Origin of the sequence: Streptomyces sp. V4I2 (assembly GCF_030817655.1) — a bacterium.
GTDB lineage: Bacteria > Actinomycetota > Actinomycetes > Streptomycetales > Streptomycetaceae > Streptomyces > Streptomyces plumbiresistens.
This window is the reverse complement of sequence record NZ_JAUSZM010000003.1, coordinates 1,250,479-2,166,218: the sequence shown is the minus strand read 5'-3', so window position 1 is coordinate 2,166,218 and position 915,740 is coordinate 1,250,479. Positions and strand designations below refer to the sequence as shown.

The window sequence follows — 915,740 nt, the reverse complement described above, 5'->3', positions numbered from 1 at the left end:
CGCGGGGGAGGACAGCGGCTGGATCGCCGGCCGCGCCCCGGGCACCGCACCGCGCGGCTGGGCGCTGCCCGCCGAGGCGTACGGCGGTGACCTGGGCGAAGGCGAGGGGGAGCTGCTCCGCGCCGCCCAACTCGCCCGGCTCGGACCGCGCGTCGGCGACCTCGTGTGGGACATCGGCTGCGGCAGCGGCGCCTTCGCCACCGAGGCGGCACGTGCCGGGGCGGCCGTCATCGCCGTCGACCGGGACCTTTCGGCGTGCGCCCGCACCGAGGCCACCGCACGCGGCTTCGGGGTGCAGCTGCAGACCGTGCGCGGCAACGCCCCGCACATTCTGGAGAACCTGCCCGAACCGGACGTCGTCCGGGTCGGCGGCGGGGGAGCGGCCGTGGTCTCGGCCGTGGCCGACCGCCGTCCGCAGCGCATCGTGACGCACGCGGCGACCCGTGACGCGGCCGAACTGGTCGGCCGCGACCTGACCGAGCACGGCTACCGGGTCGAGTGCGCCCTTGTTCAGTCCGTCGAACTCGACACCCGGGCCTGGACGGAGACCGAGCGGAGCGTCGCGTTCCTGCTCAGCGGCCTGCTGCCGGACCGTACGGCCTGATTGCCGTTCCGTCCCGGATCCTGTCCCCGTGATCCTGTTGTCGTACTGCGCGCGGTAGGCTGGCAGATCGTTGTACCGCACTCGGACGCCCGGCGCTTCGTTCGTCAATGTCCGGAAAACTCGCCCCTTTTGGGGTGAGTGTGGTACGGCAGAACCGGAGGACGCGCAACGTGGCGCAGTCCACAGCGGGCCGTCGCGGATCAAGCTGTCGCGACGGGGCAACGGCCGCGACAATGCCAGTTAATGGCTTTGTCGTCTTTTGGCGACGGGTCGTTCGTGCCGCTGGGCACGCACGCTCGTTCTTCACTGCGGAGCGGTCGGTGCGCCGTTCCGGGTGAGCCGGCTGAAGAAGCACTAACCGATGGGCGAGGGGTTACGCATGACCGACACCGGCCAGGTCCCGGGCGAGGGACTGCCGGAGAGCGCAGGCATGGTGGAGCAGCCGAGCGCCCCCGCGCACGGTGCGTACACCTACCTCTCCGAGACCACCGCCGAGGACGAAGACCTGTTGCTGCTGCCGGGCGCCCAGGGCGCGTGGGGCAACGAGGTCGCCCCGCCCGCGCCGGAGCCCGTCGTCGAGACCGTGCACGAGCCCGGCCCGCACGAGATGTCCGGCCGCGACAGCGGCTCGGTCGACCTCAACGGCTTCCGCCTCCCCAACCCCGCACCGCAGTCCATGCAGACTCCGCCCCGCCGCCCCCTGCACCTCGGCCCGCCCATTCCCGACACCTCCGCGAGCCCGGTCCGCTCCCTCGCCGACCGCGGCGCCGTCGCAGCGCCGGTACGGCAGTCCGGCCAGCCCGCGACGGGTCCCGAGTACCTCGACGCCCCCCAGCCGCTGCGCGAGATGTCCCCGCAGGGAGCGTCGCCCTGGGGCGCGGCCCCCGTCCACAGCGCGGTCCAGGCGCCGGTGAACCCCGAGGCCGGGGCTGCCGAAACGGTTGTCCCGGCGCCGGCCCAGGATGCCGAACCGGGGGACGCGGTCCAGGCCGCGGTGACCCACCCGGCTCCTCAGGCGGCACACGCTGCCGAGGCGCCGCAGCCTGCCGAGGCGGTCGCTGACGGGTTCGCCGCGGAGGCCGCGGAGGGGGTGAGCGAAGGGATCGCACAGGCACCGGCACACGCTGACGTTCAGGCTCCGGAGAGCCAGAGCGGCGCGGCCGCCCAGGGCCCGGAGGGCCAGGATGCCGGGTTCGGCCAGGTCCCGGACGGCCAGGGCGGTGGGTTCGTTCAGGCTCCGGAGGGCCAGAGCGGCGCGGTGGCTCAGGGTTCTGAGGGTTCTGAGGGTTCTGAGGGGCAGGGTGTCGGATTCGCTCAGGTCCCGGACGGTCAGAGCGGTGGGTTCGTGCAGGCTCCGGAGGGCCAGAGCGGCGCGGTGGCTCAGGGCTCTGAGGGTTCTGAGGGTTCTGAGGGGCAGGGTGTCGGATTCGCTCAGGTCCCGGACGGCCAGGGCAGTGAGCTCGAGCAGTCTCCCGAGGCTCAGGGAGACGTGACCACGCAGGCTCCCCAGAGCCAGGACGAAGGGCTCGCACCGCTGGTTCAGGACGCCGGTGCAGCCGGCGCGCCGACCGCGAAGGTCCACGAGGGCGCGTACGCAGCAGAGGAGGGTGACGCGACCGTGCCCGGCGGTGGCGAGGCCGCGCCGGGCGGTGAGGCCCCGCAGGTCTCCGCGGAGACGCACGCTCCGGATGCCGGGCAGGTTCCGGAGGCCGTACAGGCGCCGGATGCGGTGCAGGTCCCGGTGACCGCGCCCGCTTCGGACGAGAGGCAGGCACTGGCCGCCGTACAGGACGAGGCCGCTGCCACCGTGGAAGCCGAGCAGGCGGCACCGCCTGCCGCAGCGGGCGGACAGACCGAAGCCACCGACCCCGCTGCCCATGCCGTCCACGAGCCGGGCACGGACACCACTGTCGACGCCGGGCAGGAACCGGACACCGACGCCGGGCAGGCACCGGCAGCCGACCTCGTCGCGGACGACGCCGAGCCGGTCCTGGGAGCCGCCCCCGCTCCGGACGTCGTAGAGGTGCCGAAGGCAGCGCACTTCGCCGAGGTCGACCCCGCGTCCATGACCGCAGAGGTGTCCGAGGCCGCCGCCCCCGGGTTCCCGGCGGTGTCCGAGGCCACTGGCCCTGAGTTCCCGCCGGGTTCCGAGCCCATCGCCTCCGAAGTCGCGCCGGGCACGGAGACCGCTCCCGCGGAGACCTCCACAGCGCAGCCCGGGACCACTGGAGCCGACACCCTCCTTGCCGCCCAGGACGCCGTACAGCCCGGCCCGGCCCCGGCCCCGGCGCCCGTCACCGAGCACGCGCAGACGGCCGCCCCGGAAGCCGTACCCTTCCCGGACGCCGCGCAGGCCCCGCAGCCCGCGGACGGCGCCACGGCTCCCGCCGAAGAGCTGCCCGCGGCCGTGACCCCCGAGCCGTCTCCCCAGTACGCGGCACCCGACCAGGCTGCGCCGGAGCAGAGCCAGGCGCCCCTTGCGGACGCGCAGGGCCCGCAACTCGTCCCGGACCCGTCCTTCGCCGCCCCTCAGCCACAGGCAGCCGAACTCCCGGAGGAACAGCCGCAGTTCGCGGCCCCCGACGGCACCGCCCCGGAGTACCACGTCGACCAGTCCCTGGGCCGGTTCGTCCAGGTCGAGGGCTCGGTGCCGTCCACTCCGCACCTCGCGCCGACACCTCCGCACGCCACGACCATCCCCCCGGAGAACCCGCAGACCACGGAACCCGTCGCCGCGGTCCCCGCCCCCCGTGAGGAGGCCCCGGAACTCGTGCAGCACGCGGAGGATCTGGACACCCGGGCCGCCGACCAGGAAGACCGACAGGACCAGCAGGACCAGCAGGACCAGCAGGACCAGGAAGAAATGAGCCCCGCGCCAGTGGAAGACGTACGACAGTCCACCGGCCCGGCCGCGCCCGCCTACAACGACGCCGAGCGCGAGGCCGTCCTGAAGGTGATGCGTGAGCGCCGCGACATCCGCAACGGATTCCGCAGCGACCCGATCCCGCATGAGGTGCTGCTCCGCGTCCTGGAGGCGGCCCACACCGCCCCCTCGGTCGGCCACTCGCAGCCCTGGGACTTCGTCGTCATCCGCTCGGCGGAGACCCGGAGCAGCATGCACGACCTGGCCATGCGCCAGCGGGACGCCTACGCGAAGTCGCTCCCCAAGGGCAGGGCGAAACAGTTCAAGGAACTGAAGATCGAGGCGATCCTCGACACCCCGGTGAACATCGTCGTCACCGCCGACCCGACCCGCGGCGGCCGCCACACCCTCGGCCGGCACACCCAGCCGCAGATGGCCCCGTACTCCGCCGCGCTCGCGGTCGAGAACCTCTGGCTCGCCGCCCGCGCCGAGGGCCTCGGCGTCGGCTGGGTCAGCTTCTTCGACGAGCGCGAGATGGTCCGCGCCCTCGGTCTGCCCGATCACCTCGAGGTCATCGCGTACCTCTGCGTGGGTTACGTCGACGAGTTCCCGGACGAGCCCGAGCTGATGCAGGCCGGCTGGTCCAAGCGCCGCCCGCTGTCGTGGGTGGTCCACGAGGAGACGTACGGCCGTCGCGCGCTGCCCGGCGAGGAGCCGCACGACCTGCTCGGCGAGACCGTCGCGCAGATCCGCCCGCTGGACGCCAAGGCGCTCGGCGAGGCGTGGGAGCGGCAGAAGCGGATGACGAAGCCGCCCGGCTCGCTCGGCATGCTGGAGATCATCTCCGCGCAGCTGTCCGGGCTGTCCCGGCAGTGCCCGCCGCCGATCCCGGAGCCCGCGGCCGTCGCGATCTTCGCCGGCGACCACGGCGTGCACGCACAGGGGGTCACCCCCTGGCCGCAGGAGGTCACCGCCCAGATGGTGGCCAACTTCCTCGGCGGCGGCGCGGTCTGCAACGCCTTCGCGGCCCAGGTGGGCGCCGAGGTCTGCGTCGTCGACGTCGGCGTAGCGGCCGAGCTTCCCGCGACCCCCGGCCTCCTTCCCCGGAAGATCCGCGCGGGCACGTCCGACATGACCACCGGTCCCGCGATGACCCGCGAGGAGGCCAAGCAGGCCATCGAGGTGGGCATCGAGACGGCCCGCGACCTGGTGGCGGCCGGCAACAAGGCCCTGCTCACGGGCGAGATGGGCATCGCCAACACGACCGCCTCGGCGGCCCTGATCTCGGTCTTCACGGACACGGACCCGGCCGACGTGACGGGCCGCGGCACCGGCATCAACGACGAGACCCTCGCCCGCAAGACCGAGGTCGTCCGCCGCGCCATCGAACTCCACCAGCCGGACCCGGCCGACCCCATCGGCGTCCTCGCCGCGATCGGCGGCTTCGAACACGCCGCCATCGTCGGTCTCCTCCTCGGCGGCGCCTCCCTGCGTACGCCGGTGATCCTGGACGGCGTCAGCGCCGGCGCCGCCGCCCTGGTCGCCCGCGCGATCGCCCCCGAGGTCCTCGCGGCCTGCATCGCCGGCCACCGCAGCGCCGAGCCCGGCCACGTGGCCGCGCTGAACAAGCTGGGCCTGCGTCCCCTGGTCGACCTGGACCTCCGCCTGGGCGAGGGCACGGGCGCGCTCCTGGCGCTCCCGCTGGTCCAGAGCACGGCGAGAGCGATGCACGAGGTGGCGACGTTCGACTCCGCAGGGGTAACTGAGAAGTAGGCGTCCGTGGTCCGTGGGCAGTCGTTCCGCACGGTGGAACGGGTGGGCACGGACCACGCAACCGCAGCCGACGACGTGCTCAGCCACCGGACCACCTGAGCCGCCACCCGCCCCTGCCCAGTAAAATCCGCACGTCAGGGCCACCGCACCGCACCGAGGAGCCGCACCCTCATGGCCGAACACCCCGCCTACCCCGTAGGCCTCCGTCTCACCGGCCGCAGGGTCGTCGTCCTCGGCGGCGGCCAGGTCGCCCAGCGCCGCCTCCCGGCACTCATCGCGGCGGGGGCCGACATCCTCCTCGTGTCCCCGGAAGCGACCCCCTCGGTCGAAGCGATGGCGGACGCGGGCGAGATCACCTGGGAGCGACGCCCGTACGCCGACGGCGACCTCGCGAACGCCTGGTACGCCCTGATCGCCACCAGCGACCCCGATGCGAACACCCGGGCCTCCGCCGAGGCAGAGGCGCACCGCGTCTGGTGCGTCCGCTCCGACGACGCCGACGCGGCAACGGCCTGGACCCCGGCCACCGGCACCAGCGAAGGCGTCACCGTGGCCGTCCTCACCACCGACGCGCGCGGCCGCGACCCCCGCCACACCGCCGCCATCCGCGACGCGGTCGTCGAGGGCCTGCGCGACGGCACCCTCGTCGCCCCCCACCACCGCACCCGCGCCACCGGCGTCGCCCTCGTCGGCGGCGGCCCCGGCGACCCGGACCTGATCACGGTCCGCGGCCGCCGCCTCCTCGCCGAGGCCGACGTGGTCATCGCCGACCGCCTCGGCCCGCGCGACCTCCTCGCCGAACTCCCCCCGCATGTCGAGGTGATCGACGCGGCGAAGATCCCGTACGGCCGGTTCATGGCCCAGGAGGCCATCAACAACGCGCTGATCGAACACGCCAAGCAGGGCAAGTCGGTCGTCCGCCTGAAGGGCGGCGACCCGTACGTCTTCGGCCGCGGCATGGAGGAGCTCCAGGCGCTCGCCGAGGCCGGCATCCCCTGCACCGTCGTCCCGGGCATCTCCAGCTCGATCTCGGTCCCGGGCGCGGCCGGCATCCCGGTCACCCACCGGGGGGTCGCCCACGAGTTCACGGTGGTCAGCGGCCATGTCGCCCCTGACGACGAGCGCTCCCTGGTCGACTGGCCGTCGCTGGCCAAGCTGACCGGCACGCTCGTGATCCTCATGGGCGTCGACAAGATCGGCAGGATCGCCGAGACCCTGGTCGCCCACGGCAAGTCCCCGGACACCCCGGTCGCCCTCGTCCAGGAGGGCACGACGGCCGCGCAACGCCGGGTCGACGCGACGCTCGCGACGGTCGCCGAGACGGTCCGTACGCAGGAGGTCAGGCCCCCGGCGGTCATCGTCATCGGCGAAGTGGTGGGCGTGGGTCCGCAGACCTCCGCGTAACCCGGGGTAACACAACCCGTCCCAAGCCGTTGGCACCGCACCCAGGACAAGGCAGTATCACCCTGTGGCCGATCTCATCACCGTCGAGGACCCCGACGACCCGCGCCTGCACGACTACACGGGCCTGACCGACGTCGAGCTGCGCCGCAAGCGCGAGCCGGCCGAGGGCCTCTTCATCGCCGAGGGCGAGAAGGTCATCAGACGGGCCAAGGACACCGGCTACGAGATGCGTTCGATGCTGCTGTCCGCGAAGTGGGTCGACGTCATGCGGGACGTCATAGACGAGCTCCCGGCCCCGGTGTACGCGGTCAGCCCGGAAATCGCCGAGCAGGTCACCGGCTACCACGTGCACCGCGGCGCGCTCGCCTCGATGCAGCGCAAGCCGCTGCCCACGGCGGCCGACCTCCTCCAGACCGCCCGCCGGGTCGTCGTCATGGAGTCGGTCAACGACCACACCAACATCGGCGCGATCTTCCGCTCGGCCGCCGCCCTGGGCATGGACGCGGTCCTGCTCTCCCCGGACTGCGCCGACCCCCTCTACCGCCGCAGCGTGAAGGTCTCCATGGGCGCGGTCTTCTCCGTGCCGTACGCCCGTCTCGACACCTGGCCCAAGGGCCTGGAGTCGGTCCGCGAGGCCGGCTTCACCCTCCTCGCCCTCACTCCGGACCCCAAGGCCAGAACCCTCGACGAAGCCGCCCCGCACAAGATGGACCGGGTGGCGCTGATGCTCGGCGCCGAGGGCGACGGCCTCTCCACCCAGGCCCTGGTGGCCGCCGACGAATGGGTCCGCATCCCCATGGCCCACGGCGTCGACTCCCTCAACGTGGGCGCGGCGGCCGCGGTCGCCTTCTACGCCGTGGCGACGGGCCGCCCCGCACTCTAGGCAGCCGCCCCGCCGATCCCGGCGGAGCGCCTAGTCGGACGCCGTGAGCGTCGACTCGTACCGCTCGGACATCAGCGGCGCGTCCAACGGCTCGTGGCCCGGCCGCCCGTCCCGCACCGGCTGCTCCTGCTGATTCCGTACGACGTTCCCCTCGCCGCCGAGCCCTCGCGAGGGCCCCTGACAGCCCTGCGCCGCGGCGATGCCGAGCGCCACCAGCAGCGTGACCACGACGAACACGAACAGCCGCTGACGCAGCAGCCGCGGATTGGCGGGCCGCCGCCCCGTGCCCGTGCCTCTCTGCGTCGGCCGGCCGCCGCCACCGCGCGACGCCGGACGACTCCCGCCGCCGGAACGCGTCGTGCTCCGCGGCGCCCCCGAGCGCGACGAACCGCCGCTCCGCGAGGCACTGCCACCCCGTGAGGGAGTCCCGCCCCGCACCGGAGCGGGACCGCGGGAGGCGGCACCACTCCGCGGCGGGGGAGTCCCCGGCGTGCCCGGGGTGCCCTGCTGCCCCTGCGGACGCCGCTGCGGCGCCCGCTCCGGGTAGGTGTCGGCGAGCCGCCCGGTGGGCCGGTCCGCCTCACCGGCGCGCGGCGCGGGCGGCCGTACGTCCGCCAGCCCCTGCGACTCCCGGGCGGCGATCTCCTTCAGCCGCAGCGACAGCTGGAGGGTGCTGGGCCGCTCCTGGGGGTCCTTCGCGAGGCACGCCCGGACCAGCGGAGCCAGCGCGTCCGGTACGCCGTGCAGCTGCGCCTCCTCATGCACGACGCGGTACAGCATCACCTCGGAACTGCCGTGCCCGAAGGGCGAGTCGGCCATCGACGCGTACGCCAGGGTCGCGCCGAGGGAGAACACGTCCGTGGCGGGTGTCACCGCGGCGCCGCGCACCTGCTCGGGCGCGAGGAAGCCGGGGGAGCCGACGGCCGTGCCGACATGGGTGAGCGTCGAGGCGCCCGTCGCCCAGGCGATGCCGAAGTCGATGATGCGCGGGCCCTTGGGGGACAGCAGGATGTTGGACGGTTTGAGGTCCCGGTGCACCACCCCGGCCTCGTGCACCGCCACCAGCCCCTCCGACAGGGCGGCCCCGACGGTGGCCACGTCGGCGGCGCCCATCGGTCCCTCGTCGGCGATCTTGTCGTGCAGGGAGGGCCCGGGCACGTACTGCGTGGCGAACCACGGCCGGTCGGCGTCCAGATCGGCGGCTACGAGCCGTGCCGTGCACCCGCCGCGAATGCGCCGCGCCGCCGACACCTCACGCGCGAACCGCGAGCGGAACTCCTGGTCCTCCGCCAGATCCGGCCGGATCACCTTGAGCGCGACCCGCTGGCCCTTGCGGTCGGAGCCCAGATAGACAACGCCCATCCCGCCCGCGCCGAGCCGTCTGTGAAGCCTGAACGAGCCGACGACGCGCGGGTCCTCGCGCCTCAGGCGCATCATCGCCATGTTCATCCCCGCTGCCCGGTCCGTGTGACGTGCCACAGCTTACGTTTCCACGGCCCGCCGCGCGCAGAGGCCGCGCCCTCTCGGCCGGATGGATTGTCAGTGCCGGGTGGGAGAATTGAAGGGTGGTCAGGGAGCTCGCGGGCAGGGCGACTTGGGAGGGTCTGTGACCCCAACCACCCGTCGCAGAAGGGGGATTGAACCCGTGAAGGGTGATCGCGTGGAGATAGTCGTGGACGCCGGGGACACGACGCGTACGTACGAGGTGGTGGCGAGCAGGGCGGGCCGCCGGGTGGAGACAGCGGTGCGCCGAGGCGTCGTTGAAGTGAGCGAAGTCACCCGCAACGGCTCCGTCGTCCGTACGGCCCGTTTCATGGCGAACCGGGTCCTGGCGCTGGTCGAGCAGCCGATTCCGCGAGAGGACAGCTCGGAGAAAGCGGGGCACAGCGGGCGCCCCCTCCGGGAAGACCCCGAGACCTAGGACCCCGTCTCCACCCACGGGAGTACAACGCAGGTCACGGGTCATCCTCCGGGAGGCCCGGCAATCGGTACGAGGGCATGACGTGCGGCGAGCGCCGGACGCCTAGATTTGAGGTCAAGCGGCGGGTGCAGCACTCGTCCCCCGAGGTCAGACACCCGCCGCTGCCAACCACAACAGAACGGTCAGGAGAGGGACCATGGCCTACACGGCACCGCGGACACTGGTCCGCACCCAGGAGCGCATCGCGCTCCGCCCCCGCCGCACGGGCCGTCGCCACCCACTGGTGGCGACACTCATGGCCCTTCCCCTGGCGGCCCTGCTCCTCCTCGTCTTCGACGGCTGGGAGACAGTGGCCACACAAGCGTCGTCCGTGGGAGTGATGCTGGGGCGCTGAGCGGCGACCCCAGGCCCGGAAGAGCGGTCCGGGCGGGGACATCCTGCCATGAAACCCCGTGGGGACGGGGGTGCGGCGGACGGCAAAAATGCCGGCGCAGCTGGGGAGCTGCGCCGGCATTGCTTTGCCCCGAACCGGGGCCGGGTGCGCGTAGCGCCTTGCGTTGGGTGGTGGGTCGGGGCCGCGCCGGGGGGTGTCCGTCCTCGGAACGGAGCGAAATCGGTTCCTCATCGAGGTACTGGCGTTGACGCGCCAACCGCTGCGGGCGGACACCCCCCGACACGTCCCCTTCCCGCCGTACGCGAGTGCAGGTGCGTGCGTCCACCTCTCGACCGACCGAGTCGGGTGGTGGGTGGGCATAGGTCCGGGGGTCTGGGGGCGGAGCCCCCAGCAGGCGACCGCACCGACGCCGGGTGACCGGACAGCCCGCGGCGCGCTCGGCACCGCGTACAACCTTGCGTACCCTCGCGAACGAACCGCCCGCACGCGCCAGGAGCCCAGTGACCCACGCCCTGCTGTCCGACCTCACGACCCGAGCCACGGCCAAGGCCCACTCGGCAGCATCCGCCTGCCCCTGCGGAGCAACCACCACCCTCGCCGACCGCCCCGACGCCACAGTCGTCCGTCACGCCGGCACCGTCGCCAAGGCCCACGCCCCGGACACCACCCGCACCGACCTGATCCCTCGCCTCACCGCAGCCACCCACTTCCCCGGAATCCTCCTCCCGCCACTCAGTCCGACCCCGACCGACCTGCACGGCAGGCTCGTGACGTTCTGGCCGTACGGCACCCCCGTGGACCCGGAAGATCCCGACGCGGCTCCCTGGGAGGACGCCGCCACCCTCCTCGCCCGCCTCCACCGCACCCCCACCACGGCCCTGGCGACACCCCCACGGTCAGCCGACACCCCCCTGCCTCCTATGCGCGGCCCCGCCAAAGCCGCCCTCGCGGTCACCCGCCTCCGCACGACAGCCGCCCAGCATCCCGCCACCACCCCCGTCCTGCATGCCTGGTCCACGCTCCCCGCCTGGGCCCGCGCCGAGACACCCATGCCGGACACCGCCACGCTCTGCCACGGCGATCTCCACCTCGGCCAACTGGTCCGCCACCCCGCCCCCGACGGCCCGTGGCTGCTCATCGACGTCGACGACCTCGGCGTCGGCGTCCCGGCCTGGGACCTCGCGCGCCCCGCGGCCTGGTACGCCTGCGGACTGCTCCCGCCGGACGAGTGGACCCGCTTCCTGACCGCCTACCGCACGGCGGGCGGCCCGGCCGTCCCCGCGGTCGGCGACCCCTGGCCCGCACTGGACGTCCCGGCCCGCACCCTCACCGTGCAGACCGCCGCCCGGTCGATCGCCAAGGCCGTCGCGGCGGACCGTCCCCTGGACGAGGTGGAGGTGGCACTGGTCGACGCCTGTGACCGGATGGGTTCTGCCCCGCCGGAATCGGCGTGAGGTTTCCCCAAGTAGGGTGCAACCGACCGCAGCCGGACAGAGTCTGTCCTGGCGAAGCACTGAGCAGGACCGACCGGCGAGGAGTTGAGCCGACCATGCAGTGTCCGAAGTGTCATGCGCCGATGCACACGTACAACCGCAACGGCGTACAGATCGAGCAGTGCAGTGGCTGCCGCGGCATATTTCTCGACTACGGCGAGCTGGAGTCGCTGACCCGCCTGGAGTCCCAGTGGTCCCAGCCGGCGGTCCCGCCGCCCCCGGCCGCCCCGCAGTACCCGGCCGCTCCCGGCGCTCACTCTGCTCCCGCCTGGGGCGCCCCGCAGGGCGGCCACTACGGCCACCAGGGTCACCACCGCAACAAGGGCTTCGGGCGCATGCTGTTCTCCAGCTGACAGCCGACCGGCACACGAAGAAGCCCCCGGCCGCTGGGCCGGGGGCTTCGGTGTGTGGACGATACTGGGATTGAACCAGTGACCTCTTCCGTGTCAGGGAAGCGCTCTCCCGCTGAGCTAATCGTCCTCGGGACCACGATCACGATGTGCACTCCGAGGAGCGGATCATGGGCTTTGCGTGCGCGATACTGGGATTGAACCAGTGACCTCTTCCGTGTCAGGGAAGCGCTCTCCCGCTGAGCTAATCGCGCGGGTCGGATCTCGCCGTACGTGCTGGAAGATCCAGTGGACGATACTGGGATTGAACCAGTGACCTCTTCCGTGTCAGGGAAGCGCTCTCCCGCTGAGCTAATCGTCCTTGGAGGTGGAGACGGGATTTGAACCCGTGTAGACGGCTTTGCAGGCCGTTGCCTCGCCTCTCGGCCACTCCACCAGGAGTGTAGGGGGCCGGGAAGACCCCTGTTCCTTCGAGCGGACGACGAGGTTCGAACTCGCGACCTCAACCTTGGCAAGGTTGCGCTCTACCAACTGAGCTACGTCCGCCTGTCGTTTCGGTACGCTCCGCGTCCCGGCGACGTCTGAACTCTAGCGGATTCCGGGGCCAGTACAAAAACGCGTTTGCGCAGCGTGCTGCGCTGCGCCTGCTCAGGGACGTGCCCGGGGCCGTGTGAGAGACACGGCCAGGTCACGTGCCGGACACCCACCCCTAGACTCGACAGCGTGCTCGACCTCCCTCCCCTCGCCCGGTTCGGCGACCGCGTGGCCACCGGTCTCCTCGACGTCACCAGCGATCCCGCGGCACTCGACTCCACCGGTTTCTGGGCGGTCTGCGCGGATTTCGAGGGCCGTCTGACCTGCGCCCGCTTCGAGGACGTACGGGAGGAGCCGGTGCCCGCCCCGGTGCCGGGGGAGTGGCGAGGGCCCGCCGCCGGTGACTGGTCGTCCTCCCTCGATCGCGCCGCGTACACGGATGGGGTGCGGCGCATCCGTCAGTACATCGCCGCCGGCGAGGTCTACCAGGCCAATCTCTGCCGGGTGCTGTCCGCGCCCCTCGCGCCGGACGCCGACGTGGACGCCCTCACATCACTGCTGGCGCGCGGCAACCCGGCGCCGTACGCAGGAACGATCCGTCTGCCCAGCCACGGCGTGGAGGTCGCCACCGCCTCTCCCGAGCTGTTCCTGCGGCGCGACGGACGGGGCGTCGAGTCCGGCCCGATCAAGGGCACCGGACGCACCGAGGCGGACCTCCTGGAGAAGGACTACGCCGAGAACGTGATGATCGTGGACCTCGTCCGCAACGACCTCGGGCGCGTCTGCGCCACCGGCAGCGTGACCGTCCCCGACCTGTGTGCCGTCGAGAAGCACCCCGGTCTGGTCCACCTCGTGTCGACCGTCCGCGGCGAGCTGCGCGAGGACGCCGGATGGCCCGAGCTGCTCGCCGCCGCCTTCCCGCCCGGGTCGGTCACTGGCGCGCCCAAGTCGAGCGCGCTGCGGATCATCGAGGAGCTGGAGAGGGGGCCCAGAGGGCCGTACTGCGGCGGCATCGGCTGGGTGGACGCCGACCGCGGCGTCGGTGAGCTGGCCGTGGGCATCCGGACCTTCTGGGCCGACCGTGCGGAGGGCGTACTGCGCTTCGGTACCGGCGCCGGCATCACCTGGGGGTCCGACCCCGAGGCGGAGTGGGCGGAGACCGAGCTGAAGGCGTCCCGGCTGCTCGCGGTAGCGTCGGGTGTGTACGAGGTGAGTGGAGAGGGACTGACGTGAAGCTTTGGCTCGACGGCGGGCTGCAGGACATGGAGTCCGCCCGTGTCTCCGTCTTCGACCACGGGCTGACCGTGGGCGACGGCATCTTCGAGACGGTGAAGGCGGTGCACGGCAGGCCGTTCGCGCTCACCCGGCACCTCGACCGGCTGACCCGCTCCGCGCGCGGCCTCGGCCTGCCCGACCCTGATCTCGACGAGGTCCGCCGCGCCTGCGCCGCCGTCGTCGAGGCCAACCCGATGCCGCTCGGCCGGCTGCGCATCACGTACACCGGCGGCCACGGCCCGCTCGGCTCCGACCGCGGCGACCACGGTGCGACCCTCGTGGTCGCGCTGGGCGAGACGACCCGCCGCCCCGACACCACGGCCGTGATCACGGTCCCCTGGACCCGCAACGAGCGCGGCGCGCTCACCGGCCTCAAGACGACCTCGTACGCCGAGAACGTAGTCGCCCTCGCCCGCGCCCGCGAACAGGGCGCTTCCGAAGCGCTGTTCGGCAACACGGTCGGACAGCTCTGCGAGGGCACCGGCTCGAACGTCTTCGTCGTCCTCGACGGCGAGATCCACACCCCGCCGCTCGCCTCCGGCTGCCTCGCCGGCATCACCCGCGCCTTGACCGTCGAGTGGACGGGTGCCAAGGAGACGGACCTGCCGCTGGACGTCCTCGAGCGGGCCGACGAGGTCTTCCTGACCTCCACCCTGCGGGACGTTCAGGCCGTGCACCGCGTCGACGACCGCGAACTGCCGGGCGCACCGGGTCCGGTGACCGCCAAGGCCATGCGGATCTTCGACGAGCGGTCGGGCGACGACCTCGATCCGTAAGTCCTGCGGATAATCGGCTGACCGACGGCCCGGCGAGGGGTAGAACTCCCCTGATGACCACGACCCTGCGGCCGAGCGAGCCGCTTCAGCGCAACGCCGACGGGACGCGTTCACGCCACTACCAGGTGTGTGTGAACAGCCGTCCCGTCGGCGCGATACACCTGGGCACGTCCCCGTCCTTCGGCGACTCGGTGGCCCGCGTCCACAAGGTGCACATCGAGGAGCCCGACCGCCGGCGCGGCCGGGGCACGGTGGCCATGCTCGCCGCGGAGGAGGTGGCGCGCGGCTGGGGCTGTCGGCAGATCGAGATCAGTGTGCCCGCGGACGCCGAGGCCGCACTGCGGCTCGTCAAGGCGCTCGGCTACGTCCTGCGCAACCGCGGCATGGAGAAGCGGCTCGCCGACGCCCCGCCCGAACTGCCCGCCGGCAGCCGGGCACGCCCGATGACCGAGGCGGAGTTCGAGGCGTGGCAGGAGCACGAGTCGGAGGACTACGCGCGCACCTGGATCGAACGGGGCGTACCGGAGGCCGAGGCATACGCCAAGGCCCGGCGCGACCACGAAGTGCTCCTGCCGCAGGGCCTGGCCACCGAGAACATGCTGTTCAGCATCCTGGAGCACGAGGGCACCCGGGTGGGCGTCCTCTGGCTCGCCCTGCGCGCCGACAGGGCCTTCGTCTTCGACGTCGAGGCCGACGAGGCCCATCGCGGCCGGGGACACGGCCGTACGCTCATGCTGCTGGCGGAGGCCCAGGCGATCGCCGAGGGCAGACGGATCCTGGGCCTCAACGTGTTCGCGGGCAACACCCCGGCCGAGCGGCTCTACGAGTCGCTCGGTTACGAGACGACGCAGTACGCCTTCTACAAGCCGTTGTTGTGAGCCCGGTTGTCGGCCCGGCGGCTCAGGCGTCCTGCCCGGCCAGCAGCCGGTCCGCGATCTCCTCGATGCGCTCGCGCAGCCCTTCCTGGCTCTTGCCGCCGTCGAGGCGCTCGCCGTCGATGACATAGGTGGGGGTGCCGGTCACACCGATCGCCTTGCCTTCGGCCTGGTCGGCGTCCACGATCAGGATGTGCCGGCCGTCGACGAGCGCCGTGTCGAACTCCTCGGCGTCCATCCCGAGTTCCCGGGCGACCTCGACCAGGAAGGGTTCTCCCTTACGGTCCAGCTCCTCGACCCGGCCCAGCACCGCCTCGACGAACGGCCAGCCCTGCCCCTGCTCCACGGCCTCCTCGGCGGCCTGCGCGGCGGCGAAGGCGTGCTTGTGCTTCTCCAGCGGGAAGTGCCGCAACCGCAGTTCCAGCCGGTCGCCGTAGCGGGCGCGCAGGGCACGGAGGTCGTCCAGGGCGCTGCGGCAGTCCGGGCACTGGAGGTCGCACCAGAAGTCGAGAACGGGAGCCGCGGAACGCGCGGGGGAGGAGTCGCTCATGCCCCCAGTCTCCCAGCCCCGACCCGGCCGACCCAACCGGACCTCACCCCGGCACCGCCGCCACCTGCGACGGTGACCTCGACCGGCACCGACGGTGCCGACCGACGAGCACGGTGGTGCCGATCGACTGCCGCCCAAGATGTCGACTGACTGTCGCGGGGGTGAGGCTCGGCTGCTGCGGCGGTGAGACCGGCTGGCGCCCGCGGGGTCCACCGGCTGTCACGGCGGTGAGGACTGACTGCCGCCCGCGGTGAGGACCGGCTGCCGCCGTGGTGTCCAACGACTGCCGCGGCGGTGAGAACGGACCGCCCCCCGCGGGTGACGACCGACCGCCACCCGCAGGGGTACGACGTCGACCGGCACCTGCGGAGGAGGCGACCCGGAGATGTCCCTGATGTCCCGTCGGAGGATGGCCCGGCGGGGTGCCGCGGGTGCAGGATGGAAGGGACGAAGTGCCCTTGCCCGACCGAGCTCTGCCCTGGAGGACCGGATGATTGCCGAGACCGTCTGTTCCGCCGTCGCCGCGGCCGGCCTGGGCATCGCGGCGGTCACGGCGTACCGCAAGCGTTTCCTCTCAGCCGTCCGGATCGCCGCGTACTCCCTCGTGCCCCTCGGCCTGGTCATGACCGGCGTCGTCGAGTGGCTGGCGGACACCGCGTTCAGCCCGACGGCCTGGGCGGGCTTCGTGGTGCTCGGCCTCTCCTGGCTGCTGTTCGCGAGCACGCGTGCGGTGGAGCGCCGTCGAGGCGGCACCCGCAAGGAGCGCAAGGCGGCGGCCAAGGGTGCCGCCCAGCGCGAGGCGGTCGCTCCGGCGGCTTCCGCGCCCTCCCTGGGCCCGGGCACCCGCCCGACGGCCAAGCCCGCGAGCCGGCCCCGTACCGAGACCGCGACGGACGACTTCAGCGACATCGAGGCCATCCTCAAGAAGCACGGCATATGAGGCCTGCGGCGGGCCGGCATATGTCGTCCGCACGCGCACTGAAACGACACAGCGGGTCCCTGCGCGTGCGGAAGTGATCACGACCCGAACCGGAGATCACGGAATCCGGCGAACACCCGCTCACTGCGGGCGTGTTGATCGCGTCATGCGTCCCGACTGCGTCATCATCGCCGCGAGATGCTGGACACGACACAGAGCGACGCCGCGCCGCCGCAGGACGAGCCGCGCGGATGCCTCTTCGCCCTTTCCCAGCCACCGCTGATGATCTTCCTTGCGGTGATCGGGTGTCTGCTCCTCACGGCTGCGCTGCACGACCTGCTGTTGCTGTGAGCCATACCCGTGGTCCCCGGCGTCACCCGCCGGGGCCCACGAAGGCATCGTGTCCGGTCCGGATCTCGTCGTACGGGCCCTCTCGTCCGGGCCTCAGCCCGCCGCCTCCTTGCGCCGCGCCCGGTAGGCGGCCACGTGCAACCGGTTGCCGCAGGTCCGGCTGTCGCAGTAGCGCCGCGAGCGGTTGCGGGAGAGGTCCACGAAGGCGCGCCGGCAGTCGGGCGCCTCGCAGCGACGCAGCCGCTCCTGCTCGCCGGCCACCACGAAGAACGCCAGTGCCATCCCGCAGTCGGCGGCCAGATGATCGGCGACGGAGGCGCCGGGCGCGAAGTAGTGCACGTGCCAGTCGTAGCCGTCGTGGTCCGTGAGCCGGGGTGTGGTGCCCGCGGCGGCGATCAGCTCGTTGATCAGCCCGGCGGCGGCCCGGGCGTCCGGGGCGGCGAACACCGAGGCGAACCGTCCGCGGATCTTTCGCACCGCCGAGAGGTCGAACTCGGAGAGCACTCCGACCTCGCTGACTTCGTGGTTTCGTACGAAATCCTCCAGTGCTGTGACATCCGGCAGCGCGTCCTGAGCCGTGTCGTCCTCCGGCGCGGTGTTCACCAGATCCACCACGGTGTCGAGGGCGCACCGGGTGTCGTGGGTGATCAGCACGTTTCGCTCCCTGGCCTGGGGGTCGGGCGGACGCCCGCCGATGCTGGCCGATGGTAGTGCGTCCGCGCACCCTGAGGTCGGCGGCGGGGCGACGCACACCGGCGCCGCCCCCATGAGGGGACGGCGCCGGTGCCTGCCCTATTCGGTTGTCTGGGCCCGAGCCGTCTCCCCGAGTGGACGGCGCCGGGCGGCTCTGTGCAGCCTCGCCCCTAGCTTTCCGCCAGGATGTGCGAGAGCTCCTGATCGAGATCGAAGTGCCGATGCTCCGTGCCGGGAGGCACAGCCGCATCCGTGCGCTTCAGGAAGGACTCCAGGGCCCGCGCAGGGGCCTCCAACAGGGCCTCGCCCTCCGGCGAGCTCAGGGCGATGCAGACGACGCCCTGACCGTGACTGCGCGACGGCCAGACACGGACGTCGCCGGTGCCCGTGGGTCGGTGGAGGCCCTCCGCGAGCAGGTCTCGGGCGAACACCCACTCGACGGTCTCCTCGGCTCCGGTGTGGAAGGTGGCGTGCACGGCGTAGGGGTCGGCCGTGTCGTACCGCAGGCCTGCGGGGACAGGCAGGGATGACTCGCTCGACACAACGAGGCGCAGGTGCAGCTCGCAGCTGACCGTGGTGTTCATAAGCGCCAGGGCCTTTCGCTCAGTGTGCGCTCGGGGATTCGCACGTCGGCGAAATCGACATGCCACCTACGGTGCCGTTGTAAACCCCTCTGAGTGTTTTGCGTGCCTTTACGTAACTCTTCCGGCCGAGAGCGTGTTCGTACGGTACGGCCATTCCGGTGACTGGTTTCCGTCCGGTAGGGTTTGGCCGTATGAATACGGGGAGTGACGAGCCGGGCGAGGTTGCCGTGGCAGCGGAAAAGACGCAGACCGACGGGGTGCAGGGCGAGCAGCGACTCGGCTCCAGAGCTCCCGCATTCATCCAGGCGCGCCGCATGCTCCACCTGAGCTGGCAGGTCTGTGTCTTCGTCATCGGGCTCGCGGTCGTGGGCGTCGGCATCGTCATGCTGCCGCTGCCCGGACCGGGCTGGGTCGTGATCTTCGGCGGCATGGCGATCTGGGCGACCGAGTTCGTCTGGGCCCAGCTGGTGCTCCGCTGGACCAAGCGCAAGGTCACCGAGGCGGCCCAGCGTGCCCTCGACCCCAAGGTCCGGCGGCGCAACATCATCCTGACGTCGATCGGCCTCGTGATCATCGGCGTCCTCGCCGGCATCTACCTGTGGAAGTTCGGCCTTGTGATGCCCTGGAAGATCAAGGACCAGTGAGCCGCGACGGGGGTGCGAGGGCCGGCCGGCGCCGGTGACCCGCACCCCCTGACATGGGGTAATGTTCTCCCTGCGTCCGGGCGATTAGCTCAGTGGGAGAGCGCTTCGTTCACACCGAAGAGGTCACTGGTTCGAACCCAGTATCGCCCACCCGACACGGCGGCCCGTCTGCGAGAGAGCAGACGGGCCGCCGTCGTGTGTGCGCCTCCGGCCGCCGCGGGGCGCGCGCCCCGCCCTGAGGCGAATTTTCGCCGGGCGGCCTGCGGGCGCCGAGGCCGAGGTCGCGTTCGGCCCGCCGACCACGGGTTCCTCACCTGCGATGTCACCTCCCCGGGAGCGAGGCCGGACCCCGACGCACCGTCAGCTCGCCGAGCGGGCCCCCAAGAAATTCCTGTCCGAATCATTGACGCACCCCGAGGCCCTCCGTAACTTGTGCCAGCAAGCGCTTACTTGAAACGATTCATGCAGGCGGCAACGACGCTGCGGGGAGGGTCCGACTGTGGGAACCAGCAGGAATGTTGAGAGGCGTACGATCCTGAAGGCCGCGGGAGCGACGGCGGCCACACTGGGCCTGGCCGCGACCACGGGGTGCGGGGGAGACGGCGGAACCTCCTCGGACGGGACGGTGACGATCCGTTACGCGTGGTGGGGTGCCGAGGACCGCGCCCAGCGCATCAACAAGACCATCGCGCTCTTCGAGAAGAAGTACCCGAAGATCAAGGTGAAAACGGACTTCCAGCCGTACCCGGACTTCTGGAAGAAGTTCAACACCCAGGCCTCCGGCGGCAATCCGCCCGACGTCTTCCAGAATGCCATTGGATTCCTGCGGAAATACGACGCCAAGAATGTGCTGCTCGACCTGAGCGAGCAGGTCAAGGCGGGCAACCTCTCCATGGACGGCTTCCGGGCCGGCCTCGAGAAGTTCGGCGAGGTCGACGGCAAACTCCTCGGAGTTCCGGTCGGCTCCAACTCGATGTCCCTGGTCATCGACAAGCCCGTCTACACCAGAGCGGGCGTGAAGCCTGAGCAGGGCTGGACCTGGGACGACTTCGACGCGGCGATGAAGAAGATCCGCGACAAGACGGGGCGCGCCGGCGACAGCGGCATGTACGGGGTCATGTACCTCTACGACCTCTACCTGCGCCAGAACGGCAAGGCCTTCTTCACCGAGGACGGACTCGGTTTCACCGAGGCGGACCTGACGGACTGGTGGACCAAGGCGAAGAAGGGCGTCCAGGACGGCGTCTACGCCGACCCCAAGAAGGTCGCCCAGATCAAGCCGAAGTCGGCGGTGACCGCGGAACTCGCCGGCGGTGAGTTCACGTGGGACAACTTCAGCGTCCGCTACAGCGCCGAGGGGAAGAGCGAGTACAGCCTGGCCCCCATCCCGACCACGGACGGCAAGAAGACCGGCCAGTACCTCGGCTCCCTGATGCTCAGCGCCTCCAAGCGCACGCAGCACCCCAAGGAAGTGGCCCAGTTCATCGACTTCATGGTGCACGACCCCGAGGTCGCCAAGATCATGGGCTATGACCGCGGTGTGCCCGCGACGCAGGCCCAGTTCGACGCGTTCAAGCCGACCGACGAGGTCAACAAGTCCATCGCCGCCTACGAGACGTCCCTCGTCGACGCGGGTGTCCTGGAGCCCATCACCCCGCACCCCAACGGCGCCGACATCTGCGAGGCCGCCTTCCTGCGCATCGCCGAGGAACTCGCTCTGGGCACGCGCTCGGTGGACGACGCCGTCAAGCAGTTCTTCACCGAGTCGAAGACGGCTCTCGTCGGCTGATGGGAACCACCGTGACACACGCCCCTGCGATGGAGGGCCTGGCCAAGGACTCCGAGCCGCGGCACGGTCCGGTGAACTCCCCGCGCCCCGCCGCACTCAAGCGGCGGGGCCGCCGGGAGACCCTGGCCGGCTATCTCTTCATGTCCCCCTGGATCGCCGGGTTCCTGCTGCTCACCGCAGGCCCGATGATCGCCTCGCTGTACTTCGCGTTCACCGACTACAACCTGTTCGACACGCCCAAGTGGATCGGCCTCGACAACTTCTCCGAGATGTTCGGCGACCCGCGCTGGCGCCACTCGGTCAAGGTGACGATGTGGTACGTCGTCGTCGGTACGCCGCTCAAGCTGCTGCTGGCTTTGGGGGTGGCGCTGCTGCTCGCCCAGAAGCGGCGCGGACAGGCCTTCTACCGGGCCGCTTTCTACGCGCCGTCGCTGATCGGGGCGAGTGTCTCCGTCGCGATCGTCTGGAAGGCGATCTTCGCGGACGACGCGATCGTCGACCGTACGCAGAAGGTCTTCGGGATCGACGTCGGCGGCTGGACCGGCGACCCGGAAATGATCATCTACAGCCTGGTGGCGCTCACCGTCTGGCAGTTCGGTGCGCCCATGGTCATCTTCCTGGCCGGCCTCAAGCAGGTGCCGCGCGAGCTGTACGAGGCGGCCGAGGTGGACGGGGCCGGCCCGATGCGGCGGTTCTGGAACATCACCCTGCCGATGATCTCCCCGGTGCTCTTCTTCAACGTCCTGCTGGAGACGATCCACTCCTTCCAGATCTTCAGCTCGGCGTACATCGTCGGCGGCGGCGCAGGAAGCAACGCCTGCGGCCCGGCGGACGGCTCGATGGTCTATACCTGCTACCTCTACGTCCAGGGCTTCGAGAACAGCCGGATGGGCCTGGCCTCCGCCATGGCCTGGATGCTGCTCGTCGCGGTCGCCCTGGTGACGGCGGTGCTGTTCTGGTCCCAGAAGCGCTGGGTGCACTACGAGGAGGGCGCCCGATGAGCGCGCAGGCCACCGACATCACGCCGGCCCGGTCCACGAAGGGCGGCAACTTCCGCCGCAGGCTGCCCGGTTCCCTCGCCTGGCACCTCGGGTCCTTCGCGATCCTCGCGGTGATCCTCTATCCGGTGATCTGGGTCATCGGCGGCTCCTTCAAGAAGAGCGAGGAGATCATCGGGAGCCTGGACCTCTTCCCGGGCGATCCCATCGTCTCGAACTACACCGGGCTCGCCGACGGCATCGCGGACATCTCGATCTCCACGTTCTTCGTCAACTCGCTCACTCTCGCGCTCGGTTCGGTGGTCGGGATCCTGGTGTCCTGCTCGCTGACCGCGTACGCCTTCGCGAAGATCAGGTTCGCGGGCCGCAATCTGCTCTTCACGCTGATGATCGGCACGCTGCTGTTGCCGTACCACGTGCTGCTGATCCCGCAGTACGTGCTGTTCCGCAACATGGACATGATCAACTCGTACACCCCGCTCCTGCTGGGGAAGTACCTGGCCACGGAGGCGTTCTTCGTCTTCCTGATGGTGCAGTTCATGCGCAACCTGCCCAAGGAGCTCGACGAGGCGGCCCGTCTCGACGGCTGCGGACACTTCCGCATCTACTGGTCGATCGTGCTCCCGCTGTGCCGGCCGGCCCTGATCACCAGCGCGATCTTCACCTTCATCAACTCCTGGAACGACTTCATGGGCCCGCTGATCTACCTCAACGAGCCCGACAAGTACACGGTCTCGCTCGGTCTGAAGATGTTCGTGGACCAGGAGGGCGTGGCCAACTACGGCGGCATGATCGCGATGTCACTGGTCGCCCTGCTGCCGGTGCTCGCCTTCTTCCTCGCCTTCCAGCGCTATCTGATCGACGGTATGGCGACGTCCGGACTGAAGGGCTGACCCGGCATGGCTGAGGCACGCGTCAAGGCCCGCGCCCCGCGCAAGGAGTCCGTCTTCAGTGAGCGGTTCGCCGTGTTCGCCGAGTGTCTGCTGACCGGGGTGTGGATCGCGGTGGCCTCGCTGGGCGTGGTCACCTACCCGGCCGCCTTCGCGGCCGGGGCGCGGCACCTTCGCCGTCGTACCGGCCATGAGGTCGGCGGCTGGCGGGAGTTCGTCGCCGACTTCCGCGCCGCTGTGCGCGGCGGATGGCTCGCCGGGCTCGCCGGGTGGGCGGCCGCGGTCGCGGTCTGGGTGGACGTCCAGGCCGTGCGGGCCGGGATTCCCGGCGGGCCGCTGGTCGGGGCCGTCGGCGTGTTCGCGCTGATCGGTCTCGCCGTCGCCGGGCTGCGGGCGGCCGCCGTCTGGACCCCGGGCGCCACATGGCGTGCCCTGCTCGCCGAGGCCGGCCGTCGGACCGTGCTCGACCCCGCCGGTTCCTTCCTGGTCGTCGGCGGACTGGCCGTGGTGGCCGTGTCCGCATGGTTCGTCGCACCGCTGGCGGTCCCCGTCCTCGGGGCCGTCGCAGCGGCGGCCGTCGCCGTGGAGGAGCGGTACCGGCACCGCTGACGCGCGGTGTCCTCGTCACAAGGTCGGCGCCCCGGCGTCGCACCTCCCTCTGTCATGCCCCTGACCAGCCGCACGGAAATGCTTCCCGCACGGAACGGAAAGGAAAGGCTGAAACTCTTATGTCTCCCATTCCCCGCAGGTCCCTTCTCAAGGCGGCCGCGGTCGCCGGAGCCGCCGCGCAGTTCAGCTGGGCGCTAGGAGCCAAGGACGCTCAGGCGGCGCCGAGAGCCGCCGAAGCCGACGCCGATCCGGTGACCCTGGACTGGCTGGAGGACGGCGGCCTGGGCGCCGCCCCCGGCTCCACCCTCGGCGTCCCCTGGCCGAAGGGCACTTACCAGAAGGACCAGAAGTTCGCGATCACGGACGCGGACGGCAAGGCCGTGCCCGCGCAGTCGTGGCCGATCGCCTACTGGCCCGACGGCTCGCTCAAGTGGACCGCGCACGCGGTGAGTTCGGGTAACGGCAAGCTCACCCTGACCGCGGGCGAGGCCGCCGCCCCCGCCAAGAAGGTGACCGTCGACAAGAGCGGCGGCACCATCGACGTCTCGACCGGCGTCATCACCGCGAAGATCGGCAAGTCCGGCGCCACGCTGATCAAGTCGGTCACCCGAGGCTCGACCGAGATCGCCAAGAACGGCCGGCTCGTCCTGATCCGCCAGCCCGAGATCGAGGACGAGGACCAGGGCGCGGTCAAGACCGAGCGCTTCGAGGGTGCCATCTCGAAGGTCGAGGTCGAGCAGGACGGCCCGGTCCGCGCGGTCGTCCGCATCGACGGCAAGCACCGCAAGGGCAGCCGGAGCTGGCTGCCGTTCTCCATCCGGCTGTACTTCTACGCGGGCGCCGACTCCTTCCGCATGGTGCACACCATCACCTTCGACGGCACCCAGGAGCCCGGCAAGGCCAGCGGCGACTTCATCCGCGGCCTCGGTGTCCGCTTCACCGTGCCGATGCGCGACCAGTCGTACGACCGCCACATCCGCATCGGCGGGGACGGCACCGGTCTGCTGCGCGAGGCCGTCAAGGGCATCACCGGACTGCGCCGCGACCCGGGCGCGGCCGTCCAGGCGGCCCAGTACGCGGGCCAGAAGCTGCCCGACCCGGCCACCTGGGACCAGCGCGTCACCACGCGGCTCCAGTACATCCCCGAGTGGGGCGACTACACCCTCTCCCAGCTCTCGGCCGACGGCTTCGGCCTGCGCAAGCGCACCAAGAAGGGCCACGGCTGGATCGGCGCCGGCGGCGGCAAGCGGGCCTCCGGGTTCGGGTACGTCGGCGGCGCGAGCGGCGGGTTCTCCTTCGGCCTGCGGGACTTCTGGGAGAAGTTCCCGGCGCAGCTCGACATCCGCGACGCCCAGACCGACGAGGCCGAGGTCACCCTCTGGCTCTGGTCGCCCGAGGCGCAGCCCATGGACCTGCGCTTCTACCACGACGGCATGGGTCAGGACACCTTCGCCGAGCAGCTCGAAGGCCTCAACATCACCTACGAGGACTACGAGCCCGAGTTCGGCACCCCCTACGGCATCGCCCGCACCTCCGAACTCCTCTTCTGGGCCAACGAGTCGACGCCCAGCGCCGAGAAGCTCGCCGAACAGGTCGAGGCCGTACGGGTGCTGCCGCAGCTGGCCGCCCCGCCCAAGCAGCTCATCAAGGCCGGGGTCTTCGGCCCGGGTCTGTACTCCGAGCCGGACCGCTCCACGCCCGCCAAGGCCAAGATCGAGGAGCACCTCGACTTCCTCTTCACCTACTACAAGGACCAGGTGGAGCAGCGCCGTTGGTACGGCTTCTGGGACTACGGCGACATCATGCACACGTACGACACGGTCCGGCACCAGTGGCGATACGACATCGGCGGCTATGCCTGGGACAACTCCGAGCTGTCGCCGGACCTGTGGCTGTGGTTCGCGTACCTGCGCTCCGGTCGGGCGGACATCTTCCGCTTTGCCGAGGCGATGACCCGGCACACCGGCGAGGTCGACGTCTACCACCTGGGCCAGTGGGCCGGCCTCGGCACCCGGCACGGTGTGCAGCACTACGCCGACAGCGCCAAACAGCAGCGCATCGCCAATACGACGTACCGCCGCTACTACTACTTCCTCACGGCCGACGAGCGGGTCGGCGACCTCATGCACGCCAATGTCGACTCCGACGAGACGTTCCTCGTCCTCGACCCGATCCGCAAGATCCGCACCGAGCCGTACACCCCGGACCGGCACGCCCTGTCGGTCGGCTTCGGCACGGACTGGAGCGGTCTGGTGTCCGCCTGGCTGACCGAGTGGGAGCGCAAGGGCCCCAAGTGGGAGAAGGCCAAGGCGCGCGTCCTGTCCACGATGGAGACGATCGCCGCCCAGCCCAACGGGTTCGTGCAGGGGACCGGCCTGTACGACCTGGACACCGGTAAGTTCGCGGTCGCCTCGGCGCCTGCGGTGGGGGTCTCGCACCTCTCCGCGGTCTTCGGGCTCAACGAGCTGTGCGCGGAGCTCATCGACCTCGTCGACATGCCGAAGTTCAACGAGGCGTACTTCGACTACTGCCGCTACTTCAACGCCACCAAGGCCGAGCAGGCGGCGCGCTACGGCTCCAACTTCGGCTCCCTGCTGCTGTTCCAGGGCCACTCGCGCCTGGACGCGTACGCCGCCGTCCAGACCGGGGACGAGAAGCTCGCCAAGCGGGCCTGGGACAAGTTCTACAATTCCGACGGCTACAAGGAGTCGGCGCCCTGGAAGACCGAGAAGCTGAGCGGCCCGGCCACGCTGGTGCCGGGCAGCGAGGCCGCCTGGGTGTCCACGAACGACACCGCGCTCTACGGCCTCGCCGCCATCGAGAACCTGGCGCTGCTGGGGGACAAGATGCCGTAGCCGACGGCTAGTTCATCTTCCCCAGGACCTCCCGCACCCGCCGGACGTCCCGGATGCGCTGCTCGTACGTCGCCCCGAGTGCGAGCAGCAGCAGTCCGGCGAGGGCGGGAGGCACCCAGCGGGGGAGTGCGTCGGTGACCTGGACGAGGTAGGGCGCGAGTTCGTGCAACGCGTCCAGAGCCAGTACCCAGCCGCCGAGCAGGAGCGGGGCCTGGAGGTGGTGCCGGGCGCCCAGCAGGGTGACCAGCAGTGCCGCGACGCCCAGCAGCAGGGGGCGCGTCCAGTGCGCGTCGCCCCAGGCCGCGACCAGGCTCGGCAGCAGGGTGGCGGCGAGGCCGGGGCCGTACGCCGTCCAGGACGACGCCCGCGGGTCGCGGCGCCGGTGCAGGACGCCGAGGAGCAGCGCCGGGACGGTGACCGGGAGCGTGTACGCCTCGGGCGTCTCGATGTCCCAGGCCGCCAGGCGCACCCAGGTGGCCAGTACGAACAGGGCGGCGGCCGCGTAGCCCACGGGGCGGCGGTCCGGGCGGATCGCCGTACCCGCGGCGATCACTCCGCCGAGGGCCAGCACCAGGGCCAGCAGGGGTGGGTCGGCGAGGGCGAGTCCTACGGCGAGCAGCCCGGCGGCGGCCCCGGTCGCTTCGACCGGCACGGTGGCCGGGGCGCTGCCCAGCCGTGCGGCCAGCAGGGCCGCGGCCACGGGGACGGCCAGGACCAGCAGTGCGGTGTGCGACGGCTGCCAGTCCAGGGCGGCGCCGGTCGCGCAGGCGACCGCGGCGGCGTGGGCGAGTGCGGCTGGGGCCGTGACCGGGGCCAGGTGCGAGGGCCACGAGGCCGCCGCGAACAGCGCGGTCAGGACGCAGAGAACGGTGAGCGTCGCGGTCTGCGAGGCGAGGGAGAGGAAGGCGAGGCTGAGAGAGGTGGTGAGGGCGATGACAAGGGCGGTGAGCTGACCGGACGTGAACGGACGGGCCGGCGTTCCGTCCGGCACGGCCGCGCCTCGGCGTGCGTACACCGCCGCCGCGAGCGCCCCGGCTGTCAAGGCCCCATGAGTCACCAGGCTTGTCCAGTACGGGAGTTCGATCACCGCCGGAAGGACCAGCACCCCCGCCCACGTCAGGCCCAGCGCGCCGCGCAGCGCCCGAGGGCGCCAGACCCCGTTCCGGACCGACAGGGCGAGCACGGCCGCGACGACCGCCAGGACGACGGGAACCGTCTGTGCGTGCTGCGGCCACGGCGCGTCGAGCGTCACCGCCGCGCGGGCATCCGACGGTGTGCCGCTCCACACGCGCTCCGCCCATTCGACCGGCGCCACCAGCGCCAGACTGACGACGGGCAGCGTCCACAGCAGGGCCAGCGCCTGTACGGCGCCCGAGGCCCAGGCGAAGCCGTGCCGCACCGCCTCCGGCAGCCGCCCGGCCCGCACCGCGGCCAACAGGGCGATCCCGCAGGCCAGATATACCGGAACCGTCCACACCTCCGACAGCGCAGGACGCGCCACCCCGCCGAACGCGGCGACCACGAGCAGCCCGGCGGCGCCGGCGAGGCCGAGGGCCCGCTTCTCGTCCTGGCTCCGCCACGCCGCGCCCAGCGCGATCGCCGCGCCGAGGAGGAGGAGCGCCGCCGCACGGACGGCGGCGCTCGGGCCGGTCGCTGTCCAGGACAGCAAACCGGCGGTCAGTGCGCCCCAGGTGCCCGCTCCGTACGCGCCGACGGCGGCGAAGACCCGTACGGACCTGGCGGTCGCCCGGAACGCCACAACCGTGTCGAACCCGGCCGTCACCAGGATCGCGGCCGTGACCCCGTAGGGGACGGCATCGGCTGCCAGCGACCAGAGCAGCAGCGGGAGTTGGGCCGAGACCAGGGCGGCGGGGAGGGGCAGACGCAGGTCGCACGTCGCCGGCAGCAGGCCGTACGCGGCCCACAGCACCGCGAGTACGGCCGACGCCACCGCCGCGTACCCCGTGCCGTCCACCCCCGCGAGGGCGGCCTCGTGCAGGGCGTACGCGTCGAGCACCGTCAGCGCGAGCCCGAGGCCCGCCACCGACTCGGCCGTCGAGCGCAGCCCCCGCTTCAGCAGCACCGCCGGCGCCGCGAGCGCGGCCAGCGTGACCGCGCCGAGCACCACGGCCCGCCCGCCGATGCCCAGGTGGCCCCAGCTGACCAGCGTGAACACCATCGCGGCGATGGTGAGCAGGACGCCACCGAGCAGGAGCAGCACGTTCTGGACGCGCGGTGCGGGAGCCTCGGGGCGGGGCGGCGCGACAGGCGCGGGCCACGCCTGCTGCAGGGCCGCGACGAGCCAGGCGCGGCGGGCCAGCAACTGGGCCCGGCGGGCGTCCAGTTGCCACAGCTCGGCATCGAGGAGCCGCAACTCCTCGGCAGGGGGCGGAATGTGCGTCATGCCGACGAGTGTGGTCCGCGTCACGTCGTACGGCATGAGTGCGCGTACTCATGCCGTACTCAAATACGCCTCACCGGGCCCGCACAGGGGCAGACTCCGCTCATGGACTGGACCCGTTACCGCTTCCGCAGCCGGTGGACCCTGCCCGCGTCGCCCGTCGCCGTGTACACGGCGCTGGAGCGAGCCGAGGACTATCCGCGCTGGTGGCGGCAGGTGCGCGAGGTGAACCGGATCGACGCGACGACCGGAGTGATCAGGATCCGTTCCTTCCTGCCGTACGACCTGACCTTCACCGCCCGTGAGGTGCGGCGTGATCCGGCGGCCGGGATCCTGGAGATCGCCATGTCCGGCGACCTGGACGGCTGGGCGCGCTGGACGGTCACCGCGGACGGCACGGGCAGCCTGGCCCGCTACGAGCAGCTGGTCGAGGTGAACAAGCCGCTGCTGCGGCGGTTCGCCGTCCCGGGACGGCCGGTGTTCCGCGCCAACCACTGGCTGATGATGCGGTCCGGGCGGCGCGGTCTCGCCGGCCACCTGGAAGCGGTTTGAAGGAAGGGTGCGGGGACCTGTATTGTTCGGTGCGTTCCCGGGCGATTAGCTCAGTGGGAGAGCGCTTCGTTCACACCGAAGAGGTCACTGGTTCGAACCCAGTATCGCCCACCGGGAAAGCCGGTCCGTCTCAGACGGACCGGTTTTTTTGTTGCCCCTTTTTGTTGCCCCTACGCGGCCGCCGCCGGCAGATCCGGACGCAGTGGCCACGCCGGGTCCACCGCCTCCTCCGTGCCGCTGCGCGCGAACCATGCCTGCAGGCCGCGCGCCTGCGCCGCGTGCCACACCGCCTGCAGGGTGTGCAGTTCGGCCGGGCTCAGGCGCTCCAGCCGGGCCGCGAACCGGCGCCCCACCGCTCGTACGACGTCCATCGCGGCCAGCGCGTCGGCGCCCGCGTCGTGCGCGCCCTCAAGCGAGACGCCGTAGTGCTCACACAGGTCGGTGAGGGTGCGACGGCCCTTGCGGTAGCGGTCCAGATGCTTGTCCAGGACCCGCGGATCGAGCACCAGCAGGGGCGAGGGCTCGAACCAGCGGTCCAGTGACGAGGCACGATGGCGGCGCAACTCCCGGTCCAGGATCGTCAGATCGAACGGCGCGTTCATCACCACCAACGGGCGGCCCACCCTGGCCTGTTCGGCCAGCGCCTCCGCCATCTCGTACATCACCGGAGCCGGCCAGCGGCCGTTGCGCTGCAGATGCTCCTGAGTCAGTCCGTGCACCTCCGTCGCCCCGGCCGGCACCGGCACGCCCGGGTTCACCAGCCACCGCGTCACCCGCGGCCGGGTACCCGGTGCGTCCTGGACGACGACGGCGGCCGACACGATCCGGTCGGACTCGACGTCGACACCCGTGGTTTCCGTGTCGAATGCGGCCAGGGGCCCTTCGTACCAGCACGTCATACCTACACAACCCCTCGTTCACCCACGGCAGCTGACGCCCCGTCGTCTGCCCCCGTTTGGTGATACCCGGGCTGTTTGCGCCGTACGCCGGAAGGACACAACAGGAGTACGGGTCTTTGCAGTTCAGCGGCCCGGCGCGGGATTCACTCTGCCCAGGCGTGGGCATTTCACTTGGCTTGGAAGGCTGTTGGTCATGGCGATAGCCCAGCCCGAGCGGGGCGGGCTGCTGCCCGAACGCACAGGCCCCCAACGCGGCACACTCGCCACCACCGCCTGCATGGAAACCTTGCAGGTGGGCTACTTGCACGCGGTCGCGGCGGCCGCCGGCTGCTCACTGTCCCAGCCCTTTCCGGACAACGGCATCGACTGGCACGTCAGTCACGGCTCACCCGGGCACACCGTCGACGACGAGGTGACCATCAAGGTGCAGCTGAAATGCACGTACCAGGTCCCGCCGAACCCACCCGGCCGCACCTTCTCCTTCACGCTCGACAACGACCACCTGCGCAAGCTCGCCCGCACACCGGTCTCGGTCCACAAGATCCTGGTCGTGATGCTGGTCCCACGGTCACAGGACCAATGGCTGCGCGCCGGCCACGACCGGCTCGACCTCAGGCACTGCTGCTACTGGGTCAACCTCGCCGGCCACGCCATCACCGGCCGGAACCGGACCACCGTGCGCATCCCGACCTCGCGCATCTTCGACGACCGGGCGCTCTGCGAGATCATGACGCGGGTCGGGACGGGAGGCAGACCATGACGCACCGCCCGCTGGAAGAACCACTGCGACCCGTACGACCGCACCCCGTCGACCAGGCCGCCGTCGCCTGGAACCGTTCGCCCGACCCCGCCGAGGTCGACCCCGCCGTGCTCAGCGCCCTGCTGCACCGGCACGGCTGGCGGCGGCGCGGGGGAGCGGCCGGACGCTACGGCCGCTGGACCCCGCCGGGACCGGGCGGCGGCGGCACCAGCCTGCTGGTGCCCGAGAGCCGGGCCTTCCCGGACAGCGAGGACCTGCTGGGCGAGGCGCTCCTCGCGCTGTCCCGGAGCGGAACGCCGTCCGCGCGCGAGGTGCTGGTCTCCCTCGCCGTGCCCAGCGACGAGATCCGCTGGTGGCGCGATGTCCCGACCGGTCCCGCCGGAGCCACCCCCTGGACCGTCGAGGAACAGCTGCGCTCGGCCGCCCGCCAGATGCTGCTCGCCGGATCACTCGCCACGCGCGCGCGTGCGGGCTACTACGGCGCTCGCTACCGGCGCACCGCCGCCGCGTCCCTGGAGAACATCCTCGTCGGCTCCGCATCCGGCGGCCGCCGGCTGACCGCCTTCGTGCCCGTCGGCACCGGCCGCCCGCTCGCCGTACGCCTGCACCAGGCCCTGTACGCCGCCCGCGAGGCCATCGACTACCAGCGGGCCACCGGCGGCATGGACGCCTTCGACGGCGCCGTCGAGGCGGGCGTCAGCCGCGAGCTCACCGAGGCGCTGATCGTCCTCGTGCGCGGTACCGAGGGCGCCCGCATCGGCGTCGAGTGGGCACCGGCGGCCGGGGTCCCCGAAGGGTGCGCGGCACCCGCAGAGGCCGTCGAGTTCTCGCCCGGCGACCTGCCCGTGCTGCGCGAGGCCGGCGCCCGCTATCTGCGCGAGGAACCCTCCGTGCCGGTGCGGATCACCGGCGCGGTGGTCCGGATGCGCAGGTCGGGGCCGCGCGGGGACGGGTCGGTACGGCTGCGGGTGATCGCGGGCGCCGAGATCCCGCACGTGCGGCTGACGCTGGACGAGGAGTCGTACCGGATCGCCGGGCACGCGCACCTCGTCGGACTGCCCGTGCGGGTGCAAGGCCGGCTGGAGAGCCGGGGCGGCTTCCGGCGGCTCACGGGCGCCTCCGGGGTCGTACCCGTGCAGGTCGACGAGGCCGAGCGGGACCGGCTTATGAAGTCGCTCCAGGAGACCGCCGAGATCACGGCCTTCGTCGAGGAGGCCTGCGGCGGGGACTGATTTCGCGGTGGGCGGCCCGGGGTCGGTACGATCGCCTATTGCGCACGCCATAGGTTGTGGGTTGCGCATCCACCTTCAGTCAGGAGAGACCGGTGTCAGACGTCCGTGTGATCATCCAACGCGATTCCGAGCGGGAAGAGCGCACGGTGACGACGGGCACCACGGCCGCCGAGCTCTTCGCCGGCGAGCGCTCGATCATCGCCGCGCGCGTGAGCGGCGAGCTCAAGGACCTCGCGTACGCGCCCGGCGAGGGCGAGGTCGTGGAGCCGGTGGAGATCTCCTCCGAGGACGGCCTGAACATCCTGCGCCACTCCACCGCGCACGTGATGGCGCAGGCTGTGCAGGAGCTCTTCCCCGAGGCCAAGCTGGGCATCGGCCCGCCGGTCAAGGACGGCTTCTACTACGACTTCGACGTCGAGAAGCCGTTCACGCCCGAGGATCTCAAGGCCATCGAGAAGAAGATGCAGGAGATCCAGAAGCGGGGGCAGAGGTTCTCCCGCCGTGTGGTCACCGACGAGGCGGCCCGCGAGGAGCTGGCGTCCGAGCCGTACAAGCTGGAGCTGATCGGCATCAAGGGCTCCGCGTCCACGGACGACGGCGCGGACGTAGAGGTCGGCGCCGGAGAGCTGACGATCTACGACAACCTGGACGCCAAGACCGGTGACCTGTGCTGGAAGGACCTCTGTCGCGGTCCTCACCTGCCCACCACCCGGAACATCCCGGCGTTCAAGCTGATGCGCAACGCCGCCGCCTACTGGCGCGGCAGCGAGAAGAACCCGATGCTCCAGCGGATCTACGGCACCGCCTGGCCGACCAAGGACGAGCTGAAGGCCCACCTCGACTTCCTCGCCGAGGCGGAGAAGCGCGACCACCGCAAGCTGGGCAGCGAGCTCGACCTGTTCTCCATCCCCGAGCAGATCGGCTCCGGCCTCGCCGTCTTCCACCCCAAGGGCGGCATCGTCCGCCGGGTCATGGAGGACTACTCGCGCCGCCGCCACGAGGAGGAGGGCTACGAGTTCGTCTACACCCCGCACGCGACGAAGGGGAAGCTCTTCGAGACCTCGGGCCACCTGGACTGGTACGCCGACGGCATGTACCCGCCCATGCAGCTCGACGAGGGCGTGGACTACTACCTCAAGCCCATGAACTGCCCGATGCACAACCTGATCTTCGACGCGCGCGGTCGTTCGTATCGTGAACTTCCGTTGAGGTTGTTCGAGTTCGGGACCGTGTACCGGTACGAGAAGTCGGGCGTCGTGCACGGCCTGACCCGCGCCCGCGGCTTCACCCAGGACGACGCGCACATCTACTGCACGCGCGAGCAGATGTCCGAGGAGCTCGACAAAACGCTCACCTTCGTCCTCGGCCTGCTGCGGGACTACGGTCTGACCGACTTCTACCTGGAGCTGTCGACCAAGGACCCGGAGAAGTTCGTCGGCTCCGACGAGGTCTGGGAAGAGGCCACTCAGACCCTCCGTGAGGTCGCCGAGAAGCAGGGCCTGCCGCTCGTTCCCGACCCGGGCGGTGCCGCCTTCTACGGGCCGAAGATCTCCGTCCAGACCAAGGACGCGATCGGCCGCACCTGGCAGATGTCGACGATCCAGCTCGACTTCAACCTCCCGGAGCGCTTCGAGCTGGAGTACACGTCCCCCGACGGCTCCAAGCAGCGCCCGGTCATGATCCACCGCGCCCTGTTCGGCTCCATCGAGCGGTTCTTCGCGGTGCTGCTCGAGCACTACGCGGGCGCCTTCCCGGCGTGGCTGGCCCCGGTGCAGGCGGTCGGCATCCCGATCGGGGACGCGCACGTGGAGTACCTGGAGAAGTTCGCCGCCGCGGCGAAGAAGCAGGGGCTGCGGGTCGAGGTCGACTCCTCCTCCGACCGCATGCAGAAGAAGATCCGCAACGCCCAGAAGCAGAAGGTGCCCTTCATGGTCATCGCGGGCGACGAGGACATGTCGGGCGGCTCGGTGTCCTTCCGCTACCGCGACGGCTCGCAGGAGAACGGCATCCCGTTCGACGAGGCCATCGCGAAGATCGCGAAGGTCGTGGAGGAGCGGGCACAGGTCTGATCCCTCGCATGTGAGGCCCCTGGCGAGTTCATCCCGCCGGGGGCCTCTCGTCGTCCTCGTCGGAGAAGACCTGGAGCAGCCAGGAGGCGAAGGTCCCGGTCACGGCGCCGAGCAGGGCCAGCCCGATGGCCATCATCCCGACCGCGATCAGGCGTCCGACCGGGGTGACGGGGACGACGTCGCCGTAGCCGACCGTGGCGAGGGTGGAGCAGGTCCACCACACGGCGTCCCCGAAGGTCCGGATGGTCGCGTCCGGTGCTCCGTGCTCCTGCTGGTAGACGCCGAGGGCACCGGTGAAGCCGAGGAGGAGGGTCGACAGCCCGGCGTAGGCGATGACGCGCGCGTGCAACGCCAGCCGGGGCCGTCCGTGCCGGCGCCGCACCGCCTCGTACACCTTGACGACCCGCAGCGGCCGCAGCAGCGGCAGGATGAGCACCACGGTGTCCAGCAGGTGCGTCCGTACGAAGCGCAGCCGCTGCCGGCTCAGCCGCCAGCGCACCGCGTAGTCGACGGCGAACAGCGCCCAGGCGGCCAGGGTCAGCGCCAGGCAGAGATCGAGCAGGCCTTCGGGCAGATCGCCGGCGAGCACGCGGACCGCGTACGCGGCGAGGAACACCAGCGAGGCCACGGCGAGCGGGACCTCCGCGCGCCGCTCCCAGCGGGCCTTGGGGCTGTCGTCGTCCGGGGCGTCGTCCACCGGCCCAGCTTGGCCCGGGACGCTTTTCCCACAACCCGGCGACACGGCGCGAACGGGCGAAGTCATATGCTGCACTGCATGACGAGTGAGCCGGAGCAGCAGTGGGGCGTGGGGACCCGGGACGCGTTCCAGCGTCTGTGGACGCCCCACCGGATGGCCTACATCCAGGGCGAGAACAAGCCGACCGGCCCCGGTGCCGACGACGGCTGCCCCTTCTGCTCGCTACCGGCCAAGTCCGACGAGGACGGCCTGATCGTCCGGCGCGGTGAGCAGGTCTACGCGGTGCTCAACCTGTACCCGTACAACGGCGGCCACCTGATGGTGGTGCCCTACCGTCACGTGGCCGACTACACGGACCTGACAGACCCGGAGACGGTCGAGCTCGCCGCGCTGACCAAGCAGGCGATGACCGCCCTGCGCACCGCGTCCGGCGCCCACGGCTTCAACATCGGCATGAACCAGGGGTCGGTGGCCGGCGCCGGTATCGCGGCCCACCTCCACCAGCACATCGTTCCGCGCTGGGGCGGGGACACGAACTTCATGCCGGTGGTCGGGCACACGCGGGTGCTGCCGCAGCTGCTCGCGGACACCCGGAAGATGCTGGCGGATGCCTGGCCGACGGTCTGATCGCCGGGCGGGGTGGGGGCTCCTGGGCAGCCCCCACCGCACCTACGCGTCGTAGACGTCCGCCTTCCGCGGTGACGCGTCCTGCACCGCCGTGCTGAGGAACGCCGACCGGTTGCCGAACTTCTCCGTGTTCACGCCGTTCTCCTCCAGGACCCGGATCGCCGCCGCGTGCACGACCCGCAGCACCGGCGTGGCCGCGCGCAGCGCGTCGTCGGCCATGAAGCGGTGCCGCCACGGCCTGTCCGCCCAGGCGTGCCGCAGCCCGAAGGGCTCGGGGAGGGTCAGGGTGCCGCCGAGCCAGTTCAGCAGCGGCGGGTACCAGGTCAGCGGCGCCCGGGCGGCCAGGCGTACCACCTCGTCCGCGTCGACCAGCGGGAGCTTCACCTTCCGGGTCTCCCAGAACTTGAGCGACTTCGCGACTTCCTTCTCCTTGGCCTCCGGCTTCGAGGTGAACAGCGAGTGCACCGGGCCCAGCGCGTGCCCGGTCACCTCGATGCGCAGCGTCTCGTGCAGCACGGTCACCGTGATCATCATGGTGATGACGAGTTGTCCGTCCCACAGCGTCCACTGCACGCCCAGGTAGTGCCGGTCGCCCGCGCCGAACTGCTGCTTGTTGCAGATGTCCTGTATGGCGTGCGTCTTGACCTGGTACGCGTCGACGTCGGTGCCCTCCGGGCGGGACACCGCCTTCGCGTTCTCCCCGACCGGGGTGACGACCCAGTGCCGTACGGACGCTTTCGGGAAGCCGCCGGTGTTCAGCGTGTTCCGCTCCAGCATGCGCAACTGGTCGTGGATGGACCGTATGACGTCCCAGCTGCGGAAGGGATGGATCTCACGGTCCGGATGGCGTGAGACCAGGTCCTCGGCGAGCTGCCAGCTGCCCCAGCGGGTGCCCATGCCGAGGATGCCCTTGGGGCCGGCGTAGAACACGGAGTTGGACTGCTGCTCGGCGCTCAGCTTGGCGAGCGACTGGCGCAGTTGCTCGGCCGCGGTCTCGCGGGGGCTGCTCGGCACCGCCTCGGGGACCTTGGCCCCGACGCTGCTGCCGGACAGCAGGCTGTTCCAGCGGTCCCGGAGGTCCGTCGCGGTGCGTTCGCAGATCTGCTTGGCCCAGAACCAGCCGACCACCGGCATGACGATCGCCGCTCGCGCGTACCAGGCCCAGAAGCCGCCGAACGGCGTGCGCACGAGGAAGATCACTGCGAGGGCGCCGACCCCGACGAGCAGGGCCGTGGCGAGGGCTCCGGCCTGCTTGTTCTCGGTCCTCGCCACGGTGGTGCGGATCTGGAAGACCAGCAGCCAGATGAGGAGCCCGGGCAGGAACAGCAGACCGCACAGCACCATGACGATGGTCAGCAGGTTGTCGCGGTCCCTGCGGATGTTGTTCGCCGCGAGGCAGTGCTCGACCACGACCTGTGGCTCCGCGCCGAAGGACTGGATGAGCGGCTTGCGGCCGGCGCCCAGCATACGGGCGACGACGGCCCCGGAGAAGGCCTCGCCCAGGTTGGGCCGGAAGATCCGCGCCCATTTACGGCCGTCCTTGACAGTCGACTCGTGCCACTCGCTGTTGGCGGCGAGGATGTCCTTGACTTCGTTGTCCCGATAGGCCGCGGAGGCCAGCGCGAACGTCGCCGTCTGGTCTCCGTCACCCGTGCGCGGCACCTGCGGACCGAAGATGTCCGCGTAACCGCTGTCAACGGTCATTCCCGCCCCCGATCGCCGCGACTCCTGCTCATGCGGCCTTCCCGACTTCCTTGCTTCGCACACCTGTTGATCAGGTCATCAGCGTATCCGCAGGCACGGACATCCGTCGGCGGACGCAGAACATCCCATCCCGAAACGCCCAACATGCCGTGGGCGGACGGCCGAAGCCGCCCGCCCACGCGGAGGGGAGCGTTCCGCGAACGTCCAACTACGAAGCGCTGCCCGCCTCTTCACGGACCCTTTCGGCGATCTGCGGAGGCATCGGCTCGTGCCGGACGTACGAGCGGCTGAAGCGGGCCGTGCCGTGGGACAGGGAGCGCAGGTCGACGGCGTACCGCCCGATCTCGATCTCGGGCACCTCCGCGCGCACCAGCGTCCGCCCGCCGCTGGTCTGTTCCGTGCCGAGCACCCGGCCGCGCCGGCCGGACAGGTCGCTCATCACCGCGCCCACGTAGTCGTCGCCGACCAGGACGGTCACCTCGGCCACCGGCTCCAGCAGATGGATCCTGGCGTCGGCCGCCGCCTCCCGCAGTGCCAGCGCGCCGGCCGTCTGGAACGCGGCGTCGGAGGAGTCCACGGAGTGCGCCTTGCCGTCCAGCAGCGTGACCCGGATGTCGAGGAGCGGGTGGCCGGCCGCAACTCCCCTGGCGGCCTGGGCCCTTACGCCCTTCTCGACGGACGGGATGAACTGGCGCGGCACGGCCCCGCCGACGACCTTGTCCACGAACTCGATGCCCGAGCCGCCCGGCAGCGGCTCCACCTCGATCTCGCAGATGGCGTACTGCCCGTGGCCGCCGGACTGCTTCACATGGCGGCCCCGGCCCGCCGACTTCGCCGCGAACGTCTCCCGTAGGGAGACCTTGTGCGGTACGACGTCGACCTGGACGCCGTACCGGTTGCGCAGCCGCTCAAGCGCGACGTCGGCATGTGCTTCGCCCAGGCACCACAGCACCACCTGGTGGGTGTCCTGGTTCTGTTCCAGCCGCATGGTCGGGTCCTCGGCGACCAGCCGGGACAGGCCCTGCGAGAGCTTGTCCTCGTCCGCCTTGCTGTGCGCCTGGATGGCGAGCGGCAGCAGCGGGTCGGGCATCTCCCACGGCTCCATGAGCAGCGGGTCGTTCTTGGCCGAGAGGGTGTCCCCGGTCTCCGCGCGGCCGAGTTTCGCCACGCACGCGAGGTCTCCGGCGATGCAGCGGGTGAGCACCCGCTGCTGTTTGCCGAACGGGGCGGACAGCGCGCCGATCCGCTCGTCGACGTCGTGATCCTCGTGCCCCCGGTCGGCGAGACCGTGGCCGGAGACGTGCACGGTCTCGTCCGGGTGCAGGGTGCCCGAGAAGACCCGCACCAGGGAGACCCGGCCGACGTACGGGTCGGACGACGTCTTCACGACCTCCGCGACCAGCGGCCCGTCCGGGTCGCACAGCTTCAGCTCACGCGGCTTTCCGTCGACCGTGGTGACTCTCGGTGCCTCGCGCTCCAGGGGGGTCGGGAAGCCGCGGGTGATCAGTTCGAGGAGCTCGACCGTGCCGAGCCCCTGCCGGGCGCCCTCGGCCGCGGGAGCGGCGGCCAGGACCGGGAAGAAGACCCCGCGCGCGACGGCCCGCTCCAGGTCCTCGATCAGCGTCTTGACGTCGATCTGCTCGCCGCCGAGATAGCGGTCCATCAGGGTCTCGTCCTCGCTCTCCGAGATGATCCCCTCGATCAGCCGGTTGCGGGCCTCCTCGATCAGCGGCAGCTGGTCCTCGCCCGGCTCCGACTCCTTGCGCTCCCCGGACGAGTAGTCGAACAGCTGCTGCGACAGCAGCCCGATCAACCCGGTCACGGGCGCGTGCCCGTCCGGGGCCGGCGGGCCGTGCAGCGGCAGATACAGGGGCAGAACGGCGTCGGGGTCGTCGCCGCCGAAGGCCTCCGCGCAGATCCGCGTCATGTCCTCGAAGTTCGCCCGGGCGGACTCCAGGTGTGTGACGACGATCGCCCTCGGCATGCCGACGGCCGCGCACTCCTCCCACACCATGCGCGTCGAGCCGTCCACCCCGTCGGAGGCCGAGACGACGAAGAGGGCCGCGTCCGCCGCTCGCAGACCGGCCCTCAGTTCTCCGACGAAGTCGGCGTATCCGGGGGTGTCGAGAAGATTGATCTTGTACCCGTCCCATTCGACGGGGACCAGGGAGAGCTGCACCGAGCGTTGCTGCCGATGCTCGATCTCGTCGTAGTCGGAGACGGTGCCGCCGTCCTCCACGCGGCCCGCCCGGTTCACCGCTCCCGTCGCTAGTGCGAGAGCCTCCACCAATGTCGTCTTGCCCGATCCGGAGTGGCCGACCAGCACCACATTCCGTACGGACGCGGGTTGGTCGGCCGCCGTTGCCCTGCCGGCGGCTCCGGGGTGTGCGTTCGCCTTGTCGCCCATGGCCTTGCCTCCCGTGCACGGTGAGGTCACTGTGGGCGCGGACACGCGGACCCTCCCCCGGACTTCGTCCGGGGGCACCCCCAGCGGTGGCGGCTCCGGCGACGCCCGCGGTGTTCTTCGAGCTTTCCACTCCCGTCACGGTGCGTCCATACGGCGGACGCGATCCCGCCGCTCGGCCATGACACGGGCCACGAGATCCCGCCGTGACCCGGACGTCGTCGGGCCGTGACACGGGCTGACGGTCCCGGACACCGCCCACACGCGCGCGTGGCTACGATGGGCCAGCCGGTGGCCAGCAGGGGCCGCTCGGCCACACCGAACCTCGGGAAGGCCATGCTGAACAAGTACGCGCGTGCATTCTTCACGCGTGTCCTCACACCGTTCGCCGCGTTTCTCATCCGGCGGGGCGTCAGCCCCGACACGGTGACCCTCCTCGGCACCGCCGGTGTGGTCGCGGGCGCGCTGGTCTTCTATCCCATGGGCGAGTTCTTCTGGGGCACGGTCGTGATCACGTTGTTCGTGTTCTCCGACCTCGTCGACGGGAACATGGCCCGCCAGCTGGGCCGCACCAGCCGCTGGGGCGCCTTCCTGGACTCCACGCTCGACCGGGTCGCCGACGGCGCCGTCTTCGGCGGCTTCGCCCTCTGGTACGCCGGACACGGCGACGACAACGTCCTGTGCGCCGTCTCGATCTTCTGCCTGGCCAGCGGCCAGGTGGTGTCGTACACCAAGGCCCGCGGCGAGTCGATCGGCCTCCCGGTCGCCGTCAACGGACTCGTCGAGCGCGCCGAACGCCTGGTGATCGCCCTGGTCCTGGCCGGGCTCGCGGGCCTGCACAAGTTCGGCGTACCCGGTATCCAGTACCTGCTGCCGATCGCCCTGTGGATCGTGGCCGTCGGCAGCCTGGTCACGCTGATCCAGCGGGTGGTCACGGTCCGCCGCGAATCCGCCGAGGCGGAGGCGGCAGCCGCCCAGGAACAGCAGCAGGAGAAGCCGGAGACCCAGGGGAGCGAGGCGGCGAAGTGAGCGCCCAGGAGCGGGTCACCGACGCGCTGTACGGCCTCGGCTGGGGCGTGGTCAAGAAGCTCCCCGAGCCGGTCGCCGTGCGCCTGGGCCGCAGCATCGCCGACCTCGCCTGGAAGCGGCGCGGCAAGGGCGTCCAGCGGCTGGAGAGCAACTACGCGCGCGTGGTGCCCGACGCGAGCCCCGAACGCCTCGCCGAGCTCTCGCGGGCCGGCATGCGCTCGTATCTGCGCTACTGGATGGAGTCCTTCCGGCTCCCCGCCTGGAGCGCCGAGCGCGTCAGGAACGGCTTCGAGGCCAAGGACCTGCACCACCTCACCGACGGCCTCGCGGCCGGCAAGGGCGTCGTCCTCGCGCTGCCGCACATGGCCAACTGGGATCTGGCCGGCGCCTGGGTCACCACCACGCTGAACACGCCGTTCACCACGGTCGCCGAACGCCTCAAGCCGGAGACGCTCTACGACCGTTTCGTCGCCTACCGCGAGGGCCTCGGCATGGAGGTCCTGCCGCACAGCGGCGGCACCGCCTTCGGCACGCTGGCCCGGCGACTGCGCGACGGCGGCCTGGTCTGCCTGGTCGCCGAGCGGGACCTGTCCTCCTCCGGCGTCGAGGTCGAGTTCTTCGGCGAGACCACCCGGATCCCGGCCGGCCCGGCGCTGCTCGCCCAGCAGACCGGCGCGCTGCTGCTGCCGGTCACGCTCTGGTACGACAACTCGCCCGTCATGAAGGGCCGGGTGCATCCCCCGATCGAGGTCCACGAGACAGGTACGCGGGCCGAGAAGACGTCTGTCATGGCACAGGCGCTGGCCGATGCCTTCGCCACCGGGATCGCCGACCATCCGGAGGACTGGCACATGCTGCAGCGTTTGTGGCTCAAGGATCTCGACCCCGCGCGTTCGCCCTCCGGGGGGACCGCGTGAGGATCGGCATCGTCTGCCCGTACTCCTGGGACGTGCCCGGTGGCGTCCAGTTCCACATCCGCGATCTCGCCGAGTACTTCATCCGCCTCGGCCACGAGGTGTCCGTCCTCGCCCCGGCCGACGACGACACCCCGCTGCCGCCGTACGTCGTCTCGGCCGGCCGCGCGGTGCCGGTGCCGTACAACGGCTCGGTGGCCCGGCTGAACTTCGGCTTCCTGTCGGCGGCGCGGGTGCGGCGCTGGCTGCACGACGGCGAGTTCGACGTCATCCACATCCACGAGCCGGCCTCGCCCTCCCTCGGCCTGCTGGCGTGCTGGGCCGCGCAGGGCCCGATCGTCGCCACCTTCCACACCTCGAACCCGCGCTCCCGGGCCATGGTCGCCGCGTACTCGATCCTCCAGGCCGCCCTGGAGAAGATCAGCGCGCGGATCGCCGTGAGCGAGTACGCCCGTCGCACGCTCGTCGAACACCTCGGCGGTGACGCGGTGGTGATCCCGAACGGGGTCGACGTCGACTTCTTCGTCAGGGCCGAGCCCAATCCCGAGTGGCAGGGCGACACGATCGGCTTCATCGGCCGCATCGACGAGCCTCGCAAGGGGCTGCCGGTGCTGATGAAGGCCCTGCCGAAGATCCTCGCCGAGCGCCCGCAGACCCGGCTGCTCGTCGCCGGGCGCGGCGACGAGGAGGAGGCCGTCGAGTCGCTGCCGGCCGAGCTCCGTCCGCGCGTCGAGTTCCTCGGCATGGTCAGCGACGAGGACAAGGCCCGTCTGCTGCGCAGTGTCGACCTGTACGTCGCTCCCAACACCGGCGGCGAGAGCTTCGGGATCATCCTGGTCGAGGCGATGTCGGCTGGGGCCCCGGTGCTCGCCTCGGACCTGGACGCCTTCGCACAGGTGCTGGACCGGGGCGCGGCGGGCGAGTTGTTCGCCAACGAGGACGCGGACGCGCTCGCCACGGCCGCCGTACGACTGCTCGGGGACCCGGCACGGCTGGCGGAGCTGCGTGAGCGCGGCAGCGCGCACGTACGGCGGTTCGACTGGTCCACGGTCGGCGCGGACATCCTGTCCGTGTACGAGACGGTGACGTCCGGCACGGCGGCGGTCGCCGCGGCCTACGACGAGCGGGCGACGGGGTTGCGGGCGCGGTTGGGGCTGGCGCGGGACTGACGCGTCCTTGGAGCGCATCTGTCATCGCCGGTCCAGGCCATCTCAGCCCGTCCGGCGTTTGAGGACGAGGCCCCTTCAGGGCCGAAGCGGGGGTCTGGGGGCGGCAGCCCCCAGCCACGCCGCCACCAACGCCCCGCACGACACCCCGCCAAGCCCAGCGGAGCGCACCGGTAGCCTTGCCGCCCGTGACCGCAACCCTGATCTGGATCCTTGTCGCGCTGGTCGCGATCGGCGCTCTACCTGAGCTGGACGGCCGGACGGCTCGACCGGCTGCACGCCCGCATCGACGCCTCGCGCGCCGGGCTCGACGCCCAGCTGCTGCGCCGCGCCTCGGTGGCCCAGGAACTGGCCACCTCCGGAGTGCTCGACCCGGCCGCCTCGATCGTCCTGTACGAGGCGGCGCACGCCGCCCGGCAGGCCGAGGAGGAGCAGCGGGAGGTCGCCGAGAGCGAGCTGAGTCAGGCGTTGCGAGCCGTGTTCGCCGAGCCGCAGCAGGTGGAGGCGGTTCGGGAGGCGCCCGGGGGAGAGCAGGCCACCCGGGAGCTGACCGAGGCGGTGCGCAGGGTGCCGATGGCCCGGCGCTTCCACAACGACTCCGTACGGGCGGCCCGGGCGCTGCGCCGGCATCGCAAGGTGCGCTGGTTCCGGCTGGCGGGACACGCGCCGTTCCCGCTGGCGTTCGAGATGGACGACGAGCCGCCGGCGGCACTGGCCGATCGCCCGGCGTAAGCCAGTCTCGTCGGCCCGTGGCCGGAAAACGATCCACCGCCTCTGCATTGGCCCTTGCTGTGGACTGTTCCGGTCACGTTTCCTCGGTGCTGCAGATCCCTCTTTCACTTCAGCGAGGTCACCCGTGTCCAGCACGCTCTCCGAGAACCAGACCCCCGAGACCGGCACCGCGCGCGTGAAGCGCGGCATGGCCGAGCAGCTCAAGGGCGGTGTGATCATGGACGTCGTCAACGCCGAGCAGGCGAAGATCGCCGAGGACGCGGGCGCCGTCGCCGTCATGGCCCTGGAGCGCGTGCCCGCCGACATCCGCAAGGACGGCGGCGTGGCCCGGATGTCCGACCCCACCATGATCGAAGAGATCATCGAGGCCGTCTCGATCCCGGTCATGGCCAAGTCCCGCATCGGCCACTTCGTCGAGGCCCAGGTCCTGCAGTCCCTCGGCGTCGACTACATCGACGAGTCCGAGGTCCTCACCCCGGCCGACGAGGTCAACCACTCCGACAAGTGGGCGTTCACCACCCCCTTCGTCTGCGGTGCCACCAACCTGGGCGAGGCCCTGCGCCGCATCGCCGAGGGCGCCGCGATGATCCGCTCCAAGGGCGAGGCCGGCACCGGCAACGTCGTCGAGGCGGTCCGCCACCTGCGCCAGATCAAGAACGAGATCGCCCGCCTGCGCGGCTACGACAACAACGAGCTGTACGCCGCCGCCAAGGAGCTGCGCGCCCCGTACGAGATCGTCAAGGAGGTCGCCGAGCTCGGCAAGCTCCCGGTCGTGCTGTTCTCCGCCGGTGGCGTCGCCACCCCCGCCGACGCCGCGCTCATGCGCCAGCTCGGTGCCGAGGGCGTCTTCGTCGGCTCGGGCATCTTCAAGTCCGGCGACCCGGCCAAGCGCGCCGCCGCCATCGTGAAGGCGACCACCTTCTACGACGACCCGAAGATCATCGCGGACGCGTCCCGCAACCTCGGCGAGGCCATGGTCGGCATCAACTGCGACACCCTCCCCGAGACCGAGCGCTACGCCAACCGCGGCTGGTAAGTCACCCTCTGAGGACAGGACAGGACAGGACTGCACTTACATGACTGACGCATCTGTCATAGGCGTCCTGGCTCTCCAGGGCGACGTACGGGAGCACCTCATCGCCCTGGCCGCGGCCGACGCCGTGGCCAGGCCGGTGCGGCGCCCCGAGGAGCTCGCCGAGGTGGACGGCCTCGTCATTCCCGGCGGCGAGTCCACCACCATCTCCAAGCTGGCCGTCCTGTTCGGCGTGATGGAGCCGCTCCGCGCGCGCGTGCGGGACGGTATGCCGGTGTACGGCAGCTGCGCCGGCATGATCATGCTCGCCGACAAGATCCTCGACCCGCGCTCGGGCCAGGAGACCATCGGCGGCATCGACATGATCGTGCGCCGCAACGCCTTCGGACGTCAGAACGAATCCTTCGAAGCCGCGATAGACGTGCGTGGCATTGCGGGCGATCCTGTGGAGGGCGTCTTCATCCGCGCCCCCTGGGTCGAGTCCGTGGGTGCCGAGACCGAGGTGCTCGCCGAGCACGAGGGCCACATCGTCGCGGTCCGCCAGGGCAACGCACTCGCCACGTCGTTCCACCCGGAACTGACCGGCGACCACCGCGTGCACTCCCTGTTCGTCGACATGGTGCGCGCGAACCGGGCAGCGGAGTCCTTGTAGGATCTCTGGCGTTCGTACGGAGTTGGGTTACGCGAAGGAGACAGGCAGATGTCCGGCCACTCTAAATGGGCTACGACGAAGCACAAGAAGGCCGTGATCGACGCCAAACGCGGCAAGCTCTTCGCGAAGCTGATCAAGAACATCGAGGTCGCGGCCCGGATGGGCGGCGTCGACATCGAGGGCAACCCGACTCTCTACGACGCCATCCAGAAGGCGAAGAAGTCGTCGGTCCCGAACAAGAACATCGACTCCGCGGTCAAGCGCGGCGGCGGTCTCGAGGCCGGTGGCGCCGACTACGAGACGATCATGTACGAGGGTTACGGCCCGAACGGTGTCGCGGTGCTCATCGAGTGCCTCACCGACAACCGCAACCGCGCCGCCTCCGACGTCCGCGTCGCCATGACCCGCAACGGCGGCTCCATGGCCGACCCGGGCTCGGTGTCGTACCTCTTCAACCGCAAGGGCGTCGTCATCGTCCCCAAGGGCGAGCTCGGCGAGGACGACGTGCTCGGCGCCGTCCTGGACGCGGGCGCCGAGGAGGTCAACGACCTCGGTGAGTCCTTCGAGGTCATCAGCGAGGCCACCGACCTGGTCGCGGTCCGCACCTCCCTCCAGGACGCCGGCATCGACTACGACTCCGCCGACGCCAACTTCGTCCCGACCATGCAGGTCGAGCTGGACGAGGAGGGCGCCAAGAAGATCTTCAAGCTGATCGACGCGCTCGAGGACAGCGACGACGTGCAGAACGTCTTCGCCAACTTCGACGTCAGCGACGAGGTCATGGAGAAGGTCGACGCGTAACGCTGCCGCGCGCGGAACGGTCTCAACGGGCCGACGGGACACGCCCCGTCGGCCCGTCGCTTTGCCGGTGTTGCCGGCAGCCGTTGTCGGTGGCACCCGATAGCCTGCACAAACAGGCGATCGAAGGAGGGGGCGCGGGTGCGCGTACTCGGGGTGGACCCCGGACTCACGCGGTGCGGAGTCGGTGTGGTCGAGGGGGTCGCGGGCCGGCCGCTCACCATGCTCGGCGTCGGTGTCGTACGGACACCGGCGGACGCCGAGTTGGGGCAGCGCCTCGTCGCCATCGAGCAGGGCATCGAGCAGTGGCTGGACGAGCACCGGCCCCAATGCGTCGCCGTGGAGCGGGTGTTCAGCCAGCACAACGTCCGTACGGTGATGGGCACCGCCCAGGCCAGCGCCGTCGCCATGCTGTGCGCCACCCGCCGCGGCATCCCCGTCGTCCTGCACACCCCGAGCGAGGTCAAGGCCGCCGTCACGGGCAGCGGACGTGCCGACAAGGCCCAGGTCGGCGCCATGGTCACCCGCCTGCTGCGGCTCGACGCGCCGCCGAAGCCCGCCGACGCCGCCGACGCCCTCGCGCTCGCCATCTGCCACATCTGGCGCGCCCCCGCCCAGAACCGACTCCAGCAGGCCGTCGCCCTGCACGCATCGAAAGGCCGTACGGCATGATCGCCTTCGTCAGCGGTCCGGTCGCCGCCCTCGCCCCCGACTCCGCGGTGGTCGAGGTGGGCGGGATCGGCATCGCCGTCCAGTGCACGCCGAACACGCTCTCCGGGCTGCGCATGGGCCAGCAGACCAAACTGGCCACGTCCCTCGTGGTCCGCGAGGACTCGCTGACCCTGTACGGCTTCGCGGACGACGACGAGCGGCAGACCTTCGAGCTGCTGCAGACCGCGAGCGGCGTCGGCCCGAGACTCGCCCAGGCGATGCTCGCCGTGCACTCCCCGGACACCCTGCGCCGGGCCGTCTCCACCGGCGACGAGAAGACGCTGATCGCCGTCCCCGGCATCGGCAAGAAGGGCGCCCAGAAGCTGCTCCTGGAGCTGAAGGACCGCCTCGGCGAGCCGGTCGGCGCGCCCGCCATCGGTACGGCGGTCACCTCCGGCTGGCGCGACCAGCTGCACGCCGCCCTGATCGGCCTCGGTTACGCGACCCGCGAGGCCGACGAAGCGGTGTCCGCGGTGGCACCCCAGGCCGAGGCCGCCGAGGGCGCGCCGCAGGTCGGTCAGCTCCTCAGGGCGGCCCTGCAGACCCTGAACCGCGCCCGCTGACCGACCTGCGCCACCCAGCTAGGAGATCTCAGTGAACTGGGACGACACGACCGACACCCCCGCCGCCGAGCGGCTGGTGGACTCTGTCGCCGACCGTGAGGACCAGGCCGTCGAGGCCGCCCTGCGTCCCAAGGACCTGGGCGAGTTCATCGGCCAGGAGAAGGTCCGCGAACAGCTCGACCTCGTCCTGCGCGCCGCACGCGCGCGGGGCGCCACCGCCGACCACGTGCTGCTCTCCGGTGCCCCCGGCCTCGGCAAGACCACCCTGTCGATGATCATCGCGGCCGAGATGAACGCCCCGATCCGCATCACCAGCGGCCCCGCGATCCAGCACGCCGGCGATCTCGCCGCGATCCTCTCCTCCCTCCAGGAGGGCGAGGTCCTCTTCCTCGACGAGATCCACCGCATGTCCCGGCCCGCCGAGGAGATGCTCTACATGGCGATGGAGGACTACCGCGTCGACGTCATCGTCGGCAAGGGCCCCGGCGCCACCGCCATCCCCCTCGAACTGCCCCCCTTCACCCTGGTCGGCGCCACCACGCGCGCGGGTCTGCTGCCGCCCCCGCTGCGCGACCGCTTCGGCTTCACCGCGCACATGGAGTTCTACGAGCCCGTGGAGCTGGAGCGCGTCATCCACCGCTCGGCGAACCTGCTCGACGTGGAGATCGAGGCCGACGGCGCCGCCGAGATCGCCGGCCGTTCCCGGGGCACGCCCCGTATCGCCAACCGTCTGCTGCGCCGCGTGCGCGACTACGCCCAGGTCAAGGCCGACGGCCTGATCACGCGCGACATCGCCAAGGCGGCCCTCGCGGTCTACGAGGTCGACGACCGCGGGCTGGACCGTCTCGACCGCGCGGTGCTGGAGGCGCTGCTGAAGCTGTTCGGCGGCGGCCCGGTCGGCCTGTCGACGCTCGCCGTCGCCGTGGGGGAGGAGCGCGAGACCGTGGAGGAGGTCGCCGAACCGTTCCTCGTACGGGAGGGCCTGCTCGCCCGGACCCCGCGCGGACGGGTCGGCACGCCCGCCGCCTGGGCGCATCTGGGCCTCACCCCGCCCCGCTCCACGGCCACCGGAAACGGACAAGGGGACCTGTTCGGGGCGTGACGGCGAAGGTGCTGGCCGGGTCAGGAACCCTGGTGCCATGCTGAGCGTTGTTCCTTGCGCGCGGACTCGCTTAGACTCCGCCGATGCCGCCTTTGTCGGCGGTGTACATACCCCCAACCATCAGGCCGCTCACCATCGCGGTCACGTGAAGGAAGTACCGACCCGTGAGTCTCGTGACCCTCCTCCCGTTCATCGTGCTCATCGGGGCCATGTTCCTGATGACCCGCTCGGCCAAGCGGAAGCAACAGCAGGCCGCGCAGATGCGGAACGACATCCAGCCCGGCAGCGGCGTCCGCACCATCGGGGGCATGTACGCGACGGTCAAGGAAGTCAATGAGGACACGGTCCTCGTCGATGCCGGTCCGGGCGTCGAGCTTCTCTTCGCGAAGAACGCCATCGGCTCCGTCCTCTCGGACGACGAGTACAACCGCATCGTCCACGGCGTCGAGCACGACCTGAAGTCCGACTCCGACGTCGTCCCGGACGACGCCTCCTCCCTCACCGAGACCGACGAGCCCGCCGCCGACGCTTCCGACGACAAGCCCGTCGACCTCGGCAAGAAGGACACGGCCGAGGAGCCCGCCGAGACCCCGGCCGACACCGAGGCCGAGGCCGAGGCCGAGGCCGCCGAGGCGAAGACGGACGAGGAGCCGAAGAAGACCGACGGCGACTCCGAGGCGAAGTAACCGCATTCCGGGGCGCGTGGGCCGCCTCCGCGCGCCCCGGAACGTGCACAGCTCGCACGGGATCCCGACACCATGTCATGGCCGCCCGCCCGCCGATCCGGCGCGAGGCGGCCCGAGAGGGAGTACGAGAAGGTGGCAGCACCTAAGAAGGGCCGGAGCGCGAGTGCCCAGAGCAAGCCATGGCGCTCGCTGGCCCTCATCCTGATCGCCATCGTGGCGCTCACCGGAGGAATGTTCCTCTCCGGGCACACCACTCCGCGTCTCGGCATCGACCTTGCCGGTGGTACGAGCATCACGCTCCGGGCGGTCCCCGAGGCCGGCCAGGAATCCGCGATCAACAAGACCAACATGGACACCGCGGTCGACATCATGAACCGCCGTGTCAACGGTCTTGGCGTCTCGGAGGCCGAGGTTCAGACCCAGGGCGAGCGGAACATCATCGTCAACATCCCCAAGGGTACGAACTCCGAGGAGGCCCAGAAGCAGGTCGGCACCACCGCCAAGCTGTACTTCCGGCCGGTCATCGCCACCGAGGTCTCGGGCGCCGCCGCTACGGCCAGCCCGTCGCCGAGCGCCTCCAGCAGCGCGTCGGGCAGCGACAAGGCCACGGACAAGGCGACCTCGTCGTCCTCTCCCTCCAGCTCCACCACCCCGTCGGCGACGTCCACCTCGCAGGGCCGCGCGCTCACCGACGCCCTGAAGGCCGACCCCACGCCGTCGACGAGCGCCTCGGCCTCCGCGAGTGCCTCCGCCTCCCCGTCCGCGAGCAGCAGCGACTCCAGCGCGGCGGCCACCAAGCTCGAGGCCCAGTACGCCGCCCTCGACTGCACCGACGCGACGGCCCGTGCCAAGGCCGGTGACGGCGCCAAGCCCGCCGACTCCACCGTGGCCTGCGGCCAGAACTCGCAGGGCCAGTGGCAGAAGTACGTCCTGGGCCCGGCCGAGGTCGACGGCACCGACGTGGACGAGGCAAAGGCCGTCCTCAATACGACGACCGGCGCCGGCTGGACCGTCACCATGGACTTCACGGACGGCGGCGCCAAGAAGTTCGGCGACATCACCGGCAAACTGGCCCAGAACCAGTCCCCGCAGAACCAGTTCGCCATCGTCCTCGACGGCGACGTGGTCTCCGACCCGTCCGTCAGCCAGGCGCTGACCGGCGGCAGCGCGGAGATCTCCGGCAACTTCAACCAGGAGTCGGCCCAGAGCCTCGCCAACATGCTGTCGTACGGCGCCCTGCCGCTGACCTTCAAGGAGGACAGCGTCACCACGGTGACCGCCGCGCTCGGTGGCGAGCAGCTGAAGGCCGGTCTGATCGCCGGAGCCATCGGCCTCGCCCTGGTCGTCATCTACCTGGTGGCCTACTACCGCGGCCTGGCACTCATCGCCGTCGCCTCGCTGCTGATCTCCGCGGCCCTCACCTACGTGATCATGGCGCTGCTCGGCCCGGGCATCGGCTTCGCGCTCAACCTCCCGGCCGTGTGTGGTGCCATCGTCGCGATCGGCATCACAGCGGACTCGTTCATCGTGTACTTCGAACGCGTCCGGGACGAGATCCGCGAGGGCCGCACACTGCGCCCCGCCGTCGAGCGGGCCTGGCCGCGCGCCCGGCGCACCATCCTGGTCTCCGACTTCGTGTCGTTCCTCGCCGCGGCGGTGCTCTTCATCGTCACCGTCGGCAAGGTCCAGGGCTTCGCCTTCACGCTCGGCCTGACCACCCTCCTCGACGTGGTGGTGGTCTTCCTGTTCACCAAGCCGCTGCTGACGCTCGTCGCGCGCAGCAAGTTCTTCTCGAGCGGTCACAGCTGGTCCGGCCTCGACCCCAAGCGGCTGGGCGCCAAGCCCCCGCTGCGCCGAACCCGCCGTCCCGTCCAGCCTGCCGCCGGCCCTGTCGACCCGAAGGAGGCGTGAGATGTCGAAGCTCGGCAACCTCGGCGCCCGACTGCACCGTGGCGAGGTCGGCTACGACTTCGTCGGCAACCGCAAGCTCTGGTACGGCCTCTCGATCCTGATCACCATCACGGCCATCGTCGGCCTGGCGGTGCGCGGCCTGAACATGGGCATCGAGTTCGAGGGCGGTGCCGTCTTCACCACCCCGAAGAACACCAGTGTCTCGGTGTCGCAGGCGGAGACGTACGCGGAAGAGGCCTCCGGGCACGACGCGATCGTCCAGAAGCTCGGCGACGGCAGCCTGCGCATCCAGCTCGCGGGCATCGACACGGACACGTCCGGCCAGATCAAGCAGGAGCTCGCCAAGGACCTCAAGGTCGACAGCGAGCAGATCAACGCCGACCTGGTCGGCCCCAGCTGGGGTGATCAGGTCGCCAACAAGGCCTGGCAGGGCCTGGGCATCTTCCTCGTCCTGGTCGTGATCTATCTGGCGATCGCCTTCGAGTGGCGCATGGCGCTCGCCGCGTTCATCGCGCTGATCCACGACATCACCATCACGGTCGGCATCTACGCCCTCGTCGGCTTCGAGGTCACACCGGGCACGGTGATCGGTCTGCTGACCATTCTCGGTTACTCGCTCTACGACACGGTCGTCGTCTTCGACAGCCTCAAGGAGCAGACCAAGGACATCACCAAACAGACCCGCTGGACGTACAGCGACATCGCCAACCGCTCGATCAACAGCACCCTGGTCCGGTCCGTCAACACCACGGTGGTCGCGCTGCTGCCGGTGGCCGCCCTGCTGTTCATCGGTGGCGGTGTCCTCGGCGCCGGCATGCTCAACGACATCTCGCTGTCGCTGTTCGTCGGCCTCGCGGCCGGTGCGTACTCCTCGATCTTCATCGCCACGCCGCTCGTCGCCGACCTCAAGGAGCGCGAGCCGCAGATGAAGGCCCTCAAGAAGCGCGTGCTCGCCAAGCGCGCCCAGGCCGCCGCCAAGGGCGAGCCGCTGGAGAACGAGGCCGCCGACGAGCCGTTCGACGACGAGCCGGAGGACGCGGCGCCGGCGGTCGTCGGCCCGCGCACCCAGCCCGCGTCCCGCAACCGCGGCCGCGGCCGACCCTCCGGGAAGCGCCGATGACCGAGCTCACCGACATCACGGCACTGCTGCTCAGCCGCATCCGTGATGTGCCGGACTACCCGGAGCCGGGCGTGATGTTCAAGGACATCACCCCGCTCCTGGCGGACCCGGCGGCGTTCACCGCACTCACCGACGCCCTCGCCGCTCTCGCCACGGACGCCGGCGCCACGAAGATCGTCGGCCTGGAGGCCCGCGGCTTCATCCTCGGCGCCCCCGTCGCCGTTCGCGCCGGGCTCGGCTTCATCCCCGTGCGCAAGGCGGGCAAGCTCCCCGGAGCCACCCTCAGCCAGGCGTACGACCTGGAGTACGGCTCCGCCGAGATCGAGGTACACGCCGAGGACCTGACCGCGGGCGACCGCGTCCTGGTCGTCGACGACGTCCTCGCCACCGGCGGCACCGCCGAGGCGTCGATCCAGCTCATCCGCCGGGCGGGCGCCGAGGTCGCGGGCCTCGCCGTCCTGATGGAGCTGGGCTTCCTCGGCGGCCGCGCCCGCCTGGAGCCGGCCCTCGCCGGCGCCCCGCTGGAGGCGCTGCTCAAGGTCTGAGCACCGGCACACAAGGCGCGCGTGACGTGCCGGCACCGCGAAGGCGGGCCCGGAGGAATCCGGTGCCCGCCTCTCGTGTTTCTCCGGTTGACGGTCCTCACAGTGGCCTGAAGGCGATCCTCAGGCAAAGGATCGCTACCATGGGGTGTCCGGAGCCTGACCGGGGGACCCGGATCGCGCACGAGGAGCCCTCTTGCCAGACGAGGCCCAGCCACTCACCGCCGCCAAGCCCGAGTCCGCCTCGGACGCCACGGCGAAGCCCGCGCCGCATGCGAACAACGCGAAGAACGACACCCGCGGGCCGGTCGAGCACGCCCAGTCCGCGCCCGTCGACAAGTCGGCCGAGCAGACGCGTCCCAAGCCCGTCCCGCCCGCCCCTCCGGCTCCGGCCCAGCGGCCCACCAACTCGCCGGCGGTCCGCCCCACCGCGGGCCAGCCCGCCCGCACCGGCTCCTCCAACCGCGTCCGCGCCCGCCTCGCCCGTCTCGGTGTGCAGCGCTCCAACCCGTACAACCCGGTCCTCGAGCCGTTGCTGCGGATAGTCCGCAGCAACGACCCCAAGATCGAGACAGCCACGCTCCGGCAGATCGAGCAGGCCTACCAGGTCGCCGAGCGCTGGCACCGCGGCCAGAAGCGCAAGAGCGGCGACCCGTACATCACGCACCCGCTCGCGGTGACCACGATCCTCGCCGAGCTCGGCATGGACCCCGCCACCCTCATGGCCGGCCTCCTGCACGACACCGTCGAGGACACCGAGTACGGCCTCGACCAACTGCGCCGCGACTTCGGTGACTCCGTCGCCCTCCTCGTCGACGGCGTCACCAAGCTGGACAAGGTCAAGTTCGGCGAGGCCGCGCAGGCCGAGACCGTGCGCAAGATGGTCGTGGCGATGGCCAAGGACCCGCGCGTCCTGGTCATCAAGCTCGCCGACCGCCTGCACAACATGCGCACCATGCGCTACCTCAAGCGCGAGAAGCAGGAGAAGAAGGCGCGCGAGACCCTTGAGATCTACGCGCCGCTAGCCCACCGGCTGGGCATGAACACCATCAAGTGGGAGCTGGAGGACCTCGCCTTCGCGATCCTCTACCCCAAGATGTACGACGAGATCGTCCGCCTCGTCGCCGAGCGCGCCCCCAAGCGCGACGAGTACCTCGCCATAGTGACCGACGAGGTGCAGTCCGACCTGCGCGCCGCCCGCATCAAGGCGACCGTCACCGGCCGCCCGAAGCACTACTACAGCGTCTACCAGAAGATGATCGTCCGCGGCCGTGACTTCGCGGAGATCTACGACCTGGTGGGCATCCGCGTCCTGGTGGACACCGTCCGCGACTGCTATGCGGCGCTGGGCACCGTGCACGCCCGCTGGAACCCGGTTCCGGGGCGGTTCAAGGACTACATCGCGATGCCCAAGTTCAACATGTACCAGTCGCTGCACACGACGGTCATCGGACCCAACGGCAAGCCGGTCGAACTCCAGATCCGTACGTTCGACATGCACCGCCGCGCCGAGTACGGCATCGCCGCGCACTGGAAGTACAAGCAGGAGGCCGTCGCCGGCGCCTCCAAGGTGCGTTCGGACCAGCCGAGGACCACCGGCAAGGACGACCACCTCAACGACATGGCGTGGCTGCGGCAGCTCCTCGACTGGCAGAAGGAGACCGAGGACCCCGGCGAGTTCCTCGAGTCCCTGCGCTTCGACCTGTCGCGCAACGAGGTCTTCGTCTTCACCCCCAAGGGCGATGTGATAGCGCTGCCGGCCGGTGCCACGCCCGTGGACTTCTCGTACGCGGTGCACACCGAGGTGGGCCACCGCACCATAGGAGCCCGCGTCAACGGACGCCTCGTACCGCTGGAATCGACCCTGGACAACGGCGACCTGGTGGAGGTCTTCACGTCCAAGGCGGCCGGCGCCGGACCGTCCCGCGACTGGCTGAACTTCGTGAAGTCGCCGCGCGCCCGCAACAAGATCCGGGCCTGGTTCTCCAAGGAGCGGCGCGACGAGGCGATCGAGCAGGGCAAGGACGCCATCGTCCGCGCGATGCGCAAACAGAACCTGCCGATCCAGCGCATCCTGACCGGCGACTCGCTCGTGACGCTGGCCCACGAGATGCGCTACCCGGACATCTCCGCGCTGTACGCGGCGATCGGCGAGGGACACGTCTCCGCACAGAACGTCGTGCAGAAGCTCGTCCAGGCGCTCGGTGGCGAGGAGGCGGCCACCGAGGAGATCGACGAGTCGGTCCCGCCGTCCCGCGGTCGCGGCCGCAAGCGCCGCACCAGCACCGACCCGGGTGTCGTGGTCAAGGGCGTCGACGACGTGTGGGTCAAGCTCGCCCGCTGCTGTACGCCCGTCCCCGGCGACCCGATCATAGGATTCGTCACACGCGGTAGTGGCGTATCGGTTCACCGCAGCGACTGCGTGAACGTGGACTCATTGTCCCGCGAGCCCGAGCGCATCCTCGAGGTCGAGTGGGCGCCCACCCAGTCCTCGGTCTTCCTCGTCGCCATCCAGGTCGAGGCACTGGACCGCTCCCGGCTCCTGTCGGACGTCACGCGCGTCCTGTCCGACCAGCACGTCAACATCCTCTCCGCGGCCGTCCAGACCTCCCGCGACCGCGTCGCCACGTCCCGCTTCACCTTCGAGATGGGCGACCCGAAGCACCTCGGGCACGTTCTGAAGGCGGTCAGGGGAGTCGAGGGCGTGTACGACGTGTACCGGGTGACGTCGGCGCGCAGCAGGTAGCACAAGCGCCGCATACGCAGAGGGGCTCCCGTACCGGCAAGGTACGGGAGCCCCTCTGCGTTTGTCCGTGAAGGCCTACGTCCGTGAAGGCCTACCGTCCGTGAAGGCTTATGTCCGTAAGGCTCAGCCGCCGAACTCCTGGAGCCCCTTCAGAGCCTGCTCCAGCAGAGCCTCGCGGCCCGCCAGCTCCTTCTCGAGCTTGTCGGCCCTGGCGTTGTTGCCCTGGGTCCGGGCCTGCTCGATCTGGCCCCTCAGCTTGTCGACCGCGGCCTGGAGCTGACCGGTCAGACCCTCGGCACGCGCGCGTGCCTCCGGGTTCGTCCGGCGCCACTCGGTCTCCTCGGCCTCCTGCAGGGCCCGCTCGACCGCGTGCATCCGGCCCTCGACCTTCGGCCGTGCGTCACGCGGGACGTGGCCGATGGCCTCCCAGCGCTCGTTGAGCGAGCGGAAGGCGGCGCGGGCGCTCTTCAGGTCGCCGATCGGCAGGAGCTTCTCGGCCTCCTCGGCCAGCTCCTCCTTCAGCTTCAGGTTCTCCGACTGCTCGGCGTCCCGTTCGGCGAAGACCGAGCTGCGGGCGGCGAAGAAGACGTCCTGGGCGCCGCGGAAGCGGTTCCACAGGTCGTCCTCGTGCTCGCGCTGGGCACGGCCCGCGGCCTTCCACTCCGCCATCAGCTCGCGGTAGCGCGCGGCCGTCGGACCCCAGTCCGTCGAACCGGACAGTACCTCGGCCTCGCCGACCAGGCGCTCCTTGGTCCTGCGGGCCTCCTCGCGCTGCGCGTCCAGCGACGCGAAGTGCGCCTTGCGACGCTTGGAGAACGCCGAGCGCGCGTGCGAGAAGCGGTGCCACAGTTCGTCGTCCGACTTGCGGTCCAGGCGCGGCAGGCCCTTCCAGGTGTCCACCAGCGCCCGCAGCCGCTCACCGGCCGCCCGCCACTGGTCCGACTGCGCCAGCTCCTCCGCCTCGGTGACCAGCGCCTCCTTGGCGTGACGCGCCTCGTCGGACTGCTTGGCGCGCTGCTGCTTGCGCTCCTCGCGCCGCTTCTCGACGGTCTCCACGAGCTTGTCCAGCCGGACCCGCAGGGCGTCCAGGTCGCCAACCGCGTGGTGGGCGTCGACCTGCTCCCGAATGTGGTCGATCGCGGCCTGCGCGTCCTTCGCCGACAGGTCGGTGGTCTTCACTCGCTTCTCGAGGAGGCCGATCTCGACAACCAGGCCCTCGTACTTGCGCTCGAAGTAGGCCAGCGCCTCGTCAGGAGAGCCGGCCTGCCAGGAACCGACGACCTGCTCGCCGTCGGCCGTACGCACGTACACGGTCCCCGTCTCGTCGACGCGGCCCCACGGGTCGCTGCTCACAGCGCCTCCTCCACATGATGCCTGCGAGGGCCTCAGCGCCCCCGAGCATCGTCCACAGTTTCGTCACGGCCAACATAGGCGACCGGCGGGTTGCCTGTCCGCATCCCGCGCGACCGAAATTTCGCAGTTGGCGGTCAGGATTTGGTGACAGTTGCCTTGTTGATGACGACCGTTGCATTGGGTGCTCCGTCGCCCGCTCCGGTGCTCTCGCCCGCGCCCGCGATCTTCTTCATCACCTTCATGCCGGCCTCCGAAATCGTGCCGAACGGTGTGTAGCTGGGCGGCAACTGGCTGTCCTGGTAGACCAGGAAGAACTGGCTGCCGCCGGTGTGCGCCTGGCCGGTGTTTGCCATCGCGACCGTGCCCGCCGGGTAGATGTTGTCCTTCAGGCTTTTGTCCTTCAGGTTCTCGTCCGGGATCGTGTAGCCGGGGCCGCCGCTGCCGGAGCCGGTCGGGTCGCCGCACTGCAGCACGTAGATGCCGCTGGTGGTGAGCCGGTGGCACTTGGTGTGGTCGAAGTAGCCCTTGCCGGCGAGGAAGCTGAACGAGTTGACGGTGTGCGGGGCCGCCGACGTCTTCATCGCGATGTCTATCTCACCGCACGTCGTCGCCAGCTTCATCGTGTACTTCGCCGACTTGTCGATGGTGACCGCCGGCTCCTTCTTCCAGGTCGCCGTCTTGACCTTGCCCGCGGCGGCCTTCTCGCACGGGTCCGGCGCCTTGCTGGTCGGCGCCGCGCTCGGGGTCGTCTCGGAGCTCGCGTTGGTCTTGTCGTCGTCCTTGAGGGCGCCGGTCGTGTACAGCGCGACGCTGCCGATCACGACCACGCCGAGCACCGACGCGATCACCGAGTTGCGCATGCGCGCCTTGCGTCGAGCGTCCGTGCGTCGCTGCTGCTGCCGCAAGAACTTCTCCCGCGCGAGCTGCCGCTTCCGCTGTTCCTGGGTGACCACCGAGTTCTCTCCTCATGCGTCTCGTACGCCTGCTGGGACGCGTGCGTCTTGTGAGCCGACCGCCTGCGTGTGCCCCGTACCGTATATGGGTTCGCTGAGGAATCGGCAGCGCCGGTAGGCTCTGACCACAGGCGCAGTCGCCGAACAGCCCACCCGTATCGACACAAACGAAGGACGATCGTGCTCATTGCCGGGTTCCCCGCCGGGGCCTGGGGGACGAACTGTTATCTCGTCGCCCCCGCCGCCGGTGAGGAGTGCGTGATCATCGACCCGGGCCACCAGGCCGCCCAGGGAGTCGAGGAGACGCTGAAGAAGCATCGGCTCAAGCCCGTCGCCGTCGTCCTCACCCACGGCCACATCGATCACGTGGCCTCGGTCGTCCCGGTGTGCGGCGCACACGGCGTACCGGCGTGGATCCACCCCGAGGACCGGTACATGATGACCGACCCGTCGATGGGTCTCGGCCGCTCCATCGGGACGCAGCTGATGGGCGAGCTGACCGTGGGGGAGCCGGACGACGTCCGCGAACTGACCGACGGCGTGAAGCTGGAGCTGGCGGGCATGGAGCTGTCCGTCGCCCACGCGCCCGGCCATACCAAGGGGTCGGTGACCTTCGGGATGCCCGAGACGGCTGACATCCCGTCGGTCTTCTTCTCGGGCGATCTGCTCTTCGCCGGCTCCATCGGACGCACCGACCTGCCCGGCGGTGACATGGCCGAGATGCTCGACTCGCTGGCCCGCGTGTGCCTGCCGCTCGAGGACTCGACCGTGGTGCTGTCGGGCCACGGCCCCCAGACGACCATCGGCCAGGAGCGCGCCACCAACCCGTATCTGCGGCAAGTGGCCGCAGGCCGCCAAGATCGCGGCGCGGCGTCGAATCCCGCTCCCCGACGAGGAATGTGACGAGAGACCTTCCGTGAGCACCTTCAAGGCCCCCAAGGGCACGTACGACCTGATCCCGCCGGACAGCGCCAGGTTCCTGGCCGTCCGCGAGGCGATCGCCGCGCCCCTGCGCACCTCCGGCTACGGCTACATCGAGACGCCCGGCTTCGAGAACGTCGAACTGTTCGCGCGCGGTGTCGGTGAGTCGACCGACATCGTGACGAAGGAGATGTACGCCTTCGAGACCAAGGGCGGCGACCAGCTCGCCCTGCGCCCCGAGGGCACGGCGTCCGTCCTGCGGGCCGCCCTTGAGGCCAACCTCCACAAGACGGGCAACCTCCCCGTCAAGCTCTGGTACTCCGGCTCGTACTACCGCTACGAGCGCCCCCAGAAGGGCCGTTACCGCCACTTCTCCCAGGTCGGTGCCGAGGCGATCGGTGCGGAGGACCCGGCGCTGGACGCCGAGCTGATCATCCTGGCGGACCAGGCGTACCGCTCGCTGGGGCTCAGGAACTTCCGGATCCTGCTGAACAGCCTGGGCGACAAGGAGTGCCGTCCGGTGTACCGGGCCGCCCTGCAGGACTTCCTGCGCGGTCTCGACCTCGACGAGGACACCCTGCGCCGCGCGGACATCAACCCGCTGCGCGTCCTCGACGACAAGCGTCCCGACGTCCAGAAGCAGCTGACCGACGCCCCGCTGCTGCGCGACTACCTCTGCGACGCCTGCAAGGCGTACCACGAGGAGGTGCGCGAGCTGATCACCGCGGCGGGCGTCTCCTTCGAGGACGACCCGAAGCTGGTGCGCGGCCTGGACTACTACACCCGCACCACCTTCGAGTTCGTCCACGACGGTCTGGGTTCCCAGTCCGCCGTGGGCGGCGGCGGCCGCTACGACGGTCTGTCCGAGATGATCGGCGGTCCCGCGCTGCCGTCCGTCGGCTGGGCGCTGGGCGTCGACCGTACGGTGCTGGCGCTGGAGGCGGAGGGCGTCGAGCTCGAACTCCCTTCCGCCACCAGCGTGTTCGCGGTTCCGCTCGGCGAGGATGCCCGACGGGTGCTGTTCGCCAAGGTCACCGAGCTGCGCAAGGTGGGAATCGCGGCCGACTTCTCCTACGGCGCCAAGGGGCTGAAGGGCGCGATGAAGAACGCCAACCGCAGTGGCGCCCGTTACACGATCGTCGCCGGTGAGCGTGACCTCGCCGAGGGTGTCGTCCAGCTCAAGGACATGGAGTCCGGGGAGCAGACGGCGGTCGGGGTCAACGAGATCGTGGCGGAACTGGAGTCGAGGCTGGGCTGAGGGGGGTGAGCGGGGTGTTTCTTTGCCCCCGCCGCCCCTTCCCGTCCCGTCCCTGGGGGCTGCCGCCCCCAGACCCCCGCTTCGGCCCGGAGGGCCTCGTCCTCAAACGCAGGACGGGCTGAGATGTGGCTGACCATTCATCCAAGCGAGTCGGGTGGTGGGTGGACATAGGCCGGGGGTCTGGGGGCGGAGCCCCCAGGGGCCCTCAGTCCAGCAAGCCGTACCGCATCGCACTCGTCACCGCAGCTGTCCTGTCGTCCACCCCGAGCTTCCCGAAAGCCCGCAGCAGGTGGGTCTTGACCGTCGACTCACCGATGAACAGCCGGCGACCGATCTCGGCGTTCGTGCAGCCCTCCGCCACCAGCCGCAGCACCGCCGTCTCCCGTTCCGACAACCGCGGTCGATCCGGCTTGGTCCGCAGCTGGTCCACCAGCCGTGCCGCCACTGACGGCGCCAGGACTGTCTCGCCGCGAGCGGCGGCCCGTACCGACTCCGCGAGTTCTCCCCGTGGCAGATCCTTCAGCAGGTAGCCCGCCGCCCCGGCCTCCACCGCCCGCAGGATGTCCCGGTCCGTCTCGTAGGTCGTCAGGACGATCACCCGGCACCGCAGTCCGGCCTCGCTCATCCGCACGATCGAGTCGACGCCCCCGCCGCCGGGCATCCGCAGGTCCATCAGCACGATGTCGGGCCGCAACTCGGCGGCCAGCGCCTCCGCCTGCGGCCCGCTGGACGCGTCGGCGATGACCTCCAGGTCCGGTTCCGCGCTGAGCATCGCCCGCAGTCCCTCCCGTACGACGGGATGGTCGTCGGCCAGGATGATCCGGATCACGGTGAACTCCTCGGGGACGGTAGGGGCAGGCGGACGGTCACCGTCGTGCCGTCGCCGGGGGCGCTGCGCACCTGGGCCGTTCCGCCGACCTCGGTGGCCCGGGCCCGCAGTCCCGTCAGGCCGTAGCCGCCGGCGGCGGTGTCGACGGCGGTCGGTTCGAAGCCGCAGCCGTCGTCCCGTACGGAGACGGTGAGCGAGTCGTCGGCGTACGTCACCGTCACGGCGACCGCCGCCGAACCCCCCGCGTGCTTGCGGGCGTTGGCCAGGGCTTCCTGGCAGGCGCGCAGGGCGACCACTTCGGGGCCGGCGGGGAGGGCACGTACGGGGCCGCTGACCTCCAGAGTCGCCTCGTGGCGGGCGGCCAGTCTGCGCAGCGCGTCCGGCAGGGAGGCGCCGGCCAGGTCGGCGGGCGCGCCCCCGGCGACCAGGGCACGGGCCTCGGCGAGGTTCAGCCGGGCCGTCTCGTCCATCAGCGCCAGATGCCGGCGGGCCTGGGGCACGTCGTGGTCGAGCTCCGCCTCGACGGCCTGGACCAGCATCAGCAGACTGGTGAAGCCCTGCGCGAGCGTGTCGTGTATCTCCCGCGCCATCCGCTCCCGCTCGGCCAGGGCGCCGTGCGCGGCCGACAGCCGGGAGATCTCGTGACGGCTCGAGTCCAGCTTCGCGATCAGTTCGGCCCGCTCCTGGCTCTGCTCGATGATCCGGATGACCCAGGTGCCGACGGCCAGCGAGAAGACGAGGGTGACCACGGCGAACAGCCCGTTGAAGAAGACGTCCTGGTCACTCGGCCACCACAGCAGGGCCCAGCCGGCGACGGGCGCGAGGTTGATGACGGCCACCGCCACCAGCGCCTGCCGCATCCGCAACGACATGAAGCACTGGGGCACCAGTGCGAAGGTCATCAGCCGGGTCTCGCCCACCAGGATCGCCGACGGCAGGAACAGCGCCATCGCCGCCACGAGGTAGCCGAGGGCCTGCCGCTCCTCGGGCGGATCGCCCCGCAGGATGGGCCGGCCCACCCACACGAACAGGGGGATCAGGGGGACCAGCAGCGCGGCCGCGGTGATGCGGACCGGCCACCCCGGGGTCCCCGCGCCGAGCACGAACACCAGGGTGGCCAGCCAGATGAGCGCGAAGTAGATGTCCCAGATCCGGAACGACCGCGCCCAGGTGTAGGCGCCGACGACCTCGTCGGGAAGGGTCACCCGTCGCGCCGGTTCTTCCACCGGAAGGTCAGCAGACACAGCAGCAATCCTCCGACGCACCACGCCCCCAGCACCAGGGCGATGCGCCCGAACTCCCAGCCTCCGGCCTGCTCCAGAACCTGCGCCGACTCCGGCAGGAACACCCCGCGCAGGCCCTGGCACATCCACTTCAGCGGGAACAGCGCCCCGATGTTCAGCATCCAGTCCGGGATGGTGTCGATCGCGATGTACACCCCGGAGATGAACTGCAACACCAGGAACGGGAGTACGACCACGGAGGTCGCGCTCTTGCCGGTCTTCGGGACCGAGCTGATCGCGATGCCGAGCAGTGCGCACGCCGTCAGCCCGAGCACGAAGATCCAGGCGAAGTCGAACCACCGGCCCGCGTCCGTGGGCAGGTCGATGTCGTAGAAGGCGGTGCCGACGAGCAGCAGGATCGCCGTCTCCAGCAGACCCGTGACCAGAACCAGCCAGACCTTGCCGAGGAAGTACGACGCCGGCGGCATCGGCGTCCCGCGCAGCCGGCGCAGCACCTTCTCGTCCCGTTCGATCGCGATCGAGATGCCGAGGGACTGGAAACTCGTCGACATGATGCCGGCGGCCATCATCGCCGGGACGTACAGCTGGGAGGCGGTGATGCCGGCGTTCCGCACGTCGTCGCGGAAGATCGACGCGAACAGGAACAGGAACACCACCGGGAAGGCGAAGGTGAACACCACCTGGTCGCGCTGCCGGAAGAACTGCCGCAGTTCCAGGGCGCCCCGCTGGAGGCCGATGCCCCAGACGCCGGGCAGCCTCTCGGCCAGGGCGTCCGCCCGCGGTCGTACGGCGGTCGTGGTCATCGCGCGTCCTCCTGTCCGGTCAGGCGGAGGTAGACGTCCTCCAGGGTGGGGCGGCGCACCCGCAGCCCCGGGATCTCGCCGTCGAAGCGGGCCATGAGCGTGCCGACCGTCCTGGTCGGTGTGTCCGTGCGTTCCGCGCGCGGGGTGCCGTCCGGGTCGGTCCACTCGACGGTGGCGCCCGTGCCGTACCGCTCCCGCAGACCGGCCGGTTCGCCCTCGGCGACGACCTGACCCTGGGCGATGATCGCCAGCCGGTCCGCGAGGGCTTCCGCCTCCTCCAGGTAGTGCGTGGTCAGCACGATGGTCGTGCCCTCGGCGGAGAGCTTGCGGATCAGGTCCCAGAACTGGCGGCGGGCCGCCGGGTCGAAGCCGGTCGTCGGCTCGTCCAGAAGCAGCAGCTCGGGACCGCCGATCACCCCGAGGGCCACGTCGAGCCGTCGGCGCTGCCCGCCGGACAGCGCCTTGATCCGGCTGCCCGCCTTGGCCTCCAGACCCACCAGGCCGATGACCTCCTCCGGGTCCCGTGGCCTCGGGTAGTAGCGGGCGAAGTGCCGAACGGTCTCGCGGACCGTCAACTCCGCGGGCGCGGATTCGTCCTGCCAGACGATTCCGACACGTGAGCGCCACGCGCGCGTGCCGTGCGCCGGATCCGACCCGAGGACGGACACCTCGCCCGCGTCCCGGTCACGGTTGCCCTGGAGGATCTCCACCGTCGTGCTCTTGCCCGCCCCGTTGGGCCCCAGCAGGCCGAACACCTCACCCCTGCGGATACCGAGATCGATGCCGTCGACCGCGGTCACGTCGCCGTACTGCTTGCGCAGCCCCCGTACGTCCACCGCGAGTCCGTTCGCGTGTGTTGTCATGCCGCCGAGCCTCGTCCGGAACCGAACGCTCCGGGACGACCGCACGTACTTCCTTATGTCCACCGAACGGTGGACACGCGTCTCGGTACGGCACAATGAGCGCTGTCCGCGGAAGGTCCAACTCTCAGTGACGGAATCGGCGTGATGAGCAAGACGACAGTCAAAAACGTCTCCACCGAACCCGAGCCGGAGCGCGCCGAGGCCGCTCCGCGGTCGGTGGGCGGCAGCCGTGCGTTCGCCCTGCTGCTGGTGATCACCGGCGCTGCGGGTCTGCTCGCGGCGTGGGTCATCACGATCGACAAGTTCAAGCTGCTCGAGGCCAAGGTCGAGGGCAAGTCCTTCACGCCCGGCTGCAGTCTGAACCCCGTCGTCTCCTGCGGCAGCGTCATGGAGAGCGACCAGGCCTCGGCCTTCGGCTTCCCCAACCCGATGCTCGGCCTCGTCGCCTACGGCATCGTCATCGCCGTCGGCATGAGCCTGCTCGGCCGCGCCCGCTTCCCGCGCTGGTACTGGCTCACCTTCAACGCCGGCACCCTCTTCGGCGTCGGCTTCTGCGCCTGGCTGATGTTCCAGTCCCTGTACCGCATCAACGCGCTGTGCCTGTGGTGCTGCCTGGCCTGGGTCGCGACGATCATCATGTTCTGGTACGTGACCTCGTTCAACATCCGCAACGGCTACCTGCCCGCCCCGCGCTGGCTGAAGAGCTTCTTCGGCGAGTTCACCTGGGTCATGCCGGTGCTGCACATCGGCATCATCGGCATGCTGATCCTGACCCGCTGGTGGGACTTCTGGACCAGCTGACCGCCCGGGCACCGGGCCGTTCGACTGCCCCGACGGGATTGTCAGTGCGGTGACATAGGGTTTTGGACGTGGAGCCCGACCTGTTCACCGCCGCAGCGGAAGACCGCCAGGAGAAGGACCCGTCCAGCAGCCCCCTGGCGGTCCGGATGCGCCCGCGCATCCTCGACGAGGTCGTGGGCCAGCAGCACCTGCTGAAGCCGGGCTCGCCCCTGCGCAGACTGGTCGGCGAGGGCGCGGGCGGCCCCGCCGGACCCTCCTCGGTGATCCTCTGGGGCCCGCCCGGCACCGGCAAGACCACCCTGGCGTACGTCGTCTCCAAGGCCACCAACAAGCGCTTCGTGGAGCTGTCCGCGATCACCGCCGGCGTCAAGGAGGTCCGCGCGGTCATCGACGGAGCCCGCCGCGCCACCGGCGGCTACGGCAAGGAGACCGTCCTCTTCCTCGACGAGATCCACCGCTTCAGCAAGGCCCAGCAGGACTCCCTGCTCCCGGCCGTCGAGAACCGCTGGGTGACCCTGATCGCGGCGACCACCGAGAACCCGTACTTCTCGATCATCTCCCCGCTGCTGTCCCGCTCCCTCCTCCTGACCCTCGAACCCCTCACCGACGACGACCTGCGCAGCCTCGTCCGCCGTGCGGTGAGTGACGAGCGCGGACTCAAGGACGCCGTCACCCTCCCCGAGGACACCGAGAACCACCTGTTGCGCATCGCCGGCGGTGACGCGCGCCGCGCCCTGACCGCCCTGGAGGCCGCCGCCGGAGCCGCGCTCGACAAGGGCGAGACGGAGGTCGGCCTCCAGACCCTGGAGGAGACCGTCGACCGGGCCGCCGTGAAGTACGACCGGGACGGCGACCAGCACTACGACGTGGCCAGCGCCCTCATCAAGTCCATCCGCGGTTCCGACGTCGACGCGGCCCTGCACTACCTGGCCCGGATGATCGAGGCCGGCGAGGACCCCCGCTTCATCGCCCGCCGCCTGATGATCTCCGCCAGCGAGGACATCGGCCTCGCCGATCCGAACGCCCTGCCGATCGCCGTCGCCGCCGCCCAGGCCGTCGCCATGATCGGCTTCCCCGAGGCCGCCCTCACCCTCAGCCACGCCACCATCGCCCTCGCCCTGGCCCCCAAGTCCAACGCCGCGACGACGGCGATCGGCGCCGCCCTGGACGACGTACGCAAGGGACTGGCCGGTCCCGTGCCCCCGCATCTGCGCGACGGGCACTACAAGGGCGCCGCCAAGCTCGGCCACGCGCAGGGGTACGTGTATCCGCACGACCGGCCCGAAGGCATCGCCCCCCAGCAGTACGCCCCGGACGCGATCCAGGACCGCGAGTACTACACCCCCACCCGGCACGGCGCCGAGGCCCGCTACGCGGACGCGGTGGAGTGGACCAGGAAGCACCTCGGTCGCAAGCGGCCCTGAGCAGCCTGTAGACTCGTCCGAAGTGCTGCGTCCCGTGTCCGGCTCCGGTCGGCGCCTCAGGCGGGACATCCAGCCGGATCTGTTGATCCAGGAGCGTCGCGCACCGTTGTAGGTGTCGCGGGCAGCCCACCACCACCCGGAGTTCCGGGAGCGGTCGGTGGGCCGTTCGTGTGCTGCACGTATGTGCCCAGCACAGGGGAACGGCTGCCTGACAAGTCCCTCGTGGACCTGTCGGGATTCCCCGGCTGCGGATGCGACCTCCCGTAACCCTGAGGCAGCCGAAAAGGAAAAGGAAAAGAAGTGGCGAACCAGCCCCGCCCCAAGGTCAAGAAGTCGCGTGCCCTCGGCATCGCGCTGACCCCGAAGGCCGTCAAGTACTTCGAGGCCCGTCCCTACCCGCCGGGTGAGCACGGTCGTGGCCGCAAGCAGAACTCGGACTACAAGGTCCGTCTGCTCGAGAAGCAGCGTCTGCGCGCGCAGTACGACGTGTCCGAGCGCCAGCTCGTCCGCGCCTACGAGCGTGCCGCCAAGACCCAGGGCAAGACCGGTGAGGCCCTGGTCATCGAGCTCGAGCGCCGTCTCGACGCGCTGGTCCTACGTTCGGGCATCGCCCGCACGATCTACCAGGCCCGCCAGATGGTCGTCCACGGCCACATCGAGGTCAACGGCCAGAAGGTCGACAAGCCGTCCTTCCGCGTCAAGCCCGACGACGTCGTGATGGTCCGCGAGCGCAGCCGCGAGAAGACCCTGTTCTCGATCGCCCGTGAGGGCGGCTTCGCCCCCGACGGCGAGACCCCGCGCTACCTCCAGGTGAACCTCCGTGCCCTGGCCTTCCGCCTGGACCGCGAGCCGAACCGCAAGGAGATCCCGGTGATCTGCGACGAGCAGCTCGTCGTCGAGTACTACGCCCGCTGATCACCAGCAGGCCGTAGCACCACCGCTCAGCCCGCCGTCTCCCCGCCCTTCCGGGTGGGCGAGGCGGCGGGCTGCTGCATGTCCAGGCCCAGGGTCGCCGTCGCATACCGCACCGGCCCGCGCGGCGTCGGTACCGCGTCCAGCGCTCGATCCCCGCAGCGCCCCAGCGCCCGCACGACGGCCGCGTCCGGCCGAGCCGCGCGCCCCGCCGTACGCACTCCTCGTACCGCACGTCCCCCAGCTGCTCCCGGGCGATCGCCTCGCACAGCTCGTGCGGCGCGTTGTAGTACGCCGAACCGAAGAGCGGCAGCCCCACCGACGGCCCCATCGCGGCGGCGGCGCCCTGCAGCACAGCGGCCTCCGCCGGGTCGCCCTCCGTGGCCGTGACCAGGGCCAGCAGCTCGATCGCCAGGACCGAGCCGAGCAGGTCGCGGAAGGCGTGGGCACCGGACAGGCAGTCCGTCAGCAGTGCGCGGGCGCCCGCCGGGTCGCCCTCGCGCCACGCCGCGTAGGCCAGGACGTACAGCGCGTACGCGCGGGCCCAGCGCTCGCCGTGGTCCTCACAGACCTGGCGGACGTCCTCGCACAGCTCCACCGCCTCCACCAGATCCCCCTGCAACGCCCGCGTCATCGCCGGCTCGACCTGGCACATCAGAGGAATACACAGGGAACACGGAGCGTACTGAACCGTGTTCAGTCCGTACAATCGCTTCGCGCGAACCCGCCCGCGCGCGGGCGGTAATCCGGTTCGGAGCCGGACCCCCGGCGCGATAGGCTCGGCGTACGACTTTTTCGATATGCAGGCACGTTTCAGGGAGCGGGTGCACACAGTGTCCGGTGGAGAGGTGGCCGGGATCCTGGTGGCCGTCTTCTGGGCGATTCTGGTCTCCTTCCTCGCCGTCGCGCTGGCGAGGCTGGCCCAGACGCTCAGGGCGACCACCAAGCTCGTGGCGGACGTGACCGACCAGGCCGTCCCGCTGCTGGCCGACGCCTCCTCGGCGGTGCGCTCCGCACAGACCCAGATCGACCGGGTCGACGCGATCGCGTCGGACGTCCAGGAGGTCACGTCGAACGCGTCCGCGCTGTCGACGACCGTCGCCTCCACCTTCGGCGGCCCCCTCGTGAAGGTCGCCGCCTTCGGCTACGGCGTGCGCCGGGCCCTCGGCGGCCACAAGGACGACGTTCCCGCCAAGGCACCCCGGCGTACCGTGATCGTGGGCCGCACGGTCTCTCGGCGGGACAAGCGAGACCTCCGCAAAAAGAAGGACTGAGAGCCAGCGATGTTCCGCCGCACCTTCTGGTTCACCTCGGGCGTCGCCGCCGGTGTGTGGGCCACCACCAAGGTCAATCGCAAGCTGAAGCAGCTGACCCCCGAGAACCTCGCCGCGACCGCGGCGAACAAGGCGCTCGATGCCGGTCACCGCATCAAGGACCGCGCGGTGGGCTTCGCGCTGGACGTCCGCGACAACATGGCCCAGCGGGAGGCGGAGCTGGGTGACGCCCTCGGGATCAACGAGAACCCCGAGCTTCCCTCCCCCCGGCGGTACGCCGCCATCGAGAACCGCACCAACCCGAAGTCCGTCGAGAGCGACAGGACGACGTACTCGTACAACCGGAATGAGGACCACTGATGGAGTCGGCCGAGATTCGCCGCCGCTGGCTGAGCTTCTACGAGGAGCGCGGGCACACCGTCGTCCCTTCGGCGTCGCTCATCGCGGACGACCCGACTCTGCTCCTGGTCCCCGCCGGCATGGTGCCCTTCAAGCCGTACTTCCTCGGTGAGGTCAAGCCGCCGTGGTCGCGCGCCACCAGCGTGCAGAAGTGCGTGCGCACGCCCGACATCGAAGAGGTCGGCAAGACCACGCGGCACGGCACCTTCTTCCAGATGTGCGGCAACTTCTCCTTCGGCGACTACTTCAAGGAAGGCGCCATCAAGTACGCCTGGGAGCTGCTCACCACGCCCCAGGACAAGGGTGGTTACGGCCTGGAGCCGGAGAAGCTCTGGATCACCGTCTACAAGGACGACGACGAGGCCGAGCGCATCTGGCACGAGATCGTCGGCGTGCCCAAGGAGCGCATCCAGCGCCTGGGCATGAAGGACAACTACTGGTCCATGGGCGTACCCGGCCCGTGCGGCCCCTGTTCCGAGATCAACTACGACCGCGGCCCCGAGTTCGGCGTCGAGGGCGGCCCCGCCGTCAACGACGAGCGGTACGTGGAGATCTGGAACCTCGTCTTCATGCAGTACGAGCGCGGCGAGGGCATCGGCAAGGACAACTTCGAGATCCTGGGCGACCTGCCGAGCAAGAACATCGACACGGGCCTCGGCATGGAGCGGCTCGCCATGATTCTGCAGGGCGTGCAGAACATGTACGAGATCGACACCTCCATGGCCGTCATCAAGAAGGCGACCGAGCTGACCGGTGTCGAGTACGGCGAAGCCCACGACTCCGACGTCTCCCTGCGCGTGGTCACCGACCACATGCGCACGTCCGTGATGCTCATCGGCGACGGCGTGACCCCCGGCAACGAGGGTCGCGGCTACGTCCTGCGCCGCATCATGCGCCGCGCCATCCGCAACATGCGTCTGCTCGGCGCCACCGGCCCGGTCGTCAAGGACCTGATCGACACGGTCATCGAGATGATGGGGCAGCAGTACCCCGAGCTCGTCACCGACCGCGAGCGGATCGAGAAGGTCGCCGTCGCCGAGGAGAACGCCTTCCTCAAGGCCCTCAAGGGCGGCACGAACATCCTCGACACCGCTGTCACCGAGACCAAGCAGGCCGGCGGCACCGTCCTGTCCGGCGACAAGGCCTTCCTGCTCCACGACACCTGGGGCTTCCCGATCGACCTCACCCTGGAGATGGCCGCCGAGCAGGGCCTCTCCGTGGACGAGGACGGCTTCCGCCGTCTGATGAAGGAGCAGCGGGAGCGCGCCAAGGCCGACGCCCAGGCCAAGAAGACCGGCCATGCCGGCGTCGGCGCCTACCGCGAGATCGCCGACAAGGCCGGCGAGACCGACTTCATCGGCTACTCGGACACCGAGGGCGAGTCCACGATCGTCGGGATCCTCGTCGACGGTGCCTCCTCCCCGGCCGCCACCGAGGGCGACGAGGTCGAGATCGTCCTGGACCGCACCCCCTTCTACGCCGAGGGCGGCGGCCAGATCGGCGACACCGGCCGCATCAAGGTGGACACCGGTGCCGTCATCGAGATCCGCGACTGCCAGAAGCCGGTGCCCGGCGTGTACGTCCACAAGGGCGTCGTCCAGGTCGGCGAGGTCACCGTCGGCTCCAAGGCCCACGCCTCGATCGACCATCGCCGCCGCACGGCCATCGCCCGCGCCCACTCGGCCACGCACCTGACCCACCAGGCCCTGCGCGACGCCCTCGGCCCGACGGCCGCCCAGGCCGGTTCCGAGAACCAGCCCGGCCGCTTCCGCTTCGACTTCGGTTCGCCCGCCGCCGTTCCCACGGCCGTGATGACCGACGTGGAGCAGAAGATCAACGAGGTCCTCGCCCGCGACCTGGACGTCCGCGCCGACGTCATGGGCATCGACGAGGCCAAGAAGCAGGGCGCCATCGCCGAGTTCGGCGAGAAGTACGGCGAGCGCGTCCGGGTCGTCACCATCGGCGACTTCTCCAAGGAGCTGTGCGGCGGCACGCACGTCCACAACACCGCCCAGCTGGGCCTGGTGAAGCTGCTCGGCGAGTCGTCGATCGGCTCGGGTGTGCGCCGTATCGAGGCCCTCGTGGGTGTCGACGCCTACAACTTCCTCGCCCGCGAGCACACGGTCGTCGCTCAGCTGCAGGAGCTGATCAAGGGCCGTCCGGAGGAGCTCCCGGAGAAGGTCTCCACCATGCTCGGCAGGCTGAAGGACGCCGAGAAGGAGATCGAGAAGTTCCGCGCCGAGAAGGTCCTCCAGGCCGCCGCCGGTCTCGCCGGATCGGCCAAGGACGTCCAGGGCGTCGCTCTCGTCACCGGTCAGGTCCCGGACGGCACCACCCCCGACGACCTGCGCAAGCTGGTCCTCGACGTGCGCGGCCGCATCCAGGGCGGCCGGGCCGCCGTGGTCGCTCTGTTCGCGGTCAGCAACGGCAAGCCGCTGACCGTCATCGCCACCAACGAGGCCGCCCGCGAGCGCGGTCTCAAGGCCGGCGACCTGGTCCGTACGGCCGCCAAGACCCTCGGCGGCGGCGGTGGCGGCAAGCCGGACCTCGCCCAGGGCGGCGGCCAGAACCCGGCCGCCGTCGGCGAGGCCGTCGAGGCCGTCGAGCGGCTCGTGGCGGAAACGGCCAAGTGAGCGCCGAAGTTCGGGAGAGTGACGACGGCCGGGGCATGCGCCGCGGCCGTCGCCTCGCGATCGACGTCGGGGACGCCCGTATCGGGGTCGCCTCATGTGACCCCGACGGGATCCTCGCCACCCCGGTGGAGACCGTCCCCGGCCGGGACGTCCCCGCAGCTCACCGCAGGTTGAGGCAACTGGTCGAGGAGTACGAACCGATCGAGGTCGTGGTCGGCCTCCCCCGCTCCCTCAAGGGCGGCGAGGGCCCGGCCGCGGTGAAGGTCCGCGGCTTCGCCCAGGAGCTCGCCCGGGGCATCGCCCCCGTCCCGGTCCGGCTCGTGGACGAGCGGATGACCACGGTGACGGCCAGTCAGGGACTGCGCGCCTCGGGCGTGAAGTCGAAAAAGGGCAGATCGGTCATCGACCAGGTAGCGGCCGTGATCATCCTTCAACAGGCCCTGGAATCCGAACGGGTGTCAGGTAAAGCACCCGGCGAGGACGTCGAAGTGGTCATCTGATCGCGATACGGTAACGTTCCGCGCGATGCGGAGGTGTTCGAACAGCCACCGCACAAAGAGAGGCGGAACGGGAGCCGAGCCGAAAGCCGCGCGACCGCCGCCTCGCGGCTCTAGGGGATCGATGACTGAGTATGGCCGGGGCGAAGGCTCCGAACCGTGGCATCCGGAGGACCCGTTGTACGGGGATGACGGATGGGGTGGACAGCAGGCCCAGGCGGGTCAGCAGTCCCCCTACGGCGGCCAGCCGCAGCACCATCCGGAGCAGCCGCAGCAGCCGCAGTACGACAACGGAGGCTGGGGCGACGGCCAGCAGGCCGCATACGGTCAGGCGCAGCAGCACTACCAGCAGCAGTACGGCGAGCAGCAGCAGTACGACCAGCAGCAGTACAACCAGCAGTACGGCGAGCAGCAGCAGTACGACCAGCAGTACGGCGGGCAGCAGTACGACCAGCAGCAGTACGCGCCCCAGCCCCAGCAGCAGTACGACAACAACGGCTGGGCCACCGGCGCGCACGAGCCCGTCCAGTACCCCGATCCGTCGGACCCGTACGGGCAGCAGCAGGGCATGTCGTACGGCGGCCAGCAGCAGCCCGACTTCTACGGCCCCCCGGACGCCTACCCGCCGCCGGAGCCGCCCGCCCGTCGGCGCGCCGAACCCGAACCGCAGCAGCCCGACTGGGATCCCGGTCCCGATCAGGGCGAACACGCGTTCTTCTCGGGCGCTGACGACGACGAGGACGACTCGGACGAACCGAAGGGCGACCGCGGCGACCGCAAGGGACGCGGCGGCAAGCCCAAGAAGCGCCGCAGCGGATGCGCGTGTCTGGTGGTCCTGCTGGTGTTCGGCGGAGGACTGGGCGGAGTCGGATATTTCGGCTACCAGTTCTACAAGGATCGTTTCGGCTCGGCTCCGGACTACGCCGGGGACGGTACGAGCGAGCTGGTGTCCGTCGTCATCCCCAAGGGTGCCTACGGGTCGACGATCGGTCAGAAGCTGAAAGAAGCCGGCGTGGTCAAGAGCGTCGACGCGTTCGTGGCGGCTCAGGACCAGAACGCCAAAGGCAAGACGATCCAGGCCGGCGCCTATCTGCTGAAGAAACAGATGTCCGCCGACAGTGCCATCGAGATGATGCTCGACCCCAAGAGCCAGAACAATGTGCTGGTCAAGCCGGGCGAGCGCAATATCAGCGTCTACAAGACGATCGACGCGAAACTCGAATTGTCGTCCGGCACCACCAGGAAGATCGCCGAGAAGGAGTTCGAGAGCCTCGGCCTGCCTGACTGGGCGAACGACAACAAGGAGATAAAGGATCCGCTGGAAGGATTCCTCTACCCCGGCACCTATCCCGCAGCCAAGGGTATGAAGGCCGAGACGGTCCTGAAGGAGATGGTGACCCAGGCGGCGAAGAAGTACGACGAGTTCGACGTGGAGGCAAAGGCCAAGGCGCTCAAGCTGGACAACCCGTTGCAGGTCGTCACCGTCGCCAGCCTCGTCCAGGCCGAGGGCAAGACCGAGGACGACTTCCGCAAGATGGCGGAGGTGATCTACAACCGCCTCAAGTCCACGAACACCGAGACCAACCGGAAGCTGCAGTTCGACTCGACCTTCAATTACCTGAAGAACGAGAGCAACATCAACATCAGCGAGTCGGAGATCAACAGCAACCAGGACCCGTACAACACGTACACGCAGGAGGGTCTGCCGCCCGGCCCCATCGGTAACCCCGGTGACGAGGCGATGAAGGCGACGGAGAATCCGACCGACGAGGGCTGGCTCTACTTCGTGGCGACCGACGGTGTGAACAAGACCGAATACGCGAAGACCTTCGCGGAATTCGAAAGGCTCAGGGACAAGTTCAATGAGAGCTCGGGCAGCTGACGCCCGCCGGGCCGCCGTGCTCGGCAAGCCCATCGCGCACTCCCTCTCGCCCGTGCTGCACCGCGCCGCGTACGAGGCGCTGGGCCTGACGAACTGGTCGTACGACCGGTTCGAGCTCGACGAGGCCGCCCTGTCGGGGTTCTTCGCGGAACTCGGCCCGGAGTGGGCCGGGCTCTCGGTGACCATGCCGCTCAAGCGGGCCGTCATCCCGCTGCTCGACGACATCACCGAGACCGCTGCCTCGGTCGACGCGGTCAACACGGTCGTGTTCACCGAGGACGGCCGCCGGGTCGGCGACAACACCGACATCCCCGGCATGGTCGCCGCCCTGCGCGAACACGGCATCGAACAGGTCGACTCCGCCGCGATCCTCGGCGCCGGCGCCACCGCCTCCTCCGCGCTCGCCGCCCTGTCCCGGATCTGCACCGGCGAGGTCGTCGCGTACGTGCGCAGCGAGGCCCGTGCCGCCGAGATGCGGCAGTGGGGCGAGCGGCTGGACATCGAGGTCCGTACGGCGGACTGGGCGGACGCCGAGCAGGCGCTGCGCGCACCGCTCGTCGTCGCGACCACCCCGGCCGGTGCGACCGACGCGCTGTCCTCGGCCCTGCCGGAACGCCCCGCCACTCTCTTCGACGTGCTCTACGACCCGTGGCCCACCGAGCTCGCCGCCCGCTGGTCCGCGTACGGCGGGGCAGTCGTCAGCGGACTCGACCTGCTGGTGCACCAGGCGGTCCTGCAGGTGGAGCAGATGACCGGCCGTACCCCTGCCCCGCTGGACGCGATGCGCAAGGCGGGCGAGCACGCGCTCGCCGCCCGCTAGGAGCAGCTCGGTCGCCGTCGGGACAGCCGCGTCCCGTCCGCCCTGTGGACCGGCGGCCGGTTCCCGTGCCCGGACGTGGGAGGATCGGAGGTGGCGGGCCAGGGCCGCGCACCTGGTCGGGCCGTCGCCGTACGCGAGGACGCGCGTACGAAGGGCAGTACCAGGGCGCGAGCACTGAGGAGCACCGTTGAGCAGGTTGCGCTGGCTGACCGCGGGGGAGTCCCACGGTCCCGCACTCGTCGCGACGCTGGAGGGACTTCCCGCCGGCGTGCCGATCACCACGGAGATGGTGGCGGACCACCTGGCCCGGCGCCGGCTCGGTTATGGACGCGGTGCGCGCATGAAGTTCGAGCGTGACGAGGTCACGTTCCTCGGCGGTGTGCGGCACGGCCTCACTCTGGGCTCCCCGGTCGCGGTCATGGTGGGCAACACCGAGTGGCCGAAGTGGGAGCAGGTCATGGCGGCCGACCCCATCGACCCCGAGATCCTGGCGGGCCTGGCCCGCAACGCCCCGCTGACCCGGCCGCGACCCGGCCACGCCGACCTGGCCGGCATGCAGAAGTACGGCTTCGACGAGGCCCGGCCGATCCTGGAGCGCGCCTCCGCCCGGGAGACGGCGGCCCGGGTGGCGCTGGGCGCGGTGGCCCGGTCGTACCTCAAGGAGACGGCCGGCATCGAGATCGTCTCGCACGTCGTCGAGCTGGCCGCGGCGAAGGCGCCCTACGGCGTCTACCCCAAGCCCTCCGACGTCGAGAAGCTGGACGCCGACCCGGTGCGCTGCCTGGACGCGGACGCGTCGAAGGCGATGGTCGCGGAGATCGACCAGGCCCACAAGGACGGCGACACCCTCGGCGGTGTGGTCGAGGTGCTGGCCTACGGCGTGCCCGTGGGCCTCGGCTCGCACGTGCACTGGGACCGCAGGCTGGACGCCCGGCTGGCCGCCGCCCTCATGGGCATCCAGGCCATCAAGGGCGTCGAGGTCGGCGACGGCTTCGACCTGGCGCGGGTGCCCGGCTCGAAGGCGCACGACGAGATCCTCGCCACCGACGAGGGCATCAGGCGGGCCACCGGCCGTTCCGGCGGCACCGAGGGCGGCCTGACCACCGGTGAGCTGCTGCGGGTGCGCGCCGCGATGAAGCCGATCGCGACCGTGCCGCGGGCCCTGAAGACCGTGGATGTCGTCACCGGAGAGGCCACGCAGGCCCACCACCAGCGCTCGGACGTGTGTGCGGTCCCGGCCGCCGGCATCGTCGCGGAGGCGATGGTCGCGCTGGTCCTGGCGGACGCGGTCGCGGAGAAGTTCGGCGGCGACAGCGTGCCCGAGACCCGCCGCAACGTCCGGTCGTACCTCGACAACCTCCCGGTCCGATGAGCGCTGTGCCCCTGGTCGTCCTGGTCGGTCCGATGGGCGTCGGCAAGTCCACCGTCGGGCAGTTGCTCGCCGAGCGGCTCGGCGTCGGTTACCGGGACACCGACGAGGACATCGTCGCCGAGCAGGGCCGGGCCATCGCCGAGATCTTCGTCGACGAGGGCGAGCCGGCCTTCCGCGCGATCGAGAAGCGGGCGGTGCGCCAGGCCCTCGCCGACCACGACGGCGTCCTCGCGCTGGGCGGCGGCGCGATCCTGGACGAGGACACCCGCGCGCTGCTCACCGGGCAGCGCGTCGTCTACCTCTCCATGGACGTCGAGGAAGCCGTCAAGCGCACCGGCCTGAACGCCGCCCGGCCGCTGCTCGCGGTCAACCCGCGCAAGCAGTGGCGCGAACTGATGGAGGCGCGGCGGCACCTGTACGAGTCGATCGCCACGGCGGTCGTGTCCACGGACGGCCGTACGCCCGAAGAGGTCACCCAAGCCGCCCTGGACGCACTGGAGTTGAAAGAAGCATGAGCGAGGCAGTCACCCGGATCCAGGTCGGCGGTACCGCGGGCAGCGAGCCCTACGAGGTACTGGTGGGCCGGCAACTCCTGGGCGAGCTCGCCGGGTTGATCGGCGACAAGGCCAAGCGGGTCGCGATCGTCCACCCCGAGGCGCTGGCCGAGACCGGCGACGCGCTGCGCGGCGACCTGGCCGAGCAGGGCTTCGAGGTCGTCGCCATCCAGGTGCCGAACGCGGAGGAGGCCAAGACCGCCGAGGTCGCCGCCTACTGCTGGAAGGCACTCGGCCAGTCCGGCTTCACCCGCACCGACGTCGTGGTCGGTGTCGGCGGCGGCGCGACCACGGACCTCGCCGGGTTCGTGGCCGCGACCTGGCTGCGCGGGGTGCGCTGGATCGCCGTCCCCACCACCGTGCTGGCCATGGTGGACGCGGCCGTCGGCGGCAAGACCGGCATCAACACCGCCGAGGGCAAGAACCTCGTCGGCGCCTTCCACCCGCCGGCCGGCGTGCTGTGCGACCTGGCCGCGCTCGACTCCCTCTCGGTCAACGACTACGTCTCCGGGCTCGCCGAGATCATCAAGGCCGGCTTCATCGCCGACCCGACGATCCTGGAGCTCATCGAGTCCGACCCCGAGGCCGCCCGCACTCCGGCGGGCCCGCACACCGCGGAGCTCATCGAGCGGTCCATCCGGGTCAAGGCCGAGGTGGTCTCCTCCGACCTCAAGGAGTCGGGCCTCAGGGAGATCCTGAATTACGGCCACACGCTCGCGCACGCCATCGAGAAGAACGAGCGCTACAAGTGGCGGCACGGCGCCGCTGTTTCGGTCGGCATGCACTTCGCGGCCGAACTCGGCCGTCTCGCGGGCCGGTTGGACGACGCCACGGCCGACCGGCACCGCACGGTCCTGGAATCCGTCGGCCTGCCCCTGCACTACCGCTACGACCAGTGGCCCAAGCTGCTGGAGGCCATGAAGGTCGACAAGAAGTCCCGCGGCGACCTGCTGCGCTTCATCGTCCTGGACGGTCTGGCCAAGCCGACCGTTCTGGAGGGCCCCGACCCGGCGGTCCTCCTCGCCGCGTACGGCGAAGTGGGCGAGTAAGTCCCGCGGTACTCCATCCGCCCGATTCACCTTGCGCCACCGGGCACTTCGGACCGCCCCCGGCCGTTTCACCAAACGACGGCCGGGGGCGGTACCGTTCGGTAGCGAAGCGGGAATCCCCCGCGCTGTCAGCGCCCATTGCCTGTACGAGACGGAGTGGCACCGGATGCAGCACGCAGTGGGTTCTCCGCTGCCGCCGCCCCACCAACCGGGGCACGGACCGGTCGCCGGCTGGTCGCCGGCCGCACATCCCCCGGGTCCGCAGCACCCGGGCGCACATCAGGGTTCCGCCCCCGTGCCCCCACCGCCTCCTCCCGCTCCGGGCTTCACCGGCGCACCCTCGGCGCCGGTACCGCCCGCACCGCAGCACGCCCCGGTCCCGCCGGTGCCGGAGACCACCGGCCATGTGCCGCTGCCGCCCGGCGGCCCCGTCGCCATGCCGAGCGCGCCGCCCGCCACGACCGCCGACCCGGCCGCCACGACCCTCGCGGTCCTGCTCATCGGCCCGGCCGGCGCCGGAAAGACGAGCGTCGCCCGTTACTGGGCGGGCCGCCGCCGGGTCCCCACCGCCCACATCAGCCTCGACGACGTGCGCGAATGGGTCCGCTCGGGCTTCGCCGACCCGCAGTCCGGGTGGAACGACCACTCCGAGGCCCAGTACCGCCTCGCCCGCCGCACCTGCGGCTTCGCGGCCCGCAACTTCCTGGCCAACGGCATCTCCTGCATCCTCGACGACGCCGTCTTCCCCGACCGCCCGGTCGTCGGCCTCGGCGGCTGGAAGCGCCACGTGGGCCCGGGCCTGCTGCCGGTGGTTCTGTTGCCGGGCCTCGAGATCGTCCTGGAGCGCAACGCCGAACGCTCGGGAAACCGCCGCCTCACCGACGAAGAGGTCGCCCGCATCCACGGCCGCATGGCCGGCTGGTACGGCTCCGGCCTCCCCATCATCGACAACTCCCAGCTGGACGTACCACAGACGGCCCAGGTCCTGGACGAGGTACTGGCCCGGTCCATTGCCAGCCCTCCTCAGTGGTAGCCGACGTTTAGGGGCGCGGGGCCGTATCGATATGCGGCTTCGCCGCGTGGGCGCGACCAGCCCCCACCGGGCGCGCACCCGGCGACCAACACTCAGTCGCACCGCCATCCCCCAAACGGCACCCTCCCAACCAGCACAATCCGGACACCGCTCCTACGCTCGTGTCATGTCAGAGGTCTACGGTGCCCGCCGAACCCGCCTACGGGAACGCTGCCAAGCCAGCGGCAGCGCCTCCGCGCTGGTGACCCGCCCCGCCAACGTCCGCTATCTCGCAGGCACCGCCCCGCACGGCGCCGTCCTGCTGCTCGGCAGGACCGAGGACCTGCTGCTGTGCCCCGGCCCACCGGACGACCGCCCTGCCGAAGGCCGGCCCGACGAGGCGCTGCGCGTGCAGAGGCTGCCCGGATCCGGTGGCGACCCGGCCGTCGCCGCCGCCGACCTCGCGGCAGGGCAGGGCGGTGAGTCCCTCGCCGTGGAGGAGCATCACCTGACCGTCGCCCGGCACCGCGCCATCCGCTCGGTCGTGCCCCGGCTGCGCCTCGCGGATCTGGGCGGCGCCGTCGAGCAGCTGCGGGTGGTGAAGGACGAGGAGGAGATCTCCTGCCTCAGGATCGGCGCCGAAATCGCCGATCAGGCCCTCGGTGAACTGCTCGAGTCCATCCTCGTCGGCCGTACCGAACGTCACCTGGCCCTGGAACTGGAGCGACGCCTGGTCGACCACGGCGCCGACGGTCCCGCCTTCGCGACCTCCGTCGGTACCGGCCCGAACTCCGGCAGACGCGGCCACCGCCCCACCGACCGACGCGTCGAGGAGGGTGACTTTCTGTCCGTCTGCCTCGGCGCGACCTACCGCGGCTACCGGTGCGAGATCGGCCGTACCTTCGTCATCGGTACGTCCCCGGCGGACTGGCAGATCGAGCTGTACGACCTCGTCTTCGCCGCCCAGCGGGCCGGACGGGAGAGTCTCGTACCCGGCGCCGCCTACCGCGACGTGGACCGCGCCGCACGCCAGGCACTGGACTCCGCGGGGTACGCGGAGGGCCTTCCGGCCCTGACGGGGCACGGTGTGGGACTCGAAATCGACGAGGAGCCGCAGCTTGCCCCCGCGGCCATGGGTAAACTGGACGCTTGCGTGCCGGTCACCGTCGAACCGGGGGTTCACCTCCCGGGCCGGGGCGGCGTCCGGATCGATGACACGCTCGTCGTCCGCCCCGAGGCGGACGGCGGCCCAGAGCTACTCACCATCACGACCAAGGAGCTGCTCGCGCTGTAGGCGTGTGCCCCCGGGGTCGTCCACGTCAGTCCAGGAGATTCCGCAACCGTGGCTTCCACGAACGACCTCAAGAACGGCCTGGTGCTCAAGCTCGACGGAGGCCAGCTGTGGTCCGTCGTCGAGTTCCAGCACGTCAAGCCCGGCAAGGGCCCGGCCTTCGTGCGCACCAAGCTGAAGAACGTGCTTTCCGGCAAGGTCGTCGACAAGACGTTCAACGCCGGCGTCAAGGTCGAGACGGCCACGATCGACAAGCGCGACATGCAGTTCTCCTACATGGACGGCGAGTACTTCGTCTTCATGGACATGGAGACCTACGACCAGCTCATGGTCGACCGCAAGGCTGTCGGCGACGCCGCCAACTTCCTGATCGAGGGCTTCACCGCCACCGTGGCGCAGCACGAGGGCGAGGTGCTCTTCGTGGAGCTGCCGGCCGCCGTCGAGCTCGTCATCCAGGAGACCGAACCGGGCGTCCAGGGCGACCGCTCCACCGGTGGCACCAAGCCCGCCATCCTGGAGACCGGTCACCAGATCAACGTCCCGCTCTTCATCACCACCGGTGAGAAGATCAAGGTCGACACCCGCACGAGCGACTACCTCGGCCGGGTGAACAGCTAACCGTGGCTGCCCGCAACACGGCCCGCAAGCGCGCCTTCCAGATCCTCTTCGAGGGTGACCAGCGCGACGCGGACGTCCTGACGGTCCTCGCGGACTGGATCCGGCTCTCCCGGGGCGACACCCGGCAGCCGCCGGTGAGCGAGTACACGATGCAGCTGGTCGAGGGGTACGCGCAGCACGCGAAGCGCATCGACGAGCTGATCGCCCAGTACTCGGTCGGCTGGACGCTCGACAGGATGCCCGTCGTCGACCGCAACATCCTGCGCCTCGGCGCCTACGAGCTGATCTGGGCGGACGAGACGCCTGACGCCGTCGTCCTCGACGAGATGGTGCAGCTGGCGAAGGAGTTCTCCACGGACGAGTCGCCCTCGTTCGTGAACGGCCTGCTCGGCCGGTTCAAGGAACTCAAGCCCTCGCTGCGCCGCGACGAGGCCTAGCGCCACGACGAGGCACAGGAGCCGCCACGAGGCGCCGGGGGGACCGGCGCGATCGGCACGCATTGCCCAAGGGCCCGCAGCGGTGACGCTGCGGGCCCTTGGGCGTCCCTGTGCCCCGGAGCCCCGTCAGGCCCGCAGAAAGCCGCCGGGGTAGCTGGAACCGTGAAGTTCCGGCCACCCCGGCGGCACGTTTCTGCTCAGGTGAGAAGCGGCTCAGCTGTCCTCGTGGGAGGCCACCGCACGGCGCGCGTCCGCGTCCAGGACGCCCCAGCTGATCAGCTGCTCGGTGAGGACCGAGGGCGACTGGTCGTAGATGACGGCGAGTGTGCGCAGGTCGTCCTGGCGGATCGAGAGCACCTTGCCGTTGTAGTCACCGCGCTGGGACTGGATGGTGGCGGCATACCGCTGGAGGGGACCCGCCTTCTCGGCCGGCACGTGGGCCAGCCGCTCCAGGTCGAGGACCAGCTTCGGCGGCGGCTCGGCGGCACCGCCCGGCGTGGTGCCCGGCAGCAGCTCCTGCACCGGAACCCCGTAGAAATCCGCCAGCTCGGCAAGTCGCTGCACGGTCACGGCGCGGTCGCCGCGCTCGTACGAACCGACCACGACGGCCTTCCAACGACCCTGGGACTTCTCCTCGACACCGTGGAGGGAAAGGCCCTGCTGGGTGCGGATGGCCCGGAGCTTGGCCCCGAGCTGTTTGGCGTATTCGCTGGACATATAGCTCCCCGGACACTGTGTCGACGCGACTGGGTTGTTTCCATGCCGCGCGGCTGGTAACTCACTGTGAGGTTACGCAGCGTTACTCTTCCGCGTCAAGCCGAATGGTCCGCACCGACTCTTCCGTGGTATCGGTGGCCCGTTGGGCCAAGGGGGTGATCAGGGACGTCGTCCCGGCCTGCTACCGTGGATGGCGCAAATCCGACGTCCTTTAAGGTCCGTCCCGTGAGGCGGAGAAGGAGGTCCGTTTCTTATGGACACTCAAGCGTCCGATGCAAGGCCAGTGCTCGAAGGCCCTGACATCGCGCGGGTACTGACCCGCATCGCCCACGAGATCGTCGAGCGCGCCAAGGGCGCCGACGACGTGGTGCTCCTCGGCATTCCCACCCGGGGCGTCTTCCTCGCCCAGCGGCTCGCCGCCAAGCTCGAAGAGATCACCGACCGCAAGATCCCGGTCGGCTCCCTCGACATCACCATGTACCGCGACGACCTGCGCATGCACCCGCCACGTGCGCTGGCCCGCACCGACATCCCCGGTGACGGCATCGACGGCAGGCTGGTCGTCCTCGTCGACGACGTGCTCTTCTCCGGCCGCACCATCCGAGCCGCCCTCGACGCCCTGAACGACATCGGGCGCCCCCGCGCGGTCCAGCTCGCGGTCCTCGTCGACCGGGGCCACCGCGAACTGCCCATCCGCGCCGACTACGTCGGCAAGAACCTCCCCACGTCGCTGCGGGAGACGGTCAAGGTCCAGCTCGCCGAGGAGGACGGTCGCGACACCGTGCTGCTCGGTGTGAAGACCTCCCCGACGCGCGAGCAGTAGCAGCACTCGGCCGTACGTCCCCGAGTGCGCCCCCGCACGCCCGCGCGCGAAATCTCCCGACCTGAACTGCCTTACGGAGCCTGACAGATGCAGCGTCATCTCATCTCGGCCGCCGACCTCACCCGCGACGACGCCGTCCTGATCCTCGACACCGCCGAGGAGATGGCCCGGGTCGCCGACCGGCCGATCAAGAAACTGCCGACCCTGCGCGGCCGAACCGTCGTCAACCTCTTCTTCGAGGACTCCACCCGGACCCGGATCTCCTTCGAGGCCGCCGAGAAGCGCCTGTCCGCGGACGTCATCAACTTCTCCGCCAAGGGGTCGAGCGTGTCCAAGGGCGAGTCCCTGAAGGACACCGCCCAGACCCTCGAAGCCATGGGCGTGGACGCCGTCGTCATCCGGCACGGCGCCTCCGGAGCCCCGTACCGCCTGGCCAACTCCGGCTGGATCGACGCGGCCGTGATCAACGCCGGTGACGGCACCCACCAGCACCCGACGCAGGCCCTGCTGGACGCCTTCACCATGCGCCGCCGGCTCGTCGGGCGGGACGCCGGGATCGGGCAGGACCTCGCCGGCAAGCGGATCACGATCGTCGGCGACATCCTGCACAGCCGGGTGGCCCGCTCCAACGTCGACCTGCTGCACACCCTCGGTGCCGAGGTCACCCTGGTCGCCCCGCCCACCCTGGTGCCGGTCGGCGTCGAGACCTGGCCCTGCGAGGTCTCCTACGAGCTGGACAGCACGCTTTCCAAGTCCGACGCGGTGATGATGCTGCGCGTCCAGCGCGAGCGCATGAACGCGGCGTTCTTCCCGACCGAGCGCGAGTACGCGCGGCGCTACGGCCTCGACGGCGAGCGTATGGCGAAGATGCCCGAGCACGCCATCGTGATGCACCCCGGTCCGATGGTCCGCGGCATGGAGATCACCGCCGAGGTTGCCGATTCCGACCGCTGCACCGTCGTCGAGCAGGTCGCAAACGGAGTCTCCGTCCGGATGGCCGTCCTCTACCTGCTCCTGGGCGGCAACGAACCCGCCGTCAGCCACACCCGCCCGCCCGTCTCCCACCACCACCCTTCCAGCGAGCGCTCCGCGCACACCATTTCTGCGGACGAGGAGAAGTAAGACAGATGAGCAAGATCCTGATCCGTGGTGCGAAGGTGCTCGGCGGCGAGCCGCAGGACGTGCTGATCGACGGCGCGACCATCGCAGAGGTGGGCGCCGGTCTGTCGGCTGAAGGCGCCGAGGTCGTCGAGGCCGGCGGCAAGGTGTTGCTGCCGGGTCTGGTGGACCTGCACACCCACCTGCGCGAGCCCGGCCGCGAGGACTCCGAGACCGTGCTGACCGGCACGCGGGCGGCCGCCTCCGGGGGCTACACCACCGTGTTCGCCATGGCCAACACCTTCCCGGTCGCCGACACCGCCGGTGTGGTCGAGCAGGTCTACCGGCTCGGCCAGGAGCACGGCTACTGCGACGTGCAGCCCATCGGTGCCGTCACCGTCGCCCTGGAGGGCCGCAAGCTCGCCGAGCTGGGCGCGATGCACGAGTCGGCCGCGGGCGTCACCGTCTTCTCCGACGACGGCAAGTGTGTCGACGACGCCGTGATCATGCGCCGGGCGCTGGAGTACGTGAAGGCCTTCGGCGGGGTCGTCGCCCAGCACGCGCAGGAGCCGCGGCTGACCGAGGGCGCCCAGATGAACGAGGGCATCGTCTCCGCCGAGCTGGGTCTCGGCGGCTGGCCGGCGGTGGCCGAAGAATCGATCATCGCCCGGGATGTCCTGCTCGCCGAGCACGTCGGCTCCCGCGTCCACATCTGCCACCTGTCGACCGCGGGCTCGGTGGAGATCGTCCGCTGGGCCAAGTCCCGCGGCATCGACGTCACCGCCGAGGTCACCCCGCACCACCTCCTCCTCACGGATGAGCTGGTGCGTACCTACAACCCGGTCTTCAAGGTCAACCCGCCGCTGCGCACCGAGCGCGACGTGCTCGCCCTGCGTGAGGCCCTCGCGGACGGCACGATCGACATCGTGGCCACCGACCACGCCCCGCACCCGCACGAGGACAAGGACTGCGAGTGGGCCGCGGCCGCCATGGGCATGGTCGGCCTGGAGACCGCGCTGTCGGTGGTCCAGGAGACGATGGTCGACACCGGGCTCCTCGACTGGGCCCAGGTCGCCGACCGCATGTCCGTCAAGCCCGCACAGATCGGACAGGCCAAGGGGCAGGGCCGTCCCGTCTCGGCAGGTGAGCCCGCCAACCTCACGCTCGTCGACACGGAATACCGTGGGTCCGTGGACCCCGCGGGCTTCGCCTCGCGCAGCCGCAACACCCCCTACGAGGGTCGCGAGCTGCCGGGCCGTGTCACGCACACGTGGCTCCGGGGCAAGGCCACGCTCGTCGACGGGAAGCTCACGTGACACCTGTAATGCTGCTGGCCGCCGAGAAGGAATCGGCTCAGGTCACCGACTGGGCCGCCCGCATCGGCTGGCTCGTCGGACTCGCCCTCTTCGTCGCGCTCGTCTACTGGCTGATGCGCGAGGGCTGGAAGTGGCGCGGCACGCTCCAGGGCGACCTGCCCGAGCTGCCCACCGCGCCTTCCGAGCCAGGTGAGGCCACACTGACGATGAGCGGCCGCTACCACGGCTCCACCACCGCCGGGCAGTGGCTCGACCGCATCGTGGCGCACGGCCTGGGCACCCGCAGCCGGGTCGAGCTCACCCTGACGGACGCGGGACTGGACGTCGTACGCCCGGGAGCGACGGATTTCTTCGTCCCTCTCGAGGCACTGCGCGAGGCCCGGCTCGACAAGGGCATCGCCGGCAAGGTGCTGACCGAGGGCGGGCTGCTCGTCGTGACCTGGGCGCACGGCGAGCGGCTGATCGACTCCGGGTTCCGCTCCGAGCGCGCGGCCGAGCACAACGCGTGGGTCGACGCCATCAACTCCATGATCAACAAGACGGAAACGGAAGGCGCACGATGACGACCTCCACAAGGGGAGCCGCCAAAACTCCCGCGGTACTCGTCCTGGAGGACGGCCGGATCTTCCGCGGCCGTGCCTACGGGGCCGTGGGGGTGACCTTCGGCGAAGCGGTGTTCTCCACCGGCATGACCGGCTACCAGGAGACCCTCACCGACCCGTCGTACCACCGCCAGGTCGTGGTGATGACCGCCCCGCACGTCGGCAACACCGGCGTCAACGACGAGGACCCCGAGTCGAAGCGGATCTGGGTCGCCGGATACGTGGTGCGCGACCCCGCGCGCGTGCCGTCCAACTGGCGCTCCCGCCGCACCCTCGACGAGGAACTGGCCGCGCAGGGCGTCGTCGGTATCTCCGGCATCGACACGCGCGCCCTGACCCGCCACCTGCGCGAGCGCGGCGCCATGCGCGTCGGCATCTTCTCCGGCAACGCGCTGCCCGACGACGGCACCATGCTCACCGAGGTGCGCCAGGCCCCCGAGATGAAGGGTGCGAACCTCTCCGCGGAGGTCGCCACCAAGGAGACGTACGTCGTCCCCGCTATCGGCGAGAAGAAGTTCACCGTCGCCGCCGTCGACCTCGGCATCAAGGGCATGACCCCGCACCGCATGGCCGAGCGCGGCATCGAGGTGCACGTGCTGCCCGCCACGGCGAGCGTCGAGGAGGTCTACGCCGTCCGGCCCGACGGCGTGTTCTTCTCCAACGGACCCGGCGACCCGGCCACCGCCGATCATCCGGTCGCCCTGATGCAGGCGGTGCTGGAGCGCGGGACCCCGCTCTTCGGCATCTGCTTCGGCAACCAGATCCTGGGCCGCGCGCTGGGCTTCGGCACCTACAAGCTGAAGTACGGCCACCGCGGCATCAACCAGCCGGTGCAGGACCGTTCCACCGGCAAGGTCGAAGTCACCGCGCACAACCACGGCTTCGCCGTTGACGCCCCGCTCGACAAGGTCTCCGACACCCCGTTCGGCCGCGCCGAGGTGTCCCACGTGTGCCTCAACGACAACGTGGTGGAGGGGCTGCAGCTCCTCGACCGACCGGCCTTCAGCGTCCAGTACCACCCCGAAGCGGCAGCCGGCCCGCACGACGCCGCCTACCTGTTCGACCGCTTCACGTCTTTGATGAGCACAGTCCTGATGGAGGGCCAGCGTGCCTAAGCGCACCGATATCCAGTCCGTCCTGGTCATCGGCTCCGGCCCGATCGTCATCGGCCAGGCCGCCGAGTTCGACTACTCCGGCACCCAGGCGTGCCGCGTGCTCAAGGCCGAGGGCCTGCGCGTCATCCTGGTCAACTCCAACCCGGCGACGATCATGACCGACCCGGAGATCGCCGACGCCACCTACGTCGAGCCGATCACCCCGGAGTTCGTCGAGAAGATCATCGCCAAGGAGCGGCCCGACGCGCTGCTGCCCACCCTGGGCGGTCAGACGGCCCTCAACACCGCGATCTCCATGCACGAGCAGGGTGTGCTGGAGAAGTACGGTGTCGAGCTGATCGGCGCCAACGTCGAAGCCATCAACAAGGGCGAGGACCGCGACCTCTTCAAGGGCGTCGTCGAGGCCGTGCGCGAGAAGATCGGGCACGGCGAGTCCGCCCGGTCCTACATCTGTCACTCGATGGACGACGTACTCAAGGGCGTCGAGCAGCTCGGCGGCTACCCGGTCGTGGTCCGCCCCTCCTTCACCATGGGCGGCGCCGGCTCCGGCTTTGCCCACGACGAGGAGGAGCTGCGCCGGATCGCCGGCCAGGGCCTCACGCTCTCCCCGACCACCGAGGTGCTCCTGGAGGAGTCCATCCTCGGCTGGAAGGAGTACGAGCTGGAGCTGATGCGCGACAAGAACGACAACGTGGTGGTCGTCTGCTCCATCGAGAACTTCGACCCGATGGGCGTCCACACCGGTGACTCGATCACCGTCGCGCCCGCGATGACGCTCACCGACCGTGAGTACCAGCGCCTGCGCGACATCGGCATCGCGATCATCCGCGAGGTCGGTGTCGACACCGGCGGCTGCAACATCCAGTTCGCGGTGAACCCGGTCGACGGCCGCATCATCGTCATCGAGATGAACCCGCGGGTGTCGCGCTCCTCGGCCCTCGCGTCGAAGGCGACCGGCTTCCCGATCGCCAAGATCGCCGCCAAGCTGGCCGTCGGCTACACCCTCGACGAGATCCCGAACGACATCACGGAGAAGACCCCGGCCTCCTTCGAGCCGACCCTCGACTACGTGGTCGTAAAGGCCCCGCGCTTCGCGTTCGAGAAGTTCCCGAGCGCCGACTCCACGCTGACCACGACCATGAAGTCGGTCGGCGAGGCCATGGCGATCGGCCGCAACTTCACCGAGGCCTTCCAGAAGGCGCTGCGCTCGCTGGAGAAGAAGGGCTCGCAGTTCACCTTCGTCGGCGAGACGGGCGACAAGAAGGAGCTCCTGGAGGCTTCGGTCCGCCCGACCGACGGCCGGATCAACACGGTCATGGAGGCGATCCGCGCCGGTGCCACGCAGGAGGAGATCTTCGAGTACACGAAGATCGACCCCTGGTTCGTGGACCAGCTGTTCCTGATCAAGGAGATCGCCGACGAACTCGCCGCCGCCGAGCGTCTGGTCCCCGAGCTGCTCGCCGAGGCCAAGCGGCACGGCTTCTCCGACCAGCAGATCGGCGAGATCCGGGGCCTGCGCGAGGACGTCGTGCGCGAGGTGCGGCACGCGCTGGGCGTGCGCCCGGTGTACAAGACGGTCGACACCTGCGCCGCCGAGTTCGCCGCGAAGACGCCGTACTTCTACTCCTCCTACGACGAGGAGACCGAGGTCGCGCCCCGCGAGAAGGCCGCAGTCATCATCCTGGGCTCCGGCCCCAACCGCATCGGCCAGGGCATCGAGTTCGACTACTCCTGCGTCCACGCCTCCTTCGCGCTGAGCGACGCCGGGTACGAGACCGTGATGGTCAACTGCAACCCGGAGACGGTCTCCACGGACTACGACACCTCCGACCGCCTGTACTTCGAGCCGCTGACGCTGGAAGACGTGCTGGAGATCGTCCACGCGGAGGCGCAGGCCGGCCCGATCGCGGGCGTGATCGTACAGCTCGGCGGCCAGACCCCGCTGGGCCTCGCGCAGGCGCTCAAGGACAACGGCGTACCGGTCGTCGGCACGCCCCCCGAGGCCATCCACGCCGCCGAGGACCGCGGCGCCTTCGGCCAGGTCCTCGCGGAGGCGGGCCTGCCGGCGCCCAAGCACGGCACCGCCACCACCTTCGCGGGCGCCAAGGCCATCGCCGACGAGATCGGCTACCCGGTCCTGGTGCGGCCCTCGTACGTCCTCGGCGGGCGCGGCATGGAGATCGTGTACGACGAGACCCGGCTGGAGTCGTACATCGCCGAGTCGACCGAGATCAGCCCCTCCCGGCCGGTCCTGGTCGACCGCTTCCTCGACGACGCGATCGAGATCGACGTCGACGCCCTGTACGACGGCGAGGAGCTCTACCTCGGCGGTGTCATGGAGCACATCGAGGAGGCCGGCATCCACTCCGGCGACTCGGCGTGCGCCCTGCCCCCGATCACGCTGGGCGGCTTCGACATCAAGCGCCTGCGGGCCTCCACGGAGGCCATCGCCAAGGGCGTCGGCGTCCGAGGCCTGATCAACATCCAGTTCGCGATGGCGGGCGACATCCTGTACGTCCTCGAAGCCAACCCGCGTGCCTCCCGCACCGTCCCCTTCACCTCGAAGGCGACCGCGGTGCCGCTGGCGAAGGCCGCCGCCCGGATCTCGCTGGGCGCGACCATCGCCGAACTGCGCGCGGAGAGGCTGCTTCCGGCGAAGGGCGACGGTGGCGAGCTCCCGTTCGACGCGCCGATCTCCGTCAAGGAGGCCGTCATGCCGTGGTCGCGCTTCCGCGACATCCACGGGCGGGGCGTCGACACGGTCCTCGGCCCCGAGATGCGCTCCACCGGCGAGGTCATGGGTATCGACTCCGTCTTCGGCACGGCGTACGCCAAGTCGCAGGCCGGGGCCTACGGTCCGCTGCCGACCAAGGGCCGCGCCTTCATCTCGGTCGCCAACCGCGACAAGCGGTCGATGATCTTCCCGGCGCGCGAACTGGTCGCCCACGGCTTCGAACTGCTCGCCACCTCCGGCACGGCTGAGGTCCTCAAGCGCAACGGCATCAACGCCAGGGTCGTGCGCAAGCAGTCCGAGGGCACCGGCCCGAACGGCGAGAAGACCATCGTCCAGCTCATCCACGACGGCGAGGTCGACCTCATCGTCAACACCCCGTACGGCACCGGCGGCCGCCTCGACGGCTACGAGATCCGTACGGCGGCCGTGGCGCGGTCCGTGCCGTGTCTGACGACCGTCCAGGCGCTCGCGGCGGCCGTCCAGGGCATCGACGCCCTCAACCACGGAGACGTGGGCGTCCGTTCGCTCCAGGAACACGCGGAACACCTGACCGCGGCCCGCGACTAGCAGCCCTGAGGGGGACACCGGAAGGTGTCCCCCTCTTCATGAGGACCCCAGAGGACTCTCGCGATGTACAAGCTCTTCTTCCGTCTGGTCTTCCAACGGATGGACCCCGAGAAGGCCCATTACCTGGCCTTCCGCTGGATCCGGCTCGCCGTCCGGATCCCCGCGCTGCGGACGTTCGTCGCCGCCGCCCTCGCTCCCCGCCACGAGGAGCTGCGCACGCAGGCCTTCGGGCTGCGGATGCACGGCCCCTTCGGGCTGGCCGCCGGCTTCGACAAGAACGCCGTCGCCATCGACGGCATGACGATGCTCGGCTTCGACCACGTCGAGATCGGCACGGTCACGGGGGAGCCGCAGCCCGGCAACCCCAAGAAGCGGCTGTTCCGTCTCGTGCAGGACCGCGCGCTGATCAACCGCATGGGCTTCAACAACGAGGGCTCCCTGGCCGTAGCCGCCCGCCTGGCCTCCCGTACGCCCGTCTTCAGGACGGTCGTCGGCGTCAACATCGGCAAGACCAAGGTCGTCCCCGAGGAGGAGGCCGTCCTCGACTACGTGAAGTCGACCGAGCGGCTGGCGTCGTACGCCGACTACCTGGTCGTGAACGTGTCGTCGCCGAACACGCCGGGTCTGCGCAGTCTGCAGGCGGTCGACCAGTTGCGCCCCCTGCTGAGCGCCGTCCGCGAGGCCGCCGACCGCACGGTGACCACGCGCCGCGTCCCGCTCCTGGTGAAGATCGCGCCCGACCTGGCCGACGAGGATGTCGACGCGGTGGCCGACCTGGCTGTGGAACTCGGCCTGGACGGGATCATCGCCACCAACACCACCATCGCGCGCGACGGCCTCGGTCTGACGTCGGAGGCCGGCCTGGTGAAGGAGACCGGAGGGCTGTCCGGGGCACCCCTGAAGGCACGCTCCCTGGAAGTACTGCGTCGCCTCTACGCGCGCGTGGGCGACCGGATCACCCTCGTGGGCGTCGGCGGCGTCGAGAACGCTGAGGACGCCTGGCAGCGCATCCTGGCGGGCGCCACCCTCGTGCAGGGATACAGCGCCTTCGTCTACGAGGGCCCCTTCTGGGCCCGAGCCATCCACAAGGGACTCGCCGCACGCCTGCGGACGAGCCCGTACGCCACCCTCGCCGACGCGGTCGGCGCCGACGTGAGGAAGACGGCATGACTCTGGAGCCCTTCGGCGCACGGCTGCGCCGGGCGATGGACGAGCGCGGCCCTCTGTGCGTCGGCATCGACCCGCATGCCGCCCTGCTCACCGAGTGGGGTCTGAACGACGACGTGGCGGGCCTCGAGCGGTTCAGCCGTACGGTCGTCGAGGCGATGGCCGACCGGGTCGCCGTCCTCAAGCCGCAGAGCGCGTTCTTCGAGCGCTTCGGGTCGCGCGGTGTCGCCGTCCTGGAGAAGTCGGTCGCCGAGGCGCGGCAGGCCGGCGCGCTGGTCGTGATGGACGCCAAGCGGGGCGACATCGGCTCGACCATGGCCGCGTACGCCGAGTCCTTCCTCCACAAGGACGCCCCGCTCTTCTCGGACGCGCTGACCGTCTCGCCGTACCTCGGCTACGGGTCGCTCAGGCCGGCCGTGGAGCTGGCGCGGGAGACCGGCACCGGTCTGTTCGTGCTGGCGCTGACCTCCAACCCGGAGGGCGGTGAGGTCCAGCACGCCGTCCGCGCGGACGGTCGCAATGTCGGAGCGACGATGCTGGCCCACCTGGCCGCCGAGAACGCGGGGGAGGGGCCCCTGGGCTCCTTCGGGGCGGTCGTGGGGGCCACGCTCGGCGATCTGTCGTCGTACGACCTCGCCATCAACGGTCCGCTGCTGGCTCCCGGGATCGGTGCGCAGGGAGCCACTCCGGCCGACCTTCCCGGCGTTTTCGGCGCGGCCGTGCGCAACGTCGTGCCGAACGTCAGCCGGGGTGTGCTGCGGCACGGTCCCGACGTGGTCGCTCTGCGTGTCGCCGCGGACCGCTTCGCGGAGGAGATCAGGGCCGCGGTGGCGGCCGCCTGAGGCTCCCTGCTGACTCGCTCGAGTCATCCGATGAGTGGTCCGAGGAAGACTTGAGTCTGAATACATCCTCAAATCCGGGGCAGTATGTCTGAAATGTCCGGCCTGGCGGAGGCTGACCAGGACTTTTCCGCTGTTCTCGCTGACTCTGGCGCACTTGGCCGCTAGTCTCCGACGAGAGTGAACGGGCAAGCGTGTTGCTCGTAGCTCCCCAGGTGTGGGGCGACTAGGTTCCTCACCGGTCCGTATCCGACAGTTCGACATCCGAGGTGACGTAGGCGTGGCTCTTCCGCCCCTTACCCCTGAACAGCGCGCAGCCGCGCTCGAAAAGGCCGCCGCGGCTCGCCGGGAGCGGGCCGAGGTCAAGAATCGACTCAAGCACTCCGGCGCCTCCCTGCACGAGGTCATCAAGCAGGGCCAGGAGAACGACGTCATCGGCAAGATGAAGGTCTCCGCGCTGCTTGAGTCCCTGCCTGGCGTGGGCAAGGTCCGCGCCAAGCAGATCATGGAGCGACTCGGCATCTCCGAGAGCCGCCGTGTGCGCGGCCTCGGTTCCAACCAGATCGCCTCCCTGGAGCGTGAGTTCGGCAGCACCGGCTCCTGATCCCGGGTACTCCGGGCAAGGTAGTCCCGGGCACTCCGGGATTGCTGGAATAATCGCTGCATGAGTGAACGTCCGCGGCTGACCGTGCTCTCCGGCCCCTCCGGGGTCGGCAAGAGCACGGTCGTCGCTCATATGCGCAAGGAACACCCCGAGGTCTGGCTCTCGGTGTCGGCGACGACCCGCAGGCCCCGCCCCGGCGAGAAGCATGGAGTCCAGTATTTCTTCGTCACCGACGAGGAGATGGACAAGCTGATCGCCAACGGCGAGCTGCTGGAGTGGGCCGAGTTCGCCGGCAACCGCTACGGCACGCCGCGTGCGGCCGTGCTGGAGCGCCTTGAGGCGGGCGAGCCCGTGCTCCTGGAGATCGACCTCCAGGGTGCCCGGCAGGTCCGCGAGTCCATGACGGACGCCCAACTGGTGTTCCTGGCTCCCCCCTCCTGGGAGGAGCTCGTGCGCAGGCTCACCGGGCGGGGCACCGAACCGCCCGAGGTGATCGAGCGCCGTCTGGACGCGGCGAAGGTCGAACTGGCGGCCGAGCCGGAGTTCGACGAGACCCTGGTCAACACCTCTGTCGAGGATGTCGCTCGTGAGCTGCTATCTTTGATGGATGTTGTGTGATCACGACTGATGTGATCACGACCGATCTTTTCCCATCCATCGGAAGGTAGAGCGTGTCCTCTTCCATCTCCACGCCCGAGGGCATCATCAACCCGCCGATCGACGAGCTTCTCGAGGCCACGGACTCGAAGTACAGCCTCGTGATCTACGCGGCCAAGCGGGCCCGCCAGATCAACGCGTACTACTCGCAGCTCGGCGAGGGCCTCCTCGAGTACGTCGGTCCGCTCGTGGACACCCATGTCCACGAGAAGCCGCTGTCGATCGCCCTGCGCGAGATCAACGCGGGTCTGCTGACGTCCGAGGCCGTCGAGGGCCCGGCGCAGTAGTATTTTCAGCTTGCGGTTAGCTTTTCCACAGGCCCGGCAGCGCGACTGCCGGGCCTGTGGTGTGTGATGGAGCCGTGTACGGCGGAGCCGCGGCGTACGTTTTCCGAGGTGCGGGGAGAGACGGTGGACAAGCCGAAGGTCGTTCTGGGCGTCAGCGGTGGCATCGCCGCGTACAAGGCCTGTGAGCTGCTGCGCAGACTGACCGAGTCCGGGCACGACGTCCGGGTGGTGCCGACCGCCTCCGCCCTGCACTTCGTCGGCGCCGCCACCTGGTCCGCCCTCTCCGGCCACCCGGTCTCGACCGAGGTGTGGGACGACGTGCACGAGGTCCCGCACGTCCGCATCGGACAGCACGCCGACCTGGTGATCGTCGCCCCGGCCACCGCGGACATGCTCGCCAAGGCCGCCCACGGCCTCGCCGACGACCTCCTCACGAACACCCTCCTCACCGCCCGCTGTCCGGTCGTCTTCGCGCCCGCCATGCACACCGAGATGTGGGAGCACCCGGCCACCCAGGAGAACGTGGCGACGCTGCGTCGCCGGGGTGCCGTGGTCATCGAGCCGGCCGTCGGCCGCCTCACCGGCGTCGACACGGGCAAGGGCCGGCTGCCCGAGCCCGCCGAGATCTTCGAGGTCTGCCGTCGGGTGCTGGCCAGGGGAGTGACGGAACCGGACCTCGTCGGCCGACACGTCGTCGTCAGCGCCGGCGGCACCCGCGAACCCCTCGACCCGGTGCGCTTCCTCGGCAACCGCTCCTCCGGCAAGCAGGGCTACGCCCTCGCCCGCACCGCCGCCGCCCGGGGCGCCCGGGTCACGCTGATCGCCGCGAACACCGGCCTGCCCGACCCGGCGGGCGTGGACGTCGTCCCGGTCGGGACGGCCGTACAGCTGCGCGAAGCGGTACTGAAGGCCGCCGCGGACGCCGACGCGGTCGTCATGGCCGCCGCGGTGGCCGACTTCCGGCCGGAGACGTACGCGGCCGGGAAGATCAAGAAGAAGGACGACCAGGAACCGGAGCCCATCGTCCTCGTACGGAATCCGGACATCCTCGCGGAGATCTCGGCCGACCGGGCCCGCCCCGGTCAAGTGGTCGTCGGATTCGCCGCCGAGACGGACGACGTGCTGGCCAACGGCCGTACGAAGCTGCGCCGCAAGGGGTGCGACCTCCTCGTGGTGAACGAGGTGGGGGAGCGCAAGACGTTCGGCTCGGAGGAGAACGAGGCCGTGGTGCTGGGCGCCGACGGCAGCGAGACCCCGGTCCCGCACGGACCCAAGGAAGCCCTGGCCGAAACCGTGTGGGACTTGGTGGCCGAACGCCTGAGCTGAGTGTTCCCTTCGGCTCGAGGATCGTCGACGCCTCGCAGATTGGGGCGTGGCGCCCCTGGCCAAGCCCGCTCGGAATTGGGCAGAATGCCCGTGCCGCAGGTCACAGCACTCCCGAGAGGCGAGACAGGGGGGCGAGTGGCCGAGTGCGACCGATAAACTGTTCTCGGACGACGCCGGGCGCAGCCCCCGTCCCGTCCGCCAATGATCAGCCAGCAGCCGCTGCAACCCCAGGGAGCGTTGTGTCCCGTCGCTTGTTCACCTCGGAGTCCGTGACCGAGGGCCACCCCGACAAGATCGCTGACCAGATCAGCGACACCATCCTCGACGCGCTCCTGAAGGAGGACCCGACCTCCCGGGTCGCCGTCGAGACGCTGATCACGACCGGCCTGGTGCACGTCGCCGGCGAGGTCACCACCAAGGCCTACGCACCCATCGCGCAGCTGGTGCGCGACAAGATCCTGGAGATCGGCTACGACTCCTCGAAGAAGGGCTTCGACGGCGCCTCCTGCGGCGTGTCGGTGTCCATCGGCGCGCAGTCCCCGGACATCGCGCAGGGCGTCGACACCGCCTACGAGTCCCGGGTCGAGGGGGACGACGACGAACTGGACCGCCAGGGCGCGGGCGACCAGGGCCTGATGTTCGGTTACGCGTGCGACGAGACGCCCACGCTGATGCCGCTGCCGATCTTCCTCGCGCACCGGCTGTCCAGCCGGCTGTCCGAGGTCCGCAAGAACGGCACCATCCCCTACCTGCGCCCCGACGGCAAGACGCAGGTCACCATCGAGTACGACGGCGACAAGGCCGTCCGCCTCGACACGGTCGTGGTCTCCTCGCAGCACGCGTCGGACATCGACCTGGAGTCGCTGCTCGCCCCCGACATCCGCGAGTTCGTCGTGGAGCCGGAGCTGAAGGCGCTGCTCGACGACGGCATCAAGCTGGACACCGAGAACTACCGCCTCCTGGTGAACCCGACCGGCCGCTTCGAGATCGGCGGCCCGATGGGCGACGCCGGCCTGACCGGCCGCAAGATCATCATCGACACGTACGGCGGCATGTCCCGCCACGGCGGCGGCGCCTTCTCCGGCAAGGACCCGTCCAAGGTGGACCGTTCGGCGGCGTACGCCATGCGCTGGGTCGCCAAGAACGTCGTCGCCGCGGGCCTCGCCACCCGCTGTGAGGTCCAGGTCGCGTACGCGATCGGCAAGGCCGAGCCGGTCGGCCTGTTCGTGGAGACCTTCGGCACGGCCAAGGTCGACACCGACCGGATCGAGAAGGCGATCGACGAGGTCTTCGACCTCCGCCCGGCCGCCATCATCCGCGACCTCGACCTGCTCCGCCCGATCTACGCCCAGACGGCGGCGTACGGCCACTTCGGCCGCGAGCTGCCCGAGTTCACCTGGGAGAAGACGGACCGGGTGGACGCGCTGCGCAAGGCTGCGGGGCTCTAGAACCACCTGTTGTTTCGCGCGAGGCCCGGTTCCCCGGCGGGGGGCCGGGCCTCGCGCGCGTTCGGGCAGGGCGGGGCATCCAGTGGGGAGAGCTCGGGCGCCGTCGGATGTCAGTGGCGTTTGGTAAGAATGCAAGGGTGAGCAGCGAGAACGGGTCGGTGGACGGTGGGGCCGAGGGGGCGCCGCCCGAGCAGCTTGCGCTCATTCGGGAGAGTGTGCGGAAGGCGAAGGCGCCGCGGGCCAAGCCGCGGACCTGGCGGGGGGCCGCGGTTGCCAAGGAGCTGCCCGTTGCCCGGGTGCTGGTGGACAAGGGTGTGCTGCACCTTGATCGGTACTTCGACTACGCCGTGCCGGAGGAACTGGATGCCGACGCGCAGCCGGGTGTGCGGGTGCGGGTGCGGTTCGGGGCCGGGCGGCATCGGGTGCGGGACGGGCGGCGCGAGGGCGGCGGGCTGATCGACGGGTTTCTCGTCGAGCGGCTTGCCGAGTCGGACTACTCAGGGCCCCTTGCCGCGCTGGCCCAGGTGGTGTCGCCCGAGCCGGTGCTCAGTGGGGAGCTGCTGGGGCTGGCTCGTGCGGTCGCCGATCGGTACGCCGGGAGTCTTGCCGATGTGCTGCAGCTCGCCGTGCCGCCGCGCAGCGCGCGGGCCGAGCAGCGGCCGTCGCCCGCGCCGCTGCCCCCGCCGAGCACCCCCGAGGCGGGGTCCTGGGGGCGGTACGAGCACGGTGCCGCGTTTGTCGAGGCGCTGGCCTCCGGGGGTGCGCCGCGGGCCGTGTGGAACGCGTTGGCCGGGCCGGAGTGGAGCGAGGAGCTGGCGCGAGCCGTGGCGGCCACGCTGGCCTCCGGGCGCGGTGCGCTGGTCGTACTGCCGGACGGGCGGGCGGTCGCTCGGGTCGACGCCGCGCTGACGGCGTTGCTGGGGGAGGGGCGGCATGCTGTGCTCACCGCCGATGCCGGGCCGGAGAAGCGGTATCGGGAGTGGCTGGCCGTGCGGCGGGGGGCGGTGAAGGCGGTCATCGGGACACGGGCCGCCATGTTCGCGCCCGTTCAGGATCTCGGCCTGGTCGCCGTCTGGGACGACGGCGACGACAGCCACAGCGAGCAGCACGCGCCCCAGCCCCATGCGCGAGAGGTGCTGTTGCTGCGGGCCGCACAGGACAAGTGCGCTTTTCTGCTCGGAAGTTGGAGTTGCACCGTCGAGGCGGCGCAGCTCGTGGAGAGTGGGTGGGCCCGGCCGATCGTCGCCGGGCGGGAGCAGGTGCGGGCCACCGCTCCGCTGGTCCGGACCGTCGGCGACGGCGATCTCGCGCGGGACGAGGCCGCCCGCGCCGCCCGGCTGCCCACCCTCGCCTGGCAGGTCGTCAGAGAGGGACTGCGGCACGGGCCGGTGCTCGTGCAGGTGCCCCGGCGGGGTTACGCACCGCGGATGGCGTGCGCCAACTGCCGGGCGCCCGCGCGCTGTCGGCACTGCGCCGGTCCCCTGGAGGGGCAGGAGTCCGGGGCCGCGCTGCGCTGCGGCTGGTGCGGGCGTGACGAGGGTGGCTGGCACTGTCCGGAGTGCGGTGCGTTCCGGCTGCGGGCGCAGGTCGTGGGCGCGCGGCGGACCGCGGAGGAGCTCGGGCGGGCGTTCCCGGCCGTGCCCGTGCGGACTTCCGGGCGTGAGCAGGTGCTGGACACCGTGGCGTCCGCGCCCGCACTGGTGGTGAGTACGCCGGGGGCCGAGCCCGTTGCCGAGGGCGGGTACGCGGCCGCGCTGCTGCTGGACGGCTGGGCCATGCTCGGGCGGCCCGATCTGCGCGCCGGCGAGGACGCGTTGCGGCGGTGGATCGGGGCGGCGGCGCTGGTACGGCCGCAGGGTGCGGGGGGCACGGTCGTGATCGTCGCCGAGCCCACGTTGCGGCCCGTGCAGGCCCTGGTGCGGTGGGACCCGGTCGGCCATGCGGTGCGGGAGCTCGCCGAGCGGGCCGAGCTGGGATTTCCGCCGGTGTCACGGATGGCGGCCGTGTCGGCACCCGCGGAGGCGCTCGCGGAGTTTCTGGGGGCGGTGGAACTGCCTTCGGAGGCCGAGGTGTTGGGGCCTGTGCCGGTGCCCGTCACGACCGCCGGGCGCCCGCGGCGCGTAGGGGCGCCGCCTCCCGGGGAGCACTGGGAGCGGGCGCTGATCCGGGTGCCGCCGGGGACGGGCGCGGCGCTGGCGTCCGCGTTGAAGGCCGCACAGGCGGCGCGGATGGCGCGTGGGGGCGGGGAGGCGGCGGTTCGGGTGCGGATCGACCCGCCTGACATCGGCTGACCCCGCCTACATCGGCTGACATCGGCTGACCCCGGCTGATGTGGCTGTCCTCGGCTGTCCTCGGCTGATGTGGCTGTCCTCGGCTGTCCTCGGCTGAGGGGGCCACCACGGCCCCGTGACATGCGGCTGCCCTCCCGGATGCGCCGGGAGGGCAGAGATGGGGTGGGGCAGGCGTCAGCCGTTGCGGGGGGCCGGGAACGCCGTCGGCCTGGCCTCGTCGCGGAGGGACGGGCTGCCTGCCGTCGGCTGCGTCGGCATCGAGCGGGCGGCGGGGACCGTGGGCACGGCGGAGATGCCGGTGCCCACGTTGACCGGATGCGGAGCCGCGGGCTCCGTGGTCCGCTCGGGCTCTGTCGCCGTCTGGGCCGTGGCGCGGCGGGCGCCGTAACGGCGGTGCACGGCCTGCTTGGTGACTCCGAGGGCGGAACCCACCGCGTCCCACGAGAAGCCGAGCGAGCGGTCGAAGTCCACGGCGGCCGTGACCAGGGTCTCGACACTGTCCCGCAGTTCCTGGGCGAGACGGACCGTCGGGGCGGGGGCGCGTCCGTACACGACGAAGCCCGTGGAAGGGCCGGAGCGGCGCGGGCGGTAGACGTTGCCCAACTGGGCGGTGAGCGTACGCAGTGCGTCCACCTGCCGGCGGACCCGCTCGATGTCCCGCACCAGCAAGTGCAGGCTGGCCCGAGCCTGGGCGTCGTGGGTTGCGTGGTCGGCCATGAACAAGCCTCTCGAACCGGCGATGAAAAGGATCGGGCCGCGCGCGATGTGCGGCCCGTTGTGGTCAACTCCGTCTTGACCAACGCGTGGGCGCTCCGCTGGTCACGCACGGGGGGCGTATGGGCATATGCGTGCGCCGGGGGTGGGGGGTTTGCGCCTCGGCCTTCGGCCTCGGCATGGTCTCCCACCCTCGCACCACCCGTTTCCAGTTGGATGAAAGGTGGACCTCTCCTGTGGGGGTGCTCGCCGTCGGCGGCTGCTTCTTGCGGTCATAGACTTGGGCGTTGCCCGTGTCCGACCCCGCCCGAGAGGCCCGATCCCACCCATGAAGCTCGTCTTCGCCGGTACCCCCGAGGTCGCCGTTCCCGCTCTGGACGCTCTGCTCGCCTCCGGGCGGCACGAGGTGGCCGCCGTCGTCACGCGGCCCGACGCGCCGGCCGGTCGTGGGCGGAGGCTGGTCGCGTCTCCCGTCGCCGAGCGGGCCGAGGAGGCCGGGATCGAGGTGCTGAAGCCCGTCAGGCCGCGGGATCCGGAGTTTCTGGAGCGGCTGCGCGAGATCGCCCCGGACTGCTGTCCCGTCGTCGCCTACGGCGCGCTCCTGCCCCGCGTCGCCCTCGACATCCCCGCCCACGGCTGGGTCAACCTGCACTTCTCGCTGCTGCCCGCCTGGCGCGGAGCCGCGCCCGTGCAGCACGCCATCATGGCGGGTGACGAGATCACCGGAGCCTCGACCTTCCTGATCGAGGAGGGGCTCGACTCCGGGCCCGTCTACGGGACGGTCACCGAGGAGATCCGGCCCACCGACACCAGCGGGGACCTGCTGACCCGGCTCGCCTTCGCGGGCTCAGGGCTGCTCGCCGCGACCATGGACGGGATCGAGGACGGCACGCTGAAGGCCGTACCGCAGCCTGCCGAGGGCGTCACCCTCGCCCCGAAGATCACCGTTGAGGACGCCCAGGTGGAGTGGGCGACCCCGGCGTTGCGGGTGGACCGGGTGGTGCGCGGGTGCACGCCGGCGCCCGGCGCCTGGACCGTGTTCCGGGGGGAGCGGCTCAAGCTCATCCAGGTCCGGCCCGTGCCCGAGCGGACCGACCTGGCTCCCGCCGCGCTGTCCGTCGGCAAGAACGACGTCCACGTCGGCACGGCGTCGTACGCCGTGGAGCTGCTGTGGGTGCAGGCCCAGGGCAAGCGGCCGATGAAGGCCGCCGACTGGGCGCGCGGAGTGCGCATCGGGGAGGGCGAGACCCTCGGCGCGTGAGGCGGGGGCCCGCGGACTTACGCTGGGTGCGTATCCACCTCTGAACCCGGAGCACCTTTCGTGAGCGACCAACCCCGCCGGCCCCGCCCCGCAGGCAAGCCCTACCGTCGGCCCCAGAAGGACCCCGTCCGCTTCCTCGCCTTCGAGGCGTTGCGGGCCGTGGACGAACGGGACGCGTACGCCAACCTCGTCCTGCCGCCGCTGCTGCGCAAGGCGCGGGAGAAGGGCGGCTTCGAGGCGCGGGACGCGGCGCTCGCGACCGAGCTGGTGTACGGGACGCTGCGGCGGCAGGGGACGTACGACGCCGTCATCAAAGCCTGTATCGACCGGCCGCTGCGCGAGGTCGATCCGCCGGTGCTCGACGTGCTCAGTCTCGGTGTGCACCAGTTGCTCGGGACGCGGATCCCGACGCACGCCGCCGTGTCCGCGTCCGTAGAGCTCGCCCGGGTTGTGCTCGGCGACGGGCGGGCGAAGTTCGTCAACGCGGTGCTGCGGAAGGTCGCACAGGACGACCTCGACGGGTGGATCGCCAAGGTCGCGCCGCCCTACGACGAGGACCCCGAGGACCACCTCGCCGTGGTCCACTCGCACCCCCGCTGGATCGTCTCCGCGCTCTGGGACTCGCTCGGCGGCGGGCGCGCCGGGCTCGAGGAACTGCTGGAGGCCGACAATGAGCGGCCCGAGGTGACCCTCGTCGCCCGGCCGGGCCGGTCCACCACCGACGAGCTGCTCCGGGAGGAGGCCGCGGTGGCGGGGCGCTGGTCGCCGTACGCCGTGCGGCTGGCCGAGGGCGGCGAGCCCGGTGCGATCGAGGCCGTACGGGACGGCCGGGCGGGCGTACAGGACGAGGGCAGTCAGCTCGTCGCGCTGGCCCTGGCCAACGCGCCCCTCGAAGGGCGTGACGAGAAGTGGCTCGACGGGTGTGCCGGACCCGGCGGCAAGGCCGCGCTGCTCGCCGCTCTCGCCGCCGAACGCGGGGCCTTCCTGCTGGCCTCCGAGAAGCTGCCGCACCGGGCCGGGCTCGTCGCCAAGACCCTCGACGGGAACCCCGGGCCCTACCAGGTCATCGCGGCCGACGGGATCCGGCCGCCGTGGCGGCCCGGCTCCTTCGACCGGGTGCTGATGGACGTGCCGTGCACCGGGCTCGGCGCCCTGCGGCGGCGGCCCGAGGCCCGGTGGCGCAGGCGGCCCGAGGACCTCGAGGGGTTCGCGACGCTGCAGCGCGGCCTGCTGCACACCGCGCTCGACTCCGTGCGGGTCGGCGGGGTCGTGGGCTACGCCACCTGCTCGCCGCATCTCGCCGAGACCCGGGCCGTCGTCGACGACGTGCTCAAGCAGCACGGAAACGGGGCCGAACTCGTCGACGCCCGCCCTCTGTTGCCCGGCGTACCGGACCTCGGCGAGGGTCCCGACGTACAGCTGTGGCCGCATCGGCACGGGACTGACGCCATGTATCTGGCGCTGATTCGCAGGACCGGCTGACGACCGGGTGACGGAAAAGGCCGGCTCCGAGCCGGCCTTTTCCGTTCGTAGGCCGGTCAGTCCGTGCCGGACTCCATCGCGGCGCGGTCCAGCATCTGGTCGTCGTCGGAGACCTCGCCGCGGGAGGCGATGGCCTCGGCGCCGCCCTCCGGCATGGTGCCGATCAGGCCGGTCGCGGCCGCCTGGGCGGCACCGATGGCGGTGTTGGCGGTGCCGATCAGGCCGAGCCCGGCGTACTGCTCCAGCTTGGCGCGCGAGTCGGCGATGTCGAGGTTGCGCATGGTGAGCTGGCCGATCCGGTCCACCGGGCCGAACGCCGAGTCCTCGGTGCGCTCCATGGACAGCTTGTCCGGGTGGTAGCTGAACGCGGGGCCGGTGGTGTCGAGGAGCGAGTAGTCCTCACCGCGCCGCAGCCGCAGCGTCACCTCGCCGGTGACGGCCGTGCCAACCCAGCGCTGCAGCGACTCGCGCACCATCAGCGCCTGCGGGTCCAGCCAGCGGCCCTCGTACATCAGCCGGCCCAGGCGCCGTCCCTCGTTGTGGTACTGGGCGAGGGTGTCCTCGTTGTGGATCGCGTTGACCAGGCGTTCGTACGCCGCGTGCAGCAGGGCCATGCCGGGCGCCTCGTAGATGCCGCGGCTCTTGGCCTCGATGATCCGGTTCTCGATCTGGTCCGACATGCCCATGCCGTGGCGGCCGCCGATGGCATTGGCCTCCATCACCAGGTCGACGGGGGAGGCGAACTCCTTGCCGTTGATCGTCACCGGGCGGCCCTGGTCGAAGCCGATCGTCACGTCCTCGGTGACGATCTCGACCTCCGGGTCCCAGAACCGCACGCCCATGATCGGCTGCACGGTCTCCACGCCGGTGTCGAGGTGCTCCAGCGTCTTGGCCTCGTGGGTGGCGCCCCAGATGTTGGCGTCGGTGGAGTAGGCCTTCTCCGTGCTGTCGCGGTAGGGCAGGTCGTGGGCGAGCAGCCACTCCGACATTTCCTTGCGGCCGCCGAGCTCGGTCACGAAGTCCGCGTCCAGCCAGGGCTTGTAGATCCTGAGGTGCGGGTTGGCGAGCAGGCCGTAGCGGTAGAACCGCTCGATGTCGTTGCCCTTGAAGGTCGAGCCGTCGCCCCAGATCTGTACGTCGTCCTCCAGCATCGCCCGGACCAGGAGGGTGCCCGTGACGGCGCGGCCCAGCGGCGTGGTGTTGAAGTAGGCCCGCCCGCCCGAGCGGATGTGAAACGCCCCGCAGGTGAGCGCGGCCAGGCCCTCCTCGACCAGCGCGGCGCGGCAGTCGACCAGGCGCGCGATCTGGGCACCGTAGGTCTTCGCGCGACCCGGCACCGAGGCGATGTCGGGCTCGTCGTACTGGCCGATGTCGGCGGTGTAGGTGCACGGGACGGCACCCTTGTCGCGCATCCACGCGACCGCGACCGAGGTGTCGAGCCCGCCCGAGAAGGCGATGCCGACGCGCTCGCCGGCGGGAAGGGAGGTGAGGACCTTAGACATAGGAAGAGTATGCATAATCGCGCATGATCATGCAAAGGGCGTTCGCATCGCATTCCTCTGCGCGTGCCGAGTCCTAACCCGCCGGGCCGGATTGGCTCACCTTCTCCGCCCCGGTCACCGCGGCCGCGCCCCCGTCCTCCCGCGCCAGCCGGTGCGGCCACCACACCTTCGGGCCGATGTCGAGGAACAGGGACGTCACGAGGACCGACCGCACGATGAATGTGTCGAGCAGCACGCCCAGGGCCACCGCGAAGCCGAGTTCGGCGAAGGCGACCATCGGGAGGGTGGCGAGGGCGGCGAAGGTGCCCGCGAGGACCAGACCCGCGGAGGTGATGACCGCACCGGTTGCGGCCAGGCCGGTCAGCGCGCCCTTGCGGGTGCCCTGACGGCCGGCCTCCTCGCGGATGCGAGTGGTCAGGAAGATGTTGTAGTCGATGCCCAGGGCGACCAGGAACACGAAGACGAACAGCGGGAAGTCCGTCGACTCGCCCGCGTAGTCGAAGGCGTACCGGAACGCGAGCGCGCTGATGCCGAGCGCCGCCGCGAACGACAGGATGACCGTCCCGACCAGCAGCAGTGGGGCGATCAGCGCGCGCAGCAGCCCGCACAGGATCAGCAGGACGACGATCAGCACCAGCGGGATGATCAGGATGTTGTCGTGCGTGGTCGCCTCGTCCATGTCCAGCAGGGCCGCCGTACCGCCGCCCACCTGGGCGTCGGCGTCCGGCACCGCGTGCACGGCGTCCCGGACCCGCTCCACGGTCTGTTTCGCGGCCTCGCTGTCGGACGGGTCGGTCATGGTGGCCTCGAACAGCACCTTGCCCTCGAAGGACGGCTTGGTGCCCGGTGGCAGACCGAGGGACTCGGGGACGACTCCGCGGGTGGCGGCGACGGTCTCGCCGACCTGCCGCGCCTGCGCCTGGTTGCTGACGATGACGAGCGGATCGCCGCTGCCCGCCGGGAAGTAGCGTGCCGAGACCTCCTGGCCGACGATCGAGTCCGGTTTCCCGGTGAACGCGTCCGCGTTGCTGATGCCCTCGGCGCGCAGCTGGATCAGGCCGAGCGAGCAGATCGCCAGCACCGCCGCGGTGACGCCCCAGACCATCCGGGGACGGCGGGCCATACGGCCGCCCATGCGGGCCCAGACGCCCGTGTCGGCCGGGTTCTCCGCACCGAGGTGCGGGATCGCCGGCCAGAAGATCCAGCGGCCGAAGATCACCAGCAGGGCCGGGAACAGCGTCATCATCGCCAGCAGGGCGACCGCGACGCCGATGGCGGCGACCGGGCCGAGCCCTCTCGTCGAGTTCATCTCGGCGGCCAGCAGCACCAGCATGCTCAGCACGACGGTGGCGCCGGAGGCGAGGACCGCCGGGCCCGCGCGGTGCAGGGCCAGCGCCATCGCCTCGTGACGGTCCTCGTGGCGGCGCAGTTCCTCCCGGTAGCGGGCGACCAGCAACAGGGCATAGTCCGTCCCCGCGCCGAACACGAGCACCGTCAGGATGCCCGCGCTCTGGCCGTTGACCGTCAGGCCCGCGTGTTCCGCCAGGAAGTAGATCAGGGCCTGCGCGGTGAACAGCGCGGCGATCACCGAGAGCAGGGGGATCAGGAGGAGGGTGGGGCTGCGGTAGGTGATGAGCAGCATCACGATGACGACGGTCATCGCGGAGATCAGCAGCGTCGAGTCGATGCCCTCGAAGGCCTCGGAGAAGTCGGCGGAGGTGCCGCCCGGGCCCGTGATGTGCACGGCGAGAGCGCCGCCGCCCTCCCCGACGATGTCCCGGATCGAGTCGACGGCGGGGGCGATCTCCTCCCAGCCGTTCTCGTCCATCGTGATCGGCACGAGGACCTGGGCGGCGCGCGGGTCGGTCTGCCGGTCGAAGACCGGGCCCCGGGTCTCGTCGCCGCGGATGCCGTGGGCGGTCAGCTGCTTGATCTCGGCCGTGTCCTCGGCGATCTGCGCCCGGTCCTCGGCGGTCAGGCCGTCCTCGCGGGCGTACACGACGACCGCGGGAATCTGCTCGGGCCTGAAGTCCTCGGAGATCTGCAGGACTTGGGTCGACTCGGCGGAGCCGGGCAGCCAGGAGGCCGCGTCGTTGTCCTGGGCGTCGGTGAGTTTCTGGGCGAACGGTGCCGTCAGGAACAGCACGATCAGCCACAGCACCAGCACCAGCCACTTGGCGCGCCGCCCGCAGACAAGGTGCCCGATGCCCCGTTGCCCCGACCGCCCTTGCCTGTTCTCCTGGATCTCCGTCATGGCCACCCCCGCAGCCCCATCTCGACCAGATCGGCGGCCCAGCATGGCACGCGAGGCCCCGGTGCAACATCCGATGAACGGCTTAGGTATGGACCGGCGCGAACATTCGTGCCCGGACATGGCAGGCTTGGGGCATGGCCGCGCAGATCAACCCCAGCATTCTGTCCGCCGACTTCGCCCGCCTTGCGGACGAGGCGGAGGCGGTGCGAGGAGCCGACTGGCTTCACGTCGACGTCATGGACAACCATTTCGTCCCGAACCTCACCCTCGGTGTGCCGGTCGTAGAGTCTTTGGCCCGTGCGACGGACACGCCGCTGGACTGCCATCTGATGATCGAGGCCCCCGATCGGTGGGCACCCCAGTACGTAGAGGCGGGGGCCGGTTCCGTCACCTTCCACGTCGAGGCGGCCGCCGCTCCCGTCCGGCTCGCCCGGGAGATCCGGGCCAAGGGCGCCCGCGCCTCCATGGCGCTGAAGCCCGCGACGCCCATCGAGCCGTACGAGGATCTGCTCCCCGAGCTCGACATGCTGCTGATCATGACAGTCGAGCCGGGATTCGGGGGACAGGCGTTTCTCGACATCATGCTTCCGAAGATTCGCCGCACCCGCGAGTTGATCAGCAAGCACGGTCTTGAGCTGTGGCTCCAGGTCGACGGGGGAGTCTCGGCCGCCACCATCGAGCGCTGCGCGGACGCGGGCGCCGACGTCTTCGTGGCCGGCTCGGCCGTCTACGGGGCATCGGACCCGGCCGAGGCGGTACGTGCATTGCGCACGCAGGCGGAGGGGGCGACGGCCAAGGCCTCCTGGGCATGCGGCCACTGAACCACGGGAACGTGAACGGCTCTCATCAGGGCTGATCAAGTGCGCCGGATCTGCAAGGATGAACGGCGAATCCAGAATGTGAACAGCAGTGAGGAGATCGCCGTGTCGGGTATGTCGGCGGGCCGGTCAGCCATGCGGATGGGACCCGCTGAGCTGGTGCAGGCGGCGGCCATGGCCCGCCGCTTCTACCTCGAGGGCAAGTCCAAGATCCAGATCGCGGAGGAGTTCGGCGTCAGCCGCTTCAAGGTGGCCCGGGTCCTGGAAACCGCTCTCGAACGGGATCTCGTACGCATCGAGATCCGCGTGCCGGCCGAACTGGACGCCGAGCGCTCTGACGCGCTCCGCGCCCGGTACGGCCTCAGGCACGCCGTGGTGGTCGAGTCCCCGGCCGAGGCCCAGGATTCGCCCGATCCCGAGAACCTGGGGGAAGTGGCCGCCGACCTGCTCGGCGAGCTCGTGAACGAAGGTGATGTGCTGGGACTTGCCTGGGGCCGGTCCACCATCCACATGGCGGCGGCGCTGGACCGGCTGCCGCCCTGCACGGTGGTCCAGTTGACGGGCGTGTACGACGCCGGGACCGCCGAGCGCGGCTCGGTGGAGGCGGTGCGGCGCGCCGCACAGGTGTCGGGCGGCGACGCCCACCCCATCTACGCGCCGATGCTGCTGCCGGACGCGGCGACCGCGGCCGCGCTGCGCAACCAGACCGGGATCGCCCGGGCCTTCGAGTACTTCGACAAGGTCACGGTCGCCTGCGTCTCCATCGGCTCCTGGGAGCCGGGCATCTCGACGGTGCACGACATGCTCAGCGACGAGGAGGTGTCGCACTACGCCTCGCTCGGTGTCGCCGCCGAGATGTCCGCGCACCTCTTCGACGCCGACGGCCGCCGGGTCGGACGGGACCTCGGCGAGCGGTGCATCACCGTCAAGGCCGACCAGCTCCGCCGTATCCCCGAGGTCGTCGCGATCGCGGGCGGACAGCGCAAGGCGGGCGCGATCGACGCGGTGCTGCGGTCCGGGCTCGTCACCAGCCTGGTGACGGACACCTCGGCCGCGGACTACCTGATGACGGCGGGACCGACGCCGAAGCCGGCGCTCAACCGGGCTGATCCTGACGGGATCTGACGGATCGTCTGCAGGGGGCGGCCGTGGCGGTGGGCCGCCATGGCCGCCCCCTTTGCGGTCCCCTTTGCGGTCCCCTTTGCGGTCCCCTTTGCGGTCCCCTTTGCGGTCCCCTTCGTGGTCCCCTTCGTGGTCCACTACACCGACGATCACCACAACTCGTTCAGGGCGGTACGGAGATGACGGAGCACCTGGTCACGGTGGACCTCGACGGGGTCACGGACAAGGCGGGTCTCATGGATTGCTGCGCCCGGGCCCTGGGGCTGCCCGACTGGTTCGGCCGCAACTGGGACGCGCTGGCCGACAGCCTCGGCGACCACACCGTCTGGCCCGAGGGCGCCGTGGAGAGCGGGCTGCTGATCGTCGTACGGAACTGGCAGCCGTACGCGAAGGCCCTCCCGCAGGAGTGGGAGACCGCTCAGGAGGTGTTCGCCGAGGCGGCGGACCGGACGCGGGCGCTGACCGTGGCGCTCGCGCTTGGAGGTTCCTCCTAAGGCCCCTCTGACCTGGCTGTATGTTTCGCCCGTGTATCGCGTTCCGGTCGCCATGGGACAATGAAGTACGTGCTCTTCCCCCTGGCTGACCTGTCCGGGGGCCACCTCTGATCGACTGGGATGTGCAGCACGTGCGTTTCCTCAATGACATCCAGCCCCCGTACGACCTGACGTACGACGACGTGTTCATGGTCCCGAGCCGCAGCGCGGTGGGCTCGCGGCAGGGCGTGGACCTCAGCTCCCCGGACGGCACGGGCACCACCATCCCGCTGGTCGTCGCCAACATGACCGCGATCGCCGGGCGCCGTATGGCCGAGACGATGGCCCGGCGCGGCGGACTGGTGGTCATCCCGCAGGACATCCCGATCGACGTCGTCACCGAGGTCGTCTCCTGGGTGAAGAGCCGCCACCACGTCCTGGACACCCCGATCGTGCTGGCCCCGCACCAGACCGTCGCCGACGCGCTGTCCCTGCTGCCCAAGCGCGCGCACAACGCCGGTGTGGTCGTCGACGAGGAGCAGCGGCCTGTCGGTGTCGTCACCGACCGGGACCTGACCGGGGTCGACCGCTTCACCCAGCTCGAAGTGGTCATGTCCAAGGACCTGCTGCTGCTCGACGCGGACATCGACCCGCGCGAGGCCTTCAACCGGCTGGACCACGCCAACCGGCGCTACGCCCCCGCCGTCGACAAGGACGGCCGCCTCGCCGGCATCCTCACCCGCAAGGGCGCCCTGCGCGCCACGCTGTACACCCCGGCCGTCGACGCGAACGGCAGGCTGCGCATCGCCGCCGCCGTCGGCATCAACGGCGAGGCCGCGGCCAAGGCCAAGCAGCTGCTGGACGCGGGCGTCGACACGATCGTCATCGACACGGCGCACGGCCACCAGGAGTCGATGATCAGCACGATCAGGACGGTGCGCGGCCTCGACCCGCACGTGCCGATCGTCGCGGGCAACATCGTCGCCGCGGAGGGCGTCAGGGACCTGATCGACGCCGGCGCGGACATCATCAAGGTCGGTGTGGGCCCCGGCGCCATGTGCACCACCCGCATGATGACCGGCGTCGGCCGGCCGCAGTTCTCCGCGGTCATGGAGTGCGCGGCGGAGGCGAAGAAGTACGGCAAGCACGTGTGGGCCGACGGCGGTGTCCGCCACCCCCGGGACGTCGCGATGGCGCTGGCCGCCGGTGCGTCCAACGTGATGATCGGGTCCTGGTTCGCCGGCACCTACGAGTCCCCGGGCGACCTCCAGCAGGACGCGAACGGCCGCCTCTACAAGGAGTCGTTCGGCATGGCGTCCGCGCGAGCGGTGGCCAACCGTACGTCGGAGGAGTCGGCGTACGACCGTGCCCGCAAGGCATTGTTCGAGGAGGGCATCTCCACCTCCCGCATGTTCCTCGACCCGGACCGTCCGGGCGTCGAGGACCTGATCGACTCGATCATCGCGGGCGTCCGCTCCTCCTGCACCTACGCCGGAGCCGGCTCCCTGGAGGAGTTCGCCGAGAAGGCCGTCGTCGGCATCCAGAGCGCGGCCGGCTACGCGGAGGGCAAGCCGCTGCACGCCAGCTGGGTCTGAGCAACTCCCGTCCGCACGGCCTTCCGCAACGGTCGAACGTCCCCGCGCAACGAACACCCGCCGGCCCGCGATGAACGCAAGGATCTTGCGGAGATGCGCAAGGTTGCCGCATTACGACCGTGATGCCCTGGCTCATAGGGTCATGCCCTGTACATGGCGTGGCGGGGACCCCGCTCGGTGGGTTCCTGCTCGCGCAGGAGTGCCGCCGGTCCCCGCCGCCCTCAGTGGCAGCGACAAAGGAGTCAGCGCGTGCTCGACCAAGGCGCACCCACGCAACAGCGCAGTCAGAACGGGCCCTCGTCCCCGGGCCTCGGTGCACGCCTCATGCGTCGCAAGCCGGTGGAACGCCTGGTCGCCGAGGGCGGCCAGGGCGAGGGAGGCAGCCTGCGCCGCACCCTCGGGCTGTGGCAGCTGACCATGATCAGCATCGGTGCCACCCTCGGCACCGGCATCTTCGTCGTCCTCGGCGAGGCCGTGCCCAAGGCCGGTCCGGCCGTCACCCTGGCCTTCGTCATCGCCGGCCTGACCGCCCTCTTCTCGGCCCTTTCGTACGCCGAGCTGGCGGGCACCATCCCGGTCTCCGGGTCCTCGTACTCGTACGCCTACGCGACGATGGGCGAGCTCGTCGCCTGGGTCTGCGGATGGTGTCTGGTCCTCGAGTACGGTGTCTCGGTCGCCGCCGTCGCCGTCGGCTGGGGCGAGTACCTGAACGAACTGCTCGACGGGACCCTCGGCGTCACCATTCCGGCCGCGCTGTCCGCCCCGCCCGGTGACGGCGGCGTCTTCAACCTGCCGGCGCTGATCGTCGTCCTCCTCGCGATGGCGTTCCTGCTGGGCGGCGCCCGGGAGTCCGCCCGCGCCAACACCGTCATGGTCGTCGTGAAGATCGCCGCGCTGGTGCTGTTCTGCGCGATCGGCGTCCAGGGCTTCCGCTCCGGCAACTACGAGAACTTCATGCCGCTCGGCATGGCCGGGGTCAGCGCGGCCGGGGCGACGCTGTTCTTCTCGTACATCGGCTTCGACGCGGCCTCCACCGCCGGCGAGGAGGCGAGGAACGCGCAGCGCGACCTGCCCCGCGCGATCATGCTGTCGCTCGTCATCGTGACCGCGCTGTACGTCCTCGTCGCGGCCGTCGCCGTCGGCGCCAAGCCCTGGCAGCGGTTCACCGACTCCGAGGCCGCGCTCGCCCAGATCATGCGCGAGGTCACCGGACAGACCTTCTGGGGCACGCTGCTGGCGTTCTGCGCGGTCATCGCCATCGCGAGCGTCGTCCTGACCGTGCTGTACGGCCAGACCCGCATCCTCTTCGCGATGTCCCGGGACGGGCTCGTGCCCAAGGTGTTCGCCCACGTCCACCCGAAGACCGGGGCGCCCCGCGCCAACACCCTGATCGTGTCCCTGTTCTGCGGGGTCCTGGCCGCCGCCGTCCCGCTGGGACAGCTCGCCGACGCCACCAGCATCGGCACCCTCTTCGCCTTCGGGCTGGTCAACATCGCGGTCGTGGTGCTGCGCCGGACCCGTCCCGACATGCCCCGTACCTTCCGGGTGCCGCTGTCACCGGTTCTGCCCGCCCTGGGCCTCGGGTTCTGCGTCTGGATGATGGGCAGCCTCTCGGCCGTCACCTGGGTGGTCTTCGGGGTCTGGACGGCCGTCGGGCTCGTGTTCTACTTCCTGTACGGCCATCGCCGCTCCCGTCTTGCCACACCTGAAGCGAAGTGAACCACCCGCAGTGCTGAACGATCTCGACGAACGCATCGTGCACGCCCTCGCCGAGGACGCCCGCCGCTCCTACGCGGACATCGGGCAGCTGGTCGGCCTGTCCGCGCCCGCCGTGAAACGGCGCGTGGACCGGCTGCGCGCCACCGGAGCCATCACCGGATTCACCGTCCGGGTCGACCCGTCGGCCCTCGGCTGGGAGACGGAGGGGTTCGTCGAGATCTACTGCCGGCACAACACCTCGCCCGAGACCATCCGGCGGGGCCTGGAGCCCTACCAGGAGGTCGTGGCCGCGTCGACGGTCACGGGCGAGGCGGACGCGGTCGTCCAGGTCTTCGCCTCCGACATGCGGCACTTCGAGCGGGTCCTGGAGCGGATCGCGGGGGAGCCGTTCGTGGAGCGGACGAAGTCCGTGCTGGTGCTGTCGCCGCTGCTGCGCCGGTTCTCGTCGGGGTCCCCGACCTGAGCCGTCCTGGCCGTCCCGAGCCGTCCTGCTCCGTCCTACTCGGCGCGGCGGCGGACGGCCGCGAGCAGCCGCCGAACGGCGATCGCGTGCCCGCCCGTGCCGATGACGCACAGCCGGTAGAGGCCGCCGAAGGGGCCGGGGAACCTGGCCCGGGTCTCGGCCCGCAGCCGGGTGCGGCCCGCGCCCGCCTCGTCGAGGCGGAAGACCAGGGCGTACGTCGAGAAGTAGTGGCGGCCGACGAGGACCAGCTCCCGGCCCCGGTCCGCGGAGGCGACCCGGAAGCCGGGCACCGTCGAGCCTTCGGCCAGGGGCCGGGGTCCGAACGCCGCGCTGTCGGCGCAGCCGACCAGGCGTGCGTAGCCGACCGCGCGGTCGCCGGTGAAGGAGCGGTCCAGGACCTCGCTCAGGCCGCGCCAGACGGCCTCGGGCCCCGCCGTGACCGTGGTGGTGTGTTCGTCGACGTGCGGCAGGGCGGCGATCTCCATGAGGGCCTCCTTCAGTCGGCTGTCTTCCGGGCCAGGGCGTTGTTCCCGATCGAGTTGTGCACGCTGAAGCTCACCGCGTCGGAGCGGTAGCGGTCGTCCGACCACTCCACCGGGCGCCCCTCCCGCGTCGTCGTCACCCGGCGCACGCGCAGCAGCGGACTCGTCCGGCGGACACCGAGAAGCTCGGCGTCCTGGGCGCCCGCCGCCACCGCGTCGATGACGTGTTCACCGTAGGCGAAGACCAGGCCGGTGTCGTCGAGCAGGCGTTGGGTGACCGAGGGGCAGTCCGGCTCGATCGGCTCGACGGCGGGGGCGATCCAGTCGGCGTACACGGTCCGCTCCAGCAGGACCGGGTCGCCGTCCAGACCGCGCACCCGCAGGACATGCAACACCGGGGTCTTCTCGCGCAGTTGGAGGCGTACGGCGTCCTCGGCGGTCGCCGGACGGTACTCCTGGGCGACCACCCGGCCGGTCGCCTCGCGGCCCATCGCGCGGGCCCACTGGGCGAAGCTGCGCAGTTCGGCGAAGCTCTGGCTGCGGCGGCTGGCCAGGACCATGCGGCGGGCGCCCTGGCGTGAGCCGATGAGCCCCTCGGCGGTGAGTGCCGCGACGGCCTGACGGACGGTGCCGCGCGAGACGCCGTAGTGGGCCGCGAGTTCGGTCTCGGCGGGCAGCAGGCTCCCGACGGTGTACTCCTCGCGGTCGATCGCCCGACGCAGTTCGTCGGCGATCTCCTCGTGTCGTGCCGCCATGCTCCCCCCTCCGAGTCGGTCACTGTGCACAGCGTGAGCAGCCTAGTCGAGTTCCCACGGTCACCCCTGTCAGTCGGAGATCTGCAGGAATTCAGCGGTCAGCGTTTCGCCAGTGTTTACGAGCACGACACCAGCGGCGGGCCTACTGAGGCCAACTTGTTCAGACAAGTTCCTCTGTTTGACCGTCGTCCTCTCTGTTTGACCGTCGTTCTCTCTGTTTGGCTCCTGCACCCTCGCGCGTCCCCTGGAGAAGCCGTGACCGTGTCCCTGCCGAGAACCGCCGTCCGCGGCGGCGCACTCGCCGTCGTCGCCGCGCTCGCCCTGAGCGCCTGCGGCGCCGCCCCCGAAGCGTCCACGACCGCCGACGGCAAGAGCGCCGCCACCGCGACCTCCGCGGCCGACCTCGGCGGCATGGCCGCGCTGGTGAAGGCGGCCAAGAAGGAAGGCAAGCTCAATGCGATCGCCCTGCCGCGGGACTGGGCGAACTACGGCGCGCTGATCGACGGCTTCAAGAAGAAGTACGGCATCCAGATCGCGGTGGAGAGCCCGGACGGCACCAGCCAGGACGAGATCAACGCCGTCACCTCGCGCAAGGGCCAGGACCGCGCCCCGGACGTCCTCGACCTGGGCAGCTCCTTCGCGGTCAGCGCCGCCCAGCAGGGGCTGCTCGCGCCGTACAAGGTGACCTCGTACGACGACATTCCCTCGGGCCAGAAGGACGCGCAGGCCCGCTGGTACAACGACTACGGCGGCTACATCTCCATCGGCTGCGACGCCAAGCGCGTCACGACCTGTCCGACGACCTTCGCCGACCTGCTCAAGCCGCAGTACAAGGGCCAGGTCGCGCTCAACGGCAACCCCACCAAGTCGGGTTCGGCGTTCGCCGGAGTGTGGGCGGCCTCCCTCGCGAGCGGCGGTTCGTTCGACGACATCCAGCCCGGCCTCGACTTCTTCGCCAAGCTGAAGAAGAACGGCAACTACACGCCCGTCGAGTCGACCCCGGCCACCGTGGAGAAGGGCGAGACACCGATCAGCATCGACTGGGACTACCTCAACGCGGGGTATGCCGAGGAGTTCAAGTCGAAGGGGCTGGACTGGCAGGTGTCGGTGCCCGGCGACGGCAAGTTCGCCCAGTACTACTCCCAGGCCGTCAACAAGGACGCCCCGCACCCGGCGGCCGCCCGGCTGTGGCAGGAGTACCTCTACAGCGCCGAGGGCCAGAACCTCTGGCTCAAGGGGTTCGCCCGCCCGGCCCTCATGACCGCCATGGAGAAGGCCGGCACCCTCGACAAGACCGCCGCCGCCGCGCTCCCGGACGTCGAGGGGACGCCGTCCTTCCCGGCCGAGGCCCAGCAGAGCAAGGCCAAGACGGTCCTCTCGGCGGGCTGGGCGGAGGCCGTCTCCGGATGACGGTCATCCTCACACGGCCCGACACGGCGACCGCCGCTTCCCCGAAGCGGCGGCGCCGCGCCCCCGGCTGGCTCGCCGTCGTCCCGCTGCTCGTCGTCACCGCGATCGCCTTCGGGATCCCCGCCCTGGCCATGCTGAACGGCGCGTTCACGGTCAAGGACCAGGCCACGGGCGCCACGTCGTACAGCGCTGCGAACCTGACCGGCTCACTGCGGGGCGCCTACCTGACGGCCCTGCTCGGCAGCGTCAAGCTGTCCGCCGTCTCCGCCGCCATCGCGACCCTGCTCGGGCTGTTCCTGGCCCAGGCCGTGGTGACCTCCCGGTTCCGGGCGCTGCGTGAGGCCGTGCTGACCGCGTCCGGTGTGCTCGCCAACTTCGGCGGTGTGCCGCTCGCCTTCGCCTTCGTCGCCACGCTCGGCAACTCCGGCGTCCTCACCGACCAGCTGGGCCTCAGGGACAAGGGCTGGGACCTCTACAGCTTCTCGGGCCTGACCCTCGTCTACCTGTACTTCCTCATCCCGCTGATGGTTCTCACCATCACCCCGGCCCTGGAGGGCCTGCGCACCCAGTGGCGGGAGGCCGCCCAGAACAACGGGGCCACCTCCGCCCAGTACTGGCGGCACGTGGCCCTGCCCGTACTCGCGCCGTCCCTGCTCGGCGGCTTCGTCCTGCTCTTCGGCAGCGCGTTCGCCGCGTACGCCACCGCCGCCGCCATGGTCGGCAGCTCCATCCCGCTGGTCACCCTGCAGATCGCCGACGCCCTCTCCGGGAACGTCCTTGTCGGACAGGAGAACGTGGCGCTGGCCCTCAGCCTCGACATGGTGGTGGTCGCGGGCCTGGTGATGGCGGTGTACCTGCCCCTGCAACGACGGAGTGCGCGATGGCTCGCCTGAACCTGTGGCGGTGGGGCGTGCTGGGCCTCGCCGCGCTGTACTTCCTCGTCCCGCTGGCCGCGTCCGTGGTCTTCTCGGTGGACATGGGTGACCGGATCTCCTTCGACGCCTACAGCCGGATCGCCGGCACCGACGGATTCGTCACCAGCCTGCTGCTCGCCCTCGAACTGGCCGTCGCCACCATCGCCCTCGTGCTGCTGCTCATGGTCCCCGCCATGGTCGCGCTGCGGCTCGGCGCCCCGAAGCTGCGGCCGGTCGTCGAGATCGTCTGCTCACTGCCGCTGGTCGTGCCGCCGATCGCGTTCGTCGCCGGGATCAGCACGGTGCTGAAATGGGGGCCCGAGTACCTCTCGCGCACCCCGCTCTTCCAGACGATGGTGGCGATCCAGAACCCGGACTTCCCCGTGGTCCTCGTCCTCGCCTACGTCGTGATGGCGCTGCCCTTCGTGTACCGGGCCCTGGACGCCGGGCTGCGCGCGATCGACGTGCGCACCCTCGTCGAGGCCGCCCGCAGCTGCGGCGCGAGCTGGCCGCAGGCGCTGCTCCAGGCCGTACTGCCGAACCTGCGCGGGGCACTGCTGAACGCCTCGTTCCTCACCCTCGCGCTGGTGCTCGGCGAGTACACCGTCGCCCACCTGCTGGGTTTCCGGCCCTTCGCCGTGTGGATCGTGGACATCTCCGGCGCCCAGGCGCAGATGTCCGTAGCCGTCTCCGTGCTCAGCCTGCTCGTGACCTGGGTGATGCTGCTCGCCCTCGCCGCCCTCGGCGGGCGCCGGCCCGCCACCCCCACCGCCTCCCAGGGATGACCCATGACCATCAGCACGCTCGTCAAGGCCGCCGCCACCGAGGCCGCGACCGTCGAATTCCGGGGCCTGCGACGGGAGTTCGGGCCGACCGTCGCCCTCGACGGCCTTGACCTGACCGTCCAGCCCGGTGAACTCCTGGCCCTGCTCGGCCCCTCCGGCTGCGGCAAGACCACCGCGCTGCGCATGCTCGCCGGATTCGAGCACCCCGACTCGGGTCAGGTACTGGTCGATGGCGAGGACGTCACGGGCGTTCCGGCCCACCGGCGCGACGCCGGGATGGTCTTCCAGTCGTACAGCCTGTTCCCTCATCTCAACGCGCTGGACAACGTGGCCTTCGGACTGCGGATGCGGAAGGTGCGGGCGGCCGAACGGCGCACGCGCGCCGCCGAGTTGCTGGAGCTGGTCGGTCTCGCCGACAAGGGCGAGCGGTTCCCGCACCAGCTCTCCGGCGGCCAGCAGCAGCGGGTCGCGCTCGCCCGGGCGCTGGCTCTGCGCCCGCGCGTGCTGCTGCTCGACGAACCGCTGTCGGCGCTGGACGCCAAGGTGCGCACCACCCTGCGCGAGGAGATCCGCCGCCTGCAGCAGGAACTCGGCATCACCACCCTGTTCATCACCCACGACCAGGAAGAAGCCCTGTCCATGGCGGACCGGGTCGCCGTGATGCGGGACGGCCGGGTGGAGCAGTGCTCCACGCCCACCGAGCTCTACTCCCGCCCGGCCACCGCCTTCGTCGCCGGGTTCGTGGGGACGATGAGCCGGGTGCCGGGGGTCATGGCGGCGGGGGACACCGTCGAGGTACTGGGGCGCCGGGTACCGGTGACGGGCGACGGCGCCGCCGCGGGCGCGAGCGTCGACGTGCTGCTGCGTCCGGAGGGCGTGGAGGTCGAGCCCGACCCGGAGGCCGGGGGACGGGTGGCCGCCACCGCCTTCCTGGGGGCGACCACCCGCATCACGGTACGGCTGCCGGACGGCTGCGAGGTCAAGGCCGACGTGTCCACCCGGCGAGCCGGCGAGTTTCCCGTCGGCGCGCGCGTGGCGGTCGGACTGCCGGACCAGGCGGTCATGGTGGTCGACCGCGCCGCGCGGTGACGTCCGATTCCCGCTGACTGAAGCTGTCCGCTAACTGAAAATGCCGCAGTACAGCTTGACGGAGGGGGTCTCCCAGCGGGAGCCCGCCTCCCGCAGCCAGATGGTCTGCCAGGTCTTCAGCTTCGCTCCTGAATTCGGGTAGTCGAATTTACACTGGTGCGTGATGCTCCATTTCGCCGACTTCTTCGACTTGAAGACATAGTCCTTCCGCTCGTAGTACTGGCGGCCGAACGCGGGATGGGCGTAGTTGATTTCCGACGTCATATGGAACGTGTGGTTGCTCTTGCACTTCCACGAACCATTGACGGTGATGGTCTGGTCGTCGCGGCTGTAGTAGTGGTGAGCGGGCACTCCGACGTAGAAGTCGCAGCCCTGGAACGTCCAGTGGACGGTCGTCGCACCGGCGTCGGGAGCCTCCAGAACTCCCAGTGCCGTCACGGACGCGAGAGCCACGGCGAGGGCGCCGAGGCGGGAACGAGCAGGCATGAATTATCCCCGTTTCGATGTGATCACTGTCGCGTCAACCTAACATTCGCCGGGAGGCCGGAAATGGAAGATCAATTACTTTACCGATGATTTGCCGATGATTTTCCGAATTTGAAGAAGAGGAGAGAGAAGATTTCCGTGGAAGGGCTTGTAGCTGATATCTCGGACACTTCGCCGGCGGCCGTCCTGTTCGACATGGACGGCACGCTCGTCGACACCGAGCGGCTGTGGTGGGAGGCCGTGGAGCAGGTCGCCGGGAGGCCGCTGACCGAGGCGGACCAGCCGGAGGTGCTCGGCCGGCCCGTCGAGCACACCGCCGACTGGCTGGCCGCCGCCACGGGCACGGCGGCCGGACACCTCGCCGCCGAACTGCACCGGGAGTTCGCGGCCCGCGTCCGTACCGGCATCGTGCCCCGCCCCGGCGCCCTCGACCTGCTCGACGCGCTCGCCGAGGCCGGCGTACCCACCGCCCTGGTGACCGCCTCCCCCCGGGCCGTCGCCGACACCGTCCTCGAAGCGCTCGGCGCCACCCGCTTCGCGGTCTCCGTCACCGCCGACGACACCGAGCACACCAAGCCCGCCCCCGACCCCTACCTCGCCGCCTGCCACGCCCTGGGCGTCACCCCGGCCGCCTGTGTGGCCGTCGAGGACACCGAGACCGGCGTTGCCTCGGCCGAGGCGGCGGGCTGCGCCGTCCTCGCCGTCCCGTCCCTCGCGCCGATCGAGACGGCGCCCGGCCGGACGGTCCTGACCAGCCTGGCCGGGGTCACCGTGGCGCAGCTGAGCGCCCTGGTCACCCACGACCTCCGGGTGATGAGCTGGAACCTCTGGCACGGCGGCACGAGGGTCGCCGACCACCGCGAGAAGCAGCTCAAGGTGATCGCCGAGACGGGCGTCGACGTGGTCGGCCTCCAGGAGACGTACGGCACCGCCGCCCAGGAACTCGCCGACGCCCTCGGCTGGTACCACCACCGGGCAGGCGAGAACCTCGGCATCATCAGCCGCCACCCGATCACGGCCCGCTTCGGCGACCCGGACGTCGGCTTCTACGGGGCGGCGGGAGTCCGGATCCGGGTCGGCGCGGCCACCGAGGTGGACATCTGGACGACCCACCTCGACTACAAGCCGTACGGGCCCTACGAGTCCGCCTTCGACGGGCTCCCGGCGGACGAGCTGATCGCTCACGAGGACGTGCGGCTGGAGCAGCTGCGGGACACCCTCGGCCGGATCGACGACACCGTGCCCGTCGTCCTCGTGGGCGACTTCAACAGCCCCTCCCACCAGGACTGGCCGGACGTCGAGTGGCCGGTGACCAAGGCGGCCGCGGAGGCGGGCTTCAGCGACTCCTACCGTGAGGCCCACCCCGACCCGGTACGCGACCCCGGCCACACCTGGTCCCCGGTCCACACCGAGCACGAGGACGGCAGTGGCCGCCCGGAGCCGCAGGACCGCATCGACTTCGTGCTGCACCGGGGTCTCGGCGTGCTCGACTCCCGGACGTACGTCAGCGGCCGCCCCCGGCCCTGGCCGGACGTCGAGGACAACGAGTGGCCGTCCGACCACGCGGCCGTGATCACCACATTTTCGCTGGGCAGCGGGGCGGAGCCCGTCTAACATCGGTTGCATGACCTGGCGACATTGATCCACCAGCCGTGCCTCCCGAGGGCCGCCTCGGACGCCGTAGCTCCGGCATCCGATCCGTCCCTGCGGGAAGGCCTCATGACACTCTCACCTGCGCGTGTGCCCGACACCACCGGTGTGCGACGGCTCACGGCCACGCTGTACGGCTACGCGTTCCTCGATGAGCTGGTCCTGCTCTACCCGGTGTACGCGCTGCTGTTCGCCGACACCGGTCTGTCCCTGTGGCAGATCTCCTCCCTCTTCGCCCTCTGGTCGATCACCGGCGTGCTCCTGGAGGTCCCCTCCGGCGCCTGGGCCGACGCCGTGTCCCGACGGACGCTGCTGTGGCTCGCCCCGCTGCTCACCGCCACCGGCTTCACCCTGTGGGTGACCGTCCCGTCGTACGGCGCCTTCGCGTTCGGCTTCGTCCTGTGGGGCGCCGGGGGAGCGCTCGGCTCGGGAGCCCTGGAGGCGCTGGTCTACGACGAACTGGACCGGCTCGGCGCCGCCGACCGGTACGCGCGCGTCATGGGCCGGGCCCGGGCGGCGGGGCTGGTGGCGGTGATGGCCGCGATGGGTCTGGCCGGCCCGGTGTTCGCATTGGGCGGCTACCCGGCGGTCGGCGCGGCGAGCGTGCTGGCGTGTCTGCTGGCGGCGGCGACGGCGACCCGGTTCCCGGAGCACCGGGTGCCACGGGTGAGTGAGGGCGAGGGCTGGACGGCGTCCCTGCGGGCCGGACTGGCCGACGCCCGCAAGGACCGGTCCGTGCGCGGCGCCCTGCTGCTCGTGCCGGCCGTCGCCGCGGTGTGGGGCGCTCTGGACGAGTACACGCCCCTCCTGATCCGGGACACCGGCGTGGCGGACTCGACCGTGCCCCACCTCCTCCTGCTGGTCTGGTCGGTCGTCACGGCCGGCAGTCTGCTGTCCGGGGCGGCCGAACGTCTGGGCGCGACCGGACTCGCCGTGCTGCTCGCGGGTGCCGCGCTCGCCCTCGCCGCGGGTGCCGTCATGGGTACCCCGGCCGGCATCGGCCTCGTCGCCCTCGCCTTCGGCGGCTTCCAGGTGGCCGAGATCCTCGCCGACGTCCGGCTCCAGCACCGGATCGACAGCACCGGCCGGGCCACCCTGACCTCGGTCGCGAGCCTGGGCACCGAGCTGGCCACGGTCACCGTGTTCGGCGTGTACGCGACGCTCGGCACGCAGGCTTCGCACGGCACCGTGTTCGCGATGCTCGCGGTGCCGTATCTGGTGACGGCGGCGGCGCTGGCGGTCAGGGGGCGGCCGACCGTGACGTAGCCGTGCCGGCGGGCGGGTGGGGTGGTTCGGCACCGGCAGGCTTCTCGCCCCCGCCGCGGCGCCGGTACGGAGCGGCGCGCGGCGAGCGCAACGAATCACCGCCGCACGCCCGGCGCACGCAACGAATCGCTCACGCACGCGCAACAGCTCCTTCTTGTCCGCCCGAGGCCGCCGCCCGTACCGTCTACATGGCCCCCACAACCACCCTTTCGCCGCCCTTCCGCCACTCTTCAGCCCGGTGAGGAACACGCATGCGCACCGCCCTGCTCCAGAGCTCCGGCCGCCCCGGCTCGAGCGTCGAGAACCTCAAGGTCCTCGACGAGGCCGCGGGCCGCGCCGCCGCCGCGGGCGCCGGGCTGCTCGTGGCGCCGGAGTTGTTCCTCACCGGGTACGCCATCGGCGACGACATCGCCCGCCTCGCCGAGCCCGCCGACGGCGAGTCCGCGGACGCGATCGCCGAGACCGCCGGTCGGCACGGCCTCGCGATCGCCTACGGCTACCCCGAGCGGGCCGGGGACGCGGTGTACAACTCCGCCCAGCTGATCTCCGCCGAGGGCACCCGCCTCGCCGGCTACCGCAAGACCCACCTCTTCGGCTGCTTCGAGCGCGACCACTTCACGCCGGGCGACCAGGCGGTCGTACAGGCCGAGCTCGACGGGCTGCGGGTCGGCCTGATGATCTGCTACGACGTCGAGTTCCCGGAGAACGTCCGCGCCCACGCCCTCGCCGGCACCGACCTCCTCCTCGTGCCGACCGCGCAGATGCACCCGTTCCAGTTCGTCGCCGAGTCGGTCATTCCGGTGCGGGCCTTCGAGAACCAGATGTACGTGGCGTACGTCAACCGGGTCGGCCAGGAAGGGGAGTTCGACTTCGTCGGCCTGTCCACCCTCGCCGGGCCCGACGGGGTCGCCCGCACCCGCGCCGGACGCGGTGCGGAGCTGCTCCTCGCCGACGTCGACCCCGCGTTCCTCGCCGCGTCCCGCGAGGCGAACCCGTACCTGAAGGACCGGCGCCCCGGCCTCTACGGGTCCCTGGCCTGAAACCCCCTCAGCTTCCCCCGAGTTCTTTTCGTGCAAGGAGTCCGTACCCCATGACGTCCACCGTGCCCAACGCCGTCGAGCACGCAGACGAGCAGCAGCCGCCGATCACCATGTTCGGCCCGGACTTCCCCTACGCGTACGACGACTTCCTCGCCCACCCGGCGGGCCTCGGCCAGATACCGGCGACCGAGCACGGCACCGAGGTCGCGGTCATCGGCGGCGGCCTGTCCGGCATCGTGGCCGCGTACGAGCTGATGAAGATGGGCCTCAAGCCGGTCGTCTACGAGGCCGACCGGATCGGCGGCCGGCTGCGCACGGTGGGCTTCGACGGCTGCGACCCGTCCCTCACCGCCGAGATGGGCGCGATGCGTTTCCCGCCCTCCTCCACGGCCCTCCAGCACTACATCGACCTGGTGGGCCTTACGACCCGGCCCTTCCCCAACCCCCTCGCGGAGACGACCCCTTCGACCGTCGTCGACCTCAAGGGCGAGTCCCACTACGCCGAGACGGCCGACGACCTGCCCCAGGTCTACCGCGACGTCGCGGCCGCCTGGAACGCGTGCCTCGAAGAGGGCGCCGACTTCTCCGACATGAACCGGGCGATGCGCGAGCGGGACGTGCCGCGCATCCGCGAGATCTGGGCGAAGCTCGTCGAGAAGCTCGACAACCAGACCTTCTACGGCTTCCTCTGCGACTCCGAGGCCTTCAGGTCCTTCCGGCACCGCGAGATCTTCGGCCAGGTCGGCTTCGGGACGGGAGGCTGGGACACCGACTTCCCCAACTCCATCCTCGAAATCCTCCGGGTCGTCTACACCGAGGCCGACGACCACCACCGCGGCATCGTCGGCGGCTCCCAGCAGCTGCCGCTGCGCCTGTGGGAGCGCGAGCCGGAGAAGATCGTCCACTGGCCGTACGGCATCTCGCTCGCGAGCCTGCACGAGGGCGGCGAACCCCGCCCGGCCGTGACCCGGCTGCACCGCACCGCGGGCAACGGGATCACCGTGACCGACGCGGACGGCGACATCCGCACCTTCCGGGCGGCGGTCTTCACCGCCCAGTCCTGGATGCTGCTGTCGAAGATCGCCTGCGACGACTCGCTCTTCCCGATCGACCACTGGACGGCGATCGAGCGGACGCACTACATGGAGTCGTCGAAGCTCTTCGTGCCCGTGGACCGGCCGTTCTGGCTGGACAAGGACGAGCAGACCGGCCGCGACGTCATGTCGATGACCCTCACCGACCGCATGACCCGCGGGACCTACCTCCTGGACGACGGTCCGGACAAGCCGGCCGTGATCTGTCTGTCGTACACCTGGTGCGACGACAGCCTGAAGTGGCTGCCGCTGTCCGCCAACGAGCGGATGGAGGTCATGCTGAAGTCGCTCCGCGAGATCTATCCGAAGGTCGACATCAGGAAGCACATCATCGGCAACCCGGTGACGGTGTCCTGGGAGAACGAGCCCTACTTCATGGGCGCGTTCAAGGCCAACCTGCCCGGCCACTACCGCTACCAGCGGCGCCTGTTCACCCACTTCATGCAGGACCGGCTGCCCGAGGACAAGCGGGGCATCTTCCTCGCCGGCGACGACATCTCCTGGACGGCCGGCTGGGCCGAGGGCGCCGTGCAGACCGCGCTGAACGCGGTGTGGGGCGTCATGCACCACTTCGGCGGGACGACCGACGCCACGAACCCCGGGCCGGGGGACGTGTACGACGAGATCGCACCCGTCGAACTCCCCGAGGACTAGGTGTTCTGTCCCGGAAGGTTGTGGACGGTGAGGCAGGTCTCAGCTGAGGGATCTTGAACAGGTGAGGACCTTTCGAGTTCGGTGTGGATTGCGACGTCGACACCGACCGAAAGGCCCTCGTGTCCCACCGTAATGCACCCCTGACCGAGACCGGACGACTGCGCCTGGCCCGTTGCGTGGTCGAGGACGGCTGGCCCCTGCGCCGGGCTGCCGAACGCTTCCAGGTCTCGCCGACCACCGCCCAGCGCTGGGCCGACCGCTACCGGACGTTCGGCGAAGCAGGCATGAGCGACCTCTCCAGCCGCCCGCGTACCAGCCCGCGCAGGACACCGACCCGCACCGAGCGGCGCATCATCAAGGTCCGTGTCCTGCGCCGCTGGGGACCGGCCCGCATCGCGCACCTGCTGCACCTGGTGCCCTCGACCGTTCACCGTGTGCTGACCCGCTACGGCCTGGCCCGCCTCACCCACCTGGACCGGGCCACCGGCCGCGTCATACGCCGCTACGAACGTGAACGTCCCGGCGAGCTGGTGCACGTCGACATCAAGAAGCTCGGCAACATCCCCGACGGCGGCGGACACAAAGTGCTGGGCCGCCAAGCAGGACGCAAGAACCGCCCGAACGCCGGCTACAGCTACCTCCACACCGCCGTCGACGACCACTCCCGACTGGCCTACAGCGAGATCCACGCGGATGAGAAGAAGGAGACCGCCACCGGCTTCTGGACCCGTGCCCAGGCGTTCTTCACCCAGGCCGGCATCACGGTCGAACGGGTCCTGACCGACAACGGCTCCTGCTACCGCTCACGAGACTGGCGCGACCTGCTCACCGCAGCCGGGATCACCCACAAGCGCACCCGGCCCTACCGGCCGCAGACCAACGGGAAGGTCGAACGCTTCAACCGCACCCTGCTCGACGAGTGGGCCTACGCCCGCCCCTACCACTCAGAGACCGAACGACGCCAAGCGTTCCCCGACTGGCTGCACACCTACAATCACCACCGCGGACACACCGCGCTGAAAGGCCAACCACCCGCCAGCCGCGTCCCCAACCTCTCAGGGCAATACACCTAGGTCACCGGCCGGGCAAGGATCTCGGTCGGGCAAGGATCACCGGTCGGACAACGGCGTGAGCAGCATGCGTCCCGCCAGGCCCACCGCCGCGTCCAGGCGCTCGGCGAACTCCTCGGCGACGTCGGGCAGCCGGCGCAGCACCCACAGGGCCCGCGCCGCCGTCCACGTCGCCTCCCGGGCGCGCTCCAGGCTCCACGAGCCGAGCAGATGGGTGAGCGGGTCGGCGATCTGGAGGAGGTCGGGGCCCGGCATCAGCTCTTCGCGGATGCGCTCCTCCAGCGAGACGAGGAGATCGCCCACGCGGTCGAACTCGTCCTCCACGTCGACGGGTTCGCAGCCGAGCGTACGACAGGTGTCCACGACGGCCAGCGCCAGGTCGTGCCCGATGTGCGCGTTGATGCCCGCCAGCGCGAACTGCAACGGTCGTACGCCGGGATGGCGGCGCATCTGGAACAGGGGCCGCCAGCAGGCCGGCGGGCGCCGCTCGTCGGCCACCGCCTCGACGGCGTCCAGGTAGCGCTCGGCGAACCGCACGTCCAGCGTGATCGCGGCCCGCGCGTCCCCGAACTGCCCGCTGTCGATACGCCGGTCGACGGCCTCGGTGACGGCGAGGTAGACGCGGTTGAAGACCGCGAGGCCGTCGCGCGCCGGCAGGCTCGCGTCCAGCGCGCGCATCCGGTAGACGACCTCGTCGACGGGGGTGGTGACTCGCTCGACGGGGGTGGTGACTTGTTCGCATTGCACCATGGGGGCAGAGTCGCACCTTTAGGCTGGCCCGGGTACCGGCGGGCCCGACGCTTCCCCAGAACGGGGGAACGCGCCCGCCGTGGGGAGAGCAACAGGGGGGGGAGCTGCACCGTGTCAGGCTCACGTGCGCATCGTCGGGCCACGCGCCGGGCCGAGCGCAGGCGGACCGCGCGGCGTGGCGCCATGGTCGCGGCGGCCTCGGTGGTGGTCGCGATTGGCACCGTGTCCGGGATGCTGTCCGCCCTCGACGGCCGGCAGGACTCCGACACAGCGAGGCCCGAGGTGACCAGTTCGCCGTATCTGGCGCCCCTGCCCGCCGTTCCGACGCCGTCGTCCGCCTCGCCCAGCGCGAGTCCCTCGGCCTCGCCGTCCCCGAAGAAGAAGGCGAGCCCCTCGCCGTCCCCCACGAAGACGGAGAAGAAGCAGTCTCCCGCCGTCTCCACCCGGCTCTACCGCTACCCGGAGTCCCAGGTGCTCGAGTGGGTGCGCGCCAACGACGGCGATCCGCGCCACGCGGTCATAGCGTCCCGGATAGCCGACCAGCCCGCGGCCGTCTGGTTCGCCGACTTCACGCCGTCGACCATCACCTCCCGGGTCCGCGCGGTCACCGCCGGCGGCAGCACCCAGGGCCGGGTGCCCGTCGTCGTGCCGTACGCCATCCCCGGCCGCGACTGCGGAGGCGCCTCGCAGGGCGGTGCGCCCGACCTCGACGCGTACGACGACTGGATCGACGCCTTCGCCGCCGGGCTGGGCTCCGGCGAGGTCATCGTGATCCTGGAGCCCGACTCGGTGGCCCAGACCGAGTGCCTCTCGGCCGGCGAACGCGGGCGCCGATTCGCCTCGTTGGCGCGCGCGGGCCGCGTCCTCAAGGCCGCCAACCCCAAGGCACGGGTCTACTACGACGCCGGCCACTCCGGCTGGAACGCCCCGGCGAAACAGGCGGGCTGGCTGCGGCAGGCCGGCGCCGCCTCGGCCGCCTCCTCCGACGGTGTCTTCAGCAACGTCTCCAACTTCCACCGCACGGACGACGAGATCGCCTACGACCGCCAGGTCCTCGACGCCCTGGGCGGCCCGGCCGGCCTCGGCGCCGTCATCGACACCAGCCGCAACGGCAACGGCGCCCCGGCCGACGGCGAGTGGTGCGACCCGTCCGGCCGCAAGCTCGGCCGCACGCCCACGCTGAGCACGGGGGAGGCGCGGATCGATGGCTATCTGTGGGTGAAGCTGCCGGGGGAGTCGGACGGCTGCAAGGGGGCACCGGGCACGTTCACGCCGTCGTACGCCTACGAGTTGGCGCGCTGACAGCACCCCAGGCGGGTCAGCCGGGCTCCGGCAGCCCGAGCACCCGTGCGCACCAGGGCAGCGCCGTCCTCAGCTGGCTCAGCTGGACGTCCCGGACCCGCGGCGCCGCCGGGATCACCGGCAGCCCGGCGCGGCAGGCGAAGAACCCGGCGACCAGCGCGACGTGTTCGGGCGGGACCGAGGCGACCGATTCCGGCGGCGGCCCTCCTTCGGCGTGCAGGCTCGGCAGCCAGAAGGCGATGTCGTAGCGCGCGTCGCCGACGGCCGCGAGGTTCCAGTCGACCAGAAGCGCCCTGCCGTCCCGGAAGCAGAGGTTGTCGCTGCGCACGTCGAGGTGGAGCACCGCGTCGCCGTCCAGGCACGTGGCGTCGCCCGAGGCGTCCAGGAGTGCCAAAAGCGCCCGGTCGAGCCAGCCGGGCGAGCACAGACCGAGGGCGAGGAAGGGGGCGGGGTCGCGGGCCACCTCCGCCCAGCCGCTCTGCGCGTGCACGGTCCCGGTGACCTTGCCAAGGCCCGGAAAGGGGCGGCACGCGGCGAGTTCCGCGAGCGCGTCGAGGACGGCACCGACCTGTTGGGAGGACCAAGGCGGCGGCCAGTGGCAGGACGACAGGTCCTCCAGGACGAGGAGCGGATGCTCTGCGTCGACCCAGCCGAGCAGCCGGGGCATGAAGGAGCCGCCGAGTTCCGCATAGGCGCGGTGTTCGTCCCGCAACCAGCCGGCCGTCTGCGGGTCGGCCGCCCGCTTCACGAACGCCGAACGCCCGTCGTCCAGGCCCACCAGCAGGCGGTGGACGTTGGAGTAGCCGCGCTCGGTGAGCCGGTGGGCGTGCACGGGCCGCGCGCCGAGCAACTCGTGCAGGCGGCCCGCGTCGTCGTTCGAGAGGTGGGGCAGGGTGGGATTCACACGCGGTCCTGGAGCGACGGTTTCAGGGTCGGGGGTCGGGAACCGGCGCGGCCTGCCGATCGACCTTCGGCCGGTCGCGGTCGCCCGCGCGCAGGACGCCCGCGAAGGCCACGAGCCCGCACGCCAGCACCGTCACCAGGCCGAACGACACGGTCAGGCTGGTCGCCTCGGCGATACCGCCGATCGCGCTCGGCGCGATCAGACCCGACGTGTACGTGATGGTCGCGACGCCGGCGATGGCCAGGCTGGGGTTCGATCCGCTGCGGCCCGCCGCGGCGAAACACAGCGGTACGACGACGGCGATGCCGAGACCCATCAGCGCGAACCCGCCCATCGCCGCGGCCGGATGGTCCGCGACGACGATGAGGAGTCCGCCGAGCACCGCGAGGACTCCGCCGACGCGAACCGTGCGCACGGAGCCGTACCGGTCCACCACCTTGTCGCCCACGATCCGGGCGAGCGCCATGGTGAGCGTGAAGCCCGTGGTGCACGCGGCCGCCAGCCCCGCCGAGGACTCCAGCCGGTCGCGCAGATACACCGCCGACCAGTCCAGGCTCGCGCCTTCCGCGAAGACCGCGCAGAACCCCACCGCGCCGATGAGCAGCGCCGACCGGGGCGGCAGCGCGAACCGGGGCGGCGGCTCCTCGTCCTCGGCGGGCTGAAGGTCCAGCACCCACGCGCAGGAGGCGACACCGACCACGGTCAGGACCCCGGCCGCCAGCGCGTGGTGCAGCCGGGCGTCCGCACCGAGATGCGCGGCGAGGGTGCCTGCCGCCGAACCGATCAGGGCGCCCGCGCTCCACAGTCCGTGCAGGCCGGACATGATCGAGCGGCCCATGCGGTTCTCGACCTCGACGCCGAGCGCGTTCATCGCCACGTCCGCCATGCCGGCCGTCGCGCCGTAGACGAACAGGGCCAGGCAGAGGGTGAGGAGGTTCGGGGCCAGGGACGGCAGGACGAGCGAGAGGGTCCACAGCGCGATCAGCCCGCGCAGGGCGTTCCGGGCGCCGAAGCGGTGGCTGATACTGCCCGCGAGCGGCATCGCCAGGGACGCGCCGAGCGCGGGGAAGGCCAGGGCGAGGCCGAGTTGCCCCGCACTCACCGACGCGTGGTCCTGGATCCACGGCACCCGGGTGGCGAACGAGCCGGTCACGGCTCCGTGCACGGCGAAGACGGCGGCCACGGCGTACCGGGCCCGCCTCACCACGTGTCGGTCCTGGACCACTTCGCTCATTCTCTGACCCCTCCCAGGATTTGGGTGCCTCGCGGCGCCGCCGTAAACTATCAGGAACCCTGCCTGATAGATAACGGGATAATCGGCCCCCGCGGTACGGTCCGCCCGATCTGGAAGGATCCCGGCATGCCCGCATCCCCGAGCACCGCCCGGGCCATCAACGACAGGCTCGCCCTGCGTCTGCTCCAGCACCAGGGTCCGTTGACGGCAGGGCAGTTGAAGCAGCTCACCGGCCTGTCCCGGCCCACCGTCGCCGACCTCGTCGAACGCCTCACCGCCGCCGGCCTGATCGCGGTCGTCGGGGAGTCGGGCGAGCAGCGCCGCGGGCCGAACGCGAAGCTGTACGGGATCGTCGCCGACCGCGCCCATCTGGCCGCCCTGGACATCCGTACCGAGGGCGTCGCCGTCCTCGTCTCCGACCTCCTCGGCCAGGTGCTCGCCGAGGCGTCCGTGCCGATCGGCGACGACACCGGCACCGGCTCCGCGGTCGAGCAGGCGGTCACCCTCGTCGAGCGGGTGGCGAAGGAGGCCGGCGCCGACCGGCTGCACACCCTCGGCATCGGCGCCCCCGGCCTGATCGACCCGGCGAGCGGCGACCTCCGCGACTCCTCTGGCCTGCCCGAATGGCACCGGCAACTGGTGGCGGCGCTCCAGGAACGGTTCCCCCAGGCCCGCGTCAGCGTCGAGAACGAGACCAACCTCGCCGCCCTCGCCGAACAGCGCGACGGCGCCGCCCGCGACCGGGACACCTTCGTGCTCCTCTGGCTCGGCATGGGCATCGGCGCCGCGGTCGTCCTCGACGGGACCCTGCGCCGGGGAGCCTCCGGCGGCGCGGGCGAGATCGGCTTCCTGCCGGTACCGGGCACCACGGGCCTGCCCTCGGCGACCGACTGCGACGGAGGCTTCCACTCCCTCGCGGGTGCGGGCGCCATCGCCGACCTGGCGGCACAACACGGTCTCACCGCGCCGCCCACGGCCCACGAGCCACGGGCGGCGGCGCTTGTGCGGGCGGCGGTGGAGGCGGTGGAGGGACGGGCGGCCATGGTGGACGGGGCGGCGGTGGAGGGCCGGGCGGTCTTGCTGGAGCGGGTGGCAGCAGCAGCGGACACGACGGTGGCCGTGGAGAGGGTGGGGGAGGGCAGGGCGGCCGCGATGGGCAAGGCGGTGGAAGGCCCGGTGGCCGGGGTGGACCGCGCGCACCGCGGAGCCTTCGCGAAGGGCGACCCGCGGGCGGGGGATGGTCGTGTTGCGTCGCATCAAGGACCGGACTCTGACGCCGACCGAAGCCTGGCAGCGTCGGCCGACGGTGGTCGTGCCGTGCCGTGCACAGGACCTGCGGTTGGCGGCTTCCTGGGGGTGCGGGCGGAGGATGGTCGTGCTGGGTCGCGTCCGGGCCCGGCTCCTGACGCCGGCCGCTCCCCGGACGCGCTCGCCGAGGGCGGCGGTGCCGGGCCGCCCACTCATCCCGAGTTTGATTCCGCGTCGCATCAAGGCCCGGACGCTGACGCCGACCGCAGCCCGGCCGCGCCCGCCGAGGGTGACCGCGCCGCGCCGCCCCCCAGCCCCGCCCCCGACCGCTTCCTCGACGCTCTCGCCGACCGCGTGGCCCTCGGCGCCGCCGCTGTCATCGCCGTACTGGACCCTGGCTGTGTGGTGCTGGCCGGCGAGATCGGTCGCGCGGGCGGCGACACCCTGGCACTGCGGGTCCAGGACCGTCTCGCCCGGCTGTCACCCCTGCCCACGGAGGTGCGGCCCAGCGCCCTGGGGGGCGGCGCGGTGCTGCGCGGGGCGCTGCTCACGGCGCGGGAGCAGGCGCAGGACGAGCTGTTCGCGCCCCGGAGGACGAGCTGAGCCAGGGCATCTCGACCGCGGCGCTCGCGCGTCGGCACCCCCATCGCCTCGGCTCATCGGTGTCGTTTCCGGCGTCGACGAGGCGCGCCGACGTTTCCCTCCGGCCCGAGCCGCCGGACAGCCCTCAACCCCGCCGCTTGGCAGCCAGGTAGTCCTCGAACGTCCCCTTGCCCACGGCCCGTTCCGGCGTCAGATGGCCGCCCGCCCGGAACCCCCGGTACGCCTTGCCCGCCAGCGGCACGTTCACGACCGCACGCTTCCGTCCCGTCGCCTTCAGGTAGGCGCGGGCCAGCGACTCGAGCGACCGCACCTCGGGTCCGCCCATGTCGTCGACCCGCCCCGCGGGCGCGCCCGCCGCCAACTCGGCCAGCCGTTCCGCGACTTCGGCCACCTCGATCGGCTGGTCCCGGACACCCGCGGGCAACGGCACGACCGGCCCCTTGGCCAGCACCTGGAACACCTGCACGAGCAGATCGTGGAACTGGGTCGTCCGCAGCACGGTCCAGCCGAGCCCCGACTCCTCGATCTGCTTCTCCACGGCGAGCTTGGTCCGGTAGTAGCCGAACGGCACCCGGTCCACCCCGACGATCGAGATGTAGGCCAGGTGTCCCACCCCCGCCCGTCGCGCCGCCGCGATCAGGTGCGCCGCCGCCCGCTCGTCACCGCCGCGCGGTGTGCTCGCGCAGTGCACGATCGTGTCCACGCCCGCGACCGCGGCGTCCAGTCCGGCGCCGCCCTCCCGCAGATCGACGGCGTACGGCTGCGTGTGCCGGCTGAGCACCCGCACCTCGTGCCCGCCCGCGCGCAGCCGCTCGGTGACGAGTCGGCCGAGCGTTCCGCTGCCGCCGGTGACCAGGATCGTGTTCATGCTCTTCAGCCCCTTCGGGGAACCGGACGCCCCCGGATGGAGCGCCCCTCCCCAGTCAAGAGGCCCGGCGGCGGGCAAGGGCCGTCGTCACCGCCGCCGGGCCCGTCTGTGCGGGTGTCCACGCAAGGCGACCCTAAAAAGGACTAGACCATTGCGTCAAGGGGGTGTGGACCAAGGTCAAGATGCAGACTACGTGCGGGAATTGGTGCGCCACTGCCCGCGCGAGAAGTCCATCGGTGGATCCTGTGAGCCACCCCACACCGTTCGCCCGTATGGACGTCGATCAGGCGTGGCACACTGGCTCTGTACCAGAAGCAGCGCACTCCGGGGTCGGTGAAAGTCCGAACCGGCGGTTACAGTCCGCGACCCGGTCGCTTCCAGCGGCCGGTTGACCAGGTGAAATTCCTGGACCGACGGTTAAAGTCCGGATGGGAGGCAGTGCGCGGCGGGCGGGCATTCGTGCGCGCCGCCGAACCGGTTCGTCCATGGGGCGAGCCCTGTCCGGCGTCGCCCCCGGTGTTCCCGCTCGTACGTTCTGTCGTCATCGACAGCCCCGGAGTCCGTGCCCGAAGAGGCAGGAGGACCCGGGAAGTGTTCACCGGAATCGTCGAAGAGCTGGGTGAGGTCACCGCCGTCGAGAACCTCGGCGACGCCTCCCGCTTCCGGCTGCGTGGCCCCGTCGTCACCGAGGGTGCGAAGCACGGCGACTCCATCGCCGTCAACGGCGTCTGTCTGACCGTCGTCGAGCACGAGGACGACTGGTTCACGGCCGACGTGATGGCCGAGACGCTCAACCGCTCCAGCCTCGGCGCCCTCGCCGTCGGCTCCCGCGTCAACCTCGAACGCCCCATGGCCCTCGGCGCCCGCCTCGGTGGCCACATCGTGCAGGGCCACGTCGACGGCACCGGCACGGTGCTGGAGCGCAAGCCGTCCGAGAACTGGGAGATCGTGAAGATCTCACTCCCCGCGGATCTCACGCGCTATGTCGTCGAGAAGGGCTCCATCACCGTCGACGGCATCAGCCTCACCGTCGTCGACGCGGGCCCCGACTACTTCACCGTCAGCCTCATCCCCACCACCCTCGACCTGACCACGCTCGGCCGCAAGCAGCCCGGCGACCCGGTCAACCTCGAGGTCGACGTCATCGCCAAGTACGTCGAGCGGCTGATGGGCAGTCAGGGGGCCGGTCGGTGAACTGGCTGAACTCCGAGGCGTTCGTCCTCTTCGACCAGCACATCCTGTGGTCGGACATGGTCGGCAACACCCTCGGCCTGGTCGCCCTCGCCCTCGGCTGGCGCCGGTCCATATGGAGCTGGCCCGTCCAGTTCCTGTCCGGCCTCGTCCTCTTCGGAGCCTTCTTCGGCCACCTGACGGGCAGTGCGGGCAAGCAGGCCGTCGTCATGGTCGTCGCCGGGTACGGCTGGTGGCAGTGGAACCGCAACAAGGGACGGGCCGAAGACGGGGGAGACGGCCAGATCACCCCGCGGTTCGCCACCTGGCGCGAGCGCGGGGCGATGGTCGGCGCCGCGGCCGTCGGGACCGTCGCGGTGGCCCTCCTCTTCAAGGCGTACCCGACCCTGTCCTGGGACCCCTGGCCGGACGCCTACATCTTCGTCGGCACCGTCGTCGCCATGTACGCCCAGGCGCGCGGCATGGTCGAGTTCTGGTTCGCCTGGCTGCTGGTCGACCTGGTCGGCGTCCCGCTGAACTTCGCCAACGGCTACGCCTTCTCCGGCTTCGTCTACGTCATCTACGGCGCGCTCGTCCTGTGGGGCATGCGCGACTGGTGGCTGCGCTCCCGCAAGGGCCCGCAGCCCGCCCTGGAAGGAGCGCCCGCATGAGCGCGGCACCGATCCTGTACAGCACCGACGGTCTCGAGGACTTCGCGCTCGACCCGATCGAGCAGGCCATCGCGGACATCGCGGCCGGCCGCCCGATCGTGGTCGTGGACGACGAGGACCGGGAGAACGAGGGCGACCTCGTCATCGCCGCCGAGAAGGCGACCCCCGAGATCGTCGCCTTCATGATGAGCGAGTGCCGCGGCCTGATCTGCGCCCCCATGGAGGGCGACGAGCTGGAGCGGCTCCGGCTTCCGCAGATGGTCGACGACAACACCGAGTCGATGAAAACCGCGTTCACAGTCTCCGTGGACGCCTCCGCCGCTCACGGTGTGACCACCGGCATCTCCGCCTCGGACCGCGCCACCACGCTTCAGCTCCTCGCGAGCGGTACGGCGGAGCCCACGGACCTCGTCCGCCCCGGCCACGTGTTCCCGCTCCGCGCCAAGCCCGGCGGGGTGCTGGTCCGCAACGGCCACACCGAGGCAGCCGTCGACCTCGCCCGCCTCGCGGGCCTGCGCCCGGCCGGCGCGATCGTCGAGATCGCCGGCGAGGACGGCCGCATGCTCCGCCTGCCCGAACTGATCCCGTTCGCCCGCAAGCACGGCCTGACGATCATCTCCATCGAGGACCTGATCGCCTACCGCCGCAGCTCCGAACCCACCGTCCGCCGCGAGGCCGAGACCCGCCTGCCCACCGTCCACGGCACCTTCACGGCATACGGCTACCGCTCCACCGTCGACGGCGTCGAGCACGTCGCCCTGGTGCACGGAGACATCGGCGACGGCGAGGACGTCCTGGTCCGCGTCCACTCCGAGTGCCTCACCGGCGACGTCTTCGGCTCCGCGCGGTGCGACTGTGGCCCGCAGCTCGACGCCTCCCTGGAGCGCATCCAGAGCGAGGGCAGGGGAGTGGTGGTCTATCTTCGCGGCCACGAAGGACGCGGCATCGGCCTGCTGTCCAAGCTGCGCGCGTACGAGCTCCAGGAGCAGGGCCACGACACCCTCGACGCCAACCTGGAGCTCGGCCTGCCCGCCGACGCCCGGGACTACGGCGCCGGCGCGCAGATCCTTCAGGACCTCGGCGTCCACAGCGTGCGTCTGATGACCAACAACCCTGACAAGACCGACGCGCTCGTCCGCCACGGCCTCAAGGTCAACGGCCGCGAGCCGATGCCCGTACAGGCGGGCGAGCACAACCTCCGCTACCTGCGCACCAAGCGGGACCGGATGGGTCACGACCTGCCCTGGCTGGACACGACCCCCGTGTCCACCTGCGGCAACCAGTAAGACAGAACACCAAGGAGCGACGTGAGCGGCAAGGGTGCACCGGAACTGTCCGTACGCAATGTCGGAGACCTGCGGGTCGCCGTCATCGCGGCACAGTGGCACGAGAAGGTGATGGACGGTCTGGTGGACGGCGCGCTGCGCGCCCTGCACGACCTGGGGATCGACGAGCCGACCCTGCTGAGGGTCCCCGGCAGCTGGGAACTCCCGGTCGTCGCCAAGGTCCTCGCGGGCCGCGGCTACGACGCGATCGTCGCCCTCGGTGTCGTCATCCGCGGCGGCACCCCCCACTTCGAGTACGTGTGCCAGGGCGTCACCCTGGGCCTCACCCAGGTCTCCGTGGAAACCGGCGTCCCCATCGGCTTCGGTGTCCTCACCTGCGACACCGAGGAGCAGGCCCTGGACCGGGCCGGCATCGAGGGCTCCAACGAGGACAAGGGCCACGAGGCGGTGACGGCGGCGGTGGCCACGGCGGCCACCCTCCGCTCAGTATCCGAACCGTGGCGTTAGGGCGGGCGGCACTACGCGTAAAGTGGGCGCCACCATGTCCAATAAGACGTTCGAGGAGCTCTTCACCGAGCTCCAGCACAAGGCCGCGCACGGCGACCCCGCCACTTCCCGCACCGCAGAACTGGTCGGCAAGGGCGTCCATGCCATCGGCAAGAAGGTCGTCGAGGAGGCCGCCGAAGTCTGGATGGCCGCCGAGTACGAGGGCAAGGAGGCGGCTGCCGAGGAGATCTCGCAGCTGCTGTACCACGTCCAGGTGATGATGGTCGCCCGCGGGATCTCCCTGGACGACGTCTACGCCCACCTCTGAGCCGCGCCACCCACCCGCACATCACAACCGCACGAACGAAGGAAGCCGACCTCATGCTGCGCATCGCCGTCCCCAACAAGGGTTCCCTGTCAGGACCTGCGGCGGAGATGCTGCATGAGGCCGGCTACCAGCAGCGCCGCGAGTCCAAGGAACTGCGGATCGTCGACCCGGAGAACGAGGTGGAGTTCTTCTACCTCCGCCCCCGCGACATCGCGATCTACGTCTCCTCCGGCAAGCTCGACATCGGCATCACCGGCCGCGACCTGCTGATCGACTCGGGCGCCAGCGCGGAGGCCATCCTCCCGCTCGGCTTCGCCCGCTCCACCTTCCGCTTCGCCGGCAAGCCCGGCACGGCGGCCGGCATCGCGGACCTCGCCGGCAAGACGGTGGCCACCTCCTACGAGGGCATCGTCGCCAAGCACCTCGCCGACAACGGCATCGACGCCTCGGTCGTCCACCTCGACGGCGCCGTCGAGACCGCGATCGAACTGGGCGTCGCCGAAGTCATCGCGGACGTCGTGGAGACCGGCACCTCGCTGCGCAACGCGGGCCTCGAAGTCTTCGGCGACCCGATCATGAAGTCGGAGGCCGTCGTCATCCGCCGCGTCGGAGCCGAGGCCGACGAGCCCAAGGTCCAGCAGTTCCTGCGCCGCCTCCAGGGCGTCCTGGTGGCCCGGACGTACGTGATGATGGACTACGACTGCCGCGTCGAGCAGCTCGAGAAGGCCGTCGCGCTGACGCCGGGCCTCGAGTCCCCGACCGTCTCCCCGCTGCACAACGAGGGCTGGGTCGCCGTCCGTGCGATGGTCCCTTCCAAGGAAGCCCAGCGGATCATGGACGACCTGTACGACATCGGCGCGCGGGCCATCCTGACGACGGCCATCCACGCCTGCCGTCTCTGAGGGGCGCCGTCAGAATGTCCGAACTGCCCGCTCTCCCCGTCACGTTCCGGCCAGGGCGTACCCGCGCCGTGCTGCTGACCGCGGGAGTCGCGATCCTCGTGGTCATCACGACGGTCGCCATGCTGCTGGAACAGCTCAGCCCCGGCGAGCGCCTCAGCTTCGTCTTCACCGGGGCGCTCCTGTTCGGAGTGCTGCTCATGCTGTCGCGGCCGAAGGTCGTCGCCGACGAGACCGGTGTCACCGTCGTCAATATCGCCAGCAAGCGCCGCCTGGCCTGGGCCGAGATCATCCAGGTGAACCTCCGCCCCGGCGACCCCTGGGTCTTCCTCAACCTCAGCGACGGCACCAGCCTGCCCGCGCTCGGCATCCAGCCGGGCATCGCCAAGCAGCACGCCATCGCCGACGCACGCGCCCTGCGGGCGCTCGTCGAAGACCGTTCGACTGGGGATCTGCCGTAACGGGCCATGTCTTGATTAATCTGTTGGCGGAGGCGTTCTCGTTTGCGCCTCCGCCCTGTGTTGTTCCTGCTACCCGAGGAGTGACTCCCTCCAGCGATGGACGGATCGTCCTGTAGTACCTGCGCCGCCCCCTCCCGACATATCGAGGCGGCGGCATCATGACCACCCCCTTGCTGCTCCTCGGAGCGGCATTCCTGCTGATTCTCGCCAACGGATTCTTCGTCGCGGCCGAGTTCGGCCTGGTCACGGTCGAGGCGACGGACGCCGAGAAGGCCGCCGCCGAGGGCGACCGACGGGCCCGTACGGTCGTCGAGTCCCTCAAGGAGCTGTCCTTCCAGCTCTCCGGCACGCAGCTCGGCATCACCATCACCTCCCTCGTCGTCGGCATGCTCGCCGAACCGGCGCTCGCCGAGCTGCTGGACGGCCCCATCTCCGCGACCGGCATCCCCGAGGGAGCGGTCTCCGGGGTCGCCGTGGTCATCGGCATGCTGCTGGCCTCGGCCGTGCAGATGGTGATCGGCGAACTGGTGCCCAAGAACTGGGCGGTGTCCAAGCCGCTGCAGGTCGCGCGCTTCGTCGCCGGCCCGCAGCACGCCTTCGCCCGCCTCTTCCACCCGGTGATCGCAGCCCTGAACGCGGTCGCCAACCGCCTCGTCCGCGCGCTGGGCATCGAGCCCACCGAGGAGCTGGCCTCCGCCCGCACCCCCGGCGAACTCGTCTCCCTGGCCCGGCACTCCGCGCGCGCCGGCGCCCTGGAGCAGGACACCGCGGACCTCTTCGTACGGACGCTGTCGCTGGCCGAGCTGACCGCGCAGCACGTCATGACCCCGCGCGTGAAGGTCAGCGCCCTGCAGTCGTCGGCCACCGCCGAGGACGTGGTCAACCTGACCCGCGCCACCGGCCTGTCCCGCTTCCCCGTCTACCGCGAGAAGATCGACGAGATCGTCGGCATGGTGCACCTCAAGGACGCCCTGGCCGTCCCCGCCCACAACCGCCTGCGCACCCCGGTGGTGCACATCGCCCGTCCGGCGCTGCTCGTACCCGAGACCCTGCCCGTACGGCCCCTGCTCGCACAGCTGCGCAACGAACAGCCCATAGCCGTCGTCGTCGACGAGTACGGCGGCACGGCAGGCGTCGTCACGCTGGAGGACATCGTCGAGGAGATCGTCGGCGAGGTCCGCGACGAGCACGACGGTCAGGACCTGCCGGAACTCGCCGCCGCCGCGCCGGAGGACGGCAGGCCCGCCTGGGAGGCCGACGGCAGCTGCCGCGTCGACATCCTCCGGCGCATCGGCCTGGACGTGCCCGAGGGGCCGTACGAGACCGTCGCCGGCCTGGTCGCCGACCTCCTCGGCCGCATCCCGGCCGTCGGCGACCGGGCCGAACTGCCCGGCTGGCGGCTGTCGGTGCGCCAGGTGGGGCACTACCGCGCCGAGCGCGTCCGCCTGGTGCGGACGGCCCCCGTCGTGGTGGAGGCAGCCCGATGAGCGTGCTCCAACTCCTCTTCGCCGCGCTTCTCGTGCTCCTCAACGGCTTCTTCGTCGGCGCCGAGTTCGCCCTCGTCTCCGTGCGCCGCAGCCAGATCGAACCGCTCGGCACCGCCCGGGCCCGGCAGGTCCTGTACGGCCTGGAACGGCTGCCGCAGATGATGGCGGCCGCCCAGTTCGGCATCACCGTCTGCTCGCTGACCCTGGGCGCGGTCGCCGAACCGACGGTCGCAGGCCTGCTGGAGCCGGTCTTCGAGTGGATCCACCTGCCGCACGGCATGATCCACCCGCTCGGCTACGTCATCGCGCTCGCCGCGGTCGTCTTCTTCCACCTCGTCATCGGCGAGATGCTCCCGAAGAACCTCGCGATGGCGGCCCCGGAGAAGGTCGCGCTGTGGCTCAGCCCCGGCCTGGTCGCCTTCGCCCGCCTCTGCAAGCCGATCACCGCGGGCCTCGGCGCCTGCGCCGGGGCCATCCTGCGGCTCTTCGGCGTCGAGCCCAAGGACGAGGTGGAGGCCGTCTTCACCAGCGAACAGCTCAACCGCCTCGTGGAGGACTCCGGCCAGGCCGGCCTGCTCGACCCCGAGGAACAGGAACGCCTGGAGGACGCCCTGGAGCTGGGTTCCCGCCCGGTCACGGACGTGCTCCTGAAGCGTGAGTCGCTGGTGACGGTCAGCCCCTCGGTCACCCCGGGGCAGATCGTCGAACTCACCGGCCACACCGGTTACTCCCGCTTCCCGGTGGCGGCGGAGAACGGCGCCTTCATGGGCTACCTGCACGTGAAGGACGTACTCGACCTGGAGGACTCCCAGCGGGCGGTGCCGCAGCAGATCTGGCGCCCGATGACGACGCTCCGGTCCGAGCTGCCGCTCGACGACGCGCTCACCGTGATGCGCCGGGCCGCGACACACCTCGCCCAGGTGGCGGACGCGTCCGGCAAGGTGCTGGGGCTCGTCGCCCTGGAGGACGTACTGGAGCTGCTGGTCGGCGAGGTACGCGATCCGGCCCACCGCGAGGTGCCGGAGGTACGGGTCGCGGAGCCGCGGGTGAGCGGGGAGCCGGAGGAGGCGCTGGCGAGCTGACGCGCGCCGCCGCCTGCGGGCCACTGTGCCTCAGCGGCGGCGCCCAGCCGGCATCGTGCGCAGCTGCGGGCAGTCGTGCCATGCGCGACCCCCGCCTGCACCAGCACCAGTACCTGCCCAAGCCCGGTCACATCGTCGACGGATCCTGCGGCCCCCGCCCCGACAGCACCTCTCCGTACGCCTGCATCAGGTCCGGCAACCGAAGCGTCGACAGGTCGTCCCGCGTCAGCACCCCCGGATACGTCGACAACCGCAGATCCCGGTACGCGCAGCTCTTCTCGTACAGCGTCCGTAGGAACCGCCCGTTCCCCAGTTCGTCGATCCACCCCTGGTCGACCACGTGCCCGGCGATGGACCGCAGCTCGTCCAGCGCCTCTTCGTCCCACACGTCACCGTTCTCCGTGGCCAGCACCTCGCCGATCGAGGTGAGTTCAAGCGGCCGGTAGGAGGGAAAGTCGACGCGGGTCGTGAAGCGGGACGACAGCCCGGGGTTGGCGGCCAGCAGACGGTCCATGCCCTCCGGATAGCCGGCCAGGATCACCACGAGGTGGTCACGGTTGTCCTCGGCGCGCTTCAGCAGCACCTGGAGCGCCTCGTCGCCGTACGCGTCGCCCTTGCCGTAACCGGAGTTGGAGAGCGAGTACGCCTCGTCGACGAAGAGCACACCGCCGAGCGCGGAGTCGATCAGCTCGTTGGCCTTCACAGCGGTCTGGCCGAGGTACTCGCCGACCAGGTCGGCCCGCTGGGCCTCGACGAGATGGTCGCCGCCGAGGAGCCCGAGGGCGTAGAAGACCCGGCCGAGGATGCGGGCCACGGTGGTCTTGCCGGTGCCGGAGGGGCCGGAGAACACGAAGTGGCGTTTCGGCGGCTGAACGGGCAGCCCCTGCCCGGCGCGCAGCCGGGCCATGTTCAACTGTGCGGACAACGCCTTCACCTGGCGTTTCACCGGTTCCAGGCCGACCATGCGCTCGAGCTCGGCGAGCGCCTCCTCGAGTAATGCGGGATCCGTGGGCCCGGCGGGCAGCGAGGGCGAGGGCACGGACTTCTCGCGGACCGCGGGGTCGGTCGCCGACGGCAGCGGTCCGGAGAGCGGCAGTTCGGGCTCCGTGAGCTTCAGGTCGCGACCCTCGCCCCCGAAGAGCGGGTCGAGTCCGTCCGGGCCGTCCAGCATGTCCTGCCCCGCCCCGGTGAGCGTGATCGCGGCGAGGTCGGTGGACTCGTCGTACCCGTCGCCCTCGGCGATCGCCGCGAGCCGGGCCGAGGTGTCCATGAAGGCGGGGTCGACGCGGTGCACGGCCCGGTACAGGGGCAGCGCGGCGGCGCTGCGGCCGGTGCCCTCGTGGGCCCGCGCCAGCCAGTAGCGCAGCTCCTTGCGCTGCGGCTGTTCGCTGCGGCAGCGCATCAGGGCCGACGACAGCAGCGGTTCGGCCTGGCCGTACATCTCCAGGCGGACCCGGGCCATACCGCCGAACAGGCCCGCCTCGATGCCCAGCATGGGGTCGTTGATCAGCGGGTCGGTGTGCCGGACGAGCTGTTCCCAGTCCTTGACGAGATAGGCGCGGCACGCGTGCAGGAAGCGGACCTGGTGGTCGGCGTCCACCGGCGGCAGGCCCGCCAGGGCCCGGTCGAGTTCCGGGACGTGCCGGCCGTCCAGCCAGTGCGAGGCGTGGGCGAGGAGCAGGTCGCGCGGGCTCTCCAGCACCGGTTGCACCCACCAGCCCAGCCAGTACCAGGAGTTGATGGTGCGGCGGTGCCGCGCGCGCTGTTCGCCGAAGCGGTCGCGGTGCCGGAACATCCTGAGCAGCGCTGTCGTCGTGTCCACGCGCAGCGCGTGCAGTCCCAGCCAGCCGTCGGCCATCCCGGGATCGATCCGCACCGCGGTGCGGAACTCCTCCTCCGCCTGCGGATAGGCGCCCATCGTGTAGGCGTCCACACCTCGCAGCCAGGCGAGGTCGGCCGGGGCCTCGGGGCCCTGCGTGCCGAAGTCCATCACGTCCCCCACAAACCGTGCCCCCGTTTGGTTGGCCGGCGGGCCGGTGCCCGTCGACCGCCTTGGTCCAACCGCTGTGCCGCGGACCGGAGTTGCAACGGTGCGCAGAGCAGCCGTCCGTAGGTCGCACCGAGGGCATCGTACCTGCGGTGGTGTCGCCCGCCGTAGGGTGCCGCACAGGCCGTTTGACGAGGTGGGAGCACAGGGGCGCACTCGCGCGTGGTGACCGAGGGTGAGCGAATCATGCCCCGGGCGTCCGGAAAACGCGAAGAGGACAGAACGAAGCCCCCGATCACGGGGGAACAACCGGGGGCTTCGCGTCTGAGGGGCGGCTTCGATGTGCCGCACATTCAGAACGTAAGACCTGTACGGCCCGTCGGTCAAGCCGAGTTGAAGCACTCCGGGAAGTTCTCCCGCACGGCTCTTCACAAGTTCAGCACACTGCGGATGGTCCGTCACCCTGTGTGATGTTCTGGTTCGGTCCAATGCTTCCGGCAGGCCCCGACAGCACCTCATATCCCTCTGCGCACTGCCGTACCAGCAGATCGGCGAAGGGCCGGGAGGGGTCCTCGGCGAAGTGCCGTTGTTCCGCCCGGACCCAGCCGTCCCAGAACTCCCGCTGCTCCTTCCCGTCCCGTGCCCGCCCACGCGCCCACGCCTCCTCGCGCGGCAGCTCCATCCACAGCAGGTGCGCCAGATGCGGGCGCAGCGCCCGGCGGCCCGCCCCCACGCCCTCGACGAGAACCACCGGGGCTGGGGGGAGCGGGCGGGGCGGTCCGAAGCGGCGGGTGTGCCAGTCGTACGGCGTGTACCGCGCCGTCTCGCCGCGGCCGAGCGGTTCGATCACCTGGGTCAGCAGCCGCTCGGTCCAGCCGAACAGTTCCGCATGGCTGGCGAGGTCGTCGAGACGCAGCACCGGCGCGCCGTCCAGCTCCCGGGCCAACTGACTGACGAACGTGGATTTCCCGGAGCCGGCGTGTCCGTCGACGCCGATCAGGCGGACCGGTCCGCAGGACGGGGGGAGTCGGCGGAGCCGGGAGGCGAGGTCGCGGATGGCCGTTCCTCGGGAGCAGGGAGCAGGGAGCAGGGAGCAGGTTTTCTCCGTGCAGTCTAAGTCGGCCAGGTCACGCCAGTGGAAGAGACCAATATTGCCGGGCGTGGCATGGGCCGAAGTGCTGGCAGGAGCATGCCGCCTGCTCCATAGTTGGCGCACAACCGTGCATTGGACCTGCCCCGACTCGGACACCTGGGAGTCATTCCGCCCATGAGCAGAGCCGAACAGCCGTCCCGGAGAACCGTCCTGGCCGCCGCGGTCGCCGCCGCCGTGGCCGGCAGCGCGGGCCCGGCGTCCGCCGATACCACGAGCAGCACCGTGACCGACACGAGCGACCTTGCCGCGGCCCGCCCGGTCGACAACCGTTTCTGGACCACGTACGCCCACTGGCGCGGCGGCACCGCCCAGGGCACCCGGGCCGTCGCGGGCGTCCGCCCGGGTGTCGTGATCGGCACCCCCGCGGGCACCGCCGACTACACCGACCCCCACACCGGCAGGACGGCCGCCTGGGAGTACGCGACCTGGACGTCCCCCGTCCACGACCTCGCCGTCCCCGCCACGGAGGCGATCGCCACCTGGAACGCCCACACCCCGGCCGGCACCTGGCTCCAAGTCGAGCTCAAGGGCACGTACTCCGACGGCACGGACACCCCTTGGTACGTGATGGGCCGCTGGGCGGCCGGCGACCAGGACATCAGGCGGACCTCGGTCGACGACCAGAGCGACGACAAGAGCAGCATCTGGACGGACACCTTCGCGATCGACGACCCGGCCACGGGCCTGCGCCTGGTGTCGTACCGCCTCAGGCTCACCCTCTACCGCAAGCCCGGCGCGAAGACCACGCCCACGGTCTGGCGGCTCGGCGCGATGGGCTCCGACATCCCCGACCGCTTCACCGTCCCGGCCTCCGCCCCGGGTCTCGCCCAGGAACTGACCGTCCCGCGCTACTCGCAGGAGATCCACATCGGCCAGTACCCCGAGTACGACAACGGCGGCGAGGCCTGGTGCAGCCCCACCTCCTCACAGATGATCATCGAGTACTGGGGCAGCCGGCTCAGCTCCGAGCAGCTGGCCTGGGTGGACCCGGCGTACGCCGACCCGCAGGTCTGCCACGCGGCCCGGTACACCTACGACTACCAGTACGCGGGCTGCGGCAACTGGCCGTTCAACGCCGCCTACGCGGCCACCTTCAAGGGCCTCCAGGGCGTGGTCACCCGGCTCGGCTCGCTCACCGATCTGGAGACGCTGATCGCCGCCGGCATCCCGGCCATAACGTCCCAGTCCTTCCTCAAGGAGGAGCTCACGGGGGCGGGTTACGGAACCTCCGGCCACCTGATGACCGTGATCGGCTTCACGGCCACCGGTGACGTGATCGCCAACGACCCGAACTCGCCGACCAACGAGGCCGTGCGACGCGTCTACAAGCGGCGCGAGTGGGAAAATATCTGGCTCAGGACCAAGCGGTACAACGCCAGTGGCAAGGTCGTCTCCGGTACCGGCGGCGTCTGCTACCTGTACTTCCCGGCCCACCCGGGCCCGCGCCAGCGCAAGGCGCTCGCGGCGGTCGGCGTGCGCTGAGCCGACGTACGAACGGCCCTCGGCTCCAAGCGAAGCCGGGGGCCGTTCTGTGTGACCAAGCTCTCTGCCGCAAAAGCCGCCCCGAGTGGCAAGGTGGACAGACCGGTGGGGGGAGTCCACCCGTACGTCCGACCTCAGCGAGAAGCCATGACCGCACACTCAGCCGCCGCCGCCCGCGCCCGTACCGGCGGCCCCCGCGAAGACGGCCCGAAGATCGTCGAGCATGTCATGGGCTGGACCCTCGTCGTGGTGATCGCGATGCTCGTCACCCAGCTCGGCCTGCTGTGACCTGACGCATACCCGACCTGACATACTGCGGGTGTCCCGCCGCCCGTTGAGACCAGGGTCGAAATTGAATATCAGTCAACAGAGCGACGCTGCCCGTCCGCGGGCGCGCGGCACTGAGCGTTCGGTGGCACGTCGCGCCGAACTCATCGCCATCGGGCGGAAGTTGTTCGCCGACACGTCGTACGACGCGCTCTCCATGGACGACATCGCCCGGCAGGCCCATGTCGCCAAGGGACTGATCTACTACTACTTCCAGTCCAAGCGCGGCTACTACCTGGCGATCATCCAGGACTCCGTCGCCGACCTGGTCACCTACGCGGCGAGCGGCCTCGAACTGGAGCCGGTGGGCCGGGTCCACCGCACCATCGACAGCTATCTGCGCTACGCCGAGCACAACCAGGCCGCCTACCGCACGATCGTCAGCGGCGGCGTCGGCTTCGACGCCGAGGTGCACGCCATCCGGGACGGGGTGCGCGAGGCGATCGTCGCCACCATCGCCGAAGGGGCGTACGGCCGCAGCGACATCGCGCAGGTGCCGCGGATGGGCCTGCTCGCCTGGGTGTGCAGCGTCGAGGGCGCCGCCCTCGACTGGATCGACCGCCCCAGGCTGTCCCGCGAGACGATGCGCGAACTCCTGGTGAAGACGCTCGGCGGTTCGATGCGGGCCATCGAGGAGATGGACCCCGCCTATCCGGCCCCGGCGCCGGCCCGCCGCGACGACGGCTGACGACACCCGACGGACGGCACCCGGCGGACAGCTCACGACTCGGGGCGGAGGCTCGTGGTCCTCCGCCCCAAGTCGCCCTTTCGGCTCGGTCAGTTGATCGCGTTGATCAGCTCGCCGTCCGCGGTGTCCCCGCTCAGCTCCCAGAAGAACGTGCCGCCAAGGCGCTGCGCGTCCTTGTACTTCATCTTCCCCTTGATCGTCTTCGGGGTGTCGTAACTCCACCAGTCGCTGCCGCACTTGGCATAGGCGGTGCCGCCCACGGTCCCGGTCGGCGGGCACGTGGTCCTGAGCACCTTGTAGTCCTCGAAACCGGCCTCGTACGTCCCCGCCGCCGGGCCGGTGGCCGTGCCGCCCGGCTTCGCCTGGGTGACGCCGGTCCAGCCGCGCCCGTAGAAGCCGATGCCGAGCAGCAGCTTCGAGGGCGGGATGCCCAGACTCCTGAGCTTGGCGATGGTGGCGGCGGTGTTGTAGTCCTCCTCCGGGATTCCCGGGTAGGACGTCAGCGGGGAGTGCGGTGCCGTCGGGCCGGCGGCGGCCCAGGCGCCGAAGTAGTCGTACGTCATGGGGTTGTACCAGTCGACGTACCGGGCCGCGCCCGCGTAGTCCGCGGCGTCGATCTTGCCGCCGGGTGTGGCGTCGGCGGTGATCGCCGCGGTGACCAGCTGCCGCTTGCCGAACTTGGCGCGCAGCGCGGCCATCACGTCCCGGAACGCCTCCCGGCCGCTGGTGTCGCAGGTCAGGCCGCAGTCGTTCGGGTACTCCCAGTCGATGTCGATGCCGTCGAAGACGTCCGCCCACTTCGAGTTCTCGACCAGGTCGTAGCAGGACTGGGCGAAGGCGGCCGGGTCCTTGGCCGCCTCACCGAAGCCGCCCGACCAGCTCCAGCCGCCGAACGACCAGATGACCTTGAGGTCGGGGTGGAGCTTCTTCAGCTTGATCAGCTGGTTGAAGTTGCCGCTCAGTGGCTGGTCCGCGGTGTCGGCGACACCGTCCACGGACTCCTCGGCGGTGAACGGCTTGTCGGTGTCCGCCCAGGGGTCGCCGAGGGCGCACTTGCCGTCGGTGACGTTACCGAAGGCGTAGTTGATGTGGGTGAGCTTGTCGGCGGAGCCGGAGGTCTCGATGTTCTTGACGAAGTACTGGCGGCCGTAGATGCCCCAGTCGGTGAAGTAGCCGACGACCTTTGAACCGGCAGCGTCGGCGGCGCCGGTCGCGGTGGACTCGGCGGGGCCGGGCTCCGTGGCGGTGGCGGTGCCCGCACCGGCGAGCAGGCCGGCGCCGAGGGCGGCGCAGCACGAGGCGGACAGGAGGGCCCGGAACCGGGCGCGGGGGCGGGGCGGGGTGTGCATCGGGTGTCTCCTCGCGGGGGACAGGGAGGGGATCGCACGCCGATTGGCATGAACGCGGGGAAGCGTTGGAGCGAAACAGTAAGAGGACTAGACCAATCGGTCAATGGTTCGTACCAATTTTTGGGAGGGTGGGCGCGTCGGAACTTCTTGAAGTGAGCGGTCGTTAACTGGTGACGGAGTGCCTCCGATCGGGCATACTCACAGCGCACAGCCGCTGGTCAGCAGCTTCCGAGACCCGGAAGTGCGAGCCTCGGCCGCACTCAGTGAGACCTGGCGGAGCCGCCCCCACAACGGGCCGTCCGCCCGTGCCCGACAGGGAGGAGAGCGTCGCCATGCCCGACCGCGCCCCGCAGCCGGTGGACCGGCAACTGCCCACTGACGAGGCCCGGGATCTGATCTCGCTCGTCCGCGACATCGCGCAGCGCGAGATCGTCCCGAAGGCGGCTGAGGAGGAGGACGCCGGACGCTTCCCGCGCGAGGTCTTCACCCTGCTCTCCGAGTCCGGACTGCTCGGCCTGCCGTACGACTCCGAGTACGGCGGCGGTGACCAGCCCTACGAGGTTTACCTCCAGGTCCTCGAAGAGCTCGCCGCGGCCCGCCTCACCGTCGGCCTCGGTGTCAGCGTGCACACCCTGTCCTCCTACGCACTCGCCGCCTACGGCACCAAGGAACAGCAGGTCGAACACCTGCCCGCGATGCTCGGCGGCGGTCTCCTGGGCGCGTACTGCCTCTCGGAACCCTCCTCCGGCTCGGACGCGGCCTCACTGCGCACGAAGGCGGTGCGCGAGGGCGCCGACTGGGTGATCACCGGAACCAAGGCGTGGATCACGCACGGCGGCATCGCCGACTTCTACACGGTCATGGCGCGTACGGGCGAAGCGGGCCCGCGCGGGATCACGGCGTTCCTGGTGCCCGGCGACGCAGCGGGCCTCAGCGGAGCGGCGCCGGAGAAGAAGATGGGCATGAAGGGCTCGCCGACGGCCCTGGTCCACTTCGACGGGGTCCGCGTCCCCGACGACCGGCGCATCGGCGACGAGGGCCAGGGCTTCGCGATCGCCCTGGCCTCCCTCGACTCCGGACGTCTCGGCATCGCGGCCTGTGCCGTCGGCCTGGCCCAGGCGGCGCTCGACGAGGCGGTGGCGTACGCGACCGGGCGGCAGCAGTTCGGGCGGCCGATCGCCGACTTCCAGGGCCTGCGCTTCATGCTCGCCGACATGGCGACCCAGATCGAGGCGGGCAGGGCGCTGTACCTGGCGGCGGCGCGACTGCGCGACGCGGGCCGGCCGTTCGCCAAGCAGGCGGCCATGGCCAAGCTGCACTGCACCGACACCGCGATGAAGGTGACCACCGACGCCGTCCAGGTCCTCGGCGGGTACGGCTACACGGCCGACTTCCCGGCCGAGCGGTACATGCGTGAGGCCAAGGTCCTGCAGATCGTCGAGGGCACCAACCAGATCCAGCGGATGGTCATCGCCCGTCACCTCGCGGGTCCCGAGACCCGCTGAACTGGCCCGGCGTCACCTGAGGTGCCGAGAGCCGCGCCCACTCCGGGTCGTGGCGCCCCGGCAGGGTGCGGCCGCCGTCCGCCCAAGTGCGCATCAGATCACGGTAGATGGGCGGGTCCTGGACCTGCGGCGGCGCGAGCGGAACCGATTGCGTCGATGCGGGGACCGGTGCGGGAACATACACACGGCGCTGACGCCCGGTCGCCGAAGTTGTGGGGGTCATACCGGGGCAACGCAGAGGTCGGCGGACAGGTCACCGGTGCCCGGAATCGGGAGTGAGTTCGCCGAGGTCCGGGTCGGTGTGACTGTCTGACGTACCGCCACTTCCGGTCAGGCCGCACCGAACCGCACCACGGCAGTCTGTGAGCCGTGGCGCGGCTCGGTCACGGGGTCGGAGCGAGGCCGCTCAGGCGGCCTGGCGGCGCATGACGGGCACCCGCATGGGGCGCGAGCCCGGGCCGCCGACGTGCGAGAAGGGCTGCGTCCGCCAGTCGAGTCCCTGAGGGAGCGTCAACAGGAGGGCGGTGTCCTGCTCCTGCGGCTCGGCCGACTCGTCCGCCGACCGGGCGTCGGACGCCTTGCGGCCGGTGCCGGCGCAGACCGTGAGCCCGAACGGGTTCCACGGCGAGGCACACAGCGCGTGCTCAGGCAGGACCTCCTCGTCCGCCAGCAGGGCGATCGGCTGCGCGCAGTCCGGGCACACGACCCGGTACATCTCGAAGGTGTCGTAGTCGTCGAGTTCGTCCTCGAGGGCGTCGGGTTCGACGCCCTCCGGCTCGGGCTCGACAACCGGCTGCGACCGCTTGGGTGCGGTACGACCAGGGCGCTTAAGACTCTGCATAGGATTCTCCCCCTCGGGCTGGGCCGTGACGGCGCTGCGGCCTCGACCACAGCAAGCACTTCCCGCCCCGTCTCGGCGGTAATCACGACACCATCACGGAGCCTGCTTGAGGAGTGTGGTCTTAGTCACATGCCATCCGCAGGTGCCGGACGCGGCCCCTTTGTCCCCGGACGGCGCACCGGCTGCTCTCGGCCACATCACGAACCGGGCATGACCTGCGCCGCTCAGGTATCGCAGGAGATCAGCCGCACTGTAGGTTCTTGCGCCATGGAGGAGCTCGACCGACAAATCGTGCAGCTGCTCGTCAAGGACGGGCGGATGAGCTACACAGACCTGGGCAAGGCCACCGGCCTGTCCACGTCGGCCGTGCACCAGCGGGTGCGCCGGCTGGAACAGCGCGGAGTCATCCGCGGCTACGCGGCGGTGGTCGACCCGGAGTCCGTCGGGCTGCCCCTGACCGCGTTCATCTCGGTGAAGCCGTTCGACCCCAGTGCCCCCGACGACATCGCGGACCGCCTCTCCGGCGTCCCGGAGATCGAGGCCTGCCACAGCGTCGCCGGCGACGAGAACTACATCCTCAAGGTGCGGGTCTCCACCCCGCACGAGCTGGAGGAGCTGCTGGCCCGGCTCAGGTCGTTGGCGGGCGTCTCCACACGGACCACGGTGGTGCTGTCCACGCCCTACGAGGCACGGCCGCCGCGGATCTGACCGACCTGCGTGCCGGACGCCCCGCGCGAGGCGCGAAACTGTCCCTCATGAGTGAACGCACCGCCGAACCGACCACCGTCCTCCTCCGCCGCGGCGAGGTGCACAGCCCCGCCGACCCGTTCGCGACGGCGATGGTCGTGGAGCGCGGCCAAGTCGCCTGGGTCGGCTCCGAGGGCGCGGCCGACGCCTTCGCGGACGGTGTCGACGAGGTGGTCGACCTGGACGGCGCCCTGGTCACCCCCGCATTCACCGACGCGCACGTGCACACCACGTCCACCGGCCTCGCCCTCACCGGCCTCGACCTGTCCGACGCCCCCTCCCTGGACGCGGCCCTCGCCCTGGTACGGGACTTCGCCGCCGCCCGCCCGAACGACCGTGTCCTGCTCGGGCACGGCTGGGACGCCGCCCGCTGGCCCGGCGGCCGCCCCCCGACCCGCGCCGAGCTCGACACGGCCACCGGCGGCCGCCCCCTGTACCTGAGCCGGATCGACGTCCACTCGGCGGTCGTCACGACGGCCCTGCTGGACCTGACCCCCGGCCTCGGCGCCCCGGACGCCCCGCTGACCGCCGACGACCACCACGCCGTACGCGCAGCCGCCCTCGGCGCCGTCACCCCGCAGCAGCGCAGGGAGGCCCAGCGCACCGCCCTCGTGCACGCCGTGTCCCTCGGTATCGGAACCGTTCACGAGTGCGCGGGCCCGGAGATCTCCTCCGAGGACGACTTCACCGGTCTGCTGAACCTCGCTTCCGAGCAGGCGGGCCCGCGCGTGGTCGGCTACTGGGCCGAGCAGGACGTCGAGAAGGCCCGGGAACTGGGCGCGATCGGCGCGGCCGGCGACCTGTTCGTGGACGGCGCCCTCGGCTCGCACACCGCCTGCCTGCACGAGCCGTACACCGACGCCGACCACACCGGCACCGCCTACCTGGACGCCGCCGCCGTCGCCGCGCACGTCACCGCCTGCACCGAGGCGGGCCTCCAGGCGGGCTTCCACGCCATCGGCGACGCCGCCGTGACCTCCGTCGTCGAAGGCGTGCGCGCCGCCGCGGAGAAGCTCGGCCTGGCCCGTATCCGGGCCGCCCGTCACCGCGTCGAACACGCCGAGATGCTCACGCCCGAGACGATCGCGGCCTTCGCCGAGCTCGGCCTGACCGCGTCCGTCCAGCCCGCCTTCGACGCGCTGTGGGGCGGCGAGGACGGCATGTACGCCCAGCGCCTGGGCGCCGCGCGAGCCCGGACTCTGAACCCCTTCGCGGCGTTGCTCCGGGCCGGCGTCCCGCTCGCCTTCGGCTCCGACAGCCCGGTCACGCCCCTCGACCCGTGGGGCGGCGTCCGCGCGGCCGCCTTCCACCGGACCCCCGAGCACCGGGTCTCCGTACGCGCCGCGTTCACCGCGCATACGCGCGGTGGATGGCGGGCCGTCGGACGGGACGACGCGGGTGTCCTGGTGCCGGGAGCGCCCGCGGACTACGCCGTGTGGCGCACCGGCGAACTGGTCGTCCAGGCCCCGGACGACCGAGTGGCCCGCTGGTCGACCGATCCCCGCTCCGGTACCCCGGGGCTGCCCGACCTGACCCCGGGCCGCGACCTCCCCGTCTGCCTGCGCACCGTGGTGGGCGGACGGACCGTGTTCGTACGGCCGGGCGAGTGATCTACCGGGGTGGCGCACCGTCGATCGGTCGTCGCCGCGCCGACGCGCGACCTGCGCATCCTCCGCGCTGACCAGGGCTTCGATGCAAGAGCCGCAGGTGGGGCGGCTGTTGACAGCCGACGGCGGCGGGCCGGTAGGTTCGTCCGAGTCCACCACCGGACGCCCGACCGGGGAACGCCCGCGCACTCGCCGCCGCGCCGCTGGGTCAGGGACGGTGTGCCGCACCGGGGCACCGCCACTGGGAGCCAGGCTCAGCGCCCGTGACACGGCGAGGGAACGTTCCGGACCGGTCGGGGAGGTGTGACCCGGATGGGGCCGGGCGCTCAGTAGACAACGGCTTTCGGTCGACCCGCAGCCGGCGGGTCCCAGGTCGGCCCGAAGGGCGCCGGGCCCCCATCCGCAGAACGCACAGCCCTCGCCGCCGCACGCACAGTCCCCAAAGTGCGCATCCTTACCCGGCTTTTGTGGAAACGACACCACCATACTTACGTCCTGTCACGTCATCGCAGGCCGCGGCCACTATGGTGGACGTCTGCGTACGGACTTGAAGGGGCAGCAGTGAACGACGGCGACGGGACCCTCGCGGCACAGGACCGGGGGAGACAGTTCGGCCCGCTCGGCACGGCGTTGGTGATCATTCCGACCTACAACGAGGCGGAGAACATCAAGGCGATCGTCGGCCGGGTGCGCAAGGCCGTCCCCGAGGCCCACGTGCTGGTGGCCGACGACAACAGCCCCGACGGCACGGGCAAGCTCGCCGACGAACTGGCCGCCACCGACGATCACGTCCAGGTCCTGCACCGCAAGGGCAAGGAGGGCCTCGGCGCCGCGTACCTCGCGGGCTTCCGCTGGGGCATCGAGAAGGACTACGGCGTCCTGATCGAGATGGACGCCGACGGCTCGCACCAGCCCGAGGAACTCCCCCGTCTGCTCACCGCCCTCAAGGGCGCCGATCTGGTCCTCGGCTCCCGCTGGGTGCCCGGCGGCCGGGTCGTCAACTGGCCCAAGTCCCGCGAGGTCATCTCGCGGGGCGGCAGCCTCTACTCCCGCCTCGCCCTGGACCTGCCGCTGCGCGACGTCACCGGCGGCTACCGAGCCTTCCGTCGCGAGACCCTCGAGGGCCTCGGCCTCGACGAGGTCGCCTCCCAGGGCTACTGCTTCCAGGTCGACCTCGCCCGCCGCGCGGTCAAGGCCGGCTACCACGTGGTCGAGGTGCCCATCACCTTCGTCGAGCGCGAGCACGGCGACTCCAAGATGAGCCGGGACATCCTGGTGGAGGCCCTGTGGCGGGTCACGACCTGGGGCGTGGGGGAGCGGGTCGGCAGGATCGTCGGCCGGGGCAAGTCCTGACAGCCGCACCTGGCGGCCGTACTTGGCGGCCCTAGCGGTACGACTTCACAGGCAGGGCTGATCGTCCCCTTATCCCGTGCTGAGCCCGGCCCAGGCACACTGGACGTATGACGACTGGCGCTCCGACTCCCACGTACCCCGCCCGGCCCCGGCGCTCCCGGCTGCGCACCTTCCTGCCGCTGGGCGTCGCCGCCTGGCTGGTGCTGGAGATCTGGCTGCTGACCGTGGTCGCCGGCGCGTCGAGCGGGATCACGGTGTTCCTGCTGCTCCTCGCCGGCTTCGTGCTCGGCTCGGTGGTCATCAAGCGAGCGGGCCGACGCGCCTTCCAGAACCTGAACGAGGCCTTGCAGCGGGGCGGAGCACCGTCCGACTCGTCGAAGGGCGGCGGCAACGGCCTGATGATGCTCGGCGGCCTGCTCCTGATGATCCCCGGCCTGGTCTCCGACGCCGTGGGACTGCTCCTGCTGGTCCCCCCGGTCCAGAAGGCCCTCGGCCGCTACACGGAGCGCACCGTCGACCGCAAGCTCCGCGAGGCCGCCCAGGGCACCCTGGGTGACGCCTTCCAGCAGGCCCGCATGCACCGGCCCGACGGCAAGGTGGTCCAGGGCGAGGTCATCAGGGACGAGGCGGGTGGCGCGCCCGAGGACCCCCGCCCGCCGCTGACGCGCTGAGCTGTTGGCCGTACCGGCACACGAAGCTGAGCTGTTCGGCCGTACCAGCACACAAAACCGCGGGCGCCGTACGTGACATCACGTACGGCGCCCGCGGTTGCTTGCTGTGTTGTTTGTCCGCCCAGACCCCGAAGGGACTACGCCGACTTCCGGCTGTCTCGCGGATGGACCGCGATGTTCATTGCGCCGGAGCGCAGAACAGCCAGGCGCTCCTCGAGGACCTCTTCGAGTTCCTCGCGAGTGCGCCGTTCCATCAACATGTCCCAATGCGTACGCGCGGGCTTGGCCTTTTTCTCTTCAGGGCCGTCGCCGTCAACGAGGAGTGCCTGGGCCCCGCAGACCTTGCACTCCCACTCCGGCGGGATCTCCGCCTCGACCGAGAAGGGCATCTCAAAGCGATGTCCCTTCTCGCATGCGTACTCCACGGCCTGGCGCGGGGCCAGGTCGATGCCGCGGTCCGTCTCGTAGCTGGTCACCACGAGGCGCGTGCCGCGAAGAGCTCGCTCACTCATGAATCGTGCCTCCCGGGCTTGTCGCCCACAGGACAGGTGTCGCTGTCGTCGTCATCCGGTCAACGTCCGGTCGGCGGTAAAGATTCCCGTTCCGGGTCCCGTCCCGGGCAATGCGTCGCCGTCGTAGCCGCCCCTTGTTGTACCCACCAGCGCCCGGTTTGTCACATCTGCTAGCAGATGTCACCCAGCGTTTCGGCTTCTTTGACGCGCAGTAACGGTACGCCTGGCAGGCCAAACGCGTACACTACAGCGCTTTCGCCTTGAACGCTAAATCCTCTCGGGAATCGGATTGCCCGCGTCGCTGATCGCCCGCCGCACCGGAACCCGTGCGAGCAGCACGAATCCGACGACGAAGAAGGCCACCAGCGAGATGATCGCGTCCCGATAACTACCGGTCGCCTGGTAGGTGATCCCGAAGAGCAGCGGGCCCAGCCAGCTCATGCCCCGGTCGCTCATCTCGTACGCCGAGAAGTACTCGGCTTCCTTGCCGGGCGGCACGAGATGGGAGAACAGCGACCGGGACAGCGCCTGGCTGCCGCCGAGGACGAGGCCGATCCCGGAGGCGAGCACGAAGAACCACACGGGCGCGCCGGCGGGCAGGAAGTACCCGGCGGCCAGCGTCACCGTCCAGGCGACCAGCGAGCCCAGGATCGTGCGCTTGGCGCCGTAGATCCGGGCCAGCCGCCCCATGCCCAGCGCTCCCGCCACCGCGAGCACCTGGACCAGCAGCACGGCACCGATGAGCGTCGACTGCCCGAGTCCGAGTTCCTCGGAGCCGTAGATCGAGGCCTGGGAGATCACGGTCTGGATGCCGTCGTTGTAGACGAGGTACGCCAGCAGGAAGGCGAGGGTCAGCGGGTGGCGGCGCATGTCGCGGACGGTCGCGGCGAGCTGGCGGAAGCCGGGAGTTGTCGATCCCGGCGTGGCCTTCGAGGCGGAGCGGCGGTCGCGCAGCCGTCGCAGCGGAATGAGGGCGAAGGCACCCCACCACAGGCCCGCGGAGGCCAGGCAGATACGGACCGCGGCGCTCTCCGAGAGCCCGAAGGACTCGTGGCCGGTGTAGAGGACGAGGTTCACCACCAGGACCAGGGCGCCGGCCGCGTACCCGAAGGCCCAGCCCCGGGCGGAGACGGCGTCGCGCTCCTCGGGCGGGGCGATCTGCGGGAGGTAGGAGTTGTAGAGCATCATCGCCACGGACTGCGCGGCGTTCGCGACGACCAGCAGGGCACCGCCGAGCAGATAGCGGTCGCCGCCGAGGAAGAACATGGCCGTCGTCGCCGCGGCCCCGGTGTAGGCGGCGGCCGCCAGAAGGGGCTTCTTGCGGCCGGTGCGGTCGGCGGCGGCGCCCACCAGGGGCATCACCAGCACGGCCACGATCACCGACAGGGACACCGAGTACGCGAAGAAGGACCCGGCGCGCACCGGGATCCCCAGCGGATGCACGAAGCCGTCCGCGTCCGCCGCAGACTTGGCGACCGACGTCAGATAGGGGCCCAGGAACACGGTGAGCACGCTCGTCGAGTAGACGGAACAGGCCCAGTCGTAGAAGTACCAGCCGCGCTGTTCGCGCCGCCGTTCGGCGGCCTCGTCCGCCGATTCCGCCCGCACGGTGTCGGTGCCCACCCGTGCCCTCGCTTCCCCGTGAAGGTGCCGCGCTCGGGTGTACGGCCCAGGGGGTGCCCGGGGTGTCAGACCCAGACGCCGCGGTCCTCCATGACCTTGCGCAACGTGTCGATGTGATCGGTCATGATGCCATCGACTCCCAGATCCAGGAGCCGGTGCATGCGTTCCGGCTCGTTCACCGTCCACACGTGCACCTGCAGCCCGAGCGCGTGGGCGGTGCGCAGGAAGCGGTGGTCGACCACCTGGATCCCCGACTGCATCTCGGGCACCTGCGCGGCGACCGCGGAACGGCGCACCGCTGCCGGCAGGCCCCAGGAGCGCAGCCGCAGATTGAGGACGCCACGGGTGCCGTACGACGTCGCCAGGCGCGGGCCGGCCAGCCGCTGGGCACGGACCACCCGCGCCTCGGCGAACGAGCCGACGCAGATCCGCTCCCAGGAGTTCGTACGCTCGATCAGATCCAGGAGGGGCAGCAGGGCCGGCTCCGCCTTGACGTCGACGTTCCAGCGCGCCTCGGGGAAGGTCTCCAGGAGCTCCTCGAAGAGGGGCACCGGCTCCTTGCCCGCCACGCGCGCGTGCCGTACGTCCTTCCAGGGCAGGTCCGCGATCCGCCCCGCCCCGTCGGTCACCCGGTCCAGGGTCGCGTCGTGGAAGGCGACGAGTCTGCCGTCCGCGGTGGTGTGGACGTCGGTCTCCAGGTAGCGGTAGCCCGCCTCGACCGCGCGCCGGAACTGCGGCGTCGTGTTCTCCAGGCCGTCGGCCGCTCCGCCGCGGTGGGCGAAGGCGATGGGGCCGGGATGGTCGAGGTAGGGATGGCGTATCCGCGAGGTCACCGTCGAAGTATCGCCTGCTGCGGTTGCCCGCCGGCAACGACCGTGCCGCCGTCGGATGCCGACGGGGCGGCGAACACGCGCAGGAAGAGCTGAGCGAGCGGGCCGATCGACACCGCGTACAGCAGGGTGCCGATTCCGATGGTGCCGCCCAGGGCGAAGCCGGTCGTCACGACCGCCACCTCGACGGCCGTCCGCATCAGGCGGATCGAGCGGCCGGTGCGCCCGTGCAGCCCGGTCATCAGTCCGTCCCTCGGGCCCGCTCCGAAGTTCGCGGCGATGTAGAGACCGGTGGCCGCGCCGTTGAGCACGATGCCGGTGAGCATGAGGGGAATCCGTGCGGCGAGGCCGTGCGCCTCGGGGATCAGAGCCAGGGTGCCGTCCAGGGCGAGGCCGACCACGAAGACGTTGGACACCGTGCCGAGCCCCGGGCGCTGGCGCAGCGGGATCCACAGGAGCAGCACCACCGCGCCGACGACGATCGACACGACGCCGATCGTCAGGCCGGTGAGCTCGGCCAGGCCCTGGTGCAGCACGTTCCAGGGTTCGATCCCCAGCCCCGCCTCGACGAGGAGCGCCGAACTCGCCCCGTACAGCGCGAGACCGACGTACAGCTGGATCAACCGGCGCCCGAGACGGCTCGGCCTCTGCGTGGACAAGAGGTCCCCCATGTGGTCGTAGTGGCCTGACGCATGACACCCTGTGGCTTGGGTGGAAACATCATCCATGGCCAATTCGGGGAAGGTGGACTGATTTCCATGGCGCAGTGGACCTCGGCGATGGGTGCCGCACAGCTCGCCCGGCTGCTCAACTCCCAGCAGGACCGCCCGGCCGGACCGGGCACGCGCCGCCCGCCCGCCTATCGGGCGCTGGCCGACGGCATCCGTCTGCTCGTCCTCGAGGGCCGGGTGCCGGTCGCCGCCCGGCTGCCCGCAGAGCGCGAGCTCGCGCTGGCCGTCTCCGTGAGTCGTACGACGGTCGCGGCGGCGTACGAGGCGCTGCGCGGCGAGGGATTCCTGGAGTCCCGGCGCGGCGCGGGCAGCTGGACTGCGGTACCGGCCGGCAATCCGCTGCCCGCGCGCGGCCTCGAACCCCTGCCTCCCGAGGCCCTCGGCTCGGTGATCGACCTCGGCTGCGCGGCGCTCCCCGCCCCCGAACCGTGGCTGACGCGGGCCGTGCAGGGCGCCCTGGAGGAGCTGCCGCCGTATGCCCACACCCACGGCGACTATCCGGCCGGGCTGCCCGCACTGCGCACGATGATCGCCGAGCGGTACACCGCGCGCGGGATCCCGACGATGCCCGAGCAGATCATGGTCACGACCGGTGCGATGGGCGCGATCGACGCGATCTGTCATCTGTTCGCGGGGCGCGGTGAACGCATCGCCGTGGAGTCGCCCTCGTACGCCAACATCCTCCAGCTGATGCGGGAGGCGGGCGCCCGGCTGGTGCCCGTCGCGATGGCGGAGGGCCTCACCGGTTGGGACATGGACCGCTGGCGGCAGGTCCTGCGGGACGCCGCGCCCCGGATCGCGTATGTCGTCGCCGACTTCCACAACCCGACCGGCGCGCTCGCCGACGAGGACCAGCGGCGGCGGCTGGTGGAGGCGGCGCGGTCGGCCGGGACGGTCCTGGTCGCCGACGAGACGATGAGCGAGCTGTGGCTGGACGAGGACATCAAGGACGCGATGCCGCGTCCCGTGTGCGCCTTCGACCCGGCGGGATCGACGGTCGTCACCGTCGGGTCGGCCAGCAAGGCCTTCTGGGCGGGGATGCGCATCGGGTGGGTGCGGGCGGCACCGGATGTGATCCGCAGCCTGGTCGCCGCGCGGGCGTACGCCGATCTGGGCACGCCGGTGCTGGAGCAGCTGGCCGTGAACTGGCTGTTCAGCACGGGGGGCTGGGCGAAGGCCGTGGATGTACGGCGGGATCAGGCCCGCGACAACCGGGACGCGCTGGTGACCGCCGTACGCAGGGAACTGCCGGACTGGGAGTTCGAGGTGCCCAAGGGCGGGCTCACGCTCTGGGTGCGCACGGGCGGGCTGTCCGGGTCGCGGCTCGCGGAGATGGGGGAGCGGGTGGGCGTGCGGGTGCCGTCCGGGCCGCGGTTCGGGGTCGACGGAGCCTTCGAGGGGTATGTGCGGCTGCCGTTCACCGTGGGAGGTGCGGTGGCGGAGGAGGCCGCGGTGCGGTTGGCCGCGGCGGCACGCTTGGTGGAGAGCGGGGGCTCTGGAGGTGGGGAGGCGCCTCGTACGTTCGTGGCGTGAGCGGAGCGGGGGCCGGGCGGGAGCGGGTGCTGGGCGGGGGCGGGTCGCGCAGCCCGGCGGTTACGGAGCTTCCGCCGCCACGGCCTCCGTCTGTACGGCCTCTGTCTGTACGGCCCCCGTCTGTACGTCCTGTGTCGGTTCGCCCTCTGCCGGTACCGCCTCCGGCACGTGCTCCCCGTCCGCCGGCGTGGTCCGCGGCGGCAGCAGTGCCAGTACCGCCTGGCGGTCCGCCTCGCTCGTCGCCTCGTCGTACGGGTCCGGGGTGGAGGGGACCTGGAGTCGGTGGACCGGGCCCGTGCCGAGGCGGGCGTAGCCGCGGCCGGGCGGGACCTGGGCGACCGGGGTCGTGTGCGGGGGCGCGCCCAGGACCGCTTCCAGCTGGTCGGCCGTGGCCGGGCCGAGGACGACCCGCGCGCGCGTGTGCTGGCGTACGGCGTCGCTGAGGGTTTCGGCGCTGTCGAACTGGTCGGCCACGACCACCGTCACGTTCGCCGCGCGGCCGTGCCGGAGCGGGGCCTGGAGCAGGGACTGCGGGTCCTGGCGGCCGTCCGCGGCGGCCACGTGGGCCAAGGCGCTCGGGCGGTCCAGGAGGATCCACAGGGGGCGTTTGGTGTCGTCCGGCGGTGGGTTGCCCGCCTGGCGGGCACGGTTGACCGCGATCAGCCGGCGCTCCGTCTCCGTGGCCGCCCACTCCAGGCTCGCCAGCGCCCCGGCCAGCCCGCACTCGACCGCGAGGACGCCGTCCCGGCCGGTGAGACAGGCGTACTCGCCGGTGCCGCCGCCCTCGACGATCACGAGGTCGCCGTACTGGAGGGCCTGCAGGGCGATGGAGCGCAGCAGCGTGGAGGTGCCGCTGCCCGGCTGGCCCATGACCAGCAGGTGCGGCTCGGTGGAGCGGATGCCCGTGCGCCAGACGACCGGCGGTACGTCGCGCTGTTCCTCACCGTGGGTGAGGGGGAGCGTCCGCTGGACCTGGGTGGGGTCGGTGAAGCCGAGGACCGTCTCGCCGGGGGACGTGACGAAACGCTGGGCGGCGATGTCGGTGGGCAGGGGCGCGAGGACGGTCACCGTGAGCTGGTTGCCCTCCTCGTCCCAGGAGAAGTGGTACTCGCGGTCGCGGCCCGACTTGGCGTGCAGCAGCTGCTCGATCCGGGTACGGGCCTCGGCCTCGCCGTCGGTGAAGTACGCCGGGTAGTGGATCAGCAGATGCGTGATGCGGCCGGTGCCGTCGAAGTCGTAGGCGGGGAAGGCCTTGTCCCACTCGCCGCCGTGGGCGTAGAGCGGGGCCGGGTCCTCGGCGGTCGAGAAGTACGGCACGAGGGCCTCGTACAGCGACTGGAGGCGCTGCGTCTGGGACTCGTCGGGGCCGTCGGGCTCCGGCTGCGCGCGGTCGCGGCCCTGCCAGGCTGCCGCCGCCATCAGTGTGATGACGGCGAGCAGCGGGCCGTACGGCGCGAGCGCCACGACCAGCACCACCGACGCCACCAGGAAGAGCAGCGGCCCGCGCTTGTCCTTGGGGGTGTCGGCCCACTTGCGCCGCCCGGCCGAGGCCAGCCGGCGCAGACCGCGGGTGATCGTGATCAGTGGGTGGAGGACGTCGGTGGCGCTGTCGGCCGCCGTCCGGGCCAGCTCCCGGCTCCGGGCGATCTGCGCGCTGCCTGTGCTCAGGATGCGGGGAAGGGGGCGCCGGGCCACTGCTGTCTCCTGGTGGTGCGTACGGATGGTGGTGCTTGCCGACGTGGGGGGGCGTCAGAACTTGATTCCGCCGAGGAGGCTCGCCAGGCTCTCGCCGCCGGCCTTGATGCTCGGAGCGATGGCCGTGCTCGCGAGATAGAAGCCGAAGAGTGCGGCCACTAGGGCGTGGGAGGCCTTGAGTCCGTCCTTCTTGAAGAAGAGGAAGACGATGATTCCGAGCAGGACCACGCCTGAGATGGACAGGATCATTTGAGTTCTCCTGGTTCGTGGGGACAGTCACCATGAGTACTTCCAGGATCACAGCATGTATCCATACGATAAAAGGTGCAACTGGGTGAATTTCCGACGATTTCCCCCAGGTGGCGGAGTCGCCTTCGTCCGCTTGAGCTGGCCTCTTGCGTCCGCCCGGGTCTGCGGTGATCTTTACCTCGGGCACAACGGGTCATGTGCCCCGTGAGCCAGTACCCTGGCGATTCACCTGAACGGTTGCACTGAAAGGCGGACCGGCCGATGACCGAAGCCCCCGACCCCGAGGTCGTGGAGCTGGCGACCAAGATCTTCGATCTTGCCCGGCAGGGGCAGACCGAGGCGCTCGTGGCGTACGTCGACGCGGGCGTTCCGGCCAACCTCACCAATGACCGCGGCGACTCCCTGGTGATGCTCGCCGCCTACCACGGACATGCCGACGCCGTGCGTGCCCTCCTCGCCCGGGGTGCCGAGGGCAACCGGATCAACGACCGGGGCCAGACCCCGCTCGCCGGGGCCGTCTTCAAGGGCGAGGAAGAAGTGATCAAGGTGCTTCTCGAGGGTGGTGCCGATCCCGCCGCGGGTACTCCGTCGGCCGTCGACACCGCTCGGATGTTCGGCAAGACGCAGCTGCTCGAACTGTTCGGCGCACACTGACACGTCCGTCTGACCAGGGCGGACACGAAAAACGGGGGAGGCGGTAACGGGCCGCCGAAATTTCGGTCGCGGTGGATGGAACTGCCGAGTCATCATGACGTCGTGATTCACGGACGCGACGGCTGGGCAGGTGATGCCGCACCGCGCGGACCGTGATGCGGTCCGCATGGGCCACCAACGAGAGGCAGAGGAAGATGGCTTACAGCAAGCAGGAAACGGCGGGCGCCCCGACGTGTTGTCACGCGGCCAGGTAATGCAGGATCCCGGTTGCGTCGACGCTTGATGTGAGGCTGTTTCCCATGTTCGATCCGGTCATAGCGCCCAGCGGCACGCTGCTCGGCCTGCTCCAGCGGGGCCGCGGCGACGGCACTCTGCACGCGCTCACCGCACCGCGCGCCGAAGCGCTCGCGGCCCTGAACCACTGTGTGCTGCGCGATCCCCGCCACGACTGGCAGGTGGAGAACCGCTCCCTGTACTACGCCCGTCTCTACCTCGACCTGAACGGCGAACTGGACGAGATCGAGGCGCACCTCTTCGACGTCGAGGACGTCCTCGACACCGAGGAGTCCCGCACCGGGCTCACCCTCGCCGTCCTCGGCCACCTCGCCTCGTACGGCAGGCGGGACGCGCTCGAACTGCTGCGCAGGTACGCCGCCTCGGGCACCAGCTGGGCCTGGGCCCTGGACGAACTGGCGCTGCGCGACGACGACGCCGGACTGCGCGCCCTCGCGGCACCGGTCCTGGCGCGCTTCTCGACCGACGCCGAGGGCGAAGCCGAACTGGCCGTCGCGGTGCGTGACGCGTTCGAGCCGCGGCCCTGGCGGTTGTGGGCCGACGATCCGCGCGAATCCATCGCCACGCGCGTGCGTGCCGCTCAGGAGGCCGGCAGTTTCGACCGCTGGCAACGGCAGATGCGACCTACCGGACCCCGTCCGGGGTGGAGCGTGCAGGCGGTCTTCGACTGGGCCCAGCAGGGTGTCGAACGCGGCGTGGCGCTCCATGTCCCCGCCGCCCGCTGTCTCGCGGCCGTAGCCGGTCCCGAGGACCGGCCGGAGATCCTCCGGGCCGCCGAGGACGGCAGCGACGGAGCCCGCTGCACCGCCCTGCGTTATCTAGCCGACAGCAATGATCCGAGCGCTCCCGATCTGATCGAGGTCGCCGTGGCCACCGGCTCGGCGGCCGTGGTGGAGGCGGCCGTGGACGCCTTCGAACGCATGCGCAGTGTCGCCGCGGTCGACCGGGCACGCGGCTGGGCCCGTCGGCCCGACCCCCTCGGCGCCGCCGCCGGACGCATGCTCGCCTGCCGGGGCGCCTCCCGGGACAGCGACCTCGTCCTAGCGGCGCTCCGGGAGGCCGTACGGGGTGAAGGCCCCGACGCCCCGACACTGTGGACCCTCGTCGACGGCACCGGACGGCTGGGCATCGTCTGTGCGGCACCCGTACTCCGGCACATCTACCGCGAGACCGCCTCGTCGCATCTGCGCGGCCGGGCCGCACGCGCCCTCGCCGCCACCGACCCCTCCTTCGCCACCGGCTTCGCCGTCGAGTGCCTCTGGGACTGCGAGGAGACCACCCGCGAGATCGCCGCCCGGCACGCCGAGACCGGTGACGCCCGGGTCGTGGAGCGACTGCGCCGGCTCGCCGCCGATCCGGCCGAGGAGGCCGAGGTCCAGACGGCCGTACGCAGCCGGATCGGACCGGACGCGGCCGCCATGTGACCGCCGCTATCGATGTGGCCGATCTTGACCGCTTCCGGCTCGGGTGCGCCCTCGGAACGAACCCACCGGGCTCCGGCGCACCCCCGGGTGAACTCGGGGTGACCCGCGGGTCAGACGGGCATGGACACGGTCTGACCTGCTCGGGTGCGCAGCGCAACGCTCACAGGACGTTCCTCGTCCGGAAAGATCCACGTTGACGCGGCCACGTCCAGCACGGCGACAACACGGGTATGCGTGTTGTCATCGTGACCGAATCCTTTCCCCCCGACGTGAACGGCGTGGCCCACTGCGCGCTCCAGACCGCCCGGCACCTCGTGGATCGCGGTCACTCTCCGCTCGTCGTCGCGCCGGCCACCGCCGCCGGTACCGGGCCCGGGGCCGATGCCCTGGCGCCGTGCCCCGTCATCCGTGTCCCCTCCCTCCCGCTCCCCGGCTACCCCCAGGTCCGCGTCGCCCTGCCAAGCCGCCGGGTGGCCGCGGCGATCGTCGAGCACCGTGCCGACGTCGTCCACCTCGCCAGCCCCTTCGTCCTCGGCGTCCGCGGCATGGCCGCCGCCGCCCGGCTCGGTGTCCCCGCCGTGGCCGTCTACCAGACCGACCTGGCCGGATACGCCCGCACCTACATGGGCGCCGGCGAGGCCGCGGCCTGGCGGCGCATCCGCTCCGTCCACTCGGCCGCCGACCTCACCCTCGCCCCGTCCAGCCCGGCCCTGCACGACCTGGAGGCACACGGCGTGCCCCGGGTGCGGCTGTGGCCGCGGGGCGTGGACACCGCCCGCTTCCGCCCCGAACTGCGGGACGAGGCACTGCGCCGCGAACTCGCCCCGAACGGCGAACTGATCGTCGGCTACGTCGGCCGCCTCGCCCCCGAGAAGCAGATCGAGCTGCTGGCCGGCGTCTGCGGGCTGGACGGCGTCCGGGTCGTGGTCGTCGGCGACGGCCCGAGCGGGCCGAGCCTGGAGCAGGCGCTGCCGGGCGCGGTCTTCCTGGGCCGCCGCACCGGCGACGAACTCGCCCGGATCTTCGCCTCCCTGGACGTCTTCGCGCACACCGGCCCTTTCGAGACCTTCTGCCAGACCGTGCAGGAGGCCATGGCCAGCGGCGTGCCCGTCGTCGCGCCCGCCGCCGGCGGCCCGCTGGACCTGGTGGCCCACGGGCGCACCGGGCTCCTGGTCCCGCCGCGCGACCCGGACGCCGTACGGGACGCCGTGTGGTCCCTGGCCGCCGACCCCGGCCTGCGCACCGCGTTCGGCGCCGCCGCGCGCGCGATGGTCGAGGGGCGCACCTGGGCGGCCGTCGGCGACCAGCTGATCGGGCACTACACGAACGTGCTCACGGCGCGCCGGACGGTGGTGGCGGCATGAGCGGCGAGTCACTGCGGATCGTGCGCCTGGCGAACTTCGTGGCCCCGGCCTCCGGCGGTCTGCGCACCGCGCTGCGCGAGCTGGGCAAGGGCTTCAAGGCCGCCGGGCACGAGCCGGTGCTGATCGTGCCCGGTGAGCGGGCGAGCGACCGGGAGACCGGGCAGGGACGGGTGATCACCCTTCCCGGGCCGTTGCTGCCCGGTACCGGCGGCTACCGCGTGCTCACCGACAAGCGGCGGGTGGCGCGACTCCTGGAGGAGCTGGCCCCCGACCGCCTGGAGGTCTCCGACCGTACGACGCTCAGGTGGACCGGCAAGTGGGCGCGGCGCGCCCGGATCCCCGCCGTGATGGTCTCCCACGAGACCGCCGACGGCGTGCTGCGCACCTGGGGCGTGCCGGAGGGCGCCGCCCGGCGTGCCGCCGACGCCCTCAACGTCCGTACGGCACACACGTACGCGCGCGTGGTGTGCACCACGGAGTTCGCCGAGCGGGAGTTCGTGCGGATCGGGGCCCGGAACGTCGTCCGCGCGCCGCTCGGCGTCGATCTCGTGCAGCGGCATCCCGCGCTGCACGACCCCGGCCTGCGCGCCCGGCACGCGCTCGAGGACGAGACGCTGCTGGTGACGTGCACCCGGCTGTCCGTGGAGAAGCGGCCCGGTACCGCGCTGGACGCCCTGGAGGCGCTCGTACGGCGCGGGCGGCGGGCCGTGCTGGTGGTGGCCGGGGACGGGCCGCTGCGGCAGCGGCTCGAACAGCGGGCGCGGGAGCGCGGGTTGCCGGTGACGTTCCTCGGGCACGTCGCCGACCGGGCGCTCCTGGGCGCGTTGCAGGCGTCGGCCGACGTGTGCCTGGCGCCGGGGCCCGCCGAGACGTTCGGGCTGGCCGCGCTGGAGGCGATGGCCTGCGGCACGCCCGTCGTGGTGAGTGCCTCGTCCGCCCTGCCGGAGGTCATCGGCTCCGCCGGGGCCGTCGCGGCCGATCGCGGCGGGGCCTTCGCGGACGCCGTGGACATGCTCCTCGACCGGCCCGTGGAGGAGCGGCGCGAGGCCGCACGCGCGCGTGCGGAGTGCTTCGGGTGGGACACGGCGGTCGCCGCGTTCCTCGACGCACACGACGCGGCGACGTCCGTACGGCCCTCTGTGCCCGGGGGCGTGACATGAGACCGCTGCGGTTCGTGGCCCTCGGCGACTCGCTGACCGAAGGTGTGGGCGATCCCGTCGGCGACGGGTGGCGCGGCTGGGCCGCGCTGCTCGCCGCAGGGCTCGGCGAAGAGCTCGCGGAGCCGGTGGAGGCCGTGGAGTTCACCAACCTCGCGGTGAGCGGGTCGCAGACCCGGGACGTGCTGGAGAGGCAGCTGCCCGCCGCGCCGGCGCTGCGGCCCGACCTCGCATCGGTGGTCATCGGCGTCAACGACACCCTGCGCTGCACCTTCGACATCCAGGCCGCCGCCGCACGCCTCGACACGGTGTACTCGGCCCTCACCGAGCGGGGCGCGGTCCTGCTCACGGCCTGTCTGCCGGACCCCGGGGCGATGCTCGGGCTGCCGGGGGCCCTGGCCCGCCCGCTGGCCCGGCGGCAGCGGGCGGTGAACGCCGTGGTGCACGCGCTGTCCGAGCGGTACGGGGCGGTGCATCTGCACGCCTGCGAGGGCGCGTGGCTCATGGACCGCGCGATGTGGAGCGCGGACCGGCTGCACCCCGGCGAGCGGGGGCACCGGCAGCTGGCCGTGCGGTTCCACGCACTGCTGGCGGAGCGGGGCCTCGCCATGGGGGCCGCCCCTTCGCCCGAGCCCGAGTTCCCGGCGCCCACCAAGTCCGCGAGCCTGTGGTGGCTCGCCACCGCCGGCACCGGCTGGGTGGCCCGACGGTGCACCGACCTGCTGCCGCAGCTCCTGACCCTTGCGGCCGACGAGTTGCGGCACCGCGCGCGGGACGAGCGCCCGGCTCGACCTGCGGGCCTCCGCGGCGGTGTCCGCGGCGCTCGCGACCCTGTCGGTGACGGAGCACCAGCCGGACGCCGCCTAGGAGTTCACCGGCGAGCCGGACACCGCCCGGGGTTCACCGGCGGCGTACGGCCACGAAGCGCACCGGCGTGCCCGGTACCGCCTGGGCGGCGGCCGGAAGGTCGGCGGCGCGGACCACCGCGATCACCGGATAGCCCCCGGTGGTCGGGTGGTCGGCGAGGAAGACCACCGGCCTGCCGTCGGGCGGGACCTGGACGGCCCCCAGCACCATGCCCTCGCTGGGGAGTTCGCCGGACCGGGCCCGCTCCAGGGCGGGTCCCTCGGTGCGCAACCCGATGCGGTTGCTCGCGGACGACACCCGGTAGACGCGGGAAGTGAAGGTCCGTACGGCTTCCGCCGTGAACCAGTCGTCGCGGGGGCCCGCCGTCACGCGCAGGACGAGTTCGGCCGGGGGCGCCGGCTGCGGGGCGACGTCCACGCGCGCGTGAGGTACTTCGGGGCTCCCCAGGGGCAGCACCGTGCCGTCCGTGAGCGGCGGCGGGCCGAGACCCGACAGGAGGTCCGTGGAGCGGCTGCAGAGGACCGGCTCCACGGCGACGCCGCCGGAGACGGCCACATAGCTGCGTACTCCGGAGACGGCCGCTCCGACGTCCAGGAGCGCGCCCGCGGGCACGCGCACCGGCGCGCCCCAGGCGACCGGGCGGCCGTCCACGGTCACCCGGCAGGGCGCGCCCGCCACGGCCACGGTGACCGTCGAACGGGGCCGCACCGCACAGCCGTTGAGCGTGGTCTCCAGGACGGCCGCCTCGGGGCGATTGCCCACCAGCCGGTTGGCGAGCTCGGCCGCCGGGCCGTCCAGCGCGCCGGAGTGAGGGACACCGAGGTGGGCGTGCCCGGGGCGGCCCCGGTCCTGGACGGTGGTGAGCGCTCCGGCGCGTACGACGGACAGCGCGCGGTCCGTCATGGCGCCCCCACCGGTCCCACCGGTCCCACGGGAACGAAGCGCACGCGCGTGCCCGGCGACAGCAGCGCGGCCGGCACGCGCGCGTGGTCCCACAGCACGGCATCCGTGGTGCCGATCAGCTGCCAGCCACCCGGCGACGAGCGCGGGTACACGCCCGTGTACGGGCCCGCCAGTCCCACCGAGCCCGCCGGGACCGCCGTACGCGGGGTGGCCCGGCGCGGGACGTCGTAGCGCGACGGCAGGCCGGCGAGGTAGCCGAAGCCGGGGGCGAACCCGCAGAAGGCGACACGGAACTCGGTGCTCGCGTGGATACGGGCCACCTCCGCCTCACCGACACCCCACAGGGCAGCGACGTCGGCCAGGTCGGGGCCGTCGTAGCGCACCGGGAGCTCGACCACGTCATGCGTGCGCGGGGGTGTGGGCGGGAGCTGGGTGGCGGTCAGTTCCGACGCCAGGCGGGCCGGGTCGGCGAGGCCGTCCAGGAGGACCGTGCGGGCCGCGGGGACGATCTCGCGGACCGACAACGAGCCCTCCGCACGCCGGCGCAGCAACTCCGCGTGCAGGGCCTGGGCCTCCTCGCCCGAGGCCACCTCGACCAGCAGAGCGCCGTCGCCGACGGGCAGCGCCCTCATACGAAGGCCTCCACCCGGACGCCCGACGCCTCCAGCCGCTGCCGGACGCGGTGGGCCAGCTCCACCGCGCCGGGCGTGTCCCCGTGCAGGCACAGGGAACGCGCACGTACCGCGATGCGCGCCCCGGAGTGCGCGGTGACCGTGCCGAGACGGGCCAGGTCCACCGAGCGTGCCACGACGGCCTCCGGGTCGGTGAGCACGGCGCCGTCCCGGCCGCGCGGGACGAGCGTGCCCTCCTCGGTGTACGCGCGGTCCGCGAACGCCTCGGTGACGGTCGGCAGGCCCGCCTTGCCGGCCAGTTCCAGCAGGCGCGAACCCGGCAGCCCCAGGACGGGCAGCGAGTCCTCCGCGAGGAGGACGCCCTCGACGACCGCGGCCGCCTGCTCCTCGTCGTGCACGACGCGGTTGTAGAGCGCGCCGTGCGGCTTGACGTACGACACCCGCGAGCCCGCCGCACGCGCGAACACCTCCAGGGCGCCGATCTGGTAGGCCACCTCGGCCGCCAGTTCGGCGGGCGGCACGTCCATGGCACGCCGCCCGAACCCCGCCAGGTCCCGGTAGGAGACCTGGGCGCCGATCCGTACCCCGCGCGCGGCCGCCAGCTCGCACACCCGCCGCATGGTGGCCGCGTCCCCGGCGTGGAAGCCGCAGGCCACGTTGGCGCTGGTGACGACGGCCAGCAGCTGCTCGTCGTCGGTCAGCCGCCAGCGGCCGAAGCCCTCGCCCAGGTCGGCGTTCAGATCGATGGAGGTCATGGATCCTTCGCTACTCCTTACTCCTTCTCAGGCCACGCGGAACTGTTCGTCGCGGGCGTCGGTGAGGAACATCTGGCCGGGTGCGTGGGTGATGGCGAACGGCGGGCGCGAGGCCATGACCGCGGCCTGCGGGGTCACACCGCAGGCCCAGAAGACCGGGATGTCGTCCGGCTCGGCGTCCACCGGTTCCCCGAAGTCGGGGTTCCCGAGGTCGTCGATGCCCAACGCCGACGGGTCGCCGCAGTGTACGGGGCTGCCGTGCACCGCCGGGAGCAGGCTGCTCTCCCGGATGGCGGCCGGCAGGTGCTCCGGCGGCACCGGGCGCATGGACACCACCAGCGGGCCGTGCAGCCGGCCCGCCGGACGGCACTCGCGGCCGGTCACGTACATCGGGACGTTACGGCCCTGCTCGATGTGCCGGATCGGGACGCCCGCCCCGGACAGCGCCCACTCGAAGGTGAAGCTGCAGCCGATCAGGAACGACACCAGGTCCCCGCGCCAGTACGCGCGCACGTCCGTCGGCTCGTCCGCCAACTCCCCGTCCCGCCACACCCGGTAGCGCGGCAGATCGGTGCGCAGGTCGGCGCCGTCCGCGAGGACGGTGGTCCAGGAGCCGGCGTCCGTGACGTCGAGCACCGGGCAGGGCTTGGGGTTGCGCTGGCAGAACAGCAGCATGTCGTACGCCCAGTCGGCGGGCACCGAGATCAGGTTGACCTGGGTGTGGCCCGCCGCGACCCCCGCGGTGGGGCCCGCGACCCCTGCGCGGAAGCGCGTCCGTGCTTCTGTCGGGCTCCACGCGTGCGCGTGCTCGTCGACGAGAGTGAGCGGCAGGTCGTTGGTCACGGTCAGGGGGCGGTGTTCCGTGCGGTTCACGCGAGCTCCTTTCCACGCGTCTCCGGCAGCCCGAGCAGTGCCAGGGCGGCGATCCCGTAACCGATCGCGCCGAAGACCAGCGCGCCGCCCACACCCCAGCTGTCGGCCAGGAAGCCGACCGTGGTCGGGAAGACGGCGCCGACCGCGCGGCCGGTGTTGTACGTGAAGCCCTGCCCCGTGCCGCGAATCGCCGTCGGGTACAGCTCGCTCAGGAAGGACCCGAAGCCGCTGAAGATCGCCGACATACAGAACCCGAGCGGGAAACCGAGCACCAGGAGCAGGGTGTTGGAGCCGCTCGGGATGTTCGCGTACGCCAGGATGCACAGGGCCGACAGCAGCGCGAAGAGCCAGATGTTGCGACGGCGGCCCAGCCGGTCGGTGAGGTAGCCGCCGGTGAGGTAGCCGAGGAACGCGCCGGAGATCAGGAAGGTCAGGTAGCCGCCGGTGCCGACGACGGACAGGCCGCGCTCGGTCTTCAGGTAGGTCGGCACCCAGGTGGCGAGGGTGTAGTAGCCGCCCTGGACGCCGGTGGAGAGCAGGACGGCGAAGAACGTCGTGCGCAGCATGCCGGGCTTGAAGATCGCGGCGAACGAGCCCTTCTTGGTGCTCCGCTCCCGTACGGCGATCGCCTCCGGCGCGTCCTGCACCCGGCGCCGCATCCAGATGACCAGCAGTGCGGGCAGCGCGCCGGTCCAGAACATGATCCGCCAGGCCAGGTCGTCGCCGACGAACGAGAAGACCAGCGTGTACATGATCGCGGCGAGCGCCCAGCCGACGGCCCAGGAACTCTGGATCGCGCCGAGCGTGCGGCCCCGGTGCTTGGCGCTCGCGTACTCGGCGACCAGGATCGCGCCGACCGCCCACTCGCCGCCGAAGCCGAGGCCCTGGAGGGCGCGGAAGACCAGCAGCGTCTCGTAGTTGGGCGCGAAGCCGCAGGCGACCGTGAAGACCGCGTAGGTGACCACCGTGATCATCAGTGCCTTGACGCGGCCGATCCGGTCGGCCAGCACGCCCGCCAGGGCACCGCCGATCGCGGAGACCACGAGGGTGACGGTGGTGAACAGGCCGGTCTGGCCGCTGTCCAGGCCGAAGTACGCGGCCAGCGCGACCATGCTCAGTGGCAGCGTGAAGTAGTCGTAGGAGTCCAGGGCATAGCCGCCGAACGCGCCCGCGAAGGCGCGTCGGCCACGCGGTCCGAGGGCGCGCAGCCAGGCCAACGCCCCGTCGTCGTCGGGGCGTTCGTCCGTTGCCGGCTGTGCGTCGGGGGTGAGGGCTTGCGGTGGAGGGGTCGTGCTCATGGGCACCTCGCAGAGGGAGGACGGAGGATGCGTGAGAAGTGAGCCGTGTCGTGCGGAAGCCGTGCCGTGCGGAAGCTGAGGCGTGCGGAAGCTGAGGCGTCGTCGAGCGGGGACGGCGCCGTTCGTAGCAAGGTAGAGGATCGTTGAACGATCCTTCAATACCCATGTTGTTTCGTTCTTGTATCTGCGATTGAATTCCGGGCATGGCAGAGCAGCTTGCGGGACTGGCCGACGACCGAGCCCTCCTGGGCCGCACGAGCACGGCCGAACGGGTTTCGGACATCCTCAGGAGCCGTATCGCCGAGGGATTCTTCCCGCCCGGCACCCGGCTGTCGGAGGACAGCATCGGCGGTGCGCTCGGCGTTTCCCGCAACACGCTGCGCGAGGCGTTCCGGCTGCTCACGCACGAACGCCTGCTCGTCCACGAGTTGAACCGGGGCGTCTTCGTCCGCGTGCTGACCGTCGAGGACGTGGAGGACATCTACCGCACCCGCGGCCTCGTTGAGTGTGCTGTCGTACGGGGACTCGGCGAGCCGCCGTACGCCCTGGACCGTCTCGCGGAGGCCGTGGCCGAAGGGCAGCGGGCGGCGCGCGAAGGTGACTGGAAAGTGCTGGGTACGGCCAATATCCACTTTCACCGGGAACTGGTCGCGCTCGCGGAGAGCGACCGTACGAGCGAGCTGATGCGCAGCGTCTTCGCCGAACTGCGCCTCGCCTTCCACGTGGCGGACGACCCGCGCCGGCTGCACGAGCCGTACCTCGCGCGCAACCAACAGATCCTTCGGGCGCTGCAGGCGGGGGACAAGGGCGAGGCCGAGAAACTGCTCGCGGTGTACCTCGGAGACTCGCTGGAGCGAGTGGTCGAGGTCTACCGGCGGCGGGTGGGCGAGGAGGGGACGGGCGGCGGCTGAGGCCGTCGGGCCCGTGTGACGACCGCCGCTTCTGCGTCGTTTGGGTCGTTGTCAGACCGAGGACCTAGTCTGTGCACCGTGACTTCGCCTGCATCGACGGACAGCGTTCCGCCCCAGCTCAGCGCGGGGCCGCGCCCCGCACCGGGCCCGGCCGCCGACGAGGGACTGGCGCGGCGGCTGCGCGCGCTCGCCTGCACCGCGCCGCTGCACGACCTCGACGCACGCAAGGCCAACCTCGCGGGCGAGTACTCGGTGTACGGCATGGCGGAGGTGGCCCTCGCGGCCATCGACCTGGTCACTCTGAACATGGACTTCGACACCGGCGCCGACCACGACCAGATCGTCGCCCGGCTCATCCCGCGCATCGCCGCTCAGGCCCCGCAGCGGCCCGTCGCCGAGCATGAGCGGGTGGCCCGCTGGGTCCTGGAGAACCTCATCAACGTCGGCAGCGTGGACCGCGGCTTCCGGGCCGTATACGGCACCTTCGCGCAGGACGGCACGTATGTGCGCCGCGACTACGACTTCAAGCTGATCGAGGAGGTCCCCGGCCCCGGCGGCTCGGTCTATCTCCGTACGACGGACGAGGCGGTCAACGTCCTCGTGGGCGCCCTGGACACCGATGTCACCAGTGCGCAGATCGCCGCCGAGGTCAAGTTGGAGGTGCTGATCAGCCGGGGCCGCCTCGCCGACGCCCAGCTGGCCGCCGAACAGGCCCGGTACCGCACGGTCCAGTACTCGGAGACCCTGCGCAGGGCGCTGGACGCGACCCGGCGCAACGTCCGGGCGGTGGACTGGCTCACCACCGTGCCCGACATGATCGCCGAGGCCCTCGACCATGTGGCCGACCGCTACCGCCACGAGAACGCGATCCTCACCAACATCCGCAAGGCGCGCGACGAGTCCGAGGACCCGGAGCAGAAACGGCGTGCCGCCGAGCTGGTGGACATCGTGAAGGACTGCATCCGGCGGCACACGCAGTTGCAGTCCCGGCTGCTGGAGGCGGGACCGCTGTTCCGCGCCGAGCAGGACCGGCAGGCGTTCGCCACGCCGATGACGACGTCGGGGACGGATCTGTACGGGCATTTGCTCGCGCCGGTCCTGCCGCTGCCCCTGGAGCAGGCGGTTCGGGTCACCGACGCGTTCTTCGCGAGCGGGACGGGGCTGCGTACGCCGGTGTCGGTGCGGGTGGGTGACCTTGTCGACATATTGCTGACGCCGCCGATGGAGCGGGAGCATCTGGGCGCGGAGATGCCGGAGCCGGATCTCATCGCCACGCCGGACGACAGTCGGTTCAGCGAGGAGCAACTCGCTGCCGCGATGGAGCTGCTGGATCTGCCGGCGGATGCGCCGCGGAGGCTTTCGGGGCTGCTTGCGGAGGCTCGGCGTCGGGATGCCGATCTGCCGTATCTCGTCGCGTTGTTGGCGGTCCATGCGGCCAGTCCGCCGGTCGGTACGGCGTATCGGCAGGGCGAGGAGAAGTTGTTGTTCGCCGTGGATGACGGGGTGGAGTTGGACGATCCCGAGTTCGGTGGGGCCGATCTGATTGTGGGGACCGCCTTGTTGGACGCGGTGGGGATGGCTGCGGGGCGGACGGAGGCGGCTTGATGGTTCTTCCGGTGAGCGTGTGCGGGTCCGTCGTGGCTGGTCGCGCAGTTCCCCGCGCCCCTGAGGGCGTTGCCCTTGCCGTTGTTTTCAAGTTCGAGGAGTTGCAGTCGTGACCGAGCACGTCGAGTGGAGTGACACGGAGGCCCCGGCCCCTTCGGCGACCGCGCCCGTCACGCCCGCCGACGCCGCCGACGCGGCGCGGCTCGTCGCTTTCGGGTTGCAGCCCAAGTTGCAGCCCGCCCGTGATCAGGAGTACGCGGAGCTGCTGCGGCGCTACCGCGAGGACCCGCCGTTCGCGCGGCTCGCCGATGCGGTGGCGGCCGGGCTGGGGCTGGTCGTGCTGGAGGTGTCCCCGCGTGCGGGGATGGCCGTGACGGCCGCCGAGGACTCGGTGTTCGCCGTGCGGATGGGCGACTACGCGCGCCGGACGTCCGCCGACGGCGGGGACCGGTTCCTGCATGGGCTGGCGCATCTCGCCGTCGCCGCCATGGCGTTCCCGCGGCCGGAGGATCTCGCCGACGACGGGTACATCGGGCGCGTCTCGGTCAACGGTGTCGACGCGTTCGTACGGCAGGCGTGCCGGCGTCTGGAGGAGCGTGCCGAGGAGCAGGGCGAGAACACCGACCCGGCGACCGACGCGCCCGGTCTGGAGGCCGCCTGGCGGATCTGGGTCAGACGCAGCGCGACCGGTGCCACCAAGGACGCGCGCCGGCTCGCCGGTTCCACGACCGGCATCGTCGGCAAGGCCGTCGCGTTCCTCACCGACTCCGGGTTCCTGCAGCGGACCGGTGACGACAACGGCGGTACGTACCGGACCACGGCCCGCTACCAGCTCCAGGTGCGGGACATGGCGGGCAGCGCCGCGATGGCCGAGTTGCTGGAGTTGGGCGTCGTGCCGGTGACCGACGGGACGCCGACGCTGCTGCCGCCCGAGGACACCGACGACCTGGACCTGGTGGCCGACGCCGGGTTGCCGTTCCACGCACCCGCACAGTCCTGACCCCCACCTGCCGAAGACTGCCGAAGACTGCCGAAGACTTACGAGAGTCCGCCATGTACGAGCTGTCCCGCGTCCGCCTCTACTCCATCGGGCCCGCCGGTGCGCGCTACGCCGACACCGTGCTCGACCTGCGCGGTGTGGGCGAGCCCGTGCCCGACCCCGCGCCCGCCCAGGCGGAGTTCTTCGAGGAGGAGCCGGTCGGCCCGCCGCGCCGGCCCGCGCCCGCGGGTGTGCTCTTCCTGGAGAACGGCGGCGGCAAGTCCGTCCTCCTGAAGCTGATCTTCTCGGTGATGCTGCCGGGCCACCGCAACACCCTCGGCGGCGCGAGCTCCGGCGTGCTGCGCAAGTTCCTGCTCGCGGACGACTGCGGTCACGTGGCGCTGGAGTGGCAGCACGTGCTGACCGGCGAGTGTGTCGTGGTCGGCAAGGTGAGTGAGTGGCGCGGGCGTCAGGTCTCCAACGACCCGCGGAAGTTCGCCGAGGCCTGGTACTCCTTCCGCCCCGGGCCGGGCCTGAGCCTGGACAACCTGCCCGTCGCCGAGTCCACGGCCGTTCGGCCGTCCGTCGAGGGCCAGTCGGGCGCCCAGGGGCGTCGGCGGACCATGAAGGGCTTCCGGGACGCCCTCACCGAGGCGGGAAAGGCGTACCCGCATCTGGAGGTGCACTGGGAGGAGATCCACGACCGGTGGATCGAGCACCTCGGCGACCTCGGCCTCGACCCGGAACTCTTCCGCTACCAGCGGGAGATGAACGCCGACGAGGGTGAGGCCGCCGGCCTCTTCGCGGTCAAGAAGGACTCCGACTTCACCGACCTGCTGCTGCGTGCGGTGACCGACACCCGCGACACGGACGGCCTCGCCGACCTGGTCAGCGGCTTCGGCAACAAGCTGGGGCGACGTGCCGAGCTGATCGCCGAACGCGAGTTCACCGCCGGGTCGGTCGACCTGCTCGGCCGGATCGTCGAGGCGGCCGAGGCCCGCTCGCGCGCGCGTGACATCCACTCCGGGGCCGAGCGCCGTACGAGGACCCTCGCGCGGCGGCTGTCCGCGCGCGGCGCCCAGGAACGCGTACGGGCCGGCGACCTCGCCCAGCGGGTCACCGCCGCCGCGTACGCCGTCACGCACTCCGAGGCGGCCCGGGAGCGCAGCGCGCTGATCGCCGCCGAGCTCGCCTTCCGGCACGCCTCGTTGGCGCTGGCCGGCGCCGAGAAGTCGGCGGCCGCGCAGAAGCGTGAGCTCGCCGACGCACGCACGCTGCACTCCGCCTGGCAGGCCGCCGAGGCGGTGCTGCGCCACCGCGCCGCCGCCGACCGGGTCGCGCGCGTGGCCGCAGCGATCCAGGAGGCCGAGCGGGACGCGGCGCCCGCACTGGCCGCCCGGGCCAGGGCCGCCGTCGATCTCGTACGGGCTCTGCACGCGGCCGCAGCGGGCGCCGAGACCCTCGCCAACGAGGAGGAGGAGCGCTCCGCGGCCCTCCAGGAGGTCAGCGACTCCGCGTACCGGGACTCCACCTCCGCCGCCACCGAGGCCCAGCGCGCCCGCAGCGAGGCCGGACATCTGCGCCAGCGGTTGACCGAGGTCGAGCAGGAGACCGCCGAGGCGGTGCGCGCGGGCTGGCTCGACGACAGCGCGCCCGACGCCGACCCCGCGCGCGCGGCCCTCGCCGCCAGCGACGCCGAGAAGGCCGCGGTCGCCGCCTGGGACACCGCACGCGAGGCCTCCCACCGGGCCACCGAGCAGGCGCGCGAAGCGGCCGCGGCCGAGTCCCGCGCGGAGCTGACGGCGGCCCGCGCGGAGGACGCGGCCACGGCTGCCGAACGCTCCTACGAGGCCGAGCGCCGCCTCGCGGAGAGCCTGGCGGCCGACGAGCGGCTGGCCGAACTGCTGAGCCTGACCGGCGGCCACACGCGCACCTCAGTGGTACCGCAGTCCCGGCAGGACCCGGACGACGGCAACCCGGGCGCTCTCACCCCCGAGGACCTCGACCGCTTCGCCGACGAGCTGCGCGAACTGCTCGACGACGCCGTCTCCTCCGCCGAGCGGCAGCTCTTCGAGCTCCGTACGGCCGCCGCCGACGACGCCCGCATCCTCGGTGCCCTCGGTGACGGCGGACTGCTGCCGCCCGGCCCGGACGTGCTGGCGACCGTCGAGTACCTCGGCGAGCACGGCATCCCGGCACTGCCCGGCTGGCGCTACCTCGCGCAGGCCGTCGACCCGGCCGACCACGCGCGCGTGCTGGCCGCCCGGCCGGAACTGGTCGACGGCGTGATCATCACCGACCCCGACACGCACGCGCGTGCCCGCGAGGCGCTGAGCGACGCGGCCCTGCTCCCACGCTCCGCCGTGGCCGTCGGCACGGCGGCCGCCCTCCTCGCGCCGACGCCGGCCCCCGACTCCGAGAACGGTGCCGTCTTCCTCGTACCGCCGAACCCGGCCATGCACGACGAGCACGCCGCCGACGAGGAGCGGCGGGCGCTGCGCGCGCGGGCCACCGAGCGGGACGAGGAGATCCGGGCGCTCGCGGCCCGGCTCGGCAAGGACCGGGAGCTGTCGGCGAGGCTCGCCTCCTGGCGCACCGGCTGCCCGGCCGGGCGGCTCGTCGAGCTCGCCCAGGCCGCCCGGGACACGCGGGCGTTCACCGAGGAGGCCGAGGCCGAACTCGCCGAGGCACGGACCGTGCGGGCCGAGGCCGACGAAGCCGCCGCCGAGGCCGCGCAGGTGCGGGACGAGCGGCAGGAGGCGGCCCAGAAGGCGCGGCGCGCCGCCGACGCCCTCGCCGGGCTCGCCTTCCGGCTGCGGGAGCGGGCCGGCTGGCAGGTCAAGCTGCGCGAACTGGCCGACGAGGCCACCGAGTCGGAGGCCCGCGCCCAGTCCTTGCTGGACCGTGCCCGCGCCGCCGACGAGGACCGGCGTGCCGCCCAGCGTGCCGCTGACGACGCCCGCCGCACCGCCCGTGCGCTGCGGGCCGAGCGGTCCGAGATCGCGGGCGCCCCCGACGACGTACCGCAGAGCGACGCGGCGGATCCGACGGCGTCCCTGCCGGCCTTCCGTGAGGCCTATCGGGCCGCTTCCCAGCTGTACGAGAAGGTCGGCGTCGGCGCCGATCTGCGGGCCGAGCAGGCGCGGGCGGAGAGCGACGAGAGCGCGGCGCGCGCCGACCTGGACCGGCTGAGCAACAAGGTCCGCACGCGCGCGGAGCAGCTGCTCCAGTCGCCCGACGGCTCCGACGGCCCGTCCCGGCAGGCCGCCGTCGCCCGGGCCGACGAGCTGGTGCAGCTTCTGGAGACCCGGATGTCCCACGCGAGCGAGCAGCTCGGGCGGCTGCGCGGCGAGGCCGAACGGCACGCGCCCGAGGACGGCGAGGTACACACCGACCTGCCGGAGGACCTGCGGCCGCGTGACGCCGAGCACGCCCAGGCGCTGCTGCGCACGGCCACGGCCGAACTCGCCTCGCGCACCGAGGCGTTGAGCCAGGCCCGGCAGGCGCACGCCGAACTCCTCGACGCGCACCGGGCCGCCGAGGACGCGGCCGGCGGCTTCGACGAGATCGCCGCGATGCTCCGCGACCTGCTGCGCGAGCACACCTCGGAGGAGGAGCAGGAAGGGACCGAGCCGTATCCCGGCAGCCCGGAGGAGGCCCGGCAGGCCGCCGCCGAGGCCCGCCGGTCCCTGCGCGGCTGCGCCGCCGACCTGTCGACCGCCGAGGCCGCCGTGCGCGAGGCGAGCGACATCCTCGTCCGGCACGCCAACTCCACCCGCTACGAGCAGGTCCGCACCCCCGCCCGGCAGCAGATCCGCGAACTGCCCGCCTCCGCGCTGCCCGAGCACGCCCAGAAGTGGGCCGACGCCTTCGCACCCCGACTCCGCGTTCTCACCGACGAGTTGGAGCAACTGGAACGCAACCGGGATTCGATCGTGGACCGCCTGCGAGGGCTCGTCGAGTCGGCGCTTGCGACTCTGCGGTCCGCCCAGCGGCTCTCCCGGCTGCCCGAAGGGCTCGGCGAGTGGTCCGGGCAGGAGTTCCTGCGCATCCGCTTCGAGGAACCCGACCAGGCCACCCTCACCGAGCGGCTCGGCGAGGTCATCGACGAGGCGACCCGGGCCGCCGTCAAGAAGAACTCCGACCTGCGGCGCGACGGCATGACCCTGCTGCTGCGCGGGGTCGGCGCGGCGCTCCGTCCCAAGGGCGTCGCCGTCGAGATCCTCAAGCCGGACGCCGTCCTGCGCGCCGAACGCGTGCCCGTCGGGCAGATGGGCGACGTGTTCTCCGGCGGGCAGCTGCTGACGGCCGCCATCGCCCTGTACTGCACGATGGCCGCGCTTCGGTCCAACGACCGGGGACGCGACAAGCACCGGCACGCCGGCACGCTGTTCCTGGACAACCCGATCGGGCGCGCCAACGCCACCTACCTGCTGGAGCTCCAGCGGGCCGTGTCGGACGCGCTGGGCGTCCAGCTCCTCTACACCACCGGCCTGTTCGACACCACCGCGCTCGCCGAGTTCCCGCTGGTCATCAGGCTGCGCAACGACGCCGACCTGCGCGCCGGGCTGAAGTACATCAGCGTGGAGGAACACCTCCGGCCGGGACTGCCTCAGCAGGCCCCGGCCGGAGAAGGTGAAGCGGTGCACAGTGAGATCACGGCGACGCGGATGTTCAAACGGCCCGCTCCGCAAGGGGCATGACAGCACATCAGGTGCTCAGTCGAACCAGCCCTGCGGAGCGGGGCTGGTGTTGCGCCAGATGTGCTTGGGCTCCCGGTACTCGGCGAGCCCGGCGGGGCCCAGCTCACGGCCCGTACCCGACTGCTTGAAGCCGCCCCACTCCGCCTGCGGGACATAGGGGTGGTAGTCGTTGATCCAGACCGTGCCGAGCCGCAGCCGGGACGCCATCCCCGCGGCCTTGGCCTCGTCGCGGGTCCACACCGCGCCGGCGAGGCCGTAGATCGTGTCGTTGGCGAGCCGCACGGCCTCGTCCTCGTCGGCGAACCGCTCCACGGTCAGCACCGGCCCGAAGGACTCCTCCTGGACCACGGACATCGAGGCGATGCAGTCGTCCAACACGGTCGGCAGGTAGTAGAACCCCTGGTCGAGCCCTTCGGGACGGGCGCCACCGCAGCGCAGCACCGCGCCCTCCGCGAGGCCGCCCGCCACGTACGCCTCCACCTTGGCCAGGTGCGCCGCGGAGATCAGCGGCCCGGTCTGGGCCTGCTCGTCGAACGGACCGCCCAGCCGGATGGCCGACGCGCGGCGGACGACCTCGTCGACGAACCGGTCGTGCAGCGAGTCCTCCACGAGCAGCCGCGCCCCCGCCGAGCAGACCTGCCCCGAGTGCAGGAACACCGCGGTCAGCGCCATGTCGACGGCGGTTTCGAAGTCGGCGTCGGCGAACACGATGTTCGGGTTCTTGCCGCCGAGTTCGAGCGCGACCTTCTTCACCGTGCCGGCCCCGGCGGCCATCAGACGGCGCCCGGTCTGCAGTCCGCCGGTGAACGACACCAGGTCCACGTCCGGATGGTCGCCCAGCGGAGCGCCCGCCTCCGGCCCCGCGCCCAGGATCAGGTTGCCGGCACCCTCCGGCAGACCGGCCTCCTCGAGCAGCCGCATCAGGTGGATCGCGGTGTGCGGGGTCAGCTCGCTCGGCTTCAGGACGAAGGTGTTGCCCGCGGCCAGTGCCGGCGCGACCTTCCAGGCGGTCTGCAGCAGCGGATAGTTCCACGGCGTGATGAGGGCGCACACGCCCACCGGCTCGTACACCACGCGGCTGTCCGCGTTCGGCACGCCGGTGTCGATCACTCGTCCCGTCTCGGTGGCGATCAGCCGTCCGAAGTACCGGAAGCACGCCACGATGTCATCGATGTCGTACTCGCTCTCCACCAGGCGCTTCCCGGTGTCGAGGGACTCGGCGCGGGCGAGCGCGGCCTTGTCGCGCACCAGCAGGTCGGCCACGCGCAGCAGGAGATCGCCGCGCTCGGCGGCGGACGTGTGCGGCCAGGGGCCCTCGTCGAAGGCCCGCCGGGCGGCGGCGATGGCCTCGACGGTGTCCTTGCCGCCCGCCTCGTCGACGACCGCGACCAGACTGCCGTCGGCGGGGCAGCGGATCTCGCGAGTTCGTTCGTCGCGCGGGGCGGCCCATGTGCCGCCGATGAACAGGTCCGGCATTCCGTACCTTCCCTCGTGTTCTTCATTCGGTCGTACGGGTGCTGAGGACGTCGGGAGTGTTGCGGGGGGCCGGCCGGGGCCATGCGAACCCGGCCGGCCGTCCCACGGCTTCGGCTACGCCAGCCAGCCCTTGACGGCGTCCGGGTTGGCCGTGACCCACTTCTTCGCGGCCTCGTCCGCGGACAGCTTGTCCTGGGTGATCATCTTGGCGACCTCATTCTGGTCGTCGGCGGTCCACTTGAAGTTCTTGAGGAACGCGGCCGCCTTGCCGCCGTCCTTGGCGAAGTCGGCGTTGAGCCACTTCTGGAGGGGCGTGTTGGGGTAGGCGCAGGCCACCTTCTTCGGGTCGGCGTCGCAGCCCTCCTTGTACTCGGGGAGCTTCACCTCGACCAGATCCACCTGGGCGTTGAGCCACTGCGGGGTCCACCAGTAGGTGAGGAAGGGCTTCTTGGCCTTGTAGTTCTGCTGGATCTGGGTGATCTGAGCCGCCTCGGAGCCCGCGTAGACCGTCTTCAGGTCCAGGTCGAGGTTGCCGATGATGGCGTCGTCGAAGGTGACGTAGTCGGGCGAACCCTCCAGGAGCTGGCCCTTGCCGCCGCTCTCGGACGTCTTGAGCTGGGCGGCGTACTTGTTGAGGCCCTTGTAGGTGGTGACCTCCGGATTCGCGTCCGCCCAGTACTTGGGGACGAACCAGCCGATGTGCCCGGTGACGCCGAGGTCGCCGCCGGAGACGACGGTCTTCTGCTTGTCGACGTACTGCGCCTCCTGCTTCGGGTGGCCCCAGTCCTCCAGAACGGCGTCGATCGTGCCCTTGCTCAGCGCGTCCCAGGCGATGACCTCGCCCATCTGCTTGGTGTTGACCTTGTAGTCGAGCTCGGTCTCCAGGACGTACTTGGCGACGGCCACGTTGGCCTCGGCACCCACCCAGGAGGGGACGGTGAGCGTGAGGCTGTCGGTGCTGCCCGCGCTGCCGGACTTGCCGGTGTCGGCGGCACCGCAGCCGGTGACGGCGACGGTCAGGCCGAGACCGGCTATGAGGGTGAGCGAGGTGCGCAGGACACGGCGCTGTCTGTTGTGGGTGTGGAGCATATGGGTTTCTTCCTCAACTCTCAGGAACTGCAAGGGCGGGACGGGGGCCGGACGTGCGGGGCCGGGGATCAGTGGTCCGTCTCGCGGACGGTGGGCTGGGTGACCCGGTCGAGGACCAGACCGAGACACACGATGGCCGCGCCCGCGACCAGGCCGACGCCGAGGTCCCCGCGGGACAGGCCGAAGACGACGTCGTAGCCGAGGGCGCCGCCGCCGACGAGACCGCCGACGATGACGACCGCGAGCACCAGCACCACGCCCTGGTTGACGGCGAGCAGCAGCGCGGGCCGGGCGAGCGGCAGCTGCACCTGGCGCAGTTGCTGTGCCCCGGTGGCGCCGAGTGAGCGGGCGGCCTCCAGCGCGGCCGGGTCGGTCTTCTTCAGACCCTGGGTGGTGATGCGGACGACGGCGGGCAGGGCATAGGCGACGGCCGCGGTGATGGCGGCGGCACGGCCCACCCCGAACAGTGCGACGACCGGGATGAGGTAGACGAACTGCGGCAGGGTCTGGAGGACGTCGAGGACCGGCCTGAGCACCCGTTCCACCCAGCCGACGCGGGCGGCGAGGATGCCGACGGCGACGCCGAGGAGCAGCGTCAGGGCCAGGGCGGCCAGCACCTGGGACAGCGTGTCCAGGGTGTTCCCCCAGACGCCGAGCACCCCGGTGGCGGCGAGTGCGGCCGTCGCGCCCAGCGCGTTGCGCCAGTTGCCCACCAGCAGTGCGAGGGCGGCGACGAGCAGCAGCAGCGACCACCAGGGGGCTCCCTGGAGCACGTCCCGCAGCGGGTTGAGGATCCAGACGGTGAAGTTGGACGCCCACACCTCCGTACCGCCGAGGACGGGAACCCCGGCGTGCAGGTTGTCCACCGTCCACTCCTGGAAGGAGTTGACGGACCCCGAGATGTCGACCGTCCAGCCCGCGGGCCACTGGGCCGCGCCCGCGACCTTGCCCACGGCGAACGCGACGGCCGTGCCGACCGCGGCCACCGCCCACGCCGGGCCGCCGCGCAGGAGTCGCGGACCGTCGGCGGCGGGAGGCGCACCGATCCGCTCTCCCGCGGCCTCGGTCGTGCGGTCCAGCCAGACGGCGATCAGCACGATCGGGATGCCCGCGGCGAGCGCCGCTCCGACGTCGACCGTGGACAGCGCCGAGTACACCTCGTCGCCGAGTCCGCCGGCGCCGATCACGGAGGCGATGACGACCATGGACAGGGCCATCATGATCGTCTGGTTGAGGCCCAGGAGGAGTTCCTTGCGGGCCAGCGGCAGCCGTGCCTTCAGCAACTGCTGGCGGGAGCTCGCGCCGAGGGAGGCCGAGGCCTCCAGTACGGACGGGTCCGCGTCGCGCAGTCCCAGGGCGGTGAGCCGGGCCATCGGCGGGGCCGCGTAGATGACGGTGGCGAGGAGGGCGGCCGGCGAGCCGGTGCCGAAGACCAGGACGAAGGGCAGCAGGTAGGCGAAGGCCGGGAGCACCTGCATGGTGTCGAGGACGGGGCGCAGCGCCCGGTCCACGGGACGCGACAGACCGGCGGCGAGGCCGAGCGCGAAGCCCACCACCACGGAGACGGCGACCGCGACGGTCATCAGGGCCAGCGTCAGCATCGCCGGATCCCACATGCCGAGCAGACCGCACCCGGCGAAGGCGCCCAGTGCGACGGCGGCCACCTTCAGCCCGGCACGACTCGCGCCGCCGGCACACCAGGCGAGCAGCACCGCCGCCGCTGTGACGCCGGGCCAGCCGAGGCCGTCCAGTACCGAGTACACGCCGTCGACGGCGTCGACGGACGTGTTGCTGATGTGCAGCAGGAAGTAGAGGAAGACCGGGCTGGTGTCGCGGTTGTCGACGATCCACTGGCTGAGGTCGTCCAGCGGCCCGGACACGTCCACGCCCAGTTCGCCCGGCCACGCCCCGCTGCCCCACAGGACGGCGGCGAACGGCACCAGCACCACGGCGAGCGCGGCCAGTGCGGTGAGCCGGCGGGCGAGCGGCGACATCACCGACAGCCGGCGCAGCAGGAGCGAGCGGGTGGCGGGTCCCTGAGGCCCGCCCGGCGGGGAACCGGTCTTCTCTGGAGCCGGTTTCTCGGGTATGAGGGTGCTCATCGTCAGCTCACCGCCGCCCGTTCGGAGCCGATGCCCGCGACGACCGCCAGCAGGTTCTCGTGGTCCACCACGCCCAGACAGTCGCCGTCCTCCACCACACAGGCGGCCGCTCCGCTGCGGGCGACGATCTCGATGGCGGTGGCGACGATCGTGTCCGGGGCGAGGGCGCCGGGGTGGTCCGGGCCGCTGCAGGCCCCGGCGCGCATGGCGGTGCGCACCGTGATGACCTGCTCGCGGGGCACATCGCGGACGAAGTCGCGTACGTAGTCGTCGGCGGGCTGCGCGACGATCTCCTCGGGGGTGCCGCACTGCACGATCTCGCCGTCACGCATGAGCGCGATGCGGTCGCCGAGCCTCAGCGCCTCGCTCAGGTCGTGCGTGATGAAGATCATCGTGCGGCCCTCCTCGCGGTGCAGGCGGATCACCTCCTCCTGCATGTCGCGCCGGATCAGCGGGTCGAGCGCGCTGAACGGCTCGTCGAAGAGCAGGACTTCGGGATCGACGGCGAGCGCGCGGGCCAGCCCGACGCGCTGCTGCTGACCACCGGAGAGCTGGGCCGGGCGGCGGTGCTCCATGCCCTCGAGGCCGACCTTGGTGACGACCTTCATGGCCAGCGCACGGCGCTCCAGCTTGCCGAGGCCCTGGATCTCCAGGCCATAGGCCACGTTGTCGAGGACCGTGCGGTGCGGGAGCAGGCCGAAGTGCTGGAAGACCATGGCGGCCCGGTGGCGGCGCAGTTCGCGCAGCCGGGACTTGTCCATCGCGCGGACGTCCTCGCCGTCGATCTCCAGCGTGCCGGCGGTCGGTTCGATGAGCCGGGTCAGACAGCGCACGAGTGTGGACTTGCCGGAGCCGGACAGGCCCATCACGACGAAGACCTCGCCCTTGTGCACGTCGAAGGAGACGTCCCGGACGGCGACCGTACAGCCTGTGCTGCGACGGAGCTCGTCGGCCGGGAGGTCGGCGAGCTCGCTGTCGGGCACCCGCTCCGCCTTCGGCCCGAAGACCTTCCAGAGCTTGCGTATGGAGAAGACCGGCGGGGCGCCGGTGGGTTCGGGCGCCGGCTCTCTGGCCGGTTCTTTGGACAGGGTGGTGGACATCAGGCGTCGACTCCCGGGTTCGTCGGCCGAATGAGCAGGTCGGCGCATTTCTCGCCGACCATGAAGACCCCGATCATCGGATTGACGGCGGGGATACTGGGGAAGACGGAGGCGTCGGCGATCCGCACGCCGCGCAGGCCGTGCACACGCAGGTCGGGGCCGACCACGGCCATCGAATCGTCAAAGGCCCCGATCCGGCAGGTGCCGGCCGGGTGGTACACCGTGTGCGCGGCCTTGCGAGCGTACTCGCTGAGCTCCTCGTCGCCGGTGACCTCGGGGCCGGGGCAGACCTCGCGCTTCAGCCAGGAGGCGAGTGGTTCGGTCCTGGCGATCTCGCGGGCGATACGGATGCCGTCCACCAGCGTCCGGGCGTCGTAGTCCTCCTCATCGGTGAAGTACCGGAAGTCCAGCGCGGGCTTCACGGACGGATCGGCGCTGGTGAGGAAGAGGCGGCCGCGGCTGCGGGGCTTGGGGATGTTGGGCGTCATCGAGACGCCGTACGGCGGTTTCTCGTAGCCCAGCCGCTCCGGATTGTCGGTGAAGGGGATCTGGTAGAAGTGGAACATCAGGTCCGGGCCGGGCGATGCGGGATCCCGGCGTACGAACAGGCCGGCGTCGGAGTCCATCGCCGAGTTCTCCGGTATGGGGCCGTGAGTTTCCCACACGATGACCGACTCGGGGTGATCGAGCAGGTTCTCGCCGACGCCCGGCAGATCGTGCACGGCGGGCAGACCGAGCGCTTCCAGATCGTCCTTGGGGCCGATGCCGGAGAGCAACAGCAGCCGCGGGGTGTCCACGGCGCCGGCGCAGACGATCACTTCGCGCGCCGCGACGACGGTCTTCTCCGCGCCGTCGGCGGTGCGCACCCGCACGCCCGTGACGCGGTCCCCGTCCAGGTCCAGGCGGAAGGCCCAGGTCTCCAGCATCAGACGGAGGTTGGGCCGGTCGAGGAAGGGGTGGAGGTAGGCGACCGAGGCGGACGACCTCTTGTTGTCCTCCGGGTGGTAGGCGAGGTCGAAGAAGCCGACGCCGTCGGCGAACGGCTTTTTGTTGAAGCCCTCGACCCTCGGCACGCCGGTGGCCTGCTGGGCGGCCTCGACGAAGTCGCGGGCGATGGCGTTCCGGTCCTTCTCGTCCACCGCGACGATGTTGTTCAGCAGCCGGTCGTAGTACGGATCCATGGAGGCCGCGTCCCAGCCCTCGGCGCCGGCCTCCACCCACTGAGCCCAGTCGGACGGGAGTGGCTTGAAACTGATCAGGGTGTTGTGGGACGAACAGCCGCCGAGCACCCGGGCGCGGCTGTGGCGGATGTGGGAGTTACCGCGCGGCTGCTCGGTGGTCGGGTAGTCGTAGTCGAGTTCGCTGCCGAGCAGGCCGAGCCAGCGGCGCAGCGTCAGCACCTCGGGCCGGTCCACGTCGGACGGGCCGCCCTCGATGACCGCCACGCTCACCAGCGGGTCCTCGGTGAGGCGGGACGCGATGACCGATCCCGCCGTGCCGCCGCCGACGACCACGTAGTCGTACGTCTCCTGCTCGGACATGAAGTCTGTGCTCCTTGTCGTGCGTGCCGGACGTCTGATGCCGGCACCCCTATGACCGGGCAGGCTGTTGACGTGACATGGGTGGGAGCGCCTGCCCAGTTCCTCTGGAGTCATTCAGAAACACTTGCCGATGTGGTGCCGATCACACTGGCGAGGGGTCGCCCTTGTCGAGTCGGCGGATCAGCCAGTCGTGGAAGATCCCGATGTGGTGCTCGTTGGGGACCAGGACACCACCGCGGCGGTACGCCCGGGAGGCCATCGCCGGCTGCGTCCGTTCACAGGCCTCGAAGTCCTGCTCGTTCACCCGGTGGAAGAGCTCCACCGACTTCGACAGGTCCGCCCCGGACTCCACCACCTCCGGCGCGTACAGCCAGTCGCACTCGACGACCGTGCGGTCCTCGGACATCGGGAACATGCGGTGCAGGATCACATGGTCCGGTACGAGGTTGATGAACACCGTCGGCTTCACCGTGATGGCGTAGTAGCGGCGGTCCTGGTCCTCGGAGACCGAGGGCAGCTTGGCGAAGCCCTCGCTGCCGTCGACCGTGAAGCCCTTGACCTCCTCGCCGAACTCGGCGCCGTGGCCCACGTAGTACTGGGCCGCGTAGCCGTCGGCGAACTCCGGGAGCACATCCGTGAGTTCGGGGTGGATGGTCGCGCAGTGGTAGCACTCCATGAAGTTCTCGACGATCAGCTTCCAGTTCGCCTTCACGTCGTACACGATCCGCTTGCCGAGCGCGAGGTTCTCGGTGCCGTAGTGGTCGATGGCCGCCACGTCGCCGAGCCGCTCCACGGCGGCGTGCATGACCGTCTCCTCGAAGGAGGGCGGTTCGTCGGCGAGGCACACCCAGGCGTAGCCGAGCCATTCCCGCAGGGACACCTTGATCAACCCGTACTCGACCCGGTCGACGTCCGGCATCTTGATCAAGTTGGGCGCGGCGATCAACTTGCCGTCGAGGTCGTACGTCCATGCGTGGTACGGGCACTGGAGGTTCCGCCGGACCTCGCCGGACTCCTCCATGCACAGCCGGGCACCGCGGTGACGGCAGACGTTGAGGAAGGCGCGCAGCTCGCCCTTGCGGCCGCGCGTGATGAGCACGCTCTCGCGGCCGATCTGGACGGTGCGGAAGGCGCCCGGCTTGGCGAGGTCGGCGCTGCGCACGGCGCAGAACCACATCGACTCGAACAGGTGCTCCTGCTCCTGCCGGAAGATCTCCGGGTCGGTGTAGTAGTCCCCGGGCAGGGTGGCGATCAGGCTGGGGGAGATCTGGTGGGCCTCGGAGAGCGGGCTCTCGGGGGCGGGGGTCGTCGTCACGGGCGTGCTCCTCAGGCGGGCGCGGCGGCGAGGCGGGAGGGGTCGAACAGGCCGATGGGGTGCTCGGTGGTGCCGGTCAGGGCCAGGTCGGCGAGGATCTCGCCGACGACGGGCACGAACTTGAAGCCGTGCCCGGAGAACCCGCAGGCCACGGTCACCGACTCGGGGTGCGCGGGGTGCCGGGCGATGACGAAGTGCTCGTCCGGGGTGTTGGAGTACATGCAGGTGGCGGCCTTGAGGAAGGTGCCGGGCAGATCCGGGATGCAGCCGGCCATGTGGTCGGCCATCGCCTTGATCTCGTCCTCGTGGACCGTCCGGTCGATGGTCTCCGGGGTGGTGACCTCGCCCTTGCGGAAGAAGGCGACCTTGGCGCCGAGGTCGGGGCCGTCGATGGACGGGAAGCCGTAGACCTGGACGCCGGCCGCGTCCTCCCAGATGTAGATGGGGTGGTTCTCGGGGAGGAACCGCTGGACACCGCCGGTCGGCTGGAACCAGTACATGACCTGCCGCTCGATGGTGAACGGCACCCCGATGTCGGTGAGCAGTTGCGGCGCCCACGCGCCCGGGCAGATCACCAGCTGGGAGGCGGTGTAGGTGTTCTCCGCCGTGTGGACGCGGACACCGTCCTTGTAGGGCTCCCAACGGGTCATCGGCTCTTCGAAGTGCAGGTCGGCGCCCTGCCGGGTGGCGAGCTGGAGGTGCGCGGCGACAGTGTTCTCGGGCCGCACGAGACCGGCCTTCTTCTCGAACAGCGCCACCTCGTCGTCCTTGGGTGCGAGCGTCGGGAAGCGGCGGCGGATCTCCTTCGCGTCCAGCATCTCGTGCGGGAGGTCCCACTGCTGGGCGGAGAGCAGCGAGCCGGAGACGGTCCGGGAGTCGGGGCGGCCGACCATCACGCCGCCCGGGAGGATCGCGATCTCCCGGCCGGTGGCCCGCTCCAGGTCCTCGTACAGCTCGTAGGCGCGCAGCAGAAGCGGAACGTACGCCGGGTCCTCGAAGTACGACTGCCGGGTGATCCGCGAACCGCCGTGACTGGAGCCCCGGTTGTGCACCGGGCCGAACTTCTCCAGGCCCAGCACGCGGGCGCCGCGCGCGGACAGATGGTGGGCGGCGGCGCTGCCCATGCCGCCGAGACCGATGACGATCACGTCGTAAGTGGGGGACACTGCATGCCTCCTGGGGGTGCGTCAGTCATCGACAGCGGTGGTCGGCGGTGGTCAGCGGTCGTCATCGGCGGATGCGGGTCATCTTCGGGTCGAAGAGGGGCTCTTCGGCGACCGTCGCCGGAACCTTCTCGCCGAAGTACTCGATGTGCACGCCGGTGCCGGTCGTGAGTCCGGCCGGCAGCCAGGCGTACGCGATGCAGCGGCCGAGCGTGTAGCCGTACGAGGCGCTCGTCACGTAGCCGGCGGGGGCGCCGTCGACGTAGACCGGCTCCTTGCCGAGGACCACGGCGGCGGGGTCGTCGAGGAGGAGGGGCGTGAGCTTGCGGGTGAGGGGCGCGTCGGTGAGCGCCTCGCGCCCCACGAACTCCTTGTCGGCGCGGACCGCGAAGCCGACGCCCGCCTCGTACGGGGAGTGCTCGTCGGTCATGTCGGTGCCCCAGGCCCGGTACCCCTTCTCCAGGCGCAGGGAGTTGAAGGCCGAGCGGCCGGCGGCGATCACGCCGAGGTCCCGGCCGGCCTCCCACAGCGTGTCCCACAGGCGCAGGCCCAGGTCGGCGGTGGTGTACAGCTCCCAGCCGAGCTCGCCGACGTACGACAGGCGCATCGCCGTCACCGGGACGTGCCCGAGGTACGTCTCCTTCGCGCGGAAGTAGCCGAAGGCCTCGTGCGAGAAGTCGTCGCGGGTCAGCGGCTGGACGAGGTCCCGGGCGAGGGGACCCCAGACGCCGATGCAGCAGGTGCCGGAGGTGATGTCCTTGAGGTGGACCTCGCCCGATGCGTACCGGGCGTACCGGGCGAGCCAGTCGAGGTCGGCCGGGGAGTTGGCGCCGACCTGGAAGCGGTCGGGGGCGAGGCGGGCGACGGTGAGATCGGAGCGGACGCCGCCGGTCTCGTCGAGGAGGAGGGTGTAGGTGACCGCGCCGGGCTTCTTGCGCAGGTTGTTGGTGGTCATGCGGTCCAGGAAGTCGAGTGCTCCGGGGCCGGTGACTTCGAGGCGTCGCAGGGGGGTCATGTCGTAGAGCGCGACCTTTTCGCGGGTTGCCTTCGCTTCGGCGGCCGCGATCGGGGACCAGTACCGGGCCGACCAGGCGTCGCGCTCGGGAAGCTCCAGTCCTTCGGCGTGGGGCGCGTTCGCCTCGTACCAGTGCGGGCGCTCCCAGCCGCCGCCCTCCAGGAAGTACGCGCCGAGCTGCTGCTGACGGGCGTAGAAGGGACTGACGCGCAGGGGACGCGGCTGCTCCATCGGCTGGAGCGGGTGGAGGACGTCGTACACCTCGACGAACTGCTGTGAACCGCGTTCACGGACGTACGACGGTGAACGCTGCACTTCCTCGAAACGCGTGAGGTCGCACTCGTGCAGGTCGAGGGCGGGCCGCCCGTCGACCATCCACTCGGCGACGGCCTTCGCCACACCGGCGGAGTGGGTGACCCACACGGCCTCGGCCAGCCAGAAGCCGCGCAGCTGCCGGGACTCACCGAGGACCGGCATGCCGTCCGGGGTGAAGGAGAAGACGCCGTTGAAGCCGGCCTCGATCTCGGCGTCCCGCAGGGCGGGGACCAGCCAGCGGCAGTCGTCCCAGCTCGGCGCCCAGTCCTCCTCGGTGAAGGGGAAGGAGGAGGGCATGTCCAGGTTCTGAGCCCGGGCCTCGTCGTACGGCAGGACCGCGAACGGGTCGACCGGCAGGGGCTTGTGGGCGTAGGAGCCGATGCCCAAGCGGTCGGTGTGCTCGCGGAAGTAGAGGTCGCGGTCCTGGAAGCGGAGGATCGGCTTCGAGGCTTCCGCCTGGTGGTTCTGGAGTTCGGGCAGCGGCTTGGTCTTCGCGTACTGGTGCGCGAGCGGCTGCAGGGGGATGTCGATACCCGCCATGCGGCCAATGACCGGGCCCCAGAAGCCGGCCGCGGAGACGACGTGGTCGGCGGGGAAGGTGCCCTGGTCGGTGACGACGGCGGTGACCCGGCCGGCTTCCTGCTCGATCCCGGTCACCGTGTGGCGTTCCAGGAAGCGGGCGCCCCTCTCGGTGGCCCGTTCCATCTGGGCGTGGGACGCGAGCAGGGCGCGGGCGAGGCCGTCGTCGGGGGTGTGGAAGCCGCCGAGCACCACCGACTCGTCGAGCAGCGGCCAGAGCTCCTTGCAGCGGGCGGCACTGACGATCTCGCCGCGGATGCCCCAGGCGGCGGCGTAACCGGCCCTGCGGTGCAGTTCGGCGAGGCGCTCCGGGGTGGTGGCGAGCTCCAGGCCGCCGACCTGGTTGAAGCAGGGGAGACCGTCCACTTCGAGGGAGACGAACTTCTCGACGGTGTACTTGGCGAACTCGGCGAGCGTCTTCGACGGGCTGGTCTGGAAGACGAGACCGGGCGCGTGCGAGGTGGAGCCGCCGGGGGCGGGCAGCGGGCCCTGTTCCAGGACGGTGACGTCGGTCCAGCCGCGGGCGGTCAGCTCGTCGGCGAGGGAACAGCCGACGATGCCGGCGCCGACGATGACCACACGGGGGGAGTGAGGGTGGTTTTCGGGCGTGCTGGACATGCCCCTCCTTGCGGTGGCGGGGATGGCAGGGGGACGGGGAAGTCGCTTATACGGCGGGCACGTTGGGCCGCTCGGCGGCGATCGTCGTGTCCTGGCCGTGCCCGGTGTGGACGGCGGTGTCGCCGGGCAGGGTGAGCAGCCGGTTGCGGATGGACGCCTCGATGGTGGGGCGGTCCGAGTAGGAGCGGCCGGTGGCGCCGGGGCCGCCGTGGAAGAGCGTGTCGCCGGTGAACACGGCGTTCAGGAACGGGGCGTACAGCGAGCAACTGCCCCAGGTGTGCCCGGGGTTGTGGATGACATGGACCTCGATGCCGGCGACGGTCAGGATCCGGCCGTCGGTCAGTTCGCCGTCCGTTTTGCGGCCGGGGTGCGTGTGGGACCAGAGCTCGTGGTCGTCGGCGTGGAGCAGGACCGGCGCCCCGGTCAGGACGGAGAGCTCGGCCGCCGCGTCGACGTGGTCGTCGTGGGCGTGGGTGCAGGCGATGGCGGTGACATGCCGGCCCGCGACCGCCTCGTGGATGGCGCGGGCGTCATGGGCGGCGTCGATGATCAGCACCTGCTCGTCGTCGCCGACCAGCCAGACGTTGTTGTCGACGTCGAAGGTCTCGCCGTCCAGGCTGAAGGTGCCCTTCGTGACGACCCGGTCGATGCGTACCGCGTGGTCCTTGTCGCTCACAGGACCACCACCGAGCGCAGCACCTCACCGCGGTGCATCTTGGCGAAGGCCTCCTCGACCTGGTCGAGCGCGATGGTCTCGCTGACGAAGGCGTTGAGGTCCAGCAGCCCGTACAGGTACTGGTCGATCAGGAACGGGAAGTCGCGGCTCGGCAGGCAGTCGCCGTACCAGGACGACTTGATGGCGCCGCCGCGCGAGAAGACGTCGATCAGCGGGAGCTCGACCTTCATCTCGGGGGAGGGCACGCCCACCTGGACCAGCAGGCCCGCGTGGTCGCGCATGTAGAAGGCCTGCTTGAAGGTCTCCGGGCGGCCCACCGCGTCGATCGCGATGTCCACGCCGTGGCCGTCGGTCAGCGCGCGGACCGCCTCGATCGGGTCCGTACCGCGGGAGTTGACGGTGTGCGTGGCACCGAACTTCTCCGCCTGGTCCAGCTTCTTGTCGTCGATGTCGACGGCGATGACCTTCATCGCGCCGTTGAGGCAGGCGCCCGCGATGGCTGCGTTGCCGACGCCGCCGCAGCCGATGACGGCGACCGAGTCGCCGCGGCCGACCTTGCCGGTGTTGACCGCGGCGCCGTACCCCGCCATCACGCCGCAGCCGATGAGACCCGCTGCCTCCGGGCGGGCGGCCGGGTTGATCTTCACCGCCTGGCCCGCCGCGACCAGGGTCTTCTCGGCGAAGGCGCCGATGCCGAGGGCGTTGCTGAGCGGGGTGCCGTCCAGCAGGGTCATCGGCTGGGTGGCGTTGCGGGAGTCGAAGCAGTACCAGGGGCGGCCGCGGCGACAGGAACGGCAGGAACCGCAGGGCGCGCGCCATGCCAGCACCACGTAGTCGCCGGGCTTGAGGTCCGTGACCCCTTCCCCGACCGCCTCGATCGTGCCGGCCGCCTCATGGCCCAGCAGGAACGGGAAGTCGTCGTTGATCGCGCCTTCCCGGTAGTGCAGGTCCGTGTGGCAGACCCCGCAGGCCTGCACGGCGACGAGCACCTCTCCGGGACCCGGGTCGGGGACGATGATCGTCTGCACCTCGACGGGTGCGCCCTTCTTCACAGCGACTACGGCACGGACCTCGTGTGGCACGACCAAGCTCCTCTGCTGTTGCGCAATGCACGATGGGTTGCGCTATGAGGAACATAGTGGGAACGCCGTCGAGGGCCGTCAAGAGGTGCGAGTTAACCCTTGGCAAAAGGAACGGGTCGGGGCGAAACAAGCCGGACACATGACGGCGCGAGACCAGGAGATTCCCGGTCCCGCGCCGCTGGTTTCGCGTTCGCGCGGTGGCTGTTCGGCGGCCGGTCGGACGGTGTGGCCGAGCCGGCTAGAAGCCGTATCCCATCCGCCGCGAGAGCTCGGCTCCGGCCTCCACCGCGCGCTTGGCCAGCTCCGGCAGCAGGTCGCTGGTCAGGCGGTACACCGGCCCCGAGACGCTGATGGCGGCGATGACCTTGCCGTCGTGCGAGCGGATCGGGGCGGCCACGGCGGCCAGGCCCAGCTCCAGTTCCTCGACGGCGATGCCGTAGCCCTGCTCCACAACGGCCTCCAGCTCACTCCGCAGCACGGAGGTGCCGGTGATGGTCCGCTCCGTGAAGCGCGGCAGCGAGCGCGCGAGCAGGCCCTCGCGCAGGGTGGGCGGCAGGTGCGCGAGGAGCACTTTGCCGCTGGAGGTGGCGTGCAGCGGGGTGCGTCTGCCCAGCCAGTTCTGTGCTGTCACGGACGCGGTGCCGCGGGCCTGCATGATGTTGACCGCCGCATCGTCGTCCAGGACCGCGATGTTCACCGTCTCGCCCAGTTCGTCGGCGACTTCCCGGCAGACCGGGACGCCCTCCTGCGAGATGTCCAGCCGTACTGCCGCCGCCCCCGCCAGGCGTAGTACGCCGGCGCCCAGGTAGTACTTGCCGCGGTCCTTGGCCTGGGCCACCAGGCCGCGGTTCTCCAGGACGCCGAGCAGCCGGAACGCGGTGGACTTGTGCACGTCCAGCTCGTCGGCGATCTCGGTGACGCCCGCTTCGCCGTGCCGGGCCAGGATCTCCAGCACGCTCACGGCACGGTCCACCGACTGGACGGCGCTGGCCGCCCCTCTGCCGTTCTTCTCCGGGTTCGCGGTCTTCTCCTCGCTACGGTCGGACTGCTTCTGCGTGCGGGTCATGGCTCAACTCTCAACCACCTGGGGGCCCGGTTCGGGCGCATCTGCGGGAAACCCTTGACGCGACGGTCGTCCCGCCCGGATTCTGTTGCGCATGGCGCTCGCTCATGCGTCATACGAAACATCATGTTACCGAAGCGTCCGGCGCCCGGTAGGGGGCCGGACAGCACGGATCGGCGTGGACCGGGTCGGACCGACGAAGGTTCGACGAAGGTTCGGCAAAGGTCCGGCGCCGACCGAACTCCTCACTCGAGCACAACTCCTTGCTTCCGCACTGCCTGCTGTCGGACCAACGGCGGTCCGCACTCCCTGATCAACCTGGACCACACAGGTCCGGACCGAGCGTCCCGGACCGAGAGGGGGGCCCGTGATTCCCGTCTGCCGCTTCGAAGACCTCCCCGAAGGCGAGTCCGTCCGCGTCGGGACGACACCGCCCATCGCCGTGTTCCGCACCGAGGACGGCGAGTTGTACGCCATCGACGACACCTGCACCCACCAGGACGCCTCCCTCTCCGAGGGCTGGCTGGAGGGCTGTCTGGTCGAATGCCCGCTGCACGCGGCTTCATTCGATCTCCGCACCGGACAGCCGACCTGCCTCCCGGCCCGGCGCCCCGTCCGCACCCATCGCGTCAGCGTCGACGACGGCACGATCCATGTCCATGTCGCCGCGGAGGAAGGTACCGCCGCATGAGGACCGTGACCGTGGTCGGCGCCTCCCTCTCCGGTCTGTACGCGGCCCGGGAACTGCGCTCCCAGGGCTTCGACGGACGCCTGGTGATCGTCGGCGACGAACCCCACCGCCCGTACGACCGGCCTCCCCTCTCCAAGGACTTCCTCACCGGCCGCGCGAGCGAGGACCACCTCGCCCTCACGGACGACGAGGAGACCACCGGGCTCGACGCCGAGTGGCTGCTCGGCAAACGGGCCCGCGGCCTCGACGCCCGCGGCCGGACCGTGCTGCTCGACGACGGCCGTACGGTGTCCACCGACGGCGTCGTCATCGCCACCGGGGCCTCGGCCCGCCGCCTCCCGGGCTCTAGCCTCACCGGGGTGCACACGCTGCGCACCCTCGACGACGCCCGTGCCCTGCGCGACGAACTCGGCGGCGGTCCGCGCCAGGTCGTCGTCATCGGCGGCGGCTTCATCGGTGCCGAGACCGCGTCCTCCTGCGCTGCCCTCGGCCACACCGTCACCGTCGTCGAGGCCGCTCCGCTCCCGCTCGTGCCCCACCTCGGCGCCGAGATGGCCGCCGTGTGCGCCGCGCTCCACCGGCGGGGCGAGGTGGACCTGGTCACGGGCACCGGGGTGGCCGGACTGCGCGGCACCGCCGCCGTCACCGGCGTCGCACTCTCCGACGGCCGGGTCCTGCCCGCCGACACAGTGATCGTCGGCATCGGCGCCACTCCGAACACCGCCTGGCTGGCGGGCTCCACACTCGCCCTGCACGACGGTGTGCTGTGCGACGACGGCTGTGTGACGGCTCTGCCGCAGGTGGTCGCCGTCGGCGATGTGGCCCGCGTCGGCGGCACCCGCGCCGAACACTGGACGTCCGCGACGGAGCAACCCCGGGTCGCCGTGGCCAATCTGCTCGCCGGACGCACGCTTCAGACCGTGGGCTCACTGCCGTACTTCTGGTCGGACCAGTACGGCGCCCGCATCCAGTTCGCCGGCCGTCGACAGGACGGGGACACCGTCCGTATCGCCGAGGGCGAACTCGCCGACGGCGCACCGGCCGAGGGCGGTTTCCTCGCCCTGTACGAACGGGACGGGCGTACCACCGCGGTGCTCTCCGTGGACCGGCCGCGCCCCTTCATGCGGGCGCGACGGGAACTCGTCCGCGGAGGGAGCCGGCCGCAGCCGGCCGCGCTCTGAACGCCACGGGCCCGGAGGAGGTCCGGACGGCGTGAGCCATGAGCCGGACCGCCGGGAGCCGGACCGCCGGGATTCGTTTGCCGGACCGCAGTGAACCGGTCCTCAGGAGTGCGACAGCCGGCCCGCGCCGCCCTGCCGACGTATTCGCTCCTGGGACCGCTCGGCGGCCCGCGCCTGTCGCCGCGCCTTGCGCCGCTCGCGCCGCAGGGCACGCGCGGTGCTGCTGGGCGTGGACACCACGCCATGCCGCTGGTTCCACACCTGGCGGGTCACCCAGACGTCGAGGGCGCCCCAGGTGGCCACCACGGTGCTGACGACGCTGCTGATCACCATGGGGAACGCCAGCCAGGAACCGGCCATGGTGCACAGAAAGGCCACCATCGCCTGGATCAGTGTCAGAGCGATGATCAGCACTGCCCGCACCGCCGACGTCCGCACCGGATCGGGCAACCGGCGCCGCCGCGCGGGCTCCTCGATCCACAACGGTCGGTATTCGGGCTGCTCTTGTGCCGCGCCACGCCCGCGGCGCTCAACGGGTTCGGCCGCATTCCGGTACGCAGCCGTTCCGTCCCTGTCCGTCGGAATGTCGTGATCCGGCGCCTCGAGTTGCCGCCGCGCCGTCGCACGCGCCGCCCCGCCGTCCGGCAGCGTCTCTTGTCGCTCCGCCGTGCCCATCACCGTGTCACTCCCCACCGCCAGCAGACCGCTCGCTCCGCGTCCGAAGACCCGGCTCCCCAGTGGCTGCCCGGCTTGCGCTGATTTACGCCGCCCGGGTGCGGGTTGCGGCTCCTGTGGCCGATTCCGCCCCCAACTCCCAACAAGTACGACGAACGAATCCCCTTCAAGATTCCCAACGAACGCAAAATTCCGGCCAACTGGTCAGTCAGACCGATCACGTCCCTGCCGGCGGCCGCCGGGGAAAGACAGGAGGCAATCTCCTCCAATGAGCGGACAACTCCCCATGTCTCGCCCTCGGCGCGGAAGTTCATCTTCCGGACGGGTCTTCGAGTTGCGTGTGGGTCAGTAGTAGGCTCGCGCCGTTTGTTGACGCACATCTGTACCCCTGCCGGTGGGGGTCGAGCTGGGGGAGGCCATGCGCTTTCGCGGGAAATCGATCCGCCGGAAGATCGTGGCGCTGCTCCTCGTGCCGCTGGTGTCCCTGATCGCGATCTGGGGCTTCGCCACGGTACTCACGGGCCGGGAAGTCGCCCAGCTGTTCCACGTGTCGTCCGTCGTCGAGAAGATCGGCTATCCCACCGAGGACACCGTCCGGGTCCTCCAGCAGGAACGCCGGCAGACCCTCGTCTATCTCGCCGACCCCCGGGCCTCCGACGCGCTGTCCGCGCTGCGCAGCACACGCAGCGCCACCGACGACGCCATCGTCAAGATCCGGGAGAACGCCAAGGACCCCGACGTCCGCGACGGACTGGACGCCGACGAGGACGAACACCTCACCACCATCCTGGACGCGTTGGACGGCATCGACTCCCTGCGCCGCAGCGTCGAGGAGGGCACGGTCGACAGGATCCAGGCCCTCGACCTGTACAACCGTCTCGTCGACCCCTGCTACGCCCTGCTGGCCTCCATGGACGGCGTCGACAGCGTGGAGCTGGACAAGCAGGCCCGGATCCTGGTGAACATCACCCGCGCCCGCGAACTGCTCTCCCGCGAGGACGCCCTGCTGGGCTCCGCCCTGGTGGTCGGAAAACTCACCCGCGAAGAGATCCGCGACGTCTCCGACCTCGCCGCGCAGCGCACCATGATGTACGACATCAGCCTGCCGGTGCTGCCCGCGGCGGAGCGCGAACGCTACGAACGCTTCTGGAAGAACGCCACCACCGCCCCGCTGCGGTCGGCGGAACAGGCGGTCATCTCCTCCGACCCCGGCGCGCCACCCGGCGCGGTGAGCGCCAAGAGCTGGGACGCCGCCGCGGGCAGCGCCCTCGACGAGCTCGCCACCCTCAACGACCAGGCCGGCGACCGCTACCAGGACCGGGTCCGCCCCGACGCGATGGCCGTCATCGTCAAGGCCGCCGTGGCCGGCCTCCTCGGCCTCGCCGCCCTGCTCTTCTCGCTCGTCCTGTCCGTGCGCGTCGGCCGCGGCCTCATCCGCGACCTGCGACAACTGCGCCTGGAGGCGCACGAGGCGTCCGGCGTCCGGCTGCCCAGCGTGATGCGCCGCCTCTCCGTGGGCGAACAGATCGACGTGGAGACCGAGGTCCCGCGCCTGGAGTACGACAAGAACGAGATCGGCGAGGTCGGCCAGGCCCTCAACACCCTGCAACGCGCCGCCGTCGAGGCCGCCGTCAAACAGGCCGAGCTCCGGGCCGGCGTGTCCGAGGTCTTCGTCAACCTCGCCCGCCGCAGCCAGGTCCTCCTGCACAAGCAGCTCACCCTGCTCGACGCCATGGAGCGGCGGACCGAGGACACCGACGAACTCGCCGACCTCTTCCGCCTCGACCACCTGACCACCCGCATGCGCCGGCACGCCGAGGGTCTGGTGATCCTCTCCGGTGCCGCCCCCTCCCGGCAGTGGCGCAAACCCGTCCAGCTCATGGACGTCGTACGCGCCGCCGTCGCCGAGGTCGAGGACTACGAGCGCATCGAGGTCCGCCGACTGCCCCGGGTCGCCGTCACCGGCCCGGCCGTCGCGGACCTCACGCACCTCGTCGCCGAACTCCTGGAGAACGCCACGGTGTTCTCCCCGCCGCACACCGCCGTCCAGGTGTTCGGCGAGCGCGTCGCCAACGGCTTCACCCTGGAGATCCACGACCGCGGCCTCGGCATGGCCGCCGACGCGCTCCTGGACGCCAACCTCCGGCTCGCCGAGACACCGGAGTTCGAACTGTCCGACACCGACCGGCTGGGCCTGTTCGTGGTCAGCCGGCTCGCCCAGCGGCAGCACGTCCGGGTCTCCCTCCAGCCGTCCCCCTACGGGGGCACCACGGCCGTCGTCTTCATCCCTGACACCCTGCTGACGGACGACGTCCCGGACACCAACGGCATCGGCTTCCGCCTCGACCGGCCCCGGCCCTCCAAGGAGGCCGAGCTGGAGGAGGCCCGCCGCGCTCCGCTCTCCCAGGTGCAGGGGAAGCTGCCCAGCCTGCCGGCGGCGCTCCTGGACGGTCCGGTCGAGCTGGAGGCCCCCGTCGACCTCGACGCCCTCGGCGACTTCCCGGGCGCCCTCGACGAGGAGGACAGCGAACGCGGCGGACTGTTCCGCCCGCGCCGCTCCCTGCGCACGGACGACGAGACGGCCACCCGGCACGGCGAGCCGCAGCACCAGGCCCCCGAGCCGGGCGCTACGGACCGGGCCGACGACGACCTCGACGCCCCGGTCCCCATGCCGCGACGCCGGACCCCCAAGCTGGTCAGCTCCCACGGCCGCCCGGTCACCGAGCAGCGAGGCCGGCGCGAGGACCCGGACGAGGAGGCCCCGACGGGCCCGAGCCGGTCGCGCCCCCAGCCGGCCGCACCCCTGGGACCGGCCCCACTGCCCACCCGCCGCCGCGGCGCGAACCCGCTGCGCCGGAGCACCGACGTGGCCGACCGCCTCGACGACCAGAGCAGCGAGCCTCCGACCACCGAACGGCCCGAGGCCCCCGCCCTCCCCAGGCGCAACCGGCACGCCGAGATCACGTCGAGCGGGCCGAGTGAGCCGAGCGCGCCCGCCGGACCCCCCGGCACAGCACCCCAGCCAACCGACTCCGGCACGGCTCCTCTGCCCCGCCGCGTACGCCAGGCGAACCTGGCTCCGCAGCTGAAGCAGAGCACCGGTCGGCGCACCGACGACACGGCGGAGCCGGTCGAGTGGGACGCCGACGAGGTACGCAGCCGTATGGCCTCGCTCCAGCGCGGCTGGCAGCGCGGCCGCGAGGAGAACGCCGCGGGCGACGACGCCCACAGCGGCACAGCACCACAAGGAACGAAGGGGGACGGTCGATGACCGCACCGAAGGCGACCGACCACACCGCGGGCAACAAGAACGGCGAGCTCAACTGGCTCCTCGACGACCTCGTGGAGCGCGTCGCGAGCATCCGCAAGGCCCTCGTGCTCTCCGGCGACGGCCTGCCGACGGGCGTGTCCAGAGACCTGACCCGGGAGGACAGCGAGCACCTGGCCGCCGTCGCCTCCGGTTTCCACAGCCTCGCCAAGGGCGTGGGCGCGGCACTTCGAGGCGGGCAACGTCCGGCAGACGGTCGTCGAGCTCGACGACGCCTTCCTGTTCGTCACGGCCGCCGGCGACGGCAGTTGCCTCGCGGTCCTCTCGGACGCGGATTCCGACGTAGGCCTGGTGGCGTACGAGATGACGCTCCTGGTGAAGCGGGTCGGTGTGCATCTGGGTGCCGCTCCGCGCACCGATCTGCCTCAGGGCGGGTAGTGGGATGACATGAGCTCAGACGGTCAGGGAAGAAGCCACTGGTTCGACGACGAGGCCGGACCGGTCGTCCGTCCGTATGCCATGACGCGCGGCCGCACCACGAGTACGGGCCAGCACCGCCTCGACCTCATCGCGGTGGTCGTCACGGAACCCCAGGCGGACGACGCGGAAGGCGACCACACGCTGTCCCCGGAACACGTGGACATCGTCGACCTGTGCCGTGACACCCCGCAGTCGGTCGCCGAACTCGCCGCCGAACTCAACCTGCCCATCGGCGTGGTGCGCGTGCTGGTGGGCGACCTTGTGGCCGGGGAGTTCGTCCACGTCAACCGGCCTGTTCCCCCTGCCGAACTGCCGGACGAGAGCATTCTGCGGGACGTGATCGACGGCCTCAGGGCGCTGTGATCGAGCGCCCGGCCCATGAAGGAGGCGGTTCCGTCAGCGCCGCGAGGCGCTGACGGACCGCATCGGGGAAGGGGGTCGCCCGGCCCGATGTCCGGTCGACGTGGAGGGCGAACAACTCCGTGGTGGCGACCGGCCCGTCCTCCGCTTCCGGCCCTGCGACGCCTGCGGTGACGTACATCTCGTGCGTGAAGCGCGCCTTCTTCCCGGCCGCGCCGAGCACGCGGGTGCGTACGGCGAGCCGAGCACTCTCCGGTACGTCCCGCAGGTAGCGGATGTGGGACTCGACCGTGTACATCGAGCAGCCGGTGCTCTCGCGGTACCCGGGCCCCATCCCCGTACGCTCCATCAGCGCGTCCGTCGCGTGACCGAAGACCAGGACGTAGAACGCCTCGCTCATGTGCCCGTTGTAGTCGATCCACTCCGGGCGCACGGTCTCGCGGAACAGCGGCAGGCCCGGCAGGTCCTGGAGACCTGACACGCCTGGCGTTTCTGGCCCGTACGGCGGCCCGGGCACGCTCACGTGGCACCGGCCCCGGGAAGGCGGCCGGTGGCGCGCAGGACCGCTATGACTCCCCGGTCGCGTTCGGCGACCAGGTCGGCGATCGTACGGCCGTCCGCCGCGTCGTCGCAGCCGGCGACCACGGCGTCGTAGAGCGCCTTGTCCAGTTCCGGGGCCGCCAGCCGGGTCCACGGGGACTTCAGGGACGGACCGAAGTGGTCGAGCATGTGGGCCATGCCGCCCTCGCCGCCCGCGAGGGCGAAGGTGAGCATCGGACCCATGATCGCCCAGCGCAGTCCCGGGCCCTCGGTGATGGACCGGTCGATGTCGTGGACCGTCGCCTCACCGCTCGCGACCATGTGCAGGGCCTCCCGCCACAGGGCCTCCTGGAGCCGGTTGGCGATGAAGCCGGGGACCTCGCGGTCCAGGGTGATGACGGACTTGCCCGCCGCCTCGTAGAAACGGGCCGCCCATCGGACCGCCTCCGGGTCCGTCCGTTCCCCGCCGACGACCTCGACGAGCGGGATCAGATAGGGCGGGTTGAACGGGTGGCCGACGACCAGCCGGCCGGGCGTGACCGCCTCGGTCTGCATGTCGGTCATCGGATAGCCGGAGGTGGAGGAGGCGATGACGACGCCGGCGGGTGTCGCGGCGTCCAGCTCGGCCAGCAGGTTGCGCTTGAGGTCGAGCTTTTCCGGCGCACTCTCCTGCACGAACTGGGCCTCGGCCACAGCCTCGTCGAGCGTCGCCGTGACCGTGAGGCGGTTGGCGGAGGCGCCGGGGGCGAGACCGAGCTGTTCGAGCGCGGGCCAGGCAGCATCGACGAGGCGGCGCAGCCTTGCCGCGGCGTCGGGGGCCGGGTCCCACGCCCGGACGTCATAGCCGCGGGCGAGGAAGTGGGCGACCCAGCCGCCGCCGATCACTCCGGCGCCCACGCAGGCCACGCGGCGTGCGTCCTCGGGGGAGGGAATGGGGGCGGAAGTCTCCGTCACTGAGGGCTCCTTACTGAGGACTCCTTGAAAAACGGGACGGATGAGCCACTGCTCAACTCCGGGGCTTGAGGCCGAGTGTGAGCCGAGCCTCGTCCGGTGTCGCGACCCGCGCCCCCAACGCCTCGATGATCGTCACGGCCCGCTCCACCAACTCGGCGTTCGTCGCCTTGACCCCCTTGCCCAGGTAGAGGTTGTCCTCCAGACCGACCCGCACATGGCCGCCGAGCAGCATCGACTGAGCGACCCACGGCATCTGCATGCGGCCCAGCGCGAAGCTGGCCCACTGGGCGCCCTCGGGCAGCATGTTCACCATCGACTGGAGAACTCCCGGGTCGGCGGGCGCGCCCCACGGGATGCCCATGCACAGCTGGAACACGGTCGGATCGTCCAGCAGTCCCTCGGCGTGCAACTGCTTGGCGAACCACAGGTGTCCGGTGTCGAAGATCTCCAACTCCGGCCGCACACCCAGCTCCTGGATACGCTTGGCGCCGGTGCGCAGCATGTCGGGCGTGGAGACATAGAGGTTCGACCCGTCACCGAAGTTGAGCGAACCGCAGTCCAGGGTGCAGATGTCGGGCAGCAGGTCCTCGACGTGCGGCAACCGCTCCAGGCCGCCGACCAGGTCGGTGCCCGGGAGTTGCCTGAGCGGTTCTTCCGGGTCGATGACCAGGTCGCCGCCCATGCCCGCGGTGAGGTTGATGACGACGTCGGTCCCGGTCTCCTTGATCCGCTCGACGACCTCGCGGTACAGGCGAGGGTCGCGGGAGGGCGCTCCGGTCTCGGGGTCGCGTACATGGATGTGGACCGCGGCGGCACCGGCCTCCGCGGCCTGCACCGCGGAGACGGCGATCTGCTCGGGGGTGACGGGGACGTGCGGGCTCTTGCGCACGGTGTCGCCGGCGCCGGTGAGGGCGCAGGTGATGATGACGTCCTGGTTCATGGTCGCGTTGGTTCCTCTCTGTGCAGAGGCGTGGGGCGACGGGAGGATTCCGACCCTAGCCGCCGGAAGGCGACGTCCTCAAGAGTCTGTTTCACAATGCGGGCATGCGTCGCACGAAATGAACGCGGGTAGTGCACGCTGCACGTGGCTCCCTCCCGCGTGACCACTCCTCAAAGCGCCTGTGCTCCCTGTGCGGCCTGTGCGATCTCCTCCGCCGCCGCCCGCACGAGCGGCCCGAGCGCCGCGAACCGTGACTCGGGGACCCGGTCATGCGGACCCCAGATGCTGACCACGGCGAACGGTCGACCCCGGCCGCCCAGCACCGGCGCGGAGACCCCGTAGAGGTTCCGCTCCATCTCGCCGACGCAGACGCTGTAACCGCGCTCTCTGGTCCGCTCGAGCTCGGCCCGCAGTCGCGCCCGGCCCGTGATGGTGGTGTCCGTGTACGCGTCGAGCGGCCCGTCGAGCAGTGACTGTGCCTCCTGCTCGGGCAGCCAGGCCAGCAGCGCCTTGCCCGTGGACGTGGCGTGCATCGGCACCTGACGACCCAGCCACTGGGCCGCCAGCACCACCGGCGGCGTCACCTCGTCGATATAGGTCAGCCCGAGCTGCTGCACCACCGCGAGGTTGGCGGTCTCGCCGGTCTGCTCGCTGACCCGGCGCAGAGTGGCGTGCGCGCGGCGGATCAGGCCGTCGAAGCCGGCGGTCGATGCCATCAGGGCGACCGCGAAGCCGATCGTGTAGCGGTTGGTGACCGGGCTGCGCTCGACCAGGCCGTGCTGCTCCAGCGTGGACAGCAGCCGCCAGGCCGTGGCGCGGTTGAGCCCGCACCGCGCGGCCAGGTTCGACGCCGTATCGCCGTCCGGCGCGCTGTCGGCCGTCGCCTGCAACAGGATGATCGCCCGCTCCAGCGACTGGACCTTGCCCGACGCCCCTCCCGGCTCGGTGGCCAAGGGGGACTCGGCGGTGTCGGTGGTGTCGGTGGTGTTGACGGGGCGCTCGGCCTTCGGCATACGCATCTCTTCCTCGGCTCCTGAAGGGGCTACTTGACAGCCTTCTTCATAATCTCACCATCCGCGCAGGAATCGCGTTATGTGAACACTCCTGCCTTCCGGCCAAGGGCGAGGACAAGCCCCACCGAGGCCCTCCGCCACCAGGTGCACCGCGGGCGACGAAACAGCCCTCCCGTTATGATCTGACCCATCGTCGACGACCATCCGCAGCAGGTCCCCCACCAGGCTGTGGACACGGTGCCGAGCAGTGCGATCGGGGAGACGGATGTGACGACGGGCTGGCAGTTCTGGGTCGACCGAGGCGGCACTTTCACCGACATCGTCGCGCGTCGCCCGGACGGCCGTCTGCTCACACACAAACTGCTGTCGGACAATCCGGCGCGGTACTCCGACGCGGCGGTCGCCGGTGTCCGCCATCTGCTGGACGGCTCCCAGGGGGCTGTCGAGGCGGTCCGCATGGGGACGACCGTCGCCACCAACGCCCTCCTGGAACGCAAAGGCGAACGGACCCTGCTGGTCGTCACCCGCGGCTTCCGCGACGCCCTGCGCATCGCCTATCAGAACCGCCCCCACATCTTCGCCCGCCGCATCGAACTCCCCGAGCTGCTGTACGAGCGGGTCGTCGAGGTCGACGAACGGATCGCCGCCGACGGAACCGTCCTGCGCGCCCCCGACCTGGACGCCCTCGCCGGTCCCCTTCAGCAGGCCTATGACGACGGAATCCGGGCCGTCGGCGTGGTCTGCATGCACAGCCACCTCCACCCGGCCCACGAACAGGCCGTCGGGGAACTGGCCGCCCGCACCGGCTTCCCGCAGATCTCGCTCTCCAGTGAGGTCAGTCCGTTGATGAAGCTCGTCCCGCGCGGAGACACCGCGGTCGTCGACGCCTACCTCTCGCCGGTGCTGCGCCGCTACGTCCAGCGCGTCGCCGGTGAACTCGACGGCGTGCGGCTGATGTTCATGCAGTCCAACGGAGGCCTCGCCGAAGCGAGGCAGTTCCGCGGCAAGGACGCCATCCTGTCCGGCCCGGCCGGCGGCATCGTCGGCATGGCCCGCATGTCGCAACTCGCCGGCTTCGACCGGGTCATCGGCTTCGACATGGGCGGCACCTCCACCGACGTCTCGCACTTCGCCGGCGAGTACGAACGCGTCTTCACCACGCAGATCGCCGGCGTCCGGCTGCGCGCTCCGATGCTGGACATCCACACCGTCGCGGCCGGCGGCGGTTCGGTCCTCCACTTCGACGGCTCCCGCTACCGCGTAGGGCCGGACTCGGCGGGCGCGGACCCGGGCCCCGCCTGCTACCGGGGCGGCGGCCCACTCGCCGTCACGGATGCCAACGTCATGCTCGGCCGCATCCAACCCGCCCACTTCCCCAGGGTGTTCGGCCCGAACGGCGACCAGCCCCTCGACGACACACTCGTCCGCGACCGCTTCGCCGCCCTCGCGCGCGAGATCCGCGAGCGGACCGGCGACGACCGCACCCCCGAGCAGGTTGCCGTGGGTTACCTGCAGATCGCCGTCGCCAACATCGCCAACGCGGTGAAGCGAATCTCCGTCCAGAAGGGTCACGACGTCACCCGTTACGCCCTCACGACCTTCGGTGGTGCGGGCGGCCAGCACGCCTGTATGGTCGCCGACTCGCTCGGCATCCGCACCGTCCTCGTGCCGCCCATGGCCGGTGTCCTCTCCGCCCTCGGTATCGGCCTCGCCGACACCACGGCCATGCGCGAACAGTCCGTGGAGGCACCGCTGGAGCCCGCCTCCATGCCCGGCGTCCGTGAGACCGCCGACGACCTGGAGAGCGCCGCCCGCGCCGAACTCCTCGCCGAAGACGTCCAGGAGAGCCGCATCCAGATCACCCGGCGCGCCCAACTGCGCTACGACGGCACCGACACCCCCCTCATCGTCGAGCTCACCGAGCCCGACACGATGAGGCACGCCTTCGAAGAACGTCATCGCGCCACGTACTCCTTCACCCTCGACCGCCCGATCGTCGTCGAAGCCCTCTCCGTCGAAGCCACCGGCATCACCGCACCCCCCGATCTCTCCGCCCTGGCCACCTACCAGGGCCACACCGTCGCTGCGCCCGAAACCGCCCGCCTCCACACGGGCGGCGCCTGGCGCGACGTACCCCTCCACCGCCGCGAGGAACTGCCCCCCGGCGAGACTGTCACCGGCCCCGCGATCATCACCGAGGCGAGTGCGACGACCGTCGTCGACGACGGCTGGCGGGCCGCGACGACCCACGACGGGCATCTGGTCATGGAACGCGCGGCGATTACGCAGAGTTCCGATCTCGACACGAAAGCCGACCCGGTTCTGCTGGAGGTCTTCAACAACCTCTTCATGTCCATCGCCGAACAGATGGGCGCCCGCCTGGAGTCCACCGCCCAGTCCGTCAACATCAAGGAGCGGCTGGACTTCTCCTGCGCGCTCTTCGACCCGGACGGAAACCTGGTGGCCAACGCCCCGCACATCCCCGTCCACCTGGGCTCGATGGGCACCAGCGTCAAGGAGGTCATCCGGCGGCGCGGCTCCGCGATGCGGCCGGGAGACACGTACGCGGTCAACGACCCGTACCACGGCGGCACCCACCTGCCCGACGTCACGGTCATCACCCCCGTGTTCGACACCAAGGATCCGACGGACACGGAGAGTGACCCGGAGATCCTCTTCTATGTCGCCGCCCGCGGCCACCACGCCGAGATCGGCGGCATCGCCCCCGGCTCCATGCCCGCGAACAGCCGCAGCATCGAAGAGGAAGGCATCCTCTTCGACAACTGGCTGCTCGCCGAGCACGGCCGCTTCCGCGAGGAGGAGACGCTCCGCCTGCTCACCGAGGCGCCCTACCCCTCCCGCAACCCCAAGACCAACCTCGCCGACCTCCGCGCCCAGATCGCGGCCAACCAGAAGGGCGTCGACGAGGTCGCCCGCATGATCGAGAACTTCGGCCTGGACGTCGTACAGGCGTACATGAAGCACGTCCAGGACAACGCCGAGGAAGCCGTCCGCCGGGTCATCGACGCTCTCGACGACGGTGAGTACGCCTACGAGACCGACTCCGGCGCCGTCATTCGCGTCAGCGTGCGCGTGGACCGTGAACACCGCTCCGCCACCGTCGACTTCACGGGCACGTCACCGCAGCTGACCACCAACTTCAACGCGCCCTTCGCGGTCGTCAACGCGGCTGTCCTGTACGTCTTCCGCACCCTGGTCGCCGACGACATCCCGCTCAACGACGGCTGTCTGCGCCCCCTCGACATCGTCGTCCCGCCGGGCTCCATGCTCGCGCCCGAGCCGCCCGCGGCGGTCGTCGCCGGCAACGTGGAGACCTCCCAGGCCATCACCGGCGCGCTCTACGCGGCGCTGGGCGTGCAGGCCGAGGGCTCCGGCACCATGAACAACGTCACCTTCGGCAACGACCGCCACCAGTACTACGAGACCGTCGCCTCCGGATCCGGCGCGGGCGAGGGCTTCCCCGGCGCGCCCGTCGTCCAGACCCACATGACCAACTCGCGGCTCACCGACCCCGAGGTCCTGGAGTGGCGACTGCCCGTGCAGCTCGACGAGTTCGCCGTACGGCCCGGCAGCGGCGGAGCCGGACGGTGGCGCGGCGGGGACGGCGCGGTGCGGCGCATCAGGTTCCACGAGCCGATGACGGTCTCCACGCTGTCGCAGCACCGCCGCGTCCCGCCGTACGGTATGGCGGGTGGCGAACCCGGCGCGCTGGGCGCCAACCGCGTGGAACACGCGGACGGTACGGTCACCGAACTCGCCGGAAGCGACGCGGCGGACGTCGGCCCCAACGACGTACTCGTCATCGAAACCCCCGGTGGCGGAGGCTACGGTCCTCCGTCGCCCGCACCCCATCAAGCAGGAGAAGAGATCGATGATCTTCGGGCGTTCTGAGCGTGGCAAGCCCCCGGTCGAGCCCGTCACGCTCAAGATCCTGGTGGCCGGCGGATTCGGCGTGGGCAAGACCACCCTCGTCGGCGCGGTCAGCGAGATCAGGCCGCTGCGCACCGAGGAACTGCTCACCGAGGCAGGACGCCCGGTCGACGACACAAGCGGTGTGGAGGGCAAGCACACCACCACCGTGGCCATGGACTTCGGCCGCATCACCCTGCGCGAGGACCTGGTGCTGTACCTCTTCGGCACCCCCGGCCAGGAGCGGTTCTGGTTCATGTGGGACGAGCTCTCCGAGGGCGCCCTCGGAGCCGTCGTCCTCGCCGACACCCGCCGTCTGGAGGACTGCTTCGCCGCTGTCGATTACTTCGAGCGGCGCGCCATACCCTTCGTCGTCGGCATCAACTGCTTCGAGGGAGCGGCCCGTTATCCGGCCCAGGACGTACGCCAGGCCCTCGACCTCGACGACGGTGTACCGCTGCTGTTGTGCGACGCCCGAGATCGGGAGTCCGTCAAGGAAGTCCTGATCGGCGTGGTCGAGCACGCGATGGCGTACGCGGCGGAACGCCGCCAGGCCGTCACGACGTGACGCGGGCGCGGCCCGTACCCCCGCCGACCGGGGTACGGGCCGCTGTCCATGGGCGCACCGCACGCGCGCGTGGACCCTGCTGTCGTCCACGCGCGCGTGGAGCCTCAGTTCTCGCCGTCCTCCTGCCAGCCGAAGCTCTTCTCCACGGCCTTGTGCCAGTTGTGGTACTCACGGTCGCGCACCGACGCCTCCATGGCGGGCGTCCACTCGACGTCCTTCTGCCAGTGCGCCTTGAGTTCGTCCAGGTCGTTCCACACACCGGTGGCGAGGCCTGCCGCGTAGGCGGCGCCCAGGCAGGTCGTCTCGGACACCTTGGGCCGGATCACCGGCACGTCGAGCACGTCTGCCTGGTGCTGCATGAGGAGGTTGTTCTTCGTCATGCCGCCGTCCACCTTGAGGGTGGTGATCTGCACCCCGGAGTCCTGGAACATGGCGTCCACGACCTCCCGCGTCTGCCAGCTCGTCGCCTCCAGCACCGCGCGCGCGAGGTGCGCCTTGGTGACGTACCGGGTGAGGCCGGTGACGACACCGCGCGCGTCGGAACGCCAGTACGGCGCGAACAGACCGGAGAACGCGGGCACGATGTACGCCCCGCCGTTGTCCTCGACACTCGCCGCCAGGGGCTCGATCTCGTCGGCGGTACGGATGATGCCGAGCTGGTCGCGGAACCACTGAACCAGTGCGCCCGTTATGGCAATCGAACCCTCCAGACAGTAGACCGGCGCCTCACTCCCGATCTTGTAGCCCATCGTCGTCAGCAGCCCGTTCTTCGACGGCACCGGGCGGTTGCCGGTGTTGAGCAGTAGGAAGCTGCCGGTTCCGTACGTGTTCTTCGCCGTGCCCACGTCATAGCAGGCCTGCCCGAACACCGCGGCCTGCTGGTCGCCCAGCGCCGAGGCGACCGGTACGCCCGCGAGCTGGCCGACCGCCGTGCCGTACACCTCGGCGGACGACCTGATCTCGGGCAGCACGGCCTCGGGCACGTTCATCGCGGACAGGATGGACGCGTCCCACTGGAGGCTTTCCAGGTCCATCAGCATGGTCCGCCCGGCGTTGGTCACGTCGGTGACGTGCTGCCCGCCGTCCGTACCGCCGGTGAGGTTCCAGATCAGCCAGGAGTCGATGGTGCCGAAGGCGATCTCGCCGCGCTCGGCGCGCGCCCTGAGGCCGGGCACGTTGTCGAGCAGCCAGGCCGCCTTGGGCCCGGAGAAGTAGCTGGCCAGCGGCAGCCCGGTCTGCTCGCGGAAACGGTCCTGCCCGTCCGAGCCGCCCAGTTGGTTGCACAGCGCGGCCGTACGCGTGTCCTGCCAGACGATCGCGTTGTGCACGGGCTTGCCGGTCGCGCGGTCCCACAGAACCGTCGTCTCGCGCTGGTTGGTGATCCCGAGCGCGCTGAGCTGGTCGGCGCGCAGACCAGCCTTGGCGATCGCTCCGGCGACCACTGCCTGCACCTTGGACCAGATCTCGGTGGCGTCGTGCTCCACCCAGCCGGGCTTCGGGAAGATCTGGCGGTGTTCGCGCTGGTCGACGGCGACGATCGCGCCGTTGTGGTCGAAGACGATGCAGCGGCTGGAGGTGGTGCCCTGGTCGATTGCGGCGACGTACTTGGCGGCGTTGTCCGTCATGGCTACCCCTTGGGCTGGGATTCAGGATGCTGCGCAGAGCTGCTCGGAAGCTGCTCAGAAGGCTGCGTTGTAGATGAGACCCGCGAGCGTTCCGCCGATCAGCGGGCCGACGACCGGTATCCAGGCGTACTTCCAGTCGGAGGTGCCCTTGTTCGGGATCGGCAGGAAGGTGTGCACGATGCGTGGGCCGAGGTCGCGCGCCGGGTTGATGGCATAGCCGGTCGGCCCGCCGAGCGAGAGACCGATACCGACCACCAGCAGCGAGACGATCAGCACGAGGGTCCCGGACTCACCGAGCCCCGTGGTCAGCCCGAAGGCGAGGATCGGCAGGACGAGCGCGACGGTCGCGATGATCTCCGTGACGAGGTTGGCGACCGGGTTCCGGATCTCGGGGATGGTGGAGAAGATACCGAGCGTCGGCAGCGGCTCCTCCGCCGTGCCCTCCGTGGTGCCCGTCTCCCTGACATTGGCCTGGAACTGGGCGAAGTACGTGAGATAGCACAGGACGGCGCCGAGCATGGCGCCGACCATCTGGCCCAGCACATAGAGCCAGACCTTGCTCCATTCACCGGTGTCGACGGCGATGCCGAACGTCACGGCCGGGTTGAGGTGTCCGCCGGAGAGGGGAGCGGCGGTGTACGCACCCGCCAGCACGCCGAATCCCCAACCGAAGGCGATCACGATCCACCCTGAGGCCCTCGCCTTGGAATATCTCAGGGTGACGGCGGCGCATACGCCGGCGCCGAACAAGATCAGGATCGCGGTACCGATGATCTCGCCGACGAGAATGTCTCCGTTGCTCATGGCGGCTCCTAGGCCCTGGGCCCGGGACGATCGGCCCCGGTCCTCCGTGCAGGGTGCGGTTCCCTTGGCGAACTGCCGAGGGCAGGGAGAGTCCCGCGCCCCGCCCGGCGTCCGCGACGAGCGTGCCGTCGCAGCCGAATCGCCCGTGGGGGTACGGGCCTCGGCTCAGGTGGACCCGCGCGGCGCAGTGCCTGAATACGCCGAGAATGTACGGCGATGTCGACTGATACCGGAAGTGTTCACCGGCGTCCAGGGAGCGTCAAGGTCGCCGACGGCAACGTTTGAGGGGCTTGTGGCCGAGCCCGAGCAGTGACCTTTCCTCCGGGCCGGGGCGAGGGGCGGAAAGGGCCGCCGGGAATCCGCCTGGGCCGCAGGGACGGCCACGGGCGGCCCTCAAGGTCCTCTCCGGTCCGGCAAGCGGTGTCGGCCTGTGCCGCCTTGGCGTGTGTGGTTGCTGGGCCTGTGCCTGCTCGCGCCTGCGGTTGCCAGGCCGCCCGGCCAGTGCCTGCCCTCCCGCCTACGCCAGTCCGCCCGCATCGGCAGTGCATGCGCCGCCTCTGGATCGAGCAGGGCGAGAAGCCCCCGACGGCCGAGAACATCGTCCCTGCCCCACAGCGCGCGTGGCCGGCCACCTCGGCCAGTGCTTGGTCCGCGCCTACTGCTGCCTGTCCCACGTCGGCCAGTGCCTGCCCCCGCGTCGACCGGCTCCGGGCCGGCCAACGTCCGCCCCGTGTTTACGGCACCGGCCATGCTGCCCCGTGCTACGGCCGCCCGCGCCCACGCCGGCGACTCCCCGGCCGGTATCCGCCCCGCCTACCCCGCCCGCACAGTCGTCGCCCCCGACCCTCGACGGATCTCGTGCCCGGCCAGCCCGGCGCGGCCCAGCACCCAACTCGCCCCGTCCAGGGACTTCGCGGCCTGCTTCAGCGGAGCCAGACAGGCTGCCGCTTCCCGGTGATCCGTCACGCTGCCCGGCACGCACAGCACCGTCGCCAGGGACAGCGTGACGGGACGCCCGCCCGCCGACCAGGGGACGTCCAGCACCGAGGCGGCGAGCGGTTCCAGCCCCTCCGGATCCGCGAGCACCAGGAAGTCGTCCCCGCCGATGTGGCCCACCCGCGCGCTGCCGGACACCGCGTGCAGCAGCGCCCGCCCCACGGACCGGATCAGCTCGTCACCGGCCGCGAACCCGGCCCCGTCGTTGACCTGCTTGAAGTGGTCCACGTCCAGCCAACTGAGCGCGAAGGTCCGCCCGTTCGCGATCCGCCGGTCCACCTCGGCGGTGATCGCGTCCGAACCGGGCAGCCGTGTCAGCGGATTGAGCCCGGCGGCCTCCTCGACCCGGTTCTCGGCCAGGGCTCGCACGAGGTCCGCGAGCCGTACGACACCCACGCACCGGCCGTACCGGTCGACGACGGCCACGTCGTCCGACGTACGGTCCCGGTCCCCGACGGCCACCACGTCCAGGACCTCCCACGCCGTGGCGTCGACGCCCACCGTCCTGGGCGGGTCGCCGAGCTTGGCGGCGGGCCGATCGGCGTACAGGGCATGCCCGTAGCGGCCCGACATGGACAGCAGGAAGCGGGACCGGTGCACCGACCGCACAGGCGCCCCGTCCCGGTCCACGAGGAGCACCCCGGACACGTCCGGCGACCCCGTCAGCAGCGCCCGCACCTGGCTCGCCGACGCGGTGGCGGGCAGCAGCGCGGCGGGCCGTACGAACTCCCGCACTGTCGGCCCCGAACGCGGCGGCTCGACGACACCGGGGGAGCGGGGCGGAACGTATACGTCCGCGGCCGGCAGCCTCGACGTCGGCGCGAACAGCTCGCCCTGCGCGAGCTGCGCCCCGGCCGACAGCGCCGCGGCGCACTGCAGTTCGGTCTCCACCCCCTCGACGCACAGCAGCGCACCCAGCTCGTCGCACAGGGTCCGCATCGCCCGCACGGCCGCCGGCCGCGCGAGCAGCGACGCGTCGAGTTTCACCAGGTCGGGCGCGATGTCGGTGAGGAGCCGCAGCGGTACGTCCCCGTCGCCGACACCGTCCGCACTGATCCGGAACCCCTGCTCCCGCAGCCCGGCCAGTGCCTCCAACAGCGCTTGTTGCGGTACGTGGGTGTACGGCGGGCCGACGTCGATCGTCACCTCCCACGGCAGCCGCCCCGCCTGGCGCACGGCGTCGTGCAGCGGGGTGAGTCCGCCGAGGTCGGCGAGGGTGCCGGCGAACACGTTGACGTGCAGTGGCAGCAGGGTCTCCCTGCGAACCGCCGAGCGGACCGCCAACACCGCCAGCCGACCGTCGAGTTCGGGGTCACGGCGGGCCTCGGCCAGGATGTCCCCGGTCTCCGGGCGGGCGAGTATCTCCAGCCCCGCGACCCCGCCGGTCGTCAGATTGACCACCGGCTGGAAGGCGAAGCGGAGAGTATCCGTCCAGGAGCGCACGGGAGCATGATGGCGCTGTCGGAGGACGCCCAGGCCCAGTTCATGAGACGTTCACGCAGGATTCCGGGATGGTCACACAGCGTATGGGAAAGCCCTTGCGGCCCTTGGTCCCCTCTGTGGGCCGGCCGGACTCCTCCCGCCCCGCCCTCACCGCACCGCGATCACCGCCGACCCATGCCCGAACAGCCCTTGGTTCGCCGTGATTCCCACCCGCGCGCCCGCGACCTGCCGGTCACCCGCAGCCCCTCTCAACTGCCAGGTCACCTCGCACACCTGGGCGATCGCCTGGGCCGGCACGGCCTCTCCGAACGAGGCGAGCCCACCGCTCGCGTTGACCGGTATGCGTCCGCCCAGGGTCGTCGCGCCTTCCCGCAGCAGCTTCGCCCCCTCGCCCTCCCCGCACAGCCCCAGGTCCTCGTACCACTGCAACTCCAGGGCGGTGGACAGGTCGTACACCTCGGCCAGGGAGAGATCCTCAGGCCCGATGCCCGCCTCCTCGTAGGCCGCCCGCGCGATGGACGACCGGAAAGGCTCGTCGGCCGGCTCGGCCGCCACGGCGGAGTCCGTCGCGATGTCCGGCAGATCCAGCACGGTGTTGGGGTAGCGCGGCGTCACCGTGGACACGGCCCGAATCCGCACCGGATCCGCCACCCCGTGCCGGCGCGCGAACTCCATGCTGGACAGCACCACGGCCGCCCCGCCGTCCGAGGTCGCGCAGATGTCGAGCAACCGCAGCGGATCGGCGACCACCGCCGAGGCGGCGACCTCCTCGGCGGTGACCCGCTTGCGATAGCGGGCGTAGGGATTCAGCGCGCCCAAGGCGGCGTTCTTCACCTTGACCTGTGCGAAGTCCTCCGTCGTGTCACCGTGCACGGCCATCCGCCGACGCGCGTACAGCCCGAAGTAGGCGGGGTTGGTCGCTCCGAGGACCCGGAAGCGCAGCCAGTCCGGATCACCGGGCCGGTCTCCGCCCGCGGGCCGGAAGAACCCCTTCGGCGCGGCGTCGGCGCCGACCACGAGCACCACCTCCGCGAGGCCCGAAAGTATCTGTCCGCGTGCGGTGTTGACCGCCTGCGCCCCCGACGCGCACGCCGCGTACACGCTCGTGACCCGCGCCCCCTGCCAGCCCAGTGCCTTCGCGAACGTGGCCCCGGCCACATATCCCGGATAGCCGCCCCGCACGGTGTTCGCGCCGATGACCGAGCCGACCTCCCGCCAGTCCAGCCCGGCGTCCGCAAGGGCCGCGCGGGCCGCCACCACTCCGTATTCGACAAAGCCACGCCCCCATTTCCCCCATGGGTGCATGCCCGCGCCGAGCACGGCCACCTCACCTGTCACGCCGTCACCCCCGTCGGCCGCCATTTCCAGGTCGTCCAGCTCGTCTCCGCGTCCTCATGGAGCACGCCGGGCACGGCCTCCACCTCCATGCCCACCGCCAGATCGGCGACGGTGATTCCGGGAACCGCCTGTCCCAGCACCACCATCCGCTCTGCCTCCAGCTCCACAGCGATCAACGCGCACGGCTCCCACGGAAGTTCCGGATTGGTCACATAGGGTGACGGAGGCCGATATCGGCTGTCGGTGTACGACCAGATGCGTCCGCGCCGGGAGAGCGGGACCTCCTCCAGATCGCCGCCCTGGCACCCGGGATTGCGGCAGTTGAACTCCTCGCGGGGGAAGAAGACCGAGGCGCAGGCGCGGCAGCGGGTTCCGAGCAGCGTGAAGTCGTCCCCGTCTCCGGCGAACAACCCGGCGACCACAGGTGTAGGCGTAAGCGACACGTTCCCTCCCGGCATCGAATCTGACGGATCGTCAGAAGTGTGCCACGGCGGGCGTCACATGGGCAGGCCCGTCGTCGTGATGCTCACTTCGAGGCGAACTGCATCCGATCGCTTCCCCGGCGGAACACACTCCTGATAGATGCAGGAGACATGACACGACTCACGAGCGCAGTACGCAGGCTGGTCGCCCCGTTCGCCGTCCTACTGGCCGTGACCACCGCCTCCGGCACCGCCCGGGCGAGCGCCGAACCCAAGGCGCCGGAGGACTTCGTGGCCCTGAGAACCGTGGACCCGACGATCATCCAAGAGATGCGCTACTTCACCCCGCACAACTTCGTCGGCGAGCGCATCGACGGCTACCGGCAGCCGGTCTGCATCCTCACCCGTCCCGCCGCCCAAGCGCTCCACCAGGCGCAGGTGGAACTCCTGCGCCAGGGCTACACCCTCAAGGTGTACGACTGCTACCGGCCGCAGCGCGCCGTGGACCACTTCGTGCGCTGGGCGAAGGACCTCGACGACCAGGCCATGAAGAGCGAGTTCTACCCGGACGTCGACAAGACCCGTCTGTTCGAGGACGGTTACATCGCCGAGAAATCCGGCCACAGCCGCGGCTCCACCATGGACCTCACGATCGTGAAGCTCCCAGCGAGGCCGACCAGGCCCTACGTTCCGGGAGAGCCCCTGGTGCCCTGCTACGCCCCCAAGAGCGAGCGTTTCCCCGACAACTCCGTCGACATGGGTACCGGGTTCGACTGCTTCGACACCCTCTCGCACACCCTCGATCCCCGCATCCAGGGTGAACAGCGGGCCAACCGGCTGCTCCTCAAGAGCACCCTGGAGGCTCTCGGCTTCGTGAACCTCGCCGAGGAGTGGTGGCACTACACCTACAAGCCCGAGCCCTATCCGGACACCTACTTCGACTTCCCGGTGTCCGCGAAGTCGCTGACCAACAGCCACTGAACGCTGACCGACAGCAAGAAGGCCACCTCCGGAAGACGCCCTTCCGGTGATCGGATACAGTCCGCCGCGTGTCCGAAACTCAGCACTCCATCACCAACTCCGCGCCCGGCTCCCACTGTTCGGCCTGCGGAGCTCTCTACGGAGAGGGCGTCTCCGACTGGCCCCGCACCTGTCCGGCCTGCAGCACGGTCGCCTACCGCAATCCGCTCCCCGTCGCGGTGGCCCTCCAACCCGTGTACGACACGCAGGGCACCGCCCTGGTGGTCATCACCCGAACCATCACCCCCGCGCGCGGAGGCATAGCGCTGCCCGGCGGCTACATCGACGACCGCGAGGACTGGCGGCAGGCCCTCGTCCGCGAGCTCAAGGAGGAGACGGGCATCGACGCGGCGAGCCGCGACGTACGGCTCGTCGACGCGCTGAGCTCCTCCGACGGGCACCTCCTGCTGTTCGGGGTCCTGCCCGAGCGCTCCGCGGACGGGCTCACGCCGTCCGCGGCCACGGACGAGACGGAGGGCTGGCACCTCCTGCGCAGGCCGGAGGAGCTCGCCTTCCCCCTGCACACGCTGGTCGTGCGGGCATGGTTCGAAGGCCGGTACGTCTGACCTCAGCCCGTCCCCAGCCCCCGCACGCGCACGGGGTGAGGCGGCTCGCTCAGGCCGTCCTCACCCTCCCGCTCGACGACCACCCGTGAGTCCTTCCAGCGGGCGACGTAGCGTTCGACCTCAGGCTCGTCCCAGCCGTCGCCCGCGTCCGGCACCACCAGCCCGCCCCCGACGCGTCCCCGGGCCGGCGCCCAGACCTCCAGTTCCAGCCCGCCGTCCGCACCGCGCACCGGGATGACGGCGCCCGCCCGCGCGAGTACCGGAATCCGCGACAACGGAGCGTCCACGAGGACCTGCCCCGGCCCCTCGTAGGCCTGCCCCGTCGCCGTGTCGTACCAGCGTCCCCGTGGCAACTGCACTGCTCGCCGGTCCGCTCCCGGATCGAGCACCGGTGCCACCAACAGGCAGTCCCCCAGCAGAAACGCGTCCTCGCAGTCACGCAGCGAGCGATCCTCTGGCGCCGACCACCACAGCGGCCGCACATAGGGCGCCCCCGTACGTCGGGCCAGATGCGCCAGGGTCACGAAGTACGGCAACAGCCGTCGACGTTCGACGAGCGCCACGCGCGCGTATTCCAGCACATCGGCACCGAACTCCCACGGCTCCCGGCGCCCGGCCCGATGACTCGCGTGGGTGCGGAAGAGCGGCAGATACGAACCCAGTTGGAACCACCGCAGATACAGCTCGGGCGACGGACTCCCGTCGTAGCCGCCCACGTCCGGCCCGGAATACGGCACCCCGCACAGCCCCAGCCCCATGACCAGCGACAGCGACGCCCGGAGTCCGGGCCAGCCCGTGGCGACGTCGCCCGACCACGTCCCGCCATAACGCTGCATCCCGGCCCAGCCGGAGCGCGAGAAGACGAAGGGGCGCTCCTGGGGGGCCAGTTCGCGCAGCCCCTCGTATGCCGCCCGGGCCATGCACAGCGCGTACACGTTGTGCGCCTCGCGATGGTCCCCGCCCCGCCCCTCCAGCGCGTGTCTGGCCGACCGCGGCAGCGTCGACTCCCCGAAGGCGGCGAACGAGGTGGGTTCGTTCATGTCGTGCCAGAAGCCTGAGAAACCCTGCGCGAGCCGCTCCTCGTAGAGGCGCCCCCACCAATGCCGCACGCGTGCATGCGTGAAGTCCGGATGGACGGCCTCCCCGGGCCACACGACTCCCCGCACGAGCCGCCCGGCCCCGTCCCGTACGAACGCTTCCTCGTCCGTCCCGGCGTCGAACACGGCATTGCCGGGTTCGGCCTTGACCGCGGGATCGACGATCGACACCAGCCGGATCCCGTCCCGACGCAACTCCTCCGCGAGCACCGGCAACTTGGGGAAGCGATCCTGATCGACGGTGAACACCTGGTGCGCGTCATAGTGATCGATGTCGAGGTGGACCGCGTCGAGGAGCAGACCGCGCTGCTGATACCCCGAAACGATCCGTCGCACATCCTGCTCACTGCCGAAGCCCCACCGCCCGTGATGGTGACCGAGCGCCCAGGCCGGCGGCAGCGCCGGTGCCCCGGTGAGCGAGGCCCAGGCGAGCAGCACGCGCGCGGGGGTGCCCACCATCACCCAGCAGCGCAGCGGCCCGCCGTCCATCCTGAGCTCGGACGTGCCGGCCCGGTCGTGTCCGGAACCGGCGCCCTCCTCGCCCTCCCGAAGGGTGACCGTGCCGTCCCACGAGGTGTCGTGGAACGCCAGATGCGTGGCCGCGTCGGCCACCACGAGCTGCACCGGCATCGTGACGTACAGCGGGTCGTCGTCGGGTCCGAAGGGGCGGCCGGGGTCGGTGTTCCACAGCCGGTACGTCCCGTCGCGCAGCCGGGGCCCCGAAGCGCGCCCACCGAGCCCGAAGAACCGCGCGTCGGCAGCCACCTCCGAGCGCTGCATCCAGCGCGCCCGGCCGCCGCCGACCGGCTCCCACCAGCGGGGCGGCAGATCCCGGCGCAGCGTCACCCCTCCGGGCGTCAGCACCTCGACCGAGCCGTGCCGCGAGACGGCGACCGTCGCCCGCTCGGCCACGACCCGCCAGCCGCCGTCCTTGTCCGGCTCCAGCACCGCTCGCGGGTCCGGCTCCGGGCAGCGGCCGGCGAGCGCGTACGACGGCTCGGGACCGGCCCCGTCCCACCCCAAGAACACGGCCCCGTTCACGGCGACGGTGACCCGCAGCTCGGAGCGGCTGAACCGGACGACACCGCCCCCGGGCCCGGGCTGCACCTCTCGCACGGGCCCGGGCACCCGCGCCCGCTCGGCCCCCCGCGGAGGCAGCTCGGAGGCATCGGCACGCCTCCTGCGCCACGCGGCGCGTACGGTACGCAACCCCTGGGCCGATCCCACCGAACCGACCACCTTCATCGAATGCACCAGGTCACGACCGTCCATGCTGCTCAGCCTGCCATTGACTGCCCCACGATTGCGTGTCGTTCAACTGCCGTTCACCCGTGCTGGGACCACATCTTCACGACACGGACTATGTGGGGCACACCCTGGTGCAGGATTTGATCACATGGCATCGTCCATATCAGCCGCGTCACGCGCACACCCCAGCCCGTGCGCGGACGACGCACACGACGCGCACATTCCGGGAGCCGCCCCATGTCGACCGTGAACCCCCAGCCGCTCTGGCAGCCAGATCCGGAACACATCGCCCAGGCACAGGTCACCAGGTTCCAGGCATGGGCCGCCGAACAGCACGGCGCTCCCGCAGAGGGCGGTTACCCCGCACTCCACCGCTGGTCCGTCGACGAGCTGGACACGTTCTGGAAAGCAGTCACGGAGTGGTTCGACGTACGCTTCTCGACCCCCTACGCGCGCGTGCTCGGCGACCGCTCGATGCCCGGCACCCAGTGGTTCCCCGGAGCCGCCCTGAACTACGCCGAGCACGCCCTGCGCGCCGCCGAGACCCGTGGGGACGAACCCGCCCTCCTCCATGTCGACGAGATCCACGATCCGCGCCCGGTGACCTGGTCCGAACTGCGCCGCCAGGTCGGCTCCCTGGCCGACGAACTCCGCGCCCTCGGCGTACGCCCCGGAGACCGCGTCAGCGGCTACCTCCCCAACATCCCGCAGGCGGTGGTCGCCCTCCTGGCCACAGCCGCCGTGGGCGGCGTCTGGACGTCCTGTGCGCCTGACTTCGGCGCCCGCAGCGTCCTGGACCGCTTCCAGCAGGTGGAACCGGTGGTCCTGTTCACCGTCGACGGCTACCGCTACGGGGGCAAGCAGCACGACCGCCGCGACACGGTCGCCGAACTGCGCCGCGAACTGCCCACCCTGCGCGCCGTCGTCCACATCCCCCTCCTCGGCACCGAGGCTCCCGAAGGCGCACTGGAGTGGTCGGCCCTGACGGCCGCCGACACCGAGCCCGTCTTCGAGCAGGTGCCCTTCGACCACCCTCTGTGGGTGCTCTACTCCTCGGGTACGACCGGCCTGCCCAAGGCCATCGTCCAGTCCCAGGGCGGCATCCTCGTCGAGCACCTGAAGCAGCTCGGCCTGCACTGCGACCTCGGCCCCGAGGACCGCTTCTTCTGGTACACCTCCACCGGCTGGATGATGTGGAACTTCCTCGTCTCCGGCCTCCTCACGGGCACCACGATCGTCCTCTACGACGGCAGCCCCGGCTATCCCGACACCGGCGCCCAGTGGCGGGTCGCCGAACGCACCCGAGCCACGCTCTACGGGACCTCGGCCGCGTACGTCATGGCCTGCCGCAAGGCCGGCGTGCACCCAGGCCGCGACCACGACCTCTCCACGGTGCGGTGCGTCGCCACCACCGGCTCACCCCTGCCGCCCGACGGATTCCGCTGGCTGCACGACGAGGTCCGCAACGACCTGTGGATCGCGTCCGTCAGTGGCGGCACGGACGTCTGCTCCTGCTTCGCAGGAGCCGTACCGACCCTCCCCGTGTACATCGGAGAACTCCAGGCGCCAGGGCTGGGCACCGACCTGCAAGCCTGGGACCCGAGCGGCAAGCCCCTGATCGACGAGGTCGGCGAGCTCGTTGTCACCAACCCCATGCCGTCCATGCCGATCCACTTCTGGAACGACCCGGACGGCAGCCGCTATCACGACAGTTACTTCGACACCTATCCCGGAGTGTGGCGCCACGGCGACTGGATCACCGTGACCTCACGCGGCTCGGTCGTCATCCACGGCCGCTCCGACTCGACGCTCAACCGTCAGGGCGTACGCATGGGTTCGGCCGACATCTACGAAGCTGTCGAACGCCTCCCCGAGATCAAGGAATCGCTGGTCATCGGCATCGAACAACCCGACGGCGGCTACTGGATGCCCCTCTTCGTGCACCTGGTCCCGGGAACCGTCCTCGACGAGGCCCTCCTGAACCGCATCAAGCAGACGATCCGCGAACAGCTCTCCCCCCGCCACATCCCCGACGAGGTCATCGAGGTACCCGGCATCCCGCACACCCTCACCGGAAAACGCATCGAGGTGCCCGTGAAGCGACTCCTCCAGGGCACCCCATTGGAGAAAGCGGTCAACGCGGGCTCCATCGACAACCTCGACCTGCTCCACTTCTACGAGGACCTGGCCCGCAAACGCGCCTGACCCCAGCCCCGGTCAACCGCCGTAGGCGGCCTCGGACGCGCCGAGTACGACGCCGAAGTCCGAGGCCGGCCGCACCACGTCGGCCGCCTCGAGCTCGGCGAGGGGGACTCGGAACACTCGCCGTCACGGAGGCCGTCGCCACCGGCTCGATCTGCTGGACCGCCTTCGGCAACACCATCGCCGTGACCTGCATGAACCTCCCTGGATCGTCCGTGACAGTCTCTCCCTGCCGCCACTGTCAGTGCCCCCGGTTACTGTGAGTGAGCATTGATCGACCGCACACAGGGGGAACCATGGCGCACACCGACCACCAGACCATGCGACGCGTCCTGCGCCGCGAAATCGCCGGCACCATCGGTCTGCTGACCGACGAGCACGACTTCCGCGCCATGCGGCGCTACCGAAGCTTCACCTTCAGCGACCACACGGCCTATCTACGACAGGTCGAAGACCTCCTCAAAACCCGCGCCGCCCAGGGCAGTCACACCACGGTCGCCCTGTTCGACCCGCAGGAGTACGCCGAGTACTGCACGGACGCGGGCCTCGACCCGGACATCCAGTCCAGCCGCACACGCTTCACAGCAGAGCTCGCGACAACCGGCCCGACCATCCCCTACGACGGTCAGCCCATGGCCGACCTCGTACCGGCCCTGGTGGACGAAGCCGTCCGGCAGGCCACCTGGGAGTACGCGAGCACCCTGCTGGCCCGCCTCGGCGCCTGTGCCTCCTGCGGCGAGGACATCGGCCGCGCGGCGTTCGTCCGCGCCTCCCACTTCCTCGTCCGCATCCTCGAAACGGCCCAGCAGGGAGATCGACACCTCGTCTGCAGTGTCACCGGCACCCCGGAAGCACTGGTGTCGGTGCTCCACACAGAGGAAGACACCGACGGGGCCACCCACCTTGACGAGGCCGAAGCTCTCGAATTCACCACCGTCCTGGCCCTCGGCCTCGCAACCCAGGGGCCAGGCGGCCTCGTGATGCGCACCAGCACCCCTGGTGCCCCGGACCGTATCTACGGCTGGCGCATGCGCGGAGAAGGCCTCGAACCCCTCACTGCCGGAGAGGTCTTCGACGCCTACTGCACGGACATCGACTCCGGCGACCTGATCTCCCCGGAATCGGACGTCGACTACTGCGTGCCGCCGGACCTCGGCGACACGGGGCCGACGCCGGGACACCACCACTGAACGCGTGAGGGGCGCTCCACCCGCAGGTTGAGCGCCCCTCGACCCAGCCGACGGCCGGTCGGCCCGGCCACTACTCGCCGGACAGCACCGCCTGAGCAGCGTTGCGCGCCTCCTCGGCACTGTCCGCCGCCCGGGCGGCCGCCGCGGCCCGCTCACACTGCGCCAGGGTGTACTTCGCCAGCGAACCCCGGACGTAAGGAATCGACGCCGCACCCATGGAAAGAGAGGTGACACCGAGACCGGTCAGCACACATGCGAGCAGCGGATCGGACGCGGCCTCCCCGCAGACACCACAGCTCTTCCCCTCGGCCCTCGCCGCCTCGGCGGACAGCGCGACCAGGTCGAGCAGCGCGGGCTGCCAGGGATCCTGCAGCCGGGACACCGCACCCACCTGACGGTCCGCGGCGAAGGTGTACTGCGCGAGGTCGTTGGTCCCCAGGGAGAGGAACTCGACTTCCTGAAGAATCGAGCGCGCCCGCAGCGCGGCCGACGGAATCTCCACCATCGCGCCGAACTTTGCCTGCAACCCCGCCTCACGACATGCGTCGGCGAACGCCTTCGCATCAGCACGGTCCGCCACCATCGGAGCCATGACCTCGAGGTAGACCGGCAGCCCTTCGGCAGCCTTGGCCAGCGCGGTCAGCTGCGTGCGCAGCACCTCTGGGTGGTCGAGCAGTGTCCGCAGACCACGCACACCCAACGCCGGGTTCGGCTCGTCGGCCGGCGTCAGGAAGTCCAGCGGCTTGTCCGCACCCGCGTCCAGCACCCGCACCACGACACGCCCCTCGGGGAACGCCTCGAGCACCTGACGGTAGGCGTCGACCTGCTTCTCCTCCGACGGAGCGTTCTTGCTGTCGTCGAGGAACAGGAACTCGGTACGGAACAGACCGACACCCTCGGCCCCGGCCTCGACGGCCGCCGGCACGTCGGACGGACCGCCGACATTGGCCAGCAGCGGCACCTTGTGGCCGTCGGAGGTGACACCCGGTCCCGTCGAGGCGGCCAGCGCGGCCTTGCGCTCGGCGGCCTCGACCGTAAGCCGTGTCTTCCTCGCCTCAGTGGGGTTCACGAAGATCTCGCCGGTGCTCCCGTCCACGGCGATCACCGTGCCCTCGGCCAGCTCGCCCGCACCGGGCAGCGCCACCACGGCCGGCACCCCGAGCGCACGAGCCAGAATCGCGCTGTGGCTGGTCGGCCCGCCCTCCTCGGTGACGAAACCGAGGACCAGCGTCGGGTCCAGCAGAGCGGTGTCGGCCGGCGCAAGGTCCCGAGCAATGAGGACATACGGCTCGTCGCTGTCCGGGACACCCGGCATCGGCACCCCGAGCAAGCGAGCGACGATACGATTCCGCACGTCATCGAGGTCGGCCACCCGACCGGCCAGGTACTCACCGGCCCCGGCGAGCAGGGCGCGGTACGCGGCGAAGGCGTCGTACACCGCACGCTCCGCCGTACTCCCGACGGCGATGCGTCGCTCCACGTCCGACATCAGCTCGGGGTCCAGGGCCATCATGGCCTGCGCCTCGAGCACCGCCTGGGCTTCGCCCCCCGCCAGATTGCCGCGCGCCATAAGGTCGGCCGCCACAGCCTCCACGGCCTTGCGGGCGCGACCCTGTTCGCGCTCCGCGTCCTCCGCCGGGATCTGCTTGGCAGGCGGTTCGAGAACCGCCGTTCCCATGTGCCTAACCTCGCCGATCGCCACACCGTGGCTCACGCCGACGCCTCGCAGCGTTGTCTCCATCTCACCGTCTCCGATAGTGCGGCGGGTCCCGCCGCCGCGGTGGTTGTCCCTACTTGCCGTCGTACGACGGCGCCGACGTCACTTCCAGACGAAGAGAGTGTCGCCCGACTTCACGTCGCCGTCCTCACGGAGCTCGGCGAGTGCTTCGGCCGTGGCCTCAAGCGCCACGACCGGGCAGACCGGAGACTTACCGGCGGCCTCGACAGCGGCCGGGTCCCAGCGCACCACGCTCTGCCCACGGGTGACGGTGTCGCCCTTGTTCACGAGCAGCTCGAACCCCTGACCGTTGAGCTGCACCGTGTCGATGCCGAGGTGGGTGAGTACGCCGTGCCCCGTCTCGTCGACGACGACGAAGGCGTGCGGGTGAAGCGAGACGATGACTCCGTCCACGGGCGCGACAGCCTCGGAAGGCTCACGCACGGGGTCGATGGCCGTGCCGGGGCCGACCATGGCGCCGGAGAAGACCGGATCGGGCACTGCTGCCAGTCCGATGGCACGTCCGGCAAGAGGGGACATCACGGTGGTCATGGGAAGCCTCCCGGGGGTGGAGATCTATATGGACACCGTCACTGTCTGTCCCGGACGGCGCGCTGATCAGCAGGGTATGTCATATGAAGTACCGGTTCCGCACGAAGCTCACGATTAGAGGTCTAGACCACATCTCCAATCGATTTGCACCGGCTCCGCGGGCCCGTGTACAGTCGTACTCCTGCTCGGGGCTGAGCGACGCACCTGGCGTCCTTGCCTGGCAGCACCCAACTTGTCAGATCCTATCTCGGGGTCACCTTCTGCATGCCTGCAGGACGGTGGTCAGAGGGCCGGAAAAACACTGATAGAGTTTGGAACAGCGAAGGGAAGCGCCCGGAGGAAAGCCCGAGAGGGTGAGTACAAAGGAAGCGTCCGTTCCTTGAGAACTCAACAGCGTGCCAAAAGTCAACGCCAGATATGTTGATACCCCGTCCATCGGATTCTTCCGGTGGCGAGGTTCCTTTGAAGAATACACAGCGAGGACGCTGTGAACGGCCGGGCTTATTCCGCCTGGCTGTTCCGCTCTCGTGGTGTCGACCCGATTACGGGTAAACATTCACGGAGAGTTTGATCCTGGCTCAGGACGAACGCTGGCGGCGTGCTTAACACATGCAAGTCGAACGATGAACCACTTCGGTGGGGATTAGTGGCGAACGGGTGAGTAACACGTGGGCAATCTGCCCTTCACTCTGGGACAAGCCCTGGAAACGGGGTCTAATACCGGATAACACTCCCTCCCTCCTGGGTGGGGGTTGAAAGCTCCGGCGGTGAAGGATGAGCCCGCGGCCTATCAGCTTGTTGGTGAGGTAATGGCTCACCAAGGCGACGACGGGTAGCCGGCCTGAGAGGGCGACCGGCCACACTGGGACTGAGACACGGCCCAGACTCCTACGGGAGGCAGCAGTGGGGAATATTGCACAATGGGCGAAAGCCTGATGCAGCGACGCCGCGTGAGGGATGACGGCCTTCGGGTTGTAAACCTCTTTCAGCAGGGAAGAAGCGAAAGTGACGGTACCTGCAGAAGAAGCGCCGGCTAACTACGTGCCAGCAGCCGCGGTAATACGTAGGGCGCAAGCGTTGTCCGGAATTATTGGGCGTAAAGAGCTCGTAGGCGGCTTGTCACGTCGGGTGTGAAAGCCCGGGGCTTAACCCCGGGTCTGCATTCGATACGGGCTAGCTAGAGTGTGGTAGGGGAGATCGGAATTCCTGGTGTAGCGGTGAAATGCGCAGATATCAGGAGGAACACCGGTGGCGAAGGCGGATCTCTGGGCCATTACTGACGCTGAGGAGCGAAAGCGTGGGGAGCGAACAGGATTAGATACCCTGGTAGTCCACGCCGTAAACGGTGGGAACTAGGTGTTGGCGACATTCCACGTCGTCGGTGCCGCAGCTAACGCATTAAGTTCCCCGCCTGGGGAGTACGGCCGCAAGGCTAAAACTCAAAGGAATTGACGGGGGCCCGCACAAGCAGCGGAGCATGTGGCTTAATTCGACGCAACGCGAAGAACCTTACCAAGGCTTGACATACGCCGGAAAGCATCAGAGATGGTGCCCCCCTTGTGGTCGGTGTACAGGTGGTGCATGGCTGTCGTCAGCTCGTGTCGTGAGATGTTGGGTTAAGTCCCGCAACGAGCGCAACCCTTGTTCTGTGTTGCCAGCATGCCCTTCGGGGTGATGGGGACTCACAGGAGACCGCCGGGGTCAACTCGGAGGAAGGTGGGGACGACGTCAAGTCATCATGCCCCTTATGTCTTGGGCTGCACACGTGCTACAATGGCAGGTACAATGAGCTGCGATACCGTGAGGTGGAGCGAATCTCAAAAAGCCTGTCTCAGTTCGGATTGGGGTCTGCAACTCGACCCCATGAAGTCGGAGTTGCTAGTAATCGCAGATCAGCATTGCTGCGGTGAATACGTTCCCGGGCCTTGTACACACCGCCCGTCACGTCACGAAAGTCGGTAACACCCGAAGCCGGTGGCCCAACCCCCTTGTGGGGAGGGAGCTGTCGAAGGTGGGACTGGCGATTGGGACGAAGTCGTAACAAGGTAGCCGTACCGGAAGGTGCGGCTGGATCACCTCCTTTCTAAGGAGCACTTCTTACCGATCCCTTCGGGGTGAGGTCAGAGGCCAGTTCATCGGCGAACGTCCGGTGCTGGTTGCTCAAGGGTGGAACGTTGACTACTCGGCACACTTGACCAGCTTGTCTTCCTAGTACTGCTTCGGCGTGGAATGGAAGGCGAGTGGCGAGGGTGTCGGGCACGCTGTTGGGTGTCTGAGGGTACGGGCTTTCGAGTCTGGACCTTCGGTGCCGGCCCCAGTGAACTCGAACCGGTTGGTTCGGGGTGATGGGTGGCTGGTCGTTGTTTGAGAACTGCACAGTGGACGCGAGCATCTGTGGCCAAGTTTTTAAGGGCGCACGGTGGATGCCTTGGCACCAGGAACCGATGAAGGACGTGGGAGGCCACGATAGTCCCCGGGGAGTCGTCAACCAGGCTTTGATCCGGGGGTTTCCGAATGGGGAAACCCGGCAGTCGTCATGGGCTGTCACCCATACCTGAACACATAGGGTATGTGGAGGGAACGCGGGGAAGTGAAACATCTCAGTACCCGCAGGAAGAGAAAACAACCGTGATTCCGGGAGTAGTGGCGAGCGAAACCGGATGAGGCCAAACCGTATACGTGTGAGACCCGGCAGGGGTTGCGTATGCGGGGTTGTGGGATCTCTCTTTTACGGTCTGCCGGCCGTGAGACGAGTCAGAAACCGTTGATGTAGGCGAAGGACATGCGAAAGGTCCGGCGTAGAGGGTAAGACCCCCGTAGTCGAAACATCAGCGGCTCGTTTGAGAGACACCCAAGTAGCACGGGGCCCGAGAAATCCCGTGTGAATCTGGCGGGACCACCCGCTAAGCCTAAATATTCCCTGGTGACCGATAGCGGATAGTACCGTGAGGGAATGGTGAAAAGTACCGCGGGAGCGGAGTGAAATAGTACCTGAAACCGTGTGCCTACAAGCCGTGGGAGCGTCGCTGTATGTGCTTGCACATGCAGTCGTGACTGCGTGCCTTTTGAAGAATGAGCCTGCGAGTTTGCGGTGTGTTGCGAGGTTAACCCGGGTGGGGTAGCCGTAGCGAAAGCGAGTCCGAATAGGGCGTTTCAGTAGCACGCTCAAGACCCGAAGCGGAGTGATCTAGCCATGGGCAGGTTGAAGCGGAGGTAAGACTTCGTGGAGGACCGAACCCACCAGGGTTGAAAACCTGGGGGATGACCTGTGGTTAGGGGTGAAAGGCCAATCAAACTCCGTGATAGCTGGTTCTCCCCGAAATGCATTTAGGTGCAGCGTCGTGTGTTTCTTGCCGGAGGTAGAGCACTGGATAGGCGATGGGCCCTACCGGGTTACTGACCTTAGCCAAACTCCGAATGCCGGTAAGTGAGAGCGCGGCAGTGAGACTGTGGGGGATAAGCTCCATGGTCGAGAGGGAAACAGCCCAGAGCATCGACTAAGGCCCCTAAGCGTACGCTAAGTGGGAAAGGATGTGGAGTCGCACAGACAACCAGGAGGTTGGCTTAGAAGCAGCCACCCTTGAAAGAGTGCGTAATAGCTCACTGGTCTAGTGATTCCGCGCCGACAATGTAGCGGGGCTCAAGCGTACCGCCGAAGTCGTGTCATTCATACAATAGGGCCAACGCCCGTATGGATGGGTAGGGGAGCGTCGTGTGCCGGGTGAAGCAGCCGCGGAAGCGAGTTGTGGACGGTTCACGAGTGAGAATGCAGGCATGAGTAGCGATACACACGTGAGAAACGTGTGCGCCGATTGACTAAGGGTTCCTGGGTCAAGCTGATCTGCCCAGGGTAAGTCGGGACCTAAGGCGAGGCCGACAGGCGTAGTCGATGGATAACCGGTTGATATTCCGGTACCCGCTGTGAAGCGTCAAACATTGAATCAGGCGATGCTAAGTCCGTGAAGCCGCCCTGGAGCCTTCGGGCAAAGGGGAGTGGTGGAGCCGACGGACCAGACTTGTAGTAGGTGAGTGATGGGGTGACGCAGGAAGGTAGTCCAGCCCGGGCGGTGGTTGTCCCGGGGTAAGGGTGTAGGCCGAGTGGTAGGTAAATCCGCCGCTCATCAAGGCTGAGACCTGATGCCGAGCCGATTGTGGTGAAGTGGATGATCCTATGCTGTCGAGAAAAGCCTCTAGCGAGTTTCATGGCGGCCCGTACCCTAAACCGACTCAGGTGGTCAGGTAGAGAATACCGAGGCGTTCGGGTGAACTATGGTTAAGGAACTCGGCAAAATGCCCCCGTAACTTCGGGAGAAGGGGGGCCATCACTGGTGAGGGGACTTGCTCCTCGAGCTGGGGGTGGCCGCAGAGACCAGCGAGAAGCGACTGTTTACTAAAAACACAGGTCCGTGCGAAGCCGTAAGGCGATGTATACGGACTGACGCCTGCCCGGTGCTGGAACGTTAAGGGGACCGGTTAGTCACTCTTCGGGGTGGCGAAGCTGAGAACTTAAGCGCCAGTAAACGGCGGTGGTAACTATAACCATCCTAAGGTAGCGAAATTCCTTGTCGGGTAAGTTCCGACCTGCACGAATGGCGTAACGACTTCTCGACTGTCTCAACCATAGGCCCGGTGAAATTGCACTACGAGTAAAGATGCTCGTTTCGCGCAGCAGGACGGAAAGACCCCGGGACCTTTACTACAGTTTGATATTGGTGTTCGGTTCGGCTTGTGTAGGATAGCTGGGAGACTGTGAAGCTTGGACGCCAGTTCAGGTGGAGTCGTCGTTGAAATACCAGTCTGGTCGTGCTGGATGTCTAACCTGGGTCCGTGATCCGGATCAGGGACAGTGTCTGATGGGTAGTTTAACTGGGGCGGTTGCCTCCTAAAGAGTAACGGAGGCGCCCAAAGGTTCCCTCAGCCTGGTTGGCAATCAGGTGTTGAGTGTAAGTGCACAAGGGAGCTTGACTGTGAGACCGACGGGTCGAGCAGGGACGAAAGTCGGGACTAGTGATCCGGCGGTGGCTTGTGGAAGCGCCGTCGCTCAACGGATAAAAGGTACCCCGGGGATAACAGGCTGATCTTCCCCAAGAGTCCATATCGACGGGATGGTTTGGCACCTCGATGTCGGCTCGTCGCATCCTGGGGCTGGAGTCGGTCCCAAGGGTTGGGCTGTTCGCCCATTAAAGCGGTACGCGAGCTGGGTTTAGAACGTCGTGAGACAGTTCGGTCCCTATCCGCTGCGCGCGCAGGAATATTGAGAAGGGCTGTCCCTAGTACGAGAGGACCGGGACGGACGAACCTCTGGTGTGCCAGTTGTCCTGCCAAGGGCATGGCTGGTTGGCTACGTTCGGGAGGGATAACCGCTGAAAGCATCTAAGCGGGAAGCCTGCTTCGAGATGAGTATTCCCACCCCCTTTGAGGGGTTAAGGCTCCCAGTAGACGACTGGGTTGATAGGCCGGATCTGGAAGCCCAGTAATGGGTGGAGGTGACCGGTACTAATAGGCCGAGGGCTTGTCCTCAGTTGCTCGCGTCCACTGTGTTGGTTCTGAAACCACGAACAGCCCCATGCCCATGGTCACGGGTGTGGTGCGGCTGAAACAGTTTCATAGTGTTTCGGTGGTTATAGCGTGAGGGAAACGCCCGGTTACATTCCGAACCCGGAAGCTAAGCCTTACAGCGCCGATGGTACTGCAGGGGGGACCCTGTGGGAGAGTAGGACGCCGCCGAACTCCTTTTAGAGCTCTGGCTCTTGGGCACACAGCCCAAGAGCCAGAGCTTTTTTGCGTTGAGGTAAGGTCAGGGGGCATCGTTGGCTCGTTTCCCACAGGAGGCTCCCGGGTGGAGGTCCAGGAGACCCGCGTCCAGACGGACCGGGTGCTCACCATCCCCAACATCCTCAGCATGGCGCGGCTCGCCGGCGTGCCGCTCTTCCTGTGGCTGATCCTCAGGCCTGAGTTCGGCGGTCCCCAAAGTGACGGGTGGGCGCTTCTGGTGCTTGCTCTGAGCGGGGTCAGTGACTACCTGGACGGCAAGCTCGCACGGCGTTGGAACCAGATCAGCAGTCTTGGCCGGTTCCTGGATCCCGCCGCCGACCGGCTCTACATTCTTTCGACTTTGGTCGGTCTGACCTGGCGCGAGATTCTGCCAGTCTGGTTGACCGCTGTACTTCTGGCGCGTGAGCTGCTTCTCCTGGTGATGGTGGGCATCCTCAGGCGCCATGGCTATCCGCCCCCCCAGGTGAACTTCCTGGGTAAGGCCGCCACCTTCAACCTGATGTACGCCTTCCCGCTGCTACTGCTCAGTGACGGAAGTGGATGGACCGCGTCACTCGCTGCTATTTTCGGATGGGCGTTCGCAGGTTGGGGTACAACGCTGTACTGGTGGGCAGGAGTTCTCTACGTGGTACAGGTCCGCCGCCTGGTTCGTGCGGACGCCATGGCCGACTGAACTCGCCGAATACAACGGCTGTATCGGCCCCGATGGCCCGCGGTGGAAAAGTGCGGGACAATCTGGACGGGTGAAGTCGGCTAGACCGTCGTCTCTTAGAGGAGGACGCTTCCGACATGAAGGCCGTCGTGATGGCCGGAGGCGAAGGCACACGCCTTCGCCCCATGACCTCAAGCATGCCCAAACCGCTCCTGCCAGTGGCCAACCGGCCGATCATGGAGCATGTTCTGCGGCTGCTCAAAAGGCATGGGCTCAACGAGACCGTCGTTACTGTCCAGTTCCTGGCCTCATTGGTCAAGAACTACTTCGGTGACGGCGAGGAGCTCGGTATGGAGCTCACCTATGCCAATGAGGAGAAGCCACTCGGTACCGCCGGAAGCGTCAAGAACGCCGAGGAGGCGTTGAAGGACGATGCTTTCCTCGTCATTTCCGGTGATGCCCTGACCGACTTCGATCTCACCGAGCTCATCGCTTTCCACAAGGAAAAAGGCGCGCTGGTCACCGTCTGTCTGACACGCGTGCCCAACCCGCTCGAGTTCGGGATCACGATCGTCGACGAGGAGGGTAAGGTCGAGCGCTTCCTGGAGAAGCCGACCTGGGGCCAGGTCTTCTCGGACACCGTGAACACGGGCATCTACGTGATGGAGCCCGAGGTGTTCGACTATGTCGAGGCTGATGTCTCCGTCGACTGGTCCGGCGATGTCTTCCCGCAGTTGATGAAGGAAGGCAAGCCGATCTACGGCTATATCGCCGAGGGCTACTGGGAGGACGTCGGTACCCACGAGAGCTATGTGAAGGCGCAGGCCGACGTCCTGGAAGGCAAGGTTGACGTCGATCTCGACGGTTTCGAGATCTCCCCCGGCGTGTGGGTGGCGGAAGGCGCCGAGGTCCACCCCGACGCCGTTCTCCGTGGGCCGCTCTACATCGGTGACTACGCCAAGGTGGAGGCCGGCGCCGAAATCCGCGAGCACACCGTCATCGGCTCGAACGTCGTTGTGAAGACCGGGGCGTTTCTGCACAAGGCTGTGGTGCACGACAACGTGTATGTCGGGCAGCACAGCAATCTGCGGGGTTGCGTCGTCGGAAAGAACACCGACATCATGCGCGCGGCTCGGATCGAGGACGGCGCCGTCATCGGGGACGAGTGCCTGATCGGCGAAGAATCGATCGTGCAGGGCAACGTGCGGGTGTACCCGTTCAAGACCATCGAGGCCGGCGCGTTCGTCAACACCTCGGTGATCTGGGAGTCCAGGGGACAGGCGCACCTCTTCGGTGCTCGCGGTGTGTCCGGGATCCTGAACGTGGAGATCACGCCCGAGCTGGCCGTGCGTCTCGCCGGCGCCTACGCGACCACGCTCAAGAAGGGTTCGACCGTCACCACGGCCCGTGACCACTCCCGTGGTGCCCGGGCACTCAAGCGGGCGGTCATTTCCGCGCTGCAGGCCAGCGCCATCGACGTACGCGATCTGGAGAACGTACCGCTGCCTGTGGCGCGGCAGCAGACCGCGCGGGGCAGTGCCGGCGGGATCATGATCCGGACCACACCCGGTGTGCCGGATTCCGTGGACATCATGTTCTTCGACGGAAACGGTGCCGACCTGTCGCAGGGGAGCCAGCGCAAGCTCGACCGGGTGTTCGCTAGGCAGGAGTACCGGCGGGCCTTCCCGGGCGAGATCGGGGACCTGCACTTCCCCGCCAGTGTCTTCGACTCGTACACCGGGTCGTTGCTGCGGAACGTCGACACCACGGGCATTTCCGAGTCGGGGCTCAAGGTCGTCGTCGACGCGTCGAACGGCAGCGCCGGGCTTGTGCTGCCCAGCCTGCTCGGCAAGCTCGGTGTCGACGCGCTGACCATCAACCCGGGTCTGGACGAGTCCAGGCCCACTGAGTCGGCGGACGCGCGGCGGTCGGGGCTGGTGCGGCTGGGAGAGATCGTGGCCTCCGCACGGGCCGCTTTCGGTGTGCGGTTCGACCCCGTCGGGGAGCGGCTGTCGCTGGTCGACGAGAAGGGACGCATCGTCGAGGACGATCGTGCGCTGCTCGTCCTGCTCGACCTGGTGGCTGCGGAGCGGCGCAGTGGTCGAGTCGCGCTGCCGGTGACCACCACCAGGATCGCCGAGCAGGTGGCGGCGTATCACGGGACGCAGGTGGAGTGGACGACCACTTCTCCGGATGACCTGACGCGCGTCGGCCGCGACGAGACGACGATCTTCGGCGGGGACGGCAAGGGCGGGTTCATCGTCCCCGAGTTCAGCAGTGTCTTCGACGGTACGGCGGCCTTCGTACGGTTGATCGGGCTGGTGGCGCGGACGCAGCTCACGCTCAGCCAGATCGACGCGCGGATTCCGCGGGCGCATGTCCTCAAGCGCGATCTGGCGACTCCCTGGGCCGTCAAGGGGCTCGTGATGCGGCGGGTCGTGGAAGCGGCCGGAGACCGCTTCGTGGACACCACGGATGGTGTGCGGGTGGTGGAGACCGACGGGCGCTGGGTGATGGTGCTGCCCGACCCGGCGGAAGCGGTCACCCACCTGTGGGCGGAAGGGCCGGACGACGCCTCCGCCCAGGCCCTGCTCGACGAGTGGTCGGCGGTCGTGGACAGCGCCGGGCGCTAAGCCACTGCACGCGCGCGTGCCGGACAAGTGCCCCTGAGGGGGCCTGTCCGGCACGCCGGTGGGGCCATTCGGAGGTAGCGGTCGCGGCGTGCGACGATGTGCGACATGCCGCAGCAGCCCCCCGTTCGGAGCACTCCTACGCGCCCCTCGCGCCCGGACGCCTCCATGTCGCTGCTGACCAATGTCATGGACCACAGCCTCGACGACGGGTACGCAGAGGCCGCCGCCCGCAAGGAGGCCGCCGGTGAGGGCGGCCTCCCCAAGACGCTGCGGGCGAAGCTGGGTCTGGCCGCTGGTCTGGTGCTCGCCGCGCTGGTCGTGACCGTCGGCGCCGCCCAGGCCCGGGTCGCGGCTCCCGTCGTCGCCAAGGAGCGCGAGGAACTGATCGACCGTATCGACCAGGAGACCGAGGCGGCGGACAAACTCGAGGACTCCGTCGACCAGCTGCGCGACGACGTGAGCGCGCGGCAGCGTGCGGCCCTCAGGGACAGCGGCGGCAGTGACCGGGCGGAACTCGTGGGCATTCTGTCCGGTGCCACGGAAGTGACCGGCCCCGGTGTGAAGCTTGTCGTGGACGACGCCAAGGAAGCCACCACAGGTGGGGACGGCGACCCACGCGAGACTTCCGGATTCTCCGACACCGGGCGGGTGCGCGACCGCGACATGCAGCGGGTGGTCAACGGACTGTGGGCGTCGGGTGCCGAGGCCGTGTCGATCAACGGGCAGAGGCTGACCGCGCTGTCGGCGATCAGGGCCGCGGGTGACGCGATACTGGTCGACAACAAGCCGCTGGTTCCGCCCTATACGGTGCTGGCCGTGGGGGACGGCAAGCGGTTGAGCACCAGGTTCCAGGACAGCGCCGACGGGCTGTATCTGCACGCCCTGCAGGAGAACTACGGCATCCGGACCGCCATTTCCGTGGAGGACGACCTCCGGCTGCCCGCCGCACCGAGTGTGATCGTACGTACAGCACAGCCGAGAACTGAGAAGGGCACATCGTGATCGCCGTACTGGGCCTCGTCGTGGGAGTCGTGGCCGGCCTGTTGGTCCGGCCCGAGGTTCCGGCAGTCGTCGAGCCTTACCTGCCGATCGCCGTGGTGGCGGCACTCGACGCCGTCTTCGGAGGTCTGCGGGCCATGCTCGACGGCATCTTCGACGACAAGGTCTTCGTCGTGTCGTTCCTGTCGAACGTGGTCGTGGCAGCGCTGATCGTGTTCCTGGGCGACAAGTTGGGCGTCGGTGCCCAGCTGTCCACCGGAGTCGTCGTCGTGCTCGGGATCCGGATCTTCTCCAACGCCGCGGCGATTCGCCGACACGTGTTCCGGGCGTGAGGCAGATGAGCAACCAGGACGGGACACCCGAGAACAGGCTGCGCAAGGAGCTGCCTCAGGAAGTGACCGCCGAGGCCTCCGGGCCGGCAGCGGACGCCTCTCCCGAGTCGCCGCAGTTGAGCGGCCGTCAGCGGCTGGTGAACGGGTTGTGGCCGCCGCGTGTCACCCGGGCCCAACTCATCGTCGCGGTGCTGTTGTTCGGCCTGGGCTTCGGTCTGGCCGTGCAGGTGGCGTCGAACAGCGACAGTGACAGCGCCCTGCGGGGCGCGCGTCAGGAAGATCTTGTGCGCATCCTCGATGAACTGGATGACCGTACTCAGCGTCTTGAAGACGAGAAGCAGGGCCTCGAGAAGCAGCGGGACGAGTTGGAGAACAGCTCGGACCAGGCCGAGGAGGCCCGCAAGCAGACGGTCGAGAAGGAGAAGCAGCTCGGCATCCTGGCGGGCACGGTGGCCGCGCAGGGGCCCGGCATCACGATGACGATCGACGACACGAAGGGGGCGGTCGAGGCGGACATGCTGCTCGACACGATCCAGGAGCTGCGCGCGGCCGGCGCGGAGGCGATCCAGGTGAACGGCGTGCGGGTCGTCGCGGGTACCTATCTGACGGACTCCGACAAGAGCGTGAGCGTCGACGGGAACAAGATCAACCCGCCCTATCGTTTCAAGGTCATCGGCAAGCCGCAGGACCTCGAACCGGCGCTCAACATCCCCGGAGGCGTGGTGCAGACTCTTGAGAAGGAGCAGGCCACCGTGACCGTCGAGCGGTCGGACAAGATCGTCGTGGACGCCTTGCGAGCAGCGAAGCGGCCTGACTACGCTCGGTCGTCCTCCCAGTGAACCGGGGGTGCATGGCAGACGTCCGGCGAGGGCATGAGGTTGCGGGGGGTCGGCGCACCGAATGGGTGGTGCGTGGTGGAAACTGTCTGGTGGATACGGACGTTGTGAGGATGTCCGGGTCGACCGGTGTGTTCAATCAGGGTTCGTCCTGCCCCACGGGCGGGTCTGTTTCGGTCAAGGGGAATCGCCCGTGAAGTTGTTTGCGAAGTTGTTCGGCAAGAGCGCGCGAGAGGGCAGCGCCAATGCGACTGCCCGCCATCGCGCACAGCCTGACGCAGAAGGCCAGCGCCCGCTGTTCCGGGATCAGGTCGATGGTCCGGGCGATGACATTTCCGGTGGTCAGGGCGCGCCGTCAGTTGACCCTGCCCAGGCCGGCGGCATAGGTTTCGGACAACCGCCAACCTCAAGTGCGGGTGGAGGGTTTTCCCCTATGTCGGCCCTGGTGTGTACGAGGTGCGGTAACCGCAACGCGGAGAACAGCCGCTTCTGTTCCAACTGCGGTGCTCCGCTGCGGGCCGGGGCAACGCCCGAGCGTCCGTCCGAGACGACGTCCACGATCTCCATCTCCGGGCTCGAGGCCTACGACGCCGAGGTCACGGGCCAGACGCAGATGCCCATGCTCTCCCCGGAGGCGCAGGCGGCCGTCGACGCGCTGCCGCTGGGATCGGCGCTCCTGGTGGTGCGCCGCGGTCCGAACTCGGGCAGCCGCTTCCTGCTGGACGGCGACCTGACCACGGCCGGGCGTCACCCGCAGAGCGACATCTTCCTGGACGACGTGACGGTCTCCCGTCGACACGTGGAGTTCCGCCGCGGTCAGGACGGCTCGTTCACGGTGGCCGACGTGGGCAGTCTGAACGGCACGTACGTCAACCGTGAGCGGATCGACCAGGTCGCTCTGTCGAACGGCGACGAGGTGCAGATCGGCAAGTACCGGCTGGTCTTCTACGCTAGCCAGCGGGGCTACTGACCCGCCCCGGACACCGTCCGGGGGGACCCCCAGGAAGGTCCATGCTTCAAACACCGAGCGGCGGTGCCGGGCACGGTACCGCCGCCACGGACAGTGGACTGATGAGCATCGGCACGGTGCTGAACGTGCTGCGCGACGAGTTCCCCGAAGTCACGATCTCCAAGATCCGTTTCCTGGAGTCGGAGGGGCTCATCGAGCCGCAGCGGACCCCATCGGGGTATCGCAAGTTCAGCGCCGACGACGTCGAGCGCCTCGGCCATGTCCTGAGGATGCAGCGGGACCACTATCTGCCGCTCAAAGTGATCCGTGAGCACCTCGACGCCATGGAGCGCGGTGAGGCGCTACCCCTGCCGACGGTAGGGCGTCAGCGGGACGGCGAGGGTGTCGCGGAGGTCGCCGAGGGGCCGACGGCGGCCAGGATCGGGCGGGACGAGCTGATGGCCGCCGCCGAGATCGGTGAGCAGGAACTTCAGGAGTGGGAGTCGTACGGGCTCATCACTCCACTGCCCGACGGGGCGTACGACGCGGAGGCGGCCACCGTGGCCTCGCTGATCGCCGAGCTGGGGCGGTTCGGCATCGAGCCGCGGCATCTTCGGGTGATGAAGGCGGCGGCCGACCGTGAGGCCGGGCTGGTGGACCAGGTGGTGGCCCCGTTGAAGCGGCATCGCAACCCGCAGACCAGGGCACACGCCGAGGCCCGTACGAAGGAACTGGCCGGGCTCACGGTGAAGCTGCACGCGGCGCTCGTACAGACCGCGCTGGGTGTGCGGCTGCCGTGATACGGGCGGGTTCGCACCGACCGGATCGGCCACCCGTTCTCTGCCCGACTACCCAAACGTCCCGGGCACGGCCTAGGGTTGCTGTGTGAACGAGCTCGATGTCGTAGGTGTCCGGGTCGAAATGCCCTCCAACCAACCGATCGTGCTCCTGCGTGAAGTGGGAGGCGACCGCTACCTCCCCATCTGGATCGGGCCTGGGGAGGCTACGGCGATCGCCTTCGCGCAGCAGGGCATGGCCCCCGCCCGACCGCTGACCCACGACCTGTTCAAGGACGTGCTGGAGGCCGTCGGCCAGGAACTCACCGAAGTGCGCATCACGGACCTGCGTGAAGGCGTCTTCTACGCGGAGCTCGTCTTCGCCAGCGGGGTCGAGGTCAGTGCCCGCCCGTCTGACGCCATAGCGCTTGCCCTGCGCACCGGAACGCCGATCTACGGCAGTGACGGCGTGCTCGACGACGCGGGTATCGCGATCCCGGACGAGCAGGAGGACGAGGTGGAGAAGTTCCGCGAGTTCCTCGACCAGATCTCGCCCGAGGACTTCGGCACCAGCAGCCAGTGAGGCAGGTGTGGCTCGGCGGCGAACGGTCCTGCCGGGCTCGTCCACGTCCGTTGACGCCTCAAATGCCGGCATTTGCCGACGGCGCGTGAGAGAGTCCTGCGAGCCGCCCCGAGCGCATTCGGCTAGCCTTTCCCCGCGGTTGGGTGCGGGAAACCACTCGAAGGGTGATTATCACCCGGCGTGCCGAGTGTGGCGATCGTTGACGCGCCCCTGGTGACTGCCTACCGTCGAGAAGGCAGGTCAAGGACGGAGGTCGGCGTGAGAAGCAGCGGCGACGGTACGGCTGGGGGTGCCCCCGGACGCAGTCTCGGGGCGAGCGGTCCGTACCCGCTTCACAGCAACGCGGCCGATCACGCTCCGCAGCGACCGGCGGCCGTGCCGAGCAGCGGAGGGGCGACGTCCATGGCGTCCGAGCAGATCGGCTACCGCGGTCCGACGGCCTGTGCGGCCGCCGGAATCACTTACCGGCAACTGGACTACTGGGCCCGTACCGGCCTCGTCGAGCCGAGCGTGCGGCCCGCCCATGGGTCGGGGACGCAGCGTCTCTACAGCTTCCGGGACGTTGTCGTCCTGAAGATCGTCAAGCGCTTTCTGGACACCGGTGTGTCACTGCAGAACATCCGCGCCGCCGTTCAGCACCTCAGGGAACGCGGTTTCTGCGACCTGGAGCGGATGACGCTGATGAGTGACGGTGCCACGGTCTACGAGTGCACCTCGCCGGACGAGGTCCATGCGCTGCTCCAGGGCGGTCAGGGCATCTTCGGGATCGCCGTGGGTGTGGTGTGGCGGGACGTGGAAAGCGCGTTCTCCCAGCTGCACGGGGAGCGGATCGACACCGGGGAGACCCTCGTCGGTCACAACCCGGCGGACGAGCTGGCGCGGCGGCGCAACCGGGCGGTCTGACAGTTGGACCGCTCTTCGGGGACGGCATTGTCAGTGGCGTAGGGCAGCATCGGAGATGTGAGAAGCGCGCCCACGATCCTGCATCTCGACATGGATGCCTTCTTCGCCTCGGCGGAGCAGGCGTCCAAGCCGAGCCTGCGCGGGAAGGCGGTCATCGTGGGCGGGCTCGGGCCGCGCGGAGTGGTCGCCACCTGCTCGTACGAGGCGCGTGTGTTCGGAGTGCACTCGGCGATGCCCATGGCCCAGGCGCGTCGGCTCGCTCCCAACGCGGCGTATCTCGTGCCGCGCTTCGCCTTCTACCGGGCGATCAGCGAGCAGGTGATGGGGCTTCTGAAGGAGCTGTCGCCGTTGGTGGAGCCGTTGAGCCTGGATGAGGCGTTCGTGGACCTGGAGGCCGGCGGAGCGGCCTGGGACGACGCGTCGGCGCGGCTGGCCGGGGCCAAACTGCGCGCCGACATCCGGGCCGTCACCGGACTCACGGGATCGGTGGGCCTGGCGGCCTCGAAGATGCTCGCCAAGATCGCCTCCGAGCAGGCCAAGCCCGACGGGCTGGTGGTCATCGAGCCGGGAACCGAGCGGGCCCTGCTCGGGCCGATGCCGGTGCGGACCCTGCCCGGGGTGGGGCCGGCGACGGGCGACCACCTGCGGCGGGTCGGGATCCACACGGTCGAGGAGATTGCCGAGGCGGGCGAGGACGAGCTCGTACGGCTGCTGGGCAAGGCGCACGGACACGCCTTGTACGCCATGGCGCTGGCACACGACGAGCGGCCTGTGGTGGCCGAGCGGGAGACGAAGTCGGTGTCGGTGGAGGACACGTACGACATCGACATCCACGACCGGGTCCGGGTAGGGACGGAGGTGCAGCGGCTGGCCGACCGGTGTGTGCGGCGGCTGCGGAGCGCCGGGTTGTCCGGGCGGACCATCGTGCTGAAGGTGCGGAGGTACGACTTCTCCACGCTGACCCGGTCCGAGACCTTGCGGGGGCCTACGGACGATCCGGCGGTGGTGCGGGAGGCTGCCGCGCGGCTACTGGACTCCGTGGACACGACGGGGGGTGTGCGGCTGCTGGGGGTGGGGGTGAGCGGGTTGGCCGACTACACGCAGGAGGATCTGTTCGCGCAGGCGGCGGGCGAGCAGGAGGACTCCGGAGTGGCGGAGGATGCCGATGACCTTCCTGCGGAGGCGCCGGTGGTGCCGGTCGAGCGGCGGTGGGCCTCGGGGCTCGATGTCACGCATGCCGAGTTCGGGCACGGATGGGTGCAGGGGAGTGGGGTCGGGCGGGTGACTGTGCGGTTCGAGACGCCTGATTCGGAGCCGGGGCGGGTGCGGACGTTTCGGGTCGATGATCCGGAGTTGGAGCCGGCGGAGCCGTTGCCGTTGGTGCGGGGGCCTTTTGCGGAGGCTTGAGGGTGGGATGCGGTGCGGTTTTGGGCGCGGGTGGGTTGTGGGCACCCGGCCTTCGGCCGGGTTTGCGTTCCCGCCCGCACCACCCGTGCGGGGTTCGTTGAAGTTTCCCCGTGATGCTGGACACTCGATGCTTACGCTGCGAGGGCGTGTTCTTGCTCGTGTCGCTGCCGGGTCTCCAGCGGGGTGAGGTAGCCCCAGACTGGATGCCTCCGCAGCCGCTTGCGGTTGTAGAAGGTCTCGATGAAGGTGAAGATCTCCGCGCGGGCGGTAATCCGGTCGGGCCAGCGGCGAGTGCCGATCTCCGCTTTCAGCAGCGCGAAGAAGCTCTCGGCGGCGGCATTGTCGTAGCACGAGCCGGTTCGTCCCATGCTCTGCCGCAGCCCCAACCGGCGTACTTCCCGGCGGAGTTCGTCAGCGGTGTACTCCGCTCCGCGGTCCGAGTGCACGATGCAGCCGGGCTGGAGGTCGCTGCGGCCGGCGGCCATCGTCAGTGCGTCGACCACCAGGGATGCGCGGTGGTGGTCGGCCATCGAGTAGCCGACGATCTCGCGGGTCGCCAGGTCCAGCCAGGTCGCCAGATACAGCCAGCCCTCGTCGGTGGGGATGTAGGTGATGTCACCGACCAGTTTCCGCCCCGGGGCGGCGGCCGTGAAGTCGCGGCCGATCAGGTCGTGAGCGGGCACCGCCTTCTTCGCCGGACGGGTCAGCGACCGGCGCTTGCGCCGGGTGACCCCGGTGATGTCGCGCTCACGCATGATCCGCTCCACTCGCTTGCGGTTGACCCGCCGGTCCAGCCTGCGCAGTTCGGCATGGATGCGCGGCACCCCGGAGGTGCACCGGGAGGCGATGTGCAAGACGGTGATCTCGTGGGCCAGGGCGTCGTCGGCGGCCCGGCGGGCGGCGCGGGCCTGCTCGCCGGCCATCCAGGCGTAGAAGGAGGAGCGGGCCACCTTCAGCAGCCGGCACAACAGAGCGACTGGGTGGGTGGTCTTCTCCGCCTCGATGAACGCATACACGTCGTTCATCGATCGCTCTCCCTCGCGAAGAAGACCGCCGCTTTTCGCAGCACCTCGATCGTCTCGGCCTGCTCACGGTTCTGCCGCCGCAGCCGACGCAGTTCCTCCCGCTCCGCGCTTGTGAGCTCGCCCGGCGTCCCCTGTCCGCGGTCGATCGTGTCCTGTTTGACCCAGTTCCGCAGGCCCTCGGCGCTGACCCCGATCTCCCGGGCCACCTCGGTGACGGTCTTGCCGGAGGAGCGGACCAGCGCGACCGCGTCGCGCTTGAACTCCTCCGAGTACCGCCTGCTGCGGTTGCTCTTGCTTCCCACCTGGCACTACTTCCTCTGGAACCTCACGTCCCAGTCTCCAGGTGTCCAACATCAAGGGGAAGCTTCATCGTTGTCGGGTGCGGGTGGCCCCTGTGGGGGCTGGGCGCCGTCGGCGGGTGCGGGTGCGGGTGCGGGTGCGGGTGCGAGGTCAGGGCTCGTCTGTGCCTGCCAGCTTGCCGAAGTCGTGGTCCGGGAAGGAGGGAGGGGCGGCCACGTCGAGGCCGTAGTGGTGGTAGAGCTGCAGTTCCTGCTCGGGCGAGAGGTGGCGGCCCACGCCGAAGTCGGGGGCGTCCTTGATCAGGGCGCGGTCGAAGGGGACGTGCAGGGTGCCCGCGATCAGTTCGCTGGGTTCCAGGGGGACGAAGGCGTCTCGGGAGAAGAGTCCGGTGCGTATCGCGGCCCACTCCGGTGCGCCGGTCGCGTCGTCGAGGTAGACCTCGTCGATCGTGCCGAGCTTGGTGCCGTTGCGGTCGAACGCCTTGCGGCCGATCAGGTTGCGCGGATCGATGTCGGTCTGCACGGGCCCTCCACTTGCTCGCAACTCATCCGTAAGCACTACAAAAGAGCAGATTGAGGAACGTGGCCACTCGAAGACGCGGGCGTTGACCCCGCTGGTAGTCTGGCAAGCGGCTGCTGACCCCGCGCGGGAGAGTCCTCCGGACACCATCCGGAGGCGCCGAAGGAGCAAATCCTCCCCGGAATCTCTCAGGCCCACGTACCGCACGGACGAGGTCACTCTGGAAAGCAGAGCGGGTGCCGACGGCGTCGACGGCTTCCGCTCTCACCGACGGTGAAAGCCGGCTGCCCCGCGGGCGGCCGGTGAAGCTCTCAGGTTGAGATGACAGAGGGGGAGGCCGTCCGGGTACCCGCGCCGTGGTGACCCTCGAAGGTCGTGTCAGACCAGGAGGCCTCCGTAATGACCGCCCATCGCATTCCGCTCTCCGAGCTCGAGCAGGGAATCCCCTTCGAGCAGCGCCACATCGGGCCCGACCAGGAAGCGCGGGCCAAGATGCTCGCGCAGGTCGGATACGGCTCGCTCGACGAGCTCACCGCCGCCGCGGTCCCGGATGTGATCAAGAACGCCGACGCGCTGGAGCTGCCGGGCGCGCGCACCGAGGCCGAGGTGCTGGCCGAGCTGCGGTCGCTGGCCGACCGGAACCAGGTTCTCGATTCCATGATCGGGCTCGGGTACTACGGGACGTTCACGCCGCCCGTCATCCTGCGCAATGTGATGGAGAATCCGGCCTGGTACACGGCCTACACGCCGTACCAGCCCGAGATCTCCCAGGGGCGGCTCGAGGCCCTGCTGAACTTCCAGACGATGGTCGCCGACCTCACCGGGCTGCCGACCTCGGGTGCCTCGCTGCTCGACGAGGGCACCGCGGCTGCCGAGGCCCTGGCGCTGTCGCGGCGCATGGGCAAGAACAAGAAGGGCCTTTTCCTGGTCGACGCGGACACACTGCCGCAGACCATCGCCGTGATCCAGACCCGCGCCGAGCCGACCGGCGTGGAGGTCGTCGTCGCCGACCTCAGTGACGGCATCCCGGTCGAGATCGCCGGGCGTGAGATCAACGGCGTGCTGCTCCAGTACCCGGGCGCCTCCGGTGCCGTACGCGACATCAAGCCGGTGATCGAGCAGGCGCACGAGCTCGGTGCGCTCGTGACCGTCGCCGCCGATCTGCTCGCGCTCACGCTGCTGAAGTCCCCGGGTGAACTCGGTGCGGACATCGCGGTCGGTACGACGCAGCGCTTCGGTGTGCCGATGGGCTTCGGCGGGCCGCACGCCGGATACATGGCGGTGCGCGAGAAGTTCGCGCGCAGTCTGCCCGGGCGGCTGGTGGGGGTGTCCGTGGACGCCGACGGGAACAAGGCTTACCGGCTCGCCCTGCAGACGCGTGAGCAGCACATTCGCCGGGAGAAGGCGACCAGCAACATCTGCACCGCGCAGGTGCTGCTCGCCGTGATGGCCGGCATGTACGCCGTCTACCACGGGCCCGAGGGCCTGAAGACCATCGCGCGGCGCACCCACCGGTACGCCACGGTCCTCGCCGCCGGGCTGACGGCCGGCGGGGTCGAGGTCGTGCACGGTTCCTACTTCGACACGCTGACCGTCCGGGTGCCGGGGAGGGCCGCCGAGATCGTCGCGGCCGCGCGGGCCAACGGCGTCAACCTGCGGCTCGTGGACGGCGACCACGTGTCCCTCGCGTGCGACGAGACCACGCTGCGGGCCCAACTGGGCGCCGTATGGAACGCGTTCGGGGTCGAGGGTGACATCGAGGCGCTCGACGCCGTGGCCGAGGAGACGCTTCCGGGTGCGCTGCTGCGGTCCGACGACTACCTGACGCACCCCGTGTTCCACCAGCACCGCTCCGAGACCGCGATGCTGCGCTACCTGCGTCGGCTCGCCGACCGTGACTACGCGCTCGACCGCGGGATGATCCCGCTGGGCTCCTGCACCATGAAGCTCAACGCGACCGTCGAGATGGAGCCGGTCACCTGGCCCGAGTTCGGGCAGCTGCACCCCTTCGCGCCCGCCGAGCAGGCGCAGGGCTATCTCACGCTCATCCGTGAGCTGGAGGATCGACTCGCCGAGGTCACCGGCTACGACAACGTGTCGCTGCAGCCCAACGCCGGGTCGCAGGGCGAGCTGGCCGGACTCCTCGCCGTACGCGGGTATCACCGGGCCAACGGTGACGAGCAGCGGACCGTGTGCCTGATTCCGTCGTCGGCGCACGGCACCAACGCCGCCAGCGCCGTCATGGCCGGGATGAAGGTCGTCGTCGTGAAGACCGCCGAGGACGGCGAGATCGACGTCGAGGACCTGCGGGCCAAGATCGAGCAGCACCGGGACGAGCTGTCGGTGCTGATGATCACGTACCCGTCGACGCACGGGGTGTTCGAGGAGCACGTCGCCGACATCTGCGCGCAGGTGCACGAGGCGGGCGGGCAGGTGTACGTCGACGGCGCCAACCTCAACGCGCTGGTGGGGCTGGCCAAGCCGGGGCACTTCGGCGGGGACGTCTCGCACCTCAACCTGCACAAGACCTTCTGCATCCCGCACGGCGGCGGCGGTCCGGGTGTCGGCCCGGTGGGTGTAGGTGCGCACCTGGCGCCGTATCTGCCGAACCACCCGCTGCAGCCCGCGGCCGGTCCGGAAACAGGTGTCGGGCCGATCTCGGCCGCACCCTGGGGCTCCGCGGGGATCCTGCCGATCTCGTGGGCGTACGTCCGGCTCATGGGCGGTGAGGGCCTCAAGCGGGCCACGCAGGTGGCGGTGCTCTCCGCGAACTACATCGCCAAGCGGCTGGAGCCGCACTACCCGGTGCTCTACACCGGTCCCGGCGGGCTGGTCGCGCACGAGTGCATCATCGACCTGCGGCCGCTGACCAAGGCGACCGGCGTGAGTGTCGACGACGTCGCGAAGCGGCTCATCGACTACGGGTTCCACGCGCCGACGATGTCCTTCCCGGTGGCCGGCACGCTGATGATCGAGCCGACCGAGTCCGAGGACCTGACCGAGCTCGACCGGTTCTGCGAGACGATGATCGCCATTCGCGCGGAGATCGAGCAGGTCGGGTCGGGCGAGTGGCCCGCGGACGACAACCCGCTGCGGAACGCGCCGCACACCGCCGGCGCGCTGGGCGGGGAGTGGGAGCACGCCTACACGCGCGAGGAAGCCGTCTTCCCGGCCGGGGTGTCGGTCGCGGACAAGTACTGGCCGCCGGTGCGCCGTATCGACCAGGCCTTCGGTGACCGGAACCTCGTGTGCTCCTGCCCGCCGCTGGACGCGTACGAGGACTGACGGGCGGCAGTACGCATTGGCTCGTAGTACGTGATGAGGGCTCCGTCCGGCTGTTCGTCGGACGGAGCCCTTGTATGTCATGGCGTCATGGCGTCGCGAGGGAGACCTCGGTCGACTTGATCAGGGCGACGACCGAAGCGCCGGGGGCCAGGGCGAGGTCCGTGACGGCGTCCCTGGTGATCACGGCGGTCAGGTCGCCGCCCTCGACGGCGACCTTGACGGAGGCCATGGCGCCGCCGGTCGCGATGTCCCGGACGGTACCGGGGAGCTGGTTGCGGATGGACACGCCGTCGACCCGGGCGGTGGCGAGGGACACCTCCGTCGACTTCACCAGGGCGCGTACGGCGGAACCCGTGGCGAGGCCGAGTTCCTCGGTGGCTTCCCGGGTGATGGCCGCGGTGAGGTCGCTGCCGCCGGTGAGGCGGATCCTGACCGTGGCCATGACTTCGCCGGGGGAGACGGAGGTGACGGTGCCGGGGAGCTGGTTGCGGATGCTCAGGCTCATGGAGAAGGCCTCGCTGGGGGTGGGAACTGTCTGTGGGTGGGGAGTGTCTGTGGATGGGGAGTGTGGGGCTGGGGAAGTCGGGGGTCCCCACCGTAGTCGGCCGCGGGTCTTATGCCGGGTATGCGTGTGTCTGGGTCGCCTTGACCGTTGCCCAGACCGGTGCGCCGGGATGAAGGTCGAGTTCGGCCGCGGCGACCGTCGTGAGGTCGGCGGCCAGGGGGAGTTCGCCGGCGAGGTCGGCGCGGATCTGGTCGCCGTGGGTCTCCAGGCCGGCCACTTCGCAGCGCCAGAGGTTGCGGGCGCTGGAGCCGGTGGGGCGGTCGCGGTAGAGGGTCACGGCGCCCGGGGGGAACGCGACGAAGACCGGTCCCGCGAGGTCCTCCGTGGTGGTGATGGCGGGGCCGGCGTCGAGACGGACCGTGTGGCCCTCGGCTTGGCCCTTGTAGAGGTTCAGGCCGACCAGTTGTGCGATGTAGTCCGTACGGGGGTGGCGGGCGATGTCGGCCGGTGTGCCCTCCTGGACCACCTGGCCGTGCTCGACGACCACCAGCCGGTCGGCCAGCACCATGGCGTCCAGCGGGTCGTGCGTGACCAGGACGGCGACGGCCTCGAACTCGGCCAGGTGGCGGCGGAGTTGGGCGCGTACCTCCAGGCGGGTGCGGGCGTCCAGGGCTGCCAGGGGTTCGTCCAGGAGGAGCAGGCGGGGGCGGGTGGCCAGTGCGCGGGCCAGGGCGACGCGCTGGGCCTGGCCGCCGGAGAGACGGCGGGGCTTGGCGCCGGCGTGGTCGGCGAGGCCCATGCGGTCCAGCCAATCGGCGGCCTGCGCGCGGGCCTCGGTCTTGGTCGCGCCCTGGCAGCGCGGGCCGAAGGCCACGTTGTCGAGGGCGGACAGGTGGGGGAAGAGCAGGTAGTCCTGGAAGACGACGCCTACGGGGCGGGATTCGGGGGGCGTCCGGTCCAACTCGGTGCCGTCCAGGCGCAGGTGGCCGTCGGTGAGCGGGGTGAGGCCGGCGAGTGCGCGCAGGGCGGTGGTCTTGCCGGCGCCGTTCGGGCCGAGGAGGGCGAGGACGTCGCCGGGGGCGGCGGTGAGGGTGATGTCGAGGCGGAAGGTGTCGTGGTCGACGACGAGGTGGGCGTCGAGGCCTTCACCGCGGGTGTTTTCGGCGGTGGCGTCGGGTGGGGTGTCGTCGAGGTCGGTCATGGGGTGTGTGTCCTGTAGGGGGTTGGCTGTGGCGGCCGGGGGGTGTTGTAGTGCGGGGCAGTGAGGGCTGCGGGGGTGGAGCGCGGGGCAGTGGGGGCTGGGGGTTGAGGTGAGGGAAGGGTCTCGTAGGTTCGTTGCGTGAACGGCGTTGGTGTTGGGCGGGGGTGGGTCGCGCAGCCCGGCGCTGACGGGGTGCTGCCTGCGCCCGCCCGTGCCGCCCCAGCGGCTCGACTGCCCGCAGCTTGACGGGGTGGGGTGGTGCGGCTGTGCGCAGGTTGGCGGGGTGGGTGGGGGTGGGATGGCTGTCCGCAGTCTGGCGGGGCTCGGTGGGGAGCGGTCGGCTGTGCGCGGCTTGGCCGGGTGGGTGGGGTGGGTGTGGGACGAGTGCTCGCGGCTTGACGCGGGGTGGGTGGGGGCGTGGGGACGGGGGTCATGATGTTGTCATCCAGCGGTCCCGGAGGCCCGCCAGGACCGCGATCGACACTGCCAGGAGGACCAGGCTGAGGGCGATCGCGGCTGCCGGGTCGTTCTGGAGGGCCAGGTACACCGCGAGCGGCATCGTCTGGGTTCGGCCGGGGAAGTTGCCCGCGAAGGTGATCGTCGCTCCGAACTCGCCCAGGGCTCGGGCCCAGGCCAGGACGGAGCCCGCGGCGATGCCGGGCATGATCAGTGGCAGCGTGACTCGGCGGAACGCGGTGAAGCGGGAGGCGCCGAGGGTGGTGGCCGCCTCCTCGTAGCGCGGGTCGGCGGCGCGCAGGGTGCCCTCGACGCTGATGACGAGGAACGGCATAGCCACGAAGGTCTCCGCCAGGATCACGCCGGCCGTGGTGAAGGGGAGGGTGATTCCGAACCAGGTGTCCAGCCACTGCCCGACCACTCCGTTGCGGCCGAGGGCGAGCAGCAGTGCCACGCCGCCGACCACCGGGGGCAGGACGAGGGGCAGGGTCACCAGGGCGCGGACCAGGCCGCGGCCGGGGAAGTCGGCGCGGGCCAGCAGCCAGGCCAGCGGGACGCCGATGACCAGGCTCAGCGCGGTCGCCGCGGTGGCGCACACCAGGGACAGGCGGAGGGCCTCCCAGACCTGGGCGCTGGTCAGCTGCTCGGGGAGGCTGCGCCATGGAGCTCGTACGAGCAGGGCGAGCAGGGGCAGGAGCAGGAAGGCCAGGCCTGCCAGGGCGGGGAGGAGGAGGGGCAGGGGCACGCCTCGGGCGGATCCTGTCCGAGGACGCCGCCGACGACGCCGCCGTCCGCTGTCCAGGGTGACGGCCGCGGCCTTGTCGGGGCCGGTCATGGCGTGAGGAATCCGGCCCCGGTCAGGACCTTCTGGCCCTGCGCGGACCGCACCAGCTCGATGAAGGCCTTGGCCGCGCCGGGATTGGGGGCGTTCTTGAGGAGGGCGATCGGGTAGTCGTTGATGGCCTTTGCCGACTCGGGGAAGGCCACGCCCTCCACCTTGTCACCCGCCGCCTGCACATCGGTCTTGTAGACGACGGCGGCGTCTGCCTCCTTCAGCTCGACCTTCGTCAGGGCGCTCTTGACGTCCTGCTCGTACGAGACGGGGGTGAGCCGGAGATTGCTGGCCTGGAGGGCCTTCTCGGCGGCCGAGCCGCACGGCACCGTCTTGTCGCACAGGACCACCTTCAGGCCGGACCTGGTGAGGTCCTTGAGGGAAGAGACCTTGTCGGGGTTGCCCGGCAGCGTGGCGATCTCCAGCTGGTTGCGGACGAAGGTGGCGGGGGTGCCGACCGCGTCCTTCTCATCCGTCACGAGCGCCATGGTCGTGGGGCTCGCGGCGGCGAAGACGTCGGCCGGGGCGCCGCCCGTGATGCTCGCGGCGAGGCTGTCGCTGCCGGCGAAGCTGAAGGTGACCTTTGTGCCCGGGTGCTGCTTCTCGAACTCCTTGCCCAGGGTCGTGAAGCTCTCCTGGAGGGAGGCCGCGGCGAAGACGGTCACGGTGCCGGAGGGGTTCGCCGAGGAGCCGGACTTGGCGGCGTCGGAACCCGTGTCGGAGGACGAGCACCCGCTCAGCACCAGCAGCGCGGCGGCTCCCGCGCCGAGCGCCCGCAGGGGAGCCCGCAGGGACAGGAGGCTCCGTCGGGTCCGGAGGCTCCGGCCGGTCCAGCCGGTCCGTCGGATCCGGCGCACGGAACGGGTCATCTCGCGTCCACTCCCTCGGTCTGCCTGGCGAAGAGCCCGACGGACCCTTCCGGTGCGCCGATCATACTTCCGCATGTGCGAGGCATAAGGCAGCTGGCACATTGCATGAGCGGGAGTGGATCGCGTACAGGGTGCGCATGTGCGTTTCTGTGGAAGTCGTGACGCCGAGTGCGTCAGACGCGGTCGATATGTACGTTCGTCGACTTCACGCGGGCCGTCGCCTCCATGCCGACCTCCAGGCCGAGTTCTTCGACGGCTTCGCGGGTCAGCAGGGAGACGAGCCGGTGCGGGCCGGCCTGGATCTCGACCTGGGCGGCGACATCGCCGAGCTTGATCGCGGTGACGATGCCGGGGAAGGCGTTGCGGGCCGAGGTGTACGGCGTGTCCTCGTCGGTGCTGCCGGCTTTGGCCAGCTCCACCGAGAACGCGGCCAGGTCCCGGCCGTCGACGAGTCGCCGCCCGCTGTCGTCGCGGTGGGTCGCCACTCGGCCCGCGTCCGCCCAGCGGCGTGCGGTGTCGGGGCTCACGCCGAGCAGTCTTGCTGCCTGGCCGATCGTGTAGGACTGCATGCGGGTCACGATAGGCCGCGAACACGCAGCCGCAGATGCGGGGTTGGCCCGGAGGTGTAACGCGATATAGCGTTAGTTGTCGCCGTGGATCGGAGTGAGGGTATGTCGAACGAGCTCACGCGTGCCGGTGCGTCGTCGCCCGAGCTGAGGGCCTCGCACGCGGACCGGGACCGGGTGGTGGACGTCCTGCGCATCGCCGCGGGGGACGGCAGGCTGACCGCCGAGGAGCTCGACGGGCGCCTGGAGGCCGCCCTGACGGCGCGCACGATGGGCGAGCTGGCCGTTCTGACGACGGACCTGCCGACAACCCTCGACGGGGGCGCTGTGGGCGGGTCGGCGGTCGAGGCCAAGGAAGTCGTCCGGATCGAGCAGAAGGGCGCCTCCGCGCGGCGTGACGGGGCCTGGGTGGTGCCGCGGCGGATGGAGGTCCACTCCGAGTGGGGCGAGGTGACACTCGACTTCACCGAGGCCCTGATCACGTACGACACCCTGCGCATCGACCTCGACATGCGGGGCGGCGCCCTGCGGATCGTGACCGGGCCGGGCGCCGTGGTGGACACCGACTCCCTGGTGACGCACTACGCCCAGGTCAAGGCACGGCGGGTGGCCGCGTCGGACGCTCCGGTGGTCCTGCGCGTGGAAGTGGCCGGCGAGCTGAGCTTCGGGCAGGTCGTGGTGCGTCCGCCGCGGCGCCTGTTCGGCGGGTAGCCGCGGCCGGAAGCGGTCGCCTCGGAGCTCAGCCGGTGTGGACGCGCGGCCGGCGCGGCCGGTCCGGTTCCGCCTCGCGCAGGACCTCCCGGGTGACCGGGGCGACCTCGCCCTGGCCGAAGAGGAAGAAGCGCAGGAAGTTGGCGAAGGGGCTGCCCTCGGTCCACTCGAAGTAGATGTGCGGGGTGCAGCCGGTCGAGTCGCGGACGTGGAGGAGCAGGGCGGCCAGGGCGTTCGGGATGGAGGAGGACTCCAGGGTCAGGACGCGGTAGCGGTTGTGCAGGACTTCGCCGCGCACGGTCAGACTCGCCTCGAACTCGGAGGGGTCCAGGACCGTGACCTCGACGAAGACGAAGTCCTCCCCGGGGATGTCGTTGTCCTCCCGGATCTGCTCGATCTTGTCCCGGTACTCGGCCTTGTCCCGCTGGTCGGGCTCGTTGGCGATGAACCGGATCTTGCGGCTGGCCATGTCCCGGATGAAACGTTCCGCCATGTCGTCGAGCGTCACGCTGGTCACACGCAGCTCGAAGGCGCGGGCCAGTCGGGACAGCAGGGAGACCAGGATGATGCCGGCGATGAAGCAGGCGCCGATCTTCACACCGTCGGGGCGCTCGATGACGTTCAGGACGGTCGTGTAGAGGAAGACGGCCGAGATGACCGCGAAGGCGATGGTCCAGTTCCGCTGCCCGGCCTTGCGGGCGGCGATCGTCACCGCGATGGCCGCCGAGGAGATGAGGACCAGGACGCCGGTGGCGTAGGCGCCGCCCTGCGCGTCGACGTCGGCGTCGAAGATCCAGGTGACCAGGAAGCCGATCAGGGTGAACACGATGACCATCGGGCGCACCGCGCGGGCCCAGTGCGGGGCCATGCCGTAGCGGGGCAGGTAGCGGGGCATCAGGTTCAGCAGGCCGGCCATGGCGGAGGCTCCGGCGAACCAGAGGATGGCGATGGTCGAGACGTCGTAGACCGTGCCGAAGGTGCTGCCCAGATAGTCGTGTGCCAGGTACGCCAGTGCGCGTCCGTTGGCCTGGCCGCCCGACTCGAACTCCTTCTCCGGGATCAGCAGCGTGGTGATGAAGCTCGTGGCGATCAGGAAGACACTCATGATCAGGGCGGCAGTGGTGAGCAGCTTCTTCGTGTCGCGGATCCGGCCGGTCGGCTGCTCGTCCGTGTCGCCCGGGTCGCCCTGGACGTGCGGCATGACCGCGACGCCGGTCTCGAAGCCGGAGAGGCCGAGGGCCAGCTTGGGGAAGACCAGCAGGGCCACGCCGACCATGGCGAAGAGGTTGCCGTGCTCGGCGGTGAGGGCGCTGGACCAGTCGGTGATCACGTGGCCGGCCGTGATGACGTGCCACAGGCCGACGACCACGACGACGAGGTTCAGGGTGAGGTAGACGCCGACCAGGAGGACCGCGATGCCGATCGCCTCCAGGAAGCCCTTGAGGAACACCGCGCCGAGCAGCGCCACGAGGATCAGAGTGACGATCAGCTGCTTGTCGTGCAGGACGCCGGTGAGATGCGGGTTCTCGATCAGGTGCGTCGAGGCGTCCGCCGCCGACAGGGTGATGGTGATCAGGAAGTCGGTCGCGGCGAAGCCGAGCAGTGTCAGGACGAACAGTTTGCCCTTCCAGAAGGACAGCAGCCGTTCCAGCATCGCGATCGAGCCTTCGCCCCGGGGGCTCTCCTCGGCCACGCGCCGGTACACGGGCAGGGCGCCGGCGAGGGTGACGATCACGAGCACGATGGTTGCCACGGGGGAGAGCAGACCGGCCGCGAGGGCCGCGATGCCCGGCTGGTAGCCGAGGGTCGAGAAGTAGTCGACGCCGGTCAGACACATCACCCGCCACCAGCGTTGCCCCTTGTGCGCGGGTTCCGGTGTGGCGTGCGGGCCTTGCGGGCCGCCGCCCTTGCCCATGTCGGACAGGCCTTCCAGCATCCAGGAGCGCACGCGGCTGGGCGGGGGGTGTTCGGTGGTGGCCATCGGGCGTGCTCCTGAGGTACGGCTCAGCGTGTGGATCCGGCCATCACGCGTACGGCGCGATCAGCGTAAGCGGAGAGTGATGCCGGGGCCCACGGATGCGGGGGGTGAGCGCGTCAAGCTTCCGTTAAGACTGGCCATGGGGAGGTCAGTGACGCATCACGGAGGGGCCGGGGAAGCGTTTCGGGGCGGTTAGTGCCGTATGGGGAGGGGATGGCCCCTCAGCAACGGCGGACACTCAGTATCATCCCGACGCGGTGATCTACCGCCTGCAATGCCGGTTTTTCCGGCCTCGGCGGCAGCTGCGGTAACCCGTGAAGGGCGTGACGACTGCCGTAAGGGACCCGTCAACGGCGGCCGAATCCTGTCGCCGACGCTGTCTCCTTCAGCGGATCCAGGGCGTCATGTGGGTGTCGTACGCAGGCGGGCGGCAAGCTCGTCGCGATGACCGGTGACGGCATCGACGACGCGCCCGCGCCGGCCCAGGCGGACGTCGGCGTGGCGATGAACAGGGGGACGTCGGCCGTCAAGGAGGCCGGTCCTGGCGGGCGCAGAGAGTAGCGGCCGCGACCCCCGCGACCCCGCGACCCCGCGAGCACCGTCAGTGCCCAGTCCGCCTTCCGCCGACCCTCCGTCAGGATCCGTCACCGGACGGTGTGCGCGGCGGACGCCGCCACAACGTCGGTGTGAGCCCTGTGCGCTGCCCGCGTCCGGGGCCGCCGCACGTATCGGGCACTCGCGAGAGGTGCTTTCGCCGCCGCTGGTTCGGCACCGGTCGGTGTGCTCGCCGTCTTGCCCGTCTCGCGGAGTCCACTTACAGTGCAGCTCCGTAACGTTCGCCAGATCATCCGAAAGTTTCGCCCCCACTGCGACGCTCGAAGGGACTGACGCGCATGCGGACGTACGACAATCCAGTGATCGGTGGCTTTCATCCCGATCCCAGTGTGTGCCGGGTCGGCGAGGACTACTACCTCGTGTGCTCGAGCTTCGAGTACTTCCCCGGTGTCCCGCTCTTCCACAGCCGTGACCTCGTGCACTGGCGCCAGATCGGCAACGTCCTCGACCGGCCCGGGCAGTTGGAGCTGCCCGACGACACGGTGGCCTCCGGCGGGATCTACGCCCCGACGCTCCGCCACCACGACGGCCGCTTCTACATGATCACGACGAACGTCTCCGGCGACGGCAACTTCCTTGCCACCGCCGACCGTCCCGAAGGGCCGTGGTCCGACCCTGTGTGGATCGACCTGCCGGGGATCGACCCCGACCTGGCCTGGGACGACGACGGAAACTGCTGGTGCGCGGTCTCCGGTGTCCGGGTCGCGCGCATCGACCCGGGGACGGGCAAGGTGCTGGAGGGGCCGGTGCCGGTCTGGTCCGGGACGGGACTGCAGCATCCCGAGGCGCCGCACCTCTACCGGATCGGCGACTGGTGGTACCTCATGCTGGCCGAGGGCGGCACCGCGCACGGCCACAGTGTCTCGATCGCCCGTGCCCGCGACCCGCGCGGCCCCTACGAGCCGGCGCCGGCCAACCCGGTGCTCTCCCACAGCGGCACCGACCTGCCCGTCCAGTCCACCGGCCACGCCGACCTGGTCCAAGCGCCCGACGGCAGCTGGTGGATGATGCTGCTGGCCACACGCCCCCGCGGCTTCTTCCCGTCCTTCCACGTGCTGGGCCGGGAGACGTTCCTGACCCCGGTGGAGTGGGTGGACGGCTGGCCCCGCGTCGGCCCGGTGCGCGAACGCCATCCGGCGCCGGCCGCCTGGCACCCCCTCGAAGTCGCCCCGGAGCGGGACGACTTCGACGCCGGACACCTGGCGCCGTACTGGATCTCCCCGCGCCGCAGGCCCGAGGGGACCTGGTCGCTGAGCGAGCGGCCGGGATGGCTGACCCTGCACGCGACGGGGGACAGCCTCGACCGGCCGGGCCACACCTTCGTCGGACGCCGCCAGCAGCACCCTCAGTGCCGGGTGACGGCCCGTCTGGACCCCGGAAACGCCCGTGCGGGCCTGTCCGTTCGCCTGGACGAGGCCCACCACTACGACGTCGAGGTCGCCGGGGGAGAGGTGAGCGTCGTCGCCCGGATCGGTCCGGTACGGCAGTGTCTCGCCCGCCGATCCGTGTCGTCGGGGCCGGTCACACTGGTCGTCGAGGTGCGTACGACCTCCCCCGTGCCGCCGACCGTCACGAGCTCCAGGGAACAGGCCCCGGGAGTCAGGGCCGGCGGTCCCGACACGGTCGTCCTCTCGGTCGCAGGCGGTGAACTGCTGGCCGAACTCGACGGCCGCTACCTGTCCACAGAGGTCGCCGGCGGCTTCACCGGCCGAGTGATCGGCATGTACGTCACCGAGGGCAGCGCGTCCTTCGACTGGTTCGCCTACACGCCGTCGGGCTCCTGAAGCAGCGGCTTTCCGGAACAAGTCGAGGGCGACTTCCTTCAACATTCCCCGCGTACAAGGGGTTGCCACCGTTTGGGAGCTGTCTCTAGGGTGCGGCAACAACGAACCTTTCTGGATCAACTCCGAAACTTTCGGTCCAGCGGACAGGCGTGGACGCGCCGTCCCGTACCCAAGGAGCGCAACATGGGTGACCCGGCACTGTCCCGACGCGGCTTCCTGGCGGCGTCCGCCGCGGCCGGGCTGAGCATGACGGCACTGAGCGGCTGCGGCGGCGACTCGGACGGAGGCTCGTCCGGAACGACCACGATCGAGTGGTGGAACATCTCCACCACCGAGCCCACGAAGAGCGTCTGGGCCGCGCTGGCCAAGAAGTTCGAGGCCCAGAACCCCAAGGTCAAGGTGAAGATCGTCCAGCTGGAGAACGACGCCTACAAGTCGAAGATGACGGCGCTGACGGCCTCCGGGAAGCTTCCGGACATCTTCCACACCTGGGGCGGCGGAGTCCTGAAGCAGCAGGTCGACGCGGGGCTCGTCGAGGACCTCACGGACCGCACCAAGCCGTGGGCCGACGGGCTGCTGTCGGTCGCCAAGGAGCCGTACCTGCTCGACGAGAAGGCCTACGGCATCCCGTTCGACATCGGCATGATCGGCTTCTGGTACAACAAGGCGCTGTTCAAGCAGGCCGGCATCAGCACGCCCCCCACCACCTGGAGCGGCTTCCTCGACGCCGTGGGCAAGCTGAAGGCCAAGGGCATCACCCCCCTCGCCCTCGCGGGCAAGGAGAAGTGGCCCGGCATGTACTACTGGGCATACCTCGCGATGCGCACGGCGGGCGCCGACGCCCTGCAGAAGGCCAACGACGACAAGGACTTCACCAGCGCCGAGTTCGTCCAGGCCGGGCAGCACCTCAAGGACCTGGTCGACCTCCAGCCGTTCCAGAAGGGCTTCCTCGGCGCCGCCTACTCCACTCCCACCGGACAGGCAGCCGCGGTCGGCAACGGCAAGGCCGCGATGGAACTCATGGGCCAGTGGGCGCCGGTCGTCGAGGCGGACGCCGGGAAGGGACTCGGGGGCGACCTCGGCTTCTTCCCGTTCCCCGCGGTCGAGGGCGGCAAGGGCGCCATCACCGAGGTGTTCGGCGGGGGCGGCGGACACGCGCTGCGCCAGGGTGCGCCGCAGGCGGCCGTCGACTTCCTGAAGTTCTTCGCCTCCGAGAGCACCGACCTGGAACTCGTCAAGAAGACCGGCGTCCTCCCGGTGGTCCCGAGCGCCGAGAGCGCCATAGCCGACCCCAACATCAAGGCCGTACAGGCGCAGCTGAAGGGGGCCACCGGCTTCCAGCTCTACCTCGACCAGGCGTACGCACCCGCTCTCGGCCAGGAGGTCAACGACAGCGTCGCGGCGCTCATCGCCGGCTCCAAGTCCGCAGAGCAGGTCAGCGAGTCGATCACCAAGGTCGCGAAGGAAGAGCAGTAGCCGGCGATGACCTCCACGTTCCTTCCGGACAAACGAACCGGCCCCGACACCGACGTCCCGCCCCCGGCCGCAGGCAAGGCCCGGGGGCGGGCCCGACGGCGCACGCTCAACTGGTTCACCGCGGTCGGCTTCCAGCTGCCGGCCCTGGTGCTGTTCGGCGTCCTGGTGCTGCTGCCGATCCTGTTCGCCCTGTACGCCGCGTTCTTCCGCTGGGGCGGCTTCGGCATGCCCTCCGACTACATCGGCGTCGACAACTTCACCCGGCTCTTCGACGACCCGGTCTTCCTCGGCGACCTGTGGCGCTGCCTCGTCCTGGTCCTGCTGTCGCTCGCCCTCCAGCTGCCGTTCGCGCTCGCGATGGCCGTCCTGCTCAACCAGAAGGTGCGCGGCCGGGCCGTGTACCGGATGCTGTTCTTCGCGCCGTACGTGCTGTCCGAGGCCATCACCGGTGTGCTGTTCAGCATGATCTTCGCGCCGGACGACGGACTCGCCGACCGGCTGCTGGGCGGGATCGGCCTGGACGGGCTCGGCGGGGAGTGGTTCGCCGATCCCTCCACCGTCATGGCGACCCTCTTCCTGGTCATGACCTGGAAGTACTTCGGCTTCCACATGATGCTCTACCTGGCCGGACTCCAGTCCATCCCCCGTGAGTTGACCGAGGCGGCGCTCATCGACGGCGCCAACGCCTGGCAGCGGTTCCGCAACGTCACCCTGCCGCTGCTCGCGCCGACGCTGCGGATCAGCGTCTTCCTGTCCGTCATCGGCTCCATCCAGCTCTTCGACCTGGTGTGGGTGACCACCGCGGGCGGCCCCGACCACCACTCCGAGACCATGGCCGTGACCATGTTCCAGTACGGCTTCAAGCGCTATCAGGTCGGATACGCCAGCGCGATCAGCGTGGTCATGTTCGGCATCAGCCTCGTCTTCGCCCTCGCCTACCAGCGGTTCGTGCTCCGCCGCGACCTCGAAGGAGCGACCACGACGATGAGAGGAGGCGGGAAGTGACGATCACGGAGAAAACAACGGCTGCTCAGACAGCAAGGGCCGCTCAGAAATCCCGTAGCAGGTCACTGCCGGTGCACGTCGTTCTCGTCGTCGTCGGCGCGGTGATGGTCGTGCCGCTGATCTACGCGATGGTCTCCGGCTTCAAGACCACCGACGAGCTCTCCCGCAACCCCGTCGGGCTGCCCGACTCGTGGGTGATCTCGAACTACACCGACATCCTCGGCTCGGGCGCCTTCTGGCAGTTGCTCGGCAGCAGCACGCTGATCGCGGTGGGGACGACCGTCATCGTCGTCGCGGCCTCGGCGCTCGCCGCGTTCTCCTTCGCCCGGTTCGCCTTCCGCGGGCGGGAAGTGCTGTTCACCCTGTTCACGATGGGGCTGATGTTCCCCTTCGCGGTGGCGGCCCTGCCGCTGTTCCTGCTGCTGCGTTCCATGGGCCTGCTGGACAACCCGCTCGGCGTGATCCTCCCGCAGGCCGCGTTCGGACTGCCGATGACGATCATCATCCTGCGCGGCTTCTTCCGGCAGATCCCGGGGGAGTTGGAGGAGGCGGCCACGCTCGACGGGTGCACCCCGTTCGGGTTCTTCTGGCGGGTGCTGCTCCCCATGGCGCGACCGGCGCTCGGCACCGTGTCGGTCCTCGCCGTCGTCACCAGCTGGAACAACTTCTTCCTGCCGCTGCTGGTGTTCACCGAGTCCACCTGGTGGACGATCCCGATCGGCGTCCAGCAGTTCCAGGGCCAGTACTCCGCGGACACCGCCAAGGTCTTCGCCTATCTGGTGCTCGCCATGGTCCCCGCCCTCGCCTTCTACTCGGTCGCCGAGCGCCAGCTCGTCGGCGGCCTCACCGCCGGCGCGACGAAGGGATGACCCGCGCCGGCGAACGTACGGCTCACCCACACAACCGCACGTGAGGAGTCGCACCATGCGCACCACGACCACCCGCTCCCGTACTCGGCTCAGACTCGCCGGCGCGCTCGCCGCCGTCCTGGTCGGCGCGGGAATCGCCACCGGCCCGACCGCCCAGGCGGAAGGGAAGTCTCCGACCCTGGCCGAGCTCGCCCAGCGCCACGGCCGGTACTACGGGAGCGCCACCGACAATCCCGAGCTCGTCGACGAACCGTACAAGGCGATCCTCGGCAGCGAGTTCGACCAGATCACGCCGGGCAACGGCATGAAGTGGTACGCCACCGAGCCCCAGCAGGGGGTCTTCGACTGGTCCAAGGGCGACGAGATCGTGAACCTCGCCAGGGCCAACCACCAGAAGGTACGCGGCCACACGCTGGTCTGGCACAGCCAGCTGCCCGACTGGCTCACCGGCCGCGACTGGACGGCCACCGAGCTGAGGGCCGTACTGAAGAAGCACATCCAGGCCGAAGTGCGGCACTACAAGGGCAAGATCTACGCCTGGGACGTCGTCAACGAGGCGTTCAACGAGGACGGCACCTACCGCGAGACGATCTTCTACAAGACGCTCGGCCCCGGCTACATCGCCGACGCGCTGCGCTGGGCCCACCAGGCCGACCCGAAGGCCAAGCTCTACCTCAACGACTACAACGTCGAGACCATCGGCTCGAAGAGCGACGCCTACTACAAGCTGGCCAAGGAGCTCAAGGCACAGGGCGTGCCGCTCCACGGCTTCGGCCTCCAGGCCCACCTGGCACTCCAGTACGGCTATCCGACCACGCTGGAGGACAACCTCCGCCGCTTCTCCCGGCTCGGCCTGGACACCGCCCTCACCGAGGTGGACGTCCGCATGTACCTGCCCGCGGACGAGACGAAGCTGGCCACGCAGGCCGAGTGGTACCGGGACCTGACCGAGGCCTGCCTCGCGGTGCGCCGGTGTGTCGGAATCACTCTCTGGGACTACACGGACAAGTACTCCTGGATCCCCGCCTTCTTCGAGGGCGAGGGCGCGGCGCTGCCGTGGGACGAGCAACTGGCCCCGAAGCCCGCCTACTTCGCGATCCGGGAGGCGTTGAAGTAGGCCCCCGTCGCTTCGGCGTCCGCGAGGGGGCGCCGGAGCGACACCCCGTTCCCGGGCACCCGCGAGGGGGGTGCCCGGGAACGCCCGTGCCCAGGGCCTGTGTCGAAAGCGGCGCCTGCCGGGCGACGCCTGGCACGCTCCCCCACTGCCTTAAGGGCGTGGGAGGTGCCCCCACTCGCCGCACCGGGCGAAAGCCCAAGTACCTCCAGTACGAGGGCTTCCGCCCGGCACGCCGAGAGCACGCTCCCCCACCCTCGAACCGAGCTTCGCACGGCTCGGGCGGGAGGTACCCCCACGACGCCGCCCGGCCCGCCCTCCGGGCGGACGACGCCACTTTCGACACAGGACCTAGGCCCGGGCCGGCGGTGCCGTGCTCGCCCTCACCACCAGGTCCGTGCCCAGTTCGACCCGCGGGGAGTCCGGCCGTTCGTTACGGGCCAGGCGCAGGACCGTGCGGACGGCCAGCTTGCCCATCTCGGCGAGGGGCTGGCGGATCGTGGTGAGGGGCGGGGCCGACCAGCGGACTTCCGGAAGGTCGTCGAAACCGACCACGCTCATGTCCTCCGGGACACGCAGGCCGCGCCGGCGCAGTGCCTCGATCGCGCCGAGGGCCATCTGGTCGCTGGCCGCGAACACGGCGGTCGGCGGTTCGGGCAGGTCGAGGAGGGTGTTGCAGCCGGCGAAGCCGGATTCCGGGTGGAAGTCGCCGGGCGCGACGAGGGAGTCGTCCAGCGCGAGGCCGGCGCCCTCCAGGGCCGCGCGGTAGCCGTCGAAGCGGGCCCGGGAGCACAGCAGTCGGGGCGGGCCCGCGATCAGGCCGATTCTGCGGTGGCCCAGCGACAGCAGGTGCTCGGTGGCCGCCATGCCGCCCGCCCAGTTGGCGGCGCCGACCGTGGGGACGTCGAGGGCGGGGGAGCCGGCCGGGTCGACGACCACCAGCGGGACACCGAGGATGCGCAGCTCGTCGTGCAGCACCGGCTCCAGCACCGAGGTGACCAGGATGACGCCGTCGGAGGCGCGCGCCCGCAGGTTCCGCATCCATTCGCGGGCGTCGCCCGTACGTCCGTGGATCGCCGACACGACCGTGCCCACGCCGGCCGCGTGGGCGACCTCCTCCACGCCTCGGATGATCTCCACGGCCCAGGGGCTGTCGAGGTCGTTGAAGACGAGGTCGAGCAGGGCGGCGCGAGTGCCGGGGGCCGCGGGCCGCTTGCGGTAGCCGTGCCGTTGCAGCAGGTCCTCGACCCGGGCCCGGGTCTTCGGCGAGACGTCGGACCGGCCGTTGACGACCCGGGACACGGTCGGCACCGAGACCCCGGCCCGCCGGGCGATCTCCGTGATCGTGACCTTGCCCCCGGGCTCGGGCGCCGTCTCGGCGTCGGCCTCGCGTGCTGGCACTTCCCCACCTCCGTACCCGACTGACCTTTGACCTTCTGACCTTCGAAACTTCCAGGAGTCTTCCGGAAAGCGGGTCGTCGTGGGAAGAGGCCACGCCCGGAAGGTCCGAGGGACCGCATGACATACGAGGGGTCGCATCCGACACGGGGGGCTACAGGGAGTGACGGTCCCCGGACATGCGTCGGGGCCGGTGCGCAGTCGGCGCTGCGAGCCGGCCCCTCAGATACTCCGGGCGGTGTGGCGGGCCGCCCGGTGGCGCCTCAGGCGGCGGTCATCACCTGGGCGGTGGCCAGCGGGCGGTGCGGGGCGATGACCCGTCCGTCCGGCAGGAGCTCACCGGTGTCCTCGAAGAGCAGAACGCCGTTGCACAGCAGGCTCCATCCCTGTTCCGGGTGGTGCGCCACGAGGCGCGCGGATTCCCGGTCGGGGGAGTCGGCTGTCGGACACGGTGTCTGGTGCTGGCACATGGGTGGGATCTTTCGCTCTGTCGTGCTGGGTGGGATGGATGTCGTGTCTGTCCCGCGGCTTGAAGCGTCGTTCATGGCCGGCCCCCGTTGTGATAAGTCGGACGGAACCCAGTGTTGCCCCACGGACGTCAATCCGCAGGTATTTCGCAGCACCGCTTCTCACAGGTTCATGACGCATCACCCGCGCGGACGGTTCATTCCAACTGCACTGTCACTTCGGATGGTTCGCGGTGGTCGGATGGGGCTAGTCCGGACGGGCAGGAGGCCATGTCCGGCTCGTACGAGCCATAAAGTGCTCGTACGAGCGAAACGGTCGGCGGGAATCCGCGCGCGGCGGCGGGAATCTCCGTACGAGCGTAAGGGTGCCGAATACAGCGTCGTACCCCGCCACCCGGAATTCGGGAACGGGGTACGAAGATCGCGCTGCTGAGCGCTGTCGGAGCGCTGCTGAGAACGTCAGGCCGGTGAGCTCAACAGCGGTGCCGGAGTCGCCCGATGGGTGAGCACGGGCAGCAGGTCGGCCACCCGGTGCGGACGGTGCGCGGCGATACCGGGCGGTGCCGGCGCCAGCGGGACGAGCAGGTCGGTGCCGGCGGGCCGGCCGGCGGCGCCGTCCGCGGCGCAGTCGCCGTGCAGCCAGAGGGTGAGCATGTAGAGACGGGGGATCGACAGCAGGCGCGGCTGGCAGGGCTGCGTCATGGTCTCCGCCTGGCGCAGCGCGAGTTCGGTGGAGGCGATGTAGGGACCCTCGAAGAAGTGGGAGAACGCCCAGCCGTCGGGGGTCAGCATGGTCTCCGCCGCGGCCACCGCACGGTCGCCGCAGCGGATCAGGAAGCGCCAGCCGGACAGTCGGGTGACGGGGACGCCCGAGGCGTCGACGCCGTCCAGGACGTGTACCGGCAGGGGGAGTTCGGGCGTGACGGGGCCCTGGGCGCGCAGCAAGGAGGGAGTTCGGGCCTCGCGGACCGCGGTGGGAGAACCGAGCGCGGTGAGGACGGAGCGAAGTGCGGGCGCGGGAGCCGGTGGGACATGCAGCGGCATGGTGGGTCGCCTCTCGTTCGACAGGCACAGTGGCGCGAGGGAGGGCTGGGCGGACGACGCTGTCAGCTCACGTGGTCAGAGAGGCGGGGGCCGTGGTCCGGGTGACCAGGGATGTACGCGAGGCCTGCCGTACGTCACCTGGCGGCTGGATCGAGGGCCGCGGGCGCCAGCCTTCTGCCTTGTTCGCGGAGTTTATACGACTCATGTTCAGACGGTGTTTCGTCTAGCCGTTTCCGGTGAGGAGAACAAGGGTCCATTCGGTCGGCGATTCGCGGGAATCATCCCGATTCCGGGCGGGCCGCACGGCGATGACCTCGGAAAACAGCCGAAGGGCGGACGGCCCATTCTTGTCGGCGTTTTTCACGAGTTCCTTGGGGCACTCGAATCTGCACACTGCACCATGCCCGGCGAATGTGCCGCCGGTCATGTCCGACAGCGTAGCGGCTGCAGGGTCCGGGCGGGACGTTATCGATCGTCCCGGCTGGGCATCATCCCACGTGACCCGGACACCGGCGGCCGGTCCTCGGCCCGCCCATGCGAGGAGGGACGCTTCGATGGGGGAGAAGGTCGTGGCAGGTCAGTTCGACCTCTCCGATCGCCAGCGCTATCGCGACAAGCTCCGGCGGAACCTGACGGGGCTGGAGCGACTCCTGGCCGAGAGGCGGTTCGACCGTCCGAAGAATCTCATGGGGCTGGAGATCGAACTGAATCTCACCGGCGCCGACGGTATGCCGAGAATGCTCAATGCGCAGGTCCTTGAGCGCATCGCAAGCCGAGATTTCCAAACAGAACTCGCCATGTTCAATCTGGAAGTCAACATTGCCCCACATCGGCTGGGCGGGCGCGTATTCGATCGCCTCGCGGAGGAACTCCGCACCTCGCTGGCATATGCCGACCGGAAAGCGGGGGAGCTCGACGCGGGAATCGTGATGATCGGCATTCTGCCGACCCTCGACCGGGACGACCTGGTCTCCTCCAACCTCTCCGACGTCGACCGCTACGCCCTGCTCAACGAACAGATCGTCGCCGCCCGCGGCGAGGACTTCGCGCTCGACATCGACGGTGTGGAGCGTCTGCGCTGCACCTCGAAGTCGATCGCGCCGGAAGCGGCCTGCACCTCGGTGCAGCTCCACCTCCAGGTCACCCCGGGCCGCTTCGCCGACGTGTGGAACGCCGCCCAGGCCGTCGCCGCCGCCCAGATAGCCGTCGGGGCCAACTCGCCGTTCCTGTTCGGCCGCGAGCTGTGGCGCGAGTCCCGGCCGCCGCTGTTCCAGCAGTCCACCGACACCCGCCCGCCCGAACTCCAGGCCCAGGGAGTGCGCCCCCGCACCTGGTTCGGCGAGCGGTGGATCTCCTCCGCGTACGACCTCTTCGAGGAGAACCTGCGCTACTACCCGGCCCTGCTGCCCATCTGCGACGAGGAGGACCCCCTGGAGGTCCTCGACGCGGGCGGCATCCCGAAGCTCGCCGAGCTCGTCCTGCACAACGGCACCGTCTACCGCTGGAACCGCCCGGTCTACGGCATCGCCGACGGCGTCCCGCACCTGCGCGTCGAGAACCGCGTGCTGCCCGCCGGCCCCACCATCACCGACGTCATCGCGAACGCGGCCTTCTACTACGGCGTCGTCCGCGCCCTCGCCGAGGAGTCGCGGCCGGTGTGGAGCCGCCTGCCGTTCGAGGCGGCCGCCGCCAACTTCGACGCCGCATGCCGGTACGGCATCGACGCCCGCCTCGTCTGGCCCCGGCGCGGCCGGTACGGCGGCACCACCGAGGTCGACGCCGTCAGCCTCGTACGCGACGAACTGCTGCCGCTGGCCGAGGCCGGCCTGGACGCGTGGGGCGTCGAACCCGCCGACCGGGACTTCTACCTCGGCGTCATCGAGGAGCGGTGCCGGCGCCGGGTCAACGGCGCGTCCTGGCAGTCCGCGACCTTCCACCGGGCCCTGGAGACCGGCCTGTCCCGGGAGGCCGCGCTGGCCGCGACGACCCGGCGCTACCGCGAACTGATGCACAAGGGCGAGCCGGTGCACACCTGGCCGGTGGGGTTGCCGGAGCCGGTGCTGCTGGGCTGAGCGAGCGGGGCCGTCAGCCGGCGCCCTGCGCCCCCGCCGCCACGATCGCCTTCAGGATCACCGAGTGGATCTGGGACGGGTCGCTGACCTCCTGCCCGGAGCCGCCGGTCACCGCGGCGATCTGCCGGGCCTCCGCGCGGTCGGCGTCGGGCCCGACGGCGATCATGATGAGGGGGACCGGTCGCTCGGGGTTGGTGAGCCTCTCCAGCTGGGTGATGAGCTCGGCGCGCGAGATGCTGCCGGGGTCCTGGTTCACCCCGTCGGTGAGCACGACCAGCGCGTTGAACTTCCCCTTGACGTAGGAGGACGTCGCCGCCTTGTACGCGGCGAGCGTGGTGTCGTACAGGCCGGTGGCGCCGTCCGGCACCGGCGTCAGGCCGCTGAACGCCGCCGAGAGCCGGTCCCGCTGGGTGCCGGTGCCCGCCCGGTCGCCGAGGCGCTCGGTCGGTACGAGGACGCGGTAGTCCCTGTCGCCGTCCAGCTTCGTGGAGAAGTCCCACAGCCCGATCTCGTCCTCGGGCGTGAACGTGGCGAGGGCCTGCAGCAGGGATGCCTTCGTGACGTCCATCCGCGACCGGTCCGTGCCCGGGACGGTGTCCGACATGGAGGAGGAGGCGTCCACGACCGTGGTGAGCCGGGCGCTCTGCACCGTGATCGTCCACGTGCCGAGCGCCTCCTGGAGCGCGACCTGCGAGGCCGGCTCGGCGGCGGGCTCCTCGTACGGCTGCGCGGTGCTGCCGCCGGCTCCCTCGACCAGCTTCTTCGACACCGCTTCGTCCGAGGTCCGGAAGCCGTGCCGCTCCAGCAGCCGCAGCTGCTCCGGCTGCCGCAGGTAAGTCATGAACCGGATCGCGGCACGGCTCTGGTCGGTCGTCAACCCCTGGTCGACCAGCGTGTACGGGTAGTCGAGCCGGGGCGAACCGTCCTCGGGGTGGAAGAAGTCCAGGCCGCCGCCGCTGTCGGCCGACGCGTTGTGGGCGAACGCGGCCTGCTCGGACACGATCAGCGCCTGGTTGCGCTTCGGGTTGCCCTGCTCGGCCCCCGAGGAGTCGCGCGGCAGCGTGTCCAGGACCTGCCCGTCACTGTCGGAGGTGCGCTGCGAGAGCGCCTTCATCATGGCCGCGGCCTGTGTCCGACCGTCCTCGGCCGCGGAGGCGGCGGTGCTCAGCCGGGTGAGCGCGAGCAGGCCGGTCGCACTGCGCGCGGGGTCGGCCGCCCCCAGCTTGAGCGAGTCGTCCTGAAGGGTCGCGCCGGCCAGCTCGATCCAGTCGTACGTCTTCTTCGGCCACCCCAGCGACTTCGCCGCCGTCGGCACCATCGCCACCCCCACCGGCGTGGAGGCGACCTTTCCCACGGGGGACACCTCCGGCGCCCCGCCGTCCGCCTCGAGCCGCTGGACCCACAGGTCCGAGTCCGGCACCCACACCTGTACGTCGGTCCGGTCGCCGGCCAGCAGGGTGTCCGTGACCTTGTACGCGTCACGCGCGGTCACGGTGACGGCGACGCAGCGTCCGTCGGAGGTCAGGTCGTCGTCACGGGCCCGCTTCGCCGCGGCCGTGAGGGCGGGCGCCAGGTCCGGGGAGGCGGCGAGTTTCAGCCGCACCGGGTTCTCCTGGCAGGAGTCGCCGAAGGAGAGCAGGCCGCTCTGGACGGCGGCCGCCGTGCCGCCGGCGACGGTCAGGACGAGGCCCGTGGCCAGGGCGACCGTACGGCGGCGCGCGCGTGGACGGGGGTCGCTGCCGCCCGCCCCATACTGATCGGGCAAGCTGTGACGTCCCATGACGGTGGTGCCCCTCCCTGTTGAGTCCCGTGCCGGAATTCGGCCGTATGGCATGCAAAAGGGGAGGTACGCCCCGTACGGTGTCCGCCCCCCGACGGCCTGTCGCGCACGATCTTCGTAAGTTCTTTCGAGACCCTAGCGGCGCGGCTGTGGGGATGCGGCGCGATTACTCAACTGGAGGCAGGTGTGCAGTCGGAGGCGGGCTCGGTGGCCGATTCTCTTCCTGAGGAGCGGCCGTCGCGACGGATCCTCCGGGACGAGACCCTGCTCGTTCTGGGGCTTTCGCTCGGTGCGAGTGGTGTGTCCGCCCTGATCAGTTTTGTCGGATCGGTCACCAAACCGGGAGGTCTCAAGGACCAGGCGGCCACCCTCAACGCATCGGCCGCGCCCGGCCGGCCCTGGCTGGATCTGGCCTGGCAGCTGTTCGGGATCACCTCGGCGCTCGTGCCCGTCCTGCTCGTCGCGCACTTCCTGCTGCGTGAGGGCCAGGGTCTGCGCACCCTCGGCTTCGACCGCACCCGCCCCTGGCCGGACCTCGGTCGCGGGGCCGCGGTCGCGGCGGTGATCGGCAGCACCGGGATCGCCTTCTACCTGGCCGCGCGTGGTCTCGGCTTCAACCTCACCGTGGTGCCCGAGGCGCTGCCCGAGGTGTGGTGGAAGTACCCGGTGCTGATCATGTCCGCGATGCAGAACGCGATCCTCGAAGAGGTCATCGTCGTGGGGTATCTGCTGCGCCGCCTCGGTCAGTTGGGCTGGACGCCCGGCACCGCGCTGGTGGCCAGTTCCGTACTGCGCGGCTCGTACCACCTCTACCAGGGCATCGGCGGCTTCATCGGCAACATGGTGATGGGCGTGGTGTTCGTGTACCTGTACCGCCGTTGGGGCCGCGTGGGACCCCTGGTGGTGGCGCATTCCCTGCTCGACATCGGGGCGTTCGTGGGCTACGCGCTGCTGGCCGGCAAGGTGGGCTGGCTGCCGACGGCGTGAGCCACCGGCAGCATGCCGTACGCCGCACTGGGCCCGCCTAGGCCAGGAGCTCGCCCTCGATCACCGTCACCGCGCGGCCGGTCAGCAGCGTGCGGTCGCCGCGCAGTTCCGTACGGACGCAGCCGGAGCGCGGGGATGCCTGCAGGCCGGTGAGGTCGGGGCGGCCGAGGCGCTCGGACCAGTAGGGGGCCAGAGCCGTGTGGGCGCTGCCGGTGACGGGGTCCTCGTCGATGCCGATGCGCGGGAAGAAGCAGCGGGAGACGAAGTCGTAGCCGCGGGTGGGGTCCTCGGCGCGGGCGGTGGCGATGATGCCGCGCTCCGAGTGGGCGGCGAGGGCCTTGAGGTCGGGCGTGAGCGTGTGCACCGTCTTCTCGTCCGGGAGCTCGACGAGCAGGTCGCCGACGTTCGGACCGGTGTCGAAGGCGGTGAGCGGCTCGGCGCCGAGCGCCTCGGCCACCCCGTCCGGGAGCTCGACCGCGGTGAGCGGCGCCGTCGGGAAGTCCAGGGTGATCGAGCCGTCCTCGCGGGGCGTCGCGATGAGCACGCCGCTGCGGGTGGCGAAGCGCACCGGGCCCTCGTGGGCGCCGCTGCGGTACAGGACGTGCGCCGTGGCGAGCGTGGCGTGGCCGCACATGTCGACCTCGGCGGCGGGCGTGAACCAGCGCAGCGCCCAGTCGGCCTCGCCGCCCTCGGGCAGCCGGTGGGCGAACGCCGTCTCGGCGTGGTTGACCTCCAGGGCGATGTCCTGGAGCCGGTCGTCGTCCGGGAAGGCGTCGAGGAGCAGGACTCCGGCCGGGTTTCCGGCGAAGGGCCGGTCGGTGAAGGCGTCGACGATTCGTATCCGCATGCCCCGACGCTAGGGGGTGCCCGGAGGCGCGGACCAAGGCCAATTCCGGAGTCTTGGCCCCAGTTGAGAGGGCTCGCGGCGGGCCGTCGGAAGCCAAGGGGTTGTCTTGCGAACTATTCCGATATATCGTTGAGGCATCGCGACAGATCAACGATGGAATGGAGTGATTGCGATGCGTTCCCACGGATTCGAACGTGGACATGGTGGTGCCGGTCGTCAGGGCGGCCGAGGCGGAGACGGTCGGCGGGGTGCCTTCGGGCCCTTCGGGCCGGGCGGCCCCGGCGGCGGTCCCGGCTTCGGCGGACCGGGCTTCGGGCCGGGACCCTGGGGGCCCCGGGGCCGAGGCGGACCGCGGGGGAGGGCGCGGCGCGGTGACGTGCGCGCGTCGATCCTGGCCCTGCTGAAGGACCGGCCCATGCACGGGTACGAGATGATCCAGGAGATCGCCGAGCGCAGTGGCGGGGCTTGGAAGCCCAGTCCCGGCTCGGTGTACCCCACCCTCCAGCTGCTGGAGGACGAGGGGCTGATCGCCAGTGCGACGGAGGGCGGCAAGAAGCTGTTCTCGCTCACCGACGCCGGCCGCACCGCGGCCGAAGAAGGCGCCGAGGCGCCCTGGGAGGAAGCCTCCCGCGGCGTCGACTGGGAAGCCCTCGGTGAGATCCGCCAGGCCGGCTTCGGTCTGATGGAGGCCTTCGGGCAGGTCTGGAAGACCGGCAGCAAGGAGCAGCGCGAGAAGGCGGTCGCCGTCATCAACGACGCCCGCAAGCGGCTGTACCTGATCCTCGCCGATGAGGACTGACGGCCCTACGGCAGTGACGTGGCGCCCCGTGGAGTGATCCGCGGGGCGCCTTCGCGTTGCCGGTCGAGCGGCCGTCAAGCAACCAGTGCGGCCCTCAGCCGACCAGTGCGGCCAGCTTGCGCAGCGACTCGTTCAGCGCGGCCGTAGCCGAGTCCTTCAGCTTGCCCGCCATCAGCGAGACGGCGGCGCCGGTGAACTCGCCGTCGATCCGGACCGTCGTGGCGTCGCCGTCGGGGGTGAGGGTGTAGCGCGTGGCCACGGTCACGGCCATCGGGCCCTTGCCGCGGATCGCGAGCACCCGGGCCGGCTCCAGCTCCTCGATGGTCCACTCGACCTCGGCCGGGAACCCCATCAGCTTCATGTTCTCCTGGAACGTCCCGCCCACCGCGAGGGTTTCCGGGCCGCCCTTGGGGAAGCTCGTGTGCGTCGTGTTCCACTCGCCGTACGCGGACCAGTCGGTCAGCCGGGCCCAGACCTTCTCCGCGGGTGCCTCGATACGTGCCTCCGCGCTGACTTCGGCCATGCGACCACCTCTTCGTGTCGGGCTACGGTGTCGCGGAACGTAGCCGGAGGGCCCGGAACATTCAATACTGATGAACCGTCAGAAAAGCTCGGAGTGCTGCGCGTCCCAGTTCCTCAGCTCACGCGTCGTATCACCGCCGCGTCGAACAGGTCCCACGCGCGCGGGAACGCGCTCTCGTCGTGACAGTGCCACGCCTCCCAGAACAGGTCGGCGAGCAGCGCCTTCTCCGGGGCGTACACCCGGTACACGTACTGCCTGCCGTCGACCGCCGGCAGAGCGACCAGCCAGCACCTGCTCTCCATGTCCGTGTGGGACGAATGACGGCGCGTCCCGGTTGCATTCGGGGTGCACGGCAAGGCGGCGCGCGCCGCTCGGGGCAAAAGGGCGTGATCTCATCCGTAAGGAGGAGATTCCGTCCCCCTGGGTCCGCTTCCTGTGGGACCCGAAGATGCTTCCTTTCGCGGATGACCCAAGGGTGCGGGACTGATGGGGTAGGGGATGTGCAACCCCGTATCCCCCGGCAGTCGGCCCAAGAGCCGGCGGCCGATCCCCGGTCCCCGGTCCCCGCGGACAACGATGCCAGGCTCAGTGCCGAACTGGCAGCGGTGGTCTCCGGTGCCCGGCGGCGGGCGGTCCGGGACGGCGACCGGCAGATCGACACGGCTCATCTGCTGCACTCCCTCCTGGAGGGCGACCCCGAGGTGCGGGACCTCTTCGACGCCGAACCGCAGTTCTCCCGCCTCCTCGGCTACCTCGTGCAGCGCAGCATCGGCTACGGGCTGCGCTGGCAGGGCAGCGTCGAGGACTCCGGTGCCGTGCCGGTGGTGACCGAGACCGAGGGCTTCTCGCCGCTGGCCGCCGGGGCGATGGAGTACGCGTGGGCGCGTGCCGCCCGGCGCGGTGGCGGCCCGGCCCGCGGCATCGACCTCCTCGCGGCGATCGTCGTGGACCCGCAGGCACGGGCCGTCGAGGTGCTCGGCCGGGCCGGGATCGACGCGGGCGAGGTGTTCACCGAGGTCGAGCGCCGCCTGCAGGACACCCGGCGGGCGGGACCTCGGCGGTCCAGCCGCTGAGACAGGTGTCAACTGGGGTGACGCTCATGTCATCGCCTGTCATCATGTGCCGGTGCATACGTCTGAGAGCAGTCAGGACAGCCGTGGAAAGGGCGTCGGGCTCGGCCTCGCGCTCGCGTCCGCGCTCGCCTTCGGCGGATCCGGGGTGGCGGCCAAGCCGCTGATCGAGGCGGGCCTCGACCCGCTCCACGTGGTGTGGCTGCGGGTGGCGGGCGCGGCCCTGGTGATGCTGCCGGTGGCCGTGCGCCACCGCGCACTGCTGCGCCGCCGCCCCGCGCTGCTCGCCGGGTTCGGTCTGCTCGCCGTGGCGGGCGTCCAGGCCTGCTACTTCGCCGCGATCTCCCGGATCCCGGTCGGCGTCGCGCTGCTCGTCGAGTACCTCGCGCCCGCCCTGGTGCTCGGCTGGGTGCGGTTCGTGCAGCGGCGTCCGGTGACCCGTGCCGCCGCGCTCGGTGTGGTCCTCGCGGTCGGCGGACTCGCCTGTGTCGTCGAGGTCTGGTCGGGTCTGAGCTTCGACGCCCTCGGTCTGCTCCTCGCGCTCGGCGCCGCCTGCTGCCAGGTCGGCTACTTCGTCCTGTCCGACCAGGGCAGTGACTCCGGCGACCAGGCACCCGACCCGCTCGGGGTCATCGCTTTCGGCCTCCTCGTCGGCACCGCCGTCCTGTCCGTCGTCGCCCGCCCCTGGACCATGGACTGGTCGCTGCTCGCCCGCAGCGCGGACATGGACGGCACCCCGGTCGCCGCCGGTCTGCTGCTCGGCTGGATCGTGCTCGTCGCCACGGTCGTCGCCTATGTCACCGGCGTGGTCTCGGTGCGCCGCCTCTCCCCGGCGGTCGCGGGTGTCGTGGCCTGCCTCGAAGCCGTCATCGCCACCGTCCTCGCCTGGGTGCTGCTCGGCGAACACCTCTCGGCACCACAGATCATCGGCGGCGCGGTCGTCCTGGCCGGCGCGTTCATCGCGCAGTCGTCGGCGCCCGCCAAGAACTCCCCCGAGCCGGTGGCGAGCGGCGGCACGGAAAGGGAGTTGTCGGCCCGCGGAACCGCCACCTAAGCTCCCGATCATGCATTCCCACCGCATCGTTCTCCCGCCGCCGGCCGCCTGAGGCGGGCCCTCCGAACCTCTCGCCCGGCGCACTGCCTGGCGGAACGGTGCTGCCCGCGGACGAAGTCCGTGGACCCCGCCGAGCGGGCGTCCTTTCCCGAACTTCAGCGCATCTTGCGCATCTGCGGAGAGAACGCATGTCGAATGCTGCCTCCGGCCTGCCCATCGGGCGAGGCCTTCTCTATCTGATCGTCGCCGGTGTCGCCTGGGGCACCGCCGGCGCGGCGGCCTCCCTGGCCTACGGGGCCAGTGACATCGGACCTGTCGCCCTGTCCTTCTGGCGCTGCGCGGCCGGGCTGGTCCTGCTGCTCGCCGCCCGCCTGCTTCGGACGGGCGGTGCGCGGGCCGCCGTACGGGAACCGCTGCATCACAAGGCGCGGCGTGCCGGTGTCACCGGTGTCTGTCTGGCCGTGTTCCAGACGGCCTACTTCGCGTCCGTCGAGGCCACCGGACTCGCCGTGGCCACCGTCGTCACCCTCGGCGCCGGTCCCGTACTCATCGCGCTCGGAGCGCGGCTGGCCCTGGGGGAGCGGCTCGGGCGCGGCGGGGTGCTCGCCGTTGCCGGGGCGCTCGCCGGGCTCGGGGTGCTGATGCTCGGGGGCGAGGAAGCGTCCGTACGGCCGTGGGGTGTGCTGTTCGGGCTGCTTTCGGCGGCCGGGTGTTGTGTGATGACCCTGGTCACGCGAGGGCGGGGCCGTGACGGCGGTGCGGATGCCGCGAGTACGTCCGTGTGGACGTTCGCGGTCACCAGTCTGTGCCTGCTGCCGTTCGCCCTGGCCGAGGGGCTGGTGCCGCACACCGCCGAACCCGGGCTGCTCCTGTGGCTGTTGGCCTACATCGCGGCCGTCCCGACCGCCCTCGCCTATGCCCTCTACTTCGCGGCCGCCGCGGTCGTCCGATCGACCACGGTGTCGGTGATCATGCTGCTGGAGCCGGTGGGTGCCGCGGTGCTCGCCGTGGCGCTGCTCGGTGAGCGGCTCACCGCGACCACGCTGGCCGGGACGCTGCTGATGCTCGGGTCGGTCGCCGGGCTCGCGGCGGGGGAGGCGCGGGGCGCGGCGGACGGGGAAGCGGCGCTCGTGTGACGACGAGGGGCCCTTCCCGGAGGAGGGGCCCCTCGAAGCTCACGTTCCGCGCCTGTCCAGCAGGTGCCCGCGCGCCGCCGCGTCCCGCGGACCGCTCCGGTTCGCGAGGCCGGCCGCGATCCTGTCCTGGACCTCCGCGGGCCGGTGCCCCGCGTACTTGAACTTCGCCCGTACGGCGACCACCTCGAGCCGCAGCCCGCGGATCCCGGACAGCATCCGGCCGTACGGCGCCTCGCCCACCGCCGCGCGTGCGGAGCCGCCCTCCGGCTGGAAGTGGCCGACCTGCCGGTTGAGGAGGGCGGCCTTCGCGGCCGGATCGTCCACGACGTGGGCCGTGCAGCGGAGTTGGACCGCCGCGTACAGGCTGGTGGGCGTGCCGTGCTCGGACGGGGTGTCCGGAGGCGCCTGCCAGGGGCCGGGGACGTACACGTAGTCGTCGACCACGCTCAGCAGAACCTCCGGGTTCGCCTCCAGCGCGTCCCACAGGGGGTTCGGGCGAGCCAGGTGCGTGAGCGCCTCGCCGCGCTCGGCGTCGTAGACGAAGTGCAGGGGCTGGACATACGGCGGCTCGCCCGGAAGGCCGTTGACGGCGAGCTGCCCGAAGTCGTGGACGGCCAGCCAGCGTTGCCATTCGGCGTCGTCGCGGGGCGCGTCCCAGGGATGGATCAGCATCACAGGGCCTTGAGGTAGCCGGGGACCTCGGTGCCGGGGGCCAGGTCGGCGTCGCCGACGGGGGTTTCGTAGCCCTTGCGCAGCGGGACGACGCCGGCCCAGTGCGGGAGGGCGAGGTCCTCGGGCTCGTCGTTGACACCGCCGGTGCGGAGCTTGGCCGAGACCTCGTCGAGGTCGAGGCGGATCACGGCGGTGGCGGCGAACTCCTTCTTGTTGGCCGGCCGCGAGTCGCGGGACCGGCCCGGTACGACGTGGTCGACCAGCGCGTCCAGGGCCAGCCGCTTCTCCTCGGGGTCCGTCACGTCATGGGCGATGCCGTGCACGACGACCGACCGGTAGTTGATCGAGTGATGGAAGGCCGAGCGCGCCAGGATCAGCGCGTCGACGTGCGTGACCGTCAGGCACACCGGGAGGCCGGGGTCGGCCTGTCCGGTCATCCGCAGCGGGCGCGACCCCGTCGAGCCGTGGACGTAGAGCCGCTCGCCGACCCGGCCGTACAGCGTGGGCAGTACGACCGGAGTGCCGTCCCGGACGAAACCCAGGTGGCAGACGTAGGCCTCGTCGAGTATCGCGTGCACCAGCTCCTTGTCGTACGAGGCCTTGTGCGCGGCGCGGGTGGGGACGGTGCGGTCGGTCGGGGCGTAGGCGGCGGGTTGCTTCGTCGTCTGCTGGGTCCCCTGCATTGCGCTCTCCATTGTACTAGTGCATACTTGGCTTTGTGCTAGGAGATTATCGTATCGAAGGTCGGCGTGCAGCGGAGATTTCGGCGAGCATCGAGCAGGCGGTGGGCACCGGCGAGCTGATGCCCGGCCAACTGCTGCCTCCCATGCGGGAGTTGGCCCTCGAACTGGGCGTGAATCCCAACACGGTCGCGGCCGCCTACCGCACCCTGCGCGAGCGCGGGGTCATCGAGACCGCCGGGCGCCGGGGCAGCCGGGTGCGGCCCAAGCCGGCCACCACCGGGCGCGAGCACATCCGGGTGGATGTGCCGGAGGGGGTGCGGGACGTGTCGAACGGCAACCCGGACCCCGCGCTGCTGCCCTCCCTGGCGCAGGCGTTCGCGGCGGCCGCCGAGCAGAGCGACCGGCAGCCGGTCATGTACGGAGAGGCCCCCGTCGAGCCGGAGTTGGCGCGGATCGCGCGCGCCGAGCTGGACGCCGACGGGGTGCCGGACGGGCCGCTCGCCGTGGTGTCCGGCTCGCTGGACGCCATCGAGCGGGTCCTCGCCGTCCACCTCAAACCGGGGGACACGGTCGCCGTGGAGGACCCGGGGTGGGGCAGTCTCCTCGACCTCGTACCGGCGCTCGGGCTGCGCACCGCCCCCGTGGGCGTCGACGACGAGGGGCCGCTCCCGGACCAGGTGCGCGGTGCCCTGGCGGGCGGGGCCCGCGCCCTGATCGTCACCGACCGGGCGCAGAACCCGACCGGTGCCGTGGTGAGCGCCACGCGCGCGCGTGCCCTGCGGTCCGTGCTCCGGGCGCACCCGGAGACCCTGCTGATCGAGGACGACCACGGCCACGGAATCGTCGACCTGCCCCTGCATCCCCTGGCGGGCGTCACCCGCAACTGGGCCTTCGTACGCTCGGTCGCCAAGGCGTACGGCCCCGACCTGAGGCTCGGCGTGCTCACCGGGGACGCCGTCACCGTCGACCGGGTGCGCGGACGGCAGCGGCTCGGGCCCGGCTGGGTCAGCCGGATCACCCAGAGGGCCGTGGTGCGGCTGTGGGCCGACGGCGCGCTGGACACCCCGGCCGTGGCGGCGGCCTACCGGGCGCGCCGGGACCAGCTGATCGAGGCGCTCGCGGCACGCGGCATCGAAGCCCACGGACGGTCCGGCCTGAACGTGTGGATCCCCGTGCCCGACGAGACCGGAGCCGTCGCCCGGCTGCTGCACTCCGGCTGGGCCGTCGCCCCCGGCGCCCGCTTCCGGATGAGCGCACCGCCCGGCATCCGGATCAGCGTCTCGACACTCGACGCCGACGAGACCGGACCGCTGGCGGACGCGGTCGCCGCCGCCCTCGGTTCGGCGCCGGTCCGGAGTTACGTCTAGAGCTTCGGGCTCCGGTCCGGAGTTACGTCCAGGGCTCCGGCTCTGGCCAGGCCTCCGTCTAGAGCTTCGGCCTGGGCCTGACCTGCGTCAGCGCCGCCCCCGCCAGCACGATCGCCGCCCCGACCGGTGTCGACCAGTTCAGCGACTCGCCGAGGATCGCGACGCCGGCGGCGGTGGCGATGACCGGGATGAAGTAGGTGACCATCTGGGCCGTCGTCGGGCCGACCTCGGCGACCAGGCCGTACTGGAGGAGGACCGCGAGGCCCGTGCCGAGGGCTCCAAGAGCCGCGATCGCCAGCAGCGGAGTGATCGCGAAGTGTGTCGGAAGGCTGGTGAACAGCGGGGTGACGACCGCCAGTTGGAAGCGTGGCCAGCAGCAACTGGGCCCCGGTCAGCGACAGGTTCGAGTGGCTGGAGCCGGCCAGGGTGCGACGGACGTAGATCCAGCCGATCGGGTAGCTGAGCGAGGCCAGCAGGGCCATCGCCGTGCCCGAGGCGTCCAGGCCGTGGAAGCCCTGCCAGGCTCCGAGGACCGTCAGGACGCCGAGGAAGCCGAGACCGAGACCCGCGACCCTGACCCGGGTCGGCCGGTCCTCGGACAGGGCGACCAGGGACAGCGCCATGCCCCACAGCGGCGAGGTCGCGTTGCAGATGCCCGCGAGCGTGGAGGGGATCGTCAGCTCGGCGTAGGCGAAGAGCGAGAACGGCAGCGCGTTCAGGAAGAACGCGGCGACCGTCAGATGCGCCCAGGCGCGCGCGCCGCGCGGGAGCCGCTCCCGCCGCACGGCCATCGCGGCGGCGAGCACCGCCGTGCCGAAGACCAGGCGGCCGAGCGTGACCTGGAAGGGGGCGTAGCCCTCGGTGCCCACCTTGATGAGCAGGAAGCTGAAGCCCCAGATCAGTGAGAGGGCGCCGAAGCGCAGACGCCAGTCGAGGGCGGGGCGGGGCCGGGACGCGGTCTTGGCCGCGGTGCGGGTGGCGGTGACGGTGCTCATGGGGACCACGATGGCGCCCACAACCTCGTAGCACAATCGAGATTTCCCGCCCGGTACCTCGTAGTATTGCTTACATGTTGAACCTGGAGCGCCTGCGCACCCTCGACGCCCTCGCCCGGCACGGCTCGGTCAGCGGCGCCGCCGAGGGGCTGCACATCACGACCTCGGCCGTCTCACAGCAGATGTCCAAGCTGGAGCGGGAGGTCGGCCAGCAGCTCCTCGCCAAGAACGGGCGGGGGGTGCGGCTCACGGACGCGGGCCGGCTGCTCGCCGAGCACGCGGCGCGCATCCTGTCGCAGGTCGAACTCGCCCAGTCCGACCTGGAGGCCCAGCGCGGCCAGGTCGTCGGCGAGCTCAGACTGTCGGCGTTCCCGACGGCCGCGCGCGGCCTGTTCCCCGCCGCGCTCGCCGCCCTGCGCGCACAGCACCCGGCCCTGCGGATCCGCTCCTGCGAACTGGAACCCGAGAGCGGCATCGCCGGGGTGATCCGCGGCGACCTCGACCTCGCCGTCGTCCTCGACTGGTACAACAAGCCCATGCCGCTGCCCGACGGCCTGGTCAAGGCGCCGATCCTGGACGACCCCGCCGACGTGGCGATGCCGGCCGGCCACCGGCTCGCGGACCGCGCCGAGGTGGACCTCGCCGAGTTCGCCGAGGACGAGTGGATCACCTGGGGCGAGGGCGAGTTCTGCCACGAGTGGCTGATGTTCACGCTGCGCTCCAAGGGCATCGAGCCGATCGTCGGCCACCGCGCCGCCGAGACGCACACCCAACTCGGGTTGGTCGCCGCGGGATTGGGGGTGTGCATCGCCCCCGTGCTGGGGCGGGAGCCGATGCCCGCCGAGGTCGTCACCATCCCGCTGAAGCAGCGGGTGCGCCGGCATGTGTACGTCGTCTGGCGCGCGGACGCCGACCGCCGCCCGTCGATCCGGGCGGCGGTGCGGGCACTCAAGTCGGCGGCCGAGAAGCTGGGTTGAGTTACAGCGAACTTGGGTTGAGCTACAGCGAACCCAGCTTGCGGAAGTCCCAGGAGACGATCTTCTCCGGGGTCAGCCGTATCCACGCGTGCCGGCCGTCGTGCGGCATCTCGTCCAGGCGGAAGTTCTTGCGCGCGAACAGCGTTTCCGGCAGGTCGAGTTCCGCGCACAGCTCGCCGGTGCGGGGAGCCTCGCCCACGAACTCCACGGCGCCCGACAGCTCGACACCGCGCAGTTCGTCGTACTCCTCGCCCGTGTCCACCACGATCGCGACCCGTGGATCGCGCCGCAGATCGGTCCACCGCTTGCTGCGCACCACCGAGTACAGCCACATCGACGTGCCGTCCCAGGCGAACCAGAGCGTGCTCACGTGCGGGGCGCCGGCGGCGGACACGGTGGCGACCCGGCAGGTGCGCTGGCTGGTGAGGAACTCGTCCAGCTCACCGGGTGTCATCATGATCTTCCGGCCCCGGCGCTGAGTGACGGTCATGCGGCCCCCTCTTTCTCCCACGTCGTGCCAGAGGAGATCCTCTGACATCACGTCAGAAAAAGCATGAGGCGTCTTCCGCCCTCGCGCAATGGTGGCTAGTCTCACCCGCCCCACACCGTCGGCGACAAGAGGAAACCATGCCGTCGTACGACTGCTTTGGCGAGCTGCTCGACCCCGCGACCACCGTCCTGCTCACCGTCGAGTGCCAGCAGGGCGTCGTCGGACCCGACAGCGCCCTGCCCGAACTCGCCAAGGAGGCACGCTCGTCGGGGGCCCTCGCCAACGTCGCCCGGCTGGTCGCCGACGCGCACGAGGGCGGTGTCCAGGTGATCCACGCGATCGCCGAACGCCGCCCCGACGGACGCGGCGCCAGCCGCAACGCCCGCCTCTTCCGCGCCGCCGAACGGCTGCCCGTCCAGCAGCTGTCCGGCACCACCGCGGTGCGCCTGGCGGCGCCGATCGAGGTCGCCGAGGAGGACTTCGTCGTACGACGGCTGCACGGACTGTCTCCCATCCAGGGCACCGAGGTCGACGCACTGCTGCGCAACCTGGGCTGCCGCACGCTGATCGTGACCGGGGTCTCGGCCAACGTGGCGATCCCCAACGCCGTCTTCGACGCCGTGAACCGCGGCTACACCGTCGTCGTACCGACGGACGCCATCGCGGGGGTGCCCTCCGACTACACCCCCGCGATGATCCGCCACACCCTCGCGTTGGTCGCCACGGTCGCGACCACGGACGAGGTGCTGGCCTGCGTCAGCCGACAGCGCCGTACGGTCCGGCGCTGACGGTCACGCGAGGGTGATCGAATCCCCGCTCACGGTTATCTGCATCTCGGGCAGCGGCGTCTTCGCCGGACCGCTCTTCACGCTGCCGTCGGTGATCGAGAAGTTGCTGTTGTGACAGGGGCAGTTGATGACGCCGTCGGCGACGCTCTTCACCGCGCAGCCCTGGTGGGTGCAGGTGGCCGAGAACGCCTTGAACTCGCCCGCCGTCGGCTGCACCACCACCACCTTCTGGTCGGCGAAGACCTTCCCGCCGCCCTCGGGGATGTCGGCGGTCGACGCGAGCGCCGTGCCGCCCCCGGCGTTGCCGCCGGCCGAACCGTCCCCGGTGGGGCTGCTGCTGCCGGACGAGTCGGCGGGGTCGGACGAACTCGACGAGTCGTCGTCCGAGCCGCCGCACGCGGTCAGCGCGACGGCGAGCCCAGCTGCTCCGGCCGCCGCCACGACGGTACGACGGCCCGGCCTCGACGTGGACTTGAACGATGCGCTGGTCATGGTGCGATTCCCTTCGGAAGACTGCGCGATCTGCCGACAGGTACGGTCGGCGTAGATCGCCTGTTCAGACGATGTCGAAATCTTGACCTGCTCTCGTTGTGCCGTGGGTAAAGCGGCGCTATCGGTTCGCTGTCCGGCCTGTCGGTTTCCTGTCGGAGCCGGCGCACCGCCGTCCGGGCCGCCTCCGATGGCCGTCCATACGTCGGTAACCTGGGGCGATGCTCAAGGAAGTCATCGCGACCCGCTACATCACGCCCCTGCGTGAGGGCGGCTCGCTGCCGGGGCTCGTCGAGGCCGACGATCTCGGAACGTACGTCATGAAGTTCACCGGTGCCGGGCAGGGCCGCAAGACACTGGTCGCCGAGGTGGTGTGCGGGGAACTCGCCCGGCGGCTCGGTTTTCGGATGCCGCGCCTGGTGACCATGGGCCTCGACCCGGTGCTGGGGCTCGGCGAACCCGACCAGGAGGTGCAGGAGCTCCTCAGGTCCAGCGGCGGCACCAACCTCGGCATGGACTTCCTCTCCGGCGCGCTCGGCTTCGACCCGCTCGCGTTCACGGTGAGCCCCGCGGAGGCCGGGCGGATCGTCTGGTTCGACGCGCTGGTGAACAACGTCGACCGCTCCTGGCGCAACCCCAACCTCCTGATGTGGCGGGGCGAGCTGTGGCTCATCGACCACGGCGCGACCATGATCTGGCACCACAACTGGCCCGGCGCCGAGGCCTCGGCGGCCCGCCCGTACGACGCCTCCGACCACGTCCTCACGCCCTTCGCGCCCGAGGTCGCCGCGGCCGCCGCCGCGCTCGCGCCGCTGGTCACCGAGGAACTCCTGGCCGAGGTCACCGCCGAGATCCCGGACGTGTGGCTGTCGGACGAGCCCGGTTTCGACACGCCGGACGACCTCCGCCGCGCCTACGCGCGCCCACTGGTCGCGCGCGCCGCCGTCGTCCACGACCGCATCAACGGCATCGAGGGAAGCAAGTGACCGAGCGCCACATCATCAGGGGGAGCGACCGCAACGAGCGGGACGTCTTCGAGTACGCGCTGCTGCGCGTCGTACCCCGCATCGAGCGCGGCGAGTGCATCAACGCCGGGGTGCTGGTGTACTGCCGTGCCCAGTCCTACGTCGGCGTGCGCACCCACCTCGACGAGGCGAAGCTGCTGAGCCTCGACCCGGACGCGGACCCGGCCGGCGTACGGGCCGCCCTGCGTGCCGTCGAGCGGATCTGCGCGGGCGACGAAACGGCGGGTCAGGCCGCGCGCGACGACGCCGGACGACGCTTCCGCTGGCTGATCGCGCCTCGCTCGACGGTCGTCCAGCCGGGGCCCGTGCACACCGGACTGACCACCGACCCGGCCGCGGAGACCGACCGGCTCCTCGGCCTGCTGGTGCGGTGAGGGAGTCGGCGCCGCGGGGTGCCGCCCGTCAGGACCGACGTCGTTTCACCACATAGCCGATCGCGAGGACGCCGCCGGCGACCAGGGTCAGGCCGACTCCGGTGGTCCAGCCGCTCGGCCCGGAGGCCGACGCCCCGCCCAGCCCGCCACGCACACCCTGCGTCGGGGTGACGGCCGCCGTCGGAGTCGCGGTGACTACGGGAGCAGCGGTCATGGCGGGAGCGGTGGTCCTGGCGGGAGCCGCGGTCGAGGAGGTGACGGGGGCGCCGCGCCGGGGCAGTGCCTCGCAGGCGATGCCGTCGTCGGGGCCCTGGTCCTCGTCGAGCCGGTTCGGATCGAACGGGTCCGAGTCGAACACGGCCTGCGCCTCCTCCTGGTAGGTGAAGTTGCTGCAGTCCAGATCCTGGGCGTGAGCGAGGTCGGCCAACGGCACTATCGCGGCGATCGCGATCAGCGTGCCGGCGGCACCGGTACGACGGCGCATGGAGCGCCTCCTTTCCGGCCACGAGTGGCCCGCGCTCCGACGCTATGGGCCAGATGGCGCAGGGGCGCGCAGCGCTGAGCCGATCGGGTGCCGCGGGTGGCCGCCGTTGCGGGACGATGGCGGTGGGCGCGGCCTGCCCGGGCCCGGCGGTACAGGTAATGGATCACACACCCCCGGCCTGCCGTTGACACCGCGTGCCAGGGCTTCTAGCGTCACGTCTGCTGAAGGTACTAAGCGGTCGCTCACCACATGGGCGTCTTTCTCAAGGGCGAGGAGAACCAGCAATGTCCACCACTGAGCAGCGGGTCGCCGTGGTCACCGGCGGAGCGCGCGGCATCGGCGCCGCCACCGCCGTACGACTGGCCGCCGAGGGTCGCGCGGTCGCCGTGATCGACCTCGACGAGGCCGCCTGCAAGGACACCGTGGAGAAGATCACCGCGGCGGGCGGCAAGGCGATCGCGGTCGGCGCGGACGTCTCCGACGAGGCCCAGGTCGAGGCGGCCGTCGCGCGCGTCGTCGCGGAGCTCGGCGCACCGACGATCCTCGTCAACAACGCGGGCGTGCTCCGCGACAACCTGCTGTTCAAGATGAGCGTCTCCGACTGGGACACCGTCCTGAACGTGCACCTGCGCGGCTCGTTCCTGATGACCAAGGCCGTCCAGAAGCACATGGTGGACGCCGGCTTCGGCCGGGTCGTCAACCTCTCCTCGTCCTCCGCGCTCGGCAACCGCGGCCAGGCCAACTACTCCGCCGCCAAGGCCGGTCTGCAGGGCTTCACCAAGACCCTCGCCATCGAGCTCGGCAAGTTCGGCATCACCGCCAACGCCGTCGCCCCCGGCTTCATCGCCACCGACATGACCGCCGCGACCGCCGCCCGGGTCGGCATGGGCTTCGAGGAGTTCAAGGCCGCGGCCGCCACCCAGATCCCGGTGGCGCGCGTCGGCGAGCCCGACGACATCGCCAACGCCATCGCCTTCTTCACGGGCGAGGCGGCCGGTTTCGTCTCCGGCCAGGTGCTGTACGTCGCCGGCGGACCGCTCGACTAGGGACCAGGGACATGACTTCGATGGAACTCCCCGAGCTTTCGGGCAAGGTCGCGCTCGTCACGGGCGCCAGCCGCGGCATCGGCTACGGCATCGCCGAGGCGCTCCTCGCGCGCGGCGACCGCGTGTGCATCACCGGGCGCAACGAGGACGCCCTCAAGGAGGCCGTCGAGCAGCTCGGCGCGGACCGGGTCATCGGCGTCGCGGGCAAGGCCCACGACGTGGCCCACCAGGCCGTCGCCGTCGAGCGCACGATGGAGGCCTTCGGCCGCGTCGACTACCTGGTCAACAACGCCGGTACCAACCCGGTGTTCGGGCCGATCGCCGACCTCGACCTGGACGTCGCCCGCAAGGTGTTCGAGACCAACGTGGTCTCGGCCCTCGGCTTCGCGCAGCGGACCTGGCACGCCTGGCAGAAGGACAACGGCGGCGCGATCGTCAACATCGCCTCCGTCGCGGGCGTCTCCGCCTCGCCCTTCATCGGCGCCTACGGCATCAGCAAGGCCGCGATGATCAACCTGACCATCCAACTGGCGCACGAGTACGCGCCCAAGGTGCGGGTCAACGCGATCGCCCCGGCCGTCGTGAAGACCAAGTTCGCGAAGGCCCTGTACGAGGGCCGGGAAGCGGAGGCGGCCGCTTCCTACCCGCTCGGCCGGCTCGGCATGCCCTCCGACATCGGTGGCGCCACCGCGTTCCTCACCTCGGAACAGTCCGACTGGATCACCGGCCAGACGCTCGTCGTCGACGGCGGCATCTTCCTGAACGCGGGCGTGGGCTGACCTTCCGCACATCGGCACGGGCGCTCGTCCACGAGGGGCGGCGCCCGTGTCGCATTCCGGACCTTCTGCCCTCGATGACAACGTCGTCATACCTCATTCGATCAAGAGATCGATTCGAAGGTAGGTTCAGCGGCCGAATCGCTGCGGTATGGTCTGCCGACCCTTGGTACGGCATTTCGAGGAGCAAGCGCGTGTTCATCCGGAACCGATACCTGCCGCCACTCGCGGCCCTCGCGTCCATATCCCTGGTGGCCGGATGTGGTGTGTTCTCCTCGGACGCCTCCGGAGACGAGGCGCCGCTCGTCGTGGGAACCACCAGTGCTCCGGCCACGCTGGACCCCGCGGCGTCCTGGGACAACTCCTGGGAGCTGTTCCGCAATGTGTACCAAACCCTCCTGAACTACTCCCCCGGTGCGGCCGAGCCCGAGCCCGACGCCGCCGAGAGCTGCAGATTCACGGACGATTCGAGCAGGGTGTACAGCTGCACGCTGCGCAAGGACCTGAAGTTCTCCGACGGGCACACGCTGGACGCCAAGGCCGTCAAGCACTCGTTCGACCGGATCAAGGAGATCAACGTCAATGGCGGACCCGCGGGTCTGCTGGGGACTCTCTCCCGGGTGCAGGTGAAGGGTGACCGTGAGGTCGTCTTCCATCTCAGCCAGCCCGACGCCACCTTCCCCCTGGTGCTGACCACGCCCGCCATGTCGATCGTGGATCCCGAGGAGTACCCCGCGGACGCGCTCCGCAAGGACGGAAAGATCAGCGGCTCGGGGCCCTACAGCCTTGCTTCCTTCGAGGAGGGCAAGAAGGCCGAGCTCGTCCGCAACGACAACTACCACGGCATAGCGGACCGCAAGAACAGCGCCGTCACCATCCGCTACTTCCAGCAGTCGGACGAGATGGTCAAGGCTCTCAAGGACAAGCAGATCGCGGTCATCTATCGCGGGCTCGGCGCCTCGGACACCGTGGACCTCGACGTCAACCAGAAGGCGGAGAAGCTCCAGCTCGTCGCGAACCCCACCACCGAGATCAGTTACCTGGTCTTCAACCCCAGCGACCCGTGGGCCGCGAAGCCCGCGGTCCGCAAGGCTGTCGCCCAGGTCATCGACCGCCCGGCGCTCGCGCACAACGTCTACAAGGACACCGTCGAGCCGCTGTACTCCATGGTCCCCAGGGGCCTGGTGGGCCACACCACGAGCTTCTTCGACGACTACGGGTCCCCCAGCGTGTCCAAGGCCGAGCAGATCCTCACGGAAGCGGGCATCACCGAGCGCGTGCCGCTGACGCTCTGGTACACGAGCGACCGCTACGGCTCGACGACCAAGCCCGCGTTCGAGGAGCTGAAGCGGCAACTCGAGGCCTCCGACCTGTTCAAGGTGACCCTCAAGAGCCGCCCCTGGAAGAACTACGTGGAGGGGGTACCAGAAGGGCGAGTACCCGGTGTTCGGGCGCGGCTGGTTCCCCGACTTCAACGACGCCGACAACTTCATCGCGCCCTTCGTGGGCGAGCAGAACGCGCTCGGTACCCCGTACGAGGCACCCGAGATCACCGGCAAGCTGCTGCCGGAGTCGCGTGCGGTGAGCGACCGCGCGGCCGTGGGCAAGCAGATCGAGGAGGCCCAGCAGATCCTCGTGGACGACGCGCGGCTGCTGCCGCTGTGGCAGGGCAAGCAGTACGTGGCCGCGAACGAGGAGATCGCCGGTCTGGAGAAGGTCATCGACCCGGCGACGATGATGGTCATGTGGGAGCTGTACTGGAAGACCAGCTGGTAGCGGGGCCGGTTGTGCGGTGCGCGGGGCCGGCTGTCAGTGGTCGCCTGTAGGTTCTGTGGCCTGGACGTGAGCGCACGTCCCAGTGACCGCACACCGTAAGGAAGTTGACGTGACCGACATCGCCATGCTGCCCGAGTCCTGGCGCGGGGTCCTGGGCGACGAGCTGCAGCAGCCCTACTTCAAGGAGCTGACGGAGTTCGTCGAGGAGGAGCGAGCGAAGGGTCCGGTCCACCCTCCGCGCGAAGAGGTCTTCGCCGCGCTGGACGCGACGCCGTACGAGCGGGTGAAGGTCCTCGTCCTCGGCCAGGACCCGTACCACGGCGAGGGGCAGGGACACGGCCTGTGCTTCTCGGTCCGTCCCGGTGTGCGGACCCCGCCCTCGCTGCGCAACATCTACAAGGAGATGAAGGACGAGCTCGGGCTGGCGATCCCGGACAACGGCTATCTGATGCCGTGGGCCCAGCAGGGCGTCCTGCTGCTCAACGCGGTCCTCACGGTCCGGGGCGGCGAGGCCAACTCGCACAAGGGCCGGGGCTGGGAGAGGTTCACGGACGCGGTGATCCGCGCGGTGGCCGACCGGCCCGACCCGGCGGTGTTCGTGCTGTGGGGCAACTACGCGCAGAAGAAGCTCCCGCTGATCGACGAGACCCGGCACGTGGTGGTCAAGGGCGCCCATCCCTCCCCGCTGTCCGCCAAGAAGTTCTTCGGCTCCCGCCCGTTCACGCAGATCAACGAGGCGGTCGCCCGCCAGGGCCACCCGCCCGTCGACTGGACCATCCCGAACCTGGGCTGACTCCCGGACCTCGGCCTGACCCCACCGCCGGGCCGGTTCACCCGCGAACCGGCCCGGTGCCGCCTGCCCGTGATTGTCGGTGGCGGCGGTTAGCGTCGGCAGGGACAGCCGGCGAGGGTGCGGAGGACGCGGTGGCGGAGCGACAGGGTCAGGCGGCCGTGGATGCCGTGATGACGCGGATCGGGCAGATCGTGATGCTGCATCACGCGGGGGACCGCGAGGAGGCCCGGCAGCGCTTTCTGGGCCTGTGGGCGGAGCTCGGTGAGGACGGCGACCCCTTGCACCGCTGCACGCTGGCCCACTACATGGCCGACACCCAGGACGACCCGTTCGACGAGCTCGCCTGGGATCTGAGAGCGCTGACGGCCGCGGAGGAACTGACGGACGACCGGCTCCGCGAGCACGAAGGGGCACTCGCCGTGCGGGCGCTGTACCCGTCGCTGCACCTGAACCTGGCCGCCGACTATGTGAAGCTCGGCCGTACGGAGGCCGCCCGCACCCATCTGCGCCGGGCGCGGGGAGCGTCCGAGGCACTGGCCGACGACGGCTACGGCGACGGGGTGCGGGGCGCCATCAGCAGACTCGCGCTGCGGCTCGGCGAAGGGGACGCCTCCCGCGAGTGAGCGGGCGGGCCGCCCGGACACCGGCCGGAGCGCGGTCGGCGGCTCACCGCCCGTACGTCTGCTCGCAGATCACCGCCTCCGGGCTGTCCGCCCGCCAGCCGCCGTACTGCCTGCCCAGGGCGCAGACGTCCTTCGCGTCCTTGGGGACGGGCTTGGCCACGTCGGGGATCGTGACGGGCGGCTTCCCGTGACGTCCGGCCTCGGGGCGGCGGGGTTCGGGATGCGCCGGATGTACCGGGTGGGAGCGTGGCGGCCGCTCGTGCGCCTGCGGCGGGGTCGAGGAGGCGCCGCCGTGCGGCGGGGCCGCTGTCGGGTCCGGGCGCCGGGACGGGCCGATCATTTCCAGGGCCTCGCGGACCGGCGCCTGCACGATCTGCGGCTCCGACTGCCCGCCTTGCCGGGGCGCCGACGGCTGGGACGGCTGGGACGGCGGTGCCGGCGGGCCGGACACGAGCGGGCGCTGGACCGTCACACAGCCGGAGAGGGCCGAGACAGCCACGGTGACCAGGAGCGTTGCGGTGGTCGTCGTTCGATGCACCCGCGCAACTCTGCTGGCTCCGGGGGCCTTTGGACAGCGGACAAGCGGAGGTTGCCCCGCACGGGTGATCTCCGGCCTCGTACGAGGGGGCGGCTCGGCGGTGGCTGACGGACGCATCGCGCGGGGCGTCGGACAGGACCCCGCCGCCGGTCTCAGTCTCCCGTCGCGCCGTCGATGCGCTCGCGCAGCAGGTCGGCGTGGCCGTTGTGGCGGGCGTACTCCTCGATCATGTGCGTGTAGATCCAGCGCAGACTGAACGGCTCGTCGGTGAACCGGCTCTTGCCGCGCGAGAGTTCGTCCAGGCCGAAGCCGGCGGCATTGCGCCGGGCGATCTCGATCTCGGCCTGCCAGGTGCCGTACGCCTCCTTCCAGGTGTCCGCCTCGGTGAGATGGAACTCGCCGTCCCGGTCCTCCTCGGTGTAGTAGATCGGCCCCGGATCGTCGCCCACCAGCACCTTGCGGAACCAGCCCCGCTCGACCTCCGCCATGTGCCGCACCAGGCCCATCAGGGACAGCTCGGACGGTTCCGCCGAGGCGGTCCTGAGCTGGGCGTCGGTCAGGCCCTCGCACTTCCACGCCAGGGTCTGGCGGTGGTAGTCCAGCCAGCCCTCCAGCATGGTGCGCTCGTCGGCATTCTGGGCGGGTTCGCTGCGCTGCGTTGTCATGGACGCATCGTCGTCCATCGCGCCCGCCCCCACCATGGGTTTTCGACGGACCGACCGACCGGCGGCTGCCACGGCGGCCGTATGCTTCCGGCATGACCCCGGCAGGCAACCGCTGAAGGAGAGCCCGTGAAGGTCGGCTGCATCGGACTCGGTGACATCGCGCAGAAGGCGTATCTGCCGGTGCTCGGCGGCCGCCCCGGGCTCGAGCTGCACCTCCAGACCCGCACTCCGGCGACGCTCGCCCGGGTCGCCGACGGCCTCCACCTCCCCGAGGAGCAGCGCCACACCGACCTGGACTCCCTCCTCGGCCAGGACCTCGACGCCGCCTTCGTGCACGCGCCGACCACCGTGCACCCCGACATCGTGACGCGGCTGCTGGAGGCGGGCGTACCGACGTACGTCGACAAGCCGCTGGCGTACGAATTGGCCGACTCGGTGCGACTGGTGGATCTCGCCGAGCAGCGGAACGTGAGCCTGGCCGTCGGCTTCAACCGGCGCTATGCCCCCGGGTACGCGCAGTGCGCCGATCACCCGCGCGAGCTGATCCTCATGCAGAAGAACCGGATCGGGCTCCCGGAGGAGCCGCGCGCGATGATCCTGGACGACTTCATCCACGTCGTGGACACCCTGCGCTTCCTCGTGCCCGGCCCCATCGACGACGTGACCGTGCGCGCCCGCACTCGGAACGGCCTGCTGCACCACGTCGTGCTCCAGCTCGCCGGGGACGGCTTCACCGCGCTCGGCGTGATGAACCGGCTCAGCGGCTCGGCCGAGGAGATTCTGGAGGTGTCCGGGCAGGACACCAAGCGTCAGGTGGTCAACCTCGCCGAGGTGATCGACCACAAGGGCCAGCCGACCGTGCGGCGGCGCGGCGACTGGGTGCCGGTGGCCCGGCAGCGCGGCATCGAGCAGGTGGTGCTCGCCTTCCTGGACGCCGTGCGCGCGGGCAAGGTGCTCAGCGCCCGGGACGCGCTGGCGACTCACGAACTGTGCGAGCGGGTGGTACGCGCGGTTCAGGAGACGGGCGCCTGACCCGAAGCGTCCGTACGCCCTCTGCGACACCCCACGCACCGAGGATCAACAGGGCCGCCCGTACCGCCCAGTCGCCGTAGCGCACGTACGGTGTGACGCCGTCGGCCAGCGGCACCTCGTACACCTCGCTCGTGCTCGCGCTCGTGCCGAGCCACTCCCCGATGCGCTGTCCGCTCGCGCCGTAGACGGCGGACACGCCGGTCAGCGTCGCGTGGACCATCGGGCGGCCGGTCTCCGCGGCGCGCAGCGCGGCCAGCGAGGCGTGCTGTTCGGGGGCCCAGCTCTGCTGGAAGGTCGAGGTCGCGGACTGGCCGATCAGCACGTCGGCGCCGTCCTCGGTGAGATGGCGGGTCATGTCGGGGAAGGCGGTCTCGAAGCACACCATCGGGCCGAACCGCAGCCCGTTACCGGCGTCCATCACCACCTGCTCGGAACCCTTCCTGCGGTCCTCGCCCGCCGCCTTGCCGACGGAGGTCGCCCAGCCGAGCAGCGAGCGGGCCGGGATGTACTCGCCGAAGGGGACGAGCCGCATCTTGTCGTAGCGGTCGCCGGTGAGGCCGTCCGGCCCGACCAGGATCGAACTCTTGTAGATGCCGGGCTTGTCGGAGCGCCGGGCGTCCACGTTGACCAGGATGTCGGCGCCCGTCGCGCGTGACAGCGCGGCGATCCTCCTCGCGAGGTCGGGCCGGGCGCCGAGGTCGTAGCCGACGCTGCTCTCGCCCCAGACGATCAGGTCGACGTCCTGTCCGGCGAGCTCGCGCGTGAGCCGTTCCTCCTGGGCGAACCGCCGGTCGGGGCCCCCGACGACACCCGGCTGCACGACCGCGATCCTGGCCTGCCCGTCGACGTCGGGGCGCGGCGACCACACCCAGGCCGCCGAGGTGACCGCCGCCGTGGCGACGAGCCCGGCCACGGCCGGCACCCGGGACGCACGGACCGCGACCAGCACGGCGACGGCGACATTGACGGCCACCACCAGGAAGCTGAGCAGCCACACCCCGCCCACCGAGACCAGCCGCAGCGCCGGTTCCACCTGCCACTGACTCGCGCCGAGCACACCCCACGGGCCGCCGAGCCCCTGCCAGGAGCGGACCAGCTCGACCGCCAGCCAGCCCGAGGGCAGGACGAGCAGCGCGGCCGCGATCCGGCCCCGGGAGGGCGTTCCGGCCAGGCAACGGCGCACCAGCCAGCCCCACGGGGCCCACAGCGCGCCCAGCAACGCGGCGATCACGAAGGTGAACACGTGCAGGTTCGGCAGCAGCCAGTGGTGCATCGCCAGCATGAAGCCGAACCCACCGCACCAGCCGTCGTACGCCGCCCGTTTCCCGGTCGGTGCCGAGCGGATCAGCACGATCCAGGGGACGAGGGCGACGTACGCGCACCACCACAGGGAGGGGGCGGGAAAGGCGAGTACGGGCAGGGCGCCCGCCGCGACGGCGACGGTGGAGCGCCGCCACGGGGAGGTGAGCCAGTGGCCGAACGACTTCATACGGCACCTCCTACCCCGTGGGTCTCTCCAGTGTGCGTGCTGCCGTGGACGCCGGGACAGCGGACGTCGGCTCAGTTGATCACAGGTGCCGGCTGCGGGTCGGGCAGGCGTCGCCACTTCTCCTGGACCAGCACCTCACGCAGCCGCCAGCCGTCGTGGGTGCGCAGCAACCCGAAGGCGTAACGCCCGCCGCACACGAAATCGGGGACCGCCGGGTCGCCCTCGGAGTCGGCCAGGCGCATCGGATTGACGTAGTCGGCATGTACGTGGGCGGTGTCGCCGGTGTCCTGCTCCAGGAGGCCGAAGCGGACCCGGCGGTTCACGATCAGATGCTGCCGCATCGCGAACAGCCGCATGCTCTCCTCGAGCCAGGCGGCGACCTTCTCGGCGTCTCCCTCGATTCCGCCGGCCGAGCGGTAGTCCGCGCGCCCGTCGGGTGTGAACAGCCCTCGATACGCCTGCCAGTCGCCGTCGTCCACCGCCGTCGCGTAGTCGGTGATCAGTTCGTCGAGGGCCAGTCGGTCCATCACGGTCGCGAGCTCCACACGCTGCGTCATCGGCTCAGTGTTGGGCATGGCGGGTCCGCAGCCAAGGGGGACGCGGTGTCGAAGTCACCAACTCCCTGTGACGGGCGGCGACGACGAAGGGTGACCGGAGTACCAATAAGGTGATCCCCATGCCTGCCACGTTGAGTTCTACGAAGACCCGCGCCGCGTTGCGCACATCGGCGCGCGTCTCCGGGGAGGTGTTGCTGGTCCTCGTGATGCTCGCGGTGGCCTTGTGGGTATTGGGCCGGATGTGGTCAGTGGTCTGGCCGCTCATAGTGGGCCTGCTCCTCACCACGCTGACCTGGCCCCTGGCGCGTTTCCTGCGCCGTCGCGGGTGGGGCCCCGCGCTGGCCGCGTCGGTGGTGACCGTGTCGTTCCTCGTGGTCGTCACGGGCGTCGTGGCGTTGATCGCGGTGCCGGTGGCGTCCCAGTCCGGTGAGTTGACCGACGGTGTGGTCGAAGGCATCCAGAAGCTGCGCGAGTGGGCCGCCGGGCCGCCGTTGAACATCGAGGACGCCCAGATCACCAAGGCCGTCGACACCGCGGTCGCCCGCGCCCAGGACGGGCTCGGCAGCATGGTCAGCACGGTCGTCACGGGAGTGAGCACCGTGGTCAACGGCGTGGTCACCGCCGTCCTGGCGCTCTTCCTGATGTTCTTCTTCCTCAAGGACGGACCGCGCTTCCTGCCGTGGCTCGCCCGTCAGCTGCCCGGCCGCCTCGCCACCGACGTCCCGACCGTGGCCGCACGCAGCTGGGACACGTTGGGCGCGTTCGTACGTTCCCAGGCGGCCGTCGGCCTGCTCGACGCCGTGCTGATCGGCCTCGGCCTGTGGATCGTCGGGGTGCCGCTGGTGCTTCCGCTGGCGGTGCTGACCTTCGTCTCCGCGTTCGTGCCGATCGTGGGCGCCCTGTTCGCCGGGTTCGTCGCGGTGCTCATCGCGCTGGTCTCGAACGGCCTGACGGACGCGCTGATCGTGCTGGCCATCATCGTCGTGGTGCAGCAACTCGAGGGCAATGTGTTCCAGCCCATGATCCAGAGCCGCGGGCTCGGCCTGCACGCGGCGGTGATCCTGCTGGCGGTGACGCTGGGCGGCAGCCTGGCCGGCATCGTGGGCAGCCTGCTCGCCGTGCCGATCACCGCGCTGATCGCGGTGGTCTGGAACTACGTACGCGAGCAACTCAGCGACGCGCCGCAGGAGCCGGGGACCGGTGGTTCGCACACCGGTGACGTCGCTCCGACGTAGCGGGCACCGGCCGTACGCGGGGACTTCGCTCCCCATGGCACACCCGTCCACGTCTGTCTCGTCTCAGGGATGAGAGTCGATTCGGAACCGGGATGGTGATGGCCGCGCGGGTCTTCGTGGCAGGCTGGGCCGGGGTCCTGGGGCAGCGGCTGGTGCCGCGGCTCGTGGCCGGGGGCCACCAGGTCACGGCGACAACGACGAGCGCGGCCGAGCTGAGACTGCTGGAGCAACTGGGTGCGGAGGCCGTCGTGATGGACGGGCTGGACGCGATGTCGGTGGGCCAGGCGGTGGCCCGCGCCCGGCCGGACACGATCGTGCACCAGCTGACCGCGAGCTCCGTGGCGCATGCGGGCAAGCCCGATCTCCCGCCGTCACATGGACGAGGGCCGGCCCCGGTTCGAGGCCGACCGGAACGAGCGCGAGGAACTCGCCGAGCGATTCTTCGACGCCTTCAGGGAAGGGGACGTGGACGGGCTGCGGGGACTGCTCGCCGCCGACGTCCACATGGTCGGCGACGGCGGCGGCAAGGCCTCGCAGTGGGCCAAGGCACGGATCGGCGTCGACAACGTGGCCGGGTGCTCGTCGCGTTCGTCTCGCCATTGGTCCGGATCGGCGTCGTGGTGGAGCCGCGTCAGGTGAACGGCCAGCCGGGCGCGATCTTCCGTGACGGGGACGGCAAGGTACTCAACACCTTGGCGCTCGACATCGTCGACGGACGGATTCAGCCCATCCGCTCGGTGCTCAACCCCGACAAGCTCGGGCACGTGGGTCCGGTGAGCTGACCGCCGGGCGGGCGGTGCGCCGGCGGATTCGCTCAACGGGGCGGCACAGGGCAGGGGTTCAGGCCGCCTCGACGACGGTGCCGCGGATCGCGGCCGCCCACTCGACGACCAACAGCTCGTACTCCGCGCGCTCCTGGGCCGAGAGGGTGCCGCCCGCGCGCAGCCAGAGCGCGCGGATCTGCTCGTTCACCTCGGCGGCGGACCGCACGGCGGCAGAGGCCATGGAATCGGGGGACATGCGCACAAGCGTAGGCGCAAGCACTGACAGTCCGCTACCGGGTGGCTACCCAACTCCTATGTGATTGCTCACCGATGGAGCGTCAGCCCGCCGACTCCGCCGCGTGCGGGCTGAGTACGCCCATGGTGACCAGGACGACGATCAGGATGCCGAGGGCGATGCGGTAGTACACGAACGGCATGAAGCTCTTGGTGGAAATAAACTTCATGAACCAGGCAATGACGGCATATCCGACCGCGAAGGCGATCACCGTCGCGAAGATGGTCGGTCCCCACGAGACGTGGTCGCTCTCCATCGCGTCGTTGAGTTCGAACAGGCCGGAGGCGAGTACCGCGGGGATGGCGAGCAGGAAGGAGTAGCGGGCCGCGGCCTCGCGCTGGTAGCCCATGAAGAGGCCGCCGCTGATGGTGGCGCCGGAGCGGGAGACGCCCGGGATGAGGGCGCAGGCCTGGCAGAGGCCGTAGATCAGGCCGTCCTTGACGCTCAGGTCCTCCAGCGTCTTGCGCTGCTTGGCCGCGCGGTGCCGGCCGCCGTTCTCGTCGCGTGCCGCCAGCCGGTCGGCGATGCCGATGATCACGCCGACCACGATCAGCATCGTCGCGGTGATCCGCAGATCGCGGAACGGGCCCTCGATCTGGTCCTTGAGCGTCACCCCGAGCACGCCGATCGGGATCGAGCCGATGATGACCAGCCAGCCCATCTTGGCGTCGTGGTCGCCGCGCAACTGCTTGTTCACGAGCGAACGCGACCAGGCCGAGATGATCCGTCCGATGTCCTTGCGGAAGTAGATCAGCACGGCGGCCTCGGTGCCGATCTGGGTGATCGCCGTGAAGGCGGCGCCCGGGTCCTCCCAGCCCGAGAAGGCCGCCGTCAGGCGCAGGTGCGCGCTGGAGGAGACGGGGAGGAACTCGGTCAGCCCCTGGACGAGTCCGAGGATGAGGGATTCAAACCAAGACATGAAGTTACGGAGTCCAAGCGCTGATCGTGGTGAGGAGCGACGGGCGCACCGAGCCACCGGTGCGGTGATCGGAAGTGTCGAGGGGCAGCGTAGCGTCCTGAAGTGACGGCCCCGGCACAGGGGTTTGGATGAGGCGGCCCGGGCTAGGCGGCCGTCGGCCCGGCCACTGTCCAGCCCTCGGCCTGGGGGCGGGCCGTCAGGTCCTCGTGGCGGACCGTGTCGCCGCAGGCCCGGCAGGTGACGACCGGGGCGAGTTCGTGGCCGCAGGAGTGCTCGACCACCATCGGGCGGTCGTCGTGCCGGTGCAGATGGCGGTCGCCCCACGCCATCAGGGTCATGAGGACCGGCTCCAGTTCGAGTCCCGCCTGCGTCGGCCGGTACTCGAAGCGCTGCGGCCGCTCGCTGTACGCCCTCTTCGTCAGGATCCCGGCGTCCACGAGCCGGCGCAGCCGGGTGGCGAGGATGTCGCGGGGGGCGCCGATGTTGCGTACCAGCTGGTCGAAGCGGCGGTTGCCGAGGCAGACCTCGCGCAGGACCAGCAGGGAGTACTTCTCGCCGACGACGGCGAGGGTGTCGGCGATGGAGCAGGGGCGCGGGTCCTTGGTGGCGGCCATGGCGTTCAGTCTAGGGGAGGGTTTGAATTTCCAACTCTCGGAGTTATGGTGAGTTTGGATTTCCTACTCGCCGGTAGTCGCCGGTACTCACCGTGGAGGCCGCACCATGCGCGACGCAGTCATCGTCGAAGCCGTACGCACCCCCATAGGCAAGGGCAAGCCGGGCGGCGCCCTCGCGCACGTCCACCCCGTCGAACTCCTCGCCCACACCCTGCGCACCCTCGTCGAGCGCTCCGGCGTCGACCCGGCGCTGATCGACGACGTGATCGGCGGCACCGTCGACCAGGTCGGCGAGCAGGCCATGAACACCACCCGCTACGCCGTCCTGTCGGCGGGCTTCCCGGAGACCGTCCCCGCGACCACCGTGGACCGCCAGTGCGGCTCCTCCCAGCAGGCCGTGCACTTCGCCGCGCAGGGCGTCATCTCCGGCGCGTACGACCTCGTCGTCGCCTGCGGTGTCGAGTCGATGAGCCGGGTCCCGATGTGGTCGAACGTGCCGGCCGGCAAGGACCCCTTCGGCCCCGGAGTCGCCGAGCGCTACCAGGACGGCCTCGTCCCGCAGGGCATCAGCGCCGAGCTGATCGCCGCCAAGTGGTCGATCACGCGCGAGCAGATGGACGCCTTCGCGGTCTCCTCGCACCACAAGGCCGCCGCGGCCTGGGACGCGGGCCTGTTCGACGCCGAGGTCGCGCCCCTCGAAGGCGTCTCGCGCGACGAGTGCGTACGGCAGGGCAGCAGCACCGGGATCCTGGCCGGCCTGAAGCCCGCCTACCACGACCCGGCCTTCGCCGAGCGCTTCCCGCAGATCGAGTGGAACGTCACCGCGGGCAACGCCAGCCCGATCAACGACGGGGCGTCCGCCGTACTCATCACGTCCAGCGAGACCGCGGCCCGTCTCGGCCTGCGCCCGCTCGCCCGGCTGCACAGCTTCGCCGTCACCGGCTCCGACCCGATCCTCATGCTCACCGGCGTCATCCCGGCGACGGAGAAGGTGCTGCGCAAGGCCGGCCTGAACCTCGACGCCATCGACCTGTTCGAGGTCAACGAGGCGTTCTCGAGCGTGGTGCTCGCCTGGCGGCAGGAGACCGGCGCCGACCTCGACAAGGTCAACGTGCACGGCGGCGCGATTGCCCTCGGGCACCCGCTCGGCGCGAGCGGCACCCGGCTGACGACCACCCTCGTGCACGCGATGCGTGAGCGCGGCGCCCGCTATGCCCTGCAGACGATGTGCGAGGCGGGCGGGCTGGCCAACGCGATGATCCTGGAGTCCGTGTAACGGGTCGCCTGAGCAGGAGCGTCACCGGAGCAAGGGTTTATCGGACCCCGCGCAGATGGTGCCGCTTGCGCCAGGCCACCATCGCGCCCGCCAGCGCCGGCAGGGCGATGCAGGCCATCGCGATCAGGAAGGCGGGCGAGGTCGGCGCCGAGGCGCGGGCGCCCGCGACGACGTAGGCGGCGGTGTTCGGGATGGATCCGAGCGTCGTCGCCACGAGGAACGGGACATAGCCCATACGGGAGACGGCGGCGCAGTAGTTCGCGGCCCAGAACGGCACACCGGGGAACAGTCGCGCCGCCAGCATCGACCGGAAGCCGTGCCGGCTGAGCTGCCCGTCCGCGGCCTTGAGCCACCGGCCGCGCAGCAGCGGGCGCAGGGCGTCCTGGCCGAGGATCCGGCCGAGACCGAAGGCGAGCCCGGCGCCGAGCACCGTGCCCGCGATCGCCGAGCCGACACCCAGCTGGGAGCCGAAGAGCGCGCCCGCCCCGAGGTTCAGCAGCGGGCGGGGTACGAACGCCACCGTGCACAGCCCGTAGGCCACCGCGAACACCAGCGCCGCCGCGGCTCCGCCGAACTGCGGCGGCCAGCCGTCCGCCAGCAGCCGCTGCGGTTCGAAGAGCAGTACGGCCGACGCGGCGCCCGCCAGCAGGGCGATGAGCAGGGACAGGCGCGACCACGGAGAGAACAGCACTCTCGTGCAGCGCGCGGCGAGGCCCACCGGAGCGGGTACGGCGAGCTCCGGAGCGGGGACGGCGACGGCGAGCTCCGTGGCGGTGGCCCGGGGAGTGGCCGTGGCGGTGCCCCCAGAGCGGGTGGTGGCATCGAGCATCCAGTGACGGTAACCGACGGACATGTGTGATCGCCGTATGGATCCCGTCCGTTGTGCCCGTCGGCACGCCCAAAAACCATTCGACGTGGGACAAAGCGTCGGCAATGATCTGCGTCATGTTCCGGTACGCCTTCCTCCTCGCAGCATCCGCAGTCGCGGACGCGCCGAAGGCTGCCGTCCTCTTCTTCTTCCCGGCCGCTGCCGACGGCGCCCGAAGCTGACCCTCTCCGGATCGTCCGGCGGACCCCGCAGGGGGAGGGTCGGCGAGTACTCGGGGTCCCCATCTCTGCGAAGAGATCCGCTGAAGAGATCTGCTGACGAAGAGGCTTCGAGGTATCGCCATGTCCAAGACGGCATACGTCCGCACCAAACCGCATCTGAACATCGGCACGATGGGTCATGTCGACCACGGCAAGACCACCCTGACCGCCGCCATCACCAAGGTGCTCGCCGAGCGCGGCTCCGGCACGTTCGTGCCGTTCGACCGGATCGACCGGGCGCCGGAGGAGGCGGCGCGGGGCATCACCATCAACATCGCGCACGTCGAGTACGAGACCGACACCCGGCACTACGCGCACGTGGACATGCCGGGCCACGCCGACTACGTCAAGAACATGGTCACCGGCGCCGCGTAGCTCGACGGGGCGATCCTCGTCGTCTCCGCGCTCGACGGGATCATGCCGCAGACCGCCGAACACGTGCTGCTCGCCCGGCAGGTGGGCGTGAACCACGTCGTCGTCGCCCTCAACAAGGCCGAAGCGGGCGACGAGGAGCTCATCGACCTGGTCGAGCTCGAGGTACGCGACCTACTCACCGCGCACGGCTACGGCGGTGACTCGGTGCCCGTGGTACGGGTTTCGGGGCTGAAGGCGCTCGAGGGGGACCCGCGCTGGACGACCTCGATCGAGGCGCTGCTCGACGCGGTGGACACGTATGTGCCGATGCCCGAGCGGTATCTGGACGCGCCGTTCCTGATGCCGGTGGAGAACGTGCTCACCATCACCGGGCGGGGGACGGTCGTCACGGGTGCGGTGGAGCGGGGGACGCTCCGCCTGGGGGACCGGGTCGAGGTGCTCGGCGCGGGCGTGGAGAGCGTGGTGACCGGCCTGGAGACCTTCGGCAAGCCGATGGAAGAGGCCCAGGCCGGGGACAACGTCGCGGTGCTGTTGCGTGGCGTGCCGCGCGACGCGGTGCGGCGTGGCCATGTGGTGGCCGCACCCGGGAGCGTGGTGGCCCGGCGGCGGTTCTCGGCGCGGGTCTATCTGCTGTCCGGTCGTGAGGGCGGGCGTACGACACCGGTCTCCACCGGCTACCGGCCGCAGTTCTACATCCGTACGGCGGATGTGGTCGGGGACGTGGACCTGGGGGAGGTCGCTGTCGCGCGGCCCGGGGAGACGGTGACGATGACCGTCGAGCTCGGGCGTGAGGTGCCGCTGGAGCCCGGGCTGGGATTCGCCATCCGCGAGGGTGGCAGGACCGTCGGGGCGGGGACCGTGACTGCCGTCGTCTGAGGGTGGCCGGTGTGCGTGGGGGACTGCGGGGCCGTTGTGGCTGGTCGCGCAGTTCCCCGCGCCCCTGAGGGGCGCGCTGCGGCACAGGCACAATAAGAAGGTGAACGAGCCCATACCCGTCACCCGCGATGTCGATCACGGGGTCGCCAAGCTGATGCCCGACGTCGATCGGGAGCGGGCCTGGCTGCTGACCGTCGACGGGGCGCCGCAGTCGTACGTCGATCTGGACGAGCCGGAGCATCTGGAGTTCGAGTACGCGCGGCGGCTCGGGCATGCTCTGGACGTGGTCGCGGAGGCGGGGCGTCCGCTGGACGTGCTGCATCTCGGCGGGGGCGCGCTCACCCTGCCCCGGTACCTGTCGGCGACCCGCCCCGGCTCGCGGCAGGACGTCGTCGAGGCGGACCGCGCCCTGCTGGAGCTGGTCGGGGAGTACCTGCCGCTGGACGAGGGCGCGGGGATCGCGCTGCACGCCGCCGATGCCCGCGCCTGGCTGGAATCGGCCCCTGCGGACTCCGCCGACGTCCTCGTCGCCGACGTCTTCGGCGGCTCCAGGGTGCCAGCGCACCTGACGTCCGTCGCCTACGCCCGCGAGACCGCGCGGGTACTGCGCGGTGACGGCGTCTACCTGGCCAACCTCGCCGACGCCTCGCCCTTCGCCTTCCTGCGTTCCCAACTGGCCACGTTCGCCACGGCCTTCGAGGAGTTGGTGCTGATCGCCGAGCCGGCCGTGCTGCGCGGGCGCCGCTTCGGCAACGCGGTGCTCGTCGCCGCGCACCACCCGCTCGACACGGCCGCCCTGACCCGGCGCACCGCCTCCGACGCCTTCCCGGCCCGGGTCGAACACGGGCCCGCCCTGCGGGAGTTCATCGGCGGCGCGCGGGCGGTGCGGGACGCGGACGCCGTACCGTCACCCGTGCCTCCCGACGGGGCGTTCGGCATCGGCTGACCCGCCGCCGCTCAGCAGGCCGCAGTTCAGGCCCCGTTCGTCCCGGCCCAGGCCGGGCCAGGACGAAGCGTCGGTCGTCAGCCCGTCGGATCCCCGTGCAGCCGTACCGTGCTGAGGATCTTCATGATGGTCTCCTTGGAGACCTCTTCCTTGACGCCCTTGGCCCCGTAGAAGTTCCACGACACGAAGTCGCCGTCCGAGTTCTTGAAGCCGAAGGTGATCGCCTTGCCGTCGGTCACGCACTTGCCCGTGGCGGGCGTGTCCTTCGAGGACGCCCAGGCGTAACTGCCCTGGATGCCGGACGTGGTGGTGTAGGGCGTGGCCTTCTTGTCGAGCGTGATGCTCTTCTTGTCCGGCTGCGTGTAGCCGCCGTAGACCCACCAGGCGGGGGTGTTGATCGCGACCTCGTCGGTGTCCTTGGCGCCGTTGGCACCCTTGGTGCCGGTCGCGGCCAGGGACATGGTGTCGGTCTGGCCGTCCTTGTCGTCGTCGGACTCGCACCAGTTGGACTTGAGGATCGCCGGCGCCGACATCGTGATGATCGGCTTGAGGTCGTCCGAGTTCTCCTCCTCGAAGGCGACGGCCGACGTCGGCGACTGCACCTCCCAGTCGGCCGGCACGTCGAAGGCCGTGCCCCACTTGGGGTTGACGACGATCTTCCAGCCCTCGATGGTCGCCTGCTCGGCGTCACCGCCCCGCGGATTCTCCTCGGAGGCCGACGGGCTCGGCTCCGTGGACTTGCTCGCGGACGGCTTCGCGTCCTTGCCGCCGTCCGCCTCCTGGTCCTTGTCGCCGCCCAGGACCAGGAATCCGGTCACACCGGCGGCCGCCACGACGGCCAGCGCCGCCACGATCGCGACGACCTTCGTCCGGTTGCCGCCACCACCGGGCGGCGGACCGGGCGGGCCCGCCGGTGCCGGAGTGCCCCACTGCGGCTGCTGCGCATAGGGGTTGGGCTGCTGGAATCCGGGCTGCTGATACGGATTCGGCTGCTGGTACCCCGGCTGCTGGTACGGGTTGTGCTGCTGTTGCGGGTTCTGCTCGCCCCCGGGCGGCTGTTCTCCTGGCCACATGGGCAGCCACCCTAGCCCCGCCGGGGACACGATTCGGTCACTGCCCCTTGTCAGGGGCGTAGCAAATCAGCGCTCTGCGTCGGACGTGTAGAGCCGTACGGTCTTCATGATCTCCCGCACCGTGGCGTCCGGAACCTCGTCACCGACGCCCGCGACGCCGAAAAGCGACCAGGACGCGAAGTCTCCGTCGGAGTCCTTGAAGGCGAAGGTCGTCGCCTTGCCGTCGGTGTCGCACTTGCCCTTCTTGGCGACTTTGGAGGATGTCGATGTGGCGACACTTCCGGTGAGGCCGGAGGCGGTGGTGAAGGACGTGACCGGACCGGTCGTGACCTTCTTCCGGTTCGGCTGGGTGTATGCGCCGTAGACCCAGGTCGAGGAGTCGGTGCGGGCGATGTCCTCGGTGTTCTTGGCCCCCTTGTTGCCCCTGGTGCCCACGCTGGCCAGCGCCGAGTAGTCCGTCGCGCCGTCCTTGTCGTCGTCCGAGCCGCACCACTTGTCCTTGAGGACCGCGGGGGCCTTCATGGCGATGAGGGGCTTGTCCTCCGGGTCGTCGTTCTTCGAGACCCACGAGACCCAACTCGTCGACTGCAGCGCCCAGTCGGCCGGTACGTCGAAGGCGACGCCCAGGTCCGGGTTCACCACGACCTTCCAGCCGGCCACGGTGGGTTTCATGGCGTCCGTGGCGCGGGGGTTGTCCGCGGTGGCGGGGGATGGCGATGCTGATGACGTCGTCGGACCGGGCCCGGCCTCGTCGTCGCTGCCGCCGCCCAGCAGAACGGCCCCGGTCACGGCACAGGCCACGACCACGGTCGCGGCCACGGCGATCGCGACCACCTTGGTACGGCGCCCGCCGCCCTGCGGTGCGGCGGTCACGGTGGGGGCGTCCCACGGCTGCTGCTGCCCGCCGTAAGCGTTCGGCTGCTGGTGCCCGGGCTGCTGGTATCCGGGCTGCTGGTATCCGGGCTGCTGATACGGGTTTCCCTCAGCCGGGTGCTGCGGGTTCTGCCCGCCACCCGGCGGCTGCTCTCCTGGCCACATGGGCCGTAAGGATACGGCGATCATCGCGCGTCTCTGGCCCTGCCAGGCTACTCGTGGGTAACATCTCGGCATGAGCGCAGATCAGATGTCCATCGGCGAATTGCTCGCCGCCACGGTTCCGATGGTTCGCACGCTGAACCTGGAGTACCTGGAGACCACTCCGGAGAAGGCCGTCCTGGCCCTCCCGGACCAGAGCGAGTACCGCAACCACGTCGGCGGGCCGCACGCCGGCGCGATGTTCACGCTGGGGGAGTCGGCCAGCGGGGCGATCGTCCTGGCCGCCTTCGGGGACCAGCTCTCGCGTGCCGTGCCGCTTCCGGTCACCGCCGAGATCGCGTTCAAGAAGATCGCCCTCGGGCCGGTCACGGCCACCGCGACGCTCGGCCGCCCCGCCGCCGAGGTCGTCGCCGAACTCGACGAGGGCAAGCGCCCGGAGTTCCCGGTGACCGTCGCCATCCAGCGCGCGGACGGAGCGGTGACCACGGAGATGACCGTGACCTGGACGCTCCGGCCCAACGGCTGAGCCCCGGCTCGCGGGAAGGGTGCCGCTCAGGGCGTACGGCCCGAGCGGCACCGACGAACTCCTGGAGCCGGGCCGCGAATTCGGGCCCGAGGTCGGCCCGCCGCGCCCGGGCGGGGTGCGCTCCAGGGTGTCGAAGACGGCGGGGTCGAGGACGCGGCGGCCGATGGCCGCGCAGGTGCTGGGCGAACGTGGGGACGATCATTCGGCTCATGCCGGCGTACGGGGCCGTGACGGGAGCTTGAAGATTTCGTGTGCCAACCGGCCGCCGGTGCACACAACTTGAGGGACCGGCTCCGGTGTTTTTTCGAATGCGGGTGCGGATACCGTCGGTAACTTTTCTGAAGTTACTGCATTTTGAACTCTGGTCACTCGAACTTCTTGTTTCCTGTGAGTCGTTTGTGCGAAAGTGAGCGGCCCTGTGCGCGGCATAGGTACGCACCAATCAGGCCCCTGCTTTCCTGCGGACGCGCATTTCGCATGCCGTTCTGCGGCTTGGAAGGAATTGGTCCAGTGCAATCCCCGTACCCCCCACGCCCCCCGTACCCGCCCCGGCCCGGATCGAACGGCGGTGAATCCGACCGTGATCTCATGGCCCGGCTCGAAGCGGCCGGAACGGACGCCCACGCCGTCGCGCTGCTGATGGCCCGGCACTGGCGGGCGGCCTACGACTACGCGGGCATCTGCCTGGTGTCGTCGGCGGGTTCGGCGTCGATGGCGGCGGCCGCCGCCATCCACCGGGTGCTGGGACGCGCGGGCGGCGGTGCCGTACGGCCCCAACTCCTCAGGGCGGTACGGGAAACCGTGAAGGAGTGGGCCGCGGACGACGGAATTTCCGCCGTACTGCCGGAAGTCCGCAAACCGACCGGCGGGCGCGGACTGCGCGCCGCGAGGTCGGCAACCCCGGAAAGGCGACAGCTCGCCGAGCGCGCATTCCAGGCTCTTCCGGGAGCCTCCCAATGCCTGCTGTGGCACACCGAGGTCGAGGCCGAGCCCATATCCGTACCGGCCGGACTGCTGGGGGTGGACCCGGCCCGGGCCAGGGCCGGTCTGGAGCAGGCGCGGGAGCAATTCCGGGCGGGCTGCGTACGGGCCCACCGGGAACTCGCGCCGACCACGGAATGCCGTTTCTACAACCGTCTCCTCGATGTTCCCATTCGCCGGGGCGGAGGCCTGTTGCCCGATGTGCAACAGCATCTGGCCGGGTGCCGGTACTGCCGGCACGCGGCCGAGCAGCTCAGCCATTTCGAGGGCGGACTGGAGGAGCTGCTCGCCGAGACCGTCCTCGGCTGGGGCGCCCACCGCTACCTCGACTCGCGGCCCGGCCGGGGGAACACCCAGGCCGCGTCCGGCGCGCGGCTCGCCGTACGGCCGAGGCCCGGCGGCCGGCACCGCCCCGCACCGGCCGGCGCCTTCGCCGCGCCACGCAGGCACACCAAGGCGGTGCTCGTGGGTGCCGGTCTGGCGTCCCTCGCCCTGCTCGCCTCCGTGCTCGTCGCCAAGGGCTGGTCCGACGAGGGCGGTGTCCCCGGACCCCGCGCCACCTGGGGTGCGCCCAGCGGCCACTCCGTCTCCCCGGGCGCCGTGGGCGAGGCGCCGTCCGCCGCCTCCGTGGGGAGCCGCGCCGAGGTCGCACACGGCAGACTCCGCAACCTCGCCGCCGATCTGTGCCTCGACGCGCGCGGCGGCGGCTCCGAGGACGGCGCCGGGAGCCTGCTGACGGCCTGCTCGGCGGCCGCGTCCCAGCAGTGGTCGTACCAGGGCGACGGCCTGCTGCGCAGCGCCGTCGATGCCACCCGCTGCCTCGACGCCGACGCCGACGAGGGCTCGGTCGTCCTGGCCGACTGTGTGGTGCACGCCGGTGAGGTCCGCTACGACCTCACCGTCCGCGGCGAACTGCTGCTGCGCAGGGGCGGCGGCCTCCTCGTCGCGCCCGGCCCCGGGAACACCGCGGTCGTCGCCGAGCGGGACGGGTCGGCGAAGCAGCGGTGGGTGCTGGAACCGGCGAGCGGCTCCACGGGCGGCGCGGAACCCCGGGGCGGGACGCGGGACGGCGGTCCCGGGACCCCCGATGCACCGCCGGCCACCTCGCCGTCGCCCGACGCCGATCCGCCGCGCACGGATCCCGAGGCTCCACAGGGTGACCCGGTGATGCCGCCGCCGGAGTTCGAGAAGCGCATGGCCCAGGTCGGCGCCGACACCACCGGCAGCGACCCCGAGCAGGTGGTGCCCGTCGAGGAGGTTCAGACCCTTCCGGGGGCCGTGCTGGACTCGGCGGGGTCGGTCGCCGAGACCGTCACCACGAACCTCGGCACGGTCCTCGGCTAGTCGGTGCGCAGCCGCGATCCCCACCCGAGCGGCGGAAAACCGCTCGCGCAAGGACCGTCCGGTCGGCACCCTGGTCCCCTACGTGGAGGGGGCGCCGGGTGGCGGCAGCACAGGGATTCGCATACGAGGAGCGGGGCGACGGCTCCGTGGTGATCCTGCACCACGGCCGCGTCGCGACGGTGCTGCGCGGGAGCCGGGCGGCACAGTTCGTCCGGGAGGCGGCGGACGGTGATCCGCAGCTGGCGATGGCCCGCTGGACGGGCAACTACCGGCGCGGCAACGAACGGACGGCGCGCCGGCATCCGCGCAACGAGCACCGATAGCGCACGTGGAGTCAGAGCCGGATGACGATCAGCGCCGTGTCGTCAGTGGTGCCGGTGGGGGGCAGGAGGTCCGCGAGGAGGGCGTCGGCCAGAGCCTCGGGCGCGGAGCGCCGGTGGCGGGTGAGGGAATCGGCGAGGCGAGCCAGGCCGGTGTCGATGCCCTCGCTACGGCGTTCGATCAGGCCGTCCGTGTAGAGGACGAGGGTGGTGCCCTCGGTGAAGAGGATGCGCGCCTGGGGACGGGGGACATGTTCGGGCCGGGCGGCGAGCGGGGGGTCCGTGGCCTGGTCGAGGAAGGTGACGGTGCCGTCGGGATGGAGCAGGGCGGGTGGCGGGTGGCCGGCGCAGCTGTATGTGATGGCGTGGCTGTGCCAGTCGATGAAGGTCGTCACGACGGTGGTCGACTCGGCGCCGTCGACGGAACGGGCGTACAGCCCGAGGGCCTCCAGGGCCTGGGCCGGTCCGGCGGCGACCCGGCAGGCCGCGCTCAGGGCGCTGCGCAGCTGTCCCATGACGCAGGCGGCGGCGAGACCGTGGCCTACGACGTCCCCGACGGCGACCGCCAGGCCCTGGCCGGGCAGTTCGACCAGGTCGTACCAGTCGCCGCACACGTTCAGGGCGCCGATGGCGGGCTGGTAGCGCACGGCGGCCCCGTGCGACCCGGTCGGTCCGGGGGCGGGCAGCATCGCGGCCTGCAGGGCCAGGGCGACCTCGCGTTCGTGGGCGTGCGCCTTGCGCAGGCGTTCGTTGACCTCCTGCAGTTCACGGGACCGGGTGTAGAGCTCGGCCTCCAGCACCCGGGCCTCTCGGTCGCCGTCCGGGCCGCCGCGGGCGCGGATGAGTTCGGTGACCTCCTCCACCCGGTGCACGACGAGCACCACCCGCCCTTCGGAGTCGCGCACGGGTGCGTTGACGGGGCTCCAATAGTGTTCCTGCCAGTGGCCGGGCCGCTCGGAATCCTGGATGTCGTACCGCAGCAGAGCCATGGTGTCGCGCTCGCCCGTGGCCACCACCCGCAGCATCGACTCCCGGGTCTCCCGCATGCCGGCCGCGGCCGGATCGTTGGGGTTCTCCGGGAAGACGTCGAAGATGTAGCGGCCCAGCAGCTGCTCGCGGGTGCGCCCGGCCAGCCGCAGGAAGTCGTCGTTGGCGTCGGCGTACACCAGGTCGGGGGTGAGCAGTGCCACCATGCCGGGCAGGGCCCGGAAGACCGCCGCATAGTCGATCTGCGGATCCCTCATGTGTTGCCTGCCTCGGCGCCGAGCGTCACTGTGACGTTCCACGATAGGAGCCAACACGCCCCAGGGCCCGGACACTGCTCTCTCTGGGGCACGGCGACCGCACAACGAGACCGACGTGGGCGGCACCGTGCGCCGGGAACACCAGTGCGACCCGTGGGGCGCAGAGGCATCCGGGTGACCCGGTAGGCTTCCCGGCGTGCGCCTGTCCGCAGGCGCGCGCCGGGAATGCAGGGACGCGAATCGGAGGAACCGGCGTTGCACGTCCAGGACTGGCTCGACACGGTGCCCGCGGCCGCCGTCTACGCCCTCGTGGGAATCGTCATCGGTCTGGAGAGCCTGGGCATCCCGCTGCCCGGCGAGATCATCCTGGTGTCGGCCGCACTGCTGTCCTCGCAGCACGCGGGCATCGACCCGGTGATTCTCGGAGTGTGTGCCACGGTCGGCGCGATCGTCGGCGACTCCATCGGCTACGCCATCGGCCGCAAGGGCGGGCGGCCGATGCTGGCCTGGCTCGGCAAGAAGTTCCCCAGGCACTTCAGCGAGGGGCACATCGCCACGGCCGAGCGGTCCTTCCAGAAGTGGGGCATGTGGGCCGTCTTCTTCGGCCGCTTCGTCGCCCTGCTGCGGATCTTCGCCGGTCCGCTCGCGGGTGTGCTGCGGATGCCGTACTGGAAGTTCCTGATCGCCAACGTGCTCGGCGGGATCCTGTGGGCGGGCGGCACGACGGCCGTCATCTACTACGTCGGGATCGTCGCCGAGTCGTGGCTGAAGCGGTTCTCGTGGCTGGGGCTGGTGGCGGCCGTGCTCGTCGGGCTCACGTCGATGCTGGTCATCAAGCGCAAGGCCAAGAACGCGACGGCGGACAACACGACGGCTCAGAAGCAGGCGGCCGAACCCGAGCCGGAAGCCGTCCCGGCCGCCGACTGAGAAGCGGTCCTCAGCGCAATCGGTCCTTCGGTCCCTCGGTGCCTCAGGCCTGGTGCACTTCGCTGTGCGCCTTCGCCAACTCCGCGTACATGGTGCCGTTCAGGGTCACCCCCTGACGCTCCTCCTCCGTCAGCTCCCGCCTGACCTTCGCGGGGACACCGGCGACGAGTGAGCCGGGCGACACCTGCATGCCCTGCGGCACCAACGCCTGCGCGGCGACCAGCGACCCCGCGCCGATCACCGCGCCGTTCAGCACGGTCGCACCCATGCCGACCAGGCAGTCGTCCCCGACCGTGGCCCCGTGCACAACGGCGTTGTGGCCGACGGAGACCCGCTTGCCGATCGTGACGGGGAAGCCGGGGTCGGCGTGCAGCGTGCAGTTGTCCTGGATGTTGGACTGGGCCCCGACGGAGATCCGCTCGACATCGCCCCGGACCACCGCGCCGTACCAGATGCTCGCGCCCGCCTCCAGCGTCACGTCGCCGATCACCGAGGACGTGGGCGCCACGAACGCCTCCTCGTGGATGTTCGGTTCCTTGCCGCCGATTCCCGTGATCAACGCTCTCTGCACCATCGCCGTCTCCTCGCCCTCTCCTCGTCGTCGACAACACCGGCACCGTATGCCACCGGGTGGGGCGAAGATCACAGGCCCTCGAACTCATGGGTTCACGTCACGCTGAGTACGGTGAGCGGGTGCCGAAGCGCAAGAACACGTTCTCATCATGGTCGCGCGGCCTGGCGCAGCGGGCCGTGCACGCGGGCTGGGCCTGCGTGCAGCGCACCGGCTCCGTCACCGCCGCCCACCCGGGACGGTTCCGCTTCGGCGCGCTCGGCACCGGCACCCGGCTGGCCTTCCCGCTCGGCACGGTCTTCGGGGAACCCTGGATCCACCTCGGGGCGCACTGCATCGTCGGCGAACAGGTCACCCTGACCGCCGGGTTGATGCCCGACCTCGACCTCGGCCCGGATCCGATCCTGCGCATCGGTGACGGAGTCGTCCTCGGCCGCGGCAGCCATGTCATCGCCGACACGACGGTCACCATCGGCAGCGACTGCTATTTCGGCCCGTACGTCTACGTCACGTCCACGAACCACTCGTACGACGACCCGCACGAGCCGATCGGCAAGCAGTGGCCCCGGATGGAGCCGGTGACGATCGGCCCGGGGTGCTGGATCGGGACGGGGGCGGTGATCCTGCCCGGCGCGCGGATCGGGCGGAACGTGGTGGTCGCCGCCGGGGCCGTCGTCCGGGGTGTGGTGCCCGACCACGCGGTGGTGGCGGGGGCGCCCGCCCGGGTCGTACGGCGCTGGACTCCCGACGACGGCTGGCAGCCGCCGCTCAGGACGCCGGCGCCGGTGCCGATTCCCGAGGGGGTCACCCCGGAGCAGTTGCGCCGGTTGGCGGGCCTGGACGAGGAGACGGCGGCGAAGCTCGCCGAGCTGGACTGACGAGGACTCAGCCGGTCGCCAGCAGCAGGGTGCCCACCAGCGCCAGGCCCGCGCCCGCCGCCTGGACCGCTCGCAGTCGTTCGCTGAGGAAGCCGCGCGCGGCCAGGGCGGTCACCACCGGGTAGAGCGAGGCGAGGACGGCGGCGACGGTGACCGGGCCGTGCTGGGCGGCGACCGAGTAGGTGCCGTTCGCCGCGACGTCCGCCAGGCCGACGAAGCCGAGCGCCGGCAGCGAGGCCCAGGGGAAGCCGCCCGCCGGGAGGGCCTCGCCGCCCCGCCGCACGGAGACGTACAGCGCGGCGCCGCCGACGGCCACGTTGGTCACGCGCTGCACGAACAGGGCGAGGAACAGGCCGGTGACCGTCGTCGACGCCTGAGCGATCAGCGCGAACACCGTGCCGAAGCCGAGGGCGGCGACGAGGGTCAGGAGGATGGTCCGACGCTGCACCGGCGCGCCCCGCAGCTGCGGCCCGCCCGCGAGGACGACCCCGGCCACGGCGACCGCGATGCCCGCGACCTGCACGACACCCGGACGCTCGCCCAGGAAGAGCCCCACACCGACGGGGACGGCCACGCTCAGGGTGGCGAGCGGGGAGACGACGCCCATCGGGCCCTGCGCGAGCGCCTTGTAGAAGCAGAGCAGGGCGACGGGCCCCACCACCCCGGCCGCCACCGCGAACCACAGGCGCGGACCGGTTTCGGTCCAGCCGCCGGTGGCCACCACGACCACACCGAGCACGACCGCGGCGATCGTCTGCGACACGACCACGACCGTCAGTGCCGGGGTGCGTCGGGTCAGCAGTCCGCCGCCGAAGTCGGCCAGCCCCCACAGCAGGCTGGTGGCCAGGGCGAAGAGTGCTGTCACGGCGGCCTCGCAGTACAGTTCGGTGAACGATCGGGTGCACCACAACGTAGTGCAGTGAAGTGAACTCTGTCATCCAGAATATTGGACGCGAGTCTTGAGAAGCTTGGACGGAATGTGTCGGACCTCGACCTGCTGACCCAGTCCCTGGCGCGCAACGTCAAGCACTGGCGCGCGGTGCGCGGCTTCACCCTGGACGTGCTCGCCGCCCGGGCCGGAGTCAGCCGCGGCATGCTCATCCAGATCGAGCAGGCCCGCACCAATCCCAGCCTCGGCACGGTCGTCAAGATCGGCGACGCGCTCGGGATCAGCATCACCACCCTGCTCGACTACGAGCAGGGGCCCAAGGTCCGGGTCGTCCCCGCCGACCAGGCCGTGCGGCTGTGGCACACCGACGGCGGCAGCTACAACCTCCTCCTCGCCGGAACGGAGGCCCCCGGCCCGCTGGAGCTGTGGGAGTGGCGGCTGATGCCGGGCGAGAACAGCTCCTCCGACCCGCATCCCACCGGCACCGCCGAGCTGGTCCACGTCACCGAGGGCGAACTGACGCTCACCGTGGACGGCGTGGAGTACCGCGTCCCGGCGGGCGCGACCGCATCCTTCGAGGCCAACACCCCGCACACGTACGGCAACCAGGGCGACGTTCCGATGGGGATGCTGATGGCCGTCTCCGTCCCGCCCGTGCACTGAGGCGGACCGGGCGGCTTTGTTAGCGTGCGGTCATGGACGCACCCATCGGACACTTCGACCACGCCACGCCCGCCCCGGACTGCCTCGACGAGCTGACCCGCCCGGTCGCCGACGCCGTACGCCACTGGAGCGGCAGCGTCCCCGCCGAGCAGATCGTCTACGTCGACACCGACCCGCGGTGGGCCGACACCGCCGTCTTCGTGGAGCACTACGGCCGCGAGCTGCTCGAGCAGTCCGCGAACTGTGTGGTCGTCGCGGGCAAGCGCGGCGGCGAGAGCACCCTGGCCGCGTGTGTCGTGCTCTCCACCACCCGGGTCGACGTCAACGGCGTCGTCCGCCGCCAACTCGGCGCTCGCAAAGCCTCGTTCGCCTCGATGGACATGGCGACGGGGGAGAGCGGCATGGAGTACGGCGGCATCACGCCGATCGGACTGCCCGAGGACTGGCCCGTGCTGGTGGACTCCGCCGTTGTCGACCTGTCGTACGTCCTGGTCGGCAGCGGACGACGGCGCGGCAAGCTGCTGGTGCCGGGGAAGGCGTTCGCGGAGCTGCCGGGTGCGGTGGTGCTGGAGGGGCTGGGGGTCTCCTGACGCTCAGGCCGCCGCATGGTGGGCGAGGGCGTGGTGCGGATCCGCCTCGCCCGGGACCGGTGCCGGGTCGGCGTGCACCAGGGCCGCGGTGAGGCGCGGGACGGCGTGCAGCAGGGCGTGTTCGGCGTTCACGGCGATGCCGTGCGCCTGGCGTACCGTCGCCTCGCCGTCCACCACGACCGCCACCTCGGCGCGCAGCCGGTGCCCGATCCAGCGCAGCCGCAACTCGCCCACCGCGCGCACTCCTTCGACCTCCCGCAGCGCTTGCTCGGCCCGGTCCACGAGGGCCGGGTCGACGGCGTCCATCACCCGCCGGAACACCTCGCGCGCCGCGTCCCGCAGCACCAGCATGATGGCGGCGGTGATGGCCAAGCCCACGATCGGGTCGGCCAGTTCCCAGCCGAGAGCCGAGCCGCCCGCACCCAACAGCACGGCCAGTGACGTGAATCCGTCCGTACGTGCGTGCAGTCCGTCGGCGACCAGCGCGGCCGAGCCGATGTCACGGCCCACCCGGATCCGGTAACGGGCCACCCACTCGTTCCCCGCGAAACCGACCAGCGCGGCCACCGCGACCGCCGGCACATGGTGGACAGGGCGCGGATCGAACAGCCGGTCGATCGCCGCCCACCCCGCGAAGGCCGCGGACGCGGCGATCGTCAGCACGATCACGATGCCCGCGAGGTCCTCCGCCCGGCCGTAGCCGTACGTGAACCGCCGGGTGGCCGCGCGCCGCCCCAGCACGAACGCGATCCCCAGCGGTACGGCCGTCAGCGCGTCCGCGGTGTTGTGCACCGTGTCGCCGAGCAGCGCGACCGACCCGGAGACGGCCACCACGAACGCCTGCGCCAGAGCGGTCGCGCCCAGTACCGCCAGCGAGATCCACAGGGCCCGCATGCCGCGGGCCGAGGACTCCAGGGCGGAGTCGAGCTTGTCGGCGGTCTCGTGGGAGTGGGGGGTGAGGAGGTGGGCGAGGCGGTGGGGCAGACGGTCGCGGAGACCGGAACGGGTGGGCCGGTGGTCGTGCCCGTGTCCGTGCCCATGTCCGTGGTCATGACGATGTCCGTGCTCGTGCTCGTGGTCGTGCCGGTCGCTCACGTGGATCCCCTTCCGTGCGCCGGGAGTGGACGCGCGGCGCCCACGAGGCCATTATGTGCGTATGAGCGCACGCATGCACCTATCACCTGCGACCGATGCGCACCCGCGCACCCCGGGCGAGGAACAGTTCGCGCTCGCGGCCGAGCTGCTCGCCCTGCTCGGCGACCGCACCCGGCTCACCCTGCTGCACGCGCTGACCGCGGGGGAGGCCGATGTCACCACGCTCACGGAGGCGTGCGGGGCGGCGCGGCCGGCCGTCAGCCAGCATCTGGCGCGGCTGCGGCTGGCCGGGCTGGTGAACACGCGCAAGGAGGGCCGCCGGGTGATCTACTCGCTGCGCGACGGCCATCTGCGCCGGCTGGTGGACGAGGCGCTGAACGTGGCGGACCACCGGCTCAGCGACCGGCCGCTGCACGACTGACGGACGCGGCGGGTCCGGTTCAGTAGGCGGTGGCGGTACCCAGGTACTGCTCGGCGAAGGCCGCCGCGGCGGCGGGCGAGGTGAACAGGCGGCGGAGCCGGGCGAAGGTGGTGCCCGCGCGATACGCGTCGCCCGACGAGGTGCCGTGGTACACCTCGGAGAGCCACTGCGAGAACTCCTGGTAGTCCCACACCCGCCGCAGACACGCCTCCGAATAGCCGTCCAGACCGGTCTCGTCGCTCTTGGTCAGATAGCCGACGAGGGCGTCACCGAGGAGGAAGGCGTCGTGGAGGGCCAGGTTCATGCCCTTCGCGGCGATGGGCGCGGTCAGGTGGGCGGCGTCCCCGGCGAGGAAGAGGCGGCCGAACACCATGGGTTCGACGACCGAGCTGTGCATGTCCAGGACGCGCTTCTCGATCAGCCGCCCCTCGATGAGGGGGCCGGCGTCCGTCGCCGCGAGGCGCTCCCGGAGCTGTGACCAGACGCGTTCGTGCGACCAGTTCTCCGGGTCGTCGCCGGGCGGGCACTCCAGGTAGTAGCGGGTCACCTCGGGACTGCGGGCCATGTGGCCGGCGAAGCCGTCGGGGTGGATGCCGAACACGACACAGTCGTTGGACGGCGGCGCCTCGGCGAGCAGGGCCAGCCAGCCGATGCCGTAGTCGTGCCGGGAGATGTGCGCGTGCTCGGGCAGGACGGTACGGGTCACCCCGCGGGCCCCGTCGCAGCCCGCGACGAAGTCGCACTCGACGACCTCCCGCTCGCCCGTCTCGGCCGCGAGGTAGGACACCGAGGGGTTGGCCGTGTCGAGGTCGTGCAACTGGACGTCCCGGACGCCGAACCGGGCCGCCCCGCCCCGCACGTCCGCGTACTCGCGCACCAGGTCCGTCACCAGCAACGGCTGGGGATAGACGAAGTGGTGAGTACCCGTCAGCTCGATGTAGGAGAAGCGGAAGCGCTCCTGGCCGAAGCGGAACTCGCACTCGGTGTGCAGCTGAGCCCGCTCCAGCAGGGTGTCCGCGAGACCGCGCTGCTGGAGGCCGCGCACGGCCCACTCCTCGATGACGCCCGCCCGGGGCCGCTGCTCGATGAACTCGCGTGTCTCCGTCTCGACGACGAGGCAGTCGACGCCGGCGGCCCGCAGGATGTTGCCGATGGTGAGCCCGGCGGGCCCGGCGCCCACGACGACGACCGGAAAGCGCTGCGGGGCACCGGAGTTGGGGTGGGGAGTGGAGGTCACCCGAACATTATGTGCGTGCTCGGCGCGGGCGGGGAGCGGTCGTGCGGCTCAGTGTGCGGGTGCCTCCGTGACGACCACCTCGTCGATGCTCCGCTCGATCTCCTCGGCCCGGGAGGCGGAGGCCCGCGCCCAGTAGTAGACGACCAGGGAGAAGACCGCGATGACCAGGATGTCCCACCACAGGCCTATGTTGCCCTGTCCGCCGAAGCCGCCCTCCGCGGAGATGACGCCCATGCCCAGCAGGTAGACCGGCAGCCACTGGGCGGGCCCTGAAGTCCATCCGGGGCGCGTCGGGACGGCCCGTCGCGGTGGCGAACCAGGCGTAGCCGCCCAGGAGTACGTAGCCGAGGACGATCGCGATGCCCAGCCGCCACAGGGTGTCCCAGCCGGCCCAGTAGATGATGAGGTTGGCCACCACGAACGACAGCGGTGAGAGCACCTTGCCGGCGGGCAGCCGGTACGGGCGCTCGTGGTGCGGCAGCCGGTCGGCGAAGACGCCGTACGCCAGCGGGGCGCCCGCGTACATCAGGACGCTCGCCGAGGTGATGAAGCCGACCAGCTCCTGCCAGCTCGGGAAGGGCAGGAAGCAGACCACGCCGGTCACGAAGGAGACGATCAGGCCGAACCAGGGCACGCCCCGCCTGTCGGTGCGGGCGAAGACCTTCGGCGCGTACCCGTTCCTGGCCAGGCCGTAGGAGACGCGGGAGGTCGCGGTGGTGTAGATCAGGCCGGTGCCGCCGGGCGAGATCACCGCGTCGACGTACAGCACCACACCCAGCCAGCCCAGGCCCACCAGGGTCGCGAGTCCCGCCCACGGGCCGCTGATGCCGGGGAAGTCGAGCTCGGCCCAGCCGTGTGCGAAGGAGCTGTGCGGCAGCGCGCCGATGAAGACGATCTGCAGCAGGACGTAGATGACGGCACCGATCGCGACCGAGCCGAGGGTGGCCCGCGGCAGGTCCCGCTTCGGGTCGCGGCTCTCGCCCGCCAGCTGGATCGCCTGCTCGAAGCCCAGCAGGGCGAAGATGATGCCGCTGCCGCTGATCGCGCTCAGCACGCCCTTGGCGCCCAACGGGGCGAAGCCCTCCGAGGTGAAGTTGCCCGGGTGGAAGTTGCCCGCGGCGATGACGAAGATGGCGCCCAGCGGCACGGCGATCTTCCACCAGGTGGCCGCGCTGTTGGTGTGTGCCAGGGCGCGGACGCCGAAGAAGTTGACCGCGACGAAGACGGCCATCAGGAAGACGGCGGTGACGAGGCCGGAGGCCGTCAGCGTCTGGTCGCTGTGTTCGAGACCCCGGGCCCAGGACCAGTGCCCCGCATAGCCGATCATGGCCTCGACCTCGATCGGTGCCACGGTCGCCGCCTGCAGCCAGGAGAACCAGCCGAAGGACATGCCGGCCAGGCCGCCGAACGCGTAGTGCGGATATCGTGCGGTGCCGCCCGCGACCGGGAACATGCCGCCGAGTTCTGCGTGCACGAGCGCCAGCAGGACGATGGCCACCGCGCCGATCACCCAGGAAATGACCGCCGCGGGACCCGCCGCGGTAACCGCCTTTTCCGCTCCGTAGAGCCAGCCGGATCCGATGATGGAACCGACCGACGCCCACATGAGCCCGATCAGCCCGACGTCCCGCCGCAGGCCGCCGCCCGGGCCTCTGGTGTCCTCCGGGGCGGCTTGGTCAACGCTTACCATTTCTTAGGGGGCCTCTCATAAAGGAGATGCATTCACTATGCAAGAGGCCTCAGATTAGGAATCAGACGCTGTTCCGCTGAAGGCGGTTGTCGAATTTTGACTGGCGTACGGGGATTTCCTGGACAGCGTTTCAGGAATTACCGACGCAACGGAAACCTGTATGACAACTGGATCCGTCAGCCCAGGCGGGGAATCTCGATCGCCGGGCAGCGGTCCATCACCATCTCCAGCCCCGCGGCCCGAGTGCGGTCGTAGGCCGCCTCGTCGACGACCCCGAGCTGGAACCAGACCGCCTGCGCGCCCTTCGCCACCGCCTCGTCGGCGACGGCCCCGGCGAGGTCACTGTTCACGAACACGTCGACGACGTCCACGTCGAAGGGGATCTCCGCGAGCGAGGTGTACCCCTGCTCCCCGTGCACCGTCTCCGCCTTGGGATGCACGGGCACGACCCGCTTGCCGTAACGCTGGAGCACCTCGGCCACGCCGTACGCGGCGCGCTGCCGGTTCGACGACAGGCCGACCACGGCCCAGGTGTCGCCGAGCCCGGTGAGGATCTTGCGGACCGTTGCCTCGTCGCCGTACACCGTGGGTCTCCTTGGGGGTCGCGTATGCCCTGACCTCTCGCACAACAGCGCACCGCGATCGGCGATTCCCCACCGTGATAGCTTGCCGAGGCCAGTCGAACCCATGAGACGTGGGTCAGGGAATCCGGTGCGAATCCGGAGCTGACGCGCAGCGGTGAGGGTGACGGGCGGGGCCTCGGCCACTGGACGACTCGAGTGTCGTCTGGGAAGGCGCCCCGACCGGATGATCCCGAGTCCGAAGACCTGCTGGCGGCCCCCGTGGTGACGTACGGCGGGGGAGCACCGTACGACCGGGCTCCGCGTTCGAGCCCTCGACGATCGAGGACCAACTTCCGTGCAGACAGCACGTCTTGCCCGTCCCTCCGCCCTGTTTGCGGCCGGCTCCCTGCTCCTGGCCGGCTGCGGCGACGCCGGCACCTCCGCCACGACGGCTGCCGTCAGCCTCGACAACTGCGGCCGTACGGTACGCGTCGAGGCCCCGCCCGAACGGGCCGTCTCCCTGAACCAGGGCACCACCGAGATCATGCTCTCCCTCGGGCTCGCCGACCGTATGGCGGGCACGGCGACCTGGACCGACCCCGTGATGAAGGGGCTGGAGAAGGAGAACGCGAAGGTGGCGCGTATCGCCGACAACAACCCATCCTTCGAACGGGTCCTGGACGCCGAACCGGACTTCGTCGCCGCCTCCTTCGTCTCCACGCTGGGCAAGGGGGGAGTGGCCTCGCGGGAGCAGTTCGAGAAGCTCGGCGTGCCCACGTACGTCTCCCCGTCCGACTGTGCCGGCAAGGACAACTCCGGCGACGGGGACGGCGCACGGCCCGATCCCCTGACCGCCGAGGCCGTCTACGGCGAAATACGTGACCTGGCAGCCGTCTTCGGGGTGAAGGAACGGGGCGACAAGCTCGTCGGCGAGCTCAAGGCGCGGATGGCGAAGGCCACTGCCGGCATCCACGCCTCCGACGTGACCCTCCTGTACTGGTTCGCCAACTCCGAGTCGCCCTACCTGGCGGGCTGCTGCGGCGCTCCCGGCGTCATCACGCGCTCCCTGGGCGCCAAGAACGTCTTCGACGACACGCACGACGAATGGCCGCAGATCAACTGGGAGACGGTCGCCGACCGCGACCCCGACGTCCTCGTCATCGGCGACCTGACCCGCAGGTCGCAGACCGCCGAGTCGGCCGAGAAGAAGATCGCCTTCCTGGAGTCCGACCCGGTCACCAGGAACATGACCGCCGTCCGGCACCAGCGGTACGTCCTGCTCAGCGGGCAGGCCATGAACCCGACCATCCGCACGATCGAGGGCGTGGAGCGGGTCGCGGCCGGCCTGCGCGAGTTCGGGCTCGTGAAGTGACCGCCCGGGCGGTCCTGCTCGGTGCGACCGGGACGGTGCTGCTGTGCGGCTCCCTCGCCGTCGCCATCACCATCGGCCCGGCCGACCTCCGGGTCGCCGACGTGTGGTCGGTCGTCGCGGCCCATCTCGGCCTCGGCTCCTCGGAGTTGACGCCCATCCGGGACGGCATCGTGTGGCAGCTCCGGCTGCCGCGCACGCTCCTCGCGGCCGTGTGCGGCGCCGGACTCGCCGTGTGCGGCGCGGTGATGCAGTCGCTGCTGCGCAACCCGCTCGCCGACCCGTTCGTCCTCGGAGTGTCCTCGGGTGCGTCGACGGGGGCCGTGCTGGTGGTCGTGCTGGGCGTCGGCGGGGGCGCGCTGTCCGTCCCGGCGGGCGCGTTCCTCGGTGCTCTGGTGTCGTTCGCGCTCGTGCTGTTCCTCAGCCACACGCTCGGCGGGAGCACCGACCTGGTGGTCCTCGCGGGCGTCGCCGCCATGCAGCTCTTCTCCGCGCTGACCTCGTTCGTCGTGATGACGGCCGCCGACGCGGAGACCACCCGGGGCGTCCTCTTCTGGCTCCTCGGCTCGCTCGGCGGCGCGGGCTGGACCGACGTATGGATATGCCTCGCCGTCCTGGCCGTGGCGCTGGTGGTGTGCCTCTCGTACGCCCGCACCCTCGACGCCTTCGCCTTCGGGCAGGACGCGGCGGCCGCGCTCGGGGTGTCGGTGGCCCGTACCCGTCTGGTGCTGCTGTGTGTCACGGCGCTGCTCACGGCCGCGCTGGTCAGCTCGGCCGGGGCCATCGGCTTCGTCGGCCTGGTGCTGCCGCACGCCGCCCGCGCCCTGGTCGGGCCGGGCCACGCCCGGCTGCTGCCGGTCACCGCGCTGGCCGGGGCGGTCTTCCTGGTGTGGGTCGACACGCTGGCCCGCACGGTCCTCGACCCGCAGGAGGTGCCGGTGGGTGTCGTGACGTCCCTGATCGGAGTGCCCGCCTTTGTGGCGGTGCTGTACCGGACGCGGAGGGTGCGGTGAAGGAGACCTCGCCCACCGGGTCCGAGGCGCCCGCCGCCATAACCACGGGCCTCCACCCCACAGCCACCGGCCTCCACGCCGACCGCGTGAGCCGCCGCGCCGACGGCCGGCTCATCCTCGACGGCGTCACCCTCGCCCCCGAGCAGGGCTCGACCGTCGGCCTCCTCGGCCCCAACGGCTCCGGAAAGTCCACGCTGCTGCGGCTGCTGGCCGGCCTGCTCGCGCCGAGCACCGGTGTCGTCACGCTCGACGGCACCGCACTGCCCGCACTGCCCCGCCGCGAGGTCGCCCGGCGTCTCGCCGTGGTCGAACAACAGGCGGACACCCAGACCGAGTTGACGGTCCTGGACGTCGTACGGCTCGGACGCGTCCCGCACCGCCGCGCCTGGACGCCCGCCTCCGCGCACGACGAGCGGGCCGTACGCGCCGCCCTGGAACGCGCCGGGCTCACCGACCGCGCCGACCAGCCCTGGCACACCCTGTCCGGTGGTGAACGCCAGCGGGTGCAGATCGCCCGCGCGCTCGCCCAGGAACCCCGCGAACTCCTCCTCGACGAACCCACCAACCACCTCGACATCCACCACCAGCTCGACCTCCTGACCCTGGTCACCGCCCTCCCGGTCACCACCGTCGTCGCCCTGCACGACCTCAACCTCGCGGCGATGTACTGCGACCAGGTGCTCGTCCTGCACACGGGCCGGGTCGTGGCGGGCGGCACGCCGGGTGACGTCCTGACCGAGCGGCTCATCGCCGAGGTGTACGGGGTACGGGCCGCGGTGACCCGGGAGGGGCCGGGGGAGCGGCCCCATGTGCGGTTTCTGGGCACGCTGGCCTGAACGCCTGTTCGGGTCGACGGTGGCGCGGTCCTCGCTGCACGCCTACGCTCACCCCGTGCTCCGCATCATCGACGCCCGTACCGGCGAGCCCGCCGAAGCCGCTCCCGCCCGCCGGGGGCTGACCCGTGTCCATGTCCATACGGAGGGCTACGACACGACCGCCCTGCGTGTGCTGCTCGTCGCCGACGTCCTGTTCCGGGCCCTCGAACTCGGCGGCACGCCCGTCTGGGCACTGCTGACCGGGGAGCGGCAGCAGGCGGAACTGCGGGCGGCCGCGGCGACTCTCGGCATCCGGCCGTTCGAGGACAGCCTGGACGTCTCGGCGGGGCTGGGGGAGGCCCAGGTCATCCACGTGGTGGCGGACGGCGGGCCCGCCCCCGACGGCGTCCGTATCACCGTCGCCCCCGTGGAGCAGGCGCCCGCCGCGATCCCGGAGGGCGCCGACCCCGCCGTCGTACGCCTGGCGCTGCTCTCCAAGCGCCGGAACGAGCCCGTGCGGCTCGACGCGGATGCTTTGGGCGAGGCCGCCGAGACCCTCGCACGGTGGCGCCGCGCGGTCGCCGACTGGGCGCGCAGGCCTTCGCGGGCGATCCCCGAGGAGGTGCGCGTGGAGCTCCGTACCGCCTGGGAGGACGACCTGGACGTGTGCGCGGTGCTGCGGGTCCTCTGGTCGGTCGAGACCTCGGCCCTGCCGGAGGGCGCCCGCTTCGAGACGTACGCCTACGCCGACCGGCTGCTCGGTGTCGAACTCACCCGTGACGTGGGATCGACGCCGTGATCGCGCGGGCGGGAGCCGGTCCGCTGCGGCATCTGGTCGTCCTGCGGCACGCCAAGTCCGCCTGGCCGGACGGCGTCCCCGACCACGAACGCCCCCTCGCCCCGCGCGGCCGCCGGGACGCCCCGGCCGCGGGCCGGGCCCTCGCCGACGCCGACCTGCTGCCGGACCTCGCCGTGTGCTCCACCGCCGTACGCGCCCGGCAGACCTGGGAGCTGGCCGCCGCGCAGTGGGGCACCCCGCCGCCGGTGCGGCACGACGCGCGGGTGTACGCGGCCGACGTACCCGAGCTGCTGGCCGTCGTGCACGAGGTGCCCGCCGAGGTCGACACACTGCTGCTCGTCGGGCACAACCCCGGCCTGGAGGAACTGGTCCTCGCCCTCGCCGGGGACAGCCTCGACCACGCGCTGGACGAGGTCCGGCTGAAGTTCCCGACCTCGGCGATCGCCGTCCTCGCCTGGCGCGGCACCGACTGGCAGGACCTCGTCCCGGACACGGCCCTGCTCACGGACGTGATCGTGGCGCGCGGCAAGAAGAAGTGAGAAGAAGTGACCGGGACAGGGGCGTGGCACGCGGCGGGAAGTGACCGCGAGACGGCCCAAGACCGGGAGGCGGATCCCTGCGCATAGGGTGGCCGGATGCCGGACGAGTACCGCACCGTCGCCCGCGCGGGCGTGCACGAGACCGAGGTCAACCGCTCCCGCTTCCTGTGCGCCCTCGCCCCGGCGGCCACCGAGCAGGAGGCCCAGGCCTTCGTCGCGGGCATCCGCAAGGAGCACGCGGACGCCACGCACAACTGCTTCGCGTACGTCATCGGCGCCGACGCCGCGATCCAGAAGGCGAGCGACGACGGCGAACCCGGCGGCACCGCCGGCGTCCCCATGCTCCAGATGCTGCTGCGCCGCGACATGCGGTACGTCGTCGCCGTCGTCACCCGCTACTACGGCGGCGTCAAGCTCGGCGCGGGCGGCCTGATCCGGGCGTACGGCGGAGCGGTCGGCGAGGCCCTGGACGCCGTCGGCACGATCACCCGCCGCCGCTTCCGGCTGGCCACGGTGACACTCGACCACCAGCGCGCCGGCAGGATCCAGAACGACCTGCGCGCGACTGGCCGCGAGGTCCGCGACGTGCGCTACGGCGAAGCGGTCACGATCGAGATCGGCCTGCCGGACACCGACGTCGAGGCCTTCCGGGCCTGGCTCGCGGACGCCACCGCGGGGACGGCCGGGTTCGACCTGGGCGGGGAGGCGTACGGGGACGCGTGAGCCAAGGAGGGGACGCGTGAGGCTCAGGAGGGGAGTCCCCGCGCTGGGCGCACTGGGTCAGGTCCTGCTGGTCGTGTCCGTGGGCGAGATGCTGGCGGGCACCTCCTCGGCGGACTCCAGTTCTTCTTCGGCGCCCTCGCCGCGCCGCTGGTCGGCCTCTTCGGAGAGGACAGCTCGCTCCCGATGGCCCTGATCATGCTGACCTCCGTGGGCCGGCGGCAGCGCGGGCGAACCCTCGGGCCGGGAGCGGCTGTTTCCTCGTCCGAAGGCGGACCGGCATTGGTGCGCCCGCCTGTCCGATGTCACGGTTCGTTCGCCTTGAGGCCCTGTCGTCGGCATCTCACCGATCCCACCGGTCACTTCGTCAATCCGCTCATCAAGGACATTCCCTGCCATCTGTGTCGGATGCGGGTGACAGGCCGAGGTTCGTGGTGGATCAGGTGCCGACAGGCGTTAGCGTGGTTGCTGCTGACGGCGAGCTTGTGTTGGTTCGTGCTGGTTCCAGGGGCGGAGCAGGGGGAGATATGCGGTTCGGAGTGGGTTTGTGAGATTGCTGCACACTTCCGACTGGCATCTCGGCCGGGCCTTCCACCGGGTGAACATGCTCGGTGCCCAGGCCGAGTTCTTCGGCCACGTCGTCGCGACCGTGCGGGAGCGCGGTGTGGACGCGGTGGTCGTGTCGGGGGACGTGTACGACCGCGCGGTGCCGCCGCTCTCCGCGGTCGAGCTGTTCGACGACGCCCTGCACCGATTCGCCGAGCTCGGCGTGCCCACGGTGATGATCTCCGGGAACCACGACTCGGCCCGTCGGCTGGGCGTAGGCGCCGGCCTCATCGACCGCGCGGGCATCCATCTGCGGACCGAGCCGTCGGCGTGCGGGACGCCGGTGCTGCTCTCCGACGCCCATGGTGACGTGGCCTTCTACGGGCTGCCGTATCTCGAACCCGCCCTGGTGAAGGACGAGTTCGGGGTGGAGCGGGCCGGACACGAGGCCGTGCTCGCCGCCGCCATGGACCGCGTCCGCACGGACCTCGCCACACGCGCGCCTGGCACCCGCTCCGTCGTCCTCGCGCACGCCTTCGTCACCGGCGGCGAGGCCAGCGACAGCGAACGGGACATCACCGTGGGCGGAGTGGCCGCCGTGCCCGCCGGTGTCTTCGACGGCGTCGACTACGTGGCCCTCGGGCACCTGCACGGCTGTCAGACCATCACCGAGCGCGTGCGCTACTCCGGCTCCCCGCTGCCGTACTCCTTCTCGGAGGCCGAGCACCGCAAGAGCATGTGGCTCGTCGACCTGGACGCCGACGGCTCGGTCACCGCCGAGCGCGTCGACTGCCCCGTGCCACGCGCGCTGGCCCGCATCCGCGGAACCCTGGAGGACCTGCTCGCCGACCCGGACCTCGCCCGGCACCAGGAGGCCTGGGTCGAGGCGACCCTCACCGACGCGGTGCGGCCCGCCGACCCCATGGCCCGGATCAGCGAGCGGTTCCCGCACACGCTCAGCCTGGCCTTCGACCCCGAGCGGACGCCGGACGACCCGGCCGTGTCGTACGCCAAGCGGCTCGCCGGGCGCACCGACCAGCAGATCGCGGAGGACTTCGTGGCCCATGTGCGCGGCGCCGGACCGGACGAGCGCGAGCAGCTGGTGCTGCGGGACGCGTTCGACGCGGCGCGGGCGGACGAGGCCGTGCGGGAGGTGGCGCGGTGAGGCTGCATCAGCTGGAGATCACCGCGTTCGGGCCCTTCGGCGGATCGCAGACCGTCGACTTCGACGAGCTGTCCACCGCCGGGCTCTTCCTGCTGCACGGACCGACCGGCGCAGGCAAGACCTCCGTCCTGGACGCCGTGTGCTACGCGCTGTACGGCACTGTGCCGGGCGCCCGGCAGTCCGGCCAGGGAATGACGCTGCGCAGCGACCACGCCGCGGCCGGTACCCGCACCGAGGTACGTCTCGAACTCACCGTCGCCGGACGCCGGTTGGAGGTCACCCGGCAGCCGCCCCGGGAGCGGCCCAAGAAGCGCGGCTCGGGCACGACGCTCGACAAGGCCCAGAGCTGGCTGCGCGAGTACGACGCGGCGGCCGGCGCCTGGAAGGACCTCAGCCGCTCCCACCAGGAGATCGGCGAGGAGATCACCCAGCTGCTCGGCATGAGCCGCGAGCAGTTCTGCCAGGTCGTACTGCTGCCCCAGGGCGACTTCGCGCGCTTCCTGCGCGCCGACGCCGAAGCCCGCGGCAGGCTGCTCGGGCGCCTCTTCGACACCCACCGCTTCGCCGAGGTCGAGAAGCGGCTCGCCGAACGCCGACGCGTGACCGAGGCCCAAGTACGCGAGGGTGACTCCGAGTTGCTGGCCGACGCGCACCGCATGCAGCAGGCGGCCGGTGCCGCCATGGAGCTGCCGGACCTGGCACCGGGCGAACCGGGCCTCGCCGACGCCGTCCTCTGCGCGGCGGCCGTCGCCCGCAGCACCGCCCGCGAGCACCTGGCGATCGCTCACTGCCGTCTCACGGCCGCCGAGTCCGCCCACGCGTCGGCCGACCGCGCCCTGGCCGACGTACGCGAACTGGCCCGGTTGCAGCGGCGGTTCACCGAGGCGCGGGAGCGGGCCGCGCTGCTGGAGGAGCGGTCCGACGCGTACCGGCAGGCGCAGGCGCGGATGGAGCGGGCCCGCAAGGCGGAGGCGGTGGCCCCGGCGCTGGACCTGCGGGAGGCCGCCGACGCCGAACACCGGCGGGCGGCTGCCGCCGAGGCACGCGCGCGAGGGCTTCTTCCCGAGACCTTCGGGGACGCCGGTGCCGCCGGACTCGCCGTCGCCGCGCGCCGGGCCGCCGAGGAGCTGGGCGGCCTGGAGTCGGCGCGGCGTGGGGAACGCCGGCTCGGCGAACTCCGCGATGAGCGGACCGAGTTGGAGCGTCAGGAGCGGGACGACGAGGACGTCCGGCGGGAGGCCGAAAGCTGGCTGGCCGGTTGGGACGAGCGGCGCGCGGGGCTTCAGGCGCGTGTGGACGCCGCTCAGGAAGCGGCGACACGAGCCGAGCAGCTGTCCGGCCGGCGCGATCCGGCCGGACGACGGCTGGGGGCCGCCCGCCAGCGCGACGAGCTCGCACACGACGTGGAGGCCGCTCAGCGACAGGTGCTCGCCCTGACGGAACGCGCGCAGCAGGCCCGCGCCCACTGGCTGGACGTCAAGGAGCAGCGCCTCGACTCGATCGCCGCCGAACTCGCCGCGGAGCTGAAGGACGGCGAGCCGTGCGCCGTCTGCGGTTCCGGTGTCCACCCCGCGCCCGCGCGCAAGGACGCCGGACACGTCGACCGCGCGGCGGAGGAACGGGCGCTGGCGGACTTTCAGCGGGCGGAGGAGCAGCGTGCCCAGGAGGCGGAGCGCCTGGGCCTCGTGCACCGGGCGCTGGCCGCGGCCGAGGCGGAGGCCGGCGACATCCCGACCGACCGACTCGCGGCGGAGTTCGAGGAGTTGGAGCTCCAGTACGCCGAGGCCCGCGACCTCGCCTCCGGACTGCACGCCGCGAGCGAGGCGCTGCGGCAGGCCGAGCGGGAGCGCGAACGCCGCTCCACCGTCCGCCAGGAGGCGGAGGTGCGCGCGGCGTCACGGACGACGCGCCGGGAAGCGCTCGACCGGGAACAGACCGCCCTGGACACCGAGCTGAACCAGGCACGCGGCACCGCCGAGAGCGTCGCCGCGCGGGCCGCGCAGCTGGAGCGGCGGGTCGCGTTGCTCACCGACGCCGCCGACACCGCGCGCGCCGCCGAGGACACCGCACAGCGCCTCAAGGACGCCGACGCCCGCCTCGCCGACGCCGCCTTCCGCGCCGGGTTCGACACCCCGCAGGCCGCGGCGGCGGCCCTTCTCGACGATGCGGACCACCGCGAGCTGCAACGCAGGCTGGACGCCTGGCAGTCCGAGGAGGCCGCCGTACGCGCCGTCCTCGCCGAGGCCGACACCGCGGCCGCTGCCCAGCAGCAGCCCGCCGACCTCACCGCGGCGGAGCGGACGGCGGCCGCCGCGGCCCAGCGGCTGCGCGACGCCGCCTCCGCGCGCGACGCGGCGGCCCGCCGCTGCACCGAACTGGACCGGCTGTCCACGCGAGCGACCACGTCGGTACGACGCCTCGCGCCGCTGCGCGACGAGTACGACCGGGTGGCCCGCCTGGCCGGTCTCGCCGCGGGCACCTCGTCGGACAACGAACGCAAGATGCGCCTGGAGGCGTACGTGCTGGCGGCCCGGCTGGAACAGGTGGCCGCCGCCGCGACCGTACGGCTGCAGCGCATGTCGTCCGGCCGCTACACCCTCGTCCACTCCGACGACCGCAGCGGACGCGGCCGCAGCGGCCTCGGGCTGCACGTCGTCGACGCCTGGACCGGCCGCGAGCGCGACACGGCGACTTTGTCCGGCGGCGAGACCTTCTTCGCCTCGCTCGCCCTGGCCCTCGGCCTCGCGGACGTCGTCACCGACGAGGCGGGCGGGGTCCGCCTGGACACCCTCTTCATCGACGAGGGCTTCGGAAGTCTCGACGACCAGACCCTCGACGAGGTCCTCGACGTCCTCGACTCCCTGCGCGAACGGGACCGCAGCGTCGGCATCGTCAGCCACGTCGCCGACCTGCGACGGCGCATCCACGCCCAGCTGGAGGTCGTGAAGGGGCGCTCGGGGTCGGTGCTGCGGCAGCGCGGGGTCGGCTGACCTCACCGCCCCAGCGGGCGCCTCGGCAGCGGCGAGGAGTACACGACGCTCGTCGTCACCGAGCCCAGGGCGCCGATCTTGCCCGACACCTCTTCCAGATGGCGCATCGAACTGGCCGTGACCTTGATGACGAAGCAGTCGTCGCCCGTCACATGGTGCGCCTCCAGGATCTCCGGCGTCGCCGCGACCAGGTCGTGGAAGGGCTTGTAGTTGCCGTTCGGGTAGCGCAGGCGGACGAACGCCAGGATCGGCAGGCCGAGCCGCTCGGGATCCACGACGGCCGCGTACCCCTTGATGACACCCGCCTCCTCCAGCCGCCGGACCCGCTCGGTCACCGCGCTCGGCGACATGGACACGGCCCGGGCCAGCTCGGCGAAACTGGCCCGGCCCTCCCGCTGGAGGACATCGAGGATGCGCCAGTCGGTGGCGTCCGGGGAATACGCGGTCATGCCCGAGGAATAGCAGGGGAATCCCCGGCAGAGCAAGGCCAGTGCCGTGGAATGCCCCTTCAGGTCATGGATCACCGCCCGTAGATTTCTGATCATCCGGCACGACCACGGAAGGGCCTCGACATGACCACCACGACCGCCATCGACAACCCCGTCCTGCGCGTCGCCCCCGCCGCCCCCGCCGAGGCCGCCGCCTACTTCCGCGCCAGCCTCGTCTTCCACGCCGACGTGTCCGACGTCGCCGCGGTGCTCGCGGCCGGCGGCGACCCCGGCTTCGTCGTCCTCGACTCCCGCTCCACCGAGTCCTGGGACCAGGGGCACGTTCCGGGCGCGGTCCACCTCCCGACCGCGCTCATCCCCGAACAGGCCGAGCAGTTCCTCGACAAGTCCGTACCGGTCGTGACGTACTGCTGGGGACCCGGCTGCAACGGCGCCACCCGGGCCGCGCTCGCCCTCGCCGAACTCGGCTACCAGGTCAAGGAGATGCTCGGCGGCTTCGAGTACTGGGTGCGCGAGGGCTTCGAGTTCGAGACCTGGCAGAGCCGCGAGCGGCGCGACGCCGACCCGCTGACCGCGCCGGGGGGCGCCGACAACTGCGGCTGCTGAGGCCGCAGTTCGGCGGGCCGTGCGGGCGTGTAGGTTCTGGCGCATGGTGCGATACGCGGAGCCGGGCACGGTGGAGTGGGTCGAGTCGGGCGGCGGTCCGCTCATAGCGGTGCCGGAGACGGTCCTGCCCTTCTGGGCCGGGGCCGACGGGGACGAGACGGCGTCCGACTACGACCGGGCGTGCGAGGTGGACGGATTCATCGGCCTGCTGCCCGTCGGGGACAGCGCCGCGCTGGTCTTCGGCGACGAGCCCGCCTCCACCACCTTTCTTCCGGAACACCACACCTTCGTACGGTGGTCCGCGGCCGACTCCGAGGCCGCGCTCCTCGCGGAGGTGCCGAAGGCGCTCGACGCGGCCGCGTGGGAGACGGAGGTGCGCTGGAACGTGCCCGGCGCGGTGCTCCTGTTCGACGCGGCCTGGCCCGGCACCGACTCCGCACGCACCGAGCACGTGAGGGTCGTCCTCGATCCCGGCCGGTACGCCGTGCGCGCGGCCCATGCGCAGCCCGGCCCCGAGACCTGGCTGGGGCTCGTACAGCTGCGGCGGCTGCCGGACTGACCCGCCTCGGAAAACGAGGTGCGGCACCGCCGGGCCGCCGCCCATCCTGATCGGTATGCCTCGACTCCCGCACCCCACCCCCGAAGAACTGCGCCGCGCCCCTCTGCCCCTGCGCGGCCGTACCGCCCTGGTCACCGGGGCCAGCCGGCGCGCCGGCATCGGGCACGCGGTGGCCCGGCGGCTCGCCGCGTACGGGGCGAGCGTCTATCTGCACCATCACGTCCCGCACGACGAGGAGATGCCCTGGGGCGCCGACCGGCCCGAGGAGGTCGCCGCCTCCGTGCGCGAGGTGCTGGGCGACCCGGACGCCCGGGTCGTCTCGGGACCCGGTGACCTCGCCGACCCGGCCGTGCCCGCCGAGCTGATCGCCACCGCCGCCTCGGCGCTCGGCGGACGGCTCGACATCCTCGTCGCCAACCACGCCCTCAGCGGTTCCGACGGCACCCTCGACACGATCGACGCCGCGATGCTCGACGCCCACTGGGCGATCGACACCCGCTCGGTGCTGCTGCTCGGGCAGGCCTATGCCCGGCTGCGGGCCGAGCTGCCGCCGCGTACGCCGGGCGGCCGGGTAGTCATGATGACCTCCGGCCAGGACCACGGCGCCGGTATGCCCGGCGAGATGGCCTACGCCCTCCAGAAGGGCGCCCTCGCCTCGATCACCCGCTCCCTGTCGACCACGTTCGCCGAGCACGCGGTCACGGTGAACACCGTCAACCCCGGCCCCGTGGACACGGATTACCTGACCGGAGAGGCGTACGACACCGTCGCCGCGATGTTCCCGGGCGGCCGCTGGGGCATGCCCGACGACCCCGCCCGCCTCATCGCGTGGCTCGCGACGGACGAGGCGGGCTGGGTCACCGGCAACGTGATCGACTCGGAGGGCGGCTTCCGGCGCTGATCTCCGGTCTTCGAAAGATCAGAGCTGCGACAGCTCGTCCACCAGGTCGTCCAGACCCAGCGAGCCCTGCGAAAGAGCCGCCATGTGCCAGGACTTGAGGTCGAAGGCGTCGCCGTGCCGCTCGCGCGCCTTCTCGCGGCCGAGCAGCCAGGCCCGCTCGCCGAGCTTGTAGCCGATCGCCTGCCCCGGGATCGTCAGATAGCGGGTCAGCTCACTCTCCACGAAGTCCGCCGGGCGGCTGCTGTGCGCCCCGAAGAACTCCTGCGCCAGCTCCGGAGTCCAGCGCTCGCCCGGGTGGAAGGGGGAGTCCGCCGGGATCTCCAGCTCCAGGTGCATGCCGATGTCGACGATGACCCGGGCGGCCCGCATCATCTGCGCGTCCAGGTAGCCGAGCCGCTGCTCCGCGTCGGTGAGGAAGCCCAGCTCGTCCATCAGCCGCTCCGCGTACAGCGCCCAGCCCTCCGCGTTGGCGCTGACCATGCCGATGGAGGCCTGGTAACGGGAGAGGCTCCCGGCGACGTGCACCCACTGCGCGAGCTGGAGGTGATGCCCGGGGACGCCCTCGTGGTACCAGGTCGAGACGAGGTCGTAGACCGGGAAGCGGGTCTGGCCCATCGTCGGCAGCCAGGTGCGGCCCGGCCGTGAGAAGTCCTCCGACGGCGGCGTGTAGTACGGGGCCGCGGCGCCGCCGGGCGGGGCGATCCGGGACTCCACCTTCCGTACCCGCTCGGCGAGTTCGAAGTGCGTGCCGTCGAGCGTCTCGATGGCCTGGTCCATCAGGCCCTGCAGCCAGTCGCGGACCTCGTCGACGCCCTCGATGTGCTTGCCGTGCTCGTCGAGGTGGGCGAGCGCCACCCACGGCGTCCCGGCGCCGGGCAGGACCTTCTCGGCCTCGCGCTTCATCTCGGCGAGCAGCCGGTGGTACTCGGACCAGCCGTACGCGTACGCCTCGTCCAGGTCGAGATCGGTGCCGTTGAAGTAGCGCGACCAGCGGGCGTAGCGCTCCCGGCCCACCGTGTTCGGGGCGCCCTCGATGGTCGGTACGTACACCTCGCGCATCCAGTCCCGCAGCCCGGCCACGGCCGCGGTCGCCGCGCGGGCGGCCTCGTCGAGCTCGGTGCGCAGCGAGTCGGGGCCCGCCGACGCGAAGTCCTCGAACCAGCCGCGTCCCTCGCCGTTGGTGTCCGTCCACTCGGTGAGCTGCTCGACGAAGGTGGCCGTCGGCCGCGGGGCCGCGTACAGCTTGCGCTCCAGGCCCAGCGTGAGGGACGCGCGGTAGCCCGCCAGCGCGGTCGGCACCGCGCGCAGCCGCTCGGCGACGGCCGCCCAGTCCTCGTCGGTCTCCGTCGGCGTGACCGTGAAGATGTCCCGCACCGAGTGCGCGGGCGTGGCCAGGTTGCCGACGGCGCGCAGCCCCTCGTCCGCCTCGTGCACGGCGAGCTCCGCGCCGAGCCGCTCCCGCAGCAGTCGCGCACACCGGCGCTCGATGTCACTGTCCGCGCCGGGCTGCCGCTCGGCCTCGTCGAGCCTGGCCAGTGTCGTCCGCTGGAGTTCCGCGAGCGCCTCCTGGCCCGCGGGCGAGAGGTCGGGCAGCCTGCTCGAACTCTCCTTCACGCCGAGATACGTACCGGTCACCGGGTCGAGGGCGATGAGCTCGTCGACATAGGCGTCGGCGACCTCACGGGGCAGCGGGCTCTTGGTGTCAGACATGGGGACCATCCTCGTACGAGGTGTCGCCGCACGTCACCCGGATTGAGCCGAGGGCGTATCGGGCGGCAGGAGGGGCCCGCAGTCCCACTGCTGGAAGATCAACCGGGTCTCCACGCGGGCCACTTCGCGCCGGGACGTGAACTCGTCGAGGACCAGGCGCTGCAGGTCGGTCATGTCGGCGACGGCCACATGGACGAGGTAGTCGTCCGGGCCGGTGAGATGGAAGACGGTCCGGGACTCCGGCAGCGCCCGGATCCGCTCGACGAACGGCCCCACCAACTCCCGCCGGTGCGGCCGGACCTGCACGGACAGCAGCGCCTGAAGGCCCCGGCCCAGCCTGGCCGGGTCGAGCCGGAGCTGATGGCCGAGGATGACGCCGGCGCGGCGCAGCCGGGTGACCCGGTCCAGACAGGTCGAGGGCGCGACCCCGACCTGCGCGGCGAGGTCCCGGTAGGTGGTCCGGGCGTCGTTCTGCAGCAGGCGCAGCAGATGCAGGTCCACCGGATCCAGTACGACGGATTCGGCCATGGGTCGAACGTAACACGGGGCCTGATCCCTCCGGCCCGTTCCGTGTTCACCCTTCCGTCCATGGACTCACCGAGAGCACTGGCAACCGAGGCCGTCCACGCCGGCCGTGACGACCTCGCCCGGCAGGGCCTGCACGCCCCGCCGATCGACCTGTCCACGACGTACCCCTCGTACGACAGCCGCGGCGAGGCCGCCCGCATCGACGCCTTCGCGGCCACGGGCGCCGAACCGGACGGCCCGCCCGTGTACGGGCGGCTCGGCAACCCGACCGTCGCCCGCTTCGAGACCGCCCTCGCCCGGCTGGAGGGCACCGAGGCCGCGGTCGCCTTCGCCAGCGGGATGGCCGCCCTGAGCGCCGTCCTTCTCGTACGGTCGTCCCTGGGACTGCGGCACGTGGTGGCCGTACGCCCGCTGTACGGCTGCAGCGACCACCTGCTGACCGCGGGGCTGCTCGGCTCCGAGGTGACCTGGACCGACCCGGCCGGGATCGCGGACGCGCTGCGGCCCGACACCGGCCTGGTGATGGTGGAGTCCCCGGCCAATCCCACGCTCGCCGAGCTGGACCTGAGGGCCGTCGCCCACGCCTGCGGCTCGGTGCCGCTGCTCGCCGACAACACGTTCGCCACACCCGTCCTGCAACGCCCGGCCGAGCACGGCGCGCGGCTGGTGCTGCACAGCGCCACCAAGTACCTCGGCGGGCACGGGGATGTCATGGCCGGGGTGGTGGCCTGCGACGAGGAGTTCGCCGGGCGGCTGCGGCAGGTCCGGTTCGCCACGGGCGGCGTGCTGCATCCGCTGGCCGGCTATCTGCTGCTGCGCGGGCTCGCGACCCTGCCGGTACGGGTACGGGCCGCGTCCGCGAACGCCGCCGAACTCGCCCGGCGCCTGACCGCCGACCCGCGCGTGGGCCGCGTCCACTATCCGCGCATCGGCGGCGCGATGATCGCCTTCGAGGTGTACGGCGACCCGCACGAGGTCATCGGCGGCGTCCGCCTGATCACCCCGGCCGTGAGCCTCGGCAGCGTCGACACCCTCATCCAGCACCCGGCGTCCATCAGCCACCGCATCGTGGACGCCGAGGACCGCCGGAGCGCGGGAGTGAGCGATCGACTACTGCGCCTGTCGGTGGGCTTGGAGGACGTGGAGGACCTGTGGGCTGATCTGGACGGCGCGCTGGCGCGCCCCCACAGGGGCGCGGGGAACTGCGCGACCAGCCACAGCGAACCCGCAGCCGCCGGTCGCGCCACAGCCCCTACGGCGCTTCGACCCTCGTAATCCCCACCGTGCCCTCTGTCGCTCCCAGCGGAGTCTCCAAGCGGGCCGTGATGACCAGGGTCCCCTCCTCGATCTGATAGTCGAGGGGGAGCCCCAGACCACGCATCGCGGCGACCATCCCGGTGTTGGACGACTGCGTCACGGCGTACACACTCTCGCAGCCCGCCTCGACCGCCATCCCCACCAACCTGCGGAGCAACTCGCTGCCGATGCCGCGCCGCTGCCAGGCGTCCTCGATGAGCAGGGCGACCTCCGTCTCGTCCCCGTCCCACAGCAGATGGCCGAGGCCGACGACGCGTCCGGAGGCGGTCTGCACGGCGAGCGTCCGCCCGAAGCGCGGGCTGAGCAGGTGGTTGAGGTAGCGGTCGGCGTCACCGATCGGACCGTGGTACCGCATGCCGAGCGTGCGCTGCGAGCACCGCTCGTGCATCGCCTTCGCGGCCTCCAGGTCGTCCACGTCGGCCCGGCGCACGGTGATGTCGCTGCCCTCGGGCAGCGTCAGCACGTCATGGCTGCGCGGCACCCGCGGACCGAGCCGCGCGTCCAGCTCCACCAGCGCCCGCACCCGCGCGAACTCCGTCGGGGTGAACGGCAGGTACGGCCGCTCCACGGTGAGCACTCCGCCTTCCGGCGCCCGAAGCCGCATCACGGTGTCCTCCAGCACTCCTTCGGCCGGTACGGCCTCCGGCCCGCTGCCGCTGCCGGCCACCGGCTTGGCGGGCAGCGAGCGGATGGTGCACCGGCCCAGCAACTGGCGCAGTGCCAGCGGCAGTTCCGCCGCGTCCAGGGCGGTACGGGCGGCCAGGCCCAGCATCCGGGTCGGCGCGTCCACGAGGTCGTGGGTGTCCGCCCGCTCGATCCAGGTGTCACTGCCGCCGGCCAGCGCGACCGACCGGGTGATGTCGCTGCCCGCCAGGTCGCCGGGAGCACGCAGCAGGAACTCGTCCACCGTGCCGTCGGCCAGCGGGTGCGTCTGCAGGCTGAGGATGTCGACTCGCTGCCCGGCGAGGGCCGCGCACAGGGCGGCCAGCGAGCCCGGCTCGTCCTTCACGGTGGTCCGCATCCGCCACAGCGTGCTCTCCCCGGCCACCGGGTCCGGCGTCGCCGACACCCGGTCGGACGGCCCGGCCTGCTGCCCCGAGGGCAGCGGCCGGGCACCCGTATCACCCGTCGGAGGGGCGTGACCGTGGCGGCGTGACCACCATGTGTGGAACCCCACCGTGGCGACCAGGACCATCGCCGAGACCAGCAGCAGCTCCGGGCCGTCGGGCCCGTGCCCGACCAGGTTCGCCACGGCGTCCGCCACCGCCACGGCCGTGAACAGAGCAGCGAGTTCGACCACGTCGCGCCGCCAGTGGTGGACGGGGCGACCGTTCTTGGTGCGCGTCACATCGGACACTTTTCGAGTCATGCACCCACTGTGAAGGAACGGTGTTGCGTGATCACGAACGCTTTGTGACTGATCGGTAAAAGGTGGTTCCGTACCTTTTATTTTTCTTTGTACGTTTCTTTGGTGGCCATTACTGACCCACCCGGCCCGGCTGAAGCACCTGTGTGAACAACACGGTGCCGTCCTGTTCCCGCAGCCGTACCGTCAGCTCGCCGCTGTCACCGTCGATGTCCACCTCGCCGAAGAACTGGTACCCGCCGGCCGGAGAGACATTGGCCGTGGTGGGTGCCTTGAGGAAGACCCGGTCCGGGCCGAAGGTGCCGTCCAGCGTGTTCGCGGGGAAGGCGCCCGCGTTGAGCGGCCCGGAGACGAACTCCCAGAACGGCGCGAAGTCCTTGAACGCGGCCCGCGACGGGTCGTAGTGCTGGGCCGAGGTGTAGTGGACGTCGGCCGTCAGCCAGACCGTGCCGGTGATCCGCCGGTGTTTGATGTACCGCAGCAGCTCGGCGATCTGCAGCTCCCGGCCGAGCGGTGCGCCGGGATCGCCCTGCGCGACCGCCTCGATGTTCGGCTTGCCGTCGCCGGTGTCCGGCACGACCAGACCGAGCGGCATGTCGGAGGCGATCACCTTCCACACCGCACGGGAGCGGGCCAGCTCGCGCTTGAGCCACTCCAGCTGCTCCCGGCCGAGGATGCCCTGCGGGTCGGTGGCCTGGTCGTCCGTCGAGTTGGCGTTGCGGTAGGTGCGCATGTCCAGGACGAAGACGTCGAGGAGCGGGCCGTACTTCTGCACCCGGTAGACCCGGCCGTCGGGGCGGCGCAGCGTCGAGATCGGGAAGTACTCCGAGAAGGCCTGCCGGGCGCGGGCGGCGAGGACGTCGACGCTCTTCTCGGTGTACCGGGCATCGGCGAGGATCTCGCCCGGGTACCAGTTGTTGGTGACCTCGTGGTCGTCCCACTGGATGATGGAGGGGACCTGGGCGTTGAAGCGCTTGAGGTTCTCGTCGAGCAGGTTGTAGCGGAAGTTGCCGCGGAACTCCGCCAGGGTCTCGGCGACCTTCGCCTTCTCCTCGGTGGTGACGTTCCGCCAGGTCCGCCCGTCGGGCAGGGCCACGGTCTCGCTGATCGGGCCGTCGGCGTAGATGTTGTCGCCGCTGCACAGGAAGAAGTCCGGGTCGAGCTTCGCCATCGCGTCGTAGATCCGGTAGCCGCCGAACTCCGGGTTGATGCCCCAGCCCTGCCCGGCCAGGTCGCCCGACCAGACGAACCGCACACCGTCGCGCCGTTTCGCCGACGCCGTGCGGAAGGTGCCGGTCACCGGCTCGCCGGTGCGGCGCGGGTCGTCCGGGTCGGCGAGCAGCACCCGGTAGTGGATCTGCTCGCCGGCCGGCAGTCCGCGCAGCGGAGTCGTCCCCGTGAAGTCCGTGTCCGCGCCGAGCAGCGGACCACGCCATCTGCGGGGGTTGCGGAACGACTCGGTGGCGGAGGTCTCCACGATCATCCGGGCCGGACGGTCGGAGCGCACCCACACCAGGCCGGAGTCGCAGGTGACGTCTCCCGCCTGCACGCCCCAGCCCGCCCCGGGACGCCCGGACAGGGCGAACGCCGGCACCGCGCCGACGGCGGCGGGCAGGGTCAGGGCCGCGGATGCGGCCAGGGAGCCGCGCAGGACGCTGCGGCGGCCCGGGAAGGGACGGTGTGACATGGATACGCCTCCAGGGACGGGTTCCGGCCAGTGTGCAGTGACACACCTACTCGTACGCCGCAGCGCCCACGGAAACCACAAGTGAACAACTGACCGTGCCGCCACAAGGGACCCGGCCGACAGCCACCGCGCAACGGCCGGTCGCACCGTCAACTACTCGCCGCACACCGCGATGCAGGACAACCCGTCGGTGAGAGGTCCTCAAGTCCCTTGTGCCCTGGGGCGGGCTCCTCAGCGGCTGCCGTCGAGGATGACGCGCGCGACCAGCGCGGGATCGTCGTTCATCGGGCAGTGGCCGCACCCGGGCAGCCGCACGAGCCGTGCCCGGGGGATGATCTGCTTGGCGCGCACGCCCTGGCGCCGGATGAGCAGCCGGTCCTTCGTGCCCCAGGCGAGGGTGACGGGCAGGCCGGGCACGTCGTCGGTGAACTGGACGGTGCTGCCCGCCCGGAGGGTCTCGGCGAACCCCGTCGCCCGCGCCAGCGCGAGCGTCTCGGCGACGACGGCCTCGGGCGAACGGCGGGTCGGGCGGGCGTAGATGGTGCTCGTCAGGGCCGCGCGACCGACCGCCGTGCGCGCCAGTTGCTCGACCATGGGGAGCGGCATCCGCTCGGCGATCCGCCGCATCGTGACGAGCACGCCGAAGGCGTAACGCCGCTCGGCCTGCGACCAGAACCCGGCCGGGGACAGGGCCGTGACCGAGCGTACGAGCTTCTCCCGGCCGAGCTCCAGGGCGAGCAGGCCGCCGAGCGAGTTGCCCGCCACGTGCGGTCGGTCGAGCTCCATCGCCTCGCAGAAGGCGCCGAACACCGAGGTGGTCGTGGGCAGGTCGTACGCGAGGCCGTCCGGCAGGGCGGGGGAGACGCCGAACCCGGGCAGGTCCACGGCGATCACGTCGCGCTCGGTCGCGAGGATGTCCACGACCGGGTCCCAGGCCTGCCGGTGGTGACCTATGCCGTGCAGCAGGAGCAGCGGTTCGCCGCTGCCCCGGCGTGTGTAGGACACGGTGACGGGCCGGGGGCCCTGTGCGGTGGGCACCTCGAAGGCGACGGTGGCGGACATGGGGCTGCTCCTCGACGGTGGGGAACTCGTTGACGAACGCGGGGTAGACAGCTTGTCAGCAATTGCTACCGGCGGGTAGCCCCTTGAGGGCCCCGGGGCTGGGGCTGGGGCTCCTGGGGCGGCGCGCACCACAATCGCCTGGACACGACCGCGGGTGTCGGTTGGGATGGAGCCGTGACAGCCGACACCGTGACCGACGTCTTCGAAGAGCACCGCCCCGTCCTCCTGGGCGTCGCCTACCGCATGCTCGGGCGGGTGGCCGACGCGGAGGACGTCGTGCAGGAGGCCTGGCTGCGCTGGTCGGGCGCCGACCGCACCGAGGTGCGCGAACCGCGCGCCTATCTGGTGCGGATCACCACCCGGCTCGCCATCGACCGGCTGCGCCAGGTCAAGGCACGCGGCGAGACCTACGTCGGCCCGTGGCTGCCGGAGCCCTACGTCACCGACTTCGGGGACACCGTGCCCGACACCGCGGAACGAGCGGTCCTCGCCGACTCCGTCTCCCTCGCCGTGCTCGTCGTCCTGGAGTCGCTGTCGCCCCTGGAACGCGCGGTGTTCGTCCTCAGGGAGGCCTTCGGCTACCCGTACGCCGACATCGCCGCCATGCTGGAGCGCGGCGAACCGGCCGTGCGGCAGCTCGCCGGGCGGGCCCGCAAGCACGTCGAAGAGCGCCGGCCGCGCTACCAGGTCGACCCCGTGCAGCGCCGCGACCTCACCGAGCGGTTCCTCGCCGCCGCCGGGGAGGGCGACCTGGAAGGACTGATGTCCCTGCTCGCCCCGGACGTGCGGCTCGTGGGCGACAGCGGAGGCAAGGCGAAGGCGCCGCTGCGGGTGCTGGAGACGGCCGACAAGGTGGGCCGCTTCATGATCGGCGTCGCGGAGAAGGGCGGCATCCCGGACCTGTCCTTCCGCTTCCTGGAACTCAACGCGGGGCCCGCCATCCTGGTCCTGTCCGGCGACAAGCCCGACTCCGTCCTCCAGCTGGACGTCCTGGACGGGCGCATCCAGTCCGTCTACGTCATCCGCAACCCCGACAAGCTGCGGTCCCTGGCCGCCTTCTGACGCCCGGCCTCCGGCCCTGTTGTACGAACGCCTCGTGAACGCTGCCCGGCAACGCCGTCGTCCGTTGCGTCAGGGATCGAGGATTGGTCTTGACCAAGGGTAGGGGTCGTCCTATGGTCGCAGAGAAGTGCAACAACCTTTAATAAACAAGGGCGCTAAAACGCCGCGGGACAACGGCGATTGCGGAGGCAAGGGTGGGGACCACGCAGCTGGAAACGGTGCCGGAACCGAAGTACTGGCATCTCAAGACCGTGCTGAGTGAGGCACTGGACACCGAGTTCACGGTGGGCGAGATCCTGCCCAACGAACGCGACCTCGCCGCCCGCTTCGGCGTGGCCCGCGCCACGCTCCGCCAGGCCCTGGAGCAGCTCGAACTGGAAGGCCGCCTGCAGCGCCGCCGCGGAGTCGGTACGACCGTCGCCCCGCCGCGCGTGGGCGTGGCCGTCGGCATGGAGCAGCACGTCTGGCCGGGAGCCGCCGGCGACGACTGGCAGCCCGTCGACTGCGCCCTGGAGGTGCCGCCCGCGGCCGTCGCGGCCGCCCTGGAGACCGGCGCCGAGCAGAACGTGCACCTGGTGCGCCGCTCCCGCACGACCCACGGCCAGCCCGTCGCCGCCGAGCTGCTCTACATCGCTCAGTCGGCGGTGCCCGACCTCTCCGCCATAGACGCGCCCGCCGGCGCCGCACGCGCGCGTGCCGTCCTGCGCGAGCTCCAGCGCCTGGAGCTGGAGGGCCAGGAGAGCGCCGTCGAGCTGGGCTCCGCCCGCGCGGACGACGCCCGGCAGCTGGACCGGCTCCCCGGGGCGCCCGTCCTCGTCGTCACCACCCGCTACATCGCCGAGGGCCGCACGGCCGCGGTCTCCGTCGCCACCTACCGCGCGGACACCTGCCGGCTGACCTTCGGGGACTCCGGCGGCGTGGAGATCCACCAGGGGCCCGAGCGGCGGGCCTCCTGAGTCACCTGGTCGGTGCCCCGGAGCGCCGGGCGTCCTGACCGCCGTAGTGCCATGCTCAGCGCCCCGCAGCCGTCTGCGGGGCGCTGTTGCGTGCGGGTGGCCCTCACCGCCGGGCGGTCATCGTCCCCTCCACCGCGAACAGCTGCTCCTCCACGTGGTCGAGGGCCAGCCGCAGCGCGCCGGTGGCCACGGCCGCCTCGCCCAGCAGCGAGAGGGCGACCTTCGGGGGCCGCAGACAGTAGCGCGCCAGCTCACTGCGCAGCGGTTCCAGTACGCCGTCCAGTCCGGCCGCCCAGCCGCCGACCACGACCAGCTCCGGATCGAGGGCCAGCACGAGTGCCGCCACGTCGTGCACGAGCCGCTGGATGAACCGGTCGACGGCCGCGCGGGCCCGCTGGTCGCCCTCGCGGGCCTGCGCGAAGACCTCGGCGACCGCCTGCTCGTCCAGCGGGTGCAGGGGCTCGCCCGTGGTGGACAGCAGTGTCTCCGGGGTGACCTCACGGCCCAGCAGGTGCAGGGCGCCGATCTCGCCGGCCGCCCCGCCGTAGCCGCGGTGCAGCTGTCCGCCGATCAGCGCGCCGGCGCCCGGGCTCAGCCCGGCCAGCACGAACACGATGTCGTCGGACTCGGTGGCGGATCCCTTCCAGTGCTCGGCGACCGCCGCCGCGTTGGCGTCGTTCTCGACCAGCACCGGACACTTGAAGGAGCGGCTCAGCCGCTCGCCGAGGCGCAGCCCCGTCCATTCGGGCAGCGCGGTCCCCAGCCGGACCGTGCCGTCCGCTTCGACGATCCCCGGCGTGGCGACGCCCACGGCCCGCAGCGAGCCGCGCGGGACACCGGCCCGGCGCAGCAGTTCGGCCACCGCGGTGCGCAGCCGCTCCAGGCGCTCGTCCGCCGAGGCCGTCTCGTCGACGTCCTTGGCCTGCGCGCCGATGATCCGGCCGTCCAGGTCGGACAGGAGCGCGGCTACGCGGTGCGCCCCGATCTCCACCCCCAGCAGATGCCCGGCCTCGGCCCGGAACCGGAACCGCCGCGCGGGCCGCCCCTGCCGCCGCTCCACGCTCTCGTCCGCCGCCTTCTCGACGACGTAACCGGCCTCGATGAGCCCTTCGACGACACCTTCGACGGTCGGCCGGGACAGTCCGGTCACCCGGGTGATCTCGGTCAGCGTCGCGCAGTCGGTGGCGCGCAGCGCGTGCAGCACCACCGCGGAATTGATCCTTCGCAGCAGCGAGGGATCCCCGCCGGTCAGCCGCCCCAACGTCCGTCCTCCCAGCTCGTGCGCGTGTTGGCCGGATCGTACTCGGCGCGGCGGACCCCGGCGAGTGCCGGGACGCGCGAGACGGCCGCCCGGCCCCGCCGACCGGATCCAGCCGGTGGCCATCCGGGTTCCCTCGCGGCTTTCCCGTCGGTCGGCCACCGGCCCGCCGACGCGTTCCGGTCAGCCGGGCGCCACGAACCCCGACTCGTACGCCGCGATCACGGCCTGCGTACGATCCCGCGCCCCCAGCTTCGCCAGTACGGCGCTGACGTGCGACTTCACCGTCTCCGTCCCGACCACCAGCCGGGCGGCGATCTCCGCGTTCGACAGGCCGCGGGCCATCAGCCGCAGCACCTCGGCCTCCCGCTCGGTCAGCTGGGCGCGCTCCATCACGGCGCGGGCCGCGCGGTTGCCGCCGTCGTCGCCGTACTCGGCGGCGAGCTGCCGCACCGAGGCCGGGAACAGCAGCGACTCGCCCTCGGCGACCAGCCGCACCGCGTGCACGATCTCGGCCGGCCGCGCCCGCTTCAGCAGGAACCCGTCGGCCCCGGCCCGCAGCGCCTCGTAGACGTACTCGTCGTTCTCGAACGTAGTGATCACGAGGATCTTCGGCGGATCGTCGACCGTCCGCAGCACCGCGCGCGTGGCCTCGATGCCGTCCAGCAGCGGCATGCGTACGTCCATGGCGACCACGTCGGGCCGCAGCTGCCGCACCAGCGGGATCACCGCCGCCCCGTCGGCCGCCTCCCCGACGACCTCGATGTCGGGCTGCGCCTCCAGCACGGCCCGCAGACCGGCACGTACGAGCGGCTCGTCGTCGACGAGGAGAACGGTGACCGGCATCCGGCCAGCGTAGATCAACGCAACGGCAGTTCGACCTGCACCTGCCAGTCGCCCTCGTCCGGCCCGGTGTGCGCACGGCCGCCGAGCAGGGCCGCGCGCTCGCGTATGCCGCGCAGGCCGCTGCCCCGGCCGGGACCCGGTATCTCGGCGGTGAGCGGATTGCGCACCTCTAGGCCGAGACTGCTGTCGTCAACCTCGATGCGGATCCGCACGGGGACGGCTCCCGCGTGCCGCAACACGTTGGTCAGTGACTCCTGGAGGATGCGGTAGCCCTCGCGGGAGACCGGTCCCGGCACGGTGTCCAGGGGCCCGGTCACGTCGACGTCGACCTTCGCCCCGGAGGCGCGGGCCGACTCCAGCAGACGGTCGGCGTCGGTGAGCGTCGGGCGACTGCTGACAGGCCGCTGCGACTCCCGCAGGATGCCCAGCACTCGTTCCAGGTCCTCCAGCGCGGCCCGGCCGGTCTCCTCGATGGCGTCCAGGGCCCGGTCGGTGAACGCGGGGTCCTTCGCCGCGCGTGCCGCGCCCGCCTGCACCACGGCGACGGTCAGCGCATGGCCGATGGAGTCGTGCAGTTCGCGGGCGATGCGGGTGCGCTCCAGCAGCTGTTCGGTGCGCTCCTCCATGGCGGCGAGCCGCTCCGCGGGGGAGGGGCCGAGGAGGCGGCGGGCGAGTGCGGTGATGAGCCGGCCCGGGGCGACCACGGTCACCGCCAGCGCGACCAGCGTCAGGGGCACGAGCAGGATGTGCCACCAGTAGTGACCGTCGAGGAGGAGCAGCACACCCTCCTCGACGTCACGGCCGAACGCCGCCGACACCAAGTCGACCGAGGCGAGGAGCAGTTGAACGGTGAGGAACGAGGTCGCGCAGCCGAGCAGCAGCCGCGTCTCCAGCCACACGACGAGCCGCCCCCGGTCGCCCCAGGAGGCGGACGGCGCGACGACGATCTCGGTGCTCTCATTGTCGGGCCTGTGACCGGTCAGCAACAGCCTGGCCTGCAGCCCCTCCACGGTGCGCATCGCGGGCACCAGCCCGACCGGGGCGAGCACCGCGGCCGCCACCACCCAGGTCCACCACGCTTCCTCGATGAACAGCCACATGCTCGGCCACACGACGGCGATGAACAGATGCAGCAATCGTGTGTACGTCACCGCCCGACCGAACGGGCGCAGCATGCGGGCCATTTCGTCATCGTGCCAGCCGCCACTGACAACGGACCTCCCCCGCACGGGGGAGACGATCTCCACGCGCCGGGGGAGGCCCCGCCCCGCTCCCCGCGGCCAGGCTGCTGCCATGACCAGCATCGACGTCCAGGACTTCACCAAGGAGTACGGCACCCGACGAGCCGTCGACCACCTCAGCTTCCGTGTCCTGCCCGGCCGCGTCACCGGCTTCCTCGGCCCCAACGGCGCCGGAAAGTCCACCACCATGCGGCTGGTGCTCGGCCTCGACCGGCCGACCTCCGGCTCCGCCACGATCGGCGGCCGTGCCTACGCCACGCTGCACGAACCCCTCCACCAGGTGGGCGCCCTGCTCGACGCGCAGGCCGCACACGGCTCCCGCACCGGCCGCGACCACCTGCGCACCCTGGCGGCGGGCAACCGCATCCCGGACCGCCGGGTCGACGAACTGCTGGAGGAGACCGGGCTCGCCTCGGTGGCGCGGCGCCGGGTGCGGACGTACTCCCTGGGCATGCGACAGCGGCTCGGCATCGCCGGCGCCCTGCTCGGCGACCCCGAGGTGGTCATGCTCGACGAGCCGTCGAACGGCCTCGACCCCGAAGGCATCATCTGGATCCGCGAGTTGCTGCGCCGGCTCGCGGCCGAGGGACGCACGATCCTGGTCTCCAGCCATCTGATGAACGAGACCGCGTCCTTCGCCGACCATCTCGTGGTCCTCGGCCGCGGTCGCCTGCTCGCCGACACCCCGATGCGGGAGTTCATCCACGCGCGCGTGCGGCCCCGCGTACGCATCCGTACATCGGACCCCACCGCGCTCAAGGCGGTCCTCGCCCGGCACGGCCACGACGCCGAGCAGCACGAGGACGGGCACTGGACCGTGCACCACGCGCGCGTGGACGACATCGGCCGGCTCATGTCGAGCGCGGGCGTGCCGGTCCTCGAACTGGCCGCTGTGGAAGGCACGTTGGAACAGGCCTATCTCGACCTCACGGCCTCGGAAGCCGAGTTCGCCGCCCACCCGTCCGCGACGCAGCCGCAGGAGGCCTGACATGTCGTTCGCACCCGTTCTGCGCGCAGAGTGGCTGAAGATCCGCACACTGCGCTCGCTGTGCGGAGCACTGCTGGCGGTGTTCGCCGCGACCACCGCGTTCTCCGCCATCGCCGGGGTCTCCGAGACGTCCGACCCCGAGTTCGACCCGCTGTTCATGGCACTCTCCGGGGTCGCGCCCGGCCAGATCGCCGCGATCTCCTTCGGTGCGATGGCCGTGTCGTCAGAACTCCACGGGGGTGGGCTCCGGCTGACCTTCGCCGCGGTGCCGCAGCGCGGACGCTGGTTCGCCGCCAAGGTGACCGCGATCGCCGTACCCGCCCTCCTCGTGGGACTGCTCACCGCCTTCGTTGCCCTCGTCGTGGCACGGGCCGGCCTCGGCGAAGCGGCGAGCGGGCTCACCGTCGAGGAGCAGCTGCGCGGGGTCGTGGGCGGCGGGACCTACCTGATGCTGATGGCACTGTTCGCGGCCGGTCTGGCTGCCCTGCTGCGCAGCGGAGTCGCCACGCTGTCCCTTCTGATCCCGTTCATCCTGGTCGTCTCGTTCGTCATCGGGGACGCGGCGGGCACCGTCACCGACTTCCTGCCCGACCGAGCCGGCCAGGTGGTCCTCCACCAGACGTACGACGGCACGCTGGGCCCGTGGTCCGGGCTCGCGGTGACCGCGCTCTGGACGGCGGCGGCGCTGCTGGCGGGGGCGTGGAGCGTGCGGCGCCGGGACGCCTGACGCCGGGATGTCTGACGCCACACCAATTGTCAGTGGCGCCGGGTTTACTGGACCACATGAACATCGCACGGCACATCGCGCTCATCGACGAGCTGTGCTTCCGACCCTTTCCGGCGGAGCGCGGCTCCTCGGACGTCGGCGTGGAGGGACCCGGGTACCACGTCGCGGTGTTAGAGAGAAGCCAGGGTGCGGCGGACAGCGAATGCGGTGTGCGCGCCACGACGGTGGAGCAGTACGAGAAGGACCGGGACGCCCTGTACGAACTGCTGGCGCCGCGCTGGGGACACACGGCACCGATGAGCCTGCAGACCACCCTGTTGCGTACCGAGCGGGAGGAGATACCCGAGCCGTGGGCGTTGCTCAGCGCGGACGCACGCCTCGCGTACGTGTGGGAGGCGGAGGGCACCGGCCGTTGGGCCGCGGTGGCCGTCGCCGACCTCAACCCGTCCGACGAGGTCCGACTCCTCGCCGTGGTCACGGAGATCGACCCGCCGTGACCGAGCGCTGTTACCGGCCATTTCGGACGTCTCCGGTTGACCGAGGCCCCCGTGTTCGGCAGGGTCGCCGGTCGGGACAGGGGCACGCGACTGACGTCGAGGTGAGGTCGTGGCATGCGGGCGATCGTCGTAGGGGCGGGCATCGGGGGACTGGCCGCGACGCTGAGCCTGCGCCGCGCCGGCCATGAGGTCACACTCGTCGAGCAGACGCCGCGATTCACCGAGATCGGAGCCGGGATCCAACTCGCGCCCCACGCCACCCGCGTGCTGCGCCGACTCGACCTCCTCGACGAGGTGGCCGCGCCCGCCGCCCGCCCCTCCCACCTGAGCTTCCGCACCTGGTCCGACGGAGCGGAGATCTGCCGCTACGCGCTGGGCCGCGAGGTCGAGGACACGTTCGGGGCGCCCTACCTCCTGCTCCACCGGGCCGATCTCCACCAGGCCCTGGCCGCCGCGGTGCCGCCCCGGTCGGTGCGCCTGAACACGGCTGTCGTGGGAATCGACCAGGACGACGAGGCCGCCTACGTGACCACGGCCGGCGGCGAGCACCTGCGCGCGGACCTGGTTGTGGCAGCCGACGGGATACGGTCCGCGGCCCGCCAGTGGCTCTTCGGCGCGGACGAGGCGGTGTTCTCGAAAACCGCCGCCTACCGGGCGCTGCTCCCGCCCGACCAGGTGGCCGACCTGGACCTGCCGCAACTCGGCGTCTGGCTCGGACCGGGCCGGCACTTCGTCCACTACCGGGTGCGTCGCGGGGAACTGCTCAACGTCGTGGCCGTGTTCGGGACGGAGGCGGCGCAGGAGTCGTGGACCGCTCGGGCGGAACCGGGAGAGCAACTGCGGGAGTTCGACGGGTGGGACCCCCGCGTGCTCGACGTCCTGGAACGCGCGGGACAGGTCTTCCGCTACGGCCTATACACCCGTGCCCCGCTCGCCCGATGGAACATCGGACGGGTGACCCTGCTGGGTGACAGCGCCCACGCGATGGTGCCGTTCCAGGCGCAGGGCGCGGCACAGGCGATCCTGGACGCGGCCGTACTCGGTGACGCCCTCGCGGGAGCGACCCCGGCCGACGTACCCGACGCACTCGACCGGTACGTGAGCCGACGGCTGGCGACCGCCACCGACGTGCAGGCCGGCTCCGCGCGGGCGGGGGAGGAGTTCCACCTGCCGGACGGCCCCGAGGCCCAGGCGCGCAACGCCCGCATGGCGGCACACGCGGCCACGGACAGGTTCCTGCCGCAGGCGACGGCGTGGGGCGCCGACGTCCTCTAGGGCGCCTCCAGGACCTGCCTTTGCCCTCCGGACCTGCCTTTGCCCTGGGACCGGCCTGTGAGCCTCCGCCCCCGCCCCCGCCCCCGCCCCCGCCCCCGCCCCCGCCCCCGCCTCTGAGCCTGCGCCCCCGCCGCCTGCCCTAGGTCTCCGCAGCCACCCGCAACCGCGCGAACTCCTCCGCCATCGTCGCGGCCGTCCAGTGCGCGTTCAGGCCGCTCGGATTCGGCAGCGCCCACACCCGCGTGTCCCCGATCGTCCGCTCCTGCGGCCCCACTTGGGCCCTGCGGTCGTCGAACGCGGCCCGGTAGGCGGTGACCCCGACGACGGCCAGCCAACGCGGCCGCAGCCGGGCCACCTTGAGTGCCAGGAGCCGCCCGCCCTCCCGGTACTCCTCCGCGCTCAGCTCGTCGGCCCGCGCGCTCGCCCGGGCCACGACGTTCGTGATGCCGAGCCCGTACGACAGCAACTCCTGCTGTTCGGACGGCTTCAGGAGCCTCGGCGTGAACCCGGACAGATGCAGCACCGGCCAGAACCGGTTGCCGGGTCGGGCGAAGTGGTGGCCTGTCGCGGCCGTCATCAGACCGGGGTTGATGCCGCAGAACAGCACGCGCAGGCCGTCCGCGACGACGTCCGGTACCAGACGGTCGCGGGCGGCCTCCAACTCCTCGGGAGTGAAGCGCGTCAGAGGATCGCTCCGGGGGTGTAACCCGCGGCCTCCGGGCGCTGCTTCACGATCTCCTCGACGCGGCCGACGACCGTGGCGACCTGGTCGGCCGCCGCGCCCGTGAAGGACAGCTTGTCGGCCATCAGCACGTCCAGCTGGGCACGGTCGAGCGGGATGCGCTCGTCGGCGGCCAGCTTGTCGAGCAGCTCGTTGCGCTCGGCGCCCCGCTCGCGCATCGCCAGCGCGGAGGCCACCGCGTTCTCCTTGATCGCCTCGTGCGCGACCTCACGGCCGACGCCCGCGCGCAGCGCGCCCATCAGCACCTTGGTGGTGGCGAGGAACGGCAGGTAGCGGTCCAGCTCCCGGGCGACGACGGCAGGGAAGGCGCCGAATTCGTCGAGCACCGTCAGGAATGTCTCCAGCAGCCCGTCAAGGGCGAAGAACGCGTCGGGGAGGGCCACCCGGCGCACCACCGAGCAGGACACGTCCCCCTCGTTCCACTGGTCACCGGCCAGCTCGCCGGTCATCGACGCGTAGCCGCGCAGGATGACCATCAGGCCGTTGACGCGCTCGCAGGAACGGGTGTTCATCTTGTGCGGCATCGCGGACGAGCCGACCTGGCCCGGCTTGAAGCCCTCGGTCACCAGCTCGTGCCCGGCCATCAGGCGGATCGTCTTCGCCAGCGAGGAGGGGGCCGCCGCCAGCTGCACCAGCGAGGTCACCACCTCGTAGTCCAGCGAGCGCGGGTAGACCTGGCCGACCGAGGTGAACGCCTGGTGGAAGCCCAGGTGGCCGGCGATCCGCTGCTCCAGGTCCGCCAGCTTGCCCGCGTCCCCGCCCAGCAGGTCCAGCATGTCCTGCGCCGTACCGACCGGGCCCTTGATGCCGCGCAGCGGGTAGCGGGCGAGGAGTTCCTCGACCCGGCCGTAGGCCACGAGCAGCTCGTCGGCCGCGGTCGCGAACCGCTTGCCGAGGGTCGTCGCCTGCGCGGCCACGTTGTGCGAGCGGCCGGCCATCACCAGCTCGCCGTACTCGCCCGCCAGCTTCCCGAGCCGCGCCAGCACGGCCACCGTACGGTCGCGCATCAGCTCAAGGGAGAGCCGGATCTGCAACTGCTCCACGTTCTCGGTGAGGTCCCGGGACGTCATGCCCTTGTGGACCTGCTCGTGCCCGGCGAGGTCGTTGAACTCCTCGATCCGCGCCTTCACGTCGTGCCGCGTGACCTTCTCGCGCTCGGCGATCGAGGCCAGGTCGACCTGGTCGAGGACCCGCTCGTAGTCGGCGATCGCCGCGTCCGGCACCTCGATCCCGAGGTCCTTCTGGGCCCGCAGCACGGCGAGCCAGAGCTGACGCTCCAGCTTCACCTTCTGCTCGGGCGACCAGAGCGTGGCGAGCTCGGTCGAGGCGTAGCGTCCGGCGAGGACGTTCGGGATGCGGGGCTTGGCGGGAGCAGAAGTCACGTGTACGGAGTTTACCTGCCGTCCGTGGGGGCTCTGAAACGTCCATAGAGTCCAGAGAGCGCAGGTCGGATGCACTCCGACCTGCGCTCTTCCGTGGGGTCTGTGAGACGAGTGTGAGACGCCCGCTTCTGCCGTCAGGACGCGTGCTCTGTCGAGGGCTCCTGAGCACATCGCGCCTTGCCGCTGGGCAAGTGCGGTTTGCCCTGGCCGCTCGTGGACACGTGGCTGCCGCAGTTCCGGCAACGCCAGATCTGCTGCCCGTGGGCGTCTGTGTCGGGTGCGTCGACGTGGCCGACGACCTGGTGAGCTTCGCCGCTCACCTGCGGCAGCTCGCCCGCACCGTCCGCACCGTCAACCACGCTGCTCCCGTGGAGCGTGCGGCATGACGACCACCATCCCCTTGCAGCACGGCCGGTGCCGCACCCACAACCCCGTCGGCGACTACGACGAACCCACCCAACACCAGCGAGACCCTCACCGTCACCCCCGTCCACGGGGAAGAGGCCCACCTCTCAGAGGACGGATCGCTCGACCTTCATCATCGGCGACGGCGCGCTGGAAGTCGTCCCCATACAGGAGCACGGCGGACGGTCGGTCGGGGACGACCTGTTCGGGGTGTCGGCGTGGCTGCACCGGCTGTCCGAGGACATCAACGTGCCCTACAACACGATCAAGGAGTACAGGTGGGTGGCCAGCCGGTTCCCTGAGCAGCACCGGTGCCCCAGGGTGGCCTTCAGTACGCACCAGGTCCTCGCAGCGATCTCGGATCCCGAGGAACGCTGGGATGCGATCAGGAATCCGCCGCTGGACGAGCGGACCGGCACGCGGCGGTGGACAAACCACTTACGCAGTAGTCACTGGAGAGCCGGATGCCCAACGTCATGTCCGGTTCGGCGGGAGGCCGTGCGGGAAAGGACTCGCCCTCGACGAGCACCGGCCTCGCCGCGCGGCCCACCCATCGGCGTGGTTGTTGCATGCGCGCCGGAACGTGAGGGACTACGAAACTCTGCCCGAGCACTCCGAAGCGATGCTCACCCTTGCCGCGATCACGCTCATGACTCGACGACTCGCCCGCCAGCCCGTCTGTCCCAGGGCTGCGGCACCCGGGCCGACCCACAGTCGTCATGGCCGCGTGAGCCGTCTGCCGCCGCTCTGATGATCAGGTGCCAGTCACGGTGCGAGCGCGCGGGCGATGGGCCAGGCGCCGGGTGAGGTGTTGGAGAGCACGGTGTGGGTGGTGGCGGTGTGCGGGTCGTGGGTGGACTTGAACGATGCGCCGGCGTCGTAGCCGACCAGGATCACCGTGTCGGTGCTCTCGTGCAGCCAAAAGCCGAGGCCATAGCGCATCGACTTGTGGGGCACGTCCCGGCGCGGCCGAACTACCTCGGCGACGCAATCCACGATGTCGCCGGCGAAGAGCGCGCGCCAGAAGGTGGAGATGTCGGCGGCGGTGGTGTGGATGCCGCCGTCACCGGTGGCCAGCACCGGCAGGTGGAAGATGTTGGAGCGATCCACCCCGTCCAAGGGCAGGTAGCCCACGGCCGCGTCAGCAGGTAGCTCATCGGAGCGGAGTAAGTCGGTTGTGGTCATACCAGCCGGGCTGAGCACCCGTTGTCGGACCAGGTCGTGCTAGCCGATGCCACTGGCCCGCTCCGCCAGCAGGGCGAGCACCACGAATCCACCGTTGCAGTAGCCGAACCGCTCACCGGCCCCGAACTTGGCGGGATGGCCGTCCAACAAGGGCAGGAAAGCCTCGGTGGTAGTCAGCTCGTGCGCCGCACCGACGACGTAATCGGTGATCTTGGTGTCGGCCTCTTCGTCCAGGTAGTCACCGATGCCAGAGGTGTGGGTGAGGAGATGCTCCACGGTGACGTCGTCCGCGATCAGCGGTAGATCCTTGCCGAGCAGGGATCGAGCGGTGGTGTCCAGCTCCAGCGCGCCGTCACCAATCAGCGAGAGCACGGCCAGGGCGGTGAACCCTTTGCTGCCGCTGGCGATGCCGAATCTGGTGTCCAGGGTGTTGGGAATGCGGTACGTGCGGTTGGCCAGCCCGTAGGCCTTCGCGAACTCGACCTGGCCGGCCTGGTCGATCCAGACCACACCGGAGAAGCCGGTTTCCTCGGCGATCTTGTCAATGGTCCGGGGTGAAGGGGCATGCGCGGGCGATGAGCAGGGCGACGTCGTCGTGGTCGTCGGGGTGCCGGAGGTCGTGCAGCAGCCGGTCGCAGGTCTCCTCCAGAGGCTGCTCGGGTGCGTCGAGGAGGTGGAGGAGGGTGTCGAGGCGTTCATCGATGGGGTGCTGGCGGGTCTCGACCAGTCCGTCGGTGTACAGGACCAGTTGGTCGCCGGGGGCGAGGGTCAGGGTGGTGGTCTCGAAGGGGACGCCGCCGACACCGAGCGGGGCGCCGGTGGGCAGGACGAGCAGTTCGGGATGCTTGCCGCTGCGGACGAGTACGGGGGGCAGGTGGCCGGCGTTGGCGATGTGGCACGTGGCGTCGTGCGGATCGTAGGCGGCGTAGAGGCAGGTGGCGATGTACTGCTCGAGCCGGGAAGTGATCTTGTCGAGCTGTTCAAGGACCTGGGCGGGAGCCAGATCAAGGCCGGCGAAGGCGGCGGTGGCAGTGCGCAGGCGCCCCATGGCGGCGGCGGCGTCGATTCCGCTGCCCATCACGTCGCCCACGACCAGTGCTGTCCTGTCGCCCTCGAGGGGGAGGACGTCGTACCAGTCGCCGCCGACCTCGTAGGCGGCCTGGGCGGGCAGGTAGCGGGAAGCGACGTGCAGTCCAGGCAGGTGGGGCGGAAGGTCCGGAAGCAGACTGCGCTGCAGGATCTCGGCGGCGTTGCGCACGCTCTGGTGCGTGCGGGCGTTGTCCATGCATACCGCGGCGCGGGAGGCCAGCTCGGTGGCGATGGCGAGGTCGTCCTCGTCGAAGGGCCGCGGATCGCGGGCGCGGGTGAGTCCCAGGAAGCCGAGGACGCTGCCGCGGGCGGCGAGGGGGATGGCCATGTAGGAGTGCACTCCGGCGCGGGCCAGCAGCATGGCGGCGTGTTCGTCGCAGGCGATGCGCGTCAGGTCGTTGCCGTCGGCGTGGCGGATCAGGACGGGCCGGCCGGTGCGCACGCATCGGGTGGCCAGTCGGTCGGCGTCGTACGCGGCGATCCGGCCGGGCGGATCGGCGGCGTGGGCGGCCTCGGTGGGATAGGCGGCTTTCACCGCGAGCGCGCGGAAACGTGCGGGGCCGCCGCGGGATGCGGGGCGGTGCTCGTCGAGGACGGAGTCCAGCACGTCGACGGCGACCAGGTCGGCGAACTCGGGAACGGTCACCTCGGCCAGCTCCCGGGCGGTCTGCTCGACCTCCAGGGTGGTGCCGATGCGGGCGGAGCCGTCGGCGATCAGGGCCAGGCGCCGCCGCGTCTCAGTGGCCTCCATGGCCGACAGGTACCGCTCGGTGACGTCCACCACCAGCTCGGCCACCCCGAGAACACGGCCCTGGGTGTCCTCCAGCCGATACAGCGAGATCGACCAGGCGTGCTTGTGCTCCGGGTCGGCCGGGGTGCGGCCGACAATGGGCGGCCCGTCGACGAGTGGGGTCCCGGCCTGGAGGACCTGCCGCATCGCCGCCTCGGCCTCCTCGAACTCGGCGCCGCTCATGACGTCGCGGTAGTGCCGGCCGAGGTGCTGTGCCACCGCAATGCCATGGATGCGCTCCAGAGCGGGGTTGACGGCCACGTACTTGAGATCGGTGTCGAAGATCGCCACCCCGATGGGGGACTGGGAGATGAGACGGGTGGACAGGGCGACATCCCGCTCCAGTTCACGGAGCGTGGGGGAGTCGGTGCCGAGCCCGAGGGCGTAGAACTCGCCGCGATCGTTGAGCAGCCGCGTATTGCGCAGCTCCACCGATCGCGTGCTGCCGTCCTTGCACCGGACAGGGAACGAGCCGCCCCAGCTCTTGCCGGTCTCCATGACCTCGGCAAACCTCTTGATCACCCAGTCCCAGTGCTCTTCATGGACGAGCAGCCGTGCCGCGTACTGCCCGAGCGCCTCCTCGGCGCCATAGCCGTACAGCGCCTCGGCCTGCGGGCTCCACAGGACGATCCGGCCGTCGGCGTCCAGCAGTACTGCCGCGACACCGATGAGGTCCATCAGCCCGCTCGGCGGCGGCGGCGAGCCCTCCCGGCGGCTGACCGCCGGGCCGATGCCCGCGGCAGGCCGTTCGGCTTCGCTCATCGCAGGCACTCCTTCCGCCAACCGGCGCAGGGCCATCCGCGCCCTGGCTGCGCCTGCAGGCGCTTCGGCTTCCATGGTCCCCCTGACCGCCGGACCACACACCCCGTCGTCACGATGTCGGCTGACGTGGCGGACAAGGGGTCGTTCGTATGCGACCAGCTGTTGCGCGAGCAGCGGCGGCCGCTCCGCTCATCCGGACGTGGGCGGGGCAGGGGGTCGGTAGGCTCCTGTCGGGTTCCGCCACGTTCGCGGGTGAGTGGCTCAGCCAAGCTGAGGGCAGAGGGCACGCTCATCGACCGGCGGCCGACGGAGTCCGGTCCCGTTCACCCACCGCCGCCCCGGTGTAGCGGAACCGCACTCACCTGCCCGCCCGGCCCGTGGGCGGCGCGAGAGCGCCCCGGCGAACGTCGTAAACCGATCGGTTTTCGTTTTGTCCATTATCGAGTTAACCTCGCGGTATGACCACCGTAGTGAAGCCAAGCACCAGAGAGCGGCTGCTGGAGGCAGCGGCCACGCTCACCTACCGAGACGGCGTCGGCATCGGCGTCGAGGCGCTGTGCAAGGCGGCGGGGGTGTCGAAGCGCTCCCTGTACCAGCTGTTCGCGAGCAAGGACGAACTGCTGGCGGCGAGCCTGAAGGAGCGCGCCTCCGCCTTCGTTGCCGAGCTGCTGCCGATGACGGACGACGACCGCTCACCCCGCGAGCGGATCCTGTACGTCTTCGACCAGATGGAGGAGCAGGCGGGTGCGCCTGACTTCCAAGGCTGCCGGTACCTGGCTGCCCAGATCGAGCTCAAGGACCAGAGCCACCCGGCAAGCCAGGTGGCCCACCGGGTCAAGGAGAATCTGACCACCTTCTTCCGTGCCGAGGCCGAACGGGGCGGGGCACGCCATCCCGACCTGCTGGCCCGGCAGCTCAGCCTGGTCTTCGACGGCGCCAGCGCCCGCGCGGGGATCGGAGCCGACAAGCTGACCGGGCTCGTCACGCCCACCGTGACCACCCTGCTCGAGGCGGCAGGCATGCACTGACGCATCCCCTTTTCGGGCAGGCACCGTGACCGTGTGCCCTCCCCAGGTCGATGGCTCCCGTCTCTGATGCCCCGCAATCGAGGGGGGCGGGTGGCCGTAAGGGTGTTGACTGGCGTGCCGCGCGCCAGGAAGGCCGTCGGCTCGTCGACGTCAGTGCCCAACAGCAGGTGCGCGGCTTCCGAGGGGCTCATCCCCTGCTGCTGGAGCGTTTGGGTGTGCCGTAGTGGCCCTTGAGTGTGGAACCGGCGACCGCTGTGCGGATGACACGCTCGCCTGTCTCCTGCGCGCTGACCCTGTCGCTGCGGATGACAACCTCAGCCTTGCGCTCGGAAACCGATCGGTTTACGATGTTGGAAACCGGTCGGTTTCTCAATGAATCCAAGGGCTGGTCCGTGGTCACGTCCCCTTCGGGCGGGCCCTACCCGAATCACCGTCTGCAGCAGTTCACACAAAGGGAAGCCAGCGAGATGCCGAGCACAGAGCCACGTCCCACGATTCACATCCCGGGAACCACCAGCCACACCATCGCCCCGCGCGCAGGACACGGCAGCGACGAAGGGACCCTGCGTTACCTCAGAGCGGGCACCGGCGCTCCCGTGGTCCTGCTGCACACCGTGCGCACCCAGGCTGAGCACTTCCGCTCCCTCATCCCGCTGATCGCGGACCAGTACACCGTGTATGCCCTCGACCTGCCGGGGATGGGCTACTCCGAGATCGTGCCCGGGGCGTCGTACGACGAGCCGGCCATGCGTGCGGGCGTCAAGCGGCTCCTGACCGAACTCGACCTCCACGACGTGACCCTGGTCGGGGAGTCCATGGGGGCGGTGCTCGCCCTGACCACCGCGGCCGACCTGCCCGAGCGGGTCCGGCGCGTCGTCGCGGTGAACGCGTACGACTTCCGCGGCGGTATCGCCCGGTCCAGTCTTCTCGCCCGTGTGGTGGTCAGCGGTGTCCTCGCTCCGGGGGTGGGCGCGGTGGTCGCCGGGGTGGAACCCAAGCCCGTCGTCCGCAGGATCCTGCAGGGCGGCGTGGTCGACAAAACCGCGCTGCGGGAGGACTACCTCGACGAACTCCTCCAGGTGGGCAGCCGCCCCGGCTACCCGGCCGTCGCCCGGGCCGTGTACCAGAGCATGCCCAGCCTCATCGCCGCCCGCTCGCGCTACCCGGAGGTCAAGGCACCCGTCCACCTCGTCTACGGGGAGAAGGACTGGTCCCGGCCCTCGGACCGGCAAGCCGACAAGGAGCTGCTGCCGGCCGCCGATTTCACGCAGGTGCCGGGAGCAGGCCACTTCATCGCCTTGGAACGGCCCGACCTGCTGGCCGACCTGCTGAACGCGGTGGCGTGACCGCCCCGAAAGCGCTGTAGTCACCCCCGTTCGGGTGTAGTGCGGGACGGGGACCACGCTCGACCATGTGTCTGACAGCGTCGTGGCATGCAAAGGAGCAGCGCGTGGCGGAGATACGGATCGAGTTCGATGTTCCCGCGGAGATGCGTGACGGCACGGTGCTGCGCGCAGATGTCTACCGGCCCGGAGGTACGGGGCCGTGGCCGGTGTTGCTGGCCCGGCTGCCGTATGGCAAGCAGACCCCGATGATGGGCGTCGTACTCGATCCGCTGGCCGCGGCCAGGCGTGGCTTCATGGTGGTCATCCAGGACACCCGGGGTCGGTTCGCCTCCGAGGGCGAGTGGGAGCCGTGGACGTACGAGGGGAGCGACGGCTACGACACCGTGCGGTGGGCCGCCGCGCTGCCCGGCTCGAACGGTTCCGTCGGCATGATCGGCGGCAGCTACTTCGGCAACACCCAGTGGATGGCGGCCCTGTCGAAGCCGCCGGAGCTGAAGGCCATCGCGCCGATGATCACCTGGTCCGATCCGGAGGACGGTCTGTGGACGCGCGGCGGCGCGATCGAGCTCGGCATCACCGCGCCCTGGACCCTGCTGCAGGGCGCCGACACGCTGATGCGCCGTCACCGCACCGACCTCGACGGACTCGTGAGCGGCGTCACCGGACTCGTACGGGATCTGGACGGTTTGGCGCGCGGCGGTTACGGGGAGCTGCCCGCCGGGCGGTTTCCCGCGTTCGCCCGGCACGATCTGCCCGAGCTGGGCTACGAGCGTTCCCGGCGGGAGCCCGAGTGGGCGCGGTCCTGTACTGTCGCGGGCCGCCACGACGAGGTCGACCTGCCCACCTTCCAACTCGGCGGCTGGTACGACATCTTCACCCAGGGCACGCTCGACAACTTCACCGCCATGCGCCGCGCCGGCCGGTCCGTCACGTTGATCGGGCCCGTGGACCCACACCAACTGGCAGCACGTGGTCGGTGACGTCAACTTCGGATTCGCTGCGCACTCCGAGTTCATGGGCATGCGGGGACGCGTGCACGACCTGCAGTTCGACTGGTTCGCGCGCACGCTCGGCGAGGGGGCGGCGCTGGAGCCGGACACGGGCACGGTGTTGCTGTTCGTGATGGGGACCAACCAGTGGCGCGAGGAGACGGAATGGCCCCTGTCGCGGGCCGTGGACACCGACTTCCACCTGCGCGCGGACGGACGCCTGACCCCCGAGCCGACGTCCGTCGCCGAGCAGGCCGATCAGTTCACCTACGACCCGATGGATCCGGTGCCCACCACCGGCGGCGCGCTCCTGATGACCGACGACTTCCGTCCCGGACCGCTGGACCAGGCTGCCGTGGAAGCGCGCGAGGACGTCCTGGTCTTCACCAGCGAACCACTCGCCGAGGACCTGGAAGTGACCGGCCGGGTCCGGGCGGTGCTCTTCGCCGCCACCGACGGCCCCTCGACCGACTGGGTGGCCCGCCTGTGCGACGTCGACGAGAACGGCGTCTCGCTCAATGTGACCGACGGCATCGTGAGGGTGCGCGCGGCGACGCCGGGCGAGGCAGCCGAGCACGTCGTGGACCTGTGGTCCACCAGCATGGTCTTCAAGGCGGCCCACCGCATACGGGTCCAGGTCACCTCCAGCAACTTCCCCCGCTGGGACCGCAACCTCAACACGGGCGAACCCGAAGAGAGCGCGACCACGGCCCGAACCGCCCGCCAGCAGGTCTTCCACGACCCCGCCCGACCGTCCCGCATCGTCCTGCCCGTGGTGCCTCCGGCCTGACCGGGGGCGAGGGGAGAGCCGGCCGATCCGTTGCTCCGGCGGGCAAGGGCGCCGAAGCAGCCATGTCGGCTCGGTCGAAGGGGGCAGGCATCCTGCGGCGGAGGCGGTCATCCATGTGCGCGGCATGAGTGCCGGCCCCCACTTGCAGGATGTCGTCCGGATCCTCGCCACCGAGACGGCGGGCGGGCAGCCCGGCTCCCGGGCAGTGGCCACCCGTCTGACCGAGGTGCTCTTCGTGCTCGCGATCCGCGCCTGGATCGAACGGGCCGATACCGCCACCGAGACGGGACCGTCCTGGCTGACCGCCCTGCGCGACCCGCGCATCGGGACCTCCCTGTCACTGATGCACGAAGAGCCGCACCGCGACTGGACGGTGGAGAGCCTGGCCCGCACCGTCACGATGTCCCGCCCGGCCTTCGCCCGCCGGTTCAAGGAGGTGGTGGGCCACACCCCACTGGCCTACCTCGCGCCTCGCGCGCGTGCGGATCGACCGGGCCGCCCGGCTGCTGCGCGACACCGACAATCCGGTCGGCGACATCGCGCAAGCCGTTGGATACCGCTCCGAGTTCGCCTTCTCGCGGGCGTTCTCCCGGGAACAGGGCATCGCGCCAGGCCGCTACCGGGATTCATTCGCAGTGCCCCGGTGCTCACGCCGGGGGTGAAGCGAATCTGATGGTGGCGACGCGGAGCGTCGCCGCGTCTGCTCCGGCGGAGCCGGAGACGGCACATTCGTCACTCATGGCGCGAAGCGCCATGACGGCCCGCCCCGGCGGAGCCGGGGAACGCTCATACCGGCCGGTTCTGCTGTTCGATGTACTGCCTGACCACGGTGAGGGGGGCGCCGCCGACGGTGCCGGCGAAGTAGGAGCCCGACCACAGCTTGTTGGCACGCCAGTAGTGCCCTACCAGGTCGGGGAACTCTTGGCGCAGGCGGCGTGAGGAGACGCCCTTGAGGGAGTTGACCAGCTTGGTGACGGCGACCTTGGGCGGGAAGTTCACCAGGAGGTGGACGTGGCTGTCCTCGCCGTTGAACTCCACCAACTCGCACTCGAAGTCCGTGCACACGGATCGCATGATCTCCTCCATCCGCGTCAGATGAACATCGGTGAACACCTTGTGCCGGAACTTGGTCACGAAGACCAAGTGCACATGCATCACGAAAACGCAGTGCCGACCAGTTCTGAACTTCTGCATCTCACCCATAACCCAAGTATGTAACGTGGCCGTCATGCAGCTCCGGTACTCCTTCAGGCTGTACCCGGACACCGGCCAACAGAGGGCGCTGGCGAAGGCGTTCGGGTGCGCCCGTGTCGTGTTCAACGACGCGGTCCGCGCCCGTGAGGAGGCCAGAGCGGCCGAGCAGCCGTTCCCGAAGATCGGCGAGCTGTCCACCCGCCTGATCACCCAGGCGAAGCAGACCACCTCACGCTCCTGGCTGGGCGAGGTCTCCGCGGTGGTGCTCCAGCAGTCCCTGCGGGACGTCGAGACCGCCTACCGCAACTTCTTCGCCTCCCTCAAGGGCGATCGCAAGGGGCCCAGGACCGGTGCGCCCCGCTTCAAGTCCCGCAAGGACAAGCGGCAGTCGATCCGGTTCACCGCCAACGCCCGCTGGTCCATCACCGACAGCGGACGGCTGAACCTGCCGAAGATCGGCGCGGTGAAAGTGACGTGGTCCCGCACCCTGCCCACCACCCCCACCTCCGTCACCGTCATCAAGGACGCGGCCGGCAGGTTCTTCGCCTCCTTCGTCATCCACACCGACCCCGCCACCGACGCGACCCGGATGCCCGAAACCGACCAGACCATCGGCATCGACCTCGGCCTCACCCACTTCGCCGTCCTGTCCGACGGCACGAAGATCGACTCCCCGCGCTTCCTGCGGCGCGCGGAGAAGAAACTGAAGAAGGCCCAGCGGGAGCTGTCCCGCAAACAGAAGGGATCCAGGAACCGGGAGAAGGCCCGCCTGAAGGTTGCCCGCGCCCACGCCAAGGTCACCGACGCCCGTCATGAGTTCCACCACCAGCTCTCCACCAGGCTGATCTCCGAGAACCAAGGGATCGCCGTGGAGGACCTGTCGGTGGCGGGACTGGCCCGCACCAGGCTGGCCAAGTCCGTGCACGACGCCGGATGGGCCTCATTCGTGAACATGCTCCAGTACAAGGCGGAGCGGTACGGACGCACCCTGATCACGATCGGCCGGTTCGAGCCGACCTCCCAGACCTGCTCGACCTGCGGCGTCAAGGACGGGCCCAAACCCCTCAACGTCCGGGAATGGACCTGTACCGCCTGCGGCAGCGTCCACGACCGGGACCACAACGCCGCGATCAACGTCAAGACGGCCGCCGGACTGGCGGTATCAGCCTGCGGAGCGCCGGTAAGACCAGAACTCGTTCTGGCACAGCGCGAAGAAACAGGAAGCCACGAATTCCCGACCCAAGCCCGTGCCGCGTAGCGGCACAGCAACGATCGAGAAGGCCAGAATCCTCGGGCTTCAGCCCGAGGAGCAAGTCAACGTCGTACGGCATCAGTGCCGTCCTGATCAGCCGCTTGCTGAAGCTTCGCCTCCGTCGGCAGGGTGCGGCGGTACGGCGCGGTTGTTGAGGTCCACCGAGAGGAAGATGTCGTTCGCGACGGGGTTGCGGATCTCCTCGGCGAGCTGGCCGATGAGTCCGGCCGTGCGGGCGAGCAGGGCGAAGGCACGCAGCAGTTCCAGCGGGAGGCCGAGGTCGGCGAGCGCGGCGCCGCAGACGCCGGCGCCGTTCAACGGCAGTGTTCTGCCCAGAACTTGAGGGTGGATTCGGCCGATGGCGGCGAAGAGCGACAGGTGCGGACCGACCAGCTCTTCCTCGGCGGCGATGTGGAACAGCCTCGGTGTGCGGGGGTCGCCCTCTTTGTGAACGTGGTGCCCGAGACCGGGGATCACTCTGCTCTCCGCTCGTGCCGAGCGCACGGAGGCGAGGGCCAGTTCGTCCCAGCCTGCCTCGTCGGTTGGGGGGCCACCCTGCGCTGTCGACAGGGCGTCGTGGAGGAACCTGCCGCAGTCCTCGGTCACGCCGAGGAAGCGTGAGCCGCCGCCCAGGAGCCCGGCGGCGAGGGCGCCCTGGACCGAGTCGGGCGCCGACAGGTACGTCAGCCTGGTCGTGATCGCGGTCGGGGTGAAGCCGTGGTCGGCCAGGGCGGCGAGCACGGCCTCGAACACCCGTGTCTCCCCGGGGGTGGGTCGGCGCTGTGTGGCGAGCCAGAACGCCAGCTCGCCGAAGCCCACCTCGCCCATCACATCGGCCGCGAGGTCCTGGCCGAGCAGGGTGATCTTGTCCAGGGAGGACGCACCGAGCGCGGTCGGGTACTCAGGCATCGTCGTCCTCCAGCAAGTCCTGCAGCCACTTGCGCAGTTCGGCCCCGTGTTCGTCCAGCTCGGGCGGGGGCAGGCGGTAGGCGGCGGGCGTCTCGGAGAAGCGGATCGGGTGCCGTGTCGTGGGTACGGCCCGGTCTCCCTCGCCGACCTCGACGACCGGGTCGAGTCCGAAGCGTTCGGCCATCGCGAATCCGCCGTCGATGGTGTTGATCGGTCCGCAGGGGACCCCGGCGTCGACGAGCAGCTCGAACCACTCCAGGGCGGTCCTCGTCTTGAGCCGTTCGAGCAGGAGGGGCCGGAGTTCCTCCCGTCGCTCGGTACGGTCGGCGTTGTGCCGGAAGCGGGGATCGTCGGCGGTCTCGGGGATCCCGAGTACTTCGCACAGCTTGCGGAACTGCCCGTCGTTGGCCGCGGTGACGATCAGGTCCTGGTCGGCCGTCGGCAGCGGTTCGTAGGGGAAGACGCTGGGGTGCGCGTTGCCCATCCGGTAGGGCACGGTGTCGCCGGCGACGTAGGAGGAGCTGTGGTTGACCAGCCCGGTCAGTGCCGACGAGAGCAGGTTCACTTCGACGAGCTGGCCCCGGCCGGTGGCGTCGCGGTGCCGCAGCGCGGCGAGGATGCCGATGGCGGCGTGGTTGCCCGCCATCACGTCGAAGACGGAGATCCCGGCCCGGTACGGCGGCCCGTCCGGATCACCGGTGAGGCTCATCAGTCCGGAGATCGCCTGGACCATCAGGTCGTAGCCGGGTACGTTCCGGCCGGGTCCGGCTCCGAAACCGCTGATCGACGCGTAGACCACGCCCGGGTTCTGGGTGCTCACCGAGGCGTGGTCGAGGCCGTACCGGGCCAGTCCGCCCGGTTTGAAGTTCTCGATCACCACGTCCGCGCGCCGAGCGAGCTCCCTGGCCAGCCGCGCGTCCGCCTCGTCGCGGAAGTCGAGCGCGATCGACCGTTTCCCGCGGTTGATCCCGAGGTAGTAGGTCGACACACCGTCGCGCACCGGCGGCGTCCACGTGCGGGTGTCGTCCCCCTGGGGGCCCTCGACCTTCACCACGTCGGCCCCGAGATCGGCGAGCAGCATCGTCGCGTACGGACCGGCGAGGATGCGGGAGAAGTCCGCCACGAGCAGCCCGTCGAGCGGTCCGCGTGAGCCGCCTGAACCGCCGCTCATGGGCTACGCCCCCTCGTTCTGCACGGCGACGCCCTCGCCCCGGTACTCGCTGTAGGTGTACGGGTTCGAGATCACCTCGGTTGTCGGGATCTCCGGCTCCACGGCCTGACGCCACGCCTCCTCGCCCATGGTGGTCCGCGCGTAGTCCACGGTCGCGGCGACGGCGGTGCGGGCCCGCTCCAGGTCGACGCCGACCAGTTGGTGCGCGTACTTCACCACGGTTCCGTTGACCAGCACGGTGTGCACGTCGGCGCGGGTGGCCTGGTAGACCACGTGCCCGTAGGGGTGCAGGATCGGGTACATGGCCGGGGACCGGTCGTTCTTGAGCAGGACGAGGTCGGCCTTCTTGCCCGGCGTCAGCGAGCCGATGGTGTCGCTGAGGCCGAGGACGCCGGCGCCGCCGATCGTGGCCCACTCCACGACGTCCCGGGCCCGCAGGCTGTGGTGCACCACCGTCTCCCCGGCCGTGTGGGCCGCCATGTGCTCCCGCGTCCGGTCGGCCGACAGCGTGGCGCGCATCGCCGAGAACAGATCGGCGCTGAACCACACACTGGTGTCCATCGACAGTGACACGGGGATGCCGTGGCGCCTCAGCCGCCAGGTGGGAGGGTAGCCCTGGCCGGCGTTGTGCTCGCTTTCCGCCGACACCGAGACCGTGCCGCCCGAGGCGGCGATCCGGTGGTACGAGTCCTCGCTGAGCGTCGCTGCGTGGACATAGGTGACGTCGGGCGTCATGAACCCGTGGTCCCACATCAGACGTATGCCGTTGTCGTTCGTCGCGCCCCAGACGCCCGCGTGGGTGGTGACCGGCAGCCCGAGTTCACGCGCCGCCTCGAACGCCGCCTTCTCGGGGAACGCGTCGTCACCGGTCACGTCGAAGGCGAGCTGCAGGCCCAGCATGTCGTCCCGCCCGGAGAAGTGGCGGTCGACGAAGGACCGGAATTCCTTCGAGCGGGCCCACTCCCAGGGGGCGCCGAGCAGGTTGCCGTAGGCCAGCACGAAGCGGCCCGGCACCGCGCGCAGCGATTCGACGGCCGCGTCCCCGTGCTCGGGCGTCTGCAGTCCGTGCGACCAGTCCACCGTGGTGGTCACACCCGCGTCGAGCGCCTCGATGCCGGACAGCAGGTTGCCGGCGTGGATGTCCTCGGGGCGGAAGATCTTGCCCCAGTTGAGGTAGTAGAAGACGAAGTACTGCGACAGGGTCCAGTCGGCTCCGAGTCCACGCAGCGCGGTCTGCCACATGTGCCGGTGGGTGTCGACCATGCCGGGCATGAGGATGCCGCCGGCGCAGTCCACCACCACGGCGTCGTCGGGTGCCTGAAGGTCCCTTCCGACCTGTTCGATCCGTTCACCGCGGACCAGCACGTCGCCGCGGTCGAGCAGGCCGATCGCGGGGTCCATGGACAGGACGGTCGCGTTGCGGAACAGGACGGGGCGTCCGGGGGTGAAGTCTTCCCGGCGTGGTCGTTCGATCGTCATGGGGTCACCTCGTTGTGGAGTCTGTGGTCCGGGCCCGCAGAACACGGGAGCGGGCGGTCAGGGGTACGGCCGCTGTGGCCAGGCCGAGGGCCAGGGCCGCGCATCCCCATGCGTAGCCGTCGAGTTCCGTCAGCCCGAGGGCGTGGTCGAGTGACCAGGCGCCGGGGCCGGTGAAGGCGAGGACCGCGGCCACCGCGCCGTAGGAGAAGGGCACTTCGCAGCCGCCCTTCTGGGCCCAGAAGCCGTTCGGCGCGGTCGCCGCCGCCGCGACCGCCATGGTGCCGACGATCACCGCGCAGCCGCCGGGAGTCAGCAGCCCGGCCGCGACGGAGACCGCTCCGGCGAGTTCGGCCGCCCCGGCGACGAGCACCATCCGCCGGCCGGGCACGAAGCCCCACCGGTCGAAGACGGCGGCGGTCCCGGTCCGCCCGGCACCGCCGAACCAGCCGAACAGTTTCTGGGTGCCGTGGCCGAACAGCAGCGCGGCGAGCAGCAGTCGCAGCAGGAGCAGCCCGAGATTCACGGCTGCGGCTCGTCCGTCGTCCGGGGCTGCAGCACGAAATCGAACTCGGCGCGCAGGTACGGCTCGTCGATGGTGGCGCCGTCAGGGGAGGAGCCTGCCGGTTCCTCGGTGAAGCGCACGATCAGCTCGTCCTTCGTGCCGAACACGACATCGGTGTCGAGGAATTCGGAACCCTCCCGGAACAGATGGGTGATGAGCTTCTCGTGGCCGGGGTGGTCGATCAGGAAGTGGATGTGCGCGGGACGGAAGTGGCTGATGTCGGTCCTGCCGATCAGGTCACCGACCGGACCGTCCATCGGAATCGCGTAGCCGCGTGGCGCGATGGTGCGCACGCAGTACGTGCCGTCCGCCCGCGTCCGGTACAGCGCGCGCAGCCGGGCCTCGTCGATCTCTTGCAGCTGCGCCTCGTAGGCGCCGTCGGCGTCGGCCTGCCACACGTCCAGGACGACGTCGGGCAGAGGCGTGCCGTCGAGGTCGAGGACTCGGCCGGTGATGAACAGCGGCGTTCCCGGGATGCCGTCCGACATGTCGGCTCCGAAACCGGCCGTCGGAGAGCCGTCGATGTGGAACGGACCGAGCACCGTCGCCGGAGTGGCGTCCGCCGAGAAGTGGTGGTTGAGCTGGACGACGAGCGTGCTGAGCCCTAGGACGTCGGAGGCGAGGATGAACTCCTGACGCTTGTCGTCACTGATCCGGCCCGTCGCCGTGAGCCATTCGACGGCAGTCGCCCACTCCTCTTCCGTCAGCCCGACCTCGCGGGCGTACGCGTGGAGGTGCCGCACCAACGCTGTCATCAGCTCGGCGAGCCGGGGCGAGTGCGCTGTGGCCCACCGCTTCACCGCCAGGTCGCTGAGGTTGTCCTCCGTCACGAAGGCCATGGAATCCTCCTCGATTCGTTCCGGCCTCGACCGCTGTACGGACAAGGGTCCGTACAGCGGTCACACTGGCGCATGGTTGACTCGTAAATCAAGCCCTTGGGTGGCTGGGGCGGAAGCCAGGCTTGGGGTTGGGTCGATCGGACTGCTGTCCGCACCCGGGAAATGCGTGGCCCGTCACCACCGACCGGGGCCGAGGCGCCGCGAGGAACCGGAGAGGTCAGAACATCGTGTTGTCGTTGGCGGAGGTGGCCGGGACGTCCTGTACGGCGTCCCAGTGCTCGATGATCTTGAGCTCGCCGTTCTTCTGCTTCGCGACCCGGAAGATGTCCACGACCGACTGACCGCGGTCCTCGGGGCTGAGGCGGTAGTGGGCGTGGATGGCGACGTAGTCCTTGTCGGCGATGACGCGCTTGCGTTCCACGATCAGGTTCGGGAACTGGCGGAAGAAGTTGGTGAACTGCTCGCGCAGGCCCGCGGAGCCGTTGGGGATGGTCGGGTTGTGCTGGTAGTACTCCGGCGCGAGGTACCTGACGGCGTCGGGGTTCTTGTCGATGAGGAGGGTGTCGAAGTAACTGGTGGCGATCTTCTCGCTGAGAGACGTGCTCCAGCGCGGGCCGCTGGGCTGGTTCGTGTGCGGGTTGCTGACCGTGCCGAACATGTCGTTGCCGTTGACGGTGGTCGCCGGCACGTCCTGGACCGTGTCCCAGTGCTCGGCGATCATGCCGCTCTTGGGGTCGAAGCGGAAGATGTCGACCACGGCCGTGCCACGGGTGCCGGGCTCGTAGACGGGGTTGGAACTGCTCACCAAGGAGTGCACACAAGGCCGAATTAGCTCGATCGTGTGATCGTCCGCTTGCGGGCTTGCGGTGCCCTGGGCTGATCGGGCTAACGTGATCGTGCGATCTGGGACACCGGGTACGGCGTCAGCGTGCGGGGCCCCTGCTCCACCAGAGGATGGTTCAGGGCCTCCCCGTCGCCCCTGGCCGTACCCAATTGGCCAGGTCGTGAGGGAACTGGCCTCCCGGGCCCGGACCACGCACAGGATGCGTGTCGCCGCCCCGGGGTCGAGTACGCCGGGGACCAGCTCGCCCAAGACCGTTCGGGGCGCGCGGCTGAACGGACTCATTCCCGCTCAGTCCACAGGAACGGTTGGAGTGCACCAGGACCAGGTTGCCCTGGGCGAGGACCCGCTTGACGTTGTACTGGTGGTCCGGGAAGCGCGCGGTCCACTCGCGAATGAAGTTCTTGATCGCTTCCCGGCCGTTGGGGGCGGCGGGGTTGTGCTGGATGTAGTCCTCGCTGAGGTACCGGTCGGCGACCTTGAGGTTGCCCTCCTCGAAGAGCTGGGTGAGGACGTGGACGGCGACGCGCTTGTTGCGCTCCTGCGTGGCGGGGCTTGTGTACGGGGCTTCGAGGCCGAGGCCCAGGCCGCTGTGGGACGGCGCGGAGGTGGTGGCGGTGGCCGTGGCGGCAGGTGCGCAGCCGGCCACAGCTCCTACGGTCGCCGCAGCCAGGAGGGTGGCTATGGCCTTACGGGGCAGTCGGCTGGTGCTGTTCGACATGGGGGGTCTCCAATGATGTGCGGACGCCGGTGAACGCGTCGGCGGGTGTCCGGTGGGGGATCGGGAGTCAGGGGCGAGGGTGCCCGTGTGGGCTCAGGCGCGGTCGAAGGCGAGGAGGAACTCGATGTTTCCGTCGTCCTCCACCGCGATCCCGCCGAAGTCGGGTGCCTCGATGCCGTAGTCGGCGAAGGTGACCGGGATGGAGCCGTTGACCCGGAAGCCGTCGGCGGTGCGCTGGGCGTCGAGCTCGAAGGAGACCGAGTTGGTCTCACCGTGGACGGTCAGCTCGCCTGTGGCCTTGGCGCTGACCTGCTCGCCCACCGCCGGAGCGGAGCCGAAGTCGACGGGCTCGGTGAGCTCGAAGGTGGCCTCCGGGTACCGCTCGGTGTTCATGACCCGGCCGCGGAACTGGCCGTCGCGCTGGTCGGAGTCGCTCTTCACCGAGGCGAGGTCGACGGTGAAGGATCCGCTGACCGCCCGGTTGCCTTCGATCTCCAGCTCTCCGGTGACCTTTTCGGTACGGCCCACCGCCGTGACGTTCTGGCCGAAGAGGACACTGTTCGCCAGGGAGTGCGTACGAGGCCGGATTAGCTCGATCGGGTGATCGCCTGCTTGCGGGCTTGCGGTTTCCTGGGCCGTTCGGGTTAGCGTGGTCGTGCGACCTGGGATACCGGGTACGGCGTCAGCGTGCGGGGCCCCTGCTCCACCAGAGGATGGTTCAGGGCCTCCCCGCCGCCTTTGGCCGTACCCACTTGGCCAGGTCGCACAGGGAACTGGCCTCCCGGGCCCGGACCACGCACACGATGCGTGTCGCCGCCCCGGGGTCGAGTACGCCGGGGACCAGCTCGCCCAAGACCGTTCGGGGCGCGCGGCTGAACGGACTCACTCCCGCTCAGTCCACAGGAACGGTCAGTCCAGGAGTTGCTCGGAGACCTGCCAGAGTCGCTCGGCAGCCTCCGGATCCAGGGCGTGCGGCGCGACCCCGGTGTTGGTGCCAGGCTGGTGCAGTGGGGCCTCGTCGCAGTCCTCGAAGTACCGGCCGCTGATGCCGTCGAGCAAGGGTGAGGTGGCCAGCAGGACGGAGGTCGCGGCGCCCTGTTCGACCGATTTGAAGGACATCTCGGGCAGGGGCGTTCCTTCGCCGAGGAGGGCTCGCAGGTGGGTCATGAACAGGCCCATCGAGGCGTCGTCCATGTAGCGCCCCAGGTTGGTCTGGATCCCTCCGGGCATCAGTGCGTTGGCCGTGATCCCGTCTGCGGCCCATCGCCGGCCGGCCTCGACCGCGAACAGCACGTTTGCGGTCTTGGACTGGCCGTATGCCAGCCACGGGTCGTAGGGCCGCTCGGTGAAGTGGAGGTCGTCGAAGACGACGGGTGAGAACAGGTGCCCGCTGGAACTCACCGACACCACCCGGGCACCGCCGGCCGCCGCGAGTGCCTCGTGCAGCCCGGTGGTCAGGGCGAAGTGCCCCAGGTGGTTGGTGGCGAACTGCAACTCCCAGCCCTGGGGTGTGCGGCTCTCCGGGGCCGCCATGACCCCGGCGTTGTTGACGAGGATGTGCAGCGGGCCGTGCCAGGCGGCGGTGAACGCGCGGACGGACGCCGGATCGGTCAGGTCCAGGGCGGCGACCCGTATGCCTTCGGAGCCGGTGGTGGCCCGGATGTCCTTCGCGGTGCGATCGCCGGCGGCGGTGTTCCGCACGGCCAGCGTGACCTCCGCGCCGGCGCCGGCCAGCGCTCGGGCGGTCTCCACGCCGATGCCGGACGCCGCCCCGGTGACGACAGCGCGGCGGCCCGTGAGATCGATGCCCGCGATGACGTCGGCAGCCGTGGACCGGCTGGTGAACGGACTGGTGATGCCTGTCCTCGTGGCCATTCTCGCCATGCTCCTTGTTTGCTACTCTCGAAACCGGAGGTGCCTCCGATTACTTCCAGACCCTAAGCGGAGGCTCCTCCGATTGTCCAGAAGGAAGGAAAGCTGTGACCGCCACCACACGCGGACTGCGTGCTGACGCGCGACGCAACCGGGAACGCCTCCTCGAAGTCGCGGCGCGCGCGTTCTCCGAGACCGGCACCGACGCGTCCCTCGAGGCCATCGCCAAGGACGCCGGCGTGGGCATCGGCACGCTCTACCGGCACTTCCCCACCCGCGAGGCACTGCTCGAGGCCGCCTACCGCAACGAACTCGCCCGGGTCTGCGACAGCGTCACGGAACTGCTCGCACAGCTCCCGCCCGACCAGGCCATGCGGAGGTGGATGGACCTGTTCATCGACTACCTGGCCACCAAGCAGGGCATGGCGGACGCACTGAAGGCCGTCATCGCCTCCGGCGACGAGGATCCGTTCGCCGAGAGTCTCGACCGGATCAGCACGGCCATCAGCACACTGCTGCACGCCGGGGCCGAAGCGGGAGTTCTGCGCTCGGACGTGGACCCGCTCGATGTCGGGTTCAGTCTCGGGGGTGTCCTGCTGATCACGAGCGACAAGGGGCTGCGCGACCGCGCGGGCCGCATGCTCGACCTCCTGCTCGACGGGCTCCGCTACCGCTCCGGCTGACGCGTGGCGCCGGCCCAGCTGGCTGACGGCGTATCACCGGCTCAGGTTCTCGAACAGCGCCATCCCGGCCGCCGTGTTGGACGCCGGTACGTGGTAGGCGTCGTACACACGGCGGATCCGGGGTCCCAGCGCGCCGCGCATGATCAGCCACATGATCAGCTCGATGCCCTCGGAGCCGGCCTCGCGGATGTACTCCTCGCGCGTCAGCGCGGCCAGTTTCTCGGGGTCGTGCTCGATCGCGTCGAGGAACATCCGGTCGAAGTCCTGGTTGATCAGTCCCGCGCGGGCGCCGGCGAGCTGGTGGGACATGCCGCCGGTGCCGAAGACGGCGACCTTGAGGTCCTCGGGGAAGGAGCGGATGGCCTCGCCGAGCGCGCGGCCGAGGGCCAGGCACCGCGCGGCGGTCGGCTGCGGGTACTGGATGACGTTGACCAGGAGGGGAACCACCGCGCAGGGCCAGCGTTCGCCGGGGTCGGGGCAGTACACCGACAAGGGAACGGTCAGGCCGTGGTCGACGTCGAGTTCCTGGTAGACGGTGAGGTCGAAGGAGGCGTCGATCAGGCTCTTGACGAGGTGGTCGGAGAACTCGGGGGCGCCCGTGACCGTGGGCACCGGACGGCTGCCCCATCCCTCGTCGGCCACCCGGTACGACTCGGCCGTCCCGAGCGCGAAGGTGGGGGTGACGCTCATGTCGACGGCGTTGGCGTGGTCGTTGTAGATGACCACCGCGACGTCGGGGGTGTGCCGGGCCATCCACTCCCGCGCCGGCGTGTATCCGTCGAACAGCTTTTTCCAGTACGGGTCTTGCGTCCTCCCGTGGTCCATGGCCGCACCGATCGACGGTACGTGCGAGGTGGCCAGACCCCATGTCACCTCAGCCAAAGTTCCGCCCTCCCGCTTTCAGCGCCTGCGTGAACTCCTCGGTGGTCATGCCGGTGAAGACCCCGCCGAGGTACTGCATGGACTTCTGGTCGACCATGGCGAGCTTGAAGACGTAGAAGATGGAGCCGCCCAGCTCCATCATCCGGTTCCAGTCCCGCCGCAGAACGGCGTCCCGCTGCTGGGCCGTGAGCCCGTACGTCTCGCAGTACGCGGCTTCGTCGGCTGTGAACCTCTCCCGGTTCTCGGCGTCCTTGAGGGACCCGCAGAGCCGGTTCAAGGCTCGGCCGCGGCGGTTCTCCGCGGCGTCGAAGACATAGGTGCCGGGGACCCGGGGTGTGGTGCTGGACATGCTGTTCTTCTCCTCTCCGGTGTGGGTGCCGGTCAGTGCAGGAGTCCGCCGCCGTCGCAGACGAGCGTCTGGCCGGTGACCATGGACGCGTCCGGTGAGGCGAGATAGGAGACCAGCCCCGCGAACTGCTCCGGGGTGACGAACTCCTTGATCGCCTGCCGGCTCATGGTCGCGGCGAACACCTCGTCGCCGGAGTGCGCCCGGGTGCCCGGGGTGGCCACCTGCGCGGGCGCCACCGCGTTGACCGTGATCCGGTGCTCGCCCAGTTCGCGTGCCATCACCCGGGTCATCCCGATGAGCGCGCCCTTGCTCGCGACGTAGGCGATCTGGCCCGGGGACCCCGTGAAGAAGGTGCGGGACACGACATTGACCACCCGCCCGCGGTGCGGGCTGCCGCGCAGCCAGGGCAGGCACGCCTGCACCATGAGCAGCGGGCCGACGGCGTTGACGGCGAAGAAGCGGTGCATCTCCTCCGGGGTCGTCTCCAGCAGCGGCGCCCGGTCGGAGAGCAGGCCGGCGTTGTTGACGAGTACATCGATCCGGCCCCCGCCGTACGCCTCGGCGATCTCGGATACGGCCTGGCGGGTCGCGGCCGGGTCCCCGACGTCGCAACGCCAGGCCCGGCCGCCCGGGATCGAGCTGGTGTCGTCGGGTTCGTCGACGTCGAGGGCGGCGACCGTGAAACCGTCCCCGGCCAGTCTGCGGGCGATGGCGAGCCCCAGGCCGCCGGCGGCGCCCGTGACCACGGCGACCCGGGGGCCGCGGTTCGCCGGGCCGGTCATGGTGCCTTCTCCTGCGGATGGGTGGCGAGTGCCTCGACGGTGATGTCCATCCACTTCCACATCGGCAAGGAGACCAGCGCGTCATGCAGCTGTGCCGGGTCGGCCGCCTCGTACAGGCCGATGGTCGCGTTCCGGCCAGGCACCCGCCACAGCCGCTTGAGGATGCTGGCCTCCCTGAGCTGCATGGCCCGTTCGCGCTCGCCCTTGCGCAGCTCCTCGCGTACGTCGTCGGGGGTGTCCGGGGGCAAGGTGTTCTCGGTGCGGACGAGGAATTCCACGGGGATATCCCTTCACGGGGTCAGGCTGCCGCGATCTCCAGCAGCAGTTCGGCGAGTCGGCCGGGGGCGGTGACCATCGCTTCGTGTCCGGTGGCGATCTCGTGGACCGGCCAGCCGCGGGAAGCGGCGCGCTCGGCGTGCGGGGTGAACACCCGCATCCAGTCGGTGCACTCGACGAAGGCGCCGGGGACCTGGTCGGCCTTTCCGGTCAGCCGCAGTGGCTCGGTGTAGGTCAGCCACGGGTGCGGGGTCAGTCGCGGGCCGAGCCAGTCGAGGTCCGCCTGGTCCTCGACGCCGAGCACGCTCAGCGAGCGCACCGGGATGAGCCAGCCGAACCCGGGCCCGGCCACGGACTCCCGGTAGTGCCCGGCGATGGTGTCGGGCAGCAGATCGATCGCTGCGTCACCGTCGTCGCCGACGAAGGCGTCGAGGTGGACCCGCTTCGCAAGCCGGTCCGGGATCCGGTCCGCGACGCCGGTGACGACCTGGCCCGCGTAACTGTGGCCGACGAGCACGACGCCCCGGGCGTCATGGGCCTCGATCAGCGCCACCACGTCCTCGACGTGCGTGCCGAGTCCGATCTGCGGGCTCAGCAGATGGGCGCGGTCACTCACCCCGGTCAACGTGGGGGTGTGCACCTCGTGTCCGGCCGCGCGCAGCAGCGGGGCGACACGCTGCCACACCCAGCCGCCGTGCCAGGCTCCGTGGAGCAGCACGAAGACGTGGCGGCCGCTCATGCGGACGCCCGGGGCCGCGTGCCGCCGGCCTGCTGTTCGCGGGTGAGCATCTTCGCCACCGCCCGGCGTCCGCGGAGTGCGGCGAGGTCGGACTTGATGCTGGACTCGGCGGTGCCGCCCGGGTCGGTGGCGTACATGATCTCCTGCGCCTCCAGGGCGTCGACGTCCTCCTGCATCACGGCCAGTTGCTGCTCGTGCTGGAACTTCGTGAGCTCCTCGTCGTCGATGAGGTAGTCGCGGCCGAGCGCGTAGAAATCGTGCGTCTCGTTGCCGCGTCCCGGCGTCATCCCGTACAGCACCTTCATGTGGAAGCCGTCCGGCTCCTCGGTGCCGGTGGCCGCGACACGGATGTTGAGGACGAAGATGCCCGGCGGGTAGAAGTCGCCGTCCTGCCAGCGGTCCACCGGAGAGGTCAGTCCGCAGGACTTCTCGTAGAACGGCGGCGCCTCGATGCCGATCATGCGGCGGCTGAAGCCGACCCGGTCGCCGTCCACCGTCACGTCGATCGGGGTCGCGGCGACGGCGGCGTTGCCGATGCTGCTCGGGTGCAGGAACGTCTCGTGGGTGAGGTCGAGCAGGTTCTCCAGGAGCAGCAGGTGCCGGGCCTTCAGCGGGACGACGCCGTGCACATGGGTCCAGTTCGGGTCGGTCAGCCACGAGGTGTCGGGCAGAAGGCCCTCGTCGGCCAGTTCGGGGTCTCCGGGCCAGATCCATATGGCGCCGTCCCGCTCGACCAGAGGGAAGCGGCGCAGTGCCGCCTTGGGCTTGTCGGCCTGCTCGGCGACCCCGACGCACACGCCCTGGCCGTCGAAGCGGTAGCCGTGGTAGTCGCACTGGAGGGTTCCGTCGTCGTCGAGGTGGCCCAGCGACAGCGGGTACTTGCGGTGGGGGCAGCGGTCCTCGACGGCCGTGACGGTCTGGTCGGGCAGCCGGTAGAAGCAGACCGGGATGTCGGTGATCCAGCGCTGCTTGAGGGTTCGGCCGATCTCGTCGGACCAGGCTCCCAGGTACCAGCCGTTGCGGACGTGCTGTGTCAGTGTCATGTCAGTCCTTCCTTTGACGTCGGTCCAACGGGCAGTCCGCCTGTCGAATTGACGAAGTATCAGAGATCCAGAACGAGGCGTCGGCCCCGCGCGCGGGAGACGCAGATCAGCATCGTGTCGTTCGCTGCCCGCTCGTCGTCGGTGAGCAGTGAGTCGCGGTGGTCGACCTCGCCCTCCAGGACGGGGGTCTCGCACGAGCCGCAGATGCCTTCCTCGCAGGACGACAGGACAGGGACGCCCGCCTGCTCCACGGCCTTGAGGACCGACAGCCCGGGCGGCACGGTCAGCGTCGTCCCGGACGCCCGCAGTTCCACCTCGATCGGCTGCTCGGCCTCATCGTCCGCCGGCTGTCGCACCGCCGCCGCGAACCGCTCGACGTTCAGCGCTCCGACCGGCCAGCCGGCACAGTGTGTCTCGACCGCGTCGATGAGCCCTGCGGGGCCGCAGCAGTACACCAGGGCGGACGGGTCGGGATCGCCGAGGAAACCGGCGAGGTCGAGCAGACCGTACTGGTCCTGCGGACGTACGGTCACGCGCTCGCCGTAGCCCTCCAGTTCGGGCAGGAACGCCATGGACGCGCGCGTGCGGCCCCCGTAGAGCAGGGACCACTCGGCCCCCGCCGCCTCGGCCTCGTCGATCATCGGGAGCAGGGGGGTGATGCCGATGCCGCCGCCGACGAACAGGTACCGGGCCGCCGGCCGCAACGGGAAGTTGTTGCGCGGGCCGCGCACCCGGAGTTCGCCGCCCTCCACGAGGTGGTCGTGGATCCACTGCGATCCGCCGCGTCCGTAGGGCTCTCGGAGCACCGCCACGCGCCAGCGGGCCGTGTCCGTCACCGGGCCGCAGAGCGAGTACTGCCGGGTGACGCCCGTGGGCAGGACGAAGTCGATGTGTGCTCCCGGCTGCCAGGGCGGCAGCGGTTCGCCGGAGCTCGCCGCGAGCTCCAGCGACACGACACCGTCCGCCACCGTCCGGCGGGCCAATACGGTGGCGGTGCCTTCGAACTCGGTGCCGCGCCGGGCCGCGGACGGTGCTCCTGCCTCGGCGGAACCGAGGGTGTGCGTGTCCGGGGCGGCGGTTGGGGGGCTCGTCACGTTCGTCATCTCCTCGGTACGGTCGGCAGGGATCGCTCCGGCCGCGGTCGGCGGCGCCATGATCGACGCTAGCCACCGGACAACGCCCAGGTCATCGCTCGAATGACCGGATCGGGGCGGCGCATGGTCGTGGCCCCGACTACGTCATCCGTCGCGCGGGCCGGGTGTCCCGGCACGCCCGTCGAGCTGCGGAGCCTGGTCGAGATGGATCCGCACCTGGCGGTCGTCCTCGTTCCAGAGGGCTTCCACGACGGCGTGCAGCCGTCGGACGTCGGTGCGCCACATCGGTACGCCGTAGCGGTCGTCGCGTGTCAGCGCGTCCTCGGCGACAGCATCGGCCAACAGGCTCCGGCGGTCGTACGTCGGGACTGTTCCGTTCGCTCCGTCGGGTTCGTCCGCGAACTGCACGTAAAGGGACGTGTCCCGGAAGGGAACCCAGATGTGCGTAGCCCCACGGACACCCGTCCCGCCCTGTGCCGTCACGCCAGAACACCCGTCGTCTGCGGGTAGAGCCGCACGTACGCCTCTCCCATGGTTCCGTGCGAGAAGCCGAGGTTGGGGCCGGCGTTGCGCTTCAGCTGGACGCCGCGCCGCTTGGCGAGGTCGGTGTAGTAGTCCCACATGTGCTGCTGGGCGGCCAGGCACTCCATGGCCTTGCGCTTCTTGTCGAAGACCGGGGTGATGTCCAGCAGGACGTTCGGCTTGAAGTCGCACTGCTCCGGCTGGTGCGGCTCGAAGAAGAACACCGGGGGAGCGCCGAGCGGTTCGCCGGGCGCGTCGTAGCCGACGGCCTGAGCCAGCACGCGTGCCTGGAGCGCCATGCGGGCGGCGGCCGGATGGTCGCCGTTGTAGGGGTCGGCGAGGGTGTGGGTGAGGACGACCGCGGGGGCCACCTCCCGGTACACGCGCACGATGCGGTCCACCAACTCCGGTGTCTCCAGCAGGGGGTAGTCCCCGGCGTCCAGGAACTCGATCTCCGCGCCCAGGGCGGCCGCGGCGTTCGTGGCTTCGGTGCGGCGCAGCGCCTTGATCTCGTCCAGGGCGAGACCGTCCCGCCAGGCACGGGCCGACTCGCCGCGCTCACCAAAGCTCAGGCACAACACTTTTGCGCGCTGACCGCGTTCGGCGGCGAGGGCTATGGCGCCACCGGCCCGCCAGACGAAGTCGCCCGCGTGCGCGCTGATCACCAGCAGCGCCCCTTCGGACGGAGTGGAGGTGTGGGAGGTCATCAGGACTCCGTAAGTTGTCGGGCCGCCCGGGAGGGCCGGGTGTGGCTTGTCGGGACTTGTCTTCGGTGGCTTCCAACCGACGGCACGTCGAGCGGAACGAGGAGGGGCGAGTGAGCAAGCGACAGGCCCAGGTCTGGGCAGGCATCGACGCCGGCAAGGGCCACCACCGGGCGGCGGTGGTCGACGAGACCGAAGCGATCCTGTTGTCGAAGGAAGAAGGTCGGCACCGCGCGCGCTGAGGCGGGCGCCACGGTCACATTCCGTCGCCCGAGCCGGCTTCCTGGGCCGCCTTCCTGGCCCAGGCGGTCTCGAGCTTGCCGGTCGGGGTCCGCGGCAGCCTGTCCGTCAGGACGAGGGAACGCGGCACCTTGTATCCGGCGAGACTCTGCCGGACCAGGTCGCACAGTTCGTCACCGGTGACGGTGCTGCCCGGCCGGACCGCCACGACGGCCGCCACACGCTCGCCCCAGGTCTCGTCGGGGACGCCGACGACGGCACAGTCCGTCACCTCGGGATGCGCCAGCAGTACGTTCTCCACCTCCTGCGGGTGCACCTTCTCCCCGCCCGTGTTGATCACGCCCGAACCACGTCCGAGGAACCGGATCGTGCCGTCGGCCTCAAGTCGGGCCAGGTCGCCGGGGATCGCGTACCGGATCCCCTCGATGGTGCGGTACGCCTTCGCGCTCTTCTCGGTGTCCTTGTAGTAGCCGAGCGGCATGGGCCCGCAATAGGCGAGGACGCCCGTCTCGTCGCTGCCCGGTTCGAGAAAGCGGTCATCGGAGCCGATCACCCGCGTCGCCGGAACGGGGCGGAAACGCGAGGGCAGATCCTCTGCCGAGGAGGTGATCGCGAAGGCGAAAGGGCCCCCTTCGCTCGATGCGATGGCTTCGGTGATGGTGACGTCGGCACGTTCGTGCAGTGCCCTCTTGAGCGCATCGCTGAGCGCGGTGCCGGAGCTGATCATCCTGCGCAACGAGCGCAGGTCGTGCGGTGTGCCGGCTTTCTCGGCACGCACGAGTTCGTCGACGAGCGGGCGGCACACGGCGTTGCCCGCGATGACGGCCGTATCGACCCGCTGCTCGGCGATCATGTGCCAGACATGTTCCGGGTCGAGGCCGCCCGCTCGTGCGGTGACCGCCCGGCCTCCTGTCATCAGGGCGCCCATGGTGTTGAACAGCCCGGTGGCGTGCATCAGGGGGACGACGGGCATCGTGGTCGGCGCGCGGCCCTCGTGGCGTGCCTTGACGGCGACGGCCACGGCCTCGTCGAGGCTTGCGGGGAGTTCGGTGACTCCGAGCGGGTGGTAGAACGGGACCACGTGGGCGCGCAGCAGGTCACTCAGCTGCCAGATGACGCCCTTCGGCTTGCCCGTGGTCCCGCCGGTGTACATGAACAGCTGGTCCGTTCCGGGCCGTCGTTGAGGCTCGCGCGGCGCGTGCGCGGTCAGCAGCTCCTCCAGTTCGGGCACCGCGGGCCCGCCCGGACCGTCGGCGGGCGGCTCGCCCACCCCAACCATCAGCTTCAGTGTGCGCACATGCTTCGCGGCATGCGTGACGCGGTCGGCCAGGGCGCCGCTGAAGACGAGCGCGGCGGCGTCGGCGTCGGTCAGTAGTTCGGAAAGTTCCTCGCCGGTGTAGCGGTAGTTGGCGTTCACCGGTACGGCACCGAGCTTGAAGGCGGCGAAGACCGTCTCCAGGTAGGCGGCGCCGTTGTACAGATAGCAGGCCACGGTGTCGCCCTCGCCCACCCCGGCGGTTTCCAGTGCGGCGGCCAGTCGTGACGCGCGCTCGTCGAAGTCGCGGTACGTGGTCTCACGGCCGGGTTCCGTGATGGCGACGGCGTCGGGCAGCGCGCGGCAGACCGCCTCCCAGACCGTGCCGATGGACACGTTCACGTCTCGGACCTCCTCGTCCTCGATGGCTTACGCGGAGCGCGCGGCCGAGCAGGCCGCTCGTAGGGCCCCGCGGATCCTTTGGGGGGAGTAACGATCCGCGGGGCGTTGTCTCAACCTAGGCAGTGCCCTGCTGGCGGGGAACGCGAGCAATGACTGAAGCGGCTCGGCGGTTCGACCTGCCGACGAACAGGTCGAATGACGTAGGACCACCTCGAATACGCCGGGCTACGATGCTGTGGCCGGGCGCAAGGCGCCTTCGTCCCCAAACCGGCCGACGCGTACGACGCAAGGCCCGCGGATTTCGAACGCGTCCCTATCGCACAGCAGGTCCGCGGGGCGGGTTCTTCGTCGATGTTGAGGGAGATCGGTCATGTCCGCGTCGCCGCTCGTGGGGTGGGACGACATCGCCGCCGTCGCGCCGGACGGCCTCGCCGTTCTGGACTGCGTGGGCCGGTTCGTACGGCTGAACCCGGCGGCGGCCGCGCTGCTTCGGGCGGACGCGGAGGGTGACCTCATCGGTGCGCCGTCCCCGTTCACCTCGGTGGAGGGAGCCGCCGAGTGCCGCGCGGGGCTGCTGGAGGTCCGGTCGGACGAGCAGGTGGCCCACTGGGAGCCCGCCCGCGGACCTCGACGTGAGTTCGCCTACCGCGCCCGCAGTCTGCCGGCCGACCCGAAGTTCACGGTGGTGTCGTTCCGCGACGTCACCGACGAATGGCACCGGCAGCGCAGGATCGCGGCGATCGCCCGGACGTCGATCGCACTGGCTTCGGAGGGCTCACTCGGCTCCACACTGGACGCTGTGGCCCAGCAGATCGTCCAGGCGGACGGCCTGGCCGGCGTGCAGATCCTCACCCTCGACAGCACCGGCCGGGGACTGCGGCTGATGGGCTCCGCGGGACTGCGCCACTGGGACGCGTTCCTCGACCGTCTGCTGGAGTGCCGTGACCGGGGCGCCCGGCTGTGCATGCTGGACACCCTGAAGGAACGCAGGCCGATCGTCGTCCCGCACCGGTGGGCCCAGATCCTCGAGGACCCGGCCTGGGAACCGCTGCACGCCTACCTCGGAGAGTTGAACTGGGACTCCTTCGTCAGCGTGCCGTTGATGGCGCGCGGCCGTCCCGAAGGGGTGCTGAACGCCTACTTCGCCCCCGGGCAGGAGATCGGGAGCCGGACCCTGGAGTTCCTCGCCGCCATGGCGGAACAGGCCGCCCTCGCCGTCGACTACGCCACGCTGCTTCAGCGTGAGCGCGAGGGCGCCCGCCGCAACGAGCGTCAGCGCCTCGCCCGCGACCTGCACGACTCGATCGTGCAGCAGGTGTTCTCCATCGGCATGCAGGCCAACGCCGTCGGAGTGCTGGGCGCGCGGGACAAAGCGGTGCCGGCCGAAGCGGTCCGGGCCTTCGCGGACGAGGTCGGGTCCCTCTCGCGAACCGTCCTCGCCGACCTGAGGGCCATGGTGCACGAACTGCGTCCCGCCTCCTCCCTCCGGCTCGGTCTTGAGGACGCGGTGACCACGCTCGTCAAGAGCACCGAGAACCGGACGGGCCTCAGCATCCGGCTGGAGTGCGGACACCAAGTGGACACGGTCGAACCGGAATTGGCCGAGGACATGTACCGGATCGTGGGTGAGGCCATCCACAACGTGGTCAAGCACGCGGAGGCCACCACCGTCACCATCCGCCTCGCCGTACACGACCACACCCTGACCGCCGCCATCCGCGACGACGGCCGCGGGATCACGGAATCCGGCGGGCGACGGGTCGCACAGGAGAACGAGGACGGCGAGGCGGCCACGGCCACCGGTCAGCACGGCTACGGACTGAGGACCATGCGGGAAAGGACAGAGCGATGGGGCGGCACCATGAGGATCAGATCCGGTGCGAGGAGCGGCACGACCGTACGGGTCGTCATACCCCTTCCCGTACGAGTGCCCCAGGCGCCCCCGGGCTCGGAGGGATCAGGGAGCATCCCATCGGCGGTTCCGCTGCGGGAAACGGAGAACCCCGCCCGGTCCGGGTCCTGATCGTCGACGACCACGCCGTCGTACGCCGTGGAATCCGCGCCTATCTCGAAGTCCTGGACGACATGGAAGTTGCCGCGGAGGCCGCCGACGGCCAGGAGGCACTCACCAGGCTCGACGCGATGGCCGCTCACCGGGAACTGCCGGACGTGGTCCTGATTGACCTGCTGATGCCCAGGATGGACGGGGCGACGGCGATCGGAGCGATCAAGCAGCGTCACCCTGGTCTCCCAGTTGTGGTGCTCACCAGCTTCGGCGAGATGGAACGCGTGCATGCGGCGCTCGCGCAGGGGGCCGCCGGCTACCTGCTCAAGGACGCCGACGCAAGTGAGGTGGTCGCCGCGATCCGCGCGGCCGCCCGGGGCGAGGTCTTCCTGGACCCCGCGGTGGCCAGAGGACTCACCCAGGAAATCGTTTCGCCGCCGACCGGGCTCGCCTCGCTCACCGGCCGGGAACGCGACGTCCTCGTCCTAGTCGCCGAGGGCCGGTCGAACCAGCAGATCGCCGACGAGTTGGTGATCAGCGAGCGCACCGCCCGCACCCACGTGAGCAACGTTCTGCGCAAACTCCGGCTCACCTCCCGCACCCAGGCCGCGTTGCTCGCGGTGCGGCAAGGACTGGTGCCCCCGAAGGGCTGACCGCCCTGCCGACCGCGACGGATGTCCCGGACCGGCCGGGACACAGGTCGGCCGCAGGTGCCGTCATCAGCGGGATCCTCACGGGCCCGGGCGTTCCTACGCTCAGGGGAGTCGCCCTATCGCCCCCAGTTCAGGAGGACAGCATGCTCGACGGCAAAGTCGCCATCGTCACAGGTTCGGGCCGAGGCCTGGGACGTGCCTATGCTCGCGCGATGGCCGCGGCGGGTGCCGCCGTCGTCGTGAACGACCTGGACGCCGACGTGGCCACGGAGACGGCCGACCTGATCACGGACGCGGGCGGAACGGCCGTCGCCCATGTCGGTGCGGTCGGAGGTTCCGAGTTCGCCGACGCGCTGGTGCGGCGCGCGGTCGACGAGTTCGGCCGACTGGACGTGATGGTCACCAACGCCGGTGCGTTGCGCGACCGGACCCTGCGCAATACCACCGACGACGACTTCGACCTCGTGGTCAACAGCCATCTGCGCGGTACGTTCACCTGTGGTCGCGCGGCGGCTGCCCGCTTCCGCGAACAGGGCGAGGGCGGTCGGCTCATCCTGGTGGGATCACCGGCGGGGCAGCGCGCCAGCTTCGGCCAGACCGCGTACTCGGCGTCCAAGGGCGCGATCGTCGCGATGACGCGCACCTGGGCGCTCGAGCTCGCGAAGATCGATGTCACCGTCAACGCCATCGTGCCGACCGCGCTGACCCGCATGGTGGCGACCATGCCCCGGGTCGGTGACCTTGTGGCGCAGGTGGACGCGGGGGAGCCCGTTCCCGACGCCATCCGGCGGCAGGGGCTGGGATCGCCGCAGGACGTGGCACCGGTGATCGTGTACCTCGCGTCCAAGGAGTCGGCCCACGTCACCGGACAGGCCATCGCGGCGGGAGGCGACCGGATCGCCCTGTGGACGCACCCCGGTGAGGTCGAGGAGCGGTTCGGGCAGGGCGGCTGGACCGCCGGATCGGTCGCGGAACTCTTCTCAGGCACCTATGCGGACCGCCTCCAGGACTTCAGGCCCACCCCCCTTGATCTGGCAGCCCTTGAGGAGGCGTGACGCGCACGCGGCCCCTCTGACGGCCCTCAGGTCCGTGTCAGGGGCGATGGCTGCTCAGGTCTGCGGGACGGCGGCGACGCGGGCGAAATCCGCGCTGATGTCTCCCGCGGTCTGCAACAGCAGCGGCAGATGTTCCTCGACAAGCCGCTCGACCGACGTCTCGGCCGCGTGGCAGTTGACGTTGAGTGCCGCGATGACCTGGCCGGAGCCGTCACGCAACGGGGCCGCGACCGACCGAATGCCGGGCGCCAGCTGTTGGTCCGTCAGCGCCCACCCACGAGCCCGCACCTCGCGCAGGACCGTGTCGCGTTCGTCGGGGCCGGGCTGCCAGCACGGTGTCAGCCCCGAGCGTGAGGGTTCGGCGAGCACCTTTTCCAGCTCATCGGCCGGCAGTGCCGCCAGCAGTACCTTTCCCAGGGAGGTCTGCAGTGCCGGAAACCGCGTTCCGATCTGCACCGACAGGGTCACCAGCTTCGGGACGGCCACCCGGGCCACATAGATGATGTCCGATCCATCCAGCTGAGCCACGGAGCACGACTCGTCGGTCCGCTCCACCAGCCGCTCCATGTGGGGCCGCGCGATGTCCCACAATCCCATGGAGCGTACGTAGGCGACCCCGAGTTCGAGCACCCGGGGGGTCAGCGCGAACCCTGTCTCGCACGAGCGCACATAGCCGAGTTCCTCCAGAGTCAGCAGAATCCTCCGGGCGGTCGGCCTGGCGAGTCCGGTGGCGCCGGCGACCTGGGCCAGCGACATCCGCGGGTGCCCCGGCCGGAACGCGGCGATGACTTCCAGCCCCCGGGCCAGTGCCTCGATGAAATCCGGTCCTGTTCCGTGGCGTGGCACGTGGCTCCTCGGCTGCGGTCGGAGTGGTCTCTGACCGGTCAGCCTAACGTGTGTCCGCGATGCGGACAGCGGTGCCTGCCAGGCTTCCGCATCCGAGGGGTTGACACGGTCAATTGTCCAAAGCGAACCTGAGCCACCATGTCCGCCATACGGATGATTGTCCGCCAGGCGTCGCACGTCCTTCTTTCCCGCGCTTCTTGATCCTTCCAGGAGAGTCGCATGTCCGAAAGAATGCCTACAGCACCGCAGGAGACCGGGGCGGCGCCCGTCCGGACCGGACTGCTCATCGACGGCAAGACCGTCGAGACCGAGGCGTGGACGGCCGTCCGCAACCCCGCCGCCCCCGACCTGGTCGTCGGCCACGCAGCCGCGGCGACCCCCGAGCAAGCCCGCGCGGCGGTCGCGGCCGCGGATGCAGCGTTCCCCGCCTGGGCCGCGATGCCCGCCCGTCGGCGGGCGGAGATCATCAGTGAGGCGCTCACCCTGCTCGACGGCAGTGAGGCCGAGCGAGCGGCCTTGATGACCCGCGAGAACGGCAAGATCTCCTTCGAGAGCCAGATCGAGATGGGGGTCTTCGTGGCCCGTACCCGGGCGGCGATCGACCTGGTCGACTCCCTGGACCAGGTGCGGCGTCTCGACGGCCCGCCGCTGACCTCGTACATCCACCGCCTCCCCATGGGCGTGGTCACCGTCATCGTGCCTTTCAACTGGCCGATCGCGATCCTCGGAGCGAGCCTGCCGTACGCGCTGCTCGCCGGGAACACGGCCGTGGTCAAGCCCCCGCCCACCGTGCCGCTGGCTATGGTGCGCACGCTGGAGCTGTTCGCCGCAGGCCTCCCGGCCGGGGTGCTGAACGTCGTGACGGGCAGCAACGAAGCCGTCGCCCCGCTGCTCACCGACCCTCGCGTACGGAAGATCGTCTTCACCGGCAGCACGGCCGCCGGCAAGCACATCATGGCCGCCGCCGCACAGAACCTCGCCGCGGTGACGCTCGAACTCGGCGGCAACGACCCCGCGATCGTCCTCGACGACGCCGTACTGGACCAGGAGCACATCGGACGGCTCGTCCAGGGCGCCTTCCTGACGAGCGGCCAGGTCTGCATGGCCGTCAAGCGGGTGTACGTCCACCGCTCCCGCTACGACGAACTCGTCGACGCGCTCTCCTCCGCCCTCGACACCCAGCGTGTGGGGCCCGGAGACGATCCCGCCTCGACCATGGGCCCCCTCAACAGCGCCGCCCAGCGTGACAAGGTGGCGGACATGCTCGCCCAGGCCGCCGGAGCCGGAGCCGAGGTGCGCGAACTGGGCACCCTGGCCCCCGGCGCGGCCGCCTCCAAGGGCCACTATCTGCGCCCCGCCCTCGTCCTCGCCCCGGACACCGGCCTGCGGATCGTCACCGAGGAACAGTTCGGCCCCGCCCTGCCGATCCTGCCCTTCGACGACGTCGACGCCGTACTGCACCAGGTCAACAACGACTGGTCGGGACTGTGCTCCTCGGTCTGGAGCGCCGATGCCGCCCGCGCGGCGGGCCTTGCGGAACGGCTGCGCACCGGCACCACCTGGATCAACCACGCCAACGCCGTGGCATGCGACGACCGAGCCCCCTTCGGTGGCTTCCGGCAGAGCGGCATCGGACGCGAGATGGGCCCCGACGGCCTGCTCTCCTTCACCGAAGCGCACACCATCACCAGGCACGGATAGAAACTGCGAGCACGGCTGGACCCCGCCCGCTTCGAGCGGACGGGGTCCAGCCGTGCTCCGGCCGTACGTCACACCAACGGCACGGACACCGCGTTGTAAGGGGTGTTCTCATCCCGGTCCGGGGTGGTGAAGCGGGAGTTGGGGAGGTACAGCCGACCCTGGTAGGCGGCGGCCGTGGTGGGCAGGTCGAAGCGGTCGTCCCTGATCACCCCGACCGCGGTGCCCCGTGTACCCGACCGGTTGAGCCGGATCACGTCCACCTGGTTGGGGTTGGGCTGGACGACGTAGAGGGTGCGGCCGACCAGCACCAGCCCGTCGCCGCTGGGCAGTGTGGTGTCACCCAGGTCCACCTTGCGGGCCACGCCGGTGCGGGGGTTGACGCGCATCAGCGAACCGCCGTCCGCGGCCGCGTTGGTGACGAGCAGGGCGCTGCCGTCGGGGGTGAGCGAGATGCCGTTGGACGTGAAACCGGACTGCACCCAGTCACCGCTCAGCGTGAGGCTCTCCGGGGCGCCGATACGGCCCTGCCTGCCCAGCGGCAGCTTGAAGAGCTGTGCGCTGAACGACTCGGTGAACCAGGCGGCGTCGCGGGTGAGCAGGACGTCGTTGACGAAACTGTTCTCTCCGGCGACGACGTGGTTGGCGAGCAGCGCACCACTGTGGGCGTCGACGACCCGCAGTTCGCCACTGCTGCCGCCCGCCAGGAACAGCCGCCCCCAGGAGTCAGCCTTCAGCCCGACCGTCATGCGTCCCAGGCCGCGGTGGACGACCTTGCCCTTGCCGCTCGCGAGGTTCACCCGGTACACGCCGCCGGTGGCGATCGATCCGAAGTAGGCGTACGGCGCGGAGCCGATCGCGACTCCCTCCGGCCCCCAGCCGTTGGGCAGCGAGAACTCCTTGGGCCACGATCTGGCGGTGCCCGGAGCGGCCTGTGCCGTACCGCCGATCAGGGCCGTCGCTCCCAGGGCGATGCCCGTGCCGAGAAGCTGCCTGCGTGCGAGAGAACTTGTCATCGATCGTCCTTCCACGGAAAACAAGACGGGCCGTGCCGGTCCGGCTGGGCTCCTGGACTAATTCTTGAGAGTTCAAGTATCTAGCCACAGCGACGAATGTCCCGACTCTCCTCAGTCCATCGGACGGAAAGCCGACGGGCCGGTGGGAGCACGGACGGCGAAGGCGCGCCACTCGACAGCAGGCCGACCTGACAAGGCTGAACGTAGCGCCCTGGATACGTCATTCGTCCTTACTTCCGGCGCGCGCCTCCCGGTTCCCTGTCCAGGCGGGGACCGCTGGGCCATCATCCGAAAACCTGCCGGCCGCAGTGGCGCGACCGGCGTGAGCACGGTGGCGGCCGCGCGCCGCACCGGGAGGGCGAGCGGGCCATGAGCGTGCAGCGACCGCACATCGAACCGGGCAGGCTGTTCATCGGCGGAGAGTGGCGGGACGCGGAGTCCAAGGAGCGGCGCGACATCGTCGACCCGTCCACCGGCAGAGTCGTCACCACGGTCGCGGAGGCCGACGGGGCGGATGTCGCCGCCGCGGTGGCCGCTGCCCGTGATGCGTTCGACGCGGGGCCCTGGCCCCGGACACCGGCCCGCGAGCGAGCCCGCGTGCTGCACCGGGTGGCCGATCTGGTGCGCGAACGGGCGGACGAGATCGCCGCGGTCGAGAGCCTTGACGTCGGCAAGCCCCTCTCGCTCAGCCGAGCGGTCGACGTGGAGACCGTGGCCGAGACGTACGAGTACTACTCGGCGCTGGCGCAGAGCCTCGACGGAGCCACGCGGCAGGTCGCCCTACCCGCCCACGCCTACACCCGCAGGGAGCCCGTCGGCGTGGTGGGAGCGATCACCCCGTTCAACTTCCCGTTGATCCTGAGCACGTCGAAGTTCGCCCCCGCCCTGGCGGCCGGCAACACCATCGTCCACAAACCGGCCGACGAGACTCCCCTCAGCGCGCTGCTGATGGCGGAGATCCTCGCCGACGCCGGCGTTCCCGCGGGAGTGGTGAACGTCGTCACCGGCAGCGGCCCCGTCCTGGGTGAGGCACTGGTGCGTCATCCGGGCGTCGACAAGATCGCCTTCACCGGGTCGACGAGGGTCGGCCGCCTGGCGGCGAGCACGGCCGGAGCGCAACTCAAGCCGGTCACCATGGAGTTGGGTGGCAACGCGCCGCACATCGTCTTCGAGGACGCCGACGTCGGGAAGGCGATCGGCGCGATCATCAAGGCCTTCGTCTTCAACACCGGACAGTTCTGCATGGGCGGACCCCGGCTGCTGGTCCACCGGTCCCTGTACGACACCACGCTGGGCATCCTCGCCGACGCGGTTCCGGCGGCCCCCGTCGGCGACCCCTTCGACCCGGCCACCGTCGTCGGGCCGATGGCCGGCGAGCGGCACGTGGAGAACGTCGAGCGCTTCGTGAAAGCGGCCGTCGAGGACGGCGGCCGCATCGTCGTCGGCGGTGAGCGCATGGAACTCAACGGCGGTTACTACTTCGAGCCCACCGTCATCGCCGGCCTCGACAACGACGCCCGCACCGTCCAGGAGGAGATCTTCGGCCCGGTGCTGACGGTTCAGCCCTTCGATACCGAGGAAGAGGCGATCGCGCTGGCGAACAGCACGCCGTACGGACTCGCCGCCGGTCTGCAGACCTCCGACCTGGCGCGCGCCCATCGGGTCGCCGCGCGACTGGACGCCGGCATCGTCTGGGTCAACGACTGGGCCATGCTCGATCCCGCCATGCCCTTCGGCGGCGTCAAGCAGTCCGGCTACGGACGCGAATCCGGGCCGGAGGCGCTGGAGGCGTACACGAGGACCAAGTCGGTCGTCATTTCCCTTGCCTGACCCCTCGACAGGGCCGGCTCCGAGCGCCCGGCCGCCGACGGCGGGCCCTCCCGGGCGGGATCGGCCGGGTGAACTCCGTCCCCGGCTCTTACGAGCCGGAGGTGAGCCGGGGGCATGGCGGTCTGGCAGTAGGCGTGTCGCCCGGGTGGTGGACGCCACCGTTGAAGGTGACCCGGTACGGGCGGTTTGGCGCGAAACGGCGGGCGGTGGTGAAGCCGACCGCGTCCTTGTTGCGCATGCCGTTGATGACCCGGGCGCTCAGGTGCCGGCGCAGACCGCGGTCGGTGCTCAGGTCTGAAGAGGGAATAGGCGGTGAGGTCGGCGCGGGACCAAGGCGGGGGACTGCGGCGGTGGACCGCCCTCGACGGCCTCAGCTCCTGCCCGAGCGGCGTCACTTTGCAGGAAGGTGAGCCCGCAGCTACCCTCATATTCAACAATGCGACTAGGTGCCTAGTTGTTTAGCGATGGCGGTGCCACTTCCATCAGCAGCGTTGACGAGAGGCGGTCGGCCCCGTGTCGAGCAGCGGGTATCTGCGCTATGTCGCCCTGGGCGACAGTCACACCGAGGGGCTCGGGGACGGCGACGACGTCCGTGGTCTTCGGGGCTGGGCGGACCGGCTCGCCGAGCAGGTCGCCCGCCACAGTCCCGGCCTGCGCTACGCCAACCTCGCGGTGCGCGGCCGTAAGGCCGGTCAGGTGCGCGCCGAGCAACTGGCTCCGGCTCTCGCGATGCGGCCCGACCTCGCCACCGTGGTGGCTGGGGTCAACGACGTGTTGCGCCCGGGTTGCGACCTCGACGAGGTGGCCGACCATGTTGAGGCGATGTTCGCCGCCCTCACGGCGCAGGGCGCCACCGTCGCGACCCTCATGTTTCCCGATGTCGGGCGTATCACGCCGTTGGCCCGCCCGATCGGTCACCGTGTTCTCGCACTCAACGCGCGCATCCGGGAGGCCGCCGACCGCCACGGCGTGGTGGTGGCGGAGACGGCCGCGCACGCGGCGGCGACCGATCCGCGGTTGTGGAGTGCTGACCGGCTGCACGCCGGCCCGCTGGGGCACGCGCGCATCGCGGCTGCCGTGGCCCAGGCGCTCGGTCTGCCGGGCAGCGACGACAAGTGGACCCTTCCCGTTCCGGCCGAGGGGACGGACATCTCTGTCTGGAGGACCGTGGGCGCCGAAGTGCGCTGGGCCGGCACCTTCCTGGGCCCTTGGCTCGGCCGCCGCCTGCGTGGCCGCTCCTCCGGCGACGGCCGCCAGGCCAAGCGGCCGGCGCTGCTTCCGGTGGCTGCGTCCGCCGGGGACACCTCCTCAGCCGTATGAGGATCCGCCCGCGACGACGCCGGCGGCTCCTCCTGCTGCACTTCTCTCTTCCTCGTTCCGGAGCTGGAAATGAGTAACGCCCACCCCTTCCGCGTCCTGCGCGCGAAGCGTCTGTGGACCGTCAACGGCGTCATCGTGGGCTTCGTGGCACTGCTGTTCACGGTGTTCTACGTCGGCGCCAACATCGACCCTGCCGGTCACCTGCACAAGCTGCCCGTCGGCCTGGTCAGCGCCGATGAGGGGTCGAAGGTCGGTGGCAAGCAGACCGACCTCGGTGCACAGATCACCCAGTCGATCAAGAAGTCGTCCCAGGGCGGAGACAGGATCGACTGGAAGCTGATGGACGAGGAGGAGATGAGGGAGGAACTGGGCAAGGGCAAGCTGTTCGGCGCGCTCGTCGTGCCCCGCGACTTCACCGCCACTGTCGCCGCCCTCACCGGCCCCGGGGTGGCCGGCAAGCCCGTCCGCCCGACACTCACCGTGCTGACCAACCAGTCCGCCGGCAGCGTGGGGTCCAGCATGGCGCGGCAGGCCACGACGACGGCCGCGCAGTCGGCCTCCGCGCAGGTGGGTGAACAGCTGACCGTTCAGGCCGAGGCCGCGCAGGACCAACTGCCCGCTGCCGCGCGCCTGCTGCTGGCCGACCCGGCCGTGGTGCAGATCGAGGACGGGCATCCGCTCGACTCGCACAGCGGCCTCGGTCTGAGTGCCTTCTACTACTCCCTCGTCCTCGTCGTCTGCGGCATGCTCGCCGCCAACGTCATCAGCGGCCAGGTGGACCACGCCCTCGGCTACACCCACAGCGACATGGGCCCGCTGCGGGTCCACAACCCGCTGCTGCGCGCGACTCGCGTCCAGACCCTGGCCATCAGCAGCACGCTCATGATCGGTCTGTCCCTGCTCATGGGAAGCCTGGCCCTGGCCGGTGCGGTGGGCATCATGGGCATGGACGCCTCTCACCTGCCCCTGCTGTGGCTCTTCTCCGTGTGCACGATCGCGGTTGTCGGCATCGGCGGGCTCGGACTGCTCGCTGTGTTCGGCACGCCGGGGATGCTGTTCATCACGATCTTCTACATCGCCATGGCGGTACCGACATCCGGCGCCACGGTCCCCCTCCAAGCCCTCCCCGGTTTCTACCGCGCCCTCGGCGAGTTCGAGCCCCTGCGCCAGATCACGGGCGCCGTCCGCTCCATCCTCTACTACGACGCCCAGGCCGACGCGGGTCTGACCCGGGGCTGGGTGATGCTGGGTGTGGGACTCGCGGTCGCCGGCCTCTTCGGCTTCGGCGTGACCCGGTTCTACGACCGCAAGGGGCTGCATCGCATTCCCGCCGACGAGGAACCGCAGCTGCTCCTCGCCCGGGCATAGTCCGACGACCGGTGAGGGGTGGAGTCGGGCACAATCGCCCCACCCCCTCTTCTTGACCGATCGTGCAGGTGGGATCGTCGCGGTCAGCCGTCGGCCCGCAGTGCCGCTGTGCGCTGTTCGAGCCTGCGCAGCGCCATGTCTCCCCACTGGAGGTTCTCCCGCTCGAACGACATCCCGCGCAGCAGGGTGAGATACGGGCCGATGCGCTCGGCCTCGGCGAAGTACGCCTCCTCAGAGCGCCCGTCGAGCAGGCGCTGCCGGAGCCTCTCGTAGCCGGCCAGCTTGGCGGTGGCCCACTGCATGCGCTCCGCGATGGCAGTCCGGACCGCTTCCATGTCGCCCACGTCCACGCACTGCACCTTGACAAGCAACTCGTCCCGGACCACCGCCGGTTTGCCCAAGGGCTCGGCGGTGTAGGCGTGGACGGCCTTCCGCCCGGCCTCCGTCAAGGAGAACAGCCGCTTGTTGGGGCGACGCTTCTGCTCGACGACGCGGGCCGTGACGAATCCTTCCGCCTCCATGCGCTCCAGCTCCCGGTAGAGCTGCTGGGGCGTCGACATCCAGAAGTTGGCTACCGTCGCATCGAATGCCTTCGCGAGATCGTACCCGGACGCCTCGCCCTTCAACAGCGCGGCCATCACCGCGTTCCGCAAAGCCATGGATCTACGCTAACAGATTAATCAACAACGTGACTAATAGTCCCCCCTCCCCTGTAGACAAGCCATAACAGGCCCTCTATTCTCTACCGCACCTATTCATATTTTTGAGTATCAGAGGTGGGCTCATGCATCCCTTCCGCAAGGCCGTCGAGAGCCGCGACCTGGACGCCGTGGCCGCTCTGCTGGCCGACGACGTCGTCTTCACCAGCCCCGTCACCTTCAAGCCGTACCCGGGCAAGGCCATCACCGCCGCGATCCTGCGCGGCGTGCTCCGGGTCTTCGAGGACTTCACCTACATCCGTGAGATCGCCAACCCCGACGGCCGCGATCACGCCTTCGTCTTCACCGCCACCGTCGCCGGCAAGCAGCTCCAGGGATGCGACTTCCTGCACTTCGACGACGACGGGAAGATCGACGAGTTCACGGTGATGGTGCGCCCGCTCTCCGCCGCCCAGGCGCTCGGCGAGGCCATGGGCGCCCAGTTCGAGCAGATCGCCCGAGAGGCCGCCGAACAGTAACCACGACGACGGACTTCGACGCGTGGTCATCGGCGAGGGGCAACGCCGGACTGACCGCCGCCAGCCTCCAACGCTGGGACTGCGCACCCTCCTGGCGGAGCGTCACAACGTCCCCGGCGGCTGCGCCACCTCCTTTCGACGAGGCCGCTTCGAGTTCGAGACGGCACTGCACCAGCTGTCCGGAGTCGGCCTGGGAGTCCAGCCGTACATGCTGCGCGGGCTGTTCGAGAAGCTGGGCGTCGCTGACTCGCTGTAGTTCGTCCAGGAGCCCGCCCGGATGCTCGCGTAGCCAAGCTTCCAGCGTGTCGGCGGTGCGGTCGGGCAGCACGTCGATCCGCTCATAGGTCTCGGCGTCGATCACCACGGTGGCATAGCGGTGCGGCCGGCGCAGAGCGAAGTCGTCGACGCCGATCACGCGGGGCGTCCGCCCGGTGGGCAACGGGATGCGCAGCAGGGCGCGCAGGGCCGTGTGGCGAGCAGGCCCGCCGCGAGTATCACCAGCAAACGAGATCCGCCCGGCCCGCCAACTCCTTCATCACAGCCTTGACTTACCTGGTCAGGCGGGCCGTGCGTCGCTGGTGACGCTCAAAAACTCCGGGCATCTGCTCGCAGAAGGGCGGCCGGCAGCCGCGCGTGGGACACACCAAGCGCCGCCCCCGCACGAGTTCGGTGCGCCGGCGGTTGCGCAGCAGGTAGCGCTGGGTCTTGTCGCTGGAGGTCTTGGGCAGGGCGTCGATGAAGTGGATCGTGGGCGGCGTAAGCGGGTGGTCTTGACCAGCAGCTGGAGTTCGGTGGCCACCTCCGGCATCAGATCGAGCAGGCGGGTCACTCGTGCCCCCTTGGCCCAGGACCTCGGTGCCGTACTCGACCGGATGGCCGCCCCCTCCGGATCCGGCCGCGTCATCGCAGGCCGGTCTAGCGGAACCTGGTCGGTCTGCCGACCGAGGAATCTTCACCGCGGCGTTTGCCGAGGGGCAGGCGCCCGTGGGAGGTCATCGCCTCCGCCGCAGGATGCCTGCCGCAGGATCTTCGTGAGCGCGGGCTTGGGCTCCACCCCGGCGATCACCGGGCCCACCCCGCGCCGGCGGACACCGCTGATCACCAGGCGGGCGAGGAGGCTGGAGCGGGCGATCCCGCCGCGGAAGTCGTAGGTGTTCACCGCGACGACGCGTCGGACCCGCTCTGGGAGACCCGCGGCGGTGGTCAGGGCGAGCACCGCCCCCATGGACTCCCCGACCAGGGTCACGTCGTGCAGGTCGAGTTCGGTGAGCAGGCGCTTGACGCCCGCGCGTGGCCGGCTCGTCGTGCGACGCCCCGGGCACGATCTCGGAGTAGCCCATCCCCGGCAGGTCGAGGGCGTACACGGTGTACTGGTCCGCGATCGGCGGGATGAGGTGGCGGAAGTGCTCTGCCTGGGTGCGCACGGTGTGCAGCAGGACCAGCGGGGCACCGCTGCCCGCCGTGAGGTAGCGCAGCGTTCCCTCGCGGCCGTCAAGTCCTGCGCGCGGGGGGATGGTGTGGCTGGTGGTTCCCGGGATGTGGATCGTGGGACGTGACTCCTGGCTGGGCATCTCGCCGACTCCCCGTCCTGTCTTACTTGGCCAGCTGGGGGTACAGCCCGGCCAGTTCGCCGGCCAGGCCTGCCTTGACCTGCCGGGTGAGGTCGTCCCCGAGCACCTCGTGCGCTCCCGTCTCGACGCCGTCGAGGGCGAGTACGGCGATGTCACGGGGGTCGGACTTGGGTGCGTCGACGCCCGCTGCCAGGTCCGTGTCGACGTATCCCATGTGCAGTCCGGTGACGGAGATGCCGCGGGGCTCGAGTTCCAGGCGCAGGGAGTTGGTCTGCGACCACAGGGCGGCCTTGGAGGCGCTGTAGGAGCCGCCGAGGGCCAGCCAGGACAGCACGGAGTGCATGGCGAGGATGTGGCCGCCGCCGTTGCGTTCGATGACCGGTACGAAGGCGCGGGTGAGCAGCAGGGGGCCGTAGAAGTTGGTCTCGAACTCCCGGCGTACGTCGTCGATCGGAGAGTCGAGGAAGGACGCGCCGACCACGGCACCCGCGTTGTTGATCAGTACGGTGACGTCTTCCGCCTGTGCGGCGGCCGCTGCCACGGAGGCCGGGTCGGTGACCTCCAGCGCCACCGGGACCGCGTCGGGATGCGTCACCGTGCGCGGGTCGCGGGCCGTGGCGTAGACCTTGGCTGCGCCGCGCACGTACAGCTCTTCCACCAGGGCCTTGCCGATGCCCCGGCTGCCACCGGTGACAAAGACGTTGGCGCCCTTCAAAGCGGTCATGACTGCCTCCACGAGAAATCGGAAACTGATCGGTTTACAACACAGTAAACCGATCAGTTTCTGAGTGCAAGCTCATCGAAGGAACCAGTCGCGTCGAAGGGGCCAGTCGCGTGGGACCGGCTTCAGGGGGTGGTTCCGTATCCGTGGATCCCCGGGATGACGAGCTTTCCGCCTGTCTGTCCGGCCTGGTCGATGTCGGCGTCGTCCAGGCTGAGTTGGAGTTCGCGGCCGAGCTTCCCGACGGTGTCGTAGAGCCACTCCGGAACGGTGTCGGGGGTGAGATGCAGGCGGAGGACGGGAGGCAGGGGGATGCCTTCGGCGCCCCCGACGATCCGGAGGAGGGACGGGTGGAAGGACCGGCGGGCGCCTGGCCTCGGGCCGAGACTCGCCTGTCGTCCTCGCTCGCCCCGCCCTCGGGCCTCTCCGGATCGACGAAGTGCGCAACGAGTTGCAGTGTCACGAGGCGAGCAATGACCGGCTCCTGGCGCACAGCAGGGCGGCACGCCTGGCGTAGTGCCCGGTCCGGTGGCGCACCGTGCGACAGAAGGGCGCGGTGGGCGTCGGCGCGCCCAGGCCGGTCGCGCCCCGCTCAACACCCATGGTCCTCAATACGTCAGTTCGTCAGGCCGAGCTGCGTGAGAAATTCGAAGTGGTCGTAGTACACGCGGTATTCGCTGACGCGCCCGTCGTGCAGGCGCCAGAATTCGGCCAGCCCGATCTGGATGGACCGTCCTGTCGGAGGGATCGCCTTGCCGTCGGGCGCTGCGAGGTCCTGGGTGTGGGTGCCGGTCACCTCGAGTTCGACGGCCACCTCGTCCTGCGCGGTGACGATTCGATGCGGCCGGTGCACAAGGTCGGGGAAGGCGGCGAAGAACCCGGCCATCCAGATGGTGACCATCTCGGGTCCCTTCTGCAGGAACCCAGGTGCCTGGATGACGCACTCGGGATCCAGGATCTGCTCGACCCAGTCGAAGTCATGGGCGTCGACATGTGCGAAGAACTCGACGACGAAGTCCTCGGACACAGTGGTCTCGGTTGTCATGGAACGGCTCCTCACCGATCGTTGTGCTGTGTCAGGCGGCGTCGAAGACCAGTACGGGCTTGATGACCTGCCCGGAGCGGGCGGACGCGATCGCTTCGTTGATCTCGTCGAAGGGGCGGCGTTCGACCAGCCGGTCGAAGGGGAAGTCGCCTTCCCGCCAGAGCCCGATGAGCTTGGGGATGAGTTCGTGCGGGTCCGCGTCGCCTTCGATGACGCCGGTCAGGGTGCGGCCGATGAGGAGATGGCCCTGGTCGATGGTCATCTCGTTCTCCAGGCCCTGGAGTCCGAGCGTGGCGCAGACGCCCGGGGAGCGGAGAGCCTCCACCGCCTGGCGTACGACGGAGCCGAGGCCCACGGCGTCGACGGTGAAGTCCAGTCCGGTGCCGCTGATCTCGGTGATGGCCCAGTTGACGTCCTTGGTCTGCGACGGATCGATCACGTGGGTCGCGCCGAGCTCGGTCGCCAGCTTCAGCCGTTCCGGGTTGAGGTCGACCGCGACGATGGTCGTGCACCCGGCCGCCTTGGCAGCCATGACCGCGCTCAGTCCGACCGCGCCGAGACCGAACACGCCCAGGCTCTGGCCGGGGGCGGGCCGCAGGACGTTGAACACGGTGCCGGCGCCGGTCATCAGACCGCAGCCGAGAGGGCCGAGGATGTCCAGCGGCACGTCGTCGTCGACCTTGACCGCGTTGCGGACGCCGGCCACCGCGTAGGCGCCGAACGAGGACTGGCCGAACCAGCTGCCGTGGACGTCCTCGTCACCGCGGCTCATGGTCGCGGTCCCGTCGAGGCGGGTGCCGAAGTAGTTCAGTGCCGCGAACAGTTCGCAGTAGGCGGGGTGCCCGGCCTTGCAGGTCGCGCATTCCCGGCAGGAGTCGAAGCTGAGCACCACGTGGTCGCCCACCGAGAGCGTCTCGACGGCACTCCCGACGGCGTGCACCAGGCCCGCGCCTTCGTGGCCGAGCACGGCCGGGAGCGGCAGCGGGACGCCGCCGGACTGTGCGGTGAGGTCGGTGTGGCAGACGCCGACGCCCGCGATCCTGACCAGTACCTCGTCCGGGGCCAGTTCGCCGAACTCGACCTCCTCGATCGTCAGTTCAGTGCCGGGCTCCCTCAGGACGGCGGCATTGCCTTTCATACGTTCTCCTTGGTGCGGTCCGCGACGGGCGGCAGTACGAGGTCGTAGACCCGTCGGTCCAGGCGTCGCGACAGGTCGATGTGCACGAACTTCTCCTCGGTGTACTCGTCGAGCGCGTGGGGGCCGAGTTCGCGGCCGAGGCCGCTCTGCTTGACGCCGCCGAAGGGGTACTCGACGCTGACCATGTGCCAGTCGTTGATCCACACGGTGCCTGACTCGAGGCGCCCCGCCACCTCGATGGCGGCTTCGACGTCCTCGCTCCAGACCCCCGCCGACAGCCCGTACTCGCTGTCGTTGGCGATGGCGACCGCCTCGTCGACGCTGCCGTACGGGATGACGCAGAGGACGGGGCCGAAGATCTCCTCCTGGGCGATGCGCATCTCGGGGCGGACACCCGTGAAGACGGTAGGGCCCACCCAGAACCCCGGGCCTTGGGGCGTCGGTCCGCTGTACGCCAGGGTGGCGCCTTCCTTCTGCCCCAGTTCGATGTAACCGAGGATCCGGTCGCGCTGTTCGGCGGAGACGACGGGGCCGAGGTCGGTGTCGAACTCGGCCGGATCGCCGGGCTTCATCGTCTTCGCCCGTTCGATCAGCCTGGCGACGAAGTCGTCGTGCAGCGCCTGGGGGAGCAGCAGCCTGGTGCCGGACTCGCAGGCCTGCCCCGAGTACAGCATGCAGGCGAACAGCGCGCCGTCGACCGCCGCGTCCAGATCGGCGTCGGGGAGCACGATGTTGGCGCCCTTGCCGCCCAACTCCAGCGTGACCCGCTTGACGTTGTCCGCTGCCAGCCTGCTGATCTCCCGGCCGACGGCGGTCGAGCCGGTGAAAGCGATCTTGCGTACGTCCGGATGCACGGCCAGCCGCGCGCCCACCTCCTCGCCCTCCCCGGTGACGACATTGAGGACGCCCGGCGGGAGCCCGGCCTCGTGGGCGGCCTCGGCGAGGGCGAGGAGGGTGAGGGGGGTCTTCTCGTCCGGCTTGAGGACGATGCAGTTGCCTGCCGCGAGCGCGGGACCGAGTTTCCAGACGGCCAGCAGGAGGGGGAAGTTCCAGGGGACGATGCCGGCCACGACGCCGATGGGCTCCCTGCGGACCACTCCGGTGGCGAGCGTGGGATAGGACAGCTGCGGGCCCGGGCGCTCGAAGGCGTAACTCCGGGCGAGGTCGGCGAAGTACTGCAGATGGGAGATGGAGTAGCCGACGTGGAAGGCCATGGCCTGCCGGATCGTGACTCCGTTCTCCCTGATGTGCAGCTCGACGAGCTCGTCCATCCGCTCGGAGAGCTTCGCCACGATCGCCGAGATCACTTCGGCCCGTTCCTCGGGACTCTTGCCGCGCCATTCGCCACGTTCATGCGCCCGCTTCGCGGCTGCCACCGCGCGGTCGGCATGCTCGGTCCGGCCCCTCGCCGCCGTGGCGAACACCCGCTCGGTGGCGGGATCGACGATCTCGAAGGGGGCGTCGGCGGCGTCCACCCATTCGCCGTCGATGTACATCGGGTAGTGCTTGGTCCCTGTCGTCATTGACAGACCTTCCTTGGGGTGTCGAGGGGGCTCAGATGCCGGCGTCCTTCTTGCCGACGAGTTCGCGGTAGACCGGGAACAGCGGCTTCGTCAGCGGCACGAGCTTGAGGATCTGGGTGACCGGGCCCTTGGCCTTGACCTGTCCCTTGGCCAGACCGACCGCGACGTTGTACTCGCCGCGCCAGAACTTGTTGCCGTTGTCGGCCGACATCGCGAGCCGGACATCGGGGTCGAGGTCGGAGTCGCCCTCGATGACGACGATCTCCGGCTCCTTCATGACCACGGTGATGGACGAGTCCGGGCCCGTGTAGTCGAGCCGGAGGGTGATGCCGGAGGCCTTGAGGACCGGGCCGACCTCGGGGTGGCTGTTTGCTTCCCGGAAGACGCCGCCGAGGTAGAGGTAGACCTCTTCGGCACTGGTGAAATAGCTCATCGTGGGACCTTTCGCTCGTGTTGATTCAGCTGATGCGCGATTCAGCTGATGTCGGTGTTCTTCGAGTACGCCTTGCGGAGCTCGCGCTTGAGCACCTTGCCCGTGGCGGTGCGGGGCAGCTCCTGGACGATCTCCACTGTCCTGGGGCACTTGTAGGCGGCCAGGCGCTCACGGCAGAAGGCGATGAGCTCGGCGGCGTCGGCCACGGCACCGGACGTAAGGGTGACGACGGCCTTGACCGCCTCGACGTAGGTGGGGTCGGGAACTCCGATGACGCACACGTCCGCCACGGAGGGGTGCTGGGTGATCACCCGCTCGACCTCGGCCGGGTAGATGTTCTCGCCACCCGAGATGATCATGTCCTTGACGCGGTCGCGAACGAAGAGGAAGCCGTCGTCGTCCACGAAGCCGGCGTCTCCGGTGCGGAACCAGCCGTCGCCGAAGGATTCGGCGGTGGCTTCCGGCTTGTCCCAGTACCCGGCCATGACCTGCTCGGACCTGATCCAGAACTCGCCGGTCCGGCCGCGCGGAACCTCTTCCCCCGTGAGCGGGCTGGCCACCCGGACCTGTACGCCCGCCACCGGCCTGCCGGCCGAGGTGAGCAGGTGGATCCGGTCCGGGTCGCGATGGGCGTCCGGCCCCAGGACGCTGAACACCCCGGATGCCTCGGTCATCCCGTACACCTGGTAGAAGTCCGGCGTGTACCGCTCCAGGCAGCGTCGCATCAGCGGTAGCGGCATCGGGGACCCGCCGTAGCCCAGGCACCGCAGACTGGACAGGTCCGCCTGGTCGAGTTCCGGCGTGGCCAGGAAGTACTCGTAGACCGTCGGGACGAAGAAGGCGTGGGTGACCCTTTCCTGCCGGATCTGCTCCAGGACGGCGGCCGGGACCACGTTCCGGACGAGGACCGTGCGGGCGCCCATCCAGAGGCTGATCAGAGCCCAGCTGATGCCGCCGACGTGGAACAGCGGCATGGCCACCATGTTCACGCTGTCGTGGGAGAAGCCGAACGCCTCCGCGGCCGAGACGCAGTGCGCTCCCAGGCTGCGGTGGGTCAGCATCGCGCCCTTGGGGAATCCCGTGGTGCCGGAGGTGTAGAGCAGGAGGACGCAGTCGTCCGGCTGGGGCCGGTGGCTGCGGGGCGCGGGTGCGGCCGATGCCAGGTAGTCCTCGTACGCGTCCGCGTCGCCGCCGACGACGATGACCTTCGTCAGGTGGGGCAGTCGGTCCCGGATCTGTTCCAGTTGCGGGAGGAACTCGGCGCCGACGAAGAGGATCCGGGTCTGGGCGTCGGCGAGGACGTACTCGATCTCGCCGGGGCTCAGGCGCCAGTTGACGACGACGTGTGCGTATCCGTCCCTGGCTCCGGCGAACGTGGCCTCGATCGTGGCGGAGCTGTTCTTGTTGAGGGTTGCGAAGTGATGGCCGGGCCGCAGGCCGTCCGCGGCCAGTGCGGCGGCCAGGCGCGAGACCCGGTCCGCCAGGCCGCTCCAGGTCCACCGCCGGTCGCCTTCGGCCAGTGCTTCGGCGTCCGGCGCGGCCTCCTTCCAGAAATCCAGGATGCCGTGCAGATCGCTGCCAGGTGCGGGACAGCTGCTGTTCTCGGCCGTGTGTGGTGTTGCTGTCGCCATGTGGGATTCCTCCGGTACTGGCCGCCGGCCGTTGCCGGAACGGCCGGAGAGGGCGGCGAGTGTGGGTCGGTGGCGGAAGGTTCTGCCGCGGCGGGTCGCGGGGCGGGGAACGGTCGCCGGACCGGCTTTCCAAGGAGAGTGCGGTGCGGTCACCGTATGACTGACCGCATGTACGGTCAATAGAGCGGACGGGTGGGTTTCCGGGATGTCCGGCTTCGACGGAGCACTGGGTCTCAGGCCCGCCAGAGACGACGGCCCGGTCTGGTGATCACGATGCTGGGGACCACGGCCGTACGGGACAGTCCGACAACGGACGAGACCATTTCCGCGACGTCGTCCGCCGTGATCATGTCCTCCGGGGCCAGCCGTTCGTGCATCCATGAGGTCATGTCGGTGTCGACGTATCCGGGAGCCACCGCGCAGGCCGAGACGCCGGCCTCGGACTCCTCCACGTTGACCGACTCGCACAGCGACAGCACAGCCGCCTTGGTCGCCGCGTATGCCGCCAGCGACGGCTCGGCCGTGACGCCGGTGATGGAGGCGATGGCCACCACCCTGGTGCCGTGGTGTACGCCGGTGCCGTCCCGGGGCCGGGAGGCCGTTGCACGCAGCGCGGGCAGGCATTCCTGGACCAGCTGGAACGGGGCACGCAGGTTCACGGCGTACTGCTTGTCCAGCCGGGCCAGGGGAAAGTCGGCGATCGCGCCGGCCTGTCCCATCCCGGCGCTGAGCACGAGCGCGTCCAGCCGGCCGTCGTACGCCTTGAGGTGCTGCTGCGCCACGCTGTGGACGTCGGTCTCCTCGGCCATGTCACCCGGCGCCGTGTGCACGCGCACTCCGTACCGGTCGTGCAGCTCGTCGGCCAGCGTGCGCAAGGGCCTGGGGGAGCGGGCGGCGAGGCTCAGGTCCCAGCCGTCGGCGGCGAGGCGGCGCGCGATGGCCGCGCCGATGCCACGGGAGGCTCCGGTGATGAGTGCGGTGCGGGTCATGCCGTTTCCTGTCCGGTCAGTGTGGCGGAGCCGGCCCGCAGCAGGGGCAGTACGGCGTCGCCGATGGTGTGGAAGCCGTCGCCGACGGTCTGGCCGGCGAGGTGGCGGGCGTGGATGCCTTCCGCGATCACCGCGAGCTTGAAGTAGCCGAGCGCCCGGTAGAAGGGCAGATGGCTCAGGTCCTCGCCGGTCCGGTGGGCGTAGTGCTCGGCGAGTTCGCCGGCGGTGGGGAAGCCGGGGTTGCCGTGCAGGATGTGCCGCACACCGAGCACCGGTTCGCTGACGGGATCCCAGTAGACGAGCAGCATGCCCAGGTCCGTGAGCGGGTCGCCGAGCGTGGCCATCTCCCAGTCGACGATCGCGCGGACGAGCTCCGGGTCGGCGCGGTCGAGGATGGTGTTGTCCAGGCGGTAGTCGCCGTGCACTATGCCGCGCGGGCCGGCCGGCGGCAGCCGTTCGATCAGATCCGTGAACAGCCGGTCCACGAGGGGCGTCTCCCGCGTTCTGACCAGGTCCCACTGGCTGCGCCAGCGCTTCAGCTGTCGCGCCAGATAGCCCTCGGGGCGGCCGAATTCCGCCAGCCCCACCGCCCTGGGGTCCACCTCGTGGAGCGCTGCCAGCTGGTCCACCAGGGACAGCGCACACCGCCGTTGCCCGTCGGCGCTGATCAGCGCGGCGTCCTGGGCGCTGCGGACGACCATGCCGTCGACGAACTCCACCACCGCGAACGGGGCCCCGATGACCGAGCGGTCCTCGCACAGACCGACCGGCGCCGCCACCGGCACGCCGGTGCCGTGCAGGGCGGCGACGACGCGGTACTCGCGTGCCATGTCGTGGGCGCTGGGCGTCAGGGTGCCCAGCGGCGGGCGACGCAGCACCCAATGGTGCGGGCCCGCCTGGATCTCGTACGTCAGGTTCGACCTGCCGCCCTGGAGGAGGCGGGCCCGTACCGGCCCGTCGAAGTCGGGGACGAGCTCGCCGACCCACTTCCGCAGCGCCCCGACGTCCAGGCCGATCGGTGACCCGGCGGGCGTGGTGACGTCCGTCGCGGTCATGCCGCGGTCTCCTCACGGTGGCGCGCGTGGCGGCCGACGGCGCGTCGCGCGATGGCCCAGCGGTGGGTCTCGGAGGGGCCGTCGTAGATGCGGAAGGCCCTGACCTCGCGCAGGAAGCGGGACAGCGGGACGTCGGAGGAGACCCCCAGGGCACCGCAGATCTGCACGGAGCGGTCCACGACGCGGCCCACCGCCTCGGCGACGAACGTCTTGGCGATGGCGGACTCCTGGGCGCCGCGTGCCCCGCTGTCCAGGACCCGGGCCGTGTCGCGGATGAGCGCCCGACTCGCCGCCATGTCGATCTCGGAGTCGGCCAGTTGCTGCTGGACCATGCCGAGTTCGGCGAGGCGCGAGCCGAAGGCCTCGCGGGTGCTCGCCCGCTCCAGCGCGATGTCCTGTGCGCGCCGGGCCAGGCCCAGCCAGCGCATGCAGTGCGTCAGCCGGGCCGGCGCCAGCCGCACCTGCGCGTACTCGAACCCCCGGTCGACCTCACCGAGGACCTGGTCGTCGCCGACGACACAGCCGTCGAAGACGATCTCGCTGTGGCCCGCGAACAGGCCCTCGTCGAGGGTGTCGATGTCGCGCTCGACGGTCATGCCGAGCCGGTCGGTGTCGACCAGGAACATGGTGGCCCCGCCCCGGTCGCCCGGCGCACCGCTGGTGCGGGCCATGCAGATGGCGAACCCGGCACCGCGCGCGCCGCTGATGAACCACTTGCGGCCGTCGATGCGCCAGCCTCCGGGGACTCGCGTGGCCGTGGTGGTCAACGCGCTGGGGTCCGAGCCTGCGCCCGGAGCCGGCTCGGTCATCGCGAAGCAGGACCGGATGTCACCGGCGGCCAGCGGGGCCAGGTAGCGCCGCTTCTGCTCCTCGGTGGCGGCCTTCTCCAGGAGGTGCATGTTGCCCTCGTCCGGAGCCGCGATGTTCAGGGCGAGCGGGCCGAGCAGGGAGTAACCCGCCTCCTCGAAGACGACGGCTTGGCCGAGGGTGTTCAGGCCGAGCCCGCCGCACTCCCTGCCGACGTGCGGGGCGAGCAGGCCCGCCTCGCGGGCGGCATCCTGCAAAAGGCGCCGTACCTTCTCGGGGCCGTCGTGGACCCGGCCGCCCGTCTCGGTCTCCACGGGGATCACGACGTCACGCACCAACTGCCGTGTGCGTTCGGCGAGTTCGGCGACTGAGGGATCGGTGTCGATGGGGATGGGCACGGTGACGGCGCCTCTCGGATCGTCGGGTCAGGGGCGGGGGGTACATCGCATGGGGGCAGGACAGCGTCAGCGCGGTGCCATCCGGATCGCACCGTCGAGGCGGATGACCTCGCCGTTGAGCATCGGGTTGGCGACGATGTGCTCGACCAGCGCGGCGTACTCGCCGGGATCGCCGAGCCGGCTGGGGTGGGGCACCTGGGCGCCGAGCGAGCGGCGTGCCTCTTCGGACAGTCCGTTCAGGATCGGGGTGGCGAACAGACCCGGGGCGATGGTGACCACGCGGATCATGCTCGCCGCCAGCTCCCGCGCGATCGGCAGGGTCATGCCGACGATGCCGCCCTTGGAGGCCGCGTAGGACGCCTGTCCGATCTGTCCGTCGAAGGCCGCCACGGAGGCGGTGTTGACGATGACGCCGCGTTCCTCGCCGCGTGGCCCGGTGGGCTCGGTGTCCTGCATCCGCTGCGCGGCGAGCCGGATCACGTTGAACGTTCCGACCAGGTTGATCTCCACCACCCGGCGGAAGCGCTCCAGGGCCAGGGGCCCGTCCCTGCCTATGGTGCGGCCCGGGTCGCCGATGCCCGCGCAGTTGACGACCACCCGCAGCGGCCCCGCCTCCACGGCGAGGTCGAGCGCGGCCGCCACCTGCTCCGGCTCGGTGACGTCGGTGGGCGCGAAGGTGACATGGCCGCCAAGGTCCTTGGCGACGGTCTCGCCTGCCGAGGAGGGGAGGTCGGCGATGACGACCCGGGCCCCGGCCGCCGCCAGGCGCTGCGCGGTCGCCAGCCCGAGCCCGGAGGCGCCACCGGTGACGAGGGCGGCGCTGCCTGAGAGATGCATGGGGTCTCCTCTGAAGGTGCTCGAATGGGGAGGGCTCAGAGCCGCTCGATGACCGTGGCGTTGGCCATGCCCCCGCCCTCGCACATGGTCTGCAGGCCGTAACGGCCGTCGGTGGCCTCAAGGTGGTTGACCAGGGTGGTCAGCAGCCGGGTGCCGGAGGCACCGAGGGGGTGGCCGAGGGCGATGGCGCCGCCGCGCGGGTTCACCCGGTCCGGGTCGGCACCGGTCTCCCGCTGCCACACCAGCGGTACCGCGGCGAAGGCCTCGTTGGCTTCGAAGGCGTCGATGTCGTCGATGGACAGGCCCGCCCGCTCCAGCACACGGACGGTGGCCGGGATCACGCCGGTGAGCATCAGCAGCGGGTCGCTGCCGGTGACGGCGAAGGAGTGGAACCGCGCGCGCGGGCGCAGCCCCAGGGCGGCGGCCCTGTCCTCGCTCATGATGAGCGCGGCGGAGGCGCCGTCGGTCAACGGGGAGGAATTGCCCGCGGTGACGCGCCAGTCGATCTCCGGGAAGCGCTGGCCCGTGGCATCGTCATAAAACGCCGGCTTCAGTCCGGCCAGGGCCTGCGGGGTGGTGGACGGCCGGACCGTCTCGTCCGCCTCATGACCGCCGACCGGGACGATCTCGCCGTCGAAGCCGCCCGACGCGGCGGTCGCCGCGGCGAGCCGGTGGGAGCGCGCGGCAAAGGCATCGAGCTCCTGCCGGTCGATCTTCCAGCGAGCGGCGATGAGCTCCGCCGAAACGCCTTGCTGGACCAGGCCGTCGGGATACCGCGAGGCCAGCGGGGCGTACGGGGCGCGGCCCTGGACGGCGGAGAACATCGGCACCCGGCTCATGGACTCGACGCCGCAGGCGATCGCGATGTCGTACGCGCCCGCCAGCACGCCCTGCGCAGCGAAGTGCGCGGCCTGTTGGCTGGAGCCGCACTGCCGGTCGACGGTCGTGGCCGGCACCGTCTCGGGAAGCCCGGCGGCCAGCACCGCGTTGCGCGCGATGTTGAGCGCCTGCTCACCGTTCTGTCCGACGCACCCGGCGATCACGTCGTCCACCAGAGCCGGGTCGAGGTCATTGCGTCGCAGCAGTGCGCTCAGCACCGTGGCCAGCAGCTCCACCGGGTGCGTCCTGGACAGCGCACCGCCCGGCTTGCCCTTGCCGGAGGGAGTACGTACGACATCGACGATCACCGCTGACTGCACCGCTGTCTCCTTGGCTGTCACTTGCCCTGCCACCGGGGCGGGCGCTTCTCGGCGAAGGCCCGCGGGCCTTCCTTGGCGTCTTCGCTGCGGCGGACCTCGTGGAACTCGGCCTCGTTCATGTCCCAGATCGCCGAGTCCCAGTCGGAGCCGAACTCGGCGCTGCGCCGCATGATCCGCTTGCTCGCCCGGACGGCCAGCGGCGCGTTGCCCGCGATCTGCCTGGCCAATCGCAGCGCACTGGCGAGCACCTGGTCCGTGGGCACGACCTCGTTGGCCAGGCCCCAGCGCAGCGCGGTGGCCGCGTCCAGCGGCTCACCCGTCAGGGCGGCGTGGGCCGCGACCTTGGGCGGGATCTGCCGGTGCAGCCGCAGCAGCCCACCGGCGGCGGCGACCAGCCCGCGCTTCACCTCGGGCAGCCCGAGTTGCGCGTCCTCGCTGATCACCGCGAGATCGCAGGCGAGCACGATCTCGGTGCCGCCGCCGAGCGCGAAGCCGTTGACGGCGGCGACGAGTGGCTTGTCCACGAGGTGGCGCACCAGGCCGGCGAACCCCCATTCGGGGTGCCCGGGGGCGCTGACCGGTCGGCCGGCCCCCAGCTCCTTCAGGTCGGCGCCGGCGCAGAAGGCTCGCCCCGCCCCGGTGATCACGCCGACACTCAGCTCTGGGTCCTCGTCGAGTTCCCGAAGCGCGTTTCCGACGGCCGCCGACATCGCCGCGTTTACCGCGTTCATCGCCCTGGGCCGGTTCAGGGTGATCACGGCGACGGGACCCTCACGGCGCAGGACCGCGGCGGCCTCCTGATCCGGCTGATCAGGCTGGTCCTGACGCTCCGGGGACTGTACGGGGAGGGCCACGCTCGGCTCCTTCGTCGTGCGGGTGGTAGTCATGAAGCTACTATTGACCGCTCGTACGGTCAACAGTAGCGTCAGTCACGGAACGCGGACCGATACACGCGGACCGATACGCGGACGGACCCTGGGAGCGGACATGCGCATGCAGGCAGCGGTACTCAGGGCTGGTGACGGGCCCTTCGTCGTCGAAGAGGTCGACATCGCCGACCCGGGGCCGGGGCAGGTGCTCGTCCGTATCGCCGCGGTGGGCTTCTGCCACACGGACGTGCTCCCGCGCGGCGAGGGCTTTCCCGCCCGGCCGCCGATCATCGCGGGCCACGAGGGAGCCGGCGTGGTCGAGGCCCTCGGGCCCGGCGTGACCGAACCGCCGGTGGGCTCCCACGTCCTGCTCTCGTTCGACCACTGTGGTGCCTGCGAGAACTGCCTGGACGGTCACCCCGCCTACTGCCGGTCGTTCCTCCAGCGCAACCTCACCGGCACGGGCACCGAGACCGGCAGCCAGCCGGTGACCGACGCCGAGGGAAAGCCTGTTGCCTCGCGCTGGTTCGGCCAGTCCTCGTTCGCCACCCACGCCGTGGTGGACGTACGCAACACGATCGTCGTCGACCCGGATCTGCCGCTGGAGCTCCTCGCCCCGCTGGGCTGCGGCATCCAGACAGGCGCCGGATCGATCCTGCTCGCCCTCGGCGTCCGCGCCGGTTCGCGCGTCGTGGTGTTCGGCGCGGGCGGAGTGGGGCTGGCGGCCGTCATGGCGGCCAAAGTCGCCGGGGCCGCCATGATCGTGGCGGTCGACCGGCACGAGAACCGGCTCGACCTGGCCCAGGAACTCGGCGCCACGCATGTCGTGTTGGGCGCCGCCGACGACGTACCTCGTTGGCTCCGCAAGCTCACCGGGGGAGGAGCCGACTACGTCCTGGACACCACCGGGGTCCCGGAGGTGATCAGGGACGGGGTCGACAGCCTGCGGGTGAGGGGAACCATCGGCCTGGTCGGCGCCCAGTCGCGGGACCTCGTCCTGGGCCCCGCCGCACTGTCCAGCGGCAAGAACGTGATGGGGATCCTGGAGGGCGACGCGGTACCCCGTCGCTTCCTTCCCCAGCTGATCGAGCTGTGGCAGCAGGGCCGCTTCCCGTTCGAACGCCTGGTGCGGACCTATCCGCTCAGCGAGATCAACACACCGCCGAGCGGGATGCCGCGTCCGGCGTGACCGTCAAACCCGTACTGCTCCCTGGGAGTTGACCCATGTCATCGCAGACCGTGCCATCGGAAACCGAGCCCCGCTACCGCCGTGAACACCTCTTCGTCGGAGGAGACTGGCGGCCGAGCACCGCACCCGGCACCCTAACCGTGATCTCGCCCGTCACCGAGCGGCCGGTGGGCGAGGCGCCCGACACCGCCCCCGCCGACGTCGACGCCGCCGTCGCCGCGGCCCGGCGGGCGCTGACCGCGTCGCCGTGGGCGTCCTGGGACGGGGAGACCAGGGCGGCGGCCCTCGACCGCTTCGCCGACGCGCTGGAACGCCGGGCGGAGGAGACCGCGCGGGTCGTCACCGCCGAGATGGGCATGCCGATCGCGGTGTCCGGCCCGGTCGAGGGGACCGGTCCCGCCCGGACCCTGCGGTACTTCGCCCAGCTGGCCCGCACCACACCGCAGGAGGAGCGCCGCCCCGCATTCCCCGGCCCCGGAACCACCGTGGTGCGCCGCGAGCCGGTCGGGGTGGTCGCGGTCGTCGTCCCCTGGAACTTCCCCCAGTCGCTCATGATGTTCAAGGTCGCGCCCGCCCTCGCGGCCGGCTGCGCCGTCGTGGTCAAGCCGGCGCCCGAGACCGTGCTGGATGCCTTCCAACTCGCCGACGCCGCACAGGAGGCCGGGATCCCGGACGGGGTCGTCAACGTCGTCACCGGAGGCCGCGAGACCGGTGCGTACCTGGTCGCTCACCCCGGCGTCGACAAGGTGGCCTTCACGGGGTCCACCGAGGCCGGACGGGCCATCGGCGAGGTGTGCGGGCGGCTGCTGCGGCCCGCCACGCTCGAACTCGGCGGCAAGAGCGCGGCCATCGTGCTGGACGACGCCGACCTCGGCCAGGCGGTACGCGGACTCGCCTGGGCCTGCCTGCTCAACAGCGGACAGACCTGCTACACCAGCTCCCGCATCCTCGCGCCCCGCAGCCGCTACGCCGAGGTCGTCGACGCCGTCGCGGCCCTCGCAGCCTCCTTGCGGGTCGGCGACCCGTCCGACCCGGCCACCCGGGTGGGCCCCCTGGCCTCGGCCCGACAGCGCGACCGCGTCGAGTCCTACATCGACGCCGGCCGGGCCGGCGGGGCGAGGGTGGTCACCGGTGGCGGCCGGCCCGCGGGCCTGGAGCGGGGCTGGTTCGTCGAGCCGACGGTCTTCGCGGACGTGGACAACTCCGCAGTCGTCGCCCGTGAGGAGATCTTCGGCCCGGTCCTGGTGGTCATCCCGTACGACGACGTCGACCAGGCCGTGGCGATCGCCGACGACTCCCCGTACGGCCTGGCCGGCACCGTCTGGACCTCCGACGAGGACAAGGGGCTGGAGATCGCCCGCCGGATGCGCACCGGCACGGTCGGGGTGAACTTCTACAACATCGACCTCGGCGCACCCTTCGGGGGCGTCAAGGCCAGCGGGCTGGGGCGTGAGCTGGGGCCCGAGGGGCTGGCGGCGTACGTCGAGTACAAGTCCGTCTATCTGCGCCGCTGAGCGCCTGGCTCTGCCACGCCGGTGGGGCCGGCTGACGGATCCGGCAGCGAACATGGCACCGAAGTCGACGATGCCCGTGACGGCCACGCCTGGTCGAGATCCGCGACAACCTCCTCGGGTCGGTGACCTCCAGCGCCACCGGGACCGCGTCGGGATGCGTCACGGTGCGCGCGGGCGAGCTCGCGCCCTTCAGCGCGGTCGTGACTACCTCCACAGAATGAGGAAACCGTTCGGTGTTCATCGGTGCCGAGAAGGCGTGAGACCCCCACCGGGTGACCGCCGGTCCGGTCGGCATCGGCGGCAGATGAGCAGGGAACCCCGATGCGCTTGCGTGCCGCCTCGCCCGACTCCCCCATGTGGGGAAGCGCTTCGACGCGCAACCTCTCGACTCGATGGAGGTTCCATGCGGGTTGGCCCCGTTCTCTCTGTCGCCAGGTTGCGCTAGGCTCCCGCCCCGCGTTGAAGCGCTTCGACGGTCGATGCCGTCGATGTGGGGAGAAGGCCTTTCGACTCAATGGAGAGTTCTATGCCGAGTTCAGCCGGTTTCACTCGCCGCCAGGTCATGACGACCTCCGCGGCCCTCGCCGTCGCGGCGTTGTCCACGCCATCGGCCGCCCAGGCCGCTGCCCGGTCCACTGGTTCCGCCGCGTCGGCGTCCGCACTGGACGTAGTCGCAGACATGCAGCCCGGCTGGAACCTGGGCAACAGCTTCGAGGCCATCGGCGCCGACGAGACGGCGTGGGGCAACCCGCGGGTGACCCAGGCGTTCTTCCGCAGGCTGAAGGCGCAGGGCTTCAGGAGCATCCGGATCCCGGTGACCTGGGGCCAGCACGAGGGTCCTGCTCCGGCCTACACCCTCGACCCGGTGTTCCTGGCCAGGCTCAAGCAGGTGGTCGACTGGGCCCTGGCCGATGGTTTCTACGTTCTGATCAACATGCACGGCGACGCGTGGCAGTGGGTGCCGAACATGCCGGCCCAGCATGACGCGGTCCTGGCCCAGTACACGGCCACCTGGCAGCAGATCGCGGCCGCCTTCCGGGACGAGCCGCGACGACTGCTTTTCGAGAGCATCAACGAGCCCTTCTTCAACGGCAGTGCCGGCGACGAGCAGAACGCCGTCCTGATGAACGAGCTCAACACGACCCTCCACTCCGTCGTGCGCGCGACCGGCGGAGGCAATACCGACCGGCTGCTTGTCATGCCGACCCTGGGGGACACCCCGGATCAGCCCAAGATCGACACCCTGCTCGCCACCTTCGCCGCGCTCGACGACCCGAACCTCGTGGCCTCGATCCACTACTACAGCTTCTGGCCCTTCAGCGTGAACCTCGCCGGCTACACGACCTTCAACGCGGCCACCCAGCAGCACCTGACCGACACGTTCGACCTGCTGCACAGGTCCTTCGTCGCCAAGGGGATCCCTGTCGTCGTCGGTGAGTACGGGCTGCTCGGCTGGGATTCCGGCCCCGGCACGGTCGAACAGGGGGAGACGCTCAAGTACCTCGAGTATCTCGGCTACTACGCGCGGTACCGGGGCTTGACCACGATGCTGTGGGACAACGGCAGTCGTTTCAACCGCCGCACCATGCAATGGAACGACCCGAGCCTCTATGCGCAGATACGTTCGAGCTGGACCGGGCGCTCCGGCACCGCGTCCACCGATCAGCTCTTCGTGCTCAAGGGCAGGACCCCGACGGACGCGACGGTCACGCTGAACCTCAACGGCACCAGGCTGATGAGGATCGATGCCGGCACCCGCCCCCTGATCCGGGGCGTGGACTACACCGTCAGCGGCAACAGGCTGACCATCGCAGCGGCGACGCTCAGCCGGTTGACCGCGTCGCAGGAGCACGGCACGAATGCCGTCCTGTCCCTCCGGTTCACCGACGGAATTCCTTGGACCGTCAACGTCATCACCTATGACAAGCCGGAGTTGACGAGCGCGACGGGTACGACGACCTCGCTGGTGATACCCACCGCGTTCAACGGAGACAAGTTGGCGACCATGGAAGCCGTCTACGCCGACGGCACCGCCGCCGGTCCGCAGTCCTGGACGACGTACAAGCAGTTCAATGTGGCCTTCACACCGGACTACACCGCAGGCACGATCACCTTGCCGACCGCGTTCTTCGACGGTGTCACCGACGGCACCGCCGTGACCCTCACCTTCCACTTCTGGAGCGGGGCGATCTTGACGTACACGCTGACCAGGTCCGGCACCGCGGTCACGGGCACCTCCGCCTGAAAACGGTCTGTCAGCAATAGGCGGGTGTCTCATGTGGTGAGTTCGGCGAGCTTCTTGTAGCAGGTCAGGGCTGCTGCGAGGCCGAGGAAGGCGAGGAAGTGACTGCCCTTGCGTTCGTAACGGACGGTGAGCCGGCGGTAGCCGAACAGCCAGGAGATCGACCGCTCGGTCTTCCAGCGGTGGCGGCCGAGCCGCTCGCCGGACTCGCCCCCGGACGCGCGATCCGCGGGATCAGGCCGCGGGCGCGGAGCCAGGTGAGGTGGTCGGCGGAGTAATACGCCTTGTCAGCGCGGACCTTGACCGGTCGCCGTCGGCGTGGTCCGCGCCGGGAGCGGACGTCGGGTATCGCCAGGACCAGCGGCCTGAGCGCTTGACTGTCGTGCAGATTCGCCCCGGACACCGCAACAGCCAGCGGGATGCCCTGAGCGTCAGACAGGACATGCAGCTTGCTGCCCTTCTTGCCGCGACCAACCGGATTCGGCCCGGTCGGCGTGCCCCTTTTTTCGCCCGGACGGACGCCGCGTCGACGATCGCCGAGGTCCAGTCCACCTCACCCCTGGCGCCGAGTCCGTCCAACACCGCCCGGTGCAGCCGGAGCCACAGGCCCGCCTCGGTCCACACTGCGAACCGGCGATGTGCGTAGCCGGAAAGGTACCGAACGTCGGCGGCAGGTGCCGCCAGGCACAACCGCTGGTCAGCACGTACACCACCGCAGTGAACACGGCACGCTCACCGCACGGGGTAGTCCCACGGCCCTGCGGAGCGGCGTCGGGGTGGGGCGTGGTCGCAGGACGGGGAAGTGCCGCCAACGCCGGTGAGGACGACCGCCGGACTTTTGGCGTACGCGCTGATGTGGATTCCTCCAGTGGATGTCGGGCACCAAGCGGAGCCGCCGCGAGGGCCGAGGCTCACCTCGGGAGCACGGGCCGGCAGATCTCCGGCGAGTCACCCGACCGCTTGGCCCTCGCCGTAAGTCTCGTGGCGCTGGGGCGACTTGGCGCCGACTGCACGGCCGACGACCTCGTCCCCACGCTTCTCCATCCCCTTTCTTCGGCGCTCAGCCCAGTGTCGTCACCGCGAGCTCCTGATCGGCGTAGGACCGTCGGATCCGGTTCTTGTCGAGCTTGCCCACGCTCGTTCTCGGGATCCGCTCGACGAACGCCCAGCGCTCCGGCAGCCACCAACGGGCGACCCGGCCGGTGAGGAACGCCCGCAGTTCCTGCGGGGTCACGGCCGCCCCGTCGCGCAACGTCACGCAGGCCAGCGGCCGTTCCTCCCACCGCGGGTCGGGCACGCCCACCACCGCGGCCTCCGCGACCGCCGGGTGCCCGGCCAGCGCGTTCTCCAGCTCCACGGTGGAGATCCACTCGCCCCCGCTCTTGATGCCGTCCTTGAGCCGGTCCTTCAGCTCCACCCATCCGCCCGGGTGAATCACTCCCAGATCACCGCTGCGCAGTCGGCCGTCGCGGAACTTGGCAGACTGTTCCTCGGCCGTGGCCCGGAAGTACGACCCCGCGACGGTCGGGCCGCTCAGCTCGATCTCTCCCACGGCCTTGCCGTCCCAGGGCAGTTCGGCTCCCGACTCGTCCACCACACGGGCCCGCACCCCGGGCACGAGCCGGCCGCTGCGAGTGGTCCACCCGGTCGCCTGGTCGTCCGGGGTGCCGTGCGGCGGGCGGGAGAAGGTCAGCAGGGGACTGGTCTCCGTCATGCCCCAGCCCTGTGTGAGCCGCACCCCGTGGTGGGCGTCGAAGCTGTCCGCCAGCGCGGCCGACAGCGGCGATCCCCCTGCCACGGCCAGTCGGAGGCTGCTGAAGTCCGCGCCCGTGCCGACTCCGTGCTCGTCCAGTCCGCTCCACAGCGTCGGCACCGCCGCCGCCGCGGTCGCCTTCAGGTCGCAGATCGCGCGGGCGAGATGCGCGGGCTGCAGAAACCGGTCGATCATGATCAGGTCCGCCCCGGCCAGCCAGGCCGCGTACGGCCAGCCCCAGGCGTTGGCGTGGAACATCGGCACGATGGGCAGCACCCGGTCGGCGTCGCTCATCGCGTAGGCGCTGCCGGTGGAGATCTGCAGGGTGTGCAGGTAGATCGAACGGTGGCTGTACGCCACCCCCTTCGGGGCGCCGGTGGTGCCGGTGGTGTAGCACAGGACGGCCGCCGAACGTTCCGGCAGCTCCGGCCAGTCGAAGCCGGGCGGGGCGGCGTCCAGCAGGGTCTCGTAGTCGTGCACGGTGACCCACGCCGGAGCCTCCAGCCGTGCCGCGCCGACGACGATCACGTGCCGGACGGTCGGCAGCCGGTCGATGATCCGCTGCAGCCGCGGCACCAGGTCCGCGTCCACGATGACGGCCTTGTCGGCTGCGTGGCCCGCGATATAGACCAGCTGGTCGTCGTGCAGCCGCAGGTTCAGGGTGTGCAGCACCGCTCCCATGCCCGGAACGGCGAAGTAGGCCGCCAGATGGGCGGGAGTGTTCCAGGCCAGGGTGGCGACCACGTCGTCCCGCCCGATGCCCAGTCCGGCGAGTGCGGCGGCGAGCCGCTCGGTCTGGTCGGCCAGACCCGAGAAGGCCGTCGAGGTGGTCGTGTCTCCCCGGTAGTGGTGGACGCGGCTGTCCGGGTGCACGGCGGCCCCGTGCCGGAAGATGCCGCTGACCAGCAGCTCCGCCTCCTGCATCGTGCTGTCCATTAGGTGCCCTTCCTGATGTCCCGGCCCCGCCCTCCCACTCGAGCGGTTGACCGTTGGCTAGGCTGCGTGTTTACGTTAGACCGTACGTACGGTCAATAACAACGGTGCATGTTCAGAACGACGAGGGATTCGAGGAGTTCGAGTGATCGCTCAGACGCTGGGTCCGGACCTGGGGCATCCGGACACCTACCGCGACGGAGTCCCGCACCACCTGTTCGCGGAGCTGCGCCGGACGCGGCCCGTGGCCTGGATCGAGGAACCCCCCTCCGAGGGCTTCGCCGGCGGACCGGGCTTCTGGGCCGTGACCAGGTACGAGGACGTCGTCACGGTGTCCCGCAACCCGGCCGTGTTCTCCTCGCACAGGGGAGCGACGTTCCTGAGGGACCAGCGGCCGAAGGACGTTGCCGCGCTCCAGCAGATGATGCTCAACATCGACCCGCCCGACCACGGCAAGCTGCGGTCGATCGTCAGCAAGGCGTTCACCCCGCGCATGGTGAAGGGCATGTTCGACTCGGTCGACGCCCACGCGGAAGCCATCGTGGCGGACCTGGATCCGGACACCGAGATCGATCTGGTGGAGAAGGTGTCGTCCGAGATGCCGCTGCGCGTCCTCGCCGACGTCCTCGGGGTGTCTTCCGCCGACCGCGGTCTGCTGTACGACTGGACCAACCGGATGGTCGGGCTCGATGACCCCTCGTACGGCGGCCTGCCGTCCTTCGTCTCCGCCTTCACCGAGATGTTCGCCTACGCCGCCGAGCAGACCCGGGCCAAACGCGAACACCCCACCGACGACATCTGGAGCACCATCGTCAACGCGGAGGTCGACGGCGAACGGCTGTCGAGCGGGGACCTGAACCGCTTCTTCCAACTGCTGGTGATCGCCGGCAACGAGACCACCCGCAACCTGTTGACCGGAGCCGTGCTCACCCTCGGCCGCCACCCCGGCCAGTGGGACGCCCTGCGCGCCGACCCCGAGCTGCTGCCGTCCGCGATCGAGGAGGCGCTGCGCTTCCACTCGCCGGTGATCCAGTTCCGACGTACGGCGACCTGCGACACCGTCCTCGGTGGCCAACGGATCGAGGAAGGCCAGAAGGTCGTGATGTTCTACGGCTCCGCCAACCGCGACGAGGCCGTGTTCGCCGACCCGGACCGTTTCGACATCACCCGCAACCCGGCCAACCACCTCGCCTTCGGCACCGGCACCCACTTCTGCCTGGGCAACAGCCTGGCCCGCATGGAGGCGCGGGTGCTGCTCGGCAGGCTCTTCGCCCGGTTCCCGCACATGCGGCTCGCCGGCGAACCGGAGCGGTTCCGCTCCAACTTCATCAACGGAATCCGGCGACTGCCCGTCCAGCTCGGTCCGGCCGCCTAACTCCTCGCCCAGCCCTCTCGACGCCAAGGAGGCGACCCGAACATGAAGATCCTGCTCGACCGCGGGAAGTGCACCGGCCTCGGCATCTGCGAGTCCCTGTCGCCCGAGGTCTTCGAGGTGGACGACGAAGGCGCTCTCGTCCTCAGCACCGACGTCGTCCCCGACGGAAAACTGGCCGAGATCCGGGCAGCGGTGACCAGTTGCCCGACCGAGGCCCTCCGACTGACCGAGGACTGACGGCCGTGACCACACCACAGCGACTGGTCGTCGTCGGCGCCTCCCTGGCCGGACTGCGCGCTGTCGAAGGCGCCCGCGCGAGCGGCTTCACCGGTTCCATCACGCTCATCGGCGCCGAGGATCACCTGCCGTACGACCGTCCGCCCCTGTCCAAGGCGTACCTGGCCGAGGCACCCGGCGGCCCCCCGGACACCACCTTCCGCACCGAGGACACCCTGCGCGGCGAACTCGGCGTCGACCTACGGCTCGGCGCCCGCGCGACCGGCCTGGACACCGAAGGCGGTGTGGTCCTGGTGGACGGCGGCGCCCCGGTCCCGTACGACGCGCTGGTCATCGCCACCGGAGCCGTCGCCCGCGTCCTGCCCGCAACGGAGGGCCTCGCGGGCGTCCACACCCTGCGTACGGCCGACGACGCGGCGGCGGTTCGCCGGGCGCTCGACGACCGAGCCCGGCTCGTCGTCGTCGGCGCCGGTTTCATCGGCTCGGAGGTCGCCTCGGCCGCCCGTGAGCGGGGCCTGCCGGTGACCGTCGTGGAGGCCGCCGACGTTCCCCTGCGCCGGGCCCTGGGTGACGAGATGGGTATGGCCTGCGCCGCGCTGCACGACCGGGCCGGCACCGATCTGCGGCGCGGGGTGAGCGTGCGGGCGATCCGGCGGGACGGCGAGGGAATCGGCGTCGAACTCGGGGACGGCAGCACGCTGCACGCGGGCCTCGTCGTGGCGGGTATCGGGGCCGACCCGGCCACCTCCTGGCTGGACGGATCCGGCGTCGCGCTCGCCGACGGGGTGCGCTGCGACCGGACGCTGGCCACGTCCGTACGCGGCGTCTACGCCGCAGGTGACGTCGCGCACTGGCACAACCCGCTGTTCGGACAGCCGATGAGGCTCGAACACTGGACCAGCGCCGCCGAGCAGGGCGCGACCGCCGCTGTCAACGCCCTGAAGCCGGCGGAGGCCCGGCCGTACTCCACCGTCCCCTACTTCTGGTCGGACTGGTACGGAACTCGCATCCAGTTCGTCGGGATCTCCCGGGCCGACGAAGTCCGGGTGGTCAGCGGTGATCCGGCCGACGGGCGATGGGTGGCGCTCTACCGCACCGGCGAACGCCTCACAGGCGCGCTGGCGGTCGATCACCCGACGCACATCATGAAGTACCGGGTGATGATCAATCGCGGTTGTACCTGGAACGACGCGCTGGACTTCGCACGCGAACGCAACGCGCGGGCACGCCGAACCACCGCAGTGGCCTGACGAGTGCACTGAAGAAGGGAGAACCGATGAGCGGCCGCCATGCGGCGATCGCAGGCCTCGGCCTGACCGAGGTCGGCAAGGTGTACGGGCGTTCCGCGGCGGACTTCGCCGACGAGGCGGTGCGGCTCGCGGTGACGGATGCCGGCCTGCACCTGCGGGACGTGGACGGGCTCCTGATCAACGCGGGCAAGAGCCCAGGCCTCGACCTGGGCCTCGCCAAGCGTCTGGGCCTGCGTGACCTCACCCTGCTCTCCCAGGTGCAGTCCTTCGGCGCCTCCTCGGGCATCATGGTCGCGCAGGCCGCTGCGGCCGTGCTCTCCGGCGCCGCGACCACCGTCGTCTGCGTCTTCGCCGACGCGCCGCTGCGCGAGAACGCACGGAGCGGGGACGCGTACCTCTCCAGTTCGCTCACCGCCACCGGCTTCCGCAGCGCGGAGACAGCCGGCGGATTCACCAGCGTCAACCACCGCTACGCCGTGGCCGCCGCCCGCTACATGGCGCACTACGGCGTCACCAACGACCACCTCGGTGCCGTCGCGGTCGGGCAACGGCAGTGGGCCGCGCACAACCCCGCCGCACAGTTCCGAAAGCCGATGACCCTGGAGGACTACCACCGGTCCCGCTGGGTGGTGCGGCCACTGCATCTGTTCGACTGCTGCCTGGTGTCCAACGGAGGCGCTGCCGTGGTCGTCACCACCGCCGAGCGCACCGCCGCCCTGCCCAGGCCGCCGGTCCACGTGTGGGGCTGGGGCCAGGCGCACCCGGGATACGTGATGGAGCGGGGCAGCGACTTCGGTCTCGTCACGGGAGCCGCCGCCTCGGGAGCAGCCGCGATGAAGATGGCCGGTATCACCCCGTCCGACGTGGACGTCCGGGAGATCTACGACTGCTACACCTACACGGTGCTGGTCACCCTGGAGGACTACGGGTTCTGCGCGAAGGGAGAGGCCGGAGAACTGGCGGCCTCCGGCGCGCTTGCCCCCGGCGGCGCGCTGCCCACCAACACCGGCGGCGGACAGCTGTCGGGCTTCTACCTCTGGGGCATGACCCCCCTGGTCGAAGCCGTCCAGCAGGTACGCGGCCAGGCCGGGGAGGGCCGCCAGGTCCCCCGCCACGACGTCGCGCTGGTCAGTGGCAACGGCGGCGTCCTCGACCACCACGCGACCCTGGTGCTCGGCGCCGGGCACGCCTCCTGAAGGAGCTTTCCATGACCGCGCACATCATCGCCCGACGGGACGCGGCATCCGCGGCGTGGTTCGAAGGGCTCATGGAGGGCTTGCTGCTGATCCGCCGCTGCGACGCGTGCGGCCACAACTGTCGCCCCGACGCCGAAGCGTGCACGGCCTGTGAGTCACGGGACCTGCGATGGGTCGAGGCCATGGGCACCGCGCGGGTCGTGGCCGCGGTGTCGACCCCGGGTGACGCCGGGAGCGCCACGGTCCAGGCCCTGGTCGAACTCGCTGAAGGGCCCTGGCTGCACGCACCGGTCCTGGGCGCTCCCGCCGCCCCGCCACCGGGGACGGCACTGGTCCTGACGATCCTGCGCCCGGATCACGGCGAGCCGTTCCCCGCGTTCACCGTGTCCGCCTGACTGGTCGCTCGTACGGTCAGTCGACGCGATAAGGTGGGGAGCGTTCGTCGTCGTGACCACGGAGGGACCTGAAATGGCTGCTAGGCGCGCGGGTGCGGGCGCCCCGGGCAGGTCGGGCCACATCCTGGAGTCGTTCACGCGCCGAGTCGCCCAGTCCGGCTACGACGGCACCAACTTCAGCGACATCGCGGCGGAACTGGGCATCTCCAAGGGCACCATCGTCCACCACTACGGCACGAAGGACCGGCTGCTCGCCGCGCTGCACGAGTCCTACATGCGCCGCAGGCTCGCCGAGGCGTATCTGATCGTGAACCGGCTGTCCTCGCCGCCGGAGCAGCTCGCGGGGATGCTGTTCGCCTTCGTGCTGTACCAGGAACATGACCGTGACGCCACGGTGGCCTTCCAACGGGAGATCGCCAGGCTCGCGGACCACGAGACGATGAGCGAGGGCGTACGCCTGCGCGGGGAGTACCTGGGGCTTGTACGAGGCATCCTGCGCAAGGGAACGGAAAGCGGCCAGTTCCGCGAGGGTGACCCCAACCTCCAGAGCCTGCTGATGATGGGCTCCGCCCAATGGGCCTGGACCTGGTTCGACCCGTCCGGACCGCACACGGCCGAGGAGGTCGGCGCCAGTCTCGTCGACATGGTGCTCGGCGGCCTGCTCACCCGCCCGGGGACCGCGCCGGGGCTCGCCGATCCCGAGGGTGCGGTGCTGAAGATCGTTCGCTCCTGTCTGGCCGACGCCGCGGCCCCCGGCGAACCGCCCTCGACCCCGGCTTCCTGAGGGGAAGCCGAGGTGTGGAAGGACCGGCGGATCAGGGAAGGCTCACTTCGTGGCAGCCGGCGACGGCCTGCTTGCCCGCGAGGCGGTCGGCCAGCCACTGGACGCCGGCCGGCGCCCCGGCGATGAACCCGGAGATGTGCTCGAGGCCGGGGAGGGCCACGTACTGCACCGAGGCTCCCTGAGCGCACCAGTCGTGGTAGAGCATGTCTCCCTGGGCGATCGGGACGATGGTGTCCGCCGTGCCGTGGTAGAGGTACGCGGGCGCGCCGGGCTTCCTCGTGCCGAGCAGAGAGGCTCGGTAGGCCTTCTGCCAGCTGACGTTGATCACCCGCGTGGCCACGGCGGGTTACTCCGCGGGGCCCTCATACGGCGACAGGTCCGGCCGCTTCGGCGGGAGTCCGTCGCCCGAGGAGCGGCCCGTCAGGCGGCGGCCGATCCACGGGAGGAGGTACTGGCGGGCGAAGCGGGCGTCCGCGACCCGGCGGGCGGCCCAGCCCGGCGGTGGTGTGAGGGGCAGCGGTGTGCGCCACTCGGTGTCCTCGGGCTCGTAGCCGAGCCCCTGCCACACCGCCTCCGCGACCCGCCGGTGTCCCTCGCCGCTCAGGTGCAGCCGGTCCACGTCCCACATCCGGGGATCGCCGAGCGACGGCGCCCCGTACAGGTCGACCACCAGCGCGCCGTGCTTCTCGGCGAGGCCGTCGATGCACTCGAACAGCTCCTCCATGCGTGGCCGGAAACGCTCCAGGACCGGGCCCTGGCGCCCCGGGCTGCGCATCAGCACCAGCTGCTCGCAGGACGGGGCGAGCCGCTCCACGGCCTCCGTCAGCAGCGCGCGCACCCGCCCCATGTCGCACTTGGGCCGGAGCGTGTCGTTGAGCCCGCCGACCAGCGTGACCACGTCGGCCCGCATGACCGCCGCCACGTCGATCTGCTCGGCGACGATCTGCCCGATCAGCTTGCCCCGCACCGCGAGGTTCGCGTACCGGAAGCCGGGGGAGTGGGCGGCCATCCGCCCGGCGAGCAGGTCGGCCCAGCCGCGGTAGGTGCCGTCCGGGAGCAGGTCCGACATGCCCTCGGTGAAGGAGTCGCCGACCGCGACCAGGCTGGTGTACGTGGGGTTCTTCTGCATGGCGTCACAGATGGTAACCCGGGACCATACCCGCCGGTCGGTCGGCCCGGGCCCCCACACCTCACCGATCAGGCCCGCTGCGCGAACAGCTCCCGCAGCACGTCCTCCATGGTCACCAGACCGGTCAGCCGCCCGTCGGAGCCCAGCACGGCCGCGAGATGCGTACGGCTGCCCCGCATCGCCGTCAGGACGTCGTCCAGCGGGGTGCTCTCCCGTACCCGGGCGCTGGGCCGCATGTCCTGCACCCGGAAGGGCACGTCCCGCGGAGCGGCGTCCAGTGCGTCCTTCACATGCAGGTAGCCGACGATGCGGCGCCCGTCGTCCACCACCGGGAAGCGGGAGAACCCGGACTCGGCCGAGAGCTGTTCCAACTGCTCCGGAGTGATGCCCACGCGCGCGTAGACGACACGTTCCAGGGGGAGCACCACGTCCCGCACCGGCCGGCGCCCCAGTTCCAGCGCGTCGTGCAGCCGCTCCCGCGCACGGTCGTCGATCAGACCCGCCTCGCCGGAGTCCCGCACGATCCGGGCCAGCTCGGCGTCCGAGAAGGTGGCCGCGACCTCGTCCTTGGTCTCGACCCTGAGGAGCTTCAGCAGGGTGTTGGCGAAGGCGTTGATCGTGAAGATCACCGGTCGCAGCGCCCGGGACAGGGCGACCAGCGGCGGGCCGAGCACCAGCGCGCTGCGCACCGGCTCCGCGAGCGCGATGTTCTTCGGGATCATCTCGCCGAGCAGCATGTGCAGATACGTCGCCAGGGTCAGCGCGATCACGAAGGAGACCGCGTGTCCGGCGCCGGAGGGCACACCCATGGCATGGAACACCGGCTCCAGCAGATGCGCGATGGCCGGCTCCGCGACCACACCCAGGATCAGCGTGCACAGCGTGATGCCGAGTTGTGCGGCCGCCATCAGCGCGGACACGTGCTGCAGACCCCACAGCACGCTCTTCGCGCGCCGGTCGCCCTGGTCGGCATGCGGCTCGATCTGGCTGCGGCGTACGGAGATCAGCGCGAACTCCGCGCCCACGAAGAAGGCGTTGACGACGAGGGTCGCCAGACCGATCAGCAACTGAACGGCGGTCACTTGCCCTCCACCTCCGTGATCCCTTCATGCAGCGGTGCGTGCAGCAGCAGCCGCGCGGCCCTGCGGCCCGACGCGTCCACCACGTCCAGCAGCCAGCCCGCGACCTCGACCCGGTCCTCGACGGCGGGGATGCGGCCGAGCTCCGTCGCGACGAGGCCGGCCAGGGTCTCGTACGGCCCCTCGGGGGCCCTGAGGCCGACGCGGGCGAGCTGGTCGGTGCGGGTGGAGCCGTCCGCGGAGTACAGGGCGCGGCCCTCCTCGTCGGTTCCGGCCCGGGCCAGGTCGGGCGTCTCGTGCGGGTCGTGCTCGTCCCGCACCTCGCCGACGACCTCCTCGACGATGTCCTCCAGCGTGGCCACGCCCGCCGTGCCGCCGTACTCGTCGATGACCACGGCCATCGTGCGCTTGCCGGACAGCCGGTCCAGGAGCCGGTCGACGGTGAGGGACTCCGGGACCAGGAGCGGCTCGCGCATCAGCTCGGACACGGACACGCGGGTGCGGAGCTCGGCGGGCACCGCCAGGACGTCCTTGATGTGCGCGGTGCCCACGACCGAGTCGAGGTTGCCGCGGTAGACCGGGAACCGGGACAGGCCGGTCGCCCGGGTCGCGTTCGCCACGTCCTCGCAGGTCGCCTGCACGTCCAGGGCGATGACCTGCACGCGCGGCGTCATCACGTTCTCCGCGGTCAGGTCGGCGAGGTTCAGCGTCCGTACGAACAGCTCGGCGGTGTCCGCCTCCAGGGCGCCCTCCCGCGCGGAGTGCCGGGCCAGCGCGGCCAGCTCCTGCGGCCCGCGCGCCGAGGCCAGCTCCTCGGCGGGCTCCAGGCCGAAGAGGCGCACCGCGCGGTTGGCGGTGTTGTTGAGGTGGGTGATGAAGGGGCGGAACGCGGCGCTGAACCAGCGCTGCGCGTTGCCCACCCGCTTGGCCACGGCCAGCGGCGAGGAGATCGCCCAGTTCTTCGGCACCAGCTCGCCGACGACCATCAGGAACACCGTCGACAGGGCCGTACCGAGCACCAGGGCCAGGGAGCTCGCCGTGGAGCGGGAGACGCCGGCCGATTCCAGCGGGCCCGCGATCAGCGCGGCGATCGACGGCTCGGAGAGCATGCCGACCACCAGGTTGGTGACCGTGATGCCGAGCTGCGCGCCGGAGAGCTGGAAGGTCAGGCTGCGTACGGCCTTCAGGGCCCCGGCCGCGCCCCGCTCGCCGCGCTCGACCGCGCGCTCCAACTCGCCGCGGTCGACGGTGGTCAGCGAGAACTCCGCGGCGACGAAGGCACCACAGATCAGCGAGAGCAGGATCGCCACCAGCAGCAGAAGCACTTCCGTCATCGGGTCACCTCCGTCCCATGGTCGGGCAGGGCAGGGAGGATCGCGCGATGTCTCGTACTGGGAGGCTCGCCCATGGGCGGACGCTCACACCTTTCATGGAGGACCGAGTGGCCATCCAATAGTAAAGGATGGGCAAAAGAGTATGTTCGGTGGCAGGTTCCCTAGTCCGTGAGGGGCTTCACCCAGCGTCGCCACTTCTCCTCGGGCGTGTACCCGGCCGCCCGCCACGCGTGGTGAGCGGTCTCGTTGCGCGTCAGCACCATCGCGTCCCCACGGCGCCCGCCCAGCCGTACGAAACGCTCCTCGGCGGCCGTCAGCAGGGCGCCGCCGATGCCCCGGCGGCGCCGGTCCGGGTGTACCGCGAGCCGGTACAGATGGCAGCGCCAGCCGTCGAAGCCCGCGATCACCGTGCCGACGAGTTCGCCGTCGAGCTCGGCCAGGATCAGCGCCTCGGGGTCACGGGCGACCAGCCGCTCCACGCCGCTCCGGTCGTCGCTGATGCTCGTCCCCTCGGCGGCCACCTTCCAGAAGGCCAGCACGCTGTCGAGGTCGTCGGGCGTCGCGGCCCGTATCCGCAGGTCGGTCATACGGCGATCCCATCACGCCGGCCCGGACCGGGACCCGGAATTCCGGCATCCGGACGGTCATCGGCCCTGCAACGGTCATTGGCCCTGCAATCGGGCGACCACCGGTGCGAACGCCTCCATGTACGGCTCCAGGACCGTCAGATACGAGAAGCCGTACCGCTCACGCTGCGCCAGCACCTTCGCGGTGATCTGCTCCAGCGTGCCGGCCAGGACGAGGGGCAGCTCCAGGGCCTGTTCCACGCTCAGGTCGGGCACCCGCTCCACGAGGGGCCGGACGGCGGCCTCGGGGTCGTCGGTGATCGCCACCAGCTGGATGAGGACGTTCAGTTCGGCCGGCTCCGCACGCCCCTTCGCCAGCTCCCGGTACCGGGCCACGCGCTCGTCGAGTTCCTCGGGAGTGATCGGCAGCATCTTGCCCGCCGTGTCCCCCGGCACCGGGCGCGCGCCGGTGAAAGCGGCGATGTCGGCGTGCTCGGCGGTGAGCCGCAGCATGCGGTCGCCGTTGCCGCCGACCATGAGCGGCACTTTCTGGACAGGCTGAGGTTGGTGTTCCGGGGAGGAGAGCAGTCGCCCCAACTCCTCGATCGTGCGCCGCAGATGGTCCACCCGCTCGCCCGGCGAGCCGTACGGAAGGCGGGCCGTGTCGTGTTCGGCCTGTACGTATCCGGTACCGAGACCCAGTTCCAGCCGCCCGCCGGTCAGCGCGTCGGTGGTGGCGACCTCGCGGGCCAGTAACGCCGGGTTCCAGAAACCGGCGTTGAGCACGAAGGTGCCCAGCCGCGGCCGCGCGGTCGCCTCCGCCGCCGCGACCAGCGCCGGGAAGGGCGCGACCATGCCGAGATGGTCGGGGACCAGGATCACGTCGTAGCCCAGCTCCTCGGCCCGGCGGCACTTGGCCCGCCACTCCTCGGCGGGCGCGGGGACGATCATGTTGGCACCGAAACGGAACGGACGGGACATGAACTCTCCTCAGCAGTAGGCGACTTGAGTACCCGTCCGGATTCCATCACTCGTGCGCGATGGCCGCCAGCACATTCATGCGGGATGCACGCAACGCGGGCAGCAGCGCCGCCACGACACCCACCACCGCCGAGCCGACGACGACCGCGACGATCGTGCCCCAGGGGATCGCGAGCGCGTTCATGCCCTGCAACGCCAGCACCTGCTGGGTGCATACGCCCCACACCAGCCCCAGCGCGAGCCCCAGGACGGCGCCGAACACCGCGATCACCACCGACTCCAGCCGGATCATCCGGCGCAGCTGACGCCGGGCGAGCCCGATGGCCCGCAGCAGACCGATCTCGCGGGTCCGCTCCACGACCGACAGAGCAAGGGTGTTGACCACGCCGAGGACCGCGATGACGATGGCCAGCCCCAGCAGCGCGTAGACGAGGTAGAGCAGGACCGCGATCTGGTCGTGGACCAGTTCCTTGTAGTCGGCCAGGTCGCGCACCTGCACCTGCGGGTACGGGTCGAGCGTCCGCTCCAGGTTGTCGCGCAGCTCGTCGGCGCTCAGTCCGGAGCCGGCGTTCACGTACAGCGCGGAGTCCTGGCCACCCGGCGCGAACTCCTCCAGGGTGTCCAGGCCGAAGTACAGACCGCCCTGGGTACCGAACCCCTCGGCGGCGTCCTGGTCGGTGAGGGCGCCGACCGTCAGTTCGGTGGTGCGTCCACCCTGGAACTCGACGGGGACCGTACTGCCGACCCGGACGCCGTGGTCCCGCGCGAAGTCCAGGTCCATGGCGAGGTTCCCGCCCGCGAGCGCGTCCTCGGTGTCGCCCTGCGCGTACGTGATGGTGGCGACCTCGTCGAGCTGCGGGTCGTAGGCCGCGGCGGTCGTCTCGACCCGGTCGCCGTCCGGCAGTCGTACCGCGACCGGGGTGAGCCGCGACCGTACGACGAGCCCCGCGCCCGGCGTGTCCCGCACCGCCTCGGTGACCTCCTGCGGGAAGGGCAGGAAGTTGCCGTTCTGCACGACGAAGTCGGCGCCCAGCGTCTCGTCGATCTGCTGGTCGAAGGACTCGCTCATCGAGGCGCTCGCCACCGACATCCCGCCCACCAGTGCCAGGCCCACCATCAGCGCGGCCGCGGTGGCGCCCGTGCGGCGGGGATTGCGCAGGGCGTTGCGCTGGCTCATCCGGCCGACGGACCCGAACAGCGCCGGGAAGGCGCCGCCGAGCACCCGGATCACCGGCCGCACCAGCAGCGGGCCCGCGATCACGGTGGCGAGAAGGGTGAGGATGATGCCGAGGCCCAGCAGGGAGGCCGCGGAACCGGTCTCGGACGCGGTGACGCAGCCGACGAGCGCGGCCGCGCCGAGTGCCGCGACGACACCGCCGACGATCGCCCGCGTCCGCAGCGGCCGGCCGATCCCGGCGATCTCGGCGTCCGCGAGGGCCGCCATCGGCGAGACGCCCGCCGCGCGCCGGGCCGGGAGGTAGGCCGCGACGAAGGTGACGCCGACACCGACGACGTACGCCGCCACCGGCGTGCCCCAGCCGATCACCATCTCGCTGGACTTGATGTTCATGCCGAGCGCGTTCATCAGCTCGATCAGCCCGGCCGCGAGCCCGATGCCGGTGGCCAGGCCCAGGGTGGAGCCGACCAGGCCGAGCAGCAGCGCCTCGGTGAGGACCGAGCGGCGCACCTGGCGCCGGTCGGCGCCCAGTGCGCGCAGCAGGCCCAGCTCGCGGGTGCGCTGCGCGATCAGCATCGAGAAGGTGTTGACGATGAGGAAAATGCCCACCAGCGTGGCGATGCCGGCGAAGCCGAGCATGACGTACTTGATGATGTCGAGGAATCCGCCGAGCTGTTCGACGTCCGACTCGGCCTGCTCGTCGGCGGTCCGGTAGTCGTAGGCGTCCGCGCCGAGCGCGGCGGTCACGCGCTGCTTCAGCTGAGCGTCGCTGACGCCCTCGTCGGCGTCGACCGAGATGCTGGTCGCGGCCTTCGCGTCGCCCAGCAGCTTCTCCCGCGCGGTCTCGGGGTCGAGGAAGAGCAGCGCGGCGCCGGGGTTGGTGGTGGTGAAGGTGGCGATGCCGACGACCTCGACCTTGAAGGAGCCCGGGCCCGCGATCACGCTGAGCGTGTCGCCGATTCTCACGTCCTTGCGGTCGGCGGTCTCCGAGTCGAGCATCGCCTCGGCCGGTCCGCGCGGGGCGTGTCCTGAAGTGAGCTCGACCGGGCTGCGTTCGTCAGGGTTCCAGTCGGTGCCGATGGTGGGGGCGCCGGTGGTCGGCCCGACGGTCTCGTTCTCGTCGTCGACGACGGTGATGTTCTCGACCTCGGCGTCCGAGCGGGCGGCGGCCACCCCGTCGATGGCGGCCACCCGGGCCGCGAGTTCGGCCGGCAGGGTGGCCGTCATGCCGGACGGCACGGCCTCGTCGAGGGTCTCCTTCGGGCTGACGGTGACGTCGGGCGCGGTCGTGGCGAAGAGCCGGTCGAAGGTCCGGCTGAGCGTGTCGGAGAAGATCAGGCTGCCCGCGACGAAGGCCACGGACAGGACGACGGCCAGCGCGGAGAGCAGCAGCCGTCCCTTGTGGGCGAGGAAGCTGCGGAGCGTCGCCTTCAGCACGGGATCAGTCCTTGTCGAGGGTGACGTCGGACGGGGTGCCCCCGTCTTCGGCGGTGAACGGAGCGGCCCGGGTCACGTCGAAGCGCTTCATGCGTTCGAGGACCGCCTCCGCGGTCGGCCGCTCCATCTCGTCGACGATCCGCCCGTCCGCGAGGAAGAGCACCAGGTCGGAGTGGGCGGCGGCGCCCGGGTCGTGACTCACCATGACGACGGTCTGCCCGAGCTGGTCGACCGCCTCGCGCAGGAAGCCGAGGACCTCCAGGCCCGCCCGCGAGTCGAGGTTGCCGGTCGGCTCGTCCGCGAAGATCAGTTCCGGCCGGGAGGCGAGGGCGCGGGCACACGCGACGCGCTGCTGCTGGCCGCCGGACAGCTGGGACGGCCGGTGTTTGAGCCGGTCCCGGAGCCCCAGCGTGTCGATGACCTGGTCCAGCCACTTCTCGTCGGGCTTCTTGCCCGCGATGTCCATCGGCAGGGTGATGTTCTCGGCCGCGTTCAGCGTCGGGATGAGGTTGAACGACTGGAACATGAAGCCGATCCGGTCCCGGCGCAGCCGGGTCAGCTCGCGGTCCTTCATCCCCGTGATCTCGGTGTCGCCGAGCCACACCTGTCCGGCGGAGACGGTGTCGAGGCCCGCCAGGCAGTGCATCATCGTGGACTTCCCGGAGCCGGACGGCCCCATGACCGCGGTGAACCGGCCGCGTGCGATGTCCACGTCCACCGAGTCCAGGGCCAGCACGGTCGTCTCGCCCGAGCCGTACGCCTTGGTCAGACCGCGGGCGCGGGCGGCGATCCCGTCGGCCGGTGCCTGGCCCGGCACGTGCTGAGCAGCGGGTGTGGACAAGGCTCTCTCCTCGCTCGTGGACGTCGCGCACTCCTGGTCCCGCCCGAGGGTAGTGTGACCGAGCCCACACCCGGTATCCCTCGTGGGGTCGAGTCGGTCTCCGTCGCAGGTCGGGTCCCTGATACCGATGTAAGGGGCACCTTCTCGGTCCGTGTGCGTGCCCTGACCCCTCTTGCGGGTGCTAGCAATCCGGCGCTAGCTTCAAGGTATGGCGAAGACCCAGCTGAACGTGCGCGTCGACGAGGGCACGGCCCGCGCGGCCCGCGAACGCGCCCTGGCCCGCGGGATGAGCGTCAACCGCTACATCGAGGAACTGGTCAGACAGGACACCGGCGAGGCGGGCCACACCTTCGTGGAGGCCGCCGCCGACTTCATGAAGCAGTACGAGAAGGTGTTCGCCGACGAGATCGGCGAAGGGCGCCGCTGATCCGTTGAGCAATCTCAGAATCGACCTCGCCTGGCTCCTGATGCTCGCCGAACAGCGGACCCCCGGAGACCCCCAGGTCACCGACTGGGGCGCCCTCGTCGCCGCTGTCGCGCGCCACCAGGCCGAGATATTCGACGCACCTGTCTACGACAGCCCGCACGCGCGTGCCGCCGCCCTGCTCCAACTCCTCGTCCACGTCCCCGCGTTGGAGCGCTCCAACGCCCTGTTCGCCTCGGCCGTGGCGTACGCCTACCTGGTGGCCAGCGGCCTCAAGGTCGTCACCTCGCCCGAGCAGGTGCGTGAACTGGCCCGGCTGGTCAAGAGCGGCGCGGCGTCCGTGCACGACATCGCGCAGGAGCTGCGCCGGTGGAGCGAGTGATGTACGCCGGTGGGGCGAGTGATCATGGCTCCTGCGACGTGGGGCGCCACGCGGTGCCCAGCACACAGTAGGACGTGGGCAGCCTCGGGCCCTTCTCGGGCATCAGCAGCTGCCGGTAGGGGCCGAGCTCGAACCCGGCGTCCCGCAGGGCGGCGATCGGTTCCCGGGCCACATGGCAGCCACCGCTCAGCGGCGGCCACAGCGTGCGGTCCAGTGCGCGCTGGGTGAGACCCATCGCCCGGCCGCCGCCCCTGCCGTGCTCGAAGAACCGCACCTCGCCACCGGGCCGCAGGACCCGCCGTATCTCGCCGAGGGCCCGCGGCACGTCCCGCACGCTGCACAGCACCAGCGAGATCACCGCCGCGTCGAAGGCCTCGCTCTTGACCGGCAGCGCCTCCGCGGCGCCCGGCACCACGTCGACCGGCACCCCGGAGCGCAGGGCCGCCTCCACGGCCAACTTCCGCAGTACGCGCTCCGGTTCGATGGCCACCACCTCCGAGACGGTGCCCGGATAGTGCGCGAAGTTCAGGCCGTTTCCCGCGCCGATCTCGATGACCCGCCCGGACAGGCCGGACAGCAGCCGTTCGCGCACGCCGCCCATGCCCATCTTGGACTCGGCGCTCACACTGATCCGGGCGTAATACCGGGCGAACAGCGGGTGGTGGACGGGATCACGGGACACCTTGCCGGATCGCGCGGACCGCAGCGGCATGGCAACCTCCCTGGCAGGCGGGCCTCACCAGAATTGTCCCCCGTACGAGCCCGTCGCACCCCCCGCAGTCCCTCACTCCACGAAGTCGCGCACCTGCTCGTAGACACCGTGGTCGTTGTTCATGTCGGTGTGCGACACGCAGCCGACCTCGACATTGGTGGCGCCGTTCAGGATCGCCGTGGTGTCCGGGGTGAGCGCGTCGTCGCAGTTCGACCAGTAGCTCGCGTACGACACACTGCCCGGTGTCTCGTCGCCGGAGTTCAGCGAGGTGAGGAAGGAACTGCCGGTGTACATCTCCGCACAGGAGGTGTACAGCCACGAGCACCACGAGGCGGTGGACGTGCCGTGGTTGGTGCCGGCGGTCGAGACGAAGTCGTCGACGTACGCCGTCCCGCCGAGGTTCTTCAGGTAGTAGCGGGAGCTGAGCGCGCCCATCGAGTGCACGACCAGGTCGACCTTCGAGGCGCCGGTCCGGGCGAGCACGTTCTGGATCTCGGTGGCCAGTTGCCGGGCGGTCGTCACGTTCGACTGGGACCAGCTGTACGACCAGGCGTCCAGCTCCGCGGCGGTGTAACCGTCGGCCCTGAAGTAGCCGGCCCAGTCGTCCCAGCTGCTGGACGAACTGCTCAGGCCGTGCACGAAGACGATCGGGTTGTGGGTCGCGGCGTGCGCGGGGGCCGCGGCCAGGGAGAGTGACAGAAGGAGCGGTGCCGTCACGGCCGACACGGCCGCGGCGATGCGACGCTTGGAGCGCTGCATGAAGCCTCCTGATACGGGTGGGGTTGTCAGGAGTGTCAGGCCGGTCTACGCGCGCCGCATCGGCGAAATCGCCGGTCTTTACGGGTGAATTAACGCGCCAGTAACGTCAAGGGCGTGGTGACTCCGGTGAACCCCCAGCCCCGCGAGCGCACTTCGCCACCGCTGCGCACGGACACGTGCAAGCGGCCGGCACCCGTGCTTGCCGAAGGCGTCCGCGTCCGAGTGCTGCGTGCCGTGTACGGCGATCCGCGCGCCGCCGCCGAACTCGTACCGCTGCTCACCGAACGGCAGTCGGCGGGCCTGGACCCCCTGCCGACGGAACCGGCCGAACTGGCCCCCGCCCTGCTGCGCGCACACCGCGCGGAGACCCAGGCGCTGCCCGACGACACCCGCCTGCTCCTGCTCCTCGCGGCGGCCGACCAGTACCCGGTGCCCACCCACGCCTTCCTGCGCGCCGTCACGGCCGCCCGCCTCGACACCCGGCCGCTGGAGGCCGCCGAGAAGGCCGGGGTCGCGCAGGCCACGGCGGGCGGGGTCGTCTTCAGGGACGCCTGGACCAGGATCGCCGCGTACGAGACCGGCTCCCCGGCGGACCGGCGCGTCGTTCACCGGCTGCTGGCCCGCGTGCTGCGCGGCGACGGCGAGACGTCCGGCCGCTCCTGGCACCGCGGCGCGGGCGCGCTCGGCCCGAGCGGCCGGCTCGCGGCGGAACTGGGCACTGCGGCGCGCGGAGCGCAGGCCGCGGGCCGGCTCCTCTCGGCCCGGGCCCTCGCCGAACGCGCGGCCGCGCTCAGCCCCGACACGGGCGAACAGTCCCGCCTCCTCGCCCTCGCGGCCGCGTGCGCCTGGCACTCCGGTGACGGCGACCGCGCCCGCCGGCTGGCCGCCGCCGGCCACGAGGAGGCACTGGCCGGCATCCTCGCCCTGCGGGCGGGCAACGCCTCGGAGGCGTTCGACGCGTTGCTGGGGGCAGCGGTGCGCAGGGCGGCGGGTCAGGGCAGGGGAGGCGACCGCCCTGACGCCTCGTCCGGCGACGGCGACGGCGACGGCGCGGACGCCGGTGGCGAGTTGCGCCGTACGCCGTCCGTGGCTGTGGTGCGGGGCGGGCAGGCTGCCTCGTCCGCCGGCTCCCAAGTGCGCGCCCCCGACCCCGCCGCCCAACTCCTCGCCCGTGCCACCGAAGCCGCCATCTACACCGGTGACCTGCGTCGATGCCGTGAGGCGGCGCGGGCCGCCGACCGGCTGGGGATCGTGCTGCCCGGGACGCTCGGTGGGCTGGCCGCCGCCTTCGACGGGCGGTACGAGGACGCGCGGGATCTGCTGATGGCGGCGGCCGGGCGGTGCGGTCCCGGTGGGGACCCCACCCTGCTCATCCACGCCGGCATCGCCGCGCTGCTGCTCGGAGACCACACCCGGGCCGCCACCGCCACCCTCCGCGCGGACGCCTCGGCCCGGGCTCGGGGCGCCACGGCCACCGTGGTGCAGGCGATGGAGTTCCGGGCGTACGCCGACTTCTGGACGGGGCGCCCGAGGGCCGGGGAGGCCGCCGCGGCGGACGCGCTGAGGGAGGCGTACGCCACCGGTCAGGACAACGGCGCCTGTCATCTGCAGGCCGCGCTCGCCATGTTCGCGGCGGTCACCGGCGACGCGGACGTCTGCCGCGAACGCGCCGCGACCGCACGGACGTACGCCCTCGCCCGCGGCCTCGGCCTGCCCGCCGCGCTCGCTCAGTGGGCGCTCGCCTACCTCGACCTCAGCACCGGCCGCTTCGCCGCTGCGGCGGCCCGGCTGCGCGCCCTCGCCGGGTTCGGCCCCGGTCACGGTCACCGCGCGATCCGGCACCTGGCCACCCCGCACTACGTCGAGGCCGCCGTCCGCACCGGCGACTCCCGGGTCGCGCGGGTCGCCCACGCCGACTACCACCGGTGGGCGAGCGCGGTGCTCAGCCCCGACGACCTGGCCCTCAGCGCCCGCTGCCGGGCCCTGTTGGCGCCGGGCGAGGAGGCCGTGGAGCACTACCGCTGCGCACTCGACCTGCACTCCCACGGCACCCGGGACTTCGAACGCGCCCGCACGGAGCTGCTGTTCGGCAGCGCACTGCGCCGGCTGCGCCGCCGTACCGAGGCACGCGACCGTCTCCACAGCGCCCTGGAGGCGTTCGACTCCTTCGGCGCACCGCACTGTGCGGCCCAGGCCCGCACCGAACTGCGTGCCCTGGGCGCGCCGACGGCACCCGCCCACACCGCCCCCGACACCCCCACGGCCCGCCTCACCGCCCAGCAGCTCCGGGTCGCCCGGATGGCCGCCGAGGGCGCCACCAACCGCGAGATCGCCGACCGCCTCGCGCTCAGCCCGCGCACGATCGACCACCATCTGCGGGGTGTCTTCACCCGGCTTGGCATCCGCTCCCGCATCGAACTGGTGAGGCTCCTCGCGGAAGCCGGCGACTAGGGCCCGGGGCCTAGGGAGCCTCCTGCCTCCAGAACGCCTCCGCGTCCCACGTCCCGTCCAGCCGCGGCGCCAGCCAACCCGGCGCCGCGGTACGGAAGTCGGCGGGATCGAGGGCCCCGGCACCGGCGGGCAGGGCGCCCAGCAGCGGGGCCCCGGACACGTCCGGCAGGTCCGCCAGATTGCAGCGCGAGGCGAGATCGGGTGCGTCGGGCCAGCTGCCGATCAGGATTCCGGCCAAGTCGAGCCCCTGCCTACGGAGTTCACGGGCCGTCAGTTCCGTGGTGTTCAGCGTGCCCAGGCCCGCCGACGCCACCACCAGCACCGGCGCCGCCAGCAGCGCGGCCGCGTCGGCCAGTGTCCCGCCCGCCGCGTCGAACCGCACGAGCAGTCCGCCCGCTCCCTCGACCAGCACCAGGTCGTGCTCGGTGGCCAGCTTGGCGGCGGCCTCGGCGACCTCCTGGGGACGCACCGGCGCCCGCCCCGCCCGCCGCGCGGCCGTGGCCGGTGCCAACGGCTCGGGATAACGGGCAAGTTCGGCGGCCGTCACGGCACCCGCGAGCCGCGCCACCTCGGCGGCGTCCCCCGGCTCGTCCGGCCGTACGCCCGTCTGCGCGGCCTTGAGTACGGCCACCGAGCGTCCGGCGGCGAGTGCGGCGGCGGCCACGGCGGCCGTCGCGATCGTCTTGCCGACCTCCGTGCCCGTGCCCGTGATCACCAGTACCGGCATGTCATCCCTCCCGCTCACCCTTCGCGCGCCGCCGCGCACACCGCACGCGCGATCCGTGCCACGTCCGCGTCGCCCGTGACATACGGCGGCATCGTGTAGACGAGGTCGCGGAACGGCCGCAGCCACACGCCCTCGCGCACGGCCGCTTCCGTGGCCGCCTTCATGTCCACGGCGTGGTCGAGCTGCACGACCCCGATGGCGCCGAGGACGCGGACGTCCTTCACACCCGGGATGGCAAGAGCGGGCGCCAGCCCGTCCCGCAGCCCCGCCTCGATCCGCTTGACCTCCGCGAGCCAGTCCTGGCCCAGCAGCAGCTCGATCGAGGCGCAGGCGACCGAGGCGGCGAGCGGGTTGCCCATGAAGGTCGGGCCGTGGGCGAGGACCGGGACCTCGCCGCGCGAGATGCCGTCGGCCACGCGCGCGGTGCACAGGGTGGCCGCCATGGTCATATAGCCGCCGGTCAGCGCCTTGCCCACGCACATCACGTCCGGGGTCACCGCCGCGTGCTCCGCCGCGAACAGCGCGCCGGTGCGGCCGAACCCGGTCGCGATCTCGTCGAACACCAGCAGCACGCCGTTCGCGTCACACGCCTCGCGCAGCACCCGCAGGTACGCGGGGGAGTGGAACCGCATCCCGCCCGCGCCCTGCACCACCGGCTCGACGATCACCGCGGCCAGCTCGTCGGCGTGCCGCTCGATCAGCGCGCGCAGCCGGTCGGCGTACGACTCCTCGTACTCCGCCGGCGGCGGGTCCGCGAACACCTGGCGCTGAAGCACCCCGGACCACAGCTCGTGCATCCCGCCCTCGGGGTCGCACACCGACATGGGCTGCCAGGTGTCGCCGTGGTAGCCGCCGCGCCAGGTCAACAGGCGCTGCTTGGCAGGCCGTCCCAGCGAGCGCCAGTACTGCAGGCACATCTTGACCGCGACCTCGACCGACACCGACCCGGAGTCGGCGAGGAAGACATGCTCCAGGCCGTCCGGCGATATGTCGACAAGGAGCTTCGCGAGCCGTACGGCGGGCTCGTGGGTGAGCCCGCCGAACATCACGTGGCTCATCCGCCCGAGCTGCTCGCGCGCGGCCTCGTTGAGCACCGGGTGGTTGTAGCCGTGGATGGCCGACCACCAGGACGACATGCCGTCAACCAGCTCGCCCGAGCCGTCGGCCAGGCGCAGCCGTACCCCGCTCGCCGACTCCACGACGAGCGGTTCCTGGCGGCCGGGCATGGGACCGTACGGATGCCAGACGTGCCGCCGGTCCAGCTCCAGCAACTCGGCGACAGGCAGGCCGGTCAGGTCAGGCATTGGGCGCGAGGTCCGTTCCGGCGCCTCGACGGCGTACGGCCACCAGGTCCGTACGAGGCTCGCCCGCAGGCGCGGCGGCCGGAGCTGCGGCCGGAGCGGACCTGCACGCGCCGCCGCCCTCGTGCGACCCGCACCCGCCGCCGCCCTCGTGCGACCCGCACCCGCCCCCGGCAGTCACCCGGTGCTCCGGCAGCGTCACCTGGTCGGTGCCCTCCACCTCGAACCCGGCGTCCGCGATCATGTCCAGGTCGGCCTTGCCGGCCTGGCCCTCCGTCGTGAGGTAGTCGCCCAGGAAGATCGAGTTGGCCAGGTGCAGGGCGAGCGGCTGCATCGAGCGCAGATGGACCTCGCGGCCGCCCGCGATGCGCACCTCGACGTCCGGGCAGACGAACCGGACCATCGCCAGGATCCGCAGGCAGCGCTGCGGGGTGAGGTTCCACTCCTTGGCGAGCGGGGTGCCCTCGACCGGGATCAGGAAGTTGACCGGCACCGAGTCCGCGTCCAGCTCGCGCAGCGAGAAGACCACGTCGATCAGGTCCTCGTCGCGCTCGCCCATGCCCGCGATCAGCCCGGAGCAGGCGGACAGCCCGGCCGCGTGCGCCTTCTGCACGGTGTCCACCCGGTCGGCGTACGTGTGCGTGGTCGTGATGTCCCCGTACGTCTCCTCGGACGTGTTGAGGTTGTGGTTGTAGGCGTCCGCGCCCGCCGCGCGCAGCCGCTCCGCCTGGCCGTCGGAGAGCAGGCCGAGGCAGGCGCACACCTCGACGCCCTCGTTCTGGTCCTTGATCGCCTTGATGGTGTCGGAGACCCGGTCCACGTCCCGGTCGGTGGGCCCGCGCCCGCTGGCCACCAGACACACCCGTTTGGCGCCTCCCGCCAACCCGGCCGCGGCGGCCTTCGAGGCGTCGTCGGGCTTGAGCCAGGTGTACTTGAGGATGCCGGCCGTGGAGCCGAGCCGCTGGGAGCAGTAGGAGCAGTCCTCCGGGCACAGGCCCGACTTGAGGTTGACCAGGTAGTTGAGTTTCACGCGTCGCCCGAACCAGTGCCGGCGCACCTTGCCGGCCGCGGCCACCACATCGAGCAGGTCGTCGTCGGAAGTGGCGAGGACGGCCAGCGCCTCCTCGCGGGTCGGCAGCTCGCGCCGAAGCCCCTTGTCCACCAGCGTGTTCAGCAGGTCCATGAGAGCCGATCCTGTCTTACGGAGCCGCCTTCGGCCAAGGAGAGTTCGCACAACTCAGACGCTTCGACGTGTGGGTATTGCCACATCATGGGGGTCTGGCAGTCCCGCTAGTGTCTGTGGACTGCCTACAAATCACCGGCACTGTCTACCCATTCCCTGGAGGGCCGATGGCGTTCGCCTGGATCGACGAGCAGGCCGAGCTGCGCCGCCGCGCCGGACTCGTACGGACGCTGCGCCCCCGCCCCTCCGACTCCCCGCTCCTGGACCTGGCGAGCAACGACTACCTGGGCCTGGCCCGGCACCGGGAGGTCACCGAGGGCGCGGCGCGGGCCGCGCGGACCTGGGGCGGCGGCTCGACCGGCTCCCGGCTCGTCACCGGCACCACGGAGCTCCATCAGGAACTGGAACGCGAGCTGGCCGACTTCTGCGGCTTCGAGGCGGCGCTCGTCTTCTCCTCGGGCTACGCGGCCAACCTCGCCGCGGTCACCGCGCTGGCGCCGCACGGCTCGTTGATCGTCTCCGACGCGGGCAACCACGCCTCGCTCATCGACGGCTGCCGGCTGGCCCGCGGGAGCACGCAGGTCGTCGCGCACGCCGACCCGGACGCCGTACGCAAGGCGCTCCTGACCCACGAGGGATCCGCCGTCGTCGTCTCCGACACGGTTTTCTCCGTCGACGGCGACGCGGCCCCGCTGGCCGCGCTCGCCGAAGCGTGCCGGGAGCGCGGCGCGGGGCTGGTGGTCGACGACGCCCACGGCCTCGGCGTCCTCGGCGACGGCGGCCGCGGCGCCCCGCAGGCGGCGGGCCTCGCGGGCGCCGACGATGTCGTCGTGACGGTCACGCTGTCCAAGTCGCTCGGCAGTCAGGGCGGTGCCGTCCTCGGCCCCGCCCGGGTGATCGACCACCTGGTCAACGCGGCCCGGACGTTCATCTTCGACACCGGCCTGGCCCCCGCGGCGGCGGGCGCGGCCCTGGCGGCCGTGCGCCTGCTGCGCCGCGAGCCGGAGCGGGCGGCGCGGGCGCGCACGGTCGCCGCCGAGCTGCACGCACGCCTGAGCGCCGCGGGTCTGGAAGCGGTACGTCCGGACGCCGCGGTCGTCTCCGTGCGCGCACCGTCCCCGGAGGGTGCCGTGCGCTGGGCGGCCGACTGTCGTGCGCAGGGGCTGGTCGTGGGCTGCTTCCGTCCTCCTTCCGTGCCCGACGGCATCTCCCGGCTGAGGCTGACCGCCCGCGCGGACCTCTTGGACGGGCAGATCGAACGCGCTGTACGGGTGATCGGCGAGACGCGACCGTGAGTCGGCGTGGCACGGCCGTGCGCCGCCGGACGGCGGAACGGGTCAGATGTGGTGGACCGCGGCCGTGAAACCCGCCCAGCTCTCGGGGGAGAAGAGCAGCGCGGGTCCGGCCGGGTTCTTCGAGTCGCGCACGGCGAGCAGTCCCGCCGAGTGCCCGGCCACGAGCCGGGCGGTCTCGACGCAGTTGTTCGCTCCCGTGCTGTAACTGCTGCGCAGCCACCGCAGGCCGGGCAGATCAGTACCGGAAAGTACGTGCCGAGGCAGGGCAGACATGGTGCCTCCTTACGCGCCGTCACCTATAGCGGCGATGTAGTCCAACGAGTCCTCGGGCGAAAGGGCGTGGAACTGAAGGGCGTTGAAGGCCTCGGTGTAGGCCTGGAGGTCTTCTTTCCGCTCGAGATAGAGGCTACTCGTCAAGTGGTCGAGAACAACCACATCCAGATCAGATGTGCGCGAAAATGAGAAAATAACGAAAGGGCCGGTGACGCCGATGTGCGCGCCGGCCGCGAACGGCAGTACCAGCAACCGCACTTGGGGCAGCCGCGCCGCTTCCACCAGCCGTGCCAGCTGCCGCGCCATGATGTCGGGGCCGCCCACCTCCCGCCGGAGCACGGCCTCGTCCAGGACGGCTCTCAGCTCCAGCGGCGGATGCGAACGCAGCACGTCCTGCCGGGCCAGGCGCACCTCGACCAGGGCGTCCAGCTTCTCCTCGTCCAGCCCGTCCACCGCCGCCTTCGTCACCGCCCGGGCGTACTCGGGGGTCTGTAGAAGCCCGGGCACCACAGAGGTCTCCAGGGTGCGCATCGCGCTCGCCTGCGACTCCAGGCTGATGAAGTCCCGGTAGGTCGGCGGCAGCACCCCGCGGTACGCGTGCCACCAGTGGTGGCGGCCGCCGCCCTCGTCGGATCCCGCCAACATCAGCAGCAACTCCCGTAGTTGGGAGTCGTGCACCCCGTAGGCGTCGAGGAGTAACCGAACATCGGCCGGTTTCACACCGCTCGCGCCGGTCTCGATCCGGCTCACCTTGGACTGGTGCCACCCCACGAGCCGGGCCGCCTCACCACTCTTGAGCTCCGCACCGGTGCGCAGCGCACGCAGTTCGGCGCCCAGCTTCCGGCGGCGCACCGCGGGACCGTGCTGCATGGGGCTACTCCTTACTCCAACCGAGGCACCCAAATACGCTCTGCCGTCGCAGAGTTCACCGCTTCGAGCGACAGATATATGCATATCTTGGTGGATCGCCACCCCTGACCGCCCAGGTGATGGCACCCTGGCGACGAAGCACCAGTCCGGGACCGTACTCGAACCTCCGCCTTCGCGTCGGACTCCGGTCCCGCGGGAAAGGGACGACGTCGTCATGGCAGACCACCTGGAATCATCCGTCACTCTGCCGAGCGCTCCCGCTTCGGTCTCCGCGGCCCGCTCCTACGTGCTCACCACCCTGGCCGAGTGGGGTCTGCCCGCGGAGACGGAAGCGGCCGACACCATCCGCCTCATCGTCTCCGAACTCGCCACCAACGCCGTACAGCACACCTTCGGGCAGTCACCCACCTTCACGGTGGACATCGTGCTCGACCGTGACGAACACCTGCGCATCGGTGTCACCGACAGCCACCCGCGCTTCCCGAAACGACTGCCGGCCGCCGTCCAGCAGGACAACGGCCGCGGCATGGTGATCATCCGCTGGCTGACCGCCGAGTGCGGCGGCAAGCTGAGAGTCCGGCCCACCCGCGAGGGCGGCAAGACCGTGTCGATCGAAGTGCCGTGGACCGTACCGGCCGAACCGGTACCGGCGGCCGGCCAGCAGGAGCCGTAACCCTCACACCGGCGGGCCGGACCCGGGATGGGGGCGCTGCCGGCGCCAGGGGGTCATCGGCGGCGCGCCGACAGTTCTCGGTGCGGCACTCCTCCTCGCACCGGTGTGGGCGGCCTGACGGCCGTCCGGGGCGTGTCCGCCCGTACGGCCCGGCTCACCAGACGCGGCAGCAGCCACCACAGGCACAGACACACGAACAGGGTCGCCCCGCCCGCGGCCAGCCCGCCGGCCCGGCCGGTCGTCACGTCCACCACGAGCAGCACCGACCCGGTGAACGCGAGCACCAGCACCCCCATGCCGAGGGTGGCGAGCCGCGAGGAGACCTGGACTATGCGGGGCTTGGCGCCCTTCTGGAAGAGCGAGCGGTGCAGGGCGGCGGGCGCGGTGAACAGTGCCGCCGCGAGGACCGCCAGCAGGAGCGTGACGACGTACGTGGTGCGCTGGACCGTGTCGAGCGACGGGAAGCGCGGCGTGAAGGCCAGCGTCAGCAGGAAGGCGAAGAGGATCTGCACCCCGGTCTGCGTGACGCGCAGTTCCTGGAGCAGTTCGCCGAAGTTGCGGTCGGCGCGCTCCAGCGGGGTCTCGTTGCGTGCGGTGCAGGGACTGTGGTCGGCCATGGACGGACGAGTAACCATCTCAGCCCGTGTCACGCGTCCTGAGAGCCCCGGAGCGTCCCTGGGGAGCCCCTGAGAGCCCCGGAGGGGGCGACGGCGGGTCAGGTCGCCGCCGCCCCCCCGAGGGTGGGTCACTTGACCCGGCCGTACCAGACGCTCTTCGTCCAGAGCTTCTGCAGTCGCACCACGTCCCCGGTCTTCGGGGCGTGCCAGATCTTCCCCTTCCCGGCATAGATGCCGACGTGGTACACGTTCGACCCCGAGTGGAAGAACACCAGGTCTCCGGCCTTGCGGCTCCCGGAGGAGATGTGGCGCGTCTTGTTGTACTGCTGGGCCGCCGTGCGGGGGAGCTTCTTGCCCGCCTTCTTGAACGAGTACAGCGTGAGCCCGGAGCAGTCGAAGCGACGTGGTCCGGTGGCACCGTACTTGTACGGGGAACCCTTCTTGGACGCGGCGATCTGAAGTGCCTTCGTCGCCGGCGTGGCGGCCGCGGCGTCGGACGCGACACCCGGGACCACGACGGAGCCGCCCATCGCGGCGATGGTGAGGGCCGAGGCCGTACCGGCTCGGACCATGAGCGACGGGACACGATTGAGCGCAGTCATGCGCAACCCTTCGTCAGCCGCCTGTGAAGGATGACCTGTCGGATTCGGGCTGGCGAAGTTGCCCGGCCGCTGCTGCGGCTTCACCCCAAGGGCAGCTCGGCGCGGTCATGGCGTGACCGTTCCGGCGACCCGTCGTGCTTGGGTCCTCCACTCCTGCCGATCCACTTCTGTCGACCTGTCATCCGGGCAGCGGCAGGACTCGGCGTCCGCCCGGATCGCCCCGCCGCTGTGGCGGGGTCTTGTCGTCAGACAGGGATCTTGGCTCACGGATGTCCGAAAATCCCAACGGAACCGATGGTTTGTGTTGTTACTCACCACTCACCCGTTCGGGTGGACACCCCAGTGTTCGAAGGGGTGTCCAGGGATCCGTGGACGCCCGGACCAGCACCGGAACGCCTCATTCCGCCCTGAGGTCATGCGTGTTGCGCAACTGTGACGGGCCCGTAAAAGGACGCGCGACTACTCCAAAAGGCGGTACGCCATTTGGTCCGTTTCGGCGCCGGTCCGGACGCTCCGTCAGGAGGACGGAAGGCCGGACCGGCTGTGGGTGCGTCAACTGTCGGAGAGCGGCGGCAGTGTGACGCGAGCCGCGCGGCGCTCCCCGTCCAGCACGCGCAGCGCACGCGCCAGCGTGTCGGCGTGCAGCTCGGTCTCGCCCCGACGGTGCATCAGGGCCAACGCGTCCCGCAGCTCGGCCGCCTTGGTGACCAGTGCCTGCGCGGCCCGCAGCCCGCGGTACGTGTCGCCGTGGTGGGCCGGGTTGATCCGGCCGAGCAGGTCGACCACGTCGAGGTAACGGTCGATCAGTTCGCCCTCGGCGCGTGTCAGGGCCGGCAGGGGCGGCAGTTCGGGTGGGAGCACCGGCCGCTCACCTCCCGGTGGGCGGGGCGATCGTCGTCCTACGGCTGGGGATGATCCGGTCCGCGAGGCCGTACTCCAGCGCTCCCGGCGCGTCCAGGATCTTCTCGCGCTCGATGTCGGCGTTCACCTGTTCCGGGCTGCGGTGGGTGTGCTTGACGAGCAGTTCCTCCAGGCGGGAGCGCACGCGGAGCAACTCGTCGGCCTGGATGGCCAGATCGCTGGCCTGCCCCTGCACCGGCTCGTACACGGCGGGCTGGTGGATCACCACGCGCGCACCCGGCAGCAGGTTCCGCTTGCCCGGAGTGCCCGCCGCCAGCAGCACCGCGGCGGACGAACCGGCCTGCCCCAGACACGTCGTCTCCACGTCACAACGGACGTACTGCATCGTGTCGTAGATCGCGGACATCGCGCTGAACGAGCCCCCGGGGGAGTTGATGTACAGCGAGATGTCCCGGTCCGGGTCCTGGTACTCCAGGTACATGAACTGGGCCATCACGTCGTTCGCCGAGGTGTCGTCGATCTGCGTCCCGAGGAAGACGATCCGCTCTTCCAGGAGCTTCGAGTACGGATCCATCGACTTGTGCCCGTAGCTCGTGCGCTCGGTGAACTCGGGCAGCACGTAGCGGGCGGATGGTCGGGTCATGGGTGCCCCTCCTTCGGCGTCTGTAAAAAATGTACAGGATGTACGTGACGTTATGATGGGGGTATGGCCTACGAGATTCCGGTGACGCAAGCCAGAGCTGAACTCGCCGACCTGATCAACCGGGTGGTGTACGGCGGTGAGCGGGTGGTCGTGACGCGGCACGGCAAACCCCTCGTCGCCCTGGTTTCCGCCGCCGACCTCGAACGGCTGGAGGAGTTCCAGGAGCCCGCGGAGGAGCAGGTGATCAGCGCGGTCTCCAGCGTCCGCGAGGTCGCGTCCGCTCCCCGCGAACAGCAGCGCTTCGGCATCGCGGCGCACCACCGGGGGCACGGCCCGTCCTAGGGACGACGAGACCGTGCACCCCCGTCCGCTACAGCGGGGGTGCACGGTCGGGCCGGTGTGGTCGGCCGGTCAGCCGACGGCCACGGGCTCCCGCTCGGGCGCGGGCTCGGCGCGCTTCGTACGCGCCGTGAGCGCGCTTCCCAGCAGTACGGCGCCCAGACCCAGCGCGGCCCACCAGGCGAGCGTCAGGGCGGGCCCGGTCGCCGCCGCGCCGTCGAAGAAGGACACCGAGCGCAGCAGGCTCGTCCCCGCGCCCGGCGGCAGCCACTGGCCGATCGTCCCGAACGGCTCGGGCAGCATCTGCGGCGCGGTGGCCGCCCCGGAGAACGGGTTGCCGAACAGCATCACGACGCCCGCGGCCACCCCGACGCCGGCCTGTCCCAGAAGGGCGGCCAGCCCGGCCACCGTCGCCCCGACGGCCAGCGTGGACAGGGCGAACGATCCCGCCTCCGCCCACCAGTCGCCTGCGAGGACGCCCAGCCAGCTGTGTGCGAGGGCGGCGGCCACCACGCCGACCAGGGCCGCGGCGCCGACGAGTGCGCCGACGGCACGCAAGCCACGCAGTCCGAGCAGGGTCACCGCAGCGCCTGCCGCGATGCCGGCCAGGGCGAGCGGCAGCACGCTCGCGTTCAGTGCCGAGCCCCGCGGGTCCGCCTCGGGGGCGGCCACCACGTCGACCGTCCTGACCTGCGCACCCGAGGCGGCGGCCTGCTCGGCCACCGTCTGCTGGAGCAACTGGGCGACGAACGGGCTCGCCGCGGAGGCGGTCAGCAGCTCGGTGCCCTGGGGGGTGACCACGACCGCGCCGTATACGGTCCGGTCCTCGACGGCGTCCCGGGCGGCGGCCTCGTCGGCGTAGCGGTGGATCTCGAACGCGCCTTCGTGCTGTGCGAGTTGTTTCTCCATCTGGGCCGTCGCGGCGGCCGGCCCGGCGACGCCGAGCGGCAGGTCCCGAGGTGCGGTGCGGGCCGCGGGCCAGGCGAAGGCCCACAGGGCGAGTGCCGCGAGCAGCGGGACCAGGACCGCCACGGCGACCATGCGGCGGCCGTGCGGCAGGGGCCGGGGCTCGGCCTGGGTGGCGGAGGGGGTGGACATGGGGTTGTGCTCCTCGGGTCGGGGCGCTTCTCTCGTCGACGGCGGAGGCCGAAGAGAGGGCTGCGCCAAAAGCCTGCGGTAAAAAGAAGGATCGTTCGTTTTAGGTTGTTCCCACCGTCCCGTCGTGACGTCCTTCTTGTCAAGAAGGAACGTTCGTTTTAGGTTGGGGCCATGGCCCGTGTATCCCAGGAGCACCTCGACGCCCGTCGCCGCCAGATCCTCGACGGCGCCGCGCTCTGCTTCGCCCGCAACGGCTTCCACGCCACGTCCATGCAGGACGTGCTGAAGGAGGTCGATCTCTCGGCCGGAGCGGTGTACCGCTACTTCAGTGGCAAGGAGGAGCTGATCGCCGCGATCGTCGGCGAGGTGCTCGGGTCGGTCCGGGACGCCTTCGAGGGGGCGGTGAAGCAGAGTCCGCCTCCGCCGCCCGACGTCCTCGTCGGCGCTGTACTGGGCCGGACGCTCGCCACGAGGGCGTCGCTGACCGTCGACGGCGAACCGGCCTTCCCGCGGCTGATCGTCCAGGTGTGGGCGGAGACGCTGCGCAACCCGGAGCTGGCCGCCACCCTGCGGAACGGCTATGCCGCTGTCGGTGAGGCCTGGACGCGGGTCGTCGAGGCGTACCAGGACGCCGGGATGATGCGGGCGGACCTGCCCGCGGAGCATGTCGTGCGCACCATGATCGCGACCGTCCAGGGGTTCGTCGCGCAGCAGTCGCTGCTGGGGCCGGCCCCGGTCGAGGTTCTCCAGAACGGACTACGCGCGTTGATGAGCATGTCGGCACCCCACAAAGAGGCCTGAACGGATCAAGAAAGTGGGCTGAACGGATCACAGCTCGGTTAACTTGCTTGAAACCCGGTCCAACTAGCCTGCCGATCCACGCCACCAGGGACGTTGCCCGGGGGCTGCGGCAGCCGGACCCCGCACGGTCCGGAGCGAGGACTGTGAGGTGGGACGTGCAACTGACCCCGCACGAGCAAGAGAGGCTGCTGATCCATGTGGCGGCCGACGTGGCCGAGAAGCGCCGGGCCCGCGGGCTGAAGCTCAACCACCCCGAGGCGGTCGCGCTCATCACGTCGCACATCCTCGAGGGCGCGCGTGACGGCCGTACGGTCGCCGAGCTCATGGCCTCCGGACGCAAGCTGCTCACCAGGGACGACGTCATGGAGGGCATCCCCGAGATGATCCACGACGTCCAGGTCGAGGCGACCTTCCCGGACGGCACCAAGCTCGTCACCGTCCACGACCCGATCGTCTGACGGGCAGGAGCCGCCATGATTCCCGGAGAGTTCCTGTTCGCTTCAGGCCCGATCGTCTACAACGAGGGGCGCGAGGTCACCGCGCTGACCGTCCTCAACGCCGCCGACCGGCCCGTCCAGGTCGGCTCCCACTACCACTTCGCCGAGGCCAACCCCGGTCTGGAATTCGACCGCGGCGCCGCACGCGGCAAGCGGCTCAACATCGCCGCCGGCACCGCCGTGCGCTTCGAACCCGGGATCCCCGTCGACGTCGAACTCGTCCCGCTCGCCGGCGCCCGTGTGGTGCCCGGGCTGCGCGGGGAGACCGGAGGTGCCCTCGATGCCTGAGATCTCGCGTGCCGCGTACGCCGACCTGTTCGGCCCCACCACCGGCGACCGCATCCGGCTCGCCGACACCGACCTGCTCGTCGAGATCGAGGAGGATCGTTCCGGCGGTCCCGGCCTCGCCGGTGACGAGGCCGTCTTCGGCGGCGGCAAGGTCATCCGCGAGTCCATGGGCCAGTCGCGTGCTACGCGCGCAGACGGCACCCCGGACACGGTCATCACCGGCGCTGTGATCATCGACCACTGGGGGATCGTCAAGGCCGACGTCGGCATCCGCGACGGCCGGATCACCGGCATCGGCAAGGCCGGCAACCCCGACACCATGGACGGCGTCCACCCCGACCTGGTGATCGGCCCCGAGACCGAGATCATCGCCGGCAACGGGCGGATCCTGACCGCCGGCGCCGTCGACGCGCACGTCCACTTCATCTGCCCGCAGATCGCCGACGAGGCGCTGTCCGCCGGCGTCACCACCCTGGTCGGCGGCGGCACCGGTCCGGCGGAGGGCTCGAAGGCGACGACCGTGACGCCCGGCCCCTGGCACCTGGCCCGGATGCTGGAGGCGATGGAGCAGTACCCGCTCAACATCGGCTTCCTCGGCAAGGGCAACACCGTCTCCCACGAGGCGATGCTGTCCCAGATCCGCGGCGGCGCCCTCGGCCTCAAGCTGCACGAGGACTGGGGTTCGACCCCGGCCGTCATCGACGCCTCGCTGACCGTCGCCGACCGCACCGGCATCCAGGTCGCCATCCACACGGACACGCTGAACGAGGCGGGGTTCGTCGGCGACACCCTCGCCGCGATCGCCGGACGCGGCATCCACGCCTACCACACCGAGGGTGCGGGCGGCGGGCACGCGCCGGACATCATGACCGTGGTCTCCGAGCCGCACGTGCTGCCCAGTTCGACGAACCCGACGCGGCCGTACACCGTCAACACCGCCGAGGAACACCTCGACATGCTGATGGTCTGCCACCACCTCAACCCCGCCGTCCCGGAGGACCTCGCCTTCGCCGAGTCCCGGATCCGGCCCTCCACCATCGGCGCGGAGGACATCCTCCACGACCTGGGCGCCATCTCGATCATCTCCTCCGACGCGCAGGCCATGGGCCGGGTCGGCGAGGTCATCATGCGCACCTGGCAGACGGCCCACGTGATGAAGCGGCGGCGGGGCGTGCTGCCGGGCGACGGACGCGCCGACAACCACCGGGTACGTCGCTATGTCGCCAAGTACACGATCAACCCGGCCGTCGCTCAGGGCCTCGCCCACCAGGTCGGCTCGGTCGAGACCGGCAAGCTCGCCGACCTCGTGCTGTGGGAGCCCGCGTTCTTCGGGGTCAAGCCGCACCTCGTCGTCAAGGGCGGCCAGATCGCGTACGCGCAGATGGGCGACGCCAACGCCTCCATCCCGACACCGCAGCCGATCCTGCCGCGCCCGATGTTCGGTGCGATCGGGCGGGCGCCGGCCTCGAACTCCTTCAACTTCGTGGCGCCGCTCGCCATCGAGGACGGGCTGCCGGAGCGGCTGCAGTTGGGGAAGCGCTTCGTCGCCATCGAGTCGACGCGTGGCGTCACCAAGGCCGACATGCGGGAGAACGACGCGCGGCCCCGCGTCCAGGTCGATCCCGACAGCTTCGCCGTGCACATCGACGGCGAGCTCGTCGAGGCGACTCCGGCCGCCGAACTGCCCATGGCCCAGCGCTACTTCCTCTTCTGACGGCGCGGATCCGATGTCACGAGCAGCACTTCTTGTTCTCGCCGACGGCCGCTTCCCCGCCGGAGGGCACGCGCACTCCGGCGGCGCCGAGGCGGCCGTCAAGGCCGGGCGTGTCACCGGGGGCGCGAGCCTTGAGTCCTTCTGCCGGGGGCGGCTGCACACGACCGGGCGGGTCTCCGCGGCGCTGGCCGCGGCGGCCGTACTCGGTGTCGATCCCGCGGAGTTGGACGCGGCGGCCGATGCGCGGACGCCGTCGCCCGCACTGCGGGTCGCCGCGCGGAAGCTGGGCCGCCAGCTGATGCGGGCCGCGCGGGCGACCTGGCCGTCCGAGGAACTCGACGCCCTGGCGCGGGAGTTTCCCAAGGGGGCGCATCAGCCGGTCGTGCTGGGCCTGGCGGCTCGGGCGGCGGGGCTGGGGGCGCTTGACGCCGCCTACTGTGCGGCGTACGAGAGTGTCAGTGGGCCGGCGTCGGCCACGGTGCGGTTGTTGAGTCTGGATCCCTTCGATGCGACCGGGGCGCTGGCTCGGCTGGCGCCGGAGCTGGATCGCGTCGCGGATCAGGCGGTGGAGGCGGCGCGGATGGTTGTCGACGAGGGGGTCGATGCCTTGCCCGCGGCTTCCGCTCCGTTGTTGGAGATCTCCGCCGAGGTGCATGCCGCCTGGCCCGTACGGCTCTTCGCGTCGTAGGAGGTTGTTCGCCCCCGCCGCCCCTACCCGTCCCATCACCAGGGGCTCCGCCCCTTCGACCCCGCCAGGGGGCTTCGCCCCCGGACGCCCGTCGGCCCTGAACGGGCCTCGTCCTCAAACTCCCCCGGAGGGGGGTACCCCAGACGGGCTGAATACAGCCGACCTCGCGCAAAAGGAGCCGCCCCCATGCATCTCGACCACTCCCTCGACGGCCCCGCCGCCGTCAGTGCCGACGCTCATCGTCCCGACGGCTCGCACCGGGCCCTGCGGATCGGGCTCGGTGGGCCTGTCGGGTCCGGGAAGACGGCCACCGTCGCCGCGCTGTGCCGGGCCTTGCGTGACGAGTTGTCCCTCGCTGTCGTCACCAATGACATCTACACGCGCGAGGACGCCGAGTTCCTGCTGCGGGAGGCCGTGCTGCCGCCCGAGCGGATCACCGCCGTGGAGACCGGCGCCTGTCCGCACACCGCGATCCGGGACGACATCTCCGCCAATCTCGAAGCGGTGGAGGACCTGGAGGACGAGGTCGGCCCGCTGGATCTCATCCTCGTCGAGTCCGGCGGCGACAACCTGACCGCCACCTTCTCCAGAGGGCTCGTCGACGCACAGATCTTCGTGATCGACGTGGCCGGCGGGGACGACATCCCGCGCAAGGGCGGCCCGGGCGTCACCACCGCCGACCTGCTCGTCGTCAACAAGACCGACCTCGCCCCGTACGTCGGCTCCGACCTGGCGCGGATGGCCGCCGACGCCAAGGCGCAGCGGGCCCAACTGCCGGTCGTCTTCCAGTCGCTCAGGACCGAGCCCGGCGTGCGGGACGTCGCCTCCTGGGTGCGGGCGCAGCTCGCCGCGTGGACGGCATGACCGCGGCCGGGACCGGGGTGCGGGCCACCGCGCGGATGCTCGCGCGGGACGACGGCCGCGGCGGAACGTCCCTGCCCGTCCTCGAGGGCGACGGGCCGCTGGCCCTGCGGCGGACCCGGGGAAGCGGCAGCGAGGCACACGTCATGCTCGTCGGCGCGATGAGCGGCCCGCTCGGCGGGGACCACTTCACCGTGGAGGCCGGGGTGGAGACCGGGGCCCGGCTGCGCGTCGGGTCGGCCGCCGCCACCATCGCACTGCCGGGCCAGGCCAAGGGCGAGTCCCGCTACGACGTCCGGCTCACCGTCGCCGACGGCGGCGAACTGCGCTGGCTGCCCGAGCAGTTGATCTCCGCGCACGGCAGCGACCTGTACGTCACGACCCGTGCCGACCTCGGTGCCACGGCCCGGCTCGTCCTGCGCGAGGAGCAGGTGCTCGGACGCGCCGGTGAGGAACCGGGCCGGCTCGGCAGCCGGCTGGTCGTACGGATCGCGGGGCGTACCGTGCTCGACCAGGAGCTGTCCTGCGGTCCCGGGGCGCCGGGCGGCTGGGACGGACCCGCCGTGCTCGCGGGGCATCGGGCCGTGGGCCAAGTCGTCATCGTACGGCCGGAGTTCGCGGACCAACCGGTGACGGCCCGGGTGCTGGGGGAGGGGGCCGCGATCATGCCGCTCGCGGGGCCGACCGCGCTGGTGACCGCCGTGGCGCCAAACGCGCTGAAGCTTCGGCGGATACTCGACGAGGCGCTGACGACCCTCGGTTGAAAACGGCGGCGCGGACCGCCAAGCGAACGTCTCAGTCCGGTTATCGGATTGGCAAAGAAGGTCAACAACCCCTGTCCTCAGGGAGCTCACAGCCGAGAGGATCTCCGTACCGATCACAACGACGTACGGGGAGGCCCCACTTGAGGGACAAGAGAGCGACGAGGCGGACGGCCGCGTTCGGTTCCGCCGGAGTGCTCGTCACGGCGACCCTGATAGCCGGGGCCGTCGCGGCGCCCACCGCGAGCGCGGACACCCGCCACGGCCAGGACCGCGAGGCCCGCGGCGCCGCGATCGCCGCCGCCAAGGCCGAGAAGACCGGGATCGACTGGCAGGACTGTCCGGCCGACTGGGGCCTGGAGAAGCCGATCCAGTGCGGCTATGTCACCGTGCCGCTCGATTACGCCAAGCCGTACGGCAAGCAGATCAAGCTCGCCGTCGACAGGATCGGCAACACGGGCACGAAGGAGGAGCGCCTGGGCGCCCTCGTCTACAACCCGGGCGGGCCGGGCGGCTCCGGCCTGCGCTTCCCGCGCCGGGTCACCACCAAGGCGCCCGTCTGGGCCAACACGGCCAAGGCGTACGACTTCGTGGGCTTCGACCCGCGCGGCGTGGGCCACTCGGCGCCCATCTCCTGTGCCGACCCGCAGGAGTTCGTCAAGGCACCCAAGATGGACCCGGTGCCGGACTCCGAGGCCGACAAGCTGGCCCAGCGCAAGCTGGCCCGCGAGTACGCCGAGGGCTGCTACGAGCGCAGCGGCGAAATGCTGCCGCACATGACCACGCCGAACACCGCGCGCGACCTGGACGTCATCCGTGCCGCCCTGGGCGAGAAGAAGCTCAACTTCCTCGGCGTCTCCTACGGCACCTACCTCGGCGCGGTCTACGGCACCCTGTTCCCGGGCCATGTCCGGCGCATGGTCGTCGACAGCGTCGTCAACCCCTCGCGGGAGAAGATCTGGTACGAGGCCAACCTCGACCAGGACGTCGCCTTCGAGGGCCGCTGGAAGGACTGGCAGGACTGGGTCGCCGCCAACGACGCCGTCTTCCACCTCGGTGACAGCCGCGCCGAAGTCCAGGCGAAGTGGCTGGAGTTGCGGGCAGCGGCCAAGAAGAGCCCCATCGGCGGGGTCGTCGGACCGGCCGAGCTGCTCGGCTACTTCACGGGTGCCCCGTACTACGACTCCTCGTGGATTCCGGTCGCCACCGTCTTCAGCAAGTACTTCGCCGGAGACACCCAGGCGCTCGTCGACGCGGCCGCCCCCGACCTGACTGACACCGCGGGCAACATCACCGCGGAGAACGGCAACGCCGTCTACACGGCCGTCGAGTGCACCGACGCCAAGTGGCCCACCAGCTGGAAGAAGTGGGACCGGGACAACACGCGGCTGCACCAGGACTACCCGTTCCTGACCTGGTCCAACGCCTGGATGAACCTGCCGTGTGCGACCTGGCCGGTCAAGCAGCAGACCCCGGTGGACGTGAAGACCGGCAAGGGGCTGCCGGGCGTGCTGATCGTGCAGGCGGAGCGTGACGCCGCCACCCCGTACGGCGGCGCCGTCGAACTGCACAAGCGCTTCAAGGGCTCCCGCCTGATCACCGAGAAGGGCGCGGGCTCCCATGGCGTGACCAGCCTGGTCAACCCGTGCATCAACGAGCGGGTGGACGCCTACCTGCTCACCGGCAAGCTGGACGCCGCCGACGTGACGTGCGCACCGCACGCGACGCCGAAGCCGTAACCAGTACGTCCTGAAGGGGGGCGGCCGTCACCGACGCCGCCCCCCTTTCACGCGTCGAGCGCGTCGACCGTGTCGAGCGTGTCGAGAAACGCGTCCTCCGCCGCGTAGTCGAAGAGGTCGCCGTACGACTCGAGCATCTTCGGGTACGCCTCCCGCCAGTCCCGCCCCGCGAGCCGCCCCTCGATCCACGCGACCGTGTCCGGCAGCGTCTCGGCGTACCGCACGACCGGGCGGTAGCCCAACTCCCGTTCCGCCGCGGACATGTCGCACACCACGGGCAGCGGCACCGACCACGGCGTGTCACCCACCGTGGGCGCCGGGGGCGGCCCCTCCACGAGGACGTTCTCGCTCTCGACACCCATGACGGCGTCGATCGCCCGCGCGATCTCCGCGACCGTCGGAGCGTCCGGGTCCACGGCGTTGAGGACCCGCGTGCCCGGCCGTGCGGCGGCCAGCCGGATCAGCTCGGCGATGGTGTGGACGCTCGCCGGATGGAACCGGCTCGTGCCTCCGTAGGCCAGGACGCGCCGGGGCCGGCCGTCCAGGTTGCGCTTGACGAAGTACAGCTCGCGCGGGGTCCGGCAGTGCGGCCCGTGGATCGCACCGGCACGCAGCAGCGTGGTCGGCAACCGCCCGCCCGCCGTGAGGAGTTCGCGCTCCAGCCCCGCCTTGCGGGTGCTGTACGAGGTGTCTCCCGGCCGGACGGTCCGCTGGTCCTCCGTGATCGGCACCGGGTACTCGGGGAAGCCGCCCGGCTCCTGCTGGGTGTCGAAGCCCCGGCCCTTGTCGTCCTCGTACACCGACACGCTGGAGACCACCACGGCCGCGCCCACGCGATCACCCAGCGAGGTCAACTGCCGTGCGTGCTCCGGCCCGTAGGCCACCATGTCGACCAGGACGTCACAGCCGTCGCCGACCGCCGCGGCCAGGGCCGCGTCGTCCTCCCGGTCCGCGCGGACCGCCCGCACGTCGTCGGGCCAGCCCTCGTCCCGCGCGCCCCGCGCGAGACGGCTGTCACCTCCCAGCCGTCCCGGGCCAGCACGCCCACGGCGGCCCGTCCGATCTGTCCCGTCGCTCCGACCACCACAGCACGTCTCATGCGGCGACCGTACGACCGGGACCGCCGCGCCCGCCAGGCGCTCTGCCGACAGCAGAGGTCAACTCAGCGGCAGCCGCGGGAACCTGCGCTCCTTCTCCTTCTCCTTCTCCGAGCGCGCCGCGGCCTCCTCCGCCTTGGCGACCGCCGCGTACTGGTCGACGTACTCCTGCTCGGACAGCGTCAGGATCGCGTACATGATCTCGTCGGTGATGGCGCGCAGGATCGCCTTCTCGTTCTCCATGCCGGCGTACCGGGAGAAGTCGAGAGGCTTGCCGAAGCGGATCACCACGGGGTGGATGTTGGGGACGAGCTTGCCGGGCGGCTGGGCCTCGAAGGTGCCGATCATCGCGCAGGGGATGACGGGCACTTGGGCTTTGAGCGCCATCACCGCGACGCCGACCTTGCCCTTGTAGAGCCGGCCGTCGTGGGAGCGGGTGCCCTCCGGGTAGATGCCGAGCAGTTCGTCCTTGCTCAGGACGCCGAGCCCCTCGCGGATCGCGGCCTGGCCCGCCTCCTTGCCGGAGCGGTCCACGGGGATCTGTCCGGCGCTGCGGAAGAAGGTCGCGACCAGCCGGCCCCGGATGCCGGGTCCCGTGAAGTACTCGGCCTTCGCGAGGAAGGTGATGCGCCGCTTCAGGACCGCGGGCATCAGGAAGTGGTCCGAGAAAGAGAGGTGATTGCCCGCGACGATGGCCGCACCCGATGCCGGAACGTGCTCCAGGCCTTCTATTCGAGGGCGGAAGACCAGTCTCAGCAACGGCCCCAGGAACACGTATTTGAGCAGGTAGTAGAACAAGGGGGGTCGCTCCTCACTCCGGCGGTCGGCTCAACCGCCGCGTTAAAGCAGGTCAACCGGCACGTCGTGGGGGTGCCAGTGTAGGCGCAGGCCGCGGTTGCCGGAACCGGACGGGGGCACCCGCGGCCACACCCACCGCCCTTCTCACAGTCGCACGATGATCAGGGCCGTGTCGTCCGTGGCGCCGCCGGGTGGCAGCAGCTCCAGCAGGACGGCGTCGGCGAGGGTCTCGGGGTCGGCGGCCCGGTGGCGGCGCAGGGAGTCCGCCAGGCGGGCCAGACCGGTGTCGATGTCCTCGTGGCGCCGCTCGACCAGGCCGTCGGTGTACAGGGCGAGGGTGGCGCCGCCGGTGAAGGTGGTGCCGGCCTGGGGCCTCGGGAGCGGGTCGGGGCGGGCGTCCAGCGGGGGATCGGTGGCCCGGTCGAGGAACTCCACCCGGCCGTCGGCGTGGACCAGGACGGGCGGCGGGTGGCCGGCGCTGCTGTAGGTGATCGTGTGCCGGTCGAAGTCGATGAACGTGGTGACCGCGGTGGCCGATTCGGCGCCGTCGACCACATGGGCGTACCGGCCGAGGACGTCCAGCGCCTGGGCCGGGCCGTCCGCGACCCGCGAGGTGGCGCTGAGCGCGCTGCGCAGCTGGCCCATGACACCGGCCGCGGCCAGCCCGTGGCCGACCACGTCGCCCACCGACACACCGAGGCGGTGGCCGCCCACCAGGTCGACCAGGTCGTACCAGTCGCCGCACACGTTCAGCGCGCCGACCGCGGGCCGGTAGCGGACCGCCGCCCGGTGGTTGCCCCCCTGCCGACGGGCGGGCAGCATCGCCTCCTGCAGGGCCAGGGCCACCTCGCGCTCGCGGGCGTGGGCCCGGCGCAGCCGTTCGTTGAGCTCCTGCAGCTCGCGGCCGCGGGTGTACAGCTCGGCCTCCAGCACCTGTGCCCGGCCGGTGCTCCGCCCGCCGCGGGCCCGGATCAGCTCGGTGACCTCCTCGACCCGGTGCACCAGCAGCACCACCTCCCCGCCCGGGCCGAGCACCGGCGCGTTGCAGGGGCTCCAGTACCGCTCCTGCCAGTGCCCGGGCCGCTCGGGATCCTCGACGTCGTACCGCTGCAGGGCCATCGCGTCACGCTCGCCCGTGGCCAGCACGCGCTGGAGCGAGGCCTGCAGATTCCGCATGCCCGTCGCCGTGGGGTCGTTGGGGTTGTCCGGGAAGACGTCGAACATGTGCCGCCCGATCACCTGATCGCGCTTGCGGCCGGCCGTGCGCAGGAACTCCTCGTTGATGTCCGCGAAGACCAGGCCGGGCGTGAGCAGGGCGACCATTCCGGGCAGGGCCTGGAACACCGCCGCGTAGTCGATCGCCGAATCGTCCATGGCTCCCGCTCTCACCACCGGGATCACCCCAGTTTCCCACGATATGCGCGGCCCTACGCCATATGTGGTCCTACGCCATCTGCGGTCCTACGTCACAGCGGCGCATCCGTCAGCGACTGCTCGGCCCAGATGACCTTGCCCTCCGGCAGGAAACGGGTGCCCCAGCGCTGGGTGAACTGGGAGACCAGCAGCAGTCCGCGCCCGCCCTCGTCGGTGGTGCGGGGATGGCGCAGGTGGGGCGCGGTGGCGCCGCCGTCGAACACCTCGCAGATCAGCGTCCGGTCCTTGATGAGCCGGAGCCGGATGGGGCCGGAGGCGTGCCGGATGGCGTTGGTGACGAGCTCGCTCACCACGAGCTCCGTGATGAAGGCCAGCTCGTCCAGGCCCCAGTCCGACAGCCGGCGGCCGGCCGTCTTGCGGGCGTCGGCGACCACGGCCGGGTCGGCGGGCAGTACCCAGGACGCGACCCGGTCGGCGTCGAGGCGCCTGGTACGCGCCATCAGCAGGGCCACGTCGTCGCGGGGACGGGCCGGGGCCAGGGTGTCCACGACGGCACGGCAGCGCAGGTCGAGCGAGGGAGCCGACCGCGCCAGGGCCTTCCGCAGCCGATCCCGGTTCGCGTCCTCGGACCACTCCTCGCCGCAGGCCAGCAGACCGTCGGTGTACAGCGCGAGCGTGCTGCCCTCCGGCAGGATCATCTCGACCGACTCGAACGGCGGTCCGCCCGCCCCCAGCGGCGGCCCCTGGGGCAGCTCCACGAAGGTGATGGTCCCGTCGGGCCGGACGACCGCGGGTGCGGGATGCCCGGCGGCGGCCATCGAACACCGTCCGTCGACCGGGTCGTGGACGACGTACAGACACCCCGAGCCCACGGCCTGGGTGCTGTCGTCCTCCGCCGCCCCGCTCTCCGGTGCCGCGCTCTCCTCCTGCGCCGTGCGCCCGACCAGGTCGTCGAGGTGGGCCAGGACCTCGTGCGGCGGCAGATCCAGCGCCGCGAGCGTGCGTACGGCGGTCCGCAGCCGCCCCATGGCCGCCGCGGCGTCGATGCCGTGCCCGGGCACCTCGCCCACGACGAGGGCCACCCGTGCGCCGGAGAGCGGGATCAGGTCGTACCAGTCGCCGCCCAGGCCCGTCAGCTCGTTCGCCGGGCGGTAACAGGCGGCCACCTCAACGGCGTCCTGGTCGGGCAGCCGGTGCGGGAGCAGATTGCGCTGCAGCGCCAGCGCCGCGTCCCGCTCGCGGGTGTAGCGCCGGGCGTTGTCCACACACACCGCCGCCCGCGAGACCAGATCCTCGGCCAGACTCAGGTCGTCCTCGTCGAAGGGCTCCTGACGGTGCCGCCGGAAGAACGTGGTCACGCCGAGGGTGACCCCCCGGGCCCGGACCGGCACGACCATCGCGCTGTGCGGCGCGAGGTCCCAGGACGTGGCGCCCTGGCTGCCGGGGGTGCCGGCGCCCCACTCCCGGGCGAGCGGGTCGAGCCGCTCCTCGCGCCAGGACCGGCCGGTGGCGAGGCAGCGGATCGGCGGTGAGCCGGGCGGGTAGACGGCGGGGGCGCCGATGCCGAGGGCGTCGGAGGTGGAGCGGGCGTCGGTGTGGGCGGCACCGTCGTCGCCCTCTTGGTCTGAGGTCCGCCCCGCCCGCCGCAGCCGTACCGGATCCGTCCCGTCCAGCGGCCCGGACGCCGGTTCCGCTCCCCGCAGCACCGACTCCAGCAGGTCCACGACGACCAGGTCGGCGAGCGCCGGTACGGCCACGTCGGCCAGCTCCTGCGCGGTCCGGACGATGTCAAGGCTGCGGCCGATGTACGCGCCGGCCCGGTCCAGGAGGGCCAGCCGCTGCCGGGCGCGGTGGTGCGCGGTGATGTCGACGACGGTGTAGTACACGCCCATCGGGTGACCCCGCTCGTCGTCGAGCCGGGTGAACGACAGCACGTGCGCGGTCTCCCGGTGCGGCGCGGAGCGCACGCTGCCGACGTGCTCGTACCCGATGACCGGCTCCCCGGTCGCCAGCACGTGCCGCATCTGCGCCTCGATGGCAGCGGAGTCCAGACCCGGCTGTATGTCCGCCAGCCGCAGCCCGAGCCGGCGCACGGGCGGGCCGCCGCCGAACTGTGCCAGGGCGGCGTTCGACCAGACGTACCGCAGGTCGGTGTCGACGATGGCGATACCGATGGGGGACCGGTCGACCATCTGCTCCAGCACGGTGCGCTGCATGTCCCAGCCGGGGGCCCCGGCCATCTCCGACAGCAGCGCCAGCCACCGCGAGGGCCCCCGCGTCTCCTCGGCGGCGGCGATCCGTACCATCACCCTGACCGGCCGCCCGTCCGCGCGGCGCACCGACAGCAGCCCGGCCCAGCCGCCGTCCCGGCCCCACTGCTCGACCAGACCGGGCACCCGCCCGGCGTCCTCCTCGGTCACCAGGTCGGCCAAGGTCCTGCCCACCGCCTCGGCGGCCGGGTACGCCAGCAGCCGCTGCGCGCCGGCGCTCCAGCTCGTCACCACCCCCGCCGCGTCGAGCAGCAGGGGCGCCGCATCCGCCACGTCGAACCGACGGCGGGCAACCTCATGCTCCTCAAATGTGCCCACGGCCGACCTCTCTGTCGCTGAGAGTGGTCTACCACCTCTTGCCCCAATCTTGCCCCCCGACGGCGGGACCGCACCGCGCGGCAGGATCAGAACCGAGGTCGTCGAGCTGCGGGCTCAGCCCCGTCCGAGCACCCTCGCCAGTGCCCCGAGCGCCGAGACGAGCTCCGCCTCCGTGATCGTCAGCGGCGGCGCGAGGCGGATGGTCGAGCCGTGGGTGTCCTTGGCCAGGACGCCCTCGCCAAGGAGGCCCTGGCTGATCTCACGGCCGGTGCCGAGGGCGGGGTCGATGTCGACTCCCGCCCAGAGGCCGCGGGAGCGGAACCCGACGACGCCCTTGCCGACCAGGTCGGCCAGGCCGTCGCGGAGCACTGTGCCGAGCTCGGCCGCCCGGCGCTGGAATTCACCCGTTTCCAGCAGTTCGACGACCGCCGTGCCGACCGCCGCGGCGAGCGGGTTGCCGCCGAACGTCGAGCCGTGTTCGCCCGGCCGGAGTACTCCGAGGACGTCCCGGCGGCCGACCACCGCGGACACCGGCACGATGCCGCCACCGAGCGCCTTGCCCAGCAGGAGTACGTCCGGGACGACCCCCTCGTGGTCGACGGCGAGCGTCCGGCCCGTGCGGCCGAGCCCCGACTGGATCTCGTCGGCGATGAAGAGGCAGCCCTCGCGGTGGGTGAGTTCGCGGACGCCGGTCAGATAGCCCTCGTCGGGGACGACGACCCCCGCCTCGCCCTGGATCGGCTCGATCAGCACCGCCGCCGTCGTCTCGTCGACCGCCGCCTCCAGCGCGGCCAGGTCGTTGTACGGCACGACACGGAAACCGGGTGTGAAGGGGCCGAAGCCCGACCGGGCCGTCTCGTCCGTGGAGAAGGACACGATGGTCGTCGTACGGCCGTGGAAGTTGTCCGCGGCGACCACGATCGTCGCCCGGTCGGCCGGGACGCCCTTCACGTCGTACGCCCACTTGCGCGCCACCTTGATGCCGCTCTCGACCGCCTCCGCGCCGGTGTTCATCGGCAGCACCATGTCCTGCCCCGTCAACTGCGCGAGCCGCTCGGCGAATTCGGCGAGCCGGTCGTTGTGGAAGGCGCGTGAGGTCAGGGTGAGACGGTCGAGCTGCGCGTGGGCCGCCTCGACCAGCGCCGGGTGGCGGTGGCCGAAGTTGAGGGCCGAGTAGCCGGCCAGCATGTCGAGGTAGCGGCGGCCCTCGACGTCCTCCACCCAGGTGCCCTCGGCACGGGCGACGACCACGGGCAGCGGGTGGTAGTTGTGCGCCAGGACCGGCTCCTCGGCGCGGATCAGGTCGGCGGAGGTGCGCGTGCGGACAGGGACACGGGTGGGAGCTGTCATGAGCGGATCTCCTGGGTGCAGCACTTGATGCCGCCGCCGGCCTTCTGGAACTCGGAGAGGTCGACGGCGACGGGGACATAGCCGTGGTCGCAGAGGCGGGAGGCGAGCGCCTCGGCCCGCGGTGCGATGAAGACGTGCCGGCCGTCGGACACGGAGTTGAGGCCGAAGGCCATCGCGTCGTCCCGGGTGGCGAGCACGGCGTCCGGGTACAGACGGGCCAGCACCTCGCGGCTGCCCGGCGAGAACGCCTCCGGGTAGTACACGATGTTGTCCTCGTCCAGGACGAACAACGCCGTGTCGAGGTGGTAGAAGTACGGGTCCACCAGGGTCAGGCTGATCACCGGATGGCCGAAGAACTCCTGCACCTCGCGGTGCGCCTCACGGGTCGTACGGAATCCGGTGCCTGCCAGGACGTACCGGCCGGTCCACACCAGATCGCCCTCGCCCTCGCAGACGGACTCGGGGCGGTGGACGTCGTAGCCCGCCCCCTTGAACCACGTGTCGTAGTGCGTGGATTCGGGACGGCGCTCGGGGGCGTGGAAGAGGGCGCCGAAGACGCGGCCGTCGACGACGACCGCCGAGTTCGCGGCGAAGACCATGTCCGGGAGTCCGGGGACCGGGTCCACGGTGGCGATGTCGTGGCCGTGGGTGCGGTAGGCGTCGATCAGTGCCTGCCACTGTTCCTGGGCCAGATCGACGTCGACCCGGGTGTCGGGATGCATCCAGGGGTTGATCGCGTACTGCACGGCGAAGTGTCTGGGTTCGCAGACGAGGAAGCGCCGCCGGCGCGGCACACGGGTATCGGTCACAGAGGGGTTCCTCCGCTTCCTGCGGTGTCGAGACTGAGGGGTGACACCAAGGTAGGAACTGACCCGGACGGCCGACAAGGAATCAGAATTGCGTGTTGGCGCAGGAATGCTGCGTCTTTGAGCGGCTCAGCGCACGTCCGTTGCGCGCGTTGTGTCTTCCTCCGGTGCGGGCTGGCTGGCCCCGGCCTCCGGGCTCTCCGGAATGAGATGGGACAGCACCATCACACTGATCGTCTTCCGGATGAACGGCTCGATGCGGATCCGCTCCAGCACCTCCTCGAAGTGCTCGACGTCCCGCGCCCGCACATGCAGCAGCGCGTCCGCGCCGCCGGTCACCGTCATCGCCGCCGTGATCTCCGGATGGTTGCGCATCACCTCCGCGAGCCGCCGCGGCGGGGCCGCGCCCTCGCAGTACACCTCGACGTACGCCTCCGTACGCCAGCCCAGCGCCGACGGCTTCACCGTCGCCGTGAACCCGGTGATCACACCCGTGTCCCGCATCCGGTCCACGCGCCGCTTGACCGCCGTCGAGGACAGCCCGACGCTCGCGCCGATCTCGGCGAAACTGGTCCTGGCGTTCGCCATCAACGCGGTGACGATCTTCCGGTCGAGCTCGTCGAAGGGCGCGGGCCTGCTGTTCATGCGGGCACTGTATCCAGCGGAAAGGTCCTGACCGCCCCCGCGACGCCCTTCCACGTGTGCAGGCGTACGAATAACTCCTACACTCCGGGTTCATGCTGCGCGCCCTGGCTGTCGACGACGAACGCCCCTCGCTGGAGGAACTGCTCTACCTCCTCAAGACCGATCCCCGCGTCGGCAGCGCGGAGGGCGCCGGTGACGCGACCGAGGCACTGCGCCGAATCAACCGCGCCCTGGAGTCGGGGCCCGACGGCCCCGAGGCGATCGACGTCGTCTTCCTCGACATCAACATGCCCGGCCTCGACGGGCTGGATCTCGCCCGGCTGCTCACCGGCTTCGCCAAGCCGCCGCTCGTCGTGTTCGTCACCGCCCACGAGGACTTCGCCGTGCAGGCCTTCGACCTGAAGGCCGTCGACTACGTGCTCAAGCCCGTCCGCAAGGAACGCCTCGCCGAAGCCGTCCGCCGCGCCGCAGAACGCAGCGACTCGGCCCCCCGGATACCCGTGCACGAACCCGACCCCGACCACATACCCGTCGAACTCGGCGGCGTGACCCGCTTCGTCTCCGTCGACGACATCACGCACGTCGAGGCGCAGGGCGACTACGCCCGGCTGCACACCGACAAGGGCAGCCACCTCGTACGGATCCCGCTGTCCACCCTGGAGGAGCGCTGGCGCTCCCGCGGCTTCGTCCGCATCCACCGCCGCCACCTGGTCGCCCTGCGCCACGTCGGCGAACTCCGCCTGGACGCGGGCACGGTCAGCGTCATGGTCGGTTCCGAGGAACTCCAGGTCAGCCGCCGCCACACCCGTGAGCTGCGGGACCTGCTCATGAGGAGGCCATGACGTGCCCCAGGACCCCGCCGACCGCCGCGTCGTCGTCACCGGCCCGCCCCGGCGCACCCGCCGGGCCTCCGGCTACTACCGCCCGCGCACCGAGATCGACGAACAGACCACCCTCGGCCACACCTACGTCCGCTCCCTGATGCGCACCCAACTGCGCGCCGCCCTCGCCGTGTTCGCGTTCCTCGGCCTGCTCATCGGCCCGCTGCCGCTGCTCTTCGCGGCGCTGCCCGACGCCCGCCGCCTCGAATGGGCGGTCCTCGGCTTCGGCCTCTACCTCCCCATGGTCCTGCTCGCTCGCTGGTACGTGCGGCGCGCCGAACGCAACGAACGGGACTTCGTGCGCCTCGTCGAAGACCGCTGAACCGGCGAGCCGAAGACCGATGAACTCGAACTACGCCGTCCCCGCCGTCGCCCTCGTCGTGGTGGCAACCGTCCTCGTAGGCGCCTTCGGCCTGCGGATATCCCGCACCACCTCCGACTTCTACGTCGCCTCCCGCACCGTCGGCCCCCGCCTCAACGCGGCCGCCATCAGCGGCGAGTACCTCTCCGCCGCCTCCTTCCTCGGCATCGCCGGCCTGGTCCTGGTCCAAGGCCCGGACATGCTCTGGTACCCGGTCGGCTACACCGCCGGCTACCTGGTCCTGCTCCTGTTCGTCGCCGCCCCGCTGCGCCGCTCCGGTGCCTACACTCTCCCCGACTTCGCCGAGGCCCGGCTCGCCTCGCAGGCGGTACGGCGGCTCGCGGGCGCCTTCGTCGTGGGGGTGGGCTGGCTGTACCTTCTGCCCCAACTCCAGGGCGCTGGACTGACGTTGACCGTGCTGACCGGTGCGCCCGAGTGGCTCGGCGGAGTGATCGTCGCGGCCGTCGTGGTCGCCACCGTCGCCGCCGGCGGCATGCGCAGCATCACCTTCGTGCAGGCCTTCCAGTACTGGCTCAAGCTCACCGCCCTGCTCGTCCCCGCCCTGTTCCTGGTGCTCGCCTGGCAGGGCGACGGAGCCCCCCGCCGCGCCTTCGAGGAACCGGCCACCTTCCGCGAACAGCGGATCGTCCGCGTCGACGCGAGCCTCGACCTCAAGCTGGACGCGCCCCTGACCGTCACGGTGAGCGGCACGGTCGACGGCCGCCCGCACGACGACCAGCGGCTCCGGCTCCCCGCCGGCACCCACCGCATCGAACAGGGCACCCGGCTCACCTTCGCCAAGGGCGACCGGGTCCCGGCCGCCGACCGCGGCAGCAACGGCGGCATGTCGACCTCCCTGGCCGCGAGCCGTGAGGAACGCCCGCTCTACGCCACGTACGGACTGATCCTCGCCACCTTCCTCGGCACCATGGGCCTGCCGCACGTCGTCGTCCGCTTCTACACCAGCCCGCACGGAGTCGCCGCCCGCCGCACCACCGTGGCCGTCCTCGGCCTGATCGGCGGCTTCTACCTGCTGCCGCCCGTGTACGGCGCCCTCGGCCGGCTCTACGCCCCCGAACTCACCATCACCGGCGACGCGGACGCCGCCGTCCTGCTGCTGCCAGGGCGGGTGATCGGGGGCCTCGGCGGCGACCTGCTCGGCGCACTGGTGGCGGGCGGGGCCTTCGCCGCGTTTCTGTCCACGGCCTCGGGGCTGACCATGGCCGTGGCGGGCGTCCTCACCCAGGACGTCCTGCCCACGCGCGGTGTACGGCACTTCAGACTCGGCACGGTCCTCGCCATGGCCGTACCGCTCGCGGCGAGCATGCTGGTCGGCGGGCTGCCGGTCGCCGACGCGGTGGGGCTCGCCTTCGCGGTGTCGGCCTCGTCCTTCTGCCCGCTGCTCGTCCTCGGCATCTGGTGGCGGCGGCTGACCCCGCCGGGCGCGGCCGCCGGGATGCTGGTGGGCGGCGGCAGCGCCTTCGTGGCGGTGGCCGCGACCATGGCGGGCTTCCCGGGCACCGGCCCGCTGCACGCCCTGCTCGCCTGGCCGGCCCTCTGGTCGGTGCCGCTCGGCTTCCTCACCATGGTGCTGGTGTCGCTGGCGACGGCGGGGCGGGTACCGGCGGGGACGGCGGCGATCCTGGCGCGCTTCCATCTGCCGGAGGAACTGCGGGAAGAACTGCGCGAGGAGGTGAAGGCATGAGCGGATTCATCGCCGGACTGTGCGTGGCGATCCTGCCTCTCCTGGCCGCCGGCTTCTGGCTCGGCAGGCGCACCGCACGCCCCCAGAACCTCGGCGGACTCGGTACCCCCGTCGAACACGCCACCTTCCAGACCCTGCACACCGCCTCCCTCGCCGCACCGCCGCTCCGGGCCGGCCTCACGGAGGAGACCGCGCGCAAGTCGGCCCGCCGGCTGCGCACCCTGCTCGGCACGGACGCGCTGTGCCTCACCGACCAGGAGCAGGTCCTGGTCTGGGACGGCGTCGGCGACCACCACCGCACCGAGATCATGGAACGCCTCGCCGGCCCGCTGGAATCCGGCCGCGGCGAGGCCTTCCGGCTCACGTGCGACGCCCCCGACTGCCCGGTCCACTGGGCCGTCGTCGCCCCCCTCACCGTCGACGACCGCGTCCACGGCGCGCTCGTCGCCTGCGCGCCCCGAGAGTCCGCCGTCCTCGTCCGCGCGGCCCAAGAGGTCGCCCGCTGGGTCTCCGTACAACTCGAACTCGCCGACCTCGACCAGTCCCGCACCCGCCTCATCGAGGCCGAGATCAAGGCCCTGCGCGCCCAGATCTCCCCGCACTTCATCTTCAACTCGCTCGCGGTGATCGCCTCGTTCGTCCGCACCGACCCCGAGCGCGCCCGCGAACTGCTCCTGGAGTTCGCCGACTTCACCCGCTACTCGTTCCGCAGACACGGCGACTTCACCACCCTCGCCGACGAACTGCACGCCATCGACCACTACCTGGCACTCGTCCGGGCACGCTTCGGCGACCGGCTCTCCGTCACCCTGCAGATCGCCCCCGAGGTGCTGCCGGTCGCCCTGCCCTTCCTGTGCCTCCAGCCGCTCGTCGAGAACGCCGTCAAGCACGGCCTGGAGGGCAAGACCGACAAAAGCCACATCAGCATCACCGCCCAGGACGCCGGCGCCGAGGCCCTCGTGGTGATCGAGGACGACGGCGCGGGAATGGACCCCGCCCTGCTGCGCCGCATCCTCGCGGGCGAGGTCAGCCCCTCGGGCGGCATCGGGCTGTCCAACGTCGACGACCGGCTCCGCCAGGTCTACGGAGACGACTACGGCCTGGTCATCGAGACGGCCGTCGGCGCGGGCATGAAAATCACCGCCCGGCTGCCGAAGTACCAGCCGGGGGTGCACTCGGCGAGCCGCCTCACCGGCGGCTGAGGATCATGTGGCGGTGCGTCATGTACTGCGGGTGGCCACCATCCCGAGGGTGATCAGCCCCAGCACGACCCAGCCGAACCACAGCCAGCCGTTACTGCCGAGCGCCACCGTATAGGCGGTCACCGCGACGAGTCCGCCGACGGTGAGCACCCCCATCGTCCTGGTCGAGCCGTCCGTGGAACCGGGCATCGCAACACCCTCCTCATGGTTCGTCCCCCTCCATGGTGCCCCCGTTCTGCCTCCGCACGGTGCACACGACGAAATGTGTGCCGTTCTTCCAGGGGCCCTCGCTCGTCCAGGAGCCCGCCGTGTACACCGACGGGTCGAAGCCGTAGTCGGCCGGCGGCACCGCCCGCCCGCACGCCACGTCGGACTCGGTGCGCGCCTCGGCGAGCGTGACGTCCGCGCCCAATCGGGTGAATCCGAGCACCTCCTCGTCGTGCGTCCCCTCGCAGGACACCAGCCGGGCGTCCCGGTTGGAGCGCACGTCCAGACAGTCCCGCTTCTGCATGGTCGCCGTGTCCGCGAACGCCGAGCCCGCCTTCCGGTGGCCGCCCAGCGGCCCGTACACCGGCCCGTGCGCGCCCAGCACCAGACAGGCGGTGCGCCGCCCGGCGGCCTCGAAACCGTCCGGCGTCGGCACGACGGCGAAGCTCCGCACGTCCGCGAGCTTGTCCCGGACCTCCCGCGTCCGCTCCTCGCACGCCGCCGGCCCCAGCCGCCGCGCCTCGTCCGCCGACGCGGCCGCGACGAAGGCCAGCACCTGCCCGTCCGGCGCCTGGTCCCGGCAGGTCGGATCCACCGACAGCCGGGGCGTGCCCTGGAAGCGCTCGGCACCCGCCCAGTCGGCGAGCACACAGTCGCCGTCCCGCAGCGGCTTCGCCAGCCCCACGCTCTCTCCGTACGGCGGCCCGCTCCCGTCACCCCCGTCAGTGGTGGTCCGGTCCGCGAGGGCGTACCAGACGCCGCCCAGGGCGAGGACCATGCCGAGACCGCACGCGAGGACCGCCCGCAGGGCGTGCGAGCGCTCGCGTCGCCGCCTGACCGGCGCGGCCGGCGGCGAGGGCGCGAGGGGCGGCCCGAAGTACCCGTGCGGATCCGGGGAGACGTCCGGCCCGGGCGGCCCCCCGCTCGGACCGAATCCCGGCGGACCAGCGGTCGGCGACGCGAATCCGTGCGGCCCCGCGGACGGCGCGGGTACCCCCGCCCAGGGCGGCTGCGACCCCAGGTCGGTCTGGGTCCGCGAGTACGCCTCGGCGTGCGGCGCGACGATCCGCGACAGCGCCGCCTCCGCCTGAGCCGCCGACAGCCGCTGCCCGGGATCCTTCGCGAGCAGCGCGGCCAGTACGGGCTCCAGCGCCCCCGCCCGCACGGCGGGACGGGGTTCCTCCATGACCACCGCGGTCACCTCGGCGAGATGCGACTCCCGCTCGAAGGGACCCCGGCCCTCGACGGCGTGGTAGAGCGTGCAGCCCAGCGAGAACAGATCGGCGGCCGCCGTGGGTGCCCCGCCCGTCGCCCGCTCCGGCGCCAGATACCCGGCGGTCCCCACGAGCACGGACGCCAGCGTGTAGCGCGTCTCGCCCGCGTCCGGCTGCACGGAGATGCCGTAGTCGGTGAGCAGGACACGGCCGTACGGCGCCCCGGAGCGGTCCGGCGCGAGCAGGATGTTCGCCGGTTTCACGTCCCTGTGCATGACGCCCCGCCGGTGCCCCGCGGTCAGCGCGTCGAGCACGGCGAGGCCGACGCGGGCGCACTCGGCGGGGGAGAGCGGCCCCCGGGTCTCGACCAGCTCACGCAGGTCGGTCGCGCCCGCCACGTACTCCATGACGATCCACGGCAGCCCCTCGTGCTCGAGCACGTCGTGCACGGTCACCACATGCGGATGACCGCGCAGCCCGGCCGCGTGCCGGGCCTCGGCACGGGCCCGGGCGACCCGTGCCTCCCGGTCGTGACCGGCCTCCACCGGGTCGCGGAACACGATCTCCTTGAGCGCGACCTCGCAGGCGAGTCTCTGGTCGTGGGCGAGCCACACATGGCCCATGCCGCCGCTGCCGAGCCGGTTCAGCAGCAGATAGCGGCCGGCGATGACCCGGCCCACTCCCGACGTCGGTGATCCTGAAGGCATCCGGTGACTCCCGGTTCTGCGGCTACGTGGTCGCACCGGCGGATGCACTGCCCGCCGGGGCGCTCGTGGCCGGCTCGCTGGCGGCCGGTTCGCTGGTGACGGGCGCGCTGGTCGGAGGCGGCGCACTGCTGGTGACCGGATCACTGGTCGGCGGCGAACTGGTCGGAGGGTCCGGGGGAGGAGGCGGAGGCGGAGGCGGCGGCGGCGGCGGAGGGGGAGGCGGCGGCGCGCTCGTCGACGGTGGCGCCGAGCTGGGCGGCCGACTCGATGAGGTGTCGGTGTCCGGCGCCGAGCTGCTCGGCGGGCTCGACGAGGGCGGCGCGGAGCTCGACGGCGGGCTCGACCCGGGCGAGCCCGAACCACCTGGCGACCCCGAACCGGACGACGCACCGGACGAGGGCGCGGAAGGAGATCCCCCAGGCCCACTGCTCGACGACGACGGTGTGCCGGCCGACCCGGAGGGCCCGGACGACCTCGGCGGTGTCGGCGGAGCGGTGGACCCACCGGACGTACCGTCCGACGTGCCCCCGGACGTACCGTCCGACGTGCCCCCGGACGTACTGCCGGACCCGCCCCCGCCGGACTGATCCCGGGCCACGCTCAGCCTCACGTACTCCCCGAAGCGCAGCTCGCTCCCCGCCGGCGGATCGGTCGCGGTGACCCTGGCACCGTCCGGCGGCAGCCCCTTGCCGTCGTACCCGGCCGCCAGCCCCGTGTCGGCCAGTTGCCGGCTCGCCTGCCCGAACGTCGTCCCGGCGAGGTTCGGCACCGCGCGCCGCTTCCGGGTGTCGAAGGTGGCATCGTCCTCGCCCGTCGTGCCGACCGGCCGGTTGATGCCCCGCTCGGGTTCCTGGACGTCGACCAGGGCGATCCGCTCCAGCGTCCGGGGCGCGGGCCGCACGGCCACCACCTGGGAACGCTCGTATCCCTGCCATTTCTCGTTGCCGCCCTCGAACTCGACCGAGATCCGGCTCGTGTCACCCTCGAAAGGCCGCAGCGGATTTCCGCACGAGCACTTCACGGCCGGCTGTCCCTGCTGATCCGCGAGAATCGCGATGCCCGCCTGGAGCAACGAGTCGTAGGGGACGGCCTTTCCCTTTTTGTAGTCGTGGTTCTTCACGAGAGTGTCGTGACGCAGCAGAACAGGTGTGAGTCGTTCCAGATAATCCGGAATCTCGTGCTTCGAGATCTCCAGGGCACGCGCCCACGCCTGTGCCTTCCGGTCGTTCGCGGGATCGGTGAGAAACTGTTCGAGCCGGTCGACGTCACAGATCGTCGGCTGTTTCGAACCCCCGTACAGACCGGGTGTGTCCCCCTGCTGCAGGCCGCTGTGCACGGTCCGCGACCGGACCTGGGCATCCCGGCCAAGACCGCTGTTCTCGTCGAAGAACGGGGCCAGCGAGGGCACGCCCGCGGCGACCGCCTTCACCACCGTCAACGGCGTCTCGCGGTCGCAGCCGGTCAGCGCGAGAACGAAAACCAGGAAGCAGGCAATCCTTTTCCCGGCCCTTTGCATAAATGCGCGATGTGTCATCACCGCTCCCCCCGGCGGTTCCCCCATAGCGCTTCATGCTACTGAATAAGAAGCCTTTCAACGCCCGCGTGTGTTCAATGAGGCCAAATAGGCGTTGTATGCCTCGAGTTCCCTGTCGCCGTCCCGGTCGGCGGCCCGGTCCTCGCGCTTGGCCTGCCGCTGCTCGGAGCTGTACCACTGGAACAACAGGGCGATCAGCACCAGGACGGACGGGATCTCACTGAACGCCCACGCGATGCCGCCGGCCGCGTTCTGGTCGGAGAGCGCGTCGATGCCGAGCGAGGCGGGCGGGTTCTTGAACGTCTCCACCATCGGCTCGGACGCCATCATCAGCGCGATGCCGAAGAACGCGTGGAACGGCATGCCCGCGAACAGCTCCAGCATCCGCATCAGGTAGCCGGGCCGGTTGGGGCCCGGGTCCACGCCCATGATGGGCCAGAAGAACACGAAACCGACGGCGAGGAAGTGCACCATCATCGCGATGTGCCCGGTCTTGGAGCCCATCAGGAAGTCGAAGATCGGCGTGAAGTACAGCGCGTACAGGCTCGCGATGAACAGCGGGATGGTGAACGCCGGGTGCGTGATGATCCGCATGTACCGGCTGTGCAGGAACATCAGCAGCACCTCGCGCGGCCCCTTGCGGCCCCTGGCCGCGGGCGGCAGCGCACGCAGTGCCAGCGTGACGGGCGCGCCGAGCAGCAGCAGGATCGGCGACAGCATGCTGATCACCATGTGCTGCACCATGTGCACGCTGAACATGACCATCCCGTAGTCGTTCAGCCGGGTGCACATCACGAGCCCTATGGACAGCACTCCCACGACGTACGCGATCGTCCGCCCCACCGGCCAGGCGTCCCCGCGCCGCCGCAACCGCACGACCCCCCACCCGTACAGCGCGAGCCCCACCACGCAGGCCACCAGGAAGAACGGGTCGGCCGACCACTGAAGACCCCGCCCCAGCGTGAACGGCGGCAGATCCATGGTCATGCCGTGCCCGCTGTGATCCATCCAACGGCTCCTGATTCGTGGGGGTTGTACGCGTCTGTCCGCCCCCAGAGTAGAACTGCCCCCGGCGACCAATGTCACCGGGGGCAGTGCAGCTCCCTAGAGGCGCGACCAGCCACGACGCTCCCGCAGCCCGCGAATCACAGAACGCACTCGGCCTCTTCGTACCGCTCCGCAGGAACCGTCTTCAAGGTCTCCACAGCATCGGCGAGCGACACCATCACGATGTCGGTCCCCCGAAGCGCGGTCATCCGACCGAACTGGCCGCGATGCACGGCCTCCACCGCATGCCACCCGAACCGCGTGGCCAGCACCCGGTCGTACGCGGTGGGCGTCCCGCCCCGCTGCACATGCCCGAGTATCACCGGCCGCGCTTCCTTGCCCAGCCGCTGCTCCAGCTCGATGGACAGCTGCCGCGCTATCCCGGCGAAGCGCTCGTGCCCGTAGATGTCCTTGGCGCCCTCGTCGAAGCTCATGCTGCCGGGCCGAGGCTTGGCCCCCTCCGCCGCGACGACGATCGCGAACCGCTTCCCCGCCTCGAACCGCTCGCCGACCTTCGCGGTCAACTCCTCGATGTCGAAGGGCCGTTCCGGTACGACGATGGCGTGCGCGCCCGCCGCCATGCCGGAGTGCAGCGCTATCCAGCCGGTGTGGCGCCCCATGACCTCGACGACCAGCACACGCTGGTGGGACTCGGCGGTGGTCTTCAGCCGGTCCAGCGCCTCCGTCGCGACGCCGACGGCCGTGTCGAAGCCGAAGGTCACGTCGGTGCCCGCGATGTCGTTGTCGATGGTCTTCGGCACGCCCACGATGGGCAGACCGTTGTCCGACATCAGCCGGGCCGCCTTGAGCGTGCCCTCGCCGCCGATGGGGATGATCGCGTCGAGGCCCAGCTCCTCGACGTGGCCCCGGGCCCGCTCCACGCCGTCCCGCAGATGGGAGGGCTGGACCCGGGAGGAGCCGAGGATCGTGCCGCCGCGGGCCAGGATGCCGCTCACCGCGTCGAGGTCGAGCTTGAGGTAGTCGCACTCCAGGAGGCCCTTCCAGCCGTCCCGGAAACCGATGACCTCGTCGCCGTGGTCCACGACGGCGCGGTGCACGACGGACCGGATGACGGCGTTCAGGCCGGGGCAGTCGCCGCCGGACGTGAGGACACCAATGCGCATAGCCCGGAATACCTTCTCGAGGGGGCCGGATCCGGACCACATTGTCCGGCTCGATCCCCGCCACCCTAACGGCAGGAGGGGGCGGGGGCGCATCGTGCGTCCGCCTGCTGGACGACCCCGCTCACCTGTGCGGACGGGCCGTCAGACGGGCTGGTTACGGCAGGCTGGACCCCGGATGTCAGGCAGGTTGCTGCGCCGCCGCGATGCGCTCGTTGCGGAGCGCCTCGTACCACCGGTCGTCGGTCGGCGGCAGCGCGTTGACATCGAGCGCCAGCTTCAGCAGCAGGTCGGCGATCAGCGGATTGCGCGCGAGCACGGGACCGTGCATGTACGTACCGAAGACCGTGTCGTTGTACGCCCCCTCCGTGCCGTCACCCGTCCCGTTGCCCTTGCCGAGGCGGACCTGGGCGAACGGGCGGGCGGTGGGACCGAGGTGGGTGACGCCCTGGTGGTTCTCGAAGCCGGTCAGCGGGGGCATGCCCAGGCGAGGGTCGATGTCGGCGAGCACGTCACCGACGCACCGGTCGCCCTCGCCGCGCGTGGAGACCACGTCGAGCAGGCCGAGGCCGGGCTCGCGCTGGCCGAGGTCGTTGATGAACTCGTGGCCGAGGATCTGGTAGCCGGCGCACACCGAGAAGACGATCGCGCCGTTCTCGACGGCCCGGTGCAGACCGCCGTCCCGGCGCAGCCGCTCGGCCGCGAGCCGCTGCGGCCGGTCCTCGCCGCCGCCGATCAGGTAGATGTCGCCGGAGGTCGGGATCGGCTGGTCGCTGCGCACGTCGAGCCGGGCCACGTCGAGGCGGCGCTGCCGGGCCCGGCGCTCCACGACCAGGGCGTTGCCCTGGTCGCCGTACGTGCTGAGCAGGTCGGGATAGATCCAGACGATCCGCAGTTGGTTGTCGCTCACAAAAGTCCCCTGAAAGTCCGGTGCTCAGTTGCCGACGCGGCGGCGCAGGTCCTGGAAGGCGGTGTAGTTGGCGATGACCTCGATGCGGCCCGGCGGGCTCAGCTGCACGGCCTGGTCGAGGTTCTCGCAGACCTGGAAGTGCTGGCCCGCCACCTCCAGACGTACCGCGAGGTCCAGCTTGCGGTCGCCGACGACGCAGATCGGGTGGCCGGTCAGCCGCGTGTAGTCGACGTCCCACAGCCAGGAGGTGTCGGTGCCGTCCGCGCCGCGCGCGTTCACCGAGAGGATCACCGGGGTCGGCGGCGGATCGATCAGGCTGAACGTTTCGAGCCAGCCGGCGGGGTTCTTCGCGAGCAGCAGTCGGAGGTCGCGCTCCATGAACTGCACGACGTCGTACCGGCCGGCCACCGCCTGCACCTGGTACATGCGTTCCAGGGCGACCTGCGGCGGCACGCCGAAGACGGCGGCGACGGCGGCCGAGGAAGCGGCGTTGGCCTTGTTGGCACGGCCCGGCAGCTGAAGGTGGATCGGCCAGGCGGAGCCGTGCGGATCCAGGACATGGTCGCCGGACAGCGCCCAGCTCGGCGTCGGCCGGCGGAAGCCGCACTCGCCGCAGAACCAGTCGTCGCCCGGACGCTGCATCACGCCACCGCAGGACGGGCAGGACCAGGCGTCGTCCTTCCACATCTGACCCGCGGCGACCCAGATCACGTTGGGGGAGGAGGACGCGGCCCACACCACCAGCGGGTCGTCCGCGTTGGCGATGATCACGGCCTTCGAACCGGCCAGACCCTCGCGCCAGTTCTCCGCGAGCATGCGGGTCTCGGCGGCCCGGTCGAGCTGGTCGCGGGAGAGGTTGAGCAGGGCGATGCACTTCGGGTCGGTGTCCCGGGCGACGCCCGCGAGGTACTTCTCGTCGACCTCGATGACGCCGTACCGCGCGTCCGAGCTGCCCGCGAGCGCCGAGGTGATGCCGGCCGGCATGTTGGCGCCGAGCGCGTTGGAGACCACCGGTCCCGCGGCCCGCAGCGCCTCGGCGATCAGGCGGGTGGTCGTGGTCTTGCCGTTGGTGGCCGAGACGAGGACGACGTCCAGGTTCTGGGCGAGCCGGGCGAGAAGGTCGGGGTCGAGCTTGAGTGCCACCCGGCCGCCGATCACGGAACCGCTGCCGCGCCCCGCGGCGCGCGATGCCGCCGCGACCGCCTTGCCCGCGGTCACGGCGATCTTGGCCCGCGGCGAGAGCGGGTCCGAGTTGCCTGCCATCAGTCCTCGATCCTCCTTGCGTACGCGCCGCGCCTCAGCCTCCGGCCACGTGGTGTGGACCTCAGCCTATCGAGATCCATTCGCACTCCCGAATCGCGGCGCCCGCGCGACCTTCGCGTGACAGGGAGGACCGTACCCTTGCCGCCATGCGACACGGCCCGATCCCGGGCGCCCACGGGCGCGTCCGGCCCCTCACGCTGCTCGGCGACCACCCTCTGCACGCCCCCTGCGAGGAGGTCACCGACTTCGGCCCCGAACTGGCGGTCCTCGTGGAGGACTTGTTCGCGACCATGTACGCCGCCCAGGGCGTCGGCCTGGCCGCGAACCAGATCGGGGCGCCGCTACGGGTCTTCGTCTACGACTGCCCGGACGACGAAGAGGTGCGCCACGTGGGCCACGTGGTGAACCCGAGACTCGTCGAAACGGACGGCATCGTGCTCCGTGGCCCGGAAGGCTGCCTGTCCCTGCCGGGCCTGGAGGCGGGAACGGAGCGCTACGACCACGCGGTGGTCGAGGGCTTCACGGCAACGGGAGAGCCGGTGACGATCCACGGCACGGGCTTCTTCGCGAGATGCCTGCAGCACGAGTACGACCACGTGGAGGGCCGCATCTACGCGGACAGACTGAGCGGCTGGCGTCACCGCCGTTTGATGCGACAGGCAGCCCGAGCTTCATGGCACCGGTGATGGACGTACCTCCAGGGGCTCGGGGCTGTATCAATGTGCGGCTCCGCCGCGTGGGCGCGACCAGCCCCCACAGACCCGCAGACAAACGCAACCGTCAGAACCCCGGACCGCCGACCTTGTCCCCCGCAGCAGCAAGACGCCCCCACAACAGATCCGCCAGACTCCGCACCAACTCCGCCCGAGAACAAGGCCGTTCCCCAAGCCACCAGTCCCCGGCCGCATGCATCATCCCGACGATCCCGTGCCCCCACACCCGAGCCAACTGCTGCCCCCCGGGCCCGAGATCCACCCGATCCTCGATGACCTGCGCCAACTCCTCGCCCATCCTGCGGAGCAACGGCACGCTGTGCTTGCCGACGTCGAACCCGGGATCGCCGACCTGCCCCCCGTCCGCCGGATGCATCAGGAAGCGGTACACCTGAGGCCGCGCCTCGATCGCCGCCAGATACGTGTCCAGCGTCGCCTCGACCCGCTCCCGCCGGTCCGCCGGCGCGTCCAGCGCGGCACGCAGCGAATCGAGCAGCGCGTCCGTGTGCCGCTTGGCCAAGGCTGCGTAAAGCCCGCCCTTGTCGCCGAAGTGGCGATAAAGGATCGGCTTCGTGATGCCGGCCTCCGCGGCGATGGCGTTCATGGAGGCATGCGGACCGTCGCGCAGCACCACTCTGTCCGCGGCCTCCAGCAGCTCACGCCGGCGACGGTCGGCGGACCGTTGCTGATCGGTCCGCTGCGTGGTGTCCATGTGCTCTCCCCACCCCGTGCTGATTAGGTAACGCCTGCGCAAACTAACACTCAGAATGCCTTGTACATCGAACGGGCTGCCGAGCAGGCACCAGGAGTTGACTTTTCCTACCCGCGGGTAACAGACTCGTGTTACCGTTAGTAACACGTACGTGCGTCGCCGCTGGAGGGGACATGGCCGAGTTCACCATGGAGCTCAACGACGAACAGAAGGAGGTCCGGGACTGGCTGCACGGCTTTTCCGCCGACGTCATCCGGCCCGCGGCCGCCGAATGGGACGAGCGTGAGGAGACTCCCTGGCCGGTCATCCAGGAGGCCGCCAAGGTGGGAATCTACTCCCTCGACTTCTACGCCCAGCAGTACTTCGACCCCACCGGCCTCGGCATCCCGATGGCCATGGAGGAGCTGTTCTGGGGCGACGCGGGCATCGCCCTCTCCATCGTCGGCACCGGTCTCGCCGCCGTCGGTGTCCTCGCCAACGGCACCGAGGAACAGATCGGCACCTGGATCCCCCAGATGTACGGCGATGCCAACGATGTCAAGGTCGCCGCGTTCTGCTCCTCAGAGCCCGACGCCGGCTCCGACGTCGCCTCGATGCGTACCCGTGCGGTGTACGACGAGGCCAAGGACGAGTGGGTGATCAACGGCACGAAGACCTGGGCGACCAACGGCGGCATCGCCAACGTCCACGTGGTCGTCGCCGTCGTGGACCCGGAGCTCGGCTCCAAGGGGCACGCCTCCTTCATCGTCCCGCCGGACACCCCCGGTCTCTCCCAGGGCCAGAAGTTCAAGAAGCACGGCATCCGCGCCTCGCACACCGCCGAGGTCGTCCTGGAGAACGTCCGGGTGCCCGGCTCCTGCCTCCTCGGCGGCAAGGCCAAGCTGGACGAGCGGCTGGCCCGCGCCCGTGAGCGGGCCAAGGCGGGCGGGGAGCGGGTGAAGAACGCGGCGATGGCCACGTTCGAGGCTTCCCGACCGGCCGTCGGTGCGATGGCCGTCGGTACGGCGCGTGCGGCGTACGAGGTGGCCCTCGACTACGCCAAGACCCGTGAGCAGTTCGGGCGTCCGATCATCGACAACCAGGGTGTGGCGTTCCAGCTCGCCGACATGCGGACGTCCATCGACGCGGCGCGGCTGCTGGTCTGGCGGGCGTCCTGGATGGCGGTCAACGGCAAGCAGTTCACGGCGGCCGAGGGGTCGATGTCGAAGCTGTTCGCGAGCGAGACGGCGAAGACGGTGACGGCGCAGGCCGTGCAGATCCTGGGCGGGAACGGCTACACGCGGGAGTACCCCGTGGAGCGGATGCACAGGGACGCAGCGATCTACACCATTTTCGAAGGCACCAGCGAGATCCAGCGCCTGGTGATCGCCCGCACCTTGTCGGGGATGCCGATTCGGTAGCGCCGTAGGGGCGCTGTGCGCCCTTGAGTTGACCGGCTCACCAGGTGACGGGGAGGGCTTCGGGCCCGCGGATCAACGTCCCCTTCTTGAAGGGGACTTCCTTCGGCGGCACGGCGAGCCGCAACCCCGGCACGCGGTCCAGCAGCGCGTCGACCAGCAGCTCGGACGCCAGCCGGGCGAGCATGGCGCCGGGGCAGTGGTGCGGGCCGGAGCCGAAGGACAGGTGCGGGTTCGGGCTGCGGGAGAAGTCGATCGTCTCCGGGTGGGGGAAGACGTCCGGATCACGGTTCGCGGAGAGGTACGACACATAGATCGCGTCGCCCGCCCGGATCCGTACGCCCCTGATCCCCACGTCCTCCACGGCGATCCGGGACAGCCCGACCGCGTTGCGGTGCGGGATGTAGCGCAGCAGCTCTTCGACGGCCTGCGGGCGGAGCTCCGGCTCGGCGCGCAGCCGTTCGGCCAGGCCCGGGCGGGTCAGCAGAAGGTAGAGCATCTGGCCGCTGTTGTCGGTGACCGCCTCGCCGCCGATCTGGAGCAGCACAGCGAGTCCGGCCGCCTCCTCCAGCGTGACCTCGCCACGGCCCACCGCGGCGCCCAGCAGTGAGCTGACGTCCTCGCCGGTGCTGCCTTCCCTGAGGCCGATGAGATCGGCGAAGTAGGCGCCCATCTCGTGCCTGGCCCTCTCGCTGACCTGGGTGCCGTCCGAGGAGGACAGGATCAGCCGGCTCCAGGCGTGCATGCCGTGCCGGTCGGCCGCCGGGACGCCCGTCAACTCGCAGATCACGGCGACGGGGAAGGGGGTGAGAACGGTCGCCGTGAGGTCGGCCGGCGGGCCGTCCTGGAGCAGTTCGTCGACCAGTTCGTCCAGCATCCGGCGGGACGTCTCGCGGATCCGCTCCCCGCCCTTCGCGGTGAAGGCGGCGGCGACCGAGCGGCGCAGCCGGGTGTGGTCCGGCGGGTCCAGGAAGCCGACCGCGCCACGGGCCGGGGCGAAGTGCGGGGCGAGGCGGGTGACCTCCCGGTCCATGACGGCCTCGCGGCTGAACCGCGGGTCTTCGGTCACCATGCGGACGTCCTCGTACCGGGTGACCAGCCAGGCCCAGCCCTCGCCGTTGGGGAGCTGGATGCGGGTGACCGGGCCCTCGCTCATCAGCTCGGTCAGGACCGGGTCGAAGTCGACCCCGTTCAGGACGAGCGCGGGCCAGTGCCGGATCGGGGGCAGGATCTCGGTGATGGTCTCTTCCGTCATGCCGTACTCACAGCCGTCACGTTGCGCTCCGCCGGAGCCTCCGAGGGTGGTCCAGTCCACGATCACCCGGCGGGGCGACGATCTCGCGCGGGACTACTGCGTACGGGGAATCCGAGGCGCCGCGGGAGGCGACCGCTATCCGGTCTGCCCGCTGCTGTGAGCGATGCACGCCACATCGATACGATCGGCCAGCTTGGCCAGCTCGATGGTCAACGCCGCCACCGTGTCCTCGTCGAGCCCGTCCTCCCCGGCCTCGACAAGGTGCAGCCACCGGCCGCCCACGGTCCGCAACAACTTGCTGACATCGGCGGCAGCCACCTGCAAGGTCCCGCGGTCGTCGACGATCAGAGGCAGAGTCACTTCGCGGTTCACAAAGGGGATCGTAGCCGCGGAAGCCTCACGCTCCGTGCCATACGGTCGTGATGTTGCAGAACTCCCGGATTCCGTGCCCGGACAGCTCACGCCCGTAGCCGGACCGCTTCACCCCGCCGAACGGGAACGCCGGATGGGACGCCGTCATCCCGTTGACGTACACGCCGCCCGCCTCCAGGTCCCGTACGAAACGGTCGACCTCGTTCTCGTCCCGGGTCCACACATTGGAACTCAGGCCGAAGGGCGAGTCGTTGGCGATCAGCACGGCCTCGTCCAGGTCGGCGGCCCGGTACAGCGTGGCGACCGGCCCGAACGCCTCCTCGCGGTGGATGCGCATCTCGCGGTCGATGCCGGCGAGGACGGTCGGCGGGTAGTACCAGCCGGGCCCCTCGGGCCGCTCCCCGCCGCACAGCACACTGGCGCCGCTGCGCTTCGCGTCGTCGACCAGCTCCTCCAGGTCGGCCCGCCCCTGTTCGCTCGCGAGCGGTCCGACCTCCGTCTCGTCCTCCAGGGGGTCGCCGATCTTCAGCGCCTTCATGCCCTCGACGAACCGCTCGGCGAACGCGTCGTACACGTCCGTGTGCACGATGAACCGCTTCGCGGCGATGCACGACTGTCCGTTGTTCTGCACGCGCGCGGTCACCGCGACCTGGGCGGCGCGGTCGATGTCCGCGGACGGCATCACGACGTACGGGTCGCTGCCGCCCAGCTCCAGCACCGTCTTCTTGACCATCTCGCCGGAGGTGGAGGCCACCGCGCGGCCCGCGGGCTCGCTGCCGGTGAGGGTGGCGGCCTTGACGCGTTCGTCGCGCAGGATCTCGTCGACCGCGGCGGAGCCGACGAGCAGGGTCTGGAAGGTGCCCTCGGTGAAGCCCGCGCGGTGGAACAGGTCTTCGAGGTAGAGGGCGGTCTGCGGGACGTTGGAGGCGTGCTTGAGCAGGCCCACGTTGCCCGCCATCAGGGCCGGGGCCGCGAAACGGACCACCTGCCACAGCGGGAAGTTCCACGGCATCACCGCGAGCACCGGGCCCAGCGGCCGGTAGCGGACCAGGGCACGGGAGGCGCCGGAGTCCTTGACGTCGGAGGCGGCGGGCTCCTCGTCGGCGAGCAGTTCCTCGGCGTGGTCGGCGTACCAGTGCATCGCTTTCGCACACTTCGCGGCCTCCGCGCGGGCCTGCTTGACCGGCTTGCCCATCTCGGTGGTCATCACGCGGCCGATGTCCCGCTGGTCCTCGTCGACGAGGTCGGCGGCCCGGTGCAGGAGACGGGCGCGCTCGGCGAACGACGTCGTCCGGTAGGTGCGGAAAGTGGCCTGCGCGAGCTGGAGCCTGCGCTCGATCTCCTCCTCGCCCATGGCCTCGTACGTCTTGAGCGTCTCGCCGTTCGCCGGGTTCACCGTTGCGATGGGCATGACGGACCTCCTCGGAGCGGACTGTGCTTCGACCTTCCCGCGCGGCGGTGGGGACCGCAACGCGTACGCATCTGCTCAGGGCGAGTGCTCCGCCAGCCGGTCCAGAAACGCGGCCTGTGCCTTGACGATCACGGACCGCGCGCGGTCCAGGTCGAACCACTCCACGCGGTCGATCTCGGGGAACTCCTGGATCTGCCCGGACTTCGCCGGCCACTCCATCCGGAAGGTGCCCGGGGTGACGGTCGCCGGATCGAGGTCGGCCTCGACCGCCCAGGCCGTGACGACCTTGCCGCCCGTCTGCCGGATTTCGCCGAGCGGTACGGCCTCGCCGTCGGGCGGGGGCAGCCCCAGCTCCTCCTGGAACTCACGGCGGGCGGCGTCCCAGGCGGGCTCGTCGGGGTCGTACTCGCCCTTCGGCACGGTCCACGCCCCCGCGTCGCGCCGCGCGAAGAACGGACCGCCCATATGGCCGAGCAGCACCTCGGGGCCGTGGCCGGTGCGGCGGAACAGCAGCATGCCCGCGCTGTGCTTCACGGCCGTACCTCCGGATGCGCCGCGAGCAGTGTCTCCACGGTGTCCGCCTCCTCCGGACGCTTGTCCTCGCGGTAGCGGACCACGCGGGCGAAGCGGAGGGTGACGCCGGCCGGGTAGCGGGTGGACTTCTGCAGACCGTCGTAGGCGATCTCCACGACGAGTTCCGGGCGTACGGTCACCACATAGCCGTTGGTGTCCACGGCCAGCTCCTGGAACCGCTCGGTCTGCCAGGTCAGCATCGCGTCGGTCATGCCCTTGAAGGTCTTGCCGAGCATCGCGAAGGAGCCGTCCGCGGTGCGGGCGCCGAGGTGGAGGTTGGAGAGCTTGCCGGTGCGGCGGCCGTGGCCCCACTCGGCGGCCAGGACCACCAGGTCGAGGGTGTGGACGGGCTTGACCTTCAGCCAGGACGCGCCGCGCCGGCCCGCGCTGTAGGGGGCGTCGAGGGACTTGACGACGACGCCCTCGTGGCCGCGCTCCAGGGTCCCGGCGAGGAACTCCTCGGCCGTGTGCACGTCCTCGGGCCCCGACACCAGGGTGCGCCGCACCCGCATCGGCTCGGGCACCAGCCGGGACAGTTCCGCGTGCCGTTCGGCGAACGGCAGGTCGAGCAGGTCGCGGTCGTCGACGGACAGGGCGTCGAAGAAGACGGGGGAGACGGGGACGGCCTCGGCCGCCGTCGTCACGTCCACGCGGGAGCCGACGCGGCCCGCGGTCTCCTGGAAGGAGCGGGGGCGGCCGTCCGCGTCGAAGGCGATGACCTCGCCGTCCAGGATGAAGCGCTCGCCCCTCAACTCCAGGGCGGCCGAGGTCAGTTCGGGCAGGCGGTCGGTGATGTCGTCGAGGGTGCGGGTGTACAGCCGTACCGTGTCGCCGTTCCGGTGGACCTGGACGCGGATGCCGTCCAGCTTCTCCTCGACCGCGCAGGCGCCGAGCTTCTCGACCGCCTCGGCCACCGAGGAGGCGCTGTGCGCCAGCATCGGCAGGACCGGGCGGCCGACGGTCAGCCGGAAGCGGTCCAGGGCGTCCGGGCCCTCCGCGAGCAGGGCCTCGGCCACCGTCTGGAGCGAGCCCGCGAGCATGACGGCTCGTCGTACGTCCGCCGACGGTGCCTGCGTCGCCTGGGCGAGGCCCTCGATCGCGACCGCGTCCAGCGCGCCCTGCCGCACCTCCCCGCTGATCAGCCCGAGCAGGAACCGCTGCTCGTCCGCCGTGGCCGCGCCCATCAGCTCGCCGACCAGCCGGGTCCGTTCGGCCTGCGAGCCGGCGCCCGAGACCTTGCCGAGCGCGCCGAGCAGGGCGTCCACCTCGCGCACCGTCAGGGTCGGCTCGGCGGCCGGGGCGACCGGCCGGCTCAGCGTCTTCCAGCCGACGCCGAGCCGGCCCTGCGGCAGGCGGCCCGCCAGATAGGGGATGACGATCGGCACGTCCGCGGCCTCGGCGTCCCGGAAGAGTTCGGCGAGAAGCGCGATCTTCCGGGAGCGCGCCGAGGTCGCGGCGACCTCCTGGGACACCTGGGCCAGCCGGGTGAGCAGCATGCAGCCATGGTGCACCGGAGGCGGACGCTCTACACCCGGACGGCCGCGACGGCCGCATCCAGGTCCGTCATCAGCAGTTCGCCGTTGATCGTGGCCGCCGCCCGGTAGCCGCCGGCCGCCGCGTTCACGACCTGCTCCGCGAAGCCCATGGCGTTGCCCGCGGACCACACCCCGGGCACGGTCGTCAGACCCGTCTCGTCGACCACGGGGTACGCGCCGAACGGGGTCTCGCGCAGCTCCGCGCCCAGGCGCCGGAGGAGATCCGTCTGCGGGACGGCCCGGGGTGCCACGAACAGCACCTCGCGGTCGTGCGTGGTGCCGTCCGCGAGCCGGAGGCCGGTGAGCCGGTCGTCCTCCGTGATCAGCTCGGAGACCTCGCCGGGCACCACCTTGACCCCGGCCGCGGCCAGCCTGCGAAGGTCGTCGTCCGACAGTTCCTCCTCGGCGACGGTGTGCAGGAAGAAGGTCACGTCCTTCGACCACTGGGACACGATCAACGCCTGGTGCACGCCCATCGGGGTGGTGGCGAGCACGCCGAACGCCCGGTCGCGCACCTCCCAGCCGTGGCAGTACGGGCAGTGCAGCACGTCCCGGCCGAAGCGCTCGGCGAGGCCCGCGACCTGCGGGAGCTCGTCCTTGAGGCCGGTCGCGATCACCAGGCGCCGGGCGTGCACGGTGCGCCCGCCCGCCAGGTCCACGGCGAAGCCCTTCCTGACGTCCACCACCCGGTCCCGGACGAGCTCGACGCCGTACCGCGCGATCTCCTCGCGGCCGACCGCCAGGAACTCGGCCGGGGACATGCCGTCCCGGGACAGATAGCCCTGCATGTGCGCGGCGGGAGCGTTGCGCGGCTCGCCCGCGTCGACGACCAGCGTGCGGCGCCGGGCGCGGCCCAGGACCAGCGCGGCGGACAGCCCGGCCGCTCCGCCGCCGACGACGACCACTTCGTACGTGTCGATGTTGTTCTCGGTCACGGTGACCACCTCCACTGAGACAGTCGCGCGGCCACTGCCGCATTGACAAACAGGTTTGCCGAAACTGCAATAGGCGTCATGAGTGACGACGACATGGACGAGGTTCTCGCGGAGGTCGGTCCCCGGCTGCGGCGGATCCGGAAGGAGCGGGGAGCCACGCTGGCCGGGCTGTCCGAGGCGACCGGCATCTCGGTGAGCACGCTGTCCCGGCTGGAGTCGGGGCTGCGCAAGCCCAGCCTGGAGCTGCTGCTGCCGATCGCGCGGGCGCACGAGGTGGCGCTGGACGAACTGGTGGGCGCGCCCGCGGTGCGCGACCCCCGGGTACGGGCCGAGCCGATCAGGCGGCACGGACGCACGTACTGGCCGCTGACCCGCCAGCCCGGCGGCCTCCAGGCCTTCAAGGTGCTGGTGCCGCAGGAGGAGAACGAGCCCGAGCCGCGGACCCATGAGGGCTACGAGTGGCTGTACGTGATGTCGGGGCGGCTGAGGATGGTGCTGGGTGATCACGACATCGTGCTGACAGCGGGGGAGGTCGTCGAGTTCGACACCCGCGTGCCGCACTGGTTCGGGTCGACGGGGGAGGGGCCGGTCGAGTTCCTGAGCCTGTTCGGGCCGCAGGGCGAGCGGATGCACGTACGGGCGCGGCCCAAGCGGTCGTGACGCACCCGACTGTTCCCTGATCGGCAAGCGACCGCTTAGTATGCGGGGGACCCCGGTCAGACGACGCAGTCCCGTGAGTCCCGTGGAGGCTTCGCATGCAGGCATGGCAAGTGCACGAGAACGGCGAGCCGGGCGAGGTGATGCGCCCGGCGGACGTGGCGCCGCCCACGCCCGGTGACGGCCAGGTCCTGCTGAAGGTGCGTGCCGCGAACATCAACTTCCCGGACGTGCTCATGGTCCGCGGCCACTACCAGGTCAGGCCGCCGCTGCCGTTCACGCCGGGCGTGGAGATCTGCGGCGAGACCGAGGACGGGCGGCGGGTCATCGCCAACCCCGCGCTGCCGTACGGCGGGTTCGCCGAGTACGCCCTCGCGGACGCCGCCGCCCTGCTGCCCGCCCCCGACTCGCTGGACGACGCCGAGGCCGCCGCCCTGCACATCGGCTACCAGACGGGCTGGTTCGGTCTGCACCGGCGGGCCCGCCTGGAAGCCGGCGAGACGCTGCTCGTCCACGCTGCCGCCGGAGGGGTCGGCAGCGCGGCCGTGCAGCTGGGGAAGGCGGCCGGTGCCACCGTGATCGGCGTCGTCGGCGGTGCCGAAAAGGCCGCCGTGGCCCGCGAGCTGGGCTGTGACGTGGTGATCGACCGGCGGAGCGAGGACGTCGTCGCCGCCGTGAAGGAGGCGAGCGGCGGCCGGGGTGCCGACGTCGTCTACGACCCCGTGGGCGGCGAGGCCTACACCCAGTCCGCCAAGGTCGTCGCCTTCGAGGGCCGGATCGTCGTCGTCGGCTTCGCCAGCGGCACGATTCCCAGCCCGTCGCTCAACCACGCCCTGGTGAAGAACTACTCGGTCCTCGGCCTGCACTGGGGCCTGTACAACACCAAGAACCCGAAGCTGGTCCAGCACTGCCACGAACAGCTCACCGAGCTGGCCGCCCGGGGCGCGATCAAGCCGCTGGTCAGCGAGCGAGTGCCGCTGGGCGGAGCCGCGGCGGCCGTGCAGCGGGTCGCCGACGGTGTCACCACCGGCCGGGTCGTCGTCGTCCCGGGCCTCACCGCAGGAGGCGCGGCATGACCGACGCAGCCGACCTCAGGCGCCGCAGCACCGAGTTGCTGGCCACGTACCCGCCTGCGACCACCGACCGGACGGACTTCCTCAAGGCCCGCTTCGACGCCGGACTGGCCTGGGTGCACTACCCGCAGGGCCTCGGCGGACTCGGCGCCCCGCGCTCCCTCCAGGCCGTGGTGGACGCCGAGCTGGAGGCCGCGGACGCCCCCGACAACGACCCGCGGCGCATCGGCATCGGACTGGGCATGGCCGCGCCGACGATCCTGAAGTACGGCACCGAGGAGCAGAAGCAGCGGTATCTGCGGCCCTTGTGGGTGGGGGAGGAGGTCTGGTGCCAGCTGTTCAGCGAGCCCGGCGCCGGATCCGATCTCGCGGCGCTCGGTACCCGCGCCGTCCGTGAAGGCGACGAGTGGGTCGTCAACGGGCAGAAGGTGTGGACGTCCAGCGCCCACCTCGCCCGCTGGGCCATCCTCATCGCCCGCACCGACCCGGACGTGCCCAAGCACCGGGGCATCACCTACTTCATCTGCGACATGACCGACCCGGGTGTCGAGGTACGGCCGCTGCGGCAGATCACCGGCGAGGCCGAGTTCAACGAGGTGTTCCTCACCGACGTCCGCATCCCCGACTCCCGCCGCCTCGGCGAGGTCGGCGACGGCTGGCGGGTCGCGCAGACCACGCTGAACAACGAACGCGTCGCCATCGGCGGCATGCGGCTGCCCCGCGAGGGCGGCATGATCGGCCCCGTCTCCACGACCTGGCGCGAACGCCCCGAACTGCGCACCCACGACCTCCACCAGCGGCTGCTCAAGCTCTGGGTCGAGGCCGAGGTCGCCCGCCTCACCGGCGAACGCCTGCGCCAGCAGCTCGTCGCCGGACAGCCCGGCCCCGAGGGCGCCGGCATGAAGCTCGCGTTCGCCCGCCTCAACCAGGAGATCAGCGGCCTGGAGGTCGAACTCCTCGGCCAGGAGGGCCTGTTGTACGAGGACTGGACCATGCGCCGACCGGAACTGGTCGACTTCACCGGGCGCGACGCCGGCTACCGCTACCTCCGATCCAAGGGCAACAGCATCGAGGGCGGGACCACCGAGGTCCTGCTGAACATCGTCGCCGAGCGCGTCCTGGGCCTGCCCTCCGAGCCGCGCACCGACAAGGACGTCGCCTGGAAGGACCTCGCCCGGTGAGCACACAGACAGATCTTCTCTACTCGGAGGAGGAAGAGGCGCTCCGCTCCGCCGTCCGCGACCTGCTCACGGACCACTGCGACGCGGCGGGCGTGATCGCACGGACCGAGTCCGACGCGCCGCACGACCGCTCGCTGTGGAAGGCGCTCGCCGACGGCATGGGTCTCGCCGGGCTGCTGGTGCCCGAGGCGCAGGGCGGCCAGGGCGCCTCGCACCGCGAAGTCGCCGTCGTCCTGGAGGAGTTGGGGCGTGCGGTGGCCCCCGTGCCCTATCTGACCAGTGCCGTCGTCGCCACCGAGGCCCTGTTGGCCTGCGAGGCCGACGACCTGCTCGCCGACCTGGCGTCCGCCCGGCGTATCGGCGCCCTCGCCGTCGCCCTGAACGTCGCTCCGGGCGGCGCCTTCAAGACCGTACGGCTGGAAGACGGCACCCTGCACGGGGAGTTGACCGGCATCGCGGACGCGGCGGCGGCCGATGTGCTGCTCGTCCCCGCCGGGGACGGCGGGCTGTACGCGGTCGACGCGGACGCCGTGACCATCACCGCGCAGGTCTCGCTGGACCTGACCCGGCCGCTCGCGACCGTCACCCTCGACGGGGCTTCCGGGCGTCGGATCGGGGCGGCCGAGCCCGCCGTACGACGGGCGCTGCGGGCCGGAGCCGGGCTGCTCGCCTCCGAGCAACTCGGGCTCGCCGAATGGTCGTTGACCGAGACGGTCCGCTATCTCAAGGAACGCAAGCAGTTCAACCGCCCGGTCGGCGGCTTCCAGGCGCTCAAGCACCGGCTCGCCCAGCTGTGGCTGGAGATCGTCAACCTGCGTGCCGCCGCCCGTAACGCGGCGGACGCCCTCGCGACCGGCGAGGACGCGGACGTGGCGGTCGCCGTCGCACAGGCGTACGCGGCGCCCGTGGCCGTGCACGCGGCCGAGGAGGCCGTCCAGTTGCACGGCGGCATCGGGATGACCTGGGAGCACCCGGCCCACCTGTACCTGAAGCGGTCGAAGGCCGACTCGATCGCCTACGGGACGGCGGGCGCCCACCGGGAGGCGGTGGCCGAACTCGTCGGTCTCCAGGCTCCCTGACGTTCACCCGAAGAAGCCGGAACAAGCCCGCCCCACCTGGGGCGGGCTTGTTCGTGTACTCCGCACCGACGAAGTGAACGAACAGCGGCAGTCCGGCCAACTCCTCGCCCAGCACTGCTCCTTGGGCCCTTCCGGAACGCATACTCTCTGCGGTCCCGTAAGGCCTACCAGGGAGGCAGAGCATGCCCCTCACCACCCGTCGCAGAGCCCTCACCACCCTCGGCGCCGCCCTCGCGGGCACGGTCGCCCTGCCCGCCACCAGTGCGCTGGCCGGCGAACAGAAGCACCGCCCGCGGCCGTTGTGGCGCGCCCACGCCCACAACGACTACGAGCACCCGCGCCCCCTCCTCGACGCCCTCGACCACCGCTTCGGCAGCCTCGAGGCCGACATCTTCCTCGTCGGCGGCCAGCTCCTCGTCGCCCACGACCCGGTCGACCTCGACCCGGCCCGCACCCTCGAATCCCTCTACCTCGACCCTCTCGCCGCCCGCGTCAGGGCCAACCACGGCTCCGTCTACCGGGGTTACCGCAAGCCGCTGCAACTGCTCATCGACATCAAGACCGAGGGCTCGTCGACGTACCTCGAACTCGACCGGCACCTGAAGCGCTACAAGCACCTGTTCACGACGTACGCCCACGGCCGCGTCCTGCCCGGCCCGGTCACCGCCGTGATCTCCGGCGACCGCGCCGCCCGTGCGCCCATGGAGGCGCAGACCGTCCGGCGCGCCTTCTACGACGGCCGGCTCGCCGACCTCGGGACCTCGGCGCCCGCCTCCTTCGTCCCGCTGATCAGCGACAACTGGACGCTCAACTTCACCTGGCTGGGCGTCGGAGCCTTCCCGGACGCCGAACGGCAGAAGCTGCGGACCATCATGCGGACGGCGCACGCACGCGGGCAGAAGGTCCGGTTCTGGGCCACCCCGGACCTGCCCGGCCCCGCCCGGGACGCCCTGTGGGCCGAACTGCTCGCCGCCGACGTCGACTACATCAACACGGACGACCTCGCCGGACTGGAAGCCTTCCTGGACGCCCACCGGTAAACCCGGACGCCCACCGGTAAATTACAGACGTCACACGTTCGGGGGACAGGTCAGCTGCCCGGACGAAGCCTCCGCTACGCCACACTTGCGGCCGAACGCCGTGAACCGGACATGGCGGCGTGGCGGAGGAGGCTGACGATGGCGATTTCCATCTCTTTTGTGCTGCTCTTGGCGATCCTGGCGGTGATCTTCCTGCGCAGTGGCGCACTGAAGTTCCCCCACGCGCTGGTGTGCCTGCTACTCGGCTTCTGTCTGGCCGGCACGAACATCGCTCCCAGCATCAACAGTGGCCTGACGGCGACGGCGGACATCGTCAGCACCCTCAGACCGTGAGCGTCACGGGGTCGTGAAGACCCCGATGCCGTTCGGGACGGGACGTTCCGCGCCCGCGGACGGATGGTTCCGTACGGTGACGGCGGTGGCGCCCGGATCGCGGGCGACCAGGGTCGTCGACCCGCCGCCGTCCAGGCTGAAGGCGTGGGCCGCCCCCAACTCCCGCATGATCTCGGCCACTTCGGCGATCGTCAGACCGGTGCGGTACTCGGGCGCCCCGTCCAGTGCGAGCAACAGCAGGCGCCGTCCGCCGTCCGTGATGCCCGCGGCGGTGCGTACGGCCGAGGTCGTGTCGTCCAGGCCCGGCAGCGGCCGACCGTCCCTGAGGACCGGGTAGCCGCCGAGCGCGAAGCGGTACGGGATCTTCGACACGGACGGCACCAGCCGGTGCCGCACCGTCACCGTCTCGCCGGTGGACAGCTTCCGCAGGTGCTGGGCGCCCGCCTCCCGGCCGACGAGCACCGTGGTGCCGGCGGCGATGGGCCCGCTGCCGGGGCGGTCCGCGGCCGACACGACGCGTCCGTCGCGGACCGTCACCTCGTAGGTGTCCGTGCTGCACGGAGCGGCCCGCTCGGTGTCCGTGCCGCAGGTCGCCCGGACCCGGGAGGCACTGCCCCAGTCCGCGGTGAACGCCCCGACGGACCCGACCGGCAGCGCGTACTGGTTCAGCCCGCCGAGCGGCAGCCGCTCCTCCGGCGTGCGGACCGAGCCTACGAGGGACAGCCCGTCCATCCGGGCCCGGCGGTCGACGCCCACCCCGATCACGTGCCTGGTGCTCGTGCCGGGCGGCAGCGCCGGACCGAAGCGCTGGCCATCAGGGACCGCCGCCTTGAGGACGTGGCCCTTGGCGATCGCCGGTCCCACGCTCGCGCCGGTGGCCTGCACGCCGGGGTGCTGGGTCTCGGTGATGTTGAAGAAGTCGCCGTTGACGCCCGCCACGGCACCCGTGGCGTCGGCCATGGTGGAGACGGTGGCCCGCGCGGCGACCGCCCCCGGATACAGCAGGTCCACGCGAACGCGCGGATCGAGCAGGTCGACGGTCAGTACATGGGCGTGCGCGGTGCCCTTGGCCGCCGGGATGTCGAACTGCTCGTACTCGACACCCGCGGCGATCCGGGCCGGCTCCTGCACGGCGCCGGCCGGTGCCGCCCCCAGCAGAGCCGCACCGGCCAGCGTGCCGAGTGCCGTGAGTAACGTCAGTGCCGATCTGCCCGCCACGAACCATACTTGACGATGCGTCACCATTCCCCCTGAGGGCTCGTCAACTGTCACAGGACTCAGGGAGAGTGCACCAGACGTCGACGGCCGTGGGGGTGGCTACGCGTCGACGAGCCGCGAACGGATGAGGAAACGCACCCCCTCGGGGGCCTCCAGCGAGAACCCGCTGCCCCGGCCCGCGACGACGTCCACGATCAGCCGGGTGTGGCTCCACACCTCGTACTGGCTCCGCGACATCCAGAACATCACCGGCTCCTCGACCCCGGGCACGTCCAGCTCTGCGAGCAGCACGTCCGAGCCGCCGGTGCGGAACTCGCCGGCCGGGTAGCACATGGGGGCGCTGCCGTCGCAGCAGCCGCCGGACTGGTGGAACATCAGCGGACCGTGCGTCTCACGCAGCCGGCGCAGCAGGTCGGCCGCGGCGGGGGTGAGCTCGACGCGGGGGACCTCGTGGTGTGCGGGGAGTGCGGATTCCTGGGGCATGGTCAGCGAGTGCAGCACGGGGAAGGTTGCGAGGGGGTTGCGGGTCAGTCGCCGTACGGAGTGAAGTGTGCCGGCGTGTGGTCGATCGGCAGGTCCGGACGCCAGGCGGTGAGGCCCTGGGCGCTGCACACGAACAGGTTCTCCGGCAGCCGGTCCAGGGCGAACCAGCGCCAGTCGCCGACCCGTTCGCCGGGCTGGTCGGCGGCCTCACCGTGCCAGGCCGTCACCCGGGCGGCCACGGTGACCCGTACGACACCGTCGACGTGGTCGAGGAGCGTGCCCAGAAGCCGTACGGCGGCCGGGCGGGCGTCGATCCCGGTCTCCTCACGGAGTTCCCGCACGACCGTCTCCCGGAGCGACTCGCCGGGTTCCACCGTGCCGCCGGGCAGCTCCCAGGTGCCGCGGCGGTGACGGCCCAGGAGCAGGCCGCGCGGGCCGTACAGGATGGCGCCGACCCCGATCGCCGCGTGTGGGACCGGCGGCCGCGAGGAGCGGGGGCGGGAGGAGACGCGGACGGGGCGGGTCGCCCGGAAGACCCGGTAGGAGGCGTGGTTGTCCTCGCCCGGCGCGTCGAGGACCTCGACGCCCTCGACACGCAGCCCGTGCTCGGCGAGCAGATCCGTCCAGAGCTCCGGGGTGAGCACCCACATCCGGACGGTCGTCCCACCGCCGTCGGCGAACGAAAGGATCTCTGGCCGGGACGCGAGGACGGACGAGGGACCGTCGCCGTGCGAGTTGGTGTGGAGCACGGTGAAACACAGCGTCCCGCCGGACCTGAGCGCGCCGACCAGGGCGGGCAGCAGCCGACGGGGATCGATGTACGGGACGGCGTTGACGGAGTAGATGACGTCGTACGGCTCGGACGCCCGCAGGTGCTCGACGGCGTCGGCCCGGACCAGCCGCAGGCCGGGCAGTGAGCCGTAGCGGGCGCGGGCCCGCTCGTACTGGCTCGGCGAGGAGTCGACCGCGTCCACGCGGGCGCCGTGGGCGCGCACGAGGTGCGCGGCGTGCCGGGCCGGACCGCAGCCGAGGTCGAGGACCCGCCGGCCCGACAGCTCGCCGAGGATCTCGGCGCTCGGGCCGGTGTCCCGGATGCCCCAGTCGAGCCGCTCCACCTCCGGCAGGACGGTGCCGCGCCGCAGGTGGTGGGTGCCGTACGCCTGCCAGGCGTCGGCGTTGACCGACTCGGCCTCCTCCGAGTCGGGGTGGTGGTCCGTCAAGATGCCTCCTGGGTAACCGTTCCTAGAGACTGAGCGGGAGTGAGTTCTGTTGCCAGGACTGCTGCTCAGCCGGGTGTCCCGAACGGTGTTGGGCACCCTGGTCGCCCGCTTTCGCTCCACCACCGGGCGGCGCGCATCGTGTGCGCGGTCCGGGAAGGTGGGGGCGGGGTTCCTCACGCCGTCGGGTGTCCGGTCGGGCCTGGGCGGTCCGATGCCCACCACGATCACTCTGGTCGGGGTGGGGCGGTGTCGTCCTCCCCCAGTGCCTTAAGGGCCTGGGAGGTGCCCCCAGCCGGATCGGGTGTCCGAGGGCGCGTCGCCCGACCGCGATGCTCGCCGCATCGTGCCGGGACGTCTTGCGTCGTGGGGTGGTCAGGGGCTTCTGCCAGTGCTGGGCACCCCACCGACTGGTGTAGGCCGGGTCGACCGCCACGACGGCCAGATTCTGTTCGGCGGCCATCGACATCAGCCGGGCCTTGAGTTTGGCGGTGGGGAAGCGGGACAGCAGGCGGCGGAAGCGTTTGTTGCGGCCGTGCTTCTCCCGGCTGGTGCCGTCGGTGAAGTCGAGGTCCTCGATGGCGATCGCGGCGGTCCCGCAGCGCCGGGCGTAATGCAGCAGCCGGGTCAGGGCGTGCCGGAGCTGCGCGTCCCGGTGCTCGGTACTGCCGGTGAGGTCGTAGAAGAACCGTTGTGGTTCGCCGACCGGGTTGCCGTGGACGTCGAGGTGCCAGGCGGCGAGGTGGTCGTCGTTCATGTCCACCCCCACCATCCCCCGGGCCAGGGCCGCCTGAAGCGGCAGGACGGGGGCGGCGGCGCGCTGCCAGGACGCGGTGACATACCAGCGGCCGCGCGCGGTGTCGTGGTGGATGCGGTAGGCCACCGCCCGGTTGGCGGTGATCCGGTCACGCCACTCCTGCCCCCGGTGCCGGAACGCCACCGTCGCGTCCAGGACGTAACGGCCGTGCGGCGCGTTGGCCAGGTGGGCCAGCGGGGCCGGGAGCTTGACCGAGATCTGTCCGGTGTCGGTGACGCGGATCGTCTCGTTGCCGAACCGCTTGCCGGACTCCCCATCAGCGGTCAGGAACATCCGCTCCGCCCGCCACCGCTCCCGCCACGCCGCTGCCTCCAGGCCAGCCGCCTCAAGGTGGTGACGGGCGTTCGCGAGACGTTTGCCGCCGCGCACCACCTGCACCCGGCCCGCCGCCCGGTCCGCCTCCACCACCACGAGACGGTCGTTCAGGGTCTGCAGGCGACGGGACTTGGCATGCCACTCACCACGCGAGGCATAGCCGCGCGCCAGCCCTGTCCGCTTGTCGGCCCTGGCGCCCAGCGGCCGGGCCAGCCGCGCCTCAATGGACGCGATCTGCCTGTGCAGCCAGGCCAGGTGGGTGGCCTGGCCGCGCCTCGCCAGCGCCCACTGGTCATGGGTGGCCTTGGTGATACTGCCCGCCCAGCGCGCCGACGACCTCCCGGTCAGCGCCCGCTTGCGCACCGCCCACGAGGCCGCATCATGCACCAACCCCTGCCGGGAGCGCTCCGCGAGATCCGCCGCCGCCAGCGACCCCAGGAACATCCCGACCTCGGCGAGGACCGCCGCATCCGACTCGCTCACCCGCAGCCGGTCCCGGATCGCCACCCCGGCCGGGCCGGGCACCACGAACGACGCCGTCACCTTCCGCAGTGCGCTCACCCGTTCACCCCCGCCCGGCCGAAGATCCCCGTCACCGAAGTCAACGAGCAGCCTCCGCAAAGGTCACCCATTCGACCCAAGAACTCCCGTTCCCCTCCCGAAGAACCAACACCACAGCACACCCCAGGCAGGGGGAGCCCTCTGACGCACAGCGGAACAACCGCATCCAGCACCGGCACTCACTCACGCTCACCAGAAGGCACTCATGCTCAAGAAACCGGCAGCAGTTCCCGACCCCTGCTCGACCTACGGTCGGTGGCCGCCGACGGTGATGAAGCCGGTGCTCTTCGTCGGCGTGGCGTTGTCGTAGACCACGTCACCGGTGGACTTCTTCCAGATCTCGATGCGGAAGGTGTCCGGGCCGTCCGTGGCGGTGACACGGAAACCGTAGCCAGCCGTGCCGCCCAGCGTGCCGGATCCCTGGTAAACGGCTCGGGTTCCGGTGACCACCAGCCAGTCGGAGCCGGTGGAGCGGAACTTCAGCCGGGCCGCGCCGAAGTCGAAGGTCGCCGTCCCGGACGGGACGGTGGCGCCCTTCTTGTAGTCGGCGGCGAAGGAGAAGGCGGCAAGGCCGGTCAGAGCGGGCCCGGCGGGGTAGGCGCCCGCGGGCGAGGTGAGGACACCGACTCCGGCCGCGGGGCCGGCGCTCCGGTCGTAGACGACCAGGTCGGGCAGGGTCCTACGGTCCGTGCCGCCGTCGTCGTCGGTCACCGTGACCACGGGCCGGCGGATGCCTGCCGAGGCGTAGGTGTGGGAGGCCGTACAGCCGGTGGCGGTGACGGTGCCCTCCGTCGGCTCGGTGCCGTCCTCCCAGTCGACCGTGCAGGTGTGGGTGTCGCTCGTGCCTGGGTCACCGAAGGTGGTGGTGACGTCCGTACGGCGGCCCGCCGCGACAGGGGACTTCGGTCCCTCGGCGGAGGTGATCGCCGGGGCCGCGTTGGTGACGGCGACGGTGGCCGTGTCGCTGCTGCGGCCGCCGGTGAGCGTGACCTCGAAGCTGCCGTTGTCCGTGCAGGTGAGCGTGGTCCGGGCCGCCCCGGCGTCCGCGAACGTGCAGGGCGCACCCTGCTCGACCGTCCACTTCGGGCCGCCCGCACCCGACACGGTGCCGTCGAGCCGGATCGCGTCGCCCTCGGTGCCGTCGGTGTCGGCGCCCGCGTGGACGACGGTGACCGGGTCGACGCTCGTCAGAGTCGGGACGACCTTCTTGATCAGGTCGTCCGCGTCGAACTCCAGCTTGTCGACGGTGGTTTCGCGGTGGGTGCCGTCACCGCCGGGGATCGCGAAGCGGTGGTAGGCGATGTACCAGTCGTCGGTACCCGGGACGTCGACCACCGAGTGGTGGCCGGGGCCCTTGATACCGAGCGAGAGGTCCTTCTCCAGGATGACGCCCTGCTTGGTCCACGGGCCGGTGGGGGAGGGGCCGGTGGCGTAGGCGACGCGGTAGTTCTCGTCGCGGGTGTCGTTCTCCGACCACATGAAGTAGTAGGTGCCCTTGCGCTTGATGACGAAGGAGCCCTCGTTGTAGCCGCTCGGGGTGATGTTCTTGATCTTCGCGGTGTCGATCGAGGTCATGTCGTCGTTCAGCGGGACGACGTAGGCGCGGCCGTTGCCGAAGTAGAGGTACGACGTGCCGTCGTCGTCCGTGAAGACCGCCGGGTCGATCATCTGGCCGGTCAACTGGCCCGCCTTGAGCAGCGGTTGGCCCAGAGGATCCTTGAACGGGCCGGTGGGCGAGTCGGAGACCGCGACGCCGATGTTGGCGTCGGCGCTGAAGTAGAAGTAGTACTTCCCGTTCTTCTCGGCCATCGTCGGCGCCCAGGCCCTGCTGTCGGCCCAGCTGACGTCGGGCCCCAGGTCGAGGATGACGCCGTGGTCCTTCCAGTGGACCAGGTCGGTGGAGGAGTACGCCTTGAACTGCGTGCCGCTCCAGCCCGGGAAGCCGTCGGTGGTCGGGTAGAGGTAGAAGGTGTCGCCGAACCTGACGATGTTCGGGTCGGCGTTGAGCCCCGGCAGGACCGGGCTCTTCATCACCAGGGCCGTGACCGTCCAGGTGCGCTTGGCGCCGTCCGAGCCGGTCACCTCGTACGTCACCGGCTCGCTGAAGTCGTGCAGCGTGCCGGAGGCGGGGCTGATGGACGCGCCGTGGGCGAGGGTGAACTCGGGCGCCAGGGCGGTGAGATCGCTGCCCTCGGCCAGCGGCAGGGTGATCCTGCTGCCCGCGTCGTCGATGATCGCGTCGGTCTTCAGTGCGGGGTGGGTCGCCGCGGCGATGCCCGTGGTGTTGCCGCTGAGCTCCAGGACCTCGGTGGGCGACAGGGCCCGGTTGTAGATCCGGAAGTCGTCGACCTCGCCGCCGAAGTAGGGGTCGGGGGAGTACAGGGACTTGCCGATGTAGCCGGAGTAGCCCTTGGCGGGGTCGTAGAGCTCGGACGGCTTGATGGTGACCCCGGTGGCCCGGGCCGCCTCGATGCCGTTGACGTAGAGGACCGCCGTCTCGGCCGCGCTGTCCACGGTGACGGTGACGTGCTGCCACTTGCCGGCGGTGAGCGGTGAGCCCGCCGTCAGCTGCTTCTCGCCCGACCAGGTGGCCTTCGTGATCGCGGAGAAGAGCTTGCCGCCGCCGTTGGAGGGGGAGGCGAAGAGGTACTTGTTGCTGTCCGGGCCCAGGCCGAAGAGCCACTGGAAGTTGTCCCCGCCCTTCCACTTGACGTGGGTGGAGACGGTCACGCTGTCGACGTTCTTCAGGACGCCATTCGGAATCCTGACGTACGGCGAGCTGGTCGAGCTGCTGGTACCGCCGGACATCTTGAACGAGCCGCCGTCCACGCCGGTCCCGAAGTCCGGCGTCCGCACGTACGTGCCGTGGTAGCCGTGGCCGCTGGAGTCGCGGGCGATGTTGCCGCCGGTCTCGTCGAAGTCGTAGTCCAGGAGCAGGTCGGCGGGTACGTCGGGGCCTTCGGCGGAGACCGTGACCTCGGCGTTCAGGGCGGTCCCCTCGGGCAGGTTGCCCGTCACCGTGAAGGTGCCGGCCTGGGCGTACGCGGATTCCGGTACGTCCGCCCAGTCGACGGAGACGGGACGCTCGACGCCGTCGGCGTACTTCGCGATCACCGTGGCCGGCAGGACCGGGGCTTCGCCGGTCCGCGTCTTCACCGCGATGTCCTCGACGCTCTCGACGAGCTGGTCCGGCTGGTAGGCGCGCAGCAGGCGGTCGTACTCGGCCTGGGTGACCGGGAGGACGGTGCCGTGGCGCGGCTTGGCGGGCAGGTCGTAGCCGGTGGAGGGGGTCCAGACGCCGGAGCCGAGGTCTGTCGTCTCGAAGGGCAGGTAGCCGCGGCCGCCGAACTCGTCGAGGAAGGCGTACCACTTCTCCTCGGTGTTGGACTTGAACACCAGCGGACCCTCGGCGGCGTTCATCGCGCCCTTGCCGATGCCCTCGGCGACCGCGGTCCAGGACGTGTTCAGGAGCGAGTCGCTCTTCTCCTCGAAGATGAACTTGCTGTTGGGGGTCGAGGAGGTGTTGTTCCGCTCGTCCTTCGACAGACGGAAGTAGGTTCCGTCGTGCTGGATCACCGTGGAGTCGATGACCGAGTAGCCGCGGTCGATCCACACCTTGGGCTCGCTGAAGGTGTGGAAGTCACGGGTCGTCGCGTACATCATGCGGTTGTACGTGTCGCCGGAGTGCGCCTCGTTGTCGTACAGCTTCGAGGCCCAGAACACGACGTACTCGCCGCGCTGTTCGTCGTAGAACGCCTCGGGCGCCCAGGTGTTGCCCGCGCTGTCCGGGGAGACCTTGACCAGGCGCTGGTCGGTCCAGTGCACGAGGTCGGTGGACTCCCAGACCATGATGGACTTGCTGCCGGTGCGCTGGGAGGCGTCCCAGTCGCCGTTGCCGTAGATCCTCAGGTCGGTGGCGATCTGGTAGAACTTGTCGCCCTCGGGGGAGCGGATGATGAACGGGTCGCGCAGGCCCTTCTCACCGAGGGTGGAGGTCAGGACGGGCTTGCCGTCGTTCAACTCCCGCCACTTCAAAGGGTCGTTGCCCTTGCTGAGGGCCGCGTAGAGCTGCTCGCCGTCGGAGGTGCCCTCGCCGGTGAAGTAGCTGAACATGTAGCCCTTGAGGGCCTGCTGCGCGGGAAGTTCGGGGACCTTGGCCATGAGGGTGCGGGTGGCCGTGGCCGCGCCCTTGGCGACCGTCGCGGTCAGGTCGACGGTGGTGGCGCCGTCGCCGTGCGCGGGGCGGTGGACCGTGCCGTCGGCGGCGATGATGTCCGGCCGCGCGGAGGACCAGGTGACGTGCGTGCCGTAGGCGCCGTCCGCGGGGAGGGTGAGGTTGCCGCGCACGTCGTCGAGGTTGTGGACGCTCAGCGCCTCGGCGGCCTGCCGGGTCGCTGTCTCGTCGTCGAAGGCGGCGGGGACCGTGACGTCGAAGGACTTGGTGGCGGTCACGGTGCCCTTCTTGAGGGTCGCCGTGAGCGTGGCGTGGCCGTCCGGTTCACCGGCGGCCGGGCGCGTCACCTTGCCGGTCTCCGACACCACGGCAGGGTTGTCGCTCGCCCAGCCGACCGTGGAGCCGCCGGCGGGGCCGGTCTTCGGCAGGTCGAGGTCGGCGGTGACCGCGCTGGTGTCGCCGAGCGTGAGGGCGGCCTTGTCGTCGGCGACGCCCTGGGTGGCGACGGGGAGGGAGAGTTGCTCGACCTCGCTGCCGGCGAGCGCCCGGTCGTACACCCGGAAGTCGCGCATCCGGCCCTTGAACAGCTTGTCGCCGGAGTACACGGACTTGCCGATGTGGTTGGCGGTGGTGCTGCCGGAGCCGATGGCGCCGGGGGTGATGGTGACGGAGGTGTTGCGGGCCACCTCGACGCCGTCCTCGTAGAGGACGCCGGTGGTGCCGGTCTGCGTGTACGTGACGTGCTTCCACGCGGCGCGGGTCAGGTTGTGGGAGTCGGCGGGCCGGGTGGTCTGTTCCGTCGACCAGTTGCCGGTGGCGACGGAGGTGCGGAAGGAGTTGCCCGTGGTGAACAGGTAGCCGTTGCCGTTGCCGCCGCTGGAGTTGCCGAAGCCGTAGAGGAAGTACGGGGTGGTCTGGGCGGAGTCGATCAGTACGTCCATCGAGACGGTGATCGCGGCCATGCCCTTCATGACGTCGTCCGGGACCTTGATGGAGGTGTCGGAGCCGTTGAACGCGAGCCCCTGGCCGGAGGCGGACCAGCCGGGGGTGCCGTTGACCGTGCCGGTCCGGCCGTTGCCGGAGGCGTCGGTGGCGGTGGTGCCCGAGGTGGCGTCGAGTTTGTACCAGAGGGCGAGGCCGTCGGTGATCTCCGCGGTCTCGGCGGCCCGCACCGGAGTTCCGGCGAGGCCCAGCAACAGTGACGCGGCGGTCAGTCCGGCGAGTCGGCCCGCCCAGCGTCTCGCGCGGCCGTGGAGTCGTGCGCTGTACGTCATGTGGAGTTCCCCTGCTGAGACACGGTGGGCGAAGGGGCCTCGGCCAGGGGCGCCCCGCTGTTTCGACTGTGTGACGTCGTGTTGCGAGAGTGTCAATCGGGGCGTGGGGCAGCGTCAAGAGTTTTCGAACGATGTCCGGCAGGTCGAACGACCTGAGGGAGGAAGGTCTTTGGGAGGGGAGCGGCTCTTGGGCGGGACGGAGCGGTGTGGGGTCGGCTCGGGGTCAGGCCGGCCGGACCAGGCCGGACTCGTAGGCGAAGACCACGGCTTGGACCCGGGCGCGGGCGCCGATCTTGCCGAGGATGTTGCTGACGTGGGACTTGACGGTGGTCGGGGCGATCGACAGCCGCGCGGCGATCTCCGTGTTGGACCAGCCGGAGGCGACGGCGACCAGGACGTCGCGTTCGCGCTCGGTGAGGGCGTCGAGTCCGATCTCCCGCTCCGTCGGGCGTCCGGGGCGCTGCTGACGTACGGCGTCGATGAGCGCGCGGGTCACGCCGGGGGTGATGACGGCGTCTCCGGTCGCGACGATGTGAACGGCGGCGGTCAGTTCGTCCGGGGTGGCGTCCTGGAGGAGGAAGCCGCGGGCTCCGGCGCGGAGTGCGGCGTAGGCGTACTCGTCGCGGCCGGTACTGGTCAGGATCAGTACCTGCGGGGGTTTCCGTACGGCTCGAACGGAGCCGGAGGGATGGGGGAGTGCGGGGGCTCGGGTGATGCGGCGGATGGTGTCGATGCCGTCGGTGCCGGGTACGCGGGAGTCCATCAGGACGACGTCCGGGCGCAGTTCGGTGCTCAGGCGGATCGCCTCGAATCCACCGGAGGCCTCGCCGACGACGGTCAGGTCGGGCTGGGCCGCGAGGAGCATCCGGAAGCCGCGACGTTGCAGGGCCTGGCCATGGACCACGAGTACGGAAGTCATGCCGCGCACCCCTCTCACGCCTGAACGAAACCGTTTCGTTCACGCGGGAAGGCTAACTCTGACGGCTATCGAAACGGTGCCGTTTTCGTTGTGGTGTGGGTCTCATTTCGGGGGCAGGTCCCGGATGCCGACCGCTTCGGTGAAGTCGGCGTGCGGCGCGGAAGGACCGCGGCCGTTCTTCGGCGGCGTCGACACCGCCGGGAATGTGCCGGTGGCCTCGGTCGACGAGAGACCGGGCCGGGAGGTCGGCCTGCGCGGAGAACGTGTCGAGGGACGCCCCGGTGTCGGCGGCGACCGCGTCCGCACGCGCGGCCTCGCCCAGGTCGATCAGGGCCCAGGTCGATCAGGGCCCAGGTCGATCAGGGCCCAGGTCGATCAGGGCCCAGGTCGATCACGGCCCAGGCCGAGACGGCCTGGGCCACGTCGGAGAGTGCCTGCTCCTTCACCGCGGCCGGGGACCTCGGCAGCCCGGGGCGGACACCTGCGGGTGGGTCCAGGCAAAGCGGCATGCCGTTGCCCGGACGGGCGGCTCTCGACCGCGCCGATGCGTGACGGAGCGGGGCCGCGTGGTGCGGGATCGCGAGTGCGGGGTACTCAGTGGCCCAGCGGCTCGCCCGATGGAGGTGTGATCGTGGTGGACGAGGCTGATCGCATAAAGAACCCGTGGGGCGCACGTACCCCCTACGGCCCCGGAGCTCCGTGGCCCACGCGCACCGACGCCCACCTGGCGCCCGGAGTCGCCGCGCACGAGGTGGAGCGGTGGGTGCCGTCCGCCTCACTGCTGCACTCCAACGGCGATGCCATGGACATCGCCGTGCGCCAGGGACGGATCGTGGGCGTGCGCGGCCGTGCCACCGACCGGGTCAATCGCGGCCGGCTCGGCCCGAAGGACCTTTACGGATGGCAGGCGAACGCCTCGCCGGACCGGCTGACCCGTCCGCTGGTGCGCGAAGGCGGCCGGCTGGTGGAGAGCGACTGGGACACCGCGATGGGCCGGATCGTGGCCCGCTCGAAGGACCTGCTGGAGCGGCACGGGCCGGGCTCGATCGGCTTCTACACCACCGGGCAGCTGTTCCTGGAGGAGTACTACACCCTGGCGGTGCTCGCCCGGGCCGGCATCGGCACCAACCACCTGGACGGCAACACCCGCCTGTGCACGGCCACCGCCGCCGAGGCACTCAAGCAGACGTTCGGCTGCGACGGGCAGCCCGGCTCCTACGAGGACATCGACCACGCCGATGTCATCGCCCTGTTCGGGCACAACATGGCCGAGACCCAGACCGTGCTGTGGACCCGCGTCCTGGACCGGCTGGCGGGCGCCGAGCCGCCCCGTCCGGTCTGCGTCGACCCGCGCCACACGCCGGTGGCCCGGCAGGCTGCCGTACACCTGGCCCCGCGGGCGGGGACGAACCTGGCCCTGCTCAACGCGCTGCTGCACGAGATCATCCGCACCGACCGGATCGACCGCGACTACCTCGACGCGCACACCGTCGGCTTCGCCGAACTGGCCGCCGGGGTCGAGCGGTGCACCCCCCAATGGGCGGCCCGGATCTGCGACGTACCTGCCGCGTCGATCGAGCACGCGGCGGAGCTCATCGGCGGCGCCGAGCGGCTGCTGTCCACGGTCCTGCAGGGCGTCTACCAGTCCCACCAGGCCACCGCGGCCGCCGTCCAGGTCAACAACCTGCATCTCGTCCGGGGCATGCTGGGCGGCCCCGGATGCGGAGTGCTGCAGATGAACGGCCAGCCCAGCGCACAGAACACTCGCGAGTGCGGCGCCGACGGCGACCTGCCGGGCTTCCGGAACTGGCAGAACGACCAGCACGTCGCCGACCTGGCCCGGGTGTGGAACGTGACCCCGGAGCGCATCCCGCACTACGCGCCGCCCACACACGCGATGCAGATCTTCCGCTACGCCGAGCAGGGCTCGATCGGGATGCTGTGGATCACCGGGACCAACCCGGCCGTCTCCCTGCCCGAGCTCTCCCGCATCCGCTCCGTCCTGGCCAAGGAGGAGCTGTTCGTGGTGGCCCAGGACCTGTTCGCGACCGAGACCGCACAACTGGCCGACGTGGTCCTGCCCGCGGCGACCTGGGGCGAGAAGACCGGCGTCCTCACCAACGCCGACCGCACCGTGCACCTGTCCGAGAAGGCCGTCGAACCGCCGGGCGAGGCCCGCCCCGACCTGGACATCTTCCTCGACTACGCGGCCCGCATGGACTTCCGTGACAAGGACGGCGACCCGCTGATCGCCTGGCACGACCCGGAGTCCGCGTTCCGGGCCTGGCAGCGGTGCAGCGCCGGCCGCCCGTGCGACTACACCGGTCTCAGCTACGACCGCCTGCGCGAGGGCAGTGGTATCCAGTGGCCCTGCACCGAACGCGCCCCCGACGGCACCGCGCGCCTCTACACCGACGGGATCACCTGGGCGGACCCGGACACCTGCGAGAGCTACGGCAAGGACCTGGTCACGGGAGCGTCCGTCGAGGAGGTCGAGTACCGGTCCCTCAACCCGCACGGCCGGGCGGTCGTCAAGGCGGCCGAGTACCTTCCGCCCCACGAGGACACCTCCGCGGACTTCCCCCTTCAGCTGATCACCGGCCGTACCGTCCACCACTTCCACACCCGGACGAAAACCGGCCGGGTCCCCGAACTGAACGCCGCCGCCCCCGACGTCTGGGCCGAACTGTCTCCCAACGAGGCTGCCCGCCAAGGCCTGTCCGACGGCGATCTGGTCCAGGTCGGCACGCCTCGCGGCGCGGTGCGCGCCCGGCTGCGCACCACCGGCATCCGGGACGGCATCGTGTTCCTGCCCTTCCACTACGGCTACTGGGACACGCCCGCGGGCCACCGCCCGCCGGACCACTCCGCGGGCCGCGCCGCCAACGAGGGCACCGTCACCGACTGGGACCCGGTCTCCAAGCAGCCCCTGTTCAAGACCGCCGCGGCCCGCGTCACCCTCGTCGCCCGCCGTGACACCGGGGCCAGGAACACCAGCGAGACGGCAGGGAGCAGGACATGACCGGCATCACCGCCACGCTCCGCGTCCTCCACGACGGTGAACGCACCCTGGAACGGGACCTGTTGACGGCCGCGGCGCGTCACCGCACCGACCACGAGATCCACCATGTCGCGACCGACCTCTCCCGCTGGTCCCGTGAGCACGCCACCCGGCTCGCCGACGTGGGCCGCCACTACGACCTCGACCTGCCCGGCCCGCAGAGCGACGCCTCGCCCGGAGCGCTCACCGCGCTGAAGGAGAAAGCCGCCGAAGCCCTCGGCCGCCGTCCGGAGACCGGCCTGCTCCTCCTGTACGACCTGCGCGAACTGCACCTGGCCGCCACGCGGAACTCGCTGCACTGGGAGATGCTCGCCCAGGCCGCACAGGCCACCTCGGACGACCGTCTCCTCGGACTGGCGGGCGCCTGCCACCCGCAGACGCTGCGTCAGATGCGGTGGACCAACACCATGATCAAGGAACTCTCGCCGCAGTTGCTCGTCAGCGCGTGAGCTCGCCGGTGTGTGAGCTGGCCGGTGTGTGCGCTCGCCAGTGTGTGATCAGGGGTGTTGGCGGTGGTCGAGGTAGGCGAGCACGGCCTGGACCCGCCGGTGACCGCTGTTGGCGGCGGGCAGGCCGAGCTTGGCGAAGATGCGCCCGATGTGTTTGTGGACGGCGTTGTCGGTGACGGCCAGTCGGTCGGAGATGGTGGCGTTGTCGTGTCCTTCGGCCATGAGGGCGAGCACTTGGTGCTCGCGCGGAGTGAGGTGGGACAGGGGGTCGTTGTCACCGCGGAGGAGCAGTTGGGAGATGACCTCCGGGTCCATCGCGGTGCCCCCGGCGGCGACGCGGCGCAGCCCGTCGGTGAACTCCGCGATCCGGCTCACCCGGTCCTTGAGCAGGTAGCCGATGCCCCCTTGGCCGTCGGAGAGCAACTCCCGGGCGTACTCCCGCTCGACGTACTGCGACAGCACGAGCACCGGCAGACCCTCGTGGAGGCGGCGCGCCCGCAGGGCGGCGTGTATCCCCTCGTCCTTGAAGGAGGGCGGCAGGCGTACGTCGACGATCGTCACGTCGGGCCGGTGCTCGGCGACAGCGGCCAGGAAGGCGGGGCCGTCGCGGGTGACCGCGGCGACCTCGAAGCCCTTGGCGGCCAGGAGCAGTTCGAGGCCGCTGGACAGCAGCACGTTGTCCTCGGCGATCACGACCCGCACGGCACCTCCACGGCGATCGTGGTCGGGCCGCCCGTGGGACTGGTGACCCGGACGGTGCCGTCCAGGGCGAGCACGCGGCGGCGGATCCCGGCGATGCCGGTGCCCTGCGTCTCGTCCGCGCCGCCGATCCCGTCGTCGCTGACCCGGATCGACAGCCGGGCGCCCGTGCGTCGGACGTGTATGTCGGCCCGCGTGGCGCGGGCGTGCTTGGCCGTGTTGGTGAGTGCCTCGGCGACGACGAAGTAGGCCACCGACTCCGCCGCGGCCGGGATCGCGTCCAGGGTGCCGACGTCGAGCCGGGCCGGCACCAGGGAGTCGGCGGCCAGCGCCGCCAGCGCTCCGCCCAGGCCGCGGTCGGCCAGGATCGGCGGATACGTGGTGCGGACCACGGTGCGCAGCTCGGTCATGGCCTCCTCGACTCCCTCGTGCGCCTCCCGCAGCAGCCTGCTCATGCCCTCGGGAACATCCGTGAGCGACTCGCGGGTCACTGCGAGCCGCACCGCGACGGCCACCAGCCGGGCCTGTACGCCGTCGTGCAGGTCACGCTCGATCCTTCGCAGTTCCGCGGCGTGGGCGTCCAGCGCTCCCGCCCTGGTCCGGGTCAACACCTCGACCCGCTGCGCGAGTTGTTCGCTGGCCGACGGCGACAGCAGCGCCAGGCAGAGCCGGGCGTGCGCGCGGGCCAGCAGCGGGCCGCCCCACCAGGCCGCCGCGGTGAGAACCACAGCCTGTAACGGCGCCGCGGTCAGCGCGATCGCCCAGCCGGTCACCGGGATGTCCCCCTGCAGATGCGGGGTCGCAACGGCGGGAAGCGCCCACCACAGCGTCATGGCCCACACGGCCGTGAAAATGTTGCCCACGCACAACACGACGGCCAGGCCGAAAGGCAGCGCCGTGGACAGGTGCACCACCGGCCACAGCAGATCTCGGCGGGTGCCCGGATCGGTGCGCATCCGACGCCACCAGGCAGGGGGTCCCCCGGGCGGGGCCGCGGGCCGAGCCGGAACCGCGACGCCGAGCAGCCTCCCGGCACGTCGCCGGTGCCGGTCCCCCCAGGCGCGCGCCGGAGCCGGCAGCACGAGCAGCGGCAACGCGATGACGGTGCCGAGGGCGGTCAGCAGGCCACCGAACAGGTAGGCCGTGCTGCGCAACGGCTGTTCCCATCGTCTCGGCACGCCCGCCCCCTTCCGCCCGTCGGCCGAGTACTCAGTATCGGGGCACGGCGCCGACCGGGGGAGTACAGCTGGCTGTACCTTCGACCGGCAGTGGGCACCATTCTCCGGTTGCCGAGCCGGACCTAGCGTCGCGGTCATGACGAAGAAGACACGACTCGGCATCCTGGCGCGGTGGTTGGGCGCCCCCGGGGCCGCCGTGGCCCTGGCGGCCTCGGGCACCCCGGTACTCGCCACCGACGACCCTGCTGCGGGACTCGCCGACTACCGTCGGCAACAGGTGAGTTGGGCGGACTGCAGGCAGGGAACGGACGACGAACCGGGCGCCGGCCTGGACCGGGCCGGGGCCCGGTGCGCCCAGGTCACCGTGCCCCTCGACTACAGCCGGCCGCAGGGCCGGACGATCAAGATCGCCGTGTCGCGGCTGCCGGCGGCCGATCCGGCCCACCGGATCGGCACCATGGTGCTCAACCACGGCGGCCCCGGCGAGCCGACACTCGGCATGCCCTTGGAGACCCGCGCGCACATGGGCGAGGTCGCCGCACGGTACGACCTGATCGGGGTCGACCCACGCTTCGTGGGACGCAGCACCCCGCTGGACTGTGGCTGGCCCGTCGGCCTCTGGCTGCGCTCGGCCGGGACCGACCGGGCAGGCTTCGACCGCCAGGTCGCCTTCCACAAGGACCTCGCCGAGCGATGCGCGCGTCGGCACGGCGATGTGCTGCCGCACGTCAACACCCGTAACACCGCCCGGGACATGGACATCGTCCGTGCCGCGCTGGGCGAGCGCCGGATCTCCTTCCTCGGCTATTCGTACGGCGCCTATCTCGGTGCCGTGTACGCGCAGATGTTCCCCGGGCGGACCGACCGGATGGTGCTCGACAGCGCCGGCGATCCACGCCAGTGGGGCCCCAGGGCGCTGATCGGCAGGGAACGCTCCACCGAACGGGCCCTGCGTGCCTGGGCGTCCTGGACCGCGGCACGACACCACGACTACGGCCTGGGCCGTACCCGGCACGCCGTGCTCGCCACCGTCGAGCGGGTCGTCGAGGCGTCCGCGACGCGTCCGCTGCCCGTCACCTCGTACGCGGACACGCTCGACGAGCATGTGGTGCCCTTCCTGGTCTCCGGCGGTGTCGGCACCGACGACGACCAAGAGCGTGCCGGGTTCGCGTCCACCATGAGGGTGCTGAACAAGGCGGCGGAAGCGGCGACCGGGACCACGGTCGCCCCGAACCCGGAACTGGAGGCGTCTGTGCGGTTCCTCCTGGACGGCGCGAACTCACCCCTCGTCAGTCCGGCGGCCGCGATCATGTGCGGTGACGGCGCCGCCCCACGCGACCCGGAGGTCTACTGGGACGACATCCGGCGCAGCCGGCACCGCCATCCCCTCTTCGGGCCGATCACCCACAACATCTCCCCCTGCGCCTTCTGGCCCGAACCGCCCCGCGAGCAGCCGACCGAGATCGCCAACCGGACCGAGGCGCTGATCGTCTCCGCCACCGGCGACACCTCGACCACCTACCGCGGCGCCCACGCCATGCACCACCTGATGACCGGCTCCCGCCTGCTCACCCTGCGCGGAGCCATCGGCCACGGCATCTACGGCGAGTACGGCGACGACTGCGTCGACCAGAAGGTGAACGCCTACCTGGAGTCCGGAACACTCCCCACGAAGGGTCTGACATGCCTCAAGCCGTGACCGGAACCCGCGGGAAGCCCACTGCCCCGACCGCGCGGTAAACGCACGCGGACCGCTCTCGGCCCCTACCGCGCCCCAAAGTCGTGCTTGCCGCCGTGCCCGGGGTCTGGCACGATCACTGCGCCCGTCGCCCACCGCAACGGTGGCGGCCGGCAAGGAGGTTCGGTGCACAGACGGTGGCTGTTCCTGTCGGCGGCCGCGGCGCTCATAGTCGTCGCCCTGGTCGTGGTGCTCCTCCCCGACGACGAGACCGACGCCGGGCGCACCGCGGCCACGCCCGTCGCCGACGCCCCGGCGAAGGTCGCGCCCTCGACGGGGTCACCGTCCCCCTCCGACAGCGCGTCCACCGCGTCGGCGAAGCCCTCGGCCAAGGTCACCCCGCCGAAGGCGTCCGCCGGCGCGACCAGCGCGTCCGCGAAGCCGTCGCCCACGGACAGGCCGCAAGCGGCGTCCGCCGGCGCCCCGTTGGCAGGACGCATACGACCCGGTGTCACCTACGAAGGACTCGCGACCTTCTACGACTCGGACGGCGGCGGCGCCTGCCTGTACGACCCGAGCGGTGACGTCATGACCGGGGCGATGAACTCCACGGACTACGAGTCGGCCAAGGCGTGCGGCGCCTACGTGTCCGTCCGCGCGGCCAACGGGACGTCCATCACGGTCCGCATCACCAACGAATGCCCGGGGGATTGCGCACCCGGGCAGATCGACCTCAGCGCGGAGGCCTTCGCCGAACTCGCCGACCCCACGCTCGGCCGGATCGCGATCACGTGGAAGCTGGTGAGCCCCGGCAGCTCCGGCACGATGTCGGTCCGGTACAAGACCGGGTCCAGCCGTTATTGGTGCGGCATCCAGGCGATAGGGCACCGGAATCCGGTGGCCCGGCTGGAGGTCCGGGCCGGCAGCGGCTGGCGTCAGCTGTCCCGTACCGACTACAACTACTTCATCTCCGAGGACGGCACCGGGTGCGGCGGCGCGATCAGGATCACCGACATCTTCGGTGAACGGCTCACCGTCGACGGCATCGCGATCCGGCCCGACGTCGTGCAGCCCACCTCGGTCCAGTTCGCCAAGCACTGACGCTGCCGCTGCCGCTGCCGCCCGAGCATGCGGCCCACCGGCCGGAAATCGCCGGGCCTGTCACATCCAGTCGTCGGGGCCCGGGTCGCCGCCCTCTGCCCGTACGGTGAGGCGCTGCACGTAGTGCGTCCAGCCCTCCCTGTGCGCGGCGCAGGCTTCGGCGGAGGGCAGGCCGCGATGGACCAGGCGCAGCAGGGTGCCGTCGGGGACCGGTTCCAGGGTGATCTCGACGGTGGTGGAACCCGCGGGCACGGGCATGCCGCCGTCGGCCCAGCCCCAGGTGAAGACGAGGCGCTTGAACGGGTCGATCTCGACGAAGCGGCCCTCGGCGATGTTGTCGCCGGTCACGTTCGTCCGGTAGGGGCCGCCGGGCTCGAAGGTGAACTCGCCGTCTCTGCCCATCCAGGACAGCCACTTGTCCCGGTCGGTGAAGAAGGAGAACACCGTCTCGGGGCGGGCGGCGATGTGCCGCTCGACCGTGACCGTGTCTGTGTTCACGAGGCGTTCCCTTCTGCGCCGTCCGCGCGCTCGGCCGCCTCCGCCAGTTCGGCGAGGGTGTCGAGCTTGGTGGCCCACATCGCCCGCAGGTAGTCGGCCAGCGGACCCATGCCTTCGCGGTCGGCCCGGTAGAAGCGTTTCTTGCCGTCCTGGCGCAGCGTAACCAGCCCGGTGTCCCTGAGCACCCTGAGGTGCTGGGAGACCGCGCCGAAGGTGACGTCGAACCGTTCCGCGATCTCTCCCGCGGACAGCTCCGTGTCCCAGACCAGGCGCAGGATCTCGCGCCGCCTGGGTTCGGCGACCGCCTGTACCGCATCCATGCGCATCATTTTAGCCGTCACTTGAACTTGCCATCCGGAGGAATATCATTTTAGTCTCTACTGAAGCGAGAGTTTCGGTCGACCTGGCAGGAACCGCACCTGAAGGGACACCCCATGCCTGACATCGCTCTGCAGATCCGGATCGACGCCGACGCCGAGACCGTCTACCGGGCCCTCTCCACGCCCGACGGCGTGGCCGGCTGGTTCACCACCGGCGCCGAGATCGGCGAGGGCGTCGGCGCCCTGCATCGGCTCTCCTTCCCCGGCGCCCCGATGACCTGGGACTTCCGCATCGACCGCGCGGAGCCGGGCAAGCGACTCGCACAGACCGTGGTGGCCGGTCCGCCGCAGTGGCTCGACACCGAGATCGGATACGCCCTGGAGGCGCACCCGGAGGGCGGCACCGTAGTGCGGTTCGACCACACCGGCTTCGCCGTGGTGGACGACATGTTCCGCGAGGTCACCATGGGCTGGGCCGGCATGTTCATGCGGCTGAAGGAGTACGTCGAGACCGGCAAGCCGGTGCCGTACTTCACCGTCTGAACGACGACTCGACGGTCACCGGCGAGCCGGCGCCCGTCATCCTCCCGGACCGGCAGCACCAGCAAGGAGTACGAACATGTCCGAGATCACCTTCCAGGTCGACACAGCCGCCGACCGCGCCACGGTCCTGCGGGCCCTGAACAGCCACGACGGCCTGACCGGCTGGTGGACCACCGGCGTGGACCGCAAGGACGACATCCTCTTCTTCGACTTCCCCGACGTGCCCGAGCCCTTCCGGCTGCGGTGCGACGAGGCGACCGAGGACCGTGTCGCATGGACCTCGGTCGGGGCCTTCCCGCCACACTGGGCAGGCACCACCATCACCTGGGACCTGTCGGACAACCCCGACGCGGACGGCACCCGGGTGCTGTTCCGGCACACCGGCTGGCAGCCCGACGACCCCGGCCTGCCGCCGGCCGCCTACACCTGGGGCCGGCTCATGACCCGGCTCACGGAGTACGCGGAGACCGGAAAGCCCGACCCCTTCTTCACCCTCTGACCCACCTCCAGTTCTTCCCCCTCTGACTCATCCCCCAGCGCACCGGCACCAACGACGAGGCAGCACCGATGACGATCGACGAGAGGGCGGAGCGGGTGATCCCCCTTCCGCCCGACCAGGTGGCGCAGTACGCGATGGACTGGCGCCACGACGCCGAGTGGACCCAGGGCATCCGCGAGGCCGCGCTGACCCGGGAAGCGGACGGAGGCGGATTCGGCGTCGGAGCCGAGGTGACCCGCACGGCCTACTTCCTCGGCAAGCGCATCGACTACGTACTGCGCGTCGCCGAGCACGAGCCCGCACGCTTGCTGGACATGGTGTCGGTGGCCGGACCGATGCCGATGCACATCACCTACACCTTCACCCCGCGTCCGGACGGCACGCTCGCGAGCATCAGGGTCCGGGGCGACGCGAGCGGCTACTACCGCCTGGCCGCGCCGATCATGGCGAGAAAGGTCCGCTCCTCCATCGGCAAGGACCTGCGTGACCTCGAGCGCAAGCTGCTGGAACCGCCGTCATGACCGCCTGACCACACCCTCGCGGTCCAAGCACAAGGAGCGGAGTCGGTCATGGCATTCGACGAAGGACTGGCCGAGCGGATCCGTGAACGCCTGAGCGCGGATCCCGCGATCACCGAGAAGCACATGTTCGGCGGCCTGGCATTCCTGCACCGGGGCAACATGGCCGTCGGTGTCATCGGCGACGACCTCATGGTCCGCGTCGGGCCTGACGGCACCGACAGTGCGCTGGCCCGGCCCGGTGCGCGCATCCTCGACTTCACCGGCCGCCCGATGCGCGGCTGGATCGTCGTCGCCGCGTCCGCGCTCACGGAGGACACCGAACTCGACGCGTGGATCGACGAGGGCCACAGCTTCGCGGCGGGCCTGCCGGCCAAGTAGGCGGGGGCCCAGAGAGTTCCGTGATCTTCGGCGAACTCTGCGCAGGCTGCCGCAGCGACATGGACCATGTACAGGGAGCCGTACCGCCAAGCGGCGTCAGTCGAAGGTGAATCCGTACTTGTCGGCGACAGCGGCCATCGCCTTCGCGTCGACCTCGTTGTTTCATCTCCAGGAAACATCAGGAACTTCAGGAGCCCAGCCGTCAGCGCTGTGCTGTGACAGGTGCCGCGTGGGGCATGCGTGGGGCATGCGTGCCCCAGGCGTCGGGCATGCGTGGGGCACTGCGTGGGCGCCTGCAAAATCCTTCCAGCGCGTGGCACCGTCGCAAGAGCAACACCTGCTCAACCAGTGCTCACCTCTGCCTACCGCCGCCGTGGCGGGCTCACCGGCCGACGTCAGGGCTTGTCGGCTGGGGGGTCAGCCGTTTCGCGCTCGAGGCGCGTTCCCGTGCGGATGTTCAACCGCACGAACTGGGTCGGCGTGTGGCCGTACTGCTTCTTGAAGCTACGGATGAAGTGACTGCTGTCGGCGAATCGCCAGTGGGCGGCGAGTTCCGAAATACTCGGTCGGCCAACCGGAGATGCGAGCTCCAGCCGGGCCTCCTCCAACCGCCTGCGGCGGATGTACCCGTTCACCGACTCCCCGGCCGCGGCGAAGGCCCGATGCAACGTCCGTACCGAGACGTTGAGTTCGCGGGCCAGAGCGGAGGGGGAGAGATCAGGATCGGTGAGGCGGCTGTCCGCGATGTCCTTCGCCGCCTGGGCCAGGGCGGGCGCCAGTCGGGGCTCGACGTCGTCGAACTCCCGTGTCAGGACCCCCTTGACCAGTTCGATCAGAGCGTTTCGGGCGGCCTGCACACCGGCCGGGGTGAGCTCGTTCAGCGTCGCGTCGACCGTCCTGGCGTAGGCCATGAGCAGTCGTACGTCGGCCGAGTCGGCCGGTCCGACGATCGGCCGGTCGCCGATCAGCGGCTTGAGCTGCGAGGCGGGGAGGATCAGCACCTTCGCCGTGGTGCGCGGCTCCATCTCGAACCGCACCGGCGGGCCGTTGTGCCGCACGATGAACTGCCCGGCCGGCACGGTGGCCTCGCCCCGGTCACGCGGTCGGACGAAGCGCCACTCGCCGCGCCGCATCACGTGCACCAGGACGCGGTCGTCGAGGCGGTGGGCGGCACCCCGGGTGCCGCCGGCCATCGACTCGCCGTAGAGGTCCGCGATCACCGCGTCGTGCACCTTGGATGCGCGGACCGCGACCCGGAAGTCACCGGATCCGAGCGGCTCGAGGGGTGGCAGCGGGAGTGGCTCTCCGACCTGGCCCTCCCACTCGCGTCGGAACACGTCGAAGCCGTCCCTCGCTGTGCTCGGAGCCGTGACGTCCACGAAGAAGTTCCTGCCCGATACACCGGCCCCCGGTGTGGTGCTTGCCGTGCTGTTCATTGCCCGTGCTCCAACTCACCCATGGCCGACGGAGTTTCGCGGCCTCGTCCTTCACCATGTCGCATCTGCCCCGACGCTGACGTTCTGTCAGGGTGACGCTGAGGTACAAGCGTGCGCCGTAGTGATCTTCCTAGGGTGAGCGGTGGGGCCTGTGCCGCAGAGCACGGGGGCAATGATCTCCGCCCCATTCCGACTCCATTCCGACTCCGTTCTGACTCCTGAGAGGTTTCCAGCTGTCATGACTGACATGACGCGTGGCACTGACGTCGTGCCGAGCGATCCCGCAGCGGATGCTGCCGCTGTTCTCGACCTGCTGAGTGGCCTCGTCGTCGCCCAGACCCTGCGGGCCTTGGTCGCGCTGCAGATAGCGGATCATCTGGCCGACGGCGCCATGACGGCCGAAGAGGTGGCCGAGACCGAGGGGAGTCATCCGTCGGCAACGTACCGGCTGATGCGCGCGGCCTCGTCGGTGGGCCTGTTGAGCCACGAGGGAGATCATCGTTTTGCTCTCACCGGGCGAGGCCGGCTGTTGCGTTCAGGAGTTCCCGGCTCCCTGCGCTCGCTGGTACTGACCCAGACGGGACCCTCGCACTGGCAGTCCTGGGCCCACTTCCCCGAGGCGGTGCGGCAAGGGGCCGCGCAGACCGAGAAGGCGCTGGGAGCGGACATTTTCGAGTACTTCGCGCGACCGGAGAACGCCGACGAGGCCGCGCTGTTCGCTCAGGCGATGGGAGACCTGTCCGGCCTGGTGACACAGGGCGCCGTCGGCGCGGTCTCGACCGCCGGTGTGTCGACCGTTGTCGATGTCGGCGGTGCGAACGGTGATTTCGTCCTGGCGCTGATGGAGGCCGACCCAGAGCTGAGGGGGCAGGTGCTCGACCTGCCTCACGTCGTCGAGGGCGCAAGCGGCGCCGCCGGGAAGCGTGGTCTGTCCGACCGCTTCTCCGCGGTGGCGGGCGACTTCTTCGCGGCGGTTCCTCCCGCGGACCTCTACCTGCTGAAGACGATCCTGCACGACTGGGACGACACCCAGTGCACGACGATCCTGCGGAATTGCCGGTCGGCCGCGAACGAGGGGGGACGCGCACTGGTCGTGGAGATGGTCATCGGCGAGATCGGCAAGCCCGACTTCACCACCCGGGCGGACATGGCCATGCTCACCATGACCAACGGCATGGAACGCGATCTGGACGAGTTCGACGCGCTCTTCGCGGCCTCGGGATGGCGCCGCTCGCAGACGTACCCCGTGGGTGGCGGTTACTTCGGTATGGAGCTCGTCGCCGTCTGACACACGGATGGGGGCACAGGCCCGTTCGTGCGCCCTCTCCTCGACCTGTCCGGAACTTGCCGAAAGCGCAAGCCTTTTTCCCGGTCCGGTGGCGGTCAGCGCACTCTGACGGCGTGAACGCCCAGTAGGCCGAGCTCAGGAGATCTCTCGCCGGCGCACTCGCGGCGTCGGGCGTCGAACCCGTCGTCGGCTCACTGGACGACAGCGACCTGCTCACCGAGCATGCCCGCCGGGCCGACGGCGTGATCAATGCCGCGCACAGCGACCACCGTGCCGCCGTGGAGGCGCTCAGGGTCGGCCTGGCGGGCTCCGGCAAGCCGTTCGTCCACACCAGCGGCTCGGGCGTCGTCGGAGACGCGCCGGAGGAGAGCGGAACGAACAGCCGTACGGTGACGACATCCACGACCCCGGCTCCACCTGGCAGCCCAAGCACCCGGTCCGAGCAGCCAGGGCCGCCATCGACCGCCTGGTCCTGGATTCGGCCGGGGCCGGGATCCGGCCCTCGGTCCTGTGCCCGGCCATGATCTACGGTCGCGGGCTCGGCCCCGCCCGCAACGAGGTGCATATTGCCGCCCTGGTCGCACAGGCCCGGCACAGCGGCGTCGTTCGCCATGTCGGCGCCGGCCGGAACATCTGGTCGACCGTCCATGTGGAGGATCTCGCCGACCTCTACCTCCTCGCCCTCGAAGGGTCGACTGCCGGCACCTTCTACTTCGCCGAGAACGGGGAGGAATCACTCGTGGGGCTGGCTGCCGCGATCGCCGAGGCACTCGGCCTCGACGGCCCCGAGCCCTGGAACATCGAGGCCGCCGGCGCCTTCTGGGGGCCCGCTTTCACCGGCGGGGCCCTGGCCTCCAACAGTCGCGTCCGCGCCACACGAGCCCGCGACATTCTCGACATTCTCGGCTGGAAGCCCCGCCACGGCTCGGTCACCGAGTGGATCGCCACGGACTTGACCCCCTGAGCCGGCGCCAGCTGGTGGGTGCGGCACTCCTAGGAAGATCCCGGCCTTCTCCCGTCCTCCAAAGAACGGCAAGTTCGCAGGTGAACGAACCGTTGGCGGGGCTGGTGCCCCGACCGAGCAAGGAGGACGCGGTGACACGGACAACGTCGCAGACACAAGAGCAGGGCAACCGGAAGGTCGTACTCGTCACGGGTGCCACGAGCGGCATCGGCGAAGGCATCGCCAGGCGGCTCGCCGCGGAAGGCCACCACGTCGTCGCCGGTGCGCGTCGAGAGGATCGGCTGGCCGACCTGGCCAAGAGCGTCCGGGCGGAGGGCGGCAGCATCGACGTACGCCGTCTCGACGTCACCGACCGGGCCGACGTGGCCAGGTTCGTCGACGAAACGGTGACGGCTCAAGGGCGCATCGACGTGATCGTCAACAACGCCGGCGTCATGCCGCTGTCGCGCCTCGACTCACTGCTGGTGGACGAGTGGGACCAGATGATCGATGTCAACGTCAAGGGACTGCTGCACGGCATCGCCGCGGCCATGCCGCACTTCCAGCGCCAGAGCAGCGGGCACTTCATCACCATCGCGTCGATCGGTGCCTACTCCGTGGTCCCCACGGCCGCTGTGTACTGCGCCACGAAGTACGCGGCCTGGGCGATCACGGAAGGCCTGCGGCAGGAGGCGGAGCCGTTCATCCGGGTCACGACCGTCTCACCTGGCGTCGTGGAGTCCGAACTGGCCGACACCATCACCGAACCGGGAGCCGCGGCGGCGATGAAGGCCTACCGCTCGGCTGCCATCCCGCCCGATGCCATTGCTCGCGCGATCTCCTACGCGATCGACCAGCCCGCCGATGTCGACGTCAACGAGATGGTCATCCGGCCTGCGCGGCAGCGGCCGTAGCGTCGCGGCCGTCGGCGGCCCTGCGGGCCGGTTGGTTCCCCGCCGACGGCGTGAACTGCCGCACAGCGACGCGCCTTTCAACCCTTCGATGGCAACGAGAGGTGCGCCGTGGGCTGTTCGGCCATGTACGAGGTCGGGTTCGGTCAAGAGGGGCTCACGAACATGGGGGACGGCCGCTCTTTAGGTGACCTTGTGGTCGCCGCGCGGGACCGGGCTTTCGTCGGGCAGGCGGCGGAGCGGGCCCTGTTCCGTTCCGCACTCGACGAAGACCCCGGTTCTTCGCCCGTGTTCTAGCTGCATGGCCCCGGTGGGATCGGCAATTCCACGTTGCTGAGGCGGTTCGCTCTCGATGCGCGGGAGGCCGGACGGCTGGTCGTCGAGGTGGACGGCCGTACGGTTCCCGCGACGCCGGAGGACTTCGAGCAGGCCGCGGGCAAGGCGACCGGTGAGCCGGGATCGGTGCTCCTGGTCGACACCTTCGAGCACTGCCAGGGTCTGGAAACTGGTTGTGGGAGCACTTCCTGCCGCGGCTCCCGCTGGGCGCGGTCGCGGTGGTCGCCGGACGTACGGCCCCCGACCTGCGCTGGGTCGCGGACCCGGGGTGGGCCGACCTGCTGCGCGTGGTGCCGCTGCGGAACCTGGCCCAGGACGACGCCACGACGTTCCTGCGGGCACGGGGTGTCCCAGCCGAGGCACACCACGCGCTGTTGTCCTTCACCGGCGGCAATCCGCTGGCCCTGTCCCTGTCCCTGTCCCTGGCGGTGGCGGTCGCCGGCCGACAGGACGCGGAAGGGACACCTCGGGCGGCCGACTGGGCACCCGGCCTGGACGTGATCGCGACACTGCTGCCGCAACTCGTGGGCGATCCCCCGAGCCAGGACCATCGCACGGCGCTGGAGGTGTGCGCCCAGACCGATGTTCGTGCTGCAGCCCGGGGCCCAGTGCGCCGACGATCGCGGTGTGGGCCACCCGTATGCCTTCGGGTTCCAACTTCTCGTGCAGCAGACGGGCGTACGCCACCTCCGCGCAGTAGGAGACGGCGGAACTGGCACGCGCGGCGCTGGGGGCGACGGCGGCACCGCCCGTGGTGAACAGCAGGGTTCCCCGGCCACGCTCCCGCATGGCGGGCAGCACGGCCTGAACCGCGTCGATGGCGCCGAGGAGGCTCAGGCCCAGTGACAGTCGGACGTCCTCGGAGGTGGTGTGGTTGACCGGCTTGATCCAGTCCAGCGACGGCAGCGGGCTGTAGAGCAGGACGCGTCGATCGGGCCGAGGTGTTCCGCCAACTCGGTCAGTGCCGTGGCCGCGGCCCGCGGGCGCGTGATGTCCGTGGCCGTGCTGCGCGTGGTGATGTCTTCCTTCTCCAGTGTGTCCTGCATGGTCCGCAGCGTGCCGTGGTTGCGTGCGACCAGGAGGGTGTCGAGCCGGGCCAGTGCGACGTCAAGGGCGACCTTGCCCAACAGCAGGCGCAGCGGCGGGATTTCGGACTGCACCGCTTCGATGATGGCCACGGCGGCGCGGTCCGGGTCGCCGGGCTGGTGCCCGTAGGTGTCCAGGGTGCTCTTGCGGCGGGCGCCGGCGGTGTCCGCGTAGTCGTCGATCCGCGTGGCCGACCGGCGCATGGACGGGCCGGACCAGTTGGTGCGGAAGGCTCCGGGCTCGACGATCGTCACGTTGATGCCCAGCGGTGACACCTCGGCCGCGAGCGATTCGGAGAGTCCTTCGACGGCGACCTTGGTGGCGTGGTAGTAACCCGTGGCGCCGAAGGCGGCCAGGCCGCCGAGAGAGGAGACGTTGACGACGTGGCCGCGGCGACGGACGCGCATGCCCGGCAGAACGCCGCGCGTGACATCCACGAGACCGAAGACGTTCGTGTCGAACAGGGCGCGGATCTCCTTGTCCTCGCCCTCCTCGAGAGCGGCGAGGTAGCCGTAGCCCGCGTTGTTGACGAGTACGTCGATGTGGGCGAGGGTCTCCTGCGCGGCCGCGACGGCCCGGTCGATCTGTCGGGCGTCGGTGACATCGAGGGCGAGGCCCAGCGCTCGGTCCTCGTGGCGGGCGACGATGTCCGCCACCGACCGCGGGTCGCGGGCGGTGACCACCGCTCGCCAGCCCCGGCAAAGAATGGCGGCCGGAGTGAAGTCGGTCAGTCCGTGGCGATGTCCTGCTGCACGGAATCCGCAGCCCGCGCCGTCTGTGTCGCCGTGAGGCTGCCGAGCAGCGACAGTGCGTGGGCGGAAGGGCTGGCGGGCTCGGCCTGGTAGACGACCAGCTGCTGACCCGGCGCGCTGTTGATGGTCAACGACTCGTAGTTCAGGGTGAGTTCGCCGACCACCGGATGCCGGAAGCGTTTCGTCTCGTGCCTCTTCTGGCGGATGTCATGACGCGCCCACAACGTACGGAACGCTTCGCTCCTGAGCGACAGTTCGCCCACCAGCTCGATCAACTGCGGGTCGTCGTAGTCGGTTCCCGCCGCCTCGCGCAGGCCGCCGACCGTGTTGGCGGCGACCCGGTCCCAGTCCGGGTAGAAGTCCCGGGCGTCGGGGTCGAGGAAGACGAGCCGCATCAGGTCCCCGCTGTAGGTGTGGCCGGCGAACAGGGCGCCGCCCAGGGGGTTGTGGGCCAGTACGTCCATACAGCGCCCCAGGATCACGGCAGGTGTGTCGGTCCAGCCGTTCATCATCTGCAGCAGAGAGGGGCTGACCTGCCGGCGCCGGGTGCTCTTGCGGGAGCGTCCCGGCACGGGCCGGGCCAGCCGATGCAGGTGGGCGACCGCTTCGTCGTCCAGCATCAGCGTGCGGGCCAGCGCGTCGACCACCTGCACCGACGGGTTCCTCTCGCGCCCCTGTTCCAGGCGCACGTAGTAGTCGGTGCTCAGCCCGGACAGCATGGCCACTTCCTCCCGGCGCAGGCCCGCCACACGGCGGTGGCCGACCACGGGCACGCCCTGTTCCTCGGGCCGCACGAGGCCGCGTCGGGCTCGCAGGAACTGCCCCAGAAGGTTGTCGCTGTCCATGCCCTCGACGGTAGCCCCGCTGCACGTCCGACGCAGCAGTGCAAGGTGGCCGCGATACTCCTAGGCTGGTCGGGCTCAGGCCTGCGGACGTCCGAGTTCGTTCGCGCCGGGAGTCATGTCCTGGGTGCCGATGACGGAGAGAAGCTGTAGCTGGGCCGCGCCTTCGCTGCCCGGCGGGGCGCTGAACCACAGCAGACGCTGACGTCCGTCCTCGCTGAACAGGCTGTGGCAGTCCAGCTCGATGACGCCGAGTGTGGCGTGCACGATGCGTTTGTGGTCGGTCCGTCGGAGGCCGACGTCGTGGGTGTCCCACAGGGCGGCGAACTCTGCACTGCGCCGTCGCAGCGCGGCCACCATCTCGTGCACTCCGGTGTCGCCGCCGCGTCGTGCGGCGACCGCCTGGAGATCGGCGACGAAGACCCGCGAATGGTGGGGGTGGTCCTCGGCCGGGTAGAGGGCACGGGCGTCAGGATCGGTGAACCAGCGGTGGACGAAGCTTGCTTCGGGGCCGCGCAGCGCCGGAGGCCGGCCGACGAGGGCGACGGCCAGGTGGTTCTGCACCAGGGTTTCGTGCAGGTCGGTGATGACCTGGGCGGGCGTGGTGGTGAGCTGGTCCAGCAGGCCGAGCAGGGCCGGCTGGACATGCGCGGTCGGGCCGTGCGCAGCCGGGGGAACCATCCGGTCGGCGAGGTGGAACAGGTGGTCGCGTTCGTCGCCGTTCAGTCGCAGCGCCCGGGCCAGAGCGGCCAGCACCTGAGCCGAGGGCTGGGCGCCGCGGCCCCGTTCCAACTCGGTGTAGTAGTCGGCGGACAGGCCTGCCAGTTGGGAGACCTCCTCGCGTCGCAGTCCCGGCACCCGGCGCCGTGGCCCCGTGGGCAGGCCGACGTCGGAGGGGCGGATTCGGGCGCGCCGGGACTTCAGGAACGCGGCGAGTTCGGAGTGGTTCACGCTCCCTATCGTCACGCGCACCGGCGTCCCGAGCCAGGGGGTGGCAACCCCTGGGTGGAGACAGCCCTGGCTGGCGCGGCAGCACCGGCCCACGCTGGAGACGCAAGCAGGGAGCTGCCGGTGCCGACACCGACGCCCCCCACCACGACCCACCCGCCGGTGCATCCCGCATCCGGCATCTCTCGCAGGAGTCTCCTATGTCCATCCAAGAAGCGGCGACCAGTCGCACCGCGCTCGACCAGCCTGCGGACCGGCCCCGCGTCGCCGTCGTCACCGGAGGCTCCCGCGGTATCGGCCGCGAGACGGTGACCCGGCTGGCCGCCGACGGATTCGCCGTCGTGGTCGGCTACGCGGGCAACCGTGATCTGGCCGAGGCCAGCGTCAAGGAGGTCACCGCCGACGGCGGCCGGGCGGTCGCCGTCCAGGCCGACGTCGCCGACGAGCAGCAGGTGGCCGCGCTGTTCGACACCGCCGAGTCCGAGTTCGGCGGCGTCGACGTGGTCGTCCACGCGGCCGGCCGACTGTACCTGTCCCCGGTCGCCGACCTGGACCTGGCGGAGCTGGACGCGGTCCACCGCACCAACATCCGCGGGAGCTTCGTCGTCGCCCAGCAGACCGCCCGGAGGATCCGCAGCGGCGGGGCGATGGTCACGTTCTCCACGTCCGTGGTCGGCCTGGCGTTTCCCGGTTACGGCGCCTACAGCGCCAGTAAGAGTGCCATCGAGGCGCTCACGATGATTCTCGCCCGAGAGCTGCGCGGCCGGGACGTCACCGTCAACGCCGTGGCCCCCGGCCCCACCGCCACCGACCTGTTCCTCGAGGGCAAGGACGAGGAGACCATCGCCCGCCTGGCCGCCCAGCCCCCGCTGGAACGCCTCGGCACCCCCGCCGACATCGCCGAGGTCGTCGCCTTCCTCGCCTCCCCGGCAGGCCACTGGGTCAACGGCCAGGTCATCCGCGCCAACGGCGGCATCATCTGACCGACCGCGGCGCCTTTGCCGTCCGTGCTCCGCACCCACCCCATCCGAGAAAAGAGAAACGCCATGCCGTTCGCCAACTTCAAGGTCCCTGCCGGCACCCTCGACGAGAAGCAGAAGGAGAAGATCGTCACCCGCACCACCGAGCTCTACGTCGAGATATACGGCGAACGGGCCCGCGCCAACACCATGGTCCTCGTCGAGGAGGTCACCGACGGCGGCTGGGGCATCGGCGGCAACGTCCTGACCCGCGCGATGCTCGAGCAGTCACCCGAGAGCTGACGTCTCCGCCCGGCAGCCGCCTTCGCGGTGATCATGACCACTGGTTGAGCACTTTATGAACACCGCAGCACCTGTACGCGGCTCAGCGATACCCCGATGCTTTGAGGGGGCATGCACTGTCTGCACTACGTCGGGTTCCGGTCATGCTCATCCCTCAGACCCTTGACGAGCCGATGGATTCACCGTCGGCCGACCCAGGCATAGCCGCCGAGCGTCGCTGGCTGGCAGAGCTTTCCCCGCTTCATGCCACGGACGGCACCCATGAATTTCCGCAGCTCAGACCGAACGTGAAGCACGGCTCCCAGAGGATTCTTCTGGAGCTCATCCAGGCCGTGAGGCACCCTTGGTGCTGCCACGACCTGTGCCTGCTGCTCGGCGACGCGCGGCATCCGCTCAGCCGGCGTGCGCTGCAAGCTCGAATGACGCGACTGACCCGTCGTATGGCGGAGTGCGGTACGTCGTTCACCATCACCCCTCAGTGGGGCCGCACCACCTTCAGCCGGGCTCGCCCGGACTCGGACAGGTCGGCACCCGCGGAATATGGAGCTCCAGCTCGGGCCGGTCCCACGCCACAGCGGGTGGGTTCGCGGGCGCGGTCCCGGTGTGCACCGCGCCCACGCTGCGGTAGAAGCCCTCGGCGGGAGGGTGCGACACCACCCGGACCCGGTCGAGCCCGGCGGTGCGGGCCTCGGACTTCATGTGCGCGACGAGCAGCCGCCCGATGCCGCGTCCCTGTGCTCCGTCGGCGACGAACAGCAGGTCGAGCTCCGGCGGGGCGAGGACGAGTGAGTAGAACCCGAGGACACGGTTTTCGTACTCGTCGGCGGCGACGGCCACGAAGACGCGGTGGGTCTCGATGTAGTCGGGACCCACCCGGTAGTCCGCGACCATGGCCGCGTACTGCCCTTCGTAGGCGCGTGAGCCCCGCACGAGCCGCGTGAGCCGCTTGGCGTCCCGCGCCACGGCCCGCCGTACCGTGGTCGGCCCGCCCCAGGGCGTAATGCCTGACTTCATAGGAAGAGTATTACGCACTTGCGGAGGCGCTCATGCGGCGGGTGCGGCTGAGCTGATCTGCCTCGGAACGCCCTGCGCCCTCGGTCCGGCGGACGACCCCGCCGCTCAGCCACGCGCCGCGAAGGGCGACTGACGGACATCTTCCCTGGTCAGCCGCCCCTCGACGAGGTGAGTAGCCGTTAATCGCGGCCCGACGGGGAAGCGCCCCCGGAAGCGCCCCCCTGGGCCGGCTCCAGCTTCACCCACTTCGCGACGCTCGGCACGCCCCGCTCGTCCAGCAGGAACAGCATGTGCCACCCGGGCGGGGCGTCGGCCGCCGTTTCCGGGGTCTGCAGGCTCAGCGTGTTGCCGTCACGGCTGTTGATCTTCAGCTTCAGGTGGCGCTGGCTGGGGTTCGTCGAGTGCGTGGCGGTCGTCGGCGCCACCAGGACGGCGTCGGTGACCCGTCCCGGCGTGGAGGTCTGCACCGTGAAGGCGGAGTCGTAGTTCAGCGCACCGGCCGGGGCCCTGTTCAGCTGGGGCCGGTTGCCGACGTGCAGGTACCACGGCTCGAACATCTCGATGCTGCCGTGCATGTCGTCCTTGATGTCCGGGTCGTTGGCGATCTGCTGGGCCTCGTCCCCGGTGACCAGGATCCGTCCGTCGGGCATGAGGACCGCGTTGGAGTGGTAGCCGCGCGGCAGCCGCTGTACCGGGCCGAGCGTCCAGCTGCCGTTCTCGTCGCGCGCCTCGGTGTGGCGGTACTTCGGCAGGGCGTTCGGGTTGTACAGGCCGTTGCCGTAGTTGCGGATGTGGAAGGAGCCGTTGACCGTGAACAGCTTGCCGTCCGGCAGCATCAGAGTGCTGTCGTTCGCCCGGCCGAAGGCTCGGGCCTCGCGTTGGTTCCAGGTCTTCCCCTTGGTCAGCTCGTAGGTGTTCGCGTCGTCCCGGTTGCCGCCGAGGACCAGGACCGAGTCCGGGCCCTGGGAACCGTTGGGCAGCGGCACCGCGGAGCCGTAGATGCGCTCGGGGTTGCAGCCCTCGCCGTTGCCGTCCCTCGTGTCCTTGCAGGGAATGTTGGGCCGGTCCGGCAGCTTCGCGCGTGACTCCGTGTTCAGGTCGAAGACGTACTGCTCGTCGAGCATCCGGCCGAGGCCGTAGACCTTGCCGTCGCGCAGCGTGAACAGGTGCGGATAGTCCTTGGTGAACGGCGCCTTTGCACGGAACGTGTCGACCGGTACGTTCGCGGGCACGTCGCCCTTCTGCCACGGCACCGGGTGCGACTTGGCGGGGAAGCGCTCGACGATGGAGGTGGGCGTACCCCAGCCGAGCTCCGACTGGCCCGACATGATGAGCAGCCGGCCGTCGGGCCCTTCCACGACGTCGGGATACCACCGGCCGACCGACATGTCCGCGTTGCGGTGCCAGGTCTCGGTCCAGGGGTCGAAGACGAGCGACAGCTTGGCTCCGCTGCCCCCGTTGCCGCCGAGGTTGCCGCCGAACACCCCGAGCATGCCGTTGGGCAGGAACGCGTGGCCTGAGCAGAAGAACGGTGCCGGACGCGCCTCGTTCTTGCCGTCGGGCATCACCACTGTGGGCGGAGGAACGCTCTTGAAGGCGTCGCGTCCCGTGCCCTTGGCCGGGTCCCACAGATACGCGCGGCCGGCGTTCTCCTTGCCGATGACGTCGGTGGGGGCGGTCTCCTTCTGCGGGTTGTCCTCGACCGGCTCGAAGGAGAAGAGCAGCACCTTGCCGGTGGGCAGCATGGCGATGTGGTCGCCGTAGTCCGGTGAGGGGAAGTACTCCGCGAACCGGCCGAACTTCTCGGGCGCGTACTGCTTGTTGGTCTCCGCCTGGGTCTTCGTCAGCTCCTTGAGCCTCGCCGTGCGGGTCGACTGCGGGTACTCGGCCAGGGCCTTGGCCGTGGCCCGGAGGCCGGCGTGCTCCTTGGCGTGCGCCTCGCCCAGGACGGCGGCCTCGTCGTCTCTCATCTCCTTCTTGATCTGCCGGTCGGTCACATGGGCCTTTTCGGAGTCGTCCGCGTCGGCGACTTCGCTGTGATGGGCCCCGTCGTGCGCATACGCGGAAGGCGCGGTGAAGACCGTCGTGGCGGTCACCGCGGATACGAGTGCGCACGCCAAAAAGGCCGCGGAAATCTTTTGTGGGGACATGGCTCTCCTAGCCGTCCGAGGACATGAGGGAGGGGGAAAGCGGTGAAGGAAAAACAGGCAGCAGAAAGGGGAGAAAAAAAGGTGAACGAGGGCCGCGGCGAATGCGCCGGAAGGGCTATTCCCAACCTTTCCATCAATCGATCCGTTGTAACATCCGAAAACACATGCGAGCTGTCACTCACTCCTTGCGCAGCGGTGCGTCACGTAGGCGCAACTGGTAGTGAATCGGGGCATCGAGGCAGGTAGACGGGTTCGCTAAGGACGTGCGCTCCGCCATCCGGGTGAACGCTGCGGCTTTTTATGGGGCCCCATCAGGCGCGTCTCTATCGTCAATTACGACGGGGTACCAGGAGCCGACACCATTCCGCCGCATTCTCCGGAGGAACCGCACGCATGGCCACACCAACGACCGACCCCCACAACCTTTTCCTGCGCGAGGACGCCGAGACTCAGGGAGACGTGCTCGCCGGGTTCAAGAAAGACCACATGCAGCTGCTTTTCCTGCGGTTCGAGGACCAGCAACTGGCGCGCACGTGGTTGAAACAGTTGCGGCCGCTCATCGCCACGACCAAACAAGTGGCGACATTCAACAAAGAATTCTCCCGGGCCCGGTCGTATTCGGGCGGAGACGACCCGAAGAACCTGAACGCGCTGTGGTACGGCATCAGCCTCACCTTCGAAGGGCTGACGTTCCTCGCCGGCCACAGCCCGCTGCCCGGCGTCGACAGCAACAGCACCGACGGCCCGCTCAAAGCCTTCTTCGAAGGCCCGGCCAAGCGGGCGCCGGCACTCGGCGACGCGGGTCAGAACGCCCCGCAGAACTGGCTCTTCGGCAACTTCGGCGACGGACGGGTCCACGCGGTGCTCACCCTCGCGGCCGACCAGCCGCACGCACTGCGGGCCACCCTCGGAGACGTCCGGCAGGATCTCGCCCGCGCCAAGATCGTCACGGTCTACGAGCAGGAGGGCGCCACCCTGGAGGGCCCCCGCCGGGGCAGGGAGCACTTCGGCTTCAAGGACGGCGTCAGCGAGCCGGCGATCAAGCACCTCGACGAGCCCGATCCCGAGAACCCGGTCTACGAGAAGGGCCATCCCGGCACCATCCTCGTCAAGCCCGGCGAGTTCGTCGTCGGGCTGGAGCGGGAGCGCCCGCACCCCCTGCCCTACCCGGAGTGGGCGCAGCACGGCTCGTTCCAGGTGGTACGCCGACTGGCCCAGGACGTCCCCGGCTGGTGGGCCGGCGTGGCCGCGCAGCTGAAGGTGCTGAAGGAGGCGAAGGCCGCGCCCCCGGAGGCGACGACCGAATGGCTGGCGGCCCGGCTCGTCGGACGCTGGCGCTCCGGCACCCCGGTGGCGAAGTGTCCGCACGCGGACATGTCGTACAACGCCGAGTCGTCGAACGACAACCTGATCTCGTTCCGGGACGACCCGAAGGGGACGACCACCCCGCTCTGGTCCCACCTGCGCAAGACCAACCCCCGCGACGGCTTCCCCGCCAGGGACAAAGAGGGGGAGTTCCACCCGGACACGAAGTTCAGCCACCGCCGGATCATGCGCCGCGGCATCCCGTACGGCCTGCCGTTCGACCCGTCCGCCTCGGCGCTCAACGGTCCGGACGCGCCGCGCGGCCTGGTGTTCGTCTGCTATCAGGCCGATCTCTTCCGGCAGTTCGAGTTCATCCAGCGGGACTGGATGAACGACGAGACCTTCCCCAAGCCCAACCCCGACACCCACCACGAGCACGTGGAGCCGGGCCCGTTCCCCACCGGCTCCGACCCCGTGGCGGGCGAGGAGACCGTGGTCCGCTGGGAGCGCCCCCAGGGCGGTGAGCCGGTCGCGCTGAACTTCGCGCAGTTCGTACGGACCGAGGGGGCGGTGTACGCCTTCGCGCCGTCGGTCTCGGTGATCGACCAGCTGGCCGAGGGCCGGATGAACACCAACATGGTCGTCTCGGGTTTGACGATCTTCACGGTCAACAGCTTCGACAACACCGAGCGCGACACCGTCGACTCGGGCACCGTGCGGCTGTTTCTCCGGCCGGACGGCAACCTCGTGGTCATCGACAACAGCAACGAGAGGATCCTCTGGGCCGCGAACACCGCCAATCCGGCCGGTGCGAAGACGCAGGCGAGGTTCGCCGACGGGGAGCTGTTCGTCTGCACGGTGAAGGAGGGCAACCAGATCGACAAGAAGCTCTGGACCTCCGGCACCGCGGGCAAACCCGAGGCCAAGCTCGTCGTCCAGATGGACGGGAACGTGGTGATCTACCACCACGGCGAGGCGATCTGGCACACCGACACCGCACTGCGCTGATGCCCCACCGCGCGCGTCACCCCCTTCAGCCCACCCGCCTCCCCAAGGGCGGGTGGGCTGTGCGCAGGCCTGCCGGGCCCGTCAGTCCTGCGGGCCGATGACACAGCAGTGCTGCCGCTCCGGCGCGACCGGCGGGCGTACCTCGGCTGCCGGGAAGAGCGATCTCGCGTGGTCGGGGCTCCACAGCACGTCGTACCGCCCGCACGAACCGACCGGGGCGCCGGCGTCGAACAGCAGGGTGTGGTCCGCGACCGCGCACCAGCGCGCCTCGCGCGCCTGCTCGACAACGGCGTCCAGGCGCGCCGGAACCGGCAGCGGATCCGGCGCGTTCCCCAAGGAGCGGCTGCGCAGCCGCCATCGCACGTTGGACTCCTGTCCCTCACCCCGCGGCGCCCAGTCCGGGGCGATGAAGGTGAAGGCGAGCACCCCGTCCTCGGTCAGAAGCGACCGCAGCGCGTGCACCAGTTCCACGGTCTCGTCGTCCGGCGTGTGGGTGAAGACGGAGTAGGCGAGCACGTAGTCGAAACGCGTGTCCAGGTCGGGCAGTCGGAGCCCGGGGACACCGCCGGGATTGAACTGCGGGTTGTACCGGTCGTAGAAGATCCAGTGGGCCCGCGGGCTGCGCCGCCGACCCTCCTCGATCGCGGGCCGCGACACGTCCACACACCAGTACAGCGACGGCTGGACGCGTCCCGCCGCCTCCTCCAGGAACGTGCCGACGTTCCCGCCGAAGTCCAGCACCCGGCGCCCGGACCAGTCCGGTCGGCCGAGTTGGGAGTCGAAGTAGGCGAACTGACCGGTCTTCGTGGAGATGCAGGACGCCGGCCGGGGCGAGGCGTCACGGTGGGCCGGAGACGGAACGGTGCTCACCAGGTGACGGGAAGGGCGGCGATGGCCTGGATGCGCTGGTGCCCCTTCCAGCCGGCGGACGCTTCGGGGGCGGCCGGCCGAAGCGTGGGAAAGCGGGCGAGCAGCGACGTGAGGGCGATCCGGAGCTCGGCCCGCGCCAGGTGGGAGGCGAGGCAGCGGTGGATGCCGTGGCCGAAGGCCACATGCGGATTGGGGTCACGGCTCAGATCGAGGCGCTCGGCGTCGGGGAAGACCTCCGGGTCGTGGTTCGCGGAGTTGATCGAGACGACGACGGACTCCCCGGCGCGGACGCTGACGCCGGCGATGTCCACGTCCTCGGTGGCCACCCGGATCTGACCGTCCCTCAGCACCAGGTGAAAGCGCAGCAGTTCCTCCACCGCGCTCTCCGCGAACGCCGGGTCGTCCCGCAGCCGTGCGAGATCGGCGGGCCGGTCCAGCAGCGTGCGCAGGGCGGAGGCCAGGACGGCGGTGACGACGGTGTGGCCCGCGAACAGCAGACTGACGCCGATGCCGGTCAACTCTGCGTCGGAGAGCGCGCCTTGCTGGTCGTGAGCGGTGACGAGGGCGCTGAACAGGTCGTCGCCGGGCGCCGCGCGCCGGGCATCCATCAGGGCGGCCAGGTACTCGCACATCTCCCGCTGAGCCGCCGTGATCCGCTTCAGGGGACCCTTGCCGTTCATCGTGTCCGCCAAGGCCAGGATCCGGTCGCTGTCCCCGGCCGGAACGCCCAGCCAGGCGCAGATCACCGCCACGGGCAGGGGGCGTGCGAAGCCGGCGACCAGGTCGGCGGGCGGGCCGGCCTCGGCCAGGGTGTCGAGCAGACCGTCGGTGATCTTCTGGATCACCGCCAGCGACCGGTGGACCTGCCGCGCCCTGAACTCCGGCATGACCAGCCGCCGCAGCCGGGCGTGGTCCGGCGGCTCGGTGTCCCGGATGAGGGTGACACCGGACGGGAACGGGGTAGTGAACAGCCGGGGCACGTCGGGCCCGGAGTGGGCCGTGACGCTGAAACGCCGATCGCGCAGCACCTGAAGTACGTCCTCGTACCGGGTCACCAGCCACACCTCGTGTCCGCTGGCGACGACCACACGCGTCGCGGGTTCGTTCTCACGCAGCCGGGCCAGCCTCTCGAACACCTCGGCGTGGTCACGGGTGTCGAAAGGGAAGGCCACGGGCTGGCTCGGGACGGGCATCGAAGCCACTCCTCACTCGACTCAGGGTTTGTGGAAGGACGGGTCGTGGTCGTCGCCGAGCGCGGCGCGGCCGATGGTGGCGAGGATGTGGTCGTCGTTGTCGTGGCGCTGGTAGAAGGTCAGGTCGCGCAGGATCCGCTCCACCGGGCTGGGGCGCACCAGGCTGCGGGCGCCGCAGGCACGGATGCAGTGGTGCACGGTCTCCTCCGCCAGGTGCTCGATGACATGCCGGGCCTTGCTGCCGGCGATCCTGGCCTCGTCCACCCGGCCCTCGTCCCACAGCGCGGCGACATGGCGCAGCCACAGGCGTGCGGTGTCCACGTTGACCGCCATGCTGCCCGCCCGCTGCCGCACGTACGGGTCGGCCCCCTTGTCCTGCTTCCTGATGTACGCCAGCCCGTAGGCGCACGCGGCCTGGGCGGCGCCCAGGAAGCTGGAGGCGTAGTGGGGGACGAACGCGGACTGCCACTGCCCGCTGAGATAGCTGCCGGGTGCGCCGATGAGGTGGTCCCGGGGGATGAACGTGTCGTCGAACCGCACCAGGTGGCTGACCGTCGCGCGCATGCCCACCGGGTCCCACCACGTGCTGTCGACGCTCACGGTCGGGTCCGACAGATCGCAGGCCAGCATGAGCAGTTCGCTCCTCGCGGCCCTGCCGTTTGTGGCTGCCCGGCCGTTCGGGGCGGGTTGCGCGTGCCGGGCTCCGCCGGGTCCGGCGGGGTCGACGAACAGGATGGCCCACTGGGCGCCGGTGGCGCTGGTGGCGAACGCCTTGGTGCCCCGCACGGTCCAGCCGCCCTCGACCGGGGTGAGCGCGGTGCCGAAGCGGCTGGTCTCCCCGGGCTTGGGGGCTCGTGGCTCGCCGCTCCAGGCCACCCACTTCTCCCCGCGTCCCACCACGCCCGCGAACCAGCGCCGCTTCTGCTCAGGCGTTCCCAGGGCGTCGATGAGGACCAGGGAGTTGGCGTGCCCCTCCCAGCAGCGCGCCAGTGACAGATCGGCCGAAGCGAGCGTGGTGGTCAGTTCCCACAGGGGCAGCGTGTTGCGCTGCTGCGGGCCGAAGCCCAGTCCGCCGTACTCGCGCGGTACGGCGGCGGCCAGCAGCCCGGCCGCGAAGAGGTCGTCGAAGTCCTCGGCCGGGAAAGCGGCCCTGCGGTCGTAGTCGTCCGCGCGGGCAGCGAACGTCTCGGCGGCCAGCTTCCGGGCACGGTCGACGGCGGCCTGGTCTCCGAGAACCGGACCGTGTGGATGGTGAGGGCCGTGCACCAGGTCGGCGGTCATGGGAGGGGTGCCCCTTCCGGTGGTTCGGGCGGCTGGGCGAGTCCCGGACGGTAGTAGTGGGCGCGGTACATCACGGGCGGCACCCGCTGGTCGTCGGGGTGGGCCGTGTGAACGTCGATGGTCAGCAGGCCGCGGTTGAGATAGCCGCACAGGACGGCGGTCCGGGCGCCGAGCCGCCCCTCGGCGAGGAAGCCCACGGCCGGGCCGTCGCCGCCCGCGTCCACCAGCGGCGTGGCCGCGAGTGCGGTGTGGGTGTCGGGGACGCCGGGGCCGCCCTCGGCGATACTCAGCGCGAGCCCGCCCTCGTCCGCCACGGCGTCGACGAGCCGGATGCCGATGGTGGTGGTGTCGAAGTTGACCCACCCGCCGGTGAGGTCGGCCAGCTCGGTGTGCGGTGCCGTCGTCATACGACCTCCTCCGCCCGGTGGAAGAACGAACGGGTCCACCGGCCGGGGCCGCCGCCGTCGAAGGGCACGCTGGAAGCGGTGGTCACCAGGATGCCGGTCTTGTAGTAGGCGGACAGAACCGTGCGGAACCCGCCGAGTTCGTAGACGGCGGAGAACGACCAGGCCACGGATGGCACGCCGGGCGCGGTGTAGACGGCCGCCGGTACCTCGCCCCAGTCGCGCGGTTGCTCACCCGCCGCGGAGCGGCCGTCAGCGGGGGTGGTGCCGAAGGCCCGTACGGTCAAGCCCGTTCCGCACTCGGTGACGGTCAGCCGGAGTGGGCCCTTGGACACCGCTCCGCGGTCGGTGTTGAGCCAGTCGCCCAACAGGGCCGATATGTCAGGGACGTCCGGTGCGGGCGGCCCGGCCGATGATGTCGCACGGGCCGCCGAGCGGATGGTCACGAGGTGCTCTCCCTTCTCAGAGGTTCGCCCCGCGGTCTTCCGCGGGGGCTGTCCCGGCCGTCATACGCCGGGCGCCGGTCGTAGGCCGTCGGCCGGACCGTGGGAGGCGCCGGGGCCGGTCTGTCCGGGCGGGCCGACCGCTGGAACCCGCGCACGGCCGGCGCACAGGGCGCGCAGCACGGCGGGAGGCATCGGATGCCCCGTCAGCAGCCGGAACTGCTCCTGGACTTCGACGAGCAACACCTCCCAGCCGTCGATGCCCAGCAGACCGCGGGCGCGCGCCGCCTCCATGAGTGGGGTGGGCGGGTCTCGGTACGCCATCTCCAGCACGGTGGCCTCGGGGTCGGCCGACGCGACGGGAAAGGGCGGCCGCTCCACCAGCGGTGTGGCCTGGACCAGCACGCCGTAGCCGGCCGCGCTGAACCCGGACAGCGGTACGAAGGGGACGCCCATGCGCCGTGCGGAGTCGCGGCCCCGCGCGTCACACCGGTTGACGAGGGTCACCTGAGCCCCTGCCCTCAGCAGGGCCACCGCGACCGCTCGCCCGGCCCCGCCGCATCCGACGACCGCCGCCCGCAGGCCCGCCGGGTCGATCCCGGCCCGGGCCAGCGACTGCAGGGCTCCGACCGTGTCCGTGGTGTCGGCCCGCCAGAGCCCCTCCTCCTGCCACAGGAGGTTCGCCGCACCGCACTGCAGGGCCGTCGGGCTCGCCATGTCCGCCAGCGCAAGGGCGGTCTCCTTGTGGGGGGCGGTCACGGTCAGCCCCCGCACGGGCAGTCCGCTCTCCTCCCCGAAGCGGACGGCGGCCCGCCAGAACGGTGCCAGAGCCTCCGCCTGGAACGGGAGATACAGCGCGGGCAGGCCCAACGTACGCAGCGCGGCGTTGTGCAGGCGCGGAGACAGGGAACGCCCTGAGTTGCGGCCCGCGATGCCGAAGAGGCCGCGCAGCCGGGGCAACTCGGGCAGCCCGTAGTCGGTCACCAGTTGCCCGACGCTCGGCATGCCGTCCGGTCCCGGCGCCGAGACCCGGCCGAACACCACGGGCGCGCCCAGCCAAGGGGCCAGGATGCGGGTCCAGGTACCGGCGGGTCCGGACGCGAACGCGGTGACGTCCCCGCGCCCGAGGCCGGCCAGCAGCGACGGAGCCGCCGTGATGCCGTACTCGTCCGCGTGCTGTGGCTGTGGCTGCGGGGTCGGGGATCGGGCATCGAGATCGAGGAGATACAGCGCCGCGGGTACGGTCCGCAGGGAAGCGAACTGTTCCCTCAGGGCCGCGTGGCCGTCGGTGCCCCGCCCGGCCGGAAGGGTCCCGTGCCAGGAGACGCGCCGGCGCCGCGGGGGCACGGCGGCCAGCAGCTCCGGTCGCGCCGGATCGTCGGGCCACTCCAGATCGACCACGTCGTAGTGGTCCGCCGCGCGCAGCAGCCGCGTGAACCGCTCGGCCGGGGCGAGGTGGTGGCCGCCGCCCTGCATCCGGGTGCGCAGACAGTACGTCAGGGTGCCCGTGAAGTGCTTGCGCAACTGGGCGGGATCGGGGTCGCGGTCGCCGAGCAGGTCGGCCCGTACCTCCAGGGAGTCGGCCACCCCGTCGAGGGAGCGCAGGCGGGCGTTGCTGAGGTCGTCGGGTTCGGTGGCCACAGCCACCAGCCGGGCCCGGCGCACCGTACCGGGGCGGCCGCCGCTCCCCTCGGTCAGCTCCAATGAACGTACTCCTCAAGGCGAGCCCGCTGCGGGACGAACCGGTTCACCGGGGCCGCCTCGTCGGGGTACCCGACGGCCAGGGTGCAGACGATGAGCCGGTCGGCGTCGATGTCCAGCTTCCGGCGCAGCGCGTCCGCGTAGCCCGCGACGCTGAACTGCGGGCAGCTGCCGAGTCCCCGGGCGACCAGGCCGAGCATGACGTTCTGCAGGCAGAGGCCGGCTTCCAGGAAGGTCCCGGGTACCGCGTCGCCGGGGAGGTGGCAGACCAGGGCGGCCGGCGCACCGTAGAAGCGCAGGTTGTCGCGGAGGTGGGCCCGGGCTGCCGAGGGGTCGTCGGGGGCGTGGCCCTTGGCCCGCAGCACTCCGGCCAGGGCCGCGCGGGCGCGCTCGGCCGCGGTGTCGTCGAGCGTCGGCGTCCGGTTGGCGCAGTCCGGCCGTGGAGGTTCTCCGCGGTCGAAGCCCTCGCAGAGCGTGCGGGTCAGCGCGTCCAGCGGGCCGCCGGTCACCACCGTCATCCGCCACGGCTGGATGTTGCGGCCGGAGGGCGCCTGGCCTGCGGCGAGGAGCACCTCCGCCAGGACGTCCCGGGGGACCGGCCGATCGAGGAAGGCGCGCTTGCAGTGGCGGGACGCGATCAGGGACAGGCCGTCACAGGGCAGGTCGCTGTCCGTGCCGCCGTCGTACGTCACGAGGTCCTTCACCGACTCCTTCGCCAGGTCCTCGTGCGCGGGCTCGTCATGGACCGTCATGGGTACGTCACTCCCTCGCGCCTCAACTGAGCCCGGCCGTGCGGACGTCGGGGCCGGGACCGCTGCCGAGGAACTCGTGCAGACGGGTGCGGACCAACTCCTGGATGCGGTCGGCGCACTGGCGGTAGACCTCTGGTGGCTGCCCCTCGGGGTTGGGGACGTCACCGTGCGGATCCAGGCAGTGGGTGCGGCTCTTGGCGTCGGGTGCCAGGGCGACCACGGCGTCGCGGTGCGAACGCGTCATGCAGTAGATGACGGAGCTGTCGCGGCAAAGCCTGGCGGTGACCGGCCGTGCCCGGTGGCGGAGCGGGTGTGCCGGGCCGGGTACGCGCTGTATACCGAGCTCGGCGAGAGCGGTCCGGGCGGCGGGGACCAAGGGTGCTCCGGGCCGTGCGGGGTTGACTCCCGCGCTGGTGAAGCGCACACCGCGCGCGCTGCCGCCCGCCCGCGTGGCATGGGCGCGGGCGATGACCTCCGCCATGGGCGAGCGGGAGGTGTTGCCACCGCAGACGAACAGCACCTGCCGCGTGCGGGTGCCGCGTTCCCGCCACCAGGAGACCGTCGCGGGGTAGGACAATGACGCGATGGCGGTGACGATGAAGACCAGCGCGAGAAGCTGAGCGTTCCCCGGCACCGGCAGTCCGGCAAGCCCGGCCAGGGCATAGGAGGCGACCAGGCCGGACAGCAGACTGGCGCACCGGTTGGCCGGGACACACCAGGTGTACACGCGGGGGTCGAGGTAGATCAGCGTGCCGAAGACGAACAGCACCTCGTACGCCATGCCGATACCGACGGCCGCCCAGGCCGTCGACGTGCCGAGGAAGGTGGTGAACCCGGTGCGTAACTCCGTTTGCCCGCACAGGGCCGCCGCCGCCAGGATCCCGACGAGGAAGACCGGAGCGGCGGCGTGCTCCTCCACGAAATATCGACGATCGGTTTCCTTCACTCCGGTTTTGGCCACGCGGCTCATAATCTCGAACCGCCCCACGTAACCCAGGAGATAGGTGAGTACGCTCAATACCGTCGCCAGGGTGAGGTGGTAGCTGTTCACATCGCCGAGAGCCACCGAAACCGCCATCAGGCTGAAAGCCAGTCCGGCCCATGCCGAACCGGGAACCCGCCGTTTACGCGCCGAGTCGACCAGCGGCGAAAGAATCAGTACACCCCCGCGCATCAGAAGCAGCACAAGAAGGATAGAGACACCGGTGAAGGTGAAATTCAGCGTGGTGGTGCCGATGATGAGCGCGGTGAAGACTCCCGCCGCCAGCGTTTCCCTGCCCGGCAGGCGGACGCGGCCCACCCCGGGAATCTCACGCTGCCCGGCGTATCCCCACCATCCGCTCACCGCCAGGAAGAGCGGCATCACGACGAGCTGACCCAGGGCGGCCGCCGGCAGAAGCACCAGGCCGTCGACCGGTTCTCCGGCCAGCGGCGAAACTCCGCTGGACACCGCTTTCACGAGCATGGCGTAGGGAATATAGGCAAGAAAGTATCCAAGCGTGAGCCAAGCCATTCGCGTGACCCTCCGGGAGTTCCCCAACAGTAATGCCGGTAATTCTCGGCGAAATGTACGGAAGGAACTGTGCTGACGATCTACACCCTCGCTGGTCCACGCGTCGACCAATGCACCGACCTTGATGAGTGTGCAGGGATTCCGTGTCCCGCGCAAGTGCCTCAACTTTCCGCCGGCGCAGGAAGGTTTCCTTCAGGCCACTGCAATCGGCGTATTATCCGACGTCGCGCAGGCGCACGATTTATGTATTAGGGCGTGCGCCCCTCTGTGCGCCGGTCGAATGCGTCCATTCTCTGCTTGTGCGACTTGCAGGCCTGCTGGAAAGGCCGTAGCGCGCGAAAAAGGAAAAGTGTTGCTCAGGTTGAAATCGGGGCGTTCGGTGGTCCGATCGCGTGCTGGTGCATGGTCAGTGCGGTCGCGCAAGGTCCGATTGCGTGGATGGAGACGGCGGCCGGATCGAGGCGAGAGGGCGGGACCGGGCCCGTGAAGTGCCGGTGAAAACCCTGTGGAAGTGGTGTCGGTGAGGCCGTTTATGCTGCACCGGACGATCACGCGGGACCAGGGGAGGGCGCGGCATGTTCGGCAAGCTGTTCGGCAGGGGAGCGGAGAGACCGGCGGCGGATCCGTACGCCCTTCCTGTCCCGCGCAGGGAGAAGAACGGGATGTACACGCTGCGCGCGCTCGGGGACGCGCGGGTGCTCGCGCTGGTGGAGGCGGCCGGCGCGGGTGACTGGGAGGCGGTCAAGGCGGCGCTGGCACCGTTCGATCTCGGCCGGGACCACCAGATCCTGGGTGAACTTGCCGACGTGGACGGTGTGCAGGACTGGATCGGCCGGGCCGTCGAGGAGGACAAGGAACACCGGGCGACGGCCCTGCTGATATCCGGGGCACGCCACATCATCTGGGGCTGGGAGGCGCGCACCGCCGAGCGTGCCGTGAACGTCACGCAGGAGCAGTGGCGCATCTTCCACGAGCGGCTCCACATCGCCGAAGAACAGCTGCTCGAGGCCGCCGAGTTGCGACCGGACTGGGTCACCCCGTGGCGCCGCCTCCTCACCTCCGGTCGCGGCATGTCGCTGGGCACCGCCGTCAACGAGACCCGCCGCGACGCCGCCCTGCGCCGCGACCCGCTGGACCTCGAGACCCACCTCGAGTGGTTGTCGCAGCTGCAGCCCCGCTGGGGCGGCGAGCCGGGCCAGGCCCTGGCGTTCGCCCAGGAGGCGTCGGCCCGCGCCCCGCAGGGGCACCGCCTCGGCTGCGTGATCGCCATGGCGTACATCGAGGAGTGGGTCGAGTCGGAGCGCGGGGACTACCTCGAAACCTCGGAGATCCAGGCGCAGTTGAGGGAAGCGGCGGACCACAGCATCCTCCACCCCGGCTACGTGTGGCGCCCGGGCTGGCAGCACGACTTCAACATGTTCGCCATGGCCCTGTCGCTGGCCGGCGAGCGCCACACGGTCCGGCGCGTCTTCCAGACGCTGGACGGCGCCTACACCAGCTGGCCCTGGACCTACTTCGCGGAGCCCGAGAAGCAGTTCGCCCGCCGCCACCGCCGCGCCTGAGCGCACGCCGGCTCGATACCGCCCGCCACCCCTCCCACCCCTCCCACCCCGGACTGCCCGATGACTCTGCCCGACACCGCCGCGAACGCGGCCGGCGCCGACCGCACCTTCCAGGTGGATCTGCGCGGCCTCGTCGACCTCCTCTCCCACCACCTCTACTCCAGCCCCCGCGTCTACCTGCGTGAACTCCTGCAGAACGCGGTCGACGCGCTCACCGCCCGGCACGCCCTCGATCCGGCCGCCCCCGCCGACGCCCTCGGCATCCGCCTGTACGCCGACGGCTCGGTGGTACGCGTCGAGGACGACGGCGTCGGTCTCACCGAGGCCGACGTGCACACCTTCCTCGCCACGATCGGCCGCAGCAGCAAGCGGGCCGAGCGCATTGCCGAGCAACGCGGCGACTTCATCGGCCAGTTCGGCATCGGCCTGCTCTCCTGCTTCCTGGTCGCGGACGAGATCCACGTCCTGAGCCGCTCCGCCCGCACCCCCGACGCCCCCGCCGTCGAGTGGCGGGGACGCGGCGACGGCAGCTACACCGTCCGCACCCTGCCCGCCTCCGCCCGCCCCCGGCCCGGCACCACCGTCACGCTGACGCCGCGCGCCGACGCGGGCGAGTGGACCCGCCCGACCCAGGTACACGCGCTGGCCCGGCACTTCGGCTCCCTGCTGCGCCACCCGGTGACCTTCGACGACGGCACAGGCGGCACAGGCGGCTGGGGAGGCCCGGGAGGTCCGGGGGCGTCCGTCAACCCCGAGCCCGCACCCTGGGCACGTACGTACCCCACACCAGGAGCCCGCTCCCGCGCGCTGGCCGCGTACGGCCAGGAGGTGTTCGGGTTCACGCCGCTGGACACCATCGAACTGGACCTGCCCGCCGTGGGCCTGAAGGGCATCGCGTGCGTACTGCCCGAGACCGTGCCGGCCGGGCGCCGCCACGGCCACCGCGTGCACGTCAAGGGCATGCTGCTGTCCGAACAGGCCGAGGAGATCCTGCCCGAGTGGGCGTTCTTCGTCCGCTGCGTCGTCGACGCCGAGAGCCTGCGACCGACCGCGTCCCGCGAGTCCCTCTACGAGGACGACACCCTCGCCGCCGTCCGTGACGCACTCGCCGAGCGGCTCCGCGCCTGGATCGCGCGGGCCGCGGCCAGCGACCCGGACCTGCTCGCCCGCTTCCTCCAGGCCCACCACCTGGCCGTGAAGTCGCTCGCGGTGCACGACGACGAGATCCTGCGGATGCTGCTGCCCTGGCTGCCGTTCGAGACCACCGACGGGCACACCACCCTCGACGAGTTCGCGCGCACCCACCGCACCGTGCTCGTGACGTCGAGCGTGGAGGAGTTCCGGCAGGTCGCCGCGATCGCCTCGGCCGCCGGGCTCGGCGTCGTCAACGGCGGCTACACCTACGACCGCGAACTGGTCCACCGGCTGCCCGAGATCAGGCCCGAGGCCACCGTCGCCGACCTCGACCCGGCGACCCTCACCGCCCACCTCGACCCCGTCGACCGGGAGACGGAACTGGCCGCCGCGGCCTACCTCGCCCGGGCCCGCGACGCCCTCGCCGTCTTCGACTGCGACGTCGCGCTGCGCACCTTCCAGCCCGCCTCCGCCCCCGCCCTCCTCGTCGACAGCCGCGAGGCCCGGCACGAGCGCACCCGCTCCCAACTCGCCCGTGAGCAGCAGGGCGGCGTGTGGGGCGACATCCTCGGCGCCCTGCGCCAGGAGGCCCCACGGGCCCAGCTGATCCTCAACCAGCTCAACCCGCTGGTCCGCGCAGCCGTCGCCATCGACGAGCCCGAGCTGGCCCGCACCAGCGCCGAAGCCCTCTACGGGCAGGCCGCGATGCTGTCCCGGCGCCCGCTGAGGCCCGCCGAATCGAGCCTCATCAACCGCTCCTTCCTCGACCTTCTCGCCCACGCCCTCCGCAAGGACAGCTGACGATGCCCACCGCACCCCATCCCCAGAGCACCGACGAGCTGTTCCAGGCGCTCAAGGAGAACGACCGGCGCCCCTACGGCCGCACCCGCACCGTCACCGCCGAGGAACTCGTCGACGCCGCCGAGCAGTTCGCCGATCCCGTCCCGCTCGTCCACGCGCTCCTCGAACTCCAGGAGGCGTACACCTACGGCTCCGAACCCCGCAAGTCGCCCGTCGTCTTCGCCCGCCTGCTCACCCTCTTCGACGAGCAGCCCGACGTCTTCGACGAGCGCCTGCGCCACATGCTGTTCTGGCGGTTCAAGTGGGTGGCCCACGCCCTGCGCCAGCTGCCCGAGATACCGCTGGCCAGTCTGCGCCAGTGGCTCACCGAGATGCGCGACCGGTACGAGAAGGCCGGCCTCGGCCTCCAGCCCTACTACGGACAGGCGTACGTCCTCGCCGCCCACGTCGGCGAGGACACCACCCTCGCCTACGAGCTGTGGGCGAGCCGCACCCGCACCCGGCTCAGCGACTGCGAGGCCTGCGAGATCTGCGAGCGCGCCCTGTACCACCTCGCGGCGGGCGACGACGAGCGGGCGCTGAGCACCTGGGAGCCCGTCCTGGCCGGGAAGGAATCCTGCCAGGAGGAGCCGGCTCGCTCCGTCTCGCACGCGCTGCTGCCCCTGCTGCGCACCGGCCGCGCCGACCGGGCCCGCGAACTGCACCTCGCCGGCTACCGCAGCTGCCGCCGCAACCCCTCGATGTCCCAGGAGGTCGGCCGGCACCTGGAGTTCTGCGCGCTCACCGGCAACGAGGCACGCGGCCTGGAACTGCTCGCAGAGAACCGGAGCCTGTTCGACGAGGTCGACTCGCCGCTGGACCTGCTCGGCTTCCTCACCGGCGTGGAGGCCCTTCTCCAGCGCGTCGAGTTCCTCGGCCGCGGCGAACTGCCCGTCGCCGGATACGCGGGCCGCACCTGGACGGTGGCCGGCCTGCGCGCCGAGGTGCGCGGCCGCGCCGACGACCTCGCCGCCCGCTTCGACGCCCGCAACGGAACCACCGCCCACACCGACCGCCGCAGGGCCCGCCTCGACCGCGCTCCGCTGCTGGACGCGCTGGAACTGACCCTGCGCCCCCGCAGCCTCGACGACGTGACCTTGGCGGTCCCGGTCGCCCCGGTCGCCGCGCCCGCCGCCCGTACGGCCGCCGCCGTCCCGGAGTCGCTGCCCGAACTCATCGCCCGGGCACGGGCGTTGGACGAGCAGGGCCACCCGGACGCACAGGCCTGCTGGGCGCGGCTGCGCACGCTCGTCCTCGCCCGCGACTACACCCACCCCGACGACCCGGCCGTGGGCCCGCTCGTACAGCTGCGCGCGGATCTGCTGGCCGACGAGGCGGGCCGGGCCGGCGAGAAGGACGAGTTCGCCGTCGCCGCCGACCTCTACGAGGAGGCCGCGGGCCTGTACGAGGACGCCGGACTGCCGGGTCAGGCGGCGCTCGCCCGCGCCAGTGCCCTGCTCGCCTCCGCCGAGATCCCCGCGCAGGGCGCAGCCGACGCGACCGAGGCCAAGACCGCCGCGCTGACCGCCGCCCACGCGTCCATCGTCCGCCTGCAAGAGGAGACGCCCGGCCTCGTCCCGTACCAGGAGGCCCGCCTGCTGCGGCTGCGGGCGACCGCGCTCGGCCTGCGCCTGCAGACATCGGGGAGCGAGGAGCACGTCGCACCGGTCTTCGCCGAGGCGGACCTGCTGCACGCGTTCGCCACCCGGCACGATGTCGTCGGGCAGATCTCCGGCGCCCTGCTGCTGCGAGCCAGCACCTACGCCCTCTCCGGCGACCTGCCCACCGCGGTCACCGAGATCGACGCCGTCGTCGACCGGCTCAAGGCGCACGGCCCCGCCTGGCACCTGCCCCGCACGCTCGGCCTGCGCGGCCGGCTCCAACTCGGCCTCCGGGACGCCCAGACCGCCTACGGGGATCTCACCGAGGGCCTGCGACTGGCCGCCGACTGGCCGGCCGACGCGGTCGACACCAGCCGCCTCCACGGTGATCTGGCCGAGGCCTGCATGCACCTGGGCCGCCCCGACGAGGCCCTGCGGCACCTGACGCGCTCGGCGGAGGTGGACCTGCGTCGCGGCAGCCGGACGGACGCGTTCTGCGCCTACAGCAACGCGGCCCAGCTCAGCCTCGACCTGGGGCGCGTCGAGGACTGCATCGCTCTGCTCGACTCCCTGCTGGCCGAACCGGACGTCGCCGCCGGAGACTGGACGACCGGATCGTGGCTCAGCTGCGCCTGACCCGCGCCCGCGCGCTGCACGCGGGGGAGGACCTCAAGGCCGCCACGGCGGAATTCGTCGCGCTCGCGGCCGAGTCGGCCGGCTGGGACGACGACCCGGGGAGCCACGCCATGATCGCCGCGGAGACGGCCGTACTCCTCGGCGAGTCCGGCGAGTTCGGCCGGGCCCGCGAGGCGGCGGACCAGGCGATCGCCGCCCACGCCCGGGCCCCGCGCTACGAGCAGCTCAGCAACTGCCTGCGCGAACTCGCCCGCCTCCAGGCCCAGCAGCAGGGAGCCGACGGCCTGGCCGACGCCCGCGCCTTCCTCGCCGACGCCGGCCGGATCGCCGACGAGGCCCGCGCCGCCGAGTACGAGCCCCACGACCGTTCCCTGGAGTCGGCCCTGGCCTACGAACACGGGCGGGTCAACGCCTACGCCGGCGAGTACGAGGACGCCCTCGCCGCCCTGGAGAAGGCCCTCGCCCTGCTCGGCGAGCCGGGGCCGCAGGAGGACGACCGCGCGGGCGAGTGGGCCGAGTGCGTCCGCCTCGCGGGTGCCGTGGAGGGCATTTACCTGGAACGCCCCGACCCCGCCCTCACCCGCCTCGACGCGGCGGTCTCCCGCCTGACCGCCTCGGGCCACACCGAGGAGACCGAGCCGCTGATCTCCCTGGCGGCCCGGCTGCGCGACGAGGAGTGACGCGACGGTGCCGGGGCGACAGCCCGCCCCGGCACCGTTCTTCTGCGTCTGGAAGATACGAGGTCGGCCCCGTTCAGCCGACGCGGAAGACGTCCAGCGCGGTCAGGGCTACGTGCAACGCGGTGCGCTGGTCGCCGGATTCGAGGTCGCGGTCGAGCAGGCGCTCGATGGTACGCACGCGTTGATAGAACGTCTCGCGGGACAGGCCGCCGCGGCGGGCGGCGCTGGTCTTGTTGCCGGCGGCGTCCAGGTAGTGGCGGAGGGTCGTCAGCAGGTTGGTGCCGTGTCGGGTGTCGTGATCGAGGAGGCGGCCGAGTTGTTGTTCGGCGTATTCCTGGATCCGGGTGTCCTCGCGGAGCGCGTACAGCAGGCGGCGCAGGTCGACATCGCAGAGTTCGTGGAAGGAGCGGCCAGGCGGGAGGGGCTGGTCGGGCGGGGTGGCCTCGGCCACGCGCGTTGCCTGGTGGAAGGAACGGGGGGCGTCGGTGAGATGGGCGACCTCGGAGCCGACGCTCACGACGGCCCGCGGGGAGAGGGCGAGCGCGGCGTGGCTCAGCCGTTCGACCGCGGGTTGCCAGGGGTGTGAGGGGCTCAGGGCGAGCAGTACTCCCAGGCGGCCGGGGGCCAGTTCGCCGAGGAGTGCCGGGATTCCCGTGGTCTGCAGGTCCTGGGACAGGCGGGATTCGGGATTCGCTGTGGTGCCTTCGGCGGGGAGGTCCACCACGACCGTGAGGAAGCGGCTGTTCTCGGTGGGCAGGCCCAGTGCGGCCAGGCGGGCGTGGGCGTCTTCGGGGGAGCGGTGGCGCTGCTCGAGGAGGTCGCGCAGGGCGTTGCGGTGCGCGGTGCGTTCCCAGGGTGTGGGGTGGATGAGGCGGGCGACGGTCAGGGCCATCGCCGTTCTCTCCAGGACGGTGCTGTGCTCCGGTCCGAAGGCCCGATCGGTGGTGGGGGCGGGCAGCATGGCCACGCGGCCCCAGCGTTCGCCTTGGTATTCGACCGGTGCGGTGAGCCAGCCTTCCGGGCCGCACTGGCTCGTGCGGTCGCCGGGCGGGGTCGCTCTGGAGCGTTGCTCCCAGTCGGTGAGCGCTTCCTCCAGGGTGGTGCCGGAGGGTTCGCAGATCAGTGCCTGGTGGACCAGGTTTTCCAGGACGACCGTGTGGCCGCTCATCTCGGCTGCCGCGCGCATGACGTCCTCCGGTCCGGCGCCGCGCAGCGTCAGCGTGGTGAACGCCTCGTGGACGCGCTGGGTCCGGCGCATCGCCTCGGCCTGGTTGCCGAGGATGAGGGCGTGGACGACCTGGGTGACCTCGAGGAAGTTGACGTCCTTGGCGAGGGTGATCAGCGGCAGCCCGCGGGCGCGGCAGGCGTGGACGAGGTCGTCGGGCGGACGATGGTAGCGCCGTACGAGTTCGATGAGCAGGGCCGCCGCTCCGACGCCGGCGAGTTCGTCGACGTAGCGTCGGATTCCTGCGGGCTCCTCGGGCAGGGGCATGCCGGTGGTCAGCACGAGTTCGCCGCCCTTGAGGAAGGAGGCGGGGTCCGTCAGCTCGGTGATGTGGACCCAGCGGACCGGCCGGTCCAGGCCGGTCACACCGGTGACGACCTGGGGCTGGCCGACGGCCAGTACGGGGAGGGCCAGGACGTCGGCGAGGGTGAGGGCGCGGCCGGGCGGACTGCTGTCCGGGTTGTCCATGTCCGGCGGTCCCGCCGTCGAGGGCGTGTCGTTCACGGTGTCTCCCTGGTGCCCGGTCACTGTGACAAGCCTCGCTGACCTGCGCAAGAGGTGTTCCGCCGCGGGCGGCGGGGCAGCGGGCGCCGCATGACAGGCGCGTGCTTGACACAACGTCCGGACACGATGCCCTCACCGGACACATCGCGTGTTGGCTCCCTGCCGGGCGGCGGAGATGCTCTCAGGACCGCACCAGTCCGACGACCCACGCCGGGAGACGAACATGACCGCACTGTCGCCGCACCTTCGCCAGGCTACTCCCGTCGTGGCGGCCCGGGGCGAGGGCATCCACCTCTACGGCGAGGACGGCCGCCGCTATCTCGACTTCACCGCGGGGATCGGCGTGACCAGCACCGGTCACTGCCACCCGAGGGTCGTGGCGGCGGCGCAGGAGCAGGTGGCCACGCTGGTGCACGGGCAGTACACGACGGTCATGCACCGGCCGCTGCGGCAGCTGGTCGACAAGCTCGGCGAGGTGCTGCCGGCCGGCCTGGACAGCCTGTTCTTCACCAACTCCGGCAGCGAGGCCGTCGAGGCGGCGCTGCGGCTGGCCCGGCAGGCCACCGGCCGGCCGAACGTCATCGTGTGCCACGGCGGCTTCCACGGCCGTACGGTGGCCGCCGCCGCCATGACCACCTCCGGCACCCGCTTCCGCTCCGGCTTCTCCCCGCTGATGAGCGGCGTCGTGGTCACCCCCTTCCCGTCGGCCTACCGGTACGGCTGGGACGAGGAGACCGCCACCCGCTTCGCCCTTCGGGAGCTCGACTACACGCTGCAGACGATCTCGGCGCCCGCCGACACGGCCGCCGTCATCGTCGAGCCGGTCCTTGGTGAGGGCGGCTATGTGCCCGCGACCCGCACCTTCCTGGAGGGGCTGCGCGAGCGCGCCGACCGGCACGGCTTCCTGCTGATCCTGGACGAGGTGCAGACGGGCGTGGGTCGCACCGGCCGCTTCTGGGGCCACGACCACTTCGGCGTCACGCCGGACATCCTCGTCACCGCCAAGGGCCTGGCCAGCGGGTTCCCGCTGTCCGGCATCGCCGCCTCCGAGGAACTGATGAGCAAGGCCTGGCCCGGCTCGCAGGGCGGCACGTACGGTGCCAACGCCGTCGCCTGTGCCGCCGCCTGCGCGACGCTGGACGTCGTACGCGACGAGAAGCTCGTCGAGAACGCCGAGGCGATGGGCGCGCGGCTCCGCCAGGGCCTGGCGGCGGTGGCCGACCGGAACCCGGGCATCGGCGACGTCCGCGGCCTCGGCCTCATGCTCGCCACCGAGTTCGTCACCGAGGACGGCGGCCCCGACCCCGAGACCGCCGCCCGCGTGCAGCGGGCCGCGGTCGACGAGGGTCTGCTCCTGCTGCTGTGCGGCGCCTGGAACCAGGTGGTCCGGATGATCCCGGCGCTCGTGATCGACGAGACGGGCGTGGACGAGGGGCTCCAGGCCTGGGCGAACGCCGTCGAGGCCGGCACGTCGGGAGCGGCGGACCGATGACCACAGCCACCCGCGACCTGGCGGGTCTGATGGACCGCATCGCCGAGATCGCGCCCGGCCTGCGGGTGGGGACCGGCCCGGGAGCGACGGGCCCTTACGCCTATGACGCCTCGAACTACCGTGTGCTGCCGCGAGCCGTGGCCTTCCCGCGCACCGCCGACGACGTGGTCGCGGTGCTGCGGGCCTGCCGGGAGGCGGGTGTCCCGGTCACGGCCCGGGGCGGTGGCACGAGCATGGCGGGCAACGCGGTCGGGGTCGGTGTGGTCCTGGATTTCTCCCGGTACATGAACCGGCTCCTGGACATCGACGTCGAGGCGCGTACCGCGCGGGTCGAGGCGGGTGCGGTGCTGGACGTGCTGCGCGGCGCGACCGCGTCGCACGGGCTGGACTTCGGACCGGATCCGTCCTCGCACAGCCGCTGCACGCTGGGCGGCATGATCGGCAATGACGCGTGCGGCAACCGGTCGGTGCGTGACGGGCGGACCAGTGGGCATGTCGAGGCCCTGGAGATCGTGACGGCCGACGGTGTGCGGGCCGTCGCCGACCGCTCCGGGCTGCGTGCCGCCGAGCCGGGCGACGCGGAGGCTGTGCGGCGCGTCGCCCGGCTCGAGTCCGGCCTGAGGCGGCTGGTCGAGGAGAATCTGGCGCTGATCCGCACCGAGCTGGGCCGGATCCCGCGCCAGGTCTCCGGCTACCAGCTGCACCACCTGCTGCCGGAGAACGGGTTCGATGTGTCCCGTGCTCTGGTCGGCACCGAGGGCACCTGTGCGGTCGTCACCGCCGCGACGGTCCGCCTGGTGGCGACCGCACAGGCATCAGCCCTGCTGACCCTCGGCTACGAGGACGTGGTCGAGGCGGCCGAGGACGTGCCGGAGATCCTGCGCTTCTCCCCCAGCGCGGTGGAGGGCATGGACGAGGCGATCGTCGCCACCATGCGCGCCCGTCGCGGCTCCGACTCCGTCACGGGCCTGCCGGAGGGTCGGGCCTGGCTGTATGTCGAGCTCGAAGGCGATGACCAGGCGGCGGTGAACACCCGCGCCGCCGAACTGCTGGACGTGCTCAAGGCGCAGGGCCGGATGACCGGAGGGCGGGTGGTGGAGAGCCCGGCGGAGCGGCGGTCGCTGTGGCGGGTGCGCGAGGACGGGGCCGGGCTCGCCGCCCGGCTCGTCGACGGCGGGGAGTCCTGGCCCGGCTGGGAGGACGCGGCCGTCGCGCCCGAGAACCTGGCCGCGTACCTGCGCGACTTCCGCAAGCTGCTGGCCTCGCACGGCCTGACCGGCGTGCTGTACGGGCACTTCGGCGCGGGCTGCGTCCACGTGCGCATCGACTTCGACCTGGTCACCGAGACCGGCCGGGCGGTCATGCGCCGGTTCCTGACCGAGGCGGCCGCCCTGGTCGTCGAGCACGGTGGCACGCTGTCGGGCGAGCACGGCGACGGCCGGGCCCGCAGCGAACTGCTCCAGGTCATGTACAGCCACCGCATGATCGCCGCGTTCGCCGCGTTCAAGAAGACCTTCGACCCCGACGGGCTGCTCAACCCCGGCGTCATCGTCGATCCGGCACCACTCGACGCCGACCTCGCGCTGCGCGAGCTCCCGCTCGTGGACACGACGTTCGGCTTCCCCCACGACGAGGACGGTTTCACCGGAGCGGTGCGCCGCTGCGTCGGGGTCGGGCGCTGCCGCAGCGACTCCGGCGGCGTGATGTGCCCGAGCTACCGGGCCACGGGGGAGGAGAACGACTCCACCCGCGGGCGGGCCCGCCTGCTCCAGGAGATGGTGCGCGGCGAGGCCGTCCAGGACGGCTGGCGCTCGACCGAGGTCAAGGACGCCCTCGATCTGTGCCTGTCCTGCAAGGCATGCTCCAGCGACTGCCCGGTCGGCGTCGACATGGCCACCTACAAGGCCGAGTTCCTCCACCAGCACTACAAGGGCCGCCTGCGCCCCCGATCCCACTACTCACTGGGCTGGCTGCCCCTCACCTCAGCGGTGGCCGGATACGCCGCCCGCCCCGTCAACCTGCTGCTGCGCGGGCCGGTCGGGCGGCTGCTCGCCCGACTGGGCGGCGTGACCACCCGGCGCAGGATCCCCGCCTTCGCCTCCCGGCGCGCCCTGCGCAGGACACTGCGCGCGGCGAAGACCCGGGACCGAGCGAAGGCGGTGCTGTTCGTGGACAGCTTCACCCGCGCCTTCCGCCCCCAGGTCGCGGGAGCGGCGAGCCGTGTGCTCGCCGACGCCGGCGTCCCCTGCACGCCGCAGGACGGCCTGTGCTGCGGCCTGACCTGGGTCAGCACCGGCCAGCTGAACGTCGCCCGCCGGATCATGGCCCGTACGGTCGCCGCCCTCGACAACGGCGACGACCGGCCCATCGTCGTGGCCGAGCCCAGCTGCGCCGCCGCGTTGAAGCGCGACGTACCCGAACTGCTCGGCACCGAGGCCGCCCGGCGCGTCGCCGACCGGGTCCACACCTTCACCGGGGCCCTCACGGACCTCGCCGACCAGGACTGGAGCCCGCCGCCGCTGCCCGAGAACGTCGTGCTCCAGACCCACTGCCACGAGTACGCCACCTTCAAGGGCCGCCGCCCCGCCGACCTGCTGCGCCGGCTCGGCGTACGCGGCGTCGACGAGGCCGAGGGCTGCTGCGGACTCGCCGGGAACTTCGGCTTCGAGGCGGAGCACTACGCCACCTCGATGGCCGTTGCCGACCTCGCCCTGAAACCCCGTATCGACAGCCTCGACGGACGCACCGTCGTGGCGGACGGCTTCAGCTGCGCCACCCAGATCGACCACCTCGCCGGTGACCGGAACATCCGGGCCCTGCACCTCGCCGAACTCCTCGACCCGGCCCCCGAGCAACCAGGAGAGACATCATGACCGAGGTACTGAACCAGCTGTTCATCGGCGGTGCCTGGGTGGACGCCGCGGACGGTGCCACCATGCCCGTCGACGACCCCGCGACCGGCGAGATCCTCTGCCACGTCGCGGACGCCGGCCCCAAGGACGCGCGCCTCGCGGAGGACGCGGCCGTCCAGGCCCAGGTGGACTGGGCCCGCACGGCACCCCGGGCACGCAGCGAGATCCTGCGCCGCGCCTACGAGCTCATCCTGGAGCGGACCGATGAGCTCGCCCACCTGATGACGTCCGAGATGGGCAAGCCCCTGGCCGAGGCCAGGGGGGAGGTGGCGTACGCCGCCGAGTTCTTCCGCTGGTTCTCCGAGGAGGCCGTCCGCATCGACGGCGGCTACGGCACCCTGCCCGACGGGCGCAACCGCATGCTGCTCTCCCGCCGCCCGGTGGGCCCCTGTCTGCTGATCACGCCGTGGAACTTCCCGCTGGCCATGGGCACCCGCAAGATCGGCCCGGCCATCGCGGCGGGCTGCACGATGATCCTCAAGCCGGCCCCGCAGACCCCGCTGTCCAGCCTCGCCCTGGCCGGGATCCTCAAGGAGGCCGGGCTGCCGGACGGCGTGCTGAACGTCGTCACCACCTCCCGCGCCGGAGAGGTCTGCGAACCCCTCCTGCACGGTGGCCGGATCCGCAAGCTGTCCTTCACCGGCTCCACGGGCGTCGGCCGGCTGCTGCTCGCCCAGAGCGCGGAGGCGGTCGTGCGGACCTCGATGGAACTGGGCGGGAACGCGCCGTTCATCGTTTTCGAGGACGCCGACCTGGACAAGGCGGTCGACGGCGCGATGGTCGCCAAGATGCGCAACATGGGCGAGGCCTGCACTGCCGCCAACCGCTTCTTCGTCCACAGCTCTGTGGCGGAGGAGTTCGGGCGGCGCCTGGCCGAGCGCATGGGCGCGCTGGTCGTGGGCCCCGGCACCCGGGACGGCGTCGACGTCGGCCCGCTGATCGACAGGGTCGGACGGGCCAAGGTCGAGGAACTGGTGGCCGACGCGGTGGAGCGCGGCGCCCGGGTGCTCGTGGGCGGCCGTACGCCCGAGGGGCCGGGCTGCTTCTACCCGCCGACCGTGCTCACCGACGTCGCCTCCGACAGCCGCCTGATGGACACGGAGATCTTCGGCCCGGTCGCGGCGATCCTCACCTTCGACGACGAGGACGAGGTGATCCGCCGCGCCAACGACACCCCCTGGGGCCTCGTCGGCTACCTCTTCACCGAGGGCCTGGACCGCGCCCTGCGCATCAGCGAACGCCTGGAGGTCGGCATGGTCGGCCTCAACACCGGCCTCGTCTCCAACCCGGCCGCCCCCTTCGGCGGCGTCAAGCAGTCCGGGCTCGGCCGCGAGGGCGGCCGGGTGGGGATCGACGAGTTCCTGGAGTACCAGTACGTCGCGGTGCCCGTGCGATGACGGCGGCACTTCTGCCCTGACACACGCCCCGTCGCGCACCGCGCGGGCCGCCCCGTGCCCCGGCCGAACCGTCCTCATGGCCGGGCACGGGCGCCGGCCCGCCTTCGCACAGCCGGACGGAGTTCAGCCCTGGTGGCGCGCGGTGATCTCTGCCGCGGTGCCCGTCACCAGCCGGCCCAGCTCGGGGAGCCGTTCGGGGTCGAAGCGGGAGTCGGGGAGGGACACGGCCACGGAGGCCAGGGGCACGCCGTCACCGTCCAGGACAGGTGCCGCGATGGCGCAGACACCCGGGAGGTACTGGTTGTGGTTGACCGCGTACCCGCGGTCTCTGACACGGCGGAGCTCCGCCCGCAGCTCGGCCGGGTCGGTGATGGTCTCCTCGCCGTAGCCCTCGAGGACGCCCGCCGCGACTTCGTCGACCTCGGACTTCGGCAGATGGGCGAGGACCGCGTGTCCGGTGGCGGTGGCGTGCAGGGGCGAGGTGTCTCCGATGGCGTGGAAGGTCCGTACGGCGTGGTCGCAGTCGACACGGTCCACCACCACCATGGCGTGCAGGGCATCGGGCACCGACAGGTGGATGGTCTCGTTCAGCGTGTCGCGCAGTCGGCACATGGGCTCGCGGGCGGCGGCGAAGAGACTGGATCCCTGGAGGGCGGCGGGTCTCACGGCCAGCACGCGGGCGCCGATCTCCCAGCGGGTGGTGTCCCGGCGGTTGGCCCGCAGCCAGCCGGCCTCGTTGAGCGTCACCAAGGTCCGCTGCACGGTCGACTTGGGCAGACCGAAGAGTTTCGTCAGTTCCCCCAAGGTCACGGGCTGGTGCTGCGCCACGGCCTCGAGGATGCGCAGCGACCTGGTCACGCTCTTCATTTCCATCCGGGCCCCCGTCAGTTCTTTGGGTTGTCGTGCTCACCTCGTGGCTCTCTCCCGGAGCCACGAGCGCAGCACGTGCCGGATAATAGCACAGTGTTCCACATTGTGGCATGACTCGTTTGGTTGCAGTCGCCCGGCGGCGGCGGCCGCCCAACGCGCAAGGGCCGGCCTCCGCGCTGGTCGCGTGGAGGCCGGCCCTGGCCGGTGTGTGTCTCGAAAGCCGCAGCTTCCCGTTCAGGCGTTCAGGCGGCGCCCCGTGACCTCCGCGGCCGTGTCGGCGACGATGCGGCCCCAGTCGGGCAGCCGGTTCACGTCGAACCGGGAATCGGGCATCGAGACGGCCACCGTGGCCAGCGGCGTGCCGTCCTCGTCGAGGACCGGTGCGGCGATGGCGCAGACGCCCGGCCGGTACTGGTTGAGGTTGACCGCGTAGCCGTCGGTGCGGATCCGGCCCAGCTCGGCGCGCAGCTCGTCGGGGTCGGTCGGCGTCGTGTCGCTGTAGCGCTCCAGGCCCCGCGCGATGAGCTCCTCGATGTCCCGCTTCGGCAGATGGGCGAGGACGGAGCGTCCGGCGGCGGTGGCATGCAGGGGCGAGGTGTCGCCGATGGCGTGGAAGGTCCGTACGGCGTGGTCACAGTCCACGCGGTCCACCACCACCATGCACTGCAGGGCGTCCGGCACCGACAGGTGGATGGTCTCGTTCACCTCGTCACGCAGGCGCACCATGGGCTCGCGCGCGGCGGCGAACAGGCTGGATCCCTGGAGGGCGGCGGGTCGCACGGCCAGCACGCGGGCGCCGATCTCCCAGCGGGTGGTGTCCCGGCGGTTGGCCCGCAGCCAGCCGGCCTCGGCCAGCGTGACCAGGGTGCGCTGCACCGTCGACTTCGGCAGACCGAAGAGCTTCGTCAGCTCTCCCACGGTCACCGGCTGGTGCTGGGCGACCGCCTCCAGGATGCGCAGCGACCTGGTGACGCTCTTCATTTCCATCCGGTTTCCCCCTGTTAATCCTCGGAATTTCGGTCCGACACCCTCTTGACTCCCCTCCGTGCCACTGCCATTCTCTGTGCCAGATTCTAGCACAACGTTCCACATTGTGGCACGGCCCCTCCGGAAGGCCCCAACGCGGCGAGCCGGACTCCGAGCCCCGGGCGGAAGCCCGTCGCAGGCCTCAGACGAGACCAGCCCCGGCCTCAACCAGCCATCAAGCCTCAACCGTCTCGAGGCTCAAGCCTTCTCGAATCGAACAGCCTCGCGCCGCGGCTCAGCATGCGCCCCGGCGAAACGAAAGGAAACCCCCCCCGTGTCAGCTGCCAGGAAGCGCGTCGCCGTCGTCGGCGTCGGAACGATGGGCAGCCAGGCCGCCTGGCGGCTGGCGGCCCGAGGTGCCGAGGTCGTCGGCTACGACCGCTTCGCCCCGGGCCACGACCGCAGTGCGGCCGGCGGCGAGACCCGCATCTTCCGCAGCGCCCACTTCGAGGACTCCCGGTACGTGCCGCTGCTCCAGCACGCCGACGCCCTGTGGGACCAGCTCCAGCAGGACACCGGCCGCGAGTTGCGCCGACTGACCGGCTGCCTGCTCATGGGACCCACCGAGCACCACCAGATGGCCACCGTCCTGCAGTCCATCGCCGACCACGGCCTCGACCACGAGGTGCTCGACGCCGAGGCGCTGGCCAAGCGTTTCCCGCAGTACCGGCTGGAGGACGGCGACGCGGCCGTGCTCGACCGCCACGCCGGCTTCATCCGTCCCGAGCTGACGGTGCAGACCGCGGCCCGCCGCGCCGAGCAACTGGGCGCCCGCATCCACCGCTACACACCGGTCCGCGAGGTCGTGCCCGTCGCCGGCGGCGTGGAGATCCGGACGGACACGGGCAGCGAGCGCTTCGACGCGGCCGTGGTCACGCCCGGCCCGTGGGTGAACGACCTGCTGCCCGACCTGCCGTGGGAGGTGGACATCCGCCGGCTGGTCAGCGCATGGTACGTGCCCACCACCGACGCCTGGTTCGGCGAGGAACGCCCCGCCTTCATCCGTACGGCCCCCACCCACTGCTACGGCCTGCCCTCCCCGGACGGCGTCTCCGTCAAGCTCGGCCTGTCCCGTGCCCTGCACCGGCCCGCCGGTGACCCCAACCAGCTGGACCGCACGGTGCGGCCCGAAGAGCTGGAGATCTTCACCGACCTGATCGGGCGGCACATGCCGGACCTGCACCCCGACCCGACCCGCCTGTCGGTCTACATGGAGGGCTACACCGAGAGCAGCCGCCCGCTGGTCGGTCCGCTGCCCGGTGCCGACAACGTCGTACTGCTCGCCGGCTTCTCCGGCCATGGCTTCAAGCTCTCGCCCGCCTTCGGCGACATCGCGGCCGACCTCGCGCTGGACGGCACCTCGCCCCGGCCCATCGACTTCATCTCCACCCTGAACCGAGCGGAGGCCTGACCGGCATGACCGAACAGCTCACCGTCGGTGCCCTGCGTGCCGAGCCCGGCACCAAGACTCGCGGTACCGTCTCCGTCGACCTCGGCACCCTCACCGCGGACCTCCCGCTGACCCTGGTCAACGGATCCCGCCCCGGCCCTCGCGTCGTCATCACCGCGGGCGTGCACGGCGGCGAGTTCACCCCCATCGACGCCGCCGCGCGCCTGACGACCCTGCTGGAACCCGATGAGGTGTGCGGGCAGGTGATCATCTGTCCGGTCGCCAACCCCCCTGCCGTCTACCAGGGCCGGCTCAACATCTCTCCGGTCGACGGCGTGAACATCAACCGCGTCTTCCCCGGCGACCCGGACGGCAGCCCCACCGAGCGGCTGGCGGCCTGGCTCTTCGCCCACCTCATCCACGGCGCGGACGTCTACATCGACCTGCACTGCGGCGGCATCGACCAGGTTCTGCGCGATTTCGTCGGCTACCGCCTCACCGGCGACCCGGACCTCGACAAGGCGACGTCCGAACTGGCCCGCTCCTTCGGTATCGAGGACGTCATCCTCGGACTGAGCGCCGAGGGCGGCAACAGCCACGCGGCCGCCGCCCGCCGGGGCATCTCGGCGGTCCTCGTCGAGGTCGGCGAACTCGGGCAGCGCGACGGGGCCACGGCCCGACGCCGCGTCGACGGCCTGTTCCAGGCGCTGCGCCACCTGGGCGTGCTCGACCCGGACGGCGCGACCGGCGGCGACGTGAGCGAATGGGTCTGGGCCGCCGGTGTCACGGCCGAGGCCACCGGCCTGTGGTACCCGGAGTTCTCCGCCGGCGACGACGTGGCGGAGGGCGCACTCATCGGCCGCGTCATCGACCCGGCCGACAACCGGGAGCACAAGGTCCACACCCCGGCCGGCGGGCGGCTCTTCTACGGCATGCACGGTCTGACCGTCGCCCCCGGCGACGAACTGGCCGCCATCGCCGCGCCGTGGGACCCCGACCGGGCGACGCGACCGGCCGACTACCAGACCCCCGGCCTGGGCGTCGCACCCGACGAAGCGGATCCCCGTTCCTAGACCTTCCCCTCAGCGGCCCCCCCACGTCACGCTCCAGCCGCTTCTCTTCCAACGGCCAGCACCACCAGGAGGCACACGATGAAAGATGCCCGGATCGACCGCAGAATGTTCCTGCGGGGAGTCGGCGGAGCCACGGCGGGTGTCGCCGCCGCGAGCGTCCTCAGCGCCTGCGGCACCGGCACCAGCCGGACCGCCGCGAGCGGCGGCGGCAAGAGCTCCAAGACGCTGGTCGTCCGCGACAGCGGCGGCACGTACGGCGACGCCAACCAGAAGGCCATCTACGAGCCGTTCACCAAGGAAACGGGCATCCAGATCCAGGTGGTGAACATCCAATACGCGCAGATGCTCGCCCAGGTCCAGCAGGGCCGCCCGCAGTTCGACGTCATCGACGACTCGATGTCCGACTTCCTGCGCTTCAAGAAGGCGGGCGCGACCGAGGACCTGGACTACGACCGGCTGAAGAACTTCAAGAACGCCGGTATCGCCAAGGCCCTGGTCACCTCCAACGCCATCGGCAAGAACTACTGGGCCAGCGTGATGGCCTACCGCACCGACGTCTGGGGCGGCCAGAAGCCTTCCTCCTGGGCCGACTTCTGGGACACCAAGGCGTTCCCAGGCGACCGCTCCCTCCAGGGCCTGGACGCGGACCGGCCGGTGCTGGAGTTCGCCCTCCTCGCCGACGGGGTGCCACTGGACAAGCTGTATCCCCTCGATGTGGACCGCGCCTTCACATCCCTGGACAACATCAAGGGATCGGTCAAGAAGTACTGGGACACCGGTGCCCTCCCCGGTGTGCTCCTCGGCCGCAAGGAGGTCGTGGCTTCCGACGTCTGGCACGGCCGCCTCGACGCCCTGATCCAGCAGGGTTCGCCGCTGGCCTACCAGTGGAACGGCGCCCGTCGGCAGAGCAATGCCTTGGGCATTCCCAAGGGCGCCGCCAACCTGGACACCGCCTACCAGCTCATCGACTTCGCGCTGCGCCCCGACGTGCAGGCGGCCTACGCCGAGCTGTACCCGATGGCTCCCTCGGTTCCCGCCGCCTACAAGAAGCTCGTCCCCGCCACCGCCGCGAACCTCGCCAGCTCCCCGGAGCACCTCAAGTCCGGCTTCGACATGGACGTCCAGTGGTGGGACGAGAACGGTGACGCGGTGGCCAAGCGCTGGCAGGAGTGGACGCATGCCTGAGACCGACCTGATGCCCGAGCCGTCGCTCACCGTGCCGGAGGCGCTGACCGGCAGCGGCAAGCCCCTGTCCGTGACCCGGCTGCGCAAGACCTACAGCGGTGTCACCGCCGTAGACGAGGTCTCCATGGAGATCGCGGCGGGTGAGTTCGTCACCTTCCTGGGGTCCTCCGGCTCCGGCAAGACCACCACCCTGATGATGATCGCCGGCTTCTGCGAGCCCGACTCCGGCAGCGTCGTCGTCGGCGGCCGGGACGTGACCCGGCTGGCCCCGCAGAAGCGTGGACTGGGCTTCGTCTTCCAGCAGTACCTTCTCTTCCCGCACATGACTGTGTGGGAGAACGTCGCCTTCCCACTGCAACTGCGCGGCGTGCCGAAGGCGGAACTGCGCCGCCGGGTCGGCGAGACCCTGGAGATGGCCGGCCTGTCGTCCATGACCCGCCGCCGCCCGCGTGAACTGTCCGGCGGACAGCAGCAGCGCGTGGCCCTGTGCCGCGCCCTGGTCTACCGCCCGCCGGTGATCCTCATGGACGAGCCGCTCGGCGCCCTCGACAAGAAACTGCGCGACCAGCTCCAGACCGAGATCAAGCGCATCCAGCAGGAGCTCGGCCTGACCGTCATCTATGTGACGCACGATCAGGAAGAGGCCCTGGTCCTCTCCGACCGCATCGCGGTCATGCGGGACGGGCGGATCGACCAGTTCGACACCCCGCAGGAGCTCTTCGAGCGCCCCCGCACCCCGTTCGTCGCCGACTTCCTCGGCGCCGCGAACTTCCTCCCGGGCCACGTGGAGGAACAGACGGCGGAGCACACCCTGGTACGGCTCGACAGTGGCGGTCTGCTCACCGCCCGCCCCCAGGCCGCCCAGGACGGAACACGGGTACGCGCGGCGGTCCAGCCCGGCCGGCTCGCCCTGTGTCCCCCCGGCGACGGCTTCTGTACCGGGACCGTCGAGACGGTCACCTACGTCGGCACGCTCGTCCGCGCGACCGTCCGCCCCGTCGGCGGCGCGCACAGCGAACTCGTACGGCTGGAACTGCCGGCCGGCCGCGCCCCCGCCCTCGGCGAGCGCGTCGGCCTCAGCGCGGAACCCGGCAACGTCAGCGTCTTTCCCGACGCGGAAAACGGGGGGTGAGAACCATGGCCGTGCTGGCTCCCGTGTCGGGCTCCGCCGCTCCGGTGCCCCGAAAGAAACGACGGAGCCGCGTGTCGCTGTCCGACCGGCGCACTCGCTTCGGACTGTTCAACGCCGCGCCCGTCGTCATCTACCTGCTGGTCCTGTTCATCTACCCGATCTTCAGCACCCTGCTTCTCAGCCTCAAGGGCGAGAACGGCGGCTTGACGCTGCACTGGTACACCGACGCCTTCCAGGGCGCCAACCTGGAGATCCTCCTCACCACCCTGCGGATCTCCGCCGAGACCTCGCTGCTCAGCCTGGTCATCGGCTTCGTCCTGGCCGCCGCGGTGTCCCGGCTCAAGCCCCTGTGGGCGGGGCTGGTGATGGTGGTCGTGGTCGTCCCGCACTTCATCAGTGCGCTCGTGCGCACCTACGGCTGGATCATCCTGCTCGGTGAACACGGCGTCATCAACAACGCCCTGACCGGTCTTCACATCCCCGGTGCGCCCTTCCAGTTGCTCTACAACGAGACCGGCGTCGTCATCGGCACCACCTCGGTGATGCTGCCGTACACGGTGCTGCTGCTGTACGCGGTCATGAAGGGCATCGACCGCCGGCTGATGGCCGCCGCGGCCAGCATGGGCGCGGGACGGGTGACGATCTTTCGTCGCGTCTATCTGCCGCTGGTCGCTCCCGGCCTGGTCAACGCGGGCATCCTGTGCTTCATCCTCTGCCTCGGCTACTACCTCACCCCGGCCCTCATGGGCGGGGAGAAGCAGACCATGGTCGCCTCGCTCATCGACGAGCAGGTGATGAAGCAGGACCAGTGGAACGGCGCCGCGGCGCTCGGCATCATCCTGCTGCTGTTCACCTTCGCCGGACTGCTGCTGCTCAGGATGCTGAAGTCGGCCGGCGAGGCGTACCGGAATCGGGGTACCGCATCATGACCGGACTCCCTTCCACCCTGGCCGGGCGCATCACGCTCGTCGTGTGCTCGACGCTGATCCTGCTGTTCCTCGTGCTGCCGATCGTCGTCATCGTCGTCACCTCCTTCGGCAAGGACGCCTTCGGCTCCTTCCCGCCCAGCTCCTGGACGCTCGGCTGGTACAAGGTGCTGTTCGCCGACGGCAGCAAGTGGCCGGCCGCGCTGTCGCTCAGCGCCCTGGTCGCCTCCCTGACCACGGTTTTCTCACTGGTCCTCGGGGTGACCGCGGCGACGGCACTGGTCCGCAGCAACCTGCCGCTGCGCTCGGCGGTCTACGGACTGGTCCTGGCCCCACTGGTGATCCCCCAGGTCGTCCTCGCGCTCGGCCTGTTCCTGCTCTTCGAGCCGGCCTCGATGCTCGGCAGCCCGATCGCCATCGCGCTGGGCCACACCGTGCTGGCCTCACCGATCGCGGTGATGATCCTCATGGCCACGCTGCAGGGCATCGACGAACGGCTGGAGGACGCCGCCGCCAGCATGGGCGCCGGCCGCCTCACCGTCGCCCGGCGCATCACCTTCCCGCTGGCCATGCCCGGACTGGTCGCCGCCGGGATCTTCTCCTTCATCACCAGCTTCGACGAGTTCTTCATCTCCCAGTTCCTGTCCTCCGTGGACACCGTGACCCTGCCGGTCCAGGTGTTCAACGTCCTCCAGTACGACGTCGACCCGTCGGTGACGGCCGTCAGCGCGATCCTCATCGCGGTCGCCGTCGTGGCCCTCGCCCTGGTGGCCGCGGTGCGCCGGCTGAGCGGTTCCGGCAAGCAGGACGGCCTCCTGCCGACCGAGCCCGGCGTCGGCCTCACCGCCGGAAGTGAGACCGCGACATGACCACCAGCACCCGCACCCCCGCCGACGACCTGTCCGCCACCGCGGCCAGACACCTGCTCCTCAACATGACCCCCAACGGCTCGCTGGGCCCTGGCGGCGAGAACCTCTTCGTCGTCCGGCGCGGCGAGGGCCCCTACGTCGAGGACGCCGACGGCAGACGCTTCATCGACGGCCTCTCCGGCCTGTACTGCTGCCAGCTCGGCTACTCCTACGCCCCCGAGTTCGCCGCAGCCGCCGAGAAGCAGCTGCGCGAGCTGTGCTTCAGCCCGCTGTGGTCCAACTCCGCGCACCCCACGGCGATCGAACTCGCCGAGCGGCTGTCCCGGATCGCCCCGGTCGACATCGAGCACACCTTCTTCTCGGGCGGCGGCGCCGAAGCCGTGGAAACCGCCTGGAAGATCACCCGCCGCTACCACGCCCTGCGCGGCGAGCCGGGCCGTACCAAGGCGATCTCCCGGCGCGGCGCCTACCACGGGCTGACCATCGGCGCCCTGTCGCTCACCGACGACCCCGGGCTGCGCGAGCCATACGGCCCCGGCGCGATCGAGACCCGGTTCGTGTCCAACACCAACCGCTTCGGCCTCGCCCTCGAGGCCCCCGAGAACATGGACGACCACACGTACACCGCCCGCCTGCTCGCCGAACTGGAGGCGGCGATCCTGGACGAGGGCCCGGAGACCGTCGCCATGCTCATCGCCGAGCCGGTGCAGAACCGCGGCGGCTGCATCACCCCGCCCGAGGGCTACTGGCCGGGCCTTCGAGCCCTGGCCGACCGGTACGGCTTCCTGCTCGTCGCCGACGAGGTGATCACCGCCTTCGGACGGCTGGGGGAGTGGTTCGGCGGCGACCGCTACGGCGCCCGCCCGGACATCGTCACGGTCGCCAAGGGCATCACCGCCGGATACGCCCCCATGGGCGCGACCCTGGTCAGCAACCGCGTCGTCGAGGTCATCAACCGGCCCGGCGCCGTCCTCAACCATGGCTACACCTTCGCCGGGCACCCGCTGAGTGCGGCCATCGCCCTGCGCAGCCTTCAGATCATGGAGCGGGACAGGATCCTGGACAACGTCCGCGGCCTCCAGGACCACCTCGCGCACCGCATGGCGTCCCTCACGGACCTGCCGATCGTCGGCCACGTCCGCGGCGCCGGGTTCTTCTACGCCTGCGAACTCGTCGGCGACCTCGACGGCGGCGGCTTCAGCGACACCGCCCGGGCCGACCTGATCGTCGACCTGATCCCGCGCCGGCTGCGCGAGGCCGGTCTCCTGGCCCGCGTCTACAACCGCGCAGCGCCGCTGGTCCAGATAGCGCCCCCGCTGATCAGCGACCGGGCCCTCCTCGACGAGATCGCCGACGTCCTCGCGCAGACCCTCGCCGAGGCCTCCGCCCGCCTGTGACACCTGCTTCCGGCACAAACGTTTCTGAAAGGAACGACATGTACTCCATCGGTCCGCTGACCGTCGCCCCCGGCGAGCGTGCCCAGGGCCTCATCCCCGTCGGCACCAGCAGCTACGGCGTGGAGCTCGGCATCCCGCTGATCGTCGTCAACGGCGCCCAGGACGGCCCGGTCCTGTGTGTGGACGCCGGCGTGCACGGCGACGAGTACGACGGCCAGGAGGCCGTCCGCCGCGTCCTCGCCGAGATCGACCCGGCCACCCTGCGCGGCACGCTCGTCGCCATCCCCTGCATGAACACTCCGGCGTTCGAGGCGGCAGCCCGCACCAGCGGCCTCGACCACCTGAACCTCAACCGGATCTTCCCCGGTGACGCGGACGGTTCGTACTCCCTGCGCCTGGCCGCCACCTTCGTCGAGCAGGTCGTCCCCGCCATCGACGCCCTCGTCGACCTGCACACCGGCGGCACCTTCGGCGAGATCGCCCCGCTGGTCATCCTCCAGGGCGGCTACGAGGACCTGGCGACCGACCTCGCCCTCGCGGCCGGGCACGACCTGGTCTGGAAGGGCGGCAAGTGGGGCGGCACGGTCCGCCACCCCACCCTCGCGGCGGGCAAGCCGGCCATCACCATCGAGGTCGGCGGCGGCACGTACCGCGAGGAGAACGTCGCCCTGCACATGCACTCGATCCGCAACATCCTGCGGCAGTTGAAGATGATCGACGGCGAGGCGGAGCTGCGGGACACCTACACCGCCGTCTCCGGCACCTTCGCCCGCTCCGACGCCGGCGGTTTCTTCGTCGCCCAGGCCGAGCCGGGGGAGACCTGCAAGGAAGGCGACCTGATCGCGACCATCGTCGACCACTACGGCAACCAGCTGGAGGAGGTCCGCGCCCCGCAGGACGGCATCGTGCTGTGGGTGCGCCGGATCCGTACGGTCCGTCCCGGCGACGAGGTCGTCATCTTCGGTGAGGTGCAGGGGGAGATCCGGCCATGAGCGGTGATATCCAGTTGCTTGTCGTCGACGGCAAGCAGGTGCCCGCCGCCGACGGCCGCACCTTCACCGTCCTCGACCCGTCCGACGGCACGGCCATCGCTCAGGTGGCGCTGGCCGGTGCGGCGGACGTGGACCAGGCGGTGGCGGCGGCCAGGGCGGCCTTCACGGCCCCCGAGTGGGCCCGGATGCGTGCCGCCGACCGGAGCCGGCTGCTCCACCGCATCGCCGAGGCGATCCGCTACCAGGGAGAACGCCTGGCACGCCTGGAGAGCCAGGACGTCGGCAAGCCGCTCAGCCAGGCGAAGGCCGATGTCGAGTCCGCCGCCCGCTACTTCGAGTTCTACGCGGGCGTCGCTGACAAGCTCGGCGGCTCCACGATCCCCCTCGGGCCCGGTCTGATCGACTACACGGTCCGTGAGCCGATCGGCGTCTCCGGCCAGATCATCCCGTTCAACTATCCGCTTCAGAACACCGCGAGGGGCTCGGCCCCGGCACTGGCCGCGGGCTGCACGGTGGTGCTCAAGCCGTCGCCCGAGGCGCCGCTCACCCCCCTGGAGATCGGCAGGATCGCCCTGGAGTGCGGTCTGCCGCCGGGCGTGCTGAACGTCGTCCCCGGCGACGGCGAGACCGGTGCGGCCCTCGCCGGCCACCCGGGCATCGACCAGGTCACCTTCACCGGCTCGGTGCCGACCGGCATCAAGGTCGCCCAGGCCGCCGCCGCCAACGTGGTGCCGTCCGTCACGGAGCTGGGCGGCAAGTCGCCGTTCGTGGTCTTCGCGGACGCCGACTTCGACCTGGCACTGAAGGCGATCATGGGCGCGTCGTTCAGCAACGCCGGGCAGATGTGCTCGGCGGGGACCCGGCTGCTGCTCCAGCGCGGTGCCGAGGAGTTCCTGGACCGGCTGGTCGAGAAGATCGCCACCCTGCGGGTCGGTCCCGGTCTGACGGACCCGGACATCGGCCCGTTGGTCGCCGCCCGGCAGCGTGACCGGGTGCTGGGCTACCTGGACCTGGCACGGCAGGAGGGCGCCACGGTCCGCGTGGGCGGCGGCGCTCCGGCGGACCCCCAACTGGCCGACGGCTACTACGTCGAGCCGACCGTCCTCACCGGCCTGACCAACGACGCCCGATGTGCCCGCGAGGAGATCTTCGGCCCCGTCATCACGGTCATCGGCTTCGACGACGCGGACGAGGCCCTGCGGATCGCCAACGACAGCCCGTACGGCCTGTCCTCCTACGTCTGGACCCGTGACATCGACAAGGCGATGCGCCTGGCCGAGGGCATCCGGGCCGGCCAGGTCTCCGTCAACGCCACCGGCATCGGCACCGGCGTCGAACTCCCCTTCGGCGGCTACAAGCACAGCGGCTGGGGCCGGGAGAAGGGCCTCGAAGCCCTGGCCAGCTACACGCAGACCAAGAACGTCTGCATCGGGTTCGGGGACCGGTCATGAGATATCGCACGCTCGGTGAACGCGGGCCCACCGTCTCCGTCGTCGGCGTCGGCGGCAACAACTTCGGCTCCCGTCTGGACGAGGACGGCACGAAGGCCGTCGTGCACGCGGCCCTCGACGCCGGGATCACCCTGTTCGACACCGCCGACATGTACGGCGGGTTCGGCGAGAGCGGCAGCGGACGCGGCGACGGCGAACGCCTGCTCGGCGCCGCCCTCAAGGGGCACCGCGACCAGGTCGTCCTGGCCACCAAGTTCGGCATGGAGATGGGGTCCGACGCGGACCAGTACGGTCGGCGCGGAGCGCGTCCCTACATCCGGTACGCCGTCGAGGCGTCGCTGCGCCGGCTCGGCACCGACCGGATCGATCTGTACCAGTACCACGAGCCGGACGGCGTCACCCCGCTGGAGGAGACCGTCGCCGCCCTGCGCGAGCTCGTCGACGAGGGCAAGATCGGCCACCTCGGCTGCTCGAACCTCCCCGCCGAGCGGCTCACCGACGCCTTCGTGTCCACCCAGGCCCGCTATCACCTGCTCGACCGCGGCGTGGAAACCGACCTGATCCCCGGCTGCCTGCGCCACGGCATCGGCCTGCTGCCGTACTACCCGCTGGCCAACGGCCTGCTCAGCGGCAAGTACCGGCGTGGCCAGGAACCCCCGCCCGGCAGCCGGCTGTCCTGGCGGCAGGGCTGGCTCACCGACGCGGCCCTTGACCGCGTCGAGGCACTCACCGTGTACGCCGCCGACCGCGGCCTGACCCTCCTCCAGGTCGCCGTGGGCGGACTGGCCGCACTGCCCGCGGTCGGCTCGGTCATCTGCGGTGCCATGACCCCAGCACAGGTCACCGCCAACGCGGCGGCGGCCGACTGGATCCCCGACGCGGCCGACCTGGCCGCCCTCGACGCGATCGTCACCCCCGGCGAACGCGTCGTCTGAAGAGCCCAACTCCCTTACGGAACCCGCGAATCGAGGCTGAAAACCATGCGAGAGATCGTCACCTTCGACGCCTATGGCACCCTGGTCGACTTCCAGCTCGGCCCCACCACGCTGAAGATCCTTGCCGACTCCGGCCGGCTGGACCTGGACAACCTGGACGTCGACGAGTTCCTCGACGACTTCCGGGTCATGCGCTTCCAGGCCGTCCTGGAGGCCTACCGCCCGTACCACGAGATCCTGCACTCCAGCCTGCGCAACGCCATGCGCCTGCACGGCCTGGAGTACCGCGCGTCCGACGGCGACGCCCTCGTCGAGGCCGTCCCCACCTTCGGCCCGTTCCCGGAGGTCCCGGAGGCACTGCGGCAGCTCAAGACCAAGTACGAGATCGCCATCATCTCCAACACCGACGACAACCTGATCGCGCGGAACGTCGAGAACATCGGCGTGGAGTTCGACCACGTCATCACCGCCCAGCAGGCCGGCGCCTACAAGCCGGACCGCCAGACCTTCGAGCACGCCTTCAAGACCATCGGCGTCGAGCCGTCGCAGGTCATCCACACCGCCCAGGGCTGGGAGTACGACCACATCCCGACCCGCGACCTCGGCCTGAAGCGCCGGGTGTGGATCAACCGCTACGGCCGCCCCGGCAGCGCCGACTACCAGCCGTACGACGAACTGCCCGACCTGTCGGGCCTGCCGAAGCTGCTCGGCTGCTGACCGACGGCGCACCGGCGAAACAGACCGAGAACACAGAGGACGCACGCCATGAAGCAGATCCCCTACTGGCTGGACACGGCCCCCGCCTTCCCCGACCGTTCCGGAAAGGACCTGCCCGACGAGGCGGACGTGGTGGTGATCGGCGGCGGTCTCACCGGGCTGTCCACCGCCTACCACGCCGCCCGCAAGGGCGCCCGGGTCGTCCTGGTCGAGAAGGACAAGGTGGGCTCGGGCGCCTCCGGGCGCAACGGCAGCATGTGCACCCAGGGCATCACCATCAGCCCCGCCGAGGCGCGCAAGCGCTACGGGCAGGAGCGGGCCCGTGAGCTGTACGACGCCTTCCGCGAGGCGGTCGACGTCGTCGAGGAGCTCACCCGCACCGAGAACATCGACTGCGACTTCAACCGCTCCGGGCGCCTCGGCGCGGTCTGCAAGCCCGGGCACTTCGACGGCCTGCGGGCCAAGCAGCGCGACCTGGCCGACAACTTCGGCCACGAGACGATCGTCCTGAGCAAGAGCGAACTGCGGGCCGAGCTCGGCACGGACTACTACCACGGTGCCCTGCTCGACCCGCTCAGCGCGGGCCTGCACGTGGGCAAGTTCGTCGGCGGCCTGGCAGACGCCGCCGAGCGTGCCGGCGCCGAGATCCACGAGCGCAACGCCGCCACCGGCCTCACCCGCCTCCCCGGCGGCGGCTTCCTGGTGGAGACCATGAACGGCACCATCCGTGCCAAGCAGGTCATGGCGGCGACGGACGCCTACACCGACAAGTCGATGCCGTGGTTCCGCAAGCGGCTGATCAACGTCGGCAGCTTCATCATCGTCACCGAGCCGCTGGGGGAGGCACGCGCCAAGGAGCTCATCCCGAACGGCCGCCTGCTGGTCGCCCACAAGAATGTCGGCCACTACGTCCGTCTCACCCCGGACAACCGCCTCGCCTTCGGCGGCCGGGCCCGCTTCGCCCCCTCCAACCCGGCCTCCGACGTCAAGAGCGGCGACATCCTCAAGCGGGAGATGACGGAGATCTTCCCGCAGCTGGCCGGGACGCGGATCGACTACGTCTGGGGCGGCATGGTCGGTTTCTCCTGGGACCGAGTTCCGCACGCGGGTGACGTCAACGGCCTGTACTACTCCATGGGTTACTGCGGCCACGGCGTCCAGATGGCCACCTACATGGGCCGGGCCGTGGCCGAGATGATGGACGGCAAGCCGGAAGCCAACCCCCTGCGCGGCTTCGGCTTCCCGAAGGTGCCCGTCCCCTTCTACAACGGCACGCCCTGGTTCCTGCCGTTCGGTGGCGCCTACTACAAGGCGAAGGACCGGCTGCTCTGAGCCGGTCGGACGCCGGTGAGTCCAACGAGGGCCCTTTCGCGAGTGATCGCGGAGGGGCCCTCGGGCGTGGAAGAGACAGGACTGTTATTGAAAATGATGTGCGTGACGGATGGGGTGGTGCGCAGCACCTCGACACTCGAGTACAGCCCGTGGTCCAGGTCCGCGAAGAGCCGCCCGCCGAGCACGCGGGCCCGCGGCGCGAATCCCTGCCCGGCGTGGGAGCCTCGGCCCTTTCGTCACGGATGGCGGCACGCTGCACGACCGGATGCGCGCGGCGCTCGCTCCGCGGCAAGGTGCCGGCTTGAACTGAGGGACGGGCCGGGGAGGAGCGGCGGCTGACGGATATGGCGGGTCGGCCGGCCACAGCAGCCGCTTCTCACGGGCTCGCCCGCGTTATCGGACGGCCACGACCACGTAGCTCTCGCCGTACTGCCACACCGGCCCCGCCTGGCCGAAGCCGGCCTCGTGCAGCAGGCTCAGGTGGCCGGAGAGGGACAGGGCGCGGCCTTTGCCGGTGCCGGCCGCCGTCCGGCGGCGGCGCTCGGCGAGCAGGTCGGTCAGTTCTGGGTCGTCCGCGACGGCCGCCCACCAGGACGCCCAGTCCTCGTGGGCGAACGCCTGCTGCCGGTCGGCCCGGCGACGTCCGACGTGGGCGGTGAGGCTCACCGGGCCGGAGTGGTCCTGCGGGAGATGGTCGCCGTTGACGAGCACGCCGCCGGGCCGCAGCAGTGCGGCGAGCTGCCGGTACGTACGGCGGAGGGCGTCGGTGTCGAGGTAGTGCAGTGCCGTCGTCGTGACGGCCGCGTCCAGTGGACGGTCCAGGTCCAGCGCCTCGGTCCAGCCGGTCTCGCCGATCACCGCGTCGACGTAGCGGGCCGCGTCGGCGTGGTGGGTGCGGGCCAGCTCCAGCAGCAGGGGGTCCATGTCCACGGCCACGATGTCCGCGTCCGGCAGCCGCCGCGCCAGTCTGGCCGCCAGCGAGCCGGGGCCGCAGCCCAGGTCGGCGATGAAGGGCCGGGCCGCGCGGCCCGCGGTGATGTGCTCGACGACGTCGGCGATCACGGTGAACCGTTCCTCGCGGTCGACGGCGTACCGCTGCTGCTGCCGTTCCCAACGCTCCACCCACCGCGCGGCCGTCGCCATGCTCAGCCCCATCCGGTCGTGCCACCTCGCCGTCTCGCACCTGTCATTCCTTGCCGCTCCGAGGCTACAGGTGAAAACGGTTCCCATTCTCCCGCATCGTCCATTCGGATTGATCGTCCGCATGACTGGGCTTCGGATCACCGGACTCCGTATCACTGGAGTCCGGCGAGAACGGACAGCAACCGGTCGATCTCCTCCGGGGTGTTGTACGCGTGCAGGCTCACGCGCACGGAGTCGGTCTTCTCGCCGGCCAGGCTGAGCGGACAGCCGAGCACCTCGTAGGCGTCCAGGTGGCGCAGTCCTTCGGTGAGCCGGGCGGCCAGGGCGACCGTCCAGCGTTCGATGCGGTCGACGCCGGTGGCGTCCAGCCAGTCCAGCGCCGCCGCCAGGGAGGCGATGCCGGCGGTGTTCGGGGTGCCGCTCCAGCCTCCGGGGGCGCAGTCCGGCCCGCGTGCCTGGCGGGCCCAGACGGCGCCGGTGCCGGGCAGGGCCAGGGCCTTGTGCCCGGAGAAGACGACGAAGTCGACGTCCAGGTCGGCCACGGACACCGGCAGGTGGCCGACGCTCTGGGCGGCGTCCAGGCAGATGACCGCGTCCGGGCCGACCGCCCGGCGGATGCGGAGCGGGTTCATGTCGCCGCCGTAGACGTGGTGGACGTGGGTGGCGGCGACGAACCGGGTCCGCGGGCCGGCCAGTTCGGCGAGCGCGATGTGGTCGTAGTCTCCAGAGCTCGGCTGGTAGGGCATGGGCCGGACGCGGACGTGCACGCCTTGGCGGGCGAGTGACTGCTGGGTCTCCAGCCAGGGGAGGATGTTGGCCTGGTGGTCGGCGACCGGTACGACTCGTCGCCGTCGGAGAGGAAGGCGGCCAGCCAGTCGCGGGCGATCGTGCTCAGGCCCTCGGTCGTGCCGCTGGTGAAGTGGACGGCCGAGCGCTCCGGGTGCGGGTCGTTCAGGAACTCCTTGACCCGGTCGCGGGTGCGTTCGACCAGGTCGGTGGTCCGGTTGGCCCAGGTGTAGGTGCCGGCCCGGCAGTTGGTGACAGTTGACGGGCCCCCCAACTGTCGCCCGACTGTGCTATAAAAATGGAAACCATTTTCAATAACTCGGGGAAGGGCACGGATATGAGTGACGCGGCACGCGGCCGTAGGAGCCGCCCGTTCACCCTCGTCGTCTGCGCGTCGTGTCACGCCGAGACCAACGGGCTGATGGACGGGCTGCGTCGCGCCGTCCGGGGCTGTCCCCACGGGGTCATGGTCTCCACCGGTTGCCTGGAGAAGGTTCTGCACTGCCGGTCGGACCGCGGACTGCACGCCGCCGTGCAGCCATGTACGGCGGATCGCAAGCCGGCCGGGGCCGTCGTACGGCTCGGCCCGCTCGTCACCGGGGCCGACGCGGAAGCGGTCGGTGCCTGGCTGCGGGCCGGGATGCCCGACGACGGGACGTTGCCCGACAGGCTCCGCGCGGCGCCCGCCCCGCAGCAAGTCGTCCACCTCAACTGAGGGGCGCCGGCGTGCAGAAGGGCGGCTGTCTCCGCGCGCCGTGCGGCTGGCCGTGTCGATCCAGGGTCAGGAGACGGGGTACCCGGTCGTCCAGCGTTTCCTGTCGGGCGTCGACGCGTCCCTGCGGGAGGCATCCTGGGGGGCGACGGGAGATCCTGTGGTGATTCTCCGTCAGGACCTTGTGTCTCTACGGCGCAGTGCGGGCCCGGTGCATGTGGTTCTCGCCCTGCCCGGGGACGTCGAGGTCCTGCCGTTCCTGGTGGAGTTGTGGCGTGCTCGCGTGGCGAGCGGCTCGCTGGCGGACCACTACGAGCCGGCACCCGTGGTGGTCGGAGTGGAGCCGTCGTCGTTCATGGTGGACGTCGGTTGCGTTCATCAGGCGGTACGGCTGTGGAGCGGGCGTGAGCATGGGGAGGCCCTGAGTCCGGCCGAGGCTGCCGTTCGGCAGGTGGAGGCGGCGGACGTACTGCTCGTGCCGGCCCCCGCGGGCGGCGACGGCGAACAGGCGTGTGCCGCAACCGCGTTGGCCTCCCGGCTCAACCCACGTGCCCGCCTCGTAACATCTCCGGACATCAACGGATCCGGGCCCGAGCTGCGGGCCTCGCTGGTCCGGGCCGCGCCCCCCGGCGCCGAGGGCGAGTGGCAGGCGCGACTGGAGCCGGTGACGGTTCCGGCTACGCGATACGGCGCCGGCCCAGGGGCCGGAGACGGTGCTGTGGCGCGCCCGCCGCCCCTGCACCCCGGGCGGCTGGCGGACGCGCTCCCCGTCGCGATGGGTGGTGTGGTCCGCGGCCGAGGCCACCTGTGGCTGTGCAGCCGTCCCGACTCCGTCGTGACCTGGCGTTCGGCCGGGGCCCACCTGGAGTTGAGGGAGGCAGACCGCTGGCTGGAGCCCGCGCACACGCGCGCCTGGCAGGCCGCTTCCCCGCAGCGGCGCGCCCTCGCCTCCGAGATGGGGCTGAACAACGGCGACGACGGCGGTGGTGGCGGTGAGGGAGAGCACGGGGCAGCGGCCCCTGCCCAGACCGCGCGTGGTGTCGCAGAGGCTGTGGAACTCCGCCTTCGGGGTCGCCGTGTGACTGGACCACCCGGATCGGGCGGATTCATCCGGGCGGTTCCGGGCCCGCCGATGATGAGGTAGGAGCCACGCCACGGGGTACAAGCAAGTCAGGACCCCGAGGTGAGGATGCACGTGATGAACCGGATTCCCCGCTGGGTCGCCCAGGCGGTCGCGGTGCTGGCCTCCTTCGCGGTGTTGCTGTTGGCGGCGACCTGGCTCGTGGAGAACTTCTGAGCCGGCCGCCCCGCTCGCGCGCCAGGCTCAGCGACGGGCATCTGCGGCGCCTGGTGGTGGAGGCGTTCAACCAGCGGATCACCGGGTGGTCGGGAAGGCTCCGCACGAGTGGCGGGTCGTAGTCGTACGAGGGCCCTTGCACTCCGAGACGACTCGGCGCGCAAGGGCCCTGGCAGTGGGCAGCCGGACTACTGCTGGGTGCTGCCCCGGCGGCGTACGACGAACACCACGGCCGCGATCGCGACAAGCACTGCCGCGACGATGCCGGTCCAGGCGCCCGCCGACAGACCGCCGTCGCCGTCCGTTTCGGTGTCGGCCGCCTGCGGGGAGGGCGAGACGGCCGTCTCCTCGGCGGTCGGCGTCGGCGTCGGCGTCGCGGCAGGGCTCTCCGACTCGCCGGCGGACGGGCTGACCGGCTTCGCGCCCGGTGCGGCGGCCTCCAGTTCGAGGACCGGGGCTCCGTTGCCGTGGCCGCCGCCGCTGGACTCGCCCAGTTCGATCCAGCGGTCGATTTTGCCGTCGCTGTAGGTCTGCAACGTCTTGAACGCGAGCTCCTTCGCGTCGGGCAGCTGCCGGACGACGATCGAGTACTCGGCGTCCTCGCCGACCTTCACCGCCGGGCCCTTGACGGTGTAGCCGTCGTTGTTCGCGGTGAACGTCCAGCCCTCGGGGCCCTCTCCGTACGTCACGTCGGCGGGTGCCACGCCCTCGGGGAGGACCACCCGAAGCTCGGTGATCCCGGCGGTGGCGGACTCCGACTCGGCCACGAAGGTGAGCTCGGCATTCACGGCGAGTGCCTGGGCCTTGTCGGACTCCACCTCCACGTGGGCGGCGGCCGGAACGGCGGTGAGCAGAACGGCGGTCGCCGCGGCGGCAGCGGCGACGGTCAGGCGCCGCGCGGTGCGCGGCAAGGTGATGCGGGACATGGGTGTCTCCAGGCATGGGGGTATGGCGGGGCGGCCGTACGGTGGGTCGAACCGGTGCCCTGGCGGGGTCAGTTGACGAGCACTGCCCTCGTCGGCGGCGGACCCCGCCGAACCACCGCATGCGCGAGCCCCGGTCCCATCGGCGGTGGCTGCTCGCTCTTCGCCGATACGAGAATCGGCAGGCGGATTTCCCTGGGTGCCGGTGACCGCCCCGCGACCTGTGTCCAGGCGGCGGTGAGGTGCGCCCGTACCCCATCGAGCGTTGCCGTCACACCCCGGGCCAGCGTCCAGCACGCCGCGTCCGCGCGGTGCAGCAGGACTGCGACGAGCACGGCGGCCAGTGCGTGCGCCGCCGTCATGGCCACGGAGGCGTGCAGGCGCTCGTGCCAGGCCGTGTGGGCGTTGTGGGAGCGCCCACCGTGATGATGTGCTGCCGTGGCCGGCATGTGCCGGGCGTGCACGGTGAGCATCAGCCATAGGTGCAGCCCGGACTGGGCCACGACGCTCCAGGCGACGACCGTAGGCAGGGCGCGTGGGCGGCGTGTGCCGACGAGCCCGAGACCGAAGAGCACGGCGGCCGCGGCCGCGCCCTGTACCCACGGCACGGGCCCCTCGGCGATCAGGTGGTGGGCGCTCGCCCCCAGCACCGTGCCGACGATGGCGAACACCGCGGCCCGGAGAACGGGCAGCGGCGCGCGGGGAGTCGTGGCTGGTCGGTGCATGACTCGCTCATCATGGAACATCACGTGGGCGGTTGGCAGGCCGGTCCCGGAAAGAGACCGATGCCTCATGGGTCGCACCCGGTTCGCCCATGCATCGCCGCGTGGCCTTCATCGGCCTGTTTGCGGCAAGGCTCGCTCCCCTGTACGGCATCGAGTTCGGATTCGCTGACGGTCCGCCATTTCGCGAGCCGCGGCGGCGCGGGACAGGAATGGCCCGGCCCCGTTTCGACTCGCTGTCCAAGCGGAGGCACAGAAGGGCGCCTGGCGGATACCTGTCCTGGCCAGGCGCCGTTTTCTGGGTCTATCTGGTTCTTTCCGGGTCTATCTGGGTCTAGAAGAAGCCCAGCTTCTTCGGCGAGTACGACACCAGCAGATTCTTCGTCTGCTGGTAGTGCTCCAGCATCATCTTGTGCGTCTCGCGGCCGATCCCGGACTGCTTGTAGCCGCCGAACGCCGCGTGCGCGGGGTAGGCGTGGTAGCAGTTCGTCCAGACGCGGCCCGCCTGGATCGCGCGGCCGGCGCGGTACGCGGTGTTCATGTCCCGTGTCCATACGCCCGCGCCGAGGCCGTACAGCGTGTCGTTGGCGATCTTCACCGCGTCGTCGAAGTCGTCGAAGGACGTCACCGAGACCACCGGTCCGAAGATCTCCTCCTGGAAGATCCGCATACGGTTGTCGCCCTCGAAGATGGTCGGCTGGACGTAGTAGCCGCCCTTCAACTCGCCGTCGTACTCGACGCGTTCGCCGCCGGTGAGGATCCTCGCGCCCTCCTGCCGGCCGATGTCCAGATAGGACAGGATCTTCTCCAACTGGTCGTTGGACGCCTGGGCGCCGATCATCGTGTCCGTGTCGAGGGGATGGCCGGGCCGGATCAGCTCGGTGCGGGCCACGGCCGCCTCGAGGAACTCGGCGTAGTGGCCGCGCTGGACGAGGGCGCGCGACGGGCAGGTGCACACCTCGCCCTGGTTGAGGGCGAACATCGTGAAGCCCTCGAGCGCCTTGTCGCGGAAGTCGTCGTTCTTCGCCCACACGTCGTCGAAGAAGATGTTGGGCGACTTGCCACCGAGCTCCAGGGTGACCGGCTTGATGTTCTCCGAGGCGTACTGCATGATCAAGCGCCCCGTCGTGGTCTCACCGGTGAACGCCACCTTCGCCACCCGCGGACTGGACGCGAGCGGCTTGCCCGCCTCCGCACCGAAGCCGTTGACGATGTTCACCACGCCCGGCGGCAGCAGGTCGGCGATCAGGCTCATCCAGTAGTGGAGGGACGCCGGGGTCTGCTCGGCGGGCTTGATGACGACCGTGTTGCCCGCCGCGAGGGCGGGGGCGAGTTTCCAGGTCGCCATCAGAATGGGGAAGTTCCACGGGATGATCTGGGCGACGACGCCGAGCGGCTCGTGGAAGTGGTACGCCACCGTGTCGTCGTCGAGCTCGCCGAGCGAGCCCTCCTGCGCCCGGATCGCGCCCGCGAAGTAGCGGAAGTGGTCGATGGCGAGCGGGATGTCGGCCGCCAGCGTCTCCCGCACCGGCTTGCCGTTCTCCCAGGTCTCGGCGACGGCCAGGGGTTCGAGATGCGCTTCCATACGGTCGGCGATCTTCAGCAGGATGTCGGAACGCCCGGTCACCGACATGCGACCCCAGCCGGGCGCCGCCGCGTGCGCCGCGTCCAGAGCCCGCTCCACGTCCTCCGCCGTGCCGCGCGCGATCTCCGTGAACGGCTGCCCGTTCACCGGCGACGGGTTCTCGAAGTACTGTCCGCGGGCCGGCGGCACGTACTCGCCCCCGATGAAGTGGTCGTAGCGCGCCTGATAGGAGACGATCGCGCCCTCGGTTCCGGGCGCCGCGTAACGAGTCATGCCGGTCGGCCTCCTTCAGAAGCGCTGCCCGCCGTTGGGCAGCTCTCGGCGCGAGGCTAGGCAGCGGGAGGTTGCAGGTACGTTGCGTGAACCGGCGCAAGGCGGGTCCTCGGGTCCTCGGGTCCTTCGGCCTCTGGGTCAGTGTCCCGGCGAACGGGACCACGCCGGCGGCGCCGCCAGCTCCGACTCCAGCGCGGCGAGGCGTGCCCGGATCGCCGGCGTCGGTCGTACCGCCGCGAGTGCCCGCCATACGTCGAGGTCGTCCTCGCCCCAGGGCGCGTGCGCCCAGTCCGCCAGCAGGTCGGGATCGCGGCGGGCGATCAACGCGGTACGGAGTCCGTCGGCGAGACGGCGCCTGAGCCTGCGTACCGACGGGGCCTGGGAGCCGGGCAGCAGCGGTCCCGCGTACGCGGTCGCGGCCGCCATGACCGCGCCGGTCTCGAGCCGCCGCTCCACCACCCCGACATCGGACTCGACCGGGACGGTGAGCCGGTACGGCCGCGACGCGAGCAGGCCCGGGCCGAGCACCCGGCGCAGCCGGGCCAACTCGGCGCGCAGCGTCACCGGCGTCACCGACTCGTCCTCGTACAGCGTGCACAGCAGCTCGTCGCCGGTCAGCCCCTCCGGATGGCGGGCCAGCAACACCATGATCTCGCTGTGCCGACGGCTGAGCCTGATCCTGCGACCACCCGTGACGAACTGGGCCTCGTCGCGGCCCAGCGCGGTCAGCTCGGCAGTGTCGGTGGCGGGCTGCTCGGGTGTGAGCAGCGCCAGGTGGGACTCGGCGGCCCGCGCCACGGCCTGCACGAACCCCAGGCTGTGCGGATGCGCGAGCCCGTCCCCACCGGTGATGTCCACGGCACCGAGCACCCGCCCGGAGCGCGGATCGTGGACCGGCGCCGCCGCGCAGGTCCAGGGTTGCACCCGCCGGATGAAGTGCTCGGCCGCGAACACCTGCACCGGCCGGTCCAGGGCGACCGCCGTACCCGGCGCGTTCGTCCCGACCGCCGTCTCCGCCCAGCGCGCACCCGGCACGAAGTTCATCAGTCCCGCCTGTGCGCGAGTGGCCGGATGGCCCTCGACCCACAGCAGTCTGCCGTGCGCGTCGCACACCGCGAGCAGGTGCTCGCCGTCGGAGGCGAACGTGCCCAGCAGCTCACGGAACAGCGGCATCACCCGCGCCAGCGGATGCTCGGCGCGGTAGGCACCGAGGTCACCGTCCATGAGTTCCACGCTCGCGGTGCCGTCGGGCCCGACACCGGCCCGTGCGGAACGCCGCCACGAATCGGCCACCACCGATCGGACCGGCCGCGGCACCATGCCCACCTCGGTGAACGTCTCGTGCGCGCGACGCAGCATTTGCAGGTGCTCGGCAGGGTCGGCCCCCGGCTCGAGGGCCACCCACGGATCGGACAACTCGGCCTCCCCGAAAAGCGATGTGCTTGGGGGGACATGGTCACGCCGGGTGCCCGCCCCGACAACCGTTTCGACCGCGCTCACCCGAACGGTGAGGCGCTCACCGCTCCGTCAGGCGAAGTTGACCAGCCTTATGTAGCGCGCCCAATCCCAGTTCGGCCCGGGATCGGTGTGGTCGGTGCCCGGCACCTCGTAGTGCCCGATGATGTGCGCGCGGTCCTTCGGAATGCCGTACCTCGCGCAGATCGCCGCCGTCAGCCGCGCCGACCGCTCGTACAGGGCGTCGGTGAAGTAGGCGGTCCGGTCCACCCAGCCCTCGTGCTCGATGCCCTGCTTGTGTCAGCAGACACCGTGTCCCACACAGGTCGTGTCGCTTTACACGAGGCCGGAGCCGTTCGTGTGTCGCGTTGCGGCGATCCATCGTGGCCCGGCCGAAGGGGGAGGCTCCGCCCCTACATCGCATCAGGGATGAACGAGAGGTTCGGCAACCCGGTCGGCGACAGGAAGGTCGTTGGTGTCCAGAAACAGCACGGCGGCCTCCGTGGTGGGCGCGCGGATCGAATGCTGCCTTCCCAGACGACAGTGTCTGCCAGGTGAATACCAGGCGCACGTTGTCGGCGCCTGCTCGCTGTTTGGTCAGAGATCGTCCTGTGGGGATAAGGGTCGGCCCTGCTGGGAGAGTCTCCGCCATTGGCTGGGGGTGGTGCCGTAGGCCTCGCGGAAGCGGCGGGAGAAGAAGGTGGGGTTGGTGAAGCCCCAACTGCGGGCGACGGCGTCGATCGTGCGGTGCGAATGTCCGAGGGCTGCGAGGTCGCTGCGGGCGCTCTCGAGCCGGCGGCGGATGATCCACTTTTCTCCGCCACCGACTTCCGCACCGACCTGGACGCCATCGACGTGCCCACGCTGGTCATCCACGGCGACGACGACCAGGTCGTGCCCTTCGATGTCGGCGGCAAGGCGTCGGCCGCCCGCATCAAGAACGCGGCGCTGAAGGTCTACCCGGGCGCCCCGCACGGCATCACTGACACCCACAAGGATCAACTCGGCGCCGACCTGCTGGAATTCCTCAACTCCTGAGCCGGCGCCGCACCGAGCCCCGGCACGCGGTCCCCGCACGGCCCTGCACTGCCATGCCCGCCTCAGAAGGAGTCACATCATGAATCCCGGCCATCATCCGCGCCGCCGCGTCCTCGGCGGGGTGCTCGCGGCAGGCGCCGCCACTCTCGTCGGCGCCCCCACCCCCGCGTCGGCCACCTCCGCCGACACCGCCCGCTCGGGCGGCGGAACCAAACCGACGGTCGTCCTCGTGCACGGCGCGTTCGCCGACGCCTCCGGTTTCAACGCCACCATCGGGCTGCTGCAGCAGAGCGGCTTTCCGGTGATCGCGCCGGCCAACCCGCTGCGGGACACCGCGAGCGACGCCGCGTACATCTCCAGCGTGCTGGACACCATCACCGGCCCGGTGATCCTGGCCGCCCACTCCTACGGCGGCATCGTCATCACCAATGCCGCCCGCGGGCACGCGGGCGTCAAGGCCCTGGTGTACTTGGGGGCGTTCGCGCCCGACGAGGGCGAGAGCGCGCTGCAACTGGCGCAGCAGTTCCCCGGCAGCGAACTGGGTACCGCGCTCATCCCGCGCCCCTATCCGCTGCCCGGCGGCGGCCAGGGCACCGACGGCTACATCGCGCCGGAGAGGTTCCGGGCGGTGTTCGCGGCCGATCTGCCCGCCGCCGAGACGCGTCTCATGGCGGCCACCCAGCGTCCCGGCTCGGTCGAGGGTCTCGGCGGCCCGAGCGGCGCACCCGCCTGGAAAACCATCCCCTCCTGGTATCTGATCCCGACCGAGGACAAGGTCATCCCGCCCGCCGCCCAGCGGTTCATGGCCAAGCGGGCCGGCAGCAAGGTGGCCGAGATCCGCTCCTCGCACGTCGTCATGATCTCCCACCCGAAAGCCGCCGCCGGCGTCATCAAGGCCGCCTACACCGCCACCCGTTGAAGGGCACACCCGTGAAACCCGACACGATCGTCCTCATCCACGGCTTCTGGGTCACGCCCCGCAGCTGGGAACACTGGGTCGCCCACTACCAGGCCAAGGGCTTCCGGGTCCTCGCACCCGCCTATCCCGGCTTCGAGGCGGAGGTGGAGGCCCTCAACGCCGAGCCCACACCCATCGAGCAGCTCACCGTCCCCGCGATCATCTCGTCGCTGGAGAAGCTGATCGACGGCCTCGACAGCAGGCCAATCCTCATGGGGCACTCCGCGGGCGGGGTGTTCACCCAGATCCTCCTGGACCACGGCTACGGCGCCTGCGGAGTCGCGATGAACTCCGCCCCCACCGAAGGTGTCGCCGTCGTCCCCCTGTCACAGGTCAAAGCGACATTCCCGGTGCTGAAGAACCCCGCCAACCGGCACAAGGCCGTCGGTTTCACCTACGACCAGTGGCGCTACGCCTTCACCAACACATTCTCCGAAGACCAGGCGAAGGCGACGTACGAGCGCTACCACATTCCCGCCTCCGGCCATGTGTTCTGGGGCAGCGCGCTGGCCAACATCCACCCCGGCCACGCCGACTCCTACGTCGACTACCACAACGACAACCGCGCGCCGCTGCTGTTCATCGCCGGCGAGAACGACCACCTGATGCCGCCGAAGATCCAGCGATCCAACGCCAAGCACTACAAGGCGAACACCCTGACCGAGATCGTCGAATACCCAGGACGCTCCCACCTGATGCCGGCACAGAACGGCTGGGAAGAAGTCGCCGACTACGCCCTCGACTGGGCGCTCGGCCACTCCTGACCCGCACGCCCGCCAGTTGTGGGCCCGGGACAGAACCGCCCGTCCCGGGCCCCGGAAGGAATCCTGCATGAGCGACGTCCGCATCGCCCACATCGGCGGCCCGACCACCCTGATCGAAATCGGCGGCTGGCGGCTGCTGACCGACCCCACGTTCGATCCCCCCGGCCGCACCTACCCCTTTGGCTGGGGCACCTCCTCCCGCAAGCTCACCGGTCCCGCCCTCGCCGCACCCGACCTGCCCCCGATCGACGCCATCCTGCTCAGCCACGACCACCACGGCGACAACCTCGACACCACCGGACGCACCCTGCTCCAGGCCGCCGACGCCGTCATCACCACCCCCGCCGCAGCCCGGCGCCTCGGCGGAAACGCCCGCGGCCTCACCCCCTGGCAGGCCACCCGCCTCCACGCCCCGAACCGCCCCACGATCGACATCACTGCCACACCCGCCCGCCACGGCCCACCACTGTCACGGCCGCTGACCGGCCAGGTGACAGGGTTCGGCCTGAAATGGGAAGGCCAGCGGCACGGCGTGCTGTGGATCTCCGGGGACACCGTCCTCTACGGCGGCGTCCGGCAGGTGGCCCAGCGCATGCAGGTGGGCACCGCCCTGCTGCACCTCGGCGGTGTGCGCTTCCCCGTCACCGGCCCGATCCGCTACACCATGACGGCCGCCCACGCCGTCGAACTGTGCCGCCTGCTGCTGCCGCTGACCGCCATTCCCGTCCACTACGAGGGATGGCACCACTTCCGAGAAGGCCGCGCCGCCATCGAGGACGAACTCGCCCGCGCCCCGGCCGACATCCGCAACCGCTTCCGCTGGCTTCCCGCCGGAACCCCCACGGACATCAGCACCTGACCCACAACACGCCCCAGACGGCGAGCCGGAACCAGACACCGGATACAGACCATGACCACCCACGACCATAGCCACGCCCACCCGGCCCCCAGACTGCTCCACCGTGCCCACCTCTGCTCCTCCCGGCGTGCAGCGCGGTGAGCAGCGCGGTGAGCAGCTTCCCGAACCGAGGGTGTCCTGTGGCTAGTTGCGGTGAACTGGCCGCAGGGGAGTGGGTTCTTCGGGCTGGGGCTGAGATCCGCGTAGGTGGGTGATCTCGTCGTGCTGGGCGGCGAGCCGGGACAGCGCCAGCCTTTTGAATGCGGTCAGTTCATCAACGGCTGTGTCCCGGAGGGCGATGCGTGCCTTCAGTGCCGAATTCTCAGCCTGGAGTCGCTCGATCTGAGCGTCTCGTGGGTCCAGGACCGTCCCAGCTTCTCGCTCGGTGTTCAGGCGCCGCTCAAACTCCTGGCGCAGATGCTGGTAGGGGCCATCGCGGACAGTGCCGTCGCGGTCCTTCTTCGAGCAAAAACCGGTGCGAGACACTCCGGCCTTGGCCGCGAGGTGAGGTCGCACCGTCCGCCGGGCGGGAGTTCGCCGCGCAGGAGACGGTCCATAGCGGCCCTGATCGCCTCCTCGTTGCGGGTCCGTGCGGTGTCATTGAAAAGGCGGCAGTGAAGTCGCCTTCCAGGTACTTGATCGTCACGTGAGCGTGCGGTACCCGCCGCCTGGCGTGATTCACCAGGATCGGACGGGCCGTCTCTGTGTAGATGGCCACCGCCTGTCGGTAGGTGAACGGCACCGCCGTCGCGTACTGCTCGTCCACCGCCCACCGGTAGAATTTGCCCAGCACACTCATGTGCTGGTTCCAGGTCACCGCCCCCAAATACTGCTTCGGATCACCACTCGACCGATCCACCGCGTAGGTACTCAACAGGGCCTTCAACCGGTCCCGGGTGTCAAAGACCTCTACTCCGTGCACCTGAGCGGCCACGATCCAGTCCCGCAGGATCCGCGCGTACGTCCCCCACGACGACGGCGCCGGACACTCATCCGACGGCCGCAGCCGCAACCACTCATTGGCCACCGCCGCAGCCCCCGGCCCACGCCCGTCCTCGAAGAGCAGGTCGTCGTCGATCAGCATCGCCATCCCCTCGGGGATCACAGGCTTCGCCAGCAGCCCCCAGGACTCCCAGCCCTCACTGGAGTAAACGCGACCTCCATACCCACTGACGGTCCGGAGAGACACCGCTCCGCACAGCAGGCAAACGTGCTCGAGTGATGCATCCAACCGCGCTAAGAGACACGGCAGGTCAGCAGAAACAACCGATGCTGCGCGTGTTGTTGTCCCAGTTCCCCGCGTGCCAGGCGATGTCGGCCTCGCGGACACACTGCGCGACGTGGCCGTCGGCCGACCGGACGAGGTAGTGCGCCGACACCTTCTTCGGCGGGTTCTGGAAGATGGCCAGCGTCTGCGCGTACGTCTCCTGTGTGACGTGGATGATCACGTGGTCGACGGGGTGGGCGGTGGGCCGGTCGGCCACCGTGTAGTTGTACGTGGTCGCCGGTTGCCACTCGGCGGCGGGGAAGTCGACGGCCTGGGGCTCGGCTCCGGCGCGTGCGTCGGGGAGCAGCGCGTAGGGGACGGCGGCGAGAGCGGTGCCCTTCAGCAGCCGACGCCTGTTGACGAGCGGTCTTGCGCGTTCCATGAACGAATCGCCTTTCGAGGACGGGGGGTTGGTGAGGCGTGCCCGAGTGGCGAGACCGGCGCCCGACGTCTGGTGGAGGTGCTCAGCTTCGGAGAGTCACCGCCGTCTCTCGCAGCCGCGCATGCACTCCCCGGTGTGTCTCGCGGGGCGGCAGCCACTGCTTGCGGAGCTTGGCCACGCAGGTGTAGTTGGTGTCGCAGACGTTGGCCAACGGCGACTCCACGGCCTGGGTCGCGAACTGGTACGCGTCCAGCGCGCTGAACCCGTAGTCGCGCACCATCCACTGCACCAGGTCAAGCTGGGATATCCGGAACGCGTCCTCCAGCGGGCGCGCCGAGCCCGTCGAGATGATGTGGGTGTCCGACTCGATCCGCGGCCAGGGCGTGGCCAGCCCCTTGAGCAACTCGACGACCACCACGGTGTTCATGGCGCACTCGACGGCGACTCCGCAGGTTTCCGCCTCGCCCTGGCGGGCGTGCCCGTCGCCGAGGCTGAGCAGGGCGCCTTCGACATTCACCCCGAGGTAGCAGGTGACGCCCGCTCGCATCTCGGGCGTGTCCATGTTCCCGCCGTGTGCGTCCGGCACCAGCGCCGAACGCACCTCCAGGTTGGCGGGAGCCACGCCCACGGTGCCGTGCATCGGGTCGAGGGGCAGCTCGAGCTCGATGTCGCTGTCGTGGGCGCGGAACAACGCCGTGCGCCGGGTGCGGTCGAGCTGCCAGATCCAGACGGTCTCCGGAAGAGGGGGCTGCAGCGTGGCGGTGGTGTGCGTCGAGGTGAGCGCGCCGAAGAGGGGGACCGTGGTCGACGCGGCCCAGTCCCGCGCCGGTTCGATCGACACGAAGTGCACGGCGACCGTGTCGCCCGGTTCCGCGCCCTCCACATAGAAGGGACCCGTCTGGGGGTTGAGGAAGGGAAACTCGCACACCTCGGACACCAGGTCCTTCTCGGACCGCACCCGGCCGGCGAAACAGTCCTCCGTGTACAGGTCGAGAACTGTGCCGGGCGCGATACGCGCCACGGGCGGCGCCCCGCCGAACGTCCAGGCGTACTCGCCCGGTTCGGGGCGCACGGTCAGGATCCTGGGGTCGTTCATCGCTGCGGTGCTCCGTTCTTCGGACGGCTGGTGGACGCCGATTCGTCGAGGTGCCAGTCGAGGTGCCGGTAGAGGTGCCAGTGGAGGTGTTCGGCGAGGTGTTCGTCGAGGTGGACACGCGTGGTCTCCGCTGTCCGCCGGGATGACCCGATGGGCTGCGCCTCGCGTGAATCACGGTACGGCCCTTGCCGGTTGGGCAGAAGGACACAGTGCGCTTCGGTGGACGACGGCGCCACTGTGGAAAACTCGCTCACCCCTGCGAGTGAAGTCGGCCACGAATCAGGCCCGTTCGGCCACGGCTGCCGGGTCGTCGAGGACGGCCCGGATCACCGAATGGGCGGCCCCCAGCAACGGCCCCTCGGATCCCAGCCGTGACACGGACACCGGACATGCCGGTCCCGCCGTGCGCCGCGCCAGCTCCTCCCGCAGGGACGGCAGCAGCCACGGGGCGAGCCCGGCCAGCGCACCACCCAGCACGACACCCTGCGGATCGAGCAGGTTGACCGCCCCGGTCAGCGCTATGCCGAGCGCCTCTCCCGCGTCACGCAGCGCCCGCCGCACGTCCTCGTCGCCGTCCGCGGCGCGCCCGGCGAGCAGCCCGACGCGGTCCTCGCCCGGCTCCAGACCCGCCGCCCGCAGCACCGCCTCCTCGCCGGCGTACTGCTCCAGACACCCGCGCCCGCCGCACGCACAGGCAGGCCCGTCCGGCCGGACCGGCACGTGCCCGAGCTCGCCCGCGAACCCGCGTGTTCCGTGCAGCAACCGCCCGTCCACCACGACCGCCGCGCCGATGCCGATCTCCGCCGACACGTGAAGGAAGTCGCGCGGCGTGCCGTCACCGAGCCAGAGTTCGGCCAGCGCGCCGAAGTTGGCCTCGTTGCCCACGGCCAGCGGGAAGTCGGACGGCAGCAGAGCGCCGAGGTCCGTGTCGTTCCAGTCGAGGTTCGGGGCGCGTACGACGGTACGGGCGTCGCGCGCCACCAGCCCGGGCACGGCCACGGCGAGCCCGGCGGGCCACAGGCCCTCGCTCTCCGCCTCGCCGACCACCCGACGCACCAGCCCGACGAGCTCCTCGATCACCGGTCCGGCGGCGCGGCCGCGGTTCGCGCCGTACCGCACGGCCCTGGACCGCACCTCTCCGCGCAGGTCGACCGCGCAGACCGCGAGGTGGTCGACGCCGATCTCGGCGCCGATCCCGGCGGGGCCGTGCCCGCTGACGGCGAGCGCCGACCCCGGCCGGCCCACCCTGCCGGGCCGCTCGGGGCCCAGCTCCTCCAGCAGTCCCGAACGTATGAGCTCGTCGACGAGGGTCGACACCGCGGCACGGGTCAGACCGATGCGCGAGGCGACGGCGGCACGGGACAGCGGCCCCTCGGCGCTGACGGTGTGCATCACGCGGGCCAGGTTGCGGCGGCGCATGCCCTGCTGGGTGTCGGGCAGCGTACGGCCGGGTCCGGCCGGGTGGGCCTCGTGCAGCGGTGCGGTCATGCCTCCGTCCGTCCTTGGTCGGTGTCGGTGTCGGTCACCCGTCGGTCGGGCGGTCGAGGGGGCACGCCGGGGGCGCCGTCAGTGGTCTCCCGTCCCCCGCTCCAGCAGCGGCGCCGCGTCGGAGAGTACCCCGGTGATCCTGGCCAGCGTCGCCTCGTCCCGCTGCACGGCGTCGAGCACCGGACCGGCGGCCGTGTTCCAGCGCCGGGCGACCGCGGCCGGGTCCTCGCCGGTCAGCAGGCCGGCGGCCTGAGCCGCGGCGCCGAGCGCGACCAGTTCCTTGGCCTCGGGCACCTGGACGGGGCGCCCCGAGAGCCGTCGTACGGTCTCCTGCCAGGCCGTGCCCCGGGCCCCGCCGCCGATCAGCAGCAGCGGGGTCGAGCGGTCCGCGTCCTCGTCGAGGACCAGGTCGAGTGCGCCGAGCAACGCGTGCACGGCACCGTCGTACGCGGCCTGCAGGAGCTGGCCGCCGGTCGTGTCGTGGCGCAGCCCGTGCAGGATTCCCGAGGCGTTCGGCAGGTTCGGGGTGCGCTCGCCGTCCAGGTAGGGGAGCAGGGTGACGTCGGCGGTGGGCTCCACCGCCTCGCGGTCGAGGCCCAGCAGGGTCGCGACCCGGTCGACCGCGAGCGTGCAGTTCAGCGTGCAGGCGAGGGGCAGCCAGTCGCCGTGGGCGTCGGCGAAGCCCGCCACGGTGCCGGTGGGGTCAGTGGGGCGGCGCTTGGACACGGCGTAGACCGTGCCCGAGGTGCCGAGGCTCATCACCGGCGAGCCGGGACGCAGGCCCAGGCCGAGTGCGGCGGCGGCGTTGTCGCCGGTGCCGGGGGCGACCAGGGTGCCCTTGGAGAACGGCAAATCGTGGCCGTCGCGCACGGTGCCGGCCACCTCGCCCGGCCGGACCACCCGCGGCAGCAGGGCCGGGTCGAGCCCCACATGGGCGAGGATCTCCGGGTCGTACGACTCCGTCCCCGAGGCCCACCAGCCGGTCCCGGACGCGTCGCCGCGGTCGGTCGTGCCCTGCCCCGTGAGGCGTTCGGTGAGGTAGTCGTGGGGGAGGCGTACGGCCTTGGCCGCCCGGACGGCCTCCGGCTCGTGTTCGGCCAGCCATGCCCACTTCGTGACCGTGAAGGAGGCGGCGAGGACGGAGCCGGTGCGTTCGGCCCAGAACTTGGCGCCGCCCAGCTCCTCGGTCAGCCGCCGGGCCTGCGGCGCCGAGCGCACGTCGTTCCACAGTAGGGCCGGGCGTACCGGCTCGCCCCGCGCGTCCAGAGTGACGAGCCCATGCTGCTGTCCGCCGATGGACACCGCGGCCGCCTCGCGCGCCGCGTCCCCGCACTGGCGCAGGGCCTCGCACAGGGCGTCCCACCACTGACGCGGGTCGCTCTCGCGGCCGGTCCCGGCGGTCACCGTGTGCGGGGCCTGGCCACTCGCGACGACCTGCCCGGTCGCCGCGTCGACGACCAGTGCCTTCGTGGACTGCGTGGACGTGTCTACGCCGACGACGAGCGGACCCTCGGCTGCTGACATCGGGATCTCCCTAAGTTTTTCCGCGGCTCTGCGGGGTCTGTCTTCCCAGAGATGCGTTCGCATACTAATTTGTAAACGGCCATGACGAAATAGTCTCAGCACGCAAGGAGCCGCGGCATGAACTACCAGCCCACCCCCGAGGACAGGTTCACCTTCGGCCTGTGGACCGTCGGCTGGCAGGGAAGGGACCCGTTCGGCGACGCCACGCGGCGTGCCCTCGACCCGGTCGAGACGGTGCAGCGCCTGGCCGAGCTCGGCGCCCACGGCGTGACCTTCCACGACGACGACCTGATCCCCTTCGGGTCCTCGGACACCGAGCGCGAGGCGCACATCAAGCGCTTCCGGGAGGCTCTCGACGCGACCGGCATGAAGGTGCCGATGGCGACCACCAACCTCTTCACGCACCCCGTCTTCAAGGACGGCGCGTTCACCGCGAACGACCGCGACGTGCGCCGCTACGCCCTGCGCAAGACGATCCGGAACATCGACCTGGCGGCCGAGCTGGGCGCCAAGACCTACGTCGCCTGGGGCGGGCGCGAGGGTGCCGAGTCCGGCGCCGCCAAGGACGTACGCGTCGCTCTCGACCGCATGAAGGAGGGCTTCGACCTCCTCGGCGAGTATGTGACCGAGCAGGGCTACGACCTGCGCTTCGCCATCGAGCCCAAGCCGAACGAGCCGCGCGGCGACATCCTGCTGCCCACGGTCGGCCACGCGCTGGCGTTCATCGAGCGCCTGGAGCGTCCCGAGCTGTACGGCGTGAACCCCGAGGTGGGCCACGAGCAGATGGCCGGCCTGAACTTCCCGCACGGGATCGCGCAGGCCCTGTGGGCGGGCAAGCTCTTCCACATCGACCTCAACGGCCAGTCCGGCATCAAGTACGACCAGGACCTGCGCTTCGGCGGCGGCGACCTGCGCGCCGCGTTCTGGCTGGTCGACCTCCTGGAGAGCGCCGGTTACGACGGCCCTCTGCACTTCGACTTCAAGCCGCCGCGGACCGAGGACCTCGACGGCGTGTGGGCGTCGGCCGCGGGCTGCATGCGCAACTACCTCATCCTCAAGGAGCGGGCGGCCGCCTTCCGCGGCGACCCGGAGGTCCAGGAAGCCCTGCGCGCCTCGCGTCTGGACGAGCTGGCCCAGCCCACCGCGGCCGACGGCCTGAAGGCCCTCCTTGCCGACCGTGGCGCCTTCGAGGACTTCGACGTGGAGTCGGCCGCCGCGCGCGGGATGGCCTTCGAGCGCCTCGACCAGCTGGCGATGGATCACCTGCTGGGCGCGCGTGGCTGAACGCACGCGCGCGTGCCGTCAGTTTTCTGAAGAACCTCAGTTGCTGAGGAACCTTGGCTCTTGAGGGGCCACGGTTCTTGACGGAGCTGCGGTTCTCGGCGGAGCTGCCGTTCTCGAGGGACGTCGGCTCTTGAGCGACCTCGCGCGGAATGTTCCGGAATCATGCGATCCAAGGCATGAGGCCGTATCAACCTCCGCGCGGGGCTCGCGCCTTGCCCGCTTCGAGGCGACTCTGGACGGTATGGCCATGCCGCCCGTACCGCCTCAGCCGCCCGGGCCACCGGGTGACACGCCGCCTCCGGGCGACGGTTTCGGACCGCCACCCGAAGGCTTCGGCCATAACGGACCGACCCACAGTGCACCGACCTCGTACGGCGGTTCGTCGCCGTACGGCGATGCGTCACACGGTGGCTACTCGTCGACTCAGCCGATGAACCCGACCGACGAACCGGGCGGACCACCGGGTGGCCCCGGAAAGCGCCGGAACCCGCTGTTCGTCCTGCTGGCCGTGCTCGTGCTGGCGGCCGTGGCCGTCGCAGCGGTCGTCCTCATGGCGGCGGGAAACGACGACTCGCCCGACGAGAAGCCGCCCGCCGAGAGCAGCGCGAGCACGAGCCGCTCTCCCTCGCCGTCCTTCAGCATCCCGACCGAGCTCCCCAGCACCCTGCCCACCGAGTTGCCGTCGCAGTTCCCCACCGAGCTGCCGAGCGACTTCCCGAGCGACCTCGAATCGCTGATCCCGTCACTCGGGGACGTGCTCCCCTAGCAATAAGCCGACGTCGGACGGCCGTACCCACCTCGTTCGACGTCAGATGCCATACGGCAGCCGTACGTACGTCACCGTCGTCTCCACCCCACTGTCGACCAGTCGACCCTGCGCGTCGAACGCGCCCGCGCCGTCCGTCATCCCGAAGTCGTTGTCGTTGATGAGAGCGAGCGTGTCGTGGTCCACGCGCGCGACGCCCTCGATCTTCCCGGGCACCCCGGCGACCGTGCCCAGGTCGACGACCAGGCGCTTGGCGAGCACCGGTACCCCGGAGGCCGCCGGGTCGTCGAGCTGCTCCAGCGACGGAGATGTCGTGTCGTCGTCCCACCTGCCGCCCAGGATGTTCGCGTCGCGGTCCAGGCGCACGAGCTGGAGCCGCGCAGCCTTGTCGGTGCGCTCCTCGACCAGCAGCCGGTTCCCGCCCACGGCCACCACCGAGGAGATCTTGAGCTCGGAGGTGTCGTCCTCGCTCGGATCCACCACGTTGACGGGGTCGAAGCGGTACGCGTACTCGGCGGTGACCGCCTTCTTCTTCGGCGAGAAACGCAGCAGGCGGGTGGTGCGAGAGGCCTCTCCGGACTCCGTGTCCGGCAGGGACAGCGGGCTCTGGACGGCCAGTACCAGGTCACCGCAGGGCAGTCGGGCGAGCCCCTCGAAGCCGCGGTTGATCTTGCGGTGCAGCAGAACGGAGGGCAGCGCCTCCACCACCGGGTAGTCCGTCCCCGTGAGATTCAGTCCCTCGGGCACGTACCGCGTAAGTACCTTCCCGCGCGCGGAGACGTGGATGAGGGACGGCCCGTACTCGTCCGCGAGCCAGAAACTCCCGTCCGCGGCCCGCACGATGCCCTCGGTGTCCAGGCCGTTCGGGTTGGACGACACCGGAGTCCGCGCGTCATAGGAGTACGGCGCCTCGTCGCGCCCCTCCTGGTTCGGCAGGCCCGTGACCGGCTTGCCGGAGGTGGTGGTGATCGGGATGGCGTCCAGCACCTTCACGGAGTCGCCGGACACGCGGATCTTCACGATCGCAGGATCGAAGCCCGGCACCGGGAACGTGCGGCGCTTGGCGCCGTCCACCTTGATCTGCCCGTTGGGTCCGCGGTCGGTGATCGTCCAGAACTCGCCCTGGCGGCCCGCCGGATAGATGTCACTGCCGATGCCGCCGAGATCCACGCCCCGGTCGTCGCCCACCGTGCCGGGCAGCAACGCGTTGCTGAACGCGCCCAGCGGGATGTCGCCGAGCGTCGCCGTACGCACGACCCGCGCCTCCCCGGCCGGGACGCCGACGGCCGGGGAGGCCACCACGAGAGCGGCCAGCACGGCGAGGGGTGCGCCCGCCGCGCCGGAACGGTGGACTCGGCGCCGGCCGGTGGCGTACGGGGACATGGGGCCTCCTGAGGGGCAAGTTCACTGACAGCGGCCAGATTTGGGCCTCGCACGGAACGGGGTACGACCGCCAGGTGAACGCGCGACGTCGGCCACTCGTCGGACCGACGCCGCACGCCGCAGCCTTCGAAGACCTTCGCCGCGGCGCACCGCTCCCAGGGAGCCCTGCTCCGGAGGCGGCCCCTTCAGGAGGGCTCTTCCTCGGAGCCGGCCGCCGCCGAAGCCAGCGCGGTCGCGGGATCCTGGGCAGCCCCACCGGCGGGCACCCAGCGGCCGCCCTCCTTCCGATACGGCCACCAACGGCCGTCACGGCCCAGCCGCACTTGGCCGTTCGCGCCGTCGACGGTCCACCGGTTCGCCGTCGCCCGCAGCGTCGGCCGTTCCTCCTCCTCCCAGGCGGAGTCCAGGGCGGCACGCGCGCGTGCGAGTGATTCGCCCTCTACGGTCCACTCCTCCTCGCACACCGACAGCGCGGCCGCGCCTCCGTGCCGCCAGGCACGCACGGCCAGGGCCAGCTGCTCCCTGCCGCGCCCGGATCCGTCGGCCAGCCGGTCCAGCACGGCCTCCCCGGGGCTGCCTGCGGCCAGGCGCACGGCATCCTGAGCCACCGCCAGCTCCGCTTCGCCCCCATGCGGTTCCGGACCGGCTCCAAGAGCCTCGGCGAGCAGGCGTTGGGCCTCCACAGCCGTCCGGGCGGCCAGGAACTCCAGGGCTGCCGGCTCGATGCCGGGTGCCGGCGGGGCCTCGGTGTCCAGCGCCGGAGGCGGGCCGGCCTCCTCGGGGAACTCGGGCAGAGCGGGCAGCGGCGGCAGGACCTCCCCGGCCGCGTACGCTTCCGCGGCATCCACGCCCACCGGTTCGGCGATTTCCTCGGCCGGCGCGGCGCTGCGCTCCTGGAGAGCGTCCAGCAGGGCGCGTTCGGCCCGTCCACGCATCAGCAGCAGCACGAACGGGTCCTGGTCCAGCAATCGCGCCACCTGGTGGCACAGAGCCGCGGTGTGTCCGCAGTGGTCCCAGGCGTCGCAGTCGCACTCCGGCTCCAGATCGCCCACGCCGGGCAGCAGCTCGATGCCGGCCGCTGCCGCGTCCTCGACCAGGTGCGGCGGCATGTCGCGATCCAGCAGCGCCGCCACGTGCCCGGCCCGCTCGACTGCCATGTCGAGGAAGCGGTCCCACTGCTCGCCGGTCAGCTCCGCCAGCAGCACGTCCGCCCGGCGGGCGGTGCCGTCGCGGTCCTGGACGACCGCGGTGATGCGCCCCGGACGCACCGACACCGCGCCGACGGCTCCCGCACGCGCGAGTCTGCGGCCCGTCTTCACCTGCTGGGAGTCCAGTGCCGTGTCCTCCAGGGCCTTCAGCCAGGCCCGGCCCCACCACGTCTGCGCGAAACCCGTCCCGTGCGCGGGAGGCAGCGCGGCGAACGTGCGCTCCGGGTCACCCTCGTACTCGTTCATCGTGCGCCCCCTCGCAGTTCGACCAGATCGGCCAGTTCCGCGTCCGTCAGTTCCGTGAGCGCCGCCTCGCCCGCGCCGAGTACCGCGTCCGCCAACTCCTGCTTGCGGCTGAGCATCTCGGCGATGCGGTCCTCGATGGTCCCCTCCGTGATCAGCCGGTGCACCTGCACGGGCCGGGTCTGGCCGATGCGGTACGCGCGGTCGGTGGCCTGCGCCTCGACGGCCGGGTTCCACCAGCGGTCGTAGTGCACGACATGCTCGGCCCGGGTGAGGTTCAGCCCCGTGCCCGCTGCCTTCAACGACAGCAGGAAGACAGGGACTTCACCGTCCTGGAAGCGCTGCACCATCGCCTCCCGTTCGTGGACGGGCGTGCCCCCGTGCAGGAACTGGGAGGGCGTACCGCGGGCCGCCAGGTGCCGCTCGACGAGCCGGGCCATCTGCACGTACTGCGTGAAGACGAGAACGCTCGCCCCCTCGGAGAGGACGGTGTCGAGGAGTTCGTCCAGCAGCTCCAGCTTCCCGGAGCGCCCGGCGATCGTCGGCCGCTCCTCCTTGAGGAACTGCGCCGGATGGTTGCAGATCTGCTTGAGCCCCGTCAGCAGCTTCACGATCAGCCCGCGCCGTGCCATGTCGTCGGCGCGGGAGATCTCCGCGAGGGTCTCGCGCACCACCGCCTCGTACAGGCCCGTCTGTTCGAGGGTCAGGGACACGGCCCGGTCGGTCTCGGTCTTCGGCGGCAGTTCCGGAGCGATCCCCGGATCCGACTTGCGGCGGCGCAGCAGGAAGGGGCGTACGAGCCGGGCGAGCCGCTGCGCGGCAGCCGGGTCCAGGCCGGCCTCGACGGGCTGTGCGTACCGCGCTCGGAAGGTGCCGAGCCGGCCCAGCAGACCCGGGGTGGTCCAGTCGAGGATCGCCCACAGCTCGGACAGGTTGTTCTCCACCGGCGTGCCGGTGAGCGCCACGCGCGCGCGTGCGCCGATCGAGCGCAGCTCCCGGGCGGTCGCGGAGTACGGATTCTTCACATGCTGGGCCTCGTCCGCCACGACCATGCCCCACGGCACCTCGCCCAGCCGGCGCGCGTCCAGGCGCATCGTGCCGTACGTCGTGAGGACGAACTCCCCGTCGGCCAGGTCGTCCAGGCTGCGGCGCGATCCGTGGAAGCGGCGCACGGGGGTGCCGGGCGCGAACTTCTCGATCTCGCGCTGCCAGTTGCCCATCAGGGACGTCGGGCACACCACGAGCGTGGGGCCGGCGGACTCGGCGTCGGTCTGCCGGTGCAGATGCAACGCGATCAGGGTGATGGTCTTGCCGAGTCCCATGTCGTCGGCCAGACAGCACCCCAGGCCCAGGGAGGTCGTCCGGGCCAGCCAGCTCAGACCCCGCCGCTGATAGTCCCGCAGCGTGGCGGCGAGAGCGGCGGGCTGTGCGACCGGCTCCTGCGCCTCGGGGTCCGCGAGACGCTCCCGCAGTGCCGCCAGCCAGCCCGTGGGATGGACGTCCACCCGGAGGCCGTCGACCTCCGTGGAGCCCGTCAGAGCGGCACTCAGCGCGTCGATGGGTGTCACCTTGCGGTCCTGCTGGGCGCGAGCGCGGAGCACCTCCTCGGGGTCGACCAGGACCCACTGGTCGCGCAGTCGTACGACGGGGCGGTCGGCCTCGGCGAGCCGGTCCAGTTCCTCGCGTGTGAGCCGCTGGTCACCGAGCGCGAACCGCCAGTTGAAGGCGAGCAGCGCGTCGGCGGACAGGAACGACGGTGTGTCCGCGGAGACCTTGCCGGGACCTGTCGCCTCGTCCGGCGGACCGACCACAGCGCGGGCGGTCAGCTCGCGGGTCAGTTCCTTCGGCCAGTGCACCTCGACCCCGGCGCTCAAGAGGCTGCGGGCGCCCTCCCCGAGCAGCTCGGTGACCTCCTCGTCGCCGAGTTCGACGGCATCCGGCACGGACGCCGAGAGCAGTGGCGCGAGCGCCTGCCAGGCTCGGGCCGCACGGCGGAGTGCGAGCAGGGCGTCCATCCGCGCGCGCGGGCCGAACCTTCCGCCCGCCGCGCCCGTCCACACCTCGACGGCGTCCGCGACGAGCGTGGGATCACTCACGCTGTGCACCTGCACCACGGCCCGGAACGGCAGCACCGCGTCGTCCCGCGCCTCGGCCAGACCGGGCACCTCGACCCGCAGCGAGAGCCGCACACCCGAGTCATGGCCCGCGGCGACATCGGCGGCCCACTCGCGCTGCTCCGGCAGGTGCTGCGGTTCCCGCGCCGCATAGGCGGGCCCGCCGGTCACCAGCGGTGCCGCGGGGGAGCGGGGCAGTGTGTCGGCGACGGCGTCCAGGAAGGCGCGCAGCAGCCGCTCCGGGTCGGGCAGGCGCAGGGGGCCGGTGCCGTCCAAGGGCACGGCGTGCGCCTCGGGCGGCATCGCGGCGGCGAGCCGGCGGATGCGCTCCATGTCCGCCGCGCCCAGGGGACCCGTGCGCCAGGCGTCGTGGTCGAGCGGGGAGAGGCCGGGGAGCAGCAGGCCGCGTGCCGCGAGGTGCAGGGCCAGCACGGCAGCCGCACTCCAGAATGCGGGCGCCCGGTGTGTCTCTTCGGAGGCACGCGCGCGCGTGAGCACCGGCAGCGCGGCGTGCACCGGCAGCAGGACGGCCGGCACGCTCACCAGCTCGACACCGTCGTCACCGGGCAGGACGACGGCCAGGTCCTCGACGGACCCCGCCTCGACGGCAGGAGGAACTTCGCCGTCAGGCCGCCAGAAGGCGACACTGCCGGTGCGTGCCGGGTCGCCGGGCACGAAGACGGCACAACAGTGGGTGAGTTCGGAGATCTCGGAGGGGGGTCCCGCGGAAATCCTCTGCACAGAAATGCCGTATTCCTCAAATTTGACTACTTGTGGATCGTCGAGGGTACAGCACGTCGAGCGCGCACCCGGCAAGTCCGGCACGTGGCCTGAGTCACTTCTCGTCGGAGGTGTCGTCAGCCCCCTCCCCGGGCGGTGCTGGCCCCCGGCCCTACCCGGGGGGTTGCCGGATGGTCGCCTCAGGTCGCGGATCCGTACGTTTCCTCAGGTCAGCCCGTTTCTGAGAGAGCCGGAGTCCAGACATGCCCCAGACCGCCGCGATCGAAGCCAACCCCCGGGCGACGCCCCGCTCCACCTCGGGCGGAAGCGAGTTCACGCCCCTCCTGCGCACCGTGAAGAGCCAGGACCTCCTGGAGCGCCGGTACGGCTGGTACGCGCGGCGCATCGCTCTCAACGCACTGGCCCTCGCCGCCGTCGTCACCGGCATCGTCCTGACCGGTGGCTCCTGGTGGACGCTGCTCCTCGCACCGCTGCTCGCCGTGTTCTCGGCGCGTACCGCGTTCATAGGCCACGACGCCGGTCACTCACAGATCACCGGCAACAAGACAGCCGCCCGCCTCATCGGACTCGTCCACGCCAATCTGCTGCTCGGGATGAGCTACTCCTGGTGGAACCACAAGCACAACCGCCACCACGCCAACCCCAACCACATCGACAAGGACCCCGATGTCGTCGCCGACGTCCTCGTCTTCACCGGTGAGCAGGCGGCGGACCGGAAGGGCTTCAGGCGCTGGCTCACCCGCAACCAGGCCTGGCTGTTCTTCCCGCTCACCCTCCTCGAAGGCGTGGCCCTCAAGGTCCAGGGATTCCGGGATCTGCGGCGTCAGTCGCCCGGCGAGCGGTCCGTGGAGGCCGTGCTGCTGGTGAGCCATGTCGTGGGATACGCGACGCTGCTGCTCACCTCCATGTCCCCCGGCAGGGCACTCGCGTTCGCCGCCCTCCACCACGCCCTCTTCGGCCTGCACCTGGGGCTGTCCTTCGCGCCCAACCACAAGGGCATGGAGATGCCGGACCCGAGCGGCGAGCCGTGGGGCCACCTGCGCCGGCAGGTGCTCACCTCGCGCAACATCCGTGGCGGCGCGGTGACCGACTGGTTCCTCGGCGGCCTCAACTACCAGATCGAGCACCATCTGTTTCCCAGCATGCCCCGCCCCCATCTGCGGCTGGCCCGGCCTCTGGTGCGCGCCCACTGCAGGGAGTTGGGTATCCCCTATGCGGAGACCGGGCTCGTCGACTCCTACCGACAGGCTCTGCGCCACATGCACGAGGTGGGAGAGCCCCTGCGGACACAGCCACAGCGGACGGAGTGGTGGACGCTGTAGGGGAGCGAGTCAGGGATGTCTCAGGGACGTCTCAGGGTCGCGGTTCGGAACCGTGGGAGGCGCGGAACCGTTTTTCTGGACAGAGAGCGGCAGTGGCCGCGGAGGAGGCGACGCACATGTCGAAGAACGCCAAGATCGCCGCAGGAGGTGTGGCGGTCGGGCTCATCCTGTTGATCTGGCTGCCCTGGTGGGCCGCGCTCCTGATCGTGCTGGGAGTCCCGGCGGCCGCGTACCTCACCCTGGACCCCTCACAGCGGCGCAGGCTGCGCCGTGTCTCGCGAAAGGAGCTCGGCCGCTGACGCACCACCGTGTCGGCCCGGTCGGGCCGTCCGGCGCGAAGGAGCCCACCTCAGAGCCGCTCGCGGGCCTGCCGACCGGCAGGGTCCGCGAGCGGACGTGCCCGTGTCAGCCAGGAGACCGGCGCCGACGCGTCGCCGCCCGGCCGGGCTCAGATGGGGCGTACGGCCATCTTGTCGAGTGCCTCAAGAAGACCCGGCAGCTCCGGGCCCCGACCCACCGGAAGCACCTCGCCGGGCTCGTCGTCGAGCAGGACGAACGCGATGTCGTCGGTTCTGGCCACGAGTGACCAGCCGGGACCGTCGGCGCGCAGGATCCTCGCGTCGCCGGGGGCGAAGGACGACCGCACGCGGCCGAGGGGCGGGGGCGTGTCCACGTAGGCGCGGGCCTCCGCCATGACGCGCCGGATGCCGCCGTGCCCTTTGCGTCCTTCCTTCTCGGCTTCCTCCGCGCCACCCGTGGCCTCGGGCGACCCGTCGTCGGCCGCAGTTCCGGAAGCCCCGTCGGCCGAACGTGCGAAGGCCGCGTCGTCGATCTGCTCGCGCCAGATCGCCCACTGGAGCGCGATCTCGTCGGCGCCCAGTCGCCGCTGGGCCGGCCCCCAGGTGGTGGTGTCCGGCGGCGCCAGCGGGGGACGGTCGGCGACCTCGGGGTCGGGATCGTGCGGCGCGGGCACGCCGGGAGCCGCGACGGCGACCGCGAGGGGCCAGCCGGGAAGGCCGGCGACGACGGTGCGTTCGTCGGGCGACAGGTCGTACTCCATGCCGCAGTCCCAGGAGGCGATGGCGACGGCGACCAGCGACACGTCGTCGATGACGACCGTCCACCGGGCACCCTCGCCGTCCTGGCCGAGCACCAGGCCATACCCGTCGGCAAGCGGCGCGAGACCGAGCGCCGCGCAGGCCTGCGGATAGTCGTCGCCCAGCACGCTCGGGAACTTCGCCGGCGTCAGCAGCACCGCCGTCAGCACATAGAGCGCGTCGTCCTCGGCGGCGACGGCGTCCTCGTCCGTCCCGGCCATCCCAGTCTCCCCATCTGTTCGTCCAACGGCGCGCACCCTAGTGCGCCCGGAAGGCGCTTGTCACGACTCCCCGGCGCACCGGAGCTGCAGTTCTCGGACCGGACGGGGCGAATCGACCACCCGCTGCCGGTGCGTCAGGCCGCCGGAAGCCCCAACAGCGCCCGTGCCACGGTCCGAGGCGACTCGTCGCGCTCCCGGGCGAGCGCGATGACGGCCCGGCAGGCCAGTTCGTTCACCCCGAACGACAGTGCCTCGGGCGAGACCCAGCCGGCGGCATCGTCGATCCGGTCCTGGTCGTCCTCCGCGCAGGCCGACACGTATGCGGCGGCTGCCTCGAACAGGTTGTGCGAGTGTGCGTCCCGACCGGTCTCCGTCTCGTCGCGCAACGCTTTGACGAACCCGGCCCAGGACTTGCGGACTCTGCCGAACATACTGACCACCTTCCCCCTGTGGTTGCCATGGCTGATCGTTCATCCTCCGCTACTCAACGTAGAGTTGGAGCTTCGGCGGCAGAAGGGGGACGGCGCGGTGAAGCGCTTCGAACGGCTCGCACAGATCCGGAGGTCGGCCCCGGAGCAGGACGCCACGCCGCGGCGGTGAGGTCCGGGCGCTTTTCTGCAGTCAGGCGGATGCGTCAGCGGTCGGCGAGGTGAGGGCGCACCGGGGTCGGATCGAAGGCGACATCCGTCTGCACAGAAGGGCCGGAACGCGGTCAACCCGCCTTGCGGGGCGGGATACTTGTGTCTTCTCACGACGTTGGCGACCAGGGGAGTGGATCGGTGAAGTCTGCCGTAGGAACGGGCCGTCGGGGTGAGGGCGGCGGTCGGAGCGGGCAGCATGCGGTCGTCGTGGGCGGGAGTCTCGCGGGGCTCCTCGCGGCGCACGTCCTGGCCGGATACGCCGACCGGGTGACCGTCGTCGAGCGCGACCGGTTCCCGGACGGCACAGGGTCACGGCCCGGCGTACCGCAGGGCCGGCATCCGCACGTTCTGCTGCAGGGCGGGCAGGTGGCTCTGGAGTCGCTGCTGCCGGGCTTCCTGGCGGAGCTGCGGGCCGCGGGGGCGCCGCGGGTGGGCATGCCGTCGGACATGGTGATGTGGCAGAACGGCCGCTGGTTCCGCCGCCTGACCGCGACGACGCACATCTACACCGGTTCCCGTGCGCAGCTCGAGGAACTGGTGCGGCGGCGGGTTCTCGCCAATCCGGTGATCAGCGTGGTGGAGGGGACCGATGCCGTCGGGCTTCTCGGTGATGCCTCCCGGGTGCGGGGCGTGCTGCTGCGGAACCGCTCCGGCGGCGCCGGCGCGGAGCACCGGGCCCTGGAGGCCGATCTGGTCGTCGACGCCTCTGGCAGCGGCACCAAGGCGCCGCAGTGGCTCGCTTCGATCGGTGCCGAGACTCCGTACGAGGAGACCATCGACACCGGGCTCGCCTACGCCTCCCGTGTCTACCGCGGCAGGAAGGGCGTCCTCGACGGCGAGACCCTCGGCTACTACGTCTACCCCGGCCCCGACCAGGTCCACGGCGGCGGTGCGCTGCCGCTGGAGGACGGCAGCCATCTCGTCATCGTCTCGGGGCTGCGTGGCGACGAACCGCCCACGGGCGACGACGAGTTCGAGACGTACACCAAGCGGCTGCAGCATCCACTCCTGGACCGGTGGCTCGAGGACGCCGAACCGCTCTCACCGGCGTTCGGCTACCGGCGGACCGCGAACATCCGCCGCCGCTACGACCTGCCCGGCCGCCGCCCGGCCGGGTTCCTCGCCACCGGCGACGCCCTGTGCACCTTCAACCCGATCTATGGGCAGGGCATGGCCATCGCCGCGATGACCGCGGTCGCCCTGCGCGGCGCGCTGGCCGACCGGCGCCGGACGCCCACCACGCGACGCGTGCAGCAGGTGCTCCTCGCGGCGTCCCGGCAGGCCTGGGACATCTCCGCCGGGGCGGACCGCAAGATGCCGGGCGCGGTCGGCACCGCGGTCGCCGACGGGCCCGCGGACCGCGTCGCGGACTGGTACCTGCGTCGGGTCATGGAGCGGTCCCCCGGTGACCCGGTCGTGGGGCGCGCCTTCCGCTCCGTGCTGACCCTCTCAGCGCCCGTCACCGCCCTGTTCGCTCCACCCGTGGCCCGGGCCGTCCTCTTCACCCCGCCCGGGCCGACGCCCACCGAACCGCCGGCGACTCCGGAGGAACCGGGGGGCTGAGAGCAAGGTGCCCGAGCCCCGGCCGCCGGCCGGCCTTCGAGGCCGCGGGCGTGCGCGTCGTGGCCGTGCCTGGGACCGGTCACAACGTCATGTTCGACAACCCTGACGCCTTCGTGGCCGCGGTCGCCGGGCCGGCCTGACGGCGTCGCCCTCGCGGACGGCCAGGGCCAGGAACCGGTCGTCCTGGTCGACGTACGACGTCATGCGCCACCCGGAACCGGCCAGCAGCGGCCGGAGGTTCGGCTCCGCGCGCAGATCGTCCGGGGTCATCTGCCGGCCGTGGCGCGCCGCGAGCGCCGCCCTGCCGATCGGGTGGAACAGGGCCAGCGTGCCGCCGGGGCGCACCACGCGCGCCAACTCCCGCAGGTTCTCGGCCGGATGGGGCAGATGCGAGATGAGGCCCGCTCCGAACACAGCGTCCAGCGACCGTGACCGCAGCGGCAGCGCGGTCACGTCGGCCAGCAGCAACCGCCCGTCCCGGTCCCGTCCGGCCCGTACGGCGGCCTGCAGCATGTCCAGGGTCAGATCGATCCCGACGACCACCCCGGCGGGCCCCACGGCCGCACGCAGCGGCGTCAGGGCCCGTCCGGTGCCGCAGCCCGCGTCGAGCACACGATCGCCCTCGCGCAGTCCGAGGTCCGCGACCGCGGCGGCATAGGCGGGACCGTCGTCGGGGAACCGGCTGTCCCAGTCGGCGGCGCGGGCGGCGAAGAACTCCTGGACGTGTGTGTGGTCGTCGCTCATGTTCCGCATGATCCCTCACCGACACGGATGACGCCGCGGCGCGCACGTTCGAGCGTGCCGCGATCGTTCAGATGCACCGTTGCGCCATATTCCAACAGTTTTCGAACTGAGCCCCCTTTGTACGCCCCTGCCCGGACTAGCGTCCCGGAGCCATGGGACACCTGGACCACGCCGCCCTGGGGTGGCTGACCCCCGTGCTGTCGTACGTGATGGCCTGCATAGGCGCCGCACTCGGGCTGCGCTGCACCGTCCGCGCGCTCGGCGCCACCGGACGCTCGCGCCGCAACTGGCTCCTGACCGCGGCCTCCGCGATCGGCACCGGCATCTGGACCATGCACTTCGTGGCCATGCTCGGCTTCAGTGTCAGCGGCACCGACATCCGCTACGACGTGCCGCTCACGATCGCGAGCCTCCTGGTCGCCATGATCGTCGTCTGTGCCGGCGTCTTCGCCGTCGGCTACAGCCGAGACCGCACCCGCGCACTCTTCCTCGGCGGACTGACCACCGGGCTCGGTGTCGCGAGCATGCACTACCTGGGCATGGCTGCGGTACGGCTGCACGGCGACGTCACCTACGACCCGGCGCTCGTCGGGCTCTCCGTCCTGATCGCCGTCGTCGCGGCGACAGCGGCCCTGTGGGCGGCCCTCAACATCAAGTCACCCGTCGCCGTCACCATCGCCTCCCTCATCATGGGGGCGGCCGTGAGCAGCATGCACTACACCGGGATGTTCGCGGTGGGCGTGCGCGTCGCGCCCTCCGGGGCGGCCCTGCCCGGGGCCACGGCGATGCAGTTCATCTTCCCCCTCGCCGTCGGCCTCGGGTCCTATCTCTTCCTGACCTCGGCCTTCGTCGCGCTGTCGCCGACGACGGGGGAGCGCCAGGCATCCGCCTCGGCCCAGCGACCGATCGAGAGCGCGGCCCACTAGCGGTGCCCCGTACCCCGCACTGCCCGGACGGCACGCCCCGAACCACTCCCGAGCGAGGAGGCCATGCGTACACCGCGTAGGACCCCCACAACCGGCGCCGAGTCGCCGCCCCAGCCCACCGTGCGCGGCCGCCGCGCACACGCCGGACCACCGGCCGACGAAAGCCCGGACGACTCTGTGAGCGCGATACCGGACGACGCACCCGCGCGCGCGGGACGCTGGCTGATGCGCCCGCGGACGGTCCGCGCCAAGATCGTCTGCCTGCTCATGGTGCCGGTCGTCTCCCTGCTCGCCCTGTGGGCGTACGCCACTGTCACCACCGCCCAGGACGTTGCCCGTCTGCGGCAGTTGCAGCGCGTGGACGCAGGGATCCGGACCCCCGTCGCCGCGGCCGTGGCCGCGCTCCAGACCGAACGGGCAGCCGCCGTCCGCCATGCGACCGACCCGTCGGCCGGGCGGAGCGACGACCTGAAGACGCTCGCCGACCGCACGGACAAGGCGGTGGCCGAACTGCGGCTCGGAGACGCCAATACCATCGCGGACAGCGAGGAGTTGCCGGCCGGAGTGGCCCAGCGACTCGAAGCGTTCGTCACCGGCGCCGAACAACTGCGCTCACTGCGCACAGCCGTACTCGACCGCAGCGCCGGCTGGGACGAGACCTATGGCCGCTACACGAAGGCCATCGGGAGCGCTTTCGCGGTGGGCGGCGCCCTCACCGGCATCCAGGACGCCGAACTCGGCTCCGACGCGCGCGTGCTGCTCGAATTCTCCCGTGCAGGCGAAGCGCTGGCCCAGGAGGACGTCGTCCTCGCCGCCGCGCGCCTTGCCGGCAGCCTCTCGGGCGAGCGACTGCGGCTGTTCACCGGCGCCGTCGACACCCGCCGCGCCCTCACCGAGTCCGCGGTCGCCGATCTGCGCGGCTCCGAACGCGCCGCCTGGCACCAGCTCGCCGAAGGCAGCGACTACGCCACGGTGGGTGCCACCGAGGACAAGATCCTCGCCGTCGGCGCGGGCGCTCACGCGATCGAGGCGGCTCCGGAAGCCAAGTGGACCAGGGCGCACGCGCGCGTGCAGAACAGCATGCGGACGATCGAGGAGGACGCCGGGCGCGGTGTCGCTGACCGGGCCGACCCGTTCACCCGCGGTCTGCTCACCCCTGCAGGTGCCGCGGTGCTGCTGGGCCTCGTCGCCGTCGCCGCCTCCCTCGTCATCTCCGTACGCATCGGACGCGGCCTCGTCGTCGAGCTGGTGAGCCTGCGCAACGGCGCCCTGGAGATCGCCCGCCGCAAACTCCCCGAAGCCATGCGGAAACTGCGCGCCGGCGAGGAGATCGACGTCCAGGCCGAGGCCCCGCCGGGACCGCCCGCGGAGGACGAGACCGGTCAGGTCGCCGAGGCCCTGGCCACCGTGCACCGCGCCGCACTGCGGGCCGCCGTGGAGCGCGCCGAACTCGCCAGCGGCATCTCCGGCGTCTTCGTCAACCTCGCCCGCCGCAGTCAGGTCCTCGTCCACCGCCAGCTGAGCCTCCTCGACAGCATGGAACGCCGGTCCGACGACCCGAACGAACTCAGCGACCTCTTCCGGCTCGACCACCTCACCACGCGCATGCGACGCCACGCCGAGAGCCTGATCATCCTCTCCGGGGCCGCTCCCGGCCGCGCCTGGCGCATGTCGGTCTCCCTGACGAACGTGGTCCGCGCGGCAGTCTCCGAAGTCGAGGACTACGCGCGCGTGGAGGTACGTCAGCTCCCCGATGCGTCGGTCGTCGGCGCGGCCGTCGCCGACCTCACCCATCTGCTGGCCGAGATCATCGAGAACGCCGCCCAGTTCTCGCCGCCCCACACGCGCGTGCGCATCACGGGCGAGCCCGTCGGCAACGGCTACGCCGTCGAGGTCGAGGACCGAGGTCTGGGCATGGGCAAGGAGACCCTCGCCGAGGCCAACCGACGCATCGAACAGTCCGAGACACTCGACCTGTTCGACAGCGACCGGCTCGGCCTCTTCGTGGTCAGCAGGCTCGCCGCCCGTCACGGCATCAAGGTGCACCTGCGCACCTCGCCCTACGGCGGCACCACCGCGGTCGTTCTCCTGCCCACGTCCTTGCTCCACGCCGGCGCGGCGGAACGTTCCCCCCGTCGGGTGGAGGACGCGGAGCGGCCCGCGGAACGCGAGTACGCGCGCGTGGCCGCCGCCGCACAGCACCAGGAGTCCGTACCGGCACCGGCCGGCCGCCCCGCACTGGTGGCACCGGCACCGCCCGCGGCTCGGGCCACGACCGACACCCCACCCGGAGTCACCGCCTTGCGTCTGCACCGTCCCCCGGACGACTCCGCCGAGGACTCCGAAGACCTCCCACGCCGGGTACGGCAGGCGAACCTCGCCCCCCAACTGCGCGAGCGGCGCTCCGAGGAGCCGGCCCAGGCCTCCGCCGCCCCGAGCGACGACCAACGCACCCCCGAACTCGTACGCGACCGCATGACGGCGTACCGCGACGGCTGGGCCCGCGGCGGCGGCAGGCAGCCCGGCCGCGGTGCCGCCCCGGACTACCCGGCGGACAGCGACAGCATCGAAGGAGACCCCGAATGATCCAGGACCCGAGCATGAGAGCCGCCATGGGGGTCCCCCCGCTCGAGCGAAGCGGAGAGTGGGGGAGGTCCGGCGAACTCGACTGGTTGCTGGACGACCTGGTGGTGCGCGTGAGCGAGGTTCGGCACGCCGTGGTGCTGTCCAACGACGGACTCGCCGTGGGCGCCTCGACCGACCTGCGACGCGAGGACGCCGAACACCTCGCGGCCGTCGCCTCGGGCTTCCACAGCCTGGCCAAGGGCGCGGGCCGGCACTTCGGTGCCGGAGGTGTGCGTCAGACCATGGTGGAGATGGACGACGGCTTCCTGTTCGTGGCCGCGGCGGGTGACGGCTCCTGTCTCGCCGTCCTCACCGCCGTGACCGCCGACATCGGCCTGGTCGGCTACGAGATGGCACGACTGGTCAAGCGGGTCGGCGAGCACCTGTACACGCCTACCCGCGTCGGCGCGCGGCCCCCCGCCGCCGGATGAGGCGAGAAGGCCCACGCACATGACCGAGGACATGACGGGCGCCCCGCGGGAGCAGGGCAGCCAGTGGTACGACGGCGAGGCCGGTCCGCTCGTCCGCCCGTACGCGATGACGGGCGGACGCACCAAACCCGGCCCCACCGGGGTGCGCTTCGACCTGATCGCCCTCGTCACGCTGGATGCGAGTGCGCCCGGCGTCGACGAGGACACCGCGCTGGGTCCGGAACACCGGGCCCTGATCGACCTGTGCCGCCCGGAGACACAGTCGGTCGCGGAACTCGCCGCGGGTGCCGACCTGCCGGTGGGCGTGGTCAGGGTGCTCCTCGGCGACCTGCTGGAACTCGGCTGTGTCACCGTCAGCCGCCCGGTGCCGCCCGCCCAACTGCCCGACGAACGGATTCTGCGCGAGGTGATCGAGGGACTGCGAGCGCTGTAGACGAGAGTCGTCCTCGGAAAGAAACCGAAGTTGTCACCATGACCCACCTGTTGCCGCCGCCCGTTTGCCGGCCCTCCCGAGAGAAGTGATCGATGGTCTCCGATGACTCCGACGTCCAGGACGGCGAGACAGCCGCGCTGGCGTTGAAGATACTGGTCGCCGGCGGATTCGGCGTGGGCAAGACCACCCTGGTGGGCGCGGTCAGTGAGATCCGGCCGCTGCGCACCGAGGAACTGCTCAGTGAGGCCGGTCAGTTGGTGGACGACACCGACGGCGTGGACCAGAAGGTCACCACGACGGTCGCCATGGACTTCGGCCGCATCACCATCCGCTCCGGTCTGTCCCTCTACCTGTTCGGTACGCCCGGCCAGGACCGCTTCTGGTTCCTGTGGGACGAACTGTCGCAGGGCGCTCTCGGTGCCGTGGTGCTCGCCGACACCCGCCGACTGGAGGACTGCTTCCCCGCGGTGGACTACTTCGAGCACCGGCACATCCCGTTCGTGGTGGCCGTCAACTGCTTCTCGGGTGCCCGGACCTACGGCGCACAGGACGTCTCACGCGCCCTCGACCTCGACCAGGGCACGCCTGTGGTGCTCTGCGACGCCCGTGACCGCGACTCGGGAAAGGAGGTGCTGATCCGGCTGGTCGAGTACGCCGGGCGGATGCACACCGCCCGGCTGCTCGACTCGGTGAGCTGACGCCGACGGTCGGCGTCAGCCGATCTCAGTGGGCGACGGCCTTCTGCGCCAGGACCTTGTCGATCGAGACACGGACGAGCAGTTCGCCCGGGACGCCGTTGCGCGCGCCGAATTCCTCGGCCCGCTCCTCGCCCATGTACCGCGCCCCGATGCGAGCCGCCCAGTGGCGGACCTCGTCGAGGTCCTCCGAGAGCCGGGCATGGCCCTGTATCACCACGAAGTCGAAGGGCGGGCGGTCGTCGTCCACGCACAGGGCGACCCGGCCGTCCCGGGCCAGATTGCGACCCTTCACGCTGGTCTTTCCGGTGTTGAACACGAGCTCGTCCCCGTCGAGCAGGAACCAGATCGGTGTCAGGTGCGGGCTCCCGTCGGCCCGCACGGTCGACAGCTTTGCGGTGCGGGTGCCGTACGAGACGAACTCCCGCCATTGCGCTTCGGTCATCTTCTGTGCCATGCCCCTATCCTCCTTGCCCGCGGGACGGCGGTGGGGAAGGGTGGCAGGGAATCCTCCAACGAGGAGGAGACGTCACACGGGGAGACGGGAAACATGGTGCAGAACCAGGGACTTGGCTGGCTGCTGGACGACTTGACCGAGCGTGTCGAACACGTGCGGCACGCCTTGGTCCTGTCCAACGACGGGCTGGTGACCGGAGCGAGCACGGGACTTCGCCGCGAGGACGCGGAGCACCTGGCCGCCGTCTCGTCCGGACTGCACAGTCTGGCCAAGGGCTCGGGACGGCACTTCGGCGCGGGACGGGTGCGCCAGACGATGGTCGAGTTCGACGACGCCGTACTGTTCGTCACCGCGGCGGGCACCGGCAGTTGCCTGTGCGTGCTCAGCGGTGCCGAGGCCGACATCGGCCAGATCGCCTACGAGATGACACTGCTCGTCAACCGTGTCGGCGAGCACCTCGGCGTGGACGCCCGCCAACCCGAGCAGAGCCCGGCAGCAGAGCTCTGACCTGCCCTTTCGTTATCCGCCGTGGAGTTATCCACAGGCTCGCCACGGTGTCCGCCGGACCGGCTACGGTTTTTGTCACGGCGAACGCACACAGCGTGAGCGACCGACTCCACGGGGGAGAGCGACCATGTCCGTCGACACCGTCAGCACACCGCACCGCCTGTCCTGCAAGCCGAGCCGCGCCGCACGGGAACTGGGGCTGAGGCGAGGTGAGTTCGACCTCGCCGTCCACCTCGGACACATCCAGACCGTGCCCGACGAAGGGGGCGGGGGTCGTCGCGTCCCCCGCTCCGAGATCGACCGGCTCTGCACGCACGAAGGCTTTCCTGAGTCGCTGCAGGAGCGCGTGAAGGCCGTGGGCACCACAGAGGGCGCGGCCGTCATGAAGGTTCCCCCGGGCAGGTTCACGCGCCTGGCGCGCCTGGGTCTGGTAGTGCCGGTCACCTTCTATCTCAACCGCTACCGAGCCGTGGTCTGGCAGTACCTGGCCGAGGAACTACGGCAGTTCGCGGCCGACGAGAAGAACACCCGGCTGCTGACGGCGCGTATGCCCGAGGGGCTGCGCGACCAGCTGGACGCCGGCCTGGATCTGCGCGTTCGCAACTGGCGCGGACGCCACCTGGGATTCCTGCTCCGGCAGGCCGGCGACCCGTGGGAGCAGGCCGGGGCCGTGGCCGCCTTCCTGGACCCCCTCCAGATCGCGGAAATCGTCCCCGACCCCTACGAGCGCTCCCACCTGAACCGCTTCAGGCCGGGGCCACCCGCCCATGGCGCACCGGGCTCGCCCGCCGCGCACCTCGCCGAGAGGATCATGACGGCGGACGACCCGGACGAGATCGGCTGGCTGAGGGCGGACCTGGCCCGAGCCCTGGAGGAGGCACGGGAACACCGGCCCGCGCCCCGCCCCGCGACGAAATCGCGCCCCGCGCCACCATCGATCCCCGCGACGAAACCGGTCCCCGGGGCGGCGCACCGCCACTCCCCGGTGCCCGAGGAGCCGCAACCGCGGCCACCCCGAAAACTGCTGGGATGGCTACGCCGCGGCAACCCCCGGCCCGGCCAAGGCTCAGAATCGGCCTGCAGGACCCTGAACCGGCCTACAAGGCCCTGAACAAGCCCTCCTGGACGACCGACACGAGCAGCCGCCCCTCCACGTCGTAGATCCGGCCGCGGGCCAGCCCGCGTCCGCCCGTCGCGATCGGCGACTCCTGGTCGTACAGGAACCACTCGTCGGCCCGGAACGGCCGGTGGAACCACATGGCATGGTCCAGCGACGCCATGTCGAACCCCCGCGGACCCCACAGGGGTTCGACCGGGATGCGGACGGCGTCCAGGAGGGTCATGTCGCTGGCGTAGGTCAGTGCGCAGGTGTGCACGAGCGGGTCGTCGCCGAGCGGCCCGACCGCGCGCATCCACACCGCGCTGCGCGGCTCGGCGTCCTTGATCTGCTCAGTGGTCCAGCGCAGCCGGTCCACGTAACGGATGTCGAAGGGCTGTCGGCGGGCCATGCGCTCCAACTGCTCGGGCAACGCGCCCAGATGCTCCCGGACCTCTTCCGTGACCGTCGGCAGGGATTCCGGGTCGGGGACCTCGCGGGCGGGCGGCAGCTGGTGCTCGAAACTCCCTTGCTCAGGCTTGTGAAAGGAGGCGGTGAGATTGAAGATCGTGCGGCCCTGCTGCACGGCGGTGACCCGGCGGGTCGTGAACGACCGCCCGTCCCGCACCCGTTCCACCTGGTACACGATCGGCACGCCCGGCCGCCCGGGTCGCAGGAAGTACGCGTGCAGCGAGTGCACCGGGCGGTCGCCCTCCGTGGTGCGGCCCGCGGCGACCAGCGCCTGGCCCGCCACCTGGCCGCCGAAGACCCGCTGCAGGGACTCCTGCGGGCTGAGCCCGCGGAAGATGTTGACCTCGATCTGCTCCAGGTCGAGCAGGTCGACGAGCCTCTCGGCCGGATTCGTCATGGCTGGGATTCTCCTGTGCTCACAGCTGGCCGACGTCGGTGACGCGGACAATGGCACGGCCCTCGGCGTCGGAGGCCGTGAGGTCGATCTCCGCGCTGATCCCCCAGTCATGATCGTCGTTCGGGTCGTCGAAGATCTGGCGGACGCGCCACAGGCTGTTCTGCGGCTCCTCCTCGATCAGCAGCAGCTTGGGGCCGCGGGCGTCGGGTCCGGTGCCGAGGTCGTCGTACTCGTCCCAGTACTTGTCCATGGCCTCGCCCCAGGCATCGGCGTCCCAGCCGGCATCGGCGTCGAGCTCGCCCAGCTCCTCCACGTGGTCGAGGGCGGCGAGCTCGACGCGGCGGAACATGGCGTTGCGGACGAGGACGCGGAAGGCGCGGGCGTTGGCCGTGACCGGCTTGACCTGGTCGGCCTTCTCCTGGGCCTCCTCGGCGGTCATCTCCTCCGGGTTGGCGAGCTGCTCCCACTCGTCCAGCAGGCTGGAGTCCACCTGGCGCACCATCTCGCCGAGCCACTCGATCAGGTCCTGCAGGTCCTCGGACTTGAGGTCGTCCGGGACGGTGTGGTCCAGGGCCTTGTAGGCGCTCGCGAGGTAGCGCAGGACGATGCCCTCGGTGCGGGCCAGCTCGTAGTGGGACACCAACTCGGTGAAGGACATCGCCCGTTCGTACATGTCACGGATGACGGACTTCGGGGACAGCGGATGGTCGCCCACCCAGGGATGGCTCTTGCGGTACGTGTCGTACGCGTGGAAGAGCAACTCCTCCAGGGGCTTCGGGTACGTGACGTCCTGGAGGCGCTCCATGCGCTCCTCGTACTCGACGCCGTCCGCCTTCATCGCGGCCACGGCCTCGCCGCGCGCCTTGTTCTGCTGGGCGGCGAGGATCTGCCGCGGGTCGTCGAGCGTGGACTCGACGACGGAGACCATGTCCAGGGCGTAGGACGGCGACTCCGGGTCGAGGAGCTCGAACGCGGCGAGCGCGAAGGTGGACAGCGGCTGGTTGAGCGCGAAGTCCTGCTGCAGGTCCACGGTGAGGCGGACGATGCGGCCCTCGGCGTCCGGCTTGTCGAGCTTCTCGACGATGCCGCCGTCCAGGAGCGAGCGGTAGATGGCGATGGCGCGGCGGACATGCCTGAGCTGCTGCTTGCGCGGCTCGTGGTTGTCCTCCAGAAGGTGCCGCATCGCCTCGAAGGCGTTGCCGGGCCGGGCGATCACCGACAGGAGCATGGTGTGCGTCACCCGGAAACGGGACGTCAGCGGCTCCGGGTCGGAGGTGATGAGCTTCTCGAAGGTGCTCTCCGTCCACCCGACGAAGCCCTCGGGCGCCTTCTTGCGGACGACCTTCCGGCGCTTCTTCGGGTCGTCGCCCGCCTTGGCGAGCGCCTTCTCGTTCTCCACCACGTGCTCGGGAGCCTGCGCGACGACGAAGCCCGCCGTGTCGAAGCCCGCGCGTCCGGCGCGGCCGGCGATCTGGTGGAACTCACGGGCGCGCAGCGTGCGCACGCGCGTGCCGTCGTACTTGGCCAGCGCCGTGAACAGCACCGTGCGGATGGGGACGTTGACACCCACGCCCAGCGTGTCCGTGCCGCAGATGACCTTCAGCAGACCGGCCTGCGCGAGCTTCTCCACCAGCCGGCGGTACTTGGGCAGCATGCCGGCATGGTGGACACCGATGCCGTGGCGCACGTAGCGGGAGAGGTTGCGGCCGAACTTGGTGGTGAAGCGGAAGTTGCCGATCAGCTCGGCGATCTTGTCCTTCTCCTCGCGCGTGCACATGTTGATGCTCATCAGCGCCTGCGCCCGCTCCACGGCCTGCGCCTGAGTGAAGTGCACGATGTAGACGGGCGCCTGCCGGGTCTCCAGGAGCTCGGTGAGCGTCTCCGTGAGCGGGGTGAGCCGGTAGTCGTAGGAGAGCGGCACGGGGCGGGTGGCCGAGCGGACCACCGACGTCGGCCTGCCGGTGCGACGGGTGAGGTCCTTCTCGAACATCGAGACGTCGCCGAGCGTGGCCGACATCAGGATGAACTGCGCCTGCGGCAGTTCCAGGATCGGGATCTGCCAGGCCCAGCCGCGGTCCGCCTCCGCGTAGAAGTGGAACTCGTCCATGACGACCTGGCCGACGTCGGCGTGCTTGCCGTCGCGCAGGGCGATCGAGGCGAGTACCTCGGCGGTGCAGCAGATGACGGGGGCGTCGGCGTTGACGGACGCGTCGCCGGTCAGCATGCCGACGTTCTCGGTGCCGAAGATCTTGCACAGCTCGAAGAACTTCTCCGAGACGAGCGCCTTGATCGGAGCCGTGTAGAAGGTGACCTCGTCACGGGCCAGCGCGGCGAAGTGGGCACCCGCAGCGATCATGCTCTTGCCGGAGCCGGTGGGCGTCGACACGATCACGTTGGCACCGGACACCGCCTCGATCAGCGCCTCCTCCTGGTGGGGGTAGAGCGTGAGACCGCGCTCCTGGACCCACGACTCGAAGGTGTCGTAAAGGGCGTCGGGGTCGGCGGTCGGCGGCAACTGATCGATGAGGGTCACCCACCCATCTTGCCTGCCCTTCTCCCCTATAGGGGAATCGGCTGCGGGCACGAAGATCGCGAACGCTACGCTGTGTCGCCGACGGAGCGTCAGCGCGCCCGGTCAACCGGACAGCGGCACACGATGAATGGGGCGGGCAGCGGCCATGATGGGACCAGCACACTCACTGTCGGGGGCCGCGGCCTGGCTCGGCGTCGGCGCGGCTGCCGCCGCGGCGGGACACACCATGCCCTGGCCGGTCCTCCTGGTCGGAGCCCTGATCTGCGCCGGCGCGGCGCTCGCCCCGGACCTCGACCACAAGGCCGCCACCATCTCGCGGGCCTTCGGGCCGATCTCCCGCGGGCTGTGCGAGATCGTCGACAAGCTCTCCTACGCGGTCTACAAGGCCACGAAGAAGCAGGGCGACCCGCGTCGCTCCGGCGGGCACCGCACGCTCACGCACACCTGGCTGTGGGCCGTCCTGATCGGCGCGGGCGGCTCGGTCGCGGCGATCACCGGCGGGCGCTGGGCGGTGCTGGCGCTCCTGTTCGTGCACATGGTGCTGGCCATCGAGGGCCTGCTGTGGCGGGCGACCCGTGGCTCCAGTGCCGATGTCCTGGTCTGGCTGCTGGCCGCGACCAGCTCGTGGATCCTCGCCGGTGTCCTGGACAAGCCGGGCAACGGCTCGGACTGGCTGTTCACGGCGCCGGGCCAGGAGTACCTGTGGCTGGGGCTGCCGATCGTGCTGGGCGCGCTGGTGCACGACATCGGGGACGCGCTGACCGTCTCCGGCTGCCCGGTCCTGTGGCCGATCCCGGTGGGCCGCAAGCGCTGGTACCCGATCGGCCCGCCGAAGTTCATGCGGTTCCGGGCCGGCAGCTGGGTCGAGCTGAAGGTGTTGATGCCGGCGTTCATGCTGCTCGGGGGAGTGGGCTGCGCGGCGGCACTCAACTTCATCTGAGCGCCGGCCCTCCGGACAAAGGGCTCGCCCTGCGCGGGGCGCTGTCTCTACCCTTGCCGGAGCGGGACTGCGCAGTTCCCGCAGGTTGCGGAGCCGTGGCAGAGCGGCCCATTGCGATCGGCGTGAGCGAGGCCTCTCTCATGCCGACTGACGAGACCGGGCGGGCCTGCCCCTCTCGTCCGCGGATTCGAATCCCGTCGGCACCGCAGCCGACCGGCCTCGCGCCCGCACACGACCGGCCGGCCCAGCCCGGTGCGCTCTCAGCCCGCCCCGCCGCCGTAGCGCCGCTCGAACTGGGCGATGCGGCCCTCCGTGTCCACCGTCCGTGCCTTGCCGGTGTAGAAGGGGTGGCTCTCCGAGGAGATCTCCACGTCCACCACGGGGTAGGTCTTGCCGTCGTCCCACTCGATGGTCTGGTCGCTGCTCGCGGTGGACCGGGTCAGGAAGGCGTAGCCGGCGGCGCGGTCACGGAAGACGACCTCGTGGTAGTCGGGGTGCTTGTCCTGCTGCATGGATGCTCCTTCTACGGCGTCGGTGAGGCGCCCGAGGGCGCGGGAACGGCGGGATCAGCCGGATCAGCCGGACAGGGTCTCCTCGTCGACGATGTGCATCGCGGCCTCCTCGGCGGAGGCCGCCGCACCGTCGATGCCCACGTCCGTGGCGACCAGTGCACTCTCCTCGTCCTCGTGCGCCCCCTCGTCGGGTGCCACGAGTCGGCCGGAGCGGGCCGAGCCGACCTCGTTGTCCAGGAGTTCCCCGTCGGTGCCCTCGGAGTCGCCGATGCCGTCGCCCTCGGGGGCGGCGGCATCGGGCAGCTCCTCGGCGAGCCGCTGGTCCAGCGTCTCGCCCCGCCGGCGCTCGGCGGCCGTCACGCCGCTGTGCTCCACCGCCCAGGGCCGATCCGGAGGGGACCAACCCCGGTCGAGGGGATCGTCGACACCGTCGTTCTCCAGGGTGTCCTCCGCGTCCAGCAGCCCCGCGTCGTCCTGGATCTCGGATCCGTCGGGCTGGTAGACGTCGTCGCCCCATCCGTCGGCGCTGTTCACGGGTACCTCCAGGTGACGAGGGCGGGCGCGTCCTCCCCGCGGTCGGCGGCCGGCGGCGGGCGTACGAGGCACACGCGGCGCTCGTCGCCAACCGCATGCACCACGGGCGCTCCCCGAGCCGGTGCCGGTTTCCAGCCTTCCACCCCTTTTCGGCACCGCGCAACGCCACGGACACGGCGGCCCGCGGGCAGCTCACCTCCGACCGGTCCCCGCACGGCCCGCGCGGGGACGACATCTCGGCCCACCCGGCCGCGCCGCGGCTGCACAGCTCGGCCGCGGCACACCCCGCGCTCCCCGGCGGAGCCCCGCTCACCCGTGCCAGGACCGCCACAGCGCCGCGTAGGCGCCATCCGCGGTGACCAGCTCGTCGTGGCTGCCCAGCTCGCTGATGCGGCCGTTCTCGACGACGGCGACGACGTCCGCGTCGTGGGCGGTGTGCAGGCGGTGGGCGATGGCGACCACCGTGCGGCCGTCGAGGACGCGGGCGAGGGAGCGTTCCAGGTGGCGGGCCGCGCGCGGGTCGAGAAGGGAGGTCGCCTCGTCCAGGACCAGCGTGTGCGGGTCGGCCAGCACCAGGCGGGCCAGCGCGATCTGCTGGGCCTGGGCGGGGGTGAGCGCCAGACCGCCCGAGCCGACCTCGGTGTCCAGGCCGTCGTCGAGCGCACGTGCCCAGCCGTCGGCGTCGACCGCACCGAGCGCCGCCCACAGCTCGGCGTCGTCGGCATCGGTCCGGGCGAGCAGGAGGTTGTCGCGCAGCGCCCCCACGAAGACGTGGTGCTCCTGGTTGACGAGGGCCACGTGCTCGCGGACCCGCTCGGCGGGCATCCGGGAGAGTTCGGCACCGCCGAGTGTGATCCGGCCGTCCCGGGGCGCGTAGACACCGGCGAGCAGCCTGCCCAGAGTGGACTTGCCCGCGCCCGAGGGGCCGACCAGCGCCAGCCGGGTGCCGGGCGCCACCTCGAGGGAGACCTTGCGCAGCACGTCCACGCCCTCGACGTAGCCGAAGTGCACCCGGTCCGCGTGCACGTTTCGCCCGTCGGGGGTCACCGTGGCGTCCCCGGCGTCCGGCTCGATGTCCCGTACACCGACCAGACGGGCCAGCGACACCTCGGCGACCTGGAGCTCGTCGAACCAGCGCAGTATCAGGTTCACCGGGTCGACGAGCATCTGCGCGATCAGCGCACCGGTCGTCAGCTGACCGACATCGATCCAGCCCTGCAGGGCGAACACGCCGCCGATCATCAGGACCGAGCCGAGCACGGTCACATGAGTGACGTTGATGACCGGGAAGAGCACCGACCGCAGCCACAGCGTGTAGCGCTCCCAGGCGGTCCACTCCTTGATCCGGCGTTCCGACAGGTCGATACGGCGGCGGGCGAGCCGGTGGGCCTCGACGGTGCGCCCGGCGTCCACGGTCTCGGTGAGCGCGGCTGCCACAGCGGCGTACCCGGCGGCCTCCGAGCGGTAGGCGGACGGCGCGCGCCGGAAATACCAGCGGCAGCCGACGACCAACAGCGGAAGGGCGAGGAGTACGGCGGCCGCCAGTGGCGGTGCCGTGATCACCAGCCCGCCCAGCAGCAGCGCCGTCCACACCACACCGATCGCCAGCTGCGGCACGGCCTCGCGCATCGCGTTGCCGAGCCGGTCGATGTCCGTCGTGATCCGGGACAGCAGGTCGCCGGTCCCGGCCCGCTCCAGCACGCCCGGCGGCAGCCCGACCGACCGTACGAGGAAGTCCTCGCGCAGGTCGGCCAGCATCCGCTCGCCGAGCATCGCGCCGCGCAGCCGCACTTCGCGCACGAACACGGCCTGGACGACGAGGGCAGCCACGAACAGCGTGGCGGTCAGCCCCAGATGGAGTTCACGCGCGTCCTCCGACAGCCGCTCCACGAGGCCGCCCAGCAGCCACGGTCCGACCATCGAGGCCAGCACGGCGACCGTGTTGACGGTGATCAGGAGCAGGAAGGCGCGGCGGTGACGGCGGAACAGCTCGGCCACGTAGGCGCGTACGGTCGCGGAGGCTCCGACGGGCAGCGTGTTCGCTGTGGTCGGGGTCGCCGGGTCGTACGCCGGTGGCGCCACGCCCATCATGCTGTCTCCTCGATTTCTTCGAGTTCGTCGAGCTCTTCGAGTACGCCGTGCAGGGCGGCCTCTTCGTCGGTTTCGCGGGTCACGACCGCCCGGTACCGAGGGTCCTTGTGGACGAGTTCGCGGTGGAGGCCGACCGCCACGACCTCGTTCTCGTGCACCAGGGCGACCCGGTCCGCGCGGTCGAGGAGCAGGGGCGAGGAGGTGAACACCACGGTGGTGCGCCCCGCCCGCAGTTCGCGCACGCTCTCCGCGATCCGTGCCTCGGTGTGCGAGTCGACGGCGGAGGTCGGCTCGTCCAGGACGAGCACCACCGGGTCGGTGAGCAGCGACCGGGCCAGGGCGAGCCGCTGGCGCTGGCCGCCGGACAGGGAGCGTCCGCGTTCGGTGATGCGGGCGTCCATCGGGTCCTCGGCGCCGAGTGACCCCTGGACGAGGGCAGTCAGGACGTCCGCGCACTGTGCGGCGGCCAGCGCCTTCGCGGCGTCGACGTCGCCCGACGCGGGGACGTTCAGCAGTTCGCGCAGCGAACCGGACAGCAATACCGGGTCCTTGTCCTGGACGAGGACGGCCGTCCGTGCGGAGTCGAGCGGGAGTTCGTCGAGAGGCACACCGCCCAGCAGTACCGACGCGCCCTCCTCCGAGGGGTGGCCGCCCAGCCGCTCCGCCAGGCGCCCCGCCGCGTCCGGGTCGCCGCAGACCACCGCGGTGAACCGGCCGGACGGCGCGAGCAGACCGGTCGCCGGGTCGTACAGGTCGCCGGAGGGCACCTCGGCGGCGCGCGACCCGACGGTGTCGGTCGCCCGCTCCAGGGACAGCACACGCGCGGCCCGTTTGGCCGACGGGCGCGAGAAGGAGTAGGCCATCGCGATCTCTTCGAAGTGGCGCAAGGGATAGGCGAGGACCATGACCGAGCTGTAGACGGTGACCAGTTCGCCGACGCTGATGCGGCCCTGGCGGGCCAGATGGACGCCGTACCAGACGACCGCGACCATCAGCAGCCCCGGCAGCAGCACTTGGATGGCGGAGATCAGGGCCCACATCCGGGCGCTGCGCACGGCCGCGTGGCGGACCTCCTGGGAGGCACGGCGGTAGCGGTCGAGGAAGAGTTCCTCGCCGCCGATGCCGCGCAGCACGCGCAGACCGGCGACGGTGTCCGAGGCGAGTTCGGTGGCCCGTCCGGCCTTCTCGCGCTGGAAGTCGGCACGCCGGGTCGCCCGGGGCAGCAGCGGCAGCACCGCCAGCGCCAGCACCGGCAGGCCCACGGCGACGACCGCGCCGAGCGCCGGGTCGTAGACGACCAGGCCGACGCAGACCAGCACGACCGTGACCGCCGCCGCGGTGAACCGTGACCAGGCCTCGACGAACCAGCCGATCTTCTCGACGTCCCCCGTGGAGACGGCGACGACCTCGCCGGCCGCGACCCGCCGGGTCAGCGCCGAGCCCAACTGGGCGGCCTTGTGGGCCAGCAACTGCTGGACTCGGGCAGCCGCCGTGATCCAGTTGGTGACGGCGGTGCGGTGCAGGAAGGTGTCGCCGATCGCCTGCCCGGCGCAGCACAGCGCCAGCAGCCCGCCCGCGAGGGCGAGCCGCCGGCCCGAGCGGTCGACGACGGCCTGGACGGCGATACCGACACAGAACGGCAGCGCGGAGACGGACAGGAAGTGCAGCAGCCCCCACGCCAGTGACTTGAGCTGGCCGCCCAGTTGATTCCGGAAGAGCCACCACAGGAATCGGGGACCCGAGCGCGCGTCGGGCACGCCCGGATCGGGATACGGAAGGTCTTGAATCTGCATGACGTCCCAGTGGCTCGTGTCAGGGGGGAGGGGACCGCGAACGGCGGCAGCAAACTGTGAAAGGTTCGCGTCGGAACGTGGTCGGGGGCAACAGGTTTTCTGCTCCGACGCACAGAATCGGCTACGGCCTCAGGTCTGCGTCAGCGGAGGCCTCATTGCGGGGGACGCCCCACTCGCCGTAGAACACCAGCCATGAAGAGAAGGATCGTCATGTCCATGCTCGCCGGAGCGACCCTCCTGACGAGCACCCTCCTCGGCGCGGCACCCGCCCAATCCGCCGACGGCCTCTCCCCGTCCGCCGATGTCCTCTCCCCGTCCGCCGACGTCCCCGCCGAGTTCGGCTCCGACTGGCACGACCCGATCATCGCCGCCCCGCCCGTCACCAGGCCCTCCGGCAGGTCCTGCCAAGTCACCGTAGCCGAGGCGCAGTTCCGGGACTTCACCCCGTACAGGGGCACCTACACCCCGCCGGACGGCTGCGGTGACAGCTGGAGCAAGGTCGTGCTGCGCATGGACGGCAAGGTCAAGGGGCGGCAGTTCGACCGGCTCGGTTATCTCCACGTGGGCGGGGTCGAGATCTTCCGTACGTCCACGCCCCAGCCCTCGCCCGACGGCATCGAGTGGTCCGTGGAGAAGGACGTCACGCGCTACAGCGACACTCTCCGCCGCAGCCAGGACGTGGAGATGCTCATCGGGAACGTCGTCGACGACACGTACACCGGCATCATCGACGTCAAGGTCACCCTGACGTTCTACGCGGGCAGGCAGGCCGCCACGCCCGACCGGATCCTGACCCTCGCCGAAGGCACAGACGGCACAGACGGCAGCGGCGGCACCAACGGCACCACCCTCACCACCCCGCGCAACAGCGAACGCATCGTCGCCGAGGTGTACGCCACCGGCTCCGGCGGCGGCTGCGAAGAGTACTGGTACCTGAGCGTTCCCGACGACGCCCCGTACTCCTGCCAAGCCGACCGGGGCCCCTATCGCGAGGTCCAGATCAAGGTCGACGGGCAACTCGCGGGTATCGCCGCCCCGTTCCCGACCGTGTGGACCGGCGGCTGGTCCAACCCCTTTCTCTGGTACGTCGTCCCGGGGCCGCGCGCCTTCGACATCAAGCCGATCGAATACGACCTGACGCCCTTCGCCGGCCTTCTCAACGACGGCCGCCCGCACCGCGTCGAGGTCTCCGTCGTCGGTGTGCCGGAGGGGCAGAGCGGCTGGAGCACTCCGGTGAACGTCCTCGTCTGGCAGGACGCGAAGAGCGCGCACGTCACCGGGAAGCTCACCGCGCACAAGGTCGGCGACCTCGCCGACTCCTCGACGTACACGCCCGGTTCGGAACACCGTGTGGACACCGAGGGTGACCACCGGCTGACCGTCGCCGGATACGTCGACACCTCGCACGGCCGGGTGACGACCACCGTCAGCCGCTCCCTCGCGAACACCTCCACGCACCGCTGGACCGACGGCGAGACCACGGACGCGCTGGACGCCATCTGGACGGACGACGAGTCGGTCACCGTCGACGGACGCGGACCGGCCCGCACCACACGCACCCAGCGGACGTACACCATGGACGGCACGACCACGCTCGGCGCGGCCGACCGGCTGCGTACCGTGCTGACCCTCGGTGACCGTGCCGCGGTCACCGAGTCGGTGGGCGGGCGACGTACTGCCTGGTCGCGGCTCGACGACGAGTACGCGGGCGACGCGACGTACACGGTGAACGTGCCGCGCGACCAGCGGCACGCGGTCGGGACCACGGGCGAGCGCTATCGGATCCGTGGGTCGAGCGGGTGCTACGACCGCTCGCTGAGCACCCTGCAGGGGGTGCTCACCGAGGATCGCAGCGGCTGCTGAGGGGAGTTGTGTGCGATGCGTCACATGCAGCCGTGATTTACATGGCCGCAACGCGGCGGTCTTGTCGGCGATCAACGACCACTCCAGAGTGATCAAACACGGAATCCGCTTTCCGTATCGCAGAAGTCCCGTCCCGGCCTCTGTGTGTCACCGTCCCCACAAGGAGTGCCCGTGCCGCCGTCCGTCCCGTCCCTGCCGCGACGCGTCGCACGCATATTGCGTACCTCTCTCTTCGCGCAGGTCGCCTGCGCGCTGGTGCTCGGAATCGTCGTCGGGAAGCTGTGGCCCGACGTGGCCACGGATCTCCAGCCGCTCGGCGACGGTTTCACCCGCCTGATCAAGACGATCATCTCGCCCCTGGTGTTCTGTGTGGTCGTCGTCGGCATCGCCAAGGCCGGCGACCTCAAGGCGTTCGGCCGGATCGGGCTCAAGGCCCTGATCTGGTTCGAGGTCGCGAGCACGCTCGCCCTGATCATCGGTCTCGTCGCCGCCAACGTCGTCCAGCCCGGCTCGGGGATGAACGTCGACCCGTCCACGCTGAACACCTCGGCGGTCGACGCGAAGACGGGCGGCGGCTCGCTGCCCTCGACGACCGAGTTCATCGTGAACGCGATCCCCACCAGTTTCATCGGCGCCTTCGCCGAGAACTCCCTGCTCCAGGTGCTCATCCTGGCCTGCTTGGTGGGCGCCGCGCTGCTCCACCTCGGCCACACCAAGGTGCCGCAGGTGCTGCCCGCCATCGAGCAGGCCCAGGAGATCATCTTCGCGGTCGTCGGCTTCATCATGCGACTCGCCCCGATCGCGGTGTTCGGCGCGATGGCCGTCCTGATCGGCCAGTACGGGCTCGGTGTGATCGAGACGTACGCCAAGCTGATCATCCTGTGCTACGCGGCCGCGGCGTTCTTCATCGTGCTGCTCGCCGTCGCCCTGAAGATGGTCACCGGGCTCAGCCTCTGGAAGTTCCTGCGCTACATCCGTGAGGAGATGCTCCTCGCGCTCGGCACCGCCTCCACCGAGTCCGTCATGCCGCGCGTGATGCAGAAGCTGCGCAAGGCCGGCGCCCGCGACGACGCGGTCGGCCTGGTGCTGCCGACGGGTTACTCCTTCAACCTCGACGGCGCCTCGCTCTACCTGTCCATCGGCACGCTGTTCATCTCCCAGGCCGTGGGCGTCGACCTGAGCCTGAGTCAGCAGATCACCGTGGTCCTGGTGCTGATGCTGACCAGCAAGGGCATGGCGGGCATCCCGGGTTCGGCCTTCCTCGCCCTGTCCGCGACCGCCTCCTCGCTGGGGGCCATCCCCGCCGGCGCCGTCGCCCTGCTGCTCGGGGTGGACCGCATCATGGACTCGATGCGCGTCGTGACGAACCTGCTCGGCAACTGCGTCGCCGTCTTCGCCGTCTCCCGCTGGGAGGGCGCGCTGGACGCCGACAAGGCGAAGAGGGTCCTGGACGGCGAGATCGTGCCGACGGCGGACGACGACGCGGGCGATCCGACCGCGACGCAAGCGCCGGGTGGCGGAGCCTCCGAGACGCCGGTCGGGTCCGACCCCGACGACAAGCTCGCGGCCGTACCGGCCCAGTCGGCCAAGGAACCGGCCCCTGAGGTCAGTTGACGACCATGACCCGACGGGCCGCGGTCCCCGCTCCTTACTGTTGGAGCGGGGACCGCGGCCCGTTTCGCGCTGCTCAGCGGTTGCTCAGCAGTTGCTCAGCAGCTCCGGCCGCGCTCCGGTGCTCCGTCCACCAGCGTGTCCAGCAACTCGCCCAGCACCTCGCGCTGTTCGCCCGTCAGCGGGGCCAGGATCTCCTCCGCCGCGGACCTGCGCGCGCCGTGCAGCTCCCGCAGGGCCTTGTGCCCGTCGTCGGTGAGCTCGATACGGATCACCCGGCGGTTGGTCGGATCCGGCATCCGCCGCACCTTGCCGCTCGCCTCCAGCCCGTCGACGAGCGTCGTCACGGCCCGCGGCACCACCTCGAGCCGCTCCGCGAGGTCGGCCATGCGCGGCGGCGAGTCGTAGTGCGCGAGAGTGCGCAGCAGCCGGGACTGGGCCGGGGTGACGCCGAGGCCGCGTTGCTCCAGATGGTGCTTCTGGATGCGGTGCACACGGCGGGTCAGCCGCAGTAGCTGCTCGGCGAGCAGGCCGTCGGGATCGGGGGTGGTCATGCGGGAACAATATCAGGACCATGCTCATTGTGAGCATTGGTAACAATGAGCTAAGCTCCGTCAGTCTTCCCCTCTCATCCTTCCCTCTCATCCTTCCGCCCTCATCCCCTCACCCTCCGTAGGAGCCATGCCCCGCGACGACATCAAGTGGACCCCCTCTTCCGGCACCTCGACCGACGAACCCCGGCAGGTGCGCCGCATCCTCAAGCTGTTCAAGCCCTACCGCGGCCGGCTCACGGTCGTCGGCCTGCTGGTCGGCGCCTCGTCGTTGGTCACCGTGGCGACCCCGTTCCTGCTGAAGGAGACGCTGGACGTCGCCATCCCCGAGGGCCGCACCGGACTGCTGAGCCTGCTCGCGCTCGGCATGATCCTCAGCGCCGTCCTCACCAGCATCTTCGGCGTGCTGCAGACCCTGATCTCCACCACGGTCGGCCAGCGCGTCATGCACGACCTGCGCACGGCCGTCTACGGCCGCCTGCAGCGCATGTCCCTCGCCTTCTTCACCCGCACCCGCACCGGCGAGGTCCAGTCCCGCATCGCCAACGACATCGGCGGCATGCAGGCCACCGTCACCTCGACCGCCACCTCCCTGGTCTCCAACCTGACCAGCGTGGTCGCCACGATCATCGCGATGATCGCCCTCGACTGGCGCCTGACCGTCGTCTCCCTGCTCCTGCTGCCGGTCTTCGTGTGGATCAGCCGCCGGGTCGGCAACGAGCGCAAGAAGATCACCACCCAGCGCCAGAAGCAGATGGCCGTGATGGCCGCGACCGTCACCGAGTCGCTGTCGGTGAGCGGCATCCTGCTCGGCCGCACGATGGGCCGCTCCGACTCGCTCACCCGCTCCTTCTCCGACGAGTCCGAGCAACTGGTCGACCTCGAGGTCCGGTCGAACATGGCCGGCCGCTGGCGCATGGCCGTCATCTCGATCGTCATGGCCGCCATGCCCGCCGTCATCTACTGGACCGCGGGCCTCGCCCTCGCGACGGGCGGCACCCAGATCTCCATCGGCACCATCGTCGCCTTCGTCTCGCTCCAGCAGGGCCTGTTCCGCCCGGCCGTGAGCCTGCTGTCGACCGGCGTCCAGATCCAGACCTCGCTGGCGCTCTTCCAGCGCATCTTCGAGTACCTCGACCTGCCGATAGACATCACCGAACCCGAGCGGCCGGTACATCTGGACCGCATCAAGGGTGAGGTGCGTTTCGAGGACGTCGAGTTCCGGTACGACGACAAGAGCCGCCCCGTCCTCGACAGGATCGACGTCGCCGTCCCCGCGGGCGGCAGCCTCGCCGTCGTCGGACCGACCGGCGCCGGCAAGTCCACCCTCGGCCATCTCGTGCCGCGGCTGTACGACGTGACGGGCGGGCGGGTCACCCTCGACGGGGTCGATGTCCGCGACCTCGACTTCGACACCCTCGCCCGCGCGGTCGGCGTCGTCTCGCAGGAGACGTACCTCTTCCACGCAACGATCGCGGAGAACCTGCGCTTCGCCAAGCCGGACGCCACCGACGAGGAGATCCGGCAGGCGGCGAAGGCGGCCCAGATCCACGACCACATCGCGTCCCTGCCCGACGGCTACGACACGGTCGTCGGCGAGCGTGGCCACCGTTTCTCCGGCGGCGAGAAGCAGCGGCTGGCGATCGCCCGCACGATCCTGCGCGACCCGCCGGTGCTGATCCTCGACGAGGCGACCAGCGCCCTGGACACCCGCACCGAACACGCCGTCCAGGAGGCCATCGACGCGCTCTCCGCCAACCGGACCACGCTCACCATCGCGCACCGGCTGTCCACCATCCGGGGTGCCGACCAGATCGTGGTCCTGGACGCCGGACGCGTGGCCGAACAGGGGACGCACGAGGAGCTGTTGGAGGGGGGCGGGCGGTACGCGGCGCTCGTCCACCAGGACGCCCGACTGGAGCCGACAAAATGACGATATGCCGGGTTTGTGTGCTTTAGCGGGTTACCGTGCCCGCATGCACATGAACACTCCGCCACGGAGCACGATTCGACTGACGCGCCGGGGCCGTGTCGCCCTCATCGCGACCGGGGCCGTCGTGGCCGGCACCGCCGTGGCGGTGCCGCTGCTGAGCCTGGCAGGCGACGAGGAGACGAAGCCCAGGACGCTGGTGATCCCGGAGGGGTGGCGGGCCGGCCAGGTCTACGAGGCCGTCGACAAGGCCCTCGCCCTGCCCGCGGGAACGGCCAAGAAGTCCCTGGCCAAGGCCAATCTGAAGCTGCCGAACGACGCGGAGGGCAACCCGGAGGGATACCTCTTCCCGGCGACGTATCCCCTCCAGGAGAAGGCGACCGCGGAGCAGATGCTGTCGTTCATGGTCGACACCGCCAACAAGAGGTTCAACGGCGCCCCCATCGCGGCGGGCGCGCAGCGCAACGCCATGAACGTCTACCAGGCCGTCACCGTCGCGAGCATCATCCAGGCTGAGGCGGCCACCAAGGCCGACATGGGCAAGGTGGCGCGGGTCATCTTCAACCGCCTGGAGCGGGGCATGCCGCTGCAGATGGACTCCACCCTCAACTACGCGCTGAACCGCTCCACGCTGAAGACCACCGTCGAGGACACGCGGATCGACAGTCCCTACAACTCCTACCAGCGCATGGGCCTGCCGCCGACCCCCATCGACAACCCGGGCGAGGACGCGATGCGCGCCGCGATCAGCCCGACGCCGGGCGACTGGCTGTACTTCGTCACGGTCAAGCCCGGCGACACCCGCTTCACCGCCGACTACGCGGAGCACCAGCGCAATGTCGTGGAGTTCAACGCCCACCGCAAGGCGAGCCCGCAGTCCACGACGTGACCGGTGGGGACTCACGCGGCGACCGGTTCCTCCGCCAGCAGCCGCCTGATGTCCCGTACGGCAGCACGGCCCGCCCGGTTGGCGCCGATGGTGCTCGCCGACGGGCCATAGCCGACGAGGTGGATCCGCGGATCGGCGACGGCACGGGTGCCCTCGACGCGGATCCCGCCGCCGGGCTCGCGCAGCTTCAGCGGCGCCAGATGGTCGATGGCGGCCCGGAAGCCGGTCGCCCACAGGATGACGTCGACGTCCACGCGACGGCCGTCGTTCCACTCCACACCGTCGGGTGTGATCCGGTCGAACATCGGCAGCCGGTCCAGGACCCCGTCCGCTATTCCCTGCCGGACCGCGTCGTTGAGCGGCAGCCCGGTCACCGAGACGACGCTCTTCGGCGCCAGCCCCTGCCGCACCCGCTCCTCGACGAGCGCGACCGCGGCCCGGCCCACGTTCTCGTCGAAGGGGCCCTCGCGGAAGACGGGCGGCCGCCGGGTGACCCAGGTGGTGGCGGCCGCGTACGGAGCGATCTCCAGCAGATGCTGGGTGCCGGACGCACCTCCGCCCACCACCAGAACCCGCTGCCCGGCGAACTCCTCGGGCCCCGGGTACTGCGCGGTGTGCAACTGCCGTCCCCGGAAGGTCTCCTGACCCGGGTAGCGCGGCCAGAACGGCCGGTCCCAGGTCCCGGTCGCGTTGATCAGCGCCCGCGTCGACCAGTTCCCCGCCGAGGTCTCGACGAGCAGCCGCCCGCCGACGCCCTCGCGGACGGTACGTACGTCGACGGGCCGCCGTACGCGCAGGTCGAAGGCGCGCTCGTACGCCTCGAAGTACTCGGCGACCACCTCGGCGGACGGCCGCGTCGGATCGCCGTCCGTGAGTTCCATGCCGGGCAGGGAGTGCATCCCGTGCACCCTGCCGTACGTCAGCGACGGCCAGCGGAACTGCCAGGCGCCGCCCGGACCGGGGGAGTGGTCGAGCACCACGAAGTCGCGATCCGGCTCCGAACCGGTGCGCCGCAGGTGGAAGGCGCCGGCCAGTCCGGCCTGACCGGCGCCGATGACGACCACATCGACCTCGCGTGTGTTGTTCACGGTTCTACCAACAGTGCGGAGGCCGTGGATCTTCCCGCGAGTCGTGTACGGTCGCCCACCCTCGGGAGCCTCCCTCAGGAGCCGGTCTCAGGAGCCGGTGGAGGCGCGCGCCGGAGTGGTCGAGGCCGGGAGGTCGCCGTTGAAGCGGGTGTCCACGAAGTCGGCGAAGTCGACCTTGCGCGGGATGAGCTTCAGCTCGGTGAACGCGTCGGCGATCTTCTGCTCGGAGGCGACCAGCGGCCGGTCGACGGCGACCGAGATCCGCGTCGAGTTGGTCCGCCGCACCGAGGCCAGCGCCACCTCGTACGGCAGCCCGGTGTCCTTCGCCCAGACCTTCGCCCACTCCTCCTGGTGGTCGTGGACCCAGGCCGTCGCCCGCCGCAGCCGGTCCAGGTAGTCCCGGATCGCCGCGGCCTTCTTCTTGTTCCCGAGCGCACTCGGCGCCGCCACCTGGAAGGTCAGCCCGTTCGTCACGCCCTCGCCGGTCGTCAGGACGCGGCCCTGCCCGGTCTGGAGGATCTGCGAGGTGTACGGATCCCAGACCGCCCATGCGTCGACCTTGCCGGACGTGAACGCGGCCAGCGCGTCGGCCGGCTGGAGGTACTTGACCTTGACGTCGGCGAGGCTCAGCCCGGCCGCTTCGAGGGAGGCGACCAACTGGTAGTGCGCGGAGGAGCCCTGCGCCACGGCGATCGACCTGCCCCTGAGCTCCTGCGGCTTCGTCAGCTTCGAATCGTCGGGCACGAGGAGGGCGTCGCCCTTGGACGTGCCGTGCCACGCGGACACGACCTTGATCTTCGAACCGGCGCCGGCCGCGAACACCGGCGGGGTGTTGCCGACGCCGCCGATGTCGATGGCCTTCGCGTTGACGGCTTCGAGCAGCGGTGGACCGGAGGTGAAGGTGGACCACTTGATCTTGTAGTCGAGGTTCTCGAGCTCGCCGGCGGCGCGCAGGATGGCCTCGGAACCGCCCTTCTGGTCACCGACGTTGATGGTGAGGGAGCCCGTGCCGTCGGTGTCGCCACCCGTCGAGGCGGCCGAGTTCCCGCCGCAGGCGCTGAGCAGCAGGGCGAGGGGGAGGAGCAGTGCTGCGGGGATGAGGCGTCGTCGCATGGTGGATCCGTTCCGGGTGACTGGGTTCGCGGGGGGACGGTTGGACATGGCGGGGCCGGTGGGGAGTTCAGGCGGCTGTTGCGGCGGCGGTGTCGACGCCCAGGCGTTCCAGGAGGCCGGCACGCAGTTCGGCGAACCGCGGGTCGGTGATGTCGCGCGGGCGGTCGAGGCCGATCTCCTGCTCGTGCGCGATGACTCCGTCGTCCATGACCAGGACGCGGTCGGCGAGCAGAACCGCCTCCTCGACGTCGTGCGTGACGAGCAGTACGGCGCATCCACGGCGCTGCCACAGCTCACCCACCAGGCGCTGGGCCTTGATACGGGTCAGCGCGTCGAGCGCGCCGAACGGCTCGTCGAGCAGCAGCAGATCGGGCTCGCGCACCAATGCCCGTGCCAGCGAGGCGCGTTGGGCCTCACCGCCGGAGAGGGTCTTGGGCCAGGCATCGGAGCGGCTGCTCAGACCGACCTCGGTGAGGGCCTGCTCGGCGACGGCGCGCTCGGGCTTGCCGGGCAGGCCGAGCAGTACGTTGCGCCACACCTTCTTCCACGGCATCAGACGCGGTGCCTGGAAGGCGACGGCCTTGCGACGCGGCACGAGGACGGTGCCCTCGATGTCGCGGTCGAGACCGGCGAGGATGCGCAGAAGGGTGGACTTGCCGCAGCCGCTGCGGCCGATCAGGGCGACGAACTCGCCCTGTCGCAGGTCGAGTCGGAGCTCGTCGATGACCGGACGGCCGTCGAAGGACCGGGTCAGCCCCTCGACACGGACCGCCGAGGGGGTGTCTACCGGCCGGTGAACGTCGGTCGCCATTGCAGCAGCAGCCTTTCGAGAGTACGGACGACGAAGTCGGCCAGCAGGCCGAGGAAGGCGTAGACGATCAGGCAGACCACGATCACGTCGGTCCGCAGGAAGTCCCGCGCCTGCACCATGAGGAAGCCGATCCCGGAGTCCGCGTTGACCTGCTCCGCGAAGACGAGAGCGAGCCAGGAGATGCCGAGGGAGTAGCGCAGGCCGGTCATGGCGCCGGGCAGCGCCCCCGGCAGGACGACGTGCCGCACGAGCCCCCACCGCGACAGACCGAGGGACTCACCGGCCTCGATCAGCTGAGCGTCGACGCCGCGGATGCCGGCGTACACGTTGAGGTAGAGCGGGAACGTCACGCCGAGCGTGATGATGGCGACCTTCGGAGCCTCGCCGATGCCGAACCAGATGATGAACAGCGGGATCAGGCCCACGAAGGGCACGGTCCGCAGCATCTGCACCGGGGCGTCCACGAGGTCCTCGCCGACCCGGAAGAGGCCCGAGACCAGGGCGAGTCCGGTGCCGACGAGGCTGCCCAGCAGCAGTCCGGCTGCCACCCGCTGCAGCGAGGTGCCCATCGCGGAGGTCAGTGAACCGTCGGCGACCAGCTCCCTGGCGACCTCGGCGATCCGCCCCGGCGAGGCGAGCACGTCGGCGGTCAACACGCCTGTGCTGCTGAGGACTTGCCACAACGCCAGCAGCAGGAGCGGGCCGCTGGTGCGGCGCAGCCAGCGGGGGACGCGCGTGCGGCGGGAGGAGGTGGGGACGATCGGCTCGAGATCGAGCTTCGGAGGGGACGCGGCGGAGGATGATTTAGGCGATATATCGGCCTTGTGGGAGTCGGGCGGGGCATGGCTGATGCTCATGAGAGCTCCACGGGAGGTGAGCGTCCGGGGAAGAAGGCGCGCTTCAGCGACGCGACATCACCGGCGCGTCAGAACACGCGGGTACGGCGAAGCGCAGGCGCAGGTGATGCGAGCCAGTGGTGAGGCGAGGGGAAAGGCGTCAGCAGCCGCGGCGACACGCGGCGGAAGCCACCCGCAGCAGGTCGATGTGACCGCGCGTGGTGAGCAGGGCTGAACGCAACATGCCGTCGAAAGTAGCCAGATGACGTGGCCACGGTCAATGGTGTCTCGCGACCTGGACCGCCGGTGTCAGGGGGCGGGCGAACGCTCGTGCGTGAAACGCGGCGTGTGGGTGAGGATGGGAGTCATGTCAGACGCTTTCACCACTCGAGTCCTGAACGTGGCCACCGGCTCCACGGAGCGGATCGCCGACCTGACCCGTGACTGCGAGGCCTTCCTGCGGGAGGCGGCCGCCGGCCGGGACGGTCTGCTGAACGTTTTCGTGCCCCACGCGACCGCCGGCATCGCGATCATCGAGACGGGAGCCGGCAGCGACGACGACCTTCTCGCCGCCCTGCACACCCTTCTCCCCGCCGACGACCGCTGGCAGCACCGCCACGGGAGTCCCGGCCACGGCCGTGACCATGTGCTGCCCGCGGTCGTCCCGCCCCATGCGACGCTGCCGGTGCTGAACGGGCGCCTGGAGCTGGGTACTTGGCAGTCGGTGTGTCTGGTCGACACGAACCGGGACAACTCCGAGCGAAAGGTGCGCTTGAGCTTCCTTGCGGGCGGGTGAATTGAGGCTACGGTGCCTCACCGGCGTCGCTGTCATCGCAGGATGTTGACGGCCCGGGCGACCACCAAAACCACGGTTACCAGGGAGACCGAGGACTGCACCATCATCAGCATCTTGGCCCAGCGCGACAGCGGCATCACGTCGGTCGGGCTGAAGGCGGTGGAGTTGGTGAACGACAGGTACAGGTAGTCCGGGAACGCCGGCTCCCAGTCCGGCGGCGCGGTCTGAGGGCTCTGCATCTGTACGAAGAGGAAGTCGGCGAACTGGTGGTGGCCTTGGGCCCGCGCCAGCGGTCCGCCGCGGTCCCACTCCCAGTACCACAGGGCGAACACGATGACGTTCGTGAGCCAGATTCCGCCGCCGGTCAGCAGCAGGGGCCCGGCGTCCGTCCCCTCGGTTCCGTTCACCAGGCCCGCAACCAGCCGGACCGCCGCCCAGCCGTTGGCCAGGCTGATCAGGCAGATCATGGCCAGGCCGAGCCAGCGCAGCCACCGGGTCCGGGGCTCGACCCGCCGGGGGTTCGCGGCGATCAGGCCGGCCAGCAGGACCAGTTCCAGGGTCGGTAGCGCCCAGTGCGGCTGGGGGGTGAGGCGGTGCGGCAGCATGAGCTGGAGGGTGACCGCCACCAGGATCACGGCGGTCACCGCCCAGCGCGGCTCACCCTGCGTCGCCCGGCGCCATGCGGGTGCCGCGTCGCGCCCGCCGCTCTCCAGCAACCGCTCGATCCTGGCCAGGCGGCTCTCCGCGTTGTCCGTACTGTCGCTCATGGCGACGATTGTCCCGGGGGGAAGATGTTGATCACGTGAACGGCCGGACCGTGGGTGGCCGCTGTGCGCATAAGTGCTGGCTTTGGGCATCTAAGCTGCTGAAACAGGCATTGCTTTTCAGGGAATCGAACACGGCTCGTGCTGTCACGGGCCCGGACATCAGGGACAGGGGACGACGCATGGCGGCACCGCAGGACCGATGGAGCGCCTTGCTGGACATACTGACGCGCGACGGGCGGATCGAGGTCGAGGCCGCCGCGGACGTACTGCATGTCTCCACCGCCACGATCCGACGCGACCTGGACGAGCTGGCACGCCAGCAGATGGTCACCCGTACCCACGGCGGCGCCGTGATCAACGCCATCGCGTACGACCTGCCGCTCCGCTACAAGGCCGCGCGCAACGCTCCGGAGAAGGAACGGATCGCCAACGCGGCGGCGGGCCTGGTGAAGGCGGGTGCCGTGGTGGGCTTGAACGGCGGTACCACGACCACCGCGGTCGCCCGGGCGCTGGCCATCAGGCCCGAGCTGAGCACGGAGGGCGCCGGGCCCTCGCTGACGGTCGTCACCAACGCCCTGAACATCGCCAACGAACTGGTCGTACGCCGCCATGTGAAGCTCGTCCTCACCGGGGGAGTGGCCCGCCCTGCCTCGTACGAGCTCACCGGACCGCTCGCCACCGGGATGCTCGCGCAGATCACGCTCGACCATGCCTTCATCGGCGTCGACGCGATCGACGTCCGGCACGGGGCGACGGCCCAGGACGAGGGCGAGGCAGGCATCAACTGGGCGTTGGCCCGCCGCGCCGAACGGGTGATCGTGGTCGCGGACTCCTCGAAGCTGGGCCGGCGGGCCTTCGCCCGGATCTGCCCGGTGGAAGACGTCCATGTGCTGGTGACCGACAAGGCGGCGGGCCCGGAGCTGACCGAGCCGTTCGCCGCGGCGGGTGTGGAGATCGTGCGGGCCTGAGCGCCGGCGCGCGTCGCAGGCCGGTCACTTGATGCCGCCGGCCGTCAGACCGCTGATCAGGTAGCGCTCCACGAAGATGAACAGGACGACGACCGGCACGATCGCGATCAGTGACGTGGCGAAGAGGTACTGCCACTGCTCCTGGTACGCCGTGACGAACCCGGGGATGGCCTTGGTCAGTGTCGTCCGGTCGCCGGACGAGGTGATGGTGAGGGCGACGACGTACTCGTTCCAGGCCCCGATGAACGTGTAGACGAGCGCGGTCACCACTCCGGGCAGCGCCAGCGGCAGGGTGACCCGCACCATGGCACCCAGCCGGCCGGCCCCGTCCATGAATGCCGCCTCCTCCAGCTCCTTGGGGATGCTCGCGAAGTACGCGTTGAGGATCCAGATGCAGAACGGCAGGTTGAACGCCGCGTTGACCAGGATCAACCCCTCCGCGGTGTCGGTCAGGTCGAGGCTGACCATCTCCCGGTAGATGCCCACCAGCAGTGCGGTCGGCGCGAACATCTGGGTGACCAGCACCAGCAGCAGGAAGGCGCCGCGTCCGCGGAACCGGTGGCGGGCGGTGTAGTACGCGGCGGGCAGCCCCACGGCGAGGGCGAGGAGCGTGGACATCCCGGCGACGTACAGCGAGAACAGGAGCGCGTCGGGGACCGGCGGGTCCTTCAGCGACCAGACGTCGGCGAAGTTCGACCACTCCCACTGCGACGGCAGATAGGACGGCGGCGACTTCATCAGTTCCGGTGTCGGCTTCAGGGCCGTCAGCAGCATCTGCAGATACGGCGCCAGGAATATCAAGGCCGTCAGCCAGCCGACCGCGGTGAGTAGGACGGTGCGCAGCCGGAGCGGACGCCGCCGCCGGACCGTTGCGGACGGGGCCGTTGTGGAACGGGCCGTGACGGCGGACATCAGCCGGTCTCCTCTCGCCCGCGGACGACGCGCAGGTACACCAGCACGACCAGGAGGATCAGCGCGAAGTTCACGACGGCCATGGCCGCCGACTCGCCGACGGCCTGGTTGTCGAACGCGAGCTTGTACATGTAGGTGGTGGTCGTGTCCGTGGCGAAGCCGGGACCGCCGCGGGTCATGGCCCAGATGACCGGGAAGGAGTTGAACACGTTGATGACGTTGATGATGGCGGCGACCAGCAGGGAGGGGCGCAGCAGCGGCAGCGTGACGGAGAGGTAGGTGCGGGCCGTTCCCGCGCCGTCCAGGCGGGCCGCCTCGTACACCTCGGCCGGGATGGTGCCCAGGCCGGAGAGGATGACGAACGCGGTGAACGGCAGGGAGACGAAGACCGCGACGGCCATCATCCAGGCGAACGCCTGGGCCGGGTGGGCCAGCCAGTTCACCGGTTTGTCGAGGATTCCCACGTCCATCAGCACGCGGTTGACGACGCCGTAGAAGTTGTTGAGCATCCAGCGCCAGGTCAGCGCCGTCATCAGAACCGATGCGGCCCAGGGCACGATCAGCGCCCAGCGGACCATCCGGCGCCCGGGGAAACGTGAGTTGAGCAACTGCGCCAGTGCCAGCGAGACGGTGAGGGTGACCGTGACCACGCCCACCACCCAGACCAGGGTGCGCAGCACCACGCCCGGCAGGTCCGGCTCGGCGAACAGGTCGGCGTAGTTGGCGCCACCCGCGAAGCCGCGGGTCAGTCCGGTGGAGCTGATGTCCATCAGGGACGTGCGGACCATCTCGACGACGGGCCAGATGACCACGGCCAGGATCAGCACGAGTGCGGGGCCGAGCCACAGCAGCGGCTCCAGTGCCCGCAGGCGGTGACCGGTCCGGACGCGGCGTGGGAGTGCCCCAGGTGTGGTCCGTTCTTCCCCGGACCCGGACCCGGACCCGGACCCGGACCCGGCAGTGCGCGTGGTGAAGTCCTGTACGGCCACCCGGTCAGCCGTCCTTCTCGGCGGTCTCCTGGATTTCGCCCAGGACCTTCTCGGGCTCGGCGCTCGACACGGCGGTGCCGATGCGCTGCTTCACGGCGCCCTCGACGGCCGACCAGTTGGGGTTGTCGGTAGGGGCGAACCGCGCGCCCGACAGCGCGTCGACGAACGGCTTGTAGTAGGAGGCGTCCGAACTCAGCGCGTCACCGGCCGACTTGGTGACCGACAGGAACCCCTCGGTGGACAGGAACTTCGAGGCGTTCTCCTTCTGGTAGAAGAAGTCGAGGAACTTGTTGACGGCCTCGCGGTTCTTGCCCTCGTCCTTCTTGAAGGCCACCAGGTAGTCCTGGACACCGAGCGTGTTGTGCGTCGTGCCGTCCTTGCTCGGCAGCGGTGCGACGCCGTAGTTCAGGTTCTTGTCGACCGTGTCGATGAAGCCCTTGCGCATGAAGACGGCACCGTTGATCATGCCGATCTTGCCTTGCGCGAACTGGTTGAAGACGTCCTTGCGGTTGGTGGCCTCGGGGTTGGGCTGGGTCAGCCCGGCCTTCGTGAGCTTCCGCAGGAAGTCCAGCGTCTCGACGTTGGCCTGCTGGTCGACCGTCCACTTGCCCGACTTGTCGGTCCAGCCGCCGCCGTTGTTCATCGCCCAGATGTAGAACTCGGCCTGGGCCTCCTCCGCGCCGAGCGGCAGGCCCAGCGGGATGTCCCCGGCCTTCTTTACCTTCTCGGCGGCGTCCTCGACCTCGGCCCAGCTGGACGGCGGCTTGGAGATCTTGGCTTTGTCGAAGATGTCCTTGTTGTAGAAGAAGAGCCGAGCACTGGAGATGAACGGCAGGCCGTACTGGACGCCTTCGTACTGCGCCTGATCGGCGAAGAGCGGCAGGAAGTCGTCGAGCACCTTCGGCGACACGACGTCCTTGGCCTGGTAGATCAGGTCGTCGCGGGCGAAGTCGGAGAACTTGTTGTAGTTGAGGACGTCGGGTTGCTGCCCGGTCTGGATGTATGTCTTGACCTTGGAATCCAGCTGCTCCCAGTCGACGACCTCCAACTCGACCTGGTAGCCGGGGTTCTCGGCCTCGAAGGTCTTGATGAGTTTGTCCCAGTAGGGCTGGGTGTCGTCGTCGTACTTGGCGGCCACGAATCTGATCGTTTTCCCGTCCGAGTCGCTGTCGCCGGACGAACCTCCCTTCCCGCAACCGCTGAGGACCAGGGCGAGGGTCACACCTGCTGCGATGCCGATGAGGTGCCGTTTCACGGGGTACCACCTTCGTTGCAAGTCAGTGATTGTTTCTGCTCGAAAGTGGCTTACTTCAAGCAGTAATCACCATCATGCCCAACTGATTGCGCACGATGTCAAGGGCTGCCTGCGGGCGGAGGCTGTCCCGGGTGCCTGCCGAGTCGCGGTCTGAAAGGCCCCTCGGAGTAGAGCGGTTGATCCTGCCGGGGGCGGGGGCTGGGCGTGCGGGGCCGCCTCACGGGCGGCCCCGGCGGCGCGAGGTGCCGGGCGCTTGGGTGCAAACCTGCCCGTGAGGGGAGCCGGCGCGGGCCGTCCCCCGCACCGGGCGGAACCGGGCGGCCTGGTACTTCGATCATCCGGCAGCCGTTCCCCATGGCCGGCCTGGGGAAGTCCCCTGACTGAGGGCCAGTTGGTGTGCTTTCGGGAGTGACCCGGTGGCCGACCCGGTCGTGGTGCAGCGGTTGGCCGCGGCGCTCGGGCCTGGCCCGGACGACCCGTCAGCCGACCCGCTGAATGATCCCGCCCTGGCTGTGGCGCCCGTCGGCCACGTCGGCGTCGCGGACCGGGCAGAGGAGCCGGAACCTCCCGAACTGGACGCGGTTCACACAGAATTTACAGCCGTTTCTCCGGGACCTGTCCCCGCTCCGAGCAGGGCGCGGACCCGGTCGGGCCGCTGTCAGCAGGGGTGACAGTGGCCACTGGTGCTGCGGAGAAATCATGGAAGTGAATGTTGACAGCTGACGTTTCTGGCCAGAACATGAGCAGAAATGAGCATGATCTTGTCGTGCTGCTCCGCGAAGCAACGCCCCGCCCCGCAGGAGGTCGTGAGTGCGCATCCAACCGCTCAGACGGCGGAAATCCCGTAGACCCGCAACGCTGTTGGCCACCGCGCTGACCCTGACGCTCGTACCGTCCGTCACCGGACCCCTCACCACGAAGGCCCAGGCGGACACCGCCGACCGGCCGAAGGTGACCCAGAGCGCGGACGGCCTCACCCTGTCCGTGCCGGGCACCAGGAACACCCCCGGCTACGCCGTCGACATAGCCACCGACGAACTCGCCCTCACCACCGAGCGCTCCGGAAAAACCGTGCTCGGCACCGCGGGCGGCGACACCGGAGGACTCCGCTTCCGCTCCGACGAGAAGTGGGAGCACGCCACCGAGGTCACCGACTGGACGTGGCAGAGCGGCGTCCTCACCCTCACCACCGACACCACCCTCGACGGCGCCACCGTCAAGGCCCGGATCACGCCCGAAGCCGACCGCTACCAGCTGGACTGGGACGTCGAAGGCGGCAGCCCCGACCAACTCGGCCTCGCCTACGACCTGTCATCGGCAGGCCACTGGTACGGCCACGGCGAGGCGGAAACCCCGCAGGGCGGCCCCGGTGTCAACCAGCCCTGGCCGCTGGACGCCGGCGAGGTCGACCACGAGACCTTCGGCCCGGCGTCGTACAACATGATCGACCCGTTCTGGTACACCTCCAAGTCGACCGGTCTCCATGTCGACACCGGCGACGTCATGGACGTGGCGCTCAACAAGGGCAAGGGCGGCCTCGGCACCTTCACCGTCGAGTCGCCCGACACCTACAAAGCCACCGTGTTCGTCGAGTCGACCCCGCTCGAGGTCTACCGCGACTACATCGGCATCGTCGGCAAGCCGACCAAGTCCGACGCCACGTACGAGCAGTACGCCAAGCCGCTGTGGAATTCCTGGGCGCAGTTCTACACCAAGATCGACCAGGAGAAACTGCTCGACTACGCCACCGACCTCCACGACAACGGTCTGGACGGGCACACCATCCAGCTCGACGACAAGTGGGAGTCGAACTACGGCAATCTGACCTGGGATCCCAAGACCTTCCCCGATCCCAAGGGCCTCTCCAAGAAGATCCACGACATGGGCTTCGACTTCGGCATCTGGGTCACCCTGTGGATCAACCTGGACTCCGACAACTACCAGTACGCGGTCGACAACGGCTACTTGCTCATGGACGCCAAGGACACGACTAAGCCGTGCGAAGTGACCTGGTGGAACGGCCAGGCCGGGATCATCGACCTGGCCAACCGCGAGGCCAAGGCCTGGTACGAGGGCAACCTCAAGAAGTTGATGGACACGTACGACATCGACGGGCTGAAGTTCGACACCCGCTTCTTCGACGAGAAGTGCGCGCCGCGCGAGGGCCACCAGGCCACGGACTACCAGAAGCTCGGCACCGAGCTCGCCGACGAGTTCGACCTCCAGGGCGCCGGCATCCGGGTGCACTGGAACCGGACGGCCCACGAGGCCGGCTTCGTCACCCGCCAGGTCGACAAGGGCACCGGCTGGGACTCCCTGCGCGCCTCCGCCACCCAGAACCTGGCCATCTCCACCATCGGCTACCCGTTCGTCGAGTCCGACATGATCGGCGGCTCCGGCGGCCAGCCGGCACCGACGAAGGACGTACTGGTGCGGTGGGCGCAGTCCGCCTCGCTGATGCCGCTGATGTACGCCTCGACCTCCCCGGTGGACACGAACGACACCACCACCGGGCAGAAGGTGGACTACGACCAGGAGACGGTCGACCTCTACCGGGAGGCGATCGAGACCCACGAGAAGCTCGCCCCGTACATCTGGGACCAGGTGCAGAGCACCCTGAAGACCGGCGATCCGATCATGCGGCCGCTGTTCTTCGACTTTCCGAAGGACGAGGCGAGTTACACGGTCACCGACGAGTGGATGCTCGGCCCGGCCGTGCTGGCCGCACCCAAGCTGAGCACCGGCGCCACCCGCTCCGTCCATCTGCCGCCGGGCACGTGGTACGACGTGAACCAGGGCACCGTGATCCGTGGGCCCAGGACCCTCAAGGGGTACGCGGCGCCGCTCGGCGTCACTCCGGCCTTCGTCAACCTCAAGGCCAAGGGTGCCGCCAAGGCCGTACAGGCGCTCAAGCGCGACGACGCTCCGGCCGCCTCGGTGCTGATCACCCCGGACGCCCCGTCCACCGATGCCGGTAAGCCGTTCGAGGTGACCACCGAGGTGACCAACTGGAGCACCGGGACCCTCAAGAACGCCAAGGCGGCGCTGGATCTGCCCGAGGGCTGGACCGCCGAGGCGACCGGCCCGACCACCGCGGCATCCCTCAGGAACGGCGCCACCCTCACCACCACCTGGACGGTGACCCCGGCCGCCGACGCCCGATGGGGCAGCCACAACCTCATCGGTACGGCTACCTACAACGGATCGACGAAGGTGTCCGACACCGTGCCGGCGCAGGTGAAGGCGGCCCCCAGCAGCGTGCAGGAGCCGTACCTCACGGCCGACACCACCTCCGAGGACCCCCAATACGCCCAGGCGGGCGACCAGTTCGCCATCTGGGCGGGCGGCCAGGACCTGTCCGGCTGGAAGGACGAGAAGGGCGTCATCTACCGCGACGACGCGGCGGGTGAGAAGGCCACCGTGCAGGCCCAGTTGGTCTCCCAGGACAGCGCCTCACCGGTCGGCAAGGCTGGCGTCGCCCTCGCCAACGACCTGACCGCACCCGAGAAGGGCGGTTACGCCGTGCTGGTCATGACCCAGAGCTACGGACTGGAGTTCATGACCGACAGCGACGGCGACGGGAAGCTCGACACCTGGGCGGGCGGCGGCTCCACCTACCACCCGGCGTATCTCAAGCTGACCCGGGACGGCGCCACCTACACCGCGTACGCCAGCAAGGACGGCGAGACCTGGTCGCAGGTCGGCACCGCGCAGGTGCCGTCGGCCGCCGGTACCGGTGACGCCGGGATGGTCGCCAGCGCGGCCAACGCCAACCACCCCGGCGAGAACATCGAAGCCGTCTTCAGCGGATTCTCCGTCACCTCCTGACGAGCCGCTGCAACCGGCACCACCCCCGTCACCCGGCAGGCCTCCCACTTCCCCGTGGGGCCTGCCGGGGACGGGACCACTCCCTGCACGTCCATGAGAGAGGGAACCCACCCCCATGGCACGTATGTCCTCAGCTGTCGCCGGCTTCGTCGCGGGCGTCGTCGTGGCCGCGAGCACCACCGCGATCGCCGTCACCGGTACGACGACCACCGGCAGCGACCTCAATTCCAAGACCACCACCACCTGGCTGACCGTCAAGGTCGCCGACGCCATGGGCACCAGGGACACCATCACCTGGGTTCCCACCGGCTCCTTCGCCGGCTCCGCGGAGGAGCGGGTCCCGCGCTACCCGATGACCGCCATCCAGGGCAAGGACACCAAGGAGCTCAAGCTCTCCGCCGTCCGCAACGAGCAGGTGTCGGCGCAGCTGGCGATCGCCTCCGGCCAGGACCTCGACGACGTCAAGGCCGTGGTCGGCGACCTCACCGGCCCGGGCGGCGCGAAACTGTCCGGCTCCGACACCCAGGTCCGGTTCGTCAAGTACGTGCCCGTGCAGCGCTCCAAGAGCGAGGTCGACTGGTCCGCCACCATCGACCAGGTCAGCTCCGGCAAGGAGGTGTCCGGCGACCGCAACCCCGACGTGGTCGGCGACGCGCTGGAGGAGCGGTCCTCCGTGGACGTGCCCGCGTACGCGGCACAGCCGCTGTGGTTCACCTTCCAGATCCCCGAGAAGGCCAGGCCCGGCACCTACACCGGCACGGTGAAGGTCGACGCCGACGGCCGCACCCAGAGCACCTACCCGCTGACCATCGAGGTCGCGGACGCGAGCGTGCCCGACCCGAAGGACTACGACTTCTTCCTCGACGTATGGGCCCAGCCGGAGACGATCGCCAAGAACCACGGCGTCAGACTCTGGTCCGACCAGCACTGGAAGCTGATCGAGAAGTACAACCGCGATCTGGCCTCGCGCGGCCAGAAGGTCATCAACACCACCATCGTCGACAACCCGTGGCACCACCAGTGGTCGCTGGGCACCCGGGAGTCACAGACCGCCACGCCGTACACCAGCATGGTGGGCTGGACCTGGAACGGAAAGACGTTCGACTTCGACTTCGCCCGCTGGGACAAGTACGTCCAGACCGCCAGACGCGCCGGTCTTGGACCGGACATCGGTGCCTTCTCCATGCTGGCGTTCCAGGACCAGGAGCACCTCACCTACACCGACACCCGCACCGGCAAGACCGTGTACGAGAACGTCGATCTGGGCGGCGACCGCTGGCGGGAGGCATGGGGAACGTTCCTGCCCGCCTTCGAGAAGCACCTGAAGGCCAAGGGCTGGCTGGAGAACACCTGGCTGTCCTTCGACGAGCGGCCCATCAGCACGATGACGGTCGTCAAGGACTTCGTCCACGAGGTCGCGCCGGTCTTCGACGACCGCATCTCCGTGGCCGGTTCGATCAGCACCGAGGGCGTCGCGTCCAACCTGTCCGTCGACTGGGGCGGCATCGACGCGATGACGAAGGAGAAGGTCGCGGAGCGGCGCAAGGCCGGCAAGACCACGACCTTCTACGTGTACGGCGCGCCCGCCCACCCCAACACGCTCTCGTTCTCGCCCGCCGTCGAGTCGCGGATGCTGCCGTGGATCTCCGCCCAGCGGAACCTGGACGGTTTCCTGCGCTGGTCGTACAACAGCTGGACCAGCGACCCCTTCAAGCAGCCGGTGCACATCTTCACGCAGGGCGACGAGTACCTGGTCTACCCCGGCAAGGACGGCCCGATGTCCAGCATCCGCTGGGAACAGCTGAAGGAGGGCATCGAGGACTTCGAACTCATCGCCCAGCTGCGGAAGAAGGACGGCGGCACTGACAGTGACGCCCTGACCGAGGCCCTCACCACCGCGACCCGGAACCTCGACGGCCGGACGAAGGACGTCAACGACATCGAGACCGCGCGGGCGGCAGTGGTGAAGGCGCTGACGTCATGAGGGGGAAGTGGAAGTCCCTGCTGCTATCCGCGGCACTGAGCGTCATGCCTCTGACCAGCACGGGTGCCGCCGCGGCACCAGTCGAGGCGGAACCGCGGGCCCCGCACACCGTCACCTACGACCAGTACTCCGTGCAGGTCGACGGCAAGCCCCTGTACCTCTGGGGCGCGGAGTTCCACTACTTCCGCCTGCCCAGCCCCGACGCGTGGCGTGACGTACTGCAGAAGATCAAGGCGGGCGGATTCAACGCCGTCTCGCTCTACTTCGACTGGGGCTACCACTCCGCGAAGCCGGGCGCGTACGACTTCACCGGCATCCGCGACGTGGAGCGGCTGCTCGACGAGGCCGAACGCGCGGGCCTGTACGTCATCGCCCGCCCGGGTCCGTACATCAACGCGGAGGTCTCCGGCGGCGGCATGCCCGCCTGGCGCAAGACGCAGGCCGGCGTGAACCGCACCTCCGAGCCGGAGTACCTGAAGGCGGCCCGGGAGTGGATGAGCCGGATCAACCCGATCATCGCGCGGCACCAACTGACGCGCGGTACAGGCAACGTGATCCTCTATCAGGTCGAGAACGAGTACCAGGGCGGTCGCGAGGACGCCGACTACATGCAGACCCTCATCGACTGGGCCCGCGAGGACGGCATCGACGTCCCGACCTTCGTCAACGACGGCGGCGCCAACCAGAACTGGGTCAGCGGCAAGGGCGCCCCGGACATCTACGGCTTCGACGCCTACCCGCAGGGCTTCGACTGCAAGGACCCCGACACCTGGAAGAACCTGCCCGACTACTCGTACGTCAACGAGTGGAAGCCCGAGTCCCCGCTGATCATCCCGGAGGCACAGGGCGGCGCCTTCGACCCCTGGGGCGGCACCGGATACCAGGACTGCGCGAAGCTCACCGGCACCGACTTCACCCGGGTGTTCAGCAAGATGAACATCGCCGCCGGGGTGAGCGGCCAGTCCTTCTACATGACGTACGGCGGCACCAACTGGGGCTGGCTCGCCGACCCCAACGCGGTCTACACGTCGTACGACTACGGGGCCCCGATCAACGAGTCCCGCCAACTGACGGACAAGTACCAGGAATTCAAGCGCCTCGGCTACATGGTCAACTCCGTCACCCCGCTGGCACGCACCGACAAGGCCGAGGCCCCCGTCCCGTCCGACGACGCCCTGCGCATCGACCGGCGCGTCAACCCCGACGACGGCACCCAGTTCTTCACCGTCCGGCACGCCGACACCCGCGTGAAGGACAAGGACGAGACGACCTTGTCGCTGAAGGGCGCGGACGGCGAGTACCCGCGCGTACCGCAGCAGGGCACGATCACCGTCGACGGCCGGGACGCCAAACTCCTCGTCGCGGGTTACGACTTGGGCGAGGACCAGCGGCTCGTCTACTCCACCTCGGAGATCATGACGCACGCCCGGATCGATGACCGGGACGTGGCGCTGCTGTACGGGCGTGACGGCGAGGCCGGCGAGACCGTGCTGCGGTACGCCGAGCGGCCCGAGGTCACCGTCCTCGATGGGGATGTCACCACCACCTGGGACGCCGAACGCGGCGACCTGCGGCTGAACTACACCCACAAGGGCCTGGCCAGGGTCCTGGTGAACGGCATGGAACTGCTGATCGCCGACACCGCCGAGACCGCCCACTGGTGGCGGCAGGACACCGTCGCGGGCCCGGTCCTCGTCCGCGGCCCGTCCCTCGTCCGTACCGCCGAACTGGCGGGCGGAACCCTGAAGTTGACCGGCGACTCCACCAAGGCCGCGAAGATCGAGGTCATCGCGGACGCCAAGACGGTGACCTGGAACGGCCGCGAGGTCGCCGTCACCCAGGCGCCGCGCCCGGTCGAGCTGCCCGCGCTGACGACATGGAAGTACAAGGAGGAGGCACCGGAGGCGGCTCCCGGCTTCGACGACTCCACCTGGACCACCGCCGACCGCCTCACCGCCAACAACCCGGAGCTGGCCGGGTCGCTGCCGGTCCTCGCGATGGACGAGTACGGCTATCACCACGGCAACGTCTGGTATCGCGGCCGGTTCAAGACCACGGGCCAGGCCACCGGGCTCACGCTGAACGCCAACACCGGCCCGACCGGCCAGTACGCGGTCTGGCTCAACGGCCGCTACCTCGGCTCCTCCGGCGACGGAGCGCACACCTTCGACATCCCGGCGGACACGCTGAAGGCCGGCGCAGACAGCACAGACAACGTCCTGTCCGTCCTCGTGGAGAACGCGGGCCACAACGAGGAATGGGGCCACGACTACTCCAAGGAGCCGCGCGGCCTGCTCGGCGCCGAGGTGATCGGCGGGGCCTCCACCCTCACCTGGAAGATCCAGGGCAGCCGGGGCGGCGAGGACCCGGTCGACACCGTCCGGGGCCCGTACAACAACGGCGGGCTGTACGGGGAGCGGGCCGGCTGGTCCCTCGCCGGTTACCCCGACGGCAGCTGGAAGAACACCACCCTCGCCGGACAGAGCGCGAAGACCGGACCCGGTGTGCGCTGGTACCGCACCTCCGCCCGGCTCGATCTGCCGCAGGGCCAGGACAACGCGATCGCACTCGATCTCGCCGAGACCGAGGGAGGCGGCACCGGCTACCGCGCCCAGATCTTCGTGAACGGCTGGCTGGTCGGCCGCTATCTGGCGGACACCGGGCCGCAGACACGGTTCGTCATCCCGAAGGGCATCCTGCGCGAGCAGGGCAGCAACACCATCGCCCTGGCCGTGTGGTCGACCGAGGCAGGAGCGGGCCCGGGTTCCGCGAAGCTCGTCGACCTCGGTGCCTCGGCGGGCGGGATCAAGGTCGGTACGGTGGCCGCACCCTCGTACAACGCCGGGACCTACGCCATGCCGACGGCGGGCGCCCAGGTCACCGTCGACGCCGAGCCGTTCCTGGGCACCGGTACCGCCGCCAAGGTCCCCGTCACCCTGAGCGTGCCGAAGGACGTGCCGACCGCCCGGAACGTCGAGCTGGCGCTGAAGGCCCCGGACGGCTGGACCGCGACCACCGACGACACGACCCGTTTCGCCCGGGTCCGGCCCGGCGACACGGTGACCGCGGCCTACACCGTGACCCCGCCCGGCGACCCGGTCCACTACGCCGTCCTGTCCGCGACCGCCACGCTCGCACAGCCCGGTCGTCCGGGCACCGTGACCGGCGTACGGGCCGTGCAGGTGCCACCGCCCGGGCTGTCCGCCGACGCCTATGTGAGCGACCTGACTCTCGTCAAGGCGGTCAACGGCTGGGGCCCGGTGGAGAAGGACGCCTCCAACGGGGAGTCCGCGGCGGGCGACGGACGCCCTCTCAGCATCGGTGGCACCACCTACGCCAAGGGCTTCGGCGTACACGCCAACAGCCAGATCCGGGTCTATCTCGGCGGCGGCTGCACCCGCTTCACCGCGACCGCCGGGGTGGACGACGAGGTCGGCGACAACGGCAGCGTCTCCTTCCAGGTGATCGCCGACGGCCGCTCCCTCGCCACCACCCCGGTGCTGTACGGCTCCGACGGCGGCACCGCGATCGACGTGGACGTGGCCGACGCCCGCTGGCTGGACCTGCTCGTCGACGGCGACGGCGATGTCTCCACGGACCACGCCGACTGGGCCGACGCCAAGCTGACCTGCGGCGGCGGCGCCTGATGCCCGCAGTGACACGAACCGTCCGACGCGGCTCGGCGGCGCTCGTCCTGGCCGCGCCGCTGCTCGGCACGGCGTCCCCGGCGACCGCCGCCGAAACCGGGCCGATCACCCTCGCGACGCCCGGCTACGAACTGCGCGTCACAACAGACCGGTTGGCCCTCACCACGGTACGGGCGGGCAGGACCGTCCTGGCCACCGCGCCCGCGGCGTTCCGGTTCCGGATCGGCGCCGACTGGCACATCGTCCGGGAGGTCACCGGAAGCACCCGTGACGGCAACACCCTGCGCGTCACAGCCGCCACCGACCTGCCCGGTGTCACCGTAGATCTGCGGATCACCCTGCGCTCCGACCGGTACGACATGAACTGGTCCCTGTCGGGCGCACAGGCCGACGCGCTCAGCACGGCGTACGACCTGAACAGCGCCGGGCACTGGTACGGGCACGGCGAGAACAGTGACCAGACGGTCCAGCCGTGGCCGCTGGACTCCGGGCAGCTGGTGGACACCGGGTTCAGTCCGGCGTCGTACCAGGTGGTTTCCCCCTTCTGGTACACCTCCAGTGCCACCGGGCTGCGGGCGCACACGAACGACCCGATGGACGTGCGGATCAACTCCGGCGGCAACGGGCTCGGCGAGTTCACCGTCACCGGGGACCGGCCCGCCGCCTCCACGGTGTTCGTCGAGGACACTCCCGCCGAGGTGTACCACGACCACATCGCGCTGGTCGGCAAGCCCGAGCGCTCCGACACCTCCTACGAGCAGTACGCCACCCCGCTGTGGAACTCCTGGGCCCAGCTCTACGGCGAGCAGACCCAGGAGAACATCCTCGACTGGGCCCGCGCGCTGGCCGGCGCCGGACTCCGCGGGCACGCGGTGCAGATCGAGGAGAGCGTGATCGCCGCCGACTTCGGCGAACGCTTCCCCGATCTGCCCGCCCTGTCGGAGGAACTCGGCCGCCTCGGCTTCGACCTGGGCATGTGGACGGGCCTGTACATGCCCGAGACCGCCGCCAACTTCTCCGAAGCCGTCGACAACGGCTATCTGCTGAAGGATCCGTCCGACCCGTCCAAACCGTGCCTGTTCACCTGGTGGAACGGCCGCCGGACCGGGCTGATCGACCTGGCGAACCCGGCCGCCCGGCAGTGGTACACCGATGACCTCAAGGCGCAGACAGGTGAGTTGGGGGTCGCCGGGTTCAAGTTCGACACCGCCTTCTTCGACGACCGGTGCGCCCCCTACCCGGGGGCCAGCCGCGCCGACTACGTGAAGTACGGCACCGAGCTGGCCGACGAGTTCGACCAACAGGGGGCCGGGTTACGGGTCGCGTGGAACGCCGCGCAGGACAAGGGGTTCGCCACCCGCACGGCCGACAAGCCGACCACCTTCGCCGGGCTGCGCGCCGCGGTCTCGGCCAACTTGGCGGTCTCGACGATCGGTTACCCCTTCGTCGAGACCGACATGATCGGCGGCTCGCTGAGCTACCCGCCACCCACCAAGGAGGTCCTGGCCCGCTGGGCCCAGGCGGCGTCCCTGATGCCGCTGATGTACGCCTCCACCTCACCCACCGGTGTCCGGGACGCGACGACGGGCGAGTGGGTCGGCTACGACCGGGAGACGGTCGAGCTCTACCGCGACGCCATCGCCACGCACGAACGGCTGGCCCCGTACATCTGGGACCAGGTGCAGAGCACCCTGAAGACCGGTGATCCGATCATGCGGCCGCTGTTCTTCGACTTCCCGAAGGACGCGGCGAGTTACACGGTCACCGACGAGTGGATGCTCGGCCCGGCCGTGCTCGCCGCGCCCAAGCTCGACGAAGGCTCCACCCGGGACGTCTTCCTGCCGACCGGAACGTGGCGCGACGTCACCAACGGCAAGGTCGTACGCGGTCCCGTGACGCTCAAGGGATACGCGGCGCCGCTCGGAGTGACCCCGGCATTCGTGAACCTCAAGGCCAAGGGCGCCGGCAAGGCGTACCAGGCGCTCGCGCGCACCGGCGCGGAACGGTAGGGGCGGCACATGCACGCGATACGCGGCAGGCTCGCGGCTTTGCTCCTGGCGGTCGCGGCCGTCCTGGCGGGGACGACGGCACCCGCCGAGGCCGGTGGCCGGCAGGACGACCGGCGCGCCTGGACCGGGACCTGGGCGACGGCCCCGAGCGAGCACTACGCGGTCTCGGGGATGTCCGAGGTGACGGTACGGATGCCGGTGCGCACCAGCGTCGGCGGTTCGTCCGTACGCGTCCGGCTCACCAACGCCTACGCCACCGACCCGGTGACGATCGGGCACGCGACCGTGGGCCTGCGCGCCGGCGGTTCCGCCGTGGCGCGCCCGTACGACCTGCGGTTCGGCGGGAAGCGTGCGGTCACGATCCCGGCGGGTGGCCAGGCGGTCAGCGATCCGGTCGGACTCGCCGTGCCGGCCCTGGCCGACCTGGTCGTCAGCCTCCATCTGCCCGGCCAGGTCACGCACATCACCGATCACTGGTGGGCGCAGCAGACCGTGTACTGGACGGACTACGGGGCGGGTGACCACGCGGCCGACACCGCCGGTGACGCCTTCACCTGGACCACCACCAGCTGGCCGTTCCTCAGCGGCGTCGATGTGACCGCGCCGAGGACCGGATCGGTGGTGGCGCTCGGCGACTCGATCACCGACGGGTCCTTCTCGACGGCCGACACCAACCAGCGCTGGCCCGACCTGCTCTCCGCCCGCCTCAACGCCTGCCGGCCCGGCGCCGGAGTGCTCAACGCGGGTATCACCAGCAACCGGATCACCGCCGGGACCGCGACCAACCCCTCGGCCCTCGACCGCCTCGAACGGGACGTGCTCTCCCAGCCGGGGGCCAGGACCCTGATCCTCTTCGAGGGCATCAACGATCTCGGCGGGGCGAGTGCCGAACAGATCATCGCCGGGATGACGGAGATCGCCGACCGGGCACACCAGCGCGGGATGCGGGTCGTCGGCGCCACGATCACGCCGTACAAGGACTTCACCTGGGGCGGCTGGAGCGAGGAGACGGAGGCCCGGCGGCAGCAGGTCAACGCGTTCGTGCGGGACTCGGGCGGGGTCTTCGACGACCACGCCGACTTCGACGCGGCCGTACGGGATCCGGCGGATCCGCGTCGGCTGGGTGCTGCGTACGACTCCGGTGACCACCTCCACCCCAATGACGCCGGGATGAAGGCCTTCGCCGACTCCATCGACCTGACGTCGCTCGGCCTCGGCCGCGGCTGTTCCTGAGGAGGACCGCAGTGCTTGGACACCGAAGGCTGGCGGCCCTGGCCACGGCCATGGCGGCCGTCCTGGCAGGGCTGTCGCTCCCGGCGGCGTCGCCGGCCGAGGCTGCACCGGGGAAGTGGACGGGGACGTGGGCGACCGCCCAGCACGCCGCGTACGACCCGGGCACCTCCGAGGTGACGGTACGGATTCCGGTGCGGGTGAGCGCGGGAGGTTCGAGCGTGCGCATCCGCCTGACCAATGACTTCACCACCGAGGCGGTGACGATCGGGCACGCGACGGTCGGACTTCGGGATGGCGGTTCCGCCGTCACGAAGCCGCAGCATCTGCGGTTCGGCGGGAAGAGCGAGGTGACGATCCCGGCCGGCGAGCAGGTCGCCAGCGATCAGGTCCGGCTCACGGTGCCCGCCCGCAGCGACCTGGTCGTGAGCCTGTACTTCCCCGGCCGGTTGACCCACATCAGCCAGCACTGGATGGGCCTCCAGACCGTCTACTGGACGCCCGACGGCGGCGGCGACCACGCCTCGGACGCCGCCGGGAACGCCTTCACCCGGACCGACTCCGCCTTCCCGTACCTGACCGGTATCGACGTACAGGGCGGTGACGCGGCGGGCGCCGTGGTGGCGCTCGGCGACTCCATCACCGACGGGGCGTCCTCCACGGCGAACGCCAACCGGCGCTGGCCCGACTATCTGGCGGGGCGGCTGTCGGCCTGCTCGTCCACCGCCGGAGTGCTGAACGAGGGCATCAGCGGCAACCGGATCACGGCCGGTGTCGACGGCAACCCGTCGGCGCTGGACCGGCTGGAACGCGACGTGCTGTCACAGCCGGGCGCCCGGACGGTGATCCTCTTCGAGGGCGTCAACGACCTCAGCTGGGGCGGTGCCACCGGCGATCAGGTGATCGACGGCATGAAGGAGATCGCCCGGCGCGTGCACGCCCGCGGTCTGCGCCTGATCGGCGCGACGGTCGTCCCGTACCGCGGCTGGGGCGACTGGTGGACCGAGGCCAAGGAGGCCGACCGGCAGAAGGTCAACGCGTTCGTACGCGACGGCGGGGTCTTCGACGGCTACGCCGACTTCGACAAGGCGGTACGGGACCCTGAGGACCCCACCCGGTACGCCGCCGCGTTCGACTCCGGTGACCACCTGCATCCCAACGACACCGGGATGAAGGCCTTCGCCGACGCCATCGACCTCTCACCACCCTGGGGGCGGCCCGCGACTGCCCGTCGGCGCGCGTCCGGCTCACCCCGTACCAGCCGAGCCTGCAGACCGGCGGCAAGGGTTCGGAGATCACCGCGACCGTCACCAACACCGGCCCCAGGGCGGTCACCCAGGTCAGCACGCGCCTCGATCTCCCCGACGGCTGGTCCGCCGAACCGGCCGGCAGCACGCGGATCCGCTCCCTCGCCCCGGGCGACAGCGCCACCGTCACCTGGACGGTGACCCCCGCGGCCGACGCGATCTGGGGCACCCACGAGATCGGCGTACGCACGTCCTTCGTCCAGGACGGCCGCACACGGCACGACTCCGACAGCGTGGACGCCACGGTGACCCCCACACCCTCCGAGGTGCGGGCGCCGTACCTGACGACCGCCACCACCACCGAGCAGCCCCAATACGCCCAGAACGGCGACCAGTTCGCCATCTGGGCGGGCGGCCAGGACCTCTCCGGCTGGAAGGACGAGAAGGCGGCGGTCTACCTCGCCGACGCCGCGCCGCCGTCCGGCACCGTGACCGCCCGGGTCGTCGGCCAGACCGGCAGCGGCCCGTCCGCGAAGGCGGGGATCGCCGTCGCCAACGATCTCACAGCGCCGGAGGCGGGCGGCTACGCGGTGCTCACCATGTCCGCGCAGTTCGGCCTGGAGTTCCTGACCGACAGCGACGGCGACGGAAAGCTCGACACCTGGGCCGGCGGCGGCAGTTCGTACCACCCCGCCTGGCTGAAGCTCGTCCGCGACGGCACCGCCTACACCGCGTACGCCAGTTCAGACGGCACCGCCTGGCAGCAGGTCGCGACCGCGACCGTGCCCTCCGCGAGCGGCACCGGCGACGCCGGGCTGGTCGCGAGCGCCGTCAACCTCAACTACCCCGACCAGATCACGACAGCACTCTTCGACTCCTTCTCCACGCACGAGTGAAAGGCACATTCATGGCAGTCGACCGCAGACACTTCATGACCACCGCGGCCGCCCTCGGCGGCGCGGTGCTGCTCGCCCCGCCCGGCACCGCCCAGGCGCTCGCACAGGGCGCTGTGTCCGGGACCCCGGGCATACCCGACTACCAGCCCACCAAGGCGTCCCTCGACACCCATCCCGTGCCGCGCTGGTACAAGGACGCCAAGTTCGGCATCTTCGTCCACTGGGGCATCTACTCGGTGATCGCCGGCGCGACGCCGAAAAGCGCCTCCGAGTGGTACCTCTGGTACCAGAGCACCAAGGACACCGCCGAGTGGAAGTACCACCGCGACACCTACGGCGAGGACGTCACCTACGACGACCTCATCCCGCAGTTCAAGGCCGAGAAGTACGATCCCGACGCCTGGGTGAAGCTGTTCGAGCAGGCGGGCGCCGAGTACTTCGCACTGACCAGCAAGCACCACGACGGATTCGCCCTCTACCCCAGCAAGGTGACGGACCGTCACTCCGTGGCGTACGGCCCGAAGCGCGACCTCGTCGGTGAGCTGATGACCGCGGCCCGCAAGCGCGGCACCGTGCGCCCGGGCCTGTACTACTCGCTCGGCGAGTACTTCAACCCGGCGATCGGCCGGCCGATGCGCAACTTCTACACCGACAAGGAAATCCCGATGACCGGCTACAAGCCGGTCGAGGACTACATAGGCGACTACGAACTCAAGCAGCTCTACGAGATCATCGACCGCTACGACCCCGAGCTGCTGTGGGCCGACGGACAGTGGTTCCGGCCCACCGGCAACCCGCCGTGGCGCAGCGAAGAACCCATGGCCCACTACTACAGCCAGGCCAAGAACCGTAAGAACCCCAAGGGTGTCGTGATCAACGACCGGTTCGACACCCACTTCGACTTCGCGACGTACGAGCAGCGCACCAACCCCACGATGGACCCACAGAAGTGGGAGTGCTGCATGACCATGGGCTACTCCTGGGGCTACAACAAACATGAGCCGGACGAGGTCTACAAGACCTCCGAGTTCCTGATCCAGCTGCTCGCCGACGTGGTCAGCAAGAACGGCAACCTGCTGCTCAACATCGGTCCCAGGGCGGACGGCACGATCCCCGAGATCATGCAGGAGCGGCTGCGGGACATCGGCGCCTGGCTGAAGGTCAACGGTGCGGCGATCTACGGGTCGACGCCCTGGGTGCGGGCGGAGGAGGAGGGCGGCTCGCTCGGCGTCCGCTACACCGTCTCCCCGGGCAAGTTCAACATCATCGTGCTGGGCGCGCCCAGCGGCACCCTCTCGGTGCCCGGCGACATCCCCATCAGCGCCACGTCCCGGATCCGCCTGCTCGGCACGAGCGGCAGTCTGAGGTGGACCCGCCGTGACGGAAAGATCCACATCACCGTCCCGTCCAACCTGCCCAGCGACATCGCCAACGTCTTCACCGTCGACTGGGCCCGGTGACCGGCATGGGAACTCGTAACGGCACCCAGTTCGACGCCCTGGGGCCCACGCTCACCGTCACCACGGAACCCGCCGAGCCGGCCGGCGGTGACACGGTCACTGCCACCGCGGTCCTCACCAACGACTGCCCCTTCCCGCTCCGCAACGCCGTGCTCCACCTGATCGACCCCGGCGCCACCACGGCGGCGAAGACCATCCCGCTCGGCGACCTGCGGCGCGGCGCGAAGACGACCAGGCGCTGGGAGACGGCGATGCCGGCCGACGTGGCCGGGAACGTGTCGTTCACCGCGCACGTGGTCTTCGACGTCGACGGGGAAAGCAGCGACTGCGCGCGGTCCGCGAAGACGTTCACCGTGCCCTACGAGCCCAACGGGGTGCGGGACCCGTACCGGACGTTCGCCACCACCGATGACGCCAAGTTCGGCCAGTACGGCACCCAGTTGGTGATCTGGGCGGGCGGCCGCGACTTCTCCGGCGGCACCGACGAGAAGGGCGGCATCCTCCTTCCCGGCTCCGCCGCCGAGTCGAGCGTGGTGCAGGTCAAGACGGTCAGCCTCACCGGCAGCGACAACCCCACCGCCAAGTACGGCATCGCCGTCGCCAACGACCTCACCGCCCCCGAGAAGGGCGGCTACGCCGTACTCACCATGTCGAAGTCGTTCGGCCTGGAGTTCATGACCGACAGCGACGGCAACGGACGGCTCGACACCTGGGCCGGTGGCGGCGGCTCCACCCACCCCGCCTGGCTGCGCCTGGTCCGCGACGGCACCACGTACACCGCGTACTCCAGCGTCAACAACGGCCTTTCCTGGACCGAGATCGCGAGCGTGAACGTCCCCTCGGCGAGTGGCGCCATGGACGCCGGCGTCGTCGCGAGCGCGGTCAACCTCAACTACCCCGGCACGACCGTCCAGGCGGTCTTCGACCACTTCACGGCGGAGGAAGCATGAGCCCCTACCGCTCCGAGGAGGACTTCCTCAGCCCTCCCGTCTCGATCACCATCGAGCCGTCCGCCCCCGAGCCCGGTCAGGCGGTGACACTGACGGCCGAGCTCACCAACACCACGCGGATCGCGCTGCGCGGCACGGTGCTGTATCTCTCCGTGGACGGTTCCGGCCAGGCGTCTTTCGCCCTCGGCAAGGTGGCGCCCGGCAAGTCGGTGACCCGCACCTGGAAGACCCGGCTCTCCGACGACGCCGAGGGTGTGGTCCCGCTCATCGCGCACGCCCTCTTCGACGTGCACGAGGACGGGGCCGACTGCGCTCGCGCCACTTCGCGGCTGCGACTGCCGTACAGGTCGCTGGCCGGTGCCTTCGACAACGCCGGCATCTCCTCCGACGACGCCACCACCACCGCCGACATCGACGGCTCGCGTTCCAGCCTGTCCGCCGAGGCGCTGGCGTCGGTCGGACTGACTCCCGGAGCTTCGGTCACCTACGGCGGGACGACCTTCACCTGGCCGGACACCGAGCCCGGGGCCAAGGACAACGTGGTGTCCTCAGGGCAGACCGTACGGCTGTCCGGCACCGGGTCGCGGCTGGCCTTCCTCGGCACCTCCACCTGGGGCGACGGCAAAGGGTCCGGGAAGGTCGTGTACGCGGACGGCACGGAGCAGGCCTTCTCCGTCGAGGTCCCCGACTGGTACTGGGCGAACCCCGCGGCCGCGGTGGTCCTGCCGTACCGCAACACCCCCTCGGGCCAGGACAACAACCCCATCAGCCTCTACACCTTCGGCGTCGATCTGGAGAACAAGGAACTGCACTCCGTCGTGCTGCCGAAGGTCAGCGACGGCCTGCCGAGCGGTGGCCCCGCTCTGCACATCTTCGCGATGACCGTCGCCTGACCCGAGAAGCTTTGAGAGGACGTTCATGACAGGCAATCAACACCTCAGCCGCAGAAGCCTGCTGACCGGAGCCGCCGCGTTCGGCTCAGTGGTGCTGCTGACCCCGCCGCCAGGCGCCCAGGCCGCACCCGCGGCCGCGGACACGGTCGCGAAGCCGTTCGACACGACCCCCGCGTCGGTCGCGGTCCGACGGCTGCTGCCCGACCACCACCGGCAGGTGACGCTGCGCGCGCCGGCCGCCGGCGGCGCCGACCGGTTCAAGGTCACCGGTCGCGCCGGGGCGATCACCGTGGAGGGCACCAGCCCGGCGGTGCTGCTCACCGGCCTCAACACCTATCTCGCGCGGGCGGCGAAGGCCGACATCTCCTGGAACGGCGAACAGCTGAACCTCCCCAGGCTGCTGCCCGCCCCCGAAGGGGAGATCACCGGATCGGCGAACGTGCCGCACCGGTTCGCCCTCAACGACACCAACGACGGCTACACCGGCCCCTACCGGGACTGGGACGCGTGGGAGCGCGAGCTGGACGTGCTCGCGCTGCACGGCATCAACAGGGTGCTGGTCTACACGGGCGGCGACGCCGTCTACTACGACACCTTCCGGCAGTTCGGTTACTCGGACGCCGAGATGCGGGCGTGGATTCCGGCACCGGCCCATCAGCCGTGGTGGCTGCTGCAGAACATGTCGGGATTCGGCGGTCCGGTGTCCCGGCAGCTCATCGAGCGCCGGGCCGACCTCGCGCGGAAGATCACCGACCGGGTGCGGGAACTGGGCATGACACCGGTGCTGCCCGGCTACTTCGGCACCGTGCCGGACGACTTCGTCGCCAAACACGGCGGGGACGCGGCCGTGGTCCCCCAGGGCCCCTGGGGCGCCTTCAAGCGGCCCGACTGGCTCGACCCGCGCACCACGGCCTTCGACGAGGTGTCCGCCGCCTTCTACCGGGCCCAGTCGGAGCGGTTCGGCGACAGCACGATGTACAAGATGGATCTCCTGCACGAGGGCGGCAACCCCGGTGACGTCCCGGTGGACGAGGCCGCGGCAGCTGTCGAAGGGGCGCTCCAGAAGGCCCACCCGGGCGCGATCTGGGCCATCCTGGGCTGGCAGTCCAACCCCTCCAAGGCGCTGCTCGACGGGGTCGACAAGTCCCGGATGCTGGTCGTGGACGGCCTGTCCGACCGCTACACCACCGTCACGGACCGGGAGAGCGACTGGGGCGGCACCCCGTACGCCTTCGGCAGCATCTGGAACTTCGGCGGCCACACCCCGATGGGCGCCAACGCCCCGGACTGGGTGGAGCAGTACCCCAAGTGGCGTGACAAGGAAGGCAGCGCGCTCGCCGGTATCGCGGCGATGCCGGAGGCCGCCGACAACAACGCGCCCGCGCTCGCGCTCCTCACCGACCTGGCGTGGACACCCGGCACCATCGACCTCGACGACTGGTTCGCCGCGTACGCCGTGTCCCGGTACGGCGGCGAGGACCCGCACGCCGTCGCCGCCTGGAAGACGATCCGCGACACCGCGTACAACATGACCCGCAAGGACGCGTGGAGCGAGGCGCCCGACGGGCTGTTCGGCGCGCGGCCGAGCCTGGGCGCCAACAAGGCCGCCGCCTGGGGCCCGGAGGCCGACCGCTACGACACCACGGTCTTCGACGCGGCCCTCACCGAACTGCTCCAGGTCGCGCCGCGACTGCGCGACAGCTCCGCCTACGCCTACGACCTCGCCGACGTGACCCGTCAGGTGCTGTCCAACCGCAGCCGCGTGCTGCTGCCCCGCATCAAGGCGGCGTACGAGGCCGGGGACCGCGCCGGCTTCGACCGGCTCACCAAGACCTGGCTCAGCTGGATGAAGCTGATGGACAAGGTGCTGGCCACGTCGCCGCAGCACCTGCTCGGACGCTGGCTTGCCGACGCCCGGGCCTGGGGCGGCACCAGGGCCGAGAAGGACCAACTGGAGTACGACGCACGGTCGATCATCACCACCTGGGGCGGCCGGGAGAGCAGTGAAGAAGGGCTGCACGACTACGCCAACCGGGAATGGGCGGGGCTGGTCGGCGGCCTCTACTACACGCGCTGGAAGACGTACTTCTCCGACTTGGCCGCCGCGCTCGCGGACGGCCGGGAGCCCACCGAGATCGACTGGTTCGCGCTGGAGGACCGCTGGGCCCACCAGCACGACAGCTACCCGGTGACGACGTCGGGCGACGTCCACAAGCTGGCCCGGCAGGTCCGGGACACCCTTGCCACCAATCCGGACCAGGTGACGCTGACCGCCTCCGCCGACCGGGGCGCGGTGGCGGAGGGCCGCCCGGTCACGGTCACCATGGCGTTCACCAACCGCAACGGCTTCGGTCCTGCGACGGACGTGACGCTGTCCCTCGACGTGCCGGAGGGCATGACCGCCGAGCCGGCCGGCACCACCACCACGGCGTCGGTCGCCCCGGGCGAGACCTTCTCGGCGACCTTCACGGTCACCCTCACCCAGGCCACCGGCGCGCTGATCTCCCGGGTGCCGGTGAGCGCGTCCTACCGGAGCGGCGGCACGCGCGGCACGGCCACGGCGTCGGTCCGTCTGATGGCGGGCACCGGAGTGGGCGAGCCCTACCGCACCGCCTCCTTCAACGACGCGGTCTTCGGCCAGTTGGGGGATGCGATCGCCATCGAGGGTGCGGGCGCCGACCTGTGGGGCGGCACCAACGAGTTCGGCACGGTCTACCGGGCCGCCGCCTTGGGGTCGTCCTCGACCGCCACGGTCAAGGTCACCTCCCAGGACACCACGGGCGGCTGGGCCCGCGCCGGGCTGATCGTCCGCAACGACCTCTCCGAGAACGGCAGAGGCTCGTCCGGCTACGTCAATCTGGCGGTGACTCCGTCCAACGGCTGCGCGCTGTCCTGGGACTCCGACGGCAACGGCCAGTTCGACGCCATCGAACTTGCCGGTGCTCTCGCCGCCCCGGTGCATCTGCGGCTGACGCGCTCCGGCAACACGTACACCGGCGAGTGCAGCCGGGACGGCGTCTCCTGGACCAAGGTCGGCACCGCCAGTCCGGGCGGCGTCGCCGACACCCAGGACATCGGCGTCTTCATGACGGCCGCCAACGGCTGGACCGGCACCCGCGGGATCGCCGGTTTCGAGGACTTCTCCGTCGACTGAGAGGACTTGTTCGTCGACTGTCACCCGGCGGGTGCTGGCGGGCCAATCCGGCCGCAGCTGAGGTGAGCTTTCTCGCGGGTTCCTGGGGGCGGCTTCCGGCAATTGGGTGGAAAGCCGGAGATACTTCGTACGGAGGAGGAGGACATCGAGGTGGTCGCCGGGGCACCGGGCCACGATCAGACGGTCACGCGGGCGCTGTCGTACCGGCCCGACGTGGTCGTCATCGACGTCGACGGTGGTCAGAACGGGGCGCTCGGCACCTCGCAGGAGCTGACCACCCGGCTGCCGGAGTGCCGGACCCTGCTGGTGGCCGGCTCGGCGACGCCCGATTTCCTGCGACTGGCGCTGGCGCTGGCGCTGCGCGTCGCAGGCCTCGTCGGCAAGAACGGCCCCTGCGCCATCCTGGCCCAGGGAGTGCGCAAGGTGGCGGCCGGTGAGCGGTTCATCGACCCGCAACTGGCGCTGCGGGCGCTCTGCTCGGCGGAGAGCCCGCTGACGTCGAGAGAGCGCGAGGTTCTGCGGCTGGCGGCGGACGGCACACCGACGCGTGAGATCGCCGAGCGGCTGGCGCTGTCGGTGGGAACGGTCCGCAATCACCTGAACGCGGTCTCCAGGAAGACCGGGGCACGCAACCGCATCGACGCGATCCGGATCGCCCGGGAGTCGGGCTGGTTGTAGCGGCGGGACCGTCGGGCTCGGCAGCGGCCTCTCCGCCTTGGTCCTGTCACCGACCCCACCGCGGATCAGTTCCGGACCTCGGCCGTCGCACGGTCGCAGTGGCCGATCAGGTCGCGGTACAGCGCGCAGTCGGCCAGAAGCTGCTCGTGCGTGCCGAGGCGGCAGCGCGGGCCGTCCATGACGAGGACGAGGTCGGCGCGCAGGGCGGAGCTGATCCGGTGGGCGCAGACGATCAGGGTGGCGGGGCGGGAGGCGAAGGCCCGTTCGGCGACCGACTCGGCGGACGGGTCGAGGTGGCAGGTGGCCTCGTCCAGAAGCACCAGCCGTGCGGGCGGCAACAGCGCGCGGACGAGCGCGATCAACTGGCGCTCACCGGCGGAGAGCAGGGCCGGGTTCACGGCCGCGTCGTAACCGCCGAGGCGTTCGGCGAGCGGGTCCGCGCCGATGGCGTGCACCGCGGCGTCGAGGTCGGGCGTGGTGGCCGTGGGGAGGAGATAGGCGAGGTTCTCGCGCAGGGTCCCGGCGAAGACGTATGCCTCCTGCGGGATCAGCACACGGGACCGGGAGAGTCGGTCCATGCCCAGGGAGCGGACCGGAACACCGCCCAGGTCCACCTGGTCGGCCTGCGGTTCGAGCACCCCGGCGATGAGCGCGGTCAACGTGGACTTGCCCGCGCCGCTGGGGCCGACGACGGCCAGGTGGGTGCCCGGCGCGAGGGACAGGTCGAGATCCCGGACGACCGGTTCCGCGGAGGGCGCATAGCCGAAGGTGATACCGCGAAGCTCGACGCGGCTTCCCGGGGGAGTGTGCCGCCCGGCGTGTGTGCCGTTGCGAGTGGGCTGATGCCTGCTCCGCTGTCGGCGTCTCGGGCGGCGGCGCCGCCTCCGTCACCCCCGACCGGCCGCCTCCAGGATCCGGCCGAGTGTGACCAGCAGCCACAGCCCGCTTGTCCACGGCAGCCTCCAGACGGGGATGTCAGGCCGCCCTCCCGGGCTTCTCACCTCCCACGATGACAGGGCGCGAGGCTTGGACATCGTTCGTCTGTCACCGGCTGGAGGTGAGATTCGCACGGCCCGTCTGTGCGAATCTCACGCCCCGCGCAGTCGGTCAGATCGCGTTGAGGACGTCGAGCAGCCGGGGGCTCGCGGGTGAGCTTTCGTCGGCGGGGCCCGCCGTGCGATGGAGTTCGCCGTCGATGATCTCGTAGTGGCCGATGGCCTGCAGGGGCGGCGAGTAGACGTGGACGGTGACGGCGCCGGCGTCGTGGTCCATGCGGTGGATGCCCGAGCCGGGGAAGCCGAAGGACTCTCCGGGCCCGTACCGGCGGGCGCGGCGCGGGCCGCCCACCGGCAACCCCTCCTGCCAGGCGGTCCCTTCGATCACGTGCACGCCGACACAGGAGCCCTGGTGGTCGTGGTAGCCGGTGTCGCGCGATTCCCACCAGGTGTTCAGCCATGCTTCGGAGTGCTCGTCGCGCCACAGCAGCAGATACGAGCCGGGGCCGGAGCGGTCGAGCGCGCCGGTGTCGACGAAGGCCGCCGCGCGGCGGGCCCGGTCCGCGCACTCCTCGGGCCGGAACGGGCGGTCGGACACGCCGAGTTCGGTGAGGGCGGTGGTGTCGATCGGGGTCGCGTTCATCGTCATCTCCTCGTGCAGGGTGGGCAAGGGACCGTCGATTGCCGAGTCGCCGAGTAGGCGTGTCCCCGGTCATCTCAGCCAACTCACCCGAGTACGCGCGCAGTTGAACCGCTCCGGTGAACGTTCAGTCCTTTCCGGTGAGCAGCCGTCGCGGGTTGGCGATGCGGAAGGCGTAGGCCGCGGCACCGCCCAGACCGAAGCCGGGGTGCCGCGGCGGCTCCGCATAGGGCCGGTCCGAGCCCTGGACGACGGCGTCCACACCGAGGGCGCGGACGATCGCGTCGACGGCGGTCGGCCCGTACGACGAGGTCTCGACGAACACGTCCGGGTCCGCCCCGACGGCCGCCCCGTCGCCCCGGGCGGCGAAGCGCTCCCCGTGCAGCGGGGCGAGCCCGGCGAGCAGGGCGAAGCACACCCTGAGGCGCGGATGGCGCGGCCGGCCGAAGGCGCGGAAGGCGAACCAGGCGGCGTGCATCTGCTGCACGTAGGGCACCATCGCGGGCCACCAGCCGGGTCCCCCCGACCCGCCGGGCGCGGGTCCCGGATGGACGAACAGCGGGAGGTCGCGCTCTTCGAGCAGATCGAGCAGCGGGGCACAGCGCGCGTAACCGGCCGCGTCGGCAAGGGCGTTCGCCGGGAGCTGGAGTCCGGCGAACCCCCGGTCGAGGTCCTGGGCCGTCGCGCCCGCGTCGATGTCCCGTACGCAGGTGGCGGCCCAGGCCCCGAACGGCTCGGGGAGGGCGGCCGCGCCCTCGTGATAGGCGTCGAGCAGGGGCCGCGCCTCGGCCGAGGGCAGCCACTCCACGCCGATCGGGGCGGACAGCGAGACGAGCACCCGTCCCAGGCCGTCGGCGGCGGCGAGGTCCGTACGCCGGGTGAGGTCGTGGTGGGAGGGAGGGATCTCGTAGGGCGGCTCACCGTCCAGGAACAGGGTCCAGTCGTCCAGGAACGGCGGTTCCCGGCGGGATCGCAGGGCCGTCACCAGCGAAGGGGTCCACAGATGTTGGTGTACGTCGACGTTGGTCATGACGCTCCTCCCACCAGGGCGCGCAGCGCGCTCCGGACGTCGTCGGATCCCAGGATGTCGCGGTTCACCGCCTCCACGTCCACCCCGCAGGGCCGGTCGTCGTCCAGGCGGGGCACGATCGCCCGGATCGCGTGGTTCAGCAGACGAGGTCCGCGCCCCAGTGTGGACGGTTCGGCCAGTTCCACGGCCTGCGCGGCGACCACGGCCTCGACCGCGAGCAGCTGCCGCAGCCGGGTGAGCATCGCGGTCAGCCGCCGGGCCCCGAGGGCCGCATTGGTCGAGTCGTCCTCGACGGCGTCCGCGCCGTGGCGGGGGTCGGTGCTCACCGGTGCGGACAGCATGCGGATCTCGGCGACGAGGGCCTGCCCCGTCTTGGCCAGCGGTGCGAAGCCGGAGCGTTCCGGACCGTACGGCGAGAGGTTCGCGGGCAGTCCGCTGACGGCGGGGTCGAGCAGCCGGCGCATCCGCTCGGCGGAGATCGCGGCGGTCTGCGTCAGGGCCAGCGCGAGGGTGTCGAAGGCGAGGGCCAGGGCCGGGGTGTGGAAGTTGCCGGACGAGAGGATCTCGCCGGTGTCGGCCAGGACCACCGGGTTGTCGCCGCAGCCGTTGAGCTCCGGGTGGAGCGCGTCGTCGGCGAAGTCCAGCGCGGCGTGCAGCGCCCCGTGTACCTGGGCCGAGCAGCGCAGGCTGACGGGGTCCTGGACCCGCCGCGCGTGCCGGGGGTCGCCCAGCTCACCGCCGTCCAGCAGGGCGAGCAGCTCGCCCGCCGCGCGGGACTGCCCGGGGGAGGGGCGCAGCCCCAGCACCCGGGGGTCGAGCGGGCTCGTGTTGGCCCGGAAGCCCTCGTAGGTCAGCGCGGTGACCGCCTGGGCCAGCGTGAGCACGGCGGCCGCCTCGTGCAGGGCGAGAGCGCCCTGTCCGGCCGCCAGCGGGCTCGCGCTGCACAGCACATGCCCGTCCCGCGGACCCAGTTCGGCCGGGGCGAGACCGGCCCGCCGCAGTGCTGCGGTGCCGTCGAGCACCTCACCGGCGAACTCGGCGCTGCCCTCCCCGATGACGACCAGCCCGACATGGGCCATCTGGCACAGGTCGGAGGCGCCGATCGACCCCACCTCGGGGATCACCGGATGCACCCGCGCGTTGAGCATGGCCACGAGCAGCCGCGGGATCGTGGGCCGCACTCCGCTGCCGCCGCCCGCGATGCCGTTGACACGGGCCAGGAGGGCGGCGCGTACGACGGGGACCGGCAGCGGTGCGCCGACCGCGTTGGCCCGGCCCCGGACCGTACGGACGCTGAACGCGTCGAGTTCGGCGCGGGGGAGTGCGTACGACGAGCGGGTGCCGAGGCCCGTCGTGAGGCCGTACGTCGGCACCTGGCGGTCGACGATGTCGTTCACGACGGCCCGGTCACGCTCCAGCCGGGGGAGCACCTCGTCCGCGAGCACCACCTGGGCGTCGTGGTGGGCGACGGCGACGACCTGGTCGTAGGACAGCGTCCGCCCGTCGACGACGACCCCGGTCACGAGAACCGCAGCTTCTGGCCGAGGCCGCGCTCTTCGGCCTTCTTGAGCAGGGCGGCGCCCAGCGCGATGTCGGAGAGCGAGAGTCCGCGGTGCCAGAACAGGTTCGTCTCGTCGGCGCTCTCCCGGCCGGGCTTGCGGCCGGCGACGATCTCGCCCAACTCGCCGTGCAGACTGGCCTCGTCGAGTCTGCCGGAGTCGACGTGCGCGCGCAGGGCGCCGAACGGTCCGGCGTGCGCCTGGCCCCAGTCGTCGACGACGATCTTGTCCATGATGTCCGTGAGGGTGATCTCGACCGCACTGTTCGTTCCGTAGGGCACGACCAGGGCACCGGGGGCGATCCACTCGGTCTTCAACAGCGGCTGGGGACGTTCGAGTCGGGACGCCTCCACCACGATGTCCGCACCCTCCACGCAGGTCTTCCAGTCCTCGGTCACGATCACGGGCTTGCCGAGCTCCCGCTCCAGCCGCTCGGCGAAGGCCTCGCGGCTCTCGGGGCGGCGCGAGTGGACGCGTATCTCGGTGAGGTCGAAGATCCGGTCGAGCAGGCGGACGTTCCAGTACGAGGTGGCGCGGGCGCCGATGTGACCGAGCACCCTGGCATCCGGGCGGGCCAGGTGACGCGCCCCCAGTGCGGTGAGGGCACCGGTGCGCATCTCGGTGATGGCGGTGGCGTCGAGCACGGCCACCGGCATGCCGGTTCGCGGGTCGAACAGGTTGAGCAGGGCCATCTCGGAGGGCAGCCCGGCCTGGTAGTTGTCCACGTAGTCGCCCACGATCTTGACGCCGGCCAGGGCGAGCGGGGCGACATAGCCGCGCAGGACGTTGAAGTGGCCGTTGAATGCGGGATCGGGCATCAGGTGGACCCGGGGTTCGACGACCGTCTCGCCGAGGCCCTGGGCGCGCAGCCCCTCCTCGACGGCGTCGAGGATCTCGATGTCGGTCGGCTCGAGCTGTTCGATGTCCGAGCCGTTCAGGAAGGTGAACCAGACCGGTTTCATGGATGTCTCCCTACGTCTGATCTGGCTGATTCTGAAGGGCGCATACGTCGCAGACCGGGACTTTTTCGGACACCTCTGGCCCGATTTCGTGCGAACGTAACGTCGCGTTTACAGCCGGGCATTGACCCGCCATTCAGTCACCCGTAACTCTGCATGAACATATGCAGCCGGGTAAGGGGCAGTCTTGATCAGATTCGACGCGGTGAGCAAAAACTATCCGAACGGCACCACGGCCGTGGACGAGCTGTCCCTGGAACTGGCCGAGGGTGGCATCACGGTCCTGGTCGGTCCCTCCGGCTGCGGCAAGACGACGACGCTGCGCATGATCAACCGCATGGTGGAGCCGACGGCCGGCACGGTCAGCCTGCGCGGCCGGGACATCCGGGAGGTCCACGCCCCCGAACTGCGCCGGGGAATCGGGTACGTCATCCAGCACGCGGGACTGTTCCCGCACCGCACCATCCTCGACAACATCGCGACCGTGCCGTTGCTGCTCGGCTGGAGCCGCAAGAAGGCGCGGGCGCGGGCGGCGGAGCTGCTCGAACTGGTGGGACTGCCGTCCGAGATGGCCAAGCGCTACCCGAACCAGCTCTCCGGCGGGCAGCAGCAGCGCGTCGGCGTCGCCAGGGCGCTGGGGGCCGACCCGCCGGTGCTGCTGATGGACGAGCCGTTCAGCGCGGTCGACCCGATCGTCCGGGCCGAGCTGCAGGCGGAGTTCATCCGGCTGCAGAAGGAGCTCCACAAGACGATCGTGTTCGTCACCCACGACATCGACGAGGCGATCAGACTCGGCGACAACATCGCCGTGTTCCGAACCGGCGGCAAGCTCGCCCAGTTCGACACCCCCGAGCGGCTGCTCGCCCATCCCGCCGACGACTTCGTGGCCGGCTTCGTCGGGCAGGACCGGGGCATTCGCCGGCTGTCCTTCGTCAAGGCGGCCGAGGTGCCGCTGCGCGAGGGTCCGGTGCTGCCCGAGACCTCTCCCGTGGCGCGGGCCCGGACGGTGGACGAGCCCTGGGTGCTCGTCGTCGACGAGGCCCGCCGGCCGCTCGGCTGGGCCGCGGTCGCAGGGCTGCCGGACACCGGCACGCTCGCGGACGCGCCTCTGGCGCCGCTCGGCCACACGTTCAGCCTCGTGGGCGACTCGGCCCGGGCCGCCCTCGACGCGGCACTCCTGTCGCCGTCCCGGCTCGCGGTCGGCGTGGACGCGGAAGGCGCGGTCGTCGGAGTCGCGGACGCGTACGAGCTGTCCGCCGTGATGGCCGCCGCGGAAGCCGTCGCCGCCGAAGCGGCCGCGGGCGACGCGGGCGCCGACGCACCGGGCGGTGGTGAACGATGAGCGACGGTGAGCCGCTCGTCCGCTGGGACTGGATAGCCGACCATGCCGGCGAGCTGGCCGACTACACCGGGGTCCATCTGCGCCTGGGCCTTCTGCCGGTGGTGTTCGGCCTGATCATCTCGGTGCCTCTCGGCATCCTGTGTCATCGCTGGAGATGGCTGTACCCACCGGTCCTGACCGTGGCCAACATCCTGTACTCGATCCCGTCACTCGCCCTGTTCATGATCTTCGTCCGGTACACGGGGCTGACCGAACGCACGGTGATGATCCCGCTGACGCTCTACACGCTGTCGGTCCTGGTGCCCAACGTCGTCGACGGGCTGGCCTCGGTCCCCGAACCGGTCCGGCTCGCCGCCACCGCCATGGGCTTCGGCCCGATCCGCAGCGTCGTCCAGGTCGAACTGCCCATCGCCGTACCCGTCGTCATCGCCGGCGTACGCGTCGCCGCCGTCTCGTCCATCAGCCTCGTCGCCGTCGGACAGCTCATCGGACAGGGCGGTCTCGGCTACTACATCACCCGGGGCCTCCAACTCGACTTCCCGACCCCGATCGTCACCGCGATCGTGCTGATCATGCTGCTCGCCCTCGCCACCGACGCCCTGCTGGTCCTCGCCCAGCGGCTGCTCACCCCCTGGTCCCGGAACAAGGTGACGGCCGCATGAACGATCTCCTGAACCAGATCCGGCTCGTGGCGGACTGGCTGACGTCCTCGAAGCAGTGGCACGGTGACGACGGCATCCCCCATCGGCTCCTGGAACACCTCACCTACAGCGGCCTGTCGCTCCTGTTCGCCGCCCTGATCGGGCTGACGTTCGGACTGCTCGTCGGACACACCGGCCGCGGGGCCTTCGCCGTGGCCAGCGTCGCCAACCTGGCGCGGGCGGTCCCCACCTTCGGCCTGGTGGTCCTCGTCGTCACCCTCGCCGGGCTCAGCACCACGCCCGTGCTCGTCGCCCTGGTCGCGCTCGCGATCCCGCCGATCCTCATCAACACCTTCGAGGGAGTCCGGGGTGTGGACCCCGACACCAGGGACGCCGCGCGCGGGGTCGGCATGACCGAGTGGGAGGTCCTGGTGCGGGTGGAGGTGCCGATGGCGCTCCCGCTGATCCTCCTCGGACTACGGGTCGCCGCGATCCAGGTCGTGGCCACCGCGACCGTCGCGGCCTACCCCGGTCTCGGCGGCCTGGGCCGCTTCATCGTCGACGGACTCTCCCGCAACGACTACGAACTGGTCATCGGCGGCTCCACCGTCGTCGTCGTCCTGGCGCTCGTCGTCCAGATCCTCTTCACCGCGCTGCGGCGCTTCGTCGTCTCGCCGGGCCTGCGGGTCTCGGCGTCCAGAACCTGAGTTCTTGAGCCCCCGGGCACTGAGAAAGGAAACACCCATGAGAGGCATGTACCGAGGCGCCGCGTTCGGCCTGATCACCGCACTCGCGCTGACCGCCTGCGGCGGTGGCGACGACAGCGACAGCAACCCGCTGACGGGCAGCAGCAGTAGCGGCGGCGACGGCAAGTCCATCGTCGTCGGCTCCGCGAACTTCCCCGAGAACCAGCTCCTCGCCGAGATCTACTCGCAGGCCCTGGAGGCCAAGGGCCTCAAGGTGACCCGCAAGTTCGACATCGGAGCCCGCGAGGTCTACTACGACCAGGTCGTCAAGGGCGGCATCGGCGTCTTCCCCGAGTACAACGGCGCCCTGCTGGCCGTGGCGGTCGACCCCAAGAGCACCGCCACCAGCACGGACGACATCAACACCGAGCTGAAGCAGAAGCTCCCGTCGTCGGTGGAGATACTCGACTCCGCCGAGGCCCAGGACAAGGACTCGGTCACGGTCACCGCCGAGACCGCCGCCAAGTACAAGCTCAAGACCCTCGCCGACCTCAAGCCGGTCGCGGGCGACTGGACGATCGGTGCCGGCTCGGAGTTCAAGACCCGCACCCAGGGCGGCGTCGGACTCAAGGACGTCTACGGCGTCGAGTTCGGCACGTTCCAGCCGCTCGACGCGGGCGCCCAGGCCACCCTGCTGAAGCTGCTGAAGGACGACAAGGTGCAGGCCGCCAACATCTACACCACCGATCCCGCCATCGTCGAGGACAAGCTGGTGGTGCTGGAGGACCCGAAGAACCTCTTCTCCTCGCAGAACGTCACGCCCCTGGTCTACAAGTCCGCCGTCAACGACACGGCCAAGGGCGCACTCAACGGCGTCTCGGCCAAGCTCACCACCGAAGACCTGCTGGACATGATGAAGAAGCTCGTCAACGACAAGGAGGACGCCAGTGACGTCGCGAAGGACTGGCTGACCACAGCCGGCCTCGCGAGCTGACCCGCGATGAGCGACGGTGCCGGCACCGACGGGTCCGGTCGGGCCGGCGCCTTCGCACACCGCATCGCGCACTGCCCGGTCCGGCAGGCGGGACAAGCTCCGTGCTCTCTCACCCGGCGTGAAGGACCCGAAAGCGATCGAGTGCCGCCGGATCCTGATCAACGACCTGGACCGGCGGCCAAGCCCATTGCCAGACGCTGATGCCTGGCGTGCGGGAGAACCGGAGCTGCCCGCGGGTGCCGTCGACTGCCACGCGCGGCCAGGATTCGGCGATGCGCGCCCGGTCCGTGCCGTGAGAACGCAGCACATCGGCGAGGACGGTGACCGTGTCGTAGCCCTCGAAGGCGACGAAGGAGGGCGCCTCGGCCAGCCGCTCGCGGAGGGCCGCCCCGACTCGTGCGCCGAGTGGGGTGAGGCGCTCGGGCAGGTAGCGCAAGAACGGGACCGCGGCCCCGTCGTCGCCCAGCGACCTCGCCCATTCGGCGAACTCCGGTTGCCCGGCCGGAGCGCCGATCATGATCTCGGCGAGGCGCCGGTCGCGGCGGACGGACCTGACGATCGGCACCGCCGGCTCCGGGTGCCCGACCAGAAGGAGGAGGGCTGTCGCGCGATGGTCGACGAGCTCGTCGCACACGGCCGTGGGAGCGAGCGCACGCATGTCGAGTTCGATGACGGTGCCGCCGCGTGGAGCGAGGTGGTCGCGCAGAATGCGGGCCCCTGATGCCCAGTAGACACTCGGTTCGGCTGCTACGGCGATTCGACTGTGGCCCGCGCCGAGGAGGAAATCCGCGTAGATCCGCCAGCCGTGGGACTGCGCCGGGGCGAGGCGCGCGACCCATTCCGTCGGCTGTTCGGTGAGCGCGTCGAGAACCGCTGACGAGCAGAGGAACGGCAGGCCGAGGGCGTCGGCCCTGGCAGCAGCGGCGCGAGCCACGACGCTGTGATACTCCCCCGCCAGGGCGGCCACGCCCAGACGAGCCAGTTCGTCCACGGCCGCCGCGGCCCGCTGCGGGTCGGCCGCGGTGTCCCGGACCACCAGCTCCAGTGGTCTTCCGACGATCCCGCCGGCCTCATTGACTTCGCGAACGGCCAGCTCGAGTCCGGCGAGCAGGTGGCGGCCTGCCTCGACCCAGCCTGGCCGAGTCAGCGGAACGAGAGCGCCGATCTTGATGGACGATCCGTCAGTCCGTTCGCCTCCAGGCGGCGACGGTGGCGTATTCATGTGTTGGCGTCTCCCGAGTGACGATGGTTGCAGTGTGCCCGGATCGTAGAGGGAACGTCAGCGGCGCCGAGGACGGCCACAACAGATCCCTCCAGAGCTACCGCACTAGGTCCTGTCTGGAGCTCGGATCAGGAGTTCGGTAGATCGCCTGCGCGCGGGGGCTCGGTCTTGATAGGCCGTCAGTCATGGCGCGAGGCGATCTCACCGATGAGCAGTGGGCCCTGATCGAGCCCCATCTCCCGATTGCCGCGGTTGGGCCCATCCCCGACCTGCGGAAACATTTCAACGCGGTGATGTGGCGGTTCCGGACCGGTAGCCCCTGGCGTGACCTGCCGACCGAGTTCGGGCCCTGGCAGAGCGCGTACGACCGCTTCCGGATCTGGGCGACGCGTGGCGTCTTCCAGGACCTGATGCACACAGTGATCGCCGAGGCCGCTGCCCGCGGCCAGGCTGATCTGGGCCTGGTCAGCGTGGACTCTGCGACCGCCCGGGCCCACCACCACGCCGCCGGGATGGCCCTGGACCCCGAGCAGTTGGCGGCCTTGGAAATGGCCGTCGAGGCCGAAAAGGGGGCGAGGACAAGGAGCAAAGAACGCAGGACGGACAGGCCGAGGACGAGGCGCGCGTCGAGCGGCGACGGGTCCACCGACGACACCGGGCCCGCTTGAAAGCCGCCGAGCTGGGGCGTTCCCGGGGCGGACTGACGAGCAAGATCCAAGTGGCGGCCGACCGACGCTGTCGCCCGCTTGCGTTCGTCCTCACGCCCGGGCAGGCCGGCGACAGTCCGCAGTTCGCCCCGGTCCTGGAACGGGTGAAAGTGCGCGGCCCGGTCGGGCGCCCGCGGACCCGGCCGGATGCAGTGGCCGCGGACAAGGCGTACTCGTCCCGACGCAACCGCCGCTACCTGCGACAACGCGGGATCCGAGCCGTGATCCCGGAGAAGGCCGACCAGGCTGCGAACCGCAAGAAGCGTGGCAGGGCCGGCGGGCGGCCAGTCTCGCACGACGCGACACTCTACAAAGAGCGCAACACCGTGGAACGGTGCATCAACCGGCTGCGGAACTGGCGCGGTATCGCTACCCGGTACGACAAGACCCCGGAGAGCTACGAGGCCGGACTGCACCTGTGTGGTGCGATGCTCTGGCTCCGCAGCATCGCACCACACTCGTGATTCGAATTCCAGACAGGGCCTAGCCGATGTCCACCACGCGCGCCCATGAGGGCGGCGAGTCCGGCACGTAGTCGGGATCGTCCTCGTTGTCCCACGCCCCCGGTTGGCGAGGGAACAGACCCACCACCGTCCGGCACGCAGGACGCGTGTCCGGCCAGGGTGTCTGACCGTCCGTCAGGACCACGATGACGTCGGGCCGTGGCCGCGACCGCAGCGCCTTGGCGAAACCGGTGCGCAGATCCGTGCCCCCGCCGCCCATCAGCGGAATTCCCTCACCACGGCACAGCGGGTGCACGACCCTGGCCGCCGCGTCGCACGGCAGTACGGAGACCAGGTCACGACGGCCGCCCACGGCACGGGAGATGGCGGCGACCTCGAGGATCGCGCTGCCCAGTTCGGCGTCACTGACCGACCCGGACGTGTCGATGATCACGGACACCCGGGGCGGCCTGCGCCGCAGGCTCGGCAGGACCGCCCCGGGCACCGAGGCCGAGCGCCGGGACGGCCGGCCGTAGGTGTAGTCCTCGCCCGCGCCCGGCCCGGAGGCCGCCGAGCGGATCGCCGCTCCCAGCAACTCCCGCCACGGCTGCGGTGGATGGAACGCCTCCTCGGCCCACCGACGCCAGCCCTTCGAGGCGTGCCCCGGGCGGCCGGTGATGCCCTGCGCCACCCGGAACCGGACCGCGTCCCGTTCCTGCTCGCTCAGGCCGCGCGCACCGTCCGGCCCCAGGTCCCACTCCCGTTCCAGTCCGTCGGCGCCACTGCCGCAGTCCAGCCAGGAGATGCTCTGGGTGAGCGGCCCGAGTCGGAACCAGGTCAGGTACTCCTCCATGAGCTGACCCTCGGGCAACCGGAGGAACGCCGGATCGACGACGTCCTCGGGCCGGACCAGCCCGTCACCGAACACGTCGTCGTTGATCTCGCAGTCCGCGGCGATGTTCATCCGCAGCCGTTCCCCCGGGCCGGTCAGCCCACGTTCCCGCGCGACCCGGTCGCTGCGCCCGTGATGGTCGCGCAGCAGGTGCGACACCTCGTGCACCCACACGCCGGCCAGTTCCTCCACCGGCGTCCGGTCCACGAACGCCGGCGAGACGTAGCACCGCCAGTGCCGGTCGACGGCCATGGTCGGCACCCGCCGCGACTCGACGGTGTGCAGGGCGAACAGGGCCGTCGCCAAGTAGGTCCGGACGCGGGCGGCGTGCAGCCGGGCGGCGAAGAGCTTGTCGAGGTCCAGCGCACTCGGCGCACTCGGCGCACTCGACGCGCCCGGCGCGTCCGGTGCCGCCGTTGTGTCCGGTCGTCGCCGGCCCTTCTCCGCGCTCATCGGCCGGCCTTCGCGGTGACCGCGCCCCGGGCGGCCGCGCGATCCGCCGCGTGGTCCGCCCGCCGGGACAGGGACACCACTCCGGCGAGCCGCTCGATCGACGCCGGAACGTCCCAGTCCTCCTGACGCAGCGAGGCGAGGGTGGTCGCGGGGACGACCACCAGGTCCGGGGCTCCGGTCTCCACCGCCCGGACCAGGAGCGCCCAGGCCGCGTCCCAGCGGGCCCTGTCGGGGCGCCGGCGCACCGCGTCCACCACACCGTCCAGCACGGCCTGGCGAAGATCACCCCGCTCGGGCAGTACCGCACCCGCCGGATCGGCGAGCACCTCCTCGGGGTCGGGGAGGTCCAGCCGGTCCAGGCTCGCCAGCAGCTCGAGCCCCGGGCCGTCCCCGACGGTGCCCCGGACCAGCAGGGAGAGCACTTCGCGGGAGGATCCGGCCGCGTTCGCGAAGGCGATCAGGCACAGCGTCATCTCCCAGCTCCGGGGCGACGGCCAGGCACCGCCCCGGCGCGTCTCACTGCTGGGCAGCTGGTGCACGAGCTTGGGCCGGGCGGTGAGCAGCCCGCACACCGCCCGCCGGGCGAAGTCCACGGCCTGCGGCAGCTTCGCCGGGTCGAGCCGCGGCAGGGTCGCCCGGGGCCAGGTCCCGCCGAGGCCGCGTACGACCACCTCGTGGTCGTGGGTCCACTGCAGATGGACGAAGCGGTTGGCGAGCGGCGGGCTCAGTTCCCAGCCGTCGGCCGCCGAGGACCGCGGATTGGCGGCGGCCACGATCCGGACGCCGGGCGGCAGCCGCAGGGCGCCGATGCGCCGCTCCAGGACGAGCCGGAGCAGTGCGGCCTGCACGGCCGGCGGTGCGGTGGAGAGCTCGTCGAGGAACAGCAGCCCCCGGCCGGCCCGCACCAGTCGCACCGCCCAGTCCGGCGGGGCCATCGGCACACCCTGTTCCGCGGGGTCGTCCCCGACGACGGGCAGCCCCGAGAAGTCGGACGGCTCGTGCACGCTGGCGATCACCGTGGTCAGCGGAAGGTCCAGGGCCTCGGCGAGCTGGGTCAGCGCGGCGGTCTTGCCGATGCCCGGCTCGCCCCACAGCAGGACGGGCAGGTCGGCGGCCACGGCCAGGGTCAGGGCCTCCAGTTGGACGTCGGGCCGCGGTTCGGTGGTGGTGTCGCGCAGCAGGCTCAACAAGTCGCCCGCGACGTCGAGTTGGGAGTCGTGAACAGGGGCGGAGGGGACAGCGGACAGCGTGCATGTGGGCATGTGTGATCACCTTTTGGCCAGTGGGTGGGGGAGATCCCCCAGGACATTGAGTGCTCGTGAGGGGACCCGTGGTCCCCGAGGTCAGCGGCCGGTCGTGTGACGGGGATGCGAGCGGTGGTGACGAGGACGGGGAAGCCCCGGGAGGATACGGTCCGGTCCGGGTCCGACCAGGCCGGCCCTGAACAGCCCGTAGGTGATCCGCCGCTCCGCGGCGGCCTCGAGTTCGTCCCGCAGGGCGCCGTCGCGCAGCGCCGCGTCGGGGCCCAGCAGACCCTCGACGACGGCCAGCGCTCCGGCGATGTCGCCGTGGTCCAGGCGTTCGCGCACGCCGGTGAGGCAGTCGGGACGTCGGTGTGCCTCGTCGATCGCCCGCAGACAGGGAAGCGGCGAGCCGGTCAGCGCGACCAGCAGCTCTTCCCGGCGGATCTCGTCGGCGTCGTGGTCCAGCGGGGCCAGCACCCCGTCGACCAGGCCGATCCGGTGCCGGGCGCCCCGACACTCCACGAGACGCGGGTGCCCCGCCCGGTCCGAGGCCCGGGACGGGCCCGGCGGCGACCAGTCCGGTACGAGTGCCGAGGCGACCAGTGGATGCAGCCGCTCGGCCTCGATCGCACCGCTGCGGATCAGCTCCAGGTCGGGCGGCACCCAGGTCGCCGCGTCGGGCAGCAGCGGCAGAGCGGAGGTGTCCCCGCCGCTCGGCGCCGCGATCCGGACAGTCGGCGGCCCGACGTCGTCCATCACCTCCAGGACCAGCCGATTCCGCCTCCCGAGCCGCACGACGACGGCACCGGAGGACCGCCCCTCGGCGTGCAGCAGGATCCCCGCCTCGGCCGCCCACCGGTCCACGGCCCAGCGACGCCCGTGCGGCAGCGGCTGCGGCGCCGTCCGGGGCAGATCCGGGACGGCCACAGGCCGGCCGCCGTCGGCCGGCCCGTCGGCCCCGGACCGGGTCCGCAGCTCATCGGTCCTGCGTACGTCCCACAGGTGGCGGTGCAGGTCCAGGCGGAAGCGCCGACTGGGCCAGGGATGCGGATGGCGGTCGGCGCCGCCCTGCGCGGGGGAGCCGTCCCACAGCGCGAGGCTGATCCGCTGGCCGGCGTCCGCCCAGGCGGGCGGCGTACGGACCACGAGATGCACCGGGCCGTCACGCCCGGCGGCCTCGTACCGGGCCAGCGAGACGGTCAGCCCCGGACGCAGCAGCCCGTCGGGAGCGATCCTCGGCAGGTGCCAGCGCAGCAGGTCCGGAGCCAGATGGCGGAGATCGGCGCGGATCCGGGCCGCGAGTTCCCCGCCATGGGTACGCGCCACGGAACGCAACTGGAGATCGACATCGACACCCGCGGCGGCACACGCCCCGGCCCAGTCGCCGACGTGCCGGCGGGCGGTCGCGGTCTCGATCATGGAGGGCGGCACGGCGAACTCTCGCACGCGCGGCCAGAAGGAAAGGCGGGAAACCTCGTTCGCGGTCCTGGTGAGCATCAGCACTCACCTTGCGCGGACGGGGCCCCCAATCTGTCAACAGAATGAGTCGTCATCGTCGCGGAGCATAGCGTCCCTCACTCCGGTCTGTCAGTAGTGATTCAGCTTCCCGGGTCGGTGGACAAGTCCGTCCGCGGGCGCGGTTGTTAGCCTTGGCTGTGATCGGTTTCCCCATCCCCGCACCCATCCCCACCGTCGTCCCCACCGTCGTCCCCGGCCAGGGTTCATGATGAGCGTCGTCGACTCCTTCCCGCTCGGTGCCGCGACCACCCTGGCCGGACTCGCCGAGGACCCGCATCCGCGCCTGGCGTCGCTGCGTGCGCACGAGCCCGTGTCCTGGCTGCCCGAGCTGGACGGCTGGCTGGTGACCCGGCGCGATCTCGCGATGGGCGTGATGCGGGACGCCGCGACCTTCACGGTCGACGACCCCCGGTTCTCCACCGCGCAGGTCGTCGGGCCGAGCATGCTGTCCCTGGACGGTGCCGAGCACACCCGTCACCGTGACCCCTTCGCCGCTCCGTTCCGCCCCCGAGAGACGCACGACGGTTTCGCCTCGTACATCGAGCAGGAGACCGACCGGCTCATCACCGCACTGGAACCGGCCGGCGCCGCCGAACTGCGAACGGCCTTCGCCGGCCCGCTCGCGGTCGCCGTCGTGACCGAGGCGCTCGGGCTGGTCGGCACCACCGCGGCCACGGTGCTCTCCTGGTACGACTCCATCGTGCGGTCGGTCTCCGACATCACCGCCGGACTCGAGGCCGGACCCGCTGGCGCCGTGGCGTACGCGCAGCTGCGCGCGGCCGTGGAAGCCACCGTCTCCGACCCGGACGCTGCCTCGCTGCTCGGCTCCGCGGCCGGGCGGCTGGGGCTGCCCGAGGTGGCGTCCAACGCCGCCGTCCTGATGTTCGGGGGCATCGAGACCACCGAGGCGATGATCACCAACGCGCTGCTGCACCTGCTGAGCCATCCCGGCCAACTCGCCCTCGTCCGGGCCGATGCCGGTCTGCTGGACGGCGCGATCGAGGAATCGCTGCGCCTGGAACCGGGCGCCGCGGTCGTGGACCGCTACGCCACCCGCGACACCGTCCTCGGCCCGGCCACGATCCGCCGCGGTGACCTGGTCACCGTCTCCCTGACGGGCGCGGGCCGGGACCCGGCCGTCTTCCCCGACCCCGACCGGTTCGACGTCCGCCGCGCCAACGCCCGCCTCCACCTGGCCTTCGCACACGGCCCCCACCACTGCCTCGCCGCGCACCTCGCCCGCCTGGAGACCCGCATCGCCCTGCGGAGCCTGCTCGAACGCCTGCCCGCCCTGCGCCTCGACCCGGACCGCCCGACCGCGCCGTACGGCCTGGTCTTCCGCAAGCCCCCCGCCCTGCACGTGCTGTGGGACAGGGCTGCCTGACAGGAGCATCTCGTGACGTACGACATCACCGCCATCCGCTCCCGGTTCCCCGCCCTGGCGGCCGGCACCGCCCACTTCGACGGCCCCGGCGGCACCCAGACGCCCCGACCGGTCATCGATGCCATCGCCGACGCGTTGGCGCACCCCTTGTCGAACCGGGGGCACACGGTGCCGGGGGAGCGCAACGCCGAGAGCATCGTCGTCGAGGCCCGCCGGGCCCTGGCCGACCTGCTGGGGGCGCAGCCGTCGGGGATCGTCTTCGGCCGCAGCGCCACCCAGCTCGCCTACGACTTCTCCCGCACCCTCGCCAGGACGTGGTCCCCCGGAGACGAAGTGGTCGTCACCCGCCTCGACCACGACGCCAACATCCGTCCCTGGATCCAGGCCGCCGACCGGGCCGGTGCCACCGTGCGCTGGGCCGACTTCGACCCCGCCACCGGAGAGTTGACCGTCGACGACATCCGCGCCGTGCTGTCCGAACGCACCCGGCTGGTCGCCGTCACCGCCGCGTCCAACCTGATCGGCACCCGGCCCGCGATCGCCGAGATCTCCCGACTGGCGCACGCCGCAGGGGCGTTCACCTACGTCGACGGCGTCCATCACACCGCCCACGCGTCGGTCGACGTGGAGCGGCTCGGCGCGGACTTCTTCGTCTGTTCCCCGTACAAGTTCCTCGGCCCCCACCACGGAGTCCTCGCCGCCCGCCCGGAACTGCTGGAGACGCTACGACCGGACAAACTCCTGCCCTCCACCGACGCCGTTCCGGAGCGCTTCGAACTGGGCACCCTGCCCTACGAGTTCCTCGCGGGCACCACCGCGGCGGTCGACTTCCTCGCCGGCCTGGACACGGGTGCCGCCGGCACCCGACGGCAGCGCCTGATCGCGGCGTACACGGCGCTCGAAGCGCACGAGGACAGCCTGCGTACGCAACTGGACAAGGGACTGTCCTCGCTCGAAGGCGTCACGATCCACTCCAGGGCGGCCGACCGCACCCCCACCCTGTTGCTGACGTTCGAGAACCACGGCACGGTGGACGCGTACCGCTTCCTCGCGGAGCGCGGCGTCCATGCCCCGTCGGGATCCTTCTACGCCGTCGAGGCCTCACGCCGACTGGGCCTCGGCGACACCGGCGGCCTCCGCCTCGGCCTCGCGCCCTACACCTGCACGGAGGACGTCGACCGGCTCCTGACCGGGCTGTCCGAGTTCCTGACATCCCGCTGAGCCGTTGAAAGGAGAGCAGGGCATGAGCACATTCCCCACCGCCCGGGCCGTCCGGACCACCCCGGAAGGCCTTCTGTGGGAGCCCAGCGCACGCTGGGTCCGCGGCCTCAAGGGTGACGTGACGGTCGTCGACAGCCGGCACCCCGTCCTCGTCTGGGAACCCGACGTCCCCGTCCCGCTGTACGCCTTCCCCCGCGCAGAGGTCCGCGAGGACCTGCTGTGCCCCGCGAAGAACCCCCCGACGGGCACGCACACCGGCTCGCGGATCTTCTACGACCTCGAAGCCGACGGCGAGACCGTGGAGAACGCGGCCTGGACCTTCCCCGCCGCCGACCTCGCCGACCACATCGCCTTCGAGTGGTTCCGGCGCGTCGGCCGGGGCCTCGACCACTGGTACGAGGAAGAGGAGGAGATCTTCATCCACCCCCGCGACCCGCACAAACGGGTGGACGCGATCCCCAGCAGCCGCCATGTCGTGGTCCAGATCGACGGCACCGTCGTCGCGGACACCCGCCGCCCGGTCCTGCTGTTCGAGACCGGTCTGCCCACGCGGTACTACATCCCGCGCGAGGACGTCCGCCTCGACCTGCTCGAGCCCACCGACCACAGCACCGGCTGCCCCTACAAGGGCACCGCCCGGTACTGGTCGTGGCGGGCCGGCGCCGACGTACCGCCGAACATCGTCTGGAGCTACCCGGACCCGCTGCCCGCGGTGGGCGCCGTCAGGGGACTCCTCGCCTTCTTCAACGAGGCGGTCGGCATCATCGTCGACGGCGAACCCCAGGAGCGGCCCGTCACGCCGTTCACCCCGATGCTCTCCTCCCCGTCACCGGAGTGACCGGCGCACACCGTCCCGAAACCGACACCCCCACGTGACCCGCCTCTCATGGCAAGGCGGCGGTAATGCCGCGACCATGGTGTCCCTCACCGGCAGTTCGAAGGGATCCGGAATGCTCCGCAAGGTACTGGTCGCCAACCGAGGCGAGATCGCGATTCGAGCCTTCCGCGCCGGCTATGAACTGGGCGCGCGGACCGTCGCCGTCTTCCCGCACGAGGACCGCAACTCGCTGCACCGGATGAAGGCCGACGAGGCCTACGAGATCGGCGAGCCGGGGCACCCGGTGCGGGCCTACCTCTCCGTCGAGGAGATCATCCGCGCGGCCCGGCTGGCCGGTGCCGACGCCGTCTATCCGGGCTACGGGTTCCTGTCCGAGAACCCGGAGCTGGCGCGGGCCTGCGAGGAAGCGGGCATCACCTTCGTCGGGCCGAGCGCGCAGATCCTGGAGCTGACGGGCAACAAGGCCCGGGCGGTGGCCGCCGCCCGCGCGGCCGGCGTACCGGTGCTGGGGTCCTCGGCGCCCTCTGCCGACGTGGACGAGCTGGTGCGGGCCGCCGAGGACATCGGCTTCCCCCTGTTCGTGAAGGCGGTCGCGGGCGGCGGCGGGCGCGGCATGCGCCGCGTCCAGGAGCCCGCCCAGCTGCGCGAGTCCATCGAGGCGGCGGCCCGCGAGGCGGCCTCCGCGTTCGGTGACGCCACCGTCTTCCTGGAGAAGGCCGTCGTGGAACCCCGTCACATCGAGGTGCAGATCCTCGCCGACGGGCACGGCAACGTCATCCACCTCTTCGAGCGCGACTGTTCCGTGCAGCGCCGCCACCAGAAGGTCATCGAGCTGGCCCCCGCGCCCAACCTCGACCCGGCGCTGCGCGAGCAGATCTGCGCCGACGCCGTGCGGTTCGCCCGCGAGATCGGCTACCGCAACGCGGGCACCGTGGAGTTCCTCCTCGACCGCGACGGCAACCACGTCTTCATCGAGATGAACCCGCGCATCCAGGTCGAGCACACGGTGACCGAGGAGGTCACCGACGTCGACCTGGTCCAGGCACAGCTGCGCATCGCCGCCGGCGAGACCCTCGCCGACCTCGGCCTCTCCCAGGAGACCGTCACCCTGCACGGCGCCGCACTCCAGTGCCGGATCACCACCGAGGACCCGGCCAACGGCTTCCGCCCGGACACCGGCCGGATCAGCGCCTACCGCTCGCCCGGCGGCTCGGGCATCCGTCTCGACGGCGGCACCACCCACGCCGGTACGGAGATCAGCGCGCACTTCGACTCCATGCTGGTGAAACTCACCTGCCGGGGCCGGGACTTCACGACCGCGGTGCGCCGGGCCCGGCGTGCCGTGGCCGAGTTCCGCATCCGCGGCGTGGCCACCAACATCCCCTTCCTCCAGGCGGTCCTCGACGACCCGGACTTCCAGGCCGGAAACGTCACCACGTCGTTCATCGAGCAGCGCCCGCACCTGCTCACCGCCCGCCACTCCGCCGACCGCGGGACCAAGCTGCTCACCTACCTCGCCGACGTGACGGTGAACAAGCCGCACGGCGAGCGGCCCGACCTGATCGACCCCACCACCAAACTGCCGCGGGCCGACGCCGGCGAGCCGCCCGCCGGCTCCAAGCAGAAGCTCACCGAACTGGGCCCCGAGGGCTTCGCCCGGTGGCTGCGCGAGTCACCGACGATCGGCGTCACCGACACCACGTTCCGGGACGCCCACCAGTCGCTGCTCGCCACCCGGGTCCGCACCAAGGACCTGCTCGCCGTCGCCCCCCTCGTCGCCCGCACCCTTCCCGAGCTGCTCTCCCTGGAGTGCTGGGGCGGCGCCACCTACGACGTCGCGCTGCGCTTCCTCGCCGAGGACCCCTGGGAACGCCTGGCCGCCCTGCGCGAGGCCGTGCCGAACCTCTGCCTCCAGATGCTGCTGCGGGGCCGCAACACCGTGGGCTACACGCCGTACCCGACCGAGGTGACCGACGCCTTCGTGCAGGAGGCCGCGGCCACCGGCATCGACATCTTCCGCATCTTCGACGCGCTCAACGACGTGGGCCAGATGCGGCCCGCCATCGACGCCGTACGGGCGACCGGCACCGCCGTCGCCGAGGTCGCCCTGTGCTACACCTCCGACCTGTCCGACCCGAACGAGCGGCTGTACACCCTCGACTACTACCTCCGCCTGGCCGAGCAGATCGTGGACGCGGGCGCCCACGTCATCGCCGTCAAGGACATGGCCGGTCTGCTCCGCGCCCCCGCCGCCGCGAAACTGGTCTCCGCGCTGCGCCGCGAGTTCGACCTGCCGGTGCACCTGCACACCCACGACACGGCGGGCGGCCAGCTGGCCACCTACCTCGCCGCGATCCAGGCCGGCGCGGACGCGGTGGACGGCGCGGTCGCCTCGATGGCGGGCACCACCTCACAGCCGTCGCTGTCGGCGATCGTCGCGGCGACCGACTACTCGGAGCGGCCGACCGGCCTGGACCTGAGGGCGGTCGGTGATCTGGAGCCGTACTGGGAGAGCGTCCGCAAGATCTACGCACCGTTCGAGGCTGGCCTCGCCTCGCCGACCGGACGCGTCTACGACCACGAGATCCCCGGTGGCCAGCTCTCCAACCTGCGCACCCAGGCCGTGGCGCTGGGCCTCGGCGACCGGTTCGAGGACATCGAGGCGATGTACGCCGCCGCCGACCGCATCCTCGGCCACCTGGTGAAGGTCACCCCCTCGTCCAAGGTGGTCGGCGACCTCGCCCTGCACCTGGTCGGCGCCGGGGTGGCGCCCGAGGAGTTCGAGGCGACGCCGGACAAGTTCGACATCCCCGACTCCGTCATCGGCTTCCTGCGCGGCGAGCTCGGCACCCCGCCCGGCGGCTGGCCGGAGCCGTTCCGCAGCAGGGCGCTCCAGGGCCGCGCCGAGGCCAAGCCGGTGCAGGAGCTGTCCGCCGAGGACCGTACGGGGCTGGAGAAGGACCGGCGCGCCACGCTCAACCGGCTGCTGTTCCCCGGGCCGACGCGCGAGTTCGAGACGCATCGCCAGAGCTTCGGCGACACCAGCGTGCTGGACAGCAAGGCCTTCTTCTACGGCCTCAGGCCGGGCAAGGAGTACGCCGTCGACCTCGAGCAGGGCGTGCGGCTCCTCATCGAGCTGGAAGCCGTCGGTGAGGCCGACGAACGCGGCATGCGCACGGTGATGTCCGCGCTGAACGGCCAGCTGCGGCCGATCCAGGTCCGCGACACCGCCGCGTCCTCCGACGTGCCGGTGACCGAGAAGGCCGACCGCTCCAAGCCCGGCCACGTCCCCGCGCCGTTCGCCGGGGTGGTGACACTCGCGGTCGCCGAGGGCGACGAGGTGGCGGCCGGTGCCACGGTGGCCACGATCGAGGCGATGAAGATGGAGGCCACGATCACCGCCCCGAAGGCCGGACGGGTGTCCCGGCTCGCCATCAACAAGATCCAGCAGGTGGAAGGCGGCGATCTGCTGGTGGAGATCGCCTGAGCCACGCGCCACGCGCGTCCCCCCCCGTTCGGCCGAAGCCGCGTGCGGCCGGGTCCGACCCGCCCGAGTCTGGACGGGTCGGGCAGGTCGGACGGTGTGTGAGGAGCCTGGGTGATGACGACTGACGGTGACGCACGCGACGCAGAGCGGCGGCGGCTGGCGGAGGCCGACGCGGGTGCGGCGCCCTGGCGGCGCTGGGGCCCGTACCTGAGCGAGCGGCAGTCGGGCACCGTCCGGGAGGACTACAGCAGCGACGGCGACGCCTGGTCGTACTTCACCCACGACCAGGCCCGCTCCCGCGCCTACCGCTGGGGCGAGGACGGCATCGCCGGCGTCAGCGACGACAAGCAAGGAACGCATGTTCGGCCTCACCAACACCGAGGGCAACCACGGCGAGGACGTCAAGGAGTACTACTTCCACCTCGACAACACGCCCACGCACTCGTACATGAAGTTCCTCTACAAGTACCCGCAGGGCGCGAAGGCGGGACCGGAGGACCTGCTGGTCGAGATCACCGCGCACAACCGCGGACCCGACGAGGCGACGCTCCACCTGCTGCCGACCATCTGGTTCCGGCACACCTGGTCCTGGGCCGGCGGCACCGCCGTACCGGGCCTGCGGCAGACACCGGGCGCGATCCGGGCCGACCACGAGGAACTCGGCCCGCGCTGGCTGTACCACGACACGGATACACCCACGCTCTTCACCGACAACGAGACCAACAACGAGCGCGTCTTCGGCAGCCCCAACACCACGCCGTACGTCAAGGACGGCATCGACCGCCACGTCGTGCACGGCGAGCAGGACGCCGTGAACCCGGAGCGCACCGGGACCAAGGCGGCCGTCCACCACGTCCTGACCGTCCCCGGCGAGGACAGCGTCACCATCCGCCTGCGCCTGACCGACACCGAACTCACCGCCCCCTGGGGGGACTTCGGACAGGTGCTGGACCTGCGCCGCACCGAGGCCGACACCTTCTACGACGTCCTCGCACCGGACGGCATGGGCCGGGAAGAGAAGCGCATGGTCCGTCAGGCGCTGGCCGGGATGCTGTGGAGCAAGCAGTACTACTACCTGGACGTCCAGCGCTGGCTGGCCGAACACGGTGTCGACCCCCTCGCCGCCGACCCGAACGTCCGCAACAGCGGCTGGTACCACATGGTCAACGACGAGATCATGTCGATGCCGGACACCTGGGAGTACCCGTGGTTCGCCGCCTGGGACCTCGCCTTCCACACCCTCCCTCTGGCCATGGTCGACATCGGCTTCGCCAAGTCCCAGCTCGACCTGCTCCTGCACCGCCTCTGTCTGCACCCCAACGGCCAGATCCCGGCGTACGAATGGAACTTCGGCGACGTCAACCCGCCCGTGCACGCCTGGGCGACCCTCTTCGTCTACGAACTGGAGAAACACCGCACCGGCCAGGGCGACCGCGCCTTCCTGGAGAACGCCTACCAGAAGCTGCTGAAGAACTTCACCTGGTGGCTCAACCGCAAGGACGTCGACGGCAACAACGTCTTCCAGGGCGGCTTCCTCGGCCTCGACAACATCGGCGTCTTCGACCGCAGCGCCCCGCTGCCCACCGGCGGCCACCTCGACCAGGCCGACGGCACCGCCTGGATGGCGCTGTACTGCCAGAACCTCATGGACATCGCCATCGAACTCGCCGTCGACAACCCGGTGTACGTCGAGCAGGCACAGATGCTGTTCGAGCACTTCGCGTGGATCGCCGTCGCCATGAACCGCATCGGCAAGGACAACGCCAGCCTGTGGGACGAGGAGGACGGCTTCTTCTACGACGTCCTCAGGCTGCCCGACGGCAGCGCGATCCCGCTGAAGGTGCGCTCCCTGGTCGGCCTGATCCCGCTCGCCGCGACCAGCGTGATCGGCGGCCGGGCGGACCGCAGCTTTCCCGAACTGGTCGAAGGTGCCCAGGAGTTCATCCGACGGCACCCGGCCGTCGAGGCGTTCGTCTCGCAGCACGCCGCCGGCGGCCCCAGCGCCGAGGGCCGCTATCTGTTCGCCCTGTTCGGCGAGGACCGGCTGCGCCGCATCCTGGCCCGCATGCTCGACGAGGACGAGTTCCTCGGCCCGCACGGCATCCGGTCCCTCTCCCGCCACCACGCGGAACACCCGTACACCTTCGACGTGCACGGCCAGACCTACGGCGTCGGCTATCTGCCCGCCGAGTCCGACTCCGGGATGTTCGGCGGCAACTCCAACTGGCGCGGCCCAGTGTGGTTCCCGATCAACCTCCTCCTGATCCGCGCCCTGATGAACCTGCACGGCTACCACGGCCCCGACTTCACCGTGGAGTGCCCGACCGGCTCCGGACGGCGGATGAACCTCTACGAGGTCGCCCGCGAGATCTCCGACCGGCTCACCTCCACCTTCCTGCCCGACCCCGACGGTCACCGCCCGGTGCACGGCGCCCAGCCCAAGTTCGCCAAGGACCCGCACTGGAAGGACCTGATCCTTTTCTACGAGTACTTCCACGGTGACAACGGCGCGGGGCTCGGCGCCGCCCACCAGACCGGCTGGAGCGGACTGGTCGCGGCCACCGCGACGCTGTTCCACGTGGTCGGCGCCGACGACTGGCACCGCGGCGGCCGGGACTTCCTACGGCCCACGGACGACCGGGAGGAACCCCTGTCATGACGGTGATCCTGGAGATCAACACCCTTGTCTGGCTGCGCGAGCTGAGCGACCGCCACGGGCGTCGCATCACCCTGGGCGAGGTGCCCGGCGAGGTCTGGGACGGGATCGCGCTGCCCGGCATCGACACCGTCTGGCTGATGGGCGTCTGGGAGCGCAGCCCCGCCGGCCTCGGGATCGCCCTGCGCGACGACACCCTCATGGCCTCGTTCCGCGCGGCCCTGCCCGACGTCACCGAGGCGGACCTCGCAGGATCCCCGTACTGCGTACGGAACTACGTCGTCGACGCCTCCCTCGGCGGCCCGGAGGGCCTGGCCGCGGCCCGCGCCCAACTGGCCGCACGCGGACTGCGGCTGATCCTGGACCACGTCCCCAACCACGTGGCCCCCGACCACCCCTGGCTCACCGCACACCCCGACCGTCTGATCCAGGGCACCCCGGACGACCTGGCCGCCGCGCCGGACGCCTTCATCGAGGCCGGCGGTCGCGTCCACGCCCGGGGCCGCGACCCGTACTTCCCGCCCTGGCCGGACGTCGTCCAGCTGAACGCCTTCGCCGACGGCCTGCGGGCCGCGACGGTGGACACCCTGGTGTCCATCGGCGACCAGGCGGACGGCGTGCGCTGCGACATGGCGATGCTGATGATGAACGACGTCTTCGCCAAGACCTGGGGCGACCGGGCGGGACCGGTTCCCGCCGAGGACTTCTGGCCGTACGTCATCCCGCGCGTCCGCGCACGCCACCCGGACCTCCTCTTCGTCGCCGAGGCGTACTGGGACCTCGAACAGCCCCTCCAGCAGCAGGGCTTCGACCACTGCTACGACAAGCGGCTCTACGACCGCCTGTGCCACGAGAACGCCGACTCCGTCCGCGCACATCTGGGGGCCGGCCTCGCGTACCAGCGCGGCCTCGTCCGCTTCCTCGAGAACCACGACGAGCCACGGGCCGCCACCACCCTGCCCGGCGCACGGGGACAGGCCGCGGCCATCGCCGTCGCGACCCTCCCCGGCGCGACGCTCTGGCACGAGGGCCAGTTCGAGGGCCGCCGGGTTCGCCCACCGGTGTTCCTCTCCCGCCGGCCACCGGAACCGGCCGACGAGCCGCTGCGCGACTTCTACGGCCGTCTGCTCGGGGCGGCGGCCGCCGTGCGCAGGGGCGAGTGGCGGCCGCTGACCCCGACGGGCCTGCCGGACAACGACACCCACGGCAGTCTGCTCGCCTGGACCTGGACGCACGAGGACACCCGCCACGTGGTCGTCGTCAACTGCGCCGACCGCCCGGCCCAGGCACGGCTTCCCCTCCCGTGGGACGACCTCCGAGGCGGCCACCACCGCCTCACCGACCTCCTCACGGACCGGACGTACGACCGCGACGGCGACGAACTGACCGGCCCGGGCCTGTTCGTGGCCCTGGACGCGTGGGACGCGCACGTCCTGTCCATGCCGGCCCGGGAGACCTCGTAACGGCTGTCGTCGGCACTGTCCTCACAGCTGAGGCCGCGGAAAGGTCTTCAACGCCCCGGCGAGCCCCGCCGCGTCCGTGCCGATCTTCCGGTAGGCGGCGGAGAGCAGGTTGCGGACGCCCTGCTCGGTCAGGCGCAGTTCCTTCGCGACCACCGTCACGGGATGCCCCTGGGCCGTCATCTCGGCGGCTCGGCGTTCGTGGGCGGTGAGGGTGTCCGTCTGGCCATAGCGCAGGGGCAGGGGGCGCATTCCGGCGGCGGAGAGTTCCTCCCTGGCCCGGGTGGCCACGGCCTCGGCACCGCAGTGGACGGCGGTCTCCAGCCCCTGGTAGAGCCGGTCGGCGGCATCCTGGAGCCGGCTGTTGCGGGACAGCGCGGCGCCGTGACCGACCAGGGCGCGGGCCAGCTCGTAGGAGGCGGGGGACTGTTCCAGGTGCTCGACGGCCTGCGTGTGCAGGTCGAGTGCCGCGGGCCCGCCGGTGACCTCGGCCTCGACGTGCAGCGCCTGACCGATCACGGACGCCGCCCCGAAGTCGCGGGCCCGCTTGACGGCGTCCTGGGCGAGACGGACCGCCCGGTCGGGAGCGCTGGGGGCGACGGCGGACGCCAGGTCGAGCTGCCAGGGACACCAGGAGGGGTTGCGCCAGGCACGCGCCTCCAGCCGGTCCCCGACGTCGGACAGAATGCACTCGGCCTCCGAGCGCCGCCCCTCGGCCAGCAGCAGCTCGGCGTACACCGTGCGCGGATCGGGGTAGATGACGGCGTTCGGGACCACCTCGCCGTAGTGGTACCGGTCGGCGAGCCGACGGGCGGCGGCGGTCCGGCCGCGGGCCAGCAGGATCTGGATCAGGATGCCGATGGCGAACCACTGGGCGGGTACGGCGCCCTCCACCCGGTCGGCGTTGCGCAGGCCCTCGCGGGCGAGTTCTTCGGCCTCGGCCAGGCAGCCGCGGCGGTAGCGGATGTAGCCGAAGAGGGTTTGGCCGACGGCCATGTGCGAGCCTCGCCAGCCTTTGACCTCGCACTCGGCCATGCCCTTGATGAACAGTTCCTCGGCCCGCCGGGGCTGGTCGCAGTACATGAACGCGAGAGCGACCGAGACGGGCACCTCGAAGCCGCGGTTCTCGTCGGTCCAGCTCATGCCCCCGCGCAGGGCGTCCTCGGCGCACGCGAGGACGGTCCGTCGCGGCTCGCCGCGCACCAGCGCGTCCCACGCCCGCAGGCCCAGGATGTAGCGCTCCTCGAGCCCGCGGCCGGTCAGCTTCTCGGCCAGCCGTGCCAGCTTGCGGGAGCGGGCGGGCGAGTCCGGCTCGTCCATGCGGAACGCGCTCCACACGAAGTGATCGGCCTGCATCCGCAGTCGGATTCGCGGATTGGCCGCCTGCTGTGCTTCGTCGGCGGCCACGGTCGCGGCCTCGGCCAGCCGGTCGGTGTGGGCCAGCGCCTGGGCCAGCCGGTAGACGATGGAGGCGCGTAGATCGGGCTCGATTCCGGGCTCCTTCAGGGCCTCCTGGAGATAGCCGACCGTGGCCGTGGGTTCGATGAGGAAGGTCGAGCAGGCGAGTTCGTGGAGGAGTGCGGCCCGGTCCTCCGCGGGCGGCGGCTCCCGCAGGGCCCGGGTCAGGGCACGCCGGGCGGCCTCCGGGGCCCCGGCACGAAGGTACTCGTGGGCGGCCGCGCGGAGACATTCGACGGCTTCCGGCCTGCCCTCGCAGGGAACCTCCAACAGATGCCGGGCTGCTGCGGTGGGACCGAGTCCGGCGGCGCGGACGGCCTCGGCGGCCGCGTTGTGCAGACCGACGCGCAGGCCGGAGGGGATGGCCCGGTAGATAGTGGTGGCGATCAGTGGGTGCACGAACTCCAAGCCGCTCCCGGGCCCTTGACTGTCGGCCAGGATCCGGGCGGCACGCAGCCGCTCCGTGGCCTCGGCGGCCTCCTCGTTGCCGATCACCGCGAGGTCCGCGGCGAGTTCCGGCGAGAAGGACCCGCCCAGCACAGCGGCCGCCCAGGCATAGCGGACGGTGCTCGTACCGAGCCGTTTCAGGCGATTGAGCAGGCCGGGGCCCTTGACGGCCGCTGCGAGGTCTCGCATCACGGGCAACTCGTGCCGCATGCCCCGCACTTGCCGCTCTGCGAGCCTGAAGGCCAGTTCGACGGTCTCGAACGGGTTCCCGTTGGTGACCGTCCAGCACTCCTCGGAGAACTCGTCCTCGGCCTGCTCGCCCACCGCGTCCCTGATGATCCGCGCGACGCCGTCTGCGCTGAGCGGCACCAGCGAATGGGGGCGGTTCCCATGGCGCTCGAAGACCGTGCGGATGGCTTCCGCCTCGGGCGGCATGTCGTCGGGCCGATAGGCGGCGACGATCAGCAAGGGGACATCGGCGGCGCGTGGCGCGAAGGAGGCGAGCCACCCGAGGGACTCGGCATCAGCCCAGTGCAGGTCGTCCAGGAGCAGCACGACCGGCTTCTTCTTCACCGCCAGACGGGTCATGACCCAGTCGAGGCCGTCGCGCACCCCGGTCGGATCCGGCACATGGGCGGTGTCCTTCGCCTCGAGGCCGAGCGCGACCGCCACGATGTCGTACCAACTTCCCAGGAAGGCACGGAGCTCCGCCTCGTCCATCGCGGCCAAGGCGGGCTGCAGGAGCTGGCGCACCACGCGGAACGCCATCCCCTGCTCGTTCTCACTGCCCTTGGCAGAAAGCACCGTGCATCCGCGCGAGATCGCGCGAACGCGGGCGGCAGTGACGAGCGTGGTCTTTCCCATACCGGCCGGACCGGCGAAGACGAGGAGTTCGCCGGACGGCGTGCGAGGTACGCCCTCGACCGATTCGCGGAGCTCGGACAATGCGGAGTCGAGCGCCCGAAGTTCCCGGTGGCGCTCGAGCAACGGACGGTGTTCGGTGAGAGATTGCCGCAGCCCAGGCGCCATGTGCGCTACCGCTTCCTGTCGTTGATCCGCGTGGGACGGCGCCGAGCGTACGCCCTCATGAACACCCGGCGGTCGAGTTCGGACAGGAGAACGGCAGAGAGGGTGAAATATCCATGAGGGCACAATGGGTGGTCGTCCCTCGGGTACAATGCCCCGCTCACGTTCACCGCACGGCGGACACCTCCGCGGTGTCCGCGTAGCGCGGCACTGTGCGGGACCAGAAGTAGCAGCCCCGGATCCAGCCCACCATGCCGTCGAGGTAGCCGACTCCGGCAGGGCTCAACTCCGGCTGGATCGCCTTGTGGAGCGCCTCGAACTCGCTGATCGTGCTGTTGATCAACCGGATGGCCTTCACCACGGCGGTCGGCAGCGGGCACCGGTGCAGACGCTGCTGGGCGAGAGCGAGATTGATGACACCTCCTGCCCGTTGCTCCTTGACCGCGGAGAAGAGGTCGGCCGTCCACACTGCCGCATCGACCGACAGCCGCGTCAGCCGCCGTACGACAGGGTGGTGGAGGTCCTGAGCGGTGAGTTCCCGGGGCTGTGCCGCCTCGTACAGCGGATAGAACGGCTCGATGCCCGCGGTGAGCGAACGTATCGAGGTGCACTGCCCGGCCTCCAGCGGCACGGAATCGGCCTGCGCCACCGCCTCGTACAACAGCCCGTGCACGTACTCACGGCTGTTCCAGGCCCAGCGTGCCGCCTGGTCAGGAGTGCAGCGCTCCCGGACCTGTCGGTGAAGGTCGGCCAGGGCTGCGCCGAGAGCCGTGCCGGGTGGCCGTCCGTCCCTGAGGATCTCGACGCTCTCGCTCAGCATGGGCAGCAGCCGGCCGGGCCACCGGCGGCCGACCTCTTCGGCCCGGTCGTCGAAGATGAACTGGTAGGAGATCTGGTTGGCGATGATCTGAAGGATGCCGGGGTCCACGGACGGACTGCTGTAGGCCGCGAGTTCGGCCGGTCGGGTGGCGTTGATCATCGCCGCCACCGCCGGGTCGTCCGTCAGTCCCCAGGCGTGCAGCCAGGTGTCGACGCCTGTCGCCGCCTCGGCCGCGTGGCGGTTGGTCCGGAACGGGAAGGGCATGTAGAGGTGGGCGTCTATCAGATCCCTCAGGCTGCCGAACGTGGTCACGCCCTGCGGAGCAGCTGCGAGTTCCTCATGCGTCGTCGACACCGTTGTCACCTGCCGTTCGGGGGTCCTGAAAGCGGGCTGCTGCGGTTGCTCGGGGAGTAAGGGATCGTGCCCGGGGCGCTGGGCGGTTCGGCGCGTTGGTCCGTGGCTCACACGTCATCACCAGCGACCGATGCCCCAACGTCGCAGCCGGCCGCAGCCGTTCGGCGTACCCCGGCCCATGGCGCAGCCGCCAGCGGCCGGTGATGGTCGCGAGGGCCAGCGTGACCTCCGCCACGGCGAAGGTGTCGCCGAGGCACTTCCGGCTGCCCGCGGCGAACGGGAGCATCGCGCCGCGCGGATCGGCGGTGGCCCCTGGGAGCCAACGCTCGGGCAGGAAGCGCTCGGGGTCGGGGAACGAGGCGGGGTCGTGGTGCAGCAGGTAGGGGCTGTACAGAACCGTGGTGCCCCGGGGAAGCCGCTGGCCGGCGAGTGTCGTCTCCTGGGTGGTGATGCGGGTGAAGAGCCAGCCGGGCGGTCGGTGGCGCAGTGTCTCGGCGACGACGCCGCGGGTGTACGGCAGTTCGTCGGGGCCGGGCCGTGGCCGGTCGGCGGTCACGGCGTCGACCTCGGCGTGCAGGCGGCGTTCCGCCTCCGGATGCCGGGCCAGCAGATCGAGGGCGGAGGCCAGGCACAGGGCGGTGCTCTCGGCTCCGGTGAGCAGCAGCGTGACGAGCTGGTCGTGGACCTCCTGCTCGGTGACCCCGGACGATCCCTCGCGTGCGGCCGACAGGAGCGTTCCCAGTACGTCGTTTTGCTCGCCGTCCGGTCCGCCGCGGCGGCGCCGCGCCACGACCTCGTCGACGATCGCGTGCACTCGGTCGACCGCATGACGGTAGCGCCGGTTCGCGGGCGTCGGGACGCGGAACAGGGCGTCGACCGGCACGGCCGTACGGACGAACAGGCCGCGGACGATGACCGCGAGGCGCTCGCCCACCTCGGCCGCCGCCGCGCCGCCGAGCGAGTCGGAGAACAGGACGTGGTTCATCACCCGGGTCGTCAGAGCCAACGTCGCCGCACTGACGTCGACCTTGCCCCCTGCCCGCCACTCCCGGCAGGCCACCTCGGCTTCGCGGCGCATCATGTCCGCGTGGTCGGCCACGCGGGAAGGGCGGAAGTCGGGTTGCAGCAGCCTGCGTTGGCGCCGGTGTACGTCCTGACGGCAGGTCACCAGGCCGTTTCCCATCAGCGGTCGCAGCCTGTTGTAGAGCGGGCCGCCCTTGTCGAAGGTCCGCGTGTCCATCAGGACTTGGTGGGCCACGTCCGGGTGGCAGGCCATCCAGGCGTGCAGCGGGCCCAGGCGTATCTCGACCAGATCACCACGGGCCGGCAGGGAATTCAGAAAATCCAGCGGCCGGCGTAACAAGGCGATAGGGTGGCCAAGGGACGGGAATATGCCCGGTGCAGTACCCACGGTCCATGCTCGTTCTGTATCAGGCACGGCATTGCTCATCGAATACCACCTGTCTCAGTCGACGCACGAAAGTCAGTGGCCGGTCCACCGACTTGGCGTTCGAGTCATGTCCTGCCCAGTCCAGACTGCTCGCGGCGCCCCGAATCCTCCGTGCGCGGGGGCGCACGGGAGCACGAAGCCGCATTGAGTGAGCGACCTTGGGTGGGTAATACACTCAAAGAATTGTCGCCTTCTGTCACTCAAACGTCTTTCGTGCCCTCTTTCGCATGCGGCCTTCGTATGCGGCGAATCTGGAAGGGCCGAACAATCAGACGTGGGGTCGGGAACTGCTGCCGGTTTACTGAACCCGGATCCACCGGCTTGGTTTCGGAGTGATCGCTTCGGGTGTGTTCGAGTGGTCTGGCGGCTGATCTGCGGGTTCGGGCAGGGAGTATCCGCTGGTCTGCCCAGCTCTTCCACATGTCCACAGGTCTCGGGCCCGTTCGGGCGGCTCGGTCAAGGAGGGTCAGGCGGACGGCGGTGGCGCGTGCACGGCCGTGAACAGTTGTGTGAAGTCGCCTTCCCAGGGCCAGCGTTCGGGCAGGTGGAGGGTGAGGCGGCGGGCCGAGCGGGCCAGGCGGGCAGGCACGTTGATCAGGTGGTCGCGGATCGTGGCGGTGGCCGCTCTGGCGTGGAATACACCGGCCAGAGTGCCGGCGGCGCGGGTCAGGTTGTGCGCAAGGGCGGCGAGGGTGAGCCAGGCGGCGTTGGCCTGGAAGTTGCCGGACGGGGCGTGCGCGAAGGCGCTGTTCTTGACGTCCGCGATGACTTGTTCCACGACAGAGTGCCGCCTGTGATCACGCTCAGCGTCTTTGAGGGAGAGCGGGGAGTCGGTGAACGCGGCGTGGTAACGCCAGGTGTCGAAGAGGGTGCCCTGCCCGGCGGGCAGGCTGTCGGGGTTGAGCCGTTTGACCCGTCGCACGATCAGCCGGGCGGTGACCTGCTGCTTCTTCGGCTTGGAGTGAAGGCGGTGTAGGTGGTCTCGGCTATCTCGGCGTCGGAGATCCAGCACTGGCCCTCCTCGTCCCAGACCGCCTTGGGGTACTTGATCGCCGTCCAGGCGTCTTCGTCGATGCCCGCGATGGCCTTCTTGACGGAGGCGTTCATCCGCACCGTGATCGAGAAGCGGGCGCCGAGGGACCGGCAGGTGCTCACCACGTCGGCGCCGTAGAACGCGGAGTCGGCCCGCACCACGAGGAGACCGCTCGCGCCGCAGGCGTGGGCGGTGCGGATGGTCTCGGCGACGAACGCGGCCGCCCCGCGTGCGGAGTTGGTGGGGCCCTTGCGCAGCCTGGTGGCGGCGATCATTGGTGCGGCAAGTGGTGTGGAGACGATCCCGAGCAGTGCGTTGAGGCCCTTGACCTTGCTGTATCCGTATCCGGCGCCCTGCTTGGCGTAGCCGTAGGTGCGGCGGATGGTGTCGTCGATGTCCACGTAGGCGACCTGGTCCGCGCCGGGCAGCAGCGGGGTGTGCGTAGCGAGACGGGGAAGCAGCCTGCGGGCAACGGCGTGCAGTTGCTTCACATGCCCGTGCGTTAAGGAGCGCAGGAAGCTGCCCAGCGTGGACGGGGCGCGCACCCCGGCGAACAGGCGGCCCATCGCGCCGTGCCGCAGCCGGTCCATGTCATCGATGCTGTCGGCGCCCGCGACCATGCCGCCCACCAGTGACATCAGCTTCGCCGCAGGGAAGGCGCCGGTGCCGTCCTTCGAGCGCGGCAGCCCGATGAACTCGTCGGCCAGAGCCGGCAGACCACACCGCTCGGCCAGGCGCATCACCGGCTCCAGCCCGCCGTACGCGATCAGATTCGGATCATCGAACGCGGATGAGACCGCCGCCGCGGCATGGGAGGATTGCATCTCGGAAGTGCCTTGCCGATCGTGCCTGATGTGGTCCTAGAGAATGCACGATGCCGCCCGGTTCGCCGCGCTGCACTGCGGTCAGCCCCACGCACTGGACCCGACAGCCGGGTTTGCCCCCGGCGCCGCCGGCCAGGGCGGCCTGTGCCGGATCGACCGGGGCTATCTGGACGGCTTCACGGTCCAGGCCGTCAAGTCCGTGCAGGTGCTGGACATGACCGGCATCAGCGACCACCACATGGTGCTCATCGTCCTCTCCCGCCGCAAGCTCATACAGGCCCTCCGCCGTGAGTTCCCCTCGCTGGACCCGTGGGCGCTAGCCGCGTGAACCCGCGACCTGTCGGACGGAACCGTGTGATGTGTGGCCTCAGGAGATATGCGACAGAAGAGTCTCTGGAGAGGCTTGACGGGTGTATCAGGACATTCTTAACGATGTCTCAACTGATCCTCGATCATGAACAGTTGTGGGCAATGAGGACGAATCAGGGCAGCGCGGCCCTGCATGGCTCGTCGAACTGGTGCGCGCCCAGCAGCCCGTCGGCCTCACGGACCGAGCAACCGCGTAGGCAACTGGGCGGCCATCGCCCCTCTGGGACCATCACCTGGGACCAGAGTCAAAGCCGAGACCGCCCGTACCGAGGAGCCCAACGGCAAGCTGAAGGAGGCCCTGAGCCACCTGCTCGCCACGCCCCCCGGCATCAGGCGGCGACGCAGCCGACACGGGCAGCACCCAGGGAGCACGGGCAGGCGGTCCGTCGTCCCGCAAGGGCACTGTCCTGCGGGAGTAGCGACGCGCTCGACTCCAACTTGCCAGGCCGCACTCACCACGCCCATGGTTCTCCTGCCCTCACTCGGCCCGGCGCCCCGGATTGGCGTCATACCTGTTCAACGCCGTCACATCTCGGACGGGTGCTGGCAAGTCCTCACCGGGTGAGTCCACTCGATAAAGCGAGAGTGGGAACTGTCGGCGGCCATCCGCGCACCCGTTCCCTGAAATTAGAACGTGTACGTACGGACTGCTCCCGAATCGGCCGTGACGGGCTCGAACCCCGGAACGTTTCTGGGAGCACCAGTGCTAGCTAGCTTCGCGCTCCTCCCGAGCCATCGGCAACTCTCGCGCAGATCTGTGGGGGTGCCGGTGGACTGATGTGCCTGAGACCAGGGGGACGCGCGTTTCCTCCGCCCCATGGGCTTGCAGCCCTCCGGGCCGCTGGTCCCGTCACGTGCGTGGATCGCTGAGCAGCGTGGTCACCAGGTCGAGGAAGCGGTCGAAGTCCAGGCCGGACACGGTCCGGATGAGGGGCAGGTCCTGGCGTCCGTGGTGTGCACGCCGTTCGACGACCGTCATGCCACGGGTGAGTTCGCCGCGCCGTTCGACGTCGCAGCGGACTTCGACGCACTCGATGAGTGTGGGGTCGATCAGTGCCGCGACGGCGACGCTGTCGATGAGGGAGCAGTAGGACTGGTAGCCGCGGCCATTGACGTAGTCCACGACCCGGGCGGCGAGAGCGGCCTCGGGGGTGTGCGCGTGGCGCAGCCGGTCGAGGTCGCCGTCGCGGAAGTTGATGCGGGGGTGGGTGGCGATGTCGAGTCCGACGGCCACGAGATTGAATCCGGCTCGGAAGACCCGGTGGGCCGCTTCCGGGTCGACGAATATGTTCCATTCGCTGACCGCGTTGTCGCCGGTGGCCTGGGACCACGCGTAGGGCGTGAGTCCGTAGGAGCCACCGATGATGACCAGTTCGGTCACCTTCTCGGGCAGGTGCGGGTCGATCTCCAGGGCGAGGGCGATGTTGGTCAGCGGGCCGAGTCCGGCGATGCTGATGTCGCCGGCGTGGGCGTTCACGGTGTCCACGATCAGTTGCGGGGCCCTGCGCGGGTCGACGGTGCGCTTCGAGACGGGGAAGTGGGACTCGGCGAGGCCGTCGGTGCCGTGCGAGAAGGGGTCGACCGGGTAGTCACCGTCCAGTGGGAGCAGCGGGCCCTGGCCGACGGGGATGTCGTCGCGGCCGAGCAGGTCGAGGACGCGTAGCGCGTTGGCGGCGGTCCGGTCCGAGGGCAGGTTGCCCGTGACAGCGGTGACGGCGCGGGTCCGCAGCTCGCGCGACTTCAGCGCGATGATGATCGCGAGGGCGTCGTCCATGCCGGGGTCGGTATCGATCAGAACGTTCTTCATGTTCGCCTTTCCTGCGTCCGGCATTCAAGTGCTCTGGCCGAGCCCCGGACCCAAAGGTATGGTAGATATAACAACAAGAAGATTCAAGGCTGATGGTGGCGCACGGAGGTAGCGAGGTTGTCCGAGCGGCTTGTGGCGGTGTTCTCCCACGCGGTGACCGACGAGGTGTACACGGCGGACGGAAGGCTTGCGGCCCGCGAGGTGGGCGGGGCCGGAGCGTACGCCGCGGTCGGGGCGAGCCTGGTTTCGGCGCCCTGGGGTACGGCCATCGTGTCTGGCGTGGGCGCCAGGGACCGGCGGCGGCTGAGCGACTGGTTCCGCCGGCGCGAAGTGGACCCCGTCGGTCTGTTCGAGGTCGGCGAGCACAGCCCGGTCACTCGCGTCCGTTATCTCGACGACGGGGAGCGCGTCGAGGAGTCCGTGTTCGGGGACGCCCACTTCGCCGCGCACACTCCTTTCCCCAGCCGGTCGCCACTCGGGCCGGACCGGCTGGAGGGGGTGTATCTCTTCCACGACGCCGACGAGCGGTACTGGCAGGAGGTCGCTGCCGTGCGCCCGCGATGGCACGGCCCGGTCCTGTGGGAGATCGCCGCCAACGCCTGTACGTCGGACGCCCGCTCCCGCGTGATGGAGTTGGCCGGGCTCGTCGACGTACTGTCCCTCAACGTCACGGAGGCGGCAGCCCTGACCGGCCGGACGGACCCGCTGGAGGCGCTGTCCCGGCTGCCGGGACACGGGCTCGTCGTCGTGCTGCGGTGCGGCGCGGCCGGTTCGCTGGTGCGGCACGGACACCGGCGCTGGCACGTGGGGGTGGCCCCCGGGCCGGTGGTCGACCCCACCGGAGGCGGCAACGCGTACTCGGGTGCCTTCCTGGCCTCCTACGCCGCGACCGGCGACGTCCCGGCCTCTGCGCGGGCGGCCGCAGTTGCCGCGTCCCACGTCATCGCCCAGTACGGCGCGCCGGTCGTCGGCCCGCTCGACCGGGACGGCATCCGGCGGCACGCCCGAGCAGTAGTAGTGGAGATGTCCGCGACCACGTGACGGAGGAGCCCCATGGCAGACCCCGGCTGGAACCCCGCGCAGATCTACCACGACTACCGGTTCGGCGACCACCTGCCCCGCCGGGGGCTGATGCGGAACGGCAGGCCCGCACTGTCCGGGTTGGACCCGCAGCGCGTGGCCCGCTACGTCCTGGTCACCGTCCGCGATCCACTCCGCGCCCTACGACGAGGATCCGGCCGAGCAGATCGCGCGGCGGCTCGACGAACCCGAGCGGATCGATCCTCATGGCACGCTCACGACATATTCGGGCGGCTACAGCGGCGTTCCGGTGACCGTGGTCTCGGGCGGTAGCGGCTCCCCCGAGGCCGCCAGCCCCGGGGACGCGGTGGTCACCATCGGCGTCGTCCGGGACGAAGTGACTCCCACTTCTGCGAGGTAGGCCGGCCGCCCAGGGTGGGCGGCTACTTTCAGCCGCGCCATCTGGACATCCTCGAAACCTGGGCCTGGACCGGCGCGCTCAAGAACGAGAGTCGGCCGCCGTGGTGAGGCTCGCCGGGTTGTTCGGCAGGCGGGGCGGCTCGGTCCGCTCCGTCGTCGGCAACGCCCTAGCCAACAGGCTCTTCACCGCTGGGGCCGGTCACGTGGCCGCCATCGACGTTGCGTTGCGCGGAGTGGTCCAGCTCGCCCGCCTCGACGCCGCCACGGCCGCCTCGGGCAGCGGCCACAGGGTTCCGACGCCCCTCGAAGACATGGCCGAAACTCGTTGACACTACATAGCAGTGGTCCTATGGTACTGAGGTCAGTACCAATACCAACAGTGCCGATAACGATGAGGTTCACGGTGCTCCTGGCGGCCCCGCAAGGGGCCGGGTGCGCGGAAGCAAAAGGAGCTGGTACATGAGCAGATCAGGGATCCGGGCGCTCGGCGCGGGCCTGGTGGCAATGGCGGCCGTACTCTCGGCGTGCTCCGGCGGCGGGTCCTCGTCCGCCGGCGGTCGTCAGACCCTCCAGCTGTGGTTCTGGGGCGCGTCGCCGCAGCAGCAGAAGACCATGCAATCGGTGCTCGTCGACGGGTTCGACGCGTCGCAGAGCAAGTACGACCTCAAGGTCACCTTCAACAACGCCGTCGACAAGAACGTCCAGGTGGCGCTCTCGGCCAACAAGGGCCCTGACATCGTCTATGGGTCGGGGCCGGCCTTCTCAGCGGCCTACGCCGTCCAGGGCAAGCTGGCAGACATGACCCCGTACGCGGAGAAGTACGGGTGGAAGGACCGGATCCTGGCGCCGATGTACGAGTCGGGGACCGCGCACGGCAAGCTCTACTCCCTGCCCAACTCGCTCAACAACCTCGGGGTCTTCTACAACAAGAAGGTCCTCGCCAAGCTGGGCGTCGGGGTGCCGGCCACCTTCACCGAGCTGACCGCCGACATGGACAAGGCCGCCAAGGCGGGCCTGTACCCCTCGGTCACCGGCAACAAGGGCTGGAAGCCGGTCAACCAGAACTACATCTCGATGTTCCTGACGCACGTGGCGGGCGGCAAGGCCGTCTACGACGCGCTGCAGGGCAAGATCAAGTGGACCGACCCGAAGATCGCCAAGGCCGTCGACGACTCCGCCGCCTTCTACAAGAAGGGTTACCTCGGCGGAAAGGACTACGCGAACCTGAACTTCGTCGAGTCCATGCAGCTGCTGGCCCAGGGCAAGTCGCCCTTCTTCTTCGGCCCCACCCTGGCCTTCCAGTTCGCCAGTGACTCCTTCAACGACGCCGCCGGGAACACCTCGGACCTCGGCTTCGCCCCCTTCCCCAACGTCACCGCGGGTCTGCCCTCGCCCAGCGGCACCCTCGGCACCACCGCCTCGCTGTCGATCAACGCGCACTCCGCGCACAAGGACGGCGCGGCCGAGGTGATCGACTTCATGATGAGCGAGAAGTTCGCCCAGCAGATGAACAAGTCCTGGCCCGGCTACTGGGGCGTCCCGCTCAAGAAGTTCGACCTCGACCCCGCCTCCTACACCGGTCTGTCCAAGGCGTACGTCCAGTCGGTCAAGGACACCATCGCCACCGTCAGCAAGGGCAACTACGGCTTCTTCGCCGGCACCTTCTTCCCGCCGGCCACCGCCACCGCCTTCACCGACGTGGACGGGGTCTGGCTCGGCACCGAGAGCACGACCGACTTCCTGAACAAGGTCCAGTCGACCTTCGCCGCCGAGAAGGCCAAGGGTCTGGTGCCCCCGGTGCCCGAGCCCGCCGGGTAACGGTCCCGCCCCACCGACCCAGAGCCGTCGGATGCCGCGAGCGCACAGCGCGGCATCCGGCGCTCGGAGGAACGCGAGCATGACAGCTACGGCAACTCCGGCGCCCCACCCGACCGGCCGGACCCCCGCGCCGGATCACCGGGCCCGCCGCGCTTACCAGCGGCGCCGGTCCCTGGTCAACCACCTACTGGTCGCACCGGCCCTGCTCCTGTCCGTCCTGGTCGTCGTCGTACCCGGCGTCCTGACCGCGATGGCCGCCTTCACCGACTGGACCGGCATCGGCTTCCACGCCGACTACGTCGGCCTGCGCAACTTCACCGACATCCTCGCCGACCCCGTCTTCACCACCGCCCTGGGCAACAACATCAAGTGGCTCGCCCTCTTCCTGAGCCTCCCCGCCGTCATCAGCCTGCTCACCGCCTGGCTCCTGCTCCGCAGACGCCGCACGCGCACCTTCTACCAGGTCGTCTACCTCATGCCGTACGTCCTGGCGCCGGTGGTCAACGCGATGGTGTGGCTGAACATCATCTACAACCCCAACGGCGGTGTCATCGGGGCCCTGCACATCGACTCACCGCTGTCCAGCCTGCACGGCGCGATCTACGCGGCCGCCGCCGTCGACATGTGGCACTTCTGGGGCTTCCTCACCGTCGTCTACTTCGGCGCCCTGCGACAGACACCGGTGGAACAGGTGGAAGCGGCGATCGTCGACGGCGCCGGCTCCTGGCAGGTCTTCCGGCACGTCTACCTCCCGAGCATCCGCCCCACGCTGCTGCTCATGGGCGTGATGACGGTGATCTTCTCCTTCCTCGCCTTCGACTACGTCTACCTGCTCACGCAGGGCGGCCCCGCGCACTCCAGCGAGGTGATGGGCACCTACGCCTACGCCTTCGCGTTCTCGGCGTTCGAGTTCGGCAAGGCGTCCGCCGTCGGGCTGATCATGAGTTTCTTCGGACTGATCGCCTCGTGTGTCTACACCTGGATGAGCCGGAGGCAACTGTCGTCATGAGGAACCACAGCAGGAACCACAGCGTGAAAACCCGGTGCAAGGGCGTCATGGCCCACACCGTGCTCCTGGTCTTCGCCGCCACCGCGCTCTTCCCTCTCTTCCTCGTCCTTCTCAACAGCTTCAAGTCCAACGCGGGCGTCACCGGCAGCCCGTTCTCACTGCCGAAGTCGCTCAGCCTGTCGAACTTCACGACCGCCTGGCAGTACGGCGCGTTCGGCACCGGATTCCTCAACAGCGTCCTGCTCACCGGCACCACGGTCGTCGTCGTGCTGGTCTGCTCGTCCCTGGCCGGGTACGTGCTGGCCGGACAGAAGATCCGCATGTGGCCCGCCGTCATGGTCTACCTGACCATGGCCATGACGGTGCCGATCCAGCTGTTCATCTTTCCCCTGTACGCCGGGGTCGCCGCCCTGGGGCTCCTCGACAACGTCTTCGCGGTCGGCGTGATCCTCGCCGCCATCAACATGCCGTTCGCGACCTTCCTGATGCGCACCTTCTTCCTCAACGTCCCCAAGGAACTCGAAGAGGCGGCCCTGGTCGACGGCGCCAACGTCATCCAGCTGATCCACCGGGTGCTGCTCCCCGTCGTACGGCCCGGTCTGATCACCGTGGGCGTCATCGTCGGCCTCAGCGCCTGGAACGACTTCCTCATCTCCTCGACCTTCCTGCACGACCCGTCCGACCAGACCGTCACCCTGGGCTTCCTGTCGATGAACGGCACCTTCTCCACCCAGCTGGGCGTCATGATGGCGGGCGCCCTCGTCCTCATCCTCCCGGTCCTCGGCGTCTTCATCGCCCTGCAGCGGTACGTCGTGGACGGCATGGCCGGCGGCGCGGTCAAGGGGTGACATGACGACGCATCCCGTAGCGACGCATCCCGCGGACCGGTACGCCGAGCAGGTGTACGCCGGAGTTCTCGGCAAGATCATCGGCGTCTATCTCGGACGCCCCGTCGAGGGCTGGCCCTACCAGGACATCACCGACCGGTTCGGAGATGTCGGCAGGTACGTCAACGACGACCTCGGCGTCCCGCTGGTCGTCGCCGACGACGACATCTCCGGCACCCTCGCCTTCGCCCGCGTCGTCCTCGACAACCCGGGCCTGACGATCGAACCGGCCCACGTCGGCGACACCTGGCTCAACTACGTCATCGAGGACCGCACCATCCTGTGGTGGGGCGGCATGGGACGGTCCACCGAGCACACCGCGTTCCTCAACCTGCGCCGCGGCATACCGGCCCCGCGCAGCGGATCCATCGCCGTCAACGGCCGCACCCTCGCCGAGCAGATCGGCGCCCAGATCTTCAGCGACGCCTTCGGCCTGATGTGCCCCGGCGACCCCGACCGCGCCGTCGCCCTGACCAGGTCCGCCGCGTCGGTCAGCCACGACGGCGACGCGCTGGAGTCGGCCAGTCTGCTCGCCGCCATGCGTGCGCTGGCCTTCGACGAGCCCGACCTGGACCGCCTACTCGACGCGGGCACCGCGTTCGTGCGCTCCTCGGCGGTACGCACCCTGCTGGACGAGGTCCGCGCCAACTGCTCCGCCGACCGCGACTGGCGCGACATCCGCGACTGGGTGGACCGGCACTACGGATACGCCCGGTACCCCGGCCCCTGCCACGCGCTGTCCAACCTGGCGATGTCACTCGGCGCGCTCCTCGGCGCCGGCGACAGCTTCCCCACCTCGGTGATGATCGCGTCGTCCGTCGGCTTCGACACCGACAGCAACGCCGGGACCGTGGGCTGTCTCAACGGCGTACGCCTCGGTCTCGACGCGCTCGGCGAGGGCCCCGGCCTCAGGACACCGGTGGCCGACCGCCTGCTCGTGGTCACCGCCGACGGAGGCGAGTGCGTCAGCGACGCCACCCGCGAGACCGACCGGATCCTCGCCTCCGCCGCTGTCCTCGCCGGGGGCGGACTCCCGCCGCCCCGGCCCCGGTTCACCTTCGCCTACCGTGGTTCGGTCCAGGGCTTCACTGCCTGCCCGTACCAGCCGGGCGCCGACGGGCCGGCGCCGGTGGGCACCGGCGGCGCGCTGCGCGTACGGCTCGGCGACGGCGGACCGCACGGACCGGCCACGGCCCACGTCTCCACACCCACGTTCCTCGACCCCGCCGACACCAGCGGCAACTTCTCCACCCTCGCCAGCCCCACGCTCTACCCCGGCCAGACGCTGACCGCCCGCCTGTCCGCCGCCCGCATCGGCACGAGCGTCCGCCCCTACGTCCTGTACGCCGACGCGGGACGGGCCACGACGGTCCTCGGCGAAACGCACCTCCTCGGCCCCGCCCCTCGTACGGTCACCTGGCAGGTTCCTCCCGTCGGCGGCCTGGTCCCCTTCCGGGTCGGATTCGCCTTCACCGCCGGAGCCGACGCCGACCCCGATGCGGAAGCGTTCCTGCACGAACTGGACTGGCGCGACGCACCGGAGCGGTTCGAGCAGAGCGGCGTCCTGCTCGCCTCCATCTGGGACACCAAACCCCCGGCACTCGCGCCCTGGGTGAGCTCGGCGAAGAACTTCGAGGCCGACTTCGCCGTCACCTACTCCGTCTCCCACCCGGACGCCCTCGGCGTAGTCACCACCGGGACCCGGGAGTGGACCGACTACGCCGTAGCCAGCCGGCTCACCCTCTCCCTGCACGAGACCGCCGGCCTGGTGGTCCGCAGCAGAGGCCACCGCCGCTTCTACGCGGGGGCCCTTCACCGGCGGAGACCGCCTGCGCCTGCTGCACCAGCGCGACGGCGAACGCCACGTCCTGGCCGAGACTCCGTTCTCGTACGAGCGCGACCGCCCGTACGAGGTGGAACTGCGCTGTCGTGGCAGGGATCTCGCGCTGTCTGTCGACGGCAGGACCCGGCTCACCGGCACCACCGCCGACACCCTCGGCGGTGGCACGGGCTTCGTCGTCGAGCGCGGCGCCGTCGCGGCCGACGGCGTACGCGTCTCACGACTCGCCGCGCCCTAGGCGGGCGGGACGGCGTGGGCAACCACCCATGGAACCACCATGAACAGACAAGAAAGGCACATCGATGAGCACTCCCCCCACGATCGGCAAGTGGCTGAGCTTCAGCCTGAACACCAAGCCCGCCGACGGCTTCGCCGCTCCTGTGGGCTTCACCGATCTCACTCCGCGGCTCAGGGACGCCGTCCCGCCGCAGCTGGGCGACGGGACGCTCACGGTCTACATCCCGCACACCACGTGCACGCTGATCCTCAACTCGGGTGTCGACGGCACCACGCTCCACGACATCCGGCTGTTCATCGAGGGGCAGATACCCGTGAACCGCCCCTTCGTCCATCTGCACGACGGACCGCAGGACGCGGCCGCGCACGTCCGGTGCGTGTTCGGTGCCCAGTCGCTGACCCTGCCGGTCGTCGACGGGCAACTGGGGATCGGCCACAGCCAGGGCGTCTACCTCCTGGAGCTGGACGGGCCGCGCGACCGCACCGTCCAGTACGCCTTCTCCCGGTTCTCTCAGTGACGCTGGTCGGCATCCACGCGGGCCTGTCGGTCGACCATCTGGTCACCGAACCCGCCGGGGCACGCTTCTCGTGCCCCGGCGGGCCGGCGCTGTTCGCCGCACTCGGCGCACGTCTCGTCGCCGGCACGCACGTCCGCGTGAGCTGCCCGCTGCCTGAGGACGATCCCGGGTTCGCGCGGATCTTCGACGACTTGGGCGTCGACCGGCGGCACTGCCGCCAGGTGCCCACCGTGCCGAGGTTGTGGATCCTGAACTCCGCCCGCGGACGGCGCATCGTCACGCAGGACACGACAGCGGGTACCGAACTCGAAAACCCAGGGCACCGGCCCGGGTCGGAGGACCCGCTTCCCGCGCCGACGGCCGGTTTCGAGGACGGCCTCGACGGGCTGGTGGCCTCGTCCCCGGCCGAGCGGCCCGCGGCGGACCCGAACACCCTGGTCGGCCTCGACCCGCACCAACTCCTGGTCGCCGAACAGGGCCTGGCGTACCTGCGCCTGGTGGTCTCGGCAACGACCGTACTGCTGCCGAGCCGGGTCCAGCTGACCCTGCTGGACTCCGATCCGCGCCGCGCCGCCAGGTCACTGGCGGCCCGGCTGGATCTGCCGGTGATCGCCCGCCTCGACGCCGAGGGCAGCTACGTCGTCACGGCCGACGGCATCTGGTCCATACGTGACCGCGCGGTCACCGTCGTCGAGACCACCGGCGCCGGAGACGCCTGCGCGGCCGCTGTCGTGGCCGCCCTCGCCGCCGGCGCCGACCCGGTCGAGGCCGCCGTGTTCGGCACCAGCATCGCCCGTACCGCCCTCGCCGGCTGGGGCCACGAGGCACTCGCCGCGGCGGCCCCCATGTCGCGCCCCTTCCCAGGCATCACCACCCGCAAGGAGATCTAGAACCATGCCCTCCGCACCCGAATCCGCTCCTGCGTCCGCCTCTGCTTCGGCAAGCGCCGCGCTGCATGCCGCGCTGCTCGATGCGTCCCCGGTAGCCGTCGGCAGCGTCCCGGACCTGGGACGCGCGGTCTTCGTCGGCTCGGGGGACTCCCTTGCCTCCGGACTGATCGCCACCGGATTCGGCCACCGTGCCCTGTCCGCGGGCGATGTCACCTGGAGTGAGACCCTGCCCGCCGCCTGCGACACCCTTGTGGGCATCTCGCACTCCGGAACCTCCGGCGCCACCGTCAGGGCCCTGCGCATGGCGCGGACCGCCGGACTGAAGACCGTCGCCATCACCTCACAGTCGTCCTCGCCACTGGCGGACGCGGCCGACGAGGTCCAGCTGGTGCCCACGCTGCGGGTGGAGGAGGTGGTTCCCTGCGCCGGGCACGTCATGCTCGCCCAAGGGGTGGCCGCCGTGTGCGGAGTCGACACCTCACAATTCAACCGGGGCCTCGCGAAAAGCCTGGACGGCGTACGCGAGAGTGTCGACGCACAGCTGAAGGCTCTGCCCGAGTCCGCGCCGGCCGCCGTCTCCGTCCTGTCTCTTCCGGAGCTGTGCAGCGGAGCCGACTTCTGGGTCCTGAAGCTGATCGAGGCCTGCGGACTGGCGGTGCGCAACGTGCCCCTGGAAGAGAGCGGGCACGTCGACTACTTCATCGGTCCCGAGGCGCACCTCACCCTCCAACTCATGGGTCCGCGTGGCCGATCGCGATTCGACCGCCTGGCCGATGCCCTGCGTACCACCGGCCAGACCGTCCGTCAGGTCGACACCCGCGATCTCACGAACCCCAGCGCACCGGACGCCGCCATCCTGCGTGACATCGCCACGGCGGTGGCAGGGGCCTGGTTTGCCCACGGTGCGGCGCTGCGGTGGGGCCGTCCGCCCTTCCGCGGTGGAGCAGTGAACATGGACGCGCGGCACATCAAACTCGATTCCTGACGCGAGCGACGCTCCCTTCGCGCGACCTGCCGTTGCCGCGAGTCCAGCGATAGGTGATAACTTTGAGACCAATTGTGTGGCGCGGCGTGGTTGTCGGCGCGCGAAGGGTGAGGGGAGTCTGACCGTGTCCGTCGTCGATGGCGCGACGACCGCCCGGGGTCGCATGTCCGTGCACCCGGTGGATCGAAAGTCGCCCATGCCAGCCTGGGCCCAGGTACAGCGCGATCTGCGTCGGCAGATCGACCAGGAACTCCAGACGGGCTACCGGCTGCCGACCGAGCGTGAACTCTCCGAGCTTTACGGCGTCAGCCGCATCACCATCCGCCAGGCGCTCAGTGCCCTGGCCGCGGATGGCTACGTCGAGCGCCGGCAGGGCGCCGGCACCTTCGTCGCCGACATTCCGGAACCGGTCCAGCACGACTTCGCGCTCACCACGCCATGGCGGGACCGCTTTCACGCCGCGGGCCAGACCGCGAAGTCCATCCACCTGCACGACGCCCCCACCGAGCCCGAGCCCCATGAGCTGACCAGGCTCATCACCCCGGAGGAAGCCTCCGCCAAGCGGTTCCACCTCAAGCGGCTCCACGTGGTCAACGACCGCGCCATCGGGCTCACGGACTCGTGGGTCCCCGAGCCCATGGCGCCCGGGTTGTCCGATCAGCCCCTCATCGACGGTTCGCTCTCCCGGACCCTCCGCGAGATCTTCGAGCTCGCACCCTCCGACACCAACCACTACCTCGAAGTCGGCGCGGCCAATTCCCAGGAGGCCCGCCTTCTGAACACGACCCTCGACGCGCCGCTGTTCGTGGTGTGGTCGGTGGCCCGCCTGGAGGACGGCCGCCTGTTGGAGACGACCCGGACCGTATGGCTCGGCAGCAGGGTGCGCTTCCACTACACGTCGGCTTTCCCCGGCTCGTGACGTCGGTGCTGTCGATCGCTCGGCGGTCAGCACGTCGGGGCGGAGATCGGCTCGTCCGTCATCAGCACATCCGGCTCTCGACCAGGGCGCGAGTGAAGGCAGCGCGATGGTCGTGAAGCCGGACGCCTCGACGCATGGCCGCCTCACCCCCCCGGTTCGTCACTGCGGAATAGGACTGACCTGCGCTGCGGCGCTGCTGCTCGCCGGGGCGCACGGGCTTGGCAGGTATACGCGGAATTCGTGCCGCTCGGTGCGGGCTTCGCCGCCTGTGGTTTGCCGCTGGCGACGGTGGTTGTCGTCGTTTGCTTCAAACGAAGTCGAAAGCAAGCGAGGGCCCTGGGTATCTTCCTGGCCCGAGCGAGCGCCAGCCGGGCGGTGCCGTTACCGCTTAGCTAGTCGGCCACCCCGCCGGAATCTGCGGCGGGGTGGCGCCCTCCCGGGGGAACGGGGTGGTGTACGACCTTCAGCTCCGCCTTCTCGCGGCCTCGGGCGGTGTCAGGCGGTTTGCAGGAGGACCTCCTCGACGGTCTGCCAGCGATATGCCCCGTCCGCCCGCCGCATCTCGACTATCTGGACGCGGTCCACGAACAGCGGCGCGGGCGGAAGCAGACGCAAGGGCTCGATCGCCGCGCGGACTTCGGAGGCGGGCAACGACCGGTTGCAGTAGGCGATACCGAGGTGAGGTCGCAGATATCCGCTGGCGCTCATGGGCGGCAGCCCTACGGTGCTGCTCGCCCGGGCGAGCTGGGCGTGGAGAGCGAGTACGGGCGCCCAGGGCGCCACGCTGTAGCGCACCGCTCCTCGTGACGCGCTCAGCGGGAAACCGTGCGGGAGGCGTTGTCGGCGGACGGCGTCGGCGAGGCTCCGGATGCGAGTACGCGGCAGGCCATCCGTGAGGCCGATTCGGCCCAGTGTCAGATGCAGGCTCTCCGTGCTGATCTCGTGGAAGGCGAGGTGACGGATGGCGTCCTGGCACTGCTGAGCGTGGTCGGCGAGACGCGGCGAGGAGAAGGTGAGCAGCCAGTAGAACGCATGCATTCCGGGAGCTCAGTTCGGCCGGTCCCAGTGGTCCACCATGGTGGTGACCTGGGCGAACGCGTGCCAGTCGTGGGAAGCGATGCCCCAGGGTCGGCGGGCGGATCGACGGGGAACGACGATCAGGTTCGGATCATCGAACGCGGATGAGAGCGCCGCCGCGGCATGGGAAGACTGCATCTCGGAAGTGCCTTGCCGATCGTGCCTGATGTGGTCCTAGAAAAACCCCATCACCGCAGGTCGCAAGACACTTCTTGGTTTCTGGAAGAACCATCCACGGGCATCAAGCCGGTGGATCCGGGCTGAACACGAGTGACTTCTGGTGAGTGTGAGTGAGTGGCTGTGTGGCTGCGGTTGTTCCGCTGTGTGTCGGGTGAACGGGAGTTCTTGAGTCGAATGGGTGACCTTTGCGGAGGCTGCTCGTTGACTGCCGTGACGGGGATCTTCGGCCGGGCGGGGGTGAACGGGTGGGCGCACTGCGGAAGTTGGCGGCGTCGTTCGTGGTGCCCGGCCCGGCCGGGGTGGCGATCCGGGACCGGCTGCGGGTGAGCGAGTCGGATGCGGCGGTCCTCGCCGAGGTGGGGATGTTCCTGGGGTCGCTGGCGGCCGGTGATCTCGCGGAGGGCTCCCGCCAGGGGTTGGTGCATGATGCGGCCTCGTGGGCGGTGCGCAAGCGGGAGCTGACCGGGAGGTCGTTGGCACGCTGGGCGGGCAGCATCACCAAGGCCACCCATGACCAGTGGGCGCTGGCCCGGCGCGGACAGGCCACCCACCTGGCCTGGCTGCACAGGCAGATCGCGCGCATCGAGGCGCGGCTGGCCCGGCCGCTGGGCGCCAAGGCCGACAAGCGCGAAGGCCTGCCGCGTGGATATGCGTCGCGTAGTGAGTGGCATGCCAAGTCCCGCCGCCTGCACACCCTCAAGGGCCGCCTCGCGGTGGTGGAGGCGGACTGGGAGGCGGGCCGCGTACACGTGGTGCGCGGCGGCAAACGCCTCGCGAACACCCGCCACCACCTTGAGGCGGCCGGCCTGGAGGCAGCGGCGTGGCGGGAGCGGTGGCGGGCGGAGCGGATGTTCCTGACCGCCGACGGCGAGTCCGGCAAGCGCTTCGGCAACGAGACCATCCGCGTCACCGACACCGGACAGATCTCGGTCAAGCTCCCGGCCCCGCTGTCCCACCTGGCCAACGCCCCGCACGGCCGCTACATCCTCGACGCAACTGTACGGTTCTGGCACCGCGGGCAGGAGTGGTGTGACCGGATCGCCGCGAACCGGGCGGTGGCCTACCGCATCCACCACGATGTGGCGCGTGACCGCTGGTACGTCACCGCGTCCTGGCAGCGCGCCGCCGCCCCCGTCCTGCCGCTGGAAGCGGCCCTGGCCCACGGGGTGGTGGGGGTCGACATGAACGACGACCACCTCGCCGCCTGGCACCTCGACGTGCACGGCAACCCGGTCGGCGAACCACAACGGTTCTTCTACGACCTCACCGGCAGCACCGAGCACCGGGACGCACAGCTCCGGCACGCCCTGACCCGGCTGCTGCATTACGCCCGGCGCTGCGGGGCCGCCGCGATCGCGATCGAGGACCTCGACTTCACCGACGGCACCAGCCGTGAGCAGCACGGCCGCAACAAACGCTTCCGCCGCCTGCTGTCCCGCTTCCCCACCGCCAAGCTCAGGGCCCGGCTGGTGTCGATGGCCGCCGAACAGAATCTGGCCATCGTCGCGGTCGACCCGGCCTACACCAGTCGGTGGGGTGCCCAGCACTGGCAGAAACCGCTGACCACCCCGCGACGCAAGATGTCCCGGCACGATGCGGCGAGCATCGCGGTCGGGCGACGCGCCCTCGGGCACCCGATCCGGCTGGGGGCACCTCCCAGGCCCTTAAGGCACTGGGGGAGGACGGCACCGCCCCACCCCGACCAGAGCGATCGTGGTGGGCATCGGACCGCCCAGGCCCGACCGGAAACCCGACGGCGTGAGGAAACCCGCCCCCACCTTCCCGGACCGCGCACCGGATGCGCGCCGCCCGGTGGTGGAGCGAAAGCGGGCGACCAGGGTGCCCAACACCGTTCGGGACACCCGGTTGAGCAGCAGTCCTGGCAACAGGACTCACAGTGATGATTGCGGTGGCACCGCTCGGAGGTCTGACTCAAGGACTCACTGGCGCTTCGGCTGTCTGTCGGGAGAACCGTCGGCCTGTCGGGCGGTGCCACCGCGCGCGCGTGCCGGTCAGGCGTTCGTGACCTCATAGGAGCCCGGCCAAAGGTCCCATCACTGTCTTGTCCGTCCGCCCGACCGGCGCGTGCCCTCCCTGATGCGTCGTACGGAAGGACAGCACGTCCAGCATGGCAGCAGATGAGATAGCGGTCATTGGCGGGATCGACACCCACACCGACCTGCACCAGGCGGCCGCGATCGACACCGTGGGCCGGCACCTGGCCACCGAGCCGTTCCCGACCGGTCCCGCCGGCTATGAGCAGCTGCTCCACTGGCTGCGTTCGCACGGCGAGGTTCTGGCGGTAGGCATCGAGGGCACCGGCGCCTACGGGGCCGAGATCGCCCGTTTCCTGACCACAAAGGGTGTCACCGTCATCGAGGTCGACCGACCCGACCGCAAGGCCAGGCGGGACAATGGCAAGTCCGACCCGGTTGACGCCTACGCCGCCGCGACCGCCGTGCTGTCCGGCCGGGCCTCGGGCATTCCGAAGACCCGCAACGGGATCGTGGAGGCCATCCGCACCCTGCGGGTGGCCCGCAGTTCGGCCGTCAAGGCCCGCACCCAGACCATCAACCAGATCCGCACGCTCATCATCACCGCACCGGCCGCGGTGCGCGAGAGGCTGCGCGGCCTGGCCACCGGCGAGCTGATAGACGCCCTGGCCCGGTCCCGGCCCGTGGGCGACCTCGCGGATCCGGACTGCGCGGTCAGGATCACGCTGCGACGGCTCGCCCGCCGCTGCCAGCGGCTGGAGGAGGAAATCGCCGAAGCCGACGCGGACCTGGGCCCGCTGGTCACCCGGGCCGCACCACGGCTGATCGCTCTGCCCGGCGTCGGCCCCGAGAGCGCGGGCCAGCTGCTGACCACCGTCGGCGACAACCCGGACCGCCTGCGCTCGGAAGCATCCTTCGCCCACCTGTGCGGTGCCGCCCCGCTGCCGGCCTCCTCCGGCCGCACCAACCGGCACCGCCTCAACCGGGGCGGAGACCGCCAAGCCAACCGGGCCCTGCACACGATCGTGCTGGTCCGCATGCGCCACGACCAGCGCACCCGCGAGTACGTCGCCAGACGCACCGCCGAAGGCATGACCAAGAAGGACATCATGCGCTGCTTGAAACGGTTCGTCGCCCGCGAGGTCTACCAGCATCTACCCCGCCCTCACATCACCGCCGAACAGCTCAAACAAGCCGCTTGACGGTCTATAGGAGCTTCTCCCACTCAGCCTCTAGGAACGGTTCGGGATTGAACACCGGGTGGTAGCTCTCCGGCGGCGCGAGATAAGTGGCGGGCAGTCCGCCGGTGTCGACGACGATCTGGTCGACGGCGATCGCCGGGTCGACCATGAAGAGCCGCAGGACGTGCTCGCCGGGCGCGGCGACGGTCACGGTGGCGGTCAGCTTCTCGATGCCCTCCTCCACGTTGCGGGCCCAGGCGTCGCCCCGGTTGCCGGTGGCGACGGACTGTCCGGACAGCACGGTGACCGGCTGGTCGTCCAGGGCGACGGCGATCCGGCGGTGGCCGCGTTCGTCCAGGGAGGGCAGCCGGAACACGGTGACCGGGAAGGTCCCGGCGCTCGCGAACCGCACCCGGTACCTCAACTCCGGCGCCCGGGCGGCGAAGTCCCCGGTGACCGGGGCCGCCGTCGACGGCACCGCCTCCATCGCGCCCGTACGGCGGCCGAGCCCCCGCACGGTCCGCCAGCGCGATCCGCCGCGCGCCACCCGCTGCTCGAAGTGCGCGGCGTCGATGGACACGTACCCGTTCGCCTCGACGAACCCGCGAGCCCGCCGACGCGCCCGCTCCCCGTCGTTGACCACCCGCACCGGCACCTCGAAGCGCTGCCCGGCACCGGTGACAACGACTGTGGACTCGTGCGCACCCTCGGGAACACCCGCCCAGTCGATCTCCACCCACACCCGTGTCTGCTCGGTGACCGAGCCGCCCGTCGCACTCAGCCGGATCCACGGCTGACCGGTCTCCGCCGCCCAGTCCACGCTCAGGAAACCGGTGTTGAAGACGTCAACGAAACGGCGGTCGCGGGTGTAGGAGGAGAAGGACAGCGGCCGGGCCGCCCCGGTATCGTTCCCCTCGGCCGCCACCCCGAGTCCTGAGGTCTCCTGCCGGGCGACCCTGGTGACGGCCGGCCGGCCCGGCGCCTTCGGGATCTGGGAGGGGTAGGGATTGACGATCCCGTCCCACTTCCCGCCCGCCACCTCGGTGTTGTACCGCTTGGTGATCGCCGCTTCCTCGGCGTGGGCGGCCTCGGCCAGGTCCGCGAAACGGTTGGTGCCGGCTCCTCGCCCCTGCCGGACCGCGAGCGCGTTGCGGTCCGCCCAGTAGTACTTCAGATTCATCAAGTAGGCGCCGTGCACCGGGTATTCGACCAGCTCGTAGAAGGCGTCCCGGTAGGCCTCGGGCAGTTCGGCGCCCAACGCCCGCACGCGCTCCAGCAGCCGCTCGTAGGCAGCTGTCCGGCGTCCCGCTTCGTCGCCGTGGTGGACGACGGAGAACATCCCCCGGTCGATGAACTCCGGGCGCCGCTCGGCCGCGAGACGGTAGTACTCCGTACGGATCGCGGCGATCTCCGGGCCGTGGCGTCGCCCGAACAGCCGCCCCGCCCACTGGGCCACGAAGTCCTCGACGTTGTCGGCGTTCCAGCGGTCCACGTCCCAGGCCATGTCCATGGAGAAGGACAACCCGGTCTCGATCGACTTGACGTCACCGACATTGAAGATCCACATCCGGTCGACGCCGTGCTCGTACACCCGCCGCAACTCCTGCCAGACCTTGGACAGCTGGGTGGTGTCCAGCCACAGATAGCTGCGCGGGCGGCCCCAGTAGGACAGGTGGTAGTAGATCCCGTTGCCGCCCGCGCGGACGCGCTCCGCCTCGTTCGGCAGCTGGCGCATGTTGCCGTGGTTGTCGTCCGGCCAGATCAGCGTGACGTCGTCCGGGACCCGCACACCCGCGTTGTAGAGGTCCAGCACCTCCTTGTACGGGATGAAGATCTGCGGCTCGGCGGCGGCACCGACCTCCTCGGCCAGGATCCGGCGCTGGTCCGCGATGATGTCGTTCATCACCACGACCTTCTCCGGAATGGTCGTCGCGTACTTCGTCTCCAGCGCGGTGTCGTGCAGCCCGCGCATGCCGAGCGTCCAACTGCTCTCGTACGACGCGTTCTGCCGCGCTCTGGCTCTCCAGTACTCGGAGATGACGCCGGGGTTCACGGTGTAGTCGTAGACCGGCAGGGTGCCGTCCGCGCCGGGATGGTCCTTCGCCCACGGCTCCCACTCGTGGACGCCGTTGCGCAGCAGGGCCTCGGGGTGGCTGGAGCCGACGACGATGCCGTACCGGTCGGCGAGTTCGGGGTTGTCGCGGTGCTTGTTGAAGAAGTCGGAGTAGGGATGCATCGCCGGCCACAGGTAGTTGGCCTTGAGGCGCAGCAGCAGCTCGAAGACGCGCTTGTACGTCTCGGGGCCGATGTTCTTGTCCGGCTCCTGGGTGCGGCGGGACCAGGTGGTCAGGTTCTGCTCGTCGTTGATGAAGACGCCCCGGTAACGGACGGAGGGTTCACGCCGCTTGAGAGGGCCCGCCGGGACGGCCACGGTGTCGCGGTGTACGACGGGCACGTCGGCCCACCAGTACCAGGGCGAGACCCCGATGCGCTCCGAGGTGTCGTAGACGCCGTAGACCGTGCCGCGCCGGTCGCTGCCCGCGATCACCAGGGCGCGGTCCACGCCCGGCACGGGCCGCTCCACCACCTGGGTGACCGACGCCTCCCAGCGTCCCCTCACCCCGGAGACGTCCAGGCGCCGTTCCGCGACCAGCCGGTCGATGACCGGGCTGGAACCGAGAGTGCCCACCAGGACCAGGTACGGCGCGCGGGTGGGCAGGGTGTGCAGCAGTCGGGGTCGCAGACCGCTGACCCGTTCGATGTCGGCGGGCAGGTCGCCGGCCGCGCGGACCACGGCCGGGTCGTCCGCCGTGTCCACGAACACGGCTGTGGCGACGCCGCCTCGGACCAGGGGGAAGTCCGGCCGGTCCGAGGCGGCGGCCTCGGCGGCGCTGGCGGTTCCGGGTAACACCCCAGGGAGCAGCGGGGCGATGCCGGCGGCCGCCATTCCGCGCAGGAAGGACTTGCGGGTCCATGGCTGCGACGGCTGCGACGACTCCGACGGCTGCGACGGGCCCTGCGGTTCGTTGTGCGGCACGAGACGCTTCCTTTCCGCGCCGGGCACGCTCGGCGGCCCCTCGTGCGGGCCGTTCGAACGGGGCTGGCGCATGGGGCTGGGAGAGAAGGCCGAAGAGGGACGAAACGGAACGGTGCGGTGCCATGGGGAAGCTAGAAAGCGCTTACTGTCGCACCTTAGGGCAGGGCCGGAGGGGGAGTCCAGAGTCGTGCGGGGTTGGGGTGCCTGTGGGGGCATGAGGGAACTGCCTGGCACAAACGCGGGGTGACGGGGCGTCGGCTGGAGCAGGTCGGCATCGTGGGCCCGCCGCGTCGGGGCGGGGCGACGATGCCGACCGTGGAGGTCCTGTCGGGGCGCGGCTCAGGCGGGCCGCACCGCTCCGCGGATCGCCGACTCGCCGGCGTAGAAGACCGACTCCTCACGGATGTACGCCCCGGGGCCCGGCGCGTGGATCATCGTGCCGTTGCCGATGTAGAGGCCGACGTGGCTGAGGTCGTCGTAGAAGAAGACCAGGTCGCCGACGCGCGTCTCGGCGAGGGGTACCACCGTGCCGGAGGCCGCCTGGCCGGGCGTGGTGCGGGGGAGTTCGACGCCGGCGGCCCGCCACGCGGCCTGAGTGAGGCCGGCGTTGTCGTACGAGCCCGGGCCGGCCGCGCCCCAGACGCACGGCTTGCCGATCTGGGCGCGGGCGAAGGCGAGTGCGCGGGTGGCCTTGGTCTCGTACGCAGGGGCTTCCGGAGCCTGGGTGATGCCGGCGGGTGCCGGCGCTGCGGCGGTGAGGGGGAAGCCTGTGCTCGGGGTGTCGACTGCCTGGAGGGGTGCGGTCGTGGGGTAGGGCGGCGGTGCGGCGAAGGGGAGCTGTGTGGGAACTGGTGGGGCTGTGGGGACTGGAGTGGCGAAGGTGAAGGACGCGTCCGTGATGAGGGGCGCGTCCGTGATGAAGGGCGCGTCCGTGATGAAGGGCGCAGCCATGGTGAGCGGGGTGTCCATGGTGAGGGACGTAGCTGTACCGAGGGACGCGTCCATGCTGAGCGACGAATCCATGCTGAGGGACGAGTTCATGGCGAACGGCGCCTCCATGGCGAGAGGCGTCTCCGTGACGAGAGGCGTCTCCATGGTGAGCGGCGCGCTCATCGTGGCGGCGGCCGGCTGCTGTTGCTGCCAGAGCGCGTCGGTCCCGAGGCCGGTCTGCGGGGCCGGGGCGGCCCAGGTGTCCTCGGTCGGGCGGGACTCGATCGCGGCGAGAGGTGTGCTCGGCGGGGCGGCCTGAGCGGTGTGGGCGGTCAGCAGGTCGCGGGCGGCGGCGAGTTGACGCTGGACGCGTTCCTTCGTGGTCCGCAGCGAGGACGGCCTGGGTTCGGCAGCGGTGGCGGGCAGTGCCCTGGGGGCGTCCGCTTGCCGAGCCTCCTGCGGTGCTCCCGGCGCGGGTGGCAGCGCGGGGGCGGACCCGGCGGTCAGCTCCAGGGCGGGGCGGTCGCCAGTGGCCTGCTCACGGACGCCGGGGGCCGAAGCCGGGCGGGCGGGCCGGGAGGCTGCCGGCGGGGCCTGCCTCCGGTCGGCCGGCAGGGCTGCCGGGACGGTCGGGCCCAGCTTGGCCCGGGCCGCGTCGAACCACTGGCGTGCGACCTGGTCGAGGGCCGGATCGCCCTGCCTGCGCGGCGAGTTGCCGGTACTGGTACCGGTACCGGTACCAGTACCGGCGGCGGTGCGACCGCGGCCGTCGTCGGTGGCCGAGCCCGCTCGTTCGCGTCCGCTCTCGGCGGGCGAACCGGCGCGTTTGCGCGGGTTCGTGCCCGCGCGGGTGGCGTTGAAGGTTCCCGTGTCGGACTCGGCCCGGTCGTAGAGGTTGTCGATCCGCTGCCGGACCTCGTCGCGGCTCGGCCCGTCCTCGGCTGCCGCGGGCGTGGCGCTCGCGGTCTGGGAGAGCAGCGCCACGGAGGTGAGAGCCGCCGTGGCGAGTGCGGAGTTGCGCATGCCCGGGAGACTGATCCCTCCGGGGCGCGGGGTTCGCTCCGACGCCATGGAAGAGGTACTCCTTCCGTAGCCCCACCACCGAACTCCTGCCGCCTGGGCGGCCGTCGGGTCCGGTCGGGGGGTGACTCGACCGAGGAACGCGCGACACGGCGGGGTTCGCCGGAGGGAGTCGTGCGGTCCGGCGGCCAACCTAACCAACTTGTGTGACTGATGTGAAGATTGAAGGGTAAAATGCCCGATACGTAACTGTGACCTTCGTCGTGTTGCTCCGATGGAGGTTTGACGGACCTTCGCCTGAGGGCGACAGGGTCACCGCGCGGCCCGCTGCGTCCGCCACGCCTCGTAGTGGTCGAGCACCGTCTGCTCGATCGGGCGGTAGGTGATACCCAGTTCATGCACGCTGCGGCTGTTGTCCACCCGGAAGCGGATGCCGAGGTGCTTCCGGATGTAGTCCTGGGTCAGACCGAAGGCGGGGCCCAGGACGCGCACCGGCCAGTGCGGGAGCGCGGTGCGCGGAAGCCGCAGGTCGCGGGGGTGGTGCGCGCGGATGATGCGGGACATGTCGTGGAACGACGTCATCGTCGGCGCCGCGACGATGTAACGCCCCTTCGCCTCGGGGTTCTCGGCCGCCGCGATGTGCGCGTCGGCCACCTCCCGTACGTCCGCCGTCGTGAAGGCGAAGTCCGGAGCGCCGTAGAAGAAGTAGCCCTTGAACAGCTCCTCCAGCAGGAACAGACTGCCGGACTCCGAGGCGGGGGAGAGCGAAGGGCCCAGGATCAGGCCGGGGTTGACGGAGACCATGCGCCAGCGGTCCTGGGCCGCCTCCGCCTCCCACGCCGCGCGCTCCGCGACCGTCTTCGCGTAGTGGTACGGGTTGTCCTGCACCGTGCTGGTGGTGTTGACGTACATCTCCGAGAGCACCTGGTCGTCCATGTCCAGCACGTCGGCGTAGTCGCCGAAGATCGCGCCGACGGTGGAGGTGAACACCAGTCTCTCGACCGTCGGGGTCCGCTCCAGGCTGCCGAGCACGTTGCGCGTGCCGAGGAGGGCCGGGTCCACCATGTCCCGTCTGCCGTCCTTGATCTTCTCCGGCATGAAGAACGGCGACGCCACGTGGAAGACGACTCGGCAGCCGCGGATCGCGTTGTCGAAGGACCCCTCGCGCAGCAGGTCCGCCTCGAACAGGTCCAGCCGGCCGGGGAACTCCTCCTGCATCTCCCGCAGCGGCCGCACCTTCGCCGTGTGCGCGAGGCTCCGCACGGTGGTGCGCACCGCATAGCCCCGCACCAGCAGCCGCCGGACGAGGTGACCGCCGACGAACCCACTGCCGCCGGTCACCGCGACGGCTCTCTCCCCGCCTCCGCCCACACCCACGCCCACTCCTCAGTCCCCGTCACAGGTCGGTCCGAGGGCACGGCGATCCGCGCCCTCGGTCAGCGTCGGGCATGTCCCCGTCGAAAGGGAACATCAATCACCGAGTTGTGATCGTTCGGGACGGCTCCACCGGCCGGTCCGGTCGAGCAGCAGGCCGCGGCCGCATTGGCTGCGCGGTGGCGCCGCGCCGGTCCGCGAGACGGACAGCTCACTCGCCGCCACGCCCATTCCCCGGCCGTCGCGGTACCGGCCCGGCGTGCGCGCCCGCGTGCTGCTGATCGCGGCGGTCGCGGCCCTCACCGCCGTCCCGTACCTGCTCGGTGCGGTCCCCTACGGGCTTGGCACTCGGTGCGGTCGCGGGGCTCCTGGCGCTTGCTCAGGAGTGCGGTTGAGCGGTCGCGAGGTCCAGAAGCGGAACATGGACCCGGAGCTGTGGACCGTCCGTCAGGAGTCGCACCTTCCCTGCGCCGAGTACGTCACCCGTCCTCCCGGCGGAGCTCACCCGCCCGGCTTGACCAGCCCCGTCTCATACGCCAGGACGACGGCCTGGGCGCGGTCGCGCAGGGTCAGCTTGGCGAAGATGCGGGCCACGTGGGACTTCACCGTGGCTTCGCTCAGGGTCAGTTCGGCGGCGAGCTCGGTGTTGGACAGACCGCGGCCCAGCAGGGTCAGGACCTCCAGTTCGCGGGGCGTGAGGGCGGCGAGATCCGCGGGCACGGCGGACGGACCCTCGCCCTGGGAGGCGAAGCGCTCCACCAGGCGCCGGGTGATGGACGGGGCCAGCAGGGCGTCGCCCGTGTCGACCAGCCGTACGGCCGCCGCCAGGTGTTCCGGCGTGACGTCCTTCAGCAGGAAGCCGCTGGCCCCGACCGACAGCGCGGTGTAGACGTAGCGGTCCAGGTCGAAGGTGGTCAGCATGAGCACCCGGCAGCCCGGGGCGTGTTCCAGGATGCGGCGGGTGGCCTCCAGGCCGTCCATGACGGGCATGCGGATGTCCATCAGCACGACGTCCGGCTCGAGTCGGCGGGCCATCGCCACCGCCTCGGCGCCGTCGGCCGCCTCCCCGACCACCTCGATGCCCCGTGCGTTGAGGATCAGCCGGAAGCCGGTGCGGATCAGGTTCTGGTCGTCGGCGACGAGCACGCGGGGCGTCCGCCCGGCCGCCGTCACGGGCGGTCCAGGGGGATGCGCGCCCGGACCCGGTAGCCGCCGCCGAGCCGGCGCCGGGCGTCCAGGTCTCCGCCGTACACCGCGACCCGCTCGCGCAGTCCGAGCAGTCCGCGTCCCGTGCCGTCCCGGTGCCGGGGTGCCGTCCGCGCGGGCGCGGCGCCGGTCAGGACGCTCGGGCCGGTGTTGAGCACCTCCACGCGCAGTGCGTGGTCCGCGTACCGCACGGTCACCTCGGCCTTCCCTCCGTCACCGTGCCTGAGCGCGTTGGTCAGCGCCTCCTGGACTATCCGGTACGCGGTCACGTCGATGCCCTGCGGCAGCGGGCGCGGCTCCCCGGAGATCCGTACCTCGACGGGCAGCCCGGCGAAGGAGATCCGGTCGACGAGCGGGCCGAGCCGGTCGAGGCCGGGCTGCGGAGCCAGCTCCACCGAGTCGCCGCTGTCGCCGGGCGGGCCGGGATCCACGTCCTCGCCGCTCGCCGACGGCGCCAACAGCCCGAGCAGGTGCCGTAGATCGGTCATCGCACCCCGTCCCGCGTCCTCCACCGCCCGCAGCGCCGCCGCGGCCTCGTCCGGCATCGTGCCCAGCACCTCGCGGGCCGCCCCGGCCTGCACCACCATCAGGCTGACGTTGTGACTGACGATGTCGTGCAACTCCCGGGCGATACGGTCGCGTTCGGCCGCGACCGCGGAGCGTGCGGCACTCTCCCGCTCCCGCTCCAGCAGCCAGCCGCGCTCCCCGACGGCCGCCTGCCACCGGCGCCGCGTACGCCACAGCGCCACCGCGAGCCCGACGGCCGCCGCGCACGCCACCCCCAGCGCTGTCATCAGCGCGTTCGTCTCCCCGTTCCACACGAGCATCACCTTGGCAGACCGGCACGGAGTCCGCATCAGCCTGTGGATACAGGGTCCTGCATCTCCAGGATGAGAGCCGCCCGATCTGCCATCCCTGGAGGGATGTTCATGCGGCCCTGCCCTCCGTAGCGTTTTCCGCATGATCACTGAGGAGAGCAGGGGAGAGGCCGTCGTACGGCTCGACGGTGTGCGCAAGGAGTACGGCGAGACGACCGCGCTGGACGGAGTGTCGCTGGAGATCCGGGCGGGGGAGGCGGTCGCCGTGATGGGGCCCTCGGGGTGCGGCAAGTCCACCTTCCTCAACATGATCGCCGGGTTGGACCGGCCGACCGGCGGCACGGTCGTCGTACACGGCGAGAACGTGGGGGAGTTGAGCGAGAAGGGCCTGGCGCTGTACCGGCGCCGCCGCATCGGCATGATCTTCCAGTTCTTCAACCTGGTCGACGACCTGTCCGCGCTCGACAACGTGGCGCTGGCCGCGCAGTTGACCGGCACCCCGGCCCGGCAGGCCCGCCGCCGCGCCCTGGAGCTCTTCGAGGAACTCGGCATCGCGGACCGCCGCAACGCCTACCCGGCGGTGCTCAGCGGCGGCGAGCGGCAACGCGTCGCCGTGGCACGGGCGTTGATGAACCGTCCGGCCCTGCTGCTGGCCGACGAGCCGACCGGTGCCCTGGACAGCCGGGCCGGCGAGCAGGTGATGGACCTGCTGCTCGATCTCAACCAGATCGGCCAGACCCTGATCCTGGTCACCCACGACGCGCACCTCGCCCGGCGCTGCGCCGGCCGGATGGTCGAGTTCGCCGACGGCCGGGTGACCGGCGAGCACACCCTGGAGCCGTCCGCATGAGGGCGGTGTGGCGGGCCGCCCGCGCGGCGGTGCGGCGGCGCAGACTCCAGACCCTGGTCATCGCCCTGGTCACGCTGACCTCGACGGCGGCGCTCGTGGTGGCGCTCGGTCTGCTCGACGCGGCCTCCGCGCCCTTCGACAAGGCCTTCGGCAAGCAGCGCGGCGCGCATGTCGCCGCCGCCTTCGATCCCGCCAGGGTCTCGGACGTGGAGCTGGCGCGGACGGCCCGGCAGCCCGGTGTCGAGGCCGTGGCCGGGCCCTTCGCCCAGGCCGCGGTCGAACTGCCGCGCGAGACCATGAACTTCGGGCTCGGCACCGACCTCACTGTCGTGGGCCGGGGCGACCCGGCGGGCCCGGTGGGCCGACTGGACCTGTGGGCGGGGCGCTGGGCCACCGGGCCGGGCGAGGTCGTCCTGAACCGGCAGTCCGACTGGACCGCCGACGACCTCGGCAAGAAGCTCCGCGTGCCCTCGGGCCCGGACCTCACCGTCGTCGGGTTCGCCTTCGACCTCGCCGGGACCGCGGACGCCTGGGTCGCCCCCGAGCAGATCGCGGCCCTGCACCCCACGGCCACGCAGATGCTCTTCCGCTTCACGGACGCCTCCTCGCAGGACCGGCTCCGCGCGAGCCTGGCCGCCGTCACCGACGGGCTGGCGCCGGGCGCGCTGACCGCCTCGCAGTCGTACCTCACCCTCAAGCAGCAGATCGGCAGTTCGGCCCGCGCGTACACCCCCTACCTGATGGCCTTCGGCATCCTCGGCATCGTGGTGGCGGTGCTCATCGTCGCCAATGTGGTCAGCGGCGCGGTGATCTCCGGCTTCCGGCACATCGGCATCCTCAAGGCCCTCGGTTTCACCCCGGGTCAGGTGCTCGCCGTGTACCTCACGATGATCTCCGTGCCCGCGGTCGCCGGCTGTGTCCTCGGCGCCGTCGCCGGGAACCTGCTGGCCCGCCCCTTCTTCGAGTTCGTCTTCATGGGGCCGGACGCGGGGGTGTTCCACGACAGCGTGGGCATCGCGCCCTGGGTGAACGTCCTCGCCCTGCTCGGCATGCCCGGCGTCTGTCTCCTCGCCGCACTCGCCCCGGCGGCCCGCGCCCACCGGCTGCCCGCCGCACGGGCCATCAGCGCGGGCAGCGCCCCGCGCGCCGGACGCGCCCTCGGCATCCAGCGGCGCCTGGCGGGCAGCAGACTGCCACGCTCGGTGAGCCTGGGAGCCGGCCTGCCGTTCGCCCGGCCCGGACGCAGTGCCCTCACCCTCGCCGCCGTCGTCCTGGGCGTGACCACCGTGACCTTCGCGACCGGCCTGGCCACGTCGATGACCAGGTTCGGCGAGGCGGGCCGCGACGCCTACCAGGTCACGGTGTACGTCGGCGCGTACAAGAACGGCAAGGAGATCCGGCCCACGCACACCGACCCCGAACTCGAGTCACTGCTGCGGTCCCTGCCCGGTGCGGAAGAGGTCACCGCGAGGGCGGACATAGAGGTGCGGATGGCGGGCTCCGCGCAGGAGATGATGCTGGAGGGCCGTCGGGGGGACCGTCCGTCGCTGGACAGCGTGCTGACCGAAGGCCGGTGGATGCACCGGAGCGGCGAGATCGTCGCCGGCTCGGCCTTCCTGCGCCACAACGACCTGCGGGTCGGCGACCGCGTCCGGCTGGAGAAGGGCGACCGGCAGGAGACGCTGGCGATCGTGGGGGAGTACATGCACAACGACCGTCGACTCGTCGTCACCGACCAGTCGACGCTGACCGCCCTGGCCCCCCAGGAGAAGCCGATCGCCTACCACGTCAAACTCCGCGAGGGAGCGGACGCGGCCGCCTACGCCCGCGCGGCCCGGGCCGCAGACCCCGGGATCAGCCCGGACCCGGTCGGCGCCAACACCGTCACGCAGACCATCGTCGGCTCGGCATCGGTACTCACCGTGATGCTCGCCGTCGTCGCCTCCCTCGGCGTCTTCAACACGGCCGTCCTCAACACCCGCGACCGCCGCCGCGACCTCGGCATGCTCAAGTCCATCGGCATGACGCCCCGACAGGTGACGGCGATGACGGTGACCTCGATGGCGGTGCTCGGCGCCCTCGGCACCGTGGTCGGCATACCGCTGGGCATGCTCGGCCACGAACTGGTCGTACCGCGGATGGCGGACGCCGTGGACATCACCCTGCCCGCGTACATGACGGACGTGTGGCAGGCCTCCGCCCTGCTTGCCCTCGCCCCGGCGGGCGTGGTGATCGCGGTCCTGGGCGCGTACATCCCGGGCCGCCGAGCGGCACGGCTGACGGTCGCACAGGTGCTGCACAACGAGTGAGGGCCCACGACTGCTCCGCCCTCACCGCGTGGCCTCAGCCGGCGCTGACGTTCGAGGTGAGCAGGCGGAGCAGCTGCTTGGCGAGGGCGTCCTGCTCCGGGGTCAGGCCCATGGCGTCACCGATGGCGAGAGGGACCGTACCCGCCCGCTCCCGGAGCCGGGCCCCGGCCTCGCTGAGGCGGAGGGCGACGGAGCGCTCGTCGTCCGCCCGCCGCTCGCGGTGCAGCAGGCCGTTCGCCTCCAGGCGCTTGAGCAGCGGCGACAGGGTGCTGGACTCCAACTGGAGCGAGGCGCCCAGCTCACGCACCGAGATCGAGTCCCGCTCCCACAGCACGAGCATGACCAGGTACTGCGGATAGGTCAGCCCCAGCTCGTCCAGCAGCGGCCGGTAGCGCGCCGTCACCGCGCGGGAGGCGGCGTACAGCGCGAAGCAGAGCTGGTCGTCCAGGAGCAGCGACCCTTCGGCCGGTTCGGAGGCTGTGCTCACGGCTCGGCTCCTGGTCTCTGTGCTGGTCATCGATGCTCACCACCCTATCTTGAAGTCCTCTCGATTCTATCGTCCTCTAATAAGTAGAGCACAGACAGTTAGGGTACGAATAAGTTGCGCACGACTGAATCGAGCGCTACTGTGCATCTGTGTCGCCGCTTCGGAAGCCCCGCCGGAGTTTGCCCGCGGCACCCGATCCGAGGAGATCGTCATGACCGAAACCCGCCCGGTTCTCGAGCCCGCCGCCCAGGCCTTCGTCGAGGCCACCGCGAACCCGCCCTACCTCTTCGACCTGGCGCCCGCCGAGGGTCGCAAAGCCGTCGACGAGGTGCAGTCCGGCGAGATCGAGAAGCCGGAGATCGACGAGGAGTGGGTCACCGTCGAGGGCGGTCCGACGGGCAGTGTCCGGGCCCGCATCGTCAAGCCGGCGGGCGCCGAGGGCACCCTGCCGGTGATCCTGTACATCCACGGCGCGGGCTGGGTGTTCGGCAACGCCCACACCCACGACCGCCTGGTGCGCGAACTCGCCGTGGGCGCGAACGCCGCGGTGGTCTTCCCCGAGTACGACCTCTCCCCCGAGGCCCGCTACCCGGTCGCGATCGAGCAGAACTACGCGGTCGCCCAGTGGGTCGTGCAGCACGGCGCGTCCAAGGGCCTGGACGCCACCCGCATCGCGGTCGCCGGTGACTCGGTCGGCGGCAACATGACCGCCGCGCTGACGCTGATGGCCAAGGAGCGCGGCGATGTCCCGCTGGTGCAGCAGGTGCTCTTCTACCCGGTCACCGACGCCGCCTTCGACACCGGCTCCTACCACCAGTTCGCCACCGGCTACTTCCTGCGCCGCGACGGCATGCAGTGGTTCTGGGACCAGTACACGACCGACGAGGCACAGCGCGCCGAGATCACCGCCTCCCCGCTGCGGGCCACCACCGAGCAGCTCACCGGACTGCCCCCGGCCCTGGTCATCACCGGCGAGGCCGACGTCCTGCGCGACGAGGGCGAGGCCTACGCCAACAAGCTGCGCCAGGCCGGCGTCCCGGTCACGGCCGTCCGCTACCAGGGCATCATCCACGACTTCGTGATGCTCAACGCCCTGCGCGAGACGCACGCCGCCGAGGCCGCGATCAACCAGGCCGTCAGCACCCTGCGCACGGTGCTCGGCACCGCCTGACACCGGCTGGTTGGTCCCGAGGGAATAGGGGCACGTCTGAGACGCGTGCCCCCTCCGTCCTCATCCACCCGGGAGAGCAACCCGTGATCGACCTCGGCCGCATCCGCCTGTTCTGCACCGGTCTCGGCGCCGCCGACGCGACCGCCCTGCTGCTGGTGCACGGCTGGGGCGGGGACGGCCGGGAGTGGTCGCCGCACGCGGAGGCGCTGGCCGACAGATTCCGGGTGGTCGTGCCCGACCTGCGCGGACACGGCCGCTCAGAGGTACCGGCCGAGAGCAACACCCCGGCAGAGATGGCGTCGGACCTGGCCGCGCTGATCGACGAGCTCGGCACCGGCCCGGTGGTCGCGGTCGGGCACTCCATGGGCGGGCAGGTCGTCAACCTGCTGGCCGTCCACCACCCGCACACCGTACGGTCGGTGATCGCGCTCGACCCGGCCCACGGCGCCCACGGCGAGGAGACCGAGCGGATCCCGGCCCGGCTCGCCGACTACCGCGCCCGCGGCTCGCGCGCCGCGGCCGACTTCGTGGCGGCGGCCTTCGCCCCGGACGCCCCGGCAGGGCTGCGCACCGCGCACGTCCGCACCATGCTCGGCACACCCGACCACGTCGTCGCCCAGGCCTACGCCGGGATGTACACCGACCCGGGCGCGGTGGGCGTACGCCCGCACAGCGAGCGGTACCTGAGCCACCGCACCCGGCCGGCGCTGACCGTATGGACGTCGGCCGAGGCCGCCGCCTGGGAACGCGGCACCCTGCACGTGCCCGGCTCACGCGTCGACCACTGGCCGGGCACCGGGCACTACCTCCACGAGGAACACCCGCGGCGCACCGTCCGCCTCGTCGAGGACTGGGCGGACTCCGTCACCAACGCGGCAGTCTGAGCTCGTACTCCGGCTGGATCCGCCGCATGTAGCCGGTGTCGTCCCGGGTGCGCATCCCGGAGTCCACGTACAGCCGGTGCAGCCGGTCCAGGGCGTCGTGGTCGAGTTCCACGCCGAGACCGGGCCCGGTGGGGACCGCGACCGCTCCGTCGCGCAGCTCCAGCGGCCCCGGGACGATCACGTCGTCGGCCGAGTTCCACGGATAGTGCGTGTCGCAGGAGTGGTCGAGGTTGGGGAGGGCGGCCGCCACGTGCGTCATCGCGGCGAGGCTGATGCCCAGGTGGGAGTTGGAGTGCATGGACAGCGCCAGCCCGAACGCCTCGCAGACGGCGGCCAGTTCACGGGTGCGGCGCAGTCCGCCCCAGTAGTGGTGGTCGGTGAGCAGGACCTGGATGGCGTTCTGCTCGATCGCCGGCTTCAGGTGCTCCCAGGCGATCACGCACATGTTGGTCGCGAGCGGCAGCGGCGAGTCCCGCGCGACCTGAGCCATGCCGGGGATGCCCTTGGTCGGGTCCTCCAGGTACTCCAGTACGCCGTCCAGTTCACGGGCGACGTACGTCGACGTCTCCACCGTCCAGGCGGTGTTGGGGTCCAGGCGCAACGGCTGCCCGGGGAACGCCTCCGCCAGCGCCTTGATCGCGGCGATCTCCTCGTCGGGTGGGAAGACCCCGCCCTTGAGCTTGAACGAGCGGAAGCCGTACCGCTGTTGCATCAGCCGGGCCTGCTCGACGATCCCCGCCGGATCCAGCGCCTCCCCCCAGTCGTCGCCGACGGCCGCCCGGCCGTCGAGAGCCGGGTGTTCGGCCCACTTGTAGAAGAGGTACGCCGCGAACTGCACCGACTCCCGCACCGCGCCGCCGAGCAGGTCGACGACCGGGCGCCCGAGCAGCCTGCCCTGGGCGTCGAGGCAGGCCACCTCCACCGCGGAGGTGGTCCAGCCGCGTTCGTGGGAACTGGGCACGGTCGGCAGCAGGGCGGCGTCGATCGCGGCCGCGACGGCCGTCGTGTCGAAGACGTCCATGCCGACGACCACCTTCGCCGCCGCCTGAAGCCGCTCCAGACGGGCGGTGCCTCCCGGCGACTCACCGAGGCCCACCGTGCCGTCCTCCAGAACTAGTTGGAGGATCACCCGCAGGGCGAGGGGCTCGTGGACGCCGTTGGAGTTGAGCAGCGGCGGGTCGCGGAAGGCGATCGGGGTGACGATCAACTCCCTGATCCTGGTGGGATTCATGCGCCGACCACCTCCAGGCCGTGGTCGATGAGTTTGCCGAGCCGGGCGACGTGCTCCGGCGTCGGGTCGACGAGTGGCGCCCGTACGCCGCCCACGTCCAGGCCGCGCAGGGTCACCCCGGCCTTGACCAGGGCCACGGCGTATCCGGGGACCTCGTCACGCAGCTCGACCAGGGGGCCGTAGAACTCGTCGAGGAGCGTGTTGACCAGGGCTTCGTCGTTCTCGGCGAGTGCCCGGTGGAAGGCCAGGGCGATCTGAGGGGCGAACGCGAACACGGCGGAGGAGTACAGGTCGACGCCGATGCCGCGGTAGGCGGGCGCGGTCATCTCGGCGGTGGGCAGGCCATTGAAGAACTGGAAGTCCTGCCCGTCCGGCAGGGCGCGCACGGACCGGACGATGCGGTGCATCCGTTCGATGTCGCCGAGCCCGTCCTTGAGGCCGACGACCCCGGGCAGGGCGGCGATCTCGGCGGCGGTGGACTCGGTGAGGCGGGCCGTGCCGCGCTGGTAGAAGACGACGGGCAGGCCGGTGGCCTCGGTGACCTCCTTGACGTACCGCACCAGGCCCTGCTGCGGGGCGCTCACCAGATAGGGCGGCAGCAGCAGGATGCCGTCGGCGCCGGCGCGTTCGATGCGGGCCGCCTGGTCGCGGGCGACCGGCACGGGACCGCCGGCCGCCGCGAAGACGGGCACCCGCCCCGCGGTCGTCGTCACGGCGATCCGGGTCGCCCGCTCGATCTCCTCGGGCGTCAACGCGTGGAACTCGCCGGTGCCGCAGGCGACGAACACGCCGCCCGCGTCGGCCGCGACTCCGGCCTCGATGTGCCGGGCGAGCCGCTCCTCGTCCAGCGAGCCGTCCGCGGCGAACGGCGTGACCGGGAAGAACAGCACTCCGTGGAACTTCATGTCTCCCTCGTAACGTGGGGTGTGGGGGGTCGGGTCCTCGACGGGATCAGCCCTTGGTGGCCCCGGCGGCGATGCCGGTGACCAGCGAGCGCTGGAGGAGCAGGTAGACGATCAGGCTGGGGATCAGGGCGATGACCGCCCCGGCCAGCACCACCCCGGAGCCGACCTCGGGGTCGGTGCGCAGGATGGACAGGGCGACGGTGACCGTGTAGTCGGTGGGGTCCTTGGAGGCGATCAGGGGCAGCAGGTACTGGTCCCAGATCATGACGAAGCCCAGCACGCCGGCCACGCCCAGAGCGGGCTTGCACAGCGGCAGGACGACCTGCCACAGCATCCGGAACTCGCCCACGCCGTCCAGCCGGGCGGCCTCCTCTATCTCCGTGGGGATGTCCTTCATGAACTCGGTCAGCAGCATCACGGAGAAGCCCCAGGCGCCGAGCGGCAGGATCACACCCCACGCCGTCCCCTTCAGGTCCAGGCCGACCACCGGGACATGACCGAGGACCAGGGACAACGGGATCGCGATGACCTCCTCGGGGAGCATCATCGTCAGCATGAACAGGGTCAGCACGAGGGCCTGGCCACGGAACCTGTGCCGGGCCAGCGCGTAGGCGGCGAGCACCGACACCGCGAGCTGGAGCAGCAGCGCGCCGCCCGCTATGACGAGGGAGTTGGTGAAGTAGTCCCAGATCCCGCGCTCGCCGGCCACCTTGAAGTTCTGCAGCGTGCTGTCGTGCGGCAGGAAGGAGAGCGACGAGCCGCTGGCGTGCGTGGTGAACGCGCCGGAGACGATCGTCAGGAACGGCGCCGCGAAGATGCCGAGCGCGATCGCGCAGAGCAGGATCCGCAACGCCCAGCCCACGCCCGGACGGTCGCTCCAGCCGAGGGCGGTGTCGAAGCGGGCGGGGGTGGCTCGCTGCTTGAGCGAGGGCTTCCCGGCCGGTGATCCGGGCACGGACGTGCGGACGGGGTCGATGGCGGGTGCGCTCATCGCACGTCTCCCCTCTTGCGGAAGTAGTTGACCGTGACGGTCAGCAGCAGGGTCACGCAGAGCAGCACCACCGAGGCCGCGGAGGCCCCGCCGATGTCGTTGCGAGTGAAGCCGAGGGTGTAGGCGCGGGTCATCCAGACCTCGGTGGACCCGGCCGGACCACCGCCGGTCAGGACGTACACCTCGGTGAACACCCGCAGTCCGCGGATCGCGGCGAGGGTGAGGACGATGCCGAGCGCGGGGCGGATCGCGGGCAGCGTGACGTAGCGCAGCCGCTGCCAGAGCGAGACGCCGTCCATCGCGGCGGCCTCGTACAGGGTCCGGTCCACGCCCGCCAGGCCGGCGAGGATGATCACCATGTTGTACGGGGCGAGCATCCAGACGGCCATGACCATCGTCGCCCACAGCGCGGTGTCCGGGTTGTCGAGGAACTGCGCGGGCCCGAGGCCGAGGAAGCTCAGCCCGTGGTTGATCAGGCCGTCGGAGGTCGGGTAGTACAGCAGCCGCCACATCTCGCCGACCACCGCGGTCGCCGTGACGACCGGCAGGAAGACGGCCGTACGCATGATCTTCAGGGAGCGGGCCTGGCCCTCGAGGAGCAGGGCGAGGAGGAAGCCGACGAGGATGGCGCCCAGCGACTGGCCGAGGCCGAGCAGGAGGGTGTGGCCGATCGCGTCCTGGAAGCGGTGGTCGGTCAGGACCCGGGTGTAGTTGTCGAGGCCGACCCACTTGTCGCCGAGGAAGGGCCGTACGTCGAAGAAGCTGAGCCAGATGCCCTTGCCCATGGGCAGGAACTTGAAGACCAGGGCGAGCAGCAGGCCGGGGGCGAGGAACAGCCAGGGGAGCACCGACCTCTTGGCGAGGACTCCGCGCCGCCGGGGCGTGGTGAGGGTCGCGGTCATTTCAGCAGGTCCTGGTCCTTGAGGTCACCGGCGAGGGTGTCGTTGAGTTCCTTCAGGCCCGAGGCGACGTCGCTGCCGCAGTACGTGAAGATCGCGTTGAGGCTGTCCGCGGTGTCCTGCTTGATCGGGGCGAAGTCCGGCGCGTTCGGGAACTGCTGTGAGGTGTCCTCGTACGCCTTCTGTACGACGCTCCAGCGGGAGTCGTCGCGCACCTTCGCCGCGTCCAGGGCGGAGTTGACGGGGATGCGGACGACGGGCTGGTGGCCGTCGACGCTGGTCATGGCGATCCGCTGGCCCTCGGGGGAGATCAGGAACGCGGCCAGCGCCTGCTCCTGCTTCGCCTTGCCGGTCTTGGCGCCGAAGTAGACGTTCTCGCCGTCGGCCAGCACGTCGGACCCGGCGGGGCCGGCGGGGGCGGCGACGACCTCGTATGTGTCCTTGCCGGGCGTGGCGTCGAAGGTGGTGATGTTGTACGGGCCGGTGAGGTACATGCCCGCGTTGCCGTCCTGGAAGTTGGTGGCGTTCGCCGTGATGGCCGTGAGGGCACCCGGCTGGACGACGTTCTTGGCGCCGCAGAAGAGGTTGTCCTTCAGCCAGGTGACGGTCCGTACGGCGGCGGCCGAGTCCATGGCGGGGCGATAGCGGCCGTTGCCGTCCGGCTCGATGATCCGCGCGCCGCCCTGCCACAGGTAGCTGGCGCCCCACCAGGCGGCGTAGCCGTTCTGGGCGCTGCCGGGGACGACCATGCCGTAGGTGTCGGCCTTGCCGTCGCCGTCCGGGTCCTCGGTGGCGAAGGCCTTGGCGACCCGGAGCATCTCCTGCCAGGTCGTGGGCGCATCGAGGCCGAGCTTCTTCAGCCAGTCCTTGCGGATCATCAGGGTCATGGCCTGGCGGGAGTACGGAATGCCGTAGTGCTTGCCGTCGATGCCCACGGTGGAGGACCAGGTCTTGTCGGTGATCTGGTCGTGGCCCGCGATCGTGTCCGGGGTGATGGGCTTGAGCAGGCCCTGGCTCTGGTAACTGCCCATCAGAGCCGTGTCGTTGATCATGACGTCGGGCAGGTCCTTGGTGGAGGCCCGGCTCTGCAGCTGCTGGTCGAAGTTGACCACCGGCTGATAGTCGATCTTGATTCCGGTCTTCTTGGTGAAGGCGGCGAACACACGGTCGTAGGTCGCGGCGGCGTCCGGATTGCTCCGGGTCCACACCTCCAGCGTGTTCGGGCCGCCGGAATCGGCGCTGTCGGAACCGGAGCCACAGGCGGCCGTTCCGAACACCAAACCCGCGACGGTCAGGGTGGCAGCCAGGCGGCGACTTCGTCGGCGATCGCCCATGGGCACTCTCCGTTCATATTCGTGAACTTACTTCACGAATCTAAATGATCGCCCAAGCTACGAATCGTTTCACCCGTATGTCAATGCGGAGCTGAAACATTTCACCAGCGTCACACAAGGCCGGATCGGGCCTTCGGAGTCGCGCTCCGCCGAAAACGCGTTGTCCCGGGCGGACCGGCCGCCTACCGTCTCGGGCGTGCTGCCCCTGGTGGAAACGGACGAGGAATGGGACGCGGTCGTCCCGGACGAGACGGTCATGCGGGCCGGTGCGCAGGATCTGTGCGCACGACTCGGGTTGGCCGGCGCACCACTGACCCGCTTCACCGAGGGGACACAACCGGTCTACGCGGTGGGCGACGACCTCGTCCTCAAGCTCTTCCCCGCGGCCGCCGCCCAGGACGGCATCGCCGAGGGCCGGGTCCTGTCCCACCTCCAGGGGCTGCTGCCCGTGCCCACTCCCCGGGTGCACGACGTCGGCCCGTACGAGAACGGCTGGCAGTACGTCCTGATGTCCCGCCTGCACGGCGAGAACCTGGCCCAGGTCTGGGGGCGGCTGCCGCGGGCCGACCAGGAACCGTTCGTCGCCGACATCGGCGAGACCCTCGCCGTGCTCCACGCCCTCGACCCCGCACCCCTCGCGGACGTCCTCGGGCCCGGGGACTGGGGCGCGTTCCTGGACCGTCGCCGCGCGGCCGCCGTGGAACAGCAACGCCGGCACGGGCTGCCGGCCGCGTGGCTGGAGCAGATCCCCGGCTTCCTCGCCTCGGTCGCCCTTCCCCGCGCCCCGCGGCCCGCCCTCCTGCACACCGAGGTCATGGCCCAGCACTTCCTCGTCGACCCGGACGGCCGCAGACTGACCGGCCTCTTCGACTTCGAACCGGCCATGATCGGCGACCGGGCCTACGATTTCGTCGGCGTCGGCCTCTTCGTCACCCGAGGCGACCCCCGACTGCTGGCCCGCCTCACCGCCTCGTACGGCCACGCCTTCGAGCCCGCCGACCTGCTCGCGTACACACTGCTGCACGTGTACAGCAACCTGCCCTGGTACCTGCGCGAACTGCCCGCGCGCGCCGACGGAACACTGACCTCGCTCGCCGAAGCATGGTTCGGTACGGCGTGACGCGCGAGGCGCCCGGTGACGTGGCGGCGCGCCTCACCGGGCGCCCGGTCACCGCGGTGCGCCCGCTGTCCGGAACGCTCGCCGAAGTCACCCTCGACGGCGGCCGGGTGGTCATGGTGAAGCTGGGGGAGGAGCCCGGCGCGGTCGAGGCCGAGGCGGCCGGGCTGCGCTGGCTGGCCGCGGCGGGCGCGGTCCGAGTCCCGGTGGTGCACGGTCACGAGGGACGTCGGCTGGTGATCGACCGGGTTCCGCAAGGCAGGCCCACCGCCGCCGCGGCGGTCCGCTTCGGCCGCGACCTTGCCGCCCTGCACGCCGCCGGGGCCCCCGCGTTCGGCGCCCCGCCGCCCGGCGGCCCGAGGGACGCGTACATCGGACTCGCCCCGATGCGGAACACCGACGGCGGCGACTGGCCGTCCTGGTACGCCGAGCACCGCGTGCTGCCCTACCTGCGCCACGCGGTGGACGACGGAACCGTCCGCCCTGCCGAGGCGGCCGTGATCGAAGAGGTCTGCGCGCGCCTGCCCGAGCTCGCTGGCCCACCCGAACCGCCCGCCCGGCTGCACGGCGACCTGTGGAACGGCAACGTCCTGTGGGGCACCGACGACGAGGCCCGGCTGATCGACCCGGCCGCGCACGGCGGCCACCGCGAGACCGACCTCGCGATGCTCCACCTCTTCGGCTGCCCCCACCTGGACCGGGTGCTGGACGGCTACCAGCAGGCGGCGCCGCTCGCCGACGGCTGGAGGGACCGCATCAGCCTGCACCAGCTCTTCCCGCTCCTGGTGCATGCCGTGCTCTTCGGCCGCGGCTACGCCGAACAGGCCCTGGCACAAGCACGAACGGCCCTGGCGCGCTGATCCGCGCGCCAGGGCCGTCGTACGAACAACGCCTTCCGGCGTGAAGTCCAGGGCGAGGAAAGCGAAGGGACTAATTTCAAGGAGTGTGAGAAGGAAGCCCCTTCATGGCCTCGCCGTGGTCAACGCTAGCAGTCAGTCGGGGATCAGGTCGCGCAGATTTCCGAGGGTGATGATCCGGGAGTCCGGGTGCAGCCCCTCGGGACGCTCCAGACCGATGTATGTGACAGGCCCCTCCGGCACCGACGTGCCGTCCCACACCGTCATGCCGGTGGCGGCGTCGGCCATCAGCTCCGTGAGGTACCGCACCGTCAGCTGCTCGCGCTCGACGATGCCGCGCAGCAGTGTGGCGACCGTGACCCGGTTGCCCTCCACCCGGTTCGACGTCGGGGTGCCCTTCAGGTAGAGGTGCAGCCACTTGGCCCGCCACCGGCCGTCCTCGCCCCGCAGGAAGGCCAGCGGCAGCGCCACCCGCCCCGGCCCGCGCAGCTCCGACTTCATCCGCACCGTGCGCGCCTCGAACGGACGGCCCTTCTGCTCGCCGTCCCGCAGCATGAACCCGAAGAACGACTCCTCGACCTCCTCGAAGCCCTCCCCCGAGAAGAGGTTGACCTGCGGCACGACGAAGGTGCCCTGCACGGCGCCGAGCCGCAGGTTGATGAACTCCGAGGCACCTTCGGGCGCGTCGACGATGTCGCCGGAGTGCTCGCCGTCCACGGCGGAGAGGTTCGTGTACGACAGCCAGGAGACCGTCTCGTAGTCGGCGCCCAGCATCAGCGCCGACAGGTCGTAGTCGGTGCTGCGCTCGGTCTGCTTCCAGTACACGAAGAAGCGCAGCAGCTCGCCGTCGACCGGGGAGACCGAGCCGCGCGGCAGCACGCCGAGGCCCGCCGCGGTCGCCTTGCCGCTGAGCGGCAGCGCCACGTCGAGGACGTCCGGGTCGACCAAGAGGTGCCCCGGAGCGGGGAGCCGGCGGCGGGTCTCCGCGTCGAGCGCGGCGATCAGACGGTCCCGTTCCGGTGCCGGCAGGGGCGGGCGGTCCTCGGCGGCGACCCAGGCACGGCCCATCCGGTTGATGAAGACCCGCCGATGACCGGACTCGTCGGCGCGGATGTGCAGGTGCTCGCGCACCGACAGCACGACCCGGCCGGCGACCGAGCCGACGACCTCCTCGACGGCGGCCACGACGGCCTCCCGCTCCTCCTCGCCGGCGGCCGTACGCAGCAGCCGGTCCAGCGCCCGGAGCAGCTTGCCCGGAGCGGACTTCAGCAACGTGGCCGCCGCGACCACATCGCCCGCGCCGAGCAGCTCCTCGACCCGGCTGTCGAAGGACCGCGCCGTCAGCTCGCCGCGGGCGACGGCGAACACCTCGGCGGCCTGCGGCCACCGCGGGTACTCGTGCGGGTGCAGCCGCTCACCGAGACGCTTGAACTCCTCGCGGTGCGCGTGGACGTCGGCGAGCTTGGCCTCAGCCGCGGCGACGACGCCGTCCAGACCGGCGAGCAGCGCGCGACGGACGGGTCGCGACAGCGCCCGGAACCGCGTCGGCTCCTGAAGGGTCACGTCACCGCCCGACAGCGCGCACGCCAGGCGCAGCACGTCGGTCACGGTGTCCAGCAGCAGGTCCGCGCCCACCTTCAGCCGGGCCTCGTTGACGACGGCACGGTTCTCCCGGACCGGTATCGCCTCCGGCTGGGGCCCGCTCACGCAGTGCCCCGCGAGCGCCTTCAGGTCGCTCAGCCCTTCCTCGCCCAGCGGCGTGGCGCTGCCGGCCAGCGCCAGGTACAGGCCGGTGACCTCGTCGTCGAGCGGGCCGCCGAGATGCAGGACCGTCATCCGGTCGCCCGCCGCGGCGATCAGCTCGTCGTGGGCGGCGAGCATCTCGGCGTAGGTGTGCTGGTAGCGGCCGTACGACGGGAGGGTGAGCAGGTTCACCACCCCCTGGCGCAGCTGATCGAGCACTCCGGGACGCGCCTTGCTGTCGTCGAGCGCCTCGGTGATGCAGCGCATCCAGAAGTCGAAGGTGTCCGGCACGTTGGCCGGGAAGCCGACGAAGTAGACGTTGTGCCCGACGTGGTCGCCGACCATCTCGCGGACCGTGCGCAGCGTGCGTACGGCGGTGTCGACGACCGTGTCCTCCGACAGCCCGGACAGCTGACGCAGCAGCGGTGCCGACAGCTTGAAGCCGACGGACATCAGCGCGGCGTCGAACTGCCGCGCCGCGACCTCGCCCTCACCGGCGGGACCGGTGGGGGAGGGCAGGCGATGGGTGTGCCGGACGACCAGCGGTTCCAGACTCTCGACCATTCCGGGATGATCGCAGAGCGGCACAGGCCACCGCACCGGAGTTTTCGACCGGTGTTCGAGTCAGGAGCGCTGGTCCTGCTCGGCCTTCTTCTCCTTGATGCGCACCGCTTCCTGGCGCACCTCGGCCTGGGTGGCCCGCTCCTTCTCCAGCCACTCGGGCCGGTCCTGCTTGAGCGCCTCGATCTGCTCGGTGGTCAGCGGCTCCGTGACGCCGCCGCGCGCCAGGCCGGCGATGGAGACGCCGAGCTTCGCCGCGACGACCGGGCGAGGGTGCGGGCCGTTGCTGCGCAGCTCCTGCAGCCACGCGGGCGGGTTCGCCTGGAGCTCGTTCAGCTCGGAGCGGGTGACGACCCCGTCCTGGAACTCCTGAGGGGTGGCCGGGAGGTACACACCCAGCTTCTTCGCCGCGGTCGCGGGCTTCATCGTCTGGGTGGTCTGGTGCGACTTCATGGTGTCCAGACTATCGACCGCGCGCGAGAGGTCCGACCACGGCGGGTAGCCTGGCGTGGTGACAGGCTCTGCGGCATCCCCTTCGTTCCGGCTCGCATACGTCCCCGGAGTGACCCCCGGCAAGTGGGTGCGGATCTGGCAGGAGCGCCTGCCGGACGTTCCGCTGGAGCTGGTCGCGGTGCCGGCCGCCGAGGCATCCGATGTGTTGCGGGCCGGCGACGCCGACGCGGCGCTGGTACGGCTCCCGGTCGACCGTACGGTCTTCAGCGCGATCCCCCTCTACGAAGAGACGACCGTCGTCGTGGCCCCCAAGGACCACCTCGTCACGGCGGTGGACGAGTTGTCCGCCGAGGATCTCGCCGACGAGATCCTGCTGCACCCCCTCGACGACGTCCTCGACTGGGAGCGGCCCCCCGGCCAGCCCGCCCTGGAACGCCCCGCCACGACCGAGGACGCCGTCGAACTCGTGGCGGCGGGCATCGGCCTCCTGGCCGTCCCCCAGTCCGTGGCCCGCCTGCACCACCGCAAGGACCTCACCTACCGCACCCTCGTGGACGCCCCCCAGTCCGGCGTCGCCCTGGCCTGGCCCGAGGACGCGACTACCGACCTGGTCGAGGACTTCATCGGCATCGTCCGCGGCCGGACGGCCAACAGCACCCGCGGCCGTACCAAGCCCGAGCCCGAGGCCCGCCCAGAGCGCAAGCGGGCCGAACAGAAGGGCGGCGGCCGCAAACCGGCCGCGGGCAAGCCGACGGGCAAGGGCTCCCGCGGCGGTTCCGGCGGCACCCGCGGTGCGGGCGGCTCCCAGGGCGCCCGCCGCGGCAAGCCGCGCCGCCGGTCGTAACCCGCGGCGCCGTCAGGCCGCGAAGGACGCCTTCGCCGCCGTACTCACCACCTTGTCGCCGTCGGCCCGGGTGAGCAGCCCGGCGGACACCCACGCGTCCACCACCGACCGCACCCGGGACACCAGCGCCCCCTTGCCCGCGAACGGCGCCGCGGCCCAGATCTCGTCCAGCAGGGTCGTGCCGTCGGCCTTCGCCGGGTTGGCCACGCCCGCGTCGACGGTGCCGAGGACCACGCGCGGTTCGGAGCGCCGGAAGTAGGCGTGCGTCGGGTCCTCCGTCCCCTCGGAGAACGGGGCGAACTCGGTGCCGTCCAGGGTGTAGTGGAGCGGCTTGCCCGTCACGGGCGTGAGGGTGGGCAGCAGGTCGCCGGAGAGGCCGGCGTTGCGGTACAGGCCGAACGGCAGGTGGTCCGTGGCCGGGTTGCGGGCGACGAGGTTGACCGGACCGTAGAAGAGGGTCTGCAGCGACGGGTCGTCGAGGGCCTTCTCCACGCGCAGCCGGAAGGGCATGGCGACGCGCACGGTGTCGCCGGAGCGCCACGTCCGGGACACGGTGAAGTACCCCCCGGGCGTCGGAGTACCGGACACCGCACGCCCGTTGACCGTGACCCGGAACCCGGCACTCGCCCAGGACGGCACGCGCAGCCGAAGCGCGAAGGCGGCGCTGCCGCCGATCCTCAGCGTGGTCCCCTGCTCCGCCGGATAGGCGGTGGTCTGGGTGACCGTGACGCCCTTCTCCGCCCAGGTCAGCGTGGATGGGCTGTAGAGGTTGACGTACAGGGCGCTGCCGTCGGCCTTCTTGAAGTACACCGAGTCCTGGTACTTCGTCGCGCTCTCCATGCCCGTGCCCTCGCAGCAGGTCGTGCCCTGCTTGGGCGTGTAGTCCCGCACGTGACCGGGCGTGAGTCCGATGAAGTACGTGACGAGCGGCTTCTCCGCGTCGGCCTTGTCCTGCTTGGAGCCGAGCACCTGGTTGTAGAGGGCCCGCTCGTAGTAGTCCATGTACTTCGGGGACTGCTCGTGGAAGAACAGCATCCGGCTGAGCTTCAGCAGGTTGTACGCGCAGCAGGTCTCGGCGGTCGTCGCGCTGATCGTCCCCGCGATCACCCCGGAGGCCTTCCAGAACTCCGCGGTGCTGGTGCCGCCGATGCCGTACATGCGTCCCGGTACGACCATGCCCCAGAAGTTCTTCGCGGCGGTGAGGTAGCGCTCCTCGCCCGTGGCGTCGTACAGCCGGACCAGCCCCGTGAAGATCGGGATGTGCTGGTTGGCGTGCAGGCCGTCGAGGATGTCGGTGTTCGCGGCGCACGCGTCGATGAGCTTGTCGAGGTCGAACAGCCTGGCCAGCGCGAGGTGTTCGGCCTTTCCGCTGAGCGCGTGCAGGTCGACGATCGCCTCGACGATGCCGCCGAACTCTCCGCTGGAGAAGATGCCCCACATCCGCTGGAGGGTGGCGTCGGGCAGCTTGGACAGCCGGGAGTACATCCAGTCGCACAAGCCTGACGCGAGGCCCAGCGCCCGTGCGTCGTCGGTGGCGCTGTGCGCGTCCAGCAGACCCCGGAGGATCTTGTGCGCGGTGTAGTAGGGCGCCCAGACCTTGGTGTAGTCGGGGCTGGTCCTCGACTCCAGGTCGATGAACTGCGTCTCCGGGTACGCCGCCAGGAACCCGGGATGGCTGGGCCCGCCCCAGGTGCGGCGCAGGGTCGCGGTGAGGCCACGGCCGGAGGCGTCGGCGAAGGTCCCGCCGGTCGTCTCGTCGAAGGCGTACGAGGCCAGGTCGCCGCGGCCCGTCGCGGCATCGGCGGCCCGCGCGGTCTGGAGCTGGGTGATCTCGCCGCCGGTCAGGGCGCGTGACCAGACGTTGAACTCGTCGTAGGCGCCCGCGAAGACCGGGTCTCCGGAGTAGTTCGAGCGGCCGAGCCAGTTGTTGGCGAGCGTGCCGAGGGCCGCCGGGGTGAGGGACATCGACGCATTCCGGGCGACCGCCGTGCCGTTGACGTACAGCGTGCCGGTGCCGCCCGCGATCGTCACCGCCAGATGGCTCCACTGGTTCAGCGGGAGGGCGGCGGTGCCGTCGAGTCCCTGCTCGCCGCCTGGTCCGCTCGTCGTGATGGCGAAGCGGGGTACGCCGTTCGCGTTGCGCGCGGCCAGATACAGGTAGCGCGTGGTGTTGTCGCCGAAGTCGAAGATCCGGGTCCAGTTGGCGTCGTGCGTGGGCTTGACCCAGGCGGACAGGGTGATCGCCGAGGCGCCGCCGAGGACGCCGGCCGGGAGATCGACGTACTGGTACGAGCCGCGCACGTTCTCCGCCGAAGTCCCGAACTTCCCGGGGGAGTTCAGGACGACCGGGTCGTGGCGCAACGCCTCGCGCACCTCGGTCAGCGCCTCGACCATGGTGCGGATCTTGTCGACGAAGACCTGCTCGCCGGTGCCGGCGTACGCCTGGGACAGCATGGTCAGGAAGTGGCCGGTGTAGTGGCCGCGCAGGTTGCCGTTGGCCTCACCGTCCAGGCCCTCCCAGCCGCCGGGGGCGACCGCGCCGCCCGTGGCGAGACCGGCGTTGGCGCGAAAGACCTGGAGCAGCCGGTTCACGTCGTAGCCGCGGGCGTGGTCGAGCATCAGTTGCCGCTTGTCGGCGAAGACACCCTGACCCAGCTTCACGTCCTCGAGCGCGAAGGGCCGTACGGTCCACACGGACGGTTCCTCCGAGACTGCGGCGACTGCCCGGCCGGTCGCGGCGTACGAGATCGCCGGGGTGACGGTGGCGAGCGCCGCGGCCTGGAAAAGGTGCCGTCTGGAGAGGGGCGGTGCCATGGGTGCGCCTCCACGGGGCCATGTTCACGGGTGGTTCAGGGCGTTCAAGGATGTTCGGCATATCGAACTGCGTGCGGGTGATCGACCAGACGATAGGGAGGGGACAGAGGAGCGTCAACGGTTCTGGAGTGGTCAATTCCGGCCGTCGGACGGGGCGTCGGCGTGGATGCCGGTTTCGGTGCTGCCCGTCGTGACCCCGCGAGGTAGGCCCGTGGCGGCGCCCCCGGTGGCAGAATCGCCCCGTGGACCGGGGGATCCTGGAGCGCGAGACCGAGCTGGTGCGACTGGCTGCGGCCGCCCGGGAGGCGGCGGACGGGGCCGGATCGGTGGTGCTCGTCTTCGGAGAGGCGGGCATCGGGAAGTCGAGCCTGGTCAAGGCCCTGCCGGAGCGGCTCCCGGACCAGGCCCGGATGCTCGTCGGGGAGTGCGACGACCTCGCCACGCGACGGCCGCTCGGCCCCTTCCGCGACCTCGTCGGCTCCGTCGGCGCCGAGCTGGCGCGGGCCGTCACGGAGGGCGGCGACCGGCCACGCGTCTACGAGGCCCTGCACGAAGAGCTGGCCGGGAGTCCGCATCCTGCGGTACTCGTCGTCGAGGACGTCCACTGGGCCGACGAGGCCTCCCTCGACGCCCTGCGCTTCCTGGTGCGGCGCGTGGAGCGACTGCCCGCCCTGCTCGTCCTCACCTACCGGGACGACGAGTTGACCAGCGGGCACCCCCTGCGCCACCTCCTCGGCCAGCTCTCCCGCGTGCGCCGCGTCCACCGGCTGCCGCTGGCCCGCCTCTCCCTGGCCGCCGTGCGCACGCTGAGCGCGGCCGGGCGGCTCGACGCGGCGCAGGTGTACGCCGTGACGTCGGGCAACCCGTTCTTCGTCGCCGAGGTGGTGGCCGCGGGCGGCACCGGGGGCGTGCCGCCGACCGTCGTCGACGCCGTGCTCGCCCGACTGCGCGGGCTCGACCCCGCCACCGTGGCCGCCCTGGAACAGCTCGCCGTCGTCCCCTCGGCCGTCGAACGCCCGCTCATCGATGTCCTGCTCGCGGACGGCGTGGCCGTCCTGGCGGCGGCCGAGCAGCGCGGCCTGCTGGCCGTGGCCCCGGAGCGGGTGACGTTCCGGCACGAGCTGATCCGGCGGGCCGTCGCCGACTCCCTGCCCGCCGCCCGCCGCATCGAGCTCAACCGCACCGTCCTCGCGGCCCTCGTCGCCCGGCCCGGCTCCGACACCGCCCGCATCGTCCACCACGCCGCCCAGGCCGGCGACCGGGACGCCATCGCCCGGTACGGGCCCGACGCCGCCAAGGACGCCGCGGGAGCGGGCGCCCACCGCGAGGCCGCCGCCCAGCTGCGGCTCGTCCTGCGGGACCGGCACCGCTACGCCCCGGCCGACCTCGCCGACCTCCTCGAGCGCTACGCGGTGGAGTGCTACACCGTCGCCGACTCGGCCGCCGCCGTCGTCGCCCAGCGGGACGCGGTCGCCCTGCGCCGCTCCCTCGGCGACATCCGCGCCCTCGGCGCCGACCTGCGCTGGCTGTCCCGCATCCACTGGTGGGCAGGCGACGCCGACCCGGCCGAGGAAGCCGCCCGCGAGGCCGTCGCCGTCCTGGAACACGCGGGCGACGACCGGCTGCTGGCGCTCGCCGTCAGCAACACCGCCCAGCTGCGGATGCTGTCCGAGCGCTACGCCGAGGCGGTCACGCACGGTGAACGCGCCATCGCCCTGGCCCGGAAGGCGGGCGATCCCGCGATCCTGTCGCACGCCCTCAACAACGTCGGCACGGCCCGCTGGCGGGGCGGAGACCCCGGCGGGCGCCGACAGCTGGAGGAGAGCCTCGACGTCGCCCTCGCCGCCGGCGAGGTCGAACACGCCTGCCGGGCCTACGCCAACCTGATCTGGAACCTGCTCGACACCCTCCAGTACGCCGAGGCCGACCGCTTCCTGCCCCCGGCGATGGACCTGGCCGACCGCGCCGAACACCTCGGCTTCCTCAACTACCTCCACGTCGAGCTGGCCATGCGGCGGCTCGCGGCCGCCGACTGGGACGACGCCGAGAAACACGCCGAGTTCGGGATGCATGACTTCGTCCCCGCCCGCTGCCCCGCCCTGACCGTCCTCGCCCGGGTCCGCATCCGCCGCGGCGGGCCGCCCGGCGCCGAGGAACTCCTCGACGAGGCCTGGGAGATCGCCGTACGGACCCGGGAACTCCAGCGCACCGGGCCGGTGGCCGTGGCCCGTGCCGAGGCGGCCTGGCTGCGCGGGGATCCGGCCGGTGTCGTCGCGGCCGTCGAACCCGTCCACGCCCAGGCCCGTGACCTGCCGGGTGCCCCCTACCGCGCCGAGCTCGGCTACTGGCTCACCCTGGCCGGCCGCCCGGTCCCGGCCGACGACACGGAGCATCCGTACGCCCTGCAAGCCCGCGGACAGTGGCAGCGGGCCGCGGAGCTCTGGCAGGCGGCGGGCTGCCCCTACGAACACGCCGTCGCCCTCGCGCAGAGCCCGGACCCCGCCGACCGGCTCGCCGCGCTCACGGCACTCGACGCGCTGGGCGCCGAGCCGCAGGCCCGGCTGATCCGCGCCGAACTGCGGCGCCTCGGCCTGCGCCACATCCCCCGCGGCCCGCTCGCGGCGACCCGCGACAACCCCGCCGGCCTCACGGAACGCCAGCTCCAGGTGGTGCGACTGCTCGTCGACGGCCTGACCAACGCGGAGATCGCCGCCCGGCTCGTCGTATCCGTGCGTACGGTCGACAACCACGTACGCGCGGTCCTCGACAAGCTGGGCGCGCCCACGCGGCGGCAGGTCGCGGTCCGCGCGACCGAGCTGGGCCTGTCCGGGGGCCGCGAAACCTAGGTACCCGCCGAGCCCGAGCTGGGTGACGGTCACGGATACCTACGCCTGCGCGACCCGCGTAGAACGGGCGGATCGACCCGAAACGACAACCGGGGGAACCGCATGACCAGCACACCCGCCCACGCAGCCCGACGCGAACTGGCGAACTTCACCGGGGAGTTGATCGGCCCCGCCGACACCGGCTACCAGGACGCCCGGGCCGTCTACAACGCGATGACCGACAAACGTCCCGCACTCGTCGCCCGCTGCGCCGACGCGGACGCCGTCGCCCGGGTGATCGGCTTCGCCCGCGCACACGACCTCCCGCTCGCGGTCCGCGGCGGCGGCCACCACGGCGCCGGACTCGGCACCGTCGACGGGGGAGTGGTCGCCGACCTGTCGCCCCTCAAGGACATCCACGTCGACCCCGAGGCCCGCACGGTCCGGGTCGGCGGCGGCTGCGTCTGGGGAGAGGTCGACCGCGCCACCAACGCACACGGCCTCGCCACCCCCAGCGGCATCATCTCCACCACCGGGGTCGGCGGCCTCGCCACCGGCGGCGGGCTCGGCCACCTGACCCGCAGGTGCGGCCTGACCATCGACAACCTGCTGGCGGCCGACCTCGTCCTGGCCGACGGCCGGCAGGTGCGGGCGAGCGCAGACGAGAACAGCGACCTGTTCTGGGCGGTCCGGGGCGGCGGCGGCAACTTCGGCGTGGCCACCTCGTTCCTGTTCCGGCTGCACGAGGTGAGCACCGTCATCGCCGGGCCGACCTTCTGGCCCGTCGAGATCGGCGCCGAAGTCCTCGCCGCCTACCGGGACTTCCTCCCGACCGCGCCCCGCGAGCTCAACGCCTTCTTCCTGTTCGGCACCGTGCCGCCCGCCCCGCCGTTCCCCGAGGAGTTCCAGCTGCGCAAGACGGCCGGTGTCGTGTGGTGCTACACGGGCGACGACACCGAGGCGGCCGCACGGGAGATGGCCCCGCTGCTCGACGCCCTGCCGCAGCCGATGCTGCACGCGCCCGGGCCCATGCCGCACCCCGACATGCAGGCCATGTTCGACGGGCTCTACCCGCCGGGCCACCAGTGGTACTGGCGCGCCGACTTCGTCGACGACATCCCGGACGAGGCCGTCGACCTGCACGCCAAGTTCGGCGCGGAAGTGCCCACCATGCAGTCGACGATGCACCTCTACCCGATCGACGGCGCCGCCCACGACGTCGGCCCGGACGAGACGCCCTGGGCCTACCGCGAGGCGCGCTGGGCGTCCGTGTACGCCGGCGTCGACCCCGACCCGGCCAACGCCGAGCTGGTCAAGCGGTGGACGGTCGACTACTTCGAGGCACTGCACCCGTACTCGGCGGGCGGCGCCTACGTGAACATGATGATGGACGAGGGCCAGGAACGCGTCCGGGCCAGCTACCGCGGCAACTACGACCGCCTGGCCCGGATCAAGGCCGCCCACGACCCGGACAACGTCTTCCGCCTCAACCAGAACATCCAGCCGGCGCCGAAGCCGCGGTACGAGGCCCGGCCCTGAAGTCGGAGCCATGGGGTGGCCGCACCACGAGGTGCGGCCACCCACCGCAGTACCTGAGCGGCGCTACGGGTTCTGCGTGAGGACGAAGTCCAGCGCGGCGCTGACGTTGACCAGTCCCGCTCCGGTGGCCTTGTCCGGCCCGAGCCGGGCGCGGCTGCCGAACCGCGGGTGACTGGTGCCGGCCGTGACGTCGGTGGCGGTCCTGGCGAGGGCCTCGGCGACCTGGGCGGGGGTGAGCCCCGGCCGGGCCCCGAGCAGCAGGGCCGCCGCTCCGGCGATCTGCGGCGCCGCGGCGGACGTACCCGAGAACAGCGCCCAGCCGTCGTCCTGCCTGGTGCCGTCCGGGCCGGCGTCCGGGTCCTCGGGGTCCGGCAGGCTCTCGTCGACATCGATCTCACAACCGGGCGGCACCGGCAGCATGAGGTACTGGGCGCGGGGCAGCATGCCGACCAGACCCGACACCGTCGGTACGACGACGCCGTCGATCCAGGGACTGGCGTACCCGCTCGCGTAGTTCGACGCCCGCAGCCGGCCGTCCGGACCAGCGAACACCCCGCCGGCGGCGATCACACCGGGCACCTGCGGCTCGATCGTGAACTGGCCGTTGCCGCCCGAGAAGACGACGACGATGCCCTGCTCCACGGCGTCCAGGATCTCCAGCGCGAAGATCACATCGGACTGACTCGGCGGCCCCATCGGAGGGAACTTCTGGTCCCCGCCCCAGGAGTTGGTGAGCACCTGCGGGCGATCGGCCTTCGCGCGCACGAAACCCGCCACGGCGGCCGTGAGGTCGCCCCGCCGGTTGCTCGCCCGGTACGGGCGCAGCCGCGCGCCCGGCGCCACGGCGAAGATGTTCGCCGATTCACCGGTGCCGTGCCCGATCGGGTCCTCCGCGGGGCTGGTACCAGGCACGAGCGCGACGGTCGGACCGACGTCGTAGTCGTGCGCGGCGAAGTAGGCGTGCGGGGCCTGCCCCGTGTCCACCATGGCGACCTGCACTCCGCGGCCCACTTCCCCCGCCCCGTGGGCCGGCCTCGCGTTGAGGAGCCTGGCCACGTCGTGCGGAAGCGTGAGGTGGAACGCCGTGACGGTCGGCGGGTCGGCGGCGGCCGGGAGCACGCGCATGGGGGTGCGGGGCCGTTCCAGCGCGACGGCCTCGATGGCGTCCTCGCCGGGCGCGGCACCGACGCCGAGGGCGGCCGGTTGACGGTCGCCGACGATGTCGAGATGCGTGACGGAACGCACCCGGTTCATCGCCACCCGCTGACGCACCTCGTAGCTGGCGATCCGTCCGCTGGTCAGCTGTTCGTACGCGGCCGGCGTACCCGCCACGGTGAAGCCCAGGCGGCTCTCGGCGGTCACGGTCAGTCCCGCCGTCCGGGCGTACTCCTTGGCGCGCTCCTGGGCGTCGCCCTCGGCGTGGAACGGCTCGGCCGACCGGAGGCTGCTCGCCCGGGTCATCGGTACCCCGCCCCGAGAGCGGGCGGAGACATAGCCGTACACGGTGTCCGGAACGTCCTGCCCGTATGCGGGAGTTGTCGGGCTGGTCATCTGTCCTCCAGAAGTGGAGGCCCGGACGCACGCGTCACGGCAGCCGGTCACGAGCTCCGGGCGTGGGGGTCGGCAGCACGGTGACGGACCTCGCGGTACTCGCGAGCGCCGGCGGCACGGGCAGCGACTGGGGACGTGAGCGGTTCCCGAGACGCGGGACCTCGAACGCCTCGGCGAGACTCCGGCCCGATCCGGTCAGCAGCGCTCCGGCGGTCATCGGCAGCACGTCGATGCCATGACGGGAGCACCACGGAACCAGGTCGCCGGCCGAAGCGTCGGCCCGCAGCTCGACCAGGGCCTCGACGAACTCCTCCTCGGACGCGTCACCTTGCCCTGATGTCACTTGTTTCTCCTGGTAGTTCACTCATCCCCTCAAGCTTCGCATTCGTTGCACAGCTCCGCAAAAGATGGTAAGTGGATGCGATTGCCGCCGGTCGGTCACCGCGGCCGTTCCGAGGCCGTCCGTACGAGCCAGTCGTACGCGGCCCGCGCCGTGAACTCCGCCTGTCCGCCGCGCAGGAGAAGGCCCGCCGTGGCGAACTCCGGGGCGTCGGCCTGCGCGGCGACGTACGGGATCGCGATGCAGCGCATCCCGGCCGCGTGGGCCGCGGCGGCGCCCGGCGCCGCGTCCTCCAGGACCACGCAGTCGGCCGGGTCCGCGCCGAGCCGGCGGGCCGCCTCCAGGAACACGTCGGGGGCGGGCTTGCCCCGTGCGACCTCGTCGGCCGAGACAGCGGTCCGGAGGTGTGTGTCCAGGCCGGTGCCGGCCAGGATCGCGTCGATGGCCAGGGGCGACGACCCCGACGCCACGGCCATCGGGACGCCCTTGCCCGCCAGCAGCTCCACGAACGTCCGCATCTCGGGGTAGGCGGAGGTGGACGCGCGCGCCAGCTCCAGATAGCGGCGGTTCTTGGCGGCCAGGAGCTCCTCCACCGGCGCGCGCAGCCCGTACAGCTCCTTCCAGTGGGCGACCGTCTCCTGCGTACTGATGCCGACGTACCGCTCGTGGTCCGCCCAGGTGAAGTCCGGGACACCGTGCTCGGCCAGGATCTGCCGGCCCGCCTCGTAGTAGTTCGGCTCGCTGTCCACGAGCGTTCCGTCGAGATCGAAGATGACCGCGGGGGCGCCGAAAGTGCTCATGACCTCATGATTTCAAAGGTCACTTCCGAATGATTTCAATGGTCACTTCCGAGCAGCACGCCCGATCGACTCCACCAGCGGGAGCAGCCGCTGCGGAACGCGTTCGCGCAGCGCCACCTCGGTGCGGGTGCGGACGACGCCCGGCAGGCTGATCAGTTTCTGGATCACGTCCTCCAGGTGCGCGTTGTCCCGCGCCACGACCCGGGTCAGCAGATCCCCGCCGCCCGTGATCGAGAAGGCCTCGACGATCTCCGGTACGGCGGCCAGCGCGTCCCCCACGTCGTCCAGGTTCCCCTGGGTGACCTCGATGTGCACGAACGCGAGCACCGGGTGGCCGAGTGCGGCGGGGGAGAGGGACGGGCCCGTGCCGGTGATCACACCGTCCCGCTCCAGCCGGTCCAGGCGGGCCTGCAGAGTCCCGCGGGCCACCCCGAGGATGCGGGCGTACTCCCGCACGCTCGTGCGGGGCTGCTCCAGCAGCAGTCGCAGGATGCGGGTGTCGAGCTCGTCCACGGCCATGCGGTCCGGCCTCCTCGTACCTGGTCCGTTGGCTCGCCAGTGGACGAGCCAAAACCATTGTGCCTGTGCCAATGGTCCAGCATTCCAGGAGCCGCTTGAGCCAGATGGGTCCTTGATGTTGTGATGGACGCGTCGATGGCGCTGCGGATCCCGCGGCGCCTTTCTCATGCCGGGGGCCGAAGAGGGCGAAGGGGGCGGGAAGCAGTGCTGAAGAGGGTGTTCGTGGCGCCGGACCCGGGAGGGGCGCGGCTGCGGTTCGCCGCGCGGGCCGTGCTCGGCATCGCGGCGGCGGTCGTCGTGAGCGGGCTGGCCGGCCACTCGCTCGTCGGGGCCGTCACTGGCGGACTCGCCGCGCTGCTCGCCCTGTTCACCGTCACCGACGCCACCGTGCGCGGCCAGGCGGTGACCACCGCGCTGCTGCCCGCCGTCGGCCTGCCCGTGCTCGCCGCCGCCGCCGAACTGCACGACCACCCCGTCGCCCGGGACCTCACCTTCCTCGCCGTGATCGGCGCGGGGGTCTACGCGCGACGCTGGGGGCCGCGCGGACACAGCCTCGGCGTGTTCGCGTTCATGACCTTCTTCGTGGCCCAGTTCCTGCACGCCACCACCGACCAGCTGCCCGAGCTGTACGCCGCCGTCGTGCTGGCCGTGCTCACCGCCGCGGCCGTCCGCTTCGGCCTGTGGTGCTACGAGCGCCGTCTTCCCCCGGCCGCCGTCCCCGCCCCGCCCGGCGGCACCGGCCTGGCCCGCGTGACCACCCGCCAGGCGATCCAGGCGACCACCGGCGCCGGCTTCGCCCTCGTGGTGGGCCAGCTGGTGTCCGGACAGCGCTGGTACTGGGCCGTCGGCGCCACCTGGTGGATCTTCGTCAACACCACCTCGCGCGGCGAGACCCTGGTCCGCGGCTTCCGCCGCGTCCTCGGCACGGTGATGGGCATCGGCCTCGGCCTGCTCCTCGCGGTCCCCCTGCACGGGGCGGCGCTCCCCACGGCCGCCCTGCTCACCGCCTGCGTCTTCGGCATCTTCTACACGGCCGCCGTGTCCTACACCTGGATGATGCTCTGCGTGACACTCCTCGCTGAGCTGCTCTACGGCCTCCTGGGCGTCCTCGACCCCGCGCTGCTCGCCCTGCGGCTCGCGGAGACCGGGATCGGCGCGCTCGGCGCCGTCCTGGCGGTGCTCTTCGTGCTGCCGGTCACCACCCACACCGTCACCGACGCCTGGATCCAGCGGGCGCTGCGCTGCGTCCACGCGTGCACCGCGGAGGCCGCCGCCCGCCTCGCGGGCAACGCGAACGCCGACCCGGTGTCCCGCGTGGCCGAACTGGAGCAGCTGCTGGGCCGGGTACGGCTGTCGGTCGCCCCGCTGGTGCACCCGCTCAACCCGGTGCTCGGCCGCAAGCGGCGCGCCCGCTGGGTGCTGGCCCTGCTCGACGACTGCGCCCGGGAGATCCGGGGCCTGGCCGCCGTGGCCGCCGATCCGGAGGCCTCGCACGACGCCCGCCTCGCCGCCGCCTGCCGGCGTGTCGAGGCCGCGGTCGAGGCGCTCATCGGCGACGGGCTCCGTGCGGGCAGGCGCGAGCGCCTCACCGTGCCGGCGCCCCGCCCGCCCGCCGCGGAACCCGCGCTGGCCCACCTGCACGGCCTGGAGCGCGCCCTCGCCGAACTCGCCATGCCCCTGCGGACACCGTCGCGTTCGCCGCTGGTCGACGCATGAGCAGCCGACCGACCGCAGCCGAATAATCCACCCTTTTGGTCTAGACCTCGCATGATCGCTGCTACCGTCACCCCGAACGGCACCGGAAGAGAGAAGAGAGGGGGCCGCGGTGACAGACGGCGGCAGGCGGCGACAGCGGGCCTTCATCGGGTCCTTCACGGCGGCCGGGGGCCCCGGGATCGTGACGGCGGAGGTGGACGGAGCCACCGGCGCGCTCACCGTCCTGAGCAGCCTGGACGGCCTTCCCGACCCCTCGTACCTGGCCCTCGCGCCCGACGGGGACACGCTGTACGCGGTGAGCGAGACGGCCGAGGGCGCGGTGGCCGCGTACCGGGTGAGCGGTGACAAGCCCGAGCCGGCCGGCCCGCCCGTGTCGGTCGGCGCGAACGGGCCCACCCACCTCAGCGTCCACGCCGGCCACGTCCTGACCGCCAACTACGGCTCCGGCAGCGTCACCGCCGTGCCCGTCCGCCCCGACGGCACCCTCGCGTCCGCCCCGTCCGGCGTCCTCCTGCACACCGGCTCGGGCCCGCACACGCCCCGCCAGCAGGGACCGCACGCGCACCAGGTGCAGCCCGACCCGAGCGGACGCTGGACCGTCAGCGTCGACCTCGGCACCGATTCCGTGCGCGTGTGCACACTGACCGACGGCGCTCCCGTACTGCACCGGGAGACCGCCCTGCGGCCCGGCTCCGGGCCGCGCCACCTCGCCTTCCACCCCGACGGCTCGTACGCCTACGTCGTCAACGAACTCACCCCGACCGTCACCGTCTGCCGCTGGGAGGCCGCGGACGGCACGCTGAAGCCGCTGACGGAGACGCCGATCCTGCCCGGTTCGCCGACGGGCGACGCCTACCCCTCGGGCATCGCCGTCCCGCCCGACGGCCGCTTCGTGTGGATCGCCACCCGCGGCGAGGACGTCCTGTCCACCTTCGCCGTCGAGCCAGAGGGCCTGCGGCTGATCGGCACGGTGCCCTCGGGCGGCCACTGGCCACGGGCGATCACCTCGGCGGGCGGCTTCCTGTACGCCGCGAACGAGCGCTCCGGCGACGTCTCCTGGTTCGCCGTCGACCCGGACACCGGACTGCCGCGCCGGGCCGGCTCGATCGAGGTGCCCGCGGCCTCGTGCGTGGTCATCGGCTGATCCGAGGCCGCCGCCCGGCCCCGGGCACGGGCCGGCCTCCGGCCCCGGACATGGCGAGGGCCCGCTCCCCGTATGCGGAGCGGGCCCTTCGCCGTACGAACGTGCCGTCCGCGTCAGCGGACCGGCGCACCCTGCGGCTGCGGCGGGGCGATGCCCAGCGCGGTCGTGTACTTGGCCAGCGCGAGCTTGCCGATGGCCGGATACGGGCCGAGCGGCTCGGCAGCGGAGCAACCCGCCTCCGCGGCCGCCTCCGCGACCAGCGCGGAGTCGATCTCCGGCCCTATCAGATACGGTGCCAGCGCCAGCTGCTGGGAACCCGAGGAGCGGAGCTGCTCGGCGACGGACGAGATCGACCCCTCCTGGTCCAGCGCCGCGGCCATCACCGGCACGGCCAGGCGCGCGGCCAGCAGCATGCCCGTGATCCCGGCCGCCTGCACGGCCTCCTCGCCGCCCACCGAGGCCAGGATGATGCCGTCCGCGGCGGTCGCCACGGTGAACAGGCGGGCACGGTCGGCACGGGCCAGCCCGGCCTCCGACAGCCGCACGTGCAACGCCTCGGCGAGCAGCGGGTGCGGGCCCAGCACGTCGGTCAGGTCGGCCGCGATCCGGCTGTCCATCACGGCCTGGCGGATCCGGCGCAGCAGCGAGCCGTCCGGGCCGGCCAGCAGCGGCACGACGACGGCGACCGGGCCGTCCGGCTCCTTGACGTCCGCACCGGCGGCCTTGGCCTGCTCGTAGCGGGCGGCGCGCACCTCGGCGGCGTGCACCAGCACGGCCTGCAGGGTGGGAAACTCCGCGTCGTCCCCGTCGAGGTACCCGATCCGGGCGTCGAGGCCGGGGAGCTCGGAGCGCGCGATGCTCACGACCTCCTCGGCGAGACTGCGCGTGGCGATGCCCGGCGTGCCCGGCACCGCGAGCAGGAGCGCGGGCGCGCCCTCGGGTGCCGCCAGCGGCTCGGGTCGGCGGTGCCGCCCGGGCTGGCGAGGTCGCGGCATTCGTACTGGCAGGCCGGACGCGGGCCCAGTGGGGGAGCTCATGGCGTCGCATGTTACTGGCTTCCTGGGCTCCCCTGTTCGGGGAGGGTGCAGGTGAGCGGTATCCGTCCTGTTTTGTCTGATGAGTTACGTACGGATCCGAAGTGATCAGCGGTTTTTCCGGCGCGAGTCACAAGTCGTGAGGCACGAAGAGGAACTTGTCGGACACCTGTCGCACCGCAGGATCAATCACCCTTCCCGGTCACCACGTAGAGCATCTTCTCGTCACCCGGCAGAGTGAGCGCACCGGCGGCCAGATCGCTCGCGATGCGCACCGAGCCGTGCAGCGGATCGCCCTCGGCCGCCACCCGCCGCGCGTGCGGCAGCCGCTTGACCAACTCCTCCTCCAGCGGTACGACGAGCGGGTCGCCCATCTTGAACAGGCCGCCGGTGAGAGCGACTCGGGGCTCGCCCGTGGCCGGGCAGACGGCGGCCAGGGAGTCGGCCAGGTGCCGGGCCGCCGCACGCAGGATGCTTGCGGCGACGGGGTCGCCGGCGGCGCACGCGGACACCTGGGGTGCGAAGGAGGCGAGGACGGCGGGGCGGTCGGGGCGCGGGTACAGCTTGCCGGGCAACTCCGTCATCGGGCCGAACACCTCCTCGGCGCACGCCAGCAGCCGTACCGAGCCGCCGTCCCGCCCGTCGTGGGCGCGCAGTGCCGCTTCCAGCCCGGCCCGGCCGATCCAGGCGCCGCCGCCGCAGTCGCCCAGCAGATGGCCCCAGCCGTCCGCGCGACGCCAGCGCACCAGGTCGGTGCCGATCGCGATCAGCCCCGTGCCACCGGCCACGACCGCCCCGGCGCGCGGACCGAGGGCGCCGGCGTAGGCGGTGACGGCGTCGGCGACGAGGGCGACCGTACGGATCCCGAACTCCCGCGCCAGCGCGTCCGGGAGTTCGGCACGCAGTGCGTCACCCAGCGTGGCGAGCCCGGCCGCGCCGACAACTGCCGTGCCCAGCCCGTCGACACCCGCCTCGGCGGTCAACGCACGCACCATGGGCACCAGTTGCTCCATGAAGTGCCCCGCGTCGATGCCCCGGTCACCGGTGCGCACCGGCTCCCGGGACTCCCGCTGGGGGAGCGGGCCGCGCCCGGAGGCGCCGACGACGACGCGGAGGCCGGAGCCGCCGGAGTCTACGGCGAGGAACCCGTCCCCCGCACCGGTCACGGCAGGCGCCAGTCCACCGGCTGTCCGCCCAGCCCGACCAGCAGGTCGTTGGCCCGGCTGAAGGGACGGGAATCGAAGAAGCCGCGGTCGGCCGACATCGGCGAGGGATGGGAGGACTCCACCGACGGCAGGTTGCCGAGCAGCGGACGCAGGTTGCGGGCGTCGCGGCCCCACAGGATCGACACCAGCGGCTTGCCGCGCGCCGCCAACGCGCGTATCGCCTGCTCGGTGACCTCCTCCCAGCCCTTCCCACGGTGCGCCCCCGGGCTGCGCGGCGCCGTGGTGAGCGCCCTGTTGAGCAGCAGCACGCCCTGCTCGGTCCACGGCGTCAGATCGCCGTTGGACGGCTGCGGCAGCCCCAGGTCGGTGTTCAGCTCACGGAAGATGTTGATCAGGCTGCCGGGCAGTGGACGCACGTCCGGCGCGACCGAGAACGACAGGCCCACCGCGTGCCCCGGCGTCGGGTACGGGTCCTGTCCGACGATCAGGACCCGCACCTCGTCGAAGGGCTGCTGGAAGGCCCGCAGAACGTTCGGTCCGGCCGGTAGGTAGGTGCGTCCCGCGGCGATCTCCGCACGCAGGAAGTCGCCCATGTCGGCGATCCGTCCGGCGACGGGTTCGAGGGCCTGCGCCCAGCCCGGTTCGACGATTTCATGCAAGGGTCGTGGAGCCACGGGCGTCACCCTACTGCCGTACGGGCGGCGGGAATCAACCAGTGGCCAAGGCCGGCCGGACAGCCGGTCGGTAACCGCATCCGGTTCATCCGACCACCGCGGCCCGCACACACAGCACGTCCGGCAGATGCGAGGCCAACTGCCGCCAGCTGTCGCCGTCGTCCGCGGACGCGAACACCTCGCCGTTGCGGTTGCCGAAGTACACGCCCGCCGGGTCGGCGTCGTCCGTGCACATCGCGTCCCGCAGGACCGTGCCGTAGTGGTCCTCCTGGGGCAGGCCCGCGGTGAGCGGCTCCCAGCTCTTGCCCGCGTCCGTAGTGCGGAACACCCGACATCGCCGGCCGGCGGGGATCCGGTCCGCGTCGGCGTTGATCGGGAACACGTACGCCGTGTCCCCGCGGCGGGGGTGGGTGGCCATCGCGAAACCGAACGTGGACGGCAGGCCCTCGCCGATGTCCGTCCAGTGCGCGCCCGCGTCGTCGCTGCGATACACACCCCAGTGGTTCTGCAGATACAGCCGGTCCGGCGTCGCCGCGTCCTGGGCGATCTTGTGCACGCACTGGCCGAACTCCGGGTTCGGGTCCGGCAGGAACACCGCGGAGACCCCGGAGTTGGACGGCTCCCAGCTGGCGCCGCCGTCCTTCGTGCGGAACACGCCGGCCGTCGAGACGGCCACCGTCACCGCACGCGGATCCCGCTTGTCGGTGAGCACGGTGTGCAGGCCCTCACCGCCGCCGCCCGGCACCCACTGGGACCGGGTGGGGTGCTCCCACAGGGGGCGGACCAGCTCGAAGCTCTCGCCGCGGTCCTCGGAGCGGTACAGCGCGGCCGGTTCCGTGCCCGCGTACACCACGTCCGGCTCGGCGGCCGCCGGGTGCAGTTGCCAGACCCGCTCCAGCGAAGCGTCCGTGTCCTGCGGGAACTTGACGGCCGGCTGCGCCGGTTCGGTCCAGGTCCGGCCCAGGTCGTCGGAGTGGAACACGGACGGTCCCCAGTGCGCGCTGTCGCCGCCGGCCAGCAGCCGCGGGCGCTCTCCCCGGGTGTCGAGGGCGACCGAATACACCGCCTGCGCGTTGAAGTACGGACTCTCGTCGAACTCCCACGCGCCACCCCGCCTGCGCCCGATGAACAGGCCTTTGCGTGTGCCCACGGCGAGCAGTACTTCGGTCATGCCGACCACCTCCGCGACGTCTTCGTCTCAGGACATCCGTCAGTCTGCACCCCACCACTGACAGTCACCCCTGGAAACGGCTCCGCCGCAGGTCAGGGCGGCGAGGGTAGCTTGCCGGGCAGGTCCAGGCGACCGTTTCGGGCAGATTCCGCACCGTCGAGGGACCCGCCGTGAGGCGAGTCGCGGAGGTCTGCGTGAGCATCGAAGAGGCGTCTCCCGTATGGGAGTGCGGTACGGCACGGTCGTGCGCTCACTTCTGGCGCTGATGAGGAGGATGCCTTCGATGGCGTTCCGTGGTCCGAGGGTGTGGCTGTGGCGCTGGCGGCGCAATCCGCTCAAACGCGGGGCCGACGTGCTGGAGGCCTGGGTGGTGCTCGGCGCCTGGGTGCTCACCGTCATCGCCGGAGTACTCGCGGGTCTGGCGGTGACCTGGTCCGTGGAGCGCGAACTGGCCCGCGAGCGCGTCGAGTGGCGGCCCGTCGTGGCCCGCCTCACCGATCAGGCGCCCGGAACCTCCGACGCGCCCTCCGAGAAGCCGCGCGGCGAGCGGGTGTGGGCCGAGGTGCGCTGGAGCATGGCGGACGGCTCCGCGCACACGGGCCAGGTCCGGGTCCCGCCCGGCAGCACCTTCGGGTCGCCGGTCACGGTGTGGACGGATCCGGAGGGCCGCCTCGTCTCGAAGCCCGCCACCGCGTCCCAGGCCCGCCTGCGCGCCGCCCTGATCGGAGGCCTGATCGGGGTGAGCGCCGGCGCCGTCCCCTTCGTGGGCGGCCGGGTCCTGCGCGGCCGCCTGGAGCGCCGCCGCATGGAGCGGTGGGACGCGGAGTGGGAACTGCTCGGCCCGCTGTGGGGGCGTACGACGGGCTGACCGTTCGGGTCCGCGGGCCCATGAACCGTCGGGTCCGCGGGCCCGCGAACCGGCACGCAGACCCGAATGGCGTCCTTCCGGCGGACGTTCAGGCGCCGTCGGGCAGCGCGCGGGCCAGGACCGTGTCCAGATCGGCGGTGTCGGGCAGCGTGCCGAAGGCGTGTCCCCAGTCGCCCCCGAGCCGGGTCGCGCAGAAGGCGTCGGCGACGGCGGGCGGGGCGTGCCGGACCAGGAGGGAGGCCTGCAGGGTCAGGGCCATCAGCTCCACCAGCCGCCGCGCACCGGCCTCGGAGGTCTGCGCCACCTGCACCTTGAGCCGCGTCAACGCCGCGTCCAGGCGGGCATCCGCACCCTGCGCCAGGGCGAGTTCGGCGAAGAGGGCCTGAGCGCTGCCGGGCTCGCGCCGCAACGCCCGCATTACGTCCAGCGCGTTGACGTTCCCCGAGCCCTCCCAGATCGACAGCAGAGGGGCCTCGCGGTAGTGGCGGGGCATGCCCGACTCCTCGACGTACCCGTTGCCGCCGAGACACTCCAGGGCCTCCGCGGTGAAGGCGGGACCCCGTTTGGTGACCCAGTACTTGCCGACGGCGGTCGCGATCCGGCGGAACGCCGCCTCGTCGGTGTCGCCCCGCACCGCCCGGTCGGCCGCACCGGCCAGCCGCAGGCTGAGCGTCGTCGCCGCGTCCGACTCCAGCGCGAGGTCGGCCAGGACGTTGCGCATCAGCGGCTGGTCGACGAGCCGCGCGCCGAACGCGCTGCGGTGGCGCACATGGTGGCCCGCCTCGACGAGGGTCCTGCGCATCAGCGTCGCCGACATCATCACGCAGTCCAGCCGGGTGCAGTTGACCATCTCGATGATCGTCTTGACGCCCTGCCCCTCGGGACCGACCAGCCAGGCGACGGTCCCGTCGAACTCGGGCTCGGAGGAGGCGTTGGACCGGTTGCCCAGCTTGTCCTTCAGCCGCTGGATGCGGAACGTGTTGCGGCTGCCGTCGGGCAGCACCCGCGGCACGAGGAAACACGACAGTCCGTCCGGGGCCTGCGCCAGCACCAGGAACAGGTCGCACATCGGAGCCGACGTGAACCACTTGTGCCCGCGCAGCGTGTACACACCCGGCTCGGCCGTGGGCGTCGCCGCCGTCGTGTTGGTGCGGACGTCGGAGCCGCCCTGCTTCTCGGTCATCCCCATGCCCGCGAGCAGGCCGCGTTTCTCGCTCGGCACCCGGAGCTCCGGGTCGTACTCGCGGCCGGTCAGCAGCGGTTCGTAGACCTTCGCGAGCTCCGGCTGCCTGCGCAGCGCGGGGATCGCCGCGTACGTCATCGAGGTCGGGCAGCCGTGGCCGGCGTCCGTCTGCCCCCACACCAACCCGCCGGCGGTACGGGCGACGTGGGCTCCTGGACGGCCGTCCGCCCAGGGCGCGCCCGCCAGCCCCTCGCCGACCGCGACCCGCATCAGGTGGTGCCAGCTCGGATGGAACTCGACCTCGTCGACACGGTTGCCGTACCGGTCGTGCGTCCGTAGCTCGGGCTCATGGCGGTTGGCCAGCTCGGCCCACTCCTGGGCCTGCGCGCTGCCCGCCCTCAGACCGAGCCGCCGGATGCCCTCCTCGGCCCACCCGGCACCCTCCCGGCGCAGCCCCTCGATGAGGGCCGTGTCCTCGGACGCGTCGTACGGGACCAGGGGAGGGGGCTGGTTGGTGACGTCGTGCGTGGTGGACCGTTCGTGCGTGGTGGACCGTTCGTGCGCGAGTATCGAGGCCATAGGACCATGTTGCACTCTCGCTGCGATCGCAGCAATGATGCAACACGAAGAGAACTCGTACAGTACGTGACCATGCGAAGGAACGTGCAGGCCGGCGGGGTCGACCTGCGGCCGCTGTCCGCCCGGTCGGTCGTGCTGAGCCTGCTCCTGGGCGCGCATCCGCCCGAGCTCCCCGTGAAGGACCTGGTCCGCGCGGTGGAGCCCTTCGGGGTCGGCGGCTCCACGCTGCGGGCCGCGCTCAGCCGGATGGTGGCCGCCGGAGACCTGCGGCGCACGGACTCGGTCCACCGCCTCAGCGACCGGCTGCTCGCGCGTCAGCGCCGCCAGGACGACGCCGTACACCCCCGCACGCGCGCGTGGGACGGCGACTGGGAGATGGTCGTGATCACCGCGACCGGCCGCGGCCCCGCGGAACGCGCCGACCTGCGCGCTCGCCTCGGCGCCCTCAGGCTCGCCGAACTGCGCGAAGGCGTCTGGCTCCGGCCCGCCAACCTGCTCCGGCCGCTCCCGGACGACCTCGACGAGGTGGCCCAGCACTACAGGGCCCGCCCCGACCGGCCCGCGCCGGAGCTGGCGGCGAGCCTGTGGCCCCTCGACACCTGGGCGGCCACGGCCCGGGCACTGCTCGACCACATCACCCGCGTGGCCCGTCCGGCCCGTCCGGACCGGCCGGCCGACCGGCTCACCGCCTTCGCGGCCGTCGTGCGGCACCTGCTCGCCGACCCGGTCCTGCCCCCCGGACTGCTGCCGGAGGACTGGCCGGGCACGGAACTGCGCACGGCGTACACGGACTACCAGGAAGAGCTGGCCGACACGGTGCCTCAGCACTCTCGGCACGTTCCCGGCGCATGACACGGCGGCCGTACGAAGCGCCGTGCGGGGACGCTTCGGACGGCCGCCTCACCTACCGTGGGGGGCTTACCGGAGTTACCGGGCTTACCTGTAGGTGATGTCCGAGGTGCTGTAGAGGCAGTTCGTGCTGTCGGGGCCCGTCCCGACCGCGGTGGTGTTGTTGTACTTCTGGCAGGGCACGACCTTGCGGCTCGAGTCGTTGAGGATCGTGATGCCGCGCAGCGTCGCCACGTCGTTGCGGTTGACGTTGATGCCGACAAGCCGTGCGGTGGAGCCCGTTCCGGTGACCTCGATGTTGCTGAGGTTCACCTTGCGGGTGTACTGCGTGGAGCAGTCGCCGCAGGAGCGGTACAGCGTCTTGAACTCGCTGACGGCGAAGTTCGAGATGTTCACGGTGCCGGGTCCGTTGTGCTGGAACACCTTGTCGGCGGCCTTCTTGGCGCCACCGCCGGTCACGGTGTAGGTCGAGCCGCCGCGGAAGGTCGCGGCGTCCTCGCCGACGTCCTCCCACCAGACGTTCTGCAGGGTGCAGTTGCCCTCGCAGTGGATGCCGTCGGCGCCGGGCGCGCCGATGATGACGTTCTTCAGCGTCGCGCCGGCCGCGAGCTTGAAGATCGGGTCCTGGCCCTCCTCCTGGCCGTCACCGGCCAGGTCGCCGCTGCCGTAGTACCGCACCATGCCGCCGTCCCGGACGCCGGACACGTTGATGGTCGAGCTCACTCCCTGGCTGCTGGAGGGGGTCGGCCAGGTCGCCGCGCTCGCTGTGGGCGCGTTGAATGTCATGATCATGACACCTGATAGGCCGAGAGCGGTCAGTGAGCCGGTGAGTGCGCGCCCGCGGGCGCGCGAGGGTGCTGCAGAAGTCATGTCCCGATTCCTTCTGTGCTGTGAGGGGTTGGTCAGAGCTTTCCGGTGCCCGCGCCGCTCGTCACCGAGGCGACGACGGAGGAGGCGGGCTCGGCGGTGTAGCTGTACGGAGCGGTGGTGAAGGTGCCGACCTGCGAGACCTCGGTGGCGGCTCCACCCAGGTCGTTGCCGCGCAGGTTGGCGAATCCGTCGACGTCGCTGCTGCGGTTCGTGGTGACCGCGATCTTCGTCGCACGGAAGACGTTGTTCTCGACGAGAACCTGAGCGCCCATACGGGAGTGCACGGCGGTGTCGGCGCCCTCGACGTAGTTGTCGTAGAAGTGGCCGGTGCCGAAGCGCAGGCTCGGGATGCGCGAGTACACGTTGCTGAAGTGGTTGTGGTGGTACGTCACCTTCAGGTGCCCGGTGTCCTCACTCGCGTTGTTGTCGCTGTGACCGACGAGCGAGCCCTTGAAGTGGTCCTTGAAGGTGTTCCACGACACCGTGACGTTGTCGGAGCCGTGGTTGATGTCCAGCAGGCCGTCGTAGTAGTCCTTGTCGTGGGTCCGGTCGGCCGAGAAGGAGTTGTGGTCGATCCACACCTTCGTCGACGCCTGGACGGTCACGCCGTCGGCGGGCGCGAGCGGCTTGCTGATGTTCAGGTTGCGGACGACGACGTTGGTGACGTTCTTCAGCCGTAGCCCGCCCCCGGTGAACCCGGACGACGAAGCGACGCCGAGGACAGTGGTGTTGGAGCCGATGTCGACCTGACCGCTCAACGAGATCAGACCGTTGACCTTGACGACCTTCGCCGTGTTGCCGGTGACGGCCGTCCTGAAGGCGTCCAACGACGAGACGGTGACCGCCGTGGCGCTGCCGCCGCCGGTCGTCCCGGCGCCGAACCCGATCGGCGAGGTCTCGGCGGCGCCGGCCGACTGGGGAAGGGTCAGCACGGCCACCGTCGCGAGAACGGCCGCGCCGGCCGCCAGTACGGATCTTTGCGCGTGTGTACGTGGGGGGAGAGTACGCATGCGGGTGCGTCCCTTCGGTGGTGCCTGCGAGTGCTGGGTTGGTCATGTACGTGAATGTCGTACGCCATGTTGTTCGCCGTGCACGGGCAGAGTGGGCCCTGTAGGGCCAGGGCGGTGCGAGTGGGTCACACTGCTGAACGGAACGTAGGGGGCAAGCGCTTTCTAGTCAACGCTTTGCGCAGAACGTGTTCGGCCGTCCCTGGTAGGTGGCGCGAGCGAATTCTTTCGAAACGTGGGAGCGCTTCCACGTAAGCCATGTGCATGCCACGATGCTCCGCGGATGCTTCCCTTCCGAAAGGGGCGGGTCGATGACGACTCCACGGATGCGTACGTTCATCAGCGGGCTGGTGCTCGCGTTACTGGCCGTCGGCATGGCCGCCCTGTCGCCCGGCCCGGCGGCCGCCGGCGACTCCGGGACGGCTCGGAAGGACGCGCTGCCCGGCTCCTTCACCTGGTCCTCGACCGGTCCGCTGATCGCTCCCAAGCCGGACGCCGGCCACCCGATCGTCTCCGTGAAGGACCCGACGGTCTTCCGCCACAAGAACCGCTGGCACGTCTACGCGACCACCGCCGACACCGCCGGCCGGTGGAGCCTGGCGTACACCAGCTTCACGGACTGGTCCCAGGCGGCGGCCGCACCGCAGACTTTCCTGGACGCCAACCCGGACATCGGCAACCGGTACGCGGCCGCGCCCCAGGTGTTCTACTTCGCCCCGCAGAAGCTCTGGTACATGGTCTACCAGACGGGCCCGCCGTCCTACTCCACCACCACCGACCCCTCCAAGCCGGAGAGCTGGAGCGCCCCGCGCTACTTCTTCGCCAGCGAGCCTCCCGTCGTCACGGAGAACAAGGGCAACGGGTTCTGGCTGGACTTCTGGACGATCTGCGACAAGGCCGACTGCTACCTGTTCTTCTCCGACGACAACGGCCACCAGTACCGCTCCCGGACCACGCTCGCCGAGTTCCCGAACGGCTCCCGGGACACCGAGATCGTGCTGTCCGAACCCAACCGCTTCGACCTGTTCGAGGCGAGCAACGTCTACCGCCTCGGCGACAGTGGCAAGTACCTGATGCTCGTCGAGGCGCTGGCCACCAAGTCCGACTGGCGGCGCTACTTCCGGGCCTGGACGGCCGACAGCCTGGGCGGCACGTGGACGCCGCTCGCGGACACCGAGGCGAACGCGTTCATCCGCGCGAACAACGTGACCTTCGAGGCCGGACAACCCGCCTGGACCAAGGACTTCAGCCACGGCGAGCTGATCCGCGACGGCGTCGACCAGAACCTCAGGATCAACCCCTGCCGACTGCGCTACCTCTACCAGGGCATGGACCCGGCAGCGAGCGGTGACTACTCCCAACTGCCCTGGCGACTGGCCCTGTTGACCCAGACGAACTCCACCTGCTGACGACCGCGCACCACGTCCGAAGAGCCGCGACCGGAAAGGGACAAGGACGTGCCCCTCACCCCCCGCAACACCCGAAGAAGGCCCCTGCGTTCGGTGCTCGTGACGCTGCTCGCGGCACTGGTGCCGTTGCTCGCGGCCACCCTCCTCACCGCGCCGGCCGCCTCGGCACGCCCCGAGCGGGCCGCCGCGGCCCCCACCGCGACGCTCACCGAAGTCACGGACTTCGGCACCAACCCCAGCAACCTCCAGATGTACCTGTACGTGCCGGACAGCGTCACCGCGAACCCCGCGGTCGTGGTCGCCGTGCACTACTGCACCGGCTCCGGACCCGCCATGTACTCCGGCACCGAGTGGGCCTCGCTGGCCGACCGCTACGGCTTCGTGGTGGTCTACCCCTCGGTCACCCGCGCCAGCAAGTGCTTCGACGTCTCCTCGCCCCAGGCGCTGAAGCGGGGCGGTGGCAGCGACCCCGTCGGCATCAAGTCGATGGTCGACTGGGTCACCCGCACCTACTCCGCCGACCCGGACAGGATCTTCGCCACCGGCATCTCGTCGGGCGCGATGATGACGAACGTCCTGCTGGGGGACTACCCCGACGTCTTCTCGGCGGGCGCCGCCTTCTCCGGCGTACCGTTCGGCTGCTTCGCCACCACCGACGGCTCCGAATGGAACAGCGCGTGCTCGGGCGGCACGGTGACCCACACCCCGCAGGAGTGGGGCGACCTGGTGCGTGCCGCCTACCCCGGCTACACCGGCCCGCGGCCGCGCATGCAGGTCTGGCACGGCACCGAGGACGACGTGCTGCGCTACCCCAACTTCGGGGAGGAGATCAAGCAGTGGACGAACGTCCTGGGCGTCAGCCAGACCCCGGCCGCCACCGACCAACCCGTCTCCGGCTGGATCCGCACCCGCTACGGCGCGACCGGTGACCGTGCCCCGGTCGAGGCGATCAGCCTCCAGGGCGTCGGCCACAACCTCTACGCCAACGGCATGGCGGCCCGCGCCCTCACCTTCTTCGGCCTGGACACCTCGGGGCCGGCTCCCCAACCGCAGCCGGGCGCCTGCAAGGTGACGGCCTCGACCAACGCCTGGAGCACCGGCCTCACCGGTTCGGTGACCCTCACCAACGCGGGCACGACCTCGGTCAACGGCTGGCAACTCGGCTTCACCCTGCCCGCCGGCCAGACCATCACCAACGGCTGGGGTGCCACGTACGCGCCGTCCTCCGGAGCGGTGACGGCGACGAACGTGTCGTACAACGGCACGCTCGCCCCGAACGCCGGCGTCACCATCGGCTATCAGGCGAACCACACCGGGAACAGCGCGGCTCCCGGTGCGTTCACGCTCAACGGGAAGGCCTGCACGGGCTGACGTCTCGGGCCGCACGGCGGTCGGGGCACGCTCCCCGGCCGCCGTGTCGCCATCAGTACGGCAGGATGCGCCCCGAGGGCGTCCTGCGGTCGATCTTGGTGTCGCGCGAGGTGCTGGGCCGGCGGGTGACACGGATGCGGGTCTGGCGGTTCATGGCGCTCTCCTCCTGCCTGAGGCCATCAGCCTCGTCGCCCGCGGCGCCGGGCGCATCGTGCCCGGGGAGACATCGCCCCCGACCTTGCGGGAGCAGTCGCCGGGGGTGCCGTACTCCTCCGGGAGGACACGGGCCCCTACACCTGCGCGGCGAAAGTCCACGACCACGCACCACTTCCGGGTGCTGCGGGAGGCCGGGGCGATCCGGCAGATCTACCGGGGCACGGCCAAGATGAACGGCCTGCGCCGGGACGACCTAGACGACCTCTTCCCGGGGCTTCTGGACGCCCTCCTCGACGCCGCCGGCCGGCAGGCCGTCCGCCTCGGTGACTCCGGCGTCGGCTGAACCCGCCTTCGTCGGCAGGTGGTTGAAGAGGAGGTTCAGTGCGATCGCCGTCAGGCAGCCCGCGCTGATGCCGCTGTTCATCACCGTCTGGAACCAGTCCGGGAACTTCTCGTAGATCGTCGGCACGCCGACCGGCAGGACCCCCATGGCGACCGAGACGGCCACCACGGTCAGGTTGTTGTTGCCCTTGAAGTCCACCTGGGCCAGCGTCCTGAGGCCGCTCGCCGCGACCGTCCCGAACATCACCAGGCCCGCACCGCCGAGGACCGGCGCCGGGATGGCCGCCACCACCGCGCCCAGCTTGGGCAGCAGGCCGAGCACTACGAGGATGCCGCCCGCGGCGGCGACGACCCAGCGGCTGCGCACCCGGGTCATGCCGACGAGGCCGACGTTCTGCGCGTACGCCGTGTACGGGAAGGTGTTGAAGATGCCGCCGAGGACCGTGGAGAGGCCGTCAGCGCGCAGGCCGTCCGAGAGGGAGCGAGGGTCCACCTTCCGGCCCGTCATCTCGCCGACCGCGATGAAGTCACCGGTCGTCTCGGTCATGCACACCAGCGCCACCACCAGCATGGAGATGATCGCCGACGCCTCGAAGGTGGGCGCACCGAAGTGGAACGGCGTGCTGATGCCGACCCAGTCGGCGTCCCCGACCCCGCCGAAGTCCGTGAAACCGAAGGGGACGGCGACCGCCAGACCCACCACGATGCCGATCAGTACCGCGACCCGGCTCAGGAACGCCGGCGCGAACCGCTGCACGCCGAGCACCACCACCAGGACGAAAGCGGCGAGGGCGACGTTCTTCGGCTCCCCGAAGTCCGCCGACCCGACACCGCCCGCGACCCAGTTCCCCGCGACCGGCAGCAGCGAGATGCCGATGATCAGGATGACCGTGCCGGTGACGAGCGGCGGGAAGAACCGGAGCAGCCTGCCGAAGACCGGCGCCAGCAGCACGATCGCGAGCCCCGCGACGATCACCGAGCCGTAGATCGCGGGCAGCCCGCCGCCTGTCGTACCGATGAGGACCATCGGCGACACGGCCGCGAACGTACAGCCCTGCATGATCGGCAGCCGTACGCCGAACCGCCAGAAGCCGATGCACTGGATGAGCGTGGCGATCCCGCACACCAGCAGGTCCGCGGTGATCAGATACGCCAGGTCCGCGGGCGACAGCTTCATCGCACCGCCGACGATCAGCGGCACGGCCACCGCGCCCGCGTACATCGCGAGCACATGCTGCAGACCGAAAGCGGCCAGTTGCCGTACGGGTGGGACCTCGTCGACGGGATGCACGGGTGCGGTCGTTGCCATGGGCACTCCAGAGCGGCGGATGGCTGGGAACATGCGAACAGCACGAGACCGTACGAGGCTTGAACAGTTTGTTGATTTCGGTGCTGTTGCCGATGTGTGTCATGCCCACCCGGTTGCCCGCGAAGCCGCTAAGGAGCGGCCGATCGTGCCGCGGCCAGCAGCGATTCCCAGTCCGGCAGCTTCACCACGCCCCGCCCGAGCGAGGCCCCGAGCTCCGCCTCGGCCCGCTCGATCGCCTGCCACCCCGCCCACTGGACGGGCCGGATCCCGTCGGCGCGCAGCGCCGTGAGCGGGTCCTCGGGGAGATCTTTGTGTACGAGCGCGGGGGCGTCCGCCAGCAGCGAGGTCACCGTCTCCTTGGCGCACGGACGGTTGGTGCCGATCACGCCCGTGGGCCCGCGCTTGATCCAGCCCGCCACGTACTCGCCCGGCGCGATCACGCCCTCGCGCAGCACCCGGCCGGCGAGATTGGGCACCGTGCCACTCGCCGTGTCGAACGGCAGCCCCTCCAGCGGCACCCCGCGATAGCCCACCGAACGCAGCACCAGCTGGGCCTCGATCTCCTCGAACACGCCCGTGCCCGCCACCCCGCCGTGCCCGTCCGGCGCCGTCCGCTCGAACCGCACCGCGCCCACCCGCCCCCCGTCCGCGAGGAGTTCGACGGGGCGCAGGAAGAACCGCAGCCGAATCCGGTGCGGCGCGGGGTCTCCTGCCGGGGCCTGTGCCCAGCCGCGCAGCACCTCCACGTTGCGACGCTGCGCCGCGGGCAGTCCGGAGGGGTCGACGTAGGCCGGGTCCAGGGCCAGCTCCGCCGGGTCCACGGCGACTTCGGTGCCCGGCAGGGCACCCAGCTCGCGCAGTTCCTTGGTGGTGAACCGGGCCTGCGAGGGGCCGCGCCGCCCCACCATGTGGATCTGGGACACCTGGCTCGCGGCCAGCGCGGTGAGGGCCGTCTGGGGCATGTCGGTGGGGCTCAGTTCCGCGAGGCCTCGTGCCAGCATCCGGGTGACGTCCACGGCGACGTTCCCCACGCCGATGACCACCGCCGACCGGGCGCCGACCACGAAGCCGTCGGCGGCGGAGTCGGGATGCGCGCTGTACCAGGACACGAACTCCGTCGCCGACCAGCTGCCCGGCAGGTCCTCGCCCGGGATCCCGAGGTGCCGGTCGGTGGCGGCGCCCACGCAGTACACGACGGCGTGGTAGAGCTCCCGCAGCCGCGCGGCGGACACGCCTTGGGGGCCGATCTGAATCCCTCCGAGGAAGCGCACCCGTTCGTGCTCCAGGACCGTGCGCAGATTGTTCTGCAGCGACTTGATCTTCTCGTGGTCCGGCGCCACGCCGTACCGCACCAGGCCGTACGGGCAGGGCAGCCGGTCCAGGACGTCGACACGCACCTGGGCGTCCTGCTGGACGAGGCTCTGGGCGGCGTAGCACCCGCTGGGCCCGGAGCCGACGACGGCGACATGCAGCACGGCGGAACTCCTCACCGGGGGACCCGAGGGGTCGACGGGAGAACGCTGTCACCTCCAGCATCGCACCGCCGCCGCTCCGCTGACAGGGTGCTGTGCGCAGGACGGGCACGCGTGTCCGTTTTTATGGAGTGTGATCATGCGGTTACGTTGCGTGTGTGCTAGAAGCATCCTTTCTCAATCTTTCCGATCGCTGTCCGACGGATGGCACGGTGTCCGTGTGGCCCGCGTGGGAAGTGCGGGAGGGCGGCAACGCGACCTCGTGGTTCGACGTCCGGCTGGAGTTCGGCGACGGCGCCCGGGTCGACGTGCTCGCCGTGGTGGCCGAGGGGTGTGTCTCACTGGAGGACGTCCGGGCCCAGCCGGCGCTGTCCCTGGACGACCTGGCCGTGCTCGCTGACTGGATCGAGGGTCCGCTCGCCGAGGCCTCGGGACTCGGGCCCGAGCCCGGCCCCGAGGTGGCCGGGCCGCGCCGCGCCCGCCCCGCGTGGCCGCGGGGCATCGAGGGGCGGTGGCTCGTCGCACAGGAGTACCGGGCGGCCCAGGAGGAGGGCGTCGACCCCGTGCTGGCGGTGATGTGCGCGACCGGGCACAGCCGACGCAAGTCGCTGCGGCTGATCGCCCAGGCGCGTGACGCGGGCTACCTGACGCCACGTCACGCGCGGCGCTGAACGGTCCTGTTGGGTGGTGACCGACTATTGGGTCACTGCATGTCCCGCATCCGCGCGATCTCGCTGGTCTGCTGAGCCACCACGTCGTCGGCCATCTCCTCGACCCGGATGTTGTTGCCCTGTGCCTTCACCTCCGTGGCCATCGTGATCGCCCCTTGGTGATGCGTGATCATCAGGGTGAGGAAGAGCTCGTCGAACGCCTCGCCCTTCGCCGCGCGCAGCTTCTTCAGCTGTGCCTCGGTCGCCATGCCGGGCATCGAGGTGTGATCGTGGCCGTCGCCCTTCTCGTCCTCGCCGTGCTCCGACAGCCAGGCCTCCATGCTGTCGATCTCCGGCCCCTGGGCGGCGCCGATCCTCTCGGCCAGTTTCTCGAGCTTCGACGACCCGGCGCGGTCCGGGACCAGTTCGGTCATCTCCAGGGCCTGCGTGTGGTGTTCGATCATCATCCGCGCGTAGGAGACGTCGGCCGAGTTGGGAGTGTCGTCGTCGGTGCGCTGCTGTGCCGCGTCCTCGGCGGACATCGTCCGGTTCGCCTCACCGGGCTTGCCGGGCACGAGCACCGAAGGCCCGGTCGCCGAGGCCGACTTGGCCTCCGACCCGGAGTCGCAGCCCCCGAGGGCGAGTACGGCCAGGGCGGCCAGTGAGGCCGCGGCGAGGGGTGCGCGGTACGCACGACGGAAGGGCACAACGACCTCCTGTGGCAGGCGGGGTGGGGGACACCTCGTGAGTGTCGAAGACCGTCCTAGCACGCTTCCGTGCGCAACTGATCAAAAACCTTTATTACGTGTTCGTTGCCCCCTGTTGATATGTGCATGGTGAAGACGATACTTCGGGGGTGCGTGATCCGTTCCCCCACGAACGGCACTAGGGAGGAAGCAGTGATCCTGTTGAAAGAACCCCGAACGCGATACAGACGCCTGGGAGTTGCCGCCACAGCGGCGGGCCTCCTGGCGGCTCTGCTGACGGCCGGACCGGCGGCCGCGACCCCCGACCCGGGGGACGCTCCGGCCACGAGCGAGGAGGTGTCCAGGAGCGACGAGGCCGAGGTCCGCGCGTCGATCGCCGAGGGCGAGATACCCGGCCAGGACGAGATCGTCCACTCGGCCAACATCGAACACCTTGTCAACATCCCCAAGGACGTCCTGCCCGGCACCAATTCGGACCTGGCCTTCCAGGGGAAGTACGCCTTCTCCGGCAACTACGACGGCTTCCGCATCTTCGACATCAGCAACCCGAAGGCGCCCAAGACCGTCTCCCAGGTCCTGTGTCCCGGCTCGCAGAACGACATCTCCGTCTCCGGCAACCTGCTCTTCCTGTCGACCGACTCCTCGCGCAGCGACAGCAGTTGCAGCAGCACCACCCAGCCCGTGACCGAGAAGTCCTCGTGGGAGGGCATGAAGGTCTTCGACATCAGCGACAAGAAGAACCCCAAGTACGTCGCCGCCGTCGAGACCGCCTGCGGCTCGCACACCAACACGCTGGTGCCCGAGCGGAAGAACGTCTACATCTACGTCTCCTCGTACTCGCCGAACGCCACCTACCCGGACTGCCAGCCGCCGCACGACGGCATCTCCGTCATCAAGGTGCCGCGCAGCGCCCCCGAGAAGGCGGCGATCGTCAGCTTCCCGGTGCTCTTCCCCGGTGAGGGTCCGGACGGCGGCGGCAACCCCGGTGCGCCCACCAACCCGGGTGTCTCCAAGACCACCGGCTGCCACGACATCACCGTGCTGCCCTCGAAGGACCTCGCCGCGGGCGCCTGCATGGGCGACGGCATCCTCTTCTCCATCGAGGACCCGGAGAACCCGAAGATCATCGACCGGGTGCAGGACAACGTGAACTTCGCGTTCTGGCACTCGGCGACCTTCAACCAGAAGGCCAACAAGGTCGTCTTCACCGACGAGCTGGGCGGCGGCGGTGCGGCCACCTGCAACGCGGAGATCGGCCCGAACAAGGGTGCCGACGGCATCTACGACATCGTCGGCAAGGGCGACCACCGCAAGCTCGTCTTCCGCAGCTACTTCAAGATCCCCCGCCACCAGGCGGCCGTGGAGGTCTGCGTGGCCCACAACGGGTCGCTGATCCCGGTCAAGGGCAAGGACATCATGGTCCAGGCCTGGTACCAGGGCGGCATCTCCGTCTGGGACTTCACCGACTCCGCCCGCCCGAAGGAGATCGCCTACTTCGAGCGCGGCCCGGTGAACCCGGAGCGGCTCACGACGGCCGGATCCTGGTCGGCGTACTACTACAACGGCTACATTTACTCGAACGACATCGCCAAGGGCTTCGACGTACTGAAGCTCAACGACCGGCGCACCGACCCGGCGAAGTGGGTGCGCCTGGGCGAACTCAACGTCCAGACGCAGCCGGACTACTTCGACTGAGCCGTACGCGGCCCGGGACCGCACTCCGGTGCGGTCCCGGTGGCGAAGAACCGTGACAGATCCGTGTCGCACGTCCCGCCGGACGCCGCCTCGGCGTCCGGCGGAACCCCCAGCTCCCAGTCGAGCCGGTACCGCTCGAACAACTCGGCCCGCAGCACCGGCACGGACATCGGCATCCCCGGCACCAGGGCCGCGAAGACCGCGCCCATCAGCAGGGCGCGCAGCATGGCGTAGTCCGCGTCGACATCCTCGCAGCCGTGGCGGGCGACCGTCTCCCGCAGCAGCTGGGCCAGGCGCTGCTGCTCCGGGCACTGCACGAAACCCTCGGCCTGCAGGATCCCGGCCATGTGCTGGCGCATCAGCACGGGCTGATCCCGCGCCAGACCCAGGATCGCGTCGATGGCCCGGGCCATCCGCTCCCGGCCGTCCTCGGTACGCGGCTCGCGCTCCAGCGCCTCCTCCAGCGTGCGGTGCATGAGCCGGTGCACGGCGGACTGCACGAGTCTGCGCTTGCCGGGGAAGTAGTACGACACCAGACCGCGCGCCGAGCCGGCTCTGTCCGCGATGTCGCCGAGGGTCGTCGCCTCGTATCCGCGCTCGCTGACCAGCTCGACCGCCGCCTGCAGAAGCCGTTCCCGGGAACGCCGGCGCAACTCTTCATTGACCGAGGCGCTGCGCGGGGACATGCTGTAACTCCTGCGTTGACTGGCTATCAGCCAACTATACTCAGGCGTCCGGGCCGGCCCCCGAAAGGGCCTGGTCGGGGCTGCTGCCGTCCTGGGCGACGCGGGGGATCGTCCAGGACGGTCGCGCACGTCCGATACGGGCTCAGCCCACCAGATCCAGCACCGGCCGCAGCCCGTCCGGCCGCTCTGCCACCGGCAGATGGTCCACGAAGTGCACCCGGCAGCCCAGGGCCGCTGCGCCGCCGTCCGCCCGCCGGTCGTCACCGACCATGACGGCGTCGGGCGGCTCGACGCCGAGTGCGGCGCAGGCGGTCGCGAACAGCCGGGGGTCCGGCTTCTGGATGCCGTGTTCGTACGACAGGACGTACGTGTCGACGCAGGAGTCGAGGCCGTGCTCGCGGAACACCGGTCGCAGATCCCATCCGATGTTGCTGACCACGCCGACGCCGATCCCGCGCTCGCGCAGCGTCCGCAGTACCACGGCGGCGTCGGGGTAGGGCGCCCAGGCGACCGGGGACATGTGCCGGTCGTACAGCGCGTCGTACAACGCGGGATCCGGGAGCGGTACTTGGCGGGCGACACCGGTGTACGCGGCCCGGTGCAGCTCGGCGCTCTTGTCGCGGATCTCCCAGACGTGGGCGAGCTCGTCAGGGATCTGTTCGACGGGGTGGGTTCCGCCGGGCAGCGCGCCCACCCTGTCCAGAGCATGCGCGATCCGCAGCAACTCGGGCTCGGCGAGGGGCAGCTCGGCCTCGGTCAGGACGGCTCGCAGCCAGGTCTCGGTGGACTCGATACGGAAGAGGGTTCCGGAGAAGTCGAACAGCACGGCAGCCATGAGGCGATCTTAGGGGGACGATGTCGCAGGCCGGCCGGGGTGGGCCGTCACCGGCGGTGCCGCTGGTGGACCGTCACCGCCAGGGCCACGACCATCGCGCCCAGCAGCCAGCCGCCGATCACGTCCGAGGGCCAGTGGACGCCCAGCCACACGCGGGTCAGGCCGACGCCGACGACGGAGATCACGGCCACGGTGACGGCCGCACGCCACAGGATCCGGTCGGCGCCGTGGTGGTGCAGCAGCCACAGGAGGAGGCCCAGCACGACCGTGGCGGTCAGGGCGTGGCCGGAGGGGAAGGCGGCGTAGTGGGCGGAGTCGACGGGGTCGGGCCAGACGGGCCGCGGGCGCCCGACCACGGCCTTGAGACCCTGCTGCAGCACTGTGCCCAGCGCGGCGGTCACCGCCAGCCATCCGGCCGTCCACCAGGCCGCATGCCGCCACACCAGCCACACGACCACGACCGCGCACAGGATGCGCATCGTCCACGGGTCCCAGACCCAGTCCGTCAGGATGCGGGACGTCTGGGTGACGTCCGGGTCGTCCACCGCCCAGCGGTGAGTGGTGTCGGCGATGTCGCCGTCCAGGGTGGACAGGGGATGCCACTCGGCGGCGACCAGAGCGATCAGCAGCGCCGAGCACAGCGCGAGGATGCCCGCGGCGCGGGCGGCGCCGCGGTACGCCGGCGGGCGGGGCGGGGATTCGACGGGCGGAGTGTGCATGCTGCGATCCTCGCCGAACCGTGGGGCACGAAGCCAATCCCACGTCCCGCCCGCCCTTTCGGGCACCACATCCCAGTGCCCGCGACCCCGGTACGAACGCCGGCGGCACCGGCGCGACCGGCACCAGCGCGGCCGCCGCCGTCAGCCGCAGCCGACGGGCCGCCGTGAACCGGTCCGGGGACGCGAGCAGCCGGTGGACCCGCTGCGGCACCTGCGCCTGCGGGGCCGGGCAGGGGCCGAACACTCCCCGGTCCTCGTCGAGCCCGACCAGGGCGAGCGCGGTGGTCAGCCGGCCGAAGCGGCGGGAGGCCATGTCGTCGGCGGCGAGCTCGACCAGCCGGTGCATCTCGTCCCGGAACGCGGCGAAGACCGGCACCTGCGGGAACCCGCCCGTCAGCGCGGCCGAGCAGTGCAGCAGCCAGTCGTGCCGGGCCTGCGCATGACCCTCCTCGTGGGCGACGAGGGCGTCCAGCCGCCGGCCCTTCAGGCGGCGCAGCGCGGCCGTGGTGATGACGAGCCGCGGCGCCGCGCTCCCCAGACACCAGGCGTCGGGCCGCTCACCCTCAAGGACGACGAGCCGACCGCCGGCGGCCTCCTCGACGGACCACAACGGGGCCCGAAGCAGGAGTTCGGCCTGGCACAGCCGACGGCGGGCACGCGCCCGTACGACTTCCCGGACCAGCATTGCCGCGCTCCACACCCCGCCGCAGGCGAGCGCCACCGCGGTCGCGGCGGCCCACGGTTCGGCCGTACCGAGCGTGTACGCCTCAGCAGCACGGCCGCCACCACGCTCCCCCAGGGCCCCCCAACCACACCCACAGCGCCGGCACCGGTTCACGGTCCGCCCAGTCGGCCCGGGCCGGCAGCCGGGGAGCGACGACGGCGGTCAGGGCGCCGAGCAGCAACAGTGCCGCGGGGAGCATCATGAGCGCGTACGACGGTCCGCGCGGCCGGCGTCGCGGCGCCACCCGCGTCAGAGCGTCAGCAGCATCGCCACCATCCCGATCCCCATCGACAGCCGGCACGCCCGCGCGAGCTCCGGCCGGTCGCGCCACGCCCCGGCCGCACCGCCGGCGGTGACGGGGACGGGGACGGGGCCGGGGACCAGGCGTACGCCGGACAGCAGCACATAGGCGGTGAAGTAGAGGAGGAGCGCCCCCGTCAGCGGCGGGATCCCGGCGCCGCCGGATGCGGCGTGGTGTCCGGGGGAGGCGGCCATGACCACCGCCATGTAGACCATGGCCGAGGCCCCCACGAGGTGGTGCAGATGGTGGGCGCCCGCCCGGGCCGCCCACAGGGCGTGCAGCGCCGCCGCGCCGAACACGACCGCGTAGGCGGGCCAGGCCCAGGACGGGGGTGTGAACGCCGTGGCGGGCACGGCCATCGCGGCCATGCCGAAGCCCATCAGCGCCTCGCCGCCCGCGGCCCGGCGCTGTTCCTCGACGGTGCTGCGCATCCGCAGCAGGCAGTACGCCCCGGCCGCCGCACACAGCGCCACCAGCAGCCAGCCGGGCGAAGCCGGTCCGTGCACGCCCACCTCCCCGCTCGACGGTCGGTGCTCGACGGTCGGTCAAGGAATGCCCGGGCGACGCGGGCGCGCAAGCGAGCGCAAGGGGGCAAGCGGGGAGCATTGGGCGGAGCACAGCAGGTGAGCGGCTATCTTTTACATGTAAAACACCTGCTAATCTTGTCCTCATGAGCCGTGCCGCCCCCACTCCCGTCGCTCCGCCCGCCCGCCGCCTCCCCCTCGCCGGTGTGCTGCGTCTCGGCCGGCCCTCCGACATCTGGTTCAAGCCGGCCCTGAGCGTGGTCGTCGCCGTCGCCCCGCCCAACCTGATCCTGCTGGCCCTCGACCGGCTCGACCTGGCGATGTACACGATGGCCGGGTCGCTGTGCGCGCTCTACGCCCACAACCGCCCCTACGCCGCCCGGGCCCGCGCCCTGGCCTGGGTCGTCCTCGGCATGATCGGCGGCCTCGCCGTCGCCCTGCTCGCGGCCTCCCTCACCTCCAGTGCCGTCGTTCTCGTGGCCGTCGGCGCCGTCCTGGCGGCCGTACAGAAGGTGCTGTGCGACGCCACCCGGATCGGGCCGCCGGGCAATGTGGTCCTCACCTTCATCAGTACCGCCGCCCTGTTCGCACCCCAGTCCCTCGGGCAGATCCCGGCCCACCTGGCGCTGGCCGTCGCGGCGGGCGGCTGGGCCTGGCTCATCGGCATGGCGCTCGGCCTGCTGCGCCCGCACGGCCCGGAGCGCCGCGCCACCGCACACGCCCTGCACGCGGCAGCCGCGTACGCCACCACGCGCGGCACCGGTGACGGCCACGCCCGGGCCCGCGCCGCCGCGGCCGCCGCCGTGCAGGCCGCCTGGCAGTCGCTGCTCTCCGCCGGCGCCCCCACCGGGACGCGGCGCGCCCTGGAGCGGCTTGTCGTACGCGCCGAGATCGCCCTTGCGGCGCCCGCGGACACGGACCCGGAGCGGCTGCGCACCTGGGCCCGCGCCCTGCGCGGCACCGGACCGGTCCCGCAGGCCGGCCCGTTGCCCGCCGAGACCGACGAACTCCTCGGCGTGGACGCCGAATTCGCCGCCCCGGCCCGCCCGTGGTGGAGCCGGCTCGGACCGCTGACCCCGCTCGCCGTCCGCACCGCCCTCGGCTGCGCCCTCGCGGGCTACGCCTCGCTCGCCGTCGGGGTCGGCCGCCCCTACTGGGCCCTGGTCACCGCCGCCTCGCTCTACCAGGCCAACCTCACCCTCACCTGGAGCCGGGGCGTCCAGCGCGTCGTCGGCAACCTCGTCGGCGTCCTCCTCTTCGCCGCCGTGGCCCCGCTGGCCCACCTCGGCCCGGCGGCCCTGGTGCTGTGCTGCCTCGCCTTCAACTTCGGCGCGGAGGCGCTGATCAGCCGCAACTACTGGCTCGGCAGCGTCTGCGTGACCCCGATGGCCCTGCTCATCACCGAGTTCGCCGGCCACCAGGAGCCCGGCCGGCTGATCACCGAGCGGATCGTGGACACCGTCGTCGGCGCCCTGGTCGGCTTCCTTGCGGCCGTCGCCGTCACCAACCGGCGCGCGGGCACCGGCGTGGAGCGTGCGCTGACCGCCGTCGAGCGCTCCCGCGAGCGCGCCGCACGCCTCCTGGCCGAGCCGCACCCCGCGTCCGCGGCCCTGGAATCCGCTCGCCGCGGTCTCGCCGCCGCGCTCGTCGACCTGCGCGCCACCGCTGAGGCCGCGTCAGGCGAATGGTGGCAGCGGGCCCTGCCGCACGAGAGGGTCGTGCTCGCCGAGCAGTCCGGACACCGTACGCTCGCGGCGACGGTACGGCGTCAGGGACTGCACCTGGACCGGCGCACGGACGAGACGACGGAGGACGTACGGCCATGACGGCGAGCAGCGGAGCGGGCGCCCCCGGAGCGACGAGGAGCGACACCGTCGCCGCGGTCGTCCGGCAGTGGCAGTCCGTCCACCCCGACCTCGACACCGGCCCCATGGAGATCATCGGCCGCATCAACCGCTCCGCCGCCCTCCTCCAGCAGGCCGAGGACGCCCCGCTGCGCCGGGCCGGGCTCAGCCGCCCCGAGTTCGACCTGCTCGGGGCGCTGCGCCGCACCGGCCACGAGCTCACCCCCGGCGAACTGGCCCGCGAGACCTTCTCCTCCGGCGCCGCCGTCACCAAGCGCCTCAAGGCCCTCACCGAACGCGGCCTGGTCGAGCGCCGCGGCGACGCCCGCGACCGCCGAGTCGCCCACCTGCGCCTCACGGACGCCGGGCGCGACCTGGTCGACGGCATCCTGCCCGAGCAACTGGCCTATGAGACCGCCGTGCTGTCGGTCCTGGACTCCACCGAGCAGGACGAAATGGCCGAACTGCTCTCCGGGTTGCTGAACCGGCTCGAGGGGCTCCAGGGGGTACTGCGCCCTTGAACCCGTCTCCCGAGCCCGGGTTTCGGAAGTTTCGGAGACTGGCGCGCCATTGACGTCAGCAGCGCATGGTTCTTACGTTCGACCAGGCCGGTTCGGATCATCGATCGGCGTACGACATGCCGGACGAAGGATGGATGCCGTGACAGCCGAGACCCCCGCCGCCCCCGACACCCTCACCGTGGACCTCGGCACCGAGACCGGCCCCTTCCACGGCGGCGCGAGCGGAACCCTCTACGGCCTGTACGGCGACGGGGTGCCCAGTCGCACGCTGGTCGAGGGCATGTACCCCCGTACGGTCACCACCAAGGCCCAGGACGGCATCCAGCACCCCGGCGGCGACGCCCTGGAGATCCTGCCGCCTTTTGTCGCGGCCGGCGGCCAGGACGTGTACGTCTACCTGCCCGACTTCTACCGCGGCTTTCCGTACGAGTGGCCCGGCGCCGACGGCGAGGAACGGCTGGCCGGTTTCCTGGAGATCGTCCGCCGTCAGGTGGAGCACGTCCTGACCCTCGGCCCGGACAGGTCCCACGTCGTGTACGTCCCGTTCAACGAACCCGAGGGCAACATGTTCGGCGAGGGGGAGTGGAGCCACGACGGGGTCTCCTGGCGCACCGACCCGCGGCACTACTTCGCGGCCTGGAAGAAGACATACCACCTCATCAAGGGCCTCGACCCCGACGCCCGCATCGCCGGCCCCAACACCTGCATCCTGTATCCCGAGGTCCGAGGCTTCCTGGAGTTCGCCAAGGAGCACGACGTGCTGCCCGACGTGATCACCTGGCACGAGCTGTCGTCACCGGCCGAGGTTCGCACGAACGTCGCCAAGTACCGGGACATGGAGCGTGGGTTGGGCATTGGCCCGCTGCCCGTCAACCTCAACGAGTACGCGCACAACTACCACGTCTCCGTCCCCGGCCAGATGGTGCAGTGGATCTCCGCCATCGAGGAGTCCAAGGTCGACGCCGACCTGGCGTACTGGAACATCGCCGGCAACCTCAACGACTCGGCGGTGGAGGCGAACAAGGCCAACGGCCAGTGGTGGCTGTTCAACGCCTACGGCCGGTTGACCGGAAACACCGTCCGGGTGGTGGCCCCGTATCCCAACGTGCAGTACACCCTCCAGGGCGTCGCCTCGCTGGACACGGCCAAGCGGCAGGCCCGCGTGCTGTTCGGCGGCGCGGCAGGCACCGCGGACGTCGTCTTCGAGGGCGTCGACCCCGATGTCTTCGGCACGACCGTGCACCTACGGCTCCATGAGATTCCCTGGACGGGGCAAGTCGGCGCGAGCGCCCAGCCGTTGCGGCTGCGGGACGAGGAACTTCCGGTCGTGGACGGCCGGGTGACCCTGCCGGTGAGCGACCTCGACGCGATGTCCGCCTACCAGGCCGTCCTGTCGCCCGGCGGCAACGGAGCCGCGTCCCTGCCGCCCGCGATCCGGTGGCGGCGGACCTACGAGGCCGAGGACGCCACCTACACGGGCACCGGCCACTCGAAGAACGGACCCGAGGGATCCCCCTCCGACGTCGACAGGTTCGCCACCTCGGGCGGCTACCACGTGGGCGGCCTGCGCACCGGTTCCGACGGCGTGCTCGCCTTCGACGTCGAGGTCCCGCACGACGGGACGTACGACGCCAGCGTGTTCGCCAACTCCTACAACCAGGCCGAGTTGGTAAGGGAGTTCGGCCCCACCAACGTCTTCCTGCGCGTGGACGGCGAGACCCCGCGCGAGCTGCGGCTGCCGCTCGGCTACAAGTGGGCCGTGTGGGGCCACACCGACACCCGGGTCGAGCTGACCGCGGGCAGGCACCGCATCACGCTCGCCGCGCAGGACCCGGACCTCGGCGTCACGAAGGGCGACGCGGTCGTCGACAAACTGGACCTCGCCCTGCGCGACGACGACGGCACCGACCTGTACGAGGCCGAGTACGCGTCCCTCGGCGGCGGAGCGGTCGTCAGCCACGCGCACCGCGGGGCTTCGGGGCCCGGCGCCGCCGTACTCCCGCGCGGGGGCACGGTCACCTTCTGGGTGCACGCTGCCGACGACGGCGAGGCGAGCGTGACCGTCGACGTCCTCGGCCCGGGGGAGGGTCTGCTCGCGGTCAACGGCGAGGACGTCGGCCGCGTCGAGCGGGGCGCCGTACCGCTCTTCCTGGCCGGAGGCGTCAACAAGCTCACCGTCACCGGGACTTCGGAACTCCTCGTCGTGGACCGGCTGCGGGTCGGCCCCTCCCGTGACCTGCTGCCCAGCACAACCCACCCGGCCGAGGAAGGCGCCCTGACCGGCACCGCGAAGGTGACCGGATACGCGTACGCCACCGGCGGCAAGGCGGTGGACGGCATCGGCGGCGGCCCCGACAACGCGCTCACGCTGACCGTGACGGCGGACCGCACCGGACGCCACGCGCTGACCGTCCGCTACGCCAACGGCGAGCAGGCGCCCGCCACGCACTACAACCCCGACCCCGTCTGCCGCCACGCCGACATCTGCGTCAACGGAGCCGCCCCGCGCCGCGTCCTGTTCCCCACCACCTTCCACTTCAACAACTTCTGGAACCTCTCGGTCCCCGTCACTCTGGAACAGGGCACCAACACGGTCACCTTCACCGCCGACGAACTCCCCGACTTCGGGGGTGCGTCGCGCAACCAGTACGGTCAGCGTTCCGCCTACGCGCCCGTCGTCGACCAGGTCTCCGTGACCCCCCTGTTCTAGAGGCCGCGCTGCGTTAGAGGATCTCGGTGGCGGTGCGGCGGTAGGTCGAGCGCCGGTCGTCGATCTCGGACCAGCGGTCGCCGTAGATGGTGCCGGTGATGGCGGGTTCCCGTACGAAGTCGTGCGGGAACCCGAGCGATGCGGCGCTCACCTCGTCGAGACGGGCCACGGCGTCGGCGTCGAGCCGGACGTCCACACAGCCGAGGTTGTCGGCGAGCTGGCTCTCCTTGGTGGCGGCGACGATCGGCACCACGTTGCCGGGGCGACCGAGCAGCCAGGCCAGGGCCACCTGGGCGGGACTCCAGCCGCCCTGCTCGGCGATGTCCAGGACGGCGGAGATGACGTCCTCCTCCTGAGAGGTCGGCCTGTCGTCCCAGAGGTCCAGCCGCCCCGACTCGCCCCTGCGGTACTTGCCGGTGAGCTTCCCGGCCGCCAGCGGCGCCCAGGCGAGCACGGCGAGGTCGAACGCCCGTGCTTGCGGGAGCAGTTCACGCTCCGGCGTCCGCTCCAGCAGGTTGTACCGCAGCTGCGAGCCCGCGAAGGCGGTCCAACCCCGCAGCTCGGCCAGGGTGTTGGCCTGCGCGATCTCCCAGGCGGGCCAGTCCGAGACGCCGACGTACAGCACCTTCCCGGTCCGTACGAGGTCGTCGAGTGCCCGCATGACCTCCTCCACCGGCGTGAAGTTGTCGCGGGCGTGCACCCACAGGACGTCCAGCCGTTCGGTCCGCAGCCGCTCAAGGCTCGCCTCCACCGACTGCACCAGGTTCTTGCGGTGGTTGCCCGCGGCGTTGACGTCCCCTTCGCGGATCCCGCAGGTGTACTTGCTGGCCAGGACGAACTCGTCGCGCCGCCCTTCGAGCAGTTCCCCGAGGATCCGCTCCGAACTGCCGCCCGTGTAGATGTTCGCCGTGTCGACGAAGTTGCCGCCGGCGTCCGCGTAGGCGTCGAGGATCCGGGCGCTGGTCTCCTTGTCGGCACCCCAGCCCAGGTCGTCCCCGACGGTCATCGCCCCGAGACTCAGCTCGCTCACGCGCAGACCGGTCTTGCCGAACAGTGTGTAACGCACGCACTTTCCCCTTCAGGCAGATCGTGCGTACGACGCTAGGAGCTGGAGCGCGCTTCAACGCAAGGGCAGGTCCTCAGCGAGCGCAGGCCCTCAGTGTTCGTAGCCCGCGATGTACACGCCGAACATCGCCCCGGCCGGATCCCGCAGCACCGCGATCCGCGGACCGTCCGGCACCGACATCGGCTCCATCAGGATGGTGCCGCCCGCCTCGGTCGCCGTGGCCGAGGCCGCGTCCACGTCCGGCACCGCGAAGTACGGCAGCCAGTGCGGGGGCACCTCGTGCGGGAACTTGTCGTCCATCGTGACCATGCCGCCGAAGTCCGATCCGTCGAGGCCCCACTGCGTGTAGTGCTCCGAGGCGTTGACGCTCCAGCCGAACACCGTCGTGTAGAAGTCGACGGCCCGCTCGGGAGCCCTGGTCATCAGCTCCACCCAGCCCAGTGAGCCGGGGGCGTTGAGCAGACCCGCGCCCTCGAAGCCCCCCGCCTGCCACAGATGGAAGGCGGCGCCCTGCGGATCGGTGACGGAGGCGAAGCGGCCCATGCCGGGGACGTCCCCGGGTTCGAAGACCACCGAGCCGCCCGCCGACCTCACCTTGTCCACCGTGGCGTCCACGTCCGACACGGCGAACGTCACGTACCAGACGACGGGCTGCGGCTCCTCGCCCAGCGGGACGAGCGCGGCGACCGGGAGGTGCCCGAGGTAGGCGATCGTGTAGCCGCCCATCTCCTCCCGGCTGTCCGTCTCCGTCCGCCAGCCGAAGAGAGCGGAGTAGAACGCCTTGGCCGCCGTCAGGTCCGGCGCTCCCACCTCGGCCCAGCAGGGCCCGCCGGCCACCGGCTTGTCGAGTTTCATGACGTCACGGCCTTCCTCCCGACGCGGGCGTCTCCTTTCGCACGCTAGCGCCGGTCCGCCGGCCCGGCCATCCGGCGGCGCGGAGCGGTCCCTCGGGCCGGGAGTGCCTTCCGCGGTGGCTCAGCTCCCGGGCCGGTACCGCATCGGATGGTCCGCCGGAACCTCCACCAGCGCGATCCGCGTGCCGTCCGGGTCCCTGATCCACATCTCGATCAGCCCCCACGGCTCCTTCACCGGCGGCCGCACGATCTCGACCCCCTTGGCCCGCAGCTCGTCGTACGCGGCGGACACGTCCTCGACCTGCATCCACAACCGCACGGCCGGCGACGGAGCCGCGTCGGACTGCCCGGACACCTCCAGGAAACCGCCCCCGAGGAAGTAGACGGTCCCGCGCTGCGGCCCCGTACCGAACTCTCGATAGACAGCGAGCCCCAGCTGCTCGCCGTAGAAGGCACGGGACCGTTCCGGATCGGTGGGGCGCAGCAGGATCCTGCCGCTCAGTACGTGCACCATGCATCCGGAGCCTAGTGGCGGCGGGCTACTCTCGTCGGTGCCCGAGCCGCCCGAGAACCGGAGAGTCGACCATGGAAACCGCCCTGACCTTCCGCGATGCCACCGACGCCGACGTGGACGCGCTGGTCGCGCTGATCGAGTCGGCATACCGCGGGGACGACAGCCGCAGTGGGTGGACCACCGAGGCGGACATCCTCGAAGGGCAGCGGACGGATCCGGAGGGCGTGCTGGAGGTCATCAAGTCGCCCGACAGCCGGCTGCTCACGGTCGAACGCGACGGGCGGGTCGTCGCCTGCTGCCAGCTCGAACATCGGGGCGCCCACGCCTACTTCGGGATGTTCGCGGTCAGCCCGGTGCTCCAGGGCGCGGGCCTCGGCAAGGTGATCATCGCGGAGGCGGAGCGGATCGCCCGCGAGACCTGGGGTGTCACTCAGATGCACATGACCGTGATCTCCGTACGCGACGACCTCATCGCCTGGTACGAGCGCCGCGGCTACCGCCGTACGGGAAAGATGACCCCCTTCCCGTACGGCGACGAGCGCTTCGGGATTCCGCAGCGCGACGACCTGCAGTTCGAGCTGCTGGTCAAGGAGCTGTCATAGGCGATACGCCGGTCATCGTCGGACCGGTCATCGTCACGCCTTTCACCGTCACGCCGTGAAGCGGCCGGTGCGTTTGATCTCCGGGTAGTCGGTGGTCGCGCCGTCCAGCTCCAGGGCCCGTACGAGCCGCAGGTGGTCCTGCGTGTTCACCACCCAGCCGATGATCTTCAGGTCGGCCTTGCGCGCGTGTTCCACCACCTCCAGCGTGAGCCGGCGGATGTTCAGGCAGACGGTCGCGGCACCGGCCGCGACCGCGCGGTCCACGATGTCGGGGCCGAACCGGCTGCCGATGAGCGCGGTCCGTACGCCGGGCACCAGCCGGGCGATCTCGGCGATCGCCTCGTCGTGGAACGAGGACACCTCCACGCGTGCGACCAGGTCCCGGCGGTGCATGACCTCCGCCAGCGCGCGCGCCGCCGCCACGTCCTTGATCTCGGCCTGCAAGGGCGCGCGCACGCCGTCCAGCACCTCCTCGAACACCGGGACCCGCTCGCCGCAGCCCGCGTCCAGGGCGCGCAGCTCGTCGAGGGTCTGCTCGGCGATCGGGCCGGTGCCGTCGGTCGTACGGTCCACGTCGGTGTCGTGCATCACGACGAGGGCGCCGTCCTTGCTCAGGTGCAGATCGAGTTCGATGACGTCGAGGCCCGCCTGCTCGGCGGCGACGAAGGAACGGAGGGTGTTCTCGGGTTCGACACCCATGACTCCGCGGTGACCGATGGTGAGGAAGTTCAAGGTTCGACTCGCTTCCGTCGGGGGCGGCTCGGCAGCTCGCGCGGGCCGGGGCGGACGGGCGCGCGGGCAGATCGCAGCCTAACGGCCTCGCCCCGCGATGGACCCGGTCCGGCGACGGGAGCGGGTGTACGAAGCGGAAGCGGTTGCCGCGCGCGTGTCAGGAAGGAAAATATCCTGTGACCATCGGGGTGGCGCGGGATAATTTCCCGAGTGCGGACTTGCTGGGAGAAACCCCCTGTGCATACGGTGTCCTGACGCGAGGTTCTCCCGTGGAGGATGGGACATGACGGAAATTCTTGTGCAGGTGGGTTCGGGGGACCAGGTTCCTCCCGCGGCCAGGGTGGTGGAGCATCCGGCGTGGCCCGTGCTCAAGGATGCCGTGGAGCAGATCCGGCCATGGCAGTCCAAGGACGGATCGATCGACTTCGACGCCGAGGGCGCTCCTGACCGGGCGGACGCCGAACGCACCGTGCGGCGTGTCGTGAGCGCCGTCGAGGAGCTCTCCCCGCTGCTCCCGCACGACACCGCCTACCACCAGGCCCTGGTGAAGGATCTGCGCCGCTGGGCGGACGGCGGCTTCCTGGTGCCCGACTTCCTCGATTCGCTGCTGGCCTTCCAGCCCGCCGCGAGCCGCGCGGACGGCCTCCAGCACCTGGTCGTCTTCCCGATGTACACGCAGAACGGCAACCCGGACCGCAACCTCGAAGCGGTCGTCCTGCGCATGGTCTGGCCGGACTGGCTGGCCGAGCTGGAGCGCACCCGCTACGACAACCCGCTGTTCTGCGGCATCACGTTCGAGGACTTCACGGCCGGCTACGACACCAACTCGGCGGTCCTGTTCCCGGAGACCATCGCCGTGCGCGAGGCCCCCGAGCGGTTCAGCTGGGGCGGGATCTTCTGCGACCGCGAGGCCGCCCGCTTCCGCCGGGTGACCGCTTCCGCGGTGGACATCCTGGGCCTGGAGCTGCCCGAGGACGTCGCCGACATGGTCCACGACCAGAAGCGCTGCGAGGAGGCCTTCGTGCTGTGGGACATGGTCCACGACCGCACCCACAGCCACGGCGACCTGCCCTTCGACCCGTTCATGATCAAGCAGCGGCAGCCGTTCTGGATGTACGGCCTCGAGGAGCTGCGCTGCGACCTCACCGCCTTCAGGGAGGCCGTGAAGCTGGCGGCCGACGGCGTCCCGCAGGCCCGTGACGTGCAGTACGCCGTGCTGTTCGACCGCATGTTCCGCTTCCCGGTCACCGGCGAGCGCGTGCGCAACTACGACGGCCTCGGCGGCCAGCTCCTGTTCGCCTACCTCCACAAGCACGACGTCGTCCGCTGGACCGACAACAAGCTGTTCATCGACTGGCAGCGCGCGCCCCAGGTCACCAACCAGCTGTGCGCCGACATCGAGCAGCTCTACCGCGAGGGCATCGACCGCCCCAAGCTCGTCCACTGGTTCGCCGGCTACGAGCTGGTCTCCACCTACCTCGCCCCGCACCCCGGCTCCCGCTGGGCCAAGGGCCCCGACGCCCTCGACCTGAGCCAGCCGCCGCGAAAACTCGTGGATGGCGTGCTTCCGGACGAGTTTCCCCTGAGCATGTTCTATGAGGCCCTCTCCAAGAAACTGAAGAACGTGATCGCCTCCACCAAGGGCATCACGGCGGAGAGTGCCGAACGGGTCGCCGCGTGAGCGATCGCGTGCACGGCGAACCAGCGCACACTGCTCAGGAGGCGAAGATCATGGGGAATGGGGCTCTCAGCGGTGCGGTGATCGCCGTGGCCGGCGCGGGCGGACCCGCGGGGCGGGCGACGCTGCTCAGGCTCGCCGAGGCGGGAGCGACCGTCGTCGGCGCGGACAACGACCCGGAGCGGCTGGCGGAGGCGGTGGACGCGGCGCGCTACAGCGCCGGCGGCGCCACCGTCACCGGCGAGACCGTCGACCTGCTCGACCTGGGCTCGACCCGGGACTGGGCCGTCCGTACCGAGAAGGAGTTCGGCCGGATCGACGGCCTGGTCCACCTCGTCGGCGGCTGGCGCGGCAGCGAGACGTTCGTCAAGACGAGCCTGGACGACTGGGACTTCCTGGAGCTGCTGCTCATCCGCACCGTGCAGCACACCTCGCTGGCCTTCTTCGAGGGTCTTCAGCGCAGCGAGCGCGGGCGGTACCTGCTCATCAGCGCGGCCGGCGCCTCGAAGCCCACCGCGGGCAACGCCGCCTACGCCGCCGCCAAGGCCGCCGCCGAGGCCTGGACGCTCGCGCTGGCCGACGCCTTCCGCAAGGCCGGGGGCGGCGACGGGCCGAGGTCCGCCGCTGCCATCCTGGTGGTGAAGGCGTTGGTGCACGACGCGATGCGCGCCGAGCGCCCCAACGCGAGGTTCGCGGGCTTCACCGACGTCAAGGACCTGGCCGAGGAGATCGTCGAGGTCTGGGAGAAGCCCGCCGCAGAAGTGAACGGAAAGCGTCTGTGGCTGACCGAGAAGCCGTGATACGAGAAGCCGTGATGCGAGAAGCCGTGAACCCACCGAGGACCGACGCCCGGCGCCACCACGACCCGGACGTCCGCGGCTTCGCCAGCGACAACTACGCCGGGGCCCACCCGGAGGTGCTCGCCGCCCTGGCCCTGGCCAACGGCGGGCACCAGGTCGCGTACGGCGAGGACGACTACACCGAGAACCTCCAGCGGATCGTCCGCAGCCACTTCGGCTCGACGGCCCAGGCGTTCCCGGTCTTCAACGGCACCGGCGCCAACGTCGTCGCGCTCCAGGCGGTCACCGACCGCTGGGGCGCGGTGATCTGCGCCGAGAGCGCGCACATCCACGTCGACGAGGGCGGCGCCCCCGAGCGCATGGGCGGCCTCAAGCTGCTCACCGTGCCGACGCCCGACGGCAAGCTCACGCCCGAGCTGATCGACCGGCAGGCGTACGGCTGGGAGGACGAGCACCGTGCGATGCCGCAGGTCGTCTCGATCACCCAGAGCACGGAACTGGGCACCCTCTACACGCCCGACGAGATCCGCGCGATCTGCGACCACGCCCACGCGCGCGGCATGAAGGTCCACCTGGACGGCTCCCGCATCGCCAACGCGGCGGCCTCGCTGGACGTCCCGATGCGGACGTTCACCAACGCGGTGGGCGTCGACATCCTCTCCCTGGGCGGCACGAAGAACGGCGCTCTGTTCGGCGAGGCGGTCGTCGTCATCGACCAGGACGCCGTCAGTCACATGAAGCACCTGCGCAAGCTGTCCATGCAGCTCGCCTCCAAGATGCGCTTCGTGTCGGTGCAGTTGGAGGCCCTGCTCGCCAAGGACCTGTGGCTGCGCAACGCCCGCCACGCCAACGAGATGGCCCAGCGGCTCGCCGAGGGCGTACGGGCCGTGCACGGCGTGGAGATCCTCTACCCGGTGCAGGCCAACGGGGTCTTCGCGCGACTCCCTCATGAGGTGGGCGTGCGTCTGCAGGAGCGGTTCCGGTTCTACTTCTGGGACGAGACCTCGGGTGTCGTGCGCTGGATGTGCGCGTTCGACACCACGGAGGACGACGTGGACGCGTTCGTGGCGGCGCTGAAGGAGGAAATGGCGCGCTAGCCGACGGGACGCGCGAGGATGCATAGATATTCGGTAACCTGAAAAGTCATTGACTCGCAGGTGATCGCTTTCCTATGCTCTGCGGACATGGAGCTGATCCAGAACACCCCCGACCTGTCCGCGTATTTGGCTGCCGACGAGGTCATCGACCATGACCACCCGATCGTGCGTGACATGGCCGCGTGTCTCGCCAGGCAGGCAGATGACTCGTATGCCTATGCGCGGCTCGCCTTCGAGTTCGTGCGCGACACCATCCCGCACTCCGCCGACAGCGGTGACCCGCGTGTCACCTGGCGTGCATCCGACGTCCTGGAACAGGGCACCGGCATCTGCTACGCGAAGGCGCACGCGCTGGCCGCGCTGCTGCGGGCCGAGGACATCCCGACGGCCCTGTGCTACCAGAAGCTCGGGGAGGTGCACGGCCTGGTCGCCGTGCGCTTCAACGGTGCCTGGCATCGGCAGGACCCCCGCGGCAACAAGCCCGGGGTGAACGCCCAGTTCTCCCTCGACGGCGAGCAGCTGGCCTTCACACCCGACCCGGAGTCCAATGAGCTGGACTACCCGGTCCTGTACGCTGAACCTCACCCGGTCGTCCTCGGCGTACTCCAGGCCGCCCCCGACCGGGCGTACCTCTGGAAGACCCTTCCCACCGCACTCTGAGGCAGGCGATGACCCTCACCCTGACCGTGTCCGACGAGGTGCGCGCTCTCGCGCCCGGCTTCACCCACCTCGCGATCCAGGCGCACGGCCTCGTCAACGGACCCAGCACCGACGCCAGTTCCGCCCTCCTCGACGACGCGGCCCGCCGGCTCGCCGTACGCCTGGACGGGCGCGCCCCGCACGAGGACCCGCACATGGCCGCCTGGCGCGAGGCCTACACGGCGTTCGGGTCGAAGCCCTCACGGACCCGCAACTCGGCGGAGGCGCTGGCCAAGAGGGCCCTGTCGGAGGGCGGGCTGCCGCGGATCAACCTGTTGGTCGACCTCTACAACGCGATCAGCGTCGCCCACCTGATCCCCGTCGGCGGCGAGGACGTCGACCGTGTCCAGGGAGGCATGCGTCTCGTGCGGGCCACCGGAGATGAGGACTTCGTGACCGTCGTCGGCGGCGCGGAGATCGTCGAACACCCCGACGCGGGCGAGGTGGTGTGGCGCGACGACGCGGGCGTGACCTGCCGCCGCTGGAACTGGCGCCAGGGGCCGCGCACCCGGCTCACCGAGGACACCGTCTCCGGGATCTTCCTGCTGGAGAGCCTGGCCCCGATGCCGGCCTCCGACGTCGAGGCGGCGGCGGCCGAACTCGCCGAGCTGCTGGAGAAGTTCAGTCCGGGAGCCCGGATCGCCGTCGGGTCCCCGGTGTCCTGATCCGCCCCGGCGGAGCGTGGCGGATCAGCGCGCCTCGGCCTCGCGGACCTGCTCCGGGGTCGGCGCGGTGCCGCCGAGATGGGCCGGCATCCACCAGGTGTCGTCCGCGTCCTTGGGACGGACCGGGTAGGCGCGCTGGGCCGCCTCCAGCAGCTCGTTCACCCGCTCGCGCACCTGCCGGGTGATCGCGCCCGCGTACTTGTCCCGGGAGGCCTCGATCGTCTCGCCGACGCGGATGGTGATCGGGGTGTGGCTGCGCTTGAAGTTGCGCGGGTGCCCCTTGGTCCACAGCCGCTGCGTGCCCCACAGCGCCACCGGGATGAGCGGTACGCCCGCCTCCTGGGCCATGCGCGCGGCGCCCGACTTGAAGCTCTTCAGCGTGAACGACGGCGAGATCGTCGCCTCCGGGAAGACGCCCACGATCTCGCCGGACCTGAGCGAGTCCAGCGCGTGGGCGTAGGCCGTCTCGCCCTGGTTGCGGTCCACCGGGATGTGCTTCATCCCGCGCATCAGCGGGCCGGAGACCTTGTGGCGGAAAACCGACTCCTTCGCCATGAAGCGAACAAGGCGTTTCTGCGGGAGCGCCGCGAGTCCGTCGAAGATGAAGTCCAGGTAGCTGATGTGGTTGCTCACCAGCACGGCGCCGCCCGAGCGCGGGATGTTCTCCGAACCCTTGCAGTCGATCTTGAGGTCCCACACCTTGAACAACGCCTGGGCGAGACCGACGACGGGGCGGTAGACAAGCTCTGCCATGGACGGAGTGGACCCTTCCATTCTCTGCCTGGGAAAAGGAAACTCCCGGCGGGAAAGCTACGCAGCCGTAGGTTTACGGCATCTCGCAGATCGTGCCCCAAGAACGGACCGGGAGCCAGTCTTCGTGCCCGTCAAGGGCGAGATTCTCGTCACGTCCACCCAGTGATCCACCTCGGGCTTTTAAGCCGCCTTTACTCCGTGCGTACCGTTACCCGACGTACAAGCAGGTACATCTCGCACCCCAGGCAGTACCCGAACGCGGCATTCAGGAAGGCGGCGGCGAGCGCGGCCCCCGTGGCGGCGAGTCCCAGCCAGTCGGGGCCCAGTGCGAAGCCGACGAGGCCCAGGCCCGCGAAGACCAGTCCCACCGCCTGGGCGAACCTCGGCGGCTCGGGCGCCTCGAACTCGGTGGGCGGCCCGAGCCGCGGCCGCACGGCCCGTCGGAACAGCCAGCCGTACGGTGAACGCCCCACGCCGCCCGCCGCGCCCAGCGCGAACGCCAGGGTCTGCCAGGCCAGCAGCCAGGCGCTCCCCGTGATCAGCACGACCGCCAGCACGACGGTCGTCACGGCCGCCCCGAAGCGCGGCCCCCTTGCATCGATGTCCATAAGGATCAAGGATCCCGCAGCGGACGGATTCAGGGGAGGCGGGAATCTTTGCAGTCTCGTGAATGCTGGTGCAGAAGATGACCGGACTTGTGGTGTGTGTGGCGGTGCTCGCGGCGGCGAGCGCCTTCGGAGTGCTGCATCGGCGGCGGAGCGGGAGAGTACGGGTGCGCGGGCGCGACGACGGAAAACGGCTCGGCGTGGCCGAACTCGGTGGCCCGCTCGGCGAGCGCGCCACGCTCGTCCAGTTCTCCAGCGCCTTCTGTGCCCCCTGCCGGGCGACCCGACGAGTCCTCGGCGAGGTGGCCGGCATGGTCCCCGGCGTGACCCACGTCGAGATCGACGCCGAGGAGCGGCTGGAGCTGGTCCGGGAACTCGACATCCTCAAGACCCCGACCGTGCTGGTCCTGGACGCCGACGGCCGGGTCGTACGACGGGCGGTCGGACAGCCGCGCAAGGCCGACGTGATCGCCGCGTTGGGAGAGGCGGTCTGAGGGCAGGAGACCAGGGGTGAGCCATCTCCCATATGCCGGGACGTACTTGACTGTGCGCACCACCTATCGTCAGCCTGACCGTATGCCGTCGGAACTCCTTCTCTTCGGGCGGGTCCACGTCGACCTGGCCCGCAACGCGAGCGCGCGCTGTCCGGGCTGTTGAGCAGCCAAGGACGCCCCCGCCACTCCTCGCAGAAGGACAGCTCCATGACGGCCACGCCCGACCTCGACGCCGCCCGGCTCGCCTCGCCCGACCTGCTCCGCTCGGTTTTCCGGCGGCACGCGGCGGGAGTCGCCGTGATCACCGCCCGCGGTGACGCCGGCCCCGTCGGATTCACGGCCACCTCCCTCACCTCGGTCTCCGCCGAACCCCCGCTGCTGTCCTTCGGCATCGGCACGGGCGCCTCCAGTTGGCCCGCGGTGGCCGAGACCGACCACGTCGGAGTGCACATACTCGGCGAGCACCAACAGGACCTGGCCGCCACCTTCGCCCGCAGCGGCGCCGACCGCTTCGGCGCGGCGACCGCCTGGCGCGAGGGCCCCGAGGGCGTTCCCGTCCTCGACGACGTCCAGGCCTGGCTGCTGTGCCGGATCGCCGCCCGGGTACCCGCCGGCGACCACCGCCTCGTGCTGGCCGAGGTCGTCCTCGGCGACTCCACGGGTCCCGGCCGCCCGCTGCTCTACCACCAGGGGCGGTTCCACGGGCTGCGCGACTGATCGGCGCGACCCCTCTTCTGCGAAGCGGTCGAGTTCCGATTACGCTGCGTTGCAAAGGTCACAGTTCAAAGCGCTTGCTTAGCGGGAACGAACTGGGTGTACTGACGAGTAATATTTCGGTCGGAGCGCGGGTCGCTCCGACCGGGATCGGCCGCTTGGGGCGCCTATGCTGCCTGCAAGTAGGCAGTCGAAAACTGACGATGCAGTAGGAGAGCCGGCGTGAGCTTGAGGATCGTTGTCACTGTGAAGTACGTGCCCGACGCCACTGGCGACCGGCACTTCGCCGATGACCTGACCGTCGACCGGGACGACGTGGACGGTCTGCTCTCCGAGCTGGACGAGTACGCGGTCGAGCAGGCGCTGCAGATCTCCGAGAACTCCGATGACGATGTCGAGGTCACCGTCCTGACGGTGGGTCCCGAGGACGCCAAGGACGCGCTGCGCAAGGCGCTGTCGATGGGTGCGGACAAGGCGATCCACGTCGAGGACGAGGACCTGCACGGTACGGATGCGATCGGTACCTCGCTGGTGCTGGCCAAGGCGGTCGAGAAGGCTGGTTACGACCTGGTGATCTCCGGTATGGCCTCCACCGACGGCACCATGGGTGTGGTGCCGGCGCTGCTGGCGGAGCGGCTGGGGGTGCCGCAGGTGACGCTGCTGTCCGAGGTGTCCGTCCAGGACGGGGTCGTCAAGGGCCGCCGGGACGGCGACTCGGCCACCGAGCAGCTGGAGGCCTCGCTGCCGGCCGTGGTGTCGGTGACCGACCAGTCGGGTGAGGCGCGCTACCCGTCGTTCAAGGGCATCATGGCGGCGAAGAAGAAGCCGGTTGCGGCCTGGGACCTGTCCGACCTGGGCCTTGAGGCCGAGGAGGTCGGACTCGACGGCGCCTACACGGTCGTCGACTCCGCGGCCGAGCGCCCGGCGCGCACCGCCGGCACGATCGTCAAGGACGAGGGCGAGGGCGGCAAGCAGCTCGCCGAGTTCCTCGCGGGCCAGAAGTTCATCTAGCCCCAACCCCCTCACCGCCCCTCAGACTTCGCAATCCGCAGGAGAGCATTCCCATGGCTGAAGTTCTCGTCTACGTCGACCACGTGGACGGCGCCGTCCGCAAGCCCACCCTGGAGCTGCTGACCCTGGCCCGCCGCATCGGCGAGCCGGTCGCCGTCGCGCTGGGCGCGGGTGCCGCCGAGACCGCCGCCGTTCTCGGCGAGCACGGCGCGACCCGCGTGCTCACGCACGAGGCCGCCGAGTACGCCGACTACCTGGTCGTCCCGAAGGTGGACGCCCTGCAGGCCGCCTACGAGGCGGTCTCCCCCACCGCCGTGCTGGTGCCGTCCTCCGCCGAGGGCAAGGAGATCGCCGCCCGCCTCGCGCTGCGCATCAACTCCGGCATCATCACCGACGCGATCGACCTGGAGGCCGGCGAGGCGGGCCCGGTGGCCACCCAGTCGGTGTTCGCCGCGTCCTTCACCACCAAGTCCCGCATCGCCAAGGGCACCCCGGTCATCACCGTCAAGCCGAACAGCGCCGCCGTGGAGGCCGCCCCGGCCGACGGTACGGTCGAGGCCCTGGCCGTCACCTTCTCCGCGCAGGCGACCGGCACCAAGGTCACCGCCCGTACCCCGCGCGAGTCCAGCGGCCGCCCGGAGCTGACCGAGGCCGCGATCGTGGTCTCCGGCGGCCGCGGCGTCAACGGCGCCGAGAACTTCGCGATCATCGAGGCCCTGGCCGACTCCCTGGGCGCGGCCGTCGGCGCCTCCCGTGCCGCGGTGGACGCGGGCTGGTACCCGCACACCAACCAGGTCGGCCAGACCGGCAAGAGCGTCTCCCCGCAGCTGTACATCGCCTCCGGCATCTCCGGCGCGATCCAGCACCGGGCCGGCATGCAGACCTCGAAGACGATCGTGGCGGTCAACAAGGACGCCGAGGCCCCGATCTTCGACCTGGTCGACTACGGCATCGTCGGCGACCTCTTCGACGTCGTCCCCCAGCTCACCGAGGAGATCAACACCCGCAAGGGCTGATCTCGCTCCGGGCGTACGAGGCCCCCGTGACCGCTTCCGCAGCGGTCACGGGGGCCTCGGCTCATCCCAGGGTCAACGACGCCTGCACCGGCAGGTGGTCGCTCGGGAACTGGCCGTCCAGTGCGAAGGTGTTGATCGAGGCGCGGTGGGTCGTGACGCCCGGCGAGACGAGGATCCAGTCGATGCGGTCGCCGTCCGGCGTCAGCGGCTGGTAGCCGTGGAAGGTCCCGTACAGCCTGCTCCGCTCCTCCGCGCTGTCCCAGGTGTCGACCAGGCCCGCGCCCAGCATCGTGTCGTAGACCGCGTTCTTGTGGGCGGCGACGTTGAAGTCGCCCGTCGTCAGGACCGGGAGTGTCCGGTCCAGCCCGGCGATCCGCAGGGCGGTGAGGGACGCGGCACGCGCGCGTGCGTACTGACTGGCGTTGTCGAGGTGCGTGTTCAGGACGTAGAACTCCCGGTTCCCGTCGAGCAGATCACGGAAGCGGACCCAGGTCACCATCCGGATGTGGGCGCCGCCCCAGGTGTTCGAGCCGATCACGTTCGGGGTGTCGGAGAGCCAGAAGTGGTCGTACTCCTGAGGGGCGAGCCGGCGGGCGTCGTAGAAGACCGCCATGAACTCGTCGCGGCTGCCGCCCGCGCGGCCGGTGCCGATCCAGTCGAAGTGCGGTCCGAGGTCGCTCTCGATGTCGCGCAGCTGCTGGTAGACGCCTTCCTGCGTGCCGATGAGGTGCGGCCTCTCGCGGCGCAGCAGCTCGCGCATCACCGGTCTGCGGGCGGTCCAGCTGTGGGGCTCGACGGTGCTCGCGAAGCGGAGGTTGAACGACATGACCTGGAGGCGGCCGTCTCGCGGCTCGCCCGCCGAGGCCGGCTCACCCGCCGAGGCCGGTCCGGGCGAGAGTGCTGTACTGGACAGGGGCACGCAGATCGTGGCGGCTAACGCGGCCTTCAGGCCCGTGCGGCGCGTGACTCGGCTGTGGTTCGGCACAGGGGCTCCTTCTGTGGCGGCTTCCGGGCGAGTCGGACGGGGGAGTCGGACGGGAGTGCTGTGAAGACGCGGTGGACTTTGGGAAGTTGTCTGTTGAACGGTGGCAGACAGACGTGAACATGCCGAGATGCCGGAGGTGGACCGAATGAAAGACGGTGTTGACCAGCAGGAAGGTTGCCCGATAACTTCGCTCTACGGATTGTTGATTCCGTATAGCGGAAAATAGGAGGGTTCGGGATGGGTCAGGGCCAGCAGGAGCAGGTGGCGACGAGCCTCGCGGGCGCCGTCAGCGAGGAGATCAGCGCCTCCCTCGCCCCGGTCGACGCCGAACTGGAGCGCCGCTACCCCGGCGACCCCGGCACCCGCCAGCCCGTCCACACCGTCTACGTCCCCGGCGACGCCTTCGCCGCCGACACGATCCGTTCCTGGGGCGACCAGGCCCTCGCCGCTCTCGACGAACACGCCCCGGACGCCGCCTCCTTCGCCGCGGTCCTCGGCCTGTCCGACGAACTGGCCGAACCGGTCTACTCCCGCGTCCGCGCCAAGCTGGAACACGAGCCGATCGAGGACCTGCGCGTCGACTTCGAGGACGGCTACGGCCCCCGCCCGGACGCCGAGGAGGACGAGACGGCCGCCCGCGCCGCCCGCCTGATCGCCGAGGCGTTCAAGAACGGCACGGCGGCGCCGTACATGGGCATCCGCATGAAGTGCATGGAGGCGGCGGTCCGCGACCGGGGCATCCGCACGCTCGACATCTTCCTCACCGGCCTGATGGAGGCCGGCCCACTGCCCGACGGGCTGATCCTGACGCTGCCGAAGGTGACGTATCCCGAGCAGGTCGGTGCCATGGTCCGCCTCCTCGAGGCCTTCGAGAAGGCACGCGGCCTCGAGCCCGGCCGGATCGGGTTCGAGATCCAGATCGAGACCAGCCAGTCCATCCTCGCCACCGACGGCACCGCGACCGTCGCCCGCATGATCCAGGCCGCCGAGGGCCGCGCCACCGGGCTGCACTACGGCACCTTCGACTACAGCGCCTGCCTGGGCGTGTCCGCCGCCTACCAGGCCAGCGACCACCCGGCCGCCGACCACGCCAAGGCGATCATGCAGGTAGCGGCCGCGGGGACGGGCGTACGCGTCTCGGACGGCTCGACGAACGTGCTCCCCGTCGGCCCGACCGCCAAGGTCCACGACGCCTGGCGCCTGCACTACGGCCTCACCCGGCGCGCCCTGGCTCGCGCCTACTACCAGGGCTGGGACATGCACCCCCGCCACATCCCGACCCGCTACGCGGCCGTCTTCGCCTTCTACCGCGAGGGCTTCGCACAGGCCGCCGCCCGCCTGGCCCGCTATGCCAACCGCACCGGCGGCGACGTCATGGACGAACCCGCCACCGCCAAGGCCCTCAGCGGCTACCTTCTGCGCGGCCTGGATTGCGGCGCCCTCGACATCGCCGAGGTCGCCCGCCTGTCCGGCCTGACCCGGGCGGACCTGGAGGCCTTCGCGACACCGCGGCGAGGCGACCTCACGGCCTCGGGGAAGTAGCGGACCTGTCACAGCGGCCACCGCCGCACCGCGCTGTCCCCCCGGCCCCGTAGGCTGTACGCCACGCACGGACGGGTCACAGGAACGGGGCGGCGGTGTCTTCGGGGGAGTACGGACAGACGGACGGGGTCGGGCGGGTGCTGGCCGGGCGCTACCGGGTCGTGGCACAACTCGGGCGCGGCGGCATGGGCGTGGTGTGGCGGGCCGTCGACGAGGTGCTCGGGCGCGAGGTCGCCGTCAAGGAACTGCGCACCTACACGGACGCCGACGGCCCCGAACTCTCCGGACTGCGGCTGCGGATGCAGCGCGAGGCCCGTGCGGCCGCCCGGGTGCGTCACACCGGCGTCGTGGCCGTGCACGACGTCACCGAGCTCGACGGCCGTCCGCTGATCGTGATGGAGCTGGTGGACGGACCGTCCCTGGACGACGTCCTGCGCGAGGGCGGCACCCTCGACCCGCGCGAGGCGGCCAGGATCGGCGCCAAGGTCATGGACGCGCTGGCCGCCGCCCACCGCGCCGGCGTCCTGCACCGAGACGTGAAGCCCGGCAACATCCTGCTGGAGCGCTCCGGCCGCGTCGTCCTCACCGACTTCGGCATAGCCACCATGGAGGACCCGGGCGACGGCTCGGCCACCCACCTCACCCGCAGCGGCGAACTCGTCGGCTCCCTGGACTACTTGGCACCCGAACGCGCCCAGGGCGCCGCACCCGGCCCCGCCTCCGACATCTGGGCCCTCGGCGCCACGCTGTTCGCGGCGGTCGAAGGCACCGCGCCCTTCCGCCGTACGTCCACCTTCTCCACCCTCACCGCCATCGTCTCCGAGCCCCTGCCCGAATCCCACAGCGCCGGTCACCTGGGGCCCGTCCTCCAACGGCTGCTGGACAAGCGGCCCGAGTCCCGCCCGGAGGCGGACGAGGCGCGGAAACTGCTCCAGGCGGTGGCGGACTCGGGCGGTTCGGACACGCCGACGACGACGTTGCGGGGTGTGGCGGGCGTGGCGGGTGCCGGCAAGCCGGCGCCGGAGGAGGAGAGGGAGCGGAGTGCTCCGACGGTAATGCCGGGATTCGGGCCCGTGGAGGCCGCCGCACCAGGTACGTCAGGTTTCGGGCCCGCGGAGCAAGCGGCGCCGCCCGGACCGGCGGCCGCGCCCGCACCCGAAACCTCTCCTCCCACCGGCCTCCTGGCCACCCCCAACCCGCCCCGCCGCAAGGGCCGTGCCCTCCTCGCCGCCGCGGCCGTCGCCGTCGTCCTCGCCACGGCCGGGGTCTCCGTGGCCCTGCTGAACGACCAGAAAGACGCCGAAGCCGGGACACGGCCCACCGCCTCGGCCACCTCCGCCTCGGCCACGGGCCAGGCCGCCGCCGGCAGCCCGGACGCCCCCAAGCCGAGCGAACAGGGCGACGAGAAGCCCCCCACGGCGACCAACTCCCCGAGCGGCAAGACCGACACCACGCCCACCAGCCCGGCTCCCACGCCCTCCCCGACCAAGACCTCCGGCGGCGCTTCCGGTGACGGCGGCACGCCGGGCGCAGGCGGTACGACGACCGCCCCGGCCTCCTCCTGCCGGCCCATAGGCGGCGGCAAGTACAACTGCGAGGTCTGGCGCACCGCCAAGTCGTACACCGCCTCCGGCACCGAGGTCGGCGTCCTCAACGCGGGCACCAGCTACTTCTACTGCCAGCAGAACCTGGGCCGCCGCGAGACGTACGGCGAGTGGACCAACGTCTGGTGGGCGAAGACGGACGACGACAGCGGCAACACGGACGTCTACGTCAGCGACGTCTACGTCGAGGGCGGCGACAACGACGAGCCGGTGCCGGGGCTGCCGGTCTGCTGAACCCGTACGTACCGCTCCAGGCCGGAAGCCGTCACCCGCTTCTCGTCCTTGAACAGCCGCGTACCCCGCTCGCACAGTCGCCGGTCGGCACGGGCCCGCGCGCAGAACGCCTCGGGTGTGACCCCGAACAGTTCCCTCAACCGGGCCGATCCCACGAGGAGTTCGGTGAGCAGCGGCCGCTGGCCCGGGTGCGTGCGCGGGGCGCCGGTGCCGTCATGCAGCACGCCGTGGCGGTTGACGTACGCGCACACGCCCGGGAGGACCGTCCCGGGCGCCGGCTCGACGCGCACCGCGGGTGCGGACAGCCAGGCCCGGCCGTAGTTGCCGTTCGGCAGCGGTACGCCCTCGCTCGCGTCGACCACCGCGAGCTGCTGGGCGTCGAGCCAGATGACGAACAACTCCCGCACGGTGCCCGGCGCGTCGAAGGGCGACGCGGACACGTATCCGAAGCGGCTGACGTGTGCGGAGACGCCGATGTCGATGCCGGTGACCCGGGCCCTGACCATCGGGATGGGCGAGGTGATCCCGAACTCGGCCATCTTGTGGCGGAGTTGGGCGGGGCTGGCGTTGGAGCCGACGGCGAGGACGGGCGTGCGGTCTGCGTGCACGAGGTGGTCGAGGGGGAGGAGGTGGTTCCGGTCCAGGAGTGCGGACTCCCGCGGCCAGGCTCCCGGGTAGCGGAGGGGGTGATCGCGCGGCACCTCGGCCAGGCCGAGCGCCTCGAGGGTGCGGTTCTCCATGGGCCGCTCAGTCCGCCGGCGGCAGCTCGCCCGAGCCGCGCGTGATCAGCCGGGTCGGCAGTTCGATCCGCTCCGGGGTGAGCAGAGTGCCGTCCAGCTGGTGGAAGAGACGCTCGGCGGCCGTACGGCCCAGGGTCGCCGCGTCCTGGGCGACGACCGTGACGCCGGGCTGGAGCAGGTCGGCGAGCTCGATGTCGTCGAAGCCCACGAAGGCGATACGACGGGTCTGTTCGGCGAGGACGCGGATCACGGTGACCGTCACCCGGTTGTTGCCCGCGAAGATCGCGGTGACGGGGGAGTGGCCGGTCAGCATCTCCTCGGCCGCCCGCCGCACCCGCCCGGGGTCGGTGACGCCCAGGGACATCCAGGAGTCCTCCACGGCTATGCCCGCGTCCTCCATGGCGGCCCGGTAGCCGCGCAGCCGTTCGGCGGCGGTGTGGATGCGGGGCATGTCGCCGATGAACCCGATCCGCCGGTGGCCGTGGGCGATGAGGTGGGCCACGCCGTCACGGGCGCCGCCGTAGTTGTCCGACAGGACGACATCGGCGTCGACCTTCCCGGCCGGACGGTCGACGAACACCGTCGCGACGCCGGCCTTCAACTCCGGCTCCAGGTAGCGGTGGTCGTCACCTGCCGGAATCACCACCAGCCCGTCCACCCGCCGCGCGCACAGCGCCAGCACCAGCTCCTGCTCGCGCTCCGGGTCCTCCGCGCTGGAACCGTTGATCAGCAGCGCCCCGTGGGCCCGGGCCACCTCCTCGACGGCGCGGCTGAGCGGGCCGTAGAACGGGTCCGCGAGGTCCTCGAGGACCAGCCCGATGCTGGCGGTGCGACCCTTGCGCAGCACCCGCGCGCTGTCGTTGCGCCTGAAGCCCAGTGCGTCGATGGCCTCCTGGACACGGCGTTCCGTCTCCGGCGTGACGCCCGGCTCCCCGTTGACCACCCGCGAGACCGTTTTCAGTCCGACCCCGGCCCGCGCGGCCACGTCCTTCATGGTCGGACGGTTGCCGTAGCGGGTCCCTGGGAAGCGGTCTGCTCGGCTGTGGGTCTCGGGCACGATGCGGTGTCCTGTCCTGTCGTCCACGGGGATGCGGCGGTCATGATGGTGTATGAGGATGTGGCGTCGAGCATAGAGCCTGGACAACGTTGTCAGATGCGGGAGACACTGTCCACCGCAATCTCCGGCCTGCGCCCCCACCGCGAGGCCGGCCTGCAGTTCCTCATGGTTGTTCTCATGGTTGTTCATGTCTGACGGGGAGATCCGACACTGATGCACACCGACCTCGTGGCCGCGCTCGACATCGGCGGCACCAAGATCGCCGGGGCGCTGGTCGACGGCCACGGCCGGATCCAGGCCCGCGCGCAGCGCGCCACACCCGCGCGGGAGGACGGCGAGACCGTGATGCGGGCCGTCGAGGAGGTGCTTGCCGAGCTGACCGCATCGCCTCTGTGGGGACGCGCCACGGCGCTCGGCATCGGCAGCGCGGGCCCGGTGGACGCCTCCACGGGCACGGTGAGCCCGGTGAACGTGCCCGGCTGGCGGGACTATCCGCTGGTCCAGCGGGTGCGGGCGGCGGTTGGTGGGCTGCCCGTCGAGCTGATCGGCGACGGCGTCGCGATCACGGCCGCCGAGCACTGGCAGGGCGCGGCCCGCGGCCACGACAACGCCCTGTGCATGGTGGTGTCGACGGGCGTCGGCGGCGGCCTGGTCCTCGGCGGTCAGCTGCACGCGGGCCCGACCGGCAACGCCGGTCACATCGGCCACATCAGCGTCGACCTCGACGGCGACTCCTGCCCCTGCGGCTCGCGCGGCTGTGTGGAGCGGATCGCCAGCGGTCCGAACATCGCCCGGCGGGCCTTCGAGAACGGCTGGCGGCCCGGCCCGGACGGCGACGCCTCCGCCGCCGCGGTGGCCGCCGCCGCACGCGCCGGCGATCCGGTCGCCGTGGCCTCCTTCGAGCGGGCCGCCCAGGCGCTGGCCGCCGGGATCGCGGCCACCGCGACGCTCGTGGAGATCGACGTCGCCGTCATCGGTGGCGGCGTGGGCAAAGCGGGCGACGTGCTGTTCACGCCGCTGCGCAAGGCCCTGAGCGAGTACGCGACCCTGTCCTTCGTCCAGCGGCTGACGGTGACGCCCGCCCAGATGGGCACGGACGCGGGGCTGGTGGGGGCGGCCGCGGCGGCGCTCGCCAGACGGGCGGAGGCGGCCGCGGCGGGAGTCTGACGCGCTCGGCAGGAACGTTTACTCGGAGCTCGGTCGATCTACGCGGGTCGGCCGAGCTCCGTGGTGTACGGCACACCGTCAATTTTGAACACGTTCAACTTTTCGCGCTAGGCTTGCCCCACACGAAGGGGGAGCCCGATGAAGATCGTCATACCCGGGGGAACCGGGCAGGTCGGCGCGGTCCTCGACCGTGCGCTGACCGCCGCGGGCCACGAGGTCGTCGTCCTGACGCGACAGCCGCGGCGTGAGCGCGAGGTCGCCTGGGACGGGGAGACGCCGGGAGCCTGGACCCAGGAGATCGACGGCAGCGACGTCGTGATCAACCTGGCCGGCCGCAGTGTCAGCTGCCGCTACACCGAGGCCAACCTGCGGGCCATGATGGATTCGCGGGTGCGTTCCACGCAGGTCGTCGGCGAGGCGATCGAGGCCGCGGCACGGCCGCCCCGCATCTGGCTGCAGATGAGTACGGCCACCGTCTACGCCCACCGCTTCGACGCGCCGAACGACGAGGCGACGGGCGTGATCGGGGGCGAGGAGCCCGGCGTACCGGACTACTGGGCCTACAGCGTCGAGATCGCCAGGAACTGGGAACTGGCCCAGCGGCAGACCGAAACCCCGCACACCCGCAAGGTCGCCCTGCGCTCCGCCATGGTGATGAGCCCGGACCGCGGCGGCGTCTTCGACGTCCTGTCGTGGCTGACGCGGCTCGGGCTCGGCGGTCCGGTCGCGGGCGGCGCCCAGTACGTGTCCTGGATCCACGACCGGGACTTCGTCCGCGCCGTCGAGTTCCTGATCGACCGTGACGACATCGACGGGCCGGTGAATCTCGCCGCTCCCGGACCGCTGCCGCAACGCGCGTTCATGCGCGCCCTGCGCTCCGCGTGGCGCGTACCGGCAGGTCTGCCCGCCACGAAGTGGATGGCGGAGATCGGCGCGTTCGCGCTGCGCTCGGACACCGAACTCCTGCTCAAGAGCCGCCGCGTGGTCCCGGGCCGCCTGATTGAAGCGGGCTTCGCCTTCGACCACGCCGAGTGGCCCGGAGCCGCCGACGACCTGGTACGACGGCTGCGCGAAGGGCGCGCTTCTGGCGGGCGTGCCCTTCGGAGGCGACTTCCCGCACGTCCGCGATCACTCCAGCGCCGGGCGTGACCCCCGCGGCAGTTCCCCCGTTGAACCCGGCATGAAGAAGCGCAGCATGCTCGCCATCGCCTCCCTCGCCACCGGCTTCGTCGTCGCGGCGGTCTCCCCGTCCCACGCCCTGGGCGAGGAACTGGGTGGCCTCGACGTCGACAAGACCCTCAGCACCCTCGACCCGACCGTCGCCAGCGACAGCCTGGCCGACGTCGACGACGGTGCCCTCGGGCAGAACGGCTGACGAGGTACGACACAGCAGGACACGGCGCCGGTGCCCCCGCGAGGCGGGGGCACCGGCGCCCGCTCGTGCGCCCTCAACTGCGGCTGGTTTCCGTGGCAGGGTGGAGCGGGCAAGCCTCAGGGGGCCAGTAGAAGAGGGGGCAACGTGATCGTCTGGGTCAACGGCGCGTTCGGTGTGGGGAAGACCACCACCGCACGGGAACTGATCGAAGTGATCCCGAACAGCACGCTCTTCGACCCCGAGGTCATCGGCGGAGCGCTCTGGCACCTGCTGCCGCCCAAGCACCTCGCCGAGGTCGGCGACTTCCAGGACCTGCCGATCTGGCGGCGGCTCGTCATCGACACGGCAGCCGCGATGCTCGCCGAGCTGGGCGGGACCCTGGTGGTCCCGATGACCCTGCTGCGCCAGGACTACCGGGACGAGATCTTCGGCGGCCTGGCCGCGCGCCGGATCGCCGTCCGGCATGTCCTGCTCGCCCCGGCGGAAACGATCCTGCGCGAGCGAATAGCCGGGCGGGAGATCCCTCCCGACCTGCCCGACGGCGAGATACGGCAACGGCAGTGGGCGTACGACCACATCGAGCCGTACAAGGCCGCCCTCGCCTCCTGGCTGACCGCCGACGCCCACCCCGTCGACAGCGGTGCCCTCACGCCGTACGAGACCGCCGCCCGGATCGCGGAGGCCGTCAGCGCCGGGACCGTGCCGGCGTGCGACATCGTGCAGACTCCCGAGCCCACCGCCGAGACCCTCGCGGCGGGCGTCCTGCTCTTCGACGAGCAGAGCCGGGTGCTGCTCGTGGACCCGACCTACAAGGCCGGCTGGGAGTTTCCCGGCGGCGTCGTCGAACCCGGCGAGGCGCCCGCCCGTGCCGGCATGCGCGAGGTCGAGGAGGAGACCGGCATCCGCCTGGACGACGTACCCCGGCTCCTGGTCGTCGACTGGGAGCCGCCCGTACCGCCCGGCTACGGCGGTCTGCGCCTCCTCTTCGACGGCGGCCGGCTCGACTCCGCCGACGCCGCGCGGCTCCTGCTGCCCGGCCCCGAGCTGCGCGGCTGGTGCTTCGCCACCGAGGAGGAGGCCGCCGACCTGCTGCCGCCCGTCCGCTACGAGCGGCTGCGGTGGGCCCTGCGGGCACGGGAACGCGGCGCGGCGATGTATCTGGAGGCCGGGATTCCGGTCGGCTGATCCGTGGTGGGATCCCCGCCGCCTTCCGGTGACGGCGGGGACTTCGTCGTGCCCTTGGCGGCGAACTCCCGGGGAAACGTGTGCCAAGCGGAGCCCGCGAGACCGTAGCAATACCTCTATGTGAGAGCTAACCGGACGCCGCACTCTCGTCAACTCTTGGCAACGAGCGCAAACAATCCCTTTTAAGCCGCATATCCGTCTTGACCGGACTCACCACACGTTGCGAAAGTCCGCTCAGTCTCACGGCGACGACACCGAACGCCGCCCATGCCTTTCACTCAGGGGCACCTCCGCATGACGAGTCCCTCCACTTCGGCGACCGCGGAAACTCCGCGACAGCCTCAGCTCATACCCGGGACGTCCGTACGATGACGACGCAACACCAGCCGGTCCCGACCGGCACCGGCACCACGCTCCCGGCCGACGAACAGCCGTCGGCCTCGCGGCCCGACGTTCCCGCCATCGCCGGACGCTCACCGGCCCGCATGGCCTGGAAGCGCATCAGGCGGGACAAGGTGACCATGGCCGCGTTCGTGGTCACCGTCCTGTTCATCCTGGTCGCGCTGCTGGCCCCGGTGCTCACCGCCCTCACCGGCTGGGGCCCCATCACACCGGACGGGAAGGCGATCGACCCGGACACGGGCAACTTCCCCATCGGATCCCTGGGCGGCATCAGCCTCACCCACCTGCTGGGGGTCGAACCGGGCACCGGATACGACCTGTTCGCGCGGATCGTCTACGGCCTGCGCACCTCCCTCGTGGTCGGCTTCGCGTCGGCCGTGCTGTCCACCGTCGTGGGCGTGGTGGCAGGCCTCGCGGCAGGCTATTCGGGTGGCTGGGTCGACTCCGTGCTGTCGCGGGCCATGGACGTGATGCTGGCGTTCCCGCAGCTGCTGTTCATCATCGCGCTCACTCCGGTCATCCAGAGCGCGCTGCAGACCAACAGCCACGGCGGTACCGACGAGAACCTCCGGCTGCTGGTCCTGGTCCTCAACATCGCGGTGTTCGCCTGGGCCTACACCGCCCGACTGGTGCGCGGACAGGTGCTCTCCCTGCGCGAGCGGGAGTTCGTCGACGCCGCGCGGATCATGAGCGCCGGGCGGCGCCACATCCTCTTCCGCCAGTTGCTGCCCAACCTGTGGGCGCCGGTCCTGATCTCCTTCGCGCTCGCCGTCCCGCAGAACATCACCACCGAGGCGGCCCTGTCGTACCTGGGCGTGGGCGTCATCCCGCCCAACCCGGACTGGGGATCCCTGCTGTCGGACGCCTCCCAGTTCTTCCTGCAGGACCCGATGTACCTGTTCGTCCCCGGAGTCCTGCTCCTCTTCCTCGTCCTGGCACTCAACCTCCTCGGAGACGGAGTCCGCGACGCCCTCGATCCCCGCGCAGGCCGCAACTGACGCGTGGCCCTGAGCACCGGCCCGGCGGGTCCCCATGAGGGACCGCCGAAGCCGAACCAGTACCAGAACGGAGTGTTTGCCCATGACGCGCAGAACGCGCACCCTCGCCCTCGCGGCGTCCGCCGTGGCGATAGCCCTGGGGGCCACCGCATGCGGGGGATCCTCCAGCACCACGAACAGCGGTGCCCCGACGAAGGGGGGCACGCTGACGATCCTCGACGACGCCGACTTCAACCACCTCGACCCCCAGCGGACGTACACGACCGAGGGGGCGAGCATGGACGAGGAGATCGTCCGCACCCTCACCGGCTGGGACGAGACGGGCCCGACGCCGAAGCTGGTCGGCGACCTGGCCACCGACACCGGAGCGCCCAGCAAGGGCGCCACCGTGTGGACCTTCCATCTGCGCCACGGGATCAAATACCAGGACGGCACCGAGGTCACCGCGCAGGACGTCAAGTACGGCGTCGAGCGGGGCTTCTCTCCCGACATCAACGGCGGCCCGCCGTACGCCAGTCAGTGGCTGGTGGGCGGCTCCACGTACAAGGGCCCCTACAAGGGGCAGCAGCTCGACTCCATCCAGACGCCGGACAAATACACGATCGCCTTCCATCTGAACCAGCCCGTCGCCGACTTCAACGAGACGACGGCCATGACCGGATGGTCCGCCGTGCCCAAGGCCCACGACACGGGCGCGACCTACGACACGCACATCTGGTCCGACGGGCCGTACATGATGAAGTCGTACGCCAAGAACAAGGAACTGGTTCTCGTCCGGAACAAGTACTGGAGCCGGTCGACCGACCCGATCCGCGAACAGAACGTCGACGAGATGGACGTGAAGTTCGGGCAGGACCAGGGGGCCATCGACCAGCAGATCAAGTCCGACGCCGGCGTCGCCCAGACGTCGATCATGCAGACGCCGATCGCCGGTTCCGACCTCACGCCGATCGCGAGCGACTCGTCGCTCAAGTCGCGCTACTACAAGATCCCGGCCCCGGGGATCAACTACATGGCGATCAACACGAGCCGGGTCAAGGACCTGAGGGTGCGCCAGGCGATCGAGGACGTCGTCGACAAGACCACCGTCCGCGGTGCCTTCGGCGGTTCGGCCTACGGCGACTACGCGACCTCGGTGTTGAGCCCCGGCATCGGCGGCTACAAGAAGTTCGACCTGTACAGCGCCGATCCCGCGGGTGACCTCACCAAGGCCAAGGCCCTGATGAAGCAGGCGGGCAACCCCAAGCCGACCATGTCGCTCGCGGTGGAGAACATCACCACGCACGAGCACTTCGCCGACGCGGTGAAGACCTCGCTGGCGAAGATCGGCATCACCGTCAACATCACCCCGATCCAAGCGGCGAACTACTTCAACACCATCGACAACGTGAAGAACCAGTACGACCTGACCTGGGGCGACTGGATCGCGGACTGGCCGAACGCCTCCACCGTCCTGCCCGTCCTGTTCGACGGACGGCAGATCGCGAAGCTGCCGCAGTCCAACCAGGACCTGTCGTACCTCAACGACCCGAAGATCAACGCGCAGATCGACAAGATCGGCAGGATGACGGGTATCAACGAGGCCAACACCGCCTACGGGAACCTGGACGAGCAGATCATGAAGGACGCCGCCGTGGTGCCGCTGATGTACATGAACTTCAGCGAACTGGCGGGCTCCAAGGTCGGCGGTGTCATCCCGGACACCATCCTCGCCGAGCCGAGCCTGGTGCACGCCTTCGTCACCCACTGACGCACCCCTCCGTCCGACCCCCTCGCCGGCGGTACGCCGCCGGCGAGGGCCTCCCCTCACGTCAGGTCCCGGGACGACATGCTCCGTTATCTCATCCGACGCCTGCTGGCGGCGGCCGCGATCCTGCTGGTGATCACCGTGATCACCTTCGTCATCTTCTACGCGCTGCCCTCCGACCCCGCACTCCTGGCCTGCGGAAAGACCTGCTCACCCTCCCGGCTGGAGGAGATCAGGCACTCGCTGGGCCTCGACCAGAGCTTCCTCAGGCAGTTCTGGGAGTTCTTCAAGGGGCTCTTCCTGGGCCGCGACTTCGGCGACCAGAGCGTGCGCGTGCACTGCGGCGCGCCCTGCCTGGGGGTCTCCTTCCAGACCGACACGCCGGTTCTCACCACCCTGTTGCAGGACTTCCCGGCGGACCTGTCGCTCGGCCTCGGTGCCGCGGTGGTCTTCCTGGTCCTGGGCGTCGGCCTCGGCACGGTGGCCGCGGTGCGCAGGGGCCGGGCCGCCGACAAGGCAGCGGTCGGTCTCGCGCTGGTCGGTGTCTCCGTACAGATCTACTTCATCGGTCTGCTGCTGCTCTTCCTGTTCGTCGACAAGTGGCAGATCCTGCCCGCGGCCGGCTACACACCGTTCACCCAGGACCCGGCCGCCTGGTTCCAGGGGCTCGTCCTGCCGTGGACCACGCTGGTCATCGTCTACCTCGCGCTGTACACGCGGCTCACCCGCTCCTCCATGCTGGAGGTCTTCGCCGAGGACTACATGCGCACCGCCCGGGCCAAGGGCCTGTCCGCCGGCACGGTCGTCCTCAAGCACGGCCTGCGGGCCGCGATCACCCCGATCATCACCATCTTCGGCATGGACGTCGGCTCGCTGATCGGCGGTTCCGCGGTCATCACCGAGTCGGTGTTCGGCATCGACGGCATCGGCAAGCTGGCGGTGGACTCGGTGCAGAACTCCGACCTGCCGGTCATCCTCGGCACCACGCTCTTCGCCGCCACGTTCGTCGTGCTCGCCAACGTGGTCGTCGACGTCGTGTACGGCCTCGTCGACCCCCGCGTACGCCTCGCCTGAGTCAGCCCGAGCCACCCCGCGTCGCAAGGACAAGCAAGTGACCCTGCACACCTCCCCGCAGCCCACGGACGTCACGACCACGTCCACCGCCTTCCTCGACGTGCGGGACCTGCGGGTGCACTTCCCCACCGAGGACGGCGTCGTCAAGTCCGTCGACGGCGTCTCCTTCACCCTGGAGAAGGGCAGAACCCTCGGCATCGTCGGGGAGTCCGGCTCCGGCAAGTCGGTGACCTCGCTGGCTCTGCTCGGGCTGCACAAGGGCACGCGCGCCCAGGTCTCCGGCGAGATCTGGCTGGAGGGTCGGGAACTCGTCGCCCTGCCCGAGCACGAGATGCGCGCGCTGCGCGGCACGACCGTCTCCATGATCTTCCAGGACCCGCTGTCCGCGCTGCACCCCTTCTTCACCGTCGGCGCCCAGATCGCCGAGGCCTACCGGGTGCACCACAAGGTCTCCAGGAAGGAGGCCCGGGAGCGTGCCGTGGAGATGCTGAAACGGGTCGGCATCCCACAGCCCGAACTGCGGGTCAAGGACTACCCGCACCAGTTCTCCGGCGGCATGCGGCAGCGCGCCATGATCGCCATGTCGCTGGTCTGCGACCCCGCCCTGCTCGTCGCGGACGAGCCCACGACCGCGCTCGACGTCACCGTGCAGGCGCAGATCCTCGACCTGATCCGCGACCTCCAGGAGGAGTTCGGCTCCGCCGTCATCGTCATCACCCACGACCTCGGCGTGGTCACCGAGGTCGCCGACGACATCCTGGTGATGTACGGCGGCCGCCGCATCGAGTACGGCAGCAAGCGCGACGTACTGAAGCAGCCCGAACACCCCTACACCTGGGGCCTGTTGCAGTCGATGCCGCACATCGCCGGGGACGTGGGCCAACGGCTGAACCCGGTCCCCGGTACTCCGCCGAGCCTGATCAACCTGCCCGGCGGCTGTGCCTTCCATCCGCGCTGCACCTACAAGGGCTGGGTGACCGAGGGCCGTTGCACGGTCGAGCGGCCCGAACTGCGGCCGGTCGCCGGGACCGACGCGCACATCGCCGCGTGCCACCTCACCGCACGGGCGAAACAGGAGATACACGGCGAGAGCGGGAACAGGAGCATGCCGTGAGCACCGTCCAGGAATCACCGACCCCACCGGCCGACAAGCCGCTGCTCGAAGTCAGAGGACTGCAGAAGCACTTCCCCATCCGGCAGGGCATCGTCTTCCAGCGGCAGGTCGGTGCCGTACACGCCGTCGACGGCATCGATTTCTCGGTCGGCGCCGGGGAGTCGCTGGGCCTGGTCGGCGAGTCCGGCTGCGGCAAGTCGACCACGGGCCGCCTGGTGACTCGGCTGCTGGAACCCACGGCCGGTTCCATCGTGTTCGACGGCGAGGACATCACCCACCAGCCTTCGGCGAAGCTGCGGGACGCGCGCCGCAACCTCCAGATGATCTTCCAGGACCCGTACTCCTCGCTGAATCCGAGGCACACGGTCGGCACCATCATCGAGACGCCGATGAAGCTCAACGGCATCCATCCGCCGCAGGGCCACAAGAAGCGGGCGCAGGAACTCCTCGAAACGGTGGGCCTCAACCCCGAGCACTACAACCGCTACCCGAACGAGTTCTCCGGCGGCCAGCGTCAGCGCATCGGCATCGCCCGCGCCCTCGCCCTGCGGCCCAAGCTCATCGTGGCCGACGAACCGGTGTCGGCGCTGGACGTCTCCATCCAGGCCCAGGTCGTCAACCTGTTGCAGGACCTGCAGCGGGAGTTCGGCATCGCCTTCCTGTTCATCGCCCACGACCTCGCCGTCGTCCGTCACTTCTCCGAGCGCGTCGCGGTGATGTACCTCGGCCGGATCGTCGAGGTGGCCGACCGGGAGTCGCTGTACGAGCGGCCGCAGCACCCCTACACACGCGCGTTGCTGTCCGCGGTCCCCGAGACCGACCCGGACGTGGTGCGGAGCGAGCGCATCCGTCTCACCGGTGACGTTCCGTCGCCGATCGATCCGCCCTCCGGTTGCCGATTCCGCACCCGCTGCCCGAAGTTCGCGGCAGCGCTCACCGAGGAGGAGCGCACGGCTTGCAGGGAGCGGGAACCCGAGCTGCTCGACCGGGGCGACGGCAACCCGGTCGCCTGCCACTACGCGGAGAGCGTGGCACCGCTGGCGTAGAGGGCGCGCCGGATCTCCTCGTACGGGTAGGGCATGAGCGGTCCTTCCCGGTCCAGTCGCCGGAAGAAGTCGTTCAGCACGGCGGTGAGCGGCGCGTGCCGGGTGATGATCCGGGCGGCCGCCCGCGGCGTCCCCTCGGGGCGCGCTCCGTGGGCGCAGGCACGGATGAACGCCTCGCGGTCGTCACGGCCGTACCCGTGCAGGGCGGTCGCGAGCCAGTTGACGAAGTACGAGGTGGCGTAGGCGCGGTCGTAGTCGCGGTGCCGGTCGAAGAACGCGTGCTCCGGCGGAGTTAGACGGAAGCGGGAGGACAGCGCGAGGCCGTAGTCCGCGAAGTAGAGCTGCCGGCCGTCGGTGAGGATGTTCTCGAAGTGGGCGTCGAAATGGATGAGTTGGCGTTCGTCCAGGAAGTCGGCGACTTCCGTCAGGCCCCGCTCCACCAGCGCGCACGCGGTGTCGGCGTCCTCGGTGCGGATCCGTGCGTCGAGCCAGTCGTGGAGAGTGAAGGGGATGTACTCCAGGAACAGGGTCAGGCTCGCCGTGGCCGTCCGCAGGGCCTCGAGGCACGCGCGCACCTGCGGGCTTCCGCCCCAGTAGGCGACGGTCCGGTCCACGTCGGCCAGTTCCTCCGGCAGCGGCTGGGGCTCGGCGGGCAGGACCCGCCAGTGGTGCGTCAGCGGGAAGCCCGGAAAGGCGCCGGTGAGGACCCAGCCGGTCGTCATCGTGTGCACGGCGAGCTCCCGCCAGGCCCCGAAGCCCGGCCCCTTGCCGATGCCGTAGTGGCAGGAGGACGGCAGGCCGGAGACGTTCGCCGTGGACCGCGCGTGCTCCGGGAGCAACTCGGTGTCCGTCAGCGGCACGCGCTTGACGAAGACCCGCCGTCCGTCCACGTCGACGTGCAGGACCTGCCCCCCGATCCCGGTGCCGACGGGCACGCCGGACTCCACCAGTTCGGCGAGCTCGTGGTCGCTGAGCAGGGCGAGGGACGTGGCGAGTTCACTGTGGGCGGCGAGGCGCGCGGGACGGGACATGATGCCCATCCTCACGCCGGGGCCGGGTACCCGTCCGCCGATTCCCGAAGGACGACCGAGGCCCGCCCGAGCACCGGATCGCCGTGCCCGAAGCAGACCACGTCCGCGTCCAGGGCCGCCGGCCGGTGGTACGAGGCGATCGCCTGAGCCCGGTCGAGGTTGAACACGCCGAGCATCACGCTCCCGTCGACCGGAGACGCGGCGACGGCGTCCCCCGTGCACAGCACGCCGTGCCGCGGGAGGTGGATCGCGATGCTGCCGTGCGTGTGGCCGGGGACGTGGACGACGCGCGCACCGCCGCCGAAGTCGAGGAGATCGCCGTCGACCTCGGTGACCTGCGGCGGTCGCGCGTACTCACCCTGGGGCAAGTGCCGTACGGCCGCCGCGTGCAGGGGGCGCTCCCAGTCCTCGAACACCGGTGGCGGACCGGGGGCTTCACCCCGTACGACGGGTGCGTCCAGGCGGTGGACCAGCACCTCGGCGCCGGTCGACCCCGCCAGTTCGGCGGCGCCGCCCACGTGGTCCTCGTGGAAGTGGGTGAGCACGATCCGCCGTACGTGCCCCAGGGTGTCGGCGAGTTCGGCGATCGGCCGGTCAGCTCGCCGCGTAGGTGCGCAGGAACAGCGCCTCCGCCACCGACAGCCGCTCCAGTTCGTCCGGGTGCACGCTCTCGTTCACCGCGTGGATCTGGGCCTCCGGCTCGCTCAGGCCGATGAGGAGGATCTCCGCGTGCGGGTAGAGGGCGGCGAGGGTGTTGCACAGGGGGATGGAGCCGCCCTGGCCGGCGTACTGCATCTCCTGGCCGGGATAGGCGACGGCCATCGCCTCGGCCATCGCCGCGTACGCCGGGCTGGCCGTGTCCGCGCTGAACGGCTGGCCCTGGCCGATCTGCTCGGTGCGCACCCGGGCGCCCCACGGGGTGTGCGCCGCCACGTGGGCCTCCAGCAGCTTGGTCGCCTCGGCCGCGTCGATGCCCGGCGGCACCCGCAGGCTGATCAGCGCGCGGGCGCTCGCCTGCACCGACGGGGTGGCGCCGACGACCGGCGGGCAGTCGATGCCGAGGACGGTGACGGCGGGCCGGGCCCAGATGCGGTCGGCGACCGTGCCGGAGCCGATCAGCCGCACGCCGTCCAGCACCTTGGCGTCCTGTCGGAACTGCTCCTCGTCGTACCGCAACCCGTCCCAGGACGTGTCCGGCGTGAGCCCGTCGACCGTCGTCGAGCCGTCCTCGGCGCGCAGCGAGTCGAGGACGCGGATCAGGGCGCCGAGCGCGTCGGGGGCCGCGCCGCCGAACTGGCCCGAGTGCAGGTTCCCTTCGAGGGTGTCGATCTGCACGCGGACCAGGGTCATGCCGCGCAGGGTGGCGGTGACCGTCGGCAGGCCGACCCGGAAGTTGCCCGCGTCGCCGATGACGATGGTGTCGGCCTCCAGCAGGTCGGGGTGCTCCTCGGCGTACCGCTCCAGGCCGCCCGTGCCCATCTCCTCCGAGCCCTCGGCGATGACCTTGACGTGCACCGGGACGCCACCGTTGGCCTTGAGGGCGCGCAGCGCGAGCAGGTGCATGATCACGCCGCCCTTGCAGTCGGCGGCCCCACGTCCGTACCAGCGTCCGTCGCGCTCGGTCAGCTCGAAGGGCGGCGTGGTCCAGGCGGCCTCGTCCAGCGGGGGCTGCACGTCGTAGTGGGCGTACAGCAGGACCGTCTTGGCGCCCGCGGGGCCCGGCAGGTAGCCGTACACCGACTGCGTGCCGTCGGGAGTGTCGAGCAGGGCCACGTCCTGAAAGCCCTCGGCGGTGAGCGCGTCGGCGACCCAGCGGGCGGCGCCCTCGCTCTCGCTCCTGGGGAACTGGTCGAAGTCCGCCACCGACTTGAAGGCCACCAGCTCGGTGAGCTCCGCCTTCGCCCTCGGCATCAGCGAGGCGACGGTCTCGGCGACCGGATTCGACGACATGGGCACGCTCCTTGTGGGTGCGACGTTGTACCGATGAGTGCCGTAGATCCTCCCACAGCGATCTGTGGGCACGTCGGCCGTAGGATGCGGGGGACAGGTGCGGCAGCGGCTTGATCGGGAGCAGTAGACCATCGTGAGCAGCGAGAACTCTTCGGCGGACGACGCTTCGGCGGACGACGGGCAGCAGGTGTGGGACGTCGTCGTGGTGGGCGCGGGGCCCGCGGGGGCTTCGGCCGCCTATGCGGCGGCGGTCGCGGGGAGGCGTGTGCTCCTGCTGGAGAAGGCGGAGCTGCCCCGGTACAAGACGTGCGGCGGCGGCATCATCGGCCCCTCGCGGGACAGTCTGCCGCCCGGTTTCGAGCTGCCGTTCCGGGACCGGGTGCACGCGGTGACGTTCTCGCACAACGGCCGCTTCGCCCGCACTCGCCGCTCCCGGCAGATGCTGTTCGGGCTGATCAACCGGCCCGAGTTCGACCAGCAGCTGGTCGAGCACGCGCAGAAGGCGGGCGCCGAGCTGCGCACGGGCGTCACCGTGCAGCGGGTCGAGCAGCACGGCTCGGCGGTGCCGGACCGGCGCACGGTCGCGGTGGTCCTGCAGGGCGGCGAGACGGTGCTCGCGCGTGCCGTCGTCGGCGCGGACGGCAGCGCCAGCCGCATAGGAGCGCATGTCGGCGTGAAGCTCGACCAGGTGGACCTCGGCCTGGAGGCGGAGATCCCGGTGCCTCAGACGGTCGCCGAGGACTGGAAGGGACGGGTGCTCATCGACTGGGGGCCGATCCCCGGCAGTTACGGCTGGGTGTTCCCCAAGGGCGACACCCTGACGGTCGGTGTGATCTCCGCGCGCGGCGAAGGCGCCGCGACCAAGCGGTACTTGGAGGACTTCATCGGCCGCCTCGGTCTCGCCGGCTTCGAACCGAGCAACTCCTCCGGCCACCTGACCCGTTGCCGTGCCGACGACTCACCGCTGTCGCGCGGGCGGGTGCTGGTCTGCGGGGACGCGGCGGGGCTGCTGGAGCCGTGGACCCGCGAGGGCATCTCGTTCGCGCTGCGCTCCGGCCGGCTCGCGGGGGAGTGGGCGGTCCGGATCGCGGAGGCGCACGACGCGGTGGACACCCGCCGCCAGGCCCTGAACTACGCGTTCGCGATCAAGGCCGGGCTCGGCGTCGAGATGAGCGTCGGAAAGCGGCTCCTGATCGCGTTCGAGCGGCGTCCCGGCCTGTTCCACGCGGGGCTGACCGGTGTTCGCCCGGTCTGGAAGGCGTTCATGGACATCACCCGCGGCGCCACGTCGCTGGGTGAGATCGTCCGTACCCGTCCGATGGTCCAGCGTGCCCTGACCGCGCTGGACCGGCACCAGGCGGGTTCCGCCGGTGACGCCGCCGACGTCAGCTCGTGACCGTGATCCGGAAGACCGGGTGGTCGGGGGCGATCCGGCGCAGCTCGGCGTCGGGCGAGTCCGGGCCGACGCCGTTGAAGAAGACGCCGACCTCGGCCTTCCAGCGCTTGAGGTAGGCGCGCAGCAGCGGAACCTTGTCGTCGTCGGTGACCTCGGTCGCGGTGAACACGTCCACGGTCTTGCCGAGGTGCAGTTCACCGCCGCCGGCCGCGCTCATGTTGTGCGTCCACTGCACATGACCGCGCGGGGCGACCAGATACTGCTGTCCGTCCACGGTCAGCAGGTTCACGGGGGTGGTCCGCCACTCGCCGCTCTTGCGGCCGCGGACCGCCAGGACCCGGGAGCCCCAGACGCTCATGCCCCGGCGGGTCATCCATGCCACGAGCCGGTTGAAGACGTTGACGGTGAACCAGCCGGGCTTCTTGACGTGCGTGGACATGGGGACCCCCAGAGATTGAGAAGAGTGCCGCTCACCTTTGTGAGCACTGCTCTCGCTTGATGTGCAGTCTGTCAGAGATCGGTGATCCAGGGCAAGAGCGCTGCTCTCTTTTTTGTTCGGTGCTCTCGTTTGTGCGCACCGCTCTCCTTTCGTGGAACACTGACGGCATGAGCAGCCCCACACACGGCGCGCGAGCTCGCGCCAGGATCGAAGTCACCGCGGCCATCAAGGACGAGGCGCGCAGACAGCTCGCCGCCGAAGGCGCCGCCAAGCTCTCCTTGCGTGCCGTGGCCCGCGAACTCGGCATGGTCTCCTCCGCGCTGTACCGCTATTTCCCCAGCCGCGACGACCTGCTCACCGCGCTCATCATCGACGCCTACGACTCCCTTGGCGAGACCGTGGAGCAGGCGCATGCCGCTGCCGCCGACGCCGGCCCCGTGCGGCGCTGGTCGGCGGTGTGCGAGGCCGCCCGCGCGTGGGCGCTCGGGCACCCACACGAGTACGCGCTGATCTACGGATCGCCGGTGCCCGGCTACGCCGCGCCCCAGACCACCGTCCCGGCCGCCTCCCGCATTGGCCTCGTCCTGACCGCCATCCTGCGCGAAGCCCACCAGGGCCCCGGTCTCGTCACGCCCCCGCTGCCCGCCGAACTGCGGGCCGAGGCCGACCGGATGACCGCCGACCTCGCCCCCGACCTCCCGCCCGAGACGGTCACGGCGCTCGTCGCGGCCTGGGCCCAGCTGTTCGGGCTGATCGGGTTCGAGCTGTTCGGGCAGTTCAACCGGGTGGTGGAGGACCGTGAGCCGTTCTTCCGGCAGGCGGTGGCGCAACTGGCGCGCGGGGTGGGGCTGGTGGATCCGCAGCACGGGGACGCCGGGAAGGGCTGAGCATCGACCCTGGAGCGGACGGCACCGACAGGTGGGCCGCGCGCCGAAGCGGCCGCGGATCAGGGAGCCCGAGGCGGCCGACGTACTTCGCGGGGAGTACGTGTGATCACCGCGCTCGGCTGACGCCGCCGACCGCCCCCGGCGTCTAGCGTGGCGGTCATGGACGTGGAGCGCGTACGCGGGGGCGGCCCGCCGCAGTGGTGGCGGCACGGGCCGCCGTGGCTGGACCGCGGCAGCGAGGAGGAGCGGCGGGCCCGGTGGCCGTGGCCCTCCACCGTGCTGTTCACCGTGTTCGTGCTCGCCGGGTCGAACTACGCGGCCGCCGAGCAGGCCGGCGAGCGAGCTCCCCTGGACCCCTTCGCGCGCGTGCTGCTGATCCTGGCCGCGGGTCTGCTGCTGTGGCGGTGGCGGCATCCGGTGCTCGTCATGTTCGGCACGGCTGCCGCCGCGATGCTCTACCTCGGGGCGGGCTACCCGTACGGGCCGGTCTTCCTGGCCGTCGCGCTGGCCTGCTTCAACGCCGTCGTCGCCGGGCACCGCCGGTCCGCCTGGGCGGCGCTGGGGATGCTCTGGGCCGGGCATGTGCTGGTGGCGCACTGGCTGTACCGGTGGCTGCCGCCGTCCGGGGACGACGCCGCCTCCTGGGGGCAGGAGGTCGTGGTCGCCACCTGGATGGTCGCGATCCTCGCGGTGTCGGAGCTCGCCCGCACCCGGCGTGAGCAGTGGGCCCGGGAGCGGGCGGAGCGCGCGCAGGCGGCGCGGCGGCGCGCGGACGAGGAGCGGCTGCGGATCGCCCGTGAGCTGCACGACGTCCTCGCGCACAGCATCTCGGTCATCAATGTGCAGGCGGGCGTCGGCCTCGCACTCCTCGACACCGACCCGGAACAGGCACGCACGGCGCTCACCACCATCAAGGCCGCCAGCAAGGAGGCGCTCGGCGAGGTCCGCCAGGTCCTCGACACGCTGCGCACGCCGGGGGACGCGCCGCGCGCGCCGGCGCCCGGCCTCGACCGGCTGCCCGAGCTGGTGGAACAGGCGGCGGGCGCGGGCCTCACGGTCGAGGTCGAGGGCGAGCCTCCCCGGCTCGCCCCGGGGACGGACCTCGCGGCCTTCCGTTTCGTCCAGGAGGCACTCACCAACGTCGTACGGCACTCCGGTTCACGGCACGCGCGCGTGCGGCTCGATCACGACGGCGGCGCGCTACGGCTGCGCATCGACGACGACGGACCCGCGACCGGCGCCGAGGCGGGCGGCAGCGGCAACGGTCTGGCCGGAATGCGGGAGCGGGCCGCCGCGCTGGGTGGCACGATCGAGGCGGGCCCGCGCGCCGACGGAGGGTTCCGGGTGCTGGCCGTACTGCCGTCGAAGGTGAAGCCGAAGGAGGACGACCGGTGATCCGCGTACTGCTCGCCGACGACCAGTCACTGGTGCGGGCCGGCTTCCGGGCGCTGCTCGACGCGCAGCCGGACATCGAGGTGGCCGGGGAGGCCTCCGACGGCGAGGAGGCGCTGCGCAGGGTGCGCGAACTGCGCCCGGACGTCGTGCTGATGGACATCCGCATGCCGCTGCTGGACGGTCTCGCGGCGACCCGCCGCATCACGGAGGACCCCGCTCTGGCGGACGTCAAGGTGGTCATGCTGACCACCTTCGAACTCGACGAGTACGTCTTCGAGGCGATCCGCTCGGGCGCCTCCGGCTTCCTGGTCAAGGACACCGAGCCGGAGGAACTCCTGCGCGCCGTACGGTCGGTGGTCGGGGGCGACGCGTTGCTCTCGCCGGGCGTGACCCGCCGTCTGATCGCCGAGTTCGCCGCCCGCTCCAAGGAACCGGCCGCCGCCGACGCCCTGGTCCACCTCACCGAACGGGAACGGGAGGTGATGGCGCTGGTCGGCATCGGTCTGTCCAACGAGGAGATCGCGCGCCGTCTGGTGGTCAGCCCTCTCACCGCGAAGACCCACGTCAGCCGCACGATGGTCAAGCTGGGCGCCCGCGACAGGGCCCAACTCGTCGTGCTGGCCTACGAGTCGGGGTTGGTGCGGCCGGGCTGGCTGGGCTGAGTCCGGCCGGGCCGGAAGCGGACCAGCACGCTGACGACCCGGGCGAGGAAGAGGACGGGCGCGAGCACCATGGCGGTACGGAGCAGCAGAAGCTCCATGGTGTACGGCAGTTCGAACAGTAGTGCCGGACCTGCGACCGCCCCGAACAGGACCGCCGCCGCGAACGCCGCGCTGAACAGCGCGTACCCGATCTCGACGGTGATCGCGTCCCGTTCGGTCTGACCGCGCCGTCCCCCGTACGTCTCCATCCCGGGAGTCTCACAGCCGGGTGCCCGGCGGGGCAAGCAGACCCCGCCGGGCACCCGGTAGGAGGCGCCCCCTAGTCGCGTACGGCGACGCGCTCCGCCTCCTGGGCAGTGGACTTGGCGACCACGACGGACGACTGTGCGCGACGCGTGGGCCGCAGTCCGGTGAGTGTGATCAGGAGTCCGGCCGCGGCGACCATGGTCACCACGACCAGTCCGGGCCGGTAGCTGTCGAGGACGGCCTGCGGGGTGGCGTTCTCGGGAGCGCCCGCGGTCACCACGGCCGTCACGATGGCCAGGAAGATCGCGCCGCCCACCTGGACCGAGGTGTTGAGCAGGCCGGAGACCATGCCCTGCTCGTGGTCCTCGACGCCGTTGGTGGCCTGGATGTTGAGCGACGGGAAGACCAGGGCGCAGGCGGCGCCGATGAGCAGCATCGACGGCAGGATGACGGCCGCGTACACGGGGTCGAGGTCGACCTGGAGGAACAGGGCGTATCCGACGACCATCAGCGCGAAGCCCACCGCGATCAGCCGCTGGGTGCCGAACCGGTCGACGATCGCGCCCATCTTGGTCGCGGACAGCGCCACGAGTGCGCCGGCGGGGAGGAAGGCGAGCGCGGTGTGCAGCGCCGACCAGCCGAGCAGGGACTGCATGTACAGGGTGACCAGGAACTGGAAGCCGACGTACGAGCCGAAGAAGGCCATCGCGCCGAGCTGGGCGCGGATCTGGGTGCCGGACCGCAGCACGCCGAGCCGGATCAGCGGGCCCGCCGAGCGCCGCTCGACCAGCACGAACACCGTGAGCAGGACGGCCACCGCGAGGAAGGACAGCAAGGTGCGGGCCGAGGTCCAGCCGGCCTCCGGGGCCTGTACGACGGTGAAGACCAGCAACAGCATCGAGCTGGTGCCGAGAATCGCACCGGGGATGTCGTAGCCGTTGTGGTCCTTCTCGCGTGCGGTGCGCGGCAGCAGCTTCAGGCCCGCGACGAGGGCGATCAGGGCGATGGGCGCGGGCAGCAGCATGGTCAGGCGCCAGCTGGCCTCGGTGAGCAGGCCGGACAGCACCAGGCCCATCGAGAAGCCGGTGGCGGCGCAGGTGGTGTAGATGGAGAGGGCGCGGTTGCGCAGCGGGCCCTCCGGGAACGTCGTGGTGATGATCGACAGGCCGGCGGGGGCGGTGAAGGCCGCGCTCAGGCCCTTGATGAAGCGGCTGGCGATCAGCAGCGGGCCGGAGTCGACGAGCCCGCCGAGCAGCGAGGCGAGCGCGAAGACGCCCAGGGCGATCAGGAAGACCTGGCGTCGGCCGAGCAGGTCGGCGGTCCGGCCGCCGAGGAGCAGCAGACCGCCGTAGCCGAGGATGTAGCCGCTGACGATCCATTGCAGGGTCGAGGTGGACAGGCCGAGATCGGCGCCGATGGACGGCAGGGCGACGCCGACCATCGACACGTCCAGCGCGTCCAGGAACATCGCGGCGCACAGCACCAGAAGGGTGCCCCACAGCCGGGGCGTCCAGCTGACCGCCGGGGACGGGGCCGCGGGGGTGGTGAGCGGAGAGGTCATGCGGCCGACACTACATGCGCATGCATCGAATGCAAACGCATTTAATTCCGATGCAACAAAGCCGTTCCTCTGCTACGGTGCCGCTCATGGCGGCGGAGAAGGCCGAGCAGACGCTCGCGGACCAGTGGCGGGACCTCCTGGCGCTGCATGCGCGCACCCAGTGCGAACTCGACCGCGCGCTGCACCGACACGGCCTGTGCGCCAGCGACTTCGAGGTGCTCGACGTCCTGTCCGAACAACGTGCCGACGGCGTCTGTTCCTACCGCGTCCAGGAGATATCCGAGCACGTCCACCTCAGCCAGAGCGCGCTGTCGCGGCTGGTCGCCCGGCTGGAGAAGGACGGTCTGGTCGAACGCGGGCTGTGCGCGGAGGACCGGCGAGGCGTTCGCGTGGCGCTCACGGAGAAGGGGCGCGCGCTGCACGGCGACGTGCTGCCACTGCAGCGCGCGGTACTCACCAGGATGCTGGCCTCCGGCTGAGCGGCGCTCAGCTCCAGGTCACACCGGACGTGTCACGCCACAGCTCGGCCACCGAGGCATCCCCGGCCACGCTCGGGAACGGCAGCCGATTCCACAGCGACAGATACAACTGCGTGATGGGACCGGCCACTTCACAGTCGGCTTCCCCGGTCGCGCTCCGCTCCACGGCCGGCGGCTCCTGCGACAGTCGTACGGTCCACACCGCGCCGTCCGTGTCCGTCGCCCGCACCCTCAGGATCCGGGGTTCCTCGACGCGCACCTTGCTCTTGGGGCGGGCGTGGAAGCCGAGCAGCAGTTCGTCGATGCCGTCCACCGCGAAGTCGCCGGCGATCCCGCTCGGGGCGCCGCCCCTCGCCGACTCCGCGTCGATCCGGTGCACGGCCGTCTCGTGCGCCTGCCGCCGTGCCCAGAACGCGAGCGGCGAGGGCGCGGGCAGGAAGTGCCAGCACTGCACGTCGGGCGAGGCGGAGCGCAGGGTGTCCACGAGCTGCCCGTGCCCCTCGCGGAACCAGGCCAGCAGCTCGGCGCCGTCGAGGTCGGGCTGCCCTGCGTCGGGGTGGTACGAGGTGTGCCCCTCGGCGACGAACGTCGCCGCCCAGCGATGCACCATCCCCGTGTGCCGCAACAGGTCGGTCACCTGCCACCCCGGACAGGTCGGCACCTTCGCGCCGGTGCCGGCCTCCTCCGCGGCCGCGGCCAGCAGTCGGCCCTCCCGGTCGAGGATTGCTACGAACTCGGCTGTCTCCATGGGGTGAGTGTGCCGGATGGAGTGCGTTCCAAGGGGAGGCGGCGCGGTTCTGACGACTCGTCGGACATTGGCATGGACCTGTCCATGATCAGCGGCTAGGCTCTGCTGCGCCACAACGCTGAGAGCGCTCTCAGGAACTCTGCTGTTCCACCCCCACCTCGTTGGAACGACGAAGGGCAATCTCCATGAGACGCACCCGATTCACGCGCGCGGGCCTGGCCGTACTGCTCCTGCTCGGTGCCGGGATCACCGCGGGCACCGTGCCCGCCACCGCCGACGACGCTCCCTCCGCCGAGGCATCCGCCTCCGCCGGTCTGCTCTCGGCCATGCAGCGGGACCTTGGTCTGTCGGAGGCGGACGCCGAGGAAAGGCTCGCCGCCGAACAGCGGGCCACGGCCCTGGAGCCCAAGGCCCGCCGGGCCGCCGGAACGTCCTTCGGAGGCTCCTGGTTCGACGCCGCAGGCGGCACACTGACCGTCGGGGTCATCCCGGGCACGTCCGCCGCCGCCCTCCGGGAGATACGGGCCACGGGCGCGAGCGTCCGTACCGTCGCGCACAGTGCCCGGGAGCTCGCCGCCACCCAGGCACGCCTCGACAAGCTCCCCGCACCGGCCGGCGTCAGCAGCTGGCACGTCGACCCCGAAGCGAACACGGTGGTCGTGAACATCGTCCGCGCCGACGAACGCGACAACGATGTCCAGCGGTTCGTCGCCCGTGCCCGCGAGGCGGGCCCCGTCACCGTGCGGCGGGTCGCCACCGCACCGACGACTTTCGCGGCCGGAACCGTCGGCGGCGACCCCTACTACACCGGCAATGTCCGCTGCTCCATCGGCTTCTCCGTGCACGGCGGCTTCGTCACCGCCGGACACTGCGGCCGGACGGGCGCCGGCGTCAGGGGCTGGGACGGCACCTACATCGGAAACTTCCAGGGCTCCTCGTTCCCGGACAACGACTACGCCTGGGTCAACGTGGGCAGCGGCTGGTGGACGGTTCCGGTCGTGCTCGGCTGGGGCACCGTCTCCGACCGGCTCGTGCGCGGCTCGGCCGAGGCGCCGGTCGGTGCCTCCGTCTGCCGGTCGGGATCGACGACGCACTGGCACTGCGGCACGGTGCTCGCCAAGAACGAGACGGTCAACTACAGCCAGGGCGCGGTGCGCCAGATGACCAAGACCAGCGTGTGCGCCGAACCAGGTGACTCGGGCGGCTCGTTCATCAGCGGCGACCAGGCCCAGGGGGTCACCTCCGGCGGCTGGGGCAACTGCGGCAGCGGGGGCGAGACCTGGTTCCAGCCCGTCAACGAGATCCTCAACCGGTACGGCCTGACCCTGCACACCGCCTGACCGCCACGGCACACCGGTGTGGGCCCGGTCGGCCGGGCCCACACGCGTGTCACTTCGGCAGACCGGCCGGGTCGGTCGCCCGCCGGGTGTTCGGCCGCTCGGCGAGCCGGAAGGCGAGGGTGCCTCCCGACCGGGTCGGACTGGCCTCCGTCCAGGACTTCGGGTACGCCCGCCCGCTGAGGCGTACGGCGTCCACGAACACGTGCGTGTCATCGGCGTCCGGCGCGCTGATCGTGATGTCCCTCGAACCGGGCCGGTCCACCACCGCGACGGGGAAGACCGGCGCCCCCAGCAGCAGGGGCGCGCTGCCCGGAGTCCGCGGATACAGGCCCAGGGCGGAGAAGACGTACCAGGCGGACATGGTGCCGAGGTCGTCGTTGCCGGGCAGGCCCGCGGTCCGGTGCCGTACACGGTGTCGAGGATCTGACGCACCGTCGCCTGGGTCTTCCAGGGCTGCCCGAGGGCGTTGTAGAGCCACGGGGCGTGGATCCCGGGCTCGTTGATCGGGTCGTAGCGCAGCGGGTCGCCGCCGCGGACCGACCAGGAGCCGTCCGCCGTGTGGAAGAAGCCGTCCAGCCGGGCGGCGGCCACGTCCCGGCCGCCCATCGCCTCGGCCAGTCCCGCTACGTCCTGCGGCACCATCCAGGTGTAGGTGGCGCTGGTGCCCTGGGCGAAGCCGAGGTCACCGGCGGGGGTGAAGGGGGTGACCCAGGGGCCGTCGAGCCGGCGGGCCTGGATGTAGCCGGCGCCGGGGGTGGCTTCGGGGGTGAAGACATTGCGCCAGTAGGTGGCGTGTTCGGCGAAGACCTTGGCCTTGCAGCCGGTCAGGGCGCAGGTGGGCGTTCGCCTTTCGCTGAGGGGCACAGGACGGACAGGAAGCGACGGGCCTGGCCGTGGTCGCCGAGGCACGGCGGCCCTGGCCGGGCCCGACGCCAGGAGGCCGCACGGAGGGGCGAAAGTGGCATGTGCGTCCTGGCGGTGAAGGCGGGGTGAACGGTGCGGTGCGGTTCCGTCCGGAGCGTCGCAGGGCGTCAGGGCCGCGTCCTTCGCCCGGGCGCAGACCTGGGCGACCGCCTGGGCGGCGTCCACGGTGTACCGCTGGAGGAGTGGCGGGCGTACGTGCAGGGGGCGGGGTGTCGAAGGGTGTGCGGCTGACCTGCCGGTGCGGGCACGTTCGCGGGTCAGGTCCCAGACCGTGAACCGCTGGGAGTCCCGGCGCATGCCGCGCGGGTCGGGTGCATCTCACCGACCGGGGCAAGCCCTGCGAGGGACGCTCGCGAAGTCATCAGCGGATCTCGGGTGTGCAGGGCCTACATGCGTACCTGACACGAGTCACCATCAGGTCGGCACGGCCTCCGCCCACGGAGGATGTGCCTGCACCGGGCCCCTGCCCCAACCCTGGGGCATGGAGCGTCCTCGTTGCTGACAGGGGCGGTGACAGCTGATGGGGCGTGTGCGGAGATCGAGGTGCCGACACCGGAAGCGGTACGCGCTACGGCCGGGCGAGCCGGTCGGGCGACCGCCGAGGGTGCGGGTGGAGCCATGGCCGTACCGCGGGAGGCCGGGCGGCCTAGTACTGAGCCGTACCGGTGTCCGAGGCGGATGCCTGCCCGTCATTGGGCAGGAACGTCTCGTCCTCCCCGAAGTCCGGTGCCTGGAAGGGGCTCGTCGTCGGAGGCGGCGATGCCGCGGTGGCGGCGTGGGTCGCCCCTTCCGGAGCGGAGAACAACGAGGTCAGGTCGATGAGAGGTCTTCCAATCGGTCAGGGGCATGCTGCGGCCCGGGGTGCCGCGACCGGGCACCGCGGTCCTACAGCTTGCGCATCTTCGTGTACGGGCTCATGATCCGCTGTTGCGCCGATCCGAAATCGACAAGCGTCGCGATTCCGTCCTCGACGCCGATCACTCGGCCGAGACCGTACATGTCGTGCGTGACCCGGTCGCCCACGGCGAACTCCTTGGGCGGCGGCGCGACCGGGGCCTTGAAGGGGCTGGTAGGCAAATAGCGCTTGGATGCAGCTGGCTTTGTCATTGCCACCAGTATGCGCCCTCGTGCGGCCCTTCAGTACTGCCATCTGTCTCCGTTGTTCGGAACAGGGGCGAGGAACTCGGGGATCAGCGCTCTGCCGCACGTCGTGTGACGAAGCCGATGACGGCTGCCGTGGCGGCCAGGGCCGCGACACTGGTGAGGGCGGCGGGAAGCGAGAACCAGTCCGCCATGAACCCGATGGCGGGCGGTCCCAGGAGCATGCCGCCGTAGCCGAGGGTGGATGCGATCGCGACTCCGTCGGGGCCGGCCAGCGTGCCGGCGCGCTCGACCGCGACGGGGAAGAGGTTGGCGAGGCCGAGCCCGGTGATCACGAAACCGAGGAGCGCTGCCCACAGGGAGGGGGCGAGGGCGCCGAGGAGCATGCCGATCGCGGCGGTCGTGCCGCCGGCCACCAGGGTGCGGGTCTGGCCCAGGCGCTCGAGCAGCCTGGTGCCGGTCAGGCGGCCGATGGTCATGGCGAGCGCGAAGCAGGAGTAACCGATGGCCGCGATGCCCGGGGAGGCGTCCAGGTCCTGTTCCAGGTGCAGAGCGCTCCAGTCGGCCATGGCTCCCTCCCCGTAGGCCGTGCACAGGGCGATCAGTCCGAAGGTGATGACGAGTCCGCGGGTGCGCGTGTTCAGGCGGCGTGGCGCGGACTCCTTCCGCAGTGCGCTCTCCGATGGCTGTGGGGCGTTGTCCGATGGCGCCGGGGGCTGGATCCGCAGCAGGGTGCGGCCCGCGAAGAGGGTGACGACCAGCCCGATCGCGGTGAGGCCGAGCAGGTGCTGGGTGGGGGACAGGGCGCCGGCGACCAGCGCGCCGAGTCCGGCGCCGATCATGCCGCCGAGGCTGAAGGCGGCGTGGAAGCTGGACATGATGGGGCGGTGCAGGGCCCTGACCAGGTCGACGGCCGCGCTGTTGAACGCGACGTTGATGCCTCCGTATGCCATGCCGAAGAGGAAGAGGACGGCGCCGAGTGTCAGTGCCGAGTGGGTGAGCGGCGGCAGGGCGATGCTGAGGGAGAGCAGGACGCCGCAGATCACGGTCACGGGGTGGGTGCCGTAGCGGCGGCAGAGGCGGCCGGTGAGCATCATCGTGAGCACGGCGCCGGCGGAGACGCCGAGGAGGGCGAGTCCGAGGGCGCTGGCGGAGGCGTTGGTCTGCTCCTTGATCGCGGGGATGCGGACGACCCAGCCGGCGAAGATGAAGCCGTCGAGGGCGAAGAAGACGGTGAGGGCGATGCGGAGCCGGCTGAGGGGGTTGCCCGGCACGGCGTTGTGCGTTCGGGTTTTGTTTATTAGCGGCACAAACTCAGGCTAGGGGGGAGCCGGTGGCGGGGCAAGGGCGTTGACGGGTACCTGGTCGCGAGAGGGTTCGAGGGCCGGCTGGGATTCGCCACGGTGAACAGGGCCTCCCCTCGACCAGGGGCGTTTCGTGGGTGTCGTCGCGTCTCTCCGAGCGGATCCGCAGGTGGCGGAACGAGTGCGGATGAGTGAACGCACGCTCCGCGACCCGGCCTTGAATGCCGAGAGGCCGTAGTCCTGCTTGGCTCTCCAGCGGGCGGTCAGCGGCTTCAGGCCGGGAGTTTGGACCGGACCGCGGTACTCCTCGTCATCGTTGCCGTGGTTGGCCGACACCCCGTCGAGCGGCGACGCGGGGGGCGGCCGTTCTTGCCCCGCACCTGCGGGCCGACGTGTTCGCCGCACCGCTCGGCGAAGTGGGCATCGGGCGTTTCTGGGTTGGCAGTGGCGAAGGCAAAGATCATTCCCACGACTCGGAGATCCTGCACCCGGCAGCCCCCTAGGATGGCGAGCCGCAGCGCTTGTACGCGTGCGGAGTTGGGTTCAGCGCAGGGAGAATGGCCATGGGCGCCAAAGGGGCCGCACATACACCGTCCGGCAGCGAAGTCTTGGACGGTCCGTCGGCCGGCCCCATGATGCCGCGTCTGGTGCTGGGCGCACGGCTGCGCAGGCTCCGGGAGGAGCAGCACATCTCGCGTGAGGCCGCGGGCCAGGTCATCCGCGCCTCCCGGTCCAAGATCAGCCGACTGGAGGCCGGTCGCCACGGGTTCAAGCTGCGTGACGTGGCCGATCTGCTCACTCTCTACGGCGTCACGGACGAGGCCGAACGCGCCACCCTGCTTGCCTTGGCCGAGCAGGCCAACACCACCGCCTGGTGGCAGCAGTACAACGACGTGGTGCCCGTCTGGATGCAGGCCTACCTCGGGGCCGAACAGGCGGCGCATCTCATCCGCTGCTTCGAGGTCCAACGGGTTCCCGCCTTATTGCAGACCCCCGACTATGCGCGTGCCGCCGTCCGGCTCGCCCACCCCGGTGCCGGTGCTGAGGAGACCGAGCGGCGCGTCACGTTGCGGATGACTCGTCAGCGGATCCTGCACCGGCAGCCGGCGGCCCAGCTCTGGGCCGTGATCGACGAGGCGGCCCTGCGTCGCCCGGTGGGCGGCATCAGCACGATGCGCGCCCAGCTCAAGCACCTCATCGAGATCTGCCGACTGCCGCAGGTCACCATCCAGGTCATGCCGTTCCTCGCCGGCGGCCACACCGCGGAAAGCGGTCCGGTCACCATCCTGCGCCTGCCCGGCGGTCAGTTGCCCGACATCGTCTACCTCGAACAGCTCGTCACTGCCCTCTATCCCGACAGGCCGTCCGAGATCGAGCGCTACTGGGATGTCATGAACCGCTTGGTGGTCGAAGCCGAATCACCGGACGAGACGCCGACGATCCTCCATCGCATCCTTCAGGAGACCTGATCCGGGACGTGGACCGGCAGCCGACGGGTTTCAGCGTTTGAGGGCGACACCGCCGTACTGATGCACCTCCGCGGGCAGGCCCCAGGCGTCGGCGTCAGGACGCCAGCGCGAGCACGACGTCACGCCCGGTTCGAGCAGTTCCAGACCGTCGAAGTAGCGCGCGATCTGCTCGGGGCTGCGAAGGATGTATGGGATCGAGCCGCCCTCGTTGTACTGCTGGATGGCCTCGACGTAGGACTCACTGGTGTTCGTGCTGTCGTACTGCACGAGGTAGCTGCCGGACGGCAGTGCGTCCACCAGTTGCCGCACGATCGAGCGCGCCTCGTCGTAGTCCTCGATATGGCCCAGGATGCCCATCAGCATGAGAGCGACGGGCCGGTCGAAGTCCAGCGTCTTCGCGGCTTCCCGCACGATGGTGCTCGGCTCGCGCAGGTCGGCGTCGACGTAGTTGGTGACGCCTTCCGGGGTGCTGGTGAGCAGCGCGCGGGCGTGTGCCAGCACCAAGGGGTCGTTGTCGACGTAGACGATCCGGCTTTCAGGGGCCACCCGCTGGGCGATCTGGTGGGTGTTGTCCACGTTGGGCAGCCCGGTGCCGATGTCCAGGAACTGCCGGATGCCCTCCTCGGCGGCCAGATGACGCACGGCGCGGGCGAGGAAGTACCGGGCGGCACGGGCTCCGGTCTCGATTCCGGGGAAGGTCTCGCGGAACGCGTCACCGGCCACACGGTCGACTTCGTAGTTGTCCTTCCCTCCCAACCAGTAGTTCCAAATGCGGGCCGACTGCGGCACAGTGGTATCGATCTTGGAGAGCGCCTCCTGCTCGGAGTTCTCTGCCTCATCAGTCATGGACGCTCCTGTGTGTACGTAGTGAGAACCACGAGAACCGTGGAACACCGTCGTGGACGCCCACGTTATTCTCCCCGACTCGACTCATGTGCATCGCAGCCCTCATCTGCCCTTGTTCGGCGGCCTGTTGGCTTGTTCGTTCCTTTCCGGAGCTCAACGTCGGTGCCGTGTTCGGGGTGGCGAAATCAGGCTGGTCGACGGGGACGGAAGAGGAGGGGGATCAGGTGGCCACGCAGGAACAGCGGCGCGAGCTCGCCCAGTTCATCCGCAGTCGGCGCGAGCGTCGCAAACCCGAGGACGCGGGTCTGCGCGTCGTCGGTCACCGGCGCACACCAGGTCTGCGACGCGAAGAGGTGGCCACTCTGGCCGGGCTGAGCATCACCTGGTACACGTGGCTGGAGCAGGCCAGGGAGATCAAGGTATCGAGGCAGGTGCTCGGCAGTCTCGCGACGGCGCTCGACCTCGACCAGGTCGAGCGCGACCACCTGTTCCGGCTCGCCGGTGAGGTCCCGCCCAGTGACGTCCTGCCGAGCGCCGCTCTCCCCCGGCAGTACGAGCTGCTGCTCACCCACCTGAACCCGAATCCCGCGTTCATCGTCAACCGGCGCTTCGACATCCTGGCCTGGAACCAGGGGTGCGAGCTGCTCTACGGCGACCTGGGCGCCCTGCCGCCCCGGCGGCGCAACGTCCTGTGGCTCACCTTCACCTCACCCGAGGTCAGGGCCATGTCCCAGAACTGGGAGGAGGAGGCCTCGTACGCCCTTGCGCTGTTCCGCACCCAGGTGGGCGAGCGCATTCTCGATCCCGACGTCGTCGTGCTCCTGAACGAGCTGGCGGATTCCAGCCCGGACTTCTCCCGGCTGTGGCAGCTCAAGGAGCTGGCACCGTTCGTCCCCAAATCGCGCACGGTCAACCATCCGCGCCTCGGTGTGATCGAGCTCGAGTACATCAAGATGCATGTCGCGGACGACGACAAGACCCTCGTGGCCTATCTCGTGAACCCCGGGTCCGACCTGGAGCGGCGCCTGGAGAAGCTTCTGGAGGAGCGGGCGGACTGACCGGCCGCGCGCCGACGGAGCAGGCTGTGGCCGAGTCCCTCGCCACGGGCCGGCGGATCGCCCCGCGCTGTGGCGGACACTGCCACGAACAGGGGCTGATCGTCGTCCACTTGTACGGCGGCGCGGCCGGGCTCGGGGGAGCGGGCCGGTTCTCAGGGCAGCACGCGGTCAGGCGACGGTGAACCCGCCGTCGACCGGAAGGATCGTGCCGGTCACATAGCTCGCGCCGATGAGGTACGCGATCGCGTCCGCCAGGTCGCCGGGCTTCCCGATCCGCTTGACCGGCAGGTCCTTCACCATCTCGGTGAACTGGCCCTCGCGTGCCTCCTCGGGCACGAAGGACCACCAGGGCGTGTCCACCGCGCCCGGCGCCACGGCGTTGACGCGCACCGGCGAGAGCTCGGCGGCAAGCGGCGGGACGATGCGCTCGAGGGCACCGTTGACCGCGGCCAACGTCACCGTGCCGGGGGCGGCGGCGCGCGCGGTGGCGGCGGAGACCACCGTGACCGAACCGGTGACCTGCGCCTTCTGAATGGCGGACAGGTAGGCGAACAGCTTGCCGTCGAAGGCACCCTTGATGTCGGCGAGGCTCACTCCGGCCAGCGGGCCGAGGCCGAGCGCGCCCGGGCTGAAGGCGAGCACCAGGTGGTCGAAGGAGCCGACACCATCGAAGAACCGGGCCACGGCGGTCTGGTCGGTGCCGTCCACCTGCTCGGCGCCAGCGACCCGCTCCTTCACCGCTGCCAGCTTCTCCGCGACGCGTCCGGTGACGATCACCTCGGCTCCGGCCGCCGTCAGTTTCTCCGCCGCCGCCAGGCCGATGCCGGACGTTCCACCCATGATCACAACACGCATCTTCTGCCTCCAGTCACTCACTGCTTGTCCCACCGAGCCTGAAGTGCTTGCCGGAAGTCATCCAGATGCGCTTTGTGCTGGTGGCATCGCTACCAGGCAGTTCAGGGTGGCGCTCCGGGATCGGGGGGCGGCTCAGCGGCGCAGGTAGGCAAGTTCCGGGAAGTGGCGCTGGTAGGCGTCCAGCAGGCGTTCGGCGACGGCGTACGAGTCGATCAGTGGGTGGATGGTGAGCGCCTTGACCGCCTGGGTGCGTTCGCCGGTGCCGGCGGCGTGGATGACCGAGCGTTCGGCCGCCTTCACCGAGCACACCAGGCCGGTGCCGTGGTCGGGCAACGGGGCTCCGGCGATGGGGCGGGCGCCGTTGGCGTCCACGTGGCAGGGAACCTCGATGACGGCGTCGTCGTCGAGGACGGGGATCCGGCCGCGGCCCCGGACGTTGAGGATGAGGGTGGTGCGCTCGTCCCGGGCGATGGCCCGCATGAGGGAGAGGGCCACCTGCTCGTATCCGCCGGATTCCAGGTCGCAGGAGTCCCGTTCGCCCATGCCGACGGCATCACGGTTCTCGGCCATGTACGTGGTCTCGCGTTCCAGGCGGGTGGCGTCCCAGGCGTTCCAGGCGGCGCGGGGTACGGGCGGGCCGTCGGCGGTGCCCATGGCGTCGTAGAAGCGCTGCTGCTGGGAGTGGAGGAAGGCACCGCGGGTCTGTTCGGCGGCCCGGGCGGCGCGGACCGACTCGCGGTTGAAGTAGTAGTAGTGCAGGTATTCGTTGGGCAGCGCGCCGAGTGTGCGCAGCAGGTCGGCGCCGAAGAGCTTGCCCTCCTCGAACGAGGTCAGCGCCGCCTCGTCCTCGAACAGGGACGGCAGCAGGTCCCGGCCGCCGGCGTACAGGCCGCACAGCCAGCCCAGGTGGTTCAGGCCCACGTAGTCCAGGCGGACGTGGGCCGGGTCGGCGCCGAGCGTGCCGGCCACCCGGCGGCCGAGGCCCACGGGGGAGTCGCAGATCCCGATCACGCGGTCGCCGAGGTGGGCGGTCATGGCCTCGGTGACCATGCCGACGGGGTTGGTGAAGTTGATGACCCAGGCGTCGGGTGCCAGGGCGGCGATGCGGCGGGCGATGGCGGTGGCCACCGGGATGGTGCGCAACCCGAAGGAGATGCCGCCCGCACCGACGGTCTCCTGGCCCAGTACGTCCTCCTCCAGGGCGATCCGCTCGTCCGCCGCGCGCCCGGCGAGCCCGCCGACGCGGATGGCCGAGAACACGAAGTCGGCTCCGGTGACCGCCTCGTCGAGGTCGGTGGTGACGGTGACGGCGGGCGGGTGGCGGTGCCCGGCGGACTGGTCGGCGAGGACCTTGCGGATGGTCGCCAGCCGGGAGGCGTCCAGGTCGTACAGGGCCAGCTCGGTGACGCGTCCTTCGCCGTGGTCGCCCAGCAGCGCCCGGTAGACCAGCGGGACCCGGAAGCCGCCGCCGCCCAGGAGCGTGAGTTTCATACTCCGACCACCTCGACTCCCGCCTCGCGCAGCCGGGCACAGGTCTTCGCGTCCGCCTCGGAGTTGGTCACCACGACGTCGAGCTCCTGCGGCCCGCACACCCGGGCCATCCCGGTGCCGGGGAACTTGCCCGCGTCCGCGACCAGCACCACCTGGGCGCTGGCGGCGATCATCGCCCGCTTGACGGGCACTTCGACGGCCGTGGTGTCCAGCACCTGGCCGTCGGGGCGGACCCCGCTGGTGCCGAGGAACAGCCGGTCGGCGTGGATCTGCCGCAGATTGTCCTCGGTGAGGAAGCCCACCAGCGAGCGGTAGTCGCGCCGGACCACGCCGCCCAGCAGGATCAGCTGGATGCCCTTGTCGTCCTGGAGTTCCTCGTAGACGGCCAGGTTGCTGGTGATCACGGTCAGGGACCGGCCGTGCAGATGGCGGGCGACCCGGTGGGCCGTGGTGCCAATGTCGAGCAGGAGCGTCTCGCCGTCCTTGACGAGTTCTGCGCACCACGCGGCCAGCGCGTCCTTGGCCTCGACCCGGACCGCGGCCACGTCGGCGAACGGGTCGTCCTCGCCGAGGAGGGGGGCGGCGCCGCCGTAGACGCGTTTGAGCAGTCCCTCGTCCTCCAGTTGTACGAGGTCACGCCGGATCGTGGCCTGGCTCGCCCCTACCTTCTCGGCGAGGAAGGTCACGCTGGTGGGACCGTCTGCGCGCAGGACGCGGAGGATCAGCTCATGTCTTCGGTCAGGGAGCATGGCGCCGACCATACTCGCGAACTCGCCAAACTCAAGCAAACCTGCGCAGCAATGTCTCGATCGCTGCTTGACTCTTGTCAAAACCGCGCACTGGGTGCACTCTCTTGCGTAATTCGAGCCGGGCTCGGGCCCCACTCCGGTCGGCCGAAGCGGATCAACGGCGCTTTTCGCCGCCATTCACGCGTCGGCACCGTCTGAGAAGACCAAGGTCACACATCCGGGCAGCGAGGTGCGCTCGCCGGCCACCGTCGCCCTTCAGCCATCCGGACCTCCCCTTTCCCCGCCACCGCCCATGACTTCACGGGTCCCAGCCGGACACGTCGAACACCAGGAGAAGACCGTGGACCTTTCCCGTAGACGATTCCTTCAGGCCGCCGTACTGACGGCCGCTGCGGCAGGTGCCACCGCAGCGTGCGGCGGCGGCGCCGAGACGAGCGGCGGCAAGGACAAGGACCTGACCCTCTGGTACTGGTCCGGCGGCCTGAGCGACAAGGTCGTCGCGGACGCCAGGAAGCACTTCTCCTCCGACATCAGCCTCAAGACCTCCATGGTCGGCGGCGACTTCAAGACCAAGCTGCTCACCGGTCTGAGGGCCGCGCAGTCCGCCCCGGACATCACCGGCATCAAGGGCGAGGACATCGCCTCGTTCCTGCCCAACGCCGACCGGTTCATCGACCTGAAGACCGTCGGCGCGGACAAGCTGGTCCCGCAGTACCTGTCGTGGAAGCTGAAGCAGGCCACCAGCCAGGACGGCAAGCTCATCGGCTTCCCGATCGACATCGGCCCCTGCGCCATGTACTACCGCGAGGACCTCTTCGCGAAGGCGGGGCTGCCCACCGACCCCGCCGAGGTCTCCTCCCAGCTGTCCACCTGGGACGACTACTTCCAGGCCGGCGTCGAACTGCACAAGGCCCTGCCGAAGACCTTCCTGATCAACAACATCGGCGCCGTCTTCTCGATGATCATCGGCCAGGGCACCCAGCGGTTCATCGACGAGGACAACAAGTTCATCGGCGACCAGGACCACATCCGCGCCGCCTGGACCACCTCCGTGAAGCCCTACACCCTCGGCATCGACGCGAAGATCAACGACAACACCTGGAACGCCGCCGTCAGCGGCGGCACCCTGGGCACCGAACTGGGCGCCGCCTGGCACGCGCTGGACATCACCAACGCCGCCCCGGGCACCAAGGGCAAGTGGCGGGTGGCGGGCCTGCCGAGCGGACCGTCCAACCTCGGCGGGTCCTTCCTGGCCCTGCCCGCGACCTGCGGCAACCCCGAAGAGGCCTTCAAGATCATCAGCTGGATCCTCAGCCCCGAGAACCAGGCCCGCGGCTTCACCGACGCGGCCCTGTTCCCGACCGCCCCGGCCGCGTACAAGCTGCCGGCGCTGACCGGCGGCGACCCCTTCTTCGGCGGTCAGAAGACCATCGAGATCTTCGGCCCGGCGGCCGAGAAGATCCCCTCCGTCTACGAGGCCCCGGCCGACGCGGCGGTCTCGGCGCCCTTCTTCAGCGAGCTGACCAGCGTCGAGGCCAAGGGCAAGGACCCCGACGCCGCCTGGAAGGACGCCGTCAGCCAGGCCAAGCAGATCGCCCAGCGTCAGGGAGTGAAGTGACATGTCGTCAAGCCCGGTAGCCGGCCCGGCCGCGACCGGACCGTCCTCCGGACCCGACACCGGGCCCGCCGGCCGGCCGGCCCCGGACCGCCCGCGCGGTCCGGGCCGGCACGGCCGCCGGGTCCGGCCGGTGTCGGCCGGGGCTCGGCGCGGGCCGAGGCGGAAGGCCGCCAGGTACTGGCCGCAGTACCTGGCCATCTCGCCGTACTACTTGCTCTTCTCGGTCTTCATGCTCTTCCCGGTGCTCTACACCGTGTATCTGGCGTTCCAGAAGTGGGACGGCATCGGGGACATGCAGTTCGTCGGGTTCCAGCAGTTCCGCTTCCTGTGGGACGACCCGGTGTTCTGGCTGTCCGTCCGCAACACCCTCGTCATCTGGGTGCTGTCCACCGTGCCGATGCTCCTGCTGGCACTCGTGCTCGCGGTGCTGGTGAACTCCACCAAGCGCCTCACGGCCTTCTACCGGATCGCCCTGTTCATCCCCAGCATCACCTCGCTGGTGGCCATCGCGATCTTCTTCGGCGCGGTCTTCAGCAACAACTTCGGCCTGATCAACGCCATCCTGAAGTCGGTGCACCTGTCGGCCGTGCCGTGGATGAGCAACGAGTGGACGATCAAGCTGGTGATCGCGGCTCTGATGACCTGGCAGTGGACCGGCTACAACGCCATCATCTACCTGGCCGGCCTCCAGGCCATCCCCTCGGAAATCTACGAGGCGGCCAAGATGGACGGGGCCGGCCCGGCACGGATCCTCGTCTCCATCACGATCCCGATGCTGCGGCCCATCATCCTGTTCACCGTGGTGATCTCCACCGTCACCGGCCTGCAGAGCTTCACCGAACCACAGGTGCTGTTCGGCAGTGAGGCCTCCACCAACCCCAACTCCGGCGGGCCGGGCCAGGCGGGTCTGACCACGCTGCTGTACTTCTACCACCAGGCCTTCGACAACAACGACTTCGGCTACGGGGCCGCGATCGTCTGGGCCTTCTTCCTGCTGATCCTGCTCATCGTCACCATCAACTGGCGCCTGGTGCAGCGTAAGGAGCGACGGCCGTGAACAGCCAGAACCGCAAGCGCGTCCGCGGGCTGAGCGTCCATCTCATCCTGATGACCGGTGTCGTCATCTCGGTGTTCCCGTTCTACTGGATCATCGTCATGGCGACGAACACCTCGCAGGACATCTACAGCTACCCGCCGAAGCTGTGGTTCGGTTCCAACCTGGGAACCAACATCCAGCACCTGTTCGACAAGATGGACTTCTTCGGGTCGCTGTTCAACACGGTGATCGTGGCGGTCGGGACGACCCTGCTGGTGCTGTTCTTCGACTCCCTGGCGGCCTTCGCCTTCGCCAAGTACGACTTCCCCGCCAAGAAGTACCTGTTCGGCCTCCTGCTCGCGATGTACATCCTGCCGACCCAGCTGGCGATCATCCCGCAGTACGAGATCATGGTGCAGCTGGGCTGGCTGGGCACCCTCCAGGCGCTCATCGTGCCCGCCGCCGCCAACGCCTTCGGCATCTTCTGGATGCGCCAGTACACCAGCAGCGGCGTCCCGGACGAACTGCTGGACGCCGCCCGGATGGAGGGCGCCGGGTTCTTCCGCCTGTACTGGCACGTGGTGCTGCCGTGCGTCCGCCCGGCCCTGGCGTTCCTCGGCATCTACACCTTCATCGCCGCGTGGAACGACTACATCCTGCCGCTGGTGATGCTGGTCAACCCGGACCGCCTCACCCTCCAGGTGTCACTGGCACAGCTGTACGCCGGCCACTCCACCGACTACAGCATGGTGATGGCCGGGGTGCTGCTGTCGGTCATCCCGCTGGTGCTGGTGTTCACCTTCTTCGCCCGCGGGTTCATCGCCGACGCCACCAAGGGGGCCTTGCGCTGAGGGCGGCGGTCGCACCCCTCGGCCGCACGGCGGCGTGCGTCAGCGGGCGGAGCGTCGTCTCCACTCCTCGGCGGCCGTCAGTGGGACGGGGACGGGCGGCGCCGTCGACGTCGTCAGCTCTATGCGGCGCCCCTCGGCCGACGAGCGGAGGAGCGCGCTCATCGCCTCCAGCACGTGCAGGGCGAGGTCGCCGTTCGCGCGAGGCGGCCGCCGCTCGTCGGCGGTGATGAAGTCGAGCAGACCGATGCCCCGTGCGCCACCGACGTAGCCCGCCGACGGCGGGAGCGTGCGCCACTGCTCGGCGCCGAGTTCGAAGAGCCGTACCTCGCCGTCGAAGTGGTTCGGATCCGGAACCGTGAGCGTCCCCGTCTCGCCGTGGACCTCGATCGGCGCCGCCGTGGTGGTCACGCCGTCGAAGCTCGTCGTGATGGTCGTCAGGGCACCGTCCGCGTGCTCGAGGACACCGGAGACATGACTGTCCACCTCGACGGGTATCCGCTCGCCCGCGCGCGGGCCGGAACCGATGACGCGCTCGGCGCGCAGTCGGCTGGACGCCCCGATCACGGCTCGCACCGGACCGAGCAGGTGGACCAGGGACGCCAGGTAGTACGGCCCCATGTCCAGCAGGGGGCCACCCCCGGCGGTGTAGTAGAAGTCGGGGTGGGGATGCCAGCGTTCGTGTCCCGGGGTGGTCATGACGGCCGAGGCGGACAGGGGGCGTCCGATGCTCCCCGCCTCCACAGCCGTCCGCGCCGTCTGGATTCCGGTGCCCAGGACGGTGTCCGGCGCGCACCCCACACCGACTCCTGCCTTCGCGGCGGCCTCCATGACGGTGTGGGCGTCGAGGAGGGTGGCGGCCAGCGGCTTCTCCCCGTAGACGTTCTTGCCGTGGCCGATGGCGCCGAGGGCGATCTCGGCGTGGGCCGCGGGAACGGTGAGGTTCAGCACCGTGTCCACGTCCGGGCTGCTCAGCAACTCCTCGACGGTCAGCGCCTCGGCGGCGGGCAGTTCCGCGGCGACCGTGGCCGACCGGGAGGCGTCGAGGTCGGCGACCGCGGTGACGCGTACGGCGGGATGGCCGATGAGCGTGTTCAGGTACGCGCGGGAGATGACTCCGAGACCTACGACGCCGATGCGGTGCGCGTCGCCCACAGCATGCCCCTTTCGATGATGGTGCGGACCTGGGGGTGCTCGAGCACGTCGAGGCTGTGCCCCGGTGTCGTCACCACGATGCGCCCGGCGCCCCACCGACGGGTCCAGACCGCCGGTGAGGTGACCGGCCGGTGCCAGGGCTGCCACGGCCGGGCCGGATGGGTGGTGGTGGCCAGGACGTCGCTCAGGTCGTCGTGGAGCACCCAGTACTGCTCGGTGTTCAGCTCGAAATCCTCGATGCCCGCGGTGACGGGGTGCTCGCGGCCGAGCTCCGTGATGGTGACGACGTGCGGCAGGAAGTTGTCGTCCGCGTCCCCCCGGCGTTCACACGGCTCCTTGCCCGGGTGGGTCGCGAACTGGCCTCCCACCAGGTGGAGATAGTCGGAGGAGGCGCGGAACGAGTCGGCGATGCCACCGTGCCAGCCGGTGAAGCCGGTGCCGGCCACGACCGCCGCGCTCAGTCCCGACAGCTGCTCCGCGGCGATCTCCGACATCGTGACGCACTGCACGACGAGGTCGGTGCCGGCCATCTCGGCGGCGTCGGCGTAGACGTCGGTCGACTCCTCGATCCGGACGTCGTATCCGTTGCGCTGGAGGAAGGGCAGGAACAACTCCGTGGCCTTGACCGGCTGGTGTCCCTCCCATCCGCCTCGGACCACCAGGGCCTTCTTCCGCGTCATGTGGTCCTTTCATGGGGGCGCCGCCCCGGTCTGATCGGAGGTGTTCGCATCGAGGATGCGTCAGTCACCCGCGCTCGGGAAAGGGCTGCCGGTGCCGCGAAAGTTTCGTGAACGCGGGCTGCCCGCCCTACGACGCGGACGAGGCTCGGGCACCGACCATCCAGCAGGCCGCTGTGAACCGGACTTCCGTGCCCTGCACAAAGGGGTCGAAGGCGGCGCGGACCGTCTCGACGACGCGCCGTCGCGTTCGCTCGTCGGCCTCGCCCAGGACGAGGCTGACGGGACCGAGCCGGGTGAAGTAACCGACCAGTTCCTTCTCGGGCAGAGCGCAGGCCACGTCGATCGGCCGGACGTCGATGCCGGTCCAGCCGCTCTCCTCCAGGATGTGGTGGACCCTGCCGGCGTCCGAGAAGGCGAACTGGCCCGGCTCGTCCGGTCGGCGGGCGGGGAGGTTCGGCAGCAACGGGGCCGCGGCGCGTTCGGCGGTCGTCATGAACGGATTCTCCGCGGGGCCGCGCCAGGCGATGAACCGGAGCCGGGCGTCGTCCCTCGCGGCACGCCGCAGGTTGGTGAAGGCTCGGACGAAGTCCTTGAAGAACATGACGCCGAAGCGCGAGATGACCGTGTCGAAGGTGGCGGGCTCGAACGCGTGGTCCTGCGCGTCGGCGCGGACGAAGGAAGCCTGGACGCCCTCCCGTTCGGCGCGCGCCCGGGCGGCGGTGACCATCGGCTCGGAAATGTCGATGCCGACGCAACGGCCCTCCGCGCCCAGTCGCCGCGCGACGGCCAGGGTGGTGCCGCCCGTACCGCAGCCGACGTCGAGCACGTGACGCGCGGGTTCGGCGACTGCCGCTTCGACGAGCAGGTCTTCGAAGGGCCTGAGCATCTCGTCCAGCACCGCCTGGGCGTCGACCCAGGCATGGGCGGCGGGCCCGTTCCAGCGGGCCGCCTGTTCGTCGTCGGTCCTGCGCGTGGCGTTCATGTTCTGCTCCTGTGGTTGCCTTGCCGGGGTGGGGATGACACCGTCCTACTTCAAGTCGACTTGAGGTCAAGAGGATGACAGACCTGGACATCGCCGAGGTGGCGCACCGCGCCGGGGTTCCCGCCTCGACGCTGCGTTTCTACGAGGAGAAGGGCCTGATCGCCTCGATCGGCAGGCGGGGCCTGCGCCGCCAGTACGATCCCGGCGTGCTGGAGCGTCTGGCGCTGATCGGCGCAGGGCGCACCGCCGGTTTCTCGCTCGACGAGATCGGGCGCATGTTCGCGCCGGACGGACAGCCCCGCATCGACCGGCAGGTGCTCGCGGCCAAGGCGGAGGAGCTGGACAGGACGATCCGCGAACTCGGCGTTCTGCGCGACTCGCTACGTCACGCCGCTGCCTGCCCCGCGCCGAGCCACATGGAATGCTCCACCTTCCGCCGCCTCCTCAAGGCGGCCGCGTCGCGGGCTGCCGCAGGGGCGAGGAAGCGGACTGCGCGGCGATCGTGACCCGGGCGAGCGGGCCTGGGACTGTGCGGCTGAGCACGATCCGCGGCGCTGTTCGAGGTCGTGACCGGCGGTATGTTCCGGTCTTCCGCTGTCTCCGTGACCCGGGCGAGCGGGCCTGGGAGCGTGCGGCTGAGCACGATCCGCGGCTGTGTTCGAGGTCGTGACCGGTGGCTGTTCCGGTTTTCCGCCGCGTTCTCACCGTTGACGACGAGGATGTCGCGGGCTCCGCGGTCCAGGAGGTGCTGCACGGCGATCCGGCCGCCGGCGATGTCGTCGACGGAGACGGAACAGCCCTCCTGGGCCGGCATCGCACGGTCCGCCAGCGCCAGCGGGATGCCGCGCTCGCGCAGCCGCGTGAGCCGGGTGGGGTCGGCGCCGAGCGGAACCACCACGGCGCCGACGGCCCGTTGCTCGACGAGCATGGTGAAGTAGCCCTGCTCCCGCTCCGGCGCGTCCCCGCTGTCGCAGAGAACGAGGGAACAACCGTGGTCGTACGCCGCGTCCGCGGCGCCCCGTGCGATGCGCGAGTAGAAGGAGTTGGCCACGTCGGGCAGCACAGGCCGATGGAGGACGAGTGCCCGGTCCGCAGACCGGCGGCTCCCGGATGGGGGACGTAGTCGAGTGCGGCGACCGCGTCGCGGACCCGCTCGGCGGTGAGGGCGTTGACGCGCTCGGGCCGGTTCAGGACGTTCGACACCGTGGAGACCGAGACCCCGGCGGCGGCCGCGACGTCCTGAATGCGGGCGGGGCGAACCAAAATGGTGTCCACCCCCCGCTGTGCAGTCGTGCGACCAGGCACGACGTGGTCCTCATGGGCGACGGAAGACTACCCCGACGGCGCCTGGAACGTTTTTCGTCACCAGGAACACGGTCCTGACAGGCCGACGCATCTCGAAAGTGGCGCAAACGAATGTTGCAGCGCTGTTTTCTGAGGCCCAAGTTGGAAGTGCGGGAGCGCTCCCACGGCTCCCGTGCACACCTGAACCGGCCGCGCAGGAAAGCAGGAGACCATGACTTGGCATGATCGCGACAACAGAATGGGATCTCGCCCGACATTCGTCCTCAGCGCGCTCACCGCGCTGCTGATCTGCCTGATCCCGTGGAGCGGCACCGCCGCTGCCCACGGCTCGGTCGTCGACCCGGCATCCCGCAACTACGGCTGCTGGCTCCGCTGGGGATCCGACTTCCAGAACCCGGCCATGGAGCAGGAAGACCCCATGTGCTGGCAGGCGTGGCAGGACAACCCCAACGCCATGTGGAACTGGAACGGCCTCTACCGCAACGGCTCCGCCGGTAACTTCGAAGCGGTCGTCCCCGACGGGCAACTGTGCAGTGGCGGCCGGACCGAGGGCGGCCGTTACAACTCCCTGGACGCCGTGGGTCCCTGGAAGACGACGGACGTCACCGGCAACTTCACCCTGCAGCTGTACGACCAGGCCAGCCATGGCGCGGACTACTTCCTGGTCTACGTCACACGCCAGGGCTTCGACCCCACCACCGAACCACTGACCTGGGACGACCTCCAACTGGTCACCAGGACCGGCAGCTACGGCCCCAGCCAGAACTACTCGATCGACGTGAGCACGTCGGGGCTCAGCGGCCGCCACGTCGTCTACACGATCTGGCAGGCATCGCACATGGACCAGACGTACTTCCTGTGCAGCGACGTGAACTTCCGCTGAGCCGGCGGATGCCCACGACCATCGGACCCCGCCGGACTGGGCCGCGTCCGGCGGGGTGCCCGCTCCGCCCGCCGACCCAGCCGCCCTCGCCGATCAGGAAACGTCGGCCACCGAGAAGATCCCCGGCCCGGTGACCCCGTACAGCACGCCGCCCGCCAGCAGCGGCGGCACCGAACTCGGGGTCAGTTCCTCGAACGACCGGCCCTCCGTGTCGAAGGACGGGGCGGTGCGCCCGATCTCCTTGCCGGTGCCCGGATCGAGGGCCAGGATGCTGGTGTCCGGCATCATGACGTACAACCGGCCCTGGTGATAGGCCGGTTCGCTGAAGACGCGCAGCTCGCGCGAGCTGGTCCACAGCGGCTTCCCGCGTTTCAGATCCAGGGCGAGCAGGGTCTCGTTGCCGTAGTCGAAGAGGTACATGGTGTCGCCGTGCACCAGCGGCGGCGCTTCCGGCTCGACACTCCAGGGGAAGTCGACGCGGCGGGTCTTCCCGCTGCCGAGGTCCTGGACGAAGAAGGCGGCGGAGACCCCGGTGCCGTCCTCCCACCGCGCGTAGTACGCCGTGTCGTCGTGCACCGTGGCCAGCCACAGATCGCCCTTCGGCGCCTCGACACTGCCCAGCGTCCTGCCGGTGCGTGCGTCGAGGCGGGCGATTCCGCCGGAGCCGCCGCGCAGATCGGCGTAGAGGGTGTCCTTGGGGCCCGCGTAGAAGGGGCTCGACGAGGTGGACGTCAGCTCACGGCGCCACAGTTCCTCACCCGTGCCCGGCTCGTACGCCGCGTAGCGCGCGGTCTCGGAGGGCCCGAGCTCGTCCAGTCGTACGACCAGCACCCCGCTCAGTGACTCGAACCCGCCCACCGGACCGTCCAGATGCCACAGCCGCTCCCCGGTCCTGCCGTCGAAGGCGTCCACTCCCTCGGAGCGGTCCGCGCTGCCGACGAACACCACACCGTCATGGACGACGGGCTCGCGGAGCGAGAAACTGCTGACCTCCTTCTGGCTCATGGGCTTCGTCCAGTCCACCCGGCCGGTCGCGGGGCTCAGCCGGGTCAGGGCGACCTGTGAGGAGGAGCAGAAGACGCCGAGCGGGTCAGGTGTGCACGCCGGGCCGAGGGCCATCGGCTCGTCCTCGTCCGGCGCCAGCGTTTTGTGCCACGGCTTCCAGCCGGGCGGTGCCGAACCATTGGGCGTCGCCTGCGGGTCCGTCGCCTGCGGGCCGGCCTGGCCGGCCTCGTCGACCGAGCTCGCCGGGTCGTCGGCCACCACGGCGACCGAAGCCACCACGACCACGCCGAGGAGGGCCGCGCCGACGAGGCCGGTCCACAGCTTTTTCCTACGGGGCTTCTGTCGGGTCGGCCCGTCGCCCGGGGACGGCAAGGTCGCGTGTCCCGACAGTGTGGTCACCGGGATCCGGGACGACTCCGCACGGTCATCCTCGTCGGGCAGCTCCTCCGGCAGCCCGGCCAGCGCGTCCAGCACCTCGCTCGACGTCGGCCGGTTCTCCGGCTCCTTCGCCAGACAGGCCGACACCAACGGCCGCAGCGGCTCGGGCAGGTCACCCAGCTCGGCCTGGCTGTGCACGGTGTTGTACGCGGCGAGATAGGCGTTCTCCGCCTCGAAGGGGCTGTGCCCGGTGGCCGCGTACACCAGGACCGCGCCCAGCGAGAAGACATCCACGGCGGGGCCGACCTCGCGGGGGCGGCTGAACTGCTCCGGTGCCATGAACGGCGGCGAGCCCATCACCATGCCCGTCTGGGTACGGACGTCACTGCTGGCCGCACGTGAGATGCCGAAGTCGATGACGCGCACCGCCCCGTCGTCGCCCTCGCCCTCCACCAGGAGCACATTGCTCGGCTTGAGGTCCCGGTGCACGACCTCGGCCCGGTGGATCTCCCGCAGCGCCTCGGCGAGTTCGGTGCCGAGACGGCGCAGCGCATGCCAGGCCAGCGGACCCGCCTCGTCGACCCGCTCGGCGAGCGTGCGGCCCGGGACGAACGCGGTGGCCATCCACGGCCGTTCCGCATCCGGGTCGGCGTCCACGACCGGTGCGGTGAACGCACCGCTGACCCGGCGCGCGGCCGCGATCTCCTGGCGGAACCTGGCCCGGAACTCGGCGTTGTCGGCATACCGGGTGTGCACGACCTTGACGGCGACGGCCCGCCCCGACGCCGATCTGCCGAGGTAGACGACGCCCATGCCGCCGGTCCCGATCCGCGATTCGATCCGGTAACCGCCGACGGACCGCGGATCGTCCTCGCGCAGAGTCACCGTGTCTCCTTCACCCACTCGTGGCCGGGACGGTTCCGATCCGGACGCTTCTGACAGGGACCGCTCACTCTAGTGCCCGGTCTCCGGGCCCTTCTGGTGAACAACCGGCGCGGGCACCCGGCGTCGACCTGGTTCCGTAGGGTCTCAGCCGCGGGCGGTCGGCTTCCGGACGGGGGAATTGAAGCCACGGGTCTGATACCGAGTGGTCGTCGGTCAGCCGGCAGGCCGGCCGGAGCGGGCCGTCGAGCGAGAGGCCGGATCGGCGTTGGCGCCGGGCAGCAGGCGCGAGGCGTCCACGGTGAAGCCGACCGCGGTCCCGCCGCCGGTTCGGGCAGCCGCGAACACGGTGCCGTCGTGCGTCCCGGCGACGTCGCGGACGATGGCGAGGCCGAGTCCGGACCCGGGCAGGCCGCGGGCGGTGTCGGCCCGGTAGAAGCGGTCGAAGACGCGGGCGAGGTCGTCGACGTCGATGCCCGGGCCGCGGTCCGAGACGGTGACCCGGCCCCGACGGATACGCACCTCGATGGGCTCCTCGCCGTCGGGGTCGAACTTGGCGGCGTTCTCCAGCAGGTTGCCCAGCGCGCGTTCGAGCCCCTGCGGGCGGCCGTGGACCACGGAACCGTCGGCGTCGACATGGACCAGGCGGCCGGTACGCCGGTACACGCGCCGCGCCGCGCGCCGGGCCACCCCGGCCAGCTCCACGGGTTCCTCGGCCTCCTGACGCACCGCTGACCGCGGCGATCTCCCGGGCCATGCCGCCCAGCACATAGTGGGTCTGGTCGATCCGGACGGCGACCTGCAACGCCCCGCGGTCCCCGCCCAGCGCGGTGGTCAGCCGGCGACAGGTGCGGCCGTCCACGACGATCTCGGCGGTGTCCGACTGCCCGGCCTCGCCGGAGGCGGCCAGGCGGCGCGCGCTGTCGGACACCGGCAAGGGCACCCTCGGGCCGCCACCGCCGGCCTGGGCATCGAGCACGTCGGCGAGGGCGCCGACCACCTGCTGTTCCTCCTGATGCTGCTCGTCCCGGCCCCGCTGGTGGCGGCGGGCGGGCGGTGGCGGGCCGGCGGTGCGTCGGCGCGGCGCAGCATCGTCCGCGTCGTCCATGTCGTCTCCGCGTTCGCCGTGGGCCACTCGCTCACCCTGGCCTTGGCGGCGGCCGGAGTGATCCACGTACCGTCACGGCCGGTCGAGACGCTGATCGCCTTCTCGATCGCGGTGTCCGCGCGCCACGCGCTACGCCCCCTGGTGGCCCGCGGCGAGGTCCTCATCGCCAGTGGCTTCGGACTCGTCCACGGGCTGGCGTTCGCGTCGCTCATCGGCGAGCTGGGGCTGGACCGAGGATCCCTCGTGACCACACTGCTGGGCTTCAACCTGGGCATCGAGCTGACCCGGTTGCTGGTCGTCGCGCTGATGATGCCCTCGCTGCTCGTCCTCGCCCGTACGGCCGTGTACCCGGCGTTCCGTGTCGCGGTGGCCGTCATCGGCCTGCTGTTCTCGGTGTCCTGGATGCTCGAACGCGCGGGACTGACCTCCTCGGACCCCTTCGAAGGCTTCCAGACCTCACTGGTCGGGCACCCACTGCTGGTCGCCGCGTCCATCGCGGTACTCGCCGCGGTCGCCCGAGGCGTGGCCCCCCAGCGCGTACCCGCCGGGGCCGGATGAGACAGACGTACGCCCCGCTCGCATGCTCATGTCACGGATACGTCATCGGTATTGCGCCGTAACACTCCTGACGGAGGCTCACTTCGCACCTCCGGTCTCATCAGTTGCTCACCCCCCACGTGACCGGGTTGATCGGACGTCGCGTCCGGGCACGCGGGCGCGGGTGAGGAGGAGTGGATGGCTGCTGCAGAGAGATCCACGGCATCTCGGCGTGACTTCCTGCGTTCCGTCGGGGTCGCGGGCGGCGCGGGAGTGCTCTACTCGGCGATGGGGGCACTGGGCCTCGCGCCGGTGCCGGACGTACGGGCCGCGGAGTACCGGGCGCCGGGCAGGAGCGACTTCGCGCTCAGCGGGCGGAGCGCGAAGAAGGTCCTCGTACTCGGCGGCGGCATCGCCGGCCTGGCCACCGCCTACGAACTCGGCAAGGCGGGCTACGACTGCCGGATCCTGGAGGCCAAGGACCGGCCCGGTGGCCGCAACTGGACGGTACGCGGGGGTACTTCGCTGACCGATCTGGACGGGCGCAGACAGACCGCGTCGTTCTCCAAGGGCCAGTACATGAACGCCGGGCCCGCCCGGCTGCCCCAGTCGCACGTCACGCTCGAGTACTGCAGGGAACTCGGCGTTCCCGTCGAGGTGTTCACCAACCAGAACGCCAACGCGTACATCTACCACGAGAACAGCGCCGCGCTCGCGGGACAGCCGATGCGCTGGCGCACCGCGAAGGCCGACGTCTACGGCTATGTCTCCGAGCTGCTCGCCAAGGCCACCGACCAGGGTGCCCTGGACGCGCAGCTCACCGCCGCCGACAAGGAACGGCTGATCGCCTTCCTGCAGAACTTCGGCGCCATCAAGGGCAAGGCGGACGGCTACGCCTACACCGGCAGCGACCGGCGCGGCTACTCCGTCGAGCCCGGTGCCGCCTTCGAGAACGGCACGGTGCTGGGGCCGGTGCCCTCGATGTCGGACGTCATCGCGAGCGGCGTCGGGCAGCGCTTCTCCTTCGAGTTCGGCTACGACCAGGCCATGCTCATGTTCCAGCCGGTGGGCGGCATGGACGCCATCCCGTACGCCCTCGCCGAGGCCGTCGGGCGGGACCGGATCACGTACGGCGCCGAGGCGCTGGAGGTCAGGAACCTCCCGGACGGCGCCGAGGTCACCTACAAGGACGACCGGGGCCGTACCCGCACCCGGTACGCCGACTTCGTCGTCGCGGCCGTACCGCCCATGGTCATGGCCCGCATCAAGCACAACCTGGGCACGAACGTCACCGCCGCGCTGAAGTACCCGGCCGTGACACCCGTCGGCAAGGTGGGCCTGGAGTACGGCAGCCGCTGGTGGGAGACCGACGAGCACATCTACGGCGGGATCACGCCCACCGACACGGACCTGGCCACCATCTGGTACCCGTCCTACGGCCACTTCGGCCGCCGCGGCACCCTCATCGGCTACTACAACTTCGGCGCGAACGCCCTCGCGTACAGCGCCCTGCCGCACGAGGAGCGGGTCGCGCGGGCGGTGAGCCGCGGCGTGAAGATCCACGGCGAGAAGTACCGCAGCGAACTCGAGCACGCCTTCAGCGTGGCCTGGCACCGCACCCCGCACATCGAGGCCGGCTGGGTGGGCTGGCCCTCGCAGGACGGCCCGGAGTACAAGCTCCTCAACCAGCCCGCCGGGCATGTGTACTTCGCCGGGGACTGGCTCAGCCACGTCATCGCCTGGCAGCACGGCGCGTTCACCTCGGCCCGCAAGGTCGTGACCGACATCCACGAGAGGGTGATGGCCGCATGAGCCGGCGCACGAAGGTTGTCATCGGTACGGTCCTGACCGCCTCGCTCCTCACGGGCGGCACCGCGCTCGCCGACGCCCGGGGCTGGTGGCCCGGCCCGAGGGAAGTGCGGGTCATGCTGCCCTCCGGGCAGTCCAACCCGGCCATCGCGAACGGCGTGGCGACCGGCAGTGAGGTGGCCGGGTACCAGAGCAGCGGTCTCGGGCCCTCCGCGCTCAACCCCTCGGCGCCGGACGGGACTCCGGAGCGCTACACCGACCCGGCCCTGACCGAGGGCGCCGAAGGCGTCACGATCACCGAGGCGCAGGCGCTCGTCGTGCTGCGCAACATCAAGACCAACCTGGAGGCCGCGGGCCTCAGCCCGGCCGCCGTCATCACGATGAAGTGCTACCTGATGAAGCCGCCCGGCGCGGAGACGGCCGACTACGCCGGCTGGAACCGCGCGTACCGGCAGTTCTTCGCGAACATCGACCTGACGACACATCAGGTCGTGCCGGTACCCATGGGCACGTCCGCTCCCAAGGCGCCGCTGCTCGCCAACAAGGCCCGTCCGGCGCGGGCCACGATGGAGGTCGCCTCACTGGCCGTCAAGGGCTGGCTGGTGGAGGTCGAGGTCACCGCGACGTACGGCAAGCGCTGAGGGGTGAAGATCGGCGGACAAGTGCCGGGGCGGGGTCCGCGAGCGGGCTCCGCCCCGTACGTTTCCACCCGTGGTCTCTTCTGTCCGGCACACCAACTCCGTGTACTGGGAGCTTCCTTGGACATCGACGACGCCTCCGTCACCTCAGAGCCCTCCCGTTTCGGTCCCCTCTCCCGCCGCGGATTCCTCCGGACCACCGCCGCGGCCACGGCGCTCGTCACCGTCGGCCCGCCGGGCGCGGCCGCCGCCTCCGGTCCCACCACCCTCTCCTTCACCGCCGCCACGGGCGGTTCCGCGACCCTCGCCCCGTCCGGTGACCGGCTGGTCGCCGAGGTCCAGAACGTGCTCTGGTCCGTTCCGCGGGACGGTGGCACCGCCGTCGCGCTGACCCCGCCCGGCCTCGAACCCACCCGCCCGCAGTTCTCGCCCGACGGCAGCCGCCTCGTCGTGTGCGCCTATCGCGGCGGAGGCTTCCACCTCTGGACGCTGCGGCCCGACGGTACCGGGACCCGGCAGCTCACCGACGGGCCGTGGGACGACCGGGGGCCGGCCTGGTCGCCGGACGGCACCCGGATCGCGTTCGCGTCCGAGCGCGGCGGCGACACCGTGACCGGCGCCCCGTACCGGATCTGGGTCCTGGACCTGCGCACCGGCGCGCTGACCCGGCTCACCGGGCGCCACGGCCAGCAGGGCCCCGGGCAGGACGCCGCCTGGGAGGACTTCGACCCCACGTGGTCGCCGGACGGTGCTCGCGTGCTGTTCGTGCGCGCTGTCGTCACCCCGGCGGGTGCCCTCCGAGCGGCCACCGTCGCGTCGGTGCCTGCCGACGGCTCGGGTCCGGTGACCACCGAGCACACCGACGACTCCGGCGCCCAGGTCATGACCCCCGCCGCCTCGCCCGCCGGCCGTCTCGCCTACCTGCGCACCACGGCCTCGCCCGCGGCCTCCTGCACGCTTGTGGTGGACGGCGCTCCGGTCGCCGTCGAGGGCGACGTCCTCCCGGCGCCGCCCCGCTGGACGGACGGCGAACGCCTGCTCCTCACGGTCGACGGACACTTCCGCCTGCTCGACCCGGACGCGCCGGGCGACGGCGAGAAGATCCCGTTCACGGCGACGCTGCCCGTGGACCGGCCCAACTACCGCGAGAAGGCGTACGACTTCGAAGGCGCCGGCACCCGTCCCGTCCGCGCGCTGCACCTGCCCGCCCTGTCACCGGACGGCCGCCGCGTCGCCTTCGCCGCGCTCAACGCGCTGTGGACCGCCGACACCACCGGCGGCCGCGCACCCCGCAAGGTCGTTCAAGTGCCCTCGACCCGCTATGTGTCGGCGCCGAGATGGACACCCGACGGCACGGCGCTGGTGTACACCGACGACCGCGACGGCCTGTTCGCCGTACGGCGCCGCGACCTGGCCTCCGGCGAGGAGACCGTGCTCGCCGAGGGCGGCCGCGTCTTCCCCGCCCTCTCGCCCGACGGGACCCGGCTGGCCTGCCTGGACATGTCCGGCAACCTCGTGGTGCGCGACCTGTCCGACGGCAGCGAACGCAACCTCGCCGCACCGCTCGGCGGGGGAGGGCTGCCCGGCCGCCCCAGCTGGTCGCCCGACGGCCGCTATGTGGCGCTGTGCGACCGCAACCGCCTCAACCAGCGCTTCCGCGAGGGCTACAACCTCATCCGGGTCGTCGACACCACCACCGGCACGGCCGTCCTGCACGCCCTCGCCCCGCACACCTCGCTCTCCGACCGCTACGACTCCGGCCCCGTCTGGTCCCCGGACGGCCGCTGGATGGCCGTCGTCGCCGAGTCGGCGCTGTGGCTGCTGCCGGTCCGCGCCGACGGCACCCCCGACGGCGACCCCCGCCTCCTCACCACCGAACCCGCCGACCACCCGTCCTGGTCCGCCGACGCCCGCAGCCTTCTCCACCTGTCCGCGGGCACCCTGCGCCTGATCGACATCGGCAGCGGCAAGGCCCGCACCGTCCGCGTCCCGCTGGACTACCGCAGACCGCGGCCGGCCGACACCGTCGTGCACGCGGGCCGCTTCTGGGACGGCACCGGCCCGGACGTCCGCGAGGACATCGATGTCGTGATCCGCGACGGCCGGATCGCGGAGGTCTCCCCGCACCGGACCGGCCGCCCGGCCGCCCGCCAGGTCGACGCGAGCGATCGCACCGTGATCCCGGGCCTGTGGGACGCACACACCCACCCCTGGCAGAGCACCTACGGCGGCCGCCAGACCGCGCTCCAAGTCGCGTACGGCATCACGACGGCCGTCTCGCTGGGCGGATTCGCCTACGAACAGGCCCGCATCCGCGAGGCGGTCGCCGCCGGTGCCCTCGCCGGACCCCGGCTCCTGTCCACCGGCGAACTCCTTGACGGGGCGCGCGTCGCCTACAGCATGGGCCGCGCCCACCGCACCCACGAGGGCCTGCGCCGCTCGCTGGCGCGGGCGGCCGCGCTGGACTGGGACTTCGTGAAGACGTACGTACGGGCCCCCGGCTGGGTGATGAAGGAGGCCGCCGACTTCGCGCACGACCGGCTCGGCGTGCGCAGCGGCAGCCACCTGTGCACTCCGGGCGTACAGCTGGGCCAGGACCTGACGACCCATCTGCAGGCCACCCAGCGACTGGAGTTCGGGCACGCGACCTCGGCCACGGGACGTGCCTACCAGGACGTCGAGGAGATCTACACCCGCGCCGGCTTCCACCTCGTCGCCACCCCGTTCACGGCACAGCCTCTGCTCGGCGCCGACCCCGCGCTCGCGGACGACCCGCGTGTCACCACGCTCATGCCGCCGTGGGACACCGCGCTCGTCCGCCAGCAGGCCGGGCAGCCGCCCACAGCCTCCCAACTGGCCACGTTGGACAGGGAGTTGAACGTCTACCGGCGGATCCTCGCGGGCGGCGGACTGATCGCGCTCGGCACCGACCAGCCGCTCGTCCCGGTCGGGCTGCACCTGCACCTGGCCCTACGGGCACTGCACCGCGCCGGCCTGTCACCGGCCGAGGCGCTGCGCACCGCCACCGTGCTGCCCGCGCGCGTCTTCGGTGCCGACGCCGACCTGGGCACGCTGGAGGAGGGCAAACTCGGCGACCTCACGGTCATCGACGGCGACCCCTTCACTGACTTCGCCAGCCTGATCCGCACCGTGGCGGTCCTCCGCGGCGGTGTCCTCATCGAGCAGGCGGACCTGGTCGACGCCTTCGGGGCTGCCACCACGCGGAGTTACGAACCGCAGCAGGCGGCTTCGGCCGAGGACTGGCTGGAGGTCAGCCGGCGTATGCGACGCGACGGGTGCTGCGATCCGGAGAGCGGGGGCTGAGAAGTGCTCTGACCCGAACGTGAGCATGGGGCAGGAGTGTTGCCCTCAGTCGGCAGGTCGCTGTTGGTTCTCGATGTACTGCTTGACGACGGTCAACGGTGCTCCACCGCAGAACCCGCCGAAGTAGCAGGCGGACCAGAAGTGACCGCCCCACAGGTACCGGTGCACATGCGCGTCGTACTCCTGGCGGAGTCTTCGCGAGCTGACGCCCTTGAGGCTGTTGACCAGCTTGGAAAGCTGCACTTTGGGCGGGTAGTGCAGACCTCGCGCATGATCTTCGGTGCGAGTCAACATGGCGCCGGTGAGGGCTGAACGCCGGTACCTGGTGACGAAAACCAAATGGGCGTGCAAGTTGGAGACGGCGTGACGACCGGTGCCTACCTCGGGATTTGGATTCCAGCGCGGTGACATATCCGGCTGTAATAGTTGGTCACTATGAGTGAACATGGCCTCAGGAAGCGGCAGTTCGGGCATCGCGCCCGACTGGCGCTGTCTCCTGCATGTGAGCTCAAGGCCGACGCCCAGGCGCACGCAGCCCGCGCGATGTGGAATCTCCTGCACGCGTGGTGGCAGATGATGCCGAAGGAGAAGAGAACGCTCGCGAATGCGGACGCCGCGATCCGTCAGGCGCGTACGGACATCGACTTCCTCGCCGTACTGCCCGCCCAGGCCGCGCAGGCCGTGTTGAAGACGTACTTCCAGGCGTGGAAGAACTGCTGGGACGGCCGGGCGGAAGCCCCGAACTTCAAGGGCCGGTTCCGGTCGGTGATGTCCGTGGACATCCCGCAGGGACGGGACCTGAACGTCGTCCGTGTGCATCGCCGCTGGGGCATGGCCAACATCCCGAAGGTAGGCCGCGTCCGGTTCCGCTGGACCAAAGACCTCCCCGTGGGCAGACAAGCCAACAAAGAGAACCGCATCACCGGCGCGCGGCTGGTCAAAGACGCGCTCGGCTGGCACCTCGCCTTCCGCATCCAGATCCTCGAAGCCATGCCCGAGCCTCACCAGGGGCCGGAGGTCGGCATCGACGTGGGCGTCATCGTGCCCATCGCCCTCTCGGATGGCGTCACCAAGAACCACGGCGGGTGGCTGACCCCGCAGGAGACGTCCAAGCTCCTGCGACTGGAGCAGCGCGCCGCCCAACGCAAGCAGCACCACAATCCCGGCGAACGAACCAGCCGACGTCTGCACCACACCTATGACCAGATCGCAGGACTCCGCGCGAAAGCCAAGCGCCGGGCCTCGGACTGGCGGCACCAGACGACCACCGCCATCGCCAAGCAGTACGGCACGGTGGTGGTCGAAGCACTCACCATCACGAACATGGTCAAGTCCGCCAGGGGGACCGTCGAGTTGCCGGGAAAGAACGTCGCCCAGAAGTCAGGGCTAAACCGCTCCATCACCGGCGAGGCGTGGGGCCGTGTGGTCACGATGCTGACGTACAAGACCGCTCAGTACGGCGGCACCCTGCACAAGGTCCCGGCGCCCAACACGTCCCGGCGCTGTTCCGCGTGCGGCTTCATCACGCCCGGCAGCCGTGAAGACCAGGCCACGTTCGTATGCAAGAACCCGGACTGCGGATGGTCAGGAAACCCCGACCACAACGCGGCCCGGAACATCTTGCACCTTTACCGGATGGGCCTCGTGCTCATCCCGGCTGCCGGGAGGGCAGTCGTCAGGCGCGCGAAGCGCGTCAAGCCCGCTGCCGCAAGGTAAGCAGGAATCTCCCGGCTTCAGCCGGGAGAGCACTTCAATGGGAGAAGGAGTACGAGGAGGAGCCACTTCGCCGGACGCGGCAGCAACTCCGAGGACACCGAGTTCATCGACGCGACTCTGAAGGAACTGCTGGCGAAGCCGGGCGGTTGGCTTAGCCATGGAAAGGGAGACCTCCTTGGTCAGCGCCGCCGCGATGCGCCCTGGGCGTCTCGCGGCCACTCCCGGAATACGGCTGATGTTCGCCCACCAGCGGCCACCACGCCCGACCCGAGGAGCACCACGAGGCCCTGGAGGTGAGACCCTCGGCCAGCGAAGCCACCGCCTGCGGCCGTCAACCCCCGCTCAACCGCCGCTCAACCGCCGCTCATTCGATCCGCCAGGCAGGCGAGGTACAGGGCCATGGTCGCCCGGTGGTCGCGCAGCGGGCGACCGGTGATCTGCTCGATCTTGTTCATCCGGTAGACGACGGTGTTGCGGTGGATGTGCAGCGCCGCGGATGCCCGTACGAGGTTGAACCCGCTCTCGCACCACGCGGTGACTGTGTCACGGAGCACCGGCCAGTCCGGCTGGGCGCGCAGGTCCGCGGCCGTGAGGTCGAGCAGACGGTTGCGGGCGGACTGGCCCACCGCCGCGAGAACCTGGTGGACCCGCAGGTCGGATATGAGATGGACGGGGGAGCTGTTGGCCGGCCGGGCGCCCAGACGGAGGGCGTCGCACGCGTCCTGGTAGGAGTCGTGCAGGCCGCCGACGGAGGTGGCCGGCTCGCCGATCCCCACCCGGGCGGCGAGACCGTCCTGCGCGGCGATCACATCGGCGACCCGCCGGCAGTCGGCGACCAGGGACGCCATCGAACCCCGGGCCGGAAGCCGGTGCAGGACGCTGATCCATCCGGGAGCCGTACCGGCCACGATGTCCTGAGGGTCGGCGAAGACCTCGCGGACGGTGCGCAGCAGTTCCGAACGGATCAGGGCCATGTCCTGCGTGGGGGCGCCCCGTCGTCGCGCGGCCGCGTCCGGAACGGTCACTTCGAGGGCCACGGCGACCCGTCGCAGCCGTAGGTCGAAGCCGAGTTCGGCGGCCCGGAAGACGAGGAAGTCGCCTTCGACGACCTGGGGATCGTATGCGGCGATGTCGGCGAGCAGCGTCTCGGCGGCCCGCTCCGCGAGCAGGCGGGAGCGCAGCATCACGGATTCCCTCAGGAGGATCTCCGTCTGCCGCTTGACCAGCAGGCCGAAGCGGCGTACCTGGGCGGGTGTCCCGGTGATCCCGACGGTGCCGACCGCGCGCCCGCCGGTGACCAGCGGCAGTGTGACCCCGGGGCGTACCCCTTGCAGTCGCTGGGCCTGCGAGGCGTTGTGTGTGGCGGGTTCCTGCGTGCGGACGACCTCGACGGACGCCTCGTGGAAGCTGCCGACCCGGCTGCTGTCCCCGCTGCCGATGACCATCCCCTCGGCGTCGGTGATGAGCACGTTGAAGCCGATGACGGCGGAGGTGTCCCCGGCGATCTCCTGCGCGAGGGACGGGCTCAGCACGGGTGTTCCTCCCGTCGAGGGCGGGCCGGGTTGGACGCACCGTACAGGGGACCGATCGATTTCGGCCACAACTACGTACGAAGTGAACGGTGACGCGCGGCAGGTTGATCCCTAGCTTTGGGCCCAATCACATCCCCGCCGGGGGCACAGCGCGGTGAACGGCGGGCTCCTTTCAGCGCACCTACGGAAGGCCCGGGCCGATGACTCGTGTGCGTTCTCTCGTATCCACTGTGACCGCCCTCCTCCTGCTCTCCTCCGTCGCAGCCTGTGGCTCCGACAGCGAGGAGACCCCGAAGAACGTGTCCGCGAAGGCCGCCGCCCTGGGCACGCTCACGCCTGGCGTGATCAAGGTGGCCGTCCAGCCGTACGCGCCCTACACGAGTGTCCAGGGCGACAAGATCGTCGGACTGGACGGCGACATCCTCGCCTACGCGGCCAAGAAGCTGGGCCTCGAGATCAAACCCCAGGTCACCGACTTCGCCGGCATGCTCGCCGGAGTGCAGTCACGCCGGGTGGACATCACCATCGGCGGCGTCGCCTGGTCCGCCGACCGGCAGAAACAGGGCCTGTTCACCGACCCGCCGTACTACTCGCCCCCGGCGATGGCCGTCCGCAGCGGCAAGACCTACAAGACGGTCGACGACCTCAAGGGCCTCGACCTCGGCACCGTCGAGGGCTACGTCTGGGTCAAGTCCATCCAGTCCGTGCCCGAAGCCAAGCTGCACGCCTACCCGGACGCCACCGGGGTGTTCGACGACCTCGGAGCGGGCCGCGTCGACGTCGGCTTCCTCGACCCGCTGATCATCATCGCCGCGCAGAAGGAGCGTCCGGAGCTGAAGATCAGCACGCAGTACCTGACACCGCCGACCGCGGCCGAGGTCAAGGCCCAGCCCGACTACCAGTACTTCCAGCCGTACCAGACGGGCTTCTATCTGCCCAAGCAGGCCACCAAGCTGGAGAAGGCGATCTCCGCACAGATCGACGCCATGTACGCGAACGGCGAGATGGCCAAGCTCGTCGAGAAGTACGGCGGCGACCCCGAGCAGTTCCTGAAGCCGTCCGCCGACGTCGCCACCGCGCGCAGGGGCGTGGACCGGCCGCAGGACTGGACGCCGCCGTCCGTCGGCCAGTGAGGGGATGACATGTCCGGTCTCTTCCAAGTCCCCTGGTCCGACTACCAGTCAGACCTGCTCGACGCACTCGGGCGCACCGTCTCGTACACCGTCGTGAGCTTCGTCGGCGCGGTCCTTCTCGGCCTGGCGGTCGCGCTGCTCCGCATCAGCAAGGCGCGGCCACTCCGCGTCCTCGCCGCCGTCTACACGGAGATCTTCAAGAACATCCCGCTCCTCGCGATCATCTTCCTGACCTACTTCGGCCTCGCTTCGGCCGGACTCCGGCTGGACGTGTTCACCGCCGGCTGCCTCAGCCTCGTCGTCTTCTACGCCGCCTACCTGTCCGAGATCTTCCGTTCCGCGATCAGCGGAGTGCACGCCGGACAGACCGAGGCCGGCGAGGCGCTGGGGCTGGGCCGGGTCGGCATCTTCGTCCATGTCGTGCTGCCGCAGGCCGTCCGGCAGGCCCTGCCCGGCACCAACACCATGCTGGTCGACCTGCTGAAGTCCACCTCGCTGCTCGTCACCGTCTCCGCGGCCGAGCTGATGTCCGAGGGGCGGCTCATCACGTCGGCCACCTTCCGGGCACTGGAGGTCTACCTGGTCATCTCCGCCGTCTACTTCGCCCTGTGCTACCCGCTCTCCCAGCTGCTCCTGCTGCTGGAACGGAAGGTACGGGCGGGCGTCCCCCTGTCCCCGTGGCGGCGCCGACGGGTGCGCGCCGCCCGCGCCCTGCTCGCCGTCGACCTCGGCGTCGGCCTCACAGCAGAGCTCAAGCAGAAGGAGACGGCGGCATGACCGAGCCCGTCACCACGGCGGAAGCCGTGCCACCGGCCCGCACCGACGCGGTCGTACGGATCGAAGGGCTCAGCAAGTCCTTCGACGGCCGACTGGTGCTCGACCAGGTGAACCTGGAGGTCGACCGCGGCCGCATCGTCAGCGTCATCGGACAGAGCGGCGGCGGCAAGACGACCCTGATGCGCTGCGTCAACCTGCTGGAACGGCCGGACGGGGGCACGGTCGAGGTGGCCGGCGAAGTGGTCCACCACGGCGGCCGAACGGTCTGCCGGGACCTGCCCCGGCTGCGCCGCACCGTCGGCATGGTCTTCCAGCGGTTCAACCTCTTCCCGCACCTCACCGCGGTCGAGAACGTCGTCCTGGCCCAGCGCAAGGCGGGCGTCCCCGAGCCGGAAGCGCTGGAGCGGGCCGTCGCGCTGCTGCGCCGGGTCGGCGTGGCGCACCGCGGCCTCGCCCGGCCCGACCAGCTCTCCGGCGGGGAACAGCAGCGCGTCGCCATCGCACGGGCGCTCGCGCTCAGGCCGGAGGTGCTGCTCTTCGACGAGCCGACCTCCTCCCTCGACCCGGAGGCCACCCGCGAGGTCCTGGCCGTCATGCGGGAACTCGCCGCGGACGGAATGACGATGCTGCTCGTCACCCACGAACTGCCCTTCGCACGCGAGGTGGCCGACCACGTCGTCTTCGTCGACGGCGGCCGCATCGTCGAGGAGGGACCCCCGCAGGACGTCCTCGACCATCCCGCCGAGACCCGGACCCGGGAGTTCCTCGCCTCGTACGGGTCGGCGTCATGACCGCCCCCATAGTGGTGGTCGGGGGCGGTGTGGTGGGACTGTGCACCGCCTACTACCTGGCCGAGGCGGGCTTCGAGGTGGAGATCGTCGAGCGTCGCGCCCTGGGGTCCGGGGCCTCCCGGGGCAACGCGGGCTGGGTCTGCCTCAGCCATTCCACGCCGGTGCCGGCCCCGGGCGTCGTACGGTACGCGCTCCGCTCGCTGGGACGGCCGGACTCGCCCCTCTACCTACGACCCCTGCCCGATCCGGCGTTCGTACGCTGGCTGTGGCGGTTCTGGCGCAGCAGCACACCGGCCGCCTTCCGGCGCGGCTACACCGCGGTCGCCGAGCTGAACCGGACCACCTTCGACCTCTTCGACGGCCTGCGCGAGGCCGGCGTCGAGACGACCCTGACCCGTCCCGGCATGGTCCACGCCTTCCTGTCCCCGGCCGAAGCCCGCCATCACCTCGCCGTGCAGCGGGAGATGGCCGACGGCCGCTACCCGCTCCCCGACGACGTCGTCACCGGGGACGGCGCCCGGCTGCTGGACGACGCGCTGTCGTCCAAGGTGCGCGCGGCGTACCTCGTCGAGGGTGAGGGCGTGGTCGACCCGGAGGCGTTCGCCCGGGGGCTGGGCGAGGCGCTCGTCGCCTCGGGGGTGAAGGTCCACGAGAACGTCGAGGCCACCGGGTTCCGCACCTCCGGAGAACGCGTTGTCGCGCTGCGCACCGCCCAGGGCGAGATTCCCTGCGCGGGCGTCGTCGTCACCGCCGGGATGCGCTCGTCCGACCTGCTGAGCGCGCTGGGACAGCCGCTGCCGCTCCAGGCGGGCAAGGGCTACAGCTTCTCGGTGGACCTGGATCCGGCACCGCGGCACACGCTGTACTTCGGCGAGCGCAGGGCGGTCGCCTCACCGATCGGCCCCACCACCCGGATCGGCGGCACGATGGAGCTCAGCGGCAACAACAACCGCCTCGACTGGCGGCGCGTCGTCGCCGTCGCCCTCGCCAGCCGGCACTATCTGGGCCGCTGGTTCGACGACCCGGACGACCTGATCGGACTGATCCGCGACCCCTGGGTCGGCGGCCGGCCCTTCCTCCCCGACGGGCTTCCGGTCATCGACCGCGTACCGGGATACGGCAACGCCTTCGCCGCCACCGGCCACGGCATGCTCGGCGTCACGCTGGGCCCCGTCACCGGCCACCGGCTCGCCGAGTACGTCCGCACCGGCCGCCGCCCGGAGGTACTGGCACCGTTCCGGTTCGACCGGCTCAGCCCGTGAGGCCGCGGCGCCGTACCGGTCCGCGCGCACCGGTCACGCCGGCTCAGTCGACGTCGATCAGTCCGCGTCGGACCGCTTCGCTGACGGTGGCGGCGCGGTTCTCGGTGCCGAGCTTGCGGTAGATCCGCACGAGGTGGGTCTTGACCGTCGCCCCGGCCAGGAACAGAGCGCCGGCGACGGCCCGGTTGCTGTGCCCCCGCGCCAGGAGCCGTACGACCTCGACCTCCCGCTCGCTGAGCCCCGGACCGGGCTCGGCCGTGTACCCGACGACACGCGCGGCGGCCTCCGGTGCCAGGGCCGTCGAAGTCGGGTTCGCCTTCGAGGAGGGCACGCAGCCCCGCCCGTACGACGGTGTGGTCGTCCTGATCAGGATCCGCAGCGGCGGTCCGGGAGGTTCGGTCACAGCGCACCGGCGGGGACGCGGTCCTGGGCCGACAGCACGGCTCGGACGCGGGTGCCTCGTCCGGGCGCGCTGTCGACGGCGCGGCAAGTCTGCCGACCGGCCGCGCCGTCCGTACGCTGCCTTCGGTTTCAACCGTTCGATGGAACGGGCCCGGTCAGACGGTCAGCGGGTAGTGGCAGGCGGTGTGGCGGCCGGAGGGCGTGAGGGTGAGACGGGGGCGCTCCAGCGCGCAGCGCTCGCGGGCGTACGGGCAGCGGGTGCGGAAGGGGCAGCCCGTCGGCTTGTCCACCGGGTTGGGCACCTCGCCGGTGAGGACGATGCGTTCACGGCGCGGTGCGTCCGCCGCGTGGGTGCCGTCGTCGATGTCCGGGACCGCGGACAGCAGTGCCTGTGTGTAGGGATGGGCGGGGGCCTCGTACAGCGCCTCTGTCCCGGCGAGTTCGACGATCTCGCCGAGGTACATGACGGCGATCCGGTCCGACACATGGCGGACCACGCCGAGGTCGTGGGCGATGAAGACATAGGTGAGCGCGAACTCCTCCTGGAGGTCGGCGAAGAGGTTCAGCACCTGGGCCTGGATCGACACGTCGAGGGCGGACACCGGTTCGTCGGCGACGATCAGCTTCGGGGCGGTGGCCAGTGCCCGGGCGATCCCGATGCGCTGGCGCTGGCCGCCGGAGAACTCGTGCGGATAGCGGTCCAGATGGGCCCCGGCCAGTCCTACGACGTCGAAGAGCTCGGCGACCCGGCGGCGGACCGCGGCCGCGTCACCGTACCGGTGCACGAGCAGCGGTTCGGCCACGATGTCCCCGGCGCGGCGGCGGGGGTTGAGGGAGGCCTGCGGGTCCTGGAAGACCAGCTGCATGCCCGGCCGTACGGGCCGCAGCCGGCGCGCGGACAGGGTGGTGATGTCCTGCCCGTCGAACTCGACCCGGCCGCCCGTGAGTTCGGTGAGCCGGACCAGACAGCGGCCGAGGGTGGACTTGCCGCAGCCCGACTCGCCGACGATGCCGAGGGTCTCACCGGTGCGGACCGCCAGTGACACGCCGTCCACGGCGCGCAGCACCCTGCGGCGCCGGGACAGCGTGTCCGTGCGCAGGGGGTAGTGCTTGGTGACGTCCGACGCGCGCAGCAGCACGTCGCCGCCGGGAGGCGCACCCTTGTCCACTGCCACGATGTCCTGTGCCGTCACGACGCCGCCTCCGAGTCCATGTCCTGTACGTCGCTCGCCGCCGCCCGTGCCGTCAGCCGCAGCGACGCCCGGTCCTCGGGCGGCAGCCAGCAGGCGTCGCGGTGTGCGGCGTCGCCGTTGCCCGCGGCCAGCGCGGGCCGCTCCTCGCACCGGTCGTGGCTGAGCCGGCAGCGCGGCGCGAACGCGCACCCCGTCGGAAGGCTGCCCGGGGAGACGGGCATGCCCGCGATGGTGGGCAGCCGCCGCAGCCGGGGGCCGCCGACGCGGGGCACCGAGTCGAGCAGACCCCAGGTGTACGGGTGCCGCGGGCCGTGGAACACCGCGCGCCGCGGGCCGTCCTCGGCAGCCCGGCCGCCGTACATGACCAGGACCCGGTCGGCGATCTGGGAGATCACGCCCATGTCGTGCGTGATGAGCACCATCGCCGAGCCGTCCGCGTTGAGCTCGCGCATCAGGTCGAGGATCTGCGCCTGCACGGTCACGTCGAGCGCCGTGGTCGGCTCGTCGGCGATCAGCAGCGCGGGGCTGCAGGACAGGGCCATCGCGATGACCGCGCGCTGGCGCATCCCGCCGGAGAACTCGTGCGGGTAGGCGTTCACCCGCGAGGCCGCGTCGGGGATGCCGACGTCGGAGAGCAGCCGGACGGCGCGGGCGTGGGCCTCCTTGCGGGACACCTGCCCGTGCGCCCGTATCTGCTCGGCGATCTGCCAGCCCACGGTGTACACGGGGGTCAGCGCGGTCATCGGGTCCTGGAAGACCATGGCGATCTCCCGGCCCCGTATCGCGCGCATCTGCTTGTCGGGGAGTGTCAGCAAGTCACGGCCACGGAAGAGGACCTGGCCCGACACGGTCACGTTCGGGTTGGTCAGCAGCCGCAGCACGGCCAGCATCGACACGCTCTTGCCCGAGCCCGACTCGCCCACCACGCCCAGGACTTCGCCGGGCGCCACCGAGAGGGACAGGCCGTCGACGGCGGTGACCGGGCCTCGGCGGGTACGGAACGACACCCGCAGGTCACGTACGTCCAGCAGGGGTTCAGGCAGGTGTTCAGGCAGGGGTTCAGGCATGACGTGCCCTCGGGTCGAGTCGCGCGTACAGGATGTCCACCAGTGCGTTGGCGAGGACCACGAAGAACGCCGCGTACAGGACGGTCCCCATGATCACGGGCAGGTCGAGGTTCTGCAGGGCGTCGAAGGTGAGCTTGCCGATGCCGGGCAGGCCGAAGACCACCTCGGTGAGCAGCGCGGCGCCGCCCACGAGCGCGCCGAAGTCCAGGCCGAACAACGACACGATCGGGATCAGCGAGCAGCGCAGGGCGTGCCGGACGAGGATCCGGCGCTCGGACAGGCCCTTGGCCCGGGCCGTGCGGACGTAGTCCTCGTTCAGCGCGGTCACGACCTCGCCGCGCAGCAGCCGGGCGTAGATCCCGGCGTACAGCAGCGCCAGGGTCAGCCAGGGGAAGAGCAGGTGCAGCGCCCACTGGCCCGGGTCCCCGGTCAGGTCGACGTATCCGGGTGGCGGCACCCAGGAGAACACCGAGTCGTGCAACTGCTTCTGGGTGACGAGGTTGACGACCTCGCCGAGCCAGTACGCCGGCAGCGAGACGCCGACCACGCCGACCAGCATGATCAGCGGGTCGACCGCCGTGCCGCGCAGGGTCGCCGCGGCCGTGCCCATGAGGATGCCGACGGTCATCCAGATGACCGCCGCTCCCACCACGAGCGACAGCGTCACCGGCATCGCCTGCACGATCTGCGGGATGACGCGGGAACCGCGATTGACGAAGGACTCCAGGTCCCGGTCTATCAGCAGGTGCCGCATCATCAGCAGATACCGGATCGGCAGCGGCCGGTCGAGGCCGAAGGAGTGCCGTACCTGCGCGAGGGTGGCCGGGTCGGCGTTGCGGCCCGCGATACGGGCGGCGGGATCGACTCCCGGCGTGGCGAAGAAGATCAGGAACACCAGCACGCTGATGGAGAACATCACCAGCAGCGCCGAGGCGAACCGCTTGAGCGCGAAGGAGATCATGAGCGTCACACCCCTCCGCGCAGCCGGGCGCTCGGGTCGAGCGCGTCGCGCACGCCGTCGCCCAGGACGTTGAGCGCCGCCGTGGTCAGCGCGATCAGCAGGCCCGGGGCGATCGTCACGGCGGGGCGCGTGTAGAGCAGCCCCAGACCGTCCTCGATGATCGTGCCCCAGCTGGCGTCGGGCGGCTGGACGCCGACGGACAGGAAGGACAGGGCCGACTCGGTGAGCATGGCCAGCGCGGTCATCAGCGGGACGAAGACGATCGCCGTGGGCAGGACGTTCGGCAGTACCTCCCGGCGCAGGATGCGCACCGTGGGCGCGCCGGAGCCGACGGCCGCCTGGATGTACTCCTTGTTCCGCAGCACCAGGACCTGGCCGCGCAACGGCCGTGCGATGTACGGCACGTAGATCGCCGCGATGATCGCGACGGGCAGCCAGAGGCTCCCCGCCTCCACGGTGAGCGGCCCCAGGCGCAGCCCGTCGGTGAGCAGGACGACCGACAGACAGATCGCCAGCAGATACACCGGGAACGCCCAGACCACATCCAGGATCCGGGAGATGACGGCGTCCACGACACCGCCCGCGTAGCCGGCGACGACTCCGACGGCCGTACCCACCAGACAGGTCAGCAGGGCGGCGGTCACGCCGATGAGCAGGCTCGTCCGGCCGCCGTACAGCAGGCGGGCCATGACGTCGCGGCCCTGGTTGTCGGCGCCGAGGAAGTAGTGGCCGGGGTCCCAGGTGGGACCGATGGGCGTCACCCCGAGGCCGAGGCCGGTGCTGCTGGGGGTGAGCACCGGCACGGTCCTGCCATCGACGACCGTGGTGCCGGAGACATGGGACTGGAACGGGTCGGTGTGGGCGATCTGGTCCGCGTACAGCGGCGCGCACAGGGCCGCCAGCACCACGAGGAACAGGACGACGGCCGAGGCCACCGCCGACCTGTTGCGCAACAGGTCGGCGGCGGCCGTCCGCCAGGGGCCCGGCGAACGCCGGGCCTCAGCGGTCGACAAGGTCGTCGGGGGCGACGGGGACACAGCGTGGCTCATGTGACCCACAGCTGCCCGACGAGCATGTAGAACTGCTTGCTGAACTGGTAGTTGCCGACCCGCTTCGACGTGAAGTCGATGAGCTTCGGATTGATCAGCGGGACGACCGGGGACTCGGCCATGATCTCCTGGTCGATGGCGCCCCACTGCTGGTCGGCGCTCTTCTGGTCGGTCTGTCCGGTCTTCAGCGCGGTCTGCATCTTCGCGTCGATGCCCTTGTCGCAGAAGCCGGCGATGTTGATGCTGGAGTCGCTGCCGGGATGGAACGAGGCGCAGGACAGCAGCACGTTGAGGAAGTCGGAGGCCGCCGGATAGTCCTGGTACCAGGAGGTCAGGGCGAGCTGCACCTTGTTCTTGGTGTTCTGGATGTAGGTGAACTGGATGTTCCCCGACAGCGGCTTGAGCGTCGCCTTGTAGCCGAGCTGGGTGAGCAGGCTCTGCAGGTACTGCCCGATCGACTTGTTGACGTCGTCGTCCTGGACGACGATGCCGACCTCCTGCCCCGCCGTACCGGACTGCTTGACAAGTTCCTTGGCCTTGGCCAGGTCCGCGGCCTTCCAGGCCGTGCCGCCGCCCTTGGTGTAGTCGCACGAGTCGACGTGCCCGGGGAAGCCCGGCGGCAGGATCGTGCACGTGGGAGAGGCGAGGTTGGTGCCGCCGTACAGCCGCACCACGGCGGACCGGTCGACGGCCCAGTTGATCGCCTGCCGGGCCAGCTTGTTGTTGAAGGGCGCCATGTTGACGTTCAGCGTGGCGTACCAGAACGCGGTGAGCGGGTTCACATGTGCCTGGGAGGCGTACTTGGTGCCGATCTCGTTCAGCCGGTCGGCGGGCGGCGGGTCGTACATCCAGTCGGCCTGGCCGTTCTGGACCGCGGTGACCTCGGACTCGACGGTCTGGCCGAAGGTGTAGTCGATGGCGTCGGGGTAGCCCTCAGGCTGCCCCTCCCGGGACCACTCCTTGAAGTGCGGGTTGCGCACCAGCTTCAGCGCCCGGTTCGGGTCGTACGAGGCGGCCATGTACGGGCCGGTGGTCGGCAGCGGCTTTGTGCCGGCGTCCTTCGCCGGGGAGTCCTTCGGTACGACGCTGGCGTGCGGGACGGCCAGCTTGTACGGGAACTCCGGGTCCGCGGCGGTGAGGTTGACGGTGACCGTGTTGGCCGTCGCGTCGCCGGTGACGCCGCCCGCGAGGGTGCAGGCGGCGGGCTTCTTCAGGCAGGCGTCGGCTCCGACGATGCCGTTGTAGAAGGTGCCCGCGGTGGGACCGGAGACCTTGAAGATGCGCTGGAAGGACGCCACCACGTCGTCGGTGGTGACCGGCTTGCCGTTGGAGAAGGAGATGCCCTTGCGGAGCGTGAAGGTGTACGTCTTGCCGCCGTTGGTCACCTTCGGCATCGCGGCCGCCAGGTCCGGGACGACGGTGAACGACTGCTGGCCGCCGACCTTCTGGAACGAGAGCAGCCCGTCGTACATCGACTGGTACAGCTGCCAGTACTGGAGCGTGTAGTTGACCTGCGGGTCGAAGGTGCCCGCGGCCGCGTGGGCCACCAGCTTCAGCGTGCCGCCCTTGTGCTGCGGCTGGAAGGCGGAGGAACCGGAGCCGGAGGAGGACGTCGTCGGGTCGGAGGAGGCGCCGTCGTCGGAGGACGAACAGGCGGCGGCGGTCAGGGCGAGGGCGACGGTGGCGGCGGCGAGCGCGCTGCGTCTCTTGGTGCGGGACATCCGGGGAACTCCCGTCGGAGGGTCAGTCGGTGGAGTCGAGGAAGGCGCCCACGACCCGCAGGTAGAGCTCCTCCTCCTCGACGTGCGGCATATGGCTGGAGTGCTCGAAGAGGTGCCAGCGGACGTCGGGGATGTGGTCGGCGAAGGGGCGGACGGTCTCGGGGGTCGCCTCGTCGTAGCGCCCGGACACCAGCAGGGTCGGCACCTCGACCAGGTGCAGCCGGTCGATCACGGACCAGTCCTTGAGCGTGCCGACGACATGGAACTCGTTCGGCCCGTTCATCGTGTGGTACACGGTCGGATCGGCCGCGATGGTGTCCCAAGTGGCCTGTACCTCGGGCGGGTTGGGGACAAGTCGGCACACATGGCGCTCGTTGAAGACCTGCTCGGCCGCCCGGTAGTCGGGGTGGTCGGTGGTCCCCGCCGTCTCGTGGGCGAGCAGGGTGTGCTGGACCTCCGGCGGGAGCTCCTCACGCAGCTCGTTCGCCGCCGACAGCCACAGCTCCATGGACGCGGGGGAGTTGGCGATGACCAGGCCGCGCAGCCCGGGCGGTCGGCGTACGGCGTGCTCGGCGGCGAGCATGCCGCCCCAGGACTGGCCGAGGAGATGGTAGGCGTCGGCGATGCCCAGCGACTTGAGGAGATTGTCGAGTTCGTCGAGGAAGAGCTGGACGGTCCAGAAGTCGGCGCCCTCGTGGGGCAGGTGGGTGGACAGTCCGGTGCCGAGCTGGTCGTAGTGCACCACGGTGCGGCCCTGCCCGGCGATGCCCGCGATGCCCGCGATGCTGAGGGTGTAGTTGTGACCGGCGCCGGGTCCGCCGTGCAGGACGACCAAGGGTGTCCTGCCCGGTTCGCCCGTGATCCGGTACCAGGTGGACCAGCCGTTGAAGTCGACGGTTCCGGTGTGGTTCGGTTCGGGGATCGCCACGGGGAAGCCTCCCAGACCGGCCGGAATCAGCCGGCCGCTGTCTGAAACGAGATGGGTGTGACGGATGGGTGAGATACTGATTGGGCAAAAGGTCAGTGCACAAGACCTTTTGACGGGGGCAGGGCAAGACGTAACGACGTGTTCACGTGGCCCGCGCCCGTTTACAGAGGCGTCGCTCGATGGGGAGGACAACTGACATCCGCACCTGAGTCACCCGAACCGGGAGACGAGTTCTCCCGCGTGCTCGACCGTGTGCTCCACGGCGGAACTCCGTCGTCGTCGCTGCGCCCCGTGCGGGTGACCTCGGCGGTCGACGAGGTCTCCGACCGGCTGCTCACCGCGGTCGCCGTCGGGGACTTCCTGCCCGGCGAACGGCTGCCGGCCGAACGCGAACTCACCGGGCTGCTGCGGGTGAGCCGACCCACCGTGCGCGAGGCCGTCGGACGCCTCCAGGCGCTGGGTGTCATCGAGATCCGCCGGGGCCGCAACGGAGGAGCCTTCGTCCGCGACACCTGGAGCGAGTCCTCCGCCGCCGCGGTCCGCCGTACGCTGCTGCCCCGGTGGGAGGAGTTCGAGCAACTCTTCGACCTGCGCGGCCTGGTGGAAGGCATGGTGGCCGCGACGGCCGCCCGGCGCCGACGGCCCGAGGACCTCGAGCCGATGCGCGAGGCCCTGGCCGCGCACCTCTCCGCGTCCACTCCCCGCGAGGAACAGGCCGCCGACAGCGCGTTCCACAAGAGCATCTGCGCGGCCACCCACAATCCGCAGATCGCCCTGCTCAGCCGGGACCTGCTGACCCGGATCAGCCTCGGCTTCCCGATCGAGCCGTGGGGCAAGGGCGAGCGATCCCACTTCCACCGGGCGGGCGAGGGCCACACGGCTCTGTACGAGGCGATCGCGGCGGGCGAACCGGAGCGCGCCGAGGAGATCGCCCGGGGCCACTTCCTGATCAGTGCCGAGATGATCCGGGACGTACTGGCCCGCGTCCGGGCCGGAGAGTCGTCGTCCTGACGGTTCCAGCGCGGCGGCCGGACGTTCATTGCTCCGGCAGCCACTCACTGAGGGCGTCGATGAGACGGTCTAGCGCGGGCTGCTCGGCGGAGCGGTCCGTGACGACCGTGCGGCCGTCGAACCCGAGCGTGTACTGGAACATGTCCCTCGCTCCCATGTCCATGGTGAAGGCGGGGACCTCGTCCAGCGCCGGGTCACCGAGAAGCGTGCGCAGTTCCTCGAACCGGGCCGGGCTGATCCGGCGGGTCGGGGCCGGGGACGGGCACGGGCAACGGGCTCGTGGTGGGCGAGGCCGATACGGAGGGGGAGGGCGGCCAGACCCAGAACGCCGACCATGAACGCCACCGCCGTACCTCTGCCGAACACCGCGCCCCCCACCCGTCGATCGCCTCAACTGGCTTGTCCGTACCACGGAACCGCGTGTTCCAGCCCTTGGAGAACGGCTGCTCCTGCACCTGAACAACCGTCATGCCGGGCTGGCATGCTGTCAGTTCCGCGATGTCTCAGGAGGCCCTCATGTCCGAGCCGTCCGTCCTCGCCGCGCTGGTGTCCGGGTTGCGTGGCGGGTCGATCGAAGTCGTGGATCTGACCTCGCCGCTGTCGTCGTCGACACCGGTGATCCAACTGCCCCCGGAGTTCGGCCAGACGGCCGTGTTCGAGCTGGAGGAGATCAGCAGGTACGACGACCGGGGTCCCGCCTGGTACTGGAACAACTTCCGCAGCGGCGAACACACCGGTACGCACTTCGACGCCCCCAACCACTGGGTCACCGGCAAGGACCTCGCCGACGTGGCGTCCGTGCCGGCGCACCGGCTGATCGCACCGGCCGCCGTGCTGGACTTCACCGCCGAAGCGGCCCAGGATCCGGACTTCCTCGTGGAGGTGGACCACATGAAGGCGTGGGAGGCCGAGCACGGGCCGTTGCCCGACGGCGGCTGGCTGCTGCTGCGCACCGGCTGGCACGCCCGCGCCCACTCGCAGGAGACGTTCCTGAACGCGGACGAGAACGGCCCGCACACCCCCGGCCTGTCACCGGAGTGCGCCCGCTGGGTGGCCGAGGAGTCGCCGGTGATCGGACTCGGCGTCGAGACGGTGGGCACCGACGCCGGAGGCGCGCACGCCTTCGACCCGCTCTTTCCGTGCCACTCCTATCTCATGGGCAGCGACAAGTACGGGCTGACCCAGTTGCGGAACCTCGCCGAGCTCCCGGCGACCGGCTCCGTCGTCGTCGCGGGACCGTTGCCCATCGTCACGGGCTCCGGGGCTCCCGCGCGGGTGCTCGCGCTGGTGGAGCGGTCATGAAGGTCGCGGAGGCGGTCGGGCGGGCGCTGACCGAGGCGGGGGTCCGCCAGGTCTTCGGTGTGGTCGGATCGGGCAACTTCCATCTCACCAACGCCATGATCGCGGCGGGTTCACGGTTCGTCGCCGCCCGCCACGAAGGCGGCGCGGCGACCATGGCCGACGCCTACACGCGCATGAGCGGCACGGTGGCCGCACTGAGCGTCCACCAGGGACCCGGCCTGACGAACGCCCTCACCGGAGTCGCCGAGGCAGCCAAGAGCCGTACGCCCCTCCTCGTCCTGGCCGCCGAGGTGACCGAGCCGAGGTCCAACTTCTACGTCGACCAGGAGGCGCTGGCCCACGCGCTCGGGGTGCCGACCGCACGGGTCACGTCGGCCGGGACAGCGGTGGAGGAGGCCCGCGCCGCGCTGCGACGAGCCCTGCACGAACGACGTACCGTCCTGCTCAACCTGCCCTTGGGGGTACAGGGGCTGGACGCCCCCGAAGGTCCGCCCGCCGCACCGCTGCCGAAGCGGGCAGCGGTCGAGCCCGCGCACACCGACGTGGCGGCGCTGGCGCAGGTCCTCGAACGGTCGCGGCGGCCCGTCTTCGTGGCCGGCCGCGGATCACGCCCGCCCGGCGCCCGGGACGCCCTGGAAGCGCTCGCCGAGCGCTACGGCGCCCTGCTGGCGACCTCGGCCGTGGCACGCGGTCTGTTCCACGGCAACCCGTGGTCCCTCGACGTGTCCGGAGGCTTCGCGTCGCCCTTGACGGCCGAGCTCATCCAGGCCGCCGACACGATCGTCGGCTGGGGCTGCTCGCTGAACATGTGGACCATGCGGCACGGCCAACTGATCGGTCCCGACACCACCGTGGTCCAGGTCGACGACGACGCCTCGGCGCTCGGCGCGCACCGCGAGGTGCACCTCGGGATCACCGGCGACGTGGCGGTCACGGCGAGGCAGGTGCTGCAGAAGGCGAGCGGGAAACGACAGGGATACCGGACCGACGGCATCGCGGCCGACATCGCCGCACGCGTGCGCTGGCGGGACGTCCCGTACGACGACACGAGCACCCGTGAACTGATCGACCCGCGCACGCTGAGCATCGCGCTCGACGACATCCTCCCCGCCCAGCGGGTGATCGGCGTGGACTCGGGCAACTTCATGGGCTACCCGAGCATGTACCTGTCGGTGCCGGACGAGCGCGGATTCTGCTTCACCCAGGCGTTCCAGTCGATCGGCCTGGGGCTCGCCACCGCGATCGGCGCGGCGCTGGCCCAGCCGGACCGGCTACCGGTGGCCGCGCTCGGGGACGGCGGCGCGATGATGGGAGCCGCGGAACTCGACACGGTACGCAGGCTGGGGCTGCCGATGGTGGTCGTCGTCTACGACGACGAGGCCTACGGAGCGGAGGTCCACCACTTCGGCCCTCACGGACACCCGCTCCAGACGGTCGAGTTCCCGCCGACGGACATCGCCGCCGTGGCACGGGGCCACGGCTTCGAGGCGGTGACCGTGCGGACGCGGGCGGACCTGAAGGCCGTGGAGGACTGGGTCGCCGGGCCACGGTCCGCGCCGCTGCTCATCGACGCGAAGGTGGTCAAGGACCGGGGTTCGTGGTGGCTCGAGGAGGCGTTCCGAGGCCACTGAGAGCGATGGCCACCGAGAGTGCCGGCCACCGAGAATGCCGGCCACCGAGAATGTCGGCCAACTGAGAACGCCGGGGCGCGATACGCACGGACGTACCGCGCCCCGACGCCCGTCTCAGGCGTCCGCGCGGGGCCGTACCACGAGCCGCTTCAGCAGCGGCCAGGCCAGCAGCAGCACGATGACCACGTACACGGTCACCGCGAACGGGGTGTTCACCAACCCCTTCACACTGCCGTCGCTGATCTGCAGCGCCCGCCTCAGCTGCTGTTCGGCGTTCGGGCCCAGGATGACGCCGATGACGGCGGGCAGGACTGGGAGGCCGTAACGCCGCATGCCGAACCCGATCAGGCCGATGACCAGCAGGATCACCAGGTCGACGACCTCGCCGCCGACCGCGTACGCGCCGACCGCCGCGAAGAACAGGATCCCCGCGTACAGGTACGGCCGCGGGATGCGCAGCAGCTTGGCCCACACCGGCGCCAGCGGCAGGTTGAGCGCGAGCAGCAGCACCATGCCGACGAACAGTGACGCGATCAGGCCCCAGACCAGCTCGGGTTCGCGCTCGAAGAGCAGCGGGCCCGGCTGGATGCCGTACTGCTGGAAGGCGGCCAGCATCACCGCGGCGACCGCCGTGGTCGGCAGCCCGAGGGTCAGCATGGACACCAGCGTGCCCGCCGCCGAGGCCGACGCCGCCGACTCCGGTCCCGCGACGCCCTCGATGGCACCCTTGCCGAACTCGTCCTTGTGCTTCGAGAGACGTTTCTCCGTGACGTACGACAGGAAGGTGGGGATCTCCGCGCCGCCCGCCGGGATCGCGCCGAACGGGAAGCCGATGAGCGGCCCGCGCAGCCACGACTTCCACGTCCGCCGCACATCGGCACGGCCCAGCCACGGCCGGCCCACCGGGATCGGCTCGCCCGGCGTGCGCCGCAGATGCGCCGCCACCCACAGGGCCTCGCCGATCGCGAACAGACCGACCGCCACGATCACCACGTCGACGCCGTCGGCGAGTTGGAGCGAACCGAAGGTCAGCCGCTGCTGCCCGGTCATCTGGTCCAGGCCCACCAGGCCGATCGTCAGCCCGATCAGCAGCGACGCAAGGCCCCGGATCCGCGACGAACCCAGCACCGACGTCACCGCGATGAACGCCAGCACCATGATGGCGAAGTAGTCCGGAGCACCGATGTCCACCGCCAGATCGGCGACCGTCGGCGCCAGCGCGACCAGCAGGATCGTGCCGATCAGGCCGCCCGCGAAGTGACCGATGGCGGCGGCCGCGAGCGCCTGCGCGCCGCGCCCCGCCTTGGCCATCGGGTTGCCCTCCATGGCCGCGACCACGGCGGCGCTCTCGCCAGGAGTGTTGAGCAGGATGGAGGTGGTCGAACCGCCGAACATCGCGCCGTAGTAGATGCCCGCGAACATGATGAACGCGGCGACGGGGTTGAGTCCGTAGGTCACCGGCAGCAGCAGCGCGACCGCCATCGCGGGTCCGATGCCGGGCAGCACGCCGATCGCCGTGCCCAGCAGCACACCGAGGGCGGCCCACAGCAGGTTGACCGGGGTGAGGGCCGTACCGAACCCGTCCATCAGGGAGTTGAGGGCGTCCATGTCACAGCACTCCCATCAGCGGGCCGCCGGGCAGCGGCACCCCGAGCAGGTTGTTGAAGACGGCGTAGGTGACGAGGGAGAGGACGGCCGCGATGAGCGGATCGCGGTCGACGCGGCGGCTGCCGAGCGCGAAGGCCGCTCCCCAGAACAACAGGGCGCCCGCGACCGGGAAGCCGAGGGGCTCGATCAGGATCGCCGTGCCGAGGAAGACCCCGGTGAGCAGCAGGACCGTACGCCAGTCGGCCGGTTCGGACAGGTCGACGTCCTCGCCGGTCTCGGCCTGGCCGCGGCCGCCGCGCAGCACGTCGACGGCGAGCAGGGCGGCGACCACCAGCAGGCCGATACCGACGACCACCGGCACGGTCTTGGGTCCGACCGGCCCGCGCTGGGTGATGTCGACGTCCATGGTGAGCGCGTCGGTCAGGACGAGCACGCCGAGGGCCAACAGCAGGACACACACGCCGAGTTCGGAGTGGTCGCGCAGCCAGGAGCGCCGCTCGTCCGAAGGCGCGGGGGGATTGTCGGTCTGCGTCGTCATAGTCCCAGCTCCTTCAGCACGGACACCACGCGCTTGTCCTGGGCGTCCAGGAAGTCGCCGAACTTCTCGCCGGTCAGGAACGCGTCGTCCCAGCCGTTCTGCTGCATCGACTTCTGCCACTCGGGCGAGTCGTGCAGTTCCTCGATGAGCCGGGTGAGTTTGTCGCGCTCGGCCTCGGAGATGCCTGGCGGGGCGACGATCCCGCGCCAGTTGGTGAAGTCGACGTCGTAGCCGGACTCCCTGAGCGTGGGCGCGTCGAGTTCGCCGACCCGCTCGGGGCCGGTCACCGCGAGCACCCTGAGCTCGCCCGCCTTGATCTGGTCGAGGTACTCGCCGACCCCGGACACCCCGAAGGCGACCTTGCTGCCGAGGATGGAGGCGAGCAGCTCGCCGCCGCCGTCGAAGGGGATGTAGTTGACCTGCTTCGGCGCGATCCCGGCGGCCTTCGCCATCAGCATCGGCGCGAGGTGGTCCGGCCCGCCCGGCGAGGAACCGCCGCCCACCGGGAGCTTGCCGGGATCCTCCTTCCAGGCGCCGATCAAATCGTCGATCGTCTTGTACGGCGAGTTCTTGGCGACCACGACGACGTCCTGCTCCTCGGTGAGCCGGGCGATCGGGGTGGTGTCGTCCAGCGTCTTCGGCGCGTGGTTGGAGCGGACGGCGCCCACCACACCGAGGCCCATCGACATGGCGAGCTTGCCGTTGCCGTGCTCGCTCACCAGCCGGCTCAGCCCGACGGTGCCGCCGGCACCCGGCAGGTTGAACACCTCGATGTTGTGCGTGAGTCCGGCGTCCTCGGCGTTCTTCGCGGCCGTCCGGGCCGTGATGTCGTAGCCGCCGCCGGGCGTGTTGGGGACCATGAGGCGCAGGCCCGGAATCTGTGTGCCGGTCTCGGCGCCGCCGCCGGCCGTGAGCAGCGGAGGACCTACGAGGACGAGCACGGCGGCCCCGAGCAGGGCAAGGGGGTGCGCAGGCGCACGAGTGCCACCACCTGTCGGTACGTCGATGGGATACGGGAGGCCCTGTGGGGGAGGGTGACGTGGGCCACATGGTGCCCGCGCCTCTTCGACATGTCCCGCTTGCGGAAGCAACGGAGGTTGTGGTCGTTGTGACCACCGGGCGAAGGTGACCACCGGGCGGAGTCGCGCACCGGTCGAAGGCGCGCACGTCTCTTTCCCCGGCCGCAGGTGGGCGCCATGATGGCGGCCGTGACCGCCACCTTCCGTCGTCAGACTCTCGCGGGCGAGATGCTGGTGCTCCAGCTCGCCATCGTCGTGGTCGTGCTGTGTGCGGTCGCCGCTGTCTCCCTCGCCCAGTCGGAAGCCACCTTCAACCGGGTCGAGGGCCGGCGGGTGGTCGCGCTGGCCGAGCAGCTCGCCGCCAATCCCCTGGTCCGCAGCCAGCTGGTGCAGCCCGCACCGCAGCGGGCCCTGGCTCCGCTGGTGAACTCCACGCAGACGCAGTCCGGGGTCACCTCCGTGACGGTCGCCGACGGCGACGGCCGGATCGTCGGCTCCACCAACCCGACGGCGATCGGCGCCCCGCTGTCCCTCGGCGGGGGAGCGGACGAGGGGCGGGGCTGGTCCGGGTCGCTGACCGTGGACGGGGGACGTGAACTCGTCGCCCAGGTACCGGTCCTCGGGGCCACGCAGGAACACCTCGGAGAGCAGCTGGGCACCGTGATGATCGGTGAGGCGGATCCGACGGTGTGGCAGCGTCTGAGCGGCGCCTCCTCCTACCTCCTCGCCTACCTGGGCATCGCCAGCGCACTCGGCGTGGCCGGCTCCTGGCTGCTCGCCCGGCGCGTCAAACGGCAGACCCTCGGCCTGGAACCCCGCGAGATCGCCGGGCTGGCCGAGCACCGGGAGGCGATGCTGTACGGCATAGCCGAGGGCGTGGTCGCTCTGGACCCGCACCTCCGCCTCACCCTCGTCAACGAGATGGGCCGGCGGCTGCTCGACCTGCCCGAGGACTGTGTGGGCCGCAGCCTCGCCGAACTCGGCATCGAGGGACGGCTGCGGGACGTCCTCGCCGGTGACCGGGAGGGCACGGCCGGCGGTCGGCGCGACGGGGGTGACCCGGTCGGCACCGCCGACGACCGGCGTGACCAGGTCGTCGTCCGGCACGGCCGGGTGCTGGTGATGAACCGGATGACCGTCGCCAAGGACGGCCGCCCGCTCGGCTCCGTCACCACCCTGCGCGACCGCACCGAACTGGCCCGGCTGGAACGGGAGATCGGATCCTTCCGCAGCTCCTCCGAACTGCTGCGCGCCCAGGCCCATGAGTTCGCCAACCAGCTGCACACCATCTCCGGACTGATCCAGATCGGCGAGCAGGACGAGGTCGTGCATTACATCCGCGCGCTCAACCGCCGCCGCCAGTCGCTCGACGTCTCCCTCAGCCGCCGGGTCCGCGACACCGCCGTCGCCGCCCTGCTCATGGCGAAGTCCTCCCTGGCCGCCGAACGCAGGGTCAGCCTGCGGATCTCGGACCGCACCGCGCTGGACCGGCTCACCCCGGAGGACGCCGCCGACGTGGCGACCGTGGTGGGCAACCTCGTCGACAACGCCGTCGACGCCGCTGCCGCCCAGGAGGGTGACGGTGCCTGGGTCGAGGTGGAACTGCGTCAGGACGCCTCCAGTGTGGAGATCGTGGTCCGCGACTCCGGCCCGGGCGTCGCACCGGAACTCGCCCGGGAGGTGTTCGCGCACGGATTCACCACCAAGGCCGCCCGGGAGGGCGAGCGCGGCATCGGTCTGGCGCTCACCCGCCTGGTCTGCGAGCGTCACGGGGGTGAGATCTCGGTGACCAACACCCCGGACGGGGCCATGTTCACCGCACGCATGACCGTCAGCCACCTCACCGACGCGGTGGCGGAAGGAGCGCCTCGATGACTGCCTCGACCGGGACGACCGACACGATCGACGTGCTCGTCGTCGACGACGACTTCATGGTCGCCAGAGTCCACCGCGCCTTCGTCGAGCGGGTCGCGCCGTTCCGGGTCGTCGGCGTGGCCCACACCGGCGAGCAGGCGGCCCTCGCCGTCGACGAACTGGGTCCGGACCTCGTCCTGCTCGATCTGTATCTGCCCGACCTCTTCGGTCTGGACGTGATTCCCCGGCTGCGTACCGCGGGCCACGACTGCGACGTCATGGTCATCAGCGCCGCCCGGGAGGCGCACGCGGTGCGCGGCGCCGCCCGGCACGGCGTCGTCGACTACCTCCTGAAGCCCTTCGACTTCGAGGACCTGCGCGTCCGCCTGGAGCGCTACGCCGTGCAGCGGGGCCGGCTGCTCGCCACCGTCGTCCGCAGCCAGGCTGACGTGGACCGGGTGCTGGCGGGTGCGGCCGCACCGGCGTCGGCCGTCGGCGCGCTGCCCAAGGGCATGAGCGTGGAGACCGCCGAGCTGATCGAACGCACGCTGCGGGAGGCGGATGGCTCCCTGTCCGCCGCCGAGTGCGCGACCCTCTCCGGCGTCTCCCGCGTCAGCGCCCGCCGCTACCTGGAGCACTTCCACACCATCGGCAGCGCGGACGTGTCCCTCCGCTACGGGGCGACGGGGCGGCCCGAGCGCCGCTACCGGTTCCGCGGACGGTCCGAGGGACTGCGGACGGGAGAGGCGGCCCGCGCCCAGCGCCGGTGACGAGGGGCCGCCGTACGCCGGGGAACCTCCCGGCCGCCGTACGCCGAGGGACCTCCAGGCCGTCACGCCAGCAGCCGTCTCTCCTTGGCGACCGCCACCGCACCGGCCCTCGTGTCCACCCCCAACTTGCCGTAGATCCGCCCGAGATGGGTCTTGACCGTCGCCTCGCTGATGAACAGGGCCCGGGCGATCTCCCGGTTGCCCAGGCCGCGCGCGAGCTGCCCGAGGATCTCCTGCTCGCGCGTGGACAGGGCGGGACGCGGGCTGCGCAGCCGGGTCATCAACCGGTCGGCCACCGGGCCCGACAGAGCCGTGCGTCCGGCGGCCGCGTTGTGGATCGCCGTGAACAGTTCGTCGGGGTGCTCGGCCTTCAGCAGGTAGCCCGTGGCGCCCGCTTCGACGGCGCGGGTGATGTCGGCGTCGGTGTCGAACATCGTCAGCACCAGAACACGCGGCCCCTGGGCACCGTCGGACGTCAGGCGCCGCGTGGCCGTCACGCCGTCCATCCCGCCGCCGAGCTCGAGGTCCATCAGTACGACGTCGGGACGCAGCCGCGCGGCCATGGCGAGCGCCTCCTCGCCGGTGGCCGCCTCACCGACCACGTCGATGCCGTCGGCGCTGGACAGCAGGGCGCGCAGCCCCGCACGCACCACGGCGTGGTCGTCGCACAACAGCAGCCGGACGGGCGTCACAGGGCGGGCTCCTTCGGGGTGTCCGAGGCGGACCGGACCGTGGCGGCCAAGGGTGCCAGGGGGATCGCCGCCGACACGACGGTGCCCTCGCCCGGCGTGGACTCCACGGTGAGCGTGCCGCCCGCCTGCCGCGCCCGGATGCGCATGGCGGGCAGCCCGTGCCCGCGCGCGCTGTCCGGGGCCGGGCCGGACCGGGTGCGCGAGGGGTCCGCCTCGAATCCGCGCCCGTCGTCGGCGACGTCCAGCGAGATCTGGTCGTCCAGGCAGGTCAGGGTGAGCGCGGCCCGGGTCGCCGCCGCGTGTTCGCGCACATTGGCCAGCGCTCCCTGGGCGATCCGCAGCAGCGCCGCCTCGACCCGCTCCGGCAGCCGGCCCGGCTCGCCGTCGAGCCGGAACTCCACGGTCAGTCCCGGGCCGCTCTCCCGTTCGGCGAGTACGGCGAGCGCGCCCGGCAGCGTGTGGGCGGCGAGGTCGGCCGGGGCGAGGTCGTGCACGAACCGGCGGGCCTCCACAAGGCTGCGGGAGGTGATCTCCGCCGCCCGGTGGACGTGTGCGCGGGCCGCCTCCGGGTCCGTCCCCCAGACGCGCCCGGCGGCCTGGAGCAGCATCTGCTGACTGGACAGGCCCTGCGCGAGGGTGTCGTGGATCTCCGTGGCCAGCCGCTGGCGTTCCGCCAGGACACCTGCCCGGCGCTCGGTGACGGCGAGTTCGTGACGGGTGCGGACCAGGTCGTCGATCAGGACGCGCTGCCGGGCCCCTTGGCGCTGCAGATGCACCATCACGGCGGTGGCGACCGCGGCGACAGCGGGCGGGGCGACGACCATGTTGGGGTTCAACGTGCCCTCGGCGACGCGTATTTCGGAGGCCACGACCAGCGCGGTGAGCGCGGCCGCCACCGGCACCGCGATCCGCGGGGGCAGCGCGTGCAGACCGGCGAACAGCAGCGGCATCGCGCACCAGGTGGCGCTCGGCGCGAGGGCGAGGAGCACGAGCCAGACCGCGGACACCGAGCCCAGCCAGACCAGATGGCGTCTGGTCGGCGGCGAGCCGGGGCGCGGCGCCGGAGCCAGGAAGCGACCGAGGACGTACAGCAGCCCGAAGACCGCGAACAGCGCCACCACCCACCCGGTGTGTACGCCGCCCTGGTCGCGGGTCAGGAAGCGGGCGAACGAGGAGCCGAGCAGCAGGAGGAACGCGGCGTGCACGACCGCGCCCAGCCAGCGCTCGTCCGGATCGGTGTCTCTCATCCTCCGTGTCTAACGCGTCCGGCGCGCGGCCGCATCAACCGATCGGCTGACCCACCGGTCGCCCGAACCGCCTCAGGACGGCAGACTGTCGACCGAGGCGACCGCAGCGATCCCGCGCCGAGGCTGGTACCCAGACCTCGTACCGCTCGAAAAGGCAGAGAATCCACATGCCCGCCAAGAACCTCAACTCCAACCGCGCCGCCCTCGGCCACCGTGTCGGCTACGCCCTGCGCCATCCCGACCGGGTGCCCCGCCACCTGGCCCGCGCCGCCCGGGACCTGTGGCTGCGCCGCCGCCACCCCGACCACGTCTCCTACTACCGCGCCGTGATGCGGTCCGACACCCGGGCAGACCCGGACGCGGCGGTCGGCAGCCGCAGCCGTGAGCGGTGGCTCGCGCTCGGCGCGATGCAGCTCGACTATCTCCTCGGCCATGGGCTGCGCCCCGAACACCGCATGCTGGACATCGGCTGCGGCAACCTGCGGGGCGGCTGGCGGTTCATCCGGTACCTGGAGCCCGGGCACTACCACGGCATCGACATCTCGCCCGACATCCTCGTCGCCGCGCAGGCCACCATCGTGGAGATGGGCCTGCAGAAGCGGCTCCCGACGCTGACCCCGGTCCGCGACCTGACGCTGCGGTTCCTGCCCGACGCCCACTTCGACGTGGTGCACGCACACAGCGTCTTCTCCCACTCGCCGCTCCCGGTCATCGACGAGTGCCTGGGCCACGTCGGCCGCGTGCTCGCGCCGGGCGGCTGGTTCGACTTCACCTTCGACCGCACCGAGGGCGAGGAGCACCACGTCCTCCGGGAGGACTTCTACTACCGCACCGAGACGCTCGTGGCCCTGGCCGAACAGCACGGGCTGCGGGCCCGCTTCATGGACGACTGGGAGGAACTCCCGCACGGCCAGTCCAAGATCCGTGTCACCCACGGACCCTGAAGCGACTGCTCTGCCACGTCGACATGGCTCAGTCCCGGGAGTACACCTGCCCTCGCCCAGCACGGCAGCGCTGGTGCGGTTCGTGCTCGAGTCCTCGATGCAGCCGCGCAGCCGCATCACGTCGTGCTCGGGCAGGGCGGGCCGGATCACGCCGGTGCAGACGCCGTCCTTCATACGGCTCAGCGTGGCGTCGTCGTTCTGCGCGGCGGTGGATCGGCGGCAGGTCTCCCCTCTGGTCCCGGCGCGTCCGCGGGTGGACGCAGCGGCTGCACGCGGCGGGCGGAGTCGAGGACGGTCCGTACGGCGGTGGTGAACTGCTCCCAGCCGCGCACATTCCAGCGGCACCACGGCCAGGTGTGCCACCTGAAATCGCGTCAGGCGTGCTGCCGCTGTCCGCGGCCGCGCAGGAGGCTCGCGCCCGCACCGATCGAGACGACACCCATGCCGACGCTGGTCATCAGCCCTTGCGCACCGTCGACGAGGAACGGCGCGGCCGCGGCGACGGTGAGGTTGAACAGGAACAGGAACCACAGAGCGGGCTCGGAGGAGAGCAGAGCCTTCATGGGAGTTTCCTTTCACAGGGGGCCTCGGGTGCCCGGTCGGTGCGTCGGCCCTGGTGAGATCAACGATCCCGTCATCGGCCCGCGGTCACGAGAGAGCGCGCTCCCGAAACCGAGGTGTAGGCCGCTGCACCGCCGCGGATCCGCCGCGGTCGCCGGAGCCGACGGCAGCCGAGGCCTTCCAACATCACTGCAGGGGGGTTGTCCGGACATTCCTCGGCACCTAGGCTCGCTCGGAGCAAGCGCTTTCTGCGCGTCCGTCGGCCGTACCAGGAGAACTGCATGCCCCCGCTCCCAGCCCGTCGCCGCGTCGCCGTGGTCGGTACTGGTGCCATCGTCAGCGGCAGCCACCTGCCCGCCCTCAGAGCTCACGCCGACCGGGTGGAACTGGTCGCCGCCGTCGACGTGGACCAGGACCGGCTCGACCGGTTCCGGGCACTCGCGGGCGGTGAGGTCGCCGGACACACGTCGATGGACGCGATGCTGGACGCCGTACGCCCCGACCTGGTGCTCATCGGCACGCCGCCGTCCCTGCACCGGGAGCAGACGGTGGCCGCGCTGAAGGCGGGCGCCTGGGTGCTGTGCGAGAAGCCGCTGACCCTGTCACTCGCCGAGTACGACGAGATCGCGGCGGCCGAGGAGGCCTCGGGCGCGTACGCCTCCGTGGTCTTCCAGCACCGCTACGGCTCCGGCGCGGTGCACGCCCGGGAACTGATCGCGAGCGGCGAGCTGGGCGCCCCGCGGGTCGCGCACTGCCAGACCACCTGGCACCGGGACGCCGCCTACTACGCCGTGCCGTGGCGCGGCAAGTGGGCCACGGAGGGCGGCGGGCCGACCATGGGACACGGCATCCACCAGTACGACCTGCTGCTGCACCTGCTCGGCCCGTGGACGGAGATCCGGGCCATGGCGGTGCGGCTGGTCCACGACACCGAGAGCGAGGACGTGTCCACGGCCCTGGTCCGGTTCGAGAACGGCGCCCTCGCCACCGTCGTCAACAGCGTGCTCTCCCCGGACGAGGTCAGCCGCATCCGCATCGACTGCGCGGACGCGACGGTCGAGCTCACCCACCTGTACGGGCACCGCAACCAGGACTGGACCTACACCCCGGCCCCGCACGTGGCCGCCGAGCGCGCCGAGGCCTGGCGCACGCCCGCCTCGGACGTGCCCAGCTCCCACACGGCGCAGCTGGGCGCGCTCCTCGACGCGTTCGACAACGGTGTCAGGCCGCCCAACAGCGGCACCGAGGCCCGCGCGACCCTCGAATTCGCCGCCGCGCTCTACAAGGCCGCGTTCACCGGCAGCCCGGTGCACGCGGGCGAGATCGCACCCGGCGACCCGTTCTACCCGGCCATGCACGGCGACCACCCCCACTGGGCCCCCAAGGAGCGCGCATGAGCATCCGCGTCAGCCACGTCCACGGCGAGCACATCGCGGTCGAGGCGGCGGACGGCACGGAGATCCTCCGGTACGTCTACCGCCCCGACCCCGACGCCTTCGAGTCCCGCAAGCCGTATGCCCACCCGGTCCGCACCCTCGCCGGACGCACGGTCACCGGCTACCGCCCGAACGACCACCGCTGGCACAAGGGCCTGCAGATGACCGCGAGCCATCTGTCCGGCCAGAACTTCTGGGGCGGCAACTGCTACGTCCACGGCCAGGGTTACCTTCCCCTGCCCGAGCGGGTCGGCTCGATGCGGCACGACGGCTTCCCGGTGTTCGCCGTGGAGGACGACCGGCTCACCTTCGCCGAGGAACTCACCTGGGTGGAGAACGGCGGCGCGGAGTGGGCGCGCGAGGAGCGGGGTCTCGCCGTCCACTCGGTCGACGAGGAGACCGGCGCCTGGGCGCTGGACTGGTCGATCCGCCTCACCAACATCCGTGACCAGCCCCTGGCCTTCGGTTCCCCGACCACCGCGGGCCGCGAGATGGCCGGTTACACGGGCCTCCAGTGGCGCGGGCCGCGCGACTTCACCGGCGGCACCGTCTTCGGCCCGGACACCGACGCCGACGCCGACAAGCTGATGGGCAGCCAGAGCCCGTGGCTCGCCTTCAGCACCGAGCACGACGAGGCCGACGGGCACTCCACGCTCGTCTTCGCCCACGCGCCGGAGAACCTCGACGCGCAGACGGCCGTCCACGAGTCGCACTGGTTCGTGCGCTCCGAGCCGTTCCCGACGGTCGCGTTCTCCTGGGCGTTCTTCGAGGAGTTCGAGCTGCCGCCGGGGGAGTCCTTCGCGTATCGCTACCGGGTGGTCGTCGCCGACGGGGCCTGGGACGGTGAGCGCGTCGGCACGTACCTGGAGGGCCTGCCGTGGTGAGCGAGTCCAAACCGACTCTCCCGCACCCGCTTCCCGGCGCCGTCGGCCTGTCCCACCTGAGCGCCTACGACTGGGAGGCCGCCGACGGCGTGTGCGGCGGCAGCCCGCATCTGCACCTGGTGTGCACGGAGGCCTACGTCGTCACCGGTGGCCGGGGCGCGGTGCAGACGCTGAGCCCCGACGGCTACCGGGACATTCCCCTGGAGCCGGGCTCGGTCGCGTGGTTCACGCCGGGCACCGTGCACCGGATGGTGCAGGGTGGTGATCTGCGGATCACCGTGCTGATGCAGAACAGCGGGCTGCCGGAGGCGGGAGACGCCGTCTTCACCTTCCCGCCCGAGATCCTCGCCGACCCCGAGCGGTACGCGGCGTCCGCCACCCTGCCCCCGGGCACCGGCGAGGACACGGCGGCGGCGGCCCGGCGTCGCAGGGACCTCGCCGTCCAGGGCTATCTCGCCCTGCGCGAGTCCCTCGTCGCCGGGGACAACGGCCCCTACCGGGAGTTCCAGCGCGCCGCCGCCCGGCTGGTGCGCGCCAAGGTGCCGAACTGGCGCGAGCTGTGGCGGGCCGGCGCGCTGGCCACCGCAGAACGCACCGGCGCCCAGCTGGACGCGCTGGCCGACGGCGAACCGGCCTACCTCGACGAGGCGACCGCCCACGAAACCGCGCCCACAAGGCTCGGCGGTTTCGGGATGTGCGGCCGACGCGACGAGTACAACCTGCCGGGCACGACACTGCCGTACGGCGGCGAGTAGCGGCAGGCCCTCAACAGGGGGCCGCTGAAGGGGAGATCACGGGGAGTCCAGGGGGGACAACAGAAGGTCCGAGGAGAGAAGAGGTGACCTCGGCATGCCCGGACACAGGACAAAGGGGTTCTGCGCGTCGGCCGCCGCACTGGTGCTCTGTGCGCTACTGGCTGGCTGCGGGGGATCCGGGGAGTCGGTGGGCGGTGGCAAGGTCGTCCTCCGCTACACGTGGTGGGGCAACCCCGACCGCGCGGAACGCACCGAGCAGGCCGTCGCGCTGTTCGAGAAACAGCACCCGGACATACGGGTGCAGACCTCGTTCTCCGGTTACGACGCCTACAAACAGAAACTCGCCGTCCAGGCCTCGGGCGGCGACGCCCCCGACGTGATGCAGCTGGACTACCGCCAGATCGACCAGTACGCCTCCGGCGGGGTCCTGTTCGACCTGGCCAAGCAGAAGACGGTTCTGCGCACCTCCGAGATCGATCCCGGACTGCTCGACACGGGCCGTGTGGACGGCGTCCAGTACGCGGTCCCGCAGGGCCGGGGCACCGAGACCGTCGTCTACGACGTCAAGGCCTGGAAGGACTCCGGCGTACCGCTCCCGAAGTGGGGGTGGACCTGGGACGATTGGGCCGAGGCCGTGCGCGCCCTCAAGGAGCGGACCGGCAAACCCGGCGCCACCGACCCCGGGCAGAGCGAGGACAGCTTCGAGGTCTGGCTGCGCGGACAGGGCAAGTCCCTCTACACCGAGGACGGCGGACTGGGTTTCACCGCCGTCGACCTCACCCGGTGGTGGACCTTCACCGACAAGCTCCGCCGTGCGGGAGCCGTCTCCTCGGCCGAGCAGACCACCCAGATCGACGGCACCGTGGAGAACACCCCCCTCGGCCGTGGTACGGCCCTCAGCGACACCAACTGGGACGCCCCGGCCAGCGGTTACCTCGCCATCATCCCGAGCGGCGTCGCGCTGGCCCCGATGCCGTCCGGGGCGGACGGCACGCCCGGCCAGTACTTCAAGCCGTCGATGTTCCTGGGCGTGGGCGCGAGCACCAGCCATCCGAAGGCGGCGGCGCAGCTCATCGACTTCCTGATCAACGACGACGAGGCGGCGAAGATCCTCGGCGCCACCCGTGGCATCCCCGTCAACGAGACCATCCGCAAGGAGACCGCGCCGCTCCTGAAGGACTTCGACAGGACCGTCTCCGACTACCAGGCCTCCCTGGAAGGGAAGTTGAAGGATCCGCCGCAGGCCCCGCCCTCTGGCGACAACGCCCTCCAGACCACTTTCCAGCGAGACTACGACCAGGTGTCCTACGAGCGCATGTCGCCCCGTGAGGCGGCCGAGAACTACGTCACCGAGGCGAAGGCGGAGCTGAGGTCATGACCACCACCGCGATCCCCGCCGAGTCCAAGCGCGCCACGCCCCCCGCACCGAAGCGCCGGCCCAAACGCGAACGCGAGGGCGCCGCCTGGGTGTTCCTGTCCCCGTGGGTCCTCGGAGCAGTCGTCCTCACCCTGCTCCCGATGGCTGTGTCGCTCTATCTCTCCTTCACCGACTACAACCTCTTCGACCCGCCCCGCTGGGTCGGCCTGCGCAACTACACGCAGATGTTCACCGAGGACCCGCGCTACTGGCGCTCGGTCGTGACGACCCTGACGTACGTCGTCATCGCCGTGCCCCTCCAACTGGCGCTCGCGCTGGTCGTCGCGCTGGCCCTGAAGTCCATGAGGCGCGGCAAGGCCTTCTACCGGTCCGCGTTCTACGCGCCCTCGCTGCTCGGCGCCTCGATGTCCATCGCCCTCGTCTGGCGCGCGGTCTTCAACGACGGCGGCACGGTGGACAACCTGCTCGGCACCGGCGGCTGGGTCAACAAGCCCGGCTGGGCGCTGCTGGCGGTGGCCTTGCTGACGGTGTGGCAGTTCGGCGCCCCGATGGTCATCTTCCTCGCGGGCCTCCAGCAGATACCCGCCGAGCTGTACGAGGCGGCGGCCGTCGACGGAGCCGGAAAATGGCGGCAGTTCCTGTCCGTCACCGTGCCGATGCTGTCCCCGGTGCTGTTCTTCAACCTGGTGCTCCAGACCATCCAGGCCTTCCAGGTCTTCACACCCGCCTTCGCGGTCAGCGCCGGCAAGGGCGGCCCCGCCGACTCCACCCTCGTCTACACCATGTACCTCTACGACCGCGGCTTCGTCGCCTCCCACATGGGCTACGCCTCCGCCATGGCCTGGGTGCTGCTGCTGGTCATCGGCATCGTCACGGTGGTGCTGTTCCGCACCTCGCGTTCCTGGGTCTTCTACGCGTCCGAGGGGGACCGATGACCACAACCGCCGTCACCCGTAAGCCGGTTCGCTGGGGCCGGATCGCTCTCCACCTCGGCTGCCTGGCCGCCCTGCTGGTGATGCTCTACCCGCTGGCCTGGCTCCTGGCGACCTCGCTCAAGCCCGCCGACGAGGTCATCGCCAGCCTCGACCTGCTGCCCAGCCACCTGGAATGGTCCAACTACGAGACGGCCATGGACGGCGTCAACGACGTGTCGATCTGGCGGCTGCTCTCCAACTCGCTGCTGATCGCGGGCGGCGCGGTCCTCGGCAACGTGATCAGCTGCTCGCTCGCCGCCTACGCCTTCGCCCGGCTGCGCTTCCGCTTCCGCGGCCCGCTGTTCGCCTTCATGATCGCGACGATCATGCTGCCGCACCACGCGGTGCTGATCCCGCAGTACATCATCTTCAACCAGCTCGGCCTGGTGAACACCTACTGGCCGCTGATCCTGCCGAAGTTCCTCGCCACGGAGGCCTTCTTCGTCTTCCTCATCGTGCAGTTCATGCGCGGTCTGCCGCGCGAGCTGGAGGAGGCGGCCCGCATCGACGGCTGCGGCCCCTTCCGCAGCTTCTTCCAGGTCGTCCTGCCGCTCACCCGGCCGGCGCTGATCACCACGGCGATCTTCACCTTCATCTGGACCTGGAACGACTTCTTCACCCAGCTCATCTACCTCTTCGACCCGGAGAAGTTCACCCTCACCCTCGCCCTCAGGTCGTTCGTGGACGCCTCCAGCCAGTCGTCCTTCGGCCCGATGTTCGCGATGTCGGTGATCGCGCTGCTGCCGATCGTGCTGTTCTTCCTCGCCTTCCAGCGCTTCCTGGTGGAGGGCATGGCCAGCTCCGGACTCAAGGGGTGAACGGCATGCGCTCGCGAGAACCCGGTGAGGTCTTCGGGCCCCGCATGACGCTGTTCGCCGACGTGCTGAGCGTCGGCCTCGCCACCTCCCTGGCCTGCCTTCCGCTGGTGACCGTCCCGGCCGCGCTGTCGACCGCGTGCGCGGTGCTGCGGGGCGCGGGGGAGGGGCAACCCGCCACCGCCGGACGGTACTTCGCGATGCTACGGCGACGGCTGTGGGCCGGTGACCTGGCGGTGGGCGTGCTCGCCCTGACGGGCGCGCTGCTCTGCGCCGCGGACCTGGCGCTGGCCCGCGTCGGTCTGCCGGGGGCGCCGCTGTTCGCGGTGGTGGCCGCGGCGATCGGCGCGGGCGCCCTCGTGGTGGGCCTGCGGGCCTGCGCCCGCCCCGAGTCGCTCACCGACTGGCCGGCCGCCCTGCGCGCGGCCGCGCGGGACGTCGTAGCGGATCCGGGTGGCTCCGCCCTGGTGCTGCTCGCGGTGGCGACGGCGGTGCTGTGTGCGTGGATGCTGGTGCCGCTCGCCTTCCTGGCGCCGGGGCCGCTGGCGTTGGCGCTGACCGCCGTCGACGTCCGTTTCGCCGGTATATCCCAGAGTTAATGGTCCATTAGAGGACTTGGGGTGTGAAAGGGCACTTGGGGTGTCAATCATCTTGTCATGGACCTGCGGCCCGACGGGCGGGCCGCAGTCTCATGGAGGTGTGGGATGCACCGCAGACTCGCCACCGGAATGGCCGCCTCAACTCTGGCCCTGATCACCGTCGTCGGCACCGCCGCGGCCGCCGACGCCGCTCCCGCCGACAAGCCCCAGGTCCTTGCGAGCTGGACCCAGACCAGCGCGTCGAGCTACAACTCCTGGGCCACTGCCCGCGCGAACCAGTCCGCCTGGGGCGCGTACGCGTTCGACTGGAGCACCGACTACTGCTCCTCCTCGCCGGACAACCCGCTCGGCTTCCCCTTCCGGATGTCCTGCGCCCGGCATGACTTCGGCTACCGCAACTACAAGGCCGCGGGCGCCTTCAGCGCCAACAAGACCCGCCTCGACAGCGCGTTCTACGAGGACCTCAAGCGGGTGTGCGCCGGCTACGGCGGCGGCACGAAGACCGCCTGCAACAGCACGGCGTGGACGTACTACCAGGCCGTGAAGGCCTTCGGCTGAAGTGACACGTCCGGTCGGGGCGCCGAGGCTGCCCCCGACCGGACGGCTCAGACCGCTGCCCGGAAGCCGCGCAGCCGCAGCGAGTTGCCGATCACGAACACCGACGAGAAGGCCATGGCTGCCCCGGCCAGCATCGGGTTGAGCAGACCGGCCGCGGCGAGCGGCAGGGCGGCCACGTTGTACGCGAAGGCCCAGAACAGGTTGGTGCGGATCGTGCCGAGGGTGCGGCGGGCGAGCCGGATGGCGTCGGCCGCGGCGCGCAGGTCACCCCGTACGAGGGTCAGGTCGCCCGCCTCGATCGCGGCGTCCGTGCCGGTGCCCATCGCCAGCCCCAGGTCGGCCTGGGCGAGAGCGGCCGCGTCGTTGACACCGTCGCCGACCATCGCGACCGAACGGCCCTCCCGCTGAAGCCGCTTGACGACCTCGACCTTGTCCTCGGGCAGCACCTCGGCGACGACGTGCTCGGGCGCGATGCCGACCTCACGGGCGACGGACTCGGCCACGGCCCGGTTGTCCCCGGTCAGCAGGATCGGGGTCAGACCGAGGGCGCGCAGCCGCGTGATCGCCTCGGCGCTGGTCTCCTTCACCGCGTCCGCGACCACGAGGACCGCCCGCGCCTCTCCGTCCCAGGCGACCACGACGGCCGTACGCCCGGCCGCCTCGGCCTCCTCCTTGGCCCGCCCCAGCTTCTCGGGCAGTTCCATGGCCCAGTCGGCGAGCAGCCGTTCGCGGCCGACGAGGACCGCGTGACCGTCGACGATGCCCTGCACCCCGAGACCCGGCACGTTCGCGAAGTCCTCGGGCGCCGGCAGCGACCCCAGCTTCTGCAGCGCGCCCTCGGCGACGGCACGGGCGATCGGGTGCTCGGAGGCGTGCTCCAAGGCCCCCGCCAGCCGCAGGACGTCGGTCTCCTCGGCGCCCTCCGCCGTGTGTACGGCCGTCAGGGCCATCCGGCCGGTGGTGACGGTGCCCGTCTTGTCGAGGACCACGGTGTCGACCTTGCGGGTGGATTCCAGGACCTCGGGTCCCTTGATGAGGATGCCGAGCTGCGCGCCGCGTCCGGTGCCGACCAGCAGCGCGGTCGGCGTGGCCAGCCCCAGGGCGCACGGGCAGGCGATGATCAGTACGGCGACGGCTGCGGTGAAGGCCGCCGTGGCGCCGGAGCCGTTGCCGAGCCAGAACCCGAGCGTGCCCAGCGCGAGCGCGATCACGATCGGCACGAACACCCCGGAGATCCGGTCGGCGAGCCGCTGCGCCGCGGCCTTGCCGTTCTGCGCGTCCTCCACGAGCTTCGCCATCCGGGCCAGCTGGGTGTCGGCGCCGACCCGGGTCGCCTCGACGACGAGCCGGCCGCCCGCGTTGACCGTCGCGCCGGTGACCGGGTCGCCGACACCCACCTCCACGGGCACGGACTCGCCGGTCAGCATGGAGGCGTCCACGGCGGAGGAGCCCTCGACGACGGTGCCGTCGGTGGCGATCTTCTCGCCGGGGCGGACCAGGAAGCGCATGCCGACCTTCAGGTCACCGACGGGGATGCGCTCCTCTCGCCCGTCGTTCAGGACGGTGACGTCCTTCGCGCCCAGCTCCAGCAGCGCCCGCAGCGCCGCACCGGCCTTGCGCTTGGAGCGGGCCTCGAAGTACCGCCCGGCCAGGATGAAGGCGGTGACACCGGCGGCGGCCTCCAGGTACAGGTTCCCCGACCCGTCGCCGCGGGCTACGGTCAGCTCGAACGGGTGGGTCATGCCGGGTGTGCCCGCGGTCCCGAAGAACAGCGCCCACAGCGACCAGCCGAACGCGGCCGCCGTACCGATCGAGATCAGCGTGTCCATCGTCGCCGCGCCGTGCCGGGCGTTGGTGAACGCGGCCTTGTGGAAAGGCCATCCGGCGTACGTCACCACAGGCGCCGCGAGCGTGAGCGACAGCCACTGCCAGTACTCGAACTGCAGGGCCGGGATCATGGCCATCGCGACGACGGGCACGGCCAGCACCACGGCGGTGACCAACCGCTCCCGCAGCGGCCGGAGTTCGTCGTCCGCCGCCGCCGTGTCGTCGTGCTGCGGTTCGGGCGGTTCGGGTTCCTGCGCTGTGTATCCGGTCTTCTCGACGGTGGCTATCAGGTCCCGCACGGAGACCTCACCGCCGTGGCTGACCCTGGCCTTCTCGGTGGCGTAGTTGACGGTGGCCGTGACGCCGTCCATCCGGTTGAGCTTCTTCTCGATGCGCGCCGCGCACGAGGCGCAGGTCATGCCGCCGATGACGAGTTCCGTCTCGGCGGCGGGGCCGGTCGTGGTGGTGGTCATCGCTGCTCCTGGGATCGTCCCTGCCGTGGATCCGTGGATCTGTCGACGCGGATACGGGGAGGGGGTATCGTGCGTCTCGTGTTCTGTATACCCCCACCCCGTATCGAGAGCAAGTCTTCCCAGTGCTTGACTAGGTACCCCCAGGGGGTATGGTGAGCTGTATCGAGGCCTCGCACCGAAGCCCGGGGCCCCTGTCTCCCAGGAGTCGACCATGCACGCTGGACTGAAGATCACCACGTTCGCCGCGGCGCTGGCCGCGACCTTCGGCACCGCGTACGGCGTGGGCAAGGGTCTCGGCCCGGTCGTCGAGGACAGCACGCCCCCGCGCCACGAAAGCCACAGCGAGGCGTCACCGTCTCCAGACGGAGGGGGCGGCCGGGCAGGTCGTGAAGCGGAACCGGCGGGCGGGCTGCAGATCTCCGAGAAGGGCTACACCCTCGACCTCGAAACTCCCAGGGTCGCCGCCGGACGCCCCGCCGGCCTGCGCTTCGTCATCCGGGACGACAGCGGCCGCGCGGTCACCTCCTACCGGCGGGAACACGACAAGGAACTCCACCTCATCGTGGCCTCGCGCGACCTGGGCACCTACCGCCATCTGCACCCCGCCCGCGCCGCCGACGGCGCCTGGAGCATCCCCGTCGACCTGCCCCGTGCGGGCGGCTACCGCGTCTTCGCCGACTTCACCCCGGAGAAGAAGAACGCCGAGAACCTCACCCTCGGCGCGGATCTCGCGGCCTCGGGCCCCTACGAGCCGCAGCCCGTGCCGGCACCGAACACCACCGCCCGGATCGACGGCTACGAGGTCGCGCTGAACGGCGCCCTGCGACCGGGCACGGCGGGCGAGCTGACCCTGAAGATCTCCCGCAACGGCAAGCCGGTCACCGACCTGCAGCCCTACCTCGGCGCGTACGGCCATCTGGTCGCCCTGCGCTCCGGCGACCTCGCCTACCTCCACGTCCACCCCAACGGCGAACCCGGAGACGGCACGACCGAGCCCGGCCCGGCCGTCTCCTTCACGGCCACGGCGCCGAGCAGCGGCACCTACCGGCTCTTCCTCGACTTCAAGCACGACGGCAAGGTGCGCACCGCGGCGTTCACCGTCCGGGCGGGAGTGGCGGAGGCGCCGGCGACAGCCCCGGACGGCGAGCCGACGGACGTACACGAGTCCTCTGGCGGTCACGGGCACTGACACCTGGTCGGGCCCGGCTGTCGCGTTCACCGGCAGCCGGGCGCAACCGTTTCAAGTATTGTAAACAATCTCGTCGCACATCTTGCTCACAGTGTTGCCGCGCGGTTACGTTCGCAGGCGCCGCGGACCGGCCGTCCACCTGCGCGGTCCTCTTCTGAGAGGCGACGAGTTGATGAGACGTAGCTTCAGGCAACTTTCGGCCGCCCTGGTGACGGCGGCCGTCGTTCCCGCCCTGGCGCTGGGCGCCGCGCGCGTGGCGGCGGATTCCACCGGACACCCTTCCAAGGAGCAGAGCACCTCGGTCGTGCGGACCGAGAGCGGACCCGTCCGCGGCATCACCGAGGCGGGTGCCGACCGGTTCCTCGGTCTGCCCTACGCGGCGCCGCCGGTACGGGAGTTGAGGTTCGCACCGCCCGCCGCGCCGGAGTCCTGGAAGGACGTTCGGGAGGCCGACCGGCAGTCGCCCGCCTGTCTGCAGTTCGAGCCCACCGGTGTACGGGAGGAACGGGCCGTCAGCGAGGACTGCCTGTATCTGGACGTGTACCGCCCGGCCCGGACGGCCACCACCGCGAAACTGCCCGTCATGGTGTGGTTCCACGGCGGCGGCCACACCCAGGGCACCGGTGTCATCTACGGCGGCAGCACCATGGCCGCGAAGACCGACACCATCGTCATCTCCGTCAACTACCGCCTGGGCGCCCTCGGTTTCCTCGCCCACCCGGCCCTCAGCGCCGTCACACCCGGCGGTTCCGGCAACTACGGGCGCATGGACCAACGGGCGTCGCTGGAGTGGGTACAGGACAACATCGCCCGCTTCGGCGGCGACCCGGGCAACGTCACGATCTACGGCCAGTCGGCCGGCGGCTCCGCCGTCTGCGACCTGATGGCCATGCCGTCGGCGCGGGGCCTGTTCGATCAGGCGATCGTGCAGAGTGCCACGTGTCTGAGCGACCGCACCGCACTGTCGGCCGGGGAGCAGAGCGGCGTCGGATTCGCCCAGGCGGTGGGCTGCACCGACGCGGCCTCGGAGGCCGTCGTCGCCTGCCTGCGAAAGGCCTGGCCCGGCACACTCATCGCCCACCAGGCCGACTATCGCGGAAGCTCCAAGGTGGGCGGCTCCCTGCTCCCCAAGGCCTTCAAGCAGGCTTTCGAGGACGGCAGTTGGAACGCCGTCCCGGTCATGACGGGCACCACCCGCTCCGAGAACCGGCTGCTGTCCACCGCACTCGCCGGCATCACCGCGCAGGGCTACGAGGACCTGGTCCGCACAACGTACGGAGACCGTGCCGAACGCGTCCTGGAGCTCTATCCCCTGAGCCGCTTCAAGAGCCCCTACGATGCCATCACCCAGGTCCAGACCGACGCCCAGCGGGCCTGCTCCATGCAGCAGACCGCCCAGGTGATGGCGGCCAAGACCCCCGTCTACCGCTACGAGTTCAACGACCCCACCTCGCCGACCCTCTACGGATTCGCCGTCCCCGGCGAGGACATGTCCAACGCCCACAGCGCGGAACTCGCCTACCTCTTCGACTTCACCCTCGGCGAGAAGCCCCTCACCGCACGGCAGGAGCGACTCTCGGACCAGATGATGCGGTACTGGGGCGCCTTCGCGCACCACGGCGATCCGAACGTCAAGGGCGCCCCGGCCTGGCCGACGTACGGCCCCGAGCAGAAGGTGCTGCAGCTGCGCACCGCAGGAGCGAGCAAGGTCGTCACCACGTTCGCGGCCGACCACCACTGCGACTTCTGGCTCACCTGACACCACACCCCCGCCACCTTCCCTCAGCACGCCCGCACGCAGAGAGCAGGGAGCAATGAGAGCGATCACCGCCCTGCGCGGCAGAGTCCGCGCCACCCTCGCCACCGTGAGTCTCCTCGGCCTCGGGATCACCCCCGTCGTCGCCCAGGCCGCCCAGTCCGACGACGCGCCCACGCAGTCGGCCCGCCCCGCCTCCACCCTCGTACAGACCACGAACGGCAAGGTCAAAGGCGCCCACCGGACCGGCTACGACGAGTGGCTCGGCATCCCGTACGCGGCCGACGCCTCCGGTGCGGGCCGGTGGAAGCCGCCGCAGCCGGCCGCCCGGTGGTCCGGCGTGCGCGACGCCACCTCCTTCTCCGACCGCTGTGCGCAGAACAGCGGTTGGGACCCCGGCTACGAGAAGACCATCACCTCGGAGGACTGCCTCGCCCTCAACGTCTACGTCCCCGACCGAGCCAAGGCGAACGCCCCGGTGCTGGTGTGGATCCACGGCGGCGGCTTCACCGGCGGCGCGGGCCAGGACACCGATCCGCGCAGGTTCGTCGAGCAGACGGGCGCGGTCGTCGTCACCGTCAACTACCGCGTCGGCGTGCTCGGCACGCTGAACCTGCCCCAGTTGCAGGCCGAGAGCAAGGACGGCCCCGGCAACTACGGGCTCCTCGACCAGCAGGCGGCCCTGCGCTGGGTGCACGGCAACATCGCCCGCTTCGGCGGTGATCCGAGGAACGTGACCATCGCCGGGCAGTCGGCCGGTGCCGGTTCGGTCTGCGACCACCTCGCCTCGCCCACCGCCAAGGGGCTGTTCGCCCGGGCGGGCATCATGAGCGGCGGCTGCAACCTGCAGTCCGTGGCCTCCGGTCAGGCGCAGAGCGAGGCGTTCGTCAAGGCCGTCGGCTGCGACGCCGCCTCCGAGGTCGTCGCCTGTCTGCGCGCCAAGCCCGCCGCCGACCTGCTGGCCGCCCAGAAGAAGGCGGGCGTCTCCCCGTCCGTCGGCGGCTCCGCCTTCCCCGTCAACCCAGGCACCGCCGTCCAGACGGGGAAGTTCAACCGCGTCCCGGTGATGCTGGGTCAGACCAACAGCGAACGCGGCCTGTTCACCTTCCAGAACTACGACTACCTCGGTGCGCCGATGACGGCCGCCGGGTATGAGACGGCAGTCCGCTCCGCCTATGGCGCGAACGCCGACAAGGTGCTCGCCGAATACCCGCTCAGCGCCTATGACACTCCTGGCGAGGCGTTCACCGCCGCCCAGAACGACTCGACGTCCTCCACCCGGCAGCAGCTGATGAGCGCGCTGTCGAAGTGGGTCCCCACGTACGCCTACGAGTTCGCCGAGAGCGACACCCCGCACTTCACGTCCATCTTCCTGATCCAGCAGAAGAGCGAGTCCGCGCGCGCCTTCCCCTTCGGCGGCGCCATCCATGTCGACGACCTCGGCTACCTCTGGGACTACCTGGGCCAGACCATGCCGTACGACGACGACCAGCTGGAGCTGTCCCGGCAGATGATCACCTACTGGGGCCGGTTCGCCGCCGACGCGGACCCGAACGGCCCCCGCACCCCGGTCTGGCCCAAGTACGGCGCGAGGACACAGGAGTTGATGTCACTGGTCGCCTGTGACACCGCACCGGCGGGCTCCGAGCCCCCGGCGGCCTGTTCCAGGGCCACCCGGGACTTCGGTGCGGAGCACAACCTCGACTTCTGGCAGGGTCTGTCGTCCTGACGCCCGCCCCGCGTGCCCTCGGCGGTCAGCCGAGGGCACGGTCGAGGTTGAACGCGGCGCTGATCAGGGCGAGATGCGTGAACGCCTGGGGGAAGTTGCCCTGCTGCTCGCCCGTGTGGCTGATCTCCTCGGCGTACAGGCCCAGATGGTTGGCGTACGTGAGCATCTTCTCGAAGGCCAGCCGCGCCTCGTCGATCCGCCCGGCGTGGACCATGGCCTCGACGTACCAGAACGAGCAGATGGAGAACGTGCCCTCGTCGCCGTGCAGTCCGTCGGGGCTCGCCTGCGGGTCGTAGCGGTAGACCAGTGAGTCGGACACCAGGTCGTGGGTGAGCGCGTCCAGAGTGGACAGCCACTTGGGGTCGGTGGGGGCGATGAACTTCGTCAACGGCATCATCAGGACGGCCGCGTCGAGGACGTCACCGTCCTCGGTCTGCACGAAGGCCTGGCGGGTCTCGGACCAGCCGCGCTTCATGATCCGCCGGTAGATCGTGTCGCGGCACTCCCGCCAGCGGTTCAGATCGGCGGGCAGGCCGCGCCGGTTGGCCATGCGGATCGCCCGCTCGATCGCCACCCAGCACATCAGCCGCGAGTACAGGAAGTTCTTGCGGCCGCCGCGGGTCTCCCAGATGCCCTCGTCCGGCTGGTCCCAGTGCTCGCACACCCAGTCCACCAGTGCGCACACGTCGTCCCACTGGCCGCTGGAGATCGGCTTGGCCCACTTGTCGTAGAGGTAGATCGAGTCGATCAGCGCACCGTAGATGTCGAGTTGGAGCTGCTCGGCCGCGCCGTTGCCGACCCGTACCGGCGCGGAGCCCTGATGTCCCTCCAGGTGGTCGAGTTCCCGCTCGGGCAGGTCGGTGCGGCCGTCGATGCCGTACATGATCTGCAGGGGACCCGACGGCTTGCCGTCGCCGGGACTGATGTGCCGGGTCACGAAGTCCATGAACGCCTCGGCCTCGCCGGTGAAGCCCAGCCGCAGCAACGCGTACACGCAGAAGGCGGCGTCGCGCACCCACACGTACCGGTAGTCCCAGTTGCGTTCACCGCCGAGTTCCTCCGGCAGGCTGGTTGTCGGGGCGGCCACGATCGCGCCGGTCGGGGCGTAGGTCAGCAGCTTCAGAGTGAGGGCCGAGCGGTGCACCATCTCCCGCCAGCGGCCACGGTACTTGGACGCGGACAGCCAGTTCCGCCAGTACGCGACCGTGGTGGTGAACTGCTCCTCGGCCTCCGTCCGCGCACATCGGCGGGGAGCCACCTCGCCGCCCACCTGGTCCAGCGCGAACACCGCCGACTCGCCCTCGGCGAGCTTGAAGTCGGCCCGCGCGTCCAGGCCCTCGACCTCCAGCGGCACCGTCGCTGTCAGCCCCAGTGACAGCTCGGCGGACTCGAAGACCGCGACGTCGCCGACCATGCGGACCGTGTGCGGCTGGGCGCCGTAGTCGAAGCGAGGCGCCACGCGCGTGCGGAACGGGATGGAGCCGCGCACGCACACCACCCGCCGGATCAGCCGGTGCCGTTCGATCTCCACCGAGCTGCCGTCGACCGGCATGAAGTCCTGCACCTCGCCGACGCCGTCCTCGGTGTAGAACCGGGTGATCAGGACGTTGGTGTCGGGGAAGTAGAACTGCTTGGTGCGGGCCGGCACGCTCGCCGCCAGTTCGAAAGAGCCGCCCTTCTCCGCGTCCAGGATCGAGGCGAAGACGCTCGGGGCGTCGAAGGAGGGGCAGCAGTACCAGTCGATCGTGCCGTCGGTCCCCACCAGGGCCACGCTCCGCAGATCGCCGATCAGACCGTGTTCGGCGATCGGCAGATAGCGCGCGGCCCCGGACACCTGCTCTGTTGCATCCATCGCAGCCTCCCGGGCCCGACACACGATCAACTCAGCCTCAGCTTAGGGGGAGCGGGCGGGGCGGCGGGGGGAAAGGGATATGCGAATTTGCCTAAAGCTATTAGGCAGGTGCACACTGGATTCAGGTGAACGAGGGGTAGGTTATGGCACGGGTAGGGCTGACCAGGGAACGTCTGGTCCGGGCGGGAGCCGAGCTGGCCGACGAGGTCGGGTTCGACCAGGTGACCGTCTCGGAGCTCGCCAGGCGGTTCGACGTCAAGGTCGCGAGCCTGTACTCGCACGTGAGGAACTCCGACGACCTCAAGAGCGGCATCGCCCTGCTCGCCCTGGAGGAGCTGGCCGACCGGGGCGCCGCCGCGCTGGCCGGCCGGGCCGGGAAGGACGCCCTGACCGCCCTGGCGAACGTGTACCGCGACTACGCGCGGGAGCATCCCGGCCGGTACTCCGCCGCCCAGTGGCGGCTCACTCCGGAGGAGGCGGCCGCGAGCGCGGGCGGCAGACACGCCGGGATGACACGGGCGATCCTGCGCGGCTACGACCTCACCGAGCCCGACCAGACGCATGCCGTCCGGCTGTTGGGCAGTGTCTTCCACGGCTACGTCAGCCTGGAGCTGGCTGGCGGGTTCAGCCACAGCGCCCCCGACTCGCAGGAGAGCTGGTCGCGGATCCTGGACGCCCTCGACGCCCTGCTGCGCAACTGGCCCGCGGCGCAGCCTCCCACACGATGACCGACAGGTTGAGATCAATGCACACCCAGGACAACTGGACCACCACACCCGTGACCGCGGAGCTGCTGCGCGGCGCCCTCGACGTGGAGCGCACCGAGCACGGCGTGCTGCCGCACCGGCTGCCCGCCCGGGCCCGCGCCCAGTGTGCCGACGCCCAACTGGCCATGGCGGAGGCCCAGCCCTCCGGCGTACGGCTGGTCTTCCGCACCCGGGCCACCGCCATCGAGCTGGACACGCTGCCCACCAAGCGCAGCTACGTGGGCGCCCCGCCCCGCCCGGACGGCGTGTACGACCTGCTCGTCGACGGCCGCCCGGCCGGCCGGGGGAGCGTCACGGGCGGCAACGTCGTGATCATCGACATGGCCGCCGGGACCGCCGAGCACCGGCCTGGCCCGCCCGGCACCCTCCGCTTCACCGGTCTGCCCGACGGCGCCAAGGACGTCGAGCTCTGGCTGCCGCACAACGAGACCACCGAACTGATCGCCCTGCGCACCGACGCCCCCGTCGAGCCCGCCCCGGACCCGGGCCGCAGGGTGTGGCTGCACCACGGCAGCTCGATCAGCCACGGCTCCGACGCCGCGAGTCCCACCGCCATCTGGCCCGCGCTCGCCGCGTCCCTCGGCGGGGTGGAACTGATCAACCTGGGACTGGCCGGCAGCGCCCTGCTGGATCCGTTCACCGCCCGCACCCTGCGCGACACCCCCGCCGACCTGGTCAGCGTGAAGATCGGCATCAACCTGGTCAACGCCGACCTGATGCGCCTGCGCGCCTTCGGCCCCGCCGTCCACGGCTTCCTCGACACCGTCCGCGAAGGGCACCCCACCACCCCGCTGCTCGTCGTCTCGCCCATCCTGTGTCCCATCCACGAGGACACGCCCGGGCCCAGCGCCCCGGACTTCACGGGCCTCGCCGAGGGGCGGCTGCGGTTCGTGGCCATGGGCGATCCGGCCGAGCGTGCGGTCGGAAAGCTGACCCTGGGCGTCATACGGGACGAGCTGGCCCGGATCGTGGCGCAGCGGGCGGCCGAGGACCCGAACCTGTACTACCTCGACGGCCGCGACCTCTACGGCGAGGCGGACTCCGCCGAGCTCCCGCTGCCCGACAACCTCCACCCCGACGCCACCACCCACCGCCACATCGGCGAACGCTTCGCCGAGCTGGCCTTCGCGACCGACGGGGCCTTCCGTGACCGCAGGGTCGCCTGACCGCCCTGACCGCCCTGACCGCCCTGACCGCCCTGACCGCCCTGACCGCCCTGAGGGCTAGACCGCGACGACCCGCAGCCCCGCCTCCTCGAACTGCCGTACGGTGTCCGGCCCGGCCGCCGTGTCCGTGACCAGCGTGTCCACGGACGCCGTCGCGCAGATCCGGGCGAAGGCGCGCTGCCCCAGTTTGCTGGAGTCCGCGGCGACGATCACGCGTTCGGCGCGTTCGCAGAGCAGCCGGTTGATCGCCGCCTCCGCCTCGTCGTGCGCGGACGTGCCGTGCGTGACGTCGAAGGCGACGACACCGAGGACCGCCACGTCGATCGTGATCTGGCTCAGCACGCCGTCGGCGAGCGGTCCGACGAGTTCGTAGGACTGCGGGCGCGCGACCCCGCCGGTCAGCACGATCTTGAACTGAGGGCGCACGGCCAGCTCGTTGGCGATGTTGAGCGCGTTCGTGACCACGGTCAGCGCGGGCGAACCGGACGACAGGTCACCGCGCACGGCCAGCGCCCGCGCCACCTCGGTCGTGGTCGTCCCGCCGGTGAGTCCCACCGCCTCGCCGGGGGTGACGAGACTCGCCACCGCCTTCCCGATGCGCTGTTTCTCCGAGGCGTGGCGGGCCGTCTTGTAGCGCAGTGGCAGCTCGTACGACACCCCGTGCACGACCGCGCCGCCGCGCGTGCGCACCAGCATCTGCTGCTCGGCCAGCTGGTCGAAGTCGCGCCGGATCGTCGCGGACGACACCGCCAGCTCGGCGGCCGCCTCCTCGACGTCCAACCGGCCGCGCTCGACCAGCAGTTCCAGCAGGGCCTTCCAACGGGCGTCGCGTGACATCCGCGCCCTCCGTTCCTCGATCTCCAGGCGACCCTAGCGCACCCACCCTTCTGCTCGAATGCTTGATTGTGCTCGAAACTTCGCTATATCTTGCACAAACAAGCAAAGTGACGAAGGGGTGCGGCATGACCCATGTAGAGGACGAGCTGGCCAGCCAGCCCGACTGCTGGACGCGCGCGGCTGTACGGGCGCCGGAGCACGCCGGGACGCTGCCGGCGCCGGGGGAGCGGGTCGCGATCGTCGGCTGTGGCACCTCGTACTTCATGGCGCAGGCGGTGGCGGCGCTGCGCGAGGCGTCGGGCCAGGGCGAGACGGACGCCTTCGCCGCCTCCGAGTTCCCGTACGGCCGCTCGTACGACCGGATCGTCGCCCTCACCCGCTCCGGCACCACCACCGAGGTGCTGGAGCTGCTGCGTGAGGTGCGGGGACACACGCGCACGACCGCCATCACCGCGGACCCCGGTACCCCCGTCATGGAAGCCGCCGACGACCTCGTCGTCCTGGACTTCGCGGACGAACGCTCGGTCGTGCAGACCCGGTTCGCCACCACCGCGCTCACCCTGCTCCGCGCGCACCTCGGCCTGCACACCGACGCCGTCGTCGCCGACGCCCGCACCGCACTCGTCTCCCCGCTGCCCCAAGGCCTCGTGGACTGCACCCAGTTCACCTTCCTCGGCCGCGGCTGGACGGTCGGGCTGGCCAACGAGGCCGGACTGAAGATGCGCGAGGCCTGTCTCGCCTGGACCGAGGCCTACCCGGCGATGGAGTACCGGCACGGCCCCATCAGCATCACCACCCACGGCACCGCCACCTGGATGCTCGGCGAGGCACCCGAGGGCCTGCCCGAACAGGTCCGCGACACAGGCGCGTTGTGGGTCGCGGGCGGCCTCGACCCGCTCGCCGAGCTGGTCCGCGTCCAGCGGCTCGCCGTAGCCGTCGCCGCGGTCCGCGGCCTGGACCCCGACCAGCCCCGCCACCTCACCCGCTCAGTGATCCTCGCCCCCTGACGCGCCGAGACAGGAGACAGTCCGTGCCCCTCGTCACCACCGGCGAGCTCGTCACCCGCGCCGCCGCCACGCAGTCCGCCGTCGCCGCCTTCAACATCATCACGCTGGAACATGTCGAGGCGGTCGTCGCCGGGGCGGAGTCGGTGGGTGCACCCGTCGTCCTCCAAGTAAGTGAGAACGCCGTCAAGTTCCGCTACGGTCGACTGCTTCCGCTGGCCCGCGCCGCCGTCGCCGCCGCCGAACGAGCCACCGTACCCGTGGGGTTGCACCTGGACCACGTACAGAGCGACGACCTCCTCCGCCAGGCACCCGACGCCGGATTCAGCTCCGTCATGTACGACGCGGCCCGACTTCCGTACGACGAGAACCTCGCCGCGACCAGAGCCGCCGCCGACTGGGCGCATGCCCAAGGGCTGTGGGTCGAGGCGGAGTTGGGACGGATCGGCGGCAAGAACGGCGAGTCGCCGCTGGACGCCCACGCACCCGGGGCCCGCACCGACCCCGGGGAGGCCCGGGCCTTCGTCGCGGACTCCGGCGTCGACGCCCTCGCGGTGGCCGTCGGCAGCTCCCACGCCATGACCACCCGCACCGCCGCCCTCGACCACACCCTCCTCAAACACCTCGCCGACACCCTGGACGTCCCGCTCGTGCTGCACGGCTCGTCCGGAGTGCCGGACGGCGAGCTGGCCAAGGCCGTCGCGGGCGGCATCACCAAGATCAACGTCGGCACCGCGCTCAACATCGCCATGACCGACGCGATCCGCGAGTTCCTGGCCGCCCACCCCGAGGCGGTCGACGCACGGACGTACCTGGGGGTGGGACGGGAGGCGATGGTGCGGGCGGTGGCGGGGATCATCCGGGCCCTCACAGGACCGACCGCTACCTCTTGACAGCCTTGAGCACCACGAACTTCGGGCCGCTGGCGACCAGTTCACTGTTGCCGAACAACCGCCGCAGCTTCAGGTGGTATCCGAGATGACGGTTGCCGATCACCCACAGCTCGCCGCCCGGCCGAAGCGCGCGCCGCGCCCCGGTGAACATCCGCCAGGCCGTGGTGTCCGTGGTCGCCTGGTGCGAGTGGAACGGCGGATTGTTCAGCACCAGGTCCACGCTGTCCGCGGGCACTCCGGCCAGCCCGTCCCCGACGCGGAACTCGGCATGCCCCGGCGCGCCGTTCGCCTTGAACGTCGCCTCCGCCGAGGCCACCGCCTGGAACGACTCGTCCACGAACAGCACCTCCGCCTCGGGATCGGCCAGCGCCATCGCCGTACCGACGACCCCGTTCCCGCACCCCAGGTCCACCACGCGCCGCCCGCCGCGGCTGTCCGGCAGATGCTCCAGGAGGAACCGGGTGCCGATGTCGAGACGGTCCGCGCAGAAGACGCCGGCGTGGTTGACGACGGTACGGCCCGAGACAAGGCCGATGCCGTCGGGGAGCTCATAGCTGTACGGCCACGGATTGGCGGCCCGTTCCGGCGACGGCTCGGGCGTGCAGAAGATCAGCCGGGCCTTCTTCTCCGCGAGCGAGGTGCGGGTCGGACCGAGGATCCGCTCGAACAACTGCAACGTCGAGGTGTGGATCTCCTTCACCATGCCGGTGCCGACGACGACCGTGCCCTCGTGCACCGAGGGCGCCAGCCTCAGCAACTGGTCCTCCAGCAGCGCCAGGCTCTTCGGCACCCGCACCAGCAGCACGTCGACGCGACCGGGCGGCGGATCCTGCGTGGTGAGGAGCCGCACGGCACCGGTCTCGACGCCGGCCCGCGCCAGGTTCGCCCGGGTCGCCTCCTGGGTCAGGTACGAGTCGGTGATCTGCGCCGGCCGGTGCGCCGCGAGCGCCGTGACCAGCGCGCCCCAGCGATCCCCGACCACCACGACCGTGCCGGACAGCGGGACGTCCTGGTCCGCGAGATACCGGAGGAGGTACTCGTCGGAGGCGTCCCAGGCGCGCAGCCTCTCACGCGGGTCCTCGGGGAAGCGGGACAGCGCGAGCTCGCCCCAGGGAGTCGTCATACGGTCGTTCATCGTGCGTCCAGGCTAGCCGAGCCGCAGCTCAGCGCTGTCGGGCAGGATGGAACCATGGACACCGAGCTGTTCCCGAGGACCCGTACGCAGGTCGCGCCGGGCGCGGTGCACGTGCCGGACTGGCTGGACACGGCCCGCCAGCGCGACCTGATCGAGGCCTGCCGGGAGTGGGCCCGCCCGCCGGCCGGCCTCAGGACGGTCCGCACCCCCGGCGGCGGCACGATGACCGCCCGCCAGGTGTGTCTGGGCTGGCACTGGTACCCGTACGCCTACGCCCGCACGGTCGTCGACGGCGACGGCGCACCGGTGAAGCCGTTCCCGGGCTGGTTGGGTGAGCTGGGCCGGCGTGCCGCGAGAGAGGCCCTGGGTGCCGCATCGGATCCGTACGACATCGCACTGATCAACTTCTACGAGGGCGATGCCCGCATGGGCATGCACCGCGACAGCGACGAGAAGTCGGACGCCCCGGTGGTGTCCCTGAGCCTCGGCGACACCTGCGTCTTCCGCTTCGGCAACCCCGAGACCCGGATCCGGCCGTACACGGACGTCGAGCTGCGCAGCGGCGACCTGTTCGTGTTCGGCGGGCCGTCCCGGCTCGCGTACCACGGGGTGCCCCGGGTCCAGGCGGGTACGGCACCGCCGGAGTTGGGTCTGGTCGGGCGGTTGAACATCACGCTTCGGGCCAGTGGTCTGTAGGCCGCGGAGTCTGCGGATCATGGGAGACTCGCCCTCATGAGCGGCAAGGTGGACCCCCGGACGGCGGGGGAAGGGACCCCCTCGAGGGCGCGGCTGGACCGGGGGCGCGGTGCGCTCGGGCCCGCGTTGGAGCTCGTGCACACCGGACGCGCGCCGACCCGTGCCGTGCTGACCGCCGAGCTCGGCGTGACGCGGGCCACCGCCGGCGCGGTCGCCGCCGAACTGGAGGCGCTCGGGCTGATCCGGGTCGACGCCCGGCCCGGCGCGGCGGCCGGTTCGCAGGGGCGGCCCTCGCACCGGCTCGCGGTCGCCGAGGACGGGCCCGTCGTGCTGGCCGCACAGGTGCACGCCGACGGGTTCCGGGCGGCGCTGGTCGGTCTGGGCGGCCGTATCGTCGCCACCGCGCCCGGCTGCGAAACCGTCGAAGAAGATCCCGCGAAGGTCCTCGTGTCCGTCGTGGAGGCCGGCGCCGAACTGCTGCGCACGACCGGACGGCGGTGCGTGGGCGCCGGGCTGGCCGTGCCGTCGGCGGTCGCCGAGCCGGACGGACTCGCCCTGAACCCGCTGCACCTGGCGTGGCCGGTGGGCGCCCCGGTGCGCCGTATCTTCGCGGAGTGCGTGCGCTCGGCCGGGATCGGCGGACCGGCCTTCGCGGGCAACGACGTCAACCTCGCCGCGCTCGCCGAGCACCGGCACGGCGCGGGCCGCGGCGCCCGGGACCTGCTGTGCGTGGCCACCGGCCACCGGGGCGTGGGCGGCGCGCTGGTGCTCGACGGGCGTCTGCACACCGGGAGTTCCGGGCTGGCGCTCGAAGTCGGCCACCTCACGGTCAACCCGGAGGGCCGCCCCTGCCACTGCGGCAGCCGCGGCTGCCTCGACGTCGAGGCCGACCCGCTCGCCTTCCTCACCGCGGCGGGCCGCGACCCGGGTCCGGAGGTGTCCCTCCTTCAGCAGGCCAACGACCTGGTCCGCAACCACTACGACGACCCGTCCGTCCGCACCGCCACCGAGGCCCTGATCGACCGCCTCGGCCTCGGCCTGGCCGGCCTGGTGAACATCCTCAACCCGGACCGGATCATCCTCGGCGGCCTGCACCGCACCCTGCTGGACGCCGACCCGGGCCGACTCCGCGCGGTCGTCGCCGACCGCAGCCTGTGGGGGCAGAGCGGCGGCGTCCCCATCCTGGCGTGCACCCTCGACCACAACAGCCTGGTCGGCGCGGCCGAGCTGGCCTGGCAGCCGGTGCTGGACGATCCGCTGAGCGCGCTGGCCCAGTGAGCTCACGCACCCGCGCAAGGCGTCTTCGGACACGCCCCGGGTAGGCTCGTGACATGCGGATCTCCGTCTCCTCGGACATGGACGAACCCGTGGCGCGCGGCCTCGTCGCCGAACTGCGCGACCGCGGCCACGAGGTCGTGCCGTACGGCGCGCTGAGCCCCGGCGACGACCCCCAGTGGGCCGTCTGCTCGGAGGCCGCCGCGCGTGAGGTCGCCGCCGGAACCGCCGACCAGGCGGTCGTGTGCTGCTGGACCGGCACGGGCGCCTCGATCGCCGCGAACAAGGTGCCGGGCGTACGGGCCGCCCTGTGCACGGACGCCTACACGGCGGACGGCGCACGCCGCTGGAACGACGCCAATGTGCTCGCCCTCAGCCTGCGGCTGACGTCCGAGCCGCTGCTCAAGGAGATCCTCGACGCCTGGTTCGCCGCGGAGGCCGGCACGGACACCGAGGACCGGGAGAACGTGGCCCGCATCGGACGCCTCGACCTCGGCAGGGCCTAGTGCCGCGATAGCCACCGGCTTTCCGGCGCCGTGAGGCTCCACAACGCCGCCACCAGCGGCCGGCGCAGATCGACCCGCCGTACGCACAACCCGATCGGGAACGGCTCCGGCAACGGCTCCACGGGAAGCACGGCGAGCCGGTCGCGCACCGCGCTGTGCTCCAGTACGAGACGGGGGACCACGCCCGTGCCGCAGCCCAGGGCGACGAGCGTCAACAGCCCTTCATGGCCGTCGGGTTCGCAGGCCACCTCGGGTGCCGTGCCGCGCATCCGGAACCAGCGGTCGGCGGCCTCGCGGACCAGCCCTCGGTGGGGGAGGACGAACGGACCGTCGAGACCGGGGTCGGGGCGGTCGCGTGCGGTGACCAGGACCAGCTCGGTGACCGCGACCGTGCGGCTGACCAGGGGTTCCGGCAGCCGGGCCGGGATCCCCGCGACGGCCACGTCGACCTCGCCCTCGTCCAGCCGGGCCAGCGCCGCCGCCGCGTCACCGGTGCGCAGGTCCAGCCGTACCTGCGGATGGGCGGCGCGGAACGGGGCCAACAGGTCGGGCAGCAGCGCCTGACAGGCGGTGACCGTCGCGAACACGGCGAGCCGACCGGTCAGTTCGGCCGGGTCGGGGTGCTCCTCGCGGTAGGCACGCCACAACTCCAGCGCCTGCACCGCGTATGCGCGGAAGCGGTGCCCCTCCGCCGTGAGTGACACCCCGCGCGGGCCTCGGTCGAACAGCCGGTGGCCGAGATCGGCCTCCAGCCGCTGCACAGTCCGGGTCAGCGTCGCCGGGCTGACATGGCAGTCCAGGCTCGTCCGGCCGAAGTTGAGCGTCTGCGCCAGATGCAGGAAGAGTCGCAGCTCCCGGTGGTCCTCCCGCACTGTCCTGACCTCGCCCTTTCACTTCACGCAACACCGCGCTGCAAAGGTTGCGCTTGCCGCAACACTCGGGCGGAGCCTACAACTCGACCATGACCTCGACCACGTACACCTCCCGTGTCTTCGCCCTCGAAACGATGGACGTGCCCGGCGGCACCGAGACGACCCTGCGCGGCGGCCGACACCTGTTTTCCCTCCTGCCGCAGGCCTTCGAAGGCGTCCGCCGCATCGGCGTCCTCGGCTGGGGCCCGCAGGGCCGCGCCCAGGCGCGCAACCTGCGCGACTCCCTCGCCGGCACGGACATCCGGGTGACCGTGGGCCTTCGCCCCGGCTCCCGCTCGGCCGCCGACGCCCGTGCCCACGGCTTCACGGAGGAGGACGGCACGCTCGGCGACTGGCTCGCCGTCGCCGCCGACAGCGACCTGGTGATCCTGCTGATCGCGGACGCCGCCCTCGCCGCGCACCACGAGGAGGTCTTCGCGGTCCTCGAACCGGGCGCCGCGATCGGTCTCTCGCACGGATTCCTGCTCGGCCATCTGCGGGAGACCGGCGGTGACTTCCCGCCCGGACATCCGGTGATCGCCGTCTGTCCCAAGGGCATGGGCGACTCCGTGCGCCGCCTGTACCAGCAGGGCGCCGAGGTCAACGGCGCCGGGATCAACAGCAGTTTCGCCGTGCACGCCGACCCCGACGGCCGGGCCGTCGACCTCGCGCTCGGCTGGTCGGTGGCGCTGGGCTCGCCGTACACCTTCCGCACCACGCTCGACAGCGAGTACCTCTCCGACATCGTGGGGGAGCGGGCCATCCTGCTCGGCGCCGTCCACGGCATCGTGGAGAGCCTGTACGGCCGCCACCGCCTGGCCGGAGACGACGAGGTGACCGCGTACGAGAGGTCCTGCGAGAACGTCACCGGACCGATCGCCCGCACCATCTCGCGCGCCGGACTGCGCGCGGTGCGCGAGAGCCTCGACGCGGCCGGCCGGGACGTGTTCGACCGCGCGTACACGGCGACGTACGCACCCGCCCGCGAGATCGTCGCCGAGATCTACGACGAGGTCGCCGACGGGACCGAGCTGCGCAGCGTCATCCTGGCCGAACGGCGGCTCGGGGCCCGCCCGATGACCGAGATCGGCGGCTCGCCGATGTGGTCGGCCGGCGACCGGGTGCGGGCCCGGCGCGCCGGACGCGAGCTGCCGGTCGACCCGTTCACCGCCGGGGTCTTCGTCGCCACCATGCTGGCCCAGGTCGACGAGTTCGCCGAGCGCGGGCACCCGTGGTCGGAGATCGTCAACGAGTCCGTCATCGAGGCCGTCGACTCGCTGCTGCCCTACATGCACGCCCGGGACGTGGCCCACATGGTCGACAACTGCTCCCGCACCGCCCGCCTCGGCGCCCGTCGCTGGGGCCCGCGCTTCCAGGCCGCGTACGAGCAGATCGCCTACCCCGCGGCCGAGGGCCCGGCAGACGCGTCCCTGGTGGCGGCCTTCGACACTCACCCCGTCCACGAGGCCCTGGCGGCTGCGGCGAAGCTCCGGCCGTCGGTGGACATCGCGGTGGCCTAGAGGCCGCGCGGGGTGAAGGCGGTGGTACGCCCAGTGCCATGTCGTCGCCTTCCTTGTCGCCTCCGGGCCCGGGCGCCAGGTCAGCGCCACTCCACCGCGAAGGCCCGGCTCGGGTTCTGTACGAGGATCCGCTCCACCACCTCCCCGCCCAGCTCGGCTTCGAGCCGAGGCCGCACCCGCCGCAGCAGATACGGCATCCCCGGGCCGCCGTCGACCGAGCGCGCCTCGGCGGTCGTGGTGTCGCCGCCGAGCAGCAGCCGGTCGCCGTGCCCGGCGTCGGCGAGCGCCCGGACGGCGCCGGGCATCCGCCAGTCCGTGGCGTGGTGGGCGCGAGAGGGCCCGTCGAAGGCGAGATAGCACCCCGCCTCCGCGGCCTGGAGGTGCACCGCGCCGTCGGGGGAGCGGTTGAGGTGCCCCAGGATCACCCGGTGCGGCGGCACCTCCAACTCGCCGCACAGCAGGTCCAGTACGTTGAGGGAGCCGGTGCCGAGCTCAAGATGGACGGCGATGGGCGCTCCCGTCGCATGGTGGGCCTCGGCCGCCGCTCTCATCGTCCAGCGGGCGTGCCCGTCGAGGCCGTGGAAACCACCCGCCACCTTGATCAGCCCCGCGCGTACGCCCGATGTGCCGATGCCCTCGGTCAGTTCGGCGACGAAGACCTCGGCGAGCCGGCCGCGTAACCGGCCGAGCGTCTCGTCGTCGTAGTGGACGGCCTGGTGCAGCCCGGTCGCGGCCACGACGAGCACTCCCGTCTCCCGGGACAGCGGCGGCAGATCGGCGGCCCGCCGCCCCAGCCCGTACGGCGTCCACTGCACCACGCTGCCGCCGCCCTGCGCGAGGAACGCCGCCAACTCCGCGCGGGTGGCGGACACGTGCTGGAGCTCCTGCCCCGGCAGCCGGGGACTGCGGAAGAACAGATGGTCGTGCGCGTCGCAGACGCCCAGGGCGGCGGGGTGTACGTCCCCGAGCACCGTACGCACCGCGCTCACCATCGCCGCCCCCGCGGCAGCCGGTCCCGCCCCGGCGACGACAGGTGCAGCACCTGGAACACGTCGCCCTCGGCCTTCGGCGCCTCGTGCCCCCAGAGCGAGAAGTGGACCAGCTCCCAGCGGCTCGTGTCCACGGCGGCCGCCACAAGCACCGCGCCGTCCCGCGCCGCGAGCCGCTCCGCCTCCCGTACCGCGTCCTCCATGACCTCCCCCAACCGCGGCCCGTCCGGCACCCGTTGTCGCCGCCGCACCGCCACCCGCGCGGGGTGACCGACCGCGCCGCCCTCCTCGTACGCCAGCCCCGCCCACTGCCGGACCGAGGGCCGCCCGAAGTCGTCGGCGATCCCCTGGAAGGCGCCGCCCCAGAGGAACGTGTTCATGCCCTCCAGGGTGTCCCACAGGTAGAACGGCGCGTACTGGTTGACCGGTGACCCGTCGATGCCCCGCTCGCGCATCAGATACGCCTTGAGGCCGAGGCCGTCCCAGTCGTCGAGCAGATGCCCCTTGCGGGCGACCCGGTCGCGGATGATGTCCATGTCGTAGTCGGCGGGCAGCGTGAGTTCGTACTGCATGGCGTGCATCGGTGCCTCCTCAAGCCTGCCGGGCGGGCGCGAGCAGCGACAACAAGCCACGGACGCCCGCGTCGAACGCGCCGGGCGAACCGGAGGCGCGGGCCAGGACATAGCCGCCCTGCACGGTCGCGAGGACGGCCGCCGCGATCTCCTCGCCGTCCAGCGACGGCGCGAACTGGCCCTGTTCCTTGCCCTCTTCGACGATTGCGGCGATCCGCTCACGGATCCGGTCGAGCGTCTCGTCGACCGGTGCGCGCAGTTCGTCGCTGGCGATGATGTCCGGGTCCATCGTCAGCCGCCCGACCGGGCAGCCGCGCAGCACGTCGCGCTCGCGCCGCAGATACGCCTCGATCCGCTCGTACGGCGTCCCGGGACCGTCGAGTACTCCCTCGGCGGTAGCCAGCAACTCCTCGGCCGTCCGCCGGATCGCGGCCAGGGCGAGGTCCGGCTTCCCCTTGAAGTGGTGGTACATGCTGCCCTGCCCGGCATCCGCGCGCTCCAGGATGGCCTTGGGGCTGGTGCCCACATAGCCGCGCTCCCACAGCAGCTCACGGGTCGCGTCGATCAGTCGCTCCGAGGTGCTCATACCGGCACTGTACATACTAGTAGTTACAGAAGTCGAGCTCCTGGGGAGCAGCGTCGGCGCACCCGTGTACTCCCCGCGAGGTAGACGCATTACCGCTGGCCGTACGACGACCCGGACCCCTCCCCGGAGCCACTGTCGAGGCATCACGGAAATCCCACCGAGGAGATGAATCGACATGCAGACCCTGGCGCACTTCGGCGACGGCGGCCCCGGCCCCTGGATCCTGCTCTTCCCCCTCATCTGGGCGGCCGTCGTGGTCGGCGGCATCACCCTGCTGCGCCGCACCGTGTGGCGCGGACGCGGCGGGCCCTGGCGGCGCCCGACCGTCAAGGACACCTCGACCGTCGACGACAACTCGCCCATCACGGTGCTCGGCCACCGCTTCGCCTCCGGCGAGATCGACGAGGACGAGTACTGGCGCCGGCTGTCCGTCCTGGACGAGCAGTTCGGCCGTACCGGCAAGGGCGGTGCGGCATGACCACCACGACCACCGCCACCGGCACACTGCCGGCCGCCCGGGTCGTCGACGCCGTGAAGGTGTACGGCAGCGGCGACACCGCCGTGAGGGCCCTGGACGGGGTGAGCGTCGACTTCCCGGTCGGCCGCTTCACCGCGATCATGGGGCCCTCGGGCTCCGGCAAGTCCACCCTGATGCACTGCGCGGCCGGCCTCGACACCCTCACCTCGGGCGCCGCCCACATCGGCGACACCGAACTGGGCTCGCTCGACGACCGCCGCCTCACCCTTCTGCGCCGCGACCGTGTGGGCTTCGTGTTCCAGGCCTTCAACCTGGTGCCGACGCTGACCGTCGCGGAGAACATCAGGCTGCCGCTCGACCTCGCGGGCACCAAGGGCGACCAGGAGTGGATCGACTCGCTGATCGACGTCGTCGGCCTGCGCGACCGCCTCCATCACCGGCCCTCCGAGCTGTCCGGCGGCCAGCAGCAACGCGTCGCCGTGGCGCGGGCCTTCGCCGGCCGGCCGGACGTCGTCTTCGCCGACGAGCCGACCGGCAACCTCGACTCCCGCTCCGGCGGGGAGGTCCTGGGGCTGCTCGGCCGCGCCGTGCGCCGGACGGCCCGCACGGTCGTCATGGTCACCCACGACCCGGTGGCCGCCGCCCACGCCGACGAGGTCGTCTTCCTCGCGGACGGACGCCTGGTCGACCGGATGGAATCGCCGACCGCCGACAAGGTCCTGGACCGGATGAAAGCCCTCGAGGTGCCCTCATGAACGCCTCCGTACGTCTGAGCGTGTCCTCCCTGCGCGCCCACAAGCGGCGCTTCGCGGGAACGTTCCTCGCGGTGTTCCTCGGCGTGGCCTTCCTCGCCGGGACCCTCGTCATGGGCGACACGCTGCGCGCCGGCTTCGACACCATGTTCGGCAACGCGACCAGCGGCACCGACGCCGTCGTGCGCAGCGCCGACGCCATCACCACGCCGGGGGAGAGCGAGGGAGTGCGGCAACCGGTCGCCACGGACCTGGTGAACGCGGTCGAGCAGGTCCCGGGCGTCGCGGCCGCCGCCCCGAACATCCAGGGCGCCGGCCAGCTAGTGGGCGCGAACGGCAAGCCCATCGGCGGCCAGGGCCCGCCCACCCTCGCCGGCAACTGGATCGCCGACGAGAAGCTCAACTCCTACCGACTCGCCGAGGGCCGCGCCCCGGAGCGGTCCGGCGAGGTCGTCGTCAACCGCGGCACCGCCGAGAAGGGCGACCTGAGGATCGGCGACACGACCACCCTGCGCACCCCCGACCCCGTCAAGGTGACGATCGTCGGCCTCGCGACCTTCGGCGGCGAGGACGGCATGGCCCAGGTGACCTTCACCGGCATGACCCGGGCCGACGCCGAGAAGTACCTCACGGCCCGGCCGGGCGAGGCGGCGAGCATCCAGGTGCGGGCCGGACCCGGGGTGAGCCAGCAGGAGCTCGTCGACCGGCTGACTCCCGTCCTGCCCGAGGGAGTCGAGGCCATCACCGGCCAGGAGTCGGCCGAGGAGAACACCGACATGATCTCCAGCCAGTTCCTGACCCTCTTCACTACCTTCCTCCTCGTGTTCTCCGGCGTCGCCCTGCTGGTCGCGACCTTCTCCATCCACAACACCTTCGCCATCGTCGTCGCCCAACGCGCCGGCGAGAACGCCCTGTTGCGCGCCCTGGGCGCCTCACGCCGACAGGTCACCGCGGCGACCCTGGTCGAGGCGAGTGTCGTGGCCGTGTTCGCGTCGGCGGCGGGCCTGGCGGGCGGCATCGGTGTCGCCGCCGGACTGCAGGCCCTGTTCCCGGCGATCGGATTCCCGTTCCCCGAGGGCGACTTGGTGATCAGCGGCGTGTCGATGGCCCTGCCGCTCGCGGTCGGCATCGTGGTCTGCCTGGGCTCCGCGCTGCTGCCCGCCGTACGCGCCGGCCGCACCGCACCCCTGGCCGCCCTGCGCGAGACGGCCCTCGACACCACCGGCGCCTCCCGCGTCCGCGCCGTCACCGGCATGGGCCTCGCCGCCCTGGCGGTCGCCGTGACCCTCACCGGTGTCCTGGTGTCGCCGTCCCTCTGGCTGGCGGGAACCGGCGCCGTCCTGGCTCTGGCCTCCTTCGTGGTGCTCGGCCCGGTCGCCTCGACGACGGCCGTACGCGTCCTCGGCGGCCCGCTCGACCGGCTGCGCGGTGTCACCGGCGGCCTCGCCCGGCGCAACGCCCTGCGCAGCCCCCGGCGGACGGCCGCCACCGCCAGTGCCCTGATGATCGGGGTGGCCGTGGTCTCCCTGTTCACCGTGTTCGGCGCCTCGCTGAAGGCGACCATGGACCAGACCGTGTCCCGGTCCTTCGCGGGCGACGTCGCCGTCAGCACCCCGTCGTTCGGCGCGGGCGGCAGCGGCCTGAGCCCTCAGCTCGCCGGAGCGGTCCAGGAACTGCCCGAGGTGGACACGGCCGTCGGACTCGGCCGTGGCGTCGCCGAAGTCGACGGCAAGGGACGGGCACTGACCGTCACCGACCCGCTCGCCCTGGAGCGCACCTTCGACCTCGGCACGGTCGACGGCTCCCTGCGCGACCTCGGCACCGACGGCATCGCCATCACCGAGAACGAGGCCGACAAGCAGGGCCTCACCACCGGCGACACAACACGCCTCACCTTCACCGACGGCACGACACGGACCTTCACCGTCCGCGCGGTCTACGGCCAGTCGGAACTCGCCGGCGAGTACGTCATCACCCGCGCCGCCTGGGCCCCGCACCGCACCCAGGACACCGACACGCTCGTCGCCGTCTCCTTCAAGGACGGCGTGAGCACGGACACCGGCAAGGCAGCGGTGGAGAAGGTCGCCGAGCGGTACGGCAACCCCGAGGTGCAGACCCGGGACGAGTACGCACAGTCCTCGGCCGGCGGCATCGACATGATGCTCACCCTCGTCTACGCCCTGCTCGCCCTCGCGGTGCTCATCGCGCTCCTCGGCATCGCCAACACCCTGACGCTGGCGATCCACGAGCGCACCCGCGAACTGGGCCTGCTGCGGGCAGTCGGCCAGACCCGGTCCCAGCTGCGGGCCATGGTCCGCTGGGAGTCGGTCCTGGTCGCCGCCTTCGGCACGGTCGGCGGGCTGGCCCTCGGCGCTTTCCTCGGCTGGGTGCTGGTCAAGGCCTCGGACGGGGCGAGCGACAGCTCCTTCGCCTTCGCGATGCCGCCCCTGCAACTCGCGGTGGTGGCGCTGGTTGGCCTCGCGGCGGGCGCCCTCGCGGGCCTGCGCCCGGCCCGGCGCGCGGCACGCCTGGACGTGCTGCGGGCGATCGCCACCGAGTGACCTCCGGCCGGGAGAGAGCCGTAGGGGGCGCGCCGGTGTCGAGACGGCGAACGCGCGGAGGCCCGAAGCGCCGAGCACGTTCGCCGTCTCGACACCGGCTGAGGCGCCCCCGAAGGCGAACGACCCATCCAGCCGGTCACCGCCCGGTCAGCCTGCAACGGCGGACCGGGCGGGAGCGTGTTCGGGCCTGCGCAGGTCGACGGTGTGCGCGACCTCCACGAACCGGTGTGCGGGCTTGTCCGCCACCTTGCGCCGCTGCGGGCGCGCGGCAGCCGGCCGCGCGGACGAGGGCGTCGGCAGCGTGAACCACACGACCTTGCCGGACTCTCCGTCCGGCCGCGCACCCCAACTCTCGCTGACCGCGGCGACCATCGCGAGCCCTCGCCCGGTCGTCGCGAACGCCTCGGCGTCCTCCACGACCGGCAGACGCGGGTCGTGGTCGCGCACCGAGACCATCAGGCGGTCGAGCAGCAGCTCGATCTCCACGGTGCACGTCTTGTCGGGCCGGGCATGCAGGTGGACGTTGGTCAACAGCTCCGTCACACCGAGCGCGGCCCGGTCTATCAGGGGATCCAGATGCCAGTAGCGCAACTGCGCCGATACGATTCTGCGGACCTGGCCGATCCGCGACGGCAGGGCTTGGAGCTCTACCGCGCAGTGCCTGCTTGGGTGACTGATCACGGCTGCGACTCCCCGACATAGAGGTCCGGAAGAACACTGGGTTCGGATCGATCCAGCAGAGTGCCTGCGTGACACGGCCGCCTGCTGTCGTGGCCGGCGGCTGGTTCGCAGCGTTATCGCCGGTAAACCGAGAGTGATGCGAGACCAGCGTGGCCCAGGGGGCGCGGTCCCGCAACTCGCGGTGCTTCAGTCGCTACGCCCTGCAGCCTGCCGTACGGCTTCGATGAACCGGCGTGCCGCGGGCGGGCCGGGCTCGCCCGGGGCGGGGTCGTGCTCGCCCAAGGTCAGCAGGTAGCGGTTGCCGTTGAGGTCGGCCAGTGCCCGGTCCTCGGGGGCGAACCAGGGTTTGGAGGCGCGTACGGCCTGTACCGGCGCGCTGTCGATCTCGCTGCCATAGCTGGTGAGCAGCTCCAGCCGGCCGCCGCTGATCCGGACCTGTCCGGCCCGGGTGAGCGAGCGCAGCCGCTTCCCGATCCGCACGCCCGTGGCTGTGAACTCCGGCTCCGCCATCCCGTCCCGCCCCCTTGTGCGTGTGGGTGCCGGCCCGCGCTCCCATGCGGGCCGTCGTCCTGCTCGTGTCGTGATCCAGTGTGCGCCCCCGTGCGGACCTTCGTCCCGTCCGGCAGTCTGCCCGCCACCGACGTCGAGCACCAGTACGCACGGCCTGTCGCCGAGAGCGCCCGGAGCACTCGCGCGAATGCGCCCCCACGCCTGTGCACCGCCCTGCCCCAGGCGTGCCTTTGAGGCGCTCAAAGGTGTGTTTATGCAGGTGAGAAGCGTGTGGAAGATGTCTATGATCGGTGTGGCGGCCGCGTGACGCGCCGTCGGCGCGCAGCCTAAGGAGCCCCGCCGTGAGTACCCCGCAGAAGACCCGGACCGGCGAAACCCTCGACGTGGACCACACGGACATGGTCTACCGCGGCTGGCTGAAAGAAGCGGTCCGCAAGGTCCAGGCCGACGCCAACCGCTCGGCCGACACGCATCTGCTGCGCTTCCCGCTGCCGGAGAAGTGGGGCATCGACCTGTACCTGAAGGACGAGTCGACCCATCCGACCGGCAGCCTCAAGCACCGGCTCGCCCGTTCGCTCTTCCTCTATGGCCTCTGCAATGGCTGGATCCGGCCCGCCCGCCCGGTGATCGAGGCGTCCAGCGGTTCGACGGCCGTGTCCGAGGCGTACTTCGCGAAACTGATCGGCGTGCCCTTCATCGCCGTCATGCCGCGCACGACGAGCGCCGAGAAGATCCGCCTGATCCAGTTCCACGGCGGGCAGTGCCACTTCGTGGACGACTCCCGGAAGATGTACGAGGAAGCCGCCCGCCTCGCGGTGGAGACCGGCGGCCACTACATGGACCAGTTCACCTACGCCGAACGGGCCACGGACTGGCGCGGCAACAACAACATCGCCGAGTCCATCTTCCGCCAGCTGGAGTTGGAGCGGTTCCCGGAGCCCGCGTGGATCGTCGCCACGGCCGGCACCGGAGGCACCTCCGCGACCATCGCGCGCTATGTGCACTACATGCAGCACGACACCCGCATCTGTGTCGCCGATCCGGAGAACTCCTGTTTCTTCGAGGGCTGGACCACCGGCGATCCGGACGTCACGTGCGACTGCGGCTCCCGCATCGAGGGCATCGGCCGGCCCCGCATGGAACCCAGCTTCGTGCCCGGCGCGATCGACCGGATGATGAAGGTCCCGGACGCCGCCAGTGTCGCCGCCGTGCGCGCCCTGGAGCAGGCCATCGGCCGCAAGGCGGGCGGCTCGACGGGCACCGGGCTGTGGAGCGCGCTGAAGATCGTCGCCGAGATGGTCGCGGAGGGCCGGCAGGGGAGCGTGGTGACCCTGCTGTGCGACCACGGGGACCGCTACCTCGACAAGTACTACTCGGACGCCTGGCTCGCCGAACAGGGCCTGGACATCGCGCCGTACACGGCGGCGATCGCCTCGCTGCTGGAGTCGGGCATCTGGCCCGACTAGTGGGCTGTCAGCCGCCGGTCCAGGGCGGTCGCAGCGTCCCGGAAGGACCTCCCCAGGCCCGAGCGCGCGAACGTCAGGGCCAGCCGGAACGCCGCCGGCCCGTCCGCGGCGAAGGTCCACTGCACCCGGGTGCCGGTGCCCGCCGGGGTCAGCCGCCACTCCTCGACCAGCGCGCGGGGGCCGGGAGCGTTGGTCTCGTCGACGCGGTAGGCGTACACCTCGGCCTCCTTGGCCACGAGGACCGTCTCCAGGAAACGCGTCCCGCCCTTGAGCCGGACCTCGCGCCGGGCGCCCTCCTGTACGGCCCGCGCGAGCGTGACCGCCCCGAACCAGTCGGCCCAGCCGGGCACGTCCTCGGCGAGTGCGCGGAAGACGGCAGCGGGGGATGCGGAGATCTCCCGTGCGAAGACCTGGCGTACGGGGGCGGCCTCGACGAACTCGATCCCCACCGGGCGCAGTTGACGGGCCATGGGCGAACCCCCTCGCGGGAAGCGGGCGTTGACCGGGCAGCGTCACCTTAGCTGACGGCCAGTCAGTCGTCTGCACCCTCGTCGGGCTCGCCCGCCACCACCAGTCGCCGCAGATGCTCCGAGATCTCCACGCGCGCCTCGCCCGGCAGCCCGGCGTCCGTCACCAGTGTATCGACCTGCTCCAGCGCGGCGAACGAACTCAGGCCCACCGTCCCCCACTTGGTGTGGTCGGCGACCACCACGACCCGCCGCGCCGACTGCACCAGGCGACGGTTGGTCTCGGCCTCCGCGAGGTTCGGCGTGGACAGGCCGGCCTCGAGCGATATGCCGTGCACACCGAGGAACAGCAGATCGAAGTGGAGCGCCGCGATCGCCTGGTCCGCCACCGGCCCCACCAGCGAGTCGGACGGGGTGCGCACCCCGCCGGTCAGCACGACCGTGGCCGCCCCCTGCCGGGGGCCCGAGGTGCGCTGCGCCACGTGGAACACGTCGGCCACCCGCACCGAGTTGGTGACGACGGTCAGGTCCGGCACGTCGACCAGCCGGTGCGCCAGCGCGAAGGTCGTCGTGCCGCCCGACAGCGCGATCGCGCTGCCCGGCACGACCAGCTCCGCCGCGGCCCGCGCGATGTCCTCCTTGGCGGTCAGCTCCAGACCCGACTTCGCCTCGAAGCCCGGCTCGTGCGTGCTCGCCTCGACCACCGGGACCGCGCCGCCGTGCACCTTCTCCAGCACGCCCTGCCGGGCGAGCGCGTCGAGGTCACGCCGTACGGTCATGTCCGACACGCCGAGCTTGCGCGTCAGCTCGTTGACGCGGACGCCACCGCGGCGCCGGACCTCGTCGAGGATCAGGGCACGTCGCTGCTCCGCGAGGAGGTTCTGATTCTCGCTCACGTACGCTCCGGTCCTTTCGCCTCAACCCGTCCGACACACCCTGCGCACCCCTTGTGACAAGGACATTTTGCCCTCCCCTGGTGCGCGGACGTCCCATCCTTGCATGGGCCGGGGCCGGTGGCGCCACTGACCGTCCCGACGCACGCATGTCACCGGGGTGACATCCGGGCCCACGGCTGTCACACGGATCGGGGAGATTCCGTGACGAGAGGTGTACGCCACGCGCCGAACGGCGATCCTTGTGCCCGCACGGACAGATGCCGACAGCGCGTCACGGGGGAAGTGCGAAACAGTGGAACGTGCGCAGAGACATGTCTCGACCACCGGAGCCGACGGCTCCGCCACGCGGCCCGAGGAATCCGGAACCGCCCTGGAACTCCTGGTCCACGGAGTCGGCGGCACCACACCCGAGGAGATGCTCGACGATCCGCGCACGGTCCGGATCACCGGCGACGACACCGCGGCCGTCTTCCGGCGCGCCGACGACGTCGACGCCGAATCGGCACCGGACGAGCACCGGGGCCGTCCGGTGCCCGAGGCGTACGTCTGGTGCAACCTCACCTCCGGCAACGGCACCCGGGCCCTGTGGCTGTTGCTGCTGCCGTTCATGGTCGTCAACCTCGCCCACTGGATGCGTCCGACCGCGCGCGGCCGCACCCGGACCGTGCGCCTGTACGGGCTGCTGGTGCGGCTCACGGGACTGACCCTGACCGTCCTGCTCGTCGCCGCCGTCTGTGAGGTCGCCCTCGACCTCGCGGCCTGGCAGTGCGCGGGCACGCCCGCGTGTGCGGAGCGGCACTCCTGGCTCGGCTTCCTGTCGCCCACCGTCTCGGACGGCGGCTGGTGGAGCAGGCCCGGCCGCCGCCTCGCCCTCGCCGCCCTGGTCCCGGCCGCGCTCACCTGGCTGCTGTGGTACCTGTCCCACCGCACCTGGAGCGCGTACGAGTCCCAGGAGCCGATGTCCCGCTCGCCCGAGCCCGACGAGGAGACCGGCCGCACCGCACTGGGCCGGCCCGGCTTCTGGTACGGACGCCGCCTGGTGGCCCGGCTGCGCGCCGCCCACACCGCTGCCGGACTGCTCACCGTCGCCGCGGCGGTCGGCACCTCGGCCGCCCGGTTCGACCACCGGCCCGGCGGTCCCGCGCTCCTCGACGTCCTGGGCCGGCTCCTGGAAGCGGCGCTGGTCGCCGCCGCGGTGGGCGTGGCGTGGGTGGTCTGCCGCCGGGGCCGCAGCGAACGCCGCCTCGACCGGGAGCTCGACGCCCATCTCGTACGACGGCTGCCGCTCGCCGCCCTCGTCCTGCTCGTCCTCGCCGCCGGCTACGCCGGGTGGGAGCGCCCCGGATGGGAATCGGCCGGTCGCCTGCCGGGCGACGCGACCTTCGGCGGCATCGCGCTGGTCCAGGGACTGCTCGTCATCGCCCTCGGCGCGGTCGCCCATGTCCTGTACCGCACCCATCCCGACCCGCGCGCCGCGATGCGTGGCCTGGCCGGGCCCGCCGTCGCGATGCTGGCCTGCGCACTGGGCGGGGTCATGTCCGGCGGAGTCTCCCAGCGCGTCGCCGACTGGCTGGACGGCACCGGCACGAATATCCCCGGCCCGCCGGTGCTGCTGACCTGGCAGGCGTCCGTGATCCCGCCGCTGCTCGTCGTCCTGCTGGTGCTGGGCGGCTGGCTGGGCCGGCGGACCTGGCTGCTGCGCCGCGCCGAAATGGCCACGGTGGAACAGGACTACCCGGGCCGGCACACCGACACCACCCGCACCCGCCGCATCGCCCGCGCCCGCGCGGCGGCCACCCTCACCGACCGCGCGCCCCTGCTCGTAGCTGTCACCTCCACCACGACCCTCCTCCTCGGCGCCGCCGCTCTCGTCGGCGCGATGACCACCGACAAGGCACCCGCCGAGGCCGGACAGCACACGCACGCCTTCGTCGAGGGCGCCGCCGAGACCGCGCAGGCGCTGGGCTCCTGGCTGATCGGACTCGGCTTCATACTGTTCGTCACCTGGGGCCGACGCGCCTACAAGGACCCCTCCGCACGGCGCACCATCGGCATCCTCTGGGACGTCGGAACCTTCTGGCCGCGCGCCGCCCACCCCTTCGCACCGCCCTGCTACGCCGAACGCGCGGTGCCCGACCTGACCTGGCGCATGGAGACCTGGACCCGGACCGCCGCAGGACGACTCGTCATCTCCGGCCACTCACAGGGCAGCGTGCTCGCCGCCGCGGCCGCCTGGCAACTCACCCCGTCCGTCCGCAAACGCGTCGGCCTGCTGACGTACGGCTCTCCGTTGGAGCGCCTCTACGGCCGCTGGTTCCCCGCCCACTTCGGCCCGGCCGCGCTCAGCGCCCTGCACCACGACGTCGACTGCTGGCGCAACCTGCACCGGCCCACCGACCCGATCGGCGGCCCGGTCGGCCTCACCGGCGACTGCGGCCCCGAGGTGGACCGCGAGCCGCTCAAGGACCCGCTCGCCTACGGCAGGACCGACGAACACCCATTGCCCGCGCCGATCCTCGGGCACTCCGACTACCAGGCCGACCCGGCGTTCGCGGAGGAACGGGCACGGCTGCTGGCCCGGCTGCACCCCGGCGTACCGGCGCAGCGGCCTCAGGACGACTCGGGCAGGTCCTCCGCGTAGAGCAGCGTCAGGTCGTCCGTGCTCGGGTCGGCGACCTGGGCGACCCGGCTCGCGTGCCGCTCGACCATCGCCTCGAAGGTCTGGCGGGCGGTACGTCCGTTGCCGAAGGCCGGTCCTTTGGGGAGCGTCGTGAAGTACTTCAGCAGGGCCTCCGAGGCGCCCGGCGCCAGCCGGTACTCGTGCTCCTCGGCCTGCTGCTCCACGATCCGCAGCAGCTCCTCCGGGTTGTAGTCGCTGAAGGTGATGGTCCGTGAGAAGCGGGACGCCACACCGGGGTTGATCGAAAGGAACCGCTCCATCTCGGCCGTGTAGCCCGCGACGATCACCACGACGGCGTCCCGGTGGTCCTCCATCAGCTTGACCAGTGTGTCGATGGCCTCCTTGCCGAAGTCCCGGCCCGAGTCCTCCGGTGACAGCGCGTACGCCTCGTCGATGAACAGCACACCGCCGCGCGCCTTGTCGAAGGACTCCTGCGTGCGGATCGCCGTGGAACCGATGTGCTCGCCGACCAGGTCGACGCGGGACACCTCGACCAGGTGGCCCTTCTCCAGCACGCCGAGGGAGGCGAGGATCTCGCCGTAGAGACGGGCGACCGTAGTCTTGCCGGTGCCCGGGGAGCCCGTGAAGACCAGGTGGCGCTTGACCGACGCCGCCTTCAGGCCGGCCTCCTGCCGGCGCCGGCCCACCTCGATCATGTCCGTGAGCGCCCGGACCTCGCGCTTGACGCTGTCCAGGCCCACCAGCGCGTCCAGTTCACCGAGCACGGCCTTCGAGTTCCGCGCCGGCTTCTCCGGCTGCGCGCCGGTGACCAGGGGTTCCTGCTCGGTGGTGCGCTGCCCGGGAATCGTGCCCAGCAGGCCGGGGGACTCGGACGCCGTCTGTACGGCGGTCTGGGCCGCGGACGGTCGGCTCGGACCGCCGCTCTCGTCGCTCGTGCAGTCCTCGACCACGGGGCCCGCGCCGGACCCCGCGTCCGGGCCGACGTCCGCGAACTCGTATCCGCCGCGCGCGCACCGCTCGGTACGGCACTTCTTCAGCGTCGTACGACAGCCGTCGATCACATGGAAGCCGTAGCCTCCGCTGCCCGTGACCCGGCAGTTCAGGAAGCTGCCCCGGCCGCCCGCCGAGACGTAGAAGCCGGCTTCGGCGGGGGAGTCGACCGTGCAGCGCTCTATCGTCGGGTCGGCGCCCTTGGTGACGATCACGCCGGTCTGGGTGCCGGACACCGTGCAGTTGTTGAGGGTGCCGCCGCTGCCGTGGTCGCGGAACCAGGCGCCCGTCGCCGCGTCCCGGATGCGGCAGTCGTCGAGCTGTGCGGTGGCGCCGTCGCTCACGGACACGGCGGTGTTGCGCACCTGGGACAGGTCGCTGTCGACGACGTCCGCGCGGGAACCGCGGTCGAGGACGAACAGGGCGTCCGGCACGTCGTGCACCCGGCAGGAGTCGAGGACGACGGTGGCGCCGTCGCTGACCCAGACGGCCGGGTAGTCGCCCGTGCTGTCGAAGATCTCGCACTGGTTGGCGTCCACGCGGGTGCCCGGGTCCCACACCGACAGGCCGTTGCGCCCGAACTGACGCACCGTCGTGCGGGTCAGGGTCAGCACCGATCGGGAGCGCAGGTCGACCGCGTTCTCCGGGATGTCGTGGATACGACAGTCGGCCAGGGTCAGCACCGCGTCCGTGTCGAGGGTGACGCCGTCCGCCGTGGTGCGGTGCACATCGCAGTTCGTGAGGTGCGCCGTGGCCCGGCCGGTGACCTGGACGCCGCTGCCCCGGACCTCGTAGACCTCACAACCCACCGCTTCCAACGCCGAGTTCTCGCCCGTCACCGACAGGCCGACGCCCGAGGCGTGGTGCACACGGCAGCGGTCCAGCCGCGGGTGCCCGCCGCCGCGCACCGCGACGCCCGCCTGGCCCGCCGCGACGACCTCGCACTCCTCGAACACCCCGCCCCCGCCGTCCAGTACGGCGATGCCGATGCCGGCCGGGTTGTCCACGGTGCAGCGCCGCACGGTCGGCCGCGCACCGCCGCGGACCTCGATACCGGCCGCGGACCGCGTCACGATCCTGATGTCCGTGAGCTCCGGGGTGCCCTCCTCGACGAGCAGGGCGGGCGCGGCCGCGTCCTGGCCCTCCACGTGCAGGTCCTGCACCACGGCCGAGGCACGCACGGTCAACGGCACCCCGTCCAGGGGGGCGATGCGCACCGAGCCCGGGGAACCCTCGGGGCCGCGCAGGGTCACCGCCCGCTGGACGACGAGGTTCTCCCGGTAGGTGCCGGGGGCGACGGTGAGGACGTCGCCTTCGGCCGCGGCCTCCAGGGCGGCGGCGAGCGACGCGTACTCACCTGTGCGGCGCCGCCAGCGCGATGTGCCGGTGTGCGTCACCTGGACCGTGCCCTGTGCCATGGCGTTGCTGTGCCCCCACCTCGTGGTACGCGGGTTGATGCCGAATGCGTTCGGCCGGTCCACCGTAGCGTGCGCGCAGGCGGTGGGTTGACCAGAGCCGGAAGGCTGTCAGCTGCCGGTGCCGGTCCTGCCCCAGTCCGGGCCCGCACGCTCCCAGGCCTGGTCCCAACGGGCGTACCGGCGACGGACCATGCGCCAGAGTGCGAGCCTTCTGCCCGCCCCGACGAGGACCGCGGTGAGCAGGGCCGCGCCGAAGCCGGCCAGGACGGCATGGGTGGTCGCGGTGGCGGAGTCGAGCGGCCGGGCGACCAGGCGGCCGTGCTCGTCCGCCCACAGGGTGAAGTGGTCGCCGCGGTGCGGACTCTCGAGGGCGGCCACGACCGTGCCGTGGTGCGCGGTGCCGTCCGGGGCGGTCCAGTCGGCCTCCACCCGGCTGCGCAGATCCCGGCCCGAGGAGGACTCCGGGTCGGCGTCCAGAGGAGAGCGGTCCAGCTTGCGGACCACGGTGGCTGTCACCAGGTGGCGCGACTCGCGCTGCTCGCGCACGGACCGCTGCAGCGCGTCCTCGGCGACGCCGCCGACGAGTGCGCCGATGACGGGTCCGACGACCAGGATCAGCAGCAGGGTCACGAGGGCCACCCAGGCCTCGGCCAGATCGGTCGCACGGCGCAACGGGTTGCGCCGCCAGCGCCAGACTCCACTGATCGCTCGCACCGTCCCGCACCCCCTTCCCGCTCCGTGATAACCCCCGGCGGAGCCGTTCACGCGCGGGCCCGGTCAAAGAGAGAGCGAAATCACCTGTGGCCGGGTCCTCTCATGAACTTCTCACGAACCCAACGCCCGGGCCCCCGGACCGGGTTCCCGTGATCCGGCTTCCCGCCCGATCCGCTCCGCCCGATCCGGCTCCGCTCGGTGCGCTCTACTCGAGAGCGGTCACCGGATCGCCGACCCTGATCGTGCCGGGGGAGAGGGGCACCAGGTTCTGCCCGAAGACGAGCTTGCCGCCGAAGCGCCGGTGCCGGCCGAGGGTGCGCAGGGGTTCCCGGCCGCGGTCGGCGGTGCTCTGGTCGGTCGTGGTCACGACGCACCGCCCGGACATCTTGGCGACCCGGAAGACGACGTCGCCGATGGAGAGGCGCGACCATTCGTCCTCGGCCCAGGCGGCGGTACCCGACACGACGACGTTGGGCCGGAAGCGGTTCATGGGCAGCGGGCCCTCGGCCGCGTGGTCACCCTGGGCGATCAGGGAGTTGAGGGCGTCGAGAGAGGCCGCCGAGGTGAGCAGCAGCGGATAGCCGTCCGCGAACGACACGGTCTCGCCCGGCAGCGCGAACTCCGGGTCGACGGGCCGGCAGGTGGCGGGGTCGGCCATGTGGATCAGGCGCAGCTCGGCGCCGAGGTACTCGCTGCACCAGGCATGCACGGCGTCGCTGTCGGCCGGCACCGCTTCGACCTTGTCGCGGAAGACGTTCACCGGCACGCTGACGTCCGGCCGCGGCACGGGCACCGTCAACGTGTCCATGCCGGGCGCGGACAGACGAACGCCGCCGCCGGGCAGCAGCTCGGCGGCGGCCAACGCGAGGCGCGGTTGCTCGCGTTGCGTGACGACCTTTCCCCCGTCGTCGACCAGTACCCAGCGTCGGTCACCGGCCAGCCCCCAGGGCTCCACGACGGCCTCCCGGGGCGCCTGGCCCCGGAACGCCTTGACCGGATGAACATGAATCGACTGCAGCTGTGCGCTCCCCATGGGGCCATCGTGCCAGTCGGCACCGACAGCCCGGAAAGGATTTTTTAGTAGCCGCGGTACTGCTGGTTGTGCTGGTTGTTGTACGGGTCCTGGTAGGGAGCCGGTGCGGGCCGGGGAGCCGCGGGGCGCATCGCCTCGTAGCCGGTGCCCATCCCCGGGCCCGGCTGGCGCGGTTGCTGCGCCTGCGGACCGGGATAGCCGCGTGGCGCGGCGGCCTGCTGCGGGATGTACGCCGCGGGCGCCTGCTGGAGCGGTGCGGGCTGCTGTGCCTGTGGATAGCCGTAGGAGGGCTGCTGGGACGGCCCCGCCGGAAGGGCGGGGAGTGCCGACGGCAGCGCGGGCAGATAGCTGCGCGGCGTGTCGTACTCGGCGGGGACCCGGATCGGAGCGATCTGCGGGGTCCCCCGCTCGGCCACGAGCCTGTCGTAGATCGGAGTGTCCGGGAAGGAGGCGGAGTAGTAGCCGCCGCCATAAGTGGAGCGGGGGGAGGTCATGGCACATAAGTTAAGCCCACGATGTGCTGGTTGGGGAGACCGATAAGAGGGTTGTTTTCCGTGTCGGCAGTGACGCGGGATCCCCAATGCGAGCGAACTTGGCAAAAAGGGACGGCGGACAGGGTGATTCTCATGTAAAGGCCGAGTTCCCGGGGGGTTACCGGCGGTTGATCACCGGTCTTCCTGTGCTGTTCATGGGAGTTCGCCGGCTCGGGGAATAGGTTGGCGGGTAGGCAGCACGAGGCGAGTGCCGGGGCGTACCCGGCGCGGTGACACGCGATGGGGGCGGACATGTCAATGCCGAAAGGGTCGAATGTTCCGGTGCCGTCGATGGCGCTGCGCGTCGAATTGGGGTGGCGTTCGGGTGCTGGTGTCCCCGACGTGGACGCCTCGGCGCTGCTGCTGGTCGGCGGGAAGGTCCGTTCCGACGTCGACTTCGTCTTCTACAACCAGCCGGTGCACGCCTCCGGCGCCGTCCGCCACGAGGGCAAACGTGATGAGGGCGGCCGGGTGACCGACACCCTGCTCGTCGACCTCGCGCGCGTGGAGCCCGCGATCGAGACGGTCGTCCTCGCCGCCTCCGCGGACGGTGGCACTTTCGCAGCGGTGCCGGACCTCTATATCGAGGTCCGTGAGGAGGCTCAATCCACCGTGGTCGCGCGTTTCGACAGTGAGGGCGCCACGGTAGAAACCGCTTTCGTTCTCGGTGAGTTCTACCGTCGTCAGGGCGCCTGGAAATTCCGGGCCGTGGGACAGGGCTACGGCAGCGGCCTGGAAGGCCTCGCCAGGGACTTCGGGATCACCGTCGACGAACCGCAGCAGGCCGCACCCGTCACGGTCCCCGCCGCCGCGCCGCCGCCCCCTCCCGCGGCATCCCCGGTCCGTCTCACCAAGGTGACTCTGACCAAGGCCGCCCCCTCCGTGTCGCTCACCAAACAGGGCGGCACTTCGGGCGCCCTGCGGGTGAACCTCAACTGGGAGATGCGCAAGCAGTTCTCGGGCTGGGGCAGCAAACTGGGCCGGGCGGTCGCGATGCACGCCGACCTCGACCTCGACCTGTGCGCCCTGTACGAACTCGCCGACGGCAGCAAGGGAGTCGTGCAGTCGCTCGGCAACGCCTTCGGCGCCCTGCACCAACCCCCGTACATCCATCTCGACGGCGACGACCGCACCGGCGCCGTCGCGAGCGGTGAGAACCTCACCGTCAACCTCGACCACCAGCGGGCCTTCCGCCGCATCCTCGTCTTCGTCACCATCTACGAGGGAGCGCGCTCCTTCGCCGAGCTGAAGGCCACCGTCACGCTCCAGCCGCAGCACGGCGCCGCGATCGACTTCTCCCTCGACGAGTGCACCGTCCCGTCGACGGTGTGCGCGCTCGCCCTGATCACCAACACCGGCAGCGACCTGGTCGTCCAGCGCGAGGCCCGCTACCTGGTGCCCGAACGCGGGGTGAGCCCCCAAAGGACCGTCGACTACGCGTACGGGTGGGGCATGAACTGGACCCCGGGCAGGAAGTGACCGCTCAGGTCTCGTCGCCCACCACGGCGTCCGGCCGCGCGTAGGTACGGCCCTTCCACGCCGCACCGCGTCCCCTGTAGTGCTGCACCGCCGAGTCGACCGTCATGAGGAGGTAGAGAAACGCGGTGAACGGCAGCAGGGGAGCGAGCCACAGCGGCTGACCGTAGTAGCGGAGCATCGGGACGTACGTCCCCGTCATCACCAGCCACGCGAGGCCACCGAGGACCACGGCCGCCGTACGTCCCGTCGCCAGACCCGCGACCAGGGCCACGGGCGGCACGAGATACACCAGCACCAGCCCGGCCACCGTTCCGGTCAGCAGCAGAGGGTTGTGCCGCAACTGCGCGTACGCGCTGCGCGACACCATGCGCCACAGGTCGTGCAGCCGCGGGTAGGGGCGCACACTGTCCACTCGTTCCGCCAGCCCCAGCCAGATGTGTCCGCCGCCGCCCTTGACGGCCCGTGCGAGTGCCACGTCGTCGATGACGGCCTGCCGGATGGCGTCCGGGATCCGCGCCCGTTCGGCCGCCTCGGTGCGCAGCAGCACACAGCCGCCCGCCGCGGCCGCCGTCCGTGCCCCACGGACGCCGATCCGGCGGAACGGGTACAACTGCGCGAAGAAGTAGACGAAGGCCGGCACCACAAGGCGTTCCCACAGGCTCGCCACCCGCAGCCGGGCCATCTGGGAGACGAGGTCGAAGCCCCCGGTGCGGGCCGCCGCGACCAACTGCCGAAGGCTGTCCGGGGCGTGGGCGATGTCGGCGTCCGTCAGCAGCAGGTACTCGGGGGCACGCGCGCGTGCCAGGCCGATGCCGTGGCGCACCGCCCAGAGCTTGCCGGTCCAGCCCGCGGGCGGCTCGCCGGGCGAGGTCACGGTCAGCGGCAGCCCTCCGTGGCGCCGTGCCAGTTCGTGCGCCATCTCCCCGGTGCCGTCCGAACTGCCGTCGTCCACGAGGAAGACCTCCGCCCGCCCCGGATAGTCCTGGAGGAGCAGCGACGGCAGACTCGCCGGCAGCACCTCGGCCTCGTCGCGCGCCGGTACGACCACACAGACCGGCGGCCAGTCCTCAGGGTCGGTCCTGGGCGGCAGTCTGACGTCCGTGCGCCAGAAGAAGCCCTGGCAGAGCAGCAGCCACAGCCAGGCGGCGAGTGATCCGGCGGCAGTCCACACGATGGCGCTCACAGGCGCAGTCTGCCCCACGGGCCCGGCCCGTAAGGGCGCATCGTCTATCGTGGCGGGGTGAAGATCGCGCTCATGGACTCCGGGATCGGGCTGCTGGCGGCCACCGCCGCGGTACGGCGTCTGCGACCCGACGCAGATCTCGTCCTCTCTTTGGACCCCGACGGCATGCCCTGGGGCCCCAGGACCCCTCAGGACCTCACCCGGCGTGCCGTCGCCGTCGCCGAGGCCGCCGCCGCGCACCGGCCCGACGCCCTGATCATCGGCTGCAACACCGCCACCGTGCACGCGCTGCCGACCCTGCGCGCCCGCCTCGAACCCGGCATCCCGGTCATCGGCACGGTCCCCGCGATCAAGCCGGCCGCGGCCGGCGGCGGCCCCTTTGCGATCTGGGCGACGCCCGCCACGACGGGCAGCCCTTACCAGCGCGGCCTCATCGAGGACTTCGCCGACGGCGTGGCGGTCACCGAGGTGCCCTGTCACGGTCTTGCCGAGGCCGTCGAGCACGCCGACGAGGCGGCCATCGAGGCCGCCGTCGCCGCTGCCGCGGCCCTGACCCCGGACGAGGTAACGACCGTCGTCCTGGGTTGCACCCATTACGAGCTGGTCTCGGAGCGCATCCGCGCCGCGGTGCAGCGCCCCGGCTTCCCGCCGCTCGTCCTGCACGGCTCCGCGGGAGCGGTCGCCGCCCAGGCGCTGCGCCGGCTCGGCGAGCAGCCCGCCCCCCGGGCGGTGGCCGACGGAACCCTGACGGTGCTGCTGAGCGGACGCGAGGGGAGCCTGCCCGAGCCCGCGCTGGCCTACGAGGAGGGCCGGCTCCTCGCGACGGTCAGCCCCGCGCGGTAACCACGCAGACGTCCTCTGACGTCCTCCGTATGCGGCGCGTACGCCGGGGCGGACAAAAGCGGACGTCCGGCCTCCGTTGCCCCACCCGGAGCAGTCACTCTCCGCGACGCGCTACCCGCGCAGCGAATTCTGAGTAGTCTCGTACGCATGAGGGACCACCCCCGCGGCGAGAACACTCCGCACCCCGACGTCTGGACCGGACGGGCCTCCAACCGGATCCAGTGGCTGCTGGCGCTCGCCGGAGCCGCCTGCCTGGCGCTCGGCATCGAGCTGGCCGTCGACTCGGCGTGGACGTCCGGCATCGCCCCGCTCGTCATGTCCGTCGTCGGCTGCATCGCGGCCGGACTGCTGGTCCTCTTCGGCACCCTCGCGTTCGTGCACGTCGCCCTCAAGGTCGACAAGGAGTCCCTGGAGGTGCGCTGCGGCCACATGGGCGTGCCGCGCCGCCGCATCCCCCTGGCACACGTCGCGGGCGCCGAGTTCGAACCGCTCGTCACCCCGCGGCACTGGGGCGGCTGGGGTTACCGCTGGCGCCCCGAGAAGGGCACCGCGGTCGTCGTACGACGCGGCGAGGGCGTGGTCCTGCAGCTGTGGGACGGCCACACGTTCACCATCACCGTGGACGACGCGGAGGCGGCCGTACGAGTCATCCGTGACCGGCTGAGGTCGGGCACCGCCGGCGCCAGGCCCTGAGGCCGTCCGGTCGAGCAGACCGCTGACGCCGCCGAGGCTCACGAGGTCAGCCGGTCACCACGTGGACGTACGTCCTTCTCGTGCCCCGGCGGCTCCTGCGCGAAGGGGCGTGCCGTGGCCAGTCCGGCCAGCAGCCCCGCGCCCGCCGACACGGTGGTGAAGCTCAGCGCGTTGCCGACACAAGCGATCGCCGCCAACGCCGTCAGGGCCGCGCCCGCGGTCAGCGCGACCGGTGTCGGCTGCCGGGTCCGCCACAGCGCGTACAAGACCCAGCAGAAGACCGTCGCCAGCAGGACCACGCCGACGATTCCCTGTTCGGCCGCCTGCTGGAGCGGCGCCGAGTGGGGCTTGCCGTCGGACAGCAGTGTCTGGGTCGCCGTCTGGCTCAGCTCCCCGAACCGTCCCGGGCCGACGCCCAGCCCCGCCTCCTGGTGTGCCATGTGCAGCGCGTCGTGCCACAGTCCGAGCCGGTGCTGGGTCAGCTGTCCCTCCAGGGACACCTCCAGCCCGTCCGGCATCGCGTTCCCGGCGACCGCCCAGGTCAGCCCCGTCATAAGGGCCGCGGACAGGGCAAGTCCCGCGAGGCCGAGGCCGCGGCGGCGCATCCGGCCCGCGGCGAGCGAGCACAGCAGCACCGCGGTGCAGGCGAGGAACCCGGCGACCGAACCGAGAACGGCCGCGGTCACCGCGGTTCCGGCGGCCAGGGCCCGCAGGGCGAGCCGGAGGGCGGGCGCTGTGGCGGACCAGGCGGCGCAGCACGCGGCGCCGGCGGCCAGGGTCAGCAGGGCGGCGGTGGCGCCCTCCTGCCCCAGCGGCGCCACGATCTCCGGACCGGCGGAGAGGTGCGGCCGACCCACCGTGAGGCCGAGCCCGGCCAGGGCACCGGCGCAGGGCGCCGCGACCGGCAGGAGCGATCCGCAGATCCGCCCCGCGGCGTAACCGGCCGCCACGGCCAGGACCGCGAGCAGGACGCCCTCGGGACGGCCGTCGTGCGCGGCCGCCGTGACCAGGGACCAGACGGCGCAGGCCGCCAGCACCACGACCCCCATCGCGTCAGAAAGGTTTCGTCTGTCGCCGTCCTCATCCGGTCCGGCCACAGCCGTCATCCCCGTGGAACCCACCCCGCCCCCCGAACCCGGTCGCCCCCGACCTGTGACGGTCCTGGCCGCCGCGGGCGTTACCGGCCCGTACGACCAAAGACTCCGGCACACCGTAACGGCTGATGAGCGGTTTGTGGACGAGTTGGACCGAGTTGCACAGGAACGATGCGTCCGATGTGCGGGAATGCATCCTCTGTGACCGGACGGACCGTGCTGTCGGTGCCGAGGTCACCCGCCGTACACTCCCCAGGTGACCGTCACCGCAACTTCCGTGGACGAGTCGGACCAGGTGCAGCCCCCGACCGCGCCCGCAGCACGCGGGGCGCGGCTCCTGCGTCGTCTCGCCCCGGCCGCCGCAGCCGCGCTCTCCGGAGTGCTGCTCTACGTCAGTTTCCCGCCGCGCACCCTGTGGTGGCTGGCCCTGCCCGCCTTCGCCGTCTTCGGCTGGGTGCTGCGCGGCCGTGGCTGGAAGGCGGGCCTCGGTCTCGGCTACCTCTTCGGCCTGGGCTTCCTGCTGCCGCTGCTGGTGTGGACCGGCGTGGAGGTCGGCCCCGGGCCCTGGATCGCGCTGGTCGTGATCGAGGCGATCTTCGTCGCGCTGGTCGGCGCGGGCGTCGCCGCGGTGTCCAGACTCCCGGGCTCGCCCGTCTGGGCGGCCGCGATCTGGGTCGCCGGCGAGGCGGCACGCGCGCGTGTGCCCTTCAACGGCTTCCCCTGGGGCAAGGTCGCGTTCGGCCAGGCGGACGGCGTGTTCCTGCCGCTCGCCGCGGTGGGCGGCACTCCGGTGCTCGGCTTCGCGGTCGTCCTGTGCGGCTTCGGCCTCTACGAGGTCGTACGCCTGGCCGTCGAAGGGCGGCGCACGCGCGTGGTCCGGCGGTCGGCGGCGGCCGTCGCCCTGCTGAGTGTGGCCGTACCCGTGGTGGGCGCGGTGGCCGCCCGGCCGCTGGTGAGCGACAAGGCCGAGGACGGCACCGTGACCGTCGCGGTCATCCAGGGCAACGTGCCCCGTGCCGGACTGGAGTTCAACGCCCAGCGGCGGGCCGTGCTGGACTACCACGCGCGCGAGACCGAACGGCTGGCCGCCGAGGTCAAGGCGGGCAAGGTCGCCAAGCCCGACTTCGTCCTGTGGCCGGAGAACTCCTCCGACATCGATCCGTTCGCCAACGCCGACGCGCGCGCCGTCATCGACGAGGCGGTCAAGGCGATCGGTGTGCCGATCTCCGTCGGCGGTGTCGTCGAGCGGGACGGCAAGCTCTACAACGAGCAGATCCTCTGGGACCCGGTCAAGGGACCCGTCGACACCTACGACAAGCGGCAGATCCAGCCCTTCGGCGAGTACCTCCCGCTGCGCTCGCTCATCGGCGCGATCAACGACAACTGGACCTCCATGGTCAGCCAGGACTTCAGCCGGGGCAGCAAGCCGGGCGTCTTCGACATGGACGGCGCCAAGGTCGGCCTGGTCACCTGCTACGAGGCCGCCTTCGACTGGGCCGTGCGCTCCGAGGTCACCGACGGCGCGCAGATGATCTCCGTGCCCAGCAACAACGCGACCTTCGACCGCAGCGAGATGACCTACCAGCAGCTCGCCATGTCCCGGGTCCGCGCCGTCGAGCACAGCCGGACCGTCACCGTTCCGGTGACCAGCGGCGTCAGCGCGATCATCATGCCGGACGGGAGGATCACACAGAAGACCGGCATGTTCGTCGCCGACTCGCTGGTCCAGAAGGTGCCGCTGCGGTCCTCGCAGACCCCCGCCACGCAGCTGGGGATCCTGCCCGAGATCGCCCTGGTCCTGATCGCGGCCGGCGGACTCGGCTGGGCGATCGGTGCCGGAGTGCGCGGGCGGCGCGCCGGTGGCGTGTAGCCGTACGCCCGTCGGACGCCCGGTCAAGAACGCCGGGGTAACGGAACCCGCCCGTTAGGGTCGGGGCCATGGCTACTCCTGACTTCATCCGTACGCTCCGGGCTTCCATCGGCCACGAGTTGCTGTGGCTGCCCGGCGTCAGCGTCGTCGTCTTCGACGACGAGGGCAGAGTGCTGCTCAACCGCCGTACGGACACCCGCAAATGGGCACTGATCGGCGGCATCCCGGAGCCGGGGGAGCAGCCCGCCGCCTGCGCCGTGCGCGAGGTCGAGGAGGAGACGGGGGTGCACTGCGAGGTGGAGCGGGTGATCGTCGTCGAGTCGCTGAAGCCCGTCACGTACGAGAACGGCGACATCTGCCAGTACATGGACATCTCGTTCCGCTGTCGGGCCCTCGGCGGTGAGGCTCGGGTGAACGACGACGAGTCACTGGAGGTGGGGTGGTTCGCGGTGGACGCCCTGCCGGAGCTGAGCGACTTCGCGCACCAGCGGATCAAGCAGGCACTGTCGGACGCACCCACATGGTTCGACCCCACGAGTTCCGAGTGAAGTGTGGGTGGTGACCACATGGGGCGGGGCTTGGTTGCTGCCTAGGGTCGGGACATGACCGCTAGCAGTGCCCACCCGGGCCCCCTCGGCGCTCCCGCCTCCCTGCTCGACCTCGGCGGCCGCACCGCCCTCGTCACCGGTGCCGCCGGCGGTATCGGCCGTGCCTGTGCGCTGCGGCTCGCGGCCGCCGGCGCCAAGGTGCGGGCGGTCGACCGGGACGCGGCGGGTCTCGAGACGCTCGCCGACCAGGCCCGGGGCCTCGCGGGCACCCTCGAACCGCACGTCCTCGACCTCACCGACCTGGACGCCGCCGAACTCGCGGCCGCGGGCACCGACGTCCTCGTCAACAACGCCGGGCTGCAACTCGTGCGGCCCATCGAGGAGTTCCCGCCCGACGTGTTCCACACGGTGCTCACCGTGATGCTGGAGGCGCCGTTCCGGCTGATCCGAGGCGCGCTGCCGCACATGTACGGGCAGGGGTGGGGCCGTATCGTCAACGTGTCCTCCGTCCACGGTCTGCGCGCCTCGGCCTACAAGTCGGCCTATGTGGCCGCCAAACACGGCCTGGAGGGGCTGTCCAAGACGGCCGCCCTCGAAGGCGCACCCCATGGCGTCACCTCGAACTGTGTGAACCCCGCCTATGTGCGCACCCCACTGGTCGAGCAGCAGCTCGCCGACCAGTCCCGAGCGCACGGCATCCCCGAAGAACGCGTGCTCGCCGAGGTGCTGCTGCAGGACAGTGCCGTCAAACGGCTGATCGAGCCCGAGGAGGTCGCGGAGGCCGTGGCCTACCTGTGCGGCCCGCAGGCGTCGTTCGTGACCGGTACCTCGCTCGTCCTCGACGGCGGCTGGACCGCGCACTGAGCGGGGGCGGCGTCGGCCGCCCGCGAAGTTTTCCACAGGGCTGACGGGCCGGTCGGGTGATGGTGAATCCTGTGAACATGTCCCGCGATCACGTGCAGTCCGCCGAGCGTTCCGACGCCGCCGCGGCAGCGTCCGCAGCCGGCGCCGAGGCGCCGTTCCTCGAGCTGCTCGCCCGCGGCGCGTCCGCCGACACCTATGAGCAGCCGGTGCTGCTCGCCCGTGCCGAGGGGCGGCCGGCCGAGTGGATCCGCGCGCTGGAGCAGGCCAAGCTGCTGGCGCTGCGGGTGCGCTCGGAGCTGGAGGGGCGGCGTCGGCGGGAGGCCGAACTGTCCGCGCTCTTCGAGACCGCCCACGACCTGGCCGGGCTGCGCGACCTGGACGCGGTGCTGCAGGCGATCGTGCAACGCGCCCGGTCGCTGCTCGGCACCGACGTCGCCTACCTCAGCCTGAACGACCCGGTGCGGGGTGACACCTACATGCGGGTCACCGAGGGCTCGGTCGCGGCCCGCTTCCAGCAGCTGCGGCTCGGGATGGGGGAGGGCCTCGGCGGCCTGGTCGCGCAGACGGCCCGGCCGTACGTCACCGACGACTATTTCGAGGACGACCGTTTCCAGCACACCCACGCCATCGACGCGGGCGTGCGGGACGAGGGCCTGGTCGCCATCCTCGGTGTGCCCCTGATGCTGGGGCACCACGTCATCGGGGTCCTCTTCGCGGCGGACCGGCGAGCCCGGGTCTTCGAACGGGAGCAGATCGCGCTGCTCGGCTCCTTCGCAGCGCTGGCCGCGGCCGCCATCGACACCGCGAACCTCCTCACCGAGACCCGCTCGGCCCTCGCCGACCTGGAGCGGGCCAACGAGATCATCCAGGACCGCAGCGGCGTCATCGAGCGTGCCTCCGACGTCCACGACCGGCTCGCCGAACTCGTGCTGCGCGGCGGCGGGGTCCACGACGTGGCCGCCGCGGTCTCCGAAGTCCTCGACGGCACGGTCGAGTTCACCGAGGCCGCCACCGCACCCGCCGAGGCCCTCGAGGTGTCCCGGGCCGAGGGACACGCGGTGCGGCACGCGGACGACTGGATCGCCGCCGTCTCCGCCGGCGGCGAACTCCTCGGCGCTCTCGTGCTGCGCGGACACCCGGGGCTCGACCCCGTCGACCAGCGCACCCTGGAGCGCGCCGCCATGGTCACCTCGCTGCTGCTGCTCGCCCGGCGCTCCGCCGCGGAAGCGGAACAACGCGTGCGCGGTGAGCTGTTGGACGACCTGCTCGACGCCCGCGACCGTGACCCGCGCCTGCTGCGCGAGCGCGCGTCCCGGCTGCACGCCGACCTCGACGCCGGCCACGTCGTACTCGCCGCCCGCCTGGTCGGCGCCGCGGCCGACGCCGACCAGGAAGCGGCCGCCCGCAGACGCCTGTGGTCAGCGGCGTCCCACCTCGCCGCCACCCGGCACGGACTGGCGGCCGCCCGCGACGGCGGCACCGTCCTGCTGCTGCCCCTGGAACCGGGGGACACCGCGACGGAGCTGGCCCGCCGCACCGCCCGTCACCTCGGTACCGCCGTGCACGAGGCGGTCACGGTCGGCGCCTCCGCCCCGGTCGAGGACCTCGCCGCCCACCCGGACGCCGTGGCCGTCGGCTACGCGGAGGGACGGCGCTGCCTCGACGCCCTGCGGCTGCTCGGCCGCTCCGGCGACGGGGCCGCCGCGGAGGACTTCGGCTTCCTGGGGCTGCTGCTGGCCGGCGACCGGGACATCGCCGGCTTCGTCGACCGCACCATCGGCCAGGTCGTGGCCTACGACGAACGGCGCGGCACTGACCTGGTGCGCACTCTCGACGCGTACTTCGCCTGCGGGATGAGCCCGGCTCGCACGAAGGACGAGCTGCACGTCCACGTGAACACGGTCGCCCAGCGCCTGGAACGCGTCGGCCGTCTCCTCGGTGACGACTGGCAGAGCCCCGCGCGTGCCCTGGAGATCCAACTCGCCCTGCGGCTGCACCTGTTGTCGGGAACCGCACACCACTGACCCCGGCATACCACTCACCCCCGCACACCACTGACCCCCGTACGCACGGACGTACGGGGGCCGGTTCCGGAGGGGGTCAGACCGTACGGGCGTCCGCGGTCCGGGCCGATGCGGGCTCCGCGTCGGCCGGGGGATCGACCTCGGCCAGGTCCCGGTGGCGGGTCTCCTTGGCTACTCCCACGGCGATGACCGTCAGGACGGCCGCGCCGATGACGTACAGCGCGATGGGTGTGGAACTCCCGTAGTCGGACAGCAGCGCCGTGGCGATCAGCGGTGCGGGGGCACCTGCCGCGACCGAGGCGAACTGGGCGCCGATGGAGGCGCCGGAGTAGCGCATCCGGGTCGCGAACATCTCGGAGAAGAAGGCGGCCTGGGGCGCGTACATCGCGCCGTGCAGCACCAGGCCCACGGTCACCGCGAGGATCATGTTGCCGAAGCCGCCGGTGTCGATCAGTGAGAAGAACGGGAACATCCACAGGCCTACACCGACCGCGCCCAGCAGATACACGGGGCGGCGGCCGATCCGGTCCGACAGCGCGCCCCAGCCCGGGATGACGGCGAAGTGCACGGCCGAGGCGATGAGTACCGAGTTGAGCGCGGTCTGCTTGGAGACGCCGGCCGAGGTGGTGGCGTAGACGAGGATGAACGCGGTGATCACGTAGTAGCTGATGTTCTCCGCCATGCGTGCGCCCATCGCTACCAGGACGTCCCGCCAGTGGTGGCGCAGCACGGCGACGAGCGGCAGCTTCTCGACGTCACCGGGGCGTGCCGCCTTGCGGGCCTCGGCCTGTGCCAACGCCTGCTTGAAGACCGGCGATTCATCGACAGACAGACGAATCCACAAACCGACGATCACCAGCACACCGGACAGCAGGAACGGAATCCGCCAGCCCCAGCTGCCGAATGCGGCGTCCGACAGAACCGCGGTCAGCAGGGACAGCACCCCGGTCGCGAGGAGCTGCCCCGCGGGCGCCCCGGTCTGTGGCCACGACGCCCAGAAGCCGCGGCGGCGCGCGTCCCCGTGCTCGGACACCAGCAGCACCGCCCCGCCCCACTCGCCGCCCAGTGCGAAGCCCTGCACCAGACGCAGCACGGTCAGCAGCACCGGAGCGGCCGTTCCGATCGTCGCGTGCGTGGGCAGCAGGCCGATCGCGAAGGTCGCCCCGCCCATCAGCAACAGGCTCAGCACCAGCAGCTTCTTGCGCCCGAGCCGGTCGCCGTAGTGCCCGAAGACGAGCGCGCCGAGCGGACGTGCGGCAAATCCGACGGCGTAGGTCAGGAAGGAGAGGAGAGTGCCGACGAGGGGATCGGAGCCGGGAAAGAACAGCTTGTTGAAGACAAGGGCGGCGGCGGAACCGTAGAGGAAGAAGTCGTACCACTCGATGGTGGTGCCGATGAGGCTGGCGGCGACGATGCGCTTGAGGCTGGCGGGGGGTGGGGGAGCGGTCGCGGGGGAGGACATCGGTACCACTTCCTGGCGGTTGGCGGGGACGTGTTCGTGTCGCCATACCGTAGGAATCCGCAGAACAGCGGCACATGTGGTGGGGCACCATAGTTCTGCGTGCGGGGGTGCGTGAGAGCACCATGACGGCTTCACCGGAGCCTCTACGAGAGAGGTCGGTCAGGTGGCCGTCCTCGGCCCTGTGGAGGTGCGGAGGAGGCGAGTCAGCCTGTCGCCGGGTCGAGGGCGAGCTGATATGGGCGCTCCTGGACCGGCCCAATTCGACGCGCACTACGCGAACCTGTGCGGGGTCGCTCAGGAGCTGACGCCCTGATCTGGGCCTTCGACCAGATCGGCGGCCATCGACAGTGACGGCCACTGTCCGACAACGGGTGATGGCCGACCCCACAGCGCCGTGACGCGCGGCCGAGGAGCTGTGAGCAGAGTGTCCAGGCTTGAGTTCTATCGTGGTTCCGGCAGCGCAATGCCGGGGGTACCGGGCAGACATTGCGAGGTAACCGCCCGCTGGTCCTCTCGATATGAGCACATCGAGAGGAAGGCACGGCATGGCGGGTAAGTTTCATCTGGGGTGGTTTCTGAACTTCGTCGCGGACGAATGGAACGGGAACTGGGGCGACGGCGGACGGGACTTCACCGGTGACTTCTACGTCGAGATGGCCAAGGACCTGGAGCGGGCCAAGTTCGATTACGTGCTGATCGAGGACAAGCTGATGGTGTCGACGGCTTTCGGCGGCACGATGGAGCACGACCTCAAGCACGGGGTGAACCCCAAGCACGACCCGGTTCCGCTCGCCCTGCTGATGGGCAATGCCACGACTCGCCTGGGCGTCATCCCGACGATGTCAACCAGCTTCTACCCACCGTTCCTGCTGGCCCGGCTGTCCAGCACCATCGACCACATCACCAAGGGACGGTTCGGCTGGAACGTCGTGACGTCGGGCGAGGACCGGGCCGCGCAGAACTTCGGCCTCGACAAGCTCTACGAGCACGACGAGCGCTACGTCCGTGCCAGCGAGTACCTCGAGCTTGTCAGCAGGCTCTGGGAGTCATGGGAGCCGGACGCGATCGTGCGCGACTACGCGACCGGTACGTACGCCGACCACACCAAGGTCCACACGATCGACTTCGAAGGAAAGTACTTCAGGTCCCGAGGGCCGCTGAACACCGCACCGTCCCCGCAGCACCGCCCCTCGATCGCCCAGGCCGGCGCGTCACCGCCGGGGCGCGAGCTCGCGGCCCAGCACGCCGACACGATCGTCGCCCCCTCGGACGGCGTCGAGGCGATGAAGGCCTACCGCGACGACATCCACGCCCGGATGCGCGCCCATGGCCGCGACCCCGCGCACTGCAAGGTGCTCTACATCGTCGCCCCGATCGTCGCCGACACGAGGGAGGAGGCGCTGGCCAAGCGGGAGCGGTGGTTCAACGACCCGCGCTACATCGAGTACATGCTGGCCGAAATCTCGTCCATCACCGAGATCGACTTCGCTCAGTTCGACCTCGACAAGCCGCTGCCGGAAGTGTGGACGAACGGCGAACGCGGCGCGCTGAACAGCTTCATCTCCCGCGGCAAGGACAAGACGCTGCGCGAGCTGGTCACCGGCAGCGGCCTGAGCGGCAACGTCCAGTTCACCGGCACGCCCGAGGAGGTCGCCGCGGAGATGGCCGCGGTGATGGACGAGGTCGGTGGTGACGGGTTCCTCATCACCAGCCCGGTGATGCGGCTCAACCGGCGCTACGTCACCGAGATCACCGACGGACTGATACCCGCGTTGCAGAAGATGGGCCGCACTCGGCAGGAGTACACGACCACCATGCTGCGCGATCACCTGCGGGAGTTCTGACATGGCCGGCAAGCAGTTCCACATGGGCTGGTTCATGAACTTCACGACGAACGAGTGGAACACGCCGTTCGGGAACGACGGCATGCCCTGGAACGGGAAGTTCTACATCGAGATGGCCCAGGCGATGGAGCAGGCCTGCTTCGACTACATCATGATCGAGGACACCCTCATGGTGTCCGAGGCGTACGGTGGCACCTCCGAGGCGTACCTGAAGTACGCCAGCATGGCGCCCAAGGGCGACCCGGCGCCGCTGGCCGCCATCATGGCGGCGGCCACCAGCAAGATGGGCGTGGTCGCGACGATGTCGACGACCTTCTACCCGCCCTTCATGCTCGCCCGGCTCTGCTCGACGCTGGACAGCATCGCCGAGGGGCGCTTCGGCTGGAACATCGTCACCTCGGGCGAGGACGGCTCGGCGCAGAACTTCGGCATGGACAAGCTCACCGAGCACGACCTGCGCTACGACAAAGCGGATGAGTACGTCGACCTGGTGTGCAAGCTCTGGGACTCGTGGGAGCCGGACGCGGTGGTCCGCGACCGGGAGACCAACACATACGCGGACTTCAAGAAGGTCCGCCCCATCAACTTCTCCGGCACGTACTACAAGTCCCGCGGCCCGCTGAACACGGTGCGCTCGCCGCAGGGCCGTCCGGTCTTCGTCCAGGCGGGCGGGTCGCCGCGCGGCAGGCAGTTCGCCGCCGAGTCCGCCGACTCGATCATCGCCGTGGCCAACGGGGTGGAGGGAATGAAGTCGTACCGGGACGACGTGCGGGCCCGGGCCGCGGCGCAGGGCCGCAACCCCGATGACATCAAGGTGCTGTTCGTGATCGGCCCCGTCCTCGGCGCTACCGAGGAGGAAGCGCGTGCGAAGAAGCAGCGCATGGACGCCGATCCCGACGCGATCATGCAGTCGCTGGCCGGCCTGTCGTCCGTCACCGACATCGACTTCTCCCAGTTCGATCTCGACAAGCCGCTCCCTCGTCTGGAGACCAACGGTGAGCGAGGCTCGCTGGACAAGTTCGCCCAGTGGGGCAGCAACAAGACGCTGCGTCAGCTCGTCCTCGACAACGGCGGGACATCGGACTCCATCGAACTGGTCGGCACGCCCGATCAGGTCGCCGAGAAGATGGGGGAGGCCAACGAAGCGATGGGCGGCGGAGACGGCTTCCTGATCAGCGCCCCGTACATGCGAGTCAGCAAGCAGTACATCACCGAGATCTGCGAAGGGCTCATCCCCGCCCTGCAGCGTCGCGGGCTGACCCGCACCCAGTACACGGCTTCGCACCTGCGCGACACATTGCGCGAGTTCTGATGTGCGTTACTCGATCCTGGACATCTCGCCCGTCCCGCCCGGCGGGACGGGCACGGATGCCTTCCGGCAGAGCGCGGAGCTGATCTCGATCGCTGAGCGAGCGGGGTACGAACGGTACTGGCTCGCCGAGCACCACGGCATCGGCCACCGCAACGCGGGGTCGGCACCCGAGGTGCTGATCGCGCATCTGGCCACGCTGACCTCGCGGATCCGCGTCGGCTCGGGGGCGGTGCTGATCGACAAGTACCGTCCGTACAAAGTGGCCGACATCTTCCGCGTACTGCACTCCCTGTTCCCCGGCCGCATCGACCTGGGCATGGGGCGGGGCAGCAGCCCGCCGCCGGTGGAGGCGGCCCTGGGTGGCGCGGATGATTACGACGACGACCCCATGTTCGCCGCGCTGGCCGCGACCACCTCGCTGATGGCGTATCGGGAGCAGTTGGTCGAGCTGCTGGCGTGGCTCTCGCACGACTTCCCGCCGGAGCATCCTTATGCCGCGTATCCGCTCTCACCCGGCGTCGCGGGCGGGCCACAGCCATGGCTGCTCGGGTCCAGTGCCGAGAGCGCCGTCCTGGCCGGCCGGCTCGGGATGCGGTACTGCTTCGCCGCGTTCCTCAATCCGCTGGACGCGCCGTCGGTCCTGTCGATCTACCGCTCGGCGTTCCGCCCGTCTTCCGGCGAGGCGGTGCCGTACGCGATGCTCGCCGTCAGCGCGGTCTGCGCGCCGACCGACGAAGAGGCCGACCTGCTGCGCGCGGGCGCCGAACTGCACGCCCGCCGTGTCGCGGACCGCGACCCCGCCGCCGACCTGCCCTTGCCGACCCCGCAGCGGGCCCTCGCCGAGCTCGGCCACGTTCCGGCACCGGTGGCCGTCAAACCGGGGCAGTGGCCACGCCACCTGTCCGGGGCACCGGAGCGGATATGGGAGCAGCTCGCGCTGATCCGCGCCGAGAGCGGAGCGGAGGAGCTGATGATCTGCGACTTCGTGGGCGATCACACCGCCCGGCTGCGGTCCTACGAACTGCTCGCCCGGCTGCCGGCTTAGGCCTGTCCGGCGGATCATGCCACAGACGCGGGGCTTGGCACTCCCATCTCCGGCGTTGTCGTCGGTCACCGACTCCCTCACTCTCGACTTCGCTCGAGCGGGGGCCCCATCGCGTCGACTCCCTCCTCCGCCTTGCAGCCGGACGCTCGCCCACGCTCGAACAACCTCGCGCGGGGGCAGCCCCGTTCGCCCCGCTCACCGGTGCTGATTGGGCGCCTTGCTTCGCTGCGCCCTGAACCGCCGGACAGGCCCTAGAAGGCGCGCAGGTTGCCTCGCAGGTGCGGGTGGTCGTAGCGGGTGCGGGACAGGCCGCGGGCCTGGAGTTCGGGAACCAGCCCGTCGGCGATCTCGGCGATGGTGCGGCGGTTGAGCGGGTTGACGTTGAACAACAGCCCGTCGCCGCCGACCTCCGCCATGACGGCGTCCACCTGGTCGGCGACCTCGGCGGGGGTGCCGACCGGCTCGAATGCGTACCCCCC

Annotated in this window: 793 protein-coding genes, 7 tRNA genes, 3 rRNA genes, 36 pseudogenes and 4 riboswitches (2 of these 843 only partly in view); of the genes and pseudogenes, 455 read left to right on the top strand and 384 right to left on the bottom strand. The window is 70.9% G+C overall.

Translation table 11 applies throughout. The annotated features are described in order from the left end of the window. The 4 genes from cbiE to QFZ76_RS10860 all read left to right on the top strand — a co-directional run. A protein-coding gene (cbiE, locus tag QFZ76_RS10875; RefSeq protein WP_307673521.1) for a precorrin-6y C5,15-methyltransferase (decarboxylating) subunit CbiE crosses the window boundary here: on the top strand, positions 1-604 show its 3' end. Its footprint begins 611 nt before the window's first position; 604 of the gene's 1,215 nt are visible here — the last part of the coding sequence; its start codon lies beyond the left edge, outside the window; its stop codon occupies positions 602-604. A gap of 379 nt (positions 605-983) precedes the next feature. Then, on the top strand, positions 984-5,240 hold the full coding sequence (cobT, locus tag QFZ76_RS10870; RefSeq protein WP_307673520.1) for a nicotinate-nucleotide--dimethylbenzimidazole phosphoribosyltransferase: 4,257 nt from the start codon (positions 984-986) through the stop codon (positions 5,238-5,240). 171 nt (positions 5,241-5,411) lie between these two features. After that, positions 5,412-6,644: a uroporphyrinogen-III C-methyltransferase gene (cobA, locus tag QFZ76_RS10865; RefSeq protein ID WP_307673519.1), complete on the top strand. Its 1,233-nt coding sequence runs from the start codon at positions 5,412-5,414 to the stop codon at positions 6,642-6,644. 64 nt (positions 6,645-6,708) lie between these two features. Next, a complete protein-coding gene (locus QFZ76_RS10860; RefSeq protein ID WP_266442860.1) occupies positions 6,709-7,527 on the top strand; it encodes an RNA methyltransferase in 819 nt (272 codons plus the stop codon). Positions 7,528-7,557: 30 nt separating this feature from the next. On the opposite strand, the gene QFZ76_RS10855 is transcribed toward QFZ76_RS10860, so the two are convergent. After that, a complete protein-coding gene (locus QFZ76_RS10855; protein ID WP_307679983.1) occupies positions 7,558-8,976 on the bottom strand; it encodes a serine/threonine-protein kinase in 1,419 nt (472 codons plus the stop codon). 196 nt (positions 8,977-9,172) lie between these two features. Here QFZ76_RS10855 and QFZ76_RS10850 point away from each other — a divergent pair, with 196 nt between their 5' ends. The 4 genes from QFZ76_RS10850 to QFZ76_RS10835 all read left to right on the top strand — a co-directional run bounded on the left by QFZ76_RS10850 (position 9,173) and on the right by QFZ76_RS10835 (position 11,688). After that, positions 9,173-9,448 (top strand): hypothetical protein, encoded by a 276-nt coding sequence (locus QFZ76_RS10850; protein ID WP_030038485.1) that lies wholly within the window; start codon positions 9,173-9,175, stop codon positions 9,446-9,448. 196 nt (positions 9,449-9,644) lie between these two features. After that, on the top strand, positions 9,645-9,842 hold the full coding sequence (locus QFZ76_RS10845) for a hypothetical protein (RefSeq protein WP_053748661.1): 198 nt from the start codon (positions 9,645-9,647) through the stop codon (positions 9,840-9,842). Between the two features lie 500 nt (positions 9,843-10,342). Beyond that, complete coding sequence (locus tag QFZ76_RS10840; RefSeq protein WP_307673518.1) at positions 10,343-11,296, top strand: phosphotransferase; 954 nt, start codon at positions 10,343-10,345, stop codon at positions 11,294-11,296. 95 nt (positions 11,297-11,391) lie between these two features. After that, positions 11,392-11,688: a zf-TFIIB domain-containing protein gene (locus tag QFZ76_RS10835; protein WP_307673517.1), complete on the top strand. Its 297-nt coding sequence runs from the start codon at positions 11,392-11,394 to the stop codon at positions 11,686-11,688. Positions 11,689-11,743: 55 nt separating this feature from the next. Here the strand turns inward: QFZ76_RS10835 and QFZ76_RS10830 are convergent. The 5 genes from QFZ76_RS10830 to QFZ76_RS10810 form a co-directional block, all read right to left on the bottom strand. Next, positions 11,744-11,815, bottom strand: a tRNA-Val gene (locus QFZ76_RS10830). 52 nt (positions 11,816-11,867) lie between these two features. After that, positions 11,868-11,939, bottom strand: a tRNA-Val gene (locus tag QFZ76_RS10825). A gap of 35 nt (positions 11,940-11,974) precedes the next feature. Then, a tRNA-Val gene (locus QFZ76_RS10820) sits at positions 11,975-12,046 on the bottom strand. A gap of 1 nt (position 12,047) precedes the next feature. Beyond that, positions 12,048-12,121: transfer RNA gene (locus tag QFZ76_RS10815), tRNA-Cys, on the bottom strand. 37 nt (positions 12,122-12,158) lie between these two features. Then, positions 12,159-12,231, bottom strand: a tRNA-Gly gene (locus QFZ76_RS10810). Between the two features lie 177 nt (positions 12,232-12,408). Here QFZ76_RS10810 and QFZ76_RS10805 point away from each other — a divergent pair. The 3 genes from QFZ76_RS10805 to QFZ76_RS10795 are packed head-to-tail and all read left to right on the top strand — an operon-like array spanning position 12,409 to position 15,148. Beyond that, entirely contained in the window at positions 12,409-13,452 is a 1,044-nt protein-coding gene (locus QFZ76_RS10805; protein WP_307673516.1) for a chorismate-binding protein, read from the top strand. Continuing rightward, positions 13,449-14,270 carry an aminotransferase class IV gene (locus tag QFZ76_RS10800; protein WP_307673515.1) on the top strand — a complete coding sequence of 274 codons (822 nt, stop codon included), beginning with the start codon at positions 13,449-13,451 and terminating at the stop codon, positions 14,268-14,270. Before QFZ76_RS10805 ends, QFZ76_RS10800 begins: the two co-directional genes overlap by 4 nt. A gap of 53 nt (positions 14,271-14,323) precedes the next feature. Continuing rightward, the gene (locus QFZ76_RS10795; protein ID WP_307673514.1) at positions 14,324-15,148 is read left to right on the top strand and encodes a GNAT family N-acetyltransferase; all 825 of its coding nucleotides are present in this window, start codon (positions 14,324-14,326) and stop codon (positions 15,146-15,148) included. Positions 15,149-15,170: 22 nt separating this feature from the next. Here the strand turns inward: QFZ76_RS10795 and QFZ76_RS10790 are convergent, their stop codons facing one another. Continuing rightward, positions 15,171-15,695, bottom strand: a complete 525-nt coding sequence (locus QFZ76_RS10790) for a DsbA family protein (RefSeq protein ID WP_307673513.1) — start codon at positions 15,693-15,695, stop codon at positions 15,171-15,173. A gap of 490 nt (positions 15,696-16,185) precedes the next feature. On the opposite strand from QFZ76_RS10790, the gene QFZ76_RS10785 reads away from it, so the two are divergent. Together QFZ76_RS10785 and QFZ76_RS10780 are read left to right on the top strand one after the other, a co-directional pair. Then, positions 16,186-16,635, top strand: a complete 450-nt coding sequence (locus QFZ76_RS10785; RefSeq protein ID WP_307673512.1) for a hypothetical protein — start codon at positions 16,186-16,188, stop codon at positions 16,633-16,635. A 177-nt stretch (positions 16,636-16,812) separates the two neighbouring features. Beyond that, on the top strand, positions 16,813-16,965 hold the full coding sequence (locus QFZ76_RS10780; protein ID WP_164873000.1) for a hypothetical protein: 153 nt from the start codon (positions 16,813-16,815) through the stop codon (positions 16,963-16,965). Positions 16,966-17,058: 93 nt separating this feature from the next. On the opposite strand, the gene QFZ76_RS10775 is transcribed toward QFZ76_RS10780, so the two are convergent. Both QFZ76_RS10775 and QFZ76_RS10770 read right to left on the bottom strand, forming a co-directional pair. Beyond that, positions 17,059-17,619 carry a CGNR zinc finger domain-containing protein gene (locus QFZ76_RS10775; protein ID WP_307673511.1) on the bottom strand — a complete coding sequence of 187 codons (561 nt, stop codon included), beginning with the start codon at positions 17,617-17,619 and terminating at the stop codon, positions 17,059-17,061. Positions 17,620-17,828: 209 nt separating this feature from the next. Then, a complete protein-coding gene (locus QFZ76_RS10770) occupies positions 17,829-18,242 on the bottom strand; it encodes an SsgA family sporulation/cell division regulator (protein WP_004002642.1) in 414 nt (137 codons plus the stop codon). Between the two features lie 191 nt (positions 18,243-18,433). On the opposite strand from QFZ76_RS10770, the gene QFZ76_RS10765 reads away from it, so the two are divergent. The 7 genes from QFZ76_RS10765 to QFZ76_RS10735 all read left to right on the top strand — a co-directional run bounded on the left by QFZ76_RS10765 (position 18,434) and on the right by QFZ76_RS10735 (position 26,027). Then, on the top strand, positions 18,434-18,886 hold the full coding sequence (locus tag QFZ76_RS10765) for a TIGR02611 family protein (protein ID WP_307673510.1): 453 nt from the start codon (positions 18,434-18,436) through the stop codon (positions 18,884-18,886). A 78-nt stretch (positions 18,887-18,964) separates the two neighbouring features. Beyond that, positions 18,965-19,036, top strand: a tRNA-Val gene (locus QFZ76_RS10760). Positions 19,037-19,385: 349 nt separating this feature from the next. Then, positions 19,386-20,675, top strand: coding sequence for an ABC transporter substrate-binding protein (locus QFZ76_RS10755; RefSeq protein ID WP_307673509.1), 1,290 nt, complete (start codon positions 19,386-19,388; stop codon positions 20,673-20,675). Next, entirely contained in the window at positions 20,675-21,676 is a 1,002-nt protein-coding gene (locus QFZ76_RS10750; RefSeq protein ID WP_307673508.1) for a carbohydrate ABC transporter permease, read from the top strand. The genes QFZ76_RS10755 and QFZ76_RS10750 overlap by 1 nt, the downstream gene beginning before the upstream one ends. Further along, on the top strand, positions 21,673-22,566 hold the full coding sequence (locus QFZ76_RS10745; RefSeq protein WP_307673507.1) for a carbohydrate ABC transporter permease: 894 nt from the start codon (positions 21,673-21,675) through the stop codon (positions 22,564-22,566). Before QFZ76_RS10750 ends, QFZ76_RS10745 begins: the two co-directional genes overlap by 4 nt. 6 nt (positions 22,567-22,572) lie before the next feature. Next, complete coding sequence (locus tag QFZ76_RS10740) at positions 22,573-23,172, top strand: hypothetical protein (protein WP_307673506.1); 600 nt, start codon at positions 22,573-22,575, stop codon at positions 23,170-23,172. A 119-nt stretch (positions 23,173-23,291) separates the two neighbouring features. After that, positions 23,292-26,027, top strand: a complete 2,736-nt coding sequence (locus QFZ76_RS10735; RefSeq protein WP_307673505.1) for a Tat pathway signal sequence domain protein — start codon at positions 23,292-23,294, stop codon at positions 26,025-26,027. 7 nt (positions 26,028-26,034) lie between these two features. Here the strand turns inward: QFZ76_RS10735 and QFZ76_RS10730 are convergent, their stop codons facing one another. Then, positions 26,035-28,467 (bottom strand): SCO7613 C-terminal domain-containing membrane protein, encoded by a 2,433-nt coding sequence (locus tag QFZ76_RS10730; RefSeq protein WP_373464281.1) that lies wholly within the window; start codon positions 28,465-28,467, stop codon positions 26,035-26,037. Positions 28,468-28,533: 66 nt separating this feature from the next. On the opposite strand from QFZ76_RS10730, the gene QFZ76_RS10725 reads away from it, so the two are divergent. Together QFZ76_RS10725 and QFZ76_RS10720 are read left to right on the top strand one after the other, a co-directional pair. Then, entirely contained in the window at positions 28,534-28,980 is a 447-nt protein-coding gene (locus QFZ76_RS10725) for an SRPBCC family protein (protein ID WP_307673503.1), read from the top strand. Between the two features lie 39 nt (positions 28,981-29,019). Beyond that, positions 29,020-29,091, top strand: a tRNA-Val gene (locus tag QFZ76_RS10720). A gap of 59 nt (positions 29,092-29,150) precedes the next feature. On the opposite strand, the gene QFZ76_RS10715 is transcribed toward QFZ76_RS10720, so the two are convergent. Further along, on the bottom strand, positions 29,151-29,879 hold the full coding sequence (locus tag QFZ76_RS10715) for a 3'-5' exonuclease (RefSeq protein ID WP_307673502.1): 729 nt from the start codon (positions 29,877-29,879) through the stop codon (positions 29,151-29,153). 193 nt (positions 29,880-30,072) lie between these two features. On the opposite strand from QFZ76_RS10715, the gene QFZ76_RS10710 reads away from it, so the two are divergent. From QFZ76_RS10710 to thrS, 3 genes are all read left to right on the top strand, one after another. Beyond that, the gene (locus QFZ76_RS10710; RefSeq protein WP_307673501.1) at positions 30,073-30,639 is read left to right on the top strand and encodes a DUF4365 domain-containing protein; all 567 of its coding nucleotides are present in this window, start codon (positions 30,073-30,075) and stop codon (positions 30,637-30,639) included. After that, positions 30,636-31,871, top strand: coding sequence for a hypothetical protein (locus QFZ76_RS10705; RefSeq protein WP_307673500.1), 1,236 nt, complete (start codon positions 30,636-30,638; stop codon positions 31,869-31,871). The genes QFZ76_RS10710 and QFZ76_RS10705 overlap by 4 nt, the downstream gene beginning before the upstream one ends. A 92-nt stretch (positions 31,872-31,963) precedes the next feature. After that, a complete protein-coding gene (thrS, locus tag QFZ76_RS10700; RefSeq protein WP_307673499.1) occupies positions 31,964-33,940 on the top strand; it encodes a threonine--tRNA ligase in 1,977 nt (658 codons plus the stop codon). A 28-nt stretch (positions 33,941-33,968) separates the two neighbouring features. Here thrS and QFZ76_RS10695 read toward each other — a convergent pair whose 3' ends face one another. Beyond that, entirely contained in the window at positions 33,969-34,703 is a 735-nt protein-coding gene (locus QFZ76_RS10695) for a potassium channel family protein (RefSeq protein WP_307673498.1), read from the bottom strand. Between QFZ76_RS10695 and QFZ76_RS10690 the strand changes: the two genes are divergently transcribed. After that, positions 34,704-35,264, top strand: coding sequence for an HIT domain-containing protein (locus tag QFZ76_RS10690; RefSeq protein ID WP_307673497.1), 561 nt, complete (start codon positions 34,704-34,706; stop codon positions 35,262-35,264). A gap of 42 nt (positions 35,265-35,306) precedes the next feature. On the opposite strand, the gene QFZ76_RS10685 is transcribed toward QFZ76_RS10690, so the two are convergent. Beyond that, positions 35,307-36,968 (bottom strand): hypothetical protein, encoded by a 1,662-nt coding sequence (locus QFZ76_RS10685; protein WP_307673496.1) that lies wholly within the window; start codon positions 36,966-36,968, stop codon positions 35,307-35,309. Positions 36,969-37,176: 208 nt separating this feature from the next. Further along, the gene (locus QFZ76_RS10680; protein WP_307679982.1) at positions 37,177-39,375 is read right to left on the bottom strand and encodes an elongation factor G-like protein EF-G2; all 2,199 of its coding nucleotides are present in this window, start codon (positions 39,373-39,375) and stop codon (positions 37,177-37,179) included. Between the two features lie 276 nt (positions 39,376-39,651). Between QFZ76_RS10680 and pgsA the strand changes: the two genes are divergently transcribed. From pgsA to QFZ76_RS10605, 15 genes and pseudogenes are all read left to right on the top strand, one after another. After that, a complete protein-coding gene (gene pgsA, locus QFZ76_RS10675; RefSeq protein WP_307679981.1) occupies positions 39,652-40,401 on the top strand; it encodes a phosphatidylinositol phosphate synthase in 750 nt (249 codons plus the stop codon). Continuing rightward, the gene (locus tag QFZ76_RS10670; protein ID WP_307673495.1) at positions 40,398-41,318 is read left to right on the top strand and encodes a phosphatidylinositol mannoside acyltransferase; all 921 of its coding nucleotides are present in this window, start codon (positions 40,398-40,400) and stop codon (positions 41,316-41,318) included. Before pgsA ends, QFZ76_RS10670 begins: the two co-directional genes overlap by 4 nt. Further along, positions 41,315-42,484: a glycosyltransferase family 4 protein gene (locus tag QFZ76_RS10665; protein ID WP_307673494.1), complete on the top strand. Its 1,170-nt coding sequence runs from the start codon at positions 41,315-41,317 to the stop codon at positions 42,482-42,484. The genes QFZ76_RS10670 and QFZ76_RS10665 overlap by 4 nt, the downstream gene beginning before the upstream one ends. Positions 42,485-42,669: 185 nt before the next feature. Continuing rightward, positions 42,670-43,213, top strand: a pseudogene (locus tag QFZ76_RS10660) (hypothetical protein). Between the two features lie 124 nt (positions 43,214-43,337). Next, positions 43,338-44,249 carry a pyridoxal 5'-phosphate synthase lyase subunit PdxS gene (gene pdxS / locus QFZ76_RS10655; RefSeq protein ID WP_307673493.1) on the top strand — a complete coding sequence of 304 codons (912 nt, stop codon included), beginning with the start codon at positions 43,338-43,340 and terminating at the stop codon, positions 44,247-44,249. A gap of 40 nt (positions 44,250-44,289) precedes the next feature. Then, complete coding sequence (gene pdxT, locus QFZ76_RS10650; RefSeq protein WP_266442943.1) at positions 44,290-44,898, top strand: pyridoxal 5'-phosphate synthase glutaminase subunit PdxT; 609 nt, start codon at positions 44,290-44,292, stop codon at positions 44,896-44,898. Positions 44,899-44,946: 48 nt separating this feature from the next. Then, positions 44,947-45,699: a YebC/PmpR family DNA-binding transcriptional regulator gene (locus tag QFZ76_RS10645; protein ID WP_307673492.1), complete on the top strand. Its 753-nt coding sequence runs from the start codon at positions 44,947-44,949 to the stop codon at positions 45,697-45,699. 138 nt (positions 45,700-45,837) lie between these two features. After that, the gene (gene ruvC, locus QFZ76_RS10640) at positions 45,838-46,368 is read left to right on the top strand and encodes a crossover junction endodeoxyribonuclease RuvC (RefSeq protein WP_307673491.1); all 531 of its coding nucleotides are present in this window, start codon (positions 45,838-45,840) and stop codon (positions 46,366-46,368) included. Next, entirely contained in the window at positions 46,365-46,970 is a 606-nt protein-coding gene (gene ruvA, locus QFZ76_RS10635) for a Holliday junction branch migration protein RuvA (protein ID WP_307673490.1), read from the top strand. Before ruvC ends, ruvA begins: the two co-directional genes overlap by 4 nt. Before the next feature lie 31 nt (positions 46,971-47,001). After that, positions 47,002-48,072, top strand: coding sequence for a Holliday junction branch migration DNA helicase RuvB (gene ruvB / locus QFZ76_RS10630; protein ID WP_307673489.1), 1,071 nt, complete (start codon positions 47,002-47,004; stop codon positions 48,070-48,072). Positions 48,073-48,236: 164 nt separating this feature from the next. Continuing rightward, positions 48,237-48,758 (top strand): preprotein translocase subunit YajC, encoded by a 522-nt coding sequence (gene yajC, locus QFZ76_RS10625; protein ID WP_307673488.1) that lies wholly within the window; start codon positions 48,237-48,239, stop codon positions 48,756-48,758. 132 nt (positions 48,759-48,890) lie between these two features. Continuing rightward, positions 48,891-50,669, top strand: a complete 1,779-nt coding sequence (gene secD, locus QFZ76_RS10620; RefSeq protein WP_307673487.1) for a protein translocase subunit SecD — start codon at positions 48,891-48,893, stop codon at positions 50,667-50,669. A 1-nt stretch (position 50,670) separates the two neighbouring features. Further along, a complete protein-coding gene (gene secF / locus QFZ76_RS10615; protein ID WP_307673486.1) occupies positions 50,671-51,789 on the top strand; it encodes a protein translocase subunit SecF in 1,119 nt (372 codons plus the stop codon). After that, positions 51,786-52,334, top strand: coding sequence for an adenine phosphoribosyltransferase (locus QFZ76_RS10610; protein WP_307673485.1), 549 nt, complete (start codon positions 51,786-51,788; stop codon positions 52,332-52,334). Before secF ends, QFZ76_RS10610 begins: the two co-directional genes overlap by 4 nt. 193 nt (positions 52,335-52,527) lie before the next feature. Beyond that, entirely contained in the window at positions 52,528-55,077 is a 2,550-nt protein-coding gene (locus tag QFZ76_RS10605) for a bifunctional (p)ppGpp synthetase/guanosine-3',5'-bis(diphosphate) 3'-pyrophosphohydrolase (RefSeq protein ID WP_307673484.1), read from the top strand. Positions 55,078-55,200: 123 nt separating this feature from the next. Here QFZ76_RS10605 and QFZ76_RS10600 read toward each other — a convergent pair whose 3' ends face one another. Both QFZ76_RS10600 and QFZ76_RS10595 read right to left on the bottom strand, forming a co-directional pair. Next, complete coding sequence (locus tag QFZ76_RS10600) at positions 55,201-56,430, bottom strand: DUF349 domain-containing protein (RefSeq protein ID WP_307673483.1); 1,230 nt, start codon at positions 56,428-56,430, stop codon at positions 55,201-55,203. A 134-nt stretch (positions 56,431-56,564) separates the two neighbouring features. After that, on the bottom strand, positions 56,565-57,383 hold the full coding sequence (locus tag QFZ76_RS10595) for a peptidylprolyl isomerase (protein ID WP_307673482.1): 819 nt from the start codon (positions 57,381-57,383) through the stop codon (positions 56,565-56,567). A gap of 180 nt (positions 57,384-57,563) precedes the next feature. On the opposite strand from QFZ76_RS10595, the gene QFZ76_RS10590 reads away from it, so the two are divergent. Both QFZ76_RS10590 and hisS read left to right on the top strand, forming a co-directional pair. After that, the gene (locus QFZ76_RS10590) at positions 57,564-58,286 is read left to right on the top strand and encodes an MBL fold metallo-hydrolase (RefSeq protein WP_307673481.1); all 723 of its coding nucleotides are present in this window, start codon (positions 57,564-57,566) and stop codon (positions 58,284-58,286) included. Positions 58,287-58,299: 13 nt separating this feature from the next. Next, entirely contained in the window at positions 58,300-59,562 is a 1,263-nt protein-coding gene (hisS, locus tag QFZ76_RS10585) for a histidine--tRNA ligase (RefSeq protein ID WP_307673480.1), read from the top strand. A gap of 205 nt (positions 59,563-59,767) precedes the next feature. On the opposite strand, the gene QFZ76_RS10580 is transcribed toward hisS, so the two are convergent. From QFZ76_RS10580 to QFZ76_RS10565, 4 genes are read right to left on the bottom strand one after another with little or no spacing between them, the layout of a single operon-like run. Further along, a complete protein-coding gene (locus tag QFZ76_RS10580; protein WP_307673479.1) occupies positions 59,768-60,391 on the bottom strand; it encodes a response regulator transcription factor in 624 nt (207 codons plus the stop codon). After that, on the bottom strand, positions 60,388-61,635 hold the full coding sequence (locus QFZ76_RS10575) for a sensor histidine kinase (protein ID WP_307673478.1): 1,248 nt from the start codon (positions 61,633-61,635) through the stop codon (positions 60,388-60,390). Before QFZ76_RS10575 ends, QFZ76_RS10580 begins: the two co-directional genes overlap by 4 nt. After that, positions 61,593-62,438 (bottom strand): ABC transporter permease, encoded by an 846-nt coding sequence (locus QFZ76_RS10570; protein ID WP_307673477.1) that lies wholly within the window; start codon positions 62,436-62,438, stop codon positions 61,593-61,595. The genes QFZ76_RS10575 and QFZ76_RS10570 overlap by 43 nt, the downstream gene beginning before the upstream one ends. After that, positions 62,435-63,301: an ABC transporter ATP-binding protein gene (locus QFZ76_RS10565; RefSeq protein ID WP_307673476.1), complete on the bottom strand. Its 867-nt coding sequence runs from the start codon at positions 63,299-63,301 to the stop codon at positions 62,435-62,437. Before QFZ76_RS10565 ends, QFZ76_RS10570 begins: the two co-directional genes overlap by 4 nt. A 144-nt stretch (positions 63,302-63,445) precedes the next feature. Between QFZ76_RS10565 and QFZ76_RS10560 the strand changes: the two genes are divergently transcribed. The 3 genes from QFZ76_RS10560 (at position 63,446) to rpsD (ending at position 66,441) form a co-directional block, all read left to right on the top strand. Next, positions 63,446-64,102 carry a vitamin K epoxide reductase family protein gene (locus QFZ76_RS10560; protein ID WP_307673475.1) on the top strand — a complete coding sequence of 219 codons (657 nt, stop codon included), beginning with the start codon at positions 63,446-63,448 and terminating at the stop codon, positions 64,100-64,102. Between the two features lie 68 nt (positions 64,103-64,170). After that, positions 64,171-65,526, top strand: coding sequence for a replication-associated recombination protein A (locus QFZ76_RS10555; protein ID WP_307673474.1), 1,356 nt, complete (start codon positions 64,171-64,173; stop codon positions 65,524-65,526). A gap of 300 nt (positions 65,527-65,826) precedes the next feature. After that, a complete protein-coding gene (gene rpsD / locus QFZ76_RS10550; protein ID WP_067428966.1) occupies positions 65,827-66,441 on the top strand; it encodes a 30S ribosomal protein S4 in 615 nt (204 codons plus the stop codon). 26 nt (positions 66,442-66,467) lie between these two features. On the opposite strand, the pseudogene QFZ76_RS10545 reads toward rpsD, so the two are convergent. Next, positions 66,468-67,096: pseudogene (locus QFZ76_RS10545) on the bottom strand (regulator); the annotation flags it as partial. A gap of 166 nt (positions 67,097-67,262) precedes the next feature. Between QFZ76_RS10545 and QFZ76_RS10540 the strand changes: the two are divergent. The 13 genes from QFZ76_RS10540 (at position 67,263) to nusB (ending at position 80,276) form a co-directional block, all read left to right on the top strand. Beyond that, the gene (locus tag QFZ76_RS10540; RefSeq protein WP_307673473.1) at positions 67,263-67,712 is read left to right on the top strand and encodes a DUF948 domain-containing protein; all 450 of its coding nucleotides are present in this window, start codon (positions 67,263-67,265) and stop codon (positions 67,710-67,712) included. A 9-nt stretch (positions 67,713-67,721) separates the two neighbouring features. Then, on the top strand, positions 67,722-68,072 hold the full coding sequence (locus QFZ76_RS10535) for a hypothetical protein (RefSeq protein WP_307673472.1): 351 nt from the start codon (positions 67,722-67,724) through the stop codon (positions 68,070-68,072). Continuing rightward, positions 68,072-70,744, top strand: a complete 2,673-nt coding sequence (gene alaS / locus QFZ76_RS10530; protein ID WP_307673471.1) for an alanine--tRNA ligase — start codon at positions 68,072-68,074, stop codon at positions 70,742-70,744. Before QFZ76_RS10535 ends, alaS begins: the two co-directional genes overlap by 1 nt. 35 nt (positions 70,745-70,779) lie before the next feature. Beyond that, entirely contained in the window at positions 70,780-71,244 is a 465-nt protein-coding gene (gene ruvX / locus QFZ76_RS10525) for a Holliday junction resolvase RuvX (protein WP_307679980.1), read from the top strand. A gap of 121 nt (positions 71,245-71,365) precedes the next feature. Next, a complete protein-coding gene (mltG, locus tag QFZ76_RS10520; RefSeq protein ID WP_307673470.1) occupies positions 71,366-73,123 on the top strand; it encodes an endolytic transglycosylase MltG in 1,758 nt (585 codons plus the stop codon). Further along, complete coding sequence (locus QFZ76_RS10515) at positions 73,104-73,943, top strand: shikimate dehydrogenase (RefSeq protein ID WP_307673469.1); 840 nt, start codon at positions 73,104-73,106, stop codon at positions 73,941-73,943. Before mltG (QFZ76_RS10520) ends, QFZ76_RS10515 begins: the two co-directional genes overlap by 20 nt. 187 nt (positions 73,944-74,130) lie before the next feature. Continuing rightward, positions 74,131-75,315 (top strand): chorismate synthase, encoded by a 1,185-nt coding sequence (gene aroC, locus QFZ76_RS10510; RefSeq protein WP_307673468.1) that lies wholly within the window; start codon positions 74,131-74,133, stop codon positions 75,313-75,315. Continuing rightward, positions 75,312-75,830, top strand: a complete 519-nt coding sequence (locus QFZ76_RS10505; protein WP_307673467.1) for a shikimate kinase — start codon at positions 75,312-75,314, stop codon at positions 75,828-75,830. The genes aroC and QFZ76_RS10505 overlap by 4 nt, the downstream gene beginning before the upstream one ends. Beyond that, on the top strand, positions 75,827-76,918 hold the full coding sequence (gene aroB / locus QFZ76_RS10500) for a 3-dehydroquinate synthase (protein ID WP_307673466.1): 1,092 nt from the start codon (positions 75,827-75,829) through the stop codon (positions 76,916-76,918). Before QFZ76_RS10505 ends, aroB begins: the two co-directional genes overlap by 4 nt. Positions 76,919-77,084: 166 nt before the next feature. Next, positions 77,085-77,951, top strand: a complete 867-nt coding sequence (locus QFZ76_RS10495; protein WP_307673465.1) for a Pro-rich N-terminal domain-containing protein — start codon at positions 77,085-77,087, stop codon at positions 77,949-77,951. 166 nt (positions 77,952-78,117) lie between these two features. Then, a complete protein-coding gene (locus tag QFZ76_RS10490) occupies positions 78,118-79,224 on the top strand; it encodes an aminopeptidase P family protein (RefSeq protein ID WP_307673464.1) in 1,107 nt (368 codons plus the stop codon). A gap of 48 nt (positions 79,225-79,272) precedes the next feature. Next, positions 79,273-79,839, top strand: a complete 567-nt coding sequence (efp, locus tag QFZ76_RS10485; protein WP_030038547.1) for an elongation factor P — start codon at positions 79,273-79,275, stop codon at positions 79,837-79,839. A gap of 2 nt (positions 79,840-79,841) precedes the next feature. Continuing rightward, positions 79,842-80,276 (top strand): transcription antitermination factor NusB, encoded by a 435-nt coding sequence (gene nusB, locus QFZ76_RS10480; RefSeq protein ID WP_266443034.1) that lies wholly within the window; start codon positions 79,842-79,844, stop codon positions 80,274-80,276. Between the two features lie 213 nt (positions 80,277-80,489). Here the strand turns inward: nusB and bldD are convergent, their stop codons facing one another. Then, complete coding sequence (bldD, locus tag QFZ76_RS10475; protein ID WP_217239608.1) at positions 80,490-80,993, bottom strand: transcriptional regulator BldD; 504 nt, start codon at positions 80,991-80,993, stop codon at positions 80,490-80,492. A 253-nt stretch (positions 80,994-81,246) separates the two neighbouring features. Between bldD and pyrR the strand changes: the two genes are divergently transcribed. The 14 genes from pyrR (at position 81,247) to QFZ76_RS10405 (ending at position 97,867) form a co-directional block, all read left to right on the top strand. Continuing rightward, a complete protein-coding gene (pyrR, locus tag QFZ76_RS10470) occupies positions 81,247-81,816 on the top strand; it encodes a bifunctional pyr operon transcriptional regulator/uracil phosphoribosyltransferase PyrR (RefSeq protein ID WP_307673463.1) in 570 nt (189 codons plus the stop codon). A gap of 87 nt (positions 81,817-81,903) precedes the next feature. Continuing rightward, on the top strand, positions 81,904-82,938 hold the full coding sequence (locus tag QFZ76_RS10465; RefSeq protein ID WP_307673462.1) for an aspartate carbamoyltransferase catalytic subunit: 1,035 nt from the start codon (positions 81,904-81,906) through the stop codon (positions 82,936-82,938). Between the two features lie 5 nt (positions 82,939-82,943). Beyond that, the gene (locus tag QFZ76_RS10460) at positions 82,944-84,230 is read left to right on the top strand and encodes a dihydroorotase (RefSeq protein ID WP_307673461.1); all 1,287 of its coding nucleotides are present in this window, start codon (positions 82,944-82,946) and stop codon (positions 84,228-84,230) included. Then, on the top strand, positions 84,227-84,793 hold the full coding sequence (locus QFZ76_RS10455) for a hypothetical protein (RefSeq protein WP_307673460.1): 567 nt from the start codon (positions 84,227-84,229) through the stop codon (positions 84,791-84,793). Before QFZ76_RS10460 ends, QFZ76_RS10455 begins: the two co-directional genes overlap by 4 nt. After that, positions 84,790-85,947, top strand: coding sequence for a glutamine-hydrolyzing carbamoyl-phosphate synthase small subunit (gene carA / locus QFZ76_RS10450; protein ID WP_266443052.1), 1,158 nt, complete (start codon positions 84,790-84,792; stop codon positions 85,945-85,947). Before QFZ76_RS10455 ends, carA begins: the two co-directional genes overlap by 4 nt. Beyond that, positions 85,940-89,248 (top strand): carbamoyl-phosphate synthase large subunit, encoded by a 3,309-nt coding sequence (gene carB / locus QFZ76_RS10445; protein ID WP_307673459.1) that lies wholly within the window; start codon positions 85,940-85,942, stop codon positions 89,246-89,248. Before carA ends, carB begins: the two co-directional genes overlap by 8 nt. A gap of 63 nt (positions 89,249-89,311) precedes the next feature. Further along, complete coding sequence (locus tag QFZ76_RS10440; RefSeq protein WP_307673458.1) at positions 89,312-90,418, top strand: quinone-dependent dihydroorotate dehydrogenase; 1,107 nt, start codon at positions 89,312-89,314, stop codon at positions 90,416-90,418. Further along, positions 90,415-91,257: an orotidine-5'-phosphate decarboxylase gene (pyrF, locus tag QFZ76_RS10435; protein WP_307673457.1), complete on the top strand. Its 843-nt coding sequence runs from the start codon at positions 90,415-90,417 to the stop codon at positions 91,255-91,257. Before QFZ76_RS10440 ends, pyrF begins: the two co-directional genes overlap by 4 nt. A gap of 277 nt (positions 91,258-91,534) precedes the next feature. Then, a complete protein-coding gene (locus QFZ76_RS10430; protein ID WP_003977346.1) occupies positions 91,535-91,858 on the top strand; it encodes an integration host factor in 324 nt (107 codons plus the stop codon). 60 nt (positions 91,859-91,918) lie between these two features. Beyond that, positions 91,919-92,476 carry a guanylate kinase gene (gene gmk / locus QFZ76_RS10425; RefSeq protein ID WP_307673456.1) on the top strand — a complete coding sequence of 186 codons (558 nt, stop codon included), beginning with the start codon at positions 91,919-91,921 and terminating at the stop codon, positions 92,474-92,476. A gap of 53 nt (positions 92,477-92,529) precedes the next feature. Further along, complete coding sequence (gene rpoZ / locus QFZ76_RS10420) at positions 92,530-92,802, top strand: DNA-directed RNA polymerase subunit omega (RefSeq protein ID WP_006382157.1); 273 nt, start codon at positions 92,530-92,532, stop codon at positions 92,800-92,802. A 123-nt stretch (positions 92,803-92,925) separates the two neighbouring features. Beyond that, on the top strand, positions 92,926-94,128 hold the full coding sequence (coaBC, locus tag QFZ76_RS10415) for a bifunctional phosphopantothenoylcysteine decarboxylase/phosphopantothenate--cysteine ligase CoaBC (RefSeq protein WP_307679979.1): 1,203 nt from the start codon (positions 92,926-92,928) through the stop codon (positions 94,126-94,128). 239 nt (positions 94,129-94,367) lie between these two features. Then, entirely contained in the window at positions 94,368-95,576 is a 1,209-nt protein-coding gene (metK, locus tag QFZ76_RS10410) for a methionine adenosyltransferase (protein ID WP_307673455.1), read from the top strand. Between the two features lie 137 nt (positions 95,577-95,713). After that, entirely contained in the window at positions 95,714-97,867 is a 2,154-nt protein-coding gene (locus QFZ76_RS10405; RefSeq protein ID WP_307673454.1) for a primosomal protein N', read from the top strand. Between the two features lie 174 nt (positions 97,868-98,041). Here QFZ76_RS10405 and QFZ76_RS10400 read toward each other — a convergent pair whose 3' ends face one another. Then, positions 98,042-98,584, bottom strand: a complete 543-nt coding sequence (locus QFZ76_RS10400; protein ID WP_266443071.1) for a hypothetical protein — start codon at positions 98,582-98,584, stop codon at positions 98,042-98,044. A 325-nt stretch (positions 98,585-98,909) separates the two neighbouring features. Here QFZ76_RS10400 and fmt point away from each other — a divergent pair, with 325 nt between their 5' ends. Next, positions 98,910-99,842 carry a methionyl-tRNA formyltransferase gene (fmt, locus tag QFZ76_RS10395; protein ID WP_307673453.1) on the top strand — a complete coding sequence of 311 codons (933 nt, stop codon included), beginning with the start codon at positions 98,910-98,912 and terminating at the stop codon, positions 99,840-99,842. A 60-nt stretch (positions 99,843-99,902) separates the two neighbouring features. Further along, the gene (locus QFZ76_RS10390; protein WP_307673452.1) at positions 99,903-101,324 is read left to right on the top strand and encodes an RsmB/NOP family class I SAM-dependent RNA methyltransferase; all 1,422 of its coding nucleotides are present in this window, start codon (positions 99,903-99,905) and stop codon (positions 101,322-101,324) included. A 56-nt stretch (positions 101,325-101,380) separates the two neighbouring features. Here the strand turns inward: QFZ76_RS10390 and argG are convergent, their stop codons facing one another. Both argG and QFZ76_RS10380 read right to left on the bottom strand, forming a co-directional pair. After that, the gene (argG, locus tag QFZ76_RS10385; RefSeq protein WP_266443083.1) at positions 101,381-102,826 is read right to left on the bottom strand and encodes an argininosuccinate synthase; all 1,446 of its coding nucleotides are present in this window, start codon (positions 102,824-102,826) and stop codon (positions 101,381-101,383) included. Positions 102,827-102,899: 73 nt separating this feature from the next. Further along, positions 102,900-105,080: an MMPL family transporter gene (locus tag QFZ76_RS10380; RefSeq protein ID WP_307673451.1), complete on the bottom strand. Its 2,181-nt coding sequence runs from the start codon at positions 105,078-105,080 to the stop codon at positions 102,900-102,902. Between the two features lie 134 nt (positions 105,081-105,214). On the opposite strand from QFZ76_RS10380, the gene rpe reads away from it, so the two are divergent. The 6 genes from rpe to QFZ76_RS10350 all read left to right on the top strand — a co-directional run bounded on the left by rpe (position 105,215) and on the right by QFZ76_RS10350 (position 111,270). After that, positions 105,215-105,901: a ribulose-phosphate 3-epimerase gene (rpe, locus tag QFZ76_RS10375; RefSeq protein WP_266443089.1), complete on the top strand. Its 687-nt coding sequence runs from the start codon at positions 105,215-105,217 to the stop codon at positions 105,899-105,901. Between the two features lie 78 nt (positions 105,902-105,979). Continuing rightward, complete coding sequence (locus QFZ76_RS10370; RefSeq protein WP_266443092.1) at positions 105,980-107,023, top strand: sugar-binding transcriptional regulator; 1,044 nt, start codon at positions 105,980-105,982, stop codon at positions 107,021-107,023. 176 nt (positions 107,024-107,199) lie between these two features. Beyond that, the gene (locus tag QFZ76_RS10365) at positions 107,200-107,514 is read left to right on the top strand and encodes a barstar family protein (RefSeq protein WP_307673450.1); all 315 of its coding nucleotides are present in this window, start codon (positions 107,200-107,202) and stop codon (positions 107,512-107,514) included. A 131-nt stretch (positions 107,515-107,645) separates the two neighbouring features. Next, positions 107,646-109,088 (top strand): GuaB1 family IMP dehydrogenase-related protein, encoded by a 1,443-nt coding sequence (locus QFZ76_RS10360; RefSeq protein ID WP_307673449.1) that lies wholly within the window; start codon positions 107,646-107,648, stop codon positions 109,086-109,088. Positions 109,089-109,337: 249 nt separating this feature from the next. Then, complete coding sequence (locus QFZ76_RS10355) at positions 109,338-110,807, top strand: amino acid permease (protein ID WP_307673448.1); 1,470 nt, start codon at positions 109,338-109,340, stop codon at positions 110,805-110,807. Positions 110,808-110,817: 10 nt separating this feature from the next. Continuing rightward, positions 110,818-111,270, top strand: coding sequence for an Lrp/AsnC family transcriptional regulator (locus QFZ76_RS10350; protein WP_307673447.1), 453 nt, complete (start codon positions 110,818-110,820; stop codon positions 111,268-111,270). A 35-nt stretch (positions 111,271-111,305) separates the two neighbouring features. Here QFZ76_RS10350 and QFZ76_RS10345 read toward each other — a convergent pair whose 3' ends face one another. Next, on the bottom strand, positions 111,306-111,755 hold the full coding sequence (locus tag QFZ76_RS10345; RefSeq protein ID WP_307673446.1) for a hypothetical protein: 450 nt from the start codon (positions 111,753-111,755) through the stop codon (positions 111,306-111,308). Positions 111,756-111,766: 11 nt separating this feature from the next. Next, positions 111,767-112,507: a GntR family transcriptional regulator gene (locus QFZ76_RS10340; RefSeq protein WP_307673445.1), complete on the bottom strand. Its 741-nt coding sequence runs from the start codon at positions 112,505-112,507 to the stop codon at positions 111,767-111,769. Between the two features lie 255 nt (positions 112,508-112,762). Between QFZ76_RS10340 and QFZ76_RS10335 the strand changes: the two genes are divergently transcribed. The 4 genes from QFZ76_RS10335 to QFZ76_RS10320 are packed head-to-tail and all read left to right on the top strand — an operon-like array spanning position 112,763 to position 116,705. Then, positions 112,763-113,917 carry an ABC transporter substrate-binding protein gene (locus QFZ76_RS10335; protein WP_307673444.1) on the top strand — a complete coding sequence of 385 codons (1,155 nt, stop codon included), beginning with the start codon at positions 112,763-112,765 and terminating at the stop codon, positions 113,915-113,917. Continuing rightward, a complete protein-coding gene (locus QFZ76_RS10330; RefSeq protein ID WP_307673443.1) occupies positions 113,914-114,810 on the top strand; it encodes an ABC transporter permease subunit in 897 nt (298 codons plus the stop codon). Before QFZ76_RS10335 ends, QFZ76_RS10330 begins: the two co-directional genes overlap by 4 nt. Beyond that, a complete protein-coding gene (locus QFZ76_RS10325; protein WP_307673442.1) occupies positions 114,798-115,616 on the top strand; it encodes an ABC transporter permease in 819 nt (272 codons plus the stop codon). The genes QFZ76_RS10330 and QFZ76_RS10325 overlap by 13 nt, the downstream gene beginning before the upstream one ends. Positions 115,617-115,619: 3 nt before the next feature. Continuing rightward, positions 115,620-116,705 (top strand): ABC transporter ATP-binding protein, encoded by a 1,086-nt coding sequence (locus QFZ76_RS10320; RefSeq protein ID WP_307673441.1) that lies wholly within the window; start codon positions 115,620-115,622, stop codon positions 116,703-116,705. A gap of 30 nt (positions 116,706-116,735) precedes the next feature. On the opposite strand, the gene QFZ76_RS10315 is transcribed toward QFZ76_RS10320, so the two are convergent. Further along, positions 116,736-117,191 (bottom strand): hypothetical protein, encoded by a 456-nt coding sequence (locus QFZ76_RS10315; RefSeq protein WP_307673440.1) that lies wholly within the window; start codon positions 117,189-117,191, stop codon positions 116,736-116,738. 138 nt (positions 117,192-117,329) lie between these two features. On the opposite strand from QFZ76_RS10315, the gene QFZ76_RS10310 reads away from it, so the two are divergent. From QFZ76_RS10310 to QFZ76_RS10290, 5 genes are all read left to right on the top strand, one after another. Next, on the top strand, positions 117,330-118,805 hold the full coding sequence (locus QFZ76_RS10310) for an HAD-IA family hydrolase (RefSeq protein ID WP_307673439.1): 1,476 nt from the start codon (positions 117,330-117,332) through the stop codon (positions 118,803-118,805). A gap of 105 nt (positions 118,806-118,910) precedes the next feature. Next, entirely contained in the window at positions 118,911-120,107 is a 1,197-nt protein-coding gene (locus QFZ76_RS10305; RefSeq protein ID WP_307673438.1) for an MFS transporter, read from the top strand. 251 nt (positions 120,108-120,358) lie between these two features. After that, complete coding sequence (locus QFZ76_RS10300; RefSeq protein WP_307673437.1) at positions 120,359-121,147, top strand: carbon-nitrogen hydrolase family protein; 789 nt, start codon at positions 120,359-120,361, stop codon at positions 121,145-121,147. A gap of 50 nt (positions 121,148-121,197) precedes the next feature. Continuing rightward, complete coding sequence (locus QFZ76_RS10295) at positions 121,198-122,895, top strand: NAD(P)/FAD-dependent oxidoreductase (RefSeq protein ID WP_307673436.1); 1,698 nt, start codon at positions 121,198-121,200, stop codon at positions 122,893-122,895. Positions 122,896-123,014: 119 nt separating this feature from the next. Next, positions 123,015-123,968 (top strand): IS481 family transposase, encoded by a 954-nt coding sequence (locus QFZ76_RS10290; protein ID WP_307673435.1) that lies wholly within the window; start codon positions 123,015-123,017, stop codon positions 123,966-123,968. A gap of 36 nt (positions 123,969-124,004) precedes the next feature. On the opposite strand, the gene QFZ76_RS10285 is transcribed toward QFZ76_RS10290, so the two are convergent. Next, complete coding sequence (locus QFZ76_RS10285) at positions 124,005-124,715, bottom strand: DUF5995 family protein (protein WP_307673434.1); 711 nt, start codon at positions 124,713-124,715, stop codon at positions 124,005-124,007. Positions 124,716-124,898: 183 nt separating this feature from the next. Here QFZ76_RS10285 and QFZ76_RS10280 point away from each other — a divergent pair, with 183 nt between their 5' ends. Next, entirely contained in the window at positions 124,899-126,017 is a 1,119-nt protein-coding gene (locus tag QFZ76_RS10280) for a glycoside hydrolase family 6 protein (RefSeq protein WP_307679978.1), read from the top strand. Positions 126,018-126,033: 16 nt separating this feature from the next. Here the strand turns inward: QFZ76_RS10280 and QFZ76_RS10275 are convergent, their stop codons facing one another. Next, the gene (locus tag QFZ76_RS10275; protein WP_307673433.1) at positions 126,034-126,921 is read right to left on the bottom strand and encodes a phosphotransferase; all 888 of its coding nucleotides are present in this window, start codon (positions 126,919-126,921) and stop codon (positions 126,034-126,036) included. 22 nt (positions 126,922-126,943) lie between these two features. Next, positions 126,944-128,155: an MFS transporter gene (locus QFZ76_RS10270; RefSeq protein ID WP_307673432.1), complete on the bottom strand. Its 1,212-nt coding sequence runs from the start codon at positions 128,153-128,155 to the stop codon at positions 126,944-126,946. Positions 128,156-128,281: 126 nt separating this feature from the next. On the opposite strand from QFZ76_RS10270, the pseudogene QFZ76_RS51705 reads away from it, so the two are divergent. Further along, a pseudogene (locus QFZ76_RS51705) lies at positions 128,282-129,185 on the top strand (ROK family transcriptional regulator); the annotation flags it as partial. A 945-nt stretch (positions 129,186-130,130) separates the two neighbouring features. Here QFZ76_RS51705 and QFZ76_RS10260 read toward each other — a convergent pair. Continuing rightward, positions 130,131-130,874, bottom strand: a complete 744-nt coding sequence (locus tag QFZ76_RS10260; protein WP_307673430.1) for an SDR family oxidoreductase — start codon at positions 130,872-130,874, stop codon at positions 130,131-130,133. Positions 130,875-131,189: 315 nt separating this feature from the next. Next, positions 131,190-131,320: riboswitch (FMN riboswitch) on the top strand. A 145-nt stretch (positions 131,321-131,465) separates the two neighbouring features. Here QFZ76_RS10260 and QFZ76_RS10255 point away from each other — a divergent pair. The 9 genes from QFZ76_RS10255 to QFZ76_RS10215 all read left to right on the top strand — a co-directional run bounded on the left by QFZ76_RS10255 (position 131,466) and on the right by QFZ76_RS10215 (position 138,744). Further along, the gene (locus tag QFZ76_RS10255) at positions 131,466-132,068 is read left to right on the top strand and encodes a riboflavin synthase (protein ID WP_307673429.1); all 603 of its coding nucleotides are present in this window, start codon (positions 131,466-131,468) and stop codon (positions 132,066-132,068) included. After that, the gene (locus tag QFZ76_RS10250) at positions 132,065-132,715 is read left to right on the top strand and encodes a nicotinamide mononucleotide transporter family protein (RefSeq protein WP_307673428.1); all 651 of its coding nucleotides are present in this window, start codon (positions 132,065-132,067) and stop codon (positions 132,713-132,715) included. The genes QFZ76_RS10255 and QFZ76_RS10250 overlap by 4 nt, the downstream gene beginning before the upstream one ends. Then, a complete protein-coding gene (locus QFZ76_RS10245; protein WP_307673427.1) occupies positions 132,712-134,001 on the top strand; it encodes a bifunctional 3,4-dihydroxy-2-butanone-4-phosphate synthase/GTP cyclohydrolase II in 1,290 nt (429 codons plus the stop codon). Before QFZ76_RS10250 ends, QFZ76_RS10245 begins: the two co-directional genes overlap by 4 nt. A gap of 21 nt (positions 134,002-134,022) precedes the next feature. After that, positions 134,023-134,508, top strand: a complete 486-nt coding sequence (ribH, locus tag QFZ76_RS10240) for a 6,7-dimethyl-8-ribityllumazine synthase (protein ID WP_307673426.1) — start codon at positions 134,023-134,025, stop codon at positions 134,506-134,508. A gap of 34 nt (positions 134,509-134,542) precedes the next feature. Beyond that, a complete protein-coding gene (locus tag QFZ76_RS10235) occupies positions 134,543-134,815 on the top strand; it encodes a phosphoribosyl-ATP diphosphatase (RefSeq protein ID WP_030946750.1) in 273 nt (90 codons plus the stop codon). A 53-nt stretch (positions 134,816-134,868) separates the two neighbouring features. Next, positions 134,869-135,717, top strand: coding sequence for an ATP phosphoribosyltransferase (hisG, locus tag QFZ76_RS10230; protein WP_307673425.1), 849 nt, complete (start codon positions 134,869-134,871; stop codon positions 135,715-135,717). Positions 135,718-135,731: 14 nt separating this feature from the next. Then, on the top strand, positions 135,732-136,175 hold the full coding sequence (locus QFZ76_RS10225) for a PH domain-containing protein (protein WP_307673424.1): 444 nt from the start codon (positions 135,732-135,734) through the stop codon (positions 136,173-136,175). A gap of 158 nt (positions 136,176-136,333) precedes the next feature. Beyond that, positions 136,334-137,662, top strand: coding sequence for a hemolysin family protein (locus QFZ76_RS10220; RefSeq protein WP_307673423.1), 1,329 nt, complete (start codon positions 136,334-136,336; stop codon positions 137,660-137,662). After that, positions 137,659-138,744, top strand: coding sequence for a hemolysin family protein (locus tag QFZ76_RS10215; RefSeq protein ID WP_307673422.1), 1,086 nt, complete (start codon positions 137,659-137,661; stop codon positions 138,742-138,744). Before QFZ76_RS10220 ends, QFZ76_RS10215 begins: the two co-directional genes overlap by 4 nt. Before the next feature lie 127 nt (positions 138,745-138,871). Here QFZ76_RS10215 and QFZ76_RS10210 read toward each other — a convergent pair whose 3' ends face one another. Continuing rightward, positions 138,872-140,734, bottom strand: a complete 1,863-nt coding sequence (locus QFZ76_RS10210) for an AAA family ATPase (RefSeq protein WP_307673421.1) — start codon at positions 140,732-140,734, stop codon at positions 138,872-138,874. 433 nt (positions 140,735-141,167) lie between these two features. After that, on the bottom strand, positions 141,168-141,788 hold the full coding sequence (locus QFZ76_RS10205; RefSeq protein ID WP_307679977.1) for a uridine kinase: 621 nt from the start codon (positions 141,786-141,788) through the stop codon (positions 141,168-141,170). 210 nt (positions 141,789-141,998) lie between these two features. Between QFZ76_RS10205 and QFZ76_RS10200 the strand changes: the two genes are divergently transcribed. The 3 genes from QFZ76_RS10200 to QFZ76_RS10190 all read left to right on the top strand — a co-directional run bounded on the left by QFZ76_RS10200 (position 141,999) and on the right by QFZ76_RS10190 (position 144,381). Beyond that, a complete protein-coding gene (locus tag QFZ76_RS10200; RefSeq protein ID WP_307673420.1) occupies positions 141,999-143,366 on the top strand; it encodes a peptidase C39 family protein in 1,368 nt (455 codons plus the stop codon). Between the two features lie 147 nt (positions 143,367-143,513). Further along, on the top strand, positions 143,514-143,654 hold the full coding sequence (locus QFZ76_RS10195; RefSeq protein WP_307673419.1) for an SCO1431 family membrane protein: 141 nt from the start codon (positions 143,514-143,516) through the stop codon (positions 143,652-143,654). Positions 143,655-143,718: 64 nt separating this feature from the next. Then, entirely contained in the window at positions 143,719-144,381 is a 663-nt protein-coding gene (locus QFZ76_RS10190) for a TetR/AcrR family transcriptional regulator (RefSeq protein WP_307673418.1), read from the top strand. An 89-nt stretch (positions 144,382-144,470) separates the two neighbouring features. On the opposite strand, the gene QFZ76_RS10185 is transcribed toward QFZ76_RS10190, so the two are convergent. After that, entirely contained in the window at positions 144,471-145,730 is a 1,260-nt protein-coding gene (locus QFZ76_RS10185) for a glycoside hydrolase family 18 protein (RefSeq protein WP_307673417.1), read from the bottom strand. A 332-nt stretch (positions 145,731-146,062) separates the two neighbouring features. On the opposite strand from QFZ76_RS10185, the gene QFZ76_RS10180 reads away from it, so the two are divergent. Then, positions 146,063-147,235, top strand: a complete 1,173-nt coding sequence (locus tag QFZ76_RS10180) for an acyl-CoA dehydrogenase family protein (protein WP_307673416.1) — start codon at positions 146,063-146,065, stop codon at positions 147,233-147,235. Here QFZ76_RS10180 and QFZ76_RS51700 read toward each other — a convergent pair. Beyond that, positions 147,198-147,458 (bottom strand): hypothetical protein, encoded by a 261-nt coding sequence (locus QFZ76_RS51700; RefSeq protein ID WP_373464280.1) that lies wholly within the window; start codon positions 147,456-147,458, stop codon positions 147,198-147,200. The two genes, QFZ76_RS10180 and QFZ76_RS51700, sit on opposite strands and share 38 nt — an antisense overlap. A gap of 183 nt (positions 147,459-147,641) precedes the next feature. Continuing rightward, positions 147,642-148,076, bottom strand: a complete 435-nt coding sequence (locus tag QFZ76_RS10175; protein ID WP_266443195.1) for a hypothetical protein — start codon at positions 148,074-148,076, stop codon at positions 147,642-147,644. Between the two features lie 267 nt (positions 148,077-148,343). On the opposite strand from QFZ76_RS10175, the gene QFZ76_RS10170 reads away from it, so the two are divergent. The 4 genes from QFZ76_RS10170 to fxsA all read left to right on the top strand — a co-directional run bounded on the left by QFZ76_RS10170 (position 148,344) and on the right by fxsA (position 152,454). Further along, positions 148,344-148,784 carry an Lrp/AsnC family transcriptional regulator gene (locus QFZ76_RS10170; protein ID WP_266443197.1) on the top strand — a complete coding sequence of 147 codons (441 nt, stop codon included), beginning with the start codon at positions 148,344-148,346 and terminating at the stop codon, positions 148,782-148,784. A 47-nt stretch (positions 148,785-148,831) separates the two neighbouring features. Beyond that, positions 148,832-150,433 (top strand): amidohydrolase, encoded by a 1,602-nt coding sequence (locus QFZ76_RS10165; protein ID WP_307673415.1) that lies wholly within the window; start codon positions 148,832-148,834, stop codon positions 150,431-150,433. A gap of 558 nt (positions 150,434-150,991) precedes the next feature. Further along, the gene (locus QFZ76_RS10160; RefSeq protein ID WP_307673414.1) at positions 150,992-151,783 is read left to right on the top strand and encodes a polyprenol monophosphomannose synthase; all 792 of its coding nucleotides are present in this window, start codon (positions 150,992-150,994) and stop codon (positions 151,781-151,783) included. 107 nt (positions 151,784-151,890) lie between these two features. After that, a complete protein-coding gene (gene fxsA, locus QFZ76_RS10155; RefSeq protein ID WP_307673413.1) occupies positions 151,891-152,454 on the top strand; it encodes an FxsA family membrane protein in 564 nt (187 codons plus the stop codon). Positions 152,455-152,591: 137 nt separating this feature from the next. On the opposite strand, the gene QFZ76_RS10150 is transcribed toward fxsA, so the two are convergent. The 4 genes from QFZ76_RS10150 to QFZ76_RS10135 all read right to left on the bottom strand — a co-directional run bounded on the left by QFZ76_RS10150 (position 152,592) and on the right by QFZ76_RS10135 (position 156,090). After that, positions 152,592-152,966 (bottom strand): RNA polymerase-binding protein RbpA, encoded by a 375-nt coding sequence (locus QFZ76_RS10150; RefSeq protein WP_003977404.1) that lies wholly within the window; start codon positions 152,964-152,966, stop codon positions 152,592-152,594. 267 nt (positions 152,967-153,233) lie between these two features. After that, positions 153,234-154,589 (bottom strand): MFS transporter, encoded by a 1,356-nt coding sequence (locus QFZ76_RS10145; RefSeq protein WP_307673412.1) that lies wholly within the window; start codon positions 154,587-154,589, stop codon positions 153,234-153,236. A 65-nt stretch (positions 154,590-154,654) separates the two neighbouring features. Next, on the bottom strand, positions 154,655-155,422 hold the full coding sequence (locus tag QFZ76_RS10140; protein ID WP_307673411.1) for a glycerophosphodiester phosphodiesterase: 768 nt from the start codon (positions 155,420-155,422) through the stop codon (positions 154,655-154,657). Continuing rightward, positions 155,419-156,090, bottom strand: a complete 672-nt coding sequence (locus QFZ76_RS10135; RefSeq protein WP_373464279.1) for a YitT family protein — start codon at positions 156,088-156,090, stop codon at positions 155,419-155,421. The genes QFZ76_RS10140 and QFZ76_RS10135 overlap by 4 nt, the downstream gene beginning before the upstream one ends. Positions 156,091-156,177: 87 nt before the next feature. On the opposite strand from QFZ76_RS10135, the gene QFZ76_RS10130 reads away from it, so the two are divergent. Then, the gene (locus QFZ76_RS10130) at positions 156,178-157,683 is read left to right on the top strand and encodes a PLP-dependent aminotransferase family protein (protein ID WP_307673409.1); all 1,506 of its coding nucleotides are present in this window, start codon (positions 156,178-156,180) and stop codon (positions 157,681-157,683) included. 60 nt (positions 157,684-157,743) lie between these two features. Here the strand turns inward: QFZ76_RS10130 and QFZ76_RS10125 are convergent, their stop codons facing one another. Then, on the bottom strand, positions 157,744-159,378 hold the full coding sequence (locus QFZ76_RS10125; protein WP_307673408.1) for an ATP-binding protein: 1,635 nt from the start codon (positions 159,376-159,378) through the stop codon (positions 157,744-157,746). Between the two features lie 54 nt (positions 159,379-159,432). Further along, positions 159,433-159,627, bottom strand: a complete 195-nt coding sequence (locus QFZ76_RS10120; RefSeq protein ID WP_015661880.1) for a hypothetical protein — start codon at positions 159,625-159,627, stop codon at positions 159,433-159,435. Between the two features lie 261 nt (positions 159,628-159,888). Between QFZ76_RS10120 and QFZ76_RS10115 the strand changes: the two genes are divergently transcribed. The 5 genes and pseudogenes from QFZ76_RS10115 to QFZ76_RS10095 all read left to right on the top strand — a co-directional run bounded on the left by QFZ76_RS10115 (position 159,889) and on the right by QFZ76_RS10095 (position 165,387). After that, positions 159,889-160,281, top strand: coding sequence for an ankyrin repeat domain-containing protein (locus QFZ76_RS10115; RefSeq protein ID WP_307673407.1), 393 nt, complete (start codon positions 159,889-159,891; stop codon positions 160,279-160,281). A 299-nt stretch (positions 160,282-160,580) separates the two neighbouring features. Beyond that, positions 160,581-161,999, top strand: coding sequence for a HEAT repeat domain-containing protein (locus QFZ76_RS10110; protein WP_307673406.1), 1,419 nt, complete (start codon positions 160,581-160,583; stop codon positions 161,997-161,999). A 230-nt stretch (positions 162,000-162,229) separates the two neighbouring features. Further along, positions 162,230-163,363 (top strand): glycosyltransferase family 1 protein, encoded by a 1,134-nt coding sequence (locus tag QFZ76_RS10105; RefSeq protein ID WP_307673405.1) that lies wholly within the window; start codon positions 162,230-162,232, stop codon positions 163,361-163,363. Then, positions 163,360-164,523, top strand: a complete 1,164-nt coding sequence (locus QFZ76_RS10100; protein ID WP_307673404.1) for a glycosyltransferase — start codon at positions 163,360-163,362, stop codon at positions 164,521-164,523. The genes QFZ76_RS10105 and QFZ76_RS10100 overlap by 4 nt, the downstream gene beginning before the upstream one ends. Then, positions 164,520-165,387, top strand: a pseudogene (locus QFZ76_RS10095) (SGNH/GDSL hydrolase family protein). Before QFZ76_RS10100 ends, QFZ76_RS10095 begins: the two are co-directional and overlap by 4 nt. Positions 165,388-165,420: 33 nt before the next feature. Here QFZ76_RS10095 and QFZ76_RS10090 read toward each other — a convergent pair. From QFZ76_RS10090 to QFZ76_RS10070, 5 genes are read right to left on the bottom strand one after another with little or no spacing between them, the layout of a single operon-like run. Further along, complete coding sequence (locus tag QFZ76_RS10090) at positions 165,421-166,290, bottom strand: biotin-dependent carboxyltransferase family protein (protein WP_307673403.1); 870 nt, start codon at positions 166,288-166,290, stop codon at positions 165,421-165,423. Beyond that, complete coding sequence (gene pxpB / locus QFZ76_RS10085) at positions 166,287-166,922, bottom strand: 5-oxoprolinase subunit PxpB (protein WP_307673402.1); 636 nt, start codon at positions 166,920-166,922, stop codon at positions 166,287-166,289. The genes QFZ76_RS10090 and pxpB overlap by 4 nt, the downstream gene beginning before the upstream one ends. Beyond that, on the bottom strand, positions 166,919-167,677 hold the full coding sequence (locus QFZ76_RS10080; RefSeq protein WP_307673401.1) for a LamB/YcsF family protein: 759 nt from the start codon (positions 167,675-167,677) through the stop codon (positions 166,919-166,921). The genes pxpB and QFZ76_RS10080 overlap by 4 nt, the downstream gene beginning before the upstream one ends. Before the next feature lie 27 nt (positions 167,678-167,704). After that, a complete protein-coding gene (locus QFZ76_RS10075; protein WP_373464278.1) occupies positions 167,705-168,550 on the bottom strand; it encodes a putative hydro-lyase in 846 nt (281 codons plus the stop codon). Then, on the bottom strand, positions 168,547-169,848 hold the full coding sequence (locus QFZ76_RS10070) for an MFS transporter (RefSeq protein ID WP_307673400.1): 1,302 nt from the start codon (positions 169,846-169,848) through the stop codon (positions 168,547-168,549). Before QFZ76_RS10070 ends, QFZ76_RS10075 begins: the two co-directional genes overlap by 4 nt. A gap of 203 nt (positions 169,849-170,051) precedes the next feature. Between QFZ76_RS10070 and QFZ76_RS10065 the strand changes: the two genes are divergently transcribed. From QFZ76_RS10065 to QFZ76_RS10050, 4 genes are all read left to right on the top strand, one after another. Beyond that, positions 170,052-170,759: a GntR family transcriptional regulator gene (locus tag QFZ76_RS10065; protein WP_307673399.1), complete on the top strand. Its 708-nt coding sequence runs from the start codon at positions 170,052-170,054 to the stop codon at positions 170,757-170,759. Positions 170,760-170,837: 78 nt separating this feature from the next. Beyond that, on the top strand, positions 170,838-172,364 hold the full coding sequence (locus QFZ76_RS10060; protein ID WP_307673398.1) for a hypothetical protein: 1,527 nt from the start codon (positions 170,838-170,840) through the stop codon (positions 172,362-172,364). Positions 172,365-172,473: 109 nt separating this feature from the next. Next, entirely contained in the window at positions 172,474-173,364 is an 891-nt protein-coding gene (locus tag QFZ76_RS10055; protein ID WP_307673397.1) for a hypothetical protein, read from the top strand. Between the two features lie 53 nt (positions 173,365-173,417). Next, positions 173,418-178,046, top strand: coding sequence for a hypothetical protein (locus QFZ76_RS10050; RefSeq protein ID WP_307673396.1), 4,629 nt, complete (start codon positions 173,418-173,420; stop codon positions 178,044-178,046). 15 nt (positions 178,047-178,061) lie between these two features. Here QFZ76_RS10050 and QFZ76_RS10045 read toward each other — a convergent pair whose 3' ends face one another. From QFZ76_RS10045 to QFZ76_RS09995, 11 genes are all read right to left on the bottom strand, one after another. After that, positions 178,062-179,522 carry an aldehyde dehydrogenase family protein gene (locus QFZ76_RS10045; RefSeq protein WP_307673395.1) on the bottom strand — a complete coding sequence of 487 codons (1,461 nt, stop codon included), beginning with the start codon at positions 179,520-179,522 and terminating at the stop codon, positions 178,062-178,064. 114 nt (positions 179,523-179,636) lie between these two features. Beyond that, positions 179,637-180,611 carry an ABC transporter substrate-binding protein gene (locus QFZ76_RS10040; protein ID WP_307673394.1) on the bottom strand — a complete coding sequence of 325 codons (975 nt, stop codon included), beginning with the start codon at positions 180,609-180,611 and terminating at the stop codon, positions 179,637-179,639. Between the two features lie 68 nt (positions 180,612-180,679). Beyond that, entirely contained in the window at positions 180,680-182,713 is a 2,034-nt protein-coding gene (locus tag QFZ76_RS10035; protein ID WP_373464277.1) for an ABC transporter permease subunit, read from the bottom strand. 2 nt (positions 182,714-182,715) lie between these two features. Continuing rightward, positions 182,716-183,813, bottom strand: a complete 1,098-nt coding sequence (locus QFZ76_RS10030) for a glycine betaine/L-proline ABC transporter ATP-binding protein (protein ID WP_307673393.1) — start codon at positions 183,811-183,813, stop codon at positions 182,716-182,718. Next, positions 183,813-185,354, bottom strand: a complete 1,542-nt coding sequence (locus tag QFZ76_RS10025; protein ID WP_307673392.1) for a GMC family oxidoreductase — start codon at positions 185,352-185,354, stop codon at positions 183,813-183,815. The genes QFZ76_RS10030 and QFZ76_RS10025 overlap by 1 nt, the downstream gene beginning before the upstream one ends. Positions 185,355-185,496: 142 nt before the next feature. Beyond that, positions 185,497-186,669, bottom strand: a complete 1,173-nt coding sequence (locus QFZ76_RS10020) for an aromatic ring-hydroxylating dioxygenase subunit alpha (RefSeq protein WP_307673391.1) — start codon at positions 186,667-186,669, stop codon at positions 185,497-185,499. Positions 186,670-186,680: 11 nt separating this feature from the next. After that, positions 186,681-187,835, bottom strand: a complete 1,155-nt coding sequence (gene solA, locus QFZ76_RS10015) for an N-methyl-L-tryptophan oxidase (protein ID WP_307673390.1) — start codon at positions 187,833-187,835, stop codon at positions 186,681-186,683. 61 nt (positions 187,836-187,896) lie between these two features. After that, a complete protein-coding gene (locus QFZ76_RS10010; RefSeq protein WP_307673389.1) occupies positions 187,897-190,359 on the bottom strand; it encodes an FAD-dependent oxidoreductase in 2,463 nt (820 codons plus the stop codon). A gap of 46 nt (positions 190,360-190,405) precedes the next feature. Further along, positions 190,406-191,035, bottom strand: coding sequence for an MBL fold metallo-hydrolase (locus QFZ76_RS10005; RefSeq protein ID WP_307673388.1), 630 nt, complete (start codon positions 191,033-191,035; stop codon positions 190,406-190,408). Further along, entirely contained in the window at positions 191,032-192,117 is a 1,086-nt protein-coding gene (locus QFZ76_RS10000) for an S-(hydroxymethyl)mycothiol dehydrogenase (RefSeq protein WP_307673387.1), read from the bottom strand. The genes QFZ76_RS10005 and QFZ76_RS10000 overlap by 4 nt, the downstream gene beginning before the upstream one ends. 238 nt (positions 192,118-192,355) lie before the next feature. Further along, positions 192,356-193,183: an IclR family transcriptional regulator gene (locus tag QFZ76_RS09995; RefSeq protein ID WP_307673386.1), complete on the bottom strand. Its 828-nt coding sequence runs from the start codon at positions 193,181-193,183 to the stop codon at positions 192,356-192,358. Between the two features lie 364 nt (positions 193,184-193,547). On the opposite strand from QFZ76_RS09995, the gene QFZ76_RS09990 reads away from it, so the two are divergent. Beyond that, the gene (locus tag QFZ76_RS09990; RefSeq protein ID WP_307673385.1) at positions 193,548-193,871 is read left to right on the top strand and encodes a bifunctional 3-phenylpropionate/cinnamic acid dioxygenase ferredoxin subunit; all 324 of its coding nucleotides are present in this window, start codon (positions 193,548-193,550) and stop codon (positions 193,869-193,871) included. Then, positions 193,868-195,052, top strand: coding sequence for an NAD(P)/FAD-dependent oxidoreductase (locus QFZ76_RS09985; protein ID WP_307673384.1), 1,185 nt, complete (start codon positions 193,868-193,870; stop codon positions 195,050-195,052). Before QFZ76_RS09990 ends, QFZ76_RS09985 begins: the two co-directional genes overlap by 4 nt. Before the next feature lie 102 nt (positions 195,053-195,154). Here the strand turns inward: QFZ76_RS09985 and QFZ76_RS09980 are convergent, their stop codons facing one another. Continuing rightward, positions 195,155-195,727 (bottom strand): hypothetical protein, encoded by a 573-nt coding sequence (locus tag QFZ76_RS09980; RefSeq protein ID WP_307673383.1) that lies wholly within the window; start codon positions 195,725-195,727, stop codon positions 195,155-195,157. A gap of 418 nt (positions 195,728-196,145) precedes the next feature. Between QFZ76_RS09980 and QFZ76_RS09975 the strand changes: the two genes are divergently transcribed. The 3 genes and pseudogenes from QFZ76_RS09975 (at position 196,146) to QFZ76_RS09965 (ending at position 199,838) form a co-directional block, all read left to right on the top strand. Further along, a complete protein-coding gene (locus tag QFZ76_RS09975; protein WP_307673382.1) occupies positions 196,146-198,998 on the top strand; it encodes a nitrate- and nitrite sensing domain-containing protein in 2,853 nt (950 codons plus the stop codon). Continuing rightward, positions 198,995-199,433: pseudogene (locus QFZ76_RS09970) on the top strand (roadblock/LC7 domain-containing protein). The gene QFZ76_RS09975 and the pseudogene QFZ76_RS09970 overlap by 4 nt, the downstream one beginning before the upstream one ends. 9 nt (positions 199,434-199,442) lie before the next feature. Then, entirely contained in the window at positions 199,443-199,838 is a 396-nt protein-coding gene (locus tag QFZ76_RS09965) for a DUF742 domain-containing protein (RefSeq protein WP_266443304.1), read from the top strand. On the opposite strand, the gene QFZ76_RS09960 is transcribed toward QFZ76_RS09965, so the two are convergent. The 4 genes from QFZ76_RS09960 to QFZ76_RS09945 form a co-directional block, all read right to left on the bottom strand. After that, complete coding sequence (locus QFZ76_RS09960) at positions 199,825-200,298, bottom strand: thioesterase family protein (protein WP_307679974.1); 474 nt, start codon at positions 200,296-200,298, stop codon at positions 199,825-199,827. The genes QFZ76_RS09965 and QFZ76_RS09960 overlap by 14 nt on opposite strands. Before the next feature lie 56 nt (positions 200,299-200,354). Further along, positions 200,355-201,308, bottom strand: coding sequence for a 3-hydroxyacyl-CoA dehydrogenase NAD-binding domain-containing protein (locus tag QFZ76_RS09955; protein ID WP_307679973.1), 954 nt, complete (start codon positions 201,306-201,308; stop codon positions 200,355-200,357). A 73-nt stretch (positions 201,309-201,381) separates the two neighbouring features. Beyond that, positions 201,382-202,269, bottom strand: a complete 888-nt coding sequence (locus QFZ76_RS09950; protein WP_307673381.1) for a 3-keto-5-aminohexanoate cleavage protein — start codon at positions 202,267-202,269, stop codon at positions 201,382-201,384. A 170-nt stretch (positions 202,270-202,439) separates the two neighbouring features. Beyond that, a complete protein-coding gene (locus QFZ76_RS09945; RefSeq protein WP_307673380.1) occupies positions 202,440-203,288 on the bottom strand; it encodes an IclR family transcriptional regulator in 849 nt (282 codons plus the stop codon). A gap of 261 nt (positions 203,289-203,549) precedes the next feature. Here QFZ76_RS09945 and QFZ76_RS09940 point away from each other — a divergent pair, with 261 nt between their 5' ends. Then, the gene (locus QFZ76_RS09940; RefSeq protein WP_307673379.1) at positions 203,550-207,194 is read left to right on the top strand and encodes a hydantoinase B/oxoprolinase family protein; all 3,645 of its coding nucleotides are present in this window, start codon (positions 203,550-203,552) and stop codon (positions 207,192-207,194) included. After that, positions 207,175-207,780, top strand: coding sequence for an ATP/GTP-binding protein (locus QFZ76_RS09935; RefSeq protein WP_266443316.1), 606 nt, complete (start codon positions 207,175-207,177; stop codon positions 207,778-207,780). The genes QFZ76_RS09940 and QFZ76_RS09935 overlap by 20 nt, the downstream gene beginning before the upstream one ends. Before the next feature lie 104 nt (positions 207,781-207,884). Here the strand turns inward: QFZ76_RS09935 and glpK are convergent, their stop codons facing one another. From glpK to QFZ76_RS09910, 5 genes are all read right to left on the bottom strand, one after another. Next, positions 207,885-209,405 (bottom strand): glycerol kinase GlpK, encoded by a 1,521-nt coding sequence (glpK, locus tag QFZ76_RS09930; protein WP_307673378.1) that lies wholly within the window; start codon positions 209,403-209,405, stop codon positions 207,885-207,887. Between the two features lie 54 nt (positions 209,406-209,459). Beyond that, positions 209,460-210,209 (bottom strand): MIP/aquaporin family protein, encoded by a 750-nt coding sequence (locus QFZ76_RS09925; RefSeq protein ID WP_307673377.1) that lies wholly within the window; start codon positions 210,207-210,209, stop codon positions 209,460-209,462. Between the two features lie 813 nt (positions 210,210-211,022). Continuing rightward, positions 211,023-212,648: a GGDEF domain-containing protein gene (locus QFZ76_RS09920; protein WP_307673376.1), complete on the bottom strand. Its 1,626-nt coding sequence runs from the start codon at positions 212,646-212,648 to the stop codon at positions 211,023-211,025. Positions 212,649-212,795: 147 nt separating this feature from the next. Next, positions 212,796-213,986 carry a lipid-transfer protein gene (locus tag QFZ76_RS09915; RefSeq protein ID WP_307673375.1) on the bottom strand — a complete coding sequence of 397 codons (1,191 nt, stop codon included), beginning with the start codon at positions 213,984-213,986 and terminating at the stop codon, positions 212,796-212,798. Then, positions 213,983-214,444 carry a Zn-ribbon domain-containing OB-fold protein gene (locus tag QFZ76_RS09910; protein ID WP_373464276.1) on the bottom strand — a complete coding sequence of 154 codons (462 nt, stop codon included), beginning with the start codon at positions 214,442-214,444 and terminating at the stop codon, positions 213,983-213,985. The genes QFZ76_RS09915 and QFZ76_RS09910 overlap by 4 nt, the downstream gene beginning before the upstream one ends. A 135-nt stretch (positions 214,445-214,579) precedes the next feature. On the opposite strand from QFZ76_RS09910, the gene QFZ76_RS09905 reads away from it, so the two are divergent. Both QFZ76_RS09905 and QFZ76_RS09900 read left to right on the top strand, forming a co-directional pair. Next, entirely contained in the window at positions 214,580-215,389 is an 810-nt protein-coding gene (locus QFZ76_RS09905; RefSeq protein ID WP_307673374.1) for a M15 family metallopeptidase, read from the top strand. Between the two features lie 68 nt (positions 215,390-215,457). Continuing rightward, entirely contained in the window at positions 215,458-215,994 is a 537-nt protein-coding gene (locus QFZ76_RS09900; protein ID WP_307673373.1) for an NUDIX domain-containing protein, read from the top strand. Positions 215,995-215,996: 2 nt separating this feature from the next. Here the strand turns inward: QFZ76_RS09900 and QFZ76_RS09895 are convergent, their stop codons facing one another. Next, the gene (locus QFZ76_RS09895) at positions 215,997-218,363 is read right to left on the bottom strand and encodes a glycoside hydrolase family 31 protein (protein ID WP_307673372.1); all 2,367 of its coding nucleotides are present in this window, start codon (positions 218,361-218,363) and stop codon (positions 215,997-215,999) included. A gap of 213 nt (positions 218,364-218,576) precedes the next feature. Between QFZ76_RS09895 and QFZ76_RS09890 the strand changes: the two genes are divergently transcribed. Continuing rightward, on the top strand, positions 218,577-220,544 hold the full coding sequence (locus QFZ76_RS09890; RefSeq protein WP_307673371.1) for an acetoacetate--CoA ligase: 1,968 nt from the start codon (positions 218,577-218,579) through the stop codon (positions 220,542-220,544). A 293-nt stretch (positions 220,545-220,837) separates the two neighbouring features. After that, on the top strand, positions 220,838-221,731 hold the full coding sequence (locus tag QFZ76_RS09885) for a hypothetical protein (protein WP_307673370.1): 894 nt from the start codon (positions 220,838-220,840) through the stop codon (positions 221,729-221,731). A gap of 70 nt (positions 221,732-221,801) precedes the next feature. Here QFZ76_RS09885 and ptsP read toward each other — a convergent pair whose 3' ends face one another. Both ptsP and QFZ76_RS09875 read right to left on the bottom strand, forming a co-directional pair. Beyond that, on the bottom strand, positions 221,802-223,472 hold the full coding sequence (gene ptsP, locus QFZ76_RS09880) for a phosphoenolpyruvate--protein phosphotransferase (RefSeq protein WP_307673369.1): 1,671 nt from the start codon (positions 223,470-223,472) through the stop codon (positions 221,802-221,804). A gap of 78 nt (positions 223,473-223,550) precedes the next feature. Continuing rightward, on the bottom strand, positions 223,551-224,000 hold the full coding sequence (locus tag QFZ76_RS09875; RefSeq protein WP_266443344.1) for a PTS glucose transporter subunit IIA: 450 nt from the start codon (positions 223,998-224,000) through the stop codon (positions 223,551-223,553). A gap of 555 nt (positions 224,001-224,555) precedes the next feature. Between QFZ76_RS09875 and QFZ76_RS09870 the strand changes: the two genes are divergently transcribed. The 13 genes from QFZ76_RS09870 to QFZ76_RS09810 all read left to right on the top strand — a co-directional run bounded on the left by QFZ76_RS09870 (position 224,556) and on the right by QFZ76_RS09810 (position 239,845). Next, positions 224,556-226,083 (top strand): 16S ribosomal RNA (locus tag QFZ76_RS09870). Between the two features lie 313 nt (positions 226,084-226,396). Beyond that, a 23S ribosomal RNA gene (locus QFZ76_RS09865) occupies positions 226,397-229,520 on the top strand. A 93-nt stretch (positions 229,521-229,613) separates the two neighbouring features. Further along, positions 229,614-229,730, top strand: a 5S ribosomal RNA gene (rrf, locus tag QFZ76_RS09860). Together the 16S, 23S and 5S rRNA genes form the textbook arrangement of a ribosomal RNA operon. A gap of 109 nt (positions 229,731-229,839) precedes the next feature. Further along, positions 229,840-230,448 carry a CDP-alcohol phosphatidyltransferase family protein gene (locus tag QFZ76_RS09855; RefSeq protein WP_307673368.1) on the top strand — a complete coding sequence of 203 codons (609 nt, stop codon included), beginning with the start codon at positions 229,840-229,842 and terminating at the stop codon, positions 230,446-230,448. Positions 230,449-230,564: 116 nt separating this feature from the next. Next, positions 230,565-233,060, top strand: a complete 2,496-nt coding sequence (locus QFZ76_RS09850; protein ID WP_307673367.1) for a mannose-1-phosphate guanyltransferase — start codon at positions 230,565-230,567, stop codon at positions 233,058-233,060. 105 nt (positions 233,061-233,165) lie between these two features. Next, the gene (locus tag QFZ76_RS09845; RefSeq protein ID WP_307673366.1) at positions 233,166-234,062 is read left to right on the top strand and encodes a DUF881 domain-containing protein; all 897 of its coding nucleotides are present in this window, start codon (positions 233,166-233,168) and stop codon (positions 234,060-234,062) included. Then, positions 234,059-234,391, top strand: a complete 333-nt coding sequence (locus QFZ76_RS09840; protein ID WP_003988855.1) for a small basic family protein — start codon at positions 234,059-234,061, stop codon at positions 234,389-234,391. Before QFZ76_RS09845 ends, QFZ76_RS09840 begins: the two co-directional genes overlap by 4 nt. A gap of 5 nt (positions 234,392-234,396) precedes the next feature. Next, positions 234,397-235,230, top strand: a complete 834-nt coding sequence (locus QFZ76_RS09835) for a DUF881 domain-containing protein (protein WP_307673365.1) — start codon at positions 234,397-234,399, stop codon at positions 235,228-235,230. Positions 235,231-235,291: 61 nt separating this feature from the next. Next, the gene (locus QFZ76_RS09830) at positions 235,292-236,197 is read left to right on the top strand and encodes an FHA domain-containing protein (RefSeq protein WP_307673364.1); all 906 of its coding nucleotides are present in this window, start codon (positions 235,292-235,294) and stop codon (positions 236,195-236,197) included. 41 nt (positions 236,198-236,238) lie between these two features. Continuing rightward, positions 236,239-236,976 carry a MerR family transcriptional regulator gene (locus tag QFZ76_RS09825; protein WP_307673363.1) on the top strand — a complete coding sequence of 246 codons (738 nt, stop codon included), beginning with the start codon at positions 236,239-236,241 and terminating at the stop codon, positions 236,974-236,976. Between the two features lie 85 nt (positions 236,977-237,061). After that, entirely contained in the window at positions 237,062-237,535 is a 474-nt protein-coding gene (locus tag QFZ76_RS09820) for a bifunctional nuclease family protein (protein ID WP_004002801.1), read from the top strand. Between the two features lie 258 nt (positions 237,536-237,793). Continuing rightward, positions 237,794-238,438, top strand: coding sequence for a MerR family transcriptional regulator (locus QFZ76_RS09815; protein ID WP_307673362.1), 645 nt, complete (start codon positions 237,794-237,796; stop codon positions 238,436-238,438). 57 nt (positions 238,439-238,495) lie between these two features. Next, positions 238,496-239,845, top strand: a complete 1,350-nt coding sequence (locus QFZ76_RS09810) for a DNA polymerase IV (protein ID WP_307673361.1) — start codon at positions 238,496-238,498, stop codon at positions 239,843-239,845. Between the two features lie 131 nt (positions 239,846-239,976). On the opposite strand, the gene QFZ76_RS09805 is transcribed toward QFZ76_RS09810, so the two are convergent. The 3 genes from QFZ76_RS09805 to QFZ76_RS09795 all read right to left on the bottom strand — a co-directional run bounded on the left by QFZ76_RS09805 (position 239,977) and on the right by QFZ76_RS09795 (position 241,692). Beyond that, positions 239,977-240,870: an IS3 family transposase gene (locus tag QFZ76_RS09805; protein ID WP_307671840.1), complete on the bottom strand. Its 894-nt coding sequence runs from the start codon at positions 240,868-240,870 to the stop codon at positions 239,977-239,979. Then, positions 240,867-241,172: a transposase gene (locus QFZ76_RS09800; RefSeq protein WP_307673360.1), complete on the bottom strand. Its 306-nt coding sequence runs from the start codon at positions 241,170-241,172 to the stop codon at positions 240,867-240,869. The genes QFZ76_RS09805 and QFZ76_RS09800 overlap by 4 nt, the downstream gene beginning before the upstream one ends. A gap of 148 nt (positions 241,173-241,320) precedes the next feature. After that, entirely contained in the window at positions 241,321-241,692 is a 372-nt protein-coding gene (locus QFZ76_RS09795) for a PRC-barrel domain-containing protein (protein ID WP_307673359.1), read from the bottom strand. A gap of 114 nt (positions 241,693-241,806) precedes the next feature. Continuing rightward, a riboswitch (glycine riboswitch) is annotated at positions 241,807-241,903 on the top strand. 185 nt (positions 241,904-242,088) lie between these two features. Here QFZ76_RS09795 and gcvP point away from each other — a divergent pair. Then, on the top strand, positions 242,089-244,974 hold the full coding sequence (gene gcvP / locus QFZ76_RS09790; protein ID WP_307673358.1) for an aminomethyl-transferring glycine dehydrogenase: 2,886 nt from the start codon (positions 242,089-242,091) through the stop codon (positions 244,972-244,974). A gap of 85 nt (positions 244,975-245,059) precedes the next feature. On the opposite strand, the gene QFZ76_RS09785 is transcribed toward gcvP, so the two are convergent. From QFZ76_RS09785 to QFZ76_RS09765, 5 genes are all read right to left on the bottom strand, one after another. Then, positions 245,060-245,479: a molybdopterin-binding protein gene (locus tag QFZ76_RS09785; protein WP_307673357.1), complete on the bottom strand. Its 420-nt coding sequence runs from the start codon at positions 245,477-245,479 to the stop codon at positions 245,060-245,062. 109 nt (positions 245,480-245,588) lie between these two features. Next, positions 245,589-246,680 (bottom strand): ABC transporter ATP-binding protein, encoded by a 1,092-nt coding sequence (locus QFZ76_RS09780; protein WP_307673356.1) that lies wholly within the window; start codon positions 246,678-246,680, stop codon positions 245,589-245,591. Positions 246,681-247,110: 430 nt separating this feature from the next. Then, positions 247,111-247,971, bottom strand: coding sequence for a molybdate ABC transporter permease subunit (gene modB / locus QFZ76_RS09775; protein ID WP_307673355.1), 861 nt, complete (start codon positions 247,969-247,971; stop codon positions 247,111-247,113). Further along, a complete protein-coding gene (gene modA / locus QFZ76_RS09770) occupies positions 247,968-248,837 on the bottom strand; it encodes a molybdate ABC transporter substrate-binding protein (RefSeq protein ID WP_307673354.1) in 870 nt (289 codons plus the stop codon). The genes modB and modA overlap by 4 nt, the downstream gene beginning before the upstream one ends. 173 nt (positions 248,838-249,010) lie before the next feature. Next, the gene (locus QFZ76_RS09765) at positions 249,011-249,406 is read right to left on the bottom strand and encodes a molybdopterin-binding protein (protein ID WP_266443386.1); all 396 of its coding nucleotides are present in this window, start codon (positions 249,404-249,406) and stop codon (positions 249,011-249,013) included. A gap of 102 nt (positions 249,407-249,508) precedes the next feature. Here QFZ76_RS09765 and QFZ76_RS09760 point away from each other — a divergent pair, with 102 nt between their 5' ends. After that, a complete protein-coding gene (locus tag QFZ76_RS09760) occupies positions 249,509-250,114 on the top strand; it encodes a DUF1707 domain-containing protein (RefSeq protein ID WP_307673353.1) in 606 nt (201 codons plus the stop codon). 28 nt (positions 250,115-250,142) lie between these two features. Here the strand turns inward: QFZ76_RS09760 and QFZ76_RS09755 are convergent, their stop codons facing one another. Beyond that, a complete protein-coding gene (locus QFZ76_RS09755; RefSeq protein WP_307673352.1) occupies positions 250,143-252,095 on the bottom strand; it encodes an amino acid transporter in 1,953 nt (650 codons plus the stop codon). A gap of 890 nt (positions 252,096-252,985) precedes the next feature. Between QFZ76_RS09755 and QFZ76_RS09750 the strand changes: the two genes are divergently transcribed. From QFZ76_RS09750 to QFZ76_RS09730, 5 genes are all read left to right on the top strand, one after another. Next, a complete protein-coding gene (locus tag QFZ76_RS09750) occupies positions 252,986-254,491 on the top strand; it encodes a glycoside hydrolase family 43 protein (RefSeq protein WP_307673351.1) in 1,506 nt (501 codons plus the stop codon). 183 nt (positions 254,492-254,674) lie between these two features. Then, a complete protein-coding gene (locus tag QFZ76_RS09745) occupies positions 254,675-255,967 on the top strand; it encodes an extracellular solute-binding protein (RefSeq protein WP_307673350.1) in 1,293 nt (430 codons plus the stop codon). Positions 255,968-255,973: 6 nt separating this feature from the next. Next, positions 255,974-256,972, top strand: coding sequence for a carbohydrate ABC transporter permease (locus QFZ76_RS09740; RefSeq protein ID WP_266443396.1), 999 nt, complete (start codon positions 255,974-255,976; stop codon positions 256,970-256,972). A gap of 104 nt (positions 256,973-257,076) precedes the next feature. Continuing rightward, entirely contained in the window at positions 257,077-257,841 is a 765-nt protein-coding gene (locus QFZ76_RS09735; protein ID WP_307679971.1) for a carbohydrate ABC transporter permease, read from the top strand. A 55-nt stretch (positions 257,842-257,896) separates the two neighbouring features. Continuing rightward, positions 257,897-258,958, top strand: a complete 1,062-nt coding sequence (locus QFZ76_RS09730) for an endo-1,4-beta-xylanase (protein WP_307673349.1) — start codon at positions 257,897-257,899, stop codon at positions 258,956-258,958. Between the two features lie 348 nt (positions 258,959-259,306). Here the strand turns inward: QFZ76_RS09730 and QFZ76_RS09725 are convergent, their stop codons facing one another. From QFZ76_RS09725 to QFZ76_RS09710, 4 genes are all read right to left on the bottom strand, one after another. Next, positions 259,307-260,356 carry a LacI family DNA-binding transcriptional regulator gene (locus QFZ76_RS09725; RefSeq protein WP_307673348.1) on the bottom strand — a complete coding sequence of 350 codons (1,050 nt, stop codon included), beginning with the start codon at positions 260,354-260,356 and terminating at the stop codon, positions 259,307-259,309. 260 nt (positions 260,357-260,616) lie between these two features. Beyond that, complete coding sequence (locus tag QFZ76_RS09720; RefSeq protein WP_307673347.1) at positions 260,617-260,823, bottom strand: DUF5999 family protein; 207 nt, start codon at positions 260,821-260,823, stop codon at positions 260,617-260,619. Positions 260,824-261,279: 456 nt separating this feature from the next. After that, positions 261,280-261,864, bottom strand: coding sequence for a hypothetical protein (locus QFZ76_RS09715; protein WP_266443406.1), 585 nt, complete (start codon positions 261,862-261,864; stop codon positions 261,280-261,282). Positions 261,865-262,087: 223 nt separating this feature from the next. Next, positions 262,088-262,291: a hypothetical protein gene (locus tag QFZ76_RS09710; protein WP_307673346.1), complete on the bottom strand. Its 204-nt coding sequence runs from the start codon at positions 262,289-262,291 to the stop codon at positions 262,088-262,090. A 127-nt stretch (positions 262,292-262,418) separates the two neighbouring features. Here QFZ76_RS09710 and QFZ76_RS09705 point away from each other — a divergent pair, with 127 nt between their 5' ends. Then, positions 262,419-263,936 carry a glutamate-cysteine ligase family protein gene (locus tag QFZ76_RS09705; protein WP_307673345.1) on the top strand — a complete coding sequence of 506 codons (1,518 nt, stop codon included), beginning with the start codon at positions 262,419-262,421 and terminating at the stop codon, positions 263,934-263,936. A gap of 13 nt (positions 263,937-263,949) precedes the next feature. Here the strand turns inward: QFZ76_RS09705 and QFZ76_RS09700 are convergent, their stop codons facing one another. Next, positions 263,950-265,716, bottom strand: coding sequence for a substrate-binding and VWA domain-containing protein (locus QFZ76_RS09700; RefSeq protein WP_307673344.1), 1,767 nt, complete (start codon positions 265,714-265,716; stop codon positions 263,950-263,952). Between the two features lie 186 nt (positions 265,717-265,902). On the opposite strand from QFZ76_RS09700, the gene QFZ76_RS09695 reads away from it, so the two are divergent. Beyond that, positions 265,903-266,703, top strand: coding sequence for a CPBP family intramembrane glutamic endopeptidase (locus tag QFZ76_RS09695; RefSeq protein WP_307673343.1), 801 nt, complete (start codon positions 265,903-265,905; stop codon positions 266,701-266,703). A gap of 37 nt (positions 266,704-266,740) precedes the next feature. On the opposite strand, the gene QFZ76_RS09690 is transcribed toward QFZ76_RS09695, so the two are convergent. Continuing rightward, positions 266,741-267,550, bottom strand: coding sequence for a PhzF family phenazine biosynthesis protein (locus QFZ76_RS09690; protein ID WP_307673342.1), 810 nt, complete (start codon positions 267,548-267,550; stop codon positions 266,741-266,743). A 172-nt stretch (positions 267,551-267,722) separates the two neighbouring features. On the opposite strand from QFZ76_RS09690, the gene QFZ76_RS09685 reads away from it, so the two are divergent. Beyond that, positions 267,723-268,349, top strand: coding sequence for a PadR family transcriptional regulator (locus QFZ76_RS09685; protein WP_266443424.1), 627 nt, complete (start codon positions 267,723-267,725; stop codon positions 268,347-268,349). A gap of 94 nt (positions 268,350-268,443) precedes the next feature. Here the strand turns inward: QFZ76_RS09685 and QFZ76_RS09680 are convergent, their stop codons facing one another. Together QFZ76_RS09680 and QFZ76_RS09675 are read right to left on the bottom strand one after the other, a co-directional pair. Next, the gene (locus QFZ76_RS09680) at positions 268,444-268,872 is read right to left on the bottom strand and encodes an SRPBCC family protein (protein ID WP_307673341.1); all 429 of its coding nucleotides are present in this window, start codon (positions 268,870-268,872) and stop codon (positions 268,444-268,446) included. Positions 268,873-268,985: 113 nt separating this feature from the next. Further along, a complete protein-coding gene (locus tag QFZ76_RS09675) occupies positions 268,986-269,174 on the bottom strand; it encodes a hypothetical protein (protein WP_307673340.1) in 189 nt (62 codons plus the stop codon). 198 nt (positions 269,175-269,372) lie between these two features. Here QFZ76_RS09675 and QFZ76_RS09670 point away from each other — a divergent pair, with 198 nt between their 5' ends. From QFZ76_RS09670 to QFZ76_RS09660, 3 genes are all read left to right on the top strand, one after another. Next, entirely contained in the window at positions 269,373-269,945 is a 573-nt protein-coding gene (locus QFZ76_RS09670; protein WP_373464275.1) for a Clp protease N-terminal domain-containing protein, read from the top strand. 46 nt (positions 269,946-269,991) lie between these two features. Further along, positions 269,992-270,996, top strand: coding sequence for a DMT family transporter (locus QFZ76_RS09665; protein ID WP_307673338.1), 1,005 nt, complete (start codon positions 269,992-269,994; stop codon positions 270,994-270,996). Positions 270,997-271,184: 188 nt separating this feature from the next. Next, positions 271,185-272,132, top strand: a complete 948-nt coding sequence (locus QFZ76_RS09660) for a DMT family transporter (protein WP_307673337.1) — start codon at positions 271,185-271,187, stop codon at positions 272,130-272,132. Between the two features lie 39 nt (positions 272,133-272,171). On the opposite strand, the gene QFZ76_RS09655 is transcribed toward QFZ76_RS09660, so the two are convergent. Together QFZ76_RS09655 and QFZ76_RS09650 are read right to left on the bottom strand one after the other, a co-directional pair. Continuing rightward, a complete protein-coding gene (locus QFZ76_RS09655; protein ID WP_307673336.1) occupies positions 272,172-272,804 on the bottom strand; it encodes an FMN-binding negative transcriptional regulator in 633 nt (210 codons plus the stop codon). Then, positions 272,804-273,487, bottom strand: a complete 684-nt coding sequence (locus QFZ76_RS09650) for a pyridoxamine 5'-phosphate oxidase family protein (RefSeq protein ID WP_307673335.1) — start codon at positions 273,485-273,487, stop codon at positions 272,804-272,806. The genes QFZ76_RS09655 and QFZ76_RS09650 overlap by 1 nt, the downstream gene beginning before the upstream one ends. 35 nt (positions 273,488-273,522) lie before the next feature. Here QFZ76_RS09650 and QFZ76_RS09645 point away from each other — a divergent pair, with 35 nt between their 5' ends. After that, positions 273,523-274,854 carry an aminotransferase class I/II-fold pyridoxal phosphate-dependent enzyme gene (locus QFZ76_RS09645; protein WP_307673334.1) on the top strand — a complete coding sequence of 444 codons (1,332 nt, stop codon included), beginning with the start codon at positions 273,523-273,525 and terminating at the stop codon, positions 274,852-274,854. Between the two features lie 58 nt (positions 274,855-274,912). Here QFZ76_RS09645 and QFZ76_RS09640 read toward each other — a convergent pair. Further along, positions 274,913-275,849, bottom strand: a pseudogene (locus QFZ76_RS09640) (DMT family transporter). A gap of 74 nt (positions 275,850-275,923) precedes the next feature. Here QFZ76_RS09640 and QFZ76_RS09635 point away from each other — a divergent pair. Next, complete coding sequence (locus QFZ76_RS09635) at positions 275,924-276,826, top strand: LysR family transcriptional regulator (RefSeq protein ID WP_307673333.1); 903 nt, start codon at positions 275,924-275,926, stop codon at positions 276,824-276,826. Positions 276,827-276,848: 22 nt separating this feature from the next. On the opposite strand, the gene QFZ76_RS09630 is transcribed toward QFZ76_RS09635, so the two are convergent. Continuing rightward, positions 276,849-277,316 (bottom strand): pyridoxamine 5'-phosphate oxidase family protein, encoded by a 468-nt coding sequence (locus tag QFZ76_RS09630; RefSeq protein ID WP_307673332.1) that lies wholly within the window; start codon positions 277,314-277,316, stop codon positions 276,849-276,851. Between the two features lie 137 nt (positions 277,317-277,453). On the opposite strand from QFZ76_RS09630, the gene QFZ76_RS09625 reads away from it, so the two are divergent. After that, the gene (locus QFZ76_RS09625) at positions 277,454-278,104 is read left to right on the top strand and encodes a cysteine hydrolase (protein ID WP_307673331.1); all 651 of its coding nucleotides are present in this window, start codon (positions 277,454-277,456) and stop codon (positions 278,102-278,104) included. A 3-nt stretch (positions 278,105-278,107) separates the two neighbouring features. Here QFZ76_RS09625 and QFZ76_RS09620 read toward each other — a convergent pair whose 3' ends face one another. Further along, positions 278,108-278,596: a Rieske (2Fe-2S) protein gene (locus QFZ76_RS09620; RefSeq protein WP_307673330.1), complete on the bottom strand. Its 489-nt coding sequence runs from the start codon at positions 278,594-278,596 to the stop codon at positions 278,108-278,110. Positions 278,597-278,814: 218 nt separating this feature from the next. Here QFZ76_RS09620 and QFZ76_RS09615 point away from each other — a divergent pair, with 218 nt between their 5' ends. Together QFZ76_RS09615 and QFZ76_RS09610 are read left to right on the top strand one after the other, a co-directional pair. Beyond that, positions 278,815-279,579, top strand: coding sequence for a HipA family kinase (locus tag QFZ76_RS09615; protein WP_307673329.1), 765 nt, complete (start codon positions 278,815-278,817; stop codon positions 279,577-279,579). Then, positions 279,576-279,992: a DUF3037 domain-containing protein gene (locus QFZ76_RS09610; RefSeq protein WP_307673328.1), complete on the top strand. Its 417-nt coding sequence runs from the start codon at positions 279,576-279,578 to the stop codon at positions 279,990-279,992. Before QFZ76_RS09615 ends, QFZ76_RS09610 begins: the two co-directional genes overlap by 4 nt. A gap of 28 nt (positions 279,993-280,020) precedes the next feature. On the opposite strand, the gene QFZ76_RS09605 is transcribed toward QFZ76_RS09610, so the two are convergent. Next, on the bottom strand, positions 280,021-280,476 hold the full coding sequence (locus tag QFZ76_RS09605; RefSeq protein ID WP_307673327.1) for an excalibur calcium-binding protein: 456 nt from the start codon (positions 280,474-280,476) through the stop codon (positions 280,021-280,023). Positions 280,477-280,760: 284 nt separating this feature from the next. On the opposite strand from QFZ76_RS09605, the gene fabG reads away from it, so the two are divergent. The 5 genes and pseudogenes from fabG to QFZ76_RS09580 all read left to right on the top strand — a co-directional run bounded on the left by fabG (position 280,761) and on the right by QFZ76_RS09580 (position 285,490). Continuing rightward, the gene (gene fabG / locus QFZ76_RS09600) at positions 280,761-281,522 is read left to right on the top strand and encodes a 3-oxoacyl-ACP reductase FabG (RefSeq protein ID WP_307673326.1); all 762 of its coding nucleotides are present in this window, start codon (positions 280,761-280,763) and stop codon (positions 281,520-281,522) included. Between the two features lie 20 nt (positions 281,523-281,542). Continuing rightward, entirely contained in the window at positions 281,543-282,301 is a 759-nt protein-coding gene (locus QFZ76_RS09595) for an SDR family oxidoreductase (protein ID WP_373464511.1), read from the top strand. A 191-nt stretch (positions 282,302-282,492) separates the two neighbouring features. Continuing rightward, positions 282,493-284,074: pseudogene (locus tag QFZ76_RS09590) on the top strand (ABC transporter substrate-binding protein). A gap of 109 nt (positions 284,075-284,183) precedes the next feature. Continuing rightward, the gene (locus QFZ76_RS09585) at positions 284,184-284,867 is read left to right on the top strand and encodes a uracil-DNA glycosylase (protein WP_307673324.1); all 684 of its coding nucleotides are present in this window, start codon (positions 284,184-284,186) and stop codon (positions 284,865-284,867) included. Positions 284,868-284,998: 131 nt separating this feature from the next. Then, entirely contained in the window at positions 284,999-285,490 is a 492-nt protein-coding gene (locus QFZ76_RS09580) for a hypothetical protein (RefSeq protein WP_307673323.1), read from the top strand. Positions 285,491-285,533: 43 nt separating this feature from the next. Here the strand turns inward: QFZ76_RS09580 and QFZ76_RS09575 are convergent, their stop codons facing one another. Then, the gene (locus QFZ76_RS09575; protein ID WP_307673322.1) at positions 285,534-286,028 is read right to left on the bottom strand and encodes a hypothetical protein; all 495 of its coding nucleotides are present in this window, start codon (positions 286,026-286,028) and stop codon (positions 285,534-285,536) included. 152 nt (positions 286,029-286,180) lie between these two features. Further along, positions 286,181-286,693 (bottom strand): DinB family protein, encoded by a 513-nt coding sequence (locus tag QFZ76_RS09570; RefSeq protein ID WP_307673321.1) that lies wholly within the window; start codon positions 286,691-286,693, stop codon positions 286,181-286,183. 126 nt (positions 286,694-286,819) lie between these two features. Here QFZ76_RS09570 and QFZ76_RS09565 point away from each other — a divergent pair, with 126 nt between their 5' ends. Then, the gene (locus tag QFZ76_RS09565) at positions 286,820-287,725 is read left to right on the top strand and encodes a Gfo/Idh/MocA family protein (protein ID WP_307673320.1); all 906 of its coding nucleotides are present in this window, start codon (positions 286,820-286,822) and stop codon (positions 287,723-287,725) included. On the opposite strand, the gene lnt (QFZ76_RS09560) is transcribed toward QFZ76_RS09565, so the two are convergent. Then, positions 287,649-289,214, bottom strand: coding sequence for an apolipoprotein N-acyltransferase (lnt, locus tag QFZ76_RS09560; RefSeq protein WP_307673319.1), 1,566 nt, complete (start codon positions 289,212-289,214; stop codon positions 287,649-287,651). The two genes, QFZ76_RS09565 and lnt (QFZ76_RS09560), sit on opposite strands and share 77 nt — an antisense overlap. A gap of 71 nt (positions 289,215-289,285) precedes the next feature. Next, the gene (locus QFZ76_RS09555; protein ID WP_307673318.1) at positions 289,286-289,771 is read right to left on the bottom strand and encodes a nuclear transport factor 2 family protein; all 486 of its coding nucleotides are present in this window, start codon (positions 289,769-289,771) and stop codon (positions 289,286-289,288) included. A 119-nt stretch (positions 289,772-289,890) separates the two neighbouring features. On the opposite strand from QFZ76_RS09555, the gene QFZ76_RS09550 reads away from it, so the two are divergent. The 3 genes and pseudogenes from QFZ76_RS09550 to QFZ76_RS09540 all read left to right on the top strand — a co-directional run. Further along, positions 289,891-291,006, top strand: coding sequence for an AI-2E family transporter (locus QFZ76_RS09550; RefSeq protein WP_307673317.1), 1,116 nt, complete (start codon positions 289,891-289,893; stop codon positions 291,004-291,006). A gap of 92 nt (positions 291,007-291,098) precedes the next feature. Beyond that, a pseudogene (locus QFZ76_RS09545) lies at positions 291,099-291,338 on the top strand (NAD-dependent epimerase/dehydratase family protein); the annotation flags it as partial. 31 nt (positions 291,339-291,369) lie between these two features. Continuing rightward, positions 291,370-291,788: pseudogene (locus tag QFZ76_RS09540) on the top strand (RNA polymerase subunit sigma-24); the annotation flags it as partial. Between the two features lie 58 nt (positions 291,789-291,846). Here the strand turns inward: QFZ76_RS09540 and QFZ76_RS09535 are convergent. From QFZ76_RS09535 to QFZ76_RS09525, 3 genes are all read right to left on the bottom strand, one after another. Next, the gene (locus QFZ76_RS09535) at positions 291,847-292,026 is read right to left on the bottom strand and encodes a hypothetical protein (protein ID WP_266443507.1); all 180 of its coding nucleotides are present in this window, start codon (positions 292,024-292,026) and stop codon (positions 291,847-291,849) included. Between the two features lie 82 nt (positions 292,027-292,108). Beyond that, a complete protein-coding gene (locus tag QFZ76_RS09530) occupies positions 292,109-292,984 on the bottom strand; it encodes an undecaprenyl-diphosphate phosphatase (protein ID WP_307673316.1) in 876 nt (291 codons plus the stop codon). Positions 292,985-293,127: 143 nt separating this feature from the next. Continuing rightward, the gene (locus QFZ76_RS09525) at positions 293,128-293,598 is read right to left on the bottom strand and encodes a helix-turn-helix domain-containing protein (protein ID WP_307673315.1); all 471 of its coding nucleotides are present in this window, start codon (positions 293,596-293,598) and stop codon (positions 293,128-293,130) included. A 106-nt stretch (positions 293,599-293,704) separates the two neighbouring features. Between QFZ76_RS09525 and QFZ76_RS09520 the strand changes: the two genes are divergently transcribed. Then, positions 293,705-294,874 carry a thiolase family protein gene (locus QFZ76_RS09520; RefSeq protein ID WP_307673314.1) on the top strand — a complete coding sequence of 390 codons (1,170 nt, stop codon included), beginning with the start codon at positions 293,705-293,707 and terminating at the stop codon, positions 294,872-294,874. Positions 294,875-294,911: 37 nt separating this feature from the next. Here QFZ76_RS09520 and QFZ76_RS09515 read toward each other — a convergent pair whose 3' ends face one another. Continuing rightward, complete coding sequence (locus QFZ76_RS09515; protein ID WP_307673313.1) at positions 294,912-295,703, bottom strand: TVP38/TMEM64 family protein; 792 nt, start codon at positions 295,701-295,703, stop codon at positions 294,912-294,914. Positions 295,704-296,044: 341 nt separating this feature from the next. On the opposite strand from QFZ76_RS09515, the pseudogene tuf reads away from it, so the two are divergent. Together tuf and QFZ76_RS09505 are read left to right on the top strand one after the other, a co-directional pair. Then, positions 296,045-297,214 (top strand): annotated as a pseudogene (tuf, locus tag QFZ76_RS09510) (elongation factor Tu). 100 nt (positions 297,215-297,314) lie between these two features. Continuing rightward, positions 297,315-298,160: a spermidine synthase gene (locus QFZ76_RS09505; RefSeq protein ID WP_307673312.1), complete on the top strand. Its 846-nt coding sequence runs from the start codon at positions 297,315-297,317 to the stop codon at positions 298,158-298,160. 77 nt (positions 298,161-298,237) lie between these two features. Here QFZ76_RS09505 and QFZ76_RS09500 read toward each other — a convergent pair whose 3' ends face one another. Both QFZ76_RS09500 and QFZ76_RS09495 read right to left on the bottom strand, forming a co-directional pair. Further along, positions 298,238-299,233, bottom strand: a complete 996-nt coding sequence (locus QFZ76_RS09500) for a hypothetical protein (RefSeq protein WP_307673311.1) — start codon at positions 299,231-299,233, stop codon at positions 298,238-298,240. Between the two features lie 66 nt (positions 299,234-299,299). Beyond that, a complete protein-coding gene (locus QFZ76_RS09495; protein ID WP_307673310.1) occupies positions 299,300-300,271 on the bottom strand; it encodes a hypothetical protein in 972 nt (323 codons plus the stop codon). Positions 300,272-300,356: 85 nt separating this feature from the next. On the opposite strand from QFZ76_RS09495, the gene QFZ76_RS09490 reads away from it, so the two are divergent. The 3 genes from QFZ76_RS09490 (at position 300,357) to QFZ76_RS09475 (ending at position 303,442) form a co-directional block, all read left to right on the top strand. Next, positions 300,357-300,794: a DUF4442 domain-containing protein gene (locus tag QFZ76_RS09490; protein ID WP_307679970.1), complete on the top strand. Its 438-nt coding sequence runs from the start codon at positions 300,357-300,359 to the stop codon at positions 300,792-300,794. 588 nt (positions 300,795-301,382) lie between these two features. Beyond that, positions 301,383-303,119 carry an RICIN domain-containing protein gene (locus QFZ76_RS09480; protein WP_307673309.1) on the top strand — a complete coding sequence of 579 codons (1,737 nt, stop codon included), beginning with the start codon at positions 301,383-301,385 and terminating at the stop codon, positions 303,117-303,119. A gap of 98 nt (positions 303,120-303,217) precedes the next feature. Continuing rightward, positions 303,218-303,442: a hypothetical protein gene (locus tag QFZ76_RS09475; RefSeq protein ID WP_307673308.1), complete on the top strand. Its 225-nt coding sequence runs from the start codon at positions 303,218-303,220 to the stop codon at positions 303,440-303,442. Between the two features lie 11 nt (positions 303,443-303,453). Here QFZ76_RS09475 and QFZ76_RS09470 read toward each other — a convergent pair whose 3' ends face one another. Then, positions 303,454-304,683, bottom strand: a complete 1,230-nt coding sequence (locus QFZ76_RS09470; RefSeq protein ID WP_307673307.1) for a PP2C family protein-serine/threonine phosphatase — start codon at positions 304,681-304,683, stop codon at positions 303,454-303,456. 255 nt (positions 304,684-304,938) lie between these two features. Between QFZ76_RS09470 and QFZ76_RS09465 the strand changes: the two genes are divergently transcribed. Further along, positions 304,939-305,610: a DedA family protein gene (locus QFZ76_RS09465; RefSeq protein ID WP_307679969.1), complete on the top strand. Its 672-nt coding sequence runs from the start codon at positions 304,939-304,941 to the stop codon at positions 305,608-305,610. 43 nt (positions 305,611-305,653) lie between these two features. Here QFZ76_RS09465 and QFZ76_RS09460 read toward each other — a convergent pair whose 3' ends face one another. Continuing rightward, entirely contained in the window at positions 305,654-306,184 is a 531-nt protein-coding gene (locus tag QFZ76_RS09460; RefSeq protein WP_307673306.1) for a gamma carbonic anhydrase family protein, read from the bottom strand. 119 nt (positions 306,185-306,303) lie between these two features. On the opposite strand from QFZ76_RS09460, the gene QFZ76_RS09455 reads away from it, so the two are divergent. Next, complete coding sequence (locus QFZ76_RS09455) at positions 306,304-307,059, top strand: acyltransferase (RefSeq protein WP_307673305.1); 756 nt, start codon at positions 306,304-306,306, stop codon at positions 307,057-307,059. Positions 307,060-307,066: 7 nt separating this feature from the next. Here QFZ76_RS09455 and QFZ76_RS09450 read toward each other — a convergent pair whose 3' ends face one another. Continuing rightward, entirely contained in the window at positions 307,067-307,924 is an 858-nt protein-coding gene (locus QFZ76_RS09450; protein ID WP_307673304.1) for a DMT family transporter, read from the bottom strand. 114 nt (positions 307,925-308,038) lie between these two features. Between QFZ76_RS09450 and QFZ76_RS09445 the strand changes: the two genes are divergently transcribed. Beyond that, entirely contained in the window at positions 308,039-308,611 is a 573-nt protein-coding gene (locus tag QFZ76_RS09445) for a helix-turn-helix domain-containing protein (protein WP_307673303.1), read from the top strand. 32 nt (positions 308,612-308,643) lie between these two features. Next, entirely contained in the window at positions 308,644-309,201 is a 558-nt protein-coding gene (locus QFZ76_RS09440) for a YbaK/EbsC family protein (RefSeq protein WP_307673302.1), read from the top strand. A gap of 3 nt (positions 309,202-309,204) precedes the next feature. Here the strand turns inward: QFZ76_RS09440 and QFZ76_RS09435 are convergent, their stop codons facing one another. After that, a complete protein-coding gene (locus tag QFZ76_RS09435) occupies positions 309,205-310,296 on the bottom strand; it encodes a cation diffusion facilitator family transporter (protein WP_307673301.1) in 1,092 nt (363 codons plus the stop codon). A gap of 61 nt (positions 310,297-310,357) precedes the next feature. On the opposite strand from QFZ76_RS09435, the gene QFZ76_RS09430 reads away from it, so the two are divergent. Then, positions 310,358-310,717: a metalloregulator ArsR/SmtB family transcription factor gene (locus QFZ76_RS09430; RefSeq protein ID WP_307673300.1), complete on the top strand. Its 360-nt coding sequence runs from the start codon at positions 310,358-310,360 to the stop codon at positions 310,715-310,717. A gap of 19 nt (positions 310,718-310,736) precedes the next feature. On the opposite strand, the gene QFZ76_RS09425 is transcribed toward QFZ76_RS09430, so the two are convergent. The 3 genes and pseudogenes from QFZ76_RS09425 to QFZ76_RS09415 form a co-directional block, all read right to left on the bottom strand. Then, positions 310,737-311,954: a 4-hydroxybenzoate 3-monooxygenase gene (locus tag QFZ76_RS09425; RefSeq protein WP_307673299.1), complete on the bottom strand. Its 1,218-nt coding sequence runs from the start codon at positions 311,952-311,954 to the stop codon at positions 310,737-310,739. Positions 311,955-312,002: 48 nt separating this feature from the next. Further along, a pseudogene (locus QFZ76_RS09420) lies at positions 312,003-313,644 on the bottom strand (APC family permease). Between the two features lie 176 nt (positions 313,645-313,820). Then, positions 313,821-314,228: a CoA-binding protein gene (locus QFZ76_RS09415; RefSeq protein ID WP_307673298.1), complete on the bottom strand. Its 408-nt coding sequence runs from the start codon at positions 314,226-314,228 to the stop codon at positions 313,821-313,823. Positions 314,229-314,303: 75 nt separating this feature from the next. After that, positions 314,304-314,494, top strand: a riboswitch (cobalamin riboswitch). A 68-nt stretch (positions 314,495-314,562) separates the two neighbouring features. Between QFZ76_RS09415 and QFZ76_RS09410 the strand changes: the two genes are divergently transcribed. The 8 genes from QFZ76_RS09410 (at position 314,563) to QFZ76_RS09375 (ending at position 324,163) form a co-directional block, all read left to right on the top strand. Next, entirely contained in the window at positions 314,563-315,579 is a 1,017-nt protein-coding gene (locus QFZ76_RS09410; RefSeq protein WP_307673297.1) for an ABC transporter substrate-binding protein, read from the top strand. Beyond that, positions 315,576-316,589: an iron ABC transporter permease gene (locus QFZ76_RS09405; RefSeq protein WP_307673296.1), complete on the top strand. Its 1,014-nt coding sequence runs from the start codon at positions 315,576-315,578 to the stop codon at positions 316,587-316,589. Before QFZ76_RS09410 ends, QFZ76_RS09405 begins: the two co-directional genes overlap by 4 nt. A 38-nt stretch (positions 316,590-316,627) precedes the next feature. After that, positions 316,628-317,425, top strand: a complete 798-nt coding sequence (locus QFZ76_RS09400) for an ABC transporter ATP-binding protein (protein ID WP_307679968.1) — start codon at positions 316,628-316,630, stop codon at positions 317,423-317,425. Positions 317,426-317,480: 55 nt separating this feature from the next. After that, positions 317,481-318,203 (top strand): hypothetical protein, encoded by a 723-nt coding sequence (locus QFZ76_RS09395; RefSeq protein WP_307673295.1) that lies wholly within the window; start codon positions 317,481-317,483, stop codon positions 318,201-318,203. Beyond that, the gene (locus tag QFZ76_RS09390; protein ID WP_307673294.1) at positions 318,200-318,742 is read left to right on the top strand and encodes a histidine phosphatase family protein; all 543 of its coding nucleotides are present in this window, start codon (positions 318,200-318,202) and stop codon (positions 318,740-318,742) included. The genes QFZ76_RS09395 and QFZ76_RS09390 overlap by 4 nt, the downstream gene beginning before the upstream one ends. Before the next feature lie 96 nt (positions 318,743-318,838). After that, positions 318,839-319,465, top strand: coding sequence for a YigZ family protein (locus QFZ76_RS09385; protein ID WP_307673293.1), 627 nt, complete (start codon positions 318,839-318,841; stop codon positions 319,463-319,465). Positions 319,466-320,009: 544 nt separating this feature from the next. Further along, a complete protein-coding gene (locus tag QFZ76_RS09380) occupies positions 320,010-321,173 on the top strand; it encodes an exonuclease SbcCD subunit D (protein ID WP_307673292.1) in 1,164 nt (387 codons plus the stop codon). Beyond that, positions 321,170-324,163 (top strand): SMC family ATPase, encoded by a 2,994-nt coding sequence (locus tag QFZ76_RS09375; RefSeq protein ID WP_307673291.1) that lies wholly within the window; start codon positions 321,170-321,172, stop codon positions 324,161-324,163. Before QFZ76_RS09380 ends, QFZ76_RS09375 begins: the two co-directional genes overlap by 4 nt. Before the next feature lie 2 nt (positions 324,164-324,165). Here the strand turns inward: QFZ76_RS09375 and QFZ76_RS09370 are convergent, their stop codons facing one another. Further along, on the bottom strand, positions 324,166-324,612 hold the full coding sequence (locus tag QFZ76_RS09370; protein WP_030041473.1) for an Lrp/AsnC family transcriptional regulator: 447 nt from the start codon (positions 324,610-324,612) through the stop codon (positions 324,166-324,168). 123 nt (positions 324,613-324,735) lie between these two features. Here QFZ76_RS09370 and QFZ76_RS09365 point away from each other — a divergent pair, with 123 nt between their 5' ends. The 3 genes from QFZ76_RS09365 to QFZ76_RS09355 are packed head-to-tail and all read left to right on the top strand — an operon-like array spanning position 324,736 to position 326,678. Continuing rightward, a complete protein-coding gene (locus tag QFZ76_RS09365; RefSeq protein ID WP_307673290.1) occupies positions 324,736-325,218 on the top strand; it encodes a rhodanese-like domain-containing protein in 483 nt (160 codons plus the stop codon). Positions 325,219-325,261: 43 nt separating this feature from the next. Further along, complete coding sequence (locus QFZ76_RS09360) at positions 325,262-325,777, top strand: immunity 21 family protein (RefSeq protein ID WP_307673289.1); 516 nt, start codon at positions 325,262-325,264, stop codon at positions 325,775-325,777. A 55-nt stretch (positions 325,778-325,832) separates the two neighbouring features. Continuing rightward, positions 325,833-326,678 (top strand): SDR family oxidoreductase, encoded by an 846-nt coding sequence (locus QFZ76_RS09355; RefSeq protein ID WP_307673288.1) that lies wholly within the window; start codon positions 325,833-325,835, stop codon positions 326,676-326,678. Positions 326,679-326,696: 18 nt separating this feature from the next. Here QFZ76_RS09355 and QFZ76_RS09350 read toward each other — a convergent pair whose 3' ends face one another. Together QFZ76_RS09350 and QFZ76_RS09345 are read right to left on the bottom strand one after the other, a co-directional pair. After that, on the bottom strand, positions 326,697-328,388 hold the full coding sequence (locus QFZ76_RS09350; protein ID WP_307673287.1) for a DUF885 domain-containing protein: 1,692 nt from the start codon (positions 328,386-328,388) through the stop codon (positions 326,697-326,699). 33 nt (positions 328,389-328,421) lie between these two features. After that, the gene (locus QFZ76_RS09345; protein ID WP_266443595.1) at positions 328,422-328,916 is read right to left on the bottom strand and encodes an Lrp/AsnC family transcriptional regulator; all 495 of its coding nucleotides are present in this window, start codon (positions 328,914-328,916) and stop codon (positions 328,422-328,424) included. A gap of 60 nt (positions 328,917-328,976) precedes the next feature. Between QFZ76_RS09345 and QFZ76_RS09340 the strand changes: the two genes are divergently transcribed. Beyond that, positions 328,977-330,191: a PLP-dependent aspartate aminotransferase family protein gene (locus tag QFZ76_RS09340; RefSeq protein ID WP_307673286.1), complete on the top strand. Its 1,215-nt coding sequence runs from the start codon at positions 328,977-328,979 to the stop codon at positions 330,189-330,191. Here QFZ76_RS09340 and QFZ76_RS09335 read toward each other — a convergent pair. From QFZ76_RS09335 to QFZ76_RS09325, 3 genes are all read right to left on the bottom strand, one after another. Continuing rightward, a complete protein-coding gene (locus QFZ76_RS09335; RefSeq protein ID WP_307673285.1) occupies positions 330,169-331,602 on the bottom strand; it encodes a GNAT family N-acetyltransferase in 1,434 nt (477 codons plus the stop codon). The genes QFZ76_RS09340 and QFZ76_RS09335 overlap by 23 nt on opposite strands. 109 nt (positions 331,603-331,711) lie before the next feature. Further along, the gene (locus QFZ76_RS09330; RefSeq protein ID WP_307673284.1) at positions 331,712-333,286 is read right to left on the bottom strand and encodes an alkaline phosphatase; all 1,575 of its coding nucleotides are present in this window, start codon (positions 333,284-333,286) and stop codon (positions 331,712-331,714) included. Between the two features lie 231 nt (positions 333,287-333,517). Beyond that, a complete protein-coding gene (locus tag QFZ76_RS09325) occupies positions 333,518-334,348 on the bottom strand; it encodes an alpha/beta fold hydrolase (RefSeq protein ID WP_307673283.1) in 831 nt (276 codons plus the stop codon). A gap of 174 nt (positions 334,349-334,522) precedes the next feature. Between QFZ76_RS09325 and QFZ76_RS09320 the strand changes: the two genes are divergently transcribed. Both QFZ76_RS09320 and QFZ76_RS09315 read left to right on the top strand, forming a co-directional pair. Then, positions 334,523-335,410: an RNA polymerase sigma-70 factor gene (locus QFZ76_RS09320; protein ID WP_307673282.1), complete on the top strand. Its 888-nt coding sequence runs from the start codon at positions 334,523-334,525 to the stop codon at positions 335,408-335,410. A gap of 194 nt (positions 335,411-335,604) precedes the next feature. Beyond that, a complete protein-coding gene (locus tag QFZ76_RS09315) occupies positions 335,605-336,366 on the top strand; it encodes a GntR family transcriptional regulator (RefSeq protein ID WP_307673281.1) in 762 nt (253 codons plus the stop codon). 103 nt (positions 336,367-336,469) lie between these two features. On the opposite strand, the gene QFZ76_RS09310 is transcribed toward QFZ76_RS09315, so the two are convergent. From QFZ76_RS09310 to QFZ76_RS09300, 3 genes are all read right to left on the bottom strand, one after another. Beyond that, positions 336,470-337,627, bottom strand: a complete 1,158-nt coding sequence (locus QFZ76_RS09310; protein ID WP_307673280.1) for an ROK family transcriptional regulator — start codon at positions 337,625-337,627, stop codon at positions 336,470-336,472. 180 nt (positions 337,628-337,807) lie between these two features. Beyond that, positions 337,808-338,470: a response regulator transcription factor gene (locus QFZ76_RS09305; protein WP_043668383.1), complete on the bottom strand. Its 663-nt coding sequence runs from the start codon at positions 338,468-338,470 to the stop codon at positions 337,808-337,810. A 14-nt stretch (positions 338,471-338,484) separates the two neighbouring features. Further along, positions 338,485-339,654, bottom strand: coding sequence for a sensor histidine kinase (locus QFZ76_RS09300; RefSeq protein WP_307673279.1), 1,170 nt, complete (start codon positions 339,652-339,654; stop codon positions 338,485-338,487). Positions 339,655-339,763: 109 nt separating this feature from the next. Between QFZ76_RS09300 and QFZ76_RS09295 the strand changes: the two genes are divergently transcribed. The 4 genes from QFZ76_RS09295 (at position 339,764) to QFZ76_RS09280 (ending at position 343,198) form a co-directional block, all read left to right on the top strand. Next, positions 339,764-340,699 (top strand): ABC transporter ATP-binding protein, encoded by a 936-nt coding sequence (locus QFZ76_RS09295; protein WP_307673278.1) that lies wholly within the window; start codon positions 339,764-339,766, stop codon positions 340,697-340,699. Position 340,700: 1 nt separating this feature from the next. Further along, positions 340,701-341,426: an ABC transporter permease gene (locus tag QFZ76_RS09290; RefSeq protein ID WP_307673277.1), complete on the top strand. Its 726-nt coding sequence runs from the start codon at positions 340,701-340,703 to the stop codon at positions 341,424-341,426. Between the two features lie 56 nt (positions 341,427-341,482). Beyond that, positions 341,483-341,923, top strand: coding sequence for a hypothetical protein (locus QFZ76_RS09285; RefSeq protein WP_307673276.1), 441 nt, complete (start codon positions 341,483-341,485; stop codon positions 341,921-341,923). A gap of 114 nt (positions 341,924-342,037) precedes the next feature. Further along, positions 342,038-343,198, top strand: a complete 1,161-nt coding sequence (locus QFZ76_RS09280; protein WP_307673275.1) for an FAD-dependent monooxygenase — start codon at positions 342,038-342,040, stop codon at positions 343,196-343,198. Positions 343,199-343,337: 139 nt separating this feature from the next. On the opposite strand, the gene mug is transcribed toward QFZ76_RS09280, so the two are convergent. Together mug and purB are read right to left on the bottom strand one after the other, a co-directional pair. Then, positions 343,338-343,883, bottom strand: coding sequence for a G/U mismatch-specific DNA glycosylase (gene mug / locus QFZ76_RS09275; protein WP_307679967.1), 546 nt, complete (start codon positions 343,881-343,883; stop codon positions 343,338-343,340). Next, the gene (gene purB / locus QFZ76_RS09270; RefSeq protein WP_307673274.1) at positions 343,880-345,322 is read right to left on the bottom strand and encodes an adenylosuccinate lyase; all 1,443 of its coding nucleotides are present in this window, start codon (positions 345,320-345,322) and stop codon (positions 343,880-343,882) included. The genes mug and purB overlap by 4 nt, the downstream gene beginning before the upstream one ends. Before the next feature lie 221 nt (positions 345,323-345,543). Between purB and QFZ76_RS09265 the strand changes: the two genes are divergently transcribed. The 3 genes and pseudogenes from QFZ76_RS09265 to QFZ76_RS09260 form a co-directional block, all read left to right on the top strand. Beyond that, positions 345,544-345,708, top strand: coding sequence for a hypothetical protein (locus QFZ76_RS09265; protein WP_307673273.1), 165 nt, complete (start codon positions 345,544-345,546; stop codon positions 345,706-345,708). Continuing rightward, a pseudogene (locus QFZ76_RS51695) lies at positions 345,698-346,174 on the top strand (DUF6192 family protein); the annotation flags it as partial. The gene QFZ76_RS09265 and the pseudogene QFZ76_RS51695, both read left to right, overlap by 11 nt. A gap of 109 nt (positions 346,175-346,283) precedes the next feature. Then, positions 346,284-346,478: pseudogene (locus QFZ76_RS09260) on the top strand (hypothetical protein); the annotation flags it as partial. A gap of 14 nt (positions 346,479-346,492) precedes the next feature. On the opposite strand, the pseudogene QFZ76_RS09255 reads toward QFZ76_RS09260, so the two are convergent. Both QFZ76_RS09255 and QFZ76_RS09250 read right to left on the bottom strand, forming a co-directional pair. Next, positions 346,493-347,422: pseudogene (locus QFZ76_RS09255) on the bottom strand (serine hydrolase domain-containing protein). 31 nt (positions 347,423-347,453) lie between these two features. Continuing rightward, positions 347,454-349,553, bottom strand: a complete 2,100-nt coding sequence (locus QFZ76_RS09250) for a SpoIIE family protein phosphatase (RefSeq protein ID WP_307673272.1) — start codon at positions 349,551-349,553, stop codon at positions 347,454-347,456. 458 nt (positions 349,554-350,011) lie between these two features. Between QFZ76_RS09250 and QFZ76_RS09245 the strand changes: the two genes are divergently transcribed. The 6 genes and pseudogenes from QFZ76_RS09245 to QFZ76_RS51685 all read left to right on the top strand — a co-directional run bounded on the left by QFZ76_RS09245 (position 350,012) and on the right by QFZ76_RS51685 (position 354,368). Next, a complete protein-coding gene (locus QFZ76_RS09245; RefSeq protein WP_307673271.1) occupies positions 350,012-350,581 on the top strand; it encodes a TetR/AcrR family transcriptional regulator in 570 nt (189 codons plus the stop codon). A 467-nt stretch (positions 350,582-351,048) separates the two neighbouring features. Then, positions 351,049-351,927, top strand: coding sequence for an alpha/beta fold hydrolase (locus QFZ76_RS09240; RefSeq protein WP_307673270.1), 879 nt, complete (start codon positions 351,049-351,051; stop codon positions 351,925-351,927). Between the two features lie 104 nt (positions 351,928-352,031). Then, the gene (locus tag QFZ76_RS09235) at positions 352,032-352,907 is read left to right on the top strand and encodes a CocE/NonD family hydrolase (protein ID WP_307673269.1); all 876 of its coding nucleotides are present in this window, start codon (positions 352,032-352,034) and stop codon (positions 352,905-352,907) included. Next, entirely contained in the window at positions 352,897-353,706 is an 810-nt protein-coding gene (locus QFZ76_RS09230) for a CocE/NonD family hydrolase (RefSeq protein ID WP_307673268.1), read from the top strand. The genes QFZ76_RS09235 and QFZ76_RS09230 overlap by 11 nt, the downstream gene beginning before the upstream one ends. 115 nt (positions 353,707-353,821) lie before the next feature. Beyond that, a pseudogene (locus tag QFZ76_RS51690) lies at positions 353,822-354,160 on the top strand (cupin domain-containing protein); the annotation flags it as partial. Positions 354,161-354,185: 25 nt separating this feature from the next. Continuing rightward, complete coding sequence (locus QFZ76_RS51685; protein WP_373464510.1) at positions 354,186-354,368, top strand: helix-turn-helix domain-containing protein; 183 nt, start codon at positions 354,186-354,188, stop codon at positions 354,366-354,368. A gap of 124 nt (positions 354,369-354,492) precedes the next feature. Here the strand turns inward: QFZ76_RS51685 and tnpA (QFZ76_RS09220) are convergent, their stop codons facing one another. After that, positions 354,493-354,909 (bottom strand): IS200/IS605 family transposase, encoded by a 417-nt coding sequence (gene tnpA, locus QFZ76_RS09220; protein WP_307673266.1) that lies wholly within the window; start codon positions 354,907-354,909, stop codon positions 354,493-354,495. Positions 354,910-354,934: 25 nt separating this feature from the next. On the opposite strand from tnpA (QFZ76_RS09220), the gene QFZ76_RS09215 reads away from it, so the two are divergent. Beyond that, positions 354,935-356,158, top strand: a complete 1,224-nt coding sequence (locus QFZ76_RS09215) for an RNA-guided endonuclease TnpB family protein (RefSeq protein WP_307673265.1) — start codon at positions 354,935-354,937, stop codon at positions 356,156-356,158. 87 nt (positions 356,159-356,245) lie between these two features. Here the strand turns inward: QFZ76_RS09215 and QFZ76_RS09210 are convergent, their stop codons facing one another. The 9 genes from QFZ76_RS09210 to QFZ76_RS09170 all read right to left on the bottom strand — a co-directional run bounded on the left by QFZ76_RS09210 (position 356,246) and on the right by QFZ76_RS09170 (position 364,549). Then, positions 356,246-357,061 (bottom strand): citryl-CoA lyase, encoded by an 816-nt coding sequence (locus QFZ76_RS09210; protein WP_307673264.1) that lies wholly within the window; start codon positions 357,059-357,061, stop codon positions 356,246-356,248. Continuing rightward, complete coding sequence (locus tag QFZ76_RS09205; RefSeq protein WP_307673263.1) at positions 357,054-358,232, bottom strand: CaiB/BaiF CoA-transferase family protein; 1,179 nt, start codon at positions 358,230-358,232, stop codon at positions 357,054-357,056. The genes QFZ76_RS09210 and QFZ76_RS09205 overlap by 8 nt, the downstream gene beginning before the upstream one ends. A 3-nt stretch (positions 358,233-358,235) precedes the next feature. Then, complete coding sequence (locus QFZ76_RS09200) at positions 358,236-359,711, bottom strand: amidohydrolase family protein (RefSeq protein WP_307673262.1); 1,476 nt, start codon at positions 359,709-359,711, stop codon at positions 358,236-358,238. A gap of 4 nt (positions 359,712-359,715) precedes the next feature. Then, complete coding sequence (locus QFZ76_RS09195) at positions 359,716-360,234, bottom strand: DoxX family protein (RefSeq protein ID WP_307673261.1); 519 nt, start codon at positions 360,232-360,234, stop codon at positions 359,716-359,718. Next, positions 360,231-361,112: a dioxygenase gene (locus QFZ76_RS09190; RefSeq protein ID WP_307673260.1), complete on the bottom strand. Its 882-nt coding sequence runs from the start codon at positions 361,110-361,112 to the stop codon at positions 360,231-360,233. Before QFZ76_RS09190 ends, QFZ76_RS09195 begins: the two co-directional genes overlap by 4 nt. 217 nt (positions 361,113-361,329) lie before the next feature. Continuing rightward, complete coding sequence (locus QFZ76_RS09185; RefSeq protein WP_307673259.1) at positions 361,330-361,917, bottom strand: nuclear transport factor 2 family protein; 588 nt, start codon at positions 361,915-361,917, stop codon at positions 361,330-361,332. Between the two features lie 154 nt (positions 361,918-362,071). Continuing rightward, on the bottom strand, positions 362,072-362,674 hold the full coding sequence (locus tag QFZ76_RS09180) for a nuclear transport factor 2 family protein (RefSeq protein ID WP_307673258.1): 603 nt from the start codon (positions 362,672-362,674) through the stop codon (positions 362,072-362,074). A 93-nt stretch (positions 362,675-362,767) separates the two neighbouring features. Beyond that, positions 362,768-363,241 carry a YceI family protein gene (locus tag QFZ76_RS09175; RefSeq protein ID WP_373464509.1) on the bottom strand — a complete coding sequence of 158 codons (474 nt, stop codon included), beginning with the start codon at positions 363,239-363,241 and terminating at the stop codon, positions 362,768-362,770. A 342-nt stretch (positions 363,242-363,583) separates the two neighbouring features. Continuing rightward, a complete protein-coding gene (locus tag QFZ76_RS09170; RefSeq protein WP_307673256.1) occupies positions 363,584-364,549 on the bottom strand; it encodes an SDR family NAD(P)-dependent oxidoreductase in 966 nt (321 codons plus the stop codon). 104 nt (positions 364,550-364,653) lie between these two features. On the opposite strand from QFZ76_RS09170, the gene QFZ76_RS09165 reads away from it, so the two are divergent. After that, a complete protein-coding gene (locus QFZ76_RS09165) occupies positions 364,654-365,229 on the top strand; it encodes a TetR/AcrR family transcriptional regulator (protein WP_307673255.1) in 576 nt (191 codons plus the stop codon). A gap of 33 nt (positions 365,230-365,262) precedes the next feature. On the opposite strand, the gene QFZ76_RS09160 is transcribed toward QFZ76_RS09165, so the two are convergent. The 9 genes from QFZ76_RS09160 to QFZ76_RS09120 form a co-directional block, all read right to left on the bottom strand. Then, positions 365,263-366,102, bottom strand: coding sequence for a class III extradiol dioxygenase subunit beta (locus tag QFZ76_RS09160; RefSeq protein ID WP_307679966.1), 840 nt, complete (start codon positions 366,100-366,102; stop codon positions 365,263-365,265). Position 366,103: 1 nt separating this feature from the next. Then, positions 366,104-366,460, bottom strand: coding sequence for a protocatechuate 4,5-dioxygenase subunit alpha (gene ligA, locus QFZ76_RS09155; protein WP_307673254.1), 357 nt, complete (start codon positions 366,458-366,460; stop codon positions 366,104-366,106). 32 nt (positions 366,461-366,492) lie between these two features. After that, positions 366,493-367,242 carry an SDR family NAD(P)-dependent oxidoreductase gene (locus QFZ76_RS09150; protein WP_307673253.1) on the bottom strand — a complete coding sequence of 250 codons (750 nt, stop codon included), beginning with the start codon at positions 367,240-367,242 and terminating at the stop codon, positions 366,493-366,495. After that, positions 367,239-367,520 (bottom strand): muconolactone Delta-isomerase family protein, encoded by a 282-nt coding sequence (locus QFZ76_RS09145; RefSeq protein WP_307673252.1) that lies wholly within the window; start codon positions 367,518-367,520, stop codon positions 367,239-367,241. The genes QFZ76_RS09150 and QFZ76_RS09145 overlap by 4 nt, the downstream gene beginning before the upstream one ends. Before the next feature lie 20 nt (positions 367,521-367,540). After that, positions 367,541-368,257 (bottom strand): alpha/beta hydrolase, encoded by a 717-nt coding sequence (locus QFZ76_RS09140; RefSeq protein WP_307673251.1) that lies wholly within the window; start codon positions 368,255-368,257, stop codon positions 367,541-367,543. Continuing rightward, positions 368,254-369,300 (bottom strand): aromatic ring-hydroxylating dioxygenase subunit alpha, encoded by a 1,047-nt coding sequence (locus QFZ76_RS09135; RefSeq protein WP_307673250.1) that lies wholly within the window; start codon positions 369,298-369,300, stop codon positions 368,254-368,256. The genes QFZ76_RS09140 and QFZ76_RS09135 overlap by 4 nt, the downstream gene beginning before the upstream one ends. A 59-nt stretch (positions 369,301-369,359) precedes the next feature. Next, on the bottom strand, positions 369,360-370,394 hold the full coding sequence (locus QFZ76_RS09130) for a PDR/VanB family oxidoreductase (protein ID WP_307673249.1): 1,035 nt from the start codon (positions 370,392-370,394) through the stop codon (positions 369,360-369,362). Positions 370,395-370,538: 144 nt separating this feature from the next. Next, entirely contained in the window at positions 370,539-370,877 is a 339-nt protein-coding gene (locus QFZ76_RS09125; RefSeq protein WP_307673248.1) for a hypothetical protein, read from the bottom strand. Then, entirely contained in the window at positions 370,874-371,623 is a 750-nt protein-coding gene (locus tag QFZ76_RS09120) for a PIG-L deacetylase family protein (protein ID WP_307673247.1), read from the bottom strand. The genes QFZ76_RS09125 and QFZ76_RS09120 overlap by 4 nt, the downstream gene beginning before the upstream one ends. Positions 371,624-371,733: 110 nt before the next feature. Here QFZ76_RS09120 and QFZ76_RS09115 point away from each other — a divergent pair, with 110 nt between their 5' ends. Further along, the gene (locus tag QFZ76_RS09115) at positions 371,734-371,862 is read left to right on the top strand and encodes a hypothetical protein (RefSeq protein WP_307673246.1); all 129 of its coding nucleotides are present in this window, start codon (positions 371,734-371,736) and stop codon (positions 371,860-371,862) included. 14 nt (positions 371,863-371,876) lie between these two features. Here QFZ76_RS09115 and QFZ76_RS09110 read toward each other — a convergent pair whose 3' ends face one another. Further along, on the bottom strand, positions 371,877-373,517 hold the full coding sequence (locus tag QFZ76_RS09110; RefSeq protein ID WP_307673245.1) for an AMP-binding protein: 1,641 nt from the start codon (positions 373,515-373,517) through the stop codon (positions 371,877-371,879). A gap of 370 nt (positions 373,518-373,887) precedes the next feature. On the opposite strand from QFZ76_RS09110, the gene QFZ76_RS09105 reads away from it, so the two are divergent. The 3 genes from QFZ76_RS09105 (at position 373,888) to QFZ76_RS09095 (ending at position 377,230) form a co-directional block, all read left to right on the top strand. After that, entirely contained in the window at positions 373,888-375,540 is a 1,653-nt protein-coding gene (locus QFZ76_RS09105; protein WP_307673244.1) for a GAF domain-containing sensor histidine kinase, read from the top strand. After that, the gene (locus tag QFZ76_RS09100) at positions 375,489-376,175 is read left to right on the top strand and encodes a response regulator transcription factor (RefSeq protein ID WP_307679965.1); all 687 of its coding nucleotides are present in this window, start codon (positions 375,489-375,491) and stop codon (positions 376,173-376,175) included. Before QFZ76_RS09105 ends, QFZ76_RS09100 begins: the two co-directional genes overlap by 52 nt. 143 nt (positions 376,176-376,318) lie before the next feature. Next, complete coding sequence (locus tag QFZ76_RS09095) at positions 376,319-377,230, top strand: SDR family NAD(P)-dependent oxidoreductase (protein ID WP_307673243.1); 912 nt, start codon at positions 376,319-376,321, stop codon at positions 377,228-377,230. A gap of 54 nt (positions 377,231-377,284) precedes the next feature. Here QFZ76_RS09095 and QFZ76_RS09090 read toward each other — a convergent pair whose 3' ends face one another. Beyond that, positions 377,285-378,076 carry an IclR family transcriptional regulator C-terminal domain-containing protein gene (locus tag QFZ76_RS09090; RefSeq protein WP_307673242.1) on the bottom strand — a complete coding sequence of 264 codons (792 nt, stop codon included), beginning with the start codon at positions 378,074-378,076 and terminating at the stop codon, positions 377,285-377,287. 219 nt (positions 378,077-378,295) lie between these two features. Between QFZ76_RS09090 and QFZ76_RS09085 the strand changes: the two genes are divergently transcribed. Beyond that, on the top strand, positions 378,296-379,777 hold the full coding sequence (locus tag QFZ76_RS09085; RefSeq protein ID WP_307673241.1) for an aldehyde dehydrogenase family protein: 1,482 nt from the start codon (positions 378,296-378,298) through the stop codon (positions 379,775-379,777). Between the two features lie 68 nt (positions 379,778-379,845). On the opposite strand, the gene QFZ76_RS09080 is transcribed toward QFZ76_RS09085, so the two are convergent. Further along, complete coding sequence (locus tag QFZ76_RS09080) at positions 379,846-380,790, bottom strand: superoxide dismutase (RefSeq protein ID WP_307673240.1); 945 nt, start codon at positions 380,788-380,790, stop codon at positions 379,846-379,848. A gap of 369 nt (positions 380,791-381,159) precedes the next feature. Here QFZ76_RS09080 and QFZ76_RS09075 point away from each other — a divergent pair, with 369 nt between their 5' ends. The 3 genes from QFZ76_RS09075 to QFZ76_RS09065 all read left to right on the top strand — a co-directional run bounded on the left by QFZ76_RS09075 (position 381,160) and on the right by QFZ76_RS09065 (position 385,308). Further along, positions 381,160-382,620, top strand: a complete 1,461-nt coding sequence (locus QFZ76_RS09075; protein WP_307673239.1) for an aldehyde dehydrogenase — start codon at positions 381,160-381,162, stop codon at positions 382,618-382,620. A gap of 513 nt (positions 382,621-383,133) precedes the next feature. Next, positions 383,134-383,940: an SGNH/GDSL hydrolase family protein gene (locus QFZ76_RS09070; RefSeq protein WP_307673238.1), complete on the top strand. Its 807-nt coding sequence runs from the start codon at positions 383,134-383,136 to the stop codon at positions 383,938-383,940. Between the two features lie 69 nt (positions 383,941-384,009). Next, complete coding sequence (locus tag QFZ76_RS09065; protein ID WP_307673237.1) at positions 384,010-385,308, top strand: DUF3533 domain-containing protein; 1,299 nt, start codon at positions 384,010-384,012, stop codon at positions 385,306-385,308. 83 nt (positions 385,309-385,391) lie between these two features. On the opposite strand, the gene QFZ76_RS09060 is transcribed toward QFZ76_RS09065, so the two are convergent. Continuing rightward, positions 385,392-385,967, bottom strand: a complete 576-nt coding sequence (locus tag QFZ76_RS09060) for a PadR family transcriptional regulator (protein ID WP_306985061.1) — start codon at positions 385,965-385,967, stop codon at positions 385,392-385,394. 125 nt (positions 385,968-386,092) lie between these two features. Between QFZ76_RS09060 and QFZ76_RS09055 the strand changes: the two genes are divergently transcribed. Both QFZ76_RS09055 and QFZ76_RS09050 read left to right on the top strand, forming a co-directional pair. After that, on the top strand, positions 386,093-386,485 hold the full coding sequence (locus tag QFZ76_RS09055) for a nuclear transport factor 2 family protein (protein ID WP_306985059.1): 393 nt from the start codon (positions 386,093-386,095) through the stop codon (positions 386,483-386,485). A gap of 22 nt (positions 386,486-386,507) precedes the next feature. Beyond that, entirely contained in the window at positions 386,508-386,741 is a 234-nt protein-coding gene (locus QFZ76_RS09050) for an NAD(P)-binding protein (protein ID WP_307680382.1), read from the top strand. A 15-nt stretch (positions 386,742-386,756) separates the two neighbouring features. Here QFZ76_RS09050 and QFZ76_RS09045 read toward each other — a convergent pair. The 14 genes and pseudogenes from QFZ76_RS09045 to QFZ76_RS08980 all read right to left on the bottom strand — a co-directional run. Beyond that, positions 386,757-387,147 (bottom strand): annotated as a pseudogene (locus QFZ76_RS09045) (transposase); the annotation flags it as partial. 356 nt (positions 387,148-387,503) lie between these two features. Beyond that, a pseudogene (locus QFZ76_RS09040) lies at positions 387,504-388,056 on the bottom strand (alpha/beta fold hydrolase); the annotation flags it as partial. A gap of 22 nt (positions 388,057-388,078) precedes the next feature. Further along, positions 388,079-388,780 (bottom strand): SDR family oxidoreductase, encoded by a 702-nt coding sequence (locus QFZ76_RS09035; RefSeq protein ID WP_307673236.1) that lies wholly within the window; start codon positions 388,778-388,780, stop codon positions 388,079-388,081. 613 nt (positions 388,781-389,393) lie between these two features. After that, entirely contained in the window at positions 389,394-389,822 is a 429-nt protein-coding gene (locus QFZ76_RS09030) for an ester cyclase (protein ID WP_307673235.1), read from the bottom strand. Between the two features lie 31 nt (positions 389,823-389,853). Further along, positions 389,854-390,960, bottom strand: a complete 1,107-nt coding sequence (locus QFZ76_RS09025; RefSeq protein ID WP_307673234.1) for an NAD(P)-dependent alcohol dehydrogenase — start codon at positions 390,958-390,960, stop codon at positions 389,854-389,856. Next, a complete protein-coding gene (locus tag QFZ76_RS09020) occupies positions 390,957-392,483 on the bottom strand; it encodes an aldehyde dehydrogenase (protein WP_307673233.1) in 1,527 nt (508 codons plus the stop codon). The genes QFZ76_RS09025 and QFZ76_RS09020 overlap by 4 nt, the downstream gene beginning before the upstream one ends. Positions 392,484-392,514: 31 nt before the next feature. Then, positions 392,515-392,916: an SCP2 sterol-binding domain-containing protein gene (locus tag QFZ76_RS09015; protein WP_307673232.1), complete on the bottom strand. Its 402-nt coding sequence runs from the start codon at positions 392,914-392,916 to the stop codon at positions 392,515-392,517. A gap of 41 nt (positions 392,917-392,957) precedes the next feature. Further along, on the bottom strand, positions 392,958-394,547 hold the full coding sequence (locus QFZ76_RS09010; protein ID WP_307673231.1) for a long-chain-fatty-acid--CoA ligase: 1,590 nt from the start codon (positions 394,545-394,547) through the stop codon (positions 392,958-392,960). 233 nt (positions 394,548-394,780) lie between these two features. After that, positions 394,781-395,536: an SDR family oxidoreductase gene (locus QFZ76_RS09005; protein WP_307673230.1), complete on the bottom strand. Its 756-nt coding sequence runs from the start codon at positions 395,534-395,536 to the stop codon at positions 394,781-394,783. After that, positions 395,533-396,591, bottom strand: coding sequence for a phosphotransferase family protein (locus tag QFZ76_RS09000; protein ID WP_307673229.1), 1,059 nt, complete (start codon positions 396,589-396,591; stop codon positions 395,533-395,535). The genes QFZ76_RS09005 and QFZ76_RS09000 overlap by 4 nt, the downstream gene beginning before the upstream one ends. Beyond that, entirely contained in the window at positions 396,588-397,796 is a 1,209-nt protein-coding gene (locus QFZ76_RS08995) for an acyl-CoA dehydrogenase family protein (RefSeq protein WP_307673228.1), read from the bottom strand. Before QFZ76_RS08995 ends, QFZ76_RS09000 begins: the two co-directional genes overlap by 4 nt. 66 nt (positions 397,797-397,862) lie before the next feature. Further along, positions 397,863-398,633 (bottom strand): 3-hydroxyacyl-CoA dehydrogenase, encoded by a 771-nt coding sequence (locus tag QFZ76_RS08990; RefSeq protein WP_307673227.1) that lies wholly within the window; start codon positions 398,631-398,633, stop codon positions 397,863-397,865. A 35-nt stretch (positions 398,634-398,668) separates the two neighbouring features. Further along, positions 398,669-399,832 carry a thiolase family protein gene (locus tag QFZ76_RS08985; protein ID WP_307673226.1) on the bottom strand — a complete coding sequence of 388 codons (1,164 nt, stop codon included), beginning with the start codon at positions 399,830-399,832 and terminating at the stop codon, positions 398,669-398,671. A 17-nt stretch (positions 399,833-399,849) separates the two neighbouring features. Continuing rightward, positions 399,850-400,719, bottom strand: a complete 870-nt coding sequence (locus QFZ76_RS08980) for a crotonase/enoyl-CoA hydratase family protein (RefSeq protein WP_307673225.1) — start codon at positions 400,717-400,719, stop codon at positions 399,850-399,852. A 100-nt stretch (positions 400,720-400,819) separates the two neighbouring features. On the opposite strand from QFZ76_RS08980, the gene QFZ76_RS08975 reads away from it, so the two are divergent. From QFZ76_RS08975 to QFZ76_RS08965, 3 genes are all read left to right on the top strand, one after another. After that, positions 400,820-401,890, top strand: coding sequence for an NAD(P)-dependent alcohol dehydrogenase (locus tag QFZ76_RS08975; RefSeq protein WP_307673224.1), 1,071 nt, complete (start codon positions 400,820-400,822; stop codon positions 401,888-401,890). Positions 401,891-401,925: 35 nt separating this feature from the next. Beyond that, a complete protein-coding gene (locus QFZ76_RS08970; protein WP_307673223.1) occupies positions 401,926-403,404 on the top strand; it encodes an aldehyde dehydrogenase in 1,479 nt (492 codons plus the stop codon). A gap of 526 nt (positions 403,405-403,930) precedes the next feature. Next, positions 403,931-405,649, top strand: coding sequence for a cellulase family glycosylhydrolase (locus tag QFZ76_RS08965; protein ID WP_307673222.1), 1,719 nt, complete (start codon positions 403,931-403,933; stop codon positions 405,647-405,649). A gap of 29 nt (positions 405,650-405,678) precedes the next feature. On the opposite strand, the pseudogene QFZ76_RS51680 reads toward QFZ76_RS08965, so the two are convergent. Continuing rightward, positions 405,679-406,515, bottom strand: a pseudogene (locus QFZ76_RS51680) (IS5 family transposase). A 191-nt stretch (positions 406,516-406,706) separates the two neighbouring features. Next, positions 406,707-408,335, bottom strand: coding sequence for a long-chain-fatty-acid--CoA ligase (locus QFZ76_RS08960; RefSeq protein ID WP_307673221.1), 1,629 nt, complete (start codon positions 408,333-408,335; stop codon positions 406,707-406,709). A 142-nt stretch (positions 408,336-408,477) separates the two neighbouring features. Here QFZ76_RS08960 and QFZ76_RS08955 point away from each other — a divergent pair, with 142 nt between their 5' ends. The 6 genes from QFZ76_RS08955 (at position 408,478) to QFZ76_RS08930 (ending at position 413,569) form a co-directional block, all read left to right on the top strand. Then, positions 408,478-409,707, top strand: a complete 1,230-nt coding sequence (locus QFZ76_RS08955; protein WP_307673220.1) for a cytochrome P450 — start codon at positions 408,478-408,480, stop codon at positions 409,705-409,707. Positions 409,708-409,749: 42 nt separating this feature from the next. Continuing rightward, positions 409,750-409,944: a ferredoxin gene (locus tag QFZ76_RS08950; RefSeq protein WP_307673219.1), complete on the top strand. Its 195-nt coding sequence runs from the start codon at positions 409,750-409,752 to the stop codon at positions 409,942-409,944. A 5-nt stretch (positions 409,945-409,949) separates the two neighbouring features. After that, the gene (locus tag QFZ76_RS08945; RefSeq protein ID WP_307673218.1) at positions 409,950-411,194 is read left to right on the top strand and encodes an NAD(P)/FAD-dependent oxidoreductase; all 1,245 of its coding nucleotides are present in this window, start codon (positions 409,950-409,952) and stop codon (positions 411,192-411,194) included. Between the two features lie 26 nt (positions 411,195-411,220). Beyond that, positions 411,221-412,390, top strand: coding sequence for a thiolase family protein (locus QFZ76_RS08940; protein WP_307673217.1), 1,170 nt, complete (start codon positions 411,221-411,223; stop codon positions 412,388-412,390). An 11-nt stretch (positions 412,391-412,401) separates the two neighbouring features. Further along, a complete protein-coding gene (locus QFZ76_RS08935) occupies positions 412,402-412,785 on the top strand; it encodes a Zn-ribbon domain-containing OB-fold protein (protein ID WP_307673216.1) in 384 nt (127 codons plus the stop codon). 73 nt (positions 412,786-412,858) lie between these two features. After that, on the top strand, positions 412,859-413,569 hold the full coding sequence (locus QFZ76_RS08930; protein ID WP_307673215.1) for a TetR/AcrR family transcriptional regulator: 711 nt from the start codon (positions 412,859-412,861) through the stop codon (positions 413,567-413,569). 31 nt (positions 413,570-413,600) lie between these two features. Here QFZ76_RS08930 and QFZ76_RS08925 read toward each other — a convergent pair whose 3' ends face one another. From QFZ76_RS08925 to QFZ76_RS08890, 8 genes are all read right to left on the bottom strand, one after another. Continuing rightward, positions 413,601-413,909: a lipase family protein gene (locus QFZ76_RS08925; protein ID WP_307673214.1), complete on the bottom strand. Its 309-nt coding sequence runs from the start codon at positions 413,907-413,909 to the stop codon at positions 413,601-413,603. Positions 413,910-413,915: 6 nt separating this feature from the next. Further along, complete coding sequence (locus QFZ76_RS08920) at positions 413,916-414,698, bottom strand: SGNH/GDSL hydrolase family protein (RefSeq protein WP_307673213.1); 783 nt, start codon at positions 414,696-414,698, stop codon at positions 413,916-413,918. 68 nt (positions 414,699-414,766) lie between these two features. Then, entirely contained in the window at positions 414,767-415,780 is a 1,014-nt protein-coding gene (locus tag QFZ76_RS08915) for a hemolysin family protein (RefSeq protein ID WP_307673212.1), read from the bottom strand. Continuing rightward, on the bottom strand, positions 415,777-417,111 hold the full coding sequence (locus QFZ76_RS08910) for a hemolysin family protein (protein ID WP_307673211.1): 1,335 nt from the start codon (positions 417,109-417,111) through the stop codon (positions 415,777-415,779). Before QFZ76_RS08910 ends, QFZ76_RS08915 begins: the two co-directional genes overlap by 4 nt. A 161-nt stretch (positions 417,112-417,272) precedes the next feature. After that, on the bottom strand, positions 417,273-417,698 hold the full coding sequence (locus QFZ76_RS08905; RefSeq protein ID WP_307673210.1) for a GNAT family N-acetyltransferase: 426 nt from the start codon (positions 417,696-417,698) through the stop codon (positions 417,273-417,275). 75 nt (positions 417,699-417,773) lie between these two features. After that, positions 417,774-418,658 (bottom strand): LLM class F420-dependent oxidoreductase, encoded by an 885-nt coding sequence (locus QFZ76_RS08900; RefSeq protein ID WP_307673209.1) that lies wholly within the window; start codon positions 418,656-418,658, stop codon positions 417,774-417,776. Between the two features lie 46 nt (positions 418,659-418,704). Beyond that, positions 418,705-421,272, bottom strand: a complete 2,568-nt coding sequence (locus QFZ76_RS08895) for an ABC transporter permease (protein WP_307673208.1) — start codon at positions 421,270-421,272, stop codon at positions 418,705-418,707. A gap of 4 nt (positions 421,273-421,276) precedes the next feature. Further along, complete coding sequence (locus QFZ76_RS08890) at positions 421,277-422,113, bottom strand: ABC transporter ATP-binding protein (RefSeq protein ID WP_307673207.1); 837 nt, start codon at positions 422,111-422,113, stop codon at positions 421,277-421,279. A gap of 208 nt (positions 422,114-422,321) precedes the next feature. Between QFZ76_RS08890 and QFZ76_RS08885 the strand changes: the two genes are divergently transcribed. Further along, on the top strand, positions 422,322-422,540 hold the full coding sequence (locus tag QFZ76_RS08885; protein WP_307673206.1) for a toxin-antitoxin system HicB family antitoxin: 219 nt from the start codon (positions 422,322-422,324) through the stop codon (positions 422,538-422,540). Positions 422,541-422,544: 4 nt separating this feature from the next. Continuing rightward, positions 422,545-422,919, top strand: a complete 375-nt coding sequence (locus QFZ76_RS08880; protein WP_307673205.1) for a fic family toxin-antitoxin system, toxin component — start codon at positions 422,545-422,547, stop codon at positions 422,917-422,919. A 22-nt stretch (positions 422,920-422,941) separates the two neighbouring features. Here QFZ76_RS08880 and QFZ76_RS08875 read toward each other — a convergent pair whose 3' ends face one another. Both QFZ76_RS08875 and QFZ76_RS08870 read right to left on the bottom strand, forming a co-directional pair. Then, entirely contained in the window at positions 422,942-423,631 is a 690-nt protein-coding gene (locus QFZ76_RS08875) for a class I SAM-dependent methyltransferase (protein ID WP_307673204.1), read from the bottom strand. Positions 423,632-423,703: 72 nt separating this feature from the next. After that, positions 423,704-424,390 carry a triacylglycerol lipase gene (locus QFZ76_RS08870; protein WP_307673203.1) on the bottom strand — a complete coding sequence of 229 codons (687 nt, stop codon included), beginning with the start codon at positions 424,388-424,390 and terminating at the stop codon, positions 423,704-423,706. A gap of 114 nt (positions 424,391-424,504) precedes the next feature. Here QFZ76_RS08870 and QFZ76_RS08865 point away from each other — a divergent pair, with 114 nt between their 5' ends. Next, complete coding sequence (locus tag QFZ76_RS08865; RefSeq protein WP_307673202.1) at positions 424,505-426,841, top strand: helix-turn-helix transcriptional regulator; 2,337 nt, start codon at positions 424,505-424,507, stop codon at positions 426,839-426,841. A 10-nt stretch (positions 426,842-426,851) separates the two neighbouring features. On the opposite strand, the gene bioD is transcribed toward QFZ76_RS08865, so the two are convergent. The 3 genes from bioD to bioB are packed head-to-tail and all read right to left on the bottom strand — an operon-like array spanning position 426,852 to position 430,052. Continuing rightward, positions 426,852-427,568, bottom strand: coding sequence for a dethiobiotin synthase (gene bioD, locus QFZ76_RS08860; protein WP_307673201.1), 717 nt, complete (start codon positions 427,566-427,568; stop codon positions 426,852-426,854). A gap of 14 nt (positions 427,569-427,582) precedes the next feature. After that, entirely contained in the window at positions 427,583-428,872 is a 1,290-nt protein-coding gene (locus tag QFZ76_RS08855) for an adenosylmethionine--8-amino-7-oxononanoate transaminase (protein WP_307673200.1), read from the bottom strand. Next, entirely contained in the window at positions 428,865-430,052 is a 1,188-nt protein-coding gene (gene bioB, locus QFZ76_RS08850; protein ID WP_307673199.1) for a biotin synthase BioB, read from the bottom strand. The genes QFZ76_RS08855 and bioB overlap by 8 nt, the downstream gene beginning before the upstream one ends. 167 nt (positions 430,053-430,219) lie before the next feature. Here bioB and QFZ76_RS08845 point away from each other — a divergent pair, with 167 nt between their 5' ends. Further along, positions 430,220-431,347 carry an 8-amino-7-oxononanoate synthase gene (locus QFZ76_RS08845; protein WP_307673198.1) on the top strand — a complete coding sequence of 376 codons (1,128 nt, stop codon included), beginning with the start codon at positions 430,220-430,222 and terminating at the stop codon, positions 431,345-431,347. 42 nt (positions 431,348-431,389) lie between these two features. Here the strand turns inward: QFZ76_RS08845 and QFZ76_RS08840 are convergent, their stop codons facing one another. Next, positions 431,390-431,620: a DUF397 domain-containing protein gene (locus QFZ76_RS08840; protein ID WP_266443683.1), complete on the bottom strand. Its 231-nt coding sequence runs from the start codon at positions 431,618-431,620 to the stop codon at positions 431,390-431,392. Positions 431,621-431,629: 9 nt separating this feature from the next. Then, positions 431,630-432,490 (bottom strand): helix-turn-helix transcriptional regulator, encoded by an 861-nt coding sequence (locus tag QFZ76_RS08835; protein WP_307673197.1) that lies wholly within the window; start codon positions 432,488-432,490, stop codon positions 431,630-431,632. 214 nt (positions 432,491-432,704) lie between these two features. On the opposite strand from QFZ76_RS08835, the gene QFZ76_RS08830 reads away from it, so the two are divergent. Then, a complete protein-coding gene (locus QFZ76_RS08830) occupies positions 432,705-433,163 on the top strand; it encodes an ATP-binding protein (RefSeq protein ID WP_307673196.1) in 459 nt (152 codons plus the stop codon). Positions 433,164-433,216: 53 nt separating this feature from the next. On the opposite strand, the gene QFZ76_RS08825 is transcribed toward QFZ76_RS08830, so the two are convergent. The 4 genes from QFZ76_RS08825 to QFZ76_RS08810 all read right to left on the bottom strand — a co-directional run bounded on the left by QFZ76_RS08825 (position 433,217) and on the right by QFZ76_RS08810 (position 435,886). Further along, positions 433,217-433,780: a DUF6328 family protein gene (locus QFZ76_RS08825; RefSeq protein ID WP_307673195.1), complete on the bottom strand. Its 564-nt coding sequence runs from the start codon at positions 433,778-433,780 to the stop codon at positions 433,217-433,219. A gap of 128 nt (positions 433,781-433,908) precedes the next feature. Next, a complete protein-coding gene (locus QFZ76_RS08820) occupies positions 433,909-434,382 on the bottom strand; it encodes a C40 family peptidase (RefSeq protein WP_307673194.1) in 474 nt (157 codons plus the stop codon). A gap of 3 nt (positions 434,383-434,385) precedes the next feature. Then, a riboswitch (cyclic di-AMP (ydaO/yuaA leader) is annotated at positions 434,386-434,587 on the bottom strand. 347 nt (positions 434,588-434,934) lie between these two features. Beyond that, a complete protein-coding gene (locus tag QFZ76_RS08815; protein WP_307673193.1) occupies positions 434,935-435,243 on the bottom strand; it encodes a hypothetical protein in 309 nt (102 codons plus the stop codon). 7 nt (positions 435,244-435,250) lie between these two features. Further along, a complete protein-coding gene (locus QFZ76_RS08810) occupies positions 435,251-435,886 on the bottom strand; it encodes an ATP-dependent Clp protease proteolytic subunit (RefSeq protein WP_307673192.1) in 636 nt (211 codons plus the stop codon). 63 nt (positions 435,887-435,949) lie between these two features. Between QFZ76_RS08810 and QFZ76_RS08805 the strand changes: the two genes are divergently transcribed. Continuing rightward, complete coding sequence (locus QFZ76_RS08805) at positions 435,950-436,228, top strand: type II toxin-antitoxin system Phd/YefM family antitoxin (protein ID WP_307673191.1); 279 nt, start codon at positions 435,950-435,952, stop codon at positions 436,226-436,228. A gap of 69 nt (positions 436,229-436,297) precedes the next feature. On the opposite strand, the gene QFZ76_RS08800 is transcribed toward QFZ76_RS08805, so the two are convergent. Next, entirely contained in the window at positions 436,298-437,323 is a 1,026-nt protein-coding gene (locus tag QFZ76_RS08800; RefSeq protein ID WP_307673190.1) for an ABC transporter permease, read from the bottom strand. Positions 437,324-437,494: 171 nt separating this feature from the next. Between QFZ76_RS08800 and QFZ76_RS08795 the strand changes: the two genes are divergently transcribed. From QFZ76_RS08795 to QFZ76_RS08760, 8 genes are all read left to right on the top strand, one after another. Continuing rightward, the gene (locus QFZ76_RS08795) at positions 437,495-438,124 is read left to right on the top strand and encodes a TetR/AcrR family transcriptional regulator (RefSeq protein ID WP_307673189.1); all 630 of its coding nucleotides are present in this window, start codon (positions 437,495-437,497) and stop codon (positions 438,122-438,124) included. Positions 438,125-438,279: 155 nt separating this feature from the next. Beyond that, the gene (locus tag QFZ76_RS08790; protein WP_010355509.1) at positions 438,280-438,582 is read left to right on the top strand and encodes an urease subunit gamma; all 303 of its coding nucleotides are present in this window, start codon (positions 438,280-438,282) and stop codon (positions 438,580-438,582) included. 15 nt (positions 438,583-438,597) lie between these two features. Further along, positions 438,598-438,909 carry an urease subunit beta gene (locus QFZ76_RS08785; RefSeq protein WP_307673188.1) on the top strand — a complete coding sequence of 104 codons (312 nt, stop codon included), beginning with the start codon at positions 438,598-438,600 and terminating at the stop codon, positions 438,907-438,909. After that, positions 438,902-440,623 (top strand): urease subunit alpha, encoded by a 1,722-nt coding sequence (locus QFZ76_RS08780; protein WP_307673187.1) that lies wholly within the window; start codon positions 438,902-438,904, stop codon positions 440,621-440,623. Before QFZ76_RS08785 ends, QFZ76_RS08780 begins: the two co-directional genes overlap by 8 nt. Before the next feature lie 13 nt (positions 440,624-440,636). Then, entirely contained in the window at positions 440,637-441,311 is a 675-nt protein-coding gene (locus tag QFZ76_RS08775) for an urease accessory protein UreF (protein WP_307673186.1), read from the top strand. Between the two features lie 186 nt (positions 441,312-441,497). Then, the gene (gene ureG, locus QFZ76_RS08770; RefSeq protein WP_307673185.1) at positions 441,498-442,175 is read left to right on the top strand and encodes an urease accessory protein UreG; all 678 of its coding nucleotides are present in this window, start codon (positions 441,498-441,500) and stop codon (positions 442,173-442,175) included. After that, positions 442,172-442,936: an urease accessory protein UreD gene (locus QFZ76_RS08765; RefSeq protein WP_307673184.1), complete on the top strand. Its 765-nt coding sequence runs from the start codon at positions 442,172-442,174 to the stop codon at positions 442,934-442,936. Before ureG ends, QFZ76_RS08765 begins: the two co-directional genes overlap by 4 nt. A gap of 140 nt (positions 442,937-443,076) precedes the next feature. Beyond that, entirely contained in the window at positions 443,077-444,672 is a 1,596-nt protein-coding gene (locus tag QFZ76_RS08760; RefSeq protein ID WP_307673183.1) for an alpha/beta hydrolase, read from the top strand. Between the two features lie 47 nt (positions 444,673-444,719). Here the strand turns inward: QFZ76_RS08760 and QFZ76_RS08755 are convergent. The 7 genes and pseudogenes from QFZ76_RS08755 to QFZ76_RS08725 form a co-directional block, all read right to left on the bottom strand. Then, a pseudogene (locus tag QFZ76_RS08755) lies at positions 444,720-445,759 on the bottom strand (NAD-dependent epimerase/dehydratase family protein). 70 nt (positions 445,760-445,829) lie between these two features. Beyond that, entirely contained in the window at positions 445,830-446,567 is a 738-nt protein-coding gene (locus tag QFZ76_RS08750; protein ID WP_307673182.1) for a 1-acyl-sn-glycerol-3-phosphate acyltransferase, read from the bottom strand. Between the two features lie 144 nt (positions 446,568-446,711). Next, positions 446,712-447,941, bottom strand: a complete 1,230-nt coding sequence (locus QFZ76_RS08745) for a PP2C family protein-serine/threonine phosphatase (protein ID WP_307673181.1) — start codon at positions 447,939-447,941, stop codon at positions 446,712-446,714. A 92-nt stretch (positions 447,942-448,033) separates the two neighbouring features. Continuing rightward, a complete protein-coding gene (locus QFZ76_RS08740) occupies positions 448,034-450,529 on the bottom strand; it encodes a SpoIIE family protein phosphatase (RefSeq protein WP_307673180.1) in 2,496 nt (831 codons plus the stop codon). Between the two features lie 114 nt (positions 450,530-450,643). Continuing rightward, a complete protein-coding gene (gene rocD, locus QFZ76_RS08735; RefSeq protein ID WP_307673179.1) occupies positions 450,644-451,879 on the bottom strand; it encodes an ornithine--oxo-acid transaminase in 1,236 nt (411 codons plus the stop codon). Further along, a complete protein-coding gene (gene ddaH, locus QFZ76_RS08730; RefSeq protein ID WP_307673178.1) occupies positions 451,876-452,688 on the bottom strand; it encodes a dimethylargininase in 813 nt (270 codons plus the stop codon). The genes rocD and ddaH overlap by 4 nt, the downstream gene beginning before the upstream one ends. A gap of 126 nt (positions 452,689-452,814) precedes the next feature. Further along, positions 452,815-453,330, bottom strand: coding sequence for an Lrp/AsnC family transcriptional regulator (locus tag QFZ76_RS08725; RefSeq protein ID WP_307673177.1), 516 nt, complete (start codon positions 453,328-453,330; stop codon positions 452,815-452,817). A 92-nt stretch (positions 453,331-453,422) separates the two neighbouring features. Between QFZ76_RS08725 and QFZ76_RS08720 the strand changes: the two genes are divergently transcribed. Genes QFZ76_RS08720 through QFZ76_RS08705 form a run of 4 tightly spaced genes read left to right on the top strand, consistent with a single transcriptional unit; the run spans position 453,423 to position 457,479 of the window. Next, positions 453,423-454,172, top strand: a complete 750-nt coding sequence (locus tag QFZ76_RS08720) for a LytTR family DNA-binding domain-containing protein (protein WP_307673176.1) — start codon at positions 453,423-453,425, stop codon at positions 454,170-454,172. Between the two features lies 1 nt (position 454,173). Next, positions 454,174-454,533: a hypothetical protein gene (locus tag QFZ76_RS08715; RefSeq protein WP_307673175.1), complete on the top strand. Its 360-nt coding sequence runs from the start codon at positions 454,174-454,176 to the stop codon at positions 454,531-454,533. A gap of 19 nt (positions 454,534-454,552) precedes the next feature. Further along, a complete protein-coding gene (locus QFZ76_RS08710) occupies positions 454,553-456,277 on the top strand; it encodes a cation acetate symporter (RefSeq protein ID WP_307673174.1) in 1,725 nt (574 codons plus the stop codon). Further along, entirely contained in the window at positions 456,274-457,479 is a 1,206-nt protein-coding gene (locus tag QFZ76_RS08705; RefSeq protein WP_307673173.1) for a sensor histidine kinase, read from the top strand. The genes QFZ76_RS08710 and QFZ76_RS08705 overlap by 4 nt, the downstream gene beginning before the upstream one ends. A gap of 18 nt (positions 457,480-457,497) precedes the next feature. Here QFZ76_RS08705 and QFZ76_RS08700 read toward each other — a convergent pair whose 3' ends face one another. Together QFZ76_RS08700 and QFZ76_RS08695 are read right to left on the bottom strand one after the other, a co-directional pair. Next, complete coding sequence (locus QFZ76_RS08700; protein WP_030041537.1) at positions 457,498-457,668, bottom strand: membrane protein; 171 nt, start codon at positions 457,666-457,668, stop codon at positions 457,498-457,500. 13 nt (positions 457,669-457,681) lie between these two features. Beyond that, positions 457,682-459,607, bottom strand: coding sequence for a serine/threonine-protein kinase (locus QFZ76_RS08695; RefSeq protein ID WP_307673172.1), 1,926 nt, complete (start codon positions 459,605-459,607; stop codon positions 457,682-457,684). Here QFZ76_RS08695 and QFZ76_RS08690 point away from each other — a divergent pair. Next, entirely contained in the window at positions 459,592-460,194 is a 603-nt protein-coding gene (locus tag QFZ76_RS08690; RefSeq protein ID WP_307680381.1) for a hypothetical protein, read from the top strand. The two genes, QFZ76_RS08695 and QFZ76_RS08690, sit on opposite strands and share 16 nt — an antisense overlap. Positions 460,195-460,259: 65 nt before the next feature. Here QFZ76_RS08690 and QFZ76_RS08685 read toward each other — a convergent pair. The 5 genes and pseudogenes from QFZ76_RS08685 to QFZ76_RS08665 all read right to left on the bottom strand — a co-directional run. Further along, positions 460,260-461,123: pseudogene (locus QFZ76_RS08685) on the bottom strand (DUF6777 domain-containing protein); the annotation flags it as partial. Between the two features lie 75 nt (positions 461,124-461,198). Beyond that, positions 461,199-462,149, bottom strand: a complete 951-nt coding sequence (locus tag QFZ76_RS08680) for a cytochrome c oxidase assembly protein (protein WP_307673171.1) — start codon at positions 462,147-462,149, stop codon at positions 461,199-461,201. A gap of 137 nt (positions 462,150-462,286) precedes the next feature. After that, on the bottom strand, positions 462,287-463,312 hold the full coding sequence (locus QFZ76_RS08675) for a 6-phosphofructokinase (RefSeq protein WP_307673170.1): 1,026 nt from the start codon (positions 463,310-463,312) through the stop codon (positions 462,287-462,289). Between the two features lie 178 nt (positions 463,313-463,490). Beyond that, the gene (locus QFZ76_RS08670) at positions 463,491-464,219 is read right to left on the bottom strand and encodes a type 1 glutamine amidotransferase (RefSeq protein WP_307673169.1); all 729 of its coding nucleotides are present in this window, start codon (positions 464,217-464,219) and stop codon (positions 463,491-463,493) included. A 24-nt stretch (positions 464,220-464,243) separates the two neighbouring features. After that, positions 464,244-465,482 (bottom strand): MurT ligase domain-containing protein, encoded by a 1,239-nt coding sequence (locus QFZ76_RS08665; protein WP_307673168.1) that lies wholly within the window; start codon positions 465,480-465,482, stop codon positions 464,244-464,246. A gap of 146 nt (positions 465,483-465,628) precedes the next feature. On the opposite strand from QFZ76_RS08665, the gene def reads away from it, so the two are divergent. Further along, positions 465,629-466,168: a peptide deformylase gene (gene def / locus QFZ76_RS08660; RefSeq protein WP_307673167.1), complete on the top strand. Its 540-nt coding sequence runs from the start codon at positions 465,629-465,631 to the stop codon at positions 466,166-466,168. Between the two features lie 94 nt (positions 466,169-466,262). Here def and QFZ76_RS08655 read toward each other — a convergent pair whose 3' ends face one another. Continuing rightward, complete coding sequence (locus QFZ76_RS08655) at positions 466,263-466,907, bottom strand: TetR family transcriptional regulator (protein WP_266443797.1); 645 nt, start codon at positions 466,905-466,907, stop codon at positions 466,263-466,265. Positions 466,908-467,080: 173 nt separating this feature from the next. Here QFZ76_RS08655 and QFZ76_RS08650 point away from each other — a divergent pair, with 173 nt between their 5' ends. After that, positions 467,081-468,307, top strand: a complete 1,227-nt coding sequence (locus QFZ76_RS08650; RefSeq protein WP_307673166.1) for an acyl-CoA dehydrogenase family protein — start codon at positions 467,081-467,083, stop codon at positions 468,305-468,307. A gap of 37 nt (positions 468,308-468,344) precedes the next feature. Here QFZ76_RS08650 and QFZ76_RS08645 read toward each other — a convergent pair whose 3' ends face one another. The 6 genes from QFZ76_RS08645 to QFZ76_RS08620 form a co-directional block, all read right to left on the bottom strand. Further along, positions 468,345-469,559: a cytochrome P450 gene (locus tag QFZ76_RS08645; protein ID WP_307673165.1), complete on the bottom strand. Its 1,215-nt coding sequence runs from the start codon at positions 469,557-469,559 to the stop codon at positions 468,345-468,347. 135 nt (positions 469,560-469,694) lie between these two features. Continuing rightward, positions 469,695-469,931: a DUF6213 family protein gene (locus QFZ76_RS08640; RefSeq protein ID WP_053751099.1), complete on the bottom strand. Its 237-nt coding sequence runs from the start codon at positions 469,929-469,931 to the stop codon at positions 469,695-469,697. A 25-nt stretch (positions 469,932-469,956) separates the two neighbouring features. Next, a complete protein-coding gene (locus QFZ76_RS08635; protein ID WP_307673164.1) occupies positions 469,957-471,342 on the bottom strand; it encodes an NADP-dependent succinic semialdehyde dehydrogenase in 1,386 nt (461 codons plus the stop codon). Positions 471,343-471,417: 75 nt separating this feature from the next. Continuing rightward, positions 471,418-471,876: an NUDIX domain-containing protein gene (locus tag QFZ76_RS08630; protein ID WP_307673163.1), complete on the bottom strand. Its 459-nt coding sequence runs from the start codon at positions 471,874-471,876 to the stop codon at positions 471,418-471,420. Beyond that, on the bottom strand, positions 471,873-473,411 hold the full coding sequence (locus QFZ76_RS08625) for an ATP-dependent DNA ligase (protein ID WP_307673162.1): 1,539 nt from the start codon (positions 473,409-473,411) through the stop codon (positions 471,873-471,875). Before QFZ76_RS08625 ends, QFZ76_RS08630 begins: the two co-directional genes overlap by 4 nt. A gap of 29 nt (positions 473,412-473,440) precedes the next feature. Continuing rightward, the gene (locus QFZ76_RS08620; protein ID WP_307673161.1) at positions 473,441-474,394 is read right to left on the bottom strand and encodes an NAD(P)/FAD-dependent oxidoreductase; all 954 of its coding nucleotides are present in this window, start codon (positions 474,392-474,394) and stop codon (positions 473,441-473,443) included. 69 nt (positions 474,395-474,463) lie between these two features. Here QFZ76_RS08620 and QFZ76_RS08615 point away from each other — a divergent pair, with 69 nt between their 5' ends. From QFZ76_RS08615 to QFZ76_RS08590, 6 genes are all read left to right on the top strand, one after another. Further along, positions 474,464-475,045, top strand: coding sequence for a helix-turn-helix domain-containing protein (locus QFZ76_RS08615; RefSeq protein WP_307673160.1), 582 nt, complete (start codon positions 474,464-474,466; stop codon positions 475,043-475,045). 95 nt (positions 475,046-475,140) lie between these two features. Continuing rightward, on the top strand, positions 475,141-476,118 hold the full coding sequence (locus QFZ76_RS08610; protein WP_307673159.1) for an NADPH:quinone oxidoreductase family protein: 978 nt from the start codon (positions 475,141-475,143) through the stop codon (positions 476,116-476,118). Beyond that, the gene (locus tag QFZ76_RS08605) at positions 476,115-477,296 is read left to right on the top strand and encodes an acyl-CoA dehydrogenase family protein (protein ID WP_307673158.1); all 1,182 of its coding nucleotides are present in this window, start codon (positions 476,115-476,117) and stop codon (positions 477,294-477,296) included. Before QFZ76_RS08610 ends, QFZ76_RS08605 begins: the two co-directional genes overlap by 4 nt. Further along, entirely contained in the window at positions 477,293-478,375 is a 1,083-nt protein-coding gene (locus tag QFZ76_RS08600) for an acyl-CoA dehydrogenase family protein (protein WP_307673157.1), read from the top strand. The genes QFZ76_RS08605 and QFZ76_RS08600 overlap by 4 nt, the downstream gene beginning before the upstream one ends. A 182-nt stretch (positions 478,376-478,557) precedes the next feature. Further along, on the top strand, positions 478,558-479,415 hold the full coding sequence (locus QFZ76_RS08595; protein ID WP_307673156.1) for a phosphatidylinositol-specific phospholipase C/glycerophosphodiester phosphodiesterase family protein: 858 nt from the start codon (positions 478,558-478,560) through the stop codon (positions 479,413-479,415). Positions 479,416-479,553: 138 nt separating this feature from the next. After that, a complete protein-coding gene (locus QFZ76_RS08590) occupies positions 479,554-479,748 on the top strand; it encodes a hypothetical protein (RefSeq protein ID WP_266443837.1) in 195 nt (64 codons plus the stop codon). 3 nt (positions 479,749-479,751) lie between these two features. Here the strand turns inward: QFZ76_RS08590 and QFZ76_RS08585 are convergent, their stop codons facing one another. The 6 genes from QFZ76_RS08585 to QFZ76_RS08560 all read right to left on the bottom strand — a co-directional run bounded on the left by QFZ76_RS08585 (position 479,752) and on the right by QFZ76_RS08560 (position 490,726). After that, positions 479,752-480,990 carry a phosphodiester glycosidase family protein gene (locus QFZ76_RS08585; RefSeq protein WP_373464508.1) on the bottom strand — a complete coding sequence of 413 codons (1,239 nt, stop codon included), beginning with the start codon at positions 480,988-480,990 and terminating at the stop codon, positions 479,752-479,754. Between the two features lie 75 nt (positions 480,991-481,065). Further along, a complete protein-coding gene (locus QFZ76_RS08580) occupies positions 481,066-481,449 on the bottom strand; it encodes a DUF779 domain-containing protein (RefSeq protein ID WP_307673154.1) in 384 nt (127 codons plus the stop codon). A gap of 44 nt (positions 481,450-481,493) precedes the next feature. After that, positions 481,494-482,669 carry a bifunctional class I SAM-dependent methyltransferase/NUDIX hydrolase gene (locus QFZ76_RS08575; protein ID WP_307673153.1) on the bottom strand — a complete coding sequence of 392 codons (1,176 nt, stop codon included), beginning with the start codon at positions 482,667-482,669 and terminating at the stop codon, positions 481,494-481,496. Positions 482,670-482,691: 22 nt separating this feature from the next. Beyond that, positions 482,692-484,359, bottom strand: a complete 1,668-nt coding sequence (locus tag QFZ76_RS08570) for a transposase (RefSeq protein WP_307673152.1) — start codon at positions 484,357-484,359, stop codon at positions 482,692-482,694. A 246-nt stretch (positions 484,360-484,605) separates the two neighbouring features. Next, a complete protein-coding gene (locus tag QFZ76_RS08565) occupies positions 484,606-489,807 on the bottom strand; it encodes a family 43 glycosylhydrolase (protein ID WP_307673151.1) in 5,202 nt (1,733 codons plus the stop codon). A 223-nt stretch (positions 489,808-490,030) separates the two neighbouring features. Beyond that, on the bottom strand, positions 490,031-490,726 hold the full coding sequence (locus QFZ76_RS08560) for a response regulator transcription factor (protein WP_307673150.1): 696 nt from the start codon (positions 490,724-490,726) through the stop codon (positions 490,031-490,033). Between the two features lie 631 nt (positions 490,727-491,357). Between QFZ76_RS08560 and QFZ76_RS08555 the strand changes: the two genes are divergently transcribed. Continuing rightward, positions 491,358-493,748: a molybdopterin oxidoreductase family protein gene (locus QFZ76_RS08555; protein WP_307673149.1), complete on the top strand. Its 2,391-nt coding sequence runs from the start codon at positions 491,358-491,360 to the stop codon at positions 493,746-493,748. Then, positions 493,745-494,236: a hypothetical protein gene (locus tag QFZ76_RS08550; RefSeq protein ID WP_307673148.1), complete on the top strand. Its 492-nt coding sequence runs from the start codon at positions 493,745-493,747 to the stop codon at positions 494,234-494,236. The genes QFZ76_RS08555 and QFZ76_RS08550 overlap by 4 nt, the downstream gene beginning before the upstream one ends. Positions 494,237-494,284: 48 nt before the next feature. Here QFZ76_RS08550 and QFZ76_RS08545 read toward each other — a convergent pair whose 3' ends face one another. Both QFZ76_RS08545 and QFZ76_RS08540 read right to left on the bottom strand, forming a co-directional pair. Continuing rightward, positions 494,285-494,938: a response regulator transcription factor gene (locus QFZ76_RS08545; protein ID WP_307673147.1), complete on the bottom strand. Its 654-nt coding sequence runs from the start codon at positions 494,936-494,938 to the stop codon at positions 494,285-494,287. Then, the gene (locus tag QFZ76_RS08540; protein ID WP_307673146.1) at positions 494,926-496,113 is read right to left on the bottom strand and encodes a sensor histidine kinase; all 1,188 of its coding nucleotides are present in this window, start codon (positions 496,111-496,113) and stop codon (positions 494,926-494,928) included. Before QFZ76_RS08540 ends, QFZ76_RS08545 begins: the two co-directional genes overlap by 13 nt. Positions 496,114-496,249: 136 nt before the next feature. Between QFZ76_RS08540 and QFZ76_RS08535 the strand changes: the two genes are divergently transcribed. Both QFZ76_RS08535 and QFZ76_RS08530 read left to right on the top strand, forming a co-directional pair. Continuing rightward, positions 496,250-497,812, top strand: coding sequence for an alpha/beta hydrolase (locus QFZ76_RS08535; protein WP_307673145.1), 1,563 nt, complete (start codon positions 496,250-496,252; stop codon positions 497,810-497,812). A 165-nt stretch (positions 497,813-497,977) separates the two neighbouring features. Beyond that, positions 497,978-498,892, top strand: coding sequence for an expansin EXLX1 family cellulose-binding protein (locus QFZ76_RS08530; RefSeq protein WP_307673144.1), 915 nt, complete (start codon positions 497,978-497,980; stop codon positions 498,890-498,892). Positions 498,893-498,952: 60 nt separating this feature from the next. On the opposite strand, the gene QFZ76_RS08525 is transcribed toward QFZ76_RS08530, so the two are convergent. Together QFZ76_RS08525 and QFZ76_RS08520 are read right to left on the bottom strand one after the other, a co-directional pair. Next, positions 498,953-499,390 carry an SRPBCC domain-containing protein gene (locus QFZ76_RS08525; RefSeq protein ID WP_307673143.1) on the bottom strand — a complete coding sequence of 146 codons (438 nt, stop codon included), beginning with the start codon at positions 499,388-499,390 and terminating at the stop codon, positions 498,953-498,955. Next, positions 499,387-499,710, bottom strand: coding sequence for a helix-turn-helix transcriptional regulator (locus QFZ76_RS08520; protein ID WP_307673142.1), 324 nt, complete (start codon positions 499,708-499,710; stop codon positions 499,387-499,389). The genes QFZ76_RS08525 and QFZ76_RS08520 overlap by 4 nt, the downstream gene beginning before the upstream one ends. A 114-nt stretch (positions 499,711-499,824) precedes the next feature. Here QFZ76_RS08520 and QFZ76_RS08515 point away from each other — a divergent pair, with 114 nt between their 5' ends. From QFZ76_RS08515 to QFZ76_RS08500, 4 genes are all read left to right on the top strand, one after another. Next, complete coding sequence (locus QFZ76_RS08515; protein ID WP_307673141.1) at positions 499,825-500,253, top strand: SRPBCC domain-containing protein; 429 nt, start codon at positions 499,825-499,827, stop codon at positions 500,251-500,253. A gap of 76 nt (positions 500,254-500,329) precedes the next feature. Then, entirely contained in the window at positions 500,330-500,752 is a 423-nt protein-coding gene (locus QFZ76_RS08510; protein WP_307673140.1) for an SRPBCC domain-containing protein, read from the top strand. A 68-nt stretch (positions 500,753-500,820) separates the two neighbouring features. Continuing rightward, entirely contained in the window at positions 500,821-501,273 is a 453-nt protein-coding gene (locus tag QFZ76_RS08505) for an SRPBCC family protein (protein WP_307673139.1), read from the top strand. Positions 501,274-501,321: 48 nt separating this feature from the next. Further along, on the top strand, positions 501,322-501,651 hold the full coding sequence (locus QFZ76_RS08500; RefSeq protein WP_307673138.1) for a TfoX/Sxy family protein: 330 nt from the start codon (positions 501,322-501,324) through the stop codon (positions 501,649-501,651). A gap of 395 nt (positions 501,652-502,046) precedes the next feature. On the opposite strand, the gene QFZ76_RS08495 is transcribed toward QFZ76_RS08500, so the two are convergent. Continuing rightward, the gene (locus tag QFZ76_RS08495) at positions 502,047-503,087 is read right to left on the bottom strand and encodes a helix-turn-helix domain-containing protein (RefSeq protein ID WP_307673137.1); all 1,041 of its coding nucleotides are present in this window, start codon (positions 503,085-503,087) and stop codon (positions 502,047-502,049) included. 247 nt (positions 503,088-503,334) lie between these two features. Here QFZ76_RS08495 and QFZ76_RS08490 point away from each other — a divergent pair, with 247 nt between their 5' ends. Continuing rightward, positions 503,335-504,375 carry a methyltransferase gene (locus QFZ76_RS08490; protein WP_307673136.1) on the top strand — a complete coding sequence of 347 codons (1,041 nt, stop codon included), beginning with the start codon at positions 503,335-503,337 and terminating at the stop codon, positions 504,373-504,375. A 191-nt stretch (positions 504,376-504,566) separates the two neighbouring features. On the opposite strand, the gene QFZ76_RS08485 is transcribed toward QFZ76_RS08490, so the two are convergent. Beyond that, a complete protein-coding gene (locus QFZ76_RS08485) occupies positions 504,567-504,704 on the bottom strand; it encodes a hypothetical protein (protein WP_307673135.1) in 138 nt (45 codons plus the stop codon). Between the two features lie 68 nt (positions 504,705-504,772). Between QFZ76_RS08485 and QFZ76_RS08480 the strand changes: the two genes are divergently transcribed. Both QFZ76_RS08480 and QFZ76_RS08475 read left to right on the top strand, forming a co-directional pair. Next, positions 504,773-505,339 (top strand): NAD-dependent epimerase/dehydratase family protein, encoded by a 567-nt coding sequence (locus QFZ76_RS08480; protein WP_373464507.1) that lies wholly within the window; start codon positions 504,773-504,775, stop codon positions 505,337-505,339. A gap of 131 nt (positions 505,340-505,470) precedes the next feature. Then, complete coding sequence (locus QFZ76_RS08475; protein WP_307673134.1) at positions 505,471-506,232, top strand: SDR family oxidoreductase; 762 nt, start codon at positions 505,471-505,473, stop codon at positions 506,230-506,232. A gap of 180 nt (positions 506,233-506,412) precedes the next feature. Here the strand turns inward: QFZ76_RS08475 and QFZ76_RS08470 are convergent, their stop codons facing one another. From QFZ76_RS08470 to QFZ76_RS08450, 5 genes are all read right to left on the bottom strand, one after another. Next, positions 506,413-506,718: a hypothetical protein gene (locus QFZ76_RS08470; protein WP_307673133.1), complete on the bottom strand. Its 306-nt coding sequence runs from the start codon at positions 506,716-506,718 to the stop codon at positions 506,413-506,415. A gap of 228 nt (positions 506,719-506,946) precedes the next feature. Then, a complete protein-coding gene (locus QFZ76_RS51675; RefSeq protein ID WP_373464506.1) occupies positions 506,947-507,402 on the bottom strand; it encodes a hypothetical protein in 456 nt (151 codons plus the stop codon). Further along, positions 507,399-508,334: an oxidoreductase gene (locus tag QFZ76_RS08460; protein ID WP_373464274.1), complete on the bottom strand. Its 936-nt coding sequence runs from the start codon at positions 508,332-508,334 to the stop codon at positions 507,399-507,401. Before QFZ76_RS08460 ends, QFZ76_RS51675 begins: the two co-directional genes overlap by 4 nt. 44 nt (positions 508,335-508,378) lie before the next feature. Next, a complete protein-coding gene (locus tag QFZ76_RS08455; protein WP_307673131.1) occupies positions 508,379-509,248 on the bottom strand; it encodes a helix-turn-helix transcriptional regulator in 870 nt (289 codons plus the stop codon). A 75-nt stretch (positions 509,249-509,323) separates the two neighbouring features. After that, positions 509,324-510,196: a helix-turn-helix transcriptional regulator gene (locus QFZ76_RS08450; protein ID WP_307673130.1), complete on the bottom strand. Its 873-nt coding sequence runs from the start codon at positions 510,194-510,196 to the stop codon at positions 509,324-509,326. A gap of 197 nt (positions 510,197-510,393) precedes the next feature. Between QFZ76_RS08450 and QFZ76_RS08445 the strand changes: the two genes are divergently transcribed. Beyond that, the gene (locus QFZ76_RS08445) at positions 510,394-511,176 is read left to right on the top strand and encodes an SDR family oxidoreductase (RefSeq protein ID WP_307673129.1); all 783 of its coding nucleotides are present in this window, start codon (positions 510,394-510,396) and stop codon (positions 511,174-511,176) included. A gap of 63 nt (positions 511,177-511,239) precedes the next feature. After that, positions 511,240-511,455 (top strand): 4-oxalocrotonate tautomerase family protein, encoded by a 216-nt coding sequence (locus tag QFZ76_RS08440; protein WP_266443895.1) that lies wholly within the window; start codon positions 511,240-511,242, stop codon positions 511,453-511,455. Between the two features lie 495 nt (positions 511,456-511,950). Here the strand turns inward: QFZ76_RS08440 and QFZ76_RS08435 are convergent, their stop codons facing one another. Both QFZ76_RS08435 and QFZ76_RS08430 read right to left on the bottom strand, forming a co-directional pair. Then, positions 511,951-512,469 (bottom strand): GNAT family N-acetyltransferase, encoded by a 519-nt coding sequence (locus tag QFZ76_RS08435; RefSeq protein ID WP_307673128.1) that lies wholly within the window; start codon positions 512,467-512,469, stop codon positions 511,951-511,953. 179 nt (positions 512,470-512,648) lie between these two features. Continuing rightward, positions 512,649-514,565 carry a galactose oxidase early set domain-containing protein gene (locus QFZ76_RS08430; protein WP_307673127.1) on the bottom strand — a complete coding sequence of 639 codons (1,917 nt, stop codon included), beginning with the start codon at positions 514,563-514,565 and terminating at the stop codon, positions 512,649-512,651. Between the two features lie 447 nt (positions 514,566-515,012). On the opposite strand from QFZ76_RS08430, the gene QFZ76_RS08425 reads away from it, so the two are divergent. Continuing rightward, positions 515,013-516,932 (top strand): Dyp-type peroxidase, encoded by a 1,920-nt coding sequence (locus QFZ76_RS08425; RefSeq protein WP_307673126.1) that lies wholly within the window; start codon positions 515,013-515,015, stop codon positions 516,930-516,932. A gap of 81 nt (positions 516,933-517,013) precedes the next feature. Here QFZ76_RS08425 and QFZ76_RS08420 read toward each other — a convergent pair whose 3' ends face one another. From QFZ76_RS08420 to QFZ76_RS08385, 8 genes are read right to left on the bottom strand one after another with little or no spacing between them, the layout of a single operon-like run. Further along, positions 517,014-517,802 carry a bifunctional 2-polyprenyl-6-hydroxyphenol methylase/3-demethylubiquinol 3-O-methyltransferase UbiG gene (locus QFZ76_RS08420; RefSeq protein WP_307673125.1) on the bottom strand — a complete coding sequence of 263 codons (789 nt, stop codon included), beginning with the start codon at positions 517,800-517,802 and terminating at the stop codon, positions 517,014-517,016. Next, positions 517,799-518,995 (bottom strand): cytochrome P450, encoded by a 1,197-nt coding sequence (locus QFZ76_RS08415; protein WP_307673124.1) that lies wholly within the window; start codon positions 518,993-518,995, stop codon positions 517,799-517,801. Before QFZ76_RS08415 ends, QFZ76_RS08420 begins: the two co-directional genes overlap by 4 nt. 21 nt (positions 518,996-519,016) lie before the next feature. Next, the gene (locus tag QFZ76_RS08410) at positions 519,017-520,276 is read right to left on the bottom strand and encodes an acyl-CoA dehydrogenase family protein (protein WP_307673123.1); all 1,260 of its coding nucleotides are present in this window, start codon (positions 520,274-520,276) and stop codon (positions 519,017-519,019) included. Beyond that, complete coding sequence (locus QFZ76_RS08405) at positions 520,273-520,683, bottom strand: hypothetical protein (protein ID WP_307673122.1); 411 nt, start codon at positions 520,681-520,683, stop codon at positions 520,273-520,275. Before QFZ76_RS08405 ends, QFZ76_RS08410 begins: the two co-directional genes overlap by 4 nt. Continuing rightward, complete coding sequence (locus QFZ76_RS08400) at positions 520,680-521,126, bottom strand: hypothetical protein (protein WP_307673121.1); 447 nt, start codon at positions 521,124-521,126, stop codon at positions 520,680-520,682. The genes QFZ76_RS08405 and QFZ76_RS08400 overlap by 4 nt, the downstream gene beginning before the upstream one ends. Before the next feature lie 60 nt (positions 521,127-521,186). After that, complete coding sequence (locus QFZ76_RS08395) at positions 521,187-522,827, bottom strand: type I 3-dehydroquinate dehydratase (protein ID WP_307673120.1); 1,641 nt, start codon at positions 522,825-522,827, stop codon at positions 521,187-521,189. Then, positions 522,818-523,576: a nitroreductase gene (locus QFZ76_RS08390; protein ID WP_307673119.1), complete on the bottom strand. Its 759-nt coding sequence runs from the start codon at positions 523,574-523,576 to the stop codon at positions 522,818-522,820. Before QFZ76_RS08390 ends, QFZ76_RS08395 begins: the two co-directional genes overlap by 10 nt. 22 nt (positions 523,577-523,598) lie before the next feature. Further along, the gene (locus tag QFZ76_RS08385; RefSeq protein WP_307673118.1) at positions 523,599-525,200 is read right to left on the bottom strand and encodes a hypothetical protein; all 1,602 of its coding nucleotides are present in this window, start codon (positions 525,198-525,200) and stop codon (positions 523,599-523,601) included. A gap of 464 nt (positions 525,201-525,664) precedes the next feature. On the opposite strand from QFZ76_RS08385, the gene QFZ76_RS08380 reads away from it, so the two are divergent. The 3 genes and pseudogenes from QFZ76_RS08380 to QFZ76_RS08370 all read left to right on the top strand — a co-directional run bounded on the left by QFZ76_RS08380 (position 525,665) and on the right by QFZ76_RS08370 (position 531,542). Beyond that, positions 525,665-526,651: a hypothetical protein gene (locus QFZ76_RS08380; RefSeq protein ID WP_307673117.1), complete on the top strand. Its 987-nt coding sequence runs from the start codon at positions 525,665-525,667 to the stop codon at positions 526,649-526,651. Between the two features lie 60 nt (positions 526,652-526,711). Next, positions 526,712-528,586, top strand: a complete 1,875-nt coding sequence (locus QFZ76_RS08375) for an HSP90 family protein (RefSeq protein WP_307673116.1) — start codon at positions 526,712-526,714, stop codon at positions 528,584-528,586. Positions 528,587-528,588: 2 nt separating this feature from the next. Continuing rightward, positions 528,589-531,542: pseudogene (locus QFZ76_RS08370) on the top strand (hypothetical protein). 73 nt (positions 531,543-531,615) lie between these two features. On the opposite strand, the gene QFZ76_RS08365 reads toward QFZ76_RS08370, so the two are convergent. After that, positions 531,616-533,235 (bottom strand): PucR family transcriptional regulator ligand-binding domain-containing protein, encoded by a 1,620-nt coding sequence (locus QFZ76_RS08365; protein ID WP_307679963.1) that lies wholly within the window; start codon positions 533,233-533,235, stop codon positions 531,616-531,618. Between the two features lie 259 nt (positions 533,236-533,494). Here QFZ76_RS08365 and QFZ76_RS08360 point away from each other — a divergent pair, with 259 nt between their 5' ends. From QFZ76_RS08360 to QFZ76_RS08350, 3 genes are read left to right on the top strand one after another with little or no spacing between them, the layout of a single operon-like run. Then, a complete protein-coding gene (locus tag QFZ76_RS08360; protein ID WP_307673115.1) occupies positions 533,495-534,763 on the top strand; it encodes an aspartate aminotransferase family protein in 1,269 nt (422 codons plus the stop codon). Further along, positions 534,760-537,636 (top strand): FAD-binding and (Fe-S)-binding domain-containing protein, encoded by a 2,877-nt coding sequence (locus QFZ76_RS08355; RefSeq protein WP_307673114.1) that lies wholly within the window; start codon positions 534,760-534,762, stop codon positions 537,634-537,636. Before QFZ76_RS08360 ends, QFZ76_RS08355 begins: the two co-directional genes overlap by 4 nt. Then, the gene (locus QFZ76_RS08350; protein WP_307673113.1) at positions 537,633-539,072 is read left to right on the top strand and encodes an NAD-dependent succinate-semialdehyde dehydrogenase; all 1,440 of its coding nucleotides are present in this window, start codon (positions 537,633-537,635) and stop codon (positions 539,070-539,072) included. Before QFZ76_RS08355 ends, QFZ76_RS08350 begins: the two co-directional genes overlap by 4 nt. A 123-nt stretch (positions 539,073-539,195) precedes the next feature. Here QFZ76_RS08350 and QFZ76_RS08345 read toward each other — a convergent pair whose 3' ends face one another. Together QFZ76_RS08345 and QFZ76_RS08340 are read right to left on the bottom strand one after the other, a co-directional pair. Then, on the bottom strand, positions 539,196-539,939 hold the full coding sequence (locus tag QFZ76_RS08345) for an IclR family transcriptional regulator (RefSeq protein ID WP_307679962.1): 744 nt from the start codon (positions 539,937-539,939) through the stop codon (positions 539,196-539,198). Positions 539,940-540,176: 237 nt separating this feature from the next. Then, positions 540,177-540,923, bottom strand: coding sequence for an IclR family transcriptional regulator (locus QFZ76_RS08340; protein ID WP_307679961.1), 747 nt, complete (start codon positions 540,921-540,923; stop codon positions 540,177-540,179). Between the two features lie 64 nt (positions 540,924-540,987). Between QFZ76_RS08340 and solA (QFZ76_RS08335) the strand changes: the two genes are divergently transcribed. The 12 genes from solA (QFZ76_RS08335) (at position 540,988) to QFZ76_RS08280 (ending at position 554,367) form a co-directional block, all read left to right on the top strand. Then, positions 540,988-542,379, top strand: coding sequence for an N-methyl-L-tryptophan oxidase (gene solA, locus QFZ76_RS08335; RefSeq protein WP_373464273.1), 1,392 nt, complete (start codon positions 540,988-540,990; stop codon positions 542,377-542,379). A gap of 5 nt (positions 542,380-542,384) precedes the next feature. After that, positions 542,385-543,431 (top strand): succinylglutamate desuccinylase/aspartoacylase family protein, encoded by a 1,047-nt coding sequence (locus tag QFZ76_RS08330; protein ID WP_307673111.1) that lies wholly within the window; start codon positions 542,385-542,387, stop codon positions 543,429-543,431. Positions 543,432-543,509: 78 nt separating this feature from the next. Continuing rightward, positions 543,510-544,616 (top strand): ABC transporter substrate-binding protein, encoded by a 1,107-nt coding sequence (locus QFZ76_RS08325; protein WP_307673110.1) that lies wholly within the window; start codon positions 543,510-543,512, stop codon positions 544,614-544,616. Continuing rightward, on the top strand, positions 544,609-545,748 hold the full coding sequence (locus tag QFZ76_RS08320) for an ABC transporter ATP-binding protein (protein ID WP_307673109.1): 1,140 nt from the start codon (positions 544,609-544,611) through the stop codon (positions 545,746-545,748). Before QFZ76_RS08325 ends, QFZ76_RS08320 begins: the two co-directional genes overlap by 8 nt. A 71-nt stretch (positions 545,749-545,819) precedes the next feature. Next, a complete protein-coding gene (locus tag QFZ76_RS08315) occupies positions 545,820-546,677 on the top strand; it encodes an ABC transporter permease (protein ID WP_307673108.1) in 858 nt (285 codons plus the stop codon). Beyond that, positions 546,674-547,543 (top strand): ABC transporter permease, encoded by an 870-nt coding sequence (locus tag QFZ76_RS08310; protein WP_307673107.1) that lies wholly within the window; start codon positions 546,674-546,676, stop codon positions 547,541-547,543. Before QFZ76_RS08315 ends, QFZ76_RS08310 begins: the two co-directional genes overlap by 4 nt. Further along, positions 547,540-548,940: an aminotransferase class III-fold pyridoxal phosphate-dependent enzyme gene (locus tag QFZ76_RS08305; protein WP_307673106.1), complete on the top strand. Its 1,401-nt coding sequence runs from the start codon at positions 547,540-547,542 to the stop codon at positions 548,938-548,940. Before QFZ76_RS08310 ends, QFZ76_RS08305 begins: the two co-directional genes overlap by 4 nt. A gap of 38 nt (positions 548,941-548,978) precedes the next feature. Beyond that, positions 548,979-549,932, top strand: a complete 954-nt coding sequence (locus QFZ76_RS08300; RefSeq protein WP_307673105.1) for a succinylglutamate desuccinylase/aspartoacylase family protein — start codon at positions 548,979-548,981, stop codon at positions 549,930-549,932. Next, positions 549,929-551,383: an aldehyde dehydrogenase gene (locus QFZ76_RS08295; RefSeq protein WP_307673104.1), complete on the top strand. Its 1,455-nt coding sequence runs from the start codon at positions 549,929-549,931 to the stop codon at positions 551,381-551,383. The genes QFZ76_RS08300 and QFZ76_RS08295 overlap by 4 nt, the downstream gene beginning before the upstream one ends. Then, positions 551,380-552,318 carry an aldo/keto reductase gene (locus QFZ76_RS08290; RefSeq protein WP_307673103.1) on the top strand — a complete coding sequence of 313 codons (939 nt, stop codon included), beginning with the start codon at positions 551,380-551,382 and terminating at the stop codon, positions 552,316-552,318. Before QFZ76_RS08295 ends, QFZ76_RS08290 begins: the two co-directional genes overlap by 4 nt. 45 nt (positions 552,319-552,363) lie before the next feature. Continuing rightward, positions 552,364-553,035, top strand: coding sequence for a haloacid dehalogenase type II (locus QFZ76_RS08285; RefSeq protein ID WP_307673102.1), 672 nt, complete (start codon positions 552,364-552,366; stop codon positions 553,033-553,035). A 48-nt stretch (positions 553,036-553,083) separates the two neighbouring features. Beyond that, positions 553,084-554,367: an FAD-binding oxidoreductase gene (locus QFZ76_RS08280; RefSeq protein WP_307673101.1), complete on the top strand. Its 1,284-nt coding sequence runs from the start codon at positions 553,084-553,086 to the stop codon at positions 554,365-554,367. Positions 554,368-554,760: 393 nt separating this feature from the next. On the opposite strand, the gene QFZ76_RS08275 is transcribed toward QFZ76_RS08280, so the two are convergent. Together QFZ76_RS08275 and QFZ76_RS08270 are read right to left on the bottom strand one after the other, a co-directional pair. Beyond that, positions 554,761-555,522, bottom strand: a complete 762-nt coding sequence (locus QFZ76_RS08275; RefSeq protein WP_307673100.1) for a trans-aconitate 2-methyltransferase — start codon at positions 555,520-555,522, stop codon at positions 554,761-554,763. A gap of 140 nt (positions 555,523-555,662) precedes the next feature. Beyond that, a pseudogene (locus QFZ76_RS08270) lies at positions 555,663-556,621 on the bottom strand (aminotransferase class V-fold PLP-dependent enzyme); the annotation flags it as partial. 12 nt (positions 556,622-556,633) lie between these two features. On the opposite strand from QFZ76_RS08270, the gene QFZ76_RS08265 reads away from it, so the two are divergent. Both QFZ76_RS08265 and QFZ76_RS08260 read left to right on the top strand, forming a co-directional pair. After that, positions 556,634-557,011 (top strand): hypothetical protein, encoded by a 378-nt coding sequence (locus tag QFZ76_RS08265; protein ID WP_307673099.1) that lies wholly within the window; start codon positions 556,634-556,636, stop codon positions 557,009-557,011. 208 nt (positions 557,012-557,219) lie between these two features. Further along, complete coding sequence (locus QFZ76_RS08260) at positions 557,220-558,152, top strand: GTP-binding protein (RefSeq protein WP_307673098.1); 933 nt, start codon at positions 557,220-557,222, stop codon at positions 558,150-558,152. A gap of 341 nt (positions 558,153-558,493) precedes the next feature. Here the strand turns inward: QFZ76_RS08260 and QFZ76_RS08255 are convergent, their stop codons facing one another. From QFZ76_RS08255 to QFZ76_RS08230, 6 genes and pseudogenes are all read right to left on the bottom strand, one after another. Next, positions 558,494-559,231, bottom strand: a complete 738-nt coding sequence (locus QFZ76_RS08255) for a DUF1775 domain-containing protein (protein ID WP_307673097.1) — start codon at positions 559,229-559,231, stop codon at positions 558,494-558,496. Between the two features lie 68 nt (positions 559,232-559,299). Further along, positions 559,300-559,953 (bottom strand): hypothetical protein, encoded by a 654-nt coding sequence (locus QFZ76_RS08250; RefSeq protein WP_307673096.1) that lies wholly within the window; start codon positions 559,951-559,953, stop codon positions 559,300-559,302. A 331-nt stretch (positions 559,954-560,284) separates the two neighbouring features. Further along, a complete protein-coding gene (locus tag QFZ76_RS08245) occupies positions 560,285-561,808 on the bottom strand; it encodes an aldehyde dehydrogenase family protein (protein ID WP_307673095.1) in 1,524 nt (507 codons plus the stop codon). 138 nt (positions 561,809-561,946) lie between these two features. Next, positions 561,947-563,224, bottom strand: a complete 1,278-nt coding sequence (locus QFZ76_RS08240; RefSeq protein ID WP_307673094.1) for a GAF domain-containing protein — start codon at positions 563,222-563,224, stop codon at positions 561,947-561,949. Between the two features lie 111 nt (positions 563,225-563,335). Continuing rightward, positions 563,336-563,554, bottom strand: a pseudogene (locus tag QFZ76_RS08235) (N-acetylmuramoyl-L-alanine amidase); the annotation flags it as partial. A 306-nt stretch (positions 563,555-563,860) separates the two neighbouring features. Next, positions 563,861-564,067 carry a helix-turn-helix domain-containing protein gene (locus QFZ76_RS08230; RefSeq protein WP_307679960.1) on the bottom strand — a complete coding sequence of 69 codons (207 nt, stop codon included), beginning with the start codon at positions 564,065-564,067 and terminating at the stop codon, positions 563,861-563,863. On the opposite strand from QFZ76_RS08230, the gene QFZ76_RS08225 reads away from it, so the two are divergent. The 4 genes from QFZ76_RS08225 (at position 564,011) to QFZ76_RS08210 (ending at position 566,882) form a co-directional block, all read left to right on the top strand. Further along, positions 564,011-564,301 carry an alpha/beta fold hydrolase gene (locus tag QFZ76_RS08225; RefSeq protein ID WP_307680380.1) on the top strand — a complete coding sequence of 97 codons (291 nt, stop codon included), beginning with the start codon at positions 564,011-564,013 and terminating at the stop codon, positions 564,299-564,301. The genes QFZ76_RS08230 and QFZ76_RS08225 overlap by 57 nt on opposite strands. A gap of 79 nt (positions 564,302-564,380) precedes the next feature. After that, positions 564,381-565,220, top strand: a complete 840-nt coding sequence (locus QFZ76_RS08220) for an alpha/beta fold hydrolase (RefSeq protein ID WP_307673093.1) — start codon at positions 564,381-564,383, stop codon at positions 565,218-565,220. Between the two features lie 11 nt (positions 565,221-565,231). Next, complete coding sequence (locus QFZ76_RS08215) at positions 565,232-566,023, top strand: alpha/beta hydrolase (RefSeq protein WP_307673092.1); 792 nt, start codon at positions 565,232-565,234, stop codon at positions 566,021-566,023. Between the two features lie 67 nt (positions 566,024-566,090). Then, positions 566,091-566,882 (top strand): MBL fold metallo-hydrolase, encoded by a 792-nt coding sequence (locus QFZ76_RS08210; RefSeq protein WP_307673091.1) that lies wholly within the window; start codon positions 566,091-566,093, stop codon positions 566,880-566,882. A gap of 439 nt (positions 566,883-567,321) precedes the next feature. Here the strand turns inward: QFZ76_RS08210 and QFZ76_RS08205 are convergent, their stop codons facing one another. From QFZ76_RS08205 to xylB, 5 genes and pseudogenes are all read right to left on the bottom strand, one after another. Continuing rightward, positions 567,322-568,005 (bottom strand): hypothetical protein, encoded by a 684-nt coding sequence (locus QFZ76_RS08205; RefSeq protein WP_307673090.1) that lies wholly within the window; start codon positions 568,003-568,005, stop codon positions 567,322-567,324. 181 nt (positions 568,006-568,186) lie between these two features. Beyond that, positions 568,187-568,570: pseudogene (locus QFZ76_RS08200) on the bottom strand (N-acetylmuramoyl-L-alanine amidase); the annotation flags it as partial. Between the two features lie 82 nt (positions 568,571-568,652). Then, a complete protein-coding gene (locus QFZ76_RS08195; RefSeq protein ID WP_307673089.1) occupies positions 568,653-569,666 on the bottom strand; it encodes an acetamidase/formamidase family protein in 1,014 nt (337 codons plus the stop codon). A gap of 279 nt (positions 569,667-569,945) precedes the next feature. After that, positions 569,946-571,154: an ROK family transcriptional regulator gene (locus QFZ76_RS08190; RefSeq protein WP_307673088.1), complete on the bottom strand. Its 1,209-nt coding sequence runs from the start codon at positions 571,152-571,154 to the stop codon at positions 569,946-569,948. A gap of 78 nt (positions 571,155-571,232) precedes the next feature. Continuing rightward, complete coding sequence (gene xylB, locus QFZ76_RS08185; protein WP_307673087.1) at positions 571,233-572,678, bottom strand: xylulokinase; 1,446 nt, start codon at positions 572,676-572,678, stop codon at positions 571,233-571,235. Positions 572,679-572,795: 117 nt separating this feature from the next. Here xylB and xylA point away from each other — a divergent pair, with 117 nt between their 5' ends. Further along, the gene (xylA, locus tag QFZ76_RS08180) at positions 572,796-573,962 is read left to right on the top strand and encodes a xylose isomerase (protein WP_266444222.1); all 1,167 of its coding nucleotides are present in this window, start codon (positions 572,796-572,798) and stop codon (positions 573,960-573,962) included. Positions 573,963-574,392: 430 nt separating this feature from the next. After that, entirely contained in the window at positions 574,393-574,728 is a 336-nt protein-coding gene (locus tag QFZ76_RS08175; RefSeq protein ID WP_307673086.1) for a hypothetical protein, read from the top strand. 42 nt (positions 574,729-574,770) lie between these two features. Here the strand turns inward: QFZ76_RS08175 and QFZ76_RS08170 are convergent, their stop codons facing one another. The 3 genes from QFZ76_RS08170 to QFZ76_RS08160 all read right to left on the bottom strand — a co-directional run bounded on the left by QFZ76_RS08170 (position 574,771) and on the right by QFZ76_RS08160 (position 580,417). Then, entirely contained in the window at positions 574,771-576,111 is a 1,341-nt protein-coding gene (locus QFZ76_RS08170; protein ID WP_307673085.1) for an esterase-like activity of phytase family protein, read from the bottom strand. A 185-nt stretch (positions 576,112-576,296) separates the two neighbouring features. Then, complete coding sequence (locus tag QFZ76_RS08165; RefSeq protein WP_307673084.1) at positions 576,297-577,565, bottom strand: SWF or SNF family helicase; 1,269 nt, start codon at positions 577,563-577,565, stop codon at positions 576,297-576,299. Continuing rightward, positions 577,562-580,417 carry a DEAD/DEAH box helicase gene (locus tag QFZ76_RS08160; protein ID WP_307673083.1) on the bottom strand — a complete coding sequence of 952 codons (2,856 nt, stop codon included), beginning with the start codon at positions 580,415-580,417 and terminating at the stop codon, positions 577,562-577,564. The genes QFZ76_RS08165 and QFZ76_RS08160 overlap by 4 nt, the downstream gene beginning before the upstream one ends. A 242-nt stretch (positions 580,418-580,659) precedes the next feature. Between QFZ76_RS08160 and QFZ76_RS08155 the strand changes: the two genes are divergently transcribed. Both QFZ76_RS08155 and QFZ76_RS08150 read left to right on the top strand, forming a co-directional pair. After that, on the top strand, positions 580,660-581,739 hold the full coding sequence (locus QFZ76_RS08155; protein WP_307673082.1) for an acyl-CoA desaturase: 1,080 nt from the start codon (positions 580,660-580,662) through the stop codon (positions 581,737-581,739). A gap of 116 nt (positions 581,740-581,855) precedes the next feature. Next, entirely contained in the window at positions 581,856-582,038 is a 183-nt protein-coding gene (locus QFZ76_RS08150; RefSeq protein ID WP_189697265.1) for a hypothetical protein, read from the top strand. Positions 582,039-582,187: 149 nt separating this feature from the next. On the opposite strand, the gene QFZ76_RS08145 is transcribed toward QFZ76_RS08150, so the two are convergent. Together QFZ76_RS08145 and QFZ76_RS08140 are read right to left on the bottom strand one after the other, a co-directional pair. Continuing rightward, positions 582,188-583,057 (bottom strand): hypothetical protein, encoded by an 870-nt coding sequence (locus QFZ76_RS08145; RefSeq protein ID WP_307673081.1) that lies wholly within the window; start codon positions 583,055-583,057, stop codon positions 582,188-582,190. Between the two features lie 134 nt (positions 583,058-583,191). Then, positions 583,192-583,488, bottom strand: a complete 297-nt coding sequence (locus QFZ76_RS08140; protein ID WP_307673080.1) for a hypothetical protein — start codon at positions 583,486-583,488, stop codon at positions 583,192-583,194. Positions 583,489-583,905: 417 nt separating this feature from the next. On the opposite strand from QFZ76_RS08140, the gene QFZ76_RS08135 reads away from it, so the two are divergent. Both QFZ76_RS08135 and QFZ76_RS08130 read left to right on the top strand, forming a co-directional pair. Beyond that, a complete protein-coding gene (locus tag QFZ76_RS08135) occupies positions 583,906-585,261 on the top strand; it encodes an NAD(P)/FAD-dependent oxidoreductase (protein WP_307679959.1) in 1,356 nt (451 codons plus the stop codon). A 26-nt stretch (positions 585,262-585,287) separates the two neighbouring features. Further along, positions 585,288-585,401 (top strand): annotated as a pseudogene (locus QFZ76_RS08130) (alpha/beta hydrolase); the annotation flags it as partial. A gap of 7 nt (positions 585,402-585,408) precedes the next feature. Here the strand turns inward: QFZ76_RS08130 and QFZ76_RS08125 are convergent. Further along, positions 585,409-586,005, bottom strand: a pseudogene (locus tag QFZ76_RS08125) (class I SAM-dependent methyltransferase); the annotation flags it as partial. 152 nt (positions 586,006-586,157) lie between these two features. On the opposite strand from QFZ76_RS08125, the gene QFZ76_RS08120 reads away from it, so the two are divergent. The 5 genes from QFZ76_RS08120 (at position 586,158) to QFZ76_RS08100 (ending at position 591,118) form a co-directional block, all read left to right on the top strand. Beyond that, positions 586,158-586,931, top strand: a complete 774-nt coding sequence (locus tag QFZ76_RS08120; RefSeq protein ID WP_266444248.1) for an MHYT domain-containing protein — start codon at positions 586,158-586,160, stop codon at positions 586,929-586,931. Between the two features lie 63 nt (positions 586,932-586,994). Beyond that, a complete protein-coding gene (locus tag QFZ76_RS08115; protein WP_307673078.1) occupies positions 586,995-589,517 on the top strand; it encodes a nitrate- and nitrite sensing domain-containing protein in 2,523 nt (840 codons plus the stop codon). Next, positions 589,514-589,987, top strand: a complete 474-nt coding sequence (locus QFZ76_RS08110; RefSeq protein ID WP_266444253.1) for a roadblock/LC7 domain-containing protein — start codon at positions 589,514-589,516, stop codon at positions 589,985-589,987. Before QFZ76_RS08115 ends, QFZ76_RS08110 begins: the two co-directional genes overlap by 4 nt. Positions 589,988-590,006: 19 nt before the next feature. After that, positions 590,007-590,420 carry a DUF742 domain-containing protein gene (locus tag QFZ76_RS08105; RefSeq protein WP_266444257.1) on the top strand — a complete coding sequence of 138 codons (414 nt, stop codon included), beginning with the start codon at positions 590,007-590,009 and terminating at the stop codon, positions 590,418-590,420. A 92-nt stretch (positions 590,421-590,512) separates the two neighbouring features. Then, on the top strand, positions 590,513-591,118 hold the full coding sequence (locus tag QFZ76_RS08100; protein ID WP_266444260.1) for an ATP/GTP-binding protein: 606 nt from the start codon (positions 590,513-590,515) through the stop codon (positions 591,116-591,118). A 25-nt stretch (positions 591,119-591,143) separates the two neighbouring features. Here QFZ76_RS08100 and QFZ76_RS08095 read toward each other — a convergent pair whose 3' ends face one another. Then, positions 591,144-591,572, bottom strand: coding sequence for a PPOX class F420-dependent oxidoreductase (locus tag QFZ76_RS08095; RefSeq protein WP_307673077.1), 429 nt, complete (start codon positions 591,570-591,572; stop codon positions 591,144-591,146). A 93-nt stretch (positions 591,573-591,665) separates the two neighbouring features. On the opposite strand from QFZ76_RS08095, the gene QFZ76_RS08090 reads away from it, so the two are divergent. Both QFZ76_RS08090 and QFZ76_RS08085 read left to right on the top strand, forming a co-directional pair. After that, entirely contained in the window at positions 591,666-592,079 is a 414-nt protein-coding gene (locus tag QFZ76_RS08090) for a roadblock/LC7 domain-containing protein (RefSeq protein ID WP_307673076.1), read from the top strand. Between the two features lie 127 nt (positions 592,080-592,206). Beyond that, positions 592,207-593,190 (top strand): DUF6397 family protein, encoded by a 984-nt coding sequence (locus tag QFZ76_RS08085; protein ID WP_307673075.1) that lies wholly within the window; start codon positions 592,207-592,209, stop codon positions 593,188-593,190. On the opposite strand, the gene QFZ76_RS08080 is transcribed toward QFZ76_RS08085, so the two are convergent. Together QFZ76_RS08080 and QFZ76_RS08075 are read right to left on the bottom strand one after the other, a co-directional pair. After that, positions 593,177-594,043 carry an acyl-CoA thioesterase II gene (locus tag QFZ76_RS08080; RefSeq protein ID WP_307673074.1) on the bottom strand — a complete coding sequence of 289 codons (867 nt, stop codon included), beginning with the start codon at positions 594,041-594,043 and terminating at the stop codon, positions 593,177-593,179. The genes QFZ76_RS08085 and QFZ76_RS08080 overlap by 14 nt on opposite strands. Positions 594,044-594,062: 19 nt before the next feature. Then, positions 594,063-596,576: an RNA helicase gene (locus tag QFZ76_RS08075; protein WP_307673073.1), complete on the bottom strand. Its 2,514-nt coding sequence runs from the start codon at positions 596,574-596,576 to the stop codon at positions 594,063-594,065. A gap of 145 nt (positions 596,577-596,721) precedes the next feature. Between QFZ76_RS08075 and QFZ76_RS08070 the strand changes: the two genes are divergently transcribed. Then, positions 596,722-597,516, top strand: coding sequence for a metal-dependent hydrolase (locus QFZ76_RS08070; RefSeq protein WP_266444278.1), 795 nt, complete (start codon positions 596,722-596,724; stop codon positions 597,514-597,516). Between the two features lie 260 nt (positions 597,517-597,776). On the opposite strand, the gene QFZ76_RS08065 is transcribed toward QFZ76_RS08070, so the two are convergent. The 4 genes from QFZ76_RS08065 to QFZ76_RS08050 form a co-directional block, all read right to left on the bottom strand. Next, on the bottom strand, positions 597,777-598,028 hold the full coding sequence (locus QFZ76_RS08065; protein WP_053751235.1) for a type B 50S ribosomal protein L31: 252 nt from the start codon (positions 598,026-598,028) through the stop codon (positions 597,777-597,779). A gap of 63 nt (positions 598,029-598,091) precedes the next feature. Then, positions 598,092-598,562, bottom strand: a complete 471-nt coding sequence (locus QFZ76_RS08060) for a DUF5709 domain-containing protein (protein WP_307673072.1) — start codon at positions 598,560-598,562, stop codon at positions 598,092-598,094. A gap of 309 nt (positions 598,563-598,871) precedes the next feature. After that, positions 598,872-600,653, bottom strand: a complete 1,782-nt coding sequence (locus tag QFZ76_RS08055) for an ABC transporter ATP-binding protein (protein ID WP_307673071.1) — start codon at positions 600,651-600,653, stop codon at positions 598,872-598,874. Further along, complete coding sequence (locus tag QFZ76_RS08050; protein ID WP_307673070.1) at positions 600,650-602,446, bottom strand: ABC transporter ATP-binding protein; 1,797 nt, start codon at positions 602,444-602,446, stop codon at positions 600,650-600,652. The genes QFZ76_RS08055 and QFZ76_RS08050 overlap by 4 nt, the downstream gene beginning before the upstream one ends. Before the next feature lie 192 nt (positions 602,447-602,638). On the opposite strand from QFZ76_RS08050, the gene QFZ76_RS08045 reads away from it, so the two are divergent. Beyond that, positions 602,639-604,309, top strand: coding sequence for a peptide-N4-asparagine amidase (locus QFZ76_RS08045; protein ID WP_307673069.1), 1,671 nt, complete (start codon positions 602,639-602,641; stop codon positions 604,307-604,309). 171 nt (positions 604,310-604,480) lie between these two features. Next, entirely contained in the window at positions 604,481-605,923 is a 1,443-nt protein-coding gene (locus QFZ76_RS08040; protein WP_307673068.1) for a cation:dicarboxylate symporter family transporter, read from the top strand. 95 nt (positions 605,924-606,018) lie between these two features. Here QFZ76_RS08040 and QFZ76_RS08035 read toward each other — a convergent pair whose 3' ends face one another. Continuing rightward, positions 606,019-606,474, bottom strand: a complete 456-nt coding sequence (locus QFZ76_RS08035; RefSeq protein WP_307673067.1) for a MarR family winged helix-turn-helix transcriptional regulator — start codon at positions 606,472-606,474, stop codon at positions 606,019-606,021. 127 nt (positions 606,475-606,601) lie between these two features. Here QFZ76_RS08035 and QFZ76_RS08030 point away from each other — a divergent pair, with 127 nt between their 5' ends. Continuing rightward, the gene (locus QFZ76_RS08030) at positions 606,602-608,404 is read left to right on the top strand and encodes an ABC transporter ATP-binding protein (protein WP_307673066.1); all 1,803 of its coding nucleotides are present in this window, start codon (positions 606,602-606,604) and stop codon (positions 608,402-608,404) included. A 43-nt stretch (positions 608,405-608,447) separates the two neighbouring features. After that, positions 608,448-609,290 (top strand): endolytic transglycosylase MltG, encoded by an 843-nt coding sequence (gene mltG / locus QFZ76_RS08025; protein WP_307673065.1) that lies wholly within the window; start codon positions 608,448-608,450, stop codon positions 609,288-609,290. A gap of 11 nt (positions 609,291-609,301) precedes the next feature. On the opposite strand, the gene QFZ76_RS08020 is transcribed toward mltG (QFZ76_RS08025), so the two are convergent. From QFZ76_RS08020 to QFZ76_RS51670, 5 genes are all read right to left on the bottom strand, one after another. Next, positions 609,302-610,378, bottom strand: coding sequence for an NAD(P)-binding domain-containing protein (locus QFZ76_RS08020; protein WP_307673064.1), 1,077 nt, complete (start codon positions 610,376-610,378; stop codon positions 609,302-609,304). A gap of 87 nt (positions 610,379-610,465) precedes the next feature. Further along, on the bottom strand, positions 610,466-611,491 hold the full coding sequence (locus tag QFZ76_RS08015) for an ABC transporter substrate-binding protein (protein ID WP_307673063.1): 1,026 nt from the start codon (positions 611,489-611,491) through the stop codon (positions 610,466-610,468). Positions 611,492-611,558: 67 nt separating this feature from the next. Next, positions 611,559-612,302 (bottom strand): ABC transporter ATP-binding protein, encoded by a 744-nt coding sequence (locus tag QFZ76_RS08010; protein WP_307673062.1) that lies wholly within the window; start codon positions 612,300-612,302, stop codon positions 611,559-611,561. Then, positions 612,275-613,159, bottom strand: coding sequence for an ABC transporter permease (locus tag QFZ76_RS08005; RefSeq protein WP_307673061.1), 885 nt, complete (start codon positions 613,157-613,159; stop codon positions 612,275-612,277). Before QFZ76_RS08005 ends, QFZ76_RS08010 begins: the two co-directional genes overlap by 28 nt. Positions 613,160-613,298: 139 nt before the next feature. Next, entirely contained in the window at positions 613,299-613,382 is an 84-nt protein-coding gene (locus QFZ76_RS51670; RefSeq protein WP_349817350.1) for a putative leader peptide, read from the bottom strand. A gap of 123 nt (positions 613,383-613,505) precedes the next feature. Here QFZ76_RS51670 and QFZ76_RS08000 point away from each other — a divergent pair, with 123 nt between their 5' ends. Next, on the top strand, positions 613,506-613,934 hold the full coding sequence (locus tag QFZ76_RS08000; RefSeq protein WP_307673060.1) for a secondary thiamine-phosphate synthase enzyme YjbQ: 429 nt from the start codon (positions 613,506-613,508) through the stop codon (positions 613,932-613,934). A 32-nt stretch (positions 613,935-613,966) separates the two neighbouring features. Here the strand turns inward: QFZ76_RS08000 and QFZ76_RS07995 are convergent, their stop codons facing one another. Further along, a complete protein-coding gene (locus QFZ76_RS07995; protein WP_307673059.1) occupies positions 613,967-614,701 on the bottom strand; it encodes a hypothetical protein in 735 nt (244 codons plus the stop codon). 179 nt (positions 614,702-614,880) lie between these two features. Between QFZ76_RS07995 and QFZ76_RS07990 the strand changes: the two genes are divergently transcribed. Next, positions 614,881-615,669, top strand: a complete 789-nt coding sequence (locus QFZ76_RS07990; protein ID WP_307673058.1) for a DeoR/GlpR family DNA-binding transcription regulator — start codon at positions 614,881-614,883, stop codon at positions 615,667-615,669. A gap of 24 nt (positions 615,670-615,693) precedes the next feature. Here QFZ76_RS07990 and QFZ76_RS07985 read toward each other — a convergent pair whose 3' ends face one another. From QFZ76_RS07985 to QFZ76_RS07975, 3 genes are read right to left on the bottom strand one after another with little or no spacing between them, the layout of a single operon-like run. Further along, the gene (locus QFZ76_RS07985; RefSeq protein ID WP_307673057.1) at positions 615,694-616,581 is read right to left on the bottom strand and encodes a carbohydrate ABC transporter permease; all 888 of its coding nucleotides are present in this window, start codon (positions 616,579-616,581) and stop codon (positions 615,694-615,696) included. Next, the gene (locus tag QFZ76_RS07980) at positions 616,581-617,570 is read right to left on the bottom strand and encodes a carbohydrate ABC transporter permease (protein ID WP_307673056.1); all 990 of its coding nucleotides are present in this window, start codon (positions 617,568-617,570) and stop codon (positions 616,581-616,583) included. Before QFZ76_RS07980 ends, QFZ76_RS07985 begins: the two co-directional genes overlap by 1 nt. 4 nt (positions 617,571-617,574) lie before the next feature. Continuing rightward, positions 617,575-618,825: an extracellular solute-binding protein gene (locus tag QFZ76_RS07975; protein WP_307673055.1), complete on the bottom strand. Its 1,251-nt coding sequence runs from the start codon at positions 618,823-618,825 to the stop codon at positions 617,575-617,577. An 810-nt stretch (positions 618,826-619,635) separates the two neighbouring features. Between QFZ76_RS07975 and QFZ76_RS07970 the strand changes: the two genes are divergently transcribed. The 13 genes and pseudogenes from QFZ76_RS07970 (at position 619,636) to QFZ76_RS07910 (ending at position 640,801) form a co-directional block, all read left to right on the top strand. After that, positions 619,636-622,653, top strand: coding sequence for a TIM-barrel domain-containing protein (locus QFZ76_RS07970; RefSeq protein ID WP_373464272.1), 3,018 nt, complete (start codon positions 619,636-619,638; stop codon positions 622,651-622,653). Positions 622,654-622,777: 124 nt separating this feature from the next. Further along, the gene (locus tag QFZ76_RS07965) at positions 622,778-624,637 is read left to right on the top strand and encodes a DUF4091 domain-containing protein (protein ID WP_307673053.1); all 1,860 of its coding nucleotides are present in this window, start codon (positions 622,778-622,780) and stop codon (positions 624,635-624,637) included. 44 nt (positions 624,638-624,681) lie between these two features. Then, positions 624,682-628,284, top strand: a complete 3,603-nt coding sequence (locus tag QFZ76_RS07960; RefSeq protein WP_307673052.1) for a beta-galactosidase — start codon at positions 624,682-624,684, stop codon at positions 628,282-628,284. Continuing rightward, positions 628,284-630,293 carry a glycoside hydrolase family 31 protein gene (locus QFZ76_RS07955; protein ID WP_307673051.1) on the top strand — a complete coding sequence of 670 codons (2,010 nt, stop codon included), beginning with the start codon at positions 628,284-628,286 and terminating at the stop codon, positions 630,291-630,293. The genes QFZ76_RS07960 and QFZ76_RS07955 overlap by 1 nt, the downstream gene beginning before the upstream one ends. Before the next feature lie 9 nt (positions 630,294-630,302). Beyond that, positions 630,303-631,526: an SGNH/GDSL hydrolase family protein gene (locus tag QFZ76_RS07950; protein ID WP_307673050.1), complete on the top strand. Its 1,224-nt coding sequence runs from the start codon at positions 630,303-630,305 to the stop codon at positions 631,524-631,526. A 50-nt stretch (positions 631,527-631,576) separates the two neighbouring features. Beyond that, a pseudogene (locus QFZ76_RS07945) lies at positions 631,577-632,656 on the top strand (GDSL-type esterase/lipase family protein); the annotation flags it as partial. A 74-nt stretch (positions 632,657-632,730) separates the two neighbouring features. Further along, positions 632,731-632,958: pseudogene (locus QFZ76_RS07940) on the top strand (NEW3 domain-containing protein); the annotation flags it as partial. Between the two features lie 9 nt (positions 632,959-632,967). Next, a complete protein-coding gene (locus tag QFZ76_RS07935; RefSeq protein ID WP_307673049.1) occupies positions 632,968-633,666 on the top strand; it encodes a hypothetical protein in 699 nt (232 codons plus the stop codon). An 11-nt stretch (positions 633,667-633,677) separates the two neighbouring features. Beyond that, positions 633,678-635,126 (top strand): alpha-L-fucosidase, encoded by a 1,449-nt coding sequence (locus QFZ76_RS07930; protein WP_307673048.1) that lies wholly within the window; start codon positions 633,678-633,680, stop codon positions 635,124-635,126. A gap of 5 nt (positions 635,127-635,131) precedes the next feature. Next, complete coding sequence (locus tag QFZ76_RS07925; protein ID WP_307673047.1) at positions 635,132-636,076, top strand: hypothetical protein; 945 nt, start codon at positions 635,132-635,134, stop codon at positions 636,074-636,076. Next, on the top strand, positions 636,073-636,969 hold the full coding sequence (locus QFZ76_RS07920; RefSeq protein WP_307673046.1) for a beta-glucosidase: 897 nt from the start codon (positions 636,073-636,075) through the stop codon (positions 636,967-636,969). The genes QFZ76_RS07925 and QFZ76_RS07920 overlap by 4 nt, the downstream gene beginning before the upstream one ends. A 25-nt stretch (positions 636,970-636,994) precedes the next feature. Continuing rightward, the gene (locus QFZ76_RS07915; RefSeq protein ID WP_307673045.1) at positions 636,995-640,123 is read left to right on the top strand and encodes an alpha-N-acetylglucosaminidase TIM-barrel domain-containing protein; all 3,129 of its coding nucleotides are present in this window, start codon (positions 636,995-636,997) and stop codon (positions 640,121-640,123) included. Between the two features lie 102 nt (positions 640,124-640,225). Continuing rightward, positions 640,226-640,801, top strand: a complete 576-nt coding sequence (locus QFZ76_RS07910) for a response regulator transcription factor (RefSeq protein ID WP_307673044.1) — start codon at positions 640,226-640,228, stop codon at positions 640,799-640,801. A gap of 65 nt (positions 640,802-640,866) precedes the next feature. Here QFZ76_RS07910 and QFZ76_RS07905 read toward each other — a convergent pair whose 3' ends face one another. The 5 genes from QFZ76_RS07905 to QFZ76_RS07885 all read right to left on the bottom strand — a co-directional run bounded on the left by QFZ76_RS07905 (position 640,867) and on the right by QFZ76_RS07885 (position 645,987). After that, a complete protein-coding gene (locus QFZ76_RS07905; protein WP_307679958.1) occupies positions 640,867-641,499 on the bottom strand; it encodes an ATP-binding cassette domain-containing protein in 633 nt (210 codons plus the stop codon). A 409-nt stretch (positions 641,500-641,908) separates the two neighbouring features. Further along, the gene (locus QFZ76_RS07900; protein ID WP_307673043.1) at positions 641,909-642,439 is read right to left on the bottom strand and encodes a hypothetical protein; all 531 of its coding nucleotides are present in this window, start codon (positions 642,437-642,439) and stop codon (positions 641,909-641,911) included. Positions 642,440-642,563: 124 nt separating this feature from the next. Then, positions 642,564-643,466, bottom strand: a complete 903-nt coding sequence (locus QFZ76_RS07895; protein WP_307673042.1) for an amidohydrolase family protein — start codon at positions 643,464-643,466, stop codon at positions 642,564-642,566. Further along, a complete protein-coding gene (gene hutH / locus QFZ76_RS07890) occupies positions 643,463-644,989 on the bottom strand; it encodes a histidine ammonia-lyase (RefSeq protein ID WP_307673041.1) in 1,527 nt (508 codons plus the stop codon). Before hutH ends, QFZ76_RS07895 begins: the two co-directional genes overlap by 4 nt. Continuing rightward, positions 644,986-645,987 (bottom strand): ornithine cyclodeaminase family protein, encoded by a 1,002-nt coding sequence (locus tag QFZ76_RS07885; protein ID WP_307673040.1) that lies wholly within the window; start codon positions 645,985-645,987, stop codon positions 644,986-644,988. Before QFZ76_RS07885 ends, hutH begins: the two co-directional genes overlap by 4 nt. A 184-nt stretch (positions 645,988-646,171) precedes the next feature. On the opposite strand from QFZ76_RS07885, the gene QFZ76_RS07880 reads away from it, so the two are divergent. The 4 genes from QFZ76_RS07880 to QFZ76_RS07865 are packed head-to-tail and all read left to right on the top strand — an operon-like array spanning position 646,172 to position 649,647. Continuing rightward, on the top strand, positions 646,172-647,326 hold the full coding sequence (locus tag QFZ76_RS07880; protein ID WP_307673039.1) for an ABC transporter ATP-binding protein: 1,155 nt from the start codon (positions 646,172-646,174) through the stop codon (positions 647,324-647,326). Beyond that, positions 647,323-647,988, top strand: coding sequence for an ABC transporter permease (locus tag QFZ76_RS07875; protein ID WP_307673038.1), 666 nt, complete (start codon positions 647,323-647,325; stop codon positions 647,986-647,988). The genes QFZ76_RS07880 and QFZ76_RS07875 overlap by 4 nt, the downstream gene beginning before the upstream one ends. Continuing rightward, the gene (locus QFZ76_RS07870; protein WP_266444400.1) at positions 647,985-648,674 is read left to right on the top strand and encodes an ABC transporter permease; all 690 of its coding nucleotides are present in this window, start codon (positions 647,985-647,987) and stop codon (positions 648,672-648,674) included. Before QFZ76_RS07875 ends, QFZ76_RS07870 begins: the two co-directional genes overlap by 4 nt. A 46-nt stretch (positions 648,675-648,720) precedes the next feature. After that, entirely contained in the window at positions 648,721-649,647 is a 927-nt protein-coding gene (locus QFZ76_RS07865) for an ABC transporter substrate-binding protein (protein WP_307679957.1), read from the top strand. Between the two features lie 109 nt (positions 649,648-649,756). Here the strand turns inward: QFZ76_RS07865 and QFZ76_RS07860 are convergent, their stop codons facing one another. Beyond that, positions 649,757-650,869, bottom strand: coding sequence for an ABC transporter substrate-binding protein (locus tag QFZ76_RS07860; protein WP_307673037.1), 1,113 nt, complete (start codon positions 650,867-650,869; stop codon positions 649,757-649,759). Between the two features lie 185 nt (positions 650,870-651,054). On the opposite strand from QFZ76_RS07860, the gene QFZ76_RS07855 reads away from it, so the two are divergent. Further along, positions 651,055-652,040, top strand: a protein-coding gene (locus tag QFZ76_RS07855) for an IS5 family transposase (protein WP_373464271.1) whose coding sequence is annotated in 2 segments (ribosomal slippage) — positions 651,055-651,462 and positions 651,465-652,040 — 984 coding nt in all. Because the reading frame shifts where the segments join, the coding sequence is not laid out codon by codon here. 19 nt (positions 652,041-652,059) lie between these two features. Here QFZ76_RS07855 and QFZ76_RS07850 read toward each other — a convergent pair. The 3 genes from QFZ76_RS07850 to QFZ76_RS07840 all read right to left on the bottom strand — a co-directional run bounded on the left by QFZ76_RS07850 (position 652,060) and on the right by QFZ76_RS07840 (position 656,105). Beyond that, entirely contained in the window at positions 652,060-653,364 is a 1,305-nt protein-coding gene (locus QFZ76_RS07850; protein WP_307673036.1) for a VWA-like domain-containing protein, read from the bottom strand. Next, positions 653,361-654,626: a MoxR family ATPase gene (locus QFZ76_RS07845; protein WP_307673035.1), complete on the bottom strand. Its 1,266-nt coding sequence runs from the start codon at positions 654,624-654,626 to the stop codon at positions 653,361-653,363. The genes QFZ76_RS07850 and QFZ76_RS07845 overlap by 4 nt, the downstream gene beginning before the upstream one ends. 81 nt (positions 654,627-654,707) lie before the next feature. Continuing rightward, on the bottom strand, positions 654,708-656,105 hold the full coding sequence (locus tag QFZ76_RS07840; RefSeq protein ID WP_307673034.1) for a hypothetical protein: 1,398 nt from the start codon (positions 656,103-656,105) through the stop codon (positions 654,708-654,710). Between the two features lie 229 nt (positions 656,106-656,334). Between QFZ76_RS07840 and QFZ76_RS07835 the strand changes: the two genes are divergently transcribed. The 6 genes and pseudogenes from QFZ76_RS07835 (at position 656,335) to QFZ76_RS07810 (ending at position 667,175) form a co-directional block, all read left to right on the top strand. Next, positions 656,335-657,510 carry a cytochrome P450 gene (locus QFZ76_RS07835; protein WP_307679956.1) on the top strand — a complete coding sequence of 392 codons (1,176 nt, stop codon included), beginning with the start codon at positions 656,335-656,337 and terminating at the stop codon, positions 657,508-657,510. A gap of 12 nt (positions 657,511-657,522) precedes the next feature. Then, positions 657,523-658,731, top strand: coding sequence for a cysteine desulfurase-like protein (locus tag QFZ76_RS07830; RefSeq protein ID WP_307673033.1), 1,209 nt, complete (start codon positions 657,523-657,525; stop codon positions 658,729-658,731). A gap of 22 nt (positions 658,732-658,753) precedes the next feature. Continuing rightward, the gene (locus tag QFZ76_RS07825) at positions 658,754-659,569 is read left to right on the top strand and encodes a DUF427 domain-containing protein (RefSeq protein WP_307673032.1); all 816 of its coding nucleotides are present in this window, start codon (positions 658,754-658,756) and stop codon (positions 659,567-659,569) included. Positions 659,570-659,681: 112 nt separating this feature from the next. Continuing rightward, positions 659,682-663,056, top strand: coding sequence for a pyruvate carboxylase (locus tag QFZ76_RS07820; protein WP_307673031.1), 3,375 nt, complete (start codon positions 659,682-659,684; stop codon positions 663,054-663,056). Between the two features lie 114 nt (positions 663,057-663,170). Then, positions 663,171-665,715 (top strand): annotated as a pseudogene (locus QFZ76_RS07815) (glucosidase). Beyond that, on the top strand, positions 665,712-667,175 hold the full coding sequence (locus tag QFZ76_RS07810) for an alpha-amylase (RefSeq protein ID WP_307673030.1): 1,464 nt from the start codon (positions 665,712-665,714) through the stop codon (positions 667,173-667,175). The pseudogene QFZ76_RS07815 and the gene QFZ76_RS07810 overlap by 4 nt, the downstream one beginning before the upstream one ends. Positions 667,176-667,196: 21 nt before the next feature. Here the strand turns inward: QFZ76_RS07810 and QFZ76_RS07805 are convergent, their stop codons facing one another. From QFZ76_RS07805 to QFZ76_RS07790, 4 genes and pseudogenes are all read right to left on the bottom strand, one after another. Then, entirely contained in the window at positions 667,197-670,106 is a 2,910-nt protein-coding gene (locus QFZ76_RS07805; protein WP_307673029.1) for an AAA family ATPase, read from the bottom strand. A 163-nt stretch (positions 670,107-670,269) separates the two neighbouring features. Beyond that, the gene (locus tag QFZ76_RS07800; RefSeq protein ID WP_307673028.1) at positions 670,270-671,277 is read right to left on the bottom strand and encodes a (-)-alpha-amorphene synthase; all 1,008 of its coding nucleotides are present in this window, start codon (positions 671,275-671,277) and stop codon (positions 670,270-670,272) included. Next, positions 671,261-672,640, bottom strand: a complete 1,380-nt coding sequence (locus QFZ76_RS07795) for a cytochrome P450 (RefSeq protein ID WP_307673027.1) — start codon at positions 672,638-672,640, stop codon at positions 671,261-671,263. The genes QFZ76_RS07800 and QFZ76_RS07795 overlap by 17 nt, the downstream gene beginning before the upstream one ends. 553 nt (positions 672,641-673,193) lie before the next feature. Then, positions 673,194-674,584, bottom strand: a pseudogene (locus tag QFZ76_RS07790) (IS1380 family transposase). A gap of 43 nt (positions 674,585-674,627) precedes the next feature. Between QFZ76_RS07790 and QFZ76_RS07785 the strand changes: the two are divergent. Beyond that, positions 674,628-674,912 carry a hypothetical protein gene (locus QFZ76_RS07785; protein WP_307673026.1) on the top strand — a complete coding sequence of 95 codons (285 nt, stop codon included), beginning with the start codon at positions 674,628-674,630 and terminating at the stop codon, positions 674,910-674,912. 891 nt (positions 674,913-675,803) lie between these two features. Here the strand turns inward: QFZ76_RS07785 and QFZ76_RS07780 are convergent. Beyond that, complete coding sequence (locus QFZ76_RS07780; RefSeq protein WP_307673025.1) at positions 675,804-676,760, bottom strand: nucleoside hydrolase; 957 nt, start codon at positions 676,758-676,760, stop codon at positions 675,804-675,806. Positions 676,761-676,877: 117 nt separating this feature from the next. On the opposite strand from QFZ76_RS07780, the gene QFZ76_RS07775 reads away from it, so the two are divergent. From QFZ76_RS07775 to QFZ76_RS07730, 10 genes are all read left to right on the top strand, one after another. After that, entirely contained in the window at positions 676,878-677,801 is a 924-nt protein-coding gene (locus QFZ76_RS07775) for a carbohydrate kinase family protein (protein WP_307673024.1), read from the top strand. Positions 677,802-678,301: 500 nt separating this feature from the next. Next, positions 678,302-678,529 (top strand): hypothetical protein, encoded by a 228-nt coding sequence (locus QFZ76_RS07770; RefSeq protein WP_307673023.1) that lies wholly within the window; start codon positions 678,302-678,304, stop codon positions 678,527-678,529. A 130-nt stretch (positions 678,530-678,659) separates the two neighbouring features. Further along, positions 678,660-680,018 (top strand): ABC transporter substrate-binding protein, encoded by a 1,359-nt coding sequence (locus QFZ76_RS07765; protein ID WP_307673022.1) that lies wholly within the window; start codon positions 678,660-678,662, stop codon positions 680,016-680,018. Between the two features lie 79 nt (positions 680,019-680,097). Beyond that, entirely contained in the window at positions 680,098-681,027 is a 930-nt protein-coding gene (locus QFZ76_RS07760; RefSeq protein WP_307673021.1) for a carbohydrate ABC transporter permease, read from the top strand. 23 nt (positions 681,028-681,050) lie between these two features. Then, on the top strand, positions 681,051-681,875 hold the full coding sequence (locus tag QFZ76_RS07755; RefSeq protein WP_307673020.1) for a carbohydrate ABC transporter permease: 825 nt from the start codon (positions 681,051-681,053) through the stop codon (positions 681,873-681,875). A 1-nt stretch (position 681,876) separates the two neighbouring features. After that, positions 681,877-684,060 (top strand): ADP-ribosylglycohydrolase family protein, encoded by a 2,184-nt coding sequence (locus QFZ76_RS07750; protein WP_307673019.1) that lies wholly within the window; start codon positions 681,877-681,879, stop codon positions 684,058-684,060. Continuing rightward, positions 684,057-684,509 (top strand): secondary thiamine-phosphate synthase enzyme YjbQ, encoded by a 453-nt coding sequence (locus tag QFZ76_RS07745; RefSeq protein ID WP_307673018.1) that lies wholly within the window; start codon positions 684,057-684,059, stop codon positions 684,507-684,509. Before QFZ76_RS07750 ends, QFZ76_RS07745 begins: the two co-directional genes overlap by 4 nt. Further along, the gene (locus QFZ76_RS07740; protein WP_307673017.1) at positions 684,506-685,399 is read left to right on the top strand and encodes a PfkB family carbohydrate kinase; all 894 of its coding nucleotides are present in this window, start codon (positions 684,506-684,508) and stop codon (positions 685,397-685,399) included. Before QFZ76_RS07745 ends, QFZ76_RS07740 begins: the two co-directional genes overlap by 4 nt. Before the next feature lie 4 nt (positions 685,400-685,403). Further along, entirely contained in the window at positions 685,404-686,384 is a 981-nt protein-coding gene (locus QFZ76_RS07735; protein WP_307673016.1) for an SIS domain-containing protein, read from the top strand. 196 nt (positions 686,385-686,580) lie between these two features. Continuing rightward, on the top strand, positions 686,581-687,303 hold the full coding sequence (locus tag QFZ76_RS07730) for a GntR family transcriptional regulator (RefSeq protein WP_307673015.1): 723 nt from the start codon (positions 686,581-686,583) through the stop codon (positions 687,301-687,303). A gap of 495 nt (positions 687,304-687,798) precedes the next feature. Here QFZ76_RS07730 and QFZ76_RS07725 read toward each other — a convergent pair whose 3' ends face one another. Then, positions 687,799-688,341 (bottom strand): 2'-5' RNA ligase family protein, encoded by a 543-nt coding sequence (locus QFZ76_RS07725; protein WP_307673014.1) that lies wholly within the window; start codon positions 688,339-688,341, stop codon positions 687,799-687,801. A gap of 9 nt (positions 688,342-688,350) precedes the next feature. Next, on the bottom strand, positions 688,351-688,518 hold the full coding sequence (locus QFZ76_RS07720; protein ID WP_307673013.1) for a hypothetical protein: 168 nt from the start codon (positions 688,516-688,518) through the stop codon (positions 688,351-688,353). 404 nt (positions 688,519-688,922) lie between these two features. On the opposite strand from QFZ76_RS07720, the gene QFZ76_RS07715 reads away from it, so the two are divergent. Both QFZ76_RS07715 and QFZ76_RS07710 read left to right on the top strand, forming a co-directional pair. Next, the gene (locus QFZ76_RS07715) at positions 688,923-690,461 is read left to right on the top strand and encodes an IS200/IS605 family accessory protein TnpB-related protein (protein WP_373464505.1); all 1,539 of its coding nucleotides are present in this window, start codon (positions 688,923-688,925) and stop codon (positions 690,459-690,461) included. Between the two features lie 227 nt (positions 690,462-690,688). Next, a complete protein-coding gene (locus tag QFZ76_RS07710) occupies positions 690,689-691,756 on the top strand; it encodes an IS110 family transposase (protein ID WP_307672140.1) in 1,068 nt (355 codons plus the stop codon). Positions 691,757-691,760: 4 nt separating this feature from the next. On the opposite strand, the gene QFZ76_RS07705 is transcribed toward QFZ76_RS07710, so the two are convergent. From QFZ76_RS07705 to QFZ76_RS07685, 5 genes are all read right to left on the bottom strand, one after another. Further along, positions 691,761-694,682: a glycosyl hydrolase 115 family protein gene (locus QFZ76_RS07705; RefSeq protein WP_307679955.1), complete on the bottom strand. Its 2,922-nt coding sequence runs from the start codon at positions 694,680-694,682 to the stop codon at positions 691,761-691,763. A 429-nt stretch (positions 694,683-695,111) separates the two neighbouring features. Next, positions 695,112-696,725, bottom strand: coding sequence for an NlpC/P60 family protein (locus QFZ76_RS07700; RefSeq protein ID WP_307673011.1), 1,614 nt, complete (start codon positions 696,723-696,725; stop codon positions 695,112-695,114). A gap of 309 nt (positions 696,726-697,034) precedes the next feature. Beyond that, positions 697,035-698,105 carry an NAD-dependent epimerase/dehydratase family protein gene (locus QFZ76_RS07695; protein WP_307673010.1) on the bottom strand — a complete coding sequence of 357 codons (1,071 nt, stop codon included), beginning with the start codon at positions 698,103-698,105 and terminating at the stop codon, positions 697,035-697,037. Between the two features lie 492 nt (positions 698,106-698,597). Further along, positions 698,598-699,269, bottom strand: coding sequence for a response regulator transcription factor (locus QFZ76_RS07690; protein WP_266444441.1), 672 nt, complete (start codon positions 699,267-699,269; stop codon positions 698,598-698,600). Next, a complete protein-coding gene (locus QFZ76_RS07685) occupies positions 699,266-700,129 on the bottom strand; it encodes a sensor histidine kinase (protein WP_307673009.1) in 864 nt (287 codons plus the stop codon). The genes QFZ76_RS07690 and QFZ76_RS07685 overlap by 4 nt, the downstream gene beginning before the upstream one ends. A gap of 133 nt (positions 700,130-700,262) precedes the next feature. On the opposite strand from QFZ76_RS07685, the gene QFZ76_RS07680 reads away from it, so the two are divergent. Together QFZ76_RS07680 and QFZ76_RS07675 are read left to right on the top strand one after the other, a co-directional pair. Continuing rightward, positions 700,263-700,970 carry an ABC transporter ATP-binding protein gene (locus QFZ76_RS07680; protein WP_307673008.1) on the top strand — a complete coding sequence of 236 codons (708 nt, stop codon included), beginning with the start codon at positions 700,263-700,265 and terminating at the stop codon, positions 700,968-700,970. Then, the gene (locus tag QFZ76_RS07675) at positions 700,967-703,279 is read left to right on the top strand and encodes an ABC transporter permease (protein WP_307673007.1); all 2,313 of its coding nucleotides are present in this window, start codon (positions 700,967-700,969) and stop codon (positions 703,277-703,279) included. Before QFZ76_RS07680 ends, QFZ76_RS07675 begins: the two co-directional genes overlap by 4 nt. 34 nt (positions 703,280-703,313) lie before the next feature. Here the strand turns inward: QFZ76_RS07675 and QFZ76_RS07670 are convergent, their stop codons facing one another. Beyond that, a complete protein-coding gene (locus QFZ76_RS07670) occupies positions 703,314-703,796 on the bottom strand; it encodes a MarR family winged helix-turn-helix transcriptional regulator (protein ID WP_307673006.1) in 483 nt (160 codons plus the stop codon). Positions 703,797-703,977: 181 nt separating this feature from the next. Between QFZ76_RS07670 and QFZ76_RS07665 the strand changes: the two genes are divergently transcribed. Both QFZ76_RS07665 and QFZ76_RS07660 read left to right on the top strand, forming a co-directional pair. Continuing rightward, the gene (locus QFZ76_RS07665; RefSeq protein WP_307673005.1) at positions 703,978-704,937 is read left to right on the top strand and encodes an alpha/beta hydrolase; all 960 of its coding nucleotides are present in this window, start codon (positions 703,978-703,980) and stop codon (positions 704,935-704,937) included. Positions 704,938-705,020: 83 nt separating this feature from the next. Beyond that, positions 705,021-705,821 carry an alpha/beta fold hydrolase gene (locus QFZ76_RS07660; RefSeq protein WP_307673004.1) on the top strand — a complete coding sequence of 267 codons (801 nt, stop codon included), beginning with the start codon at positions 705,021-705,023 and terminating at the stop codon, positions 705,819-705,821. Here the strand turns inward: QFZ76_RS07660 and QFZ76_RS07655 are convergent. The 5 genes from QFZ76_RS07655 to QFZ76_RS07635 are packed head-to-tail and all read right to left on the bottom strand — an operon-like array spanning position 705,802 to position 711,181. After that, a complete protein-coding gene (locus QFZ76_RS07655; RefSeq protein ID WP_307673003.1) occupies positions 705,802-707,052 on the bottom strand; it encodes a glucarate dehydratase family protein in 1,251 nt (416 codons plus the stop codon). The genes QFZ76_RS07660 and QFZ76_RS07655 overlap by 20 nt on opposite strands. After that, positions 707,049-707,957: a 5-dehydro-4-deoxyglucarate dehydratase gene (locus QFZ76_RS07650; protein ID WP_307673002.1), complete on the bottom strand. Its 909-nt coding sequence runs from the start codon at positions 707,955-707,957 to the stop codon at positions 707,049-707,051. Before QFZ76_RS07650 ends, QFZ76_RS07655 begins: the two co-directional genes overlap by 4 nt. 46 nt (positions 707,958-708,003) lie before the next feature. Continuing rightward, positions 708,004-708,948: a carbohydrate ABC transporter permease gene (locus tag QFZ76_RS07645; protein ID WP_266444467.1), complete on the bottom strand. Its 945-nt coding sequence runs from the start codon at positions 708,946-708,948 to the stop codon at positions 708,004-708,006. Further along, complete coding sequence (locus QFZ76_RS07640) at positions 708,945-709,850, bottom strand: carbohydrate ABC transporter permease (RefSeq protein WP_307673001.1); 906 nt, start codon at positions 709,848-709,850, stop codon at positions 708,945-708,947. The genes QFZ76_RS07645 and QFZ76_RS07640 overlap by 4 nt, the downstream gene beginning before the upstream one ends. Further along, positions 709,847-711,181, bottom strand: coding sequence for a sugar ABC transporter substrate-binding protein (locus QFZ76_RS07635; RefSeq protein ID WP_307673000.1), 1,335 nt, complete (start codon positions 711,179-711,181; stop codon positions 709,847-709,849). Before QFZ76_RS07635 ends, QFZ76_RS07640 begins: the two co-directional genes overlap by 4 nt. Positions 711,182-711,377: 196 nt before the next feature. Between QFZ76_RS07635 and QFZ76_RS07630 the strand changes: the two genes are divergently transcribed. After that, complete coding sequence (locus QFZ76_RS07630) at positions 711,378-712,301, top strand: phosphotransferase family protein (RefSeq protein WP_307672999.1); 924 nt, start codon at positions 711,378-711,380, stop codon at positions 712,299-712,301. Beyond that, positions 712,298-713,158 carry a fructosamine kinase family protein gene (locus tag QFZ76_RS07625; protein ID WP_307672998.1) on the top strand — a complete coding sequence of 287 codons (861 nt, stop codon included), beginning with the start codon at positions 712,298-712,300 and terminating at the stop codon, positions 713,156-713,158. The genes QFZ76_RS07630 and QFZ76_RS07625 overlap by 4 nt, the downstream gene beginning before the upstream one ends. A gap of 132 nt (positions 713,159-713,290) precedes the next feature. Here the strand turns inward: QFZ76_RS07625 and QFZ76_RS07620 are convergent, their stop codons facing one another. Both QFZ76_RS07620 and QFZ76_RS07615 read right to left on the bottom strand, forming a co-directional pair. Then, the gene (locus tag QFZ76_RS07620) at positions 713,291-715,462 is read right to left on the bottom strand and encodes a hypothetical protein (protein ID WP_307672997.1); all 2,172 of its coding nucleotides are present in this window, start codon (positions 715,460-715,462) and stop codon (positions 713,291-713,293) included. Positions 715,463-715,522: 60 nt separating this feature from the next. After that, positions 715,523-715,912, bottom strand: coding sequence for a DUF5997 family protein (locus QFZ76_RS07615; protein WP_307672996.1), 390 nt, complete (start codon positions 715,910-715,912; stop codon positions 715,523-715,525). A gap of 58 nt (positions 715,913-715,970) precedes the next feature. Between QFZ76_RS07615 and QFZ76_RS07610 the strand changes: the two genes are divergently transcribed. Further along, entirely contained in the window at positions 715,971-716,756 is a 786-nt protein-coding gene (locus QFZ76_RS07610; RefSeq protein WP_307672995.1) for a LysR family transcriptional regulator substrate-binding protein, read from the top strand. Between the two features lie 12 nt (positions 716,757-716,768). Here the strand turns inward: QFZ76_RS07610 and QFZ76_RS07605 are convergent, their stop codons facing one another. Continuing rightward, complete coding sequence (locus QFZ76_RS07605) at positions 716,769-719,570, bottom strand: beta-L-arabinofuranosidase domain-containing protein (protein ID WP_307672994.1); 2,802 nt, start codon at positions 719,568-719,570, stop codon at positions 716,769-716,771. A gap of 242 nt (positions 719,571-719,812) precedes the next feature. Between QFZ76_RS07605 and QFZ76_RS07600 the strand changes: the two genes are divergently transcribed. Next, positions 719,813-722,416 carry a LuxR family transcriptional regulator gene (locus QFZ76_RS07600; protein ID WP_307672993.1) on the top strand — a complete coding sequence of 868 codons (2,604 nt, stop codon included), beginning with the start codon at positions 719,813-719,815 and terminating at the stop codon, positions 722,414-722,416. 102 nt (positions 722,417-722,518) lie between these two features. Next, entirely contained in the window at positions 722,519-723,934 is a 1,416-nt protein-coding gene (locus QFZ76_RS07595) for an FAD-binding oxidoreductase (RefSeq protein WP_307672992.1), read from the top strand. A 63-nt stretch (positions 723,935-723,997) separates the two neighbouring features. Here the strand turns inward: QFZ76_RS07595 and QFZ76_RS07590 are convergent, their stop codons facing one another. From QFZ76_RS07590 to QFZ76_RS07575, 4 genes are all read right to left on the bottom strand, one after another. Next, positions 723,998-725,485 carry a S8 family serine peptidase gene (locus QFZ76_RS07590; RefSeq protein ID WP_307672991.1) on the bottom strand — a complete coding sequence of 496 codons (1,488 nt, stop codon included), beginning with the start codon at positions 725,483-725,485 and terminating at the stop codon, positions 723,998-724,000. A gap of 34 nt (positions 725,486-725,519) precedes the next feature. After that, the gene (locus tag QFZ76_RS07585; protein WP_307672990.1) at positions 725,520-725,828 is read right to left on the bottom strand and encodes a hypothetical protein; all 309 of its coding nucleotides are present in this window, start codon (positions 725,826-725,828) and stop codon (positions 725,520-725,522) included. Positions 725,829-725,923: 95 nt separating this feature from the next. Beyond that, the gene (locus QFZ76_RS07580) at positions 725,924-726,625 is read right to left on the bottom strand and encodes an HAD family phosphatase (protein WP_307672989.1); all 702 of its coding nucleotides are present in this window, start codon (positions 726,623-726,625) and stop codon (positions 725,924-725,926) included. A gap of 42 nt (positions 726,626-726,667) precedes the next feature. Continuing rightward, positions 726,668-727,144, bottom strand: coding sequence for an Lrp/AsnC family transcriptional regulator (locus QFZ76_RS07575; protein WP_307672988.1), 477 nt, complete (start codon positions 727,142-727,144; stop codon positions 726,668-726,670). Positions 727,145-727,348: 204 nt separating this feature from the next. Between QFZ76_RS07575 and QFZ76_RS07570 the strand changes: the two genes are divergently transcribed. Together QFZ76_RS07570 and QFZ76_RS07565 are read left to right on the top strand one after the other, a co-directional pair. Beyond that, positions 727,349-728,860, top strand: a complete 1,512-nt coding sequence (locus QFZ76_RS07570; RefSeq protein ID WP_307672987.1) for an FUSC family protein — start codon at positions 727,349-727,351, stop codon at positions 728,858-728,860. Between the two features lie 109 nt (positions 728,861-728,969). After that, positions 728,970-730,004, top strand: a complete 1,035-nt coding sequence (locus tag QFZ76_RS07565; RefSeq protein ID WP_307672986.1) for a lactonase family protein — start codon at positions 728,970-728,972, stop codon at positions 730,002-730,004. Between the two features lie 113 nt (positions 730,005-730,117). On the opposite strand, the gene QFZ76_RS07560 is transcribed toward QFZ76_RS07565, so the two are convergent. The 4 genes from QFZ76_RS07560 to QFZ76_RS07545 all read right to left on the bottom strand — a co-directional run bounded on the left by QFZ76_RS07560 (position 730,118) and on the right by QFZ76_RS07545 (position 734,049). Further along, positions 730,118-731,041, bottom strand: a complete 924-nt coding sequence (locus QFZ76_RS07560) for a sirohydrochlorin chelatase (RefSeq protein ID WP_266444512.1) — start codon at positions 731,039-731,041, stop codon at positions 730,118-730,120. 182 nt (positions 731,042-731,223) lie between these two features. Beyond that, the gene (locus tag QFZ76_RS07555; protein ID WP_307672985.1) at positions 731,224-732,204 is read right to left on the bottom strand and encodes an N-acetylglucosamine kinase; all 981 of its coding nucleotides are present in this window, start codon (positions 732,202-732,204) and stop codon (positions 731,224-731,226) included. Further along, positions 732,201-732,878 carry a uracil-DNA glycosylase gene (locus QFZ76_RS07550; protein ID WP_307672984.1) on the bottom strand — a complete coding sequence of 226 codons (678 nt, stop codon included), beginning with the start codon at positions 732,876-732,878 and terminating at the stop codon, positions 732,201-732,203. The genes QFZ76_RS07555 and QFZ76_RS07550 overlap by 4 nt, the downstream gene beginning before the upstream one ends. Positions 732,879-732,963: 85 nt before the next feature. Beyond that, positions 732,964-734,049, bottom strand: a complete 1,086-nt coding sequence (locus tag QFZ76_RS07545; protein ID WP_307672983.1) for an exo-alpha-sialidase — start codon at positions 734,047-734,049, stop codon at positions 732,964-732,966. 283 nt (positions 734,050-734,332) lie between these two features. On the opposite strand from QFZ76_RS07545, the gene QFZ76_RS07540 reads away from it, so the two are divergent. After that, positions 734,333-734,917, top strand: a complete 585-nt coding sequence (locus QFZ76_RS07540) for a hypothetical protein (RefSeq protein ID WP_307672982.1) — start codon at positions 734,333-734,335, stop codon at positions 734,915-734,917. Between the two features lie 88 nt (positions 734,918-735,005). Here QFZ76_RS07540 and QFZ76_RS07535 read toward each other — a convergent pair whose 3' ends face one another. Beyond that, positions 735,006-736,679 carry an acyl-CoA dehydrogenase family protein gene (locus QFZ76_RS07535; protein WP_307672981.1) on the bottom strand — a complete coding sequence of 558 codons (1,674 nt, stop codon included), beginning with the start codon at positions 736,677-736,679 and terminating at the stop codon, positions 735,006-735,008. Positions 736,680-736,751: 72 nt separating this feature from the next. On the opposite strand from QFZ76_RS07535, the gene QFZ76_RS07530 reads away from it, so the two are divergent. Continuing rightward, positions 736,752-737,531 carry a PaaX family transcriptional regulator C-terminal domain-containing protein gene (locus QFZ76_RS07530; RefSeq protein WP_307672980.1) on the top strand — a complete coding sequence of 260 codons (780 nt, stop codon included), beginning with the start codon at positions 736,752-736,754 and terminating at the stop codon, positions 737,529-737,531. Between the two features lie 84 nt (positions 737,532-737,615). On the opposite strand, the gene QFZ76_RS07525 is transcribed toward QFZ76_RS07530, so the two are convergent. Together QFZ76_RS07525 and QFZ76_RS07520 are read right to left on the bottom strand one after the other, a co-directional pair. After that, positions 737,616-738,398 carry a pectate lyase gene (locus QFZ76_RS07525; RefSeq protein ID WP_266444532.1) on the bottom strand — a complete coding sequence of 261 codons (783 nt, stop codon included), beginning with the start codon at positions 738,396-738,398 and terminating at the stop codon, positions 737,616-737,618. A gap of 32 nt (positions 738,399-738,430) precedes the next feature. Next, a complete protein-coding gene (locus tag QFZ76_RS07520) occupies positions 738,431-739,408 on the bottom strand; it encodes a polysaccharide lyase family 1 protein (RefSeq protein WP_307672979.1) in 978 nt (325 codons plus the stop codon). Positions 739,409-739,716: 308 nt separating this feature from the next. On the opposite strand from QFZ76_RS07520, the gene QFZ76_RS07515 reads away from it, so the two are divergent. The 3 genes and pseudogenes from QFZ76_RS07515 to QFZ76_RS07505 all read left to right on the top strand — a co-directional run. Further along, the gene (locus QFZ76_RS07515; protein WP_307672978.1) at positions 739,717-740,814 is read left to right on the top strand and encodes a non-reducing end alpha-L-arabinofuranosidase family hydrolase; all 1,098 of its coding nucleotides are present in this window, start codon (positions 739,717-739,719) and stop codon (positions 740,812-740,814) included. 93 nt (positions 740,815-740,907) lie between these two features. Continuing rightward, positions 740,908-742,185 (top strand): PHB depolymerase family esterase, encoded by a 1,278-nt coding sequence (locus QFZ76_RS07510; protein WP_373464504.1) that lies wholly within the window; start codon positions 740,908-740,910, stop codon positions 742,183-742,185. Positions 742,186-742,492: 307 nt separating this feature from the next. Beyond that, a pseudogene (locus QFZ76_RS07505) lies at positions 742,493-742,684 on the top strand (winged helix-turn-helix domain-containing protein); the annotation flags it as partial. Here QFZ76_RS07505 and QFZ76_RS07500 read toward each other — a convergent pair. Beyond that, positions 742,595-743,992 (bottom strand): nucleobase:cation symporter-2 family protein, encoded by a 1,398-nt coding sequence (locus tag QFZ76_RS07500; protein ID WP_307672977.1) that lies wholly within the window; start codon positions 743,990-743,992, stop codon positions 742,595-742,597. The pseudogene QFZ76_RS07505 and the gene QFZ76_RS07500 overlap by 90 nt on opposite strands. A 128-nt stretch (positions 743,993-744,120) precedes the next feature. Next, the gene (locus QFZ76_RS07495) at positions 744,121-745,467 is read right to left on the bottom strand and encodes an FAD-dependent oxidoreductase (RefSeq protein ID WP_307672976.1); all 1,347 of its coding nucleotides are present in this window, start codon (positions 745,465-745,467) and stop codon (positions 744,121-744,123) included. 209 nt (positions 745,468-745,676) lie between these two features. Here QFZ76_RS07495 and QFZ76_RS07490 point away from each other — a divergent pair, with 209 nt between their 5' ends. Next, the gene (locus tag QFZ76_RS07490; RefSeq protein ID WP_307672975.1) at positions 745,677-746,135 is read left to right on the top strand and encodes a DUF6214 family protein; all 459 of its coding nucleotides are present in this window, start codon (positions 745,677-745,679) and stop codon (positions 746,133-746,135) included. 32 nt (positions 746,136-746,167) lie between these two features. Here the strand turns inward: QFZ76_RS07490 and QFZ76_RS07485 are convergent, their stop codons facing one another. Further along, positions 746,168-746,821 carry a DUF305 domain-containing protein gene (locus tag QFZ76_RS07485; RefSeq protein WP_307672974.1) on the bottom strand — a complete coding sequence of 218 codons (654 nt, stop codon included), beginning with the start codon at positions 746,819-746,821 and terminating at the stop codon, positions 746,168-746,170. A gap of 192 nt (positions 746,822-747,013) precedes the next feature. Between QFZ76_RS07485 and QFZ76_RS07480 the strand changes: the two genes are divergently transcribed. Further along, entirely contained in the window at positions 747,014-748,516 is a 1,503-nt protein-coding gene (locus QFZ76_RS07480) for an LVIVD repeat-containing protein (protein WP_307672973.1), read from the top strand. Here the strand turns inward: QFZ76_RS07480 and QFZ76_RS07475 are convergent. The 5 genes and pseudogenes from QFZ76_RS07475 to QFZ76_RS07455 form a co-directional block, all read right to left on the bottom strand. Next, positions 748,504-749,202 (bottom strand): TetR/AcrR family transcriptional regulator, encoded by a 699-nt coding sequence (locus tag QFZ76_RS07475; RefSeq protein ID WP_307672972.1) that lies wholly within the window; start codon positions 749,200-749,202, stop codon positions 748,504-748,506. The two genes, QFZ76_RS07480 and QFZ76_RS07475, sit on opposite strands and share 13 nt — an antisense overlap. 142 nt (positions 749,203-749,344) lie before the next feature. Continuing rightward, positions 749,345-750,037: an HAD family hydrolase gene (locus QFZ76_RS07470; RefSeq protein ID WP_307672971.1), complete on the bottom strand. Its 693-nt coding sequence runs from the start codon at positions 750,035-750,037 to the stop codon at positions 749,345-749,347. Positions 750,038-750,084: 47 nt separating this feature from the next. After that, on the bottom strand, positions 750,085-750,756 hold the full coding sequence (locus QFZ76_RS07465) for a phosphatase PAP2 family protein (protein ID WP_307672970.1): 672 nt from the start codon (positions 750,754-750,756) through the stop codon (positions 750,085-750,087). A gap of 70 nt (positions 750,757-750,826) precedes the next feature. After that, a pseudogene (locus QFZ76_RS07460) lies at positions 750,827-751,682 on the bottom strand (M56 family metallopeptidase); the annotation flags it as partial. 47 nt (positions 751,683-751,729) lie between these two features. Continuing rightward, positions 751,730-752,287, bottom strand: coding sequence for a DUF5134 domain-containing protein (locus QFZ76_RS07455; RefSeq protein WP_307672969.1), 558 nt, complete (start codon positions 752,285-752,287; stop codon positions 751,730-751,732). A 164-nt stretch (positions 752,288-752,451) separates the two neighbouring features. Between QFZ76_RS07455 and QFZ76_RS07450 the strand changes: the two genes are divergently transcribed. The 3 genes from QFZ76_RS07450 (at position 752,452) to QFZ76_RS07440 (ending at position 757,380) form a co-directional block, all read left to right on the top strand. After that, positions 752,452-754,131, top strand: coding sequence for an FUSC family protein (locus tag QFZ76_RS07450; protein ID WP_307672968.1), 1,680 nt, complete (start codon positions 752,452-752,454; stop codon positions 754,129-754,131). After that, complete coding sequence (locus QFZ76_RS07445; protein ID WP_307672967.1) at positions 754,128-754,670, top strand: MarR family winged helix-turn-helix transcriptional regulator; 543 nt, start codon at positions 754,128-754,130, stop codon at positions 754,668-754,670. Before QFZ76_RS07450 ends, QFZ76_RS07445 begins: the two co-directional genes overlap by 4 nt. 130 nt (positions 754,671-754,800) lie before the next feature. Then, a complete protein-coding gene (locus tag QFZ76_RS07440) occupies positions 754,801-757,380 on the top strand; it encodes a cellulosome protein (protein ID WP_307672966.1) in 2,580 nt (859 codons plus the stop codon). Positions 757,381-757,393: 13 nt separating this feature from the next. On the opposite strand, the gene QFZ76_RS07435 is transcribed toward QFZ76_RS07440, so the two are convergent. The 3 genes from QFZ76_RS07435 to QFZ76_RS07425 all read right to left on the bottom strand — a co-directional run bounded on the left by QFZ76_RS07435 (position 757,394) and on the right by QFZ76_RS07425 (position 759,814). Further along, complete coding sequence (locus QFZ76_RS07435; protein ID WP_307672965.1) at positions 757,394-758,446, bottom strand: aldo/keto reductase; 1,053 nt, start codon at positions 758,444-758,446, stop codon at positions 757,394-757,396. 90 nt (positions 758,447-758,536) lie between these two features. Next, positions 758,537-759,301 carry a VOC family protein gene (locus QFZ76_RS07430; protein ID WP_307672964.1) on the bottom strand — a complete coding sequence of 255 codons (765 nt, stop codon included), beginning with the start codon at positions 759,299-759,301 and terminating at the stop codon, positions 758,537-758,539. A gap of 120 nt (positions 759,302-759,421) precedes the next feature. Then, positions 759,422-759,814 (bottom strand): VOC family protein, encoded by a 393-nt coding sequence (locus QFZ76_RS07425; RefSeq protein ID WP_307672963.1) that lies wholly within the window; start codon positions 759,812-759,814, stop codon positions 759,422-759,424. A gap of 71 nt (positions 759,815-759,885) precedes the next feature. Between QFZ76_RS07425 and QFZ76_RS07420 the strand changes: the two genes are divergently transcribed. Further along, positions 759,886-760,416, top strand: coding sequence for a GNAT family N-acetyltransferase (locus QFZ76_RS07420; RefSeq protein ID WP_307672962.1), 531 nt, complete (start codon positions 759,886-759,888; stop codon positions 760,414-760,416). A gap of 48 nt (positions 760,417-760,464) precedes the next feature. Here the strand turns inward: QFZ76_RS07420 and QFZ76_RS07415 are convergent, their stop codons facing one another. Next, positions 760,465-761,148, bottom strand: coding sequence for a glycerophosphodiester phosphodiesterase family protein (locus tag QFZ76_RS07415; protein WP_307672961.1), 684 nt, complete (start codon positions 761,146-761,148; stop codon positions 760,465-760,467). A gap of 283 nt (positions 761,149-761,431) precedes the next feature. On the opposite strand from QFZ76_RS07415, the gene QFZ76_RS07410 reads away from it, so the two are divergent. From QFZ76_RS07410 to QFZ76_RS07390, 5 genes are all read left to right on the top strand, one after another. Beyond that, positions 761,432-762,829, top strand: a complete 1,398-nt coding sequence (locus QFZ76_RS07410) for a DUF6421 family protein (RefSeq protein WP_307672960.1) — start codon at positions 761,432-761,434, stop codon at positions 762,827-762,829. A gap of 50 nt (positions 762,830-762,879) precedes the next feature. After that, positions 762,880-763,626 (top strand): SDR family oxidoreductase, encoded by a 747-nt coding sequence (locus QFZ76_RS07405; RefSeq protein WP_307672959.1) that lies wholly within the window; start codon positions 762,880-762,882, stop codon positions 763,624-763,626. A gap of 26 nt (positions 763,627-763,652) precedes the next feature. Then, positions 763,653-764,723, top strand: a complete 1,071-nt coding sequence (locus tag QFZ76_RS07400) for a low specificity L-threonine aldolase (protein WP_307672958.1) — start codon at positions 763,653-763,655, stop codon at positions 764,721-764,723. 87 nt (positions 764,724-764,810) lie between these two features. Continuing rightward, positions 764,811-765,383, top strand: coding sequence for a transglutaminase domain-containing protein (locus tag QFZ76_RS07395; protein ID WP_307672957.1), 573 nt, complete (start codon positions 764,811-764,813; stop codon positions 765,381-765,383). Between the two features lie 8 nt (positions 765,384-765,391). After that, on the top strand, positions 765,392-766,087 hold the full coding sequence (locus tag QFZ76_RS07390; protein WP_307672956.1) for a B3/4 domain-containing protein: 696 nt from the start codon (positions 765,392-765,394) through the stop codon (positions 766,085-766,087). Positions 766,088-766,111: 24 nt separating this feature from the next. On the opposite strand, the gene QFZ76_RS07385 is transcribed toward QFZ76_RS07390, so the two are convergent. Together QFZ76_RS07385 and QFZ76_RS07380 are read right to left on the bottom strand one after the other, a co-directional pair. Next, on the bottom strand, positions 766,112-766,840 hold the full coding sequence (locus tag QFZ76_RS07385; protein ID WP_307672955.1) for a 1-acyl-sn-glycerol-3-phosphate acyltransferase: 729 nt from the start codon (positions 766,838-766,840) through the stop codon (positions 766,112-766,114). A 191-nt stretch (positions 766,841-767,031) separates the two neighbouring features. Next, positions 767,032-767,448, bottom strand: coding sequence for a DUF4395 domain-containing protein (locus QFZ76_RS07380; protein WP_307672954.1), 417 nt, complete (start codon positions 767,446-767,448; stop codon positions 767,032-767,034). Between the two features lie 77 nt (positions 767,449-767,525). Between QFZ76_RS07380 and QFZ76_RS07375 the strand changes: the two genes are divergently transcribed. The 4 genes from QFZ76_RS07375 (at position 767,526) to QFZ76_RS07360 (ending at position 770,680) form a co-directional block, all read left to right on the top strand. Then, positions 767,526-767,939 (top strand): thioredoxin family protein, encoded by a 414-nt coding sequence (locus tag QFZ76_RS07375; protein ID WP_307679953.1) that lies wholly within the window; start codon positions 767,526-767,528, stop codon positions 767,937-767,939. A gap of 207 nt (positions 767,940-768,146) precedes the next feature. Next, entirely contained in the window at positions 768,147-768,656 is a 510-nt protein-coding gene (locus QFZ76_RS07370) for a flavin reductase family protein (protein WP_307672953.1), read from the top strand. Positions 768,657-768,875: 219 nt separating this feature from the next. Then, positions 768,876-769,664 (top strand): electron transfer flavoprotein subunit beta/FixA family protein, encoded by a 789-nt coding sequence (locus QFZ76_RS07365; protein WP_307672952.1) that lies wholly within the window; start codon positions 768,876-768,878, stop codon positions 769,662-769,664. Positions 769,665-769,717: 53 nt separating this feature from the next. Next, positions 769,718-770,680 carry an electron transfer flavoprotein subunit alpha/FixB family protein gene (locus QFZ76_RS07360; protein ID WP_307672951.1) on the top strand — a complete coding sequence of 321 codons (963 nt, stop codon included), beginning with the start codon at positions 769,718-769,720 and terminating at the stop codon, positions 770,678-770,680. Between the two features lie 61 nt (positions 770,681-770,741). Here QFZ76_RS07360 and QFZ76_RS07355 read toward each other — a convergent pair whose 3' ends face one another. Beyond that, entirely contained in the window at positions 770,742-771,665 is a 924-nt protein-coding gene (locus QFZ76_RS07355; RefSeq protein WP_307672950.1) for an endonuclease/exonuclease/phosphatase family protein, read from the bottom strand. 237 nt (positions 771,666-771,902) lie between these two features. On the opposite strand from QFZ76_RS07355, the gene QFZ76_RS07350 reads away from it, so the two are divergent. Both QFZ76_RS07350 and QFZ76_RS07345 read left to right on the top strand, forming a co-directional pair. After that, on the top strand, positions 771,903-773,207 hold the full coding sequence (locus QFZ76_RS07350) for an aldolase (RefSeq protein WP_307672949.1): 1,305 nt from the start codon (positions 771,903-771,905) through the stop codon (positions 773,205-773,207). A 95-nt stretch (positions 773,208-773,302) separates the two neighbouring features. Next, entirely contained in the window at positions 773,303-775,045 is a 1,743-nt protein-coding gene (locus QFZ76_RS07345) for a serine/threonine-protein kinase (RefSeq protein WP_307672948.1), read from the top strand. Here the strand turns inward: QFZ76_RS07345 and QFZ76_RS07340 are convergent. After that, a complete protein-coding gene (locus tag QFZ76_RS07340) occupies positions 774,991-775,785 on the bottom strand; it encodes a hypothetical protein (protein ID WP_307672947.1) in 795 nt (264 codons plus the stop codon). The two genes, QFZ76_RS07345 and QFZ76_RS07340, sit on opposite strands and share 55 nt — an antisense overlap. A 7-nt stretch (positions 775,786-775,792) precedes the next feature. Further along, entirely contained in the window at positions 775,793-776,842 is a 1,050-nt protein-coding gene (locus QFZ76_RS07335) for a LacI family DNA-binding transcriptional regulator (RefSeq protein ID WP_307672946.1), read from the bottom strand. 213 nt (positions 776,843-777,055) lie between these two features. Here QFZ76_RS07335 and QFZ76_RS07330 point away from each other — a divergent pair, with 213 nt between their 5' ends. From QFZ76_RS07330 to QFZ76_RS07290, 9 genes are all read left to right on the top strand, one after another. Then, on the top strand, positions 777,056-778,009 hold the full coding sequence (locus QFZ76_RS07330) for an ROK family protein (RefSeq protein WP_307672945.1): 954 nt from the start codon (positions 777,056-777,058) through the stop codon (positions 778,007-778,009). A 138-nt stretch (positions 778,010-778,147) separates the two neighbouring features. Further along, a complete protein-coding gene (locus QFZ76_RS07325) occupies positions 778,148-779,158 on the top strand; it encodes a TIGR01777 family oxidoreductase (RefSeq protein WP_307672944.1) in 1,011 nt (336 codons plus the stop codon). A gap of 31 nt (positions 779,159-779,189) precedes the next feature. After that, complete coding sequence (locus QFZ76_RS07320; protein WP_266444644.1) at positions 779,190-779,384, top strand: hypothetical protein; 195 nt, start codon at positions 779,190-779,192, stop codon at positions 779,382-779,384. Between the two features lie 144 nt (positions 779,385-779,528). Next, positions 779,529-780,569 (top strand): NUDIX hydrolase, encoded by a 1,041-nt coding sequence (locus QFZ76_RS07315; RefSeq protein WP_307672943.1) that lies wholly within the window; start codon positions 779,529-779,531, stop codon positions 780,567-780,569. A gap of 368 nt (positions 780,570-780,937) precedes the next feature. Then, positions 780,938-781,969, top strand: coding sequence for an ABC transporter permease (locus QFZ76_RS07310; RefSeq protein WP_307672942.1), 1,032 nt, complete (start codon positions 780,938-780,940; stop codon positions 781,967-781,969). An 82-nt stretch (positions 781,970-782,051) separates the two neighbouring features. After that, the gene (locus QFZ76_RS07305) at positions 782,052-783,719 is read left to right on the top strand and encodes an ABC transporter substrate-binding protein (RefSeq protein WP_307672941.1); all 1,668 of its coding nucleotides are present in this window, start codon (positions 782,052-782,054) and stop codon (positions 783,717-783,719) included. 78 nt (positions 783,720-783,797) lie between these two features. After that, positions 783,798-784,790, top strand: a complete 993-nt coding sequence (locus QFZ76_RS07300) for an ABC transporter permease (protein ID WP_307672940.1) — start codon at positions 783,798-783,800, stop codon at positions 784,788-784,790. 37 nt (positions 784,791-784,827) lie between these two features. Then, a complete protein-coding gene (locus tag QFZ76_RS07295) occupies positions 784,828-785,904 on the top strand; it encodes an ABC transporter ATP-binding protein (protein WP_307672939.1) in 1,077 nt (358 codons plus the stop codon). After that, complete coding sequence (locus tag QFZ76_RS07290; protein WP_307672938.1) at positions 785,901-786,950, top strand: ABC transporter ATP-binding protein; 1,050 nt, start codon at positions 785,901-785,903, stop codon at positions 786,948-786,950. Before QFZ76_RS07295 ends, QFZ76_RS07290 begins: the two co-directional genes overlap by 4 nt. Here the strand turns inward: QFZ76_RS07290 and QFZ76_RS07285 are convergent. The 3 genes and pseudogenes from QFZ76_RS07285 to QFZ76_RS07275 form a co-directional block, all read right to left on the bottom strand. After that, positions 786,920-787,981: a protein kinase family protein gene (locus QFZ76_RS07285; protein WP_307672937.1), complete on the bottom strand. Its 1,062-nt coding sequence runs from the start codon at positions 787,979-787,981 to the stop codon at positions 786,920-786,922. The two genes, QFZ76_RS07290 and QFZ76_RS07285, sit on opposite strands and share 31 nt — an antisense overlap. Before the next feature lie 11 nt (positions 787,982-787,992). Beyond that, positions 787,993-788,574, bottom strand: a pseudogene (locus QFZ76_RS07280) (MBL fold metallo-hydrolase); the annotation flags it as partial. 1 nt (position 788,575) lies between these two features. Then, positions 788,576-789,931: a dipeptidase gene (locus QFZ76_RS07275; RefSeq protein WP_307672936.1), complete on the bottom strand. Its 1,356-nt coding sequence runs from the start codon at positions 789,929-789,931 to the stop codon at positions 788,576-788,578. 133 nt (positions 789,932-790,064) lie between these two features. On the opposite strand from QFZ76_RS07275, the gene QFZ76_RS07270 reads away from it, so the two are divergent. Then, a complete protein-coding gene (locus tag QFZ76_RS07270; RefSeq protein WP_307672935.1) occupies positions 790,065-791,327 on the top strand; it encodes a geranylgeranyl reductase family protein in 1,263 nt (420 codons plus the stop codon). Here QFZ76_RS07270 and QFZ76_RS07265 read toward each other — a convergent pair. Continuing rightward, the gene (locus tag QFZ76_RS07265) at positions 791,317-791,766 is read right to left on the bottom strand and encodes a nitroreductase family deazaflavin-dependent oxidoreductase (RefSeq protein ID WP_307672934.1); all 450 of its coding nucleotides are present in this window, start codon (positions 791,764-791,766) and stop codon (positions 791,317-791,319) included. The two genes, QFZ76_RS07270 and QFZ76_RS07265, sit on opposite strands and share 11 nt — an antisense overlap. A gap of 167 nt (positions 791,767-791,933) precedes the next feature. Here QFZ76_RS07265 and QFZ76_RS07260 point away from each other — a divergent pair, with 167 nt between their 5' ends. From QFZ76_RS07260 to QFZ76_RS07250, 3 genes are all read left to right on the top strand, one after another. After that, positions 791,934-792,653 carry a TetR/AcrR family transcriptional regulator gene (locus QFZ76_RS07260; RefSeq protein WP_307672932.1) on the top strand — a complete coding sequence of 240 codons (720 nt, stop codon included), beginning with the start codon at positions 791,934-791,936 and terminating at the stop codon, positions 792,651-792,653. Between the two features lie 159 nt (positions 792,654-792,812). Continuing rightward, positions 792,813-794,048, top strand: a complete 1,236-nt coding sequence (locus tag QFZ76_RS07255) for a sensor histidine kinase (protein ID WP_307672931.1) — start codon at positions 792,813-792,815, stop codon at positions 794,046-794,048. After that, the gene (locus tag QFZ76_RS07250) at positions 794,045-794,710 is read left to right on the top strand and encodes a response regulator transcription factor (RefSeq protein WP_307672930.1); all 666 of its coding nucleotides are present in this window, start codon (positions 794,045-794,047) and stop codon (positions 794,708-794,710) included. Before QFZ76_RS07255 ends, QFZ76_RS07250 begins: the two co-directional genes overlap by 4 nt. Here QFZ76_RS07250 and QFZ76_RS07245 read toward each other — a convergent pair. Together QFZ76_RS07245 and QFZ76_RS07240 are read right to left on the bottom strand one after the other, a co-directional pair. Beyond that, entirely contained in the window at positions 794,671-794,958 is a 288-nt protein-coding gene (locus tag QFZ76_RS07245) for a DUF6332 family protein (protein WP_307672929.1), read from the bottom strand. The genes QFZ76_RS07250 and QFZ76_RS07245 overlap by 40 nt on opposite strands. Before the next feature lie 71 nt (positions 794,959-795,029). Continuing rightward, a complete protein-coding gene (locus QFZ76_RS07240; protein WP_307672928.1) occupies positions 795,030-796,517 on the bottom strand; it encodes an MFS transporter in 1,488 nt (495 codons plus the stop codon). Between the two features lie 86 nt (positions 796,518-796,603). On the opposite strand from QFZ76_RS07240, the gene QFZ76_RS07235 reads away from it, so the two are divergent. Next, positions 796,604-796,996 (top strand): MarR family winged helix-turn-helix transcriptional regulator, encoded by a 393-nt coding sequence (locus tag QFZ76_RS07235; protein WP_266444685.1) that lies wholly within the window; start codon positions 796,604-796,606, stop codon positions 796,994-796,996. Positions 796,997-797,003: 7 nt separating this feature from the next. Here the strand turns inward: QFZ76_RS07235 and QFZ76_RS07230 are convergent, their stop codons facing one another. Beyond that, positions 797,004-797,744, bottom strand: a complete 741-nt coding sequence (locus tag QFZ76_RS07230) for a maleylpyruvate isomerase family mycothiol-dependent enzyme (protein ID WP_307672927.1) — start codon at positions 797,742-797,744, stop codon at positions 797,004-797,006. Positions 797,745-797,929: 185 nt separating this feature from the next. On the opposite strand from QFZ76_RS07230, the gene QFZ76_RS07225 reads away from it, so the two are divergent. Continuing rightward, positions 797,930-799,084 carry a S1 family peptidase gene (locus QFZ76_RS07225; RefSeq protein ID WP_307672926.1) on the top strand — a complete coding sequence of 385 codons (1,155 nt, stop codon included), beginning with the start codon at positions 797,930-797,932 and terminating at the stop codon, positions 799,082-799,084. 49 nt (positions 799,085-799,133) lie between these two features. Here QFZ76_RS07225 and QFZ76_RS07220 read toward each other — a convergent pair. From QFZ76_RS07220 to QFZ76_RS07210, 3 genes and pseudogenes are all read right to left on the bottom strand, one after another. Next, positions 799,134-799,882: pseudogene (locus QFZ76_RS07220) on the bottom strand (glycoside hydrolase domain-containing protein); the annotation flags it as partial. A 1,011-nt stretch (positions 799,883-800,893) separates the two neighbouring features. After that, a complete protein-coding gene (locus QFZ76_RS07215; protein ID WP_266444697.1) occupies positions 800,894-801,115 on the bottom strand; it encodes a hypothetical protein in 222 nt (73 codons plus the stop codon). 83 nt (positions 801,116-801,198) lie between these two features. Further along, the gene (locus tag QFZ76_RS07210; protein ID WP_307672925.1) at positions 801,199-802,383 is read right to left on the bottom strand and encodes an MFS transporter; all 1,185 of its coding nucleotides are present in this window, start codon (positions 802,381-802,383) and stop codon (positions 801,199-801,201) included. Positions 802,384-802,976: 593 nt separating this feature from the next. Between QFZ76_RS07210 and QFZ76_RS07205 the strand changes: the two genes are divergently transcribed. Continuing rightward, complete coding sequence (locus QFZ76_RS07205) at positions 802,977-803,882, top strand: helix-turn-helix transcriptional regulator (RefSeq protein ID WP_307672924.1); 906 nt, start codon at positions 802,977-802,979, stop codon at positions 803,880-803,882. Positions 803,883-803,912: 30 nt separating this feature from the next. Here QFZ76_RS07205 and QFZ76_RS07200 read toward each other — a convergent pair whose 3' ends face one another. Further along, entirely contained in the window at positions 803,913-804,728 is an 816-nt protein-coding gene (locus QFZ76_RS07200; protein WP_307672923.1) for an SAM-dependent methyltransferase, read from the bottom strand. 224 nt (positions 804,729-804,952) lie between these two features. Here QFZ76_RS07200 and QFZ76_RS07195 point away from each other — a divergent pair, with 224 nt between their 5' ends. Then, positions 804,953-805,786, top strand: a complete 834-nt coding sequence (locus QFZ76_RS07195; RefSeq protein WP_307672922.1) for a helix-turn-helix transcriptional regulator — start codon at positions 804,953-804,955, stop codon at positions 805,784-805,786. A 168-nt stretch (positions 805,787-805,954) separates the two neighbouring features. Here QFZ76_RS07195 and QFZ76_RS07190 read toward each other — a convergent pair whose 3' ends face one another. From QFZ76_RS07190 to QFZ76_RS07180, 3 genes are all read right to left on the bottom strand, one after another. Next, positions 805,955-806,641, bottom strand: coding sequence for an SDR family oxidoreductase (locus QFZ76_RS07190; RefSeq protein WP_307672921.1), 687 nt, complete (start codon positions 806,639-806,641; stop codon positions 805,955-805,957). 132 nt (positions 806,642-806,773) lie between these two features. Beyond that, complete coding sequence (locus tag QFZ76_RS07185; RefSeq protein ID WP_307672920.1) at positions 806,774-808,132, bottom strand: 6-phospho-beta-glucosidase; 1,359 nt, start codon at positions 808,130-808,132, stop codon at positions 806,774-806,776. Further along, positions 808,129-808,881, bottom strand: coding sequence for a DeoR/GlpR family DNA-binding transcription regulator (locus tag QFZ76_RS07180; protein ID WP_307672919.1), 753 nt, complete (start codon positions 808,879-808,881; stop codon positions 808,129-808,131). Before QFZ76_RS07180 ends, QFZ76_RS07185 begins: the two co-directional genes overlap by 4 nt. A 340-nt stretch (positions 808,882-809,221) precedes the next feature. Between QFZ76_RS07180 and QFZ76_RS07175 the strand changes: the two genes are divergently transcribed. From QFZ76_RS07175 to QFZ76_RS07165, 3 genes are read left to right on the top strand one after another with little or no spacing between them, the layout of a single operon-like run. After that, complete coding sequence (locus QFZ76_RS07175; RefSeq protein ID WP_307672918.1) at positions 809,222-810,499, top strand: extracellular solute-binding protein; 1,278 nt, start codon at positions 809,222-809,224, stop codon at positions 810,497-810,499. 1 nt (position 810,500) lies between these two features. After that, positions 810,501-811,556: a carbohydrate ABC transporter permease gene (locus QFZ76_RS07170; protein ID WP_307672917.1), complete on the top strand. Its 1,056-nt coding sequence runs from the start codon at positions 810,501-810,503 to the stop codon at positions 811,554-811,556. 50 nt (positions 811,557-811,606) lie between these two features. Further along, positions 811,607-812,386, top strand: a complete 780-nt coding sequence (locus QFZ76_RS07165; RefSeq protein ID WP_307679952.1) for a carbohydrate ABC transporter permease — start codon at positions 811,607-811,609, stop codon at positions 812,384-812,386. Positions 812,387-812,425: 39 nt separating this feature from the next. Here QFZ76_RS07165 and QFZ76_RS07160 read toward each other — a convergent pair whose 3' ends face one another. The 3 genes from QFZ76_RS07160 to QFZ76_RS07150 form a co-directional block, all read right to left on the bottom strand. Then, positions 812,426-813,538, bottom strand: a complete 1,113-nt coding sequence (locus tag QFZ76_RS07160) for a Gfo/Idh/MocA family protein (protein ID WP_307672916.1) — start codon at positions 813,536-813,538, stop codon at positions 812,426-812,428. Next, on the bottom strand, positions 813,508-814,218 hold the full coding sequence (locus QFZ76_RS07155) for a ThuA domain-containing protein (protein ID WP_307672915.1): 711 nt from the start codon (positions 814,216-814,218) through the stop codon (positions 813,508-813,510). Before QFZ76_RS07155 ends, QFZ76_RS07160 begins: the two co-directional genes overlap by 31 nt. 127 nt (positions 814,219-814,345) lie before the next feature. Continuing rightward, the gene (locus tag QFZ76_RS07150) at positions 814,346-815,200 is read right to left on the bottom strand and encodes a class I SAM-dependent methyltransferase (RefSeq protein WP_307672914.1); all 855 of its coding nucleotides are present in this window, start codon (positions 815,198-815,200) and stop codon (positions 814,346-814,348) included. A 74-nt stretch (positions 815,201-815,274) separates the two neighbouring features. On the opposite strand from QFZ76_RS07150, the gene QFZ76_RS07145 reads away from it, so the two are divergent. Beyond that, positions 815,275-815,706 (top strand): helix-turn-helix domain-containing protein, encoded by a 432-nt coding sequence (locus QFZ76_RS07145; protein WP_307672913.1) that lies wholly within the window; start codon positions 815,275-815,277, stop codon positions 815,704-815,706. Between the two features lie 194 nt (positions 815,707-815,900). Here QFZ76_RS07145 and QFZ76_RS07140 read toward each other — a convergent pair. Beyond that, positions 815,901-816,475 (bottom strand): annotated as a pseudogene (locus QFZ76_RS07140) (LacI family DNA-binding transcriptional regulator); the annotation flags it as partial. Between the two features lie 241 nt (positions 816,476-816,716). Between QFZ76_RS07140 and QFZ76_RS07135 the strand changes: the two are divergent. Then, entirely contained in the window at positions 816,717-817,388 is a 672-nt protein-coding gene (locus QFZ76_RS07135) for a lytic polysaccharide monooxygenase (protein WP_307672912.1), read from the top strand. A gap of 93 nt (positions 817,389-817,481) precedes the next feature. Here the strand turns inward: QFZ76_RS07135 and QFZ76_RS07130 are convergent, their stop codons facing one another. Together QFZ76_RS07130 and QFZ76_RS07125 are read right to left on the bottom strand one after the other, a co-directional pair. Then, positions 817,482-819,656 (bottom strand): serine/threonine-protein kinase, encoded by a 2,175-nt coding sequence (locus QFZ76_RS07130; protein ID WP_307672911.1) that lies wholly within the window; start codon positions 819,654-819,656, stop codon positions 817,482-817,484. A 213-nt stretch (positions 819,657-819,869) separates the two neighbouring features. Further along, positions 819,870-820,382, bottom strand: a complete 513-nt coding sequence (locus tag QFZ76_RS07125; RefSeq protein WP_307672910.1) for a sensor histidine kinase KdpD — start codon at positions 820,380-820,382, stop codon at positions 819,870-819,872. Between the two features lie 43 nt (positions 820,383-820,425). On the opposite strand from QFZ76_RS07125, the gene QFZ76_RS07120 reads away from it, so the two are divergent. The 4 genes from QFZ76_RS07120 (at position 820,426) to QFZ76_RS07105 (ending at position 827,069) form a co-directional block, all read left to right on the top strand. Then, complete coding sequence (locus QFZ76_RS07120) at positions 820,426-821,319, top strand: HupE/UreJ family protein (protein ID WP_307672909.1); 894 nt, start codon at positions 820,426-820,428, stop codon at positions 821,317-821,319. A gap of 177 nt (positions 821,320-821,496) precedes the next feature. Beyond that, entirely contained in the window at positions 821,497-823,110 is a 1,614-nt protein-coding gene (locus QFZ76_RS07115) for a flavin monoamine oxidase family protein (protein ID WP_307672908.1), read from the top strand. Further along, positions 823,107-823,748, top strand: a complete 642-nt coding sequence (locus QFZ76_RS07110) for a Rid family hydrolase (protein ID WP_307672907.1) — start codon at positions 823,107-823,109, stop codon at positions 823,746-823,748. The genes QFZ76_RS07115 and QFZ76_RS07110 overlap by 4 nt, the downstream gene beginning before the upstream one ends. Before the next feature lie 117 nt (positions 823,749-823,865). Continuing rightward, positions 823,866-827,069 carry an amidohydrolase family protein gene (locus QFZ76_RS07105; protein ID WP_307672906.1) on the top strand — a complete coding sequence of 1,068 codons (3,204 nt, stop codon included), beginning with the start codon at positions 823,866-823,868 and terminating at the stop codon, positions 827,067-827,069. A 45-nt stretch (positions 827,070-827,114) separates the two neighbouring features. Here the strand turns inward: QFZ76_RS07105 and tnpA (QFZ76_RS07100) are convergent, their stop codons facing one another. After that, positions 827,115-827,480 (bottom strand): IS200/IS605 family transposase, encoded by a 366-nt coding sequence (gene tnpA, locus QFZ76_RS07100; protein ID WP_307679951.1) that lies wholly within the window; start codon positions 827,478-827,480, stop codon positions 827,115-827,117. 24 nt (positions 827,481-827,504) lie between these two features. Between tnpA (QFZ76_RS07100) and QFZ76_RS07095 the strand changes: the two genes are divergently transcribed. After that, on the top strand, positions 827,505-828,785 hold the full coding sequence (locus QFZ76_RS07095) for a transposase (RefSeq protein WP_307672905.1): 1,281 nt from the start codon (positions 827,505-827,507) through the stop codon (positions 828,783-828,785). Between the two features lie 353 nt (positions 828,786-829,138). Here QFZ76_RS07095 and QFZ76_RS07090 read toward each other — a convergent pair whose 3' ends face one another. Beyond that, entirely contained in the window at positions 829,139-830,317 is a 1,179-nt protein-coding gene (locus QFZ76_RS07090) for a sugar diacid recognition domain-containing protein (RefSeq protein ID WP_307672904.1), read from the bottom strand. A gap of 230 nt (positions 830,318-830,547) precedes the next feature. On the opposite strand from QFZ76_RS07090, the gene QFZ76_RS07085 reads away from it, so the two are divergent. From QFZ76_RS07085 to QFZ76_RS07070, 4 genes are read left to right on the top strand one after another with little or no spacing between them, the layout of a single operon-like run. After that, a complete protein-coding gene (locus QFZ76_RS07085; RefSeq protein WP_307672903.1) occupies positions 830,548-831,450 on the top strand; it encodes an ABC transporter substrate-binding protein in 903 nt (300 codons plus the stop codon). 9 nt (positions 831,451-831,459) lie between these two features. Beyond that, positions 831,460-832,227 carry an amino acid ABC transporter permease gene (locus QFZ76_RS07080; protein ID WP_307672902.1) on the top strand — a complete coding sequence of 256 codons (768 nt, stop codon included), beginning with the start codon at positions 831,460-831,462 and terminating at the stop codon, positions 832,225-832,227. Then, positions 832,224-833,018: an amino acid ABC transporter ATP-binding protein gene (locus QFZ76_RS07075; RefSeq protein ID WP_307672901.1), complete on the top strand. Its 795-nt coding sequence runs from the start codon at positions 832,224-832,226 to the stop codon at positions 833,016-833,018. Before QFZ76_RS07080 ends, QFZ76_RS07075 begins: the two co-directional genes overlap by 4 nt. After that, on the top strand, positions 833,015-834,280 hold the full coding sequence (locus QFZ76_RS07070) for an FAD-binding oxidoreductase (RefSeq protein ID WP_307672900.1): 1,266 nt from the start codon (positions 833,015-833,017) through the stop codon (positions 834,278-834,280). The genes QFZ76_RS07075 and QFZ76_RS07070 overlap by 4 nt, the downstream gene beginning before the upstream one ends. A 43-nt stretch (positions 834,281-834,323) precedes the next feature. On the opposite strand, the pseudogene QFZ76_RS07065 reads toward QFZ76_RS07070, so the two are convergent. The 7 genes and pseudogenes from QFZ76_RS07065 to QFZ76_RS07035 all read right to left on the bottom strand — a co-directional run. Next, positions 834,324-834,575 (bottom strand): annotated as a pseudogene (locus QFZ76_RS07065) (LuxR C-terminal-related transcriptional regulator); the annotation flags it as partial. A 262-nt stretch (positions 834,576-834,837) separates the two neighbouring features. Further along, positions 834,838-835,875 (bottom strand): ABC transporter ATP-binding protein, encoded by a 1,038-nt coding sequence (locus QFZ76_RS07060; protein ID WP_307672899.1) that lies wholly within the window; start codon positions 835,873-835,875, stop codon positions 834,838-834,840. Continuing rightward, the gene (locus QFZ76_RS07055; RefSeq protein ID WP_373464270.1) at positions 835,872-836,942 is read right to left on the bottom strand and encodes an ABC transporter ATP-binding protein; all 1,071 of its coding nucleotides are present in this window, start codon (positions 836,940-836,942) and stop codon (positions 835,872-835,874) included. The genes QFZ76_RS07060 and QFZ76_RS07055 overlap by 4 nt, the downstream gene beginning before the upstream one ends. After that, the gene (locus QFZ76_RS07050; RefSeq protein ID WP_307672898.1) at positions 836,935-837,903 is read right to left on the bottom strand and encodes an ABC transporter permease; all 969 of its coding nucleotides are present in this window, start codon (positions 837,901-837,903) and stop codon (positions 836,935-836,937) included. The genes QFZ76_RS07055 and QFZ76_RS07050 overlap by 8 nt, the downstream gene beginning before the upstream one ends. 5 nt (positions 837,904-837,908) lie before the next feature. Continuing rightward, positions 837,909-838,952, bottom strand: a complete 1,044-nt coding sequence (locus QFZ76_RS07045; protein ID WP_307672897.1) for an ABC transporter permease — start codon at positions 838,950-838,952, stop codon at positions 837,909-837,911. Then, on the bottom strand, positions 838,949-840,673 hold the full coding sequence (locus tag QFZ76_RS07040) for an ABC transporter substrate-binding protein (protein ID WP_307672896.1): 1,725 nt from the start codon (positions 840,671-840,673) through the stop codon (positions 838,949-838,951). Before QFZ76_RS07040 ends, QFZ76_RS07045 begins: the two co-directional genes overlap by 4 nt. 22 nt (positions 840,674-840,695) lie before the next feature. Then, positions 840,696-841,601: a proline iminopeptidase-family hydrolase gene (locus tag QFZ76_RS07035; protein WP_307672895.1), complete on the bottom strand. Its 906-nt coding sequence runs from the start codon at positions 841,599-841,601 to the stop codon at positions 840,696-840,698. A 240-nt stretch (positions 841,602-841,841) separates the two neighbouring features. On the opposite strand from QFZ76_RS07035, the gene QFZ76_RS07030 reads away from it, so the two are divergent. The 3 genes from QFZ76_RS07030 (at position 841,842) to QFZ76_RS07020 (ending at position 845,545) form a co-directional block, all read left to right on the top strand. Beyond that, positions 841,842-842,612, top strand: coding sequence for a FadR/GntR family transcriptional regulator (locus tag QFZ76_RS07030; RefSeq protein WP_307672894.1), 771 nt, complete (start codon positions 841,842-841,844; stop codon positions 842,610-842,612). Between the two features lie 516 nt (positions 842,613-843,128). Next, complete coding sequence (locus tag QFZ76_RS07025) at positions 843,129-843,914, top strand: cyclase family protein (protein WP_307672893.1); 786 nt, start codon at positions 843,129-843,131, stop codon at positions 843,912-843,914. After that, positions 843,911-845,545 (top strand): thiamine pyrophosphate-binding protein, encoded by a 1,635-nt coding sequence (locus QFZ76_RS07020; RefSeq protein ID WP_307672892.1) that lies wholly within the window; start codon positions 843,911-843,913, stop codon positions 845,543-845,545. Before QFZ76_RS07025 ends, QFZ76_RS07020 begins: the two co-directional genes overlap by 4 nt. Before the next feature lie 114 nt (positions 845,546-845,659). Here the strand turns inward: QFZ76_RS07020 and QFZ76_RS07015 are convergent, their stop codons facing one another. From QFZ76_RS07015 to QFZ76_RS07005, 3 genes are read right to left on the bottom strand one after another with little or no spacing between them, the layout of a single operon-like run. Next, positions 845,660-847,153 (bottom strand): tripartite tricarboxylate transporter permease, encoded by a 1,494-nt coding sequence (locus QFZ76_RS07015; protein ID WP_307672891.1) that lies wholly within the window; start codon positions 847,151-847,153, stop codon positions 845,660-845,662. Position 847,154: 1 nt separating this feature from the next. After that, positions 847,155-847,691: a tripartite tricarboxylate transporter TctB family protein gene (locus QFZ76_RS07010; protein ID WP_307672890.1), complete on the bottom strand. Its 537-nt coding sequence runs from the start codon at positions 847,689-847,691 to the stop codon at positions 847,155-847,157. Further along, on the bottom strand, positions 847,688-848,698 hold the full coding sequence (locus QFZ76_RS07005) for a tripartite tricarboxylate transporter substrate binding protein (protein ID WP_307679949.1): 1,011 nt from the start codon (positions 848,696-848,698) through the stop codon (positions 847,688-847,690). The genes QFZ76_RS07010 and QFZ76_RS07005 overlap by 4 nt, the downstream gene beginning before the upstream one ends. Positions 848,699-848,899: 201 nt before the next feature. Between QFZ76_RS07005 and QFZ76_RS07000 the strand changes: the two genes are divergently transcribed. Together QFZ76_RS07000 and QFZ76_RS06995 are read left to right on the top strand one after the other, a co-directional pair. Then, positions 848,900-850,585: an ATP-binding protein gene (locus QFZ76_RS07000; RefSeq protein WP_307672889.1), complete on the top strand. Its 1,686-nt coding sequence runs from the start codon at positions 848,900-848,902 to the stop codon at positions 850,583-850,585. After that, complete coding sequence (locus QFZ76_RS06995) at positions 850,582-851,334, top strand: response regulator (RefSeq protein WP_307672888.1); 753 nt, start codon at positions 850,582-850,584, stop codon at positions 851,332-851,334. Before QFZ76_RS07000 ends, QFZ76_RS06995 begins: the two co-directional genes overlap by 4 nt. Before the next feature lie 62 nt (positions 851,335-851,396). On the opposite strand, the gene QFZ76_RS06990 is transcribed toward QFZ76_RS06995, so the two are convergent. Then, positions 851,397-852,026 (bottom strand): response regulator transcription factor, encoded by a 630-nt coding sequence (locus tag QFZ76_RS06990; RefSeq protein WP_266444820.1) that lies wholly within the window; start codon positions 852,024-852,026, stop codon positions 851,397-851,399. Next, positions 852,023-853,273: a sensor histidine kinase gene (locus QFZ76_RS06985; protein ID WP_307672887.1), complete on the bottom strand. Its 1,251-nt coding sequence runs from the start codon at positions 853,271-853,273 to the stop codon at positions 852,023-852,025. The genes QFZ76_RS06990 and QFZ76_RS06985 overlap by 4 nt, the downstream gene beginning before the upstream one ends. Before the next feature lie 167 nt (positions 853,274-853,440). Here QFZ76_RS06985 and QFZ76_RS06980 point away from each other — a divergent pair, with 167 nt between their 5' ends. After that, positions 853,441-854,217 carry a class I SAM-dependent methyltransferase gene (locus QFZ76_RS06980; RefSeq protein WP_307672886.1) on the top strand — a complete coding sequence of 259 codons (777 nt, stop codon included), beginning with the start codon at positions 853,441-853,443 and terminating at the stop codon, positions 854,215-854,217. Positions 854,218-854,591: 374 nt separating this feature from the next. Here QFZ76_RS06980 and QFZ76_RS06975 read toward each other — a convergent pair whose 3' ends face one another. Then, positions 854,592-854,780 (bottom strand): hypothetical protein, encoded by a 189-nt coding sequence (locus QFZ76_RS06975; protein ID WP_307672885.1) that lies wholly within the window; start codon positions 854,778-854,780, stop codon positions 854,592-854,594. A gap of 279 nt (positions 854,781-855,059) precedes the next feature. On the opposite strand from QFZ76_RS06975, the gene QFZ76_RS06970 reads away from it, so the two are divergent. From QFZ76_RS06970 to QFZ76_RS06935, 8 genes are all read left to right on the top strand, one after another. Beyond that, a complete protein-coding gene (locus QFZ76_RS06970; protein WP_307672884.1) occupies positions 855,060-856,175 on the top strand; it encodes a Gfo/Idh/MocA family protein in 1,116 nt (371 codons plus the stop codon). Further along, a complete protein-coding gene (locus QFZ76_RS06965) occupies positions 856,172-857,098 on the top strand; it encodes a PmoA family protein (RefSeq protein WP_307672883.1) in 927 nt (308 codons plus the stop codon). The genes QFZ76_RS06970 and QFZ76_RS06965 overlap by 4 nt, the downstream gene beginning before the upstream one ends. Further along, a complete protein-coding gene (locus QFZ76_RS06960; protein ID WP_307672882.1) occupies positions 857,092-857,853 on the top strand; it encodes a cupin in 762 nt (253 codons plus the stop codon). Before QFZ76_RS06965 ends, QFZ76_RS06960 begins: the two co-directional genes overlap by 7 nt. Positions 857,854-857,947: 94 nt before the next feature. Beyond that, positions 857,948-859,231: an ABC transporter substrate-binding protein gene (locus QFZ76_RS06955; protein WP_307672881.1), complete on the top strand. Its 1,284-nt coding sequence runs from the start codon at positions 857,948-857,950 to the stop codon at positions 859,229-859,231. Continuing rightward, positions 859,228-860,166 (top strand): carbohydrate ABC transporter permease, encoded by a 939-nt coding sequence (locus QFZ76_RS06950; protein ID WP_307672880.1) that lies wholly within the window; start codon positions 859,228-859,230, stop codon positions 860,164-860,166. The genes QFZ76_RS06955 and QFZ76_RS06950 overlap by 4 nt, the downstream gene beginning before the upstream one ends. Further along, entirely contained in the window at positions 860,163-861,023 is an 861-nt protein-coding gene (locus QFZ76_RS06945; RefSeq protein WP_307672879.1) for a carbohydrate ABC transporter permease, read from the top strand. Before QFZ76_RS06950 ends, QFZ76_RS06945 begins: the two co-directional genes overlap by 4 nt. Before the next feature lie 5 nt (positions 861,024-861,028). Next, positions 861,029-861,619 carry a hypothetical protein gene (locus QFZ76_RS06940; RefSeq protein WP_307672878.1) on the top strand — a complete coding sequence of 197 codons (591 nt, stop codon included), beginning with the start codon at positions 861,029-861,031 and terminating at the stop codon, positions 861,617-861,619. A 105-nt stretch (positions 861,620-861,724) separates the two neighbouring features. Next, the gene (locus QFZ76_RS06935) at positions 861,725-862,177 is read left to right on the top strand and encodes a phospholipase (RefSeq protein WP_307672877.1); all 453 of its coding nucleotides are present in this window, start codon (positions 861,725-861,727) and stop codon (positions 862,175-862,177) included. Positions 862,178-862,224: 47 nt separating this feature from the next. On the opposite strand, the gene QFZ76_RS06930 is transcribed toward QFZ76_RS06935, so the two are convergent. Further along, positions 862,225-864,477, bottom strand: a complete 2,253-nt coding sequence (locus tag QFZ76_RS06930; protein WP_307672876.1) for a cation-translocating P-type ATPase — start codon at positions 864,475-864,477, stop codon at positions 862,225-862,227. A 211-nt stretch (positions 864,478-864,688) separates the two neighbouring features. Between QFZ76_RS06930 and QFZ76_RS06925 the strand changes: the two genes are divergently transcribed. The 3 genes from QFZ76_RS06925 (at position 864,689) to QFZ76_RS06915 (ending at position 869,151) form a co-directional block, all read left to right on the top strand. After that, positions 864,689-865,666, top strand: a complete 978-nt coding sequence (locus QFZ76_RS06925) for a hypothetical protein (protein ID WP_307672875.1) — start codon at positions 864,689-864,691, stop codon at positions 865,664-865,666. A gap of 172 nt (positions 865,667-865,838) precedes the next feature. After that, positions 865,839-867,425: a carboxylesterase/lipase family protein gene (locus tag QFZ76_RS06920; protein WP_307672874.1), complete on the top strand. Its 1,587-nt coding sequence runs from the start codon at positions 865,839-865,841 to the stop codon at positions 867,423-867,425. A 55-nt stretch (positions 867,426-867,480) separates the two neighbouring features. Then, positions 867,481-869,151, top strand: a complete 1,671-nt coding sequence (locus tag QFZ76_RS06915) for a carboxylesterase/lipase family protein (protein ID WP_307672873.1) — start codon at positions 867,481-867,483, stop codon at positions 869,149-869,151. Between the two features lie 25 nt (positions 869,152-869,176). Here QFZ76_RS06915 and QFZ76_RS06910 read toward each other — a convergent pair whose 3' ends face one another. Then, the gene (locus QFZ76_RS06910; RefSeq protein WP_307672872.1) at positions 869,177-871,003 is read right to left on the bottom strand and encodes a glycoside hydrolase family 15 protein; all 1,827 of its coding nucleotides are present in this window, start codon (positions 871,001-871,003) and stop codon (positions 869,177-869,179) included. 143 nt (positions 871,004-871,146) lie between these two features. Between QFZ76_RS06910 and QFZ76_RS06905 the strand changes: the two genes are divergently transcribed. Beyond that, positions 871,147-871,731 (top strand): TetR/AcrR family transcriptional regulator, encoded by a 585-nt coding sequence (locus QFZ76_RS06905; RefSeq protein ID WP_307672871.1) that lies wholly within the window; start codon positions 871,147-871,149, stop codon positions 871,729-871,731. A gap of 17 nt (positions 871,732-871,748) precedes the next feature. After that, positions 871,749-872,936: a GDSL-type esterase/lipase family protein gene (locus tag QFZ76_RS06900; protein ID WP_307672870.1), complete on the top strand. Its 1,188-nt coding sequence runs from the start codon at positions 871,749-871,751 to the stop codon at positions 872,934-872,936. Positions 872,937-872,993: 57 nt separating this feature from the next. Here QFZ76_RS06900 and QFZ76_RS06895 read toward each other — a convergent pair whose 3' ends face one another. After that, positions 872,994-873,773, bottom strand: a complete 780-nt coding sequence (locus tag QFZ76_RS06895) for a DeoR/GlpR family DNA-binding transcription regulator (RefSeq protein ID WP_307672869.1) — start codon at positions 873,771-873,773, stop codon at positions 872,994-872,996. Between the two features lie 125 nt (positions 873,774-873,898). On the opposite strand from QFZ76_RS06895, the gene QFZ76_RS06890 reads away from it, so the two are divergent. Together QFZ76_RS06890 and QFZ76_RS06885 are read left to right on the top strand one after the other, a co-directional pair. Further along, on the top strand, positions 873,899-874,780 hold the full coding sequence (locus QFZ76_RS06890; RefSeq protein WP_307672868.1) for an SIS domain-containing protein: 882 nt from the start codon (positions 873,899-873,901) through the stop codon (positions 874,778-874,780). A 23-nt stretch (positions 874,781-874,803) separates the two neighbouring features. Further along, positions 874,804-875,670 (top strand): class II fructose-bisphosphate aldolase, encoded by an 867-nt coding sequence (locus QFZ76_RS06885; RefSeq protein WP_307672867.1) that lies wholly within the window; start codon positions 874,804-874,806, stop codon positions 875,668-875,670. Here QFZ76_RS06885 and QFZ76_RS06880 read toward each other — a convergent pair. Next, positions 875,660-876,793, bottom strand: coding sequence for a methyltransferase (locus QFZ76_RS06880; RefSeq protein WP_373464503.1), 1,134 nt, complete (start codon positions 876,791-876,793; stop codon positions 875,660-875,662). The two genes, QFZ76_RS06885 and QFZ76_RS06880, sit on opposite strands and share 11 nt — an antisense overlap. 66 nt (positions 876,794-876,859) lie before the next feature. Between QFZ76_RS06880 and QFZ76_RS06875 the strand changes: the two genes are divergently transcribed. From QFZ76_RS06875 to QFZ76_RS06865, 3 genes are read left to right on the top strand one after another with little or no spacing between them, the layout of a single operon-like run. Next, positions 876,860-877,501 (top strand): alpha-ketoglutarate-dependent dioxygenase AlkB, encoded by a 642-nt coding sequence (locus tag QFZ76_RS06875; RefSeq protein WP_307672865.1) that lies wholly within the window; start codon positions 876,860-876,862, stop codon positions 877,499-877,501. 36 nt (positions 877,502-877,537) lie between these two features. Continuing rightward, positions 877,538-878,779: an ROK family protein gene (locus QFZ76_RS06870; RefSeq protein WP_307672864.1), complete on the top strand. Its 1,242-nt coding sequence runs from the start codon at positions 877,538-877,540 to the stop codon at positions 878,777-878,779. Between the two features lie 53 nt (positions 878,780-878,832). Beyond that, positions 878,833-879,282, top strand: coding sequence for an RpiB/LacA/LacB family sugar-phosphate isomerase (locus QFZ76_RS06865; RefSeq protein ID WP_307672863.1), 450 nt, complete (start codon positions 878,833-878,835; stop codon positions 879,280-879,282). Here QFZ76_RS06865 and ilvY read toward each other — a convergent pair. Continuing rightward, positions 879,279-880,154: an HTH-type transcriptional activator IlvY gene (gene ilvY / locus QFZ76_RS06860; RefSeq protein ID WP_307672862.1), complete on the bottom strand. Its 876-nt coding sequence runs from the start codon at positions 880,152-880,154 to the stop codon at positions 879,279-879,281. The two genes, QFZ76_RS06865 and ilvY, sit on opposite strands and share 4 nt — an antisense overlap. 89 nt (positions 880,155-880,243) lie before the next feature. Here ilvY and QFZ76_RS06855 point away from each other — a divergent pair, with 89 nt between their 5' ends. After that, complete coding sequence (locus tag QFZ76_RS06855) at positions 880,244-881,713, top strand: ketol-acid reductoisomerase (RefSeq protein ID WP_307672861.1); 1,470 nt, start codon at positions 880,244-880,246, stop codon at positions 881,711-881,713. An 80-nt stretch (positions 881,714-881,793) separates the two neighbouring features. Here the strand turns inward: QFZ76_RS06855 and QFZ76_RS06850 are convergent, their stop codons facing one another. Genes QFZ76_RS06850 through QFZ76_RS06840 form a run of 3 tightly spaced genes read right to left on the bottom strand, consistent with a single transcriptional unit; the run spans position 881,794 to position 883,875 of the window. Next, positions 881,794-882,705 carry a phosphotriesterase gene (locus QFZ76_RS06850; protein WP_307672860.1) on the bottom strand — a complete coding sequence of 304 codons (912 nt, stop codon included), beginning with the start codon at positions 882,703-882,705 and terminating at the stop codon, positions 881,794-881,796. Further along, positions 882,699-883,283 (bottom strand): DUF4865 family protein, encoded by a 585-nt coding sequence (locus QFZ76_RS06845; RefSeq protein ID WP_307672859.1) that lies wholly within the window; start codon positions 883,281-883,283, stop codon positions 882,699-882,701. Before QFZ76_RS06845 ends, QFZ76_RS06850 begins: the two co-directional genes overlap by 7 nt. A gap of 10 nt (positions 883,284-883,293) precedes the next feature. Next, positions 883,294-883,875, bottom strand: coding sequence for a TetR/AcrR family transcriptional regulator (locus tag QFZ76_RS06840; protein WP_373464269.1), 582 nt, complete (start codon positions 883,873-883,875; stop codon positions 883,294-883,296). A 160-nt stretch (positions 883,876-884,035) separates the two neighbouring features. Between QFZ76_RS06840 and QFZ76_RS06835 the strand changes: the two genes are divergently transcribed. Genes QFZ76_RS06835 through QFZ76_RS06825 form a run of 3 tightly spaced genes read left to right on the top strand, consistent with a single transcriptional unit; the run spans position 884,036 to position 887,651 of the window. Further along, entirely contained in the window at positions 884,036-884,338 is a 303-nt protein-coding gene (locus tag QFZ76_RS06835) for an SHOCT domain-containing protein (RefSeq protein ID WP_307672857.1), read from the top strand. Further along, positions 884,335-885,093, top strand: a complete 759-nt coding sequence (locus QFZ76_RS06830; protein ID WP_307672856.1) for an ABC transporter ATP-binding protein — start codon at positions 884,335-884,337, stop codon at positions 885,091-885,093. The genes QFZ76_RS06835 and QFZ76_RS06830 overlap by 4 nt, the downstream gene beginning before the upstream one ends. Continuing rightward, positions 885,090-887,651: an ABC transporter permease gene (locus tag QFZ76_RS06825; RefSeq protein WP_307672855.1), complete on the top strand. Its 2,562-nt coding sequence runs from the start codon at positions 885,090-885,092 to the stop codon at positions 887,649-887,651. The genes QFZ76_RS06830 and QFZ76_RS06825 overlap by 4 nt, the downstream gene beginning before the upstream one ends. A gap of 147 nt (positions 887,652-887,798) precedes the next feature. Here QFZ76_RS06825 and QFZ76_RS06820 read toward each other — a convergent pair whose 3' ends face one another. Further along, entirely contained in the window at positions 887,799-888,332 is a 534-nt protein-coding gene (locus tag QFZ76_RS06820) for an ATP-binding protein (protein ID WP_266444893.1), read from the bottom strand. 186 nt (positions 888,333-888,518) lie between these two features. After that, positions 888,519-888,842 carry a hypothetical protein gene (locus QFZ76_RS06815; protein WP_307672854.1) on the bottom strand — a complete coding sequence of 108 codons (324 nt, stop codon included), beginning with the start codon at positions 888,840-888,842 and terminating at the stop codon, positions 888,519-888,521. A gap of 341 nt (positions 888,843-889,183) precedes the next feature. Here QFZ76_RS06815 and QFZ76_RS06810 point away from each other — a divergent pair, with 341 nt between their 5' ends. After that, positions 889,184-890,308: a PLP-dependent cysteine synthase family protein gene (locus QFZ76_RS06810; RefSeq protein WP_307672853.1), complete on the top strand. Its 1,125-nt coding sequence runs from the start codon at positions 889,184-889,186 to the stop codon at positions 890,306-890,308. On the opposite strand, the gene QFZ76_RS06805 is transcribed toward QFZ76_RS06810, so the two are convergent. Together QFZ76_RS06805 and QFZ76_RS06800 are read right to left on the bottom strand one after the other, a co-directional pair. Then, positions 890,305-890,778: an SRPBCC family protein gene (locus QFZ76_RS06805; protein ID WP_307672852.1), complete on the bottom strand. Its 474-nt coding sequence runs from the start codon at positions 890,776-890,778 to the stop codon at positions 890,305-890,307. The genes QFZ76_RS06810 and QFZ76_RS06805 overlap by 4 nt on opposite strands. A gap of 62 nt (positions 890,779-890,840) precedes the next feature. Beyond that, on the bottom strand, positions 890,841-891,671 hold the full coding sequence (locus tag QFZ76_RS06800) for a DeoR/GlpR family DNA-binding transcription regulator (RefSeq protein WP_307672851.1): 831 nt from the start codon (positions 891,669-891,671) through the stop codon (positions 890,841-890,843). Between the two features lie 292 nt (positions 891,672-891,963). Here QFZ76_RS06800 and QFZ76_RS06795 point away from each other — a divergent pair, with 292 nt between their 5' ends. Further along, positions 891,964-894,312, top strand: a complete 2,349-nt coding sequence (locus QFZ76_RS06795) for a hypothetical protein (RefSeq protein WP_307672850.1) — start codon at positions 891,964-891,966, stop codon at positions 894,310-894,312. On the opposite strand, the gene QFZ76_RS06790 is transcribed toward QFZ76_RS06795, so the two are convergent. The 4 genes from QFZ76_RS06790 to QFZ76_RS06775 form a co-directional block, all read right to left on the bottom strand. Further along, a complete protein-coding gene (locus QFZ76_RS06790) occupies positions 894,282-896,720 on the bottom strand; it encodes a right-handed parallel beta-helix repeat-containing protein (protein ID WP_307672849.1) in 2,439 nt (812 codons plus the stop codon). The two genes, QFZ76_RS06795 and QFZ76_RS06790, sit on opposite strands and share 31 nt — an antisense overlap. Positions 896,721-896,828: 108 nt before the next feature. After that, positions 896,829-897,434, bottom strand: a complete 606-nt coding sequence (locus tag QFZ76_RS06785; protein WP_307672848.1) for a hypothetical protein — start codon at positions 897,432-897,434, stop codon at positions 896,829-896,831. 205 nt (positions 897,435-897,639) lie between these two features. Beyond that, positions 897,640-898,467: an MOSC domain-containing protein gene (locus QFZ76_RS06780; protein ID WP_307672847.1), complete on the bottom strand. Its 828-nt coding sequence runs from the start codon at positions 898,465-898,467 to the stop codon at positions 897,640-897,642. A gap of 44 nt (positions 898,468-898,511) precedes the next feature. Beyond that, entirely contained in the window at positions 898,512-898,961 is a 450-nt protein-coding gene (locus QFZ76_RS06775; RefSeq protein ID WP_307672846.1) for a DUF6643 family protein, read from the bottom strand. A 297-nt stretch (positions 898,962-899,258) separates the two neighbouring features. Here QFZ76_RS06775 and QFZ76_RS06770 point away from each other — a divergent pair, with 297 nt between their 5' ends. After that, the gene (locus tag QFZ76_RS06770; RefSeq protein WP_307679948.1) at positions 899,259-900,479 is read left to right on the top strand and encodes a TerD family protein; all 1,221 of its coding nucleotides are present in this window, start codon (positions 899,259-899,261) and stop codon (positions 900,477-900,479) included. A gap of 4 nt (positions 900,480-900,483) precedes the next feature. On the opposite strand, the gene QFZ76_RS06765 is transcribed toward QFZ76_RS06770, so the two are convergent. Beyond that, positions 900,484-901,650, bottom strand: a complete 1,167-nt coding sequence (locus QFZ76_RS06765) for a glycosyltransferase (RefSeq protein ID WP_373464502.1) — start codon at positions 901,648-901,650, stop codon at positions 900,484-900,486. Between the two features lie 69 nt (positions 901,651-901,719). On the opposite strand from QFZ76_RS06765, the gene QFZ76_RS06760 reads away from it, so the two are divergent. Beyond that, complete coding sequence (locus QFZ76_RS06760) at positions 901,720-902,505, top strand: glutamate racemase (RefSeq protein WP_266444931.1); 786 nt, start codon at positions 901,720-901,722, stop codon at positions 902,503-902,505. A 147-nt stretch (positions 902,506-902,652) separates the two neighbouring features. Then, positions 902,653-903,198, top strand: a complete 546-nt coding sequence (locus QFZ76_RS06755; protein ID WP_307672844.1) for a hypothetical protein — start codon at positions 902,653-902,655, stop codon at positions 903,196-903,198. A gap of 38 nt (positions 903,199-903,236) precedes the next feature. Here the strand turns inward: QFZ76_RS06755 and QFZ76_RS06750 are convergent, their stop codons facing one another. Then, on the bottom strand, positions 903,237-904,247 hold the full coding sequence (locus tag QFZ76_RS06750) for an O-antigen ligase (protein WP_307672843.1): 1,011 nt from the start codon (positions 904,245-904,247) through the stop codon (positions 903,237-903,239). 301 nt (positions 904,248-904,548) lie between these two features. On the opposite strand from QFZ76_RS06750, the gene lnt (QFZ76_RS06745) reads away from it, so the two are divergent. The 4 genes from lnt (QFZ76_RS06745) to QFZ76_RS06730 all read left to right on the top strand — a co-directional run bounded on the left by lnt (QFZ76_RS06745) (position 904,549) and on the right by QFZ76_RS06730 (position 909,598). Next, positions 904,549-906,162, top strand: a complete 1,614-nt coding sequence (lnt, locus tag QFZ76_RS06745) for an apolipoprotein N-acyltransferase (protein ID WP_307672842.1) — start codon at positions 904,549-904,551, stop codon at positions 906,160-906,162. A gap of 68 nt (positions 906,163-906,230) precedes the next feature. Beyond that, entirely contained in the window at positions 906,231-906,710 is a 480-nt protein-coding gene (locus tag QFZ76_RS06740) for an NUDIX domain-containing protein (RefSeq protein WP_307672841.1), read from the top strand. Positions 906,711-906,764: 54 nt separating this feature from the next. Beyond that, complete coding sequence (locus QFZ76_RS06735) at positions 906,765-907,574, top strand: 3-hydroxybutyrate dehydrogenase (RefSeq protein WP_307672840.1); 810 nt, start codon at positions 906,765-906,767, stop codon at positions 907,572-907,574. 77 nt (positions 907,575-907,651) lie between these two features. Then, a complete protein-coding gene (locus QFZ76_RS06730) occupies positions 907,652-909,598 on the top strand; it encodes a GAF domain-containing protein (RefSeq protein ID WP_307672839.1) in 1,947 nt (648 codons plus the stop codon). 76 nt (positions 909,599-909,674) lie between these two features. On the opposite strand, the gene QFZ76_RS06725 is transcribed toward QFZ76_RS06730, so the two are convergent. Then, positions 909,675-911,060 carry an MFS transporter gene (locus tag QFZ76_RS06725; RefSeq protein ID WP_307672838.1) on the bottom strand — a complete coding sequence of 462 codons (1,386 nt, stop codon included), beginning with the start codon at positions 911,058-911,060 and terminating at the stop codon, positions 909,675-909,677. A gap of 545 nt (positions 911,061-911,605) precedes the next feature. Between QFZ76_RS06725 and QFZ76_RS06720 the strand changes: the two genes are divergently transcribed. The 3 genes from QFZ76_RS06720 to QFZ76_RS06710 are packed head-to-tail and all read left to right on the top strand — an operon-like array spanning position 911,606 to position 915,261. Further along, positions 911,606-912,904: an NtaA/DmoA family FMN-dependent monooxygenase gene (locus QFZ76_RS06720; RefSeq protein WP_307672837.1), complete on the top strand. Its 1,299-nt coding sequence runs from the start codon at positions 911,606-911,608 to the stop codon at positions 912,902-912,904. 1 nt (position 912,905) lies between these two features. Beyond that, positions 912,906-914,216 (top strand): NtaA/DmoA family FMN-dependent monooxygenase, encoded by a 1,311-nt coding sequence (locus tag QFZ76_RS06715; RefSeq protein ID WP_307672836.1) that lies wholly within the window; start codon positions 912,906-912,908, stop codon positions 914,214-914,216. A gap of 1 nt (position 914,217) precedes the next feature. Continuing rightward, positions 914,218-915,261 (top strand): MsnO8 family LLM class oxidoreductase, encoded by a 1,044-nt coding sequence (locus QFZ76_RS06710; protein ID WP_307672835.1) that lies wholly within the window; start codon positions 914,218-914,220, stop codon positions 915,259-915,261. A gap of 251 nt (positions 915,262-915,512) precedes the next feature. On the opposite strand, the gene QFZ76_RS06705 is transcribed toward QFZ76_RS06710, so the two are convergent. After that, positions 915,513-915,740, bottom strand: the 3' portion of a protein-coding gene (locus tag QFZ76_RS06705; RefSeq protein WP_307672834.1) for an NtaA/DmoA family FMN-dependent monooxygenase. The gene runs 1,092 nt beyond the window's last position; 228 of the gene's 1,320 nt are visible here — the last part of the coding sequence; its start codon lies off the right edge, out of view; the stop codon is at positions 915,513-915,515.

Excerpts from the sequence above, each read along its gene's own strand:
- QFZ76_RS07020 (WP_307672892.1), top strand. The coding sequence starts at position 843,911 with ATGAAGGTCGCGGAGGCGGTCGGGCGGGCGCTGACCGAGGCGGGGGTC.
- QFZ76_RS07835 (WP_307679956.1), top strand. The coding sequence starts at position 656,335 with ATGAGCGTCGTCGACTCCTTCCCGCTCGGTGCCGCGACCACCCTGGCC.
- QFZ76_RS07590 (WP_307672991.1), bottom strand. The coding sequence starts at position 725,485 with ATGACCAGCCCGACAACTCCCGCATACGGGCAGGACGTTCCGGACACC.
- QFZ76_RS09605 (WP_307673327.1), bottom strand. The coding sequence starts at position 280,476 with ATGCGCCGTCGTACCGGTGCCGCCGGCACGCTGATCGCGATCGCCGCG.
- QFZ76_RS08875 (WP_307673204.1), bottom strand. The coding sequence starts at position 423,631 with ATGCCGCTGCGGTCCGCGCGATCCGGCAAGGTGTCCCGTGATCCCGTC.
- QFZ76_RS07560 (WP_266444512.1), bottom strand. The coding sequence starts at position 731,041 with ATGAGCTCCCCCACTGGGCCCGCGTCCGGCCTGCCAGTACGAATGCCG.
- QFZ76_RS08055 (WP_307673071.1), bottom strand. The coding sequence starts at position 600,653 with ATGATGGGCGTGGCGCCACCGGCGTACGACCCGGCGACCCCGACCACA.
- QFZ76_RS08030 (WP_307673066.1), top strand. The coding sequence starts at position 606,602 with ATGCCCCGCGACGACATCAAGTGGACCCCCTCTTCCGGCACCTCGACC.
- QFZ76_RS09675 (WP_307673340.1), bottom strand. The coding sequence starts at position 269,174 with ATGGAGAGCAGGTGCTGGCTGGTCGCTCTGCCGGCGGTCGACGGCAGG.
- QFZ76_RS10325 (WP_307673442.1), top strand. The coding sequence starts at position 114,798 with ATGGCTCGCCTGAACCTGTGGCGGTGGGGCGTGCTGGGCCTCGCCGCG.
- QFZ76_RS09740 (WP_266443396.1), top strand. The coding sequence starts at position 255,974 with ATGACCTCCACGTTCCTTCCGGACAAACGAACCGGCCCCGACACCGAC.
- QFZ76_RS10245 (WP_307673427.1), top strand. The coding sequence starts at position 132,712 with ATGAGCGCGGCACCGATCCTGTACAGCACCGACGGTCTCGAGGACTTC.
- QFZ76_RS10100 (WP_307673404.1), top strand. The coding sequence starts at position 163,360 with ATGAGCGGCGAGTCACTGCGGATCGTGCGCCTGGCGAACTTCGTGGCC.
- QFZ76_RS10710 (WP_307673501.1), top strand. The coding sequence starts at position 30,073 with ATGGCGATAGCCCAGCCCGAGCGGGGCGGGCTGCTGCCCGAACGCACA.
- QFZ76_RS10680 (WP_307679982.1), bottom strand. The coding sequence starts at position 39,375 with ATGGGCGACAAGGCGAACGCACACCCCGGAGCCGCCGGCAGGGCAACG.
- QFZ76_RS08490 (WP_307673136.1), top strand. The coding sequence starts at position 503,335 with ATGACGCGTGGCACTGACGTCGTGCCGAGCGATCCCGCAGCGGATGCT.
- QFZ76_RS09170 (WP_307673256.1), bottom strand. The coding sequence starts at position 364,549 with ATGGCCACGAGGACAGGCATCACCAGTCCGTTCACCAGCCGGTCCACG.
- QFZ76_RS06895 (WP_307672869.1), bottom strand. The coding sequence starts at position 873,773 with ATGTCACGCGACGCCCGTTGGAAGGCCCTGCTGGAACTGCTGGTCGAG.
- QFZ76_RS09635 (WP_307673333.1), top strand. The coding sequence starts at position 275,924 with ATGTTGAACCTGGAGCGCCTGCGCACCCTCGACGCCCTCGCCCGGCAC.
- QFZ76_RS09895 (WP_307673372.1), bottom strand. The coding sequence starts at position 218,363 with ATGGACGGTCGTGACCTGGTGCATTCGATGAAGGTGGTCGGTTCGGTG.
- lnt (WP_307673319.1), bottom strand. The coding sequence starts at position 289,214 with ATGAAGTCGTTCGGCCACTGGCTCACCTCCCCGTGGCGGCGCTCCACC.
- QFZ76_RS07445 (WP_307672967.1), top strand. The coding sequence starts at position 754,128 with ATGACGGCGAGCAGCGGAGCGGGCGCCCCCGGAGCGACGAGGAGCGAC.
- QFZ76_RS06755 (WP_307672844.1), top strand. The coding sequence starts at position 902,653 with ATGAGGGACCACCCCCGCGGCGAGAACACTCCGCACCCCGACGTCTGG.
- QFZ76_RS08120 (WP_266444248.1), top strand. The coding sequence starts at position 586,158 with ATGGGACACCTGGACCACGCCGCCCTGGGGTGGCTGACCCCCGTGCTG.
- QFZ76_RS10165 (WP_307673415.1), top strand. The coding sequence starts at position 148,832 with ATGAGTGAACGCACCGCCGAACCGACCACCGTCCTCCTCCGCCGCGGC.
- QFZ76_RS09490 (WP_307679970.1), top strand. The coding sequence starts at position 300,357 with ATGTCCATCGGCGAATTGCTCGCCGCCACGGTTCCGATGGTTCGCACG.
- QFZ76_RS08965 (WP_307673222.1), top strand. The coding sequence starts at position 403,931 with ATGCCGAGTTCAGCCGGTTTCACTCGCCGCCAGGTCATGACGACCTCC.
- pgsA (WP_307679981.1), top strand. The coding sequence starts at position 39,652 with ATGGGCCAGCCGGTGGCCAGCAGGGGCCGCTCGGCCACACCGAACCTC.
- QFZ76_RS07685 (WP_307673009.1), bottom strand. The coding sequence starts at position 700,129 with ATGCTCGTGTGGAACGGGGAGACGAACGCGCTGATGACAGCGCTGGGG.
- QFZ76_RS09630 (WP_307673332.1), bottom strand. The coding sequence starts at position 277,316 with ATGACCGTCACTCAGCGCCGGGGCCGGAAGATCATGATGACACCCGGT.
- QFZ76_RS07010 (WP_307672890.1), bottom strand. The coding sequence starts at position 847,691 with ATGACGACGCAGACCGACAATCCCCCCGCGCCTTCGGACGAGCGGCGC.
- QFZ76_RS10730 (WP_373464281.1), bottom strand. The coding sequence starts at position 28,467 with ATGCCGTACGACGTGACGCGGACCACACTCGTCGGCATGACGCACATT.
- QFZ76_RS08795 (WP_307673189.1), top strand. The coding sequence starts at position 437,495 with ATGGCCCGTGTATCCCAGGAGCACCTCGACGCCCGTCGCCGCCAGATC.
- QFZ76_RS10340 (WP_307673445.1), bottom strand. The coding sequence starts at position 112,507 with ATGGCGGCACGACACGAGGAGATCGCCGACGAACTGCGTCGGGCGATC.
- QFZ76_RS08245 (WP_307673095.1), bottom strand. The coding sequence starts at position 561,808 with ATGACTCGTTACGCGGCGCCCGGAACCGAGGGCGCGATCGTCTCCTAT.
- QFZ76_RS07735 (WP_307673016.1), top strand. The coding sequence starts at position 685,404 with ATGCCCTCCGCACCCGAATCCGCTCCTGCGTCCGCCTCTGCTTCGGCA.
- QFZ76_RS06715 (WP_307672836.1), top strand. The coding sequence starts at position 912,906 with ATGGCCGGCAAGCAGTTCCACATGGGCTGGTTCATGAACTTCACGACG.
- QFZ76_RS07330 (WP_307672945.1), top strand. The coding sequence starts at position 777,056 with ATGCACACCGACCTCGTGGCCGCGCTCGACATCGGCGGCACCAAGATC.
- QFZ76_RS09525 (WP_307673315.1), bottom strand. The coding sequence starts at position 293,598 with ATGGCCGCCACCAAGGACCCGCGCCCCTGCTCCATCGCCGACACCCTC.
- QFZ76_RS07580 (WP_307672989.1), bottom strand. The coding sequence starts at position 726,625 with ATGAGCACTTTCGGCGCCCCCGCGGTCATCTTCGATCTCGACGGAACG.
- QFZ76_RS10010 (WP_307673389.1), bottom strand. The coding sequence starts at position 190,359 with ATGTCCAGCACGCCCGAAAACCACCCTCACTCCCCCCGTGTGGTCATC.
- QFZ76_RS09520 (WP_307673314.1), top strand. The coding sequence starts at position 293,705 with ATGCGCGACGCAGTCATCGTCGAAGCCGTACGCACCCCCATAGGCAAG.
- QFZ76_RS10745 (WP_307673507.1), top strand. The coding sequence starts at position 21,673 with ATGAGCGCGCAGGCCACCGACATCACGCCGGCCCGGTCCACGAAGGGC.
- QFZ76_RS09965 (WP_266443304.1), top strand. The coding sequence starts at position 199,443 with ATGAGCTCAGACGGTCAGGGAAGAAGCCACTGGTTCGACGACGAGGCC.
- mltG (WP_307673470.1), top strand. The coding sequence starts at position 71,366 with ATGACTGAGTATGGCCGGGGCGAAGGCTCCGAACCGTGGCATCCGGAG.
- QFZ76_RS10495 (WP_307673465.1), top strand. The coding sequence starts at position 77,085 with ATGCAGCACGCAGTGGGTTCTCCGCTGCCGCCGCCCCACCAACCGGGG.
- QFZ76_RS08590 (WP_266443837.1), top strand. The coding sequence starts at position 479,554 with ATGGCGATTTCCATCTCTTTTGTGCTGCTCTTGGCGATCCTGGCGGTG.
- QFZ76_RS09365 (WP_307673290.1), top strand. The coding sequence starts at position 324,736 with ATGACCACCACGACCGCCATCGACAACCCCGTCCTGCGCGTCGCCCCC.
- QFZ76_RS07095 (WP_307672905.1), top strand. The coding sequence starts at position 827,505 with ATGAGTGAACATGGCCTCAGGAAGCGGCAGTTCGGGCATCGCGCCCGA.
- QFZ76_RS09295 (WP_307673278.1), top strand. The coding sequence starts at position 339,764 with ATGACCAGCATCGACGTCCAGGACTTCACCAAGGAGTACGGCACCCGA.
- QFZ76_RS06935 (WP_307672877.1), top strand. The coding sequence starts at position 861,725 with ATGCACCGCAGACTCGCCACCGGAATGGCCGCCTCAACTCTGGCCCTG.
- QFZ76_RS07340 (WP_307672947.1), bottom strand. The coding sequence starts at position 775,785 with ATGGAGAACCGCACCCTCGAGGCGCTCGGCCTGGCCGAGGTGCCGCGC.
- QFZ76_RS06875 (WP_307672865.1), top strand. The coding sequence starts at position 876,860 with ATGGACACCGAGCTGTTCCCGAGGACCCGTACGCAGGTCGCGCCGGGC.
- QFZ76_RS08665 (WP_307673168.1), bottom strand. The coding sequence starts at position 465,482 with ATGGCAGGCAACTCGGACCCGCTCTCGCCGCGGGCCAAGATCGCCGTG.
- QFZ76_RS09460 (WP_307673306.1), bottom strand. The coding sequence starts at position 306,184 with ATGGTGCAGAGAGCGTTGATCACGGGAATCGGCGGCAAGGAACCGAAC.
- QFZ76_RS06980 (WP_307672886.1), top strand. The coding sequence starts at position 853,441 with ATGCCCGCCAAGAACCTCAACTCCAACCGCGCCGCCCTCGGCCACCGT.
- QFZ76_RS08810 (WP_307673192.1), bottom strand. The coding sequence starts at position 435,886 with ATGACCCGACCATCCGCCCGCTACGTGCTGCCCGAGTTCACCGAGCGC.
- QFZ76_RS09340 (WP_307673286.1), top strand. The coding sequence starts at position 328,977 with ATGGACTCACCGAGAGCACTGGCAACCGAGGCCGTCCACGCCGGCCGT.
- QFZ76_RS10135 (WP_373464279.1), bottom strand. The coding sequence starts at position 156,090 with ATGGGGGACCTCTTGTCCACGCAGAGGCCGAGCCGTCTCGGGCGCCGG.
- QFZ76_RS51670 (WP_349817350.1), bottom strand. The coding sequence starts at position 613,382 with ATGTTGCGTTCAGCCCTGCTCACCACGCGCGGTCACATCGACCTGCTG.
- QFZ76_RS07680 (WP_307673008.1), top strand. The coding sequence starts at position 700,263 with ATGATCACTGAGGAGAGCAGGGGAGAGGCCGTCGTACGGCTCGACGGT.
- QFZ76_RS07080 (WP_307672902.1), top strand. The coding sequence starts at position 831,460 with ATGTCCGGTCTCTTCCAAGTCCCCTGGTCCGACTACCAGTCAGACCTG.
- QFZ76_RS06905 (WP_307672871.1), top strand. The coding sequence starts at position 871,147 with ATGGCACGGGTAGGGCTGACCAGGGAACGTCTGGTCCGGGCGGGAGCC.
- QFZ76_RS07810 (WP_307673030.1), top strand. The coding sequence starts at position 665,712 with ATGACGGTGATCCTGGAGATCAACACCCTTGTCTGGCTGCGCGAGCTG.
- QFZ76_RS06910 (WP_307672872.1), bottom strand. The coding sequence starts at position 871,003 with ATGGATGCAACAGAGCAGGTGTCCGGGGCCGCGCGCTATCTGCCGATC.
- QFZ76_RS09805 (WP_307671840.1), bottom strand. The coding sequence starts at position 240,870 with ATGAACGACGTGTATGCGTTCATCGAGGCGGAGAAGACCACCCACCCA.
- QFZ76_RS07205 (WP_307672924.1), top strand. The coding sequence starts at position 802,977 with ATGGGCGCCAAAGGGGCCGCACATACACCGTCCGGCAGCGAAGTCTTG.
- QFZ76_RS07040 (WP_307672896.1), bottom strand. The coding sequence starts at position 840,673 with ATGTCCCGCACCAAGAGACGCAGCGCGCTCGCCGCCGCCACCGTCGCC.
- QFZ76_RS10750 (WP_307673508.1), top strand. The coding sequence starts at position 20,675 with ATGGGAACCACCGTGACACACGCCCCTGCGATGGAGGGCCTGGCCAAG.
- QFZ76_RS08105 (WP_266444257.1), top strand. The coding sequence starts at position 590,007 with ATGACCGAGGACATGACGGGCGCCCCGCGGGAGCAGGGCAGCCAGTGG.
- QFZ76_RS07260 (WP_307672932.1), top strand. The coding sequence starts at position 791,934 with ATGAGCAGCCCCACACACGGCGCGCGAGCTCGCGCCAGGATCGAAGTC.
- QFZ76_RS07385 (WP_307672955.1), bottom strand. The coding sequence starts at position 766,840 with ATGGCAGAGCTTGTCTACCGCCCCGTCGTCGGTCTCGCCCAGGCGTTG.
- QFZ76_RS09300 (WP_307673279.1), bottom strand. The coding sequence starts at position 339,654 with ATGGCCCGCATGCTGCGCCCGTTCGGTCGGGCGGTGACGTACACACGA.
- QFZ76_RS10260 (WP_307673430.1), bottom strand. The coding sequence starts at position 130,874 with ATGAACACGATCCTGGTCACCGGCGGCAGCGGAACGCTCGGCCGACTC.
- QFZ76_RS10300 (WP_307673437.1), top strand. The coding sequence starts at position 120,359 with ATGCGCACCGCCCTGCTCCAGAGCTCCGGCCGCCCCGGCTCGAGCGTC.
- QFZ76_RS08725 (WP_307673177.1), bottom strand. The coding sequence starts at position 453,330 with ATGAACAGCAGGCCCGCGCCCTTCGACGAGCTCGACCGGAAGATCGTC.
- QFZ76_RS08695 (WP_307673172.1), bottom strand. The coding sequence starts at position 459,607 with ATGCCTTCAGGATCACCGACGTCGGGAGTGGGCCGGGTCATCGCCGGC.
- QFZ76_RS08455 (WP_307673131.1), bottom strand. The coding sequence starts at position 509,248 with ATGGACAGCGACAACCTTCTGGGGCAGTTCCTGCGAGCCCGACGCGGC.
- QFZ76_RS09515 (WP_307673313.1), bottom strand. The coding sequence starts at position 295,703 with ATGCTCGATGCCACCACCCGCTCTGGGGGCACCGCCACGGCCACTCCC.
- QFZ76_RS08655 (WP_266443797.1), bottom strand. The coding sequence starts at position 466,907 with ATGGACACCACGCAGCGGACCGATCAGCAACGGTCCGCCGACCGTCGC.
- QFZ76_RS08830 (WP_307673196.1), top strand. The coding sequence starts at position 432,705 with ATGGCAGACCACCTGGAATCATCCGTCACTCTGCCGAGCGCTCCCGCT.
- QFZ76_RS07640 (WP_307673001.1), bottom strand. The coding sequence starts at position 709,850 with ATGACCGCGACCCTCACCACGCCCCGGCGGCGCGGAGTCCTCGCCAAG.
- QFZ76_RS09000 (WP_307673229.1), bottom strand. The coding sequence starts at position 396,591 with ATGACCGCGACGGACGTCACCACGCCCGCCGGGTCACCGATCGGCCTG.
- modA (WP_307673354.1), bottom strand. The coding sequence starts at position 248,837 with ATGACCCGTTCCGTGCGCCGGATCCGACGGACCGGCTGGACCGGCCGG.
- QFZ76_RS07275 (WP_307672936.1), bottom strand. The coding sequence starts at position 789,931 with ATGTCGTCGAATCCGGTCGCCGAGACCGTCGCCTCGCTGATGCCGAGG.
- QFZ76_RS07955 (WP_307673051.1), top strand. The coding sequence starts at position 628,284 with ATGCCCGCAGTGACACGAACCGTCCGACGCGGCTCGGCGGCGCTCGTC.
- QFZ76_RS08000 (WP_307673060.1), top strand. The coding sequence starts at position 613,506 with ATGTCAGACGCTTTCACCACTCGAGTCCTGAACGTGGCCACCGGCTCC.
- QFZ76_RS06725 (WP_307672838.1), bottom strand. The coding sequence starts at position 911,060 with ATGTCCTCCCCCGCGACCGCTCCCCCACCCCCCGCCAGCCTCAAGCGC.
- QFZ76_RS09055 (WP_306985059.1), top strand. The coding sequence starts at position 386,093 with ATGCATCCCTTCCGCAAGGCCGTCGAGAGCCGCGACCTGGACGCCGTG.
- QFZ76_RS10845 (WP_053748661.1), top strand. The coding sequence starts at position 9,645 with ATGGCCTACACGGCACCGCGGACACTGGTCCGCACCCAGGAGCGCATC.
- QFZ76_RS10090 (WP_307673403.1), bottom strand. The coding sequence starts at position 166,290 with ATGACGGACCGCGCGCTGTCCGTCGTACGCGCCGGAGCGCTCACCACC.
- QFZ76_RS10515 (WP_307673469.1), top strand. The coding sequence starts at position 73,104 with ATGAGAGCTCGGGCAGCTGACGCCCGCCGGGCCGCCGTGCTCGGCAAG.
- QFZ76_RS08645 (WP_307673165.1), bottom strand. The coding sequence starts at position 469,559 with ATGACGGAAGAGACCATCACCGAGATCCTGCCCCCGATCCGGCACTGG.
- QFZ76_RS09835 (WP_307673365.1), top strand. The coding sequence starts at position 234,397 with ATGAGCAACCAGGACGGGACACCCGAGAACAGGCTGCGCAAGGAGCTG.
- QFZ76_RS06850 (WP_307672860.1), bottom strand. The coding sequence starts at position 882,705 with ATGGTGAGCGCGGTGCGTACGGTGCTCGGGGACGTACACCCCGCCGCC.
- QFZ76_RS09685 (WP_266443424.1), top strand. The coding sequence starts at position 267,723 with ATGCGTTCCCACGGATTCGAACGTGGACATGGTGGTGCCGGTCGTCAG.
- QFZ76_RS08405 (WP_307673122.1), bottom strand. The coding sequence starts at position 520,683 with ATGACGACGGCACCGCACACCGAGCTGGCCGACCTCACCGGCGGGTGG.
- QFZ76_RS08710 (WP_307673174.1), top strand. The coding sequence starts at position 454,553 with ATGAACTCGAACTACGCCGTCCCCGCCGTCGCCCTCGTCGTGGTGGCA.
- QFZ76_RS09530 (WP_307673316.1), bottom strand. The coding sequence starts at position 292,984 with ATGTCTTGGTTTGAATCCCTCATCCTCGGACTCGTCCAGGGGCTGACC.
- QFZ76_RS10215 (WP_307673422.1), top strand. The coding sequence starts at position 137,659 with ATGAGCGTGCTCCAACTCCTCTTCGCCGCGCTTCTCGTGCTCCTCAAC.
- QFZ76_RS07725 (WP_307673014.1), bottom strand. The coding sequence starts at position 688,341 with ATGCATGCGTTCTACTGGCTGCTCACCTTCTCCTCGCCGCGTCTCGCC.
- QFZ76_RS06955 (WP_307672881.1), top strand. The coding sequence starts at position 857,948 with ATGCCCGGACACAGGACAAAGGGGTTCTGCGCGTCGGCCGCCGCACTG.
- QFZ76_RS07525 (WP_266444532.1), bottom strand. The coding sequence starts at position 738,398 with ATGACTTCTGCAGCACCCTCGCGCGCCCGCGGGCGCGCACTCACCGGC.
- QFZ76_RS07320 (WP_266444644.1), top strand. The coding sequence starts at position 779,190 with ATGAAGAAGCGCAGCATGCTCGCCATCGCCTCCCTCGCCACCGGCTTC.
- QFZ76_RS09945 (WP_307673380.1), bottom strand. The coding sequence starts at position 203,288 with ATGCGTATGCCGAAGGCCGAGCGCCCCGTCAACACCACCGACACCACC.
- QFZ76_RS09140 (WP_307673251.1), bottom strand. The coding sequence starts at position 368,257 with ATGAGCGGCCGCCACGTCTTCGTGCTGCTCCACGGAGCCTGGCACGGC.
- QFZ76_RS08910 (WP_307673211.1), bottom strand. The coding sequence starts at position 417,111 with ATGACGGAAGTGCTTCTGCTGCTGGTGGCGATCCTGCTCTCGCTGATC.
- QFZ76_RS08535 (WP_307673145.1), top strand. The coding sequence starts at position 496,250 with ATGACGAAGAAGACACGACTCGGCATCCTGGCGCGGTGGTTGGGCGCC.
- QFZ76_RS09285 (WP_307673276.1), top strand. The coding sequence starts at position 341,483 with ATGAACATCGCACGGCACATCGCGCTCATCGACGAGCTGTGCTTCCGA.
- QFZ76_RS09190 (WP_307673260.1), bottom strand. The coding sequence starts at position 361,112 with ATGGCCTTCGTGACGGAGGACAACCTCAGCGACCTGGCGGTGAAGCGG.
- QFZ76_RS09620 (WP_307673330.1), bottom strand. The coding sequence starts at position 278,596 with ATGACCAGCGCATCGTTCAAGTCCACGTCGAGGCCGGGCCGTCGTACC.
- QFZ76_RS08340 (WP_307679961.1), bottom strand. The coding sequence starts at position 540,923 with ATGAAGAGCGTCACCAGGTCGCTGCGCATCCTGGAGGCGGTCGCCCAG.
- QFZ76_RS07765 (WP_307673022.1), top strand. The coding sequence starts at position 678,660 with ATGAGCAGATCAGGGATCCGGGCGCTCGGCGCGGGCCTGGTGGCAATG.
- QFZ76_RS10685 (WP_307673496.1), bottom strand. The coding sequence starts at position 36,968 with ATGACCGTTGACAGCGGTTACGCGGACATCTTCGGTCCGCAGGTGCCG.
- QFZ76_RS07635 (WP_307673000.1), bottom strand. The coding sequence starts at position 711,181 with ATGGGCGATCGCCGACGAAGTCGCCGCCTGGCTGCCACCCTGACCGTC.
- QFZ76_RS07420 (WP_307672962.1), top strand. The coding sequence starts at position 759,886 with ATGGAAACCGCCCTGACCTTCCGCGATGCCACCGACGCCGACGTGGAC.
- QFZ76_RS09200 (WP_307673262.1), bottom strand. The coding sequence starts at position 359,711 with ATGACGATCGAACGACCACGCCGGGAAGACTTCACCCCCGGACGCCCC.
- QFZ76_RS09650 (WP_307673335.1), bottom strand. The coding sequence starts at position 273,487 with ATGCAGGGGACCCAGCAGACGACGAAGCAACCCGCCGCCTACGCCCCG.
- QFZ76_RS08970 (WP_307673223.1), top strand. The coding sequence starts at position 401,926 with ATGTCATCGCAGACCGTGCCATCGGAAACCGAGCCCCGCTACCGCCGT.
- QFZ76_RS07070 (WP_307672900.1), top strand. The coding sequence starts at position 833,015 with ATGACCGCCCCCATAGTGGTGGTCGGGGGCGGTGTGGTGGGACTGTGC.
- QFZ76_RS10460 (WP_307673461.1), top strand. The coding sequence starts at position 82,944 with ATGAGCAAGATCCTGATCCGTGGTGCGAAGGTGCTCGGCGGCGAGCCG.
- QFZ76_RS07515 (WP_307672978.1), top strand. The coding sequence starts at position 739,717 with ATGACGACTCCACGGATGCGTACGTTCATCAGCGGGCTGGTGCTCGCG.
- QFZ76_RS10490 (WP_307673464.1), top strand. The coding sequence starts at position 78,118 with ATGTCAGAGGTCTACGGTGCCCGCCGAACCCGCCTACGGGAACGCTGC.
- QFZ76_RS10280 (WP_307679978.1), top strand. The coding sequence starts at position 124,899 with ATGGTCGCGGCGGCCTCGGTGGTGGTCGCGATTGGCACCGTGTCCGGG.
- QFZ76_RS08930 (WP_307673215.1), top strand. The coding sequence starts at position 412,859 with ATGGCTGCTAGGCGCGCGGGTGCGGGCGCCCCGGGCAGGTCGGGCCAC.
- QFZ76_RS09430 (WP_307673300.1), top strand. The coding sequence starts at position 310,358 with ATGAGCGCACGCATGCACCTATCACCTGCGACCGATGCGCACCCGCGC.
- ptsP (WP_307673369.1), bottom strand. The coding sequence starts at position 223,472 with ATGGAGACAACGCTGCGAGGCGTCGGCGTGAGCCACGGTGTGGCGATC.
- QFZ76_RS08150 (WP_189697265.1), top strand. The coding sequence starts at position 581,856 with ATGTCGAAGAACGCCAAGATCGCCGCAGGAGGTGTGGCGGTCGGGCTC.
- QFZ76_RS09325 (WP_307673283.1), bottom strand. The coding sequence starts at position 334,348 with ATGTCCGCCACCGTCGCCTTCGAGGTGCCCACCGCACAGGGCCCCCGG.
- QFZ76_RS08650 (WP_307673166.1), top strand. The coding sequence starts at position 467,081 with ATGGCCGAGTTCACCATGGAGCTCAACGACGAACAGAAGGAGGTCCGG.
- QFZ76_RS09370 (WP_030041473.1), bottom strand. The coding sequence starts at position 324,612 with ATGACCGCGTATTCCCCGGACGCCACCGACTGGCGCATCCTCGATGTC.
- QFZ76_RS07300 (WP_307672940.1), top strand. The coding sequence starts at position 783,798 with ATGCTCCGTTATCTCATCCGACGCCTGCTGGCGGCGGCCGCGATCCTG.
- QFZ76_RS07575 (WP_307672988.1), bottom strand. The coding sequence starts at position 727,144 with ATGGCCGTGGACGAGCTCGACACCCGCATCCTGCGACTGCTGCTGGAG.
- QFZ76_RS09850 (WP_307673367.1), top strand. The coding sequence starts at position 230,565 with ATGAAGGCCGTCGTGATGGCCGGAGGCGAAGGCACACGCCTTCGCCCC.
- QFZ76_RS10565 (WP_307673476.1), bottom strand. The coding sequence starts at position 63,301 with ATGACAACACACGCGAACGGACTCGCGGTGGACGTACGGGGGCTGCGC.
- QFZ76_RS08885 (WP_307673206.1), top strand. The coding sequence starts at position 422,322 with ATGGCGAAGACCCAGCTGAACGTGCGCGTCGACGAGGGCACGGCCCGC.
- QFZ76_RS07865 (WP_307679957.1), top strand. The coding sequence starts at position 648,721 with ATGTACCGAGGCGCCGCGTTCGGCCTGATCACCGCACTCGCGCTGACC.
- QFZ76_RS07900 (WP_307673043.1), bottom strand. The coding sequence starts at position 642,439 with ATGAACGCGACCCCGATCGACACCACCGCCCTCACCGAACTCGGCGTG.
- QFZ76_RS08615 (WP_307673160.1), top strand. The coding sequence starts at position 474,464 with ATGAGTGACGACGACATGGACGAGGTTCTCGCGGAGGTCGGTCCCCGG.
- QFZ76_RS10180 (WP_307673416.1), top strand. The coding sequence starts at position 146,063 with ATGCCCGACCGCGCCCCGCAGCCGGTGGACCGGCAACTGCCCACTGAC.
- QFZ76_RS08295 (WP_307673104.1), top strand. The coding sequence starts at position 549,929 with ATGAGCGGTGATATCCAGTTGCTTGTCGTCGACGGCAAGCAGGTGCCC.
- QFZ76_RS08155 (WP_307673082.1), top strand. The coding sequence starts at position 580,660 with ATGCCCCAGACCGCCGCGATCGAAGCCAACCCCCGGGCGACGCCCCGC.
- QFZ76_RS10735 (WP_307673505.1), top strand. The coding sequence starts at position 23,292 with ATGTCTCCCATTCCCCGCAGGTCCCTTCTCAAGGCGGCCGCGGTCGCC.
- QFZ76_RS10320 (WP_307673441.1), top strand. The coding sequence starts at position 115,620 with ATGACCATCAGCACGCTCGTCAAGGCCGCCGCCACCGAGGCCGCGACC.
- QFZ76_RS07825 (WP_307673032.1), top strand. The coding sequence starts at position 658,754 with ATGAGCACATTCCCCACCGCCCGGGCCGTCCGGACCACCCCGGAAGGC.
- tnpA (WP_307679951.1), bottom strand. The coding sequence starts at position 827,480 with ATGTCACCGCGCTGGAATCCAAATCCCGAGGTAGGCACCGGTCGTCAC.
- QFZ76_RS10795 (WP_307673514.1), top strand. The coding sequence starts at position 14,324 with ATGACCACGACCCTGCGGCCGAGCGAGCCGCTTCAGCGCAACGCCGAC.
- QFZ76_RS09705 (WP_307673345.1), top strand. The coding sequence starts at position 262,419 with ATGGGGGAGAAGGTCGTGGCAGGTCAGTTCGACCTCTCCGATCGCCAG.
- QFZ76_RS07520 (WP_307672979.1), bottom strand. The coding sequence starts at position 739,408 with ATGCGTACTCTCCCCCCACGTACACACGCGCAAAGATCCGTACTGGCG.
- ruvX (WP_307679980.1), top strand. The coding sequence starts at position 70,780 with ATGCGCCGCGGCCGTCGCCTCGCGATCGACGTCGGGGACGCCCGTATC.
- QFZ76_RS08495 (WP_307673137.1), bottom strand. The coding sequence starts at position 503,087 with ATGAACAGCACGGCAAGCACCACACCGGGGGCCGGTGTATCGGGCAGG.
- QFZ76_RS10175 (WP_266443195.1), bottom strand. The coding sequence starts at position 148,076 with ATGCAGAGTCTTAAGCGCCCTGGTCGTACCGCACCCAAGCGGTCGCAG.
- QFZ76_RS07950 (WP_307673050.1), top strand. The coding sequence starts at position 630,303 with ATGCACGCGATACGCGGCAGGCTCGCGGCTTTGCTCCTGGCGGTCGCG.
- QFZ76_RS08305 (WP_307673106.1), top strand. The coding sequence starts at position 547,540 with ATGACCACCAGCACCCGCACCCCCGCCGACGACCTGTCCGCCACCGCG.
- QFZ76_RS09715 (WP_266443406.1), bottom strand. The coding sequence starts at position 261,864 with ATGCCGCTGCATGTCCCACCGGCTCCCGCGCCCGCACTTCGCTCCGTC.
- QFZ76_RS07255 (WP_307672931.1), top strand. The coding sequence starts at position 792,813 with ATGGACGTGGAGCGCGTACGCGGGGGCGGCCCGCCGCAGTGGTGGCGG.
- QFZ76_RS07745 (WP_307673018.1), top strand. The coding sequence starts at position 684,057 with ATGAGCACTCCCCCCACGATCGGCAAGTGGCTGAGCTTCAGCCTGAAC.
- QFZ76_RS09330 (WP_307673284.1), bottom strand. The coding sequence starts at position 333,286 with ATGTCACACCGTCCCTTCCCGGGCCGCCGCAGCGTCCTGCGCGGCTCC.
- QFZ76_RS08015 (WP_307673063.1), bottom strand. The coding sequence starts at position 611,491 with ATGCGACGACGCCTCATCCCCGCAGCACTGCTCCTCCCCCTCGCCCTG.
- QFZ76_RS08070 (WP_266444278.1), top strand. The coding sequence starts at position 596,722 with ATGATGGGACCAGCACACTCACTGTCGGGGGCCGCGGCCTGGCTCGGC.
- QFZ76_RS08285 (WP_307673102.1), top strand. The coding sequence starts at position 552,364 with ATGCGAGAGATCGTCACCTTCGACGCCTATGGCACCCTGGTCGACTTC.
- QFZ76_RS10855 (WP_307679983.1), bottom strand. The coding sequence starts at position 8,976 with ATGAACATGGCGATGATGCGCCTGAGGCGCGAGGACCCGCGCGTCGTC.
- QFZ76_RS06835 (WP_307672857.1), top strand. The coding sequence starts at position 884,036 with ATGCAGACCCTGGCGCACTTCGGCGACGGCGGCCCCGGCCCCTGGATC.
- QFZ76_RS09240 (WP_307673270.1), top strand. The coding sequence starts at position 351,049 with ATGCCGAGCACAGAGCCACGTCCCACGATTCACATCCCGGGAACCACC.
- QFZ76_RS09305 (WP_043668383.1), bottom strand. The coding sequence starts at position 338,470 with ATGCCGGTCACCGTTCTCCTCGTCGACGACGAGCCGCTCGTACGTGCC.
- alaS (WP_307673471.1), top strand. The coding sequence starts at position 68,072 with ATGGAGTCGGCCGAGATTCGCCGCCGCTGGCTGAGCTTCTACGAGGAG.
- QFZ76_RS10110 (WP_307673406.1), top strand. The coding sequence starts at position 160,581 with ATGTTCGATCCGGTCATAGCGCCCAGCGGCACGCTGCTCGGCCTGCTC.
- QFZ76_RS09345 (WP_266443595.1), bottom strand. The coding sequence starts at position 328,916 with ATGGCCGAATCCGTCGTACTGGATCCGGTGGACCTGCATCTGCTGCGC.
- QFZ76_RS08610 (WP_307673159.1), top strand. The coding sequence starts at position 475,141 with ATGCAGGCATGGCAAGTGCACGAGAACGGCGAGCCGGGCGAGGTGATG.
- QFZ76_RS08775 (WP_307673186.1), top strand. The coding sequence starts at position 440,637 with ATGTCACGAGCAGCACTTCTTGTTCTCGCCGACGGCCGCTTCCCCGCC.
- mltG (WP_307673065.1), top strand. The coding sequence starts at position 608,448 with ATGCACATGAACACTCCGCCACGGAGCACGATTCGACTGACGCGCCGG.
- QFZ76_RS08520 (WP_307673142.1), bottom strand. The coding sequence starts at position 499,710 with ATGGATGCGGTACAGGCGGTCGCCGAACCCAGGCGGCGCGAGATCCTG.
- QFZ76_RS08350 (WP_307673113.1), top strand. The coding sequence starts at position 537,633 with ATGACCGAGGTACTGAACCAGCTGTTCATCGGCGGTGCCTGGGTGGAC.
- QFZ76_RS09065 (WP_307673237.1), top strand. The coding sequence starts at position 384,010 with ATGAGTAACGCCCACCCCTTCCGCGTCCTGCGCGCGAAGCGTCTGTGG.
- QFZ76_RS08085 (WP_307673075.1), top strand. The coding sequence starts at position 592,207 with ATGTCCGTCGACACCGTCAGCACACCGCACCGCCTGTCCTGCAAGCCG.
- QFZ76_RS09385 (WP_307673293.1), top strand. The coding sequence starts at position 318,839 with ATGCCGGACGAGTACCGCACCGTCGCCCGCGCGGGCGTGCACGAGACC.
- QFZ76_RS07720 (WP_307673013.1), bottom strand. The coding sequence starts at position 688,518 with ATGCAGTCTTCCCATGCCGCGGCGGCGCTCTCATCCGCGTTCGATGAT.
- bldD (WP_217239608.1), bottom strand. The coding sequence starts at position 80,993 with ATGTCCAGCGAATACGCCAAACAGCTCGGGGCCAAGCTCCGGGCCATC.
- cobT (WP_307673520.1), top strand. The coding sequence starts at position 984 with ATGACCGACACCGGCCAGGTCCCGGGCGAGGGACTGCCGGAGAGCGCA.
- QFZ76_RS10235 (WP_030946750.1), top strand. The coding sequence starts at position 134,543 with ATGTCCAATAAGACGTTCGAGGAGCTCTTCACCGAGCTCCAGCACAAG.
- QFZ76_RS09180 (WP_307673258.1), bottom strand. The coding sequence starts at position 362,674 with ATGTCGAACAGCACCAGCCGACTGCCCCGTAAGGCCATAGCCACCCTC.
- QFZ76_RS06775 (WP_307672846.1), bottom strand. The coding sequence starts at position 898,961 with ATGACCTCCCCCCGCTCCACTTATGGCGGCGGCTACTACTCCGCCTCC.
- QFZ76_RS09105 (WP_307673244.1), top strand. The coding sequence starts at position 373,888 with ATGTCCGCGTCGCCGCTCGTGGGGTGGGACGACATCGCCGCCGTCGCG.
- tnpA (WP_307673266.1), bottom strand. The coding sequence starts at position 354,909 with ATGGGTGAGATGCAGAAGTTCAGAACTGGTCGGCACTGCGTTTTCGTG.
- QFZ76_RS09550 (WP_307673317.1), top strand. The coding sequence starts at position 289,891 with ATGCCTGCCACGTTGAGTTCTACGAAGACCCGCGCCGCGTTGCGCACA.
- QFZ76_RS09025 (WP_307673234.1), bottom strand. The coding sequence starts at position 390,960 with ATGAAAGGCAATGCCGCCGTCCTGAGGGAGCCCGGCACTGAACTGACG.
- QFZ76_RS09095 (WP_307673243.1), top strand. The coding sequence starts at position 376,319 with ATGCTCGACGGCAAAGTCGCCATCGTCACAGGTTCGGGCCGAGGCCTG.
- QFZ76_RS07025 (WP_307672893.1), top strand. The coding sequence starts at position 843,129 with ATGTCCGAGCCGTCCGTCCTCGCCGCGCTGGTGTCCGGGTTGCGTGGC.
- QFZ76_RS10200 (WP_307673420.1), top strand. The coding sequence starts at position 141,999 with ATGAGCAGAGCCGAACAGCCGTCCCGGAGAACCGTCCTGGCCGCCGCG.
- QFZ76_RS07170 (WP_307672917.1), top strand. The coding sequence starts at position 810,501 with ATGTCGTCAAGCCCGGTAGCCGGCCCGGCCGCGACCGGACCGTCCTCC.
- QFZ76_RS06750 (WP_307672843.1), bottom strand. The coding sequence starts at position 904,247 with ATGGGGGTCGTGGTGCTGGCGGCCTGCGCCGTCTGGTCCCTGGTCACG.
- QFZ76_RS06940 (WP_307672878.1), top strand. The coding sequence starts at position 861,029 with ATGCGCTCGCGAGAACCCGGTGAGGTCTTCGGGCCCCGCATGACGCTG.
- QFZ76_RS06925 (WP_307672875.1), top strand. The coding sequence starts at position 864,689 with ATGCACGCTGGACTGAAGATCACCACGTTCGCCGCGGCGCTGGCCGCG.
- QFZ76_RS08110 (WP_266444253.1), top strand. The coding sequence starts at position 589,514 with ATGATCCAGGACCCGAGCATGAGAGCCGCCATGGGGGTCCCCCCGCTC.
- QFZ76_RS10070 (WP_307673400.1), bottom strand. The coding sequence starts at position 169,848 with ATGAGCACGACCCCTCCACCGCAAGCCCTCACCCCCGACGCACAGCCG.
- QFZ76_RS07760 (WP_307673021.1), top strand. The coding sequence starts at position 680,098 with ATGACAGCTACGGCAACTCCGGCGCCCCACCCGACCGGCCGGACCCCC.
- QFZ76_RS09250 (WP_307673272.1), bottom strand. The coding sequence starts at position 349,553 with ATGAGCGAAGCCGAACGGCCTGCCGCGGGCATCGGCCCGGCGGTCAGC.
- QFZ76_RS07645 (WP_266444467.1), bottom strand. The coding sequence starts at position 708,948 with ATGAGCGCACCCGCCATCGACCCCGTCCGCACGTCCGTGCCCGGATCA.
- xylB (WP_307673087.1), bottom strand. The coding sequence starts at position 572,678 with ATGTCAGCAGCCGAGGGTCCGCTCGTCGTCGGCGTAGACACGTCCACG.
- pyrF (WP_307673457.1), top strand. The coding sequence starts at position 90,415 with ATGACTCTGGAGCCCTTCGGCGCACGGCTGCGCCGGGCGATGGACGAG.
- cobA (WP_307673519.1), top strand. The coding sequence starts at position 5,412 with ATGGCCGAACACCCCGCCTACCCCGTAGGCCTCCGTCTCACCGGCCGC.
- QFZ76_RS08515 (WP_307673141.1), top strand. The coding sequence starts at position 499,825 with ATGCCTGACATCGCTCTGCAGATCCGGATCGACGCCGACGCCGAGACC.
- QFZ76_RS06840 (WP_373464269.1), bottom strand. The coding sequence starts at position 883,875 with ATGTACAGTGCCGGTATGAGCACCTCGGAGCGACTGATCGACGCGACC.
- QFZ76_RS09570 (WP_307673321.1), bottom strand. The coding sequence starts at position 286,693 with ATGACAACGCAGCGCAGCGAACCCGCCCAGAATGCCGACGAGCGCACC.
- QFZ76_RS10560 (WP_307673475.1), top strand. The coding sequence starts at position 63,446 with ATGAGCAAGACGACAGTCAAAAACGTCTCCACCGAACCCGAGCCGGAG.
- bioB (WP_307673199.1), bottom strand. The coding sequence starts at position 430,052 with ATGGACCTGCTGAACACGCTGGTGGACAAGGGGCTTCGGCGCGAGCTG.
- hisG (WP_307673425.1), top strand. The coding sequence starts at position 134,869 with ATGCTGCGCATCGCCGTCCCCAACAAGGGTTCCCTGTCAGGACCTGCG.
- QFZ76_RS09830 (WP_307673364.1), top strand. The coding sequence starts at position 235,292 with ATGGGTGGTGCGTGGTGGAAACTGTCTGGTGGATACGGACGTTGTGAG.
- QFZ76_RS08275 (WP_307673100.1), bottom strand. The coding sequence starts at position 555,522 with ATGGGGCTGAGCATGGCGACGGCCGCGCGGTGGGTGGAGCGTTGGGAA.
- QFZ76_RS09360 (WP_307673289.1), top strand. The coding sequence starts at position 325,262 with ATGGTGCGATACGCGGAGCCGGGCACGGTGGAGTGGGTCGAGTCGGGC.
- QFZ76_RS07115 (WP_307672908.1), top strand. The coding sequence starts at position 821,497 with ATGGCTGCTGCAGAGAGATCCACGGCATCTCGGCGTGACTTCCTGCGT.
- QFZ76_RS07930 (WP_307673048.1), top strand. The coding sequence starts at position 633,678 with ATGGCAGTCGACCGCAGACACTTCATGACCACCGCGGCCGCCCTCGGC.
- QFZ76_RS09935 (WP_266443316.1), top strand. The coding sequence starts at position 207,175 with ATGATCTTCGGGCGTTCTGAGCGTGGCAAGCCCCCGGTCGAGCCCGTC.
- QFZ76_RS09205 (WP_307673263.1), bottom strand. The coding sequence starts at position 358,232 with ATGAGCGGCGGTTCAGGCGGCTCACGCGGACCGCTCGACGGGCTGCTC.
- QFZ76_RS07200 (WP_307672923.1), bottom strand. The coding sequence starts at position 804,728 with ATGACTGATGAGGCAGAGAACTCCGAGCAGGAGGCGCTCTCCAAGATC.
- QFZ76_RS07875 (WP_307673038.1), top strand. The coding sequence starts at position 647,323 with ATGAGCGACGGTGAGCCGCTCGTCCGCTGGGACTGGATAGCCGACCAT.
- QFZ76_RS07535 (WP_307672981.1), bottom strand. The coding sequence starts at position 736,679 with ATGGCCTCGATACTCGCGCACGAACGGTCCACCACGCACGAACGGTCC.
- QFZ76_RS08005 (WP_307673061.1), bottom strand. The coding sequence starts at position 613,159 with ATGAGCATCAGCCATGCCCCGCCCGACTCCCACAAGGCCGATATATCG.
- rocD (WP_307673179.1), bottom strand. The coding sequence starts at position 451,879 with ATGACAGCTCCCACCCGTGTCCCTGTCCGCACGCGCACCTCCGCCGAC.
- QFZ76_RS07845 (WP_307673035.1), bottom strand. The coding sequence starts at position 654,626 with ATGCCCACATGCACGCTGTCCGCTGTCCCCTCCGCCCCTGTTCACGAC.
- QFZ76_RS08435 (WP_307673128.1), bottom strand. The coding sequence starts at position 512,469 with ATGAAGTCAGGCATTACGCCCTGGGGCGGGCCGACCACGGTACGGCGG.
- QFZ76_RS08960 (WP_307673221.1), bottom strand. The coding sequence starts at position 408,335 with ATGGACAGCACGATGCAGGAGGCGGAGCTGCTGGTCAGCGGCATCTTC.
- QFZ76_RS08360 (WP_307673115.1), top strand. The coding sequence starts at position 533,495 with ATGACCGCACTGTCGCCGCACCTTCGCCAGGCTACTCCCGTCGTGGCG.
- QFZ76_RS09845 (WP_307673366.1), top strand. The coding sequence starts at position 233,166 with ATGCCGCAGCAGCCCCCCGTTCGGAGCACTCCTACGCGCCCCTCGCGC.
- QFZ76_RS09290 (WP_307673277.1), top strand. The coding sequence starts at position 340,701 with ATGTCGTTCGCACCCGTTCTGCGCGCAGAGTGGCTGAAGATCCGCACA.
- QFZ76_RS06740 (WP_307672841.1), top strand. The coding sequence starts at position 906,231 with ATGGCTACTCCTGACTTCATCCGTACGCTCCGGGCTTCCATCGGCCAC.
- glpK (WP_307673378.1), bottom strand. The coding sequence starts at position 209,405 with ATGACGGACAACGCCGCCAAGTACGTCGCCGCAATCGACCAGGGCACC.
- QFZ76_RS07430 (WP_307672964.1), bottom strand. The coding sequence starts at position 759,301 with ATGAAACTCGACAAGCCGGTGGCCGGCGGGCCCTGCTGGGCCGAGGTG.
- QFZ76_RS07650 (WP_307673002.1), bottom strand. The coding sequence starts at position 707,957 with ATGAAGTTCCACGGAGTGCTGTTCTTCCCGGTCACGCCGTTCGCCGCG.
- QFZ76_RS07850 (WP_307673036.1), bottom strand. The coding sequence starts at position 653,364 with ATGAGCGCGGAGAAGGGCCGGCGACGACCGGACACAACGGCGGCACCG.
- QFZ76_RS09470 (WP_307673307.1), bottom strand. The coding sequence starts at position 304,683 with ATGAGGGATCCGCAGATCGACTATGCGGCGGTCTTCCGGGCCCTGCCC.
- QFZ76_RS07225 (WP_307672926.1), top strand. The coding sequence starts at position 797,930 with ATGAGACGCACCCGATTCACGCGCGCGGGCCTGGCCGTACTGCTCCTG.
- QFZ76_RS08100 (WP_266444260.1), top strand. The coding sequence starts at position 590,513 with ATGGTCTCCGATGACTCCGACGTCCAGGACGGCGAGACAGCCGCGCTG.
- QFZ76_RS10785 (WP_307673512.1), top strand. The coding sequence starts at position 16,186 with ATGATTGCCGAGACCGTCTGTTCCGCCGTCGCCGCGGCCGGCCTGGGC.
- QFZ76_RS07405 (WP_307672959.1), top strand. The coding sequence starts at position 762,880 with ATGGGGAATGGGGCTCTCAGCGGTGCGGTGATCGCCGTGGCCGGCGCG.
- QFZ76_RS08840 (WP_266443683.1), bottom strand. The coding sequence starts at position 431,620 with ATGTCTGCCCTGCCTCGGCACGTACTTTCCGGTACTGATCTGCCCGGC.
- QFZ76_RS09890 (WP_307673371.1), top strand. The coding sequence starts at position 218,577 with ATGTCGACCGTGAACCCCCAGCCGCTCTGGCAGCCAGATCCGGAACAC.
- QFZ76_RS07805 (WP_307673029.1), bottom strand. The coding sequence starts at position 670,106 with ATGGCGCCTGGGCTGCGGCAATCTCTCACCGAACACCGTCCGTTGCTC.
- QFZ76_RS09755 (WP_307673352.1), bottom strand. The coding sequence starts at position 252,095 with ATGGCCACCACCGAACACCCCCCGCCCAGCCGCGTGCGCTCCTGGATG.
- QFZ76_RS06855 (WP_307672861.1), top strand. The coding sequence starts at position 880,244 with ATGACCTCGACCACGTACACCTCCCGTGTCTTCGCCCTCGAAACGATG.
- QFZ76_RS08625 (WP_307673162.1), bottom strand. The coding sequence starts at position 473,411 with ATGCTGCTCACCCGGCTGGCCCAGGTGTCCCAGGAGGTCGCCGCGACC.
- QFZ76_RS08095 (WP_307673077.1), bottom strand. The coding sequence starts at position 591,572 with ATGGCACAGAAGATGACCGAAGCGCAATGGCGGGAGTTCGTCTCGTAC.
- QFZ76_RS07530 (WP_307672980.1), top strand. The coding sequence starts at position 736,752 with ATGCGAAGGAACGTGCAGGCCGGCGGGGTCGACCTGCGGCCGCTGTCC.
- QFZ76_RS06845 (WP_307672859.1), bottom strand. The coding sequence starts at position 883,283 with ATGCACGCCATGCAGTACGAACTCACGCTGCCCGCCGACTACGACATG.
- QFZ76_RS08835 (WP_307673197.1), bottom strand. The coding sequence starts at position 432,490 with ATGCAGCACGGTCCCGCGGTGCGCCGCCGGAAGCTGGGCGCCGAACTG.
- QFZ76_RS06790 (WP_307672849.1), bottom strand. The coding sequence starts at position 896,720 with ATGGCACAGGGCACGGTCCAGGTGACGCACACCGGCACATCGCGCTGG.
- QFZ76_RS07615 (WP_307672996.1), bottom strand. The coding sequence starts at position 715,912 with ATGAAGTCGCACCAGACCACCCAGACGATGAAGCCCGCGACCGCGGCG.
- QFZ76_RS07840 (WP_307673034.1), bottom strand. The coding sequence starts at position 656,105 with ATGCTCACCAGGACCGCGAACGAGGTTTCCCGCCTTTCCTTCTGGCCG.
- QFZ76_RS08300 (WP_307673105.1), top strand. The coding sequence starts at position 548,979 with ATGTACTCCATCGGTCCGCTGACCGTCGCCCCCGGCGAGCGTGCCCAG.
- QFZ76_RS10040 (WP_307673394.1), bottom strand. The coding sequence starts at position 180,611 with ATGCTCCACACCCACAACAGACAGCGCCGTGTCCTGCGCACCTCGCTC.
- QFZ76_RS08780 (WP_307673187.1), top strand. The coding sequence starts at position 438,902 with ATGCCTGAGATCTCGCGTGCCGCGTACGCCGACCTGTTCGGCCCCACC.
- QFZ76_RS08565 (WP_307673151.1), bottom strand. The coding sequence starts at position 489,807 with ATGACGTACAGCGCACGACTCCACGGCCGCGCGAGACGCTGGGCGGGC.
- QFZ76_RS07165 (WP_307679952.1), top strand. The coding sequence starts at position 811,607 with ATGACCGGTGTCGTCATCTCGGTGTTCCCGTTCTACTGGATCATCGTC.
- QFZ76_RS06770 (WP_307679948.1), top strand. The coding sequence starts at position 899,259 with ATGCCGAAAGGGTCGAATGTTCCGGTGCCGTCGATGGCGCTGCGCGTC.
- QFZ76_RS08265 (WP_307673099.1), top strand. The coding sequence starts at position 556,634 with ATGAGTGACGCGGCACGCGGCCGTAGGAGCCGCCCGTTCACCCTCGTC.
- fxsA (WP_307673413.1), top strand. The coding sequence starts at position 151,891 with ATGACGACTGGCGCTCCGACTCCCACGTACCCCGCCCGGCCCCGGCGC.
- QFZ76_RS07895 (WP_307673042.1), bottom strand. The coding sequence starts at position 643,466 with ATGACCAACGTCGACGTACACCAACATCTGTGGACCCCTTCGCTGGTG.
- QFZ76_RS10770 (WP_004002642.1), bottom strand. The coding sequence starts at position 18,242 with ATGAACACCACGGTCAGCTGCGAGCTGCACCTGCGCCTCGTTGTGTCG.
- QFZ76_RS09905 (WP_307673374.1), top strand. The coding sequence starts at position 214,580 with ATGACACGACTCACGAGCGCAGTACGCAGGCTGGTCGCCCCGTTCGCC.
- QFZ76_RS09280 (WP_307673275.1), top strand. The coding sequence starts at position 342,038 with ATGCGGGCGATCGTCGTAGGGGCGGGCATCGGGGGACTGGCCGCGACG.
- QFZ76_RS08605 (WP_307673158.1), top strand. The coding sequence starts at position 476,115 with ATGACCGACGCAGCCGACCTCAGGCGCCGCAGCACCGAGTTGCTGGCC.
- QFZ76_RS08445 (WP_307673129.1), top strand. The coding sequence starts at position 510,394 with ATGTCCATCCAAGAAGCGGCGACCAGTCGCACCGCGCTCGACCAGCCT.
- QFZ76_RS10695 (WP_307673498.1), bottom strand. The coding sequence starts at position 34,703 with ATGACTTCGCCCGTTCGCGCCGTGTCGCCGGGTTGTGGGAAAAGCGTC.
- QFZ76_RS10705 (WP_307673500.1), top strand. The coding sequence starts at position 30,636 with ATGACGCACCGCCCGCTGGAAGAACCACTGCGACCCGTACGACCGCAC.
- QFZ76_RS06815 (WP_307672854.1), bottom strand. The coding sequence starts at position 888,842 with ATGGCGGAGCCGGAGTTCACAGCCACGGGCGTGCGGATCGGGAAGCGG.
- QFZ76_RS09075 (WP_307673239.1), top strand. The coding sequence starts at position 381,160 with ATGAGCGTGCAGCGACCGCACATCGAACCGGGCAGGCTGTTCATCGGC.
- QFZ76_RS10645 (WP_307673492.1), top strand. The coding sequence starts at position 44,947 with ATGTCCGGCCACTCTAAATGGGCTACGACGAAGCACAAGAAGGCCGTG.
- QFZ76_RS06805 (WP_307672852.1), bottom strand. The coding sequence starts at position 890,778 with ATGGCCCGTCAACTGCGCCCGGTGGGGATCGAGTTCGTCGAGGCCGCC.
- QFZ76_RS07410 (WP_307672960.1), top strand. The coding sequence starts at position 761,432 with ATGACGGAAATTCTTGTGCAGGTGGGTTCGGGGGACCAGGTTCCTCCC.
- QFZ76_RS08595 (WP_307673156.1), top strand. The coding sequence starts at position 478,558 with ATGCCCCTCACCACCCGTCGCAGAGCCCTCACCACCCTCGGCGCCGCC.
- QFZ76_RS08170 (WP_307673085.1), bottom strand. The coding sequence starts at position 576,111 with ATGTCCCCGTACGCCACCGGCCGGCGCCGAGTCCACCGTTCCGGCGCG.
- QFZ76_RS07110 (WP_307672907.1), top strand. The coding sequence starts at position 823,107 with ATGAGCCGGCGCACGAAGGTTGTCATCGGTACGGTCCTGACCGCCTCG.
- QFZ76_RS06975 (WP_307672885.1), bottom strand. The coding sequence starts at position 854,780 with ATGAAGGCTCTGCTCTCCTCCGAGCCCGCTCTGTGGTTCCTGTTCCTG.
- QFZ76_RS10380 (WP_307673451.1), bottom strand. The coding sequence starts at position 105,080 with ATGACGGAGATCCAGGAGAACAGGCAAGGGCGGTCGGGGCAACGGGGC.
- QFZ76_RS08065 (WP_053751235.1), bottom strand. The coding sequence starts at position 598,028 with ATGCAGCAGGACAAGCACCCCGACTACCACGAGGTCGTCTTCCGTGAC.
- QFZ76_RS09440 (WP_307673302.1), top strand. The coding sequence starts at position 308,644 with ATGGACGCACCCATCGGACACTTCGACCACGCCACGCCCGCCCCGGAC.
- QFZ76_RS08825 (WP_307673195.1), bottom strand. The coding sequence starts at position 433,780 with ATGGCCGACCACAGTCCCTGCACCGCACGCAACGAGACCCCGCTGGAG.
- QFZ76_RS08355 (WP_307673114.1), top strand. The coding sequence starts at position 534,760 with ATGACCACAGCCACCCGCGACCTGGCGGGTCTGATGGACCGCATCGCC.
- QFZ76_RS10185 (WP_307673417.1), bottom strand. The coding sequence starts at position 145,730 with ATGCACACCCCGCCCCGCCCCCGCGCCCGGTTCCGGGCCCTCCTGTCC.
- QFZ76_RS10225 (WP_307673424.1), top strand. The coding sequence starts at position 135,732 with ATGTCCGAACTGCCCGCTCTCCCCGTCACGTTCCGGCCAGGGCGTACC.
- QFZ76_RS08115 (WP_307673078.1), top strand. The coding sequence starts at position 586,995 with ATGCGTACACCGCGTAGGACCCCCACAACCGGCGCCGAGTCGCCGCCC.
- QFZ76_RS07350 (WP_307672949.1), top strand. The coding sequence starts at position 771,903 with ATGGGTCAGGGCCAGCAGGAGCAGGTGGCGACGAGCCTCGCGGGCGCC.
- QFZ76_RS09995 (WP_307673386.1), bottom strand. The coding sequence starts at position 193,183 with ATGACCCGCACGCAGAAGCAGTCCGACCGTAGCGAGGAGAAGACCGCG.
- QFZ76_RS10295 (WP_307673436.1), top strand. The coding sequence starts at position 121,198 with ATGACGTCCACCGTGCCCAACGCCGTCGAGCACGCAGACGAGCAGCAG.
- QFZ76_RS08010 (WP_307673062.1), bottom strand. The coding sequence starts at position 612,302 with ATGGCGACCGACGTTCACCGGCCGGTAGACACCCCCTCGGCGGTCCGT.
- QFZ76_RS06930 (WP_307672876.1), bottom strand. The coding sequence starts at position 864,477 with ATGACCACCACCACGACCGGCCCCGCCGCCGAGACGGAACTCGTCATC.
- QFZ76_RS10045 (WP_307673395.1), bottom strand. The coding sequence starts at position 179,522 with ATGCCGGACCTGTTCATCGGCGGCACATGGGCCGCCCCGCGCGACGAA.
- QFZ76_RS08805 (WP_307673191.1), top strand. The coding sequence starts at position 435,950 with ATGGCCTACGAGATTCCGGTGACGCAAGCCAGAGCTGAACTCGCCGAC.
- QFZ76_RS08975 (WP_307673224.1), top strand. The coding sequence starts at position 400,820 with ATGCGCATGCAGGCAGCGGTACTCAGGGCTGGTGACGGGCCCTTCGTC.
- QFZ76_RS06915 (WP_307672873.1), top strand. The coding sequence starts at position 867,481 with ATGAGAGCGATCACCGCCCTGCGCGGCAGAGTCCGCGCCACCCTCGCC.
- QFZ76_RS10725 (WP_307673503.1), top strand. The coding sequence starts at position 28,534 with ATGGACTGGACCCGTTACCGCTTCCGCAGCCGGTGGACCCTGCCCGCG.
- QFZ76_RS07750 (WP_307673019.1), top strand. The coding sequence starts at position 681,877 with ATGACGACGCATCCCGTAGCGACGCATCCCGCGGACCGGTACGCCGAG.
- QFZ76_RS08700 (WP_030041537.1), bottom strand. The coding sequence starts at position 457,668 with ATGCCCGGTTCCACGGACGGCTCGACCAGGACGATGGGGGTGCTCACC.
- QFZ76_RS10330 (WP_307673443.1), top strand. The coding sequence starts at position 113,914 with ATGACGGTCATCCTCACACGGCCCGACACGGCGACCGCCGCTTCCCCG.
- bioD (WP_307673201.1), bottom strand. The coding sequence starts at position 427,568 with ATGCCGGTACTGGTGATCACGGGCACGGGCACGGAGGTCGGCAAGACG.
- QFZ76_RS10570 (WP_307673477.1), bottom strand. The coding sequence starts at position 62,438 with ATGACCACGACCGCCGTACGACCGCGGGCGGACGCCCTGGCCGAGAGG.
- QFZ76_RS09760 (WP_307673353.1), top strand. The coding sequence starts at position 249,509 with ATGTCGAACGAGCTCACGCGTGCCGGTGCGTCGTCGCCCGAGCTGAGG.
- QFZ76_RS07710 (WP_307672140.1), top strand. The coding sequence starts at position 690,689 with ATGGCAGCAGATGAGATAGCGGTCATTGGCGGGATCGACACCCACACC.
- QFZ76_RS09595 (WP_373464511.1), top strand. The coding sequence starts at position 281,543 with ATGGAACTCCCCGAGCTTTCGGGCAAGGTCGCGCTCGTCACGGGCGCC.
- QFZ76_RS07190 (WP_307672921.1), bottom strand. The coding sequence starts at position 806,641 with ATGCGTGTTGTGATCATGGGTGGAACGTCCGGCATCGGCCTGGCGGCG.
- QFZ76_RS07620 (WP_307672997.1), bottom strand. The coding sequence starts at position 715,462 with ATGGTCGAGAGTCTGGAACCGCTGGTCGTCCGGCACACCCATCGCCTG.
- QFZ76_RS06865 (WP_307672863.1), top strand. The coding sequence starts at position 878,833 with ATGCGGATCTCCGTCTCCTCGGACATGGACGAACCCGTGGCGCGCGGC.
- QFZ76_RS07055 (WP_373464270.1), bottom strand. The coding sequence starts at position 836,942 with ATGCCTGAACCCCTGCCTGAACACCTGCCTGAACCCCTGCTGGACGTA.
- QFZ76_RS06970 (WP_307672884.1), top strand. The coding sequence starts at position 855,060 with ATGCCCCCGCTCCCAGCCCGTCGCCGCGTCGCCGTGGTCGGTACTGGT.
- QFZ76_RS08190 (WP_307673088.1), bottom strand. The coding sequence starts at position 571,154 with ATGACCGCACCGCTGCACGAGGCCCACCCGGCCGGACCCGGCCGTACG.
- QFZ76_RS09750 (WP_307673351.1), top strand. The coding sequence starts at position 252,986 with ATGCGGACGTACGACAATCCAGTGATCGGTGGCTTTCATCCCGATCCC.
- def (WP_307673167.1), top strand. The coding sequence starts at position 465,629 with ATGCGACACGGCCCGATCCCGGGCGCCCACGGGCGCGTCCGGCCCCTC.
- QFZ76_RS10115 (WP_307673407.1), top strand. The coding sequence starts at position 159,889 with ATGACCGAAGCCCCCGACCCCGAGGTCGTGGAGCTGGCGACCAAGATC.
- QFZ76_RS09555 (WP_307673318.1), bottom strand. The coding sequence starts at position 289,771 with ATGACGCAGCGTGTGGAGCTCGCGACCGTGATGGACCGACTGGCCCTC.
- QFZ76_RS07380 (WP_307672954.1), bottom strand. The coding sequence starts at position 767,448 with ATGGACATCGATGCAAGGGGGCCGCGCTTCGGGGCGGCCGTGACGACC.
- QFZ76_RS07860 (WP_307673037.1), bottom strand. The coding sequence starts at position 650,869 with ATGAATACGCCACCGTCGCCGCCTGGAGGCGAACGGACTGACGGATCG.
- QFZ76_RS10150 (WP_003977404.1), bottom strand. The coding sequence starts at position 152,966 with ATGAGTGAGCGAGCTCTTCGCGGCACGCGCCTCGTGGTGACCAGCTAC.
- QFZ76_RS10690 (WP_307673497.1), top strand. The coding sequence starts at position 34,704 with ATGCTGCACTGCATGACGAGTGAGCCGGAGCAGCAGTGGGGCGTGGGG.
- QFZ76_RS09215 (WP_307673265.1), top strand. The coding sequence starts at position 354,935 with ATGCAGCTCCGGTACTCCTTCAGGCTGTACCCGGACACCGGCCAACAG.
- QFZ76_RS07870 (WP_266444400.1), top strand. The coding sequence starts at position 647,985 with ATGAACGATCTCCTGAACCAGATCCGGCTCGTGGCGGACTGGCTGACG.
- QFZ76_RS08580 (WP_307673154.1), bottom strand. The coding sequence starts at position 481,449 with ATGCCCCAGGAATCCGCACTCCCCGCACACCACGAGGTCCCCCGCGTC.
- QFZ76_RS09625 (WP_307673331.1), top strand. The coding sequence starts at position 277,454 with ATGCCGTCGTACGACTGCTTTGGCGAGCTGCTCGACCCCGCGACCACC.
- QFZ76_RS06945 (WP_307672879.1), top strand. The coding sequence starts at position 860,163 with ATGACCACAACCGCCGTCACCCGTAAGCCGGTTCGCTGGGGCCGGATC.
- QFZ76_RS08410 (WP_307673123.1), bottom strand. The coding sequence starts at position 520,276 with ATGACCGCCGACCTGGTGCACGGCCCTCACCATCCACACGGTCCGGTT.
- QFZ76_RS07785 (WP_307673026.1), top strand. The coding sequence starts at position 674,628 with ATGCACGATGCCGCCCGGTTCGCCGCGCTGCACTGCGGTCAGCCCCAC.
- QFZ76_RS07475 (WP_307672972.1), bottom strand. The coding sequence starts at position 749,202 with ATGTCCCCGCGCAGCGCCTCGGTCAATGAAGAGTTGCGCCGGCGTTCC.
- QFZ76_RS09035 (WP_307673236.1), bottom strand. The coding sequence starts at position 388,780 with ATGACCGCTTTGAAGGGCGCCAACGTCTTTGTCACCGGTGGCAGCCGG.
- QFZ76_RS08080 (WP_307673074.1), bottom strand. The coding sequence starts at position 594,043 with ATGACGAATCCGGCCGAGAGGCTCGTCGACCTGCTCGACCTGGAGCAG.
- QFZ76_RS08365 (WP_307679963.1), bottom strand. The coding sequence starts at position 533,235 with ATGGACAACCCGGACAGCAGTCCGCCCGGCCGCGCCCTCACCCTCGCC.
- QFZ76_RS07285 (WP_307672937.1), bottom strand. The coding sequence starts at position 787,981 with ATGTCCCGTCCCGCGCGCCTCGCCGCCCACAGTGAACTCGCCACGTCC.
- xylA (WP_266444222.1), top strand. The coding sequence starts at position 572,796 with ATGAACTACCAGCCCACCCCCGAGGACAGGTTCACCTTCGGCCTGTGG.
- QFZ76_RS07450 (WP_307672968.1), top strand. The coding sequence starts at position 752,452 with ATGAGCCGTGCCGCCCCCACTCCCGTCGCTCCGCCCGCCCGCCGCCTC.
- QFZ76_RS09885 (WP_307673370.1), top strand. The coding sequence starts at position 220,838 with ATGGCGCACACCGACCACCAGACCATGCGACGCGTCCTGCGCCGCGAA.
- QFZ76_RS10765 (WP_307673510.1), top strand. The coding sequence starts at position 18,434 with ATGAATACGGGGAGTGACGAGCCGGGCGAGGTTGCCGTGGCAGCGGAA.
- QFZ76_RS10365 (WP_307673450.1), top strand. The coding sequence starts at position 107,200 with ATGACGGAGCACCTGGTCACGGTGGACCTCGACGGGGTCACGGACAAG.
- QFZ76_RS09085 (WP_307673241.1), top strand. The coding sequence starts at position 378,296 with ATGTCCGAAAGAATGCCTACAGCACCGCAGGAGACCGGGGCGGCGCCC.
- QFZ76_RS08210 (WP_307673091.1), top strand. The coding sequence starts at position 566,091 with ATGAGCGACGTCCGCATCGCCCACATCGGCGGCCCGACCACCCTGATC.
- ligA (WP_307673254.1), bottom strand. The coding sequence starts at position 366,460 with ATGTCCAGCACCACACCCCGGGTCCCCGGCACCTATGTCTTCGACGCC.
- QFZ76_RS10220 (WP_307673423.1), top strand. The coding sequence starts at position 136,334 with ATGACCACCCCCTTGCTGCTCCTCGGAGCGGCATTCCTGCTGATTCTC.
- QFZ76_RS08035 (WP_307673067.1), bottom strand. The coding sequence starts at position 606,474 with ATGACCACCCCCGATCCCGACGGCCTGCTCGCCGAGCAGCTACTGCGG.
- QFZ76_RS07390 (WP_307672956.1), top strand. The coding sequence starts at position 765,392 with ATGACCCTCACCCTGACCGTGTCCGACGAGGTGCGCGCTCTCGCGCCC.
- QFZ76_RS08255 (WP_307673097.1), bottom strand. The coding sequence starts at position 559,231 with ATGTCCCGCATCACCTTGCCGCGCACCGCGCGGCGCCTGACCGTCGCC.
- QFZ76_RS09730 (WP_307673349.1), top strand. The coding sequence starts at position 257,897 with ATGCGCACCACGACCACCCGCTCCCGTACTCGGCTCAGACTCGCCGGC.
- QFZ76_RS51700 (WP_373464280.1), bottom strand. The coding sequence starts at position 147,458 with ATGACCCCCACAACTTCGGCGACCGGGCGTCAGCGCCGTGTGTATGTT.
- QFZ76_RS10170 (WP_266443197.1), top strand. The coding sequence starts at position 148,344 with ATGGAGGAGCTCGACCGACAAATCGTGCAGCTGCTCGTCAAGGACGGG.
- QFZ76_RS07885 (WP_307673040.1), bottom strand. The coding sequence starts at position 645,987 with ATGAAACCGGTCTGGTTCACCTTCCTGAACGGCTCGGACATCGAACAG.
- QFZ76_RS08635 (WP_307673164.1), bottom strand. The coding sequence starts at position 471,342 with ATGCCCATCGCAACGGTGAACCCGGCGAACGGCGAGACGCTCAAGACG.
- QFZ76_RS10120 (WP_015661880.1), bottom strand. The coding sequence starts at position 159,627 with ATGATCCTGTCCATCTCAGGCGTGGTCCTGCTCGGAATCATCGTCTTC.
- QFZ76_RS07235 (WP_266444685.1), top strand. The coding sequence starts at position 796,604 with ATGGCGGCGGAGAAGGCCGAGCAGACGCTCGCGGACCAGTGGCGGGAC.
- QFZ76_RS09660 (WP_307673337.1), top strand. The coding sequence starts at position 271,185 with ATGTCGAATGCTGCCTCCGGCCTGCCCATCGGGCGAGGCCTTCTCTAT.
- QFZ76_RS09335 (WP_307673285.1), bottom strand. The coding sequence starts at position 331,602 with ATGACTCGAAAAGTGTCCGATGTGACGCGCACCAAGAACGGTCGCCCC.
- QFZ76_RS07665 (WP_307673005.1), top strand. The coding sequence starts at position 703,978 with ATGACCGAAACCCGCCCGGTTCTCGAGCCCGCCGCCCAGGCCTTCGTC.
- QFZ76_RS09495 (WP_307673310.1), bottom strand. The coding sequence starts at position 300,271 with ATGTGGCCAGGAGAGCAGCCGCCGGGTGGCGGGCAGAACCCGCAGCAC.
- QFZ76_RS09210 (WP_307673264.1), bottom strand. The coding sequence starts at position 357,061 with ATGCCTGAGTACCCGACCGCGCTCGGTGCGTCCTCCCTGGACAAGATC.
- QFZ76_RS07240 (WP_307672928.1), bottom strand. The coding sequence starts at position 796,517 with ATGACCTCTCCGCTCACCACCCCCGCGGCCCCGTCCCCGGCGGTCAGC.
- argG (WP_266443083.1), bottom strand. The coding sequence starts at position 102,826 with ATGTCTAAGGTCCTCACCTCCCTTCCCGCCGGCGAGCGCGTCGGCATC.
- QFZ76_RS10025 (WP_307673392.1), bottom strand. The coding sequence starts at position 185,354 with ATGTCCGAGCAGGAGACGTACGACTACGTGGTCGTCGGCGGCGGCACG.
- QFZ76_RS10050 (WP_307673396.1), top strand. The coding sequence starts at position 173,418 with ATGTACGAGCTGTCCCGCGTCCGCCTCTACTCCATCGGGCCCGCCGGT.
- fmt (WP_307673453.1), top strand. The coding sequence starts at position 98,910 with ATGAAGCTCGTCTTCGCCGGTACCCCCGAGGTCGCCGTTCCCGCTCTG.
- QFZ76_RS10790 (WP_307673513.1), bottom strand. The coding sequence starts at position 15,695 with ATGAGCGACTCCTCCCCCGCGCGTTCCGCGGCTCCCGTTCTCGACTTC.
- QFZ76_RS07180 (WP_307672919.1), bottom strand. The coding sequence starts at position 808,881 with ATGCTCCCTGACCGAAGACATGAGCTGATCCTCCGCGTCCTGCGCGCA.
- QFZ76_RS08390 (WP_307673119.1), bottom strand. The coding sequence starts at position 523,576 with ATGACGGTCCATGACGAGCCCGCGCACGAGGACCTGGCGAAGGAGTCG.
- QFZ76_RS08290 (WP_307673103.1), top strand. The coding sequence starts at position 551,380 with ATGAGATATCGCACGCTCGGTGAACGCGGGCCCACCGTCTCCGTCGTC.
- QFZ76_RS08935 (WP_307673216.1), top strand. The coding sequence starts at position 412,402 with ATGACCGCGCACATCATCGCCCGACGGGACGCGGCATCCGCGGCGTGG.
- pdxT (WP_266442943.1), top strand. The coding sequence starts at position 44,290 with ATGACTGACGCATCTGTCATAGGCGTCCTGGCTCTCCAGGGCGACGTA.
- QFZ76_RS09120 (WP_307673247.1), bottom strand. The coding sequence starts at position 371,623 with ATGACCTCCCACACCTCCACTCCGTCCGAAGGGGCGCTGCTGGTGATC.
- QFZ76_RS09785 (WP_307673357.1), bottom strand. The coding sequence starts at position 245,479 with ATGAGCCTGAGCATCCGCAACCAGCTCCCCGGCACCGTCACCTCCGTC.
- QFZ76_RS09910 (WP_373464276.1), bottom strand. The coding sequence starts at position 214,444 with ATGCCGGGAGGGAACGTGTCGCTTACGCCTACACCTGTGGTCGCCGGG.
- QFZ76_RS08550 (WP_307673148.1), top strand. The coding sequence starts at position 493,745 with ATGACCGGCATCACCGCCACGCTCCGCGTCCTCCACGACGGTGAACGC.
- QFZ76_RS07230 (WP_307672927.1), bottom strand. The coding sequence starts at position 797,744 with ATGGAGACAGCCGAGTTCGTAGCAATCCTCGACCGGGAGGGCCGACTG.
- QFZ76_RS08560 (WP_307673150.1), bottom strand. The coding sequence starts at position 490,726 with ATGACTTCCGTACTCGTGGTCCATGGCCAGGCCCTGCAACGTCGCGGC.
- QFZ76_RS07715 (WP_373464505.1), top strand. The coding sequence starts at position 688,923 with ATGTTCCTGGGGTCGCTGGCGGCCGGTGATCTCGCGGAGGGCTCCCGC.
- QFZ76_RS09735 (WP_307679971.1), top strand. The coding sequence starts at position 257,077 with ATGGTCGTGCCGCTGATCTACGCGATGGTCTCCGGCTTCAAGACCACC.
- QFZ76_RS09745 (WP_307673350.1), top strand. The coding sequence starts at position 254,675 with ATGGGTGACCCGGCACTGTCCCGACGCGGCTTCCTGGCGGCGTCCGCC.
- QFZ76_RS09690 (WP_307673342.1), bottom strand. The coding sequence starts at position 267,550 with ATGCGGATACGAATCGTCGACGCCTTCACCGACCGGCCCTTCGCCGGA.
- QFZ76_RS07670 (WP_307673006.1), bottom strand. The coding sequence starts at position 703,796 with ATGACCAGCACAGAGACCAGGAGCCGAGCCGTGAGCACAGCCTCCGAA.
- QFZ76_RS08425 (WP_307673126.1), top strand. The coding sequence starts at position 515,013 with ATGGCCACACCAACGACCGACCCCCACAACCTTTTCCTGCGCGAGGAC.
- QFZ76_RS09720 (WP_307673347.1), bottom strand. The coding sequence starts at position 260,823 with ATGTGCCAGCACCAGACACCGTGTCCGACAGCCGACTCCCCCGACCGG.
- QFZ76_RS08345 (WP_307679962.1), bottom strand. The coding sequence starts at position 539,939 with ATGAAGAGCGTGACCAGGTCGCTGCGCATCCTCGAGGCCGTGGCGCAG.
- QFZ76_RS06985 (WP_307672887.1), bottom strand. The coding sequence starts at position 853,273 with ATGAGAGACACCGATCCGGACGAGCGCTGGCTGGGCGCGGTCGTGCAC.
- modB (WP_307673355.1), bottom strand. The coding sequence starts at position 247,971 with ATGACCGGCCCCGACAAGGCCGCGGCCGTCACCCTGGACAGCGGACGG.
- QFZ76_RS09780 (WP_307673356.1), bottom strand. The coding sequence starts at position 246,680 with ATGACCGACCTCGACGACACCCCACCCGACGCCACCGCCGAAAACACC.
- QFZ76_RS09985 (WP_307673384.1), top strand. The coding sequence starts at position 193,868 with ATGAGGACCGTGACCGTGGTCGGCGCCTCCCTCTCCGGTCTGTACGCG.
- QFZ76_RS07995 (WP_307673059.1), bottom strand. The coding sequence starts at position 614,701 with ATGAGCGACAGTACGGACAACGCGGAGAGCCGCCTGGCCAGGATCGAG.
- QFZ76_RS06900 (WP_307672870.1), top strand. The coding sequence starts at position 871,749 with ATGCACACCCAGGACAACTGGACCACCACACCCGTGACCGCGGAGCTG.
- QFZ76_RS07045 (WP_307672897.1), bottom strand. The coding sequence starts at position 838,952 with ATGAGCCACGCTGTGTCCCCGTCGCCCCCGACGACCTTGTCGACCGCT.
- QFZ76_RS07820 (WP_307673031.1), top strand. The coding sequence starts at position 659,682 with ATGCTCCGCAAGGTACTGGTCGCCAACCGAGGCGAGATCGCGATTCGA.
- QFZ76_RS07245 (WP_307672929.1), bottom strand. The coding sequence starts at position 794,958 with ATGGAGACGTACGGGGGACGGCGCGGTCAGACCGAACGGGACGCGATC.
- QFZ76_RS08900 (WP_307673209.1), bottom strand. The coding sequence starts at position 418,658 with ATGTCCCGTCCGTTCCGTTTCGGTGCCAACATGATCGTCCCCGCGCCC.
- QFZ76_RS07675 (WP_307673007.1), top strand. The coding sequence starts at position 700,967 with ATGAGGGCGGTGTGGCGGGCCGCCCGCGCGGCGGTGCGGCGGCGCAGA.
- QFZ76_RS10740 (WP_307673506.1), top strand. The coding sequence starts at position 22,573 with ATGGCTGAGGCACGCGTCAAGGCCCGCGCCCCGCGCAAGGAGTCCGTC.
- QFZ76_RS10080 (WP_307673401.1), bottom strand. The coding sequence starts at position 167,677 with ATGACCTCCATCGATCTGAACGCCGACCTGGGCGAGGGCTTCGGCCGC.
- QFZ76_RS07605 (WP_307672994.1), bottom strand. The coding sequence starts at position 719,570 with ATGGCACCGCCCCTCTCCAGACGGCACCTTTTCCAGGCCGCGGCGCTC.
- QFZ76_RS08680 (WP_307673171.1), bottom strand. The coding sequence starts at position 462,149 with ATGGATCACAGCGGGCACGGCATGACCATGGATCTGCCGCCGTTCACG.
- QFZ76_RS08175 (WP_307673086.1), top strand. The coding sequence starts at position 574,393 with ATGAACCCGACCGACGAACCGGGCGGACCACCGGGTGGCCCCGGAAAG.
- QFZ76_RS07155 (WP_307672915.1), bottom strand. The coding sequence starts at position 814,218 with ATGACGCGGAAGAAGGCCCTGGTGGTCCGAGGCGGATGGGAGGGACAC.
- QFZ76_RS09710 (WP_307673346.1), bottom strand. The coding sequence starts at position 262,291 with ATGACCGGCGGCACATTCGCCGGGCATGGTGCAGTGTGCAGATTCGAG.
- QFZ76_RS08820 (WP_307673194.1), bottom strand. The coding sequence starts at position 434,382 with ATGACTGCGCTCAATCGTGTCCCGTCGCTCATGGTCCGAGCCGGTACG.
- QFZ76_RS07395 (WP_307672957.1), top strand. The coding sequence starts at position 764,811 with ATGGAGCTGATCCAGAACACCCCCGACCTGTCCGCGTATTTGGCTGCC.
- QFZ76_RS09015 (WP_307673232.1), bottom strand. The coding sequence starts at position 392,916 with ATGAGCTATTTCACCAGTGCCGAAGAGGTCTACCTCTACCTCGGCGGC.
- QFZ76_RS08980 (WP_307673225.1), bottom strand. The coding sequence starts at position 400,719 with ATGACTACCACCCGCACGACGAAGGAGCCGAGCGTGGCCCTCCCCGTA.
- QFZ76_RS08990 (WP_307673227.1), bottom strand. The coding sequence starts at position 398,633 with ATGCATCTCTCAGGCAGCGCCGCCCTCGTCACCGGTGGCGCCTCCGGG.
- QFZ76_RS07215 (WP_266444697.1), bottom strand. The coding sequence starts at position 801,115 with ATGACAAAGCCAGCTGCATCCAAGCGCTATTTGCCTACCAGCCCCTTC.
- QFZ76_RS09765 (WP_266443386.1), bottom strand. The coding sequence starts at position 249,406 with ATGCAGTCCTACACGATCGGCCAGGCAGCAAGACTGCTCGGCGTGAGC.
- QFZ76_RS09480 (WP_307673309.1), top strand. The coding sequence starts at position 301,383 with ATGGCCCGGCTCGAAGCGGCCGGAACGGACGCCCACGCCGTCGCGCTG.
- QFZ76_RS09655 (WP_307673336.1), bottom strand. The coding sequence starts at position 272,804 with ATGCTGATCCATCCCTGGGACGCGCCCCGCGACGACGCCGAATGGCAA.
- QFZ76_RS07150 (WP_307672914.1), bottom strand. The coding sequence starts at position 815,200 with ATGAACGCCACGCGCAGGACCGACGACGAACAGGCGGCCCGCTGGAAC.
- QFZ76_RS07310 (WP_307672942.1), top strand. The coding sequence starts at position 780,938 with ATGACGACGCAACACCAGCCGGTCCCGACCGGCACCGGCACCACGCTC.
- QFZ76_RS07360 (WP_307672951.1), top strand. The coding sequence starts at position 769,718 with ATGGCTGAAGTTCTCGTCTACGTCGACCACGTGGACGGCGCCGTCCGC.
- QFZ76_RS08325 (WP_307673110.1), top strand. The coding sequence starts at position 543,510 with ATGAAAGATGCCCGGATCGACCGCAGAATGTTCCTGCGGGGAGTCGGC.
- QFZ76_RS08905 (WP_307673210.1), bottom strand. The coding sequence starts at position 417,698 with ATGACCGACCTGCGGATACGGGCCGCGACGCCCGACGACCTCGACAGC.
- QFZ76_RS06830 (WP_307672856.1), top strand. The coding sequence starts at position 884,335 with ATGACCACCACGACCACCGCCACCGGCACACTGCCGGCCGCCCGGGTC.
- QFZ76_RS09150 (WP_307673253.1), bottom strand. The coding sequence starts at position 367,242 with ATGACCGGCCCGGCGAACCGCGGCCCCCGGGTCGCCGTGGTCACGGGC.
- QFZ76_RS10065 (WP_307673399.1), top strand. The coding sequence starts at position 170,052 with ATGGCAGAGCAGCTTGCGGGACTGGCCGACGACCGAGCCCTCCTGGGC.
- QFZ76_RS08510 (WP_307673140.1), top strand. The coding sequence starts at position 500,330 with ATGTCCGAGATCACCTTCCAGGTCGACACAGCCGCCGACCGCGCCACG.
- QFZ76_RS10210 (WP_307673421.1), bottom strand. The coding sequence starts at position 140,734 with ATGGACTTCGGCACGCAGGGCCCCGAGGCCCCGGCCGACCTCGCCTGG.
- QFZ76_RS09680 (WP_307673341.1), bottom strand. The coding sequence starts at position 268,872 with ATGGCCGAAGTCAGCGCGGAGGCACGTATCGAGGCACCCGCGGAGAAG.
- QFZ76_RS08765 (WP_307673184.1), top strand. The coding sequence starts at position 442,172 with ATGACCGCGGCCGGGACCGGGGTGCGGGCCACCGCGCGGATGCTCGCG.
- QFZ76_RS07965 (WP_307673053.1), top strand. The coding sequence starts at position 622,778 with ATGTCCTCAGCTGTCGCCGGCTTCGTCGCGGGCGTCGTCGTGGCCGCG.
- QFZ76_RS09080 (WP_307673240.1), bottom strand. The coding sequence starts at position 380,790 with ATGACAAGTTCTCTCGCACGCAGGCAGCTTCTCGGCACGGGCATCGCC.
- gmk (WP_307673456.1), top strand. The coding sequence starts at position 91,919 with ATGAGTGAACGTCCGCGGCTGACCGTGCTCTCCGGCCCCTCCGGGGTC.
- QFZ76_RS07370 (WP_307672953.1), top strand. The coding sequence starts at position 768,147 with ATGACGGCCACGCCCGACCTCGACGCCGCCCGGCTCGCCTCGCCCGAC.
- QFZ76_RS08045 (WP_307673069.1), top strand. The coding sequence starts at position 602,639 with ATGAAGAGAAGGATCGTCATGTCCATGCTCGCCGGAGCGACCCTCCTG.
- QFZ76_RS09245 (WP_307673271.1), top strand. The coding sequence starts at position 350,012 with ATGACCACCGTAGTGAAGCCAAGCACCAGAGAGCGGCTGCTGGAGGCA.
- QFZ76_RS10035 (WP_373464277.1), bottom strand. The coding sequence starts at position 182,713 with ATGAGCACCCTCATACCCGAGAAACCGGCTCCAGAGAAGACCGGTTCC.
- carA (WP_266443052.1), top strand. The coding sequence starts at position 84,790 with ATGACGACCTCCACAAGGGGAGCCGCCAAAACTCCCGCGGTACTCGTC.
- QFZ76_RS06870 (WP_307672864.1), top strand. The coding sequence starts at position 877,538 with ATGAGCGGCAAGGTGGACCCCCGGACGGCGGGGGAAGGGACCCCCTCG.
- QFZ76_RS07465 (WP_307672970.1), bottom strand. The coding sequence starts at position 750,756 with ATGCACACTCCGCCCGTCGAATCCCCGCCCCGCCCGCCGGCGTACCGC.
- QFZ76_RS08720 (WP_307673176.1), top strand. The coding sequence starts at position 453,423 with ATGCTGCGCGCCCTGGCTGTCGACGACGAACGCCCCTCGCTGGAGGAA.
- QFZ76_RS07440 (WP_307672966.1), top strand. The coding sequence starts at position 754,801 with ATGGATGCCGTGACAGCCGAGACCCCCGCCGCCCCCGACACCCTCACC.
- QFZ76_RS09925 (WP_307673377.1), bottom strand. The coding sequence starts at position 210,209 with ATGAGCAACGGAGACATTCTCGTCGGCGAGATCATCGGTACCGCGATC.
- QFZ76_RS07920 (WP_307673046.1), top strand. The coding sequence starts at position 636,073 with ATGAGCCCCTACCGCTCCGAGGAGGACTTCCTCAGCCCTCCCGTCTCG.
- QFZ76_RS08870 (WP_307673203.1), bottom strand. The coding sequence starts at position 424,390 with ATGCAGCGCTCCAAGCGTCGCATCGCCGCGGCCGTGTCGGCCGTGACG.
- QFZ76_RS10130 (WP_307673409.1), top strand. The coding sequence starts at position 156,178 with ATGGCGCAGTGGACCTCGGCGATGGGTGCCGCACAGCTCGCCCGGCTG.
- QFZ76_RS10465 (WP_307673462.1), top strand. The coding sequence starts at position 81,904 with ATGCAGCGTCATCTCATCTCGGCCGCCGACCTCACCCGCGACGACGCC.
- QFZ76_RS10835 (WP_307673517.1), top strand. The coding sequence starts at position 11,392 with ATGCAGTGTCCGAAGTGTCATGCGCCGATGCACACGTACAACCGCAAC.
- QFZ76_RS08165 (WP_307673084.1), bottom strand. The coding sequence starts at position 577,565 with ATGAACGAGTACGAGGGTGACCCGGAGCGCACGTTCGCCGCGCTGCCT.
- QFZ76_RS07925 (WP_307673047.1), top strand. The coding sequence starts at position 635,132 with ATGGGAACTCGTAACGGCACCCAGTTCGACGCCCTGGGGCCCACGCTC.
- QFZ76_RS10270 (WP_307673432.1), bottom strand. The coding sequence starts at position 128,155 with ATGAGCGAAGTGGTCCAGGACCGACACGTGGTGAGGCGGGCCCGGTAC.
- QFZ76_RS08140 (WP_307673080.1), bottom strand. The coding sequence starts at position 583,488 with ATGTTCGGCAGAGTCCGCAAGTCCTGGGCCGGGTTCGTCAAAGCGTTG.
- QFZ76_RS07050 (WP_307672898.1), bottom strand. The coding sequence starts at position 837,903 with ATGATCTCCTTCGCGCTCAAGCGGTTCGCCTCGGCGCTGCTGGTGATG.
- gcvP (WP_307673358.1), top strand. The coding sequence starts at position 242,089 with ATGACCGCCCATCGCATTCCGCTCTCCGAGCTCGAGCAGGGAATCCCC.
- QFZ76_RS10285 (WP_307673434.1), bottom strand. The coding sequence starts at position 124,715 with ATGGTGCAATGCGAACAAGTCACCACCCCCGTCGAGCGAGTCACCACC.
- QFZ76_RS08205 (WP_307673090.1), bottom strand. The coding sequence starts at position 568,005 with ATGCTGATCGACGACGACCTGCTCTTCGAGGACGGGCGTGGGCCGGGG.
- QFZ76_RS07425 (WP_307672963.1), bottom strand. The coding sequence starts at position 759,814 with ATGGTGCACGTACTGAGCGGCAGGATCCTGCTGCGCCCCACCGATCCG.
- QFZ76_RS08090 (WP_307673076.1), top strand. The coding sequence starts at position 591,666 with ATGGTGCAGAACCAGGGACTTGGCTGGCTGCTGGACGACTTGACCGAG.
- QFZ76_RS06950 (WP_307672880.1), top strand. The coding sequence starts at position 859,228 with ATGACCACCACCGCGATCCCCGCCGAGTCCAAGCGCGCCACGCCCCCC.
- QFZ76_RS07470 (WP_307672971.1), bottom strand. The coding sequence starts at position 750,037 with ATGGCTGCCGTGCTGTTCGACTTCTCCGGAACCCTCTTCCGTATCGAG.
- QFZ76_RS08320 (WP_307673109.1), top strand. The coding sequence starts at position 544,609 with ATGCCTGAGACCGACCTGATGCCCGAGCCGTCGCTCACCGTGCCGGAG.
- QFZ76_RS08380 (WP_307673117.1), top strand. The coding sequence starts at position 525,665 with ATGTTCGGCAAGCTGTTCGGCAGGGGAGCGGAGAGACCGGCGGCGGAT.
- QFZ76_RS08500 (WP_307673138.1), top strand. The coding sequence starts at position 501,322 with ATGGCATTCGACGAAGGACTGGCCGAGCGGATCCGTGAACGCCTGAGC.
- QFZ76_RS08415 (WP_307673124.1), bottom strand. The coding sequence starts at position 518,995 with ATGCCCGTCCCGAGCCAGCCCGTGGCCTTCCCTTTCGACACCCGTGAC.
- QFZ76_RS09825 (WP_307673363.1), top strand. The coding sequence starts at position 236,239 with ATGCTTCAAACACCGAGCGGCGGTGCCGGGCACGGTACCGCCGCCACG.
- QFZ76_RS08950 (WP_307673219.1), top strand. The coding sequence starts at position 409,750 with ATGAAGATCCTGCTCGACCGCGGGAAGTGCACCGGCCTCGGCATCTGC.
- QFZ76_RS08505 (WP_307673139.1), top strand. The coding sequence starts at position 500,821 with ATGACGATCGACGAGAGGGCGGAGCGGGTGATCCCCCTTCCGCCCGAC.
- QFZ76_RS08050 (WP_307673070.1), bottom strand. The coding sequence starts at position 602,446 with ATGCAGATTCAAGACCTTCCGTATCCCGATCCGGGCGTGCCCGACGCG.
- QFZ76_RS07700 (WP_307673011.1), bottom strand. The coding sequence starts at position 696,725 with ATGCGCAACTCCGCACTCGCCACGGCGGCTCTCACCTCCGTGGCGCTG.
- QFZ76_RS09010 (WP_307673231.1), bottom strand. The coding sequence starts at position 394,547 with ATGGCGACAGCAACACCACACACGGCCGAGAACAGCAGCTGTCCCGCA.
- QFZ76_RS06720 (WP_307672837.1), top strand. The coding sequence starts at position 911,606 with ATGGCGGGTAAGTTTCATCTGGGGTGGTTTCTGAACTTCGTCGCGGAC.
- QFZ76_RS09980 (WP_307673383.1), bottom strand. The coding sequence starts at position 195,727 with ATGGGCACGGCGGAGCGACAAGAGACGCTGCCGGACGGCGGGGCGGCG.
- QFZ76_RS10400 (WP_266443071.1), bottom strand. The coding sequence starts at position 98,584 with ATGGCCGACCACGCAACCCACGACGCCCAGGCTCGGGCCAGCCTGCAC.
- QFZ76_RS08845 (WP_307673198.1), top strand. The coding sequence starts at position 430,220 with ATGGCGTTCGCCTGGATCGACGAGCAGGCCGAGCTGCGCCGCCGCGCC.
- QFZ76_RS06880 (WP_373464503.1), bottom strand. The coding sequence starts at position 876,793 with ATGACGACTCCCTGGGGCGAGCTCGCGCTGTCCCGCTTCCCCGAGGAC.
- QFZ76_RS07595 (WP_307672992.1), top strand. The coding sequence starts at position 722,519 with ATGACCAGCACACCCGCCCACGCAGCCCGACGCGAACTGGCGAACTTC.
- QFZ76_RS06995 (WP_307672888.1), top strand. The coding sequence starts at position 850,582 with ATGACTGCCTCGACCGGGACGACCGACACGATCGACGTGCTCGTCGTC.
- QFZ76_RS08330 (WP_307673111.1), top strand. The coding sequence starts at position 542,385 with ATGACCGAACAGCTCACCGTCGGTGCCCTGCGTGCCGAGCCCGGCACC.
- QFZ76_RS07985 (WP_307673057.1), bottom strand. The coding sequence starts at position 616,581 with ATGTCCGCCGTCACGGCCCGTTCCACAACGGCCCCGTCCGCAACGGTC.
- QFZ76_RS09060 (WP_306985061.1), bottom strand. The coding sequence starts at position 385,967 with ATGGCTTTGCGGAACGCGGTGATGGCCGCGCTGTTGAAGGGCGAGGCG.
- QFZ76_RS08375 (WP_307673116.1), top strand. The coding sequence starts at position 526,712 with ATGACTCTGCCCGACACCGCCGCGAACGCGGCCGGCGCCGACCGCACC.
- QFZ76_RS08310 (WP_307673107.1), top strand. The coding sequence starts at position 546,674 with ATGACCGGACTCCCTTCCACCCTGGCCGGGCGCATCACGCTCGTCGTG.
- aroB (WP_307673466.1), top strand. The coding sequence starts at position 75,827 with ATGAGCGAGGCAGTCACCCGGATCCAGGTCGGCGGTACCGCGGGCAGC.
- QFZ76_RS06965 (WP_307672883.1), top strand. The coding sequence starts at position 856,172 with ATGAGCATCCGCGTCAGCCACGTCCACGGCGAGCACATCGCGGTCGAG.
- QFZ76_RS06920 (WP_307672874.1), top strand. The coding sequence starts at position 865,839 with ATGAGACGTAGCTTCAGGCAACTTTCGGCCGCCCTGGTGACGGCGGCC.
- QFZ76_RS10315 (WP_307673440.1), bottom strand. The coding sequence starts at position 117,191 with ATGCCTGCTCGTTCCCGCCTCGGCGCCCTCGCCGTGGCTCTCGCGTCC.
- QFZ76_RS07990 (WP_307673058.1), top strand. The coding sequence starts at position 614,881 with ATGGCGGCACCGCAGGACCGATGGAGCGCCTTGCTGGACATACTGACG.
- QFZ76_RS07075 (WP_307672901.1), top strand. The coding sequence starts at position 832,224 with ATGACCGAGCCCGTCACCACGGCGGAAGCCGTGCCACCGGCCCGCACC.
- QFZ76_RS07915 (WP_307673045.1), top strand. The coding sequence starts at position 636,995 with ATGACAGGCAATCAACACCTCAGCCGCAGAAGCCTGCTGACCGGAGCC.
- QFZ76_RS07655 (WP_307673003.1), bottom strand. The coding sequence starts at position 707,052 with ATGAATCCCACCAGGATCAGGGAGTTGATCGTCACCCCGATCGCCTTC.
- QFZ76_RS07545 (WP_307672983.1), bottom strand. The coding sequence starts at position 734,049 with ATGACCGAAGTACTGCTCGCCGTGGGCACACGCAAAGGCCTGTTCATC.
- QFZ76_RS08250 (WP_307673096.1), bottom strand. The coding sequence starts at position 559,953 with ATGCACCGACCAGCCACGACTCCCCGCGCGCCGCTGCCCGTTCTCCGG.
- QFZ76_RS06890 (WP_307672868.1), top strand. The coding sequence starts at position 873,899 with ATGACCCATGTAGAGGACGAGCTGGCCAGCCAGCCCGACTGCTGGACG.
- QFZ76_RS10345 (WP_307673446.1), bottom strand. The coding sequence starts at position 111,755 with ATGGAGATCGCCGCCCTGCCGCACGTCGACGAACACACCACCACGGTC.
- QFZ76_RS09535 (WP_266443507.1), bottom strand. The coding sequence starts at position 292,026 with ATGTCCCCCGATTCCATGGCCTCTGCCGCCGTGCGGTCCGCCGCCGAG.
- QFZ76_RS06735 (WP_307672840.1), top strand. The coding sequence starts at position 906,765 with ATGACCGCTAGCAGTGCCCACCCGGGCCCCCTCGGCGCTCCCGCCTCC.
- QFZ76_RS07730 (WP_307673015.1), top strand. The coding sequence starts at position 686,581 with ATGCCAGCCTGGGCCCAGGTACAGCGCGATCTGCGTCGGCAGATCGAC.
- QFZ76_RS06780 (WP_307672847.1), bottom strand. The coding sequence starts at position 898,467 with ATGGGGAGCGCACAGCTGCAGTCGATTCATGTTCATCCGGTCAAGGCG.
- QFZ76_RS07375 (WP_307679953.1), top strand. The coding sequence starts at position 767,526 with ATGACCGGACTTGTGGTGTGTGTGGCGGTGCTCGCGGCGGCGAGCGCC.
- QFZ76_RS10610 (WP_307673485.1), top strand. The coding sequence starts at position 51,786 with ATGACCGAGCTCACCGACATCACGGCACTGCTGCTCAGCCGCATCCGT.
- fabG (WP_307673326.1), top strand. The coding sequence starts at position 280,761 with ATGTCCACCACTGAGCAGCGGGTCGCCGTGGTCACCGGCGGAGCGCGC.
- QFZ76_RS09975 (WP_307673382.1), top strand. The coding sequence starts at position 196,146 with ATGCGCTTTCGCGGGAAATCGATCCGCCGGAAGATCGTGGCGCTGCTC.
- QFZ76_RS09700 (WP_307673344.1), bottom strand. The coding sequence starts at position 265,716 with ATGGGACGTCACAGCTTGCCCGATCAGTATGGGGCGGGCGGCAGCGAC.
- QFZ76_RS10195 (WP_307673419.1), top strand. The coding sequence starts at position 143,514 with ATGACCGCACACTCAGCCGCCGCCGCCCGCGCCCGTACCGGCGGCCCC.
- QFZ76_RS09875 (WP_266443344.1), bottom strand. The coding sequence starts at position 224,000 with ATGACCACCGTGATGTCCCCTCTTGCCGGACGTGCCATCGGACTGGCA.
- QFZ76_RS09355 (WP_307673288.1), top strand. The coding sequence starts at position 325,833 with ATGCCTCGACTCCCGCACCCCACCCCCGAAGAACTGCGCCGCGCCCCT.
- QFZ76_RS09950 (WP_307673381.1), bottom strand. The coding sequence starts at position 202,269 with ATGAACCAGGACGTCATCATCACCTGCGCCCTCACCGGCGCCGGCGAC.
- QFZ76_RS07960 (WP_307673052.1), top strand. The coding sequence starts at position 624,682 with ATGCCTCTGACCAGCACGGGTGCCGCCGCGGCACCAGTCGAGGCGGAA.
- QFZ76_RS10505 (WP_307673467.1), top strand. The coding sequence starts at position 75,312 with ATGAGCGCTGTGCCCCTGGTCGTCCTGGTCGGTCCGATGGGCGTCGGC.
- QFZ76_RS08920 (WP_307673213.1), bottom strand. The coding sequence starts at position 414,698 with ATGCAGAAGAACCCCACGTACACCAGCCTGGTCGCGGTCGGCGACTCC.
- QFZ76_RS09135 (WP_307673250.1), bottom strand. The coding sequence starts at position 369,300 with ATGACACTGACACAGCACGTCCGCAACGGCTGGTACCTGGGAGCCTGG.
- QFZ76_RS07705 (WP_307679955.1), bottom strand. The coding sequence starts at position 694,682 with ATGGCGGCCGCCGGCATCGCCCCGCTGCTCCCTGGGGTGTTACCCGGA.
- QFZ76_RS09005 (WP_307673230.1), bottom strand. The coding sequence starts at position 395,536 with ATGACCCGCACCGCACTCATCACCGGAGCCTCCCGTGGCATCGGCGCG.
- QFZ76_RS08145 (WP_307673081.1), bottom strand. The coding sequence starts at position 583,057 with ATGGCCGGGACGGACGAGGACGCCGTCGCCGCCGAGGACGACGCGCTC.
- QFZ76_RS09615 (WP_307673329.1), top strand. The coding sequence starts at position 278,815 with ATGCTCAAGGAAGTCATCGCGACCCGCTACATCACGCCCCTGCGTGAG.
- QFZ76_RS07185 (WP_307672920.1), bottom strand. The coding sequence starts at position 808,132 with ATGAAACTCACGCTCCTGGGCGGCGGCGGCTTCCGGGTCCCGCTGGTC.
- QFZ76_RS08675 (WP_307673170.1), bottom strand. The coding sequence starts at position 463,312 with ATGCGCATTGGTGTCCTCACGTCCGGCGGCGACTGCCCCGGCCTGAAC.
- QFZ76_RS09350 (WP_307673287.1), bottom strand. The coding sequence starts at position 328,388 with ATGTCTGACACCAAGAGCCCGCTGCCCCGTGAGGTCGCCGACGCCTAT.
- QFZ76_RS10535 (WP_307673472.1), top strand. The coding sequence starts at position 67,722 with ATGTTCCGCCGCACCTTCTGGTTCACCTCGGGCGTCGCCGCCGGTGTG.
- secF (WP_307673486.1), top strand. The coding sequence starts at position 50,671 with ATGTCGAAGCTCGGCAACCTCGGCGCCCGACTGCACCGTGGCGAGGTC.
- rpe (WP_266443089.1), top strand. The coding sequence starts at position 105,215 with ATGGCCGCGCAGATCAACCCCAGCATTCTGTCCGCCGACTTCGCCCGC.
- QFZ76_RS09020 (WP_307673233.1), bottom strand. The coding sequence starts at position 392,483 with ATGACGACAGGGACCAAGCACTACCCGATGTACATCGACGGCGAATGG.
- QFZ76_RS08855 (WP_307673200.1), bottom strand. The coding sequence starts at position 428,872 with ATGCCTGACCTGACCGGCCTGCCTGTCGCCGAGTTGCTGGAGCTGGAC.
- QFZ76_RS08940 (WP_307673217.1), top strand. The coding sequence starts at position 411,221 with ATGAGCGGCCGCCATGCGGCGATCGCAGGCCTCGGCCTGACCGAGGTC.
- QFZ76_RS08195 (WP_307673089.1), bottom strand. The coding sequence starts at position 569,666 with ATGAACGACCCCAGGATCCTGACCGTGCGCCCCGAACCGGGCGAGTAC.
- QFZ76_RS08280 (WP_307673101.1), top strand. The coding sequence starts at position 553,084 with ATGAAGCAGATCCCCTACTGGCTGGACACGGCCCCCGCCTTCCCCGAC.
- pyrR (WP_307673463.1), top strand. The coding sequence starts at position 81,247 with ATGGACACTCAAGCGTCCGATGCAAGGCCAGTGCTCGAAGGCCCTGAC.
- QFZ76_RS10780 (WP_164873000.1), top strand. The coding sequence starts at position 16,813 with ATGCTGGACACGACACAGAGCGACGCCGCGCCGCCGCAGGACGAGCCG.
- QFZ76_RS07780 (WP_307673025.1), bottom strand. The coding sequence starts at position 676,760 with ATGAAGAACGTTCTGATCGATACCGACCCCGGCATGGACGACGCCCTC.
- QFZ76_RS07265 (WP_307672934.1), bottom strand. The coding sequence starts at position 791,766 with ATGTCCACGCACGTCAAGAAGCCCGGCTGGTTCACCGTCAACGTCTTC.
- QFZ76_RS09500 (WP_307673311.1), bottom strand. The coding sequence starts at position 299,233 with ATGTGGCCAGGAGAACAGCCGCCCGGGGGCGAGCAGAACCCGCAACAG.
- QFZ76_RS08440 (WP_266443895.1), top strand. The coding sequence starts at position 511,240 with ATGCCGTTCGCCAACTTCAAGGTCCCTGCCGGCACCCTCGACGAGAAG.
- QFZ76_RS08800 (WP_307673190.1), bottom strand. The coding sequence starts at position 437,323 with ATGTCCACCCCCTCCGCCACCCAGGCCGAGCCCCGGCCCCTGCCGCAC.
- QFZ76_RS10105 (WP_307673405.1), top strand. The coding sequence starts at position 162,230 with ATGCGTGTTGTCATCGTGACCGAATCCTTTCCCCCCGACGTGAACGGC.
- QFZ76_RS07145 (WP_307672913.1), top strand. The coding sequence starts at position 815,275 with ATGACAGACCTGGACATCGCCGAGGTGGCGCACCGCGCCGGGGTTCCC.
- QFZ76_RS07325 (WP_307672944.1), top strand. The coding sequence starts at position 778,148 with ATGAAGATCGTCATACCCGGGGGAACCGGGCAGGTCGGCGCGGTCCTC.
- QFZ76_RS08220 (WP_307673093.1), top strand. The coding sequence starts at position 564,381 with ATGAATCCCGGCCATCATCCGCGCCGCCGCGTCCTCGGCGGGGTGCTC.
- QFZ76_RS10305 (WP_307673438.1), top strand. The coding sequence starts at position 118,911 with ATGACACTCTCACCTGCGCGTGTGCCCGACACCACCGGTGTGCGACGG.
- QFZ76_RS09030 (WP_307673235.1), bottom strand. The coding sequence starts at position 389,822 with ATGACAACCGAGACCACTGTGTCCGAGGACTTCGTCGTCGAGTTCTTC.
- QFZ76_RS06730 (WP_307672839.1), top strand. The coding sequence starts at position 907,652 with ATGTCCCGCGATCACGTGCAGTCCGCCGAGCGTTCCGACGCCGCCGCG.
- QFZ76_RS08705 (WP_307673173.1), top strand. The coding sequence starts at position 456,274 with ATGAGCGGATTCATCGCCGGACTGTGCGTGGCGATCCTGCCTCTCCTG.
- pxpB (WP_307673402.1), bottom strand. The coding sequence starts at position 166,922 with ATGAGGGCGCTGCCCGTCGGCGACGGCGCTCTGCTGGTCGAGGTGGCC.
- QFZ76_RS06825 (WP_307672855.1), top strand. The coding sequence starts at position 885,090 with ATGAACGCCTCCGTACGTCTGAGCGTGTCCTCCCTGCGCGCCCACAAG.
- ruvA (WP_307673490.1), top strand. The coding sequence starts at position 46,365 with ATGATCGCCTTCGTCAGCGGTCCGGTCGCCGCCCTCGCCCCCGACTCC.
- QFZ76_RS08745 (WP_307673181.1), bottom strand. The coding sequence starts at position 447,941 with ATGGACGATTCGGCGATCGACTACGCGGCGGTGTTCCAGGCCCTGCCC.
- QFZ76_RS10715 (WP_307673502.1), bottom strand. The coding sequence starts at position 29,879 with ATGACGTGCTGGTACGAAGGGCCCCTGGCCGCATTCGACACGGAAACC.
- QFZ76_RS08785 (WP_307673188.1), top strand. The coding sequence starts at position 438,598 with ATGATTCCCGGAGAGTTCCTGTTCGCTTCAGGCCCGATCGTCTACAAC.
- QFZ76_RS10030 (WP_307673393.1), bottom strand. The coding sequence starts at position 183,813 with ATGTCCACCACCCTGTCCAAAGAACCGGCCAGAGAGCCGGCGCCCGAA.
- ureG (WP_307673185.1), top strand. The coding sequence starts at position 441,498 with ATGCATCTCGACCACTCCCTCGACGGCCCCGCCGCCGTCAGTGCCGAC.
- QFZ76_RS10440 (WP_307673458.1), top strand. The coding sequence starts at position 89,312 with ATGTACAAGCTCTTCTTCCGTCTGGTCTTCCAACGGATGGACCCCGAG.
- QFZ76_RS07305 (WP_307672941.1), top strand. The coding sequence starts at position 782,052 with ATGACGCGCAGAACGCGCACCCTCGCCCTCGCGGCGTCCGCCGTGGCG.
- QFZ76_RS07540 (WP_307672982.1), top strand. The coding sequence starts at position 734,333 with ATGGCGTTCCGTGGTCCGAGGGTGTGGCTGTGGCGCTGGCGGCGCAAT.
- QFZ76_RS07500 (WP_307672977.1), bottom strand. The coding sequence starts at position 743,992 with ATGGCAACGACCGCACCCGTGCATCCCGTCGACGAGGTCCCACCCGTA.
- QFZ76_RS07015 (WP_307672891.1), bottom strand. The coding sequence starts at position 847,153 with ATGGACGCCCTCAACTCCCTGATGGACGGGTTCGGTACGGCCCTCACC.
- QFZ76_RS07135 (WP_307672912.1), top strand. The coding sequence starts at position 816,717 with ATGACTTGGCATGATCGCGACAACAGAATGGGATCTCGCCCGACATTC.